Origin of the sequence: Sphingopyxis sp. MG (assembly GCF_002953155.1) — a bacterium.
Lineage (GTDB): Bacteria > Pseudomonadota > Alphaproteobacteria > Sphingomonadales > Sphingomonadaceae > Sphingopyxis > Sphingopyxis granuli.
The window spans coordinates 1,982,816-2,896,135 of the sequence record NZ_CP026381.1 but is presented as its reverse complement, the minus strand read 5'-3'; the positions used below and the strand labels follow the sequence as shown (position 1 = coordinate 2,896,135).

Annotated in this window: 811 protein-coding genes, 7 tRNA genes, 2 other RNA genes, 7 pseudogenes and 2 riboswitches (1 of these 829 running past the window's edge); of the genes and pseudogenes, 472 read left to right on the top strand and 355 right to left on the bottom strand. The window is 67.1% G+C overall.

Annotation, left to right across the window (positions count from 1 at the left end; translation table 11 throughout):
• A protein-coding gene (locus C3E99_RS19825) for a hypothetical protein (protein ID WP_158682304.1) crosses the window boundary here: on the bottom strand, positions 1-27 show its 5' end (the start). 309 nt of this gene lie to the left of the window's left edge; only the first 27 of its 336 coding nucleotides appear in the window; it begins with the start codon at positions 25-27; the stop codon falls past the left edge of the window.
• A 546-nt stretch (positions 28-573) separates the two neighbouring features.
• Between C3E99_RS19825 and C3E99_RS13295 the strand changes: the two genes are divergently transcribed.
• From C3E99_RS13295 to mobF, 14 genes are all read left to right on the top strand, one after another.
• Positions 574-1,005, top strand: a complete 432-nt coding sequence (locus tag C3E99_RS13295) for a hypothetical protein (RefSeq protein WP_104959918.1) — start codon at positions 574-576, stop codon at positions 1,003-1,005.
• A 262-nt stretch (positions 1,006-1,267) separates the two neighbouring features.
• A complete protein-coding gene (locus C3E99_RS13290) occupies positions 1,268-1,588 on the top strand; it encodes a DUF736 domain-containing protein (RefSeq protein ID WP_104959917.1) in 321 nt (106 codons plus the stop codon).
• A gap of 472 nt (positions 1,589-2,060) precedes the next feature.
• A complete protein-coding gene (locus C3E99_RS19985) occupies positions 2,061-2,225 on the top strand; it encodes a hypothetical protein (RefSeq protein ID WP_199775013.1) in 165 nt (54 codons plus the stop codon).
• A gap of 123 nt (positions 2,226-2,348) precedes the next feature.
• On the top strand, positions 2,349-2,780 hold the full coding sequence (locus C3E99_RS13285) for a hypothetical protein (RefSeq protein WP_104959916.1): 432 nt from the start codon (positions 2,349-2,351) through the stop codon (positions 2,778-2,780).
• A gap of 313 nt (positions 2,781-3,093) precedes the next feature.
• Complete coding sequence (locus C3E99_RS13280) at positions 3,094-3,408, top strand: DUF736 domain-containing protein (protein WP_104960379.1); 315 nt, start codon at positions 3,094-3,096, stop codon at positions 3,406-3,408.
• 124 nt (positions 3,409-3,532) lie between these two features.
• The gene (locus C3E99_RS19820) at positions 3,533-3,742 is read left to right on the top strand and encodes a transcriptional regulator domain-containing protein (RefSeq protein ID WP_158682303.1); all 210 of its coding nucleotides are present in this window, start codon (positions 3,533-3,535) and stop codon (positions 3,740-3,742) included.
• 151 nt (positions 3,743-3,893) lie between these two features.
• Entirely contained in the window at positions 3,894-4,310 is a 417-nt protein-coding gene (locus tag C3E99_RS13275; protein WP_234002474.1) for a DUF2285 domain-containing protein, read from the top strand.
• A gap of 102 nt (positions 4,311-4,412) precedes the next feature.
• On the top strand, positions 4,413-4,655 hold the full coding sequence (locus tag C3E99_RS13270; RefSeq protein ID WP_104959915.1) for a helix-turn-helix transcriptional regulator: 243 nt from the start codon (positions 4,413-4,415) through the stop codon (positions 4,653-4,655).
• A gap of 211 nt (positions 4,656-4,866) precedes the next feature.
• Positions 4,867-5,457 (top strand): S26 family signal peptidase, encoded by a 591-nt coding sequence (locus C3E99_RS13265; protein ID WP_104959914.1) that lies wholly within the window; start codon positions 4,867-4,869, stop codon positions 5,455-5,457.
• On the top strand, positions 5,454-5,783 hold the full coding sequence (locus C3E99_RS13260; protein WP_104959913.1) for a DUF736 domain-containing protein: 330 nt from the start codon (positions 5,454-5,456) through the stop codon (positions 5,781-5,783). Before C3E99_RS13265 ends, C3E99_RS13260 begins: the two co-directional genes overlap by 4 nt.
• 3 nt (positions 5,784-5,786) lie before the next feature.
• Positions 5,787-6,521, top strand: a complete 735-nt coding sequence (locus tag C3E99_RS13255) for a lytic transglycosylase domain-containing protein (protein ID WP_104959912.1) — start codon at positions 5,787-5,789, stop codon at positions 6,519-6,521.
• Between the two features lie 316 nt (positions 6,522-6,837).
• Positions 6,838-7,206, top strand: coding sequence for a hypothetical protein (locus tag C3E99_RS13250; protein ID WP_104959911.1), 369 nt, complete (start codon positions 6,838-6,840; stop codon positions 7,204-7,206).
• A complete protein-coding gene (locus C3E99_RS13245; protein ID WP_199775012.1) occupies positions 7,203-9,080 on the top strand; it encodes a type IV secretion system DNA-binding domain-containing protein in 1,878 nt (625 codons plus the stop codon). Before C3E99_RS13250 ends, C3E99_RS13245 begins: the two co-directional genes overlap by 4 nt.
• Positions 9,080-11,881, top strand: a complete 2,802-nt coding sequence (gene mobF, locus C3E99_RS13240; RefSeq protein WP_104960376.1) for a MobF family relaxase — start codon at positions 9,080-9,082, stop codon at positions 11,879-11,881. The genes C3E99_RS13245 and mobF overlap by 1 nt, the downstream gene beginning before the upstream one ends.
• Before the next feature lie 57 nt (positions 11,882-11,938).
• Here mobF and C3E99_RS19815 read toward each other — a convergent pair whose 3' ends face one another.
• The 4 genes from C3E99_RS19815 to C3E99_RS13225 form a co-directional block, all read right to left on the bottom strand.
• Positions 11,939-12,760, bottom strand: coding sequence for a JAB domain-containing protein (locus C3E99_RS19815; protein WP_158682302.1), 822 nt, complete (start codon positions 12,758-12,760; stop codon positions 11,939-11,941).
• 137 nt (positions 12,761-12,897) lie between these two features.
• Complete coding sequence (locus C3E99_RS19810; RefSeq protein ID WP_158682301.1) at positions 12,898-13,335, bottom strand: hypothetical protein; 438 nt, start codon at positions 13,333-13,335, stop codon at positions 12,898-12,900.
• A gap of 39 nt (positions 13,336-13,374) precedes the next feature.
• Positions 13,375-13,707: a hypothetical protein gene (locus C3E99_RS13230; protein ID WP_104959909.1), complete on the bottom strand. Its 333-nt coding sequence runs from the start codon at positions 13,705-13,707 to the stop codon at positions 13,375-13,377.
• A 64-nt stretch (positions 13,708-13,771) separates the two neighbouring features.
• The gene (locus C3E99_RS13225) at positions 13,772-14,284 is read right to left on the bottom strand and encodes a helix-turn-helix domain-containing protein (protein WP_234002473.1); all 513 of its coding nucleotides are present in this window, start codon (positions 14,282-14,284) and stop codon (positions 13,772-13,774) included.
• A 219-nt stretch (positions 14,285-14,503) separates the two neighbouring features.
• On the opposite strand from C3E99_RS13225, the gene trbB reads away from it, so the two are divergent.
• The 14 genes from trbB (at position 14,504) to cofC (ending at position 26,523) form a co-directional block, all read left to right on the top strand.
• Positions 14,504-15,487, top strand: a complete 984-nt coding sequence (gene trbB / locus C3E99_RS13220; protein WP_104959907.1) for a P-type conjugative transfer ATPase TrbB — start codon at positions 14,504-14,506, stop codon at positions 15,485-15,487.
• A complete protein-coding gene (locus C3E99_RS13215) occupies positions 15,484-15,816 on the top strand; it encodes a TrbC/VirB2 family protein (protein WP_104959906.1) in 333 nt (110 codons plus the stop codon). The genes trbB and C3E99_RS13215 overlap by 4 nt, the downstream gene beginning before the upstream one ends.
• The gene (locus C3E99_RS13210; RefSeq protein WP_104959905.1) at positions 15,816-16,085 is read left to right on the top strand and encodes a VirB3 family type IV secretion system protein; all 270 of its coding nucleotides are present in this window, start codon (positions 15,816-15,818) and stop codon (positions 16,083-16,085) included. The genes C3E99_RS13215 and C3E99_RS13210 overlap by 1 nt, the downstream gene beginning before the upstream one ends.
• Positions 16,082-18,526 carry a conjugal transfer protein TrbE gene (gene trbE, locus C3E99_RS13205; protein WP_104959904.1) on the top strand — a complete coding sequence of 815 codons (2,445 nt, stop codon included), beginning with the start codon at positions 16,082-16,084 and terminating at the stop codon, positions 18,524-18,526. Before C3E99_RS13210 ends, trbE begins: the two co-directional genes overlap by 4 nt.
• Before the next feature lie 5 nt (positions 18,527-18,531).
• Positions 18,532-19,248: a P-type conjugative transfer protein TrbJ gene (trbJ, locus tag C3E99_RS13200; protein ID WP_104960375.1), complete on the top strand. Its 717-nt coding sequence runs from the start codon at positions 18,532-18,534 to the stop codon at positions 19,246-19,248.
• A gap of 1 nt (position 19,249) precedes the next feature.
• A complete protein-coding gene (gene trbK-alt / locus C3E99_RS13195; protein ID WP_104959903.1) occupies positions 19,250-19,492 on the top strand; it encodes a putative entry exclusion protein TrbK-alt in 243 nt (80 codons plus the stop codon).
• A gap of 4 nt (positions 19,493-19,496) precedes the next feature.
• On the top strand, positions 19,497-20,777 hold the full coding sequence (trbL, locus tag C3E99_RS13190; RefSeq protein ID WP_104959902.1) for a P-type conjugative transfer protein TrbL: 1,281 nt from the start codon (positions 19,497-19,499) through the stop codon (positions 20,775-20,777).
• 3 nt (positions 20,778-20,780) lie between these two features.
• Positions 20,781-21,464, top strand: a complete 684-nt coding sequence (trbF, locus tag C3E99_RS13185) for a conjugal transfer protein TrbF (RefSeq protein WP_104959901.1) — start codon at positions 20,781-20,783, stop codon at positions 21,462-21,464.
• Positions 21,461-22,315, top strand: coding sequence for a P-type conjugative transfer protein TrbG (trbG, locus tag C3E99_RS13180; RefSeq protein ID WP_104959900.1), 855 nt, complete (start codon positions 21,461-21,463; stop codon positions 22,313-22,315). Before trbF ends, trbG begins: the two co-directional genes overlap by 4 nt.
• Positions 22,312-23,544, top strand: coding sequence for a TrbI/VirB10 family protein (locus C3E99_RS13175; RefSeq protein ID WP_104959899.1), 1,233 nt, complete (start codon positions 22,312-22,314; stop codon positions 23,542-23,544). The genes trbG and C3E99_RS13175 overlap by 4 nt, the downstream gene beginning before the upstream one ends.
• Positions 23,541-23,765: a DUF2274 domain-containing protein gene (locus tag C3E99_RS13170; protein WP_104959898.1), complete on the top strand. Its 225-nt coding sequence runs from the start codon at positions 23,541-23,543 to the stop codon at positions 23,763-23,765. Before C3E99_RS13175 ends, C3E99_RS13170 begins: the two co-directional genes overlap by 4 nt.
• Positions 23,766-24,242: 477 nt before the next feature.
• Complete coding sequence (gene cofE / locus C3E99_RS13165; protein WP_104959897.1) at positions 24,243-25,001, top strand: coenzyme F420-0:L-glutamate ligase; 759 nt, start codon at positions 24,243-24,245, stop codon at positions 24,999-25,001.
• A complete protein-coding gene (cofD, locus tag C3E99_RS13160) occupies positions 24,998-25,933 on the top strand; it encodes a 2-phospho-L-lactate transferase (protein WP_104959896.1) in 936 nt (311 codons plus the stop codon). The genes cofE and cofD overlap by 4 nt, the downstream gene beginning before the upstream one ends.
• The gene (gene cofC / locus C3E99_RS13155) at positions 25,930-26,523 is read left to right on the top strand and encodes a 2-phospho-L-lactate guanylyltransferase (RefSeq protein ID WP_104959895.1); all 594 of its coding nucleotides are present in this window, start codon (positions 25,930-25,932) and stop codon (positions 26,521-26,523) included. Before cofD ends, cofC begins: the two co-directional genes overlap by 4 nt.
• 313 nt (positions 26,524-26,836) lie before the next feature.
• Here the strand turns inward: cofC and C3E99_RS13150 are convergent, their stop codons facing one another.
• The 7 genes from C3E99_RS13150 to C3E99_RS13120 form a co-directional block, all read right to left on the bottom strand.
• Positions 26,837-28,228 (bottom strand): spinster family MFS transporter, encoded by a 1,392-nt coding sequence (locus C3E99_RS13150; RefSeq protein ID WP_104959894.1) that lies wholly within the window; start codon positions 28,226-28,228, stop codon positions 26,837-26,839.
• Between the two features lie 58 nt (positions 28,229-28,286).
• Complete coding sequence (locus C3E99_RS13145; RefSeq protein WP_104959893.1) at positions 28,287-29,288, bottom strand: phosphotransferase family protein; 1,002 nt, start codon at positions 29,286-29,288, stop codon at positions 28,287-28,289.
• On the bottom strand, positions 29,285-30,370 hold the full coding sequence (locus C3E99_RS13140; RefSeq protein WP_104959892.1) for a hypothetical protein: 1,086 nt from the start codon (positions 30,368-30,370) through the stop codon (positions 29,285-29,287). The genes C3E99_RS13145 and C3E99_RS13140 overlap by 4 nt, the downstream gene beginning before the upstream one ends.
• A 349-nt stretch (positions 30,371-30,719) precedes the next feature.
• Positions 30,720-33,077, bottom strand: a complete 2,358-nt coding sequence (locus tag C3E99_RS13135; RefSeq protein WP_104959891.1) for a TonB-dependent receptor — start codon at positions 33,075-33,077, stop codon at positions 30,720-30,722.
• 230 nt (positions 33,078-33,307) lie between these two features.
• A complete protein-coding gene (locus C3E99_RS13130) occupies positions 33,308-34,402 on the bottom strand; it encodes an LLM class flavin-dependent oxidoreductase (protein WP_104959890.1) in 1,095 nt (364 codons plus the stop codon).
• Between the two features lie 55 nt (positions 34,403-34,457).
• Complete coding sequence (locus C3E99_RS13125; RefSeq protein ID WP_104959889.1) at positions 34,458-36,188, bottom strand: acyl-CoA dehydrogenase; 1,731 nt, start codon at positions 36,186-36,188, stop codon at positions 34,458-34,460.
• A 22-nt stretch (positions 36,189-36,210) separates the two neighbouring features.
• Positions 36,211-37,377 (bottom strand): acyl-CoA dehydrogenase family protein, encoded by a 1,167-nt coding sequence (locus tag C3E99_RS13120; RefSeq protein WP_104959888.1) that lies wholly within the window; start codon positions 37,375-37,377, stop codon positions 36,211-36,213.
• Between the two features lie 223 nt (positions 37,378-37,600).
• Here C3E99_RS13120 and C3E99_RS13115 point away from each other — a divergent pair, with 223 nt between their 5' ends.
• Positions 37,601-38,842: an acetyl-CoA C-acetyltransferase gene (locus C3E99_RS13115; RefSeq protein ID WP_104959887.1), complete on the top strand. Its 1,242-nt coding sequence runs from the start codon at positions 37,601-37,603 to the stop codon at positions 38,840-38,842.
• An 18-nt stretch (positions 38,843-38,860) separates the two neighbouring features.
• Here C3E99_RS13115 and C3E99_RS13110 read toward each other — a convergent pair whose 3' ends face one another.
• The 3 genes from C3E99_RS13110 to C3E99_RS19805 form a co-directional block, all read right to left on the bottom strand.
• Complete coding sequence (locus C3E99_RS13110) at positions 38,861-40,138, bottom strand: MFS transporter (protein ID WP_158682299.1); 1,278 nt, start codon at positions 40,136-40,138, stop codon at positions 38,861-38,863.
• Positions 40,139-40,206: 68 nt separating this feature from the next.
• Positions 40,207-42,627 carry a CaiB/BaiF CoA-transferase family protein gene (locus C3E99_RS13105; RefSeq protein WP_199775011.1) on the bottom strand — a complete coding sequence of 807 codons (2,421 nt, stop codon included), beginning with the start codon at positions 42,625-42,627 and terminating at the stop codon, positions 40,207-40,209.
• Positions 42,624-44,171 carry an acetyl-CoA acetyltransferase gene (locus C3E99_RS19805; protein WP_158682297.1) on the bottom strand — a complete coding sequence of 516 codons (1,548 nt, stop codon included), beginning with the start codon at positions 44,169-44,171 and terminating at the stop codon, positions 42,624-42,626. Before C3E99_RS19805 ends, C3E99_RS13105 begins: the two co-directional genes overlap by 4 nt.
• Positions 44,172-44,449: 278 nt before the next feature.
• On the opposite strand from C3E99_RS19805, the gene C3E99_RS13100 reads away from it, so the two are divergent.
• The 5 genes from C3E99_RS13100 (at position 44,450) to C3E99_RS13080 (ending at position 51,903) form a co-directional block, all read left to right on the top strand.
• Entirely contained in the window at positions 44,450-46,555 is a 2,106-nt protein-coding gene (locus C3E99_RS13100; protein WP_104959884.1) for a hydantoinase B/oxoprolinase family protein, read from the top strand.
• Positions 46,556-46,890: 335 nt separating this feature from the next.
• Entirely contained in the window at positions 46,891-48,993 is a 2,103-nt protein-coding gene (locus C3E99_RS13095) for a hydantoinase/oxoprolinase family protein (RefSeq protein ID WP_104959883.1), read from the top strand.
• 37 nt (positions 48,994-49,030) lie between these two features.
• The gene (locus tag C3E99_RS13090) at positions 49,031-50,539 is read left to right on the top strand and encodes an AMP-binding protein (RefSeq protein ID WP_104959882.1); all 1,509 of its coding nucleotides are present in this window, start codon (positions 49,031-49,033) and stop codon (positions 50,537-50,539) included.
• Complete coding sequence (locus C3E99_RS13085; RefSeq protein ID WP_104959881.1) at positions 50,536-51,321, top strand: SDR family NAD(P)-dependent oxidoreductase; 786 nt, start codon at positions 50,536-50,538, stop codon at positions 51,319-51,321. The genes C3E99_RS13090 and C3E99_RS13085 overlap by 4 nt, the downstream gene beginning before the upstream one ends.
• A 21-nt stretch (positions 51,322-51,342) precedes the next feature.
• Positions 51,343-51,903, top strand: coding sequence for a nuclear transport factor 2 family protein (locus C3E99_RS13080; RefSeq protein WP_104959880.1), 561 nt, complete (start codon positions 51,343-51,345; stop codon positions 51,901-51,903).
• 26 nt (positions 51,904-51,929) lie between these two features.
• On the opposite strand, the gene C3E99_RS13075 is transcribed toward C3E99_RS13080, so the two are convergent.
• Both C3E99_RS13075 and C3E99_RS13070 read right to left on the bottom strand, forming a co-directional pair.
• On the bottom strand, positions 51,930-52,382 hold the full coding sequence (locus C3E99_RS13075; protein ID WP_104959879.1) for a GFA family protein: 453 nt from the start codon (positions 52,380-52,382) through the stop codon (positions 51,930-51,932).
• Positions 52,379-54,121 carry an N-acyl-D-amino-acid deacylase family protein gene (locus C3E99_RS13070; protein ID WP_158682295.1) on the bottom strand — a complete coding sequence of 581 codons (1,743 nt, stop codon included), beginning with the start codon at positions 54,119-54,121 and terminating at the stop codon, positions 52,379-52,381. Before C3E99_RS13070 ends, C3E99_RS13075 begins: the two co-directional genes overlap by 4 nt.
• 189 nt (positions 54,122-54,310) lie before the next feature.
• Between C3E99_RS13070 and C3E99_RS13065 the strand changes: the two genes are divergently transcribed.
• From C3E99_RS13065 to npdG, 4 genes are all read left to right on the top strand, one after another.
• Entirely contained in the window at positions 54,311-56,521 is a 2,211-nt protein-coding gene (locus tag C3E99_RS13065; RefSeq protein WP_104959877.1) for a TonB-dependent receptor, read from the top strand.
• Between the two features lie 113 nt (positions 56,522-56,634).
• The gene (locus C3E99_RS13060) at positions 56,635-58,050 is read left to right on the top strand and encodes an aldehyde dehydrogenase family protein (protein WP_104959876.1); all 1,416 of its coding nucleotides are present in this window, start codon (positions 56,635-56,637) and stop codon (positions 58,048-58,050) included.
• Between the two features lie 370 nt (positions 58,051-58,420).
• On the top strand, positions 58,421-60,739 hold the full coding sequence (gene cofH / locus C3E99_RS13055) for a 5-amino-6-(D-ribitylamino)uracil--L-tyrosine 4-hydroxyphenyl transferase CofH (RefSeq protein ID WP_104959875.1): 2,319 nt from the start codon (positions 58,421-58,423) through the stop codon (positions 60,737-60,739).
• Positions 60,740-60,805: 66 nt separating this feature from the next.
• Positions 60,806-61,459, top strand: coding sequence for an NADPH-dependent F420 reductase (gene npdG, locus C3E99_RS13050; protein WP_104959874.1), 654 nt, complete (start codon positions 60,806-60,808; stop codon positions 61,457-61,459).
• 37 nt (positions 61,460-61,496) lie between these two features.
• On the opposite strand, the gene C3E99_RS13045 is transcribed toward npdG, so the two are convergent.
• The 3 genes and pseudogenes from C3E99_RS13045 to C3E99_RS13035 form a co-directional block, all read right to left on the bottom strand.
• Positions 61,497-62,183, bottom strand: coding sequence for an SDR family NAD(P)-dependent oxidoreductase (locus tag C3E99_RS13045; protein WP_104960374.1), 687 nt, complete (start codon positions 62,181-62,183; stop codon positions 61,497-61,499).
• Between the two features lie 131 nt (positions 62,184-62,314).
• Entirely contained in the window at positions 62,315-63,049 is a 735-nt protein-coding gene (locus C3E99_RS19800) for an SMP-30/gluconolactonase/LRE family protein (protein ID WP_158682293.1), read from the bottom strand.
• A gap of 638 nt (positions 63,050-63,687) precedes the next feature.
• Positions 63,688-64,026: pseudogene (locus tag C3E99_RS13035) on the bottom strand (integrase core domain-containing protein); the annotation flags it as partial.
• 153 nt (positions 64,027-64,179) lie between these two features.
• Here C3E99_RS13035 and C3E99_RS13030 point away from each other — a divergent pair.
• A pseudogene (locus C3E99_RS13030) lies at positions 64,180-65,476 on the top strand (IS110 family transposase).
• Between the two features lie 209 nt (positions 65,477-65,685).
• Here C3E99_RS13030 and C3E99_RS13025 read toward each other — a convergent pair.
• From C3E99_RS13025 to C3E99_RS13015, 3 genes and pseudogenes are all read right to left on the bottom strand, one after another.
• A pseudogene (locus C3E99_RS13025) lies at positions 65,686-66,515 on the bottom strand (IS3 family transposase); the annotation flags it as partial.
• Between the two features lie 65 nt (positions 66,516-66,580).
• Positions 66,581-66,940, bottom strand: a pseudogene (locus tag C3E99_RS13020) (transposase); the annotation flags it as partial.
• Positions 66,941-67,538: 598 nt separating this feature from the next.
• Positions 67,539-69,689 (bottom strand): molybdopterin-containing oxidoreductase family protein, encoded by a 2,151-nt coding sequence (locus C3E99_RS13015; RefSeq protein WP_158682291.1) that lies wholly within the window; start codon positions 69,687-69,689, stop codon positions 67,539-67,541.
• 329 nt (positions 69,690-70,018) lie between these two features.
• Between C3E99_RS13015 and C3E99_RS13010 the strand changes: the two genes are divergently transcribed.
• Positions 70,019-70,675 (top strand): TetR/AcrR family transcriptional regulator, encoded by a 657-nt coding sequence (locus C3E99_RS13010; protein WP_104959871.1) that lies wholly within the window; start codon positions 70,019-70,021, stop codon positions 70,673-70,675.
• Positions 70,676-70,696: 21 nt separating this feature from the next.
• Here C3E99_RS13010 and C3E99_RS13005 read toward each other — a convergent pair whose 3' ends face one another.
• A complete protein-coding gene (locus C3E99_RS13005) occupies positions 70,697-71,464 on the bottom strand; it encodes an enoyl-CoA hydratase/isomerase family protein (protein WP_104959870.1) in 768 nt (255 codons plus the stop codon).
• 200 nt (positions 71,465-71,664) lie between these two features.
• On the opposite strand from C3E99_RS13005, the gene C3E99_RS13000 reads away from it, so the two are divergent.
• From C3E99_RS13000 to C3E99_RS20255, 8 genes are all read left to right on the top strand, one after another.
• Positions 71,665-73,434: an N-acyl-D-amino-acid deacylase family protein gene (locus C3E99_RS13000; protein ID WP_104959869.1), complete on the top strand. Its 1,770-nt coding sequence runs from the start codon at positions 71,665-71,667 to the stop codon at positions 73,432-73,434.
• A gap of 83 nt (positions 73,435-73,517) precedes the next feature.
• The gene (locus C3E99_RS12995; protein ID WP_104959868.1) at positions 73,518-74,534 is read left to right on the top strand and encodes a zinc-dependent alcohol dehydrogenase family protein; all 1,017 of its coding nucleotides are present in this window, start codon (positions 73,518-73,520) and stop codon (positions 74,532-74,534) included.
• Positions 74,535-74,569: 35 nt separating this feature from the next.
• Entirely contained in the window at positions 74,570-75,190 is a 621-nt protein-coding gene (locus tag C3E99_RS12990) for a peroxidase-related enzyme (RefSeq protein ID WP_158682289.1), read from the top strand.
• A gap of 1 nt (position 75,191) precedes the next feature.
• Positions 75,192-75,992 carry a crotonase/enoyl-CoA hydratase family protein gene (locus C3E99_RS12985; RefSeq protein ID WP_104959866.1) on the top strand — a complete coding sequence of 267 codons (801 nt, stop codon included), beginning with the start codon at positions 75,192-75,194 and terminating at the stop codon, positions 75,990-75,992.
• A 2-nt stretch (positions 75,993-75,994) separates the two neighbouring features.
• Positions 75,995-76,747 (top strand): SDR family NAD(P)-dependent oxidoreductase, encoded by a 753-nt coding sequence (locus C3E99_RS12980; protein ID WP_104959865.1) that lies wholly within the window; start codon positions 75,995-75,997, stop codon positions 76,745-76,747.
• On the top strand, positions 76,744-77,913 hold the full coding sequence (locus C3E99_RS12975) for an acyl-CoA dehydrogenase family protein (protein WP_104959864.1): 1,170 nt from the start codon (positions 76,744-76,746) through the stop codon (positions 77,911-77,913). Before C3E99_RS12980 ends, C3E99_RS12975 begins: the two co-directional genes overlap by 4 nt.
• A gap of 28 nt (positions 77,914-77,941) precedes the next feature.
• A complete protein-coding gene (locus tag C3E99_RS12970) occupies positions 77,942-78,958 on the top strand; it encodes a phosphotransferase family protein (RefSeq protein WP_234002678.1) in 1,017 nt (338 codons plus the stop codon).
• 185 nt (positions 78,959-79,143) lie between these two features.
• On the top strand, positions 79,144-79,458 hold the full coding sequence (locus C3E99_RS20255; protein WP_267894963.1) for an EthD domain-containing protein: 315 nt from the start codon (positions 79,144-79,146) through the stop codon (positions 79,456-79,458).
• A 128-nt stretch (positions 79,459-79,586) separates the two neighbouring features.
• Here the strand turns inward: C3E99_RS20255 and C3E99_RS12960 are convergent, their stop codons facing one another.
• Positions 79,587-80,822, bottom strand: a complete 1,236-nt coding sequence (locus C3E99_RS12960; protein WP_104959861.1) for a tyrosine-type recombinase/integrase — start codon at positions 80,820-80,822, stop codon at positions 79,587-79,589.
• Between the two features lie 113 nt (positions 80,823-80,935).
• On the opposite strand from C3E99_RS12960, the gene C3E99_RS12955 reads away from it, so the two are divergent.
• From C3E99_RS12955 to cobU, 13 genes are all read left to right on the top strand, one after another.
• Positions 80,936-81,005 (top strand) — tRNA-Ser (locus tag C3E99_RS12955).
• A 253-nt stretch (positions 81,006-81,258) separates the two neighbouring features.
• A riboswitch (cobalamin riboswitch) is annotated at positions 81,259-81,480 on the top strand.
• Between the two features lie 112 nt (positions 81,481-81,592).
• A complete protein-coding gene (gene cobO / locus C3E99_RS12950) occupies positions 81,593-82,201 on the top strand; it encodes a cob(I)yrinic acid a,c-diamide adenosyltransferase (RefSeq protein WP_076076873.1) in 609 nt (202 codons plus the stop codon).
• The gene (locus C3E99_RS12945; protein ID WP_076076870.1) at positions 82,198-83,499 is read left to right on the top strand and encodes a cobyrinate a,c-diamide synthase; all 1,302 of its coding nucleotides are present in this window, start codon (positions 82,198-82,200) and stop codon (positions 83,497-83,499) included. Before cobO ends, C3E99_RS12945 begins: the two co-directional genes overlap by 4 nt.
• A gap of 12 nt (positions 83,500-83,511) precedes the next feature.
• Positions 83,512-83,701, top strand: a riboswitch (cobalamin riboswitch).
• A 146-nt stretch (positions 83,702-83,847) separates the two neighbouring features.
• Positions 83,848-85,800 carry a TonB-dependent receptor plug domain-containing protein gene (locus C3E99_RS12940; RefSeq protein WP_083675155.1) on the top strand — a complete coding sequence of 651 codons (1,953 nt, stop codon included), beginning with the start codon at positions 83,848-83,850 and terminating at the stop codon, positions 85,798-85,800.
• 32 nt (positions 85,801-85,832) lie between these two features.
• Positions 85,833-86,378 (top strand): hypothetical protein, encoded by a 546-nt coding sequence (locus C3E99_RS12935; protein ID WP_104959860.1) that lies wholly within the window; start codon positions 85,833-85,835, stop codon positions 86,376-86,378.
• Between the two features lie 2 nt (positions 86,379-86,380).
• Positions 86,381-86,788: a DUF1636 domain-containing protein gene (locus C3E99_RS12930; RefSeq protein ID WP_076076865.1), complete on the top strand. Its 408-nt coding sequence runs from the start codon at positions 86,381-86,383 to the stop codon at positions 86,786-86,788.
• Positions 86,785-87,801, top strand: coding sequence for a nicotinate-nucleotide--dimethylbenzimidazole phosphoribosyltransferase (gene cobT / locus C3E99_RS12925; RefSeq protein ID WP_076076863.1), 1,017 nt, complete (start codon positions 86,785-86,787; stop codon positions 87,799-87,801). The genes C3E99_RS12930 and cobT overlap by 4 nt, the downstream gene beginning before the upstream one ends.
• Positions 87,798-88,367, top strand: a complete 570-nt coding sequence (locus tag C3E99_RS12920; RefSeq protein ID WP_076076860.1) for a histidine phosphatase family protein — start codon at positions 87,798-87,800, stop codon at positions 88,365-88,367. The genes cobT and C3E99_RS12920 overlap by 4 nt, the downstream gene beginning before the upstream one ends.
• On the top strand, positions 88,364-89,086 hold the full coding sequence (locus C3E99_RS12915) for an adenosylcobinamide-GDP ribazoletransferase (protein ID WP_076076859.1): 723 nt from the start codon (positions 88,364-88,366) through the stop codon (positions 89,084-89,086). Before C3E99_RS12920 ends, C3E99_RS12915 begins: the two co-directional genes overlap by 4 nt.
• Positions 89,083-90,063: an aminotransferase class I/II-fold pyridoxal phosphate-dependent enzyme gene (locus C3E99_RS12910; protein WP_076076856.1), complete on the top strand. Its 981-nt coding sequence runs from the start codon at positions 89,083-89,085 to the stop codon at positions 90,061-90,063. The genes C3E99_RS12915 and C3E99_RS12910 overlap by 4 nt, the downstream gene beginning before the upstream one ends.
• Entirely contained in the window at positions 90,056-90,994 is a 939-nt protein-coding gene (gene cbiB / locus C3E99_RS12905; protein ID WP_067185975.1) for an adenosylcobinamide-phosphate synthase CbiB, read from the top strand. The genes C3E99_RS12910 and cbiB overlap by 8 nt, the downstream gene beginning before the upstream one ends.
• Complete coding sequence (locus C3E99_RS12900) at positions 90,994-91,203, top strand: hypothetical protein (RefSeq protein ID WP_067185973.1); 210 nt, start codon at positions 90,994-90,996, stop codon at positions 91,201-91,203. The genes cbiB and C3E99_RS12900 overlap by 1 nt, the downstream gene beginning before the upstream one ends.
• Positions 91,200-91,712: a bifunctional adenosylcobinamide kinase/adenosylcobinamide-phosphate guanylyltransferase gene (gene cobU / locus C3E99_RS12895; protein WP_104959859.1), complete on the top strand. Its 513-nt coding sequence runs from the start codon at positions 91,200-91,202 to the stop codon at positions 91,710-91,712. The genes C3E99_RS12900 and cobU overlap by 4 nt, the downstream gene beginning before the upstream one ends.
• A gap of 184 nt (positions 91,713-91,896) precedes the next feature.
• Here cobU and C3E99_RS12890 read toward each other — a convergent pair whose 3' ends face one another.
• On the bottom strand, positions 91,897-93,126 hold the full coding sequence (locus C3E99_RS12890) for an MFS transporter (protein WP_158682286.1): 1,230 nt from the start codon (positions 93,124-93,126) through the stop codon (positions 91,897-91,899).
• A 503-nt stretch (positions 93,127-93,629) separates the two neighbouring features.
• Between C3E99_RS12890 and C3E99_RS12885 the strand changes: the two genes are divergently transcribed.
• From C3E99_RS12885 to C3E99_RS12860, 6 genes are all read left to right on the top strand, one after another.
• A complete protein-coding gene (locus C3E99_RS12885) occupies positions 93,630-94,757 on the top strand; it encodes a CaiB/BaiF CoA transferase family protein (RefSeq protein WP_104959857.1) in 1,128 nt (375 codons plus the stop codon).
• A gap of 267 nt (positions 94,758-95,024) precedes the next feature.
• Positions 95,025-97,247 carry a TonB-dependent receptor gene (locus C3E99_RS12880; protein ID WP_158682285.1) on the top strand — a complete coding sequence of 741 codons (2,223 nt, stop codon included), beginning with the start codon at positions 95,025-95,027 and terminating at the stop codon, positions 97,245-97,247.
• 91 nt (positions 97,248-97,338) lie between these two features.
• Positions 97,339-98,892, top strand: coding sequence for an AMP-binding protein (locus C3E99_RS12875; protein WP_104959855.1), 1,554 nt, complete (start codon positions 97,339-97,341; stop codon positions 98,890-98,892).
• An 18-nt stretch (positions 98,893-98,910) separates the two neighbouring features.
• Positions 98,911-99,918, top strand: coding sequence for a polysaccharide deacetylase family protein (locus tag C3E99_RS12870; RefSeq protein WP_104959854.1), 1,008 nt, complete (start codon positions 98,911-98,913; stop codon positions 99,916-99,918).
• Positions 99,919-99,965: 47 nt separating this feature from the next.
• On the top strand, positions 99,966-100,865 hold the full coding sequence (locus C3E99_RS12865) for an enoyl-CoA hydratase (RefSeq protein ID WP_104959853.1): 900 nt from the start codon (positions 99,966-99,968) through the stop codon (positions 100,863-100,865).
• A 128-nt stretch (positions 100,866-100,993) separates the two neighbouring features.
• Positions 100,994-101,908: a LysR family transcriptional regulator gene (locus C3E99_RS12860; RefSeq protein ID WP_076076844.1), complete on the top strand. Its 915-nt coding sequence runs from the start codon at positions 100,994-100,996 to the stop codon at positions 101,906-101,908.
• A 144-nt stretch (positions 101,909-102,052) separates the two neighbouring features.
• Here the strand turns inward: C3E99_RS12860 and C3E99_RS12855 are convergent, their stop codons facing one another.
• Positions 102,053-103,504, bottom strand: coding sequence for an alpha-L-fucosidase (locus C3E99_RS12855; RefSeq protein ID WP_076076842.1), 1,452 nt, complete (start codon positions 103,502-103,504; stop codon positions 102,053-102,055).
• Positions 103,505-104,070: 566 nt separating this feature from the next.
• Between C3E99_RS12855 and C3E99_RS12850 the strand changes: the two genes are divergently transcribed.
• Complete coding sequence (locus C3E99_RS12850; RefSeq protein ID WP_158682284.1) at positions 104,071-106,512, top strand: TonB-dependent receptor; 2,442 nt, start codon at positions 104,071-104,073, stop codon at positions 106,510-106,512.
• A gap of 9 nt (positions 106,513-106,521) precedes the next feature.
• Entirely contained in the window at positions 106,522-107,961 is a 1,440-nt protein-coding gene (locus C3E99_RS12845) for an MFS transporter (protein ID WP_076076839.1), read from the top strand.
• Between the two features lie 29 nt (positions 107,962-107,990).
• Here C3E99_RS12845 and C3E99_RS12840 read toward each other — a convergent pair whose 3' ends face one another.
• Positions 107,991-108,632, bottom strand: coding sequence for a TetR/AcrR family transcriptional regulator (locus C3E99_RS12840; RefSeq protein WP_067106346.1), 642 nt, complete (start codon positions 108,630-108,632; stop codon positions 107,991-107,993).
• A 105-nt stretch (positions 108,633-108,737) separates the two neighbouring features.
• Between C3E99_RS12840 and C3E99_RS12835 the strand changes: the two genes are divergently transcribed.
• Positions 108,738-109,691 carry a Coq4 family protein gene (locus C3E99_RS12835; RefSeq protein ID WP_076076837.1) on the top strand — a complete coding sequence of 318 codons (954 nt, stop codon included), beginning with the start codon at positions 108,738-108,740 and terminating at the stop codon, positions 109,689-109,691.
• Between the two features lie 15 nt (positions 109,692-109,706).
• On the opposite strand, the gene C3E99_RS12830 is transcribed toward C3E99_RS12835, so the two are convergent.
• Entirely contained in the window at positions 109,707-111,089 is a 1,383-nt protein-coding gene (locus C3E99_RS12830; RefSeq protein ID WP_076076836.1) for an oxygenase MpaB family protein, read from the bottom strand.
• A gap of 45 nt (positions 111,090-111,134) precedes the next feature.
• On the opposite strand from C3E99_RS12830, the gene C3E99_RS12825 reads away from it, so the two are divergent.
• Both C3E99_RS12825 and C3E99_RS19790 read left to right on the top strand, forming a co-directional pair.
• Complete coding sequence (locus tag C3E99_RS12825; protein WP_067185952.1) at positions 111,135-111,833, top strand: CerR family C-terminal domain-containing protein; 699 nt, start codon at positions 111,135-111,137, stop codon at positions 111,831-111,833.
• A gap of 334 nt (positions 111,834-112,167) precedes the next feature.
• Positions 112,168-112,344: a hypothetical protein gene (locus C3E99_RS19790; protein ID WP_158682282.1), complete on the top strand. Its 177-nt coding sequence runs from the start codon at positions 112,168-112,170 to the stop codon at positions 112,342-112,344.
• A gap of 48 nt (positions 112,345-112,392) precedes the next feature.
• Here C3E99_RS19790 and C3E99_RS12820 read toward each other — a convergent pair whose 3' ends face one another.
• Positions 112,393-113,064, bottom strand: coding sequence for an FABP family protein (locus C3E99_RS12820; protein ID WP_076076834.1), 672 nt, complete (start codon positions 113,062-113,064; stop codon positions 112,393-112,395).
• A gap of 469 nt (positions 113,065-113,533) precedes the next feature.
• Between C3E99_RS12820 and C3E99_RS12815 the strand changes: the two genes are divergently transcribed.
• The 4 genes from C3E99_RS12815 to C3E99_RS12800 all read left to right on the top strand — a co-directional run bounded on the left by C3E99_RS12815 (position 113,534) and on the right by C3E99_RS12800 (position 120,925).
• Positions 113,534-115,819 carry a TonB-dependent receptor gene (locus tag C3E99_RS12815; RefSeq protein ID WP_234002472.1) on the top strand — a complete coding sequence of 762 codons (2,286 nt, stop codon included), beginning with the start codon at positions 113,534-113,536 and terminating at the stop codon, positions 115,817-115,819.
• 90 nt (positions 115,820-115,909) lie between these two features.
• Complete coding sequence (locus C3E99_RS12810; RefSeq protein ID WP_234002471.1) at positions 115,910-117,610, top strand: amidohydrolase family protein; 1,701 nt, start codon at positions 115,910-115,912, stop codon at positions 117,608-117,610.
• 157 nt (positions 117,611-117,767) lie between these two features.
• Positions 117,768-119,402 carry an amidohydrolase family protein gene (locus C3E99_RS12805; protein ID WP_104959851.1) on the top strand — a complete coding sequence of 545 codons (1,635 nt, stop codon included), beginning with the start codon at positions 117,768-117,770 and terminating at the stop codon, positions 119,400-119,402.
• 116 nt (positions 119,403-119,518) lie between these two features.
• A complete protein-coding gene (locus C3E99_RS12800; RefSeq protein WP_076076833.1) occupies positions 119,519-120,925 on the top strand; it encodes an amino acid permease in 1,407 nt (468 codons plus the stop codon).
• Between the two features lie 57 nt (positions 120,926-120,982).
• Here C3E99_RS12800 and C3E99_RS12795 read toward each other — a convergent pair whose 3' ends face one another.
• Positions 120,983-121,438 (bottom strand): Lrp/AsnC ligand binding domain-containing protein, encoded by a 456-nt coding sequence (locus C3E99_RS12795; RefSeq protein ID WP_067106361.1) that lies wholly within the window; start codon positions 121,436-121,438, stop codon positions 120,983-120,985.
• 211 nt (positions 121,439-121,649) lie between these two features.
• Between C3E99_RS12795 and C3E99_RS12790 the strand changes: the two genes are divergently transcribed.
• Entirely contained in the window at positions 121,650-122,048 is a 399-nt protein-coding gene (locus C3E99_RS12790; protein ID WP_158682280.1) for a hypothetical protein, read from the top strand.
• A 61-nt stretch (positions 122,049-122,109) separates the two neighbouring features.
• Positions 122,110-123,744, top strand: a complete 1,635-nt coding sequence (locus C3E99_RS12785; RefSeq protein WP_199775010.1) for an amidohydrolase family protein — start codon at positions 122,110-122,112, stop codon at positions 123,742-123,744.
• Positions 123,745-123,759: 15 nt separating this feature from the next.
• On the opposite strand, the gene C3E99_RS12780 is transcribed toward C3E99_RS12785, so the two are convergent.
• From C3E99_RS12780 to rplU, 3 genes are all read right to left on the bottom strand, one after another.
• The gene (locus C3E99_RS12780; RefSeq protein ID WP_104959850.1) at positions 123,760-124,356 is read right to left on the bottom strand and encodes a GNAT family N-acetyltransferase; all 597 of its coding nucleotides are present in this window, start codon (positions 124,354-124,356) and stop codon (positions 123,760-123,762) included.
• 242 nt (positions 124,357-124,598) lie between these two features.
• Complete coding sequence (rpmA, locus tag C3E99_RS12775; RefSeq protein ID WP_067106365.1) at positions 124,599-124,868, bottom strand: 50S ribosomal protein L27; 270 nt, start codon at positions 124,866-124,868, stop codon at positions 124,599-124,601.
• Positions 124,869-124,910: 42 nt separating this feature from the next.
• A complete protein-coding gene (gene rplU / locus C3E99_RS12770; protein ID WP_067106367.1) occupies positions 124,911-125,390 on the bottom strand; it encodes a 50S ribosomal protein L21 in 480 nt (159 codons plus the stop codon).
• A 229-nt stretch (positions 125,391-125,619) separates the two neighbouring features.
• On the opposite strand from rplU, the gene C3E99_RS12765 reads away from it, so the two are divergent.
• Positions 125,620-126,138, top strand: a complete 519-nt coding sequence (locus C3E99_RS12765) for a hypothetical protein (protein ID WP_076076828.1) — start codon at positions 125,620-125,622, stop codon at positions 126,136-126,138.
• Between the two features lie 234 nt (positions 126,139-126,372).
• Here the strand turns inward: C3E99_RS12765 and pspF are convergent, their stop codons facing one another.
• Positions 126,373-127,401 carry a phage shock protein operon transcriptional activator gene (gene pspF / locus C3E99_RS12760; RefSeq protein ID WP_076076827.1) on the bottom strand — a complete coding sequence of 343 codons (1,029 nt, stop codon included), beginning with the start codon at positions 127,399-127,401 and terminating at the stop codon, positions 126,373-126,375.
• Between the two features lie 176 nt (positions 127,402-127,577).
• Between pspF and C3E99_RS19785 the strand changes: the two genes are divergently transcribed.
• The 10 genes from C3E99_RS19785 (at position 127,578) to C3E99_RS12715 (ending at position 131,196) form a co-directional block, all read left to right on the top strand.
• The gene (locus C3E99_RS19785) at positions 127,578-127,748 is read left to right on the top strand and encodes a hypothetical protein (RefSeq protein ID WP_156482980.1); all 171 of its coding nucleotides are present in this window, start codon (positions 127,578-127,580) and stop codon (positions 127,746-127,748) included.
• Between the two features lie 106 nt (positions 127,749-127,854).
• Positions 127,855-128,517: a phage shock protein PspA gene (gene pspA / locus C3E99_RS12755; RefSeq protein WP_067106372.1), complete on the top strand. Its 663-nt coding sequence runs from the start codon at positions 127,855-127,857 to the stop codon at positions 128,515-128,517.
• 12 nt (positions 128,518-128,529) lie between these two features.
• Positions 128,530-128,805, top strand: a complete 276-nt coding sequence (gene pspB, locus C3E99_RS12750) for an envelope stress response membrane protein PspB (RefSeq protein WP_067185932.1) — start codon at positions 128,530-128,532, stop codon at positions 128,803-128,805.
• Between the two features lies 1 nt (position 128,806).
• A complete protein-coding gene (pspC, locus tag C3E99_RS12745) occupies positions 128,807-129,187 on the top strand; it encodes an envelope stress response membrane protein PspC (RefSeq protein ID WP_067106375.1) in 381 nt (126 codons plus the stop codon).
• Positions 129,188-129,215: 28 nt separating this feature from the next.
• Entirely contained in the window at positions 129,216-129,515 is a 300-nt protein-coding gene (locus tag C3E99_RS12740; RefSeq protein WP_067185930.1) for a hypothetical protein, read from the top strand.
• An 11-nt stretch (positions 129,516-129,526) separates the two neighbouring features.
• Complete coding sequence (locus C3E99_RS12735) at positions 129,527-129,847, top strand: hypothetical protein (protein WP_067106379.1); 321 nt, start codon at positions 129,527-129,529, stop codon at positions 129,845-129,847.
• A 10-nt stretch (positions 129,848-129,857) separates the two neighbouring features.
• Complete coding sequence (locus C3E99_RS12730) at positions 129,858-130,106, top strand: hypothetical protein (RefSeq protein ID WP_067185928.1); 249 nt, start codon at positions 129,858-129,860, stop codon at positions 130,104-130,106.
• Between the two features lie 45 nt (positions 130,107-130,151).
• On the top strand, positions 130,152-130,415 hold the full coding sequence (locus tag C3E99_RS12725) for a hypothetical protein (RefSeq protein WP_076076824.1): 264 nt from the start codon (positions 130,152-130,154) through the stop codon (positions 130,413-130,415).
• Positions 130,416-130,441: 26 nt separating this feature from the next.
• Complete coding sequence (locus C3E99_RS12720; RefSeq protein ID WP_174521638.1) at positions 130,442-130,696, top strand: hypothetical protein; 255 nt, start codon at positions 130,442-130,444, stop codon at positions 130,694-130,696.
• An 89-nt stretch (positions 130,697-130,785) separates the two neighbouring features.
• Positions 130,786-131,196, top strand: a complete 411-nt coding sequence (locus C3E99_RS12715; RefSeq protein WP_076076822.1) for a SufE family protein — start codon at positions 130,786-130,788, stop codon at positions 131,194-131,196.
• A gap of 91 nt (positions 131,197-131,287) precedes the next feature.
• On the opposite strand, the gene C3E99_RS12710 is transcribed toward C3E99_RS12715, so the two are convergent.
• From C3E99_RS12710 to C3E99_RS12685, 6 genes are all read right to left on the bottom strand, one after another.
• Positions 131,288-134,494, bottom strand: a complete 3,207-nt coding sequence (locus tag C3E99_RS12710) for a TonB-dependent receptor (protein ID WP_076076819.1) — start codon at positions 134,492-134,494, stop codon at positions 131,288-131,290.
• A 270-nt stretch (positions 134,495-134,764) separates the two neighbouring features.
• Positions 134,765-136,033 (bottom strand): ATP-dependent Clp protease ATP-binding subunit ClpX, encoded by a 1,269-nt coding sequence (gene clpX / locus C3E99_RS12705; RefSeq protein ID WP_067106387.1) that lies wholly within the window; start codon positions 136,031-136,033, stop codon positions 134,765-134,767.
• A gap of 215 nt (positions 136,034-136,248) precedes the next feature.
• A complete protein-coding gene (locus C3E99_RS12700; protein ID WP_067106389.1) occupies positions 136,249-136,899 on the bottom strand; it encodes an ATP-dependent Clp protease proteolytic subunit in 651 nt (216 codons plus the stop codon).
• 314 nt (positions 136,900-137,213) lie between these two features.
• On the bottom strand, positions 137,214-137,552 hold the full coding sequence (gene fdxA, locus C3E99_RS12695) for a ferredoxin FdxA (protein WP_067106391.1): 339 nt from the start codon (positions 137,550-137,552) through the stop codon (positions 137,214-137,216).
• A 163-nt stretch (positions 137,553-137,715) separates the two neighbouring features.
• A complete protein-coding gene (locus C3E99_RS12690) occupies positions 137,716-138,015 on the bottom strand; it encodes an RNA-binding S4 domain-containing protein (protein WP_067106393.1) in 300 nt (99 codons plus the stop codon).
• Positions 138,015-140,801: a helicase-related protein gene (locus tag C3E99_RS12685; protein WP_234002470.1), complete on the bottom strand. Its 2,787-nt coding sequence runs from the start codon at positions 140,799-140,801 to the stop codon at positions 138,015-138,017. The genes C3E99_RS12690 and C3E99_RS12685 overlap by 1 nt, the downstream gene beginning before the upstream one ends.
• Before the next feature lie 273 nt (positions 140,802-141,074).
• Here C3E99_RS12685 and C3E99_RS12680 point away from each other — a divergent pair, with 273 nt between their 5' ends.
• The 9 genes from C3E99_RS12680 (at position 141,075) to C3E99_RS12640 (ending at position 154,560) form a co-directional block, all read left to right on the top strand.
• Positions 141,075-142,619: a M23 family metallopeptidase gene (locus C3E99_RS12680; RefSeq protein WP_076076809.1), complete on the top strand. Its 1,545-nt coding sequence runs from the start codon at positions 141,075-141,077 to the stop codon at positions 142,617-142,619.
• Between the two features lie 272 nt (positions 142,620-142,891).
• Positions 142,892-145,273, top strand: coding sequence for a TonB-dependent receptor (locus tag C3E99_RS12675; protein WP_076076806.1), 2,382 nt, complete (start codon positions 142,892-142,894; stop codon positions 145,271-145,273).
• 80 nt (positions 145,274-145,353) lie between these two features.
• Positions 145,354-147,105, top strand: coding sequence for a hypothetical protein (locus C3E99_RS12670; RefSeq protein ID WP_076076803.1), 1,752 nt, complete (start codon positions 145,354-145,356; stop codon positions 147,103-147,105).
• 25 nt (positions 147,106-147,130) lie between these two features.
• Positions 147,131-148,048: a hypothetical protein gene (locus C3E99_RS12665; RefSeq protein WP_076076801.1), complete on the top strand. Its 918-nt coding sequence runs from the start codon at positions 147,131-147,133 to the stop codon at positions 148,046-148,048.
• Positions 148,049-148,058: 10 nt separating this feature from the next.
• Complete coding sequence (locus C3E99_RS12660; RefSeq protein ID WP_076076798.1) at positions 148,059-148,736, top strand: fumarylacetoacetate hydrolase family protein; 678 nt, start codon at positions 148,059-148,061, stop codon at positions 148,734-148,736.
• A gap of 98 nt (positions 148,737-148,834) precedes the next feature.
• Positions 148,835-150,463, top strand: coding sequence for a thiamine pyrophosphate-binding protein (locus C3E99_RS12655; protein WP_076076795.1), 1,629 nt, complete (start codon positions 148,835-148,837; stop codon positions 150,461-150,463).
• Positions 150,460-151,902 carry an aldehyde dehydrogenase family protein gene (locus tag C3E99_RS12650; protein WP_234002469.1) on the top strand — a complete coding sequence of 481 codons (1,443 nt, stop codon included), beginning with the start codon at positions 150,460-150,462 and terminating at the stop codon, positions 151,900-151,902. The genes C3E99_RS12655 and C3E99_RS12650 overlap by 4 nt, the downstream gene beginning before the upstream one ends.
• Positions 151,892-153,145, top strand: coding sequence for a kynureninase (gene kynU / locus C3E99_RS12645; RefSeq protein WP_076076792.1), 1,254 nt, complete (start codon positions 151,892-151,894; stop codon positions 153,143-153,145). Before C3E99_RS12650 ends, kynU begins: the two co-directional genes overlap by 11 nt.
• 26 nt (positions 153,146-153,171) lie before the next feature.
• Entirely contained in the window at positions 153,172-154,560 is a 1,389-nt protein-coding gene (locus C3E99_RS12640; RefSeq protein WP_076076790.1) for an amino acid permease, read from the top strand.
• 116 nt (positions 154,561-154,676) lie between these two features.
• Here C3E99_RS12640 and C3E99_RS12635 read toward each other — a convergent pair whose 3' ends face one another.
• Complete coding sequence (locus tag C3E99_RS12635; RefSeq protein WP_104959849.1) at positions 154,677-155,633, bottom strand: LysR family transcriptional regulator; 957 nt, start codon at positions 155,631-155,633, stop codon at positions 154,677-154,679.
• Between the two features lie 167 nt (positions 155,634-155,800).
• Between C3E99_RS12635 and C3E99_RS12630 the strand changes: the two genes are divergently transcribed.
• Positions 155,801-156,817 (top strand): amidohydrolase family protein, encoded by a 1,017-nt coding sequence (locus tag C3E99_RS12630; RefSeq protein WP_234002468.1) that lies wholly within the window; start codon positions 155,801-155,803, stop codon positions 156,815-156,817.
• A gap of 297 nt (positions 156,818-157,114) precedes the next feature.
• Here C3E99_RS12630 and C3E99_RS12625 read toward each other — a convergent pair whose 3' ends face one another.
• Together C3E99_RS12625 and C3E99_RS12620 are read right to left on the bottom strand one after the other, a co-directional pair.
• Positions 157,115-157,561 (bottom strand): VOC family protein, encoded by a 447-nt coding sequence (locus C3E99_RS12625; protein ID WP_067112222.1) that lies wholly within the window; start codon positions 157,559-157,561, stop codon positions 157,115-157,117.
• 28 nt (positions 157,562-157,589) lie between these two features.
• Complete coding sequence (locus tag C3E99_RS12620; RefSeq protein WP_076076787.1) at positions 157,590-158,393, bottom strand: aspartate dehydrogenase; 804 nt, start codon at positions 158,391-158,393, stop codon at positions 157,590-157,592.
• Between the two features lie 333 nt (positions 158,394-158,726).
• Here C3E99_RS12620 and C3E99_RS12615 point away from each other — a divergent pair, with 333 nt between their 5' ends.
• The 13 genes from C3E99_RS12615 to ahpF all read left to right on the top strand — a co-directional run bounded on the left by C3E99_RS12615 (position 158,727) and on the right by ahpF (position 170,381).
• Positions 158,727-159,554 (top strand): sulfite exporter TauE/SafE family protein, encoded by an 828-nt coding sequence (locus C3E99_RS12615; RefSeq protein ID WP_067112228.1) that lies wholly within the window; start codon positions 158,727-158,729, stop codon positions 159,552-159,554.
• 129 nt (positions 159,555-159,683) lie between these two features.
• Positions 159,684-160,598 (top strand): fumarylacetoacetate hydrolase family protein, encoded by a 915-nt coding sequence (locus C3E99_RS12610; protein ID WP_076076785.1) that lies wholly within the window; start codon positions 159,684-159,686, stop codon positions 160,596-160,598.
• Positions 160,595-161,647 carry an ABC transporter substrate-binding protein gene (locus C3E99_RS12605; protein WP_076076782.1) on the top strand — a complete coding sequence of 351 codons (1,053 nt, stop codon included), beginning with the start codon at positions 160,595-160,597 and terminating at the stop codon, positions 161,645-161,647. The genes C3E99_RS12610 and C3E99_RS12605 overlap by 4 nt, the downstream gene beginning before the upstream one ends.
• Positions 161,644-162,201 (top strand): VOC family protein, encoded by a 558-nt coding sequence (locus C3E99_RS12600; protein WP_076076779.1) that lies wholly within the window; start codon positions 161,644-161,646, stop codon positions 162,199-162,201. Before C3E99_RS12605 ends, C3E99_RS12600 begins: the two co-directional genes overlap by 4 nt.
• Positions 162,198-162,953: an ABC transporter permease gene (locus tag C3E99_RS12595; protein WP_076076777.1), complete on the top strand. Its 756-nt coding sequence runs from the start codon at positions 162,198-162,200 to the stop codon at positions 162,951-162,953. The genes C3E99_RS12600 and C3E99_RS12595 overlap by 4 nt, the downstream gene beginning before the upstream one ends.
• Positions 162,950-163,699 carry an ABC transporter ATP-binding protein gene (locus tag C3E99_RS12590; protein WP_234002467.1) on the top strand — a complete coding sequence of 250 codons (750 nt, stop codon included), beginning with the start codon at positions 162,950-162,952 and terminating at the stop codon, positions 163,697-163,699. The genes C3E99_RS12595 and C3E99_RS12590 overlap by 4 nt, the downstream gene beginning before the upstream one ends.
• A complete protein-coding gene (locus tag C3E99_RS12585) occupies positions 163,699-164,526 on the top strand; it encodes an alpha/beta fold hydrolase (protein WP_076076774.1) in 828 nt (275 codons plus the stop codon). The genes C3E99_RS12590 and C3E99_RS12585 overlap by 1 nt, the downstream gene beginning before the upstream one ends.
• Complete coding sequence (locus C3E99_RS12580; protein WP_076076771.1) at positions 164,523-165,995, top strand: 2-hydroxymuconic semialdehyde dehydrogenase; 1,473 nt, start codon at positions 164,523-164,525, stop codon at positions 165,993-165,995. Before C3E99_RS12585 ends, C3E99_RS12580 begins: the two co-directional genes overlap by 4 nt.
• A 9-nt stretch (positions 165,996-166,004) precedes the next feature.
• Entirely contained in the window at positions 166,005-166,784 is a 780-nt protein-coding gene (locus tag C3E99_RS12575; RefSeq protein ID WP_083675151.1) for a 2-keto-4-pentenoate hydratase, read from the top strand.
• Positions 166,781-167,227 carry a RidA family protein gene (locus tag C3E99_RS12570; RefSeq protein WP_067185885.1) on the top strand — a complete coding sequence of 149 codons (447 nt, stop codon included), beginning with the start codon at positions 166,781-166,783 and terminating at the stop codon, positions 167,225-167,227. Before C3E99_RS12575 ends, C3E99_RS12570 begins: the two co-directional genes overlap by 4 nt.
• Positions 167,228-167,232: 5 nt before the next feature.
• On the top strand, positions 167,233-167,775 hold the full coding sequence (locus tag C3E99_RS12565; protein WP_076076770.1) for a 3-hydroxyanthranilate 3,4-dioxygenase: 543 nt from the start codon (positions 167,233-167,235) through the stop codon (positions 167,773-167,775).
• A 323-nt stretch (positions 167,776-168,098) separates the two neighbouring features.
• Positions 168,099-168,662: an alkyl hydroperoxide reductase subunit C gene (ahpC, locus tag C3E99_RS12560; protein ID WP_076076768.1), complete on the top strand. Its 564-nt coding sequence runs from the start codon at positions 168,099-168,101 to the stop codon at positions 168,660-168,662.
• 135 nt (positions 168,663-168,797) lie between these two features.
• Positions 168,798-170,381 (top strand): alkyl hydroperoxide reductase subunit F, encoded by a 1,584-nt coding sequence (gene ahpF, locus C3E99_RS12555; protein ID WP_076076767.1) that lies wholly within the window; start codon positions 168,798-168,800, stop codon positions 170,379-170,381.
• Positions 170,382-170,462: 81 nt separating this feature from the next.
• On the opposite strand, the gene glpD is transcribed toward ahpF, so the two are convergent.
• The gene (glpD, locus tag C3E99_RS12550; protein ID WP_076076765.1) at positions 170,463-171,989 is read right to left on the bottom strand and encodes a glycerol-3-phosphate dehydrogenase; all 1,527 of its coding nucleotides are present in this window, start codon (positions 171,987-171,989) and stop codon (positions 170,463-170,465) included.
• A gap of 412 nt (positions 171,990-172,401) precedes the next feature.
• On the opposite strand from glpD, the gene zwf reads away from it, so the two are divergent.
• From zwf to C3E99_RS12500, 10 genes are all read left to right on the top strand, one after another.
• On the top strand, positions 172,402-173,817 hold the full coding sequence (gene zwf, locus C3E99_RS12545) for a glucose-6-phosphate dehydrogenase (protein WP_234002677.1): 1,416 nt from the start codon (positions 172,402-172,404) through the stop codon (positions 173,815-173,817).
• Between the two features lie 195 nt (positions 173,818-174,012).
• Positions 174,013-175,854, top strand: a complete 1,842-nt coding sequence (edd, locus tag C3E99_RS12540; protein WP_104960371.1) for a phosphogluconate dehydratase — start codon at positions 174,013-174,015, stop codon at positions 175,852-175,854.
• Between the two features lie 105 nt (positions 175,855-175,959).
• Entirely contained in the window at positions 175,960-176,580 is a 621-nt protein-coding gene (gene eda / locus C3E99_RS12535; protein ID WP_104959848.1) for a bifunctional 4-hydroxy-2-oxoglutarate aldolase/2-dehydro-3-deoxy-phosphogluconate aldolase, read from the top strand.
• A 106-nt stretch (positions 176,581-176,686) separates the two neighbouring features.
• Positions 176,687-178,255, top strand: coding sequence for an HAD-IB family hydrolase (locus C3E99_RS12530; protein WP_104959847.1), 1,569 nt, complete (start codon positions 176,687-176,689; stop codon positions 178,253-178,255).
• A 127-nt stretch (positions 178,256-178,382) separates the two neighbouring features.
• On the top strand, positions 178,383-180,737 hold the full coding sequence (locus C3E99_RS12525) for a glycerol-3-phosphate 1-O-acyltransferase (protein ID WP_076076761.1): 2,355 nt from the start codon (positions 178,383-178,385) through the stop codon (positions 180,735-180,737).
• A 121-nt stretch (positions 180,738-180,858) separates the two neighbouring features.
• The gene (locus C3E99_RS12520) at positions 180,859-182,412 is read left to right on the top strand and encodes a wax ester/triacylglycerol synthase family O-acyltransferase (protein WP_104959846.1); all 1,554 of its coding nucleotides are present in this window, start codon (positions 180,859-180,861) and stop codon (positions 182,410-182,412) included.
• A gap of 17 nt (positions 182,413-182,429) precedes the next feature.
• Entirely contained in the window at positions 182,430-183,878 is a 1,449-nt protein-coding gene (locus C3E99_RS12515) for a DUF3336 domain-containing protein (RefSeq protein ID WP_076076759.1), read from the top strand.
• Between the two features lies 1 nt (position 183,879).
• On the top strand, positions 183,880-184,725 hold the full coding sequence (locus tag C3E99_RS12510) for an alpha/beta hydrolase (protein ID WP_104959845.1): 846 nt from the start codon (positions 183,880-183,882) through the stop codon (positions 184,723-184,725).
• A 36-nt stretch (positions 184,726-184,761) separates the two neighbouring features.
• Positions 184,762-185,694, top strand: coding sequence for an alpha/beta fold hydrolase (locus C3E99_RS12505; protein ID WP_104959844.1), 933 nt, complete (start codon positions 184,762-184,764; stop codon positions 185,692-185,694).
• A 43-nt stretch (positions 185,695-185,737) separates the two neighbouring features.
• On the top strand, positions 185,738-186,739 hold the full coding sequence (locus C3E99_RS12500) for an NAD(P)H-dependent glycerol-3-phosphate dehydrogenase (protein WP_067185864.1): 1,002 nt from the start codon (positions 185,738-185,740) through the stop codon (positions 186,737-186,739).
• Between the two features lie 237 nt (positions 186,740-186,976).
• Here the strand turns inward: C3E99_RS12500 and C3E99_RS12495 are convergent, their stop codons facing one another.
• Positions 186,977-187,543 carry a TlpA family protein disulfide reductase gene (locus C3E99_RS12495; protein ID WP_076078106.1) on the bottom strand — a complete coding sequence of 189 codons (567 nt, stop codon included), beginning with the start codon at positions 187,541-187,543 and terminating at the stop codon, positions 186,977-186,979.
• 58 nt (positions 187,544-187,601) lie between these two features.
• Here C3E99_RS12495 and argH point away from each other — a divergent pair, with 58 nt between their 5' ends.
• The 16 genes from argH (at position 187,602) to C3E99_RS12415 (ending at position 207,180) form a co-directional block, all read left to right on the top strand.
• A complete protein-coding gene (gene argH, locus C3E99_RS12490) occupies positions 187,602-188,972 on the top strand; it encodes an argininosuccinate lyase (RefSeq protein ID WP_067111807.1) in 1,371 nt (456 codons plus the stop codon).
• Between the two features lies 1 nt (position 188,973).
• Positions 188,974-189,237 (top strand): hypothetical protein, encoded by a 264-nt coding sequence (locus C3E99_RS12485; protein ID WP_067111811.1) that lies wholly within the window; start codon positions 188,974-188,976, stop codon positions 189,235-189,237.
• Between the two features lie 134 nt (positions 189,238-189,371).
• On the top strand, positions 189,372-190,631 hold the full coding sequence (gene lysA / locus C3E99_RS12475) for a diaminopimelate decarboxylase (RefSeq protein WP_067111813.1): 1,260 nt from the start codon (positions 189,372-189,374) through the stop codon (positions 190,629-190,631).
• 158 nt (positions 190,632-190,789) lie between these two features.
• Positions 190,790-191,557, top strand: coding sequence for a precorrin-2 dehydrogenase/sirohydrochlorin ferrochelatase family protein (locus C3E99_RS12470; protein ID WP_076076751.1), 768 nt, complete (start codon positions 190,790-190,792; stop codon positions 191,555-191,557).
• Positions 191,558-191,651: 94 nt separating this feature from the next.
• On the top strand, positions 191,652-191,798 hold the full coding sequence (locus C3E99_RS19780) for a hypothetical protein (RefSeq protein WP_156483142.1): 147 nt from the start codon (positions 191,652-191,654) through the stop codon (positions 191,796-191,798).
• 53 nt (positions 191,799-191,851) lie between these two features.
• Positions 191,852-192,868, top strand: coding sequence for a hypothetical protein (locus C3E99_RS12465; RefSeq protein ID WP_104959843.1), 1,017 nt, complete (start codon positions 191,852-191,854; stop codon positions 192,866-192,868).
• An 80-nt stretch (positions 192,869-192,948) separates the two neighbouring features.
• The gene (locus C3E99_RS12460; RefSeq protein ID WP_076076746.1) at positions 192,949-193,833 is read left to right on the top strand and encodes a hypothetical protein; all 885 of its coding nucleotides are present in this window, start codon (positions 192,949-192,951) and stop codon (positions 193,831-193,833) included.
• Positions 193,834-193,947: 114 nt separating this feature from the next.
• Positions 193,948-195,771 carry a translation elongation factor 4 gene (gene lepA / locus C3E99_RS12455; RefSeq protein WP_076076743.1) on the top strand — a complete coding sequence of 608 codons (1,824 nt, stop codon included), beginning with the start codon at positions 193,948-193,950 and terminating at the stop codon, positions 195,769-195,771.
• A 62-nt stretch (positions 195,772-195,833) separates the two neighbouring features.
• Positions 195,834-196,448: a GNAT family N-acetyltransferase gene (locus C3E99_RS12450; protein WP_067110287.1), complete on the top strand. Its 615-nt coding sequence runs from the start codon at positions 195,834-195,836 to the stop codon at positions 196,446-196,448.
• A 50-nt stretch (positions 196,449-196,498) separates the two neighbouring features.
• Positions 196,499-197,878, top strand: a complete 1,380-nt coding sequence (locus C3E99_RS12445; RefSeq protein WP_076076741.1) for an amidohydrolase family protein — start codon at positions 196,499-196,501, stop codon at positions 197,876-197,878.
• Positions 197,868-198,992 carry a dipeptidase gene (locus C3E99_RS12440; protein WP_076076738.1) on the top strand — a complete coding sequence of 375 codons (1,125 nt, stop codon included), beginning with the start codon at positions 197,868-197,870 and terminating at the stop codon, positions 198,990-198,992. Before C3E99_RS12445 ends, C3E99_RS12440 begins: the two co-directional genes overlap by 11 nt.
• A 356-nt stretch (positions 198,993-199,348) precedes the next feature.
• On the top strand, positions 199,349-201,538 hold the full coding sequence (locus C3E99_RS12435) for a TonB-dependent receptor (protein WP_158682278.1): 2,190 nt from the start codon (positions 199,349-199,351) through the stop codon (positions 201,536-201,538).
• Positions 201,539-201,542: 4 nt separating this feature from the next.
• Positions 201,543-202,925 (top strand): MFS transporter, encoded by a 1,383-nt coding sequence (locus tag C3E99_RS12430; protein WP_158682276.1) that lies wholly within the window; start codon positions 201,543-201,545, stop codon positions 202,923-202,925.
• Positions 202,912-204,627: a thiamine pyrophosphate-binding protein gene (locus tag C3E99_RS12425; protein ID WP_076076729.1), complete on the top strand. Its 1,716-nt coding sequence runs from the start codon at positions 202,912-202,914 to the stop codon at positions 204,625-204,627. Before C3E99_RS12430 ends, C3E99_RS12425 begins: the two co-directional genes overlap by 14 nt.
• Before the next feature lie 5 nt (positions 204,628-204,632).
• The gene (locus C3E99_RS12420; RefSeq protein ID WP_104959841.1) at positions 204,633-206,126 is read left to right on the top strand and encodes a class I adenylate-forming enzyme family protein; all 1,494 of its coding nucleotides are present in this window, start codon (positions 204,633-204,635) and stop codon (positions 206,124-206,126) included.
• 19 nt (positions 206,127-206,145) lie between these two features.
• Entirely contained in the window at positions 206,146-207,180 is a 1,035-nt protein-coding gene (locus C3E99_RS12415) for an LLM class flavin-dependent oxidoreductase (RefSeq protein WP_076076726.1), read from the top strand.
• A gap of 27 nt (positions 207,181-207,207) precedes the next feature.
• On the opposite strand, the gene C3E99_RS12410 is transcribed toward C3E99_RS12415, so the two are convergent.
• From C3E99_RS12410 to C3E99_RS12390, 5 genes are read right to left on the bottom strand one after another with little or no spacing between them, the layout of a single operon-like run.
• Positions 207,208-208,296 (bottom strand): zinc-binding dehydrogenase, encoded by a 1,089-nt coding sequence (locus C3E99_RS12410; RefSeq protein ID WP_076076725.1) that lies wholly within the window; start codon positions 208,294-208,296, stop codon positions 207,208-207,210.
• Complete coding sequence (locus C3E99_RS12405) at positions 208,293-209,564, bottom strand: cytochrome P450 (RefSeq protein ID WP_158682274.1); 1,272 nt, start codon at positions 209,562-209,564, stop codon at positions 208,293-208,295. The genes C3E99_RS12410 and C3E99_RS12405 overlap by 4 nt, the downstream gene beginning before the upstream one ends.
• 39 nt (positions 209,565-209,603) lie before the next feature.
• Positions 209,604-210,377: an SDR family NAD(P)-dependent oxidoreductase gene (locus C3E99_RS12400; protein WP_076076723.1), complete on the bottom strand. Its 774-nt coding sequence runs from the start codon at positions 210,375-210,377 to the stop codon at positions 209,604-209,606.
• Positions 210,377-211,165 carry an alpha/beta fold hydrolase gene (locus C3E99_RS12395; RefSeq protein WP_083675148.1) on the bottom strand — a complete coding sequence of 263 codons (789 nt, stop codon included), beginning with the start codon at positions 211,163-211,165 and terminating at the stop codon, positions 210,377-210,379. Before C3E99_RS12395 ends, C3E99_RS12400 begins: the two co-directional genes overlap by 1 nt.
• Entirely contained in the window at positions 211,162-212,814 is a 1,653-nt protein-coding gene (locus tag C3E99_RS12390; protein WP_076076722.1) for an FAD-dependent oxidoreductase, read from the bottom strand. The genes C3E99_RS12395 and C3E99_RS12390 overlap by 4 nt, the downstream gene beginning before the upstream one ends.
• A 145-nt stretch (positions 212,815-212,959) precedes the next feature.
• On the opposite strand from C3E99_RS12390, the gene C3E99_RS12385 reads away from it, so the two are divergent.
• The 3 genes from C3E99_RS12385 (at position 212,960) to C3E99_RS12375 (ending at position 215,292) form a co-directional block, all read left to right on the top strand.
• Positions 212,960-213,457 (top strand): flavin reductase family protein, encoded by a 498-nt coding sequence (locus tag C3E99_RS12385; RefSeq protein WP_234002466.1) that lies wholly within the window; start codon positions 212,960-212,962, stop codon positions 213,455-213,457.
• 192 nt (positions 213,458-213,649) lie between these two features.
• Positions 213,650-214,375, top strand: a complete 726-nt coding sequence (locus tag C3E99_RS12380; protein ID WP_158682272.1) for a FadR/GntR family transcriptional regulator — start codon at positions 213,650-213,652, stop codon at positions 214,373-214,375.
• Positions 214,372-215,292, top strand: a complete 921-nt coding sequence (locus C3E99_RS12375; protein ID WP_076076720.1) for an SMP-30/gluconolactonase/LRE family protein — start codon at positions 214,372-214,374, stop codon at positions 215,290-215,292. The genes C3E99_RS12380 and C3E99_RS12375 overlap by 4 nt, the downstream gene beginning before the upstream one ends.
• Before the next feature lie 26 nt (positions 215,293-215,318).
• On the opposite strand, the gene trmB is transcribed toward C3E99_RS12375, so the two are convergent.
• From trmB to lnt, 3 genes are all read right to left on the bottom strand, one after another.
• Positions 215,319-216,050 carry a tRNA (guanine(46)-N(7))-methyltransferase TrmB gene (gene trmB / locus C3E99_RS12370; protein WP_076076719.1) on the bottom strand — a complete coding sequence of 244 codons (732 nt, stop codon included), beginning with the start codon at positions 216,048-216,050 and terminating at the stop codon, positions 215,319-215,321.
• Positions 216,051-216,487: 437 nt separating this feature from the next.
• Positions 216,488-217,714 carry a methionine adenosyltransferase gene (gene metK / locus C3E99_RS12365; protein ID WP_076076717.1) on the bottom strand — a complete coding sequence of 409 codons (1,227 nt, stop codon included), beginning with the start codon at positions 217,712-217,714 and terminating at the stop codon, positions 216,488-216,490.
• A 52-nt stretch (positions 217,715-217,766) separates the two neighbouring features.
• Complete coding sequence (gene lnt, locus C3E99_RS12360; RefSeq protein WP_234002465.1) at positions 217,767-219,464, bottom strand: apolipoprotein N-acyltransferase; 1,698 nt, start codon at positions 219,462-219,464, stop codon at positions 217,767-217,769.
• Positions 219,465-219,673: 209 nt separating this feature from the next.
• Between lnt and C3E99_RS12355 the strand changes: the two genes are divergently transcribed.
• The 3 genes from C3E99_RS12355 to C3E99_RS12345 are packed head-to-tail and all read left to right on the top strand — an operon-like array spanning position 219,674 to position 221,371.
• Positions 219,674-220,255 (top strand): TIGR00730 family Rossman fold protein, encoded by a 582-nt coding sequence (locus tag C3E99_RS12355; RefSeq protein WP_067111500.1) that lies wholly within the window; start codon positions 219,674-219,676, stop codon positions 220,253-220,255.
• Positions 220,256-220,286: 31 nt separating this feature from the next.
• Positions 220,287-220,856, top strand: a complete 570-nt coding sequence (gene pnuC / locus C3E99_RS12350; protein WP_076076713.1) for a nicotinamide riboside transporter PnuC — start codon at positions 220,287-220,289, stop codon at positions 220,854-220,856.
• The gene (locus C3E99_RS12345) at positions 220,853-221,371 is read left to right on the top strand and encodes an AAA family ATPase (RefSeq protein ID WP_104960370.1); all 519 of its coding nucleotides are present in this window, start codon (positions 220,853-220,855) and stop codon (positions 221,369-221,371) included. Before pnuC ends, C3E99_RS12345 begins: the two co-directional genes overlap by 4 nt.
• A 173-nt stretch (positions 221,372-221,544) precedes the next feature.
• Here the strand turns inward: C3E99_RS12345 and C3E99_RS12340 are convergent, their stop codons facing one another.
• Positions 221,545-223,077 (bottom strand): class I adenylate-forming enzyme family protein, encoded by a 1,533-nt coding sequence (locus C3E99_RS12340; RefSeq protein ID WP_076078099.1) that lies wholly within the window; start codon positions 223,075-223,077, stop codon positions 221,545-221,547.
• Positions 223,078-223,159: 82 nt separating this feature from the next.
• On the opposite strand from C3E99_RS12340, the gene C3E99_RS12335 reads away from it, so the two are divergent.
• The 6 genes from C3E99_RS12335 to C3E99_RS12310 all read left to right on the top strand — a co-directional run bounded on the left by C3E99_RS12335 (position 223,160) and on the right by C3E99_RS12310 (position 228,661).
• Positions 223,160-223,900 carry a response regulator transcription factor gene (locus C3E99_RS12335; RefSeq protein ID WP_067111456.1) on the top strand — a complete coding sequence of 247 codons (741 nt, stop codon included), beginning with the start codon at positions 223,160-223,162 and terminating at the stop codon, positions 223,898-223,900.
• 89 nt (positions 223,901-223,989) lie between these two features.
• On the top strand, positions 223,990-225,519 hold the full coding sequence (locus C3E99_RS12330) for an acyl-CoA synthetase (RefSeq protein ID WP_076076710.1): 1,530 nt from the start codon (positions 223,990-223,992) through the stop codon (positions 225,517-225,519).
• The gene (locus C3E99_RS12325; RefSeq protein ID WP_067111461.1) at positions 225,516-226,166 is read left to right on the top strand and encodes a TetR/AcrR family transcriptional regulator; all 651 of its coding nucleotides are present in this window, start codon (positions 225,516-225,518) and stop codon (positions 226,164-226,166) included. Before C3E99_RS12330 ends, C3E99_RS12325 begins: the two co-directional genes overlap by 4 nt.
• Before the next feature lie 21 nt (positions 226,167-226,187).
• Entirely contained in the window at positions 226,188-226,799 is a 612-nt protein-coding gene (locus C3E99_RS12320; protein WP_076076708.1) for a 2-hydroxychromene-2-carboxylate isomerase, read from the top strand.
• Positions 226,800-226,812: 13 nt separating this feature from the next.
• On the top strand, positions 226,813-227,616 hold the full coding sequence (locus C3E99_RS12315) for a crotonase/enoyl-CoA hydratase family protein (protein WP_076076705.1): 804 nt from the start codon (positions 226,813-226,815) through the stop codon (positions 227,614-227,616).
• Positions 227,617-227,800: 184 nt separating this feature from the next.
• Positions 227,801-228,661, top strand: coding sequence for an OST-HTH/LOTUS domain-containing protein (locus C3E99_RS12310; protein WP_104959839.1), 861 nt, complete (start codon positions 227,801-227,803; stop codon positions 228,659-228,661).
• A gap of 84 nt (positions 228,662-228,745) precedes the next feature.
• Here the strand turns inward: C3E99_RS12310 and C3E99_RS12305 are convergent, their stop codons facing one another.
• The 6 genes from C3E99_RS12305 to C3E99_RS12280 all read right to left on the bottom strand — a co-directional run bounded on the left by C3E99_RS12305 (position 228,746) and on the right by C3E99_RS12280 (position 232,504).
• Complete coding sequence (locus C3E99_RS12305; protein WP_104959838.1) at positions 228,746-229,459, bottom strand: ATP12 family chaperone protein; 714 nt, start codon at positions 229,457-229,459, stop codon at positions 228,746-228,748.
• On the bottom strand, positions 229,456-229,692 hold the full coding sequence (locus C3E99_RS12300; protein WP_067111470.1) for a hypothetical protein: 237 nt from the start codon (positions 229,690-229,692) through the stop codon (positions 229,456-229,458). The genes C3E99_RS12305 and C3E99_RS12300 overlap by 4 nt, the downstream gene beginning before the upstream one ends.
• Positions 229,689-230,312: an FMN-binding negative transcriptional regulator gene (locus C3E99_RS12295; RefSeq protein WP_076076703.1), complete on the bottom strand. Its 624-nt coding sequence runs from the start codon at positions 230,310-230,312 to the stop codon at positions 229,689-229,691. The genes C3E99_RS12300 and C3E99_RS12295 overlap by 4 nt, the downstream gene beginning before the upstream one ends.
• The gene (locus C3E99_RS12290) at positions 230,312-231,463 is read right to left on the bottom strand and encodes an RluA family pseudouridine synthase (RefSeq protein ID WP_104959837.1); all 1,152 of its coding nucleotides are present in this window, start codon (positions 231,461-231,463) and stop codon (positions 230,312-230,314) included. The genes C3E99_RS12295 and C3E99_RS12290 overlap by 1 nt, the downstream gene beginning before the upstream one ends.
• Positions 231,460-231,837 carry a fluoride efflux transporter CrcB gene (gene crcB / locus C3E99_RS12285; RefSeq protein ID WP_104960369.1) on the bottom strand — a complete coding sequence of 126 codons (378 nt, stop codon included), beginning with the start codon at positions 231,835-231,837 and terminating at the stop codon, positions 231,460-231,462. Before crcB ends, C3E99_RS12290 begins: the two co-directional genes overlap by 4 nt.
• 109 nt (positions 231,838-231,946) lie before the next feature.
• Entirely contained in the window at positions 231,947-232,504 is a 558-nt protein-coding gene (locus C3E99_RS12280) for a thermonuclease family protein (protein WP_104959836.1), read from the bottom strand.
• 234 nt (positions 232,505-232,738) lie between these two features.
• On the opposite strand from C3E99_RS12280, the gene C3E99_RS12275 reads away from it, so the two are divergent.
• The 3 genes from C3E99_RS12275 (at position 232,739) to C3E99_RS12265 (ending at position 235,390) form a co-directional block, all read left to right on the top strand.
• The gene (locus C3E99_RS12275) at positions 232,739-233,731 is read left to right on the top strand and encodes a winged helix DNA-binding protein (protein WP_076076692.1); all 993 of its coding nucleotides are present in this window, start codon (positions 232,739-232,741) and stop codon (positions 233,729-233,731) included.
• 55 nt (positions 233,732-233,786) lie between these two features.
• Positions 233,787-233,862, top strand: a tRNA-Val gene (locus tag C3E99_RS12270).
• 67 nt (positions 233,863-233,929) lie between these two features.
• On the top strand, positions 233,930-235,390 hold the full coding sequence (locus tag C3E99_RS12265; protein WP_076076689.1) for an amidohydrolase family protein: 1,461 nt from the start codon (positions 233,930-233,932) through the stop codon (positions 235,388-235,390).
• 321 nt (positions 235,391-235,711) lie between these two features.
• On the opposite strand, the gene C3E99_RS12260 is transcribed toward C3E99_RS12265, so the two are convergent.
• The 8 genes from C3E99_RS12260 to C3E99_RS12225 form a co-directional block, all read right to left on the bottom strand.
• On the bottom strand, positions 235,712-236,023 hold the full coding sequence (locus tag C3E99_RS12260; protein WP_076076686.1) for a hypothetical protein: 312 nt from the start codon (positions 236,021-236,023) through the stop codon (positions 235,712-235,714).
• Positions 236,024-236,053: 30 nt separating this feature from the next.
• Positions 236,054-238,729, bottom strand: coding sequence for an aconitate hydratase AcnA (gene acnA, locus C3E99_RS12255; RefSeq protein WP_104959835.1), 2,676 nt, complete (start codon positions 238,727-238,729; stop codon positions 236,054-236,056).
• 525 nt (positions 238,730-239,254) lie between these two features.
• Positions 239,255-240,439 carry a GGDEF domain-containing protein gene (locus tag C3E99_RS12250; RefSeq protein WP_158682271.1) on the bottom strand — a complete coding sequence of 395 codons (1,185 nt, stop codon included), beginning with the start codon at positions 240,437-240,439 and terminating at the stop codon, positions 239,255-239,257.
• Between the two features lie 92 nt (positions 240,440-240,531).
• Positions 240,532-241,542, bottom strand: coding sequence for a DUF2891 domain-containing protein (locus C3E99_RS12245; RefSeq protein WP_076076680.1), 1,011 nt, complete (start codon positions 241,540-241,542; stop codon positions 240,532-240,534).
• 13 nt (positions 241,543-241,555) lie between these two features.
• The gene (locus C3E99_RS12240; protein ID WP_076076677.1) at positions 241,556-242,494 is read right to left on the bottom strand and encodes a DUF979 domain-containing protein; all 939 of its coding nucleotides are present in this window, start codon (positions 242,492-242,494) and stop codon (positions 241,556-241,558) included.
• The gene (locus C3E99_RS12235; RefSeq protein WP_076076675.1) at positions 242,491-243,165 is read right to left on the bottom strand and encodes a DUF969 domain-containing protein; all 675 of its coding nucleotides are present in this window, start codon (positions 243,163-243,165) and stop codon (positions 242,491-242,493) included. The genes C3E99_RS12240 and C3E99_RS12235 overlap by 4 nt, the downstream gene beginning before the upstream one ends.
• Positions 243,166-243,226: 61 nt before the next feature.
• Entirely contained in the window at positions 243,227-246,847 is a 3,621-nt protein-coding gene (locus C3E99_RS12230) for a hydantoinase B/oxoprolinase family protein (RefSeq protein ID WP_076076672.1), read from the bottom strand.
• A complete protein-coding gene (locus tag C3E99_RS12225) occupies positions 246,840-248,465 on the bottom strand; it encodes a CHASE domain-containing protein (RefSeq protein ID WP_234002464.1) in 1,626 nt (541 codons plus the stop codon). The genes C3E99_RS12230 and C3E99_RS12225 overlap by 8 nt, the downstream gene beginning before the upstream one ends.
• A 226-nt stretch (positions 248,466-248,691) precedes the next feature.
• On the opposite strand from C3E99_RS12225, the gene C3E99_RS12220 reads away from it, so the two are divergent.
• The gene (locus C3E99_RS12220; protein WP_076076667.1) at positions 248,692-249,339 is read left to right on the top strand and encodes a glutathione S-transferase family protein; all 648 of its coding nucleotides are present in this window, start codon (positions 248,692-248,694) and stop codon (positions 249,337-249,339) included.
• A gap of 25 nt (positions 249,340-249,364) precedes the next feature.
• On the opposite strand, the gene C3E99_RS12215 is transcribed toward C3E99_RS12220, so the two are convergent.
• From C3E99_RS12215 to C3E99_RS12205, 3 genes are read right to left on the bottom strand one after another with little or no spacing between them, the layout of a single operon-like run.
• A complete protein-coding gene (locus tag C3E99_RS12215) occupies positions 249,365-250,954 on the bottom strand; it encodes a DHA2 family efflux MFS transporter permease subunit (RefSeq protein WP_067109582.1) in 1,590 nt (529 codons plus the stop codon).
• 9 nt (positions 250,955-250,963) lie between these two features.
• The gene (locus C3E99_RS12210) at positions 250,964-252,100 is read right to left on the bottom strand and encodes an HlyD family secretion protein (protein WP_083675146.1); all 1,137 of its coding nucleotides are present in this window, start codon (positions 252,098-252,100) and stop codon (positions 250,964-250,966) included.
• On the bottom strand, positions 252,100-252,564 hold the full coding sequence (locus C3E99_RS12205) for a MarR family winged helix-turn-helix transcriptional regulator (protein WP_076076666.1): 465 nt from the start codon (positions 252,562-252,564) through the stop codon (positions 252,100-252,102). The genes C3E99_RS12210 and C3E99_RS12205 overlap by 1 nt, the downstream gene beginning before the upstream one ends.
• A 131-nt stretch (positions 252,565-252,695) precedes the next feature.
• On the opposite strand from C3E99_RS12205, the gene C3E99_RS12200 reads away from it, so the two are divergent.
• The 3 genes from C3E99_RS12200 to C3E99_RS12190 all read left to right on the top strand — a co-directional run bounded on the left by C3E99_RS12200 (position 252,696) and on the right by C3E99_RS12190 (position 256,255).
• On the top strand, positions 252,696-253,343 hold the full coding sequence (locus C3E99_RS12200; protein ID WP_067109576.1) for a 2-hydroxychromene-2-carboxylate isomerase: 648 nt from the start codon (positions 252,696-252,698) through the stop codon (positions 253,341-253,343).
• Positions 253,344-253,579: 236 nt separating this feature from the next.
• A complete protein-coding gene (locus C3E99_RS12195; protein ID WP_076076664.1) occupies positions 253,580-254,332 on the top strand; it encodes an alpha/beta fold hydrolase in 753 nt (250 codons plus the stop codon).
• A gap of 75 nt (positions 254,333-254,407) precedes the next feature.
• Positions 254,408-256,255 (top strand): M2 family metallopeptidase, encoded by a 1,848-nt coding sequence (locus C3E99_RS12190; RefSeq protein ID WP_076076663.1) that lies wholly within the window; start codon positions 254,408-254,410, stop codon positions 256,253-256,255.
• A gap of 397 nt (positions 256,256-256,652) precedes the next feature.
• Here the strand turns inward: C3E99_RS12190 and C3E99_RS12185 are convergent, their stop codons facing one another.
• Positions 256,653-256,979: an ArsR/SmtB family transcription factor gene (locus tag C3E99_RS12185; protein ID WP_067185776.1), complete on the bottom strand. Its 327-nt coding sequence runs from the start codon at positions 256,977-256,979 to the stop codon at positions 256,653-256,655.
• A gap of 48 nt (positions 256,980-257,027) precedes the next feature.
• On the opposite strand from C3E99_RS12185, the gene C3E99_RS12180 reads away from it, so the two are divergent.
• Positions 257,028-257,510 (top strand): SRPBCC family protein, encoded by a 483-nt coding sequence (locus C3E99_RS12180; RefSeq protein ID WP_076076661.1) that lies wholly within the window; start codon positions 257,028-257,030, stop codon positions 257,508-257,510.
• A gap of 308 nt (positions 257,511-257,818) precedes the next feature.
• On the opposite strand, the gene C3E99_RS12175 is transcribed toward C3E99_RS12180, so the two are convergent.
• The 3 genes from C3E99_RS12175 to C3E99_RS12165 all read right to left on the bottom strand — a co-directional run bounded on the left by C3E99_RS12175 (position 257,819) and on the right by C3E99_RS12165 (position 260,789).
• Positions 257,819-258,592, bottom strand: a complete 774-nt coding sequence (locus C3E99_RS12175; RefSeq protein ID WP_104959834.1) for an SDR family NAD(P)-dependent oxidoreductase — start codon at positions 258,590-258,592, stop codon at positions 257,819-257,821.
• A 156-nt stretch (positions 258,593-258,748) separates the two neighbouring features.
• Entirely contained in the window at positions 258,749-260,236 is a 1,488-nt protein-coding gene (locus tag C3E99_RS12170; RefSeq protein WP_076076659.1) for an AMP nucleosidase, read from the bottom strand.
• 73 nt (positions 260,237-260,309) lie between these two features.
• Positions 260,310-260,789, bottom strand: a complete 480-nt coding sequence (locus C3E99_RS12165; RefSeq protein WP_067109558.1) for a peroxiredoxin — start codon at positions 260,787-260,789, stop codon at positions 260,310-260,312.
• A gap of 285 nt (positions 260,790-261,074) precedes the next feature.
• Here C3E99_RS12165 and C3E99_RS12160 point away from each other — a divergent pair, with 285 nt between their 5' ends.
• On the top strand, positions 261,075-261,638 hold the full coding sequence (locus C3E99_RS12160; protein ID WP_076076657.1) for a YqgE/AlgH family protein: 564 nt from the start codon (positions 261,075-261,077) through the stop codon (positions 261,636-261,638).
• A gap of 4 nt (positions 261,639-261,642) precedes the next feature.
• On the opposite strand, the gene C3E99_RS12155 is transcribed toward C3E99_RS12160, so the two are convergent.
• Positions 261,643-262,041, bottom strand: coding sequence for a hypothetical protein (locus C3E99_RS12155; RefSeq protein WP_076076656.1), 399 nt, complete (start codon positions 262,039-262,041; stop codon positions 261,643-261,645).
• Between the two features lie 483 nt (positions 262,042-262,524).
• Here C3E99_RS12155 and ahcY point away from each other — a divergent pair, with 483 nt between their 5' ends.
• The 8 genes from ahcY (at position 262,525) to trxA (ending at position 276,375) form a co-directional block, all read left to right on the top strand.
• The gene (ahcY, locus tag C3E99_RS12150; RefSeq protein ID WP_076076654.1) at positions 262,525-263,934 is read left to right on the top strand and encodes an adenosylhomocysteinase; all 1,410 of its coding nucleotides are present in this window, start codon (positions 262,525-262,527) and stop codon (positions 263,932-263,934) included.
• Between the two features lie 637 nt (positions 263,935-264,571).
• On the top strand, positions 264,572-266,935 hold the full coding sequence (locus tag C3E99_RS12145) for a sensor histidine kinase (RefSeq protein ID WP_104959833.1): 2,364 nt from the start codon (positions 264,572-264,574) through the stop codon (positions 266,933-266,935).
• A 345-nt stretch (positions 266,936-267,280) separates the two neighbouring features.
• On the top strand, positions 267,281-267,730 hold the full coding sequence (gene tsaE / locus C3E99_RS12140; RefSeq protein ID WP_076076650.1) for a tRNA (adenosine(37)-N6)-threonylcarbamoyltransferase complex ATPase subunit type 1 TsaE: 450 nt from the start codon (positions 267,281-267,283) through the stop codon (positions 267,728-267,730).
• Positions 267,727-268,716: an aminoglycoside phosphotransferase family protein gene (locus C3E99_RS12135; protein WP_104960368.1), complete on the top strand. Its 990-nt coding sequence runs from the start codon at positions 267,727-267,729 to the stop codon at positions 268,714-268,716. The genes tsaE and C3E99_RS12135 overlap by 4 nt, the downstream gene beginning before the upstream one ends.
• Complete coding sequence (locus C3E99_RS12130; RefSeq protein ID WP_076076647.1) at positions 268,713-269,432, top strand: nucleotidyltransferase family protein; 720 nt, start codon at positions 268,713-268,715, stop codon at positions 269,430-269,432. The genes C3E99_RS12135 and C3E99_RS12130 overlap by 4 nt, the downstream gene beginning before the upstream one ends.
• 128 nt (positions 269,433-269,560) lie before the next feature.
• The gene (gene addB / locus C3E99_RS12125) at positions 269,561-272,533 is read left to right on the top strand and encodes a double-strand break repair protein AddB (RefSeq protein ID WP_234002463.1); all 2,973 of its coding nucleotides are present in this window, start codon (positions 269,561-269,563) and stop codon (positions 272,531-272,533) included.
• A complete protein-coding gene (gene addA, locus C3E99_RS12120) occupies positions 272,533-275,991 on the top strand; it encodes a double-strand break repair helicase AddA (protein WP_104959831.1) in 3,459 nt (1,152 codons plus the stop codon). The genes addB and addA overlap by 1 nt, the downstream gene beginning before the upstream one ends.
• 63 nt (positions 275,992-276,054) lie before the next feature.
• Entirely contained in the window at positions 276,055-276,375 is a 321-nt protein-coding gene (trxA, locus tag C3E99_RS12115) for a thioredoxin TrxA (protein WP_067112728.1), read from the top strand.
• 172 nt (positions 276,376-276,547) lie between these two features.
• Here trxA and argJ read toward each other — a convergent pair whose 3' ends face one another.
• From argJ to C3E99_RS12070, 10 genes are all read right to left on the bottom strand, one after another.
• Positions 276,548-277,774 (bottom strand): bifunctional glutamate N-acetyltransferase/amino-acid acetyltransferase ArgJ, encoded by a 1,227-nt coding sequence (gene argJ, locus C3E99_RS12110; RefSeq protein WP_076076640.1) that lies wholly within the window; start codon positions 277,772-277,774, stop codon positions 276,548-276,550.
• Between the two features lie 294 nt (positions 277,775-278,068).
• Entirely contained in the window at positions 278,069-279,505 is a 1,437-nt protein-coding gene (locus C3E99_RS12105) for an aldehyde dehydrogenase family protein (RefSeq protein ID WP_076076637.1), read from the bottom strand.
• Between the two features lie 95 nt (positions 279,506-279,600).
• Positions 279,601-280,911: a M20/M25/M40 family metallo-hydrolase gene (locus C3E99_RS12100; protein WP_076076634.1), complete on the bottom strand. Its 1,311-nt coding sequence runs from the start codon at positions 280,909-280,911 to the stop codon at positions 279,601-279,603.
• Between the two features lie 753 nt (positions 280,912-281,664).
• Complete coding sequence (gene glnA / locus C3E99_RS12095; RefSeq protein ID WP_076076629.1) at positions 281,665-283,077, bottom strand: type I glutamate--ammonia ligase; 1,413 nt, start codon at positions 283,075-283,077, stop codon at positions 281,665-281,667.
• Between the two features lie 80 nt (positions 283,078-283,157).
• Positions 283,158-283,496 carry a P-II family nitrogen regulator gene (locus C3E99_RS12090; RefSeq protein WP_067112731.1) on the bottom strand — a complete coding sequence of 113 codons (339 nt, stop codon included), beginning with the start codon at positions 283,494-283,496 and terminating at the stop codon, positions 283,158-283,160.
• A 471-nt stretch (positions 283,497-283,967) separates the two neighbouring features.
• Positions 283,968-286,145 (bottom strand): PQQ-dependent dehydrogenase, methanol/ethanol family, encoded by a 2,178-nt coding sequence (locus C3E99_RS12085; protein ID WP_076076626.1) that lies wholly within the window; start codon positions 286,143-286,145, stop codon positions 283,968-283,970.
• 273 nt (positions 286,146-286,418) lie between these two features.
• Positions 286,419-287,258: a type I methionyl aminopeptidase gene (map, locus tag C3E99_RS12080; protein ID WP_067112706.1), complete on the bottom strand. Its 840-nt coding sequence runs from the start codon at positions 287,256-287,258 to the stop codon at positions 286,419-286,421.
• A 662-nt stretch (positions 287,259-287,920) separates the two neighbouring features.
• Positions 287,921-288,091, bottom strand: coding sequence for a hypothetical protein (locus C3E99_RS19775; RefSeq protein WP_158682269.1), 171 nt, complete (start codon positions 288,089-288,091; stop codon positions 287,921-287,923).
• The gene (gene clpA, locus C3E99_RS12075; protein ID WP_104959830.1) at positions 288,088-290,424 is read right to left on the bottom strand and encodes an ATP-dependent Clp protease ATP-binding subunit ClpA; all 2,337 of its coding nucleotides are present in this window, start codon (positions 290,422-290,424) and stop codon (positions 288,088-288,090) included. The genes C3E99_RS19775 and clpA overlap by 4 nt, the downstream gene beginning before the upstream one ends.
• 299 nt (positions 290,425-290,723) lie before the next feature.
• A complete protein-coding gene (locus tag C3E99_RS12070; RefSeq protein ID WP_104959829.1) occupies positions 290,724-291,722 on the bottom strand; it encodes an NAD(P)H-quinone oxidoreductase in 999 nt (332 codons plus the stop codon).
• A 211-nt stretch (positions 291,723-291,933) separates the two neighbouring features.
• Between C3E99_RS12070 and C3E99_RS12065 the strand changes: the two genes are divergently transcribed.
• Positions 291,934-292,131, top strand: coding sequence for a DUF1192 domain-containing protein (locus C3E99_RS12065; protein ID WP_076076616.1), 198 nt, complete (start codon positions 291,934-291,936; stop codon positions 292,129-292,131).
• Between the two features lie 163 nt (positions 292,132-292,294).
• On the opposite strand, the gene C3E99_RS12060 is transcribed toward C3E99_RS12065, so the two are convergent.
• Entirely contained in the window at positions 292,295-293,641 is a 1,347-nt protein-coding gene (locus C3E99_RS12060) for an SPOR domain-containing protein (protein WP_104959828.1), read from the bottom strand.
• A gap of 255 nt (positions 293,642-293,896) precedes the next feature.
• On the opposite strand from C3E99_RS12060, the gene C3E99_RS12055 reads away from it, so the two are divergent.
• The 5 genes from C3E99_RS12055 (at position 293,897) to C3E99_RS12035 (ending at position 298,810) form a co-directional block, all read left to right on the top strand.
• Positions 293,897-294,619: a ParA family protein gene (locus tag C3E99_RS12055; RefSeq protein ID WP_067108446.1), complete on the top strand. Its 723-nt coding sequence runs from the start codon at positions 293,897-293,899 to the stop codon at positions 294,617-294,619.
• 17 nt (positions 294,620-294,636) lie between these two features.
• On the top strand, positions 294,637-295,287 hold the full coding sequence (locus tag C3E99_RS12050; RefSeq protein ID WP_076076613.1) for a hypothetical protein: 651 nt from the start codon (positions 294,637-294,639) through the stop codon (positions 295,285-295,287).
• Positions 295,288-295,314: 27 nt separating this feature from the next.
• The gene (locus C3E99_RS12045) at positions 295,315-296,706 is read left to right on the top strand and encodes an SPOR domain-containing protein (RefSeq protein ID WP_076076610.1); all 1,392 of its coding nucleotides are present in this window, start codon (positions 295,315-295,317) and stop codon (positions 296,704-296,706) included.
• A gap of 169 nt (positions 296,707-296,875) precedes the next feature.
• A complete protein-coding gene (locus C3E99_RS12040) occupies positions 296,876-297,541 on the top strand; it encodes a DUF1013 domain-containing protein (protein WP_199775007.1) in 666 nt (221 codons plus the stop codon).
• Positions 297,542-297,655: 114 nt separating this feature from the next.
• Positions 297,656-298,810, top strand: a complete 1,155-nt coding sequence (locus C3E99_RS12035; RefSeq protein ID WP_234002462.1) for an MBL fold metallo-hydrolase — start codon at positions 297,656-297,658, stop codon at positions 298,808-298,810.
• A 340-nt stretch (positions 298,811-299,150) separates the two neighbouring features.
• Here the strand turns inward: C3E99_RS12035 and C3E99_RS12030 are convergent, their stop codons facing one another.
• The gene (locus C3E99_RS12030; protein WP_067108458.1) at positions 299,151-299,429 is read right to left on the bottom strand and encodes a hypothetical protein; all 279 of its coding nucleotides are present in this window, start codon (positions 299,427-299,429) and stop codon (positions 299,151-299,153) included.
• A 127-nt stretch (positions 299,430-299,556) separates the two neighbouring features.
• Here C3E99_RS12030 and C3E99_RS12025 point away from each other — a divergent pair, with 127 nt between their 5' ends.
• Positions 299,557-300,726, top strand: a complete 1,170-nt coding sequence (locus C3E99_RS12025) for a DUF481 domain-containing protein (RefSeq protein ID WP_234002461.1) — start codon at positions 299,557-299,559, stop codon at positions 300,724-300,726.
• A gap of 9 nt (positions 300,727-300,735) precedes the next feature.
• Here C3E99_RS12025 and C3E99_RS12020 read toward each other — a convergent pair whose 3' ends face one another.
• The 3 genes from C3E99_RS12020 to C3E99_RS12010 form a co-directional block, all read right to left on the bottom strand.
• Positions 300,736-301,191 (bottom strand): VOC family protein, encoded by a 456-nt coding sequence (locus C3E99_RS12020; protein ID WP_076076608.1) that lies wholly within the window; start codon positions 301,189-301,191, stop codon positions 300,736-300,738.
• Between the two features lie 10 nt (positions 301,192-301,201).
• Entirely contained in the window at positions 301,202-302,737 is a 1,536-nt protein-coding gene (locus C3E99_RS12015) for a M20/M25/M40 family metallo-hydrolase (RefSeq protein WP_076076606.1), read from the bottom strand.
• An 88-nt stretch (positions 302,738-302,825) separates the two neighbouring features.
• A complete protein-coding gene (locus C3E99_RS12010; protein WP_076076605.1) occupies positions 302,826-303,764 on the bottom strand; it encodes a LysR family transcriptional regulator in 939 nt (312 codons plus the stop codon).
• Between the two features lie 120 nt (positions 303,765-303,884).
• On the opposite strand from C3E99_RS12010, the gene C3E99_RS12005 reads away from it, so the two are divergent.
• Positions 303,885-304,202 (top strand): cupin domain-containing protein, encoded by a 318-nt coding sequence (locus tag C3E99_RS12005; protein ID WP_076076603.1) that lies wholly within the window; start codon positions 303,885-303,887, stop codon positions 304,200-304,202.
• Complete coding sequence (locus C3E99_RS12000) at positions 304,199-305,062, top strand: MBL fold metallo-hydrolase (protein WP_076076602.1); 864 nt, start codon at positions 304,199-304,201, stop codon at positions 305,060-305,062. The genes C3E99_RS12005 and C3E99_RS12000 overlap by 4 nt, the downstream gene beginning before the upstream one ends.
• Before the next feature lie 32 nt (positions 305,063-305,094).
• Here the strand turns inward: C3E99_RS12000 and C3E99_RS11995 are convergent, their stop codons facing one another.
• From C3E99_RS11995 to C3E99_RS11980, 4 genes are all read right to left on the bottom strand, one after another.
• The gene (locus C3E99_RS11995) at positions 305,095-306,618 is read right to left on the bottom strand and encodes a fumarate hydratase (RefSeq protein ID WP_104959827.1); all 1,524 of its coding nucleotides are present in this window, start codon (positions 306,616-306,618) and stop codon (positions 305,095-305,097) included.
• A gap of 354 nt (positions 306,619-306,972) precedes the next feature.
• Positions 306,973-307,437 carry a Fur family transcriptional regulator gene (locus C3E99_RS11990; RefSeq protein WP_067108473.1) on the bottom strand — a complete coding sequence of 155 codons (465 nt, stop codon included), beginning with the start codon at positions 307,435-307,437 and terminating at the stop codon, positions 306,973-306,975.
• A gap of 84 nt (positions 307,438-307,521) precedes the next feature.
• Positions 307,522-307,953, bottom strand: a complete 432-nt coding sequence (locus tag C3E99_RS11985) for a MerC domain-containing protein (RefSeq protein WP_234002460.1) — start codon at positions 307,951-307,953, stop codon at positions 307,522-307,524.
• A gap of 199 nt (positions 307,954-308,152) precedes the next feature.
• Positions 308,153-309,820, bottom strand: coding sequence for a long-chain-fatty-acid--CoA ligase (locus C3E99_RS11980; protein WP_076076599.1), 1,668 nt, complete (start codon positions 309,818-309,820; stop codon positions 308,153-308,155).
• A gap of 128 nt (positions 309,821-309,948) precedes the next feature.
• Between C3E99_RS11980 and C3E99_RS11975 the strand changes: the two genes are divergently transcribed.
• The 11 genes from C3E99_RS11975 to C3E99_RS11925 all read left to right on the top strand — a co-directional run bounded on the left by C3E99_RS11975 (position 309,949) and on the right by C3E99_RS11925 (position 322,718).
• Positions 309,949-310,485 carry a hypothetical protein gene (locus C3E99_RS11975; protein WP_104959826.1) on the top strand — a complete coding sequence of 179 codons (537 nt, stop codon included), beginning with the start codon at positions 309,949-309,951 and terminating at the stop codon, positions 310,483-310,485.
• Positions 310,486-310,520: 35 nt separating this feature from the next.
• A complete protein-coding gene (gene pabB / locus C3E99_RS11970; RefSeq protein WP_199775006.1) occupies positions 310,521-312,356 on the top strand; it encodes an aminodeoxychorismate synthase component I in 1,836 nt (611 codons plus the stop codon).
• A 147-nt stretch (positions 312,357-312,503) separates the two neighbouring features.
• Positions 312,504-313,715: a pyridoxal phosphate-dependent aminotransferase gene (locus C3E99_RS11965; protein WP_076076597.1), complete on the top strand. Its 1,212-nt coding sequence runs from the start codon at positions 312,504-312,506 to the stop codon at positions 313,713-313,715.
• A gap of 492 nt (positions 313,716-314,207) precedes the next feature.
• Positions 314,208-315,356 (top strand): class A beta-lactamase, encoded by a 1,149-nt coding sequence (gene bla, locus C3E99_RS11960; RefSeq protein ID WP_104959825.1) that lies wholly within the window; start codon positions 314,208-314,210, stop codon positions 315,354-315,356.
• 102 nt (positions 315,357-315,458) lie between these two features.
• Positions 315,459-315,773, top strand: coding sequence for a hypothetical protein (locus C3E99_RS11955; RefSeq protein WP_067108483.1), 315 nt, complete (start codon positions 315,459-315,461; stop codon positions 315,771-315,773).
• A 125-nt stretch (positions 315,774-315,898) separates the two neighbouring features.
• Entirely contained in the window at positions 315,899-317,107 is a 1,209-nt protein-coding gene (gene sucC / locus C3E99_RS11950) for an ADP-forming succinate--CoA ligase subunit beta (RefSeq protein WP_076076594.1), read from the top strand.
• A 226-nt stretch (positions 317,108-317,333) separates the two neighbouring features.
• Positions 317,334-318,083: an electron transfer flavoprotein subunit beta/FixA family protein gene (locus tag C3E99_RS11945; RefSeq protein WP_076076593.1), complete on the top strand. Its 750-nt coding sequence runs from the start codon at positions 317,334-317,336 to the stop codon at positions 318,081-318,083.
• Between the two features lie 28 nt (positions 318,084-318,111).
• The gene (locus tag C3E99_RS11940; RefSeq protein ID WP_076076590.1) at positions 318,112-319,041 is read left to right on the top strand and encodes an electron transfer flavoprotein subunit alpha/FixB family protein; all 930 of its coding nucleotides are present in this window, start codon (positions 318,112-318,114) and stop codon (positions 319,039-319,041) included.
• A 72-nt stretch (positions 319,042-319,113) separates the two neighbouring features.
• Complete coding sequence (locus tag C3E99_RS11935; RefSeq protein ID WP_076078072.1) at positions 319,114-319,896, top strand: enoyl-CoA hydratase; 783 nt, start codon at positions 319,114-319,116, stop codon at positions 319,894-319,896.
• 53 nt (positions 319,897-319,949) lie between these two features.
• On the top strand, positions 319,950-321,281 hold the full coding sequence (locus C3E99_RS11930; RefSeq protein ID WP_076076587.1) for a phosphotransferase family protein: 1,332 nt from the start codon (positions 319,950-319,952) through the stop codon (positions 321,279-321,281).
• A gap of 141 nt (positions 321,282-321,422) precedes the next feature.
• A complete protein-coding gene (locus tag C3E99_RS11925; protein WP_076076586.1) occupies positions 321,423-322,718 on the top strand; it encodes an acyl-CoA dehydrogenase family protein in 1,296 nt (431 codons plus the stop codon).
• Between the two features lie 103 nt (positions 322,719-322,821).
• Here the strand turns inward: C3E99_RS11925 and C3E99_RS11920 are convergent, their stop codons facing one another.
• Together C3E99_RS11920 and C3E99_RS11915 are read right to left on the bottom strand one after the other, a co-directional pair.
• A complete protein-coding gene (locus tag C3E99_RS11920) occupies positions 322,822-323,133 on the bottom strand; it encodes an alkylphosphonate utilization protein (RefSeq protein WP_076076584.1) in 312 nt (103 codons plus the stop codon).
• A gap of 709 nt (positions 323,134-323,842) precedes the next feature.
• Positions 323,843-324,592, bottom strand: coding sequence for a class I SAM-dependent methyltransferase (locus tag C3E99_RS11915; RefSeq protein ID WP_104959824.1), 750 nt, complete (start codon positions 324,590-324,592; stop codon positions 323,843-323,845).
• A 307-nt stretch (positions 324,593-324,899) separates the two neighbouring features.
• Between C3E99_RS11915 and C3E99_RS11910 the strand changes: the two genes are divergently transcribed.
• Positions 324,900-326,648, top strand: a complete 1,749-nt coding sequence (locus C3E99_RS11910; RefSeq protein ID WP_076076583.1) for an N-acyl-D-amino-acid deacylase family protein — start codon at positions 324,900-324,902, stop codon at positions 326,646-326,648.
• 5 nt (positions 326,649-326,653) lie between these two features.
• Here C3E99_RS11910 and C3E99_RS11905 read toward each other — a convergent pair whose 3' ends face one another.
• The 3 genes from C3E99_RS11905 to nhaA form a co-directional block, all read right to left on the bottom strand.
• The gene (locus C3E99_RS11905; protein ID WP_076076581.1) at positions 326,654-327,781 is read right to left on the bottom strand and encodes an aminotransferase class V-fold PLP-dependent enzyme; all 1,128 of its coding nucleotides are present in this window, start codon (positions 327,779-327,781) and stop codon (positions 326,654-326,656) included.
• A complete protein-coding gene (locus C3E99_RS11900; protein WP_067108501.1) occupies positions 327,778-328,545 on the bottom strand; it encodes a tryptophan 2,3-dioxygenase family protein in 768 nt (255 codons plus the stop codon). The genes C3E99_RS11905 and C3E99_RS11900 overlap by 4 nt, the downstream gene beginning before the upstream one ends.
• A 274-nt stretch (positions 328,546-328,819) precedes the next feature.
• Positions 328,820-330,097, bottom strand: coding sequence for a Na+/H+ antiporter NhaA (gene nhaA / locus C3E99_RS11895; protein WP_104959823.1), 1,278 nt, complete (start codon positions 330,095-330,097; stop codon positions 328,820-328,822).
• A gap of 516 nt (positions 330,098-330,613) precedes the next feature.
• Here nhaA and C3E99_RS11890 point away from each other — a divergent pair.
• The 15 genes from C3E99_RS11890 to C3E99_RS11820 all read left to right on the top strand — a co-directional run bounded on the left by C3E99_RS11890 (position 330,614) and on the right by C3E99_RS11820 (position 343,988).
• Positions 330,614-331,267, top strand: coding sequence for a glycosyltransferase (locus C3E99_RS11890; RefSeq protein ID WP_104959822.1), 654 nt, complete (start codon positions 330,614-330,616; stop codon positions 331,265-331,267).
• 172 nt (positions 331,268-331,439) lie between these two features.
• Positions 331,440-332,006: a hypothetical protein gene (locus C3E99_RS11885; protein ID WP_104959821.1), complete on the top strand. Its 567-nt coding sequence runs from the start codon at positions 331,440-331,442 to the stop codon at positions 332,004-332,006.
• On the top strand, positions 331,996-333,435 hold the full coding sequence (locus tag C3E99_RS11880) for an AAA family ATPase (protein ID WP_104959820.1): 1,440 nt from the start codon (positions 331,996-331,998) through the stop codon (positions 333,433-333,435). Before C3E99_RS11885 ends, C3E99_RS11880 begins: the two co-directional genes overlap by 11 nt.
• A gap of 141 nt (positions 333,436-333,576) precedes the next feature.
• Positions 333,577-334,785 (top strand): phage major capsid protein, encoded by a 1,209-nt coding sequence (locus C3E99_RS11875; protein ID WP_104959819.1) that lies wholly within the window; start codon positions 333,577-333,579, stop codon positions 334,783-334,785.
• A gap of 11 nt (positions 334,786-334,796) precedes the next feature.
• Positions 334,797-335,327: an HK97 family phage prohead protease gene (locus C3E99_RS11870; RefSeq protein ID WP_234002459.1), complete on the top strand. Its 531-nt coding sequence runs from the start codon at positions 334,797-334,799 to the stop codon at positions 335,325-335,327.
• Entirely contained in the window at positions 335,324-336,526 is a 1,203-nt protein-coding gene (locus tag C3E99_RS11865) for a phage portal protein (RefSeq protein WP_234002458.1), read from the top strand. Before C3E99_RS11870 ends, C3E99_RS11865 begins: the two co-directional genes overlap by 4 nt.
• Positions 336,519-336,788: a head-tail connector protein gene (locus C3E99_RS11860; protein WP_104959816.1), complete on the top strand. Its 270-nt coding sequence runs from the start codon at positions 336,519-336,521 to the stop codon at positions 336,786-336,788. Before C3E99_RS11865 ends, C3E99_RS11860 begins: the two co-directional genes overlap by 8 nt.
• Position 336,789: 1 nt before the next feature.
• Complete coding sequence (locus C3E99_RS19770; protein ID WP_158682267.1) at positions 336,790-337,104, top strand: phage head closure protein; 315 nt, start codon at positions 336,790-336,792, stop codon at positions 337,102-337,104.
• Entirely contained in the window at positions 337,101-337,286 is a 186-nt protein-coding gene (locus C3E99_RS11850; RefSeq protein ID WP_104959814.1) for a hypothetical protein, read from the top strand. Before C3E99_RS19770 ends, C3E99_RS11850 begins: the two co-directional genes overlap by 4 nt.
• Complete coding sequence (locus C3E99_RS20125; RefSeq protein WP_158682265.1) at positions 337,279-338,310, top strand: tyrosine-type recombinase/integrase; 1,032 nt, start codon at positions 337,279-337,281, stop codon at positions 338,308-338,310. The genes C3E99_RS11850 and C3E99_RS20125 overlap by 8 nt, the downstream gene beginning before the upstream one ends.
• Positions 338,311-338,371: 61 nt before the next feature.
• Entirely contained in the window at positions 338,372-339,217 is an 846-nt protein-coding gene (locus C3E99_RS11840; protein ID WP_324787721.1) for a glycosyltransferase family 2 protein, read from the top strand.
• The gene (locus C3E99_RS11835; protein WP_158682263.1) at positions 339,214-340,398 is read left to right on the top strand and encodes a hypothetical protein; all 1,185 of its coding nucleotides are present in this window, start codon (positions 339,214-339,216) and stop codon (positions 340,396-340,398) included. Before C3E99_RS11840 ends, C3E99_RS11835 begins: the two co-directional genes overlap by 4 nt.
• A 101-nt stretch (positions 340,399-340,499) precedes the next feature.
• Positions 340,500-341,408, top strand: a complete 909-nt coding sequence (locus C3E99_RS11830; RefSeq protein ID WP_067107977.1) for a sulfite exporter TauE/SafE family protein — start codon at positions 340,500-340,502, stop codon at positions 341,406-341,408.
• Positions 341,405-342,178 (top strand): TIGR02186 family protein, encoded by a 774-nt coding sequence (locus C3E99_RS11825; protein ID WP_076076577.1) that lies wholly within the window; start codon positions 341,405-341,407, stop codon positions 342,176-342,178. Before C3E99_RS11830 ends, C3E99_RS11825 begins: the two co-directional genes overlap by 4 nt.
• Before the next feature lie 85 nt (positions 342,179-342,263).
• Positions 342,264-343,988 carry an ATP-binding protein gene (locus C3E99_RS11820; protein WP_104959811.1) on the top strand — a complete coding sequence of 575 codons (1,725 nt, stop codon included), beginning with the start codon at positions 342,264-342,266 and terminating at the stop codon, positions 343,986-343,988.
• 64 nt (positions 343,989-344,052) lie between these two features.
• Here C3E99_RS11820 and C3E99_RS11815 read toward each other — a convergent pair whose 3' ends face one another.
• The 5 genes from C3E99_RS11815 to dmeF form a co-directional block, all read right to left on the bottom strand.
• The gene (locus C3E99_RS11815) at positions 344,053-344,439 is read right to left on the bottom strand and encodes a VOC family protein (protein WP_076076575.1); all 387 of its coding nucleotides are present in this window, start codon (positions 344,437-344,439) and stop codon (positions 344,053-344,055) included.
• Between the two features lie 44 nt (positions 344,440-344,483).
• Positions 344,484-345,623 (bottom strand): cell wall hydrolase, encoded by a 1,140-nt coding sequence (locus tag C3E99_RS11810; RefSeq protein ID WP_234002457.1) that lies wholly within the window; start codon positions 345,621-345,623, stop codon positions 344,484-344,486.
• Between the two features lie 191 nt (positions 345,624-345,814).
• Entirely contained in the window at positions 345,815-346,609 is a 795-nt protein-coding gene (locus C3E99_RS11805; RefSeq protein WP_076078067.1) for an ABC transporter ATP-binding protein, read from the bottom strand.
• Positions 346,610-346,664: 55 nt separating this feature from the next.
• Positions 346,665-348,491 (bottom strand): gamma-glutamyltransferase family protein, encoded by a 1,827-nt coding sequence (locus C3E99_RS11800; protein ID WP_076076574.1) that lies wholly within the window; start codon positions 348,489-348,491, stop codon positions 346,665-346,667.
• Between the two features lie 80 nt (positions 348,492-348,571).
• A complete protein-coding gene (gene dmeF, locus C3E99_RS11795; RefSeq protein WP_104959810.1) occupies positions 348,572-349,498 on the bottom strand; it encodes a CDF family Co(II)/Ni(II) efflux transporter DmeF in 927 nt (308 codons plus the stop codon).
• Positions 349,499-349,819: 321 nt separating this feature from the next.
• Here dmeF and rimP point away from each other — a divergent pair, with 321 nt between their 5' ends.
• The 6 genes from rimP to rbfA are packed head-to-tail and all read left to right on the top strand — an operon-like array spanning position 349,820 to position 356,116.
• The gene (rimP, locus tag C3E99_RS11790) at positions 349,820-350,365 is read left to right on the top strand and encodes a ribosome maturation protein RimP (protein WP_076076569.1); all 546 of its coding nucleotides are present in this window, start codon (positions 349,820-349,822) and stop codon (positions 350,363-350,365) included.
• Entirely contained in the window at positions 350,365-352,005 is a 1,641-nt protein-coding gene (gene nusA, locus C3E99_RS11785) for a transcription termination factor NusA (RefSeq protein ID WP_067107994.1), read from the top strand. Before rimP ends, nusA begins: the two co-directional genes overlap by 1 nt.
• The gene (locus C3E99_RS11780) at positions 351,986-352,744 is read left to right on the top strand and encodes a DUF448 domain-containing protein (RefSeq protein ID WP_083675142.1); all 759 of its coding nucleotides are present in this window, start codon (positions 351,986-351,988) and stop codon (positions 352,742-352,744) included. The genes nusA and C3E99_RS11780 overlap by 20 nt, the downstream gene beginning before the upstream one ends.
• 17 nt (positions 352,745-352,761) lie before the next feature.
• The gene (gene infB / locus C3E99_RS11775; RefSeq protein WP_104959809.1) at positions 352,762-355,293 is read left to right on the top strand and encodes a translation initiation factor IF-2; all 2,532 of its coding nucleotides are present in this window, start codon (positions 352,762-352,764) and stop codon (positions 355,291-355,293) included.
• Between the two features lie 12 nt (positions 355,294-355,305).
• A complete protein-coding gene (locus C3E99_RS11770) occupies positions 355,306-355,725 on the top strand; it encodes a PaaI family thioesterase (protein ID WP_076076564.1) in 420 nt (139 codons plus the stop codon).
• Entirely contained in the window at positions 355,715-356,116 is a 402-nt protein-coding gene (gene rbfA, locus C3E99_RS11765) for a 30S ribosome-binding factor RbfA (protein WP_076076561.1), read from the top strand. The genes C3E99_RS11770 and rbfA overlap by 11 nt, the downstream gene beginning before the upstream one ends.
• A gap of 34 nt (positions 356,117-356,150) precedes the next feature.
• On the opposite strand, the gene C3E99_RS11760 is transcribed toward rbfA, so the two are convergent.
• The 4 genes from C3E99_RS11760 to C3E99_RS11750 form a co-directional block, all read right to left on the bottom strand.
• Entirely contained in the window at positions 356,151-357,575 is a 1,425-nt protein-coding gene (locus C3E99_RS11760) for a WS/DGAT/MGAT family O-acyltransferase (RefSeq protein WP_104959808.1), read from the bottom strand.
• 63 nt (positions 357,576-357,638) lie between these two features.
• Entirely contained in the window at positions 357,639-357,950 is a 312-nt protein-coding gene (locus tag C3E99_RS19765; RefSeq protein WP_076076556.1) for a DUF1971 domain-containing protein, read from the bottom strand.
• 2 nt (positions 357,951-357,952) lie between these two features.
• The gene (locus C3E99_RS19760; RefSeq protein ID WP_067185658.1) at positions 357,953-358,378 is read right to left on the bottom strand and encodes a hypothetical protein; all 426 of its coding nucleotides are present in this window, start codon (positions 358,376-358,378) and stop codon (positions 357,953-357,955) included.
• Positions 358,359-358,850 (bottom strand): group III truncated hemoglobin, encoded by a 492-nt coding sequence (locus C3E99_RS11750; protein ID WP_067108018.1) that lies wholly within the window; start codon positions 358,848-358,850, stop codon positions 358,359-358,361. Before C3E99_RS11750 ends, C3E99_RS19760 begins: the two co-directional genes overlap by 20 nt.
• Positions 358,851-358,946: 96 nt before the next feature.
• On the opposite strand from C3E99_RS11750, the gene C3E99_RS11745 reads away from it, so the two are divergent.
• The 20 genes and pseudogenes from C3E99_RS11745 to phhA all read left to right on the top strand — a co-directional run bounded on the left by C3E99_RS11745 (position 358,947) and on the right by phhA (position 378,261).
• Complete coding sequence (locus C3E99_RS11745; RefSeq protein WP_067108021.1) at positions 358,947-359,378, top strand: RrF2 family transcriptional regulator; 432 nt, start codon at positions 358,947-358,949, stop codon at positions 359,376-359,378.
• Between the two features lie 40 nt (positions 359,379-359,418).
• Complete coding sequence (locus C3E99_RS11740; RefSeq protein ID WP_076076551.1) at positions 359,419-360,027, top strand: thymidine kinase; 609 nt, start codon at positions 359,419-359,421, stop codon at positions 360,025-360,027.
• Positions 360,020-360,556 carry a GNAT family N-acetyltransferase gene (locus C3E99_RS11735; protein WP_076076549.1) on the top strand — a complete coding sequence of 179 codons (537 nt, stop codon included), beginning with the start codon at positions 360,020-360,022 and terminating at the stop codon, positions 360,554-360,556. The genes C3E99_RS11740 and C3E99_RS11735 overlap by 8 nt, the downstream gene beginning before the upstream one ends.
• A gap of 167 nt (positions 360,557-360,723) precedes the next feature.
• Positions 360,724-361,110, top strand: a complete 387-nt coding sequence (locus C3E99_RS11730) for a DUF6491 family protein (RefSeq protein WP_234002456.1) — start codon at positions 360,724-360,726, stop codon at positions 361,108-361,110.
• Between the two features lie 66 nt (positions 361,111-361,176).
• The gene (truB, locus tag C3E99_RS11725; protein ID WP_104959807.1) at positions 361,177-362,133 is read left to right on the top strand and encodes a tRNA pseudouridine(55) synthase TruB; all 957 of its coding nucleotides are present in this window, start codon (positions 361,177-361,179) and stop codon (positions 362,131-362,133) included.
• Positions 362,134-362,158: 25 nt separating this feature from the next.
• On the top strand, positions 362,159-362,428 hold the full coding sequence (gene rpsO, locus C3E99_RS11720; RefSeq protein WP_067185645.1) for a 30S ribosomal protein S15: 270 nt from the start codon (positions 362,159-362,161) through the stop codon (positions 362,426-362,428).
• Positions 362,429-362,619: 191 nt separating this feature from the next.
• A complete protein-coding gene (pnp, locus tag C3E99_RS11715; protein WP_076076541.1) occupies positions 362,620-364,935 on the top strand; it encodes a polyribonucleotide nucleotidyltransferase in 2,316 nt (771 codons plus the stop codon).
• Positions 364,936-365,277: 342 nt separating this feature from the next.
• Positions 365,278-366,159, top strand: a pseudogene (locus tag C3E99_RS11710) (IS481 family transposase); the annotation flags it as partial.
• Positions 366,160-366,342: 183 nt separating this feature from the next.
• Positions 366,343-367,047: a peptidylprolyl isomerase gene (locus C3E99_RS11705; RefSeq protein WP_076076538.1), complete on the top strand. Its 705-nt coding sequence runs from the start codon at positions 366,343-366,345 to the stop codon at positions 367,045-367,047.
• A 55-nt stretch (positions 367,048-367,102) separates the two neighbouring features.
• On the top strand, positions 367,103-367,897 hold the full coding sequence (locus C3E99_RS11700; protein ID WP_076076536.1) for an outer membrane protein assembly factor BamD: 795 nt from the start codon (positions 367,103-367,105) through the stop codon (positions 367,895-367,897).
• 272 nt (positions 367,898-368,169) lie between these two features.
• A complete protein-coding gene (gene recN, locus C3E99_RS11695; protein ID WP_076076533.1) occupies positions 368,170-369,849 on the top strand; it encodes a DNA repair protein RecN in 1,680 nt (559 codons plus the stop codon).
• An 86-nt stretch (positions 369,850-369,935) separates the two neighbouring features.
• Positions 369,936-370,583, top strand: a complete 648-nt coding sequence (locus C3E99_RS11690; protein ID WP_076076531.1) for a GNAT family N-acetyltransferase — start codon at positions 369,936-369,938, stop codon at positions 370,581-370,583.
• Positions 370,580-370,978 carry a putative quinol monooxygenase gene (locus C3E99_RS11685; protein ID WP_076076528.1) on the top strand — a complete coding sequence of 133 codons (399 nt, stop codon included), beginning with the start codon at positions 370,580-370,582 and terminating at the stop codon, positions 370,976-370,978. Before C3E99_RS11690 ends, C3E99_RS11685 begins: the two co-directional genes overlap by 4 nt.
• On the top strand, positions 370,975-373,140 hold the full coding sequence (gene ligA, locus C3E99_RS11680; RefSeq protein WP_076076525.1) for an NAD-dependent DNA ligase LigA: 2,166 nt from the start codon (positions 370,975-370,977) through the stop codon (positions 373,138-373,140). The genes C3E99_RS11685 and ligA overlap by 4 nt, the downstream gene beginning before the upstream one ends.
• A gap of 111 nt (positions 373,141-373,251) precedes the next feature.
• Entirely contained in the window at positions 373,252-374,415 is a 1,164-nt protein-coding gene (locus C3E99_RS11675) for a sterol desaturase family protein (RefSeq protein WP_076076522.1), read from the top strand.
• 78 nt (positions 374,416-374,493) lie between these two features.
• Complete coding sequence (locus tag C3E99_RS11670; RefSeq protein ID WP_076076521.1) at positions 374,494-375,126, top strand: Crp/Fnr family transcriptional regulator; 633 nt, start codon at positions 374,494-374,496, stop codon at positions 375,124-375,126.
• An 18-nt stretch (positions 375,127-375,144) separates the two neighbouring features.
• On the top strand, positions 375,145-375,909 hold the full coding sequence (modA, locus tag C3E99_RS11665) for a molybdate ABC transporter substrate-binding protein (RefSeq protein WP_076076519.1): 765 nt from the start codon (positions 375,145-375,147) through the stop codon (positions 375,907-375,909).
• A complete protein-coding gene (gene modB, locus C3E99_RS11660) occupies positions 375,909-376,604 on the top strand; it encodes a molybdate ABC transporter permease subunit (protein ID WP_067185627.1) in 696 nt (231 codons plus the stop codon). Before modA ends, modB begins: the two co-directional genes overlap by 1 nt.
• Positions 376,594-377,214, top strand: coding sequence for a molybdenum ABC transporter ATP-binding protein (locus tag C3E99_RS11655; protein WP_076076518.1), 621 nt, complete (start codon positions 376,594-376,596; stop codon positions 377,212-377,214). Before modB ends, C3E99_RS11655 begins: the two co-directional genes overlap by 11 nt.
• Positions 377,215-377,388: 174 nt before the next feature.
• On the top strand, positions 377,389-378,261 hold the full coding sequence (phhA, locus tag C3E99_RS11650; RefSeq protein ID WP_076076516.1) for a phenylalanine 4-monooxygenase: 873 nt from the start codon (positions 377,389-377,391) through the stop codon (positions 378,259-378,261).
• 37 nt (positions 378,262-378,298) lie between these two features.
• Here phhA and C3E99_RS11645 read toward each other — a convergent pair whose 3' ends face one another.
• From C3E99_RS11645 to C3E99_RS11630, 4 genes are all read right to left on the bottom strand, one after another.
• The gene (locus tag C3E99_RS11645; protein WP_076076515.1) at positions 378,299-379,270 is read right to left on the bottom strand and encodes a 50S ribosomal protein L11 methyltransferase; all 972 of its coding nucleotides are present in this window, start codon (positions 379,268-379,270) and stop codon (positions 378,299-378,301) included.
• Positions 379,267-380,145: a subclass B3 metallo-beta-lactamase gene (gene bla / locus C3E99_RS11640; RefSeq protein WP_067108083.1), complete on the bottom strand. Its 879-nt coding sequence runs from the start codon at positions 380,143-380,145 to the stop codon at positions 379,267-379,269. Before bla (C3E99_RS11640) ends, C3E99_RS11645 begins: the two co-directional genes overlap by 4 nt.
• Positions 380,146-380,215: 70 nt before the next feature.
• Positions 380,216-380,908 carry an SDR family NAD(P)-dependent oxidoreductase gene (locus C3E99_RS11635; RefSeq protein WP_076076512.1) on the bottom strand — a complete coding sequence of 231 codons (693 nt, stop codon included), beginning with the start codon at positions 380,906-380,908 and terminating at the stop codon, positions 380,216-380,218.
• Positions 380,909-380,958: 50 nt separating this feature from the next.
• A complete protein-coding gene (locus C3E99_RS11630) occupies positions 380,959-382,311 on the bottom strand; it encodes a methyl-accepting chemotaxis protein (RefSeq protein WP_067108105.1) in 1,353 nt (450 codons plus the stop codon).
• Between the two features lie 227 nt (positions 382,312-382,538).
• Between C3E99_RS11630 and ald the strand changes: the two genes are divergently transcribed.
• From ald to sdhA, 5 genes are all read left to right on the top strand, one after another.
• Complete coding sequence (ald, locus tag C3E99_RS11625) at positions 382,539-383,654, top strand: alanine dehydrogenase (protein ID WP_067108087.1); 1,116 nt, start codon at positions 382,539-382,541, stop codon at positions 383,652-383,654.
• A gap of 14 nt (positions 383,655-383,668) precedes the next feature.
• Complete coding sequence (locus tag C3E99_RS11620; protein ID WP_067108090.1) at positions 383,669-383,911, top strand: hypothetical protein; 243 nt, start codon at positions 383,669-383,671, stop codon at positions 383,909-383,911.
• A gap of 1,039 nt (positions 383,912-384,950) precedes the next feature.
• Positions 384,951-385,394: a succinate dehydrogenase, cytochrome b556 subunit gene (sdhC, locus tag C3E99_RS11615; RefSeq protein ID WP_067113349.1), complete on the top strand. Its 444-nt coding sequence runs from the start codon at positions 384,951-384,953 to the stop codon at positions 385,392-385,394.
• Positions 385,387-385,794: a succinate dehydrogenase, hydrophobic membrane anchor protein gene (gene sdhD / locus C3E99_RS11610; RefSeq protein WP_067113346.1), complete on the top strand. Its 408-nt coding sequence runs from the start codon at positions 385,387-385,389 to the stop codon at positions 385,792-385,794. The genes sdhC and sdhD overlap by 8 nt, the downstream gene beginning before the upstream one ends.
• Entirely contained in the window at positions 385,791-387,593 is a 1,803-nt protein-coding gene (gene sdhA, locus C3E99_RS11605) for a succinate dehydrogenase flavoprotein subunit (protein WP_067113343.1), read from the top strand. The genes sdhD and sdhA overlap by 4 nt, the downstream gene beginning before the upstream one ends.
• Positions 387,594-387,648: 55 nt before the next feature.
• On the opposite strand, the gene C3E99_RS11600 is transcribed toward sdhA, so the two are convergent.
• From C3E99_RS11600 to C3E99_RS11545, 12 genes are all read right to left on the bottom strand, one after another.
• Entirely contained in the window at positions 387,649-387,945 is a 297-nt protein-coding gene (locus C3E99_RS11600; RefSeq protein ID WP_067113340.1) for a type II toxin-antitoxin system RelE/ParE family toxin, read from the bottom strand.
• Positions 387,938-388,189 (bottom strand): type II toxin-antitoxin system ParD family antitoxin, encoded by a 252-nt coding sequence (locus C3E99_RS11595; RefSeq protein ID WP_067113337.1) that lies wholly within the window; start codon positions 388,187-388,189, stop codon positions 387,938-387,940. The genes C3E99_RS11600 and C3E99_RS11595 overlap by 8 nt, the downstream gene beginning before the upstream one ends.
• A gap of 51 nt (positions 388,190-388,240) precedes the next feature.
• Positions 388,241-388,534 (bottom strand): hypothetical protein, encoded by a 294-nt coding sequence (locus tag C3E99_RS11590; RefSeq protein WP_067113334.1) that lies wholly within the window; start codon positions 388,532-388,534, stop codon positions 388,241-388,243.
• Between the two features lie 100 nt (positions 388,535-388,634).
• A complete protein-coding gene (locus tag C3E99_RS11585; RefSeq protein ID WP_083675138.1) occupies positions 388,635-388,844 on the bottom strand; it encodes a DUF167 domain-containing protein in 210 nt (69 codons plus the stop codon).
• A gap of 68 nt (positions 388,845-388,912) precedes the next feature.
• The gene (locus tag C3E99_RS11580) at positions 388,913-389,908 is read right to left on the bottom strand and encodes an NADPH:quinone oxidoreductase family protein (protein ID WP_076078061.1); all 996 of its coding nucleotides are present in this window, start codon (positions 389,906-389,908) and stop codon (positions 388,913-388,915) included.
• Between the two features lie 25 nt (positions 389,909-389,933).
• Positions 389,934-390,536, bottom strand: coding sequence for a 3-isopropylmalate dehydratase small subunit (gene leuD / locus C3E99_RS11575; protein WP_076076510.1), 603 nt, complete (start codon positions 390,534-390,536; stop codon positions 389,934-389,936).
• On the bottom strand, positions 390,533-390,976 hold the full coding sequence (locus C3E99_RS11570) for a GxxExxY protein (protein ID WP_104959806.1): 444 nt from the start codon (positions 390,974-390,976) through the stop codon (positions 390,533-390,535). Before C3E99_RS11570 ends, leuD begins: the two co-directional genes overlap by 4 nt.
• Before the next feature lie 63 nt (positions 390,977-391,039).
• The gene (leuC, locus tag C3E99_RS11565) at positions 391,040-392,470 is read right to left on the bottom strand and encodes a 3-isopropylmalate dehydratase large subunit (protein ID WP_076076509.1); all 1,431 of its coding nucleotides are present in this window, start codon (positions 392,468-392,470) and stop codon (positions 391,040-391,042) included.
• Between the two features lie 684 nt (positions 392,471-393,154).
• Entirely contained in the window at positions 393,155-394,459 is a 1,305-nt protein-coding gene (locus C3E99_RS11560; RefSeq protein ID WP_104959805.1) for a serine hydrolase domain-containing protein, read from the bottom strand.
• A complete protein-coding gene (locus C3E99_RS11555; RefSeq protein WP_067113663.1) occupies positions 394,443-395,099 on the bottom strand; it encodes a 3-oxoacid CoA-transferase subunit B in 657 nt (218 codons plus the stop codon). The genes C3E99_RS11560 and C3E99_RS11555 overlap by 17 nt, the downstream gene beginning before the upstream one ends.
• A complete protein-coding gene (locus C3E99_RS11550) occupies positions 395,099-395,998 on the bottom strand; it encodes an HAD family acid phosphatase (protein ID WP_104959804.1) in 900 nt (299 codons plus the stop codon). Before C3E99_RS11550 ends, C3E99_RS11555 begins: the two co-directional genes overlap by 1 nt.
• Positions 395,995-396,717, bottom strand: coding sequence for a CoA transferase subunit A (locus C3E99_RS11545; protein WP_076076503.1), 723 nt, complete (start codon positions 396,715-396,717; stop codon positions 395,995-395,997). The genes C3E99_RS11550 and C3E99_RS11545 overlap by 4 nt, the downstream gene beginning before the upstream one ends.
• An 88-nt stretch (positions 396,718-396,805) precedes the next feature.
• Between C3E99_RS11545 and C3E99_RS11540 the strand changes: the two genes are divergently transcribed.
• Both C3E99_RS11540 and C3E99_RS11535 read left to right on the top strand, forming a co-directional pair.
• Positions 396,806-397,708: a LysR family transcriptional regulator gene (locus C3E99_RS11540; RefSeq protein WP_076076501.1), complete on the top strand. Its 903-nt coding sequence runs from the start codon at positions 396,806-396,808 to the stop codon at positions 397,706-397,708.
• A 57-nt stretch (positions 397,709-397,765) separates the two neighbouring features.
• Positions 397,766-398,578, top strand: a complete 813-nt coding sequence (locus tag C3E99_RS11535) for a universal stress protein (protein WP_076076498.1) — start codon at positions 397,766-397,768, stop codon at positions 398,576-398,578.
• A 232-nt stretch (positions 398,579-398,810) separates the two neighbouring features.
• Here C3E99_RS11535 and C3E99_RS11530 read toward each other — a convergent pair whose 3' ends face one another.
• On the bottom strand, positions 398,811-399,461 hold the full coding sequence (locus tag C3E99_RS11530) for an HAD-IA family hydrolase (RefSeq protein ID WP_076078058.1): 651 nt from the start codon (positions 399,459-399,461) through the stop codon (positions 398,811-398,813).
• Between the two features lie 233 nt (positions 399,462-399,694).
• Entirely contained in the window at positions 399,695-400,798 is a 1,104-nt protein-coding gene (locus tag C3E99_RS11525; protein ID WP_076076495.1) for a DUF2855 family protein, read from the bottom strand.
• Positions 400,799-400,851: 53 nt separating this feature from the next.
• Between C3E99_RS11525 and C3E99_RS11520 the strand changes: the two genes are divergently transcribed.
• Positions 400,852-401,235, top strand: coding sequence for a DUF488 domain-containing protein (locus tag C3E99_RS11520; RefSeq protein WP_076076493.1), 384 nt, complete (start codon positions 400,852-400,854; stop codon positions 401,233-401,235).
• A 170-nt stretch (positions 401,236-401,405) separates the two neighbouring features.
• Here C3E99_RS11520 and C3E99_RS11515 read toward each other — a convergent pair whose 3' ends face one another.
• Both C3E99_RS11515 and C3E99_RS11510 read right to left on the bottom strand, forming a co-directional pair.
• Complete coding sequence (locus tag C3E99_RS11515) at positions 401,406-402,089, bottom strand: VIT1/CCC1 transporter family protein (protein ID WP_419964901.1); 684 nt, start codon at positions 402,087-402,089, stop codon at positions 401,406-401,408.
• A gap of 17 nt (positions 402,090-402,106) precedes the next feature.
• Entirely contained in the window at positions 402,107-403,039 is a 933-nt protein-coding gene (locus C3E99_RS11510) for an SMP-30/gluconolactonase/LRE family protein (RefSeq protein ID WP_104959803.1), read from the bottom strand.
• Positions 403,040-403,085: 46 nt separating this feature from the next.
• On the opposite strand from C3E99_RS11510, the gene C3E99_RS11505 reads away from it, so the two are divergent.
• Positions 403,086-403,685, top strand: a complete 600-nt coding sequence (locus C3E99_RS11505) for a TIGR02466 family protein (RefSeq protein WP_076076485.1) — start codon at positions 403,086-403,088, stop codon at positions 403,683-403,685.
• Between the two features lie 160 nt (positions 403,686-403,845).
• Positions 403,846-405,288, top strand: coding sequence for an NAD-dependent succinate-semialdehyde dehydrogenase (locus tag C3E99_RS11500; RefSeq protein WP_104959802.1), 1,443 nt, complete (start codon positions 403,846-403,848; stop codon positions 405,286-405,288).
• A 33-nt stretch (positions 405,289-405,321) separates the two neighbouring features.
• On the opposite strand, the gene C3E99_RS11495 is transcribed toward C3E99_RS11500, so the two are convergent.
• Together C3E99_RS11495 and C3E99_RS11490 are read right to left on the bottom strand one after the other, a co-directional pair.
• Complete coding sequence (locus C3E99_RS11495; RefSeq protein WP_076076480.1) at positions 405,322-406,089, bottom strand: SDR family oxidoreductase; 768 nt, start codon at positions 406,087-406,089, stop codon at positions 405,322-405,324.
• On the bottom strand, positions 406,086-406,457 hold the full coding sequence (locus C3E99_RS11490) for a dihydroneopterin aldolase (RefSeq protein WP_104960363.1): 372 nt from the start codon (positions 406,455-406,457) through the stop codon (positions 406,086-406,088). The genes C3E99_RS11495 and C3E99_RS11490 overlap by 4 nt, the downstream gene beginning before the upstream one ends.
• 89 nt (positions 406,458-406,546) lie before the next feature.
• Here C3E99_RS11490 and C3E99_RS11485 point away from each other — a divergent pair, with 89 nt between their 5' ends.
• The 4 genes from C3E99_RS11485 to C3E99_RS11470 all read left to right on the top strand — a co-directional run bounded on the left by C3E99_RS11485 (position 406,547) and on the right by C3E99_RS11470 (position 409,624).
• The gene (locus C3E99_RS11485) at positions 406,547-407,050 is read left to right on the top strand and encodes a GNAT family N-acetyltransferase (protein ID WP_104959801.1); all 504 of its coding nucleotides are present in this window, start codon (positions 406,547-406,549) and stop codon (positions 407,048-407,050) included.
• A 164-nt stretch (positions 407,051-407,214) separates the two neighbouring features.
• The gene (locus C3E99_RS11480) at positions 407,215-407,826 is read left to right on the top strand and encodes a DUF1285 domain-containing protein (protein ID WP_076078055.1); all 612 of its coding nucleotides are present in this window, start codon (positions 407,215-407,217) and stop codon (positions 407,824-407,826) included.
• The gene (locus C3E99_RS11475) at positions 407,826-408,416 is read left to right on the top strand and encodes a CoA pyrophosphatase (protein ID WP_067185582.1); all 591 of its coding nucleotides are present in this window, start codon (positions 407,826-407,828) and stop codon (positions 408,414-408,416) included. The genes C3E99_RS11480 and C3E99_RS11475 overlap by 1 nt, the downstream gene beginning before the upstream one ends.
• Positions 408,413-409,624 (top strand): CCA tRNA nucleotidyltransferase, encoded by a 1,212-nt coding sequence (locus C3E99_RS11470; RefSeq protein ID WP_076076473.1) that lies wholly within the window; start codon positions 408,413-408,415, stop codon positions 409,622-409,624. The genes C3E99_RS11475 and C3E99_RS11470 overlap by 4 nt, the downstream gene beginning before the upstream one ends.
• Here the strand turns inward: C3E99_RS11470 and C3E99_RS11465 are convergent.
• From C3E99_RS11465 to C3E99_RS11450, 4 genes are all read right to left on the bottom strand, one after another.
• Positions 409,588-411,264 (bottom strand): putative bifunctional diguanylate cyclase/phosphodiesterase, encoded by a 1,677-nt coding sequence (locus tag C3E99_RS11465; protein WP_076078054.1) that lies wholly within the window; start codon positions 411,262-411,264, stop codon positions 409,588-409,590. The genes C3E99_RS11470 and C3E99_RS11465 overlap by 37 nt on opposite strands.
• Before the next feature lie 89 nt (positions 411,265-411,353).
• The gene (parC, locus tag C3E99_RS11460) at positions 411,354-413,654 is read right to left on the bottom strand and encodes a DNA topoisomerase IV subunit A (RefSeq protein WP_076076470.1); all 2,301 of its coding nucleotides are present in this window, start codon (positions 413,652-413,654) and stop codon (positions 411,354-411,356) included.
• Positions 413,655-413,710: 56 nt separating this feature from the next.
• On the bottom strand, positions 413,711-414,712 hold the full coding sequence (locus tag C3E99_RS11455) for a pyridoxamine 5'-phosphate oxidase family protein (RefSeq protein ID WP_076076468.1): 1,002 nt from the start codon (positions 414,710-414,712) through the stop codon (positions 413,711-413,713).
• 85 nt (positions 414,713-414,797) lie between these two features.
• Positions 414,798-416,210: a M20/M25/M40 family metallo-hydrolase gene (locus C3E99_RS11450; RefSeq protein WP_076076465.1), complete on the bottom strand. Its 1,413-nt coding sequence runs from the start codon at positions 416,208-416,210 to the stop codon at positions 414,798-414,800.
• Between the two features lie 147 nt (positions 416,211-416,357).
• Here C3E99_RS11450 and C3E99_RS11445 point away from each other — a divergent pair, with 147 nt between their 5' ends.
• Entirely contained in the window at positions 416,358-416,771 is a 414-nt protein-coding gene (locus C3E99_RS11445) for a ribose-phosphate pyrophosphokinase (RefSeq protein ID WP_076076462.1), read from the top strand.
• A 500-nt stretch (positions 416,772-417,271) separates the two neighbouring features.
• Here the strand turns inward: C3E99_RS11445 and C3E99_RS11440 are convergent, their stop codons facing one another.
• Complete coding sequence (locus tag C3E99_RS11440) at positions 417,272-418,201, bottom strand: isopenicillin N synthase family dioxygenase (RefSeq protein ID WP_104959800.1); 930 nt, start codon at positions 418,199-418,201, stop codon at positions 417,272-417,274.
• 140 nt (positions 418,202-418,341) lie between these two features.
• Between C3E99_RS11440 and C3E99_RS11435 the strand changes: the two genes are divergently transcribed.
• A complete protein-coding gene (locus C3E99_RS11435) occupies positions 418,342-418,767 on the top strand; it encodes an EVE domain-containing protein (RefSeq protein ID WP_067112435.1) in 426 nt (141 codons plus the stop codon).
• Positions 418,768-418,782: 15 nt separating this feature from the next.
• Here the strand turns inward: C3E99_RS11435 and C3E99_RS11430 are convergent, their stop codons facing one another.
• The 7 genes from C3E99_RS11430 to C3E99_RS11400 form a co-directional block, all read right to left on the bottom strand.
• On the bottom strand, positions 418,783-419,100 hold the full coding sequence (locus C3E99_RS11430; protein WP_158682261.1) for a PilZ domain-containing protein: 318 nt from the start codon (positions 419,098-419,100) through the stop codon (positions 418,783-418,785).
• A 90-nt stretch (positions 419,101-419,190) separates the two neighbouring features.
• Complete coding sequence (locus tag C3E99_RS11425) at positions 419,191-419,775, bottom strand: SOS response-associated peptidase family protein (protein ID WP_158682259.1); 585 nt, start codon at positions 419,773-419,775, stop codon at positions 419,191-419,193.
• A gap of 9 nt (positions 419,776-419,784) precedes the next feature.
• A complete protein-coding gene (arfB, locus tag C3E99_RS11420; RefSeq protein WP_067112444.1) occupies positions 419,785-420,186 on the bottom strand; it encodes an alternative ribosome rescue aminoacyl-tRNA hydrolase ArfB in 402 nt (133 codons plus the stop codon).
• Positions 420,179-420,862, bottom strand: a complete 684-nt coding sequence (locus tag C3E99_RS11415; RefSeq protein ID WP_104959798.1) for an RluA family pseudouridine synthase — start codon at positions 420,860-420,862, stop codon at positions 420,179-420,181. Before C3E99_RS11415 ends, arfB begins: the two co-directional genes overlap by 8 nt.
• A 47-nt stretch (positions 420,863-420,909) precedes the next feature.
• Positions 420,910-421,725 carry a DODA-type extradiol aromatic ring-opening family dioxygenase gene (locus C3E99_RS11410; protein WP_076076449.1) on the bottom strand — a complete coding sequence of 272 codons (816 nt, stop codon included), beginning with the start codon at positions 421,723-421,725 and terminating at the stop codon, positions 420,910-420,912.
• Positions 421,726-421,729: 4 nt separating this feature from the next.
• Positions 421,730-422,332: an NAD(P)H:quinone oxidoreductase gene (gene wrbA, locus C3E99_RS11405; RefSeq protein WP_076076446.1), complete on the bottom strand. Its 603-nt coding sequence runs from the start codon at positions 422,330-422,332 to the stop codon at positions 421,730-421,732.
• A 115-nt stretch (positions 422,333-422,447) separates the two neighbouring features.
• Entirely contained in the window at positions 422,448-423,155 is a 708-nt protein-coding gene (locus C3E99_RS11400; protein WP_076076444.1) for a pirin family protein, read from the bottom strand.
• Positions 423,156-423,297: 142 nt separating this feature from the next.
• Between C3E99_RS11400 and C3E99_RS11395 the strand changes: the two genes are divergently transcribed.
• Both C3E99_RS11395 and ctrA read left to right on the top strand, forming a co-directional pair.
• A complete protein-coding gene (locus tag C3E99_RS11395; RefSeq protein WP_076076441.1) occupies positions 423,298-424,224 on the top strand; it encodes a LysR family transcriptional regulator in 927 nt (308 codons plus the stop codon).
• Between the two features lie 139 nt (positions 424,225-424,363).
• Complete coding sequence (ctrA, locus tag C3E99_RS11390; RefSeq protein ID WP_003040277.1) at positions 424,364-425,071, top strand: response regulator transcription factor CtrA; 708 nt, start codon at positions 424,364-424,366, stop codon at positions 425,069-425,071.
• 72 nt (positions 425,072-425,143) lie between these two features.
• Here the strand turns inward: ctrA and C3E99_RS11385 are convergent, their stop codons facing one another.
• The 13 genes and pseudogenes from C3E99_RS11385 to C3E99_RS11325 all read right to left on the bottom strand — a co-directional run bounded on the left by C3E99_RS11385 (position 425,144) and on the right by C3E99_RS11325 (position 436,560).
• Positions 425,144-425,575, bottom strand: a complete 432-nt coding sequence (locus C3E99_RS11385) for a PilZ domain-containing protein (RefSeq protein ID WP_076076439.1) — start codon at positions 425,573-425,575, stop codon at positions 425,144-425,146.
• A gap of 182 nt (positions 425,576-425,757) precedes the next feature.
• Entirely contained in the window at positions 425,758-426,291 is a 534-nt protein-coding gene (locus C3E99_RS11380) for a hypothetical protein (RefSeq protein ID WP_076076436.1), read from the bottom strand.
• Positions 426,292-426,525: 234 nt separating this feature from the next.
• Entirely contained in the window at positions 426,526-427,071 is a 546-nt protein-coding gene (locus tag C3E99_RS11375; protein WP_076076434.1) for a hypothetical protein, read from the bottom strand.
• Between the two features lie 127 nt (positions 427,072-427,198).
• Positions 427,199-428,041, bottom strand: coding sequence for a glycine zipper 2TM domain-containing protein (locus C3E99_RS11370; RefSeq protein WP_076076431.1), 843 nt, complete (start codon positions 428,039-428,041; stop codon positions 427,199-427,201).
• A 114-nt stretch (positions 428,042-428,155) separates the two neighbouring features.
• Positions 428,156-428,604, bottom strand: a pseudogene (locus C3E99_RS11365) (GAF domain-containing protein).
• A gap of 65 nt (positions 428,605-428,669) precedes the next feature.
• Positions 428,670-430,814: a prolyl oligopeptidase family serine peptidase gene (locus C3E99_RS11360; protein WP_076076426.1), complete on the bottom strand. Its 2,145-nt coding sequence runs from the start codon at positions 430,812-430,814 to the stop codon at positions 428,670-428,672.
• A 298-nt stretch (positions 430,815-431,112) separates the two neighbouring features.
• Positions 431,113-431,532 carry a 50S ribosomal protein L17 gene (rplQ, locus tag C3E99_RS11355; protein ID WP_067105459.1) on the bottom strand — a complete coding sequence of 140 codons (420 nt, stop codon included), beginning with the start codon at positions 431,530-431,532 and terminating at the stop codon, positions 431,113-431,115.
• Positions 431,533-431,731: 199 nt separating this feature from the next.
• Positions 431,732-432,790: a DNA-directed RNA polymerase subunit alpha gene (locus C3E99_RS11350; RefSeq protein WP_067105458.1), complete on the bottom strand. Its 1,059-nt coding sequence runs from the start codon at positions 432,788-432,790 to the stop codon at positions 431,732-431,734.
• Between the two features lie 100 nt (positions 432,791-432,890).
• Complete coding sequence (rpsK, locus tag C3E99_RS11345; protein WP_003040416.1) at positions 432,891-433,280, bottom strand: 30S ribosomal protein S11; 390 nt, start codon at positions 433,278-433,280, stop codon at positions 432,891-432,893.
• A 102-nt stretch (positions 433,281-433,382) separates the two neighbouring features.
• Positions 433,383-433,751, bottom strand: a complete 369-nt coding sequence (gene rpsM / locus C3E99_RS11340) for a 30S ribosomal protein S13 (RefSeq protein ID WP_067105457.1) — start codon at positions 433,749-433,751, stop codon at positions 433,383-433,385.
• A 210-nt stretch (positions 433,752-433,961) separates the two neighbouring features.
• Entirely contained in the window at positions 433,962-434,747 is a 786-nt protein-coding gene (locus tag C3E99_RS11335; RefSeq protein WP_076076422.1) for an inositol monophosphatase family protein, read from the bottom strand.
• A gap of 13 nt (positions 434,748-434,760) precedes the next feature.
• The gene (locus C3E99_RS11330; RefSeq protein ID WP_076076419.1) at positions 434,761-436,104 is read right to left on the bottom strand and encodes a TldD/PmbA family protein; all 1,344 of its coding nucleotides are present in this window, start codon (positions 436,102-436,104) and stop codon (positions 434,761-434,763) included.
• A 57-nt stretch (positions 436,105-436,161) separates the two neighbouring features.
• Positions 436,162-436,560, bottom strand: a complete 399-nt coding sequence (locus tag C3E99_RS11325; protein ID WP_067105454.1) for a hypothetical protein — start codon at positions 436,558-436,560, stop codon at positions 436,162-436,164.
• Between the two features lie 331 nt (positions 436,561-436,891).
• On the opposite strand from C3E99_RS11325, the gene C3E99_RS11320 reads away from it, so the two are divergent.
• Positions 436,892-438,832: a S9 family peptidase gene (locus C3E99_RS11320; protein ID WP_076076417.1), complete on the top strand. Its 1,941-nt coding sequence runs from the start codon at positions 436,892-436,894 to the stop codon at positions 438,830-438,832.
• Here the strand turns inward: C3E99_RS11320 and hutC are convergent, their stop codons facing one another.
• Both hutC and C3E99_RS11310 read right to left on the bottom strand, forming a co-directional pair.
• The gene (gene hutC, locus C3E99_RS11315; protein WP_076076414.1) at positions 438,833-439,528 is read right to left on the bottom strand and encodes a histidine utilization repressor; all 696 of its coding nucleotides are present in this window, start codon (positions 439,526-439,528) and stop codon (positions 438,833-438,835) included.
• Entirely contained in the window at positions 439,525-440,871 is a 1,347-nt protein-coding gene (locus C3E99_RS11310; protein ID WP_076076411.1) for a formimidoylglutamate deiminase, read from the bottom strand. Before C3E99_RS11310 ends, hutC begins: the two co-directional genes overlap by 4 nt.
• Before the next feature lie 52 nt (positions 440,872-440,923).
• Here C3E99_RS11310 and hutI point away from each other — a divergent pair, with 52 nt between their 5' ends.
• The 4 genes from hutI to hutU are packed head-to-tail and all read left to right on the top strand — an operon-like array spanning position 440,924 to position 446,128.
• Positions 440,924-442,132, top strand: coding sequence for an imidazolonepropionase (hutI, locus tag C3E99_RS11305; RefSeq protein ID WP_104959795.1), 1,209 nt, complete (start codon positions 440,924-440,926; stop codon positions 442,130-442,132).
• On the top strand, positions 442,129-443,658 hold the full coding sequence (gene hutH / locus C3E99_RS11300; RefSeq protein ID WP_076076406.1) for a histidine ammonia-lyase: 1,530 nt from the start codon (positions 442,129-442,131) through the stop codon (positions 443,656-443,658). Before hutI ends, hutH begins: the two co-directional genes overlap by 4 nt.
• Entirely contained in the window at positions 443,655-444,467 is an 813-nt protein-coding gene (hutG, locus tag C3E99_RS11295) for an N-formylglutamate deformylase (protein WP_076076403.1), read from the top strand. Before hutH ends, hutG begins: the two co-directional genes overlap by 4 nt.
• Entirely contained in the window at positions 444,464-446,128 is a 1,665-nt protein-coding gene (hutU, locus tag C3E99_RS11290) for a urocanate hydratase (RefSeq protein WP_076076401.1), read from the top strand. The genes hutG and hutU overlap by 4 nt, the downstream gene beginning before the upstream one ends.
• Positions 446,129-446,454: 326 nt before the next feature.
• On the opposite strand, the gene C3E99_RS11285 is transcribed toward hutU, so the two are convergent.
• The 3 genes from C3E99_RS11285 to gntA all read right to left on the bottom strand — a co-directional run bounded on the left by C3E99_RS11285 (position 446,455) and on the right by gntA (position 449,259).
• A complete protein-coding gene (locus C3E99_RS11285) occupies positions 446,455-447,627 on the bottom strand; it encodes a pyridoxal phosphate-dependent aminotransferase (protein ID WP_076076398.1) in 1,173 nt (390 codons plus the stop codon).
• Between the two features lie 346 nt (positions 447,628-447,973).
• Positions 447,974-448,570: a DUF1989 domain-containing protein gene (locus C3E99_RS11280; RefSeq protein ID WP_076076396.1), complete on the bottom strand. Its 597-nt coding sequence runs from the start codon at positions 448,568-448,570 to the stop codon at positions 447,974-447,976.
• A complete protein-coding gene (gntA, locus tag C3E99_RS11275) occupies positions 448,567-449,259 on the bottom strand; it encodes a guanitoxin biosynthesis heme-dependent pre-guanitoxin N-hydroxylase GntA (RefSeq protein WP_076076393.1) in 693 nt (230 codons plus the stop codon). The genes C3E99_RS11280 and gntA overlap by 4 nt, the downstream gene beginning before the upstream one ends.
• A 412-nt stretch (positions 449,260-449,671) precedes the next feature.
• Here gntA and C3E99_RS11270 point away from each other — a divergent pair, with 412 nt between their 5' ends.
• From C3E99_RS11270 to C3E99_RS11235, 8 genes are all read left to right on the top strand, one after another.
• On the top strand, positions 449,672-451,477 hold the full coding sequence (locus tag C3E99_RS11270; protein ID WP_083675135.1) for an aminotransferase-like domain-containing protein: 1,806 nt from the start codon (positions 449,672-449,674) through the stop codon (positions 451,475-451,477).
• 84 nt (positions 451,478-451,561) lie between these two features.
• The gene (locus C3E99_RS11265; RefSeq protein WP_104959794.1) at positions 451,562-452,467 is read left to right on the top strand and encodes a carbon-nitrogen hydrolase family protein; all 906 of its coding nucleotides are present in this window, start codon (positions 451,562-451,564) and stop codon (positions 452,465-452,467) included.
• Positions 452,464-454,824: a TonB-dependent receptor gene (locus C3E99_RS11260; RefSeq protein WP_076076388.1), complete on the top strand. Its 2,361-nt coding sequence runs from the start codon at positions 452,464-452,466 to the stop codon at positions 454,822-454,824. Before C3E99_RS11265 ends, C3E99_RS11260 begins: the two co-directional genes overlap by 4 nt.
• Before the next feature lie 5 nt (positions 454,825-454,829).
• Positions 454,830-456,233, top strand: a complete 1,404-nt coding sequence (locus C3E99_RS11255; protein WP_083675134.1) for a tetratricopeptide repeat-containing sulfotransferase family protein — start codon at positions 454,830-454,832, stop codon at positions 456,231-456,233.
• On the top strand, positions 456,230-458,338 hold the full coding sequence (locus C3E99_RS11250) for a serine hydrolase (RefSeq protein ID WP_076076385.1): 2,109 nt from the start codon (positions 456,230-456,232) through the stop codon (positions 458,336-458,338). Before C3E99_RS11255 ends, C3E99_RS11250 begins: the two co-directional genes overlap by 4 nt.
• A complete protein-coding gene (locus tag C3E99_RS11245) occupies positions 458,329-459,504 on the top strand; it encodes an MFS transporter (protein ID WP_076076382.1) in 1,176 nt (391 codons plus the stop codon). The genes C3E99_RS11250 and C3E99_RS11245 overlap by 10 nt, the downstream gene beginning before the upstream one ends.
• A gap of 23 nt (positions 459,505-459,527) precedes the next feature.
• The gene (gene gabT / locus C3E99_RS11240; RefSeq protein ID WP_104959793.1) at positions 459,528-460,808 is read left to right on the top strand and encodes a 4-aminobutyrate--2-oxoglutarate transaminase; all 1,281 of its coding nucleotides are present in this window, start codon (positions 459,528-459,530) and stop codon (positions 460,806-460,808) included.
• A complete protein-coding gene (locus C3E99_RS11235; protein ID WP_076076377.1) occupies positions 460,805-462,271 on the top strand; it encodes an NAD-dependent succinate-semialdehyde dehydrogenase in 1,467 nt (488 codons plus the stop codon). Before gabT ends, C3E99_RS11235 begins: the two co-directional genes overlap by 4 nt.
• Before the next feature lie 45 nt (positions 462,272-462,316).
• Here the strand turns inward: C3E99_RS11235 and C3E99_RS11230 are convergent, their stop codons facing one another.
• From C3E99_RS11230 to C3E99_RS11220, 4 genes are read right to left on the bottom strand one after another with little or no spacing between them, the layout of a single operon-like run.
• Positions 462,317-462,526: a hypothetical protein gene (locus C3E99_RS11230; RefSeq protein ID WP_076078051.1), complete on the bottom strand. Its 210-nt coding sequence runs from the start codon at positions 462,524-462,526 to the stop codon at positions 462,317-462,319.
• Between the two features lie 22 nt (positions 462,527-462,548).
• Entirely contained in the window at positions 462,549-462,689 is a 141-nt protein-coding gene (locus C3E99_RS19755) for a hypothetical protein (RefSeq protein WP_156482933.1), read from the bottom strand.
• A 25-nt stretch (positions 462,690-462,714) separates the two neighbouring features.
• A complete protein-coding gene (gene infA, locus C3E99_RS11225) occupies positions 462,715-462,972 on the bottom strand; it encodes a translation initiation factor IF-1 (RefSeq protein WP_067105436.1) in 258 nt (85 codons plus the stop codon).
• 3 nt (positions 462,973-462,975) lie between these two features.
• Entirely contained in the window at positions 462,976-463,182 is a 207-nt protein-coding gene (locus C3E99_RS11220) for a cold-shock protein (RefSeq protein ID WP_067105435.1), read from the bottom strand.
• Between the two features lie 2 nt (positions 463,183-463,184).
• Here C3E99_RS11220 and C3E99_RS19750 point away from each other — a divergent pair, with 2 nt between their 5' ends.
• Both C3E99_RS19750 and C3E99_RS11215 read left to right on the top strand, forming a co-directional pair.
• Positions 463,185-463,616, top strand: a complete 432-nt coding sequence (locus C3E99_RS19750) for a hypothetical protein (RefSeq protein ID WP_158682257.1) — start codon at positions 463,185-463,187, stop codon at positions 463,614-463,616.
• Between the two features lie 4 nt (positions 463,617-463,620).
• Entirely contained in the window at positions 463,621-463,905 is a 285-nt protein-coding gene (locus C3E99_RS11215; protein WP_104959792.1) for a hypothetical protein, read from the top strand.
• A 39-nt stretch (positions 463,906-463,944) separates the two neighbouring features.
• Here the strand turns inward: C3E99_RS11215 and C3E99_RS11210 are convergent.
• The 3 genes from C3E99_RS11210 to moaA all read right to left on the bottom strand — a co-directional run bounded on the left by C3E99_RS11210 (position 463,945) and on the right by moaA (position 465,931).
• Positions 463,945-464,019: transfer RNA gene (locus C3E99_RS11210), tRNA-Asn, on the bottom strand.
• A 109-nt stretch (positions 464,020-464,128) separates the two neighbouring features.
• On the bottom strand, positions 464,129-464,899 hold the full coding sequence (locus C3E99_RS11205) for an NAD kinase (RefSeq protein ID WP_076076367.1): 771 nt from the start codon (positions 464,897-464,899) through the stop codon (positions 464,129-464,131).
• Positions 464,900-464,923: 24 nt separating this feature from the next.
• On the bottom strand, positions 464,924-465,931 hold the full coding sequence (moaA, locus tag C3E99_RS11200) for a GTP 3',8-cyclase MoaA (protein WP_076076364.1): 1,008 nt from the start codon (positions 465,929-465,931) through the stop codon (positions 464,924-464,926).
• Between the two features lie 60 nt (positions 465,932-465,991).
• On the opposite strand from moaA, the gene C3E99_RS11195 reads away from it, so the two are divergent.
• The gene (locus C3E99_RS11195) at positions 465,992-467,188 is read left to right on the top strand and encodes a GGDEF domain-containing phosphodiesterase (protein ID WP_076076361.1); all 1,197 of its coding nucleotides are present in this window, start codon (positions 465,992-465,994) and stop codon (positions 467,186-467,188) included.
• Between the two features lie 101 nt (positions 467,189-467,289).
• On the opposite strand, the gene mfd is transcribed toward C3E99_RS11195, so the two are convergent.
• Positions 467,290-470,877, bottom strand: a complete 3,588-nt coding sequence (gene mfd, locus C3E99_RS11190) for a transcription-repair coupling factor (protein WP_104959791.1) — start codon at positions 470,875-470,877, stop codon at positions 467,290-467,292.
• On the bottom strand, positions 470,874-471,134 hold the full coding sequence (locus tag C3E99_RS11185; protein ID WP_076076359.1) for a succinate dehydrogenase assembly factor 2: 261 nt from the start codon (positions 471,132-471,134) through the stop codon (positions 470,874-470,876). Before C3E99_RS11185 ends, mfd begins: the two co-directional genes overlap by 4 nt.
• Positions 471,135-471,341: 207 nt before the next feature.
• Between C3E99_RS11185 and recG the strand changes: the two genes are divergently transcribed.
• On the top strand, positions 471,342-473,408 hold the full coding sequence (gene recG / locus C3E99_RS11180; RefSeq protein ID WP_076076356.1) for an ATP-dependent DNA helicase RecG: 2,067 nt from the start codon (positions 471,342-471,344) through the stop codon (positions 473,406-473,408).
• 77 nt (positions 473,409-473,485) lie between these two features.
• Positions 473,486-474,661, top strand: coding sequence for an iron-containing alcohol dehydrogenase (locus tag C3E99_RS11175; protein WP_234002455.1), 1,176 nt, complete (start codon positions 473,486-473,488; stop codon positions 474,659-474,661).
• Positions 474,662-474,678: 17 nt separating this feature from the next.
• Here C3E99_RS11175 and C3E99_RS11170 read toward each other — a convergent pair whose 3' ends face one another.
• Both C3E99_RS11170 and tyrS read right to left on the bottom strand, forming a co-directional pair.
• On the bottom strand, positions 474,679-475,020 hold the full coding sequence (locus tag C3E99_RS11170; RefSeq protein WP_067185286.1) for a PilZ domain-containing protein: 342 nt from the start codon (positions 475,018-475,020) through the stop codon (positions 474,679-474,681).
• Positions 475,021-475,110: 90 nt separating this feature from the next.
• On the bottom strand, positions 475,111-476,337 hold the full coding sequence (gene tyrS / locus C3E99_RS11165) for a tyrosine--tRNA ligase (protein WP_067105425.1): 1,227 nt from the start codon (positions 476,335-476,337) through the stop codon (positions 475,111-475,113).
• Positions 476,338-476,369: 32 nt separating this feature from the next.
• Here tyrS and C3E99_RS11160 point away from each other — a divergent pair, with 32 nt between their 5' ends.
• From C3E99_RS11160 to C3E99_RS11150, 3 genes are read left to right on the top strand one after another with little or no spacing between them, the layout of a single operon-like run.
• Positions 476,370-476,927: a DOMON-like domain-containing protein gene (locus C3E99_RS11160; protein WP_083675133.1), complete on the top strand. Its 558-nt coding sequence runs from the start codon at positions 476,370-476,372 to the stop codon at positions 476,925-476,927.
• Complete coding sequence (locus C3E99_RS11155) at positions 476,924-478,129, top strand: exo-beta-N-acetylmuramidase NamZ family protein (protein WP_076076352.1); 1,206 nt, start codon at positions 476,924-476,926, stop codon at positions 478,127-478,129. Before C3E99_RS11160 ends, C3E99_RS11155 begins: the two co-directional genes overlap by 4 nt.
• Before the next feature lie 13 nt (positions 478,130-478,142).
• Positions 478,143-479,393: a M24 family metallopeptidase gene (locus C3E99_RS11150; protein ID WP_199775005.1), complete on the top strand. Its 1,251-nt coding sequence runs from the start codon at positions 478,143-478,145 to the stop codon at positions 479,391-479,393.
• Between the two features lie 6 nt (positions 479,394-479,399).
• Here C3E99_RS11150 and C3E99_RS11145 read toward each other — a convergent pair whose 3' ends face one another.
• From C3E99_RS11145 to C3E99_RS11130, 3 genes are all read right to left on the bottom strand, one after another.
• Positions 479,400-480,272: a DUF817 domain-containing protein gene (locus tag C3E99_RS11145; RefSeq protein WP_104959790.1), complete on the bottom strand. Its 873-nt coding sequence runs from the start codon at positions 480,270-480,272 to the stop codon at positions 479,400-479,402.
• Positions 480,265-481,071: a lipid II flippase Amj family protein gene (locus C3E99_RS11140; RefSeq protein WP_076078043.1), complete on the bottom strand. Its 807-nt coding sequence runs from the start codon at positions 481,069-481,071 to the stop codon at positions 480,265-480,267. Before C3E99_RS11140 ends, C3E99_RS11145 begins: the two co-directional genes overlap by 8 nt.
• A 161-nt stretch (positions 481,072-481,232) precedes the next feature.
• Positions 481,233-482,411 carry a vWA domain-containing protein gene (locus C3E99_RS11130; RefSeq protein ID WP_067105420.1) on the bottom strand — a complete coding sequence of 393 codons (1,179 nt, stop codon included), beginning with the start codon at positions 482,409-482,411 and terminating at the stop codon, positions 481,233-481,235.
• A 308-nt stretch (positions 482,412-482,719) separates the two neighbouring features.
• Between C3E99_RS11130 and C3E99_RS11125 the strand changes: the two genes are divergently transcribed.
• On the top strand, positions 482,720-484,117 hold the full coding sequence (locus tag C3E99_RS11125; RefSeq protein WP_076076347.1) for a methyl-accepting chemotaxis protein: 1,398 nt from the start codon (positions 482,720-482,722) through the stop codon (positions 484,115-484,117).
• A gap of 83 nt (positions 484,118-484,200) precedes the next feature.
• Here C3E99_RS11125 and C3E99_RS11120 read toward each other — a convergent pair whose 3' ends face one another.
• From C3E99_RS11120 to C3E99_RS11090, 7 genes are all read right to left on the bottom strand, one after another.
• Positions 484,201-485,046, bottom strand: a complete 846-nt coding sequence (locus C3E99_RS11120) for an AAA family ATPase (protein ID WP_067185272.1) — start codon at positions 485,044-485,046, stop codon at positions 484,201-484,203.
• A gap of 210 nt (positions 485,047-485,256) precedes the next feature.
• Entirely contained in the window at positions 485,257-485,928 is a 672-nt protein-coding gene (locus C3E99_RS11115) for a DUF6975 family protein (RefSeq protein ID WP_082796907.1), read from the bottom strand.
• 256 nt (positions 485,929-486,184) lie between these two features.
• Positions 486,185-486,466 (bottom strand): PspC domain-containing protein, encoded by a 282-nt coding sequence (locus C3E99_RS11110; RefSeq protein WP_076076345.1) that lies wholly within the window; start codon positions 486,464-486,466, stop codon positions 486,185-486,187.
• Between the two features lie 1,031 nt (positions 486,467-487,497).
• Positions 487,498-489,504, bottom strand: coding sequence for an RNA polymerase sigma factor RpoD (gene rpoD / locus C3E99_RS11105; protein ID WP_076076342.1), 2,007 nt, complete (start codon positions 489,502-489,504; stop codon positions 487,498-487,500).
• Between the two features lie 30 nt (positions 489,505-489,534).
• Positions 489,535-491,418, bottom strand: a complete 1,884-nt coding sequence (gene dnaG, locus C3E99_RS11100; protein ID WP_104959789.1) for a DNA primase — start codon at positions 491,416-491,418, stop codon at positions 489,535-489,537.
• Positions 491,418-491,777: a GIY-YIG nuclease family protein gene (locus tag C3E99_RS11095; protein WP_104959788.1), complete on the bottom strand. Its 360-nt coding sequence runs from the start codon at positions 491,775-491,777 to the stop codon at positions 491,418-491,420. Before C3E99_RS11095 ends, dnaG begins: the two co-directional genes overlap by 1 nt.
• Before the next feature lie 119 nt (positions 491,778-491,896).
• Positions 491,897-492,349 carry a GatB/YqeY domain-containing protein gene (locus C3E99_RS11090; RefSeq protein ID WP_067105413.1) on the bottom strand — a complete coding sequence of 151 codons (453 nt, stop codon included), beginning with the start codon at positions 492,347-492,349 and terminating at the stop codon, positions 491,897-491,899.
• A gap of 132 nt (positions 492,350-492,481) precedes the next feature.
• On the opposite strand from C3E99_RS11090, the gene carA reads away from it, so the two are divergent.
• The 4 genes from carA (at position 492,482) to C3E99_RS11070 (ending at position 498,633) form a co-directional block, all read left to right on the top strand.
• Positions 492,482-493,666, top strand: coding sequence for a glutamine-hydrolyzing carbamoyl-phosphate synthase small subunit (gene carA, locus C3E99_RS11085; protein WP_104959787.1), 1,185 nt, complete (start codon positions 492,482-492,484; stop codon positions 493,664-493,666).
• Between the two features lie 387 nt (positions 493,667-494,053).
• Positions 494,054-497,410, top strand: coding sequence for a carbamoyl-phosphate synthase large subunit (carB, locus tag C3E99_RS11080; protein ID WP_104959786.1), 3,357 nt, complete (start codon positions 494,054-494,056; stop codon positions 497,408-497,410).
• 97 nt (positions 497,411-497,507) lie between these two features.
• Positions 497,508-497,984 carry a transcription elongation factor GreA gene (greA, locus tag C3E99_RS11075; RefSeq protein WP_067105409.1) on the top strand — a complete coding sequence of 159 codons (477 nt, stop codon included), beginning with the start codon at positions 497,508-497,510 and terminating at the stop codon, positions 497,982-497,984.
• A 13-nt stretch (positions 497,985-497,997) separates the two neighbouring features.
• Complete coding sequence (locus C3E99_RS11070; protein WP_067105408.1) at positions 497,998-498,633, top strand: rhomboid family intramembrane serine protease; 636 nt, start codon at positions 497,998-498,000, stop codon at positions 498,631-498,633.
• 79 nt (positions 498,634-498,712) lie between these two features.
• On the opposite strand, the gene C3E99_RS11065 is transcribed toward C3E99_RS11070, so the two are convergent.
• The 4 genes from C3E99_RS11065 to C3E99_RS11050 form a co-directional block, all read right to left on the bottom strand.
• On the bottom strand, positions 498,713-499,258 hold the full coding sequence (locus tag C3E99_RS11065) for an NUDIX hydrolase (protein ID WP_067105407.1): 546 nt from the start codon (positions 499,256-499,258) through the stop codon (positions 498,713-498,715).
• 28 nt (positions 499,259-499,286) lie between these two features.
• Complete coding sequence (locus C3E99_RS11060; protein ID WP_104959785.1) at positions 499,287-499,967, bottom strand: TPM domain-containing protein; 681 nt, start codon at positions 499,965-499,967, stop codon at positions 499,287-499,289.
• Between the two features lie 13 nt (positions 499,968-499,980).
• A complete protein-coding gene (locus C3E99_RS11055) occupies positions 499,981-500,751 on the bottom strand; it encodes a TPM domain-containing protein (RefSeq protein WP_234002674.1) in 771 nt (256 codons plus the stop codon).
• Between the two features lie 115 nt (positions 500,752-500,866).
• Positions 500,867-501,463 (bottom strand): LemA family protein, encoded by a 597-nt coding sequence (locus C3E99_RS11050; protein ID WP_067105405.1) that lies wholly within the window; start codon positions 501,461-501,463, stop codon positions 500,867-500,869.
• Positions 501,464-501,586: 123 nt separating this feature from the next.
• On the opposite strand from C3E99_RS11050, the gene mscL reads away from it, so the two are divergent.
• Both mscL and ssrA read left to right on the top strand, forming a co-directional pair.
• Positions 501,587-502,000 carry a large conductance mechanosensitive channel protein MscL gene (mscL, locus tag C3E99_RS11045; protein ID WP_067105404.1) on the top strand — a complete coding sequence of 138 codons (414 nt, stop codon included), beginning with the start codon at positions 501,587-501,589 and terminating at the stop codon, positions 501,998-502,000.
• Positions 502,001-502,023: 23 nt separating this feature from the next.
• Positions 502,024-502,381, top strand: a transfer-messenger RNA (tmRNA) gene (gene ssrA, locus C3E99_RS11040).
• A gap of 201 nt (positions 502,382-502,582) precedes the next feature.
• Here the strand turns inward: ssrA and C3E99_RS11035 are convergent.
• Positions 502,583-502,909 carry a YnfA family protein gene (locus C3E99_RS11035; protein ID WP_067105463.1) on the bottom strand — a complete coding sequence of 109 codons (327 nt, stop codon included), beginning with the start codon at positions 502,907-502,909 and terminating at the stop codon, positions 502,583-502,585.
• Positions 502,910-502,917: 8 nt separating this feature from the next.
• Positions 502,918-503,331, bottom strand: a complete 414-nt coding sequence (locus tag C3E99_RS11030) for a MerR family transcriptional regulator (protein WP_076076321.1) — start codon at positions 503,329-503,331, stop codon at positions 502,918-502,920.
• 68 nt (positions 503,332-503,399) lie between these two features.
• On the opposite strand from C3E99_RS11030, the gene C3E99_RS11025 reads away from it, so the two are divergent.
• Positions 503,400-504,032, top strand: a complete 633-nt coding sequence (locus C3E99_RS11025) for a cation transporter (protein WP_076076318.1) — start codon at positions 503,400-503,402, stop codon at positions 504,030-504,032.
• Between the two features lie 4 nt (positions 504,033-504,036).
• Here the strand turns inward: C3E99_RS11025 and C3E99_RS11020 are convergent, their stop codons facing one another.
• The 4 genes from C3E99_RS11020 to C3E99_RS11005 all read right to left on the bottom strand — a co-directional run bounded on the left by C3E99_RS11020 (position 504,037) and on the right by C3E99_RS11005 (position 510,749).
• A complete protein-coding gene (locus C3E99_RS11020; RefSeq protein WP_104959783.1) occupies positions 504,037-504,882 on the bottom strand; it encodes a hypothetical protein in 846 nt (281 codons plus the stop codon).
• Positions 504,883-504,952: 70 nt separating this feature from the next.
• Positions 504,953-506,365 carry an efflux transporter outer membrane subunit gene (locus C3E99_RS11015; RefSeq protein ID WP_104959782.1) on the bottom strand — a complete coding sequence of 471 codons (1,413 nt, stop codon included), beginning with the start codon at positions 506,363-506,365 and terminating at the stop codon, positions 504,953-504,955.
• Positions 506,365-509,565 carry an efflux RND transporter permease subunit gene (locus C3E99_RS11010; protein ID WP_076076313.1) on the bottom strand — a complete coding sequence of 1,067 codons (3,201 nt, stop codon included), beginning with the start codon at positions 509,563-509,565 and terminating at the stop codon, positions 506,365-506,367. The genes C3E99_RS11015 and C3E99_RS11010 overlap by 1 nt, the downstream gene beginning before the upstream one ends.
• A complete protein-coding gene (locus C3E99_RS11005) occupies positions 509,562-510,749 on the bottom strand; it encodes an efflux RND transporter periplasmic adaptor subunit (protein ID WP_234002454.1) in 1,188 nt (395 codons plus the stop codon). The genes C3E99_RS11010 and C3E99_RS11005 overlap by 4 nt, the downstream gene beginning before the upstream one ends.
• Before the next feature lie 151 nt (positions 510,750-510,900).
• Here C3E99_RS11005 and C3E99_RS11000 point away from each other — a divergent pair, with 151 nt between their 5' ends.
• Entirely contained in the window at positions 510,901-511,482 is a 582-nt protein-coding gene (locus C3E99_RS11000; RefSeq protein WP_076076308.1) for a TetR/AcrR family transcriptional regulator, read from the top strand.
• An 18-nt stretch (positions 511,483-511,500) separates the two neighbouring features.
• On the opposite strand, the gene C3E99_RS10995 is transcribed toward C3E99_RS11000, so the two are convergent.
• The 3 genes from C3E99_RS10995 to C3E99_RS10985 form a co-directional block, all read right to left on the bottom strand.
• On the bottom strand, positions 511,501-514,293 hold the full coding sequence (locus C3E99_RS10995; RefSeq protein WP_234002453.1) for a M14 family metallopeptidase: 2,793 nt from the start codon (positions 514,291-514,293) through the stop codon (positions 511,501-511,503).
• A 59-nt stretch (positions 514,294-514,352) separates the two neighbouring features.
• Positions 514,353-514,428: transfer RNA gene (locus C3E99_RS10990), tRNA-Thr, on the bottom strand.
• A gap of 22 nt (positions 514,429-514,450) precedes the next feature.
• The gene (locus C3E99_RS10985) at positions 514,451-515,323 is read right to left on the bottom strand and encodes a hypothetical protein (RefSeq protein WP_076076305.1); all 873 of its coding nucleotides are present in this window, start codon (positions 515,321-515,323) and stop codon (positions 514,451-514,453) included.
• Between the two features lie 61 nt (positions 515,324-515,384).
• Between C3E99_RS10985 and C3E99_RS10980 the strand changes: the two genes are divergently transcribed.
• From C3E99_RS10980 to C3E99_RS10930, 11 genes are all read left to right on the top strand, one after another.
• Entirely contained in the window at positions 515,385-515,966 is a 582-nt protein-coding gene (locus tag C3E99_RS10980; protein WP_067105461.1) for a NifU family protein, read from the top strand.
• A 22-nt stretch (positions 515,967-515,988) separates the two neighbouring features.
• Complete coding sequence (locus C3E99_RS10975) at positions 515,989-516,582, top strand: malonic semialdehyde reductase (protein WP_076076303.1); 594 nt, start codon at positions 515,989-515,991, stop codon at positions 516,580-516,582.
• A gap of 15 nt (positions 516,583-516,597) precedes the next feature.
• Complete coding sequence (tsaB, locus tag C3E99_RS10970) at positions 516,598-517,215, top strand: tRNA (adenosine(37)-N6)-threonylcarbamoyltransferase complex dimerization subunit type 1 TsaB (RefSeq protein ID WP_076076300.1); 618 nt, start codon at positions 516,598-516,600, stop codon at positions 517,213-517,215.
• Positions 517,212-517,688 (top strand): GNAT family N-acetyltransferase, encoded by a 477-nt coding sequence (locus tag C3E99_RS10965; RefSeq protein WP_076076297.1) that lies wholly within the window; start codon positions 517,212-517,214, stop codon positions 517,686-517,688. The genes tsaB and C3E99_RS10965 overlap by 4 nt, the downstream gene beginning before the upstream one ends.
• Positions 517,689-517,798: 110 nt before the next feature.
• Complete coding sequence (locus C3E99_RS10960) at positions 517,799-518,230, top strand: MucR family transcriptional regulator (RefSeq protein WP_067105392.1); 432 nt, start codon at positions 517,799-517,801, stop codon at positions 518,228-518,230.
• Positions 518,231-518,356: 126 nt separating this feature from the next.
• Positions 518,357-518,782: a Fur family transcriptional regulator gene (locus C3E99_RS10955; RefSeq protein ID WP_067105391.1), complete on the top strand. Its 426-nt coding sequence runs from the start codon at positions 518,357-518,359 to the stop codon at positions 518,780-518,782.
• Complete coding sequence (locus C3E99_RS10950; protein ID WP_076076294.1) at positions 518,751-519,545, top strand: lysophospholipid acyltransferase family protein; 795 nt, start codon at positions 518,751-518,753, stop codon at positions 519,543-519,545. The genes C3E99_RS10955 and C3E99_RS10950 overlap by 32 nt, the downstream gene beginning before the upstream one ends.
• Positions 519,546-519,552: 7 nt before the next feature.
• Positions 519,553-520,917 carry a tRNA (N6-isopentenyl adenosine(37)-C2)-methylthiotransferase MiaB gene (gene miaB, locus C3E99_RS10945; RefSeq protein WP_104959781.1) on the top strand — a complete coding sequence of 455 codons (1,365 nt, stop codon included), beginning with the start codon at positions 519,553-519,555 and terminating at the stop codon, positions 520,915-520,917.
• A 132-nt stretch (positions 520,918-521,049) separates the two neighbouring features.
• A complete protein-coding gene (locus C3E99_RS10940; RefSeq protein ID WP_067105388.1) occupies positions 521,050-522,057 on the top strand; it encodes a PhoH family protein in 1,008 nt (335 codons plus the stop codon).
• A gap of 477 nt (positions 522,058-522,534) precedes the next feature.
• Entirely contained in the window at positions 522,535-524,805 is a 2,271-nt protein-coding gene (locus tag C3E99_RS10935) for a TonB-dependent hemoglobin/transferrin/lactoferrin family receptor (RefSeq protein WP_234002452.1), read from the top strand.
• Between the two features lie 26 nt (positions 524,806-524,831).
• Complete coding sequence (locus C3E99_RS10930; RefSeq protein ID WP_076076285.1) at positions 524,832-525,806, top strand: DUF6607 family protein; 975 nt, start codon at positions 524,832-524,834, stop codon at positions 525,804-525,806.
• A 75-nt stretch (positions 525,807-525,881) separates the two neighbouring features.
• On the opposite strand, the gene C3E99_RS10925 is transcribed toward C3E99_RS10930, so the two are convergent.
• On the bottom strand, positions 525,882-526,259 hold the full coding sequence (locus C3E99_RS10925) for a DoxX family protein (protein WP_067105386.1): 378 nt from the start codon (positions 526,257-526,259) through the stop codon (positions 525,882-525,884).
• A 267-nt stretch (positions 526,260-526,526) separates the two neighbouring features.
• Here C3E99_RS10925 and C3E99_RS10920 point away from each other — a divergent pair, with 267 nt between their 5' ends.
• Positions 526,527-526,985: a carboxymuconolactone decarboxylase family protein gene (locus C3E99_RS10920; RefSeq protein WP_076076282.1), complete on the top strand. Its 459-nt coding sequence runs from the start codon at positions 526,527-526,529 to the stop codon at positions 526,983-526,985.
• Positions 526,985-527,857: a sigma-70 family RNA polymerase sigma factor gene (locus C3E99_RS10915; protein ID WP_067105384.1), complete on the top strand. Its 873-nt coding sequence runs from the start codon at positions 526,985-526,987 to the stop codon at positions 527,855-527,857. The genes C3E99_RS10920 and C3E99_RS10915 overlap by 1 nt, the downstream gene beginning before the upstream one ends.
• Before the next feature lie 289 nt (positions 527,858-528,146).
• Here C3E99_RS10915 and C3E99_RS10910 read toward each other — a convergent pair whose 3' ends face one another.
• Positions 528,147-528,764, bottom strand: a complete 618-nt coding sequence (locus tag C3E99_RS10910) for a glutathione S-transferase family protein (RefSeq protein WP_067109348.1) — start codon at positions 528,762-528,764, stop codon at positions 528,147-528,149.
• Positions 528,761-529,693, bottom strand: a complete 933-nt coding sequence (locus C3E99_RS10905) for a DMT family transporter (protein WP_076076280.1) — start codon at positions 529,691-529,693, stop codon at positions 528,761-528,763. Before C3E99_RS10905 ends, C3E99_RS10910 begins: the two co-directional genes overlap by 4 nt.
• A gap of 286 nt (positions 529,694-529,979) precedes the next feature.
• Between C3E99_RS10905 and C3E99_RS10900 the strand changes: the two genes are divergently transcribed.
• Positions 529,980-530,055, top strand: a tRNA-Trp gene (locus C3E99_RS10900).
• 86 nt (positions 530,056-530,141) lie between these two features.
• Positions 530,142-530,462, top strand: a complete 321-nt coding sequence (locus tag C3E99_RS10895; protein ID WP_067109341.1) for a DMT family transporter — start codon at positions 530,142-530,144, stop codon at positions 530,460-530,462.
• Positions 530,463-530,526: 64 nt separating this feature from the next.
• Here C3E99_RS10895 and C3E99_RS10890 read toward each other — a convergent pair whose 3' ends face one another.
• Complete coding sequence (locus tag C3E99_RS10890) at positions 530,527-531,147, bottom strand: PilZ domain-containing protein (protein ID WP_076076277.1); 621 nt, start codon at positions 531,145-531,147, stop codon at positions 530,527-530,529.
• A gap of 369 nt (positions 531,148-531,516) precedes the next feature.
• On the opposite strand from C3E99_RS10890, the gene secE reads away from it, so the two are divergent.
• The 5 genes from secE (at position 531,517) to rplA (ending at position 534,604) form a co-directional block, all read left to right on the top strand.
• Positions 531,517-531,714, top strand: coding sequence for a preprotein translocase subunit SecE (secE, locus tag C3E99_RS10885; RefSeq protein WP_067109334.1), 198 nt, complete (start codon positions 531,517-531,519; stop codon positions 531,712-531,714).
• A gap of 38 nt (positions 531,715-531,752) precedes the next feature.
• On the top strand, positions 531,753-532,289 hold the full coding sequence (gene nusG / locus C3E99_RS10880) for a transcription termination/antitermination protein NusG (RefSeq protein WP_067109332.1): 537 nt from the start codon (positions 531,753-531,755) through the stop codon (positions 532,287-532,289).
• Between the two features lie 84 nt (positions 532,290-532,373).
• A complete protein-coding gene (locus C3E99_RS10875; RefSeq protein WP_104959780.1) occupies positions 532,374-533,312 on the top strand; it encodes an acyl-CoA thioesterase in 939 nt (312 codons plus the stop codon).
• Positions 533,313-533,472: 160 nt separating this feature from the next.
• Positions 533,473-533,904 (top strand): 50S ribosomal protein L11, encoded by a 432-nt coding sequence (rplK, locus tag C3E99_RS10870; protein ID WP_067109329.1) that lies wholly within the window; start codon positions 533,473-533,475, stop codon positions 533,902-533,904.
• Positions 533,905-533,908: 4 nt separating this feature from the next.
• Positions 533,909-534,604, top strand: coding sequence for a 50S ribosomal protein L1 (gene rplA / locus C3E99_RS10865; protein ID WP_067109326.1), 696 nt, complete (start codon positions 533,909-533,911; stop codon positions 534,602-534,604).
• Positions 534,605-534,752: 148 nt separating this feature from the next.
• Here rplA and C3E99_RS10860 read toward each other — a convergent pair whose 3' ends face one another.
• From C3E99_RS10860 to C3E99_RS10850, 3 genes are all read right to left on the bottom strand, one after another.
• Complete coding sequence (locus C3E99_RS10860; protein ID WP_076076275.1) at positions 534,753-535,400, bottom strand: heme exporter protein CcmB; 648 nt, start codon at positions 535,398-535,400, stop codon at positions 534,753-534,755.
• Between the two features lie 145 nt (positions 535,401-535,545).
• A complete protein-coding gene (gene ccmA / locus C3E99_RS10855) occupies positions 535,546-536,133 on the bottom strand; it encodes a heme ABC exporter ATP-binding protein CcmA (protein WP_076076272.1) in 588 nt (195 codons plus the stop codon).
• A complete protein-coding gene (locus tag C3E99_RS10850; RefSeq protein ID WP_067109316.1) occupies positions 536,130-536,558 on the bottom strand; it encodes a metallopeptidase family protein in 429 nt (142 codons plus the stop codon). The genes ccmA and C3E99_RS10850 overlap by 4 nt, the downstream gene beginning before the upstream one ends.
• 52 nt (positions 536,559-536,610) lie before the next feature.
• Here C3E99_RS10850 and C3E99_RS10845 point away from each other — a divergent pair, with 52 nt between their 5' ends.
• The 4 genes from C3E99_RS10845 (at position 536,611) to C3E99_RS10830 (ending at position 541,883) form a co-directional block, all read left to right on the top strand.
• Entirely contained in the window at positions 536,611-536,898 is a 288-nt protein-coding gene (locus C3E99_RS10845) for a 4a-hydroxytetrahydrobiopterin dehydratase (RefSeq protein ID WP_076076270.1), read from the top strand.
• A gap of 7 nt (positions 536,899-536,905) precedes the next feature.
• Positions 536,906-537,547: a YoaK family protein gene (locus tag C3E99_RS10840; protein WP_076076267.1), complete on the top strand. Its 642-nt coding sequence runs from the start codon at positions 536,906-536,908 to the stop codon at positions 537,545-537,547.
• Positions 537,548-537,611: 64 nt separating this feature from the next.
• A complete protein-coding gene (locus C3E99_RS10835) occupies positions 537,612-539,015 on the top strand; it encodes an amino acid permease (RefSeq protein WP_076076264.1) in 1,404 nt (467 codons plus the stop codon).
• A 69-nt stretch (positions 539,016-539,084) separates the two neighbouring features.
• Positions 539,085-541,883, top strand: a complete 2,799-nt coding sequence (locus C3E99_RS10830; protein WP_234002451.1) for a DUF3857 domain-containing protein — start codon at positions 539,085-539,087, stop codon at positions 541,881-541,883.
• Here the strand turns inward: C3E99_RS10830 and C3E99_RS10825 are convergent.
• Positions 541,856-542,203: a DUF2218 domain-containing protein gene (locus C3E99_RS10825; RefSeq protein ID WP_076078030.1), complete on the bottom strand. Its 348-nt coding sequence runs from the start codon at positions 542,201-542,203 to the stop codon at positions 541,856-541,858. The genes C3E99_RS10830 and C3E99_RS10825 overlap by 28 nt on opposite strands.
• An 11-nt stretch (positions 542,204-542,214) precedes the next feature.
• Positions 542,215-542,808 carry a PadR family transcriptional regulator gene (locus tag C3E99_RS10820; RefSeq protein ID WP_420894022.1) on the bottom strand — a complete coding sequence of 198 codons (594 nt, stop codon included), beginning with the start codon at positions 542,806-542,808 and terminating at the stop codon, positions 542,215-542,217.
• Between the two features lie 492 nt (positions 542,809-543,300).
• Here C3E99_RS10820 and rplJ point away from each other — a divergent pair, with 492 nt between their 5' ends.
• Positions 543,301-543,816, top strand: coding sequence for a 50S ribosomal protein L10 (gene rplJ / locus C3E99_RS10815; RefSeq protein ID WP_076076256.1), 516 nt, complete (start codon positions 543,301-543,303; stop codon positions 543,814-543,816).
• A gap of 67 nt (positions 543,817-543,883) precedes the next feature.
• Positions 543,884-544,258, top strand: a complete 375-nt coding sequence (rplL, locus tag C3E99_RS10810; protein WP_067109294.1) for a 50S ribosomal protein L7/L12 — start codon at positions 543,884-543,886, stop codon at positions 544,256-544,258.
• Between the two features lie 89 nt (positions 544,259-544,347).
• On the opposite strand, the gene C3E99_RS10805 is transcribed toward rplL, so the two are convergent.
• Together C3E99_RS10805 and C3E99_RS10800 are read right to left on the bottom strand one after the other, a co-directional pair.
• The gene (locus tag C3E99_RS10805; protein WP_104959779.1) at positions 544,348-545,427 is read right to left on the bottom strand and encodes a hypothetical protein; all 1,080 of its coding nucleotides are present in this window, start codon (positions 545,425-545,427) and stop codon (positions 544,348-544,350) included.
• Between the two features lie 97 nt (positions 545,428-545,524).
• Complete coding sequence (locus C3E99_RS10800; protein WP_076076251.1) at positions 545,525-546,967, bottom strand: 8'-apo-carotenoid 13,14-cleaving dioxygenase; 1,443 nt, start codon at positions 546,965-546,967, stop codon at positions 545,525-545,527.
• Positions 546,968-547,039: 72 nt separating this feature from the next.
• Between C3E99_RS10800 and C3E99_RS10795 the strand changes: the two genes are divergently transcribed.
• Positions 547,040-547,687: a TetR/AcrR family transcriptional regulator gene (locus tag C3E99_RS10795; protein ID WP_104959778.1), complete on the top strand. Its 648-nt coding sequence runs from the start codon at positions 547,040-547,042 to the stop codon at positions 547,685-547,687.
• A gap of 85 nt (positions 547,688-547,772) precedes the next feature.
• Here C3E99_RS10795 and C3E99_RS10790 read toward each other — a convergent pair whose 3' ends face one another.
• On the bottom strand, positions 547,773-548,357 hold the full coding sequence (locus C3E99_RS10790) for a hypothetical protein (RefSeq protein ID WP_234002450.1): 585 nt from the start codon (positions 548,355-548,357) through the stop codon (positions 547,773-547,775).
• Positions 548,358-548,599: 242 nt separating this feature from the next.
• Here C3E99_RS10790 and C3E99_RS10785 point away from each other — a divergent pair, with 242 nt between their 5' ends.
• The 5 genes from C3E99_RS10785 (at position 548,600) to C3E99_RS10765 (ending at position 559,331) form a co-directional block, all read left to right on the top strand.
• Positions 548,600-548,836, top strand: coding sequence for a hexameric tyrosine-coordinated heme protein (locus C3E99_RS10785; RefSeq protein WP_076076248.1), 237 nt, complete (start codon positions 548,600-548,602; stop codon positions 548,834-548,836).
• Positions 548,833-549,366 (top strand): redoxin domain-containing protein, encoded by a 534-nt coding sequence (locus C3E99_RS10780; RefSeq protein WP_199775003.1) that lies wholly within the window; start codon positions 548,833-548,835, stop codon positions 549,364-549,366. The genes C3E99_RS10785 and C3E99_RS10780 overlap by 4 nt, the downstream gene beginning before the upstream one ends.
• A gap of 310 nt (positions 549,367-549,676) precedes the next feature.
• Positions 549,677-553,855 carry a DNA-directed RNA polymerase subunit beta gene (gene rpoB, locus C3E99_RS10775; RefSeq protein WP_076076244.1) on the top strand — a complete coding sequence of 1,393 codons (4,179 nt, stop codon included), beginning with the start codon at positions 549,677-549,679 and terminating at the stop codon, positions 553,853-553,855.
• A gap of 53 nt (positions 553,856-553,908) precedes the next feature.
• Positions 553,909-558,192, top strand: a complete 4,284-nt coding sequence (gene rpoC, locus C3E99_RS10770; RefSeq protein ID WP_067109266.1) for a DNA-directed RNA polymerase subunit beta' — start codon at positions 553,909-553,911, stop codon at positions 558,190-558,192.
• Positions 558,193-558,644: 452 nt separating this feature from the next.
• The gene (locus tag C3E99_RS10765) at positions 558,645-559,331 is read left to right on the top strand and encodes a protein-S-isoprenylcysteine O-methyltransferase (RefSeq protein WP_199775002.1); all 687 of its coding nucleotides are present in this window, start codon (positions 558,645-558,647) and stop codon (positions 559,329-559,331) included.
• 100 nt (positions 559,332-559,431) lie between these two features.
• Here C3E99_RS10765 and C3E99_RS10760 read toward each other — a convergent pair whose 3' ends face one another.
• Both C3E99_RS10760 and C3E99_RS20250 read right to left on the bottom strand, forming a co-directional pair.
• Positions 559,432-559,611, bottom strand: coding sequence for a PspC domain-containing protein (locus tag C3E99_RS10760; RefSeq protein WP_067109263.1), 180 nt, complete (start codon positions 559,609-559,611; stop codon positions 559,432-559,434).
• Positions 559,612-559,669: 58 nt separating this feature from the next.
• Positions 559,670-559,795 (bottom strand): hypothetical protein, encoded by a 126-nt coding sequence (locus C3E99_RS20250; RefSeq protein ID WP_255211446.1) that lies wholly within the window; start codon positions 559,793-559,795, stop codon positions 559,670-559,672.
• Between the two features lie 337 nt (positions 559,796-560,132).
• Between C3E99_RS20250 and recF the strand changes: the two genes are divergently transcribed.
• Complete coding sequence (gene recF / locus C3E99_RS10755) at positions 560,133-561,242, top strand: DNA replication/repair protein RecF (protein ID WP_076076243.1); 1,110 nt, start codon at positions 560,133-560,135, stop codon at positions 561,240-561,242.
• A 24-nt stretch (positions 561,243-561,266) separates the two neighbouring features.
• Positions 561,267-561,623, top strand: coding sequence for a hypothetical protein (locus tag C3E99_RS10750; RefSeq protein ID WP_158682255.1), 357 nt, complete (start codon positions 561,267-561,269; stop codon positions 561,621-561,623).
• A 12-nt stretch (positions 561,624-561,635) separates the two neighbouring features.
• On the opposite strand, the gene C3E99_RS10745 is transcribed toward C3E99_RS10750, so the two are convergent.
• Complete coding sequence (locus C3E99_RS10745) at positions 561,636-561,980, bottom strand: arsenate reductase family protein (protein WP_076076240.1); 345 nt, start codon at positions 561,978-561,980, stop codon at positions 561,636-561,638.
• Between the two features lie 205 nt (positions 561,981-562,185).
• On the opposite strand from C3E99_RS10745, the gene C3E99_RS10740 reads away from it, so the two are divergent.
• Entirely contained in the window at positions 562,186-562,902 is a 717-nt protein-coding gene (locus C3E99_RS10740; RefSeq protein ID WP_234002449.1) for a murein L,D-transpeptidase catalytic domain family protein, read from the top strand.
• A gap of 318 nt (positions 562,903-563,220) precedes the next feature.
• Here C3E99_RS10740 and C3E99_RS10735 read toward each other — a convergent pair whose 3' ends face one another.
• The 4 genes from C3E99_RS10735 to C3E99_RS10720 form a co-directional block, all read right to left on the bottom strand.
• Positions 563,221-564,570 carry a L,D-transpeptidase family protein gene (locus C3E99_RS10735; RefSeq protein WP_234002448.1) on the bottom strand — a complete coding sequence of 450 codons (1,350 nt, stop codon included), beginning with the start codon at positions 564,568-564,570 and terminating at the stop codon, positions 563,221-563,223.
• 375 nt (positions 564,571-564,945) lie between these two features.
• Positions 564,946-566,307, bottom strand: a complete 1,362-nt coding sequence (gene accC / locus C3E99_RS10730; RefSeq protein WP_076076237.1) for an acetyl-CoA carboxylase biotin carboxylase subunit — start codon at positions 566,305-566,307, stop codon at positions 564,946-564,948.
• Positions 566,308-566,315: 8 nt separating this feature from the next.
• Positions 566,316-566,795 carry an acetyl-CoA carboxylase biotin carboxyl carrier protein gene (gene accB, locus C3E99_RS10725; protein ID WP_104959776.1) on the bottom strand — a complete coding sequence of 160 codons (480 nt, stop codon included), beginning with the start codon at positions 566,793-566,795 and terminating at the stop codon, positions 566,316-566,318.
• Positions 566,796-566,864: 69 nt separating this feature from the next.
• Positions 566,865-567,317, bottom strand: a complete 453-nt coding sequence (locus C3E99_RS10720) for a type II 3-dehydroquinate dehydratase (protein ID WP_076076234.1) — start codon at positions 567,315-567,317, stop codon at positions 566,865-566,867.
• 78 nt (positions 567,318-567,395) lie between these two features.
• On the opposite strand from C3E99_RS10720, the gene thiS reads away from it, so the two are divergent.
• Genes thiS through C3E99_RS10705 form a run of 3 tightly spaced genes read left to right on the top strand, consistent with a single transcriptional unit; the run spans position 567,396 to position 568,725 of the window.
• On the top strand, positions 567,396-567,596 hold the full coding sequence (gene thiS / locus C3E99_RS10715; RefSeq protein WP_174521678.1) for a sulfur carrier protein ThiS: 201 nt from the start codon (positions 567,396-567,398) through the stop codon (positions 567,594-567,596).
• Entirely contained in the window at positions 567,596-567,946 is a 351-nt protein-coding gene (locus tag C3E99_RS10710; protein ID WP_067113501.1) for a VOC family protein, read from the top strand. Before thiS ends, C3E99_RS10710 begins: the two co-directional genes overlap by 1 nt.
• Positions 567,947-567,948: 2 nt before the next feature.
• Positions 567,949-568,725, top strand: coding sequence for a bifunctional sulfur carrier protein/thiazole synthase protein (locus C3E99_RS10705; protein WP_076076231.1), 777 nt, complete (start codon positions 567,949-567,951; stop codon positions 568,723-568,725).
• A 113-nt stretch (positions 568,726-568,838) separates the two neighbouring features.
• Here C3E99_RS10705 and C3E99_RS10700 read toward each other — a convergent pair whose 3' ends face one another.
• Positions 568,839-570,227 carry a DUF1254 domain-containing protein gene (locus C3E99_RS10700; RefSeq protein WP_076076229.1) on the bottom strand — a complete coding sequence of 463 codons (1,389 nt, stop codon included), beginning with the start codon at positions 570,225-570,227 and terminating at the stop codon, positions 568,839-568,841.
• A gap of 655 nt (positions 570,228-570,882) precedes the next feature.
• On the opposite strand from C3E99_RS10700, the gene C3E99_RS10695 reads away from it, so the two are divergent.
• Both C3E99_RS10695 and C3E99_RS10690 read left to right on the top strand, forming a co-directional pair.
• Positions 570,883-571,617, top strand: a complete 735-nt coding sequence (locus C3E99_RS10695; RefSeq protein ID WP_104959775.1) for a Crp/Fnr family transcriptional regulator — start codon at positions 570,883-570,885, stop codon at positions 571,615-571,617.
• A 116-nt stretch (positions 571,618-571,733) separates the two neighbouring features.
• Positions 571,734-571,916: a CsbD family protein gene (locus C3E99_RS10690; protein WP_067112520.1), complete on the top strand. Its 183-nt coding sequence runs from the start codon at positions 571,734-571,736 to the stop codon at positions 571,914-571,916.
• Positions 571,917-572,012: 96 nt separating this feature from the next.
• On the opposite strand, the gene C3E99_RS10685 is transcribed toward C3E99_RS10690, so the two are convergent.
• The 4 genes from C3E99_RS10685 to C3E99_RS10670 all read right to left on the bottom strand — a co-directional run bounded on the left by C3E99_RS10685 (position 572,013) and on the right by C3E99_RS10670 (position 574,719).
• A complete protein-coding gene (locus C3E99_RS10685) occupies positions 572,013-572,759 on the bottom strand; it encodes a hypothetical protein (RefSeq protein ID WP_076076226.1) in 747 nt (248 codons plus the stop codon).
• Positions 572,760-572,903: 144 nt separating this feature from the next.
• Positions 572,904-573,341 (bottom strand): DUF1330 domain-containing protein, encoded by a 438-nt coding sequence (locus tag C3E99_RS10680; RefSeq protein WP_076076223.1) that lies wholly within the window; start codon positions 573,339-573,341, stop codon positions 572,904-572,906.
• On the bottom strand, positions 573,338-573,889 hold the full coding sequence (locus C3E99_RS10675) for a GNAT family N-acetyltransferase (protein WP_067112511.1): 552 nt from the start codon (positions 573,887-573,889) through the stop codon (positions 573,338-573,340). The genes C3E99_RS10680 and C3E99_RS10675 overlap by 4 nt, the downstream gene beginning before the upstream one ends.
• A gap of 425 nt (positions 573,890-574,314) precedes the next feature.
• Positions 574,315-574,719 (bottom strand): glycine zipper 2TM domain-containing protein, encoded by a 405-nt coding sequence (locus tag C3E99_RS10670; RefSeq protein WP_324787668.1) that lies wholly within the window; start codon positions 574,717-574,719, stop codon positions 574,315-574,317.
• A gap of 216 nt (positions 574,720-574,935) precedes the next feature.
• Here C3E99_RS10670 and C3E99_RS10665 point away from each other — a divergent pair, with 216 nt between their 5' ends.
• Both C3E99_RS10665 and rarD read left to right on the top strand, forming a co-directional pair.
• A complete protein-coding gene (locus C3E99_RS10665; protein ID WP_067185099.1) occupies positions 574,936-575,157 on the top strand; it encodes a hypothetical protein in 222 nt (73 codons plus the stop codon).
• A 25-nt stretch (positions 575,158-575,182) separates the two neighbouring features.
• Positions 575,183-576,100 carry an EamA family transporter RarD gene (rarD, locus tag C3E99_RS10660; protein WP_076076221.1) on the top strand — a complete coding sequence of 306 codons (918 nt, stop codon included), beginning with the start codon at positions 575,183-575,185 and terminating at the stop codon, positions 576,098-576,100.
• Between the two features lie 16 nt (positions 576,101-576,116).
• Here the strand turns inward: rarD and pyrC are convergent, their stop codons facing one another.
• A complete protein-coding gene (pyrC, locus tag C3E99_RS10655; RefSeq protein ID WP_076076218.1) occupies positions 576,117-577,139 on the bottom strand; it encodes a dihydroorotase in 1,023 nt (340 codons plus the stop codon).
• Between the two features lie 151 nt (positions 577,140-577,290).
• On the opposite strand from pyrC, the gene ygfZ reads away from it, so the two are divergent.
• From ygfZ to C3E99_RS10635, 4 genes are all read left to right on the top strand, one after another.
• Complete coding sequence (ygfZ, locus tag C3E99_RS10650; protein ID WP_104959774.1) at positions 577,291-578,025, top strand: CAF17-like 4Fe-4S cluster assembly/insertion protein YgfZ; 735 nt, start codon at positions 577,291-577,293, stop codon at positions 578,023-578,025.
• Positions 578,026-578,056: 31 nt separating this feature from the next.
• Positions 578,057-578,680: a hypothetical protein gene (locus C3E99_RS10645; protein ID WP_076076213.1), complete on the top strand. Its 624-nt coding sequence runs from the start codon at positions 578,057-578,059 to the stop codon at positions 578,678-578,680.
• 46 nt (positions 578,681-578,726) lie between these two features.
• Positions 578,727-579,290 carry a retropepsin-like aspartic protease family protein gene (locus C3E99_RS10640; RefSeq protein ID WP_076076211.1) on the top strand — a complete coding sequence of 188 codons (564 nt, stop codon included), beginning with the start codon at positions 578,727-578,729 and terminating at the stop codon, positions 579,288-579,290.
• A gap of 115 nt (positions 579,291-579,405) precedes the next feature.
• Positions 579,406-580,083, top strand: coding sequence for an MBL fold metallo-hydrolase (locus C3E99_RS10635; RefSeq protein WP_076076209.1), 678 nt, complete (start codon positions 579,406-579,408; stop codon positions 580,081-580,083).
• Between the two features lie 292 nt (positions 580,084-580,375).
• Here the strand turns inward: C3E99_RS10635 and C3E99_RS10630 are convergent, their stop codons facing one another.
• Positions 580,376-580,813 (bottom strand): MAPEG family protein, encoded by a 438-nt coding sequence (locus tag C3E99_RS10630; protein ID WP_199775001.1) that lies wholly within the window; start codon positions 580,811-580,813, stop codon positions 580,376-580,378.
• A 318-nt stretch (positions 580,814-581,131) separates the two neighbouring features.
• Between C3E99_RS10630 and rpmF the strand changes: the two genes are divergently transcribed.
• The 5 genes from rpmF (at position 581,132) to C3E99_RS10605 (ending at position 584,183) form a co-directional block, all read left to right on the top strand.
• A complete protein-coding gene (gene rpmF, locus C3E99_RS10625; protein ID WP_056348227.1) occupies positions 581,132-581,311 on the top strand; it encodes a 50S ribosomal protein L32 in 180 nt (59 codons plus the stop codon).
• A gap of 22 nt (positions 581,312-581,333) precedes the next feature.
• The gene (plsX, locus tag C3E99_RS10620) at positions 581,334-582,368 is read left to right on the top strand and encodes a phosphate acyltransferase PlsX (protein WP_067112487.1); all 1,035 of its coding nucleotides are present in this window, start codon (positions 581,334-581,336) and stop codon (positions 582,366-582,368) included.
• Positions 582,365-583,330, top strand: coding sequence for a beta-ketoacyl-ACP synthase III (locus tag C3E99_RS10615; RefSeq protein ID WP_076076206.1), 966 nt, complete (start codon positions 582,365-582,367; stop codon positions 583,328-583,330). The genes plsX and C3E99_RS10615 overlap by 4 nt, the downstream gene beginning before the upstream one ends.
• 161 nt (positions 583,331-583,491) lie before the next feature.
• Positions 583,492-583,785 (top strand): integration host factor subunit alpha, encoded by a 294-nt coding sequence (locus C3E99_RS10610; protein ID WP_067112480.1) that lies wholly within the window; start codon positions 583,492-583,494, stop codon positions 583,783-583,785.
• A gap of 59 nt (positions 583,786-583,844) precedes the next feature.
• Positions 583,845-584,183 (top strand): MerR family transcriptional regulator, encoded by a 339-nt coding sequence (locus C3E99_RS10605; protein ID WP_067112525.1) that lies wholly within the window; start codon positions 583,845-583,847, stop codon positions 584,181-584,183.
• 391 nt (positions 584,184-584,574) lie between these two features.
• On the opposite strand, the gene C3E99_RS10600 is transcribed toward C3E99_RS10605, so the two are convergent.
• From C3E99_RS10600 to C3E99_RS10585, 4 genes are all read right to left on the bottom strand, one after another.
• The gene (locus C3E99_RS10600) at positions 584,575-585,126 is read right to left on the bottom strand and encodes a SixA phosphatase family protein (RefSeq protein WP_076076202.1); all 552 of its coding nucleotides are present in this window, start codon (positions 585,124-585,126) and stop codon (positions 584,575-584,577) included.
• Between the two features lie 62 nt (positions 585,127-585,188).
• Positions 585,189-587,939, bottom strand: a complete 2,751-nt coding sequence (locus C3E99_RS10595; protein WP_104959773.1) for an ATP-dependent DNA helicase — start codon at positions 587,937-587,939, stop codon at positions 585,189-585,191.
• A 55-nt stretch (positions 587,940-587,994) separates the two neighbouring features.
• The gene (locus C3E99_RS10590) at positions 587,995-588,393 is read right to left on the bottom strand and encodes a GIY-YIG nuclease family protein (RefSeq protein WP_234002446.1); all 399 of its coding nucleotides are present in this window, start codon (positions 588,391-588,393) and stop codon (positions 587,995-587,997) included.
• 108 nt (positions 588,394-588,501) lie between these two features.
• On the bottom strand, positions 588,502-588,867 hold the full coding sequence (locus C3E99_RS10585; protein ID WP_076076196.1) for a PilZ domain-containing protein: 366 nt from the start codon (positions 588,865-588,867) through the stop codon (positions 588,502-588,504).
• A gap of 305 nt (positions 588,868-589,172) precedes the next feature.
• On the opposite strand from C3E99_RS10585, the gene C3E99_RS10580 reads away from it, so the two are divergent.
• The gene (locus C3E99_RS10580) at positions 589,173-590,789 is read left to right on the top strand and encodes a lysine--tRNA ligase (protein WP_076076193.1); all 1,617 of its coding nucleotides are present in this window, start codon (positions 589,173-589,175) and stop codon (positions 590,787-590,789) included.
• Positions 590,790-590,818: 29 nt separating this feature from the next.
• Positions 590,819-591,298 carry an asparaginase domain-containing protein gene (locus C3E99_RS10575; RefSeq protein WP_076076192.1) on the top strand — a complete coding sequence of 160 codons (480 nt, stop codon included), beginning with the start codon at positions 590,819-590,821 and terminating at the stop codon, positions 591,296-591,298.
• 11 nt (positions 591,299-591,309) lie between these two features.
• On the opposite strand, the gene C3E99_RS10570 is transcribed toward C3E99_RS10575, so the two are convergent.
• On the bottom strand, positions 591,310-592,341 hold the full coding sequence (locus C3E99_RS10570; RefSeq protein WP_076076190.1) for a fatty acid desaturase family protein: 1,032 nt from the start codon (positions 592,339-592,341) through the stop codon (positions 591,310-591,312).
• 145 nt (positions 592,342-592,486) lie between these two features.
• On the opposite strand from C3E99_RS10570, the gene C3E99_RS10565 reads away from it, so the two are divergent.
• Entirely contained in the window at positions 592,487-595,129 is a 2,643-nt protein-coding gene (locus C3E99_RS10565; RefSeq protein WP_076076189.1) for an EAL domain-containing protein, read from the top strand.
• 7 nt (positions 595,130-595,136) lie between these two features.
• Here the strand turns inward: C3E99_RS10565 and C3E99_RS10560 are convergent, their stop codons facing one another.
• The 4 genes from C3E99_RS10560 to C3E99_RS10545 all read right to left on the bottom strand — a co-directional run bounded on the left by C3E99_RS10560 (position 595,137) and on the right by C3E99_RS10545 (position 598,840).
• Entirely contained in the window at positions 595,137-596,408 is a 1,272-nt protein-coding gene (locus tag C3E99_RS10560; protein ID WP_076076187.1) for a metal-dependent hydrolase family protein, read from the bottom strand.
• A 118-nt stretch (positions 596,409-596,526) separates the two neighbouring features.
• Positions 596,527-597,378, bottom strand: coding sequence for an RcnB family protein (locus C3E99_RS10555; protein WP_076078008.1), 852 nt, complete (start codon positions 597,376-597,378; stop codon positions 596,527-596,529).
• 124 nt (positions 597,379-597,502) lie between these two features.
• Positions 597,503-598,048, bottom strand: coding sequence for a (2Fe-2S)-binding protein (locus tag C3E99_RS10550; protein ID WP_067108905.1), 546 nt, complete (start codon positions 598,046-598,048; stop codon positions 597,503-597,505).
• Between the two features lie 27 nt (positions 598,049-598,075).
• Positions 598,076-598,840, bottom strand: a complete 765-nt coding sequence (locus C3E99_RS10545; protein ID WP_076076186.1) for a class II aldolase/adducin family protein — start codon at positions 598,838-598,840, stop codon at positions 598,076-598,078.
• Positions 598,841-599,103: 263 nt separating this feature from the next.
• Here C3E99_RS10545 and rpsU point away from each other — a divergent pair, with 263 nt between their 5' ends.
• Entirely contained in the window at positions 599,104-599,310 is a 207-nt protein-coding gene (gene rpsU / locus C3E99_RS10540; RefSeq protein ID WP_003047635.1) for a 30S ribosomal protein S21, read from the top strand.
• 372 nt (positions 599,311-599,682) lie between these two features.
• Positions 599,683-600,198 carry an FKBP-type peptidyl-prolyl cis-trans isomerase gene (locus tag C3E99_RS10535; RefSeq protein WP_104959772.1) on the top strand — a complete coding sequence of 172 codons (516 nt, stop codon included), beginning with the start codon at positions 599,683-599,685 and terminating at the stop codon, positions 600,196-600,198.
• 418 nt (positions 600,199-600,616) lie between these two features.
• Here C3E99_RS10535 and C3E99_RS10530 read toward each other — a convergent pair whose 3' ends face one another.
• From C3E99_RS10530 to pyrE, 5 genes are all read right to left on the bottom strand, one after another.
• Positions 600,617-601,699 carry an AI-2E family transporter gene (locus C3E99_RS10530; RefSeq protein WP_067108896.1) on the bottom strand — a complete coding sequence of 361 codons (1,083 nt, stop codon included), beginning with the start codon at positions 601,697-601,699 and terminating at the stop codon, positions 600,617-600,619.
• 5 nt (positions 601,700-601,704) lie between these two features.
• Positions 601,705-602,553: a signal peptidase I gene (gene lepB, locus C3E99_RS10525; RefSeq protein WP_067108893.1), complete on the bottom strand. Its 849-nt coding sequence runs from the start codon at positions 602,551-602,553 to the stop codon at positions 601,705-601,707.
• On the bottom strand, positions 602,550-602,957 hold the full coding sequence (gene acpS / locus C3E99_RS10520; protein ID WP_067108890.1) for a holo-ACP synthase: 408 nt from the start codon (positions 602,955-602,957) through the stop codon (positions 602,550-602,552). Before acpS ends, lepB begins: the two co-directional genes overlap by 4 nt.
• 66 nt (positions 602,958-603,023) lie before the next feature.
• Positions 603,024-603,767: a pyridoxine 5'-phosphate synthase gene (locus C3E99_RS10515; protein ID WP_076076183.1), complete on the bottom strand. Its 744-nt coding sequence runs from the start codon at positions 603,765-603,767 to the stop codon at positions 603,024-603,026.
• Positions 603,764-604,348 carry an orotate phosphoribosyltransferase gene (gene pyrE, locus C3E99_RS10510; RefSeq protein WP_067108887.1) on the bottom strand — a complete coding sequence of 195 codons (585 nt, stop codon included), beginning with the start codon at positions 604,346-604,348 and terminating at the stop codon, positions 603,764-603,766. Before pyrE ends, C3E99_RS10515 begins: the two co-directional genes overlap by 4 nt.
• 230 nt (positions 604,349-604,578) lie before the next feature.
• On the opposite strand from pyrE, the gene coxB reads away from it, so the two are divergent.
• The 10 genes from coxB to C3E99_RS10465 all read left to right on the top strand — a co-directional run bounded on the left by coxB (position 604,579) and on the right by C3E99_RS10465 (position 613,435).
• On the top strand, positions 604,579-605,640 hold the full coding sequence (gene coxB / locus C3E99_RS10505) for a cytochrome c oxidase subunit II (RefSeq protein ID WP_076076181.1): 1,062 nt from the start codon (positions 604,579-604,581) through the stop codon (positions 605,638-605,640).
• A 17-nt stretch (positions 605,641-605,657) separates the two neighbouring features.
• Positions 605,658-607,325: a cytochrome c oxidase subunit I gene (gene ctaD, locus C3E99_RS10500; RefSeq protein WP_067108883.1), complete on the top strand. Its 1,668-nt coding sequence runs from the start codon at positions 605,658-605,660 to the stop codon at positions 607,323-607,325.
• 207 nt (positions 607,326-607,532) lie between these two features.
• Positions 607,533-608,444, top strand: a complete 912-nt coding sequence (locus C3E99_RS10495; protein ID WP_076078006.1) for a heme o synthase — start codon at positions 607,533-607,535, stop codon at positions 608,442-608,444.
• Positions 608,441-608,581: a hypothetical protein gene (locus tag C3E99_RS19980; protein ID WP_169799671.1), complete on the top strand. Its 141-nt coding sequence runs from the start codon at positions 608,441-608,443 to the stop codon at positions 608,579-608,581. Before C3E99_RS10495 ends, C3E99_RS19980 begins: the two co-directional genes overlap by 4 nt.
• Positions 608,578-609,132, top strand: coding sequence for a cytochrome c oxidase assembly protein (locus tag C3E99_RS10490; protein WP_067108881.1), 555 nt, complete (start codon positions 608,578-608,580; stop codon positions 609,130-609,132). The genes C3E99_RS19980 and C3E99_RS10490 overlap by 4 nt, the downstream gene beginning before the upstream one ends.
• Before the next feature lie 81 nt (positions 609,133-609,213).
• Positions 609,214-610,089 carry a cytochrome c oxidase subunit 3 gene (locus tag C3E99_RS10485; RefSeq protein WP_067108880.1) on the top strand — a complete coding sequence of 292 codons (876 nt, stop codon included), beginning with the start codon at positions 609,214-609,216 and terminating at the stop codon, positions 610,087-610,089.
• A 1-nt stretch (position 610,090) separates the two neighbouring features.
• A complete protein-coding gene (locus C3E99_RS10480) occupies positions 610,091-610,486 on the top strand; it encodes a DUF983 domain-containing protein (RefSeq protein ID WP_067108877.1) in 396 nt (131 codons plus the stop codon).
• Positions 610,479-611,120: an SURF1 family protein gene (locus C3E99_RS10475; RefSeq protein ID WP_067108872.1), complete on the top strand. Its 642-nt coding sequence runs from the start codon at positions 610,479-610,481 to the stop codon at positions 611,118-611,120. The genes C3E99_RS10480 and C3E99_RS10475 overlap by 8 nt, the downstream gene beginning before the upstream one ends.
• 28 nt (positions 611,121-611,148) lie before the next feature.
• Positions 611,149-612,546 carry a threonine synthase gene (thrC, locus tag C3E99_RS10470; RefSeq protein WP_076078000.1) on the top strand — a complete coding sequence of 466 codons (1,398 nt, stop codon included), beginning with the start codon at positions 611,149-611,151 and terminating at the stop codon, positions 612,544-612,546.
• Between the two features lie 4 nt (positions 612,547-612,550).
• Positions 612,551-613,435: a class I SAM-dependent methyltransferase gene (locus tag C3E99_RS10465; protein ID WP_076078003.1), complete on the top strand. Its 885-nt coding sequence runs from the start codon at positions 612,551-612,553 to the stop codon at positions 613,433-613,435.
• A gap of 14 nt (positions 613,436-613,449) precedes the next feature.
• Here the strand turns inward: C3E99_RS10465 and C3E99_RS10460 are convergent, their stop codons facing one another.
• Complete coding sequence (locus C3E99_RS10460) at positions 613,450-614,580, bottom strand: GGDEF domain-containing protein (protein ID WP_234002445.1); 1,131 nt, start codon at positions 614,578-614,580, stop codon at positions 613,450-613,452.
• Positions 614,581-614,791: 211 nt separating this feature from the next.
• Between C3E99_RS10460 and C3E99_RS10455 the strand changes: the two genes are divergently transcribed.
• Positions 614,792-615,823: an acyl-CoA dehydrogenase family protein gene (locus tag C3E99_RS10455; RefSeq protein ID WP_067108869.1), complete on the top strand. Its 1,032-nt coding sequence runs from the start codon at positions 614,792-614,794 to the stop codon at positions 615,821-615,823.
• Positions 615,824-615,832: 9 nt separating this feature from the next.
• On the opposite strand, the gene C3E99_RS10450 is transcribed toward C3E99_RS10455, so the two are convergent.
• On the bottom strand, positions 615,833-616,963 hold the full coding sequence (locus C3E99_RS10450) for an acyl-CoA dehydrogenase family protein (protein WP_076076179.1): 1,131 nt from the start codon (positions 616,961-616,963) through the stop codon (positions 615,833-615,835).
• Positions 616,964-617,010: 47 nt separating this feature from the next.
• A complete protein-coding gene (locus tag C3E99_RS10445; protein WP_067108863.1) occupies positions 617,011-617,760 on the bottom strand; it encodes a helix-turn-helix transcriptional regulator in 750 nt (249 codons plus the stop codon).
• Positions 617,761-617,900: 140 nt separating this feature from the next.
• On the opposite strand from C3E99_RS10445, the gene C3E99_RS10440 reads away from it, so the two are divergent.
• Positions 617,901-620,366 (top strand): TonB-dependent receptor, encoded by a 2,466-nt coding sequence (locus C3E99_RS10440; RefSeq protein ID WP_076076178.1) that lies wholly within the window; start codon positions 617,901-617,903, stop codon positions 620,364-620,366.
• A gap of 24 nt (positions 620,367-620,390) precedes the next feature.
• On the opposite strand, the gene C3E99_RS10435 is transcribed toward C3E99_RS10440, so the two are convergent.
• From C3E99_RS10435 to C3E99_RS10405, 7 genes are all read right to left on the bottom strand, one after another.
• The gene (locus C3E99_RS10435; RefSeq protein ID WP_067108857.1) at positions 620,391-621,824 is read right to left on the bottom strand and encodes a UbiA family prenyltransferase; all 1,434 of its coding nucleotides are present in this window, start codon (positions 621,822-621,824) and stop codon (positions 620,391-620,393) included.
• A complete protein-coding gene (locus tag C3E99_RS10430; protein ID WP_076076175.1) occupies positions 621,811-623,061 on the bottom strand; it encodes a hypothetical protein in 1,251 nt (416 codons plus the stop codon). The genes C3E99_RS10435 and C3E99_RS10430 overlap by 14 nt, the downstream gene beginning before the upstream one ends.
• The gene (locus C3E99_RS10425; RefSeq protein WP_076076173.1) at positions 623,058-623,441 is read right to left on the bottom strand and encodes a DMT family transporter; all 384 of its coding nucleotides are present in this window, start codon (positions 623,439-623,441) and stop codon (positions 623,058-623,060) included. Before C3E99_RS10425 ends, C3E99_RS10430 begins: the two co-directional genes overlap by 4 nt.
• A gap of 539 nt (positions 623,442-623,980) precedes the next feature.
• The gene (locus C3E99_RS10420; RefSeq protein WP_104959771.1) at positions 623,981-625,570 is read right to left on the bottom strand and encodes an acyl-CoA dehydrogenase family protein; all 1,590 of its coding nucleotides are present in this window, start codon (positions 625,568-625,570) and stop codon (positions 623,981-623,983) included.
• Between the two features lie 2 nt (positions 625,571-625,572).
• Entirely contained in the window at positions 625,573-626,787 is a 1,215-nt protein-coding gene (locus C3E99_RS10415; protein ID WP_104959770.1) for an acetyl-CoA C-acetyltransferase, read from the bottom strand.
• An 80-nt stretch (positions 626,788-626,867) separates the two neighbouring features.
• The gene (locus C3E99_RS10410; protein WP_104959769.1) at positions 626,868-628,064 is read right to left on the bottom strand and encodes a CoA transferase; all 1,197 of its coding nucleotides are present in this window, start codon (positions 628,062-628,064) and stop codon (positions 626,868-626,870) included.
• A 35-nt stretch (positions 628,065-628,099) separates the two neighbouring features.
• Complete coding sequence (locus C3E99_RS10405; protein WP_076076162.1) at positions 628,100-629,269, bottom strand: acyl-CoA dehydrogenase family protein; 1,170 nt, start codon at positions 629,267-629,269, stop codon at positions 628,100-628,102.
• A 203-nt stretch (positions 629,270-629,472) separates the two neighbouring features.
• On the opposite strand from C3E99_RS10405, the gene C3E99_RS10400 reads away from it, so the two are divergent.
• Complete coding sequence (locus C3E99_RS10400) at positions 629,473-630,210, top strand: helix-turn-helix domain-containing protein (protein WP_076077998.1); 738 nt, start codon at positions 629,473-629,475, stop codon at positions 630,208-630,210.
• Here C3E99_RS10400 and C3E99_RS10395 read toward each other — a convergent pair.
• The 3 genes from C3E99_RS10395 to C3E99_RS10385 are packed head-to-tail and all read right to left on the bottom strand — an operon-like array spanning position 630,204 to position 633,198.
• Positions 630,204-631,397 (bottom strand): acyl-CoA dehydrogenase family protein, encoded by a 1,194-nt coding sequence (locus C3E99_RS10395; protein WP_076076159.1) that lies wholly within the window; start codon positions 631,395-631,397, stop codon positions 630,204-630,206. The genes C3E99_RS10400 and C3E99_RS10395 overlap by 7 nt on opposite strands.
• A 19-nt stretch (positions 631,398-631,416) precedes the next feature.
• Positions 631,417-632,268: an FAS1-like dehydratase domain-containing protein gene (locus C3E99_RS10390; RefSeq protein ID WP_076076156.1), complete on the bottom strand. Its 852-nt coding sequence runs from the start codon at positions 632,266-632,268 to the stop codon at positions 631,417-631,419.
• 12 nt (positions 632,269-632,280) lie between these two features.
• Positions 632,281-633,198 (bottom strand): SDR family NAD(P)-dependent oxidoreductase, encoded by a 918-nt coding sequence (locus tag C3E99_RS10385; protein ID WP_076076154.1) that lies wholly within the window; start codon positions 633,196-633,198, stop codon positions 632,281-632,283.
• Positions 633,199-633,369: 171 nt separating this feature from the next.
• Here C3E99_RS10385 and C3E99_RS10380 point away from each other — a divergent pair, with 171 nt between their 5' ends.
• Positions 633,370-634,614, top strand: coding sequence for a glycosyltransferase family 87 protein (locus C3E99_RS10380; RefSeq protein WP_158682253.1), 1,245 nt, complete (start codon positions 633,370-633,372; stop codon positions 634,612-634,614).
• A gap of 12 nt (positions 634,615-634,626) precedes the next feature.
• On the opposite strand, the gene C3E99_RS10375 is transcribed toward C3E99_RS10380, so the two are convergent.
• A complete protein-coding gene (locus tag C3E99_RS10375) occupies positions 634,627-634,908 on the bottom strand; it encodes a hypothetical protein (RefSeq protein ID WP_067107624.1) in 282 nt (93 codons plus the stop codon).
• Positions 634,909-635,964: a Leu/Phe/Val dehydrogenase gene (locus C3E99_RS10370; RefSeq protein ID WP_076077995.1), complete on the bottom strand. Its 1,056-nt coding sequence runs from the start codon at positions 635,962-635,964 to the stop codon at positions 634,909-634,911.
• Between the two features lie 125 nt (positions 635,965-636,089).
• Between C3E99_RS10370 and C3E99_RS10365 the strand changes: the two genes are divergently transcribed.
• The gene (locus tag C3E99_RS10365; RefSeq protein ID WP_067107621.1) at positions 636,090-636,554 is read left to right on the top strand and encodes an Lrp/AsnC family transcriptional regulator; all 465 of its coding nucleotides are present in this window, start codon (positions 636,090-636,092) and stop codon (positions 636,552-636,554) included.
• A 12-nt stretch (positions 636,555-636,566) separates the two neighbouring features.
• Here the strand turns inward: C3E99_RS10365 and C3E99_RS10360 are convergent, their stop codons facing one another.
• Positions 636,567-637,895, bottom strand: a complete 1,329-nt coding sequence (locus tag C3E99_RS10360) for an MFS transporter (protein ID WP_076076145.1) — start codon at positions 637,893-637,895, stop codon at positions 636,567-636,569.
• Between the two features lie 157 nt (positions 637,896-638,052).
• On the opposite strand from C3E99_RS10360, the gene cyoA reads away from it, so the two are divergent.
• The 8 genes from cyoA (at position 638,053) to C3E99_RS10320 (ending at position 646,104) form a co-directional block, all read left to right on the top strand.
• Entirely contained in the window at positions 638,053-639,231 is a 1,179-nt protein-coding gene (cyoA, locus tag C3E99_RS10355; RefSeq protein WP_076076143.1) for a ubiquinol oxidase subunit II, read from the top strand.
• A gap of 11 nt (positions 639,232-639,242) precedes the next feature.
• Complete coding sequence (gene cyoB, locus C3E99_RS10350; protein ID WP_076076140.1) at positions 639,243-641,252, top strand: cytochrome o ubiquinol oxidase subunit I; 2,010 nt, start codon at positions 639,243-639,245, stop codon at positions 641,250-641,252.
• A gap of 4 nt (positions 641,253-641,256) precedes the next feature.
• The gene (gene cyoC, locus C3E99_RS10345) at positions 641,257-641,886 is read left to right on the top strand and encodes a cytochrome o ubiquinol oxidase subunit III (RefSeq protein ID WP_067184969.1); all 630 of its coding nucleotides are present in this window, start codon (positions 641,257-641,259) and stop codon (positions 641,884-641,886) included.
• The gene (gene cyoD, locus C3E99_RS10340; RefSeq protein ID WP_104959768.1) at positions 641,883-642,263 is read left to right on the top strand and encodes a cytochrome o ubiquinol oxidase subunit IV; all 381 of its coding nucleotides are present in this window, start codon (positions 641,883-641,885) and stop codon (positions 642,261-642,263) included. The genes cyoC and cyoD overlap by 4 nt, the downstream gene beginning before the upstream one ends.
• Positions 642,260-642,964 (top strand): SURF1 family protein, encoded by a 705-nt coding sequence (locus C3E99_RS10335; RefSeq protein WP_104959767.1) that lies wholly within the window; start codon positions 642,260-642,262, stop codon positions 642,962-642,964. The genes cyoD and C3E99_RS10335 overlap by 4 nt, the downstream gene beginning before the upstream one ends.
• Positions 642,964-644,268: an ATP-binding protein gene (locus C3E99_RS10330; RefSeq protein WP_067107602.1), complete on the top strand. Its 1,305-nt coding sequence runs from the start codon at positions 642,964-642,966 to the stop codon at positions 644,266-644,268. The genes C3E99_RS10335 and C3E99_RS10330 overlap by 1 nt, the downstream gene beginning before the upstream one ends.
• Positions 644,268-644,801 (top strand): response regulator transcription factor, encoded by a 534-nt coding sequence (locus C3E99_RS10325; protein WP_104959766.1) that lies wholly within the window; start codon positions 644,268-644,270, stop codon positions 644,799-644,801. The genes C3E99_RS10330 and C3E99_RS10325 overlap by 1 nt, the downstream gene beginning before the upstream one ends.
• 118 nt (positions 644,802-644,919) lie before the next feature.
• A complete protein-coding gene (locus tag C3E99_RS10320) occupies positions 644,920-646,104 on the top strand; it encodes an acyl-CoA dehydrogenase family protein (RefSeq protein WP_076076130.1) in 1,185 nt (394 codons plus the stop codon).
• Positions 646,105-646,269: 165 nt separating this feature from the next.
• Here the strand turns inward: C3E99_RS10320 and C3E99_RS10315 are convergent, their stop codons facing one another.
• Positions 646,270-647,667: an MFS transporter gene (locus C3E99_RS10315; protein WP_234002444.1), complete on the bottom strand. Its 1,398-nt coding sequence runs from the start codon at positions 647,665-647,667 to the stop codon at positions 646,270-646,272.
• 69 nt (positions 647,668-647,736) lie between these two features.
• Between C3E99_RS10315 and guaB the strand changes: the two genes are divergently transcribed.
• The 3 genes from guaB to C3E99_RS10300 all read left to right on the top strand — a co-directional run bounded on the left by guaB (position 647,737) and on the right by C3E99_RS10300 (position 651,072).
• Positions 647,737-649,194, top strand: a complete 1,458-nt coding sequence (gene guaB, locus C3E99_RS10310) for an IMP dehydrogenase (protein WP_076076127.1) — start codon at positions 647,737-647,739, stop codon at positions 649,192-649,194.
• A gap of 124 nt (positions 649,195-649,318) precedes the next feature.
• Positions 649,319-650,509, top strand: coding sequence for an RsmB/NOP family class I SAM-dependent RNA methyltransferase (locus C3E99_RS10305; RefSeq protein WP_104959765.1), 1,191 nt, complete (start codon positions 649,319-649,321; stop codon positions 650,507-650,509).
• A gap of 32 nt (positions 650,510-650,541) precedes the next feature.
• On the top strand, positions 650,542-651,072 hold the full coding sequence (locus C3E99_RS10300; RefSeq protein ID WP_067107588.1) for a tetratricopeptide repeat protein: 531 nt from the start codon (positions 650,542-650,544) through the stop codon (positions 651,070-651,072).
• On the opposite strand, the gene rsmA is transcribed toward C3E99_RS10300, so the two are convergent.
• The 4 genes from rsmA to C3E99_RS10280 form a co-directional block, all read right to left on the bottom strand.
• The gene (gene rsmA / locus C3E99_RS10295) at positions 651,069-651,914 is read right to left on the bottom strand and encodes a 16S rRNA (adenine(1518)-N(6)/adenine(1519)-N(6))-dimethyltransferase RsmA (protein WP_234002443.1); all 846 of its coding nucleotides are present in this window, start codon (positions 651,912-651,914) and stop codon (positions 651,069-651,071) included. The two genes, C3E99_RS10300 and rsmA, sit on opposite strands and share 4 nt — an antisense overlap.
• Positions 651,911-652,930 (bottom strand): 4-hydroxythreonine-4-phosphate dehydrogenase PdxA, encoded by a 1,020-nt coding sequence (pdxA, locus tag C3E99_RS10290; protein ID WP_076076122.1) that lies wholly within the window; start codon positions 652,928-652,930, stop codon positions 651,911-651,913. Before pdxA ends, rsmA begins: the two co-directional genes overlap by 4 nt.
• A complete protein-coding gene (locus C3E99_RS10285; RefSeq protein ID WP_067107585.1) occupies positions 652,930-654,267 on the bottom strand; it encodes a peptidylprolyl isomerase in 1,338 nt (445 codons plus the stop codon). The genes pdxA and C3E99_RS10285 overlap by 1 nt, the downstream gene beginning before the upstream one ends.
• 135 nt (positions 654,268-654,402) lie before the next feature.
• On the bottom strand, positions 654,403-656,703 hold the full coding sequence (locus tag C3E99_RS10280; RefSeq protein WP_076076119.1) for an LPS-assembly protein LptD: 2,301 nt from the start codon (positions 656,701-656,703) through the stop codon (positions 654,403-654,405).
• A gap of 131 nt (positions 656,704-656,834) precedes the next feature.
• Between C3E99_RS10280 and C3E99_RS10275 the strand changes: the two genes are divergently transcribed.
• The 4 genes from C3E99_RS10275 to ndk all read left to right on the top strand — a co-directional run bounded on the left by C3E99_RS10275 (position 656,835) and on the right by ndk (position 659,924).
• Positions 656,835-658,280, top strand: coding sequence for a leucyl aminopeptidase (locus C3E99_RS10275; protein ID WP_067107579.1), 1,446 nt, complete (start codon positions 656,835-656,837; stop codon positions 658,278-658,280).
• A gap of 8 nt (positions 658,281-658,288) precedes the next feature.
• A complete protein-coding gene (locus C3E99_RS10270) occupies positions 658,289-658,738 on the top strand; it encodes a DNA polymerase III subunit chi (protein ID WP_076076116.1) in 450 nt (149 codons plus the stop codon).
• 117 nt (positions 658,739-658,855) lie between these two features.
• Positions 658,856-659,401, top strand: coding sequence for a hypothetical protein (locus C3E99_RS10265; RefSeq protein WP_076076113.1), 546 nt, complete (start codon positions 658,856-658,858; stop codon positions 659,399-659,401).
• A 100-nt stretch (positions 659,402-659,501) separates the two neighbouring features.
• A complete protein-coding gene (ndk, locus tag C3E99_RS10260; protein ID WP_067107570.1) occupies positions 659,502-659,924 on the top strand; it encodes a nucleoside-diphosphate kinase in 423 nt (140 codons plus the stop codon).
• Positions 659,925-659,987: 63 nt separating this feature from the next.
• On the opposite strand, the gene cls is transcribed toward ndk, so the two are convergent.
• The 3 genes from cls to purM form a co-directional block, all read right to left on the bottom strand.
• On the bottom strand, positions 659,988-661,433 hold the full coding sequence (cls, locus tag C3E99_RS10255; protein ID WP_076076110.1) for a cardiolipin synthase: 1,446 nt from the start codon (positions 661,431-661,433) through the stop codon (positions 659,988-659,990).
• Positions 661,434-661,487: 54 nt separating this feature from the next.
• On the bottom strand, positions 661,488-662,438 hold the full coding sequence (gene purN, locus C3E99_RS10250) for a phosphoribosylglycinamide formyltransferase (protein ID WP_104959764.1): 951 nt from the start codon (positions 662,436-662,438) through the stop codon (positions 661,488-661,490).
• 138 nt (positions 662,439-662,576) lie between these two features.
• Positions 662,577-663,683: a phosphoribosylformylglycinamidine cyclo-ligase gene (purM, locus tag C3E99_RS10245; protein ID WP_104959763.1), complete on the bottom strand. Its 1,107-nt coding sequence runs from the start codon at positions 663,681-663,683 to the stop codon at positions 662,577-662,579.
• Positions 663,684-663,832: 149 nt separating this feature from the next.
• On the opposite strand from purM, the gene C3E99_RS10240 reads away from it, so the two are divergent.
• Genes C3E99_RS10240 through C3E99_RS10225 form a run of 4 tightly spaced genes read left to right on the top strand, consistent with a single transcriptional unit; the run spans position 663,833 to position 669,378 of the window.
• Positions 663,833-665,098, top strand: a complete 1,266-nt coding sequence (locus C3E99_RS10240) for a hypothetical protein (protein ID WP_067184926.1) — start codon at positions 663,833-663,835, stop codon at positions 665,096-665,098.
• Positions 665,098-665,754 (top strand): HdaA/DnaA family protein, encoded by a 657-nt coding sequence (locus C3E99_RS10235; RefSeq protein ID WP_067107553.1) that lies wholly within the window; start codon positions 665,098-665,100, stop codon positions 665,752-665,754. Before C3E99_RS10240 ends, C3E99_RS10235 begins: the two co-directional genes overlap by 1 nt.
• Positions 665,745-667,913: an RNA degradosome polyphosphate kinase gene (locus C3E99_RS10230; RefSeq protein WP_104959762.1), complete on the top strand. Its 2,169-nt coding sequence runs from the start codon at positions 665,745-665,747 to the stop codon at positions 667,911-667,913. The genes C3E99_RS10235 and C3E99_RS10230 overlap by 10 nt, the downstream gene beginning before the upstream one ends.
• Positions 667,914-667,917: 4 nt before the next feature.
• On the top strand, positions 667,918-669,378 hold the full coding sequence (locus C3E99_RS10225; protein ID WP_234002441.1) for a Ppx/GppA family phosphatase: 1,461 nt from the start codon (positions 667,918-667,920) through the stop codon (positions 669,376-669,378).
• A gap of 129 nt (positions 669,379-669,507) precedes the next feature.
• Here C3E99_RS10225 and rnd read toward each other — a convergent pair whose 3' ends face one another.
• Positions 669,508-670,692, bottom strand: a complete 1,185-nt coding sequence (rnd, locus tag C3E99_RS10220) for a ribonuclease D (protein WP_076076099.1) — start codon at positions 670,690-670,692, stop codon at positions 669,508-669,510.
• Positions 670,693-671,141: 449 nt separating this feature from the next.
• Between rnd and aspS the strand changes: the two genes are divergently transcribed.
• The 6 genes from aspS (at position 671,142) to C3E99_RS10185 (ending at position 676,660) form a co-directional block, all read left to right on the top strand.
• On the top strand, positions 671,142-672,923 hold the full coding sequence (gene aspS / locus C3E99_RS10215) for an aspartate--tRNA ligase (RefSeq protein ID WP_076076096.1): 1,782 nt from the start codon (positions 671,142-671,144) through the stop codon (positions 672,921-672,923).
• A gap of 62 nt (positions 672,924-672,985) precedes the next feature.
• Positions 672,986-673,339, top strand: a complete 354-nt coding sequence (locus C3E99_RS10210; protein WP_076076094.1) for a hypothetical protein — start codon at positions 672,986-672,988, stop codon at positions 673,337-673,339.
• Positions 673,336-673,722 carry a type II toxin-antitoxin system VapC family toxin gene (locus C3E99_RS10205; protein WP_076076091.1) on the top strand — a complete coding sequence of 129 codons (387 nt, stop codon included), beginning with the start codon at positions 673,336-673,338 and terminating at the stop codon, positions 673,720-673,722. Before C3E99_RS10210 ends, C3E99_RS10205 begins: the two co-directional genes overlap by 4 nt.
• A complete protein-coding gene (locus C3E99_RS10200; protein WP_104959760.1) occupies positions 673,719-674,597 on the top strand; it encodes an alpha/beta fold hydrolase in 879 nt (292 codons plus the stop codon). Before C3E99_RS10205 ends, C3E99_RS10200 begins: the two co-directional genes overlap by 4 nt.
• Positions 674,598-674,689: 92 nt before the next feature.
• Positions 674,690-675,475, top strand: a complete 786-nt coding sequence (locus C3E99_RS10195; RefSeq protein ID WP_104959759.1) for a polyphosphate kinase 2 family protein — start codon at positions 674,690-674,692, stop codon at positions 675,473-675,475.
• Positions 675,476-676,123: 648 nt separating this feature from the next.
• Positions 676,124-676,660 (top strand): J domain-containing protein, encoded by a 537-nt coding sequence (locus C3E99_RS10185; RefSeq protein WP_076077985.1) that lies wholly within the window; start codon positions 676,124-676,126, stop codon positions 676,658-676,660.
• Positions 676,661-676,856: 196 nt separating this feature from the next.
• Here C3E99_RS10185 and C3E99_RS10180 read toward each other — a convergent pair whose 3' ends face one another.
• Together C3E99_RS10180 and mtgA are read right to left on the bottom strand one after the other, a co-directional pair.
• Positions 676,857-677,735, bottom strand: coding sequence for an OmpA family protein (locus C3E99_RS10180; RefSeq protein ID WP_104959758.1), 879 nt, complete (start codon positions 677,733-677,735; stop codon positions 676,857-676,859).
• Positions 677,736-677,917: 182 nt separating this feature from the next.
• Positions 677,918-678,631: a monofunctional biosynthetic peptidoglycan transglycosylase gene (gene mtgA / locus C3E99_RS10175; RefSeq protein ID WP_083675125.1), complete on the bottom strand. Its 714-nt coding sequence runs from the start codon at positions 678,629-678,631 to the stop codon at positions 677,918-677,920.
• Between the two features lie 46 nt (positions 678,632-678,677).
• Between mtgA and C3E99_RS10170 the strand changes: the two genes are divergently transcribed.
• Positions 678,678-679,490, top strand: a complete 813-nt coding sequence (locus tag C3E99_RS10170; protein ID WP_234002440.1) for a transporter — start codon at positions 678,678-678,680, stop codon at positions 679,488-679,490.
• A gap of 282 nt (positions 679,491-679,772) precedes the next feature.
• Here the strand turns inward: C3E99_RS10170 and C3E99_RS10165 are convergent, their stop codons facing one another.
• The 3 genes from C3E99_RS10165 to C3E99_RS10155 form a co-directional block, all read right to left on the bottom strand.
• The gene (locus C3E99_RS10165) at positions 679,773-680,480 is read right to left on the bottom strand and encodes a hypothetical protein (RefSeq protein ID WP_076076078.1); all 708 of its coding nucleotides are present in this window, start codon (positions 680,478-680,480) and stop codon (positions 679,773-679,775) included.
• Positions 680,481-681,111: 631 nt separating this feature from the next.
• Positions 681,112-682,014 carry an RNA polymerase sigma factor RpoH gene (rpoH, locus tag C3E99_RS10160; protein WP_076076076.1) on the bottom strand — a complete coding sequence of 301 codons (903 nt, stop codon included), beginning with the start codon at positions 682,012-682,014 and terminating at the stop codon, positions 681,112-681,114.
• Between the two features lie 80 nt (positions 682,015-682,094).
• Positions 682,095-683,051, bottom strand: a complete 957-nt coding sequence (locus C3E99_RS10155; RefSeq protein WP_076076073.1) for an RluA family pseudouridine synthase — start codon at positions 683,049-683,051, stop codon at positions 682,095-682,097.
• 121 nt (positions 683,052-683,172) lie between these two features.
• On the opposite strand from C3E99_RS10155, the gene C3E99_RS10150 reads away from it, so the two are divergent.
• The 9 genes from C3E99_RS10150 (at position 683,173) to C3E99_RS19745 (ending at position 690,914) form a co-directional block, all read left to right on the top strand.
• Complete coding sequence (locus tag C3E99_RS10150; protein WP_076076071.1) at positions 683,173-683,829, top strand: histidine phosphotransferase family protein; 657 nt, start codon at positions 683,173-683,175, stop codon at positions 683,827-683,829.
• 50 nt (positions 683,830-683,879) lie between these two features.
• On the top strand, positions 683,880-686,279 hold the full coding sequence (locus C3E99_RS10145) for a chemotaxis protein CheA (RefSeq protein WP_104959757.1): 2,400 nt from the start codon (positions 683,880-683,882) through the stop codon (positions 686,277-686,279).
• Positions 686,276-686,713: a chemotaxis protein CheW gene (locus tag C3E99_RS10140; RefSeq protein ID WP_067184886.1), complete on the top strand. Its 438-nt coding sequence runs from the start codon at positions 686,276-686,278 to the stop codon at positions 686,711-686,713. Before C3E99_RS10145 ends, C3E99_RS10140 begins: the two co-directional genes overlap by 4 nt.
• Positions 686,714-686,792: 79 nt before the next feature.
• Positions 686,793-687,167, top strand: coding sequence for a response regulator (locus C3E99_RS10135; protein ID WP_067113125.1), 375 nt, complete (start codon positions 686,793-686,795; stop codon positions 687,165-687,167).
• Between the two features lie 19 nt (positions 687,168-687,186).
• Positions 687,187-688,305: a chemotaxis-specific protein-glutamate methyltransferase CheB gene (cheB, locus tag C3E99_RS10130; protein ID WP_083675124.1), complete on the top strand. Its 1,119-nt coding sequence runs from the start codon at positions 687,187-687,189 to the stop codon at positions 688,303-688,305.
• Positions 688,302-689,162, top strand: coding sequence for a CheR family methyltransferase (locus C3E99_RS10125; protein WP_234002439.1), 861 nt, complete (start codon positions 688,302-688,304; stop codon positions 689,160-689,162). Before cheB ends, C3E99_RS10125 begins: the two co-directional genes overlap by 4 nt.
• Before the next feature lie 79 nt (positions 689,163-689,241).
• Positions 689,242-689,931 (top strand): N-acetylmuramoyl-L-alanine amidase, encoded by a 690-nt coding sequence (locus tag C3E99_RS10120; RefSeq protein ID WP_076076065.1) that lies wholly within the window; start codon positions 689,242-689,244, stop codon positions 689,929-689,931.
• Between the two features lie 364 nt (positions 689,932-690,295).
• Positions 690,296-690,680: RNase P RNA component class A (gene rnpB / locus C3E99_RS10115), an RNA gene on the top strand.
• Positions 690,681-690,758: 78 nt separating this feature from the next.
• Positions 690,759-690,914: a hypothetical protein gene (locus tag C3E99_RS19745; RefSeq protein WP_156483147.1), complete on the top strand. Its 156-nt coding sequence runs from the start codon at positions 690,759-690,761 to the stop codon at positions 690,912-690,914.
• Positions 690,915-691,252: 338 nt separating this feature from the next.
• On the opposite strand, the gene greB is transcribed toward C3E99_RS19745, so the two are convergent.
• On the bottom strand, positions 691,253-691,744 hold the full coding sequence (gene greB, locus C3E99_RS10110) for a transcription elongation factor GreB (protein ID WP_076076063.1): 492 nt from the start codon (positions 691,742-691,744) through the stop codon (positions 691,253-691,255).
• Between the two features lie 5 nt (positions 691,745-691,749).
• Positions 691,750-693,783, bottom strand: a complete 2,034-nt coding sequence (locus C3E99_RS10105; RefSeq protein WP_076076060.1) for a lytic transglycosylase domain-containing protein — start codon at positions 693,781-693,783, stop codon at positions 691,750-691,752.
• Positions 693,784-693,883: 100 nt separating this feature from the next.
• Here C3E99_RS10105 and dapA point away from each other — a divergent pair, with 100 nt between their 5' ends.
• The 7 genes from dapA to recA all read left to right on the top strand — a co-directional run bounded on the left by dapA (position 693,884) and on the right by recA (position 702,165).
• Positions 693,884-694,759: a 4-hydroxy-tetrahydrodipicolinate synthase gene (gene dapA / locus C3E99_RS10100; protein WP_076076057.1), complete on the top strand. Its 876-nt coding sequence runs from the start codon at positions 693,884-693,886 to the stop codon at positions 694,757-694,759.
• An 85-nt stretch (positions 694,760-694,844) separates the two neighbouring features.
• Positions 694,845-695,330, top strand: a complete 486-nt coding sequence (gene smpB / locus C3E99_RS10095; protein WP_067110614.1) for an SsrA-binding protein SmpB — start codon at positions 694,845-694,847, stop codon at positions 695,328-695,330.
• A gap of 35 nt (positions 695,331-695,365) precedes the next feature.
• A complete protein-coding gene (locus C3E99_RS10090) occupies positions 695,366-695,944 on the top strand; it encodes a DUF2062 domain-containing protein (RefSeq protein WP_076077974.1) in 579 nt (192 codons plus the stop codon).
• Between the two features lie 94 nt (positions 695,945-696,038).
• Positions 696,039-698,105: a M13 family metallopeptidase gene (locus C3E99_RS10085; RefSeq protein ID WP_076076055.1), complete on the top strand. Its 2,067-nt coding sequence runs from the start codon at positions 696,039-696,041 to the stop codon at positions 698,103-698,105.
• An 88-nt stretch (positions 698,106-698,193) separates the two neighbouring features.
• Complete coding sequence (locus tag C3E99_RS10080; RefSeq protein WP_104960359.1) at positions 698,194-700,626, top strand: hybrid sensor histidine kinase/response regulator; 2,433 nt, start codon at positions 698,194-698,196, stop codon at positions 700,624-700,626.
• On the top strand, positions 700,616-700,969 hold the full coding sequence (locus C3E99_RS10075; protein WP_076077969.1) for a response regulator: 354 nt from the start codon (positions 700,616-700,618) through the stop codon (positions 700,967-700,969). Before C3E99_RS10080 ends, C3E99_RS10075 begins: the two co-directional genes overlap by 11 nt.
• A 116-nt stretch (positions 700,970-701,085) precedes the next feature.
• Positions 701,086-702,165 carry a recombinase RecA gene (gene recA / locus C3E99_RS10070; RefSeq protein WP_104959756.1) on the top strand — a complete coding sequence of 360 codons (1,080 nt, stop codon included), beginning with the start codon at positions 701,086-701,088 and terminating at the stop codon, positions 702,163-702,165.
• A gap of 240 nt (positions 702,166-702,405) precedes the next feature.
• Here the strand turns inward: recA and C3E99_RS10065 are convergent, their stop codons facing one another.
• The 5 genes from C3E99_RS10065 to C3E99_RS10045 form a co-directional block, all read right to left on the bottom strand.
• Complete coding sequence (locus C3E99_RS10065) at positions 702,406-703,098, bottom strand: TetR/AcrR family transcriptional regulator (RefSeq protein WP_083675123.1); 693 nt, start codon at positions 703,096-703,098, stop codon at positions 702,406-702,408.
• 169 nt (positions 703,099-703,267) lie between these two features.
• Positions 703,268-704,458 (bottom strand): PhoPQ-activated protein PqaA family protein, encoded by a 1,191-nt coding sequence (locus C3E99_RS10060; protein ID WP_076076050.1) that lies wholly within the window; start codon positions 704,456-704,458, stop codon positions 703,268-703,270.
• 56 nt (positions 704,459-704,514) lie between these two features.
• On the bottom strand, positions 704,515-705,258 hold the full coding sequence (locus tag C3E99_RS10055; RefSeq protein WP_076076048.1) for a maleate cis-trans isomerase family protein: 744 nt from the start codon (positions 705,256-705,258) through the stop codon (positions 704,515-704,517).
• Between the two features lie 46 nt (positions 705,259-705,304).
• The gene (locus C3E99_RS10050) at positions 705,305-706,456 is read right to left on the bottom strand and encodes a thiolase family protein (RefSeq protein ID WP_076076046.1); all 1,152 of its coding nucleotides are present in this window, start codon (positions 706,454-706,456) and stop codon (positions 705,305-705,307) included.
• The gene (locus C3E99_RS10045; protein ID WP_076076043.1) at positions 706,456-706,848 is read right to left on the bottom strand and encodes a Zn-ribbon domain-containing OB-fold protein; all 393 of its coding nucleotides are present in this window, start codon (positions 706,846-706,848) and stop codon (positions 706,456-706,458) included. Before C3E99_RS10045 ends, C3E99_RS10050 begins: the two co-directional genes overlap by 1 nt.
• 87 nt (positions 706,849-706,935) lie before the next feature.
• Between C3E99_RS10045 and C3E99_RS10040 the strand changes: the two genes are divergently transcribed.
• The 10 genes and pseudogenes from C3E99_RS10040 to C3E99_RS09995 all read left to right on the top strand — a co-directional run bounded on the left by C3E99_RS10040 (position 706,936) and on the right by C3E99_RS09995 (position 716,591).
• On the top strand, positions 706,936-707,742 hold the full coding sequence (locus tag C3E99_RS10040) for an enoyl-CoA hydratase/isomerase family protein (RefSeq protein ID WP_076076040.1): 807 nt from the start codon (positions 706,936-706,938) through the stop codon (positions 707,740-707,742).
• 13 nt (positions 707,743-707,755) lie between these two features.
• Positions 707,756-708,547 carry an SDR family NAD(P)-dependent oxidoreductase gene (locus tag C3E99_RS10035; protein ID WP_067110639.1) on the top strand — a complete coding sequence of 264 codons (792 nt, stop codon included), beginning with the start codon at positions 707,756-707,758 and terminating at the stop codon, positions 708,545-708,547.
• Between the two features lie 105 nt (positions 708,548-708,652).
• Positions 708,653-709,756 (top strand): CaiB/BaiF CoA transferase family protein, encoded by a 1,104-nt coding sequence (locus C3E99_RS10030; protein WP_158682251.1) that lies wholly within the window; start codon positions 708,653-708,655, stop codon positions 709,754-709,756.
• A 40-nt stretch (positions 709,757-709,796) separates the two neighbouring features.
• Positions 709,797-711,659, top strand: a complete 1,863-nt coding sequence (locus tag C3E99_RS10025; protein WP_104959755.1) for a TonB-dependent receptor — start codon at positions 709,797-709,799, stop codon at positions 711,657-711,659.
• Positions 711,650-712,120 (top strand): annotated as a pseudogene (locus tag C3E99_RS20245) (TonB-dependent receptor domain-containing protein); the annotation flags it as partial. The gene C3E99_RS10025 and the pseudogene C3E99_RS20245, both read left to right, overlap by 10 nt.
• 52 nt (positions 712,121-712,172) lie before the next feature.
• Positions 712,173-713,375 (top strand): hypothetical protein, encoded by a 1,203-nt coding sequence (locus tag C3E99_RS10015; protein WP_083675118.1) that lies wholly within the window; start codon positions 712,173-712,175, stop codon positions 713,373-713,375.
• Between the two features lie 40 nt (positions 713,376-713,415).
• Complete coding sequence (locus tag C3E99_RS10010) at positions 713,416-714,228, top strand: enoyl-CoA hydratase-related protein (RefSeq protein ID WP_104959753.1); 813 nt, start codon at positions 713,416-713,418, stop codon at positions 714,226-714,228.
• A gap of 32 nt (positions 714,229-714,260) precedes the next feature.
• Positions 714,261-714,953, top strand: coding sequence for a VOC family protein (locus C3E99_RS10005; RefSeq protein ID WP_076076028.1), 693 nt, complete (start codon positions 714,261-714,263; stop codon positions 714,951-714,953).
• A complete protein-coding gene (locus tag C3E99_RS10000; RefSeq protein WP_104959752.1) occupies positions 714,950-716,119 on the top strand; it encodes a CaiB/BaiF CoA transferase family protein in 1,170 nt (389 codons plus the stop codon). Before C3E99_RS10005 ends, C3E99_RS10000 begins: the two co-directional genes overlap by 4 nt.
• On the top strand, positions 716,109-716,591 hold the full coding sequence (locus C3E99_RS09995; protein ID WP_104959751.1) for a flavin reductase family protein: 483 nt from the start codon (positions 716,109-716,111) through the stop codon (positions 716,589-716,591). Before C3E99_RS10000 ends, C3E99_RS09995 begins: the two co-directional genes overlap by 11 nt.
• Positions 716,592-716,600: 9 nt before the next feature.
• On the opposite strand, the gene C3E99_RS09990 is transcribed toward C3E99_RS09995, so the two are convergent.
• The 4 genes from C3E99_RS09990 to alr all read right to left on the bottom strand — a co-directional run bounded on the left by C3E99_RS09990 (position 716,601) and on the right by alr (position 720,788).
• Positions 716,601-717,731 carry an NAD-dependent epimerase/dehydratase family protein gene (locus C3E99_RS09990; protein ID WP_076076018.1) on the bottom strand — a complete coding sequence of 377 codons (1,131 nt, stop codon included), beginning with the start codon at positions 717,729-717,731 and terminating at the stop codon, positions 716,601-716,603.
• Positions 717,732-718,030: 299 nt separating this feature from the next.
• Positions 718,031-718,375: a RidA family protein gene (locus C3E99_RS09985; protein ID WP_067107944.1), complete on the bottom strand. Its 345-nt coding sequence runs from the start codon at positions 718,373-718,375 to the stop codon at positions 718,031-718,033.
• A gap of 29 nt (positions 718,376-718,404) precedes the next feature.
• Positions 718,405-719,652, bottom strand: a complete 1,248-nt coding sequence (locus tag C3E99_RS09980) for a D-amino acid dehydrogenase (RefSeq protein WP_076076016.1) — start codon at positions 719,650-719,652, stop codon at positions 718,405-718,407.
• On the bottom strand, positions 719,649-720,788 hold the full coding sequence (gene alr / locus C3E99_RS09975) for an alanine racemase (RefSeq protein ID WP_076076013.1): 1,140 nt from the start codon (positions 720,786-720,788) through the stop codon (positions 719,649-719,651). Before alr ends, C3E99_RS09980 begins: the two co-directional genes overlap by 4 nt.
• Positions 720,789-720,914: 126 nt before the next feature.
• On the opposite strand from alr, the gene C3E99_RS09970 reads away from it, so the two are divergent.
• From C3E99_RS09970 to C3E99_RS09945, 6 genes are all read left to right on the top strand, one after another.
• Positions 720,915-721,379, top strand: a complete 465-nt coding sequence (locus tag C3E99_RS09970; RefSeq protein WP_067184830.1) for an Lrp/AsnC family transcriptional regulator — start codon at positions 720,915-720,917, stop codon at positions 721,377-721,379.
• A 191-nt stretch (positions 721,380-721,570) separates the two neighbouring features.
• Positions 721,571-758,605, top strand: a complete 37,035-nt coding sequence (locus tag C3E99_RS09965) for a CARDB domain-containing protein (protein WP_158682247.1) — start codon at positions 721,571-721,573, stop codon at positions 758,603-758,605.
• Positions 758,602-758,946 carry a DUF3467 domain-containing protein gene (locus C3E99_RS09960; protein ID WP_234002437.1) on the top strand — a complete coding sequence of 115 codons (345 nt, stop codon included), beginning with the start codon at positions 758,602-758,604 and terminating at the stop codon, positions 758,944-758,946. Before C3E99_RS09965 ends, C3E99_RS09960 begins: the two co-directional genes overlap by 4 nt.
• A 15-nt stretch (positions 758,947-758,961) precedes the next feature.
• On the top strand, positions 758,962-760,815 hold the full coding sequence (locus C3E99_RS09955; protein ID WP_234002436.1) for an HlyD family efflux transporter periplasmic adaptor subunit: 1,854 nt from the start codon (positions 758,962-758,964) through the stop codon (positions 760,813-760,815).
• Positions 760,816-760,963: 148 nt separating this feature from the next.
• On the top strand, positions 760,964-763,117 hold the full coding sequence (locus C3E99_RS09950) for a site-2 protease family protein (RefSeq protein ID WP_076076007.1): 2,154 nt from the start codon (positions 760,964-760,966) through the stop codon (positions 763,115-763,117).
• Positions 763,110-765,131 (top strand): preprotein translocase subunit SecA, encoded by a 2,022-nt coding sequence (locus C3E99_RS09945; RefSeq protein WP_104959749.1) that lies wholly within the window; start codon positions 763,110-763,112, stop codon positions 765,129-765,131. Before C3E99_RS09950 ends, C3E99_RS09945 begins: the two co-directional genes overlap by 8 nt.
• 242 nt (positions 765,132-765,373) lie before the next feature.
• Here the strand turns inward: C3E99_RS09945 and C3E99_RS09940 are convergent, their stop codons facing one another.
• Both C3E99_RS09940 and C3E99_RS09935 read right to left on the bottom strand, forming a co-directional pair.
• Positions 765,374-766,828, bottom strand: a complete 1,455-nt coding sequence (locus tag C3E99_RS09940; RefSeq protein ID WP_083675113.1) for a TolC family outer membrane protein — start codon at positions 766,826-766,828, stop codon at positions 765,374-765,376.
• 40 nt (positions 766,829-766,868) lie between these two features.
• Complete coding sequence (locus C3E99_RS09935; RefSeq protein WP_104959748.1) at positions 766,869-767,822, bottom strand: efflux RND transporter periplasmic adaptor subunit; 954 nt, start codon at positions 767,820-767,822, stop codon at positions 766,869-766,871.
• 237 nt (positions 767,823-768,059) lie between these two features.
• Between C3E99_RS09935 and C3E99_RS09930 the strand changes: the two genes are divergently transcribed.
• The gene (locus tag C3E99_RS09930; RefSeq protein WP_076075996.1) at positions 768,060-768,620 is read left to right on the top strand and encodes an ECF-type sigma factor; all 561 of its coding nucleotides are present in this window, start codon (positions 768,060-768,062) and stop codon (positions 768,618-768,620) included.
• Between the two features lie 31 nt (positions 768,621-768,651).
• On the opposite strand, the gene C3E99_RS09925 is transcribed toward C3E99_RS09930, so the two are convergent.
• Positions 768,652-771,057: a serine/threonine-protein kinase gene (locus C3E99_RS09925; RefSeq protein WP_158682242.1), complete on the bottom strand. Its 2,406-nt coding sequence runs from the start codon at positions 771,055-771,057 to the stop codon at positions 768,652-768,654.
• Positions 771,058-771,440: 383 nt separating this feature from the next.
• On the opposite strand from C3E99_RS09925, the gene C3E99_RS09920 reads away from it, so the two are divergent.
• Both C3E99_RS09920 and C3E99_RS09915 read left to right on the top strand, forming a co-directional pair.
• A complete protein-coding gene (locus C3E99_RS09920) occupies positions 771,441-772,040 on the top strand; it encodes a hypothetical protein (RefSeq protein ID WP_158682240.1) in 600 nt (199 codons plus the stop codon).
• Between the two features lie 103 nt (positions 772,041-772,143).
• Positions 772,144-773,754 (top strand): FMN-binding glutamate synthase family protein, encoded by a 1,611-nt coding sequence (locus C3E99_RS09915; protein WP_076075989.1) that lies wholly within the window; start codon positions 772,144-772,146, stop codon positions 773,752-773,754.
• Positions 773,755-773,832: 78 nt separating this feature from the next.
• Here C3E99_RS09915 and C3E99_RS09910 read toward each other — a convergent pair.
• From C3E99_RS09910 to C3E99_RS09865, 13 genes are all read right to left on the bottom strand, one after another.
• A tRNA-Lys gene (locus C3E99_RS09910) sits at positions 773,833-773,908 on the bottom strand.
• 77 nt (positions 773,909-773,985) lie between these two features.
• On the bottom strand, positions 773,986-774,129 hold the full coding sequence (locus tag C3E99_RS19740; RefSeq protein WP_156483012.1) for a hypothetical protein: 144 nt from the start codon (positions 774,127-774,129) through the stop codon (positions 773,986-773,988).
• Positions 774,126-774,623: a hypothetical protein gene (locus C3E99_RS19735; protein ID WP_158682238.1), complete on the bottom strand. Its 498-nt coding sequence runs from the start codon at positions 774,621-774,623 to the stop codon at positions 774,126-774,128. Before C3E99_RS19735 ends, C3E99_RS19740 begins: the two co-directional genes overlap by 4 nt.
• Positions 774,624-774,680: 57 nt before the next feature.
• Positions 774,681-774,833: a hypothetical protein gene (locus C3E99_RS19730; RefSeq protein ID WP_158682236.1), complete on the bottom strand. Its 153-nt coding sequence runs from the start codon at positions 774,831-774,833 to the stop codon at positions 774,681-774,683.
• A 32-nt stretch (positions 774,834-774,865) separates the two neighbouring features.
• Positions 774,866-775,264 carry a PRC-barrel domain containing protein gene (locus tag C3E99_RS09905; protein WP_158682234.1) on the bottom strand — a complete coding sequence of 133 codons (399 nt, stop codon included), beginning with the start codon at positions 775,262-775,264 and terminating at the stop codon, positions 774,866-774,868.
• A 78-nt stretch (positions 775,265-775,342) separates the two neighbouring features.
• Positions 775,343-776,029 (bottom strand): MgtC/SapB family protein, encoded by a 687-nt coding sequence (locus C3E99_RS09900; RefSeq protein WP_076074816.1) that lies wholly within the window; start codon positions 776,027-776,029, stop codon positions 775,343-775,345.
• Between the two features lie 317 nt (positions 776,030-776,346).
• Positions 776,347-776,613, bottom strand: coding sequence for a hypothetical protein (locus tag C3E99_RS19725; RefSeq protein ID WP_158682232.1), 267 nt, complete (start codon positions 776,611-776,613; stop codon positions 776,347-776,349).
• A 483-nt stretch (positions 776,614-777,096) separates the two neighbouring features.
• Positions 777,097-777,378, bottom strand: a complete 282-nt coding sequence (locus C3E99_RS09890; protein WP_067107890.1) for a DUF6894 family protein — start codon at positions 777,376-777,378, stop codon at positions 777,097-777,099.
• 36 nt (positions 777,379-777,414) lie between these two features.
• Positions 777,415-778,170 (bottom strand): Crp/Fnr family transcriptional regulator, encoded by a 756-nt coding sequence (locus tag C3E99_RS09885; protein WP_067107893.1) that lies wholly within the window; start codon positions 778,168-778,170, stop codon positions 777,415-777,417.
• 422 nt (positions 778,171-778,592) lie between these two features.
• A complete protein-coding gene (locus tag C3E99_RS09875) occupies positions 778,593-779,834 on the bottom strand; it encodes an NAD(P)/FAD-dependent oxidoreductase (protein ID WP_076074819.1) in 1,242 nt (413 codons plus the stop codon).
• A gap of 197 nt (positions 779,835-780,031) precedes the next feature.
• The gene (locus C3E99_RS19720) at positions 780,032-780,199 is read right to left on the bottom strand and encodes a hypothetical protein (RefSeq protein ID WP_156483013.1); all 168 of its coding nucleotides are present in this window, start codon (positions 780,197-780,199) and stop codon (positions 780,032-780,034) included.
• A gap of 239 nt (positions 780,200-780,438) precedes the next feature.
• Entirely contained in the window at positions 780,439-780,933 is a 495-nt protein-coding gene (locus C3E99_RS09870) for a hypothetical protein (RefSeq protein WP_104959744.1), read from the bottom strand.
• A 98-nt stretch (positions 780,934-781,031) separates the two neighbouring features.
• Positions 781,032-783,182, bottom strand: a complete 2,151-nt coding sequence (locus C3E99_RS09865; protein WP_083675058.1) for a catalase — start codon at positions 783,180-783,182, stop codon at positions 781,032-781,034.
• Between the two features lie 182 nt (positions 783,183-783,364).
• Between C3E99_RS09865 and C3E99_RS09860 the strand changes: the two genes are divergently transcribed.
• Genes C3E99_RS09860 through C3E99_RS09850 form a run of 3 tightly spaced genes read left to right on the top strand, consistent with a single transcriptional unit; the run spans position 783,365 to position 786,382 of the window.
• The gene (locus C3E99_RS09860) at positions 783,365-784,867 is read left to right on the top strand and encodes a sensor histidine kinase (protein ID WP_067107907.1); all 1,503 of its coding nucleotides are present in this window, start codon (positions 783,365-783,367) and stop codon (positions 784,865-784,867) included.
• Positions 784,860-785,306 carry a response regulator gene (locus C3E99_RS09855; RefSeq protein WP_067107910.1) on the top strand — a complete coding sequence of 149 codons (447 nt, stop codon included), beginning with the start codon at positions 784,860-784,862 and terminating at the stop codon, positions 785,304-785,306. The genes C3E99_RS09860 and C3E99_RS09855 overlap by 8 nt, the downstream gene beginning before the upstream one ends.
• Positions 785,303-786,382 (top strand): sensor histidine kinase, encoded by a 1,080-nt coding sequence (locus C3E99_RS09850; protein ID WP_324787719.1) that lies wholly within the window; start codon positions 785,303-785,305, stop codon positions 786,380-786,382. Before C3E99_RS09855 ends, C3E99_RS09850 begins: the two co-directional genes overlap by 4 nt.
• Positions 786,383-786,482: 100 nt before the next feature.
• Here the strand turns inward: C3E99_RS09850 and C3E99_RS20350 are convergent, their stop codons facing one another.
• Entirely contained in the window at positions 786,483-786,617 is a 135-nt protein-coding gene (locus C3E99_RS20350; protein ID WP_082737170.1) for an entericidin A/B family lipoprotein, read from the bottom strand.
• A gap of 267 nt (positions 786,618-786,884) precedes the next feature.
• A complete protein-coding gene (locus tag C3E99_RS20345) occupies positions 786,885-787,127 on the bottom strand; it encodes a sensor histidine kinase (protein WP_199774998.1) in 243 nt (80 codons plus the stop codon).
• Between C3E99_RS20345 and C3E99_RS09835 the strand changes: the two genes are divergently transcribed.
• Both C3E99_RS09835 and C3E99_RS09830 read left to right on the top strand, forming a co-directional pair.
• Positions 787,083-787,457 carry an alpha-hydroxy-acid oxidizing protein gene (locus C3E99_RS09835; RefSeq protein WP_104960356.1) on the top strand — a complete coding sequence of 125 codons (375 nt, stop codon included), beginning with the start codon at positions 787,083-787,085 and terminating at the stop codon, positions 787,455-787,457. The two genes, C3E99_RS20345 and C3E99_RS09835, sit on opposite strands and share 45 nt — an antisense overlap.
• 105 nt (positions 787,458-787,562) lie before the next feature.
• A complete protein-coding gene (locus C3E99_RS09830; protein WP_083675060.1) occupies positions 787,563-789,380 on the top strand; it encodes a DUF885 domain-containing protein in 1,818 nt (605 codons plus the stop codon).
• A gap of 12 nt (positions 789,381-789,392) precedes the next feature.
• On the opposite strand, the gene C3E99_RS09825 is transcribed toward C3E99_RS09830, so the two are convergent.
• The gene (locus C3E99_RS09825; protein ID WP_076074829.1) at positions 789,393-790,145 is read right to left on the bottom strand and encodes a hypothetical protein; all 753 of its coding nucleotides are present in this window, start codon (positions 790,143-790,145) and stop codon (positions 789,393-789,395) included.
• A gap of 171 nt (positions 790,146-790,316) precedes the next feature.
• Between C3E99_RS09825 and C3E99_RS09820 the strand changes: the two genes are divergently transcribed.
• Complete coding sequence (locus C3E99_RS09820; protein WP_076077724.1) at positions 790,317-790,997, top strand: murein L,D-transpeptidase catalytic domain family protein; 681 nt, start codon at positions 790,317-790,319, stop codon at positions 790,995-790,997.
• Between the two features lie 79 nt (positions 790,998-791,076).
• Positions 791,077-792,507, top strand: coding sequence for a L,D-transpeptidase family protein (locus tag C3E99_RS09815; RefSeq protein ID WP_234002432.1), 1,431 nt, complete (start codon positions 791,077-791,079; stop codon positions 792,505-792,507).
• A 108-nt stretch (positions 792,508-792,615) separates the two neighbouring features.
• On the opposite strand, the gene C3E99_RS09810 is transcribed toward C3E99_RS09815, so the two are convergent.
• Positions 792,616-793,305 carry an alternative oxidase gene (locus C3E99_RS09810; protein WP_067107924.1) on the bottom strand — a complete coding sequence of 230 codons (690 nt, stop codon included), beginning with the start codon at positions 793,303-793,305 and terminating at the stop codon, positions 792,616-792,618.
• 100 nt (positions 793,306-793,405) lie between these two features.
• Here C3E99_RS09810 and C3E99_RS09805 point away from each other — a divergent pair, with 100 nt between their 5' ends.
• Both C3E99_RS09805 and fixJ read left to right on the top strand, forming a co-directional pair.
• Complete coding sequence (locus C3E99_RS09805; RefSeq protein WP_324787665.1) at positions 793,406-794,932, top strand: two-component system sensor histidine kinase NtrB; 1,527 nt, start codon at positions 793,406-793,408, stop codon at positions 794,930-794,932.
• Entirely contained in the window at positions 794,922-795,539 is a 618-nt protein-coding gene (fixJ, locus tag C3E99_RS09800; RefSeq protein WP_067107927.1) for a response regulator FixJ, read from the top strand. Before C3E99_RS09805 ends, fixJ begins: the two co-directional genes overlap by 11 nt.
• Before the next feature lie 540 nt (positions 795,540-796,079).
• Here the strand turns inward: fixJ and C3E99_RS09795 are convergent.
• A complete protein-coding gene (locus C3E99_RS09795) occupies positions 796,080-796,937 on the bottom strand; it encodes a hypothetical protein (RefSeq protein ID WP_076074834.1) in 858 nt (285 codons plus the stop codon).
• A gap of 99 nt (positions 796,938-797,036) precedes the next feature.
• On the opposite strand from C3E99_RS09795, the gene C3E99_RS09790 reads away from it, so the two are divergent.
• From C3E99_RS09790 to C3E99_RS09780, 3 genes are all read left to right on the top strand, one after another.
• The gene (locus tag C3E99_RS09790) at positions 797,037-798,347 is read left to right on the top strand and encodes an SLC13 family permease (protein WP_076074837.1); all 1,311 of its coding nucleotides are present in this window, start codon (positions 797,037-797,039) and stop codon (positions 798,345-798,347) included.
• Positions 798,348-798,428: 81 nt separating this feature from the next.
• Entirely contained in the window at positions 798,429-798,845 is a 417-nt protein-coding gene (locus C3E99_RS09785) for a low affinity iron permease family protein (RefSeq protein ID WP_076074840.1), read from the top strand.
• Positions 798,846-798,887: 42 nt separating this feature from the next.
• Positions 798,888-799,547, top strand: coding sequence for a DUF6766 family protein (locus tag C3E99_RS09780; protein WP_076074842.1), 660 nt, complete (start codon positions 798,888-798,890; stop codon positions 799,545-799,547).
• Between the two features lie 32 nt (positions 799,548-799,579).
• Here C3E99_RS09780 and C3E99_RS09775 read toward each other — a convergent pair whose 3' ends face one another.
• The 4 genes from C3E99_RS09775 to C3E99_RS20240 are packed head-to-tail and all read right to left on the bottom strand — an operon-like array spanning position 799,580 to position 800,862.
• Positions 799,580-799,804 carry a hypothetical protein gene (locus tag C3E99_RS09775; RefSeq protein WP_158682230.1) on the bottom strand — a complete coding sequence of 75 codons (225 nt, stop codon included), beginning with the start codon at positions 799,802-799,804 and terminating at the stop codon, positions 799,580-799,582.
• Positions 799,805-799,839: 35 nt separating this feature from the next.
• Positions 799,840-800,178 carry a hypothetical protein gene (locus C3E99_RS09770; RefSeq protein WP_076074848.1) on the bottom strand — a complete coding sequence of 113 codons (339 nt, stop codon included), beginning with the start codon at positions 800,176-800,178 and terminating at the stop codon, positions 799,840-799,842.
• Between the two features lie 27 nt (positions 800,179-800,205).
• A complete protein-coding gene (locus C3E99_RS09765; RefSeq protein WP_076074850.1) occupies positions 800,206-800,730 on the bottom strand; it encodes a CinA family protein in 525 nt (174 codons plus the stop codon).
• 6 nt (positions 800,731-800,736) lie between these two features.
• Complete coding sequence (locus C3E99_RS20240) at positions 800,737-800,862, bottom strand: hypothetical protein (protein ID WP_267894958.1); 126 nt, start codon at positions 800,860-800,862, stop codon at positions 800,737-800,739.
• Positions 800,863-801,004: 142 nt separating this feature from the next.
• Between C3E99_RS20240 and C3E99_RS09760 the strand changes: the two genes are divergently transcribed.
• From C3E99_RS09760 to metB, 3 genes are read left to right on the top strand one after another with little or no spacing between them, the layout of a single operon-like run.
• The gene (locus C3E99_RS09760) at positions 801,005-801,847 is read left to right on the top strand and encodes a LysR family transcriptional regulator (RefSeq protein WP_067113400.1); all 843 of its coding nucleotides are present in this window, start codon (positions 801,005-801,007) and stop codon (positions 801,845-801,847) included.
• A complete protein-coding gene (locus tag C3E99_RS09755; protein WP_076074853.1) occupies positions 801,844-802,344 on the top strand; it encodes a DUF6306 domain-containing protein in 501 nt (166 codons plus the stop codon). Before C3E99_RS09760 ends, C3E99_RS09755 begins: the two co-directional genes overlap by 4 nt.
• A 40-nt stretch (positions 802,345-802,384) precedes the next feature.
• Positions 802,385-803,548 (top strand): cystathionine gamma-synthase, encoded by a 1,164-nt coding sequence (metB, locus tag C3E99_RS09750; protein ID WP_076074856.1) that lies wholly within the window; start codon positions 802,385-802,387, stop codon positions 803,546-803,548.
• 248 nt (positions 803,549-803,796) lie between these two features.
• Here metB and rodA read toward each other — a convergent pair whose 3' ends face one another.
• Genes rodA through C3E99_RS09725 form a run of 5 tightly spaced genes read right to left on the bottom strand, consistent with a single transcriptional unit; the run spans position 803,797 to position 809,305 of the window.
• The gene (gene rodA / locus C3E99_RS09745; RefSeq protein ID WP_076077729.1) at positions 803,797-804,903 is read right to left on the bottom strand and encodes a rod shape-determining protein RodA; all 1,107 of its coding nucleotides are present in this window, start codon (positions 804,901-804,903) and stop codon (positions 803,797-803,799) included.
• On the bottom strand, positions 804,900-806,765 hold the full coding sequence (gene mrdA / locus C3E99_RS09740) for a penicillin-binding protein 2 (protein ID WP_234002431.1): 1,866 nt from the start codon (positions 806,763-806,765) through the stop codon (positions 804,900-804,902). Before mrdA ends, rodA begins: the two co-directional genes overlap by 4 nt.
• A gap of 60 nt (positions 806,766-806,825) precedes the next feature.
• Positions 806,826-807,347 carry a rod shape-determining protein MreD gene (locus C3E99_RS09735; RefSeq protein ID WP_076074861.1) on the bottom strand — a complete coding sequence of 174 codons (522 nt, stop codon included), beginning with the start codon at positions 807,345-807,347 and terminating at the stop codon, positions 806,826-806,828.
• Positions 807,344-808,237: a rod shape-determining protein MreC gene (mreC, locus tag C3E99_RS09730; RefSeq protein ID WP_076074863.1), complete on the bottom strand. Its 894-nt coding sequence runs from the start codon at positions 808,235-808,237 to the stop codon at positions 807,344-807,346. The genes C3E99_RS09735 and mreC overlap by 4 nt, the downstream gene beginning before the upstream one ends.
• Before the next feature lie 21 nt (positions 808,238-808,258).
• Positions 808,259-809,305, bottom strand: a complete 1,047-nt coding sequence (locus tag C3E99_RS09725; protein ID WP_067182815.1) for a rod shape-determining protein — start codon at positions 809,303-809,305, stop codon at positions 808,259-808,261.
• Positions 809,306-809,500: 195 nt separating this feature from the next.
• Between C3E99_RS09725 and mutL the strand changes: the two genes are divergently transcribed.
• Positions 809,501-811,321 carry a DNA mismatch repair endonuclease MutL gene (gene mutL / locus C3E99_RS09720; protein ID WP_104959742.1) on the top strand — a complete coding sequence of 607 codons (1,821 nt, stop codon included), beginning with the start codon at positions 809,501-809,503 and terminating at the stop codon, positions 811,319-811,321.
• Between the two features lie 242 nt (positions 811,322-811,563).
• Here the strand turns inward: mutL and C3E99_RS09715 are convergent, their stop codons facing one another.
• Positions 811,564-812,028 (bottom strand): MaoC family dehydratase, encoded by a 465-nt coding sequence (locus tag C3E99_RS09715; RefSeq protein ID WP_067111840.1) that lies wholly within the window; start codon positions 812,026-812,028, stop codon positions 811,564-811,566.
• A 136-nt stretch (positions 812,029-812,164) separates the two neighbouring features.
• Here C3E99_RS09715 and C3E99_RS09710 point away from each other — a divergent pair, with 136 nt between their 5' ends.
• Positions 812,165-813,790 (top strand): M20/M25/M40 family metallo-hydrolase, encoded by a 1,626-nt coding sequence (locus C3E99_RS09710; protein ID WP_234002430.1) that lies wholly within the window; start codon positions 812,165-812,167, stop codon positions 813,788-813,790.
• A 228-nt stretch (positions 813,791-814,018) separates the two neighbouring features.
• Here the strand turns inward: C3E99_RS09710 and C3E99_RS09705 are convergent, their stop codons facing one another.
• The 4 genes from C3E99_RS09705 to C3E99_RS09690 all read right to left on the bottom strand — a co-directional run bounded on the left by C3E99_RS09705 (position 814,019) and on the right by C3E99_RS09690 (position 819,275).
• Positions 814,019-815,590: an alkaline phosphatase D family protein gene (locus C3E99_RS09705; RefSeq protein ID WP_076074872.1), complete on the bottom strand. Its 1,572-nt coding sequence runs from the start codon at positions 815,588-815,590 to the stop codon at positions 814,019-814,021.
• Positions 815,591-815,686: 96 nt separating this feature from the next.
• On the bottom strand, positions 815,687-816,808 hold the full coding sequence (locus C3E99_RS09700) for a copper resistance protein B (RefSeq protein WP_083675062.1): 1,122 nt from the start codon (positions 816,806-816,808) through the stop codon (positions 815,687-815,689).
• A complete protein-coding gene (locus C3E99_RS09695) occupies positions 816,805-818,541 on the bottom strand; it encodes a copper resistance system multicopper oxidase (RefSeq protein WP_442800472.1) in 1,737 nt (578 codons plus the stop codon). Before C3E99_RS09695 ends, C3E99_RS09700 begins: the two co-directional genes overlap by 4 nt.
• Positions 818,538-819,275, bottom strand: a complete 738-nt coding sequence (locus tag C3E99_RS09690) for a glutaredoxin family protein (RefSeq protein WP_104959739.1) — start codon at positions 819,273-819,275, stop codon at positions 818,538-818,540. The genes C3E99_RS09695 and C3E99_RS09690 overlap by 4 nt, the downstream gene beginning before the upstream one ends.
• Before the next feature lie 41 nt (positions 819,276-819,316).
• Between C3E99_RS09690 and C3E99_RS09685 the strand changes: the two genes are divergently transcribed.
• Positions 819,317-819,730 (top strand): MerR family transcriptional regulator, encoded by a 414-nt coding sequence (locus tag C3E99_RS09685; RefSeq protein ID WP_076074877.1) that lies wholly within the window; start codon positions 819,317-819,319, stop codon positions 819,728-819,730.
• A gap of 127 nt (positions 819,731-819,857) precedes the next feature.
• Here the strand turns inward: C3E99_RS09685 and ychF are convergent, their stop codons facing one another.
• The 9 genes from ychF to C3E99_RS09640 all read right to left on the bottom strand — a co-directional run bounded on the left by ychF (position 819,858) and on the right by C3E99_RS09640 (position 826,795).
• Positions 819,858-820,955, bottom strand: coding sequence for a redox-regulated ATPase YchF (ychF, locus tag C3E99_RS09680; RefSeq protein WP_076074879.1), 1,098 nt, complete (start codon positions 820,953-820,955; stop codon positions 819,858-819,860).
• Positions 820,956-821,115: 160 nt separating this feature from the next.
• A complete protein-coding gene (locus C3E99_RS09675; RefSeq protein ID WP_104959738.1) occupies positions 821,116-822,111 on the bottom strand; it encodes an SDR family oxidoreductase in 996 nt (331 codons plus the stop codon).
• A gap of 58 nt (positions 822,112-822,169) precedes the next feature.
• Positions 822,170-822,739 (bottom strand): aminoacyl-tRNA hydrolase, encoded by a 570-nt coding sequence (gene pth, locus C3E99_RS09670; protein WP_104959737.1) that lies wholly within the window; start codon positions 822,737-822,739, stop codon positions 822,170-822,172.
• 355 nt (positions 822,740-823,094) lie between these two features.
• The gene (locus C3E99_RS09665) at positions 823,095-823,724 is read right to left on the bottom strand and encodes a 50S ribosomal protein L25/general stress protein Ctc (protein WP_104959736.1); all 630 of its coding nucleotides are present in this window, start codon (positions 823,722-823,724) and stop codon (positions 823,095-823,097) included.
• 121 nt (positions 823,725-823,845) lie between these two features.
• Positions 823,846-824,742, bottom strand: a complete 897-nt coding sequence (locus tag C3E99_RS09660) for a TraB/GumN family protein (RefSeq protein ID WP_076074891.1) — start codon at positions 824,740-824,742, stop codon at positions 823,846-823,848.
• A gap of 2 nt (positions 824,743-824,744) precedes the next feature.
• Entirely contained in the window at positions 824,745-825,695 is a 951-nt protein-coding gene (locus C3E99_RS09655; RefSeq protein WP_076074893.1) for a TraB/GumN family protein, read from the bottom strand.
• A 70-nt stretch (positions 825,696-825,765) separates the two neighbouring features.
• Positions 825,766-826,203, bottom strand: coding sequence for a hypothetical protein (locus C3E99_RS09650; RefSeq protein WP_158682228.1), 438 nt, complete (start codon positions 826,201-826,203; stop codon positions 825,766-825,768).
• On the bottom strand, positions 826,196-826,408 hold the full coding sequence (locus C3E99_RS09645) for a helix-turn-helix transcriptional regulator (protein ID WP_067109053.1): 213 nt from the start codon (positions 826,406-826,408) through the stop codon (positions 826,196-826,198). The genes C3E99_RS09650 and C3E99_RS09645 overlap by 8 nt, the downstream gene beginning before the upstream one ends.
• A gap of 42 nt (positions 826,409-826,450) precedes the next feature.
• On the bottom strand, positions 826,451-826,795 hold the full coding sequence (locus C3E99_RS09640) for a UrcA family protein (protein WP_067109056.1): 345 nt from the start codon (positions 826,793-826,795) through the stop codon (positions 826,451-826,453).
• 191 nt (positions 826,796-826,986) lie between these two features.
• Here C3E99_RS09640 and C3E99_RS09635 point away from each other — a divergent pair, with 191 nt between their 5' ends.
• The 5 genes from C3E99_RS09635 to C3E99_RS09615 all read left to right on the top strand — a co-directional run bounded on the left by C3E99_RS09635 (position 826,987) and on the right by C3E99_RS09615 (position 833,482).
• Positions 826,987-827,949 (top strand): glycine--tRNA ligase subunit alpha, encoded by a 963-nt coding sequence (locus tag C3E99_RS09635; RefSeq protein WP_067109058.1) that lies wholly within the window; start codon positions 826,987-826,989, stop codon positions 827,947-827,949.
• Positions 827,949-828,419 carry an endonuclease domain-containing protein gene (locus tag C3E99_RS09630; protein ID WP_082797088.1) on the top strand — a complete coding sequence of 157 codons (471 nt, stop codon included), beginning with the start codon at positions 827,949-827,951 and terminating at the stop codon, positions 828,417-828,419. Before C3E99_RS09635 ends, C3E99_RS09630 begins: the two co-directional genes overlap by 1 nt.
• Positions 828,416-830,536: a glycine--tRNA ligase subunit beta gene (gene glyS / locus C3E99_RS09625; protein ID WP_104959734.1), complete on the top strand. Its 2,121-nt coding sequence runs from the start codon at positions 828,416-828,418 to the stop codon at positions 830,534-830,536. Before C3E99_RS09630 ends, glyS begins: the two co-directional genes overlap by 4 nt.
• Before the next feature lie 114 nt (positions 830,537-830,650).
• Positions 830,651-833,311 (top strand): pyruvate, phosphate dikinase, encoded by a 2,661-nt coding sequence (gene ppdK, locus C3E99_RS09620; RefSeq protein WP_067109065.1) that lies wholly within the window; start codon positions 830,651-830,653, stop codon positions 833,309-833,311.
• A 94-nt stretch (positions 833,312-833,405) separates the two neighbouring features.
• Positions 833,406-833,482: transfer RNA gene (locus tag C3E99_RS09615), tRNA-Arg, on the top strand.
• A 133-nt stretch (positions 833,483-833,615) separates the two neighbouring features.
• Here the strand turns inward: C3E99_RS09615 and C3E99_RS09610 are convergent.
• Positions 833,616-835,496 (bottom strand): YadA family autotransporter adhesin, encoded by a 1,881-nt coding sequence (locus C3E99_RS09610; RefSeq protein WP_158682226.1) that lies wholly within the window; start codon positions 835,494-835,496, stop codon positions 833,616-833,618.
• A 315-nt stretch (positions 835,497-835,811) separates the two neighbouring features.
• Positions 835,812-836,684: a Rossmann-like and DUF2520 domain-containing protein gene (locus C3E99_RS09605; protein ID WP_076074901.1), complete on the bottom strand. Its 873-nt coding sequence runs from the start codon at positions 836,682-836,684 to the stop codon at positions 835,812-835,814.
• Positions 836,685-836,822: 138 nt separating this feature from the next.
• On the opposite strand from C3E99_RS09605, the gene C3E99_RS09600 reads away from it, so the two are divergent.
• Both C3E99_RS09600 and sciP read left to right on the top strand, forming a co-directional pair.
• Entirely contained in the window at positions 836,823-837,986 is a 1,164-nt protein-coding gene (locus C3E99_RS09600) for an alpha-hydroxy-acid oxidizing protein (protein ID WP_076074904.1), read from the top strand.
• Between the two features lie 173 nt (positions 837,987-838,159).
• Positions 838,160-838,447, top strand: a complete 288-nt coding sequence (gene sciP / locus C3E99_RS09595) for a CtrA inhibitor SciP (protein WP_067109134.1) — start codon at positions 838,160-838,162, stop codon at positions 838,445-838,447.
• A gap of 208 nt (positions 838,448-838,655) precedes the next feature.
• On the opposite strand, the gene C3E99_RS09590 is transcribed toward sciP, so the two are convergent.
• Positions 838,656-840,422 carry a GGDEF domain-containing protein gene (locus C3E99_RS09590; RefSeq protein WP_104959732.1) on the bottom strand — a complete coding sequence of 589 codons (1,767 nt, stop codon included), beginning with the start codon at positions 840,420-840,422 and terminating at the stop codon, positions 838,656-838,658.
• Between the two features lie 128 nt (positions 840,423-840,550).
• On the opposite strand from C3E99_RS09590, the gene C3E99_RS09585 reads away from it, so the two are divergent.
• From C3E99_RS09585 to C3E99_RS09570, 4 genes are all read left to right on the top strand, one after another.
• On the top strand, positions 840,551-841,528 hold the full coding sequence (locus C3E99_RS09585) for a glucokinase (RefSeq protein WP_076074906.1): 978 nt from the start codon (positions 840,551-840,553) through the stop codon (positions 841,526-841,528).
• Positions 841,529-841,608: 80 nt separating this feature from the next.
• Complete coding sequence (locus C3E99_RS09580; RefSeq protein WP_076074909.1) at positions 841,609-842,547, top strand: DUF808 domain-containing protein; 939 nt, start codon at positions 841,609-841,611, stop codon at positions 842,545-842,547.
• Between the two features lie 27 nt (positions 842,548-842,574).
• A complete protein-coding gene (locus C3E99_RS09575; protein WP_076074912.1) occupies positions 842,575-843,888 on the top strand; it encodes an aspartate aminotransferase family protein in 1,314 nt (437 codons plus the stop codon).
• A 152-nt stretch (positions 843,889-844,040) separates the two neighbouring features.
• Positions 844,041-845,120 (top strand): choice-of-anchor A family protein, encoded by a 1,080-nt coding sequence (locus C3E99_RS09570; RefSeq protein ID WP_420894041.1) that lies wholly within the window; start codon positions 844,041-844,043, stop codon positions 845,118-845,120.
• Positions 845,121-845,138: 18 nt separating this feature from the next.
• On the opposite strand, the gene C3E99_RS09565 is transcribed toward C3E99_RS09570, so the two are convergent.
• Positions 845,139-846,371 carry a sensor histidine kinase gene (locus C3E99_RS09565; protein WP_104959731.1) on the bottom strand — a complete coding sequence of 411 codons (1,233 nt, stop codon included), beginning with the start codon at positions 846,369-846,371 and terminating at the stop codon, positions 845,139-845,141.
• A 148-nt stretch (positions 846,372-846,519) separates the two neighbouring features.
• Between C3E99_RS09565 and C3E99_RS09560 the strand changes: the two genes are divergently transcribed.
• Together C3E99_RS09560 and C3E99_RS09555 are read left to right on the top strand one after the other, a co-directional pair.
• Positions 846,520-846,936, top strand: a complete 417-nt coding sequence (locus C3E99_RS09560; protein WP_067183003.1) for a hypothetical protein — start codon at positions 846,520-846,522, stop codon at positions 846,934-846,936.
• A gap of 58 nt (positions 846,937-846,994) precedes the next feature.
• Positions 846,995-847,996 carry a fumarylacetoacetate hydrolase family protein gene (locus C3E99_RS09555; RefSeq protein ID WP_076074916.1) on the top strand — a complete coding sequence of 334 codons (1,002 nt, stop codon included), beginning with the start codon at positions 846,995-846,997 and terminating at the stop codon, positions 847,994-847,996.
• A gap of 38 nt (positions 847,997-848,034) precedes the next feature.
• Here C3E99_RS09555 and C3E99_RS09550 read toward each other — a convergent pair whose 3' ends face one another.
• From C3E99_RS09550 to C3E99_RS09520, 7 genes are read right to left on the bottom strand one after another with little or no spacing between them, the layout of a single operon-like run.
• Positions 848,035-849,075 (bottom strand): type II secretion system F family protein, encoded by a 1,041-nt coding sequence (locus C3E99_RS09550; protein WP_104959730.1) that lies wholly within the window; start codon positions 849,073-849,075, stop codon positions 848,035-848,037.
• Positions 849,076-849,088: 13 nt separating this feature from the next.
• Positions 849,089-850,057: a type II secretion system F family protein gene (locus C3E99_RS09545; protein ID WP_067109097.1), complete on the bottom strand. Its 969-nt coding sequence runs from the start codon at positions 850,055-850,057 to the stop codon at positions 849,089-849,091.
• Between the two features lie 60 nt (positions 850,058-850,117).
• Positions 850,118-851,407, bottom strand: a complete 1,290-nt coding sequence (locus C3E99_RS09540; RefSeq protein WP_067109100.1) for an AAA family ATPase — start codon at positions 851,405-851,407, stop codon at positions 850,118-850,120.
• Positions 851,404-852,048 carry a CpaD family pilus assembly protein gene (locus tag C3E99_RS09535; protein ID WP_067109103.1) on the bottom strand — a complete coding sequence of 215 codons (645 nt, stop codon included), beginning with the start codon at positions 852,046-852,048 and terminating at the stop codon, positions 851,404-851,406. The genes C3E99_RS09540 and C3E99_RS09535 overlap by 4 nt, the downstream gene beginning before the upstream one ends.
• Before the next feature lie 26 nt (positions 852,049-852,074).
• Positions 852,075-853,544: a type II and III secretion system protein family protein gene (locus tag C3E99_RS09530; RefSeq protein ID WP_067109107.1), complete on the bottom strand. Its 1,470-nt coding sequence runs from the start codon at positions 853,542-853,544 to the stop codon at positions 852,075-852,077.
• A 1-nt stretch (position 853,545) separates the two neighbouring features.
• Positions 853,546-854,586: a Flp pilus assembly protein CpaB gene (cpaB, locus tag C3E99_RS09525; RefSeq protein WP_104959729.1), complete on the bottom strand. Its 1,041-nt coding sequence runs from the start codon at positions 854,584-854,586 to the stop codon at positions 853,546-853,548.
• 48 nt (positions 854,587-854,634) lie between these two features.
• Positions 854,635-855,123, bottom strand: coding sequence for an A24 family peptidase (locus C3E99_RS09520; RefSeq protein ID WP_067109112.1), 489 nt, complete (start codon positions 855,121-855,123; stop codon positions 854,635-854,637).
• A 109-nt stretch (positions 855,124-855,232) separates the two neighbouring features.
• On the opposite strand from C3E99_RS09520, the gene C3E99_RS09515 reads away from it, so the two are divergent.
• Positions 855,233-856,363: an NAD(P)/FAD-dependent oxidoreductase gene (locus tag C3E99_RS09515; RefSeq protein ID WP_076077746.1), complete on the top strand. Its 1,131-nt coding sequence runs from the start codon at positions 855,233-855,235 to the stop codon at positions 856,361-856,363.
• An 88-nt stretch (positions 856,364-856,451) separates the two neighbouring features.
• A complete protein-coding gene (locus tag C3E99_RS09510; RefSeq protein ID WP_076074922.1) occupies positions 856,452-856,628 on the top strand; it encodes a YegP family protein in 177 nt (58 codons plus the stop codon).
• 31 nt (positions 856,629-856,659) lie between these two features.
• On the opposite strand, the gene rnhA is transcribed toward C3E99_RS09510, so the two are convergent.
• From rnhA to ispH, 3 genes are read right to left on the bottom strand one after another with little or no spacing between them, the layout of a single operon-like run.
• On the bottom strand, positions 856,660-857,112 hold the full coding sequence (gene rnhA, locus C3E99_RS09505) for a ribonuclease HI (protein ID WP_076074924.1): 453 nt from the start codon (positions 857,110-857,112) through the stop codon (positions 856,660-856,662).
• Positions 857,109-858,068, bottom strand: coding sequence for a homoserine kinase (gene thrB, locus C3E99_RS09500; protein WP_076074927.1), 960 nt, complete (start codon positions 858,066-858,068; stop codon positions 857,109-857,111). Before thrB ends, rnhA begins: the two co-directional genes overlap by 4 nt.
• Positions 858,069-858,081: 13 nt before the next feature.
• Positions 858,082-859,053: a 4-hydroxy-3-methylbut-2-enyl diphosphate reductase gene (ispH, locus tag C3E99_RS09495; RefSeq protein ID WP_076074929.1), complete on the bottom strand. Its 972-nt coding sequence runs from the start codon at positions 859,051-859,053 to the stop codon at positions 858,082-858,084.
• Positions 859,054-859,768: 715 nt separating this feature from the next.
• Between ispH and C3E99_RS09485 the strand changes: the two genes are divergently transcribed.
• The 9 genes from C3E99_RS09485 (at position 859,769) to tatC (ending at position 867,086) form a co-directional block, all read left to right on the top strand.
• Positions 859,769-860,407, top strand: coding sequence for a hypothetical protein (locus C3E99_RS09485; RefSeq protein WP_234002657.1), 639 nt, complete (start codon positions 859,769-859,771; stop codon positions 860,405-860,407).
• A 150-nt stretch (positions 860,408-860,557) separates the two neighbouring features.
• On the top strand, positions 860,558-862,285 hold the full coding sequence (argS, locus tag C3E99_RS09480) for an arginine--tRNA ligase (protein WP_076074932.1): 1,728 nt from the start codon (positions 860,558-860,560) through the stop codon (positions 862,283-862,285).
• Positions 862,285-863,061 (top strand): SPOR domain-containing protein, encoded by a 777-nt coding sequence (locus C3E99_RS09475; RefSeq protein WP_076074935.1) that lies wholly within the window; start codon positions 862,285-862,287, stop codon positions 863,059-863,061. The genes argS and C3E99_RS09475 overlap by 1 nt, the downstream gene beginning before the upstream one ends.
• Positions 863,062-863,169: 108 nt before the next feature.
• Positions 863,170-864,177: a beta-N-acetylhexosaminidase gene (gene nagZ, locus C3E99_RS09470; RefSeq protein WP_076074937.1), complete on the top strand. Its 1,008-nt coding sequence runs from the start codon at positions 863,170-863,172 to the stop codon at positions 864,175-864,177.
• A gap of 7 nt (positions 864,178-864,184) precedes the next feature.
• On the top strand, positions 864,185-864,958 hold the full coding sequence (locus C3E99_RS09465) for a segregation and condensation protein A (RefSeq protein ID WP_076077751.1): 774 nt from the start codon (positions 864,185-864,187) through the stop codon (positions 864,956-864,958).
• Entirely contained in the window at positions 864,955-865,548 is a 594-nt protein-coding gene (gene scpB, locus C3E99_RS09460; RefSeq protein ID WP_067106503.1) for an SMC-Scp complex subunit ScpB, read from the top strand. Before C3E99_RS09465 ends, scpB begins: the two co-directional genes overlap by 4 nt.
• A gap of 25 nt (positions 865,549-865,573) precedes the next feature.
• On the top strand, positions 865,574-865,801 hold the full coding sequence (locus C3E99_RS09455; RefSeq protein WP_067106498.1) for a twin-arginine translocase TatA/TatE family subunit: 228 nt from the start codon (positions 865,574-865,576) through the stop codon (positions 865,799-865,801).
• Between the two features lie 38 nt (positions 865,802-865,839).
• Positions 865,840-866,280: a Sec-independent protein translocase protein TatB gene (tatB, locus tag C3E99_RS09450; protein ID WP_104959728.1), complete on the top strand. Its 441-nt coding sequence runs from the start codon at positions 865,840-865,842 to the stop codon at positions 866,278-866,280.
• Complete coding sequence (gene tatC / locus C3E99_RS09445; protein WP_076074942.1) at positions 866,277-867,086, top strand: twin-arginine translocase subunit TatC; 810 nt, start codon at positions 866,277-866,279, stop codon at positions 867,084-867,086. The genes tatB and tatC overlap by 4 nt, the downstream gene beginning before the upstream one ends.
• Positions 867,087-867,105: 19 nt before the next feature.
• Here tatC and C3E99_RS09440 read toward each other — a convergent pair whose 3' ends face one another.
• A complete protein-coding gene (locus C3E99_RS09440) occupies positions 867,106-867,237 on the bottom strand; it encodes an entericidin A/B family lipoprotein (protein ID WP_076074945.1) in 132 nt (43 codons plus the stop codon).
• 230 nt (positions 867,238-867,467) lie between these two features.
• On the bottom strand, positions 867,468-868,931 hold the full coding sequence (mgtE, locus tag C3E99_RS09435) for a magnesium transporter (RefSeq protein WP_082796976.1): 1,464 nt from the start codon (positions 868,929-868,931) through the stop codon (positions 867,468-867,470).
• A 180-nt stretch (positions 868,932-869,111) separates the two neighbouring features.
• Here mgtE and C3E99_RS09430 point away from each other — a divergent pair, with 180 nt between their 5' ends.
• The 4 genes from C3E99_RS09430 (at position 869,112) to C3E99_RS09415 (ending at position 871,532) form a co-directional block, all read left to right on the top strand.
• Positions 869,112-869,561, top strand: coding sequence for a peptidylprolyl isomerase (locus C3E99_RS09430; protein ID WP_076074947.1), 450 nt, complete (start codon positions 869,112-869,114; stop codon positions 869,559-869,561).
• Positions 869,562-869,657: 96 nt separating this feature from the next.
• Positions 869,658-870,506 carry a carboxylating nicotinate-nucleotide diphosphorylase gene (nadC, locus tag C3E99_RS09425; protein ID WP_076074950.1) on the top strand — a complete coding sequence of 283 codons (849 nt, stop codon included), beginning with the start codon at positions 869,658-869,660 and terminating at the stop codon, positions 870,504-870,506.
• Entirely contained in the window at positions 870,493-871,209 is a 717-nt protein-coding gene (locus C3E99_RS09420) for a ribonuclease T2 family protein (RefSeq protein WP_076074952.1), read from the top strand. The genes nadC and C3E99_RS09420 overlap by 14 nt, the downstream gene beginning before the upstream one ends.
• 86 nt (positions 871,210-871,295) lie before the next feature.
• Positions 871,296-871,532, top strand: coding sequence for a hypothetical protein (locus C3E99_RS09415; protein WP_234002656.1), 237 nt, complete (start codon positions 871,296-871,298; stop codon positions 871,530-871,532).
• Here C3E99_RS09415 and C3E99_RS09410 read toward each other — a convergent pair.
• A complete protein-coding gene (locus tag C3E99_RS09410; RefSeq protein WP_067106488.1) occupies positions 871,529-872,800 on the bottom strand; it encodes an MFS transporter in 1,272 nt (423 codons plus the stop codon). The two genes, C3E99_RS09415 and C3E99_RS09410, sit on opposite strands and share 4 nt — an antisense overlap.
• A gap of 147 nt (positions 872,801-872,947) precedes the next feature.
• Between C3E99_RS09410 and pgsA the strand changes: the two genes are divergently transcribed.
• A complete protein-coding gene (gene pgsA / locus C3E99_RS09405) occupies positions 872,948-873,523 on the top strand; it encodes a CDP-diacylglycerol--glycerol-3-phosphate 3-phosphatidyltransferase (protein ID WP_104959727.1) in 576 nt (191 codons plus the stop codon).
• Positions 873,524-873,540: 17 nt separating this feature from the next.
• Here pgsA and C3E99_RS09400 read toward each other — a convergent pair whose 3' ends face one another.
• Positions 873,541-874,446, bottom strand: coding sequence for a hydrogen peroxide-inducible genes activator (locus tag C3E99_RS09400; RefSeq protein WP_067106484.1), 906 nt, complete (start codon positions 874,444-874,446; stop codon positions 873,541-873,543).
• A 277-nt stretch (positions 874,447-874,723) separates the two neighbouring features.
• Between C3E99_RS09400 and C3E99_RS09395 the strand changes: the two genes are divergently transcribed.
• A complete protein-coding gene (locus tag C3E99_RS09395) occupies positions 874,724-875,185 on the top strand; it encodes an EF-hand domain-containing protein (protein ID WP_076074957.1) in 462 nt (153 codons plus the stop codon).
• A gap of 220 nt (positions 875,186-875,405) precedes the next feature.
• On the opposite strand, the gene trmFO is transcribed toward C3E99_RS09395, so the two are convergent.
• A complete protein-coding gene (gene trmFO, locus C3E99_RS09390) occupies positions 875,406-876,770 on the bottom strand; it encodes a methylenetetrahydrofolate--tRNA-(uracil(54)-C(5))-methyltransferase (FADH(2)-oxidizing) TrmFO (RefSeq protein WP_104959726.1) in 1,365 nt (454 codons plus the stop codon).
• 109 nt (positions 876,771-876,879) lie between these two features.
• Between trmFO and C3E99_RS09385 the strand changes: the two genes are divergently transcribed.
• A complete protein-coding gene (locus tag C3E99_RS09385) occupies positions 876,880-877,554 on the top strand; it encodes a lysoplasmalogenase family protein (RefSeq protein ID WP_076074961.1) in 675 nt (224 codons plus the stop codon).
• 48 nt (positions 877,555-877,602) lie between these two features.
• Here C3E99_RS09385 and C3E99_RS09380 read toward each other — a convergent pair whose 3' ends face one another.
• The 5 genes from C3E99_RS09380 to C3E99_RS20235 all read right to left on the bottom strand — a co-directional run bounded on the left by C3E99_RS09380 (position 877,603) and on the right by C3E99_RS20235 (position 882,294).
• Positions 877,603-878,064 carry a host attachment family protein gene (locus C3E99_RS09380; RefSeq protein WP_076074963.1) on the bottom strand — a complete coding sequence of 154 codons (462 nt, stop codon included), beginning with the start codon at positions 878,062-878,064 and terminating at the stop codon, positions 877,603-877,605.
• Positions 878,065-878,114: 50 nt separating this feature from the next.
• Positions 878,115-878,957 (bottom strand): TauD/TfdA dioxygenase family protein, encoded by an 843-nt coding sequence (locus C3E99_RS09375; RefSeq protein ID WP_076077760.1) that lies wholly within the window; start codon positions 878,955-878,957, stop codon positions 878,115-878,117.
• A 125-nt stretch (positions 878,958-879,082) separates the two neighbouring features.
• Positions 879,083-879,391 carry a DUF952 domain-containing protein gene (locus tag C3E99_RS09370; protein WP_076074966.1) on the bottom strand — a complete coding sequence of 103 codons (309 nt, stop codon included), beginning with the start codon at positions 879,389-879,391 and terminating at the stop codon, positions 879,083-879,085.
• Entirely contained in the window at positions 879,388-882,132 is a 2,745-nt protein-coding gene (gyrA, locus tag C3E99_RS09365) for a DNA gyrase subunit A (protein WP_104959725.1), read from the bottom strand. Before gyrA ends, C3E99_RS09370 begins: the two co-directional genes overlap by 4 nt.
• 39 nt (positions 882,133-882,171) lie before the next feature.
• Complete coding sequence (locus C3E99_RS20235) at positions 882,172-882,294, bottom strand: hypothetical protein (protein WP_267894975.1); 123 nt, start codon at positions 882,292-882,294, stop codon at positions 882,172-882,174.
• Positions 882,295-882,663: 369 nt separating this feature from the next.
• Here C3E99_RS20235 and C3E99_RS09360 point away from each other — a divergent pair, with 369 nt between their 5' ends.
• The 3 genes from C3E99_RS09360 to C3E99_RS09350 are packed head-to-tail and all read left to right on the top strand — an operon-like array spanning position 882,664 to position 886,236.
• On the top strand, positions 882,664-883,899 hold the full coding sequence (locus C3E99_RS09360; RefSeq protein ID WP_234002655.1) for a hypothetical protein: 1,236 nt from the start codon (positions 882,664-882,666) through the stop codon (positions 883,897-883,899).
• A 58-nt stretch (positions 883,900-883,957) separates the two neighbouring features.
• The gene (locus C3E99_RS09355; protein WP_067106473.1) at positions 883,958-884,872 is read left to right on the top strand and encodes a hypothetical protein; all 915 of its coding nucleotides are present in this window, start codon (positions 883,958-883,960) and stop codon (positions 884,870-884,872) included.
• Positions 884,869-886,236: a sensor histidine kinase gene (locus C3E99_RS09350; RefSeq protein ID WP_076074976.1), complete on the top strand. Its 1,368-nt coding sequence runs from the start codon at positions 884,869-884,871 to the stop codon at positions 886,234-886,236. Before C3E99_RS09355 ends, C3E99_RS09350 begins: the two co-directional genes overlap by 4 nt.
• Before the next feature lie 81 nt (positions 886,237-886,317).
• On the opposite strand, the gene C3E99_RS09345 is transcribed toward C3E99_RS09350, so the two are convergent.
• Entirely contained in the window at positions 886,318-887,601 is a 1,284-nt protein-coding gene (locus C3E99_RS09345; protein ID WP_067106471.1) for a citrate synthase, read from the bottom strand.
• Between the two features lie 39 nt (positions 887,602-887,640).
• Positions 887,641-889,110 (bottom strand): glutamate--tRNA ligase, encoded by a 1,470-nt coding sequence (gene gltX, locus C3E99_RS09340; RefSeq protein ID WP_104959723.1) that lies wholly within the window; start codon positions 889,108-889,110, stop codon positions 887,641-887,643.
• A gap of 119 nt (positions 889,111-889,229) precedes the next feature.
• Between gltX and C3E99_RS09335 the strand changes: the two genes are divergently transcribed.
• Positions 889,230-891,338 (top strand): ComEC/Rec2 family competence protein, encoded by a 2,109-nt coding sequence (locus tag C3E99_RS09335; RefSeq protein ID WP_234002654.1) that lies wholly within the window; start codon positions 889,230-889,232, stop codon positions 891,336-891,338.
• Here the strand turns inward: C3E99_RS09335 and lexA are convergent.
• From lexA to C3E99_RS09300, 7 genes are all read right to left on the bottom strand, one after another.
• Positions 891,292-891,966: a transcriptional repressor LexA gene (lexA, locus tag C3E99_RS09330; RefSeq protein ID WP_067106468.1), complete on the bottom strand. Its 675-nt coding sequence runs from the start codon at positions 891,964-891,966 to the stop codon at positions 891,292-891,294. The two genes, C3E99_RS09335 and lexA, sit on opposite strands and share 47 nt — an antisense overlap.
• 99 nt (positions 891,967-892,065) lie before the next feature.
• Positions 892,066-892,851 carry an indole-3-glycerol phosphate synthase TrpC gene (gene trpC, locus C3E99_RS09325; RefSeq protein ID WP_076074984.1) on the bottom strand — a complete coding sequence of 262 codons (786 nt, stop codon included), beginning with the start codon at positions 892,849-892,851 and terminating at the stop codon, positions 892,066-892,068.
• A 31-nt stretch (positions 892,852-892,882) separates the two neighbouring features.
• Entirely contained in the window at positions 892,883-893,881 is a 999-nt protein-coding gene (gene trpD, locus C3E99_RS09320) for an anthranilate phosphoribosyltransferase (RefSeq protein WP_076074986.1), read from the bottom strand.
• Positions 893,878-894,468, bottom strand: a complete 591-nt coding sequence (locus tag C3E99_RS09315; protein WP_076074989.1) for an anthranilate synthase component II — start codon at positions 894,466-894,468, stop codon at positions 893,878-893,880. The genes trpD and C3E99_RS09315 overlap by 4 nt, the downstream gene beginning before the upstream one ends.
• 62 nt (positions 894,469-894,530) lie before the next feature.
• On the bottom strand, positions 894,531-895,595 hold the full coding sequence (locus tag C3E99_RS09310; RefSeq protein WP_076074991.1) for an alpha/beta fold hydrolase: 1,065 nt from the start codon (positions 895,593-895,595) through the stop codon (positions 894,531-894,533).
• 57 nt (positions 895,596-895,652) lie between these two features.
• On the bottom strand, positions 895,653-897,170 hold the full coding sequence (trpE, locus tag C3E99_RS09305; protein ID WP_076074993.1) for an anthranilate synthase component I: 1,518 nt from the start codon (positions 897,168-897,170) through the stop codon (positions 895,653-895,655).
• A gap of 4 nt (positions 897,171-897,174) precedes the next feature.
• Positions 897,175-899,118 carry a peptidylprolyl isomerase gene (locus C3E99_RS09300; protein WP_076074994.1) on the bottom strand — a complete coding sequence of 648 codons (1,944 nt, stop codon included), beginning with the start codon at positions 899,116-899,118 and terminating at the stop codon, positions 897,175-897,177.
• Positions 899,119-899,320: 202 nt separating this feature from the next.
• On the opposite strand from C3E99_RS09300, the gene tpiA reads away from it, so the two are divergent.
• The 10 genes from tpiA (at position 899,321) to C3E99_RS09250 (ending at position 912,050) form a co-directional block, all read left to right on the top strand.
• Complete coding sequence (tpiA, locus tag C3E99_RS09295; protein WP_076074996.1) at positions 899,321-900,073, top strand: triose-phosphate isomerase; 753 nt, start codon at positions 899,321-899,323, stop codon at positions 900,071-900,073.
• Between the two features lie 120 nt (positions 900,074-900,193).
• Positions 900,194-900,631 (top strand): preprotein translocase subunit SecG, encoded by a 438-nt coding sequence (gene secG, locus C3E99_RS09290; protein WP_076077762.1) that lies wholly within the window; start codon positions 900,194-900,196, stop codon positions 900,629-900,631.
• Positions 900,632-900,733: 102 nt separating this feature from the next.
• Complete coding sequence (locus C3E99_RS09285; RefSeq protein WP_076074998.1) at positions 900,734-902,368, top strand: CTP synthase; 1,635 nt, start codon at positions 900,734-900,736, stop codon at positions 902,366-902,368.
• A 37-nt stretch (positions 902,369-902,405) separates the two neighbouring features.
• The gene (locus C3E99_RS09280) at positions 902,406-903,092 is read left to right on the top strand and encodes a Crp/Fnr family transcriptional regulator (RefSeq protein ID WP_067106455.1); all 687 of its coding nucleotides are present in this window, start codon (positions 902,406-902,408) and stop codon (positions 903,090-903,092) included.
• 535 nt (positions 903,093-903,627) lie between these two features.
• Positions 903,628-904,878, top strand: a complete 1,251-nt coding sequence (locus tag C3E99_RS09275) for a lipoprotein-releasing ABC transporter permease subunit (RefSeq protein ID WP_076074999.1) — start codon at positions 903,628-903,630, stop codon at positions 904,876-904,878.
• Positions 904,871-905,548 carry an ABC transporter ATP-binding protein gene (locus C3E99_RS09270; RefSeq protein ID WP_067106451.1) on the top strand — a complete coding sequence of 226 codons (678 nt, stop codon included), beginning with the start codon at positions 904,871-904,873 and terminating at the stop codon, positions 905,546-905,548. Before C3E99_RS09275 ends, C3E99_RS09270 begins: the two co-directional genes overlap by 8 nt.
• Positions 905,549-905,733: 185 nt before the next feature.
• Positions 905,734-906,213 carry a glutathione peroxidase gene (locus tag C3E99_RS09265; RefSeq protein ID WP_076075001.1) on the top strand — a complete coding sequence of 160 codons (480 nt, stop codon included), beginning with the start codon at positions 905,734-905,736 and terminating at the stop codon, positions 906,211-906,213.
• A gap of 11 nt (positions 906,214-906,224) precedes the next feature.
• Positions 906,225-906,668, top strand: coding sequence for a GNAT family N-acetyltransferase (locus C3E99_RS09260; RefSeq protein WP_234002653.1), 444 nt, complete (start codon positions 906,225-906,227; stop codon positions 906,666-906,668).
• Between the two features lie 92 nt (positions 906,669-906,760).
• A complete protein-coding gene (gene dnaE / locus C3E99_RS09255; RefSeq protein ID WP_076075004.1) occupies positions 906,761-910,249 on the top strand; it encodes a DNA polymerase III subunit alpha in 3,489 nt (1,162 codons plus the stop codon).
• A 196-nt stretch (positions 910,250-910,445) separates the two neighbouring features.
• Positions 910,446-912,050: a long-chain fatty acid--CoA ligase gene (locus C3E99_RS09250; RefSeq protein ID WP_076075006.1), complete on the top strand. Its 1,605-nt coding sequence runs from the start codon at positions 910,446-910,448 to the stop codon at positions 912,048-912,050.
• A 137-nt stretch (positions 912,051-912,187) separates the two neighbouring features.
• Here C3E99_RS09250 and C3E99_RS09245 read toward each other — a convergent pair whose 3' ends face one another.
• Positions 912,188-913,273, bottom strand: coding sequence for a PA0069 family radical SAM protein (locus tag C3E99_RS09245; protein WP_076075008.1), 1,086 nt, complete (start codon positions 913,271-913,273; stop codon positions 912,188-912,190).
• Positions 913,274-913,320 lie beyond the last annotated feature (47 nt).

Below are 913,320 nucleotides of genomic sequence, written 5' to 3'. Positions count from 1 at the left end.
AATCGATCCGATCCCGTGCTCGGACAACGGTGACTTTCCAGAATCTCGATCCCCCTCTACAGCGGCCGTATGGCTGGACGCTCAACGATTGCAGAACGGGTCGAGGCCCTGGTCCGGCGAATGGAGGGCGCACCTCTCTGCGACGAATGCATCGCGGACCGGCTCGACCTTTCTTCGATCACGCAAGCCAGTGTCGTGACGAGTGCGGCTAGCGGTGTGGGTGGATTCGAACGCACAAAAGGACCTTGCGGCCTTTGCGGAGAGCGGCGGCACGTCATTCGCCACAGGGGCTGAACTTCGTATTTTGCCGCGGACCAGATCGAGCGCGACTGAATTGGGCGTGCTCTGGCGCCGGCAGGCGGCGCCAGGGACCGCGCGCTGCTTTGGGCCGCGCAGCGCACTTGGCTCGGTATCCTTGCCGGACGGCGGCTGGCCCACAGGCCCGCGCGCACGTCGTCCGGCTGCGGCCTCGCCAAGAGCGCGTTATTCTCTGCGCGCTTCGCGCGGCGTCTTTGATGCATTGCGATGGCTTGGGGTTTGAATCGATCGGTGGTCCGCATTACGGACCCGGCAATGATGTTCAGCCTGTTCCTGTTCGCCTCGGTCATACCGGCCGGTCAATCCTTCACCTGTACGCCCGTTGCGGTCTGGGATGGCGACGGGCCGATCTGGTGCGCCGAAGGCCCGCATGTCCGCCTGTCGGGGGTGGCCGCGCGCGAAATGGACGGCAGCTGCAGGCCAGGGCATCCCTGTCCGGACGCCGATCCGGTCGCGGCGCGCGATCATCTCGTCGGCCTGCTCGGGACGCCGCAAGGGCGGAACCGGACTGGCCATATTCTCGTGCGCGGACCGGTTATGCGCTGCCTGTCGCGCGGCGGGGCCGGCGGCACCCGCACCGCCGCCTTCTGCACATCGCCCCGGTCGGGCGATATCTCCTGTGCGATGATCCTCAGCGGCCTCACCGCGCGCTGGGACAAATATTGGGGTGCGCATCGCTGCGATTGATCGGATCGGACCGGATCGGGCGGGTGGGTCGGGTAGACCGGCCTTTGAGTGCGGCGCGGATCGTTGAATGGACGCGGCGGCAGCTCTGTCTCAGTTGCTCAAGGCCACCCCCTTTTCTGTCGCCTTTCTGCGGGCCCGGCTCGCCTCTGGCCGTCAACCCCATGCGGGGTTCACCCTCGCGTTCCGCTCGGTGACGGCAGCTCGCGGTCCCTTCTTCTGGCGCCATCGGGGATGTCCCCCGAGCAACCGAAGGAGAAAATCCATGGCCACCATCGCCAACCTCAACGTCAAGGCCGACGGCAGCTTCGAAGGCACGCTCGCCACCCTCAACGTCACCGCGCAGATCGCGATTGTCCCGAACGGCCGCAAGGCCAAGGACAGCGAACCCGATTACCGCGTCGTCAGCCGCAAGAACGGCTTCGAACTCGGCGCAGCCTGGGTCAAGACCGCCAAATCGACCGGCGCCGAATATATCGCCGTGACGATGTCGGCCCCCGAATTCGGGACGATCTACGGCAATGTCGCCAACGCCCCCGGCGACGACCCGATGAAGAAGGTCATCATCTGGAACCCGCCGAGCTGACGGGCTCCCCGGCTCCGCCTTCGGGCGGAGCCAATCGATTTAACGGCATGAAGGCGGTCCTCTGGGCCGCCTTTTTGCATTCCTGTTGCTGGCAGGCGTGTGCTTCCGGGGCCCCGCGGCGCGTGAGCCTCTTGATCGGCGAATGAGGCGCCGCAGACGACGAGGGCCGTGTGTGAGCGAACGGCAGGATGTCGACAGCTCTGCGAAATAAAAGGTCAGAGAGGGGGCCGGGACGCGGCGGCGAACCGGGGGCGGGTGGGGCATGGGGCACTGCCGCATGGAAGCGGGCCATCCCCGCTCTCGATTGCCGCTGATCCCTTGGCCGAGGTCAGGCTTCCTTCAATCAACCCGTGAAGGGTCCCCACGCTTCGCTCGGGCCGCGGCTTCGCGCGCGGTGATTGCGGCCTGTCCCCGTCCGGCGGGGCGCCTGTCGAGCGGGAATGGCCCGCTCCCAAGGACAGGAGCCTATCCCATGCCGCTTTCCACCGCCCAATCGCTTGGCTGGAGCCTCGCCCGGACCATGATGACCATCATCATTCTCATCGAGACCAGCGCCGGATATTCGGTCATGCCGCTCGACGAGTTCGACGGCGACCCGGAAACGATCGTCTGCGAATATGACCCGTTCAATCGCTAAGAATCTGGAATTGTCTCCAGAATGGGGCCGGTTCGGGGTCTCCCCCGAGCCGGTTTTGGCTATGCTGTGCCTGCAGGTTGCGCTGCGGAGGTGGTGGTGGGCGCGTCCGATGGGAGGACGTCCATGACCCTGATGCTGATCCTTGGCGCGGTTGCGGCATTTTATTGTCTGCTGCTGCTCTTTCGCTGCGCGACGCTCGCGTTCCCGGTCGTTGCAGGGCTGGGTCCGGCTCTGACGCTGCGGGACCATGGTTTCGGCTGGATCGTCATTCTGGCCGCGGGCTTGCTGGGGTTCTTCACCGTTCATGCCCTTGGCCGGCACCTGGCGCGCAGTTCGGCTCCGCTCGCCGTCCGGCTTGGCGTCATCCTGACCTTCGTGGGCGCCGCCGCGGCTGCAGGCTTCCAGGCCGGAGCCGCGCTCGCGATACTTGCCGACCTCGATCCCTGGACGCAGCTTGGCACTTCCATCCTGACCGCCTTCGTCATCGGCTATGCCAGTTGGCGTGATCTCTTGACGCGGGGTGGCCGGATCGAGCGACCGGCGCTGCACAGCTAGGCGTTAAACCCGCTTCTCGTCGTTCTTCGCTTCCCGGCCGACCGGCAACGCATCCATCCGCGGGTCCGCACCGTCACGGCCTCTCGACATGCGCCATCTGTCAGCAGGCCGCTTCGCTGACCCGGCCCGGTGCAACCGCGCTGGCACGACTTTCTTCCCCCGGCGTGCCGCCGTTCCTCGCGAAACAAGAAAGCCGTGCCAGCGCGGTCCTTCGCTTCGCTGCGGGCCTGCGGCTGCACCGCCGGGACCCCGCCGACGACCGATGCGCATCGAGGCCGCGATGGTGCGGCCCGAGCCAAGGAAGGAATGCATCATGGCCAGGATCGGCACATTCAAGAAAGTCTCCGGCGAATTTCGGGGTCAGATCACCACCCTCGCGGTGCAGGCGAAAGCGGTTCGCATCACGCCCGAAAAAGACCCGAGCGGCAATGCCCCCAGCCACCGCGTTTTCATCGGCGACGTCGAAGTCGGCGCGGCCTGGGAAAAGCAGACGCAGGACAAGCGCCCCTATCTTTCGGTCAAGCTCGACGACCCGAGCTTCACCGCGCCGATCTTTGCGCAGCTGTTCGCGGGCGAAGACGGCGAGCATGATCTGGTCTGGAGCCGCCAGACCCGCCGCGGCGACTGAGCCGCGGGGACCCGCCCGGCGGTGCCGGGCGGGCTACCCATTAATGGGGAAGGGTGCCCCCAAGCCTTGGAATTGGCGCTCGTCCCCATTTCGCCAATTCTTCGGCCTCCCACGGGAGGCTGTTATGGCGGTTGCGAAGACGGCAGAAAGCAAACGACCGCCGTCCCTGGACTTTCCCGGCTACGCCCAGGAGTTCCTTCGCCGCAGCCCGGAGTATAATCGCGACTATGAAGGGGTGATGTCGGATCGCCATGCCGATCCGGCGTCGCGGGAGGTGATGGCCCGGCGCTGGGGCCTCTGCTTTCCCGGTCGATCCGTGCCTTTCGGCGCTTGATGCCCCGGCCTATTGGGACGCGGCAGTTTGTCCCTATGTCGTAATACTCGGCGCTGCGCTGCCGGCCTTTGCAGCCGGGCTGCGCTTCGATCCGGCTCGCTGGCCGCATCGCCTTGGCTGTCGGCCGGGCCTTGACGGAAGCCACTATATATTGAGCGACGGCTCGGCGCTCCACCGGATCTGGCTGCGCGGCGATCCGGTCGAGGGCGCCTATGCTTGCCAGGTCCCGCTCGACAGCCTGATCGAGACGCGCCTTCAGGCGGTCTGCGATTTCGATCGATGGCTGCGGGGGGCATCTTTCGCGCCCGCGGTCGTCCGGCCGACATCCTACCAGGCCCAGCGCCTCGATCTGCTACTATCGATCCTCGACCTTCGCGCCGGGGCGCAAGTCTCGAGCCATGAGGTCGCGCGCCGGCTCATTTATCCGCGCCTCGATGTCGGACGCGGCGCCGCATGGAAATCGTCACCCGAACGGCGCCGGACGCAGCGCCTGATCCGCGAGGCCGAAGCGCTGGCGGCGGGCGGCTACCGCGCATTGCTCGCCGGCCGGGCGGGGCGACAAAAATAGCCGCGAATTTCAGCCGCTCCCCCGCGCCGCAGCTTTCGCGCCACGACGCGCCACGACCCGCCGGTCCTTCTTGTTCGGTCCGGCGCCTCGAAGGAGCTGTCCATGTCCAATCTGCCCGCGCCGCGCTATCTGAAGACGCCCGATGCCGCGCTTCACGTCGGACTTTCGCCCCGGACCCTCGAAAAGCACCGCTGCTACGGCACGGGCCCCGCGTACCGCAAGCTTGGCGGGCGTGTCGTCTACGCCATCGACGACCTCGACGCCTGGGCCGATCTTGGCCGACGTTCCTCGACCTCCGATCCCGGCATCGGGACCGTCCATCCCGCGCGCCCGGTGCGCCGCTGATGTGCAGCGAGAACCTAGCACAAGTGGCCGGGGTGCGGTCCTCGATGCGCGGTGCCGGCGCATTGGCCGTGTTTACCGACGCTGATCTTACCGCCGTCGAGAGCCGCATCGATCCTTGGCATTGCTTCGGCCGCGTTGCCGCCGGCGCGCCGTCCCGCCCGTCGATGGCGGAACGGCAGCCGGCATGGCTCGGCCGCCGGGGGGGCGAAGGATGAACCGCGCTTATATGAAGGCGACGGTCGCTGCGGCGGGACTGTTTGGCGGTCTGTTCCTGTTTCTGGCGTCGCATCCACCGGCGCCGCGCTGGCTCTGGAACGCCAGCGAGAGTGCGCCGGTCGGGCTTTATCGTATCGACTCCGCGGCCCATCTTCGTCGCGGCGATCTGGTCGCGATCAGGCCGCCCGCCGCCATCGGCGCCTTTCTCGACAAGCGGAATTATCTGCCCGCTGGCCTGCCTTTGCTCAAGCGCGTCGCGGCCCTGCCGGGCGCGCGCGTCTGCCGCTCGGGTGTCTTTGTCACGGTCGATGGCGTCGGCGTCGCGCGCGCCTTGCCGCGCGACCGGGCGGGCCGCCCGCTGCCGATCTGGCACGGCTGCCGCATCGTCGGCGCGGGCGAAATCTTCCTGATCAATGCAGCGCCACTGAGCCTCGACAGCCGATATTTCGGGCCGCTTCCCACCACCGGCCTGATCGGGATCGCGCACCCGCTGGTCACCCGCGCCAGCGACGGCGGCGCGCTGCGCTGGCACGTCCCGGCGCGAAAAGCCTTCCAATTCCCAACCAGCAAGGAGCAAACTCCATGATCATCGGGTCATTCCGGAATCGCGGCCTCGGCTATGTCGGCCGCATCCACACGCTGAGTCTCGACGCCGAACTCAGCATCGAACCCGCCGAACGCACCGAAGCCGAGGGCGCGCCCGACTGGCGCATATTCCTCGGCAGGGCCAAGGACGGGATCGAGATCGGCGTCGGTCGAACCGACTTCGGGTCGCTCGGCCTCGTCATCGCGATCGAAATCGACGACCCCGCGCTTGGCGCGCCGCTACGCGCCAATCTGGACTGCGATGGCTTTCGCCGCGGGCCGCTGTGGCTGCGCTGGTCGCGGACCGATGCTGCCGGGCAGCGCTGAACCATGGCGATTGCGCCTCAATTCCTTCGCTCTGCGCTCGCGCTTGCCTTGCGCCGCGCGCTGCACACGGCTGCATTGGCCGCTGCGCTCGTCATGTCGCCGCCGTGCGCTGCGGCCGCTTCGCAAGCGGCGCCCGCCGCGCATCCTTATGCCGCCCCGGTGGCCGAAGCGGCGCAGCGCTTCGGCATTCCCGAGACCTGGATCTGGCGCGTGATGCACGCCGAAAGCCGCGGCAATCGGCGCGCCGTGTCGCCCGCCGGGGCGATGGGTCTCATGCAGATCATGCCGGGAACCTGGAGCATGCTGACGTCAAGGCATCGGCTCGGGACAGACCCGTTCGACGTCCGCGCCAACATCCTCGCGGGCGCAGCCTATCTGCGCGCCATGTGGGACCGCTATCGCGACATCCGCCTGATGCTCGCAGCCTATAATGCCGGGCCCGGGCGCGTTGATGCCTATGCCGCCGGGCGCCGCGGACTGCCGGCCGAAACCCTCGCTTATGTCGCGGGAATCGCGCCCGCGCTCGGTTCGACAACACGCAATCCTGCTGCCGTGGCGTTGCCGGCGGCGGCGCCCGGCTGGCGCGATGCCGGCATCTTCGCGGACCGAAAAATGGCTTCGGTCGGCGAACAAGATGTTGCCGCCTTGCCCTTGTCGCGTTCGGCTGAATTCCATTCTCGTGCGCCTGTCGCTGCCGCCAACCCGCTTTTCGCGCCGGTTTCCGGAAAGGATTACTGATGGCAGATTCTGCATTTTGTCCGCACCTATTTGTGCGGATTCCTTGTGTCTCATCGCGGCGGAGCAAGCACCGGGGGGCAGCTCTGCGGAGGTCTTGGAGGAGACCTGGCAGGTCCTTCCTGCAGCAAGGGTTGCAGGGCCGCGATGCTACGCATCGGACCCATATTTTGGATACACACCTCACGCACGGGTGCATCCAGCTTTTCCGCCACTTTTCGAGGCAGCGATCCGGCACCACCATTTTACCACCATCAGGAAGTGCGGGTTTTGCGGCATTTCTCGAGGCAGCGGAACGGCGACACAGCGGAAACGGGCAATGACAGCCGCTCGCTACAACGTCCGCGTGCCGGCGGCGCTTGACCAGGCGCTTCACAGGCTCGCCGAGCTGGAGGGGCTGACAGCCTACGCCATGCTTCAGCGCATCGTGAAAGCAGGTATCGACGCGCGCACGAATCCTCGGGCCGCCGACGCTGAAGCAAGGGAGCTGATAGCCGAGGTGGCGTCGATGGGGGTTCGTCTTGCCGACATCGAGCATATGGTCGACCGGACGCTGTTCACTGCCTGCGCGGCCTATTGTTATGCACGCTCCGCGGCAATCGGTAGCGAGGAGTCCGACGAGGCGATCGCCGAGGAAGTCAGGCCCGCCTATGAGCGGCAAAGAGCGATGGCGGAGCAGCGGTCGTGAGCGAGCATCACGATCGCCGCCTGCATGCCGACACGCTGCGCCGCCATCATCGCCACAGCCAGACACGGCGTTTCAAAAGGCAGGTCGCGATCATGGCCGCGTCGATCGCGCTTGGCGGCCTTGCCGCGCCCTATCTCATGCTCGACCCGAAGATCATGCAGGCGACGGGCACCTGGCACCATGCGAAGCTCCTGACATGGTTCGCCGGCGCCGCTGGCGGCGATCCCGGAATGAAGATCCGCGATGGCGAAACATACTTTCTGGTGTCCGCGCGTGCGGTCGCGAGCCATGCCTATTATCGCCAGTCGGCGAGCATCACCATTTCCTTTATCATCCGCGGGAGCATGATTGGCTTCGCGGCCTGGCTGTCGGGGCTGTTCCTCTTGCGCGGCGTCGCGGCGCGGCGGCGCGAGCGCGCGCTGCGCGATCGCTTTGTCAGCGGCACACTGGTCACCAGCGAAGCGGCGCTCGCAAAGCGCGCGCGGTCGGAGGCGGACGGGCGGTCGTTGGCGATCGGACCCATCGCGCTCCCGCCGCGTCTCGAGACCCGGCACATGGCAATGGTCGGCACGACGGGCAGCGGCAAGACGACCGTGCTGCGCCAGATGCTCGACGGCATCGAGGCGCGCGGCGAGGCGGCATTGGTCTATGATACCAGCGGCGAGTTCATCGCCCATTATTATGATCCCGAGCGCGGCGACATCATCCTCAACCCCTTCGATGCGCGCTGCGCTTACTGGTCGCCCTTTGCCGAGATCGCGCACCCGGCCGATGCCGACCGGATCGCACAGCAGCTCATCACCGAGACCGGGCAGCACGACCGCGATGTCTGGCTCGAGACCAGCCGTATCCTCGTCGCCAACATGTTGCGCGCGCTGTGGCGAGAGAAGAAAGGAACCTTGCCCGATCTGCTCCACGCGCTCCAGCTTCGCACCAAGGACGATCTGAAAGTCTGGCTCGGCGACAGCTCGTCGGCGCGCACCTTTGCCGAAGACGCCGACCGCGCGACCGGCAGCGTGCTCTTCATGCTCGCGAAGGCCGCGAACCTCATCCAGTTTCTGCGGGTCCAGGAAGACAACGAGGCGCCTTTCTCGTTTCGCGCATTCCTTTCCGGACTCGACGAGCGCGATGGGGCCAGGCCGTGGATCTTCGTACCGCGCAAGGAGGATTATTTCGAGGCGTCGAAGCCGCTGCTCGCCTGCTGGCTCGAATGCGCTGCGAGCGCCCTGCTGGGGCTTGCGCCGTCGGCTGATCGCCGCGTCTGGTTCCTGCTCGACGAACTCGCCGACTTGCCGCGCGTCGACAATCTCGCGCGGCTGCTGCCCGAGGGGCGCAAGTTCGGGGCGGCGGTCGTGCTGACTTTCCAGGCGATCGGCCAGATGCGCCATCGCTATGGCAAGGATCTTTCCGAATCGATGCTAGGCTGCTGCAACACCAAGCTCTTCCTCCAGATGATCGATGGCGAGAGCCGCAAATGGGCAAGCGAGACGATCGGTAGCTGCGAGGTCGAAGTTCTCACCATGACGGGCGCGCTCGGCGATGGCGATGACAAGCCGCGAATGACGCTGGGCCGGCAGCGAAAGGTGAGGCCCGCCGTGTTGGAAAGCGAACTGCGGCTCGCGCGGCATGAGGGCTATCTGCTGCTTCCCGATGGGATGCCCGTTGCCCGGATCTCGCTCACCGCCGATCATATCGCGCGTCGGGGCAGGGCATCCCAACGGGCCTTCGTTGCGTCCAAGCCCGAGACCAGCCTGTGGTCGAGGTCTGTCGTAGCGTCGCCCGCGCCGCCGCCGAAGGCGGAGACGCAGGCGGTCGCGGCGAAGCCGAAACCGAAGCGCAGGGGCCGCCGTCCCGCCGGCGGAGGGCCGGTCTGATGGTCGCGTCGGTGTCCGCGCTGACCAGCTCGGCGCAGGCGAGCAGCTATTATGAGACCGATGATTATTATGCCGACGGCGGGCTGTCGCCTTCCGAATGGCAGGGCAAGGGCGCCGAGGCACTCGGCTTGTCGGGCGAGGTCGATCGCGATGCCTTTCGCGACCTGCTCGACGGAAAGGTCGGGGCCATTCAGCTTGGTACGATGCGCGACGGGAAGCTTGAGCATCGGCCCGGATGGGATGTGACCCTGAGCGCCCCCAAGTCGGTGTCGATCATGGCCGAGGTCGCGGGTGACCGTCGATTGATCGCGGCGCATGGCGACGCGGTAAAAACGGCGCTTGCGCACGTCGAGGCGCATATGGCCGCGACCCGTGTCCGGCATGGCGGCAATGTGACGCGTGAGGCAACCGGCAATCTCATCATCGCCAGCTTCCAGCATGGCACCAGCCGCGCACAGGATCCGCAGCTTCACACGCATAATGTCATCATGAATGCGACGCAGGGCGATGACGGATCGTGGCGCAGCCTCGAGCCGCGCGCGATCTACCAGCTCCAGAAGCAGATCGGCGCGATCTACCGGCAGGAACTGGCGCTGAAGGTGCGCGAGCTCGGCTATGAAATCGAGCCGGCCAGGGACTCAATGTTCGAAATCAGGGGCGTCTCCGCCGACGTCATGGCAGCGTTCAGCACCCGCAGCGCCGCAATCGAGGCTGCGCTCGGTGAACGCGGAACGTCGCGCGAGGAGGCCAGCGCAGCCGAGAAGCAGGTCGCCGCTCTCGACACCCGCGATGCGAAGGTGACAATCGACCAGGCGTCGCTCATCGCCGATTGGCGGGCGACCGCCGATCAGGCGGGGTTCGATACCAGCGCGCGCCTGGCGCTCGTTGGCGAAGCGCAAGCGAAGGCGGTCGCTGCGGAGGGAATCCTGGAGCGAACGAGCGTGGCCAAGCGCGCCGTGGCGCATGCCGCCGACAAGCTTGGCGAGCGCCAATCGGTGTTTTCGGTCGCGGCGTTGCACGAGGAAGCGGGGCGCGTCGGATTGGGGAAGGTCGGCTATGCCGCGATCGGTTCGGCGATTGCGGCAGCGACCGAGCGCGGCGATCTCATCGACCGCAACTTTCTCGATCGGCGCGGCGCGGATTTTGCCGGACTCACCACCCGCCAGAATATCGAGGCCGAAACTCGATTGCTCAGGATCGAGGCCGATGGCCGCGGTGCGCTCGCGCCGATCGCATCGCCGCTGGCGGCAGCGAAGGCGGTCGCGGCCGCTTCGCGGCAGGGCGAGCGCGCGGGCCTTGCCTGGAACGAGGACCAGCGTGCGGCGACCCGGCAGCTCCTCGCGAGCCGCAACCGGATCACCGCGGTGCAGGGCTATGCCGGCACCGCCAAGACCACCACGGTGCTTGCAACCTTCGCGCGCGAGGCGGAGGAGCGAGGGGTGCCGGTTGTCGCGCTCGCGCCGACCGCGTCCGCGGCAATGGTGCTCGGCGCGGCGCTGGCAACGCGCGGCGATACGGTCGCGCGTCATATGCTGACGCCGGGGCGGGCGGCGTCGGGGCCGTCGGCAGCGTGGATCGTCGACGAAGCGTCCTTGCTGTCAGCCCGCGATACGGCGCGCCTGTTTGAACTCGCCCTGAAGCATGACGCCCGTGTCATCCTTGTCGGCGACGTCAAGCAACTCGGCTCGGTCGAGGCGGGCGCAGCCTTTGCGCAGCTCCAGACAGCGGGAATGGAAACCGTGAGGCTCGAAACTATCGTCCGGCAGACCAACCGCGCGGCCCGGGAGGCGGTGCTCGCGTCGATCGAGGGGAACGCGAAAAGAGCGCTCGCCGCGCTCGATCGCGGCGGTGGTGCGATCGTCGAGAATGCCGATCGCGCGGCGCGGTTTGCCGCCATCGCCGAACATTATGCTGGCCTCGACAAGGCCAGCCGCGCGCGCACCCTTATCGTCGAACCATCGCGCGACGGGCGCGACGCCCTGACCGCCGATATCCGACAGGCACTTGCCCGCTCGGGCGCCCTCGCCGGTCCGGCGGTCACGCTGGAAAGCCTGGTCAACAAGGGACTGACCCGCGCCGAGGCGCGCGATCCGGCGAGCTATGACAGCGGCGATGTCGTCCGCTTTTCGCGCGACTATCCCGACAAGGGCGTCAAGCGGGGGGAGGCCTGGCGCGTCGAAACCGTCGATCCGGCGAAAGCGGCCGTGGCGCTGCGGGCCGAGGACGGACGCGAAGTCGATTGGCGGTTGCGGCAATGGGGTGCCGGCCATGTGCAGATCTTCGAAACCCGGCCGCTGGAACTCAAGGCCGGCGACAACATCCGCTTCACGCGCAACGATCGCGGCGCGGGGCGCGTGAACGGCGCGCGCGCGGAGGTGACGGCGGTCGATGCCGCGGCACGGGCCGCTGTCGTCCGCGACGCGCGGGGCCGGGTTCAGACGCTGCGGCTCGATAGTGCCCGCGACCGTCATATCGCGCACGGCTATGTCGATACGGCGTTTGCCGCGCAGGGCCGCACGGCCGATCATGTCATCGTCCACGCCGACAGTCGGGCCACCAATCTGGTCGACCAGAAGAGCTTTTACGTCGGGATTTCGCGCGCCAAACAGTCGGCGACGATCTTCACCAACGATCGCGCTAAGCTCGTTGCCGCGATCCACGAACGCGCCGGGACGGTCCAGACAGCGATCGCGCAGGTCAACAGTTCAGCGGCCGCATCGCACAAAGCGGCCGCATCGCACAAAGCGGCAGGACCGGCTCTGTCCCGGTCGCTGTCGTCCGGCTCCGCCATGGGGCTTTAGCGGCGCGGGGCCGGGAGCATTGCGGTCGGTCCGCCCGGACGTTGGCATCGTGCATGATCAGTCTTCGCCCGCGGCAAAATAGGCAGTGAGCCGATGTGCGAGATCGGGGGACAGCCGGATATGCGTTCGCCGGCCATCGTCGCGGTCCGCCTCGCGGACGAGAAGTCCGGCATCGCAGAGACGCTGCAGCAAGCGCTGCGCCGACGACGTCGGGAGACCCGAGGCGATACAGGCGGAGCTGGTCGAGACGGCTCGACCCTGGGCCTCATGTATGAACAGGTCGATCAATATGTCCCACGCCGGCTCTCCGAAACATTCGTCTGCACCCACGAGCTGGCGGCGGAGCAGTCTGCGGCGAGCGGTTCGGCGCGCATTGGCTAATGCGAGGGTCGCGTCATTCGGATCGGCCGCGCTGTCGCGCAGTCGTTCCGGCGGCCGCCGTTTCGCCCGCGCCCGGCGATGAAGGATCAGACTGTGCTTGGTGCTCGTCACCACAATATGTTCGAGCAGCGCGACATCGAGCGCGTAGCCGATCGAAACCAGCCGTTCGGTCACGTCGATATCGCCGCGGCTCGGCGTCGGATCGCCGCTGGGGTGATTGTGGACGAGGATGACGCCGGCGGCATTCAGTTCGAGGGCGCGGCGAAATATGACCCGCGCATGCACGGTCAGCTGTCCGATCGTCCCATGCTGCATTTGCTCGTCGCCGATCACGCGCCGCGAGCCGTCGAGGAATAGCGCACGGAGAATTTCATGCGGGAGCGCGCCCATCGAAGCCTGCAGATAGCGGATCAACTTCGGATCGGCGGGCGTGACGGCGCGTCCGACCACCTCCGAGCGCATGGACTCGAGCGTCGCTGATCGCGCGGCGGTCAGCATGACCGCTACCGGACTGTCCTTCCCGAGGACCCGGCGGAGCGATGCGGGGGACTGGGCCCAGACGCGCGCAAGCGTGCGATATTCCGAGAGCAGCGCCTCGGCCGTCGATTGGCTGTTCGCCGGATCGATCGCCGCGATCAGATCTGCCAGGACGGCTCGCTCTCGCCGCGCATCAGCCGTCGCTGGTGACGCCAGGTTGCGAGGACGAGAATCAGCGGGACGGGCCAGGACGTCGCGACCTGCATTGTAAGGTAGACCGACGGCTCCATCGTCACGTCGAGGAGCCGGCTCGTGTGCGCCAGGAGCGGAAGCATGTGAAGCACCGCGACGCACAATGGCCAGAAGCGATGCGCATAAAGTGCGAGCGCAGTTGTCGCCGCGGCGCCGAACAGGTCGATCGCGAGGTGACCCATATCCAGCGTGGCAAACTCCGGCGGGATAAAGGCATGGAGCAGCTGATCGGCCGCCACCATGGTCCAGGCGATCGCCGCCATCGTCCGTTCGGGGCCGCCGCCGCGCCAGAGGGCGTAAGCGGAAGCGACCAGCAAGAAGGCGAGAAACAAGGCTATGCGCACGGGTCCAGACTTCCATGCCGATCGCTCCCGGTCAATCGGTCAGGCGGCGGATGCCAGCGGAATGCTGTCGCCCTGTGCGATCTTTGGACATTCGTGGAGATCATAGCCCGCGGTCTCGCGCCCGATCGCGACGAGCTCGCCGTGGACGCGCATGACGGCGCCGCTGACATCGACCAGGGCCATTTGCGCCTGCATGAGGCGGCGGATCGCGGCATGGCCTTTGGTCGCCGGCACGCCGACGGTGTCGCGGCGCGCCGTGACGACGCTCGTCATTAGCGATGACATGGCGATTAGCGCATCGTCGATCCTGATCTCGGCCGCCGGCACATCGCGTGCGAGGCGGGCAGTGGTGAGGGCGATTTCCTTGGGCATGACGTCTCCTTTTTCCAAAACGCATGCGTGCGTTTCGGCGCGACGGTTTGGACTTGGAAGGGGATCAGCCGGAGATCAGCCGCGTCAGCGCCTGGGCGATCGCAAGTCCGGTCAGGATGAGCAGGGCCAGCGCGACCAGCATGGTCGCCATGAGCCAGGCTCTTCTGATCCGAGTGTGATCAGGTCTCCAAAAATCCCCGAACGGCGGGTTGCTGACCCTTGGTCCTTCCGTCGGCGAAGCACTCTCGTGCATCGCCTCGGGGAGGCTTCCGTCCGGGACGCTGGATGGCACCAGTCCGGGGTTGGGCGATACTATGACCGGATCACATGATATCCGATCATAGGTCTGACGGAGCCGCGCATAGATGATCGCGGCTTCGTCGCGGTTCGCTGCGCCGAGAATATTGCGGGCCGTGGTGATCCTCAGGTCGACGGCCTGCTTGGAAATGTCGAGGCGGCGCGCAATCTGTTTCGATGTCTGGCGCTCGAGCAGCAGATCGAGGCAAGCGCGCTGCTTGTCGGTGAGGCGCGACCAGCGCGCAGTTTCATCTGACGGCTGCGACCCCGAATCAGTCATTATTACACTGTTGTCAAAATCGCGGGGCGTGCAAGCCACACGTCGCATTTTGCGGTCGCTCGCAGCATGTTACGCGGCGGGTGCCTACGCCACGGCCTGTCTTTCTTCGCCATGGTTCGACGCGCGCAAATCGCTGTTGAAATCCGGCGTTGCGTGCGTCTCTTACTCGTCCCCGTCGAGCGCGGCACCACTGCCCCGCGCCAGCAAATGGGGATATCGATGGGCGCAGAACCGATCCGGCTGGAGGCACGTCATCGCAGCGCGCGCATGCTTCGCACCGCGATGGGCGGCGCGATCGCCGAATGGCTCGCCGAGCCCGAGATCATCGAAATCATGCTCAATCCCGACGGGCGGCTCTGGATCGACCGACTCGGCCGGGGGATCGAAGCCAGCGGGGAGACGCTGAGCGCCGCCGATGGCGAGCGCATCATCCGACTCGTCGCGCATCATGTCGGCGCCGAGGTGCATGGCGCCGCGCCGCGCGTGTCGGCCGAGCTGCCCGATGGCGGGGAACGCTTTGAGGGATTGCTGCCGCCGGTCGTGGCGGCGCCGACCTTTGCGATCCGCAAGCCCGCCATCGCCGTCTTCACTCTCGACGACTATGTCGCCTCGGGGACCATGTCGGCCGCGGCGGCGGATATGCTCCGGCGCGGCGTTCGCGACCGGCTCAATATCCTCGTCGCGGGCGGCACCGGCACCGGCAAGACGACGCTGACCAACGCCCTGCTCGCCGAGATCGCGGGAAGCAGCGACCGCATCATCCTGATCGAGGACACGCGCGAACTTCAATGCGCGGCGCCGAACTTCGTCGCGATGCGCACCAAGGATGGCGTTGCTTCGCTGTCCGATCTCGTGCGCTCCTCGCTGCGCCTTCGTCCCGACCGAATCCCGATCGGCGAAGTACGCGGCGCCGAGGCGCTCGACCTTCTGAAAGCCTGGGGCACGGGTCATCCCGGCGGCGTCGGCACGATCCATGCCGGCAGCGCGCTCGGCGCGCTCCGCCGCATGGAGCAGCTCATCCAGGAGGCCGTGATTACCGTGCCGCGCGCGCTGCTCGCCGAGACGATCGATCTTGTCGCCGTGCTCGTCCGCGACGGGACAGGCCGGCGCCTTTCCGAACTCGCGCGCGTCGACGGGTTCGACCGGCTGAACCTCGAATATCGCCTGACCCCGCTCATTGACCCCGAAGGAGACAATCAATGAACCACGCCCCCCGGCATGGCGCGCGTTGCGCCATGCTCTGCTCCACCGCACTGCTCGTCGCACTTGCAATGTCGGCTCCGGCCCATGCCGGTGGTTCCTCGATGCCATGGGAAGCGCCGCTGCAGTCGATCCTCGAGAGCATTGAGGGCCCGGTCGCGAAGGCCGTCGCGGTGATTATCATCATCGTGACCGGCCTCAGCCTCGCCTTTGGCGACACGTCGGGCGGCTTCCGTCGGCTGATCCAGATCGTGTTCGGCCTATCGATCGCGTTCGCGGCCTCGAGCTTCTTCCTCTCCTTCTTCTCCTTCGGCGGCGGAGCGCTCGTCTGATGGGCCGGGAAGGGGAGGTGCCGGGCTATTTCGCGCCGGTGCACCGGGCGCTCGCCGAACCGATCCTGCTCGGCGGCGCGCCGCGCAGCCTCGCCATCGTCAACGGCACGCTTGCCGGGGCGATCGGCCTTGGCCTCCGCCTCTGGCTCATCGGCCTCGCCATCTGGGCGGTTGGTCATGCCCTCTCGGTCTGGGCCGCGCGGCGTGACCCGCAGTTTGTCGACGTCGCCCGCCGTCACCTCAAATATCCCGTCTGGATGCGCCCATGATGAACTTCTCCGAATATCGCTCGAAATCCGCCAGCCTTGCCGATTTTCTCCCATGGGTCTGCCTGGTGGCGGAGGGCGTGGTGCTGAACAAGGATGGTTCGTTTCAGCGCACGGCGCGCTTCCGCGGGCCCGACCTCGACAGCGCCACGCCCGCCGAACTCGTCGCGGTGACCGCCCGTCTCAACAATGCGCTCCGCCGTTTGGGGTCAGGCTGGGCGGTATTCGTCGAGGCGCAGCGCGTGCCGGCATTGTCTTATCCGGTGTCGGATTTTCCCGATGTCGTGTCCGAGCTGGTCGATATCGAACGCCGCGAGCAGTTCCGCGAGGAGGGCGCGCATTTCGAAAGCTTTTATTATCTGACGCTCTTGTGGATGCCGCCAGCCGAGGAGGCTGCGCGCGCCGAGGCTTGGCTCTATGAGGGGCGCTCGAAGACCGGGGTCGATCCCAAGGAATTGCTGAAAAGCTTTATCGACCGCACCGGGCGCATGCTCCATCTCGTCGAAGGATTCATGCCCGAGGCCGAATGGCTCGATGACGGCGAAACGCTCACCTATCTCCACAGCTGCATCTCGACCAAGGTCCAGCGCGTTCGCGTGCCCGAGACCCCGATGTATCTCGACGCGCTGCTCGCCGACGAAGCACTGGTCGGCGGGCTCGAGCCGCGGCTCGGCGACCATCATCTGCGTACGCTGACCATCACCGGTTTCCCGAGCGTCACTTTCCCGGGGCTGCTCGACGAGCTCAACCGCCAGGCCTTCGCCTATCGCTGGTCGTCGCGCGCGATCATGCTCGACAAGACCGATGCCACCAAGCTGCTGACGAAGATTCGGCGGCAGTGGTTCGCGAAGCGCAAGTCGGTCGCCGCGATCCTCAAGGAAGTGATGACCAACGAGGCCTCGGTGCTGATGGACAGCGACGCGTCGAACAAGGCCGCCGACGCCGACATGGCGCTGCAGGAGCTTGGCGCCGACGAAGCTGGGATCGCCTATGTCACCGCGACGATCACCGTCTGGGATCGCGACCCCGCGCTCGCAGCCGAGAAGCTGCGGCTGGTCGAGAAGATCGTCCAGAGCCGCGACTTCACCTGCACGGTCGAGGGCGTCAATGCACTCGAGGCCTGGTTCGGGAGTCTTCCCGGCCATGTCTATGCCAATGTCCGCCAGCCGCCCATTTCCACCCTCAATCTCGCCCACCTCATTCCCCTGTCCGCGGTGTGGGCGGGGGCGGAACGCGACGAGCATTTCGGTGATGCCCCCTTGCTCTACGGCAAGACCGAAGGCTCGACCCCGTTCCGCCTCACTCTTCATGTCGGAGATGTCGGCCATATGCTGGTCGTCGGCCCGACGGGTGCCGGCAAATCCGTGCTGCTCGCGCTGATGGCGCTTCAGTTCCGCCGCTACGAAGGCAACCAGATCTTCGCCTTCGATTATGGCGGCTCGATCCGCGCCGCGGCGATCGCGATGGGCGGCGACTGGCAGGATCTTGGCGGCGCGCTGCACGATGCCGGCAGCGTGGGATCGGTCGCCTTGCAGCCGCTTGCGCGCATCGACGAGGCCGCCGAGCGGGCATGGGCGGCCGAATGGCTCGCCGCCTTGCTTGCGGGCGAAGGAGTGAATGTCGATCCCGCCGCGAAGGAGCATGTCTGGTCGGCGCTGAATTCGCTGGCGAGCGCGCCTGTGTCGGAACGGACGCTGACCGGCCTTGCCGTCCTGCTCCAGTCGCAAGAGCTGAAGCTCGCGCTCTCGCCCTATCTCGTCGGCGGTCCCTGGGGACGGCTGCTCGACGCCGAGGCCGAGCATCTTGGGACGGCGCGCGTCCAGGCGCTCGAAACAGAGGGTCTGGTCGGTGCCTCTTCGGCGCCGTCGGTGCTCGCCTATCTGTTTCATCGGATCGAGGGGCGCCTCGACGGATCGCCGACGCTGATCATCATCGACGAGGGCTGGCTCGTCCTCGACAGCCCGGCCTTCGCGGCGCAGCTGCGAGAGTGGTTGAAGACGCTGCGCAAGAAGAATGCGAGCGTGATCTTCGCAACGCAGAGCCTCGCCGATATCGAGGGATCGAGCATCGCACCGGCGATTATCGAAAGCTGTCCGACCCGGATGTTTCTCCCGAACGAGCGCGCTGCCGAGCCGCAGATCGCGCGGGTCTATGAGCGCTTCGGACTCAACGATCGCCAAATCGAGATATTGAGCCGGGCAACGCCGAAGCGCGATTATTATTGCCAGTCGCGGCGCGGCAACCGGCTGTTCGAACTCGGGCTCGGCGACGTCGCGCTCGCCTTCACCGCCGCCTCCTCGAAGACCGATCAGCTCAAGATCGGCGAGATTGTCGCGGCGCGTGGCCGTGCCGATTTCGCCGAATTCTGGCTGCGCCACCGCGGCCTCTATTGGGCCGCCGATCTCCTCGCGAACCTCGAAACCCCCGACCATCTAAAGGAGTGAATATCATGAAGATTATGATGAGCCGTGCGCTGCTGGCGACCCTGCTTGCCGGATCGGCGCTGACAATGAGCGCAGTCTCTGCTCCTGCCGCGGCGCAGGTCGGCGGCATCGTTCACGACCCGCGCAACTATGCACAGAACATCCTCACCGCCGCGCGCACCCTTGAGCAGATCAACAACCAGATCAAACAGCTTCAGAACCAGGCGACCTCGCTGGCGAACGAGGCGCGCAACCTCACCAGTCTGCCGGTGTCGACCTTGCAGGAGATGCAGGGCCAGGTCGATCGCACGCGCCAGCTTCTCGGCGAGGCGCAACGCGTCGCCTTCGATGTCGGCGATATCCAGACGGCGTTCGACGCGCGTTACAAGGGCGCCGGCCTGACGGGGTCGCAGGCCGCGATGGTCGCCAATGCCGAGGCACGCTGGAAGGATAGCGTCGGCGCCTTCCAGGACGCCATGAAAGTGCAGGCCGGCGTCGTCGCCAACCTCGCCGGAACGGGCCAGTCGATCGGAACGCTCGTCTCGGCGAGCCAGTCGGCGGCGGGCGCCCTGCAAGCGGCGCAGGCGGGCAACCAGATCCTTGCCGTCCAGTCGCAGCAACTGACCGACATCGCCGCCGCGCTCGCCGCGCAGGGCCGCGCCCAGATGCTCGACGCGGCACGCAGCGCCGCCGCCGAAGCCGAAGGCCGGGAACGCTTCCGCCGCTTCCGCAAGGGCAATTGACTTGGGCCGGGCGGCGAAGATCGCGGCGGTCGCGGTGCTGGGCGGTCTGATCATGGCATTGGCAATTCTTCATGCCTCCTTGCCGCCCGCGCCCGGTGGGTTCGCCGCGACCATGACCCAGGCGGACGCACCCGTCAGCGACACCGCGGTCGCGGAGCGCTGCCGCACCATCACCGTCGCCGATCCCGAATGCGAAGCCGCTTGGGACGCGAAGCGGCGCCATTTCTTTGGCCAGAAGGATTAGCCTCATGGAAGATACCGGCGTGATCGACCAGTTCCTGGCGGTCTTCTCGACCTATATCGACAGCGGCTTCGGGCTGCTCGGAGGCGAGGTTGGCTTTCTCTCCTCGACCCTCATCGTCATCGACGTGACGATCGCGGCGCTGTTCTGGGCGTGGGGCACCGACGAGGACATCATCCAGCGTCTCGTCAAGAAGACGCTCTACATCGGCGTCTTCGCCTTCATCATCGGCAATTTCCAGACGCTTGCCGTCATCATGCTCGAAAGTTTCGCCGGTCTCGGGCTGAAGGCCAGCGGCGGAGCGATGGCGATCGGCGATTTCATGCGCCCCGGCGTCGTCGCCGCGACCGGCCTCGACGCGGCCCAGCCTCTGCTCGATGCGTCGGCCGACCTTGTCGGCCCCGTCGGCCTCTTCACCAATTTCGTCCAAATCATGATCCTGCTGATCGCCTGGGTCATCGTTGTGCTCGCCTTCTTCATCCTCGCGGTTCAGGTCTTCGTGACCGTAATCGAGTTCAAACTCGTGACCCTTGCCGGGTTCGTGCTGATCCCGTTCGCTTTCTTCGGGCGCACGGCCTTCATGGCCGAGCGCGTGCTTGGCCACATCATATCTTCGGGCATCAAGGTGCTCGTTCTCGCGGTTATCACCGGCATCGGCGTGACGCTGTTCGATCGCTTCATGCAGGCGGGTCTCGGCCCCGAACCTGACATCGAACAGGTCATGGCGATCGCGCTCGGCGCGCTCACCTTGCTCGGTCTTGGCATCTTCGGACCTTCGATTGCCAACGGCATCGTGGCGGGCGGTCCCCAGCTCGGCGCCGGCGCCGCAGCCGGAACCACCGTCGCGGCAGGCGCGACGCTCGCTGCCGGGGCTGCCGGCGCAACTCTTGCGGTGGGCGGCGTGGCGACCGCTGTACGCGGCGCCGCCGCCGCGGGCGCGCGCGGCGCCGGCAGTGCGTCGGCGGCCTATGCCGCGGGTGCTGCCGGAAAGAACGGCGCGAAGGCTGTCGGTGCAGGGCTTGCCAATGTCGCGCGCAGTGCCGTCAGCGGTGCCGGCGCGCCGGTGCGGAGCATGGCGGAGCGGGTCCGCGCGAACTTCGCGGCCGGACGCGATGGTCCCACCGACAGCCCGGCGTCCTCGTCCGGCGCGGACGGCCCGCCCGCCTGGGCCGCCGCAATGCGGCGGCGCCAGACATTGACTCAGGGCGCCTCGATCGGCGCGCACACCTTGAAAGGCGGCGACAGCCATGGCGGCGGCTCCGCTCCCGACATCAGCGAAAAGGACTGATCGATGTTCAAACGACCTGCAAATCATTACGGTGCCTCGCCCGAGCCCGTCACTCCCTATCAGCGCGCCGCGCAGGTCTGGGACGATCGCATCGGCTCCGCGCGCGTCCAGGCGAAGAGCTGGCGGCTCGCTTTCTTCGGCGCGCTGATCATCAGCGGCGGACTTGCGGGCGGCCTGGTGTGGCAATCGGCGCGCGGCACGATCACCCCTTGGGTCGTCGAAGTCGACAAGCTCGGCGAAGCACGCGCGGTCGCTCCCGCCGATGCCGATTATCAGCCGAGCGATCCGCAGATCGCGTTCCATCTCGCGCGCTTCATCGAGCATATCCGCTCGATCCCCGCCGATCCCGTGGTGCTGCGCAAGGATTGGCTCAGCGCTTATGACTTTGTGACCGCTTCGGGCGCGCAGGCGCTGAACGATCACGCCCGTAATAATGACCCCTTTGCCGAAGTCGGCAAGGTCCAGGTCGCGATCGATGTCTCGAGCGTGATCCGGGCGTCGCAGAACAGCTTCCGCATAGCGTGGACCGAGCGCCGCTATCACGACGGCAGCCTCATCGAAACGTCGCGCTGGTCTGCGATCGCAACCATCACGCGGATGCCTCCACGCACCGCCGACGCTCTTCGGCGGAATCCGCTCGGCGTATTTATTTCCGCCATTTCATGGTCGAAGGAGCTCAGCCAATGAAGAAAATTTCTCGTGTCGCCCGGCTTGCCGGAGCGGCAGCACTCTGCCTGTCGATCCCGGCAACCGCCGCCGAAAATCGCGATCCACGGCACAGCATCGGACGTGCCAACGACGCCGCGCGGGTCCAGCCCGAACGCGCGACCTTCCTCAACGCCATCCAGAAATATGCCTGGGCCGAAGGCGCCCTGTTTCAGGTTTATACGGCGCCCGGGCAGGTAACGGACATCGTGCTGGAGGAAGGCGAGGAGCTTGTCGGACCTGGCCCCGTTGCGGCCGGCGATACGGTTCGCTGGATCATCGGCGACACGGTGAGCGGCAGCGGCGCGTCGCGACGCGTGCATATCTTGGTGAAACCAACGCGGTCCGACATCATGACGAATATCGTCATCAACACGACGCGTCGGACCTATCACCTCGAATTGCGCGCGACGGCCGCGACCTATATGGCCTCGGTCTCGTGGTCCTATCCCGCACAAGAACTGATCGCGCTTCGCGCCGCCGAGGCCGAACGCGAGCGCGTGGCTCCGGTTGCCGTAGGGCTCGACCTCGCGGCGCTCAACTTTCGCTATCGGATCGCGGGCGACAAGGCCACCTGGCGGCCAGTGCGCGCCTTCGACGACACGCGCCAGCTCTTCATCGAGTTTGGCGAAGATATCGCCACGGGCGACATGCCGCCGCTCTTTGTCATCGGCAGCACCGGCGAGGCCGAGCTCGTAAATTACCGGGTCCAGGGGCGGTATATGATCGTCGATCGCCTCTTCGAGCGCGGTGAGCTGCGGCTCGGCGCCGGAAAGCAGGCGCGCGTCGTTCGCATAGAGCGCGAGATGCCACGCCGCCGGGGGCGGTCATGAGCGCGCCGGAGAGCGATGCGGTGGGGACTGGCGAAGCGCCGGACGGGGACGTGCGCACGGCGGCGCTTCCGGAAGCCGATCCCTTTCGGCTGCGCGGCGAGCCGCCGCGCGTCATGCGCATCTCGCGCAAGACCTTGGCGATCATCGGCGCAGCGGGCGGCACCGCGATAAGCGGCGCCTTGCTATGGGCCCTGCAGCCGTCGGCGCCCAGGACGGCCGAGAATCTCTACTCGGCCGATGGCGCCAGCCGGGCGAACGTTGTGACCGACGCGCCTGCCGACTACGGCAAGGTGCCCAAACTCGGCCCGCCGCTGCCCGGCGATCTTGGTCGGCCAATCGTCTCGGCGCAGCAGGCTGGCGAAACTGTCCCGGTGCCGCCGATCGGCAATTCGGCAGGCGCCGCCCGCTCTTCCGCCGAGGAGGCGCGCGATCGAGCGCGGCAGGAACGCGAGGCTGCAGAGGCCAGCCGGCTGTTTCTTGGCGCCAACGCCTCGAGCGTCCCGACCGCCGACGCCCTGCGCGGATCGTTCGGTCTGCCGGCGGCGGCAGTCCCAGCTTCCCTGGCCGGCGAGCAGACCCGGGAAAGCGCGCGCCGCGCATTCCTCGCAGGCGAAACAGGAAAACCGGCCGAAAGCGCCGAGCGTATCAGAGCGCCGGCCTCGGCCTATATTCTCCAAGCTGGCAGCGTCATTCCCGCAGCATTGATAACCGGTCTCCGATCCGACCTTCCCGGGCAGGTCACCGCGCAGGTTACGCAGAATGTCTATGACAGCCCGACCGGTCGGATCCTGCTCATCCCGCAAGGTGCCCGCTTGATCGGCGACTATGACAGCGAGGTCGCTGCCGGGCAGGAACGGGTGCTGCTCGCTTGGGACCGGCTGATATTTCCCGGTGGCCGGTCTATCCGCCTTGAACGCCAGCCCGGCGCGGATGCGGCCGGCATGGCCGGCCTCACCGATCGAACTGACCATCATTGGGGGTCGATGCTGCGTGCTGCCCTTTTCTCGACCTTGCTCGGCGTGGGCGCCGAGCTTGGTTCGAATGGCGATGGCGCGATCGTTCGGGCGCTCCGTGACGGGGCGCAGGAGTCGATCAACCAGTCGGGGCAGCGGCTCGTCGAGCGGCAGATGAACATCCCTCCGACGCTGACGATCCGTCCCGGCTTCTTGCTGCGAGTCCTGGTGACACGCGATCTAATACTCGAGCCGCTCGACGGAGCCCCGCTTTGAGCAAGCTCAGGCTCGGTCCGATCGCCGACGACAAGCCGGTGAAGCTGCAACTGGAGCTGCCCGGTGCCCTGCATCGCGATCTCGTCGCCTACGCGCAGGTCCATGCGAAAGCCGTCGGTCTCCCCGAACCCTTGCCGCCCGAAAAGATCGCTGTGCCGATGATCGAGCGCTTCATCGCGACCGATCGGGGCTTCGCGACTGAGCGACGGCGATCGTCCTGAGTGCGCCCTTCCAAAGGGCGACAACATGTGCCCTTCCATCCGCTCCCAATGAGGAATCGCGTGTGACTTGATTGTCGCCAGACATTTCTTTCTTTGACACGGCCATCAAAATTCCGCACCTCTCCTGCGGCGCCGCGCTGTCACGCGATTACGACGAGCGCAGCCGGGTGGCGGGTCTCTCGAAGTCTTTGCCATCATCGGATGCCTTCTCGTTGTGGCGGCGCCCATACTCCTTTTCCTGCGCCTGTCCGGCGCGACGATGGCGACATCAATTGCTTTTTCTCGATGTTCGCACTGCAGAATCAGGAGAAATGGATCGCCAAGGACCTGACAAATTGAGCGGCAGCCGAGCGGCTGAAACCGCGCTTCGAACGCATCAACAAAATATATGATGTGGGCGCCGGGGCTATTCGGATAATCCGACAACTGTGATAGCGGCCGCCTTTTCCACTTGGCCATATCGAGTTCACGGCGCCCATGATCCAGATTATTCCCTTGACCGGCATTGGCGAAATCGAGCCCGGCGTGGCACTCGATGCCCTTCTCGCTGACCGGCTTGCCGCCCTTGCCCTCACGCCGTTCGAGCAGGGCGACATTCTGGTCGTGACCCAAAAGATCGTCTCCAAAGCCGAGGATCGCTTCGTGGATCTCGGCTCGGTCCGCCCCGGTACCGAAGCATTGCGGCTTGCCGACATCACGCGCAAGGATCCTCGCTTGGTTGAGCTGGTGCTCGCCGAATCCAGTGACATTCTGCGTGCGGTGCCCCATGTGCTGATCACGCGGCACCATAGCGGCCATATCATGGCCAATGCTGGAATCGATCGCTCCAATCTGGGTGGTCGCGGCGATGATCTCGCATTGCTGCTCCCTATCGACGCCGACGCTTCGGCGGAAAAACTGCGGTTCGGCTTTGTCAGACGTTTTGGGCAGGCCCCCGCCGTGGTCCTTGCCGACAGCTTCGGCCGCCCTTGGCGGATGGGCGTCGTCGGCGTCGCCCTGGGCGCCGCTGGTCTGCCGGCACTCATCGACAAACGCGGGGAACATGATCGAGATGGTCGCATGCTCGAGGTAACCCAGATTGCGCTGGCTGACATGGCTGCGACGGCCGCCGGCCTTGCAATGGGTGAGGGGGCGGAAGGTGTCCCCGCGGCGCTCGTCCGGGGCGCAAGCTGGCCCGACGGTGCGCGTCCCGCCGCCGACCTTGTCCGCCCTCTCGAAGAGGATCTGTTCCGTTGAGCGGCAAGTTTATCGTTCTCACCGGCGGTGTGGGAGGCGCGAAGCTCGTGCTTGGCCTGTCGCAGCTGGTTCCCCCCAAGCAGCTCACCGCGATTGTAAATACGGGAGATGATTTCGAACATCTCGGGCTTGCCATCTCGCCCGATATCGACACCTTGCTCTACACATTGTCGGGCAAGGCCAACGCCGAGCAGGGATGGGGGCGCGCGGCGGAAAGCTGGGCGTTCATGACCGCGTTGCGCGAACTCGGCGGCGAGGACTGGTTCCAGCTTGGGGATGGGGATCTTGCATTGCACGTCTTGCGCACCATGCGCCTTCGTGCGGGCGACAGCCTTTCGAAGATCTGTGCAGACTTCGCTCGCGCATGGGAAATTGGCGCCGCGATATTGCCGATGAGCGATGAGCGCGTCGCGACCATCGTGACCACCGACGAAGGCGACCTGCCCTTCCAGCATTATTTTGTCGCACGGCGATGCGAGCCGAAGGTCCGCGCTGTCCGGTTCGAAGGCGCCGCGACAGCAAAGGCAGCGCTCGGCGCCGTCGATGCGATATTGCATCCGGAGGTCGAGGCAATCCTCATTGCCCCATCGAACCCCTATCTCAGCGTCGATCCGATCCTGGCTGTCCCCGAGATTCGTTCGGCCTTGGAACGCGCGACCGCTCCGGTTGTAGCCGTGTCTCCGATCGTGGGTGGAAAGGCCGTGAAGGGACCGACGGCGAAGCTAATGGCCGAGCTTGGCATTGAAATTTCGCCTGCCTCGGTCGCGGCTCATTATGAAGGGCTGATCGACGCTATGCTCGTCGATATCCGCGACGGCCAGGTTGCGCTCGGCATCAAGACCCGCTCCGCCGACACGCTGATGGTAACGCTGGAGGACAGGGTTCGCGTAGCGGCCGAGGCGTTGGCGCTGGCTCGCGATCTGCGCGGATGAAATGGACCGCCATAATTCCTTATCGGGAAGGTGGCGGCAAAAGCCGGCTCTCCAAACTCCTCTCGCCCGACGAGCGGTTGCGGCTGAGCCGCAATATGTTCAGCCATGTGAGCAGTACATTGGCCGCGTGCAGCGACGTCGATGACATACTGCTACTAGGTGACGATGTCCCGGAGATCTGGACCGGGCGCTTGGCGGAGGATGGCGGACGCGGGCTGAATGCCGAGCTGGCGGCGCTGGTCAATCGGCGATCCGGTGGTCCGACCTTGATCATTCATGCGGACCTTCCCCTGCTCGATTCCCCCGATGTCGCATATCTCCTCGCTTTGGCCGCCTCGACCGGATCGGCCTTGGCGCCCGACCGAGCGGGGACAGGAACCAACGCCTTAGCCTTGGCCGACCCGGTTGGCTTCCCGTACCACTTCGGACCGGGAAGTTTCGCCCTTCACTTGGAGATGGCTGGCACCGGTGCCGGCATCGCCAAGAGGCAGGGTCTAGCGGTCGATATTGACACGCCCGAAGATTATATCGAGGCCTTCCGCATTGCGCCCGAGATCATGCAACAAATGCATGGGCCGGGGTTGGACTAGCCGCCTTGGCTCGATGATCGCTGACCAGGTTTTCGGGGTTCGCAGCATAAGGTAGCGATCATGGCGGGCGTCTTGGCAATCGCCCGCGCGACAGGCGTCTGGTTCGATTCCCATTCGCCGTGTCCAGCGTCAGCTCCAACGGCAGGGATTTCCCCGTCATTCTACGCCGGAAAAGTATCTCTAAGCTTAGTCTCCCGCCTGAGATTATGCGGTGACGGCACGGGAGCAGGTCGATTGCGTCCGCCCGGTTGGGCTGCACCCGTTGACCTGTCTCAACTCCGCGAGACAGGCTTCGCGATCGGCGAACCAGGGTTCAAGCTGCCGCTGGCTCGGCCGGCGTTTGGCCCGAAGCCGGAACTTCGCGACGCATCAATATCCCCGCGTAAATATAGTGACCCGCCGCCCACAGCATGATCAGCGACGTGGCAACAAGCGCTTGCTGGGTGCCGGACGACAAGGCTTCCCAGCATGCGGCCCGGACTTGCTCGGCGGCTCCGGCAATGGCGCGACCGCCCGGGCAGAGTTGCGCATAATCGCCATCGACCAAGCTCGCGAAACGCGTGCCTGCCCGATAGTCGATGATAAAGCCGGTAATCATCGGACCCATGCCGCCGACGAGCCCGGTCGTCATGAAGAGCAACGCGGTCGCGGTCGCGCGCATTCGCGCCGTGACAAGTTCCTGCACCATTCCGAACGTCGGCCCCATATAGAGCATCTTCAGCAAAGCGGCCGGGGCTATTACGGCGGCTGCCATCCAGGGATCGGGTTGAGAAAAGCCGATGATGAACAGAGGCGCGCTGACGATCAGTCCCGCAGCCGGCACCCAGCCGTAGCGCGCCATTCCCCACTGCGGGATCTTGTCGCAGATGATGCCGCCGATGACCCCCCCAATGGCGCCGGTCACCCCCATGACGAGGCCGTACATCAAGCCGGCATCGCCAAAACCGAGCGAATAGCGCCGTACGAAGAAAGGTGCGGAAAATTGGGCGAATGAATAGCTGCCGACCATGACGAGCGCGGCGGCGATGAACATGTGCCGCCAATAGCGGTGACGAAAGAGGATGATCAGAACCTCTTTCAGCGTCGGGACATATCGATCGACTTTCGAGTCCGGGGAACTCGCGTCTCGGAAGGGATCGCGAAAGACCAGCAGGCAGATTATCGCCAAGACGATCCCGGGCGCCCCCATCACCAAGAAGGAAGAGCGCCAGCCATGATGCTCGACGATCTGTCCGCCAATGACCGCGCCAACGAGCCCGCCGATGCTGATCGAACCCATCAGGACGGCTATTGCTGTCGTGCGGCTGCCAGCGGAAAAATAATCGCCGATGAGTGAATGGGTGTTGGGTGAACATCCTGCCTCGCCGATGCCGACGCCGGCGCGGGCAAGGAAGAGATGCGTAAAATTCTTTGCGGCACCGCAGGCGACAGTCATCGCCGACCAGAACAACACGCACACAGAAAGAAGTTTCCACCGGTCGACGCGATCGGCCAATCGCGCAATCGGAAGTGCCATCGTGCTGTACAGCACCGTGAAAGCCAGTCCACCCAGCAGGCCCAACTGGCCGTCGGTGAGCTTGAGATCGATCTTTACGGCTTCGCCGGCCACCGACATGATGACACGGTCGGCCTGGTTGAGGACGGTGATCAAGCTGAGCACGACCAGCACGCCATATTGTCGGAGCCGGTCTGATTCAGTGGACATTTCTGCTAATTTCCTTCTCCCCGGCGCGCCTGAGCGACGAGGTGCGACCGTGAAATCTCTATCGCGTCAGATCTTCGAGACGTTGCCAGTAGATCGGCGTTCGGTTGTCGCCCATGGCAGCAAGCTGGCTTCCCGAGGCGGCGCGGAGCAAAAACAGAACCTCCCAAAATGGCAGGTCGTCGATCCGTCTGCCGGTTTCAGAGCTGTAGCTGTCGAGAAATCGCTCCCGTTCGCCCTGCTGAACCGCCACCGACTGGTCGGCATAGAATTTCGGGATGGCGCCGCAATAGAATGCGACGTCCCAGGCCGGATCGCTGAGCATCGCCATTTCCCAGTCGAGCACACCAACGACTTCGCCCTTTTCGAAGCGGTAGTTGGAAAGATTGGAATCGCCGTGAACCAGCGCGACCTCGGAGCGCGGTGGGAGGCGCTCGGAAAGCCACGCCGTGGCGCGGCGCGCCAGCGGATGCTGGTCGAGACCGCGGCTGCTCACGCACCGCATCACCCGGTATAGAGCGGCCTGCGCGCAGTGCTCGGGTTTCGGAGCGGTCAAAATCCGTTCGAGTTCGCCGGCTTGCCAATCGACGGCGTGGATATCGCGTAGCGTCCGAACGAAGGAGGAAATCCGCTCGTTCCTGTCAGGAAGGTCGAGGGGAAAATAGCGCGGGCCCGTTTCCCCCCCCAGCGGCTGCATCGTCAGGAATTGCGCACCGAGAATGTCGCTGTCGCTCTCGAACCACAGCGGTACCGGCGCCTTCACAGCAGTGGGTTCAAGTGCCTTGAGGAGGTCGAACTGGGCTAGGAGCGGCAGATCGTCCGGCGTCGAAACGCCGCCTTCGGTAGCCATCCGCAGGATGAACTGGAGATCGTCGCCGAAGGTCCGGCCCGAGACCCTTGCGGACACGCGCCAGGTGAGATTGGTATATCCGCCGTTCAGCGGTTCTGCCGAGAGGATTTCCGCTGCAGGGGCGTCGCATTTCGAGCGCAGCCATTCGCCAAGCCTGTGCTGCAGACGGGCTTCGGCCTCGCCAGGACCGGCTTGCTCTCTTGCTAGGCTCATAGGTTACGGGCCAGCAATGCGGTGATCAGGACGCCATAACCAATCTCGCCATCGAGGCGAAACTCTGTGAGCATCGGCCCATTCATATAGCCCTTCTCGGCACGAAACCCCGGATCGCTCATGTCGAGCTCTTCGCCTTCTACGTGGAGCGCGCTCCGCTGCCGGCCATAGAAACCCTTGAAATATCCATTCCCTTCCGGGGACCGGCACAGCAACGGGCGAGCCTCAAGGACGACCTGCTCTCCGCTTTCGTCGATCAGCGTCATCACCATCGACTGCGGATAGCCTTCACTGGCCATGTGGACGTCGGGATTTTTCCAGGCGCAGAAGCGCGGGCCATCCGCGCTCGTTGCAACGTCGATGATGCAGCCATCGGCAATCAGTGCCCGCCCATGCGTGTCGGTCCAGAACCAGCCATGCAATGTGCGGTCCTTGAATTCTGCCGCAATCCAGGCCCGACGGGTTTGGTCGGGCGCGCTGGCCTTGGGTGCGTCATCGCCCGATGTCATGCCGTGAGAGCGAATGTCCATTTTCTGGTTGGCATGCGGCCCCCGAACGCCCCACGACCGGTCTCTCGAACCAATCAGGCCCGAATCGAACCGTTGATCGCCGATCTGCACCCAGCCGGTATAGGTTCCGCTTTGCATGACGTGCATCTGATGATGCTCGATCATGTTGTTTCGCCGCACATAGGATGGCTTGAATTCATAGGCCGGTGAGCGCGCTTCGAATACGATATCGCACTGCACGCCGTAGGAATTCTCTTCGGTCTGGATACGCCACTTCTGCATCGGCTCGATGATCTCGATCTTCAGCGGGCCAATGTTCAGGTCCGAGCGATCATGTTTGAGCGGACGCGCGGCGCGCATATTAAACTGCCGGTCGCCAACGACACCGCAGACCCAGCCATCGATCATGTTCTGGTTGGGATAAACGCCAAATCCGATTTGAAAGAGAAAGTCCGAATTCGCCGCATGAACATTGAACAGACCGCGATCCTGAAAACGGGGATCGCCCGTCGCGACATGATCGAGCGTGTCGATCGTCTGATGGATCAGATAGTCGTCAAAGCGAGTAAGCATGGTTTAAATCCAAAATGCGCTGCAAGCTCGGCTTGGCGTCTGGGGTCTCCCAATAGGATCGCTACCTCGAGGCGCCAAGCCTTGCTCCGTTCTAAGCCAGAATCGGCGTGTCATACGGGAAACGACTTCTCGCTCTCGGCCGGCATAGCCTTGAGTGTCGGCGAGTGTGCCGCCAAGAGTGCTCCTCAAGCCCGCCACAACAGCGGTACAAGTCAGATGGTCGTGATTGGGCGGGTTCCTTACGATTAGGGCGAAATCCCGTCGACTCATGCTGCTCGCAATCTGCCCGGTAGCATCGAGACGTACATAGTCCTTCTCCAATCCATCACGATTGTCCGATGCCATGGCACTAAAACCGCCGCGTCACGCGGAACTTTACTTCCCGCCCACGACTTACACCGGCCTGCGTGTCGGCACGTGTTCCAGTCAATCCGCCAGCACTTGTGCCGGTGCCAACAACGGCAGTACTGCGTGCGATGTAGTAGCGGTTGGAAAGGTTTTGCCCGATGACAGCGAATTCCCAGAGCTTGGACCTGTCGACGAACAGCGCAGTAGCGTCAAGCAAGGCATAGCCCTTCTGAATGCCACCTGGACTGCCCGCCGAGTCGGTATCAAATTCGGACACATAGGATAGGTTTGGCGACAAGGTGAGCGTTTCCCCGCCATTAAACGTCGCTTTATAAGTCAGCCCGACATTGAACGTCCATTTCGGCGAACGAACCAATCGCTTGCCCGACCGATCCTGCTGACTAAATCGGCCCGCTGCATTTTGTGGGCCAAAATTGCAGCCTTCTGCTTGGGTTTGGCCGCCATAGCAGGAAAACGTGAAACGATCGGTGACGCCGCGGGAGTAGGCAGCCGCTCCATTGAACGTAAGACCCGGAATAGGCGTGCCATATGTCATCGCCAATTCTACGCCGCTGAGTGAGACTTTACCGGCGTTCGTAGTTTCGAGGACCGGACCCGTGGGGGTAATTACAACGCTCGAAACCTGTAGGCCTTTAATATTATAGTCGTACGCAGTGAGGTCGGCGCGAAGGTTGCCATTGAGCGCGATCATCTTCAAGCCGCCTTCGAAGCCAGCGATGTTTTGTTGATCAAAGAGAGCGTCAGAATTCGGAAGCCGGATGCTTGGGGCATTGAAGCCGCCAGAAAGATAACCCTGTTTGTACGAGCCGAAGATGGTGATTCGATTATTCGGGCGAAAGGCCACAGTGACCTCTGGCGAAAAATCATTCCAAGTCTCTGAGCTTTGAATTGGCGGCTGATCGACGAAAAGAGGACCTCCCTTTGCACGGCTCAGACGCTTTTTCTCGTAGGAATATCGACCGCCCGCGCTAATCTCCAGAGTGTCGATGGGCGTAAGTATGATCTGCCCGAGCGCCGACCACGCTGTGCCCTTCTGCACAACATCCCAGGTGCTGCCGGTTACCGGCGTGACCGCTCCGGCGAAGGTTTGAGTAAAGCTGTAAGCCTCGCTGTCGGAGAGGTGAATGCCCATAACGAAGTTCAAAAAACCAGGGTAACTGCTGTGCAGCCTCAATTCCTGCGAGAGCTCCTTAAAGTCGAGATCTATGGCCGCTGGACGGATAAACGAGGGGTTCCCGGTAACTGCGGTGCTATCCACCATCCGGGTTTTTAGATCGTACAACCCCGTGATCGAAGCGATGTGCAGGTCGTCGCTAATTTCATAACCCATATTTAGGCTATATAGACGCTGGCTTTGCTTGAGATATGGGTCGCCATCGCCAATCCGAGGCTGAATAGTCCCAGCAACCGGCCCGCTGCTTCCCAAGTAGTTCTCATCATCGGCTATGCATGCAATTGGATCGCCAAGCTGGGTAACGCCAAGCGGGCAGTCGATCACTTGGGTGGTGTCGAACGGTCCGTTAGTCCGTAGCTTGGAGTAACTAGCACGAAGTGTGGCAGTGAACCGATCGGATGGATCGAACTTTAGGGTTCCACGGATCGCGCCTTCTTTTGAAGCGCCCATGTTGCGGTTAGACGGAGCATAGCCGTTGCCAGGATCTATGAGATTATGCCCCCAACCATGAAGATCCGAAGCATAAAATGCCACGCGAGCGCCTAATGTCGGCGTCAGCGGGCCGGATACAAAACCCTCTGTCGCCACCTCCTCACCGATCACTTCGTAACTGGCACTAATTTTCGCAGCAAAATCACGGGTGGGCTCCGCACTCTTAATTGAAATGACGCCTGCGGGACTGTTCTTGCCAAAAAACAACGCCTGCGGTCCCTTAAGGACTTCAATCTGGGCGAGATCCATCGTCGCCATTCGGCGGACGCTCGCGCGCGCAACCTGCACACCGTCAATGTTAAACGACACAGCTTGATCGGCGATGGGGTTGCTTTCGGAACCCGAGAAGCCGCGAATCGCTACAATACCCTGCTGCGCGCCGCCACCCTCGCCAGCGATGAGTGTGGGGACCAACTTCGTCAAGCCATCAATCGAGTTGATACCGCGCTTGTTGAGTTGGTCCGCGCTGACCGCGGTCAGGATAACCGGGACCGCGAGCGACGTTTCGTCGCGCTTGCGAGCGGTCACGATGATGTCGACAGAATCGTCTGAGTTAGCTTGCTCGTCGACCGCACTCTGCTGTTCGCTGGTCTGTGCGACCGCAGAAGCGCTGGTCGAGGCCAGCAAAATTCCAATTAGACACAAGCCCGTGCTTGAAGCGCCGCTCCGCATATCCCGTCTCCCAATACTTCATCTTTTTCGCGATGATTCGAATGGGAGGATAGATTTAACTTGAAAGTTGTCAAGGAACAAGTTTGACGAACTGCAAGTAGATTTATGAAGCCGAGAACGAAAATTAACGGAATTCAGTGCATTCCCAAAAATGTCTCGCGCTCGCGCTCGCGCATTGCGGAGGAGCGGCGCCGATTCGTTGGGCGGCGGCTCTATGAGCACGATGCAGGTCACGTCATTGGCATCACTTTCGGCAAAACTTCCTCGACGGCACAGGCATAGCTCTCGCCCGGAACGCCTTCGGTGTCCGCGGTCCACAGCATGAACTTGTCGATACCAAGGTCGCGGAGTTCGAGAATCCGCTCGACGCAAACCGCGGGGTCGCCCACCAACCCGAACTTGTCGATGAATTCGGGGTCAAGAACCTCCGACTGCTTGCTGCTGTTAGCCCCATGATTCTTCATATCGTACGTTGACGCGACGCGTTCGAGATTGGCGCGCTCCTGATCCGTCACCGGACCGACGACATGCTTGTTCATCACCGAGAAACGGCTCATCGAAGCCACCATGCCTTGCGACAGATCGCGCGCGAGCTGGTGGTTCGCGTGAGGGTAGCATGGGATGTAGGCGCCAAATTTGAGTTGCGCAGGATCCCGGCCGGTCCGTTCGAGTTCTTCGCGGGCGGTCGCAATCGCCCATTTCAGGCGTTCGACGCTCGCGCCGAGCGCCAGACCGATGCGGTCCGCGTGACGCGCGGCGATGGCGATCACCTTCGGGCCTGTGGCTGCAACCTCCAGCTCGGGGGGCGTATAGTCCTCGGGCAGCCACTTGAGCGGACTCGACTCCGGTGACTCGCCGATCGCGAGGTTGCTGAAGTCGCGCTTCTCGAGAAGAAACTGGACGGCATTTTCAGCCGAGACGTCCTCCCCCGCCAAATAGGTCCGGATCGTCGCAAGCGCCTTTTCAAATATTCCGAGAGAGGCGGGCGGCGCGCCGATATAGGCGAGCGATGAATCGCCGCGACCGATGCTCAGCGTCATGCGTCCCTCGGATATGGCCTGGATGGTGGCGGCAGCGCCGGCGAGTACGGACGGATGGCGAGTGGAGGGATTGCTGGTGCCGGTGCCGAGCTTCAGCGTGCTGGTCCTCGCCGCGCACCATGCCAAGGTCGCGAACGCCTCTCCGGCGATAAGTTGCGAATCCGGGAATGCTCCGCCGCTCCAGCCATCCTTCTCAAGGCGCTGCGCTCGCTTCGCCACCATGCGAGGATCCTGACTGCTGCCAGGAGCAGTCAGGCTGCTCCAGATCTCGACTGTCTTGCTCATCGATTCATCTCCTCAAAATTGCGAATGGCGCAGTGCCAGGTCAGGGGGCTAGCGATCACGCTACAAGCGCTTCGTTCGACGGATCGTAAAGCAGCTCTGCGCCGGCGAGCGCGGCGGCGCGGAGCCCAAGTGCTTCGGGTATGATGCAGCGGAGATAGAAGCGGGCCGCAGCCCGCTTACCTTCCGCAAAATCCTGTCCATCCGTGATATCATCGACCAGCCGGGCCTGTCGGCTCATCAGCCAGCCGGCGGTCAGTACCGACGCCATCGTCATGAACGCATAGCTTCCGGCAAGCCGATCATTGACCGAAGCGGCAAGCATCCAGTGAGAGATGGACTTCACGGCAACGGCCAGAGGCTCGAGTTCCGGGGAGCCGAGTTCGTCGGCCATGATCTCGTCGATGAGGCTCGTTATGCCCGCTCCCCCGTCGCCGACAAGCTTCCGTCCCACGAAATCCGCGGCCTGAATGCCGTTCGTGCCCTCGTAAATCGGCATGATCGGGGCATCGCGATAATGTTGTGCGGCGCCGGTTTCCTCGATGAAACCCATGCCCCCGTGAATCTTAACCCCGAGCAACGCAACTTCGCAGCCGACGTCCGAGCCATAGGATTTGACGAGCGGAACGAGCAGGTCAGCACGGACCGCCGCGCCGCGGTCGCCGGACCGTGCCCGGTCGGTCAGCCCCGAAGCATAGTATAGCAACGCACGCGCTGCCTGGGTCAGGGCGTTCATCCGCAGTGCCATCCGGCGAACGTCGGGGTGTCCGATGATCGCGACAGGCGCGGTGCCGGAGCTGCGGTCGGCCCGCGGTGACTGGATGCGGTCGCAGGCATAGGCCAGCGCCCGCTGCCGCGCCCGTTCCGCCACCTGGACACCCTGATTGCCGACATTGATCCGTGCATTGTTCATCATCGTGAACATCGCACGCAGGCCGCCATTTGGTTCGCCAAGCAGTTCCCCAAGACAGTCGCCCTCATCGCCATAGGCCATGATACAGGTAGGCGAGGCATGGAGGCCCAGCTTGTGCTCGATCGAGGCACAGCGCACATCGTTCGGGACGCCCAAGGCGCCGTCGTCCTCGACACGCTGCCGCGGGACGATGAACAGGGAGATGCCCTTCGATCCGGCAGGCGCATCCGGAAGACGCGCAAGCACAAGATGCACAATATTCTCGGTGAGATCATGTTCGCCAAAAGAGATGAAGATTTTCTGGCCCGTAATGCGATAGCGGCCGTCGCTGGCTGGCACCGCCATAGTTCGAAGGGCGCCGACGTCCGAGCCAGCCTGCGGCTCGGTGAGGTTCATCGTGCCCGACCAGGCGCCGCTGATAAGCTTGGGCAGCCAGCGCGCTTTCTGCTCTTCCGAGCCATGGGCTTCGATGGCCTCGATTGCTCCGGCGGTCAGCGTCGGACAGGCTGCAAAGCCGAGGTTTGCCGCGCTCAGATTCTCCAGCACCAGCGTCGCGAGACTGAAGGGAAGGCCTTGACCGCCATAGTCCGCCGGCGCCGCGATCGTCCCCCATCCGCTCTCGATGAAGTCGGCATAAGCTTCGCGGAAACCTGCGGGCATGATCACCTTGCCCGCCGCCCAGCGCGGGCCCGGGTCGTCCCCGATCCGCTGCAGAGGTGCGAAGGCGCTTTCTGCAAATTCGGCGCTGCCCTGGACAATCGCGCCGATCAGTTCCTCGTCGAGACCGGCAAAGCGATCCAGGCCGATGAGATCGTGTATCCCCGCGACATGCCGCAGGAGAAATCGTTGCTCTGCGACTCGTGCCGTAAACGTCATGATCGGCGCTCCCGCCCCGTCGCTACTTGCGCGTGCCGAGCAGGTTGCGTGCGATGACCCACTTGTGGATCTCGGTCGGACCGTCATAGACCCGCATCGTACGCAGCTTGGCCTGCATCAGCTGAAGCGGGACCTCCTTGGTCATGCCCATCCCGCCAAACGCCTGCATCGCTCGATCGACAACAGTGAAGGCCATTTCGGTGGCATACCATTTGATCATGCTGATCTCGGAACGAACATCCTGTCCATTGTCGAGTTTCCAAGCGCAATCATAGGCCATCAGCCGGGCGGCGTGGATATTGGTCGCAGCCTCCGCAACCCAGAACTGGATGGCTTGACGCTCAGAAAGCGGCGCGCCGAATGTCTGGCGCTGCGGCGCGTAGTCGACAAGCATGTCTAGCGCGCGTTGCGCCATACCGATCGACCAGGCGGCCATCTGGATGCGCCGCGTGCTAAGCCGGGTCTGCATCGGCGCGAACCCCTGGCCTTCAACGCCGAGCAGCTTCCAGCCTTCGACCCGGCAGTCCTCCAGGGCGATTTCATAGGTCGACTGACCGCCGAGCATCGGGATCCGCCGCAGCACATTGAAGCCGGGCGTGTTGCGATCGACCAGGAACGCGCTCATGCCTCCACGCGCGCCCTTTTCCACGTCGGTCACTGCCATGACGATCGTGAAGTCGGCCTCGTCGGCGTAGGTGATCCAGATCTTCCGCCCGTTGATGATCCAATCATCGCCGTCTCGGACAGCCCGCGTCTTCATCATTGCCGGGTCGGAACCCGCGCCAGGCTCCGAGATGCCGATCGCGGACTTGGTCTTGCCCGCGACGAGCGGCTCCAAATAGGCTTCGCGCTGCCGATCGTCGACGGTGGCAATTAGCATGCGCAGATTGGGAGAGTCGGGCGGCAGGACATATGGGGTTACCGTGTAGCCAAGCGCTTCTTCGACGCCGACCATCGCGACCACCGGCAGGTCGGTCCCGCCGACGTCCGCCGGCGCGTCGAGGCCGAACAGACCGAGTTCGCCAGCTTTGGCGTCGAGCGAGGCTTGCTCCTCCTTGGTGAGGTACATTTCCTTGCCGGCCGCCTCGCGCTCCATCACGGCTGTTTCGAGCGGCATCATGAAGTCGCGAACGAACTTCGTGACGAGCTCTTTCACCATCTGATGTTCTTCGGCCAGTTCGAAATGCATGGCCCATCCTTTCCCATTTTCGGCGTCTCGCTGAAAAGCCGCGCGCGCCATGATTCGTCCCCATCGGGCTCAGATGCACAAAGCAATTTATTTGATAATCGTCAAGTTAGTGATTATCAGACGTTACGCGTTCAGGGCGGACTCGGCCGGATCGCATGGAAAAAAGTGACCGAAAGCGTGACAGGAATCGCGCCAAACGGCCTCTTGGCAAGGGAGCAGGACAATGCAGGAAGCGTGGATCATAGATGCCTGCCGGACCCCGAGGGGCATCGGCAAAATCGGAAAAGGGGCACTCGCCGATATCCATCCGCAACAAGTTGGCGCCGCAGTCCTGCGCGCGCTTGCCGACCGCACCGGTATCAATACCGCGGACGTGGACGACATTATCTGGGGCAACGGCCAGCAGTCAGGCAAGCAAGGCAATGATCTGGGCAGGATGTCCGCGCTGGACGCCGGCTACGATCCCCGCGCGAGCGGAATAACTATCCACCGCTTTTGCGGATCGAGCCTGACCGCGGTGGGCCTTTGCGCCGCCAAGATCATGGCCGGGATGGAGGATCTCAACATCGCTGGCGGCGCCGAACTCATGTCCTATCGCAAATTGTTGCCCCGCGATCCTGCCGTTCCATCGCTGCCCGACGCCGGGAATCGGCGCCTGCGTGCGCGCCACCCGCAGACGAACCAAGGACTTTGCGCCGATGCCGTCGCGACACTGGAGGGGATCGACCGCGAAGCGCTCGATGAACTCGCTTATCAGAGCCAGCAGCGGGCCGCGCGGGCGATTGCCGAAGGGCGTTTCGATCGCTCGCTGATTGCCGTCCACCACGAAGACGGAAGTCTGGCGCTGGACCATGATGAATATCCGCGGCCGCAAACCACGCGAGAGGGCTTGGCGGCGCTCGCCCCCTCGTTCGCCGATGCGGCGAACACGGCTTTCGATGACGATGGCACCACGTTCGGCGATCTGATCCTGCAGGTCTATCCCGACCTCGACATCAAGCATGTTCACCACGCGGGCAATTCTTCGGGCGTTGTGGACGGCGCTGGCGGTCTATTATTGGCGTCGCCCGACTATGCCCGCGCGCATGGCCTTGTGCCCCGCGCACGCGTTGTTGCGATGGCGGAAATGGGTGACAGCCCAACTCTCATGCTCAATGCTCCGGTCCCGGCTACCAGGAAAGTCCTCAAAAAAGCCGGGCTGACCCCGGCGGACATCGACCTGTGGGAAGTCAACGAAGCCTTCGCCGTCGTGCCGGAAAAATTCATCCGCGACCTCTCGCTCGATCGCGAGAAGGTGAACGTCAACGGCGGGGGTATCTCGCTGGGTCACCCGATCGGCGCGACCGGCGTCATGCTGGTTGGCACCTTGCTCGACGAGCTCGAGCGACAGGATCTCAAGCGTGGCGTGGTGACGATGTGCGCTGCCGGTGGCATGGCACCCGCCCTGGTGATCGAACGCTTCTGATTTGGCGCTCCCCGCCGATCACTCAGCCGGGGCGGGAGCCGCCTCTGGGTGCTTTGGCTGCGCGTGCTCGGGATATTTGCCGAGCAATAACAGACACGGCCCGCCAATCAGAAACATGATGCAGGCGGTGACAAAGCTGCTGTCATAGCTGCCGGTTCGATCGTAAATGGCTGCAAACGCCATCGGGGCCGTTCCCCCGGCAATGGCAACGGCTGCGTACAGGTAGGAATAGGTGCGCGCAAAGTAATGCGGTTTGAAATATCGGGAGGTCAGGAGCGCCATCAGGTCGACCTCGGCTCCCGTCGCAGCGCCGATCAGGATAGCCGCCATGATCGCAATCGGGAAGGTCGGCTCTGCCATCAGGAGGTAGCAGCCCAGGGCCGCCGGCGTAAGGAATAGCGCTCCCACCGCAGGAGCCCAGAAGCGATCGGAAAGATGACCTACGAGCAACCGCCCGACGATCATAGCGAGGGCCAGCGCGACCTGCGCCATTGCTGCGCGCTCGGCCGCGATGCCAGCATCGGTCAGTGCCGGGATCAGATTGGGCAGGATCCCTACGACGGAAAAATAAACGCAGAACACTGAAACCAGGATCACCCAGTAGCGGTAATTGGAGAATATATCGATCGTCCGCACCGGCTGCGGCAGCGTTTTTGCTAAGTCCTTGCCAGCCACCTTCATGTCGTCGTCGTTCGGGCGGAACAGCAAGAAAATGACCGGCAGCGCAATGAGCAACGGAAAAGCCGCAAGCGCGATATAGCCCATCCGCCAGCCATAAGTCGCGATGGTCCAAACCAGCACTGGCGGAAGAACTGCTCCCGATATGCCGGTGCCGGAAAGGGCGATCGCGAGTGCGAGCCCCCGCCTTTTATGAAAGCGTGCGGCGATCGCGCGCGACCAGATGATGAATCCAGCGCCCGACCCGATCAATGCTGCCAATCCATAACCGGCGTAGAACAACATCAGGTTGTCCGAGAACGACGCAATGATGAAGCCCATACCGGTGCCGGCCATGCCGATCAGAGCCAGCGATCGGCTCGACATGCGATCGAGCAAAATCCCGGTGAAGATGACGCCGATCGCGCTGAGCGCCTGGCCGAAGAAGAGCGAAGCTTGGATGGCCGTGCGGCTCCAGCCCATCTCCGCCTCGATCGGCTTTATGAACGGGCCGATCGAATGGGTCGCGATCGCGGCCATGCCCAGAGCGCAACCGAAAACCGACGCGATCATCAGGGCCCAATTCTGTCGGAATTCGCCTGAAGGTTCAGAGGCGGCTTCGCTTGCGGCGTAGGTCAATGTCTCTCTCCGGATATTATCATATTGTCTGATTGATGTGGCCCGTACACCTGCGAGGGATTCATTGCTTACGGACTCGCCCCGACCACCCCTTGTCCGGCGACTTCAAGCGCCCCGGCGTCAATCAGCCTTTCGATGGTTCGCTCGTCAAGCCCGAGCAACTCCCTGACCAACGCGATACTGTGCTCGCCCTGCAATGGCGCGGGGCATTGCGGCGGCCTCGGCAACCGCTGCGCGTGAGACACGAAATTCTCCGCGTAAAAGGGTTCGTCGATCTGAGGATGCGAGACGAGGCGAAGAAATTCGCGCTCGCGGAAATAGGGGTGCGAGGGCAAGTCTGCCACGCGCAACATGGGCGCCGCCGGAATGCCTTCGGCCTGCAGCGCGCGCGCAGCCACGTCGGGCGTGCGGTCGGAAAGCCAGTCCTGTAGCGCGGCTTCGATGACCCCCCGGGCTTCGAGCCGTCCGCGACGATCGGTGAGGGCCGCGTTTGCGGCCAGATCGGCGCGCCCAAGTACGCGGCAGAGCGCTTGCCAGTCCACATCGTCGCGAACGGTAATGACGCACCACTCGTCTTCGCCAGCGCAAGCGAAGACCCCCCAAGGCACATCGGGTAGCTCGTGCGCGCCGACATCATGCCCCTGGGACTGCGCCGAGACTCGCAGGATCTCGGGTGCCATATGTCCCAGCATGACTTCGGCCTGGGCGATGCTCAATGTGCCGCCTTCACCCGTTCGCAGCCGGCGCAGTAGCAGCGCGATGACGCCGGCGGCGCCAATTCGCCCACAGACATGATCCGGATAGACCGTCAGAGCATCGCTGAAGCTCGCAGGGTCGTCCGGATAACGCCATTGCATACTCAATCCCGCAGCCGCCCGAACCAGCGGACCATAGCCCATTCGACGGCTTTCGGGACCGGTGGGGCCAAAGGCCGAGCTATCGACGATGACCAGCCGCGGGTTGATGGCGAGCAGCGTTTCGGGCGCCAGGCCCAGCGATTCCAATGTCCCCGGCTTGAAGTTTGAAAGGATTACATCCGCTTTTGCCGCCAGGTCGCGAAACAGATTTTTCCCTTCTTCGGACCGCAAATTGAGGCCGAGACTGCGCTGATTTCGATGACCGACGGCGAAGCTAACGCTGATCGGCTCGCCGCGGGTTTGACGGCTTCCGTCAGGAAAGCTCGCATTTTCGATCTTGATGACGTCCGCACCGAGATCGGCGAGCAACCGCCCTGTCTCGGCACCGACGACGATCACTCCCAAGTCGAGGACTCGCAGTCCCGCAAGGGGGAGTCCTGCGCTGCGGGTGGTATCGATTGGCGGGCGGGCAGGGCGCGTCGGCCAGCCTTGAATGATGGCGTCCTGCCCACTTCCGATCGCCGGTGGGCCACCGGCCAGCCCAGCGCGAATTCCGTCGAACTCGACCACGCCATTGGGCACGGTGGCGACGACACCGCTCGCGATTTCGACATCGACCAAGGCGCTTCGACTGGCAAACTGCGGCGCTGACAAAGCCTGATCCAGCGCAACGACCGGCGAAAGCGGAATGCCGCGCTTCTGCGCTTCAACCTGTAATTCAGCGCTGGTCTTGCCGGCGAAGAGTGTCGCGATACGCGGGATCAGCGTCTTCGACTTATAACGCGCCCGCAGCGTGTTGAATATCGGATCGGCAAATTCTTCGGGGCGGCCCAGCCAGTCGAACATCGCCTGCCATTGACGCGGCGCCAGCATGCAGATGCGGACGTAGCCATCGGCACAGCCGATGATGGGATATTGGAACCGTGCCTCGGGCCTGCCGCGGGGCAACTTGCTTGCCGGCACGCCCTGCGCAGCGCTGCCGGAGCTGCCGTAACCCGGATCGAGCGCTGCGGCTGCACCATCCAGAAGTGACTGGTCGAGCCAGTCGCCTTCTCCTCCGAGCAGGCTGCCGAAATGGCTGGCTAGAACGGCGAGCAGTCCCTGGCTTGCGGCGCATTGAATCGCGAGGTCTCCGGGAGGAAGGAGAGGTTCGCGCTCGGGCAGACCCGACCGCGACAGTTCGCCGCTCATCGCATGGAGGACCGGGTCGGTCGCTTGCCACCCCGCGAAACTCGTTGTCCTCCCGAAACCGCTGAGCGACAGAACGACGAGGCCAGGATTGGAGCGACGCAGCTCTTCGATACCTAGCTCTGCACCGTGCCCTCGGCGGAGTCCGGCATCCTCAAGCAATATGTCCGCAGAGCGTGCGAGCTTCGAGAATTGTGCCAGGTCTTCGGGCCGATCGAGGTCGAGCGCGACCGAGGCCTTGCCGAAGTTTGCGACGGCGAAGGAAATCGAAAGCTCACCTATGCGCGGTTCGGCATATCGGTCCGCACCACCTGCGCGCGGCTCGACCCGGACGACCGTTGCGCCCCATTCGGCCAAGAGCCGCCCGATGGATCCCGGCGCGCCCTCGACGAGATCGAGAACGCGCAGCCCCGCCAAGGGCAGGCCGTTCGCCGCATCGGTCACGATGCCACCTCGCGGCGCTCGCGAGCCCCGCCCAGCAGGGGAGCCCAGCAAGCGCGGCCGTCGGGCTCGATCGTCACGGTCCCTGTCAGCCCGACCGCGCTGCGCTCGCATGACTGCAGGAGCGCCAAGGTTTCGCTATCATCGGCGGGCACGCTGGCCATCGTCCGATCGCCGGAGGGTGTTCGCAAAACCAGCGTTCCATCCATCGGCTTGCCGTCGCGAGCATATTTCACCGTATAGGCTTCGATCGTGGCGGGCCCTGTATAATCCGGGCAAAGCAGGGGCACCGGTCCGCGCAGAGCATCGGCTTCTCGCTGAACCGAAGGGTCGGACGGCAAGGCGGCTTTAGGCGCCCCAGTCCCAAGCAGGACGGCCCGATGCTTGGTAACATAACCACCTTGGCCATAAAGGAGTCCGGTTGCCGCGTCGCTCGATCGCAAGGCACGGACCATCGCACAGATCGCGTGGCTCATATAATTGTGCAGCGGCCCGCCGAAGAACGTTAGTCCTCCCGTCACGCTCGGTGCCGACGCCGCGGGGTCAATGCCCATGAAACGCAACGCCATTTTGGGCACGACCGGAAAGCAGCTGTAGAGTTCCATGAACGAGATCGACTCGACCCCGCCGGCGCGCTCGACGATATTGCCGAGCACGGCTTCCTGCGCTGCGCTGCGGTCATAACGGTCCCGATGCAGGAAATCGTCGGGTTCGTTTGCCGATGCGCCGTCCAGAATATAGACCAGCTTCGCCTCGTCGACCCCGGCGGCGCGGGCCTCGGCAAGTGATGTGACGATGAAGGCGGCCGCCTGATTTACCGAAGGGTTGGCCACCATCAGCTTGGGGTAAGGCCAGTTGAGCAGCCGGTTGTCAGGACCAATGGTCCCGATGGTCGCAGCGTCGGGCGCATTCCGAATCCAGGCGAAGGGATTGTCGCTCGCCACGCTCGCATAGCGTTCCCAGAGCCGGGCCGATTCGCGATGCGCGGCAGCGGGCGTTTGAAGCCATGCCGCTTGGCTTGCGGTCTCGTACAAGGGATAGATGCGCGAGGGCTCGAGCATATCGTAGCGTTCGGCAAGCGGGCTGCGGACCGTCGATAGCCCAGGAAAATCAGCGGTATCCGCAGGCGAAGGCATGGGCGTCCAGGGCAGTTCTGCGCGCCCCTTGCGCGCCCGCGCGCGGGCGTTGGCAGCCTCTCCGCCGACCACGGCGCAGGCGCGGCTCGCGCCGCTGATCACCTTGAGGGCAGCTTCGTAGAGCAGCCGAACCGGCGTTTCTCCTCCCCTCCGGCTATTCGTTGCAAATGCCGGCGAAATGGCGAGACGGGTGCATATGTCGCGAACCGGATCGAGGTAACGCCAGCTCGTCAGCGCGACGAGGTCGATCGAATCAAGACGGTCGAGCCATCCTTCGCCCGCGTCTTCACCGGCGGCGCGCAATGCTTGTGCGATGAGCTCGGTCGGCTCGGCCACTTCAGCTGGTTCGCGGTTGCGATCGGTTATCTCGCCGATGCCGACGATTACGGCGATTTGTTGCGGGGGCAGCATGTCCCAATCTTCTCCCATCCCACGAGCACCGGCACCTTGTTTCCGCAATCCTTGCGTTGCGATCCGGCCGGCTCTCCAAAGATGTGTGATTGCCTTATATTTGATACTCGTCAAGTAAATGCTTGACAGCTGGTGCCCTCAGACATCATTTAGCTGTGTGAAAACGAGGCCGCGATGGATCGCAAGTTCAATCGCTGCTCGCTGAATGGGTAGACGTTTTCGGACGGAATTGCGGCCACTGCGCCGGGTCCAGCCGAAATCACCGAGGAACCTAAGGCATGATAGATCCGATTCTTCTTGAGGTGCTGCGCTGCAAATTCGAGGCCATCGCGGGCGATGGTGCACGCACGATCATCCGCAACGCCATCAGTCCGGTGGTCGCCGAATCCAAAGATTGCTCCTGCGCGATATACAGCGCCGAAGGGGATCTGATCGTTGGCGGTGGCAAGGTCCAGATCGCATTCCACATCGGCGGCAAGGGCATCCGGGTCATCAAGGAGCGCCACGGAGACACGGTGGCCGAGGGTGACGTATTTCTTGTCAACGATCCCTATAATGGCGGCGGTCTCCATGCTCAGGACGTGATCGTCCATATTCCTATCTTCCTCGAAGGGCGGCTGGCAGCGTGGGTTGGCGCATCGGCGCACATGATGGACATGGGCGGCATGGTCCCGGGTTCATTTTCAACGTCAGCGACCGAAGTGTATCAGGAAGCCTTCCGCATGCCGCCCATCCGTCTGTTCCGGCGCGGCGAAGAACAGGGGGACATCTGGGCGATCCTGCGCAACAATGTTCGTCTTGCCGACGTCGTCGAAATGGATATGCGCTCGCTGATCGCCGGCGCCACGGTTGTCCAGAATCAAGTGCTCCGCGTCATCGCCGACTACAGCGAAGATGTCTTCCGGGAAGCGGTCAAGACATTGTCGGATCTTACCGAGGCCGAGGTACGCCGCCGCGTGGCGGAGCTCGAACCCGGCGTCTACACAACCCGCAGCTGGACCGAATGGACCGAGGAATTCTTTCACGTGCCGTGCGCGCTGACGGTCGAGGACGGACGCCTGATTTTCGATTTCCGGGGCGCCTCGCCGCAGACAAAACATTATTTCAATTCCAAGCCCGATGTCATCAAGAGTCTGCTCGGCGTGGGCCTGGCGCCCTATCTCGCACTCGGCCTGCCATTCAACGAGGGCCTGTTCCGGGCTTTCGAGGTCGTGACCGATCCGGGCTCCATTCTCGATGCGCAGCCTCCCGCGCCGATCGGCGGGCCGCATCTGGAAGTGGGGCAAAATGCCATGGAAGTGGCCGTTCGCGCTCTCAACCTGGCTATTGCCGCGTCGCCGAATTCGCGCGCCCGCAGCCACCTGTCCGGCCCGACCTCGAGCTCGGGGTCGGCGCTGCACACCCTCTCCGGTCTTGGCCTGAAGGGCGAGCCGCAGGGATGGCTGATGCTGGAAGGCGCGCTTGGCGGAGCATCGGCGGCGCATAATCGCGATGGGATCGAGTTTTCTCGTGAACTGGTCGGAAACGGGCAGCTGATCGACCTCGTCGACGTCGAGGTGATGGAATCCTGGTATCCCATCAAATTCGAACGCCGCGAGCTTCGCACCGGTACGGGAGGGGCCGGAGAATTTTGCTCAGGCCGTCCCACATCCTTCGCGTTTACCGTGGACGGCACCCGCGAATTGAGCCTCACGATTATGGGCAATCGCGAGCGACTGCCGATCGCCGGGTCGGCCGGCGGAATGCCAGGCAGTATTACCCGGTTCCAGGTCCGCCGCTCGGCGGACGGGCGGGTCGAGCCGCTGGCGTGCCATCAGGATGGCATTCATCTCGATGAGGGCGATACGCTGATGCTGAGCGTCAGCAATGGTGGCGGTTGGGGCGACCCGCTCCTGCGCGAGGCTGAACTGGTCGAGCGCGACGTGTCACGCGGGTTGTTTTCCGCCGATGAGGCCGAGCGGGTTTATGGCGTGGTGGTCGGAGATCCCGCCGCAACCGGCCTCAAGCGCGACGAAATCCTCGCACGGAGACTCGCCGCGGCGGAGCCGGCCCCGCACCCGCTGACTTGGACAACAAGATTGCAGGCAGCGGCGGAAGGGATGTGTGGCCCGATTGCGGCTGGCGTCGAGCAGCGCGGATCGGTTGCGGTGAGCAGTCGTTCGGGGGCACCTTTGGCCCTCAGTCCGGGTCACTGGATGGAAGGCTGCCCGAGAATCCATAATTTCGTCACGACGCACCCGGACGTGGATATCATTGCCTATCTCGATCCCGCGACCGGACATCTCCTGCTGGTGGACGTCGCCCCGGTTGGATCAGCTTACAGCTCGACCTCCGTTCCGCAACGGTGGGCCGAAGCGGCATTGGTCATGGAAGCAGCCGAGTAGCCGGAGAGAGGCGCTCCGCCGGGTGCAATGTCGATGCCAGAAGGCGCTGCGCAAGGGGGCCGACGGGCGAAACATGGCTTGATATATATACTTGCAAGTCGTCAAGTTTAAATTGACCGATGATATTTTTTGGCTATGCTCGCTGCAAAACCAGAAGACGGGAAGGGGATGCCTCGGCTCAGCAATGCGGACCGAGCTACACCCGGCAAAAAAGCCGGAAATTGGCGCTTGCGATCAAGGCGTCGCTCTTCCCAAGACGGGTTATTTTGCCGACCTCCATCGAGCGCCGCTGTCGTGCGTGTGGGAGGGAGTTGGTCTGAATTGGGAGTAATCTTTTGCAAAATGCTGCTAATCTTGGCGCTAATCGCGATGCGCCTACCACCTCGGGCTATGTGATAGGCATCGATGTCGGCGGCACTTTTACCGATGCGGTGTGCAGCGATGGACAGACCACCTGGCGCGCCAAATCGCCAACCAACCCCGCCCGCTTCAGCGACGGGGTGATGGGCGCCTGTACGATGCTCGCCGAACAGGCCGGGCTTACGCCGGGCGAGCTGATGTCCCGGGTCGTCAGGTTCGGCCTGGGCACGACTGCCGTCACTAACGTCCTCGCTACAAAGCGTGGCCGAACGGTGGGCTTGCTCACGACCAAGGGCTTTGAGTTTCACCTGCACTCCATGCGCAATCATCGTGATGTGCAGGACGGCTGGATCGAACGCTTCTGGATGCCGATGGAGCCAGAGGCTGTCCGCGGCATCGATGAACGGATTGATCGCAGTGGTAACATATTGCGGCCTCTGGACGCCGACGAGGTTCTCGCAGCCGTGGCGGATCTGATCGACCGCAATGGCGTCAATGCCATCGCGGTTTCCTATCTCTGGTCGTTTCGCAATCCGGCCCATGAGGAGGAGACGGTTGCTCTGATCAGGGCAAAATATCCCTCCATGCCGATTTTCAGCGGGGCAGATCTGCGTCCCATCATGCGCGAATATGAACGCACGACCCTTGCCGTTCTCAATGCGTTCACCGCCGACGCCCTCGATGGCATCGAGGAGCTGGAGCAGCAATTGAAGGCGCTCGGCCTCGGTTGTCCGATGCTTCTGCTTCACTCCGGCGGCGGCGCGATCAGTTCGGAGGAGGCGCGCCTGACGCCCTTGGCCCTGGTTTCCTCCGGCCCGGCGGCAGGATCCGTCGCTGCTGGCGAGATCGCGATCAAGGCGGGGCTCCCGGACGCCATATGCTGCGACATGGGTGGCACCAGCATTGACGTGGCGGTGGTGACGAACGGCATTCCGGAACGCCGCCACACGGCGGAGATTGGCGGGATCGTCACAGGTCAGTCGGCGATCGATGTGGAGTCGGTGGGCGCCGGTGGCGGTTCCATCGCATGGATCGACGATCGCGGTCTCCTGCGCGTCGGCCCTCAGTCCGCGCGCGCGACGCCGGGGCCGGTCTGCTATGGGCGAGGCGGCACCGAGGCCACGGTGACCGACGCCATGGTCCTGCTCGGCTACATCGATCCCGCCTCGTTCAACCGCGGCGGGATGACGCTGGATGTCGAAGGGGCCCGGCAGGCCTGCGCGCGCCTCGGTGAGCGCCTTGGAATGGATGCCATGGGCATAGCGCACGGCATCCGCGAAATAGCGCTCGCCGAAATGAGCAAGGCGATGCGGGCCCGGATTTCTTCGGGTGGACTCGACGTTCGGCGTTATGGCGTGATCGCCTTCGGCGGCTCGGGTTCGCTATTTGCAACGGCGATGGCTAAGGAACTCGAATTGCCTTGGGTGCTTACCCCCGCGCTCGCTTCGGTGCTTTCGGCCTATGGTGCCGCGACCGCCGATATCCGGCGAGAGCGTGCGCGCGCTGTTGATGAATTCTTGCCGCTCGAAACGGACCATGCCAGCAACGTTCTGCAGGACCTGCTTGACCGCGCAGAGGAAGATCTCGTCACGCAGAATGTGGCGCCCGCAAACCGGACCGCGTTATGCGAGGCCGAAGTTCGCTTCCATCGCCAGAATGCCTCGCTGACGCTGACGATAGAGCCCGGAAAGCTCGACTCCGGCGAAATGATCGAGCGCTTCCGCGACAATTATGCAAAAAATTACGGCGTCAGCAGCCTGACGGAAAACACGCCCATCGAACTGTCCACGCTGCGGGTAACCGGCATTGGCAAGACGATCCGCGCCGTGCTGCCGCAGTCGCCGCCCGCCGAGCCCGATCGTCCCCTCAACCCGATCGGCAGCCGCGACATCTATCTTCAGCCCGATCATCCCACGGCCGTTCGCGTTTTTGCCGCCGCCGACTTCCGCACCGGGCACCGAGTCGAGGGGCCTGCGCTGGTCGATGTCGGGGATACCACGCTGTGGGCCCCCGTCGGAACGAGTGTCGAACTGATTGCGGGTGGGACGCTGAAGACGACGATCACCTCGGCGGTTTGAGGAGCATTAAGATGCCGAGTTTGAGGGCAGAGCCGCCATGCTGAGCATCCCACTCGGCAATATTCCGCGCCACCATGCCACTAGACTGGGTGAAGACGCGGTCGCCGTGAGAATTGGCGAGACGGCGTTGAGCTGGGGCGATCTCGACGCCCGCTCCACGCGGCGGGCGCGCGCTTTATTGGCGCACGGCGTATCCCAAGGCGACATGGTGACGCTGGCTCTCGACAACAGTGTGGCCTTCTTCGAATGGACGTTCGCCGTGTGGAAAGTCGGGGCTGTGCCACATCTTGCGTCCTGGCGGATCCCCGAAACAGAGCTTGCGGCGATGCTGGATTTGGCGCGACCCGCGGCGGTGATTGCGACCGACCATGAACGCCTTGCGCATCTCGGTGCCCTGCCTCCGCAGTGGGGGCTTGCCGAAGGCAGTGATGCGACCCTGCCCGAGACCGTCGCGCCCTATTGGAAAGCCATGTCGTCGGGTGGCTCTACCGGTCGGCCGAAGATCATCGTCGACCATAAGCCAGGAAGCCATTTGGTCGGTTCGACCTATCTTCAGGTCGCCGCGGCGGACGTCGTACTGAACCCGGGGCCGCTTTATCACAATGCGCCCTTCTCGATGACGCACAATGCCCTGTTCAATGGCAATCCGCTCATCACCATGCCGCGTTTCGACGCCGAAGAGGCTTTACGGCTGATCGATCGCTGGGGCGTCGCAAGCGTCAATTTCGTGCCGACGATGATGCTTCGAATCTGGCGTCTGCCCGACGACGTCAAGGCGAGATACGATGTGTCGACGTTGCGTAACGTATGGCACATGGCGGCACCAATGCCGGTCTGGCTGAAAAAAGCGTGGATCGATTGGCTCGGTCCGGAGAAGATCAACGAGGCCTATGCTGGCACAGAAGCGGTGGGCGCGACGACGATCAATGGTGTTGATTGGCTCGCGCACGAAGGATCGGTCGGCCGCCCGCGCAACTGCGAAGTGCTCGTCCTGGACGAAGATGGCGCCAAGGTTCCGGCCAATACGGTCGGCGAAATCTGGCTGAAGCCCACCGTGGCGAACAAGGGGTATCATTATCTCGGGGCGCCGCAACGGGCGGAGGAAGGCGGCTTCGAGTCGCTTGGCGATTATGGATGGCTCGACGGCGACGGATATCTCTACCTGGCCGACAGGCGCACCGACCTCATCATTTCCGGCGGATCGAACATATTTCCCGCCGAGGTGGAAAGCGCGATCATGGAACATCCTGCGGTCGACGGGGCCGTGGTGATTGGACTGCCGGACGAAGACCTCGGGGCTTCCGTCCACGCGATTGTCCGGTTGCGCACAGATTGCGGTGAGACAGTTGACCAGTCCGAATTGCTACAGTTTCTGCGCGGGCGGCTGGTGACCTATAAACTTCCGCGCAGCGTCGAATTCACCGATCAACCGCTTCGCGACGACGCCGGCAAGGTGCGCCGATCGCAGTTGCGGGAAGAGCGAATCATCAGCCTTAACCAAAAGCGCGACACGGCCAGCACGGCGGCGCCCCAGGGGATCTCATGAAACTTGGAACCGATATCGCGGCCGTCATCACCGGCGGCGCCAGCGGCCTTGGCGAGGCCACCGCTCGCCGTCTTGCCGGCCATGGGGTCAAGGTTGCCCTGTTCGATCTTAACGCCGAGCGCGGCGAGGCTTTGGCAAAGGAACTAGGCGGCGTCTTTTGTAAAGTGGACGTCTCCTCTTCCCCATCGGTCGACGCGGGCTTCGCCAAATCGCGCGCAGTGATCGGACAGGAGCGGATATTGGTGAACTGCGCAGGCGTCGGCAGCGGGAAGGCGAAGACGGTCTCACGTGACCGGGAAACCGGCGAAATCCGGGAATATCCGCTGGATAATTTCGAGCAGATCGTGCGTATCAATCTCATTGGCACATTCCGCTGCATCACGAAGAGCGCTGCCGGCATGTTGACGCTCGATCCGCTCGAGGACGGCGATCGCGGCGCTATCGTCAACACGGCTTCGGTCGCTGCGGAAGACGGGCAGATCGGTCAGGTCGGTTACGCGGCTTCCAAGGCCGGCGTCGTGGGTATGACGCTGAACATCGCACGAGACCTGTCGCGCGACGCCATCCGGGTCAACACGATTCTGCCCGGCCTCTTCGAAACGCCCTTGTTTGCCCGGGCAAGCAAAGAGGCGATCGACAAGCTTTCGGCGACCGTGCCTTTTCCCGCGCGATTGGGCTTTCCCGATGAGTTTGCCCAGCTCGCCGAATGCATGATCACGTGCGGCTATTTCAATGGCGAGGATGTCCGGCTGGACGGAGCCATCCGCATGGCACCACGCTGAAACATCAGGCTGGAGACGGTTATGGACAAGCGGATCGAAGACCTGCTCGACAAGCAGGCGCTCTATGAAAATATGATGACCTACTGCCGCGCGATCGACCGCATGGACATTGAATTGATGAAATCGACCTACTGGCCCGATGGGACAGACGACCATGGTCGTTTTGCGGGCAACGCCCATGAATGGTGCGAGGTCGCTATCAAGTCGCGGGAAGCGCTTGTGAGTTGCAATCATCACCTCAGCAATGTCCTTATCGAACTCGATGGCGACCGGGCGCAGCGCGAGAGCATGTTTCTGGTCGTCACGACATATAAGGATGATCCCAAGCACCAGTTCCTGGGCGGCCGATACCGCGACCTGTGCGAGCGGCGCCACGGAGAATGGCGCGTACTGGCCCGCACATGCATCTGGGACTGGAATCGAAAGATCGTGGCAGAGCCGGGCTGGGACATCATGCAGGCTCCGGAAATGTCCAATTGGGGACAGTTCCACCCGAAGGATCCGATTTACGCAGCCGATTGGGGCGCGATCGAACCGACGTCAGCAGCCGCGTCCGGCCGGCCCGAGGTCGGGAGGCGATAGACCCTCGCCGGTCGCAAGGGCTGGCGTCAGTCGATCGCTGAGGAGCGAGCTCCCGTTCCTGCCTTTCGGGCTTGGGAGGGGCCCTTGGGGAAGGTCTTTGCAGCTACCGGGATCGGGGTTGAGCGCCACGCGCTTTCGCACCACACATGAACTTCAGGCGCCATGATTTGGGGGTCATCGAGCGTGCCCGCCTTGATGAAGCGACTGTCGGATCTGCTCGGTAACGCCGTGAATATCGGCGAGCCGCAGCGACCGCAGAAGTGGCGGTTGACGGTATTGCCGCTGTCGCCTCGATCTAGATAGATTCGCGTGTCGCCTTGCACCTCGAGCGCCGTTGTCGGAACGATGAGGAGAGCCGAGAACGCCGTGCCACACTGCCGCTGGCAATGGCGGCAGTGGCATATCGCCTGGCGGACCGGTACGTCCGCTATAAAATATCGAACGTCCCCGCAGAGGCAGCCACCGGTGCGGATGCTCACTCCGCGGCTTCGGCCGTCAGGGCCTTCGTATATGTGTCCCGACCTGAGCGAAATACCTGCCCGGGGGTGAGGCCGGTATATTCCCCGCCCGCGACGATGGTCTTGCCGTTCACAATCACATAGTCGAAGCCGCGCGACGGTGTGTAGAGCCTGCGACCCCCAGCAGGCAGATCGCTACGAAACTCGGTGTCCCCGACGCCGACGGTTTCGAGATCGAAGACGACGATATCCGCACAAGCGCCCGGCGTCAGTACGCCGCGATCGCGCAGACCCATGAATTCGGCAGGGCGCTTGGTAAAGGCGTTGATGGCTTCCTCGATCGAGATGAAGCCATATTTGCGCACTGCATTCTCGAGGAATCGGGTGCCGTGCGAATAGGAATCGATCATATCGACATGCGCGCCACCATCGTCGCCGCCCCAGATACCGCGGTCGTCGCGAACATATTCGACCAATTCTTTCCAGGCCTGTTCGCTTTCGTCGATCAGCGCCATCGGCATCAAAAGCGTCGCCAGCCGATCCTCGATCACGATATCCAGAAGCGCATCGAAATCGCTCTTGCCTTGCTCGCACGCGATTTCGCCGGTCATCCGGCCGAAGAAGGCTTTATTGGCGGGGGAATCCACATTCGCGATTTTCATGTTTCCCCAAACGAGCCGCGAACGGAAATATTCGGCGGCACCGAGCGCGTCGCGCTCCATGGCCTGCCTTGTTTCCGGCTCCTTGAAGCGCTCGATGCGCTCTGCAGGCGGAAGGGCGAAGAGCGACGGCCAGATGCCGGGGAGTTGGTCGAGCGTATGGCCCGTGAGGAAATTCATGTGGAGCGACGTCGGCATGGACATCACCTGGAGCCGGACATCGGCTCCCATTTTGCGGGCGACGTCGACGCTGGCGAGCTTTTCCAGCTGCTTCTCGCGCGATTGCGAATTTGGAAAAATGGCCGGCCAGCTATAGGGGCGCTTTGCCGCGAGCGAGACTTCAGCGAGACGCTGCGCGTCTTCCAGAGAGGGATTGCCCGACACACCGCCAACATAACCGGCAAAGGTGCCTTCAAATTCCGAAACGACTGACATGAGCTCGAGCAGCTCGTCATGTGATGCATAATAGGACGGCACATGATCGGCATGGTGGTCGGTATGGGTCTCTGCGTGGCTCGAGGAGAAACCGAGCGATCCCTCACCGAGCGACTGACGAAGCAAGGCCTTCATTTGCTCCACTTCGTCGCGCGTCGGCGTTCCGGCGACAGCCCGTTCTCCCATCACATAAGCGCGCAGAGTCGAATGCCCGGTCATGAATCCCACGTTGACGCCAACCCTTCCATCGAAATAGTTGAGCATTTCCGCTGTTGTGGACCAATTCGCGTCCAGCGCCTCTTCAAGGCTTTCGAGAGGCACGCCTTCGACCTTGCCGAACATCGGTACCAGATAATCCTTCGACGCCGGATGGATCGGAGCGAGCGTGAAACCGCAGTTCCCGCAAATTACGGTGGTTACCCCGTGCAGCGAATGCGGCGCCGCATAGGGGTCCCAAGTCAGTTGAGCGTCGTAATGGGTGTGGGTATCGATGAAACCGGGTGTAACGAATCGACCGGTGGCGTCGATCACTTCTAGGGCGTCAGGCTCGTCGACTCCGATATAGGCAATTCGCCCGTCTCGCACACCCACATTTCCTTTGAATGCAGGCGCGCCAGTGCCATCGACGATTTGGCCGCCACGGATCAAAAGATCAATTTCTGCCACAATATTCTCCCATTTCTTTACACGGCCGACGTCCGCGGTGCTCAGGGAAAGGGTAACTTTTACTTGATGTCTGTCAAGGTAAAGCTTGACGACCCACAAGTGAGGTGGCATGTCGTTCGCAACCGAAATCACGGTGAAGTGATCGGATAATCGCCATCCATACGGGCTTGGCGGGAGAGGGGAAGACTCATGAAAAAGCTGACGAAGAAGGGCCTTTTAGCCGCTGCGAGCATGGTCTCGCTTATTGCTACGGCTCCCCATGCTATGGCTCAGGCCGCGCCGAACGACACTGCTGCCACGGGGGTGGAGGAAATCGTTGTGACGGCGCAGAAGCGCTCCGAGAACCTTCAAGATGTTCCGGCTTCGATCACGGCGTTGAACGAAAAAGCTCTGGAATTGCGGCAGATCGGGAGCCTATCTGACCTGCAGGGCCAGGTTCCATCGCTCGTCGTCGGCAATTTGTTCGGCACGAATTTGATTACGCTCCGCGGGATCAGCACCGGCTTGACGTCGGGCACCGACGACCCGTCGGTGGCGACTCATGTCAACGGCGCCTACCAGCCTCGTTCGCGCAGCATCGACGTCGCGATGGTCGACTTGGAGCGCGTCGAGGTTCTCGCCGGCCCCCAGGGCACTCTCTACGGTCGGAACGCCACGGGTGGCGCCGTCAACTATGTTCTCCGGGGACCGAGCGACGAGCTCGAAGGTGAATTGACCGGCCGGGTTGGCAACTACGAGCGATATGGGGTTTCCGGTAGCGTCTCCGGCCCGCTCGGAGACAAGGTCGGTATTCGCGTGACCGGACTGTATGACAATCAGCGGAAGGGCTTTACGCGGGTTCTCAATGCCAATGCACCGAAAGACCGGCTGGAAGAATATCGCGTGATCGGCGGCCGGGCGATCGTCGAGTTCAAACCGACAGAACGTTTGACCGTCTCGCTCGAAGGGATGGCCTTGAACACCAAATCCTCGACAGCCTTCTTCCCCTTTGCGCCCTCACTGGATCCGGCAATCAGGGCGGCCAGCAATCCGCAGAGCTATGAAGCCCATGAAGTCTACACCGATGTCGATGCCAAGCTGAACAGCGAATATTATCAAGGCATTGGTACGATAAACTGGGAAATTTCCGATAACGTCTCGTTGAAGTCGATTAGCGCCTATCAGGATTACAATCAGCTGATGGTCATCGACTCCGACGGCAGCGCGACTGCGCCTTTTCGAGGGCCCACGGTTCAGGTCACCGATTCGAAAACCTTCACCCAGGAGTTCAATCTCAATGCAAGCCTGCTCGATGACCGGCTGAAATCGCTGGTCGGCTTCTTCTATTTTTACGACGATGTCGACCTGACGACAAACCTCCAGATCTTCTCGACCGGCACGCTCGGCTTCCACACTTTTCAAAAGGCACGGTCCTATTCCTTCTTCACGGACCATACCTTCTCGGTCACCGACAATATCCGCCTGATCGCGGGGCTGCGGTACAATCACGACAAGAAGACGGCGCTCCAGTCCTTCGCGATCACCCTCGCCAATGGAACCGTCGTGACTGTCCTGCCTCCAACCACCAGCGATGTCGCGTTCGATTCCTGGACTCCCCGCGTCGGTGTCCAGATCGACCTGGCACCGGACGTCATGGCATATGCGACCTACTCCAAAGGCTTTAAGTCGGGCGGATTCGCATCCAATGTTACTGCAGTGAATCCCTATGAACCGGAAAAGATCGAAGGCGGCGAAGTCGGCATCAAGAGCGAGTTCGCCGACGGCCGGGTGCGGCTGAATGTCGCCGGCTATTATTACGACTATAGCGACTTGCAGGTGCAGAGCGCGGCATTGGTCAATGGCGTGTCGGTCTTCCGGGTCCGCAACGCGGCCACCTCGCGCATTTACGGCGTGGAAGCGCAGCTGCAGGCGGTCATCGCCGACAATCTGAGGCTCGACGTTGCCGGCATGCTCCAAAGCGCCAAATATACCGACTTTACGACCTGCAATAACACCGCGTTTCTTGGCGCATGCGGTTCGGCCGCAACGTCGACACTGGTCAATGTAAAGGGCAACTGGCTGAATCGCGCGCCCGATTATACGGTCAATGTCGGCCTCGAATATGACCTCGACGTGGGAACGGCCGGCAAGGTCACCTTCCGGGCCGAGTCCTTCTTCAGTGGCCGGGTATTCTACGACGAGTTTGCGACCCCGCTTCTGTCGCAAAAGCCTTACAGCCTGCAGAACGCTTTCATCTCCTATAGCCCGGACGACGAAAGCTTCACATTGCGCGCTTTTATCAAGAACATCGGAAACACCGATTACAAGACATCCGCTTTCTTTCAGACTTCGGCATTTCAGCAGACGGGAACATGGGGTGCGCCGCGGACATTTGGCGCGGAAGCCACCGTGCGTTTCTAAGGTGCAGGCAGCCTCGGCGGGGCGTCTGATTGCGCGAAGCGAGCCCCGACTGCAGTCGGGGCTCGCTCTGTTGAGGACTGTTTTTCGCGTTCAGCGCGCCTCGAGGATTTAGTATGACCTTCGACGACGATTTCACTCTGACGATTGCTGGTCGGGCGATCGCGACCGAAGCCAAGGTCGCGGTGATCAATCCGGCAACCGAAGCCGTCTTCGCCCATGCTCCCGCCGCCGATGCTGCGCTTCTCGACAAGGCAGTTGAAGCCGCCCAAGACGCTTTTCCGGCTTGGCGGGATACGCCCGTTGCTGAGCGGCGGCGCGTGCTGCTGTTGCTGGCCGATGCTATCGAGACCAGTGCAATCGATTTGGGCGTCTTGTTCACGCGCGAACAGGGGCGGCCGACGCCGCTTGCCACGCGCGAAATCAAGGCCGGCGCAGCTTGGCTGCGCGCCGTTGCAGGGCAAGAGGTGCCTGTCGATACGGTCGAAGACAGTGAATCGCGAAGGGTCGAGGTACATCATGTGCCGCTTGGCGTGGTGGCGGCGATCGTCCCGTGGAATTTCCCTTTTCTGCTGACGATCTGGAAGATCGCCCCGGCGCTATTGACGGGCAATACGGTTGTGCTCAAACCCTCGCCCTACACGCCGCTATGTGCGCTCAAGCTCGGCGAAATGGCCCGCAATATCTTGCCGCCGGGCGTATTTAACGTGCTGTCCGGTGACGACGCTCTTGGTCCGTTGATGTCTTCGCATGCGGGGTTCGCAAAGATCTCCTTCACCGGGTCCACGGCCACCGGCAAGCGCGTCATGGCGGCCGCGGCGAACGACCTGAAGCGGATCACGCTGGAACTGGGCGGTAACGACGCCGCAATTGTCCTTGCCGACGCCGATCCCGACGAAGTGGCCGAGGCGATGTTCGCCGGCGCATTCTTCAACACCGCCCAGGTCTGCATCGCGACAAAACGCCTCTATATCCACGAGGACATTTATGAAGCCGTGCGCGACCGCCTGCACGCGCTCGCGAATAAAGCCGTGGTCGGAGACGGCAGCGGGGAAGGGGTGACGCACGGTCCGTTGCAAAATCTGGCCCAGTATCGCCGCGTCAAGGCTCTAATTGAGGAAGCCGAAGCATCCGGCCTGACGTTGCTCCGCGGCAGCGCCGTTCCCGAGGGCCCGGGCTACTTCCTGCCGCTGACGCTGGTGGACAATCCTCCCGAGGATTCGGCCGTCGTCCGCGAAGAAGCCTTTGGACCTGTGCTACCGCTGCTGCGCTTCTCCGACGTCGAGGAGGTGATCACGCGCGCCAACGACAGCGAATATGGTCTTGCAGGCTCAGTGTGGTCGCGAAGCGTCGAGCGTGCTTTGGACGTCGCACAGCGATTGAACGCTGGATCGGTCTGGATAAACCAGAACCGCCAAGTCGCTGCGCACGTTCCTTTTTCCGGATTCAAACAGTCAGGATTCGGGGTCGAGAATGGGCGCGAGGGTCTGCTCGAATTCACGCAGACCAAAGCAATCTACGTCCCAAAATAGCGATATTCTCCGCATGTATGCAGCCAGAGGCCTGCTACGGCGGAGCCGCTTTTTGATGCGCGCAGCCATTTCTGCTCGCGCGCGCGATCTTGATTGACAGCGAAATAAAAAAAGAAGATTGAAGGTCGTCAAGTAAGTTGCCTTGGCGTGATCCGCAGGCGTTTGTGCGATGTGGCATCCCAACCCTCGTCAAGAGGGCCGATAGACACCCACACAGACTAGGTCGGAGCACGCTCCGGTCTACGCCACTGCGGTGATGCGTGGAGTTCGATTTCCACGCGTGGAGCCTCCAGCGGCATCGCAAGGACGAAAGGCGGCCGATCATGTCCATTCACATGGTCGCGACATGCCAGATGGAAGAGGACTGCAGATGCGTTCCAATATTGACGAGCTCGACGAAGCCGCGATCGCATTGTGCGAGACGTCACTCGACCAGCTGATGACGCGAAGCGAACGCTTGACATTGGAGGGATTCGGGCCGGTCGTCACATATTCACGCAAGGTGTTTATCCCGCTCACGAAGCTGTGCAGGGACGTCTGCCATTATTGCACCTTTGCCGAAACACCATCCCGTTCGAGCGCACCCTATCTCTCGATCGCGGAAGCAATCGACATCGCCGCCGCCGGTGCATCCGCAGGATGCCGCGAAGCACTGTTCACCTTGGGCGACCGCCCGGAGATGCGCTATTCCGCTGCGTCGGATTACCTCGCCGAGCAGGGCTATCAATCGACCTTGGAATATCTCGAGGCTGCGGCGAGCGAAGTCCTGAATAACACCGGATTGCTTCCGCATCTCAATGCGGGGGTTATGACAGAGGAAGACTATCTCCGCCTTCGCCCGGTCACCGCCTCGATGGGCCTGATGTTGGAAACGGCTTCGGATCGTCTTTCCGAGCGGGGCGGTCCGCATTTCGGCTCACCCGACAAATATCCGCAGGTTCGTCTCGACTCGATCGAAGCTGCGGGGCGCGCCCGCATTCCGTTCACCACCGGTATTCTGATCGGTATCGGCGAGACGCGCAAAGAGCGTGTCGAGGCCCTGTTCGCGATCCGCGACATCCATCGGCGCCACGGGCACATCCAGGAAGTCATCATCCAGAATTTCCGGGCGAAGCCAGGTACGCGGATGAGCAACCATCCCGAGCCCGCCCTCGAAGATCATCTTTGGACAATTGCGGTCGCCCGCCTGATTCTCGGGCCGAAGATGACCATCCAGGCGCCGCCCAATCTTCATCGCCCCGAAGACCTGGCGCAGCTCCTGCGTGCGGGAGTGAACGACTGGGGCGGCGTCTCTCCATTGACGCCCGATCATGTCAATCCGGAAGCACCCTGGCCCCATCTCGACCTGCTCGAACGCGAGACCTCCGCCGCCTCTCGGATCCTGCGCCAGCGACTCGCGATCGGCCCACTCCACGCGGGTGCGCCGGACAAGTGGCTCGCACCCGACATGGCAAGGATCGTGCGGCGCAGTGTCGATGCGCGCGGGCTCCCCTTGACCGACAACTGGCGCGCGGGCGGCGTCACACCGATGACTGCGGCGGCGTCGTGGATACGGCCGACGGCGGCGTCAGCCATCATGCCGCTGCTTGCGAAGGCCGAGCGTGGTGAACTGGTTGATGCGCAGGAGATTGCCCGGCTGTTCGCTGCCGACGGACCGGAATTCGACGACGTTATCGAGGCGGCCGACGCCGTTCGAGAAGAGGTCGTCGGCAACACTGTGACCTATGTCGTCAACCGGAACATCAACTACACCAATATCTGCCTCTATAAATGCGGGTTCTGCGCCTTCTCGAAGGGCAGCACGCGCGAACTCAGAGGCCCGGCCTACCGCCTCGACTATGAGGAAGTCGGACGCCGCGCGGCCGAAGCCGCAGAGCGCGGCGCGACCGAGGTCTGCCTGCAGGGCGGCATCCATCCCGACTATGATGGCAACACCTATCTTGAGGTGCTGCGCGCTGTTCGGCAGGCGGCGCCGAGCATCCATATCCATGCCTTTTCTCCCCTCGAGATCAGTCATGGGGCGGCCACGCTGGGACTATCGCTCGCCACTTATCTCGGCCGGCTCAAGAACGCGGGCCTTTCAACGCTGCCGGGGACGGCAGCCGAAATTCTGCATGATGACGTTCGGGCGCTGATCTGTCCCGACAAGCTCAGCGCGCGGGAGTGGCTCGACGTGATGCGGACTGCCCATGCGGTTGGTCTCCAGTCAACCGCGACGATCATGTTCGGTCATGTCGATGGATACGACCATTGGGCGCATCATTTGCTCGCGATCCGCCATCTCCAGGAGGAGAGCGGCGGTTTCACGGAGTTTGTGCCGCTGCCCTTCGTTCACATGGAAGCGCCCATATGGCGAAAGGGGCGCGCCCGCTCCGGGCCGAGCGCCCGTGAAGCCCTGCTGATGCACGCCGTTGCCCGGCTCGCCCTCAACCCGTTCGTGAAGAATATTCAGGCGAGCTGGGTCAAGCTCGGCCGCGATGGAGCTGTTCAGGCGCTTCGCAGCGGAGCGAATGATCTTGGAGGAATCCTGATGGATGAATCGATCACGCGTGCGGCCGGCGGCGTGAACGGCCAGCTTTGCGACCCAGTGGCGATGCGCGACATCGCTCGTGCGGCTGGGCGCGACCTCGTCCGTCGTACGACGAAATATGAAAGAGTGGCCGAACGGGCGGAGGCTGTCGCCAGCTGACGCAGCGCCATTGTCGATATGTGTGGCAGTGCGCGAGCAAGGCCGGGAGCAGGAAAGGAATATCTAATGAACGATCGTATCGCGATCCTGGGTGGAACAGGCAATCTGGGAGCCGCAATTGCACGCCGGCTTGCCAAAGCCGGGCGGAATGTGACCATCGGATCGCGCTCCCGCGAAAGCGCCGAGCGCGTCGCCGCCGAAATCGGATTTGGCCTTCAGGGCGCGGACAATCTCGCCGCGGTTCAAGCTGCCGATGTCGTTTTTTTGACCGTTCCTTTTGCGGCGCAGGCTGCGACACTCAGCGAAGTCGCCTCCTTGCTTGAGGGCAAACTGTTGATCGACACGACTGTGCCACTCGTGCCCCCGAAGGTTATGCGGGTTCAGCTCCCCGAGGAAGGGAGCGCTGCGCTGCGGGCGCAGCAGCTGGTCGGGGAGCAGGCGACAGTCGTATCGGCGTTCCACAATGTGGCGGCCCACAAGCTCATGACGGACGACGAAGTCGCATGCGACGTGCTGGTTTTCGGAGACGAGCGAGACGCGCGTGACCGGGTGATCGCGCTTGCGCTCGATATGGGACTTCGCGGGCTTCACGGCGGCGCCCTCGCCAATTCGGCCGCTGCCGAAGCGCTGACATCCGTGCTGATCTTCCTCAATAAGACATATCAGGCTGACGGCGCGGGGATTTGCATTACGGGGATCCCAATTTCGCGCGAAGGCTGAGGCATGATGGCCCCGACCGCCGCCGAGGGGTTGTCGGCTAGCTGGTCCCCCTGGTGACGGGGATTAGCGCGCCAGTGATGGCCCGCGCAGCAGGCGACGCCAGAAACTGGATTACTTCGACGATGCTTCCAGCGGTGACCCATTTCCCGTGATCGGCGTCGGGCATTGCGGCGCGATTGCCGGGCGTGTCGATAATGCCAGGAAGGATCGCGTTGACCGTTATATCATCGTCGGCCAGTTCGGCCGCGAGGCTCTCTGTCAGCCGGTGAACTGCCGCTTTCGACGCAGCATAGGGGGCCATGCCGGAAGCAGCATGGACGGCGCTGGCGGAACCGACGTTGATAATTCTCGCCCCAGGCCTTGAGCGGAGTGCCGGCAGGACGGCGCTACACATTGCGAAGGCTGAAAGCGCGTTCATTTCGAACATCCGTTTCCAGCTATCGATCGTTCCGTCCGCTATAGTCTCCCACAGGAAACCTCCAGCGATATTGATCACGACATCGATGCCGCCGTGGACACGCATGATCTCGCCGACGACGTGTTCCGCCGACCCGTGGCGGGAGAGATCGATGCCTCCAAACAGGACGGCCGATGAATCGGCCGAAGCAGGCGCGGCAGCGAAGTCGACCTGCGCAACGGCGCATCCGTCGCGGGCGAAGGCGGCACTAACCGCCGACCCGAGGAAACCGAAGGCTCCCGTGATGATTATCGAACGTTGTTGCAAGTCAGTCACCTCGCTTGTTGATGGTCAATCTTTGAACCGAAACCGAATCCGATCCGGTTGCTTCGGCACGGCTTGGCCGTTCCGCATCGGCTGGCAAGCAGGCTTTTCTCAAGCTTGCGTTGCGATCCGGCTCATCGCCTTTCCGCCAGTGGCCGAAAGGCGAGACGATCGCCCCGGTACGTACCGATCCAGAGCCACCCGTTCGCCACCGTCGCCGCCGAGAGATTGCTGAATTCCGGGAGCTCCTCGCCTGTGGCGATCACCGAAGTTCCGAAGGTGCGCGGGTTGATCGACGCGACATAATAGGAGCGTCCGCATGGCTTCGCTGCGGCTAAATCAGGATCAACGCCATTAGGGCATCGAGTGTCCTCGGGCCCGGGATTCCATTTGTTCTGGTCCATACCTGCCGTGACGAGCAGACCGTTGGCGCCCCAGTGCAGGTTGTCCGGCCAGATTTTGCCCAGATTTGCAATTCCGATCGGCCTGGAAAAATCGTCAGTGGAATAAGCGACGATGCGTTTCTTGCCCATCTCTGAAATGTAGATGATGCGACCGTCGCGCGAAATCTCGATGCCGTTCGGCCCGGATAGAGACAGGGGGAGCCGCGAAAAATTGGTGGCTCCCGGGACGAGCCTGTACACCGCTCCGACCGGCAATCCCTGTTGCAAACTGCGTGACAACTGACCGTGCGCCAAAAGGACCGTTGCATAGATAGTCCCATCGGGCGCGATCGCCACGCTATTGAAATGTAGCGAGGCAGGCGTTTCCAGGCAGCCTACCCAGTTCAATTGCGGGCGGGATTGCGAGCGATGCACTTCGAACACTTCGATCCGCTCCGTCGTGTCATGGTTGATGACGTAGATCATCGGCGGACCGGACCGAAGATGCCGCAAACCTATACCATGTGCCGCGATCGCGTTGAAGTTTGGGGGAGAAGGGCACCTGCCCAGACCCAAGAAAACTTGGTCTTGCGAGCGGGAGCGCGCGCCTGCAGGCTTGCGCACCGTTGGCTGGGCGGGACGCCAGCTGCGTGTCTTCGTGTCAATCAGCCGAAGCGGACCGCGCTCGCCGGCCACGGGCGACGGCTGGTACTGGCCGTTTACTATCCACCGTCCGCCGGGAAGCAATACCAGATCCTCTGGATTTGGCAGGCCGCAAAAAAAGGTTAGGCCATCTGCGCCCTGACACTCCGCGTTTGCAGACGCGCTGTGGCTGGAAGCGATGGCGGCAGAGTGTTCGCCGATGATATACTGCGTTGCGACTAGAGCCGCCATTACTGTCAACGATGAAGCCACCACTCTCCAAGCCGATCGGCAGACGCGGGAACGGCGCGTGCTTCTCGCTTCCTGACGATTCTGCAAAGACAATAATGTCCCAAATGCCCTTCGCATCTTTGTTCCCCATCACGGCCGCAAAAAAAAAGCAGCTTGGTCCTCTCGGCATGGAAGGCCAGTTCGTATCAAGCCAGCCTGACCGGCCCCCACTGAGTGGTCCGCTATATTTGTTAGTGTAAAACCGGCTCTGGCGCCATGGCTGGCCGCAGGTGGAGCGAAGCGGAACCGGAGGGCAGCCATGGCGGCGTCGCCGCTTCCGGAGCCGGCGGCCGATAGCCCAGGGAGCTGTGTGGCCTGACGGTGTTGTAATGCCGGCGCCAGGCTTCGATCAGGATCTGTGCTTCAGCCAGAGTGTAGAAGATTTCTCCGTTCAAGAGCTCATCGCGCATCGACCCATTGAAGGACTCGCAGTAGCCATTCTCCCATGGGCTGCCGGGCGTGATGTAGAGCGTCTTCACGCCGATCTTCGCCAGCCATTGCTGCACGGCATTGGCAATAAATTCCGGGCCGTAGCACATTGGGAAGCGGCCTATTGAAGGGCCACATTGCCTTGATGGAGACAAGGGCGCGTAGCGCCCGCCGGCTTCATCAAGGCAGTCATGACCGGCCAGCAGGTCTCTAAAGAGAAGTTGTCGACACAACCCTTTGGAGGCTGACCGATCATGACCAAGCTGCATTCTACGCCACCCGACGCCGTGCTGGTAGCCATCGATATGTCGAAGCACCGCCAGGAAGTTCTTCTCGAACGACCGGAGGGAGGCCGCCGGCGCCGCATGACCGTAATGGCGACGAAGGCGGACTATGATCGCCTGGCCGACGATCTGACCGCCACCGGCAGACCCGTGGTCGTCGGATTCGAAGCGACCGGTAATTATCACCGCACGCTGGCGCATCGATTGCTGTCCGCGGGATTCGAGCTGCGCCTGATTTCATCGGTCGCCTTGGCCCGGACGCGCGAAGCGCTGCACAATGGCTGGGACAAGAATGATTCCAAGGACGCGCAGGTGATCCTGCACATGCTAAAGATCGGCGCGACCCAACGCTATGTCGATCCGCTGGCCGCAGGGATCAACGATCTGCAGGAGATGTCGAAGACGCATGAAGCCATATCGAAGGCGAAGACCCAGACCTGGCATCGGATCCTCACGCATTATCTGCCACTGTATTTTCCGGAGATCGAGCGTTTCGCCGGCAACAGCCGGTCCGACTGGTTCCTGGCGTTGATCGAACGCTTCCCAACGCCGGGCAGCATCACCTCGATCGGGCGCGAGGCGTTCACCGAACAGGCTTGGCCGCTGATCGGTCGCAAGGTCTCCAAGGCCCGGGTGGTCAACGATATCTACGAGACCGCCTGTGCATCGATCGCGCTGCCGATCGACGAAGATTCCACGGCGGTCGCCATGTTCCGTATGGTCATCGCCCAGGCGCGCACCCTGATTCAGCAGCGTAACGAGATCGAGCGGATCGCCCATGACGCGCTGGCGACGAACAGCGATTATCAGCTCCTGCGCATGATCCCCGGCATCGGTCCGATCAATGCCCTGACGATCTTGGCCGAAGCCGGCGATCTACGCCGCTTCAGCCACCATCGCCAGTTCCTCAAGTTTTGCGGTCTCGACCTCGCCACCTACCAGTCAGGGATATTTCGGGGGCGGACGAAGCTATCGAAGTACGGCAACGCCCGGCTGCGACGCACCTTCTGGATGGCCACGCAGGTCGCGATCCGACAACCCAACAACAGCTTCCGCGACAAGCTCTCCCGCTATGTCGACGGCCATGCCGGCGATCCCGATCGCCGCCGCAAGGCGATGACCGCTCTCACCGCCAAGATGGCGCGCGTCGTGCACGCCGTCATCAAGACGGGAACCGAGTACCGCCCGTTCGTCGAACGGGCGGACACCAGATGGAAGGACCCCTCTCTGCTGTGCCGTGAGGGCGCTACGGCGACCCTGTAGATAATGTTCGGGCCTTCCATCTGGCATGCGTATCTCATCTTAAGGACGGTGAGGACCACGATCCCGACGATCGATGGATCCTGTGTTTGCTATGGCCGAGAGCGCCTTCCTTGACGATGGAAGCCATCTGGATCATAAAATTGCCAGCGCCGATCACACTCGGCGCAACGAGATCTGCTGGCCTGTTCCCGCCGCTGCTTCCCAACATAGGACGTTGTCTGACCGTATGTGCGCTGGCGGACCACGTGTGACGAACAACTCGGCGAGAGCTGCCAGGACGTCCTCACTTCGCAACCGCCGCGCCACCGGCAGAGCGAGGCACTCCCGGCTGGCCTCGTCGATGATCGACAGGATGCGGAACTTGCGGCCATCGTGCGTGCGGCCCTCGACGAAGTCATAAGACCACACATGACCCGGATATTCCGGCCGTAGGCGGATACATGATCCGTCATTGAGCCAGAGCCTTCCACGCTTCGGTTGCTTCTGCGGCACCTTGAGCCCTTCACGGCGCCAGATGCGTTCCACCCGCTTGCGGTTCACATGCCAACCGGCATCGCGCAGCAAGGCCGTCACCCGGCGATAGCCATAGCGACCGTATTGTCGAGCCAAAGCGATGATGTCCTCGGTCAGTGCGGCTTCGTCATCTGCCCCGCGCGGCGTTTTGCGCTGTGTCGATCGATGTTGTCCGAGCACACGGCACACCCGCCGCTCGGACACCGGCATCATTCCCCGGATATGATCGATACAGCGCCGTCGCCGTGCGGGGCTCAGAAGTTTCCCCGCGAAGCTTCCTGCAGGATCAGCTTGTCCAGCGTCAGGTCCGACACCGCCCGTCGTAACCGGGCGTTCTCCTTCTCCAGCTCTTTCATTCGCCGAGCCTGATCCATCTTCAGGCCGCCGTATTCCTTGCGCCAACGGTAGTAGCTTTGTTCGGTGACACCGATCCGCCGACACGCATCCGCCACCGTCCCACCCTGTGCCAGCACGATCTCCGCTTCACGCAGCTTGCCGATGATCTCTTCCGGCTTGTGCTTCCTCGCCATTCCATTCCTCCTTCGTGACCAATTCTAAAATAGAAATTGGGCCACTCAGAAGGGGGCAGATCATTCTTGCCCAGCGCTGATGCATATTGCGGCGCCACTCCCACCGACGCCGTCCCTTTCTTCGGCAACGCGGTGTCGTCGATGATCAGCCATGCCTTGTCGCCGCCGACCAGCGCATCGGCCTGTTCCCACAGGGTCGCCTCAAGCGGACCGCTGTCCCAAAGGCCCGCACCGATGAAGTGATGCAGGCGATCATAGCCGACTTCGCCCGTCCGCGCCGCCATCGGCTGGATGCTCTTGCGATCCCCCGGACCGATCAGGCCCGCGACATAGGCCGGGCACATCCGTTGCCGAGCCTTGTGGCCAAGGCCCTCCAGATAGGGCGCCAGCCAACGCTCCAGATCAACACGCCAATCACCATCCATCGCCGACATCCTTCCAACGTCGGCTCCCTATGAATCACCCATCAACCAAAATGGGAATCCCCAAAATCAAACTTCTGCCAAAATAGTGCTAGCGCGTCCGTCGCGCTCGTATTTTCGGTTCGTGTGGATGAATCCTCTTGCTGCTCTTGGGCAAGGGCAGGACTGCATAGGATCGAGGTCCCCAGCATGAGCGACAGATATCTGCGTGCGAAAGCCCGGCTGAGCATGATTCCCTCTCCTGTTGCGTCTATCGTTGTCGACAGTTCATTAACTTGAAGGGTGCTGTAATATGTACTTGCTTGATGTCAAGGTAATTTCGTTGCGCGCGCTTGGACTCAGAACCGCGTGATCGCCCCGAAATCCCTATTTTCTTAACATTATCAAACAGACGTTATCGGACGGCTTTGTTAGCGACAGGCTCGGATGTGCGAAAATTGCAACGTGCCAGTCGGTTCGAAGTGCACGAGACCACGCTCCGTAAGGCTCAAGGCATTGTGACATTTGAGCCCCGAGAGGTTCTCAGGGAAGTACGAGCGCTTGATGGCGTGTCGCCCAGCGGCACTACCGGCGAGAGATTTCTCTTTCGAGATCTCGCCAGTCAAACCTCGATGGCGACAGCGATGCCATTCAGGATCGACATTCCTGCCAGCGCCTCGATCTCTTTGGAATTCTTCGCAGCCAGAATGTTGGAGTTCACGCCCGGCGCTGCATTGGCCCGTTGCCATCCGCCGCCATGTCCCCAGCCATGCGGCAGCGCGACATTGCCTTCTTTCATCCGGTCCGAAATTTTCACGGGTACACGGATGATACCTGCCTCGGATTTTACGGTAACCACCTGGCCGTCGGCGATCGACAGCCTGCCGGCATCGAACGGGCTGATATGGAGCTGGTGCCGCCGCTTGGCGGTCATGCAGGACGGGACATTGTGAAGCCAAGTGTTCATCGACAGCATTTCGCGCATTCCCGTCAGCCGGAATGGAAATGCCTCCGAGTGCCGATGAGCGCTTAGACGCTGCACCTCCATTTTGAACTCTGCGCCGGCCAGGATGATTTTCCGGTCGGGGGTGGCGATGACTTCTTTCAGCATGTCGGTAGGCAAGGCGTCGGCCAGACTTACTCCGTTTGGAAAGTGGCGAAGGAGCTTCCTCATCGACAGACCGCGGCGTCGCCCATATTGATCCCCGTTAGGACTTTTCCGGATCAGCCAGTCCATCAGCTGCTTCGGACGAAGCGCCAGCCCGATGGCGGACAGTCTGCGAAGCCAGCGATTGCTATAAGCTCCGCCTAGGCCCGCCCGACGGCAAAGCTCGTTGAGAATTTCCCATTCTTCGCGGACGTCGCCACTCGGCTTGACTACGGCCTCGGTCGCAAACAGCGCTGGCCTGAGCATATTCGCGAGATATTTATAGGGAATGTCGGCCCGTTCGAACATGGTCGCAACGGGCAGGATGTAATGCGCGTGGCGGTTCGTTTCATTCATATAGATGTCTAGCGAGAAATGGAGTTCCAGCTTCTCGAGCGCGTCCGCGAAGCCCTCACCGGCGGCGCCGCTTGAATGGACCGGATTGCCGCCAAGCATCAGGAGTGCCCGGACCTGGCCTTCGCCCGGCGTCAGGATATCGTCGATCAGACAGCGCGACGGGAGCATTCCGCCCAGCGCCGGTAACCCGCCGATGCGGGAACGCACAGTTGCTTCGCGGGTGGCGGGAAAGGCATTCGCTCCGAGGCTGCTCCAGGTAAACAACGCCCCGCCCGGCCGGTCCAGATTGCCCGTCACGATACACAGCAGGCTTTGCAAAATATTATTCAAAGTTCCGAACCGCTGGGTGCAGGTGCCGGTTCGCCCATAAATGGTGGCCGAATTCGCCTTCGCAAAATCGCGCGCCAAATCTCGGATGACGTCTGCCGGCACGCCGCATTCCTCCGACGCGCGGTCGGCTGTGAAAGGCCGAGCCAATTCGGCGAGATCTTCCCATCCGTTACAATTCTCCCGAATGTAGGGGAGGTCGATCGCCCCGTTCGAGATCAGCTCATTGAGAAGTGCCATCATCAACCAAGCATCGGTGCCCGCATTGATTTGCAAATGCTCGAACGACTGGGCGGTTTCGCTGCGTCGCGGATCGATGACAACCACCCGGCCTCCGCGCTTGATGATGCTCTGCAAGGCATCACGCATCAACGGTTCGGTGCAGACGGAGCCGTGCGATACCACCGGATTCGCGCCAATGATGATCGCAAAATCGGACCGCCAGAGATCCGGACGGGGGTAAAGCAACGCGGATCCGAAAAGCAGCTCGCTCGCCATCAGAAGCGATGCCGCGTCTTCGGCGTTTACGCTGTAGTTCCATTTCGTCTGAAAGACTTGCTTGAACGCAGAAAACCAGACGGCGGTCGCGAAGCCATTGGTTGGCGGCTGTCCCAGGAATGTCGCAAACGCGCTGGGTCCGTCACGGCGTCTTATGTCGTGAAGTCGGGTCGCAATGTCCGACATAGCCTCGTCCCAAGACACCGGGGTGAACTCGCCAGGCTTCCCGGTCCTCTTCAAAGGCTGCAGGATGCGGTCGGGGTCATACATCACTTCGACCGCGCCTGTGGCCTTCTTGCAGAAATGTCCTTTCGAATAAGGGCTGTCCTTGTCACCAGCCACGGACGTCAGCCGTCCGTCGCGCACCGTCGCGACCAGCGCGCACATCGGTTCGCACACGCGGCAAAAAGTGTGAACGGTTTGATCGTCGCCGCCGTGTTTCACGGTCTATCTCTCCCGGTCAGCGGACGCTCCCAGCACCATGATTGCTCACTTCGCCCGCGTCGCACCAAATCTCGATACAGCGGAGGTGTCCGCCCAATTTTCGCTAACTATACTTGCAAGATTTCAAACATAATCCTTGCTACTTGTAAAGCGTATGAGGGGTCGCTTATGTATCGTAGGACGCTGTCGAGGTGACCGCATTTGACCTCGCCGGGGTCCTGGTCGGCGTCCGCGCGCCGCGGCTGCGCGAACAAAGTGCTTGAAACCTGTCAGATTTCTGATGCAATGATCCGGGTTGGCACGCCAATTCTAATAGGGGCAAAAGTTCGATGAAATCTCCGAGACGATCGCAGGCCGAACGACGCGGTGAGTCTCAGGCACGCATTATTGGAGCGGCGATAGACCTGCTGATCGAGAAGGGGTTTGACCGTTTCTCCCTCCACGACGTCGGCAAGCGCGCGGGATGCAGTCACGAGTTGGTGAACTTCTATTTCGGCAATAAGGATGGGCTGCTAGAGGCGCTCGCCACTCATATTATCGAAACATTTTCCGACGAACTTCTGTCGCTCGATGACTCGCCAAACGCCTTTGACCGGTTGGCGAGGCAGATATTATATATCGCGACAATAGCGGACCGTGCGCCACGGACTTTTACCGCCTATTTGCGGATGGCAGGCGAAGCCCCCTTTTACGAGCACCTTACCCAATTATATCGTAACCGGCGAAGTCAAACGCTGGGCATCTTTCGTCAGACCATTCTCGCAGGCAAGGCCAGCGGGCACATTCGGCGCAACGTCAATGCCGACGCAATTGCGCAAGTCTGCTACGACTTTGTGCGCGGGCATGTCGACAGGCGGTTGCTGGACCGAGACGAAGCCGCGGATCAGTTCAACGCTATCATCTCTACCTTCATTGATCTCCTGCGCGCCAACATTGCCATCCGCAAGCGGACGAACGCGGGACCTTCAAGCTCCGATGGGGACTGAGATCGGTGGCGACGCCGGAAATTAGCGCGCGTTGAAGTTGCCGGGGCGCCGCTCCGAAACCGCGCGGAGCCCCTCGCGATAATCCTCGGTGAGGAACAGTCGCTCCTGTTCGGACACTTCGAGCGAAGTTTGCGCCAGAACAGCGTCCGCCAAGCCTGTGCGCAATGTCGCCCGAGTGGCCATTACAGCAAGCGGCGCATTTTCGGCAATCTCCTGGGCCAATGCCATCGCAGTGTCGACCAGCACTTCGGAGTCAGCCAACATATCGGCCAAGCCGATACGCGCGGCCTCCACTCCTCCGACGCGTCGCCCCGTGTAGAGTAGGAGCGATGCGGCCTGTTGCCCGATCAGCCGCGGAAGCGTGTGGGTGAGCCCGAAGCCAGGATGAATCCCGAGCTTGACGAAATTGGCGGCGAAGCGCGCTTCTGGAGATGCAACGCGAAAGTCCGTCACCAGGGCTAGGCCAAGCCCTGCCCCGATGGCCGCTCCCTGAATCGCCGCCACGATCGGCTTGCGAGTCGAAAACAGCCGCACCGCAGCGGCATAATAGCTTCTTGCTGTGTGTGCGCTTCCCTCTTCGTCGCCGAAGTTCGCGCCCGCACAGAAGGATTTACCCTGCGCGGTGAGAAGCAGGCATCGGATTTCGGGGTCTCTATCCAGCCGCTCGAAACAATCAGCCAAGTCCTCGAGCACCTGCGCATTCACGAAATTATGCGGTGGATGCCTCAGTTCCACCTGAGCGACGTGGGATTCCACAGCAATATGGATCCCGCTGTCCGTTCCTAGCATAAGTTTCTCCTCTCCCGAATCTATCTGCCGAACCTGTCGTTCGAAAGTCGCCCCGCATTGCGATCGCGACGGTCGTGAATGTCGCTCTTCATCAACAGCATTGCGGCGTCGGCATTAAGCTGATAAAACTTGCAACCTGTCAAGTTAGTTGAGTCGAAAACCAGGCCGCGATAAGGGGCCACGAGGAGAGGAAATATACCATGTATGACCTGCTGATTCGCGGCGCGAACATCGTCGACGGCACGGGCGCGCCCGCGTTCCCGGGCAATGTCGGAGTTAAGGACGGAAGAATCGCATATGTCGGCGCCGACGAGCAGGAGGCGGCAACGACCATCGATGCGAACGGACGGCTGCTGACCCCGGGCTTTATCGATACCCACACTCATTATGACGCCCAGATCACCTGGGATCCGTGGCTGCGTCCCCATAGCGCGCATGGCGTGACGACTTATATCTGCGGAAATTGCGGCTTCGCCCTTTCGCCGCTGTCGCCGGACTCGCTGCAATATCTCATTCCGATGTTCGCGAAAGTCGAGGGCATCCCACATGAGTCACTCGTCCAGGGCGCGAAGATCGACTGGCACACGACCGGCGAGATGCTCGCCAGCTTCGATGGCCATGTCGGCGTCAATGTCGGCTTCATGGTCGGCCATTCGACGCTCAGGGTCAATGTGATGAAGGACCGCGCGCATGACGCGCAGGCGACGCGCGACGATATCGACGCCATGAAGATGCAGCTTCGCCAGTCGCTCGATGACGGCGCCATGGGCTTCTCGTCGAGTCATATCGAAACGCATGTCGACCATGAGGGCGAGGATGTTCCATCGCTGCATTCGTCGCACGAGGAGCTGCTCGAGCTCATGTCGGTGGTGAAGGACTATGAAGGCACGATGACGGGTTATGTTCTGACCGGTTTTAAACCCGATGACAAAGCGATGCGCAAAATGGCCGAAGTCAGTCTCGCGTCGAACCGGCCCTATGCCTGGCCGCTGCTCGTTCCAGGCCTTCACGCCGAGGACATGATGGACGCCAAGATGGCCGCGACCGACATCGCACGCGAAATGGGGGCCGAGTTGCGAGTACAGGCCCCGTCGTGCCCGGTCGCCGTCTTCATCAATTTCAAGAACGGCCTTGGTTTCGATATGTTTCCGGGTGTCTGGAAAGATGTCTATCGCAAAGATCATGCGGGCCGCGTCGCGGCGTTTGCTGATCCCGAGTTGCGCATCCGCCTCGAGGAAGACGCAGGCAAGCTGCCGCCGGGTGCCAATGGGCAGTATCGCGCCAACTTCGACAATTATGAAGTGCAAGGCGTCCGTTCGCCGCAGTATCAGAAATATGTCGGCCGGATGATGGGGGACATTGCCAAGGAAGAGGGTCGCAGCGCCTTCCAGATCATCCTCGACATGGTGGTTGCAGACGATCTGGAAACGGTGTTCGTGCCGCGCGATCCCAATGCCGACGAGCTGGCGATCTGGAAGGATATCGTGCGGTGCATGCGCGATAGCCGCACCCTCTGGGGCGGCGACGATGGTGGTGCTCACCTCGATGTGCTCGAGGCCTATTCGCACAGCACGCGCTTCATTCAATATGCCGTCAACCAGCATGGGCTGATGCCGATTGAAGAGGCGGTCCATAATTTCACGCAGATCCCGGCGCTGTTCATCGGTCTGCGCGACAGGGGCACGATCAAGGTCGGCAATCATGCCGACCTGGTGCTGATGGATCTCGAAAATGTGCGGGTCACCGCGGTCGAATTCCGCTCGGATTTTCCCGCCAATGGCGAACGCCTCTACACTGGTGCCGAGGGGATCGACTATGTGATCGTCAACGGGACGCCGATCATCGCCGAAGGCGAATATACGTGGGCGAAACCGGGGCACGTACTGCGTGCTGGCAAGGACAGCTACACCGTCGACATAAGCCGTGGCGCCAAGGTGACCGAAGCTCCCATGCTCGAAGCGGCCGAATAGGCGCCGCTCCGGCGCTGCTGTAGTCGGCGCGCGCCAGGGCTGGCGCGCGCCGTGCAGGCCCAACACGCCAGACAGGATAGTTCATGAAAGCCATTCGTGTGACCAACCCCGGCCGCTACGAGGATCTGGCGTTGGTCGACGAGCCGACACCCGAACTCGGACGCCGTGATGTCCTCATTAAGGTTCGGGCCTGCTCGCTCAACTTCCGCGACACGATCATCGCCAAGGGTAGCTACCCCGGCCCGCTTGCACACCATGTGATCCCGATCTCCGACGGCGCCGGCGACGTGGTCGCGGTCGGATCGGACGTCACGCGCGTGACGGTGGGGGATCGCGTGACCGTCAATTGTTCGTGCGACTGGGTGGCCGGGCCGAACCTGGCCGAATATCGCTCCAACAGCGTCGGAACGACGATCGACGGGATGCTCGCCGAATTCGTGAGGGTCGAGGAGCGGGCGGTTATCCAGCTGCCCGACGACTTCTCCTATACCGACGCCGCCGCACTTCCCTGTGCCGCGGTGTCCGCCTGGTCGGCGCTTCATGTCGCGGCTCCGCTGTCGCCGGGACAAACCGTACTGATTCAGGGCAGCGGCGGCGTTTCGCTGTTCGGGTTGCAGATCGCCCGGATGTTCGGCGCCCGCGTCCTGGCGCTGACATCCTCGGAAGAGAAAGCGCAGCGCCTGAAAGCGATGGGTGCCGCAGCGGTGGTGAACTACCGGGAGACGCCCAATTGGGAGGATCCGATCCTCGAACTCACCGGCGGCAAAGGTGTCGACAAGGTCATCGAAATTGGCGGCGGGGGAACGATCAATCACAGCATCGCTTGCACCCGCGCCGGCGGCGAGATCGGACTCGTCGGCTATGTGGCCGGAATGGCCGGCAGTCTGCGTCCGATCACACTGCAGATGCGATCGGTCAATCTGAAGCCGATCTCGATCGGTCCAAGAATCTCGTTCGAAGCCCTTCTGACGGGGATGCAGAATACCGGCACGCGGCCGGTCATCGACTCGGTTTACGGCTTCTCGCAATTTAAGGACGCTCTGCGCCATCTCGAAAGCGGCAACCACTTCGGCAAGGTCGTCATTGACATGGAAGCATGAGCGGGGGCGGTGAGCCGAAGCGAAGGAACGCTACGATGGGTGAGGATCAGATAAAGCGAGACGGCACATTGCACCCGGGTTTCATCGCGCCGGACGTCTATGGGTTTCTGGTCCCGCGCAAAGGCTTCGAAGTCGATCCGGATAGCCTCACCGAACTGCCGGTTCCGGAGCGCAATTCGATCGCGATCCTTTCTTCCTACGAGACCGAGGGACGCGCAAGGTTCGGCGCCTTTGTCATGCCCGTATTCTTCGACCCTGCATATGGCCGCCTCTCGCTGGCTGAGCGCGAGTTCATCGGGGTCATCGTTTCAGGCGTGAATCACTGCATCACCTGCTTGGTCGTGCACACCGACCTCCTCGGAAAATATATTGGCGATCACGGCCGTGCGCGGCGTATCGGCATCAATTATCGCCAGGTCACGCTGTCGGACCGCGAACGGGCGATTGCCGATTTCTGCGTCAAGCTGACGAACGATCCAGGCCAGCTCGAAGCTGCCGACATTGCGATGCTTCGCGCTGCCGGGCTGGACGATGAGGAGATCTACTATGTCGTGGAGCTCGCCGGCCTGTTCAACATGACGAACCGGACGACTGCGGCGTACGGAATGCGACCGGACGACGATTTCATGGCCGAAATCACGCCAGCGGGGGGATAATATGCAAGCGACGGAAAGTGCGGTGTTGGTCGAGCGAGAGGATCAGATCCTCATTGTGACGATCAATCGCCCCGCGGCGCGCAACGCCGTAAATGCGGCGGTGCACACCGGCCTCGGGAGAGCGCTCCAGCAGGCGGAAAGCGACCCCGATATTCGCGTGGTTGTTCTCACTGGTGCAGGAGAAAAAGCGTTCTGTGCGGGCGCTGACCTCAAGGCTCTCGCGCGGGGTGAAAGCAGCTGGCCCGACGACCCAGAACAGAAACGCTGGGGTTGGGCCGGATTCGTGCGCCATCCGATCAGCAAACCGATCATCGCTGCCGTTAACGGATTTGCGCTGGGCGGCGGCACGGAATTGGCGCTCGCCTGCGATATCGTGATTGCGGCTGACCATGTCGAGTTCGGCCTCCCTGAAGTAAAGCGAGGCATTTTCGCGGCTGCGGGCGGCGCGTTTCGACTGGCGCATCAATTGCCGCCGAAGATCGCGATGGAGCTGCTCCTGACCGGGGACAGCTTCTCGGCGCAGCGCGCATTCGAGCTGGGCTTCGCAAACCGCGTGGTCCCGTCGGCAGAGCTCATGAAGACAGTCATGACCATGGCGCGCAAGATCGCCGCCAATGCTCCGCTTTCCGTTCAAGCAAGCAAGCGGATTGCTAACGGAATTGCCGAAGGAACGATCGCCTCGGAACGCGATTTCTGGGCCGCCAACAAGCGTGAAGGCGCGATCGTCATGACATCTGCCGACGCGCGCGAAGGCCCGCGCGCCTTTGCGGAAAAGCGCGCGCCTGCCTGGCAGGGCCGTTAGACGTGGCCGATCTTCTTGGGCGCACCGTCCTGATCACGGGCGCCTCGTCGGGGCTCGGCGCCCATTTCGCGCGGATTTGCGCTGCGCAGGGTGCCAACGTCGTCCTCGCGGCGCGGAGGGTCGACCGGCTGCGGACATTGGTCGCAGAGATCGGCGACAAAGCGCTTGCGGTCGAGCTTGATGTCACCGACGAGCGGTCGGTGGTCGCCGCCTATGACCGCGCCGAGGCGCGCTTCGCCGCGGTGGACACGATCATTGCCAATGCCGGCGTGTCGGCGCCCGGGCGCTCGATCGCGCTGCCCGGCGACGCTCTCACCGGCCTGATCGCAACCAATCTGACCGGCGTCTATCTGACCGTCCGAGAGGGCGCGAGGCGCCTCATCGACCGGGGCCCCGCCGGCAGTAAGGACGGACGCGTCGTTATCATCGGCTCGATCACCGCACACCTTACCGGCCACGGTGAGTCCGCCTATGCAGCGACAAAGGCCGCGGTCGCCCATCTCGGCCGCAATTTCGCGCGCGAGTGGGCGCACAAGGCGATCAACGTCAACGTCATCCAGCCGCGCTATATCGCCACCGACATCTCGCGCGAATGGTTCGCGTCCGAGGGAGGCAAAGCGCAGATCGCGCGCTTCCCGCGTCGCCGACTTCAGCCGATCGAGACCCTCGACGCGATGATGCTCTACCTCTGCTCCGACGCCGCCGCCGGAATGACTGGATCGGTGATCGACCTTGATGACGGACAATCCTTATGACCACGACCGATCGTGCACGCGCCATTGGGGACGCCGTCGAGCGCTTCGTAAGGGATACTGTCGTCCCATATGAAAAGGATCCGCGCTGCGCCGCGCATGGCCCGTCGGACGCGCTGGTCAGCGAGCTTAGGGTCCTTGCGCGCGAGGCGGGGGTACTGACGCCGCACATCCTCGAGGGCGGCGTTCATCTGACTCAGCGCGAGACGGCGCATGTGCTGATCCGCTCGGGCCTGTCGCCGCTCGGCCCGGTCGCCTGCAACACGATGGCGCCCGACGAGGGCAATATGTATCTGCTCGGCCATGTCGGATCGCTCGAACAGAAGGCGCGCTTTCTTGCACCGATGATCGACGGCACCGCGCGCTCCGCCTTCTTCATGACCGAGCCGGCCGAAGACAATGGCGCGGGCTCCGACCCCTCGATGATGCGGACCACCTGCAAGGCCGATGGCAATCACTGGGTGATCGAGGGCCGCAAGGCGTTCATTACGGGCGCGCAGGGAGCCAAGGTCGGCATCATCATGGCAAAATCCGAGGAGGAGGGCGCCTGCCTGTTCGTCGTCGACCTTCCCGATCCCGCGATCCGGATCGAGCGGATACTCGATACGATCGACAGTTCTATGCCAGGCGGACACGCGGTGGTGGCGATCGACCGCTTGCGTGTCCCGGCCACCCAGATGCTCGGCGAACCGGGCGAAGGGTTCCGATATGCGCAGATCCGTCTCTCCCCTGCACGCCTGTCACATTGTATGCGCTGGCTCGGCGGCTGCATTCGCGCACACGAAATCGCGGCGGATTATGCCTGCCGCCGCCAGGCCTTTGGCAAGGCGCTGATCGATCATGAAGGCGTCGGTTTCATGCTCGCGGAGAATTTGATCGACCTCCGCCAGGCCGAGCTGATGATCGACTGGTGCGCAGCTGTCCTCGATACCGGCGATCTCGGCACGGCCGAAAGCTCGATGACGAAGGTCGCCGTGTCTGAAGCGCTTATGCGCATCGCCGATCGCTGCGTCCAGGTCATGGGCGGAAGCGGGGTTTCGGGTGACACGATCGTTGAGCAGATATTCCGCGAGGTTCGCGCATTCCGCATCTATGACGGGCCGACCGAGGTCCACAAATGGAGCTTGGCGAAGAAGATCAAGCGCGAGTGGACGGCATCACGTGGCTGATGCGGCGACGACACCGGTGCGCGCCGGAATGGGGTTCGACGAAGCGGCGCTCACCGCCTGGCTCACGGATTATGTCGAGGGTTTCAGCGGACCGTTGCAAGTCGCCCAGTTCAGCGGCGGCCAGTCTAATCCGACGTACCGGCTGACGACGCCGGCCGCCTGCTATGTCTTGCGCCGCAAGCCCCCCGGCCCATTGCTCAAGGGCGCGCATGACATATTGCGCGAGGCCCGGGTGATGGCCGGGCTTGCCGGCACACCTGTGCCCGTTCCGTCGGTCCTTGCGATCTGCGAAGATCCAGGCGTGGTCGGCACGCCCTTTTTTGTGATGGCAATGGTCGAAGGCCGCATCTTCTGGGATGCCGGCTTCCGCGAGGTAGCCCGACCTGACCGCGCCGCCTATTTCGATGCTATGAACGCCGCGATGGCAGCGCTGCACGGCGTCGATCCTGCCGCGGCGGGGCTCGCCGATTTCGGTCGGGCCGGTAATTATTTCGAGCGTCAGATCGCGCGCTGGAGCGCGCAGTATCGCGATGACGATCTCGTCGGCCGCGACGCTAACATGGACGCGCTGGTCGAATGGCTCCCCGGCGCGATACCGGCTGGCGAAGAGACAAGGATCGTTCACGGCGATTTTCGCTGCGACAATATGATCTTCTATCCATCGCGCCCCGAGGTGATCGCGATCCTCGACTGGGAATTGGCGACGCTCGGTCACCCCCTTGCCGACTTCGCCTATCATGCAATGATGTACCGCATGCCGGGCGACATCGTCGCCGGCATCGGCGGATTAGATCCGCATGATCTTGGACTGCCGAGCGAAACCGAATATGTTGCTGCCTATTGCAGCCGTACGGGGCGAAGCGAAATTGCCGACTGGGAGTTCTATATAGCTTTCAATCTGTTTCGCTTGGCCGCCATCTTTCATGGCATCAAAGGTCGTGTCCTCCGCGGCAATGCCGTGTCCGAACAAGCAAGCGAACGAGCGGCAAATTTCCCCAGGCTGGCCATGCTTGCGAAGGACGCGATGGACCGTTGTAACGCATGACTATGATCCAGCGCAGCCGCACTGTTCGCGCGGCAAATCGTCTCCGCGGTCGTCGCGCCTTGCCAGCACGTGGCTGCTTCACCTGACCTGCCGATAATGACTTCCGGACAAGGCTGAGGCTTCTTCGCCGCTCTCCTTGGTACATTCCCTCTGCGAAGTATCATCGATTTAGGCCACCTCAGAAGTTGTTCGTTCGACAGTGTCTTCTATCACCAAGTGATAGGCTAGCCGGTTGCCGCTATCTGCAAAGTCATGCGCTCGCAGACGAGAAGCTGGCGCGCGCGCTCTCTGGCCGTGGGTGCGCCTTGCCCCCCTATGACGGCATTGCCGAACTCTGGTACGATAACGCCGATGCTGTGCTGGCGGTCGGCGCAAACGAAGAGGCGCGCGCTGCCAGACGTCTGCTCCTCGCCGACGAGGAGCGCTTCGTCGATTTGCCAAATTCGTCGATATTCTGGGTCCACGAGCATGGCATTATCGGCCCTTCGGACAACTGGTAGGCTGACGCTCCAGAACGAGGACTGCCTCACCGGTCCCACCGGAAAAGCTGATCGCACGCATCATTGAGTGGTTCATCGCGGGCGACTGCTATTTCAGCAAACAACGCCGACGCTGGCCCTGGGGCGGTCTATCTTGTTCGTGCGGGCGCGCGCTTTTTGCGAGTGACAGAAGCAATATGTGCGCCCCACGTGTCGAGCGCTTCGCGCTTTTCATCGGCGAAGGTGTAGCGCTGATAGACGCCTGCGACACCGCTCTTGCTGCGATTCTGAACGGCCTCGATCCAGTCTCCCGGCATTCTCAGGCCTTGGAGGCCGGTGGCAACCGACCGGCGAAGGTCGTGAAAGCGCCAGGGAGCGACAGGCGCGGCATCCTCGGCGAGCAACTTGGCCACCTGCTCGTCGAGCTTAGACTTGCACTTTGAATAGCCCGATACTCGGGACTGGCCACCGTCGGTCGTAAGCACGAAGCCTTTGGCCGGCCATTTTCTTCCTCCTGCGATCCGGTCGAGTTCCGCGACAATTTGCGCCGATAGTGGAATGAGATGCTCTCGGCCATTTTTGGCGCGTGCAGCGGGCAGTATCCATTCGGCTTTGACACGATCGAGCTCATTCCATTCCAGCGCGGCGACTTCCTCTCGCCGCTGGCCGGTCAGGAGGAGAAGCCGAACGAGCCCGGTGAAAGCGATGCCGATGTCTTCGCTGGCTTCCCAGATAAGCTTGAGTTCAGCGTCATTGAGCACGCGATCACGGCTGCGCGCTGCTGTTGGCACCTCGAAACCCTCCAGCGGGTTTTTCTCGATCATGCCCCTGCCTTTGGCCCAACGCATGAGCCGCCGTGCGACCGCAAACACGTTTCGCCGAAGCGCAGCGCTTTGTCCTGGGATATCGTCTATTATTGCCACGATCTCAGAGCCCTTGATCGAGGGCAGGGAACGCGTCCCCAGTTTTGGGCGCAAATGCTTCCGCAGAATCGATTTCACGAAGTCGCGGTAGCGATCGCGTCCGGTCTCGAAAGCCAGCTTTTCGAATTTGTCGGCCACAGCGTCGAAGATCAGTTCGGTATCGATATGCCGCTTGCGCTTCTTCTCCTCGGCGGGGTCGATCCCTTGGCTCACGAGTATCAGCAAGCGCTCTGCTTCGTGACCGGCCAACTCTGGCGTCCAGCCACTCCCGTGCTGCCCAATCTTGTATCTCCGCGTCGGAGTGCCGCGGCCGCCCATTCGGTATTGAAGGATGTAAATGCGCCGGCCGGCAGGTGTAACCTTGAGGCCGAAGCCCTTCCGAACGCTGTCCCAAAGGAACTGGTCCCGAGCCCCGGGACAAGCTCCGTCGACAGTCCGTTTGCTCAATCTGATGGTCGGCATAGCAATCACATAGCAATCACCGTGAAGAAAACCAAGGAAAACCCGATCTTGCCGTGGCGTAGGTAATACTTTGAAATATTGATAGAAATCGTAGTTTAGAAAATTCCCGGATAGCCCCCGAAAAGGCCCAAAATCAGATTCCTAATCTGGGGGCCACAGGTTCGAATCCTGTCGGGCGCACCATTCCCGAACAAAAGAGAGAACTTTGGCTGGCTGGTATGGGCCGTTAGCGGACCGCCGGCATCGTACCGACATGGCCGGGAAAGCAGGCTCACCTGGCCGCACGATTCCAGCCTCGGTCGCCAGTTTTCCGCGGCGCAATCGTTAGAAGCGGACGTTTGACGACAATGGACGCCAACAGCCGTTAGGGACAGGATCACCGTGGATGTTGATTAAGATGGATCATGCGCTAATTCCGGATGAGTGAAGGCATCTGCCTTTGCGCAACCGCGCCGGTGCCCGCGAGGGCATAATAGGGAATATGGTGAGGCCGTCCGTTCGCGGCAGGCCGAAGCCATGGCTGTCCCTGCAACTGTAAGCGGCGAGCGCGATGCACCGGCCCGGTCCCCGACCGGGTCTGCCACTGGGGCGACCTGGGAAGGCGTGTATCAAGCGACGACCCGCGAGCCAGGAGACCTGCCGGCGCGGGTCGCTCAATGCCTCGGTCCAGGGAAAGGCCAGGGCACGGATCACCCGTTCGGGCGACGAAAATCAGCGGTGCGGTGCCGGTCGGCGCCGCGCCAGAGCGATGTCGTGCCCCGGAGGGAAAGATGACCGAAGACGAAATCAATGAACGCCACAATGAAAAGGCGCGCAAGCGGCAGGCTGCAAGAGCCAAGATCATGGCCGACAAGACGCGGGAAAAGGGCCTGCTGATCGTCCACACCGGCAAGGGCAAGGGAAAGTCGACCGCCGCCTTCGGCATGGTGTGCCGCGCGCTGGGGCACGGGATGAAGGTCGGTATCGTCCAGTTCATCAAGGGCGGTTGGGCGACTGGCGAGAAGGCTGTCTATTCGGCCTTTCCCGGGCAGGTCGAGCACAAGGTGATGGGCGAAGGCTTCACCTGGGACACGCAGGACCGTGCGCGCGACATCGCCTGGGCGCGCGCCGGATGGGACGAGGCGAAGCGGATGATCGCCGATCCCGACATCGCGATGGTTGTCGCCGACGAACTCAACATCGTATTGCGCTACGAATATCTGCCCGTCGACGAGGTGATCGCGGGCCTGCTCGATCGGGGCGCGATGAAACATGTCATCGTCACCGGCCGCAATGCGCCCGAGGCGCTGATCGAAGCCGCCGACCTCGTCACCGAGATGGTGCAGGTGAAGCACCCGTTCCGGTCGGGCGTGAAGGCGCAGCGGGGCATCGAGTTTTGAGCGGCCAATTCGCGCCGGGCCTGCTGGTCGCGGCGCCGCGCTCGGGGGCGGGCAAGACGCTCGTCGCGATCGGGCTGCAGCGCGCCTTCCTGCGCGAAGGACTCGGCGTCGCTGCGGCAAAATGCGGACCCGACTATATCGACCCCGGCTTTCACGCCGTGGCGACCGGGCGATCATCGGTCAATCTCGACGGCTTCGCGATGACGCCGGCGATGCTGAAGGGGCTGGCGGCGCAGGCGGCCTGCGGCGCCGATCTGGTTGTTGCCGAAGCCGCGATGGGGTTGTTCGATGGCGCGGGCCGGAGCAGTACGGCGGCCGAGGTCGCGCGGCTGACGGGTTGGCCGGTCCTGCTCGTCGTCGATGCCGAGGGCGCGGGCCAGAGCGTCGCGGCAGTCGCGCATGGCCTCGCGACCTTTCCCGGCGCGCCGCCGGTGGCGGGGGTCATCGTCAACCGCGTTGCGAGCGACCGTCACGCCGCGATGATCGCCGAAGGATTCGACGCGCTCGACCTGCCGCTGTTCGGCATGATCCGCCGCGATCCAGCGCTGGCGGTCGCCTCGCGCCACCTCGGGCTGGTGCAGGCGCGCGAAGACGGCGCGTTGGACGAGCGGATCGACGCCGTCGCGGCCATCGTCGCGCGCGATTGCGACCTCGCCGCGATCCGCGCGGCGGCGCGTGCGACCTCTCCGGCCTCATCCGTCCGACCGCGCCTGCGTCCGCCGGGGCAGCGCATCGCCCTCGCCGCCGACGATGCCTTCGCCTTCTTCTATCCGCATCTGGCGTCGTGGTGGCGCGATGCGGGCGCGGAGATTTGCAGCTTCTCGCCGCTCGCCGACGAGGCGCCGCCGATGGACTGCGACGCCTGCTGGCTGCCCGGCGGCTATCCCGAACTGCACGCGGGCAGGCTTGCCAGCAATGCGCGCTTCATGGCGGGGTTGCGCGCCTTCGCGGCGCGCGCGCCGGTGCATGGCGAGTGCGGCGGCTATATGCTGCTCGGCCGCAGCACCGAGGATGCGGACGGCATCGTACATCCGATGGCGGGGCTGCTGCCGGTCGATACCAGCTTCGCGAAAAGGAAGATGTCGCTCGGCTATCGGCAGGCGCGGCTGTTCGCGCCGACGCGCTTCGCCGATGCCGAAACGCCGCTGTGGGGGCATGAATATCATCATGCGACCATCACATCGACGAACGAAGGCACCCCCTTCGCCCGGCTCGCCGACGCGGCAGGTCGCGATCTCGGCCCCGCCGGCCATCGCGCCGGTCCTGTGACGGGCAGCTTCTTTCACTTGATCGCCTGACGCGATTTGCCTAACGAGCGGGCCGCGACAGGTTCCCCGAAAGGGGATTGAAAGGGAATGGGGTGCGAAACCCCTGCTGCCCCTGCAACTGTAAGCGGAGAGCCATCGGGCCATATGCCATTGGGACCATCGGTCCTGAGAAGGCGGCCCGGACCGGCGTCGACCCGCGAGCCAGGAGACCTGCCCGTCGCCGTCGTCTTTCGCGCGGACAGGGTGTGCCGGGCGGACGGGGGTGAACCCGACAGACGACAAAGGTGACCGCGCGGCTGCGCGGGCCGATGTCGTTCGCCTATCAGGGTGGGCCGCCATCGACCCAGCGACCGAATGGTCTTGTCGATGGGGTACCCTATGTTCCGTGTTATTGTTCGAAGTTCCATTTCACTGGCGGCATTTGCAGCCGGCTTTCCCGTATCGGCCGCAGAAGCCGCTAACGCCGCCGCGACGTCCGAAGAGGACAGCATCGTCGTCACCGCGACGCGCTCGCCGCTCGCACTCGACGAGGTGCCGTCGACGATAACCGTGCTCGACAAGACGGCGATCGACCGGTCGCAGGATATCGGCGCGACCGAGTTGCTGTTGCGCACGCCCGGCATCACCGTCTCGCGCAACGGCGGCTATGGCACCGCGACATCGCTCCGCATCCGCGGCGCCGAGTCCGATCATACCGTTGTCGTGATCGATGGCGTGAAGCTCAACGATCCGGCGGCCGCCGGCGGCGGCTATAATTTCGCCAACCTGCTGGTCGGCGACATGGAGCGGATCGAAATCCTGCGTGGTCCGCAGTCGATCCTGTGGGGCAGCCAGGCGATCGGCGGCGTTGTCAATATCGTCACGGCCATCCCCGAAAAACCGCTGGAAGGCAGCTTCGACATCGAGGCCGGATCGCGCAACACGGTCAGCGCGCGCGCCGCGATCGGCGGCCGCACGGGACCGCTGAACTGGCGCATCGGCGGCCAGAGCTTCACCACCGACGGCATTTCGGCGATCGCCCCAGCCTTTGGCGGCGGCGAGCGCGACGGCTATCGCAACCGCAGCGTGACGGGCCGCGCCGAACTGGCGCTTGCTTCGAACCTCAGCGTCGAAGTGCGCGGCTATTATTCCACGGCGCGCGTCAATCTCGATTCGACGAGCGGCGATACGCCGGACTACGCGCTCAACGAGGAATTCGTGAGCTATGCCGGCGCCAACTTCGACCTGTTGGACGGGCGTTTCCGCAACCGGATTTCCTATTCCTACACCGACACCGATCGCAGCAATTACGGGCCGCTGCGCGCCCGCCCCGTCAGCCTTCAGGCCAAGGGAGAGAATCGCCGCTGGGAATATCAGGGCAATATCGATGTCACGCGCGGCGTCAGCGCGGTCTTTGGCGTCGAGAATGAACGGTCGAGGTTCCGCAGCCGCTCGCCTTCGGGTTCGCTGGCGACGCCCCTTCCCGACTTCGCGATCGGCAAGGCGGACGTGACGAGCCTTTATGGCCAGCTCAGCGTCGAGCCCCTGAACGGGCTGACGATCAACGGCGGCGTCCGCCATGACGATCACGACCGTTTCGGCGGGCAGACACTGTTTGCGGCGGGCGGTGTCTGGCGGCTGCCGACCGGGACCATCCTGCGCGCGAGCTATGGCGAAGGCTTCAAGGCGCCGACGCTGTATCAGATGTTCAGCGAATATGGGAATGTCGCGCTCGACCCGGAGGAAGCGCATGGCTGGGAAGCAGGGATCGAGCAGCAATTGTTCGGCCGCGCTCTGACGGTTGGCGGGGTCTGGTTCGATCGCATCACGACCGGGCAGATCATCTTCAATTCCTGCTCGCCCACCACGCCCAATCCGCTCTGCTTGGTCCCTGGCGATTCCACGCGCCGTTCGGGCTATTATTCCAATGTCGCGCGCGGCGAGGCGCATGGGATCGAGGCGACGGCGGCGCTGACGCTGGGCGCGCTGACGCTCGACGGCAATTATAGCTGGATCGTGGCCGAGGATCGTTCGCCGGGCGCGACCAATTTCGGCAGGGACCTGCCGCGCCGTCCGCGCCACGCGGCCAATGCGTCGGTCGGCTACGCTCTGCCCTTCGGTCTCGACGTCGGAGCGGCACTGCGCTGGTCCGGCAAGAGCTTCGACAATGCGTCGAACAGCATCGTCCTCGACGATTACACGCTTATCGACCTGCGCGCCGAATTCAGATTGTCGGAGAATGTCCGCTTCTTCGCGCGTGCCGAGAACATCTTCGATGAGAATTATATGACGGCCTACCGTTACGGCACACTAGGCCGCGCCATCTACGCCGGTTTCCGGGGACGCTTCTGATGCGCCCGAATTTTCAGCCAGAGGAGAAGAATATGAAGACGCCTTCTACCGCTCTCGCACGCAATGTCTGGGTCGGCACCATGGCCGGGGTGAGCACCATCGCCTCGATGATTCTCGCCTGTGCAACGCCCTTTCCGTCGCTGGCCGCGCTGGCCGCGACGCACGTGCCGCGTCGCATCGGACTGATGCTGATGTTCGTTGCCTGGTTCGCTGCGCAGGCCGTGACCTATTTCATGCATCAGACGGGCAACCCGGCGTGGCCGTTCGCGCTCGGCATGGCGGCGGTCGTCTCGTTGCTGTCGGCGGAGGCCGTTGCGCGCTCGATGCGCAGCCTCCCAGCGGCCGTGCGGATGAGTGCCAGCTACACCGCCGCCTTCGTCGGCTTCAAACTCGGCATTCTCGCTTGGGTGGCACTGCTCGACCATGGCTGGTCGGCCTTTTCGGGCGAAGTGCTGCTGCGCCAGTTCGTGCGCTATGGCGCGATCTTCGCCGGACTGCTGGCGGCGCAGGCCCTGCTGACGCGCGCGGGCTTCAGCCTCGACGCGCCCGCGAACGTGTCGAGACCGCAGGCCGCGTGACGATGCTTCGCCCCGCCGCCGACGGCCCCTCTGTCATCGTGTGCAACACCTGCCGTCACGGCGAGGATGCGCGCGAGGATGAAGAGGGCGTGCGCGGCGGGGCGCGGCTCGCCGGGCTGCTGCGCGGACTTGCCCGCAGCGAGCCCGCCTATGCGCGGATCGCGGTGGAAGAAATGCCCTGCCTGTTCGCCTGCAAGGAATATTGCGCGGTCCATATCCGTGCGCCGGGAAAGGTCGGCTATGTGCTCGGCCGCTTCACGCCGGACGACGCGGCGGCGCGCGCAATTCTCGACTATGCCGTGCATCATGCCGCCAGCGCCGAAGGCCGCGTCGCCTATGCCGACTGGCCGGAAGGCGTGAAGGGACATTTCCTCGTCCGCGTTCCGCCGCCGGGATTCGTCGCCGAATGACCGCCTTTGCCTCGATCGCGGATTTCGAGGTCGCGCTGGCGCGTCCGCGCAATATCGATGACGAAGCGCAAGAGGCTGCCCGCGCGCGCCAGATGACGCTGACCAAGCCCGCCGGATCGCTGGGGCGGCTGGAAGACATCGCCATCTTCTTCGCCGGCTGGCAGTCGCGCGCGCGCCCGCGCCTCGACCGCGCGCGCGCCGTGATCTTCGCCGGCAATCACGGCGTCGCCGTGCACGGCGTCAGCGCTTTTCCCTCAACCGTCACGGCCCAGATGGTCGCCAATTTTGAGGCGGGCGGCGCGGCGATCAACGCGCTGTCGACTACTGCCGGACTGGAATTGCAGATCGTCGCGCTCGACCTCGACCGACCGACAGCCGACTTCACCGCCGCACCCGCGATGACTCCGGCCGAATGCCTCGACGCGCTCAACGCCGGGGCGGCGGTCGTTGACGAGGGGATCGACATGATCGTGCTGGGTGAAATGGGGATCGCCAATTCGACCGCTGCCGCCGCGCTATGCGCGCGCAGCTTCGGCGGCACGGCCGCCGACTGGGTCGGCCCCGGCACGGGCGTCGATACTCAGGGCGTGGCGCGCAAGGCCAAGGTGGTCGAGCGCGCGGTCGCCGTCCATGCCCATGCCGGGCGTTCGGCGTTCGAGACGCTGCGCCGCGTCGGCGGCCGCGAGACGGCGGCGATCGCCGGCGCGGCGGTGCGGGCGCGGCAATTGGGCGTTCCCGTCCTTCTCGACGGCTTCATCTGCTGCGCGGCGATCGCGCCGCTGGCGGCGGACAATCCGGTGATCGCCGACCATTGCATCGCGGGCCATTGCTCGGCCGAGCCCGGCCATGTGCTGCTGCTCGAAAAGCTTGGGCTCGATCCGCTGCTGTCGCTCGGGATGCGGCTCGGCGAAGGGAGCGGGGCGGCGGTGGCGGCCGGGGTCGTCCGCGCGGCACTCGCCGCGCACGACCGGATGGCGACCTTTGCCGAGGCCGCGGTGTCGGCATCGCTATGACCGGCTTCGCGCTCCATTTGCTGCGCCATGGCGCGCCCGAGCGACCGGGGCTGCTGCTGGGCCGGACCGACAGCGCGCCGACCATGGAAGGAATCGCCGCCTGCGTCGCGCAGGCGCGCACCGTCGGCGCCGAACGGCTGATCGCGTCGGACCTGCGGCGCTGCCGGCTGGCGGGCGAAGCAATCGGAGCGGCCATCGGCCGGCCGCTCGCCGTCGACCCCCGCTGGCGCGAAATCGATTTCGGCGCGTGGGACGGCCGGGCGACCGAAGAGATCGACCGCGAGGCGATGGCCCGTTTCTGGGACGATCCCGACGCCAACCCGCCGCCGGGCGGCGAACGCTGGTCGGCGCTCGTCGCGCGCGTGTCGCGCGCCGTCGCCGAGTTGGAACCGGCCCCCACGCTCATCGTCACGCACGGCGGCGCGATCCGCGCGGCGCTGCACGGTCTCTGCGGCTTCGAACGGCGTTCGATATGGTCGTTCGACCTGCCATATGGCGTCCTCGTCTCGCTGCGCCTGTGGCCCGGCGACGCGCCGGTCGCGCAGATCACGGCTCTGCGCCCATGAAGGGGCTGCTGATCGCCGTCCAGTTCCTGACGAGGCTGCCGACGCCGCGCCTGGCCGCCGTTTCCAGCGCGGAATTCGCGGCCTCGATGCGCTGGTTTCCGGCGGTCGGGCTCCTCGTCGGCGCGATCGTCGCCGCGGCCGCATGGGGCGGCGGCAGGCTGGACGGCTGGTCGGGAGCCTTGCTCGCGCTGCTCCTGTGGGTGGGCGTCACCGGGGCGCTTCATCTCGACGGGCTGGGCGACATCGCCGATGCGCGCGGCGCGGCGCACAAGGATCGCGACCGCATGATCGCCGTCCTGTCCGATCCCCATGTCGGCAGCTTCGCGGTCGTCGCGATCGTCCTGCAACTGGTCGCCAAGCTGGTTCTGCTCCATGCCCTGATCGAGGCGCAGGCCTTCCTCGCCATCGCCCTCGTCCCCTTCGCGGCGCGAACGGGGCCGCTCGTCTGGTCGCGGTGGCTGCCAGATCTTCACGCGGGGCTGGGTTCTCGCTTTCGCGGCGCCGTCCGCATCGGCGATCTCCTGCTGTGGGGCGTGCTGCTTGCGGCGGCTTCCTGCTCGTCGCCCGCGCTTCTCGCTACACCCCTCTTCCTGCTCGGCTGGGGGTGGTGGCTGCGCCGCGCGATCGGCGGCGTGTCGGGCGACGGCCATGGCGCCGGAATCGAAGTGACCGAAAGCCTGTCGCTGTTCGCAGCGCTGCTGTGGCTGCAAGTCGCATGAGCGAGCCGTGGACATGGCACGGCGGTGACCTGTCGGCCGCGAAGCGCCGGTTCGGCTCGGGCGGCGATCCCTGGATCGATCTGTCGACGGGGATCAACCCCAACCCCTGGCCCGATACGGAGCGCGTCGACGTCGACTGGCGGCGCCTTCCCGAACGCGGCGCCATCGCCGGGCTGGAGGCCGTGGCGGCCTCCTGTTTCGGCGTCGCCGCGCGCCACGTCTGCGCCGTCCCGGGAACCGAGATCGGCCTCCGCCTGGTCGGCGCGCTGATCGGCGGCGAGGCCCGATACGCCGCACCCGGCTATCGCACGCACGGCGAGATGATCCCGGCCGCGATGGCCACGGGTCCAGACGCGATCGGGCGGCATGGCGGCAGCATAATCCTCGCCAATCCCAACAATCCCGACGGCCGGACCGTCACGCCCGCGACGCTTCGCGACCTGCTCGCGAGTCGGAGCGGGGCGGGCTGGCTGCTGGTCGACGAAGCCTTCGCCGATGTCGATCCCGCGCTGAGCCTCGCGCCGGCGGTGGGCGACGATGCGCGCCTGATCCTCTTCCGCTCCTTCGGGAAATTCTTCGGGCTGGCCGGGGTGCGGCTCGGCTTCGTGCTGGGGCCGGAGCCGTTCCTGCGCGATCTGCGCGCCCTGCTCGGCGCCTGGCCGGTGTCCGCCGCCGCCGTGGCCATTGGCGCCGCCGCCTACGCCGACGCGGACTGGATCGCCGCCACGCGCCGCCGCCTGCCGAAGCAGGCAGCCGCGCTCGATGCGCTGTTGCGGGGGGCCGGATATACGCCGGTCGGCGCATGCCCGCTGTTCCGGCTGGTCGAAACCGCCGACGCGCGCGCCTTGTTCGAACGGCTGGCGCGCCGCGCCATCTTGACACGGCCCTTTGCGGACCAGCCGCAATGGCTGCGCTTCGGTCTTCCGGGGGACGACGCAGCATTCCTGCGGCTGAAGGCCGCCCTCGCCGATGGCTGATCCGGTCACATTGGCGGCGCTGGGGCTCGACGCCGCGCTGGGTTGGCCGCGCACCCTCTATCGGCTGGCCGGGCATCCGGTCGGATGGTTCGCGCGGCTGATCGACGCCGCCGAGAGGCGTTGGAACGGACCGGAACGACGCTTCGGTACGCGCCGCCTGCTGGGGCTGCTGACCGTCCTGCTACTGGCTGGGCTGGTCGGCGGGACGGCCTGGCTCGTCCAGTCGCTGCTGCTCGAACGGCTGGGTGCGTTCGGGTGGGCGGCCGTGGCGCTGCTCGCCTGGCCGGCGATCGCGCAGCGCAGCCTGTTCGACCATGTCCGCGCCGTCGCCGACGCTCTCGATAGCGAAGGCCTGCCCGCCGCCCGCGTCGCCGTGGGCGCGATCGTCGGCCGCGATACCGCCGCGCTCGACGAAAGCGGCATCTCGCGCGCCGCCATCGAAAGCCTTGCGGAAAGCTTTTGCGACGGCGTGACCGCACCCGCCGTCTGGCTGCTGTTCCTGGGGCTGCCGGGGGTCTGGACCTATAAGGCGGTCAACACCGCCGACAGCCTGATCGGCCACCGCGAGGAACGCTGGCGCGCCTTCGGCTGGGCGGCGGCGCGCGCCGACGACCTGCTCAACCTCGTCCCCGCCCGCCTGTCGGCGCTGCTGATCTGCCTCGCGGGCGGGGGCGGCTGGCGCATCCTGCGGCGCGACGCCGGCAAGCACGCCTCGCCCAACGCCGGATGGCCGGAGGCCGCCATGGCGGGCGCGCTCGGGCTTCGTCTCGCGGGCCCGATCGCCTATGACGGCGTCCTGCACGACAAGCCCTGGATCGGCGACGGAGCGCGCGCGCCGTCGAGCCTCGACATCCGCCGGGCGCTGCGTCTCTACCTCGGCGCCTGCGCGCTGCTCTGGCTTCTCGTGGGGGGTGCCGAATGGGCGCTGTGATGCTGCAAGCGACCGGGTCCGACGTCGATAAATCGGTGCTGGGTTCCTGTCTGCACGGTCCCTTCGCCTCCGTCGACCTGCGCCACGCGCTGCTGGGCCGCATCGGGGTCACGGCGAGCGGTCGCGACTATCATGCCGACGTCGATGCGCGGCATGGCGATGTCGGCGGCTTGCTCGCGCCGGCGGGAAGGGGGAAGGGGAGCGCATGACCGGACGAAGCCTTTTCGTGCTGGGCGGCGCGCGATCGGGAAAGAGCCGATACGCGCAGGCGCGCGCCGAAGCGATCGCGGGCCGGCACATCTTCATCGCCACGGCGGAAGCCCATGACGCGGAGATGCGCGACCGTATCGCGCGCCACCGGGCGGACAGGGACGAACGATGGCGAACGGTCGAGGCGCCGCATGATCTCGCCGCCGCGCTCGACGCCGCCGATGATGCGGACGCCGTCGTCCTGGTCGATTGCCTCACCATCTGGATATCCAACCTTATGCTGGCAGAGGCCGATTGCGAAGCCGCGACGCGCGAGCTTTGCGAAGCCATTGGGCGGTTCGGGGGCCAGCTCATCCTCGTCGCCAACGAGGTCGGCCTCGGGATCGTGCCGGACAACGCACTGGCGCGGCGCTTCCGCGACGAAGCCGGTCGGACGAACCAGGCCGTCGCTGCGGCTGTCCAGGAGGTGCAGATGATATTCGCTGGCCTTCCGCAGCGCCTGAAATAGTGCGCCGCATGAAGGGATGCGCATGGACTTGCGTCCATCAGCCAGAATGAACGAGAGGTCGCTTGCGCGCCTTTCGAATGCGGCGAATAATGCAACGGCAACATGCGTCGGCGGGCCGCCCATCGCAGCACCGCAGCTCTCGTTCAATCGCGTGGGCTTGCTTCGACAATGCCAATTTTCATGCTCATGCATTTCCGCGTCGGTGTATGCCGGCTGCGATTGCGACCAGAAGTCCGGCCATCAGCAAAGGCATCGCGGCGATTGTCGCAATCGCAGGTAGGCCGAAGCCGCGATCGAGCATCATGCCGCCTGCCATGGGGCCGAGCGTCCCGCCCGAAAAGCGGCCCATGCCGGTCGTGACACCAATTGCCGTGGCGCGGATGCGGCTCGGAAATATCCATGCACCGAAACCGATAATTCCGCTGAATGCTCCATCGATGAAGAAACTGATGAACGCGAGGACGGCAACCGTCATTGTGAAATTTCCGTGATCGCGCAGGCCCAGTGCCAGCGCGACGGCACCGATAAGGAATGTGGCCGGCAACAGACGGCCCGGCTGGACCCGAGCCATCAACGCCGCGACGGTCAACGACCCCAAGAGACTGGCGGTCTTGATGACCATCATACCGAAACCGACGCCTTGGATATCGGCGGTCAGCGGAGTGAGCATCGAAGGCAACCAAAAGCTCATGAAGAATGCCACGAGGTAGGTACCGAAAAGCGCGAGCGTCATCACGGCCACCAAAGTCGCGATCGGACGCTGCGTTAGGATGCGCCAGGGTTTTTCTTGCTCCTCCTCGCCTTCCGCTTGCCGGGTCTCGATCAGGCCCCAATACATCGGTGCGACCAATAAAAGCGGTATGATGCCCCCGGCTGCCATCAACCCCCGCCATCCATATGCCGGCATGATCAGCGCGGCTGCCAGACCGGAGAAAATCATACCGCTGGCGATGGCTGCGGACATCAGCACGGGGACGCTGGCGCGATGTCGTTCTGACGCCGCCTCGGTCGCCAGGGCCAGTGCACAAGGGATCGAGGCGCCCAGCCCGATCCCCGCCAACAGACGGCTGACGATCAGCGTACCCACTCCGTCGGCCACCGCTCCCAGCAACGTGGCGATCCCGAACAGGATGGTGGCCCCTATCAGCAGTCGCCGGCGCCCGAAGCGATCCGCCAGACCGCCAAAGACCACCGAGCCGACCAGCGAAGCCGCTACCCCGATCGAATAGACAAGGCCGACCTGCACCTGCGATATGGCCCATTCTTTCGCGATCGCCGGCCCGACATACCCGATCGCATAGGTGTCAAACCCTTCGACGATCATCGTCAAACCGCATAGCGCGATCGTGCGGTGAGAGCCGGATGTTCCCGCACCCGGCGCAGGCCCATCACGGGTGAGATCGACAGCGATCATCCAAATTCCTCTCGCGCTGCACGTGGCTGACCACCGGCCGAAATCCATATGAGCAACAGACGCCACTCTTTGGAACCGCTTCTCGACGGCGGTGGCGTAAGTCACAAGCTCGATTCGAGCGAAGTGTGACTTCGCCAATTTCGAAAGGTCGGTGGTCGTAGCCGGAGCACATCGCGGCACGTGATCGGTTGCCAATGCGCGATCGGGTCCGTGCCGTTCCGCTCAGGCGACGATATGGGATACGGCTGTTTCTCGCCTGCGATGACTCCAATTTCGCCAAATGCGAAGTCCGATTTGCCGATAAGGAGTCTGGTTCGAAAGCGGGCGAGAGGCGAGACCCCATCGGATCAAGATGCTCAATATAGGCGGAGGGGGGATGATCGTGCCTCGAGTCAAAAGGGAATTCGAAGTTCGACAGGCGGCTCTTCGCCCGTTTTTCGCAGTTTGCAATGGAGCAGAATCACCAGTCCCGGCGACGATTTCGTACGGGGAGATCGTCTGACATGCTGCCATTGCAAGGACTGACCGTGGTTAGCCTGGAGCATGCGATTGCCGCGCCTTTCGCAACGCGTCAGTTGGCCGACCTCGGCGCGCGAGTCATAAAGGTGGAACGCTCGGAGGGCGATTTCGCGCGCCAGTACGATACGCGCGTTCGCGGGCTTTCGTCGCATTTCGTCTGGTGCAACAGGTCGAAACAAAGCGTCGTTTTGAACCTGAAGTCTCAGGAAGGTCTTGAGGCATTGATGCGGCTGGTCGATCGAGCTGATGTGTTCGTGCAGAATCTGGCGCCGGGCGCGGTGGCCCGGATGGGATTCGATGCGGAAACCTTGCGAAAAAGCCATCCACGGCTGATCTTATGCGACATCTCGGGCTATGGGAATGACGGTCCGGATCATGGCAGGAAAGCCTATGACCTGCTGATACAAAGCGAGAGTGGTTTTCTTTCGGTAACGGGCTCTGCCGGAGAACTTTGCAAGGCGGGTTGTTCCATTTCCGACATCGCGGCCGGGATGTATGCCTATTCGGGCATACTGGCAGCGCTGATCGAGCGCGGACGTACCGGGCAGGGCCGTCATATCGACGTTTCCATGCTGGAAGCCAGCGCCGAATGGATGGGGTATCCGCTCTATTATTCGTTCGAGGGCGCCCCGCCACCGCCGCGGGTCGGCGCTTCGCATGCGACGATTTTTCCGTATGGGCCTTTCAGGACGGCAACCGGCAGCATCATGTTTGGCGTGCAGAACGAGCGTGAATGGGAGGCTTTCTGCCGCATCGTGCTGGAACGGTCGGACTTGGCCGCCGATCTTCGTTTCTGCACAAACGCCTGTCGAAATGACAACCGCGAAATACTCGGACAAATCATCAACTCGGTATTGCTGAAGCTTCCGCGCGAAACGGTCCTGGAGCGGCTCGAACGTGCCAGGATTGCCAATGCCAACATCAACGACATGGCCGAGCTATGGGCGCACCCGCAGTTTATCGCACGCGACCGTTGGCGAACGGTGGAAAGTCCGGTCGGTCCGATCCCGGCGCTTTTGCCGCCAGGTCAAGCCGAAGCGCGGATGGACGCCATTCCTGCAGTCGGCGAGCATACCGATGAAATCCTGCGCGAAATCGGCATGATCGCATAGGCGAGCGATGCGCTCTCCGGTTGAGCGTTGCAGCTGCTCTGGCAGGAGTGGTGGGAGGCGCCATCGTCGACGATCATGCCGCTCCTGCGATTGTAAGACAGGCGCGGAAACGTGCTGGCAGCGCATCGCATGGGATTTCGAATCTTGCGAAGTCTGATTTCCCTGCAATCTGGCTGCATTCCGGTGTCCGGGGCGACTACGAAGTATTTGGACAGACGTTCGGCTTTCGATTGGACGAGAGCACGAATGCGAGGGGAGGAGTATCCAATGAAGAAATTTATGACTGGTCTGCTGCTTGCGGGCACTGCCTTGCCAGCCATGGCCGCCGAACCGCAACCGGCCGAGGGCGCTGCAGCAACCAAGCCGAATTCCATACAGGCCGACGGTGGGAATTCGCCGATGGGCGATATCGTGGTAACGGCCCAGAAGCGATCCGAGAACATTCAGCGCGTTCCCATCGCGATCACCGCCCTGAGCGGCGATGCCCTCCGCGACCGGCAGGTCACCAGCGTTGCCGATTTGACGACGATTGCGCCGAGCGTGAACTTCGGGACATATGGCGGCGCAGCGCGTATCGCGATCCGCGGCATCGGTTTCGACGCGATCAATCCAGGTTCCGAAGCCCGTATCGCATATCATATCGATGGCGTTTATGTCAGCCGTCCCGGCGCACAGCTGGGGTCCTTCTTTGATGTCGAGCGCGTCGAAGTTCTGAGGGGGCCGCAGGGTACCCTTTATGGCCGCAACGCAACTGGCGGCTCGATTAACGTCATCAGCAGGCAACCGACGGATTCGCTGGCGGGCTATGCCGATCTGACCGTCGGGAATTACGGCGCCGTTTCGCTGCAGGCCGCGGTAAGCGGACCGCTGGCCGAAGGTGTGCAGGCCCGACTGGCGGTCGTATCGAACAATCGCAGCGGCTACGGCACGAATCTCTACACTGGCACCGACATCGACGACGCAAACCAGCGCGGCGCGCGAGCCACGATCAGGATCGAGCCGACCTCGCGGTTGAGCGTGACCCTGACGGGCGATTTCTATCGCGAGAGCGACAACTCGTACGGGATCCACTATTTTGACCTGTACAATCCCGGCACCACACTACCGGGCGTCGCCCTCGGCGGTACGCCTGCCGGGGATCTGCGCGACATCAACAGCGATCGCGATCCCACGAACGACAAGCAGGTTTATGGCTTTTCGGGAACGATCAGTTACGATCTCGATCAGATCACGATCAAAAGCCTGACAGGATACAGGCATTCTCGATACGAATTCATTTCCGACCTGGATCAAACCGAAATACCTCTGAACTACTATATTAATGCAGAGCGCTCCCGCCAAATCAGTCAGGAGCTACAGCTATCGGGGAAAATCGGAGAAACCGACTGGCTCGTCGGTGGTTATTATTTCGACGAGAAAATATACGCCAGTACGCAGGCTACACGAAATCTCATGATCTCGGGTGGCCCCGACTTCATGACGAATGGCTTCGTCGTCGCAGGCGATACGCACGTCAAAGCGGTGGCCGTTTTCGGCCAGCTCGATCTTGCTGTAACCGATAGCCTGAAAATCATCGCGGGGGCACGCTACAATCGGGAGAATATCTCGATCGACGACATATTCCAGCTTGATTTCGCGCGCGCCTACGATCCCAACGCCTCGTTGATACCCCTCCCCGGTTTCCCGCGGTCGGCAAGGACCAGGAACACGGCGTTCACTCCCAAGCTGGGCGTGCAATTTCAGGCCACGCCCGACGCACTATTCTACGCTACCGTGTCGAAAGGGTTCAAGAGCGGCGGCTTCAACCTGGGGGTTGATCGCCCCGCGTTCGCGCCAGAGAAGCTCTGGGCCTATGAAGGGGGCATAAAAGTGACCGCGCTGGATCGCGCCATAAGGGCCAACCTCGCGGGATTCTACTATGATTACAGCAACCTGCAGGTGTCCAAGGTCATCAACAGCACCGTGGTCACCGAAAATGCCGCCTCGGCCGTTCTCTACGGTGGCGAACTGGAACTGACGGTGCTGCCTACCGATGCGCTGCAGTTCGATGGATCGCTCTCGTACCTGCACAGTCGTTACAAGGATTTTCAATCGCTCGATCCGGGTCGTCCCGCGCTCGGAGAGCAGGATCTCGATGGCAAACGCCTGACACAGGCACCTCGCGTGACCATCAATGCCGGCGCGCAATATCGTTTCGACCTTGGCTCGGGTTCGCTCACCGCACGCGGAGAAATGAATTACACCTCTCGGGTCTATTTCACGGCGTTCAACGATCCGCGCGTCGGGCAGGCGGGCAACGTCAAGGCCAACGCATTTCTGACGTACCGCCCGGACGGCCAGAGTTGGATCGCAAGCGTTTTCGTGCGTAATATCACCGACAAGGTCACGCGTGCCAACGGGCTCGTCGGTTCGGCGGTGTATGGCTCTCCGGTCAACGGCTCGGTCAGCCCGCCCCGCACGTTCGGCGCGCAATTCAGGTATGAATTCTAACCCACGCAAACGGGATACGAAATTCGCGCGGCCTCGCCGGTTATGGTTCGACGGACTGTCGGGGCCCACTGCGTAAAGGAGAACGGGGCGGATGGAACTGAACAGCTTGCCGACATTCTACACCCTCGTCATGCGTGCGTTGGCGAAATACCCTGCGAGAATCGCGTTCAGGCAGGGCGACGCGCAGCTAAGCTATCGTCAGGTAAGCGCTTTGATCGCAGGCGAGCAGGCGGTCTTTCGCGCTCATGGCTTCGGGCGTGGCGCAAAGATCGCCTTTCTCAGCGAGAACCGCCCGGAGCCGTGGTGTGCAAATGTCGCCGCGCAAGGGCTGGGCATCGCCACGACCTGGCTCCATCCGCTAAGCGCGCTCGACCTGCACGTCGATCAGCTTGCGGAACTGGGCGCGGTCGCTTTGGTGATCGACACCGACGCGTTTGCCACCCGCGCTCGCGAACTGGCTGACAGGGTTCCCGGGCTGACGATTTTCAGCGTTGGCGCCGCCACGGTCGGTCATGATTTGATGCACCTGGCCGACAAAAGTGCAGATGTGCCGGCGCAAGATATTGCCTCATCCGGCGATATCGTGAACCTCAGCCTGACCGGCGGCACGACCGGGCGCAGCAAGATCGTGATGAAAAGCGGCGCATCGGTTGCGATGCAGTCCATCACGCTGAACGGCGAACTCGGCATGCCTGACTGTCCGCGCTATCTGGCGCTCGCGCCGATAAGTCATGTCAGCGGCCAACTCATCCTGCCGACCCTCATGCGTGGCGGCACGATCCATCTTGCCAGGAAATTTGACGTGGACGAGTTCGTCAGGATCGTCGAACGCGAACGCATCAATGCGACGCTCATGGTTCCGACGATGGTCTATCGCCTGCTCGATGCCGCTCCGGACCGGGCTGCCCTGCAGTCCCTCGAACTCATCGCCTATGCCGGGTCCGTCATCTCTCCCGACCGGCTTGGCCAAGCGATGGATCTGGTCGGGCCAGTCTTTGCGCAAATCTATGCGCAAGCCGAATGCACGCCTATTGCCATTCTGTCGAAGGAGCATCACGACCGCGGTGATCCCGCCTCGCTCCAGGCCTGTGGAACGCCGGTCGGCACGGTACAGCTCGCTATCGCCAGCGATGAGGGCGAATATGAAAGCGATCCGGGCAAGGTCGGTGAAATCTGCGTGCGCGGGCCCGCCGTCACGGCTGGTTACCTCGATAATCCGGACGAAACGGGCGTCGCCCTCGCCGATGACTGGCTCCACACAGGCGATATCGGCTTTATCGACGAGTTCGGGCGCCTTTCGATCGTCGATCGCAAGAAAGACATGATCGTGACCGGGGGTACGAACGTCTATCCGCGCGAGGTTGAGGACCTGCTCAACAGCCATCCCGACGTGTCATCCTGCGCGGTGATCGGCGTGCCGCACGAAAGTTGGGGCGAGGCGGTGCACGCGTTTATCATTCTCCGTCCCGGTCACGAGCTTCCGGCGGAAGCGCTGCAACGTCATGTTCGGGATCGCAAAGGCCCGCTCTATGCACCCAAGACGATCGATATCGTCGGATCCCTACCGCTGACGGCGGTGGGCAAGGTGGACAAGCAAGCCCTGCGGGCGCCATTCTGGAAAGGTCGGGCCAGAAATGTCGCCTGATGGAAAGGAAGATCGCGAATGAATCTCATCGACGGCGGCAAAGACCATCCCGTATCGCCGCTCGGCCCCGTCAAGGTCGCGGTGACCGTCGACGATCTTCTGCTGTTTCGCAATATAGGCATGGCGCCAGGCCATTCCGCCGGCGGCACCGCCCGGTCGTTGATGAATGCACTGGCCGCCCATCGTCTTTCCGGGATCTATCAATTTTCCAACACCCTGAAGCTGGATGACGATCCCGATCTGTCGGAAGTGTTCGATCTGTGGGTCGAGGGTGGCCATCATGTCGGGAACCATACCCACCACCATCCCAGCATAAACTGGCTCGCGGCCGACGCTTACGCTCGAGATATCGAGCGTTCGGAGCGGCTGATCGGGCGATACATCGATGCAGCGCCGCGCCGTTGTTTTCGTTTCTGCATGGACATGTGGGGCGATACGCAGTGCAAATGCGACGAGATCACGAATTTCGTCGCCGACAGCGGCTACTTCCCGATCCCCGTGAGCGCCAATTTTCACGACTTTCGCTGGCATGCCGCCCACACGCGCGTCGTCAAGTACGGACGGTCCGATGACTTGGCGGCGCTGCACGACGATTACGTCGAAAGCGCGCTGCGCCAGCTGCGCATCCACGCCGCCAACGCACGGGCCGTTTTCGGTCGCGACGTGGCGCTTGTCTGGCTGATTCACGGGACCCCGATCGCTGGCGAATGCCTCGAGCGTATCCTCGACGCTTTCGTCGCCCACGGCGTGCAATTCGTGTCTCTCGATGAAGCGATGCGCGATCGCGCCAATGCCGAGATGCCGCCCCGGATCAGCCCGGAATTCATCTTCCAGATAGAGAAGTGGGCGCTGGCCCTGGGCGTACCGGTTAACGATCGCCACCCCGGCATTCTCGAAGAAATTGAAAAGCTGTTCCCCCGCGAGGGCGAAGCGCAGATCGACATCGTGCGCAGGATGCGGGCGAATATCGAGGAATGTTTCGGCGTGGAGGCCGGTGCCTTCCCGCTGTCGCCGGATCAACACTGACGTCTTGCCGATCGCGTCACCGTGGTCGAAATCCCAAAGGATCTCAAATGCCTCTCAAGACCCCCGCACAAGATAGCTTCACCACGATCCTGTACGAGCAGCCGGACCCGGCGATCGTACGCATTCTGCTCAATCGACCCGAGACCCGAAACGCGCAGAATACCCGTCTGCTTTACGAACTGAACGATGCGTTCGACCGTGCCGTCCAGGATGACGAGGTCAAGGTGATCATATTGGGCGGAGTGGGCGACGACTTTTCGTCCGGCCATGACCTCAAGAACCGCGACGCCGTCGAGGTCCTCGAACAGTATCAGGTCGTCGGGACCTGGACCGGCTTTGGCTGCGAGGGGTGCGAAGGGGTGATGGCGCGCGAGAAGGAGGTCTACCAGGGCTTGTCGGAGAGGTGGCGCAACATTCCCAAGCCTGTGATCGCACAGGTCCAGGGACGCGTGATCGCAGCCGGCCTCATGCTGATATGGCCGTGCGACATCATCATCGCGGCCGATAACGCGCTTTTTGCAGACAACACCGTGGCGATGGGCGTGTGCGGCGCGGAGTTTTTCCAGCACCCATGGGAATTGGGCGTACGCCGGGCGAAAGAAATGCTCTTCACTTCGGAGTTCGTGAGCGCCCGGGATGCCCATCGGCTCGGCATGGTCAACCATGTCGTCGACCGCAACGAACTCGACAGCTTCACTCTCGATCTTGCGAGGAAAATAGCTAGGAAGCCCTTGTTCGCTCTCAAGCTGGCCAAAGAAGCAGTCAATGCGGCTCAGGATGCGCAGGGACGGGCGGGAGCGATGCAGACTGCATTTGCCTATCATCAACTCAGCCACGCGCATAACATGCAGACGCTCGGCACCCTCATCGATACGCGCGGAATCATGTCGAAGAACGTTGATTATAACGCCAAGATATACGACCCGGCCAAGGGTTCGACTTCCTGACGGCATGTTGATTCCTGGTTCGCACCATCGGGGTGTCCCGCCTCCAGGGAAACCTGGCGTTGCAGGTGCACCTGGCTTCCCGCCGTGATAGATCGTATCAAAGTTCTTCAACCGGACGGGCTAAGTCGATGCGTGGCCGACACCAGGTAAATCTTGAATCGCTCAATCTCTTCGTTCTGGCGGCGAAGCTCGGAAGTATTTCCAAGGCCGCCAACGAGATGAACATCGCGCTCGCCGCGGCCAGCCGGCGGATCAAGAACCTGGAAGAATATTATGGCGCGCGGTTGTTCGACAGGACCGGGCGCGGGGTGGAGGCGACATCGGCCGGTCGGGTTCTGCTGGACCATGCCCACCACGTGTTCAGGCGCCTCGACATCGCAACGCGCGATCTCGTGGATTATGCCAGCGGTCTCATCGGAACCGTCAAACTCCACGCGTGCACGTCGGCGATCGCCCAATTTCTGCCGGAGGATCTGTCACGGTTCGCGGCTACCTATCCCGACACGCGAGTGGATCTGCGCGAAGCATATACCGGCAACATCGTTTCGCTTATCCGCGAAGGCCTGGCTGATGTCGGGATCGTCATGGCGGGCACGATTACCGACGGTCTGGACACGGTTCCATATAAGGAAGACAGGCTCGCGATCGTGGCGCCGAGCAACTTTCGCGAAGGTATCGACAGGATGCAATTCGCTGACCTCCATGACGAAAGCTTCGTCGTGCTGGAGGATAACGCATCGATGACTCGCCTGTTGCAATCGGTTGCCACCACGACCGGCATGCCTTTACAGATCCGCGCGCAAGTCGACAGCTTCGATGGCGTCTGCCGGATGGTCCAATCCGGTTTCGGGATCGGCATCCTGCCGGTCATCGCCGCTCGCAACCTGGCCTATTCGCTTGGCCTGCGTTTGATCGACCTGGACGAGACCTGGGCGCTGCGAAAATTCGCCATCTGTACCAACCCTCATTTCCCCGCGACATTGGCCATGCGCCGGATCGTCGAATTCCTGGGCCAGAAAAATAAATCCACCGACAATCTGTGACAAGGCACCGTCAGTCCGGTGCGACACCGGCGCCGCATGGCGCCCTGACGAGTGCAACGATTTTCACCCTTTGTGAAACCGTTTGGAGAAGCCGTCCGTCCGGCGCCCACCGCTGACCGTGACGACCTCGGTCGTCTTGCTACCCTAAACCGCGACGGAAACAGCCGTGCCGACAGTGTCGACGCAGGAAGAAGCGAAGGTCAGCTGCAGATCGGGGCCGCGCGCCTCGATCTCGACCGGGCTGCCATCGCCGAGACGGACGCCCTTGCCAGAGAGGGCCAGATTCTTGATCACCAGCCGCGTGTCGGCCACCGGCCCCTTGACGATCAGGTTCACGCGCCCCGGTGCGGCGGTGAAACGCACGGCAAGCCCGCATTCGGTCTCGCCATCCGATTGCGTCCATGGCCGCGTGCCGTAGATGGCGTCGCCATTTGCGCGGAGCCATGCGCCGAAGCGTTTCAGGCGACGAAGCTGTTCGTCGGGTATGCCCGCGTCAGTTGCGCGCGGCCCGATGTTCAGCAGCAGATTTCCGTTGCGCGACACGGCATCGATGAAATCGTGGAGCAGCGTATCGGCGCTGGCGTAGTCGCTTTCGTCGTCGTTGCGATTGAAGCCGAAGCTGTGACTCATCCCTCGTGTCGCTTCCCATTTCTTCTCCTGGATTTCGGCGAAGGCCGCATATTCGGGCGTCCGAAAATCGCTGTGCGGAATTTCCGGCGGAATGATCCCCTGCGATGCGTCGGGACCCTGCCTGGCGATCGCCGCCTTGATCTTCCGGTCGACATAGCGCCGCACCAGCGGAATTTTCAGCAGGTCGCGCTGCAGGCCGGCCGCCACCCAGCGGTCGTTGACCACGCCGTCGGGCACCGCACGATAATAGTCGGCGAACAGCCGGTACAGCGGCCCGGGCCGCGTGGGCCAGCTGATGTCGTTCCACAGCACCGACGGTTCATAGCGGTCGATCAGTTCGCGCACCTGCGCCATCGCATAGGCCGGATAGTCGCCACCGGGCGTCGAAGCGATGAAGTCGCCGAGCGTTCGCAGCGGGCGCCGGTTGAAGGTCCAGTCGATCCCGCCCGAATAATAGACCCCGAAGCGGAGCCCGGCAGCGCGCACCGCTGCGGCGAGCTCGCCGACGATGTCGCGTCCGGTCGTCCATCCCGCCTGATGCGGGTTCGCGATCTGGCTGGGCCACAGGCAAAGCCCGTCGTGATGCTTGGTGACGAGCACGACATAACGCGCGCCGGCGTCGCGAAACGCCTCCGCCCAGGCGGCGGGGTCCCAATGGTCGAGTCCCGCCTCGAACGGCTGCTTGAAATCCTCATAGGCCGCATCGCCATAATGCGCCCGGTGGAATTCGGCAGAAGGCGTTCCCGGAACCTTGATCGCGTTCCAATACCATTCGGTATAGGGCACCATCGCGACCGCCCGGTCATAGTCCTTGGCGAAGGCTTCGCCGATCGAACCAAGGCGCGGGGCAAAGCCGGGGATGGCGAACGCGCCCCAATGGATGAAAATCCCAAACTTCGCGTCCTGATACCAGTCGGGGAGGGCGCGCGCGTTCAGTTCGGCAAGCGTCTGGGCGGTGGAGGCCATCAGCCTTGTTCCTCGCCAATGCCCGTCGAGACCGTCCGCCGATCCATGGCGCGCGAAACTCCGTTCATTTCTCGTCTCCCTTATACCTCGCCCGCTTCGTGGCGATGGTCGTGTCGGCCGTGGTAAGCCAATCATGATGATTCTATCATCATAGAAAAATATATTACACCATTTCAATAGGTGCGAACATCGAAATCGCCGTGGCGATATCGTCTATCTTTTCCAATGAGATAAGAAGCTCCGGCCGTCGCCGGGCAATCCCCCGCAAATACGCCGGGAATGGCTTTCCCGCCGATAAAATCGCGATGTTAAATATACTATTATAGACTAATATATGAAACACCTATAACGATGGCGACGGGGGATGCCGCAATGGCATTTCGCCGTACATAGCGTGGGCCCGGTGAAGCGGGCCCATCGCGCCAATAATCGACCAGCAGGATCGCTGGCGGCGGGAGAGGCGTGGTATGCGAAATATATCTTGGATGTTTGCGGGCGTCGCATTCATGGCGATGCCGGCTGCGGCTCAGACGCAGGGTACGACGACGGCCGGGAGCCGGCCTTCCGTGGCGGAAGACGGCCCGGGCCTGACCGAAATCGTCGTCACGGCCGAAAAGCGGACGGCCAATCTGCAGGAAGTGCCGCTGGCCATATCGGCCTATACGTCCGATGCGCGCCAGCTCGCCGGTATCGACACGCTGCAGGATTTCGCCAACTTCACGCCGGGGTTGAGCTATTCGGCGGGCAATGATCGCGTGTTCATCCGCGGCATCGGGCGCCAGACCAACACCAACGGCAGCGATCCCGGCGTTTCGACCTATACCGACGGCATCTATGATGCCTCGACCACTTCGATCGCGGCGTCCGATTTCTTCATCGATCGCATCGAAGTGCTGCGCGGCCCGCAGGGCACGCTTTATGGCCGCAACTCGATCGGCGGCGCGATCAACGCGATCTCCAAAAGGCCGACCGAGGACTTCAGCGCCGACCTGCGCGGCACCGTCGGCAATTATGGGCTCTATACGATCGAGGCATCGGCATCGGGCGCACTGACCAGGGGGCTGCGCACGCGGCTGGCGGGCGGATATCACAAGCAGGGACGCGGCTATTTCAAGAATGAGGCCGGCGGGATCAGCGAAGGCGGCCGCGGCGAGCGCCGCTATGTCGAATTGCAGCTGGAGGCCGACCTCGGACCCGACGTGACGGCATGGGCCAAGATATTCTCGGGCCGAAGCGACCTGAATCCGCACCCGCTCAACCGCATCGGCGCCTATGACTTCGCCCCCTATCCGACCGGTGCGATCACGCCGGGCGCGGCGTTCGGCTACCTGATTCCGGGCGTCGTCGCTCTCGATCCCGATCCGGTGCCGCCCGGCGCGACCGACATCCGGCGCTTCAGCGCCGATACGACGCAGACCGAGCGCCTGCGCGGCAATTTCGGCGCGACGGGCGATATCAAATGGTCGCTGCCGACCTTCGACGTCCGCCTGCTCGGCGGCTATCAGAAATATCGTATCGACAACACATACGAACTCGATGGGACGAGCGTGATTTCCTACGCTTTTCCGCTTGCCCCGGGCGGCGGCATTTGCGCCTTCATTCCCGGCTGCACACCGCTCACCGCCTTTCCGTCGACGCAGCTCAATCTGCACAACGACAAGAGCTTCGGCAGCGGCGAACTCAACCTGACGTCGAACACCGACGGACCGCTGCAATGGGTCGCCGGCGTCTATTATTATCAGGAGACGCTGACGCAGGAATCGCATTTCAACGCGCCCAACCAGTTGCAACTGCGCGCGCCGGCCAACGGCCCCGCCAATCCGCTCGGCGATTTCGTCTATGCCGCCTCGACGCTGACCACCAAATCGTCGGCGGTCTTTGGTCAGGTCGACTATCGCTTCACCGACGCGCTGCGCATCACGGCCGGGTTGCGCTATACGCATGACAGGAAGAGCGGCGACGAATCCTTCCGCATTCTCTGCTTCGGCTGCGGCGGCTTCTCGCCCGACCTTTATGGTTCGGCGACTCCGGCGCTCGACATCACCGCGTCGCAAATCTCCACGCTCCCCGCACCGGGGGTCGCGTCGGCCGTGACCATCGATCCCGCAACGGGCATTGCGCAGCGCGGGCTGGCGAACAGCTGGGACGCGCTGACCGGGACCGTTGCGATCGAATGGCAACCCGGCGACGACCAGCTTGCCTTCCTCCGCTACAGCCGCGGCTACAAGTCTGGCGGATTCAACGCCGGCGGCATTTCGGTGCTGCCGCAGACCGGAGCGGAGCATGTCGACGCTTTCGAAGCCGGCTACAAGCATGCAATCGGCCGGCGGCTGCGCGTCAATCTGGCCGGCTTCTATTATGATTATCAGGGGCTTCAGGTGCCGTTGACGGTGTCGCAGCCGGGCGGCGCGCAGCTCACCCAGTTCTTCAACCTCAAAAGCTCGCAAAGCTATGGTGCCGAGCTCGAACTTGCCTGGCAGCCCGCCGATCCGCTGCAACTGTCGTTCAACTATGGCTACGGCCATTCGCGGATCGGCGACGGATGCTGCTTCGTCGATGGGCAGGACCCGCTGGCGGTACAGCCCGGCGCGCAGCCGTCGGGACCGTCAGTCAATGGCCAGCAGCCACAAAGCGTCGCGGGCGCGCGGCTGTCCGACACGCCGCGCCACAAGCTGGCGCTCAACGCGATGTACAGCATCGACTTCGACCCTGGCACCCTTTCGCTGTCGGGAAACTATGTGCTGCGCAGTTCGGCCTACAGCAACATCTTCAATCGCCCCTACAACCGGATGCCTTCGTGGGATCAGGTCGATCTGCGCGCGATCTGGACCGCTGCGGGCGATCGCTATCGCGTCGTTGCATTCGTCAAGAATCTGTTCGACAGCAAGGGATATGACAGCGCGCAGGGCAATTTGCTCGCGTCGTCGCCGACGTTGGAGGTTGCGCAATCCTATTCGCTGACCCCGCCGCGAACCTATGGCCTCCAGTTCGAAGTCCGGTTCCGATAGGCCGATCGCGTGAGCAGGACCGACGCACGTCCGGCCGATGCCCTGCCGTTCAGGACCCGGCTTCTCTATGGTTCGGGTACCATCGCCTTCGGCATCAAGGACCATGGCTTCAACGCGCTCCTGATGCTGTTCTACAACCAGGTCGTCGGACTTCCGGCGGCCTGGGTGGGAACGGCGATCATGATCGCGATGATCGCCGACGCGCTGTTCGATCCGTTGCTCGGCCAATATTCGGACAATGTCCGGACACGCTGGGGACGCCGGCACCCCTTCATGTATGCCGCCGCTTTTCCCATCGCGCTCTTCTATCTGCTGCTGTGGACGCCGCCCGGGATGGCGCATGGCGCGCAGTTCGCCTGGCTCGTCACCACGGCCATCCTCGTGCGCTTTTCGATCAGCCTTTATGAGATCCCCTCGACCGCGCTGCTTGCCGAATTTACCAGCGATTATGACGAGCGCACCAAGCTGGTTGCTGCGCGCTATTTCTTCGGCGTGTGCGGCGGCATTGGGATGACGGTCGTGACCTTCGGCTATTTCCTGCGGCCGACGCCGACGCAGCCGGTCGGCCATCTCAACGCGGGCGGCTATGTCACCTATGCTTGGGCGGCGGCGGCGATCATGCTGCTGTCGGTCCTTGTCTCCTCGCTGGGGACGCAGAGGGAGGTGCTGAAACGCCCGCCGCCGCCACCGGTCGTCAAGGTTCCGGTCGGACGGATGCTGCGCGAGATGCTCGGCGTACTGGTTCACCCCGCCTATGTCTCCATCCTGCTCGCCAGCCTGTTCTTCGCCGTGGCGTCAGGACTCAACCTGTCGCTGGGCGTCTATTTCTCGACCTATTTCTGGGAACTCAGCGCCAGTCAGATCGCCACCGTCGCATCGACCGCGGTTGCGGGTATTCTGCTCGCCTTCGTCGTCGTGCTGCCGCTGTCGGCGCGTTTCGGCAAGAAGCCGGCGGCAATGCTCATGTTCGGCCTGTCGCTGATATCGAGTGTCGTCCCGCTGATCCTGCGTCTTGTCGGCCTGTTTCCGGCCAACGGCGATCCGCTGCTGCTGTGGCTGCTGATGGGGCAATTCGCCTTCAGCATGATGACGACGGTCGCGGGCGGCATCCTGGCGGTGTCAATGGTCGCCGACGTGACCGACCAGATCCGGCTCGAGACCGGCCGCCGCTCCGAAGGCCTGCTGTTTTCGGCCGCGACGATGGTCAACAAGGCGGTTTCGGGCATGGGGATCATGCTCGCGGGGCTGCTGCTGTCCTTCGTCGGTTTTCCCGACAATGCCCAGCCGGGACAGGTCGGTTCCGACGCGCTGCACGGGCTGGCGACCATCTATATCGTGGCGCTGTCGGTCGCGACCGCCATCGCAATCCTCTGCCTCGCGCAATACCCGATCAGCCGGTCGCGCCATCTGGAAAATATCCGGCAACTGGGCGAAGCTGCCGCGGAGTGATCGCGGGTCTCGTTGCGGTCGAACCTTTGCTAGATGCCGTCGCGCCGGGTCAGTGGCAGGCCGCGGGCGAGCACCGCCTCGGCCGCGTCGAGCAGGCGTTCGTTCTCGGCCACCAGATCGCCCGCGCGGCCGCTTTCGATCCAGGCATCGAATGCCATCCGCCCGCCCGCGACAAGCATCGCGGCGGCCATTTGCGCGCGGCGGTCGACCGTCGGATCGATGCCGAGCTCGTCGGCGATATAGTCGGTCATCAGATCGATCTGGAGCCGCTGATGCCCATACCACACCGGCAGCAGTTCGGGTTCGCCCGCGAGCGCGCGGCCGAGGTTGATCTGGCCGTCGCCATCGCGCTCATAGGCGTGCGCGAGCCGGACCACCTGGTTGCGCCAGAAGGTGAGCACCGGCACCCCCTGTGCGCGGTGCGTCGCGACCACCGCTTCGAACCGGGTGCCCGCGGTGACCGCAATCGCCGCGGCCAGATCGCGCTTCGAGGCGAAATGGGTGAACAGCGTGGTGATGTGGATATCGGCGGCCTCGGCGATCGCCGCCATCGTCGCATCGGCATAGCCGAGCGTAACGAACAGGCGACGCGCGGCTTCCTCGATACGTTGGCGCGTCCGCGCCTTCGCCGCGGCGCGCCTCGGGAAACTGACTTTGGTAGGTTCGTCCATGGGCCGCTTATAATCAATGCCGCACGAAGTGCCAGCTATATAAGTTGATCATTCTACTCTTATAGTGTAATCGATCGATCGATGAAATTCGGGAGATGAGTGGCGATGATCGAACCGTCGATGCGCAAGGAATTCGAAACCTGGGTCGAGACGGCCCGTCCGCCGCTGGCGGAGCAGCCGGCGCTGGGCCTCGCTGCCCTGATGACGACCGCCGCCTTCGTCGATCCCGTCGCGCAGGTGCCGATCTTCGACGCCATCGCAGCCGCCACGGCGGCGAGTAACAACGGTGCCGCGCGCGCGACGCAGATCGCGGCGGCGCTGCCGTGGGTGACCGAGGGCAAACCGCGCATCGCGCTGCCGCGCGCGCTGTGGGACGATTACTGGGCGATCGTGGCCGAGCCGCCCTCGCCGGCCGCGGGTGAACTCGATCTGACGCTCGCCGTCGTCGCGCTCGGCAGCCGCTACGACCAGCGGATGATCGACGCCTGCGAGGCGGCGCTGCTCGAATTCGACAGCGTGCACGAACTGATCGCCCAGCCCGAGGTGCGGTTGACCACCGCCGACCTGGAAAGCCACGCAGCCGACAGCCTTGCGCATGATCTGCTATCGATGCTGACCGCGAACGGGTACGATATCGAGGTGATCGACGCCGACACCGTCGTCCTGCCGGGCGACTATCCGGCGCAGAACCGGACCAACCGGCGCATCCTCCAGCTCCACGACATCTGGCATCTGGTCGCCGGATACGGCTTCACCCCGGCGGGCGAGGTCGCGATATCCGGCTTTCAGATGGCGCAGTTCGGCCAGAATTATTCGACGCGCTTCCTGGCGACGGTGGCGACCAAGGCCGCGGTCCACGCACCCGCGATGATGGACATGTTGCTGACCGTGATGTTCGACGGCTGGCGCCACGGACGCGCGACGAAGGAGCTGATCGCGGTTCCGTGGCACCAGCGCATCGCCGACCCGATCGAGCGCGTTCGCGCCGAGCTCGGCATTCGTCCGCTCGACAGTGCGGCGGTGCGGATGATGGAGGCCCTCACGCCGGCGGCCGCCTAGCGCGGCCGCGCCGACCTATTCGGCGGGCACCGGCGGCGCTGACGGGCGGTATTGCGCGGCGTCGGTGGTGAATTCGGCATGGCCATAGCTCGCGAGTTGCGCCTTGAGCTTGGCGATCAGCCGCCGGTCGGCGACCGCACGCAATCCTGGAATATGGGCCGCCAGCGCATAAAGCCGAATCCGGGCATAGATGAACAGCCCGGCGATCGCCGCCAGCGCGACGTCGCCGGCGGTGAGATGGACGCCGATCGCCGCGGCCTTCGCCTTGTCGCCGCCCATGAAGCTCTTGACGAAGAAGAGCTTGGCAAAGGCGCGCTCGAAGATTTCGTGCAGGCGGGCGCGCAGCGAATCGTCGGAGCGCAGGTCCGCCGCCATCGTCGCGCGCAGCAGTTCGCCGCAGGTGCTGTCGTCATAGCCGCTGCGGAGCGTGCCGCTCCGCGCGTTCATCAGATCGACGATTCCCTGCGGCGTGTCGGCGAGCAGTTCCTCGGGCAGGCCGAGCAGGAAACAGCGATAGCGGGCCAGTTCGACCGTCGCGCGCTCGGCGGGGGTGAATTCGTGACGCCCCTCCTCGATCATCCTGTACGACAGCAGGAAGACCGAGATCAGCCCGGCCGGCATCTGGTCGACCTGCGGGATCGGAATGCCATAGACGTCCATGTCCCAGTCGTCCGGGCGCCGCAGCACGTTCGCACGCACCATCGAATGCATCAGCCGCACCATCGCCGCGGCCTTGAAGCCGGGACCATGACGTTCGAGCGCGCCGGGCAGCAGCGAGGTGGTAAAGAATGTCGCGGTATCCTTGACGCGGCGCGCCGCGGTCTGGCTCGACAGCGTGCCGGTGATCGCCATCGGCAGCGCGGCATATTTGTTCATGAAGGTCGCGATGAAGGCCCCGCGAATGATGAACGGGCCGAAATTGGCGGCCGAATTGCGGTCGATCCGCGCGCCTTCCTCGACCAGCTTCATGTCGAGCCAGTCGGGAATCCGCTCCATGTCGCGGATGAAGGCGACCAGTTCGGGCGGTGCCCCCGGGACGTTCTCGACGCCTTCATCGCAGGCGCGCGTCAGCATGTCGACCAGCGCGCGGAATCCATATTCGCGCATCAGCGCGGCATAGGCATCGGCGGTCGCATCGCCGGTCATCGTATAGGCACGGATGAATTCGACCCGGTCGGGATCGGCGAGCAAGGCATCGCGGTCGCGGTCATATTTGCCCGACAGCGCGGTCGGATCGCCCGGCGCCGCGGCGAAGCGTTCGGGAATGGCCCGGAAATCGACCTTGCCGTACATCGCGGGCACCCGATCCCGCTGCGATTCCACCTTCGCCCACAGAGTGTCGAGCGTCGCGCGCGTGATCAATATCCATCTCCCTCTCGACGAGATGGCATCGGCCATATATATCAATTGATATAAATTCAAGCAAAAGGGATTGAACCGCCGATGCCGCGCTCCGCAACCCCGGCCACCCCGCTCCGCACCGCCTCCGACGGTTATCGCAAGGGCGAGGAGACGCGCGCCCGCATCCTCGCCGTCGCGCTCGCCGCGTTCGGCAACAGCGGCTTCGCCAGCGTCACGACCCGGCAAATCGCCAGGGAGGCGGGCGTGAACCTGCCCGCGCTCACCTATTATTTCGGCAACAAGCGCGGCCTCTATCTCGCCTGCGCGCACGCGATCGTCGCGCGCTATCGCGAAGGCATGGGCGCCGTGGCGCTGACATCCTATGCCGCACTGCAGGAACCGCTGGCGCCCGACGCAGCGCGCGCGCTGCTCAAGCGGCTGTTTGCGGCGCTGGCGCGCTTCCTGCTCGCAACCCCGGGGGCGCAGAATCCGTCGCTGTTCGTCCAGCGCGAAATCGCAAGCCCCGGTCCGGCCTTCGAGATTCTCTATGCCGAATTGTGGCGCCCGGGCATCGAACTTGCGACCGATCTGATCGTGCAGACGACGGGCGGGCAGCTGACGGAGACCGAGGCACAGGTGCGCGCGGTGCTGATGATTTCGAGCCTGACGGGCTTCCTCTCAGGCCTGCCGGTCATCGCACGCACGGCAGGAAAGGCTGACTATGTTGCGCTCGTCATCGCGGCGCTTGCAAGACAGATCGACTCCCTTGGACGCGATGATCAACATTGTGCGGACATCTGACGGCGTCGACCCACTTGCACCGACGAAGACCAGCCACGGACTTGAACACATATTCCCCAAAGCAACCGTTTCAGATGACCTGTAACGCCAACGCAAACAGCCGGGATGAAGCGCGAAGCGGACATTGTCGTTCGCTTCCGAGTTCAGAATTTTCAATAACTTACGTACGGGTCATGAACGTCCTTGCCCCGGCCGCCGCTACTCGGGGCTTTCCGGAGTCGTTTTCGCTGCCGATCACTTCGTCTACCGCCCACCGATCCGACGGGGCCGCGGTTTCGCGCCGTGATCCGGCCCGCGCTTTCCTTGCGCTTAAGGCAAGGAGAGGAGAGAGGTCATGGGCGGGCGACGCGCTCATCGGGATGTCTACCAGTGGCGGCCCCGGATCGTGATGATTCCGCGGTTCGGCATGATGGTCACGCGCGACGGCGCGCGGTCCGGCCTGATCCTGCCGGGGCGCTATCTGGTGCGCAAGTCGCGAACGATGGGGCAGATGATGTATCGGCGGACCTAGGGTCCTGACCCAAGCGGCGATCCTTCGGAGGACCGCCGCCACCGTGCGTCAGTCCGCCCGTTGCGGCGTGGCGGCCGCCTTTCGGTCCCTGACGGTCCTGGCCCAGGGGTTGAGGTCGGGTTCGGCGATCTTGGTCAGCCTGTTCCGGTCGCGGTGCTGGAACGCGACGTCGCGTCCGCGCACCATCAGGCTCGTGTCGGATATGTAGCTCCACGATCCGTCGCGGTGGAAGCTCACCTCGATGCGATAGCTGTCGGTCCGGAACGCGAGTTCGAGGAAGGTGGTCGAACAGATGCCATAGTCGGTCCGCCCGCGCTCCGCGGTCAGGATCAGCTTCGTCGCCTGCGGCGTGGCGTGTCCCGCCGCGATCGCCACCTGCCCGCGCGGGATCGCCACGGTCTGCAGGATGAGGCCGGTCGCCGGCTCCCACAGCCAATAGCCGACCTGATCGTGGAAGGCGATGTCCTCGTCGGGCGTGTTGATGTGCACATGATAGCGCAAGCCGTAGAAGAGCTGCGGCCCGTTGGTCTGCGGGTCGATCGGATGCATCTCGATACGCTCGTAATAGGATTTCCGCTCGGGTCCCTCGGCCTTGGGGTTGAGGTCGACCCCGCGATGCCCTTCCCAAATGCCCGCCAGCCGGCGCAGCGGCCCCAGATGCGCCAGCGTGTCGGCGTCGATCGGATCGGGCTCGGTGAAAATATCGTCCGGAATGTCCACGCCCCTGTTTCTCCCCTGACTGCGCAACCGCTCGACCCCGCTCGGCGCGATTCGACCGTCCGGCGATAGCCTAGCAAGGCGCGGCGCCCTTGTCGCCGCCGCGGACTCGCAACTCGGGTCCGCTTTCGAGTCGTCCTCACGACGGCCGAGAGGAGCGATTTCGCCCCGGTTTGGCACGGATATCGGCCGTCTGCCCATACTGGCGACGGAGCGGGGCGCTCCGTCAGGGCGGAATCATGATGATCTATCGGGAAATTTTCCAACAGGCCCGAAGAATTGACGAATTTCACGTAAAACGGAGAATTAAATCCGGATTTCGGATGAAAATACCACGCACCTTCGGAAACCCCGATGATAGCATCCGATAACTGAAGAATTCACGGTCGGAATTCGCAAAAAGGGGATTAGCAACATGGGAGACAGTGAGATTTTCGTTGGTCGCGTTGCCCGTTTCACACGGGCCGTACTGATGGTTTCGGCGATGGGCGTCGCCGGAATCGCTCCGGCGATGGCACAGGATACGGCCGCACAGGATACGCAGAACGACAGCGCGCAGAGCGCGGCGACGGGCGGTGAAATCATTGTGACCGCGCTGAAGCGCGGCACGCGCCTTCAGGACACGCCGCTCGCCATCTCGGCGGTGACGGGCGATTCGCTGGAGCGCGCGGGCACCACCAGCTTCACCGAACTGACGTCGGACACGCCCAGCCTGCGCATCGTCGACAACGGCCCGGGCAACCGGCGCGTCATCCTGCGCGGCGTCGTTGGCGCGGGCGAACCGACGGTGGGCATCTATTACGACGAATCGCCGGTATCGGGATCGGTCGGCACGTCGAGCGACGCCGCGGGCAGCACCCCCGACTTCCGCGTCTTCGACGTCGAACGCGCCGAGGTGCTGCGCGGCCCGCAGGGCACGCTCTACGGCTCGGGTTCGATGGGCGGCACCGTCCGCATCATCTATGAAAAGCCGAAGACCGACACGCTCGAAGGCGCGGGGTCGGTGAATCTGTCGGCGGTGAAGGGCGGCAGCCCGGGCGCCTCGGTCGACGGCATGATCAACCTGCCGATCGCGACCGACAAGCTCGCGCTGCGCGTCGTCGGCAGCTATCAGCAGTTCGCCGGCTACATCGACAATAATTTTTACGGCACCAGGAACATCAACGACGGCTATGCCCTCGGCGGCCGCGCGTTGCTGCGTTTCACGCCGACCGACGAGCTGACGATCGACCTCGGCGCCTATTATTCGAAGGTGTCGACCGATGCGTCGCGCTGGTTCTACGAAACCGGCCAGCGGCACGTCACCAGCGCGCGGTCCGAATCGGGCAACTACGACACGAACCGTATCTACAGCGGCACGCTGCGTTACGACTTCGGGCCGGTGGCGCTGACCGCGGTGTCGACCTATTTCGACCGCGACAAGATCACCGTCGGCGACGTCAGCGACAATTTCAACGGCCGCGCCACGGCGGCCGGCTGCGCGCAATATCTGCTCGGCAACACCGCGCTGACCTGCTCGGCGACCGAACTCGCTTCCTATCTCGATCTCACCAACACGATCCTCTATTCGAGCCTGTATCAGCCGCAGAGCGTGCGCAACTGGTCGAACGAGATCCGCGTGAGCTCGACCGACGGCGGCCCGTTCAACTGGACCGTCGGCGGCTATATGGAGGATCGCAAGACGACGGTGCGCTCGACGCTGCTCGCCGCCGATCCGCGCAACGGCCAGCTGCTGCCCTTCGTGGCCGCGAACATCTATTACGACCGCACGATCAGCGACCATCTGAAGCAGAAGGCGCTGTTCGCCGAACTGTCCTATGAATTCTTCGAGAAACTGACCGCGACCGTCGGTTCGCGCTGGTACGAATATGACAAGACGGTCGGCGGCGTCGTCGATCAGGGGCAGATTCACTACGCCTCGAAGCCCAGCCCCTATCGAGAGGCGCGGTCGAAGGAGAACGGCTTCGTCTTCAAGTTCAACCTCGCCTATGAGTTCAGCCGTAACCTGATGATCTATGCCCAAGCGGCCGAAGGCTTCCGTCCGGGCGGCGTCAACCAGGCGAACGGTCTGCCGGTCGCACTCGCCGGCTATACCGCCGACAGCCTGTGGAACTACGAACTCGGCCTGAAGAGCCAGCCGATCAGCGGCGTCTACTTCAACCTGACGGGCTATCAGATCGACTGGACGAACATGCAGGTGTCGGCGCGCACCGCCGGCGCGGGCTCGGTGTTCGGCTTGATCTCGAACGTCGGCGCGGCGCGCATCAAGGGGCTCGAGGCGGAACTCAACGCGTCGCCGGTCGGCGGTCTCTCGCTGATCGCCAACGTCGGCTATACCGACGCCAAGCTGTCGGAGGATCAGGTCAGCACCATCGTCATCGCGGCAGGCCGCAAGGGCGACAGGCTGCCCTTCGTTCCCAAGTGGAACGTCAGCGCCTCGGCCGAATATCTGTGGTCGCTCAGCAGCACCCTCGAAGGGCTGGTCCGGTTCGACGGCACCTATGCCGGCTCGTCCTACTCGACGCTGGCAAAGACCGACGCCTATCGCCGCAAGGTCGACGACTACACCCTGTTCAATGCGCGGTTCGGTATCCAGGCGCCCGACGGCGACTGGAGCGCGCACCTCTATGTGAACAACATCTTCAATGCCGAGGCGATCACGACCAAGTCGAGCAGCGGGAACACCGGCGGGCTGACGGTCACCCATGGCGCGCCGCCGCGCACCATCGGCCTCAATCTGACGAAGCGGTTCCGCTGACGGGACGGCGGGCGCGCCGGGGAGCTCCTGCCGGTGCGCCCGCCCTCCCACGACGGTATCGGTTCAGGGGCTTCCAACGGGAGAGGGTCAATGAAAAAACTGGGGAAAAAACTGGGATCGACGACACGACGCGTTCTGATGGCCGGGGCGGCCGGGCTGCTTTGCGCCATTCCGGCGGTGTCCGGGCTGGCGCAGACCGCCAGCCCCGCCGCGCAGGCGACGAAGCCGCGCGCGGGTGCCGTTCCCGCCCCCGCGCGCCAGCCGGGCGAGGGCGCCGGGCCGTTCCGCAAGATGGTCATTCGCGGCGTCACGCTGATCGACGGCAGCGGTGCGCCGCCGCGCGGTCCGGTCGACGTGGTGGTCGAGAACAACATTATCACCTCGATCGAGGCCGCCGGTACGCCGGGGCTGCCGCTCGTCGACGGCCGCGCGCCGCGCGATGCCGATTATGAGCTCGACGCGACCGGCATGTTCATGCTGCCGGGCTTCATCGACATGCACGTCCACGGGTCGAGCGACGACAAGGCGCCCGACCTCAGCTATTCCTACAAGCTGTGGCTCGCGCACGGTGTGACCTCGGTTCGCGGCGTCGACCTCGCGCCGTTCGAGATTTCGCTCAGCGAGCGGGCGCGTTCGGCGCGCAACGAGATCGTCGCGCCGCGCATCTTTTCCTATCATCGGCCGGGCATGGGACGCGGCTGGACCGGCGGTCTGACGAACACGCCCGAAAAGGCGCGCGAATGGGTGCGCTGGGCGGCGAAGGCGGGGATCGACGGCATCAAGCTGGGCGCCGACGCCAACCAGCCGCCCGAGGTGCTGGAGGCGATCTTCGACGAAGCGAAGAAGCAGCAGATCGGCACCGTCGCGCACCTGTCGCAGATCGGCGTCGGGAGGATGGACGCAAAACACGCCGGCGCCACCGGCCTAGGCACCGTGACTCACTTCTACGGCCATTTCGAATCCTTGCTCAAGAACGGGCCGGTGCAGGACTGGGCGCCCGACTATAATTTCATGGACGAGCAGCACCGCTTCGGCGACGTCGCCAATCTGGCGCGCGAAAGCTTCAATCCGGGAACCCCCGAGTGGAAGGAATATCTGGAAAGCCAGAAGGCGAATGGCGTCACCTTCGATCCGACGATGACGATCTATGCCGCGTCGCGCGATCTGATGCATGCGCGCAACGCCGACTGGCACGCGCGCTATACGATGCCGCAGCTCTGGGGCTTCTTCCAGTCGTCGCGGGAGAATCACGGCTCCTACTTCTTCGACTGGACGACCGAGCGGGAAGTGCGCTGGCGGAATTTCTACAAGAAATTCATGCAGCTGATTAATGACTACAAGAATATCGGCGGCCGCGTCACCGCGGGGTCGGACTCGGGCTTCATCTTCAAGACCTACGGCTTCGGCTTCATCGAGGAACTGGAGCTGTTGCAGGAGGCCGGCTTCAACCCCAGCCAGGTCGTGCAGGCCGCGACGTTGAACGGCGCACTGACGCTCTATGAGCCCAAGGGCATCGTGGCGCCGCCGATCGGCACGGTGCGCGTCGGCAAGCTCGCCGACATGGTGCTGGTGAAGGAAAACCCGCTCCAGAACTTCAAGACGCTCTACGGCACCGGCGCGCTGCGCCTCAACGAGCAGACGCAGCGGCTCGAACGCGTCGGCGGGGTCAGCTACACGATCAAGGACGGCATCGTCTATGACGCGAAGAAGCTGCTCGCCGATGTGGCTGAGATGGTGAAGGCCGAAAAACAGCGGATGGGATTGCCCGAAGAAGGCGTTCCGCTGCCCTGAACCGAAAGGGGGACGGCCCACGGCGGGCCGTCCCATTTTTCCGCCATGGCGGAAGGAAGAATCGGGACCGCGATCGACAGGGGGCTTGCGCCCGCCGGCAAACAATGGTCGATCGTTCGTATTTGAAGCATCTGTACCGACAGGGGGAACAGAATATATGAAACGGAAATTCACGAAGATCGCGCTCGCGGCGCTGCTGCTCGCCGCCCCGGCGGGCGCGCATCAGCGCGGCGATGAAAAGATCCCCGCGCCCGCGGCATCCTTTCCCGTGACCGCGGGGGCCCCCGCCCGCGGCGCCGGCGAAGGCGCCGGTCCCTTCCGCAAGATGGTGATCCGCAATGCCACCATCATCGACGGGACCGGCGGACCGCCGCGCAGCCGGTTCGACATCGTTGTCGAAGGCAATCGCATCACCTCTATCTCCCAGTCGGGCTGGCCGGGGCTTCCGTCCGGCAGCAACCGCATCGCGCAGGACGCCGATTACGAGATCGACGCGGCCGGCATGTACGTCTTGCCCGGCTTCACGGACATGCACGTCCACCTGCCCGGACCCGACAAGGCGCCCGATGCCAGCTATGCCTACAAGCTGTGGCTTGCGCATGGCGTGACGACGGTGCGCGGCGTGCCGCTTTCGGCACCTGCGGTCGCTAGCAATGAAAAGAACCGCTCGGCGCGCAACGAGATCGTGGCGCCGCGCATCTTCAACTATCAGACGCTGGGCGCCGGCTGGTCGGGCGGCGTCGTCGACACGCCCGAAAAGGCGCGCGCGTGGGTGCGCTGGGCCAAGCAGAACAACATCGACGGCATCAAGTTCTTCAACCGGGAGAATGAGACCCCCGACGTCTTCTCGGCCGCGCTCGACGAGGCGAAGAAGATGGGGCTGGGGACGACCGCGCATCTCAGCCAGATCGGCGTCGCCAATTTCAACGCCCGTCAGGCGGGTGAGGCGGGACTGAACACCGTCACCCACTATTACGGGCACATGGAATCGCTGCTCAAGGGGCGGGCGATCCAGGATTTCCCGTCGGGCTACGACTATAACAACGAACAGCATCGCTTCGGCGAGGTCGCCGAAATCTGGAATCAGGTCTATGGCCCGGGTTCCAAGCAGTGGCAGGAATATCTGGACGCGCAGAAGGCGAACCACGTCACCTTCGACCCGACCTTCAACATCTATGCCGCATCGCGCGACCTGATGCGTGCCCGCAACGCCGACTGGCACGCGCGCTATACGACGCCGCAGCTCTGGAACTATTTCCAGTCGACCCGCGACAATCACGGCTCCTATTTCTATGACTGGACGACCGAGAATGAGTTCGCGTGGAAGAAATTCTATGGTCTCTTCATGCGGCTGATGAACGATTACAAGAATATGGGCGGGCGCGTGACGGTCGGCACCGATTCGGGCTTCATCTGGAAGGTCTATGGCTTCGCCTATGTCGAGGAAATGGAATTGCTGCGTGAAGCGGGCTTCTCGCCGCTCGAGGTCGTGCGCGCCGCGACGATGATGGGCGCCCAGACGCTGTACGAACCGCGCGGCGAAACGCCGCCGATCGGTGCGGTGCGTGCGGGGATGCTGGCCGATCTGGTGATCGTCCCCGAAAACCCGCTCCAGAATCTGAAAACGCTCTATGGCACCGGCTTCCAGCGCCTGAATCCCGAAACAAACCGGCAGGAAGTCGTCGGCGGGGTGAAGTTCACGATCAAGGACGGCATCGTCTACGACGCGAAGAAGCTGCTCGCCGACGTCGCCGCCATGGTCGAAACCGAAAAGGCGAAACTCGGCCAGTAAGCATCCGGTCCGCAGGGTCCGCCGGCGTCCCGCCCTCCGCTTGCCGCGAAGGGCCGGGTCCCGGCGGCCCCCGGTCCTGACCCCGGTTGCTGCGGCGGCCGGGCGGGAGAACCCTCATGTCTTTTTTGACCCGCCGAAAGGCGATCGACACGATCGGAGCGGTCGGCGAGACCCAGCGGCTCCATCGCACGCTGAGCTGGCCGCATCTGATCGGCCTCGGCGTCGGCGCCATCGTCGGGACCGGCATCTATACGCTGATCGGCGTCGGCGCGGAGCGGGCAGGGCCCGCTGTCATCATCGCCTTTGTCGTCGCCGGGCTGGTCTGCGTCTGCGCCGCGCTCGCCTATGCCGAACTTGCGACGCTGATGCCCGTGTCGGGCAGCGCCTATACATACAGCTACGCGGTAATCGGTGAAGGCGTCGCCTGGGTCATCGGCTGGAGCCTCGTGCTCGAATATTCGGTGGTCTGCGCGGCGGTCGCGGTCGGCTGGTCGGGCTATGCGGTCGGCTTCCTGCAGGCGGCGGGGATCGACGTTCCGCTCGCGCTTGCCGCCGGTCCGCATGCCGGCGGGATCATCAATCTGCCGGCGATCCTGATCGTCGCGGCGGTGGCGGGAATGCTGCTGGTCGGCACGCGCGAAAGCGCCACGCTCAACATGGCGCTCGTCGTGCTCAAGATCGCGGCGCTCGCGGCCTTCGTGGTGCTGGCGATGAAGGCATTCGACGCCGGCAATTTCCAGCCCTTCATGCCCTATGGCTTCGCCGCGCATGAGGTGGACGGGCAGGTGCGCGGCGTGATGGCGGCGGCCGCGATCATCTTCTTCGCCTTCTATGGCTTCGACGCGGTGTCGACCGCGGCGGAGGAGACGAAGAATCCCGCGCGCGACCTGACCATCGGCATCATCGGCTCGATGGTCGTGTGCACACTAGTCTATATGGCGGTCGCCGCGGCGGCGATCGGTGCGATGCCGTTCATGGAGTTTTCGCGCTCGGGCGAGCCGCTCGCCTATGTGCTGCGCCAACTCGGCCATCCGGGTGTCGCGACGCTGATCGGCGCGGTGGCCGTCGTCGCGCTGCCGACCGTGATCCTGGCCTTCATGTTCGGGCAGAGCCGCATCTTTTTCGTCATGGCGCGCGATCGGATGCTGCCCGAACGGCTCGGCCGGGTGAATGCGAAGGGCACGCCGGTGGCGGTGACGATCGGCACCGCGATCGTCGTGTCGGGCATCGCGGGCTTCTTCCCGCTGGCGGAAATCGCCGAGCTGGCGAATGCGGGAACGCTCGCCGCGTTCGTCGCCGTCGGCCTGTGCCTGATTGTGCTGCGCGTGCGCCGACCCGACCTGCCGCGGCAGTTCCGCGCACCGATGCCCTGGGTCGTCGGGCTGGTTGCGATCTTCGGCTGCCTCTATCTGTTCATCAGCCTGCCGGCGGTCACACAGGGCCGGTTCCTGATCTGGAACCTGATCGGCGCCGGCGTCTATCTGGCCTATGGCGCGCGCAAGAGCCGCCTGGCCGGGCAATAGGGAAGGGGACGGATGCGCGCGCCGGGCGTCCGCCCCCCGTCCGCCAGGGCGCGGTGGTCACAGCGGCAGGCTGGCCGAATTCTTGACCTCTTCCAGCACCGCATAGGTGCGCGTCTCGCGCACGCCGGGCATGTGCACCAGCGTGTCGGCCAGGAAGGCACGATACGCCTCCATGTCGCGCACGCGCACCTTGATCAGATAGTCGAAACCGCCGGCCACCATGTGGCATTCGAGGATTTCCGGCATCACCGAAACCGACGCCGCGAACTCCTGAAACACGTCGCCCGTCGTGCGGTCCATCAGCACCTCGATGAAGATCAGCAGCGCGCGGTCGAGCTTGGTCGGGTTGAGCAGGGCATGGAAACCCAGGATATAACCCTGTTCGCGCAGTCGCTTCAGCCGGTCGAAACAGGCCGACGGCGACAGGCCGCACCGGTTCGCCAGTTCCTGGTTGGTGATTCGGCCTTCGGCCTGGATGACCTTGAGAATGCGGCGGTCGGCGTCATTCAGCATCGATTATTCTCCGGATAATGCGGAATTATCCGGATGATCATCGTATAATGTACCGAAAATTCCAAGTAAATTCGACGTTATGCCGCTATATTGGAGATGTGACCGGTTCGGGACGCAGGAGTCGCCATTCGATCGGGTTCGGGCCGCCCGGCCCACGCCGCGCCGGCTGCGCGGCCGCCCTACCGATGGTCGCAGGAAAAGGAGTATCGAGGTGAAGCAGCACAAGCAACGCATGTGCATCATCAATCCCATGCTGGTCGAGGACATCGTCCCCCTCGCCGGCGGCCAGGCCGACATCATGTGCCGCATCGGCATCAGCTGGAACAGCTGGATCAAGATCCTCGCCGGCCAGCCGGTCCGCCAGTCGCTCGGGGAGCGGTTGCGGACGCGTATCCTCGCCGCGGCCGAAGGAATCGAAGGGTTCGGCGCGAAGTTCCCGGCCGCTGGCGGCGGGCTCGACCGGGCGGCGCTCGCCGACGCCTTCCTGTTGCCGAGCCTGTCGGGCGCGAAGGACGACGACGAGGATTGGCAGCCCGCGGCCTTCGGGCACGGTGCGGCGGATCAGGTGGACGAGCGCGGCGCGCGCTTTGCGGCGGCCGGTCGGGGATGACGGGCGGCCCGGACGGACCGGGCTTTCGAACAATAACGACGGGATGACGAGGGAGGATGGTATGCGCAGGATGATGAAGAAGGCGATGGGCTTGGCGGCGGGCGTGGCGATGCTCGCATCGGGCACCGCGCTTCCCGTGGGTGCGGCGGTCGTTCCGTCGGCAACTGTCGCGCCGGCGCAGGCTCATGGCGATCTGGCGGCGGGTCCCTATCGCCGCCTCGTTATCCTCAATGCGATGGTGATTCCGGGACATGGCGGACCGGCGGCCGGTCCCTACGACATCGTGATCGAGGGCAACCGGATCGCGGAGATGATCGCGCTCGACCCGGTGACGCTCGGCCGTCGCGGCGCGAGCTCCCGGCCTACCGGTGACCGGGTCATCGACGCGACAGGCAAGTTCGTCATGCCCGGCATGATCGATCTGCATATGCACATCCGCGAAGATCCGCTTCCGATGGCCTACAACCATTATCTGAAGCTTGCCCACGGCGTGACCTCGGAAGTGATGGTGCCCGACCGCGGCATGCCGCACGCGCTCGAGCAGCAGCGCCTGTCGGCCGCCAACCGCATCCTCGCGCCGCGCCTCTACCCCTATTGGACGTGGGGCAATCTGCCCGGTTACACGCGCGAGGAGCAGGAGGACCCGTCGCAGGCGCCGCGCATCGCGCGCGAGATCGCCGCGAAGGGCGCGCATGTCGTCAGCGTCGGGCCGATCGCCTGGAACCGCGAGCTTTTCGGCGCGGTGTGCAAGGCCGTCTATGCCGCAGGCGGGATCACCTCGGTCCATCTGCCGCCCGCGACTACCGCCGTCGTCGACGCGCTGACCGCCGCGAAGCTGGGAGTCACGATGATCGAGCATCATTATGGCTATGCCGAATCCGCGCTCGACCGCACGGTGCAGGATTTCCCTCGCGACTATAATTACGATGACGAGAGCCACCGCTTTCGCCACGCCGGCATGGTCTGGACCGAGGCCGACCGCGAGCCCGCGCGCACCCGCCTGCTGACCGAGGTGGCAAAGGAACTCGCCGAAACCGGCGTGACCATGCTGCCGACGCGCGTGGTCTACGAGGCCAACCGCGACATCCTGCGCGCGCAGGGGCTGCCGTGGCACGAGAAATATACGCATCAGCTGCTGTGGGAGAAGTTCCTCCCCAACCGCAACCTGCACGGCGGCTATTTCTGGGACTGGTCGTCGGAAGACGAGGCGGCGTGGAGCAAGGCCTACGACCTGTGGGGCCGGCTGATCTATGCCTTCAACAAGGAAGGCGGCCGCGTCGCCTATGGCACCGACGACAGCTATATCTGGGCGACCCCCGGCTTCTCCAACGTCCGCGAACTCGAACTGCTGCGCGAGGCGGGGCTGCACAATTACGAGGTGCTGAAGGCGGCGACGCTGAACAGCGCCGAGACGCTGCGCGAGGCCAAGCTGGGCCTAGTGCGTCCGGGTTATGCCGCCGACCTGCTGATCGTCGACCGCAACCCGGCCTATAATCTGGCCTTCCTTTATGGTTTCGGCGCCAACACGCTCGATGCGTCGGGTCAGATGGTCCGCACCGCCGGCATCATCCACACGATCAAGGACGGCGTGGTGATGGAAAATGCCCGCCTGCTCGAAGAGGTCGCACGCATGGTCAAGGCATCGCGGCCCGAAGGCCGCGCGCCCGACACGGTGACGGCGCCCTTCCTGCCCTGAGGCGGGGGCGGCGGATCAGGCCGCCATCAGGCGCAGCTCGCCGCGGAAATCCTCGTCGAAACCGACGCGGCCGCGCATGGGGGTGACGGCATCGCTGCCGTCACCGTCGCCCTGCTCGAACAGCGCGCAGGGTGCTTCGCCCCCGCGCGCGAGGCTGTGACGCGGCACGACCCGACCGGTCGGCCGAAATCCCAGCTTGCGCAGCACCGCGCCCGACGCGGGGTTGTCGACGAAATGGCCGGCGGTCAGCTTGGGCAGCTTCATCGCATGGGCGATGCGGACGAGCTGGCGCCCCGCCTCGGTCGCGAAACCAAGCCCCCAATAGGGCCGCGCGATCCAGTACCCGAGTTCGAGCCCATCGTCGGGGCCGGGCGCGATGCCGCAGCCGCCGACAAGGCGCGGCGCGGCGCCGGTGCGCGCGAAGATCAGGAGGCGCGGCTGGTCGGGGGCGGTCGGCTGGTCGAGGAAGGCTGAAGCCTCCGCTTCGCCATAGGGCCAGGGCGCGCGGGCGAGGCCCCGCACCACCGCCTCGTCGCCGATCGCACGGGCGAGCGCCGGGGCATCTTCCAGCCAGCCGGGCCGCAGCAACAGTCTATCGGTACGCGCAAACATTCTCATCACTCCCATTTGGCTGTCGCCTTGGCGCCAGATGGTGACGCTTTGGCGACAGTCGATGTGCGAGGGAGATGATCGGCCCGATTTTCGCGCCCGTCCGTCAAGCGACGGAATAAGGGCGAGAAAAAAGGGAGACCGGGGCGACCCGTCTCCCTCTTTTCGAACCTGGTTTTCCGCGTCGGGCGGAAAAGGGCGGTCCCGGGTCGTCCCTTGGTGGACGACCGCGGCAGGATCGTCCCTTATTCGGCGGCGTCCGCCATACAGTCGACCGACACATATTTGCGGCCGAGCTTGCCGTCGTGGAATCGGACGCGGCCGTCCGCGGTCGCGAACAGCGTGTGGTCCTTGCCGATGCCGACGTTGACGCCCGGATAGACCTTGGTGCCGCGCTGGCGCACGATGATGTTGCCGCCGATCACTTCCTGACCGCCGAACTTCTTCACGCCAAGGCGCTTGGATTGCGAGTCGCGGCCGTTGCGCGACGAACCGCCTGCCTTCTTATGTGCCATGACTGATGCTCCTTACTTCTGCCGAGCCGCGGACGAGCGCGCTCAGGCGTCCTTCTTGGGGGCCGCTTTCTTGGCGGCGGGCTTCTTCTCGGTGGCTTCGGCCTTGGGCGCGGCGGCCTTCTTCGGCGCTGCAGCCTTCTTCTCGACGGGCGCAGCCTTGGCTTCGGCGGCCGGGGCGGCGTCTTCCTTCGGCGCCGCTTCCTTCTTCGGGGCGGCCTTCTTGGCTTCGCCGACCGACAGGATGCGCAGCAGCGTCAGCGACTGGCGGTGGCCGTTGCGGCGGCGGTAATTGTGCCGGCGGCGCTTCTTGAAGACGATGACCTTCTCGCCGCGCGTCTGGGCGATGATCTCGGCAGAGACGGTTAGTCCCTTGGCGTCCTTCACCTCGCCGCCGTCGCCGGCCAGCAGGATGTCGCCCAGCGACACGGTGTCACCGGCCGCGCCCTCGATCTTCTCGACGGCGATCTTGTCTCCAGCGGCGACGCGATATTGTTTGCCGCCCGTGCGCACGATTGCGAACATGGTCTTCCATCCAATCAAAAACTAAATCGCCCGCGCTGCCGACCGCCCGCCGAAGCAGGCGAACTTTCCGGCATGCGGGAAAGACCGCGCCACTAGCGGGACCGGGGCTTTCTGTCAACCGCATGTTTCCGGGCTTTTCGGCGATTTCGTCGCCGTTCGCGGAATCCCGATGGGTGCGCATTCCGATTCGGCTTGCCGTCCCGCGCCGGCCCCCATATCAGGGGCGGCGATGACGCGCATCCCGCTTTCCCGTCCACTGGCGATCGCCGCCGCCCTGTCGCTTTCGGCCTGCGCCGCCGCGGGCGGGGACGGGGCGCCGTCGCTGGCCAAGCGGCCGGTTGAGGGACGATTCGACGTCGCGCCACCCGTAGTCGTCGTCGACCCGCCGGGGCCGTTGCCCGCCGACCTCGCCGGCCGCCTCGCGCGATGGGATGCCGATGCCGTCGCCGCGCAGAGAGCCTTCGCCGCCGAACGCGGCACCGCCGCGACGCTCGTCTCGGCCGCTTCGGGCGCCGCGGTCGCCAGCGAACGCTGGGTCGTCGCGCAGCAGGCGATCTCGCGCCTCCAGGCGACCCGCGCGCCGCTCACCGGCGCGCTCGCCGACATCGACCGGCTCTATCTCGACCGCAGCGTCGCAGAGGACATCGACGGTCTGCCCGACATCTATGCGCTGCGCGACCGCCTCGCCGACATGGCGGCGACGCAGGATGCGGTGGTCGAGGCGCTGGAGCGGCAATTGCCGCAATAGGAGGCCGAGCCTGCCGGAAATCGTCACCCCGGACTTGCTTGGCAATTACTCCCGTTCCGACGCGTAGCTGTTCCCCGGCGAAAGCCGGGGTCCATGCGGGGCAGCACGACGCCATCTGGACCCGGCTTTCGCCGGGGAACAAGCTGAAGGGCTTACAGGCCAAGCCGTTTCAGGGCCCATCGTCGGAACCATGGATGCCGAAACATATTCGACATGACGAAGGAATGGGCGAGGTTATTGATTCAGCCCATGCTTCTTCAGCGCATGGCGAATCTGGTCGTAGCTGAGCCCCAGCGCCTCGGCCGCGACTTTCTGGTTATAGCGGCAGCGCGCCATCGTGTCGGCGAGGATCTGCCTTTCATAGCCGTCGACCGCGGCGCGCAGGTCGCTGACCGGGCCCGAAGGTGGCGCGGCCGGCGCGGCTTCGCTGGCTGCGGCCGAAGGCGCGGAGGCGTCGGGCGCCGCGGCTTTGCGCTGCACCGTGGGTTGCCACGGGCTCGCGAAGGGGTCGAAGCTCAGCGCGTCGACCGGACGGGTCGCGTCGGCCCAGCGATAGATGGCGCGCTCGATGACGTTGCGCAGTTCGCGGACGTTGCCCGGCCAGTCGTGCCCTTCCATCGCCGCGAGCGCGCGCGGGCCGAAGCCCGGCCATTCCTCCCAGCCGAGCACCGCCGCCATGCGCTGCCCGAAATAGGTCGCGAGCACCTCGATATCGCCCTCGCGCGCGCGCAGCGGGGGCAGGGTGATGACCTCGAACGACAGCCGGTCGAGCAGGTCGGCGCGAAAGCGGTTATCCTCTACCAGCGCGGGCAGATGCTCGTTGGTCGCCGCGACGATGCGGACGTCGACGCGCACCGGGCGTGACGCGCCGACGCGCGTGATCTCGCCATATTCGACCGCGCGCAGCAACCGCTCCTGCGCCGCCATCGACATCGTCGCCAGTTCGTCGAGGAACAATGTGCCGCCGTCGGCTTCCTCGAAACGGCCCGCGCGGCTGCGCGTCGCGCCGGTGAACGCGCCCGCCTCGTGACCGAACAGTTCGGCCTCGATCAGCGTCTCAGGCATCGCGGCGCAGTTCAGGATCACATAGGGCTTGTCCCAGCGCGCCGACAGGCGGTGCAGGCGTTCGGCGATCAGTTCCTTGCCGGTGCCGCGCTCGCCGATCACCAGCACCGGGCGGTCGAGCAGCGCCGCCTGGCTCGCGCGGTCGACCGCATCCTGAAAGGCCGCCGATTGCCCGATGAACTGCGTTTCGCGCTCCATTCCCAACTATTGGCAAAATTTCCCGTTGAATGGCAAGTGGAATCGGCTTGCAAGGCGATTTCAGTGTAAAGTTGCGCGCTTTTCCGGTGCTTTCGGGCAATTGGCACGCCCTCTGCATAGAATAAGGCGAACCGGCGCATGTCGTGCCGGAGCAGCAGAATGAGGAAGTTCGATCCATGAAGACGACCCTTGCCCAGGCCGCTACCTTCGCGTTCAGCGCGGTCGGTGCGCTGGCCATTCTCGTCGGCGTGCTCGACCAGCCTCGGATCGCCGCCAGCGCCGCCGGAACCCCGACCGCGATGCTGGCGGCGGCTGCATCGACCCCGACGGTCGGCCGCATGGCCTGACCGGCTCTGGTGCCGGGGCTCTCTCCCCCCTTGCCCCGCCCCGGCACCAGCATTCAAAAGGGGCCCTGCCAAGGGCTCGGACGTGTTTCGACAGGAGTGTAGTAAAATGGGTATTTTCTCACGGACCCGCGACATCATCGCCGCCAACGTCACCGATCTGCTCGACCGGGCGGAGGATCCCGAAAAGATGATCCGCCAGATCATCTTCGAGATGAACGAGACGCTGGTCGAGGTTCGCGCCTCTGCGGCCCGCACCATCGCGGACCAGAAGGAAATGCGCCGCCATATTGCCAAGCTCGAAAGCCTGCAGGACAGCTGGAAGGAAAAGGCCGAACTCGCGCTGTCGAAGGACCGCGAGGACCTCGCCACCGCCGCGCTCGTCGAAAAGCAGAAGGCCGGCGACATGGCCGAACGGCTGAAAGGCGAAATCGCGGTGCTCGACGATGCGCTCAAGGGCTATGAAGCCGATATCGCCAAGCTCCAGAAAAAGCTGGGCGAGGCGCGGGCCCGCCAGTCGAGCGTCGTCAACCGCCTCGAAAGCGCGGAGAACCGCTATCGCCTGCGCGAGATGACCAATGGCGATCGCGTCCAGGACGCCTTCTCGCGCTTCGAGATCCTCGAACGCCGCGTCGACGAGGCCGAAGGCCGCGCCGAGGCGCTGGGTCTCGGCTACAAGAAGTCGCTCGACGAAGAGATCGCCGAACTGCAGGCCGCCGACAAGGTCGCCGACGAACTGGCCGCACTCAAGGCGGCGCAGGGCAAGCAGTAAGGAGCCGGACCGATGGAAGAGATCATCATCGTCCCGATCGTCATCGGCACCCTCTTCCTCGGTCTGCCCTGGCTGATCCTCCACTACATCACGCGGTGGAAACAGGCCAAGACGCTGACCGGAGAGGATGAGCAGCTGCTCGACGAACTCTACGATACCGCGCGCCGGCTCGAGAATCGTCTGCATACCGTCGAACGGATCATCAGCGCCGATCATCCCGACTTCCGCCCCGCGGTTCGCAGCGACGAGGATCTGGCGCAGCTTGAAAACATGAGCAGGAGGAACTGAGATGTCTGCCAGCCGCACCAAATTCTATCTCGATAAACAGCATGCCAAGTGGAGCGGCGTGTGTGCGGGGATCGCGGACTATATCGGAATCGACGTCCTCTGGGTCCGGGTCGGCGCGGTGCTGCTGACGCTGATGGGCGGCTTCCCCTGGACGCTGATCGCCTACTGGCTGGTCGCCTGGATGGGAACGCCCAAACCGCTTGCGCTCTATGGCTCGGCAGAGGAAGCGAAATTCTGGCAGGGCGTGCGCTCGAACCCCAGCGCCTCGACGCGCGACATCCGCTCGCGCTTCCGCGACATCGACCGCCGCCTCGCCGACATCGAACAATATTATACCAGCCACAACCGCCGCCTCGCCGACGAGATCGACGCACTGCGCTGAGCGGGACCGGGCAACAGGGAGACAGACCATGAGCTGGGGAGGACCCGCCTTCGTTATCGCGATCATCGGCCTTTCGATCGCCGGATGGATGTTCACCACTTGGGTGCGTGCGAGGCACGGCTATCCGATCGAGAATGAATGGGGCGGCACGGTTCATCGAACCGACCCCCACGCTGATCGAAAAATCGCGCTGCTGACGGACGACAATGCCAAGCTTTCGGCCCAGATCACGCGGCTGGAGGAGCGGGTGTCGGTGCTCGAACGCATCGCCACCGACGCGAACGGCCGCGCGGCGCAGCTCGCCGAGCAGATCGACCGGCTGCGCTGAGGAGAGGAATTATGGACAAACTCGGTATCATCAACGCCATCGGCCCGATCCTCGCGATCATCGGCGTCGCCGGTATCGCCGGCTGGGTCGTCACCACTTGGATGCGGATCAAGAACGGCTATCCGCTCGACGGCGCCTGGGGACAGGCGGTCTATCCCAAGACCGGCGACGAGGCGATGGAGCGCATCAAGCTGCTGAGCCAGGAAAACGCCCAGCTCCGCGCCGAGCTCGGCTCGCTCAAGGACCGGCTCGCAGTGGTCGAGCGGATCGTCACCGACGAAGGTCACCGGCTGAGCCACGAGATCGAGGCGCTGCGGCGCCCGGCGAACTGAGGAGGCGGACATGGAAGATATGGTTTATGCGCTGATCCCGCTCGCTCCGTTCATCGTCGGTGGTCTGTTCATCTGGACCAAGCACCAGCAGAAGATGATCGAGAAACAGTCGGAAATGACGGCCGAAAAGGCGGCGCAATATGCCGCGCAGACCGAACGGCTCGAAGCGCGTGTGCGCGTCCTCGAACGCATCGTCACCGACCGAGGCATCGACGTCGCCCAGGAAATCGACAAGCTGCGTGATGCGCCCCTGAATTGACGGCCGGACCGACAACCAGACCGACAGGCGAAAGGAACCTCCCCCATGAACCCCTTTGAAATGGTGATCGGCATCGTTCTGATCGTGACCATCGGCAGCATCCTCCGCGCGAAATATGGCGTGCGCCGTGATTCCCATGGAGCCGAATATATCGCTGCCGGCAACGATGCCGAAACCAGGGCGCTCCAGGCCGAGATCCGCCAGCTCAAGGAGCGGATCCAGGTCCTCGAACGCATCGCCACCGACACCAACCGCGCCGCCAGCCTCGACGAGGAGATCGAGAAGCTGCGCGACCGTTCGCATCCCTGAACGGGACGAAGAGAAGGAGCCGAACCATGGCCACCATTGCTTCCGATCTCGCCGCCAACCTCGTGACCGCGGCGGTTGCCCTGACCGCGCTCGGCATCGTCAGCCTCGCGGCGCTGCGCGGCTGGCGCGACTGGATCGACCTCAAGCGCGAGGAACTTGCCGCCGGCCGGTCGGCGGCGCATGATCCCGCCGTGCCGCACGCCGGCTCGCGGATCGAGATCGCCGACCTCAAGGAACGGCTGCGCAAGCTCGAGGCGATCGCCGCGGGGGTCGACCTGTAAAAGGAAAGGTCGTCCCCGCGCGGGCGGGGGCGGCAAAAGAGGGGGCGGAGCCCCTTCCATCCGCACCCCGAATCTGTCACTGGCGCACCATGCGCAGCCTCGACGACATTTTCGAAGAATATGATTTCCTTGACAGCGACGACCGCTATCGCCTGCTGATCGACCTCGGCCGCACCCTCGAACCGATGCCCGATGCACTCAAGACCGATGCGACGCTGGTGCGCGGGTGCAGCGCGAGCGTCTGGGTCTATCCGGTCCCGCGCGACGACGGACGGCTGCATTTCCTCGCGGACAGCAACGCGGCGATCACCAAGGGCATCGTCGCGCTCGTCCTCGCCGCGGTGCAGGACCGGCCGGCCGCCGAGGTCGCGGCGATGGACATCGCGGGCCGTCTCGCCCCCTTCGACCTGACGCGCCAACTCTCATCGAACCGCACCCAGGGCGTTCCCAACATGATCGCGCTGGTCGCCGACACCGCCCGCCGCATCGCGACCGATTGACCGGTCTTCCGACGAGTTTTCCCATTCTGCAACGAAAACGGCGCGGGAGTTTCCTCCCGCGCCGCATTGTTGTTCCGTTCGAGGCGAAGGATCAGAAGTTGACCTTCACGCCGACGCGGACGCCATAAAGCGACTGGCGCGTGACCAGCGTCGTGTTGGGCGCTTCGACTTCGCTATAGAGATATTTGGCGCAGGCGTTGGCGCCATCCGTGATGCAGCTCACCTCGACCAGAGACGCCGCATAGGGGAAGGACACCTGGCGTAGCGCGCCCCAGTCGCTGTCGATCAGGTTCAGCACATTTTCGACATCGGCGAACAGCTTGAACTTGGCGTTACCGACCAGAGCCGGGATTTCCTGGCTAACGTGCAGGTCGACCTTGAAGAAATCGGGCGAACGCTGGCTGTTCTTCGGCACGATTCGGCCACGATATTTTTCGAGGCCCAATGCCGAAACCAGCGCGTTGAAATTCGCCTCGCTCGCCGGCGTGTCGAAGTCGACCTTGCTGGTGTCGTTCAGGTTGGGAACATACAGCGCCATGCTTCCCAGATTGCCGACGGTGCCAAAGACCGCGCCGCGGCCGCCGCTGTTGTCGAGCATTGTCACGCTGTACGGACGGCCCGAGCGATATTCGCCGAACAGGCTGAAGCGCGTTTCATTGTCGCCAAAGAATTCGCGCTTGAAATCAAAGCCGAATTTCCACTGATGACGGAACTCGTAGAGCGATCGGCCATAAGCGGCGAAGTTCGGGTCGACGAAGATGTTGTTACCATAGTTCGACGACGAGGTCGACGAGGTCATCGCCGCGACATCCTTGACGTTCGAATAGGTATAGCTGCCGTCGATCGACAGGCCGAAGTCCCAGCTCTTGGCAAAGCGGGCCGTGGCGAAATAACCGCGCCCCTTCTTGCTGTTGGTGAGTTGCAGGTCGCGATTCGTCGTCGCGCTGCCGCCAAAGGGACCATAGGCCGGGCGCCCGTCGGGAAGAACCGCTCCGGTCGGGACCGAACGCAGGTCGGTCCACTGATAGCCGTAGATGTTCTTGTCGTACAGGAACTGGGCGCCGAACAGCCAGCCATCGCCCAGCGTGCCGAGGTCGGCTTCATAATCGACCTGCAGCGAGGTCTTGAGCTTTCGGGCCAGCTTCAGATTCGGGTCGATATTGTCGGTCTGCGCGGCGGCCAGCGATCCGATGTTGGTGGCGAGATAGTCCTTCACGCTTTGCGTGATCGCGCCGCTGGTGATGCCCGTCAGGGCGTCGCACGTGGCCGATGTCGCGCAATTGGAAGGCCGGATGTCAATCGAGTTGGTCAACTGTCCGGTATTGGAGAAGACGTTGGAGAGATAAACGTCGGGGGTGCCGCCGGCAAAAATGCCGACGCCGCCGCGAACGATCAGGCGGTCCGACGGTTTCCAGTTGAAGCCGACACGCGGCTGCACGACGCTGCGCCCGTTGAACGTCTCGCGATTGTGATATCCGTAGCGGGCGAGGAAGTTCGGATTGAGCGGCGGACGCGCGTCATTGCCGAACAGATCATAGCGCACACCTGCCGACAGCGTCAGATCGGGTGTGATCTGCCAGTCGTCCTGCAGGCCGATCGTGTAGTTCTGCGTGCCGAACTGGGCCGCTGCGTCGTCCGGATCGAGGCTGGGAACCGCGTTGCCGTAGCGCAGCCGCGACACATTGCCGGCCAGGAAATCGGCGATGCTGTCGAAATAGAAATGGCCGAGCGAACGCTGAAGGAACAGATTGAATACCGTGACGTCGGTATAGCCTGCGAGGAAACGGAGCGCATGATCGCCCGCATCGAGCCGAGCGGTGAAGTCGACCGACAGATTTTCGGTGTTCAGCGCATTGGAATGACGGCTGATATCGGGTCCGAACACCAGGCTGGTGCCGGTGCAGCTCGTCGACGACGATCCGCCCGAAACGGCGTCGGTGCAGACGTCGAACTGCGGGAAATCACGACTGCCGAACGGCGTCTGCGACCGGTTGTAGTCCCGGTAGGAAACGCGCACCTGGGTCGAGAACCGGCTCGACCAGTTGGAGTTCAGTTCGAAGATGCCGGTGTTGACTTCTTCGCCCAGTTCGTAGCCGTTCGACTGGAAGCCCAGCGAATAGGGCGGGTTGGTGAAGGTGTTCTGCTGCGACTGCTGAGTTCCGACATTGCGGATATAGGTCAGCGAGGCGCGGTGCTTGTCATTGATGTTCCAGTCGAGCTTGCCGATCAGCTTTTCGTCCGATTCGACCGCGTTGGGCGACAATCCCAGCGTGTCATAGCCGTAACGCGACTGCGCCGTCTGGCTGACCAGGTCGACAACCGCCTGTGTCAGACCGGGAATCTGATTGGCAAAGCCGGGCCCGAAACCATCGTCGAACGGGTCGCTTTCCTTGGTCCGTTCATAGGCAAGCATGAAGAACAGCTTGTCCTTGATGATTGGCCCGCTCAGATAGCCGCCATATTGCTTGCTGTCGAAGTCGAGCGTGACGTTGTTGCCGCGGCTGCGGCTGCCGGTGAGGTTGTCGTCGGTGTAGGAGAAGAAGGCTCCGCCATGGAACCGATTGCCGCCGGACCGCAGCACGACGTTGACGGCGCCGCCCTGGAAATCGCCCTCGGCGATGTCGTAAGGGGCAACCTTGACCGAGAACTGCTCGATCGCGTCGAAGGGGACGGGGCCGCGCGCGGTCGGCAGACCGCCGTTGTTGAGACCGAAGTCGTCGCTGAACTGCACGCCATCGACCGAGAAACGGTTGAGACGACCATTGTTGCCCGCAACCTCGATCGCGCGGCTGTTGGTCAGGTCGAGGCTGACGAGCGGGTCGCGACGCGCGAGGTCGCGGATATCGCGGTTGAGCGATGCCGCACCTTCGATCGCCGTGCGGTCGAGCGCCGTGACCGGGCCGTTCGAGGTCGCGACAGTTCCGCGCAGGGCGGACGCCGTGACGACGATCGCCTCTTCCTGCATTTCGATCGGCAGGCGGAACGGCTGTCCGGCCTCGAGAAACAGGTCGGTAACCTGGACCGGTTCGAAGCCGCCGGCCGAAATCTCGACCGTGAAGGGGCCGCCCACGCGAAGGCCGTTGGCGGAGAAATTGCCGCTGCCATCGGTGGTGGTGCGCTGCGTCGTCCCCGACGGAACGTGCGTCACCGTCACATCGGCGCCGGCAACCGGGCCCGTAGCCGACACCACGGTGCCGCGGACCGCAGATGTCGTTTGCTGGGCCTGGGCGGGTGCCGCGATTACGGTGGCCGCGCTGATGGCCATCAGGCTTGCGGCGATCGAATAGCGAAGTTTCATGTCAGGACGTCCCCTAGTTGGTAGCTGCGGCAGGCGCGCAATATGGGGCGCGCCGAACCTGCGAGCGCCCCTGAAGCCCGCATGTGGCACGATTGTGACAGCAAATATAACAGTGCAAGCCGACAGCGGTGAACCGTCGGGGATGGTCAGGGAAAAGGCCGGTTTTCCGTCACCGCGCCCGATCGGCGATCAGGCGCGGCGGCATTTTTTCCGACAACTGTTGCTGCAATGCAACATGGTTTCGCGGTGCAACCAGTTGGCCGCCGCGACTCAGGCGGCGTCGCCGGCTTCCTTCGCCTTGTCGGCGTAGACTCGGACCGGCTGCTTGCGGCCCTCGACGACATCCTTGTCGACGACGATCTCGACCACGTCGGTCAGATCGGGCAGGTCGAACATCGTGTCGAGCAGGATCGCCTCGACGATCGAGCGCAGCCCGCGCGCGCCCGTCTTGCGCTCGATCGCCTTCTTCGCGATCGCGACGAGCGCGTCGTCGGTGAAGGTCAGGCCGACCTCCTCCAGGTCGAACAGCTTCTTGTACTGCTTGACCAGCGCGTTCTTGGGCTCGCCGAGAATCTTGACCAGCGCATCGACGTCGAGGTCCTCGAGCGTCGCGATGACCGGCAGGCGGCCGACGAATTCGGGGATCAGGCCGAACTTGAGGAGGTCGGCCGGCTCGATCTGCTTGAGCACCTCGCCCGCGCGGCGTTCGTCGGGGCCGGCGACATGCGCGCCGAAGCCGATCGACTTGCCCTGCAGGCGGTCGCCGATGATCTTTTCGAGGCCGGCGAAGGCGCCGCCCGCGATGAACAGGATGTTGGTCGTGTCGACCTGCAGGAATTCCTGCTGCGGATGCTTGCGGCCGCCCTGCGGCGGGACGCTCGCGGTCGTGCCTTCCATCAGCTTGAGCAGCGCCTGCTGCACGCCCTCGCCCGACACGTCGCGGGTGATCGACGGATTTTCGGCCTTGCGGCTGATCTTGTCGATCTCGTCGATATAGACGATGCCGCGCTGCGCCTTTTCGACGTTGTAGTCCGACGCCTGGAGCAGCTTGAGGATGATGTTCTCGACATCCTCGCCGACATAGCCCGCCTCGGTCAGCGTCGTCGCGTCGGCCATGGTGAAGGGCACGTCGAGGAAGCGCGCGAGCGTCTGCGCGAGCAGCGTCTTGCCGCTGCCGGTCGGGCCGACGAGCAGGATGTTCGACTTCGCCAGTTCGACATCGTCGCCGCGGCCGCTGTTCGCGAGGCGCTTGTAATGGTTGTGCACCGCGACCGACAGCACGCGCTTGGCCGTGTTCTGGCCGATGACATAATTGTCGAGATGCTGGCAGATCTCCAGCGGCGTCGGCACCGCGCCGTCCTTGCGCGCGGCGACTCCGCCCTTGATCTCCTCGCGGATGATGTCGTTGCACAGTTCGACGCATTCGTCGCAGATGAACACCGTGGGGCCGGCGATCAGCTTGCGGACTTCATGCTGCGACTTGCCGCAGAAGGAGCAGTAGAGAGTGCTCTTGCTGTCCGAGCCGCTCAATTTGGTCATAAAACTTCCTCTGGCGGGCGCAAAAGGCGCGCTGCCGTCCTTATCCTAGCCCGCGGCCACCCAATTACAATATGGCAATTGGGTGACGCGGGTTCAATGTTCCGCCTAGCATCGCGGTGCCAAGCGGGCGTCAAGAAATGCGGTTACCGGAATGTCACTCTCTTCGTCGTGCCGGACCGAGTCCGGGGTGGCAAAGGGATGGATCAGGCTCCGGATCAGGGCGTCGGCCCTTCACTCACATCCTTCGCCGCTTCGTCGCCGGGCATCGCCGGGCGGCGGTCGTAGACATGGTCGACGAGCCCGAACGCCTTCGCTTCCTCGGCCTCGAGGAAGGTGTCGCGGTCCATCGCCTTCTCGATGTCCTTGAGCGGCTTGCCCGTATATTGCGAGTAGAGGTCGTTCATCCGCTTGCGGATGCGCAGGATTTCCTTGGCCTGGATCTCGATGTCCGACGCCATGCCGCGCGCGCCGCCCGACGGCTGGTGGACCATGATGCGTGCGTTCGACAGCGCGACGCGCATGCCCGGCTCGCCCGCGGCGAGCAGGAAGCTGCCCATCGACGCCGCCTGGCCGATGCACACGGTGCCGACGCGCGGGCGGATATATTGCATCGTGTCGTGGATCGCCATGCCCGCCGTGACGACCCCGCCCGGCGAGTTGATGTACATGAAGATGTCCTTCTTCGGATTTTCCGATTCGAGGAACAGCAGCTGGGCGACGATCAGCGAGGCCATATTGTCCTCGACCTCGCCGGTGACGAAGACGATCCGTTCGCGCAGCAGGCGGGAGAAGATGTCGAAGCTGCGTTCGCCGCGGCTCGTCTGTTCGACGACGACGGGAACAAGGGCGGCGAGCGGGTCGATCATGCGAATCTATCCTATGTTTCCGGGATGCCGCGCCGAGGACCGGCGGGCTGACCCCTCCGCGTCCCTACATCGGCGGCAAGGCGAAGGGTTTCAAGAGGGCAATCGCGCCGGCCGGTTTGGGATCGGGGGAATGTGAGGGGCGACCTCAGGCTGTGGAATGAACGTGCAAAAGGTGGACTGGTTTCCCCTCCCGCAAGCGGGAGGGGAGAAGAATGTCGCCCACCGGCCGACATGAGCCGCCGTCTGCTGCTCCGCCAAAAAAGAAAGGGGCGGGAGTGGCCCGCCCCGCTTCCTTCGTCTTTTCGCTGTGCGAATCAGTCGCCTTCGCCGGGCTCGGGCGAGAAGAATTTGTCGAACTTGCCGTCGACACCCTTCCATTCGTCGGCGTCGGCGGGGCTTTCCTTCTTAGTCGTGATGTTCGGCCAGTCGGCGCTGAACTTGGCGTTGAGCTCCAGCCACTGTTCGAGGCCGTTTTCGGTATCGGGCAGGATCGCTTCGGCCGGACATTCGGGTTCGCAGACGCCGCAGTCGATGCACTCGTTCGGGTTGATGACGAGCATATTCTCGCCCTCGTAGAAACAGTCGACCGGACAGACCTCGACGCAATCCATGTATTTGCAACGGATGCAAGCGTCGGTGACGACGTAGGTCATGGGTAACGGCTCCCTTATCGCGGCGCGGCGCGCGCCGTTCGACTGCAACGATTCCTCGCCTCTATGCCGCGCGGCGGCGGCGCGTCAACGCCTGACGACAGTTGCGAATCACTCTCACTCGATCGGCGGCCGCGCGCGGTGCTTCCTGGGAGGCGCCGACCGTTCAGCTCGCGGCGGACGAACCCCTGTCCTCCAGCCGGACATAGCAGGATTGCGCTTCGGGGGCCGGGCCGCGCCGCGACGGCACGGTCAGCAGCCGGATCACCTCGATCCGCTCGCCCACCGGCAGCACCAGCGTCGCGCCGGCATGGACGGCGGCCGAGGCGCGGGTGACGCGTCGGCCGTCGAGGCGGATATGCCCTGCCGCGACCATCGCCTGCGCGATGCTGCGTGAGCGGGCGAAGCGCAGATACCAGAGCAGCTTGTCGAGCCGGATGCTGCCCGCGGCGCCCGGACTCGCCATCAGTCTTTGCGCCCCTCGGCCAGCAGCGCGGCGAGGCCCGCGAAGGGGCTGTGCGGCGACGGGCCGCGCCGCGGCGCCCGCTCGGGGCGCGGGGTGCGCGGCGCTTCCTGCCCCGGTTTCGGGCGCGGTCCCTTCTTGGCGGGGCGGGGTGGCCGCCCCTTCGCGGCTTCGCCGGCCTGCCGCTGCGGGGCGCCCTTCCTTTCCGGCTTGCGGTGCTCCGGCTTGCGGCGCTGGCGCCTGTCGGCGCGCTTGAGCCCCGCCCAGCGCCAGCGCTGAAGCGCGGGATCGCCGACGGGGCGGAAGCCGAAACTCTGGAGCAGCGCGCGCCGTGCCTCCTCGTCAAGGCCGAGCGAGGTGGCGAGCGCCGGATCGATCGCAAACCCCGGCGGCAGCGCGGCGGCGGCGCCTTCGCCATCGCCTTCGCTCTCTTCGCCCGCCTCCTGCTGCGCGGCGTGATGCGGATCGCCACCCGCGACCGGCGCGCTCGGCGGCGTGGCGGCCTGCATCCGCGCGGCATGCGCCTGCCGCGCCAGCTTCTCGGCCATGTCGATGCGCAGCCAGCCCGAAGCGCAGCGGCGGAAGCCCGCCACCGCCAGCCCCGCTTCGTCGCCGCCCTTTTGCAGCACCGCGCCGTGCGGCGGCAGCGCGGGCATCGCCGTGCCCTGCTGCGCGGCGAGCAGCGCGGCGCGCCAGCGCACCGCCTCGGGCTTGAGGAGCTGCGGGTGGAACAGGTCGAGCGACCCGATGGTGAGGCCGAGCCGGCGGAGCAGCGGCCGCTCGTCCGCGGTCATCGCCGCGAGCTGGTCCTCGACAGCAGCGCGCGGCGCCGTGCCGCCGCCGTCGACCAGCGCCGCGAGCAGCGCGCGCACCCGCGGCGGGGTGAAGAGGTCGCCCGCCGCCGCGCCCATCGCGGCGAGCGGCGCGGCGTGGCGTGCGATCTGTTCGGCGACGAAGCGCTGGAGCCGCTCGGCGATCGCCTGCACCTGCGGCGGATCGAGCCGGCGCAGCGCCGCATCGAGAAGGATCGCCGGCTGCACCAGCGTCGTTCCCCGCGCCAACGTCGCGATGGTCTGGCCGTGCCATGCGAGGCGCGGCGGCGCGCCCGCGTCGCCGACCAGCGCCAGCGCGCCGCCGTCGCTCTCGGCCAGCGCCGCGGCGCGCCGCGCCAACTCGCCGCGCAGATGCTTGTCCGCGGCGGCGAGCAGCAGCCGGTGGTCGCTCGCGCGCGCGACAGGGTCGACCTTGAAACTGAAGCCGTTCAGCGTTCCCAGCGCTTCGCCGTCGACCGCGACGGTGCCGTCGGCGCCAACCGCGACCGGCAGCGCGGCGTGGCGCTGGCCGGCGTCGCGGATCAGCAGCGCCAGCCGCCGGTCGACGAAGCGCTGCGTCAGCGCCGCATGCAGCGCATCGGACAATCGCGATTCGAGCGCCTGCGTCTGCGCGGTCCACCCCGCCGCATCGGCGATCCAATCGCCGCGCTGGGCGATGAAGCACAGCGTGCGCACCGCCGCGATGCGGCTTGCGAGCTGGTCGATGTCGCCCTCGGCATCGTCGAGCCGCGCGAGCCGGCGCGCGAACCAGTCGGGGTCGATCATGCCGTCGCCGCTGGTGCGCCACTGCCACAGGCGGAGCACGGTGCGGCTGTGATGCTCGGCGCCGAGCTGCTCGAAATCGGGCAGGCCGCAGACGTCCCACAATCGCTCGACCGCCTGCGGCTCGCCGCCGCGCGCCGCGACCTCGATATCGCCCGCCAGGTGCCGCAGCACGGCGAGGTCCACCGCTTCGGGCGCCGCGCGCAGCGCGGGGTGGGCAGGGGACTGGGCGAGGTCGGCGAGCAGCCCGTCGAGCGTGTCGAAGCGCGGCTGCGGGTTGCGCCAGAACAGGCTCGACAGCGGCGGGAAATGATGCCCCTCGATCGCGGCGATTTCCTCGGGCGTCATACCGCCCTGCGGCAGGCCGATGGTGCCGAAGCTGCCGTCCTGCTGGTGGCGTCCGGCGCGACCCGCGATCTGCGCCATCTCCGCGATGGTCAGGCGGCGCAGGCGTCGCCCGTCGAATTTCTGCAGGCTGGCGAAGGCGACGTGGCGCACGTCGAGGTTCAGCCCCATGCCGATCGCGTCGGTGGCGACCAGATAGTCGACCTCGCCCGCCTCGAACATCGCGACCTGCGCGTTGCGGGTGCGCGGGCTCAGCGCGCCCATCACCACCGCCGCGCCGCCCGCGAAGCGGCGCAGCATCTCGGCGATCGCATAGACTTCCTCGGCCGAGAAGGCGACGATCGCCGACCGCTTGGGAAGGCGCGACAGCTTCATCGCGCCGGCATAGCTGAGCGTCGAAAAACGCGGCCGCCCGACGATTTCGGCCTCGGGCACCAGTTCGCGGATCAGCGGGGTGAGGCTGGCCGAGCCGAGAATCATCGTCTCGTCGCGGCCGCGCGCGCGTAGCATCCGGTCGGTGAAGACGTGCCCGCGCTCGGGATCGGCGCCAAGCTGCGCCTCGTCGATCCCGACGAAGGCGACGTCGCGCTCGATCGGCAACGCCTCCATCGTGCCGAGCACGTAGCGCGCCTCGGGCGGCCAGATGCGTTCCTCGCCGGTGACCAGCGCGACCGCGGCAGGTCCCTTGATCGCGGCGACGCGGTCATAGACCTCGCGCGCGAGCAGGCGCAACGGGAAGCCGATCATGCCGCTGACATGGGCGGTCAGGCGTTCGACCGCCAAATGGGTCTTGCCGGTGTTGGTGGGGCCAAGGACGGCCTTGACCATGGAGGAGGAGGTGAAAGGCATCGTCTTGGCGCCACGCTGGCATGGCGCGCGCGCGGGTGCAACCGCCGATCGCCGCACGATACGCCTCTCGCCTGCCTTTTCCGCCGGCGGGCACGCCACAGCCCGCCTCGGCCACGGCTCGCCGCAAGCCAAAAGCCGCGGGGAAGCCATTAAATTGACTTTAACGACCTTTGTTTACAGACGTTCGGTCCGACGAGATCATCGACGGCCGGGTCGCGGGAGGCCCGTCGAGCGGGGGTTTATTTGTTCCAGCGCCACGAACCCATTGCCGGGATGTCAGGCAACGCGGCCGCGCTCAGCATGGCGCAGGCCGTTCCGCTGCGGCCCGCGGGGTTCGAACCCGAACCGGCACTCTCGTGGCGCGATCGTCTCGCCGGTCTTGACCTCGTTCCCGATCTGGGCGCCAATATCGGCTCGGCCGAATGGTGGCGCGGGCTGGTGACGCTGACGCTGCTGTGCGGCAGCGCCATCGCGACCTTTCCCGGCATCAAGCCGCTGGAGATCGGCGGCGCGCCCGCGCTCGACGCCGCCGATTTCAACGAGGCGCGCGCGCAGATGATCGTGCCGCTCGCGCTCGGCGCCGACACGGGCCGCCACATGGCCGCGACCGACGCGGTGCGCCCGCTGACCCAGACGCCCGAACGGCCGCAGATCGAGTTGGCCGCGACGCTCGGCCGCGGCGACAGCTTCGCCCGCCTGCTCGAACGCTCGGGCGTCGGCGGCGTGGAGGCGCAGGCCATCGCGCAGCAGGTTTCGGGCGCCGTGCCGCTGTCCGACATCGCGCCGGGCACGCGCATCGACCTGATCCTGGGACGCCGCGCGGCGCGCACCATGCCGCGCCCGGTCGAGGCGCTGGCGATGCGCGCACGCTTCGACCTTCGTATCGAGATGGAGCGGATCGACGGGCGGATGGTGATGCGCCGCATCCCGATCGCCGTCGACGCGACGCCGCTGCGCATCCGCGGACGGGTCGGCGACAGCCTCTATCGTTCGGCGCGCGCGGCGGGCGCGCCGCCGGAGGCGATCCAGGCCTATCTGCGCGTGATCGGCAAGCAGATCTCGGTCGGCAGCGACCTGCGCGCCTCGGACGAATATGACATCATCGTCGACCATCGCCGCGCCGAAACGGGCGAAAGCGAGACGGGCCGGCTGCTCTATGCCGGGCTGATCCGCGGCGGCAAGCCGAAGCTGTCGATGCTCGAATGGACCAAGGACGGGCGCAGCCAGTGGTTCGAGGCGTCGGGCGTCGGCGAACGGCGCGGCGGCATGGTGCGCCCGACGAACGGCCGCGTCACCTCGACCTTCGGGGTGCGGCGCCATCCGATCCTCGGCTATCGCCGCATGCACAGCGGCGTCGATTTCGGCGGCGGCTATGGCGCGCCCATCCATGCGGTCAGCGACGGCGTGGTGACGGTCGCCGGCCGCACCGGCGGCTTCGGCAATTACGTCAAGCTCAACCATGGCGGCGGCACCGGCACCGGCTATGGGCATATGAGCCGCATCGCGGTGCGCACGGGCCAGCGCGTCGCGCGCGGGCAGGTGATCGGCTATATCGGCTCGACCGGCCTGTCGACCGGGCCGCATCTTCATTTCGAAGTCTATCGCAACGGCCATGCGGTGAACCCGATGTCGGTCAGCTTCGTCACCAAGGCACAGCTCGAAGGCCAGGAACTCGCGGCCTTCCGCGCGCGCATCCGCACGCTGACCGCGATCGGCCCGGGCGCGGCGCTGGCGCCCGTCGCGCCGAAGCAGATCGAGGGGCCGAAGCTCGGCTCGCTCGCCGACGTCGCTTCGAAGCGGGCCGGCGACGGACTCTGACGGGACGCGGCGCGGATCCACGCGCCGGCTATCGTCCGCTCCGTTCAGACGCGTGCGCAGCTACCGCGCGACCGCCATCGCTCGCGGCGCGGCCGGCGTCGCCTGCTGGCTGGTCGAATCTTGGATATAATCAAAAAGGAATATTGGGGCATGCATAATTTATTATGTTGATATATGAACGCCGCTAATTTGCAGCCTGCGACACAACAATGCCGGTTGGGCACCTTCCCGAGCGAGGATGAGGGGTCCGGCCGCTGGGGAGGTAAGCTGCAATGACATCCACTCGAAATCTGCGCTGGGCGCTTCTCGCGACCGTAGCGGGCCTCGCGGCGCCGGGCACGGCCTTTGCGCAGGCGGCCCCGAACGAGGCTGCCGCGGCCGCACCGGGCGACGAGATCGTCGTCACCGCGCGCAAGCGCGCCGAAAGCCTGCAGGACGTTCCGATTTCGGTCCAGGCGTTCAGCAGCGCCGCGCTCGAACAAGCCGGCATCAAGGATTTCTCCGAAGTCGCCTACCGCATTCCGGGGCTCAAGCTCAGCGCCGAGCGCGCGGTCGATACCGAACTGTTCATCCGCGGCATCGGTTCGGACATCCAGGGCGCCGGCGCCGACGCGGCGGTCGGCATCTTCGTCGACGGCGTCTATCTGTCGCGCGGCACCGGCTCGCTGCTCGACCTCTATGACCTCGAGCGCGTCGAGGTGCTCAAGGGGCCGCAGGCGCTCCGTTTCGGCAAGAGCGTCGTCGGCGGCCTGATCAACTATGTGACCAAGAAGCCCGGCGACACGTTCGAAGGGCGCTTCGAGGCGAGCTACGGCAACTATGACCGGATCGACGTCGCGGCGTCGATGCGCGGCCCGGTGTCGGACACCGTCAGCCTCGGCCTGACGGCTAGTTCGCGCAAGCACGACGGCTATGCGAAGAATCTGCGCGGCGGCGACGAAGAGGACCAGAATATGCAGTCGGTGCGCGCGCAGCTGCGCTGGCAACCCGACGCGACGCTCGATGTCAATCTGTCGGCCGACTATACGCGCCACCGCGACGGCGCGCGCTGGGTCGACATCCTCGTTCCCGGCGACAGCGAGGAAGTGACCTACCTCGGCTATTATGCGCCGACGATCGACAGCCTGCCCGGTTTCGTGCTGCCGAACCGCAACGCGCCGTTCAAGAGCGCGAAGCGCCGCTCGGGCGAGCATAATTTCACCGGCTTCCAGAACAGCGACATGTACGGGCTCAGCGGCACGATCGACTGGCAGCCGGGCGACGGGATCAGCATCACCTCGCAGACCGCCTATCGCGACAGCTCGCTGGCGGCGCGCGAGGACGGATCGGGGATGTTCTTCAACTTCCCCTTCGACCCCGCCACCAACGCCCCCGACATCACCTCCGCGATGCTCGCCGGGCTCGACACCTATCTCGCGACTGTCCCCGACAGCTATTTCGACAGCGGCAAGGGCGAGGACGTGAAGCAATTCTCGCAGGAACTGCGCCTGCGCTGGGACAATGGCGGGCCGCTCCGGCTCGAAGGCGGCGTCTATTATCTGCACGAGAAGATCCGCCGCGCGGAAGATGTGAACTTCCTCTTCCCCGACTTCGGGGCGATCGAGGAATTCGCCTTCGCGCTCGCCTATGGCGGCATCCCGGCGACGCCGTCGCCCGGCTCGAACCACACGGTCACCAGCTCGCGCAACGACAATATCGGCGTCTTCGGCGAAGTCAGCTTCGACCTGACCGACCAGCTCGCCGTCGAGGCGGGGCTGCGTTATGCCTATGACCGCAAGCGCTATTCGAACAATCGCTCGGGCGTGTCGTTCGAGGGCGAGGCGGTCAATTTCCAGGTCGGCGAGACGCGGAGCTGGGACGCCTGGCTGCCGAGCGCGACGCTACGCTACGAACCGAGCGACGACGTCACCCTCTATGCCCGCTATGCGAAGGGCTACAAGCCCGGCGGCTGGACGGGCGAGGACGCCAACACGCCGGCCGAGGCGCTGGTCTCCTTCGATCCCGAAACCGCCGACAGCTTCGAACTCGGCGCCAAGCTCGCGCTTGCCGACCGGCGGTTGTTCATCAACGCGGCGGCCTATTATACGCTCTACGACAATCTCCAGACCAACCAGTTCCTGTCGCCGGGGCCGGGGATGCCGCCCGACAATTTCGTCTTCAATGCGAAGAACGGCACGCGCGCCTATGGCCTCGAACTCGATTTCCAGGCGCGGATCACCGATACCTTTACCCTGTCGGGCAACTATGCATTTTCGAAGTGCAACTTTACCGGCGAGCTGATCATCGACGACGACGGAACCGACCTCGACGGCAACAGTTGCCGCCGCACTCCCAAGCATGCGTTCAGCGTCGCGGCGAACCTCGACCAGCCGATCAGCGAACGGCTCGCGCTGGTGGCGGGCACCGACTTCCAGTATACGGGGGCGAATTTCTTCGACAATCCGAACACCCCGATCCTGAAGTTCGACGAAGAGGTGCTGCTCAATGCACGCATCGGGGTGCGCGACATCGACGACAAGTGGGAATTGACCGCCTGGATCAAGAATCTCACCAACGAGCTCAACTATACCAGCAAGCTCGAATTGTTCGGCACCATCTATTCGACCTATATCCCGCCGCGCACCTATGGCCTGACGGCCCGGTTCCGCTTCTAGGGCATCATTGTCATTGCAACTCCGGATCGGGTTCGGGGTCGCAATGATGCAGCGGGTCAACAGGCAGGAAAGGGTTCGCAATGAAGCGCGGCATCAGGATCATGGCAGGCGCAGGCACCGTCCTCGCCGCGCTGCTCGGCACGGCGGCGCTCGCTGCGGCGGACTGGGGTCCGAAAGAACCCGGGCCGATCGATGTGCGCGATTCGTGGCTGCAGGCCTGGATCACCATGACCCCCGACAATCCGCCAGCCCCGCCGAAACCGGGCGTCGATTACGGCATGAACCCCGATGGGTCGTTCCGCCATCCGGTCGCGACGCCGCTGACGACCGATGCGCCACGCTTTCCGGGGCAGCTCGATCATTGGGATCAGAACAGCTACGCCAGCAACGTCGATGTGATCGCCTTCTATCCCGCGGTGACATCGCCGTGGCACGCCTGGGCGAATGTCGTCGATTTCGGCGGCAAGCGCTATCTCTACACCCACGACCGCGACTATCTGCGCATCCTCGATGTCACCGACCCGCGCAAGGCGAAGATCGTCTGGTCGCAGGGCGGCACCTGGAGCGCCAAGGGGTCGAGCGAGGATTGGGACGCCTCCGCGGTTACCGACTATTTCGGCGGCGTCACCATCGCATGGAACGAGAAGCTGCGGCGCAACATCCTCGTCGCCTCCTACGAGATCGGCCGCTTCGGCCTGATGGAGGACAAGCGCCGCGAGCCCGCGAAAGTGGCGGAGCAGCGTCACTATAATTCGCTCAAGGGCTTCAAGGTCTATGCGATGAACGGTCCGACCCCCGACCAGTGGGAACTGATCGCGACGCGCACCACCGACACCAAGCACCCCGACGCGCCGATCGGGCAGCAGCAGGGATCGGGCGCGCTCGACGCGGTCACATGGTTCGGGGGCAAATATATGCTGCTCTCGGCGGCGCCCGACGACAGCTATTCGCTCACCGAATATCCCGATTATCTCTATTCGCCCGGCTATCAGGTCTGGAACATGGCGGACCCGGCGAACCCGAAATTCGTGTCGCAAATCACGGTGCCCGGCCAGCAGCTCGGCGACCCCGCCAGCGAGGCCGCCTATCGCGCCAATCCGCGCGCGGGCAACCGGACGAGCTGGATGGGGTCGCGCTATCCAATCGTGACCACCCGGCCGGTCGAGAACGGCGGCAAGGTCGGCTTCGGCGGCATGGGCGGGCTCGGCTTCTACACGTTCGACCTCAGCGACCCGGCGCAGCCGAAGACGCTCGGCCATCTCACCGTCCCGCCGAGCTATGCCGGGACCGAATTCGACAATGTCGACGTCAGCCAGTATGACCGCACCGGCTTCGTCTTCGCGAACGGCTATCCGATGAACGAGAATTGCTACGAGCCGTTCAAGGACATTTATTCGATCGACGTGCGCGATCCCGCGCATCCGAAGGTCGCGGCGACCTTCCCGCGTCCGACGCCGCCGCCCGGCGCGGCCTTCACCGATTTCTGCCAGCGGCGCGGCAGCTTCGGGCCGAAGCGGTCGGGCGGGCTCACCCAGCCCGAGCGCGGGCGCCAGGGTCTCGCCATCTATGCCTTCTACAACGCGGGCATCCAGATCTTCGACGTCAAAGATCCGGCAAAGCCGAAGGTCGCGGGCTATTTCGTCCCGCGCTTCGCGACGACCGACGAACTGCCCGATTATGCGATCGGCAACTCGACCTTCGCGGTCTATACCGAATATGACCGCAACATCATCTGGGCCTTTTCGGTGAACGGCGTCTATGCGCTGTCGTCGCCGCTGCTCGGCAAGCCGCGGCTCGGTGCGCCGAAGACCATCTGGCCCGAACGGCGATAATCCCACTTCGAAAAGGACCTGATTTATGCGCACAGCGATGATGACGCTGGCGGGGGCGCTGCTCCTCGCCGGATGCTCGAACGCGCCCGCCGACAAGCCGGTGGCAAATCCCGCCGAACCTGCCGGCGACAATATCCTGCACATCAGCTGGGGCGGCATCGCGGAGGCCGATGCGGGCGAGGCCGCGCGCCACTGGTCGACCTGGACGATCAACCTCGTCGACGGCGGTCCGGCCTATGGCTGGCAGTCCGACAAGGCCGTCACCCTCCCGCACCAGCTCGCTTTCGAGCTGGCGGGCAGCGGCACGATCCGAGCGGTCGCGCTCGACAATCGCTTCGAGCCGGTGGTGCGCGAGGACGGGTCGATGTCGCAGGCCCCCGACGGCTCGCCAGTGCGGCGCTTCGCGCTGCTCGGCTCGACCGCCGGGCCCGATGGGCCGTTCGAGACGCTGGTCGAGGGCGAGGCCAAGGCCGACGCGCAGACGCTGGTGAAACTGCCGAAGGAGGCCCGCGCACACTGGCTGCGGCTGCGCATCGACAGCAATTGGGCGGGCAGCGGTTCGACGCGTCTGTCGGACCTCGCCGTGATCGGCGATCTCGACCAGCGCGGGGCGGGCGGCGGCGAGGACGTCGGCGGCGTCTATGCCCATGAATATGGCCCGATCCTGCTGCGGCAGAAGGGGAATGAGGTTATCGGCTGCTACAACGACGGGCTCGGCACGCTGCGCGGCACGATCTTCGGCCGCATCATGCGGCTCGCCTGGTATTCGAAGGCAGAGGGCAGCATCGGCGCGGCGACGCTGGTCGCGGCGAACGGCAAGCTCTATGGCTTCTGGTATCGCCCCGAAGACAGGATGGGCAGCCCGTGGAATGCGGTGAGGGAAGGCGGCCTCGACGGCGCCGATCTCGGCAAGTGCCGCGCGGCGCTCTATCCGCCAGCCTGAGGACTTGCCCATGCGTTTCGATGTTTCCGCCCCCACCGCCGAAATCGCCGGAAGCGCCGAGCGCTTCCCCGTTCGCCGCATCTTCTGCGTCGGCAAGAATTACGCCGACCACGCGCGCGAGATGGGCGGCGATCCGACGCGCGAGCCGCCCTTCTTCTTCTCGAAGCCCGCCGATGCGATCGTCGGGGGGGCGGGCGACATCGCGATGCCCCCGCGCACCGACAATCTGCATCACGAGATCGAGCTGGTCGTCGCGCTCGCGAAGGGCGGCGCGAATATCGCATCCGACGACGCGATGTCTCACATCTTCGGCTATGCGGTCGGCAACGACCTGACGCGCCGCGACCTTCAGGCCGACGCGAAGGCCGGCGGCCGGCCGTGGGATATGGCCAAGGGCTTCGACCACAGCGCGGTGCTGTCGCCGATCCGCCCGGCGGCCGAGGTCGGCCATCCAGCTGCAGCGCGAATCTGGCTGTCGGTGGGTGGGACGGTCCGGCAGGACGGCAATATCGCCGATATGATCTGGCCCGTCGCCGATATCATCGCTGAGCTGTCGACCTATGTCGAGCTGAAGGCGGGCGACCTCATCTACACCGGCACCCCGGCGGGCGTCGGCCGGATCGTGGCAGGCGATGTCGTCGAGGGCGGGATCGACGGCATCGGGACGATTGCCAACCGCTTCTTATAACAAGTTCGCCATATCATAGAGGGCATTTGATATTATTTGTGTATGACGGAGGCGCCTAATCCGGCGCTGTACCCCGGCTCCCGCATGAAGGATCGCGCATGACATCGACGACCGTAGCCCGCAACGTCGTGACGGGACTGCGCGACATGGGCGTGCGCCATGTCTTCGGCGTGCCGAGCGGCGGCTGGGTCGATTATATGGAGGCGATCCGCACCACTGACGGCATCGACTTCGTACTGACCAGCCATGAGGGCGGCGCGGGTTTCATGGCCGATGTGTGCGGGCGGCTGACCGGGGTGCCGGGGGTCTGCTTCGGCACCTTCGGACCGGGCGCGACCAACCTTGCGACCGGGGTCGGCGGCGCGACGCTCGACCGCTCGCCGATGATCGCGCTGACCGACGAGATGCCTGCGCCCTTGCGTGGACGCACCGTGCAGATGGCGATCGACCATCAGGCGCTGTTTGCGCCGCTGACCAAGGCGACGATGCGGATCGAGGCCGACGGCGCCGCCGATACGCTGGCGCAGGCGGCGCGGATAGCGTTGTCGGGCCGCCCGGGCGCTGTGCATGTCGGCCTGCCGCAGGGGATGAGCGCGGAGGTGGTCGAGCCTGCCGCAATCGGCCTGATCGTGCCCGACGCACCACCCGCGCCCGATGCCGCCGCGCTCGATGCGCTGACCGCCGCCTTTGCCGCCGCCGCGAAGCCGGTGCTCGCCGTCGGCCTCGGCGCCGTCCACGCGGGGGTGCAGGACCGCATCCTCGCGCTGGCCGAGCGGTTCGGCCTGCCGGTACTGCTGACCCCGATGGCGAAGGGCATGGTGCCGGAGGATCACCCCAATTACGCGGGTGTGCTGTTCCACGCACTGTCCGACATGGTTGGGCGGACGCATGCTGAGGCCGATCTGGTCGTCGCGGTTGGCTACGACCCGATCGAGTTCAATTACGAAAGCTGGATGAAGGACGGACTCGCGCTCGCCAGCATCGACGTCGCCCCCGCTGACATCGACCGCGCCAAGCATCCCGTCGCCGCCGAGGTCGTCGGCGCCATCGCGCCCGCGCTCGACGCGCTCCTCGCGCTGCCCGCCGCCGCGAAGGCCTGGGACCTCGCGGCGCTGGCCGAGCGCAGGGCGGCGATGTTCGCGAAGTTGAAGGGGCGCGAGGGCCGTTTCGGTCCCTGCGCCGCGCTCGACGTGCTCCGTGACGTGCTGCCCGCCGACGGCATCATGACCTGCGACGTCGGCGCGCACACGCATCTGATCGGCCAGCATTGGCGCACGCCCCGGCCGGGGACGCAGATCATGACCAACGGCTGGTCGGCAATGGGCTTCGGCCTGCCCGCCGCAATCGCCGCGAAACTGTGCCGTCCCGATACGCCGGTCTGCTGCGTGCTCGGCGACGGCGGCTTCCTGATGACGGTCGGCGAACTGGCGACTGCCGCGCGCGAAAAGCTGCCGATCGTCATCGTCGTCTTCACCGACAACGACCTCGCGCTGATCCGCATCAAGCAGGAGAAGAAGGCGAACCCCATCTATGGCACGCCGGTGCGTGCTGAGGGAACGATCGGCGGCCCGTCGCTGTTCGGGGTGCCGGTGACGGTCGCGCGCGATCCCGCCGAATTCCGTGCCGCGCTCGAAGCTGGTTTCACTGCGGACGGCCCGGTCATCGTCGAGGCGCTGCTCGACAGCCGTGAATATGACGAGCTGGTGCTGCGCAAGGACAAGCCATGATGCATGTCGCGTTCGACGCGGCGCGCTCGCTGTTGATCGGCGGCCGCTGGGAGGCGGCCGACGCGACGATGGATGTCATAGATCCCTGGTCGGGCGCGGCGCTCGGCGCGGTCGCCTGCGCCGATGCGAGCCATGTCGAACGCGCGGCTGCCGCCGCGGTGCACGGCGCCGCCGCGATGCGCGAGCTGCCGACCGGCGCGCGCTCGCGCATTCTCCACGCCGCCGCGTTGGCGCTCGAAGCCGATGGCGAGCGCTTCGCCGCCGCGATCACCGCCGAAACGGGCAAGCCGATCCGCGCCGCCGCTCGCGAAGTGGCGCGCGCCGTCAACACGCTGCGCCTCTCGGCCGAAGAGGCGGTGCGGCTGGCCGGCGAGACGATCGCCTTCGATGGCTTTCCGGGGGGAGAGTCGCGGTCGGGGCATTACATCTATGAACCTGTCGGCGTCGTCGCCGCGATCACGCCGTTCAACGATCCGCTCAATCTCGTCTGCCACAAGCTCGGCCCCGCCTTCGCGGCAGGCAACGCCGTCGTGCTCAAGCCCGCCGAGCAGGCGCCGCTCGTCGCGATCATGCTGGCGCGGCTGCTGCTCGCGGCGGGACTGCCCGAAAGGGCGCTGAACCTGCTGACCGGGCGCGGGGCCGACTTCGGCGATGCGCTGACGAGCCACCCCGACGTGGCGATGATCAGCTTCACCGGCGGCGCCGGGGTTGGGCAGGCGATCTGTCGTTCGGCCGGGATCAAGCGCGTGGCGATGGAACTCGGCGGCAACGGGCCGGTGATCGTGATGGACGATGCCGATGTCGACAGGGCCGCCGCCGCTTGCGTTTCGGGCGCGTTCGGCGCGGCGGGGCAGAACTGCATCGGCGTCCAGCGCATCTATGTCCACGACGCGGTCCACGACCACTTTCGGGCGGCGCTGATCGCCGCGACGCGCGCCTTGCGCGTCGGCGACCCGACCGACCCGGCGACCGACATCGGCCCGATGATCGGCACGGGAGAGGCGACGCGCATCGCGGCGTGGATCGAGGAAGCCGTGGCGGGCGGCGCGACGCTGCTTGCGGGCGGCGAGCGCGCCGGGGCGCTGGTGCGGCCGACTTTGCTTGCCGACGTGCCCGATGATGCGCGCGTCGCCTGCCGCGAAGCCTTCGGCCCGGTCGTCAGCCTGTTCCGCTTCGCCGATCTGGACGAGGCCATCGACGCGGCCAATCGCGCCGACTACGCGATCCATGCCGCGATCTTCACCGAATCGATCCGCAACGCGCGCCACGCGGCGCGGCGGCTGCGCGCGGCGGGGGTGATAATTAACGATTCGACCGACTACCGGCTCGACGCCATGCCTTTCGGCGGCGCGGGGCGGGGCAATATGGGCCGCGAAGGCGTGCGCTTCGCCGCGCGCGAAATGTCGCAGACGAAGGTGATATGTTTCCATGACGCTTGATGCCGAACCCCTTGATCGCGCCGCCTGTCAGGCGATGGACGCCGCCGATCCGCTCGCGCCGCTGCGCGATCGCTTCGACCTGCCCGAAGGCCTGATCTATCTCGACGGCAATTCGCTTGGCGCGATGCCGAAGGATGCGGCGGCGCGCGCACACGACGTCGTGACGCGCGAGTGGGGGACCGGCCTGATCAAGAGCTGGAACAGCGCCGGCTGGTTCGACCTGCCGGTGCGGCTCGGCGACAAGCTCGCGCCGCTGATCGGCGCCGCACCGGGCGAGGTCGTCGTCTGCGATTCGACGAGCCAGAATCTGTTCAAGGTGCTGTCGGCCGCGGTCGCGCTGCGTCCGGACCGCCGCGTTCTGATCCTCGAAGGCAGTAATTTCCCGACCAACAACTATATCGCCGAGGGCGTCGCCGCAGCGACCGGCGGGCGGGTCGAGGTCCGGCTCTGTGAAAAGGACGAGATTGCGGAGGCGATCGACGAAGACACGATCGCGGTCGCGATCACCCATGTTCATTACAAGTCGGGGCACGTCCACGACATGGCCGCGATCACCGCGCGCGCGCATGCGGCCGGGGCGCTCTCCATCTGGGACCTGTGTCACAGCGCCGGGGCGATGCCGGTCGACCTCAATGGCGCTGGCGTCGATTTCGCGGTCGGCTGCACCTACAAATATCTGAACGGTGGTCCCGGCTCGCCTGCTTTCCTGTTCGCGGCGCGGCGCCACCAGGGGCAGGCGCTCCAGCCCGTCACCGGCTGGTGGGGGCACGCCGCGCCCTTCGCCTTCGAACCCGGATACCGCCCGCAGCAGGGCATCCGCCAATATCTGATCGGCACCCAGCAGATTCTATCGATGGCGCTCGCCGAGGTCGGGCTCGACATCCATCTGTCGGCCGACATGGACGCAATCCGCGCGAAGTCGATAGCGCTCACCGACCTGTTCATCCGCCTCGTCGAGCAGCGCTGCGCCGGCCACGGCTTCACGCTCGCGTCGCCGCGCGCGGCCGAGGCGCGCGGCAGCCAGGTGTCCTTCGCGCACGCCGACGGCTATCCGATCATGCGCGCGCTGATCGCGGCGGGGGTGATCGGCGATTTCCGCGCGCCCGACACGGTGCGCTTCGGCTTCACGCCGCTTTATGTCCGCTTCGTCGACGTGTGGGATGCCGTCGACCGGCTGGTGGCGATCATGGACGGCGGCATCTGGAAATTGCCGGAGCATCAGGTACGCGACGCCGTTACATGAGCGCGCGGCAAGGGGAGGGAGTGACGATGGACGAACAGGCCTATCTCGATCGCGAGGCGGGACTCGAGCGTGGGCTGAGTAAGGCGCAGATCATCATGATCGGCCTCGGCGGCGCGATCGGCACCGGCCTGTTCATGGGATCGGGAATCGCGATCGGCTATGCCGGGCCGGGGGTGCTCATCAGCTATCTGATCGCGGCGCTGATCGCGGTGATCATGGTGTTCAGCCTGTCCGAAATGGCCGTCGTCCACCCCACCGCAGGTTCGTTCGGCACCTATGCCGAAATCTATCTCGGGCCGATGATGGGCTTCATCGTCCGCTATACATACTGGATTCAGCAGGTACTGCTGATCGGCGCCGAGGCGGTCGCGGTCGGCATCTACATGAGCTGGTGGTTTCCCGACGTGCCGGTGTGGTTGTGGGCGATCGGCAGCGCCGCGGCGGTGCTGTGGATCAACACGCGCGCGGTGCATAATTTCGGATCGGTCGAATATTGGCTGACCGTGATCAAGGTGTCGGCAATCGTCGCCTTCATCGTCGTCGGCCTGTCGCGCATCCTGGGCATCGTCGGCGATCCCATCGGGCTGCACAATGTCACTGGCCTTGCGGGCGGTTTCCTGCCCAACGGCTTTTTGGGCGTCTGGCTGGCGGTGCTGATGGCGCTCTTCTCATTCATGGGGCTCGAGTTCGTCGTCGGCACGGCCAGTGAGGCCAAGGACCCGAAGGTCGCGATCCCCGCCGCTCTGCGCACGATGGCGGCGCGGCTGTTCCTCTTCTACATCCTCGCGCTGTTCATCATCGTCGCCTTCCTGCCATGGACCGAATCGGGCGCGAAGGTCGTCACCGAAAGCCCGTTCGTGAAGATGTTCGCGAGCGCGGGCATCCCCTATGCGGCGGGGCTGATGAACTTCGTCGTCGCGACGGCGGCGCTGTCGGCGATGAACACCAGCATCTATCTGGGCTCGCGGATGCTCTTCTCGCTCGCGCGCGGCGGCTATGCGCCCCGCGCGCTCGGGCAGCTCAATGCGCAGAATGTGCCGATGCGCGCGACCGCCGTCACCGGCGCGGGCATCCTTGCCGCCGCCTCGCTGTCGATCCTGACCCCGCTCGCCTACAACTATCTGTTCGGCATCGTGCTGTTCGGCGGCCTGCTGGTGTGGAGCGCGATCCTCGTCAGCCACCTCCGCTTCCGCCGGCGGCACCAGGGGGCCGATCTGCCGGTGCGCATGCCCTTCTTTCCTTATGCGCAGATTCTCGGACTGGTCCTGCTCGGCGCGATCACGGTGACGATGGCGCTCCATGCCGACTGGCAGGTGGCGGTATTCGCCGGCGGACCGTGGCTGGTGCTGATCGCCGCCGCCTATCTGGTCTGGCGCCGTATGGCGCGGTCGCGGGGAACGTTCGAATCCGCATAGCTTCGCGTCGAACCTAGAGTGCGTTCGGTTTTAATTGAATCAAAACCGGCACTCTGGATTCTTGTTTTGCCGTGTTTTCCGAGTCGTCAGGTGATTCCACCTGACTTGAAAACACTCTAGCTGACCGTGTCCTGCCCTAGTTCGGCGCGGATTTCGGCCGCGATCTCGTGGATCACGCCCATGAAATAGCGCGCCGCCGCCGACAGCTCGACATGCGCGTGGGTCGTCGCGCCGATGCGCGAGCTCGCGCCCTCCAGCGTCACCGGCAGCGCGACCAGTCCCGCCTGGCCCAGCCCGACCTGGTGCGGCATCGCGGCGAGCATGTCGGTGCTCATCAGCAGCGCGTGGTTGGTCAGGATCGACACCGATTCGATCACGTCGCGCGGCGGCTCCAGCCCTTCGTGGCGAAAGGCGTGGTCGATCTGGCGACGCAGCGACGTCTGCGGCGGCGGCATCACCCACGGCTGGTCGACGAGTTCGGCGAGGCTCAGCGCGTCGCGCGCCGCCAGCGGATGATCGGCGCGCACCATGATCGACACCGTATCGAGATAAAGGACGTCCTGCTTCAGCCCCTCGCGCTCGCGATATTCGGGCAGGCGGCCGAGCACGACGTCGATGTCGCCGGTGCGCAGGCCGGGCATCAGCCGGTCGATCGTGCCCTCGGCGACCGTCACTGCGATCCCCGGCCGCCGCTCGCGCAGCCGGGCGAGCGCGCGCGGCAGCAGCGACGTCGATGCGGCGAGCAGCGTGCCGACATGGACGCGGCCCGACAGGCCTTCCTCCAGCGACTGCAGCTCCTCGCTCGCGTGGCGAAGCTGGGTCAGGATCAGCTTCGCATGCTTGATCATCACCTCGCCGAAATCGGTCGGCGTCACCCCGCGCGACGAGCGGTCGAACAGCTGGACGCCCAGTGCGTCCTCCAGCTCCTTGATGCTCTTCGTCGCCGCCGGCTGGGCGATGTTCAGCGCCTGCGATCCCTTGAGCACCGTGCCTTCGTCGGCGATCGCGGTGAGCAGCCGCAACTGGCGGAGCTTCAGACGGCTCAGCAGAAAATTCTCGTGAAATTTTGGCATGATGCTCCCCCGGGCGGCCTGATACAGTTATAGCCATTTTATAATAGCGAGGACAAGTCTGGAGATTATTGTTGATAGCAAACCCCGGCTACCCGGGTATTCGACCCGCGCCCGGAACCGGCCGCCGGTCGTAATCGACCGATGGACGGGGAGCGCCGCGAATACGCATGGACAGACAGGCATCACACACAGCGGCGGTGATCGACATGCACAGCCATTTCTTCCCCGCGATGGACGCCGCCTATCGCGCGCAGGCGGAGGCGGAGGGGCTGCCGTGGCTTCGCGACGCCGGCGACGGCACCGGCCTCATCATGTCGGGAACGAAGCCGTTTCGCCCGGTCGAGGACATCCTCTGGGATCCCGCCCGCCGCATCGAGGCGCTCGACGAGCAGGGTATCGACCTCCAGATCATCTGCGCGACGCCGATCATGTTCGGCTACGGCCGCCCCGCCGAACAGGCGCTCGATTCGGCGCAGCGCTTCAATGATGCGGCGCTCGCCTTCTGCGCCCATGCGCCCGACCGGATGCAGGCGCTGGCGCAGGTACCGCTTCAGGACATCGACATGGCATGCGCCGAAGTCGGCCGCGCGGTCGCGTCGGGGCATCTGGGCGTGCAGATCGGCAACCACATGGGGCTGCGCAACCTCGATGACGAGGGGCTGCTGACCTTCCTGGCCCATTGCGCCGATGTCGGCGCGGCGGTGCTCGTCCACCCGTGGGATATGATGGCGCGCGAGCGCATGCCCAAATATATGCTGCCCTGGCTCGTCGCGATGCCGGCGGAAACGCAGCTTTCGATCCTGTCGCTGATCCTGTCGGGCGCGTTCGAGCGTCTGCCGAAAAGCCTGCGCATCTGCTTCGGCCACGGCGGCGGCAGCTTCGCCTTCCTGCTCGGCCGGGTCGAGAATGCGTGGAAGCACCGCGACATCGTGCGCGTCGATTGCCCGAACCCGCCGTCGACCTATGTCGACCGCTTCTTCGTCGATTCCGCCGTGTTCGATCCGCGCGCGCTCAGCCTGCTGGTCGACGTGATGGGCGAGGACCGCATCCTGCTCGGTTCCGACCATCCCTTCCCGCTCGGCGAGCAGGACATCGGCGCGCTTGTGCGCGAGCACGACGGACTGTCGGCGGCGCAGAAAGCGAAGATCCTCAGCGGCAATGCGCGGGCCTTCCTGAACCTGTAACCATTGCCGATGTCGGCTTTGGGGTGGGAAGCGGTCGTTTGAGACATTCCCTGGTTTCCCCTCCCGCAGGCGGGAGGGGCAGCGAGACTTACGAACTTGTTCGTTAGTCGCAGCGGGGTGGGCCTTTGCACCGTCGCTGCCCACCCCCAACCCCTCCCGCCTGCGGGAGGGGAGATGGACGGCAGCTTCCGGTCGAAACCGGCCGCTCGCGCACCGATTTTCCGAGCATGTTCGGCGCACGCAAAAGGGGCCGCCGGAGCATGGCTCCGGCGGCCTTCGCATTTCAGGGCAAGGACGTCACGCCGCGGGCGGAACACCCTTGTAGCTGTCGGTGCCGACCCAGCCGCGTTCGGACACGTCGACCATCACGCTTTCGGGGCCGGTCATCTTGTATTCGGCATTGTCCTTGGCGGGATTCTTGCCGAGGCCCTGCGCCAGGTTGACGTCGTGGCGCGGGGCATAGCCCGAATTCTCGAACCGCGCGACGACGTCGTTGATGTCGTCGCACTGGAAACCGATGTGATGCAGCCCGGTATAGCCTTCGGGGAACTCCATCCCCGCGGCGGGGCGGTTCTTGAAGCAGAGCAGCGCGATGTTGATATGGCCGTCGGTCACATAATAGCCGCGCGCGTTGCGGCTATCGACCTTGCCGGCGACGGTCCAGCCGAGGACGTCGGTGAAGAAGCCGACCGCATGATCGGGGTCGGCGGAAGCGATCGCCACATGGCGCAGGCGGGTGGTCATGTCTCGGGCCTTTCTGTTGGCAAGGAAATCAGGTGCCGATGCGGATCGGTGCGACGAGGTCGTTCAGCGCCGCGACGATGCTCTGCGCGGTGATGCGGCCGGTGCCGGGATTCTCGTCGGTCGGGATATTCTCGATTCCCAACTCCAGCCGCGCGCTGTCCGAATCGACGACGATGCGGTGCGTGTTGCGTTCGAGCGCGGGATCGGCCCAGATTTCGAGCCGGGTGCGTTCGGGGCCGACGCCCGCCATGCCGAGCGCGGCTGCGACGTTGACGTTGGCGGGAAAGGCGATCGCGCCCTCGCGCGCGCTGCCCTCGAAGATCTTGAGCGGTTCGGTGATCGCGGTGAGGTCGATCCTGTTGCGCACGACATGCTCGGCCTTGATCAGCGACTTGACCGGCTTGCGCGTTACCATCGTGACCGAGTGGATCGTGCCGACCGCCGCCGCGCGCACCGCGTCGAGCCCGAGCAGCGCGCCGGTCGCCAGGATCAGCCGCCCGCCGTGCGCGCGCGCGACGTCGGCGGCCTCGGGCCATTGCATCAGCGCCGCGCCGCTGACCGTGACCAGCGTCTTGCCGGCGCGCAGCGTGGTTTCGGCGATCTCGCGGAAGGCCGCGGTCGGGGCGCTGTCGATGACGACGTCGGACAGCGCGACCAGTTCGTGCGTGTCGACGATGGGAACCGGCGTCTTCAGCTGCGCCATCGCCGCTTCGGCGCGGCTGCGGTCGCCCGCCGAAACCGCCGCCAGTTTCAGCGGCAATTCGCTTGCTTCGATATGGCGCGCGACCACGCGGCCGATGGTGCCGAATCCGGCGATGCCGATGCTTTTCATGCCTGCCGCGCTAGGGCGGCGCTGCTATATAGGATAATATCCTTTGGCCGCCTTGATATCCTGAAAAGGATATAGAGCCCTGTGCTCTAACTATGCGCCATCTCAATCCGTTCGTGTCGAGCGAAGTCGAGACACCCATCGACCAAGCGCTATCCCGATGGATGTCTCGACTTCGCTCGACACGAACATGACGGGCGGGCGTGGATAAAGGCTTGATATTCTCGGCTTGCGTTTCACCGGCTATCTATTTTCGGTTATAGAAAAACTCATTTTCCATCTTTGACTGCATATCCCGGACCCCGCACAAGCATCGCCGATCTTTGGGGAGGACCGATGCACGCGCTTTTGAATCCGGAATTGCTGACGCTGGCGGCGATGATGCTGCTGACCGGGGCGGTCGGCGGCGTGATCGCGGGCATGCTGGGCGTCGGCGGCGGCATCGTTATCGTGCCGGTACTCGACCTCGTGCTCGCCGCGCTCGGCGTCGATCCGTCGGTGCGGATGCATGTCACGGTTGCGACCTCGCTGGCGACGATCATCCCGACCGCCATTTCCTCGTCGCGCGCGCACGAGGCGAAGGGCGCGGTCGATCATGTCCAGCTTCGCCGCTGGGGCATCGCTATCTTCCTCGGCGCGATCGCGGGGGTCGTCCTCGCCTCGCGCGTGTCGGGCGACGTGCTGTCGGCGGTGTTTGGCATCGTCGCGCTGCTCGTCGCGATCAAGATGCTGTTGCCTCTCGAAGGCCGGCACATCGCCGACGCGATGCCGGGCGGCGTCGGCGGCCAGCTCATCCCCTTCGGAATCGGCGGCGTGTCGAGCATGATGGGGATCGGCGGCGGCACGCTCAGCGTGCCAGTGATGACGCTGTTTGCCATCCCGATCCACCGCGCGGTCGGCACTGCCGCACTGTTCGGCCTGATGATCAGCGTGCCCGCGACCGTCGCCTTCGTCATTGCCGGCTGGAACGTCCCCGGCCTGCCGCCGGGCAGCCTCGGCTACGTCAACCTGATCGGGCTTGCGATCATCGGCCCGGCGACCTTTGTCACCGCGCCGCTGGGTGCGCGCATCGCGCACGCGCTGTCGAAGCGGCAGCTCAGCATCCTGTTCGGCCTGTTCCTCACCGTCGTCGCGGTGCGGATGCTGCTCCGGGCCTTCGGCTGAGATGCGATGCGCGCTGCCCCTGTTCGCCCGCTCGGTCGCCGCGCGGCTCTTGCGCGGATTGGCGCCGGTCTCGCGCTCGTCCGCGCCGGTCCCGCGCTCGCCGGCGCTTTTGGAAAGAAAGAGAAACGCATGACCTGGTTCGCCCTTGCCACCCGCGCCGCCGCCGAAGGGCCGCGCCCGACGATCCAGGTCGGCGGCGCCTTTCACGACCTGCACGATGCCGCGGCGACGCATGGCTTCGCGGCCGTCGCGGGCGACGTCACCGCGATCGTCCGCGACTGGGAGGCGCGGCGTGAGGGGCTGTTCGCGCTCGCCCGCGCGCTCGAAGGCGCCACCGGCGGAATCGGCGCACCGACGCTCGCCGCCCCGTTCGAGCCGCGCCGCATCTTCGCCGCCGCGTCCAACTTCATCGAGCACGCCGAGGAGATGCAGACCAAGCTCGCCGCCAAGGCCGAGAGCGAACCCTATATCTTCCTCAAGACGATCGAAAGCGTCGTCGGTCCCGGCGATACCGTCACCGTGCCGCCGCAGGTGTCGCGCCCCGACTGGGAGGTCGAACTCGGCGTCGTTCTCGGCCGGTCGGGCAAGAATGTCCCAGTCGATGCCGCGCACGATCTGATCGCCGGCTATACGATCGTCAACGACGTGTCGGCGCGCGACCGGACGCGGCGCAGTGACTTTCCCTTTTCGCACGACTGGTTCCGCGGCAAGAGCTTCGACAGCTTCACGCCGCTTGGCCCGGTGTTCGTGCCGCGCGACTGCCTCGGCGATCCGCACGCCATCCGCCTTGGCCTCAAGGTCAATGGCGAGGCGATGCAGGACGGCAACACGTCCGAGATGATCTTCAACATCTACGAACAGATCGCCTATCTCTCGACGGTCCTCGAACTCAGGGCGGGCGACCTGATCGCCTCCGGCACCCCCGCCGGGGTCGGCATGGGGCGCGGCGTGTTCCTGAAGGACGGCGACGTGATGGACGCGTGGGTCGATGGGATCGGCGAACTGCGCAACCCCGTCTCCGCGCCGCATCTGCCGCGCGCATGACCGAAAGAGTTGCCTTCTCGCGCCGCGCGCTGATCGTGCCGCTGCTCGTCGTCGCGGGCATCGCGGCGCTGACCCTGTGGAGCGCGTTCGGCGGTATGGCGCCGCGCACAGCGCCGCAGGACGAGGGCGCGCGGCCGGTCCGCTTCAACATGGCGTGGCTGCCGCAGGGCAGCATGGCGGGCATCTTCGTCGCGATCGACAGGGGTTATTTCGCTGACGCGGGGCTGGACGTCGAGCCCGTCCGCGGGTTCGGCGGGATGCGGACCGCGAACGAACTCGATCAGGGCATGTTCGAATTCGCCTATCTCGACCCGCTGTCGGTTGCGCTGAGCCGTGCCAAGAGCGGCAGGGTGCGGATGATCGGCGGCATCAACATGCGGCTTCCCGCCGGCGCCTGCTTCGTGCGCGAGCGCCACCGCGTCGAACGGCCCGCCGACCTTGCCGGCCTGCGCTTCGGGGCGGGGCAGAGTTCGGCGATCCAGGCGCTGTTGCCCGCGTGGCTCCGCGACAATGGCGTCGATCCCGCCCGCGTCGAGCAAATCCAGCTCGACCCCGCGATCGTCGTCTCCTCGCTGGTCGAGGGGCGGATCGACGCCGCCGAATGCTGGCTCGGCAATTCGATGGCGCTGTTCGACAAGGCGGCGAAGGCGAAGGGTGTCACCGTCGGCCGCATCGCCTATGCCGATTTCGGGCTCGACGTCTACGGCAGCGGCTTCGCGGCGCACGATACGCTGATCGAAAAGGACCCTGAGCTGGTGCGCGCCTTCCTGAAGGCCGCCTATCGCGGCTATGCCGACGCGGCGCGCGACCCGAAAGCCGCGCTGGCGATCATCCGCAAATCCTATCCGCTGCTCGACGAGGCCGTCACCGAACGCCAGATCCGCGAGACCGCCGAACTGATGGCGGCCGAGGGTGGCTCGCACCGCCTTCGCCCCGAAAAGATCGAGCGCACTGTCGCCACTCTGCAGGCGAGCGGCCAGCTTCGGGATTTCGACCAGAGCGCGCAGCTCTTCACCAATGCTTTCGTGCCCATGGGGAAACAGCCATGACCGATCCCGCTTTCTATCGCCCGCGCCCGACGCGGCTCGGCCATCTCGTGCTCAAGGTGCGCGACATCGACCGCAGCCTTGCCTTTTACACCGAAGTCGTCGGGCTGGAGGTGTCCGACTGGATTGACCACAACATGGTCTTTCTGCGCGCGGGCACCGATCATCACGATCTCGCGCTGCTCCAGCTTCCGCCCGGCCATACCGGCATCCCGGACGGTCATTATCCGGCGGTCGAGCATTTCTCCTATCGCCTCGAAACGATCGCGGAGATGGAGGCGGTCGCGGCGATGCTGGTCGCGCGTGGCATCCCGATCGACCGCGGCATCGGCAAGCACGGGCCGGGGGCGAACAGCTTCCTCGTCTTCCGCGATCCCGACGGCAACAATGTCGAATTCTATACCGACATGACGCAGATCGACGCCGACCATCCCCATACGGCGTCGGTGTGGAACGGGAAGGACCTGGAGACCTTCGACCGCTGGCACCTCGACCGCTTTCTGGTGCCGCCCCCGGCGCGCATTCAGGCGCTGCTCGACAAGGACGACGGCGCATGACGCGCGCGCCGTTCGGCCGCGATGCCGCGATCAGCGCGGGCTTCTTCCTCGCGCTGGGGCTGGCGTGGGAGTTCGGCGTGCGCTGGTCGGGGGTCGCCTCCTACCTGCTGCCGCCGCCGAGCGCGATCCTGGGCGAACTGTGGGATTCGCGCGGGCCGATCCTGGCGCAGAGCCTCGTCACGCTGACCGAGGTGTTCTGGGGCTTCCTCATCGCGGTGGCGCTGGGCGTGCCGATCGCGGCGCTGATTCATTTCTCGCGCACCGCGAAGCGCACCGTCTATCCGCTGTTCGTCGCGCTCCAGTCGATCCCGAAGATCGGCCTCGCGCCGCTGATCGTCGTCTGGTTCGGCTATGGGCTGGCGTCGAAGCTGATGATGGCGTTCCTCTTCGCCTTCTTCCCGATCATCATTGCGACATTGGGCGGGCTCGCCAGCACGCCCGCGCATCTGGAGGAGCATTTCCGGGCGCTGCGTGCGACGCCGATGCAGGGCTTCTGGCGGCTGCGCGTCCCCGCGGCGCTGCCGAGCTTCCTCGACGGGTGCAAGGTCGCGATGCCGCTCGCGGTGATCGGCGCCGTCGTGGGCGAGTTCGTCGGGTCGAACGACGGGCTCGGCAACCTGATCCTCACTGCCTCGGGCTCCGGCCACACGACGCTGACCTTCGCGGCGCTGATCGCCGTCACGGTGCTGTCGCTGCTTCTCTTCTACGGCGTCGCCTATTGGGAACGCTTCATCTGGTGGCGGGCGGCATGAGCGCGGTGATTTCCCTCTCGGGCGCGGGCAAGCTGTTCGGCGGTCGCCGTGTTCTCGAAAACGTCAGCGCGGAGATCGGCGCGTCGGAGTTCGTCTCGATCCTTGGCCCCTCGGGTTGCGGCAAGAGCACGCTACTGCGGCTGATCGCAGGCCTCGTTCCCTTCGAGGAAGGACATATCCGCTTCAACGGCGCGGATGTCACGGCACCGTCGGCGGATATGGGCTTCGTGTTCCAGACGTCGAACCTGCTGCCGTGGCTCAATGTCCGCGACAATCTGCTGCTCGGCGTCGACCTCGACCCGGCGGCGAAGCGTCCCGACGCGGCGGCGCTGGCCGATCTGGTCGAGACGCTGGGCCTGACGGGGTTCGAAGACAGCCATCCGCATCAGTTATCGGGTGGGATGCGCCACCGCGTCGCGATCGGCCAGGCGCTCGCGCGCGGGCCGCAGGTGCTGCTGATGGACGAACCCTTCGGCGCGCTCGACGCCTTGACCCGCGACCGGCTCAACATGGAACTGCTGCGCATCTGGCAGCGCGACCGCAAGACGGTGGTGCTGGTCACGCACAGCATAGCGGAGGCCGTGCTGCTGTCCGATCGCGTGCTGGTGATGTCGGAACGGCCGGGGACTATCGTCGAGGATGTCCGCATCGACCTGCCGCGCCCGCGCGACCCCAGCGTCACGCGCGAGAACCCGGCGTTCGGCGACTATGTCGTGCGGCTCAGCAAATTGATGGGAGTAGCGTGATGGACAGCGGAGTGCTGGCGACTGCGGGCGCCGAACTCTATTGGCAGGCGCAGGGCGAAGGACCGGCCGTCGTGCTGGCGCACGGCATCGGCGGCAATCACGCGATCTGGTATCGGCAACTCGACGCGCTGTCGCGCTCGAACCGCGTCATCGCCTTCGACCATCGCGGCTTCGGCCTGTCGCGCGATATCGACGGGCGCGGGCGCGATGCCTTTGTCGATGACCTGACCGCGCTGCTCGACCATCTGGGCGAAACCCGGGTCGCGCTCGTCGGCCAGTCGATGGGGGCGGGGACCTGCATCGGCTTCGCGCACCGCGCGCCCGAACGCGTCGCGGCGCTGGCGGTCTGCGACAGCCTGCACGGCATCGAAGAGAGTGCCGGGGTCAAGGCGCTCATGGACGCCGCGCGCGCGAAGACCGCCGCTATGGACCAGATCGAGCGCGTGCTGGGCGCGAGCGCGCCGCGCGAACTGGCGGTGCTCTATCGCCAGATCGCGAGCTTCAACGCCGTCGACCGCCACAGCCTGACCGGCAAGTTTGCGGCCCGGCCCGCCGCCGATCTGGGCGGCAAAGGCTTTCCCGTGCTGTTCCTGTGCGGTTTCGACGACATCCTCTTTCCCGTCGAGGCGATGCGGCTGGTGCAGGCCGATGTGCCTGGCTCCTTCCTCGTCGAGATCAACGACGCCGGCCATTCGGCTTTCCTCGAACAGCCGGTGCAGTTCAACGACACGATATTGTCGCTGCTCCAGATGGCGGGCCATGTCGGCCAGTCCGGCCCCGCGCACAGCAACGCCGCCGGTTATGTGCCGGTAGGAGGCGCGGCATGAGCGCCTATCCCTTCGCCGACCGGCCGGTCCTGAACTATGTCGACGGCGCCTTCGTCGAGGGTGACGGCTGGTTCGACAATGTGAATCCCGTGGACGGCAGCGTCGCGGGCCGCGTGTCGCTCGCCAGCCGCGACCTCGTGGGCCGCGCCGTTGCCGCGGGCCGCGCAGCGCTCAAGGGGCCGTGGGGCAGGATGTCGCAGGCCGAGCGCTGCAAGCTGCTCATCCGCATCGCCGAAGGGATCGAGGCGCGCTTCGACGAGTTCGCGGCGGCCGAGATCGCCGACACCGGCAAGTCGCTGCATCAGGCGCGGACGATCGACATTCCGCGCGGTGCCGCCAATTTCCGTGCCTTCGCCGCGCTCGCCGAAGCACGCGCGATGCCGAGTTTCCGCACCGACCTGCCCGACGGGCGCAGCGCGATCAACTATGCGATCGCGCGCCCGCTCGGCGTCGTCGCGATCGTCTCGCCGTGGAACCTGCCGCTGCTGCTGATGACGTGGAAGGTCGCGCCCGCCCTCGCCTGCGGCAATGTCGTCGTCGTCAAGCCGAGCGAGGAGACCCCCTCGACCGCAACCCTGCTCGCTGAGGTGATGGACGCGGCGGGCGTGCCGCCGGGGGTGTTCAACCTCGTCCACGGCTTCGGCGCCGACTCGACGGGCGAGTGGCTGACCGCCAATCCCGCCATCGACGCGATCACCTTCACCGGCGAATCGGCGACGGGCGGTGCGATCATGCGCGTCGCGGCGGCGGGCGTGAAGCCGGTCTCCTTCGAACTGGGCGGCAAGAACGCCGCGCTGGTCTTCGCCGACTGCGATTTCGACGAGGCCGTCGCGGGGGCGGTGCGGTCGGTCTTTTCCAACTGCGGGCAGGTGTGCCTGTGCACCGAGCGCATTTATGTCGAGCGCCCGATCTTTGACCGCTTCGTGAAAGCGCTGGCGGAACGCGCGGAAGCTTTGACCGTCGGCGATCCGTGGTCGGGCGCCGACATGGGGCCGCTGATCTCGCACGGCCACCGCGAAAAGGTGCTCTCCTATTATGCGCTCGCGCGTGAGGAAGGCGCGATGGTGGTGACCGGCGGCGGCGTGCCCGACCTCGACGGCGCGCTTGCGGGCGGCGCCTTCGTTCAGCCGACGATCCTCACCGGTCTCGGGCAGGAGGCGCGCTGCGTGCGCGAGGAGATTTTCGGCCCCGTCTGCCACATCGCGCCGTTCGACAGCGAGGAGGAAGCCGTCGAACTCGCCAACGATACCGACTATGGCCTTGCCGCCGCGATCTGGACGCGCGACGTGGGCCGCGCGCACCGCGTCGCGGCGCAGATGGAAACGGGCATCGTCTGGGTCAACGAATGGTTCCTGCGCGACCTGCGCACGCCGTTCGGCGGCATGAAGCTGTCGGGTATCGGGCGCGAGGGCGGCGAGCACTCGCTGAACTTCTATTCCGAGCCGACCAACATCTGCGTGAAACTGTAAGGGACCGAAATGGTGGACATCAGTGCAATCGCCGCGAGGCTCGACGCCGCCGCGCAAAGGGCGGAAGCGATCCCGCAGATCACGGGCGAGACGGGCGAACTGCCGCTCGCCGACGCCTATGCCATCCAGCGCGCCGCGATCGACCATCGGCTGGCGCGCGGGGCGACGCTCGTCGGCATGAAGATGGGATTCACCAGCGAGGCGAAGATGGCGCAGATGGGCCTCAAGGACCAGATTTGGGGCCGGCTCACCTCCGACATGGTCGTCGTGAACGGCGGCGCGATCGATCGCGCGCGCTTCATCCACCCTCGCGTCGAGCCCGAGGTGGCGGTGCGCCTGAAGGCGCCGCTGGCGGGCGAGGTGACGCGCGAAGAGGCGCTCGCGGCGGTCGATGCGGTCGCGGCGGCGCTCGAGATCATCGACAGCCGTTACGAGAATTTCCGCTTCGCGCTGGGCGATGTGGTCGCGGACAATGCGTCGTCGTCGGCCTTCGTGGTCGGCCCGTGGCTCGCCGCCGACACCGACGTTTCGGACGTTGCAATGGAGATGCGTGTCGACGGCGAAATTGCCGAGACGGGAACCAGCGCCGCGATCCTTGGCGACCCGATCCGCTCGCTGGTCGCGGCGGCGCGGCTTGCGGGCGCGGCGGGCCTCACGCTTCAGCCCGGCTGGACCGTGATGCTCGGCGGCGCGACGGCGGCGGCGGCGATCGGCGAGGCGCGCACCGTGTCGCTCGACGCCGGGCATCTCGGCCGCGTCGGCTTCACCATCGAAGGAGGCGCGGCATGAGCGGCAGCGCCCAAAATGGAGGGGGCAGGGTGATCCCCGGCAAGGCGCGCCCGCGCGGCCGCTTTCCGCATTATCGCCGCGCGGGCGATTTCGTCTTCGTCTCGGGCACCAGTTCGCGCCGCGCCGACAACAGCTTCGCCGGCGCTTCGGCCGATGAATATGGCACCGTCAGCCTCGATATCGCCGAACAGACGCGCGCGGTGATCGAGAATATCGGCGCGATCCTCGCCGACGCGGGCGGCTCGCTCGCCGACGTCGTCGACGTGACGAGCTTCCTCGTCAACATGAACGACTTCGGCGGCTACAATGCTGTCTACGCTGAATATTTCGACGAAGCGGGCCCCGCGCGCACCACCGTCGCGGTCCACCAGCTTCCCCACCCGCATCTGCTGATCGAGATCAAGGCGACCGCCTTCATCCCGCGCGCTTCGACACAAGGATGACGCCCATGCTGACCTATGGCCTGCCCTTCAACTTCCAACAGTGGATCGAGGATCATCGTGACGTGCTGAAACCCCCGGTCGGCAACGCGCAGATCTGGGAGGATGCCGACTTCATCGTCACCGTGGTCGGTGGTCCGAACCAGCGCACCGACTATCATGTCGATCCGCTCGAGGAGTTCTTCTACCAGCTCGAAGGCGACATGAACCTGCGCCTGTGGACCGAGGACGGCCCGAAGGACATGCCGATCCGCGAGGGCGACATCTTCCTGCTCCCCGCCTATGTTCCGCACTCGCCGCAGCGCCCCGTCGCGGGCAGCGTCGGTCTCGTCATCGAACGCAAGCGCCCCGACGGCCTGCTCGACGCCTTCCAATGGTATTGCGACGATTGCGGCCACATCGTCCACCGGGTCGAGGTTCAGCTCCAGAGCATCGTGCGCGACCTGCCGCCGCTGTTCGAGGCTTTCTATGCCAGCGAGGAACTGCGCACCTGCGGCCATTGCGGCACGGTCCATCCGGGCAGGCACGCGCCGGCAGCGGACGCCGGCTGAGCCGATCCTCAAATCCATCCACCGGGGAGGACGACCGGTAAGATTCCATACTCCAGGATTCCGAATGACTTGGATTGGCCCACTTCGTCATTGCGAGCGGAGCGAAGCAATCTAGGGCGGTCTACGCTACTCTGGATTACCGCGCGGCTTCGCCGCTCGCAATGACGATTCCAGCCAGTATCGCCACGCGCTAACCGCCTTTTTGAAAAAGCAAGCGGCTATTGATCGATAAACTCGATCAGCGTCGGGGGGAATTCCAATTTCCGTTCGCGCGCGCCGGGCGCTAGACAGGGGCCTTCCGAACAACCCAGCAGGAGGCTCTCATGTCCGTTCTCAATACCACGCTCAAGCCCTTCAAGGCCACCGCCTACAAGGATGGCAAGTTTGTCGACATCAGCGACGAGGATGTGAAGGGCAAGTGGGCGGTCTTCTTCTTCTATCCGGCCGACTTCACTTTCGTCTGCCCGACCGAACTCGAGGACCTTGCCGACATCTACCCGACCCTCCAGCAGATGGGTGTCGAGGTCTATTCGGTGTCGACCGACACGCATTTCTGCCACAAGGCGTGGCATGACACCTCGCCGGCGATCGGCAAGATCAATTATTATATGGTCGGCGACCAGAACCACAGCATCTCGAACAACTTCGAGGTTCTGCGCCAGGGCGTCGGCCTCGCCGATCGCGGCACCTTCGTCCTCGATCCGCAGGGCGAAATCCAGCTCCTCGAAATCACTCCCGAGGGCGTGGGCCGCAACGCCGCCGAACTGCTGCGCAAGATCAAGGCGCTGCAATATTGGGTCAGCCACCCCGGCGAAGTCTGCCCGGCGAAGTGGGAAGAGGGCGAGGCCACGCTGGCTCCCTCGCTCGACCTCGTCGGCAAGATCTAAGCCCAAAACAACGCCGTGTGTCCCCGCGGAAGCGGCGACCCGGAGCGTCTGGCCGCAATGCTGGCATGGCTTTGCTCCGGGCTCCCGCTTTCGTGGGAGCACATGGATGTTTTTCAGATTACAGGAACTCTCTCCATGCTCGATGCATCGCTCAAGCAGCAGCTTCAGGCCTATATGGCCAACATCCGCGAACCGATCGAACTGCTCTCGTCGCTCGACGACGGCCCGAAGTCGGCCGAGCTGGCGGGCCTGCTCGACGAGATCGCGTCGCTGTCGGACAAGGTCAGCGTGGCGCGCACCGACGATGACGCGCGCCGTCCGAGCTTCCTGATCCGCCGCGTCGGCGCGCCCGATGTGGCGGTGCGTTTCGCCGGCATCCCGCTCGGCCATGAATTCACCTCGCTTGTCCTTGCGCTGCTGCAGGTCGGCGGCCATCCGTCCAAGGCCGCGCCCGAACTGCTCGACCAGGTCCGCGGGCTCGACGGCGACTATCATTTCGAAACCTATTTCTCGCTGTCGTGCCAGAACTGTCCCGACATCGTGCAGGCGCTCAACCTGATGAGCGTCCTCAACCCGCGCATCACGCACACCGCGATCGACGGCGCGCTGTTCCAGGGCGAGGTCGAGGCACGCCAGGTGATGGCGGTGCCGACGATCTTCCTGAACGGCGAGACCTTCGGCCAGGGCCGCATGGAACTGGAACAGATTCTCGCAAAGCTCGACAGCGGCGCCGAGGCGAAGGCCGCTGAGAGGATCGCCGCAAAAGACCCGTTCGACGTCCTAGTCATCGGCGGCGGCCCCGCGGGCGCCGCGGCGGCCATCTACGCCGCGCGCAAGGGCATCCGCACCGGCATCGCCGCCGAACGCTTCGGCGGACAGGTGCTCGACACGATGGCGATCGAGAATTTCATCTCGGTCACGCACACCGAGGGGCCGAAGCTCGCCGCGCAACTGGAACAGCACGTCAAGGAATATGACGTCGACATCATGAACCTCCAGCGCGCCGAGGAACTGATCCCGGCGAAGCGCGAGGGCGGGCTGCATGAGGTGCGGCTGGCGAACGGCGCGTCGCTGAAGGCGCGCACCGTGATCCTGTCGACCGGCGCGCGCTGGCGCCAGATGGGCGTGCCCGGCGAGGACGAGTATCGCAACAAGGGCGTCGCCTATTGCCCGCATTGCGACGGGCCGCTCTACAAGGGCAAGCGCGTCGCGGTGATCGGCGGCGGCAATTCGGGGGTCGAGGCGGCGATCGACCTCGCCGGGATCGTCGCGCATGTGACGCTGATCGAGTTCGACGCCGAACTGCGCGCCGACGCCGTGCTCCAGCGCAAGCTCGCGAGCCTGCCCAACGTGCGGATCATCACCTCGGCCCTGACCACCGAGGTGCTCGGCGATGGCGGCAAGGTGACGGGCCTGTCGTACAAGGACCGCAACAAGGACACGCTGCACCAGGTCGAACTGGAGGGCATCTTCGTCCAGATCGGCCTTGTCCCCAACACCGAATGGCTGTCGGGCGCGATCAGCCTGTCGCGGCGCGGCGAGATCGAGGTCGACCATCGCGGCGAGACGAGCCAGCCTGGCATCTTCGCGGCGGGCGACTGCACCACCGTGCCCTACAAGCAGATCGTCATCGCCATGGGCGAAGGGTCGAAGGCGGCGCTGTCGGCGTTCGACTACATGATCCGCCTGCCCGCCGAAGCGGAGGTCGAGGTCGCCTGATACGACGCGGAGGCGGCTCGTCTCCCTGTAGGCACTCTTCGTCATTGCGAGCTGCAAAGCCGCTCGCAATGACGAAACGAGTCAATCCACAAGCATCGAAGCTGCGCCGCGCCTCGCATCGAGCCACGCCGCGAGGCGGATCACTTCGTCCTCGCTGAACAACAGCCCCAGCTTGCTGCGCCGCCACAGGATGTCGGGGGGGGATTGGGCCCACTCTTTTGCGCACATCCACTCACATTCGGCCGCCGACAGGCCGTGGGCGATTTCGCCGCCCAGCGCGTCCCAGTCGCCCGCGTCGCCCAGCCAGCGGCGCGCGTCGGTGCCGTAGGCGCGGGTGATGCGCTCGACCGTCGCGGCGGGCAGGAAGGGGTGCGCGAGCTTATATTCCGCGGCCAGCGCCGCCGCGCCGTCGGTCGCGAAATCGCCGCCGGGCAGCGGCGCCGTGCCGGTCCAGCGCCGGCCCGACAGCGCCCCGACATGCGCGGCGAGTTCGTCGACCGCATGTTCGGCGACATGGCGATAGCTGGTGATCTTGCCGCCATAGATGGTGAGCAAAGGCGCGCCCTCGTCGCAATCGAGGTCGATACGATAACCGCGCGTCGCCGCCTCGGGGCGGCCCGATCCGTCCTCGACCAGCGGCCGCACCCCCGAATAGGTCCAAACGACGTCGGCGGGGGTGATCGCGGTGCGAAAATAGAGGTTCGCGCCCTCGCACAGATAGGCGACCTCCTCGGCGCTCGCATGGACGTCGGCCAGCGACCCGTCATGGTCCTGGTCGGTGGTGCCGATCAGCGTGAAATCGCGCTCATAGGGAATGGCGAAGAAGATGCGCCCGTCGGGAAGCTGGAAGAAATAGGCATAGGGATGGTCGAACAGCTTCGGCACGACGATATGCGACCCGCGCACCAGCCGCATCCGGTAATCGGGCGGGGCCGAGGCGCGGTGCAGCACGTCGAGCACCGCCGGCCCGGCAGCGTTGACCAGACTGCGCCCGGTGAAGCGATAGGCGCGCCCGCCTTCGCCCGTCGCCTCGACCACCCACAGGCCGTTCTCGACGCGCATCAGGTCGGCGTGCATCCGCGTGCGGACCCGCGCCCCCCGGTCGGTCGCGTCGCGCGCGTTGAGCAGCACCAGCCGCGCATCGTCGACCCAGCCGTCCGAATATTCGAAGCCATGCACATATTGCGGCTGGAGCGGCGCGCCCGCCGCGTGCCGTCGCAGGTCGACCGAGCGCGTCGCGGGAAGTTTCCGGCGCCCGCCGATATGGTCGTAGAGGAACAGGCCGAGCCGCAGCAGCCAGCGCGGGCGCAGCCCGTCGCGATAGGGCAGCACGAAGCGCAGCGGCCGGATGACGTGCGGCGCGATGCCCCACAATATCTCGCGTTCCTTCAGCGCCTCGCGTACCAGGCCGAATTCATAATGCTCCAAATAGCGCAGCCCGCCGTGGATCAGCTTGGTCGAGGCCGACGAGGTGCCCTGCGCAAGGTCCCCCGCCTCCAGCAGCAGCACCCGCGCGCCGCGCCCGGCCGCATCGCGCGCGACCCCGGCGCCGTTGATCCCGCCGCCGATCACGATGACATCATAGGGCGGCGGCACGGGGTCGGTCATGCATCGGGTCTTAGAGGGGATGGCGGCCGTGTTGAACCCTTTTCCACCCTCCTCTTCAGAGGTGGGCTTGGAACATGATCGGCTCGCTTGCAAAGCCGCGTGCTCCCGCGCAGGCGGGAGCCCAGAGCGGGGAGAGCCAAGGTCGGCGCCACATCGCTCCGGGTCCCCGCCTGCGCGGGGACACGGCGTGGTTATCCAAACAGGATCAATGCCTTAGAGTCTATCCCGTTAGCGTGCATCAAACCCCTTGCCCGAACAGGACGGACTCCAAGGGCTGGCCGACCTATGCTGCGTTGCATTCCCCGGACGCATCCGCCATTTGCGTGGGGGCACAGGATCAAGGGGATAGCGCGTGAACGTCAAGGTCGAGACATTGGTGCTGTTCGGCGCGACCGGCGACCTTGCCCACCGGATGCTTTTCCCCTCGCTCTACAACCTCCATGAGGACGGGCTGCTCGCCGATACGCTGACGATCGTCGGGTCGGGGCGCACGCGGCTGGACCGTGCCGCCTTCCACACCCAGGTGCGCGAGGCGCTGGCCGATCACCTGCCCGGGGATCGCCTCGACGCCGCGGCCCTCGACGGCTTTCTCGCGCGCATCGACTATTGCGCGGTCGATGCCGGCGCGGGCAGCGGCTACGACGATCTCGCCGCGCTGCTCGGCGAGCGGATGGCGCGGCCGATCGGCGTCTATCTGTCGACTCCGCCGTCGATGTTCGGCGCCATCGCGCAGGGACTCGCCGCCGCGGGCATCGCCTGCGCCGAATGCCGGATCGCGATGGAAAAGCCGATCGGCCATGACCTCGCCTCGTCGCGCGCGGTCAACGAACAGGTCGCCAGCGCCTTTGCCGAGGATCACGTCTTTCGCATCGACCATTATCTGGGCAAGGAAACGGTGCAGAACCTGCTCGCGCTGCGCTTCGCCAACATGCTGTTCGAGCCGCTGTGGAACGCGCAGGCGATCGACCATGTCCAGATCACCGTCGCGGAGACGGTCGGGCTCGAAGGCCGCGTTTCCTATTACGACGGCGTCGGCGCGCTACGCGACATGGTGCAGAACCATATGCTCCAGCTTCTCGCGATCATCGCGATGGAACCGCCCGCGAGCGTGTCGGCGACCGCGGTGCGCGACGAGAAGGTCAAGCTGCTCCGCTCGCTGCGCCGGATGAGCGCCGCCGACGTCAAGGCGCACAGCGTCAAGGGACAATATGCGAGCGGCGCAGTCGACGGCGTCGCGGTCAAGGGCTATGCCGACGAACTCGGCCATGCGTCGAACACCGAAACCTTCGTGGCGCTGAAAGCGTTCATCGACAATTGGCGGTGGAAGGGGGTGCCCTTCTATCTGCGCACCGGCAAGCGGATGCCGAAGCGCCAGTCGGAGGTGCTGATCCAGTTCAAGCCGGTGCCGCACAATATCTTCGCGCGGGTCGGTGCGGCCGGAAGGGGCGGCGATCTCGACGCGAACATGATGATCATCAACCTGCAGCCCGAGGAGAATATCCGCGTGACGGTGATGGCGAAGCAGCCCGGCCTCGACCGCGACGGCGTGAAGCTGAAGGAGGTGACGCTCGACGTGTCGCTTTCGCACAGCTTCGCCGGCGAACGACGGCGCATCGCCTATGAACGGCTGCTGCTCGACTTCATCGAGGGCGACCAGACGCTGTTCGTCCGCCGCGACGAGGTCGAGGCGCAGTGGGAATGGATCGACGCGATCCGTGACGCATGGGACGCCGTGGACCTCGCGCCGCAGGCCTACACCGCCGGAAGCTGGGGACCGTCGAGCGCGATCGCGTTGATCGAACGCGACGGGGCAAGCTGGCATGATTGAGCCGCATCCTTCCCTTCTCCCCTTGGGGGAGAAGGATACGAAGCCTTGTCGCGCAGCGACTAGGCGGAGTTGGATGAGGGTCTCCGCCGTTGCTTTTGTCGCCGCCGTTCACACCCTCACCCAGCTTCGACTAGGCAGCAAGCTGCCAAGCCTGCGCATCCCTCTCCCCCAAGGGGAGAGGGGATTGGAATGTTCATGACTGACCTCCACCCCGCCGTCGCCGCCGTCACCGACCGCATCGTCCGCCGCAGCGCCGAACGCCGCGCCGCCTATCTCGCGCTGATGCAGCGCCAGCGCGACGCGGGGACGAATCGCGGTGCGCTGTCGTGCAGCAACCTTGCGCACGGCTTCGCCGCGGCGGAGCAGGACAAGTCGGCGATCCGTGGCGGCGCGGCGATGAACATCGGCATCGTCAGCGCCTATAACGACATGCTGTCGGCGCATCAGCCCTATGGCCGCTATCCCGAACAGATCAAGGTGTTCGCGCGCGAGGCCGGCGCGACCGCGCAGGTCGCGGGCGGCGTTCCCGCGATGTGCGACGGGGTGACGCAGGGGCAGGCGGGGATGGAGCTGTCGCTGTTCAGCCGCGACGTCATCGCGCAGGGCACCGCGGTCGCGCTCAGCCACGCGATGTTCGAGGGCGCGCTGCTGCTCGGCATCTGCGACAAGATCGTCCCCGGCCTGCTGATCGGCGCGCTGCGCTTCGGCCATCTGCCGGTGATCCTCGTCCCCGCGGGACCGATGCCCTCGGGGCTCGCAAACCGGGAAAAGCAGCGCGTGCGCCAGCTCTATGCCGAGGGCAAGGCGAGCCGCGACGCGCTGCTGGAGGCGGAGGCCGCATCCTATCACGCCCCGGGCACCTGCACCTTCTACGGCACCGCGAACAGCAACCAGATGATGATGGAGATGATGGGACTGCACGTCCCCGCCGCCGCCTTCGTCCATCCGGGCACGAAGCTGCGACAGGCGCTGACGCGCGCCGCGACCCACCGGCTGACGCGGATCGGCTGGAACGGCGACGATTATCGTCCGCTGGCGCGCTGCGTCGACGAAAAGGCGATCGTCAACGCGATCGTCGGCCTGCTCGCGACCGGCGGTTCGACCAACCATGCGATCCACCTGCCCGCGATCGCGCGCGCCGCCGGCATCGTCATCGACTGGCAGGATTTCGACGAGCTGAGCCATGCGGTGCCGCTGCTCGCGCGCGTCTATCCGAACGGCGCGGGCGACGTGAACCATTTCCACGACGCGGGCGGGACCGGCTTCGTCGTCCGCGAACTGCTGGGCGCGGGCCTGCTGCACGGCGACGTGCTGACCGTCGGCGGCACGCTCGCCGATTATGCGTCGGAGCCCGTGCTGGCGGACGAGGAACTGCACTGGCAGGCCGCCCCGGCCGAGAGTCGCGACGACGCGATGCTGCGCCCGGTCGCGGCGCCCTTCTCGCCCGACGGGGGCATGCGCCTGCTCGCGGGCAACCTCGGCCGCGCGATCATCAAGACCAGCGCGGTGGCGGAGGATCGCTGGACGATCGAGGCGCCGTGCCGCATCTTCGACGATCAGGACCGGGTGCTCGCCGCGTTCAAGGCGGGCGAGCTCGACCGCGACGTCGTCGTCGTCGTGCGGTTCCAGGGGCCGCGCGCCAACGGCATGCCCGAACTGCACAAGCTGACCCCGGCGCTCGGCGTCCTGCAGGATCGGGGCCACCGCGTCGCGCTGCTCACCGACGGCCGCATGTCGGGGGCGAGCGGCAAGGTGCCCGCCGCGATCCATTTGTCGCCGGAGGCGCTGCCCGGCTTCGACGGGGTCAGCGGGCCGCTCGCCCGTCTGAAGGATGGCGACATCGTGCGTGTCTGCGCGGTGAAGGGTGAAGTGACGGCGCTGGTCGACGAAGCCGAATGGGCCTCGCGCCCCCCCGCCGTGCCGCCGCCGCCCGCGCTGGGTGTCGGGCGCGAACTGTTCGCGCTGTTCCGCCTCCACGCCGACGAAGCCGAAAGGGGTGGCTCGGCGATCCTGGCGGCGATGGAGACCGTCGTCTAAATTCCAAAACCCCGTTTGTCCTGAGCTTGTCGAAGGACCGCTCTTTTCTTTAACGGGTCCAGAAAGAACGGCCCTTCGACAAGCTCAGGGCGAACGGAGATTGAAATGACCGATCGCAGCATCGCGCAGATCATGCGGCTCGCCCCCGTCATCCCGGTGATCGTCATCGACCGGGTCGCGGACGCCGTGCCGCTGGCCGAGGCGCTCGTCGCCGGCGGCCTGCCGGCGCTCGAGGTGACGCTGCGCACCCCCGCGGCGCTCGACGCGCTCACCGCGATGAAGGCGGTGAAGGGCGCGGTCGTCGGCGCGGGCACCGTGCTCGACCCTGCGATGCTGGCCGGCGCGATCGGTGTCGGCGCCGAATTTATCGTCTCGCCCGGCCTCACCGAACCGCTCGGCCGGGCGGCGGTCGCGAGCGGCATTCCCTTCCTCCCCGGCGTGGCGAGTGCGGGCGATATCATGCGCGGGCTCGACCTCGGCCTGTCGCATTTCAAATTCTTCCCCGCCGCGACCAGCGGCGGCATCCCGGCGCTGAAGGCGCTCGCCGCGCCCTTCGGTATGGCGCGCTTCTGCCCGACCGGCGGCATCACCGCCGCGAGCGCGCCCGAATGGCTGGCGCTCGACCCGGTGCCGTGCGTCGGCGGCAGCTGGGTCGTGCCGCCGGGCCCGCTCGACCCCGCACGGGTCGAGGCGCTCGCGCGCGAAGCGGCGGCGCTCCGTCCCTGACCCTCGTCCCGGCTTTCGTCAGAGCGGCGAATCGGGCGCATTGATTAACCCCGTCTTTGCTGTCATCGTGCGACGAAAGGCGGCGCGACAGCCGCTGGTGGGGGAGATGCGCGTGCCGAGGCCGCAGCCGCATTTGGAAGAAGTCCTCGCGTCCGAACCCGGACCGCATATCGCCGCGCTCTTCGATTTCGACGGAACGATCATCGCCGGCTATTCGGCGACCGCGATGCTGCGCGAGAAGTTCCAGCGCCGCGAGATGTCGGTCGAGGAGATCGCCGAGACCGCGAACGTCATCGCGCAGCACAGCCTCGGCAACATCGGCTTTTCGGGCGTGATGTCGGCCGCCGCCAGGTTCATGAAGGGGGTCGACGAGGACAGCTTCGTCGAATTCGGCGAAGAGCTCTACAAGAAGCATATCGCGCGCAAGATCTATCCCGAAACCCGCGCGATCATCGAGGCGCATCAGGCGAAGGGGCACCGCGTCGCGATCGTCTCGTCGGCGACCATCTACCAGATCGCGCCGACCGCGCGCGACCTTGGCATCGCGGACATCAAATGCTCGTCCTACGAGATAGAGGACGGGGTCTTCACCGGTGAGATCATCCGCCCGCTGTGCTTCGGCGAGGGCAAGGTGCTGGCGGCCGAGGAACTGGCCGCCGAATATGGCCTCGATCTCGACCGGAGCTATTTCTATTCGGACAGCGACGACGACATCGAACTGCTCGAACGCGTCGGCAAGCCGCGTCCGCTCAACCCGAACCTCAAGCTCAAGGCGATCGCCGAGGAGCGCGGCTGGCCGGTCCAGCGCTTCGCCAGCCGCGGCACGCCGTCGTGGGTCGATTATACCCGCACCCTCTATGCGACCGGCTCGCTCGTCGGCGCCTTCGCCGCGGGATTGCCGATCTGGGCGCTGACCCGTTCGCAGCGCGAGGCGGCGAATTTCTCGATCGGCCTGTTCGGCGATTTCGCGACCGCGATCACCGGCGTCGAGCTGGAGGTGGAGGACGAAAAACACCTCTGGTCGGCGCGACCCTGCGTCTTCATCTTCAATCACCAGAGCAAGGCGGACGTGATGATCCTCGCCAAGCTCATCCGCCGCGACATGGGCGGAGTGGGAAAGAAGGAGATCAAGGATATCCCCATATTGGGGAAGCTGATGGAATGGGGCGGCACCGTCTTCGTCGACCGCGCCGACGGCAAGAGCGCGATCAAGGCGATGGAGCCGCTGGTCGACGCGATCCGGATCGAGGGCAAGTCGATCTGCATCGCGCCGGAGGGCACGCGCACGCTGACCCCGAAGCTCGGCGCGTTCAAGAAGGGCGCCTTTCACCTCGCGATGCAGGCGGGGGTGCCGATCGTCCCGATCGTCATCCACAACGCCACCGACGTCGCGCCCAAGAACGAGTTCGTGATGCGCCCCGCGACGGTGCGCGTCACCGTGCTGCCGCCGGTCGATACGTCGAAGTGGAGCGTCAAGACGCTGAACGCACATGTCCGCGACGTCCGCAACCTGTTCCTGCGCACGCTGGGGCAGGATGAGGAGGAAGAAGGCGGGGCGGCAGAGGCGACGCCGCCGAAGAAGAACGCGCGCAAGGTCGCAGCCGCGAAGAAGGTGGCACCAAGGAAAAAGCCGACAACGAAGAAATCCTCCCCTCGAAAGGGAAGGACAGCCTAGGGCATGAATCACCTCGTCATTGCGAGCGTAGCGAAGCCATCTCCAGCCGTCGGACCTGGATCGTCTTTGCGAACCGGAGATTGTTTCGGCGCCGCGCTTCTCGCAATGATGGGAGAGGGGTGAGGCCGTGGCCGACGGAACGCCCCGCGCGCCCGTCGCTTCGCAGGCCTCGGCGGCCGACCGCCTCTATATCATCGATGCCCGCAACCGGGTGGAGCGGCGCATCCTGCTCGACTGGGTCCACGCGACCGCCGGGGATCTGGGGGGCGAAGGCGCGCCGCGCTGGGTCAGTCTGGCGATCGCCGACGGCGACGAGGCGCTCGACCTCGATCCCCTTCGCGCCGGGCTGGCAGGCGGTCCGGCGCGCGAGGTGGTGCCGCTGCGCGTCGCGTGGCGCATCCCCGGCTTCGACCGCGACCGCGCGCTCAAATTCCGCCATCTGATCTTCGGCGACCCGCGCCAGCCGGGGCCGCTGCGCGCGCGCTTCATCCTGTGGCGCGACCGGCGCCGCGCGCAGATACTGGTCGGCGAGGCGGCGACGCAGGGCGCGCTCCAGGCGCGTTTTCTGTCGCAGACCGGCGGCGGCGACGGGTGCGAATCGGGCGGCGCCGAGTTCGCGGGCTTCGTCGCGCGGCAGGCGGGACTCGCGCTCGACGTCGCCGAACGCGGCATCCGCGGCAGCCGCTACAAGGTGCCGCGCTTCGTCGCCGACAGCCTGCGCACCAGCCCGCAATTCCGCGCCGCGCTCGCCGACCTCGCGCAGCAGCTCGGCCGTCCCGTCGCCGACCTCTATCGCGAGGCACGGCCGCTGATGAAGGAGGTGATCGCCACCCCCGGCGCGCTGTTCCTCGATCTGCGCGCGCGGCTCGATCGCATGATGTTCGGCGGCTACGCGCCCGAAATGGAGGTCGACGCGGCCGAACTGGCGAAGCTGCGCTCGGTGCTGCGCGAACATCCGACCTGCATCCTGTTCACGCACAAGACCTATATCGACGGCGCGACGCCCAGCCGCCTGACCTATGAAAACGACATGCCGATGCTCCACAGTTTCGGCGGCGCCAACCTCGACTTCGCGGTGATGGGCACCTTCTTCCGCCGCTCGGGGATCATCTTCATCCGTCGCAGTTTTCAGGACCAGCCGGTCTACAAGCTGGTCCTGCGCCACTATATCGCGTGGCTTCTCGCCAAGCGCTTCCCGCTGTCCTGGGCTTTCGAGGGGACGCGGTCGCGGCTCGGCAAGCTGATGCCGCCCAAATATGGGCTGATGAAATATGTCCTCGACGCGGCGCATGCGACGGGGACGCGCGGCGTCCATTTCGTTCCCTTCGTCACCAGCTTCGACCTGATCCGCGACGTCGAGGAATATGCCGCCGAACAGGCCGGGCGCGTCAAGAAGCCCGAATCGCTCAGTTGGTTCCTCGGCTATCTGAAAAGCCTGAAGCAGCCGTCCGGCCGTATCCGGATCGACCTTGGCGATCCAATCGTGATCGACGCGGCGCCCGGGCCGGACGACAAGCGCGCGCTCGAGACCATCGCCTTCGCTGTCGCGGTCGAGGCGAACCGGGTGACGCCGCTGACCGTGACATCGGTGATGTGCCTGATGCTGCTGGGCGCCGCACCGCGCGGCGCGACCGCCGGAGAGGTGCTGGCGGGCATCGCCGCCGTCACCGCCTGGGCGCGGGCGCGCGGCATCCGCCTCAGCAAGGAGCTTGAAACCGGCGACGAGGCGGCGCTTTCGGCCACCGTCGACACGCTCGTCGCCAGCGGCCTCCTTGCCCGCTACGAGGCGGGGAGCGAGAATGTCTATTCGATCGACCCCGCCCGGCATCCGATGGCGAGCTATTACCGCAACATCATCGCGCACCACTTCCTCGACCGTGCGATGATCGAACTGGCGCTGTTCCAGCTCCGCGATGCCGACAGCCGCGATTCGACCGAGGCTTTCTGGGCCCGGGTCGACCGGCTGCGCGATCTGTTCAAGTTCGAATTCTTCTATCCGCCGCGCGACGAGCATCGCGCCGCGATCGAGGCCGAACTCGCGCGCATCGACCCCGCCTGGGCGAAGCGGCTGGCGAACGGCGACCGCGGCGTCGCGCAGCTCATCCGGCGCTGCCAGCCACTGGTCGGCCACGCGATCCTGCTGCCTTTCGCCGAAGCCTATTCGGTCGTCTCCGACATTCTCGCCCGCGCCCGTCCGGGCGACACGGTCGATGAAAAGGCGCTGATCGATACCGCCCTCGCCGAAGGCCGGCAGGCCTGGCTGCTGCGCCGGATCAGCAGCCAGGCGGCGATCGGCAAGCTGCTTTTCGCCAACGGCCTCTCGCTGATGCGCCACATGGGACTGGCTGGCCCCGCCACCCCCGACAGCCTCGGCGCGCGCCGCGCGCTGCTCGCGGAACTGCGCGGTCTCGCCAACGTCATGGAATCGATGCGCCTCGCGACGCTGGCGCTCGCCGACCGGCTGCCGGCTGCGGGAGAATGACGGTGGGTTATTCAACTTCGTCATTGCGAGCGGAGCGAAGCCATCCAGAGCGGTTTACGCGGGCTCTGGATTGCCGCGTCGCCTTCGGCTCCTCGCAATGACGATGGTTTAGGAGGAAGTGATGCTTAAGCAACTCAGCGCGCAGGACGCCCAGTTCCTCTACACGCAGACCGCGAACAATCTGACGCATATCATGGGGGTCTATATCTACGACCCCTCGACCGCGCCGGGCGGCTTCGTGCGATTCAAGGACATCATCCGCCACGTCGAATCCCGCGTCGACACCTCGCCGCTGTTCAAGCGCCGGCTGCACCGGCTGCCCTTCGACCTCGACCATCCCTATTGGGTCGAGGATGAGCACTTCGACATAGAAGCGCACATCAGCCACGCACGCCTGCCCGAGCCCGGCGACTGGCGCCAGTTCTGCATCGCGGTCGCGCGCTATCATTCGAAGCCGATGGACATGAACCGGCCGCTCTGGGACATCTACGTGATCGAGGGGCTCGACCGCATCCCCGGCATCCCGAAGGGCAGCTTCGCGATGCTGCACCGCGTCCATCATGCCGCGGTCGACGGCGCATCGGGCGCCCACGCCTTCATCGCGATGAGCGACATCGACGCGAAGGGCACCCCCGCGATCGCCGAGCCGCCGCCGGTCGAGGACCTCGGCCAGGCGCCGTCGGGGGCGGAGGCGGCGGCGCGCGCGTGGGCGGCATCGCTGCAATCGCCGGTCAAGTTCATGAACGCGCTGATGAAGATGTCACCGGCGATCATGGCCTCGGCGCGCAAGTCGATCAGCGAGGGCGGGATGGCCGCGGGCGTCCCCGAAACGCGCTTCAACGTCGCGGTCGGCCCGCACAAGATGTTCGACGGCACCACCGTCGCGCTCGCCGATGTCGGGGCGGTGCGCCGCAAGGTGCCCGGCGCGACGGTCAACGACGTCGTCATCGCGACCGTCGGCGGCGCGCTTCGCAAATATCTGGACCGGCACGGCGAACTGCCGAAGGAAAGCCTCGTCGCGGTCGCGCCGATCAACCTGCGCGGCAAGGAGAAGGCGGCGGGAAAGGCCTCGACCCCGGGCAACCAGGTTTCGGCGATGAGCGTTCCGGTGCGAACCGACATCGCCGATCCGCTCGAACGGCTCGCCGCGATCCGCGACTATACGGTTGAGGCGAAGGAGGCGAAGGCCGGGGTCAGCGCGCGACTGATGACCGACCTGTCGCAGCATATCCCCGGCGCGACGATGGCGGCGGTCGCGCGCATCGTGACCAGCGAGCGCTTCGCGGTGCGCGGCACCAACCTGTTCATCTCGAACGTCCCCGGCGCGCAGGTGCCGCTCTATCTCGCCGGGGCGCAGCTCGTGCAGCAGCACGGCCTCGCGCCGCTCGCCAACAACATGGGGCTGTTCATCGCGACGCCGAGCTACAACGGCCGCATCGCCTTCTCGATCATCTCCGAACGCGCGATTCTGCCCGACATCGCCTTCTTCCGCCAATGCATCGACGACAGCTTCGCCGAACTGATGGCGGCGGAGCCCGCGGCGGAGAAGCCGAAGGCCGCTACGGCAAGGCCGAAGGCGCCGGCGCGGCCCAGGGCAAAGGCCAAGGCCCCCGCGAAAGGCCGGGCGAAATCGGTTGCCAAAGGCAACGCGACCGGCAAGACTCGCAAGAAATAGCCGACGCAGGACCAGATATGCTCTTTACCCCGACGCTCAGTGCCGACCGTGACCTCGCGACCGCCGCCGATTATCGCCAATGGTCGCAGGCCGCGCAGGAGCATGACCGCAAGTCGGGGGCGCTGGCGTGGCGCAACGCCGACGAAAGCGGCAATTTCGACTATCGCGCGATCCGCGCCCGGCTCGAAAGGCTGCAGGCGCTGTCGGCGGCGAACGACGTAAAAGGGCTGCTCTTCGTCCTCAACGAGGGCATCCACGGCAACATCGACGGCATGGGGCACGAACGCCTCTATCAGAAATCGCGCTTCGGCACGAAGCGGCTGATCGAGGATTATATCGCCGCTGTCGTGTCCGCGCTCGACCGGATCGCCGCCTCGCGCGCGATCCCGCGCGACGAAAAGCGCGATTTCTTCCGCCGCGCTCAGCATTGCTACGGCCGCTCGGCGCTGCTGCTGTCGGGGTCGGGCGCCTTCCTCTATTTCCACGTCGGCGTCGTGCGCGCGCTGTGGTCGGAGGGCGTGCTGCCGAACATCCTCGCCGGGTCGAGCGGCGGCTCGATCGTCGCCGCGATCATCTGCACGCGCAAGGATGCGGAGATCGGGCCCTTCCTGGAAGGCGACAGCCTCGCCAACCCCGACCGCGACCCCGAACTGCGCCGGCTGGCCGCCGACGAGGTGCGCGACCGGCTCGCCGCACTGATCCCCGACCTGACCTTCCAGCAGGCGTTCGAGATCAGCGGCCGTCACCTCAACGTCTCGGTCGCGCCGGCCGAGAAACATCAGAACGGCCGCCTGCTCAACGCGATCACCGCGCCCAACGTGCTGATCCGCGAGGCGGTGCTCGCCTCGTGCGCGGTGCCGGGGGTGTTTCCGCCGGTGACGCTGATGGCGCGCGACGACCGGGGCGAGCGCGTGCCCTATCAGCCCGACCGGCGCTGGGTCGACGGGTCGGTGACGCACGATATTCCGACCAAGCGGCTCGAACGCCTCTATGGCGTCAACCACCATATCGTCAGCCAGGCGAACCCGCTCGCGCTGCCCTTTGCGACCGACACGCGCAAGCAGATGGCGCCGATCGAGGCGATCCAGCACGCGTCGATGATGACCTTCAAGGCGTGGCTCAACGCCAATATGGTGATCTTCCAGAAGCCGCTCGAACTGCTGCCGCCGCTCAACAGCCTCGCCAACATGGCGCGTTCGGTGATCAATCAGGAATATACCGGCGACATCAACATCATCCGCCCGCCCAAATTCTGGTCGCCGACCAAGATATTGAGCGACCTCGACCAGGCAGAGATCGACGAACTGATCGACACCGGCCAGCGCGCCGCCTGGCCGAAGATCGAGATGGTGCGCACCCAGACCGCGATCAGCCGCGCGCTCGATGCGATCCTCGCGCGGATCGACAAGAGCGGCGACGACGGTCCCGGCCATCGCGCCTCGGCGCTCAAGCAGCCGGTGCGCTGACATGGCGGCGGTGACGCTGCCGGCGGCGTCCGCGGCGGCGGGCGCCCGGCTGCACGTCACCGACTGGCTGCCCGCCGCACCGCCGAAGGCGGTCGTGCTGCTCGCCCACGGCTATGCCGAGCATGCGGGACGTTACGAGCATGTCGCGCGGCGGCTGAACGCCGCCGGCTATGCGGTCGAGGCCGTCGATCACTGGGGCCACGGCCGGTCGGACGGCGAGGGCGGTTTCGTGCCGCGCTTCTCCGCCTATCTCGACGGCATGACCGAACTGCTGGCGCGCGTCGAGGCAGAGCATCCGGGCGTGCCGCGCCTGCTCCTCGGCCACAGCATGGGCGGGCTGATCGCGACGCTGTTCCTGATCGAGCGGCAGGACGCGTTCGCCGCCGCCGCGCTCTCCGGCCCCGCGATCATGCCCGCCGCGCCGCCGTCGCGCGTCACGGTCGCGCTCAGCCGCTTCCTGTCGCGTTTCTTTCCGCGCCTCGGCGTGCTGGCGCTCGACGCGAACGGCGTCAGCCGCGATCCGGTGGTGGTGGCCGCCTATCTCGCCGATCCGCTCGTCTACACCGGCAAGATCGGCGCGCGGCTCGGCAAGGAACTGATGGACGCGATGGCGGCCGCGCAGGCGGGCGCCGCCCGGATCGCGCTGCCGATCCTGTTCCAGCACGGCGACGCCGACAGCCTCGCCGCACCCGAAGGCTCGCGCTATCTGTTCGATCATGTGTCGTCGGCGGACAAGCTGCTGAAAATCTATCCCGGCCTGTTCCACGAAATCTATAACGAGCCCGAACGCGACGCGGTGCTCGACGAGTTGATCGGCTGGTTCGACGCGCATGTGGGGGCTCGATAAGCCCTTTCCCCGCCCGGCAGGGGCCAAGGAGACGCCATGAAAATCCTTCTCATCCTCGTCTTCGCACCGCTGATCGCGCTGGCGCTGCTCTATTTCCTCTTTCCCGGCCGCCTCGTCGCGCTCGGCCGCTGGCTGCTGCGACGCCGCGGCGGCACGGTGCAGAAAAGCGTCACCGTCGAGGGCCGTGCCTGGCCCTATCTGGAGGGGGGCGACCCGGCGAAGCCGACGCTGCTGCTCGTCCACGGCTTTTCGGGGGACAAGGACAATTGGTCGTTCCTCGCGCCCTATCTGACGCGCGACTATCATGTCGTCGCGCCCGACCTGCCGGGCTTCGGAGAGAATGAGCGCAACCCGGCGCTCGCCTACGACATCGCGGCGCAGACCGCGCGGTTGAAGGCCTTCGCCGATGCGCTGGGCCTGGAGCGACCGCATATCGCGGGCAACAGCATGGGCGGGTGGATCGCGCTGCGCTATGCGCTCGACTATCCCGACGCGCTCGCCAGCCTGATCCTGCTCGACAATGCCGGGGTCAACGGCACGAACGAGAGCGACCTTCAGAAACAGGCCGCGAACGAAGATTACAACCCGCTCGTTCTCGCCAGTCTGGAGGACGCCGACCGGCTGGTGGCGATGGTCGTCCACAAGCCGCCCCATATCCCCCGGCGGCTCAAGCCTGTCCTCTACGCCGACGCGCTCCGCTACCGCGACCAGCTCGACGCCGCCTTCTGGGTGATCGCGACCGAGATGCGCGACCATCCGCTCAACGACCGCCTCGGCGAGGTGAAGGTGCCGACGCTCATCATCTGGGGCCGCCACGACCGGCTGATCGACGTGAGCTGCGTCGCCGAACTCGAACGCGGCATCGCGGGCAGCCGCAGCCATGTCTTCGAGCATGTCGGTCATGTCCCGATGGTCGAGGATCCCAAGGCGACCGCCGCGGTGATGCGGGAGTTTCTTGCCAAGCCCTGAAACGCGCGCCACTCTCTTCCCGAACAGGGGAGGGGAGAGGCACATGCGCCTGAAGGTGGGGCTGCTCGGCGGGGGAAGCTGGGGGACGACGGTCGCGTCGCTGGTGTCGCGCAACGCGCCGATCACCCTGTGGGCGCGCGACGCCGAAACGGTCGACGGCATCAACCGCGATCGCGAGAATCGCAAATATCTTCCCGGCATCAAGCTGCCCCCGGCGCTCCGCGCCACCGCCGATCTGGGCGAGGCGGTGGCGGGCGCCGACGTGCTGGTGATGGGCGTTCCCTCGCACAGCTTCCGCGCGGTGCTGGAGGAGGCGCGCCGGCATTTGCGCCCGTGGGTGCCGGTGATCAGCCTGACCAAGGGGCTCGAACTCGCGTCGGGCAAGCGGATGACCGAGCTGATCGAGGAGGTGCTGCCCGGTCACCCGGTCGGCGTCCTCACCGGTCCCAATCTGGCGCGCGAGATCATGAGCGGGCAGGCGGCGGCGAGCGTCCTGTCGATGGCGGACGAGATCGTCGTCCGCGCGCTCCAGCCCGTTTTCCATTCGGGTCTGTTCCGCGTCTACACCAACACCGACCTGCTGGGCTGCGAACTGGGCGGGGTGCTCAAGAATATCGTCGCGATCGCGGTCGGCATGGGCGACGGGCTGGGGGCGGGCGACAATACCCGCGCCGGGCTGATGACGCGCGGGCTGGCGGAGATCACGCGGCTGGGTGTCGCGATCGGCGGGCGGGCGGAAACCTTCGCCGGCCTCACCGGCATGGGCGACCTGATCGCCACCTGCACCAGCCCGCTGTCGCGCAACCGCCATGTCGGCGTCGAACTGGGCAAGGGGCGGCCGATCGACGCGATCATCGCCGACATGCACATGGTCGCAGAGGGTGTGAAGAGCGCGCCGACCGTCATGGCGCTCGCCGACCGCCACGGCATCGCAATGCCGATCGCGCGCGACGTGTCCGACGTGACGCAGGGTCGGCGGACCGCGATGGAGGTGTTCCGCGGCCTGCTGAAATCGACCGTCGGCGACGAGGCGCATCCGGGCTGACGGGCTTTTCGTCACCTGCGAGCGGCGAAGCCGCGCGGCAATCCAGAGTGCGCGGTGCCCCCCTCCCCCGGATTGCTTCGCTTCGCTCGCAATGACGCAAATCGGTCTAATCCGTGGAAGGTGTGTCCCCGCGCAGGCGGGGACCCAGAGCGGCATGGCGCCGGCCTTGGCTTCATCCGCCCTGGGCTCCCGCCTACGCGGGAGCGCCCGGCTTATTCAAACCCGGATGATCCCGTTTCACACCCCGCCCTCGGCCAGCAGCGCCTTCGCTTCCTGGCCCTGCCAGTCGATCGCGCCGATCACCCGCCACAGCTCGCGCCCCTGCGCGTCATAGAGGATCGAGGTCGGCAGCGCGCTGCCCGCCGCGTCGAGCAGGCCGTTCTGCGGGTCGACATAGGGTTGCAGTGCGTTCAGCTTCGCCTTCTGGAACCAGGGGGCGACGATCTCTGCGCCCTGCAGGTCTTGCGCGACCGCGATTACGGCCAGCCGGTCGCCGCGCTCCGCGGCCAGCGCGTCGAGCGTCGGCATCTCGGCGACGCACGGCGCACACCACGTCGCCCACAGGTTGACGAGCAGCGGACGCCCGCGGAACGCCGCCAGCGTCACCGGCGCGTCGTCGGGACCGCGGAAGGTCGCGGTCGGCGCCGCCTTGCCCGCCTGGCCGCGATCGACCTGATGCACGAAGTGCGCGGCGCCCGCCGCCGCTTCGCCTGCCGAAACATTTGCTTGCGGCGTCGCCGCTTGCTCCGCGCCGGGCTTTTCCCTATCGCAGCCCGCGACCGCCCCCGCGAGCAGCAGGGCGATCAGCACGGTTTTCGGATCTGGGACGCGGCGAATGGCGGATTCTCCCGATAAGAGCAGCATGTGGGGTGGCCGCTTCGGTGGCGGACCCGCCGCGGTCATGCAAGAGATAAACGCTTCGATCCCCGTCGACAAACGCTTGTGGGAAGAAGACATCGCCGCGAGCCGTGCGCACGCCGCGATGCTGGGCGCGCAGGGGATCATCGCCGCCGCCGACGCCGCGACGATCGACGCCGGGCTCGCCCAGATCGCCGGGGAATTCGCGGCGGGCGGCGTGCCGGTCGACCTCGCGCTCGAGGATATCCACATGACCGTCGAATCGCGGCTGAAGGAGCTGGTCGGCGAGCCCGCAGGGCGCCTCCACACCGCGCGCTCGCGCAACGATCAGGTCGCGACCGATTTCCGCCTGTGGGTCCGTACCGCCTGCGACCGTATCGACGCGGGACTGAAGGCGCTTCAGGCCGCGCTGCTCGCCCGCGCCGACGAGCATGCCGACAGCATCATGCCCGGCTTCACCCATTTGCAGGTCGCGCAGCCGGTGACGCTCGGCCACCATCTGCTCGCCTATGTCGCGATGTTCGGCCGCGACCGGGGCCGTTTTGCCGACGCGCGCGCGCGGCTCAACGAATCGCCGCTCGGCGCCGCCGCGCTCGCGGGCACCGGCTTCCCGGTCGATCGCCATGCCACCGCAGCCGCGCTCGGCTTCGATCGGCCGATGGCGAACAGCATCGACGCGGTGTCCGACCGCGACTTCGCGCTCGAATATTGCGCCGCCGCCTCGATCGCCGCGATCCACCTGTCGCGCCTTGCGGAGGAGGTGGTGATCTGGGCGAGCCAGCCCTTCGGCTTCGTGTCCTTGCCCGACGCCTGGTCGACCGGCAGTTCGATCATGCCGCAAAAGCGCAACCCCGACGCCGCCGAACTGGTGCGCGGCCGCGCCGGGATGCTGCTCGGCGCCTTCCAGCGGCTCGCGGTGATCGTCAAGGGGCTGCCGCTCACCTATTCGAAGGACCTTCAGGACGACAAGGAGACGGTGTTCGGCGCCTTCGACGCGCTCGCGCTGTCGCTTGCGGCGATGACCGGCATGGTCGAAACGCTCGCCTTCCGCACCGACCGGATGCGCGCGCTCGCCGCCTCGGGCTTCTCGACCGCGACCGACCTCGCCGACTGGCTGGTGCGCGAGGCGGGGGTGCCGTTCCGCGAAGCGCACCATATCGTTGGCGCCTGCGTGAAACGATCCGAGGAGCTCGGCGTTGAGCTTTCGGCGTTGCCGGCCGACGAAGCGGCGACGATCCATGCCGCGGTGACCCCGGCGGCGCTCGCTGCGCTCACCGTCGAGGCGTCGGTCGCCAGCCGCGCCAGCTATGGCGGCACCGCGCCCGAGCGGGTAAGAGAAGCCGTCGCGGCCGCCCGCGCCGCGCTGGAGGATTAGGATGACGGCACAGCGTTCCATCATCGCGGCCGCACTGGCCGGCGTCGCGCTTGCCGCGGCGCTTGGCGCGTGCGGCAAGAAGGAAGATTTGAAGCCGGTCGCCGGCCAGCCGCCCGCCGCCCTGCCGGTCGGGGCGACGCGGGCGCCCACCACGCAGGAGCTGACGACGCCTGACGCGCAGGCCAAACCCGCGCGCAGCGACGAACTTCTCAAACGCTCCGAACAACGCGAACCCGACGATTTCGACCTTCCGCCCCCGGGCTGAGTTCAGAATCTTCCCTTGCAGTCCGTTCGTGTCGAGCGAAGTCGAGACACCCATCGGCCTCGGGCCGTTCGTCGGGGGCATCTCGACTTCGCTCGATGCGAACGGGGAAGGGAAGCTACCCAAGGATCTTCCAGATGGACCATTTTCAATATCGTGACGGCGTCCTCCACGCCGAGGACATTCCCCTGCCGCGCATCGCCGAGGAGATCGGCACCCCCGTCTATGTCTATTCGCGCGCGACGCTCGAGCGCCATGCGCAGGTGTTCCGCGACGCGTTGAAGGACGTGCCGAAGAAGCACATCGCCTTCGCGATCAAGTGCAACCCCAACCTCGGCGTGCTGCGCGTCCTCGCGCGGCAGGGCTATGGCGCCGACGTCGTGTCGGGCGGCGAGCTCGAACGCGCGATCGCCGCGGGCATGGCGGCGGAGGACATCGTCTTTTCGGGCGTCGGCAAGACGCGCGCCGAGCTGGCGCTCGGGCTCGACCGCGGGATCGGCCAGTTCAACATCGAGCATGAAGCCGAAGGCGTCGCGCTGGCCCAGATCGCGCTGGCGAAGGAAATGACCGCGCGCGCGGTGCTGCGCGTCAACCCCGACGTCGACGCCGGCACCCACGCCAAGATTTCGACCGGCAAGGCCGAGAACAAGTTCGGCGTCGGCATCGACGTCGCGCCGGAGATATTCGGCCGACTCGCGGGCCTTCCGGGGCTTCAGATGCGCGGTATCGCGCTCCACATCGGCAGCCAGCTCACCAGCCTCGACCCGCTCGAAGCGGCGTTCGAGCGCGCCGGCCGCCTTGTTGCCGACCTGCGCGCGGCGGGGCACAGCATCACCCACGTCGACCTCGGCGGCGGTCTCGGCGTGCCCTATCGCCCCGACGACAATCCGCCGAGCCCGGCCGAATATGGCGCGATGGTCGCGCGCGTAACCAAGGACTGGGACGTCACCCTGCTGTTCGAGCCCGGCCGCGTGATTGCGGGCAACACCGGCGTGCTGCTGACCGAGGTGCTGTGGGTCAAGCCCGGCGCGACCAATCCCTTCGTGATCGTCGATGCCGCGATGAACGACCTTGCACGCCCGGCGCTCTACGATGCGTATCATGATTTCGTCGCGGTGAAGCCGACCGGGGACAAGATGACCGCGTCGATCGTCGGCCCGGTGTGCGAGACCGGCGACACCTTCGCGCGCGACCGGTTGGTCGACGCGGTGGAGGCGGGCGACCTCGCCGTCTTCCGCACCGCCGGCGCCTATGGCGCGACGATGGCCTCGACCTACAACAGCCGCAGCCTCGTGCCCGAGGTGCTGGTGGACGGCGACCGCTACATCGTCGTCGCCGACCGCATCGCCGCAGGGACGATCATGGCCGCCGAGCGCGTGCCGGACTGGATCGACTGATCCTCCCCGAAACGGGGAGGGGGATCATGCGCAGCATGGTGGAGGGGCACAGGCGGTCTGCCTTGCTGTCGAGAGGAAATATTTGGTCGCACCTGCCCCTCCACCACCTTCGGTGGTCCCCCTCCCCCTGCGGGGGAGGATTTGCTAGATAGTCCCCCATGCGCCAGCTCCCCATCTTCCTGAACCTTTCCGGCCGCACGGTCGTGCTGGTCGGGGAAGGCGAGGCGGCCGATGCCAAGGCGCGGCTGATCGCGCGCGCCGGGGGTCGGGTCGTCCCGGCTTGGGAAGCGGGCGCGACGATCGCTTTCGTTGCGCTCGAAGAAGGCGCCGAAACTGTTGCCGCCGACCTTCGCGCCCGCGGCCTGCTCGTCAATGTCGTCGACCGTCCCGATCTGTGCGACTTCACCACCCCCGCGATCGTCGACCGCGCGCCGGTCACCATCGCGGTCGGCACCGGCGGCGCTTCGGCGGGTCTCGCCAAGGCGGTGCGCCAGCGTATCGAGGCGCTGCTCCCCGCGCGTCTTGGCGCGCTCGCGGCTGCGCTCCACGCCGCGCGCGGCGCGATGAAGGCGCGCTGGCCCGCCGCCGCCGACCGCCGCCGCGCGATCGACGCCGCGCTGGCGCCGGGCGGCGCGCTCGACCCGCTCGATGCCGATGCGGCGGATCGGGTCGAGGCGTGGCTCGCGGTGCCGCAGGCCGCCGCTGCGCCGCGGCTCGAAACCATTCGCCTGACCGGCGCCGATCCCGACGAGCTGACGCTGCGCGCGGCGCGCCTGCTGGGCGAGGCCGACCATGTCTTTCACGACCCGGCGGTTCCGTCCGCCATCCTCGACCGCGCGCGCGCCGATGCCGTGCGCCACCCCGCCGACGCGCCGCCTGCCGCGCCGCCGCCGGGCCTGTCGCTGTGGATCGCCGCGGCGCCGTAAAACGCTACCTTAAAATAAGTTAACTGGCTCCCGCGGCCCGGTTTCCTAAGCCTTGTCGTGCGGCAGACGCGCCGCCTGCAACAGGGAGGGACATATGGGGGTAGAGGCCATCGACATCGACAGCATCCCGCTGCTCGACACCGCCGTCGGGCTGTTCGGATCGCTGGCGCCGATGCAATCGACGCCCGGATCGTCGGTGTTCGAAGTCACCGTCACCGTCGTCCTGATCATCTACGACTGAGCGCCTGCGCGCGGCGGCGCCGTCTTTCCCGCGCCGCCGCGCGCCCTTTCCGCATGGACCACGGCACGATGCCGCGCTCGCGGCACGATCATTTCCCGCGCCGCGACGAAGCGCGCCGCCGGCGCCGCCACGCCGCCGCGAGCGCACTCGACGCGGCGTGGCGCGCGGGCGACCTCGCCCCGGACGGCCTGCTCGCGGCGATGCGGGCGCAGGAGGCAGCGACGCCCGAAGCCGCGATCGCGGCGCTGGCCCCGTGGCTTGCCGACATCGACTGGCTGCGCGCGCGCCTCGGCGAGGCGCTGGGCCTGCTTGCCGCCGACGCTTTCGCGCGCCCGCCGCTGCGCCCGGTCGGCGGCGGCGCGCTCGGCGGGCTGCTGCTCGCCGAAGCGGGCGCGATCCGGCTGACGCTGCTGCTCCGCTCCTTCGATGCCGCCGCGCACGAAGGGGCGCCGACCGCGCTGTTCGTCCCCGGCCGTTCGGTGACGCGCATCCTCGCGGACGGCGGCGCGATGCTCCGCTTCCACCGCGTCGCGGTCAGCGCCGCAGAGGAAGCGGGCGCCTTCACCGCCGCCGGAGCGAGTCCTTGCCGTAGCACCGACCCGCGGCCGTTGCGCGCGGGGGAGACGATCCGGCTCGATTCGGCGCGCGAGACCTTCGGCCTCAGCGGCGGCAGCGGTGACGTGCTGATGCTCCAGCTTGCGATCCAGCCGCCGTCGCCCCTGCCGATCCGCGCCTATGACGTCGCGAGCGGCCGGCTCGCTCATGTCTCCGCCTCGCGCCGCGACAGCAGCTTTCGCCAGATGGCGCTCGCGCTGCTTCGTGCGATGCACCGCACCGACGCCGCGCCGCTCTTCGCCGCCGAAGCCGCCAGCGAGGATTTCGCCGCGCGCTGGAACGCGATGCGCGAACTGATCGCGCTCGACCCCGACGCCCCGCGCGCGCCGCTCGCGCGCATGGCCGCCGCCGACCCGCACCCGGAGGTCCGTGCCGCTGCCGCCGCGACGCTGGCACTCTATCCATCCCCTCCCGCAAGCGGGAGGGGCAGCGAGGCTCGCGAACTTGTTCGCTAGCCGCAGCGGGGTGGGTCGGTGCGCCGCGGAAAGCCCAGCCCCAACTCCTCCCGGAAGCGGGAGGCGAGCAGGAGAATATCATGCCGCGCCCGATCGTCCCGCCCGCCGCGCCCGAATATGATCTGGAGGAGGTGGCGGCGCGCCTCGACGAGGCCGGCGTCGATCTCGGTGACGAGGACAGCCTCGCCCGCTGCGCGGTGCTTCTCGCGGGTTTGGCGAACAACCGCGATTTCCTTGCCGATCGCGTGGTCGCCGAACTCAAGGCGAGCTACCGCGACCAACTCGAGGCGAACCGCTATTCGGCGCAGGTCTTCCTGCTCCATCGCAGCCGCTGCGGCTATTTCATCCGCGCCAACATGTGGCCGGCCGAGCGCGACGCCGCCTATGCCGCCAGCGGCGCCGCCGCCTTCGCCTACGGCCTGCCGCACGACCATAATTTCTCGTTCCTGACTGTCGGCTATTGGGGGCCGGGCTATATCAGCGACTATTATGATTATGACGCGGAGGCCGTCGACGGCCGCCTTGGTGAGCCGCTGAACCTGCGCTTCGTCGAGCGCAGCAGCCTGAGCGAAGGCACGATGATGCTCTACCGCGCCCACCGCGACATCCACAGCCAGCTCCCGCCCGAACGGCTGTCGGTCAGCCTCAACATCATGGACGAGGGCGAAGCCGTTCCGTGGCGCGACCAGTATATCGTCGATCTCGAAAGCGGCACCATCGCCCGCCGCCCGACGATTACCGCGGCGGAGATGCTGCTGCGCTGCGCGGTCCACCTGACCGACGAGGGCAAGGACATCGCCGACCATTTCGCCGCCGCACACCCCGTCCCCCGCGTCCGCGCCACCGCGCTCGCCGCACTGGCGGCGGTGAAGGAGGGCGGGGGCAGGGCGGCGGTGCTCGAACGCGGACTGCGCGATAAGGACGCGCGGGTGCGTGACGATTGCGCGCGCTGGCTGGCCGGATGATCCCCGCCGGACGACGGCCCGTAAAAGCCGCCTTTCCTATATTACCCTGCTATGCCGGCCTCCCGCCGTCACGCCTGCTGACAGCGCCCTCAACCCCTGCTAACGGGCGGCGCCATGACAACGCCCCTTTCGCATATCCGCAACTTCTCGATCATCGCGCACATCGACCATGGCAAGTCGACGCTCGCCGACCGGCTGATCCAGTTCACCGGCGGCCTCACCGAGCGCGAGATGTCGGCGCAGGTGCTCGACAATATGGACATCGAGAAGGAACGCGGCATCACCATCAAGGCGCAGACCGTGCGCCTGTCGTACAAGGCCCACGACGGCGAAACCTATCAGCTCAACCTGATGGACACGCCGGGCCACGTCGATTTCGCCTATGAGGTGTCGCGGTCGCTCGCCGCCTGCGAGGGCGCGCTGCTCGTCGTCGATGCGGCGCAGGGGGTGGAGGCGCAGACGCTCGCCAACGTCTACCAGTCGATCGAGCATGATCACGAGATCGTCCCGGTCATCAACAAGATCGACCTGCCCGCCGCCGACGTCGACAAGGTGAAGGCGGAGATCGAGGACATCATCGGGCTGCCCGCCGACGACGCGGTGCTCGCCAGCGCCAAATCGGGGATCGGCATCGAGGACGCGCTCGAGGCGATCGTCGCGAAGATTCCCCCGCCGAAGGGCGACCCCGCCGCGCCGCTGGTCGCAATGCTCGTCGACAGCTGGTACGACCCCTATCTGGGCGTCGTCATCCTCGTCCGCGTCGTCGACGGCGTGCTGAGGAAGGGCCAGCAGATCAAGTTCATGCAGGCGGGCACCACCCACCTGATCGACCGCGTCGGCTGCTTCACCCCGAAGCGGCAGGACCTGACCGAGATCGGTCCCGGCGAGATCGGTTTCATCACCGCGCAGATCAAGGACGTCGCGCAGGCGCGCGTCGGCGACACCGTCACCGACGCGAAGAAACCCGCCGCGGCGCCGCTGGCGGGGTTCAAGGAAGTGCAGCCGGTCGTTTTCTGCGGCCTCTTCCCCACCGACGCCAACGATTTCGAGAAGCTGCGCGAAAGCATCCAGAAGCTGCGCCTCAACGACGCGTCGTTCAGCTTCGAGATGGAGACGAGCGCCGCGCTGGGCTTCGGCTTCCGCTGCGGTTTCCTCGGCCTTCTGCACCTCGAGATCATCCAGGAGCGGCTGACCCGCGAATATGACCTCGACCTGATCACCACCGCGCCGTCGGTGGTCTACAAGCTCAAGCTCACCCGGTCGAAGGAAGGCGGCCCGACCGAGATGGAGCTGCACAACCCCGCCGACATGCCCGACCCGAACCGGATCGAGGAGATCGAGGAGCCGTGGATCGAGGCGGTGATCTACGTCCCCGACGAATATCTCGGCGCGATCCTCAAGCTGTGCCAGGACCGCCGCGGCATCCAGAAGAACCTCACTTACGTGGGCGGCCGCGCGCAGATCACCTACGAACTGCCGCTCAACGAGGTGGTGTTCGACTTCTACGACCGGCTGAAGAGCATTTCGCGCGGCTATGCCAGCTTCGACTATCACCAGATCGGCCACCGCCCCGGCGACCTCGTCAAGATGAGCATCCTCGTCAACAACGAGCCGGTCGACGCGCTGTCGATGATCGTCCATCGCGGCAGTGCCGAGGCGCGCGGACGCGGCATGTGCGAGCGGCTGAAGGACCTGATCCCGCGCCACATGTTCAAGATTCCGATCCAGGCGGCGATCGGCGGCAAGGTGATCGCCCGCGAAACCATCGCCGCGCTGCGCAAGGACGTGACCGCCAAATGCTATGGCGGCGACGCGACCCGCAAGAAGAAGCTCCTCGAAAAACAGAAGGAGGGGAAGAAGCGGATGCGCGAATATGGCAACGTCAACATCCCGCAGGAGGCGTTCATCGCCGCGCTGCGGATGGGCGACGACGCCTGAGGCTGGCCATCGCCGCCGCGGCGGGTTAGCTTCGCGCTTCCGCAGCGACGGAAGGACAGGCGATGGAGCAGGCCCGGGCAAGGCCGATCGACAATATCGTCGTGTGCAGCCGGCTCACCGACGGGACGGCGGTGTGTCTGCGCACGATCACGCCCGACGATGCCGACCTGCTGCGGCAGGGGATCGCGAAGCTGTCGGCGGAGGCGCGCTATCTGCGCTTCTTCTCGCCGGCGCCGACGATGCCCGACGCGGTGGTCGAACGGCTCGCCGACGTCGACGGGCACGATCACATCGCCTGGGGCGCCATCTGCACCGAATGCGAGGGCGAGCCGGCGATCGGCGCGGTGCACGCGGTGCGGCATCACAGCGACGGGCGCGTCGGCGAGTATTCGATCGCGGTGCTCGACGCCTTTCACGGGCTGGGGCTGGCGCGGATGATGACCGCGGCGCTGCTCGTCGACTGTCTCGCGGCCGGGCTGACGACGCTCGACATCCATATCCTGTCGCACAACCGCGCGGCGGCCCGGCTGATCACCGCGATGGGCGCGCGCCGCAAGCTCGAATCGGCGGGGGTCGCCGACTATGAACTCGACGTCGCGGCGGGGCTCGAATCGCTGCGGCAGGATCGGGATTTTCCAGGGGTGCAGGACGTGCTGCGCCAGCTCGGCGCGGCGTGATGCGCGCCCGGCAATTGCGGACAGCGGGCAATGGGGCTAGCGCCATCGCCATGTCTGCGTCGCTCCCGCGCCCGTTCGCCATCCCGGCTTTCCTCCGCTCGCTTGTCTTTGCGGCTTCGCTGTTGGCGGCCGTTCCGTCGAGTGCGGCCGAGGCGATACTCTATGCCGATATAACGATCATCGACGGAACCGGGGCGCCGGCGCGTCCCGGTCAGGACCTATTGATCGAGGGCGAGCGGATCGTCGCGATCGGCGCGCACGGTAGCCTGGGGGAGCGCGCGCGGACGGCGCGCACAGTTCCGCTGCCGGGCCGCTTCGTCATCCCGGGGCTGATCGACAGCCACGTCCATTTGGCGACGCCGCCGAACCGCGCGCGGGCGGAGGCGATCCTGCGCCGCCAGCTCTACGGCGGCGTCACCGCGGTGCGCGACATGGCGGACGACCTGCGCGCGGTGGGCGAACTGGCGCGCGCATCGCTGGTCGGCGAGATAGCGGCGCCCGACATCTATTATGCCGCGCTGATGGCGGGGCCGCCCTTCTTCGCCGATCCGCGCGTCCTCGCGGTGACGCGGGGGTTCGCGCCGGGCACCGCGCCGTGGATGCAGGCGATCGACACAAAGACCGACCTGCGTCTGGCCGTGGCGCTGGCACGCGGCACGGCGGCGACCGCGATCAAGATCTACGCCGACCTGTCCGCCGAGCGCGTCGCCGCCATCACCGCCGAGGCGCACCGCCAGAAGCTGATGATCTGGGCGCACAGCGCCATCTTTCCCGCCCGCCCGGCGCAGGTGATCGAGGCGGGCGCCGATGTCGTCAGCCATGTCTGCTACCTGGCCTATGAGGCGCAGCCGGTGATGCTCACCGCCTATGAGGATCGCACGCCGGTCGACGAGGCGCTGCTGGCCCCGACGGGCGACGATCCGGTGGTCGCCCGCCTCTATCGGACGATGCGCAAGCAAGGCACGATCCTCGACGCGACGGGCAGCCTGTTCGTCAAGTTCGAGGCCGAACGCAAGGCGGATCCGGGCAAGAAGCCGCTTCGCTGCAGCGGGGCGCGGACGATCGCGCTGACCCAGCAGGCGTGGCGGGCGGGCATTCCGATCTCGACCGGCACCGATTTCGTCAACCCCGCCGGCGATCCGTGGCCCGCAGTCCATGCCGAATTGCTTTACCTCGCCCACGACGTCGGCATGCCGCCGCTCGCGGTCATCCATTCGGCGACGCTCGTCGGTGCGCGTGCGGCGGGACAGGACAGCGACATGGGGTCGATCGAGGTGGGGAAGTTGGCGAACCTTGTCGTTCTTCGTGCAGATCCTCTCGCCGACATCGGCAATATCGGGAGCATCGAGATGACGGTGAAGCGCGGCCGGGAATTCCGTCGCGCCGATTATGTCGTCCCGACGGCCGCGGAGCTTGGCGATGACGATTGACCGGCGGGCGCTGCTGGCCGGCGCGGCGGGACTGGCGGCGGCCTCGCTGGGGCCGTCCGCGGTGCGCGCCGCGGCGGCGCCCGGCCGCGCGAACCGGCTGATCGTCAATGCGCTCGGCGGCCTTTCCGATCCCAATGTCGAGGGCGCCGACGATCCCTATTCGCCGCGCGTGCTGGCCGAAGCGCGCGAATCGGGCGTCACCGCGATCAACTGCACCTTCGGCTATGTCGCCGGTCCCGACGACCCGTTCGAGGCGAGCGTCCGCGACGTCGCCAAAGCCGACGCGCTGCTCCGCCGCCACCCGGCCGATCTGCTCAAGGTTTTCGGCGCCGCCGACATCCGCCGCGCCGGGGCCGAAAGGAAGATCGGCATCCTCTACGGCTTCCAGAACGGCGCGATGCTCGGCGAGGACGCGAGCCGCGTCGACCTGTTCGCCGACATGGGCGTCCGCATTTTCCAGCTCACCTACAATCCCGCCAACCGGCTCGGCGACGGCGCCATGGCGCCCGAGAATCGCGGCCTGACGCCCTTCGGACGGGAGGTCGTCGAGCGGCTCAACGCGCAGCGCATGATCGTCGACCTGTCGCACAGCGGCGAGCGCACCTGCCTGGAGGCGGCGCGGCTGTCGACGGCCCCCATCTCGATCAACCACACCGGCTGCCGCGCCGTGACCGACCTGCCGCGCAACAAGACCGATGCCGAACTGCGGCTGGTCGCCGAAAGGGGCGGCTTCGTCGGCATCTATTTCATGCCGTTCCTCGCCCGGTCGGGCCGCGCCCGCGCCGCGGACGTCGTCGCGCATATCGACCATGCGGTGAACATCTGCGGAGAGGATCATGTCGGCATCGGCACCGACGGCACCGTGACCGCGATCGACGATCTCCACGCATATCAGGCCGTCCTCGCCAAGGAGATCGCCGAGCGCCGCGCCGCCGGGATCAGCGCCGCCGGCGAGCGGCCGGACACCTATCCCTTCGTCGTCGACCTGCGCGGACCCGGCCAGTTCTTCAGGCTGATCGACCTTCTGTCGGCCCATGGCTATTCGAGCGGCCGGATCGAGAAGATCATGGGACTCAATTTCCTGCGCCACGTGGAAACCGTCTGGGGCAGTTGACGGGCGCGGGCGTTCCCGTCCGATCCGACGGATCGCAAAGAGCGTACTGACGAAATGGCGAGACCGCGCTTCGCGGTGCGCGGCTGAAATCGCGGGCGGCCGTCGCGCGACCGATTCCGCAGATTACACCTCTTCGAGTTGAATTTGATTGGCCCGTCGCCGGGCCCGCCGGCGCTGCCTTTCCCTTGGGCAGGACGGCCGCATCGCCGGGGCCGTGAAGCCTCTCGAGCCGAAATTTCGTCGAGAGGCTTGATTTATCATAATCAGATAGATAATTCATAGGAAAATAACCGTTCGAACAACGAGCGGTCTTGGGGAGAGAAACGATGGCAAATATCTACCGAAAAAGGATTTTCTTGTGCTCGGCGGCTCTTTCCGTGGTCGCCGCGGCGAATCCCGTCGGCGCGCAAACCACCGCAACGAGCAACGCGAGTCATGTCGATTCGGGCGATGCGGAGATCATCATCACCGCTCAGAAGCGCGAGGAGCGGCTGGTCGACGTTCCCATTTCGCTGACCGCGCTCACCAGCGATCAACTGGCCGCGGCGGGCGTCACGCAATTCCACGACCTGTCGCAGGTGGCGCCGGGTTTCACCTCCGAACAATATGGCGATGCGCGGGCCGGGCGCATCATGCTGCGCGGGGTAACGTCGCAGCAGGATAACCCCGGCAAGCAGTCGTCGGTCGGCGTCTTCCTGGATGGCGTCTTTCTGGCCCGCTACGGCGCGGCGACGGGCGAACTCGCCGACATCGAGCGCGTCGAGATCCTGCGCGGTCCGCAGGGGACGCTGTTCGGCGCCAATACGGCGGCCGGGCTCGTCAATATCGTCACGCGGCGTCCGTCGCTGTCGGGCGTCGAAGGCTTCGTCGAGGGCGTTGCGGCCGAGCATGACGCGTTCGAACTGCGCGGAAGCGTGACCGGGCCGCTGGTCGAGGATCGACTCGGCATCAGCGTTTCGGCCTATCATGTGCGCCGGGGCGGCCTGACGCACAATGCGACCACCGGCCGTTCGGTCGACAATCTGCGCCGCAGCGGCGGCCGGGCGAAACTCTATTATCGCGGCGAGGGCTTCGATGTCCTTCTGTCGGGCGATTATCTGCGCGAACGGTCCGAATGCTGTTCGGCGATTCCCGTTGCCTGGACCCCCACGGCCAACGTCTTCGGTGTCCCGATCGTCTCGCTGATCCCCGCCGGATCGCCCTATTCGCGCCAGACGATCCAGAACAGCCGCAACCTCAACCCGAACAGCGGCGGCGGGGTTTCGGCGGAGATCAACGTCGATGTCGGGGATCATGTGCTGACGTCGGTGACGGCGTGGCGCCGCTGGGACGTCACGCCGATCAGCGATATCGATTCGCTGCCACTCCGCCTGCTCGACGATTTCTACATCGATCAGCGGCACGATCAGTTCAGCCAGGAATTGCGGATCGCTTCGCCCTCGGGACAGCGCGTCACCTATGTCGCGGGCCTCTATTATTTCGCGCGGCGATCCGACGATCTGGAAATATTGCAGCCGCGCGCCGACGCCGCGGCCGTCATCCTTCCGGGTCAGCGCGGCGACACCACCATCGCGTCGCGCCTGAACGACAAGAGCTATGCCGCCTTCGCGCACGTCGATTTCAACCTGACAGACCGTCTGACCCTGTCCGCCGGTGGCCGCTATACCCGCGAGGACCAGGACGTCGATTTCACCCAGACGTCGGGCAACGTCGCTTATGCTTCGCTGGGCAATCGCCAGCAGTCGCGGCGGGAGTCGCAGTTCACCTGGGTCGCCAACGCGCGCTACAGCCTGCAGCGCGACCTCAACCTCTATGCCAGCGTGGCGCGGGGGTTCAAGCCGGGCGGGTTCGACCTGACGCGCCTTCCGAATTTCAACAATTTCGAGTTCGACGCGGAAAAGAACACCAATTACGAAATCGGGCTGAAGGGCAATATCCTCGACCGCAAGCTGCGCTTTTCGGCCGCCCTGTTCTGGACCGATTACCAGAATTTTCAGGCGCAGGCCTTCGACGGCCTGAATCTGGTCACGCGCAATGCGGAGCTTTTCCGCATCAAGGGCGGCGAACTGGAGGTCACCGCCCTCCCCACCGAGGGGCTGACGCTGCAATTCCAGACATCCTACACCCATGCGCGTTACGTGGACTTCACCGACGGTTCGTGCGTTCCCGGCATCGCGCCGCCGTGCGACCTGTCGGGCAAGCGCCTGCCGAACGCACCCGAATGGACGCTGGGCGGATCGGCCGAATATCGTGCGCCGCTGACGGCGGCGCTGACCGGCTATGGCCGGATCGACGGCAGCCACAAGAGCAGCGTCTTTTATCAGCAGAACCTCGACCCCTATGCCTTTCAGGGGCCGCGGACGATCATCAACGCGCGGCTGGGCATCGAAACGGCGTCAGGGCTGACGCTCGAAGCCTTCGCGCGGAACCTGTTCAACGACAAATATGTGAATTTCGTCTACCCATCGCCGCTGTCGACCGGCCTGTACGTCGGCTACGTCGGCGATCCGCGCCAGTTTGGCGTCCGCGCCCGCTACAGCTTCTGACCTCGTGACGACTCTCTCCGTCATGGGCAGGGGAAGGGGGCAGAGGCCATGGGCGGCGGCCGGGGCACCGGTCGTCGTCCTGCTGCTCGGCCTGCTGTATATCGTTTCCTATCTCGACCGCCTGATCCTGGCGCTGCTGGTGGCGCCGGTGCGGGCCGAATTCGGCATCAGCGACACCGCCATCGCCCTGCTCGTCGGTCCGGTCTTCGCGCTGTTCGGCGGCGTGTTCGCCTTGCCGATGGGGTGGCTCGCCGACCGGGTCCGGCGCACCCGGCTGATCCTCGCCGGCGTCCTGTGCTGGACGACCGCGACGATCGCGACGGCCTTTGCGCCCAGCTTCGAAACGGTCGCGATCCTGCGCGTCGGGGTCGCGGTGGCGGAGGCCGTGCTGTTTCCGGCGGCGATCTCGATGATCGCCGACCTGTTCCCGCCCGACCGGCGCGCGGCCGCGACGAGCGTTTTCGTCGGCTTCGGCGTGTTCGGCGCCTTCGGTGCCTTCATGCTGGGCGGCGTCGCGGTGCAGCTGCTGGGCAGCGAGCCGGTCGCGATCGGCAGTCTGTTTCTGGCGCCATGGCGGGCGACGTTCGTCGTCGTGGCGCTGCCGGGCCTGCTGCTCGCCGCGCTGTTCGCCGCGGCGGTGCGCGAGCCGCCGCGCACCGCGTCGATCCGCGCGGCCGTGCCGGTCGATGCGGCGCCGACGTCGCCCGAGCGGGTTTTCGCGCGCCGGAACATGCCGCTGTTCGTCCTTCTGTTCGTCGCCTCCGCGCTTGGGCAGGCGATCGTGCTGGGGGTCAGTTCGTGGTTGCCCAGCCTGCTGGTCCGCGACTTCGGCTTCGAGGCGGGGCAGGCAGGAATCTGGTTCGGGCTGTCGGGCGTGACCGCGGCCCTCGCCGGACTGGCGGCCGCGCCGCGCATCGCCGGCCATTTTCGGTCGCGCGGCCGCATGGACGCGCTGCCGCTGATCTGCGCCGGGGCGATCGCGGTGGGGGCGGTGCCATTGCTCGCCGGTTTCGCGGCCCCGTCGGCGCCGATGCTGCTGCTGTTGCTCGCGGCCGGATATTTCTTTCTCGTGCCCTCGGGCACCTACGCCATCTTCGCGATCAACTGGACGGTGCCGTCGCGCGCGACCGGCCTGTTCGCCGCCGTCTACACGCTCGTCAATTCGCTGGTCGCGGTGGGTTGCGGGCCGATGGTCGTGGCCATGGTCTCCGACCGGCTGGGAGGCGGGGCCAATCTGTCGTCGGGAATGGTCGTGCTCGTCGTGGGCGCGGGGACGCTGTCCATCCTGCTGCTGCTCGCGGCGCTGCGCCCCTTTTCCCGCCTTTGCGAAACCATCGAACGGCCGGTTCCCGGTCCGTCTTCAAGGGGTCAATATGAAACAGAATGAAACCCAGCGCCAGTTCGGCGACGCCCTGATCGAATGCCTGGAGGCGGTCGGCGCCAGCGTGTGCTTCGGCGTGCCGGGCGGGCAGACCATTCCCCTTTATGCCGCCGCGCGCCGCCATGGGTTCCGCCACGTGATGATGCGCGACGAGCGCAATGCCGCCTGCGCCGCCGATGCCTATGCCCGTGTGTCGGGCCGGATCGGGGTGTGCGACGCGACGGTCGGTCCGGGGGCGACCAACCTGGTGTCGGGGCTGGCGGAGGCCTATGCCTCCGCGATCCCGGTCCTCGCGATCGTCGCCGACGTGAAGACCGAGCGCGAGCATCTGCGCGTGCGCGGCGTCGCCTCGCAGGCGATGGAGCAGCAGGCGATGCTGCAGGGCGTGACCAAGCGGGTCAGCCGCGTCCACGCGCCGGAGGGCTTGCCCGACGTCTTTGCCGAGGCAGTGCGCACCGCCGTGACCGGCCGCGCCGGCCCAGCGGTGCTCGAGATTCCGGAGGACATCTTCTTTGCGCCCGCCGCCGGCGAGGCCGTGGCCGCGGACCCCGAGGCGGGGCGCTGGCCGCGCTACGGCGCCGCGCCTCGGACCGAGGATGTCGCGCAGGCGGCCGAGCTGCTGACGCAGGCACAGCGTCCGCTGATCCTCGCCGGCGGCGGGGCGCTCAGCAGCCGCGAGGCGGCCGAGGTGGTCGCGCTGGCCGAGCAATGCTCGATCCCCGTCGTTACCTCGATCAACGGCAAGGGGGTCATCGACGAATATCATCCGCTGTCGCGCGGCGTCGTCGGCGTGTTCGGATCGGTCGAAGCCAGCGTGGCGCTGCGCCAGGCGGATGTGGTGCTGGTGCTGGGGTCGAAATTCGCCCAGTTCAATTCCTTCCTCTGGCGCCTGCCGTCGGCGCGGCAGACTCTGATCCATGTCGATAGCGACGGGGCCGAACTGGGGCGCGCGATTCCGGCGCGGCTGTCGATCTGCGCCGACGCGGGGCGCACCGCGCGCCGCCTGCGCGAGGCGCTGGGCGGCGCGGCGCCGCGCGCGGCATGGCAGACGGACCTTTCCGAATGCCCCGCGCAGCCGGGCACGGCCGAGGGCGATCCGCGCGTCGCGCCGGAGCAGGTGATCCTCGCGCTGTCCGACCTTGCGGACGAGGACTGCGTTCTGGTGTCGGACGCCAGCCTGGCGTCGGGGTGGACCGCTTCGCGCTATCGCGTGCGCGGCAGCGGGCGGCATTTCCTGGCGCCGCGCGGGCTGGCCGGGATCGGCTGGGCCGGGGGCGCCGCGATCGGCGCGGCGCTGGCGCTGGGCGACCGGCCGGGCGGGCGCGTGGTGGCGGTGTCGGGCGACGGCGCCACCTCCTATTGGATCGGCGAGGTCGAAACGGCGGTCCGGCACCGGCTGCCGATCGTCTTCGTCATCCTCAACAACGCCGGCTTCGGCTGGATCATGCAGGGCGAGAAGATGCTCGACATCGAGCCGCGCTCGACCTTCGGACCGGTCGATTTCGCGGCGATGGGGCGGGCGATGGGCGCGCGCGGCTATCGCGCCGAAACGCTCGAAGAGGCGCGGGCGGCGCTGCGCGAGGCGTGGCAGGGGGAGGGACCGGCGATCGTCGATATCCTGACCTCGGAGGACGCCTCGCCCAGCGTCGACTGGGGCAGCCTCGATCCGGCGGCGGCCTCGGCCTATGGCGCCTACGGGATGGGGTGACGGCGATGGACGATTTTCATCCCCTGCACATCCATTGGAAGCCGCGCCGGGATGGTGGCGCGCCTCTGATACGGGACGAGCAGCGCGCTTTGTCTTCGGCCGATTTCGCGGCCGAGGTCGCCGGTCTCGCGCTGCTGTTCGTGCAGAAGGGGGTCGGGCGCGGCGACGTGGTCGCGACGATGCTGCCGAACCGGATCGACATCGTCGTCGCGATGTTCGCGGCGTGGCGGATCGGCGCCGCCTTCATGCCGATCAACCCGGCGCTGACCAGCGCCGAAGCGCTGTATCAGGTCGCGGATTCGGGCAGCCGGCTGATCCTGGTCGACGCCGCCGCGCGCGACCGCCTGACGGGGACGACGGCGACGCTGCTGCCGGTCGATGCGCCGCCCGAGCGATCGGCGGCGGTCCTGCCCGACGCGGCGGTGGCGGCCGACGACACCGCGCTGCTCATCTACACCAGCGGCACGACAGGGCGGCCCAAGGGCGTGATGCTGAGCCATGGCAACATCGACGCGATGCTGCGCTCGATCCACGCCGCGCTGCGGCTCGATGGCGACCTGTCGCTGCTCGTGATGCCGCTGTTTCACGTCAACGCCCTGCTGGTCAGCATCCTGGCCCCGCTCGCGGCGGGCGGCGGCGCGTGCATCCTCGAACATTTCGACCGGCACAGCTTCTGGCAGAGCGTGCGCGACAGCGGCGCGAGCTATTTCTCGGGCGTGCCGGCGATGTATCTGCTGCTGACCGCCGAACGCGGCGCCATCGCGCCAGCGCCCCGGCTGCGCTTCGCCATCTGCGGCGCCGCGCCGATGCCCGCGCAGGCGATCGGGGCGTTCGAGGCGCGCTACGCCGTGCCGGTCCTCGAAGGGTACGGGCTGACCGAATCGACTGTCGGCGCGACCCTCAACCCCCTCGACGGCCCGCGCCGCCCCGGCAGCGTCGGCCGCGCGATGCCCGGCATCGAGGTCGCGATCGTCGGCGAGGACGGGGCGTTCTGTCCGCCCGATACGGTCGGCGAGGTCGCCGTCCGCGGCGGCAACGTGATGAAAGGCTATCTGCGCCGGCCGGAGGATAGCGCCGCGGTGCTGGTCGACGGCTGGCTGCGGACGGGCGACCTCGGCCGTCTGGACGGCGCGGGATGGCTGACGCTGGTCGGGCGCAAGAAGGACCTCATCATCCGGGGCGGGGAGAATATCTATCCGTCCGAAGTCGAAGAGGCGATCATGGCGACGCACCTCGTTGCCGAAGCCGCCGTGGTCGGCCGGCCCGACGCGGTGATGGGCGAGGTGCCCGTCGCCTTCGTCGTCGCGCCCGAGGGCGGCGATGCCGACGCCCTCGTCCCCGCGCTGCAGGCGGAGATCGAGAAGGCGCTAGCGCGGTTCAAGCGCCCGGTCGCCTATCATCTTCTGGACAGCCTGCCGCGCAATCCGATCGGCAAGATCGACAAGCCGGCGCTGCGACAGCGGCTCGAACAGGCCGCGCAGCCGGCGACCGCCCCCTAATCAGACAAAGGAGACGATCATGAAATTCGGACTTTTCGGCGGCGCCGCCCGCGGCGCGGACCAGTCGGGCGACAGCCAGTCCTATCGCAGTTTCGTCGATTATGTCGTCGGCGCGGAGGAACTGGGGTTCGATTCGCTGTTCCTGGTCGAGCATCATTTCACCGGGGCGGGCCAGCTCAGCGCCTCGATGACCCTGCTGTCCTATCTGGCGGGGCTGACGACCAGCATGCGCCTTGGCACCGGGGTCACGGTGCTGCCGTGGCACAACCCGGTGCTGATGGCGGAGCAGGCGGCGACGGTCGACGTGGTGTCGGACGGGCGGCTCGATTTCGGCATCGGCCGCGGCTATCGCCCCAACGAGTTCCACGGATTCATGGTCGATCCCGCGACCGCCCCGGCGCGCTTCAACGAGGCCATCGAACTGATCCTGAAAAGCTGGACGACGCGCGAACGCTGGTCGCACGACGGCGAATACTGGCACTATCGCGACATCCTCGTCGAACCGCAGCCGGTGCAGCAGCCGCATCCGCCGATCTGGGTCGCGGCCCAGAGCGAGGCTTCGGTGCGTCAGGCGGCGGCACGCGGGCAGTCGCTGATGCTCGACCAGTTCAGCGACACCCGAACCATCGGCGAGCGCATCGCCTGGTATCGCGACGAGCAGACCCGGCGCGGCGTGGCGTCGCGGCCGCACCAGATCGCGGTGACGCGCGGACTGCTGCTCGTCGACGACGAGGCGAAGCGGACCGGGGAAATCGAACGGCGGCTGAAAGCCATCGCGATGCTCGCCGCGACCGCGCGGGTGCCGGGCGAGGAAAGCGAAGCGCCGGTGGTGGGGTCGCAGATGCTCGATTCCTCGCGCGACGCGACCGAGGCCTCGACCGTGATCGGCACCCCCGAGGCATGCGTCGCCCGCCTGAAGGAACTGGAGGCGGTCGGCGTCGACTACGTGCTGTTCAACGATCCGTGGGGCGGCATCGAGCGGCTGCGCTTCTTTGCGAAAGAGGTGATGGGGGCGTTCGCGGCGCAGCCGGCCGAGGATCGGGCGATCGCCTGACGGGGACGCCCCGGTCGCCGGATCCTCTCACCGGCGGCCGGGGCGGATCACCGCGCGCAATATCTCTCCGCGCGACAAGGCGTCGAGCCCCGCGTTCACGTCGCCCAGCGCCAGCGTGCGGCTGACGAAGCTGGCAAGATCGAGCCGGCCGCTTTCGGCCAGCCGGACGAAGGTGGGAAAGTCGCGGCGGATGTTCGCCGAACCGAACAGCGCGCTCGACAGCCGCTGTTCGGACAGGAAGAAGGGCAGGGCGGCCAGATCGAACGTCGCGTCCGCCGGCGGCATGCCGACGATGACGATTTCCCCCGAACGGCGCGTGATCGCCTGCGCCTGCGCCACGGTGGCGGGGGCTGCGACCGCATCGATGGTCGCGTCGACGCCCAGTCCGCCGGTCGCGGCGCGGACGGCCTCGGCCGGATCGCCCGCCCCCGGATCGAGGACCAGCGTCGCGCCCCGGCGCCGGGCATCGTCGCGGCGCGCGGGATTGGGGTCGATGGCGACGATCGTCGCCGCACCCTTCAGGCCCGCGCCCAGGATGGCGGCGAGCCCGACGGTGCCGCAGCCGATGACCGCCAGCGACCCGCCGTGCGACAGCTGGGTCCGGTTGAGAACGGTCGACAGGCCGGTGGTGACGCCGCACCCGATCAGGGCCAGCGATTCGGGCGGCTGATCGGTATCGACCGCGACCAGCGATGCCCGGTCGACCACCATTTCCTCGGCAAAGGTGCCGAGTCCGAAAAGGCCGGTCGCGACCGATCCGTCGGCACGGCGCGCGCGGGGCACCGATCGCAGGTGAAGCGACTGGACGCAGATATGCGGGCGGCCGGAGGCGCACTGGATGCAGTGGCCACATGCCGGCGCCGACGAGCTGATGACCGTGTCGCCGGCCTTCAGCCCCGCGACATGGCTGCCGACGGCCAGCACGGTGCCGCTCGCTTCGTGTCCCATCAGCAGCGGCGACCCATAGCTGTGATCGCCGCGGCGCACGGCGACATCGGTCTGGCAGAGCGCGGTGGCGTCGACGCGGACATGCACGTCGGTCGGCCCGAGCGGCAGGCTTTCCACCTCTTCCAGCCGCAGCGCCTTGCCGGGCGCGACGAAGATCGCGGCCTTCATCCCCACATCGCCGGCACGCCGGTCGGCATGCGATACATCAGGCCGGTGATCTGCGGGGGCGGCTGGCTGTCATCGAACCGCAGGTGCGGAAGATGGTCGAGCAGGGCGTTCAGCGCCGCCGTCAGCTCCATCCGCGCTACCTGCGACCCGGCGCAATAATGAACCCCGGTCGAGAAGGACAGGGTGACGCGCGGGTTGCGGTCGGCGATGAAGCTGTCGGGATCCTCGAAACGCGCGGGGTCGCGGTTGGCGGCGCCGATGGCCGGCTCGACGATCGATCCCGCGGGAATCTCGACCCCGGCGACGACCATATCGCGCGTGGCGAGCCGGGGCGGCGCGAACAGCACCGGGCCGTTCCAGCGCAACAGTTCCTCGATGACGCGCGGAATCCGCTCGCGGTCGTGATAGAGGCGTTCGAGCAGTTCGGGCCGTTCGAGCAGCGTGACGAGCAGGATGCCGAGCGAGCGATAGGTGGTGCCCGCCCCCGCCGGCAGCAGGTTGTTGATCAGGCCGAGGAGGTGGCGCTCGCTGATCTTCTGCTGCACGCCGTCGAGCTCGATCTCGCGTTGCAGCAGCATGCTGACGATGTCGTCGCGCGGATTGCGGCGCCGATCCTCGATGATTCCGCGCATATACTCCTCCACCGCCAGCCGGGCATTGCGCGCCTCGTCGGGCGTCGCGGCCGCGATCTGGAGCATCGCGGCCCATTCGTGAAAGCGCTCGAGATCTTGCGGCCGGATACCGAGCACCATCGCGATGACATAGACGGGGAACTCGGCGCAATATTCGAAATAGAGGTCGGTGCGTCCCTTCGCCTTGAACCCTTCGATCAGATGGTCGAGGCGCGGCCGGACGAACCCGCGCCACAGGTCGAGACCGTGCCGGGTGAAGGCGGGCTGGACGAGGGCGCGGAACTTGCGATGCTCGGGATCGTCGGAGCCCATCAACGACACTTCACCGAAGACATATTCGGTCATCTTGCGGATGCCGGCATTCGAAAAACCGATATTGTCCTGCAATATCTGTTCGGTCACGTCATAGCCGACCGAGATGAAGCGCGGCGCGTCGGGCCAGACTTCGGCCATCGGGTCGGGCACGCCGAACAGGTCGAAGGTCGATCCGCGGTGGATCGGCCCCTGCCGGCGCAATTCGGCGAGCTTCGGATAGGGGTCGGCCACGCGTCCCGCTCCCGTTCGGCTTGTCGTGCGCCGTTCCCAGTCCTCGCGGCCGACGCCGGCCACCATGTCCATGTTAGTGTCTGTCATCATATCTTTCATTCATGTTGAAGCGGGAGAAAAGGCGGGGCGTCAGAAGGCGAGGCCGCCGCCGCCGTCGACGACGAGCGTCTGGCCGTTGACGAAGGACGCCGCCGGGCTGAGCAGGAACAGGATCGCGCGCGCCATGTCCTCCGCCTCGCCGAGCCGGCCCAGAGGCGTGCGCGCAAGAACGTCGCGGCCATAGGCGCCCGCGGTGATGTCGCCGAGGCGGGGGGTGCGGGTGATGCCGGGGGCAACGGCGTTGGCGCGATAGCGGCCGGCCGCGGACACGGCGTGCCAGCGGGTCATCCCGGCGATGGCGGCCTTGCCGGCGGGATACCAGCCATTCTCCGCCGCGCCGCCGCGCCCGGCAACCAGCGAGGGCGGCGGTCCCCCCGCGATCGCTCCCGCGACCGATGCGACATTGACCAGGCTGGCGTGTGCGGCCGGTTCGGGCAGCGCGGCCGCCCAGGCGGCGGTGACGCGCTGCACGCTGCCGGCCGTCTGCGCCAGGCCTTCCTCGATGGTCAGCGGCAGCGACGAAGGCGGTCCCGCATTGTTCACCAGATGCAGGATCGGACCATGTTCGACCGCGATCCGCGCCATGTGCGTCGCCACGGTTTCGGGTTCGCCGGTGTGGAAGACATGGGGGTGAAAGGCCGGGCCGAGGTCGAGGCCGTGCAGGCGGTCGGCGTCGATATCGACCCCGATCACCGTCAGTCCCGCTTCGCACAGCATTTGCGCCGTGGCGGCGCCGATACCGCTGGCGGTGCCGGTGACGATCACCGAACTGCCTGCCGGGAAACCGAGGAAATCGAAAGCCATCAGCAGTCTCCTTGCGCCTGCGCCGCGCGCTCCACGGCCGCGGCAAATGCGGCGGGCTGGTCGATCGACACGAAATGCCCGGCCCCCGGCACGATCTCGCTCGTCGCATGCGCGACGCAGTCGAGCGCGGCGGGGGCGCATTCGGCGGCGGGGCCCTTTTCGCCGAACAGGAAATGGGTGGGGACGGTCAGCGCCGCGAGCGTCGCCATGACGTCATGCGCGCGGATCGATTCCATCGCGGCGATCATCGCCCCGGCGCCCGCTCGGGTGCGGTCGCCGTTCCAGCGCGCCAGCAGGTCGGCGTCGAGCGGCGAGCAGAGGCGCGCCTGCACCGTGTCGAAATCCTGCCGCGGCGTGCCGAACATCCGGTCGACCAGCTGCCACGCCGCATCCCACCATGCGCGCGGGCGCACCTGCATCTCGACGAGCAGCAGCGCCTTCACGCGCTCCGGCGCCCGTGCCGCCAGCGCCGCCGCGACGAAGGCGCCGATCGAATTGCCGACCAGCACCGCGGGTCCGATGGCCTGACGCTCCAGTATCTCGCCCAGCACGGAGGCGCGTTCGTCGATCGACAGGGCCGCATCGGCTTCGTTCGATGCGCCGTGGCCGGGCATGTCCCAGCCGATCAGCGCGAAGCGGGGGGTGAGGAAGGGCAAGCTGCGTTCAAACTCGTGCACCGAATGGCCGTTGCCGTGCAGCAGCACGACCGGATCGCCGCTTCCGGCGCGATAGACGGTTATCGGGCCAGCCGATGTCGATTCGATGCTTTTCGTCCTGTCGCCGCTCATTCCGCGCCTCCCTGCGCCGCGTGGAGGGCCGCCCGCCGGCCGAAGAGCATGCCGGGCGCGATCGAGGCGCCGGCGCCCGGATAGCAGGGGCCGAAGATGCCGCTGGCATTGTTGCCCGCCGCATAGAGCCCCGCGATCGGGCGCAGCGCCGGGTCGAGCGCGCGGCCGTGCAGGTCGGTGCGCACCCCGCCCGCGGTGCCGACATCGCCCGGATAGAGCCGGACGGCATAGAAAGGCGGCTGTTCGACAGGCCCCAGATTGGGGTTCGGCCGGACCCGGCGGTCGCCGTAATAGCGGCTGATCGCCTTCGATCCGCGTCCATGGTCGTCGTCGCGGCCCGCGCGCGCGCCGGCGTTGAAACGGTCGAGGGTATCGCACAGCCGCTGGAGGGGAAGGCCCGTTCTTTCGGCCAGCTCGTCGACCGAACCAGCGCGGATCAGATAGCCGCTTTCGATCCAGCCCGACGGGGTGACCATCGGCGGCGCCATTCCGAACGCGTACCGGCTGCGATGCCGGCTTTCGAGGATCAGCCAGCTGTGATCGGTGCCCAGCGCGGCGTGGCGTGCGATCATCCGCTGGCCGACCTCCATATAGGGCCCGGCCTCGTCCATATAGCGCTCGCCCGCGACGTCGACGACCAGCGAATGCGGAAAGCAGCGATCCCAGACATGGACCATCGGACCGGCGGGCGTCTTGGTGCCCGGAACCCACCACGCCTGGTCCATCATCGCCATCTCGGCGCCCGCATTTGCCGCGGCACGGATGCCGTCGCCCATGTCGCCGGCCGGCGCCATGGTCGCATCGACGCCGACCGGCGCCTGATGGATCTGGCGCAGGCCCGCATGGCGGGCGAAGCCGCCAGTCGCCAGCAGGACGCCCCGGCGTGCGATCACCCGGACCCGCTTGCCGTCGCGGTCGAGCACCGCACCGGCGACGCGGTCCTCCTCGACGATCAGTTCGACGAGGGGCGTGCCGCGCCAGACGACGACGCCGCTTCGCCTTGCCGCCAGCAGCAGGCGGCCGATCAGCGCCTTGCCGCGGGTCGCGGTCCGGGCGCCGGTCAGCCGCGCCTTCGCCGATCGCGCCGCGACGCGCAGCGCCGCGCGCGCCGCGGCCAGCGAGCGTATGCCGAGCGCCATCGTCGACACCTCGACCGAATGGGCGGCCGAGAAGAGCGCCCCTGGCGCCAGCCATTCCTCTGCCTCGCCCAGCGCGCGCAGGTCGAGCGCGTCGCAATAGAGCGTGCGGCCCGCCTCGCGCCCGCCCGGCAGTTCCGCATAATAGTCCGACCAGCCGCGCGCGTGGCGCAGCGCGAGGCCCTGATCGTCGAGAAAACGGGCGAAGGCGGGGCTTTCACGAACGAATATCTTCATGCGCTCCCGGTCGACCTCGTCGCGGCCGGGCCCGACCAGCGCCTCCAGATAGCGCAGGCCGTCCTCGCACGAATCGGCGACGCCGGCGCGTTCGAGCACATGGCTCGCGGGCAGCCAGACCGTTCCCCCCGACAGCGCCGTGGCGCCGCCGAGCCACGCCTCCTTCTCTGCCAGCAGCACGTCGAGCCCCGCAAGGCGCGCGGCCAGCGCCCCGGTCAACCCGGCCGCGCCGCCGCCGAGCACCAGAAAATCGCAATGATGATCGCCCTCTCGCAAGACCTTCCCTTTTTTCTATTTACATATAAATTATACAACTGATTGTGGAAAGCAACCTTTTTGAGGCGCTTGCCGGGAAGCCGATGCGCGGCGTGCCTTCGGAAGGGATGGCACGTCGCGGACGGGATGGAAGAGGAGAGAGGATTTGACGAACGCCGTTCTGCCCGATGCGGGCGATATTGCCGGTGCGCTGAAACTGGGCATGCGCCGGCTCGCCAAGGCGGTGGTGGTCGTCACCGCGCATCGGGGCGATGTCCGGGCGGCGATGACCGCGACCGCGGTTTCGGAACTGTCGCTGGACCCGCCCTCGCTGCTGGTCTGCGCCAACCGCTCGGCGTCGATGTTCCCCCTGCTGAAGGACGGGGCCGATTTCTGCGTCAACATATTGGACGCCTCGCACCGGGCGATCGCCGACCGGTGCGCGGGCGGTGCGGCGGGCGATGCGCGCTTTGCGGAGGGCGACTGGCGGCAGGCGGCCAACGGCGGATGGGTGCTGGGCGACGCGCAGGCCAGTTTCGCCTGCGCTTTCGAACAGGCGCATTTCTATGGCACGCACGGCATCTTCATCGGCCGGGTGATCGATGTGCGGATCGCGGGAGAGGTCGGCCCGCTGATCTATGTCGACGGCGCTTTCCGGTCCTGATGCGGTGCGAGGAAATAGGGCCAGTTTCCCATTGGCTTTTCATTTCGTATAAATTATCAAACTGATTATGGAGATCAAGTCCATTGGATGACTTCCTCGGGGAGGATGGCTAAGAACGGAATGGAAAGCGGTCGCGAAGGGACGCGGGGCAAGGCGTTGAAGGGGCAGAAGATGACGGATGGGATGTCGCCCGTGCGAATTCCCAAGGCGGCGGAGATCATCGCGCAGGCCATCCGGCGACGGATCGTCCTGGGCGACCTGAAGGAGGGCGACCTGCTCCCCGCCGAAGCGGACCTGATGGCGCAGTTCGACGTCTCGCGCCCGACCTTGCGCGAAGCGATCCGCCTGCTCGAATCCGAAGGGCTGGTGCGCGTGCTTCGGGGCGCCAAGGGAGGCGTGCGAATCTGTCCGCCGCAGGAGGATTCGGCGGCCCGCACCCTGGGTTTCCTGCTTCAGTTCCGCGGCGCGACATTGGCCGAGGTGCTCGACGCCCGCTCGTTCATCGAGCCGCGTCTGGCGGCGGGGCTGGCGGCCTCGGCGACCGCCGACGATATCCAGACGCTGCGCGATCACCTGGCCCACGAGGCGGAGGTGATCGAGGATTTCGCGCGCTTCGGGCGCGCCACGGCCGACTTCCACCGGGTGCTGGTCGAACGTGCCGGCAACGTCGCGCTGGGCGTGATCGTCAGCATGCTCGACGACATCTTCCTCCGCCATGTCGAGCGCTTCCTCAGCAGGTCGCGCCCGGACCAGCTGGCGCTCAACCAGCAGGCACTGTCCAACCATCGGGCGCTGGTCGACGCCATCGCGGCACACAAGCCGAAGCGCGCCGAGTCGGTGTGGGAGGACCATATGGACCAGCTGCGCACGGTCATCATCGGCGAACTCGGCCAGACGACGGTGCTCGATCTCTATTGACCGTCGAGGCCGTCCTTGTCGCCGAGGGTCTGGGCTTTCCCGAAGGGCCGGTGATCCTGCCCGACGGCTCGCTCGCGGTGGTCGAGATTCGCCACGGGCAGGTGACGCGCATCGCGCCCGACGGGACGAAGCGGGTCATCGCCAAGGTCGGCGGCGGCCCCAACGGCGCGGCGCTGGCCCCCGACGGCGCGTTGATCCTCTGCAACAACGGCGGCTACCAATGGGCCGAGAGCGACGGATGGGCGGTGCCCATCGGCGCGGCGGCGGACTATGCGGGCGGGTCCATCCAGCGGCTCCACATCGCGGACGGACGGGTCGAGACGCTGCTGACGGCGGTCGACGACCGCCCCCTGTCGGCCCCGAACGACATTGTCTTCGATTCGGCGGGCGGCTTTTATTTCACCGATACCGGAAAGCATCACCGGCATCACAGCGACCATGGGCGCATATGCTATGTGGACGGTGCCGGCGCGCGGACGGTGGCCGAACCGTTCGACCAGCCGAACGGCATCGCGCTCTCCCCCGCCGACGACCGCCTCTATGCGACCGAGACGGCGACCGCGCGCGCCTGGTGGTGGGAAGTCGAGCGCCCCGGGGTGCTGCGCGGCGGCCGCACCTTCATGGGCGCGGGCGGCGGCAACTTCCTGTGCGCTGAGCCCGGCTATGCCTATTACGACAGCATGGCGGTCGAGGCGAACGGCAATCTGTGCATCGGCACGCTGCTGCAGGCCGGCATCGCGATTGTCGGCCCCGACGGCGAGAGGATCGGGTTCGTCGATCTGTCCGACCTCGATCCCGCGATCACCAATATCGCCTTTGGCGGCAGCGACATGCGGCACGCCTATGTCACGGCGTCCGCGACCGGCCGCGTCTATCGCCTCACGTGGCCGCGGCCCGGGCTGCGGTTGAATTTCTGAGGCCGGATGCGGTTGCTGCAACCGCCCTATTTGCGCCGCCAGCGGAAATACCAGACCTCGTGCCCCTGCGCGCGGGCCTTGGCCTCGTAACGCGTTTCGGGCCAGCCGCCGGGGCGGACGAGGAAATCGTCGGCGGTCCGTGCCAGCCACTCGAACTGGTGGCGGTGGCGGCGCATCACCATCAGCGCGTGCGCGAGATAGACCGGGTGATCGGTGCCGAAGCGGAACTCGCCGCCGGGCTTCAGCTTGGCCGCGATCAGGTCGACCGGCCCGTCGTTCATCATCCGCCGCTTGGCGTGCCGCGCCTTCGGCCAAGGGTCGGGATGGAGCAGGTAGACGAAGGACAGCGCGCCGTCGGGGACGCGGCGCAGCACCTCCAGCGCGTCGCCGTGATGGATGCGGACGTTGGCGAGTGGCGGATGCGTGCCCCCCTTTCCCGCGAGATGCGGATCGCCGCTGACGTGGACGAGCGCCTGCGCGACGCCGTTGAGGAAGGGTTCGGCGCCGATGAAGCCGTGATCGGGCAGCATGTCGGCCCGCGCCGCCATATGCTCGCCACCGCCGAAGCCGATCTCGAAATGCAGCGGGCGGTCAAAACCGAACAGGCGCGCGGCGGTCACCGGCCCCTCCGCCGGCACCGCGATCTGCGGCAGCAGATGGTCGACCAGATCCTGCTGGCCCGCGCGCAGGGGCTTGCCCTTGGCGCGGCCGTAGAGGCGGTTGAGCGTGGTCGGATCGCCAGATTTATAAGCCGTCATGCCGTGCGCGTTAGCGGTGTCGGGTCGGACGGGCAAGGCGGGGGCGATGCGCGGGCCGTTGACGTCCCGCGGCGCGGCGAAGGCGTTAAAGCCGCAAAAGCCCTGCACGCGCGCGCCGCAATTATGGCCTTTGTGGCTTTAGGCGCATGACATTGGACGGACGCGTCATTGCGAGCGGCGAAGCCGCGCGGCAATCCAGAGCGTGCGGTAACCGCTCTGGATTGCTTCCCCCGGATCAGGTCCGGGGTCGCAATGACGAAGGGGGGCAATCCAAAGTCGTCAGAGTCCAAGCGGCGGAGCGCCAAATCTGCATCCCGTTCGTGTCTCGCCTTCGCTCGACACGAACGGAAGAGAGGCGGTTCAGATTGAACGCTTGCCGCCCCGAATGGCGCGGCGCGCGAAGATCGCGCCGCGATCGGGCGAGAAGCGCGCGGGTCTTAGCGGCCCAGCGCGGCCTTCAGCCTGTCGATCAGGTCGGTGCGTTCCCAGGGGAAGGCGTCGCCGTCCGGCTGGCGGCCGAAATGGCCGTAGGCCGCGGTCTGGCGATAGATCGGCTTGTTGAGGCCCAGATGGGTGCGAATGCCCTTCGGGGTCAGCCGGACGAGTTGCGGCAGTGCCTGTTCCAGCGCGGCTTCGGACACGCCCTCGGCCGCGGTGCCGTGCAGGTCGACATAGACCGACAGCGGTTCGGCGACGCCGATCGCGTAGCTGAGCTGGATCGTGCAGCGGCGGGCGAGGCCGGCGGCCACGACGTTCTTGGCCAGATAGCGCGTGATGTAGGCCGCCGAGCGGTCGACCTTGGTGGGGTCCTTGCCGCTGAACGCGCCGCCGCCGTGCGGGCTCGCCCCGCCATAGGTGTCGACGATGATCTTGCGGCCGGTCAGCCCGGCGTCGCCGTCGGGTCCGCCGATTTCGAAGCGCCCGGTCGGGTTGATATGATAGACGGTGTTCGCGGTCAGAAGCTCGGCGGGCAGGACGTCGGCGATCACGCCCAGCACATATTTGCGCAGCTCCTGATATCTGGTCTCGTCGCCTTCGCCGTCGTGCCAGAAATAGCCCGGCGCGTGCTGGGTCGACACGACGATCGCGGTCGCCTCGACCGGGCGCTCGTTGGCGTAGCGCAGCGTGACCTGGCTCTTGGTGTCGGGTTCGAGGAAGGGCGCGATGCCGGCCTTGCGGTCGGCGGCCATGCGCTCGAGGATCTTGTGCGCGTAATCGAGCGTCGCGGGCATCAGGTCGGGCGTCTCGTCGGAAGCATAGCCGAACATGATCCCCTGGTCGCCGGCGCCCTCGTCCTTGTCGGCGCTTTCGTCGACGCCCTGCGCGATATGCGCCGACTGGCCGTGGAGATTGTTCTCGAAGCGCAGGTTCTTCCAGTGGAAACCGTCCTGCTCATACCCGATCTCGCGAACGGTCTCGCGCACCGTCGCCTCGATCTCGTCGAGCGCGCCCGGCGCCCATTCGCCATCCTCGTAGACGCCCTTGCAGCGGATTTCGCCCGCCAGCACGACAAGCTGGGTCGTGGTCAGCGTTTCGCAGGCCACGCGCGCTTCGGGGTCCTTCGACAGGAACAGATCGACGATCGAATCGCTGATCTGGTCGGCAACCTTGTCGGGATGCCCTTCGGACACGCTTTCGGACGTGAAGAGGAAGCTGTTGCGCATGGGAGACTTTCTTTGGATTTGGATATAAAGAAAAGTTTATGTCCCGGCGCTGTTAGCGTCCGCGCCGTCGAAAGGCAATGGCCAGCGCGAGCAGCAGCAGCGCGAAGCCGACCGGAAGACGATTGCCGAAACGGGCGAAAAGCGTCGGGGCGTGGGCCGGCGGAACCAGCGTGTCGATGCGCCCGGCGCGGTGCATCGGAATCGCTGCGCGGATGCGGCCGTCGGCGTCGATCACCGCGCTGATCCCGGTCGGAGTCGCGCGGACGACCGGCAGCCCTTCCTCTATCGCCCGCAGCCGCGCCTGGGCGAGGTGCTGCGGCGGGCCCCAGCTTCCGAACCAGGCGTCGTTCGAGGGGTTGAAGATGAAATCGGGCCGATGCGCGCGGTCGACGACCTGTCCCGAAAAGATGATCTCGTAGCAGATTTGCAGGCCGACCTCGACCGCCGGGCGCAGCGTTTCGGGCAGGCGGGTTGCGATCACCGCCGGCGGGTGACCCGCTGGCGGGACGTCGACCGTGCGGGTCGCGGCGGGCAGGGAGAGGGTGCGCGCGCCCGGCCCCGGCCAGAAGTCGATGTCGCCCGGCGCGAGCCGCGACAGGCCGATCGCCGACAGCAGCGGCCGCATCGGCAGATATTCGCCATAGGGGACGAGATGCGCCTTGTCGTAGCGCGGCCCCAGCGTGCCGTCGGGATACACCGTCATCACCGCGTTGCGCGCGCCGACCACGGTGCCGTCGCGGCCGAGTTCGAGCTTGAGCGCGCCGAGTAGCATCAGATCGCCGGGATTCATCAGATTCGTCAGCCGTGCCCGCGCCTCGGCCGGCGAACGGTCGTAATAGACGAGCGGATAGCCGGTTTCGAGATAATCGGGAATCGCCGCCTCTGGCCACAGGATCAGGCGGGCGCGGTCGTCCTTGGGGACGGTCAGCCGTGCCAGCTTGGCGAAATTGGCGTCGGCCTTGTCACCCTCCCACTTGTCCTGCTGTCCGATGTTGGGCTGGACGAGGGTGATGGGGATCGAGGAGGCCGTGTCGGCTGTTCCGCCGCCGCCGCCGGCCGTCGCAACTGCGGTCGCGGTGGCCAATATCGGAATCGACGCCACGAGCGCCGCGCGCTTCCACTGCCGCGCCGAAAGCAGGAGCAGCGCGCCCGCCACGCAGACGACCAGCGCTCCGAGCCCGTAGGTGCCGAGCCAGATCGCCGCCGAAGCGAAGCGGCCCGCCGCGATCGCGCCCAGCGGATTCCAGGCAAAGCCCGTGAACACCCAGCTTCGCAGCCATTCGGTCAGCGTCCACAGCGCGGCGAGGGTGAGGATGAAGGAAAGCGTTACCCCGGCGAAGGCGGGCACCGTTGGCGTCCCGTCTCCGGCACCTGCCGCTTTCGCAGGGACGGCGATTCGGGAAACCGTCCACGCCCCCCACGCCGCGAGCGCCGGATAGGCGGCGAGGTAGAGCGCCAGCAGCACGACCGCGATCCACCCCAGCCATGCGGGCATCGCCGCCTGATAGGTGAAGGCGGTCGCGATCCAGTTCAGGCCGATCGTGAAATGGCCGACCCCGAAGGCCCAGCCGATCCCGAGCGCGCGGCGCCCACGCGGCGCCCGCGCGACGAGCAGCATCCAGCCCGCGAGTGCGATCAGGGTCAGCGGCCACAGGTCGAGCGGCGCGAAGCCCGTGGCGGAAACGGCGCCGAGCAGCAGGGCGGCGAGCTTCGGACGGCGGTCGGCGAAAGCGTGGAGTGTCGCGGTCACGCGCGCAGCCTTAGCCGGGCGGCGCGGCGCTCGCCAGAGTCTATATGGCCCAAAGCCCATATGGCCGATCGTCCGGCGCGCGTCGCCGGCGACTTGTCGAAGCGCGGTTCTTCCTGCAAAGGCGCGGAAAGACGAAACGGGCTTTCGACGTGGCTCCATCGAGCCCTGCCGAAGGGCCAGGCCGAACGGACATTGCCATGCCTTTCACGATGAAACGCCTTGCCGTCTATTGCGGGTCCGCGACCCCCGACGACCCCGCCTTCATCGAAACCGCGCGGCATGTCGGGCGCACGCTGGCGAGCCGCGGCATCGGCGTCGTTTATGGTGGCGGCCGGACCGGCCTGATGGGCGCGGTCGCCGATGCGGCGCTCGCGGCGGGGGGCGAGGTGATCGGGGTGATCCCCGACGCGCTGGTCGGCACCGAGGTCGCGCATCGCGGCGTGACCGAACTCCACGTCGTCTCCGGCATGCACGAACGCAAGCGCATGTTCACCGACCTGTCCGACGGCTTCCTCACCATTCCCGGCGGCGTCGGCACGATGGACGAGTTGTGGGAGGCGATCAGCTGGGCGCAGCTCGGCTATCATGCCAAGCCCGTCGGACTGCTCAATGCCGGGGGATTCTACAACGATCTGATCGCCTTCAACCGCCGCATGGTCGAGGTCGGCTTCATCCGCCCGGCGCATGCGCGGATCATGATCGTCGATGCCGGGCTCGACGAATTGCTCGACAAGATGGTCGCCTATCGCCCGCACGAGCCGATCTTCGCGATGAAGGCCGACGATTTGTGACCCATGTCGGGCGACGAGGGGGGCGCCGCCCATGAGCGAGGTGGAATGGATCGCCGCCAGCCTCGTCCTGATCAACGTCGCGCTCGTCGCGTTGCGGAGCGTGTGGAACTATCCCTTCGCGCTCGTCGCGGTCAGCCTCTACGCCGTCGTTTTCTATGAGGCGAAGCTTTACAGCGACATGCTTCTCCAGGGCTTTTTCCTTGTCCTGAACCTCTATGGCTGGGCCGCCTGGCTGCGCGCGCGCGAGGGCAGCGGCGTGCCGGTCGGCTGGATGACCGCGCGGGCGCGGCTGGTCTGGGGCGGCGCCACGCTGGCGGCCTGGATCGTCTGGAGCGCGGCGATGCATCGCCACACCGACGCGGCGGCGCCGTGGATCGACGGCGCGATCGCGATGGCCAGCATCACCGCGCAATGGCTGCTCGCGCGGCGCCGGGTCGAAAGCTGGTGGCTGTGGATATTCGTCGATCTGATCGCGGTGCCGCTGTTCGCCTCGCGCGGCCTCTATGCGACGAGCGTGGTCTATGTCGTGCTGCTCGGCCTGTCGATCGACGGGCTGATCCAGTGGCGCCGCGCCGCGGCGGCGGGGGCAGCGCCCGCATGACCCGCCGCATCTGCCTCCACGGCGCCGAAAGCACCGGCAAGTCGACGCTGGCGCCGCGGCTCGCCGCGCGGCTTGGCGGCCTCGTCGTCCCCGAATATGGCCGCACCTATGCCGAGGCGAACGGCACCGGGTTCGACGAGGCCGACCTGCTCGCGATCTTCCGCGGCCATGTCGCCGCGACGCATGCGGCGCTGGCGCAGGGGCCCCGATGGCTGGTGTCCGACACCGACCCGCTGATGACGCAGGCGTGGGCGGTGATGCTGCTCGGGCGGCGGCTGCCCGAAATCGACGCGTGGGACGAGGTCGCCGACCTCTACCTCGTCCCCGCGATGGACCTGTCGTGGGAAGAGGACGGCACGCGGCTGTTCGGCAGCGACCTCGCGCGGCGGCAGTTCATGGACGTCGCGATCGGCGAACTCGAACGCCGGCGGCTGCCATGGGCGTGGGTCGAGGGCGAAGGCGACGCGCGACTGGCGAGCGCGCTGGCGGCAGTGGAGGCGGCGGAGTTCGCCTGATCGCGAAGGTTGCGGGTCGTCCGTTTGGGGTAGCCAGACATACCCCATCTTCGTCATCCCCGCGAAAGCGGGGATCCAGAGCGGGCGTCGGCCGACCTTTCCCTGGGTTCCCGCTTTCGCGGGAATGACGAAGCGAAAAACGAGAATGGCGTCTTCCGATCGCTATCCGCTATTCACCCCGAATAGGCGTCGCGCAATTCGCGTTTCAGTACCTTGCCGATCGGGCTGCGCGGCAGTTCTTCGACGACGCGGATTGCGCTCAGCCGCTGGGTCTTGCCGACCTTGGCGTTGCAGTCGGCGCGCACGCTTTCGACATCGGCGCTGGGCTTGAGCACGACGAAGGCGACGGGCGTCTCGCCCCATTCCTCGCTCGGCATGCCGACCACCGCCGCCTCGACGACGCGGTCGTCGGCGAGCAGGATCGCCTCCAGATCGCTCGGGAAGATGTTGAAGCCGCCCGAGATGATCATGTCCTTCGCGCGGTCCATCAGCGTCAGGAAGCCGTCTTCGTCGAAGCGGCCGATGTCGCCGTGACGATAGAAGAGATTCCCCTCCGCATCATACCAGTGCATCGCCCGGGTCGCGTCGGGACGGTTGTTGTAGCCGGTCATCATCGCGGGGCTGCGGCCGACGATCTCTCCGACCGAACCCTGCGGCAGTTCGTTGCCTTCCTCGTCGATCACCTTGGCGATGTGGCCGGGTGCGGGGCGGCCGACCGTGTGCAGCTTGTCGGGATATTGATGCGCTTCGAGGATGAAGGCCGCGCCCCCCTCGGTCATGCCGTAGATTTCGACGAGCCCGCCCGGCCAGCGCTTGAGCACGTCGGCCTTGAGCGCGGCGGGGAAGGGGGCCGAGGTGCAATATTTCATGATGAAGCTGGAGAGGTCGAAGCGGTCGAAATCCTCGAGCGCCATGATGCGGCGATATTGCACCGGCACCAGCATCGTGTTGGTCGCGCGCTCGCGCTCCGCCAGTTCAAGGAAACCGCGCGCATCGAACTTCTTCATCAGCACGACCTGCCCGCCCGATCCGACGGTGGGAAGGAAGCTCGCCATCGTCGTGTTCGAATAGAGCGGGGTCGACAGGATCGTCACCGCGTGCGGGCCATAGGCGGGAACGCCGCGCTGGATATGCTGCCAGCGCATCGCGTGGCTGTGGACGATGCCCTTCGGCGTGCCGGTGGTGCCCGACGAATAGATGATGTTGAAGCCGTCCTCCGGCCGGATTTCGACCGCATCGGGCTTCGTTCCCGCGGGCGCCATCCAGTCGTCCAGCGCGACCCCGACGCCGCTGCCGTCCATGGCGATGCGGTCGGTCGCAGCGACGGTCTGGCCTTCGAGGCTCGCCGCGGCGGCGCTGTCGAGGAACAGGTGGCGCGCGCCCGTGTCGGCGATCATCGCCGCCATCTGTTCGCCGGTCGCGCTGTTGGTGATCAGTCCCGCGACGCCGCCGGCGCGCAGCGTGCCGAGGATCGCGGCCATCTGTTCGACGCTGTTGAGCCCGGCAACGGCGGTCCGGTCGCCGCTCTGGAAGCCGTCCTGCTGAAGCCGGGCGGCGATTCGATCCATCATCCGGTCCAGTTCGGACCAGCTTAATCGCCGCGACGGGTCGGCAGCCGCTACGGCATCGGGACGTTCGGCGGCATGGGCGCGGATCAGGTCGGGCAGGGTGGCGAAAGCGCTGTCGAGCAGGTCGGTCGAGGTCATGTCCATCGGTTAGCACAGCGGGGGACCGGCGCAATGCCGGGCGCCGCGAAACGCCGTCGGGTGTGACGGCCTGGGGGGCAGGGTGCGGGTATCGGACGGAGGCGATCCGGGCGGCGAATCGCATGATGGGGCGGGGCGCATCGCCCTCTATCATCCGCTGCGCGAGCGCGCCGCGACGCTGGGCGCGGCGCTGGAAGCCGCGGGCCATGCGGTGCGGTCGATGCCGTCGCCGGCGAACGGACTGCGGCCATGGCTCGACGGCTGCTTCGACCTGCTGCTGATCAACCCCTTCCTCGATTGGCAGGACCCCTTTGCCTTCGTGCGGCTGATGGCGGCGGTCGCCGCGCGGCGGCCGGTGCTGGCGGTGTCGGATCGCGACTCGCTGGAGGAACGGATGATCGCGCTGCATGGCGGCGCGGACGACGTGGTCACCTGGACCGACAATCTGCCCGAGGTGCTGGCGCGCGCCGCCGGGCTGTTGCGGCGCAGCCGGCTGGCCGCCGGCCAGCTTGGCGCGGGCGAGTTGCGGATCGACCTGATCGACCGGCGCGTCGAGCGCGCGGGGCGGCCGATCCGCCTGCCGCTGCGCGAATTCGACCTGCTCGCCAATCTGGCGCGCGTTCCCGATCGTCCGCTGTCGCGCGCGGCGCTGCTCAAGGCGGTGTGGCGGCTCGACTTCGATCCGGGGACCAACCGGGTCGAGGTGCATATGTCGCGGCTGCGCGCCAGGCTCGACCGCGGCTTCGCCTGGCCGATGCTGCACACGATCAAGGGCGTCGGCTATGCGCTGCGCTCGCATCCCGGCGCGGGCGCGCCCGAATAGGGGCAAGACCCTAAGCCTGCTTGACCCGGCGCTTCGGATGGCTACTGACTCGGCGGAAAGAACGAACAGAACAGCTGGAGAGATCGCCGATGCACCCGTCCGTCCACGCCGCCTCTACCCCCGACAAGCCGGCGATCATCGTCGCCGAGACGGGCGAATCGATCAGCTATGCCGAACTCGACGCGGCGTCGAACCGTGCGGCGCAGCTTTTTCGCGCGCACGGACTGGGGCACGAGGACGTCGTCGCCTTCATGCTCGACAACACGCCGCATTATTACGGGCTGACCTGGGGCGCGCAGCGCGCGGGGCTGCGCTATGTCTGCATCTCGTCGCGGCTGACGCAGGACGAGACCGACTATATCCTCGAAAATTCGGGCGCGAAGATGCTGATCGTCGCCGCCAGCCTCGCGCCCGCGGCGCAGCAACTCCAGACGCGGATCGAGCGCTTTTCGATGGGCGGCGACATCGCCGGCTGGCCGAAGATCGAGGACGAACTGGCGAAGATGCCGGCGACGCGGATCGCCGACGAGCGCGCCGGGGTCGACATGCTCTATTCTTCGGGAACCACCGGCCGGCCCAAGGGGGTCAGGGTGCCGCTGCCCGAGGAGCGCGAGATCGACGCGCCGAACAGCCTCGTCATGCTCGCCGCCGCGGCCTTCCATATCGGCCCCGAAAGCGTCTATCTGTCGCCCGCGCCGCTCTATCACGCGGCGCCGCTGCGCTGGTCGATGACGATTCATCGGCTTGGCGGCACCGTCGTGCTGATGAAGAAATTCGATCCCGAAGGCGCGCTGGCGGCGATCGAGACATATCGCTGCAACGCCGCGCAGTTCGTGCCGACGCATTTCGTGCGGATGCTGAAACTGCCCGAGGCGGTGCGCGCGAAATACGACGTGTCGTCGATGAAGAGCGCGATCCACGCCGCCGCGCCGTGCCCGGTGCCGGTCAAGCAGGCGATGATCGACTGGTGGGGGCCGGTGCTGCTCGAATATTATGCGGGATCGGAAGGCAATGGCATGACCTTCGCGACCAGCGAGGACTGGCTGGCGCACAAGGGCACGGTCGGGCGCGCGATCAACGGCGTGCTGCACATCGTCGGCGAGGATAACGAGACCGAACTGCCGGTGCGGCAGGAAGGCACGGTCTTTTTCGAAAGCGAGCAGGTCTTCGAATATCACGACGACCCCGAAAAGACCGCGTCGAGCCGCAATTCGAAAGGCTGGTCGACGCTGGGCGACGTCGGCTGGGTCGACGAGGAGGGTTTCCTCTATCTGACTGACCGCAAGAGCTTCATGATCATCTCCGGCGGGGTGAACATCTATCCGCAGGAGATCGAGAATCATCTCGTCACCCATCCGAAGGTCGCCGACGTCGCGGTCGTCGGCGGACCGCACGAAGAGATGGGCGAAGAGGTGATCGCGGTCGTCCAGCCCGCCGACATGGCCGACGCCACCGACGCCTTGCGCGAGGAACTGGGCGCCTATGCGCGCGAGAAGCTGTCGGGAGTGAAGATCCCGCGGCGCATCGATTTCCTGGAGGCGCTGCCGCGCCACGACACCGGCAAGCTCTACAAGCGGCTGCTGCGCGACCAATATTGGGAGAAGGCGAAGGGCAAGTGAGCCCGCCGCGGGTCAAGACGCGCGACCGCATCCTGACGGCGGCGCTGCGGCTGTTCAACGAACAGCGCTTCGGCAGCGTCTCGACCGCCGCGATCGCCGCCGAGGTCGGCATCGCCGAGGGCAATCTGTGGTATCATTTCCGCAGCAAGCGCGCGCTGCTCGACGCGATCAGCGCCGATTTCGCGGAGGCGATCGAGGAACGGCTGCGGATGCGGCCGTCCGACGCGGGCGACCTGATCGAGGAATATGTCGGGCTGCTCGCCTGCATGCAGCGCGAACTGCACACCTTCCGCTTCATCTATCGCGACCGCGCCGATTACGGCGAATCGAGCCCGATCATCCTCGATCATATCGGCGGCTGGTACGACCGGGTGCACGAACAGCTGAGCATCTATCTGGGCGCGATGATCGATCGCGGCCTGCTCGACTGGCCGCGCGTCCGGCTCGGCGACCTGTGCACCAACGCGTTGCTGATTCTGCGCTTCGGCCTCGAATATCAGCGCGAGATGGACCCGGCGGCGGTCGGCGACCTCGACAGCGCGCGCTGGACGGTCGAGCGTCATCTGACGCTGTTCGAGGACCGGCTCGATCCCGCCGCCGCACGCCGCTTTCACCGTGCGATCGAGCAGGCCGACCTGCAAAGCTGACCCGCCAGCGAAGGAGCCGTCATGCCCTCCCGTCTCGAATTCTTCTTCGACCTCTCGTCGCCCTGGACCCGCCTGGCGTTCGCCAATGTCCAGCCGCTGATCGCGCGGACGGGCGCCGATGCGACCTTTCGCCCGATCCTGGTTGGCGGGGTGTTCAACGCGGTGAACCCGGCGGTCTATGCCGCGCGCGAGCAGACCGACAACCGCAAGATGCAGCATGGCTGGAAGGTGCTGGCCGACTGGGCGCGGCTGGCGGGGGTGGAGATGAACTTCCCGTCGCGCTGGCACCCGGCGAAAAGCGTCCACGCGATGCGGTTCGCGACCGCGCTCGAGGACGACCAGCCGGCGCTGCTCGCCTTTGCGCGCGCCGCGTTCGAAAGCTATTTCGGGCGGCAGGAGAATCTCGACGATCCCGCCGTGCTCGAAGCCGTGGCGACGGGCGCGGGGCTCGACGGCGCAGCGATCCGCGCCGCCTCGACCACCGACGCGGTCAAGGCGCGGCTGCGCGCCAATACCGAAGAACTGGTGGCGCGCGGCGGTTATGGTTCGCCGACGCTGTTCGTCGACGGCACCGACATGTATTTCGGCAACGACCAGCTGCCGCTCGTCGAAGCGGCGCTTCAACGCAACTGAGAGGATTCTCCCGATGCAGGACCGCATTTCCATCACGATGCTGGAGGACGGCATCGCCGACGTCCGGCTGATCCGCGCCGACAAGATGAACGCGCTCGACGCCGCGATGTGGTCGGCGCTGGCCGAGGCGATCGACGAGCTGAAGGCGAAGCAGGGACTGCGCGTCGTCGTGCTGTCGGGCGAGGGGCGCGCCTTCTGCGCCGGGCTCGACCTCTCGAGCCTCAGCGCCGAGCGCGATCCGGGGGCGAGCAGCGCGGGCGGCACGCTGTCCGACCGCACGCGCGGCCTGTCGAACAATGCGCAATATGCCGCGTGGGGCTGGCGCGAATTGCCGGTACCGGTGATCGCCGCGGTGCACGGCGTCGCATTCGGCGCGGGCAGCCAGATCATGGCGGCGGCCGATATCCGCATCGTCCATCCCGACACGCGCATCGCGATCATGGAGATGCGCTGGGGCCTCGTCCCCGACGTCGCGGGAATGGCGCTGTGGCGTACGCAGGTTGCCGACGACGTGCTGCGCGAGATGATCTACACCAACCGCGAATTCACCGGGTCGGAGGCGAAGCTGCTGGGTTTTGCGACGCATGTCGCCGACGACCCGCTGGGCAAGGCGATGGACCTCGCGCGGGTGATCGCGGGCAAGAACCCGCACGCGATCCGCGGCGCCAAGCGCCTGTGCAACATGCTCGCCGACGCGACCGATGCCGAGATATTGCAGGCCGAAAGCGACGAACAGATCAAGGTCATCCGCACCCCGAACCAGATCGAGGCGGTGATGGCGCATATGGAGAAAAGAAAGCCGAACTTCGCGGATTGAATGGGTGGTTGATTTCGGTTTGTGTCGGGCCCTTCGACTGCCTTGGCAGGCGCTCAGCATAAACTTCGGTCTTTGGTCGAAGTCGAGACATCCATCGGAATGGAGCCGGGACGATAGCGCGGCGGTTTGGGAGTAAAGCAATTCGTCATCGCAATTCCATCAATTCCGAACAGCAGGTTGCGCTATGATGGCGGTATCGGATGACGCGCTGCAAACGCGTCAGCGCGAAGTGCAGAGATTGCTGGGCCGATGTTTGCTTCGACTCCAGCAGTATGAGCGCCTGATTAAAGCCATCGTCGCACATCACGAAATCTCGGGGCCTGCCTGCCAGCTGGGGTTGGAGAAGGTCCGAGCGGCGCGGGTGGACGACACCGCGAGAAAAACGCTCGGTGTCTTGGTTGACGACCTCCTCGGGTCGTATATTGTCACCGATGCAATCGGCGCGAACAATGCTGCGCAGGACATTGACTCGTTCAGCGTCCGGATGCGTCTCGTTTTTTCGGACGAGGATTTCGCCCGGACAAAAAATGAGCTCGTCGAACTGGTAAGTCTGCGGAACGGCTTGGTTCACAACTTCATCGACCAGCACGACCTTTGGAGCTTGGATGGATGTCATGGCGCTCACGACGCCTTGGTTGCCGCCTATAGCCGCATCGACGAACGTTTCGAACATCTCCGCGGATGGGCTGAAGATATGGAACAATGTCGGCGTCTGGCCGCGGAGTTTGTCCAGTCGGATGAATTTCGCGATTGTGTCATCAATGGCATTGCCCCGGATGGCAAAGTGGATTGGTCTGCCACAGCTATCGTGGATGCGTTGCGGGAAGCGGCCGGTGAGTTGGCCATCGACGGATGGGCATCCGTCGCCGATGCCGGAAGATGGATTGCCGAGCGGTTTCCAGAGCAACTACCCGGGAAATATGGATGCAGCAGCTGGCGGCAGGTCGTGCATGAGTCGCGAGTATTCGAGATTCGATATTTCGAAGAAGATGGGCAGCGTTCTGCTCGCTATCGGGAAAAGGAAAGTCCTTCGATGTCACATTAACAGGTTTGGGATCCTGCTGATTGCTATGCAAGGCAGAAGAAATTTCTATGTTAGCCGCATAAATCCGGTCCATCACTTCTAACTTTACGATGCAACACACGTCTCGGATCCGAGCAAACTCAAAAACCGCGCCGCGTGGTGCCAGTCGGCCTCGCGGCGCGCACGCGTCTTCCGCGCTTCGGTATCGGCGCCCCAGCGGCGTTCCTGATAGAGTTCGTCGAGGCTGACCGCCGTCCACAGCGCGTCCGCCGGAAAGGCATCCTCGACCAGCGCGAGCCCGGCGACGAGCGACCCGCCGATGGTGACGAGCGGCGCGAGCGGCGCGAGGCGGAAGGGATCGAGGCCCTGCACCGCATCGCGCAGCGCCGCGACCGTCGCGGGCGGCTGATCGACCGGCAGCACCCCCTGCGCGAGCGCGAATTCGATCCCGTGGCGCTGCTCGGCCCAGGCGAGCAGCGGGTTCCACGCCGCCGCCTGTTCGGCCTGCAGCGCCGCGTCGCGGTCGTCGCGGTAGCAGAAGAGGTCGCTCGCGGCATAGGCGGCGATCGGCGCCGCGAAGCCGGCGGGGTCGGCGGTGGCGAGGTCGATCGCGGCGTTGGCGATGCCTGTCAGCGGCATCGACGCCGGGTCGATATCCTCGCCCTGCGCGTCCCACTCGGCGGCGATCGCCTCGGCCAGCGCGCGGCCCGCGACGGCGAGCGGCGCACGCGCCGGGGTGCGCACCGGCCGCCCGTCGAGCGCGACGCCCCAGCCGCCGTCCTGCGGGACAGCCTCGGCCTGCTTCCAGAAGCGCTTCACGGCCCGGGCGGCGTCCGCCAGCGGCGCGCGAGAATGCGCGGCATGATCGCGAAATCGAACAAGCCGATCAGCACCACGGCGGCGCCGACCCAGCGGTCGGCGGGCTGGCCGGCGAGCGCCCATACGCCGCGGATGAGCAGGAAGCCCGCGAGGATGAGCAGCGCGCCCACAAGTCGCATGCTGGACAGCGCGAAAAAGCGTTTCTTCGCCAGGGCGTCTTCGGGTCGGGTCATGCGCTTTTCCTATCGCCGCCAAGCTCGCGCATCAAATGCGCCAGCGCGCCATGGCCGGTCGCCTCGATCGCCGTCGCGATCCGCGCGCGTTCGTCGGCCGGCTTGTTCTGCGACAGCTTGATCGTCGGGCGCCATGCGGCGATCCGCATCTCGAAGCCGATGATCGCACCGGTCAGTTTCGCGAAATAATTCGGGTCCATCTTGTCGCGCGTCCACGGCGGATTCGCTCCGATCCGCGCCTCGTGCTGCGCCGACAGCGCGTCGAGCTGCGCCACCAGTTCGGCCTCGTCGAGCCGGCGCGCCGGGCCTTCCATCTCGACCGCGACATAATTCCACGTCGGCACCGCGTGCGCTTCCTCGGCATACCAGCCCGCGCTGACATAGGCGTCGGGGCCCTGCACGACCGCAAGCGCCGTCGCCCCGGCGAGATGCCGGGTCAGCCCGTTGCCGCGCGACAGATGGAATTGCAGCGTCGCCGCATCCGCGCTCAGCACCACCGGCGCGTGCGCGACGCGCGGGCCGTCGGGCGTGCCCGCGAAGATGGCGGCGAAGCCGATCTCGCGCACCAGCAGCGCGGCGAGGTCGTCCTGCCGCGGCCGGAAGGCGGGGTCGGGATGCATCAGCGCGGTTTCCGGGGCGCGGGCTTGCGGCCGCCGGGTTTCGCGGGGCCGCGTTTCGCCGGGGCCTTGGGCTTCGCCTTGGCTTCGGCGCGGCCGCGCCGCTCGCCGCGCCTTGCCTTGCGCACTTGCTTGGCGTGCGCCTTGGCCTTCGTCTTCTGCACGGTCTTCGCCGAAGGCCGGGGCGCCTCCTCGGCCAATGCGTCGCCGAGCAGCGGGTCGAAGCCCAGCGCGTCGAGGCTCGCAGCGAAATGTTCGGGCACCGGCGCCGAGATGTCGAGCGCGCCGCCGTCGGGATGGTCGATGCGCAGGCGGCGGCTGTGCAGGTGCAGCTTGCGGCTGATCGTGCCGGTCAGGAAAGCCGCCTTGCCGCCATATTTGCCGTCGCCGACGATCGGGTGGCCGATCGCCGCCATATGGACGCGAAGCTGATGGGTGCGGCCGGTCAGCGGCTGGAGTTCGACCCACGCCGCGCTGTTCCCCGCGCGCTCGATGATGCGATAGCGCGATTTCGAAGGCAGCCCCTTGTCGTCGACATGCATCTTCTCGCCGCCCGATCCGGGCTGCTTCGCCAGCGGCAGATCGATTTCCCCCTGCGCGATGTCGGGGACGCCGACGACGATCGCCCAATAGGTCTTGCGCGCGCTGCGGTTCGAGAAGGCCTTGGCGAACCATGCGGCGGCGCGCGGGGTGCGCGCGACGAGCAGCGCGCCCGACGTGTCCTTGTCGAGCCGGTGGACGAGCTTCGGCCGCACCGGCGCCTCGCCCTGCAACGCGCCGAGCAGCCCGTCGACATGCGCGTCGGTCTTCGTCCCGCCCTGCGTCGCAAGCCCCGGCGGCTTGTCGAGCACGAACGCGCTCGCATCGCGGTGGATCACCATCGCTTCGGCCAGCGCGACGTCGGCGGGGGACAGCGGCCGGTCCTTGCGCGGACGCGGTCCGGTGGGGGCGGCGGGGGGAACGGGCATCGCGATCCGCTGCCCCGCCTCGATCCGGGCGGAGACGTCCGCTTTCTTTCCGTCGAGCGTCAGTTCGCCCGACCGCGCCCAGCGCGCAATCAGCGCGTGCGGCGTGCCCGGCCGGTGCCGCTTGAACCAGCGGTCGAGCCGGATGCCGTCATCCTCTTCCCCGACGGTGGCGCTGTCGCCGCTCATGCCGGAAACTGCCGCATCGCGAGCATCCCCAGCCCGCATACCGCGATGCCGACGACGACCGACGAGAGGACGTAGGCGGCCGCCTGCGCCATCGCTCCGCGTTCGAACAGCAGCCAGAATTCGAGGCTGAACGAAGAAAAGGTGGTGAAGCCGCCGAGAATGCCGACGCCCAGGAACAGCCGCGTCGTCTCGCTGCCGCCGCTGCGCGCGAGCCAGCCGATCAGCAGGCCCATCAGCAGGCTGCCCGCGATGTTGATCGACAGCGTCCACCACGGGAAGCCGGGGCCGAGCCGCGCGAGCATGATCTGGCCGACCAGATGCCGCGCCCCCGCGCCGATCGCGCCGCCGACCATGACTGGGAAAAGTCCGTTCATGCGCTCGTCCCTAGCGGCAAAAGCGCGCGGCGGAAAGCGGGCGATGGCCATTCGGGACGCGCTGTCGATGCCGGTCGGGCCCGTGGCGCCGCGGTGCCGGTTTCGGCGGCTATTCTTTCGGCCGCTGGTGCGCCCCGCGCCAGTCGGCGGGCCGGACGAAGCGCCCCTGCCAGATGCCGCGTCGCTTTGCGCGCGCTTCGGCTTCCTCGACGAAATAGCGGTCGTCGGTCGCGATCGCCCAGCCCTGACGTACCAGCGCGGCGCCGAGGTCGGACCCCGCGGGACCAGGAGCGGTCCGGCAGGCCGCGAGCGTTCGGCGATAACGGTCCGTGCCTTCGAGCGTGCAATGGAGGGGCCCACGCCCGGCGAGACGTTCGAGCGCCGCGCGCGCCTCGACCCCGCACGGCCAGCGCGTGCCGTCGGCGCGTTCGCAGTCCTGCCGATATTCGACCGCGTCGATGCCGACGAGCCGGATGGTCAGGGCGCGGCCATCCTGCCGCGCCGTCAGGCTGTCGCCGTCGATGACGTGGACGAGCGGGACCACCGCCACCGGCGCCGGGCTTCCCAGCCATGCCGCGACCGCCAGCCCGGCGAGCAGCAGCAGGGCGACCAGCGCACGCAGCCGCCGGCGCCAGCGCAGGCGGGTGAGGGGAGAGGAACGGCGCATCGCGCTCGCGGTGGAGCGGCGAGGCCGGCGTTGCAAGGGTGAATCAGGGATTGACGTTGAGAACAAATCATGTCCAAAATGGACCAAATTCGCCTGCCGACTTGCCCGCGCACCGCGGCGAGTCCGCGGCAGGGTCCGAAATGGCGGCAGATGCGAGCGAACAAAAGGGGAATATCGCCGCTATGACGGCATAAGGGCACCGGGATGGGTAGAAAACAGGGAAAGGGTGGGGCCATGGAACAGGCGATCGCATTTCGACCGGCGGAGACCGTGCCATCGCCGGATCGGGCGAACCTTGGACCGGCGACGCGCTTGCTGTTCGTCGGCCCGGCGGAAGCGGTGCCGGACTATGCGCGGGCGGGGGTCCGGCTGGTCGCGGCGCTCGCCCCGTCCGACGCGGCGGCGCATATCCGCGCGATGATCGCGGTCGACATCGTCTGGCTGGCCGACGCCGACGCGATCGACGAGCCATCGCTTGCCGACATCGCCGCCGCGGTGATCGAACGCGATTGCCGGCTGGTGTGCGAGACCGGGCTGGCGGCGCTCGACCGCGTCGCGGCGGCGATCCCGCCCGCGGTGCGCGCCGAATGGCTGGTCGAGGCCGATGCCGCCGACCGGCTGGTCGCGCTTGCCGCCGCCAGCCCCGGCGCGGCATTTGCCGTGCACGACGTCGCGCGCGACGAAGCGATGGAGCGCATCGATCGCTTGCAGGAAGAGGTGGCGCGCATCTCGCGCCTGCTCGGCGACCTTGCCGGACAGCGCGGGCTGGCGGGGGGACCCGGCGGGCTGGCGATGCCGCCGTCCGACGACCCCGGCCGCGCGGTGTCGCTGCGGTCGCCCGGGCGCGACTATGTCGTCACGCCACGCAGCTTCGTGCCCGAGGATCGGGCGACCGATCGCCAGCGCGCCAAGGCGGTGCGCCGCCTCCTGCGGCAGCGGCGGATACGCGAGCAATATTTCCCGGCCGACCTGTTCGCCGATCCGGCGTGGGACATGCTGCTCGATCTTTATGCCGCGCGGCTCGAGCGGCGGCCCGTTTCGGTATCGAGCCTGTGCATCGCCGCCGCGGTCCCCGCGACGACCGCACTGCGCTGGATCAAGACGATGACCGACGCCGGCCTGTTCGTGCGCGAAGCCGACCCCAACGACGGACGCCGGATCTTCATCGCGCTCGCCGACGGCGCGGCCGATGCGATGACGCGCTATTTCGAGGCGCTGGAGGAATAGGCGGGGCGGCTTGCCAGTGCGGCGAAGCTGTGGCAGGGCGCCCGCTCCCCGCAGGGGGCGCTTAGCTCAGTTGGTAGAGCATCTCGTTTACACCGAGAGGGTCGGCGGTTCGAGCCCGTCAGCGCCCACCATATCCGCCTTGTTGAGACTGCCCTTTCGGGGCTAGGTGAATCACCTGTCCAAAAAGAGGTCCCCCGCATGAAACGTCTCGCCGCCGCTCTGGCATCCTCGCTGCTCGCTTTGGCCGCGCCCGCGCTCGCGGCGCCGCAGCAGGGCGATGTCGTCATCCGCCATGTGAACCTCGTCGATGTCGAGGCGGCGAAGACGCAGGCCGATCAGGCGGTGGTGCTGCGCGGCGCCGACATCGTCGCCGTCGGCGCCGATGCCGCGATCGCGCGCGACTGGCGCGCGGCCAAGGTCGTCGAGGGCAAGGGTCTCTATCTGATCCCCGGCCTTTGGGACATGCACGTCCATTTCGGCGGGGGGCCCGAACTGATCGAGGAGAACAAGGCGCTTCTTCCGCTTTATGTCGCGAACGGCATCACGACGATCCGCGACTGTTCGGGCGACCTGCCCGACGAAGTGCTCGGATGGCGCAGCGAGATTGCGAGCGGCAGCCTGTTCGGGCCGCGCCTGCTGACCTCCGGCGCGAAGATCGAGGGGATCGCGCCGGTGTGGAAGGGAACGATCGAGGTCGGCAGCGAAGCTGACGTCGATGCGGCGCTGACCCGGCTGCAACAGCGCGACAAGGTCGATTTCGTCAAGATCACCGACAGCACGCTGAAACCCGACCTGTTCCTTTATGCGCTGCGGCAGGCGAAGGCGCGCGGAATCCGGACGTCGGGGCATATCCCGATGGCGCTGACCACCCGGCAGGCGGTCGATGCCGGGATCAGTTCGATCGAGCATCTCGACTATGCCTATCACGCCGGGGCGAGCGACGAAGCGGCGGTCGCCGCCGATTTCGCGGCGGGCCGCATCGACCGTGCCGAGGCGAGCCGCCGGCTCGACGCGGCGTTCGATCCCGCGACCGCGATGGCGGCCTATCGCCATTTTGCCGAAAAGGGCGTGTTCGTCACCCCGACGCTGAACGGCAGCCGCATCCTCGCCTTCCTCGACCGCGACGACCACAGCAAGGACGAAGGGCTCGCCTATATCGGGCCGAAGCTGCGCAAGACCTATGACTGGCGCATCGAGCGCGCGGCCAAGGCCAGCCCCGAGGCGATCGCGGCGCGCCACGCGCATATCGACGCGATGGCGCGGATATTGCCGATGCTGCAGCAGGCCGGCGTCACGATCATCGCCGGAACCGACGCGGGATTCCTCAACAGCTTCAACTATCCCGCCTTCGCGCTGCACGACGAGATCGCGCTGTTCGTCGAAAAGGGGCTGACCCCGGCGCAGGCACTCGCCTCCGCGACGCGCGCCGGGCCGGCGTGGTTCGGCCAGCTCGACCGCTATGGCGCGATCCGGCCGGGGATGGCCGCCGACCTGGTGCTGCTGCAACGCAACCCGCTGGAGGATATCGCCGCGACGAAGGCGATCGACACGGTGGTGATGCGCGGCAAGACTTATGACCGCGCCGCACTCGATGCGATGCTGGCCGACACGCGCGCCAAGGTCGCGGCGTGGAACGCGGAGGACAGCGCGAGCGAATAGGGCGGCGCGCCTACGATCTGGAACGGGATATGGGCTGGATTTGGAGCACGATGACTTTGGATTGCCCCACTTCGTCATTGCGAGCGGAGCGAAGCAATCCAGGGCGGTCTGCGTGCGCTCTGGATTGCCGCGCGGCTTCGCCGCTCGCAATGACGAATCCAGTCGATGTCATAACGTTCTGACGCTCGGCGCGTCGGGATGGTCGCCCGGGCCGGCGCCATGACGCTCTGGGTCCCCCTTCGCGGGGAAGACGTTTCGTTCAAAAAAGATTGCACTTTGACGGTGTAGATCCCGGCTCGCGGCTCGCGAAGCGGTCGTGAGTCAGCGGAGCAGCCGTCGGCGTTCGAGAGCTTCGACGGCCGCCTTGCTTTCGGCCAGTCCCAGCCCGGTGACTTCGCGCCACAGCTTTATCGCCTCTTTCTTGCGATTCTGGCGCAGCAGTTCGACGACCGCCTCTTCATCGCTGCCCGTGGGTACGGGCGCGCTGGAAACGGAGACCGGCCGCCCGGTGGGTCGCGGTGCCGGCGGCGGCGCGATCAGGTCGCGCGCGCCGCGTCCGGCCTTGCGGCGCAGCATCCATGTCAGCGCCGCGCCGCACAGGAAGCCCGCGGCGAAGAGGAGCAAGGCGCTCACCGCTTCGCCCCCGGGCCTCCCGCTCGCGGGTCAGGCGGCGAGCTTGCGCAGCACATAGTGCAGGATGCCGCCGTTCATATAATATTCGACCTCGTTCGCCGTATCGATGCGGCAGAGCGTGTCGAAGCTGAAGGTCGACCCGTCGGGGCGCGTTACCTGCACTGTCACCGTCTGGCGCGGCTTCAGGTCGGCGACGCCGGTGATGGTGAAGCTGTCGTCGCCCGTCAGCGCCAGCGTCTCGCGCGTCTGGCCGTCCTGCAACTGGAGCGGCAGCACGCCCATGCCGACGAGGTTCGAGCGGTGGATACGCTCGAAGCTTTCGGCGATCACCGCGCGCACGCCGAGCAGGATGGTGCCCTTCGCAGCCCAGTCACGCGACGAACCCGTGCCATATTCCTTGCCCGCGACGACGACGAGCGGGGTGCCGTCGGCCTTGTGGCGCATCGCGGCGTCATAGATGGGCATCACTTCCTGCCCATAGCGCGACATGCCGCCCTCGATCCCCGGCACCATCTCGTTGCGGATGCGGATGTTGGCGAAGGTGCCGCGCATCATCACCTCGTGATGGCCGCGGCGCGAGCCGTAGCTGTTGAAGTCGGCCCTGGCGACCTGATGCTCCATCAGCCATTTGCCCGCCGGGCTGTCGGCCTTGATCGACCCGGCCGGGCTGATGTGGTCGGTGGTGATCGAATCGCCCAGGATCGCGAGCGGCTTTGCGTCGACGATGTCGGCGACCGGCGCCGGCGTCATCTCCATCCCCTCGAAATAGGGCGGGTTGGCGACATAGGTCGACCCGGCGCGCCACTGATAGGTGTCGCTGCCTTCGACCTGGATCTTCTGCCAATGCTCGTCGCCCTTGTAGACATGGGCGTAGCGCGCCTCGAACATGCCGCGGTCGACCGCGCCGGCGATGGTGTCGGCGACCTCCTGGTTGGTCGGCCAGATGTCCTTGAGGTAGACGTCGTTGCCGTCCTTGTCCTGCCCGATCGGCGTGCCCGTGAAATCCTCGGTGACGGTGCCCTTCAGCGCGTAGGCGACGACGAGCGGCGGCGAGGCGAGGAAGTTGGCGCGCACGTCGGGCGACACGCGGCCCTCGAAATTGCGGTTGCCCGACAGGACCGAGGCGGCGACGATGTCGTTGCCGTTGATCGCGGCCGAGATCGGCTCGGCGAGCGGGCCCGAGTTGCCGATGCAGGTCGTGCAGCCATAGCCGACGAGGTTGTAGCCGATCGCGTCGAGGTGCGGCTGGAGGCCCGCCTTGGCGAGATAGTCGGTGACCACCTGCGATCCCGGCGCGAGGCTGGTCTTGACCCACGGCTTCGGCTTCATGCCGCGCTCGTTCGCCTTCTTGGCGACGAGGCCGGCGGCGATCATCACGCCGGGGTTCGAGGTGTTGGTGCAGCTGGTGATCGCGGCGATGACGACGTCGCCGTCGCCGATGTCGTGATCGCGGCCCTCGACCGGCACGCGCTTCGCGCCGTCATGCTTGTAGACATTGGCGAGGTCGGCGTTGAACACGTCGTCGACCTCGGTCAGCACGACCTTGTCCTGCGGGCGCTTCGGCCCGGCGAGGCTGGGGACGACGGTCGCCATGTCGAGTTCGAGCGTGTCGGTGAACACGGGGTCGGGCATGCCGGCGTGGCGCCACAGGCCCTGCGCCTTCGCATAGGCTTCGACCAGCGCGATATTCTCTTCGCTGCGGCCGGTCAGCCGCATATAGTCGATCGTCTTTTCGTCGATGCCGAAGAAGCCGCAGGTCGCGCCATATTCGGGCGCCATGTTGGCGAGCGTCGCGCGGTCGGCGAGGCTGAGGCTGTCGAGCCCGGGGCCGAAATATTCGACGAAGCGCCCGACGACGCCCTTGGCGCGCAGCATCTGCGTCGCGGTGAGCACGAGGTCGGTCGCAGTGACGCCTTCCTTGAGCCGCCCGGTGAGCTTGAAGCCGACGACTTCGGGGATCAGCATGGAAACGGGCTGGCCCAGCATCGCGGCCTCCGCCTCGATCCCGCCGACGCCCCAGCCGAGCACGCCCAGGCCGTTGATCATCGTCGTGTGGCTGTCGGTGCCGACGCAGGTGTCGGGATAGGCGACGATTTGGCCGTCCGCGCCCTCGCTCGACCACACGGCCTGCGCGATGTGTTCAAGGTTGACCTGGTGGCAGATGCCGGTGCCCGGCGGCACGGCCTTGAAATTGTCGAGGCTCTTCGACCCCCATTTCAGGAAGTCGTAGCGCTCGCCGTTGCGGTAATATTCGATCTCGACATTCTGCTCGAACGCCTTGGGGTGGCCGAACTCGTCGACCATCACAGAGTGGTCGATGACGAGGTAGACGGGAACCAGCGGGTTGATCTTCGACGTGTCGCCGCCGAGCCTGGCGATCGCATCGCGCATCGCGGCAAGGTCGACGACGCAGGGGACGCCGGTGAAGTCCTGAAGCAGCACGCGCGCCGGGCGATACTGGATCTCGCGCGCCGACACGGGGTTCGACTGCCAGTCGACGATCGCCTGGACGTCGTCGGTCGACACGGTGAAGCCGCCGTCCTCGAAACGGAGGAGGTTTTCGAGCAGCACCTTCATCGAGAAGGGCAGGCGCGACACGTCGCCCAGTTTCGCCGCCGCCTTGTCGAGCGAATAATAAGCGTACGTCTTGCCCCCGACATCGAGCGTCGAACGGGTGCCCAGCGTATCGTGGCCGGTGGTGGTCATAGGCTTGCAGTCCCCAAATTGGCGCGGCGGGGAATGACGGCCGAAGCCCGATCCGGGAGAGCGGGGCCAACGGGAGTCGCGCGCGCGGGTTTATGTCCGCGCCGCCTTACGCCGGGGGGCAGGAAATGCAAGGGGGGCGGGCGGCCTGCAACCGCGTCGGGGGCTCGCGGCTGGCGAGGTGCGCGTCGAATCCGGGCCGCAGCTTACGGGAAGGCGAGGCGGGCCTGAGGGCCCTGGACTCTGATGATTTTGGATTGACCCGCTTCGTCATTGCGACCCCGGACCTGATCGGGATATATACCCTTCAGGCAAGTAGGGAGCTGTTCCCCGGCGAAAGCCGGGGTCCACGCGGGGCAGCCCTGTGCCATCTGGACCCCGGCTTTCGCCGGGGAACATTTCATTGTCGAAAAGGGATAATTGCCGACCTGATCCGGGGGAAGCAATCCAGAGCGGTTTGCGCACACTCTGGATTGCCGCGTCGCTTCGTTCCTCGCGGGTAACGATTCCAACGCATGTCATCATGCTCTAGGCGCTGGCGGACAGGGGCGGTGCGGGGGCCGGCGCCGCGAAGGCGCGCACGCGGTCGCGGCCCGCGCGCTTCGCGTCGTAAAGCGCCTGGTCGGCCTGGCGCAGCAGCGCCGACAGGCCGGCGCCGGGCGTGCTCGCGGCAAGGCCGAAGCTGGCGGTGGGGGTCAGCGCGGGCGGGATGCGTCCGGCGCAGGTGGCGGACAGGCCCGCACGGATAGCCTCGGCCAGTTGCCGTGCCGCCGTGATCCCCGCGCCGGGGATCAGCACCGCGAATTCCTCTCCGCCGATCCGCCCCGCGATCATGTCGGCCGGCCCTTCGCGCCGCATGATTTCGCCGAAGGCGGTGATGATCGCGTCGCCGACCGCATGGCCGTAGCGGTCGTTGACCCGCTTGAAATGGTCGAGGTCGGCGATCAGCAGCGCCGCGATGCGTCCGTCGCCGTCGCAGCGGCGCAGCGCGGCGGTCGCCGTCGCCTCGAACCCGCGGCGGTTGAGCAGGCCCGAGAGCGGGTCGGCCTGCGCCTCTGCCCGCAATTCGGCCAGCATGTCGACCGCGACCGCGACCATCAGGCTGATCGCCGCCATGACCGATACCATCGCCTGGCTGAACTGGACCGTCGTCCAATAGACCGACTGCTGGAAGCCGTCGTAATCGGCGAAGCCGCCGCTGAAGGTCAGGATGACGATCGGCCGCACGATCAGGTTGGCGGCGCAGAGCGCGGCCACCCAGAACAGCAGCCGGTCGATCAGGTGCGGCTTGTCGATCGGCCACAAGGCCCGCACGACCATCAGCGCGACGATGCCGGTGCCGAGGCTGATCGAATAGATGCGCCCGCCGATGCTCGGCCGGCCGAGCAGGAACCAGACGAAGACCGCCAGCGAGGCCGCCGCGGTGAGCGCCATCGCGCGCCAGGGCACCGGCAGGCCGTAACGCTGGATGATCGCGGCCGCGAACAGCACGCCGGTCAGCAGGAATCCGGCATTGGCGGGCAGCCGCTGCAATTCCATCGGCAGCACCGGCGCGAGGTCCTGGATCAGGAAGGCGCAGGCGGTCGCGACATAGGCCGCGGCGGCATAAGCGATATAACGCTCGCGCCGGTTCAGCCACATCAGGAAGAAGGCGCCGGCGAACAGCAGGCCGATGCCCGGATTGAGCAAGGATATGAAGAGCTGTCCCGTCAAATCGGCTTCCTGCGTGACCGGAGGAGACCATAGCGAGGCCATGGATAACAAGTCGTTACGGTGCGATGCAGCCCGGCGAGAGTATGTAACGGTTAGGAGCGGTCTTCTCTGTCCGCCAGCCCGTCGAGCGCGAGGAGTGCGAAGCTCGCCAGCCAGTGCTCGCCCATATAATCGCCGGTGACGTGCGGCAGCGCGGCGTCGAGGTGGCGCAGCGCGCTCGCCTCGGCCTCCGCGACGACCGGGTGGCCGGCCGGAAGCGCGGCGGCGATCGCGCGCCAGCACCAGGCGCGGCTGAGGTTGAGGCCGTCGAGATGGGCGATCTTGCCGTCGCTGCGGTCGGACACCGTCGCGGGGGTGAAAAGCGTCGCGGGCGTCCGTTGCGCGGCGCGCGGCAGGAAGGCGTCGAACCAGTCGGCGAATCGGGCGCCGCGCACGACCGCCATCAGATGCGCCTCGGTCAGCGCAGACGAGAGGAACTCGTCGCCGCCCGGCTCCCACGCCTGGCAATCGGCATCGCCGCCGAACCAGTCCTGCGCGCGGGCGTCGATCAGCGCGACCAGCGCCGGATCGCGCGGGCCCGCCCAATGGCGCGCGAGCAGCAGCGCGAAGGCGATGTTGAAATGCGTCCCGACGCGCAAGGGATAAGTCAGCTTGGGCAGGAAGGCATGGAAACGCGCGGCGAAAGCGGCCGCGAGCGGTTCGAGCGCCGCGGCCCAGGGGGCATCGTGCGCCGCCGCCTCGGCGTGGAGCGCGAGCAGCCATGCCCAGCCATAGGGGCGCTCGAACCCGGTCGCGGTCGGGCGGTCGAGGAAGGCGAGTTCGCCCGCCACCTTGCCGGGCACCAGCATCGCGTCGGCGCGCGCGCGGATGGCGGCGGCGACGGGCAGGTCGGGAAAGCGCCGCGCGAGGCGAAGGACCTGCCACCAGCCGTGGACGCAGCTGTGCCAGTCGAAACTGCCGTGGAAGATCGGGTGATGATCGCGCGGCGGCTTTGCATCCTCCGGCCCCGCCATGACGAGATCCATCTTGTAGGGATATTCGCGGCCGAGATGCGACAGCGTCGCGGTCGCGAAGCGGGTGGCGTGTTCGGGGGAAAGGTGCATGGGTTCCGTCGGATTAGAAGGCGAAGAGCCAGATGAAGAAGATGTTCACCGCGAGTAGCGGGATGGCGGTGCCGATCTGCGCCCGGATCACGCCATAGGGGCTTTTCAGTTCGAGCAGCGCCGCGGGCACGAGGTTGAAATTGGCGGCCATCGGGGTCATCAGCGTGCCGCAGAAACCCGCGAGCATGCCGATCGCCGCAACGACGGCGGGATTGCCGCCATATTGCTGGATCAGCAGCGGCATGCCGATCGCGGCGATCATCACCGGAAAGGCCGCGAAGGCATTGCCCATCACGATGGTGAACAGCGCCATGCCGAGACCGAAGGCGAGCACGGCGCCGAACAGGCTGCCTTCGGGAATCGCGCCGCCGATCAGGCCGCCCACCACCTCGCCGACGCCGGCGAGCGCAAACACCGCGCCGAGGCTGGCGAGCATCTGCGGCAGCACCGCCGCCCAGCCGACCGAATCGAGCAGCCGGCGCCCCTGCTGCGCCGGGAGCAGCAGCGGCGGGCGCAGCCGCGCCATGCCGACCGCGAGCGCGATCAGCACGCCGAGCGCGAGCGAGATCAGCGTCGCCTGCTTCGGATCGGCGATGCCGGGCACCCATTTGAACAGAAAGGTCCCCGCCAGCGCGACCGCCGGGATGATCAGCGCGACGAGAAGCAGGAAATTGCCGTGGCGCGCGGCGCTGTCCGCCTGCTCCTCGGCCGGGATGTCGCCGCCGGGGGCCTTGCCGATCTGGCCCGCCCCGGCGATGGCGACGAGCGCGAGGACGAGCAGCCCGTTGCCGAAATCGCCGAGCCGGTCGCCGGCGAGCATCGACACGGCGAGCAGGCCCCAGAAGGCGGCATTGCCGAAGCGCTTGGGATTCGTGGCGTCGAGCAGGCCGAGCAGTGCGAACAGCGCGAAGGCCAGCCCCGAAAGGACGTAGACGAAGCCGAGGGTGATCATGCGCCGCCCTCCGCCTTTTGCGCCATGCGCCGTTCGAGCCGCCGCAGGCGCCAGGCGTGGATGATGAAGGCCGCGATCGCGGTCGGGATCGCCCAGACCGACAGGTGCAGCGGCTCTATGTCGTAGCCATAGCCTTCGAGCACGCCCTTCATCAGCAGGATCGAGCCGATGGCGAGGAAGATGTCCTCGCCGAAGAAGAGGCCGATATTGTCGGTCGCCGCCGAAAAGCCCTTCACCTCCTCGTGCTGCGCGTCGCTGAGCGCCGGGTTCTGCGTATCGGCGGCGGCTTCCGCCATCGGCGCGACGAGCGGCCGCACCGTCTGCGCGTGCCCCGCGACCGACGTCAGGCCGACCGCGGACAGAAGCTGGCGCAGCAGCAGGTAGCCGGTGAGCAGGCGTCCGAGCGTCGCCCCCTTCATCCGTCCGATCAGCGTCCGCGCATGCTGTTGCAGGCCATAGGCTTCGAGCAGGCCGATCACCGGCAGCACGATCCACACGATCGAGACGTAGCGCGTGTCGTTGAACGCCTTGCCGAAGGCGGCGACGATCGCGGTCACGTCGAGCCCCGCCGCAAGCCCGGTCGCAAGCGCCGAGGCCATGATGACCAGCAGCGGATTGAAGCGGAGCAGGAAGCCCGCGATGATGATGAGGATGCCGATCAGGACGAGCATGGCTCAGGCCCGTCGGACGTCGAACCCCGGCTTTCGCCGGGGCGAACATAGGCACGCCCCCTCATCGCTCCTCCCCCGCTTCGCCATAGCCGCCGCCGCCCGGCGTCTCGATCACGAAGGCGTCGCCGGCTTCCAGGTTCGCGCTGCCCGTCGCGGCGAGCCGTTCGACCGATCCGTCGGCGCGCTCGACCCAGTTGCGGCCGGGCGCGCCGTCCGCGCCGCCCGCGAGCCCCTTGGGCGGCACGGTGCGGCGGTTGGCGAGAATGTTCGCCACCATCGGCGCGCGAAAGCGGATGTGGCGCGTCGCGCCGTCGCCGCCGGTCCAGCGCCCCTTGCCGCCCGAACCGCGGCGGATCGAGAATTCCTCGACGATCACCGGAAAGCGCGTCTCCATCACCTCCGGGTCGGTCATGCGGCTGTTGGTCATGTGCGTCTGGATGACCGCGGTGCCGTCGAAGCCCGGGCCCGCGCCCGAACCGCCGGCGATCGTCTCGTAATATTGGCGCTGCGCGTCGCCGAAGGTGAAATTATTCATCGTCCCCTGCGCGCAGGCCATCGCGCCGAAGGCGGCGAAGAGCGCATCGGTGATCACCTGGCTCGTCTCGACATTGCCCGCGACGACGGCGGCGGGATGGCGCGGGCTGAGCATCGAATCGGGCGGCACGACCAGCGTCACCGGCGCAAGGCAGCCCTCGTTCATCGGGATCGGGTCGTCGAGCATCGTGCGCAGCACATAGAGGACGGCGGCGCGGACGACCGGCAGCGGCGCGTTGAAATTGTCGGGCAGCGTCGGCGACGAGCCGGTGAAGTCGATCGTGACATGGCGCGCCGCGCGGTCGACCCGCACCGCGACGGCGACCTCCGCGCCATTGTCCATCGCATAGCGGAAGGCGCCGTCGTCGAGGCGGGCGACGAGCTGGCGCACCGCGGCTTCGGCCTGGCGCTGGCCGTGCGCCATATAGGCGGCGACGGTGGCGGACCGGTGCGCGGCGGACAGGTCGGCGAGCGCGCTGGCGCCGCGCTGACACGCCGCGACCTGCGCCTTGAGGTCGGCGATGTTGAGCGCCGGGTTGCGCGCCGGAAAGGCGCCGGCGGTCAGATGCGCATGGACATCGGCGTCGAGGAAACGGCCGTCGTCGACGATCAGCCGGTTGTCGAACAATATGCCTTCCTCGTCGATGCTGCGGCTGTTCGGCGGCATCGAGCCGGGGGCGATGCCGCCGAGATCGGCATGGTGGCCGCGCGCGGCGACGAAGAAGGCGGGGGCGTCGGTTCGCCCCTCCACGAACACCGGCATGATGACGGTGATGTCGGGCAGGTGGGTGCCGCCATCATAAGGGGCGTTGAGCGCATAGGCGTCGCCGGGGCGCAGCCCGCGTCCGTCGCGCGGCCGGCCGTCGGCATCGGGTCCGCGCCGGCGCAGGATCGTGCGGACGCTCTCCCCCATCGAACCGAGGTGGACCGGCATGTGCGGCGCATTGGCGACGAGCCGCCCTTCGCCATCGAACAGCGCGCAGGAGAAGTCGAGCCGCTCGCGGATGTTGATCGACGAGGCGCTGTGCTGAAGCGCGCCGCCCATTTCCTCCGCGATTGCCATGAACAGGCTGTTGAAGATTTCGAGACGGATGGGGTCGGGTTGCTCTTCCTCCCCTTCGGGGGCGGAACCATCGGCCTGGCGCAGGGCCGCGCCCGTTCTTGAGAGCAGCAGCGTGCCTTCGGGCGCGACCGTGGCCGTCCATCCCGGCTCGACCACCGTGGTCGCGAGCGCGTCGACGATGATCGCGGGCCCGGCGACGGTGCGGCCGGGGGCGAGCGCGGCGCGCTGGTGGAGCGGCACGCGGTGTGCGGCGCCCGCGAGCCAGGCGGTGACGATTTCGGGTTCGGCTTCGGCCGTGGGCGCGGGCGGCGGCAGAGCGGAGGGGGCGTCGTCCGCCTCGGTCAGCTCGACGCGGATGCGGTCGACGACCAGATCGTCGTGCGGGGCATAGCCGAACCGCTGGCGGAAGGCGGCGGCGAAGGCGGCGCGCACCGCGGCGGGATCGGCAAGCGGCAGTTCGATCGCATTGTCGCTGTCGGCGAGGCGGACGAAGAGCAGGGTCTCGCGCGCGACCTGCGCGTCGGGAGCGAGGTCGGCGCGCGCCTGTCCGGCAAGCTCGGCTTCGGCGGCGGCGAGGCTGTCGGCGCAGTCGGCGGCGAGCGGCAGTCCCAGCGTCCGCTCGCGAATCGCCGAGGGGCGGGCAAGGCCCATGCCATAGGCCGAGAGCACGCCCGCGAGCGGGTGGAGCAGGATCCGGTCGACGCCGAGCGCGTCGGCGACGAGGCAGACATGCTGTCCCGCGGCGCCGCCGAAGCCGACGAGGCTGTAACCCTGCGTCAGGTCGTGACCGCGCGCGATGGTGATACGCTTGATCGCGTTCGCCATCTGCTGCACCGCGATGGCGAGCAGTCCCTCGGCCAGCGCTTCGGGGGCGATGTTGCCGACCTGCGCCGCGAGGATCGCGAACTTGTCCGCGACGGCGGCGCGGTCGAGCGGCTGGTCGCCGCCTTCGCCGAACAGCTTCGGGAAATGATCGGGCTGAATCTTGCCGAGCAGCACGTTGCAGTCGGTGACGGTCAGCGGACCGCCGCGGCCATAGGCGGCGGGGCCGGGGTTGGCGCCCGCGCTTTCGGGGCCGACGAGCAGGCGCGCGCCGTCCCAGCGGCAGATCGAACCGCCCCCCGCGGCGACGGTGTGGATGCGCAGCATCGGCGCGCGGATGCGCGTCCCGGCTACGATCGTCTCGTTATCGCGCTCGAGCCGGCCGGCATAATGGCTGACGTCGGTCGAGGTGCCGCCCATGTCGAAGCCGATCAGCCGTTCGAACCCCAGCGGCGCGGCGCTGCCGACCATGCCGACGATCCCGCCGGCGGGGCCGGACAGGATCGCGTCGCGGCCGTGGAAGGCGGCCGCCGCGGCCAGCCCGCCCGAGCTTTTCATGAACTGCGGCCGGGCCTCTTCGCCCAGCGCGGCGCAGAACTGGCGCACATAATGATGGAGGACGGGCGAGAGATAGGCATCGGCGAGCGTCGTGTCGCCGCGCCCGACCAGCTTGATTAGCGCGCTGACGTCGTGGCTGGTCGAAATCTGGGAAAAGCCCAGTTCAGCGGCGATCGCCGCCAGCCGCCGTTCGTGTGCCGGGTGGCGATAGCCGTGCATCAGGACGATCGCGATGCTGGCGATCCCGGCGTCGCGCGCCGCCTGCAGCGCCCGGCGCGCGGCGGCTTCGTCGAGCGGCGCGATGACCTCTCCGTCGGGGCCGATGCGCTCGGCGATCTCGGCGACCGCCGCGTGCGGCGGCGGCGTGCGGTTCAGCGCGCGCGCGAACAGATCGGGCCGGTCCTGATAGCCGATGGTCAGCGCGTCGCCGAAGCCGCGCGTGATCGCGAGCAGGGTCGGTTCGCCCTTGCGTTCGAGCAGCGCATTGGTCGCGACGGTCGATCCCATGCGGATCGATAGCGGCGGCAGCGGGCCGTCGCCCGCGCCGGTGAGGTCGCGGATCGCGTTCACCGCCGCATCGCCGGGGCGCGCCGGGTCCTCGCTCAGATATTTGGTGCTGAGGGCGCGGCCGTCGGGGGCGCGCGCCACGACGTCGGTGAAGGTTCCGCCGCGATCGATCCAGATGTGCCAGCAGGGGTCAGCCATGGACCGCCTGATCGGGCCAGCGGATCAGGATGGCAAGCTGCTTGTCGGTGGCGTGGCGATGCCACCGGCCCTTCAGCTGCCGTTCGATCAGCGAGCGGATGAAATGGGTGCCGAAGCTTTCGGTCTCGAAATGCGGGGTTTCGGGCAGGTCGCTCTCGATCCACGACAGTTCGATATCGGTGCCGTCGCGGCGCCAGTGCACCGCGAGCGTCCCCTTGCCGGCCAGCGCGCCATATTTGATGCTGTTGGTGACGAATTCGTGGATCGCGAGCGCGACCGCCTGTGCGCCCTCGTCGGCGAGGCGGACCTCCGGACCGGAAAGCGACGCGAGCCGTTCCTCGTCCCAGCCGGCGAGCGTCAGTTCGCGGCGGACGATCGCGCCGAGCTCGACGCTGTCGACCGCGCCGGTGACGAGCATCTGCTTGGCGTCGGACAGCGCGCGCAGCCGCCCGTCGAACTTGGCCTCGAAGGTAGCGAGATCGCCCGCCTCGCGTGCCGTGATCCGGGCGAGCGCGCCGATCCGGGCGAAGGCGTTCTTCATCCGGTGCGCCATTTCGCCCATGATCAGTTCGCGGTCCTCCGCGTGGCGCGCCTTTTCCTCGGCAAGCGCCTGGAAGGCGCCGAGGCGGCGCTGTTGCAGCCGGTGGAGCTGGGTCGCGAGGACCGCGATGGCGAGCCCGAAGAGCAGGATGCCGAGCGGCCGGCCGATCCGGTCGATGAACCGGCCATAGGAGATGCGCACCGTCCATAGCCGGTCGGCGACGCGGATATGCTCTTCATGCGCATCCCAGCGCATGACGCCGTGCGTGAAGACACGCGGCGCCGACGGGCCGTCGCCCGCAAAGACCTCGATCCCGTCGATGCTTTCGAGCTGCGAACCGAGCACCGCGCGCATCAGGTCGCCGACGCGGAACGGCGCATAGACGAAAGCCTCGATCGGACGGACGCCGCCGCCGGCGGTCGCGACGGCGCTGCCGCCGCCGGCGTCGACGGGGGGAAGCGCAGCGATCGCGTCGGTCGAGGGCGTCGCGGCATAGACGGGAATATAGATGAGGAAACCCGGCTGTTTGCGCCGGTCGCGGGTTTCCTGAAGCAGCTCGACGATGCCGCTCGCAGCCGGCCGGCCGGTCTGCCAGGCGCGGCGCATCGCCTCGCGCCGGACCGGCTCGCTGTACATGTCGAAACCCAGCGCCGGATGGTTGCGCGTGTCGTCGGGTTCGAGGAGGATGATCGGGAAGCCGATCGGCTGGTCGGTCGTGGGCCAGACGCGAATGTCCCGGCCGTAGTTCTGGCGCAGCCGCGCCTCGGCGGCGGCGGGGGTCGCCTGCTGCATCGCGATGGCGATGCCGATGCCCTGCATGCCGGGCGAGCGCACCTGCGGCTGGAGCGCCGTCAGATAGGCGCGAATGGCGGGGCCGTTGGCGGCCATGTCCGATTCGTACAACGCCCGCACGCCTTCGAGCGCCGAGATATGATCGCGCAGACGGTCGTCGATCTGCATCGCGACGCGCCCGGCCTGATCGGCCTCCTGCGTCTGGTTGTAGAAGAAGCTGGCCGCCGCCGCGCCAAGCGCGCCGAGCAGGATGACGAGGCCCATCGCGCGGACCGAAAGGGCCATCAGCCGATCTGCCCAGGCGGAAGGGCGCATTGCTTGGTTTTCCCGTTATATGGCTGCGCCCGGCAGCGCCCCGAACGAGCGAGTGTTCCACGCCAAGGCGCTGATAGCAAGCGCGTTTGTCGGGGTCGCCGCGCACGTCGCGCCGTCGCTTTCGTCCGCCGTTGCGGGTTGCGGTCCGCGGTCTCTTCCCTATGCTGGGTGGGCAGCGGCGAAGGGGGAAGGTTCGATGATCGTCTATGGTTCGGTGTTATCGCCTTTCGTGCGGAAATTGCTCGGCTATCTGGGCGAGAAGGGGATCGGTTTCGAGCTGAAGGGGGTCGGCATAGGCGACCCCGATCCGGGGTTCCGCGCCGCCTCGCCGCTCGGCAAGATGCCGGCGATCGACGACGACGGCTATCGGCTCGCCGATTCGAGCGCGATCATACACTATCTGGAAGCGAAGCATCCCGAGCCCGAACTGATTCCCGCCGATCCGCAATTGCGCGGTCGGACGATCTGGTGGGAGGAGTTCGGCGATACGCTGCTCGCGGCGTGCAGCGGCAAATTATTCTTCAACCGCGTCGTCGCGCCGCACGTCCTGAAACGCGAGGGCGACCTGGCCGCGGCGGCGCAGGCGGAGGCCGAAGACCTGCCGAAGCTGCTCGCCTATCTGGAGGAGGCGATCCCCGCGAGCGGCTTTCTGGTCGGCGACCGGCTGACGCTCGCCGACCTTGCCGCCGTCTCGCCGCTGGTGAACGTCCGCCATTGCAGCGCCGGGGCCGATCCGGCGCGCTATCCGAAGATCGCGGCGTGGAGCGCGGCGATCCTGTCGCGTCCCAGCCTTGCCCCGTGGATCGCCAGGGACGAGCGGATGATGGCGGCGCTCGCCGGATAGGGCGGCGTGCGGTCCGCCCGGCGCATCAATGCCCCATGTCGCTCGCCGACGCCGCCGGTCCGCCGGGGGCGGGCGGGCGCAGCAGGATGACGAGCGGGACCGACAGCAACGTCACCCACATCATCGCCCAGAAATCGTCGATATAGGCGACCATCGCGGCCTGCCGGTTGATCTCGGCATTGACCATCGCCATCACGCTGCCCCCGAGTGCACCGAGCCGGTCGGACGTCGACGGGTCGATCAGCGCGACCGAACTGTTCGTGATGTGCGCGACCAGGTCTTCGTGGCTCGTCTGCGTGTTGGTGGCCAGCAGCGTCGTCACCACAGAGATGCCGACCGACGCGCCGACGCTGCGGAACAGGTTGAGTAGGCTGGCGCCGTCGGTGCGCCACGCCGGACCCAGCGTCGCGAAGGCCATGGTGTTGAGCGGGATGAAGACCAGCCCCATGCCGAGTCCCTGGACGAGCCCGCTGACCACCACCGGTCCGACGCCCATCATCAGCGACCACTGGCTCATCTGCCACAGCGAATAGGCGGCGATGACCAGGCCGCTGCCGACCAGCCAGCGCGCGTCGATCCGCCCCATCAGCCGGCCCGCGATCCACATGCTGATCAGGATGCCGACGCCGCGCACCGCGAGCACCCAGCCGGTGTCGATCACCGGCCAGTCGAACAGGCGCTGGAGCATCGGCGGCAGCAGCGCCATCGACGAGAACATGACGATGCCGATCACGATCATGAACCCCAGCGCGGTGAGCAGATTGCGATCGGCGAGCATCCGGCGGTCGAACAAAGTGTCGCGCGCGGTCAGCAGGTGGATCAGGAACATCCACAGGCAGGCGAGGGCGACGCCGGTCTCGATCCATATCTCGAGGCTGTCGAACCAGTCCTTCTGCGCCCCGCGGTCGAGCATGAGCTGGAGCGACGCGAGCCCAAGCGCGAGCATCGAAAAGCCGAACAGGTCGAATTTGCGGTCCTTGCGCCCGGTCGCGGGGAGCAGCGCCCAGAGCAGCGCCAGCGTCGCCAGCCCGACCGGCAGGTTGACGTAGAAAACCCAGCGCCAGTTGACCGATTCGGTCAGCCAGCCGCCCAGGATCGGTCCCAGAATCGGCCCGACCATGATCCCCATGCCCCAGATCGACATGGCGCGCGCGTGGCGTTCGGGCGGGTTGATGTCGAGCATCACCGACTGCGACAGCGGCCCGATGAAGGCGGCGCTGATCCCCTGCAGGAAACGGAAGATAACCATCTCCTCCAGATTCTGCGCCGCGCCGCAGGCCATCGAGGCGATGATGAAGCCGAGCACCGCGATCAGGAACAGCGGGCGCCGCCCGATGCGGTCGGCGAGCCAGCCGGTGATCGGCATCGCGACCGCCGAGGCGATGATATAGCTGGTGAGCACCCAGTTCACCGTCTCGCTCGTCGCGCCGAGGCTCGACTGCATGTGCGGAATGGCGACGTTGGCGATCGTCGTGTCGAGGATCTGCATCACCGACGCGCCCATCACCGCGACGGTCAGCAGGCCATGATAGCGCACCTGCTCGTAGAGCGGCCGGTCGTCGCTGACGACCGTCGCCGCGGGCGCCGGGCGCCGGGAAAAGACGCGGCTCGCCACCGGCTGCCCTTAGGTGCAGCCGCCCGAGGTGATCACCGTGACCTCGGTCGAAAGCCCCGCGATCATCGCCCGCTTCGGCGCCTCGTCGAAGGCGATGCGCACCGGCACCCGCTGCGTCACCTTCACCCAGTTGCCGGTCGCGTTCTGCGCGGGCAGCACGGAGAATTCGCTGCCCGTGCCGGCGCCGATCGTCTGGACGTGCCCGCGCACCTTCAGCCCCGGATAGGCGTCGAAGCGCATCTCGGCGGGCTGGCCCACGCACATGTGCGCGAGATCGGTTTCCTTGAAATTGGCCTCGACCCACGGATGCGCGGTATCGACCAGCGTCACCGCGGGAAGCCCCGCGACCATCATCTGGCCGAGCTGCAGCCGGTGCGATTCGGCGACCCGTCCCGCGCTCGGCGCGCGCACCTCGGTGCGGCCGAGATCGACCTGCGCCTGCGCGCGCCGGACGCGCGCCGCCGCGACCTGCGGATTGGTGCCGCCCGTGCCCGTCGCCAGCTTGGCGCGCGCCTCGGCGGCGGACGCTTGCGCCTGCGCGAGCCGGGCGCGCGCCTGCTCGACCGCGTGCTTCGACGCGTCATAGGCGGCGCGGGTGGTGAATCCCTTGTCCATCAGCGCGGCCTGGCGCTGGAAATTCGATTCGGCGAAGGCGATGTCCTCGCGCGCCGCCTGGATGTCGACCGCCGTCGCGGCGAGGCTGGCCGACAGATTGCCGACATCGACCGTCGCCGAATCGATCGCGGCGTTCGCCTGCGCGACCGTCAGCGCATAGGGGTGGCCATCGATGCGGAAGAGCAGCTGTCCCTTCGCGACCTCCTGACCCTCGCGGATCGCGACCTCGGTGATCAGGCCGCCGACCTCCGCGGCGACCGACACCTTGTCCATCTGGATATAGGCATTGTCGGTCGACACCGACCCGCCGCTCGCCAGCCAGTACCAGCCGCCCGCCGCCGCGAGCGCCAGCGGCACGCCGAACATCAGCGCGCGCGTGCGCCAGCCGGGCTTCGCCTCTGCCGCGGTCGTGGGCGGCGGCACGGGATCGGCCTTCGGCGCGGCCTTCGAGGCGGCCTTCGGCGACGCGACCTCTTCAGAGCGCGGCTCGGGGCGGTCGGGCTTGCGGCGAGGGGGAGCGAGCTGGTCCATCAGAGGGCCTCTTTCGTTTCTTCTCTTTCGGTCGTGTCGATCGCGTCGCGGCGCGACAGGTTGCAACGCACGTGGCGGACGAGCCGGATCAGTTCGGCGCGCTCGGCGGGGGAGAGTCCCCCGATCGCCTCTTCGGTCAGCGCGTCGGTCAGCCGCCGCATCGCGCCCATCTGTTCGCGGGCGCGCGGGGTCAGATAGAGAAGCCAGGCGCGGCGGTCGCCGGGGTCGGCGCGGCGCTCGACCAGCCCGGCCTCGGCCAGCCGGTCGACCATCCGCGACAGGGTGATCGGTTCGACCTCGATCAGGTCGGCGAGCGGACCCTGGCGGATGCCCTCGTAGCGCTTGAGATAGCTGAGCAGCCGCCATTGCAGCGCGGTGATCCCGCTGTCGCGGGTGCGCGCGTTGAAGGCGCGGCGGAACAGCCGCGCGGTATCGTTGAGCAGAAAGCCGACCGTCTCTCTCATGGCAGACGATATAATAGCAATTGCCACTATATCCAATGACAATATGCTGCACATGCGAAATTGCCGCGAACGCCACTGCCGCTTTTCGACAATCGCTTGCGCCGCGCGGATATTTTGGCACTATGCGTGCCATGAGTCTGACCGCCGACCTCTTCTGGTCCTTCCGCTCGCCCTACAGCTATCTCGCCATCGGCCGCTATCGCGCGCTCGCGGCGAGCCACGACGTGACGATCGACCTGCGTCCCGTCTATCCGCTCGCGATCCGCCAGCCCGATTTCTTCGAGCGCAACCACCCCAACTGGCTCGGCTACACGATGCGCGACATGATGCGCGTCGCGCAGTTCCACGGCATCCCCTTCGGCCCGCCGCGTCCCGACCCGATCGTCCAGAACGTCCACACGCGCGAGATCGCGGCGGAGCAGCCCTATATCTTCCGCCTGACCCGCCTCGGACAGGCGGCGTCGCGGCGCGGCAAGAGCCTCGCCTTCTGCGACGAGGTCGCACAGCTCATCTGGGGCGGCGCGCAGGACTGGCACCTCGGCGATCATCTGGCGGGCGCGGCACGCCGCGCGGGGCTGGACCTCGCCGAACTCGACGCCGAGGCCGAAACCGATGCGGAGGCGCTCGACGCGGAAATCGCCGCGAACCAGGCGGCGCTCGAACTCGCGGGCCATTGGGGGGTGCCGACGCTCGTCTTCGATGGCGAGCCCTTCTTCGGGCAGGACCGCATCGAGCTGGCGAAATGGCGCATGGAGCAGAAGGGTCTGCGGCCGCGCTGAGCACAGCGAAAATCTGCGCGGGAGGGTTCGGCGCGCTCCCCCCTTTTCGTCATACGCGAACAAGTCGGCATAGAGCGAGAGCTTGTGCCCCGGCGAAAGCCGGGTCCAGATGGCATATGGCATAGTGCGGTCCCGCGTGGACCCCGGCTTTCGCCGGGGAACGGTTCCTTGTGGAAAGCGAACATGCCGAAGCAATGACGGTTCAAACCGATGGCATCCTGTCCTAAGGCCGAAGGATGAGCATCGAACCGCAATATTTCGACGCGCGCGACGGCGTGCGGTTGGCGTGGCGCGAGATGGGGGAGGGGCGGCCGGTCGTCCTGCTCCACGGCCTGTTCTCGAGCGCCGAGGTCAACTGGATCAAGTTCGGCACCGCGGCGCGCATCGCCGCCGAGGGCTATCGCGTCGTCATGCCCGACCTGCGCGTCCACGGATCGAGCGCGGCGCCGCACGATGCGGCGCTCTATCCGCCCGACGTGCTGGTGAGCGACCTTGCCGATCTGATCGCGCACCTCGGCCTGTCGGCGTTCGACCTCGGCGGTTTCTCGCTCGGCGCGCGGACCAGCGTGCGCGCGGTGGTTGCGGGGATGACGCCGGGGCGACTGATCCTCGGCGGCATGGGGCTGGCGGGACTGGCCGGGTGGCAGCGGCGCGGGCAGTTCTTCAAGCGCGTGATTGCCGAATATGACAGCGCGAAGCGCGGCGACGACAGCTGGCTGTCGATCCAGTTCATGAAGACGATGAAGATCGACCGCATCGCCGCCGGCCACCTGCTCGACAGCTTCACCGATACGCCGCCCGATGCGCTGGCGGCGCTGACGATGCCGACGCTCGTCGTGTGCGGCGACCGCGACCGGGACAACGGGTCGGCCGAGGACCTCGTCGCGGCGCTGCCCGACGCGGTGCTCGCGACGATCCCCGGCACCCACATGTCGAGCGTCACCGAGCCCGAACTGGGGCAGGCGATCGCGGCCTTCCTGACGGCTTGACCCTGCCGCGGACGCGGTTCAGTCTGGGGGCATCCGGCGCTGGAGCGCCGTCAGACCATCCAGAGGACGCATCCCATGAAAGTCATGATTTCAACGCTGTCGCTCGCCCTTTCGCTTGCGGTCGCGGGCCCCGCGCTGGCCGCACCGAAGCAGAAGGACGCCCCCGCCGCGCCGACTGCCGCCCCCACTGCGGCAGACGCCGATGCCTTCGTCGCCGCCGCGGAAAAGGATCTGTTCGACTATACGGTCGAGGCGAGTCAGGTGAACTGGGTCAATGCGACCTATATCACCGACGACACCGACGCGATGGCGGCGCGCATCAATGCGGTGGGCACCGAAAAGGCGGTGAAATACGCGCTCGAAGCCGCGAAATATCGCGATGTCGCCGGGCTGAGCGCCGACACGAAGCGCAAGCTCGACATATTGCGCACCGGCCTCGTCCTGCCGGCGCCGACCCGGCCGGGCGCGGCGACCGAACTCAACACCATCGCGACCGACCTCCAGTCGCAATATGGCAAGGGGCGCGGCACGCTGGGCGGCAAGGAAATCTCCGGCTCCGACATCGAGGCGGAGATGGGCAATCTCCAGCACACGCCCGCCGAATATGCCGAGATGTGGACAAGCTGGCACGACAATGTCGGCGCGCCGATGAAGGACGATTATGCGCGCCTCGTCACCATCGCCAACGAGGGCGCGAAGGAACTGGGCTTCGCCGACACCGGCGCGATGTGGCGGTCGGGCTACGACATGTCGCCCGAGGATTTCGCGAAGACGACCGAACGGCTGTGGCAGGAGGTGAAGCCGCTCTATCTGGCGCTGCACACCTATGTCCGCTGGAAGCTCAACGAGAAATACGGCGATGCGGTGCAGCCGAAGACCGGGCCGATCCGCGCCGACCTGCTCGGCAACATGTGGGCGCAGGAATGGGGCAACATCTACCCGCTCGTCGCGCCGCCGGGTTCGGGCGACCTCGGCTACGACATCGGCGACCTGCTGAAGGCGCAGGGCAAGGCGCCGCTCGATATGGTCCGCGCGGGCGAGAATTTCTATTCCTCGCTCGGGTTCGAGAAGCTGCCCGAAAGCTTCTGGAAACGCAGCCTGTTCACCAAGCCCGCCGACCGCGAGGTCGTGTGCCATGCCTCGGCTTGGGACGTCGACAACAAGGACGACATTCGCATCAAGATGTGCATCAAGGTGAATGCCGACGATTTCGTCACCATCCACCACGAACTCGGCCACAATTATTACCAGCGCGCCTACAACCGGCAGCCGTTCCTCTATCTGAACGGCGCCAACGACGGCTTCCACGAGGCGATCGGTGATTTCGTCGCGCTGTCGATCACGCCGCAATATCTGGTCGATATCGGCCTGCTCGACAAGGCGAAGGTGCCGAGCGCCGACAAGGACATCGGCCTGCTGCTGCGTCAGGCGATGGACAAGATCGCCTTTCTGCCGTTCGGCCTGCTCGTCGACCGCTGGCGCTGGGGGGTGTTCGACGGCACGATCAGGCCCGCCGACTACAACAAGGCGTGGACGCAGCTTCGCCTGCAATATCAGGGCATCGTCCCGCCGGGCGACCGGCCCGCGAACGCCTTCGACCCCGGCGCCAAATATCATATCCCCGGCAACACGCCCTACACCCGCTATTTCCTCGCGCGCATCCTGCAGTTCCAATTCTATCAGGCGGCGTGCAAGCAGGCGGGGTGGACCGGCCCCTTGCACCGCTGTTCCTTCTACAACGACAAGGCGGTCGGCGCGAAGCTCAACGAAATGCTCGAAATGGGGGCGTCGAAGCCATGGCCCGACGCGCTCGAAGCCTTCACCGGCAGCCGTGAGATGTCGGGCAAGGCGCTCGTCGATTATTTCGCGCCGCTCAAGGCGTGGCTCGACGAACAGAACAAGGGCAAGCCGCAGGGGTGGTGAGCCAGATTCGCGGCGATCTGACAAGAGCCGGGGAGGCGATTCCCCGGCCCCTTTCATGCGGGGGCGCAAATGTCGGCTTTGGGGTGGGAAGCGGTCGTTTGAGACATGCCCTGGTTTCCCCTCCCGCCTGCGGGAGGGGCAGCGAGACTTACGAACTTGTTCGTTAGTCGCAGCGGGGTGGGCCATTGCGCCGTCGCTGCCCACCCCCGACCCCTCCCGCCTGCGGGAGGGGAGAAGAAACGTCCGCTTATTGGTCGCAACCAGACATCTCCTATCTTCGTCATTCCGGACTTGATCCGGAATCCATTCTCTCAGCGCAGCGCGAATGGACCCCGGATCAAGTCCAGGGTGACGATCCTGCTGGCGTCGCTTATCGGTCGATTCCAGTCATCCCCCATCATTCCGCCTCGACCGCCTGCTTGAAGCGCGCGAGCCGCGCCGTTGCGGCGGCGGCGTGCGGGCCGATCCAGCGGTCGTGGATGTCCTGGATCGGCATCGCGTCGAGGTGGTTCCAGCGTTCGCGGCCGCGCCGCTCGGCGATCACCAGCCCCGCCTCCTCCAGCACTTTCAGATGCTGCATCACCGTGCAGCGGTCGAGGTCGGGGAAATGGCCGCACAGCGTGCCCGTCGTCAGCGGCTGATCCTTCAGGTCGTCGAGCATCTGCCGCCGTACCGCATGCGCGAGCGCCTTGAAGATCCGGTCGAAATCGTCGTGGATTGACATGTTGTAAATTTATAACATAATCGAATGCGACTCAAGCGGAGACTGGTCATGGAACTGAAGTTCAGGGTCGCGGCGCGGATCGCGAAGCCGGTGCACACGGTGTTCGAGGCGGTCGCCGACCCGCGGCAGCTGTCCCATTATTTCACCACCGGCGGCGCCGAGGGGCGGCTGGAGACCGGCGCGACGGTGACATGGGATTTCCACGATTTCCCCGGCGCCTTTCCCGTCCATGTGATCGAGGTCGTGCCCGACGAGCGGATCGTGCTCGAATGGCAGGCGAACGAGGGCGAGGCGCCGAACGTCGACGGCGGGGGAATGACGGGCAGCGACTATCGCACGCGCGTCACCATGGCGTTCAAGGGCCTCGACGACGGACGCGCGCTCGTCGAGATCGCCGAAGAGGGCTGGCGCGAAAACCAGGGCGCGCTCGACGCCTCCTACGGCAATTGCCAGGGCTGGTCGCAGATGCTCTGCGCGCTCAAGGCGTGGGTCGAGCACGGCATCAACCTGCGCGACGGCATGTATGCGTGAGGTCTTAGAGTGCCGGTTTTAGAGTATCGGGCGTTAAATCTGCATCACCCTTTCTGCCGTTCGTGCTGAGCTTGTCGAAGCACCGTCCTTCCTCTTGCGGCGCCAAAAGAAAGAACGGCCCCCTTCGACTGCCTTGCAGGCGCTCAGGACAGGCTTCGACAAGCTCAGAGCCTGCCCCCGCGAAAGCGGGGGGCAAACGGTTCAGATTTAATGCTCGATTCTCTAATTGAATCAAAACCGGCACTCTAGATTCTTGTTTTACCGTGTTTTCCGAGTCGTCAGGTGATTCCACCTGACTTGAAAACACTTTAGGCGTTGCGTGCCGTCAGGCCGCCGTCGACGGGGATCACCGCGCCGGTGATGTAGCTCGCGGCGGGCAGGACGAGGCTCAGCGTCACATGCGCGACCTCCTCGGGCTCGCCGTAGCGGCGCAGCGCGGTGCGGCGCTTCGCGAAGACCGCCTTGTCGGCTTCGGGCACCGCGTCGGTCATGCCGGTGCGGATCGGGCCGGGGCAGATGCAGTTGACGGTGATCCCCTCCTTGCCCAGATCGACCGCGAGGCCGCGCGTCAGGCCGGTGACGCCGGTCTTTGCGGCGACATAGGGCGTGTCGCCGGGCGTCGCGCCGAGCCCCTCGGTCGAGGCGATGTTGACGATGCGCGCCGCGTCGCTCCGGCGCAGCCACGGCAGCGCCGCGCGCACCATGCGCTGGTGCGCGGTCAGCATCACCGTAATCGCGCGGTGCCAGATCGCCTCGTAATCGTCGGCGTCGAGCGGGCAGAAGCTCGACACCCCGGCGTTGTTGATCAGGATGTCGATGCCGCCGAAGGTCGCCGCGACCTGTGCGACGGTGCGCCCGATCGCCTCGCCGTCCGACACGTCGAGGGCAAAGGCGCGGGCGTTGTCGCCGGCTTCGGCCGCGACCGCTTCGCACGCCGCGAGGTCGAGATCGGTCACCGCGACCTTCGCGCCTTCGCTCGCGAGCAGCAGCGCGGTGGCGCGGCCCATGCCGCTGGCCGCCCCGGTGACGATGGCGACGCGGCCGACGACCGAGCGCGACAGGTTGGGGGCTGGGTTCGTCATGGGCCGTCCTTCTCGAGTGCGCGCCTTTAACCTGACCCACCTTTCCGTTCGTGTCGAGCGAAGTCGAGACACCCATCGGTACGGCGCCACATTGATGGGTGTCTCGACTTCGCTCGACACGAACGGAAGAAGGGAGGGGGCGACTGCCCCCGCCGCTCAACGGAACGGCGGTTCGTTGAATGCGCGCAGCTTGCGGCTGTGGAGTCGCGGGCCTTCGTCGCGCAGCATCTCGCAGGTGCGGATGCCGATCTGCAGATGCGCGGCGATCGCCTCCTCGTAGAAACGGTTCGCCTGTCCGGGCAGCTTCAGTTCGCCGTGCAGCGGCTTGTCGCTGACGCAGAGCAGCGTGCCGTAGGGAACGCGGAAACGGTAACCCTGTGCCGCGATGGTGGCGCTTTCCATGTCGATGCCGATCGCGCGCGATTGCGAGAAGCGCAGCGCCGAGTCGGTGAAGCGCAATTCCCAGTTGCGGTCGTCGGTGGTGACGACGGTGCCGGTGCGCATCCGCTTCTTGAGGTCGGCGCCGCTCGTTCCCGACACCGCCTCCGCCGCGCCGGCGAGCGCCTGCTGCACCTCGGCGATGGGCGGGATCGGGATTTCGGGCGGCAGCACCGAATCGAGGATATGGTCGTCGCGCAGATAGGCGTGGGCGAGCACATAGTCGCCGATGCGCTGGCTGGGGCGCAGCCCGCCGCAATGGCCGATCATCATCCACGCCTCCGGCCGCAGCACCGCGAGGTGATCGCAGATCGTCTTGGCGTTCGACGGGCCGACCCCGATGTTGACGAGGGTGATGCCGCTGCCGTCGGGCGCGATCAGGTGATAGGCGGGCATCTGGTGCCGCCGCCATGCGCTGTCGGCGACGAGCGCGCTCGCATCGACGCCCGCCCGGTCGACATAGAGGCCGCCGGCGCCTGCGAGCGCCGTGTAGCGATCCCGCCCCACCTGCGCGCCCGCCCAGGCGACGAACTCGTCGACATAGCGATGATAGTTGGTGAACAGGATATAGCGCTGGAAATGCTCGGGCGCGGTGCCGGTGTAGTGGCGCAGCCGCGCGAGGCTGAAATCGGTGCGCAGCGCATCGAACAGCGCGAGCGGCAGCGACGCCGCGGGGTCGGCGCCGAACAGCCCGTCGGCCAGCTCGTCGCCGATGTCGGCGAGGTCGGTGGTCGGGAAATGGCGCGCGAGTTCGAGCGGGGTGACGCCGCCCATGTCGGACCCGTCGCTCGCGTCGAGCACGTAGGGGAAGGGGATCTGCTGCCCGGTGCGCGTCACCTCCAGCGTCATGTCGTAATGACGCACCAGCAGGCTGAGCTGTTCGCGCAGATAGGCTTCGAACAGGTCGGGGCGGGTGACGGTGGTGACGAATTCGCCCGCGCGCTCGAAATGACCGAAGGCCAGATTATGCCCGCCCTGGCCGTCGCGGAACTCGCCATTGGTGACGAGGCGCAGCGCCGGATAGTCGAACAGGCCGGTCGCGGCGGCGTCCGCCGGGGGCAGGGTGCCGTCGTGCACATAGGCGGCGATCGCCGATTTGAGCGCGACGACCGCGTCGCGGAATTTCGTCTTCAGTTCGGCGATGATCGTTTCGACGAGCGCGTCGGTATCGGCGATGTCGGGAGAAAGCGATGAAGGCGATGTCATCGCGGCGCTCTTGCACGAAATCGGGGCAAAAGGGAAGGGGGCGGGCCTGCCGTCGGCGCCCGCCCCGCCCCGATCAAAGCTGCTCGAGCATATGGTCGGCGCTCGACACCTTGAATTCGCCGGGGGCCTCGACGTTGAGCTGTTCGACGACGCCGTCGTTGACGATCATCGAGAAGCGCTGGCCGCGCTTGCCGAGGCCGAAGGCGGTGCCGTCCATCGTCAGCCCGACCGCTTCGGCGAAATCGCCGTTGCCGTCGGCGAGCATCGTCACCTGATCGGCGCCGGCATTCTTGCTCCACGCGCCGAGCACGAAGGCGTCGTTGACCGCGGTGCAGGCGATCTCGTCGATGCCCTTCGCCTTCAGTTCGTCGGCCTTGTCGACATAGCCCGGCAGGTGCTTCGCCGAACAGGTCGGCGTGAAGGCGCCGGGAACCGAGAAGAGCGCGACCTTGCGGCCCTTGAAATAATCGGCGGCGTTCACCTGTTCGGGGCCGTTCTCGGTCACCTTCACCAGCTTGGCGTCGGGCAGCTTGTCTCCGGTCTGGATCGTCATGTCGGCATCCTTTCATCGAGGGGATTGGAATGGCGGTGACATCGGATTGTGACGGGCGCGAGTCAAGCGGGACGGGGTCGCGGGTCATTTTGAATATGATGCGTCCACCCGATCTCCCTTCCCGCAAGCGGGTGGGGGCGGGGGGTGACGGTGCGTCTGCCCACCCCGCTGCGGCTAGGCAGCAAGCTGCCAAGCCTCGCTGCCCCTCCCGCTTGCGGGAGGGGGGAGAGCGAGATTGCGGCAAAGGCGCTGGACCCGGGCGGCGCGCGCGTCCATGGTGCGGCGATGGAATCCACCCCTGCCTGGTTCACCGGCCAGTTGCTGCTCGCCCTGCCGGGGATCGGCGATCCGCGCTTCGAGCAGGCGGTGATCGCGATGATCAGCCACGATGCGGAGGGCGCGATGGGGATCGGGGTTGCCGATCCGATCGACGGCATGACCGTCGGCGCGGTGCTCGATCAGCTCGACATCGCGCACGACGATCCGCTGGAGCAGCCGGTGTTCCTGGGCGGGCCGGTCGAGCCGTCGCGCGGCTTCGTCCTCCACAGCCGCGACTGGGGCGGCGAGGGCGCGGTGCAGGTCGCCGACCGCTGGATGTTGTCGAGCTCGCACGACATATTGCGCGCGATCGGCGAAGGACGCGGCCCGACGCGATGGCTGGTCGCGCTCGGCTATGCCGGCTGGTCGCCGGGTCAGCTGGAGGACGAGATGGTGCGCCACGGCTGGCATGTCACGCCGGGCAGCGACGCGCTGCTGTTCGAAACCCCTCCTGCCCGGCGCTGGCAGGCCGCGTTCGCGGAAGCCGGCGTCGACGCCCGCCTGCTCACCACCGAGGGCGGCGAAGCCTGACCGATCAGCGCGCGAGCGCGAGCAGCGGCTGGCCGCCGCCGAGGCGCGCCAGCGCGGTGCGGGCCGCCCAGCGCGAATCCATATAGCGGCCGTCGGCGAGTTCGAGGTCGTAGCGGATCGGGCTGGCCGCCGCCGCTTCATAGGCCGCCGCCGCATCGGCGGTCCGGCCGAGCCGGGCATAAGCGGTGCCGAGATTGATCAGCCGCGACGGGTCGCGCGCGTCGAGCGCGGCATTGCCGGTCAGCTTCGTCACCGCGGCCGTATTCTCGCCGGCCCGAAGCTCGGCATAGGCGACCGGCAGCACCGTCGAATCGGCCTGCGGCGCGGTGACGACGACGATCGATTGCGCCGCGGCGGGGCTCGCGAAAGCGACAGCGAGCAGCGGCAGCATGATTTTCTTCATTTCCTATCTCCCCGAAACTTTGGCCGATTTTCCATCGCAATCGGGAAAAAGTCAATATTTCCAAGCAGTTGTAACAATATTGTCACAATAGGCGATTACGCTCATCGCATGGCGCATTATAAGTCAGGATTATCAATATCCTGACGATGCCTGACTGCGACCGCGCGCTGCCATGCGCAGCTGTCACATATCGGACGAGGCGAAAATTTTTTCGTGTGCGTTCCGGATGGAATGCGATTCGCACGGGCGTTCCGCATCAAGCCCGATCGCCGCGCGGCTTCACGGTTCGCGGGTGGCGATCCGGTCGACGTCATGCGACGGCCTCGGTTCGACGCTGTGGTTCAACAATGTGGCTCAACAGTGTTTGGGGCGCGATATAAAGAAAAGTTTATATTTGAACGCCGAGCCGCTTTCGGCTAGGGCGCCGCGCATCATCGCCGGTCGCGTGCGCGCGGCCGTGCCGCCTGACAGGAGACATGAATCGTGGCCACTCTTGCCGCCGAAACCCGTGACTATGTGATCGCCGACATCGGCCTTGCCGACTTCGGCCGCAAGGAGATCGCGATCGCCGAAACCGAAATGCCGGGCCTGATGGCGCTGCGCGAGGAATATGGCGCCGCGCAGCCGCTGAAGGGCGCGCGCATCACCGGGTCGCTGCACATGACGATCCAGACCGCGGTGCTGATCGAAACGCTGATCGCGCTGGGGGCCGAGGTGCGCTGGGCGACCTGCAACATCTTCTCGACCCAGGACCATGCCGCCGCCGCGATCGCCGCGGGCGGCACACCGGTGTTCGCGGTGAAGGGCGAAAGCCTTGCCGACTATTGGGACTATGTCGGGCGCATCTTCGACTGGGGCGACGACCAGACCGCCAACATGATCCTCGACGACGGCGGCGACGCCACCATGTTCGCGCTGTGGGGCGTGCGGGTCGAGGCGGGCGAGGCGCTGTTCGAGCCCACCAATGCCGAGGAAGTCGAATTCGTCCGCGCGCTCAAGGCGTTCCTCGCCGCCAAGCCCGGTTATCTGACCAAGAGCGTCCGCAACATCAAGGGCGTGTCCGAAGAGACGACCACGGGCGTCCACCGCCTCTACCAGATCGCCAAGGAGGGCAAGCTGCCCTTCCCCGCGATCAACGTCAACGACAGCGTCACCAAGTCGAAGTTCGACAATCTCTATGGCTGCAAGGAATCGCTGGTTGACGCGATCCGCCGCGCCACCGACGTGATGCTGGCGGGCAAGGTTGCGTGCGTCGCGGGCTTCGGCGACGTCGGCAAGGGCTCGGCGGCGAGCCTGCGCAACGGCGGCGCGCGCGTGCTCGTCACCGAAGTCGACCCGATCTGCGCGCTGCAGGCGGCGATGGAGGGCTATGAGGTGGTGACGATGGACGAGGCGGTGACCCGCGCCGACATCTTCTGCACCGCGACCGGCAACGCCGACGTCATCACCGCCGAGCATATGGCGGCGATGAAGCCGATGGCGATCGTGTGCAACATCGGCCATTTCGACAGCGAGATCCAGATCGCGGCGCTCGCCAACTACGACTGGACCGAGGTCAAGCCGGGCACCGACCTGGTCAAATTCCCCGACGGCAAGGAGATCATCATCCTTGCCAAGGGCCGGCTGGTCAATCTCGGCTGCGCGACGGGCCACCCGTCGTTCGTCATGTCGTCGAGCTTCACCAACCAGACGCTCGCGCAGATCGAACTGTTCACCAAGGCGGGCGAGTATCAGAACGACGTCTATGTCCTGCCCAAGCATCTCGACGAGAAGGTCGCGGCGCTGCACCTCGAAAAGCTGGGCGTGAAGCTGTCGAAGCTGACGCAGAAGCAGGCCGACTATATCGGCGTGCCGGTCGAGGGGCCGTTCAAGCCCGACCATTACCGCTATTGACGCTTCCGGCTTCGGCGCGGACGATTTCGCGCCGGGACCGCGGCGATCGCGGAGAAAGGAAGAGGGCGGCCTGGTCGCCCTCTTTTTCGTTCGGTTCGCCGAAAACCCGTGTCCGCGGCCGGTCGAAAATTTTCTTCGTCATTGCGAGCGGAGCGAAGCAATCCAGGGCGGTTTACCCGGACTCTGGATTGCTTCGCTCCGCTCGCAATGACGATTCAAGGCCGTGTCATCAGGCTTAGAGCATCGTGCGTTAAACCTGCATCATCCTTTCTGCCGTTCGGGCTGAGCTTGTCGAAGCACCGTCCTTCTTCTTGCGTCTCGAAAGAAAGAACAGCCCCCTTCGACTGCCTTGCAGGCGCTCAGGACAGGCTTCGACAGGCTCAGGGCAAACGGTTCAGATTTAGCGCACGATGCGCTAAGCCATCGAGCCCTATATCCGACCTGTCGTTGCGTTCGTGTCGACCAAGTCGAGACACCCATCGAACTTCCACCACGCTCGGCTTTTCCACAGCCGCGCGCCCATCGGAAGGCGGGGCGCGGCAACCGGCGCCGACATGCGATTGAAACATCCCCGCATCGCCGGTAGGGCATCGGTCATGCGCGCGGAACGGCCGGACATGCGAGGATGCGAAACGGGATGAGCGATCCGCTTTCCCCGGCATCGCTGTTCGCGCTCGGCCTGTTCGCCGCCCTGTGGCTGATCGCCGGACTGTGGGCGGTCGGACGCGGCATCGCGATGCAGCGGCGCTCGGCCTTCGTCGCCGGGCAGACCGAGCGGCTGGCGAGCCTGGTCGAGGCGTCGCCGCAGCTTCCCGTCATCGTCCGCGCCGACTGGCGGATCGAGGCGGGCGAGCGGCTCGGGCGCTGGCTCGGGCTCGACGGCGGTCCGCGCAATTTCGACGAACTGCGCGGGCTCGATGCCGGGCTCGACGCCGCGGGGCACGAAGCGCTGCGGCAGGCGATCCTCGGCGCGCAGCGCGGCGCCAAGCCTTTCACGCTGAACCTGACGCCGCGGGGCGGCAGCCGCACCATCGTCTTTCAGGGCATGGCGGCGCCGCCGGCGGTCGGCGGACCGGGCAGCGTGCTGCTGTGGCTGAGCGATGCGACCGATGGTCAGCAGGCGCTCGTCCGCGCGCGCGCCGAGCGCGACGAGGCGATGGCGGCGTTCGAAGCGCTGTCGGGGCTGATCGAGGCGGCGCCCTTCCCGATGTGGTTCCGCGAGACCGACATGCGGCTCGCGCTGGTCAACGCCGCCTATGTCCGCGCGGTCGAGGCGAAGAGCGCCGCGGCGGTGATCGACGAGGGCACCGAGCTGTGCGAGCCCGTCGCCGGGGTCAGCGCGACCGACGCCGCAGAGGCGGCGCGCGCCGCCGGGTCGGCGCAGCAGCGGACCGTGCCGGTGACGATCGAGGGCGAGCGGCGGATCATGCGCGTCGTCGACGTGCCGCTGGCGCCCGAGGGCGGGCGGGTGATCGGCATCGCCGGCTATGCCATCGACATTCAGGAACTGGAGAGCGAGCGCGGCGCGCACCGGCGCTTCGTCGATACCCAGCGCGAACTGCTCGACCGGCTGTCGGCGGCGGTCGCGCAGTTCGGCCCCGATCAGGAACTGGTCTTCGCCAACCTGCCGTTCCGCCGCCTCTTCGCGATCGGCGCCGACGAGGTGGCCGAGGCGCGCTCGTTCGCGCGGTTGCTCGATGCGTGGCGCGACGCCGGGCGGACGCCCGAGGTGCGCGACTATCCGCAGTGGCGGCAGGCGCATGTCGACTGGTTCGCGCGTGCCGAGGCGGGCGAGGAGGAATGGCTGCTGCGCGACGGCACCCACCTGCACGTCGTCGCCCAGCCGACCCCCGACGGCGGCCTGCTGCTGATCGCCGAGGACCGCACCGAGCAGGTGCAGCTCGCCTCGACGCGCGACACGCTGCTGCGCGTGCGCACCGCGACCTTCGACAATCTGTTCGAGGCGGTCGCGGTCTTCGCCCCCGACGGGCGGCTCCACCTGTGGAACCAGCGCTTCCGCCGGCTGTGGAGCGTCGACGAGCCGACGCTGGCCGCGCATCCGCGCGTCGACCAGCTGATGAACGGGCTGGCCGACCGGCTCGCCAAGCCCAACCAGATCAGCATCGTGCAGGAGGTAATCCGCGCCGCGACGCTCGAACGCCAGCAGCGCGTCGGGCAGATCCGCTTCCGCGACGGGCGTCATTTCGATTTCGCGGCGATCCCGCTGCCCGACGGCAACGCGCTGCTGATCATGCTCGACGTCACCGACAGCCGCAAGATCGAGGGCGCGCTGCGCGAGCGCAACGAGGCGCTGGAGGCGGCGGACAAGGTCAAGACCGCCTTCCTGTCGCGGATGAGTTACGAGCTGCGGACGCCGCTGACCTCGATCGGCGGCTTCGCCGAAATGTTGCAGGCGGGCTATGCGGGCAAGCTCGGCGAGCAGCAGCAGGCCTATGTCGATGCGATCATCGATTCGGTCGGCGTGCTGTCGCGCCAGATCGACAATGTGCTCGACCTCGCGCAGGGGGAGGCGGGGACGCTGGCGATCGAGCGCGCGCCGGTCGATGTCCGCGTGCTGCTCGACGCCGCGCTCGGCGACGCCGGGGCGCTCGCGGGGGACGAGAAGGTCGAGCTGGTCGGCCAGCTTGCCGATGGGCTCGGCCGGATCGACGGCGACGCGCCGCGGCTGTCGCGCCTGTTCGCCGGGCTGCTCGACAATGCGATCCGCTATACCGCGCCCGCGCGGCGCGGCGACGGCCGGGTGCTCCTGCACGCCGACGGCGATGCGCGGGGGGTGGAGATCGTCGTGTCCGACAATGGGCCGGGGCTTCCCGAAGCGGTCGCGGCGGTGACGCGCGGCGAGCAGGCGGGAACCCAGAGCGGTGGCATCGGCATAGCGCTCGCGCGCCAGCTCGTCGCTGCGCACGGCGGGACGATGGAGGTGCTGAGCGAGAAGGGGCAGGGAACGCTGGTGCGCATCCACCTGCCGCGGGGCGCGTGACGTGCGATCGAGCGCGGTGACCGAGCCCTGTCGTTCTTCCGCGGCGAAAAAGGATTCGCGCAGAGGCGCGGAGATCGCAGTGATTTTTGTTCACGCGGAGACGCGGAGACGCGGAGATGTCGTGATTGCCGCGAAGCGGCTTTCTCTATTCGACCTCGCGTCCGGCCGTGCCGTATGGGATGAGAGTGGGCCTGTCGGCCCGAACCTCCATCTCCGCGTCTCCGCGTCTCTGCGTGAATCCTCACAACCTTCTCTGCGATCTCCGCGCCTCTGCGCGAATGATCTCCCGGTTCGCCGGAGCAGGCGATGCTGTCGCCCGCAACCTCCGCAAAGGCGACGGTAATCATGCAAACGCGCCACCCCTACGCGCTCGAAGACGCCGGCCGCATCGGCGCCGCGATCGGCGCGGTGCTGGTGCCCGGCGACGTCGTTCTGCTGTCGGGCGATCTCGGCGCGGGCAAGACGACGCTGGCGCGCGCGATGCTCAAGGCGCGCGGGCTGGCGGGCGAGGCGCCGAGCCCGACCTTCGCGATCGTTCAGCCCTATGCGCCGCCCGAGGTCGATCTGCCCATCGCCCATGTCGATCTTTATCGCATCGAGCGGGCGGACGAACTGATCGAGCTGGGGCTCGACGATTACCGGCATGACGGCGCGCTGCTGATCGAATGGCCCGAGCGGCTGGGGCCGGAGGGCTGGCCCGATGCGCTGGCGCTGACGATTTCGGGCAGCGGCGACGCGCGCGTCTTGACAGCGCAGGTGCCGGCGGCTTGGGAAGCGCGATGGCCGCTTCGATGATTCCGCCCGCCGATGCCCCGGCGTTCCTTGCCGCGCACGGTTGGGGCGACGCGCAGATCCTGCCGCTGGCGGGCGACGCCTCCTTCCGCCGCTATTTCCGGGTCGTCGGCGACGGCCGGCAGGCGGTGCTGATGGACGCCCCACCGCCGCACGAGGACCCGCGCCCCTTCGTCGCGGTGGCCGAATGGCTGTGCGCGCAGGGGCTGACCGCGCCCGCGATCCTCGCGCGCGATCTGGAGCGGGGGCTGCTGCTGATCGAGGATTTCGGCGACGTCCGCCTGCGCGAGACGCTCGACGAAAGGCCGGAGGCCGAGGCCGGCTATTATGCGGGGGTGGTCGACCTGCTCGCGCGGCTCCACGCGCGCCCGGCGATGCCGGAACTGCCGGTGCACGGGCTCGACCAATGGCTCGACGAGGTGATGCTCTTTCCCGACTGGTACGCCCCGGCGCTGGGGCTGGAGGTCGATCGCGATGCGTTCCGCGCCGCGTGGGAGGCGGCGCTGGCGCCGGTCGCCGCCGACGGGATCGCGCGCGTCACGGTGCTGCGCGATTTCCATGCCGAGAATATCATGCTGCTCGGCGGGCGAGAGGGCATCGCCCATTTCGGCCTGCTCGACTTTCAGGACGCGCTCGTCGGCCATCCCGCCTACGACCTCGCCTCGGTGCTGGAGGATGCGCGGCGCGACGTGACCCCGGCGGTGGAGGCCGCGATGCTCGACCGCTATGTCGCCGCGACGGCGCGCGACGACCGCTTCCGTGCCGCCTATTGGGCGCTGGCCGCGCAGCGCAACACGCGCATCCTCGGCGTCTTCGTGCGGCTGTGGAAGCGCGACGGAAAGCCGGGATACCGCCGGTTCCAGCCGCGCATGTGGGGCTTGCTCGAACGCGACCTGACGCATCCCGCGCTCGCGCCGGTGAAGGCGTGGTTCGATGCCCATGTTCCCGCCGGGAAACGGGCGGAGGCCTGGAAGGTGACGGAAGCATGAGCGCGACGATCGAAAGCGCGATGGTGATGGCGGCGGGGATCGGCAAGCGGATGCGGCCGCTGACCGCGACGCGGCCCAAGCCGCTGGTGCGCGTCGCGGGCAAGCCGCTGATCGATCACAGCCTCGACCGGATCGAGGCGGCGGGCATCGGCCATGTCGTGGTCAACGTCCATTATCTGCCCGACGCGCTCGAGGCGCATCTCGCGGCGCAGCGGCGGCCGTTCGACATCGCCATCTCCGACGAGCGCGACCGGCTGCTCGAAACCGGCGGCGGGATGGTCAAGGCGCTGCCGCTGCTGAAGGGCGATCCGATGCTGATCGTCAACAGCGACAATATCTGGACCGACGGGCCGCAGAACAGCATCCGCAGCCTGGCGCATCACTGGGACGGCGCCGCGATGGACGCGCTGCTGCTGGTGGTCGAGCATGCCAGCGCGCGCGGGTATGGCGGGCAGGGCGATTTTCACATGGACGCGGCGGGGCGGCTGTCGCGGCGCAGGCCGGGCCGCGTCGCGCCCTTCGTCTTCACCGGCATCCAACTCGTGTCGCGCCGTTTTCTGGACGACGCGCCGGAGGGGGCGTTCTCGACCAACATATTGTGGGACCGTGCCATCGCGGCGGGCCGCCTCTACGGCCTCGCGCACATGGGACAATGGTTCGATGTCGGCACCCCGGCGGCGATCGCGCCGACCGAGGCGGCGCTGGGCGGGGTTTGACGGATAGAGCGCCATCCCAATTGGCCGTTCGTGCTGAGCTTGTCGAAGCACCGTCCTTCCTTCAACGTAGAAAAGAACGGCCCTTCGACAAGCTCAGGGCGAACGGATAAAGGAAGTTACGAATTTCCGTGACCGTGCTTCGTCCCGCCATCTTCTCCATCCCGATCCATCGGGCTTTCGCCGACGCGCTGGCGGCGGGGCTGATCGCGCGCTTCGCCGACGGGGCGCTCGGCCTTGCCGAAGGATTGATCCTGCTGCCGAGCAATCGCGCGAAGAGCGCGGTGCAGGCGGCGTTCGTGCGTGCGGGCGGGGCGGGGCTGCTGATGCCGCGGCTCGCGGTGATCGGCGACGCCGACCTCGACGAGAGCGTCGCGCTGGCGCTCGATGCGATCGACGAGGCCGAACCGCTGCCGCCCGCCATCGACCCGCTGCGTCGACGCCTGCTGCTCGCCGAACTGATCGAACGGTACACGCCGGAGGGCGAAGCGGCGATTACGGGCGCCGCCGCCTTCCAGCTTGCCGACGGGCTGGCGCGCGTGATCGACCAGCTCCATTATGAGGAGCGGACGGTGTCGGCGCTCGTCGATCTCGACTTGGGGGCCTTCGCCGGCCATTGGCAGGCATCGCTCGCGCGGTTGCGGCTGCTCGTCGACCATTGGCCGGGCGTGCTCGCCGCCACCGGCAGCATCGACCGCGCCGAGCGTCGCAACCAATTGCTCGACCGCGTGCGCGAAGGCTGGCGCAAGGCGCCGCCGGCGCGCTTCGTGGTCGCGGCGGGGATCACCACCGCGGCGCCCGCCGTCGCTCGGCTGCTGCGCACCGTCGCCGGAATGGAGCGCGGCATGGTGGTGCTGCCCGGGCTCGACCCGGTCATGGCGGCAGAGGAATGGGACGCGCTCGGGCCGACGCGATCCGATGCCGACGATCCGGCGCGCCCGCTCGAAACGCATCCGCAATATCATCTCAAGCTGCTGCTCGACCGCATGGGCGCGAGCCGCGACGAGGTTCAGGCGTGGGATGCGGTGTCCGATTTCGACGGGCCGGAGGCGCGCACGCCCTTCGTTTCGTTGCTCTTCGCGCCCGCCGCCTATAGCGCGCAGTGGCAGGCGGCGGGCGACCTGTCGGCGGCGACCGCCGGCCTGTCGGGCGCCGTCTTCGCCGACGCCGGGCAGGAGGCGCAGGGGATCGCGCTGCTGATGCGCGAGGCGATCGAGACCCCCGGGCGCACCGCGGCGCTGGTGACCCCCGATCGCGCGCTGGCCGAACGGGTCGCGGCGGCGCTGACGCGCTGGGGCATCGCGGTCGACGACAGCGCGGGCCAGCCGCTCGCGCAGACGCCGCCTGGCGCCCTGTTGCTGCTGCTCGCCGGGCTGGCGGCCGATTTCGATCCGGTCGCGCTGGTGTCGCTGCTCGGCCATCCGCTCGTGCGCAAGGGAGAAGAGCGCGCTGCGTGGCTCGACCAGGTGCGGCGGCTCGACCTGCTGCTGCGCGAGCCGGGGCTGACGCCGGGCTGGGCGGGTGTGACGGCGCGCATCGTGGCGCGTGCGGCGGACCCGAAGGCGCGCGGGCACGCATTGGCGGCGGCGCTCGGGCCATGGTGGGACGAGCTGTCGGAGGCGCTCGGCGCGACGCTGGCGCCCTTCGCCGCCGGGCCGACGCCGCCCGCGACGCTGCTCGGCGCCTTGCAGGCGGGGCTCGAGCGGCTGACCGGCGACGCGGTGTGGGCCGGACCGGCGGGGCGGATGCTCGCCGAACTGTTCGACGCGTGGGCGCTCGCGCGCGGCGCGGGCCCGGAGCGCGTCGATCCGGCCGATTTTCCCGCGATGCTCGGCCAGCTGTTGGCGCAGGCGAGCGTGCGGCCCCCCTATGGCGGGCACCCGCGGCTGTTCATCTGGGGCCTGCTCGAAGCGCGGCTGCAGCGCGCCGACCTGATGATCCTCGGCGGGCTCGACGAGGGCCGCTGGCCCGCCGCGACGCAGCCCGACCCGTGGCTCGCGCCCGGCATCCGCCGCCTGCTGGGCCTGCCGGCGCCCGAGCGGCAGCAGGGGCTGGCGGCGCATGATTTCGCCGGGGCGCTCGGCGCGCGCGAGATCGTCGTGACGCGCGCGCAGCGCAGCGGCGGCGACCCGGCGGTCGCGTCGCGATTCTGGCTGCGGCTATCGGCGCTGGCGGGCGACCTGACCGAGCCCGCCCCCGGCGGCGTGCCGCTGACCCGCCTCGCCGCCGAACTCGATGCGCCGCCGGGCGAGCCGCGGCCGACGCCGCGGCCGCGCCCCGCGCCCCCCGCCGCCGACCGGCCGCGCCGGATCAGCGTCACCGCGCTCGACCGGCTCGCGCGCGATCCCTTCGCTTATTATGCGAACCAGATGCTCGGCCTGTCGCCGCTCGACCCGCTCAGCGCCGCGCCCGATCCACGCTGGCGCGGCACGCGCATCCACCAGTTGTTCGAGGACTGGGTGCGCGGCGGCGCGACGCGCGAGGGGTTCGAGGCCGAAATCGCCGCGCTGCGCACCGACCCGGCGCTCGACGCCATCGCGCGCGCCTTCTGGCTGCCGCGCATCGAGCCCGCGCTGCGCTGGGCGGCTCAGCAGGTCTGGAGCGCCGAGGGGCGCCGGCCGCTCGCGGTCGAGGCGCGCGGTGAGTTGACCGCCGACGGCATCACGCTTCACGGCAAGGCCGACCGGATCGACCGCAACGAGGACGGCAGCCTCGCCATCGTCGATTACAAGTCGGGGGGCGCGCCGAGCGCCAAGGCGGCGCACGACAGGCTTGACAACCAGCTCGGCCTGCTCGGCCTGATCGCGCGCGCGGGCGAGATGGAGAGAATCGCCGCTGCGCCCGTCGCGAGCCTCGAATATTGGAGCCTGCGCCCCGACCGCCGCGCGGGCGGCGCCGGGAAGATATCCCGCACCTATGGACCGCGCGGCGGGCTCAAGAGCGCCGAAGAGGCGATCGACCACGCCGCCGGGGCGCTCGTCGATCTCGCCGGCCGCTATCTGCTCGGCGACGCGCCGTTCGCGCCGGGCGAGGTCGCGGGCCCCGGCGATTACGACCAGCTCATGCGCCGCGACGAATGGTTCGGGCGCGGGGAGGGCGAGTGATGGCGAAGCCCGCTGGCCTCGCGACGCTCGATCCGCGGCAGGGCGCCGCCGCCGATCCCGCGCACCATGTCTGGCTCGGCGCGTCGGCGGGCACCGGCAAGACGCAGGTGCTTTCGGCGCGCGTGCTGCGGCTGATGCTGGGCGGCGTATCGCCCGAAGCGATCCTGTGCATCACCTTCACCAAGGCGGGCGCGGCCGAGATGGCGCACCGCATCCACGAACGCCTCGCGGCGTGGGTGCGGATGGACGAGGGCGACCTGCGGCTCGACCTGCACGCGCTGGGGCTCGACTGGCAGCGGCCGGGGCTGATGACGCGCGCGCGGTCGCTGTTCGCGACGGTGATCGACAGCCCCGGCGGCGCGATCCGCGTCCAGACGATCCACAGTTTCTGCCAGACGCTGCTCGCCAGCTTTCCGCTGGAGGCGCGGCTGCTCCCCGGTTTCCGCGCCATCGAGGAGGATGAGGCCGGAGCCCTGCAGCGCGAGGTGCTGAGCGACCTGCTGAGCGCGCAAGGCGGGGAAGATGGCGCTGACCTCAGCGACGCGGCGGCGATGCTGTCGCGGCGGCTCGGTCCCGAATCGGCGCTGTCGTTCCTGTCGAGCTGCGCGGCGGCGTTCGGCGGGCCGCGCGCGCTGCTGCCGCCGTCGGCGCGCGACCTGCGCGACGCTTTCGACCTGCCGGTGGGCGACCCCGATGCGTGGCTCACCGATCAACTGGCGGCGGGGGCGATCGCCGATGCCGACATCCGCGCGGTGGCGACGAGCGGCGCGGCGTGGGGTACCCGAACCGGAGAGGCCTGTTCGGACAAGATGGTCGGCTGGCTGATGGCCGATCCCGGCGCGCGCGCGGCGATGCTCGACGACCTCATCGGCTGCTTCCTGACCGGCAAGGGCGATCTGCGCGCGGATTTCGCGGGCGATAAGGGCCGGATGACCGATTGCGTCGATTCGGCGGTGCGGATCGTCGAGGCGGCGGCAGGTCTGCGGGGCACCGCGACCGCGATGCGCGTCGCCGACGAGCTGGCGGCGGCATGGAAGCTCGGGAGCCGGTTTGCCGAGGGCTATGCGCTGGCGAAGCGGACACGCGGGCTCGCCGATTTCGACGACCTCATCACCCTCGCGGGCAGCCTGCTGCGCGTCAGCAGCTTCGGCGAATGGGTGCGCTTCAAGCTCGACCAGCGCACCGACCATATCCTCGTCGACGAGGCGCAGGACACCAACATGCGCCAGTGGGGCATCGTCCTGTCGCTCGCCGAGGAGTTTTTCGCGGTCCATCGCGACGATATGGAACGCGCGCGCACCCTGTTCACCGTCGGCGACCGCAAGCAGGCGATCTTCGGCTTTCAGGGCACCGAACCGAAAGCCTTCGCGACCGCGCGCGACCTGTTCCATGCGCTGGGCGATCGGGCGGGGCAGGCGTTCCGCCAGGTCGATCTCGTCTCCAACTATCGCTCGACCCCGGCGGTGCTCGAAGTCGTCGATACGTGGCTCGCGGCGGGCGGCACCGCGGCGATGGGGCTGGACGGCGACGAACCGCCGCACCGCCCCTTCCGTTCGAACCAGGCGGGGCAGGTCGAGCTTTGGGCACCGCTGCCGGTAGGCAAGGCGCTCGATACGGAAGCCGACGGTGCGGGCGAGGCGGGCGACGAAGGCGCCGGGGGCGATAGTGGCGCGCCCGCCTCCGACCCCGCGAGCATGCGGCTCGCGCGCGCGATCGCCGACGAGGTTCGCGACTGGATCGCGAACGGCAAGGATGGCCGCCCGGTCGCGCCCGGCGACGTGATGATCCTCGTCCGCCGCCGCCGCGACCTCGCGGCGCGGATCGTCGCGCGCCTGCAGGCGCTGCACGTCCCGGTCGCGGGCGTCGACCGCTTCGCGCTGACCCAGCCGCTTGCGGTGCAGGACCTGATGGCGGCGATGCGCTTTGCGGTGCAGCCGCTCGATGACCTCAACCTCGCGGCGCTGCTTGTCTCGCCGCTGATCGGCTGGACGCAGGACGAGCTTTATGCGCGCACCCGCGGACGCGGGCGCGCCGCGATCTGGGAGCATCTGCGCAGGACCGAGGGCGACCTGCCCGCCGCGACGATGGAGGCGCTGCGCCACCTGCTGGCGATGGCCGATTACACCACGCCCTTCCGCTTCCTCGAAACCTTGCTGTCGGGGCCCATCGACGGGCGGCGCAGACTCTATGCGCGGCTGGGGCGCGAGGCGCGCGACCCGATCGACGAACTGCTGAGCCAGGCGCTCGCCTTCGAGGCGCGCGAGACGGTGTCGCTGCTCGGCTTTCTCGCCAGCGTCGAGGGCAGCGCCGCCGAGATCAAGCGCCAGACCGAGGCGCGCAGCGACGTGGTGCGCGTGATGACGGTGCACGGGTCGAAGGGGTTGCAGGCGCCGATCGTCATCCTGGCCGACGCGACCGACGACGCTGGGATCGGGCACCGGCCCTTCACCGTCGACGTCGCGGCGTGGGAGAAACTGCCCGTCTTCGCGCTGCCCGGCGACGAACGCCACGGCGCGCTCGCCGACGCCTATGAGGCAGCGGCGCGCGCGGCGACCGAGGAGCATTGGCGGCTTTTCTATGTCGCGATGACGCGGGCCGAGGAGATACTGGTCGTCGCGGGGGTGACGAAAACGCCCGACCGGTCGGTCCCCGCGGCGAGCTGGCACGCCGCGGCGCAGGGCGCGCTCGAGGCGATGGGCTGCGATTGGGAAGAGGCGGGGCCACAGTGGGGCCGCCGCCGGGTCCACCGCGTCCACGCCGGCCGATGGGCGCGCCGCGAGCGCGAGGCGAAGGCCGCGCCGCCGCCGTTCGTATTGCCCGCCTGGGCGCACCGGCCGGCGCCGGAAGAGGCGCGGCCGCCGCGGCCGCTCGCTCCGTCGGCGCTCGGCGAGGACGAAGTGGCGACGCCGCCGCAAGGCGGTGCGCGCGCCGCGGCGGTCGAGCGCGGGCTGCTGCTCCACGCGCTGTTCGAGCGCCTGCCGTCGGTCGCGTCCGACCGCCGCCGCGCCGCCGCGCTACGCTGGCTCGCGGCGCAGGCGCCGGCGCTGTTCGAGCGCGATCGCGCGGCGATGGCGGACGAGGTGCTCGCGGTGCTGGGCGATCCGGCGCACGCGGCGCTGTTCGGCCCCGGCAGCCTCGCGGAGGTGCCGCTGTCGGCGGTGGTCGACGGCACGGTGGTGGCGGGGATCGTCGACCGGCTGCTCGTCACCGACGCGCGCATCCTCGTCATCGACTACAAGACCGGGCGGCGAGTGCCCGAAAGCGCGGCAGACGTCGCGCCCGCCTATCTGCGCCAGATGGCCGCCTATCGCGAAGCGCTGAGGGTGATCTTCCCGGGGCGGGCGGTGGACGCGGCGCTGCTTTATACCGCGGGGCCGACGCTGATCGGGCTCGACGCTGCGGTGCTGGCGCCGCACAAGCCGGGCTTGGCGGCAACCAAGGCGAATTTGCCGGATTGACCCCTTGAGCCGAACGCGCGCGCGCCCTAGCTTGGCATCAAACATATATTCAGGAGTTTCCCCATGGGTACCAAGGCGATCACCGACGCAAGCTTCCAGGCCGATGTCCTCGACAGCGACACCCCCGTCCTCGTCGATTTCTGGGCCGAATGGTGCGGTCCGTGCAAGATGATCGGCCCGGCGCTCGAAGAAATTTCGGACGAACTCGCGGGCAAGGTGGTGATCGCCAAACTCAACATCGACGACCATCCCGACGCCCCCGCGCGCTATGGCGTGCGCGGCATCCCGACGATGATCCTGTTCAAGAATGGCGCGATCGCCGAAACCAAGGTCGGCGCCGCGCCCAAGAGCGCGCTCAAGGGTTGGCTCGAAGGGGCGCTGTAACTCTGCATTCCCCTAATTCCGTTTGTGCTAAGCTTGTCGAAGCACCGTTCTTCCTTCAGCGACGCCCGAAAGAAAGAACGGCCCCCTTCGACTGCCTTGCAGGCGCTCAGGACAGGCTTCGACAAGCTCAGGGCGAACGGATTTTCGATGATCCCGATTATTGCAAAACTGATCAGCTTCGATAGTCGGCGTTGATGCTGATGTAGCCGTGGGTCAGGTCGCACGTCCACACGGTCGCGCGGCCTTCGCCGAGGCCAAGGTCGGCGCCGATGCGGACGGCCTGCCCTTTCAGATGTGCCGCGACCGGCGCCTCGTCATAGCCCTCGACCGGCAGGCCGTCCTTCGCGACCCAATGGTCGCCGAAGCGGATCGCCAGCCGATCGCGGTCGGCGGGTTCGCCGGCCTTGCCCACTGCCATCACGACGCGGCCCCAATTGGCGTCCTCGCCCGCGACTGCGGTCTTGACCAGCGGCGAATTGGCGATCGACAGCGCGACGCGCTTCGCGCTTTCGTCGCCGGTCGCGCCGGTCACCTGCACCTCGATGAATTTCGACGCGCCCTCGCCGTCGCGCACCACCTGCTGCGCAAGGTCGAGCGCCACCTGCCGGATCGCGGCATGCAGCGCGTCGGCGCCGGCGTCGTCCCATGATTCGAGGCGCGTGTTGCCCGCCTGCCCGGTGGCGAACAGCAGGACCGTGTCGCTGGTCGAGGTGTCGCTGTCGACGGTGATGCAGTTGAACGTTCCGCCCGTCGCCTCGCTCAGCATTTCCTGTAACAGCGCCGGCGCGACCGCGGCGTCGGTGAAGATGTAACCGAGCATCGTCGCCATGTCGGGGGCGATCATCCCCGATCCCTTGACGATCCCCGCGACGTGGACGGTGCGGCCGCCGACGACGGCGCTCGCCGCGGCGCCCTTGGCGAAGGTGTCGGTGGTGCCGATCGTTTCGGCAGCGGCTTCCCACGAACAGGGATCGGCGGTCAGCGCCGCCGCAATGCCCGCACGCGCCTTGTCCTTGGGCAGCGGCACGCCGATCACGCCGGTCGAACTGACGAACACCTCGTCGTCCTTGCAGCCGAGATGCTCCGCGACCTGCGTCCTGATCTGCTCGACCGCCTCGCGCCCGCGATAGCCGGTGAAGGCGTTGCTGTTGCCCGCGTTGACGATCAGCGCGCGCGCGGCGCCGTGCTTCACCTGCTCGCGGCCCAGTTCGACCTCCGACGAACAGCAGATGTTGCGCGTGAACACGCCCGCGACCGCGGTGCCGGGCGCCAGCTCGACATAGGTGAGGTCGCAGCGGTCCCATTCCTTGTAACGCGCACGCGCGACGCGGCGCGTCACCCCGGCGATGTCGGGCAGGGCGGGGAAGGCGGCGGGGGCGAGCGGGGAACGGGTGGTCATGGGGCGCGTGTAGCGGCTCTTCCCCCAACGCAAAACCCCTCCCGTTTACGGGAGGGGCAGCGAGACTTGGGCGCTTGCGCCCTAGACATCGATGACTTTGGATTGACCCCCTTCGTCATTGCGAGCGGAGCGAAGCAATCCAGAGCGGTTTGCGCACGCCCCTGGATTGCCGCGCGGCTTCGCCGCTCGCGGGTGACGAGTCCATTCGATGGCACCACGCCCTGGTCGCAGCGGGGTGGGCCAATGCGACGTCGCGGCCCACCCCCGACCCCTCCCGCAAGCGGGAGGGGAGACTTACGCCGGAATGCCGCTGATCGCCTTCATTTCCATGAAGTCCTTGAGGCCGAACAACCCGCCTTCGCGGCCGTTGCCCGACTGTTTGTAGCCGCCAAACGGAGCGCCCGGCGCGGGGCCCCAGTTGTTGACCGCGACCATGCCCGCGCGCAGCTTCGGCGCGACTTCGGCGGCCTTGGCGGGGTCGCCCGACACGACGGCGGACAGGCCGTATTCGGTGTCGTTGGCGATCTCGACCGCTTCGTCGAGGTTCGAATATTCCATGATCGTCGCGACGGGGCCGAACACTTCCTCCTTCGCGATCCGCATGTCGGGGGTGACGCCCGAGAAGACCGTCGGCTTGATGAAATAGCCGCGGTTGACGTTGCTCGGCAGGCCGGTGCCGCCGGTCTCCAGCGTCGCGCCTTCGTCGATCGCCGACTGGATCAGGCCCTGGATCTTGTCGAACTGCGCCTTGTTGACGACCGGACCGATGTGACCGCCCTCCTGGGTCGGATCGCCGACCTGCGTGCCGTCGAACATCGCCTTGATGACGCCGACCGCTTCCTCCTTGCGATCCTTGTGGACAAGGATGCGCGTCGGCGCGATGCAGCTCTGCCCGGTGTTGACGAGCACGCCCTGCACCGTCGGCGGCAGCACGGCGCCCAGGTCGGCGTCGGGCAGGACGAGGTTCGGCGACTTGCCGCCCAGTTCCTGATGGACGCGCTTGACCGTGTCGGCCGCCGCCTTGGCGACGAGGATGCCGGCGCGGGTCGATCCGGTGAAGCTCACCATCTCGATGCCGGGGTGTGAAGAGATTGCGTTGCCGACGGTCGGGCCGTCGCCCTGCACCAGATTGAACACGCCCGGCGGCACGCCCGCGGCGTCGAGGATTTCGGCGAAGATCACCGCGTTGCCGGGGCATTCCTCCGACGGCTTGAGGATCATCGTGTTGCCGGCGGCCAGCGCGGGCGCGACTTTCAGCGCGATCTGGTTGAGCGGCCAGTTCCACGGCGTGATCATGCCGACGACGCCGATCGGCTCATAGACGACCTTGTTCGCGCCATGCTGCTCGCTGAACTCGAACGTCTTGAGCGCCTCGATCGTGCCGAGGAAACCGCCGATGCCGGCACCGACCTGCGCGGTGCCCGCGAAGCTGACCGGCGCGCCCATTTCGGCGGCCATCGACCTGGCGAGGTCGGGGCCGCGCTTCTTATATTCCTCGACGATGCGGCCCATCAGCGCCAGCCGTTCCTCGCGCGTCGTCTGCGACCAGCTCTTGAAGGCCTCGCGCGCCGCGGCGACCGCGGCGTCGACGTCGGCGGCGGTGCCGAGCACGACGGTCGAAGCGGCTTCCTCGGTCGCGGGGTTGACGACGTCGTGCAGCCTGCCGCCCTTGCTGTCGACCCACTGGCCGCCGATGTACTGCTGTTTCAGGTGGGTTTCGGTATCGCTCATCGTCTGTCTCCCATCGGCGCGGAATTGCGTATCGGATTGCTACCTAATCACTGTGGACCATGAATCAAGCTGGGCCAACTGCGAAAGCTGGCGGGTCAGCGCTTTTCGGCCGCGAGGCGGGACATCAGGATGGCGGCGCGGGTCGCCTGCCGCGCGATGCTGGGCAGGTCGACCGCCTCGCCCGGCGCATGGTCGCCGGTCGACCAGGGGCCGAGGCCCGCGAGCCCGTCGACGTCGGCGGCGACGAAGCTGATGTCGCCTGCGCCGCGCTTCAGCGGATCGAGCGCCGCCATCTCGGGCAGGCCGAGGTCGCGGTTGACGCCGTTCAGCTTCACCAGCAGCGCCCTGTTGCCCTCGGTCGGCGCCATCGGCGGATAGCCGCCGGGATCGAAGCTCAGCGTCGCGCCGGTTTCCGGCGCGTGATCCGCCACGATCTGTGCCATCTTCGCCCGCACCCGCTGCGATTGCTCGATCGACAGCGTGCGCAGGTCGCCGCGGGCGATCGCGATCGGCGGAATGATGTTGGTCTTGCCCGTCGCGGCGCCGCGGATGCCGCCCGCGTCGAGGCTCGCGGTCTCGCCACCGGCGATCAGCCCGACGTTGAAGGTCAGGTTGGGTTCGGGCAGTTCGGTGCGAAAGCGCTGGATGATGCGCGTCAGCTCATAGATGGCGCCGTCGCCGACCCCGGCGCCGAAGATGCCCGAGCTGTGGCCCGTCCGGCCGGTCGCCGTGACCGTCCAGCTTTCCGACGAGCGCCGCGCGATCGACCCCATGTCGGCGCCGCCGTCGCGCACCAGCCCTTCGAAGTCGAGCGCGACGTCGCTGCGCTTGCCCGCTTCGATCAGGTCGGCGCGCGCCTTCTCGATCGGATCGCCCGCATCCTCCTCGTCGCCGGTCATGTGGATTTCGATGTTGGCGTCCTTCAGCGTCCCCGCCGCCTTCATCGCGCGCAGCGCGGCGAGGATGACGACCATTCCGCCCTTGTCGTCGCCCGCGCCCGGGCCTTCGCCCCGGTCGCCCTTGCGGGTGAAGGTCTGGAACGGCGAATCGGGTTCGAACACCGTGTCGAGATGCGCGATCAGCAACAGGCGCCTGGTGTCGGGGCGACCCTTGTGCACCGCGATCAGATGGCCCGCGCGACCGGTCTCGGGGGTCGGTTTCCACGTCACCTCGAACCCCAGCGGCTCGAGTTCGGCGCGCATCATCTGGCCGACCTTCTCGACCCCTGCGAGGTTGAGCGAGCCGCTGTTCTGATTCACCAGCCGTTCGAGCAGCGCGATCGAGCGGTCCTGCTCGGCCGCGACCGTCTTCGCCATCGCGCTTTCGGCCTTGCTGAGTTTCGCCTGCGCGGGCGGGACGAGCGCGAACTGGAGGGCGAGCAGGGCGACGAACGGCAGCGATTTCATGAGCGACTCCTTGCGAGGGGTCGCTCCTTGTGCCGACTCGGCGCTGGGGCGGCAAGTCGCCGCGGGGATTTTGCGCGCCGCGATCAGGCGGCGTCCTTCACCTCGTCGAAATCGTCGAGCTTCTTCAGCGCATCGCGCGATCGAACGGAGCTTCGCCGCATTCACCCGGAGGCCCTCGCTGTCCGAGCCCGACAGTTCGTCGATCGAAAAGGCGACGCGGGTGCGGTCGGGCGCCAGTTCGTCGAAGGTGAATTTGAGGCCGGTCGACAGCGCGCCGTCGTCGATGCTGTAGATCATGTGCGCCTCGCGCGGGATTTCCATCGCGACGGCGAATTTCACCTTATAGGCGTCGGGGCGCAGCTTGGGCGCGACCTGCGCCCACGCCGGGTCGCTCCTGTCGATCACCAGTTCGTAAAGGCGGGTCGAGCCGCCGTTGGTGACGAGCGGCAGGCCGGTGAAGGCGCCCTCGTCGCCGAACATCTTCGCGAACACCTCTTCGCGCGGCGCCGCGACGGTCCGGGTCTGGTTCGTCAGTTCGGCGACCTTGCCGCAGCTGGCGACTAGCAGCATCGTGACGACCAGCAGCAGGCGGCGAAGCATTGCGATATCCCCCCTCGGACATTCCGTCGGGGGATATAGCAGCGCCATCTTGCCGAATGGTAAGCGCCGGCGCGATGACCCATTCTTCCGAAAGACGGGAGGCGCCCGGCCGCTGTCAGCCGGACGACCCTGTCGTCCTGCCGGTCGGACCGGTCAGGCGCTGTAGTACATCTCGAACTCGACCGGGCTCGGCGTCTGTTCGACGGCGTGAACCTCGTCCCACTTGAGTTCGATATAAGCCTCGATCTGGTCCTTCGAGAAGACGTCACCCTTCAGCAGGAAGTCGTGGTCGGCAGCCAGGCTGTCGAGCGCTTCGCGCAGCGAGGCGCACACGGTCGGCACTTCCTTCAGTTCCTCGGGCGGCAGGTCATAGAGATTCTTGTCCATCGCGTCGCCGGGATGGATCTTGTTCTGGATGCCGTCGAGCCCCGCCATCAGCAGCGCCGCATAGCAGAGATAGGGGTTCGCCATCGCGTCGGGAAAGCGGAACTCGACGCGCTTCGCCTTGGCGCCCGCGCCATAGGGGATGCGGCACGAGGCCGACCGGTTGCGCGACGAATAGGCGAGCAGTACCGGCGCTTCGAAACCCGGGACGAGCCGCTTGTAGCTGTTCGTCGTGGGATTGGTGAAGGCGTTCAGCGCCTTGGCATGCTTGATGACGCCGCCGATGAAATAGAGGCACATATCCGACAGCCCGGCATAGCCGTTGCCCGCGAACAGCGGCTTGCCCTTTTCCCAGATCGAGAAATGCGTGTGCATGCCGCTGCCGTTGTCGTCCTTGATCGGCTTGGGCATGAAGGTCGCGGTCTTGCCATAGGCATGCGCGACCTGGTGCACGACATATTTGTAGATCTGCATGCGGTCGGCGGTCTGCGTCAGCGTGCCGAAGGTCAGGCCCAGTTCGTGCTGCGCCGCCGCGACCTCGTGATGATGCTTGTCGCACGGCAGGCCGAGTTCGAGCATCGTCGACACCATCTCGCCGCGGATGTCGACCGCGCTGTCGACCGGGGCGACGGGGAAATAACCGCCCTTGGCGCGCGGCCGGTGGGCCAGGTTGCCGCCCTCGTAGCTGCGGCCCGAATTGGTCGGCAGTTCGATGTCGTCGATCTCGAAGCCCGACTTGTTGTAGCCGGTTTCGAAGCGGACGTCGTCGAACATGAAGAATTCGGCCTCGGGCCCGACATAGACGGTATCGCCGATGCCGGTCGATCCGACATAGGCCTCGGCGCGCTTCGCGGTCGTGCGCGGATCGCGGGCATAGCCTTCGCCGGTCGCGGGCTCGACGATGTCGCAGACGATGATCAGCATCGGCGTCGCCGAAAAGGGATCGTCATAGACGGCGTCGAGGTCGGGCTTCAGGATCATGTCGCTTTCGTTGATCGCCTTCCACCCCCCGATCGACGAACCGTCGAACATCAGTCCATCCTCCAGCGCATCCTCGTCGATCGCGCCGGCGCACATGGTCAGGTGGTGCCATTTGCCCTTGGGGTCGGTGAAGCGCAGGTCGACCCACTCGATGTCGTTTTCCTCGATCCGCGCGATGATGTCCTTCGGCTTGGTGGCCATGGTCTTGCACTTCCTTCTTGCGATAGATCCCGATGCGGGGGGATGTTGAACGGCTGATGGCGGGCCCTGGAGTTCCGGTCCTAGAGCGCGTCCTCGTTGCGCTCTCCGGTGCGGATGCGCAGCGCGGTTTCGATGGTCGAGACGAAGATCTTGCCGTCGCCGATGCGGCCGGTTTGCGCGGCGGCGGCGATCGCCTCGACCACGCGCTCGGCCAGCCCATCCTCGACGACGACCTCCAGCTTCACCTTGGGCAGGAAGTCGACGACATATTCGGCGCCGCGATAAAGCTCGGTATGGCCTTTCTGGCGCCCGAAGCCCTTCGCTTCGGTGACGGTGATGCCGCTGACGCCGACTTCGTGCAGCGCCTCCTTCACCTCGTCGAGCTTGAACGGTTTGATGATCGCTTCAATCTTCTTCACGCTGTCCATTCCCCTTGGGCTGTCCACCGCCGGTCGCAGTCCGGGCCGGATCAGGCATGCCTGGTCCGGTCCTCCCGGTCGAGTCGGTGCGGTGTGCCGCCATCTTGCACCAATCAAGACCCGTGCCAATTGGCGAATGGCGGGGTTCCGACGGGAATTTCGGCGTGGGGTCGCGGCGTTGCCCAAGACGCGGGCAGCACCGCCATCCTGCTGCCTAATATATGGGCATGGCGGCGAGGGCGGTTCCTATTTTGATTCACGCAAAGGCGCAAAGGCGCGAAGAAGGCCGCGCACGAGGCCGGCCGTCCATTTGTCGCCGCAGGCGATCTTGAAGGCGCTTCGCGCGACCGGAAAGCGGCGCAAGTACAATGACACGACCTCTTCGCGCCTTTGCGCCTTCGCGTGAAAATTTCCTATCCCGCCCCCCTCCGCAACCAGCATCGGTTTTGGAAAGGGGGTGATGTCTGCGCCCTACCGCCCCATGGGCGCCGACGCCTCGGGCAGATGCGCCTTGGTCCAGTTCGATCGTTCGATGACATAGGCGCGGATCGCCTCGGCATCGGCTGGCGTGAGGACGCGCGCGAAGCTGACCATGCCGCGATCCTTGAGCGCGCCGTCGAGGATCACGCTTTTCCACGCATCGGCATTGGCGAGCGTGCCCGAGACGCGCAGGTCGGGGGTGAAGCCGTTGCCGATCGCGCTGTCGCCGTGACAGACTTGGCAATAGCGTCCGAAGTGCGCCTTGCCTGCCGCAACCTGCTGCGGCGTGCCGACCGGCGCGGGCGGGTTCCATTCGAGCGCGGTCGTCGCGGGCGGTGCGGGAAGCTGGACGGTGCCGCCGATCTTGAGCACGACGAGGCGCGGGATGTTGGGCACCTTGCGCGTCACGCCGCCCGCGATCCCCGCGACGAGCGGGAAGGCGCCGCCCTTGCTGGTCTGGAAGGCGACATATTGCACGCCGTTCACGCGGAAGGTCGAGGGCGCGCTGACGATCCCCGACTGCATGTCGAGGTCGAGAAGCTGCTTGCCGCTGTCGGCGGCATAGGCGCGGAAGCGGCCGGTGCTGGTGCCCTGGAAGACGAGGTTGCCCGCCGTCGTCATCGTCCCGCCGTTCCATGCGGCGGGATAATCGACCCCCCAGGCGACCTTGCCCGTGCGCGGATCGAAGGCGACGAGGCGGCCGGTGGTCGCGGCGACCGCGGCGCGGAACGCCGCCGCGTCGTCGGGCAGCATCCCGGCCTGGAGCGAGGTGCCGACGTTGAAGCCGAGCACCTTACGCTTGTCGAGTTCGTCCATGTCCTCGAGGTAGCCCTGCGGAATCTGCTGCGCGGGGATATAGACGAGGCCGGTCGCGGGATTGTAGCTCATCGGGTGCCAGTTGTGCGCGCCGAGTGCGCCCGGAATGGCGATGAACGGCTTGCCGGTCCGATAGAAGCGGGCATCGGGATTTTCGATCGGCCGCCCGGTCGCGAGGTCGTAGCCGGTCGCCCAGTTGATCCCGTCGACGAAAGGTTTTGCGTCGATCAGCTTGCCCGTCGCGCGGTCGATGGTGAAGAAAAAGCCGTTCTTTGGCGCGTGATACAGCACCCTGGTCGGGGTGCCGTTCACCGGCTGCTCGGCCAGGATGATCGGCTGCGTCGCCGTATAATCCCAGCTTTCGGCCGGGGTTTCCTGATAATGCCATTTATAGGCGCCGGTGTCCGCGTCGAGCGCGACGACCGAGGAGAGGAACCAGTTGTCGCCCTCGCCGTTCGAGCGCAGCCCGTGGTTCCATGGATTGCCGTTGCCGACGCCCAGATAGATCTGGTCGAGATCCTTGTCATAGACGATCGCGTCCCACACGGTGCCGCCGCCGCCCGATACCTTCCACTCGCCCTTGTCGGACCAGGTGGCGTTGCCCTTCGACGCGAAGATGTCGTCCGATGCCGCGCCGTCCTTCCTTTTCTCGGGGTTGGGCGCGGTGTAGAAGCGCCAGCGTTCCTTGCCGGTGTCGGCGTCATAGGCGGTGACATAGCCGCGCACGCCGAATTCGGCGCCGCCGTTGCCGATCAGCACCATGTCCTTCACCACGCGCGGCGCGCCGGTGATCGTATAGGGCTTCGCGGTGTCGAAGGTCTGCGTCGACCACAGTTCCTGCCCGGTCTTGCGGTCGAGCGCGATCAGCCGGCCGTCGATCGTGCCGACGAACAGCTTGTCGCCCCAGACCGCGACGCCGCGGTTGACAACGTCGCAGCAGGCGTTGACCGCGCGTTCGCCGGGCACCTTGGGGTCGAAGCTCCACAGCTTCTTGCCGGTCGCGGCATCCCATGCGTCGACCTTCGACCAGGCGTGGCTGACATACATCACCCCGTCGACGACGACCGGGGTCGCTTCCTGCCCGCGCGCATCGTCGAGGTCGGCGAACCAGGCGATGCCCAATTGCCCGACATTCCGGTCGTCGATGTCCTTGAGCGGGCTGAAGCGCTGCTCGTCATAGCTGTAGCCGATGCCGGCCCAGTCGTCGCCGTTGCCGCCGGTCTTCAGCAGGGTCTCGCTGGCCTTCTCCGCCTCGTCGAGCGATCCGGTCCCGCCCGATTTCGATGCGTTGCATCCCGCCAGCACCAGCGCCGCGCCGCCCAGCAGCGCGGTCACGAAGACCCGTTTCGCCATATTCGCTCTCCCTCGACGTCCATGGTTGACGTTTGCGTCAACTCTGCGCCGGGCGCGCCCGATTGGCAAGGGGGATTTAGGGTCTTCTACCTAGAGCGGCGTGCCATGAATCTGCAACGCCCCTTATTCGTTCGTGTCGAGCGAAGTCGAGACACTCACCGGCCTTGCGCCACGCTGATGGGTGTCTCGACTGCGCTCGACACGAACGGGACGATGGGTCAGATTTAACGCTCGATGCTCTAGACGCCACGCGTTCGCGGCAGGGCGGCGTGTTCACGCCCAGGGCGGCGCATTCAGGCCTTTAGGGCTGGCGGTAAAGATTTCGCAGCCGGTTTCGGTGATCCCGATACTGTGTTCGAACTGCGCCGACAGGCTGCGGTCGCGGGTCGTCGCGGTCCAGCCGTCGGGCAGCATCTTCACCGCATATTTGCCGGTGTTGATCATCGGCTCGATGGTGAAGAACATGCCGGGCTTCAGTTCGGGACCGGTGCCGGGGCGGCCGGCGTGGACGACCTCGGGCGCGTCGTGGAACATCTGGCCGACGCCGTGGCCGCAGAAGTCGCGCACGACCGAATAGCGGTGGCGCTCGGCATGCTGCTGGATCGCGTGGGCGATGTCGCCGATCCTGTTGCCGGGCTTCGCCTGCTCGATCCCCAGCATCAGGCATTCATAGGTCACGTCGACCAGCCGCCGCGCCTTGATGCCGACCTCGCCGACCAGATACATGCGGCTCGTGTCGCCGTGCCAGCCGTCGACCATCGGCGTGACGTCGACATTGACGATGTCGCCCTCGCGCAGCGGCCTGGCGTCGGGAATGCCGTGGCAGACGACGTGATTGATGCTGGTGCAGCAGCTGTGCGTGTAGCCGCGATAGCCGAGCGTCGCGGGAATGCCGCCGCCCGCCAGCGTCATCTCGCGGACGAGGTCGTCGATCTGCGCCGTCGTCACGCCGGGCCGGACGAAGGGAACGAGCGCGTCGAGGATCTCGGCCGCGAGCCGCCCCGCCCGGCGCATGCCGGCAAAACCCGCCTCGTCGTGCAGCTTGATCGTCCCGTCGCGCACGGGAGCAGGAGTGCCGGCCTCGGCGGCGGTGACGGAAACATAATCGTACATGGGGGGGATATAGGGGATCGGGGCTAAAAAAGCTAGGTTTGCAAGCGTTGACGGTGCTTTCTCTTCTTCGGTATGTGTCGGTCTAGCCAGCGATGAACGCCAGCGATCCTGATTTCCAATGATAGCCAATGGGACAGCTGGTCTGGCAGCATATGTGTTTCGGATACGACACGTTTGATAATCGGTGCTCACCGCTTCCGGGCTTGAGCCCTCAATTTTCTATGGGCACCGAGGCCTCCCGACTTTCCAGCCTTTCCGGCTACGTCAACGCCGATCTTTTTCTGCATGTTACGCGATGTGGCCTTGTACATCCGCGAGCCGCCTCCCATGCTTGCGGCCCTCCCCTTTAGGGGTGAGGTTGGGGTGGGGGCTATCCGCCTTGCGCGAGGCTGCAAGGCCCCACCCCGCTGCGACTAAGGTCCGGCTAACGCCGAACCTAGAGCAGCGTGCCTAAAATCTGCATCACCCTTTCTGCCGTTCGTGCTGAGCCTGTCGAAGCACCGTCCTTCTTCTTGCGGCGCCGAAAGAAAGAACGGCCCCCTTCGACTGCCTTGCAGGCGCTCAGGACAGGCTTCGACAAGCTCAGGGCAAACGGTTCAGATTTAATGCTCGATACTCTAAGCCTCGCCGTCCCTCCCCTGAAGGGGAGGGAATTAATTATGTTATTGTTCAGCCAGCTTTTTAAGCGCAGAATGTCGCTTCTTCATAACGGCCCGTGCAACCGCCAGCTGCTCATCCAATTCGTTGGATGCCAAGGCGCGCAAGATTTCGCGATCCTCGGTCATAATGGCCTCGGCAACGCGCATCTGGCGCTTCGACTCCTTGTCCATCACTCCGCCGCCTTCTCCGGCCTGGCCTTCGCCTTGCCCTTGCCGGCCTTGGGCGGGGCGGGGGTGATTTCGAAAGCGAGCGGGTTGCCGACCTTGGCGTCCTCGCCCTGCTTCATCCTCACCTTGACCTCGCCGCCGTGGACCAGCTTGCCGAACAGCAGTTCCTCGGCGAGCGGCTGCTTGATCTTCTCCTGGATCAGGCGGCCCATCGGACGGGCGCCATAGAGCTTGTCATAGCCCTTGTCGGTCAGCCACTTGCGCGCCGCCTCGTCGAGCTGGATGTGGACGTTGCGGTCGGCAAGCTGCAGTTCGAGCTGCAGGATGAACTTGTCGACGACGCGCGCCACCACCTCTGGCGGCAGATAGCCGAAGGGCACGATCGCATCGAGGCGGTTGCGGAATTCGGGGGTGAACATGCGCTTCACCGCCTCTTCCTGCACATCCTCGCGTGTCGCGTTGCCGAAGCCGATCGATTCGCGCGTCATGTCGCTGGCGCCCGCATTGGTCGTCATGATCAGGATGACGTTGCGGAAATCGACCGTCTTGCCGTGGTGGTCGGTCAGGCGGCCGTTGTCCATCACCTGCAGCAGGATGTTGAACAGGTCGGGATGCGCCTTCTCGATCTCGTCGAGCAGCAGCACGCAGTGCGGATTCTGGTCGATCGCATCGGTCAGCAGGCCGCCCTGGTCGTATCCGACATAGCCCGGCGGCGCGCCGATCAGGCGGCTCACCGAATGGCGCTCCATATATTCCGACATGTCGAAGCGCTGGAGCGGAATGCCGAGCAGCGCCGCGAGCTGCTTCGCCACCTCGGTCTTGCCGACACCGGTCGGGCCGCTGAACAGATAGTTGCCGATCGGCTTTTCGGGATCGCGCAGCCCGGCGCGCGACAGCTTGATCGCCGACGCCAGCACCTCGATCGCGGTGTTCTGTCCGAACACCACGCGCTTGAGGTCGGTCTCGAGGCTTTCGAGCACCTTCTTGTCGTCGCTCGACACCGACTTGGGCGGGATGCGCGCCATCGTCGCGATCACCGCCTCGATCTCCTTGGGGGTGATCGTCTTGCGCCGCTTCGACGGCGGCACCAGCATCTGCATCGCGCCGACCTCGTCGATCACGTCGATCGCCTTGTCGGGCAGCTTGCGGTCGTTGATGTAGCGCGCCGACAGTTCGACCGCCGCGTTGATCGCGTCGGCGGTATATTTGACATTGTGGTGGCTCTCGAACGCCTCGCGCAGCCCGGCGAGGATCTTCTTGGTATCCTCGAGGCTCGGCTCGATCACGTCGATCTTCTGGAACCGGCGCAGCAGTGCGCGGTCCTTCTCGAAGTGGTTGCGGAACTCCTTGTAGGTCGTCGAGCCGATGCAGCGGATGACGCCGCCCGACAGCGCGGGCTTGAGCAGGTTCGATGCGTCCATCGCGCCGCCGCTCGTCGCGCCGGCGCCGATCACCGTGTGAATCTCGTCGATGAACAGGATCGCGTGCGGCAGGCCCTCGAGTTCGGAGACGACCTGCTTCAGCCGCTCCTCGAAGTCGCCGCGATAGCGCGTGCCGGCGAGCAGCGCGCCCATGTCGAGCGAATAGATCACCGCTTCCTTGAGCACGTCGGGCACGTCGCCCTCGACGATCTTGCGCGCGAGCCCTTCGGCGATCGCGGTCTTGCCGACGCCGGGATCGCCGACATAGAGCGGGTTGTTCTTGCTGCGGCGGCACAGGATCTGGATCGTGCGGTCGACCTCGGCCCCGCGGCCGATCAGCGGGTCGACCTTGCCGCCCTTCGCCTTTTCGTTCAGGTTGACGGTGAACTGGTCGAGCGCGGTTTCCTTCTTGTTCTTCGCCTCGCCCTTGTCCTTCGCTTCTTCCTTCTCCTCGGGCTCGGCCTGCGCGGCGGGCTTGCCGCCCTTGCCGACGCCGTGGCTGAGATAGGAAACGGCGTCGAGCCGCGTCAGGTCCTGCTGCTGGAGGAAATAGACGGCATAGGATTCGCGCTCCGAAAACAGCGCGACGAGGACGTTGGCGCCCGTCACCTCGTCCTTGCCCGACGACTGGACGTGCAGGATCGCGCGCTGGACGACGCGCTGGAAGCCGCTGGTGGGGCTGGGGTCGCTGTGTCCCTCGACCTTCAGGCTGTCGAGCTCGGTGTCGAGATAGTGGACCACCGCCGATTGCAAGTCGCCCAATGCGACGCCGCAGGCGCGCATCACCTCGGCGGCGTGCTCGTCGTCGATCAGCGCATAGAGCAGATGCTCCAGCGTTGCATATTCATGGTGCCGCTCCGACGCGGCCTTCAACGCGTTGTGCAGGGTCTTTTCGAGCGATTCCGAAAAGGACGGCATGGGTCGTTCTCCTTGCGAGACCCGCCGGGGAGAGGCGGACCCCTGGGACCACAAGGTGGCGATGCCGCCGCTTCACCGCAAGGGAAAAGCGGAAGCCACGGTCAAATTAGAGCCACAGCCTTGCTTCATGGTTAACGAAGCTTTGGGAAAGGACGGCGGCGAACGCCGAAATCCCGGCTTTGAACGACGTGCCCTGTGCTCCCGCGAAGGCGGGAGTCCAGAGCGGTACAGGCGGGCGTCGGCGTCAGGACGCCCTGGGTTCCCGCCTGCGCGGGGACACGAGAATAGTTCCGGAAATCCTAAACCGTCAGCACGATCTTTCCGACATGCTCCCCCGCCTGCATGCGGGCGTGCGCGGCGGCGGCTTCGGCCAGCGGGAAGCGCCGGTCCATCGCCGGCTTCCAGCCGCCCTCGGCAAGCTGCGGCCACAGCGTCCGGTGAATCTCGTCGGCCAGCGCCGCCTTGAACGAGGCGCTGCGCGCGCGCAGCGTCGACCCGGTCATCGTCTGCCGCCGCCGCATCAGGCTCGATATGTCGACCTGTGCCGTCGCGCCGCGCTGGAAGGCGATGCTGACGTGGCGCCCGTCGTCGGCGAGGCAGGCGAGGTTGCGCGGCACATAGTCGCCCCCGACCATGTCGAGCACGACGTCGACGCCCTTGCCGTCGGTGAACGCCTTGACCGCCTCGACATAACCCTCGGTCGAATAGTCGATCGCGAGGTCGGCGCCGAGCGCGCGCGCCGCGGCGCATTTTTCGGCGCTGCCGCACGTCACTGCGATGCGGATGTCGAACAGCTTGCACAGCCCGATCGCGGTGGTGCCGATGCCGCTGGTGCCGCCATGGACGAGCACCGTCTCGCCGTCCTTGACCCAGCCCCGTTCGAACAGATTGTGCCAGACGGTGAAGACGGTTTCGGGCAGCGCCGCCGCCTCTTCCATCGAAAAGCCCGCGGGCACCGGCAGGCAGCTTCCTGCCGGCGCGATGCAATATTCGGCATAGCCGCCGCCCGCGACGAGCGCGCATACCGCCTGTCCCAGCAACTCCGGGTCGCCGCCCGGTCCGATCGCGGCGACCGTCCCCGCGACCTCCAGCCCCGGCAGGTCGGAGGCGCCCGGCGGCGGCGGATAAAAGCCCATGCGCTGCAGCACGTCGGGGCGGTTCACTCCCGCCGCGGCGACGCGGATCAGCACTTCGTCGGGTCCCGGCTGCGGCAGCGGCCGCGTCTCCGGCACCAGAACTTCGGGTCCGCCCGGTTCGCGGATCGCGATGGCGGTCATGCTCGCTGGCAAGCTGGTCACGCTCTGAAATCCCCCACTAGCTCCACCCGCTCTCCGCGCCGCCGGTCCCGGTCCGCCAGCGCCCGTGGTTCGGGCAGGCGGATGCGGATCGTGTCCGGGGCGACGGCGGAAAGGGCGAGGCGTCATCCTTGTGGCCCGCCTTATTGACAGAGGGACGGCACGGGTCAACAGTCGCGCGCCATCGGCCGCGACCGGCGCGAAAGGAAACGCCATGGACGACGACGATCTTCCCCGCCGCCGCGACGACCTGCTCGCCGCGCTGATTCGCCAGCCGCTCGACCCGCTGTCGGTCGACGAACTCGCCGACCGCATCGCTGTACTCGAAGCCGAAATCGAACGCACCAGAAAGCACGCCGCCGCCGCGGGCAGCTTCAAGGCGAGCGCGGAGGCGTTGTTCCGCAAAGGCTAATATGGTGGAATCAAGGTCCTTGTCATCATCGTCATCCCGGGCGGGACCCGGGGCCCCGCTTCCTTTCGCAAGCGGACCGAGGAAAAGCGGGATCCCGGGTCCAGCCCGGGATGACGAAATCAAGGAAGCGAACTTCGGATTCAGGTGACCAGGGTGGCGCCCTCTAACGATCGACCACCAGACAGGGGCGGCCGTCCTTCTTCACCGCCGAGCAGAAGGATTCGGCGTCGGCCTTGCTCGCGAAATCGCCGACCTGAAGGCGGGTGAGCTTGCCGCTCTTGACCAGATAGGGCTGGCGCGCGGCCGCCGCGGGATAGGCTTTCTCGACCGACCGCCACAGGTTCCGCGCATTCGCCTCGACGCCGAAGGCACCGAGTTGCACGCGCCACGGGCTCTTTCCGGCGGCGGGAGCGGGGGCGGGTTGTGCCGCTTTCGGCGTGGCGACGACCACCTTCTGCTGCACGGGAGCAGGCGCGGGCGCGGGCGCAGGAGTCGGCGGAGGCGCGGACGTTTCGGCGGGCGGCAGCGGCCCCTTTTCGGGCGGCGCGGCATAGCTGGTGCCCGGTGCCGCGGGCTGCGACGGCGGCGGCGCGACGACGCGGATCGCGCCGGGCGCCGTCTGGACGGTGTCGGCTGGAGCTTCCTTCGCGGCCGCGGTTGCCACATCGGCGTTGGCCGCAGCCTCGGCCGCCGCGGCGGCGGCGTGCTGCGCGGCCGGCGACAGCGGCGCCGCAGGCTTGGGGGTTGGGGCGGGCGCCGGTGCCGGCGCAAGAACGGGCGGCGGCGTGTAGAGCGTGCCGGGGACCGAGGCGGGCAGGCTCGCGGTCTGCACCGGCGACGGCGCGGATTTCGGCGCTTCGGGCGCGGCGGCGTTCACCGCGGCGAGCCGTGCGCGCTGCTCGTTCTTCTCCATTTCGGGCAGCAGCGCGAGGCCCCGCTGCCGCTGGTCGAGCGGAATCAGCCGGTCGAGCTGCGCGAGGCGAGCCGAGGCGATGCCCAGTCCGGCATCGCTCGCGCGCTTGGTCAGCGCATAGGCGCGCGGCCAGTCCTTCGCCGCGAGGTCGCCGTTGAACATCGCGGTGCCCAGGACATATTGCGCGCGGGGTTCGCCGCGCTCGGCCGACCGGGTGATGAAGGGCATCGCCTCGTCGCGGCGATTAGCGGTGAAGAGCACGAGGCCCAGATTGTCTTCGGCCTGCAAATGCCCCTGTTTCGCGGCACGACGATACCAGCCTTCGGCCTGGCCGAGGTCGGCGGGCACGCCGCGGCCGAGCTTGTAGGCCTGGCCGAGGTTGAATTGCGCGTCCGGATCGCCGGTGATCGCGAGCGGGCGCCACACGGCCACCGCCTTCGCATAGTCGCCCGCTTCCCAGGCATCGACGCCGGCCTTGACGTCGGGCGCTGCCGCCGCTGCCGGCGGCGCGGCCTTGGTCGCGGCCAGCGCGGGCGCGGCGAGCAGCACGGCCGGGATCAGCGGCGCGGCCAGCAAGAGGGTGCGGTATGAACGCATCGGCAATCTCCAATGAACGGCGTCACTTGACGAGCGAGCAGTTCCGCCCGCCGTCCTAATCCCAAATGGCTAACACCCCGTTAGCGAAAAACGCGGGGTCGCGGCTTTTGATCCGAAATGGCACAAACGTCTCTTAAGCTCTTGTTGACCATGAGCGCGAACCGATCGTTCACCATCTTTTCGGCATCGTTAACCCAATTTTAGGCTCCCGCGTGGCATCCCGTCGCCAATTCGAGGATATCCAGGGGGACAGTCGTGCGCGTTCTGGCATTGGCTTCACAAAAAGGCGGATCGGGCAAGACCACCCTGTCCGGGCATCTCGCGGTGCAGGCGCAGCTTGCCGGCGCCGGTCCCGTCGTTCTCATCGACATCGATCCGCAGGGCTCGCTCGCCGACTGGTGGAACGAGCGCGAAACCGACCTTCCGGCCTTCGCCCAGACCACGGTCGCGCGGCTCGCCTCCGATCTGGAGATCCTGCGCCAGCAGGGCTTCAAGCTCGCGGTCATCGACACGCCGCCGGCGATCACCATGGCGATCCAGAGCGTGATTTCGGTCGCCGAGCTGATCGTCGTCCCGACGCGTCCCAGCCCGCACGACCTGCGCGCCGTCGGCGCCACCGTCGACCTGTGCGAGCGCGCGGGCAAGCCGCTGGTGTTCGTCGTCAACGCCGCGACGCCCAAGGCGAAGATCACCAGCGAGGCCGCGGTCGCGCTGTCGCAGCACGGCACCGTCGCGCCGGTGACGCTGCACCACCGCACCGACTATGCCGCCTCGATGATCGACGGCCGCACGGTGATGGAGGTCGATCCGAACGGCCGCTCGGCCGAGGAGGTCCGCCAGCTGTGGACCTATATCAACGACCGGCTGGAGAAGAATTTCCGCCGCACCGTCTTTTCGGCGCCGATGCCCGCGCAGGCAGGTTACGGCGCGGTGCGTCCGCTGGGCGGGGGCTTCGGCCGCCGCATCGCGGGCCAGTGAGCGGGGGAGCGGAACTCATGGGCGAACCCAAACCACTTGCCTCGCTGAGCGCCGGCCTGCTCGCCCGCAAGGGCGCGGCGCGCCCCGCGATGCGCCGCCAGCCGCTCGGCAGCGGCCCAGCGCCGCTCGTCCAGCCGGGCTATGACGATCTCGGCTGGAACGACATGGGCTATGACGTCGATCCGCAGCAGTCGTCCGAACCGGCGCATATGGTCGACCTGAAGCCGCTGCTCGCCGGATCGGTGCTGCAGCACAACAGCGAGGCCGAACAGGCGGTCGAGGACAGCGCGGTTCCCGACGCGCCGCTCCCGGCACCCGAAGCCGAGGCACCCGCGAATCCGCCCGCGATTCCAGAGGTCGTGCGCCAGCAGGAATCGCTGCTCGACCGCGTGGCCGCCGTGGCCCGCAAGGTCGAACGGCGCCCCGAAGCGAAGGCGCCCGAAGGTCCGGCGCGCGCGCCGCGTGCCCGCGACAAGGCGGCCTTCACGCTGCGCCTCAATGCCGAACGCCATCTGCGCCTGCGCCTTGCGAGCGCGGTGACGAACCGCTCGGCGCAGGGCATTTTGACCGATTTGCTCGACGATTATCTCTCGTCGCTGCCCGAGATCGACGCAATGGCGAGCCGGCTGCCGGCGGCGCGTCCGGCGCGCCGGGCGCGGCAGCGCTAAGACCCGAGTTTTGGGGGGACTGTAAAGATGAACCGCAAGATGCTGATCAAGCTCGCGATTTCGGGATTCGTCCTGGGGGCGGGCACGGCGGGCTGCGCGAGCGCGGGCTCGGCGGCGACCGAACCGGCGCGCACCGCCGACGCCGACGCCGCCGCGAAACAGGCCGACAAGGCGCGCAGCGCGCTCGAAAAGGGCAAGGCCGCCAAGGCCGTTGCGCTCGCCGAGGCGGCGGTCGCGGGAAGCCCGCGCGACGCCGGTTATCGCACGTTGCTCGGCCAGGCCTATCTGAACGACGGGCGCTTCGTTTCGGCGAGCACCGCGCTGACCGAGGCGATGGAACTGGGCGCGACCGACAGCAACACGGTGATCGCCCTGACGCTCGCCTATATCGCGCAGGGCAAGAATGCGGAGGCAGTGGAATTGCTGCGCGCGCACGACGACACGGTGCCGGCATCCGACGCGGGGCTGGCGCTCGCACTCGTCGGCAACAGCGAGGCGTCGCTCTATACGCTCGGCGAAGCCGCACGGGCGCCCGGCGCCGATGCGCGCACGCGCCAGAATCTCGCGCTCGCCCTCGCGCTTTCGGGACGCTGGGCGCAGGCGCGCATCCTCGCCGCGCAGGACCTGTCGCTCGACAAGGTCGAGGGCCGCATGGCCGAATGGACGAAACTGGCCGAACAGCCGAACCCCGGGGTCCGCATCGCGACCCTGATCGGCACCAGCATGCGCGCCGACGGCGGTATGCCGGCCCGCCTCGCGCTGCAGGCCAGCACCGACACCCGGATGGCCGCTGCCGATGTGCCGGCGCCGATGGCCGCCGCCGACCCGGCGCCGGTCGAGCGCTTTGCGCCGCCGCCGCCCGTCGTTGCCGACGCCGGCGAAGCGATCCGCGCCGTCGAACTGCCGATGCCCGCGCGCGATGCCCACGGCGTCGTGCCGGTCAGCGACCTGCCGGCGCCGCCGAAGGCCGAAGCGCCGGTGATCCTCGCCGATGCGGCGCCCTATCGCCACGCGCCGCGCACCGACGGCGAACGGCTGCGTCCGATGCAGCGCGAGGCGCTCGACATCGCGACCCGGATCGTTCCGCGCGCGATGGGCTTCGACTCGAAGAAGCCGTCGGGATGGGCGGTGCAACTCGGCGCCTATGACAGCCTGGCGATCGCGCAGGAAAAATGGGGCGTGCTCAAACGCCGCAACGCGATGCTGGGCCAGTTCCCCGCATCGAGCCACAGCGCGGTGGTCAAGGGACGCACCTTCCATCGCCTGACGGTCAACGGCCTTGCGAGCCGCGGCGACGCGACCGAGCTCTGCCGCCAGTTGAAGGCGCAGGGGCAGCAATGCTTCATCCGCCAGATGGGCGGCAGCGAAAGCATCCAGTGGGCGGCGAAGGCCAGCCCGGTGCGGATGGCGTCGCGCTGAGTTTTTCGGCACTCCGGGGGGAGTGAAACGGCAGGGGGCGCGGTGGAAAACCGCGCCCCTTCGCTTGCGGGGCCTTGCCGCCATGCCCAATCCGGTATAGAGCGACCGCCAATGTCCGGCCGCCCCGCGAGGGGCGGCCCTTATTATTTCCGCTTGGAGAAGAAGCGCCATGGCCCATGCCGATCCGACCCCGCTGATGCCGCACGCGACCGCCGCCTGGCTGGTCGACAACACCGGCCTGACCTTTGCCCAGATCGCCGAATATTGCGGCATCCACGTGCTGGAAGTGCAGGCGATCGCCGACGAGACCGCGGCGACCAAATATACCGGCCGCGACCCCGTCCGCGCCAACGAACTGTCGATGGAAGAGATCGAGAAGGGCCAGAATGACCCTGGCTACCGGTTGAAGATGACGGTGCAGTCGCAGGACACGATCCGCCGCACGCGCGGCCCGCGCTACACCCCGGTCAGCAAGCGCCAGGACAAGCCCGACGGCATTGCCTGGATTCTCAAGAACCACCCCGAGGTGTCGGACGGCGCGATCGGCAAGCTGATCGGCACGACGCGCAACACGATCAACGCGATCCGCGAGCGCAGCCACTGGAACAGCGCCAACATCGTTCCCAAGGACCCGGTGACGCTCGGCCTCTGCTCGCAGCGCGAACTCGACGCGCTCGTCGCGAAGGCGGCGAAGAAGGCGGGGATCAAGGCGCCCGAGGACAACCGTCTCGAAGGCGACCGCGAGGCGCTGCTCGAGGAACTGCGCGCCGAACGCACTGCCGCCGCCGAAGCGCGCGCCGCAGAGGAAATCGACGAAGCCGGCGGCGAAGCCTGACGTCGGCGATGAAGTTTCCATCCTCGTCATTGCGGGGAGCCGAGGGGGACGCGGCAATCCGGAGCTGCGCAAACCGCTCTGGATTGCTTCCCCCGGATCAGGTCCGGGGTCGCAATGACGGGGAATAACAACATGGCGAACGGCGAGGAAGACGATATTCCGGCGACCAGCGGCTCGCCCGATGCGTCGCTGACCCAGGACGATAATTTCACCGTCACCAGCCATGCGGGGCTCGCCTATCCGTGGGGCGACGCCGCGCCGGCCGCGGGCGAGACGATCCGCATCGCGAACGGCATCAGCTGGGCGCGCATCCCGATGCCGGGGTCGCTCGGCCACATCAACAGCTGGCTGCTCGACGACGCTGACGAGGATGGTGAGGGCGTCGCGGTGGTCGATACCGGCATCTGCCTGACGATGTGCTCGGACGCGTGGAAGGCGCTCTATGCCGGCGCGCTCGCGGACGTGCGCATCACGCGCGTCTTCGGCACCCACCTCCATCCCGACCATATCGGGCTCGCGGGCTGGATCGCGAAGAAGCGCGGGGTGAAGCTGTGGATGACGCGCGGCGAGATGCTGACCGCGCGCGCGATCGTCGCCGATTCGAGCGATACCGCGCCCGAAGAACTTCTCGTCCAGTCGCGCGCCGCGGGCTGGGACGACGCGGCGATCGAGGCGCAGCGCACGCGCGGCTGGAACATGTTCCAGCGCATGATCTTTCCGCTGCCGCGCGGCTATATGCGGATCGAGGACGGCGACCGCATCGCCATGGGCGCGCACCAGTGGCGCGTCGTGACCGGATCGGGCCACAGCCCCGAACATGCCTGCCTGTGGAACGAGCGCGAGGGCATATTGGTGTCGGGCGACCAGGTGCTGCCGCGGATCAGCTCGAACGTGTCGGTCAACATCACTGAGCCCGACGCCGATCCGCTCGGCGAATGGCTCGCGTCGATCGACAAGCTGCTGCGCGTGGTGCCGCCCGACGTGATCACGTGCCCGGCGCACGGCGAGCCGTTCAAGGGCCTGCACGTCCGCCTGACGGCGCTGCGCGACGAACATCGCATGCGGCTCTACAAGGTCGCGGAAGCGGTGTCCGAACGGCCGATGCGCGCGGTCGAGACCTTCCCGCTGCTGTTCAGCCGGCCGATCGGCGAGCATAATCTGGGCCTCGCGACCGGCGAGGCGCTCGCGCATCTCAAGCGGCTCGAGGTCGAGGGCCGGGTGCGCAAGGAGGATCGCGACGGCGTCTGGTGGTATCACGGCGTGGCGTGACGCGACGCCCGCGCGGAGACGCGAAAAGATGAGCGTCTCACACAATGATACGAAGGGGATGAGCTTATGTGCCGCTTCAACCTGAACGGGACAGGCGATAGGGCATCGCGCCTTCAATCTGCATCATCCTTTCTGCCGTTCGTGCTGAGCCTGTCGAAGCACCGTCCTTTTTTTCCGGCGTAAAAAGAAAGGACAACCCTTCGACAAGCTCAGGGCAAACGATTCGGATTTTTAACGCACGATGCTCGAGCGGGACCCCGGATCAAGCCCGGGGCGACGAGGCAGGGAGAGCCATGCGCCGCGTTTCAACCGGTCGCCTTCGCCTTTTGCGCGTGTGGCATCATTCCCCCGGCCGGTGCATTACCCAGCTGAAGGCCATCGCGTTGAAGATGGTATAGAGGCCATAGAGCAGCAGCCCGGTGAACCAGTTGCGCGTCGTGATCGCCAGCGCGCCGACGAGCAGCAGGAATTCGAAGACATAGGTGACGTGCGGCCCCACCTTCTCGGCGAGCGGCCGCACCATCTGCCGCACCAGCGGATCGTCGCTTTCCATGAAGGCGCGATGCATGGCGAAATTGCCGACGCCGGCGCAGAAAATGGCGATGATCGCGATCAGCATGGGAATGCAGATGGGGCAGGCGGGGTGGAAATGCCAGCGGCTTTGCGTTTATGACCGCCTTGGATCGGGACGAAGCCCCTCGATCCGGCCGAAAATTCTCACCTCCCCGTGACGAAGGTTCTGTTCAATGATGAAAATTGCGCGCTTGTCGGCCTTTACGGTGCTGATCGCATCGGGCGCCGCGCCTGTCTGCGCCCAGACGTCCGGATCGGCGGCGTCGCCCTTGTTCATCCCTGCCGGCTTGCCGGCCCTGGTTCCCGAAATCATACCCAAGCCGCTGCCCGATCCGATCCGCGCGATGATCGAGGCGGCGCTGGAAGGCGGCAAGAAAAGCGAGGTGGAGACGGTGGTGTCGCTAGCCAAGGCGACCAACCCGCGTTCGATCGGCGACATCGACGCGATCCTCGCGGCCTATGAGGCGCGGCGGAGCGGGGGATTGCAGGCCGACCCCGACCCGGTGCGAGAGATGCTGGCCGCCGCGATGGCGAGCAAGAAGGATGGCGACGTCGAGGCGGTCGGCAAGCTCGCCAAGGCGACCAGCCCCCAGAAGGAGGGCGAGATCGACGCGCTGCTGACCGACTATCGCGCCCGCCGCGCCGCGGAAAAGAAAGCGGCGGCCGATGCGGCGCGCGCCAAGCTCGCGGCCGCGAAATTCTGGGAAAACTGGAAGGGCGAGGGACAGATCGGCGCCACCATCGCCACCGGCAACACGCGCTCGAAGGGGCTCAGCGCCGGGGTGGCGCTGGCGCGCAAGGGGATCGACTGGAACCACAAATTCCGCGCCCAGGCCGATTATCAGCGCACCAACGGCCGAACCTCGGTCGAACGCTTCCTCGTCGAGGTGGAGCCGCAGTACCGCGTCAGCAACCGGGCCTTCGCCTACGGGCTCGGCCGCTGGGAACAGGATCGCATCCTCGGCTATGACACGCGCTGGAACCTGTCGGCCGGGCTCGGTTACAAGCTGGTCGACCGCAAGACGCTGTCGCTGAGCGTGAAGGGCGGCCCGGCGTGGCGCGAGGTCGATTTCGTCAGCGGCCTTCGCGACAGCGAACTCACGGGGCTCGCGGGGCTCGATTTCGGCTGGCAGATGTCGCCGACGCTGCGCCTGACGCAGACCGCTTCGACGGTCGTCGGCAGCAATACGGTGACGACCAGCTCGCTCACCGCGCTCAACGCCAAGCTGACCGGCGCGCTGTCGGCGCGCATCGCCTATTCGGCGGATATCGACACCCACCCGCCGGCCGGCGTTCGCGAAGTCGACACGCTGACCCGCTTCACCCTCGTCTATGGTTTTTGAGGCGAGGGGTCAGTCGAACACCGAAGTCCCGCCGATCCGGCTTCCGTCTTCGAGCAGGCCGGCGCCGGGGACATGGTTGAACTCGATGCGGATGCCGTCGGGGTCCTCGAACAGGATCGAATAATAGCCCGGGGCCCAGGGCTCATCCCGCGGTTCGTGGACGATGACGATGTCGCCGCGATCCTTCAGGAAGCCGTGGAGGCGGTCGATCGCATCGCGGTCGCGCATCCGGAAGCAGGCATGGTGCAGCCCGGGCGCGCCCTGGTCGAAGCGCCGGCCGGCATGTTCGGCGCTGCCGGCGCGGATCCCGATCGCGGTGCGCCCGCCGACGCCATAGAGCATCGCGTCGCTGTCGAGCACCAGCTTGAGTTCCAGATAGCGGATCAGGTCGCGCCAGAACGCCGTCGAGCGCGCGAAGTCGCCCGCGGTCAGGATGACGTGCGCGACACCGTTGAGGTCGGACATGGCGGCGGGCCTATCTGATCGCGGCGAGCGTGTAGAGGAACTCGGCATAGCCGATCGCGGCATCGACGATCCCGGCGACCTTGGGGTTGGTCGAATCGATCAGATAATATTCGTCCGGCGCATGCGCACCCGATCCGTGGCCGATGCCGAAATGCCCGGCGGGGATCGAGACCGGCGGCGCAGTGAAGGTTGCGCCCGGCCAGCTTCCCGCCAGCCGCGCATTGATGTTCGCCTGTACTCCCAGTCGCTTGTAGGTCGCGAGTTCGGCGCGGATCAGCCGGCTGTTCTCGTCGGTCTCGGTCGGGTCATAGCCGCCCGAAACGTTCATCTCGACATCGCCGAAGCCATGCTTGTCGAGGTGCGCGCGCAGCTTCTTCTCGGCCTCGGCGCGCGTCTGGTCGGGGACGAGGCGCAGGTCCAGCTTGGCGACCGCGCGTCCCGGCAGGATCGTCTTGCCGCCCGGCCCGGTATACCCCGCGACCAGCCCCTCGATATTGACCGTCGGCTCCTGCGCAAGGCGGATCAGCGCATCCTCATAGGGCAGGTCGTCGATCCAGTGCTGCACGCTGAGCATCTGCTTCTGCTGCGCTTCGTCGAGATGCTTCGCCGCTTCGCGGATCAGCGATTTCTCGCGGTCGGTGAGCGGGCGGACATTCTCGAACCACCCTTCGATCGCCGGGGTGTTGCCGTCGGGCGTGACGAGGGTGTTGAGCGCCGCGACCAGCCGCCATGCCGGCGAATCGACCATCGCCTTCAGGCTCGAATGGACGTCGCCCTTCGGCCCGCGCCCCCATGTCTCGCCGCTCGCGACCAGTTCGAGTTCGATCACCCCCTTCGATCCCAGATTGACAGCGACATTGCCGTTCCGGTCCTGCCAGCTCGCCGGGATGAAGATGCCGTCGCATTTGCGCAGCGCGGCGAGGATGTTGGGCCGGGTCGCGATCTGGCGGAAATGCGGCGAGCCGATCTCCTCCTCGCCCTCGCAGACGAGGACGATATTCACCGGCAGCTTCGCCCTGGCGGCGCGGATCGCGTGGAGCGCGGCGAGGAAGGTCGCCTCCGGCCCCTTCTGGTTCGTGGCGCCGCGCCCGACCATCGACAGGCCGAAACCCGGCTTGTCGACGAGCTTGCCCTCAAGCGGCGGCGAGGTCCATTCGGCGGGGTCGAACTGCTTGACGTCGTACATGAAATAGATGCCGAGCGTACGCGGCGCGCCGACGTCGATGGTGCCGAACACGCCGGGCTGGCCGTCGGTCGGGACGATCTCGACATTGGTGAAGCCCGCGTCCTTCGCCAACTCGGCCATATAGGCCGCGCCTTCCGGCATGTTGCGGTTCTCAGCGGCGATCGAGGGCAGGGCGATCCACTCGCGCAGCCGCTGGACCGACGCTTCCTTGCCCGCCTCGGCCGCCTTGCGGATCGCCGCCATCGGGCCGTCGGCGGCGAGCGTCGGCAGCGGCCGCATCAGCATCGCCCCCGCGCCGAGCATCGCGGTGCCGCGAATCAGCTCGCGACGATTCCATCCTTCGGTGGCGTGAAAATCCATGATACGTCCCCTGCTTTTCGTTGCAGGGCGGAGTGTTGGGCAAATCGGCTTGCATGGCAAGGCCGCGCGCTCCCGCGCTTCGGCCGCGTCATTCGCTTTCGGCGATCCTGTTGGCGACGACGTCGGGAAGCAGCGTCTCGAACCGCGATAGCGCCTCCGCGCCCAGCGCCCCGATCGCATCGACCAGCGTCAGGATGTCGGGGCGGCTCTCCCCGGCGCGGACCGCCAGATAATGCCCGCGCGCGCTCTGCATCATCGGGACCGGCAGGGCGCGCAGGCTCCCGTCATGGAGGGCGTCCGCCGCCATCGGGACCCGCAGCAGGATGACGCCGAACCCCTGGCGCGCCGCCTCGACCGCCACGTCATGGTCCAGAAACTGCCGCCTGGACCCCAAGGCGGCCTGCGGCGCGCCGACCAGTCGGCCCCATCTCCGCCAGTCGGCGCTGTCGCCGTCGATCAGCAGCGGTTGCTGCATCATGTCGCGGGCAGCGATGCCCGCCAGTTCGGCCGCCAGATCGGGCGCGGCGGCCGGAACCACAAGGTCGGGAAAGAGCGGATGGACATCGACGCCGGGCCAGGACCCCAGCCCGTACCGCACGGCGATATCCATGTCGCGGGCCTCGACCTGCGCCAGGCGATATTCGGGAAGCAACTCGACATGCCGTCCGGGCACGACGGCCTCCAGATGCCGCAGGCGCGGCATCAGCCACAGCCGCACCATCGACGGCAGCGCGGAGATGCGCAGCGCGCCCCGATCGCGGCGGCTGATCAGTTCGGATCGCAGCGCCTCGATCGCGGCCAGCGACCGTTCGGCGCGGCGCAGGAATATCGTTCCCTGCGCAGTGGGTACGACACCCCGGCCCCCTCGCTCGAAAACCGGCGCGCCGAGCCATTGTTCGAGCGACTGGATCCGGCGGCTGACGGCACCGTGGGTCAGCCCGAGCCGTTCGGCGGCGGCGGCCATCGACCCCGTTCGGGCGGCCTCGATCGCGGCGATGAGCGCTTCGGAAGAGGGGATGTTGAGCAAGGATCGGGTCCGGCACGGAAGGAAGGATATGTGATTTTCACGCAAGGGAGCATGGCGATCGGCGATCTGGCTCGTCGATCGCCCCTGCCATAGCAGCTTCGCGATTGCAGGAGAAATGCCATGTTCCAGCCGACGGGGCTCACGCCCGTGTCCTTCGAAAGTTGCGAAGCCATCGCCATCGGTCCGGGCTGCACCCGCCGCGACCTGCCGTCGCGTCCCGGCGTGCGCGTCTGGATCGTCGAAATGGCCCCGGGTAGCGAATGGCCGCGCGTCGACCGTCATGGGGAAGGCGGCGAGGATGTCTTCGTCCTCGACGGCGAAGTCATCGAAGGCGACGAGCGGTTCGGCGTCGGCACCTATCTTCATTTCGATCCCGACAGTCGGCATCGACCCCGAACCGAAACGGGCGTCCGCCTGATCGGGTTCAACCTCCTGTGACGCGGCTTCTTTCCCGCGGCGACGGCACGAGCCGCAGGCAAGTGCTCGGCGGCGGCATCGCGGCGGCGGCAGTCGCGCTGGTGAGCGGCAAGGCTGCGTACGCCGAGACGGTGCCGACGCTGCGAATCCGGCGTCTGGCGTGGGCGGGTATCCGCCTCCAGCTTCCGAAGGCGACGCTGTTCGTCGATCCGCTGATCGACCCCGCGGTCTGGGGTTCCACGCTGCCCGACGAACTGATCGGCGTCGACGATGCGGTCGGCGACAGCGTCGTTCTTGTCACCCATCGCCATTCGGACCATGCCGACCCGGCCGCCATCGCCGCCGCCCTCGCTCATGGCGGCACGCTGGCCTATGCCGCCGGCACGCCGCCTTTCGGCGGCCTGCCCGACCGTGTGCGCCAGCGGCCCTGTCCCCTGTGGGAACCGCAGTTACTGGGCGATTTCACCGCGACGCCGGTTCCGGCCTCCGACGGCTATGGCGATCTGCAGGTGTCGTGGGTCGTTTCGGGCGGCGGCCGCCGGATATTCCACGGCGGCGACACGATGATGCACGGCGGCTGGTGGCGCGTGGGACGGCAGTTCGGCCGGTTCGACGCCGCGTTCCTGCCGGTGAACGGCGCGGCCTTTTCCTTTCGGCAGCCGACGACCGAAGAGCCTGCGGTCCTGACGCCGAAACAGGCGATCGCCGCGGCCACCATTCTGGGCGCGGAGCGGATCGTTCCGATCCATTACGGCATCGCCGGCGCCGAAGGCTATGCCGAGATGCCCGACCTTCTCGACTCGCTGCGCGGCGCCAGCAAGCCCGGCGGACCGCGCGTGGCGATCCTGAAACCGGGCGAATGGCTCGACTGGCAAGGCTGAGCGCCGCTACGGGCGCTGGAGGGGCTGCTGCCCTAGGCCTTTTCCAGCAATCGCTCGTCCTTGATCCGCTTCTGCCACACCAGCGGCGCGTTGACGTGGACGTTCTGACCCTCGCTGTCGACCGCGACGGTGACGGGGAAGTCCTTCACCTCGAATTCGTAGATCGCCTCCATGCCGAGGTCGCCGAAGCCGACGACCTTGCTGCCCTTGATCGCGCGCGAAACGAGATAGGCGGCGCCGCCGACCGCCATCAGATAGGCGCTCTTGTGCTTCGCGATCGCATTTGTCGCGGCGGGACCGCGCTCGGCCTTGCCGACGCAGGCGAGCAGGCCCTGTTCGAGCATCATGTCCATGAACTTGTCCATGCGCGTCGCGGTCGTCGGGCCGGCGGGGCCGACGATCTCTTCGCCGACCGGATCGACCGGGCCGACATAATAGATGACGCGGCCCTTGAACTCGACGGGCAGCTCCTCGCCTTTCGCCAGCATGTCGGCGATGCGCTTGTGCGCGGCATCGCGGCCTGTGAGCATCTTGCCATTGAGCAGGATGCGGTCGCCCTGCTTCCAGCTTGCGACGACTTCGGGCGTCAGCGTGTCGAGGTCGACGCGCTTCGCCGCGCTGTCGGGCGCCCAGTCGATCTGCGGATAATCGGCGAGCACCGGCGGTTCGAGGAAGGCCGGGCCGCTGCCGTCGAGCGTCACATGCGCGTGGCGCGTCGCGGCGCAATTGGGGATCATCGCGATCGGCTTCGACGCGGCGTGGGTCGGCCAGTCCCTGATCTTGACATCGAGCACGGTCGCGAGGCCGCCGAGCCCCTGTGCGCCGATGCCCAGCGCATTGACCTTTTCATACAGCTCGACGCGCAGCTCCTCGATCGGCGACGACGGCCCGCGCGCGAGCAGTTCGGTCATGTCGATCGGGTCCATCAGCGACTGTTTGGCGAGCAGCATCGCCTTTTCGGCGGTGCCGCCGATCCCGATGCCCAGCATGCCGGGCGGGCACCAGCCGGCGCCCATCTGCGGCACCATGTCGAGCACCCAGTCGACGATCGAGTCGCTGGGGTTCAGCATCTTGAACTTCGACTTGTTCTCGCTGCCGCCGCCCTTCGCCGCGACGTCGATGTGGACCTTGTCGCCCGGCACCATCTCGACGTTCAGGACCGACGGCGTGTTGTCCTTGGTGTTGACGCGGCTGAACGCCGGGTCGGCGAGGATCGAGGCGCGCAGCTTGTTGTCGGGATGCAGATAGGCGCGGCGCACCCCCTCATCGACCACCTGCTGCAGGCTGCGTGGGGACTCGAGACGGCAGTCCATGCCCCATTTGATGAACACGGTGACGATGCCGGTGTCCTGGCAGATCGGCCGATGCCCCTCGGCGCACATCCGGCTGTTCGACAGAATCTGCGCCATCGCGTCCTTCGCGGCGGGCGACACCTCGCGCTGATAAGCCGCGCCGAGCGCGCGAATATAGTCCATCGGGTGGAAATAACTGATATATTGCAGCGCGTCGGCGATCGTCTCGATCAGGTCGTCCTCGCGGATGATGACGGTGTTCATTCGGTGCAGCCTTCTTGTCCGTGTTTCGGATTCGGGGTTTCCCTAAGGCGCGATCGGCGGGAATTGCAATATGCGTGTCCGCGCGAAGCCGGGGACACGGAGCGTCGGGAAGCTCTCCGGGCGGGGGCGTATATCGGCTTTGCGGTATTCCCCGTCACCCCGGATCAAGTCGGCATATATTTGCTGCAGGCAAGTAAGGAGTTGTTCCCCGACGAAAGCCGGGGTCCAGATGGCACAGCACTACTCCGCGTGGACCCCGGCTTTCGCCGGGGAGCGGTTACTTGTCGAAAAGGGATAATCGCCGATCAATCCGGGGGTGACGGCGCAAGCGGTCTGCGCCCGATCAGCGTCCCGTCACTGGCACTCGGCGCACTTGCCGCGCACCTCGATTACCGGGCGTTCGGCGGCGAAGCCCGTCGCCTCCGCGGCGGCGCGGACTTCGTCCGACAGCCGGTCGTTGTCGACGTGCACCGCGGCGCCGCACTGGTCGCAGATCAGGAAGATGCAGTCGTGCAGGCAGCCGGGATGGCTGTTCGCGACGAAGGCGTTGGCGCTTTCGACGCGGCGGACGAGGTTGTTGGCGACGAACAGGTCGAGGATGCGATAGACGCTGTTCGGTGCCACCCGGCGCCCACGCTTCTGCGAGACGATGTCGGCGATTTCATAGGCGCTCGCGGGCTTGCCGATTTCGGCGACCGCATCGAAGATCTGCGCGCGCATGTCGGTCCACGCCTCGCCCGCCTTTTCGAGCGCGTCGCGGGCCGCCTGCGCGAGCGGAACGCCGCTCGCCTCGATATGCGCGTGATCATGCTTGCCCATCGCTTGTCCTCGGCGCGCGGCCTCGGTCCGCCGCGCCTTTGCAATGTAGGCCTTTAGGGGAGAGGTCGCAAGCCGCGGGCGGCGTCAGTGGGTCGCGCGGCGGTTGAGGTCGTGGCCGAGCGCGACGATCGCGACGCCCGCCATCGTCGCCAGTATCTCGCTGCCGTCGTGCGGCCGCGACAGCGCGCCCGCCATCATGCCGAGCCCGAAGCTGCCCACCGCGAACGGCATCATATAGCCGTGGCTGAGCACCCCGGCGACGAGCGTGACCAGCGCGAAGCCGATCGCGACGATCAGCCCGATTTCGTGGAACAGATGATTCTCGAGTACCCCGCTGACCGAGGCGATCGAAGCGAAGACGATGGTGCTTGCCAGGCAGTGGACGAGGCAGAGCCCCGACAGGCCCATCGCCAACTGGTCGCCCGAAAGCGAGGTCAACGGCCGCGAATCGCGCGCAGCCCGAACGATGGCGCCGAGGCGCATCAGCAGGGGGGCATGGCTGGCGACGTCCGTCACCCGATTCTCCGTTGGTCAAGCGTGCAGCGGGGATATGGCATAACATGAAGGAGGTTACAACATAACATTGCAGGGCGCCCGTCGCGCAGTCCGTGAACGCCGTCGTCCCTCATCGTTCGTCATGCCGAAACAAGCCCAGCATGACGGAGGTGCAAAACAGGTGCTGATCCTCCCCGCGCCACGGCACCTCGGCCGCGTTTCACCCCATGGCCTCGGCGCGCAGCGCCTTCCTGTCGAGTTTGCCGATCATCGTCTTGGGCAGGCTCTCGCGCACCTCGACCGCGCTTACCCGCTCATGCTTGCCGAGCTGGGGATTGAGCCAGGCGGCGAGCGCGTCGCCCGATGCCGCATATCCGTCCTCCAGCGTCACGAACGCCTTGGGCACTTCGCCGCGATAGGCGTCGGGCACCCCGAGCACGATCGCCTCCTTGACCGCGGGATGCTGATAGAGCTTGTGCTCGATCTCGCTGGGATAGACCTTGAAGCCGCCGACCGCGATCATGTCCTTCAACCGGTCGACGATGCGGATATAGCCGTCGGCGTCGATCGTCGCGACGTCGCCGGTGCGCAGCCAGCCGTCGGAGGTGAAGCTGTCCTTGTCGGCGTCGGGCCGGTTCCAGTAGCCGCGCATGATCTGCGGCCCCTTGACCGCGAGTTCGCCCGGCTCGTCCGCAGGGGCGTCGCGCGTCGGGTCCTCCTTGTCGAGCAGGCGAATGTGCGTCGCGGGGATCGGCTGGCCGATGGTGCCGGCCTTGACCGGGCCTTCATAGGGGTTGGTCGAGACGACGCCGGAGCTTTCGGTGAGGCCATAGCCTTCGACCAGCGACGCGCCGGTCGCGGCGACGAACTTGTCCCGGAGTTCGGCCGGCATCGGCGCGCCGCCGGAGATGCAGATGCGCAACGATGAAAAATCGGTCCTCGCCAGGTCGGGGTGGTCGAGCAGCGCCTGGTACATCGTCGGCACGCCGGGCAGCGCGGTCGCTTTCGTCCGCGTGATCGCCTGCAACGTCTGCTTGGCGTCGAAGCGCGGCAGCATCGCGATCATCCCGCCGTTGAGCACGGTGCGGTTGAGCACCGCGGTGTTGGCGAAGACATGGAAGAAGGGCAGCACGCCCAGGATGCGGTCGTCGGCGTCGCGGTCGGGGTCGATGCTGTTCACCTGCCGCGCGTTGGCGGTCAGATTCTGGTGCGTCAGCATCGCGCCCTTGGGCGTGCCGGTGGTGCCGCCGGTATATTGGATCAGCGCGATATCCTGTTCGGGGTCGATCGTCGCCGGGTCGGCGCGCCCGTCGTTGTCGACGAGGGCGGAAAAGCGGATCACGCGCGGGTCGTCGGGCAGCGGCGCGGTCTCCCGCCGCCGGAACAGCCGATAGAGCACCGACTTGGCGGCGGGCAGCCCGCCCGCCACCGATCCGACGACCAGCCGCTTGAGGCTCGATCCGTCGAGCACCGCGAGCGCGGTCGGCAGCAGCGCCGCGGCGCTGACGGTGAACAGCGTGTCGGTCGCCGAATCCTCGACCTGCGCTTCCAGTTCGGCGACGGTGTAGAGCGGGGAGAAATTGACCACCGTCGCGCCCGCCGCGAGCGCGCCGTAATAGGCGGCGACATAGTGCGGGACATTGGGCAGGAACAGGCCGACGCGGCTGCCCTTGCCGATCCCGCGCTGCTGCAGGCCGCGCGCGACGCGGGCGACGCCGCGCGCCACCTCGGCATAGCTGAACCGGCGCCCCATGAAATCGAGCATCGGCGCATCGCCCCTGCGCGCGACGCTTTCGGCGAGCATCGCGGGCAGCGAAAGCGGTGGAAAGCTCTGGTTCCAGTCGGTCGGGTGACGATAGGCTTGCGACCAGTCAAAGGGGGTATTCATCGGGCCGCGTCATCCTCTCTCTCGCCGGTTACTGACATTGCTTTAAGCAGCAAAGACGCGCCATCGCAATCTTGCGGCGCGGCGGCGCGGCGGCTAGGCAGGAGCATCGCCATCGTCAGAGGATCGTCATGCCGCACCCGTCGTCGCATCTCGCCGCGCTGATCGCCGCTCTCGGCCTCGCCGCGGCCACGCCGGCCGTCGCCAAGGACAAGGCGCCGCCGCCGCGCCCCGCGCAGATCGATGCGCTGTTCGGCTGCCGGGCGATAGCCGATCCGACCGAGCGACTGGCCTGTTTCGACCGCGAGGTCGGCGGGCTCGCCGCCGCCGACGCGAACCGCGATATCACCTTCGCCGACAAGGCGACGATGAAGGAGACGCGGCGCGGCTTGTTCGGTTTTCACCTTCCGGCGCTGGGTGGCATCTTCGGCGGCGACGAGGATCAGATCAAGGAAATCGAAACGACGATCCGATCGGTCAGCGTCGACCGATCGGGCAAATATACGCTGGTGATGGACGACGATGCCGTGTGGACGCAGATCGATACCGCCAGCCTGGGCCGCGATCCCAAGCCGGGACAGAAGGTGAAGATCAAGGCCGCGTCGATGGGCAGCTATTTCGCCACCGTCAACGGCGGCCGCATGATCCGTATGAAACGCGACCGCTGATCGCGCCGACGGGTCGCGACGGCAGGTTGACGGCAATGGCGGCGATTTCCGTGCCGGACATTCCGGTGCCGTCTGCGGGCTGCGCGCCCTTCGTGCTGCTCGACGATGCGCGCGTCGCGGGTGCAGCGGCGGCGCGATTGTTCCGCGATCCGGTCGACCTGCTCGTCGTGCACCGGGCGGAGGCGGTTCCGGCGCTGCTCGACGCGCTCGACGACGCGCGGGCGCGCGGTTTGTTCGCGGCGGGTTATCTCGCTTATGAGGCCGGGCGCGGACTGGCGCCGGCGTGGCGCGGCGCGGTGGGCGAAACCGCCGGCGACCGGCCGCTCGGCTGGTTCGGGCTTTTCGAGCGGGTCGAGCGGATCGACGCCGACGCGGTGCCGGCGCTGCTTCCCGATCCCGGCGCCAGCTGGGTCGGTCCGCCCGTGCCGCGGCTGTCGCGCGAAGCCTATCTGGCCGCGGCCCGGCGCGTGCTCGACTTCATCCGTGCCGGCGACATCTATCAGGCCAATCTGACCTTTCGCGCCGACGTGCCGGTGCACGGAAACCCGCTTGCCGCATACGCCCGGCTGCGCCGCTCTGCGCGCGCCGGCTATGGCGGTTTCGTCTGGACCGGCGAGCAGGCGATCGCGTCGCTGTCGCCCGAACTCTTCTTCGCGCTGCGCGGCGGGCAGGTGATGGCGCGTCCGATGAAGGGCACGGCCGCGCGCCGCCCCGATGCGGACGCCGACGCGCGCGCGCGCCGCGACCTAGCGGAGGATCCGAAGCAGCGCGCCGAAAATCTGATGATCGTCGATCTGATCCGCAACGACCTGTCGCGCGTCGCCGCGCCGGGTTCGGTCGCGGTACCCGACCTGTTCCGGGTCGAAAGCTTTCCGACGATCCACCAGCTCGTCTCCGACGTCGCCGCGCGGCTGCCCGACGGTGTCGGCGCGACCGACGTGCTGCGCGCCGCCTTTCCCTGCGGGTCGATCACCGGCGCGCCGAAGGTTCGGGCGATGGAGATCATCGACGCGCTGGAAAGCGACGCGCGCGGGGTCTATACCGGGTCGCTCGGCTTCATCGAGCCTGGCGGCGATGCCGCCTTCAACGTCGCGATCCGCACGCTGGTCTTTCCGCCGGCGGACGGGTTGCGCGCGGGTGCCATGTGCGTCACGCTGGGGCTGGGATCGGGAATCGTCGCCGACAGTCGCGCGCCGGAGGAGTGGCGCGAATGTCTGGCCAAGGGGGAATTTGTGGCCGCAGCGGGGGACAGTTTCGATCTTCTGGAAACCATGCAGTTCGATCCGGTCGACGGCGTCCAGCGGCTCGAGGGGCACCTCGCGCGGCTGAAGGCGAGCGCCGAGGCGCTGGGGTTCCGCTTCGACCGGCACGGCGCGCGCAACAGCCTGCAATCGGCGACCTTTCGCCTGCGCCACGCGGCGCGGGTGCGGATGCGCCTCGCGGTGTCGGGCGCGCTCGCGATCGAGGTAACGTCGCTGCCTCGACTCGCCGAACTGCCGGTGCCGGTCGCGCTGCGGCCCGCGCCGCTGGCGGCGGACGATTTCCGCCTCGCGCACAAGACCAGCCTTCGCGCGCCCTATGACGAGGCGCGCCGCGACAGCGGCGCGGCCGAGGTGGTGTTCGTCGACGAACCCGGTTTCGTCACCGAGGGGAGCTGGAGCAACGTCTTCGTCGAGCGCGACGGCGTGCTGCTGACGCCGCCGCTGGCGCTCGGGCTGCTCCCCGGGGTGCTGCGCGCCGAACTGATCGAAAAGGGGCGGGCGGTCGAATCGCACCTGCGCGCCGCCGACCTCGAAGGCGGCTTTTTCCTCGGCAATTCGCTGCGTGGGCTGGTCCCGGCGCGGCTGGCCGCGGCAGCGGATCGTCGATAGCCGCGGCTTCGCCCCGCATAGGGAAATTATCCGGCTCCCGGCTTGCGCATTGCGGGCGAAGGCTTTAGGCGCGGCCCCGCGCAATTTCCTGTTCCTTCGCCCTGTTTCCTTCGCCCTGTCTCCCGCGCTGTTCGAGGACGTGTTTTCATGACGCTGAAGCCGCATCTTTCCGCCGCCCTGGGCCGCATCCAGCCTTCGGCTACGCTCGCGATGACCGCGCGCGTGACCCGGCTGAAAGCCGAGGGTGTCGACGTGATCGGCCTGTCGGCGGGCGAGCCCGATTTCGACACGCCCGACTTCGTCAAGGAGGCGGCGATCGCCGCGATCCGCGCGGGCCAGACCAAATATACGCTGGTCGACGGCACCGTCGCGCTCAAGGAGGCGATCCGCGGCAAGTTCCGCCGCGACAACGGCCTCGACTACGGCCTTGACCAGATCACGGTCAACGTCGGCGGCAAGCATACGCTGTTCAACGCGCTCGTCGCGACGGTCGACGCGGGCGACGAGGTGGTGATCCCCGCGCCCTACTGGGTCAGCTATCCCGACATCGTCGCCTTCGCAGGCGGCACGCCGGTGTTCATCGCGGCGTCGGCGGCGCAGCATTACAAGATCACCCCCGCGCAGCTCGACCAGGCGATCACGCCGAAGACGCGCTGGGTCATCTTCAACTCGCCGTCGAACCCGTCGGGCGCCGCCTATTCGCCCGAGGAACTCGACGCGATCGGCGAGGTGATCCGCCGCCACCCGCAGGTGATGGTGATGTGCGACGACATGTACGAGCATGTCTGGTACGCCGATTTCGCCTTCTCGACGCTGGCGCAGCGCTGCCCCGACCTGATCGACCGCATCCTGACCGTCAACGGCTGTTCGAAGGCCTATGCGATGACCGGCTGGCGCATCGGGTTCGCGGGCGGTCCCGCCTGGCTGATCAAGGCGATCGGCAAGCTGCAGTCGCAATCGACGTCGAACCCCTGTTCGATCGCGCAGGCGGCGGCGGCGGCGGCGCTCGGCGGGCCGCAGCAGTTCCTCGACGACCGCAACGCCGCCTTCCGCAAGCGCCGCGACATGGTCGTGGCGATGCTCAACGACGCGCCGGGGCTGAACTGCCCGGTCCCCGACGGCGCCTTCTATGTCTATCCCGACGCGAGCGGCTGCATCGGCAAGAAGACGCCCTCGGGCCATGTGATCGACAGCGACGAAGCGCTGATCGACTATTTCCTCGACAGCGCGCGCGTCGCGGCGGTGCATGGCGGCGCGTTCGGCCTGTCGCCGGCGTTCCGCGTCTCCTATGCGACGTCGGAGGCGGTGCTCAAGGAGGCGTGCGTCCGCATCCAGCAGGCCTGCGCCGCGCTGAGCTGACCCGCGCCGCGCCGGCGCACTCGGCCGTGAACCGCGGGCGAATGTCCGGTTCACGCCTTGCTAACCCTGTCGCGCTACGGTGACGCCCGTCACTGCACGGCCGGCCGGGGGCGCACCATAACGTCGGTGAAACAACGAAGAACAGACCGACGACGGAACAAGACAAAGAGGCTCCCATGATTTCGATTCTCCGCTCCGACTGGTTCCTGAAGCTGATGGCCGGATTCACGGTCGGCGGGCTTTACGTGATGTTCCAGCAACCGGCGCTGGCGTTCGCGCTCTGACGCCGCGCCGCCGCACCCCCGCGGCACCGGAATTGCCTTCGCCGCTCTTGTGCGGATGATCCCCACTCCCCGGATCGGACGGGTTCCGCCGCTTGTCGCGGCAGACGAATCGTTCGTCGCAAATCGCTGGCGAGTCCGGCGCCCGTGCGGGACGAACGGTCCCGGCCAACGGGTCGGGATGATAGAGGGTCGCAGTCGCGGGGTTTGAATGAAGGTTCAGTTTTCGGGCAGGTCGCTGCTCGGCATGACAATCGGCTCGGTCCTGCTCGCCGGATGCGTGAGCAGCACCGCGCTGGTGCCGCCGCCGCGCCAGCAGCAGCAGACCGCGCACGGCGAAGCGGGCGCCGTCACCGTCCCGATCGGTCCGCCGGTCCGCCCGTCGGCCGCGCCGCCGCCGCCGCGCGGCACGCTCGATCCCGGTTTCCGCCGCCCGCCGCCCGGTCTCGACGATCGCATCGCCTCGCTGTGGCGTGCCTTTCCCGGCAAGACGGGGATTGCGATCCAGCGCGTCGACGGCGAATGGGCGCTGGCGCAGCGCGGCGGCGACCTGTTCCCGCAACAGAGCGTGTCGAAGCTGTGGGTGGCGCTGACGGTGCTCGATGCGGTCGACGCCGGCCGGATCAGCCTCGACCAGATGGTCCGCATCGGGCCCGAGGACCTGACCCTGTTCCATCAGCCGCTCGCCGCGCGCGTCCGCGCCGAGGGGGCGGTGACGATGAGCGTGCGCGATCTCATCGAAACCGCGATCACGCACAGCGACAATACCGCGAACGATAGCCTGCTGCGCACCGTCGGCGGGCCGAAGGCGGTGCGCGCCTTCATCGCCGACAAGGGGCTGGGCGCGATCCGCTTCGGCCCCGGCGAACGGCTGTTGCAGAGCGCGACCGCCGGGCTGAGCTGGCAGCAGAGCTATTCGGTCGGCCGCAATTTCCAGGCCGCGCGCTCGGCGCTGCCGGCCGCGAAGCGCCGGACGGCGATGGACAATTATCTGGCCGACCCGATCGACGGCGCCAGCCCCGCCGCGATCGCCAGCGCGCTGACGCGGCTCGCGCGCGGGACCTTGCTGTCGCCGGCCTCGACCGAATATCTGCTCGGCGTGATGAGCCGCACCCGCAGCGGCCCGAAACGGTTGAAGGCGGGGTTGCCGGACGGCTGGCAGTTCCTGCACAAGACGGGGACCGGGCAGGACCTGAACGGCATGACCGCCGGTTACAACGACATCGGCATCGCGACGGCCCCCGACGGCACGCGCTATGCGATCGTCGTGATGTTGGGCAACACCACCGCATCGATCCCCGCGCGCATGGCGCTGATGCAGGCGGTGTCGGGCGCCGTCGCCGAATTCCACGGACGATAGCTCCGCTCGATACGAGCGGGGGACGGACCGGACAGGCGCACGATGCCGGGGGGGCGTGCGAATAGCGTTTGGGCGGCGGGAATTTTCGACTATGGGCCGCGCATGAAAAGCTGCTCCGTCCTTCCCCTTCTCGTCCTGTCGCTGGCGCTCGCGGGCTGCGCGACGCCCGAGACGCGGCTGCGCACCGGGCTGCGCGACGCGGGTCTGTCGCAGGCGATGGCGATGTGCATGGCCGACCGCATGGTCGACCGGCTGTCGCTGGTCCAGCTTCGCCGCCTGTCCGCCCTCGGCAGCCTCCGCGACAAGCGCGTGACCGACCTGTCGCTCGACCAGTTCCTGCACAAGGTGCGCGCGCTGAAGGATGCCGAGATACTGGCGGTGACGACCAGCTCGGCGGCGGTCTGCGCGCTGCGCTGACGACCCGGCCCGCTTTCGGTGCGCCAAGAATTTCTGGACGTGGCAGGGGTAGCCTTGCCGCGCAACTTGTGCTTATGCGGCCGCGATCATCTCCTCTTCCAGAGTCGAAAGGGCCGGCAGATCCCATGAACATCCACGAATATCAGGCAAAAGAGCTGCTCGCGAAATTTGGTGTCGCGGTTCCCGCGGGCATCCCCGCGATGAGCGTCGAAGAAGCCGTCGCGGCGGCGAAGCAGCTTCCGGGGCCGCTCTATGTCGTGAAGGCACAGATTCATGCCGGCGGCCGCGGCAAGGGCAAGTTCAAGGAACTCGGCCCCGACGCGAAGGGCGGCGTCCGCCTCGCCAAGACGATCGAAGAGGTCGAGGCGCATGTCAGGGACATGCTCGGCAACACGCTCGTCACCGTCCAGACGGGCGAGGCGGGCAAGCAGGTCAACCGCCTCTACATCACCGACGGTGTCGATATCGGCAAGGAATTCTACCTCGCGCTGCTCGTCGACCGCGCGACCAGCCGCATCGCGGTCGTTGCCTCGACCGAGGGCGGCATGGATATCGAGGAAGTCGCCCATTCGACCCCCGAAAAGATCCACACCATCACCATCGACCCCGCCACCGGGCTGATGCCGCACCACGGCCGCGCAGTCGCCAAGGCACTGAACCTGACCGGCGACCTCGCCAAGCAGGCGGCGAAGATTCTCGAAGGCCTCTATGCCGCTTTCCTCGGCACCGACGCCTCGCAGATCGAGATCAACCCGCTCGCCATCTGCCCGACGGCGGACGGCGACAAGCTCTATGTCCTCGATGCCAAGGTCGGCTTCGATTCGAACGCGATGTTCCGCCACAAGGACCTCGCCGAACTGCGCGACCTGACCGAAGAGGACCCGGCGGAGGTCGAGGCGAGCGAATATGACCTCGCCTACATCAAGCTCGACGGCAACATCGGCTGCATGGTCAACGGCGCCGGCCTCGCGATGGCGACGATGGACATCATCAAGCTCAACGGGGCCTTCCCGGCCAACTTCCTCGACGTCGGCGGCGGCGCCAGCAAGGAAAAGGTGACCGCGGCGTTCAAGATCATCCTCAAGGACCCGGCGGTGCAGGGCATCCTCGTCAACATCTTCGGCGGCATCATGAAGTGCGACATCATCGCCGATGGCATCGTCGCTGCGGCGAAGGAAGTGAATCTTTCCGTTCCCCTCGTCGTCCGCCTCGAAGGTACGAACGTCGAGAAGGGCAAGGAAATCCTTGCGACCAGCGGCCTGCCGATCGTTCCCGCGAACGACCTGGGCGACGCGGCGAAGAAGATCGTCGCCGAGGTCGCCAAGGCGGCGTGAGACGATTCTGCCCTCTCCCCTTCAGGGGAGAGGATATGAAGGCTTGGCAGCTTGCTGCCTGGCCGGAGTTGGAGAGGGGCAGGCCGCGTCCCCCTCTCCAAGCTCTTCGGAGCAAGCTGCACTATCCTCTCCCCTGAAGGGGAGAGGGCTAGGGACTGCAAGGTTGACGTTTACGTAAACGCCAATTATGGCGCGGTGCACAATTTTTGAGAGGAGCTGGATAGCGATGAAGATCCTCGTCCCCGTGAAGCGGGTGCTCGATTACAACGTGAAGCCGCGGGTGAAGTCCGATGGCACGGGCGTTGACCTCGCCAATGTGAAGATGTCGATGAACCCGTTCGACGAGATCGGGGTCGAGGAAGCGATCCGCCTCAAGGAAAAGGGCGTCGCGACCGAGATCATCGCCGTCAGCGTCGGCCCGGCGAAGGCGCAGGAAACGCTGCGCACCGCGCTCGCGATGGGCGCCGACCGCGCGATCCTGGTGCAGACCGACGATGAGGTCGAACCGCTGGCGCTGGGCAAGATCTTCAAGGCGATCGCCGATGCCGAACAGCCGGGTCTTGTGATCCTCGGCAAGCAGGCGATCGACGGCGACAACAACCAGACCGGCCAGATGCTCGCCGCGCTCACCGGCTGGGCGCAGGGCACCTTTGCCAGCGCGGTCAACGTCGAGGGCGATCATGTCAGCGTGACGCGCGAAGTCGACGGCGGTCTCGAGACGGTGAAGCTCAAGCTCCCCGCGATCGTCACCACCGACCTTCGCCTGAACGAGCCGCGCTATGCGTCGCTGCCGAACATCATGAAGGCGAAGTCGAAGCCGCTCGATACCAAGTCGCCCGCCGATTACGGCGTCGACACGGCCCCGCGCGTCAAGACGGTCAAGGTCTCCGAACCGCCCGTCCGCTCGGCCGGCGTCAAGGTCGCCGACGTCGACGAACTGGTCGCCAAGCTCAAGGCCATGGGCGTCCACAGCTAACACCCACGGATCAGAAGGAACGCAAGAGATGAAAACTCTGGTTTGGGTCGAACATGACGGTTCGTCGGTCAAGGACGCCACGCTCGCCGCGGTGACCGCCGCTTCGAAGCTCGGCGAAGTCCACCTGCTCGTCGCGGGCGAAGGCGTCGATGGCGTTGCCAAGGCGGCGGCCGAAATCGCGGGCGTGCAGAAGGTGCATGTCGCCGACAACGCCGCCTTCGCGCACAACCTGCCCGAAAATGTCGCGCCGCTCGTCGCCGAGTTGATGGCGAACCACGACGCGTTCGTCGTCCCCGCGACGACCACCGGCAAGAATATCGCGCCGCGCGTCGCCGCGCTGCTCGACGTGATGCAGATTTCGGAAGTGCTGTCGGTCGAAGGGCCGAAGACCTTCACCCGTCCGATCTACGCCGGCAACGCCATCGCGACCGTCGAATCGTCGGATGCGAAGCTGGTCGTCACCGTCCGCGGCACCGCCTTCGAAAAGGCCGCCGCGACCGGCGGTTCGGGCACGGTGGAAGCCGTCTCGGCGGGCGGCGACGCCGGTCTGTCGAGCTTCGTCGGCGCCGAGATCGCCAAGCAGGATCGCCCCGAGCTCACCTCGGCGAAGATCATCGTCTCGGGCGGCCGCGCGCTGGGGTCGAGCGAGAAATATCAGGAAGTGATCGTCCCGCTCGCCGACAAGCTCGGCGCCGCGCTCGGCGCCAGCCGCGCCGCGGTCGATGCGGGCTATGTCCCCAACGACTATCAGGTCGGTCAGACCGGCAAGATCGTCGCGCCGGAAGTTTACTTCGCGATCGGCATTTCGGGCGCGATCCAGCACCTTGCCGGCATGAAGGATTCGAAGACCATCGTCGCGATCAACAAGGACGAGGACGCCCCGATCTTCCAGGTCGCCGACCTCGGCCTCGTCGCCGACCTTTTCAACGCCGTGCCCGAACTCACCGGCAAGATCTGAATTCAGATCGCATGGCATGAACGGAAAAAGGGCGGCCCGCAAACGGCCGCCCTTTCTTTTTGGGAGAAGATGATGTCCCTCGTCCTCGTCACCCGCGACGATGCCGTCGCCACCGTCACGCTCAACCGGCCCGAGGCGATGAATGCGCTGTCGCGCGCGCTGCGGGCCGAGTTCGCCGCCGCGATGCGCGGGCTTGCCGCCGATGACGGGATTCGCGCGATCGTGCTGACCGGCGCGGGCGAGCGGGCGTTCACCGCGGGGCTCGACCTCAAGGAACTGGGCGCCGACACCGGTAACCTCGGCGCCGCCAACGCGGAGGGCGCCGACGAAAATCCCGTGAAGGCGATCGAACTGTGCCCGCAGCCGGTGATCGGCGCGATCAACGGGGTCGCGATCACCGGCGGGTTCGAGGTGGCGCTCGCCTGCGACATGTTGATCGCCTCGACCAACGCGCGCTTTGCCGACACCCACGCGCGGGTCGGGGTGATGCCGGGCTGGGGCCTGTCGCAGAAGCTGTCGCGCCTGATCGGCCTCGGCCGCGCCAAGGAATTGTCGCTTACCGGTAATTTCCTGGGGGCGGAGGCGGCGCGCGACTGGGGTCTGGTGAACCGCGTCGTCGCGCCCGAGGACCTGCTGCCCGCCGCGCAGGCGCTCGCACGCGACATCGCGAGCGCCGACCCCGCGATGGTGCGCGCCTACAGGGCGCTGATCGACGACGGCTATGCGCTGCCCTACGGCGAGGCGCTGGCGCTCGAACATGCGCGCTCGTCGGCGGCGAACCGCACGGTCAGCGCCGACGCGGTCGAGGCGCGGCGCCTGGCGGTGATGAAGCGCGGGCGCGAACGCGCCGGCTGATCCGCGGGCGATTCGCGCTTGCCCACCGCAAAAATCCTTAGCAAGGTTAAGTAATGACCGATCTCGTGCAACCGCTTTCCGCCTTCATGACGCGCATCGCCGGCCCCGGCGAGCTTTCGGGCCTGTCGCGCCTGTCGGGCGGCGCCAACATGGAAAGCTGGGCGTTCGACTGGGCGGGGCGCGCCTATGTCCTGCGCCGCGCGCCCTCGGCCGAATATATGGAAGGGCGCCCCTACAGCCACGCGGTCGAGGCGGCACTGGTCCGGGCGGCGCACGCGGGCGGAGTGAAGGCGCCCGAGGTGGTCGGGGTGCTGGCGGACGCCGACGGCATGGGCACCGGCTATGTGATGCGCCGGGTGGTCGCGGAGGTCAGCCCGGCGAAGATATTGGCCGACCCGCCGCCGCCGCTCGTCGCCGATCTCGGGCGCGAACTTGCGCTGATCCACGCGCTGCCGCGCGCGGCGATCCCCGACGGCATAAAGGTGATGGACACCGCCGAGGCGCTTGCCGAGCTCAAGGCGCGCTTCCTCGCCTATGGCGGCGACCGGCCGGTGATCGCGCTCGCCGTCCGCTGGTGCGAGGCGCATCTGCCCGCGCCCGCCGATCCGGTGCTGGTCCATGGCGATTATCGCATGGGCAATGTGATGGTCGACGCGGACGGGCTGGCCGCGGTGCTCGATTGGGAACTCGCCCATCTCGGCGACCCGCACGAGGATCTGGCGTTCGGCTGCATGACGGTGTGGCGCTTCGGCCGACTCGACCGGCCGGCTTTCGGGGCCGGCAGTCTCGAGGATTATTTCGCGGCCTATGAGGCGGCGGGCGGGCGCCAGGTCGATCGTCAGCGCTTCCGCTTCTGGCTGGTCTACCGCACGCTCTGGTGGGCGCTCGGCTGTCTGCAGATGGGGCAGGCGTGGCGCAGCGGCGCCGACACCACGGTCGAGCGCGTCGTCGTCGGGCGCCGCACCGCCGAGCAGGAACTCGACCTGCTGCTGCTGCTCGGCGACGAGGCGCCCGCGGCCGAGCGGTCGCGTCCGTTGCCGCCGTCGTCCGCCCCGCCGGCGCCGCCGGTCGGCGAGCCGACGACGCGCGAGATGGTGCAGGCGGTGCGCGACTGGCTGGGCGAGGCGATCAAGCCCGGCGCCGAGGGGCACGGCAAGTTTCAGGTGGTGGTCGCGATGAACGCGCTCGGCATCGTGATGCGCGACCTCGAAGCCGGGGTTCGCGCCGAGGATCGCGCGCTGGCGGAGGCCTTGCTGTCGGGGGCGACGACGCTCGCCGAACCCGGCCTGCTCGCCCGGCTGCGCCGCGCCGTGCTCGACAAATGCGCCGTCGACAGCCCCAAATATGCCCCGCTCGCACAGGCGCGGGAGCAGTGGGACGGCTAGGGGATCCGCATACTCCTCTCCGTTTGCCCTGAGCTTGTCGAAGCACCGTTCTTTCCTTCAAGATCGATAGAAAGAACAGCCCTTCGACAAGCTCAGCACGAACGGAGCGGGTGACGGGTCAGAATTGAAAGGGAGAGGATGATGGATTTCGCGATTGCACCCGACCTGCAGGCCTATCTGGACGAACTCGACGCGTTCATCGAAGCCGAGATCAAGCCGCTGGAGGAGGCGGACGACAATATCCGCTTCTTCGACCACCGGCGCGAGCACAGCCGCACCGACTGGGACAATCAGGGCCTGCCGCGGCATGAATGGGAGGCGCTGCTGAAGCAGGCGACGCGGCGCGCCGACGCGGCGGGGCACTGGCGCTTCTCGGCGCCCAGCCAATATGGCGGCAAGGACGGGTCGAACCTGTGGATGGCGGTGATCCGCGAGCATTTCGCGGCGAAGGGACTCGGCCTCCACAACGATCTGCAGAACGAGCACAGCATCGTGGGCAACTTCCCCTTCGTCGCGATGTTTGAACAGTTCGCGACCAGCGACGAACAGAAGCAGGAATTCATCCTCGGCGGCTTCGAGGGCAAGCGCCGTGCCGCCTTCGGCCTGACCGAGCCCGACCATGGCAGCGACGCGACGCATATGGAAACGCGCGCGGTGCGCGAGACGCGCGACGGCGTCGACGGCTGGCTGATCAACGGCGAGAAGATGTGGACGACGGGGATGCACGTCGCGACCCACTGCGCGACCTTCTGCCGCACCAGCGGCGAGGACGGCAGCGCGAAGGGCATCACCTGCCTGCTCGTCCCCAACCCGTCGCCGGGCCTCGTCATCGAGGAATATCTGTGGACCTTCAACATGCCGACCGACCATCCGCGCGTCAGCTTCACCGACGTGTGGGTGCCCGACAGCGCGCGGCTCGGCCCGGAGGGCGGCGGGCTCGCCATCGCGCAGAGCTTCGTCCACCAGAACCGCATCCGCCAGGCGGCCTCGTCGCTGGGCGCGGCGGTCTACTGCATCGAGGAAAGCGTGCGCTACGCGCGCGAGCGCAAGCCGTTCGGCGAGGCGCTGGCGAAGAATCAGGCGATCCAGTTCCCGCTGGTCGAACTGGCGACGCAGGCGGAGATGCTGCGCCTGCTGATCCGCAAGACGGCGTGGGAGATGGACAACATGCCGCACAAGGAGATCGAGCGCCGGCTGTCCGACAAGGTCAGCATGTGCAACTATTGGGCGAACCGGCTCGTCTGCCAGGCCGCCGACCGTGCGATGCAGGTGCACGGCGGCATCGGCTATTCGCGGCACAAGCCCTTCGAGCACATCTATCGCCACCACCGCCGCTACCGCATCACCGAGGGTGCGGAGGAAATCCAGATGCGCAAGGTCGCGGCCTATCTGTTCGGCTTCATGGGGCCGCGCAAGGAGACGCTGGGGAAGATCTGAGGATCATATAAAGACCGTGTGTCCCCGCGAAGGCGGGGACCCATCTCCGGTCCATGCTGATGGACCCCCGCCTTCGCGGGGGAACACGAAAAAGTGAAGGGCGTCAGCGCTTCCGCACGAATTCGGCGCGCAGCACCAGTCCCTTGATCCCCTCGTGCCGGCAGTCGATCTCCTGCGCGTCGCCGGTCAGGCGGATCGACTTGATGACCGTGCCGACTTTCAGCGTCTGGCCCGCGCCCTTCACCGTCAGGTCCTTGACCAGCACCACCGAATCGCCGTCGTTCAGCAGGTTGCCGACCGCGTCGCGCACCTCGGGGCCTGCGGCGGCGGCTTCGGCCCGCGCGCGCGCTTCGTTCGCGGGCAGCCATTCGCCGCTCGCCTCGTCATAGACATAGTCATCATCGTCGCTGGTCATGGCGCCACCTTAGCGTTTCCTCCGGGCTTGCGGAAGCGCAGCGCGAACTGATCCGGTCTTGCTGCGGATCATGGGGGGGGTGAAGACGTTCACGGTATGCGGATCGCTGGGGTTGATACCAACCTTCGTTCCCAGACTTCGCAAAGGAGCGCAGCGAAGCACGGCACCGAATCCTTGTTGCCGGTTGCTTTGTTCAACTTCGATTTCAGCGTCGGAAGAGGCGATCCCAAAACGAAACTTCTCGATCGAAAGCTGGAATTTTGAACAGTTTTATCTTCTGCACGGTCGATCGAACTGAAAGGGGGCCGCTAACGGATGGAGCCAGCCGCGGCCTCCCATCATATTTCATAACGACTGGGAACACGCCATCGTTCTCGATGCTTTGGGCACACTGGTCGTGAGCTGCGCGATACCCGGCTTCGAAGCCCTTGCGTCCGACTTCCCAGATTAGCGCGTCGAGCGTGTCTCGAAGACTATAACCTCGGTTGAGGGTTGGCCGCCCTACAAATCGTCGCAAATCGGATATCGACTTGTTCAGGGACGAAGAAGCACCTCTCGCGAAATCATCCATTCGCCTGATTCTCCCGAATATTGCTAACCGCCACCCGGTGCGTTCCTTCACCGGTCGCACGTGACCACAATCAATCCGAGGCCATGATAACCCCTAGGTCTATCTGAAATGCTAATGGCGCGCGTAGTCGCGCTTCGGCTATACTGGCTTTTTGAACCTTAGCATGAACTGGTCGGTCTTGCCGCGAATAGAGGGATCGAAGACGTTCGCGGTGCGTGGATCGTCGGGGCGCTTGTAAAGATCGCTCTCCGCTTCGAGTTGAAACCCCGCCTTAGTAAGCGCGGCGACGACCGCCGCCTTGTCGATGCGATGCAGGCTGTCGGACAGCGTCGTGCCGCTGCCGTCGGCCGCGCTGTGGTCGATGACGACGAGCGTCCCGCCGGGTTTCAGCGCCGCGAACAGCGCCGCGCTCGCCTTGTCGCCGATGCCTTCGGGGAAGGGCTTGAGGTAAAGGTCGTGGAAATTCTGCACGGTGACGATCGTGTCGAGCGGTACTGGAAAGGCGGGCGCCGCGAATGGCCCTGCGATCGCATCGACATTGGCATAAGCGGCATCGATCGCGGCCTGATCGTCGCCATATTGCTTCTTGAAGGCGATGAACTCGGCGGGCTGGAAGGCATAGACCTTGCCCTCCGGCCCGACCGCGCCCGCGAGGATGCGGGTCAGATAGCCGCCGCCCATCACGAAGTCGCCGACCGTCTGCCCCGGTTTCACGCCCGCGAAAGCGAGCAGTTCGGTGGGCTTGCGCGCGGCGTCGCGCTCGCGGTCGGCGGCGGGGCGCGCGGGATCGGCGAGGGCGGCCTTGTAATCGGGGGAGGGCGCCTGTTTCGCGGCGACGGGCGGAACGGCGACGGCGAGCAGGAGGCCGAGGGTTAGCGGGCGGATCATGGCATCGACTCCCTTTGGTTTGACGCGGCATCATAGCGCCTCGCGATGGTGTTCGCGCGCATATTCGCGCGGAAGGGGGGTTTCCTACATTATCCCGCAGTGTCAGAATCTATGCCATGCTCATCGCCTGCTTCATCATCGCTTCGCTCCGCGCGCAATGGCGGCCGCTCCTTTAAAGCGACAAAGGAGACAAAAAGGATGCGTCCATCCGTATCTTTTGTCGCCTTAAGGTTCTCGGCCAAAGCGCTTGGCATATCGGCAATCCATGATAGGTTTTGTCCTGAAACGAAAAATCGGGAGAGCGGACATGCATGATCTGGTGATTCGCGGCGGCACGGTCGTCGATGGTTCGGGCGCGCAGCCCTTTATCGCCGATGTCGCGATCGACGGCGACCGCATCGTCGCGGTCGGCGCCGACGTCGGCGCGGGTCGCGAAGAGATCGACGCGCGCGGCCGGATCGTCACCCCCGGCTTCGTCGACGTCCACACCCATTATGACGGGCAGGCGACGTGGGACCGGGAAATGGCCCCGTCAAGCTGGCACGGCGTCACCACCGTCGTCATGGGCAATTGCGGCGTCGGCTTCGCCCCCGCGCGTCCCGATCGCCACGACTGGCTGATCGGCCTGATGGAGGGGGTCGAGGATATTCCCGGCACCGCGCTGGCCGAGGGGATGTCGTGGGACTGGGAAACCTTCCCCGAATATATGGACGCGCTCGAAAAGCTGCCGCGCACGATCGACGTCGCCTGCCACGTCCCGCACGGCGCGGTGCGCGCCTATGTGCTCGGCGACCGGGAAAAGCCGGGCGCGGTGCCGACCGCCGAGGACATCGCGGAGATGTCGCGTATCGTCGAGGAAGGCGTGCGCGCGGGCGCGCTCGGCTTTTCGACCAGCCGCACGGTGATCCACAAGTCGGTCGATGGAGAGGTCGTCCCCGGCACCACCGCGACGGCGGAGGAACTGATCGAAATCGGCCGCGCGATGGGGCGCGTCGGCTACGGCGTGTTCGAGATGGCGAGCGACCTCAACCGCGAATGGAACGAGTTCGACTGGATGGGCAAGCTCAGCCGCGAAACCGGCCTGCCCGTGACCTTCGCCGCGCTCCAGTCGATCGCCAAGGAACTGCCGCTCGACGAGCAGATCGAAACGATGCGCGCCGAAAATGCGAAGGGCGCGAACATCGTCGCGCAGATCGCGCTGCGCGGCAACGGCATCATCATGGCGTGGCGCGGCACCGTGCATCCCTTCCGCTTCCGCCCGTCGTGGCGCGCGATCGAGGCGCTGTCGTGGGACGAGCAGAAGGCGAAGCTGCTCGACCCGGCCTTCCGGGCGCGGCTGCTGGCGGAGGAGAATGATTTCAGCGAGGTGCCCAAGGACATCATGGGGCTGCTGATGGTCGTCGCCGGCGGCTGGACGATGCAGTTCGAGATGGATGAGGATTTCGACTATGAGCCGGGGCCGGAGGCCAGCATCGCGGCGCGCGCCGCTGCGGCGGGGGTCGATCCCGCGGCCTATGCCTACGACCTGCTATGCCGCGACGACGGGGCCGGCTTCGCCTATCTGCCGATTCTCAACTATGCCGACGGCAATCTCGATTTCCTCGAAGCGTTGCAGGACGCCGACGACACGGTGAACAGCCTGTCCGACGGCGGCGCGCATTGCGGCACGATCTGCGACGCTGCGTCGCCGACCTTCATGCTCCAGCATTGGGTGCGCGACCGCAAGCGCGGCGGGCACATCCCGCTCGAACGCGCGATCAAGCGTCAGTGCCGCGATACCGCGCTGCTCTACGGGCTGGAGGATCGCGGCCTGATCGCCCCCGGCTATCTCGCCGACATCAACGTCGTCGACATGGAGCGGATTCGGCTCGGCAAGCCCTGGCTCGCCTTCGACCTGCCCGCGGGCGGCAAGCGCCTGCTGCAAAAGGCGGACGGCTATGACGCGACGATCAAGTCGGGGGTGGTGACCTTCCGCGGCGGCGAGGGGCAGGGCGCCTATCCCGGCACCGTCATCCGCGGCCCGCAGCGCGTCGAACTGGCGATGGCGGCCGAATAGGCTTCTCAGGCCAGCGCCGCCACCGCTGTCTCCACGTCCGCCGCGCCATTATAGGCGTGGAAGGACAGCCGTAGCACGGTACCGCGAAAATCGGCGTGCAGGCCGTGCCGGTCCAGCAGCGCCGCGACGCGCGGCCGGTCGGCGCCGGTGTCGATGCACAGCGTCCCGCCGATCGCGCCCTCGGGCCAGCGCCATTGCGGCGTCGCGGCCTCCAGCGCGTCGCGCAGCATCGCCTGCAGCGCGCGGTTGTGCGCCGCAATCCGGTCCACGCCGATCGCCGCGATCTCCGCGATCCCGGCGGTGGACAGGACAAAAGGTGCGACGTCGGGGGTGCCGCCCCACCAGCGGCGCGCGTCGGGGGCGTAGCGGAAATCGCCGATCGCCATCTCAAAGGGATCGGCATGGCTCCACCAGCCGCGCTCGCTGGGGCAGAGTGCGGTGCGGTCGTGCGGAGCGACCCATAACCAGCCGCCGCCGGGGCCGCCGCACAGCCATTTGACGCTGGTGCCCAGCACCGCGTCGACGCCCCATGCGGCGGGGGTGACGGGCACGACGCCGACCGATTGCGCGCAATCGGCGATGCAGCGCGCGCCCGCGGCGTGCGCCGCCGCCGCGACCGCCGCAATGTCGGTCAGCGCGCCGCTGTTCGAACTGACGTGCATCGGGACCGCCAGCGCGACATCGTCGTCGAGCGCCGCGATCCAGTTCGCGGCGTCGCGCACGTCGGCCTCGTCGGGCAGGTAGCGCACCGTCCACCCCGCCGCCGCCAGCCCGCCGGCGACATAGCCGATGGTCGGAAAGGCGCTCGGCGCGAGCAGGATCGTCCGCCGCCCGGTCGCGGTGTCCAGCGCCGAAAGATAGCGCGACAGGCCGGCGCTGACGTTGGCCGCGGGGCATAGGTCGCGGGCCTCGACGCCGATCAGGCCCGCCAGCGCGGCGCGCCAGGCGTCGATCGCGGCCAGCCAGTCGGGCCACGCCTCGCCGGTGTCGCGCCACGGCGCCAGCATCCGGTCGCGCAGCAGCCCCTCGGCGGCGCGCGGCTGGCAGCCGACGCTGTGGCTCTTGAGGTAGACGGCGCCGGGGGGCAGGTGGAAGCGGTCCGCGACCGCTTCCGAAAGCGGCGTGCCGGTCACAGCCCGCTGCCGTGGCCCGCCGCCGACGCGCCGCTGATGCTCGCCCGCTTCACGCCATATTCGGCGCCCCAGCGGTCGGTCATCTCGCAGCGAACGTCCCACAGCTCGGGAAAGAAGCGGTGCCGCATGCCCGCGTTGAGCAGCTCGACGGGGCGTCCCTTCAGCGATTTCGACCCCATGCCGATCGACCGGTGGATCAGCTGGATATGGTGCGCGCGGAACAGCTGGAACAGCTCGTCGAACTCGACCATCGCCTCGGCGACCATATAGGCGTCGTCGTGCCGATAGCCGGTGTCATAGACGTCCGCGACGCTGCGCCCGGCCGCGTCGAGATAGACCGCCTTGTAGCGCGCCCACAACGGCTGCGGCAGCGTCAGCAGCAACTGGAAGCCGGGACTTTCCTGTCCCGATCCGTTGCCGAGCAGCAGCCGGATCGCCTGATAGTCGAACGGACTCATCGTCTCGAGCAGCGCAAGCTGGTCGGTCATCAGCCGCATGATGCGGTGGACGCGGCCGAACAGCGTCAGGACGCGCATCGTCTCGCGCGCCGCCATGTGCCCGTCGATCTCGGCGAGCGTGAAGGCCATCAGCTTCATCCACAGCTCCTCGACCTGATGGACGATCTGGAACTGCAATTCGTCGGGCGTGGACAGGTCGGCGAGCCGCTTCTGGCACTGGAGCAGGCGGTCGACCGACAGGTAGACGCCGTAATCCTTCATCTCGGGCGTCTCGATACGGTTGTGGACTTCGATCTTGTCGAGCATGGGGCATCCCCTTGCGAAAATGGCACGAATGGACGGGGCGCGGGTCCGCGCCGGTCGCTCAGCCGCGCGGAGTGACGCCCGCAGGGGGGTGGCGCGGCGATCCGGACTGGCCGAGCCAGAGCGGCATGCCGGCGCGGCGCCTCCGGCCGGCGGAAGCGCGCGCTACGTGCGCGCGGGATTCGCCGCCCCGCCGTGCGGAGCCGCGATCGCCAGCCGGGATGCCTGATAGCGTCACGCCCCGATCGATAGCATGGCGCGCCGCGCCGTCGCCAGCCTAATTCGTCGCCGCGTCCGACGTGTCGCGGACATCGCCGTCGGCGTCGATCTCGGCGCGCGCTTCGCGCTCGATCGCGTCGTGCCGCGGGTGCAGCGGCGCGATACGCAGCACGACGAAGCCCGCGAGTGCCGCGGCCAGCGATCCCATCAGGATTCCGATCTTCGCCTCCTCGACCAGCAGCGGATCGCCGGGAAAGGCGAGGCCGCCGATGAACAGGCTCATCGTGAAGCCGATGCCGCACAGCAGCGCGACGCCATAGACCTGCCACCAGGTCGCGCCGCGCAGCGGCCCCGCGATGCCGAGCTTCACCGACAGCCAGACGCTGCCGAAGATGCCGACCTGCTTGCCCAGGAACAGCCCCGCCGCGATGCCGAGCGGCAGCGGCGAGAATATCTGCGCGGCGGTCAGCCCGCCGATGTCGACCCCCGCATTGGCGAAGCCGAACAGCGGAACGATCGCGAACGCGACCCACGGATGCAGCGCATGCTCGAGCCGGTGGAGCGGCGAGGTCGCGCTGTCGGGCGCATCGGGGGTGCGCTCGAAGGGGATGGCGGTCGCGGCGAGCACCCCGGCGATCGTCGCATGCACCCCCGACAGCAGCATCGCGTACCAGAGCAGGCCGAACAGCGGGACATAGACCGAAAGGCGCCGGACGCCTGCGCGGTTGCACGCGGCCATGACCGCGAGCACCGCCGCCGCCGCGCCCAGCGCCGCAAGGTCGATCTGCGCGGTGTAGAAGAGCGCGATGATCGCCACCGCGCCCATGTCGTCGACGATCGCGACGGTGACGAGGAACAGCTTGAGCGAGGTCGGCGCGCGGCGTCCGAGCAGCGCCAGCACCCCGATCGCGAAGGCGATGTCGGTCGCCGCCGGGATCGCCCAGCCCCGTGCGAGGCCGGGGGTGCCCGCCGCGAGCAGCGTATAGAGCAGCGCCGGCACCGCCATCCCCGCCGCCGCGGCGATCATCGGCAGGCGCCGCCGGTCCCAGCTGGCGAGCCGCCCGTCGACGAACTCGCGCTTGATCTCCAGCCCGACGAGCAGAAAAAAGACCGCCATCAGCCCGTCGTTGATCCACAGATGCACCGTCATCGGGCCGATCGCGTCGGCCAACACCGGCCCGGTCACGGCATGGATCGCATGGTGGTAAGCCGGACCGAAGGACGAGTTGGCGACCAGCATCGCCAGCGCCGCCGCGACGATCAGCAGCATCCCGCCGGCGCTCTCGCTCGCCAGAAAGGCGCGCAGGACGGAACGGGGCGTCGGGCGATGCGGCATGCGGGGAATATCCTGTCGGGTCGGCGGCGGTGAGTGCCGGGAAGCCGTTCCTATGCCCGTTCGGTGCGCGCGGATCAAACCGAAGCCAACGCCGCCGCTCTTCTCCCGCTTGCGGGAAGGGAGGGCAGGCGTCGTGGGTTTACGCCGGCGGACTATGCCGCCCGCATTCGGTAGTGACTCGGTCCGGATTTGGAAGGAGCAATTTCCTATCTCGTCACCCCGGATCAAGTCGGCAATTATCCCTTCTCGACAAGTAACTGTTCCCCGGCGAAAGCCGGGGTCCAGATGGCACAACACTGTCCCGCATGGACCCCGGCTTTCGCCGGGGAACAGTTCCTGACTTGTCTGAAGGGTATATATCCCGATCAAGTCCGGCGTGACGAAGAAAGCAAAACCTCGCTCCTGCTTTCAAACCGAGTCGCCACCCCGCATTCCTCACACTTTACAAATGCGTGACCGGCACTAGGCATGGACCCTTCGGGAGATGGACGTCGGCGCAGGGGGGCGAGTTCGGCGGTGGATCAGGCGGCCGCATGGATCGAATGGCTGGTGCAGGGCATCCGCCACGAACTGATGCTCTTCGCGGCAGTCGGCATCCTCGTCATGGGCCTCGACGATCTGCTGTTCGACGGCCTGTGGTTCGGGGTCCGGCGCAGCATCGCCCGTCGCGCGGCGAGCCGTCCCGCCGGGCCGCGATTGCGCGGCGTCTTCGCGGTTTTCGTGCCCGCGTGGGACGAGGCCGATGTCCTGCCCCACACGTTGATCCACGCGCTTCGCGCCTGGGATGGCGAGGCGGTCCGCCTCTATGTCGGCTGCTATCCCAACGATGCCGCCACGCTGTTCGCCGCCTCGCCGTTCGCGGCGCGCGACCCGCGGGTGCGGCTCGTCATCGGCGACGCCGACGGTCCGACGACCAAGGGGGATAATCTCAACCGGCTGTGGGATGCGCTTTGCGAGGATGAGCGGCGCGAGGGGCTGCGCTTCGCCGCCGTCGTCCTCCACGATGCGGAGGATCGCGTCCACCCGGCCGAGATCGCGCTCTATCGCGACTGGCTGCCCGATCATGCGATGATCCAGATTCCCGTCGTGCCGACGAAAGGCGCGGACGCGACGTGGGTCAGCGGCCAGTATATGAAACAGGGCCGAAAACAGCCTCTTATGACTGCGTAACGGGAAAACCGGCCTCAATCGATTCAAGAGGTTGCATTCGGAGGGAAAACCCTCCCGGCGCTCCACCGGACAAAATAAAAGCCCCCGCAAAGGCTGGCACCGATGCGAGGGCTGACCAGATCGCGGTCACGAATTGGCAGGCGGGACATACTGCAAGCCGGGCGGTGACGCAATGAAGGCGGCGGATATTCGCGCGGAAGCGGAAGCCGCCACGCTCCGCGTTCGCCAGCCCCATCTCGATCGCCTGTTCGCCTTGGGCGTCTCCGGCCGGGCCATTGCCGAGCTTGGTTCGCGCCAGATCCCCTTTGGCGTCGGGCATGTCGAGCGGATCGAGCGCGGCCTGTATCAGCCCGGCGAGGGACCGCTGCATGTCCTGTCGCCAGTCTATGCGGACGGCGAGGTGATCGACATCGTGGCGTGGCGCAGCGATGCCCCGGCGAATTGGGCATGGCGCACTGGCCTTGGCTGGGCGCTGGGCACCGATGAACTGTCTCAATTGAGCGAGTATTGGCCGGGCGATCCCCCGCTCCAGCTTCATGCCACCCCTCTCGACTGGCTGCGCGCCGGGGGCACCGGCATGTGCGTGCTCGATTGGGAAGCCGACGAACTGGAATCGCTGCGCGGCCTGAACGCGATCGAGGCGGACGAATGGATTGCCATGCGGCTGCACAAAGCCCTCAGCAAGCCCCGCCGTCTCCCCACCATCATCAAACGAAAGGCGGTGCGCCATGTCGCGTAATCCCCGTAATCTTGCATCCTTCCCGCCTGCCAACGATCGCGCCCCGACATTGCTTCCGCTGCTCAACCCTGCTGACTGGCAGGATCAGGACGTGCCATCGCGCGAATGGGCATGGGCCGATTATATTCCGCACCGGCAGGCGACATATCTCACCGGGCCGGGAAGCGCGGGTAAATCGCTGCTCTCGCAACAACTCTGTACCTGCATCGCCCTTGGCCTGCCGTTCATGGGCAAAGATACCCGGCAGGCGGTCGCCATCTATGCGACGTGCGAAGATGATGCCGACGAGCTGCACCGGCGACAGAAAGCCATCTGTGACGCGCTGGGCGTCCCGCTGTCGGCCTTGTCGGGCAAGCTGCACCTTGTCAGCCTCACCGGGGCGACCAGCAACGCGCTGGTGACGTTTACGCCGGACGGCAACCCGATCGTGTCGGATGCCTATCGCACGCTGCTCCATACCGCGCGAGCGACGGGCGCGGGCTTCCTCGCCCTCGACAACGTGGCTCACCTGTTCGGCGGCAATGAGAATATCCGCAATCAGGTGGCGGTGTTCGTCGGGATGCTCAACAATCTGGCGAGCGAAATTGACGGCAGCGTCCTGTTTCTCGGTCATCCGAACAAGGCCGGGCAGGACTTTTCCGGCTCGACAGCGTGGGAGAACCAAGTCCGGTCGCGCCTGTTTATGGAGGTGCCGAAGGACGAAGAAGGAAACGTCCCCGATCCCGACGCCCGCGTCCTTGTGCGCGGCAAGGCAAACTATGCCCGCAATGGCGAGCGCATCGGCTTCCGGTGGCTGAAATGGGCGTTCGTGCATGATGACGACCTGCCCGAAGATCAGCGCGAGGAACTGGCCGCCACGATCCAAGCGAACAAGGATAACGACATATTCCTCCGTTGCCTTCGCGAGATGATCCGGCGCGAACAGGCGGTGTCAGAGAACGTCGCCAGCCGCACCTATGCCCCGCTGGTTTTCTCCAAAATGCCGGAAGCGAAGGGCATCGGCAAAGCCCGGTTGGAGGCAGCTAAGCTCGGCTCGAAACATCGCCTTGGCCGCCTCTTGTTCAGCCTCTCCGACATCGCCGCAATCGCGCTCCTGCACACCCTCAACGCCAGTCTCAAGGTCGCACCTTCGGCGGCATGGGAAGTTCATGCGGCGCTTGAGGCTTTCATCGTCCGCAAGCTGGAGAAAGACGATTTTGCAGCTGATATGAAGGTATGCGTCGGCTTCGACACCGATGGCGCCTTGCTCATTTGGCACATCGCATCCGATGGCGTGTTGGAAACCTTCAACGATGCAGCCGACGAGCGGATGTTCAACACTATGGCAGCATCCCGGCGCGCGCATATCACGATTCCCATGACGGCGATCTTCGATCCGATCGCGAATGCGAACCTGATTGCACAGAAATGGGAGGCGGATGACGCATAAATCCCTTTCCTACTTTGAACCCGCATGGTTCATTGTTCCTGAATCGTTCCCCCTATCGGGGTCGATGCGCCAACGCCGTGAGGCAGTCGGCAATCTCAGCGCGGGGGCCAAGCGCCCCCGCCAGAAAGAAGGAATATCAACGTGAAAACTTCTGATCTTTTGGAACAGCGGGCAGCGATCATGCAGCGCATGAACGATGCCCACGACAAGGACGATGGCACGGCTTTCGACGCTGCCAACGAAGAATTGCGAGCGGTCGATGCAAAGCTGGATCGCGCTCGCAAGATTGACGCCGCCGATCGTGCCGATCCCGGCTTGCCTCTCAATGCTGAGGGCGACCGCCAGATGGGCAAGCTCGAACAGCGCGTGTCTCTCCACCGCACCTTGCAGGCGCAGCTCGCGGGTCGGGCGCTCGATGGCGCCGAGGCCGAGTATAATCAGGAAATCACGCGCCGGAACGGTAAGGCAGCCGAGGGCGCGTATCTGCCTTTGTCCGCCCTCGAAAAGCGCGTGAACACAGCCGCGTCGGCCAGCGAATTGGTCGGCACCCAGCACCGCCCCCAGGACTATATCGGTCCGCTCCGCAATTCGCTGCTTGCGCGCCGCTTGGGGGTCCGCGTCCTTACGGGGCTGTCGCAGAACCTCAGCATCCCCAAGCACGGAACCAGCACCACGTCGGCGTGGGTTGCTGATAATAGTGCGCTCACCCCTTCCGACATGACCTTCGACAATGTTGGCCTGTCTCCCAAGCATGTCGGCTCGCTTTCGGAAATGAGCCGCTCGCTGATCCAGCAATCCAGCCCCGAAATCGAACAGCTTTTGCGCGATGACATGGCGTTCAATCTGGCGCAGGCGATCGACTCCGCGCTGATCGAAGGCGGCGGGGCCAATGAGCCGGATGGCGTGATTGCGACGCTCGGCACCGCGAACGCGACGCTGGAAACCCCGACGTGGGCAGAGGTGCTGGCGATCATCGCACAGGTCGAGGAAGCCAATGCGCTCGGTTCACATAGCTGGCTGATCCCGCCCGCCGTGAAGGCGTTGCTCCAAGCGACGCTCAAAGTCTCTGGCGATGCCGGTGCGGGCTTCCTGCTCTCGAATGGCATGTTGGGCGATTATCCCGCCTTCTCGACGAATCAGGTTCCGACGAACAACATCATCTTCGGCGACTGGTCGCAGATGCTGCTCGGCCTCTGGAGCGAGTTGGACGTTCTGGCAAATCCATACGAAAGCACCGCATATGCTCGTGGCGGTGTCATGGTCCGCGCGATGGCGACTGCCGATATCGCAATGCGCCACGCGGAAGCGTTTGCATGGGCCGACGACGTGCCTGCCGGGGCGTTCTCGTAATGGGCGGCGGCGTGACCCTAGAGCGGCGCACCTTCACCGAACTCCGCGCAGCGGGACGTCGGCTGGAGGGTTACGCCGCCATTTTCGGCAGCATGGCCAACGTTGGCAGTTTTCAGGAGCGGATCGCCCCCGGCGCCTTTCATCGGGCGTTGGGCGGCGACATTCTGGCTTTGCTTGACCATGATCCGAGCAAGCTGCTCGCCCGCACCCGGTCGGGGACGCTTCGCCTCTCGGAAGATAGCAAAGGCCTCGCGTTCTCGATCGACCTGCCTAGCACGCAAGCAGGCCGAGACGTTGAGGCGCTTGCTGAGCGTGGCGACTTGGGCGGGTGCAGTTTCGGCTTTACCGTGCCGGAAGGGGGCGAAAGCTGGCAAGGCAGCATCCGCACCCTGACAACGATCGCCCTGAAAGAGATTAGCGTCGTTTCCGCATGGCCCGCCTATGAAGGCACGGAAATTGCGTTGAGGGCATTGCAGGCTAGCGCTGAGGCTCGCCGCCGCCGCCGGGTTCTCGTGATGGCGGAGGCAGCGCAATGGGCATGATCGACCTTATCGCGTCCCGCTTGGGATATGAGCGCCGCGCGGATGATGAACCGAGCTGGACCGCTCTCACGCCCGGCGTCGGATACCTCGCGGGCCTGTCGGCTCGCGCGGCAGAGAATCTGAGCACGGTCTTGGCCTGCACCAACGCCATCTCCACTGCGCTCGCGTCGGTTCCGGCCTTGGTCTATCGGCGCAATGCCGATGGCGACCGGATCGAAGCGACCTCGCATCCCCTCAATCGGATTGTTCGGACCGGCGTCAGTCAGCGCATGAGCTGGGTCGATTTTCTCGAACATTGGATCGCCAGCGCCGTGTTGACCGGAAATGGTCTGGCGGTAATTGAGCGCGGGCGGAACGGTCAGCTTGCGGGTTTCCGATATGTGCCGTGGGGTATGGCGACAGTATCGGAACTGTCGAGCGGGCGGCTGGCCTATGATGTCAGCGACGGTCGCGGCCATACCCACCGCTACCTCGAAGGCGAAGTCGCCCATTTGCGCGACCGCACCGATGACGGGAAAATCGGACGGTCGCGTCTCAGCCGCGCAGCCGACACCGTAACCGGCGTGCAGGCTGCGAACAGTCACGCAAACGCCTTTCTCGCCAATGGCGCTGCGCCAAGCGGCTGGATCGAAGTCCCGGGCACGATGAAACCGGAACAGCGAACCAGTCTCCGCGACACCTTCCAATCTGGCCACGGTGGCGCGGGCAATGCCGGGAAAACGCTGATCCTCGATGGCGGAATGAAGTGGCAAGCTTCGCAAATCTCGCCAGAGGACGCCGAACTGCTGGAAACGCGGCGTTTCGGAGTTGAAGAGATCGCGCGCCTCTTCGCTGTTCCGCCGCCAATCATCGGCGATTATACGCACAACACTTTCACGAATAGCGAGACGGCCGGGCGCTGGTTCGCAACCTTTTGCCTGTCACCGTGGGCAAAGAAGGTCGAGGCCGAGTTTGCCAGATCGGTCTTTCCGGCGAACGGCCCCTATGAACTGGAGCTAGACCTGTCGGGCTTCCTGCGCGGCGATCCCGAAACCCGTTGGAACGCGCATAAGATCGCGATTGAAACCGGCGTGCTCGATCCCGACGAGGTAAGGCAAGCCGAGGGCTGGAACCCGCGCGGCGATAACTCCGCAAATTTGCGGACTTCCGATCAAGAGGCAAATCTGCCCCTTGAAAACGAGGGAGGCGCAAATGGCTGACCTTGTGACCTTGAGCGAGGCCAAGCTCTATCTCCGCGTGGACGGCAATGCCGAGGATAACACCATCGCCCTGCTCATCGCCGCGGCGTCCGATGCGGTGCGCGACGTGGCGAGTGATTGGGATGGAGAGGGCACGGTGCCCGATCGCCTCAAGCTGGCCTGTCTCGCCCGCGTGGCGGTCGCATTCGACGAGCGCACCAATGTCTCCCCCGGAACCGGCGAGCTGCCCATGCTCACCCCTTTGCGAAAGCTGGAGGTGTAAGATGCGGGCGGGTGATATGGACCGGCGCGTGACGCTCCAGCGATTCACGACGACGCAAGACGAGTATGGCGAGGAAATCCAGACATGGACGGACCTCGCCACCGTCTTTGCCGAGGTGCGGCAACAGGGCGGGCAGGAGTATCTTGCGGCCGCCACGACGCTTGCCGAGCGCCGCGTGGTGTTCTTCCTTCGCTGGTTCCCCGGCCTCACTGTCGAGGATCGGGTGAGCTATGACGGGCTGCTCCACAACATTAAAGAGGTGCGCGAGATCGGCCGGCGCGATGGCGTCGAGCTGCACACGGTGGCTGCGGTATGAGCGCGCGGCGGGCATCCCTTGTCCAGGCGGACTTCGACCGCGCGGTTGCGGCGCTGGCGAAGGTCGGCATCACGCCTGAGATCATTTTCGACCTCACCGGCGACAGGGTTATCGTGAAGGCCGCAAACGAATCGGACGCACCCCGCTCCGATTGGCAGGAAAGGGCACCGGATCGTGTCTAAGCTACCTTGGCCCGGCGTGCGCCAGAAGAAAGCGAAAGGGCGTGTCTATCACTATTGGGCACGCACGACGCCTTGGACGCGCCTGCCGGACCCCTACAGTGATCCCGACGGCTTCATGCGCGCAATGGCTCGTTTGCAGCGCATGGGGGCGCTGGAGGACGAAAGGCACCGGACAGGGACATTCGGCGGGCTGGTAGCTGACTATCGTCGGTCCAAGCATTTTCGCGAGACGCTGAGCAACAGCACCCGCGAATCCTATGATCGCTACCTGACGCGCTTGCTGGTCGCCTATGCGGCTGCCCCGCTTCGCGAGATGACCCCGGAGGATATTCAGCGCCGCGTGCTCGACGCCAACGAGGACACGCCGGGCGCTGCCGACATGATGCTCACCATCCTGCGGACCCTCTATGCATATGCTCGCAAGCGGCATCGCGGCTTATCAGACTGGACGGAAGGGCTGGAGTATTTCGGCAACCAGACCGAGCGCGAGCCGTGGCCTGACGACATGCTTCAGGCGGCCCTGACCAGCGACAACGAATTGTTCCGCCGCGCAGTGACCTTGGCGCTCTATACCGGGCAGCGACCGGGCGACGTTTGCGCGATGACGTGGGGCATGGTCGCGGGTGACATGATCCGTGTGCGCCAGCAAAAGACAAAGACCGCGCTGGAAATTCCGATGCACGACAATCTCAAGGCGATGATCGACGAATTGCCGCGATCGGAAGAGCACCTGTTTCTGCTCAGCAATCGGCGCGGTGGCCCCCTGACCAGAGAGGTGTTCCTTGTCTGGTGTCAGAAGTTCACCCGGAAGCTGGGCATGAACCGCACCCCGCACGGCCTTCGCAAGAATGCGGCGATCGAATTGTTTGAGGCCGGATGCACCTCAGCCGAGGTCGCGGCGATCACCGGGCACAAGTCTCTCGCCATGCTGGAGCACTACGGCAAGCGCCGCTCGCAACCGAAAATCGCCCGGCTGGGCATGGGGAAATGGAAGGCAAAGACGAAAGGAGAACGGGAAAACTAATCACGAAAGGGAAAACCGCGCTCACAACGCCCTAATTTATAAAGGAAATTCGTCATGATGGATAAGCGGCCATTATGGCGACGAGTTCGCCGAGGCGCATGGCAAGGAACTGGGCGTCCGCTCGCATCTGGGACTGCCGCTTCCCGCGGCGGGCGTCGGTTGCGCCTTCGCCCGCGACGCGCTTTCGCTGCTCGCGCTCCACCGCGGCGGCGCGCCGTTTCGCGCGGACAGCCTGACCGAGGATTATGAGGTCGGCATGCTCATCGGCCATTGCGGGCTGTCCGCCGCCTTCGTCGAGGCGTGGCGCGCGCCGGGCGATCCGGTGGTCTCGCGCGGGGCGTTCCCGGTGACATTGGAGGCGGCGGCGCGGCAGAAGGCGCGCTGGGTCGCGGGCATTTCGCTCGCCGGTTGGGATCATCTCGGCTGGCCGCCGCTGGCTGGCGGAAACGGCGGCCGGCGGCGCGCGTGGCTGGCGCGCTGGATGCTGTGGCGCGATCGCCGGGCCCCGCTCGCGGCGCTGATCCTGCTTGCCGCCTATGCCGGCATGGTCGTGACGGGGATTGTATGGGCCGGCGAGGCGCTGCTCGGCTGGACACCGCCGCCGATCGGCGACGGCTTTCGCCTGCTGCTGGCGGTCGATGCCGCGCTGCTGCTCTGGCGGCTCGGGATGCGGGGGCATTTTGCCGCGCGCTGGTACGGGATGCACGAGGCAATGCTGTCGATCCCGCGCGCCTTTGTCGCGAATATCGTCGCCATGCTCGCCGCCCGCCGAGCGGTCCTGCTTTACGGCCGGATGCTGCGATCGCGCGAGGTGGTCTGGGACAAGACGCGGCATAGCGAAGCGCCGCCGCCCGCCCAACCCGATCCGCTGGCCGATCCGTTGGCGATCCCGGTGCGGATCGCATGATGATGCTCTCGCCCGGGCCGCGTTCGCGGCGCGATGCTTCGGCGCTGCGCTTCCTGGCGCTGTGCGTCGGGGGCTGGATCGCGCTGCGGACGATGATGCTGTGGAATCCGGCCTGGCTGCTGTCCGATCCGGGCGCGGATCGCTGGCGGCCGCCGGCGCCCTTCGTCGCGCCGCAATGGCGCGATACCGCGCTCGCCACTCCGCATCGAAGCGATGTGACGCCGATGCCTGCGCCGCCGCGGCGCGCCGCCGCCGTGCCCGTCGCCGAGCCGCGTTTCGCATCGGTCGCCGAGCCCGCCCCGATGGTCGGCCAACCGACTGCCGTCAGCGGCCGGGGCGGCGGCGAGCCGGGTTTTGCGGGATGGGGGACCAACCGCCATGCAATTCGCCTCGCGCTGATCGCGCGGACGCTGCCCGCGCCGGTCGGCGGAGAGGCGCGCTCGGCGCTGCGCGGATCGCTGCCATGGCCCTCCGGGGCGGCGGCGCGGCACGCCGATCCGGGGCGCGGTGCGCCCTTCTGGATGCAGCGCGACCTGAGCGGCCTGTCGCTCGGCGGCTGGGTCTATCTGCGCGAAGCGTCGAGCGCGGTGCCGGGCGGAATCGCGGCGGCCGGGCAGCTCGGCGGCAGTCAGGCGGGCGCGCGGCTGGCCTACGGCCTCGGCGCGACGGGACGAACGCGCATCTATGGCCGCGCGATCGTCGCGCTCGAACGGACGCGGCAGCGCGAGCTGGCTTTCGGTGTCGTCCATGCGCCGGTGACGGGCTGGCCGATCGATCTTGCAGTCGAGCAGCGCGTCGCCATCGGCCGCGAAGGCCGGAGCGCGCTCGCCGCTTTCGTCAGCGGCGGGATCGGCGACGTGCCGCTGACGAAGGGCTTCCGCCTCGAAGCCTATGGCCAGGCCGGGGTCGTCGGGGCGCAGCGACGCGACGCCTTTGCCGACGGTGCGGTGGCGGTCGACCGCGGCTTTGGCGCGGACGGCGCCGGCCGGTTGCGGATCGGCGCGCTCGCGGCGGGCGCGGTCCAACCCGGCGCCGGGCGGGTCGATGTCGGGCCGCGGCTGACGCTGCGCCTACCCCGCGTCGGCGAGGGCAGCCGGTTGGCGCTCGACTGGCGTCAGCGCATCGCGGGCGAAGCGCGCCCCGAAAGCGGACTGGCGCTGACGCTGGCGACCGATTTCTGAAATTCTCCGCATTCGCCGCACAGCCGATTCCCCGGCTCCGAAAAATGGTCTAGGGTGGCGGAATCGGCCCCGTTCGGGGCTCGGCCATCGTTCAGGGTTCCATGGATCTTTATCTTCCCGTCGCCAATCTGTCGGTCAACGCGCTGGTGATCGTCCTGCTCGGCGGCGGCGTCGGCCTGCTGTCGGGGATGTTCGGCGTCGGCGGCGGTTTCCTGACCACGCCGCTGCTGATCTTCTACGGCATTCCGCCGACGGTGGCGGTGGCCTCGGCGGCGACGCAGGTGACGGGGGCCAGCGTGTCGGGGGTGATGGCCTATCTCGATCGCGATGCGGTCGATCTGCGCATGGGGTCGGTGCTCGTCGCCGGGGGGCTGCTCGGCTCGCTGATCGGCGCCGGGCTGTTCGAACTGCTCGCGGCGCTCGGGCAGATCGATACGGCGATCTCGATCCTCTATGTCGGCCTGCTCGGCACCGTCGGTGCGCTGATGGGGCGCGAGGCGTGGGGAACGCTGCGCTCGATGCAGGCGGGCCTGCCGCCGCCGGCGCGCAAGCGGCGCCACCATCCGATGGTCGCCAACCTGCCGATGCGCTGGCGCTTCTATCGCTCGGGCCTCTATATCTCGCCGCTCGCGCCGCTGCTGCTCGGCATGGCGGTCGGCATCCTCACCATGCTGCTGGGGGTCGGCGGCGGCTTCATCCTCGTCCCCGCGATGCTCTATCTGCTCGGCATGGGGACGCAGGTCGTCGTCGGCACCTCGCTGTTCCAGATCCTGTTCGTGACGATCGCCACGACGATGGTCCATGCGATGACCACCGGCGCGGTCGACATCGTGCTCGCGGGGCTGCTGCTGCTCGGCAGCGTCACCGGCGCGCAGGTCGGCGCGCGCTTCGCGCAAAAGGCGCGGCCCGAATATCTGCGCCTCGCGCTCGCGGTCATCGTGCTGCTCGTCGCGGTCCAGATGGCGGTCGGCCTGTTCATCCGTCCCGACGAAATCTACACGGTGCAATGAGGCGGCTTGCCGCCTTTCTGCTCTGGCTGGCATTGTCGGGCGGGCTGGGGGGAACGGCGCACGCCGCCGATCCGCGCCTCGTCCCCGACGTGTCGAGCCGCGCGATCGAGATTCAGTACAGCTTCACCGGCGAGGAACTGCTGCTGTTCGGCGCGATCCTCTATCCGGGGCAGCGCCTGCCCGACGACCGCGCCGACATCGTCGTCGTGCTGAAAGGGCCGGTGCGCCCGATCGTGCTGCGCGAGAAGCGGCGCGTCGCCGGCATGTGGGTCAATGCGAACAGCATCCGCCTGCGCACCTCGCCGGGTTTCTATGCGATCGGCTCGTCGCGCCCGATCGAGCAACTGGTCGACGAGCGCACCGCGGCGATCTTCGAACTCGGGCTCAGCAACCTGTCGATGTCGCCGACCGGCTTTTCGGAATCGGGCAAGCTCGAACGCTTCGAGAACGGTCTGATCGACCTCTATTCGCGCCAGGGACTCTTCTATCAGAACCCCCGGGCGGTCGAGATCACCGAGGGCGTGCTCTACCGCGCGCGCATCCCGCTGCCCGCGCGTGTGCCGGTCGGCACCTATCGCGCCGAGACCTATCTGATCAGCAAGGGGCGGGTGCTCGCGGTCGCCTCGCGCGACGTGCAGATCCGCAAGGCGGGCTTCGAGCGATTCGTCGCGCTCGCGGCGCAGCGGCACGGTTTTCTCTATGGATTGAGCGCGGTGCTGTTGTCGCTCGTGCTCGGCTACGGCGCCTCGGCGCTCTTCCGCCGCCGCTGACGGCGGTGCGCGCGGCATAAGCGCTTTCTTTACGAACCGATGCGATAATCGCCCGCGGGACAGACCAGAGCAGGCGGGGCGATTGATGGATATGCAGGGCAGCGGCTTTCCGGCCGCGGATTCGACGGCGGTGCAACACGTCCGGCTGGCCGGCGGCGGCACCGTGGCGGCCTCCGCCGCTGCGCCCGCGCCCGTCGCGGCGCCGCATCGCGACGACCTGCTGATCGGCGAGGTCATCGACATCGCGGGTTCGGCCTCACGCATCCTCCTCGACGCCACGACCCTCGCAAAACTCGCCAATTCCCCCGACCCCGCCCTCGCGATGGCAGGGCAGGTCGGCGCGCAGGTCAAGGTTCGCGTCGGCAATGTGTGGCTGCTCGCCAGCATCCGCGACCAGCAGCTTCATGACAGCGGGCAGGGCCTGATCGTCGCGTCGATCGACTTCCTCGGCGAGGGCGACGAGGAGAAGATCACCGGCCGCATCCATAATTTCCGCCGCGGCGTGACGCGCTATCCGATCCCCGGCAGCCAGGTTTATGCCGCGACCAACGCCGACCTGAAGCAGATCTACGCCGCCGACGAGCGCGCGCATGTCGAGATCGGCACCGTCTATCCGACGCGCGACATCCGCGGTTCGCTCTATGTCGACGCGATGCTCGGCAAGCATTTCGCGCTGCTCGGGTCGACCGGCACCGGCAAGTCGACCAGCGCCGCGCTGATCCTCCACCGCATCTGTGAACTCGCGCCGCAGGGTCACATCGTGATGGTCGATCCGCACGGCGAATATTCGGCGGCTTTCAAGGGCACCGGCGCGCTGTTCGACGTCGACAACCTTGCCATGCCCTATTGGCTGATGAACTTCGAGGAGCATTGCGAGGTCTTCGTCACCAGCGAGGGCCGCGACCGGCAGGGCGATTGCGACGTGCTCGCCAAATGCCTGCTTCAGGCGCGGATGAAGAACCGCCTGGCAGAGGGCATGACGAAGATCACCGTGGATTCGCCGATCCCCTATCTGCTGTCCGACCTGCTCAGCATCCTGACCAACGAGATGGGCAAGCTCGACAAGGCGACATCGTCGGCACCCTTCATGCGGATCAAGGGCAAGATCGAGGAAATGCGGGCCGATCCGCGCTATAATTTCATGTTCTCGGGCATGCTCGTCGCCGACACGATGGCGAATTTCATCGGCAAGATATTCCGGCTGCCTTCGGACGGGCGGCCGATCTCGATCATCGACGTGTCGGGGGTGCCCTCGGATATCACCGGCGTCGTCGTCGCGGTGCTCTCGCGCCTGACGTTCGACTATGCGATCTGGTCACGCGGCGAGCCGCAGCGCCCGATCCTGCTCGTCTGCGAAGAGGCGCACCGCTATATTCCGGCCAAGGACGTCGGCCAGGGGCAGGCGGTGCGCAAGATCCTCGAGCGGATCGCCAAGGAAGGCCGCAAATACGGCGTGTCGCTGGGCCTGATCACCCAGCGCCCGTCGGATCTGGCCGAGGGCGTGCTGTCGCAGTGCGGTACGATCATCTCGATGCGCCTCAACAACGAGCGCGACCAGCATTTCGTCAAGGCGGCGATGCCTGAAGGATCGCGCGGCTTCATCGATTCGATCCCGGCGCTGCGCAACCGCGAATGCATCGTCTGCGGCGAGGGTGTGTCGATCCCGATCCGCATCCATCTCGACACGCTCGAAGAGGACAAGCGACCGGCCTCGGGCGACCCGCTCTTCTCGAAGCTGTGGCGCGAAACCGGCGGCGAGGCCGAGATGGTCGAGCGCATCGTCAAGCGCTGGCGCAGCCAGGGGCGCTAAGGGTTCCGAATATCCTCCGCGCTTGCGGGGAGAGTCTCACATGGCTGCGCGACTGCTGCTGGACTCAGCCCGCCGGCGGCTCCCATAACTCGATCGGGTTGCCCTCCGGGTCGTGCACCCGGGCGAAGCGGCCGACGGCCGAGTCGTCCCATTCGGCTTTGGTGACGATGGCCTCGCCCGCGGCGCGGAACGGCGCGAGCACGGCGTCGAGATCGTCGACGCGCAGGTTGATCATGAACTGGCGGTCGGCGGGGAAATAGCCCGTGTCGGCCTGGAACGGCGAAAACACCAGCGGCCCGCCGGTGACGGTCCAGACCCACTGGTTGACCGGAGCGCTGTCGTCGGCGGTGCAGCCGCCGCCGACGCCCAGCCGGTCGCGATACCAGGCGCTCAGCGCTTCGGGGTCGCGGGCGCGGAAGAACAGCCCGCCGATGCCTTTCACATGTCCCATGTCCAGCCTCCCTGCCGTGTCGGCCGGACGATACCTCCGCCGCTCTACCGAATCCACTCTCCGCTCTTGCGGAACTCCTCGCGGATCTGGCCCGACTGGTTGAGCCGCGGGTCAGTGTAGGCCGGGGGCGGTGCGCTTGGCGTCGGCGTCGCGGCGGCGGTGCCGGTCTGCGCCATCGCCTGCGGCATGGGGGCCGCGGTGCCGCCAGGCAGCGGCGCAGGCAGGATCGCGCCGTCGATCGGCGGCAGCCCCGCCGCCGTCCCGCCGCCGCGCAACGCGGCGAGCTGACCGGCAACGGGCAGATAGGGGCCGGGCACCGGCTCATGGCCCAGATAGGGCGCGCGAAAGGCGTCCGGCATCCCCCAGCGCCCGCGCCAGCGATGGAAGATATGCGCGCCGACGATGTTGGTCATAACCAGGCTCTTGCCCCAGCGCGGCCAGATGGCGGTGGTGTGATAGTGGGTGGCCAGCCCGACGCCCGGATAGACCGAGCCGCCGAGCGCGGCCGAGGCGATGCGGCTCGCGCGCAGCCATATCGCCTTGTCCGGCGCGCGCGCCATCGCGCCGTCGCAGGCGAAGGTGAACTGGCATACGCCGGGGCGCTGCGATCCCTGGAAGACGACGCCGCAGATCGTGTTGGGAAAGCTGGGGTGCCGGGCGCGGTTGAGCACGACCTGCGCGACGCCGCGCATCCCGTCGTCGCTTTCGGACGCCGCCTCATAATAGACGGCGGCGGTCAGGCAGTAATGCGCGCGCTCGCGGTCGAGCGCGGTGAGCCCCTTGAAGGCATAGCTTTTCGCGGGCGGCCCGACGAACGCCTCGTCGCGCAGCGTCGCCGGATCGACCGGCGGCTGCGCGGCGGCGTCGGCATAGCCGATGCTGCCGGGATCGGGCAGCGTCGGGTCGATCTTCAGCGCGTCGGCATAGCTGCCGGCATTCATCACCGCCCAGCGCGTCGGGTCGTAGGGCTTGAAATCAAGCGGCACGGTGATGCGGTGCGGGCCGAAGCCGGGTGCGCGCGCCGCGCCGCTCGACAGCGCGAGCGCGAGGCTGGCAACGATCACCGCTGCGACCAGCGCTGCCCAGAAATTGCGCCCCGGCCCGGCGGGCCTTGCCGCTGCGGGGTCGAGCCAGGCCGACCGAGCCGTCAGGTGCAATTCGGGCTTCATGCGCGCGTCAATCATCCGATTCGGCTTCCGCCCGACCGATTCGTGCGGGACAATTCGATCCGCCTTATGCCGTGAGGTGCGAACAAAGTGTTGCGGCACGATCCGCATGTCCCGCAGCGGGACAGGCGCGGCGGATGGGGCGAAACGGCGCGATTGTCAAATCGGCGCGCCTCGGGGGTTATCGCGCTATCGCGCGGCCCCAACGGTCACGCCTCGATGGCGGCGTCGAACCATTCGCCGCGCGCCCGCACGGTCATGGGCAGCCCGAACAGGCCGGTCAGCGCCTCGCCGGTCAGCAACTCGGCCTTGGCGCCGTCGCGGTGGAGCCGGCCGCCGCGCAGCATCACGATGCGGTCGATCTCGGGCAATATCTCCTCGATATGATGGGTGATCAGCAGCAGCGTGGTGCCGCCGCGCGCGACGTCGCGCAGCATGGCGAGGAAATGGTGGCGCGATGCGGGGTCTAGCCCGGCGCAGGGCTCGTCGAGCAGCAGCGCGCGCGGCCGATGCGCGAGCGCGCGGGCGATCAGCACGCGCCGCGCCTCACCCGTCGACAGGCTCGCCATGCTGCGCCCGATCAGATGGCTCGCCCCGACCTCTTCGAGCGCGGCGCGCGCGGCGTCGATCATCGCCTGCGTATAGTGCTGGTGCGCCCACAGCCCGCGCGAGGCGAAGAAGCCCGAGACGACGCAGTCGAGCGTTTCGAGCGGCGGATCGGCGTCGAAATCGAGCTGCATCGCACCCGACACGATACCGAGCAGCTTCCGCAGGTCGAAGACGTTCCAGCTTTCCTGCCCGAAGATGCGGACCTGCGCGCCGTAACGCGGATAGAGCTGGCGCGCGATCAGCTTGACCAGCGTCGACTTGCCCGACCCGTTGGCGCCGAGGATCGCGGCATTCTCGCCCGCGCCGATGGTCAGCGCGGGCAGGTCGAGGATGCACGTCTCGTCGGCGATGACGCGGACATCGGCAAGGTCGAGCAGGGGCGGGTCGATGGTCATCGCGCGCCCCACAGCATGGCGGGGCGCATCGGGGCAAGCGAAAATGCCGCCGCCGTCAATAGGCCAGCGCACAGCCGTCGGCGCGCATCTCGCTCGCGGCGGCATAGACGCGGGTGTCGCCGTCCATGCGATGCTCGACGCATTGATAGCGGCCGAACCCGCCGTCGGGCTCGCCGATCGTCCAGCCGATCTCCGCCAGCCGCGCGCGCGTCGCCGCGGGCACCCCGCTTTCGAGACGCAGCAGTCCGTTCGGTCCCAGTCCCTCGGCATCCTCGCCCATCGACTGCGACGACCCCTCGTGGTGCCAGCGCGGCGAATCGCCCGCCGCCTGGATTTCGAGCCCATAGTCGACGCGGTTGACGACGATCTGCGTCTGCCCCTGCGGCTGCATGTCGCCGCCCATCACGCCGAAGCTCATCCACGGCGTGTCGCCGTGCGCGGCGAAACCGGGGATGATCGTCTGGAAGGGCCGCTTGCCGGGGGCATAGATGTTGGGATGCCCGTCCTGCAGAGTGAAGAGCTGGCCACGGTCCTGGAACATGAAGCCCAGCCCGTCGGCGACCAGCCCCGACCCCATGCCGCGGAAGTTCGACTGGATCATCGACACCATCATCCCGTCCTTGTCGGCGCAGCTGAAATAGGTGGTGTCGCCGTGGCTCGGCGCCTGGCCGGGATGGACCGGCGACAGGATGCGGTCGGGGCGGATCAGCTTCGCGCGCTCGGCGGCATAATCCTTCGACACCAGCCATTCGACCGGCACCTCGGCGAAATGCGGGTCGGCATAATATCGCGCGCGATCCTCATAGGCGAGGCGCTTCGCCTCGGCCTGGAGGTGGATCGACAGCGGCGACTGGAATCCGGCGCCCTTCAGGTCGAAATGTTCGAGGATGTTGAGCATCTGCAGCGTCGCGATCCCCTGCGTGTTGGCGCCGAGCGCATAGACGTCGGTGCCGCGATAGCTGGTGCGGTGCGGTTCGATCCATTCGGACCGGTGCGCCGCCAGATCCTCGCGGCGCAGCCAGCCGCCGATGCGCCGGAAATAGGCATCGATCGTGCGCGCGATCTCGCCCTCGTAGAAGACGTCGCGTCCGCCCTCGGCGATCAGGCGGAAGGTGCGTGCAAGGTCGGGGTTGCGGAATACCTGACCCGCCGCCGGCCCCTTGCCGTCGGCCATGCCATAGGTGCGCATCGCATTGTCGATCTCCTCGATCCCGCGTCCCGGCTGGCGGAAACCGGCTAGGCTGCGGCGGATGTACCAGGCGATCATGTCGGGCACCGGCGCCCCCGCCTCGGCGTGGGCGATCACCGGCTCGAACAGTTCCTTCCACGGCAGCTTTCCGTAGCGCTGGTGCATCGTCCACCAGGCGTCGACCGCGCCGGGCACCGAAACGCTGATCGCGCCATAGGCGGGCAGGGTGCCCTGCTTCGCCTGCGCGCGCACCGTCGCGAGGTCGAGCCCGCGCGGGCTCTTCCCCGAACCCGCGAGCCCGACGAGTTTGCGCTGCCCGGGGTCCCAGATCATCGCATAGGCATCGCCGCCGATGCCGTTCGCGGTCGGTTCGAGCAGGCCGAGGCAGGCGTTGATCGCGATCGCGGCATCGACCGCCGACCCGCCGCGCTTCAATATGTCGATCCCCGCCTGCGTCGCTAGCGGATGCGCGGTGCCGGCCGCGCCGCTGAGACCATATGCGGCGGTGCGTGAAGCGAAGCTCGCCCCGACGGGCCGGTCGCCGCCGCCGACATCCGGGCGCACGAAGCGGTCCGCGCCCGCGTCCCACGCGGGCGGCAGCGGCGGCGCATCCTTCTTCGCGGGCTGGGCGGTGCCTGCCGTGGGCAGGAAGGCCACCGCGGGGGCGGCGGCGAGAAGCGTGCGACGGCGCATGGACAATCCCCTCGAAAAAAAGACTTTGTTGCGCCGTCGGTGGGTGATGGCAAGGTGCGAATGTCCGCCCGGCGGATCGCTCAGCCCTGCGTTGGCCGTATCTCGATCGTCAGATGCGCGATTTCGTGCACCGGACGGACGCGCGCGTGGACGGTGTCGCGATCGATCCCTTCCGCGCTGATGATCGCGCCGTGCGCCGCGGGACCGAGCCGCCAGACGTGCAGGTCGACGATGCGCGCATCGCCCGGACCTTCGACATGCCGGCGGATTTCCGCTTCCAGCGCCGGGTTGGTGGCGTCGAGCAGCACAGAGGCCGTGTCGCGCATCAGCGACCACGACCAGATGGCGATGACGATCGACCCGGCGATCCCGACCGCCGGGTCGAGCCACGCCCAGCCGAGATAGCGCCCACCGAGCAGCGCCGCGATCGCGAGCACCGAGGTCAGGGCGTCGGCGAGCACGTGCAGATAGGCCGACCGCAGATTATTGTCGTGGTCGTGGGGATGCTCCCCGTCAAGCGCATGATCGTCATGCGCGTGCTCGTCATGGCCGTGGCCGAGCAGCAGCGCGCTGATGATGTTCACCGCCAGGCCGATCGCGGCGACCACGGTTGCCTCGACGAAGGCCACCGGGCGCGGGTCAACGAGCCGCGTCAGCGATTCCCACGCGATGCCGATCGCGACGATCCCGAGCACGAGCGCCGAGGCGAAACCCGCGAGGTCGCCGACCTTGCCGGTGCCGAAGCTGTAGCGGCCGCTCGTCGCATGGCGCTTCGCATAGGCGTAGGCGAGCGCCGCGATGCCAAGTGCGCCGGCATGGGTCGCCATGTGAAAGCCATCGGCGAGCAGCGCCATCGAATCGAAGGCGAGCCCCGCGGCGATCTCCGCCACCATCATCGCCGCGGTCAGCAGTACGACCCACAGGGTGCGGCGGGCATTTTCGTCGTGCCGCGCGCCCAGATAGACATGATTGTGCGTGAGCGTGTCGATTTCGCTGTCGAGCGACATGCGGCGCGCTCCCTATCGAGCGTGGCCGCGGATCGCGGTCGCGCGCGGTGCTGCCTGTCTGGCGGTGCGCCGGACGCGCGCGAGAAGTCGATCTCTGTTCGTGCGGGCATGCGCCATGGGACAGGGACCTGCCCGATATCCGCGGGCGGGACAAGGATGAAGATCGAACGGCGCCCCTGTCATTCCCCCTTGCCGTCGCCCCCGCATCGGCCTATATGCAGCCCACTTCTTGACATGGTTAGCCAGTTGGGACGTCGGGGCCGCGGGCCGCGACGGCTTTTCCCGCATGGGTTTTCCGGTCGTCCGGTTTGGGATCATCAATTGGTCGATTTCGACGCCCTCAACGCGATCATCGCGCCCGAAGCCGAGGCGATGGGCCTCGCGCTCGTGCGCGTCGCCTTCTTCGGCGGCGAGAGCGACCCGACGCTGCAGGTGATGGCCGAGCGGCCCGACACGCGCCAGCTCACCATCGACGACTGCGCCGACCTGTCGCGCCGCATCTCCGACCGGCTCGACGCGCTGGAGGAAGCGGGGAAGGACCCGATCGACGGCGCCTATCGGCTCGAGGTATCGTCGCCCGGCATCGACCGGCCGCTGACGCGACCCGCCGACTTCGCCGACTGGGCGGGGCACGAGGTGAAGATTGCGCTCAAGGAAAAGCGCGACGGGCGCCAGCGCTTCAACGGCACGCTGGTCGGCATTGACGGCGATGTCGTGACGATAGTGGACAAGGAAGAGGTCGAGCATCGCCTGCCGTTCGACGCGATCGACACGGCGAAGCTGGTGCTCACCGACAGATTGATTGCCGCAACCGTTCCGCTCTCTACCGAGGGCGCCGACGAAATGGAAGAAGAAGGACAGGACTGATGGCCACTGCCATTTCCGCCAACAAGGCCGAACTGCTTGCGATCGCCAACAGCGTCGCCAGCGAGAAGATGATCGACAAGGGGATCGTCATCGAGGCGATCGAGGAAGCGATCCAGCGTGCTGCGCGCGCCCGCTACGGCGCCGAGAATGACATTCGTGCCAAGCTCGACCCGCAGACCGGCGATCTTCGTCTGTGGCGCGTCGTCGAGGTGGTCGAGACGGTCGACGACTATTTCAAGCAGGTCGACCTTGCCGCCGCGCAGAAGCTTCAGAAGGATGCGAAGATCGGCGATTTCATCGTCGATCCACTGCCCGCGGTCGATCTCGGCCGCATCGATGCGCAGTCGGCGAAGCAGGTCATCTTCCAGAAGGTGCGCGAAGCCGATCGCGAGCGCCAGTATGAAGAGTTCAAGGACCGTGCGGGCGAGATCATCACCGGCGTCGTCAAGTCGGTCGAGTTCGGCCACATCGTCGTCAACCTCGGCCGCGCCGAGGGCGTGATCCGCCGCGACCAGCAGATCCCGCGCGAATTGATGCGCGTCGGCGACCGCGTCCGCGCGCTGATCCTGTCGGTGCGCCGCGAGAACCGCGGGCCGCAGATCTTCCTGTCCCGCGCGCACCCCGACTTCATGAAGAAGCTGTTCGCGCAGGAAGTCCCCGAAATCTACGACGGCATCATCGAGATCAAGGCGGCGGCGCGCGATCCGGGCAGCCGCGCCAAGATCGGCGTCATCAGCTACGACGGCAGCATCGACCCCGTCGGCGCCTGTGTCGGCATGAAGGGCAGCCGCGTCCAGGCGGTGGTGCAGGAGATGCAGGGCGAGAAGATCGACATCATTCCCTGGTCGGAGGACACCGCGACCTTCGTCGTCAATGCGCTCCAGCCCGCGACGGTGCAGCGCGTCGTGATCGACGAGGATGACGGCCGTATCGAGGTCGTCGTTCCCGACGACCAGCTTTCGCTCGCCATCGGGCGGCGCGGCCAGAACGTCCGTCTCGCGAGCCAGCTCACCGCCAAGCAGATCGACATCATGACCGAGGCCGACGCGAGCGAGAAGCGCCAGCGCGAGTTCATCGAGCGCTCGACGATGTTCCAGGAAGAACTCGACGTCGACGAGACGCTCGCGCAGCTCCTCGTTGCCGAGGGCTTCGGAGAACTCGAAGAGGTCGCCTATGTTCCGCTCGAGGAACTGGCGGGCATCGAGGGTTTCGACGAGGAACTGGCCGAGGAATTGCAGAGCCGCGCGACCGAGGCGCTCGAACGCCGCGAGGAGGCCGCGCGCGCCGAACGCCGCGAACTCGGCGTCGAGGATGCGCTGGCCGAGATTCCGCACCTGACCGAGGCGATGCTCGTCACGCTCGGCAAGGCGGGGATCAAGACGCTCGACGACCTCGCCGACCTCGCGACCGACGAACTGATCGCGAAGAAGCGCAGCGACAACCGGCGCGGCCCGTCGCGCGAGCGCGCCGAGCGCGCAGAGGATCGCGGCGGCGTTCTCGGCGAATACGGCCTGTCGGAAGAGCAGGGCAACGAGATCATCATGGCGGCGCGCGCACACTGGTTCGACGACGAGCCGGCGCCTGAGGCGGAAGTCGCGTCGCAAGCCGGGGAGGCCGCCGATGCGGACCCCGCGCAATGATCAGCTAGGCCGAACCGACCGCGCGGGCAGGCGCGGCGACCATGCGCCCGAGCGGCGCTGTGTGGTGACCGGCGCGGTGGCGCCGGCTGAAGGGCTCGTGCGCCTTGCGCTCGGGCCCGACGGTGTCATCGCGCCCGACGTGCTGGGCAAGGCACCGGGACGCGGCGCGTGGATCGGCGTGCCGCGCGCCGACCTCGAAACCGCGCAGGCGAAGGGCAAGCTCCGGGGCGGGCTCGCGCGGGCGCTGCATGCGAAGGATTTCACGATCCCCGACGATCTCGGTGCGCGGATCGAGGCGCAGCTTCGCCGCGCGGCGCTCGACCGGTTGGGGCTCGAAGCGCGCGCGGGCACGCTGATCCTCGGCAGCGACCGTATCGAGGAAGTGGCGCGACGCGGGCAGGTGCGCCTGCTGCTCCACGCCCGCGATGCCGGCGAGGACGGGCGCCGCAAACTGGCGCAGGCATGGCGCGTCGGCACCGACGACGAAGGCTCGGGCCGGCAGGGTATGGTCTTGCCGGTGGACCGGGACGCCCTATCTATGGCATTGGGGCGCGACAATGCGGTGCATCTGGCGCTGACGGACGCCCGCGCCACGGACCGGGTGTTGGCGCATTTGAGCCGCTGGCAGTTTTTCACCGGATGGTTTAGGGACGCGGCGAACCGTGGCCCGGATGCGGATTCCCGCGATGCGGGGGCTGGGGCGGCGTCGACGGATTCTGCCGTTTCGGACGCCTTTTGAAGGAATATGACGTTTCGATGAGTGACGAACAGGACAAGCCGACTCTGACCCGCAAGCCGCTTGGGCTCAAGCGGACGGTCGAGGCCGGACAGGTGCAGCAGCAGTTCAGCCACGGCCGCCGCAACACGGTGGTGGTCGAGGTGAAGCGCCGCCGCGTGATCGGTCGTCCGGGCGAAGCCGCTCCGGCGCCCGAGGTCGAAGAGGCGAAGGCCGCTCCGGCTCCCGCGCCCAAGCCCGCCGCGCCCGCCCCGGCGCCCAAGCCCACCGCGTCGAAGGTCGACAGCCTGATGACGCGCCAGGAGCGCCAGGCGCAGCTGCTGCGCGAGGCCGAAGAGGCGCGCCTCGCGGCGCTTGAGGACGCGCGTCACCGCGAAGAAGCGGCGCGCGCCCGCGCGATCGAGGAGGAAAAGGCCCGCGTCGAAGCGCGCGAGGAAAAGGCGAAGGCCGCCGAAGTCGTGGAGACCGCCGCTCCGGCGCCCGCGCCGGCCGAGGAAGCGCCCGCCGCGCCCGCGCCTGCCGCAAAGGCGGAGGAAACCACCCGTGCCGCGCCGGCGAGCGCTCCGGCGCCGCGCCGCTTTACTCCGGTCGAGACCAAGCGTCCGGAGCCGAAGCGTCCCGAGCCCAAGACCGAGCGTCGCGGCGACCACCGCCGCCAGTCGGGCAAGCTGACCGTCACCCGCGCGCTCAACGACGACGAGGGCGCGCGCGCGCGCAGCCTCGCGGCGCTCAAGCGCGCCCGCGAGAAGGAAAAGCGCGCGCACATGAGGCCGTCCTCCGGGCCGCGCGAGAAGCAGGTCCGCGAAGTCGTCGTGCCCGATACGATCACGGTGCAGGAACTTGCCAACCGCATGGCCGAAAAGGGTGCCGACCTCGTCAAGGCGCTGTTCAAGATGGGCATGATGGTCACGGTCAACCAGACGATCGACCAGGACACCGCCGAACTGCTCGTCACCGAGTTCGGGCACGAGATCAAGCGCGTCAGCGAGGCCGATGTCGACATCCGCACCGAAGAGGATGTCGATTCGCCCGAGCAGATGAAGGCGCGCGCACCGGTGGTGACGATCATGGGCCACGTCGATCACGGCAAGACGAGCCTGCTCGACGCGCTGCGCGGCGCGAACGTGCAGGCGGGCGAGGCCGGCGGCATCACCCAGCATATCGGCGCCTATCAGGTGAAGACCCCCGACGGGTCGATGGTCACCTTCCTCGACACGCCGGGCCACGAGGCCTTTACCGAGATGCGCGCGCGCGGAGCGAACATCACCGACATCGTCATCCTGGTGGTTGCCGCCGACGACGGGCTCAAGCCGCAGTCGATCGAGGCGATCAACCATGCGAAGGCGGCCGGAGTGCCGATCATCGTCGCGATCAACAAGATCGACAAGGACGGCGCCAATCCCCAGCGCGTGCGCGAGCGCCTGCTCGAGCATGAGCTGGTGGTCGAGGAAATGGGCGGCGACGTCCAGAACGTCGAGGTGTCGGCGCTCAAGAAGATCAATCTCGACAAGCTGCTCGACGCGATCGCGCTGCAGGCCGAGATCATGGAGCTGAAGGCGAACCCCGACCGCGCTGCAGAGGGCACGGTGGTTGAGGCGAAGCTCGACAAGGGGCGCGGCCCGGTCGCGACGGTGCTCGTTCGCCGCGGCACGCTCAAGGTCGGCGACGTGTTCGTCTGCGGCGCCGAAAGCGGCCGCGTCCGCGCGCTGGTCGACGATCATGGCAAGCAGATCAAGCAGGCCGGCCCGTCGATGCCGGTCGAGGTCCTCGGCCTCGGCGGCGTCCCGATGGCGGGCGACACGCTGACCGTGGTCGAGAATGAGGCACGCGCCCGCGAGGTCGCCGCCTATCGCCAGGAACAGGCGCTCCGCAAGCGGACCGCGCAGGCGCCGGTCAGCCTCGAAGGCATGTTCTCGGCGCTCGCCGACAAGGCCAAGGTCATCGAATATCCGGTGGTCATCAAGGCCGACGTGCAGGGCAGCGTCGAGGCGATCGTCAACGCGCTCAACAAGCTGTCGACCGACGAGATCCGCGTCCGGGTGCTCCATTCGGGTGCCGGCGCGATCACCGAAAGCGACGTAACCCTCGCCGCCTCGACCGGCGCGCCGATCATCGGCTTCAACGTCCGTCCGAACGCCAAGGCGCGCGAGATCGCGAACCGCGAGAAGGTGCGCTTCCTCTACTATGACGTCATCTATCACCTGACCGAGGAAGTCGCGAAGGAGATGGCGGGCGAGCTGGGTCCGGAACGCGTCGAGACCGTCGTCGGCCGCGCCGAGGTCAAGGAAGTCTTCCCGGCCGGCAAGCGCGACAAGGCGGCGGGCCTGCTGGTGCTCGAAGGCAGCATCCGCAAGGGGCTCCACGCGCGCCTCACCCGCGAAGACGTCATCGTCTCGGCGACGACGATCGCCTCGCTGCGCCGGTTCAAGGACGACGTCGCCGAAGTGCGCGCCGGCCTGGAGTGCGGCGTCGTGCTGGCCGACACCAACGACATCAAGCCGGGCGATCACCTCGAAGTCTTCGAGGTCGAGGAACGCGAACGGACGCTGTAAGGGGACCGACCCATGGCTGAGAGTTTTTTCAGCCGGTTTCCGGCACCGCCCTGCGCGCAGCTTCTCGGTTGGGAACTGATCGCGGAATATCCGGGCGAAGGACGGATCGAGATCGCCTTTCACCCGACCGCGCAGATGCTCAACCCGCGCGGGACGGTGCAGGGCGGCTTCGTCGCGGCGATGCTCGACGACACGATGGGACCGGCGCTGGTCAGCATGACCGGCGGCACCGAGGTTCCGGCGTCGATCGACCTCAATGTCAGCTTCCTCAAACCGGTGATGCCCGGCCGGGTCATCGGCAAGGGGCGCGTCGTCGGTCGCGGCCGATCGGTCGCTTTTCTGGAAGCCGAACTCTTCGACGAGAAGGGCGAGCTTCTGGCCCGCGCGACGTCGAGCGCGCGCATCATGGAATTTGATCGAAATGCGTCATAGCGAAACCCCGTCCGGCCCTTCGGTTCGCGTGTTGCGTGTTGGCGAGCAGGTGCGGCATGTGCTCAGCGAAATCCTTCAGCGCGGCGACGTGCACGACGATGTGCTCGCGAGCCATCCGGTAAGCATCACCGAGGTGCGCATGTCGCCCGACCTGCGCCATGCCACAGTGTTCGTGAAGCCGTTGCTCGGCCGCGACGAAGAGGCGGTGCTGCGGGCGCTGCGCACCAACACCGCCTATCTCCAGCGCGAGGTCGCGCACCGCATCCGCATGAAATATGCCGCAAAGCTGAAATTCCTGCCCGACGAAAGCTTCGACGAGGCGAGCCACATCGACAAGCTGCTGCGCGACCCGAAGGTGGCGCGCGATCTGGGCGAGTCCGAGGCCGAATAACCACCGCCGTCCCCGCGAAGGTTGGGGGCGAAGGCTATTTCTTCCCCTTCCGGATTCCTGCCACTTCCTCCAGTTCAACCAGCGCCTCTTCCAGATAGTCGATCATCCGCTGCGCGTGCGGGACGCTGCGGCGGCAGGCGGTGATGCCGAAGTCGATATTCCTGAAATTCGACACCTGGGTGATGTTCATCGCCATGCCGTCGACCGGGATGCTTGCGGGATACATGCCGTCGAGCCGCGCGCCGTTCCAGTACATCTGCTCGCGCGGCCCCGGCACGTTGGAGATGGTCGCGGAGTAGGCGGGGAATTTGTCGGCGGTGCGCGTCAGCGCGGTCAGCATCATCGGGAAGCTGGTGATCGCGGTATAGAGCTGGATCTGCGCCGCAGTCATCGCGCGAAGCTGGGCCTTCGCCGAATTCATCGATTCCTGGATCGCCGCCATCCGCGCCGCGGGGTCGTCGATGTGCGTCGCCAGATTGGCGGTGACCGAGGCGACCGAATTGCCCGAATCGATATCGTCCTTGGGACGGATCGACACCGGCGCCATCGCTTTCAGCGGCTTGTCGGGAAGCTCGTTCAGCGACTGGAGATATTTGCGCATCGCCCCCGCGCACATGCCGAGCACCGCGTCGTTGATCGTCCCGTCATAGGCCTTGCCCAGCGCGCGCACCCGGTCGAGCGACCAGCTCTGCGCGACGAAGCGCCGCGCGCCGGTGATGTTGCGGTTGAAGCTGGTGCGCGGGACGCCGGCGAAGGGGGTGGCGAGACCGTCGCCACCGATGCCGAACATCGCGGCGACATATTGGTTGAGCGCCCTGGTCACCCCGACGCTGTTGCCCCATTGTTCCTTTAGGAAATCGCCGATCGCGGTGATGTCGGTCAGGCTGGGCCGCGGTGGCTTCTTCGGCATCGGGAATTTGCGCTTGTAGGCTTCATAGGCCTCGACCGACAGCGGCGACGCGGTGCGCCGCTCGTTCGGGTCGGGGGTCAGCATCGAATTGTAGAAATGGATGCTCGCCGCGCCGTCCATCAGCGCGTGGTGGATTTTCTTGAAGGTCGCGATCTGCCGGTTCGGCAGGCCCGAGATCAGCGTCATCTCCCACAGGGGGCGGGTGCGGTCGAGCAGCCCCGAATGGAGGCGCGAAGCGAGCTCGAACATCTCGCGATAGCGCCCCGGCCTGGGCAGCGCCGCGGCGCGGACGTGATAGTGCATGTCGATGTCGCGGTCGGGTTCGAGCCGGATCGGGCCATATTGGCCGAGCGGCGTCAGCTTCAGCACCTCGCTGAACGGCCGCCGGAGACCCTCCGGCTGTCGCAGCAGCGCGAGCTGCTCGTTCAGCCAATCGGTCTCGTCGACGTCATCGGGCAATGTATAGAGGTTGATGCCGCCGATATGCATCGGCATCTCGCGACTTTCCCCCACGAGGAACATCGCATCGCTGATCGGCATCAGACGCATAGGCAGCTCTCTCCCCAACATGCTGCATCTTTTGTGCGCAGCATGACAGGCGATGGCGGCGAGTCAAGCCGCGGACGCGGCAGCGCAAAAGGCGATTTCGATCGTCACCGACCCGCGCCGTTCCAGATGATGCGGAACGTGTGGGGGGATCAGCATGGTGTCGCCGGATTTCAGCAGGCGATGGCCCCCCGCTTCGTCATCCCAATGGAAACGGATCGATCCGGCGATGACCGACAGCAATCCCCAGGCCCCTTCCTTGAGCGTATGGCGGCTGAGCAAACCGGTGGGAATGGTATCGGCCCCGAACGGCCCGATGGTGCGATACGCGCGGGCGCCGGAAGGAAGCGGCGGCCCGCGCTCCGCGATCGGCGCCACGATCAGAAACCGGCCGAGGCGCGGGCGAGGAAGACGACGATACCGAGGAAAGCGAAGCCCGCCGGAACCGCAAGGATCTGCGCGGCGACGGTGCGCGCGTCCATCGGCCCCGTCCAGGTTTCGAGTAGGCCGCCGGCGCGGTCGAGCGGCGAGTCGTGCTCGCGTCCCTTCTGCTTGTGGAGGAGGCCAGCGGTACCGAAGAACATCAGCATGTAGAGCAGCGAGATGACGAGCATCATCACCGTTGCGGTGTCGCGCCCCGTCGCCGCGGCGACGGCGATGAAGAAGATCGCGTAGAAGGCGAACATCGAATGCCATATCCAGCGCGGAAGCTGGAAGCCGGCCTGGACCCCGCTCGTCTCGTGCGGGTCGTTGGCGATGTAGGGCGGCTGCGATGCCGCAGGCAGGTCAGAGGACGGATGAGACATGGGGCAGTTCCACTTTCTTGGCGAGCGGGTCTTCTCGGTCGCGATGGACCCAGATGCCGGTGAGCAGGCTCTCGGCGATCATCCGCGCCTTGCCGCCGATGTGGCGGGCCGCTTCGGGGGTCGGCGCGATCGCGTGCAGCGTCCGGTAGAAGAGCGCGAGCCACTGCTGGAAATGCTCCTGTGCGATCGTCGGGATCGCGAGATGCTTCATCATCGGGTTGCCGGTGAAATTGCCGGCGCTGAGCAGGACCGACTGCCAGAAGCGGTTCATCTGGCCGAGATGCGCGGGCCAGTCGGAAATCTGCGCGTCAAAGATCGGGCCCAGCACCGCATCCTCGCGCACCGAGGCATAGAAGCGATCGACGAGATCGGCGATGAAGGGTTCATCGATTCCCATCGCAAGCGCCTCGGCGCGCCGTTCCTCGCGCGCCGCGATCGCATGCGGGTGGGCCTGCACCGTTCTCGTTGCCATGGCTCGTTCGAAATCCTGAGGGTCGATCTAATTGGGTATCTGAAATACCTGTTTAGCGACCTTGAGCGGAAAAGCAATATTCAATATACCTAATTCATGCGACTGAGCCTGCACAGCGATTACGCCCTACGCATCCTGATGGCGCTCGCCGCCACCGGGCGCCAGATGTCGGTCGAGGAGATCGCGGGCCAGTACGGCATTTCGCGCAACCATCTCGCCAAGGTCGCGCAGCGGCTGCAGGCGCTCGGCTATGTCAGCGCGCAGCGCGGTCGCGGCGGCGGGCTGACGCTCGCGCGCGGGGCCGACGACGTCGGAGTCGGCACGGTCGTCCGCCAGTTCGAAAATCTGGAGGGGCTGGTCGAATGCATGGATCCCGCGACGTCGACCTGCCCGGTGTGCGGGGGGTGCGGCCTGCAGAATGCGCTCGGCGGGGCGCTGGCGGCGTTCCTGGCGCATCTCGACGGCTATACGCTCACCGACCTGGTGCCGCAGCCATCGCGGTTCCGCGCGCTGCTCGGCGTCGCCTGATTCCCGTTGCGCCGCGCCGCGCACGCGATAACAGGCGCTGATGGCCAAGCTCTATTTCTATTATGCCAGCATGAACGCGGGCAAATCGACGACGCTGCTTCAAGCGGATTTTAACTATCGCGAGCGCGGCATGGAGACGATGCTGTGGACTGCGGCGCTCGACGACCGCTATGGCGCCGGGCAGATCACCAGCCGCATCGGCCTGCTCGCCGATGCCTGCAAGTTCGATCCCGACAGTGATTTGTGGGCGGCGGTGCAGGCGGAGAATCGCCAGCGTCCGCTCGCCTGCGTGCTTGTGGACGAGGCGCAGTTCCTGTCGCGCGCGCAGGTGCTCGACCTCGCGCGGCTGGCTGACGAGGCGAACATCCCGGTGCTCTGCTATGGCCTGCGCACCGATTTCGCCGCCAACCTCTTTCCCGGCTCGGCGGCGCTGCTCGGGCTGGCCGACGCGCTGATCGAACTGAAGGCGGTGTGCGAGTGCGGGCGCAAGGCGACGATGAACCTGCGCGTCGACGCCGACGGCCGCGCGGTGGTCGAGGGCGCGCAGACGGAGATCGGCGGCAACGACCGCTATGTCGCGATGTGCCGGCGGCATTTCATGCAGAAACGGCGCGAGGCCGCGGAGGTAAAGGCGCCCGCCGATGCTTGACCGCCTCCATGCCGAACTTGCTGACGGCGCCCTCGCGCTCGTCAGGCTGACCGAGGGGCACTGCGAGGCGCTCCGCGCGGTCTGCGCCGCCGACGCCGATATCTGGCCGATCTATTCGGTCAGCTATGATCCCGCGCATTTCGATGCGAGCTTCGACGCGCTGATCGGCGGCGAGGGACGGATGCCCTATGCGATCGTCGCGGACGGCCGGCTGGTCGGCATGACCGCGTGGCTGCGCCCGGTCCCGTCGGCGCAGACAGTCGAGATCGGCAACAGCTATATCCATCCCGACGCGCGCGGTACCGGCCTGAATGGCCGGGTCAAGCGGCTGATGATCGACCACGCCTTCGGGGTCGGTATCCGCCGCATCGAATTCCGTATCGACGAGCGCAATGCGCGCAGCCAGGCGGCGGTCGCGAAGCTCGGCGCGCGCAAGGAAGGCGTGCTGCGCGCCGAGCGCGTCACCTGGACCGGCCATGTCCGCGACACGGGGCTGTGGTCGCTGCTCGAAGCGGACTGGCGCCGCTAGCGCTTCGTCCTTGCGAGGAACGGCAGGCGACAAAGCAATCCCCGGCCATCGGTCCTGCGCAAGACTGGAGGCTGGAGATTGCTTCGCTCCGCTCGCAATCCCGGGGTCGGGAATTTGCTGTCCGTGGGTCAGCCCGCGTTCAGGCGCGCCGTGCCATCATTCGCGGCATGAAACGGACAATCGCTCTCTCCCTGGCCGCCCTGCTGCTTCCCCTTTCGGCAGCGGCGGCCGACGAACCGGCACAGGCGCCGCGCGCGCTGGGCGTCGAATCGAGCATCGCCTTTCCCGGCGACGCGACGATCCGCAACTGGCAGGCGGATGGCGAGGACGGCATCTGGATCGAGGGGCACCGCGGCGAATGGTTCTACGGACGCTTCGTCGGCCCGTGCCGCGACCTCGATTTCGCGCAGGCGATCGGGATCGACGCGCGCGGCGTGTCGCGGCTCGACAAGTTCGCGACGCTCATCGTGCGCGGCGAACGCTGCCGCCTCAACTCCTTCGTCACCTCGGCGCCGCCGCCTGCGAAGAAGGCGGCGGCCGATCCACAAAAGTGACGCGAAATTGAAGCGAAATTGAAGCGAAATTGACAAGGCGCGTCGTCGCGCCCTAGCGGCGCGCGAATGAACGGCTGGATCATCCTCGACAAGTCCATCGGCCTCGGCTCGACCCAGGCGGTCGCCGCGGTCAAGCGCGTGTGCCGCGAACGCGGGCTCGGCAAGGTCAAGGTGGGGCATGGCGGGACGCTCGACCCGCTGGCGTCCGGGGTGTTGCCGATCGCGCTCGGGGAGGCGACCAAGCTGTGCGGGCGGATGCTCGACGCGAGCAAGGTCTATGATTTCACCATCGCGTTCGGAACCGAGACCGCGGGCCTCGATGCCGAGGGCGAGGTCGTCGCGACGAGCGACGTCCGGCCAGCGCTGGCGGACATCGAAGCGGTGCTGCCGCGCTTCACCGGGCCGATCGAGCAGGTGCCGCCGGCCTTTTCGGCGATCAAGGTGGAAGGGCAGCGCGCCTATGACCTGGCCCGCAAGGGCGCGGCGGTCGACATGAAGGCGCGCGCGGTGATCATCTACAACCTGCGTAATGCCGGACTTGATCCGGCATCCGTTCGTTCGGTGCGAGAGGAATGGCCCCCGGATCAAGTCCGGGGTGACGAGATGGGGGAGGGGTTGAACTCCATCACTCTCAGCGCGCATGTGTCGAAGGGCACCTATATCCGCAGCCTCGCGCGCGACATCGCCCGCGCGGCCGGCACCGTCGGGCATGTCGCCATGCTGCGCCGTACCCGGGCGGGGCCGTTCACGCTGGCGCAGGCGATTTCGCTGGACAAATTGAACGCTTTCGGTCAAGGCGCCGCGCAATCAGATGTGATTCTGCCGCTCGAGGCAGGGCTGGTCGACATCCCGGCTCTGGACCTCTCCCCGGAAGCGGCAGGGGCGATCCGCCAGGGTCGTGTCTGGACCGGGGAAAGCGCGCACGACGGGCTCTATTGGGGACGGGACAGCGAGAAGCGGCCCGTCGCGTTGATAGAGGCTTTGGCCGGAAGGCTGAAGGTCGTGCGGGGCTTCAATCTGTAATGAGGATGTTCGAAGGACGTAACACATGTCGATTACCGCCGAACGCAAGGCCGAACTGATTCAGGAACATGCCCGCGAAAAGGGCGATACGGGTTCGCCCGAGGTGCAGGTCGCGATCCTGACCCACCGCATCAACACGCTGACCGAGCATTTCAAGGCGCATCACAAGGACAATCACAGCCGCCGCGGGCTGCTGATGATGGTCAACAAGCGCCGCAGCCTGCTCGACTATCTGCGTCGCAAGGACGAGGGCCGCTATCAGGACCTCATCGCGAAGCTGGGTCTGCGCAAATAGGAATGCGAGGGCGGCTCCGGGTTCGGGGCCGCTTTCATTTTGGTTCGCGTGGAATTCGCGAACCGCAAGGGCCGCTCCCGCATCCGGCGGGGCCGCCATAGGGCAGATAGACGCCCTACACCGCCCCGGGCCGGATTGCCCGGAAACAGAGGCCCCGCCCGGCATAGGGCCCGGCGGGCGAAGGAAACCGAATGTTTGACGTGAAAAAAGTATCGATCGAGTGGGGCGGTGAAACGCTGACGCTCGAAACGGGCAAGGTTGCCCGCCAGGCCGATGGCGCCGTCGTGGCGAGCCTTGGCGAGACGGTCGTGCTCTGCGCCGTCACCGCCGCCAAGTCAGTGAAGGACGGGCAGGATTTCTTCCCGCTGACTGTCCACTATCAGGAAAAATTTTCGTCGGCGGGGCGCATCCCCGGCGGCTTCTTCAAGCGCGAGCGCGGCGCGACCGAAAAGGAAACGCTGGTCAGCCGCCTGATCGACCGTCCGATCCGCCCGCTGTTCCCCGAAGGTTTCTATAACGAGATCAACGCCATCGCTCAGGTGCTGAGCTATGACGGCCACAACGAGCCCGACATCCTCGCGATGGTCGCCGCCTCGGCCGCGCTCACCATTTCGGGCGTGCCCTTCATGGGGCCGATCGGCGCCGCGCGCGTCGGCTATCTGAACGGCGAATATATTCTCAACCCGACCGACGAGCAGGTTGCCGAGGGCGACCTCGACCTCGTCGTCGCCGCGACGCACGACGCGGTGATGATGGTCGAATCCGAAGCCAACGAGCTGTCGGAAGAGGTGATGCTGGGCGCCGTGATGTTCGCGCACGATGCGTGCCGCGAGGTCGTCAAGGCGATCATCAAGCTCGCCGAGCAGGCCGCCAAGGATCCGTGGGAAATGGCGTCGTCGGACGACAATGCCGCGCTCAAGGACAAGATCAAGAAGCTGGTCGGCAAGGATATCGCCGCCGCCTACAAGTTGACCGACAAGTCGGCCCGCTCGAACGCGCTCAACGAAGCGCGCGCGAAGGCGAAGGAGATGTTCGTCGCCGAGGGGCTGGACCCGCAGGCGGTGATGGCCGGCATCAAGCTGACCAAGAAGCTGGAAGCGGAGATCGTCCGCACCGCCATCCTCAAGGAAGGCAAGCGCATCGACGGCCGCACGACGACGCAGATTCGCCCGATCGAGGCGGAAACGCATTTCCTGCCGCGCGCGCACGGTTCGGCGCTGTTCACCCGCGGCGAGACGCAGACGATCGCGACCTGCACCCTGGGCACCAAGGAAGCCGAGCAGATGATCGACGGGCTCAACGGCCTGTCGTATCAGAATTTCATGCTCCACTATAACTTCCCGCCCTATTCGGTCGGCGAAGTCGGCCGCTTCGGGGCGCCGGGCCGTCGCGAGATCGGCCACGGCAAGCTCGCATGGCGCGCGCTGCACCCGGTGCTGCCCTCGAAGGAGGATTTCCCCTACACGATCCGCCTGACCAGCGACATCACCGAATCGAACGGCTCGTCGTCGATGGCGACGGTGTGCGGCGGTTCGCTGTCGCTGATGGACGCTGGCGTGCCGATCAAGCGCCCGGTCAGCGGCATCGCGATGGGCCTGATCCTCGAAGGCAAGGATTTCGCGATCCTTTCCGACATCCTCGGCGACGAGGATCATCTCGGCGACATGGATTTCAAGGTGGCGGGCACGTCCGAAGGCATCACCACGATGCAGATGGACATCAAGATCGCCGGCATCACGCAGGAAATCTTTGAAAAGGCGCTGGCGCAGGCCAAGGAAGGCCGTGCGCATATCCTGGGCGAGATGAACAAGGCGCTCGGCGAAACCCGCAGCGAGCTGTCGGCGCATGCGCCGCGCATCGAGACGATCACGATCGACAAGTCGAAGATTCGCGACGTCATCGGCACCGGCGGCAAGGTGATCCGCGAAATCGTCGCGACCACCGGCGCCAAGGTCGACATCGACGACGAGGGCATTATCAAGATCGCCTCGTCCGACACCGCGCAGATCGAGGCCGCCAAGGCCTGGATCCTCGGCATCGTCGAGGAGCCCGAAGTCGGCAAGATCTATAACGGCAAGGTCGTCAACCTCGTCGATTTCGGTGCCTTCGTGAACTTCATGGGCGGCAAGGACGGTCTCGTCCACGTCTCGGAGATCCGGAACGAACGCGTCGAGAAGGTCTCCGACGTCCTGTCTGAAGGGCAGGAGGTCAAGGTCAAGGTGCTGGAGATCGACCCGCGCGGCAAGGTGCGCCTGTCGATGCGCGTCGTCGATCAGGAAAGCGGCGAGGAACTCGAAGATACCCGCCCGGCGCGCGAACCGCGCGGCGACCGCGGCGATCGCGGTCCCAGAGGAGACCGGGGCCGTGACGGCGACCGGGGTCGGGGCGGCCGCGATCGCGGTCCGCGCCGCGACGGTGAAGGCCGGGGCGACCGCGGCCCGCGCCGCGAGCGCTCGGACGACGGTCCGGAAGACCAGGGCCATGTGCCCGACTTCCTGAAGGACTGATCCTTCGGACAGCGAATGATGAAGGGGCCGCGAAAGCGGCCCCTTTTTCGTGGGGCGTCAGGACGCCGGTCTCCCTCCCATTTGGGGGAGGGGCAGCGAGGCTTGCCGGCTTGCTGGCTAGACTCTGATGACTTTGGATTGACCCCTTTCGTCATTGCGAGCGGAGCGAAGCAATCCAGGGCGGTTACCGCACGCTCTGGATTGCCGCGCGGCTTCGTCGCTCGCAATGACGAGTCCATTCGATGTCATCACGCTCTAGCTGTGAGCTTTCAGGAGGTTGTTCATCCGGCGTGACCGGACCAGACTGATGTTGCGACACGTCAGCTCTGGAAGGACGACCGGATGAACATCCACAGGAATGCCCGAACCACGCCCTACAGTCGAGCCGAGATCGTGCGGCGCGTGATGGTGCTGCGCGAGACACCCAAGGCGGTCGCGACCGCCCTGGGTGTCTCGCAGCGAACCGTTGCCAAGTGGCTGGCTCGCTATCGGACCGAAGGCGAGGCCGGCCTCGCCGACCGCAGCTCGCGGCCCCACGCCATGCCCGGTGCCGCGTCTGCGGACGTGGTCGATCAGGTCATCGCCCTGCGCCGCCAGCGCATGACCGGCAAGCAGGTCGCCATCACGCTCGGCCTCTCGCCAGCGACTGTCAGCCGCTTGCTGCGCAAGGCGCGCCTCAGCCGGATGCGTGACCTCGATCCGCCCGAGCCGGTGCGCCGCTACGAGCGCGAACACCCCGGAGACCTCATCCACATCGATATCAAGAAGCTCGGCCGCTTCGAGCGCGTCGGCCACCGCATCACCGGCGATCGCACCAGGCAGGCCAACCAGCGCGGCACCCGGGACGGCCAACGCTATGGCATCGGCTGGGAGTTCGTCCACGTCTGCATCGACGATGCCTCGCGCATCGCCTTCAGCCAGGTCCTGCCCGACGAAAAGAAGGAAAGCGCCGCCGCCTTCCTCCATGCTGCCGTCGAATACTACCGCAGCCTCGGCGTCACCGTGACCCGCGTCATGACCGACAACGGAGCATGCTACAAAAGCTTCGCCTTCCGCGACGCCTGCAAGGCGCTCGGCCTCAAGCATATCCGCACCAGACCCTACACGCCCAAGACCAACGGCAAGGCCGAACGCTTCATCCAGATCAGCTTGCGCGAATGGGCATATGCCAGAGCCTATCCGACCTCGGAGCACCGAAAGCAGGCCCTCGAACCATGGCTCCACATCTAGACCATGCAAATGCGGAGCGGGGCGATCGCAACGCCGCTGGCCCATCCCCGACCCCTCCCGCTTGCGGGAGGGGGCTCGTCCGTGACGGCGCGCAAAAGCACGCAGCGACGGCTTGGCGCGGCGGCGATCAGCGTCTAGCCTCGCCCGCGACCACAGTCCCGCCAGAGGAATGCCCCGATGTTCGAAACGCTGCTCCTGTCGCTCGCCGCGGCTGCCCAGACCGTTCCGCCGCAGGCGACGCAACTGCCGCCGCCCCCGCCGCCGGTTCCCGCCGCCGTCGCTCCGGCGGTCGAGGCGGACACGCGCCCCTATGTCGCGCTGGTCACCGACCTCGGCACGATCGTCGTGCGCATCGAGGACCGGCGCGCGCCGGTCACCGCGGCCAATTTTCTCCGCTATGTCGACACGAAGCGGATGGATGGTTTCCAATTCTATCGCGCGACGCGCAACTGGGGGCCGACGAACCGGCTGATTCAGGGCGGTAATCGCGGCGACGCGCGCAGGAATTTCCCCCCGATCGCGCACGAGCCGACCACCGCGACGGGGCTCACCAACTGCAAGGGCGCGCTTTCGATGGCGCGGCTTAACCCCGGCGATGCGACGAGCGATTTCTTCCTGCTGCTCTCCGATATCAAGGGCTTCGATGCCGACCCGGCGCTCGGCGGCGACAATGCCGGATTCGCGGTGTTCGGCGAACTGGTCGCGGGCGCCGATGTCGCGGAGGCGATCTTCGCCGCGCCCATCTCCCCGACCGCGGGCGATGGGGTGATGCAGGGCCAGATTCTCGATCCGATGGTGACGATCGTCTCGGCGCGCCGCGTCCCGGCGCCGGCCGAGCCGCCGAAGGGTTGCGTGGTCGCGGCGAAGGACAAGGAGAACTGAGCGCCGCACCCATCATTTATTTTGCGTTCATGCGCGCTGTGGCTATACCGCCGCCATGACCCAGCGCCCTCCCGCTCGCGCCGCCGTGCGCCTTCTCGCCGCCGCCCTCATGATCTCGCCGCTGCTCGCGGCCTGTGCCGGCGGATCCGGGGTGAAAAAGGATACGCGCTACGTCGCGCGCGACGTCAGCACCCTCTACCGCGCGGCGCAGGACCGCCTCGACCGCGGCCAGTACAAGATCGCCGCGGCGCTGTTCGACGAAGTCGAGCGCCAGCACCCCTATTCGCCCTGGGCGCGCCGTGCCCAGCTGATGAGCGCCTTTTCCTATTATATGGACCGCGAATATACGCCGGCGATCGATTCGGCGCAGCGTTTCCTGGCGATCCACCCGGGGAACAAGGACGCGGCCTATGCCTATTATCTGATCGCGCTCAGCTATTATGAGCAGATCAGCGACGTCACCCGCGACCAGAGGATCACGCTCCAGGCGTCGAACGCGCTCGGCGAGGTGATCCGTCGCTATCCCGACAGCCGCTACGCTGCCGACGCGCGGCTCAAGATCGACCTGGTGCGCGACCATCTCGCGGGCAAGGAGATGGAGATCGGCCGCTTCTACGAGCGCAGTTCGAACTGGCTCGCCGCGTCGATCCGCTTCCGCGAGGTGACCGAGAAATACCAGACGACCAGTCACGTGCCCGAGGCGCTGTTCCGGTTGACCGAATGCTATCTCGCGCTCGGCGTTCCCGAAGAGGCGAAGAAGGCGGCGGCGGTGCTGGGCGCGAACTATCCGGGCAGCAAATGGTACGACCGTGCCTACGAACTGATGCGGAAGCACGCCCCGGCCGCCTGACGCGGGCTGGTTGGATTCGCGCAGAGACGCAGCGATCGCAGAGATTTCTGGTTCACGCGGAGCCGTGGGGAACACGGAGAGAAGCGTGGAGCGCTTCTCCAAGCACCATGGCGATACATCGAAGCCCGGAAGAACAAGACCTGTCGGTCCGGATTCTCCACGGCTCCGCGTGAATCTTTCGTATCGCATCTCTGCGCCTCTGCGCGAATCGCATATCCCGACCTCCGCACTCCCGAATAGATTCGCATTTTGTTCTGCGTTAAGAGCGAGCCATGCTGACCGCGCTGTCCATCGCCAACATCGTGCTGATCGAGCGGCTCGACCTCGATTTCGAGGCTGGTCTCGGCGTGCTCACGGGAGAGACGGGGGCAGGCAAGTCGATCCTGCTCGACGCGCTGGGTCTCGCGCTCGGGATGCGCGCTGACAGCGCGCTGGTGCGACAAGGCAGCGACCGGGCGCAAGTGACCGCTAGCTTCGCACCGCCCGCGCCGGGGACGCTGCTCGCCAGCCTGCTTGCCGACAATGACATCGCGCTCGAACCCGGCGAGCCGCTGCTGATCCGCCGCACGCTGAGGGCCGATGGCGGCAGCCGCGCTTTCCTCAACGACCAGCCCTGCTCTGCGGCGCTGCTGCGCGAGGTCGGGGGGCATCTGGTCGAGATTCACGGCCAGCACGACGATCGCGGCCTACTCGCGCCCGCCGGGCATCGCGCGCTGCTCGACGCCTATGCGCGCGTCGATACCGCGCCGGTGGCCGAGGCGCATGCGGCGTGGCGCGCCGCCGAGGCGCGGCTCGCGGCCGTGCAGGCGGCGGTAAGCGAGGCGACGCGCGACCGTGAATGGCTCGAACATTGCGTCGCCGAACTGCAACAGCTCGCTCCGCAGCCGGGCGAGGAAGTCGAACTCGCCGAGGCGCGCGCGGCGATGCAGAAGGGCGAGAAGATCGCCGGCGACCTTGCGGCGGTCCTCGAAGCGTTCGAGGGCAGCGCGGGCGGCCCGGCGCTGCTGCGCGGCGCGGCGCGGCGGCTCGACCGGCTCGCGGGCGACCATCCGCTGCTTGCCGAAGCGCTCGCTGGCCTCGACCGCGCGATCATCGACGCCGACGAGGCTGAAGCGAAATTGCACGAAGCCGCGCGCGCGATGGAATATGATCCCGAGCGGCTGGAGGCGGCAGAGACGCGGCTGTTCGAACTGCGCGCAATGGCGCGCAAGCACGGCGTTCAGCCCGACGAACTGCCGGGGCTCGCCGGCGACTTCGCGGCGCGGCTCGACGCGATCGAGGGCGGCAATGCCGGACTCGCGAAGCTGGAGGCCGCGGTCGCCGAAAGCGCGGCCGCCTACACCCATGCCGCGACCGCGCTGTCGGACCGGCGGACGAAAGCGGCGGCGCGGCTCGATGCCGCGGTGGCGGGCGAGCTTGCGCCGCTGAAGCTCGACGCCGCACGCTTTCGCACCCTCGTCGAGCGGCTCCCCGCCGATCGCTGGGGGGCGGACGGGATGGACCGCGTCGAATTCCTCATTTCGACCAACCCCGGCGCGCCCTTCGCGCCGCTGGCGAAGATTGCGAGCGGCGGCGAACTGTCGCGCTTCATCCTCGCGCTCAAGGTCGCGCTGGCCGAGGAAGGCGGCGCCGACACGATCATCTTCGACGAGATCGACCGCGGCGTCGGCGGCGCAGTCGCCAGCGCGATCGGCGAACGGCTCGCACGGCTTGCCGGCGCGGGCAAGCAGTTGCTGGTCGTGACGCACAGCCCGCAGGTCGCGGCGAAGGGCGCGACGCACTTCGTCATCGCCAAGTCGAGTGAGAGCGCTAGCGACGGATTGGTGACGCGCACCGGCGTCCGCCCGCTCGACCCCGCCGGCCGCCGCGAGGAAATCGCCCGCATGCTGTCGGGCGCCGAGGTGACGGCGGAAGCGCGCGCGCAGGCGCAGCGATTGCTGGAGGTGGCGTGAGACCGGAGACATATGCAACCCCCTCCGCTTCGGAGGAAGGGCCGATAGGGGGCAACCACCATCCCCTCGACCGCCCCGTATGGAGCATGCTCACCGGGCGGCAGGCGCATCTGGCCGAGGGCGATGCGCAGGCGGTGCGAATCGACCGCCGCTATGGGCCGTTCGGCGCCGCCGCCGATCGGGAGGCCGGGGCGCAGGCAGCGCTTGCCGCGCTGGTTCCTGACGATGGCGAATTGTGGATCGTGGAGGATGAGCCGTGGCCGGTGCCGCCCGGCACGCGCGAGGTGAAGCGCGCGTTGCTCGCGCAGATGGTCGCGGTAGGCGCTCCGCCGCCGGCGCGTGGCGGCGAGCCGCCGATCATCCCGCTGTCCGACGCCGACGCGGCGGATATGGCGGCGCTCGCCGATCATGCGCGGCCGGGGCCGTGGGGGCCGGCGACGCACCGCTACGGCCCCTTCTTCGGGATCCGCGAGGATGGCCGCCTGCTTGCGATGGCGGGCCAACGCATGTTGATGCCCGGCATGGCGGAGATCAGCGGAGTCGCGACCTGGTTCGATGGCCGCGGCCGCGGATTTGCCCGCACGCTGATCGGCTATGTCATGCGCGCGATGATGGCGCGCGGCGAGCAGCCTTTCCTGCACAGCTATGCCGACAATGCGGGCGCGATCGCGCTCTACGAATCGCTCGGCTTCCATATCCGGCGGCAGGTGCATGTGCTGGCGATCGCGCGATGATCGACCGGCGCACTCATCTCGCCGCGCTTGCGGCTTTTGCGGCGGCGGTGCTGCCGGTGCGATCCTTGCGGGCCCTGGAGGCAATCATGGAAGAACAGTTTCCCGAATATGGCCTGATCGGCCAGATGATCGCGCAACCGGGGCAGCGCGCCGCGCTCGCGGCGGTCCTGACCGAAGGCACCGGCCGGATGCCGGGCAATTTCGCCTATATCGTCGGCGAGGATAGCGAGAACCCCGACGCGCTGTGGATCGTCGAATTGTGGGCCGACAAGGCGGCGCACGCCGCATCGCTGCAATTGCCCGAGGTGCAGGAGGCGATCGCGAAGGGGCGGCCGCTGATCGCCGGATTTGGGTCTCGCGCCGAGTTCAAGCCGGTGGCAAAAGCCGGCGCATGAAAGATGTCGAATCGCTGACCGAAGCCGAGGCCGCCAACGAACTGATGCGGCTCGCGAAACAGATCGCGCATCACAACAAGCTTTACCATGCGGAGGACAGTCCGGAGATTTCGGACGCCGATTACGACGCGCTTGTCCGGCGCAACAATTCGATCGAGGAGGCGTTCCCGCACCTGATCCGCGCCGACAGCCCGAACCGGCTGGTCGGTGCCGCGGTCGAGGCGTCGCCGCTCGCCAAGGTCACGCACGCGGTGCGGATGATGAGCCTCGACAACGCCTTCGCGGCCGAGGATGTCGAGGAGTTCGCGCGGCGCGTGCGGCGTTTCCTGCGGCTCGACGAGGATGAGGTGCTTGCGCTGACCGCCGAGGACAAGATCGACGGCCTCTCCTGCTCGCTGCGCTACGAAAAGGGCGTGCTGGTGCAGGCCGCGACGCGCGGCGACGGCACGGTGGGTGAGGATGTCACCCCGAACGTGCGCTGTATCGCCGATATTCCCCAGACACTCGTCGCCCCAGCGAAAGCCGGGGCGACGGATATTCCCGACGTCTTCGAGATTCGCGGCGAGGTCTATATGGCGAAGGCCGACTTCGCCGCGCTCAACGAACGGTTGCTCGCCGAGGCCAACGACCTCGAGAAGGCGCGCCAGTTCGCCAATCCGCGCAACGCCGCGGCGGGCTCGCTGCGGCAGAAGGATGCGAGCATCACCGCATCGCGCCCGCTACGCTTCCTCGCCCACGGCTGGGGAGAGGTCAGCGGCCTGCCCGAGGCGACGCAGTTCGCGATGATGAAGCGCATCGAAAGCTGGGGCGTGCCCGTCTCGCCGCTGCTCGGGCGCTTCGAGAGCGTCGAGGCGGTGCTCGACCATTACCGCACGATCGAGGCCGAGCGCGCCGACATGCCCTATGACATCGACGGCGTCGTCTACAAGGTCGACCGGCTCGACTGGCAGGAGCGGCTGGGCTTTGTCGCCAAGGCGCCGCGCTGGGCGATCGCGCACAAATTCCCCGCCGAACGCGCGCAGACGACGCTCGAATCGATCGATATCCAGGTCGGCCGCACCGGCAAGCTGACCCCGGTCGGGCGCCTCACCCCCGTCACCGTCGGCGGGGTCGTGGTGTCGAACGTGACCCTCCACAACCGTGACGAGATCGGCCGGCTCGGCGTGCGCCCCGGTGATCGCGTCGTCATCCAGCGCGCGGGCGACGTAATCCCGCAGGTGGTCGAGAATCTGACCCGCGCCGAACCGCGCGATCCCTATATCTTCCCCGACCATTGCCCAGTGTGCGGCAGCGAAGCGGTCGCCGAGGAAGGTGAGGTCGACGTGCGCTGCACCGGCGGCCTGATCTGCAACGCCCAGAAATTCGAACGGCTACGACATTTCGTCAGCCGCGGCGCGCTCGATATCGAGGGGCTGGGCGAGAAGAGCATCGCCGAGTTTCTCGAACTTGGCTGGCTCGACAAGGGCCCTGCCGACATCTTCCGGCTGAAGGGTCATCGCGACGAGTTGCTTGGTCGCGAAGGGTGGAAGGACAAGTCGGTCGACAATCTGTTCGCCGCGATCGAGGCGAAGCGGTCGCCCGATGCGGCGCGGCTGCTGTTCGGGCTCGGTATCCGCCACGTCGGCGCAGTGACGGCGCGTGACCTGATGAAGGGGCTGGGCGACCTTGCGCGCCTGCCCGGCAAAGCCGCCGAAATCCACGCCTATCTCGATGCCAACCCGCAGGCCGAGGGCGAATCCGACGGCAAATATCTCGCGCGCAAGGTCGAGGCGATCAAGACGATCCTCGAGGTGCGCGCCGACGGCATCGGCGTCGCGGTGGGGGAGGCACTCGGCGATTTCTTCCACGAACCGCACAATCGCGCCTTGTGGGACGATCTTTTCTCCGAAGTCGCGCCGCCGCCCTATGTCGTCGAGATGCGCGAGAGCGAGGTGTCGGGCAAGACCGTCGTCTTCACCGGCAAGCTTGAGACGATGAGCCGCGACGAGGCGAAGGCACAGGCCGAAAGGCTGGGCGCCAAGGCCGCGGGCAGCGTGAGCGCCAAGACCGATCTCGTCGTCGCCGGCCCGGGCGCCGGGTCGAAGCTCAAGCAGGCGGCCGCGCTCGGCATCCGCGTGATCGACGAGGTCGAATGGGCGCAGATCGTCGAGGCGGCAGGTTAGCGAGCCGGCAATTTTTCTTCGTCATCCCGGACTCGGTCCGGGGTCCACGAAGCCGGACCGGCAATGAATGCCGGATCGAGTCCGGAGTGACGAGAGTGGAGAGCGGCGGGCATGGCAAAGCGTGATTACCTGCAAAATCTGATGTGCGACCTTGAATCGCATACCGAGGTGCGGCGGTTCGGCAGCGGCTGGCTGTCGGGCTTCTTCGGCCTGCTGTTCGCGATTAGCGGGCTGTTCATGGTGGTCGCGCTGCGTTTCCCGGACTGGTTCGCCACCCCCGAACTGGCGGTGGTCAAGGACTGGACCGGTTTTCGCGGTTTCGTCCATCTGACCCTGCTCGCCAGCTATGCGCTCGCGCTGCTCAGTCTGTTGCTGCGTCCGCGCAAGGTGCTCGGGTTGACCGCGCTGATGATCGGGCTTGCCGCGGTGCTGCTCGGCGGCGCCAACGTCCAGCCCGCCGAGACGCGCGACTGGGGCATATTCTTCGGGCTCGACTTCTTCATCGTCAACCTGTTGGTCACCGGCTTCATGTTCGCACCGCTCGAACGCGCCTTTCCGCATCGCCGGGCGCAGCGCCTGTTCCGCACCGAATGGCGCGAGGATCTCTTCTATTATCTGGTCAGCACGATGTTCGTGCAGGTGCTCAGCTTCCTCGCGCTCGCGCCGCAGCAATTCGTCAACGCGCACACGACCGGTTGGGATGCTTTCCGCGCCGGGGCCGCGTCCTTGCCGTGGCTCGTGCAGTTCGCGATCGTCCTCGTCGCGTCGGACCTCGCGCAATATTGGTATCACCGACTGTTTCACAAGGTCCCGTTCCTGTGGGGTTTTCACGCGATCCACCACAGCGCGAAATCGATGGACTGGCTCGCGGGGTCGCGGATGCATTTCGTCGAGATAATCCTGCTGCGCTCGGTCACCTCGCTGCCGCTGTTCACGCTGGGGTTCAGCCCGTCGGTGATGCAGGCCTATATCGGCTTCGTCTATGTCTGGTCGTCGCTGCTCCATGCAAATGTCGGGGGCAGCTTCAACCGGATCGGCCACTGGATCGCGACGCCGCGCTTCCATCACTGGCACCACGGGCTGGAGCGCGAGGCATTCGACGTCAATTTCGCGATTCATTTCCCATGGCTCGACAAATTGTTCGGCACCTTCCACCTGCCGAAGGACCGCTGGCCCGAGAGTTACGGCATACCGGAGGACGTGCCGCGCAGCTACGCCGGCCAGTTCCTCTATCCCTGGACCCGCAAGGGGAAGGCGGAGACGCCCGCCGAGTGATCGGCGCGCCGCCGCGCCGCTTGCCTTTCCGGGCGCAGCGCCGCAGAAGCAGCACCGGGAATGCAAAGAAGTTATCAATTGACCTTCGCCGAGCGGACCCGGCTGCCGGCCCTGGGGCGCGAGCGACTGCTCGCGACGGCACCGGCGCGCCGCTTCGCCGACGGACAGTTCGTCCAGCATCAGGGCGACCCCGGCGACGCCTTCTGGGTGGTGGTCGAGGGGCATGTGCTCGTCGGCCGCTATGCCGAGGACGGCGGCTTCACCGCCTTTGCCGTGCTTGGCCCCGGCGACATGTTCGGCGAGCTTGCCTTCTTCACCGGCATCCCGCGCCAGGCCGATGCGATCGCGAGCGGGCCGGCACGGCTGATCGCGATTGACCGACCGCTGCTCCGCTCGCTGATGAGCGCCGATATCGGCTGGGCCGAGTTGCTGCTGCGCAGCCTCGGCCGCCAGCTCGCCGTGTCGCTCGACATCATCGACGCCGAACGGCGGTTGCCCGCGGCGGAGCGGCTCGCACGGCTGCTGGCGGCGATGGCGGCCGACGCCGACGACGGCCGCACGGTGCGCGCGACGCAGCAGCAGCTCGCCGACCTGCTGGGCGTGTCGCGCGTGACGCTGGGCGCCGCGCTGCGCGATCTGACGGCGCGCGGGCAGATCGAGCGCGGCTATGGCTGGCTGCGCATCGCGACACCGCTTCCGCCCGCCGGATGAGGGGGCTATAGGCGGGCGATGATCCTGCTGCGCCGCCTGCTCCTCTTCCTGCTGCTGCTCGGACTGGCGCCCGCTGCCACCGCGGCCGAGCGCGGCCCCGTCGTGATGGCCGCGGCCAGCCTTCAGGAGGCGCTGACCGCCGCCGCCGACGCCTGGGCGGCAAAGGGGCATGCGCGGCCGCTGCTGTCCTTCGCGGGGTCGTCGGCGCTGGCGCGGCAGATCATCGCCGGCGCGCCCGCCGACCTCTTCCTGTCAGCCGACGAGCCGTGGATGGACGCGGTGGCGAAGGCGGGGCTGCTGCGACCGGGCACGCGCACGACGCTGCTCGGCAACCGGCTGGTGCTGGTCGGCCCCGCGAGCGGGCGGCTGCGCCTGACGCCCGCGCCGGGCTTTCCGCTCGCGCGCGCTCTGGGCGGCGGGCGGCTCGCGCTCGCCGATCCCGACGCGGTACCGGCGGGCAAATATGCGAAGGCGGCGCTGACCGCGCTCGGCGTCTGGCGCGGCGTCGCGGGCCGGTTGGCGCCGGCGGAGAATGTCCGCGCCGCGATGGCGCTCGTCGAACATGGCGCGGCGCCGCTAGGCATCGTCTATGCGACCGACGCGCGCGCGTCGAAGCGGGTGCGCGTCGTCGGCGTCTTTCCGGCGTCGAGCCATCCGCCGATCCGCTATCCGGTCGCGCTGCTCAAGGCGTCGCGTCATCCCGATGCGATGGGATTCCGGAACTTCCTGGCGTCGCGGGAGGGCCGCGCGATCTTCGCCCGCTACGGCTTTTCGGCGCCCTGATGCTGTCGCCGGAGGAATGGGGCATCGTCGCCCTGTCGCTCAAGGTCGGCGGGGTCGCGGTGCTCGCCTGCCTGCCGCTCGCCTTCGCGCTCGCGTGGCTGCTGGCGCGCCATCGCTTTCCGGGGCGGCTGTTGCTCGATGCGCTCGTCCACTTGCCGCTCGTTCTGCCACCGGTCGTCACCGGCTGGCTGCTGCTGCTCGCCTTCGGTCCGCTGGGACCGGTCGGCCGCTGGCTGAACGACTGGTTCGGCACGACGCTGATGTTCCGCTGGACCGGCGCGGCGCTCGCGGCGGCGATCATGGCGCTGCCGCTGATGGTGCGCGCGATGCGGTTGTCGATCGAGGGGGTCGACCGGCGGCTCGAGGGGGCGGCGCGCACGCTCGGCGCGGGGCGCTGGCATGCCTTCTGGACGATCAGCCTGCCGCTCGCGCTGCCCGGCGTGCTTGCGGCGCTGGTGCTCGGCTTCGCGCGCTCGATCGGTGAATTCGGCGCGACGATCACCTTCGTATCGAACATTCCGGGCGAGACGCGGACGCTGCCGCTCGCCATCTATTCGGCGCTGCAGGTGCCGGGGGGAGAGGCGATGGTGACGCGGCTGGCGCTGCTGTCTGTTGCGCTGTCGCTCGGCGCGCTGCTCGTTTCCGAATGGCTGGTTCGGCGTACCCCGGCCGAAAGGCTGCGCCGTGGCGATTGAGATCGACGTCGAAAAGCGTTTCGGGACCCGCACGATCGCGGCGTGCTTCACGGCCGAATCGGGGCTGACCGCGCTGTTCGGGCCGTCGGGGGCGGGCAAGACCAGCATATTGAACATGGTCGCCGGGCTGCTGCGTCCCGACCGCGGTCATATCCGCGTCGGCGGGCGGACGCTGTTCGGCGCGGACGTCGACCTGCCGCCCGAAGCGCGGCGTATCGGCTATGTCTTTCAGGACGGGCGGCTGTTCCCGCACCGGCGGGTGAAGGCGAACCTGCTCTACGGCTACCATCTCGCCGATCCGGCGCGGCGCTGGATGGGGTTCGACGAGGCGGTGGCCTTCCTCGGCATCGAACCCCTGCTCGGCCGCTGGCCGCAGAGCCTGTCGGGCGGTGAGGCGCAGCGCGTCGCGATCGGCCGCGCGCTGCTGGCGGGACCGGAGATACTGCTGATGGATGAACCGCTGTCGTCGCTCGACGCGGCGCGGCGCGGCGACATCATGGCGGTGATCGAGCGCATTCGCGACGAGCTGCGGCTGCCGATCCTCTACGTCAGCCATGACCGCGCCGAGGTCGACCGACTGGCGACCGAAGTGGTGACACTGAACGGTTGACCCGGCGTTTTGCGACATCGCCGTGTCCCCGCGCAGGCGGAGACTCAGAGCGGCAGAAAAGCAGCCTTGGCTTTATCCGCTCTGGGCTCCCGCCTTCGCGGGAGCGCTCGCTTTTCGATCGAGAGTCTGCCTGAACAGTTTCATATGAAACCAGATCATGCTAGAAACGCCGGTATGGAAAACCCGCCCAGCCACGTCCACGCCACCCCGCCGCCGGGCGCCGCGCCCGACTGGACGTGTCCGCAGGACTGGGACGCCTTCACCGCCGACGAGCATGCAATGTGGGACTGCCTCTTCGCGCGCCAGTCGGCGATGCTGCCCGGCCGCGCGTCCGACGCTTTTCTGCGCGGCATCGACGTGCTTCGGCTCGAAAAGCCGGGCATTCCCGACTATCGCGACCTCAACGCGCGACTGACGGAGGCGACCGGGTGGCGCGTCGTCGCGGTGCCGGGGCTGGTGCCCGACGATGTCTTCTTCGACCATCTCGCCAATCGCCGTTTTCCGGCGGGCAATTTTATCCGCACCCCGCGGCAGCTCGACTATCTGCAGGAGCCCGACGTCTTCCACGACGTTTTCGGTCACGTCCCGATGCTCGCCGATCCGGTGTTCGCCGACTATATGGCCGCCTATGGCCGGGGCGGGTTGCGCAGCCTGAAATATGATGCGTTGAAGCAGCTTGCGCGCCTTTATTGGTACACTGTCGAGTTCGGGCTGATCCGCGAGGGCGGCACGCTGCGCATCTATGGCGCGGGCATCGTCTCCTCCTACGCCGAAAGCCTGTTCGCGCTCGATTCGGAGAGCCCGAACCGCATCGGCTTCGACCTGTCGCGGGTGATGCGCACCGATTACCGGATCGACGATTTCCAGCAGAATTATTTCGTCGTCGACAGTCTGGACCAGTTGCTCGACGTCACGGTGAACACCGATTTCGCGCCGCTCTATGCCGCCAACGCCGCGCTGCCGCCGATCCCGATCGCCGACATCCTGCCCGGCGATACGGTCATCACGCGCGGCACACAGGAATATGCGCTGGCGAAAAGCGGCTGAGCAATATCCCCTCTCCTAAAAGGGAGCGGGTAGAAATTCACCAGCTCCCGAACGTCGCGTCCGACGGGCTGGCGCGGTGCAGCGCGCGTTGTTTGCGCCGCCAGCCGTGGCGTTGGCGTTTGATCAGCAGCAGGCACGGCCATTCGGCGCTGCCGCCGCGCGCGGCGAGGCGGAAGCCGTGCGCGCGATAGGCGGCGAGCACCGGCTCCATCTGGCGCGCGATCAGCCCGGCCAGGATCGCGTGGCCGCCCGGCGCGGTAACGCTGGCGATGTCGGGGGCTAGCGTGATCAGCGGACCGGCGAGGATATTGGCGACGACCAGATCATAGGGTACGCGGCGGCGGATCGCCGGATGGTCGGTCCCCGGCGCGACCGCGAGCGCGAGGCGGCGCGCGCCGCATCCCAGCGGCACATGGTTGATCGCGGCATTCTCGCGCGTCACCGCGATGCTCGCGGGGTCGATGTCCGACGCGATCGCGCGGGCGCGCGGCCACAGCGCCAGCGCGGCGAAGGCCAGTAGCCCGGTGCCGGTGCCGATGTCGGCGATGGCGCGCGGACGGACGCCCCGGCGCGCTAGGCGGTCGAGCATCGCGAGGCAGCCCGCCGTCGTGTCGTGCCCACCGGTGCCGAATGCCTGGCCCGCGTCGATCAGGAAGGGCACGCTCCCCACCGGCGTCCGGTCGGCATAGCTGCTGGTATGGACGAAGAAGCGGCCCGCCTGCACCGGCTCCAGCCCCTGCTGCGACAGCGTAACCCAGTCCGCCTCGGGCAGTTCCTCGATCGACGGTTCGACCCCCTTCGCGCTCGGCGCGAGCGCGCGTATCAGCGCCAGCAGCGCGGGGCCGGGCCTGTCGTCGAGATAGGCGTCGAGCTGCCATCGGCCGCTCGCTTCGTCGATCTCGCGCGTCACCACCACCGGGGCATCGGCCAGCGCCTCCAGTTCGGGTTGCTCGGCCGACAGCGCCTCGGCCTCGGCACGCGTGCAGGGCAGGGAGACGAGCCAGCTCATTTCGCGGCCGCTTCCTTCGCAAGCCGCGCGTCGAGCCGTTTCGCGGCATCCTTGGCATAGCGGCGGCAGCCTTCCGGGTCGGTGAGCGGCGCGTCGCCCGCGAAACGCGCGAACAGGCCGCTCGCGCCCGGATGCGGGGTGATCAATATGTCGCACGGCAATGTCGGCACTTTGGCGAAGGTCGCACGCTGCATCGCGACATAATCGGGATGGTCGGCGAAACGGTAGGCGTCCGCCGACACCGCGCTGAGGCTGTCGATATAGGCGATGATGCGGCAGTCGCTGCCCTCGCACGATCGCCATGTCCAACTCGTGCTTCCCGGCGTGTGCCCCGGGGTCGCGTGCGGCGTCAGGTGCAGGTCCGCGATCGGCAATGCCTCTCCGTCGCGCAGGTCGCCCGTCACCGTCACGCCGCGAAACGGCGGGATCGCTCCGTGCTGCGGATCGCGCGCCTCGGGCTCACCGCTGGTCAGCGTGGCGACCGCTTCGGGGCGCGCATGAACCGTTGCGCCGGTCGCATCCTGCAAGGCCTTGAGCCCGCCGACATGGTCGAGATGCTCGTGGCTGGCGAGCAGCGTATGGATTTGCTTCGGGTCGAATCCCAGCGCGCGGATATTGGCGAGAATCGCGGGCGCGGCCTCCTCGGTCGCTGCGTCGATCAGCACGAGACCGTCGGGCGCCTCGATCAGCACCGCCGAAATGCCGCAGGTGCCGACATAATAGCTGTTGCCGAAGATTTTCGCGGGCGGCGCAGGGTCGCTCCAGCCGTCACGACCTTGGCATGCGGCGGCGAGCGTCTCGCCGGTGGGTGCGGCCGGGGTCGGTGGCGGCGTCCCGGTCTGGGGTGTGCAGCCTGCCAGCAGTAGTGCCGCCATGGAAAGCCGGCCATGGCCCCGCGGAGCCGGCGTCCCGACGTCTCGCCGCGTGCGGCGCGCGATGCGGCGGCTACCGAACATGGCTTGCTCCATTGGCGTCGAGCACCGCGCCGGTCATCGACGGCGGCGCGTCGAGCGCGCACCAGCGCGCCATTTCGGCGATTTCCTCGGGCTCGGCGATGCGGCTGAGCGGGATTTCGGCGCGCAGCGCCGCCGCGTTGCGGCCGGACAGCCAGGCATCCGCCATGCCGGTGCGGGTGAAGCCGGGGCAGATGGCGAAGGCGAGGATGCCTTGCGCCGCGTAGCCGCGGGCGATCGTCTTGGTCAGCGCGACCATCCCCGCCTTCGACGCCGCATAATCCCAATGGTCGGGACTGTCGCCGCGGTGCGCGGCGCGGCTCGCGATGTTGACGATCCGGCCGCTGCGCCCGCCGACCTGCCAGTGGAGCACCGCGAGGCGGCAGAGCGCCGCGGCGGCGGTCAGGTTGATCTGCAGGGTGCGGTTCCAGCCCGCGATCCAGGCGTCGTCCGCCGCGTCGATCGGGTTGGTCGCGAACATGCCGGCATTGTTGACGAGCACGTCGATGCGGCCGCCCATCCGGTCGAGGTTTTCGGCCCACAGGCGTTCGGGGACCGCGGGGTCGGACAGGTCGCCGTCGGCGCTCGACAGCGCGGCGATCCGCGTCGCGTCGCCGGTCAGCGCGCCAGCGATCGCGGCGCCGATGCCGCGGCTCGCGCCGGTGATCAGGATATGCGTCGTCATCGCCCTCCTTTAGGGGAGGGCGGTGGGGCTTGCCAAGCGCCGGACCGGGATCAGGCGACCCGGCGGCTGAACTCGGTCGCGGCCTGCTCGAGTGACTGGAGCCGCTCGCCCATCTTCGAGAATTCCTCGCTCAGCGTGCTGATCTCGCCCGCGACCATACCCGAATCGTTGCGGATGCTGGCGATGGTCGACGACATCGAATCGGCGGCGAGCGCGGTCTCGTCGACCGCCGCGGTGATCGAGGTGACCGTTTGTGCTTGGGCGTCCATTGCGTTGCGGATGTTTTGCGCCGATTGTTGCACCTCGATGATCGTCTGCTGGATCGACTGGTTGGCGGCGACGGCGCCGCGCGTCGCCTGCTGGATCGCGGTGATCTTGCCCGCGATGTCGTCGGTCGCGCGCGCGGTTTCGTTGGCGAGGCTCTTCACCTCCTGCGCCACGACCGCGAAGCCGCGACCCGATTCGCCGGCGCGTGCCGCCTCGATCGTCGCGTTGAGCGCGAGAAGGTTGGTCTGGCCGGCGATCTCGCGGATCAGGCCCAGGATCGATTCGATCGATTCGGCGTGATGCGACAGCGCTTCGGACATGGCGACGGCCTCGCCCGCCTGTTCGGAGGCGCGGACGGCGACGTCGGCGGAGGCCTCGACCTCGCTGCGCGCATCCTCGATCGCGCGGATCAGCCCGGCGGCGGTCGACGCGGCCTCGCGCATCGCGATCGCCGACTGCTCGGACGCGGCGGCGACCTCGCTGGTCTTGGCGATCATGCCCTTCGCGGCCTGGTCGGCGGACGCGGCCTGCTTGGCCAGTTCGCGGCGGACGCCGTCGGTGTCCTGCACCAGCGATGCGATCGATCGGTCGAAGTCGCCCGCCAGCGCGTGCCGCTCGCTCGACCGCGCGGCGTGATCCAGCTTTTCGGCATAGGCGTGCATGATGTCGAATTCGAGGATGGCGAGCCGGTTGATAGCGCTCGTCAGCCGCACCGTGCGCGCGGCATCGTCGGCGCAGGCCGCGACGACATGCGCGATCGCCGCGCGCTGGCTTTCGGCGATGCACGACAGGACCGAAGCGAGGGGAACCCCGACGCGCAGCGCCATATGCGTGTTCTGGCAGGCGATCGTCGCCGACTCCTGGCCGGCGGCGTCGGTATATTTGACCCGCATATGCCTGGCGCTGCCCCGCACATAGGCGTCGAGCAACTCGCCCTCGATCGGGCGGTCGATCGACGGCAGCGCGTTGAACGCCTCCCAATAGGCGCGCCCCATCGCCTCCTCGTGCCCCGCGACGATCGCGTGGACTTCGGCGGCGTCGGCGGCGAGCCGGCCGTCGAGATCGTAGAAGGGAAAGCGCTCGGCCATCGCCACGGGGTCGATCTGCTGCTTATGAATCGGATTTTCCTTCACCATGATCCTGTTCCCTCGAACGATCTTCGCGCGCGCGGATTCGCCGTTCGCGCGCGCCCCGCGATACATGGCTGAGGGATATGCGGGGAAAGTGGTAAATTCGCCGTTAACCAGCCGCGCACATGCATGCGTCATCCCTCGTCGCGCGCCGCGCGTTTGCTGTATAGGCGGTGGCGAAGACCGGATGGCGAAGAGGCGCGCGCCGGCCCGGACGCAGACGGAGAACGACCATGATTATCGGCACCCCGCGGGAAATCAAGAATCACGAATATCGCGTCGGCCTGACGCCCGAGAGCGCGCGCGAACTGGTCGCGCACGGCCACCGCGTGCTGGTCGAGACCGCGGCAGGCGAGGGGATCGGCGCGCACGACCGCTTCTATGAGGAAGCAGGGGCGGAGATCGTCGCGACCCCCGCCGACATCTTCGTGGCCGCCGACATGGTCGTGAAGGTGAAGGAGCCGCAGCCGGCCGAGCGCGCGATGCTGCGCCCCGGGCAGATCCTCTATACCTATCTTCACCTCGCCCCCGATCCCGACCTGACGCGCGACCTGATGGCGTCGGGCGCGGTGTGCATCGCCTATGAGACGGTGACGAGCCCGCACGGCGGCCTGCCGCTGCTCAAGCCGATGAGCCAGGTCGCGGGGCGCATGGCGATCCAGGCCGGCGCCACCGCGCTCGAAAAGGCGCACGGCGGGCGCGGCGTGCTGCTGGGCGGCGTGCCCGGCGTCGCGCCCGGCAAGGTCTGCATCATCGGCGGCGGCGTCGTCGGCTTCAACGCGGCCCAGATGGCGGCGGGGCTCGGCGCCGACGTGACCATCCTCGACCGCGATCCCGAGGTGCTCGAACGCGTCGGCACCTTCTTCGAGGCGCGGGCGAAGACGCGCTTCTCGAACCGCGCCAACCTCGCCGAATGCGTCGCGGAGGCCGACCTCGTCATCGGCGCGGTGCTGATCCCCGGTGCCGAGGCGCCGAAGCTGGTGACGCGCGCAATGCTGGGGACGATGCGCCCCGGTTCGGTGCTCGTCGACGTCGCGATCGATCAGGGCGGCTGTTTCGAGACCAGTCGTGCGACGACGCACGCCGACCCCACCTATGTCGTCGACGGCATCGTCCATTATGCGGTCGCCAACATGCCCGGCGCGGTCGCGCGCACCAGCACCTATGCGCTCAACAACGTCACCCTGCCGCACGCGCTGCACATCGCCGGGCTCGGCTGGAAGGAGGCGTTGCGGCGCGATGCGCATCTTGCGCAGGGCCTGAACGTCTGGAATGGCAAGGTGACGTTCGAAGCCGTAGCGGAAGCGACCGGAACCGACTATGTGCCTGTCGAACAGGCGCTAAGTTAATCAGGAAAGTTGAGATGACGAACCAAGGCCAGCCCACTCCTCCCCCGGCCGAAGACGAGGAAAACGAAGTGCTGCGCGCGACGCGCGAACTCCAGCAGCAGAAGGAAGCCGCGGAAGCGGCCGAAGCCGCCGCGAGGGACGCCACCGTCCGCAGCGAGCGCAAGGGCATCGCGTGGAAAGCCGCGGCGGGCCTCGGCATCGGCTCGGCCGCGGTGCTCGCGGCTTTGCTCTACGCCAATCGCGACAAGATCAAGTAGGACATCGGGAAGCCCCGGCGCGCTCCTCGGCATTGCGAGGAACGTGGCGGCGAAGCCATCGCCGGCTATCGACCTTGCACGGACCGATTAAGGCGTGTGGGGATTCAGAGTCTATCGCCGCGATATTGTATAAAGCCGTGTTCCCCCGCCCTTCGACTGCCCGCAGGGCGGGCGCTCAGGATAAATTTCCGCCATAGGCGGAAGGCGGGGGTCCATCTTCGGCCGGTTCCATCTCGAAACCACCGCAGATGGGTCCCCGCCTTCGCGGGGACACACGATAAAGGACAGTCGCAAGATGAATCCCCACAGACCTTAGAGCGGCGTGCCATAAACCCGCAACGCCCCCATATCCGTTCGACACGAACGGGACGATGGGTCAGATTTAAGGCTCGATGCTCTAGCTGGCGATCGCTTCGTTCCGCTCGCCATGACGCCAGCGGTCAATCTGAGCGCATCGCGCTCTATGGTCTGTCGGGATTTGGCGTTCTGCGCGGTTTCTCCCATTCGTCACCCTGAACTTGTTTGGCGTTTGCACCCTTGAGACAGGGACGCTGGCGTTCCCCGGCGAAAGCCGGGGTCCATGCGAGGCAGCGCTGTGCCATCTGGACCCCGGCTTTCGCCGGGGAACGCTCACCTGTCGGAAGGGGATAATTGCGAACTTGTTTCAGAGCCTGCCCCGGACGCGATCCGGGGGTCCATGGTCTGCGCATGGCGGCATTTCGCGCTTCCGGGGCGCGCGCGCCGTCGGCGCGCCGCGCTCAGAGTCGCGAAAAACCAGCATTTTCGCCTCATCATCTTCGGAATGTCGATGGGACCTGACCCTGGACTCTGATGACTTTGGATTGACCCCCTTCGTCATTGCGAGCGGAGCGAAGCAATCCAGGGCGGTTTGCGCCAACTCTGGATTGCCGCGTCGCTTCGCTCCTCGCAATGACGATCCCAACTCATGTCATCATGCTCTAAGCAATTGCATATCGCGGCAGGAAGGCTTAACCGGCCCCCACCGACCGGATAGAGTCTGACAAGACGGGGCTGCAATATGGCTGGCAAGCAACCAGGCGCGCGACCGCGCGCACCGCACCTTCAGGTGTATAAATGGGGGCCGCACATGGCCACCTCGATCCTCCACCGCGTCAGCGGCGACGGGCTGGCGATCGTCGGCGCCTGCATGTTCCTCTGGTGGCTCGGGGCGCTCGCGGCGGGACCCGATGCCTATGCGGCCTTCATCGCCTGCGTCTGGCACGATCCCGATGGCGGCACCGTGCACCAGATCACCAACATCCTCGGCAAGGTCGTGCTGATCGGCCTGACCTGGGCCTTTTTCCAGCACCTCTTCTCGGGCCTGCGTCACCTGCTGCTCGACACGGGTGCGGGCTACGAGCTTCGGACGAACCGGCTCTGGTCGACGATCGTGATCGTCGCCGCGCCGCTCGCGACCGCCGCGACCTGGCTCTATCTCTGCAAGGAGGCGCTCAATGGGTAACGGAACGCCTCTCGGCCGCGTGCGCGGGCTCGGCGCCGCGCATCACGGCACCGGTCACTGGCTGCAGCAGCGCCTGACCGCGCTCGGCAACGTCCTGCTCGTCGGCTTCCTCTTCGTCTCGCTGCTGCGCCTGCCGCTCGGCGAGCATGGCGCGGTGCTGCGCTGGGCCGCCAATCCCACGGTCGCGCTGGCGCTCGCGCTGATGGTGGTCAGCGTCTTCTGGCACCTGCGGCTCGGCCTTCAGGTGCTGATCGAGGACTATGTGCATGGGGAGGCGACGCGGCTGCTCGCGCTCGTCGTCCTGAATTTCTATGCGATCGGCGGCGCCGCCTACGGCCTGTTCGCCATCGCCCGTATCGTTTTTGCCGGCGGAGCCGCCATGGGGGGGGCTGGGGCATGACCGACGCCTACAAGATCATCGACCACACTTACGACACCGTCGTCGTCGGCGCCGGCGGATCGGGCCTGCGAGCCACCATGGGCAGCGCGGAGGCCGGCCTCAGGACCGCGTGCATCACCAAGGTGTTCCCGACCCGCAGCCACACCGTCGCGGCGCAGGGCGGCATCGCCGCCAGCCTCGGCAACAACACGCCCGACCACTGGCAGTGGCACATGTACGACACCGTCAAGGGGTCGGACTGGCTGGGCGACCAGGACGCGATCGAATATATGGTGCGCGAGGCGCCGGCCGCGGTCTACGAACTCGAACATGCGGGCGTGCCGTTCAGCCGCAACGCCGACGGCACCATCTATCAGCGCCCGTTCGGCGGCCACATGCAGAATATGGGCGCCGGCCCGCCGGTGCAGCGCACCTGCGCCGCGGCCGACCGCACCGGCCACGCGATGCTCCACGCGCTTTATCAGCAGTCGCTGAAATATGACGCGGACTTCTTCGTCGAATATTTCGCGCTCGACCTGATCATGGAGGACGGCGCGTGCCGCGGCGTGATCGCGCTGTGCCTGGAGGACGGCAGCATCCACCGCTTCCGGTCGCAGGCGGTCGTGCTCGCGACCGGCGGCTATGGCCGCTGTTATTTCACCGCCACTTCGGCGCACACCTGCACCGGCGATGGCGGCGGCATGGTGCTGCGTGCCGGTATCGCGCTCCAGGACATGGAGTTCGTGCAGTTCCACCCGACCGGCATCTACGGCGCGGGCGTGCTGATCACCGAGGGCGCGCGCGGCGAGGGCGGCTATCTGACCAATAGCGAGGGCGAGCGCTTCATGGAGCGCTATGCCCCCTCGGCGAAGGACCTCGCGTCGCGCGACGTCGTGTCGCGGTCGATGGCGCTCGAAATCCGCGAGGGCCGCGGCGTCGGTCCGCACAACGACCATATCTATCTGCACCTCGATCACATCGATCCGAAGGTGCTGCACGAACGCCTGCCGGGCATCACCGAAAGCGGCAAGATCTTCGCGGGCGTCGACCTGACCCGCCAGCCGCTCCCCGTGGTGCCGACCGTCCATTACAATATGGGCGGCATTCCGACCAACTATCATGGCGAGGTGGTGACGCTGCGCGACGGCGATCCCGACGCGGTCGTCCCCGGCCTGTTCGCGGTCGGCGAAGCGGCGTGCGTGTCGGTCCACGGCGCCAACCGCCTCGGCTCGAACAGCCTGATCGACCTCGTCGTCTTCGGCCGCGCGACCGGCCATCGCCTCAGGGAACTGCTGAAGCCCGGTGCGGCGCAGGCGCCGCTGCCGCAGGACAGCGCCGATCTGGCGCTTGGCCGGCTCGACCATTTCCGCAATGCCAGCGGCGGCTCGCCGACGGCGCAGGTCCGGGTCGAGATGCAGCGCGCCATGTCGCAGCACGCGGCGGTGTTCCGCACCGACGAACTGATGGCCGAAGGCAAGGAGAAGCTGGCGCAGACCTATGCGCGGATGCAGGACATCCATGTCAGCGACCGCAGCCTGATCTGGAACACCGACCTCGTCGAAACGCTCGAGCTCGACAATCTGATCGCGCAGGCGACGGTGACGATGCATTCGGCGTTCAACCGCAAGGAAAGCCGCGGCGCCCACGCGCACGAGGATTTCCCGAACCGCGACGACGCGAACTGGATGAAGCACACGATCAGCTGGTTCGACGGCTGGGGCGGCAAGGGCGGCCAGGTGACGCTCGATTATCGCCCGGTCCACGAATATACGCTGTCCGACGACGTCGCCTATATCGAGCCGAAGGCGCGGGTGTATTGAGGAGGCGCGGGGAGGGCGGTTGGCGGATTGCAGGCAATCGCGCCACTCCCTGCGCTCAACCCTTCAGTTGCCTCGTTGCATCGCGCCGTTCGTGTAGTACGCGGATCACATCGACCTGCTCGTCGTCGATCAGGTAGAATATGAAATGATGTCCGCTCCGCGCCCGTCTCAGGCCCGGAAGCACGTCCGCCTCTTTCGGGTGGCGTAGTCCGTCCATCGCGAGGCGTTCGATGGCGCGGCGGATATCGCCGATATAGTGGCGGGCCTGCTCGATGCCCCATTGTTCGATGGTGTAGTCGGCGGCATTGTCGATATCGGCCTCCGCCGCGGGGCGGACGGTGATGTTACGCATCGCTTTCGGGGCCGAACTTTCGTTCCATGAAGCTGTCCCAGTCGAACGGGCGGGGCGGGCCACTGTCGATGCCCTTCTGGATTTCGCGCCGCAGGGCCTCGACGCGGTCGTCATACGCGATGTAGCGCCGCATCGCTTCGCGCACGACTTCGCTGGTTGTCGCAAACTGGCCCGATTCGACCTTGCGGCGGGCAAATTCGATAAAGGGTTCGCCAAGCGCGACCGATGTGTTCTTCGCTGCCATGACGGTCACGTTACCAAATTTTGGTAACCCCGTCCAGAATGGCGCTCCGGCCTATCCGCCCAGCAGGCCCCGGATCGGGTCGAGGTCGGAGAAGGGGCGGTCGACCTGCTGGCCCATCAGCCACAGCTTGTGGCAGGCGATGGCGAAGAACATCAGCGCGATGGTCCAGACGATGATCGTCTTGATCACCCGCCACCGCTTCTCCTCATAGGCGAGGCGGGCGCGTTCCTTGTGGTCGATGCCCAGGTCGCCCTCGAACTCGGCGACGAGCTGCGCGCGGCGGGTGCGCGAAATGTTCGCGATGCTCGCGGCATATGAGTCCCTCGTCGGACGGCGAGTTGCCATGCTTTTCTGCCCTGCGCACGATGGTCACGCTCCGGCAGGATAGGCGAGAGGCGCTGACAAAGGGTTAACGGACGGGGGCGACCGGCGACGGCCCGGCGGCTCAGCGCGCCGCAATGGCGACCAGCTTGATCCGCGCGCCCGCGCCGCGCACCAGGGTCAGGTCGCGGCGCGGCCGGTCCAGCGCGGCGGCGAGCAGGCGCAGCACCGCGTCGTTCGCGGCGCCGTCGGCGGGCGGGGCGGTGACGCGAAGCTGCACGACGCCGTCCGCCAGCTTCACCTCGTCGCGGCTGGCGCCGGGGGTGACGCGCACCTCCAGCCGCCCGGCGGGCGCGGCGAGCGTGTGCAGGGCGGCGGTCAGCGCGGGGTCGGGGCGGTATTTCAGATCGTCACGACCAGCTTGCCGACCGCGCTGCGGTCGCCGAGCCTGGCGATCGCCTTGCCGCCATCGGCCAGCGCGAAGGTTTCGGTGACGCGGGGCTTGATCTTGCCCTGCTCCCAAAGCTGGAACAGCCGCGCGATATTGGCGCGGTTGCGTTCGGGCTCGCGGGCGACGAACGCGCCCCAGAAGACGCCGGCGACGTCGCAGCTCTTGAGCAGCGTCAGGTTCAGCGGCAGGCGCGGAATGCCGGCGGGGAAGCCGACGACCAGATAGCGGCCCTCCCATGCGATCGAGCGCAGCGCGGGTTCGGCATAATCGCCCCCGACCGCGTCGTAGATGACGTTGGCGCCGTTCGGGCCGACGGCTTCCTTGAACGTGTTCGCCAGCGCCTTCGAGGCATCCTTGTCGAACGGCTGATAGCCATAGACGACCACCTCGTCGGCGCCCGCCTGCCGCGCGATCTCGGCCTTCGCCTCGCTCGATACGCCGGCGACGACCCGCGCGCCGAAGGCCTTGCCGAGTTCGACCGCCGCGATGCCGACCCCGCCCGAGGCGCCGAGAACGAGCAGCGTGTCGCCCTCCTTGATGTGGCCGCGGTCGACCAGCGCGTGGATGCTGGTGCCATAGGTCATCAGCAGCGCCGCGCCTTCGGTGAAGTCATGGCCTTCGGGCAGGTGATAGACATTGTGAACCCCGACCGCGACCGCTTCGGACATGCCGCCGTTGCCGCAACCGGCCAGAACGTGGTCGCCGACCTTGAATTCGGTCACGCCCTCGCCGACTTCGGCGACGATCCCCGCCACCTCGCCGCCGGGCGCGAAGGGGCGTTCGGGACGGAACTGATATTTATCCTCGATGATCAGCACGTCGGGGAAATTGACCGCACAGGCCTTCACGTCGATGACGATCTGGCCCTTGCCGGCGGTGGGGCGCGGCAGATCGCCGAGCACGAGCGTTTCGGGACCGCCGGTGGCGGTCGACAAGAGAGCCTTCATCCTCATCATCTCCTCTGCTTTATCTTTATCGGGCGTCGATCGTCGCGGGGCGCAGCCACGGACGATCTTCGGCCAGTCTTTGCTCATAGATATCGATCGCGGCGCCGCTCTTTTCGGTCAACGAGATTTCGTCGAGGCCGTGGAGCAGGCACATCTTGCGAAACGGGTCGATGTCGAAAGAAAAGCGGTCCTGAAAGGGCGTCGTCACCGTCTGCGTGTCGAGGTCGACGTGCACCGGGTCGGTCGCGGCGACCTCCATCAGCCGGTCGATCGCCGGCTGGGGCAGCACGACTGGAAGGATGCCGTTCTTGACCGCATTGCCCGAGAAGATGTCCGAATAGGACGGCGCGATGACGACGCGGATGCCCAGGTCGCCGAGCGCCCAGGCGGCATGCTCGCGGCTCGACCCGCATCCGAAATTGTCGCCCGCGATCAGGATCGGCGCGCCCTTGTATTCGAGACGGTCGAACAGATTGTCGGGGTCGGCGCGCAGCGTCTCGAACGCGCCGCGCCCCATGCCCTCGCGACTGGTGGTCTTCAGCCAGTGCGCCGGGATGATGACGTCGGTATCGACATTCTTGAGCCCCAGCGGAATCGCACGGCCCTCGACCTTGTCCAGCGGAGTCATGCATGACCTCCAGCGGCAGCGCCGATTTGGTTCACGCGAAGACGCGAAGACGCGAAGGCCGTATGATTGTTGACGATACGGCGGATTCCTTCCTTGAAGGTTGCGCCGCCGAAATTCATCAGCAGCCCGACGGGCTGCTGCATCAAGCGTAGATAGGTCAACATTTGTTTCCCATGTGCCTTGGACAAGGCTTCGACAGATTTGATCTCGACGATCAACTGGTCTTCCACCAACAGATCGATACGAAAACCGTCGGCAAAATGCATTCCGTCAAACGTGAAACTGACGGGTTTCTGCCGCTCGACCTTCAAACCCGCCCGAGCGAGGCTGGCGGCGAGCACTTGTTCGTATACCGTTTCAAGCAGACCGGGTCCCAGATCGCAATGGATATGAAATCCGCAATCGATCGCCTGTGCCGCGATGGCTTCCACATCAGCCATGGGTGCGGCCTTTCTCCCTTCGCGTCTTCGCGTCTTCGCGTGAACCCGAATGGGACCGCCCTGTCATCGCATCAACTCCCTGACGTCGGTGAGCCTGCCCGTCACCGCCGCCGCCGCCGCCATCGCCGGGCTGACCAGATGCGTGCGCGCGCCCGGGCCCTGACGGCCGACGAAATTGCGGTTGCTGGTCGATGCGCAGCGCTCGCCGGCGGGTACCTTGTCGGGATTCATCGCGAGGCAGGCCGAACAGCCCGGCTCGCGCCATTCGAGCCCCGCGTCGAGGAAGATGCGGTCGAGCCCCTCGGCCTCGGCCTGCGCTTTCACCAGCCCCGATCCGGGGACGACGATCGCCCATTTGACATTGTCGGCCTTGGTGCGGCCCTTGATGACCGCGGCGGCGGCGCGCATGTCCTCGATGCGGCTGTTGGTGCAACTGCCGATGAAGATATTCTCGATGGGCACGTCCTGCATGCGGGTGCCGGGTTCGAGCCCCATATAGGCGAGGCTCTTGGCGGCGGCGGCCTGCTTCGACGGATCGGCGAAGCTCGCCGGGTCGGGAACGATGCCGGTGATCGGCACGACGTCCTCGGGGCTGGTGCCCCAGGTGACGCTCGGCGCGATGTCCGCCGCATCGATCACGACGACCTTGTCGTAGGCCGCGCCCGGATCGGTCGCGAGGCTCTTCCAATATTCGACCGCCGCATCCCAGTCGGCGCCCTTCGGTGCATAGGGGCGGCCCTTCAGATAGGCGAAGGTCGTCTCGTCGGGCGCGATCAGCCCGGCGCGCGCGCCGCCCTCGATCGCCATGTTGCTGATCGTCAGCCGGCCCTCGATCGACAGCGCGCGGATCGCGCTGCCGGTATATTCGATGACGTGGCCGGTGCCGCCCGCGGCGCCGATCGTGCCGGTGATGTGGAGGATGATGTCCTTGGCGCTGACGCCGGGGCCGACCTCGCCCTCGACGCGCACCTCCATCGTCTTCGACGGCTGGAGCAGCAGCGTCTGGGTCGCGAGCACATGCTCGACCTCGCTCGTCCCGATGCCGAAGGCGAGCGCGCCGATGCCGCCGTGGCACGCGGTATGGCTGTCGCCGCAGACGATCGTCGTGCCGGGCAGCGAGAAGCCTTGCTCGGGCCCGACGACATGGACGATGCCCTGCTCGGGCGCGACCGCGTCGATGTAGCGGATGCCGAACTCGGGCGCGTTCTTCTCCAGCGCGGCGAGCTGCGCCGCGCTCTCGGGGTCGGCGATCGGCAGGCGGTGACCGGCCGCGTCCCTGCGGGCGGTCGTCGGCAGATTGTGGTCGGGAACCGCGAGCGTCAGGTCGGGCCGCCGCACCTTGCGCCCCGCGGCCCGAAGCCCGGCGAAGGCCTGCGGACTGGTGACTTCATGGACGAGGTGGCGGTCGATGAAGATCAGGCAGGTACCGTCGGGGCGCCGTTCGACGACATGCGCATCCCAGATTTTCTCATAAAGCGTGCGGGGCCGAGTCATGCGGATCACTTAAGCCGCTCGCGCAAGTTTGCAAGCGAACGGCGGTCGGAAAACGCAATTTCCGGTCGCGCTTATCGTCACCCCTGCTTGGGGGGAGGGGCGAGACCGGGCGATCTTGCAGCGGCGATGCGTGCTGGAGTGTTTTCAGGTCAGGTGGAATCACCTGACGAGTCGGAAAACACGGCAAAACAAGAATTTGGAGCGTCATGACGTTGGATTGACCCGCTTCGTCATTGCGACCCCGGACCTGATCCGGGGGAAGCAATCCAGGGCGGTTTACGAGACTCTGGATTGCCGCGCGGCTTCGCCGCTCGCGGGTGACGAACCCAGCCGATGTCATTATGCTAAGGCGTGTGGGGGTTCAGAGTTTATCGCCGCGATATTGTATAAAGCCGTGTTCCCCCGCGAAGGCGGGGGTCCGTCTTCGGCCGGTTCCATCTCGAAACCACCGCAGATGGGTCCCCGCCTTCGCGGGGACACACGATAAAGGACAGTTGCAAGATGAACCCCCACAGACCTTAGGACAGATCGACATTCAGCTCTGGCGGCCTGCAAATGGCGGCCTTTCGCGCTTCCGGTGCTCACGTGCCATCAGCACGCTGCGCTCCGGGTCCCGAAAAACCACCATTTTGACCTGTGGTCGTCTTCGACTCCGGCTCGCCATCCTCTGAATGTCGATCCGCCCTAGCCTTTCGGCGGCTCGGCGATCGCAGCCCGGACCGCGCCGCCCCGTGCCGGGGGCAGTTCACTGAGGTCGAGCCAGCGCGTCCCCTCCCGCTTGTGGTAGCTGTCGATCGCGGCGAAGGGGATGCGGAACGGGAATCCCCAATCGCTGTTCCACAGGGCGACGACGCCGGTCCGCGTCGCCGGTTCGAAGATCATCGTCGCGCGATAGCCCGCGACCGCTCCCGAATGGCCTTCGAGCCGGTGGCCGTCGTAGGTGAAGCTCCGCCAGCCGAGGCCATAGGCCGCGTCGGCGGTGGCCTGACGCAGCGCGCCGCCATAGAGCCGCCCCGTGCCGACGCGCGGGCGATGGGCCATCTGCAACACCGCCTCCGGCAGCACGTCCGGACGGCTTCCCATCATCGCCTGCATCCATGCGGCGAAGTCGACGATGTCGCTTTCGACGCCCGCCGCGGCGGGAACGCGCCAATAGGCTTCCTTGACCGGCAGGACATGCGCGCCGCGGTGCGGCCGGGCCCAGTCCCTGGCCTCCGTCAGCCGCTTCATTCCGTAGCCCGCGCTGACCATGCCGAGCGGCAGGAAGAGACGATGCTCGACCGTGTCGGGGAAAGCCCGGTTCGCGGCCTTGGCCAATATCTCGTTCGCGCCGTCGAAGGCGACGTTCTGATAGCTGTGGCAGGTGCCCGGTTCGCATTGCAGCGGAGCGCCGGCCAGGCTCGCGCGGAGCAGCGCGGGGTCCTGCCCTTCCTCCAGCTTCTCGTCATAGGCGTTCTTGGTGAGGCCGGTGCGCTGGGACAGCAGGTCGGCGAGCGTTATCCGCGCTTCGGCGGCGTCCGGTAGACGCAGCGACGTGCGCCAGTCGGCGACCGGGCGATCGAGGTCGACTGTGCCGTCGCGCGCCAGCGCCGCCGCCAGGGCACCGGTCGCGGTCTTGGAAACCGAGGCCCAGCGGAACAGCGTATGCGGCGTGACCGGCGCGCCCGTCGACTTGTCGGCGACGCCATAGGCGCGGACGAAGCGCAATTCGCCGTCTTCGACCACCGCCACCGCCAGCCCGGCCATTTCGGGCCGCTGCGAGAGCGCGGAAAGTTGCTCGTCGAACGTGCGATAGTCGATCCGGCCGCGCCATTCCGCCGGCGTGTCGGGCAGCTTTTCCGGACCCCGCATCGGGATCGCAACACTGGCAAGGCCGTGGTCGCCGCCGGACACGCGAAAGCCGAGCCAGCCGGCAAAGCCGAACGCGGCGATCGCGATCAGGGCGAGGAAAAGGCGCGACGCGGCCTTGTGGTTAGATGGCGACCTCATATGCGGCGGTGGTCTTAGCCGCGACTTCCTCCGCCGTCACCCCCGGCGCGAGTTCGACCAGCCGGAACGGGCTGTCATGGTCGTCGCGCCTGAAGACGGCAAGGTCGGTGACGATCATGTCGACGACATTCTTGCCGGTCAGCGGCAGCGTGCACGCCGGGATGAACTTGGCGCTGCCGTCCTTGGCATTATGCTCCATGACGACGATGATCTTCTTGACCCCCGCGACCAGATCCATCGCGCCGCCCATGCCCTTGATCATCTTGCCGGGCACCATCCAGTTGGCGAGGTCGCCGGTCTCCGACACCTCCATGCCGCCCAGCACCGCAAGGTCGATATGGCCGCCGCGGATCATCGCGAAGCTCTGCTCCGACCCGAAATAGACGGTCTGCGGCAGTTCGCTGATCGTCTGCTTGCCCGCGTTGATCAGGTCGGGGTCCTCGTCGCCCTCGAACGGGAAGGGGCCGATGCCGAGCATGCCGTTTTCCGATTGCAGCGTCACCTCGACGCCTTCGGGAACATGGTTGGCGACCAGCGTCGGGATGCCGATGCCGAGGTTGACGTAGAAGCCGTCGCGCAATTCCCGCGCGGCGCGCGCCGCCATGTCGTCGCGGGTCCAGCCCTTGGTTGCTTCGGCCATTATTTCGGCTCCCATTGCTTGTCGGAGGGGAAGATGTCGGCAAAGCCGCCGCGGATCGACGGGCCGTAGACGGGGTTGGACAGCAGGAACCAGCCCTGGCCCCACAAGGCGGCGATCGGGCTGCTGGTCGCCAGCGTCTTGCGGTCGGCGACCGAAAGGCCCGGCGCATTGAACGCCTGTGCGAAATCGCCGAGCTGGTCGCCGCCCATCGCGATCACGCACCAGCGCGCCGCGATCTGCGCCCGGCGCCCGTCCTTGCTCGCGCCGTCGGGGGTGTCGCCCATCAGGAACAGCGTCTCGCCGTGCCGGAATTCTCCGAGGCCCGCGGCGCGCAGCGCCTTTTCGGTGCCCTGCGCGTTGGCCGCGGTGCGGTTGGTGTTGACGATGATCGTCACGCCCGCGGCGCGCATCGCCGCCAGCGCGTCGACGACGCCGGGCATCGCGATCGCCTTGCCGGCGCCGGTCTTTTCCCACTGGTCCCAGATGGCGGGGTCGAAATCCTTGTGCTGCTCGGCCATGTAGCGCATCGCGCCGATGTTCCAGATCAGCGTCTCGTCGGCGTCGAACACCGCGGCGGGCGGCTTGTCGCCGCAGGCGTCGAAGCGCGGGGCGGCGGGCGTCGATCCTTCGGCTAGCACGAGCTGGCGGCGGGGAACCGCCGAAAGCACGGCGTTCCTGACATAGGCGGCGAGCGCGCGATAGACCTGCGCCGACGCGACCGCGCCTTCCGCCGATCCGTACAGCCATTGCTGGCCCGTCGGCGGCGAGGCGGGAGTCGGCTTTTCACCGATCTGCGAGGCGACGACCTCGTCGCTCAGCGCCTTCGGAGCGGTGGTTGCGGTGGTCGACGCACATCCCGCGAGCAGCAGGCCCGCCGCGAGGGACAGGGCGCGCATCACGCCGCCCCGGCGGTTTCGGGACGCGGGCGGACGGTGCGGAACTCGATCTTCTTGTCGTAGGGCGCGCCGCAGATCAGCCGCTTCACATAGATGCCGGGCAGATGGATGGCGTCGGGGTCGAGGCTGCCGACCGGCACGATCTCCTCGACCTCGGCGACGCAGACCTTCGCGGCGGTCGCCATCGGCTGGTTGAAGTTGCGCGCGGTCTTGCGGAAGATCAGGTTGCCGCTCTCGTCGGCCTTCCACCCCTTGATGATCGCGAGGTCGGCGAAGATGCCGCGTTCGAGGATATAATCCTGGCCGTCGAAGCTCTTGACCTCCTTGCCCTTGGCGACCTGCGTGCCGACGCCGGTCCTGGTATAGAAGCCCGGAATGCCCGCGCCGCCGGCGCGGCAGCGTTCGGCGAGCGTGCCCTGCGGACAGAATTCGACCTCCAGTTCGCCCGCCAGATATTGCCGTTCGAACTCCTTGTTCTCGCCGACATAGGAGGAGATCATCTTCCCGATCTGCCGCGTGCGGAGCAGCTTGCCGAGCCCTTCGCCGTCGATGCCGGCGTTGTTGCTCGCGATGGTGAGGTTCCTGACCCCCGAATCGCGGATCGCGTCGATCAGCCGTTCGGGGATGCCGCACAGCCCGAAACCGCCCGCGCAAATCTGCATGCCGTCGAACAGAAGCCCGTCGAGCGCAGCCGCGGCGTCGGGGTATCGCTTGTTCACCATGTGATGGGGCTCCTTTGCAAGTCGGCGCGACTCTGGCGTATCTCAATCATCAATTCTAATCATAGTGTTTTTCGGTTATTCATAAACAATGTCGATCAATCGCATTGCCATCTACCATCTCGAAACGCTGCTGTGGATCGACCGGCTCGGCACCTTTTCGGCGGCGGCGGAGCGCCTCAATACCACCCAGCCGGCGGTGTCGGCGCGCATGCGCGAGCTCGAGCAGCGGCTGGGGTCGTCGCTGTTCCGCCGCGACGGGCGCGGCATGTCGCTGACCCCGGCGGGGCGCAAGCTGGTGCGCGACTGCGAGCCGCTGCTGCGCGACATGGAGCAGGCGCTGCTCGGCAGCGGCGGCTTTGCCGAGGCGAGCGGGGTGGTGCGGATCGGGGCGGGGGAAATCGCGGCGGCGAGCTGCCTGCCGGCCTTTGTCGCGGCGATGAAGGCGGACATGCCGCACGTCGGGCTGGAGATAGAGATCGACCTGACCGCCAACCTGATCCAGCAATTGCTGACCGGGCGCACCGACATGGCCTTCGCCGCCGGGCCGGTCGCGCACCCCGCGCTCCGGACCAGCCCGATCGGCCCGGTCGCGCTGGTCTGGCTGGCCAGCCCGCGGGTGGCGTCGGCCTTTGGCGACGGCGGCGACTCGTCGGTGCCGATCTGGTCGCTCGCCAGCCATTCGCCGATCCACGGTCGGATGCGCGAGGCGATCGCCGCGTCGCGCGTGGCGCAGAAATCGCTCAACCTGTGCAACAATGCGCGGATGATGATCGACATCGCCAAGGCGCACGGCGGCGTCGGCATCTTCCCCGAACCGATGGTCCGCGCGGAAATGGCGCGCGGCGCGCTGGTCGAGCTTTCGGGGATGCCGGCGCTCGCGCCGATCGAATTCCATGTCGCGATGCGCGTCGTCGATACCGAACCGGTGCTGCTGCGCCTCTTCGACGAGGCGAGCCGGCTTCGCGTCGCACAGATTGACGCCGGTCAATGAACCCGGGCGGCCCGCCGTGCATTGATCGATCATCAGGGCAGTCGAAGGAGATCCGCGATGCGTTCGATTCTGGTTCACGCCGATCATGATGCCGCGTTCGAGGGGCGCTTGCAGGTCGCACTCGACCTCGCGCGCCGGTTCGAAGGGCATGTCACGCTGATGATTGCGACGCCGTTGCAGCAGTTCGTCAGCTTCGATCCCTTCGGCGGCACCTATTTCGCGGCCGAGGCATTGGCTCGGGCGCAGGCCGACGATCTGGCGCTCGAAGACCGGCTTGCCGACCGGCTCGGCAAGGAGGACGTGCCGTGGGACATCGAGATGGCCGACGGCGACATCGTCGGCGCGCTCGCCGGGGCCGCCACGCTGGCCGACCTGGCGGTCGTCAGCCTGCCCGGCGAGGCGCGCGACGGACGCGGCGCGCCGTCGATGCTGGCGGGCGACCTGGCGCTGAGCACGCCCGCCCCCGTCCTCGCGCTGCCGCAGGGCGCGAAGGCGATCGACCATGATGCGCCCGTACTGGTGGCGTGGAACGGCAGCCCCCAGGCCGCCGCGGCGTTGCGGGCCGCGCTGCCGCTGTTGCGCGATGGCCGGCCGGTGATGCTCGTCGCCGTCGGCCAGGATGACGGCGCCTTCCCGGGCACCGACGCGCTGCGCTATCTGTCGCGCCACGACATCCACGCCGAACTGACGCTGGTCGACCGCGGCACGGCGACGGTCGAGGAACGGCTGGAGGAACAGGCCGTCGCGCTCGGCGCCGGGCTGATCGTCATGGGCGCCTTCGGCAAGAGCCGGCTGCGCGAAACGCTGTTCGGCGGCACGACCCAATATCTGGTCACCAAGGGGCGCTTCCCGCTGCTGCTCGCGCATTAAGGGGACGTGCATTAAATCTGAACCATCTGTCCGTTCGTGTCGAGCAAAGTCGAGACACCCATCGGTCTTGCGCCATGACGATGGGTGTCTCGACTTCGCTCGACACGAACGGAATGGAGCGTTGGAGATTAACGGCTCGCCGCTCTAAGGGGGACTCGCTTCCGAATGAACGGTCCCGTGCTCCCGCGAAGGCGGGGACACGGCAGCTTTCATTGGGGGTTGGCGGCCGCCGCTACGCCAGTTCCATCCCCAGTGCGGCCGACAGGTCGGCGAGCGCCTGTTCGCCGCTCGTCACCTTGATCGCGTGCATGCCGAGCCCGGCGGCGGGCTTGCAGTTGATCCCGAGGTCGTCGAGGTAGACGCACGCGGTCGGCGTGACGTCCAGCGCCTCGCACATCATCCGATAGATGCGGGGGTCGGGTTTGCGTACCCCGACCTTGCTCGATTCGATCACATGGTCGAATCGCGCCATGATCGCGGCCACCTCGCGCGCCATTTCCTCGCTGCGCGCCATGCCCGCGCCCCGACCCGACGGCACATTGTTGGTGATGCAGCCGATGGCGATGCCGCTTGCCTTGAGTGTATCGAGCGCCGCGACCATCGCGGGGCGCACCGCACCCGCGAGCACGGCCAGCACCGCTTCGCCCTCCAGCGCGTGGCCGAAGCGGCTCGCCTCCTCTGCGAAAAGGCGGTCGAAGGTCGCGGCTTCGATCTCGGCGCGCTCGAACTTCGCCCAGGCGTTGCCGTCGGGATCGGCGGCGTTGACGCGGCGCACGAAATCGCGCGGCAGACCGCGTTCGTCCTCCAGCCGGTTGAAGGCTTCGAAGGGGGAGGCGGTGATGACGCCGCCGAAGTCGAAGATGACATGCGTGTATCGGGACATGGCGTCGCCATGCCGCGCGGTGGCGGCCGAACGCAAGCGAATTTGGCCGCCTTTCCGGCGCGTCCGCAACCTGCCGTTACGGCAGCGGTAGCCGCTTGGCATAATCCCTTTCGGGCAAGCGGAGCGTGTTCCCCGGCGAAAGCCGGGGTCCACGCGGGGCAGCGCCAAGCCATCTGGACCCCGGCTTTCGCCGGGGAACACGCCCGCTGGAAAGCGATAATCGCCGAACCGCGTCAGGGGGTGACGAGAATCCCCGCCTTCGGATCGGCCTTGCCCGACAGCATCTCGCGATAGGCGTCGAGCGCCGCCTCGCCGCCGGCGCGGCGATCGATGCGGGCGAGGCGCGGCGCGATGGCCATGAACCCCAGCCACGCCCCGGCCATCCGCTCGGCAAAGGCCGCGCCGCCCCAGTCGGCGACGCGCTTCTGCACGCGGCCGGGCGCGAAGAAACCCTGCCGTTCGGGGCCGGGCAGCGCGGATTGCCCCGCGTCGGCGTCCCAATGCGACTTGCCGACGATGATCGAAGCCTTCAGCCGGTCGCCGAAATGACTGTGGACCGCGCGCGTCACCGCGCCATTGCCCGCCATGTCGACCAGCGCCGACGGCGTCGCGGGGTTCAGCGTCAATATGTCGTCATAGGCGATCACGCGGTCGTAGATGCCCTGTGCGGACAGATCGGCGACATTCGCCTTGCTGGTGAGCCCGACCGTTTCGGGGCGCGGTCCCTGCCGCTGCGCCAGCGAGAAGCCGAGGCCGAGCGCGGTCTTGCTCGACGCGCTGGCGATCAATATCTGCGCGGCGCCATAATCGCCTTCGTCCTCGAACTGGTCGGCGATCAGCCATCCGGTCAGGAACAGCGGCCGGAACACCGGCCAATAATCATGGTGCTCGGCGCGGTGATCGCCCAAAGCCTCGATCCGCTGATAATGATTGTAGACCGGGGGCAGGGTGGTGCGGCGCGGCGTCACGTCGGTGAACCCCCCGGGGCCGACGGCGCCGGCGGCCAGCACGGCATGGCTCGCCATCGGGTAATAGCCATAGAAGCGGTCGCCGGCCGCGATGCCGTCGGCAGTGCTCTCGACCACGGTCGCGAAACCCCACACCGGCAAGCGGCCGGGGCGGTTGCGTTCGGCGAAGAAATCCCAATAGCCCTGGTCGTTTCCGAACAGGCCCGATGGATGGCCGAACACCGCATAGGTGATGTTGTTCGCGGTCATCGCATAGCTGTCGATGCGGACGCGGACCTGCCCCGGGGACAACGGTGCCGCGGGATCGGGGACCAGCTTCGCCCGTGTGATGTCGCTGCGATCGATGTCGATCGCCCAGCCGTCGCTCATCGCTTCGTCTCCTCTGCTTGCCTGCCGCGCGGATTTGGCCGATACTCTTGCAGATGCCGACAGGACAGACAATCGCGGTCAAGCGAATCTATGCGCCGCCCGACGACGGCGACGGCGCGCGCTTCCTGGTCGATCGGCTCTGGCCGCGCGGCGTGTCGAAGGAAAAGGCGGATCTGACCGCGTGGCTCAAGGCGCTGGCGCCGAGCGACGCGCTGCGCGACCAGTTCCATCACGCCGCCGCGCAATCGGATGCCGCATGGCATGCGTTCCGCAACGCCTATTTCGCCGCGCTCGATGCCGGCGGGGACGAGGTGGCGGCCGCGCTTGCGGAGATCGACGCGGCGGCGAAGAAGGGCCCCGTCACCCTGCTCTTCGCGGCGAAGGACGAAGCGCACAACAACGCGGTCGCGCTGCGCGAATGGCTAGAGCGGCGGTAGGGTCTTAGGTCACAGACCTAGAGCGGCGTGCATGAAATCTGAAACGCCTTCTCGTCCGTTCGTGCTGAGCTTGTCGAAGCACCGTCCTTCTTCTTACGGCCTCAAAAGAAAGGACGGCCCTTCGACAAGCTCAGGGCAAACGGTGCAGATTTATGGCTCGCCGCTCTAGATCAGCCCGCGCCGAACAGCGATCCGATCGCGATGGTCAGAGCCATTGCGCAGGCGCCCCAGAAGGTCACGCGCGTCACCGCCCGCCGCATCGGCGCTCGCCCGATCCGCGCCCCGAGCGCGCCGAGCAGCGCAAGGGAGGCCAGCGACGCGCCCGACACGGTCCACGGCAGCGACGACCCCGAATCGAGCAGCACGACGAGCAGTGGCAGCGCGGCGCCGATCGCGAAGCTGGCGGCCGATGCGGCGGCCGCCTCGATCGGCCGCGCCTGTGCCGCTTCGGTCAGTCCCAGTTCGTCGCGCAAATGGCTGTCGAGCGCGTTGTGCGCGGTCAACTGCTCCGCGACCGCTTCGGCAAGCGCGCGGTCGAGACCGCGGTGCTGATAGATTTGCGTCAGTTCCTCCAGCTCATGGTCGGGATTGGCCGCGAGTTCGCGCGTCTCGATCGCGATATCGGCCCGTTCCGCGTCGCGTTGCGAACTGACCGAGACATATTCGCCCGCCGCCATCGACATCGCGCCCGCCACCAGCCCGGCGACGCCGGTGGTCAGGATCGTCGCCGGGGTGGTGCCCGCCGCCGCGACCCCGGCGATCAGGCTGGCGGTCGATACGATGCCGTCGTTCGCGCCCAGAATCGCGGCACGCAGCCAGCCGATGCGGCCGACGGCATGCGTCTCGTGGTGCATGGATGGCATCCTTCGGTTCAATAGCGCAGCTTCAGCCCCGGCCGCGCCCACCGCGTCTTCACCAGCCGCCCGGTTCCCGACAGGGTCAGATAGGCGTCCTGCATGTCGGCGCCGCCAAAGGCGATGTTGGTGGTGAAGATGTCGTCGGTGGCGACGAATTCGACCAGTTCGCCTTCGGGCGACACGACGCTGATCCCGCACTCGCCGATCGTCGCGACGCAGATGTTGCCGTTCGCCTCCATCGCCAGGCTGTCGAAGAATTTATAGCCGGCGGGGCGATAGAGCGGGATGCCGGGTCCGCCCGGTCCCGCGTCGGGGGCGACCTTGCCGGGGGCGACGATGTTGAACTGGGTCAGGCGGCAGGTATAGGTTTCGGCGGCATAGAGCTTCGTCCCGTCGGGCGAGAGGCCGACGCCGTTGGGATTGTTCGACGGAAAGATCACCTCTTCGATGAAGCTGCCGTCGGCCTTGGCATAGAAGATGCCGACGATGTCGTGGCAGCGCTTTGCATAATCGACCTTGCCATGGTCGGTGAACCAGAAGCCGCCCCCATTTTCCCGGCTCGCGTCGAACATGATGTCGTTGGGACCGCGCAGCGTGACGCCGTGATCGCCGGTCCGGTACAGCAGCTCGACCGCGCCGGTTTCGATGTCGATGCGTTCGATCCGGCCGCCCGAATAGTCGTCGGCGATGCCGTGCGGGGTCAGATAGCCGTCCATTTCGACATAGTTGAAGCCGCCGTTGTTGCAGCAATAGAGCTTGCCGTCGGGGCCGATCGCCAGGCCGTTCGGACCGCCGCCGGGGACCGCGATCACCTCCTTGCGGCCGCCGGGCCAGCAACGGGTGATCCGCCGCGCCTCGATCTCGGTGACGATCACGCTGCCGTCGTCCATCACCACCGGCGCTTCCGGAAAGCGCAATCCGTCGGCGATCAGTTCGAACTCGGCCATCCCTCTCTCCCTTGCTCTCGTGGTCCTGCTGTGCTTTGCGCCCATAATGCCTGTCCGCACGCTCTTCGCCACACATTTCTATGAAGCCGACATCGGGACGCCCGACCTGCTCGAGGAGCTGGAGCAAAGCTGCCGGTTGCTCGCCGAAGAGGACGGCGCGGGGCGCGGCTGGAGCCGCGCGCACGGCTACCGCGGCTATACCAGCTATGCGAGCCTCGACGATCTGCCGCAGCGCGACCCCGCCTTCGCCGACCTCAAGCGCCTGCTCGACCGCGAGGTGAAGGCGTTCGCCCGCGCCTGCCACTTCGACCTCGCGAAGCCGCTGCGCCTCGACAGCCTGTGGGTCAACGTGCTCAAGCCCGGCGGCACGCACAGCGGGCATATCCATCCGCACAGCGTCGTCTCGGGCACCTTCTACGTCACCGTTCCGGCGGGGTCGGGCGCGCTCAAGCTGGAGGACCCGCGGCTGCCGATGCTGATGGCGGCGCCGGGGCGGACCGACGATGCGCCCGAACATCTGCATCCCTTCATCTATGCCGAACCGGCGCCGGGACGCATTTTCCTGTGGGAAAGCTGGCTGCGGCACGAAGTGGTGGCGAATGCCGCGAAAAGCGAACGGATTAGTATCAGCTTCAACTATCGCTGATCCGTTCCTATATGGGCGGCGCCTACTGAACCATCTTCCCCATCCCGTTCGCGTCGAGCGAAGTCGAGAGGCCTCTCGACCCCGTGCCGCGCCATGAGCACCGCGATTTCGGTCAAAGGCGAACGGGAATGGAAGATTTCGCAAGAAAGGACTGCCTTCCATGACCGCGACCAGCGCCGACTACACCGCCGACCTCCAGCTCTTCATCGCGGGCGAATGGCGGGGCGGCGAGGGGCGCGATGCGCGGCCGGTCGTCGACCCGGCGACCGCGGGCACGATCGCCGAGCTGCCGGTGGCGACCGCCGCCGACCTCGACGAAGCGCTCGCCGCCGCGGCGCGCGGCTGGCCGGCGTGGCGGGCGAAGACCCCCGACGAGCGCGGCGCGCTGATGCACAAGGTCGCGGGGCTGATTCGCGAACGCGTCGATCATATCGCGACGCTGCTGACGCTCGAACAGGGCAAGCCGATCGCGCAGGCGCGCGGCGAGGTGCTGTCGGCGGCGGGGCTGTTCGACTATTTCGCCGAACAGGGAAAGCGCATCGAGGGACGCGTCGTCCAGCGCCCGGCGGGCGAACGCGCGATGGTGCTGAAACAGCCGGTCGGCCCCGTCGCCGCTTTCTCCCCATGGAATTTCCCGGTCAACCTGATGGCGAAGAAGATCGCGCCGGCGCTCGCGGCGGGCTGCGTCGTGATCGCCAAGGCGCCCGAGGAAACGCCGGGCTGCACCGGCGCGCTGATGCGCTGCATCGCCGATGCGGGCATCCCCGGCGATGCCGCGCAACTCGTCTACGGCAATCCCGACATGATCAGCCGTCACCTGCTGGGCAGCCCGGTGATCCGCAAGGTCAGCTTCACCGGGTCGACCGCGGTCGGCAAGCATTTGATGAAGCTCGCCGCCGATCATGTGCAGCGGATCACGATGGAACTCGGCGGCCACGCGCCGGTGCTGATCTTCGACGATTGCGATCTGGAGGCGACGCTCGACCGGGTGGTGGCGCAGAAGTTCCGCAACGCGGGGCAGGTCTGCGTCTCGCCGACGCGCTTCTATGTGCAGGCGGGCATCTACGACGCCTTCGTGCGCGGCTTTGCCGAGCGGACGAAGCGGGTGCGGGTCGGCCACGGGCTCGATCCCGACACGCAGATGGGGCCGCTCGCCAATGCGCGCCGCGCCCCGGCGCTTCAGGCGATGATCGCCGACGCGACCGCCAAAGGCGCGCGCGTGATCGCCGGCGGTGAGGCGATGGGAGAGGGCTATTTCTTCCAGCCGACCGCGCTCGCCGATGTCCCGATCGAGGCCGAGGCGATGGTGAACGAGCCCTTCGGCCCAATGGCGCTGATGCGCTCGTTCGATACCGAAGAGGACGCGATCGAGCAGGCGAACCGCCTGCCCTACGGCCTCGCCGCCTTCGCCTTCACCGAGAACGGCCGGCGCATCAATCGCGTCGCCGACGGCATCGAAAGCGGCATGGTCGGGATCAACAGCTTCGTGATCTCCGCGCACGATCTGCCGTTCGGCGGCGTCAAGCAATCGGGATTCGGCAGCGAGAGCGGGCCCGAAGGGCTCGACGGCTATCTCGTCACCAAGGCGGTGCATATCTGTTGACGGAAGCGGGTCAATCCAAGGTCGTCAGGCGTCTCAATCGCGCTCCAGCCTGACGAAATCGCGCCCGAACGGCGCGAGGTGCGCGCCGCCGTCGACGAAGATCGTCTGCCCCGTCACCGACCCGGCGCGCGCCAGCCAGGCCACCGCGTCGGCGATCTCTTCCGGCGTCGGAAGCGCGCCCAGCGGCATCCGCCTTGCGAGGCGCTCCATCTGCGCATCGCTGTAATCCTCGGTCGGCAGGGTCAGGCCGGGGGCGACCGCATTGACCCGCGCCTTGCCGCCGAAGGCGACCGCCAGCGTGGCCGTCGCCTGCCACAGCGCCTGCTTCGACAGGCTGTAGGCGAGCTGGTCGGGCACCGGATGGACGATGCGCTGGTCGAGGATATTGACGATCGCGGGACGCGCGCGGCCCGCGTGAGCCGCCACCACGGCGCGCGCCAGCATCACGGGCGCGTGGTGATTGACCTGCATCGCCTCTGCGAGCGCGGCGCCGGTCAGCGTCTCCCACTCGCCCTCGGCGAACAGCGAGGCGTTGTTGACGAGCAGCGACGGCGCCCGGCCGAAGGCTTCGATCACCGCCGGCACCAGCGATTCGGTCGCGCCCGGATCGGCGAGATCGGCCTGGAAGCGCCGGCATTCGGCGCCGGTCTCGGCGATCGCCGCGGCCAGCGCCGGATCGGCCGGTCCCGGGCTGCGCTTGTGGATCGCGAGCGCATAGCCTTCGCGTGCGAGCCGGGCCGCGATCGCCGCGCCGATCCGGTGCAGCCCACCGGTGACGAGGGCGAGCGGCGCGTCCGTCACGGTCGCGCCCGCCGCATGGTGATGCCGATCCGTTCGCCGTCCTCGGCGATCGCCAGCTTGACGATCTTGACCTCGACCTCCTCGACGCGCTCGTCCTGCAGGAACAGCGTGTCGATGATATGGTCGGCGACGCTTTCGATCAGCACGAAATGCACGTCCTTGGGAATGCCGTCGGTCGCCGCGAATTTCAGGTGCATATAATTCTTGGAAGCACTCAGCGGTGTCGTCGGCTCGTAATGATCGGCGATTCCCAGCCGTGCGCGCACCGATATGCGCAGCGGCTGCGGCAGGTGCGTCTCCTCCGAATAGATGCCGGTCAGAACCTGGACGGTCAGCCCGTCGACTTCGAGCCACAATTGATCGGTCACAAGAAATTCCTGTTCGTCGGACCGATATTCGGCTTTGCAATGCCGACCCCGGACCCTAAAGCGCCGCCGCATTAGCGAAAGGGTGCGCGTTGGTCGAGTTTCTTCCTTTGTCCGAAATCGAACCGCAGGCGGTCGAGCATCTGCTCGACGCCGCTTTCGGAGCGGACCGCTTTGGACGAACCGCCTATCGCATCCGCGAGGGCATGGCCGCGGTCCCAGCGCTCAGTTTCGCGCTGGTCGACGACAAGGGACTGGTCGGCACGATTCAGTGCTGGCCGGTCGCGCACCGCGCGCCGGGCGGTACGGCGACGCCGCTGATCATGGTCGGACCCGTCGCGGTGCGCCCCGACATCCAGCGCGGGGGGCACGGCCGTGCGCTGATGGCGCGCATGCTGGAGGCGGCCGAAAGCCAGGCCGACAGCGCGCTGATGATGATCGGCGATCCCGAATATTACGGCCGCTTCTTCGATTTCACGGCGGAGGCGACGGGGGCGTGGGACCTGCCTGGCCCGTTCGAGCGGCGGCGCTTGCTGGCGCGGGCGGTCAACGGCCATGGCCTGCCCATCGCGGCGGGGATGATCGGGCCGCGCTGAGTCGACCTGATTCATCATTGCGAGGAGCGTAGCGACGACGCAATCCAGAGCGTGCCAAAGCTGCCATGGTTTATGGCGCTCTGGATTGCCGCGCCCGGCTATGCCGGGCTCGCAATGACGACGGCATGGGTTGCACCGACCGCCCATCCTCCTATGTCGGGGATATGGTCAGCCCCGCGCCTTCGCTTCCCAAGGCCTTCTCGCAGCTCTCGCTTGCCGAGGCGGCGGACCTGCTCGCGGCGCGCAAGCTGCCGCCGGTCGAACAGTGGCATCCCGAACGCAGCGGCGACAGCGCGATGGAGATTCGCGCCGACGGAAGCTGGTATCACGAGGGCGGCCGGATCGGGCGGCCAGCGATGGTGAAGCTTTTCTCCACCATCCTGCGGCGCGAACCCGACGGAAGCCACGTCCTCGTCACCCCCGCCGAAAAGCTGGCCATCGCGGTCGAGGATACGCCCTTCCGCGCGGTCGAGATGAAGAGTGAAGGCACGGGGGAGGGGCGCAGGCTCGTCTTTCGGCTCGACACCGACGACCTCGTCATGGCGGGGCCGCAGCATCCGCTGACCTTTGGCCGCGATCCCGGTCATCCCGATCCCCGCCTGCACGTGCGCGGAACGATCGGCAACGGGCTCGAAGCGCGGATCGACCGCGCCCTCTATTACGAGATCGTCGGGATGGCGCTGGCCGAGGCGGAAGGCGACCCCGCGATCTGGTCCGACGGCGTCCGTTTTCCGCTGGTCGACGGCGGGGCCGGGGACGGGGGCGGGACTCCCTGATGCTCTCCGACAAGCTGCGCGATGCGCTCGACAATCTGCTGCCCGATACCGGCGAGGACGAGGGCTATCTGCTCCAGCGCGGCGACCCGCTGCGCGATGCGGCGGTGCTGGTCGCCTTCACCGATCGGCCCGATCCCGGCGTGATCCTGACCCAGCGGCCGCAATGGCTGCGCGCCCATGCCGGGCAGGTCGCCTTTCCGGGCGGCAAGGTCGATCCCGGCGACCGCGACGTCGTCGACGCCGCGCTGCGCGAGGCCGAGGAGGAAATCGGGCTGCATCGCCGCGACGTGATGGTGGCGGGAACCACCGACGCCTATCGGTCGGGCAGCGGCTATCATATCACGCCCGTGCTCGGCGTGATCCCGCCCGACCTGCCGCTCGACCCCAATCCCGACGAGGTCGAGGCGTGGTTCGAGGTGCCGCTCGATGTCCTCTTCGACCCCGCCAATTACGAACGGCAGCAGGCGCATTGGCAGGGGCAGCTTCGCCGCTACTACGACATGCATTGGCAGGGGCGGCGGATCTGGGGCGTGACCGCGGACATCATCGTCAACCTCGCGCGGCGTCTGCCGCCGGGCTGGCACCGATGACGGTGCTTCCCGATGCGGAGTGGCGCGGCCGCGAGGGGTTGGCGCGCATCGTCGCGGCGCTGGGCGCCGACGCGGTGAAAATCGTCGGCGGCGCGGTGCGCGACACGTTGCTCGGCCACCCCGTCACCGACATCGACCTCGCGACCCCCCTGTTGCCGCAGGAGGTGACGCGGCGGCTGGAGGCAGCCGACATCAAGGTGATCCCGACCGGCATCGCGCACGGCACGGTGACGGCGATCGCGAGCGGCGACCGGCACGAAATCACCACGCTGCGCCGCGACGTGGAGACCGACGGGCGGCGCGCGACGATCGCCTTCGCCGACGATTGGCGCGAGGATGCGGCGCGACGCGATTTCACGATCAACGCGCTCTATGCCGATCCGGTGACGGGAGGCGTCGAAGACTGGTTCGGCGGGCTCGCCGACCTTGCGGCCGGGCGGGTGCGCTTCATCGGTGACGCCGCGATGCGGATTGCCGAGGATCATCTGCGCATCCTGCGTTTCTATCGTTTCGCGGCGCGTTTCGGGCATGGCGACCTCGATCCGGCAAGCCATGCCGCGGTCGTCGCGGCGCGCCAGTCGCTGAAGAGCCTGTCGCGCGAGCGGATCGCGGACGAGCTGACCCGGATATTGGCGCTGCCCGACCCCCGGCCGATCGTGCGGCAGATGGGGGCGGACGGCATTTTCGCGGTGCTGCTGCCCGAGGCCGATGCCGGTGCGGAGGCGGCGCTCGACCGCCTGCTGGCGAACGAAGGCGCTGTGGGCGCCACGCCCGATGCGCTGCGCCGGTTTGCGGCCCTGCTGCCCACCGATCCTGCGGTGGCCGAACAGGTGGCGAGCCGGCTGCGGCTGTCGACGCGGCAGCGCAAGCATCTGGCCGCGCTTGCCGCGCATCGCGGCGGGCCGCTTCAGCCGGTGCGGCAACTCGCCTATCGCATCGGGGTCGAGGCGGCGCGCGACGTGCACCTGCTCGCGGGCGACCGCGCGCAGGCGGTGGCGGCGGTGCGCGGCCTGGCCGGCTGGACGAACCCGGTGCTGCCGGTGAAGGGCGGCGACATCGTCGCGCGGGGCATCGCAGCGGGGCCGGAGGTCGCGCGCATCCTGAAGGCGGTCGAGGGCGACTGGATCGCGGAGGATTTTCCCGGCCCGGCGCGCGTCGCCGAGCTGGTCGATCAGAAAATCGGACGGTCGAGCGAGCGGCGCCAATAGGCGAAGGCGGCATCTTCCTCCATCGGCCGCGCGAACAGGAAGCCCTGGCCGAAATCGCAGCCCAGTGCCGACAGCAGCCGCGCCTGGTCCGGGGTTTCGACCCCCTCGGCGGTGGTCTTCATGTGCAGGGCCTCGGCAAGGCTCTGGATCGTGCGGACGATCGCCACCTTGTCGCGGTCGTCGACCATATGCTCGACGAAGCTGCGGTCGATCTTGAGCACGTCGAGCGGCAACCGCTGCAGATAGGCGAGGTTCGAATAGCCGGTGCCGAAGTCGTCCATCGCGACGCGTGCGTGCAGCGCCTTGAGCTCGCGCAGCACCGACAGCGCTAGGTCGGGGTCGCCGATGATCGCGCTTTCGGTGAGTTCGATCATCAGGCGCTCGCCGCCGATGCCGTTCTGGGCGAGGGCGCCCCGCACCACCGCTGCGACATCGTCGCGGACGAGCTGGATGGCCGAGACATTGACCGAAAAATAGCAATCGACCGGCCGGCCGCCGTTGCGCTCGTCCCATTCGGCGAGCACCGCGGAGGCCTTGCCGATCGCCCATTGGCCGAGCGGGACGATCAACCCCGAATCCTCGGCGATCGGAATGAACTCTGCTGGCGGGACGATCGCGCCCTCGCTGTTGCTCCAGCGTGCGAGCGCCTCGAAGCCCGCGACCTTGCCTGTCGCCAGTTCGACCAGCGGCTGGAAGTCGAGGCGCAGCCGATCCTCCTCGATCGCCTTGCGCAACTCGGTCTCGAGCCCGAAGCGATTGTCGGACAGCATCGCCGCTTCGGGTTCGTAGATTTCGATGCGGTCGGTCTGCTTGGCGCGCTTCAGGGCGATCTGGGCCTGGCGGATCTGGTCGGCGACATCGGTGTCGGTCGCCGCCTGGATCGCGCAGCCCAGCGCGCAATCGACGCTGACCTTCAGGTCGCCGATGCGGAACGGATGGTCGAAGCAGCCGCGGATGCGCCGCGCCATTTCGCGCACGTCGGTCCGGCCGCCCGTCAGGCGCGAGGAGATTGCGAACTCGTCGCCGCCGCTGCGCGCCAATATGTCGCCGCTGCGCAGGCTCGATTTCAGCCGCCGCGCGACGGTGATGATCAGCTCGTCGCCGGCCAGCGGCCCGATATGCTCGTTGATCCGGCTGAACCGCGCGAGGTCGAGCAGCAGGATGACATGATGCGCCCTGCCGTCGCTGGTCATGCGCTGCTCGACCAGTTCCTCGAACCCGGCGCGGTTGGGCAGGCCGGTCAGGCTGTCGGAAACGAGTTCGCGGCGCAGGTTGCGCTCGGTCATCATTTCCTGCGTCCGGTCGATCAGCGTCAGCAGGTAGAGCGACGTATCGCCGGTCTCGTCGGTCAGCGGGCCGATCGAGCCGCGCAGGTCGCGCGCCGCCACGCCTTCGCCCAGCCGACAGGAAAATTCCTGGGCGCCATATCCTTCGGCCGCCTGCTCGACGGCACGGCGCAACTCGACCGGCGTGCTCGCGCCGGTGGACGACAGGTCGAGTCGGTCGAATGCCGCGTTGCTGGCGTGCAGGCGGAAATTGCCGCGGTCGAGCGGACGGATTAGCGCTGCCGGAACCGGCAGCGCGTCGATCCAGCCGACAAACAAAGAGGGCCGGTCGTCGCCGGTTCGATCAATAGGCATGATAAAGGGTTTGATGCGACCTTTCCCCATTGTCCGAAGCCTATCGGATGGGGAGTAAAGAAGCTATTTACGGCAACAGGAAATTACAATCAGGCGAAACGATTGTTACGTGGGAAGCCCGTGGGGGGCATCCGGCCGGCCGCGCCGCGCGCGACGCGCCACGGCGCGACGTCGGTTTCGGTGCGGGTGCGGCCGCTGTCGCCGCCCATCGTCCAGCTCAGCCCCTCGGCAAAGACGAAGGTCGTCGCGTCGGACAGCCCGCCGTCGCGATAGCGTTGCAGCATCACGCCCTGGCCGCGGCCCATCACCGGCACCTCGGCGATCGGAAAGACGACGAGCTTGCGGTTCTCGCCGACCACGGCGATGCTGTCGTCGCCGGCGCCGATCGGGCGGACGACCGCAAGCTGCGCCTTGGGCTTCAGGTTGACGACGTTGCGCCCTTTGCGCGTCTCGGCGATCACGTCGCCCATCTGGACGACGAAGCCATGGCCGCTCGTCGAAGCGAGCAGCAGGCGTCCGTCGGCCTGTGCCGGGATCAGCGCGACGATATGCGCGTCGGGGTCTATGTCGACGATCAGCCGCAACGGCTCGCCGAAGCCACGCCCGCCGGGCAGCTTGTCGGCGCCGATGGTATAGAAGCGTCCATCGCTCGCCGCGACGAGCAGCTTGTCGGTTGTCTGCGCGTGCGCCGCGAAGGCGAGCTCGTCGCCTTCCTTGAACTTGAAGTCGCCCCACTGGCCTTCTGCGACATGGCCGCGCTGGGCGCGGATCCATCCCCGCTTCGAGAGGATGACGGTCACCGGTTCCTTTTCGATCATCGCGTCGAGCGGAATGTCGCGTGCCGGCGCCGCTTCGGACAGCGTCGTACGGCGCGCGCCGAGCGCGGTGTCGGGACCATAGACGGCGCGCAGCGCGGCGAGGTCGCGTTTCAGCCGCGTGCGCTGGCGCGCCGGGCTTTCGACCAGCTTCACCAGTTCCTCGCGTTCGGCGGTCAGGTCCGCCTGCTCGCGCTTGAGCTCCATTTCCTCCAGCTTGCGCAAGCTGCGCAGCCGCATGTTGAGGATCGCCTCGGCCTGCCGGTCGGTCAGCTGGAATTCGGCCATCATCACCGGCTTGGGCTCGTCCTCTGTGCGGATGATCTCGATGATCCGGTCGAGGTTGAGGAAGGCGATCAGATAGCCGCCGACCAGTTCGAGCCGGTCGTCGATCTTGCCGATGCGATGCTTGGCGCGGCGGACGAGGACGACGATCTGGTGTTGCAGCCATTCGGTCAGAAGCTGGTGCAGCCCCATGACCTTGGGCGTCCGCGTCGCGTCGAGGACGTTGAGGTTGAGCGCGAAGCGGCTTTCGAGCTCGGTCAGCCGGAACAGGCTTTCCTTCAATATCTCCGGGTCGACGTTGCGGCTCTTGGGCACCAGCACGATGCGGATGTCCTCGGCGCTCTCGTCGCGCACATCCTCGAGGATCGGCAGCTTCTTGTCGGCGATCAGCTGCGCGATCTGCTCGATCAGCTTGCCCTTGGCGACGCCATAGGGAATCTCGCTGATGACGAGCTGCCACGTGCCGCCCGCCTGCTTCTCGATCCCGCTTTCCTCCCAGCGCCCATCGGCATCCTTGCCGGTCGAGAAGCGCGCGCGGACGCGGAAACCGCCGCGGCCGGTCTGGTAGGCGTGGGCGATGGTTTCCGCGCTGTCGACGATGATGCCGCCGGTCGGGAAGTCGGGCCCCTTCACATGGGCGAGCAACTCGGCGAGTTCGGCCCGCGGATTGTCGATCAGCAGCAGCGCGGCGTCGATCACCTCGGCGGCGTTGTGCGGCGGGATGTTCGTCGCCATGCCGACCGCGATCCCGCTCGCGCCGTTGGCGAGCAGGTTGGGAAAGAGACCCGGCATGACCTCCGGCTCTTCGTCCTCGCCGTTATAGGTCGGGCGGAAATCGACGGTGCCTTCGTCGAGCCCCTGCATCAGGTCGATCGCGACGCGCGTCAGCCGCGCCTCGGTATAGCGATAGGCGGCGGCGTTATCGCCGTCGATGTTGCCGAAATTGCCCTGGCCGTCGACGAGCGGATAGCGCAGCGAGAAATCCTGCGCGAGGCGGACCATCGCGTCATAGACCGCGGTGTCGCCGTGCGGGTGGAACTTGCCGATGACGTCGCCGACGACGCGCGCCGATTTCTTGTAACCTTGCGACGGGTCGAGGCGCATCGCGCGCATCGCCCACAGCAAGCGGCGGTGGACGGGCTTCAGCCCGTCGCGCAGATCGGGCAGCGAGCGCGCGGTGATCGTCGACAGCGCATAGACGAGATAGCGTTCGGACAGCGCGCTGTCGAACGGGGTATCAATGCTGTCGCCGGGGGCCGAGGGAGGAAGGTCGTCGTCGGTTGTCGCCATTACCCGCGGCCGATAGCAAGCCGCACGGCACATGGCAAAGGGCTATCGCGGGACGATCAATAGAGGTTGTCGTGATAATCCTTGTCGAGCCCCTTCTGCATCAGGCCGGGGATCGAGGTGACGGCGCTCGCGATCCGCGCGCCCAGCCCCCTGGCGCGGTTGAGCCGGATATGCTCGACGAACATCTTCGCGGGACGGATATCGGCGGGCGGCGGCGCGCCCGGCCACAGCGGGGCGCGGGCGAGGGCGGCGCTTTCGCCCAGCGCGACGCGCAGGTCGTCGATCCGCACCGCGAGCCGCGGCACCTTGTCCTGCACCGCGAAGCGTTCGCGCGCGGCCTCGTCGGTGGTCAGCGTCGCGGTGCCGGCGATCCGCACGATCCGGTGCGAACCGGGGATCAGCAGCGCCGCGGCGATGCGCGGCTGCGCGATGATGTTGCGAAAGCTGTCGGTCCGCCGGTTCCCCGGCCGGTCCGCGAACCACAGCGCGTCCCCGTCGAGGTGCGCGAGCGCCCCCGCCGGATCGCCCTTGGGGCTGAGGTCCGCATGTCCGTCGGGATCGACCGTCGCCAGCGCCATGAAGCGGCTCGCGGCGGCGAAAGCGCCCGCGTCGCCGATCGCCTGTCCGGGCGGATCGGGGTGCCAGAAGGCCGAACGGATCAGCGCCTTGGCGCAATGGACATAGCATTCCTCGACCGCGATCTGCGCCTTGCCGTCCGCCACCGCGACGACGCGGCCGTTGATGCGCAGCGTTTCGCCGATGCCGGGAAGCAGGAACAGCGAGCCGAAACCGGCGCCGGCCCTGATGGCCGCGGGGTCGTCGATCCGGTCGAGCGGCACCGCCAGCATCGCCCCGTCGCTTCGCGCGAATCCGGCCGCCCCGCCGCCCAGCGTGAGCGTCACGCCGCCGCCGTCGCCGAGGCCGGCGAACATCAGCGGCGAAGCCGCGAGCCAGCGCTGCGCGGTGGCATCGACATGGTCGATAACCTTGAGGTCGATGGCGGACGATGCCTTGCCCACCGCCGCCTCGATCGCCGCGATGCTGTCGATCCTGGCCATGCCTGTCCTCTTCCGGCGAGGAGCATGTCATACTTGCGAATGACTCGCAATATATGATTGTCGGGCCGCGATCGCGCCCCTGCCGTCAGGGTTTGTCGGCATAGGCCTTGACGAGGTCGAACATATAGTCGCGTCCGACATAGACCGACCGCACCCCCATACGCTCGTCGAGCCCGTGCGCGCCATTGCCGTCGGGGTCGCCCCACATGCCGGGAATGCCATAGGTCGGGATGCCGACGGCGCCGAGGAAGGTCGCGTCGGTATAGCCGTTCGCCATCGCCGGAATGACCTTCAGCCCCGGCCAGTATTTATCGACCAGCGTCTGCATCGGGCCGATCACCCTGGGGTCGAGCGGCGGCGCGGGCGGCGCGGGGCGCTTGGGCGGCAGCTGCGTCACGGTAACGCCGGGGTCGCCGATCACGCGTTCGAGTTCGGCCTTGATCTCCTCGATCGGGTGGCCGGGGAAGATGCGGCAGTTGACGTTCGCGCCCGCGCGTTGCGGCAGCGCGTTGGGAGCGTGGCCGCCGTCGAGCAATGTCGCGACGCAGGTCGTGCGCAGGTTCGAATGGAGGAAGCGATCCGCGTTGACGATCGCCTCCGCCGCCTTGTCCGTGGGATCCTTCGCCAGCGCGGCCATCGCCCGGCCCGTCTCGTCTCCGCGCGCCGCACCCGCCTCCGCAAAGAAGCGGCGCGTCGTGTCGGTCATCTCGAGAGGAAATGCATATTGCCCGATCTTCGTCAGCGCCGCGGCGAGCTGATAGATCGCATTGTCGGGCACCGGCGCCGAGCTGTGGCCGCCGGGGTTGCGGGTTTCGAGGCGGAAATTGGCGAAGGTCTTTTCGCCGACCTGCACCGACTGACCGATCACCTTTCCCTTGCCGTCGCTGTCGCCGCCGCCGCCTTCGTTGAGCGCGAATTCGGCGTCGATCAGGTCGCGCCGGTTCGCGGCGAGCCATTCGGCGCCGTTGAATGCGCCGTTGGTCTCCTCGCCGCAGGTCAGCGCGACCTTGACCGTGCGCTTCGGCTTGTAATTTTCCTTCCGGAACCGGATCAGCGTGTCGACCCATACCGCCGCCTGCGCCTTGTCGTCGGCGGTGCCGCGGCCATAGAAATAGCCGTCCTCCTCGACCATCCGGAACGGGTCGCGCTCCCAGTCGGCGCGCTTCGCCTCGACCACGTCGATATGTGCGATCAGCAGGATCGGCTTCGCCGTCTTCGAGGTGCCGGGATAGACGGCGACGAGGCCGCCCTCCTTCGGATGCGCGGGGTCCGCGAAGAGGGTGAGCTGGCTGTCGGCGAATCCGGCCGCCGTCAGCCGCGCCGCCATACGCTCGGCCGCGAGGGTGCAGCTTCCCGCCGACAGCGTCGTGTCGGTTTCGACAAGTTCCTTGTAGATGTCGCGGAAGGCAAGCTGATCGGGGCGCGGTTGCGCGTCCGCCGCCATCGCGGGCGCGGCGAACAGCAACGGCAAGGTCAGCAGTGCGGTCGGACATTTCATGGCGTATCTCCCTGTTGCCGGAAAGGGAGCAGAAAGGCCGGACCACCGCAAGCCGCTTTGCTTTGACTTGCGCGTCGTTCCCCTTTCGCCCATTTCGCAGTGGCAGGGGTCGCGGGAAACCGCGATGCGAAAGGGAGAAGGCACGGCATGGCCGCCGGGAGCAAGCGCGACGAGGGATTGGGCGATGCGGTCGTCCCGGCGGATGCGAGCGCGCTCGGCGATGCGCCGCGCATCCGCGCGATCCTGACCGACGCAGCGCGCGAGGGACGCCCCGTCAGCTATTCGGAGCTGCTCGGCGAACTGGGCTTCCGCTTCACCCGGCCCAAGATGCGCGCGGTGTGCCGGACATTGGCCGAGGTCGACCGGCTGTGCGCGCTCGACGGCGAGCCCGACCTCGCGGTGCTGGTGGTGCGCGAAAGCGACGGCCTGCCGGGGCAGGGCTGGTGGGTCGGCGGCACCGCGCTGCTTCTGGGCTATGACGGTCCGTGGGAGGGCGCCGCGGCGGCGCGCTTCATCAAGGAGCAGCAGCAGGACGTGTTCGATTATTGGGCGGAGCGGTGAGGGCGGCCAGTTTCGACCGATAGGAACCATCGCCACCCGCTTGCGCGGGGGCGAAGGCCTTGCATTGGATTTCGCGCAGAGGCGCAAAGATCGCAGAGGCGCGCGCGCTTCATCCTGCGATCTTCGCGCCTCTGCGCGAATTTCGGAGAATGCCGGGTATCAGCCGAAGCGCGATATTTCTTTTCTCGTCACCCTGAACTTGTTTTGGCAATTATCCCTTTTCGACAGGTGACTGTACCCCGGCGAAAGCCGGGGTCCATGCGAAGCAGCGCTTTGCCATCTGGACCCCGGCTTTCGCCGGGGAACGGCTCCTGACTTGCCGGAAGGGTATAGATGCCAACTTGTTTCAGAGCCTGCCCCGGACCCGATCCGGGGGTCCATGGTCTGCCTTTTCCTTCGGCGCGGCGCCGATTTCGAGTCCCGGCCATGGATGCTGAAACAAGTTCAGCATGACGAAGTTCAGAGGACGCACTCCGACATGGACCTCTGCTGACTGCGCCCTATGTCTTCAACCCGATCTCGCGCAGCCGCTCCTGAAGATAGGCGTCGGCGGTGATCGGCGTCGGATAGAGGTTCGGGTGCGCGGCATCGATGCAATTCTCCAGCGTCCGAATCGGATAGTCCGAACGGAAATGGAGGAAGAAGGGCATCGAATAGCGCGCGACGCCGGCGCGGCCGGCGTCGGGGTTGCGGACGCGGTGCGTGGTCGAGGGCAGGCGGTTGTTGGTCAGTCGCTGCAGCATGTCGCCGACATTGACCGCCATCGCGCCGGGCGGCGGCGCGACGGGCAGCCAGCTTCCGTCCTTGTCGAGGATTTCGAGCCCCGCCTCCTCGGCACCGAGCAGCAGCGTGATCGTGTTGATGTCCTCGTGCGCCTCGGCGCGGATGCCTTTCGCGGGCCCTTCGACCGGCGGATAGTGGAGCAGGCGCATCACGCTGTTGCCGTCCTGCACCGTCGCGTCGAAGAAATCGGGCGCGAGGTCCAGATAGCGCGCGATGCCGGAGAGCAGCCGGCCGCCGACGCGATCGAATTCGGCGAACAGCGTTTCGAAGGTGGTGCGAAAGCTCGGGACCTCGTCCGGCCAGACATTGTTCGGCTGCTGCGCGGCGAGCGGATGGCCTTCGGGCAGGTCGCGGCCGACGTGCCAGAATTCCTTGAGGTCGACCTCCTTCGCGCCCTTCGCGATTTCGACCCCGAAGGGCGTATAGCCGCGCGCGCCGCCCAGCCCGCCGAGATGATAGGCGCGCTTCGCCTCTTCGGGCAGCGCGAAGAACGCCCTGGCCTTTGTCCAGGCGGCGTCGATCAGCGCGGGGTCGATGCCGTGGTCGGTGATCATCGCGAAACCGAACCGCTCGAACGAAGCGCCGAAATCCTGCGCGAAGCGGTCCGCAGGCAGCGAAAGGGAGATGACGGGGACGGCGGCGGTCATGCTGTTGTATCCATTGTTCGATGCGTTGACGCGATGCCGATTGCCATGTTCGCGTCCCCTTGCGATCTAGGCTTTCCGCCGGTGCCGGGAAAGGGAAAAAGGCGGTTCCACCGTGCGCGCCGCTCGGCTAAGCCCCGGCCATGGGCAAGCAATATTGGCTGATGAAATCCGAACCCGACGTCTATGGCTGGGACGATCTCGTCAAGGACGGGACGGGAATCTGGGACGGCGTGCGCAATCACAGCGCCAAGCTGAACATGAAGGCGATGAAGGTCGGCGACGAGGCGCTCTTCTATCACAGCAACATCGGCAAGGCGTGCGTCGGGATCATGCGGATCACCGAGGAGAGTTTCCCCGATCCGACCGCAGAGGCGGGCTCGCCCTGGGTCGTGGTGCGCGTCGAGCCGGTGCGCGCGTTGGCGCATCCGGTAACGCTTGCGGCGATCAAGGCCGACCCGAAGCTTGCCGACATGGACCTTGTCCGCCTGTCGCGCCTGTCGGTCGGGCGCGTCACGCCCGATGAATGGGCGCATATCCTCAGGAAGTCGGAGCAGCCTGAGGGCTGATCCCGACGTCGGCGCCTACCGGCCGAGCTTGGTCTGGAGGTGGCTCGCGACCGACGGGTGCAGCGGCTCGACGAACTCGCAGCCGTAATTGTCGCCGGCGGCGCGGCGCACCACCGCCTCGCGCGGTTCGAGCCCCGGCAGGCTGACCCAGATGCGCCTGCCGACCGTCTGCCGCGAAAAGGTGAACATGCGGAACCCGGTCGACGACAGGTCGAACAGTTCGGCGTCGAACGGATTCTGCCCCGCTTCGCGAAAGCGCACGCGCCCGTCGATCGAGGCGCGCTCGGCGCGGCGTGTGTCGGTGGGAACGGCAAAGGCGTTGCGGTTCGGCACGGCGGATCGACCTTTCGAATGATTCGAACGTCTCCGGTCTAGCGATCCGATGGTTATCGCAAGGTCAACGGGCATGGTGAAACGGGCTGGTTAAGGCGGCGTTGGTCCCATTTCCATCCAATGCCCCGGACAGGCGGCGACCAGTCCGGCCGCATCGCGCCAGTCGGCGGTCAGCCAGCGGGCGTGATCCTCCGGATTCAGGATCACCGGCATCGCCTGCCCGCCGAGGCGCTCGACGAAGCTGTTGGGATCGGTGGCGAGCACCGCGAAGCAGGGCCAGTCCGCCGCGTCGCGCACTATGCCGGCGAAGGCGAAGAGCGGCCGGGCGCGGAGCGATATCCAGTGCTGGCGCCGCGCGCCGGCGGGGCCCGACCACAGCGCGAAGCTGGTTGCGGGGACGAGGCAGCGAAGCTCGGGATGCCGTAGCGTGCCGATCCAGAACGGGCTCGACAGGTTGCGGACGCTGGTGACGGGGCGCGTGCCCGACGCGGGCGGCGGAACGCCCCACAATCGCGGGCGCAGCCGCCACCGCGTCCCGCCGCGCCCGTCGCCGACGATCACCGGGGCCGGGCGGCCGGGCGCGACATAGTCGCCGGCCCATGGATCGTCGTCGGCCTCCGCCCCGAAGGCCGCGGCCATGCGGCTCGCCGGGGCGTCGAGGCGGTAGAGGTGCACGGGGGAGTCCTAGTCGGTGCCGCGCACGCGGCCGCGGCCCGCCTTCACCGCGCTGCGCGCCTTCTTGCTGTCGACGCGCCGCGCCCTGGCGGCCTTGCTGGGCTTCGTCTTGATCCGCCGTTCGGGACGAACCAGCGCGGCGTCGATCAGCTCGCCGAGGCGTTCGCGCGCGTCGGCGCGGTTCGCCTCCTGGGTGCGGAAGCGGCGCGCGAGGATGACCAGTTCGCCGTCGGCGGTCAGCCGGCTCCCGGCGAGCGTCCTGAGCCGGCGGTACGCATCGGGGGGCAGGCCGAGCGCGAAAACGTCGACACGCAACTGGCACGCGGTGGCGACCTTGTTGACATTCTGTCCGCCGGGGCCGGAGCCGGCGAGAAAGCGTTCGGAGATCGCGCTTTCGGGGATGTCAGCCACGGGTCGGCGCCGCGCCTTCGGGCGCCGCGAAGCCCAGCGCGGCGAAGCGGTCGGGGAAGGGCGCCTCGGCGACGATGGGCGGCTTGACGTCACGTTCGACGACCAGCCGCTCGGCGTGGAGCAGGGTGCGATCGCTCTTCCGGCCGCGGCCATAGACGGGATCGCCGAGGATCGCGAAGCCGAGCCCTTCGAGCGCATGAACGCGAAGCTGGTGGGTGCGGCCCGTTTCGGGGCGAAAGCGAAGCAGCGCACGGCCGTCCGCGACGGCGAGCTTTTCCCAGTGCGACACCGACGGCTTGCCCTTCGGGTCGCCGATCATCCGCCAGCCCGTCTCCGCGCTCGACGTCTTGGCGAGCGGCAGGTCGATCGTGCCGCTGTCGCCAGCGGGCACGCCGTCGAGGATCGCCAGATAGCGTTTCTCGACCGCGCGCGCCTCGAAAGCCCGGGTGAAGCGGCCGTGCGCCTTGGGATTGCGCGCGAGCAGCAGGCAGCCCGAGGTGTCGCGGTCGAGCCGGTGGACGGGCAGCGGCCAGCGCCGGAAGCCGAAGCGCAGGCTGTCGAGATGATTCTCGAGGCTGAGGCTGCCGTCGCGCGGCGGATCGACCGGCAGGCCTTCGGGCTTGTCGATGACGAGGGCCTCGCCGTCGAGGAACAGGACATGGTCGGACAGCAGCATCGCCGCGCTATAGGCGAAGCGGCCGGGTGCGCCAAGGTCGCTGAAATCTATTGCTCCGCACCGAAAGCATAGGCGTCCATCGCGAGCACCGCATAGGTGACGCTGTCGTGCAACCGCCTGGCGTGGAGGCCATCGTCTTCCGCGCCCGCGCCCATCGCGACGAACAGCGGCAGGATATGATCGGGCGTCGGATGATTGTCGCGGCCGTGCGGTGCGCGTTCGACCGCGTGCAGCAGGTCGTCGACGGCGTTCGCGGCCATGCGGTCGGCGATCCAGTCGGTGAACGCCGTCACCCAGGGCGCCGCCGGGGCGTCGATCGGCGGGCGTGCGGAAAAATAGGCGCGGAGATTGTGGGTGATGCTGCCCGATCCGACGATCAGCACCCCGTCGTCGCGCAGCGGAGCGAGCGCCTGCCCCAGCGCATAATGCCATTCGGGCGGCGCGTGGGAGGCGATCGAAAGCTGGACGACGGGAATGTCGGCATCGGGGTAGAGCAGTGAAAGCGGCATCCAGGCGCCATGATCGAGCCCGCGCTCCGCATCGACCGTGACGGCGAGGCCGTGAGCGGCGAGGCGATCGGCGATGCGCCGTGCCAGCGCGGGATCGCCCGGCGCGGGATAGCGCAACGCGAAAAGCGCATCGGGAAAGCCGCCGAAGTCGTGGATCGTCGGCGGCCGGGGCGATGCGGTGACGGTCGCGCGGCCGCCTTCCTGCGCGGCGTCGTGATGCGCCGACACGGCGAGGATCGCGCGGGGGCGCGGCAGACGGATGCCCAGTCCGGCGAGGAAATCCCGCGCCGGACTGGGCTCAAGCGCCATCATCGGCGAGCCGTGCGAAAGGAACAGGCTCGGCAGACGGCGCATCGGGTCAGGCCGCCAGCTTCGCGGCGGTGCGCGCCACGCGTTCGCCCAGATAGCGCGCGCCGCCGAGGTCGGCTTCGCTCGGCTGGCGCGACCCGTCGCCGTTGGCGATCGTCGTCGCGCCATAGGGCGCGCCGCCCTTGACCTCTTCGACACCCATCTGGCCCGCATAGCCATAATCGAGCCCGACGATCGTCAGGCCGAAGTGCAGCAGGTTGGTGATGATGTTGAACAGCGTCGTTTCCTGTCCGCCATGCTGCGTCGCCGACGAGGTGAAGGCGGCGCCGACCTTGCCGGTCAGCAGGCCCTGCGCCCAGACGCTGCCGGCGGTATCCCAGAAACTCGCCATCTGGCTCGACATGCGGCCGAAGCGCGTCGGCGTGCCGACGACGATCGCGTCATAGTTCGCCAGTTCCTTGGGGTCGCTGAGCAGCGGGTGCGCGGTGTCGGTCTTGAAGCCGGCGGCCTGGACGACCGCTTCGGGCGCGGTTTCCGCGACACGGCGGATATCGACCTCGGCGCCCGCGGCGCGCGCGCCTTCGGCCACCGCGTCGGCCATCGTCTCGATATGCCCATAGCTCGAATAATAAAGCACCAGAACCTTTGCCATCTTCCTTGTCCTTTCAGTCGGCCTTGAAAAAAGAGGGGTGGGCCGCCGCCGGGGGAGGGGGATTGGCGGCGGCCCGAAGCTCCCCTCCCGAAGGCGGGAGGGGAGCGGGGGGGAGCTAGAGGCTGTCGACGAGCACCAGTTCGGCGTCGTCGATCGCCTCGACCTCGATCCGGGCGACGTCGCGGATCGCGATGCCGTCGCGCGGATCGGCATCCGTGCCGTTGACGCGGATGCGGCCCTTGGCGGCGACCAGATAGGCGTGGCGTCCGGCGCCGAGGTCATAGACGACGCGGTCGCCCGCGCTCACCGTCGCCGCCGCGACGCGGGCGTCGGCACGGATTGGCAGGGCCCCGAAACTTTCGCCGTCGCCCTCGATCCCGCTCGCCACGGTCACGAACCGGCCCGAACGGTCGGCCTTGGGAAATTCGCGCTGACCCCAGCCGGGCGCGCCGCCCGGACGATCGGGGATGATCCAGATCTGGAACAGCGTCGTTTCCTCGTCCTCGAGGTTGAACTCGCTGTGCGTGACCCCGGTGCCTGCGCTCATCACCTGGACGTCGCCCGCCGCGGTGCGGCCGCTGTTGCCCATGCTGTCGCGGTGGCTGATCGCGCCGGTGCGGACATAGGTGATGATCTCCATGTCGCGGTGCGGGTGCGGGGGAAAGCCCGACTGCGCCGCGATGGCGTCGTCGTTCCAGACGCGCAGCGCGCCCCAGCCCATCCGGCCCTCGTCATGATAGTTGGCGAAGGAGAAGTGGTGGCGGGCATCGAGCCAGCCGTGGTCGGCGTGGCCCAGCGTATCGAACTTGCGGATATCGATCATGGCCTTGTCCTTTCATCGTCCTTTCATCGCCGCCACGGGCCATATGTCCCGGCGGCCTTTCGTGTTGCAGCCAAGATAGCGATGGCGATCGTTTCTGGAATAGCGTAGATGGAAAACGATCGTTTCCGAATTTGGGGTATTGATGGCGCTTCCCGATTATGAAGGCTGGGCCTGTTTCGCCGCTGTGGCCGACAGCGGCAGCTTCACGGCCGCGGCGGGGGCGCTCGGTCTGTCGAAGGCGAGCGTGTCGAAGGCGGTGAGCCGGCTCGAGGCGTCGCTCGGCATCACCCTGCTGCACCGCAGCTCGCGCTCTGTGACGGTGTCGACGGCGGGGGAGGGGCTGCTCGGCGAAGCGCGCGCGATGGTCGCGGCGGCGACGGCGGCGACCGAGGCGGCGCGCGGCGACCGGCTCGACCTTGCGGGGCCGGTCAGGCTCGCGGCGCCGATGAGCTTCGGCATCAAGGTGCTCGGCCCGCCGCTCGCCGCTTTCCTCGAACGCCATCCCGCGGTCGAGATCGAGGTGGCGCTGAGCGACGCGCGCCAGGACCTCATCGCCGAAGGCATCGATCTTGCGCTGCGGATCGCGCCGCTCGCCGATTCCAGTCTGCTCGTGCGCACGATCGCGCCGGTCGCGGCGTCGGTGCTGGCAAGCCCCGCCTATCTCGCGAGCCACGGCACGCCGCGGCATCCGCTCGACCTCGGCGGGCATCGGCTGATCGGCTACGGCCATCGCGAGCGCGCCGCGCCGCTTCGGTTCCATCGGGCGCGCGAAGAAGCGACGGTCCTGCCGACGGGGCCGCTGTTCGCGAACAACGGCGATGTCATGGTCCCGCTGCTCGTCGCGGGTGGCGGCATCGCGGTGCTGCCCGACTTCATCGTGGAGGAGGCGCTGGCGTCGGGCGCGCTGGTGAAGATCCTGACCGACTGGTCGCTTCCGCAAGCCTATCTCCACCTGCTTTCGCCGCCCTCGCGCCTCCGCCCCGCGCGCGTGCGGGCGTTGTCGGACTATCTCGTCGAGGCGCTGAAGCTGTCGTGCGCGGGGCGCGACTCGCGGGAATCCGGCGATTAAATCAAAATTAACCTTTTCCCTTCATTGCTTTCATGGTTAATGTTCCGGCAGTCCTGCAAACAGGGGTCGGCCGGGGGCGTCACGATAGCCGGCGGACAGGTCGCGGGATGATCGTGGGAAACAGGTTAAGGGGTGCCCAATGCGCGTACTGCTGATCGAGGACGAGCCGACGACCGCCAAGGCGATCGATACGATGCTGACGACCGAGGGCTTCAACGTCTACACGACCGATCTGGGCGAGGAAGGCCTCGATCTGGGCAAGCTCTATGATTACGACATCATCCTGCTCGACCTGAACCTGCCCGACATGCACGGCTATGACGTGCTCAAGAAATTGCGCACCGCGAAGGTGCAGACACCGGTGCTGATCCTGTCGGGCATTTCGGAAATGGATTCGAAGGTGCGCTCGTTCGGCTTCGGCGCCGACGATTATGTCACCAAGCCCTTCCACCGCGACGAGTTGGTCGCCCGCATCCATGCGGTCGTCCGCCGCTCGAAGGGGCACAGCCAGAGCGTTATCAAGACCGGCAAGCTCGCGGTCAATCTCGACACCAAGACGGTCGAGGTCGACGGCGTCCGCGTCCATTTGACCGGCAAGGAATATCAGATGCTGGAGCTGCTTTCGCTCCGCAAGGGCACGACGCTGACCAAGGAGATGTTCCTGAATCATCTCTACGGCGGCATGGACGAGCCCGAACTCAAGATCATCGACGTCTTCATCTGCAAGCTGCGCAAGAAGCTGGCGCTCGCCTGCGGCGGCGAAAACTACATCGAGACGGTCTGGGGCCGCGGCTATGTGCTACGCGACATCGACGAGGAAGGCAACGAAGTGCGCCGCGTCGCCTGACGCCGCATCGCTACAGGGCAAAGGGGGACCCGGCGCGGAGCGATCCGCGCCGGTTTTTTTGTGCTCGTGTACTTAGCGGCTGCGCCCGTAGTGGCCGGGAAGCTTGGTCGTCAGCCCCAGGCCGGGCCGCCATGTCGACAGCCGCGGCGCGGGGACGATCTGGAAATCGGCCTTGGCGTCCGCGGTGACGAGCTGATCGCCGTGCGCCGCGCGCAGCCGGACGGTTTCGATCGGCTGGTCGGTCTGGATGCCGAATTTCCGGTCCGCGACCCAGCGCACGGTGCCGAGCATCGGATCGTGCCCCGGCATGAAGATCGTCATCCGCTCGCCGATTTCGAGCGGATAGGGACCCTGCCCCCCGATACCATGTTCGGACACGTTGCGGATCGTGACGTCGAACCGGCCGAGCCGCTGGCACCCGAGCGCAGCCTTCACCAGCCGCGACTGACGCGGTCGGCGTTTCTCGGCTGGAGCCGTCGAGGCGGGGGCCTCTGGATGCGGCATGGTGCGACCCGATACTGCCGCCCGACCCCCACGTCCGGCGGTAATTATGGTCCCGTTTCAGGCTCTAAAGGAAGAAGGTAAATTTTCATATAGCGACGCGGGCGGCGGCGGCCGGGCCGCCGCACGGCGACAACGGCCCACCGCGCGCCGAAAAGCGCCGGTGGGCCGAGCGCGACGAAGCGTCAGCGGCGCAGGCCCGAGACGTCGAGGTCATGGACGCGGCCATAGCGCACGTCGCAACTGAACTTGCCCTTGTCATAGGATCCGCCGCGGCCCCAACGGCCATAGCCGTCGCGCACCACCAGCCGGCCCTTGATCTTGTAGCCGTCGCGCTTGCGATCGATCCGCGTCACCTCGGTCACGTCGGCGCGGCCATAGCGGCTCGCGCGGCGCTGCACGGCGTTGACGCACTGGTTCACCGCACTGCGGCTGTCGCCATAGCGGCGATAGTCATAGCCGTAACCATGGCGAGGGTCGTCGTAGCGGCCGCGATACCGGCTGTCGTATCGATCGTAGCGGTCGTTGCCGGACGCGAGGATCGCGGCCAGCCCGCCGAGCACCACCGCACCGGCGATGATTTCGCCCGCGCCGATGCCGTCATCGTGGCGGTCGCGCGCGACCACGGGCGTGGCGCTCAGCATGGCGCCCGCGGCGACTGTCCCGATCACGGCCTTGGTCCAGGCCGGGACGGTCCGGGGGAGGGGTGTCCGGGTCATATTCGGTCTCCTTCACACGAGGCAGCGGTCGCTGCCTGTTGGAGCCCTTGTAGAGCCGCTGCGGTGACGCGGCCCTGAACTTCCTGCTTATCTGGGGTTCAGTCTTGGACCCGCGCCCGGCGCCCGCCGCGAACTGCGGTGCCGTTCGAAAAGCGGCGCGCCGGGGAACGGGCCTTTGTTCGTGTGAAGGAGATATGCGCCGAAAGCCCGACGCAAAAGGGCGCCGATATCGGCTCAGCCGAAGCTGACGTCGATGACGCGGCCGTTCCGGTAGCTGCAGCCGAAACTGCGCACCTCGCCGCCCAGGCGTGACGCGGTGCCCGTGACATACCAGCCGTCGCCGCCGTTGGCCGGCCGGGTGTCGGTGATGCTGTCGACGCGGGCGTCGTCGCCCATCTCGCCCTCGACCGCCCAGCTGCAGGCATCGGCGGCGCGCGCTTCGGCTTCGCCGCTGCCATAGGCGCGCGGCGCGTCGTCGCGGCGCGATTCATAGCGCGGCATGTCGCGCGGATCGTCACGATAGGGCGGTTCGTAGCGATCGTCGCGGTTACGCCGATCGCGGCCGTCCCGGCTCGCGGCGCTGGCGATGGCGGCGATCGCGCCGATGACGAACAGCCCGCCGATCACGTCGCCGGCGTCGATCCGGTCGTGGTGGCGATAGCCCCAGCCTCCGCCGCCCCAGCCGCCATGGCGGCTGCGCGCCTCGGCGGGCGTGGCGGACAGGCCGACCGAGGTCAGGACGATGGCGGTGGCGGTCGCAAGGCTGGTCAGCTTACGCATCGGCTACGCTCCTTGGCGGGCAGGGGGATGGCGCCCGCGATCACCGCCCGCCTTAGGCGGCCGATGCTTTCGCGTCGCTGAACTGCCCTCGATACGCGGCGACCCGATTGCGCGCGAACGCTCTTTCTCAGCAGACGCAGCGCGGCTTGGGTTTCGGTTTCCAGCGCTTCTTGGCGACGACGCGCTTCTTCACCGGGACCGTTTCATAATAGGTGCGCGTGCTCGTTTCGACGCGTTCGGTCACCACCGGCGGGCCGTTGATGATCGTCGTCACCACCACGCCCGGCGTGTAATAGCCGTATCCATAGCCATAGCCGTAACCGTGCTGATAGGCGCCGCCCTGGTAATAGCCCCCGCGGCTCGCCCGCCATGCCTCGCACCGCTGGCGATCCGCGGCATCGCCGATCGCGGCGCCCGCGATCGCACCGAGCCCGCCGCCGATCAGCGTTCCCGCGGTGCGATTGCCGCGGCCGGCGATGCGATTGCCCGCGATGCCACCCACGACGCCGCCGACAACCGCACCGCCCACTGTGCCCCCCTGGCCGCAGCGCCGTTGCATCTCTTCCTCATAGGCATGGTCGTATCCGCCATAATAAGGCGCATAGCCGGGCGGCGGGGGCGGATAATCGACGCCCGCGCCCGGCCGGCCTTCGACCGAGCCTTCGTAGCTGCCATGATAGCGCCGCCCGTCGGGCGCTTCATAGGTGCCGTCCCAGGTGCCGGTCCAGCGTCCCTCGGCGTCATAGCTGCCGCGAAAGACCGTGCCGGGCGGCGGCGGCGGATAATCGCCGCCGCGATACTCGACCTCGCTCGGCACGCGATCGGGATAGCCGGTGTAGACGCGCGTGTCGGTCGCGGTGGGCACGCCATATTCGAGCGATGGCGACGGAGCGGGCGCCTCCGTGCTGTTGGCGCGCCCTGCAAGCAGCAGCGACCCCGCGGCGACCCCGAGCAACAAGATGGTGCGCATGCCAAATCCCCTTTCCCGGCGGCAATCCGCCATTGGTTAACAGGATGTTAGCAAAATCGAGGCTTGTTCGCGAATCCGTTTACCCTGATCCGCGCGTCCCATTTTGGGCCAATGTCAGCCCGCGAGCGCCGGCGCGACGCGGGCGATCAGCGCCTCGGCACCCGCCTGATCCTCGGGCGCGAAGCGGCCCGGATGGGGGCTGTCGAGATCGAGGACGCCGACCAGCCGGTCCGCGACGACGATCGGCACGACCAGTTCGCTGCGGCTCGCCGCGTCGCAGGCGATGTGGCCGGCAAAGGCCTGCACGTCGGCGACGCGCTGCGTCGCGCGCAGCCGCGCGGCGGCACCGCACACCCCCCTGTCGAGCGGGATGCGGATGCACGCCGCCTTGCCCTGGAACGGCCCCAGCACCAGCTCGCGACCGTCGAAGCGATAGAAGCCCGCCCAGTTGAGGTCGGGGATCGCCTGCCAGACCAGCGCCGCGACGTTCGCCATGTTGCGATGCCGTCGGTTTCGCCCGCCACCAGCGCCGCGGCGGCGTCGGCCACCTCGGTCCACAGCATCGCGGGATCGGTCGCGGAAAAGGAGAAGGCGTGCGACATGTGCGTTCTTTCGGAGTGAGGCAGCGTTATTCGACGGCCAGCCCGGTCCATTTGGCGGCGAAGGCATATTTGTCGGCGGCCTCTGCGATGATCTTGTCGGTCGGCTTGCCCGATCCGTGGCCGGCGCGCGTTTCGATGCGGATCAGGTGCGGCTTCGGCCCGATATCGGCGTGCTGCAACTGGGCGGTATATTTGAAGCTGTGCCCCGGCACGACGCGGTCGTCGGTGTCGGCGGTGGTGACGAGGATCGCCGGATAGGCGGTGCCGCCCCGGATATTGTGATAGGGCGAATAGCCGAGCAGATTCCGGAAATCGCTCTCCCGCGACGGATAGCCATAGTCGTCGACCCAATAGCGCCCGGCGGTGAAGCGGTCGAAGCGCAGCATGTCCATCACGCCGACCGCGGGCAGCGCGGCGGCGAACAGGTCGGGGCGCTGGTTGGTGACGGCGCCGACGAGCAGACCGCCGTTCGACCCGCCCTCGATCGCCAGCTTGCCCTGGCCGGCGATCCCCTCTGCGATCAGATATTCGCCCGCGGCGATGAAATCGTCGAAGACATTCTGCTTGTTGGCGAGGCGGCCGGCGTCGTGCCACGCCTTCCCATATTCGCCGCCGCCGCGCAGGTTGGCGATCGCGAGCACACCGCCCTTGTCGACCCAGGCGAGCCGCGTCGGCGAAAAGGCAGGGGTCAGCGACACGTTGAAGCCGCCATAGCCGTACAGCAGGGTCGGCGAGCCCTGCGACCGGTCGATGCCCTTCTTCTGGATGACGAACATCGGCACCTCGGTGCCGTCCTTCGACTTGTAGAAGCGCTGCTCGACCGCGAACTGCTTCGGGTCGAAGGTGAGCTTCGGCGCCGCGAAGACGTCGGTCTTTCCGCTCACCGTGTCGAGCCGGTAGATGGTCGTCGGCTGGGCGAAGCTGGAAAAGGCGTAGAAGGTCTCTGGGTCGCCCGGCTTGCCGCCGAAGCCCGCCGCCGATCCGATCGCGGCCAGATTGATGTTCGCGACCGGCTTGCCGTCGAGCGCGACCATCCGCGCCTCGGACTTCGCGTCGCCGAGGTAGGAGAGGATCAGGCGGTCGCCGACGCGCGAGGCGCCGACCAGCGTCGCCTCCTGCTGCGGGACGATCTCGGTCAGGGCGCCGGGCTTGCGGATGTCGAGCGAGACGATGCGCTGGCGCGGCGCGTCCCTGTTGGTGACGAAGGTGAACCGCGGGCCCTGGTTGGTCACATATTCCCAATTGTTCGCGAAGTCGTCGACCAGCGCGATCGCCTTGCCGCCCTTCACCGGGTGGAGCGTCAGCGCATAGCGCTCGTCGGTCCCCTCCGACGAGACGACGAGCACATATTTGCCGTCGTCGGTGACGCGCGTGCTGTGGTTCAGCTTCGGCTGATCGGGGCTCGCGTGGATCAGCACATCGGCGCTTTGCGGCGTGCCGAGCTTGTGGAAATAGACGGCGTGATTTTCGTTGAGCGACTGGAACGCCTCGCCCGCCTGCGGTTCGGGGAAGCGTGAATAATAGAAACCGCTGCCGTCCTTCGCCCAGTCGAGCGACGAGAATTTGACCCAGCGGATCTCGTCGGGGGTGTCGGCGCCGGTCGCGACGTCCATGACGCGCACGATGCGCCAGTCGGTGCCGCCGTCCTGCACCGCATAGAGCAGATACCGGCCGTCCTCCGACGGTTCCCATTCGGCCAGTGCGGTCGCACCGTCCTTCGCCCAGCCGTTGGGGTCGATCAGGACGCGGCCTTCGCCCGCCAGTCCGTCGCGGACATGGAGCACCGCCTGCGGCTGGAGCCCGTCGTTGCGCGTATAGAAATAGCGGGTACCCGCCTTGCGCGGCAGGCCGAAGCGCTCGTAATTGTAGAGCTCGGTCATCCGCTTCGCGAAAATGTCGCGGCCGGGCAGCGTGTCGAGATAGGCGTCGGTGACCTTGTTCTGCGCCGCGACCCAGTCGGCGACCTTCGGCGCGACGCGGACGTCGTCTTCCAGCCAGCGATAGGGATCGGCGACGGTCACGCCGAACTGCGTGTCGGCGGTGCCGTCGCGTTCGGTCGCCGGATAGGCGAGCCCGCTTGCAGGCGCCGCCGCGTCGGTCGCCCCGGCCGCTCCCGGCGTCATGAGCAGGGCAACCAGCGCCAGCGGCGCGGACAGGCTTTTGCGGTGCATGGCAAGGCGATCCTCATCGTGTCGGGAAACAATCTTGCGTCCCTATGAAACCATCGGCCCATGGCGGGCAAGGGGAATCGGGTGGGATGCGAACCTGAAGCCTGATCACCTTGGACTCTGATGACATTAGATTGACCCCCTTCGTCATTGCGAGCGGAGCGAAGCAATCCAGAGCGGTTTGCGCCAACTCTGGATTGCCGCGTCGCTTCGCTCCTCGCAATGACGATTCCAACCCATGAAAAAGGGCGGCCGTCCCATGGACGCCGCCCTTGATCTTGTGTCACCGGAAAGGCGCGGCTTACGCGTCTTCCAGTTCCTCGTCGGTCATCACCGGACCCGAATCCTGGCCCTTGGCATCGACGTCGCGGTCGACGAATTCGATGATCGCGATCGGCGCCGCGTCCGAAGCGCGGATGCCCGCCTTGATGATGCGGGTGTAGCCGCCGTTGCGATCCTTGTAGCGTTCGGCGAGCACGTCGAACAGCTTGACGAGCTGCGTGTCGTCCATCAGCCGGCTCTGCGCGAGGCGGCGATTGGCGAGCCCGCCGCGCTTCGCGAGCGTGACCAGCTTCTCGATATAGGGGCGCAGTTCCTTCGCCTTGGCGACGGTCGTCGTGATCTGCTCGTGCTTGATCAGCGAGGCCGACATGTTGCGGAACATCGCGATGCGATGCGCGCTGGTGCGCTGAAGCTTCCGGCCACCCGATTTATGACGCATGTTCTTGTCCTTCGTTCGTTAAGGGCCCGTATGAGGTAGCCCAGACCAGGTCGATTAACGGGCCGACCCATTCCCGTTCCTCCCCCGCGGGGGGAGGGGGACCACCCGAAGGGTGGTGGAAGGGGCACAGGAGGTTTACGCAGCGCGTGCCCCTCCACCATGCTTCGCATGGTCCCCCTCCCCGTTTCGGGGAGGATGATTACCCCAGCAGCTCCTGTTCGAGCTTCTTGGCCATTTCCTCGATATTCTCCGGCGGCCAGCCGGGGATGTCCATGCCGAGGCGCAGACCCATCGACGAGAGCACTTCCTTGATCTCGTTGAGCGACTTGCGGCCGAAGTTCGGCGTGCGGAGCATCTCGGCCTCGGTCTTCTGGACCAGGTCGCCGATGTAGATGATGTTGTCGTTCTTGAGGCAGTTGGCGCTGCGGACCGACAGTTCGAGTTCGTCGACCTTCTTGAGCAGGAAGCGGTTGAGCTGGTTGACGTCCGACTCCTCGCTCGCCTGCGACGGCGCCGCCATGCCGATCAGGCCGCTGTCGTTCATCGCCTCTTCGAAGTGGACGAAGACCTGGAGCTGATCCTGCAGGATGCGCGCCGCATAGGCGACCGCATCCTCGGGCGTCACCGTGCCGTCGGTCTCGACGGTCAGGTTGAGCTTGTCATAGTCGAGTTCCTGCCCGATGCGGGCGTTCTCGACCTTGTAGGCGACCTGGCGCACCGGCGAGTAGAGCGAGTCGACCGGGATCAGGCCGATCGGCGCGTCGGCCGGACGGTTGGCGGTCGCGGGGACATAGCCCTTGCCGGTGTCGGCGACGAGTTCCATGTTCAGCGTCGCACCGTCGTCGAGATGGCAGACGACATGGTCGGGGTTCATCACCTTGATGTCGCCAGACACCATGATGTCGCCCGCCTTGACGACGGCGGGGCCGGTCGCCGAAAGCTGCAGCCGCTTCGGGCCTTCGCCTTCCATCCTGAGCGCGATCTGCTTCACGTTGAGGACGATGTCGGTGACGTCCTCGCGCACGCCGGCAAGGCTCGAGAATTCGTGCAGGACGTTCTCGATCTTGATCGACGTGATCGCCGCGCCCTGGAGCGACGACAGCAGCACGCGGCGCAGCGCGTTGCCCAGCGTCAGGCCGAAGCCGCGCTCGAGCGGCTCGGCGACGAAGGTCGCCTTGCTCTTGCCGTCGCTGCCGGCCTTGATTTCCAGGTTGCTGGGCTTCTTCAATTCCTGCCAGTTCCGGATATTGACAGTCATGGACTTCCCTTTGCTTTTGCGGGACGGGTCGGGGTCGCGGCCTGCCCTCGCGTGAATGGTGTGACGGCGCGGCGGCGGGGGTGCCGCCGATCCGGAAGCGTCAGACGCGGCGGCGCTTGGCCGGGCGCACGCCGTTGTGCGGGATCGGCGTCACGTCGCGGATCGACGTGATGTGGAAACCGACCGCCTGCAACGCGCGCAGCGCCGATTCGCGACCGGCGCCGGGGCCCTTCACTTCGACTTCCAGCGTGCGCACGCCGTGTTCGGCGGCCTTCTTGCCGGCATCCTCGGCGCAGACCTGCGCGGCGTAGGGGGTCGACTTGCGGCTGCCCTTGAAACCCATCATGCCGGCGCTCGACCAGGCAATGGCGTTGCCCTGCGCGTCGGTGATGGTGATCATCGTGTTGTTGAAGGTCGCGTTGACGTGGGCGACCCCCGAAGAGATATTCTTGCGTTCGCGCCGACGAAGGCGCTGCGGTTCACGAGCCATGATGAAATCCTGTCCTAGATCCTGAAGCTGGCCGGCGAGGGACGGGTGGTCCCGGTCGCGGCCGCGAAGCAGGGAAGCGCGCCCGGTGGACGCGCCGCGACCTTACTTCTTCTTGCCGGCGATCGGCTTCGCCTTGCCCTTGCGGGTGCGCGCATTGGTGTGCGTGCGCTGGCCGCGGACCGGCAGGCCCTTGCGGTGGCGCAGACCACGGTAGCAGGCGAGGTCCATCAGTCGCTTGATGTTCATCGCCGTCTCGCGGCGCAGGTCGCCCTCGACCGTCAGGTCGGCGTCGATCGCTTCGCGGATCTGCAGCACCTCGGCGTCGCTGAGGTCCTGGATGCGGCGGCTGTGGTCGATCCCCAGCTTGTCGGCGATGCCGACGGCGGTCTTGCGGCCGATGCCGTGGATATAGGTGAGCGCGATGATCACGCGCTTGTTGGTGGGCAGGTTGACGCCCGCGATACGTGCCATGTAATCTTTCTCCTGCTCCACAGGGCACGCTGGCAAACGAGCCCTATCTCAAAGCGTCTGATTTCCAACGCAAAAAGCGGACCACGAAGCCGCGTCCCGCGTTTCGCCGTCCGGTCGGTATGTTGGAATAGGCCGCAACTAGGGCGAGTCGCCCCGATTGTCAAGCAAAGCGCCGGTCCGGCGGCTCGCCGATCCGTACCTCTCTGCCGTCTAGGACGTTGCCGCCACCGCCCGGTCGTGCAGCCGGTCGACGACGGCCGCGTGGATGCCCGGGGCACAGGCGATGACGCCGAAGGCCTGCGCGCTCGGCGTGTTGAAGGCGAGCGGCTGGCCGAAGGCGTCGGTCACGGTCGCGCCCGCCTCCGCCGCGATCAGCGCCGCCGCGGCGACGTCCCATTCGAACCCCCAGCGCAGCGTCGCGACCAGGTCGGCGCGGTCGTCGGCGACCAGCGCCATGCGCAGCGCGATGCTGTTCGGCTTGGTCACCATCACCAGATCGCGGTCGACCTTCGGCAGGCTGTCGGCGGGGACGCGCGCGCCGTCGAAGGCGACGCGGCGGCTGGCGCGCAGCGTTTCGCCGTTCAGCGTCGCGCCCTGCCCCTTGCGCGCGACCCACAGTTCGTCGAGTGCCGGGGCATAAAGGACCCCGACCTGTGGGGCGCCGTCGATGACGAGCGCGACCGAGACCGCCCAGCCGGGGCGGCCGCGGATGAAATCGCGCGTGCCGTCGATCGGATCGACGCACCACAGCGCGCGCCGCGACAGCCGGTCGGCATTGTCGGCGGTCTCTTCCGACAGCCAGCCGGCCTCGGGAACCATCGCGCCGAGCACCGCCTTGAGCCGCGCATCGACCGCGAGATCGACGTCGCTGACCGGATTGTCGTGCGACTTGTGCCAGACGTCGATCGCCTTTCCCTCGCCGCGCCAGCGCGCCATCGCCATGTCGCCGACCTCGCGCGTGGCGGCGATCAAGGCTTCGATGTTGCGGGCGGGCATCGGGTAGCGAGGCTTAGCTGCTGGCCACCGTCATGCCGTCGATGCGGAGCGTCGGCACATTGGTTGCGTGGCGGAAGACGAGGTCGCTGGCGGGAACCAGCGCCGCGAACATGTCGATCAGGTTCCCGGCGATGGTGAATTCGGCGATCGGCCCCGCGATCGCGCCGTCGCGGATCGCGAAGCCCGACGCGCCGCGACTGTAGTCGCCGGTCACGGCGTTGACGCCCTGGCCGATCAGCTCGGTCACATAGACGCCTTCGCCGATATCGGCGATCAGCGCTTCGGGGGACAGCGCGCCGGGGGCGAGGTGCAGGTTGCTGGCGGTCACGCCCGCCGCGCCGCCGCCGCGACTGGCATGGCCGGTCGGCGCCAGGCCGAGCTGGCGCGCCGATGCGGTATCGAGCAGCCAGCCGGTGATCCGCCCGTTCGCCACGATGTCGCGCGCGCCGGTCGGCAGGCCTTCGCCGTCGAAGGCGCGGCTGCGCAGGCCGCGCGGCCGGTGCGGTTCGTCGCGGACGACGATGCCGCTGTCGAACAGCGCCCGGTCCTCCTTGCCGAGCAGGAAGCTGGTGCCGCGCGCGACGGCGGGGCCGGCCATCGCGCCGAGCAGATGGCCGAGGATGCTGCCGCCGACGCGCGGATCGAGCACCACCGGGACCTTGCCGACCGGCGCCTTGCCCGGATTCAGCCGCGCGACGGCGCGGGTGCCCGCGCGCGCGCCGATCTCCGCCGCGCTTTCGAGGTCCGACAGATGGTGCGCGCTGTGCCAGCCGTAATCGCGCTGCATCGCGGCGCCTTCGCCGGCGATCACGCTCGCCGACAGGCTGTGCCCGCTCGATCCGTAGCCGCCGGCGAAGCCGTGGCTGGTGGCGAGGGCAAAGCGGGTGCGGCTGTGGCTCGCGGTGCCGCCCTCGCTGTTGGTCACGCCCGCGACGGCGCGCGCGGCTTCCTCGACCGCCAGCGCCGCGGCGCGTAGCGCCTGCGGATCGGCCTCGCTGCCGTCGTCGAGATCGAGGTCGGGCACCGGGCCCTTGTAGAGCAGTTCTTCCGGCGCGAGGCCCGCATAGGGGTCCTCGGGCGCTTCGCGCGCCATCGCGACGCAGCGCTCGACCAGCTTCGCCAGTTCGCCCGCGTCCATGTCGGCGGTCGAAACGCTCGCGCTGCGTCGCCCGACGAAGACGCGCAGCGAGATATCCTGCCCCTCGGACCGCTCGACATCCTCGAGCTGGCCGAGCCGCATCGACACTCCGGTCGCGGCGTTGCAGTAATAAAGGGCGTCGGCGGCGTCGGCGCCCGCCTTGGTCGCGGCGTCGCAGAGCATCTGCGCGCGGTCGAGGGCTTCGGAAACACTCAGCATGGCCGCGCCCTATACGGCGCGGGACCGGTCGTCAAAATCAAAGTCGGCAGCGCCGTCCTAGAGGGTGATGGCGGCGAAACCCTGCGTTGCCGCCATCGCGCCGCTGACCCACAGGAAGGGCAGGGCGAGCGCGGCGGCCCACAGACGGCGGACGTCGCGGCGGAAGCGCGCGTGCAGTCCCCAGCTCGCGAGGGCCTGGCGGCTCAGATGATACCAGCGCCGCTCGGTCAGCCGCGCGGCGGGAAGGGCGAGCGCGACCAGCATGACGAGCGCGACGATGATGAAGGCGGACGGCGCGCCGGCGGCGATCGCGCTCGACACCAGCCAGATCTGCAGCGCGGCGAAAACGAGCAGCGCGGCGGCCGCGTGCAGGGTCATCCGGCGGCCGAGGCTGCGTGCCGCGGGCACGCTCGGCGGCAAGCGCTTCCACAGGCGCGGTCCGAATGCTGATGCCATGTTTTCAGCCTCCCCGGCTGGCGATTCCCAGAAACCCCAGGTTTTCAGCCGTTAATCCCCAAGTCAAGCCACGATGCCAGCGATTCGTTAATTTTTTCGTCATTTCATCGCAGATTCCGAACGATTTCGCGGCGCGCCGTTGCTCCATGGCGACCATCGAGCCGCAGAGGCCGTTGGTCGAAACCCGGCACCGGCGAAAGCGCGCGTCGGGCATCGGGCCCGAAACGCGGCCCTCTCTTCCGCTCGACACGAACGGCGAGATGGGCCAGATTTAGGGCGCGATGCCTTCATCGGGCGACCGCCATCCATCGCGCAACATGGGGAAATCATCATGCGTCATCTGTCTTTTCTGGCCGCGCTGGCCCTGCCGCTGGCGTCCGTTCCGGCTGCCGGGCAGGAGGCGCCCGCCGACGTGCAGCCGAAGCCCGCGGCGCTGGTCGCCGACGGCATGCCCGACGTCCCCGCGGCGCTCGCGGCGGCGACGCGGCCCTATATGGAATATCGCGGCGCGTCCTTCGTCGGCTGGAACCCCGGCGACAAGACGATGCTGATCGCTACGCGCTTCGGCAACACGACCCAGCTTCACCGCGTCGCGGCACCGATGGGCGCGCGCGAGCAGCTGACTTTCGAGGCGGAGCCTGTCGGCCGGGGCGTGTGGGCGCCCGCGACCGGCGACCTGATGCTGGTCCAGAAGGACATCGGCGGCAACGAATTCTATCAGATCTACACGATGAAGGATGGGCGCCTGACGCTGCTGACCGACGGCAAGAGCCGCAACGCGCTCAATGCCTGGAGCAAGGACGGCAGCCTCATCGCCTTCACCTCGACGCGGCGGAACGGCCGCGACAGCGACATCTATGTCATGAACCCGCGCGACCCCGCGTCAGCGCGCCTCGTCGCGCAGGTCGACAGCAACGGCTGGGCGGTCGCCGGCTTCGCGCCCGACAAGAGCTGGGCGCTCGTCGCCAGATATGCCTCGGTCGAAAAGACCGACCTGTTCCGCCTCGATCTGAGCAGCGGCGCGATGACGCCGATCGGCGACCATGGCAAGACGGTGGCCTATGGCGAGGCGGCCTTCGCGCCCGACGGAACCATCTGGGTGACGAGCGACGAGGGCAGCGACTTTCAGCGTCTCGGCACGCTCGACCCCGCGACCGGCGTCTTTACGCCACGCGGGCCGGCGGAATCGTGGGACGTCGAGGCATTCGACCTGTCGGATGACGGGCGCTTCGTCGCCTATGCGATCAACGAGGCGGGGGCGAGCCGCCTGCGCGTGCTCGACGTCGCGAGCGGCCGGGCGCGCACGGTCGACGGCCTGCCCGCGGGCGTGATCGGCCATGTCGAGGTCGCGCCGTGGGGCGCGATCGGCATCGGCTTCACCTCGGCGCGCAGCGCCGCCGACGCCTATAGCGTCGATCCCGAAACGCTCGCGGTAACGCGCTGGACCAAAAGCGAGACCGGCGGGCTCGACGCGGCGCGCAACATCGAACCCGAACTGGTCAGGGTGAAGAGCTTCGACGGGCTGGAGATGTCGGGCTTCCTCTATCGTCCCGACCCCGCGAAATTCCCGGGCAAGCGACCGCTGATCATGCACGTCCACGGCGGGCCCGAAAGCCAGTGGCGCCCCGAATTCCTGGGCAGCACCAATTATCTGATCAACGAACTGGGCGTCGCCTATTTCTATCCCAACGTCCGCGGTTCGACCGGCTATGGCAAGCGCTTCGTCGGGCTCGACAACGGGCCGTTCAAGCGCGAGGACAGCGTTCGCGACATGGGCGTCTTCCTCGACGCGCTGGCGAAGGACAAGGGACTCGACGCGGCGCGCTTCGGCCTGACCGGGCGCAGCTACGGCGGCTATATGTGCTACGCCGCCGCGACCCATTTCGCCGACAAGCTGCGCGCGAACCTGTGTGTCGTCGCGATCTCGAACTTCGTGACCTTTCTCGAGAACACGCAGGAATATCGGCGCGACCTGCGCCGTGTCGAATATGGCGACGAGCGCGATCCGGCGCAGCGCAAGAAGCTGATGGAAATCTCTCCGCTGACGCGCGTTTCCGACATCCGCAAACCGCTGTTCGTCGTCACCGGCGCCAACGATCCGCGCGTGCCGGCGTCGGAGGCGGACCAGATCGTCGCCGCGGTGCGCGGCAACGGCGGTACGGCCTGGAGCCTTGTGGCGACCAACGAGGGGCACCAGTGGGGTAAGAAGGAGAATGTCGATTACACCTTCTGGACCTCGCTGCTGTTCTGGCAGCATTATCTGCTGAACTGATCAGCTCGGGTCGAAATCGGCGATCAGGTCGTGGCGGTCGCCGGGAAAGAGCTGGCGGACATAGGTGACATAGTCGCGCGCCCGCCACGTCCAGCGTTCGAGGCTCAGGCAGGCGGTTCCCGGCCGGATCGCCAGCCGCCGCGCCTCGGTCGCCGACGCGGCGACCGCGCGGATGCGGTGGCGCGCGTGGGTCCAGGGGACATGGCCGAGTAGCCAGGTGCCGGGTGCCGTGTCGGCGAAATCCTCGTCCGCGCATCCGGGCACGGCGGCGAGCGAGATCCAGCGCTCCTCGATCGCGAACGGCAGGTCGTCGGCGAAATGCACCCCCTCGACCGCCAGCGCCGCGCCGGCGATCCCGGCGATGTCCGGCGCTTCGCCCGCGGCGAGCGTCGCGCGTCGGTTCCGCTGCCAGCGATAGGTCTCGCCCTTGGCGGCGGCGACGCTGGCGAGGTCGGGGACTTCGAGCACGGCCGACTGGCTGTGCGGGCGCGCGACGAAGCTTCCTGCCTTGCGCCGCCGTTCGATCAGGCCGGCGCGCGCCAGCGTCTCCATCGCCTTGCTCACCGTCGCGCGCGCGCAGCCGTAATGCGCGGCAAGCTCGGTCTCATAGGGAATGCGGGTCCCCGGCGGCCATTCGCCCGAATGAATCCGCGCGCTGATGTCGCCGCGAATCCGCTGGTCGAGCGTCGCGGTCATGCGAGCAGGCGTTCCAGCGTCGCGGTATAGCGCGCCGCGATCGCCGGGGCGGCGACGTGGCGGCCGCCTTCGACGCACAGCCGGCCCCCGCGCCACACGCGGTCGATCGGGCCGGTGCGGCCCGCGAAGATCCAGCGGTCGAGCAGGGTGGCCGGATCGGCGCCGGCGAGCGTCGGGTGCGTCATGTCGAGGCTGACCATGTCCGCGGGCGCGCCGGCCGACAAGCCCCCCGTGACGCCGAGCGCCTGCGCGCCGCCCGCGAGCGCCGCGTCGAACAGCGTGCGTCCGACCGAATCCTGGCCGTTTCCGGCGAGCAGCACGCGCCGCCGGTCGCGCAGCCGCTGCGAATATTCGAGCGCGCGCAATTCGGAGGCGAGGTCGATCGCGATGTTCGAATCGGTGCCGACCCCGAAACGCCCGCCCGCCCGCAAATAGCGCGTCGCGGGAAAGATGCCGTCACCGAGGTTGGCCTCTGTCACCGGACACAGGCCCGCGACGGCGCCGCGCGCCGCGAGCGCGTCGCATTCGGCGTCGGTCAGATGGGTGGCGTGGATCAGGCACCAGCGCGCGTCGATCCCCGCTTCGTCGAGCAGCCATTCGACGGGGCGCCTGCCGCTCCATGCGAGGCAGTCGTCGACCTCGCGCTGCTGTTCGGCGGCGTGGATATGAATCGGACCGTCGGTGGCGAGCGCGGTCACCTCGGCCAGTTCGGCGGGCGTCACCGCGCGCAGCGAGTGCGGCGCGACCCCCAGCGTCGCGTCGGCGGGAAGCAGGGCGCGGCTCGCCTCGACCAGCCGCGCGAAGCCGTCGCGCGACGACAGGAAACGCTTTTGCCCCGGACTGGGCTCGGCGCCGCCGAAATTGCCGTGCGCGTAGAAGACGGGCAGCAGCGTCAGGCCGATGCCGGTCGCGTCGCACGCCGCGACGATCGCGCCCGCCATCGCGGCGGCATCGGCATAGGGCCGCCCGTCTGGATCGTGGTGAAGGTAATGGAATTCGCCGACGCGGGTGAAGCCCGACTCCAGCATCTCGGCATAGGCCTGCGCAGCGACGGCGGCGACGTCGTCGGGAGTCATCCGCGCGAGGAAGCGGTACATGACCTCGCGCCAGCTCCAGAAATCGTCGTCGCGCCCGGCGCCGCGCTCGGACAGGCCCGCCATGCCGCGCTGGAAGGCGTGGCTGTGGACGTTGCACAGGCCGGGCAGGGCGACGGCGTGGACCTCGGCCGACCCCGCCGCGCGATCGGGCTCGACCCGGGTGATCCGGCCCGCGTCGTGGGTGATCAGGACGGCGTTCCGCCATCCGTCGGGCAGCAGCGCCTGCCGGAACCAAAGCTGTTGCATTCCGATCCTCCCTTGTTATGACTAGACATAATAACGGATCAGGCGGAGGGCAATGGCCGATCGACTGTGGATCAATGCGCGGGTCGCGACGATGGGTGACGATGGTCTCGGCATCATCGAGCGCGGCGCCGTCGCGGCCGAGGGCGGGCGGATAGGCTTCGTCGGGCCGCAGGCGGACGCGCCGACAGGCGCGTGCGAGACGATGGACTGCGAGGGGCGCTGGATCACCCCCGGCCTGATCGATTGCCACACCCACCTTGTCCACGCCGGGACGCGCGCCGCCGAATGGCGGATGCGGCTGGCGGGCGCGCGTTACGAGGAGATTGCGGCGGCGGGCGGCGGCATCGTCTCGACCGTGCAGGCGGTGCGTGCGGCGAGCGAGGCCGATCTGGTCGCGGCGTCGCTGCCGCGGCTCGACGCGATGCTCGCCGACGGGGTGACGACGGTCGAGGTCAAGTCGGGCTATGGCCTGTCGCTCGACGACGAACTGCGGATGCTGCGTGCGGCGAAGGCGCTGGCGGCGGCGCGGCCGGTGCGCGTCGCGGCGACCTTCCTCGGCGCGCACAGCGTTCCGCCGGAGTATAAGGGGCGCGCCGACGACTATGTCGCGCTCGTCTGCGACGCGATGATCCCGGCGGTGGCGGGGCTTGCCGACGCGGTCGACGTCTATTGCGACACGGTCGGTTTCACCCCCGCGCAGACCGAGCGCGTGCTGGTCGCGGCGAAGGCGGCCGGGCTGCCGGTCAAGATTCACGCGGAACAGCTTTCGGACCAGCATGGCGCGGCGCTCGCGGCGCGATACGGGGCGCTGTCGGCCGACCATCTCGAACATCTGGGCGCCGACGGGATCGCCGCGATGGCGGCGGCGGGCAGCGTCGCGGTGCTGCTGCCCGGCGCCTATTATTTCCTGCGCGACGAAACGAAGCCGCCGGTCGCGGCGCTCGTGGCCGCGGGAGTGCCGCTGGCGGTCGCGACCGACTGCAATCCGGGCACGTCGCCACTCACCTCGCTACGCCTGGCGATGAACATGGCGGCGACTTTGTTCGGACTGACGGTCGAGCAATGCTGGCTCGGCGTCACGCGCCACGCGGCGCGCGCGCTGGGGCTGAGCGGGCGGGTGGGGACGCTGGAAGTCGGCAAGGATTGCGACCTCGCGATCTGGTCGGTCGAGACGCTGGCCGAGGTTCCCTATCACATGGGGATGAGCCCGCTGCACGCCCGCGTCTTTCAGGGGCATATGTTTCAGGGGAACGGGCGATGACGACGATGCTGACGCCGGGCGCGGTGACGCTTTCGCAATGGCACGCCATCTATCGCGGCGACGCGCCGCCGCTCGACCCGTCGTGCATGGCGCGCGTCGACGCGGGGGCGGCGGCGGTCGCGCGCATCCTCGCGCGCCAGCGGCCGGTCTATGGCATCAACACCGGCTTCGGAAAGCTGGCGAGCGTGCGCATCGCCGATGACGAACTGAACGCGCTTCAGCGCAACATCATTCTCAGCCATTCGGCCGGGGTGGGCGACCCCGCGCCCGCAGCCGTCGTGCGGCTGATGCTGGCGCTCAAGCTCGCCAGCCTTGCGCAGGGCGCCTCGGGCGTGCGGCGCGAGACGGTGCAGATGCTCGATGCGATGCTCGCGCGCGACTGCCTGCCCGTGGTGCCGTGCCAGGGGTCGGTCGGCGCGAGCGGTGACCTCGCGCCGCTGGCGCACATGGCGGCGGCGATGATGGGGGTGGGCGAGATCGACTGGCAAGGCCGGCGGATGCCCGCCGCCGACGCGCTGCGCGCCGCCGACCTGCCGATCCTGACACCGGGACCGAAGGAAGGGTTGGCGCTGCTCAACGGGACGCAATTCTCGTGCGCCTATGCGCTCGCCGGGCTGTTCGAGGCCGACCGGCTGTTCCGCGCAGCGCTACTCACCGGCGCGCTGTCGACCGAAGCGGCGAAGGGCACCGACGCGCCTTTCGACCCGCGCATCCACGCCCTGCGCCGCCATCGCGGGCAGGTTGAGGTCGCGGCGGCGCTGCGCGCGCTGATGACCGCTTCGGGGATCCGCGCCTCGCACCGCGACGACGATCCGCGCGTGCAGGACCCCTATTGCCTGCGTTGCCAGCCGCAGGTGATGGGCGCCGCGCTCGACGTGCTGCGGCAGGCGGCGGCGACGCTGGAGGACGAGGCGAACGGCGTCTCCGACAATCCGCTGATCTTCCCCGACACCGACGAGGCGCTGTCGGGCGGCAATTTCCACGCCGAGCCCGTCGCCTTCGCCGCCGACATGATCGCGCTCGCGATCTGCGAGATCGGCTCGATCGCCGAACGCCGCGTCGCGATGCTCGTCGATCCGGCGCTGTCGGGGCTTCCCGCCTTCCTGACCGCGCATCCGGGGCTCAACTCGGGCTTCATGATCCCGCAGGTCACGGCGGCGGCGCTCGTTTCGGAGAACAAGCAGTGCGCCTATCCGGCGAGCGTCGATTCGATCCCGACCTCGGCGAACCAGGAGGATCATGTGTCGATGGCGGCGCACGGCGCGCGGCGGCTGCTCGCGATGGCGGCGAACGCGCAGAACGTTATCGGTATCGAACTGCTCGCTGCGGCGCAGGGCTGCGACTTTCATGTCGGGCTGCGCGCGTCGGAGGCGCTCGAACGGGTGCGCGCGCGGCTGCGCCGCGACGTGCCGGGGCTCGGCGAGGATCGCTATTTCGCCAGCGACATGGCGGCCGCGACGGCGCTGGTCAGGGGCGATGCGCTGGCGGAGGCGGCGGGTGTCGCCCTGCCGGGCGTGATGCGATGAGCGGCGACTGGCTTCGCATCGCGCGCGGGGAGGCGCCACTGATCCTGTGCTTTCCGCACGGCGGCACGGCGATCCCCGAAGCGCTGGCGGCGCGGTTCGTGTCGCCGTGGCTCGCGCGCAAGGACGCCGACTGGTGGATCGAGGCGCTCTACGGTTTCGGCGCGGAACTCGGCGCGACGACGATCGCGACCGATATCTCGCGCAGCGTCATCGACATGAACCGCGACCCGAGCGGCGCCTCGCTCTATCCGGGGCAGGCGACGACCGAGCTGTGCCCGACGACGAGTTTCGACGGCGAGCCGCTCTATCGTGGCGATCCGCCCGGCGCGGACGAGATCGAGCGGCGCACGGCGACATGGTTCGCGCCCTATCACGCGGCGATCGAGGCGGAGATCGCGCGGCTGCGCGCCGTCCATCCGGCGGTCGTCGTCTATGACTGCCATTCGATCCGCAGCCATGTGCCGCGGCTGTTCGACGGCGAGCTGCCGCAGTTCAACATCGGCACCAACAGCGGGCGAAGCTGCGCGCGCGCCCTCGCCGACGCGGTCGAGGCGGTGTGCGCGGCGAGCGGCTTCGGCCATGTCCGCGACGGCCGCTTCAAGGGCGGCTGGACGACGCGGCATTACGGCCGCCCCGAAGCGGGCGTGCACGCGATCCAGATGGAGCTCGCCTGCCGCGGCTACATGACCGAGCCCGCTTCGCCCGACGAGAGCAATTGGCCCAGCCCGCTCGACGCCGATCCCGCGATCCTGCCGACGCTGCGGCAGGCGATCGCCGCCGTGCTCGATTTCGCGAAAGGATGCCCATGAACCGCCTCGACAACAGCCGCATCATCCGCCCCGCCACCGGTACCGGCCTGTCCGCGAAAAGCTGGCTGACCGAAGCGCCGCTGCGGATGCTGATGAACAATCTGCACCCCGACGTCGCCGAGCGGCCCGAGGAGCTGGTCGTCTATGGCGGCATCGGCCGCGCGGCGCGCGACTGGGAAAGCTATGACCGCATCGTCGCGGCACTGCGCCGGCTCGAGGACGACCAGACCTTGCTCGTCCAGTCGGGCAAGCCGGTCGGCATCTTCCGCACCCACGCCGACGCGCCGCGCGTGCTGATCGCGAACAGCAACCTCGTCCCGCACTGGGCGACGTGGGAGCATTTCAACGAACTCGACCGGCGCGGGCTCGCCATGTACGGACAGATGACCGCCGGGTCGTGGATCTACATCGGCAGCCAGGGCATCGTGCAGGGCACCTACGAGACGTTCGTCGAGATGGGGCGCCAGCATTATGGCGGCGACCTGTCGGGCCGCTGGCTGCTCACCGCCGGGCTCGGCGGCATGGGCGGCGCGCAGCCGCTCGCCGCGGTGATGGCGGGCGCCTCGTGCCTCGCGATCGAATGCCAGCCGAGCCGGATCGAGATGCGGCTGCGCACCGGCTATCTCGACCACCGCGCCGACACGATCGAAGAGGCGCTGGCGATCATCGAAGCAAGCTGCGCGGACCGGAAGCCGGTTTCGGTCGGCCTGCTCGGCAATGCCGCCGAAATCCTGCCCGACCTGTTCGCGCGCGGCGTGCGCCCCGACCTGCTCACCGACCAGACCTCGGCGCACGATCCGGTGAACGGCTATTGCCCCGCCGGCTGGAGCGTCGCCGAGTGGGCCAGTAAGCGCGATAGCGACCCGCAGGCGGTGGCGCGGGCGGCCAAGGCGTCGATGGCGACGCACGTCCGCGCGATGCTCGATTTCCACGCCGCGGGGGTGCCGACCACCGACTATGGCAACAATATCCGGCAGATGGCGAAGGACGAGGGCGTCGACAATGCCTTCGATTTCCCGGGCTTCGTCCCCGCCTATATCCGCCCGCTCTTCTGCCGCGGCGTCGGCCCGTTCCGCTGGGCGGCGCTGTCGGGCGATCCCGAGGACATCTATCGCACCGACGCCAGGGTGAAGGAACTGCTGCCGGACGACGCGCATCTTCACACCTGGCTCGACATGGCGCGCGAGCGGATCCAGTTTCAGGGTCTGCCGGCGCGCATCTGCTGGGTCGGACTCGGCGACCGCCACCGGCTCGGCCTCGCGTTCAACGAGATGGTCGCGAGGGGCGAGCTCAAGGCGCCGGTGGTGATCGGCCGCGATCACCTCGATTCGGGGTCGGTGGCGAGTCCCAACCGCGAGACCGAGGCGATGAATGACGGCACCGACGCGGTGTCCGACTGGCCGCTGCTCAACGCGCTGCTCAACACCGCGAGCGGGGCGACCTGGGTGTCGCTGCACCATGGCGGCGGCGTCGGCATGGGCTATTCGCAGCACGCGGGCATGGTGATCGTCGCCGACGGCAGCGAGGCGGCGGCGAAGCGGCTCGAACGCGTGCTGTGGAACGATCCCGCGACCGGCGTGATGCGCCATGCCGATGCGGGATACGAAATCGCGATCGACTGCGCGCGCGAAAAGGGCCTCGACCTGCCGTCGCTGGCCTGAGGCGACGCTTGCGCATCTGCCGATCTCTGCTGGCTTTGGTTAGAGCGACGCGCGTGAAATCTGCACCACCCTTTCTGCCGTTCGTGCTGAGCTTGTCGAAGCACCGTCCTTCTTCTTGCGGCGCCTGACAGAAAGAACGGCCCTTCGACAAGCTCAGGGCAAACGGTGCATATTTAAGGCACGATGCACTAATCCATGCCGTCCTTGCGAGCGGCGAAGCCGCGCGGCAACCCAGAGCAGGCGTAAACCGCCCTGGATTACTTCCCCCGGATCATGTCCGGGGTCGCAGTGACGCGGTCCAACTGCATCACCATGGCTAACGCGCTTCAGGCCGGGCCGCGCACGTCCCCTCCGGCGCCGCTGCGGAACCAGTCGGTCAACCGGCGGCACGCCTCTTCGACCAGTTCGGCGCTCAGCGCGTAGCTGAAGCGGATGAAGCGATGGCCGTTCACGGGGTCGAAATCGATCCCCGGCGCGGTGGCGAGCGCGGTGTCGGCGAGCAGCCGCTTGCAGAAGGCCATGCTGTCGTCGGTCAGGTGCGCGATCGACGCATAGACATAGAAGGCGCCGTCCGACGGCGCGATATCGGTGATGCCGAGACCGGCGAGGGTGGCGAGCAGCCGCTCGCGATTGCGGCGATAGACGTCGACGCGCGCGTCGAGTTCGGGCTCGCAGTCGAACGCCGCGAGCGCGGCGTGCTGGCTGAGCGCAGGGGGCGACAGGAAGAGGTTGCCGGCGCGCGCCCGCGCGGCGTCGACCAGTGCCTCGGGACAGATCACCCAGCCGAGCCGCCACCCCGGCATGCCATAATATTTGGAGAAGCTGTTGATGACGAAGGCGTCGTCGTCATGGTTCAGGATCGACTGGGTCTCGATCCCGTAGCTCAGGCGATGATAGATTTCGTCGGAGATGATGCGGACGCCGCGCTCGCGGCACGCCGCCGCGATCTCCGCCAGTTCGTGCGGCGGGATGATCGTGCCCGTCGGATTGGCGGGGCTGGCGACGATCAGCCCGTCCGGCGCGGGCGCCGCCTCGCGGATGTGGCGCGCCGCGATCTGGAAGCGGTCGTTGGCGCCGCAGGCGATCTCGATCGGCGTCATCTCCAGCGCGCGCAGCGAATTGCGATAGGCGACATAGCCGGGCCGCGCGGTCATCACCCGGCTCCCCGCGCGAAAGCCGGTGAGCAGCGCGAGGACGAGCGCGGGCGACGCGCCGCAGGTCAGGACGATGCGCCGCGGCGCGACATCGACGCCATAGGCGGCGCGATAATGGCGCGAAATGCGTTCGCGCAGCGCCGCGCTTTCCCAATAGCCGAGCATGTCGCCGCTGCTCAGCACCTGCTGCGCGGCGGCGACCGCGCCCGCCGGCGCGCCCTCCGACGGCTGGCCGAATTCCATATGGATTACGGGGGCGCCGGCGGCGCGCATCTTCTGCGCGAGTTGGCTCAGCTCGATGGCGTGGAACGGTTCGATGGCGTCGGCGGTGCGCGGCTGGGTCATGGCGAAGGCTTGTGCCGCCTTGCCGGGCGAATGGCCAGCCCCTTGTGGCGTGGACGAGCAGGGGTGGATGGCAGGGAAATGCATGTTCCCCGGCGAATGCCGGGGTCCAGATGGCGTAGCGCTACCCAGTGTGGACCCCGGCGTTCGCCGGGGAGCGGTTCCTTTCCGGAAAAAGGGTACTGCCAAACTATCTCAGGAAGACGGATGCGGATTACGGCCTGTGGGGATTCGGGATTCGGCGTGCTGCACATCCTTCGTCATGCTGAACTCGTTTCAGCATCCATGGCCGGACTTCTCCTTTTTGCGCCGTCTTTCATTCGAGGGCAGACCATGATCCGCGTCCTATTCAGCCATCGCCGCTGCGGGGCTCGATCGCATAGTGGATCGGTTTGAAGCTACCGCCGCAACTGTCGTAGGCCGAGCAGGCGGTGAGCCCGACGATCAGGTCCGCGAGCGCCCGCAGGCGGATGAAGTCGCCCGGCCGGGTCGTCGGGGGCTCGACCCGGATCCTGCCGTCGGGGGCGACCGGCACGTTCATGAAGATATTGAAGGCGGTCGGAATCGCGTCGGCCGCGACGGCAAAGGGCGCGAGCGCCTCGGCGAGATTGCCGAAACAGCCGCGATGTACCGGCTTGTCCGGATAGAAATGGCGGAAGGTCGCCTCGCTGCACGGCGTCAGCAGGAAATCATGCGTGCCGACGCTGTCCTCGACGATCTCCAGCATCGGCCGCGACCGGTTCGACCACAGGCGATGGCCGGTGGTCAGCCGGATCGTCTCCTCATAATCGAACGTCCGGCCGTTCGACAGCGCCTCGCGCGGATCGTCGGCCATGAAGGCGAGCATGTCGCTGACCTGCCCGCCCTCCGGGTCGATGACCCGAAGGCTGTCGCCGCGGGCGAGCCGGAAGGCGGTGCCGCTGCGCGGCGGGATTTCGGTTATCATGCGCCGGCCCTCGGGTCGTGGAACGGGCAGGCCCAGTCTTCCTCGACGGCGCGGCCGCTGTACTGCGCCGCTTCGCTCGCCTCGCCGTGGCGGGCGAGCATCGGGTTGATGCTGCCCGCAAGCTGCTCGTCGCGCGCGAGGATGCGCTCGCGCATCCGTTCGTAGCGCCCTTCGGCGCGCAGCCGTTCGAACTGGTCGTGGAGGTTGAAGACGAGCACCGGCCGGCGGAAGCGGCGCGCGGGGCGCGAAGCGCGCGGATGGAGGCCGATGACGAAAAAGGCCTCGCCGCCGAAGCTCAGCGAAAAATGGGGATGGTCGGGGTCGGCATGGACGCGCGGGTCGTAAGGCAGGCCTTTCCAGGCGTCCTTGTCGGCGAGCGACTGGATGCGCTCCCACAGCGCCGTCTCGAACGCCGGCTCGTCGAGATCGCCGGGGCCGTGGAAGATCACCGCGAGGCTGCGGAAACCCGCCGGGTCGTCCTTGTAGGCGCGCGCCCATTCGAGCAGCTCGCGGTGAATCTGCAGGTCGTTCCAGCCGCTGGTCAGGTCGTGCGCCTCGACGATCCGCAGCATGTCGTTCGCCAGCGCGGATTTCGCGCCGACGCAGGGGAAATCGGGGGCGCCGACGAAAGTCCGGAATCGGCGGGAAAGATCGGTTTCGGGGGGCGCCGCAATGATACTGGTTTCCATGGTGCGGAAAACGCGGCAGAAAAGAATAAGCTGCATCGGCCGATCGGCGAATCTAGGGTCAGGACCCACTAATTTCGCGATCGAGGTTTGAAGCGATTTTGCACAGGGCGAGGAGGAAAGGCGTAGGAATATGAATATATTTCAAGACTTTTCGACGAAGCCATGGGCAAAATCGGTCAAATCGCGAAGCGACGCCGAAATGGCTTCGATCTCGGGCCCGCGCGGCCTTGCGGGTAGCGATGCTACCCGCTGCATCCGCCCGAACCTGATATCTTCGCCATTTCGACGCCTCGAACGCGAAATTAGTGGGTCCTGACCCTATATCTGGATTGTCATCCGGCCGTCTGCCGCATCGCGGCGGCGGCCGTGGTTTGAACTTGATCTGCGCCCCGCGATTGGGACACCATCGGCTATGCGCCCATCCTTCATCCTCGACCGCGACGGCGACGTCACGCTGCAGGATCAGATCCGCAAGGGCGTGATCGAACTGATGCGGTCGCAGGCGTGGCCGGCGGGGCATCGCCTGCCGTCCTCGCGTACCATGGCCCGGCTGCTCGGCGTCGCCCGCAACACGGTGACGATCGCCTATCAGCAGCTGGTCGCCGACGGGCATGTGGTGGCGCGCGAGCGAAGCGGCCTGTTCGTTTCGGGCGACCTGACCGCCGGGCGCAGCGGCTTCGGCGAGATCGCGGGCATCGCCGAGCGCGCGACCCCGAACGGATTGCCCTGGTCCGAGCGTCTGCCGCGCCTGCCGGCGCTGCCCAGGCCGCGCCCCGCCAACTGGCAGCAATATCGCTATCCCTTCCTCGACGGCTGTTTCGACGACAGCCTGTTCCCCGCCGACGAGTGGCGCGAGGCGGCCAGCCTGTCGCTGAAGCGGCGGCAGATCGCTTCCTGGTCGGGAATCGCCGACGACGATGCCGCGCTGGTCGAGGAAATCCGTACCAAGATTCTGCCGCGACGCGGCATCTATGCCCGGCCCGACGAGATATTGCTCACGCTGGGAACGCAGCATGCGCGCCTGCTGGCGCTCGAACTCTTCTGCGCCGAGGGAAGCCGCGTCGCGGTCGAGGACCCCGGTCCGTTCGAACTGCGCGCGCTGATCGAGGCGCGTCGCGGCGAGGTGGTGCTCCAGCCGGTCGACGCCGACGGCATCGTCACCGACGCGCGGCTTGCAAGCTGCGACCTGGCGGTGGTGACGCCCAGCCATCAGTTGCCGACCGGCGCTACGCTGTCGCTCGACCGGCGCCGCGAGTTGCTCGCCGCCGCGGAGGCGCACGACCTGATCGTCGTCGAGGATGATTTCGAATGCGAGACCAATTATCTCGACCAGGATTTTCCCGCGATGCGCAGCATGGACGGCGGCAGCCGCGTCGTCTATATCGCCGGGCTTGCCAAGGTGCTCGATCCCGGCCTGCGGCTCGGCTTCATGGTCGCCGATCGCGAGGTCGTGGCGCATCTGCGCGAATTGCGTCGGCTGTCGGTCAAACAGCCGCCGCCGAACAATCAGCGCGCCGCCGCGCAGTTCCTGTCGCTCGGTCATTATGATTCGATGATGCGGCGCATCGGGCGCGAGTTCCGGGTGCGCCAGATGGCGCTGCGCGATGCGCTCAACCACTATCTGCCGCGCTCGATCGCGATCCAGCCGGTGCGTGGCGGGACGACGATGTGGGTGCGCGGTCCCGACGGCCTCGACGTCGCCGAGCTGGCCGCGGCGGCCGAACGCCGCGGGGTGCTGTTCGAGCGGGTCGATCCCTATTATGCCGGCAGTCCGCCGCCGGCGCTGTTCCGGCTCGGCGTCACCAGCCTGCCGGCCGACCGCATCCGGCCCGGCGTCGCGGCGCTGACCGCGGCGCTCAACGACGTGCTGGAGAAGAAGGCCGATCCGCTGCCGATCCTGACCGGCCGGGCGCTGCGCCGCAAAATGAGCGGCGCGCGGCTCGATTGCCGGACCATCTATGGCGATCCCTGCACCATATTGCTGCTGCCCGACGGCACGATGACCGGGTGCGCCGGCCATGCCGACGAAGACGTCGACACGGGGCGCTGGTGGATCGAGGGCGACCGCTGGCATCGCCAATGGCAGAGCTGGTCCTATGGCGAGGCGGCCGCCTTCCACGTCGCGGTCGAGGGCGACGTCATCCAGTGGCTGGACCCCGGCCACCGCGTTGTCGACTGGGCGGTGATCGGACGCATCGGCAATCTGGCACCATCCTGATTTCCAAACTGGACCTATCGTAAGGCGGGCCCGGGAGGCACCATGATAACCGGACGCGCCCCGATCGGCGCGCCGGGGAGGATCATGACTCATTTCGCGATCGCCGGACTGCAACTGGCCCTGCCGCGCGGCGACAATCTGGACCGCATTGCCGAGGAAATCCGCCTCGTCCGCCGCCGTTTCGGCTGGGTCGACATGGTGGTGCTGGGCGAACTGTCCTGCTTCGGCCCGGCCACCGCGCACGCGCAGCCGCTGCCCGGCCCGGCCGAGGACGCCTTCGCCGCGATGGCGCGCGAGCATGGGCTGTGGCTGGTCAACGGATCGCTGTTCGAACGCGACGGCGATGCGATCTACAACACGACCAGCGTCTTCGCCCCCGACGGCAGCATCGCGGCGCGGCACCGCAAAATCTATCCCTTCTATCCCTATGAAGAAGGGGTGACGGGCGGCGGCGAGCCGACCGTATTCGACGTTCCGGGCGTCGGGCGCTTCGGGCTCGCCATCTGCTACGACATCTGGTTTCCCGAGGTCGTGCGCTCGCTGATCTGGCGCGGGGCGGAGGTGATCCTCAACCCGGTGATGACCAACACGATCGACCGCGACGTCGAACTGTCGATCGTCCGCGCCGCCGCGGCGACCAACCAGGCCTATGTCGTGTCGGTCAACGTCGCGGGCGACCTCGGCTATGGGCGCTCGTGCGTCGCGGGGCCGGGCGGCGAGATGATCCACGAGGCGGGGCAGGGGCGCGAGGTCATCGCCGTCGACCTCGACCTCGATCATGTCCGCCGCTGTCGCGAGCGCGGCTGGCACGGTCTCGGCCAGCCGCTCAAGAGCCTTCGCGACGGCCCGCAGCATTTCGAGGCCTATGACCGCGGCCCCGCCGCTTCGCCGGCTCTCCAGGCACTCGGTCCGCTCGTCCAGCCCATGTCTTCGACCGGCAAGGATGGCGCCGGCGCGTCCATAATGACACACAAGGGGGTAAAGTCATGACCAACCATATGCGACTATTGGCGACGACATCGCTCGCCTGCACGGGATTGCTGGCGGTGCTGCCGGCGCCAGCCTTCGCTCAGGAGGCAGGAGCCGCGAGCGACGACACCGACATCGTCGTCACCGCGACGCGCCGCGAGGCGCGGACGATCGACATTCCGTACAATATCTCGGCGGTCGGCGGCGAGAGGATCGACGCGAACCAGACGCGCGACCAAGCCGAACTCCTCCGCTCGATCCCCGGCGTCGCGGTCGTCGATCGCGGCCGGCGCAACGCGGGCGTCATCAACACGGTGACGATCCGCGGCGTCAACGTCGATAGCGCCGCGCTCGGCGATTATGCCGTCTCGGGCATCTCGCCGGTGTCGACCTATGTCAACGACACGCCGCTGTTCGCCGCCTATCTGCTCAAGGACCTCGACCGGGTCGAGGTGCTGCGCGGACCGCAGGGCACGCTCTATGGGTCGGGTGCGCTCGGCGGCACGGTGCGCTACATCCTGAAGAAGCCGGTGCTCGGCCGCTTCGAAGGGCGCGTCACCGGCGGCGTCAGCAGCGTCAAGGGATCGGACGGCATCGGCTACGAGGCGGACGTCGTGCTCAACGTGCCGCTGGGCGAGACCTTCGCGATCCGTGCGGTCGGCAGCCGCCAGCATTATCCGGGGCTTACCGACTATGTGAACGTCTACAAGCTCGATGGCGACGGCATCCCGACCGCGCCGGCGGGCGTGCTGGCGCCCGACGCCGAATATCGCCGCGTCAAGGATGCCGACTTCGTCCATGTCTGGTACGGCCGCATCGCCGCGCTGTGGCAGCCGAGCGACGCCGTCGACGTGACGCTGACCTATAACCATCAGGAAGACAAGGTCGGCGGTCGCCGCCAGATCACGCGCGGCCTCGACGGCTATGGCGAGGCGTATCGGGGGTATCAGAACGGTTCGGTCCAGCTCGAACCGTCGAACCGCAACGTCGATTCGGTCGCGCTCGAGGCGAATGTCGACCTGGGCTTCGCGACGCTGACCTCCAGTTCCTCATGGTACGAGCATGAGGGCGACAGTGTCAGCGAGAATACCGGCTTCTATGCCAAGGCGGGTTTCCTCGCTTTCTATTACAACTATCCGCGCCCGATGGCGTCGGCGGTGCGCGGCTATCGCGACAAGAGCTTCGTGCAGGAACTGCGGCTGGTGTCGAAGGGCGGCGGGCCGCTCGATTATGTGGTCGGCGCCTATTACCAGGACCAGAAGCTCTTTTCGTCGCAGGACAGCTATCTGCGCGGTTTCAAGCGCTGGTGGGACGCCGCGACGGGCCTGACTGCCGCGGTCGCGGGCGATCAGGATTTCTTCTATCGCCGGCACGAGAATTTCAAGGATCGCGCCCTGTTCGGCGAGCTGACCTGGCATGTCACCGATACGGTCGATCTGACCGGCGGGGTGCGCTATTTCTGGAACAAGGCGCGCAACGACACCTCGATCGACATTCCGATCTTTCCCTCGCTGTCGCAGCCGACCGACGCGACCTTCCGCACCAGCGAGGACAAGGCGCTGTTCAAGGGCAATCTGTCATGGAAATTCGCCGACCGCGGTCTGCTCTATGCCACGGTGTCGCAGGGCTATCGCCGAGGCGGGTCGAACGCCGTGCCGACGATCGGCCGCTATGCCGAGGACCCGTCGTGGCAGCAGTACAAGTCGGACACGCTGATCAACTACGAGGTCGGCGTGAAGGGCGGCGTCGGCGGGCTCACCTACAACCTCGACGCCTTCTATATCGACTGGAAGGACATCCAGCTCAACACAGCGACGCCGGTCTGGGGTTTCTACGTCGTCCAGAACGGCGGCAAGGCGCGCTCGCAGGGCATCGAGGCGCAGGTCGAGGGCCGGTCGGGCGGCTTCCACTATGCGCTCGGCTACACCTATGTCGACGCGAAGCTGACGCGCGACTTCTTCTCCCCCGACCCCAGCCGCACATTGATCGGGCGCGACGGCGACCGGTTGCCCGGTTCGGCGCGCCACATCCTGACCGGCAGTGCCGATTACAGCTTCGACCTGGGCGACGACACCAGCCTGACGCTGCGCGGCGACGGCTTCTATCAGTCGTCGACGCGCAACGCGATCAGCACCTCGCCCAAGTTCAACGTGCGTCTGCCGGGCTTCTCGATCTGGAACGCCTCGGCGACTTTGCGCAAGGGCCCTTATGGGCTGACGCTGTTCGTCAAGAATCTGTTCAATGCGGACGGCGTCACGGGCATCTTCACCGAAGCCTATATGGGGACGTCGCCGGGGCAGGGCTATTACGGCAACGGATCGAAGGATATGATCACGCTACCGCGCACCGTCGGCCTGTCGGCGGACGTGCGTTTCTGACGCTCATGGCGCCGCCCGCCGCTCCTCCTTCCCGCGCTCGTCCCGGCGATTTCGACGCCGGGCTGGCGCGGGCGAGGGAGGCGGCGCTGGGCGGACGCTACCGCGAGGCGCGCACGATCCTCGCCGCCATCGAGGAACGCGCGTGGGACAACCCCCGCGACCTGCGCCGTCTTGCCGAATATCACGGTCATATGAACCGGCCGGTCGAGGCCGAGCGCTGTTGCGCCCGTGCGGTCGAACTGGCGCCGGACGATGCGCGGGCGCACTACGATCTCGCCGCGGCGTCGATCGCGATCGGCCGGATCGATGCGGCGGAGGCACATTTCGACCGGGTGATCGCGGCCGATCCGCGCGACTGGGACGCATGGGCCAACCGCTCGACGCTGCGCCGCGCGACGGCGGAGCGCAACCATGTCGCGGCGCTGGATCGCGCGATGGCGGCGGCGGGGCGCGACGCGGAAGCGCGCATCGCGCTCGGCCATGCGCTGGCGAAGGAACTCGAGGACCTTGGCGACCATGACCGGGCGTTCTCGGTTCTGAAGGCGGCCGCCGATGCGCGGCGCGCGCGCCTGTCCTATCGCGTTGCAGACGATGTCGCGACGATGGCGGGAATCGCCGACGCCTTTTCGGCCGAACGCCTGCGCGGCGCACCGCCACCGGCCGCCGAGCCGGGGCCGATCTTCATTCTCGGCCTGCCGCGCAGCGGGACGACGCTGGTCGACCGCATCCTCTCGTCGCACAGCCGCGTCGCAAGCCTCGGCGAAATTCAGGATTTCGCGCTCGCGCTGGTCGAGGGGGCGGGAACGGCGCAGGGCAAGGCCGACCTCATTCGCCGCAGCGCCGCGATGGACCATGCCGCGCTCGGCCGCGCCTATCGCGCGCGCATCGCCGAGCGCGATCCGGACGCGCCGTTCGCGATCGACAAGACGCCGCTCAATTGCCTCTATATCGGGCTGATCGCGCTCGCGCTGCCCGACGCGCGCATCGTCCATGTCCGGCGCGGAGCGATGGACGGCTGCTATGCGATGTACAAGACCCTGTTCCGCATGGGCTATCCGTTCAGCTACGACCTTGGCGACCTCGCCGCCTATCGCATCGCCCACGAACGGCTGATGAACCATTGGCGGGCCGCGCTGCCCGGCCGGATGATCGAGATCGACTATGAGGCGCTGATCGCCGACCAGGAAGGCGAAAGCCGGCGTCTCGTCGCGGCGTGCGGGCTCGACTGGGAGGATGGCTGCCTCGATTTTCACCGCAATCCCGCGCCCGTCGCGACCGCGAGCGCGGTGCAGGTGCGCGCGCCGATCCACGACCGTTCGGTCGGCCTCTGGCGGCGCTATGAGGCCGGGCTCACGCCCCTCGCCGACGCATTGCGCGGCGCCGGTATTCCGCTGGATTACGGACGATGAGATATTGGCCGCTGATCCTCGTCGCGCTCGCGGCGCCCGGCAGCGCGGCGGCCGAGGAACTGCTGCGCAGCGACTTCCAGCAGGGCAGCGCCGACCCGTGGCGCGCGGCGGGCGCGGGCGACGTGCGGCTGACGAGTTTCGAGGGCAATGTCTCGATGCGCCTCACCGCCGGCGCGAGCGCGCAGGTCGCGGTGCCGGTCGAGGGCAAACGCCGCCTGTATGTGAATGCGAAGATCGCCGCCGACGCGCTCGACGACACCGCCGCCTGCATGGCCGAAGCCTCGCGCGATGATGGCGCGACATGGACGCCGATCCTTTCGGTCGGCAAGGCGCGTGCCGATGCGGTGACGCTGTGGCCGGGCGGACAAGCGCTCGCCGACGGCGGGGAAGGGCTTGGTGGCGGCCTGCTGCTTCGCCTGTCGGCGCAGGGGAAGCGCGCGACCTGCTGGTTCGACGATGTGGTGGTGACGGGCGTTGCCCGGGCCGAAACCTCCGACGCGCGGCAGGCGCTGGGCCGCGACGTGTTGTTCGCAGGCACGGGGTTCGACCGTCCGGTTGATCTGTCGGCCTTTGCGCCCACCGCCGATGCCGCGCCGCCGCAGGCGAATTTTACCGGCCGCCTGCATCTGACGGGCGCGGCGATGGCGGGCTTTCGCCTGATCGCCGAGAAAAAGGGCTATGAACGCGGCGATACGATCCGCTCGCTGCCCGACCTTGCCCTCGATCTCGTCCAGCACGGCGATGCGCTGATCCCCGCGCAGCGCGGACTGATCGCCTCGAACCATCCTGACTGGAACTGGATCGTCGAGCCCGGCCGCGTCTGGTCCGAGCCCGGTGACGGCGGGCTGGCCCGCGCCGCGCTGCCCTTTGCATTGCAGGAGCGCAATGCCAACTGCACGCACAACGGGATGCTGACCTTCCTGTTCGGCGCGGACGGAACGGTGAGCAAGGCCGCCTTTGAGATCGCGAGCGAGACCTGCCGCTACCGCAAGTTCGACGCCTGGGGCTTCGTCGCGGCGCGCGCTGCGCCGGGCGCGGTCGCCGATGCCGAGGCGATCGTCCGGCGGCACGAAGCGGTCGTCGCGGCGCGGCTTCCGGTGCGGCCGGTCGAGGCACTGCCCGACGCGCTGGCGCTCGCCACCGCCGCGGGATCGGAGCCGACCGTCTATGGCGCGGTGGTGGACGGCATCCATTACCGCAGCGCCTGCGTGACGCGTCATGGCGACTATCCGGCGTGCGAGGTCATCGACCTGCCGTCCTATTCGACCGCCAAGTCGCTGTTCGGCGGCGTGGCGCTGATGCGGCTCGAAAAACTCTATCCGGGTAGCGCCGGGGCGAGTATCGCCGCCTATGTCCCCGCCTGCGCGCGCGGCTGGGCGGGCGTGACGCTCGAGCAGGCGCTCGACATGACGACCGGCCGTTATCGCTCGGCCGCCTATATGGTCGACGAAGACGACCCGTCGATCGCCGGTTTCTTCGAGCCCGCCGACCATGCGGCGAAGATCGCCTTCGCCTGTACCCATTATCCGCGCAAGGCGCCGCCGGGCGGCAAATGGGTCTATCATACCTCGGACACCTATCTGCTCGGTACCGCGATGGCCGCGATCCTGCGCGAGAAGCGCGGCGCGCAGGCCGATCTCTACGACGATCTCGTCCGGCCGCTGTGGGATGACCTCGAGCTCAGCCCGACGCTGTCGACGACGCGGCGGACCGAGGATGCGGCGGCGCAGCCCTTCGTCGGCTGGGGGCTGACCTATCAGCCCGACGACATCGCGCGGCTGTCGCGCTGGCTGATGCAGGGGGCGGGCGGGCTGCTCGATCGGCGCCTGCTCGACGCGGCGATGCAGCGCGCGCCGAAGGGCGGCGGGCTTCCGGCGGGTTTTCCCGGCTTCCGCTACCGCGCCGGCTTCTGGGCGCGCGAGATGGGCGCGAAGCAAGGTTGCGCCGCGCCGCTCTGGGTTCCCGCCATGTCGGGGTTCGGCGGCATTTCGGTCGCGATGCTGCCTGGCCGTGACGCGCTCTTCTACAGCTTCGGCGACAGCGATCATTGGGACTGGGGTCCCGCCGCCGTGGCGCTGGCCGGAAAGGATGCGCCATGCGGCTGACCGATACGCTGCCGAAGGTGGCGCCCGACGGCCTGCCCGCCGCTGTGCTGCTGTCCTTCCTCGCCACCGCCGGGCTTTTCTACGTCAACATCATGGCGGCGCTCGTCACCGGCCTGTCGGACGGGCTGGGGATCAAGCCCGCGAGCGCGGGGCTGATCGCATCGGCCAATGTCTATGGGGCTGCGGTCGGGGCGCTGGCGGCGGTGTTCCTGATCCGGCGCATCCCGTGGCGTGTTGCCGCAACGGCGGCGCTGCTCGGCCTGATCGCCATCGACCTCGTCTCGACCCGCGTCGTGTCGGTGCCGTGGCTCACAGCCTTGCGCGCCTGTCATGGGATCGTCGGCGGGCTGCTCGTCGGGGTCGCCTTCGCGGTGATCGCGCGCACCCGTTCGCCCGACCGTGTGTTCGGGATGCTGCTTGTCGTGCAGTTCGGGATTGGCGGCATCGGCCTGTGGGCATTGCCGTCGCTGGTTCCGCATTATGGCACCGCGATCCTGTTCCTCGCACTCGCCGCCTTCAGCCTCGCGACGCTGGCTATGCTGCCCTTCCTGCCCGCCTATCCCGTTGCGACGGAGAGCGGCGTGACCGCCGCGCCCGCGCCGATCGCACGGCGCCCGCTCGCCGCGACGCTCGCCGCCATCTTTCTGTTCCAGGCGGGCAATATGGGTCTCGCCGCCTTCATCATTGGGCTGGGGCGCAACGCGGGCCTGTCGCAGGATTTCATCGGGCCGACGCTTGCCGCCGCCAACTGGCTCGGCGCGCTGGGGTCGATCCTCGTTGTTGCGATGGGCGCGCGCTTCGGGCGGGCGAAGCCGATCCTCGGCTCGATCGCGGTGACCTTGCTGTTCACCGCCGCCTTCTGGCGCTCCGATCTCGCCGTCGTCTATGTCGCCGCCAACATCGGCTCGGCGATCGTGTGGGCCTTCACCATCCCCTATCTGCTCGGCCTTGCCGCCGCTTTCGACAAGGTCGGGCGGACCGCCGCGCTCGGCGGCTTCTGTTCGAAGCTCGGCCTGGCGAGCGGGCCGCTGCTGACCGGCCTGCTGCTCGATCGCGGCGGCTATCCGCTGACGATCGGGGCCGCGGTGCTGCTGTTGCTGCTGAGCGGACTTGCGGCGGCCTGGCCCGCCCGGCTGCTCGACCGCGCCGCCCCTTCCCAAGATTGATCCCAAACCAACGAGGTCCAACGATGAGCCAGAATGCCCTTCTTTTGTCGCGCCGTGTCGCCGCCGTCCCGCAGGGGGTCGCCACCGCGACGCCGCTGTTCGCGGAGCGTGCCGAAAATGCCGAGCTGTGGGATGCCGACGGCGCGCGCTACATCGACTTTGCCGGCGGCATCGCGGTGCTCAACGTCGGCCATTGCCATCCGCGCGTGATCGCGGCGGTGCGCGACCAGCTCGACCTTTATACTCACACCGCCTTTCAGGTCGTCGCCTATGAACCCTATGTCGCGCTGTGCGAGCGGCTGAACGCCCTGGCGCCCATCGCGGGGCCCGCCAAGACGATCCTGTTCACGACCGGGGCCGAAGCGGTCGAGAATGCGGTGAAGATCGCGCGCGCCGCGACCGGGCGGCCGGGCGTGATCGCCTTCGGCGGGGGCTTCCACGGCCGCACGCTGCTCACCATGGCGATGACGGGCAAGGTGCTGCCCTACAAGCGCAGCTTCGGCCCGCTGCCGGGCGAGGTGTTCCACCTGCCGTTTCCGATCGCGCACTACGGTGTCGGCGTCGAGGATAGCCTGCGCGCGCTGTCGCTGCTGTTCGCCGCCGACATCGAGCCGTCGCGCGTCGCCGCGATCATCGTCGAGCCGGTGCAGGGCGAGGGCGGCTTCCACATGGCACCGCCCGAATTGCTTCAGGCGCTGCGCCGTATCTGCGACGAGCATGGCATCCTGCTGATCGCCGACGAGGTGCAGACCGGCTTCGCGCGCACCGGGCGGATGTTCGGGATCGAGCATGGTGGGGTCGAGCCCGACCTGATGACCGTCGCCAAGTCGCTCGCCGGCGGCTTCCCACTGTCGGGCGTGATCGGCCGCGCCGACATCATGGACGCGGCGCAGCCCGGCGGGCTCGGCGGCACCTATGCGGGGTCGCCCGTCGCCTGCGCGGCGGCGCTCGCGGTGCTCGACGTGATCGAGGAGGAAGGGCTGATCGCGCGGGCGAACGCCATCGGCGACCGGTTGCGGACGACTCTGGCGGCCTTCGCGGCGCGCAACGACCTTCTGCCCATCGGCCATGTCCGCGGCCCCGGCGCGATGGTCGCCTTCGACCTGCTCGCGGCGCGCGGCGGCGACGAACCCGACGGCGCGGCGGCGAAGCGCGTGACGGCGCGCGCCCTGGAGCGGGGGCTTGTACTGCTGAGCTGCGGTATCCATGGCGAAACCATCCGCCTGCTGATGCCGCTCACCGCGTCCGACGCGGTGATCGACGAGGGCATGGCGATATTGGAAGAGGCCTTGAGCGCATTATGAGCAACGCATGGACATTGACGCGCGGCGACCTGCTGCGGACCGAGGCTTTCGTCGGCGGCCGCTGGGTGGCGGGCGAACGCCGGCTGGCCGTCACCAACCCCGCGACCGGGGCGCTGATCGCCGAGGTCGCCGATACGACCGCCGCCGACACGCGCACCGCGATCGATGCGGCGGCGGCGGCGATGCCCGCCTGGGCGGCGATGCCGGCCAAGGCGCGCGCCGCGATCCTGCGCCGCTGGTTCGATCTGATCATGGCGAATCAGGAGGATCTCGCGCGGCTGATGACCGCCGAACAGGGCAAGCCGCTCGCCGAAAGCCGGGGCGAGATCGCCTATGCGGCCTCCTTCATCGAATGGTTCGCGGAGGAAGCGAAGCGTGTCTATGGCGATGTTATCCCCGCGACCCAGAACGGCCAGCGCATCCTCGTGCTCAAGCAACCGGTCGGCGTCGTCGCGGCGATCACGCCGTGGAACTTCCCCGCCGCGATGATCACCCGCAAGGTCGGTCCGGCGCTCGCCGCGGGCTGCGGCATCGTCGTCAAGCCGGCGGCGCAGACGCCGCTGTCGGCGCTCGCGCTCGCGGTGCTGGCGGAGGAAGCCGGGCTGCCCACCGGCCTGCTGTCGATCGTCCCGACCAGCGATGCGCGCGGTGTCGGCGAAGAGATGACCGGCAACCCGCTGGTCCGCAAGCTCTCCTTCACCGGCTCGACCGAGATCGGCAAGCTGCTTTATCGCCAGTCAGCCGACACGGTGAAGAAGCTTGGTCTCGAACTCGGCGGCAACGCCCCTTTCATCGTCTTCGACGACGCCGATGTGGACGAAGCGGTGAAGGGCGCGATCGCCTCCAAATACCGCAACGCCGGGCAGACCTGCGTCTGCGCCAACCGTCTCTATGTGCAGGCGGGCATCCATGACGCATTCGTCGCGCGCCTCGCCGACGCGGTGCGGGCGCTGAAGGTCGGCGATGGCGCGGTGCCGGGGATCGAGGTCGGCCCGCTGATCGAGGAAGCGGCGGTCGAAAAGGTCGAACGGCATATCGCCGACGCGACTGCAAAGGGAGCCCGGGTCGTCTGCGGCGGCGCGCGCTCGGCGCTCGGCGGCACCTTTTTCGAACCGACGCTGCTTGTCGAGGTCACGGCGGCGATGGCGGTGGCGCAGGAGGAAACCTTCGGCCCGCTGGCGCCGGTTTTCCGTTTCGAGGACGAGGCTGACGTCGTCGCGCAGGCAAACGACACGCGCTTCGGCCTTGCCGCCTATTTCTATGCGCGCGACCTCGCGCGCGTCTGGCGCGTTGCGGAGGCGCTCGAATATGGGATCGTCGGGGTCAACACCGGTCTGATCTCCACCGAGGTCGCGCCGTTCGGCGGGATCAAGGAATCGGGCGTCGGGCGCGAGGGGTCACGCTATGGGATCGACGATTATCTCGAGATCAAATATGTCTGCATGGGCCTGAATCCGGTCTGACCCTGGGGGACGATCGGTTCCGGTAAACGGAACGGCGGTTCGCGCTCAGTCGACCTTGGCGGCGTTGCGCGCGGCTTCGATCTGCCGTTCCTTTTCCACACGCGCCGTTTCGGCGCGGATCAGCTTGTCCGCCATCGCGCGCCAGGCGGCGGCTGCGCGCAGGCTGCGGTCGCGAACCTGCACCAGCTTGGTGCCGGCCGCATCGACATCGCATTTCTCGGCCTGTGTCAGGTAGAAATCGATCGTTGCGGACATCATCTGCTCCCTTGTTCGTGTGTCAATCAACCATGTCGGCGATCAGTCGCCGCAACTCGCGGCGCGACAGCGTCGGCGAACGGCGCGGGGCCGGACGCGGTGCGATCGCCTTGCCGGCGAGGGACAGACCCGCGAGGCGCGGGAAAATATTGTTATAAATCATTCTTTACTCTTGTTTATTCTGTAAGTCAGCGGCGCTTGCGCGCGCCGCCGCCGGGACCGCCGGGGCCGCGCTCGCGATAGACGATGCGGCCCTTGGTCAGGTCGTAGGGCGTCATTTCGACGCGGACCGAGTCGCCGACCACCGACCGGATGCGAAAGCGTCGCATCCGGCCAGCGGTATAGGCGATAAGGCGGTGATCATTTTCGAGCACGACGCCGAAACGGCCGTCGGGCAGGATTTCGTCGATCACGCCTTCGAAGGTCAGAAGCTCTTCTTTCGCCAAGGATCAGGCCTGCTGAAGGTTGATGGCCGATACCTTGCCGTTGCGGCCGGTTTCCAGTTCGTAGGAAAGGCGCTGGTCCTTGTTCAGGGTCGCCATTCCGGCGCGCTCGACGGCGGTGATATGGACGAAGCTGTCGCCCGAGCCGTCTTCATTCGAAATGAAGCCGTAACCCTTGTCGGTGTTGAAGAATTTGACGGTGCCGATCGGCATGGGTGTTTTCCTTTCACGAAAACAAGATACCCACCGGCAAAAGCACCGGCGGAGCTGGTAGCGTGAGAAGGGAAGTTCAGCGCCTGGGGCGTAAATTTTCCGTCGCAGGCGACGTTAGCGCGAACAATATGGGTAGATGGGGAGAAAAAGTCAAGTTTCGCGGAAAATCCCCGCAGGATCGACGCTCGGAATTCGCTTTCTTTTCTAATGTCCGATCGCCGGATTCGTCCGGATTTTTTCATATGACGATGCGTTTGAGAATCGCGATTTCATCGATTCAGGCCGACATCCGGTTTCCGGCCCGTATCGCTTCGTCGGCGTGCGAAGGATCGGCAAACCCGGACGCGGCAACTGCCGTCTTTGCCGTGCGTTCGTCTGGAACAGGCTCGCCAGCAAAGCTGGTGCGCGACAGGATGATCCGCGACAGGAGATGACATCATGACCGACCGCCGCGACGCGTTGCTCGATGCAGCCGAAACCGCCCCTGTCGAACGGATCGCGCGCGTGCTCGCGGGCCATGCGCTCAGCCGCAATGCCGAAGGGGACATGTCGTCGGCCGGAGCGGCGGTCGACGAAAGCTGGCCCGAATACACCGATGCCGCGCTTGCAGTGCTCCGCACGCTTCGCGAACCGAGCGGGCGCATGGTCGCCGCCGGCGACGCCGCCATATGGGATCGGATGATTACCGCGGCGATTGAGGATGAGACCATTTCGGACGGCTGAAATGCCCCGAAGCCTGTCGCTGCCATCGTGGAAAGAAGATGGCTCCCCGGGCAGGATTCGAACCTGCGACCAATCGATTAACAGTCGATTGCTCTACCGCTGAGCTACCGAGGAGCAGCCCGCCAAGGCGGGCAAGGCGGCCCCTTTGCCGTTGCCCGCGCCATTTTGCAAGGGGGATTCGGTATATTTTGTACCGCTGGCCCTGCGCTGGAGCCAGCGTGCCTCAAACGATGAATTGTTCCATCGCGATCCGCTCGTCGAGCCCCTGATCGGGATCGAACAGCAGCGTCAGCGGCCGGCTGCGGTCGGTGGTGACGAGGACGGTCTTCACGTCGCGGATCTCGCGCTGGTCGGCGACGGCGCTGACCGGGCGTTTGGCTGCTTCGCGGACATTGAAGCGGATGCTTGCCGATTCGGGCAATAATGCGCCGCGCCAACGCCGCGGGCGGAAGGGGCTGATCGGGGTCAGCGCGAGCATTTCCGATTCGAGCGGCAGGATCGGTCCGTTGGCGGACAGATTATAGGCGGTCGAACCCGCGGGGGTCGCGACGAGGACGCCGTCGCACGCCAGTTCCTCCAGCATCGTGCGCTCGTTGATCACTACCTCCAGCTTCGCCGCCTGGCGCGTTTCGCGCAGCAGCGAAATTTCGTTAATCGCGGGCAGGATATGCCGTTCGCCGCTGATCGTCGTGATGTCGCCCGACAGGGGGTGGATCAGGAAGGGGCGCGCGGCGGCGATGCGTTCGAGCAGGCCTTCGACGCGGAACTCGTTCATCAGGAAGCCGATCGTCCCGCGGTTCATTCCGAAGACGGGCAGGCTACGCCGCTGGTCGAGAAGCTGGTGCAGCATGTGGAGCAGGAAGCCGTCGCCGCCGAGCGCGATCAGCAGGTCGGCCTCGGCGAGATCGACGAAGTCGTAGAGCGGACGCAGTTCGGCCTCGGCCTCCTGTCCCGCGGGCGCATTCGACGCGACGAGCGCGATCTTGCGTTGCATAACTACCCCCAGAAGGGCGCCGCGTCAGCCGCCCGTTGCACTCATGTGACGCGCGACCGCCGGCGCCGATTTCCGTTCGATACGAAAATCGTGCGCGCGCGGTTTGCCAGCCAATGCCGTGTCGATCAACCCATCGACGTCCCCGCCGTCGCGCAGCGCCGCGCGCAGGTCGACATGGTCGTCGCGTCCCAGGCACATGTAGATGCGCCCTTCGACGGTCAGGCGGATGCGGTTGCAGGTCGCACAGAAATTGTCGCTCAGCGGCGTGATCAGGCCGAGCGTCACCGGGCTGTCCTCGACCGCGAAATAGCGCGCCGGGCCGCCAGTGCGTTTGTCGACCGGCCAGATCGCGCGCTCGGCGCGCAGCGGCGCGACGAAGCGGTGGAGCGGAATGAAATGGGCGCTGCGGTCCGCCTCGACCTCGCCGAGCGGCATCGTTTCGATCAGCGTCAGGTCGCAGCCGTTCGCGGCGCAGAAATCGAGCATCGGGAGGAGCTGGTCCTCGTTGAGCCCGGCGAGCGCGACCATGTTGATCTTGACCGACAGTCCCGCCGCGCGCGCCGCCGCGATGCCGCGCAGCGCGACGGCGAGGTCGCCGACGCGGGTGATATGGCGAAAGGCCGCCGCATCGAGCGTGTCGAGGCTGACGTTGACGCGGCGCACGCCCGCCGCCGCGAGCATCGCCGCATGTTCGGCGAGCCGCATGCCGTTGGTGGTGAGGGTCAGTTCGTCGAGGCCGTCGCCGACCAGTGCGCCGAGCCGCCCAGCGAGCATGTCGATGCCGCGCCGCACCAGCGGTTCGCCGCCGGTCAGGCGGATGCGGCGGATGCCGCGCGCGACGAATCGTTCCGCGAGATCGCCCATTTCCTCGATCGTCAGCACCGCCGAGCGCGGAAGGAAGGTCATCGTCTCCGCCATGCAATAACGGCAGCGCAGATCGCAGCGGTCGGTCACCGACAGGCGCAGATAGCTGATCCGGCGGCCATGGCCGTCGGCCAGCGACGCGGCAGATGGGGCGGAATTTGCGGTCATCGTGATTATTGTGGTGCAAATGGGAAGAGATTGGCAAGCAAAGCCTGCTAGGGGGCCGGCATGAATCGATTGAACGACACGAACGCGGCAAGCGTTCGGCATCTTGAAGACCTGCATGCGCGGCACGGCGCCGACCTGGGCGTGATCCTGATCCAGCTCGACCAGCTGGCGCGAATCAATCACAGCGCGGGCACCGAAACGGGCGACGCCCTGCTCGAAGAGGTGGCGCGGCGGCTCGACACCTTCGCCAGCGATGAATTCGGCCATGGCTCGCTGGTCGCGCGGCTCGAAGGGCCGCGCTTCCTGATCGTACCGGCGGTGCCGCTGTCGCTCGGCGCGCTGCATGCGCAGGAACGGGCCCTTCACGTCGCGCTCGCCGAGCCGATGGTCGGCGACCCCAACGGGCGGCTGGCGATCCGCATCGCCGCGGCGCTGATCACGCGCGACGAGCCGATCGACGATCAGCTACGCATGGCGGCCGAGCAGCTCGCGCGGCCGGCGTCGGCGCGCGACGGCGCGATGGTCAAGGCCGCGCTGTCGCGCGGCGAGGTGGCGATCTTCTATCAGCCGCAATATGACGTCGCGAGCGGCGCGATGGTCGGGGTCGAAGCGCTGCTGCGCTGGCGGCATCCCGACCTCGGCCTGCTCGGCGCCGGGCCGCTCATCACCGCGGCGCGCGCGGCGCGGCTCGAGTGCGAGTTGACCGAACATGCGCACCGCGTCGCGCTGGCCGAGGTCGCGCGCTGGCCGAAGCCGCTCGGCAAGCTGCGCGTCTCGCTCAACATCACCGCCGCCGACCTCGGCGACCCGGCGTTTGCCGACCGGCTGGCGGCGATGATCAAGGCGGCGCGCGTCGATCCCGACCGGCTGACGCTCGAACTCACCGAACAGGCGATGCTTAGCGATCCGACGAGCGCGGCGGCACAGCTCGCGCAGATCCGCTCGCTCGGCTGCGCGATCGCGATCGACGATTTCGGCACCGGCTATTCCAGCCTGTCGCTGCTCGCGCGGCTGCCGATCGACTATCTGAAGATCGACGCCGGCTTCACGCGCACCATCGACGGCAGTGACCGCGACCGCATCGTCGTGCGCGCGATCGTCGACCTTGCCCGCGCGCTCGGCCTGTTGGTGGTTGCCGAGGGGATCGAGAGCGAGAGCCAGCTCGCGCGGCTGAAGGAGATCGGCGTGGCGACGTGGCAGGGCTTCCTGAAATCGGGGCCGGTCCCGGGCGACGAACTGCTGGCGTTGATGGAATAGGGCATCGAGCCCTAAATCCACATCCACCCGTTTCCACGAACGGGACGGTGGTCAGATCAGATACGCCACTCTATCTTCGCCGCTCGCAATGACGACGGTTTTTACGTCGCCTGCTTCGCCAGCTTTCCCAAACCTTTCGACAATTGCAGCGCGCCGTTGAGCCGGGCGCCGGCGCTGCCCCATTCGCCGCTGACCGACAGGCGGTTGTCGGGGCGGATGCGCGCGCGGCCCTTCAGCCGTTCGACATAGGCGATCAGGCCCGGCACATTCGCGAACTCGTCGCCGTGGAAGGCGACCAGCGCGCCCTTGGTGCCGACGTCGAGCTTGGCGATGCCCGCCGCCCTGGCGTTCGCCTTGATCTCCATCAGCTGGATCAGGTTCGCCGTTTCGGGCGGCAGCGGGCCGAAGCGGTCGATCATCTCGGCCGCGAACGCGTCGAGTGCCGCGCGGTCCCCGGCTTCGTTGAGGCGGCGGTAGAGCGCCATGCGCAGCGGCAGGTCGGGGACATAATCCTCGGGAATCAGAATCGGCGCGTCGATGGTGATGACTGGCGACAGCGCCTCGCGCGGCGGCGCGACGCCGGCGCCCTCCGCCTTGGCGACGAGGATCGCCTCCTCCAGCATCGACTGATAAAGTTCGAAGCCGACCTCGCGGATATGTCCCGACTGCTCATCGCCGACCAGATTGCCCGCGCCGCGGATGTCGAGATCGTGGCTCGCGAGCTGAAAGCCCGCGCCCAGCGTGTCGAGGTCACCGAGCAGCTTGAGCCGCTTTTCGGCGGTGTCGGTGATCGCGCCATGCTCGGGCGTCGTCAGATAGGCATAGGCGCGCGTCTTCGACCGCCCGACCCGCCCGCGAAGCTGATAGAGCTGCGCGAGGCCGAAGCGGTCGGCGCGGTGGACGACTAGCGTGTTGGCGCTCGGAATGTCGAGCCCGCTCTCGACGATGGTGGTCGAGACGAGCACGTCATATTTGCGGTCATAGAAGGCGCTCATCCGCTCCTCGACCTCTCCGGGCGCCATCTGGCCGTGCGCGACGACATATTTGACCTCGGGCACCCGCGTGCGCAGGAATTCCTCGATGTCGGGAAGGTCCTTGATGCGCGGGGTGACGAAGAAGCTCTGCCCGCCGCGGTCGTGCTCGCGCAGCAGCGCCTCGCGGATCACCACCGGGTCCCACGGCGCGACATAGGTCCGCACGGCGAGACGATCGACCGGCGGCGTCTGGATGACGCTCAGTTCGCGCAGCCCCGACATCGCCATCTGCAGCGTGCGCGGGATCGGCGTCGCGGTCAGCGTCAGCACATGGACGTCGGTCTTCAACTGCTTCAGCCGCTCCTTGTGGACGACGCCGAAGCGCTGTTCCTCGTCGACGACGACGAGGCCGAGGCGCTGGAACTCGACCGCTTTCGCAAAGACCGCGTGCGTGCCGACCACGATGTCGATCTGCCCGCTCGCCAGCCCGTCGCGCGTCTTCGCAGCCTCGGCCGCCGGAACCAGCCGCGACAGCCGCCCGATGTTGATCGGGAAGCCTTTGAAGCGCTCGACGAAATTGCTGTAGTGCTGCCGCGCGAGCAGCGTGGTGGGACAGACGACCGCGACCTGCACCCCCGCCATCGCCGCGACGAAGGCGGCGCGCAGCGCCACTTCGGTCTTGCCGAAGCCGACGTCGCCGCACACCAGCCGGTCCATCGGCCGCCCCGATGCCATGTCGGCGAGCACGTCGCCGATCGCGCGGTCCTGGTCGTCGGTTTCCTGATAGGGGAAGCGGTCGGCGAAGGCGGGATAGGCGGCATCCTGCGCCAGCATTTCGCCGGCGCGCAGCGCGCGCTGCGCCGCGGTGGCAAGCAGTTCGCCCGCGATCTCGCGGATGCGCTCCTTCATCCGCGCCTTGCGCCGCTGCCACGCCTCGCCGCCCAGCCTGTCGAGCGCGACCCCCTCGCTCTCGCCGCCGTAGCGCGACAGCACGTCGAGATTCTCGACCGGCACGTAAAGCTTGTCGCCGCCGGCGTAAGTGAGTGCGACGCAGTCGTGCGGGCTGTCGCCGACCGGGATCGAGGTCAGCCCCTCGTAGCGGCCGATACCATGGTCGAGGTGGACGACGAGATCGCCGACACTGAGCGTCGCCAGTTCGGCGAGGAAGGCGTCGGCGCTCTTGCGCCGCTTCTGCCGCCGGACCAGCCGTTCGCCGAGGATGTCCTGTTCGGTCAGCAGGCTGATCGCGTCGGTCGCGAAGCCGTGGTCGAGGGGGAGGACGATCAGGGCGACGGTGTCTGTCCCCGGATTATTCGCTCCCAACCCGTTCGCGTCGGGCGAAGTCGAGACGCCCCTCGGCGTGGCGCTATCCCGCGGGGTGTCTCGACTTCGCTCGACACGAACGGACGTTGAACCCAGCGCTTCCTGCCACGTATCGACCTGCGCCAGCCCGCTGACGCCATGCTCTTTGAGCAGCCCCGCCAGCCGATCCCGCGCGCCTGCCGAATAGCTGGCGATAATCGTCCGCCGCCCTCTGCGCCGTTCGTCGGACAGATGGTCGGCCACCTTGTCGTAGACATTGAGGTCGGCGGTGCGCTCGGGCGTGAAATCGCGCGCCGCGAAGCTTTCGAGGTCGAGAACCGTCGGCGCCTCGGGAACGTCGAACGGGGTGACGACATGGATAGGGCGCGCCGTCTCCGCCTCGCTCCACTCGGCCTCGGTCAGGTAGAGCGCTTCGGGCGCGAGCGGGCGATAGCTGCCCGCCTGCTCCTGCTCGGCGGCGACGCGGTTGGCATGATAGTCGCGGATCGCGTCGAAGCGCGTCTCGGCGGTCGCGTCGGTGCGGTGGCCGCGCAGCACCGGGGTCGCCGGGTCGATATGGTCGAACAAGGTCGCCAGCCGCTCCTCGAACAGCGGCAGCCAATGGTCCATTCCCGCCTGCCGCCGCCCCTCGCTCACCGCCTGATAGAGCGGGTCGCCGGTCGCCTGCGCCCCGAACATCTCGCGATAGCGGGTGCGGAAGCGCTTGATCGTCGCCTCATCGAGCAGGGTTTCAGCGGCCGGGAGCAGTTGCAGCGCCTTGGCGGGGCCCAGGCTGCGCTGGTCGGCGGGGTCGAAGCGACGGATGCTCTCGATCTCATCGCCGAAGAAATCGACGCGCAATCCGGCGTCCTCGCCCGCGGGGAACAGGTCGACGATGCCGCCGCGCACCGCGAACTCGCCCTGGTCGGTGACGGTATCGACGCGGTTGAAGCCGCTGGCGACCAGCAATTCGGCGAGCGCGTCGCGATCGATCCGCTGTCCGGCCGCGAGTGTCGTCGCGAGCTGGCGGATGCGAAACGGGGTCAGCGTGCGCTGGGTGATCGCGGCGACGGTGGTCAGGATCAGCTCGCCGCGCCTAGGGGGCGCCTGCAACGCCGACAGCGTCGCCAGCCGGTCGGCGCTGACCCGCATCGACGGCCCGGCGCGGTCATAAGGCAGGCAGTCCCACGCCGGAAAGCGGTGGACGACCAGGTCGGGCGCGAAGAAGGGTGCGGCGTCGGCGATCGCCTGCATCGCCGCATCGTCGGTCGCGACATACAGCAGCCTCTTGTCGCTCGCCCGCGCCAGATCGGCGAGCAGCAGCGGCAGGAATCCGTCGGCGGCGCGCGCCAGCGTCAGGGGCGCCGACGCCGACCCGATGGCGGCGAAGATGTCGGCGGCGGTCCGGGTCATGGCAGCGGGATATAATCCAGCCGGCGCATCGCGGCGATCCATTCGGGACGGTCGAGGTGCGCGGGCGGATGCCCGGTCCCCAGCGCCCACGCCATGATATCGACGTCGTCCTCTTCGACGACGGCCTCGAACCATTCGACCTCCGCCTCGGCCCAGCCGGGCGAATAGCGGTCGAAGAAGCCGCCGATCATATAGTCGGCCTCGCGCGTGCCGCGGTGCCAGGCGCGGAATCTCAGGCGTTTCAGGCGGTCTTGCATGGCGGGCCTTTTAATCGCGCGAGCGATGAAGCGGAAACGGGCATCGTATCCGCTCACCGTTCGCCCTGAGCTTGTCGAGGGGCTGTTCTTTCTTTGCGCCGCCGAAAAATAAGGACGGTGCTTCGACAAGCTCAGCACAAACGGAAGAGGGGCCGGCTTTCCTTCGCTCGACACGAACGGAAAGACGAGGCTAGACACGCTCTAGCCATGCGACCCGAAATCCTCAACCCGCTCTTTGCCGCGCTGACCGACCTCAAGGGCGTCGGGCCGCAGCTTGCCAAGCCGCTGGCGCGGCTCGGGCTGGAGCGCGTCGTCGATGTGCTGTTCCACCTGCCGACCGGCCTCATCTCGCGTATTCCGGTCGAACGGCTCGATCAGGCACAGGCGGGGCAGACGATCATCGTCGATCTGACCGCGCAGGACTATCGCTCCGGCCGCTCCCCGCGCGCGCCCTTCGGTGTCGAGGCCGTCGATGGCGCGGGCGATCATGTGCGGCTCGTCTATTTCGGGCGCACCTCCGGCCTCGCGCGCAAGCTGTTCCCGCTGGGGGAAAAGCGCCGCGTGTCGGGCCGGCTCGACCTCTATGGCGACATGCGCCAGATCGTGCACCCTGATCATGTCGCCGAGCTGGGGGACGAAACCGCCATCGCGGAGCATGAGCCCGTCTATCCGCTCACCGAGGGGCTGACCAACGCGCGGCTGTCGCAGCTTGCCGAGGTCGCGATCGACCGGCGGCCCGACCTCGCCGAATGGATCGACGCACCGCTGCTGGCCGGCCGGGGCTGGCCGGCATGGCGTGAGGCGCTGGCGCGCGCGCATGCCGGCCCGCGCGACGATGCGGCGCGCGACCGGCTGGCCTATGACGAGATTTTCGCGAGCCAGGTCGCGCTGATGCTGATCCGGCAGGGGCTGCGCAACCGCAAGGGCCGGTCGATTGCCGGCGACGGGCGGCTGACCGGGGCGCTGAAGCTGCCCTTCGGTCTGACCGGCGCGCAGGAGCGAGTCGGGCGCGAGATTGCGGGCGACATGGCGCAGGACGTGCCGATGCTGCGGATGCTGCAGGGCGACGTCGGGTCGGGCAAGACGCTGGTGGCGCTGCGCGCGATGCTGACGGCAGTCGAGGCGGGGACGCAGGCGGCGTTGCTCGCGCCGACCGAGATATTGGCTCGCCAGCATCATGCGACCTTGCAACAGATGCTCGCGGGCCTGCCGGTCAACCTCGCGATCCTGACCGGGCGCGACAAGGGCAAGGTGCGCGAATCGACGCTGATGGGGCTGGCGGACGGCAGCATCGATATCCTTGTCGGCACGCACGCCATTTTTCAGCAGCATGTCGCATACAAGGATCTGGCGCTGGTCGTCGTCGACGAACAGCATCGCTTCGGCGTCGCACAGCGGCTGATGCTGACCGACAAGGGCGCGCGGCCGCCGCACCTGCTGGTGATGACTGCGACGCCGATCCCGCGCACGCTGCTGCTCGCCAATCATGGCGAGATGGACGTGTCGCGGCTCGACGAGATGCCCCCGGGGCGCACGCCCGTCGACACGCGCGTTGTCTCGGTCGACCGGCTGGACGAGGTGATCGACGGGCTCGGGCGCCATCTGGCGAGCGGGGCGCAGGCCTATTGGGTCTGCCCGTTGGTTGCGGAGAGCGAGGCGAGCGAACTCGCGGCGGCAGAGGATCGCGCGGCGCTGCTGCGCGAACGCTTCGGCGCCGCCGCGGTCGGCCTCGTCCACGGACGGATGAAGGGGCCCGACAAGGATGCGGTGATGGCGCGCTTCGAAGCGGGCGAGATCGGCGTCCTCGTTGCGACGACGGTGATCGAGGTCGGCGTCAACGTCCCCGCGGCGAGCCTGATGATCGTCGAGCACGCCGACCGCTTCGGCCTCGCACAGCTCCATCAGCTTCGCGGGCGCGTCGGGCGCGGGACGGCGAAATCGGTCTGCCTGCTGCTGCGTTCGCAGAATCTGTCGGAGACGGCGCGTGAGCGGCTCGCGTTGATGCGCGAGACGAACGACGGCTTCGTGATCGCCGAGCGCGATCTGGAACTGCGCGGCGGGGGCGAACTGCTCGGGCTCAAGCAGTCGGGCGACGCCGACTATCGCCTTGCGACACCCGAGCAACTGGTGCGCCTGCTCCCCGTCGCGCACGACGATGCGCGCCTGTTCGTCGAACGCGACGGCGGCATGGACGGCCCGCGCGGCGAGGCGGTGCGCCTGTGCCTCTATCTGTTCGAGCGCGACGCGGCGGTGCCGCTCCTGCGCAGCGGCTGATCGACTCCCCGCCCATTGGCTGGAGCGGAAATACTTTGTATCCTAACCATCTGATGAGCGAAGATGGAGGAACTGCAGTGCAACTGTCGTCGGGCGAAGTGACCTTCACCGAAACGAAGCGCATCGTTTTCGGGCGACCGGCGGGAGAAGCGCTCCGCGAGCAGGCGGAGGCGATGGGCGCGCGGCGGGTGCTGCTGATCGCCTCGACCTCGCTTCGCAAACAGACCGACGCCGTGGCGCGGATCGAGAGCGCGCTCGGCGACCGGCATGCGGCGACCTTCGACGGCATCGCACCGCACGCACCGCGCTCGGACGTGCTGCGCGCGGTCGAAGCGGCGCGCGCAGCACGGGCCGACCTGATCGTGTCGGTCGGCGGCGGATCGGTGACCGACGCGACCAAGATCGTCGCGCTGGCGCTCAGGCATGGGGTGCGGCGTGTCGAGGATTTCGAGCCGCTGCGCACGCGCGTCGACGACCAGGGCCGCGCGGTGAATCCGCTCACCGAAGGGCCCGACGTTCGCGTCATCTGCGTGCCGACGACGCTGTCGGGCGGCGAATTCAACCCGCGTTCGGGCGCCACCGACGAGGCGACGCGGCACAAGCAGGGCTATGGCCATCCGGCGATGGTCCCGGTCGCGATCGTCCTCGACCCGGCGCTGACCGTCCACACGCCCGAGTGGGTCTGGCTTTCGACTGGGGTGCGCGCGGTCGACCATTGTGTCGAGACGCTCGCCTCCTTCCAGTCGAACGATTATGCCGACGGGCTCGCCGACAGCGCGCTGCGGCTGCTCGTCGAGGGGCTGCGCCGGGCCAAGGCCGACGCGCGCGATCTCGAAGGGCGGCTGAAGTGCCAGATCGGCGCGTGGCAGGCGATGATGCCGGTGCTCGCCGGTGTCCCGATGGGGGCGAGCCATGCGATCGGTCATGTCCTCGGCGGGACCTGCGGGGTGCCGCACGGCTATACCTCGTGCATCCTGTCGCCTGTCGTGTTGGCCTGGAACGCCCAGGATGACGCGAGCAGGCAGCGCCGCATCCTGCAATGCCTGGGCGGCGGCCATGCCACGGCTTCGGCGGCGCTCGACGCCTTCGTCCGCGGGCTCGGCATGCCGCGCACGCTGGCGGAGGTGGGCGTCGGCGAGGACCAGTTCGGCGCCGTCGCCCGCTATGCGATGCATGACCTTTGGCTGCGGTCGAACCCGCGGCCGATCGAATCGCAGGACGATGTGCTGGAGATATTGCGGATGGCGGCGTAACGTCGCGCGTGTCGACCTTAGTTGACGTCGCCGCGGGCACCCATGGCGCGCAGCATCGGCAGATAATCCTCCGCCACGATCGACTTTTCGAACTGGACGCCGGTCTTGCCGCCCAGCGACCAGATGACCTTGGCGGCGGTGCGACCGATGATCGGCATGCGGAACACGACGAGGTCGCCGGGCTCGAGCCCGCGCTCATAGCGCATCAGCAGGCCGTCGGCGCTGATGTTGACGCAGGTGCACATTTCCTGCCGCCCGTCGGGCAGCACGAAGGGCAGGCGGCAATAGACGTCGCTGCGCGGCGCGATCCGCTGGTCGAGCCCGACATAATGGGCCTTGTTCGTGTCGATCTTGCGCATACCAAAAAGCCTTGCTGGTCTGACCGAATAGAATCGGTCCGATTGCTGAAGAAACGGTAAACGCTGTTGCTTCGTTCCCGGCAACCCCGTTCAGCGGGTCACCAGCCCGTGCTTCTTGCTGCCGAGGCTCACCGGAACCTCCGCATCGCCCGGCACGATCAGGTGATGGGGGTCGCGGATCACCGCGCCGTCGACCTTCACAGCGCCTTCCTCCAGCTTGCGGCGCGCTTCCTTGTTCGATGCGGTAAAGCCCAGATCGCGCAGCGCATTGAGGATGCCGATTCCCTCCGCCGGGGCCGCGACGCGCGGCAGATCGCCGCCGATATGCCCTTTTTCAAAGGTCTGCGCGGCGGTCTCGGCCGCGGTCCTTGCCGCGTCGGCGCCGCGGCACAGCGCGGTCGCCTCGTTCGCCAATATCTTCTTCGCCTCGTTGATGTCGGCGCCTTCGAGTGCTTCGAGTCGCGCGATCTCGTCCAGCGGCAGGTCGGTGAACAGGCGCAGGAAGCGGCCGACGTCGCGGTCGTCGCAGTTGCGCCAATATTGCCAATAGTCGAAATGGGACAATTGCGCGGGATTGAGCCACACCGCGCCGGCGGCAGTCTTGCCCATCTTCGCGCCCGCCGCGGTGGTCAGCAGCGGCGTCGTCAGCCCGAACAATTCAGTGCCGTCCATACGGCGGCCCAGTTCCATGCCGTTGACGATGTTGCCCCACTGGTCGGACCCGCCCATCTGGAGCCGCACGCCCATCTCGCGCGACAGATAGCGGAAATCATAGCCCTGCAGGATCATGTAGTTGAATTCGAGGAAGGTCATCGGCTGTTCGCGTTCGAGCCGCAGCTTCACCGAATCGAAGGTCAGCATGCGGTTGATCGTGAAATGGGTGCCGACCTCTTGCAGCAACTCGATATAACCGAGCTTGCCGAGCCAGTCGGCGTTGTTGACCATCACCGCGTCGGTCGGACCGTCGCCAAAGGTCAGATATTGCTGGAAGATGCTGAAGATCGAGGCGATATTCGCCTCGATCGTCGCGTCGGACAGCATCTTGCGGCTCTCGTCGCGCCCGGTCGGGTCGCCGATCCGCGTCGTTCCGCCGCCCATCAGCACGATCGGCTTGTGCCCCGTCTGTTGCAGACGGCGCAGCATCATGATCTGGACGAGGCTGCCGACATGGAGCGAGGGCGCGGTCGCGTCGAAACCGATATAGGCCGGGACGACCTGCTTCGCCGCGAGGGCGTCGAGCCCTTCCGCGTCGGTCATCTGGTGGATATAGCCTCGCTCGTCGAGCAGGCGCAGCAGGTCGGATTTGTAGGTGGTCATAGCGCGGGCGCGCTTAGCATGGGGTTTGCGGTTTGGATAGCATCCGGAAGGACCTGATCTGTCATCCCGACACGCCGGCGCGCGCCGCGCGCGCCGTGTGGGTGGAGGTGTCGCTGTCTTTCGACGAAGGCTTCGCGCTGCGCTTCGGGATCGAAGGCGATGTCGACGCGCTGGCGCTGCCGCAGGGCGACGGACAACTCGTCATCGCCGATACCGCGACCGACGGCCTTTGGCAGAGCAGCTGTTTCGAGGCCTTTCTGAGCGAGGAAGGGCAGCCCGACTATACCGAGTTCAACTATGCCCCCGACGGTCGCTGGGCCTGCTATCAGTTCGACGACTATCGCTCGCTGTTCAAATCCGACGACCTGGCCCCCTGGGACATGACGAGCGAGCGGGGGCATGCGCTCTATGCGCTGCGCGTCGAACCCGGCATCTATCCCGAGCGCGGCAGCCGGCTGGGCCTGTCCGCCGTCGTCGAGGAACTGGACGGCACCCGAAGCTATTGGGCGCTCGCGCATCCGCCGGGGAAACCCGACTTCCATCATCCCGATTGCTTTCGCCTGACGCTTGGGGCACCCGAACGGCCATGACCATCCAGTTCGGCATCGACCGCCTGCTCGCCGACCCCCAACTGCGCAGGCCGCTCGAAGGGCGGCGCGTCGCGCTGCTCGCCCATCCTGCCTCGGCGACGGCCGACCTCGTCCACAGCCTCGACGCGCTGGTCGCGGCGGGGGTGACCATCAGCGCGGTGTTCGGGCCGCAGCACGGCGTGCGCGGCGACCTGCAGGACAATATGATGGAGTCGCCCGACTTCACCGATCCGGTCCATGGCGTGCCCTGCTTCAGCCTCTATGGCGAGGTGCGACGACCGACCGGCCAGTCGATGCAGACCTTCGACGTGCTGCTGGTCGACCTGCAGGACCTCGGCTGCCGGATCTACACCTTCATCACGACGCTGCTCTATGTGCTGGAGGCCGCGGCCGCGCACGGCAAGGCCGTCTGGGTGCTCGACCGACCGAACCCGGCGGGCCGCCCGGTCGAGGGCACGCTGCTGCGCAGCGGTTGGGAAAGCTTCGTCGGCGCCGGCCCGATGGCGATGCGGCACGGGCTGACGATGGGCGAGATGGGGCATTGGTTCATCCGCCACTTCGGGCTCGACGTCGATTATCGCGTGATCGGGATGGAGGGCTGGGAACCCGAGGGCCCAGGCTTCGGCTGGCCCGCGGAGCGCGTCTGGATCAACCCCAGCCCCAATGCGCCCAACGTCAATATGGCGCGCGCCTATGCGGGCACGGTGATGGTCGAGGGCGCGACGCTGAGCGAGGGGCGCGGGACGACGCGGCCGCTCGAACTGTTCGGCGCCCCCGACATCGACGCGCGGGCGCTGATCGCCGAGATGCGGCGGCTGGCGCCGCAATGGCTGGGCGGGTGCAAGCTGCGCGATATCTGGTTCCAGCCGACCTTTCACAAGCATGTCGGCGCCCTGTGCGGCGGCGTGCATATCCATGCCGATGGGCCGTGGTACGATCCTGCGGCCTTCCGCCCGTGGCGCGTGCAGGCGCTGGCGTTCAAGGCGATCCGTTCGCTGTGGCCGGACTATCCGATCTGGCGCGGCAAGGATTTCCGATATGAATATACCGACGACGTGCTGGCGATCGACGTGATCAACGGGTCGCCGTTGCTGCGCGAATGGGTCGATGATGCAGGCGCGGCGCCGGGCGACCTCGACGCGCTGACGCTGCCCGACGAGACGGCGTGGCGCGAGGAGATCGCGGGCCTGCTTCTTTACTGAAAGGCGAGGGGGAATGACGATGCAGCGACGGCAATTTCTGGGCACCGCGGCGCTCGGCGGGCTGGCGGCGACCTTGCCCGCCCCTGTCATCGCCGCCGACACGGCGGGCCTTCCCGATCTGGCGGCGAAGGCGGTGCCGATCGGCGCCGAAGAGCGCAAGGCGCGAATCGCCAAGGCGGCCGGACTGCTGCGGGCGCACGACATGGATGCGCTGCTGATCGAGCCGGGATCGAGCCTCATCTATTTCACCGGCGTCGAATGGTGGCGCAGCGAGCGGCTGACCGCCGCCGTGCTGACGCGCGAAGGCGAGGTGGCGATCGTCACCCCCTTCTTCGAGGAGCCGTCGGTGCGCGAGAGCCTAGGCGTCGCGGCCGAGGTGCTGACGTGGAACGAGGACGAGAATCCGCTCGCCGCGGTGGCGAACTGGCTCGGCAAGCGCGGTCTGGCGAAGGGGCGGGTCGGCGTCGAGGAAACGGTGCGCTTCTTCGCGGTCGACGGGCTTCAGAAAGCGATGCCGGACGTTACGGTGGTCAACGGCGCGCCCGTCGTGCGGGGCTGCCGCATGATCAAGTCGGCGGCCGAGATCGCGCTGATGCGACTCGCGTCCGACATCACCATCGCCGCCTATCGCCACACCGCGCCGCGCATCGAGGCGGGGATGACGCCCGCCGACATCGACGCGATCATGGGCGCGGCGACGAAAGCGCTGGGCGGACGCGGCGAGTTCAACCTGATCCTGCTCGGCGAGGCGAGCGCCTATCCGCACGGCAGCGGCAAGCCGCAGGCGGTGCGGCCGGGCGAGGTGGTGCTGATGGACTGCGGCGCGACCGTTCACGGCTATCAGTCCGACATTTCGCGCAGCTTCGTTTTCGGCAAGGCGAGCCCGCACCAGCGGCAGGTGTGGGACCAGATGCGCAAGGGGCAGGACGTCGCTTTTGCCGCCGCGCGGATCGGCGCGCCGGCGGGCGCGGTCGACGATGCGGTGCGCGCCTATTACGAAAGCCTGGGCTATGGACCCGGCTACAAGCTGCCCGGCACCTCGCACCGCACCGGGCACGGCATCGGGCTCGACGGGCACGAGCCGGTCAATCTGGTGCGCGGCGAGACGACACCGCTCGCCGCCGGCATGTGCTTCTCGAACGAGCCGGGCATCTACATCCCCGGCGAGTTCGGCATCCGGCTGGAAGATTGCTTCCACATGACCGAGGGTGGACCGGAATGGTTCAGCGAACCGCCGCCTTCGATCGATAGGCCGTTCGGCTGAACAAGCTCAGGGTGAACGGGTCAGGATGATGGCATCGGGCTTCTTCGGCCGCTGCACCAGACTCACCAGCACGAAGCTGATGATCATCAGCAGGTACCAGCTCCCCAGCTTTTCGACCCCGACCATGTGCCAGCCGTCCTTCTGGCTGGGATAGGTCCAGGCGCGCGCGAAGGTGCCGATATTCTCGGCGAACCAGATGAAGAGCGCGACGAGGCCCCAGCCGACGAGCAGCGGCATGCGGCGATGGACGTGCAGCGGGCGGAACCACACCTGACAGCGCCAGAAGAGCAGTCCGGTCGCCGCGAACAGCAGCCAACGGATGTCGGGCAGCCAATGGTGCGCGAAGAAATTGGCGTAGATCGCCGCGGCGAGCGCCCATGTCGCCCCTGCGGGCGGATAGCGCGTGTAGCGGAAATCGAAGATGCGCCAGACGCGCGCGATATAGCTGCCGACCGCCGCATACATGAAGCCCGAGAAGAGCGGCACCGCGCCGATATGGAGCAGGCTCGCTTCGGGATATTGCCACGAACCGGCGGCGGTCTTGAACAATTCCATTACCGTGCCGACGATGTGGAAGAGCAGGATGACCACGGCCTCGCGCGGCGTTTCGAGCCGGAAGGCGAACATCGAGAGCTGGATCAGCACCGCACCGACGGTGATCGCGTCATAGCGGTGGACCGGCGCGCCTTCGGGCCAGAACAGATGCGTGCCGAGCAGCAGCGCCAGCATCAGGCCGCCGAACAGGCAGGCCCAGCCCTGCTTGAAACCGAAGACGAGAAATTCGAGGAACCAGCCGCGCGGCCCTGGCACGACCGCCATCGCCTCGAGGCGGAGGCGGACCCGGTGGAAACGGCTGTGCGCGCGGCGCGGTTCAGACATGGACGGCGACGAGCGCGATCAGCAGCGCGGCGGGCAGCAACAGCGCCTGTGCCAGCACCGTTCCTGCCAGCCGGCTGAGCGAGATGAGCGCGATGGCGCGGCGGAAGTCGGCCTCTCCGACGCTGCCCTCGACGGCGTCGTCGGTCATCACCGAAAGCTGCGGGTCGATGAAGGCGAAGAGCAGGATCGTCGCGAAACCGTTGATCAGCGCCGACAGTTGCGAGGCCGTGACGCGAAATTCGGGGGCGAGATAGCCGGCATAGAGCGAGGCGACGACGCCGACGGCGAGCAGCGACTGCGCGAGGCAATTGGCGATCAGTACGCCCCAGCCGATCCCCTGCGGCATGTGCCAGCCCTTGAGATGCACAAGGCCCGGAAGGCGAAACGACCGGCGGAGCGTGCGCAGCCCGGCGGGACTGGCGGCCTTGAGCGCGAGCTTTGTCGTCGAGCGGTTGTCCTGATACCAGCCGATCGCCGCGGCGAACAGGCGCTGGCCGGTGGGGACGAGCAGGATGCCGACCAGCGTCGCGATGCTCGCCGCGGCGAGGACGAACTGCATGTCGAGGAAGAGCGGCGCGCCGGTGCCGTCGTGGATGCGCGTCTCGATCCGCTTGGCGAGGAAGGGGCCGAGAAAGCTGTTCGAGGTTCGCGAGAAGAGCAGGAGGATGTTGAACAGCGCGAAGGACATGGCGATCCGCCCCGTCCGCACCCCCGCGATCCGCGCCGCATAGGCGAGCGCGCCGATCAGGTTGATGAAGCCGGTGAGGAGGAGGATGACGATGAGGGGGAGGTCGAGCATGGAGGCGTCCGGGACAGGGACTCAGGGAATCCGTTCGCATCGAGCGAAGTCGAGATGCCCATCGGCAGCGCGCGCCCGCGGGGTGTCTCGACTTCGCTCAACACGAACGGGATTAGGGGATCGGCCCGGCCGCGTCACGGCGAAACCGCTCGGGCGCTCCGTCAATGCTTGCGTGTCAACTCGCGCATCGCATCGTCGAGGCCGGCCAGCGTCAGCGGATACATGCGGTCGTTCATCAGCTGTTTGATCATCTTGATCGACTGGGTGTAGCCCCAGTGCGCCTCGGGCACCGGGTTCAGCCATACCGCGGCGGGATAGACGTTCGTCATCCGCTGCAGCCACACCGCGCCCGCTTCCTCGTTGAAATGTTCGACGCTGCCGCCCGGATGGCTGATTTCATAGGCGCTCATCGACGCGTCGCCGACGAACACCAGCTTGTAGTCATGGCCGTATTTGTGGAGGATGTCCCACATCTGGGTGCGTTCGGACCAGCGGCGCTTGTTGTCCTTCCACACGCCCTCATAGGGGCAGTTGTGGAAATAGAAGAATTCGAGATTCTTGAATTCGCTCGTCGCCGCGCTGAACAATTCCTCGCACAGCTTGATGAACGGGTCCATCGACCCGCCGATGTCGAGGAACAGCAGCAGCTTGACCGCGTTGCGCCGTTCCGGCCGCATCTTGATGTCGAGCCAGCCCTGCCGCGCGGTGCCGTCGATCGTGCCCGGAATGTCGAGTTCGTCCGCCGCGCCCTCGCGCGCGAATTTGCGCAGGCGGCGAAGCGCGATCTTGATGTTGCGGGTGCCGAGTTCCTTGGTGTTGTCGAGATTCTGGAACTCGCGCTTTTCCCAGACCTTCAGCGCGCGCTTGTGCTTGCTCTCGCCGCCGATCCGCACACCTTCCGGGTTGTAGCCCGAATTGCCATAGGGCGATGTGCCGCCGGTGCCGATCCACTTGTTGCCGCCCTGGTGGCGCTTCTGCTGTTCCTCGAGCCGCTTCTTCAGCGTCTCCATGATCTCGTCCCACGAGCCGAGCGACTTGATCGCCTCCATCTCCTCGGGCGTCAGATATTTCTCGGCGACCGCTTTCAGCCAGTCCTCGGGAACGTCGACGGGGGTCTGGCCGTAGTCGGTGAGCAGGCCCTTGAAGACCTTGTTGAACACCTGGTCGAAGCGGTCGAGCAGCCCCTCGTCCTTCACGTAGATGGCGCGCGAGAGATAATAGAATTGCTCGGGGGTGCGGTCGATCACCTCGCGGTCGAGCGCCTCCAGCAGCAACAGATGCTCTTTCAGGCTGGCGGGAATGCCCGCGGCGCGAAGCTCGTCGAGAAAGCCGAAAAACATGAGGCAGGATTATCCTGTCGGGGCGGCGGGCGCAATCACTTTACGTTTACGGAAAGCAAGGGCGGGAGCGGGAGGAAAGCGGCGGAAAATCGCGCAACTTCACGCGCGATGCGCGGCGGTGCGTCGATGGCCGGTCGCTTGAAGCCACAATAGCCCCGCATGTCGGGTGCGAAATCGACTCTTGTGGCTTCAAGGAGGCAGCGGATGTCCGAACCCGATGTTCGCGGTCGTTCCGCTTCCGATCCATTGACGCCGCGTTAACCAATGTCCGGCATGGTCGTGCGATCATTCAGGGACGTGAGTGCGCAATGAAATTCGATCCGATCAATCCGGCCCGGCCGATCCTCGACCAGTCGGTCGCGAGCGATTGCGGCGAGCTGGCCGTCGGATGCAGCGAAGCGGCCGGGCGCATCAAGCGTACCACCGACCAGATGGATCGCCAGATCGCCGAACTGGGCCGGCTCGAACAATATGTCGTCAGCCTCGAGGCCGATCAGCGCCAGATCGCCGATTCGACCGACGAGGCGAAGCTGCTGTCGGCGCGGGCGTGCGAACAGCTCGATGCCGGGGCCGAACGGGTCAATTCGGCGGTGACCGAGTTTCGCGCCGTGATCGACCTCGTCGCGCGGCTCGGCACGCATGTCACCAATTTCGCGGCGGTGATGGAACAGGTCCAGCAGGTCAGCCAGTCGATCGAATCGATCGCCAAGACCACCAACATGCTCGCGCTCAACGCGGCGATCGAGGCCGAGCGCGCGGGCGATGCCGGGCGCACCTTCGCGGTCGTCGCCGCCGAGGTGAAGAAGCTGGCGCAGAACACGCGCGGCGCGACCGACGAGATCCGCCGCTCGATCGGCAGCCTCGCGGCCGAGGCGGGCGGCCTCGTCGCCGAAATCCAGTCGGGGGTCGAACAGTCGAGCCGCGCCGAGGCGCAGTTCGAGACGATCACCGACGCGCTGCACGACGCGACGCATCTCGTCGCGCTGCTCGACGATCAGAGCGACCGTATCGCGCAGTCGAGCGCGATGGTGCATGCCAACGGCGCCAAGGTGCGCGAGGCGCTCGACGGCGTCGTCGCGTCGGTGCGCGAGAATGGCGCGACGCTGGGCGCGACGCGCGATTCGATCCTGACGATGGAGCAGGTGTCGAACCGCATGTTCAACGCGGTGATATCGGCCGGCGTGTCCCCCCGCGATTCCGCGGTGGTCGAACTGGCGGCGCGGGTGCGCGACGAGTTCGTCGCCATCGCCGAACGCGGGCTGGCGACCGGGACGCTGACGATGGAGCAGCTTTTCGACGCCGACTATGTGCGGGTGCCGCATTCCAATCCCGAACGCTTTCGCACGACGCTGAGCGACTGGGCCGACGCCAACTGGCGGCCGCTGTTCGACCGCATCGTCGCCGAGCATCCCGAGGTGAAGATGTCGTCGGCGGGTGACATGAACGGATTTCTGCCGACACACATCAGCGACTGTTCGCGCGCGCCGACCGGCGACCTCGAACATGACACCGCGCATTGCCGCAACGGGCGCATCCTGCTCGACGCGATCGACGCCGCGGCGAAGCGCAGCGACGCGCCCTTCTTCATGGCGGTCTATCGGCAGGAGGGCGACGGCACCAATTATGTGACCGTGCGCAACGTCTATATGCCGGTGGTGATCGGCGGGCGCCGCTGGGGCGACGTCGAGGTCGCGTATCAGCTGTAGATTTCGTCAACCCGGCGAAAGCCGGGGTCCCCACAGGCGCGGCTCCGGAGAGCGAGCGATCCCGGCTTTCGCCGGGATGAGGTTCAGCTACCCTGGCGGCGTGCCATGAAGGCGAGCTTTTCGAACAGCATCACGTCCTGCTCGTTCTTGAGCAGCGCACCGTGCAGCGGTGGGATCGCCTTGCCGACGTCGCGGTTCTGCAGGACCTCCAGCGGCATGTCCTCGGCCAGCAGCAGCTTGAGCCAGTCGATGAGTTCGCTCGTCGACGGCTTTTTCTTGAGGCCCGGCACGTCGCGCACGTCGTAGAAGATGTCCATCGCGCGGCTGACCAGCGTCTTCTGGATGCCGGGAAAGTGGACCTCGACGATCTCCGCCATCGTGTCGCGGTCGGGGAATTTGATGTAGTGGAAGAAGCAGCGGCGCAGGAAGGCGTCGGGCAGTTCCTTCTCGTTGTTCGAGGTGATGACGACGATCGGGCGTTCCCGGGCGGTGATCGTCTCGTCGGTCTCGTAGACGTGGAAGGCCATGCGATCGAGTTCCTGAAGCAGGTCGTTCGGGAATTCGATGTCGGCCTTGTCGATCTCGTCGATCAGCAGCACGGGCAGTTTCGGGGAGGTGAAAGCCTCCCACAATTTGCCCTTGCGGATATAGTTGCGGATGTCGTGGACGCGCTCTTCGCCGAGCTGGCCGTCGCGCAGGCGCGCGACCGCGTCATATTCGTAGAGGCCCTGCTGCGCCTTCGTCGTCGACTTGACGTTCCAGGTGATCAGCGGGGCGTCGAAGGCCTTGGCGATCTCTTCCGCGAGCACGGTCTTGCCGGTGCCCGGCTCGCCCTTCACGAGCAGCGGACGGCGCAGCATCGTCGCGGCGTTGACCGCGATCTTCAGATCCTGGGTCGCGATATAGGCGCTGGTACCTTCGAAACGCATCGGCTCGCTGCCTTTCCCTTAACGTGAACGTCAACTCGGGTCGGGCATAGCGGGGGCGGGGGAGGGGTGCAAGCAGGCACGTCGCCGCTCGGCCATGGGGCGATACCGTGCGCGGCTGCCGGTGGCCCCGGCCTTTGCAGCGGCGCCGTCATGGGGGGCTTTGGGTTGCCCCGCTTTGCCGCTCGCAATGACGAGTCCGGATATCCCGTTTCAGGAATGTGTGCGCGCGGCAGCGCGGGCGGCGAGCAGGTCCCACAGCCCGCTATGCTGCGCGAGCAGCTGCTGGGCGCCGAAGGTGAGCGCGCGCTCTATTGCCGGGGTCTGGGCGATCGCGCCCGCGAGGCGCGCGGTGCCCGGCAGGTCGGGCAGCGCGCAGCCTGGCGGCGACAGGTCGAGCCGCTGCGCGCTGATGTCGAGCAGGACGCGGATCGTGCGCCAGTCGAGCGCCAGCGCGATCGCGGCGCCGACCGCGCAGCCGTGGCGGTCCGATTCGGCGAGCATATCGAGCGCCTTGCACTGGGCCGCGACCGCGGCCTCGCACTGGTCCTGCCCCGGCGTGCTCGGCACCGGGCCGGCGGCGGCGGCGACCTGCGACAGGAAGGCGCGCTCGTCGGCGAAGGCCTGCGCGGCCTCCTCCATCCAGGCGCGCGATGCCGGATCGACCGCCTTGCGCGCCGCGCTGTCGACCACCCCGGGGTGGCGCCCGTGAAGCAGGCACAGGAAATGGACCGCATCGGCCAGGTTGCGCATCGCGTCGCCGCCCTGGCTGAGGCGGCCGGACCGGACATGCGGATGCGCGCCCGTTCCCTCGCTCGCGACCAGCGAATCGAGCAGTTCGGCGATACCGCGCGTCGGCAGCTTTTGCTGGGGCGACTGGCTCAACGTCTCATCCTCTCTGGGGCGCGATGGTCGGGTCGCGCCGTTGGATATGCGAAGGCCAGTCCTAGAGCATCGTCGTAAACGTCGCGTTTATGAGGCGCCGGCAAAGTGCCGCGCGCCTGTCCCCGCACGGGACAGAATCAAGGGGACCGGCAGGCAAGGGAACTGCCGGTCCCCAGGGACCGCGGCGCCAGTGGAACGCCGCGGGATCGGGGAAGCGGGGCGGGGCCAGAGAGGGGCGGCCCCGCCCCGCAAGCCCTCAAGCCGCGAGGGCCATCTCTTCGGTCTGCGGCGTGCGCGTTTCCGTTTCCGCCTCTGTCTCCGCGGGCGCGGTCCTGGCGGGGAAGATCAGGCGCGAGGCGAGCACGATGCCCCCCAGCGCGAAATAGGCGGCGAAGGTCTGCACCGGGAAGAAGAAGAGCGGCGCGATGAAGGCGAGCCGCAGGTACAGCGGGTTGAAGCCGAAGTCCTGGCCCACGGCCTCGCAGATGCCGAAGAAGGTATCGCGGCGGCGGAAGAGATTGGTGGTTTCCTGTTCCATCTTGTTCGTCTTTCGTCCTGGCGGTGGGCCGTTCCCCATCCATGTCCGTTCCAAAGCAACGGGCGTGCCAATTCGGGCTTTCTCTCCGTTTTCGGACGTTTTCGGGCTGGCATGCGCCATCCGGTGCCTTTTTTGATGCATCGATTCCCAACGAATGGGAAGGATCGCCATTTGATGGGTGCAGAATGAATGGCGAATGAAGCCCGATCCATCCGGCGGGTCGCTATCTGGGGTGCGAAGATGAAAATTTGAAGACCGTGGCGGCAAAATATTTGTGCGGTGCAGCATGGCGGTAGGGCGAAACTTTATGCAGCGTGGGGGATTCGGGTTTGCCGGACGCTTTCCGCCAATGGCCATCTTGAATGGGTTGGGAATCGTCCGTTTCCGGCAAGGAAGCGTTCCTCGGCGAAAGCCGGGGGCCACGCGAGGCAATATTACGCCATCTGGACCCCGGCTTTCGCCGGGGAACAGGCCTGATGGAGTATTTTGCGGGGCGGCGAAAACGTGCAGCCCATGGCTATGGTCTGTGGGGATTTGGCGTTCTGCGCGGTTTCTCCCTTTCGTCACCCTGAACTCGTTTCAGAGCCTGCCCCGGACCCGATCCGGGGGTCCATGGTCTGCGCTCGAATGAAAGGTGGCACAAAAGGGAAGGTCCGGCCATGGATGCTGAAACGAGTTCAGCATGACGAACGGATGAGGCAGCGTGCCGAAATCCGAATCCCCACAGGCCATGGATCGGACGGAATCGTCATTGCGAGCGGCGAGGTCGCGCGGCGATCCGGAGCGGGCGGTAACCGCCCCGGGTTGCTTCGCTCCGCTCGCAACGACGCGAGTGGGGGCATCCGAATTCGGGTCCGGATCGAGCAGCCGAGTGCTCCCGCGCAGGCAGGGGCCCCGGAGCGGATAGCAACAAGGTGGCGTCGGGCCGCTCTGGGTCCCCGCCTGCGCGGGGACACGATATGATGTGTCACCCCCTGAAGAGGAGAGGGCTTGGGCGGTTCAGCCCGGGCCCCGCACCGGAACGCGCGCGCTTACTGGTCGAGGAAGCTGCGCATCTTGCGGCTGCGCGACGGGTGCTTGAGCTTGCGTAGCGCCTTCGCCTCGATCTGGCGGATGCGTTCGCGGGTGACGCTGAACTGCTGGCCGACCTCCTCCAGCGTGTGGTCGGTGTTCATGCCGATGCCGAAGCGCATGCGCAGAACCCGCTCCTCACGCGGGGTCAGCGAAGCCAGGACTCGCGTGACCGTTTCCTTGAGGTTCGACTGCACCGCGGCGTCGACCGGGATCACGGCGTTCTTGTCCTCGATGAAATCGCCGAGGTGCGAATCCTCCTCGTCGCCGATCGGCGTTTCGAGGCTGATCGGCTCCTTGGCGATCTTCATCACCTTGCGGACCTTTTCGAGCGGCATCGACAGCCGTTCGGCCATTTCCTCCGGCGTCGGCTCGCGGCCGCTTTCGTGCAGGAACTGGCGGCTGCACCGCACCAGCTTGTTGATCGTCTCGATCATGTGGACCGGGATGCGGATCGTGCGTGCCTGGTCGGCGATGCTGCGGGTGATCGCCTGGCGGATCCACCAGGTCGCATAAGTGCTGAACTTGTAGCCGCGGCGATATTCAAACTTGTCGACCGCCTTCATCAGCCCGATGTTGCCTTCCTGGATCAGGTCGAGGAACTGCAACCCGCGGTTGGTGTATTTCTTGGCGATCGAGATGACGAGGCGCAGGTTCGCCTCGACCATCTCCTTCTTGGCGATGCGCGCCTCGCGCTCGCCCTTCTGGACCATGTTCACGACGCGGCGGAATTCGACGAGGCTCATCCCCGCCGCCTGCGCGATCTCTGAAATCTCGGTGCGGATACGATCGACCGCGACCGCCTCATTCTCGGCGAAGGCGGCCCATTTCTTGTCGAGCTTGCCGACCTCGTCAAGCCAATTCTCTTCGAGCTCGCGCCCGACATAATGGTCGAGGAACGACTTGCGCGCCACCTTGTGGCGCTCGGCCAGGCGCAGCATCTGGCCGCCGAGCGCGGTCAGGCGCCGGTTGTAGCTATAGAGCTGGTCGACCAGATATTCGATCTTGGTGCCGTGGAATTGCACGCTTTCGACCTGCGCGGTCAGTTCCTCGCGCAGCTTGTGATATTTCTTCTCCGACGCTGCCGGGAAGTCACCGCCCGCCGACAGCGCGTCGAGCCGCGCTTCCTGAAGCTTCTGAAACGCCTTGAAGCTCTTGGTGATCGCCGCGAACTTTTCGAGCGCGTCTGGCTTGAGCAATTCCTCCATCGCGGCGAGGCTCAGCGTATTGTCCTCGTCGTCGTCGTCATAGCCTTCGCGTTTCTTGGCCGCGCCGCCCTCTTCGTCGTCGCCGTCGGCCTCGGGCTCCTCCTCGACCTCGTCCTCGTCCTTGAACGAGACGCCGGCGTTCTTCTCGCTGATCTCGCCGTCGACCTCTTCCTCGTCCTCGAGATTCTCGGGCGCCGGGTCCTTGGTCAGCATCGCTTCGAGGTCGACGATCTCGCGAAGCTGCATGTCGCCGTTGTTGAGCGCGTTCGACCATTCGATGATCGCGTTGAAGGTCAGCGGGCTTTCGCACAGGCCGAGGATCATCGTGTCGCGGCCCGCCTCGATGCGCTTGGCGATCGCAATCTCGCCCTCGCGGCTCAGCAGCTCGACGGCGCCCATCTCGCGCAGATACATGCGCACCGGGTCGTCGGTGCGGTCGACCGTTTCCTTCTTCTTCTCGACCGCGGGCGCGGACACCGAACCCGAATTGGCGGCGACGTCGATGTCGTCGTCGGCCTCCTGCTCGGCTTCCTCCTGCACGTCCTCGTCGCTTTCGACGATGTTGATGCCCATGTCGGAAATCGCCGACATGATGTCCTCGATCTGCTCGGACGACATCTGGTCCTGCGGCAGCGCCTCGTTGAGCTCGTCGTAGGTCAGGTAGCCGCGCTTCTTGCCGCGCGCGATCAGCTTCTTGACGTCGGCCTCGTTGAGGTCGATCAGCGGAGCGTCGGTTTCGGCGGTATTCTTCGTTGCCATGCGTTGTTCCTGCCTTGGGGCATCAAATGGTCAGAGCTGGCTGCTGTCGGACAGCGCGGCCAGCCTGCGGGTCAGTTCCTCGTCCATCGCGCGCAGTTTCTGCTGCCGCGCCAGGCCTTCGTCGTCCATCGTCCGCTGGAAATCCGCGGTCGCCTCGGCCAGCCGGGCACGGATTTCGGGCTGCGTCACCAGCACGCCGATATATTCGTCAAGGTCGCGCAACGCGGTTTCCCGCGCCTTGGCAACCCCTTCATCGCCTTCCAGCCGTCGATTGAACGAGAAGTGCATTCGGTCGGCTCTGAGCAATGCCATCGCCCTATTATACACTTTCATCGGCTCCAATATGGCAAGCAACCCCTCGGTATCAAGCCCTTCTTCGCGCATCGCGATGTCAAGCATCAGGCCGAGCAGTTCGGCGTCGGCGGAATCGGGCACCGGGAGTCGCGCCAGCGCCTCCTCGTGGCGGCGCAACACCTCGGGATAGCGCAGCAATCCGCCGATCAGCGCCGCCGCGAGCGGGGTGGCGATTCCCGCCTGTCCGATCGACCGCGTCTCGTCGGCGGGCGGCTGCAGCCGCGGGTCGGGCTGAAAGCGCCGCCCGCCGCCGCGCTGCCCCTGCGGCGCCCACGGGACGCGCGGGCCGCGTTCGGGCCGCGCGCGCGCGAACAGCGTGTCGAGCCGCTCGCGAAAGGCCTCGCGATAATGGTGGCGCACGTCGGGGTCCTGGATCGCGTCGGCGTGGTTCAGCAGCCGCGTCTTGAGCGCCGCCCGCTCCTCCGGCGTGTTCAGCGGCGCCGCCGCGACCTCGTGCGTCCACAGCCGTTCGACGAGCGGCTGGGCGTCGTCGAGCACGCCGGCGAAGCCCTCGGCGCCCTTCGCACGGACGAGGTCGTCGGGGTCCTGCCCGGCGGGCAGGGTCGCGAAGGCGAGGCTGAAGCCGGGACGGAGCAGCGGCAGCGCGCGCGTTGCGGCGCGCATCGCCGCCTTCTGCCCCGCCGCGTCGCCGTCGAAGCAGAGCAGCGGCACCGGCACCATCCGCCACAGCAGGCCGAGCTGGCTTTCGGTGAGCGCGGTGCCGAGCGGCGCGACCGCGTCGGCGATCCCTGCCTCTGCGAGCGCGATCACGTCCATATAGCCCTCGACGACGATGACGCGGTCGGTGCGGCGAGATGCCGGGCTCGCCTTGTCGAGGTTGAACAGGGTGCGCCCCTTGTCGAACAGCAGCGTGTCGGGCGAGTTCAGATATTTGGGCTCACCGTCGCCCAGGATGCGCCCGCCGAACGCGATCACCCGCCCGCGCGCGTCGCGGATCGGAATCATCAGGCGGCCGCGGAAACGGTCGTATGGCTCCTTGTCGTCGACCGAAATCAGCATCCCGGATTCGACGAGCATCGCGGTGGGGAATTTCTTCAGCGCTTCCTTCAGCGCGCTGCGGCTGTCGGGGGCGAGGCCGAAACCGAAGGCGTCGCGGGTCGCGTCCGAAATGCCGCGCTTCGCCAGATAGTCGCGCGCCGGGGCGCCGTTGCCGCTGCCGAGCTGCTGCGCGAACCAGTCGGCGGCAGCCTGCACGACGTCGCGCAGGTTGGCCTGCGCCTCGGCCTTCTTCGCGGCGCGCGGGTCGGGGGCGGGGACCTCCATGCCGGCTTCGGCGGCGAGTTCCTTGACCGCGTCCATGAACGACAGGCCGCGCTGGTCGGTCATCCAGCGGATAGCGTCGCCGTGCGCGCCGCAGCCGAAGCAGTGATAGAAGCCCTTTTCGTCGTTGATCGTGAAGCTGGGCGTCTTTTCGTTATGGAAGGGGCAGCAGGCCTTGTACTCGCGCCCCGCGCGCGTGATCTTCACCGTCCGCCCGATCAGCGTGGACAGCGTGACGCGCGAGCGCAGTTCGTCGAGCCATTGCGGGGTGAGAGCCATCAGGACAGACTCTCGGATCCATTGCCGTTCATGTCTCGACTTCGCTCGACACGAACGGAAGAGGGGGCGATGGAGCGCTCTTTGGGCGGTTTGGCGAAATGGCTGATGGCTGCCCAATCCCCGCGGATCAGCGCTTCCTTCTTGGCGCGTGACCATTTCTTGACCCGCAACTCAGCTTCCAGGGCCTCTGTCCGCGTCGGGAAGTCCTGCGACCACATCAGCCGAACCGGCAATCGTGACGACGTAAAGCCTTCGATCTCCCCCGACTGGTGCTGCGCGATCCGGCGCTCCAGCTCATCCGTATGCCCGGTATAGTATCGCCCATCGGCATAAAGCAGGATGTAGGACCAGAACGCCATTCCCGCTATCTACCCGTTCGTGTCGAGCGAAGTCGAGACACCCCGAAGGCGTGCGCGATAGATGGGTGTCTCGACTTCGCTCGACACGAACGGAAGAAGGAAGACGGTTTTATCCGTTCTCAGCCCAGCGCCGCCTTCACCCACCCGCTCGCCTTGCTCATGTCGAGCTGGCTGCCGTGGCGGTCCTTCACCGCGGCCATGACCTTGCCCATGTCCTTGACGCTCGTCGCGCCGAGTTCGGCGACGATCGCCGCGATCGCGGCCCTGGCTTCGTCCTCGTCCAGCTGCGTGGGAAGGAAATCCTCGATCACCGCGACCTCGGCCGCTTCGGCGTCGGCGAGTTCCTGGCGGCCGCCCTGTTCGTACATCGCAATCGATTCGCGCCGCTGCTTGACCATCTTCTGCAGCACGTCGACGACCAGCACGTCGTCGTCGGCCGGCGGGGTGCCGGTGCGAAGCTCGATGTCGCGATCCTTGATCTTGGCCAGCATCAGCCGGATGGTGCCCAGACGCGCCTTGTCGCCGGCCTTCATCGCGGCAACCTGCGCAGCCTTGATGTCCTCACGAATCATTGCGTGTCCTCTTGCGCTGCCATTTCGGAAAGGAGCACCCTTAGCGGGAAGATTCATAATCCGATAGCTTGTGAATCACTTTTTTGGCGCATAGGTGATCGGCCGTTTAGCCTTCCCACCGGAGCATGCTCGATGGCACCAGCCACCCCGTCCGCCGCGCCTGAAGTCGCGCCCGCAAAACAGCCCGCCGGCGCCACCGGCGTACTCGTCCTCGCCGACGGCACGCTGCTGTGGGGCATCGGTTATGGCGCCGCCGGGGCGGCGGTGGGCGAGGTCTGCTTCAACACCGCGATGACGGGATATCAGGAGATACTGACCGACCCGAGCTATGCCGGGCAGATCGTCACCTTCACCTTCCCGCACATCGGCAACGTCGGCGCGAACCCGGAGGATATGGAGCGCGGCGTGCATGGCGCGGTGGGCTGCATCACGCGCGAACTGCCGACGGCGCCCAGCAATTTCCGCAGCGTCCAGACGCTGCCCGAATGGATGGCCGATCAGGGCGTGATCGGGCTGGCGGGGATCGACACCCGCGCGCTGACCCGCCGCATCCGCGACGCGGGGGCGCCGAACGGCGTGATCGCGCACAGCCCCGACGGCCGGTTCGACGTGGACGAACTGCTCGCCATGGCGCGGGGGTGGCCGGGGCTGGAAGGCCTCGATCTGGCGAAGGGCGTCAGCCGCGCGGACACGGGCGACTGGACCGGCGGCGCGTGGGCGCTGGGACAGGGCTATGCGAGCGCCGGGGGCGATGCGCGCCCGCATGTCGTCGCGATCGATTATGGCGCGAAGGACAATATCTTCCGCAACCTGGTGAAGGCCGGCGCGCGCGTCACCGTGGTTCCCGCGACCGCGACGCTGGACGAGGTGCTGAGCCACAAGCCCGACGGCGTGTTCCTGTCGAACGGCCCCGGCGACCCCGCGGCGACGGGGGAATATGCGGTGCCGGTGATCCGCGGGCTGCTCGACCGCGACATTCCGCTGTTCGGCATCTGCCTCGGCCACCAGATGCTGGGCATCGCGGTCGGTGCCAGGACGGTGAAGATGCATCAAGGCCACCGCGGCGCGAACCATCCGGTGCAGCGCGCGGAAGACGGCGTGGTCGAGATCACCAGCATGAACCACGGCTTCGCGGTCGACGCCGCGACGCTGCCCGCGGGCGTGGTCGAGACGCACAAGAGCCTGTTCGACGGATCGAACTGCGGCATCGCGATCACGGGCAAGCAGGCGTTCAGCGTCCAATATCACCCCGAGGCGAGCCCGGGGCCGCAGGACAGCTTCTACCTGTTCGAGAAGTTCGTGGGTGGGTTGACGTGACTCTAGCGCCTCTTGATGAGGAGTTGCTCCTTGCTTTGAGGCAAGGGCAACACTTCAAGGATAATCCCGGCAATCCTAAGACTATGTGCTCAAAGGACGGTCGAGAGGTTGATGCTGCATCACGTCGACTGATGGCGACTGGCTTTGCGGCTAGAGTCATAGATAGTGAACGACCAAATTTGATTCTCTTGAGAATCACTGATGCAGGGATTGGTAAGGCGGACATCCTTCTAGAAAGGCGTCGCGTCGCCCTAGAAAGAGCACGTACGCCGACGCTTCGCGATCGAGTAGTCAAACTTCCTATTGGCAAGGGTGTGTGGGACGTTTTGAAGATCGGCCTCGGCGCGGTCTTGGGCGTTGTCGCAGCAAAATACATCGGAAAATAGAATGCCCAAAAGAACCGACATCCAATCCATCCTCGTCATCGGCGCCGGCCCGATCGTCATCGGTCAGGCGTGCGAGTTCGACTATTCGGGGACGCAGGCGATCAAGGCGCTGAAGGAGGAGGGCTATCGCATCGTCCTCGTCAACTCCAACCCGGCGACGATCATGACCGATCCCGAACTGGCCGACGCGACCTATGTCGAGCCGATCACGCCCGAGATCGTCGCCAAGATCATCGAAAAGGAGACCGCCGAGTTTCCTGGGGGGTGGGCGGTGCTGCCGACGATGGGCGGGCAGACCGCGCTCAACACCGCGCTCGCGCTCGCGCAGGACGGGACGCTCGAAAAGTTCGGGGTCGAGATGATCGGCGCCGACGCCGAGGCGATCGACAAGGCCGAGGACCGGCTGAAGTTCCGCGATGCGATGGACAAGATCGGCCTCGAAAGCGCGCGCAGCGGTATCGCGCACACGATGGAAGAGGCGTTCGCGGTGCTCGAACGCACCGGCCTGCCCGCGATCATCCGCCCGTCCTTCACGCTCGGCGGTACCGGCGGCGGCATCGCCTATAACCGCGAGGAGTTCGAGGGTATCGTTCGCGGCGGCCTGATCGCATCCCCCACCACCGAAGTCCTGATCGAGGAATCGCTCCTCGGCTGGAAGGAGTTCGAGATGGAGGTGGTGCGCGACCGCAAGGACAATTGCATCATCATCTGCTCGATCGAGAATGTCGATCCGATGGGCGTGCACACCGGCGACAGCATTACCGTCGCCCCTGCGCTGACGCTGACCGACAAGGAATATCAGATCATGCGCAACGCGAGCATCGCGGTGCTGCGCGAGATCGGGGTCGAAACGGGCGGGTCGAACGTGCAGTTCGCGGTCAACCCGAAGGACGGGCGCCTGATCGTGATCGAGATGAACCCGCGCGTGTCGCGCTCGTCGGCGCTGGCGTCGAAGGCGACGGGCTTCCCGATCGCCAAGGTCGCGGCGAAGCTGGCGGTCGGCTACACGCTCGACGAGATCATGAACGACATCACCGGCGTTACGCCCGCGTCGTTCGAACCGACCATCGACTATGTCGTCACCAAGATTCCGCGCTTCGCCTTCGAGAAGTTCAAGGGCGCCGAGGCGACGCTGTCGACCGCGATGAAGTCGGTGGGCGAGGTGATGGCGATCGGCCGCACGATCCACGAAAGCCTGCAAAAGGCGCTGCGCGGGCTGGAAACCGGGCTGTCGGGCTTCAACTTCGTCGACCGGCTGGTCGGCGCGAGCGCGGAGCAGTTGAAGATCGAACTGGCGAAGCCGACCCCCGACCGGCTGCTCGTCGCCGCGCAGGCGATCCGCGAGGGGCTGCCGCTCGCCGAGATCAACCGCATCGCGGGCTATGACATGTGGTTCCTCGACCGCATCGCTGAGATCGTCGCGGCCGAGAAGGCCGTGGTGGCGGACGGCCTGCCGCGCGATGCCGAAGGACTGCGGCGGCTGAAGGCGATGGGCTTTTCGGACAAGAGGCTCGCCTATCTGGCGCTCCAGTCGGCGAATCTCCAGCCGGGCGCCGGGCATGCTGCGGCGCGCGGTGGCGGGCTGATCCACGAGGCGGTGAAGGCGATGACCGGCGGCGTCACCGAGGCCGAGGTGCGGAGCTTGCGCCACCGGCTGGGCGTGCGCCCGGTGTTCAAGACCATCGACACCTGCGCCGCGGAGTTCGAGGCGCAGACGCCCTATCTCTATTCGACCTACGAAGCGCCGACCTTCGGCGCGCCCGAGAATGAGGCCAATCCAAGCGACCGGAAAAAGATCGTCATCCTGGGCGGCGGCCCGAACCGGATCGGGCAGGGGATCGAGTTCGATTACTGCTGCTGCCACGCCTGCTTCGCGCTGGAGGAGGCGGGCTATGAGACGATCATGGTCAACTGCAACCCGGAAACGGTGTCGACCGATTACGACACGTCGGACCGCCTCTATTTCGAGCCGCTGACCGCCGAGGACGTGCTCGAGATCCTGCACGTCGAGCAGTCGAAGGGCACCCTCGTCGGCGTGATCGTCCAGTTCGGCGGGCAGACCCCGCTCAAGCTCGCGCAGGCGCTGGAGGAGGCGGGTATCCCGATCCTGGGCACCTCGCCCGACGCGATCGATCTGGCAGAGGACCGCGAGCGTTTCGCGGCGCTCGTCAACAAGCTCGGCCTCAAGCAGCCCGCCAACGGCATCGCGCGCAGCCGCGAGGAGGCGATCGCGGTCGCGGCGCGTATCGGGTACCCGGTGCTGACGCGCCCGAGCTATGTCCTCGGCGGGCGGGCGATGGAGATCGTCGACGATCAGGAACAGCTCGAAAATTATATCGAGACCGCGGTGCAGGTATCGGGCGATTCGCCGGTGCTGATCGACCGCTATCTGCGCGACGCGATCGAGGTCGACGTCGACGCGCTGTGCGACGGCACCGATGTCGTGGTCGCGGGCGTGCTCCAGCATATCGAGGAAGCGGGGGTCCATTCGGGCGACAGCGCCTGCTCGATCCCGCCCTACAGCCTGTCCGCCGACATCGTCGCCGAGATCGAGCGGCAGGCCGACGCGCTGGCGCGCGCGCTGAACGTGCGCGGGCTGATGAACATCCAGTTCGCGGTGCAGGCCGATCCCGGATCGCCGGCCGGGGCCAGCGTCTATCTGATCGAGGTCAATCCGCGCGCCAGCCGCACCGTACCGTTCGTCGCCAAGGCGGTGGGATCGCCGATCGCCAAGATCGCGGCGCGCGTGATGGCGGGCGAGAAGCTGGCCGACCTGCCGAAGATCAATCGCGACATCGCGCATGTCGCGGTGAAGGAAGCGGTCTTCCCCTTCGCGCGTTTCCCCGGCACCGATCCGGTTCTGTCGCCGGAGATGAAGTCCACCGGCGAAGTCATGGGAATCGATAGTGATTTCAACCTGGCCTTTGCCAAGGCGCAGCTCGGCGCGGGCGACAGCCTGCCGACCGAGGGGCGTCTGTTCGTGTCGGTCAAGGACAGCGACAAGCCGCGGATCGTCGGCGCGGTGAAGCAACTCGCCGACTGGGGGTGGCAGGTGATCGCGACCGGCGGCACCGCCGACTATCTGGCCGAGCAGGGCATCGCGATCGAGCGCGTCAACAAGGTGGCCGAGGGGCGTCCGCATATCGTCGACCGGATCAAGGACGGCGACGTCCAGCTCATTTTCAACACCACCGAGGGGTGGCAGAGCCTGCAGGATTCGCAGTCGATCCGCGCCTCGGCGCTCGCGGCGGACGTCGCCTATTACACGACGGCGGCGGGAAGCGATGCCGCGACCCACGCCATCGGCGCGCTGCGCGCGCGCAGTCTTGAAGTAAAGCCGCTTCAGGACTATTATTGACGCACCGCTTCACCCCCCGACATTGACGGAAACAGCGGCTCAGCCGCCCGACGCCCGGTTCGCCGGAACAGGATTTTTGACGAAGGACAATGGGATAATGGCAAGCGTTGAAAAGGTGCCGATGCTGGCGGAAGGCTATGAGAAGCTGAGCGCCCAACTCGCCGCGCTGAAGGCCGAGCGCCCGCAGATCGTCGACGCGATCGAGGAAGCGCGCGCGCATGGCGACCTGTCGGAAAATGCCGAATATCACGCCGCGAAGGAACGCCAGGGCCAGGTCGAGGCGTCGATCGGCGATCTCGAGGACAAGCTGGCGCGCGCGCAGATCATCGACCCCACGACGCTTTCGGGCGACCGCATCGTCTTTGGCGCGACGGTCACCCTGGCCGACGAGGACGACAAGCCGGTGCGCTACCAGATCGTGGGGCAGGCCGAGGCGGACGCCAAGGAAGGGCGGATCAGCTATAATTCGCCGCTCGGCCGCGCGCTGATCGGCCGCCGCGTCGACGACGAGATCGAGGTCACCGTGCCGTCGGGCGACAAATATTATCTGGTGACGAAGATCGAATTCATCTGACGGACGGACGCGCATGAAGCCGCAGGACGCGCCGCTGGTCACGGGCTATGCGCTGCTCTGCGCGGCGCTGTTCGTCGTGCTGACGCTCAGCGGTTTCCAGACCGAGGCGATCGTGCGCGCGGGCTTCGTGCCGGCGCGCTGGAGCGGCGAGCTGATCCTGCCGCCGGGGCCGTTCGTGCCTTTCGTGCTGACGCCGCTGACCTCTGCCTTCCTGCACGGGAGCCTGCTGCACCTGATCTTCAACCTGGTCGTGCTGCTCTATATCGGGCGGCCGCTCGAAGCGCCGATGGGGACGAAGGCCATCGCGGTCCTGTTGGTCGTCGGCGCCTGCGCCGGCGCATTCGCGCAATGGCTTTCCAACCCCACGTCGGTGGTGCCGATGATCGGCGCGAGCGGCGCGATCTCGGCGCTGATCGCGGTGTTCGCGCTGATCTTCAGCCGGTCGCAGGCGCCGGCGCTCGGGCCGATCCCCAGCCATTGGGTGCGGGCGCTATGGCTCGCCGCAGCGTGGATCGGCGTCCAGTTGCTGATCGGTTTCGCGGGCGGCGCCGGTTTCGGCGCCATCGCCATCTGGGCGCATGTCGGCGGCTTCCTAGCGGGCCTGTTGCTCGCGCGGCCGCTGCTGCGCTGGCGGTTCGGGGGGCGGTGAGCGGCGTTAAAGCTGCATCAACGGGAAGATGAGTCCGGTTTAAGCCGACCGCACCCGCTAACCGCGTTCCGAACGAGCCTCATTCCTCCAGCAAGCCTCCCGCAAGCAGCATCGCGACGCGCACGTCGATGCCGCATCCCTCGGTGCGCTTTGCCGCGACGAAATCGGCGATGCCGGTCAGCGGCACGCGGTGGACGATGATGTCTTCGCCGCCGACTCCGCCGCCGGGGCCGACCCTGGTCAATCCGGTGGCGACGAGCAGGGTGAAGCTCTCGCTGACCATGCCCGGCGAACTGAAGAATTCGCCGACCGTGCGCCAGTGCGCGGCGCGATAGCCGGTTTCTTCCTCCAGTTCGCGCTCGGCCGCCGTTTCCGACGCCTCGCCCGCGCTGTCGTCGCCCACGAGGCCCGCGGGCAGTTCGAGGCAGGGGCGCCCCAGCGGCACGCGATATTGTTCGACCAGCAGGACGTGATGCCCGCTTTCGTCCGCGTCGATCGCGAGGATCACCGCGGCGTGGATGCCGCGCGAGCGCGAGACATATTCCCACGTCCCCTGCTGCCGGACGGTGATGAAGCGGCCCTCCCATCGCGTTTCGATGGGAGCGTCGGGGGCGGGGCGGGACATGGCTTTCCTTTCGCGGCGATGGAGCGCGTCAAAGCTCGATCAGGCGATCGGGCAATTCGTTCGGATTTTCGCTGCCGCGCGGGAAATGTTCGGCGAGTATGACGCCCATGTACGCGACCGCCTCTGCCATGCCTTCGCCGGGCCGGCCGGCGCGCACGCGTTCGATCAGTGCCGCCATCGCGTCGCCCCATACCTCCGCCGGGACTTTCGAGGCGATCGCTTCGTCGGCGACGATGTCCGCGCGATGTTCGCGCAGGCTGAGATAGAGGAGGACGCCGGTGCGGCCGAGCGTCTTCGCCTCCGCCCCGACCTTGAACAGGTCGATCGCGCGGGCGCGGACGCGGCCGGCGAGGATCGCGCGCGGCGTCAGCCACAGACGCAGCGGACGCCACAACAGAATCAGCCACATGGCGATCCACTTGAGCACGCCGACTGCAATGACGACGCCAAGCCATTGATTGGCGGTCAGGCCGTGCCCCCAGCCGCCGGTCAGCCGGTCGTAGAGGCCCTGATAGAAATCGGGAAACAGCGCGATAACCGACATGGCGAGGAAGGCGATCAGGCTCGCCCAGACGAGCGCGACATCGTCGTAATCGTTCGATTGCGCGGCGATGACGGTGACGATCTCGCCGCTCGTCCGCGCTTCGGCCGCTGCGACCGCGGCGGTGACGAGGTCGTGATCGGCGGCGCTGACATGGCTGACTTTCATGCGTTCCGCCTCCCTACCAGCCGCCCGAGGCGCCGCCGCCGCCGAAACTGCCGCCACCGCCCGAAAAACCGCCGAATCCGCCACCGCCGCTCCAGCCGCCGCCGCCCCAAGATGAGCCACGGCCACCGCCGCCCCAGTCATGATCGCCCCAGACGATGATCGGCGCGGCGCCCCACGGGCGATGCTTGCGATGCCGCCGGCCGCGCCGCCCGAAGGCCGAGAGCATCGGCAGGACGAAGAAGAAAAGGATGATGAAACCGATAAAGATGAAGCCGCCGAAGCTGCCGTCATCGGCGCGGTCGCGCTCTGCCTTCGCAGCGGCGGCGGCGCGCGCCGCGGCCTCCTCGGGCGGGAGCGCGATCTGCTGCGCGATCGCGTTCACCCCGGCCTGGATGCCGCCCGGATAATCGCCATTCTTGAAGCGCGGCGTCACCTGATCGCGGATGATCCGCCCCGACAGGGCGTCCGTCAGGATCGGTTCGAGGCCGTAGCCGACCGATATGTTCATCCGCCGTTCGTTGGGCGCGATCAGGAAGATGACGCCGTCATTCTCTTCCTTGCCCCCGATGCCCCAGGCGCGGCCGAGCCTGTAGCCGTAATCGGCGACGTCCTGTCCTTCGAGGTCGTTGACCGTCGCGACGACGAGCTGGTGCCCGGTCGTCTTTTCGAGCTGTTCGAGCTGGGCGGTGAGGTTCGCTTCCTCGGCCGGCGGGATGATGTCGGCCTGATCGACGACGCGCCCGGTGAGTTGGGGAAAGGTCTGGGCAGCGGCGGGGACCGCCATAAGCAAAGCGAGGAGGAGGGCCGACGTCAGGGCGGCCCACAATCCCGCGAAACCGAAGCGGCCCTCGCGTCCGTTCGTGCTCTGGGCGAACGGGGGAAATGGCATAGCGATGGCCCTATTGCCCGAAATCGACCTTGGGCGCGACGTTGGCGTTGGGCGTCACCGCGCGATAGGGCGTCATCGGCTTTGCGCCGTGGACGATCTTGGCGCCGATGATGTCGGGGAAGGTACGGATCGTCGTGTTATAATCCTGCACCGCGTTGTTATAGTCCTGGATCGTCACGTTGATCCGGTTCTCCGTGCCTTCGAGCTGGGTCATCAGGTCGGCGAAACGACCCTGGCTCTTGAGGTCGGGATATTGCTCGACGGTGGCGAGCAGACGGCTGAGCGAGCCGGTGACATTGCCCTGCGCCTGCTGGAAGGCCTGCACCTTCGCAGGGTCTTCGAGGTCGTCGGCGGTCAGCTTGATCTGGGTAGCCGAGGCGCGTGCCTGGATGACGCTTTCCAGCGTCGCCTGTTCGATTTTCGCCGCGCCCTTCGCGGTCTCGACGAGATTGGGGATCAGGTCGGCGCGCCGCTGATAGGCGGCCTCGACATTCGCCCATTTCGCCTTGGCGGCCTCTTCCTTGGTGGGAACGCTGTTGATGCCGCAGGCGGACAGCGACAGCGCGGCGACGGGGACGATCATCCAGCGGGCGGAACGCATGGTCATGGTCTCTAAACTCCCTCCGGCGGCGTTTTGCCGCAACAATACACATAATAGGATGACGCTTGCCTTTGCGCAATCGTCGCGGCACCACTCGGCGGTTCGCCCAATTTTCCCGGGAGTGAGAAGATGTTGAACGAGTTCAAGGAATTCATCGCACGCGGCAGCGTCATCGATCTGGCGGTCGGCGTCATCATCGGCGGCGCCTTTGCGACGATCACCGGGTCGCTGACCGAGGACCTGATCATGCCCTTCGTCGGCTGGATATTCGGCGGGGTCGATTTCTCCAGCAAGTTCATCCTGCTGGGCAGCGTGCCCGACGGGATCGCGGCGACCGACTATGCGGCGCTCAAGAAAGCCGGGGTGGCGATGGTCGGCTATGGCGCCTTCATCACCGCGGTGATCAATTTCCTGATCCTCGCCTTCATCATCTTCCTGATGGTGCGCGCGGTGAACCGGCTGCTGCGCAAGGGACCCGAAGCCGCCGCGCCGACCGAGGTCGACCTGCTCACCGAAATCCGCGACGAATTGCGGCGGAAATAGCGGCGCTGCGGCGGCCAGCCGCCCACGTTGCAAACCGCCCCGCGGCTCCCTATATCGGCAATGCCGGTTTCGGCCGGCTATGAGGATAAATGGTGTCGTGGAATAGACACAGCGGACCCGGGGGCAGTACCCGGCGGCTCCACCACAAACCCGCGCGCTTTTGAAGGGGTGCGCGGGCTTCTGACGGGGCCGAACCAGGATCGACGTGTGTTCAAAGACGATGTTTTCTTCCGGGCTGAGTAACCCGTTAAAGGCTCAAAACCAATAAGTGCTAACGATAACGAAGCACTCGCTCTTGCTGCCTAACCGATAAGCCTCACGGCCTAAGGTTAGACAAATAGAACGCGGTTCGGACCGAACCGGGCAACAGAATCGGATACCAGCGGCTGGGGACGAGCCGGGCAACAGAATCGTCCCACCTTTCCCCACATGCCCGTGCCGATTGCGTCCTCCGCATCAGGAATAACCTGTTCCCCGGCGCAAGCCGGGGTCCACGCGGGGCAGTGCCATGCCATCTGGACCCCGGCTTGCGCCGGGGAACAGGTCTGTGTCGGCAGGGATGATTGCCGATCCGAGGGTGCCCTATCCGCGGCCCGGCCCCCACAGGATCAGCGCCGCGCCGCCGAGGCAGATCGCGCCGCCGATCAGATCCCAGCGGTCGGGCGCCACCCCCTCCACCATTTTCAGCCAGACCAGCGAGGCGAGGATGTAGATGCCGCCATAGGCCGCGAAGGCGCGGCCCGCGGCATCGGCGTCGACGCGCGTCAGCGCCCAGGCGAAGAGCGCGAGCGATACCGCGCCGGGTGCCAGCCACAGCGGCGAGCGGCCGAGGCGCAGCACCGCCCAGAAGGCGAAACAGCCCCCGATCTCGGCAAAGGCGGCGAGGATGTAGAAGGCGAGGGTGGACAGCGGCGCGGTCACGGATGGTCCGCCGCGCACAGGCGGTGATCGCCGAGCGCCTCGATCACCCGGCAGTCGCCCGCCAGCCCGCCGCGACAGCGCCCGACGATCCGCGCCAGTTCGTCGCGCAGCGCGGCGAGCTGCGCGATCTTGCCCTCCACCTGCTCCAGATGCGTGCTCGCGATGCGGTCGGCCTCGCCGCAGTCGCGCGCCGGATGATCGGAAAGGTCGAGCAGCGACCGGACCTCGTCGATCGTGAACCCGAGTTCGCGCGAATGGCGCACGAAGCTCAGCCGCGCGCGGTGCGCGTCGCCATAGCTGCGGTAATTGGCGGCGGTGCGGTCCGGCGCCGGAAGCAGGCCGATCCGCTCATAATAGCGGATGGTCTCGATATGCGTGCCGGTGGCCCGCGCAAGCTCGCCGATTTTCATCGCTTGACCCCGTAGTTGCTACAGGCTGCATATAGGACGCCGACTCGAAAACCCAAGGAGGTTCGGTGATGGCCGATTCATGTTGCGCCGGCAAAAGCGGCACCAGCGCGCTCAACGATCCCAGATGGCGGCGAATCCTGTGGATCGCGCTGATCATCAATGCCGCGATGTTCGGGGTCGAGATCGTCGCCGGGGTCGCCGCCGATTCGCGCGCGCTTCAGGCCGACGCGCTCGATTTCCTGGGCGACAGCGCCAATTATGCGATCAGCCTGGGCGTCGCGGGCATGGCGCTGACGTGGCGGGCGCGCGCCGCGCTGCTCAAGGCGGCGACGATGCTGGCCTTCGGCCTCTGGGTGCTCGCATCGACGCTGTGGGGATTTCTGAGCAGCAGCAGCCCGCATGCCGAAACGATGGGGATCATCGGCACCGCCGCGCTGGCCGCCAACGTCATCGTCGCGCTGCTCCTCTATCGCTATCGCACCGGCGATGCGAACATGCGGTCGGTATGGATCTGCTCGCGCAACGACGCGCTCGGCAATCTCGCGGTCCTCGCCGCGGCGCTGGGCGTGTTCGGGACGGGGCAGGGGTGGCCCGACCTGATCGTCGCCGCGATCATGGCGGCGCTCGCCATCTGGGGCAGTCTCGACGTGTTCCGCCATGCGCGCGGCGACCTGACGGTCGCGGCGCAGGAGGCGCGCTGAGGCGTTAGAAGGCGATGCCGGGTCGCAGGACGATCTGGAAGAAGGCGAGCAGCAGGGCCAGCGCCGCCAGCGGCGGGCCGGGGGGCGCGAGAGCATGACCTTCCGCTCCGGCGCGCCGCATGGCGAAGCCGAGCGCCAGCCAGCCGAGCCCGATCAGGTGCACGACGATCGGGATCAGCACGACCTCGACCGGTTCGCGCGGGGCGCGGAACGGAATGCACAGCAGCACCGCGACGGCCAGCGCGGCGGCGACTGGCAGCACCGTCGCGCGGCTCGCGGCCCCGCGGCGCAGCGGCCACAGCGGCGCCAATGCACGCCCGGCGGCGAACAGCGCGAACGCCGTCCCGGCGAGCAGTGCGGCGCGAACGCCGGTCCCGGCGCCCAGCCAGGCCAGCGCGCGGCCGACGTCGTTACCCGGGATCAGGCTGCCGACCGCCCATTGGCTCAGCGACTGGAACAGCCCCTCGAACGCCATCCAGAAGGCGAACAGGCGCCAGCCGGGTCGGTCCGGCCCGATCCGCCGCGCCAGCCAGAGGAAGAAAAGCCCGCTCGCCAGCGTCGCGACCGCGCCCGTGGCCTGCAGCAATTCGGCGATGGGCACATCGCCGCGCCAGTCGTGATCATTGTGGTAGAGCACCGGATGCAGCCCCGGCACCAGCGCCTTGGGGAGCACGAGCCCGACCTCCTGCACGAAGAAGGTCAGGTTGAAGGCGAGCGCGCAAAGCAGCGCCGATGCGCCGAAGCCGCGCCACTGCATGGGCTCGCGGCCCGGTGCCTGCGGCAACAGCCAAAGCCCCGCCGCGAGCGGAACGAAGGCGAGCGCGGCGACGAGGGCGATCAGGGTGGTCAAGCCCGGGCTTCCCGCAAGAGCATGATGACATGCCCGGCGTGCGCGGTCATCCGCCCGATCATGTAGCCGATCAACCCGCCGGCGCCTGCCAGCCGCCGCCGAGGGCGAGGAACAGCGCGACGAGGCTGGTCGAGCGCTGCTGCTCCGCCTGCGCGATGCTCGCCCGGATCTGCGCGAGCGAGCGTTCGGCGTCGAGCACGACCTGAAAAGCCTCGCGCCCCGCCTGATAGCGCAGCCGCGCGATACGCGCCGCTTCGCCCGCCTCGTCCGCGGCGCGGCGCAGCGCCGCCAGCCGGTCGAGTTCGCCGGCATAGTTGGCGAGCGCGCTTTCGGTCTCCTGCAACGCCGCCAGCCACGTCCCGTCGAAGGTCGCGAGCGCCGCGTCGGCGCCCGCCTCCGCCTGTTTCAGCCGCGACCGTGCGACCGCGATGTTCGGAAAGCTCCACGAGATCAGCGGGCCGATCGAGAAGCGGAAATTGTCCGAGCGGCCGAGCCCCGACACCGACCCCGCGGTCGATCCGATCGCGCCGCCAATACTGATGCTGGGGTAGAGGTCGGCCGTCGCGACGTTGACGCGGGCCGCCGCCGCCGCGAGCTGACGCTCTGCGCGGCGGATGTCGGGGCGGCGCGCGAGCAGCGAGGCGCCGTCGCCGACCGGGATCGGCCGGTCGAGCTCGGGCGGCGCCTGGCATTGCAGCGCCGCCTGCGGGGCCTCTGCCGGCGGCTTGCCGGTCAGCACCGCAAGGCGATAGAGCGCCGCGGCGCGCTGTGCTTCCAGCGTCGGCAGCGTCGCGCGCGTCTGTTCGAGCAGCGCGCCGGCCTGGCCGGTGTCGAGCCGCGTCGCGCGACCACCCTCGAACAGGCGGCGCGTCAGGTCGAATGTCTGTTCCTGGATGCGCAGCGTGTCATTGGCGACAGCGAGCTGGCGGTTGAACGCGCAGACATCGGCATAGGCGCGCGTGGTTTCCGCCGCGACGGTGATGCGGGTGAGGTCGAAGGCGGCCTGCACTGCGTCGGCGTCGGCGCGGCTCGCGCGGATCGCGCTTTCGACGCGGCCGAACAGGTCGACCTGATAGCCGACGTCGAGACCGACATCATAGCTTTCGCCCTCGACCGGGCCGACGCCGGTGGTCGCGCCCGACTGGCGCGCATAGGTGCCGCCGGCGCCGATGCTGGTCGTCGGCAGGCGGCCCGCCTGCGCTTCCTTGAGCACCGCGCGCGCCTGCGCCAGATTGGCGGCGGCGACGCGCAGGTCGGTGTTCGCGGCCAGCGCCTGCCCGACCAGCGTGTCGAGCGTCGGATCGCCGAACAGGCTCCACCATTCGCCCGGCGGCTGGTCGCCGGTGAAAGCGGGCGACGCGCCAGCTTCGAGGAATGGCACCTGCGAGGGCGCGGTCGGAGTCGGCGACACATAGCCGGGACCGACCATGCAGCCCGACAGCGCGAGCGCGGCGGTTGCGGAGAGAAGGATCGAACGGGTCATCACTGCGCCTCCACCGGCTGTTCGTCGCCTGCGCTGCCGCGCCGCCGCCTGACTCGCGCCTTCACCCGGTCGCCGAGGTGGCGGCAGACGACATAGAAGACGGGGGTGAAGATCAGGCCGAACACGGTGACGCCGAGCATGCCGAAGGTGACGGCGGTGCCGAGCGCCTGGCGCATTTCCTGTCCCGGGCCGCTGGCGACAGCGAGCGGGAGCACGCCGAAGATGAAGGCGAAGCTGGTCATCAGGATCGGCCGCAGGCGCGACCGTGCGGCATGCACCGCCGCCTCCAGCGTGCTCATCCCCTCTTCCTCCTCGCCCTGCTTGGCGAATTCGACGATCAGGATCGCATTCTTCGCCGCCAGCGCGATCAGGACGACGAGGCCGACCTGCGTCAGGATGTTATTGTCCATCCCGCGCAGGTTCACCCCGATCATCGCCGCCAATATGCACATCGGCACGATCAGGATCACCGCGAGCGGCAGCGGCAGCGATTCATATTGCGCCGCGAGCACGAGGAAGACGAACACCACCGCGAGCAGGAAGATCAGCACCGCGCTGCTTCCCGCCGCCTTCTCCTGATAGGCGAGGCCCGTCCATTCATAGGCGAATCCGGCGGGCAGGGTCTGCGCGGCGAGCCCCTCCATCGCGGCGAGCGCCGCGCCTGACGACACGCCCGGTGCCGCCTGTCCCTGCAATTCGACCGCGGGGAAGAGGTTGTAGCGCACGACGCGCGTCGGGCCGCTGTCGTCGCGGAAGCTCGCGACCGACGAAAGCGGGACCATCTCGCCCGACGAGGAGCGAACCTGAAGCCGCCCGACATCCTCGATCCGGCTGCGCGCGGACGGTTCGGCCTGCGCGGTCACGCGGAAGGTGCGGCCGAGGAAGTTGAAGTCGTTGACATAGGTCGAGGCGAGATAGGTGCCGAGCGCGGCATAGACCTGGCTGGGGTCGACGCCGAGTATCTGCGCCTTGTCGCGATCGACGTCGGCGAAGATGCGCGGGCTGCCGGTGTTGAACAACGAAAAGACCTGCGTGACGTCGGGCACCTGCTGCGCACCGCCCATCATCGCCAGCGTCGCTTTTTCGAGGTCCTGATAGCTGCCGCCGCCGGTTGCCTGGATCATCATGGTGAAGCCGTTACCGTTGCCGAGCCCCTGCACCGCCGGCGGGGCGATGACGAAGGCGTTGGCTTCGGGCAGCGCGCCGGCGAGCGCGCCCGACAATTGCTGCGACAGCGCGGTCGCGCTGAGCGCCTTGCCGCGATCGCTCCAGTCGGCGAGGCGGATGAACATCGTGCCCGCGTTCGATGCGGTCGAGAAACTCGCGCCGTCGAGCCCGGCAAAGGTCGAGACGCTTTCGATACCGTCCATCGCCGCCACTGTCTGCTGGGCGCGGGTCAGCACCTCGCTGGTGCGGTCGAGCGACGCGCCGGGAGGAAGCTGGACGACGCCGATCAGCACGCCCTGATCCTGGTCGGGGATGAAGCCCGTCGGCGTGTCGGTCAGGCGCCAGCCGGTGAAGGCGAGGAGCACCGCATAGATGACCAGCATCACGCCGGTCTTGCGCACCAGCTTCGCCGTCGTCTGGCCGTAGCGTTCCGACAGCTTGTCGAACCCTTCGTTGAAGCGGTCCGCCGCGCGGCGGCCGAAGCGCATCACCGGGTTCTTCGGTTCTGCATGCCGACCCTCTTCGTGCGGGCGCAGCAGCAGCGCCGCCATCGCCGGCGACAGCGTCAGCGAGGTGAGCAGCGAGAAGACCGTCGCGGCGGCGATCGTCACCGCGAACTGCTGATAGAAGATGCCGGGGATGCCGGGGACGAAGGCGGTCGGCACGAACACCGCGACGAGCACCAGTGCGATCGCGATCAGCGCGCCCGACACCTCGTCCATCGTCCGGTGCGCGGCCTCGCGCGGGCTGAGGCCCTGCCGGACATGCTTCTCGACCGCCTCGACCACGACGATCGCGTCGTCGACGACGATGCCGACCGCGAGCACGAGTGCGAAGAGCGACAGCGAGTTGATTGAGAAGCCGAGCGCGAGTTGCACCGCGAAGGTGCCGACGAGCGACACGGGGATGGCGACGATCGGAATGATCGCGGCACGCCACGTCTGGAGGAAGACCATCACCACCAGCACGACGAGCAGCAGCGCCTCGACCAGCGTTTCCTGCACCGCGGTCACCGACGCCTGGACATATTCGGTCGGGTTGAACGGAATCTGATATTCGAGCCCCGGCGGGAAATCCTTCGACGCCGCCTCGACTTCCTGCAGCACGAGATTCGCGGCGTCGAGCGCGTTGGCGCCGGGCTGCTGGATCACTGCCATGCCGACGCCGGGCCGGCCGTTGAACACACCGCGCACGCTGTAGTCCTGGCTGCCCAGTTCGACCCGCGCGACGTCCTTCAGCCGGGTGATCGCGCCGTTCTGCGTGTCGGTCTTGATCACGACATCGGCGAATTGTTCGGGGGTGACGAGGCGGCCGGGAACCTCGACCGGCAGCTCGAAGGCGGGATTGCCCTGACCATAGGGCGGGGCGCCGACCGACCCGCCTGCGACCTGGACATTCTGGCTTTGCAGCGCAGCGACGATCTCGGTCGCGGTCAGGTTCCGCGCGGCGGCCTTGTCGGGATCGATCCACACACGCATCGAATAGAAGCCGCCGCCGAAGATCTGGACGCCGCCGACGCCCTTCAGCCGCAACAGCCGGTCGCGCAGCGTCGAATTGGCGTAGTTGCCGACATAATCGGTGTCGATCGCCGGATCGGTTGAGGTCAGCGCGACGATCATCAGGAAGCCGGTTTCCTGCTTGTTCACCTGCACGCCGATCTGGCGCACCTGTTCGGGCAGGCGCGGCTCGGCGAGCGCGACGCGGTTCTGGACAAGCACCTGCGCGGCATCGAGGTCGGTGCCCGGCTGGAAGGTGACGGTGATCTGCGCCATCCCCTGCGTCGAGCTGCTCTGCAGATAGAGCATGTTCTCGACGCCGTTGATCTCCTGCTCCAGCGTCGAGGCGACCGTCTCGGCGATCGTTTCGGACGAGGCGCCGGGATAGGAGGCGGTGATGCCGATCGTCGGCGGCGCGATCTCCGGATATTGGGCGAGCGGAAGCTGCGGATAGGCGAAGGCGCCGATCAGCGTGATGAAGATCGCGATGACCGCCGCGAAGATCGGGCGGTCGACGAAGAAACGGCTGAATTTCACTGGCCGGCGCCCTTCTTCGCCGCCGCGCCCTTTGCCGGGGCCGCGGGCTGGCCCTTGGCGGTGACGACCTTGCCATCGGGGACGATGCGGCCTGCCTCGACCTTGGCGGGCTTGCCGGGCATCGCGCGCTGGATGCCGCCGACGACGACGCGATCCTGCGCGGTCAGGCCCGAGCGGATGACGCGCAGCCCGTCGATCACCGGGCCGAGCGTCACCGGACGTGCCTGCACGACATCCTTGGGGTCGATGACATAGACGAGACGGCGCGCGGCGTCGGTTACGATCGCGGTGTCGGGAACGAGGATCGTGGAGCGGGGCGCCGAAGCGGCGAGCTGGAGCTGGCCGAACAGGCCGGGACGCAGCTTGCCGTCGCTGTTGGCGACCACCGCGCGCACGGTGATCGTGCCCGACCCGGTGCTCAGCGCATTGTCGACGAAGTCTATGCGCCCGGTACGGGTGTAGCTTTCCTCGCCCTGCAGGCGGATGCGCACCGGTGCGTTCTGCAGCGTGTCGCCGCGGCGCTCATATTCGAGCAGGCTCGCCTCCGACCCCTGGAAGCTGAAATGCATCGGGCTGGTCGACACGATCGTCGTCAGGATCGTCTGGTCGGCGGTGACGGCATTGCCGGGGTCGACCAGACGCTGCGACACGCGGCCCGAGATCGGGGCGGTGACACGGGTGAAGCCGACGTTGAGCGCGGCGGCGCGGATCGCGGCCTGCGCGGCGGCGACGTCGGCCTCTCCGGCGCGCACGGCGGCGCGGCGCTGTTCGACCTCCTCGGTGCTGGCGGCCTGCGAGGCGGCGAGCGTCTGCGAGCGCGCCAGTTCGGTCCGTGCGTTGGCGAGCGTCGCCTGTGCCCGCGCAAGCTGCGCGCGCGCCTGGTCGAGCACGGCCTGCGACGGTCGCGCGTCGATGGTGAAGAGAAGCTGGCCGGCGCGGACATACTGGCCGTCGGTGAAATGCGAGCGCTGGAGGTAGCCCGAGGCGCGCGGGCGCACCTCGACGCTGTCGACCGCCTCGAAACGCCCGACATAATCGTCCCATTCGGTAACCTCGCGCACCAGCGGCGTGGCCGCCGTCACCGGCAGCGCGGGCGGACCGCCCTGCGCGTCGTCGCCGCCCGAACAGGCGGACAGCAGCAGCGAAAGCATCAGCGAAAGCGCGAGAGGAAAGCGCAGGGTCATGGCTTGTATCTTTTTTCTGTCAGGACGATGCGGCATCGCGCGGCGAGGGAGGGGGAAGGGGCCGCGCGACGCCGGGGACGCCGACTAATCGCCCTTGCGAGGCAAGTCAACACCTGTTGATTTATTCGCGGAATGCTTTAGGGGCGGCGTCATGGTGAGGACCACACCCATAAGGAAACGCAACCCCGTCGCGACGCGCGCGACGATATTGGCCGCGGCGCACCAGCGCTTCGTGCGCGAAAGCTATGACGGCGTCGGGCTGCGCGACATTGCCAGCGACGCCGGGGTCGATGTCGCGCTGATCGGCCGCTATTTCGGCAGCAAGGAGGGCCTGTTCCGCGAAGTCGTCTTCGCCGACAAGGAAGCCGACCTGTTCCGTGAACCGAAGAGCGCCGCCGACCTGCCAGCCTTCCTCGCCCAGCTCGTTGCCGAGGATGCCGACGAGGATCGGCAGCATCGGATGGAAATGTTCATCATCATGCTGCGCTCCGCTTCCTCGCCCAAGGCGGGGGAGATCATCCGCGACCTCGTCCATCTCGACGTGCTCGGCCCGCTGGCGGAGCTGATCGGCAAGGACGGCGAACTGCGCGCCAACATGCTGCTGTCGATCCTGATCGGGATCGGCGTGCTGCGAAGCATCATGCGCGTCGATGCGCTGTCGCTCGACGACGGCGACCGGGCCGAATGCACCGAACGCTTTCGCTGCCTGTTCGAAGCCGCGCTGACCTGCTGACGCGCGGGACGAAGCGGATTACCGCTTCGCCTCTGCCGCGGCGGGACCGTAGAGCAGGCCGTTGAACAGGAATTTGAAGGTGCCGTGCGATTGCGCGCGCTGGGCGACCTCCGGCCCCATCAGGAACATCTTTCCGCGGCCAAGGCTGATGTCAGCCACCGCGATCGTGCCGGCCAGCCTTTCCTCGCCGATGGCCCAGCCGCTGCGCAGCGGGTTGCGATCCTCGAACCAGGCGACCTTGCCGTAATCCGTGGCGCCGGGCGCCGGGGTGAAGGTTTGCGAGCGGTTGAAGAAGATGTCGACCGCCTCGGGCAGGCCGTATCCCAGCGGTTGCCGGTTATCGACGCGCGCGCGCAGGATCGACCCGGGAATATAGAAGCTCTTGGTGTCGAGCGCCTTGCGCTCACCGCCGACCTGCCGCACCAGCGCCGGGGCGAGCGGCACCGACAGAAGGTCGGTGAACCGTCCCGCGTTGCCGATCGCGACGACGGTTCCGCCGCCGCGGATAAAGCCGTCGATGGCGGGCGCGATCCGCTCGTCCGAGAGTGTTCCCAGCGTGGCGCGATATTCGGGCGGCGTGTCCTGTTCGGACGGCTGTTTGCCCGCCCGGTCGGTTCCCCACGCCCCCTTCGGCGGCAGCGCGCCATCGGTGAACAGGATCACGTCGAAATCGCGCGCGAGGTTTCCGGCCTCGAGTCGCCTGGGATAGACGGGCTGGAAATCGAACTCGAACTGTTCGAGCAGCCAGCGGGTCCAGCCCGCCGACATCAGCCCGCCATACCGGTCGACGAGGCCGATGCGCACCGGCTTCAGCGGCAGGAGTCCCGCCTCGGGCGCCCGGTCGCTGGCGATCGCGACCAGCCCCAACTCGCGGACGGCCCGCTCGATGACCGGCGTTGCCCTGGGCGAGGCCGGGATCCAGATCGCGCCGGGCCGCAGCGCGTGACCGTTCGCGGTGACCGGCGCGTCGATCCACGCCGGCTTTGCCCCCGCCTTGAGCAGACGGTTGGTCAGGATGAAACTGTTGTTCGTTTCGTGGCCGACGATCCAGCCGGCCTTGCCCTGTCCCTCGATGCGGCCGGGGGGCGGGGACAACAGATCGGGCACGCGCGCGAACGTCCCCTCGATGCCGTCGAGGATGCGGTCGAACCCGATCCCCATCTGATAGGCGAGCGTATAGCCGGTGATGTCGTAGGGCGCCTTCGGCGGACCGCCGGGATATTCGGCGTCGTGCGGATGGTCCTGCGGCTCGAACATGTCGAGGATATGCGGGCGATAGGCCTGCGCGGTGCGCACGATATAGGAGCCCGCCGGATAGGTGTTGCCCCCCGCCGTGAACGGCGCGGCGGCCTGCTCGACATCGACGCCGTTCTTGATCAGCGCATTGAGGAAGGCGACCGCGGTTGGCATGTCGGCCTGTCCCGCCGGGATCACATAGGCGCGCGGATCGCGCTCCTCGGGCCGCTGCGTCAGGGCGGTATAGAGCGCCGGGTCGACCTTCTTCGCGCTGCCCGGGCGCGCGTCCTTCTGGTCCAGTGGTGCGGCGTCGGCGAGGCGCTGGACCTTGGTCGGCGTCATCGTCCAGCTGTCCCTGCTGCCCTTCTCGATGCTGTTCGCCCCCATCCGCCAGATGTTGAAGAGCAGCCGCTCGCGATTGCGCGACGCATAGTCGATGACCGCCCGGTTGAGCGTCCATTGATAGTCGAGCGAATCCTGCAGATGCCAGGCGCGCGGCGCGATCGGCATCATCTCGTCGCCGCGCGGCAATTGCGTCGCGGGGACCAGCGGTATCTTCGTCGGCGTCGGGCCGCCGATGATCTCAGTCAGCAGGCCGATGCTGTTGTGGAAATAGGAGACCGAGCGCTCCATGCCGTTGTGCCACGTCGAATAGGGCGCCGCGCTGCGCGTGCCCGATCCCGCCTTGCCCTCTGCGATCAGGCGCGAATGCATGGCGAAGCCGACCTCGTTCAGCATCGCCATCACGATCGGATCATAGTTGAAGTTGAAGGGGTCGCGGAACGGCGGCACGAACACCACCATCCCCTCGGGGCCGGTCTGGTGCTGGTTGTAGACGATCTGCGGATACCATTGGCGGAACAGGACGCGGTTGACGTTCTCGGTCTCCGGCATCGCCGCCATGAAGCTGTCGCGGTTGTTATCGTGACCGACATATTTCTGGTAGAGCCGCGGCAGCGTCGCATACTCGCGCTTTGCCGGGTCGGCGTGGCGCATGTACCAGTTGCTGACCAGTTCCATCCCGTCGGGATTGTCGTGTGCGAACAGGATGATGCAGTCGTCGAGCATGCGCAGCGTTTCGGGATCGGACTGGCTGAGCATGCGGTGGATGATCTGAATCTGCCCCTGCGACGTCACCGTCTCGGTGGCATGGAGACCGGCGTCGATCCACACGACGGCCTTGCCGCGCGCCGCCAGCCGGTGCGCCTCGGCCTCGTCGATGCCCTCCGCCTTTGCCAGCCTTCGCGCAATGTCCCGATATTCGTCGAGCCGCGCGAGGTTGGCGGGGGAGGAGACGACCGCCATCCACTGGGTACGACCTTCGGCGGTCTTGCCGATGTCGACCAGCTTCATCCGGTCCGTCTCGCCGGCGAGGCGCTTCAGATAGGCCTCATATTCGCTGTAGTTCGCGAGATAATAGTCGCTTCCCGGCGACTGCTTGAAGAAATCGGCCGGCGCGGTGACGGTGGCGGTCGCGGTGCCCGCTTCGGCGGCCTGCTGCGCGAGCGTAGATCCCATCGGCAGCGTTGCCGCGAACAGGGCTGCGGCGATGGCGACCGAAGGATGATGGCGCATGAACGACTCCGGTTAAACTGATGGCGGGCGAAGGTGCGACCGGCGGGATGCCGTATCGCTGGTGCCGGCTGTCGGACTCGAACCGACGACCTACCGCTTACAAGGCGGTTGCTCTACCAACTGAGCTAAGCCGGCACGCGGCGTTTCGCCCTTTGCTTCAAATGATGCCGAAGGTCCAGCCTTCGGTGCGTGCGACGGCATCGGTCAGCGGGGTGGGGGACCAGGGGGCGGCGTCCGGCGCGATCGCGCGCAGCCAGGCGGCGGTGAGCAGCGCGTCGCTCGTATGGTCGCTGATCGGGCCGACGAAGCCCGCGGGCGGCGACCCCAGCGCCGCGAGCGCGGCATCGAGTGTGGTGCCGTCGCGAATCTTGCTGCGTCCCGGCGCCATGCCCGCCGCGCGCGCGGCGAGGCTGGTATAGATTTCGACGAGCAGCGGACCGTGCGCGGGCACCGGATCGACCGGCCACAGCGGCAGGCGGCCGGCGAGACGATGGAGCAGGCGCATGCCGCTGAGGCTCGCCTTGCCGACCTGTGCCGCGCCGACGAGGTTGAAGTTGCTGACGCTCGCCGCCTGGCGCGTCGCGCGCTGGTGATGCTCGACGATGCGCAGCCGGCCGGCGCCGGGCTCGAACAGATCGCCGACCTCGCCCCCCGGGTGTCGGAAATGACGCCGCGCCTCTGGGTGAGCCAGGAAGCCGCCCGCTTCGTGATGTGGATCGCCCGCCGCCAGCCGCTCGACGAGCGCCCAAAGGTCGCGAATCCGGTCCGGGCTGTCGCGCCAGCCGGGAAAATAGGCGTCGCGGTCGGCGAAGGCGAAGGCGGCCGAGAAATCGAAACCGATCAGCATGTCCGCGTCCGCGGCCAGCAGCGATTCGAGCCATGCGAGCACTTCGCCCCGCGACCAGACATGACCGGGACGGACCAGCCGCGGCGCCGCCGCGCCGCTCGCTACCGCCAGCGCGATCCCCTTGTGCCGCGCGCCGCGGGCGCCCGACCAGTCGATGGCGGCGAAATGGGAAAAGCGGCGCATGCGCCTTCATAGAATTATCTCATTCCTTGCACAAAGCGCGCGGGCGTCCCACATGCACGCCATGCTGATCGAAACCGAATCGACGCCCAACCCCGCGACGCTCAAATTCCTGCCCGGCCGGCCGGTGATGGACATGGGAACCCGCGACTTCGCCAGTCCCGAGGAAGCCGAAGCGTCGCCGCTCGCCACCGCGTTGTTCGCGCTCGGCGACGTGACCGGTGTCTTCTTCGGCCGCGACTTCATTTCGGTGACGATCGCGCCCGGTGCCGCATGGGGCGATGTGAAGCCCGACGTGCTGGGCATCATGGTCGATCATTTCCTGGCCGACATGCCCCTGTTCCATCCCCCGAGCGCCACGGGCATCGCGGTTCCGGCGGAGGAAGAGGAAGGCGGGTTCGCCGACGACCCAGCCGATGCCGACATCGTCGCGCAGATCAGGGAGTTGATCGAGACCCGCGTCCGCCCCGCGGTCGCCAACGACGGCGGCGACATCATCTATCGCGGGTTCGACAAGGGGAATGTCTATCTGAAGATGCAGGGTGCCTGTTCGGGCTGTCCGTCTTCGACCGCGACGCTCAAGAACGGGATCGAGACGCTGCTAAAGCATTATGTTCCCGAAGTGACGGCGGTTCACGCCATCTGAATCCAGCCACAGGAGTATCCCGATGAGCGAGCCGCTTGCCGACAGCGCCCTCGACCAGCTTTTTCGTGCCGCGCGCACCTATAACTTTTATCTCGACCGGCCGGTGTCGGAGGATCAGCTGCGCGCCATCTGGGACCTGATGAAATATGGCCCGACGAGCGCGAACAGCCTGCCGGCGCGGATCGTCTGGTGCGTGTCGGACGCGGCGAAGCAGAAGCTGGCGGCGCTCGCCATGCCGGCCAATGCCGAGAAGATATTGAAGGCGCCGGTCACCGCGATCATCGCGATGGACCATGAATTCTACGAGCATCTGCCCGAACTGTTCCCGCACACCGACGCGCGGAGCTGGTTCGTCGGCAATGCGGCGCTGGCGCAGACGACGGCGTTCCGCAACGCAAGCCTGCAGGGTGCCTATTTCATCATGGCGGCCCGCGCGCTCGGGCTCGATACCGGCCCGATGTCGGGCTTCGATAATGCGGGGGTCGACGCGGCCTTCTTTGCCGATACGCCGAACGTGAAGAGCAATTTCATTGCGACGCTGGGCTATGGCGATCCGGCGAGCATCTTCGAGCGCAGCCCGCGGCCCGATTTCGGCCGCTTCAATCGCATCGCCTGACCGCGCGCGGCATCGATGCGGCGCCTGGTCATCGATTCGGCGAGCGAAGCCTGCTCGGCGGCGCTGCTGGACGGGGAGCGGGTCGTCGATTTCCGGCATGAAATCATCCGGCGTGGCCATGCCGAACGGCTGGTGCCGCTGATCGCCGAACTGACGGACGGCGGCCGCGCCGACGCGATCGCGGTCGGCTGCGGCCCGGGCAGCTTCGCGGGCGTGCGCATCGGCGTCGCCGCGGCGCGCGCGCTGGCGCTCGGCTGGCGCATCCCGGTGCAGGGCTTTTCGACATTGGCGCTGGTCGCGGCAGGGGCGGCGGAAGCGGTCGCGGTGGCGGACGGCGCGCTGGTGGTGATGGAAGGCGGGCACGGCCAATGGTTCGTGCAGCCCTTCGGCGCCGATCTCACGCCCCGCGCTCCGGTGCGCTCGCTGCTGCCCGACGAGGCGGCCACGTTCGATGCGGCGCTGGCGGTCGGTAACCGCGCCGAAGCCTTTGTCGCGCGGCGCGGGTCGGGCCGGGCGCTGCCGATGCTGCCCGACGCCCGCCATGCCGCCGCGTTACCCCCCGCCGCCTTTTTCGCCGATCCCAGCCCGATCTATGGCCGCGACCCCGATGCGAAACCGATGGTGACGCGATGATGGGGGGTCTGCGCCTCGCGCCGGCTAAAATCGCCGACATCGGCGCGGTGATGCGTGTGATGGAGGCGGCGTTCGATCCGGCCTATGGCGAAGCATGGAGCAGCGCGCAGATGCTCACGCTGTTCGCGCTGCCGTCGGCGCGCGTCGCGCTCGCCTGGGACGGGGAGGTGCCCTGCGGCTTCTATGCCGCGCGCGTCGCGGGCCCCGAAAGCGAATTGCTGCTGCTCGCCGTCGTGCCCGACCGGCGCGGGCGCGGAATCGGCGCACGCCTGATCGACGACTGGCGGCAATGGGCGTCGGATCAGGGCGTGTCCGACTATTTCCTCGAAATGCGTGCCGACAATGACGCTGTTCATCTTTACACCCGCGCCGGCTTTTCTGAATGTGGCAGGCGAAATGCCTATTATAGAGGCGGCGATGGATTGGTCCGCGATGCGATTACCATGCGGCGATCGGACATAGCCGAAGAATAGATACGATTCGTCTTGCGACGGAACGATCCCGATGCCACTATAGGCATCGGGACGCAGAGATATACTATGAGGCATTCCTGCCTCCGGTTCATACGATAAGGAACAAGCTCATGTCGGATCAGGCCGATACCAATGAAATGCTCGTGACGCTGACCGCCGACATCGTCGCGGCACATGTCAGCAACAACAGCGTCGCGATTTCGGACCTTGCGATGCTGATCAATAATGTCCACGCCGCGTTGTCGGGGCTCGGCACCCAACCGGAGCCCGAGGAAAAGCCGGTCCCGGCGGTGTCGATCCGCGCGTCGGTGAAGCCCGACCATATCGTCTGCCTGGAGGACGGCCGGAAGCTGAAGATGCTGCGCCGCCACCTGATGACGCATTACGGCATGACCCCCGACGATTATCGCGCCAAGTGGGGCCTGCCCGCCGACTATCCGATGGTCGCCCCCAGCTATGCCGAGAAGCGGCGCGCGCTCGCGAAGGAGATCGGCCTCGGCACCAAGGGGCGCGGCGGCGGTCGCAAGCGCAAGAAAGCCTGAATTTTAGCGCCGGCGGAAAGGAAGGGGGCGACGACCGCAAGGCCGCCGCCCTTGTCCTATCGGCCGGGCGACCCTATACAGTCGGCATAAGAACAGGCACGGCTGCTTCTTGCAGGAAAGGCTCCCATGTCCGGTACGATCGATCTTGAGGCCCTGTGCCACGAAAAGGGTCTGCGCATCACCGAGCAGCGCCGGATCATCGCCCGCGTGATTTCGGATTCGGAGGATCATCCCGACGTCGAAACGCTGTACGAGCGCGCGTCGAAGATCGACAGCGGCATCTCGATCGCCACCGTCTATCGCACCGTCCGCCTGTTCGAGGAGGCCGGGATTCTCGACCGCCACGATTTCGGCGACGGCCGGTCGCGCTACGAGGCGGCGCCCGAGGCGCATCACGACCATCTGATCGATGTCGAGACCGGCCGGGTCATCGAGTTCGTCGATCCCGAGCTGGAGGCGTTGCAGAAGGTGATCGCCGAGCGGCTCGGCTATCGCCTCGTCGATCACCGGATGGAGCTTTATGGCGTCGCCATCGATCGCAAGCGCGACTGATCGCGCTCCGGTCACCTGGCGCACGGTCTGCCGGCTGGCGCTGATGGTGGTAGTGCTGCTGTTCCTGATCGTTCCGCATCTTTGCTATCGCGCGGTGGGGCGGCCGTCGCCGATGGTCATGGCCTTCCTGAACACCGCGGGCTGGATCGCGGGGCTGCGCATCCGCACCACCGGCACCCGCCTGCGCCGCGACGTGCTGTTCGTGTCGAACCATGTGAGCTGGCTCGACATATTGGCGCTGGGCGGCGCCGCGCGGTCGGCCTTCGTGTCGAAGGCGGAGGTGGAGACGACGCCGCTGGTCGGCTGGCTCGCCGACCAGAATCACACCGTCTATATCCAGCGCGAGGCGAAGCGCGAGATCCACAACCAGACGAACGCGCTGCGCAGCGCATTGGCGCAGGGAAGGCCGGTGACGCTGTTTCCCGAGGGGACGACGGGGCCGGGCGATGGCCTGCTGCCCTTCCGTCCCTCGCTGCTCCAGGCCGTCATCCCGACGCCGCCGCGGCTTCAGGTCCAGCCGGTGTTCCTCGATTATGGCGAGGAAGCGCCCGACATCGCGTGGCTGGACCCCGAATCGGGGCTCGACAATTTCAAGCGGATGCTCGCGCGGCGGCGCCAGGTTGCGCTGACCATCCACTATCTCGATCCGCTGCCCGACGAGATGGAGAGCGACCGCAAGCTGCTGGCCGAGGCGGCGCGCAGCGCGATCGTCGCGTGCATGGAAACGGCGCGCCCTTCCGCGACGGCACGGCATCGCCTATAGCGCGCCGATGACATTCGACTCTCCCGCCCGCAAGCCTGTCCCGGGTCCCGGCAAGACCTTTCGCGTCAAATCCTTCGGTTGCCAGATGAACGTCTATGACGGCGAACGCATGGCCGAGATGCTGGAGGCCGGGGGCTATGCCGCCGCCGCCGAGGGTGCCGACGCCGACCTCGTCGTCCTCAACACCTGCCACATCCGCGAAAAGGCGGCCGAGAAGGTTTATTCGGACATCGGCCGGCTGAAGCGCGAGGACGGCAGCCGTCCGACGATCGCGGTCGCGGGCTGCGTCGCGCAGGCCGAAGGGGCGGAGATCGCGCGCCGCGCGCCGAGCGTCGATGTCGTCGTCGGTCCGCAAGCCTATCACCGCCTGCCCGACCTGATCGCCCGCGCCCAACGGGGCGAGAAGGCGATCGACCTCGACATGCCGCTCGACAGCAAGTTCGGCGCGCTGCCGAAGCGCGCCGGCGGCCAGCGCCCGACCGCTTTCCTGACCGTGCAGGAGGGTTGCGACAAATTCTGCACCTATTGCGTCGTGCCCTACACGCGCGGCGCCGAGACGAGCCGGCCCTTCGCGGACCTGATCGCCGAAGCGCGCGCGCTGGTCGCGGGCGGGGTGCGGGAGATCACGCTGCTTGGCCAGAATGTCAACGCGTGGGACGGCGAGGACGAGCGGGGGCGCGCGATCGGGCTCGACGGGCTGATCCGCGAACTGGCGAAGGAGGACGGGCTCGAACGCATCCGCTATACGACCAGCCATCCGAACGACATGACCGACGGGCTGATCGCCGCGCATGGCGAGGTCGACAAGCTGATGCCCTTTCTCCACCTGCCGGTGCAGGCGGGCAGCGATCGCATCCTCGCGGCGATGAACCGCAGCCATAGCGTCGAATCCTATTTGCGGGTCATCGAGCGCGTCCGCGCCGCGCGGCCCGACATCGCGATCTCCGGCGACTTCATCGTCGGCTTTCCGGGCGAGAGCGAAGCGGATTTCGAGGCGACACTCGCCATCGTCCGCTCCACGCAATATGCGATGGCCTACAGCTTCAAATATTCGCGCCGTCCCGGCACCCCCGCCGCGACGATGGACGGACAGGTCGAAGAGGGGGTGATGAACGACCGGCTCCAGCGGCTTCAGGCGCTGCTCAACGAACAGCAGCAGGCGTTCAACGAGCGGACGGTGGGGCGGGCGACGCGCCTGCTCCTCGAACGTCGCGGCAAGCATGACGGCCAGCTCATCGGCAAGTCGCCCTGGCTCCAGTCGGTGCACGTCACCGCGCCGGGGCTCGCGATCGGCGACATGGTCGAGGTGCGGATCACGTCCGCCGGTCCCAACAGCCTGGGGGCCGAACCTTTGATGGAAGCCGTCGCCTAGTGGCGGCGCTGTGGCCGTTTTCTGTATGGGTCCCCGCGAAGGCGGGGACCCAGAGCGGCCTTGCGCGTTTCTTCGCCGGGTCCCCGCCTTCGCGGGGACACAAGTCGCATTAAACCAAGGAGTCCTGCCCACGTGTCCAAACGCCCGCTGACCGCCGCAACGCCCGCCGAACCCGGCGACCGCGTCCGATTGACGGCGGAGTTCGAGCGGACACAATTGTTGGGCATCCTCTTCGGCGAGTTCGACCGCAATCTCGTCGCGATCGAGAACCGGCTCGGCGTCTATATCTCGGCGCGCGGCAACCGGGTGCAGATCGAGGGGGAGGCCGAGGCCGCGGCGCGGGCGCGCGACGTGCTCACTGAACTCTATGGCCGGATCGAGCGTGGCGAGGAGATCGACGTCGGGCTGGTCGACGCGGTGATCGCGATGACCGCGCAGCCGACGCTCGACGGCATCATCCGCCACGAAGCGGCGGAGGCGCCGGCGGTGATGATCCGCACGCGCAAGAAGACGATCGTCCCGCGCGCGCCGTCGCAGGTCCCCTATATGCAGGCGCTGGCGCGCGACGACGTGATCTTCGCGCTTGGTCCGGCGGGCACCGGCAAGACCTATCTCGCGGTCGCGCAGGCGGTCGCGCAGCTCATCACCGGCAGCGTCCAGCGCCTGATCCTGTCGCGCCCCGCGGTCGAGGCGGGCGAGAAGCTCGGCTTCCTGCCCGGCGACATGAAGGAAAAGGTCGATCCCTATCTGCGCCCGCTCTACGACGCGCTCCACGACTGCCTGCCCGCCGAGCAGGTCGAGCGCCGGATCGCGAGCGGCGAGATCGAGATCGCGCCGCTCGCCTTCATGCGCGGCCGCACGCTCGCCGACGCCTTCATCATCCTCGACGAGGCGCAGAACACCACCATCCCGCAGATGAAGATGTTCCTGACGCGCTTCGGCATGAACAGCCGCATGGTGATTTGCGGCGACCCCAAGCAGGTCGACCTGCCCGCACCCGCGACGTCCGGGCTGGCCGACGCGGTCGCGCGGCTCGAAGGGATCGAGGGGATCAACGTCAGCCGCTTCACCGCCGCCGACGTCGTCCGCCACCCGATCGTCGGGCGGATCGTCGAGGCCTATGAGGGACCGGGGGCTTAGGGCCGATCAGCATTCCGCTCTGACGGTCTTCCGGTGCTCGCGGCTGGGTGTCCCCGCGCAGGCGGGGGGGCATTCTGACACCGGCGCAGCCGTTTCGCCGCTCTGGGCTCCCTCCTTCGCGGGAGCACGTGGATTTTCACGCAAAGGCGATTCGTCTTTTCAATGATTGCGGAATTCGTCCTCGCTGCCTTGGCGAGCTTGCTCCCTTTCTCGGCATGGCGGCGCGGCCTGCCGCATGGCTTTCAACGAAAGCCGCGCATATCCGAAAAGCGAAAGAGCCATGCGAAGGCTGGCACGCCGCGATATTTTAGGAAAGTCCTTTCAGATCGCCCCGAACCGCGGAGACGGCCGCGGGTCTTTCCGCCTGCTCCCCACAATATTACGCAAACGATTCTCAATATCATTCTTGACCCTGTGATCGGCCGCCTCTAGGGCAACACTATTGCGAATCAATCGCAATCATTCAGGGGAAGAGAATTGATCAGCCACCGCCCGTCATCCGCTGCCCGTCTCGCCGCCGGCGCGGCGCTCGGTCTCGCGCTCGCCGTCACGGCGGCGCCCGCGGTCGCGCAGGACAATGACGGCGCCTATTGGCTCGCGCGCAAGAATCATATCGTCGTCACTGCAACGCGCATCGCGACGAAGGCGGAGGATGTTCCGGCCACCGTCACCGTCAAGACCGACGAGCAGATGGCCGACGAACTCGTCACCGACATCCGCGACCTCGTCCGCTTCGAACCCGGCGTCAGCGTCCAGCGCCAGCCCGCGCGGTTCAACGCGGCGCTCAGCGCTACGGGGCGCTCGGGCAACGACAGCTTCAACATCCGCGGCATCGGCGGCAACCGCGTCCTGATCCAGGTCGACGGCGTCCGCGTTCCCGACGGCTTCAGTTTCGGCGCGCAGGCGGCGGGGCGCGGCGACTATGTCGACCTGGGCCTCGTCAAGTCGGTCGAGATATTGCGCGGCCCCTCGTCGGCGCTCTACGGCAGCGACGGCCTCGCCGGCGCGGTCAGCTTCATCACCGCCGATCCGGCCGATTTCCTGGATGGTGGCAAGAGCGTCGGCGGCCTCGCTCGCGCCGCCTACAGCAGCGCCGACGAGGAGTTCAGCGAAACGCTGATCCTCGCCGGGCGTAGCGGCGACTGGTCGGCGATGGCGGCCTATACGCGGCGCGACTACAAGGAACTCGACAACAAGGGGACGGTCGGCGGCACCGGCACGGCGCGCACCGAACCCAATCCGCAGGACGGCCGCTCCGACGCGCTGCTCGGCCGCATCGTCTATGATCCCGCGAACGGCCACAAGCTGCGGCTGACCGGCGAATATCTCGACACGCGCCTGTTCACCGAGGGGCTGACCGGGCTCAGCCCGACGGTCGAGCTGCTCGAGGCGCGCGACACGGGGCAGCGCAAGCGCGTGTCGCTCGACTGGAGCTGGCAGGGCGAGGGTGCGATCGATTTCGCGCGGGTCGCCCTCTATTGGCAGGACGGCGAGGATCGGCAGTTCACCGACGAGGATCGCACCCCGGCGGTCGACCGCGAACGCCTGAACACCTTCGAAAACCGCGTGTTCGGCGCATCGGCCGACGCCCGCGCCGACTTTGCCACCGGTGCGATCACGCACCGGCTGGTGTTCGGCGGCGACATCAGCAAGACGCGTCAGCGCGGCGTGCGCGACGGGACCGTCCCGCCGATGGGCGAGGTCTTTCCGACCCGTGCCTTTCCGACCACCGACTTCACGCGCGCGGGCCTGTTCGTCGGCGACGAGATTTCGATCGCCGACGGACGGCTGATACTCTATCCGGCGTTGCGCTTCGACTGGTACGACCTGTCGCCGCGCAACGACCCGTTGCTTCCGGGCTTCACCGGCGCCGGGCAGGACGGATCGCGCCTGTCGCCCAAGTTCGGGGCGGTGTGGAAGATCACCGACGAGGTGCGGCTGTTCGCCAACTATGCGACCGGCTTCAAGGCACCGGAGCCGGGCGAAGTGAACCAGTTCTTCGAGAATCTGGCTTTCGGCTACACCTCGGCGCCGAACCCCGACCTGGGACCCGAGCGCAGCGAGAGCTTCGAAGGCGGCGTGCGTTTCTCAAGCGACCATGTCAGCCTCGACGTCACCGCCTTTTCGGCGCGCTACAAGGATTTCATCAGTCAGGAAGATGTGGGGGGCAGCGGCACCGCGGCCGACCCGACCATATTCCAGTTCGTCAATCTCGATCGCGTCAGGGTCAAGGGGGCCGAGGCGCGGTTCGAGGGGCGGGCGTCGTCCGGCCTATATACGACGCTCGCCCTATCCTATGCCAAGGGCGACGTGATCGACCCGTCTGGCGCCCGCTCGCCGCTGTCGAGCGTCGATCCGCTCAAGCTCGTCGCCGGCGTCGGCTGGCGCGAGCCGGGGCAGGGGCGCTTCGGCGGCCAGATCATCATGACGCACAGCGCCCGCAAGGAAGCATCGCGCGCCGCGGGTGTCTGTTCCACCGAATGTTTCCGCCCCGACGATTTCACCATCCTTGACGCGACCGCCTTCGTGCGGATCACCGACGGGCTGACGCTGCGCGGCGGCATCTTCAACATCCTCGACAGGAAATACAGCTGGTGGAGCGATGTGCGCAGCCTGGCGATGACCGCGGTTCCGCCGCCGGCGGGATCGCCGCCGGGGACGCCGCCGACCTTCGTCGCGCCCGCCAGCGCCGATGCCTATACCCAGCCCGGCCGCAACGCGAGCGTGTCGCTGAGCTATCGTTTCTGATCGTCAAACCGGAAGAAGACTGCACCATGACCCGATTTCGCCCGTTCGCCGCCGCGCTGATCCTCGCCGCCGTGCTGCCCGTCGCCGCTTCGGCGCATCCGCCGATCGCGGCCGAGGAAGCCGCCGCGAATTTCGAGCGCGACCGGGCCGACATCCTGGCGATGGCGGGCAATTATCACGTCGGCTTCAACATGCAGGAATCGACGCGCTGGGACCCCACCTACGAGGTGCTGGAACCGAAGCGGTCGGGGGGCAACGAGGTCGTCCGGGTGATCGAGGACACGGGGCGCCGGATCGTGCTCCAGCACATGCTCGTCATCACCGACGACAACGACAAGACCTTCGTCATCAAGCATTGGCGGCAGGATTGGGAATATGAACCGGCGCGGGTGCTCGTCTATGCCGACTGCAACCGCTGGCAATGGGAGGATGTTCCCGAGAAGATGCGCACCGGCCGCTGGTCGCAGACGGTGTGGCAGGTCGACGACAGCCCGCGCTATGGCGGCTGGGGCCAGTTGGAGACGCAGGCCGGCATCCGCCGCTGGCGCTCCAACTGGACGTGGCGCCCGCTCGCGCGCCGCGACGCGGTCCGCAATCCCGCCTATGACCGCTATTACTCGATCAACCGCCACCAACTGTCGCCTGATGGCTGGATCCACTGGCAGGATAATACGAAGATGGGGATCAAGGGCGGCAAGCTCGTCCCGATCGTCCAGGAATATGTCCTCAACACCTATATCAAATATGACGATTACGATGTGAAGGCGGCCGACGATTATTGGGCCGCGACCAGGGATTACTGGGCCGCCGTGCGCGCCGAATGGGACCGGGTCGCGCGTGAGAAAGGCGGCATCGCCATCAAGGAACAGGCCGATACCGGCACCGTCGTCAGCGGCCGCCTGCTCGAGATCGCCGACGAGGTTCAGGAAAGGAAGCTGACCACCGCCAAGGCGATCGCCGAGGCGAAGAAGCTGATCGAGACCAACACGAAGACGCTTTGATCTCTCCCTTCACGCATGTGAAGCCCGCAACTGGGGGCGGCCCGCAAGGGCTGCCCCCGATCTTTGCCGGCTCGGTTATCCGCGCGCCGCGTCGACGCTCCAGATGCCCGCGCCGCGGGTCGCGACGAACAGGAAGAGGAAGCAATAGAGCGCGATCGTCTCGCCGCCGTTGACGATCGGGAAGATATCCTTGCTGCCGTGGACCATCCAGTATCCGACCGCCGCCATGCCGCTGGCGACGAAGGCGGCGGGGCGCGTGAACAGGCCGATGACGATCAGCCCGCCCGCGACCAGTTCGATCGCTCCCGCCGCGCTCAGCATCGGGTTGAGTGGCATCGGGAAGGCCGTCGGAAAATTGAAGAATTTCTGCACCCCGTGCGCGAGGAACATCAGCCCCGCGACGATGCGCAGCAGCGCATAGGCCTGTTCGGCGTAACCATCGAGAAATTTCATGACCAAATCCCTCCTTCGCTGTCGATGGCATGTGTTAGGTCAAGCGCGGCCCGTTGCATAGCGCCGCGCGCGCAGCCTCGAAGACGACCTTGAGCTTGCCAGGCCACGTGGCGCAGCGCGACCGAACATGGACCCGGGCTTTCGCCGGGGAGCGGCTTTACCGGGAGGGGGACCATGACGGTGCGAATGCGATTATTTTCCGCCGGCATGTCACAATGCCCGCGCGTCGCTCGTCATGTTCGTATGTTCAAGCCAAGGAGACATGCGATGACCTCTGTGACCGACCCCTTTGCCGCCGCCCCGGCCCTGATGAAGCAATGGATGAGCCTGTCGCTTGCGACGCAGGACAGCCTCGAGCCGAGCCTGATCGAACTGGTGAAGATCCGCTCGTCGATCGTCAATGGCTGCGCGAGCTGCATCAACATGCATACGGCGGAAGCGCGCGAGAAGGGCGAAAGCGAGCAGCGCCTCTATCTGCTCGCGGCATGGCGGGAGGCGCCGGTCTACACCGACCGTGAACGCGCCGCGCTCGCGTGGACCGATGCCCTGACCCGCCTGTCGCAGGACCATGCGCACGAACCCGCGCGGGAGGCGCTGGAGGCGCATTTCACGCCCGAGGAACAGGTGAAGCTGACCCTGATGATCAACGTCATCAACGGCTGGAACCGCCTCGTCGTCGGTTTCGGCCTGTGGTACGAAGGCGGCAAGGCCGTAAAGGCCGCCTGATGCCGGACGCGGGCATCTCCGGTGTGGCGGCGGCGGATGCGGCAGCAAGTTTCGACCCGCTGCGGCCGCTGCTGACCCGCGTCGCCTATCGCATGCTCGGTTCGGTCGCCGATGCCGAGGATGTGGTGCAGGATGCCTTCCTCCGCTGGCTCGGCACCGACCGCGCGGCGGTCGAGGCGCCGGCGGCGTGGCTGCGCCGCACCGTGACGCGGCTGTGCCTCGACCAGCTTAAGTCGGCGCGGCGCCAGCGCGAGACCTATATCGGACCGTGGCTGCCCGATCCGCTCGTCGAGGAAGCGGCCGACGACGATGTCACGCTGCCGCTGATGCTCGCGCTCGAACGGCTCTCCCCCCTCGAACGCGCGGCCTTCCTGCTGCACGACGTCTTTGGCGTCGGCTTCGACGAGGTCGCGGCGACGATCGGCCGCGACGCCGCCGCGACGCGCCAGCTCGCCGCGCGGGCGCGCAGGCACGTCCGCGAGGCGCGCCCGCGCTACAGGCTCGAAAGCGAGCAGGGGCTCGCGATCGCCAACGCCTTCTTCGCCGCGTCGCGCGGCGGCGACATGGAGGCGTTGGGCACGCTGCTTGCGGCGGATGTCGGGCTGTGGTCCGACGGCGGCGGCAAGCGTCCCGCGGCGATGGTGCCGGTGCTCGGCTTCGCGCATGTGATGCGGGTGCATCGCAGCCTCGCCGTGCTGTTCGCCAAACATGCCTCGACGCTGGTCCATGTCGGGACGATCAACGGATTGCCCGGCTTCGTCACCCGCGAAGCCGACGGCGAATATCAGACCACGGCGCTGGAGGTCGAGGCGGGGAAGGTCGTTGCCATCTATGTGATGCGCAACCCCGACAAGCTGAAGCATATGCATTAGGGCAGCGGGCGTTAAATCTGAACCGCTCTTTCATCCGTTCGTGCTGAGCTTGTCGAAGCACCGTCCTTCTCTGCATGGATGGAAAGAAAGAACGGCCCTTCGACAAGCTCAGGGCAAACGGTTCAGATTTAGAGCATGATAACATGAGTTGAAATCGTCACCCGCGAGGAGCGAAGCGACGCGGCAATCCAGAGTGTGCGCAAACCGCTCTGGATTGCTTCGCTCCGCTCGCAATGACGAATTGGATAAGCGCAGGATGACGCCCGATCGCCCCCCGCGACGGACGCGCTTACCCCTTCTGGCGTTCGCGTGCGCGCCGGAACCCGTCGCGCGCCGTGCAGCGTGCGAGCCAGGCGGTCGTCGCTTCGCCCAGCACGTCGTCGGCGCCCAGCGTGGTGGCGAGGAAGGCGGCATAGCCGATCGCGATGTCGGCGATGGTGAAACGTCCGGCGACCAGCCAGTCGCGGCCGTCGGACAGCGCCGCCTCGATGCTCCGCGCGCGCCCTCCGAAGAAGGCCTTGTAGTCGGCGACTGCCTGCGCCAGCCGCCGCTCGGGCGGCTCGACGCGCGTGTAGCGGATCATAATCGCAAGCGGAAAGGTCAGCGTCGCGTCGCTGCGGTGCAGCCAGTTGCGCCACGCCCAGTAATCCCCCTCTTCGCGGCGCACCTCCAGCGGCGTGCCTTCGGCGATGCGCTCGCAGATCGCGGCCGATTCGGTCATCAGCCGCCCGTCCTCGACCCAGCCCGGCACCGTCATCAGCGGGTTCACCGCGCGATAGTCGGGCGCGAAGGCGCGCGGCGGGAAGGGCAGCAGGCGAAGATCGATGGCCATCCCCGCTTCCTCGGCCGCCCACAGGCAGCGCAGTGACCGCGCGTCGGCGCAGTGATAGAGGATCGGTCGCGTCATGCGGTGATATCCTTCTGCCGCTCGATATGGAGGCGATGCTCGCGCCAGGCGATGAACAGGCCGCTCGCGATGATCAGCGGTGCGCCGACCCAGGTCGTGTCGGCGGGCAGCGTACCGAAGAAATACCAGCCGCAGGCGATCGACCAGAGCAGGCTCGAATAATCCATCGGCATCACCACCGCGACGGGGGCGAGCCGCAACGCGCCGGTCAGCGCCATCTGCACCACCGCGCCGAGCACGCCGAGCCCCGCGAGCAGCGCCCATTCGGCGGGGCTGTGCGCGGTCATCACGAAGGGCAGGGCGAGCCCCAGCGGCACCAGCGAGATCAGGCTGAACCAGAAGACGATCGCCATCGGGCTTTCGGTGCGCGCTAGGTCGCGGACCTGGATCGTGATGAGCGCGGTCATGATCGCGCCCGCCAGCGCGATCAGCGTGCCCATGCCATGCTCGCCGGCAAAGCCGCTCGACACGACGGTGGTCGGGTTGAGCACGACGAGGACGCCGAGGAAGCCGATGATCACCGCGCTTCCCCGCTGCCAGCCGGTGCGTTCGCCCAGGAAGATCGCGGCAAAGATCACCGCGAAGATCGGCACCGACAGGTTGATCGTCGTCGCCTCCGCCATCGGCAGGAAGATCATGCCCCCGAAATTGAGCGCCATCCCCGTCAGCCCCATCATCGCGCGGCGGGCGTGGGTGCCCAGCCGGCTGGTGCGATAGAGCGACAGCCCGCCGTGCGTCATCGCCCAGGCGACGAGCATCGGCAGGACGATCGCCTGCCGCCAGAACAGGCTTTCGACGATATGGATGCCCGCCGCGTCGATCAGCTTCACCAGCACGAACATCAGCGACAGGCTGAGCATGGCGAGAAGGCGGAGCGCGATGCCGCCGAGATAATGCTGCGGAACGTCGAAGGGGTGGGCGGCGGTCATGCGGGTCCGCGCATATCAGCCCGGGGGTGCTTTGCAAGCTATGCATCGGCATGGCCGCGCCCTCGGGCAATTGCACGCGATTATCATTTTCCCCATCCCGCAGGCAGGAAGAGCCGGGGGTGGGCCGGCGGCGTTGCGCTTTTGCGCATCTCGCTGCGGCTAATCAGTAAGCCTCATTGCCCGCCCACCTGCGGGAGGGGCAGCCGTTTCAAATGGGATGCGCAACCTGCACTCGCAATCCCCTTGCGCACTCCTGCCCGTTGCGGCTAAGGGCGCTGTCCGGCCTAGGGGTATAGCTCAGCTGGTAGAGCATCGGTCTCCAAAACCGAGGGTCGCGGGTTCGAATCCTGCTGCCCCTGCCAGGCCGCCAAAGAGGCCACGTCCTCGCCCGCCCCGTGCGGGTTTCATGTCCGGGACGGCCCGGCAGCCTGTTGAAGGAGGCTGCCCCATGGCCTGGGTCTATCTTGCGATTGCCGGCATACTCGAAATCGTCTGGGCTTTTTCGATGAAGCAATCCGACGGTTTCACCCGATTGGGTCCGTCGCTCGTCACGCTGGTCGCGATGACGGCCAGTTTCGGCCTGCTGTCGTTGTCGATGAAGGCGCTGCCGCTGGGAACCGCCTATATGATCTGGACGGGAATCGGTGCCGTCGGCGCGTTCGTGGTTGGCGTTGTCGTGCTCGGCGAGGCGATGAGCGCGATGCGGATTGCGGCCGCGGTGCTGATCGTCTGCGGCCTGCTGCTGATGAAGCTGGCGTCCCCCGTCTGAAGGCGTTGGTGACGTGGAAAGCGAAGGCGCCTGGCCCCTATGGTCCGGCCAGGCGGTAGGCGCTTCAGGATTCGAAGCGGCGGATGCTTTCGAGGTCGGCGCCGCCGAGCGGCGAGGCGAACCAGATGCCGGCGCGATTCTTGCGCGACCAGCGGACGATGCCGCGCCGGCGGACGTCCTCGCCCAGCGCCAGCGTCAGTTCGGTGCCGGCTTCGAGCCGGCCGTCGTGGATGATGCCGGCGCCGTTCTGTGACAGATTCTCGATCTCGACCGGAAACTCGCCATCGTCGGTCACCGCGAGCGCGCGGCCCTGGACGGGCAGGCGCGGCGGGCGATATTCGCCCGACTGCCGCTCTGCGGCCAGCTGGCGCAGGATGTCGAGCGCATTGACGGGCGCGTCGAAGGCGACGCCGCAGCGCCCCTCGCGCGCCCAGACGACCTCGCCGGTCAGCACCACCTCTTCGGATAGCGCGATTTCCAGCCGCTCGCCAGTTTCCACGGCGACGCCGGTCGCCAGCATCATGCCGCTGTCGGAGATATTGCGCACGCGCCACAAGCCCGCGTCGCCTTCGCGCGCGATCTTCGCGATGCGGAACACGGTACAATGACGATTTCCGCCGCGGCGGTCCTCGATGGGGGCACTCGCATCCGCAGGCCGCGGCGTGGGAGCGCGAGACATGGTCATAGGCTTTTCCTCTTCATGGCGACCCGAAAGAGCGCTTGGGGACCTATGCGTTTACGGAGAAACCATAGAATATTAAGGCAGTTCAGTCGATATATATTGTTCCTGAAAAATATTTATTAATATATTATTAGGGATTGTGTATTTTGTCCGACGGGCCGGCCGTAATCTTCGGCGGTCACGGGCACACTTGCCAAGGACGGGGCGCGCGGGTAAAGGCCGCCCATTCGGACAGATGCGCCGTTTTCCATCCGCCTTTCGCCGACCTGTCGGGGAGGGTGGGCGGAGTGGTGCCCGAAAGCGCGCTTGACGCGTAGCGGGCGGCAACCCATCTGACCCGGACCACGGAATTTGAAGGACAGGACGATCGACATGGCCAAGAACAGCCCGGCCGAATTCCTCAATCAGGTGCGCGCCGAAGCCCGCAAGATCGTGTGGCCGACCGGCAGCGAGACGGTGCGGACGACGATCATGGTGCTGATCATGACGGTGATCCTGTGCTTCTTCTTTCTGGGCATCGATTCAGTTTTTCAGTTCATCGTTAGCTGGCTGACGTCGCTCGCGCGCTGAGCCGCGCTTTTTCGGATTTCGGGGACAGGACACGCATCATGGCGCGCTGGTACATCATTCACGCCTATTCGGGCTTTGAGAACAAGGTCCGCGATTCGGTGCTCGCGGAAGCCGAGCGCATGGGGCTCGGCGATTTCGTCGAGGCGGTCGAGGTGCCCGTCGAGACCGTCACCGAGGTGAAACGCGGCAAGAAGGTGCAGGCCGAGCGCAAATTCTTTCCCGGCTATGTGCTCGCCAAGCTGACGATGACCGACGACGTCTATCACCTCGTCAAGAACACGCCGAAGGTCACCGGCTTCCTCGGCTCGTCGGGCAAGCCGCAGCCGATCAGCGAGGCCGAGGCGGCGCGCATCCTGAACAGCAAGGAAGAAGCCGCGGCGCGGCCCAAGACCGAGGTGCGCGTCGATTACGAGATCGGCGATCAGGTCAAGGTGCTCGAAGGCCCGTTCGCGAGCTTCAACGGCGTCGTCGAGGAGCTCGATTTCGACAAGGCGCGGGTCAAGGTCAGCGTGTCGATCTTTGGCCGCGCGACCCCGGTCGAGCTCGATTTCGAGCAGGTCGAACGGATGAAGTAAGCGTCGTCCCGGCCGAGGCCGGGGCCGTTGGCGATTGCGGCAACGCAAGCGATCCCGGCTTTCGCCGGGATGACGAAAAGGGGCATGACCGTGACATCCCTCTCTCCTTCCGAGCTTCAGGCGCGCATCGCCCGCGCGCGCGAGATCAACGCCGGCGTTTCGGCCGAGACGGTCGTCGGTGCCGTCATGCGCCTGTTCGACCTCGATCCCGTTCCTGGGGTCGAGGACGAGTTCACCTTTCCGGCACTGCCCACCACCGCGCGCGACCGCATCTTCGGCGGGCAGGTGATCGCGCAGGCGATGGTCGCGGCGGCGCGCACGGTCGAAACGGGCAAGCAGATCCATTCGCTCCACGCCTATTTCCTGCGCGGCGGCGATGAGACGAAGCCGCTGCATTTCCGCATCCACCGCGATTTCGACGGGCGCAGCTTCTCGAACCGCCGCGTCGTCGTGCGGCAGGACGGCAGGGTCATCTTCAACCTGACCGCCTCCTTCCAGTTCCCCGCCGAGGGGCTGGCGCACCAGGTGCCGATGCCCGATCTGCTGCCGCCCGAGCAGTGCTGGGACTTCACCGATTTCGTCGCCGCCGATCCCGACATCTCGGAACGCCACCTCGCCCACATGTCGCGGCGCCGGCCGTTCGAGATCCGCAGCTATCGTCCGCCTGCCTCGGCGCAGGCGACGCAGCATTATCAGTGGTTTCGCGTTGCCGCGCCGATCGGTGACGATCCGCTCGTCCATCGCGGCTTCCTCGCTTTCGCCTCCGACATGGGGCTGTTGTCCACCGCGATGCTGCCGCACGGCGTGAGCTTCTGGACGCCGGGGATGGTGTCGACCAGCCTCGACCACGCGATGTGGTTCCACGGCGACATCCGGGTCGACGAATGGTTCGTCTTCGTGATGGACAGTCCGTGGACGGGCGGTGACCGTGGGCTGTGCCGCGGGGCGATCTATCGTCAGGACGGCACGCTGATCGCGCACGCGGCGCAGGAAGGACTGGTTCGCTACCGCCCGCAGGGGTGACGATCGGGCTTGTTTTCGGCGGCATTTGCGCCTAAGCGCGCCGCTTCGTGTCAGATACGGGCGCGAATCCGCGCGGGAGGAGGGGTGATGCCCTTCCGTTCGACCGCTTATTTTGAGGTTCGCCGTCCGCGGCGCGCCGACAGAAAGAAAGGAGGCCATCATGGCCAAGAAGATCAGCGGCTATATCAAGCTGCAGGTTCCGGCGGGGACCGCGAACCCCTCGCCGCCGCTCGGGCCGGCGCTGGGTCAGCGCGGCGTCAACATCATGGAGTTCTGCAAGGCGTTCAACGCCGCGACCGACGGGCTCGAAAAGGGTCAGCCGACCCCGACGATCATCACCGTCTTCGCCGACAAGAGCTTCACCTTCGTCACCAAGACGCCCCCGGCGACCTACCTCATCAAGAAGGCCGCGAACCTCAAGTCGGGCTCGAAGGAACCCGGCAAGCTCGTCGCCGGCAAGATCGCCCGCTCGAAGCTCGCCGAGATCGCCGAGCTGAAGATGAAGGATCTGAACGCCAACGACATTGAACAGGCGACGAAGATCATCGAAGGCAGCGCCCGCTCGATGGGCCTCGAAGTGACGGAGGGCTGAACCGATGGCAAAGCTGACCAAGAAGCAGAAGGCGCTCGAGGGCAAGGTCGACGCGACGAAGCTGCACAGCGTCGATGACGCGCTGAAGACGGTGCGCGAGCTCGCCTCGGCGAAGTTCGACGAAACGCTCGAGATCGCGATGAACCTGGGCGTCGACCCGCGTCACGCCGACCAGATGGTGCGCGGCGTCGTCACGCTGCCCGCCGGTACCGGCAAGGACGTCAAGGTCGCGGTCTTCGCGCGCGGCGACAATGCCGAAAAGGCGCTCGCCGCCGGCGCCGACAAGGTCGGGGCAGAGGACCTGATGGAAGACATGCTCGCGGGTAACCTCGACTATGGCCGCGTCATCGCGACGCCGGACATGATGGGCATCGTCGGCCGTCTCGGCAAGACGCTGGGTCCGAAGGGCCTGATGCCGAATCCGAAGCTGGGCACCGTCACCCCGAACGTCGCCGAAGCCGTGAAGGCGGCCAAGGGCGGTCAGATCGAGTTCCGCGTCGAAAAGGCGGGGATCATCCACGCCGGCCTCGGCAAGCTGTCGTTCGGCGAGGACAAGCTGCGCCAGAACTTCGACGCCTTCGTCGATGCGATCGTCAAGGCGAAGCCGGCCGGCGCGAAGGGCAAATATGTCCGTAAGATCGCGCTGTCGTCGTCGATGGGTCCGGGCGTGAAGATCGACGTCGCCGAAATCGGCGCCTGATCCGCACCACCAAGATTTGGGGAAGGGCCGGGGGAAACTCCGGCCCTTTTCTTTTGGGAAATGCGTATGTCGATCTTCCTCTCGTCATCCCGGATTTGATCCGGGATGACGATGAAGGATAGGCCCGGTCCCGCTTCTGGACCTCCCCTTATTCCCGGAGCCCCCTCAGCGCCGCCCCTGCCGCAAACGGGCCGATCACCGTCAGCAGCAAGCTCGACGCGGCGAGCAGTTTCACGGCGCCGCGCCCGGCGGGGTCGAGCATCCCGGCGCCGAAGATCAGCAGCGGCACCGCCAGCGGCAGCACCAGCAGGCCGCCGATCGCATTGCCGCCTTTCAGCCCCGCCGTGAGCGCCGCGCTCAGTACCGCGAGCGAGGCGAGGGCGGGGATGGCGATGGCGAGGCCGGTCGCCAGTGTCTCGACGCGCGCGCCGTCCTGCGCCAGCAGCGCCGCCGCGGGGAGCAGCGCGATCAGCAGCGGCAGGCCGAAGCCGATGGCGTGGGCGGCGATCTTGATCGCAGCGATGATCTCGTCGGCGAAGCCGCGCACCGCAAGCTGGTCGAGCACGCCCGCCTCGCGGTCGGGACGGACGAGGCGGTCGATGGGGAGCAGCGCGGCGAGCAGCGCCGCGACCCAGACCATGCCGCCGCCGGTGCGCGCGAGCAGCGGCGCATCGGGACCGACCGCGAAGGGAAAGGCGGTCGCGACGAGCAGGAAGAAGATCACCGGCAGCCACAGCGCGCCGCTGCCCCACGCGCGGCGCAGGTCGCGCCAGAACAGGGTGAGGAGGGCGGTCATCGGTCCTTTCCCGTGGCATTGCCGCCCCAAATCCGCTTGTGCTGAGCTTGTCGAAGCACCGTTCTTCCTTCTTTCGAGGGTAAAGGAAAGAACGGCCCTTCGACAAGCTCAGGGCGAACGGAACGGGGGTGGGGTTGATCGGGGATCATGCCAGCGCTCCCAAGTCGAGTTCCGCCATGCCTTCGATCCCAAGCGCGAAATGCGACGCCAGCAGCACCGCGCCGCCGTTCGCGCGGTGCGCGGCGATGGCCGCGACGAGCCGCGCCCGCGCCGTGTCGTCCATGCCGTTCGCAGGTTCGTCGAGCAGCCAGACCGGCGCCGCGCTCATGATCACGCGCGCCATCGCGGCGCGCTTGCGCTGGCCGGTCGACAGCATCGCCACCGGCACTTCGGCGAGCGGGGCGAGCGCCATCGCCTCCATCGCGCGCGCCACCATCGGTCCGTCGATGCCGTCGATCCGCGCCCAGACGTCGAGCGTGCGGCGCAGCGGCAGTTCGGCGTCGAGCGCCGTCGCCTCATCGATCAGCGCGATGCGTTCATGGCGCTCCACGGTTCCGGCGGCGGGGCGCAGCAGCCCGGCGGCGAGGCGGATCAGGCTGGACTTGCCCGCGCCGTTCGGACCGCGCAGCCACAGCGCCTCGCCGCGTGCCAGCGTCAGCGACAGCCCCTCGAACAGCAGCCGGTCGCCGCGGATGCAGGCGACGCCGTCGAGGCGCAGCAGCGCGTCTGTCACGCCATGTCTTCCAGCGCGTGCATATCGTCGTCTGAAAAGCCGAAATGATGGCCGATCTCGTGGATCAGCACATGGCGCACCAGCCAGTCGAGCCGTTCGCCCCCCTCGATCCATTCGACGAGGATCGGGATACGATAGAGCGTCACGCGGTCGGGCATGCCGCCGCTGTGGTCGATGCTGCGTTCGGTGAGCGGGCGGCCTTCGTACAGGCCGGTCAGATCATAGGGATGCTCGATGTCGAGCGAGGCGAGCGTCGCATCGTCGGCGAATTCCTCGATCGCGATCACCACGTCGCGGATGTGCTGCAGAAAAACGTCGGGCAGCGTCGCCAGCGCCGCCTGCGCCATCGCATGAAAGGCGTCGGCGTCGGGCGCGCCGCCGGTCCAGCCAGCGGGCAGGTCGGAAAGGACGGTCTTGTCGGTCATCGCGCCCTTCCTTATGGCGGGCGCGCGGCCTTGACCAGCGGGAGAAGAACAGGTGGTCCAGAAACTCGACGATGCGGCGCGCGCCGCGCTGCTCGCCCGCTTTCCCGACTGGCGGCATGAACCCGACCGCGATGCGATCGTGCGGCGGTTCCTGTTCGTCGATTTCGCGCAGGCATTCGGCTTCATGACCAGCGTCGCGATCGTCGCGGAGAAGATGGATCATCATCCCGAATGGTCGAACGTCTACAACCGCGTCGACATATTGCTGACGACGCACGACGCGAACGGCCTGTCGGAGCGCGACGCCCGGCTGGCCGAGGCGATCGAGGCCTTGCTTTGACGCGCCGATGATCCGCTTCGACCGCGCTTATCAGACACTGGCAATCGGGGTGGCGGCGCTGGCGGGCTTCGTCGACGCCATCGGCTTCGTCGAGACCGCCGGCTTCTTCGTCTCCTTCATGACGGGCAACTCGACGCGCTTCGCGGTCGGGGTCGCGGAGGGGACGCGCGGCGCGGCGATCGCCGGCGGCCTGATCGCGACCTTCGTGGCCGGCGTCGTCGCCGGTTCGCTCGTCGCCGAACAGTATCGCCGCGTTCGGACGCCCGCGGTGCTGTCGTGCGCGACGCTGCTGCTGTGCGCCGCCGCGGGGCTGCGCGCGGTCGATGCGGTCTGGCCCGCGGTCCTGTGCCTGACGCTCGCCATGGGAGTGGTCAACGCGGCGTTCCGCGGGCGCGACGGCGCGGTGGTCGGCGTCACCTATATGACCGGCACGCTCGTCCAGACCGGCTACAAGCTCGCCAACCGGCTGCGCGGCGAAGGCGACGCGCGCTGGTGGCCGCATCTGGCGCTGTGGGCCGGGCTGACCGGCGGCGCGATCCTGGGCGCGGTCGCGGTCATCCAGTGGGGCGTGCTCGCCTATGGCGCCGCGATCGGACTTGCCGCCGCGCTGACGCTGCGCGCCGCGGCGATCGATCGCCAGGCGCGGTGAAGCGGCGCTTGCCTTCGCCGCGCCGCCGCTCCACAAGACCGCAAACCAGAGAGGGGAACAACGCATGTCCGACAGCCTGCTGCGCCGCAAAGTAATCGAGACGGAGGGGCGGGGCGATCAACTGGTGCGCACGCTGAGCTGGCCGCACCTGGTGGCGCTGGGCGTCGGGGCGATCGTCGGCACGGGCATATTGACGCTGATCGGGGTCGGCGCCGACAAGGCCGGACCGGCGGTGATCCTGTCCTTTGCTGTCGCGGGCATCATCTGCGCCTGCGCCGCGCTCGCCTATGCCGAGATGGCGACGATGATCCCGGCATCGGGAAGCGCCTATACCTACAGCTATGTCGTGATCGGCGAATTGATCGCCTGGATCGTCGGGTGGAGCCTGATCCTCGAATATTCGCTGGTGGTCAGCGCGGTCGCGGTCGGCTGGTCGGGCTATGCCGCGCCGCTGCTGCAATCCTGGGCGGGCATGCCGATGGCGTTGATGCAGGGCCCCGAACTGGGCGGCATCGTCAACCTGCCGGCGATCGCGATCATCGCCCTCGTCGCCGGGATGCTGCTGTACGGCACGCGCGAAAGCGCAACGGTCAACGCGATCCTCGTGCTCGTCAAGATCGCGGCGCTCGCCGTGTTCGTCGCGGTCGCGCTGCCTGCCTTCGATGCCGCGAACCTGGAGCCGTTCAGCCCCTATGGCTTCGCCAAGCACATGGGCCCCGACGGCGTCGAGCGCGGGGTGATGGCGGCCGCGGCGATCATCTTCTTCGCCTTCTACGGCTTCGACGCCATCGCGACGGCGGCCGAGGAGACCAAGAACCCCGACCGCGACCTGAAGATCGGGATCGTCGGGTCGATGATCGCCTGCGTCGCCATCTATATCGCCGTGGCCGTCGCCGCGGTGGGTGCGGTCGCCTATGGCCGCTTCGCGAACAGCCCCGAACCGCTGGCGCTGATCCTGCGCGAGCTCGGGCAGCCGCTCGCCGCGCATTATCTCGCTATTTCGGCGGTGATCGCGCTGCCGACGGTGATCCTGGCCTTTTTCTATGGCCAGAGCCGCATCTTCTTCACCATGGCGCGCGACGGCCTGCTTCCCGAAGGGCTGGCGAAGCTGTCGGGACGCGGGACGCCGGTGCGCATCACCATCTTCACTGCGCTCGTCGTCGCGGTGCTGGCGGGCTTCATCCCGCTCGGCGAACTGGCCGCGCTCGCCAACGCGGGGACGCTCGCCGCTTTCACCGCCGTCTCGCTGTGCATGCTCATCATGCGCCGCCGCGCGCCCGATGCGCCGCGCACCTTCCGCGCGCCGATGCCGTGGGTGGTCGGCATCGTCGCGATGCTCGGCTGCGTCTATCTCTTCTTCAGCCTGCCGGTGAATACGCAGATCTGGTTCTGCGTGTGGAATGCGGCGGGTCTCGCCGTCTATTTCCTCTATGCGCGCAAGCGCGCGCTGGCGGCGACAGCAGGCTGAGGTCGGTCCGGCCGCATCGGGCGGGGCGCCCATGCGGTCGAGGGCATGGTATCCACACGGGGGGAGGTAATGATGCGGTGTTGGGGGCGGATGCTGGTCGTGGCGGCGGCGGCGCTGCCGGCGGGCGCGGCATCGGCGGGCGAGGAACCGCTTTACCGGCCGGCGCCCGAGTGGGTGACGCCCGTCAAGCTGCCCGATATGGCGAGCGCGCCGAACGGGTTGCTTGTCCTCGACATCCAGCAGCGCGTCGACGGGCCCACCGTCTGGGCATTCAGCGACACGGCGGTGAAGATCGGCACGCCCGAGGAACTGTCGCAAAGCAGCAACATCGTGCTGCCCTGGTCGCCCGACAAGGGCGACCTGATCATCCACCAGCTCGTCATCCTCCGCGACGGGACAGAGATCGACGCGCTCGCCAACGGGCAGAAATTCACCGTGCTGCGCCGCGAACAGGCGCTCGAGCAGCGCGAACTGACCGGCATCCTGTCGGCGGCGCTGGCGGTCGAGGGGCTGCGCGTCGGCGACACGCTGCGGCTGCGCATGTCGACGACGAGCAAGGATGCGGCGCTCGGCGGGCGCAGCCAGCTCGCCGTCCCGCTGCTCGCCGAACCGGTTCGCGTCGCGTCGGCGTCCTATCGCCTGTCGTGGCGCAAGGACGAGCCGCTCAAGTGGCAGGCGCTGACCGGCGGCGTCGACGCCGCGCCGCGGCGCAACGGCGATTTCATGGAGTTGCCGATCGCGCTGCCGCTGGCGAAGCAGCCCGAGATGCCCGACGATGCGCCGATCCGCTATCGCCGGCCGCCGATGGTCGAGGCCTCGACCTTTACCGGCTGGGACGATGTGTCGAAGGTGATGGCGCCGCTCTATGCGACCGAGGGGACGATCGCCGACGGCAGCCCGATCGCGGCCGAGGTGGAACGGATCATGGCGGCGACCGACGATCCGCTGCGCCGGACGGCGATGGCGCTGCAACTGGTGCAGGACAAGGTCCGCTATCTGGCGGTCGGCATGGACGGTGGCAATTATGTACCGCAGACCCCCGCGAAAACGTGGGATGCGCGCTATGGCGACTGCAAGGCCAAGACCCTGCTGTTGCTCGCCATGCTGCACGCGATGGAGATCGACGCGGAGCCGGTGATGGCGCATGCCCAGCTCGGCGACGCGATCCCTTCGCGGATTCCGAGCGTGCTCGCGTTCAACCATATCCTCGTGCGGGCGCATGTCGGGGGTAGGGCGCTGTGGCTGGACGGCACGGCGCTCGGCACCAGGCTGCCCGACCTCGGCGACCCGCCGCCTTTCGGTCATGTGCTGCCGGTGCGGGCGGCCGGCGCGGAACTGGAGCGGATCGACGCGCGCCCGCCGGCGCGGCCGATCGTCGATCTCGCCCTCGACGCCGACGAAAGTACCAGCGTTGACCTGCCGTCGGTGATGACGGTCGACATGACGCTGCGCGGCCAGCTTGCGAGCCTGCTCACGCTGGCCTCGTCGCAACTCGGCGCGAAGGAGAGCCGCGACCTGACCCAGCGCCTGCTGCAGGAATATGTCGGCGAAGCCCAGTTCGAAGATGTGACCGTAACGCCGGCGGTCGAGGACGGCAGCGTCTCGATCCGCGCCCGCGGCGTGTTCGGCAGCGCCTGGGATCGCGTCGACAAGCGCACCGAGCGCTGGCTGGCGCGCATTCCCGATATCGTGGCGTTCGCGCCCGACCGCGCGCGCGCCGCCTGGGCCGAGATTCCCGTGGCGACGCCGGGTCCCGATCGCGCCCGTTACCGCCTTCGCATCCGTCTGCCCGACGGTGGGCGCGGGTATCGGATCGAAGGCGAAGGGGCGCTCGACGGCCGCTATGGCGGATATGAGGTGCAGCGATCGGTGACGCTGGCCGACGGCATCGTCACCGTCGACGAGACGCTGGCGACCTCCGGCATCGAGATTCCGGCGGCGCAGGTCGCGGGAGAGCGCGACCGGGTCGCGACGATGCTGGGGCAGGCGCCGCGGATGATCGCGCCCGAGGACGCGCGCCGTCGCTGGAACCTCGCCGGGGCGGCTTCGACGTCGCAGCTCGACGCGATCAAGGCGATCTATGCGGCCAATGCCGCCAAGGCGGACGAGGAGAATATCACCGCGCTGACCAGCGCCACGTCGTTCCAGCGCGGCATCGGCGATTTCAAGGCGGCCGAGGCGATGCTCACGCGGCAGATCGCGCTGCTTCCTTCGGTCGATGCCTATCTGGAGCGGTCGGCGGTCCGCAAGGAGCTGGGCAACAGCACGGGCGCGATCGCCGACGCTGAGGAGGCGCGCAAGCTCGACCCATCGTCGGCGTCCGCGATATCGTCGCTGGCGTGGCTGGTCGCCGCGCAGGGCGATGTCGACCGGGCGGCGCGGCTGCTCGACGAGCGTATCGCGCTGGGCGGCAAGGCGCGCGACGATTTCCGCTTCGCCAAGGCGGCGATGGTCGGCGAGTTCGGTGAAGCGCAGGCCGCCATCGACGCGTTCGACGCGCTGATCGGGGAGAAGCCGGGCTCGCCGGCGCTGCTCAACGCGCGCTGCTGGGTGAAGGCGACGCGCAACGTCGCGATCGACACTGCGCTCAAGGACTGCACCTCGGCGATCGAGCTGAGCGAGAGCACGGCGAACATCCTCGACAGCCGCGCGCTCGTGTGGATGCGGCTCGGCCGCGACGAGGATGCGCTGCGCGACCTCGATGCGGCGCTGTCGCAAATTCCGGCGCTCGCCTCCAGCCGCCTGCTGCGTGCGATCGTCAACAAGCGGCTGGGCCATGGCGAGCGAGCGGCGGCCGACCTGGCGGTTGCCCGCCAGCTGTCCCCCGCGCTCGAACGCGATTACGCGCGGTTCGGCCTGAAACCCTGATCTTCGGGCGCGCGCCAGTCGAAGGCCAGCGGCGCCTCGCGAAAGGCGAAGCGGTCGAGGTGGCAGGCGACCACCTCTTTCAGCGCTTCGAGATGCTCGGCGCTGCTGGCGTCGATGCGGACGGTCAGCGCGGCGGCGGTGGCGTCGAAGGTGACGCGCGCGTCGCCGGGCCAGTCGGCCCCGCGCACATCGCGCGGGAACACGACCGTTCCGCGATCGGGGGTGAACTCGACCGCCAGATTATGCTGCCAATGCTTGCATAACTGCTGGAGGTATCGGCTGGCGTGGCCGGTCGGCACCGTGGCGGTGGCGGCGCTCATCGCTTCCTCCGTCACAGCCGCTCGATCTTCTGCGCCGCCTCGTCGATCAGCGCGACGACCTGGTGCACCGTCGCCTCGTCGAGGTCGCGCGAACGCAGCCGGTTGACGAGCACCGCGCGCAGGTTGCCCATCGCGCGGCGGACCGACGCGCTGTCGGTGCGCTGCTGCTCCTCGCCGATCGCGGCAAGGCGCGCGATCAGCGCTTCGACGAGCTCGCGGTTCGCCGCCAGTTCCTCTTCGCCGGCGGCGGTGATCGCGAACAGCTTCTTCGCGCCTTCGCTCTGCTGCGCCTCGATCTGCCCCATGTCGTCGAGCAGGGTAAGGGTGGGATAGACGACGCCCGGGCTCGGCGCATAGGTGCCGCCGGTCAGTTCCTCGATCCGGCGGATCAAGTCGTAACCGTGGCGCGGTTCGTCGGCGATCAGCTTCAACAGCACGAGCCGCAGTTCGCCGCTGTCGAACATGCGGCGACGCGGACCGCGCGCGCCGTCGTCATGGCCGCGCCGGCCGCCGAAGCCCGGACCGAACCCATGGCCGAAGCCGCGTCCGCCGCGATGCATGCCGTGCCGTTTGCCGCAGCCGTCCTTATGTCGATGAAAATGCATGATATCTTTCCTTTATGTGTTTCAAGATGTTTCTAAGATATATCTTAAATAGATTTTGGCAAGGGCGAATGATGAGTTTCATGTGGCGCCGGGTCATTTTGAATGCGGCCGCTGAGATCTGACTCCCCTCCCGCAGGCGGGGAGGGGAGATCAGGTAGGCGCACGACATCCTAATGCCCCCCCACGCCTTGACTTTGCGCGTCGCGCCGCTATGAGCGCCCCCGTGTTGTCAGGGCCCTGGCCCCGGCAATTCCGTCCGAGACCGTTGGTGCGGGGGATTTGCCCCGCTTAATTTCCAGCCTAGACGGGGAACAGTCTTTATCGGTCGCCCGCCTGGCCCCGCCCGGCGTTCGCGGCTTGACCGACCCCATCGGACATCGTTGCGCGCGGATCGGCGGGATGCGTCCCGTGTCTGTCCGTGCGTGTGTCAGCCGCCCGGCGGCGCGCGCATTCCGGTGCGCGGGCTTTCGGGCATGAGTGGAGAAACAAGGCATGGATCGTGCTCAAAAGGCCGAAGCCGTATCCGCGCTGAACGCCACGCTGTCGAATGCAGCCTCGGTTGTGATTGTTCGCAACCTGGGCCTCACCGTCGCCCAGTCGACGGTGCTTCGCCAGCAGATGCGTGACGCCGGCGCGAGCTTCAAGGTCTCGAAGAACCGCCTCGCCCGTATCGCGCTCGACGGCACGCCCTATACCGGTATCGGCGATCTGCTGACCGGCCCCACGGCCATTGCTTCATCCGCCGACCCGGTGGCTGCTGCGAAGGTCGCGGTGGAATTTGCCAAGACCAACGACAAGCTCGAGATCGTTGGCGGCGGCATGGGGGACGTGATCCTCGACGTGGAAGGCGTGAAGGCGCTGGCGGCGCTGCCATCGCTCGACCAACTGCGCGCCACGCTGGTCGGCCTGGTTCAGGCCCCGGCCACCAAGGTTGCCCAGATCGCGGCAGCCCCGGCGGGTCAGCTTGCGCGGGTGTTTGGCGCCTATGGTGCCAAGGAAGCGGCATAAGTCTTTTATCTGATTATCTATCTGCAACAATTCACCGGGTTTTCCCGGTCCCATATGGAGAATGAACATGGCTGATCTTGCCAAGATCGTTGAAGACCTGTCGGCGCTGACCGTTCTGGAAGCCGCCGAGCTTTCGAAGCTGCTCGAAGAAAAGTGGGGCGTTTCGGCCGCCGCCGCGGTTGCGGTTGCCGCTCCCGCCGCTGGTGGCGCCGCTCCGGCTGCCGAAGAGCAGACCGAATTCGACGTCATCCTGACGGGCGACGGTGGTCAGAAGATCAACGTCATCAAGGAAGTTCGCGCGATCACCGGCCTGGGCCTGGGCGAAGCCAAGGCGCTTGTCGAAGGCGCGCCGAAGGCCGTCAAGGAAGGCGCCAACAAGGCGGAAGCCGAAGAAATCAAGAAGAAGCTGGAAGCTGCCGGCGCGACCGTCGAACTCAAGTAATCGGTCGTGCGGGCCGCGGCGGGCCTGTCCCGCCGCTTCCGCTAAAAGAAAAAGGGCGGTGCCGTATGGCGCCGCCCTTTTTCTGTTGGTCAGCCGCGGGTCAGGCCGGGACGGCGCGTCTCGCCCAGACGACCCGGCGCCGGCCGGCGTACCTCCTGCTCGGCCGCCGGGGCCGGGGCGGGGCGCTGCGAAACTTCCCACGCGCTCACCGGCTTGCGGCGCAGGTCCTTCTGGCCCGCGAGCATGGCGTCGTACCGGGCGCGGTCCTGTCGATCGAGGAAGCGTGCGCGCACGAGGCGCTTGCGGAGCGTGACGAAGGGGTTGTCCGGGGTAGGGCCGGCCATCGCCATCGCTTCGTGACGACCCATGCCTGCAGCAGGGGTTGCGGCAAAGGCGGGCGCGCTCGGCGGCGTCGGCGAGGGTGCGGGAACCGCCGGGACCGGATCGGCTGCACGGGCATCGTCGATGAAGACGGTGTCGAACGCTTCTTCCTCATCCGCCGTGCGGCGGCGGCGTGCGAAGGCGAGGCCGGCGCCGCCGATCACCAGCAAGGCCGCGGCGCCGCCGACGATCTCCCAGGGAAAGGAGTCATTGCCCGTCGCGCGCTGCGCAACTGGTTCGGCCATGGTCTCGGCCGGCGGCGCAACGGTCGCGGGGGCTGCGGCAAGCGGAGCGGCCGCCGTCATCTCGGTGGCTGGCGCCGCTTCGGCTGTTTCGGCGGGGGCTGTTTCGACGGGCGCCGGCGCGGCGGCGGCCCGAGCGGACTCTGCCGCGCGCGGCCGTGCCGGGGCACGCTGCGCCTGTGTCGGGGCCGCTGCGGCTGCCGCCTTCGGTTCGGCCTTGGGCGTGTCCGCCTCGTCGGGCGGCGCGATATCGAGGGGAACGCGGATCACCGGCTGCGGCGCGGGCGGCGTGGCGACGGGGGCCGTGGAAGCGGCCGGGCCGGGTGCCGGAACGGTCGGTGCGGCGACCGGCGGGCTCATCGGCATCGTGGGGGATATTGTGGGAGGCGCCGTCGGCGCTTCCTGCGCGAAAGCGGCAGGGGCGGACAGGACCAAGAGCGCGGCAATCGCGCTCGTGGCGGGGCGGGAGAGGGCAATATGTCTTGTCATCGTGACAATCGAACGGATGGCGCGCGCAAAGCGCTGCCCAAAATAGCCGATTTCCACGATGAGCCGTTGTCCTGAGGCGGCTGGGCGAAGATTGGGCGCTGCGGCAAGCGCTCGCTGCGCGTGACCGAGGCGCTGCTGCGTCCGCCCGAAGGCGTCAGTCGGCGACCCAGTTGCCGTGGAATCCCGGCGGCACCCGGTGCGGCAGATGCACGACGGCTTGCGGCGGTCCGCTGAAGTCGTCGGCGTTCAGGATCGTCAGTTCGGTCGTCTGGTCGTTCATGTCGACGACCAGCCCGATCAGCCAGCCGTCGTCCTCTGCGCCCGCCGCCGCGCGCGGCACGAAGACGAATTCGCCGGGATGGCGTCCGGGGCCGAAGTCGCGCGCTTCGGTCGTGCCTTTCTCCAGATCGTGGCGCAGCAGCCGTGTCTCGGCGATCGCCATCTCTGCGCCGGCGCTTTCGGGCAGCGCGACGCTGTAGATATAGCGATAGGGGCGCGTCGTCAGCCGCTCGTCGTAACGCGGGAATTCCTGCGGCTGGTCGTCGATGACCGTGCGCAGCGTCGTCCGCGCCGCGGGATCGATCGTCCAGCGTTCGAGGCGCGACCGCTCGCTGTCGGGGCCGCGTTTCGAGCGCGCGAACATCGTATCGTGCGCGACGACATCGACGATCACCTTGCCGTCCGCCGTCTCGAACGCATTGGCAGGGTGAAAAACATAGCAGGGATCGACCGGCACCCAGACGATGTCGTCGCCGCGCCCGGTGCGGGGCAGCAGGCCGATCCGCGCTGGATGACGCTCGTTCCACGCATAGGGAAAGCTGTGTCCGGCGAGCAGCGATTTCATCGAGAAGGTGACGGGCAGGTCGAAGACCAGCGCATAATGTTCGGTGATCGCGCAGTCGTGGATCGACGGCCCGTCGCTGACCGCGACCGGTTCTTCGCGGATCACATGCGCGTCGGCGTCGAGGACGACGTGCCACACGCGGTTCGGCTCGCCCCCGGCATAGGTGACCGCATGCGTCTCGTTGGCGAAGGAGTCGTGGTGCGGGTGCGCGCTGTAGGGACCGGCGAGCGTGCCGTCGAACGGATTGTGCGCGATGCTGTCCAGCGTGTCGGACAGTTCGACCGGCTTGCCGCCCGCCTCGACGATCGCAAAGGTCCGCCCCGCCAGCCCGACGACATTGGTGTTCGGCGCATCGTTGCGGTCGCCGCGCGGTCCGGGCGGCAACGGTTCGCCGAGCGCCTCGCACGCCTCGGCCCCGCGCACCCAGCGGTTGCGGTACCAGTGCGCCCGGCCGTCCGCGATGCGGATGCCATGGACCATTCCGGCGCCCGTGAACCAGTGGTAGCTCGCGGGATCGGGGGGGAGAGCCGGATTGGGGCCGTTGCGCAGGTAGCGGCCGGATAGCGCGGCGGGAATATCGCCCTCGACGCGCAGCGCCTCCAGCGTCAGTTCCTCGGTCATCGGCGTGTGGATGCCGGTCAGATAGGGGTGCGCGTCGGTCGGACGGGGCAGGCGCCTGCGATTATAGTCCGCCACCTTGGTGATACTCTTGGTCACCGCGCTGCGGATCAGATTTTCGACGTTGCTGGCCATGGCAGTGCTCCTCCGCTCCTCGGTCCGGACTCTGCGCTTGCGCGATCGAGTCGCTATGTTTACGGTGGCAACATGACAGACGATGATAACAGTGTCAACTTGGAAAGCGGCCTGGCCGCGCCAGCGCCGGCGCCGCACGGGGAGGGAGCCGCGCCGCGGGGCGGCTCCTATCACCATGGCGACCTGCGCGCGGCGGTGATCGCGGCGGGGATGAAGCGGCTGGCGGAGGGCGACGGGGGCGACCTGGGCCTGCGCGCATTGGCGCGCGACGTGGGGGTGAGCGCCACCGCCCTTTATCGCCATTTCCCCGACAAAGAGGCCTTGCTCGACGCGCTTGCCGACGAAGGGCTGCGGCGACTGGGCGCGCTTCAGGCGCAGGCGTGGCTGAAGGCGGGGGGCGGCAAGGCGGGCTTCCTTGCGACCGGCATCGCCTATGTCCGCTTCGCGCATGACGAGCCCGCGATCTTCCGGTTGAGCTTCACGCGGCAGATGCCGGAGCGTTATCGCGACGGCGGCGCCGACGGGGGAGAGACCGCCTATCATCTGCTGCGCGCCGGGGTGGCGCAGGCGCTGCCCCATCTCGACGATCCCGAACCCGCGTCACTCCACGCCTGGGCAGTGGTCCATGGCCTCGCCATGCTGATCCTCGATCACCGGGTCGAATGGGACGAGACGATGGTAGAGAAGGTCGTCGGCCTGACCTTCGGCGTCGCCGAATAGGAACCCTCCTTCCGGATGCACCATACGAAGAAGGGCGCGGAACCGCGATGGTTCCGCGCCCTTCCTGTTTGCGATCTTCGACGCGTCAGTTCGCAGAGCGATCCGGCGTCTCGGTATCGGCATCGGCAACCGCTTCGCTCGCGGCAGCGGGAGCGGTCGCTTCGGCGACCGCCGCGGCGAACTGCTCGGCGGTGAAGCTGGTGGCGAGGCCCTTGGGCGAGAGGAAGAAGGCATGGCGCGGCAGCTTGACGTCGCCGCTCGACGTCGCGACGACGATGCCGTCGGCTTCGACCAGCTTGACCTTGCCAACCACGGCGCTGCCATTCGCGCCAAGGATGCCGGCACCCGGCTGGATCGCGGCGTCGAGTGCGGCGGCGGTCTGGGCGGCCGCCTGATCGACCGCGGCGGTCAACTGCGCGCGGGTGATGGTGATCGCGGGGCCCTTGTCGGACTGGCCGAATGCATTCTTGGGCAGGGTGACCGGCTTGTCGCCCAGCATCACGACGATATTGTCGCCGACCTCGCTGGAAACCGGACCGATTTCGGCGCCTTCGGAATCATAGACGACCGTTCCGGGCGCAAGATTGGGGCCGGCCGCGGCCTGGGCCGCCTCCTGCGCTGCCGCCGGGGCAGCAGCGGCGAGGGCCATGCCGAGGGAAAGAGACGTCATCAAACAGGCGATCTTTCGCATCGCGTTCATTCTCCTTGGTGATCAACAGACATGCACGCTGAACCCGCCAGCGCGCGATATGGCCAACGCGATGCTGCCGAACCGTGCGTTCGGCGGGACGAGTCGTGTAATCGGCCGCGACGGGGCGGCGACGGCGCTCGGCGCCGATGTGCATTTTCGGCCGCAAAGGCCTAGGCTCGCCGCGGCTGTCCGAGTCCGGGGGCCCGCAAAGGAGAAAAAGGATGAGTGACGCAAGCTGGCTGCCGAGCCTGACGACCGAAACGCCCGAAGAGGGCTTCTTGCTCGCGGTCAAGATGGCGCGTGTCGCGGTCAAGCTGACGCAGCCCGACGCCGCGGTCCGTGATGCGGGGCGGGTGGCCTATGGCGGCAACGCCGATTCGCTGATCGCCGCGTCGCAGGTCGTCGCGACCCATTTCGCGACCGTTGCCGCGGCGAACGATTACTGGAAGGGCCGGTGACGGCCGGAGTGGGCGCGGCCCCCGAACTCGACATTGCGCGCTGGTTCAACAGCGCGCCGCTGTCGCTCGCGGCGCTGCGCGGCCGCGTCGTGGCGATCGGCGCCTTCCAGATGCTGTGCCCCGGCTGCGTCGCCAACGGCCTGCCGCAGCTCCAGCGGATATATGAGCTGTTCCCGAAGGAAGCGGTCGCCGTCATCGGCCTGCACAGCGTGTTCGAACATCATGCCGCGATGACCCCGGTGTCGCTCGAGCCCTTTCTCCACGAATATCGCATTGCCTTTCCGGTGGCGGTCGATCGCCACGACGATCCGGCGGGCATGCCGGTCACCATGGCGCGCTATGGCCTGCGCGGCACGCCGAGCCTGCTGCTGATAGACCGGCAGGGCCGCCTTCGCCTGCATCGCTTCGGCCATGTCCCCGACCTTGCCGTCGGCGCCGCGATCCAACAACTGCTCGACGAGGGGGAGGGCGCGATTCCGCCGGTCGGGCAGGAGGGCGACGTCTGCGCCGTCGGAGGCGATTGCGGCTGAGGGTGCGGGTCCGAGCCCGCTTCAACATGCTTCGTCATGCTGAAACAAGTTCAGCATGACATGGGGGTGAGTGCGCGGGGCATCGTGGCAACCTCCCCACGTTGACAGCGCGCGCCTCCGATCCTATATCGCGCCCACACCTCCTTACGTCCGGGACGGGTCCGACCTTGCGCAGCGGGCCACAGGAATAGGGCGTCGGGGATTTCGGGATGCGTTGAGAAGCTGCGGTAAACCGGCAACGGTTGCCTGCGGCCTTTTTGCGTCACTATCGCGCTCGCGACTTGATTTTTTGCAGGCGAGACAATCACATATGGCGACCAAGGCGACGTCGGTGGGCAAGGCCCTCGAAGCAACCGCAAGCAAGCGAATCCGCAAGCTGTTCGGCAACATCCACGAAGCGGTGGAGATGCCCAACCTCATCGAGGTGCAGCGCGAATCCTATGAACAGTTTCTGCGGTCCGACCCCTCGGTCGGTTATGTCTCGGGCCTCGAAAAGACGCTGCGCAGCGTTTTCCCGATCCGCGATTTCGCCGGCACCGCCGAACTCGACTTCGTCCACTACGAACTCGAAGATCCGAAATACGACGTCGAGGAATGCCGTCAGCGCGGCATCACCTATGCGGCGCCGATGAAGGTCACGCTGCGCCTGATCGTGTTCGAGGTCGACAGCGAAACGGACACCCGCTCGGTCCTCGATATCAAGGAGCAGGACGTCTACATGGGCGACATGCCGCTCATGACCGAGAACGGCACCTTCTTCATCAACGGCACCGAGCGCGTCATCGTGTCGCAGATGCACCGCTCGCCGGGCGTGCTCTTCGACCACGACCGCGGCAAGACGCACTCGTCGGGCAAATATCTGTTTGCCGCGCGCGTCATTCCCTATCGCGGCTCGTGGCTCGATTTCGAGTTCGACGCCAAGGACATCGTCAACGTCCGCATCGACCGCAAGCGCAAGCTGCCGGTCACGACTCTGCTTTATGCGCTGGGCATGTCGGGCGAGGACATCCTCAATTTCTTCTACGACCGCCTCGTCTTCGAACGCGCCGAGAATGGCTGGAAGGTGCCCTTCGTCGTCGAGAACTGGCGCGGTGCCAAGCCCGCGTTCGACGTCGTCGACGCCAAGACGGGCGAAGTCGTCTTTGCGGCGGGCCACAAGATCAGCCCGCGTCTCGCCAACAAGGCGGCCAAGGACGGGCTCGACACGCTGCTGATCCCGACCGAGGAAATCTTCGGCCGTTATTCGGCGTATGACCTGATCAACGACGCGACCGGCGAAATCTATATCGAGGCCGGCGACGAAGTGACGGCCGAGAATCTCGAAAAGATGGACGCGGCGGGCATCGACAAGCTGGTGCTGCTCGACATCGACCACAACAACACCGGCCCGTGGATCCGCAATACGCTGAAGGCCGATAAGGCCGAGGACCGCGACCAGGCGCTGAGCGACATCTATCGCGTCATGCGCCCCGGCGAACCGCCGACGCGCGAGACGGCGGAAGCGCTGTTCGGCGGCCTCTTCTTCGACCCCGAGCGTTACGACCTGTCGGCGGTCGGCCGCGTCAAGCTCAACATGCGCCTCGGCCTCGATGCCGAGGACACGGTGACGACGCTGCGCAGCGAGGACATCCTCGCCGTGGTTAAGGAATTGGTGAACCTGAAGGACGGCAAGGGCGAGATCGACGATATCGACAATCTCGGCAACCGCCGCGTCCGTTCGGTCGGAGAACTGCTGGAAAATCAGTATCGCGTCGGCTTGCTGCGCATGGAGCGCGCGGTGAAGGAGCGCATGTCGTCGGTCGACGTGTCGACCGTCATGCCGAACGACCTGATCAACGCGAAGCCCGCGGTCGCCGCGGTGCGCGAATTCTTCGGCTCGTCGCAGCTCTCGCAGTTCATGGACCAGACCAACCCGCTGTCCGAAGTGACGCACAAGCGCCGCGTGTCGGCGCTCGGGCCGGGCGGTCTGACGCGTGAGCGCGCGGGCTTCGAGGTCCGCGACGTTCACCCGACCCACTATGGCCGCATCTGTCCGATCGAAACGCCGGAAGGTCCGAACATCGGTCTGATCAACAGCCTCGCGACCTTTGCGCGCGTCAATAAATACGGCTTCATCGAGACGCCGTATCGCCGCATCGTCGACGGCAAGGTGACCAACGAGGTCGTCTATCTGTCGGCGATGGAGGAATCGAAGCACACCGTCGCGCAGGCGAACGCCGATCTCAACCCCGACGGCAGCTTCGCCGAGGAACTGATTTCGGCGCGCGAGGCGGGCGAATTCCTGATGGCGCCGAAGGGCCAGATCACGCTGATGGACGTGTCGCCGAAGCAGCTCGTTTCGGTCGCGGCGTCGCTGATCCCCTTCCTCGAGAACGACGACGCCAACCGCGCGCTGATGGGATCGAACATGCAGCGTCAGGCGGTGCCGCTGCTGCGGGCCGAGGCGCCCGTGGTCGGCACCGGCATGGAAGGCACCGTCGCGCGCGATTCGGGCGCGGCTATCGCGGCGCGCCGCGGCGGCATCGTTGACCAGGTCGACGCGACCCGCATCGTCATCCGCGCGACCGACATGGTCGAACCGGGCAAGTCGGGCGTCGACATCTATCGCCTGCAGAAGTTCCAGCGCTCGAACCAGAACACCTGCATCAACCAGCGCCCGCTGGTGAAGGTGGGTGAGGTGATCCGCACCGGCGACATCATCGCCGACGGTCCGTCGACCGAACTGGGCGAACTGGCGCTCGGCAAGAATGTGCTCGTCGCCTTCATGCCGTGGAACGGCTATAATTATGAGGACTCGATCCTCATTTCCGAGCGCATCGTGAAGGACGACGTCTTCACCTCGATCCATATCGAGGAGTTCGAGGTCACCGCGCGCGACACGCGCCTTGGGCCGGAAGACATCACCCGCGACATTCCGAACGTCGGCGAGGAAGCGCTGCGCAACCTCGACGAGGCGGGCATCGTCTATATCGGCGCCGAGGTCGGCCCGGGCGACATCCTGGTCGGCAAGATCACGCCGAAGGGCGAAAGCCCGATGACGCCGGAAGAAAAGCTGCTGCGCGCCATCTTCGGCGAAAAGGCGAGCGACGTGCGCGACACCTCGCTGCGCCTGCCGCCGGGCGTGTCGGGCACGGTCGTCGAGGTTCGCGTCTTCAACCGCCACGGCATCGACAAGGACGAGCGCGCGATCGCGATCGAACGCGAGGAGATCGAGCGGCTGAAGCAGGACGCCGACGACGAACGCTCGATCCTCAACCGCGCGACCTTCTCCAGCCTCAAGGAACTGCTGGTCGGCCAGACCACAAGCGCGGTGCCGAAGGGCATGAAGAAGGGCGAGGCGCTGACCGAAGAGCAGCTTGTCGAGCTCGAACGCTCCGACTGGTGGAAGCTCGCCGTCGTCGACGACCGCGCACAGGCCGCGCTCGAAGCGATCAAGGCGCAATATGACGAGGCGATCAAGCGCATCAACGCGAAATATGAGGATCGTGTCGAAAAGCTGCAGCGCGGCGACGAACTGGCGCCCGGCGTGCTCAAGATGGTCAAGGTGTTCGTCGCGATCAAGCGCAAGCTGCAGTCGGGCGACAAGATGGCCGGCCGTCACGGCAACAAGGGCATCATCAGCCGCATCCTGCCGATCGAGGACATGCCGTTCCTCGAGGATGGGACGCACGTCGATGTCGTGCTCAACCCGCTGGGCGTGCCGAGCCGCATGAACGTGGGGCAGATCCTCGAAACGCACCTAGGCTGGGCATCGCGCGGCTTCGGGCGGCAGATCACCGCGGCGCTCGACGAGTGGCGCGCGGCGAACCCGAACCCGGAAGCGGCATCGCCGCCCGAGGCGGTCCGCGAGGCGCTGCTCAACGCCTATGGCGAGGACTATGCCGCCGACATCGAGGCGCGGACGCCCGATCAGGTCGTCGACCTCGCCGGGCGGCTGTCGCTGGGCGTGCCCTTCGCGACGCCGGTGTTCGACGGCGCGCGCGAGGGCGACGTGTCGGCGATGCTCGAACGCGCCGGGCTCGATCGCTCGGGTCAGGTCGATCTGTATGACGGCCGCACCGGCGATCGCTTCGACCGCCGGGTGACGGTGGGATATATGTATATCCTCAAGCTGCACCACCTGGTCGACGACAAGATCCACGCGCGGTCGATCGGCCCCTACAGCCTCGTCACCCAGCAGCCGCTGGGCGGTAAGGCGCAGTTCGGCGGCCAGCGCTTCGGCGAGATGGAGGTCTGGGCGCTCCAGGCCTATGGCGCGGCCTACACGCTGCAGGAAATGCTGACGGTGAAGTCCGACGACGTGATCGGCCGCACCAAGGTCTATGAAGCGATCGTCAAGGGCGACGACACCTTCGAGGCCGGCATTCCCGAAAGCTTCAACGTGCTGGTCAAGGAAATGCGCTCGCTGGGCCTCAACGTCGAACTGTCGTCCTATGCGGACGAAGATCCCGACGAAGGTCCGGACGCTCTTCCCGAAGCCGCCGAATGATTTTTTCCTCACCCCTCTCGCTTGCCGCGAGAGGGGAAGATGGAGCCTGAAATATGAACCAGCTTACCAACTTCATGAACCCGGTGGCGAAGCCCGAAACCTTCGACATGATCAAGATCGGCATCGCCAGCCCCGAGCGTATCCGCTCGTGGTCGTTCGGCGAGATCAAGAAGCCCGAGACGATCAACTACCGCACGTTCAAGCCCGAGCGCGACGGCCTGTTCTGCGCGCGCATCTTCGGTCCGATCAAGGATTACGAATGCCTGTGCGGCAAGTACAAGCGCATGAAATACAAGGGAATCGTGTGCGAGAAGTGCGGCGTCGAGGTCACGGTGACCAAGGTCCGCCGCGAGCGCATGGGCCATATCGAACTCGCCGCGCCGGTCGCGCACATCTGGTTCCTGAAGTCGCTGCCGTCGCGCATCGGCCTGCTGCTCGACATGCAGCTCAAGCAGCTTGAGCGCGTTCTCTATTTCGAGGCCTATATCGTCCTCGAACCCGGCCTGACGCCGCTGGAGAAGTTCCAGCTTTTGACCGAGGACGAACTGCTCGACGCGCAGGACGAATATGGCGAGGACGCCTTCTCGGCCGGGATCGGTGCCGAGGCGATCCGCGTGCTGCTCGAGAATCTCGATCTCGAACAGGAACGCAGCGATCTGATGGAAGAGCTGGCGACGACCAAGTCGGAGCTGAAGCCCAAGAAGATCATCAAGCGCCTGAAGGTCGTCGAAAGCTTCATCGAATCGGGCAACCGTCCCGAATGGATGATCCTGGAAGTCATCCCCGTGATCCCGCCCGAACTGCGCCCGCTGGTGCCGCTCGACGGCGGCCGCTTCGCGACCTCGGACCTCAACGACCTCTACCGCCGCGTCATCAACCGCAACAACCGTCTGAAAAGGCTGATGGAACTGCGCGCGCCGGACATCATCGTCCGCAACGAAAAGCGCATGCTGCAGGAAGCCGTCGACGCATTGTTCGACAACGGCCGCCGCGGCCGCACGATCACCGGCGCCAACAAGCGTCCGCTCAAGTCGCTGTCCGACATGCTTAAGGGCAAGCAGGGCCGCTTCCGCCAGAACCTGCTTGGCAAGCGCGTCGACTATTCGGGCCGTTCGGTCATCGTGACCGGCCCCGAACTCAAGCTTCACCAGTGCGGCCTGCCCAAGAAGATGGCGCTCGAACTGTTCAAGCCCTTCATCTACGCGCGCCTCGACGCCAAGGGTCTGTCGATGACCCTGAAGCAGGCGAAGAAGTGGGTCGAGAAGGAACGCAAGGAAGTCTGGGACATCCTCGACGAGGTGATCCGCGAGCATCCGGTGCTGCTGAACCGCGCGCCGACGCTCCACCGCCTCGGCATCCAGGCGTTCGAGCCGGTGCTGATCGAGGGCAAGGCGATTCAGCTTCACCCACTGGTCTGCGCCGCGTTCAACGCCGACTTCGACGGCGATCAGATGGCCGTGCACGTCCCGCTGTCGCTCGAAGCGCAGCTCGAAGCGCGCGTGCTGATGATGTCGACCAACAACATCCTGTCCCCCGCGAACGGCAAGCCGATCATCGTGCCGTCGCAGGATATGGTCCTCGGTCTCTATTATCTGTCGATGGAGCGCGAGGGTGAGCCCGGCGAGGGCATGCTGCTCGCCGACATGGCCGAGGTGCACCAGGCGCTCTACACGGGCGCGGTGACGCTGCACACGCGCGTCATCAGCCGCGTCCCGCAGACCGATGAGCAGGGTAACAGCTACCTCAAGCGGTTCGAGACCACCCCGGGGCGCATGCTGATCGGCGAATGCCTGCCGAAGTCGCACACCGTGCCCTTCGACGTCGTCAACCGCCTCCTCACCAAGAAGGAGATCGGCGACGTCATCGACCAGGTCTATCGCCATACCGGGCAGAAGGAGACGGTGCTGTTCGCCGACGCGATCATGGCGCTGGGCTTCCGTCACGCCTTCCGTGCCGGCATCTCGTTCGGCAAGGACGACATGATCATCCCGGCGGCCAAGGAGAAGCTGGTCGACGAGACGCGCGCCCTGGTGAAGGATTTCGAGCAGCAGTATCAGGACGGCCTGATCACGCAGCAGGAAAAATACAACAAGGCGATCGACGCCTGGTCGCAGTGCGGCGACAAGGTTGCAAACGCGATGATGGACGAGATTCGCGCGACGCCGAAGCTCGACGACGGTCGCCTCGCGCCGATCAACTCGATCTACATGATGGCGCACTCGGGTGCCCGCGGTTCGCAGGCGCAGATGAAGCAGCTCGCCGGCATGCGCGGGCTGATGGCCAAGCCGTCGGGCGAGATCATCGAAACGCCGATCATCTCGAACTTCAAGGAAGGTCTGACCGTCCTCGAATATTTCAACTCGACCCACGGCGCCCGCAAGGGCCTGGCGGACACGGCGCTCAAGACGGCGAACTCGGGCTATCTGACCCGCCGTCTCGTCGACGTGTCACAGGATTGCGTGGTGATCGAGGAGGATTGCGGCACCGATCGCGGCATGGAAATGCGCGCGATCGTGCAGGGCGGATCGGTGATCGCGTCGCTCGGCGAGCGCATCCTCGGCCGCACGACGCTCGAGGACGTCACCGATTCCGACGGCACGCTGCTTGCGCCGGTCGGAACGCTGCTCGACGAAGCCACGGTCGCGAAGATCGAGGAGGCCGAGGTTCAGGCGGTCAAGATTCGCAGCCCGCTCGTTTGCGAAGCGGCGCTGGGCGTCTGCGCCAAATGCTATGGCCGCGACCTCGCGCGCGGCACGCCGGTGAACATCGGTGAAGCGGTCGGCGTCATCGCGGCGCAGTCGATCGGCGAGCCGGGCACGCAGCTCACGATGCGGACCTTTCACATCGGCGGCGCCGCGCAGGTCAACGAACAGTCGAACCTGGAGGCGATCTCCGACGGCACGATCGAATATCGCGACATGGAAACGATCGTCGATCAGCGCGGCCGCCGTCTGGCGCTGTCGCGTTCGGGCGAGATCGCGGTCATCGACCCCGAGGGCCGCGAGCGCGCGACCCATCGCCTGCCCTATGGTGCGCAGATCATGCACAAGGACGGCGAAAAGGTGAAGAAGGGCGACCGGATCGCCGAATGGGATCCGTTCACCATGCCGCTGATCACCGAAAAGAACGGTGTCGTGAAGTATCAGGACCTGATCGACGGCAAGACGCTGGCCGAACAGGTCGACGAGGCGACCGGCATCGCGCAGCGCGTCGTCATCGAATATCGCGCCACGGGCCGCGGCAAGAAGGAAGAGCTCCAGCCGCGACTGACCCTGCTCGACGAGACGAGCGGCGAAGCGGCGCGCTACCTGCTCGCGGTCGGCACGATGATCTCGGTCGACGACGGGCAGGACGTGAAGGCGGGCGACGTGCTGGCGCGCGTCACGCGTGAAGCGTCGAAGACGCGCGACATCACCGGCGGTCTGCCGCGCGTCGCCGAACTGTTCGAGGCGCGCATCCCCAAGGATAATTCGGTGATCGCCAAGATCAGCGGCCGCATCGAATTCGTCAAGGATTACAAGGCGAAGCGCAAGATCGCGATCGTTCCGGAAGAAGGCGATCCGGTCGAATATCTGATCCCCAAGTCGAAGGTGCTCGAGGTGCAGGAAGGCGACTATGTGAAGCGCGGCGACGCGCTGATCAGCGGCTCGCCCAACCCGCACGACATCCTTGACGTCATGGGGGTCGAGGCACTGGCCGAGTTCCTCGTCGCGGAGATCCAGGAAGTCTATCGACTCCAGGGCGTGAAGATCAACGACAAGCACATCGAGGTGATCGTCCGCCAGATGCTGCAGAAGGTCGAGATCACCGACGGCGGCGACACCACGCTGCTGCCGGGCGAGCAGCTCGATTATCTGGAGATGATGGAATATAACGCCAAGCTGCCCAAGAACGGCAAGCCTGCCGAGGGCCGCCCGGTCCTCCTCGGTATCACCAAGGCGAGCCTGCAGACGCGCAGCTTCGTCTCGGCGGCGTCCTTCCAGGAAACGACCCGCGTCCTCACCGAAGCATCGGTGCAGGGCAAGGTCGACTCGCTGATGGGCCTCAAGGAGAATGTCATCGTCGGCCGCCTGATCCCGGCGGGCACCGGCGCGGCGATGAACCGCGTCCGCGTCACCGCGTCGTCGAAGGACGCCGCGCTGCGCGCCGCCATGCGCGCCGCGAACGAGGCGCACCTCGTCGCGCCGCAGACGGCGGCCGAGGAGCATGCGGCCGAGCTGGCACAGGGCCCCGAAGCCGCGCTGGGCGACGATCCGCTCGGCAAGGTGCAGGGCGAGGACTTCACCACCGACGACGTGATGGTCGAGGACCGTCCCGAAGGCGGCGAGGAAGAATAAGCCTCACGCCGGCCCGACGGCCAAAGGAAAGAAGCCCCGCCGGAGCGATCCGGCGGGGCTTTCTTTTGGGAGTCCGGTGGCTCGCGAATATGTCTGCGTTCGGCACGGCCAATCCTTCCCGTTGCGCTACCCTGAACGGGATTGGTTCGTCTCCTCCCTTGGAACATGGCGGATCTCGCTCCCCGGCGAAAGCCGGGGTCCGGAAGCGGCAGCGCCATCTGGCATGGACCCGGCTTTCGCCGGGGAACAATTCCTGTCGGGCAGGGATAATCCCCAGCTTCAGGGGGCGCGGCCTGTCCTTGAACGAAGGTGAGGTCGGCCACGGATGTCGAAACGAGTTCGGCATGGGCAAGAGGCCGAGAGTTTCCGGTTGGCCCTCTTTTCAATAGATATTGAGAATCAATATCAAATATAGTAAGCGGCAGCCATCGACGCACGCATGGGAGGGAAAGATGGCGGACAAGGCGCAGCGACCGATCCTGAAAGGGCTGGTCATGGCGGCGACCGTGATCGTCGCTCTCGCGTTGTTGCTGGCTGCCGCGCTGCGATGGCGGGAGAATGGCTGGGGGGCGCTGGTCTGGCTCGCGGCCTTCGTCGCGACCTTCGCCATTCGCACGCCGCATGCGAAGCGCAACCGCGCCAATATCGTGGTCGATGCGCGCAAAGGACTGGACGAAATCCTGCTGCTTACGGCGATGTTTCTTGCGATGATGGTGCTGCCCCTTCTTCATCTTGTGGTAGGGGGTTTTGGCTTTGCCGACTATTCGCTGCCCGACTGGGCGACGGCGATCGGGGCGCTGGCGCAGCCCGCCTATCTGTGGCTGTTCTGGCGCAGCCATGCGGACCTTGGCCGTAACTGGAGTCCGGGGCTGGAGGTTCGCGACGGGCACCAGCTGGTTGCAAAGGGCATCTATGCCCGTATTCGCCATCCCATGTATGCTGCGATCTGGATATCGGCGCTCGCGCAGCCGCTGTTGATCCATAATTGGATCGCCGGCTTTCTGGTCGTGCCGGCCTTCGCGGCCATGTGGTTCCTTCGCGTTCCGAACGAGGAGGCTCTGATGCGCGGCCGTTTCGGCGACGCATGGGACGAATATTGCGCGCGCACCGGCCGTTTGTTCCCGAAAAGGGCGCGCTGAATCGATGAATGAAAAAGCCCGCCGGCGCGGCCGACGGGCTTCTGGTTCTGGAAATGGGCGGGCCGGTGCTGGCGCCTCGAAGGCGGCCGGCCCGGTGCTGCTAGGGCGCGAGGATCGCGACGGTCAGGTAGAGCAGCAGCGGCAGGCCGAAGCCGAGCAAGGTCAGCGCCACGAAGGCGACGCGTGTCCACAAGACGTCGAAGCCGAACTGATCGGCCAGGCCGGCACAGACCCCGAAGATCAGGCCGTCCTGACGATTCTTGCGAAAACCCTGTTTCATGTTGTTCCTTTCGATCCCAGCCACGGGGGCCGGCGTTGCTGGCGAAGGCGGCGGCTGGTCAGACGACCAGCGAGCCGACCTGCGCGTTCTGGGCGGCAATCGCCATCAGCAGGGCCGAGGCATAGAGCGATGCGAAGGCGGCAAGGGCGTAGCTCTTGAACGAGTCCATGTCGAAACGGGCCATTGTGAAGTTCCTTTCTTTCCTCCCATCCGGACTATCCGGTGGATGCCCCATGTTTTGCAGGGACCGTGCCAATTGCGTTCATTGGCGGTTCAGCGCGGTTTTTGCGGCTCTATTATTTTATTTCGCCGTGATAATTGCGCGATGATGGGAAAAAATGCCATTGATCGGTCAAATATATACAGCTTGGATCCGGCGGGCGTTTTTCGTCACCCCGCATGGAAGGCCGGTCCGCCCCCGGTTCGTGGCCAATGAACCCGCCCGCTGATCCCGCTGTCGCGCCGCACGGGGCGAAAGAGCGGTTTCCCTTGGCGTGGGAAATATCCTACGCGGAAAGCCGATGACGCTGATCCGCCTCTCGCTGACCGATTTTCGCAATCACGCCGGCGCGGATCTGGCCGCTGGTCCGGGGCTGGTCGCGCTCCACGGCGACAATGGCGCGGGCAAGACCAATATATTGGAGGCGATCTCGCTGCTCGCGCCGGGTCGCGGGCTGCGCCGCGCGCCGCTCGCCGAGATGGTGCGCGACGGGGCGAGCGGCGGCTTCGCGGTGTTCGCGGAGGTGCTTGCGGGCGACGATCTGCCGCCGGTCGCGCTCGGCACCGGGATCGAGCCCGCGCATCCGGGGCGGCGGCTGGTGCGGATCAACGGCGGCGCGGCGGCGGCGACCGCGCTCGGCGACTGGCTGGCGGTGCTGTGGCTCACCCCCGCGATGGACCGGCTGTTCGTCGAGACCGCGGGGAACCGGCGGCGCTTCCTCGACCGGCTGGTGCTGGCGCTCGATCCCCGCCACGCGCAGCACGGCAACCGCTACGAGGCGGCGCTGCGCGCGCGCGGCAAGCTGCTCGCCGACGCGACTTCGGCGGACCCGCAATGGCTTGCCAGTCTCGAAGCGCAACTCGCCGAGCATGGCGCCGCAATCGACGCGGCGCGGCAGCACACGCTCGCGGCGCTGTCCGCCGAACTGGCGCAGCAGCCCGACGCCCCCTTCGCGCGGCCGCTGCTGACGCTCGTCGACAGCGAAGGGGAGGCCCGCGCCGAACCATGGACGGCCGAGGCGCTGCGTGCGCTGTTCGCGGGGCGGCGGCGGATCGACGCGGCGGCGGGACGGGCGACCGCCGGGCCGCACCGCGACGATCTGTCCGCCGTCCACGCCGCGAGCGGCCGCGCGGCGGCGCGCTGTTCGACCGGCGAGCAAAAGGCAATGCTGCTCTCGCTCATCCTCGCGCACGGCGATTGCGTGGCGCGGGCGCGGGGGCGGCGGCCGGTGCTGCTACTCGACGAGGTCGCCGCGCACCTCGACCCCTCGCGCCGTGCCGCGCTCTATGAGCGGCTCGCGGGGCAGGGCGGGCAGGCATGGCTGACCGGAACCGAGCCGGCGCTGTTCGACGCGATGCCGGGCCCGGTGATGCGATTCCATATCGCGGGCGGTCGGATTTCGGCCGCATGAAGAATAACCAATGGGAGGTGCGGGATGCCGTGGAGACACTCAGCCACGCTGGTTGGCGCGCTGATGCTCGGTTCCGGGGCGGCCGCCGAGCCGCCTGCGGCGACGCCCTATGTGGAACTGATTGGACGGCTCGAAAATCTCCACGATTATCAATCGACGAACGATCCCGATGACGTGCTGGATCACGGCTGGATGACGGCCAGGCTGCACGTCTCGCGCGTGCTGAGCGGTCAGCGCCTGGCCCGCGTCATCACCGTCCGCTATTTCGGCCACACGCACATTCGGGACGGCCGGAAAATGCGCTGGAAGCTGCGACGCGGCGATGACGGGACGTATCTCATCTGTGTGCCGCCGGGCAGCGTTGGCGTGCAATGTCCGTGACGGGACGGCAGTCTAGAGAATTTCCCGTACCATGTCCTGCGGCCGGCAGTAACGCACGCCCTTGTCGGTTTCGACGAAGGGCCGGTTCACATAGGCGGGATTGGCCACCATCGCGGCGATGATCGCGTCCTCGTCCGCGTCGGGCAAGCCCCGCTCTTCGGCGTCGGTGCCGCGCAGGCGAAGCGCTTCGCGCGCCGTCAGCCCGGCGTCCGCGAAGAGTTGCCGCAGCTTGTCGGCGGTGTAGGGAGTCTTCAGATATTCGACGACCTCGACCTCGACGCCGGGCGTCTCTTCGAGGATGGCGAGGGTCTTGCGCGAGGTGCCGCAGGCCGGATTGTGCCAGATGGTCGCTTTCATGCGCTCGCTCCTACCGCGCGGGTCCGGCGCGGGCAAGGTCGTGAAAAAGGGCGCCGGCGTAAACCCGCTATTCATGGCGAATATGCCACATTCTCCCGCATGACGAAGCACGACCGTCTTGCCTTTGCCACGCGGACAGGCGCTTATGACGGTCGAGGAGCCGCCGGCTGGCGGCCGTTGCGGGGTTGGGTTGCACGTGAATGATATGATGGATCGCAGGGCGATGCTGGCGGCCTTGGCCGGTGCGGGGGCGATGGCCGCCGCCCCGGCCCGCGCGCAGCTCCCCGACTGGATTCGGCAGCCGGTGGCGCCGCCCGCGCCGCCGGTCGATTATCTGGCGGTCGCGCGCCAGCAGCTCGAACGGCAGGGCAACCGAATCGGCCAGACCGATCGCGTCGGCATCGTCGATTTCGGACTGCCCTCTTCGCGTCCGCGCTTCGCGCTCGTCGACCTCGTCGCGGGCACCATCGACCTCTATCCGGTGACCCACGGTCGCGGTTCCGACCCGCAGCACGACGGTTGGCTCAAGAGTTTCTCGAACCGCGTCGGATCGCTGGCCAGTTCGCGCGGCGCCTATCGCACCAGCGACTATTATTGGGGCGCCAACGGCTCGTCGATGCGCCTCGCGGGGCTGGAGCCCGACAACAGCAACGCCGACATCCGCGCGATCGTCGTCCACGGCGCCTGGTATGCCGACCCCGCGCTGATCGCGACGCAGGGCAAGCTCGGGCGCAGCGAAGGCTGCTTCGTGTTCGGCGAGGCGCTGCTGCCGCAAATCCTCTACAAGCTCGGCCCCGGACGCCTGCTCTTCGCCGACAAGCTGAGCGTATCGCCGCCGCCGGCGCCGTTCGAGCTGCCGCCGGTCGCGGACAATATCATCCGCACCGGCGCCAACGGAACGCTGCCCAAGACGGCGGATTAGGGCATGATCGTCCTCGACTGAAAAGGATAGTGTCCCCGCGAAGGCGGGGACACAGAGCATTCTGGCGCCGACGCTGGCTCTTTGTCGCTCTGGGCTCCCGCCTGCGCGGGAGCACGCGGCTGTCGGCTTAGACTCTGATAACTTTGGATTGACCTACCTCGTCATTGCGAGCGGAGCGAAGCAATCCAGGGCGGTTTACGCAAGCTCTGGATTCCCGCGCGGCTTCGCCGCTCGCAATGACGAGTCCATTCGATGTCATCCCGCTCCGGCTATTCAATGACGATCCCATGCAGCGTCACCCGGCTATGACCGTCAGGCTCAATAGATTCCGGTCGTCGCTTGCGTCGTGACGTTGGGGGCCGGGATCGTCGGCACCACGGTTGGCGGCGCCGGGGAGATGACGACCGCCGCGGTGCGGCCGGGCTTGGCAAAGCTGGCGACGACGGGCGCGTCGCGGCCATAGATGTCGGCGAGTTTCTTCACCCCGCCTTTGGCATCGGGAACGACCGTCCAATAGGCGACATAGACCGGGAAGGGATTTTCGAAGCCGAAGCGCGTCGTCTTGCCGCTCGCCACCGCCTCGCCGAACTCTTCGGGGCTGCGGCCGGCGAACATCACCGCCATCAGGCCCGAGAAGTGCAGCGCGCGCTCGGTGCGGATGCAGCCGTGGCTGAACGCGCGCGCCGCCTGCGCGAAGGCGCCCTTCGACGGCGTGTCGTGCAGGTAGATGGCGTGTTCGTTCAGCATCTCCATCTTCATCACGCCCAGCGCGTTGTTGGCGCCGGGCTGCTGCACGACCGACAGCGTCTTGCCGCTGCCCGTCCAGGTATAGCCCTGCGCGCGCGCGGAGGCGGGATTGCGCGCGATCGTCGCGCCGATGCCCTCGTTGATGATGCTGCGCGGCAGCGTCCAGGTCGGGTTGAGGATCACGCCCGTCGCCATCGGGTTGAGCTGCGGCGTCGGCGTCGACGGCTTGCCGACCACCGCCTTGTGCGTTGCGATGACGACGCCGTCGTGAACGACGCGAGTCAGATATTCGGGGACGTTGCTGACGACATAGCCCGACCCCAGGTCGCGCGGCATCCAGCGCCAGCGTTCCATGTTGACGCGGATCGCATTGGTGTCGGCGGGCGTCTTGGCGACGGCGAGCGCGGCCTTGAGCGCGGCGAAATCGGGATGGACCGGGTCGAGGCCGAGCAGCGCCTCGGGAACCGAATTGGACAGCAGCGCGGAGGTGAGCAATGCGATCAGCGGCGTCTGCTCGGCGTCGTTGTCGGTCATGAACCACTGCTTGCGCGCCGCGTTCGGCGTGCGCCCGTCGCGCATATGCGTCGCGAGCAGCAGGAAGCTGTCGGTCGCGACCTTGTCGAGCCGCGCCTGGTCGCCGCCGGCGATCGCGGCCTGCAGCCCGTCGGGGTTGTAATCCTTTGGAAACAATCCTTCGGCGCCGACATTGCCGATGAAGGCGAGCAGCGCCTTGGCATTGTTCGCCGACCAGTCGGGCAGATTGGCTTCGGCCAGCGTTTCGACGACGGGCGCGTCGTCGGTGACCTTGTCGGGTTGCAGGACGACCGAATCCTCCTTGACGTCGGTCGTCTGCGCGAGGGCTGGTGCGGCCGCGAAAAGAAGCGGCAGGGCGAATGCGAAGCGGGGGGAGAGTTTCGACATGCGCCCCGCCATAACCGAGTTTCCAAGGGTTTGGAAGCGCGGGACGGGTGGGCAGGGTGGCTCCGAATGGAGGTGGTGCCGGAGTTCGATGGCCTTGACCGGCGTCGCGATTGCGACCCCGGATTTGATCAGGGAGAAGCAATCTCGGAGCAATTCAGAGCGCCGTGCTTAATCCGGACCAACTGAAATCCGTTCGTGTCGAGCGAAGTCGAGACACCCATCGACGTAGCGCAAGGCCAATGGGTGTCTCGACTTCGCTCGACACGAACGGGACAGCGATTCAGGATAGAGGCGCGATGCTCCCGCCGCGCTCTGGATTGCCACGCGGTTTCGCTGCTCGCAACGACGCCGAATGGCCGGCTTCGGCCCCGCGCCCTACCCCTTCGCCTCGGCATCCTGCCGCGCGAGCCAGTCCTCGAGCCATTTGATCGTGTAGTTGCCGTCGATCACGTCTGGGTCGGCAAGCAGCGCCTGATGCAGCGGGATGTTGGTCTTGATCCCGCCGACGACCATCTCGTCGAGCGCGCGGCGCATCCGCATCATGCAGCTTTCGCGCGTCCGGCCATAGACGATCAGCTTGCCGATCATGCTGTCGTAATAAGGCGGGATCGCATAGCCCGCATAGAGCCCGCTATCGACGCGGACGTGCATGCCGCCCGCGGCGTGATATTGCGTCACCTTGCCCGGCGAGGGCAGGAAGCTGCGCGGGTCCTCGGCGTTGATCCGGCATTCGATCGCGTGGCCGCGGAATTCCAGATCCTCCTGACGGACCGACAGGCCGCGCCCGTCGGCGATGCGGATCTGTTCGCGGACGAGGTCGAAACCGGTGATCATCTCGGTCACCGGATGCTCGACCTGGATGCGGGTGTTCATCTCGATGAAGAAGAATTCGCCGTTTTCCCACAGAAACTCGATCGTGCCGGCGCCGCGATAGTGCATCTTCGCCATCGCATCGGCGCAGATCTGGCCCATGCGCGCGCGCTCCTCGGCCGAGATGACGGGCGAGGGCGCTTCCTCCAGCACCTTCTGGTGGCGGCGCTGGAGCGAGCAGTCGCGCTCGCCGAGGTGGATCGCATTGCCGTTGCCGTCGCCGAACACCTGAAATTCGATGTGGCGCGGATTGCCGAGATATTTCTCCATATAGACGGTCGGATCGCCGAATGCCGCCGCCGCCTCGCTCGATGCCTGGCCCATCAGGCTTTCGAGGCTGTCGGCGTCGGGAACGACCTTCATGCCGCGGCCGCCGCCGCCCGACGCCGCCTTGATCAGCACCGGATAGCCGATCTCCTCGGCCATCCGCTTCGCCTCGTCGCCATAGGTGACGGCGCCCGGCGAGCCGGGAACGACGGGCAGGCCCAGTTCGACCGCGGTGCGCTTGGCCTCGACCTTGTCGCCCATGGTGCGGATATGCTCGGGCTTGGGGCCGACGAAGGTGATGCCGTGCGCTTCGATGATCTCGGCGAAGCGCGCATTTTCCGACAGAAAACCGTAGCCGGGATGGATCGCGTCGGCGCCCGTCACCTCGGCCGCCGAAATGATCGCGGGAATGTTGAGATAGCTGTCCTTCGCCGCGGGCGGGCCGATGCATACCGCCTCGTCGGCGAGGCGGACGTGCATCGCGTCGGCGTCGGCGGTCGAATGCACCGCGACTGTCTTGATCCCCATTTCGTGGCAGGCGCGGTGGATGCGCAACGCGATCTCGCCGCGGTTGGCGATGACCAGTTTCTCGATCGTCATCGGATGAATCAGCCGATGGTGAACAGCGGCTGGTCGAACTCGACCGGCTGGCTGTTCTCGACATGCACGGCCTTCAGCGTGCCGGAGGTGGGGGCGGTGATCGGGTTCATCACCTTCATCGCCTCGATGATCAGGACGGTGTCGCCCTCCTTCACCGACGATCCGACGCTGGCGAAGGTCGGCGCCCCCGGTTCGGGCGCGAGATAGACGGTGCCGACCATCGGCGACTTGACCGCGTCGGCGAAGCTGTCGGCGGCGGGCGGCGGCGCCGCGGCGGGAGCGGGCGGCGCGAGGGGAACGGCGGCGGGGGCCGCGGGGGCGAAGGCGACAGGCGCGGCTGCGGCGGCGGTCAGCGTTCGCGCGACGCGCACCTTGCGGTCGCCGTCCTCGACCTCGATTTCCGAAAGCTGCGTGTCGTCGAGCAACTCGGCGAGCGCGCGGACGAAAGCCGGATCGATGTTGATGCCCTGATCCTTGTGGTCACCCATTGCGATAGTTCCTGTTGTTGTTGTGGTGCCTTGGTGGCACTCGACCCCTGTTCTGGTCGCGCCCTCTTGTCAGAGACGCGCGGCGGCGTCCAGCGCCAGCGTGTAGCTGTTCGCGCCGTGCCCCGCGAAATGCGCGGCCGCCGCCATGCCGATATAGCTGATATGGCGAAAGGATTCGCGGCTTTTCGGGTCCGATAGATGAACCTCGATCACCGGCACCGCGATCGACTTGATCGCATCGTGCAGCGCGATCGAGGTGTGCGTATAACCGCCGGCGTTGAGCAGCACCGCCTTCGCGCCCGCGAAATGCGCTTCGTGCAGCCAGTCGATCAGCACCCCCTCGTGGTTCGACTGGCGGCAGTCGACGGACAGGCCCAGCCAGGCCGCCTGCGCGGCCAGCCGCGCGTGGATGGCGTCCAGCGTATCGTGGCCGTAGATTTCGGGCTCGCGCGTGCCGAGCAGGTTGAGGTTGGGGCCCGAAAGGACGAAGACGACGGGGGTTTCGGAGGAGGTTTCCGGCAAAGACCTGGCTTTCGGTTGCGGCGGGGCTGGCTCCCCCTATATGGGCTGCACGGCGAAACGCAAAGAAGGGCAGCGGCGGTGATTGCGATCATCCTCAACGGAGAGCAGAGGCAGGTGCGCGGGGGCAGCATCGCCGACCTCGTCGCGTCGCTCGGGCTCGACGTGAAGAAGGTCGCGGTCGAACGCAATCGCGAGATCGTGCCGCGCTCGACCCTTGCCGACGTGGCGCTCGCGGACGGCGACGCGCTGGAAATCGTCCATTTCGTGGGAGGCGGCTGATGGCGGTCGCGCGGATCGTGCCCAATCGCTATGCCGGCGACGTCCGGGAAGGCGCGGGCTTTTTCAACGATGTGCTGGGGCTGGAAACGGCGATGGCGATCGATTTCATCACCATCTATCGTTCGTCCACCCAGCCGACGGCGCAGATCAGCGTCCTGACCGACGACCCGTCGGGGCTGCGGCCCGCCTATTCGGTGGGCGTCGATGACGTCGATGCGGTGCATGCCCGCGCGGTCGCGGCGGGGCACGAGATCGTCTACGCCCTGCGCGACGAGCCCTGGGGCGTTCGCCGGTTTTTCGTTCGCGATCCCCTCGGCGACATTGCGAACGTGGTGCAGAACAAGGATTGAATGTGGACAGAATCGACAGTTGGAGCGTTGCCGGGCGGACCTTCACGTCGCGGCTGATCGTCGGCACCGGCAAATACAGGGATTTTGAACAGAACGCCGCCGCGGTCGAGGCGTCGGGGGCACAGATCGTCACCGTCGCGGTGCGCCGCGTCAACGTGTTGGACCCGAATGCGCCGATGCTCACCGACTATATCGATCCGAAGAAGATCACCTATCTGCCCAACACCGCGGGCTGCTTCAGTGCCGACGACGCGATCCGCACGCTGCGCCTCGCGCGCGAGGCGGGCGGCTGGGACCTCGTCAAGCTGGAGGTACTGGGCGAGGCGAAGACGCTCTATCCGAACATGCGCGAAACTCTCCACGCGACCGAGGTGCTGGCGAAGGAGGGCTTCCTGCCGATGGTCTATTGCGTCGACGACCCGATCGCGGCGAAGCAGCTCGAGGATGCGGGCGCCGTCGCGGTCATGCCGCTTGGTGCGCCGATCGGGTCGGGGCTCGGCATCCAGAACCGGGTGACGATCCGCCTGATCGTCGAGGGTGCATCGGTGCCGGTGCTTGTCGATGCCGGCGTCGGCACCGCGAGCGACGCAGCGGTGGCGATGGAACTCGGCTGCGACGGGGTGCTGATGAACACCGCGATCGCCGAGGCGAAGGACCCGATCCGCATGGCGCGCGCGATGAAACTGGCGGTCGAAGCGGGGCGCGACGCCTATCTGTCCGGCCGCATGGGCCAGCGCCGCTACGCCGACCCGTCAAGCCCGCTCGCGGGGCTGATCTAGGCTACCGGAAAAAGCTGCATACTCCCGCGAAGGCGGGAGCCCATCTCCGGTCGGTGCAAGATGGAACCGGCCGGAGATGGATCCCCGCCTTCGCGGGGATACGGCGGTTTTGCTTAGGGCACCCGTTTCACCGGCGGCGGGGTCCAGCGTCCTTCCAGCGCCTCGCGCCGCGGCAGGTAGAGGCGCAGGTTCATCGTGAACGGTCCCGCGGGCGCGGGCAGCCAGTTGGCTTCCTTGTCGGTCCCCGGGCTGTCCGTCTGGATATAGAGGTCGAGCGAGCCGTCGGCGTTGAAGTTCAGCTTGTCGCGGTCGCCGATCGCGAAACGGCCCAACGGATTGGCGGCGAAGAACTGGTCGGCGCCGTACATGGTCAGCGACCAGAAGGCGTCGGCGGGCGGAATCCGCTCCTTGTCGAAATGGAGGACATAGCGCGCCGCGCCGTTCAGCGGCTTGCCGTCGCCGTCGATCGGCGCCATCGGATAGATGGCCTCCTCGGGCGGCAACGCGCCGAGCCCGGCATAGCCGATGAAGGCGCGCTGGAGGTAATCGTTGCCATAGACGCCGAGCGCATTGCCCAGCGCGACCCAGCCATCGCGGCTCAGCGGCACGCTCCGGCGTCGTTCGACAATGCGGCGATAGCCGTCCGCGGCGGCGCGCGTCAGCCCGCGCTGCACCGCCGGGTCGGCCTTGCCGAGATCGAAGCTCCGCCCCGCTTCCAGCCCGACCTTTTCCATGCGCAGCAGGATAGCGACGTCGGTGGCGTGTGGCGGATTGCGCTTCATCGTCTCGGCGAACAGCGCGAAAAAGGCGTCGGGCGCGAGCGCTGCGACCTGCTCGACCGGCGGCGTCGTCATGTCGACCGACGGATCGGCCTTCGCCGGTGCGGCGGCCGCCTGCGGCTTGCCCCATGCCGACAGCGGCGTCGCGGCATAGCGTGCCTGGAGCATGTGGACATGATCGTAATCGTCGGCGCCGTTGGTCTGGATGCGGCCGATGATCCAGCCCATGTCGGTTGGGCTGCGTACCATCCGCATGCCCTGGGGCAGCGTACCCTGCCAGTGCGGGCCGACGAGCGCGACGGTGCCGCCGTCATTGCCCGTGGTGCGCGTGCCGAGCGTCGCGAACACTTCGGTCCACATGTCCATGATCGGCACGACATGATAGCGCCCCGCCGTGTCGGGCAGCGTCAGGACCAGCGGTTCGTTCCCGACATCGTACCACAGGCTCGAATAGAGCGTGTCGGCGTTGGGCCGCACGACGTCCCTGAAGGTTGCGTCGGGATAGCGCCGCATGTGCGAAAACTGGTTCATCGGCGCGCGCAGCCGGCCTTCCCGGGCGTTGGTCGCGACGCGCCGCGTCACTTCCATCAGCACCATCGGATAGGCGTAGGCATAGGCTTCGAGACCGACGGCATAGGCCTCCTCCTCGCTCACCGGCGCCGCCCGCGTCGCGCCGGGCAGCAGGATCGTCGCCATCGCCATCAGGGCCAGCAGGCTTTTCATCGAACCGATCTCCTCGCAGATTTTCCGTCCCGCTAGCGTTCGCGGCGGCGCCAGTCTGTCATCCGGGCGACAATCTCCTGGGATTCCGGTTCCCGGCATTTGGAGCATTGAGCCTTAAATCTGACCTATCGTTCCGTTCGTGTCGAGCGAAGTCGGGACACTTGTCGGCCTTGCGCCACGCCGATGGGTGTCTCGACTTCGCTCGACACGAACGGATAAGGGGCGTTGCGGGTGTATGGCACGCCGCTCTATGGCCTGTGGGGATTCAGAGTCTATCGCCGCGATATTGTATAAAGCCGTGTTCCCCTGCCCTTCGACTGCCCGCAGGGCGGGCGCTCAGGATAAACTTCCGCCATAGGCGGAAGGCGGGGGTCCATCTTCGGCCGGTTCCATCTCGAAACCACCGCAGATGGGTCCCCGCCTTCGCGGGGACACACGATAAAGGACAGTTGCAAGATGAATCCCCACACGCCTTAGTATGGTGGAATCAAGGTTCTTGTCCTCATCGTCACCCCGGGCTTGACCCGGGGTCCCGCCTTTCCTCCGTCCGTGCGCGAAAGGAAGCGGGATTCCGGGCCAAGCCCGGGGTGACGGAATCGATGTGGCGAACTTCAGATTCAGGTAACTAGAACGACGGGCGGGAGGCCGGTTGGATATGGCGAGGGGGCAGGCGAAGCAGGGCGAGCACCGCTGGAGCCGCGAGGAGCGGCTGGAGATGCTGCGGTCCTGTCATCTTTTCGGCGCCTGGCCCGCGGCGCGGCTCGCCGATCTCGCGGCGATCGCGCGGGCCGGACATTATCCGCGCGGCACCGAAATCTATCCGCGCGATCCCCGGCGGCGCGAGGCTTTCGTCGTCGTCTCGGGCGGAATCGAGATCAGTCGCGTGTCGGCGGCGGGCAAGAAATTCGTGCTCGGCCTCGCCGGTCCGCGCGATGTGGTCGGCCTCGTGCGCCTGCTCGACCGCCAGCCCATCCATTTCGCCTATCGCGCGCATGCCGACAGCATCCTGCTCCACCTGCCCGCCGACGCGTTGATCGCGATCCTCGATGCGGAACCGGCGCTGTGGCGCGACATCGCGCTGTTCATGTGCGCGCGCCAGGGCGACAGCCTGCGGTTGCTCAACGACCAGCAGCTCGGCTCGCTCGAGCAGCGGATGGCGGCGACGCTCGTCGGGCTCGCGCGCATCCATGGCATCGCGGGCGAGGATGGTACCGAACTCGGCCTCCGCCTGCCGCAGGAACAGCTCGGCGCGATGCTGGGCGTGACGCGCCAGAGCGTCAACCGGCTGCTGCGTGGCTTCGAGGAGGCGGGGCTGATCGCGACCGATTACAATCGCATCACGATCCGCGATCCGCTGGCGCTCGACGGGATCGCCGCGGCGGGGGATTGATCCACCCGGGCCGCCTCGCGGACCGCGCGTTTTACCGCGCCCGTGGAACATGGGCCCGGTCGGTGCGTTGATCGGGCATGAGGCGATGCGGCCTCGATCAACAAGGAGATTCCCCCGTGGGTGAAATGAAAGACAAGGCCAAGGGCCTCGCGAACGAAGCGATCGGCAATGCGAAGCAGGCGGTCGGCAAGGCGACCGACAACGAGCGCCTGCGCGCCGAGGGCGAGCTTCAGGAACGCAAGGGCGAAGCGCAGAATCTCAGCGGCAAGGTGAAGGGCGCGCTCGGCGACAAGGTCTGACGATAGCCTTCACCGCACATGGAAAATGCCCCGGAGCTCCCCTCTCTCCGGGGCATTTTCATATCGTCGAAGCCTGCCCGCTATTTTCCGACCCTGCTATTTTCCGCCCGACGCCACCAGGTCGACGTCGGTCATGCCGCCGTCGCGGCGCGCGAAGACGACATAGGCAAGGTCGCCGCGTGTGCCGCCCAGCATATGCTCGTTGCCGTTGATCCGATGGTCGCTGGTATAGCCGGCACGGATCGCCATCGTGTGATAATAGTCGAGAACGCCCTGCAGCGAGGCGGCGGTCTGGAAATTGACGACGCGGATGTTGCACTGGCCGCCGGCGACTCCGGCCGCCTCGCGCAGCGTCGCGCGCGGATAGACGGGGAAGGCGGCGGGCAGGCGGTCGGCCCACTGGTTGCCATAGGTCAGCTTCGCATCGCAGCTTCCCTTCGCCTGCTCGCGGGCGAGCGCGCCGATGGTGACGGGGCGCTTCGCCTCGCACCCGTCGCAATTCGCCTCGAACGGCAGCGCCTTGGGCGCGGCGAGCAATTTGCCCGCCTTCATCGCCGCCGCGGCTTCGGCCGCGGTCGCCGCCTTGCCGGCGCCGATGCCGGGAACGCCGCCGTCGACCGGCCGGTTGCCCGGTCCGACCGCGTTGCGGTTCGCTTGGCCGGTCAGCTTCGGATCGACCATGATCTTGTCTTCGAGCGCGCCCTTCACCGTCGGGTCGGCGTTGGTCAGCCCGTCGTCGAGCGGCTTCAACTCCGCCTTGGCGGCGGGATTGTCCCGGCAGCCGGCGAGCCCCGCCGTCGCCACCAGCAAGCCGGCAACCAGCCATTTTCCCCGCACGATCATTGCTAACACTCCCTTAATCTCTTGGCCTCGGGCTTGCCGGAAGCTGGTTAAGAAGATGTGAGGAAAAAGCGTTAACAGGCAAGGATTTGTTAGCCGAAAACTGTGCCGGAGCGAGACGCTATTCCGCTCTCCGCACCGCGCGCCCTATGCGAAACCCTTCGTTTCCGCCGTTCCCGGCGCGCAGCGGATCAGCCGCGAGGTCTCGACCGCCGCCTGCCGGTGAACCACCGCCTCGCGATAGACGGGGTCGGTCACCATCGCCATGAAGGCGCCGCTGTCCGGATATTGCGCGACGAACACCGCATCCCATCTTTCATCCGCCGGGCCGATCACCATCGCCTCCATCGTGCCGCGCCAGACGACCCGGCCGCCGAGCCGTTCGAACACCGGGCCGCTGTCCCGCCCGTAATGGGCATAGGCCTCCGCGCCGCTCAGCCCCTTGCCCGCGAGCGGGTGTTCGGCCGGGTAGGCGGCCTCGGCCCGGAAGCGCACGAGGTTCAGCATATGGATCGGCGTATCGCGCGGCAGCGCCTTGAAGGCGTCGAACTGCGCGCGTTCGGGGTCGACATGGCGATTGGTCATGGACGGAATTCCTTGCGTTTGGCCCGCCATGCCTCCGCGCTTTGCGTCCAGGCGTCGACGGGGGCGTGCTCAAAGGGCGGGGGCAGGCGGGTCGGGCCCGCATTGGTGGCGCCCAGCCGCCGCGCCAGTGCCTGCGAGCGGCCGTTCGCGGGGTCGATGCTGTGCATCAGTTCGGGCCATTTCAGAAATTCGACCGCGAAATCGCATGCCGCGACCGCGCCCTCGAAGGCATAGCCCTTGCCGGCGAAGCGGGCGCGCACGCCATAGCCGATCTCGGGCGCCGGCCATCCGTCGGGCTCCCAGGGCCCCAGCCGCCCGACCCATTCGCCCGTTGCGCGCTCGATCACCGAGAACATCGAAAAACCCCGGATATGCCACGCGCCCGCGAGCGTGCACCAATGCCGCCATGCGGACGAACGCGGACAGGTGCCGCCGATGAAGCGCATCGTCTCCTCTTCGGCGCACATGGCGGCGAAGGCATCGAAATCCTCGGTGGCCGGCGGGCGCAGGATCAGCCGTTCGGTGACGAGCAGCGGGCCGTTGAGCATGGCGATCCTTTCCGAAGGGCGTTTCGGCAAGCGCCGGGGCGACCGGTTGTGCGACAAGGCGGGGCGAGGGGCAAGCCCGCTGACACCCTTTCTTCCTTCCTTCGTCATGCTGAACGCGTTTCAGCATCCATGGCCCGCCGTCTCCTTCGGCGCCGCGCCAATGGACAGCGCAGACCATGGATTCCCAAACAGGTTGGCAACCCTCTCTTTTTCGACAGCTAACCGTTCCCCCGGCGAAAGCCGGGGTCCAGATGGCATGAGCTGCCGCCCCGCGTGGACCCCGGCTTTCGCCGGGGAACAGGTCCTTACCCGAACGACAATGGCCCCAACGAACGAGGGCGCCGGCCGCTAGGCCGACGCCCTCTTCCATGCGGGGAGCGGATGGAGGGGTCTCGGACCCGCACCCCGCATTGGAATCCGCTGGATCAGCGGCAGCGATACTTGTCGCGGTCGATCTCGCGACCGAGCAGCGCGCCGCCGGCCGCGCCGAGCACCGTGCCCAGCAGCTTGTCGCCGCCGCCGGCAATCTCATGCCCGGCGAGGCCGCCGACCGCACCGCCGATCAGCAGGCCGGTCGTGCCATTGTCCTTCTTGCAGCGATAGCGCCCGTCGCTATCGCGCCAGATGCGGGTGTTCGAATTGATCCGCTCGTCGCGCGAGGCATAATTGCGGCGGTGCTTGCGCTTCTTGTAATAATCGGCCGAAGCCTCCGCCTTGTGATAGCCCGGAGCGGCAACCGCGCTCGACAGACCGGCGTAGGCCGGGGCGCTGCCGACGACGCCTGCCGCGACGAAAGCGCCGATCAGGCCTTTGGTGAAATTCTGCATCATGAATCCTTTCCTGGTCTGGCGCCCTGACCGCCGCACGGACGGCGGACGCTTCGATGGGGAGAACGAGCCTCGTCTGGACTGCGTTGCATGAACCCTGGGCAACAAGACGAAGCGAGTATTTCGATAGATGAACCGAGATAATTCTCGCATCGCGGCTATCGCCGTGCGACCGCCGAAGAGGCTTGAAGGGCGCAGGCGACCGTGCGACATAGAGCCATGCTCAACCTCCTTTCGCTTGTCATCGGCGTTTTCGCGCTGGTTCTGGCCATCCCGGCTTTCATCCCGCTGCTCGGCTGGGCGAACTGGGTGATCGTGCCGATCGCCATCGTCGGGCTGGCGCTGGGCGCGATGTCGGGACGGACGAGCGGCCGCAACCTCAACATCGTCGTGATCGTCGTCGGCGTGATACGCCTGATGCTCGGCGGCGGCATCCTCTGACCAGCCGGCCGGGCGAACCCGTGCGATGAACCGAGCCACTGCCGCGCAGGGGAGCGATCAGGGCGGGCTGCCCTATGCGCTCGCCGCCTATGGCATCTGGGGCTTCGTCCCGATCTTCTTCAAGCTGCTGGTCAGCGTGCCGCCGGTCGAGGTGCTGGCGCAGCGCATCCTCTGGTCGCTGCCGCTCTGCTTCGCGATCATGGTCTTCCGCCGTCAGATCGGCGCCTATCTGGCGGCGCTCAGGGATTGGCGGACGCTGCGCATCCTGCTCGTGAGTTCGATCCTGATAGCGCTCAACTGGCTCGTCTACATCTATGCGATCGTGACGGACCATGTGCTGGCGACCAGCCTCGGCTATTATCTCAACCCGCTGGTCAATGTGATGCTGGGAATGATCTTCCTCGGCGAACGGCTCTCACGGCTCCAGATGATGGCGGTCGCGATCGCCGCGCTCGGGGTCGCGCTGCTGCTCGGCGGTGCGCTCGAAACGCTGTGGATCAGCCTGACGCTCGCCTTCAGCTTCGGCTTCTATGGCCTGCTGCGCAAGGTGGCGCCGGTCGGATCGCTGCCGGGTCTGGCGATCGAGACGACGCTGCTGTTCGTGCCCGCACTCGTCGTCGCGGTCTATTATGTCGCGGCCGGTGACGGGGTGGGATTCGGCTCCGACCGCGACATCACGCTGTTGCTGGTTTCGGCGGGGGCGATCACCGCGATCCCGCTGCTGTTCTTCGCGACCGCGGCGCGGCGGATGAGCTTCGCCGTGCTCGGCTTCTGCCAGTATCTCGCGCCGAGCATCGTCTTCCTGCTCGGCCTCTTCCTGTTCGACGAACCGCTGAAACCGGCGCAGCTTGTCTGCTTCCTGCTGATCTGGATCAGCATCGCGCTGTTCAGCTTCGATATCTGGGCGAAATCGCGCGGGGCGCGGGTCGCGCCGACGCCCTGACTGGCGGGAACTGACCCTACGCCAGCCGCCAGCCCAATGTTTCGCCGGCGTGGAAGGGCACGACCTCGCCGATGCGGTCGGGGACCGTCACCGCGCCGCGTTCGAGCGTCACCGTGCCTTCGTTGAGCGGCAGGCCATAGAAGCGCGGCCCGTGCTCGCTCGCGAAGCCTTCGAGCTTGTCGAGTGCCCCGTCCTCGTCGAACGCGGTCGCATAGCTTTCGAGCGCGAAGGGCGCGTTGAAGATGCCCGCGCAGCCGCAGGCGGCTTCCTTGGTATGCACCGCGTGCGGCGCACTGTCGGTGCCCAGGAAGAATTTGGGGGAACCCGAGGTTGCCGCCGCGCGCACCGCCAGACGGTGATGCTCGCGCTTGGCGACCGGCAGGCAATAGGCGTGCGGGCGGATGCCGCCGACGAGCATCGCGTTGCGGTTGATGTGGAGATGCTGCGGGGTGATCGTCGCGGCGACGGTAGCGGGGGCGTCGGCGACGAACTGCGCGGCCTCGGCCGTCGTGATATGCTCGAAGACGATCCTGAGCGCCGGAAAGCGTGTGACCAGCGGGGCGAGCGTGCGATCGATGAACACCGCCTCGCGGTCGAAGATGTCGACGTCCGCGTCGGTGACCTCGCCGTGGATCAGCAGCGGCATGCCGATCGCCTGCATCGTCTCGAGTACCGGCATGATGTTGGCGATGTCGGTGACGCCGTGCGCGCTGCCGGTGGTCGCGTGCGCTGGATAGAGCTTTGCGGCGGTGAACACGCCTTCGGCATGGCCGCGCGCCATTTCGCCGGGATCGGTGCGGTCGGTGAGATAGGCGACGATCAGCGGCGTGAAATCGAGCCCGGCGGGCACCGCGGCGCGGATGCGCTCGCGATAGGCGACGCCTTCGGCGACCGTCGTCACCGGCGGCGACAGGTTGGGCATGACGATCGCGCGCGCGAACTGGCGCGCGGTCCACGGCGCGACATGCGCCAGCATCGCGCCGTCGCGCAGATGAACGTGCCAGTCGTCGGGGCGGCGAAGGATCAGGCGGTCGGTCATTTTCGTCTCCCCCCTCCCGCTTGCGGGAGGGGTCGGGGGTGGGCAGTCCGTTGCGCGATTAGCCCAAGTCGAGGTTCAGGCCCACCCCAAACCCCTCGTGCAGGCGGGAGGGGGCTTTAAGTCGCCGTCGTGTCGTCCTATTTCGCTATCCATGGCCAACAATACCCTCGACGATCGTGCCCTCGTCCGCCTGTCGGGCGAGGATGTCCGCGGCTTCCTGCAGGGACTCGTCACAAATGACGTGTCGGGCAACCTACCGGTCTGGGCGGCGCTGCTGACGCCGCAGGGCAAGGTGCTGTTCGATTTCCTGATCTGGGGCGACCGCGACGACATCCTCATCGACTGCGAGCGCGCAGCAAGCGAGGCGCTGGTCAAGCGGCTGACCCTCTACCGCCTGCGCCGCGCGATCACCATCGCGCCCGAGCCCGGCCTGTCCGTGCACTGGGCGCCTTACGGCGACCTCGGCGAGCCCGATCCGCGCCTTCCCGACCTCGGCCAGCGCTGGCTCGGCCCGGCCGATGACGGCGAAGGGGAGGGCGCCGCCGCGGCGTGGCACGCGCACCGCCTGTCGCTCGGCGTCACCGAGGGGCGGGCCGAGCTGGGCGACGGCACGACGCTGTGGCTCGAATGCAATGCCGCGGAACTGCACGGCGTCAGCTTCACCAAGGGCTGCTATGTCGGGCAGGAGAACACCGCGCGGATGAACTGGCGGCAGAAGGTCAACCGGCGGCTGGTCGTCGTGCCGATCGCCGACACCGATGCCAGGCGTCAGGTGGTGACCTATCCTGAACTCGGCTGGTCGGTCGAGCATCGCCGCGTCGAGGCGATCGACGCTGCAAAGGCGCCCGCATGGATGCGCGAGGCGCTGGCGTCGGACGGTTCATGACGCGTGCAGCCCGTGGCGCTATGATGGCGGCATGCGCGCGATCCTGACTCTTTGCCTGTTGGCCGCCGCGACGCCCGCCGCCGCGCAGAGCCGCTGCGTACCGCCTGTTCCGTCCGCCGAACCGCTCGCGGAGGCGCCGCTCGTCCCCGGCTATGAGGACGATGCGCCGCGGACCCCGACGCCGCTTTCGGACCTTGCCGGCGATTCGCCGTGGCTGCCGCGTTTCGCGGCGGCCGCCGACGCGTTGCTGGCGGCGTTGCGCTCGGGCGATGTCGCGCGCTGGCAACCCCTGCTCGGCGGGCCATGGCTGGGCGCGGCTGATGCCCGCGCGGTGGAAGCGCTGCTGGCCGACCCGTGCGGCGCCTTCGCGCCGCTGTTCGCGGGCGAGACGCCGCCGACGCGCCGCATTCTGGGATGGAGCGTCCCTGCCTCCTATTCCGCTACCGAGCGCGCCGAGATCGCGGCGCGGCCCGAGGCCGAGGCGCTCGTCTGCTGGAGCGCCCACCCGCCGGCCGAAGCCGTCTGGCCGCGCACCGCAGCCGAAGCCGACAATGCGCCCGACCGCCCCTATGGCTGCGCGCGCATCGCTTATTCGCTGCGCGAGGGATCGCCGCAATGGCGCGCCTTCATCGAAACGCCGCCCACCGGATTCTGACCGCGGCTTAACGATTCCCCAACCCCGACCTGCGACAATCGCTGCCATGTTGGGGCGTATGCTGGGTCTGGCCGCGGTGGTCGCGGCGGTGTCGGTCGGGATGGCGGGAATCGCCAGCCGGACGGCGTCGATCGGCAATGCCGGAGTCGCCGCCGATGCGGGCAAGGACGACACGAACGGCAACTGGACCACCGCGAAGCGCCGTCATGGCTGGTCTTCGGCACCTGCCGCCGCGCGCGGCGGGTCGGGGGAGGTGCGGATCGGCCGCGCGGGCGATTCGCATTTCTATGCCGACGCCGATGTCGACGGCGCGAATATCCGCATGATGGTCGACAGCGGCGCCTCGATCGTCGCGCTGACGCGCCGCGATGCGGAGGCGATCGGGATCGACGTCGATCGCCTGCCGGTCGCGGGCATGGCGAACACCGCGGGCGGTGCGGTGCCGATGCGCCTGGTGATGCTAGACAGCGTCGAGGTGGACGGGATCGAGGTTCGCGGCGTCCAGGCGGCGGTCGTCGATGCCGACATGGGCGTGTCGCTGCTCGGCCAGAGCTTCCTGTCGCGGCTCGACGCGGTGAATATCGAAGGCGACACGATGACGCTGCGCTGATTCCGGTACCATCGGAAAGTGCGCCTGTCCCTCCCGCAAGCGGGAGGGGAGGAGGGCGCGACTACAAGTCCCTCCGCCCTTGCCAACCCCGCCGCATTTCCCCACATCGAAGCGCATGAACGCTCCCAATCCCCCGCTCAAGGCCGCGATCGTCCCGGTCACCGCCTTTCAGCAGAACTGCACCCTGCTCTGGTGCACCGAAACCAACAAGGCGGCGCTGGTCGATCCCGGCGGCGATCTGCCGAAGCTGCGCGAGGCGATCCGCCAGACAGGGGTGGAGGTCGAGAAGATCCTCGTCACCCACGGCCACATGGACCATTGCGGACAGGCGGGCGTGCTGGCGAAGGAACTCGGCGTCCCGGTCGAAGGGCCGCACGAGGACGACCGCTTCTGGATCGAGCGGCTGGGCGAGGACGGCGCGCGCTACGGCATGGCGGGCGAGGTGTTCGAGCCCGACCGCTGGCTGAAGGACGGGGACACGGTGACGGTGGGTAACCTCGTCCTCGACGTCATCCATTGTCCCGGCCACACCCCGGGCCACGTCGTCTTCCATCATCGCCCGTCGAAGCTCGCAATCGTCGGCGACGTGCTGTTCCAGGGATCGATCGGCCGCACCGATTTCCCGCGCGGCGATCACCAGCAACTGCTCGATTCGATCACGCAGAAGCTGTGGCCGCTCGGCGACGATACCATCTTCCTGCCCGGCCACGGACCGCACAGCAACTTCGCGCAGGAACGGCGCACCAATCCCTATGTCGGCGACATGGCGATGGGGGCGACCCAGGGGGCCTAGATCATCGAGCCTTAAATCTGACCCATCGTCCCGTTCGTGTCGAGCGAAGTCGAGACACGCATCGGCCTTGCGCCACGCTGATGGGTGTCTCGACTTCGCTCGACACGAACGGATAAGGGGCGTTGCGGGTTTATGGCACGCCGCTCCAGGTCGCCCGACTCATCGGTCCGCTCCCGTCATTGCGAGCGGAGCGAAGCAATCGAGGGCGGTCTATGCCCACTCTGGATTGCCGCGCGGCTTCGCCGCTCGCAATGACGAGTCCTTGCTGGTCCCGCCGGGCCCGGTTCAACCGCTATTCCGATTCCACCGCCACCGTATCGGTCAGGGTCGAGCTGATGCTGGTCGGGGTCAGATAGACGGTGAGCAGCGCCGCGACCGCGAGACCGAGCTGGATCAGCATGGTGACGGTGATGCCGGCACCGCGCGCCCAGCCCAGCCCGTCCATGCCGATCGCGTGCAGGATGCGCGCGACCAGATACAGGGCGCCGACCGCCCACAGCCAGATCGACGAGCCGGTGCTCAACTCGACGAGCGCGAGCAGGATCAGCACGAAAGGCGTGTTCTCGACATAGTTGCTGTGCGCGCGCATCCGGCGGATCAGCCGTTCGTCGCCGCCGTCGCCGATCGAGACCTTCGCCTCGCCGCGCACGCGGCCGACGCGCATCGCGATCCAGATGTTGAGCAGTGCGGCGCCCGCCGCGATCGTCAGGCTGATCGGCAATATGATCATGTCGCTTCCCCCGTCTGTGGCCCGGCTCTTTCCTGCTGTCCGGCGCCGCAAGGGTGTGGCATCGTCGCGGGCAATCGGCAAGCGTCGTCCCGTTCGCGCTCGGGGCTTGCCTTTGCGGGCAAAAACGCTATAGCCGCGCCCGATCCGGCACCCGACACCATCAGGCGTTGAGGCACCTTCCGGCGGAAGATTTTCCCGCGATTCATGGCGGGGCAGCCTTCGGCACGGCGGGCGGGCCAGTCGTTTTCCATCCTTGGCGGTGGGCGACAAGTCCGGGTTCGCCGATTCGGTTAAACAGTTAAGAATGCAGGATATATCATGGCCGTCCCCAAGCGAAAAACCTCGCCCTCGAAGCGCGGCATGCGTCGCAGCCACGACAGCCTGAAGGTCGAAGCCTATCAGGAATGCCCGAACTGCGGCGAGCTCAAGCGCCCGCATAACCTGTGCAACGCCTGCGGCCACTACAATGGCCGTGAAGTGGTGTCGGTCGGCGCCTGACCATTAATCGGAGGCCGCTTCCATGAGCCTGACACCGCGAATCGCAATCGATGCGATGGGCGGTGATGTCGGCGTGCGCGTGATGTGCGCCGGCGCGGCCATGGCGCGTCATCAGCACGACGGCCTCCGCTTTCTGCTCGTCGGCGACGAAACGCGGATCAAGACCGCGCTCGAAAACCATCCGAACCTGCGCGCGGCGTCGGAGATCGTCCACACCGACAAGGTGGTGTCGGGTGAGGATCGGCCGAGCCAGGCGCTGCGCAACGGCCGCGGCAGCTCGATGGGGCTCGCGATCGACGCGGTGAAGCGCGGCGACGCCGGCGGCGCCGTGTCGGCGGGCAATACCGGCGCGCTGATGGCGATGGCGAAGCTCGCGCTGCGCACTATGCCGGGAATCGACCGGCCGGCGCTCGCCGCGCTGCTGCCGACGCTCGGCGACAACGACGTGGTGATGCTCGACCTCGGCGCCAATACCGAGTGCGACGCGACCAACCTCGTCCAGTTCGCGGTGATGGGCGCCGCCTATGCGCGCACCGCGATGGGGCTCGAACGCCCGCGCGTCGCGCTGCTCAACATCGGCACCGAAGAACTCAAGGGCACCGACGAGATTCGCGACGCCGCCGCGATCCTGCGCGAAACGCAGGGCCTGCCGATGGAATTCGCCGGCTTCATCGAGGGCGACAAGCTGTCGCGCGGCCGGGTCGACGTGATCGTCCACGACGGCTTTTCGGGCAATATCGCGCTCAAGACGATCGAAGGGACGGCGCGCTTCGTCACCGACCTGCTGCGCCGTGCCTTCACCAGTTCGCTGCGCTCGAAGATCGGCTTCCTCATCTCGCGCCCCGCGACCGAGTTACTGCGCCACCATCTCGATCCCAACAACCACAATGGGGCGGTGTTCCTCGGCCTCAACGGCGTCGTGCTGAAAAGCCACGGCAGCGCCGATGCCAAGGGCGTCGCCAATGCGGTGCACCTGTGCGCCGAACTCATCGAAAAGGACATCACGCGTCAGGTGACGGACGATCTCGCCAATTTCCGCCGCGAGGACGCGGCGTGACGCGCCGTTCGATCCTGGTCGGCACCGGTTCGGCGCTGCCGCGCACGCGCGTCTCGAACGACGAACTCGCGAAGCGCGTCGATACCAGCGACGAATGGATCGTCGAGCGCACCGGCATCCGCTTTCGCCACATCGCCGAGGCCGACGAGACGACGGGAACGCTGGCCGCCGACGCGGCGCGGCACGCGCTCGCGGCGGCGGGTCTGGCGCCCGCCGACATCGGCCTGATCATCGTCGCGACCGCGACCCCCGACAATACCTTCCCGGCGACCGCGACCAAGGTGCAGGCGCTGATCGGCGCGCCCGACTGCATCGCCTTCGACGTCGCGGCGGTGTGTTCGGGCTTCCTCTACGCGCTCTCTGTCGCCGATTCGATGCTGCGTACCGGCGCCGCGAAGCATGCGCTCGTCATCGGCAGCGAGACCTTCAGCCGCATCCTCGACTGGGAAGATCGCGGGACCTGCGTCCTGTTCGGCGACGGCGCGGGCGCGGTGGTGCTGTCGGCGGAGGAGGTCGCGGACGATCGCGGCATCCTGGCGACCCGCTTGCATGCCGAGGGGCAATATGGCGACATGCTCTATGTCGACGGCGGCCCGTCGACGACGGGAACGGTCGGCCACGTCCGCATGCAGGGGCGCGAGGTGTTCCGCCATGCCGTCACCAACCTCGCTGCCGTGCTGGGCGAGGTGCTGGCGGACGTCGGCCTCTCGGCCGCCGACATCGACTGGGTTGTGCCGCATCAGGCGAACAAGCGCATCATCGACGCGACCGCGAAGAAGCTGGGGCTGCCTGCGGAGCGCGTCGTGCTCACCGTCGATCAGCACGCCAACACCTCGGCGGCGTCGGTGCCGCTGGCGCTCGACCTCGCGGTGCGCGACGGGCGCATCCGGCGCGGCGACCTCGTCGTGCTCGAGGCGATGGGCGGCGGCTTCACCTGGGGCGCGGCCGTCCTGCGGATATGACCGCCGCGCACTGAGTCGGCCCCGCATGGCTCACCGCATCAACTTCTCGCTCCATCCTTTTCAGTTTGGCGGATTTCTTCGCTTTTGTTACACATGCGTGTGGGACTCGTGACGGTGGGGGCCTTCCCGAGCACCAGCTTTCAGGAGGGGAAGGGAAGAAGATGGTAGCAGGGACGCTCACGCGCGCGGACATCGCGGCGCGGATCAACCAGCAGATCGGCCTGTCGCGCAACGAATCGGCGGCAATCGTCGAATCGATTCTCGCGCATATGTCGGACGCGCTCGCCGCCGGCCAGAATGTGAAGATTTCGGGCTTCGGCACCTTCGTGTTGCGCGACAAGGCGCAGCGCATCGGCCGCAATCCCAAGACCGGCATCGAAGTGCCGATCCTGCCGCGCCGCGTGATGACCTTCCGCGCCAGCCAGGCGATGCGTGCCCGCGTCGCCGATAGCTGAACGGGGCGTCGGCCGTGGCGGAATCTGACGAGGCGGCGGGCGGCAAGGTGGCGGGCGCGATGCTCGCGATCGGCGAACTCGCCGACCGGATCGGAGTGCCGACCCATGTGCTGCGCTATTGGGAAACCCGCTTTCCGCAGTTGAAGCCGCTCCAGCGGTCGGGGCGCCGCCGCTATTATCGCCCGGCCGACATCGCGCTCGCCGAGCGCATCCACCATCTGCTGCACGTGCAGGGCTTCACGGTCGAAGGCGCGCGCAAGGCGTTGTCCGAATCCGATGGCGCCGCGCCGCCGGACGGGGACGCCGCCGAGCCGACGGCTGCGACGCCCGCGACGGGCCGGGTTCCAGTCGAAGCGCTGGTGGCGCTGCGCCAGCGCCTCGCGGCGGCGCTGCGCTAGAAACCATTGTCGCCCCCGCGAAGACTATTCGGTCGCGCAGCCTGTCTTTCCTTGTCACCCCGGACTCGATCGGCCCATATGTCCTACAGCCAAGTAAGCGGCTGTTCCCCGGCGAAAGCCGGGGTCCAGATGGCACAGCACTGCCCCGCGTGGACCCCGGCTTTCGCCGGGGAACTGCTACTTGTCGAAAGGGGATAATTGCCGACTCGATCCGGGGTCCATTCACGCAGCACCGAGAGAATGGATTCCGGATCAAGTCCGGGATGACGAAGGTTGGAAGGGGCAAATAGAAGCCATATCTGTTGCGTGAGTTATCTTCGCACGCCCGTTCACGGCATTTTATGCGCGAAGCCGGACATTCCAGAATCCACCCTGGCGCGGCCAGTGGGCCTCAGTCGTCGTCCATCGCCGGTGCCAGCGCGGGGTCGAGGTCGCGTGGGCGGATGAGCGCGGCCAGGCGCGCCTGATTGACGTCGAGGTCGCTCCAGTCGGTGATGTCGAGGTCCAGCCGCGCAAGGGCGCAGGTCGGGAACTTCTCCTCGACCAGCGCGCGCTGCGCGACGTCGGGGGTTTCGGGGACGAGCATCAGGATCAGGTCCTCCAGCCCCGGATTGTGTCCGCTGATCAGCAGGTGCTGCGCATCGCCGCCGGTATCGCGCAGCACGTCGATCAGCGTCGCCGCCGAGGCGAGGTAGATGCGCCGGTCCCAGTGCGGCTCGATTCGGTCGAGCCCCGCGGCGGGCTGAAAGATGGCGAGCGTTTCGGCGACGCGCACCGCGGGGGAGGCGACGATCCGGTCGATCGGCCATGCCTGCCGCTTCGCATATTGGCCGATCAGTTCGGCCCCGCGCGCGCCGCGGGCGTTGATCGGACGGTCGAAGTCGCGCTCGACGGCGGCGTCCCAGCCCGATTTGGCGTGGCGCAGGATGGTCAAACTCTTCAAAATCTCTCCCCCGGACGCTCGGGCGCCTGTCCCCCGCGAATCCGCCGCCTTGTGCCGCAAACTCAGGACGGTGAAAAGGCGGCATAGGCGCTTTTTCGCCGCTCGACATTCGCGGCGGCGACGCGATTGACCACCTCGTCGAGCGGCAGGCGGCGGATCGGCGTCCCGTCGGGAAAGGCGCTCAGCAGTCGCGAAGGGAAGCTCGGCGACAGCATCACGAACTGGCCGAAATCGTCACTGCGGCGGATGAGCCGGCCAAAGGCCTGCGCGATGCGCGCGCGGATCACCCGGTCGTCATAGGCGCTGCCGCCCTGCGCCGCGCGGCGGGCGGCGTGCAGGATCGTCGGGCGCGGCCAGGGTACGCCTTCCATGACCACCAGCCGCAGCGAATCGCCGGGCACGTCGACCCCATCGCGCAGAGCGTCGGTGCCGAGCAGCGAGGCGTGCGGGTCGGCGCGAAAGATATCGACCAGCGTTCCGGTGTCGAGCGGATCGACATGCTGCGCGAACAGCGGCAGCCCGGCGCGCGCCAGCCGGTCGGCGATGCGCGCATGAACGATACGCAGCCGCCGGATCGCGCTGAACAGCCCCAGCGCACCGCCGCCCGCCGCCTCGATCAGCCGGCTATAGGCGCCGGCGAGCGCGGGCAGGTCGCCGCGCGCGATGTCGGTGGCGATCAGCACCTCCGACTGGCGTGCATAGTCGAACGGGCTGGGAACCGCGAAATGCGTCACGCCTCCGTCCAGATGGCGCGCGCCGGTGCGGATGTCGGCGTCGCTCCAGTCGTCCGCCGCGTGGCCGTCGCCGCGCAGCGTCGCCGACGTGACGAGCACGCCCTGCGCGGGGCGATAGACGATTTCCGCGACCGGCCTCGCGGGGTCGAGCCAGTGGCGATGCAGCCCGCAGTCATATTCGCGCCCGTCGAACCGCTCGACCGCGAGCCAGTCGACGAAATCGGGGTCGGCGGGGCCGCCGACGCGCCCGAGCAGCGCCAGCCACGCGCCGAGCGTGTCGATCCGCGTCCCCAGGCTGTGCCGCGCCCCGTCGACACGCGCCCGCGCCTGTCCGTCGAGCCAGTCGGGCGGGTCCTCGACCAGCGCGTCGAGCCGCTTGCCGAGCGCCATCAGCGGGCGCAGCAATGCCTCGACCGCGTCGCTCGCGGCGGCGGCGGCCGTCACCAGCTCGGGATCGGGGTCGGCAAGCTCGGTTTCGAGCCCATAGCCGCTGTCGGCCTGCTTCGGATCGGCGCCGCGCGCATAGACCTGTCCGCGCACCGCGGCGAGCAGCCGTTCGATCGCCCCCCAAGGGGCGTTCTCCGCCAGCCGCGCGAGCCAGCCGTCGCCGGGCAGTTCGGCGGCGGCCGCGATTGCCGCCTGGATCGCGCGCTCGCCGGCCTCGTCATAGCTCGCGACATCGGCGAGCCGCGCGGCGAGCCCGCGCCGGCGGCCGCGCGCCTTGCCTTCGGGGCCCATGATCCAGCGGCGGATTTCGATAGCCTCCTGCCCGGTCAGCGCGACCGCGAACATCGAATCGGCGGCATCCCACAGATGATGGCCCTCGTCGAAGATCAACCGCGTCGCCGGGGCGCCCCCCCCTTCGCGCGAAACGTCGCGCGGCCGCGCCGCCTGCACCATGGTCAACGCGTGGTTGGCGATCACGATGTCGGCCTGCGCCGCCGCGCGAGTCGAGCGCTCGATGAAGCATTTGCGGAAATGCGGGCACCCGGCATAGATGCATTCGCCGCGCCGGTCGGTAAGCGCGGTCGCGCCGTTGCGGCGGAACAGCGCGGGAAGCCAGCCGGGCAGGTCGCCGCCGATCATGTCGCCGTCGCGCGTATAGGCGGCCCAACGTGCGACGAGTTGCGCCAGCACCGCCGCGCGCCCCGAAAAACCGCCTTGCAGCGCGTCCTCCAGATTGAGCAGGCAGAGGTAATTCTCGCGCCCCTTGCGCACCACCACCTTCTCGCGGTGCGCGCGCGTGTCGGGATAGAGTTTCTCGGTCTCGCGCGCGAGCTGGCGTTGCAGCGCCTTGGTGTAGGTCGAGATGCAGACGCTGCCCGCCGACTCGTCGATCCACTGCTTTGCGGGGGCGAGATAGCCCAGCGTCTTGCCGATCCCGGTACCCGCCTCGGCCACCAGCATCTGCGGCGTGTCGCGGCGTTCGCGCGGGGCGAAGATCGCCGTCGCCGCGCGTGCATAATCCTGCTGCCCTGGCCGTCTCTCGGCGCCGTCGCCGGTCAGCCGGTCGAGCCGCGCCGCGACGTTCGCCGGATCGAGCACCACCTGTCGCGGCTGAGCGCGCGGCGGCTGCTCCTCCCATTCGGGCAGGCGGGCGAACAGCCAGCGGTCGGCGCGGTCGGGTGCGGCGAGGCGCGGCTGGATCAGCGGCGCCCACGGCCAGCGCTGGCGCGTCAGCGCTTGCAGGGCGTGCCATGCGCCCTCACGCTCGGGCCAGTTGGGATCGTCGAGGCAGGCCAGCATCGCCGCCGCCGCCTGCGGCAGAAAGGCCGCGACCTCATCCTCGCGCTGCGCCGCGGACAGGCCGAGCGCGGCGGCGATTCCCGCCGGCGTCGGCACAGCGAAGCGCGCGGGGTGAAGAAAAGCGAACAGTTCGAGCAGGTCGAGCCCCGACAGTTCGGGATAGCCGAGCCGGTCGCCGGTCAGCGTCGCGCCAAGCAGCAGGTGCGGCGTCCCCGCCACCGCCGCCATCGCCTCGCCGCGCCCGACGCGCTGCACCCGCCCCGCAGCATCGGACAGCCAGATTCCGACATGGCTCGCATGGATCGCGGGCAGGGAGAGGGAGGCGGGCGCCATCGCGCCAAGCTAAGGACAAAAGAGGAACGCGGCAAGGGGCGGTGTTACGCTGAACCTACCCTTGCGCCGTTCGTGCTGAGCTTGTCGAAGCACCGCTCTTGCCTTTTGCCAAGGCAGAAATCCGCGGCCAGTCGCCGCGGATCAAGGCCATCTTCTTGGCACGACTCCAGCCCTTTATCCGGCGTTCGGACGCCAGGGCTTCGATACGCGTCGGGAACTCTTCGCTCCACACCAGCACGACGGGACGCTTGTCTGCCGTGAAGCCGGGGATAAGCCCCGATTCATGCTCGCCGACACGTCGCTGCAAATTATCCGTGTGCCCGACGTAGAAGGCTCCGCCCCGGCAATGCAGCATATAGGTCCAGAAGCTCATCGCCTTGATGTAGAGGAAAGAACGGCCCTTCGACAAGCTCAGGGCAAACGGAGGGAAAGGAAGGGCCGGGGTTCGCGCCATAGGCGACATCTTCACCCAACCCCGTTCGTGCTGAACTTGTCGAAGCACCGTTCTTCTTTCTCGCGGTGCCGGAAGAAAGAAAAATGCTCCCGGCGGCCTCTGCAGGCCTCAACTCACCCCGCGTCGCCCGAAACCGATCGCGCGGTTGCTCAGGAAGACCGGCGTCGCCGGGATCGCGGCCGCGCCACGCGCGCGTTCGAGCGCGGCATGGAGCGGGCCCTGCGTCAGTTCGTAGGGAAAGCGCACGCCCATGCGGTCCCATTCCGACCACATCACCACCGCATAGACGACCTGTCCCGCATAATGGATTTCGCAGCGTGATCGTTCGAGCAGGCTGGCGCCGTCGATCCGCGCGCCGCCTTCGGACAGGTCGACGATCCGCCCCTCGACATGGTTGAGAACGCCGTTGACGATCACCTCGATGGAAACCGGGGTGCGCTTGTGCGCGCGGGGGCGGGGCGGGGTGCTGGTCATGCCGAAAGGCTAGGCCGGTCATGGTAAATATTCCGGTAACGCTCATCGGGCGCAAAACGCAAAAAACGCTCTGTCCACATTGCGCCGCCGTGCTTCATGCTGGGAGATGCGCCCCCATTCGCCATTTGCCCTTCGGCAGGAGAGGCGCTGCCTAAAGCCATAAAGGCCACAAAAATGCACTGCGCGAGCGGGGCTTTTGTGGCTTTAAGCGATGATCGGCGCGGTCACCCATGCGTTTCCACTGTGAAGTTGCGCGGAAATCCGCCCTTCTTCCCTTGGGCGCCCGTTGCCGCTATGGGCGCGCCATGACCGACTTTCATCTCCATCCGTCGCTGCGCGAACCCGCGCTAACCTCAAAGGCCTGGCCGTTCGAGGAAGCGCGCAAGCTGGTCAAACGCTATCCAGACGGCAAGCCGGGGGGGCAGCCCGTCGTCTTCGAAACCGGCTATGGCCCGTCGGGGTTGCCGCATATCGGCACCTTCAACGAGGTGCTGCGCACGACGATGGTCCGCCGCGCCTATCAGACGCTGACCGCCAATGAATCCGGAGTGCCTGCGCCGACCCGGCTGGTGGCGTTCAGCGACGACATGGACGGCCTGCGCAAGGTGCCCGACAATGTCCCGCAGCAGGAAATGCTGCGCGAACATCTGGGCAAGCCGCTCACCGCCATTCCCGACCCGTTCGGCAAATATGAAAGTTTCGCGCATCATAACAATGCGATGCTGCGCGATTTTCTCGATCGTTTCGGCTTCGATTACGAATTCGTCAGCTCGACCGAACGCTATCGGTCGGGGGCGTTCGACGACGCGCTGAAGAATGTCCTGCGCCACTATGACGCGATCATGGCGATCATGCTGCCGACGCTGCGCGCCGAGCGTGCGGCGACCTATTCGCCGGTGCTGCCGATCAGCCCGACCTCGGGCATCGTGCTCCAGGTTCCGGTGACGGTGGTCGACGCCGACGCGGGGCTGGTGTCGTTCGAGGACGATGGGACTGTGATCACTCACAGCATCCTGTCGGGGGGTGCCAAGCTGCAATGGAAGGTCGACTGGGCGATGCGCTGGGTCGCGCTCGGCGTCGATTACGAGATGTACGGCAAGGACCTGACCGACAGCGGCGTCCAGTCGGGCAAGATCGCGCGCGCACTCGGCGGCCGCAAGCCTGAGGGGCTGATCTACGAGATGTTCCTCGACGAAAAGGGCGAAAAAATCTCGAAATCGAAGGGCAACGGCCTGTCGATCGAGCAGTGGCTGACCTATGGCAGCGAGGAAAGCCTCGCTTTCTATGCCTATCGCGAACCCAAGGCGGCGAAACAGCTTCATATCGGCGTGATCCCCAAGGCGATCGACGAATATCTCCAGATGCGCGGCAATTACTCGGCGCAGGAACCGGACAAGAAGCTCGGCAATCCGGTGCATCACGTCCACGCCGCGCGCGGCGAGGCGGTGCCCGCGACCGAACTGCCGGTGAGCTTCGGCCTGCTCCTAAACCTCGTCGGGGTGATGGGCGCCGATGCGTCGAAGGAGCAGATCTGGCGCTACCTCGGCCAATATGTCGCGGGGGCGGACGCGGCGACCTGGCCCGAGCTCGACCGGCTGATCGACAATGCGATGGCCTACAACCGCGACTATGTCGCGCCGACGCTCCAGCGCCGCAAGCCGCGCGGCGGCGAGGTGGCGGCGCTCGCGGAACTCGACGCGCGGCTCGCCGCGCTGCCCGCCGATACCGCCGCGGACGACATCCAGAACATTGTCTACGAGATTGGCAAGGACGAGGCCTATGGCTTTGAAAACCTGCGCGAATGGTTCAAGGCGCTCTACGAGACGCTGCTCGGGTCGAGCGCCGGGCCGCGCATGGGTAGCTTCATCGCGCTGTTCGGCATCGCCAACACGCGGCGGCTGATCGCGGAGGCTTTGGCGTAATCGACCCTTGTTTTTGAGGCGGGCCTTATATGATCGACATCTTCACCACCGGCGGAACGATCGACAAGGTCTATTTCGATGCCTTATCCGAATTCCAGATCGGGCCTGCGGCGATCCCCGACATGCTGCGCGAGAATAACGTCCATGTCCCGCATCGCGTCACGCAGCTGATGCGCAAGGACAGTCTCGAACTGGACGATGCCGACCGCGAGGCGATCCGCGCCGCGGTGGCGGCGAGCGACGCGGCGCGCATCCTCGTCACCCACGGCACCGACACCATGGTCCTGACCGGGCGGGTGCTGGCGGGAATCCCCGGCAAGACGATTGTGATGACCGGCGCGATGCAGCCCGCCTCGGTGCGCGCGAGCGATGCCGAATTCAACGTCGGCTTCGCGCTCGCCGCGGTGCAGACGCTGTCGCCGGGCGTCTATATCGCGATGAACGGCATGATCTTCGACCCCGCGACGACCGTGAAGGACCGCGCCGGCCAGCGCTTCGTCCGGCAATAGGGGGCGCCGGGTCAGCCTTTCGCGGTGATCTGACGCAGCACCGCGCGGTAATGAGGCGCGATCGTCATCGCCTCGTGCCGCCCGGCTTCGCCCAGCATCGCATGGACGGCGGGTAGGCGATAGCAGGGCACGCCCATGAACAGGTGGTGCTCGGCGTGATAATTGACCCAATAGGGCGCCACGGTGGCGCGCGCGATCCAGCCGGCATGGGTGGTGCGCGCATGCGTGAAGGGATCGTCGCTGCCCGTCGTCGTGCAGGCATGTTCGGCGATGTTGCGGATGCGCAGGTAAAGCTGGAAGGTCGTCGCGAGGCTCAGCGTCCACAGCAGCCATGGGGTCCAGCCATAGAGGATCAGCGACGCGGCGAGCAGTACCGCCTGCACGAGCAGGAACCGGCCGACCGCGCGCGTCACCGCCATCGCGCCGGCGGCGTCGATCGTCGGCGCCGTCATGCCGTCGTCGGACTGCCGGTTGAAGGGCGTTCCGGCGCGCGTTCCGCCAAGTCCTTTCGCGCCGCCTTCGCCGCGCAGCATCGCCCTGAGCCCGACGAGCGCAAAGCGGAACTGCGCAGTGCGCTGCTTGAGGAAGGTCTGCCCGGTCAGGTCGCGGACCACCTTGCGCCACAGGCTGGCGCGCGTCGTCGGAAACGGCTTCGACAGCGACAGGTCGGGGTCCTCGGGCTGCTGGGTGAACTTGTGATGCTGGAGGTGGTAGGTGCGATAGGCGAACAGGTCCGATCCGGTCGCGGCACCGGTCAGCCACTGACCAAGGAAATTGTTCACCTTGCGCTTCGGGTGGAGCAGTCCGTGCGCCGCCTCGTGCATCAGGATCGCGAGGCCGAGCTGGCGTCCACCGACGAGGATGATCGCCAGCAGCCAGCCGACCGGGTTCTGTGCCCAGGCGGCAAGCCCCACTGCGGCGATGCTGACGATCCACGCATGCGCGACGAGCCACGGCCCCCGCCACGCCGAAACGCGCGTGATGGCGGACCATTGCGCGCGGTCGAAAAAGCGGTCGGGCGGCAGCAGGCGGACGGCAGGCATGGGCCGATCCTAACAAGTTTCGCCATGAAACGGAACATCGTCCATTCTGGCACAAAATCAGGAGTTTCGCCGGGTAGGACTAAGGATTTGGAAACCCCTTTCTGAAAGAGGGGCGGTGATCCCTTCCAGCAGGAATGATACGATCTTGGGGGCGAAACGCATCATCACACGGCCGGCCATCGGCGAAGCGTCCGGGGATGTGTCGCTGTTCGATTCGCCCGACTTCGTGGCGCGGCTGATGCGGGTCGCGCAGCTCTGGCACTATGTGCTGATCGCGCGTTCGCTCGGCTTCTTTGCCTTCGCTTTCTTTCCCGGCCCGTCGCCCTTTCTGGCGTCGCCGCTGCATTGGGCGCCGATGGCAGCGGGATTGCTGTGCGACCTTGCGTTGACGGTGATCGGTCAGGTCGCACGCGGCCGCCGGGTCGCGGCGCTGCCCGACCCGCGGCTGACCGTCCCGCTGTGTCTGGGCCTGCTTGCCGCAGGAAGCCTGCTCACCTCCGCATCGACTTTTGCCGAGATTGCGGCGCCCGATCGCGCCGGCTGGTTCGACGCCGTCCTGGCGATCCAGGCGGGCTCGATCCTCGTCGCCGCCTCGGCCGCGGCGATCGCGCGGCCCGCCTTCTTCGCCTTCGCCGGCGCCAGCGCGCTCGGCGGCGCGCTCGGCGCCGCGTCGTGGCCCTTCGCGGTCGCGGGCCTCGTCTTTCTCGGCCTGCTCATCGTGATGATGCGCGAGGATATCCGGCACCAGCGCCGCGCGACGCGGGCAGCCCGTCTGGCGGTCAGCGAACAGCAGCGCGCGCTGGGCCTCGTGCGCGATTTCGAAAGGGCGGGGCGCGGCTGGTTCTGGGAAACCGACCGCCACGGCCAGCTCGTCTATATCTCGCCGACGGTCGCGGCGAAGCTCGGCCGGCCGCTCGGCGACCTGCTCGGCCGGCCCTTCACCGACATCATCCGCCGCCGGCTCGGCAACGATGAAAGCGAAGAACGCACGCTAGGCTTCAGCCTGTCGTCGCGCACGCCGTTCAAGGAACTGACGGTGCAGGCGGCGGTGCCGGGCGAGGAGCGCTGGTGGTCGATCTCGGGCAATCCGATCAGCAACGAACTCGGCAATTTCCAGGGATTCCGCGGCAGCGGTACCGACCTGACCGAGATGAAGCGGTCGGAGCGCGAGATCAACCAGCTCGCGCGCTACGATACGCTCACCGGGCTAGCCAACCGGCGGCATATCGCCGACCTGCTCGAACGCGCGCTCCGCAATCACGTTGGCCAGCCTCAGCCCTGCGCGCTGCTGCTGATGGACCTCGATCGTTTCAAGGCGGTCAACGACACGCTGGGCCATCCGGTCGGCGATCAGCTTCTGCAGCAGGTGGCGGGGCGGCTGACCCAGATCGTCGGCGACAGGGGGCAGGTCGGCCGTCTGGGCGGCGACGAGTTCCAGATCGTGCTGCCGCAGATGGTCCAGCCCGAAAAGCTCGCCGGCATCGCCAACGCGATCATCCTCAGCCTCGCCAAGCCCTTCGCCATCGAGGGTGAGCAGGTGCGCATCGGATCGTCGATCGGCATCGCGGTGTCGGAAGGGCGGGGCATTTCCGCCTCGTCGCTCGTCCGCAACGCCGACCTTGCGCTCTATGCCGCGAAGGACGCGGGGCGCGGCGTCTATCGTTTCTATGCCGACGCGATGCACGATCAGGCGAGCGAGCGGAAAGCGATCGAGGATTCGCTGCGCGAGGCGCTGGCGCGCGACGAACTGGCGCTGTTCTATCAGCCGATCGTCGACGTGAAGAGCGAGCGCATCTCGGGCTTCGAGGCGCTGATCCGCTGGCGCCGCGACACGGGAAATGTCGTCAGCCCGTCGAAATTCATCCCCATCGCCGAGGATTCGAACCTGATCGTCCCGATCGGCGAATGGATCATCCGCACCGCATGCGACACGATCGCGCGCCTTGGCCCCGATTATCGCGTTGCGGTCAACGTATCGCCGCGGCAATTCGCCAATGAAAAGCTGCCCGCGACGGTGATGAGCGCGCTGTCGGCATCTGGCATTCGCCCCGAACAGCTCGAACTGGAAATCACCGAGGGGATATTCCTCGACGAAAGCCCCGAGAATCTGGAGATGTTCCAGCGGCTCAAGCGCACCGGCGTGCGCCTTGCGCTCGATGATTTCGGCACCGGCTATTCGGCGCTCGGCTATCTGAAGAAAGCGCCGTTCGACAAGATCAAGATCGACCAGAGCTTCGTGCTCGGCGCCGCCGACAAGAGCAGCATGAATGCGGCGATCATCGCGTCGATCGTCAGCCTCGCCGATGCGCTGGGCATGGAAACGACCGCGGAGGGCGTCGAGACGCACGATGACCTCGCGCTGATCCGCGGCCTCGGATGCAGCCATGTCCAAGGCTATATCTATGGCAAGCCGATGGATGTCGACGAGGTGCTCGCACTTCTCGATGCCGGAGGCGGACAGGTCGTCGCGCAGGGGTTCAAGAGCGTGCGGGAGACGCGGCTGCGGACCTTCCGCACCATTCGCGTCCACAGCGGCGGCCATGATTACGACGCCATCGTCCGCAATGTCTCGTCACGCGGCGCGCTGGTCGAGGGACTGTGGAACGTACCCGAAGGAACGCCGCTGACCCTCGAATTCGGCCCCGACCTGACGATCGAGGCCGAAGCGCGCTGGTCGGATGCGAATCGCGTCGGCGTCCGCTTCGCCGAAGCGGTCGAGACCGCGCGGTTGATCGGTCAGCCGCGCCCGGCGAGTGACGGATCGGGACGGATCGAGCGCGCGGCCTGACCGCCGGTCAGCCGGCGATCCGCCCGCGCGTCATCACCCAATCGACCTTTTCGAGCGTCGTCACGTCGCTCAGCGGATCGCCCGACACGGCGATCATGTCGGCCGACATGCCGGGGGCGAGGCGGCCGATCTCATTCTCCATCGACAACAGGCGCGCGGCGACGGTGGTCGCGCTTGCCAGCGCCTCGCGCGGCGTCAGGCCATGCTCGACGAGCAGCGCGAACTCGTGGGTATTGCGTCCATGCTCGAAAACGCCGGCGTCGGTGCCGAAGGCGATCGGAACGCCCAGCGCTTTCGCGCGCGCCATCGCCTTGCCGACGTCGTTCAGCGTCATCCGCACCTTCGCTTCGACCGTCGGCGTATAGATGCCCTTGCCGAGCCGCTCGCGGATACCCTCGAACGCCATCAGCGTCGGGACCATATAGGTGCCCTTCGCCTTCATGACCTTCAGCGCCGCCTCGTCGGCGAAGGTGCCGTGCTCGATGCTGTCGATTCCCGCGGCGGCCGCCGATTCGATGCCGCGCGCGCCGTGCGCATGCGCCATCACCTTCAATCCGAGCGAATGCGCCGTTTCGGCGATGCTCTCCATCTCGGCATTCGAGAAATGCGCGCCGAGCCCGCGGCCCTGCTGCGACAGCACGCCGCCCGTCGCGGTGATCTTGATGACATCGGCGCCCGCTCGCGACGCCTTGCGGACCTTTTCGGCGCACTCGACCGCGCCGGTGCAGGTGTAGCCCTGGTCGAGCACCGCGTGGATATCCTCGCGGAAGCCGGTGACGTCGCCATGTCCGCCGATGATCGCGAGCGCCGGACCGGCGGCGACGATACGCGGCCCCTCGATCAGGCCTTCGGCGGTGCCGCGGCGCAGCGCGAAGGCGGTATATTGCGCCGATCCCGCCTCGCGGACGGTGGTGAAGCCGGCGCGCAGCGTGATCCGCGCATTCTTTTCGCCGACCACGACGCCCCATTCGTCAGGCTCGACGGCTTCCGAGCGATAATCGCCGCCGGGATCGCCGGTCAGGTGGACGTGCAGGTCGATCAGGCCGGGAAGCAAGGTCTTGTCGCCGAGGTCGACGATCTCGGCACCCGCGGGCGCGTCGACGCGGCCGGGCGCGATCGAGGTGATGTGGTCGTCGGTGACGATGACGGTCGACGGTCCCTGCGCCGGCTGGGTGACGTCGGTGATGACATGGCCGGCATAGATGAAGGTGGTCTTGGCGATGGCGGCGCTGCTCATCAGCGCGCATGTCGCTGCGGCGACCAGGCCCAGTTTGCGCATAGTGTTTCCCCTGTCTTTCCGGCCGTGACGACGCGGCGCGATAATGGGGAATGCGCATAAAAGAAGGGCCGGCGCAAGAGCCGGCCCTTCAGGGAGCTTCCGGTAACCGAAAGGAATATTACCAGAAGAAGTCGTAGATGACGTCGACCACTTCGCCCGAATAGGTATCGACGAGCAGCGCGTCGTCATAATAGCGGACCCAGCGGTAGGGGCCGTAGGCGGGCGGCAGGCGATAATAGCCGGGATCGTTGATCCAGTAGCGCTGGCCGTAGAACAGCGATCCGAGCGTGAAGCCGATGCTGAACCGGGTGTAGCTGCGTCCGCGATACGGATTGTAATAGCGCGGCATCCGGTAATAGCTGCGGTTGCGATCGCGATAGCTGCGCCAGTCGTAGCGGCGATCGTCGCGCCAGCTGCGGTTCCAGTTGTTGCCGGACCGGTTGTCGCGGTAGCGGCGGTCGGCGACGCGATTGCGGTCGTTCCGCCGGTCGATGCGATTGTCGTTACGGCGGTCCCAACGGCGGTCGACAGTGCCGCTGCGATTGCGGTCCGAGCGACGGTCGACCTGCCCGTTGCGGTTGCGGTCCCACTGGCGATCGGTGCGGCTGTCACGGCTCCGGTCATAGGTGGTGCCGCGCTGACGCTGCGTGTCGCTCCGCGGTGTTTCGGTGCGCTGCTGCGGGCGCTGCCATTGCTGGCGTTGCTGCTGCTGCGGACGTTGCTGTTGCCCGTTCCAGCGCTGGCTACGCTCGGCGCGCGGCTGAACCGGCTGTTGCTGGCGCATCTGCGGGCGCGGGGCCTGCTGACGCTGGCCGCGCGCTTCGCTGCGGGGACCGGCACTACGCGCGCCGCGATCGCCGCCGCTACCGCGCTGGCTCCACTGATGGCCGTCGCGCGCCTGCGCGGCTGCGGGGGCGATGGGGGTCAGCATCGTCGCGGCGATCAGCAACCCTCCGATCCAATTCTTCATCTCGCCATTCTCCAATTCATGTCCCGCATGCTGGAGGGGCCAGCCGGGAAGATGAATCGAAAGTTACCGCGGACAAGATGAGTCACCGCTGAACCGTGATGTTGCCTGCGGTTCAGCTTGCGGGTCAGCGTCCCGGCGGAGGACGCAGCGCGGGAACGGCGCGCGCCGCATCCTCGGGCCGGATGCCGGGGGGCGGCGCCGCGGCGATCCGTTCCTCCCCGCGCAGCACCCGTCCGGCGAGGCGGATCGCGGCGCGGATGCGCGGATAGGTGCCGCAGCGGCAGATGTTGGTCATCGCCGCGTCGATCTCCGCATCGCCGGGGTTGCTGTTCTTGCGGAGCAGCGCCGCGGCGGTCATGATCATTCCCGACTGGCAAAAGCCGCATTGCGGCACCTGCTCGGCGACCCAGGCCTGCTGGACCGGGTGGCTGCGATCGCGCGACAGGCCTTCGATGGTGGTGACGAAGCGCCCTTCGCATTCGGCGATGGTGACCAGGCAGCTGCGGATCGCCTCGCCGTCGATGTCGACGGTGCAGGCGCCGCAATCACCGGTGCCGCAGCCATATTTGGTCCCGGTCAGGTTCGACGCATCGCGCAGCGCCCACAGCAGGGGCGTTTCGGGGTCCATGCGATATTCGACCGGACGGTCGTTGACCGAGAATTTCGTCATGCGATCCGCAATAGCGAAAGGTGCGGATTAGTCACGCCAGCTCGTGTCGATCCTGTCGACCTTGCGCACCATCGCGTCGAATTCGGCCTTGCCGGCGCCGCCCGGAATCTGCGCCTGGTAAAGGTCGCGCTGGTGGACCTTCACGACATCGTCGCCGATCAGCACCGGCTGGCCCATGCTCATCGTCGCGAGCTGGATTTCGCACGCGCGCTGGAGCGCCCAATATTTGATGAACGCCTCGGGCAGGCTGCGGCCCATCACGACGGGGCCGTGATTCTTCAGCATCAGGATGCGCTTGTCGCCCAGATGCTCGAGCAGGCGCTCGCCCTCCTCCTCGCGCACCGTGATGCCCTCGAAGTCGTGATAGGCGATCTGGCCCATATAGTTGCAGGCATAGAAATTGGTCGGCTGCAGTCCGCCTTCGAGCGAGCAGACCGCCATCGTCGCGGTGGTGTGGGTGTGGATGATCGCATGCGCGTCGGGCAGCGCGCGGTGGAACAGGCTGTGCTGGACGAAACCCGCCTTGTTGACGTGCCACGGATTGTCGGCGTCGACCTTGTTGCCGTCGATGTCGATCTTGATCAGGCTCGACGCGGTGACCTCGCTGAAATGCATGCCATAGGGGTTGATCAGATAGCTGCCGTCCTCGTCGGGCAGCTTCACCGTGATGTGGTTGAAGATCATCTCGTCCCAGCCCATCATCGCGAAGATGCGGTAACAGGCGGCGAGTTCCTGCCGCGCCGTCCACTCGGCTTCGCTGTACTTGCTGTTGCGCTTGAGCTGGGTCGCCATGGCCTGATCCTCTTTCTGCTTTGGGTTTCGTCCTGCTACCTATGCCACAGGCGCGGGGCGGGGCACAATCCCGGCTGCGCGCGAACCGCGGCCGGTCCGCCGCGTCGGGGCTTGCATTTCGGCGCGAATCTCTTTAGGGGCGCTGCATCCGAACGTCGCGGTGTCGCGGCGCTCTTTTTATTGCCCGAATATCGGCGGTCACGGCATACCGGCATTCTATCCGGCGCCAGAACCGTTTGGACGAACAGGAGACGACACGGCGTATGCAGATCATCGTTCGCGACAATAATGTCGACCAGGCCCTTCGCGCGCTCAAGAAGAAGCTGCAGCGGGAGGGTGTGTATCGCGAGATGAAGCTGCGCCGTCACTATGAAAAGCCCAGCGAGAAGCGCGCGCGCGAACGCGCCGCCGCCGTCCGCCGCGCCCGCAAGATGGAGCGCAAGCGGATGGAACGCGACGGCATCAAGTAAGTCCGTTTCCCGTCCGGGATCCTGATTCGAGAAAAGGGCGCTGCGGCAACGCGGCGCCCTTTTTCGTTGGGCGCGACATGCGATGGGCGCACGAGCCTGTGTTGCCTCCTGAACTTGTCCGGTGATCATTCCTTTCCAACACATAGCCGTTCCCCGGCGAAAGCCGGGGTCCACGCGAGGTTGCACGACGCCATCTGGACCCCGGCTTTCGCCGGGGTGCAAGCCCGCGCTTGTCCGAGGGCATATACGCCAACTTGTCAGCATGGCCGGTGCATAAGCGACGCATATTGCCTCTGGACCCTTCCGCGTCGCTCCGCCTATAGGCGACGCGATATTTTCGCCCCGACACCGGGGCAGGGGAAGGACGAAACGATGAGCGTGACTGCGGTTCCATTGCGCCCGGTGAGCAAGGGCGGGCTCTGGCTGTTGTGGATCGGGCTGGCGGTGCTGCTCGCGGTCGGCACGGCCTTCGCCTTCTCCACGACGCCGCGCATCGGCTTCGAGGTGGTGAAGGCGGGCACCGGCCCCAGCCCGACGATCAGCGATGTCGTGCTCGTCAAATATGAGGGCAAGCTCGACGACGGAACCGTCTTCGATTCGAACGAGCAGGCGCCGATGCAGGTGGCGCAGGTCGTCCCCGGCTTTTCCGAGGCGCTGACCCGCATGCAGAAGGGCGGCAAGTACAAGATCAGCATCCCGCCCGCGCTCGGGTACGGCGACCGCGCCGTCGGGCCGATTCCCGCGAACAGCACACTGCATTTCGACGTTGAACTGATCGACTTCCGCACCGAGGCCGAAGTGCGCGCGATGCAGCAGATGATGCAGCAGCAACAGATGATGCAGCAGGGCGGTGCCCCCGGCGCCCCGGCCCCCGCGCCGCAGCAGTAAGGCGCGGCCGGGCCCGTTCGGGACGGCGAATGCGCACCGCCGGGGCGGGCTTAGCGAGCGTGTAATATTATTCCAAAGTATACAAAGGTCACGCTACGTACCCCCCGGACAATCCGGCTCCGGGCGGCGTGGATCGATTCGGTCGTCTGATGCCGACCGGATTTCACCATTCTCGTTTCTTACTTCGTCGTTCCCGCGAAAGCGGGAACCCAGGGAAAGGTAAGCCGACGTCCGCTCTGGATCCCCGCTTTCGCGGGGATGACAAGATGGAAGTGTGTGGAATCCATCCCCAAGGCCATTTCAGCGATTGCGGATTTGGCCACGCTGTCCCCGGTAACGAAAGTGCGTCGGCGTCGTGTGACGTTTCGCGCCCCGCGTCCGCGGGAGCGATGGCTATTCATTCCCATAGACTCGCGCTTCAGGAGCCCGTCGCCGCCTTCTTGTTACCGGCCTGCGAGCCGGCATTGCGCTCCGCCTCGCGTTCGAGCGCGACCTTGATCATCGCGACGATCGGGTCGGCGAGGAACAGGCCGAGGATGCCGAGCAGCGTGCCGAGCAGGATCTGCGCCGCCAGCACCAGCGCGGGCGCGAGGTCGACCGTCTGTTTCGCGACCATCGGGACGATCAGATAGCCGTCGACCGTCTGGACGAAAAAATAGATGGCGATCGCCCACAGCCCGGTATCGACGCCCGCCGAAAAGCCGACGAGGACGAGCAGCACGCCCGAGACAATCGCGCCGATGTTGGGAATGAAGGCGAGCAAGCCGGTCAGCAGACCCATCAGGACCGCCATCGGAATGCCGACCGCCAGGCAGGCGAGCCATGTCCCGATCCCTTCGACCACCATGCCGAGCAGCCGCCCCGCCATCAGCCGGCGCAGGGTGAAACCCATGCGTGCGGTGGTGATGTAGAAATCCTCGCGCGCCTTCATCGGCAGCATCCACGCCACACCGCGTTCGTAGAGCCGCGGCTCGATCGCGAGGAAGATGCCGAGCACCATGATCATCACCAGGCTGGTGAGCGCGCCGAAGACGGTGCCTAGCGCCGCGGTGACGCGCCCGACGGTTCCGGCCAGATTGTCGGTGACCGTCTTGGTGTCGATCTCCAGATTGCCCATGCCGTGCTCGCTCGCCCAGGCAGCGACGCGGTCGATCTGCGCCATCACCACCTGCTGCAACGCGGCGGCCTGGTCGGCGATCTGCGAGCCTGCGAACAGGATCGCCCACGCCATGAAGGCGACGATGCCGAGGCAGACGATCAGCAGTCGCCAGCCGCGCGCGATCGGCAGCACGCGGCCGAGCAGGCGCGCGCCGCCGTCTAGCATCGATGCCATCACGATCCCCGCGAAGATCAGCAGGATCGGCTGGATCAGGATGATGCAGGCGCCGATCAGCAGGGCGAGACCGAGCCAGACGCTGGCCTTGAGCATTTCGGTGCGGACAAGCTGGTTGCGGATATCGGTGGGGCCGGGGGCTTCGCCCCGAGTCTTGCTGTCCGCCATGCCCGTCACTCCCTGTTTGCGCTGCCGTCACGCTCGGGCCGCAGGTTGGTTCCGGCGCGCCCCGATCGAAGCGCGGTGAACCAGCTCAGCGGATTATACCATTTCGCGGTGCCGTCGGTCGAAAAGCTGATGATCTCGGCGCGGCCGGCGATCGTTTCGAACGGCACCGGGCCGCCGAGGCCCTTCATGCTGCTCGGCACGCGGCTGTCGGCGCTGCCGTCGCGATTGTCGCCCATCAGGAACAGATGGTCGGCCGGCACCTTGATCGGCCCGAAATCGTCGGTGACATAGCCGGGGCCCATGTCGATCGTGTCGAAGGTGGCGCCGCCGGGCAGCGTTTCGCGCACGATCGGCAGTTCGAGCACCGGCCGGCCCGCCGCATCGCGCGCCGCGAAACGGCCGAGGCCGCTGTCGGGGCCGGGCAGGTTGGGGTCGACCGCGATCGACAGCATCGGCTGGATTTCGCGCTTCACCGGCTTGCCGTTGATGATCAGCGCACCGCCGCGCAGTTCGATCGTGTCGCCGGGCAGGCCGATGACCCGCTTGATATAGTCGATCCGCGTCTCGGGATGCTCGAGGACGACGATGTCGCCGCGCGCGGGCAGGGCCGCGAACCAGCGGCCCTCTGTCCGGGGGGCGAGGTGGAAGCTGGCCGAGGCGTAGGACCAGCCATAGGGATATTTGCTGACGATCAGGCGGTCGCCATTGCGCAGCACCGGCATCATCGAATCGGACGGGATATAGAAAGGCTTGGCGACGCAGCTGTGGATGCCGAGCACGAGCAGCAGGATCACCGCGATGTCGCGGACCAGCTTGCCCCAGCTTCCTTCGTCCTTGCTATGCGCTTTCGTCATGCTCGGTCCTTGATCGCCTCGATGATGACGAAGGCCTGCGCCCAGGGATGGTCGTCGGTCAGCGTCAGGTGGATATGCACGTCATGCCCCGGCGGCACCATTTCGGCGAGCCGCGCCGCCGCGCCGCCGGTGAGCGCCAGCGTCGGCGCGCCCGACGCCGCGTTGACGACGCCGATGTCCTTCATGAACACGCCGCGCTTGAAGCCGGTGCCGACGGCTTTCGAGAAAGCCTCCTTGGCCGCGAAGCGCTTGGCATAGGTGCCGGCGCGGGTGAAGGGACGGCGCGCCGCCTTGGCGCGCTCGATGTCGGTGAAGACGCGCCTTTCGAAGCGCTCGCCGAAGCGGTCGAGCGACGCCTGGATGCGTTCTATGCTGCACAGGTCGGAGCCGAGGCCGATGATCATGACGACCCCGGCGGGCCGTCATTACGAGGAGCCGAAGGCGACGCGGCAATGACGGTGGTCATCATCCTATCCCCGTGCCTCGTCCATCAGTTCGCGCATCCGGCGCACCGCGCTTTCGAGCCCGGTGAAGATCGCCTCGCCGATCAGATAGTGCCCGATGTTGAGTTCGGCGATCTGCGGGATCGCGGCGACGGGGACGACATTGTCATAGGTCAGGCCGTGGCCCGCGTGCGGTTCGATGCCGTTCTTCCACGCGAGCGCCGCGGCGTCGGCGAGGCGGCGAAGCTCGATGGCGCGCGCCTCGCCCTCGGCATGGGCATAGCGGCCGGTGTGGAATTCGACCACCGGCGCCCTGAGCCGCATCGCCGCCTCGATCTGGCGCGCGTCGGGTTCGATGAACAGGCTGACGCGAATCCCCGCGTCGCCCAGCCGCGCGACGATCGGCGCGAGATGATTATGCTGCCCCGCCGCGTCTAGCCCGCCCTCGGTCGTGCGCTCCTCGCGCTTTTCGGGAACGATGCAGGCGGCGTGCGGCGCGTGGCGCAGCGCGATGGCGAGCATCTCCTCGGTCGCGGCCATTTCGAGATTGAGCGGCAGGTCGGTCGCGGTCTGGATGCGTGCGAGGTCGTCGTCGCGGATGTGGCGCCGGTCCTCGCGCAGATGCGCGGTGATGCCGTCGCCGCCGACCGCCGCGACGATCTGCGCCGCGCGCACCGGATCGGGATGGTCGCCGCCGCGTGCGTTGCGGATCGTCGCGACATGGTCGATGTTGACGCCGAGACGCAGGCGGCCGGACCGGGACGCGCTCAATTCGCGCGGCTCCCCGGCTTGATCGCCGGCGTTTCCGCCAGTTCGGGCGGCAGGTCGTCGGCGGCATAGGTCGGGAAATTGATCGCGACGAGCGGATAGAAGGGAACGCCGAGGTCGATGTTGCTTCCCGCCGAGCGGTCGACCAGCGCCGCTTCGGCCAGCACTTCGCCGCCCGCCGCGCGCACCGCCTCCATCGCCTCGCGCGACGACAGGCCGGTGGTGACCACGTCCTCGACCATCAGCACCTTCGTGCCGGGGGCGATGGCGAAGCCGCGGCGCAGTTCGAAGGTGCCGGTCGGACGCTCGACGAAGATCGCGGGCTTGCCCAGCGCGCGGCCCATCTCGTGGCCGATGATGACGCCGCCCATCGCCGGCGACACGACGAGGTCGGTCGCCTGCCGCAGCTCGCGCGGCAGCTTGGCCGCGAGCGCGGAGGCAAGCCGCCCGGCGCGCTCGCTATTCATCAGGACGCGGGCGCATTGCAGATAATATTCGCTGTGGCGGCCGGAGGAGAGGAGGAAATGCCCCTGCAACAGCGCGTCGGCAGCGCGGAACTCGGCCAGTATTTCGTCGTCTGTCATGGGAGAACGGTCTTTTCTTCCTGTTGTCCCGCTTTTTTCGAAGCGGGTTGGGGTCGCCAAGATTTGCGAGCCGCAAAATAGTGTTAGAGATGCTTGAGGCAAGCGGCAAGCGGGTCTATAGCGCCCGCGAGATTCAGCCCGTTCGTTGGCATCGGCGATCCGCGATCCGCGGTCGGATGGGACGAGGCTGGATATCGGGAACAATATAGGCAACGGGCGGCACCATTCTTATGAAGAGTTTGAAAACCCTTGTAATTGCAGCGGCTTTATCGTTCGGCACCATGGGCGTGGTGCAGGCGCAGGCTCCCGCCGCCGCACCGGTCGAGGCGCCGGCGGCGACGCCGGTCGCGACTCCGGCGCCCGCCGTGACCGACGCGGCGGCGCCCGCGACGGACGCGGCCGCGGTGCCGGCCGGCGACGCGACCTATGTGCCGATGAAGCCCGTCCCGGGCGTCGGGCAGCCGGTCGACGGCGGGCTGAACTTCCAGCCGCAGGCCAGCGTGCTCGGCCAGAAGGCCTATGGCCTCAGCCACCACATCCTGCTCCCGGTCATCACCGCCATTTCGCTGCTGGTGCTCGGCCTGCTGCTCTGGGTGGTCGTCCGCTATCGCGCCAGCGCCAATCCCGAACCTTCGAAGACTTCGCACAACACGATCATCGAAGTGATCTGGACCGCGGTTCCCGTGCTGATCCTCGCGGTGATCGCGGTGCCGTCGATCCGCCTGCTCGCGGCGCAGTACGAACCGCCGAAGAAGGATGCGCTGACGGTCAAGGTCACCGGCTATCAATGGTATTGGGGCTATGCCTATCCCGACCAGGGCATCGGCGAATATGTGTCGAAGATGCTGACGCCCGAGCAGGCGACGGCCGCGGGCGAACCCTATCATCTGGCGGTCGACAACCGCATGGTCGTTCCCGTCGGGCAGCAGGTGAAGCTGATCATCACCGGCGCTGACGTGATCCACAGCTTCGCGGTGCCGTCCTTCTGGATCAAGATGGACGCGGTGCCGGGCCGCGCCAACGAAACGACCTTCACCGTGACCAAGCCGGGCGTCTATTACGGCCAGTGCTCGGAACTGTGCGGTGTCGATCACGGCTATATGCCGATCGCGGTCGAAGCGCTGCCGATGGACAAGTGGAAGGCGTGGGTCCGCTCGCGCGGTGGCAACCCCGACGGCGCTGAAGCCGCGGCGCCCGCCGCGGCCGCGCCGGCGCCGACCGGTCCGGTCCCCGCCACCACCGAAGCCGCGCCGGCGGCGGCGCCCGCCGCCGTTCCGGCAGCCAAGAATTAAGACAAGGGGTCCGACAGATGACCGATATCGCAGCGACTGCACCCGTCCACGGCCACGATCATGCGCATGACGAGCATGATCATGTGCCTGGTTTCTTCACCCGCTGGTTCCTCTCGACGAACCACAAGGACATCGGGACGCTCTACCTGATCTTCGCGATCTTCGCGGGCATCATCGGCGGCGTGATGTCGGGGATGATGCGCCTCGAGCTTGCGGAGCCGGGCATCCAGTATCTCCACGGCTGGGCGCAGTTCTTCGATCCGGCCGCGGGTGATACGCAGGCGAAGCATTTCTGGAACGTGCTGATCACCGCGCACGGGCTGATCATGATCTTCTTCATGGTGATGCCGGCGATTATCGGCGGATTCGGCAACTGGTTCGTGCCGCTGATGATCGGCGCGCCCGACATGGCCTTCCCGCGCATGAACAACGTCAGCTACTGGCTGACCACGGTGGCGTTCGTCCTGCTCGTCGGGTCGATGTTCGTCCCCGGCGGCAGCGGGCTCGGCGCAGGCACGGGCTGGACGCTCTATGCGCCGCTGTCGACCAGCGGATCGGTCGGCCCGGCGGTCGACATGGTGATCTTCTCGGTCCACCTCGCGGGTGCGGCGTCGATCCTCGGCGCGATCAACTTCATCACCACCATCTTCAACATGCGCGCACCGGGCATGACGCTCCACAAGATGCCGCTGTTCGTCTGGTCGGTGCTCGTCACCGCCTTCCTGCTGCTGCTGTCGCTGCCGGTCCTCGCCGCGGCGATCACCATGCTGCTGACCGACCGCAATTTCGGCACCACCTTCTATGACGCGACGGGCGGCGGCGATCCGGTGCTCTACCAGCACCTGTTCTGGTTCTTCGGCCACCCGGAGGTCTACATCATGGTGCTGCCGGGCTTCGGCATCATCAGCCAGGTCATCTCGACCTTCAGCCGCAAGCCGGTGTTCGGCTATCTCGGCATGGCCTATGCCATGGTCGCGATCGGCGTCGTCGGCTTCATCGTGTGGGCGCACCACATGTTCACCGTCGGCATGAGCGTCAACCTGAAGATGTATTTCACCGCGGCGACGATGGTCATCGCGGTCCCGACCGGCATCAAGATCTTCAGCTGGATCGCCACCATGTGGGGCGGCTCGCTGAGCTTCAAGACGCCGATGCTCTGGGCGCTGGGCTTCATCTTCATGTTCACCGTCGGCGGCGTGACCGGCGTCGTCCTCGCCAACGGCGGTGTCGACACCAACCTGCACGACACCTATTATGTCGTCGCGCACTTCCACTATGTGCTGTCGCTGGGCGCGGTCTTCTCGCTCTTCGCGGGCTTCTATTACTGGTTCCCGAAGATGTCGGGCCGGATGTACAGCGAAGTGCTGGGGCAGCTCCATTTCTGGATCTTCTTCATCGGCGTGAACGTCCTGTTCTTCCCGCAGCACTTCCTGGGGCAGCAGGGCATGCCGCGCCGCTATCCCGACTATGCGGAAGCCTTCACCTATTGGCACCACATCTCGTCGATCGGCTATGCGATCATGGCCGTCGGGATGCTCTTCTTCTTCGCGAACATCGTCTATGCCTATGTCGCGGGCAAGAAGGCCGCCGCCAATCCGTGGGGTGAAGGCGCGACGACGCTCGAATGGACGCTGTCGAGCCCGCCGCCCTTCCACCAGTTCAACGAACTGCCGCGTATCGCCTGATCGGGTTCTGCCCCCTGCCGACACTTGGCAGGGGGCGTCTCTTTCAAGGCCGGTTTTTGGAATGTGTGAGCGTATCGAAGTCGTCATCGCAGCCCCGGACCCGATCCGGGTGGAGCAGTCCAGAGCGAGTTTTCGCTACTCTGGATCGCCGACCCTCGGTTTTCGCCGGGGTCGCAATGACGGACCGAAAAGGTTAGCATGTCCGATATGACGCACAGCCTGACCCATGCCGGCACGGCGCTTCCCGCCGACTGGCGCGACCTGTTCGCGCTGACCAAGCCGCGCGTCATGTCGCTCGTCGTCTTCACGGCGGCGTGCGGGCTGCTCGCGGCGCCGGGGCATGTCCATCCGGTGCTCGCCTTCGCGTCGATCCTCGCGATCGCGCTGGGGGCGGGGGCGTCGGGGGCACTCAATCAATGGTATGAGGCGGCACTCGACGCGAAGATGAAGCGCACCGCCGGACGCCCGCTGCCCGCGGGCCGGCTCGATCCGCAGACGGCGCTGCAGTTCGGCGTCGGGCTTGCCGCCTTTTCGGTGTTCCTGATGCTGTTCGCCGCCAACTGGCAGGCGGCGGCGCTGCTCACCGTGTCGATCCTCTTCTACGTCATCGTCTATACGATGTGGCTCAAGCCGCGGACGCCGCAGAATATCGTGATCGGCGGGGCGGCGGGCGCCTTTCCGCCGCTGATCGGCTGGGTCGCCGCGACGGGCCATGTCGCGCCGCTGCCGGTGCTGCTCTTCCTGCTCATCTTCCTGTGGACGCCGCCGCATTTCTGGGCGCTCGCGCTGTTCGTGCGATCGGACTATGCCGCGGCGGGCATTCCGATGATGCCGGTGGTCGCGGGCGAGACGTCGACGCGGCGGCAGATCCTGTTCTATGCGATCATCATGGCCGTCGCGGCGGTCGCGCCGTGGCCGCTCGGCTATGCCGGCGCGCTCTATGGCTGGACGGCGGCGGTCCTGTCGGCGCTGTTCGTGTTGCTGTCGGCGCAGGTCGGATTGCGCCGTTCGGCCGAGAACGACCGGATGCAGCCCGAAAAGCGGCTCTTCGCTTTTTCCGTCGCCTATCTTTTCATCCTGTTCGGCGCGATCGTCGTCGACCATATGTGGCCGCTATGACAGACGAACCGACGCAAGAGCCTTTCGACGAGGCCGAGTATCGCCGCCGCCAGCGCAGCCGGGCCAATCTGACCGGCTGGATCCTGGGCGGACTGGCGCTGCTCTTCTTCTTCATCACGATGGCGCGAATGGGATGACGGACAGCAAGAATCTGCGGACCGCGATGCTCGCGGGACTGGTCGCGGTCATGATGATCGGGCTCGGCTTCGCCGCGGTGCCGCTCTACAATCTCTTCTGCCGCGTCACCGGCTTCAACGGCACGACGCAGCGTTATGACCCCGCCGCCGCTGCCGAGGAGCCGCAGGTGCTCAGCGACACCATCTCGGTGCGCTTCGACGCCAACGTCTCGCCGAAGCTGCCGTGGAAATTCCATCCCGAACGGCCGCGCGACACGGTGAGCATCGGCGCGCGCGACATGGCGATCTTCATCGCAGAGAATAATTCGCCGCATCCGATCACCGGCACCGCGACCTTCAACGTCACGCCCGACCAGGCGGGCAAGTATTTCACGAAGATCCAGTGCTTCTGCTTCACCGAGCAGGTGCTGCAGCCGGGCGAGCGGATTCGCATGCCGGTGCTGTTCTTCGTCGATCCGAAGATCAAGGACGATGTCGACGCGCGCGACATTCAGGAAATCACGCTGAGCTATACCTTCTACCCTGTGGACGAGGGCAAAAAGGCGAGCTAAGGCCGCGATCGAGAGTCTAATAACCAGACCGGCGGTGCGATGGGGAATCGCGATGCTGGGGCAATAAACGGGAACTGCGACATGGCTGGTGCCAAACATCACGATTATCATCTCGTCAATCCCAGCGTCTGGCCGATGATCGGCTCGCTGGCGGCGCTCGTCATGTTCTTCGGCGCCGTGATGTGGATGCACACCGATTATTTCGGCGGGTCCGGCAAGTGGGTGTTCTGGCTCGGCATTCTCGGCATCATCGTCACCTTCTTCAGCTGGTGGAGCAAGGTGATCGAGGAAGCGCACGAGGGGCATCATACCCCCGTCGTCCAGCTTCACCTGCGCTACGGCATGATCCTGTTCATCGCGTCGGAAGTCATGTTTTTCGTCGGCTGGTTCTGGGCATGGTTCGATTTCGCGCTCTTCCCGGTGCCGGTCGAGATCGTGGACGGTGCGGTCAGCTCGCTGTTCGGCCAGGACGGCGCGGCGGCGATCACCCAGTGGCCGCCGAAGGGCATCCACGTCATCGACGCCTTCTCGCTGCCGCTGCTCAACACGCTGATCCTGCTCTGCTCGGGCACGACGATCACCTGGGCGCACCATTCGCTGATCCACGGCGATCGCGAAGGGCTGAAGAAGGGGCTGTGGCTGACGATCATCCTCGGCGCGATCTTCTCGACGATCCAGGCCTATGAATATTCGGCGGCGCCCTTTGCCTTCGGCGAGATCAACTACAGCTCGGCCTTCTACATGGCGACCGGCTTCCACGGTTTCCACGTGCTCGTCGGGACGATTTTCCTGATCGTCTGCCTCGTCCGCACCTACAAGGGCGATTTCACCCCGCAGCAGCATTTCGGTTTCGAGGCCGCGGCCTGGTACTGGCACTTCGTCGACGTCGTGTGGCTGTTCCTGTTCATCATCGTCTATGTCTGGGGCGGCTGGGGCGCTCCGGTCGCTGCGCACTGATTTGCCCGGCGAAGCTCCGAAACAGCAAGGGCAGCCGCCGCTCTGGCGCGCTGCCCTTTTCGGTCTCTGCCCCGAATGCGGGGCGTCGGGACTGTTCGAGGGGCCGGCGCGCTTCCGGCCGCGATGCCGCGCCTGCGGGCTCGATTACGGCCGCTACAACGTCGGCGACGGGCCGGCGGCCTTCCTGACGCTGATCATCGGCGCGCTGCTGATCGCCGCGGCGCTCAGCCTCGATTTCGCCTTCGAGCCGCCGCTGTGGGTGCATATCGTCCTGTGGGTGCCGCTGACCGCCGCCGCGGTCCTCTATGGCCTGCGCGTCGGCAAGGCGGCGCTGCTCGCCAGCGAGCACCAGCGCCAGGCGGCCGAAGGGCGCCGCGCCGAGGACGGTGATGACTGACCCCGCGACTCCGGCGCGGCGCTGGCCGCTGATCCCGACGCTGCTGGTCGCGGCGGCGGTGGCGGTGATGATCGCGCTCGGCGTCTGGCAGCTCCAGCGCAAGGGGGAGAAGGAGGCGCTGATCGCGCTCTACGAGCGCAACGGGGCGATGGCGTCGAGCGTCGCCTATCCCGAGCTTCCGCCCGTTCCCGACGCGCTGCTGTTCCGCAAGAGCAGCGTGGTCTGCCTCGAACCCGTCCGCTGGGACCCGCGCAGCGGCACCGACCGCCGCGGCCGGACCGGCATCCGCATGATCGCCGACTGCCGAACCGGCGCCGAGGGGCCGGGCGTTCTCGTCGACGTCGGCATCGCCGACGATTTCACGCCGCCTGCGTGGAAGGGCGGCGTCGTGGCCGGCACGATCGTCCCTGGTCCCGACCAGCCGGGGCTGATCGAGCATTTGACGGGCAGGGCGGTGCCGGCGCGGGCGATGCTCGTCGCCGACCAGCCCGCGCCGGGCCTGCGCGCGAGCGCGGTGCCATCGGGCGCCGACGTGCCGAACAACCACCTTGCCTATGCCGTGCAATGGTTCCTGTTCGCCGCGATGGCGGTGGCGATTTACGTCCTCGCGCTACGCCGCCGCTTGCAGCGATGACGGCGCGCCGTTAGGGCGCATGGCCGTGATGGATTATATCAGCACCCGCGGCTCCGCGCCGACCCTCGACTTTCGTGCCGCCACACTTGCCGGCCTCGCCGACGACGGCGGCCTCTATGTGCCCGCGCGCTGGCCGCAAATGACGGCCGACGAGATTCGTGCGCTCGCTGGGCTCGATTATGTCGAGACGGCGGTGCGGGTGATGGCGCCCTTCGTCGCCGGCGTGCTGAGCGAGGACGAACTGCGCGGGCTGTGCAAGGCCGCATACGGCCGCTTCGGGCACGATGCGGTGACGCCGCTCGTCCAGCTCGACCATCGCCACTGGCTGCTCGAACTCTTCCACGGCCCGACGCTGGCGTTCAAGGACGTGGCGCTGCAACTGCTCGGCCAGCTTTTCGAAACCTTCCTGCGCGGCGGCGAGACCGAACTGACGATCGTCGGCGCCACCTCGGGCGACACCGGATCGGCGGCGATCGAGGCGGTCGCGGGACGCGACCATATCCGCATCTTCATGCTCCACCCCGAAGGCCGGGTCAGCGACGTGCAGCGGCGGCAGATGACCACCGTGCTCGCGCCCAACGTCCATAATATCGCGATCGACGGCAGTTTCGACGATGCGCAGGCGATGGTGAAGCGGTTGTTCGGCGATGCCGAGGCGCGGAGCCGGCTGACGTTGTCGGCGGTGAACAGCATCAATTGGGCGCGGCTGATGGCGCAGGTCGTCTATTATTTCTATGCCGCCGTGCGGCTCGGGGCGCCCGAGCGGCCGGTGGCGTTCAGCGTGCCGACCGGCAATTTCGGCGACGTCTTCGCGGGCTATGTCGCGGCGCAGATGGGGCTGCCGATCGCGCGGCTTGTCGTCGCGACCAACGTCAACGACATTCTCCACCGGGCGCTGACCAGCGGCGATTACAGCGCGGGCACCGTCACCCCGACCGCGACGCCGAGCATGGACATCCAGGTCAGCAGCAATTTCGAGCGGCTGCTGTTCGACCTGTCGGGGCGCGACGGCGCGGCGATCGCCGGGATGATGGCCGAATTCGACCGCAGCCGCGCGATGACGATCCCCGCCGACATGCGCGCCGGCGCGCAGGCGCTGTTCTCCAGCGCGCGGATCGATGCCGACGGTATGACGCTGGCGCTGCGCTGGGCGCAGGAACGGGGCGGGCAGATCATCGACCCGCACAGCGCCGTCGGCCTGGCGGCTGCGCGCGCGCTGGAGATCGACGGCGACGTACCCGTCGTCACGCTGGCGACCGCGCATCCCGCGAAGTTCCGCGACGCGGTCGAACGCGCGACCGGGGTGCGTCCGGCGCTGCCGCCGCGGCTCGGCAACCTGTTCGAGCGCGAGGAGCGCTACAGCAAGCTGCCCGGCGACTATGACGCGGTGAAGGCGCATATCCTGGCGGAAGCCGCCCGTGGCTGACCTGCTGCCCCTGGCGACGCTCGTCGGGGACGCGTGGGAGGATTATGGGCTGGTCGACAGCGGCGGCGGGCGCAAGCTCGAACGCTATGGCCGCTATCGCTTCATCCGCCCCGAACCGCAGGCGATGTGGCAGCCCGCGCTGCCGCAGGCCGAATGGGACAAGGCCGATGGCGAGTTCATCCCCGCGTCGGACGAGGATGGCGGCGGGCGCTGGTATTATCACCGCCCCGTGCCCGCCGAAGGCTGGCCGCTCGGCTGGCGCGAGGCGCGCTTCACCGCAAGCTGCACGCCCTTTCGCCACCTGGGCTTCTTTCCCGACATGGCGCCGGTCTGGGACTGGCTGCGCGAACAGGTCGCGGACAAGACCGATCCGGCCTTCCTCAACCTGTTCGGCTATACCGGGGTGGGCAGCCAGGCGCTCGCGGCCGCCGGTGCGGCGGTCACGCATGTCGACGCCTCGAAGAAATCGGTCGCGCAGGCGCGCGAGAATGCCGCGCTCGCCGACATGGCCGAGCGGCCGATCCGCTGGATCGTCGACGACGCCGGCAAGTTCGCGGCGCGCGAGGTGCGGCGCGGACGGCGCTACGACGCCATCCTGCTCGACCCGCCCAAGTTCGGGCGCGGCCCGAACGGCGAGCGCTGGCAGATCGAGGAGGGGCTGGCGCCGCTGCTCGCCGATTGCCGCCACCTGCTCGACGCCGACAGCCGCGCGCTGTTCCTCACCGTCTATGCGGTGCGGATGTCGGCGCTGGCGATCGGCGAGCTGCTGGCGCAGCTTTTCGCCGACCTGCCCGGCAAGGTCGAATGCGGCGAACTCGCGGTGCGCGAGGAGGCGCGCGGACTGCTGCTGCCCACTGCGATCTTCGCGCGCTGGAGCCGCCACGGCTGACGGCTCTGGGCTCGTTAGGCGGCGATCTCGATGCGGTTCCGCCCGCTTTCCTTGGCGCGGTAGAGCGCTTCGTCGGCGGCTTTCAGCGCCGCGCGCGGATCGGCATAGCCGAAGACGTCGGCCACCCCGCCGGAAAAGGTGATCTGCCCGAACGGCTCGTCGGTCTTGCGGTTGATCAGGCGGCGCGCAGACAGCCGCTCACGCGCGTCGTCGAGCTGCTTCGCTGCCTCGCTCGGCGTCAGGCCGCGGAACAGCATCACGAATTCCTCGCCGCCATGGCGCGCGACATGGCAATGGTCATTCGAGATGTGCGCGAGCGTGTCGGCGATCATCTTGATCACCCGGTCGCCGGCGTCGTGCCCGTGCACATCGTTGATCTTCTTGAATTCGTCGATGTCGCAAAAGGCGACGCTCAGCGCCTCGCACGCCGCGCGCGCTTCGCCATGGTGGCGATCGAGCAGCGCCTCGAAGGCACGGCGGTTCGGCAGGCCGGTCAGATAGTCGATCTCGGCATCGCGCTTGGCGCGGGCGAGGCTGCGACGAAGCGCCTTCGCCTCCTCCTCGCTCCGGTGCATGTCGTCCTCGGCCTTGCGGGTGCGTTCGAGCATCGTGCGCGCCAGCACGGCGAGGTTGGAGACGATCCGCCCCGTCTTCTCGACCTGTTCGAGGTCGGACACATGCTGCGCCAGTTCGACGCCATAATCGCTGGTGACGCTGCGCGCCTGCCGGGTGCTCGCCTGGAAACTGTCGAGATCGGTTTCGAGCTTGGCCATCAGCCGGTCGAGGTCGGCGCGTCCCTGCTGCTCGGGTTCGTGCGCGACCAGCTCGTCGAGCCAGGGCTGGGTGATCCCCTCTGCCGATTGCGATCGCGCCGCGAACTGGCGCGCAAGCTTGGGGTTGGTTCCGGAAAAGGCGCCATGCGCCAGGACGAGGTTGGCGGGCGAAATATCGAGGTCGTTGTCGAGAAGGAAGGACATGATCGAATGGGCGAGTTGACTTCGCACTTCATGGGGGCGGTCGCGCGCCTCACCCATTTGGGCCGCCACCGCACCGGCGGCATCGTCGTGCCCCCGCGCGGATTTGAGCCCCAGCCAGCCAAGGAGCCGCCCGACCGGCTCGTTCGATGATGTTGCGTAAGTGGTCATATGGCCATTAACGAGCGCTTGTTGCGATGATTAAGCCGCGATTAGCCACGGCGCGACCTGACACGCTCGCCAGCTAGAGCATCGTGGACCAAAGCGGCATGATCTCAATGGGAAAGGGCGGCCGCATGCGCCGCGCCGGCATGGAAGCGATTGGAGAGACGACGATGACGGCATGCCGATATGATTTCGTCGCGGCACGGGCCGGGTGACGATGGCGGGCCTCGACCTTCCGCTCGACGCCGGACGCCAGATGTTGCGCGACAGCGTGCAGCGCTTCCTTGCCGACAAGGAGCGGGTGGGGTGGGCCGACCTGACTGCGCTCGGCCTTGGCGGCGTCACGATCCCCGAGGCGGCGGGCGGCTTCGGTGGCGGCGCGGTCGAGACGGCGCTGCTGATGGCGGAGCTGGGACCGGCGCTGGCGGGCGCCGACTGGCTCTCGCACGCGGCGGCGACCTGGCTCGTCGGGCGTCTGGCGCCGGGTCACGCTGCGCTGGGGGCGCTGGCTGAAGGGCGGCAGCGGGCGGCGCTGGTCTGTCCGGCGACGGCCGCCGCTATGCCGATCGTCGAGGCGGCGGACGGGGGATGGCGGCTGCGCGGACTGGCGACGCTGGTCGCCGGCGCGGCCGAGGCCGACCTGTTCGTCGTCGCCGATCCGCAGGCGGTCCTGCTCGTCGCCGCCGACCCCGACCGCGTCGAACAGCGCCACCGGATCATGCTCGACGGCAGCGTCACCGCCGACCTGGGTTTTGCGTCCGGTCCCGCCGAAGCCGAGGCGCTTGCCGAGGGGGAAGCGGCGCGCGCGGCGACCGAGATCGTCACCGATATGGTGCTGGCGGGGCGGTGTGGCGAGGCCGTCGGGCTGATGCGGCGCATGATCGACGACACCGCCGCCTATATGGGGCAGCGCCGGCAATTCGGGGTGCCCATCGGCTCGTTTCAGGCGCTGCGCCATCGCTGCGCCGACATGCAGCTCGCACTGATGAAGGCGGCCGCGCTCACCGAACTGGCGGTGCTGTCGGTGGACGGTGACGAGGCGGCGCGCGCCGCCGCGGTCGGTGCGGCCTGCGTTGAGGTGCAGGACGCGGTGCGGATCGTCGGCGAGGGCGCGGTGCAGATCCATGGCGCGATGGGGCTGACCGAGGAACTGGCGCTCGGCAGCCGTTTCAAGCGTGCGCTGGGAATCGCGGCGGCGATGGGGCCGCAGGCCACGCATCTCGCGCGCTTTGCCGAGGCGGCGGCCTGAAGGCGGCGGTCAGCCGAGAATCTGGCGCGCGATCAGGTCGCGCTGAATTTCGTTCGATCCCGCATAGATGGTGGCCGCGCGCCCGTTCAGATAGCGCGGCACCGCGACCGCAAGGCTCGCCGGCGTCTGGCCGTCGGCTTCGCTCCACGCCGCCGGACCGGCGATTTCGCACGCCAGCGTGTCGATGCGCTGCGCCGCTTCGGTGCCGAGCAGCTTGAGCGCAGAGGCATAGAGCGCCGCGCCGCCGCCGAGACCGCGCATCGCCTTCATCTCCAGCGCCTGCAACGCGCGCAGCGTCACTGCCTCGCGGTCGAGCCGCGCCCGGATCACCGGATCGGGCACGTCGTGGCCGCGCAGGCGGCGAAGCTGTCCCATCAGGGCCGGCGCATATTTGCCGCCGCGTTCGAAGGTGAGCAGATGCTTGGCGACCGACCAGCCGTCATTCTCCTCGCCCAGCCGGTTGGTGACGGGGACGCGGACGTCGTCGAAGAAGACCTGGTTCAGTTCATGCTCGCCGGCGAGGGTGCGGATCGGCTCGACGCCGATGCCCGGCGACTGCATGTCGAGCAGCAGGAAGCTGATCCCGGCCTGCGGCTTGCCTTCGTTCGACGTGCGCACGAGGCAGAACATGCGGTTCGCGAAATGGGCGTGCGTCGTCCAGATCTTCGACCCGTTGAGGACATAGTCGGCGCCGTCGCGGACCGCGCGAAGCTGAAGCCGGCCGAGGTCGGAGCCGGCGCCGGGTTCCGAAAAGCCCTGGCACCAATAATCCTCGCCCGACAGGATGCGCGGCAGGTAATGCGCCTGCTGATCGGGCGAGCCATAATGCATGATCACCGGGGCGACCATCTTCAGCCCCATCGGCGCGAGATTCGGTGCGCCCGCCGCGACGCATTCGGCGGCGAAGACATAGCGCTCGATCTCGCTCCAGCCCGGTCCCCCGAACCGTTCGGGCCAGTCGGGCGCCGCCCAGCCGCGCGCATGCAGGATGCGCTGCCACGGCAGCGATATGGCGGGATCGATAAAGACGCTGGTCGCGCGCTCGGCGGCGCGGCGCAGTTCCTCGGTCAGATGCTCGGCCAGGAAGGCGCGCACCATGTCGCGGAACGCGTGAAGATCGGGTTCGAGTGCGATGTCCATGCCCTGTTCCTAAACGGCGCGGCGACCCGGCCAAGCTGGCGGATGCGTCAGGCGGCCTGCGCGCCGACGAAGCCCAGCCCGGCGGCGATCTGAATCGACTGCGCGCGCCCGGTGGCGCCCAGCTTGGCGGCTGCGTTGCGCAGGTGAAAGCGCACCGTCGACACCGACAGCGACAGGATGATGCCGATCTCGCCATCGGTCTTGCCCGCGGCGGCCCAGCGCAGGCACTGCACCTCGCGCCGGGTCAGCGTCTGCGGCACGGTGGCGTTGCGCGGCCGGCCCCGCGCCTCGTTGTGCGTCGCGACGAGGCGCAGCGCGAGGTTGTGCATCGTGCCGGCATGCGCGCGGAACAGCGCCTCGACCCCGACAGGCTCGCGCGAGCACCAGAAGACGGCGCCGACCAGCCCGCGCGGCAGATGGACCGGCGCGATGATCGCCTCGCCGAAATTGGGGGTCTCCTTCGCCTGCTGGCAATCGACCGCGTCGAGCAGCGCGGTCGCGCGCCAGCTGCCGAGCCGCCCGTCGCTGTAATAGAAAGGCTCGGCGATCAGCCGCGCCGCGGTCAGGAAGGCGACGTGCAGCGCCAGCTTGCGGTCGCGCCAATAGGCATAGGCCGGATCGATCCAGCGGAAGCTGGTCTCCGCATAGGGGCGGCCGTGCTCGTCGGCCATCGGTTCGGGATCGCCGAGGTCGGCCTGCGCGGCGATATAGGAAAGGCCGGTCGCGTCGCCGATCGCCTGCACGTCGGCGATCAGCGCGGGAAGTTCCGACCAGCAAAGCGCCCGTTTGTCCGTCACATGTCCTCCCCCCGGTTCGATACTGACACAGATGCCAGCTTGTGAGCGGGGCCGCAATTATATCCTCTGACAGGGTCCGGCCGCGCCGGCGCTCGCGCAAAGACGAGCCGCATCGGCCAGCCGTTTGAGGGAGATGACGAATGAAGGCCTATCGACTGTTCCTGCTCGCCGGCACCGCCGCCGGCCTGTCCGTTGCGCCGCCGGCGCTGGCTGACGAAGCGGAAACGGCGGCGCGGACCGACGGCGAGATCATCGTCACCGCACAGCGCCGCGCCGAATCGCTGAACGACATCGGCATGGCCGTGCAGGCGGTCGACGCCGCGACGCTGGAAAGCCTGCGCGTCACCGACGTGCGCGACCTGACCGCGGTGGCGCCGAGCTTTACCGTGTCGCAAAGCTATCAGGGCGTGCCCACCTATACGCTGCGCGGCATCGGCTTCAACACGATCAACCTGTCTGCGACCTCGACCGTCGGCACCTATGTCGACGAGGTCGCCTATGCCTATCCGATCATGAACACCGGCCCGATCATGGACCTCGAGCGCGTCGAGGTGCTGAAGGGGCCGCAGGGCACGCTCTATGGCCGCAACACGACGGCCGGGCTGATCAACTTCATCACCGCCAAGCCGACCGATCATTTCGACGCGGGCGTCACCGCCGAACTCGGGAACTACCGGACCTATAATTTCGCGGGCCACGTCTCGGGGCCGCTCGGCGAAGGGGTTGCGGCGCGGATCGCGGTGCGCAGCGAGAACAGCGACAAGGGCTGGCAGGTCAGCAATTCGCGCCCCGGCGAACGGCTCGGCAAGGTCGACAAGCTGGGCATCCGGGGCTCGCTGGCGATCGACCCCGGCCCCGGCACCAGCATCGACCTGTCGGTGACCTGGTGGCAGAACAAGTCGGACACGGTCGCCGGGCAGGGCATCGGCTTCACCCCGGCGACCGACCCGGTGACGGGAACCAGCGCATCGCACCTCTTCAACGCGCCGGGGCTGGCGGATTATATCGCCGGCAATTTCCCGACCCGGGCGAGCCAGGCGGACTGGGCGCCCGAGGCGGGGCGATCGGCCGACGTCGGCCGCGGCGCCGGATTGCCCGGCGACCTGGCCGAAGACAATCGCTTCTGGGGCCTGAAACTGCGCGTCGATCAGGATGTCGCTGATGCGGTGAAATTCGTCAGCCTGACCAGCTACAATGATTTCCAGCGCAAGGCGCTGTCCGACTGGAGCGGCGCGCCCTATGAAATCCTGCTGCAGAAGGCCGACGGCCGCATCAAGAGCTTTGCGCAGGAAATTCATTTCGAAGGCGAGGCCGGCACGCTGAACTGGCTGGTCGGCGCCTATTACGGCCATGACAAGATCGTCGACAGCAACCGCACGATGCTCGGCGACAATGCGAACTCGCGCTTCATCCGCGCGGTGCCCTATATCCTCGTTCCCGGCGTCAACCTGCTCGACACGCCGTTCAATTCCGGCGGATACACCGCCGCCGACATGGCGACGGCCTTCCGCACCTATGAAGACATCGGCACGATGAACACCAGGACGTGGAGCATCTTCGGAAATGCCGACGCCGAGCTGACCGAGCAGCTCAAACTGACCGTCGGCCTTCGCTATACCGAGGACAAGCAGGACTATGTGGGCTGCTCGCGCGACTACAAGGGCAGCATGCTGCCGAACGTCAACATCGTGAACCGCTTCCTCTTCTCGGCGGGGGGCACGCTGCCCATCCCGGCGCCGATCGTGGAGGGGCAGTGCAACACCTTCGACGATGCGACCAACAGCTTCGGTCCGGTGGTGTCGACGCTGGACGAGAACAACCTCGCCTGGCGCGTCGTGCTCGACTGGTCGCCGAACGACGACACGCTGGTCTATGCGTCGGTATCCCGCGGCTACAAGTCGGGCACCTCGCCGGTCAACGCGGCGAGCAAGGCGCGGCAGAACGCGCCGGTGACGCAGGAAAAGCTGACGGCCTACGAATTGGGGCTGAAGGCGACGCTGGCCGACCGTCTGCTGCAGGCCAATTTCGCCGCCTTCTACTACGATTACAAGGACAAGCAGATCAGCACCTATTTCGCCGATCCGATCTACACCGCGTTGTCGCGCCTCGACAATGTGCCCAAATCGAGGGCCTATGGCTTCGAGGGCGAACTGACGCTGCGTCCCGCGCAGGGCGTGACGATCGCCGCCAACGGCCTGTGGCTGAAGACCCGCGTGATCGACTATGTCGGCACCAACGCCGCCGGCCAGCCGGAGAATTTCGACGGGGCGGAGTTTATCTACAGCCCGCGCTTCCAGGGCAGCATCGTCGCGGCCTACGATACGCCGGTGACCGACACGCTGAGCGCCAATGGCGCGGTCAGCCTGCGCTATCAGGGCAAGGCGAACACGATCTTCGAGGACGATCCGCTCTACAAGGTCGATTCCTATGCCGTCGTCAATGCCAGCCTCGGCCTGAAGTCGCAGGCCGGCTGGTCGCTGTCGCTGTGGTCGAAGAATCTGTTCAACAAATATTACTGGTCGGCGGTCGCCAGCAACGCCAATGTGGTCGTGCGCTTCGCTAACCAGCCGCGAACCTTCGGCCTGACGCTGGGGTATGATTTCTAGGAAAGTGTGAAGCGAGGGTCGTCGTCAGCCGCCATATTTGGCGGCGACGACGATGACCGCGAGCAGCGCGCCGACGACGATGCTGCGCCGGTCGCGCAGCGCGAAGGCGACGGGATCGCCGTCGACCTGGCCGCGCCCCGCCATCATCCAGATGCGGTTGAGCCAATAGAGCAGCGGGATGACGAGCAGCCACAGCAGTGCCGGATGCGCATATTCGCCGCCTTCGCCCTTTTCGGCGGCGAACAGCAGCAGGACGAGCAGCGACACCATGCCCGACGCGACGCCGCCCATCGCGACGAACATCTTGTCCGACGGCACATAGCCGCGTCCCGACAACAGCTGGTGCCGCTCGTTGCGGCTTTCGTCGAGCTCGACATAGCGCTTGAGATAGCCGAGGCTGAGGAAGAAGAAGATCGAGAAGATCAGCAGCCACATCGACGGGGCGACCGCGATCGCGGCGGCGCCGACGATCATGCGGATCGTGTAGAGCGAGGCGAGCGCGAGCACGTCGGCGATCATCGCCGACTTGAGCCGGAAGCTGTAGGCGAGCGTCAGCGCGAAATAGGCCGCGAGCGCGGCGAAGGTCGCGGGGCCGAGCAGAAACCAGCCGATGGCAAGGCCCAGGATCGCGGCCGCGCCGCTGATCGCGAGCGCCAGTGGAATGCCGAGATCGCCCGCCGCGAGGGGGCGCGAGCGCTTGCGTGTGTGACGCCGGTCGGCGTCGATGTCGAGCAGGTCGTTGAGCAGATAGACGCTCGACGCGATCACCGACAGGCTGACGAAGGCGAGCGCCGCCTGCCCCAGCGCGACGAAATCGAGAATATGGCCCGAGGTAGCGAGCGGCACGAAGACCAGCGCATTCTTCGCCCATTGATGCGGGCGGATCGCCTTCACCAGCGCGCGAAACGGGCTCCTGGGGGGCGGGCCGACGCGCTGCTCGTTCGCCGAGCGGGTCGGCACGCCCACCGTGTAGGCGTGCCGCGCCTCGCGCCAGATCGCGCGGTCGGCGGTCGAATCGCCGACATAGTCGAAGGGTGCGTCGCCGATCGCGGCGCGGATCGCGCGCAGCTTTCCGGCGCTCTTCAGGTTGCGGCGGCGGCTCGATCCCAGATAGCGGTCGAACAGTCCCAGATGGCGCGCGACGCGGCCGACATTGCGTCGGTGCGCGGCGCTGGCGAGGATGACCGGGCGGCCGTCGCGGCGCGCTTCGCCGATCAGGTCGACGACCTCGGCGCGCAGCGGCAACAGCGCCGGATCGACCGGATCGAGCCGGGCGAGGCGCGTCTTGAGTGCGGCGCGGCCCCACAGCAGCGCGAGCAGCAATTGCCAGAACAGCATCGGGCTGCGCCGCATCAGGCGCACGAGCGATTCGACTGCGACATCGGCGCGGGTCAGCGTCCGGTCGAGATCGACGATCAGGGCGACCTTGGCCGGCTCGGCGGGATCATGCGGCGGCATCGAGCGCCTCCTTCGGGCGGGCGCGCAGCCGGTCCCAGGCGATGCCCCAGCCGACGACCGCGAACAGCATCAGCGCGGGGATCGCCGGGTCGCGATAGCGGGTGATGACATAGGTGGTGGCGTGCAGCGCCCAGAAACCGGCGATCGCCGCCGCGACGATCCAGCGCTGCCGCGGTGTTCCTCCGCCGGCGAGCAGGCCGAACAGCGCAAAGCCGAGGATAAGCAGATATTGCGCGACCTCGACGAAGCGCGCCGTCGCCACCGCGCGCGACTGTGCGAAATCGGCGGCGTCGGGGACGTTCGGCGCCCAGAACAGCGCGAGCTTGGTGAGGCCGAGACTCGCGGTTCGCGCGGGATGCGCGCCGGCATAGGCGATGGCGCGCGCGCCGAGTTCGGCGCTCGCCCCGCGCTCGCCGAGCCGCTGGCGCATCTCCCCCCACTCGGGGCCTGCCGGGGTGTCCGCGATGCTGACGAAGGCGCCCGTCGCCGCGGGATTGTTGCCGAGATAGAGGTTGAAGCCGCCGTTGGTGTTGAGCGTCGGTGCGCCGACCATGGCCGTGGCGGCGGCGGCCCAGGGGATGAGCAGGGCCAGCGCGCCGGCCCCGACCAGCAGGCCGCGACGTATCCGCTGCTCCCCCGTCCACAGCAGCGCGAGCAGCGGCGCGACAATCAGCGGCAGTGCGGACCCCCCGGTCAGAATCGCCGCGCCATAGGCGACGCCCGCGAGCAGCGCGGTCTTGCTGCCGCCGCCGCGTAGCATCCGCCAAGACGCGAGCAGGACGAGCAGGAAGAGCGGCGTCGACAGATTCTCGCGCGCCAGCATCGCGCTGTTCCAGATGCCGGGGATCCACAGGGCATGAACCAGCAGGAGCAGGAGGATCAAGGGCGGCCGCATCGCGATTTCGCGCGCGAGCAGCACCAGCAGCGCCGCGCTCACCGCCGCTAGCGCCAGATTCGCGGCGATCGCGGTCCCGACGCTCGCGCCGAACAGCGCGAAGAAAGGAGTCAGCACCGCCGGATAGCCGATCGAATAGAAGGCGTGCTGCCCCCATTGATCGACCGGCCAATGCCCGCCCGCCATCGCTTCCGCCATGCGGAAATAGGCGAGACCGTCGTTGCCGAGCGGCTCGCCGATCGCGAACCAGGCGAGCAGGCGCACGCCGACCGTCGCGGCGATCAGCGTTGCGACCAGTCCGCGATAATGGGCTTCGATCCAGGCGGCGGCCGCCCCGATCATGAACCGCCAGCGCTCTGCGCGACGAGGACGCAGCCGAGCGCGATCAACAGCGTACCGGCGATGCGCGTGAGCGACAGATGTTCGTGAAAGGCCATCGCACCGATCAGCATCGTGAAGATGAAACCCAGCCCCACGAAGGGATAGGCGACGCTCAGCGGCAGGCGCGCGAGGACGAACAGCCACAGCACCGCGCCGAGGCCATAGAGCGCGAAGCCCGCGATCAGATAGGGCGAACTGGCATAGGCCAGCATGGTTTCGGACAGGGTCCGCGTGGCTCGTGCGCCCTGCACCCCCAGCTTGAGCAGCATCTGGGCGAGCGCCGACATGCCGACGCTGGTCAGGATGAGCAGCAGCAGCGGAGGGGAGAGGGTGGCATTCATCGCGCCCCTCTAGCCCGCGAGCTGTAAAATTACCCTTAAATCGCGGTAATCCATGACGATGTGCGACGGGGCGATGGCGCGTGTTCCTGTATCGTCACCCCGGATCAAGTCGGCAATTATACCTTTTCGCCAAGTCACCGTTCCCCGGCGAAAGCCGGGGTCCATGCGAAGCAGCGCTGTGCCATCTGGCCCCCGGCTTTCGCCGGGGAGCAGCTCCTGACTTGCCTGAAGGCTATATATGCCGATCAAGTCCGGGTGACGAGGAAGCCGAAATATGCCGTTTGAATGTTCTTGTGTCCCCGCGCAGGCGGGGACCCCGAGCGTTCATATGCCGACGCGGGCTTTTCGCCGCTCTGGACTCCCGCCTTCGCGGGAGTATCGAGGTTCATTTAGAGCGTGACATCGAATGATCGTCATTGCGAGCGGCGAAGCCGCGCGGCAATCCAGAGCGTGCGCAGACCGCCCTGGATGGCTTCGCTCCGCTCGCAATGACGAAGCGGGTCTATCCAAAATCACCATGCTCTGAAAACGAATGCGATCTAGTTCCGCCCGGCGGTCAGCCCGCGCGCGATGACCTGCGCCTGAATCTCGGCCGCACCCTCGAAGATATTGAGGATGCGCGCGTCGCACAGCACGCGGCTGATCTCATATTCGAGCGCGTAGCCGTTGCCGCCGTGGATTTGCAGCGCCGCGTCGGCGTTCGACCAGGCGGCGCGCGCGCCGAGCAGCTTTGCCATTCCCGCCTCGATGTCGCAGCGCTTGCCCGAGTCCTTGGCGCGTGCGGCGGCGTAGCTCAACTCGCGCGCGGCGACGAAATCGACGAGGCTCATCGCCAGCTTGTCGGCGACGCGCGGAAAATGGACGATCGCCCTGCCGAACTGCTTGCGGGCGAGCGCATAGGCGAGCCCGAGTTCGAGCGCGCGTCGCGCCACCCCGACCGCGCGCGCCGCGGTCTGGATGCGCGCGCCCTCGAAGGTGCGCATGAGCTGCTTGAAGCCTTGCCCTTCCTCGCCGCCGAGCAGCGCGTCGGCGGGGGCCTGCATCGCGTCGAACTGCAGCGCATATTCACGCATCCCGCGATAGCCGAGCACCTCGATCTCGCTGCCGCTCATCCCTTCGGCCGGAAAGGGATCGGCCTCGGTCCCGCGCGGCTTGGGAACCAGCAGCATCGACAGGCCCGCATAGCCCTTGGCGTCGGGAACGGTGCGCGCGAGCAGCGTCATCAGGTCCGAGCGCGCGGCGTGGGTGATCCAGTTTTTCGCGCCGTCGATCACCCAGCCGTCGCCGACCCGCCGCGCGCGCGTCTGGAGCGCGCCGAGGTCGGAGCCGGTGTCGGGTTCGGTGAACACCGCCGTCGGCAGTATCTCGCCGCTGGCGATCTTCGGCAGCCATTCGGCCTTTTGCGCGTCGGTGCCGCCCATCGCGATCAGTTCGCCCGCGATCTCCGACCGCGTGCCGAGCGACCCCGCGCCGATCCAGCCGCGCGACAGCTCCTCGGTGACGATGCACATGACGAGCTTGCCGAGGCCGAGGCCGCCGAATTCTTCCGCTATGCAAACGCCAAAGGTGCCGAGGTCTGCCATCGCCTGAACCGTGGCGTCGGGGATCAGGGCGTTGGCGAGGTGCCAGCCATGCGCGTGGGGGATGATCTCCGTTTCGGTAAAGCGGCGATACTGGTCGCGGATCGCGTCGAGGTCGGCGTCGTGCAGCGTCTCGCTCGGCCAGTGACCCTCGGCGAGCGCGGCAGCGACAGCGGCGCGCATTGCGGCATGGTCGGCGTCGAGCAGATCGGCGCAGGCATCGGCGAGCGTCCGGGCGGCCGCGCCGATTCCGAGGTCGGCCGGGCGGAAGATTTCATTCTGCCCCATCGGCAGCCCGCCGGCGAGCTGGCCGATGCTTTCGGCGAAGGCCAGCGTCGCGACCTGCGCGTCGAGCGGGTTGTCGCCCCTTCCGGCCTCGAGCCAGTCGAGCACGGCTTCCAGCGCGGCGACCGTCGTCGCGACCCATGCGAAGCCGTGCGCTGCGCGCTGCTCGGCGTCGATCGGGTTTGCCGCCAGCCGTGCGGCCAGCGCCCCTTGCGCCGTCGCGCGATAGGCTTGCGCCGCCGCCAGAGCCGGGCGGAGCTCCATGGTCAGGCCGCGCGCTCGAAGATCGCAGCGATGCCCTGGCCGCCGCCGATGCACATCGTCTCCAGCCCGTAACGGCCGTCGCGGCGCACCAGTTCGCGCGTCAGATTGGCGAGGATGCGCCCGCCGGTCGCGCCGATCGGGTGGCCGAGCGAGATGCCCGATCCGTTGACGTTGAGTATCTCGTTGCGGCTGTCGTCGTCGGACCAGCCCCAGCCCTTGAGCACCGCGAGCACCTGCGGCGCGAAGGCTTCGTTGAGTTCGACGAGGTCGATGTCGTCCCAGCCGAGCCCATTGCGCGCGAACAGCCGCTCGACCGCGGGCACCGGTCCGATGCCCATGCGGCTCGGGTCGCATCCCGCCGCCGCCCAGCTATGGAACCAGGCAATGGGTTCGAGGCCGAGTTCGTCCAGCTTGTCTTCGGCGACGACGAGGCATGCGGCGGCGGCATCATTCTGCTGGCTGGCGTTGCCCGCGGTGACGACGCCGCCTTCCAGCGCGCGCAGCTTGCCCAGCGTCTCCATGCTCGCGTCGGCGCGATAGCCTTCGTCGTGCGCGAAGACGACCGGGTCGCCCTTCTTCTGCGGCACGCTGACCGGGACGAGTTCGTCGTCGAACAGACCCTTGTCCCACGCCGCCGCGGCGCGCTGGTGGCTGCGCACGGCGTAGGCGTCGGCCTGCTCGCGGGTGATGTTGTAATCCTTTGCCAGATTCTCGGCGGTCTCGATCATTCCGGTGATGACGCCGAAGCGCTCGACCGGCTGCGACATCACGCGCCCGCGCGTCAGCCGGTCGTGCAGCGTCAGATTGCCCGCGCGTACGCCCTTGCGAATGTCGGTCGTGTAATGCTCGACGTTCGACATCGATTCGACGCCGCCCGCGACGACGATGTCGGACATGCCCGTCTGCACCATCATCGCGGCGTTGACGACCGCCTGCAGGCCCGAGCCGCAGCGGCGGTCGAGCTGATAGCCCGGCACTTCGAGCGGCAGGCCCGCGGCAAGCCACGACCAATGCCCGATGCTCGGCGCCTCGCCATTGCCATAGCCCTGCGAAAAGACGACATCGTCGACGCGTGCGGGGTCGATCTTCGTGCGGTCGATCAGCGCCTTCAGGATGACGGCGCCCAGCTCTCCGGCGGTAACCGACGACAGACTGCCGCCGAACTTGCCGACGGCGGTGCGGATCGGGGCGACGATGGCGGCGCGGCGCAGGGTCATGTCATTCTCCGGTATGTTTCTGGTATTGAATTGGATCGTCACCCCGGATCAAGTCCGGGGTGACGGAAGAAAGGGATATCTCAACCAATGCCGACAATCCTGGCGTCGATTAGCCGGGCGATCTCGCCCGACGACAGCGACAGGCGGGCGGCCAGCACCTCTTCCGAATGCTCGCCGTTGCGCGGGGCGGGGCGGGGCGGCTGGCGGTCGGCCTGCGGGATGGTCGCGAAGGCGCCCGCGGCGGGATAGGCGAAGCCGCTCGGATTGGCCGCGTCCGCGAAGATCGGGTTGTCCGCCACCAGCGCCGGGTCGTTCGCGGCGTCGAGCATCGTGCGATAGGGCGAATGGACGATCCCGCCCGCGTCGAAGGCGGCGGCGAGGTCGGCGTGGTCGCGGCGCGCGATCGCCCGCTCGAACAGCGGATAGAGCGCGTCGCGGTGCGTGAAGCGCAGCCCGTCATCCTTCGCGAAGGACACGCCGCGCACCGCCTCGACCGCCGCGACGGCATCGCCGAGGTCGAGCGCCGCGATCAGATTCGCCCATTGGCGCGGCGTGACGACGACGATCATCGTCCGCTGCCCGTCGCGTGTCGTGAAATCGCGGCCAAACAGGCCATAGACGGCGTTGCCCAGCCGCGGCCGGTTCGCTCCGCTATAGAGCACCTCGGCGATGCCGCCCATGTTGGCGACGGTGCCGATCGCGACGTCGGACAGCGGCAGGCGCACCTCGCCGCCGTCGCCGGTTGCGGCGCGCCGCTGGACCGCGGCGAGCAGCGCGAAGGCGGCATAGGCGCCCGTGAGCAGGTCCCACGCGGGCAGGACATGGTTGACCGGCTCCGGCCCCGCACCGGTGAGCATCGGATAGCCGACGCTGTTGTTCACCGTATAGTCGAGCGCGGGCGACCCGTCGGCCCAGCCCATCACACGGATGGTGATGAGGTCGGGACGCCCTTCGGCCAGCAGGTCGTGCGACAGGAAGCCCTTGACCGGGAAATTGGTGACGAACTGCCCCGTCGCGCGCACCAGCGCCTGCAGCAGTTCGCGCCCCTCGGGCCGGCCGAGGTCGAGCGCGACCGACTTCTTCGCGCGATTGAGATTTTCCCAATAGAGCGAATCGTTGTTTTCCGTGACCGGCCAGCGCCGGAAATCGGGACCGCCGCCGATCTGGTCGACGCGGATCACCTCGGCCCCGAACTGGGCGAGATACAGGCCCGCGGTGGGCGAGGCGACGAAGGACGACGCCTCGATGACGGAGAGGCCGGGGAGGAGGTTATACATGGGCCGCTCCCTCCGGGGCCTCGATCGTGGCGGGCTTATCCATTCGCATGGAACTCGCGCAGCATATGCTTGGCGATCTGAAGCTGAAGGATCTGCGTCGTCCCTTCGTAGATGCGATAGATGCGCGCGTCGCGGAAGAAGCGCTCGGCGTCATATTCGGCCAGATAGCCCGCCCCGCCATAGACCTGGACGCAGGCGTCGACGACGCGGCCGCACATCTCGCTGGCAAAGACCTTGAACGCCGCGGCCTTGCGCAGGACATTCTCGCCCGCGTCGGCGCGGCGGGTGACGTCCTCCATCATGCATTCGGCGGCATAGATGTCGATCTCGCTCTGCGCGAGCATCTGCTGGATGAGCTGGAAGTTCGCGATCGGCTCGCCGAACGCCTTGCGCTCGGTCGCATAGCGGACCGCGCTGTCGAGCGCGCGGCGGGCATAGGCGGTGGCGGCGGCGCCGACCGACATGCGGCCGTTGTCGAGGCTCATCATCGCATAGGCAAAGCCCTTGCCGAGTTCGCCGCCAAGCAGCGCCTCGCCGCCGACGCGGACGTCGTCCATCACGATGTCGGCGATATGGCTGCCCGCCTGGCCCATCTTCTTGTCCGACTTGCCGATCGACACGCCCGGCGCGTCCATCGGCACGATGAAGGCGGAGACATGGGCGTTCTTGGGCAGATTCTCCTTGCTCGTCCGCGCCATGATCAGCCCGACCGTCGCAAAGGGCGAATTCGTGATGTACCGCTTGGTGCCATTCAGCACCCAGCCGTTGTCGGTCTGCGCAGCGCTGGTCTGGAGCCCCGCCGAGTCCGATCCCGATCCCGGTTCGGTCAGGCCGAAGCAGGCGATTTCGCCCGATGCGACGCGCGGCAGCCATTCGGCCTTCTGCGCGTCGGTCCCGCCATTCTTGAGCGCCGAGGTGAACATGCCGATGTTGATCGAGATGATCGAACGGAACGCCGGCATCGCATAGGACAGCGTATGGATGGTGCGGATATACTGGCTGACATTCATCCCCGCACCGCCGAACTCCTCGGGGATGGTCAGGCCGAACAACCCCATGTCGCGCATTTCGGATAGGATGTCGTCGGGGATGCAGTCGGTCTCGATGATCTCCCTCTCGGCGGGGAGAAGGCGCTCGCGGACATAGCGGTCGAGCTGTTCGATGAACTGTTCGAAGACGTCGGCGTCCATTCCGAGGTTCTGCATCCCTTCGGTCCCTTCTTGTCGCCCGCGTTTGCGGAAAAGTCCTGATCGATCCTTGTCCGCCCACCGCGCGATGGCAATGATTTTTCGCACCTCGGCGCCGCGCGTTGCGGGCCGAATCGCTTCGAGCGTGGGCTAGGATGTTCCTCGGCATTTTTCAATAAATGGAATTTGCTTTTCATCATCAGGAAAAATATGAAGGAGGGATGAGCCAGCCGGTCCGGTCCGTCGCACAAGCCTTTGCCATCCTGCGGCTGCTCGCCGATGGCGATGGCCTGACGCTGTCGGAGATCGGGCGCGCGCTCGACCTCAGCCCGTCGAGCTGTTTCAACCTGCTGAACACGCTGGTGGCCGAAGGGGCCATCGTGCGCGGCGCCGGCGGCAAGCGCTATCGGCTGGCGGGGCCATGGGACGGTTTCGAGGGATTGCGCGACCGGGCGGGACGCTCGTTGATCGATCGCGCGCGGCCGCTGATGGCAAGATTGGCGCAGCAGGGCGACGCCGCGGTCGGGCTGTGGAAAATGGCCTCGCGCGAGCGGCTGCAACTCGTCGCGCACGCCGAAAGCGACGCCGTCATGCGGCTGCGGTTCGCCGATGCGCAGCGCCAGCCGCTCGGCGGCGGCGCGGCGGGCCGGGCGCTGGCGGCGGCGCAGCGCGTCGACGATACCGAACTCGCGCGCCGCTATGCGCCCGTGCGCTGGCAGGCCGATCTGCCGTTCGATGTCTATGCCGCGCAGGTGCGCGAGGCGGCGGCGCGGGGCTATGCGATCGACCGCGGTTTCGCGCATCGCGGGATATGGACGGTCGCGGTCGGCATCGCCGACGTGGCGCCCGGCTTCTGCCTGTCGGCCTCGATCGTTGCGGGGTCACACGGGGAGGCGGAGGTCGCGCAGCTCGCCGCCGCGCTTGGGCAGCTTCGCGCGCGGCTCGTCGCCGATCAATAGCTCCGCGGCAGGCCGAGGACATGCTCGGCGAGGAAGGAGAGGATCAGGTTGGTCGAGATCGGCGCGACCTGATAGAGGCGCGTCTCGCGGAACTTGCGCTCGACGTCATATTCCTCGGCGAAACCGAAGCCGCCGTGCGTCTGGATGCAGACATTGCCCGCCTCGCTCGACGCATCGGCGGCGAGCATCTTCGCCATGTTCGCCTCGGCGCCGTTCGGCTGTCCGGCTTCGTAGAGCCGGGCCGCTTCGTGCACCATCAGTTCGGCCGCGCGCATGTTGGCATAGGCACGCGCGATCGGGAAGGCGATGCCCTGATTCTGGCCGATGGCGCGGCCGAAGACGTGGCGTTCGTTCGCATAATCGGCCGATTTCTTCGTGAACCATTTGGCGTCGCCGACGCATTCGGCGGCGATCAGCACGCGCTCGGCATTCATGCCCGACAGGATGTAGCGAAAGCCTTTCCCCTCTTCTCCCAGCAGGTTGGCCGCCGGGATGCGCATGTTGTCGAAGAAAATCTCGGTCGTCGCATGGTTCATCATCGTGCGGATCGGCCGGATCGTCAGCGAACCGTCGGCGAGCGCCGCCTTCATGTCGACGATGAAGGTCGAAAGGCCGTCGGTTTTCTTCGCGGCCCGGTCGCGGGGCGTGGTGCGTGCGAGCAGCAGCATCAGGTCGCTGTGCTCGGCGCGGCTGGTCCAAATCTTCTGGCCGTTGACGACATAATCGTCGCCCCCGTCCTTCGACGGGGCAGGCTCACGGACCGCCACGGTGCGCAGGGCGGTGGTGTCGGTGCCGCTCGTCGGCTCGGTGACGCCGAAGGCCTGCAGGCGCAGTTCGCCGGTCGCGATCTTCGGCAGATAGGTACGCTTCTGCTCTTCGGAGCCGTGGCGCAGGATCGTCCCCATCGTATACATCTGCGCGTGGCAGGCGCCGCCGTTGCAGCCTTCGGCCTGAATCGTCTCGAGGATCGCGACCGCCGCCGACAGGCCCAGTCCCGATCCGCCATATTCCTCCGGGATCAGGACCGACAGATAGCCCGCGTCGGTCAGCGCCTTGACGAACGCCGTCGGATATTCGCGCTTCGCATCGAGTTCGCGCCAATATTCGCCCGGAAACTCGGCGCACAGGCGGCGCACGCCCTCGCGGATTTCGGGAAAATGCTCGGCATCATAGGGGCTGAAGTGCATGATCGGTCCTATCGCTGGGTCAGGTCGCGGCGGTGCCGCTCATGATCTGTCGGCCGTCGCCGGCAAAGGCGCCCAGCTCGATCGCGTCGCCGCCGCCGCGCAGCACGAGGTGCAGCGGCTCGCCGCAGATCGCCGGCGACAGGCCGCGAAAGGCGAAGCGGGTCAGGGCATTGTCGCCGAACTGGCGCTGCGCGAGGTCGAGGAGCAAAGTCGCGGTGAGCGGGCCGTGGACGACCAGCCCGCGATAACGCTCCGCATCGCGCGCATAGGGCAGATCGTAATGGATGCGGTGGCTGTTGAAGGTCAGCGCAGAATAGCGGAAAAGCAGCGGCTCGTTCGGGGTCATCGGGCGATGGGCATCCCATGCTGCCGGGTCGAAGCCCGCCGCGCAGGGCGCGGGCGGGGACAGCGGCGCATCGGGGGACGCCGCTTCGCGAAACACGATCGATTGCGTCTCGCGCAGCGCGAGCGTATTGCCGGCGTGCGTCCGATGTTCGATCGTGACGAACAGCAGCTTGCCCGATCCGCCCTGCTTTTCGGCGATCGCGGCGATGCGCGAGCGGCGCGCAATCGTCTCTCCGACGCGCAGCGGGCGCAGGAATTCGACCTCGCTCGACGCCCACATGCGGCGCGGCAGCGGCGCGGGCGGCATGAAGCTGTCTTCGCTCTCGTCGCGTCGCGGATGGCCGTCATTGCCGAGCTGCGCGGTCGGCGCATCGGGCAGGCCGAGGCACCAGTGGAACCCCTGCGGCACCGCGCCGTCGGACGTCGGCCCGCGGTCGAGCGTCGCGAGCCACCGCGCCAGCGCCGACGCGTCGACCCGGTCGCGCCGTTCTTCCTCGCGCCCGATCCAGCCCTGCCATTCGCTCATGCGGCGCCTCCGTCAGACCGGGTCATAGGGAAAGACATGCGCCGACACCTCGTCGGCGCGCGCGAAGGCGGGACGAAAGGCGGGGATCAGTTCGTCGGCGATCGTTTCCGCCGTCCAGCCATCGAGCTTCACCATCGAGCGCACCGGGCGCGGCTTCGAAAACAGGAGGATCTCGTTCTTGCGCACGCTGAAGATCTGATTGGTGACATCGCGCGACAGATCGGAGGCAAGGTAGGCGACGAGCGGGGCAATCTTGTCCGCCGACATTTCCTGCATCCGCCGGACGCGCTCCTGCTGCTCGGGGGTTTCGGCGGGGATCGACGATGTCATCCGGCTCCACGCGAAGGGCGCGATGCAGTTCGACCGTACGCCGACGCGCGCCATGTCGAGCGCGATCGACTGCGACAGCGCGACGACGCCCAGCTTCGCCGCCGAATAATTGGCCTGGCCGATGTTGCCGATCAGGCCGCTGGTCGAGGTGAAATGGATGAAGCTGCCCGACTGCTGCTCGCGAAAATGGGGCGTCGCGGCCTTCGAAACGTTGAAGACGCCGGTCAGGTTGACGTCGATGACGCTTTTCCAGTCCTCATAGCTCATCTTGTGCCAGATGGTGTCGCGCAGGATGCCGGCATTGTTCACGACCGCGTCGATGCGGCCGAAGCGCGCGACGGCATCCTCGACGATGCTCGCGGCCTCCTTCGGGTCGGCAACGTTGCCGAAATTGGCCGCCGCCTTGCCGCCCGACGCTATGATATCGTTGGCGGTGGTTTCGGCCGGGGCGGCGTCGCCGCCGTCGCCCGCCTGCGCGACTCCGGGGTCGTTGACGACGACGGCCGCGCCCTGCGCCGCGCAGTGCAGCGCCAGCTCGCGGCCGATCCCGCGCCCCGCGCCGGTGATCGCGACGACTTTCCCTTCGAGGCATCCGCTCACTTCGTCTCTCCCCGTGAATCCGCGTTGCGCCGCTTGATAGCGATTTTCGGCGCCGGGACCAGAGCGCGTGATCGCGCCGCGCGCGAAGGGCGATCAAGGATATCGCAAGACTTGTCGCCTAGGAACTGGCGCCAATCGGTTACGGGAATGCAGCCCAGGAGCGTCAGGACCATGGTTTCCAGCGATTCCCGTTCTTCGCTTCGATTGCGATGGGCGCTCGCCGCGCTTCTGCCGCTTCTGCTGCTGCTTCACGGCGTCGAAGCGATGAGCCTGCACGGGCATGTCGGCAGCGATTACCGGATTTTCTACGACAGCGTGCGGCGGCTGCTCGCCGATCCCGCGACCCTGTATGCGCCCGACGCGCGGGAGAGCCTGCAGGGCTATCTGTATCCGCCGCCCGCCGCCCTGCTGTTCCTGCCGCTGCTCCTCGGGTCGGTCGAACAGGGCTTTGCGATCGCCAGCGCCGTGATCGTCGGATGCGGCGTGCTGTCCTGCCTGATGTGGCTGAGCCTGACGCGCGAGGCGCTGGGCCTGCGGCGCGATTGGCTCGCGGCGCTCGTGATCGTGGCGCTGGCCACCTCGACCGGCGCGATGCTCGCCGTTCGGCAGGGACAGGTCGGCACGATCATCCTGTTCCTGTGCGTCGCGGCGGTCTGGCTCGACAGCCGCGGCTGGCCGAAGCTGGCCGGCGCGCTGATCGCCGCCGGCTGCTGGATCAAGATTTATCCGGTTCTGATGCTGTTCTGGCTTTTCTGCCGGCCGCAGTGGCGCCCGATGCTGACCGGGTTCGTCATCGCCGCCGTCGGCATTCCGCTCGTGGCGCTCGTCAAGGTGCCGCCCGCCCTCTATCTGGACTATTTCCAGACCCAGCTTCCTGCCATGTCGGGCCGCGCGATCGTCCATATCGACAACCAGTCGATCGCCGCCATCGTCACGCGGCTCGATCTTCCGCTCGAAGTCTATTCTCTGTCCTACCAGACCGCGCCGCTGCCGGGCTGGCTGCGCGGCGGTGTCGTCCTGGCGATGCTGGGGGCGATGACGGCGATCATGCTGCGGGTGCGGAGAACCGGCGCGCCGGCCCTGACCGTCGCGAGCTGGGCGCCCGCCATCGCCTGCCTCGTCGCGCCGCTGGGGTGGGGACACACCTATGTCCTGCTGTTTCCGCTGTTCGTCCAGCTCTGCCGCGTGTCGCTCGCCCGCATCGAGGCCGGCGAGGGGTGGGGCGAAGCCGTCGCGATCGGGCTCTGCTATCTGGCGCTGCTCCCGCCGGGCTATCACCGGCTGGCGATCGCAGAGATGCTGCCCGGCTGGGCGGCGCAGCTCTTCTACGCGCGCTATGCGGTCGCCGCGCTCGTGCTGCTGGCGATCAGCTGGCGCCAGCTGGGCCGGGAGGGCAAGGCCGCGCGTCCGGCCTGACGCACCCGACCGTTAAACGGCGACCGACGCCGGCGCGCCGACCGGAATCGCCGGCATCGCGCCGCCCGAATCCTCCAGTTCCACCGCCGCGATCGCCGCCGTCTCGCCCAGCTTGGCGGCGAGGATCGCCGCCTGCTGCGCGGCAAGGTTCGCCACCGCCACCTCGATCCGCATCCAGCCGCGATCGAGCGAGGCCGACAGGCTGGTCGGCACGATCGCGCGCTGCGCGAAGAAACCGGCGACGCGCGGCAGCGACTGCGGGTCGGCGAGCGCCTCGATCCGAAAGCGGTGCATTCAGGCCGCCGCCCGCCGCTGCGCGTCGGCGATCACCTCTTCGGCCATTTCGTCGGCGACGAGCGCGGGCGAACGCGCCTCGCGCGCCGCGCGTTCGAGCAGCGCCGCGACGCGCGGGGCGATGGCGGCGACGCGTTCGGCGACCTCGGCCGGGCCTTCGCCCAGATATTCGGCCGACACGCTGATGATCCCGCCCGCATTGGCGACATAGTCGGGAACATAGGCGACGCCGCGTTCGTGCAGCAGGTCCGCGACATCGGGCGTCGCCAGCTGATTGTTCGCGGCGCCGCACACCAGCCGCGCCTTGAGCGCCGCGACCGTGTCGCGGGCCAGCGCGCCGCCGAGCGCGCAGGGCGCGAAGACGTCGGCCTCGACCGTCGCGATCTCGTCGACCCCGACCACTTGCGCATCGAGGATCGCGCGCAGCCGGTCGCGCCGCACCGGGTCGGGATCGGCGATGACCAGCTTCGCGCCCGCATCGGCCAGGTGGCGACAGAGCTCGGCGCCGACATGGCCGGTGCCCTGCACCGCGACGGTCAGCCCGGCCAGGTCGCGCCCCAGCGCGAAGCCCGCCGCCGCCTGCATCGATTCGAACACGCCGCGCGCGGTCCATGGCGACGGATCGCCACCGGCGCGTCCCTTCGCGGGCGGCAGCCCCGCGACATGGCGCGTCACGCCCGCGATCTCCTGCATGTCGGCGACCGTGGTCCCGACATCCTCGGCGGTGACATAGAGCCCGCCCAGTCCCTCGACCACGCGGCCGAAGGCGCGGAACAGCGCCGCGCGGTCGTAATCGCCCGCGGGTTTCCGTAGCACCGCCTTGGCGCCGCCGAAGGGCAGATCGGCGAGCGCATTCTTGTAGCTCATCCCCTCGGCGAGGCGCAGCGCGTCGGCGAGTGCGCTGTCGGCGTCGGGATAGCTCCAGAAGCGGCAGCCTCCGGCACCCGGCCCGAGCGCGGTCGAATGGATGGCGATCACGCCGTCGAGCTGCGCTTCGGCATCGTACAGGCGAACGCATTCGACCGGGGGCGTCAGGCGGGCAGGGCGGGCAACCATCATCTTGCTCCTCGAAATGATGCCCGATCATCGCATCCGCGAGGCGAACAATCTTGCTCGCTTTTCAAGGGCGCTGGTACGATTATGGGATATTATTGCCGGATAAATCTGCTTATGAGGAATAAATGACCGACCTTGACCCATTCGAGATAAAAATCCTCCGCGAATTGCAGCGCGATGCCAACCAGACGACGGCCGAGATCGCCGAGCGCGTCGGGCTGTCGGTGTCGCCCTGCTGGCGCCGCATCGACCGGCTCGAACGCGACGGCTTCATCCGCAAGCGCGTCGCGATCGTCGACCGGCGCCGGGTCGGGCTCAACGCGCATGTTTTCGCGCAGGTGAAGCTCAACGCGCACGGCCGCGCCAACCTCGACGAATTCAGCGCGGCGATCCGGTCCTTTCCGGAAGTGCTCGACGCCTATGTGCTGATGGGGTCGATGGACTTCATGCTGCGCGTCGTCGCGAAGGACATCGACGCCTATGAGCGCTTCTTCTTCGACCAGCTCAGCAAGCTGCCGGGGGTGCAGGAAATCAACTCGACCGTCGCGCTATCGGAAATCAAGTCGACGACCGAATTGCCGCTCGGCTGACCCGCCCGCGTCTCAGCCGATGGTTTGCGCCAGTTCGCGGTTCAGCCACAGCGCGACGAGCGTGCCGATCGCACCCGACAACAGATAGGCGCCCGCCGCGATCAGGCCGAATACGCTCGACAGCCACAGCGCGACCAGCGGCGCGAAGCCGGCGCCGAACAGCCAGGCGAGGTCGGAGGTGAAGGCCGATCCGGTATAGCGGTGGCGCTGGTCGAAGTTCGACGACAGCGCGCCCGAAGACTGGCCGAAAGCCAGCCCGAGGAGCAGGAAGCCGAGGATCATGAACACCGCCTCGCCCATCTCTCCGGCGCCCAGCAGTTGCGGTGCGAAGCCGCTGAACGCCGCGATCGCGGCGGCGGTGACGCCCAGCACGGTGCGCCGCCCGACCCGGTCGGCGAGATAGCCCGAGGCGATGATCGCGAACACGCCGACCACCGCCGCGATCGCCTCGATCGCCAGGAAGCGCGCGGGCGTTTCCTCGGTGAACAGGAACACCCACGACAGCGGAAACACCGTCACCATGTGAAAGAGCGCGAAGCTGCACAGCGGCGCGAAAGCGCCCACCGCGATCACCTTCCATTCGGACCGCAGCGTCTCGGTCAGCGGCGCGGGTTCGAGTTCCTTGTCCTCGAACAGCGCGGCATATTCGGGGGTGACGACGATGCGCAGCCGCGCGAACAGCGCCACGACGTTGATCGCGAAGGCGACGAAGAAGGGATAACGCCAGCCCCAGTCGAGGAAATCCTGCGCGGGCAGCGCCGCGATCAGGAACATGAACAGCAGGCTGGCAACGATCAGGCCGAGCGGCGCGCCGAGCTGCGGGATCATCGCGTACCAGCCGCGCTTGCCCTCCGGCGCGTTGATCGCGAGCAGCGAGGCGAGCCCGTCCCACGATCCGCCGAGCGCGACACCCTGACCCATGCGGAACAGCGCGAGCAGCAGCGCCGACCCGATGCCGATCGTTGCGTAACCGGGCAGGAAGGCGATCGCGGCGGTCGATCCGCCGAGCAGGAACAGCGCGTTGGTCAGCTTGGCGCCGCGGCCATAGGTGCGGTCGATCCAGGTGAAGAGGACGGTCCCGACCGGCCGCGCGAAAAAGGCGAGCGAGAAGATCGCGAACGACCACAGCGTGCCGTCGACCGGGTCGAGATGCGGAAAGACCAGCTTCGGGAACACCAGCACCGACGCGATCGCGTAGACGAAAAAGTCGAAAAACTCCGACGTCCGGCCTATGATCACTCCGATGGCGATTTCGCCGGGAGAGATGCGATGGCCAACATCGTAAAGCGCGCGCGCATCGCGTTCGGCCTGGGTGGTGGAAGGCGCGTTTTCGGCAGACATGGCAGACGTCCTGCTTCTGGGCGTCGCTGGCGCGGCGCGAGTCGATCATAGGGCAAAAGCGCCCGTTATGAAATCGCCCCTGCGCGATCGTCGCCGCTCGCGGGATTGGACAAAATGTCCTATGGGCTGTGCAACAAAGGAGGCCTAGGCGCGCGTCATGCCCAGTCATCTCCCTCGTTCGGCCGCGTGGAAGCGGTTGCTGCCGCTCGCCGCGCTGCCCCTGCTCGCCGGATGCGGCCTGGCCGTGCTCGATCCGGCCGGCGACGTCGCGAAACAGCAGGGCGACCTGATCCTGATCTCGACCGGGCTGATGCTGCTGATCATCGTTCCGGTGATGTTGCTGACCATCTTCTTCGCGTGGCGCTATCGCGCTAGCAACAAGGAAGCGACCTACAAGCCCGATTGGGACCATTCGACCCAGCTCGAACTGGTGATCTGGTCGGCGCCGCTGCTGATCATCATCTGCCTCGGCGCGATCACCTGGGTCGCGACGCACCTGCTCGATCCCTATCGTCCGCTCGCGCGCACCGGGCCGGGACAGGCGGTGGCGGCAGAGGTGCAGCCGCTCGACGTCCAGGTCGTCGCGCTCGACTGGAAATGGCTGTTCATCTATCCCGAACAGGGCGTCGCGACGGTCAACGAACTCGCGGTGCCCGCGCATCGCCCGCTGCGGTTTCGCATCTCGGCCTCTTCGGTGATGAACAGCTTCTATGTCCCGGCGCTCGCGGGGCAGATCTATGCGATGCCGGGAATGGAGACCAAGCTGCACGGAGTCTTCAACGAAACCGGCAATTTCACCGGCTTTTCGGCCAATTACTCGGGCGCCGGCTTTTCCAACATGCGCTTCGCGGTGAAAAGCCTGCCGCCCGCGGCCTTCGACCGGTGGGTGGCGCAGACCAAGGCTTCGGAGGGCGGGACGCTCGACCGGCTGACCTATCTGCGGCTCGAACGGCCGAGCGAAAAGGAACCGGTGCGCCGGTTCGCCGCGGTCGAGACGCAGCTTTTCGACGCGGTGGTCAACATGTGCGTCGAACCCGGCAAGATGTGCATGCACGACATGATGTCGATCGACGCGAAGGGCGGGGCGGGGATCGCCGGCATCCACAACGTCCGCGACATTGCCTATGACAAGTTCGCCGCGCGCGGCAGCACCGACATCGCGCGCTGGAGCCTGCGCTATGTCGCGGCGCTGTGCAGTTCGCCGCTGATGCGCGGCGAGCGGCCCGATGCCACGCCGGTGAATCCCGAACGGCTGAAGGGCGAGGGGCTGCCCGTTCCCGGCGACGGTCCGGGGCGCACCGCGCTCAATGCTCCCGCCACCCGCCCGATGTCCTGACCGAGATCGCCATGACCCCCTCTTCCCCTCCCGCCACCGATCCGATCTTCGGCCGCCTGTCGCTCGACGCGATTCCGCTGCACGAACCGATCCTGATCTTCACTTTTCTCGGCGTCGCCGTCGGCGGCCTCGTGCTGCTCGGGCTCATCACCCGCTATCGCCTCTGGGGCTATCTGTGGACCGAGTGGTTCACGACCGTCGATCACAAGCGGATCGGGATCATGTACATGATCCTGGGCCTGATCATGTTCCTGCGCGGCTTCGCCGATGCGGTGATGATGCGGCTTCAGCAGGCGATGGCCTTCGGTGGGTCGGAGGGCTATCTGCCCGCGCACCATTACGACCAGATCTTCACCGCGCACGGCGTGATCATGATCTTCTTCGTCGCGATGCCCTTCATCACCGGGCTGATGAACTATATCGTCCCGCTCCAGATCGGCGCGCGCGACGTCTCCTTTCCCTTCCTCAACAATTTCAGCTTCTGGATGACGACCGCGGGCGCGGTATTGTGCATGGTCTCGCTGTTCATCGGCGAGTTCGCGCAGACCGGCTGGCTCGCCTATCCGCCGCTGTCGGGGCTGGCCTACAGTCCCAACGTCGGGGTCGATTATTATATCTGGTCGCTCCAGATCGCCGGGGTCGGGACGACCCTGTCGGGGATCAACCTGATCGTCACCATCCTGAAGCTGCGCGCGCCGGGGATGCGGATGATGAAGATGCCGATCTTCACCTGGACCAGCCTGTGCACGAACATCCTGATCGTCGCGACCTTTCCGGTGCTGACCGCGACGCTCGCGCTGCTCAGCCTCGACCGCTATGTCGGCACCAATTTCTTCACCAACGATTTCGGCGGCTCGCCGATGATGTACGTGAACCTGATCTGGATCTGGGGTCACCCGGAGGTCTATATCCTGATCCTGCCGCTGTTCGGCGTCTATTCCGAAGTCACCGCGACCTTCTCTGGCAAGAAGCTCTTCGGCTACACGTCGATGGTCTATGCGACGGTGTGCATCACAATCCTGTCGTACCTCGTCTGGCTGCACCATTTCTTCACCATGGGGTCGGGCGCCAGCGTCAACAGCTTCTTCGGCATCACGACGATGGTGATCTCGATCCCGACGGGGGCAAAGCTGTTCAACTGGCTGTTCACCATGTATCGCGGCCGCATCCGCTTCGAACTGCCGATGATGTGGACGGTCGCCTTCATGCTGACCTTCGTGATCGGCGGCATGACCGGGGTGCTGCTCGCGGTGCCGCCCGCCGACTTCGTGCTGCACAACTCGCTGTTCCTGATCGCGCATTTCCATAACGTCATCATCGGCGGCGTCGTGTTCGGCGTGTTCGCGGCGATCAACTACTGGTGGCCCAAGGCGCTCGGCTTCAAGCTCGACGTGTTCTGGGGCAAGGTCAGCTTCTGGTGCTGGGTCGTCGGTTTCTGGGTCGCCTTCATGCCGCTCTATATCCTCGGCCTGATGGGGGTTACGCGGCGGATGCGCGTATTCGACGACCCGAGCCTGCAGATCTGGTTCGTCGTCGCCGGGGTGGGCGCCGCGCTGATCGCGATGGGGATCGTCGCGATGCTGATCCAGTTCGGGGTCAGCATCTGGCGGCGCCACGATCTGCGCGACGAAAGCGGCGACCCATGGGACGGCCGCACGCTCGAATGGGCGACGAGCTCACCGCCGCCCGACTATAATTTCGCCTTCACGCCGCTGATCCACGACCTCGATGCGTGGCACGACATGAAGCGGCGCGGGCATCAGCGGCCGGTCGCGGGCTTCCGGGCGATCCACATGCCGGGCAACACCGGCGCCGGGATCATCCTGGCGGCGATCAGCCTGGTGATGGGCTTCGCGCTGGTCTGGCACATCTGGTGGCTTGTGGGGCTGAGCTTCGCCGGGCTGATCGGCGGTGCGATCGCCCATAGTTTCAACTACAAGCGCGACTTCGACATCCCCGCCGCGACCGTGGCCGAGGTGGAAGAGGCGCGTACCCGTCAGCTCGCGGCGGCCGGAGCCTGATCGCATGAGCCATCCCACGCCGTCCGCCGCCGCCGAGCCGGTGTCCTTCTACCAGCTCGAGGAGCATGCGCATCCCGAGGGGCACAGCACGATGCTGGGCTTCTGGATCTATCTGATGAGCGACTGCCTCATCTTCTCGATCCTCTTCGCCTGCTATGCGGTGCTCGGCGGCAGCTATGCCGCGGGGCCGGCGCCGAAGGATTTGTTCGACCTACCGCTCGTCGCGCTCAACACCGCGATGCTGCTCTTCTCGTCGATCACCTACGGCTTTGCCGTGCTCCAGATGCAGCAGGGGCGTGTCCGGGGGACGCAGCTCTGGCTGGCGGTGACCGCGCTGTTCGGCGCCGCCTTCCTGGGGATCGAGCTGTACGAGTTCCATCACCTGATCGAGATCGGCGCGACGCCGCAGCGCAGCGCCTTCCTGTCGAGCTTCTTCACGCTGGTCGGCACGCACGGGCTGCACGTCACCTTCGGCATCGTCTGGCTGGTCACGCTGATGGTCCAGCTCGGCCGCCACGGGCTGATCGCCGCCAACCGCCGCCGCGTCATGTGCCTGTCGATGTTCTGGCATTTCCTCGACGTCATCTGGATCGGCGTCTTTACGATCGTCTACCTGCTGGGAGTGCTGCGATGACCCCCGACCCCCATGGCGAGCAAGCCGCCGGCGGGCACGCCGAGATCGAGATGCCGCACGCGTCGATGCGCGACTATGCGATCGGCTTCCTGCTGTCGGTGGTGCTCACCGCCATCCCCTTCTGGCTGGTGATGACGCGGCCGCTGGAGGCCGGCGCGACCGCGGCGATCATCATGGTCTTCGCGGTCGCGCAGATCATCGTCCACATGGTCTATTTCCTGCACATGACGCCGAAGGCGGAGGGCGGCTGGTCGCTGACCTCGCTCGTGTTCACGATCATCATCCTCGCCATCGCGCTGGCGGGGTCGCTGTGGGTGATGCATCACCTCAACACCAACATGATGCCGATGCCGCACGACATGAGCCAGCTTCCGTGACAGCGACCCGCCGCGCGGTCCTCGCCGCGGCGGCGCTGCTCGTGACCGCCTGCCTGCTCGCGCTCGGCGTGTGGCAGCTCGAACGGCGCGTCTGGAAGCATGCGCTGATCGCCGCGGTCGAAACGCGCCTCCATGCCGATCCCGTCGCCGCGCCCGGACCGGCGTGGCCGGCGATCCGCGCCGACACCCACGCCTATCGCCGCATCCGCGCGCGCGGCACCTTTCGCCACGACCGCGAGACGCTGGTGCAGGCGGTGACGGCGCGCGGCGGCGGCTATTGGGTGCTCACCCCGCTCGAAACGCCGGGCTTCACCCTGCTCGTCAACCGCGGCTTCGTGCCGCCGGGCAAGCGCGATCCGCGGGCGCGCGCCGCGGGGAATCCCGCCGGCCCCGTCACCGTGACCGGCCTGCTGCGCGTCACCGAGCCGGGCGGCGCCTTCCTGCGATCGAACGATCCCGCCGCGAACCGCTGGTATTCGCGCGATGTCGCCGCGATCGCGCAGGCACGGGGGCTGGGGCGCGTCGCGCCCTATTTCCTCGACGCCGACGCGGCGCCCAACGCCGGCGGCTATCCGGTCGGCGGGTTGACGGTGGTGAAATTCGCCGACAACCATCTGGTCTATGCGCTGACCTGGTTCGGCCTCGCGTTCATCAGCCTCTATTTTGCGTGGCGGTTGTGGCGGCCCTATAAAGAGGCCTGATGACCACCATGCCCGACCCATCGCTGGCGCTGCCCGAGGCCGACGCCGGGCGCCGCAACCTGACGCTGCTGATCCAGCTCCGCTGGCTCGCGGTCGGGGGACAGCTTGCGACGATCGCGATCGCGACCGGCCTGATGGGCATCACCCTGCCGCTCGTCCCGCTGCTCGCCACCATCGTGCTGCTCGCCTCGATCAACGTGGCGAGCCGCGTGCGGCTGCATCGCGGCGGCGCCGTGACCAATGGCGAGCTGACCGCCGCGCTGCTGTTCGACGTCGCGGCGCTGGCGTGGCAGCTTCATCACAGCGGCGGCCTCGCCAACCCCTTCGCCTCGCTGTTCCTGCTCCAGGTCGTGATCGGCGCCATCCTGCTCACGCCGCGCTCATCGTGGGCCATCGTCGCCGCGACGCTCGCCGCGCTCGCGGCGCTGCGCATCGGGCCGACGCCGCTGGTGCTGCCGCCGCGCTATGCCGGCGATCCGCTCGGCCTCTATCTCAAGGGCAGCTTCGTCTGCTTCGTGCTGATCGCGGTGCTGCTCGTCGCCTTCGTCACGCGGATCAGCCGCAACCTGCGCGACCGCGACGCGGCGCTCGCCGCCGCGCGCCAGCGGGCGGCCGAAGAGGATCATATCGTCCGCATGGGACTGCTCGCCTCGGGCGCCGCGCACGAACTCGGGACGCCGTTGTCGACGCTGTCGGTGCTGATCGGCGACTGGAAAGGGGCGCCGCGCTTCGCGGCCGATGCCGAATTGCAGGAGGACCTCGCCGACATGGATGCGGCGGTCCAGCGCTGCAAGACGATCGTCGGCGGCATATTGATGTCGGCGGGCGAGGCGCGCGGCGAGGCGCCGCAGCTCACGACGATGCGCCGTTTCCTGACCGAGATCGTCGAGGATTCGCGCGCCGCGCGCATGCCTGGGACGGTCGCGTTCAACGACCTGTTCGGCGCCGACGTCGCGATCGTGTCCGACCCCGCCTTGCGCCAGGTCATCGGCAATGTCGTCGACAACGCCGCCGAGGTGTCGTCCGACTGGATCGGCATCACCGCGTCGCGCGATGGCGACATGGCGGTGATCGAGATCGTCGACCGCGGCCCCGGCTTCAGCGACGAAATGCTCGAACATTTCGGACAGCCCTATCGCTCGACCAAGGGCAGGCCGGGCGGCGGGCTCGGGCTGTTCCTGCTTGTCAATGTCGTGCGCAAGCTGGGCGGCGGCGCCAGCGTGACGAACCGCGCGGCGGGCGGCGCGCGGGTGCGCATCTTCCTGCCGCTGTCCGCGCTCGCGCCCCCCGAAGGAGAGCCATGATGGCCGATCAGAGAATGCTGGTGATCGTCGAGGACGACGAGCCCTTTGCGCGCACGCTCCGGCGCTCGTTCGAACGGCGCGGTTACCGGGTCGAGGTCGCGCACGATCCGGATGAACTCGCCGATCTGCTCGGACGCTTTCGCCCGGGCTATGCCGTCGTCGACCTCAAGCTCGGCAACGCGTCCGGCCTCGCCTGCGTGCAGACGCTGCGCGCGTCGGACGCGGCGATGCGGATCGTCGTGCTCACCGGCTTCGCGAGCATCGCGACCGCGGTCGAGGCGATCAAGCTCGGCGCCTCCTACTATCTCGCCAAGCCGTCGAACACCGACGACATCGAGGCGGCGTTCGACCGTGCGGAGGGCAATGTCGACGCGCCGCTCGACGCGCGTCCGTCGTCGATCAAGACCGTCGAGTGGGAGCATATCCACCAGACGCTCGTCGAGACCGGCTTCAACATCTCCGAAACCGCGCGGCGGCTCGGCATGCACCGCCGCACGCTCGCCCGGAAGCTGGAGAAGCGGCAGATACGATAGGCGCGGCCGGCCTCGGGCGGTAAAAGTTAGTATTCTAACCATATGGGCCCCGCGACCGATTGCCATGCCGGGCCCGATCGCGCATGGGCAGCGCAGGATTTGATCAGGAGAGCAGGTGATGGGCGTATCGGAACGAGCGCGGGAGATCGGTGAGCGGGTGGAGGCGTTCGTTCGCGACGTCGTCGCCCCCTATGAAAGCGACGCGCGGCGCGATCATCACGGTGCGCCGACCGACGAACTGGTCGCGGAACTCAAGGAAAAGGCGCGCGCCGCGGGCGTGCTCACGCCGCATATCCTGGCCGACGGCGACCATCTGACGCAGGTCGAGACGGCGTGGGTGCTGCAAAAGACCGGCCTGTCGCCGCTCGGCCCGCTGGCGTGCAACACCGGCGCGCCCGACGAAGGCAACATGTATCTGCTCGGCAAGGTCGGCAGTCCCGAACTCAAGGAACGCTTCCTGAAACCGCTGGTCGAAGGCCGCGCGCGCTCGGCCTTCTTCATGACCGAACCGGCCGACGAGGGCGGCGCGGGGTCTGATCCCTCGATGATGAAGACGACCTGCCGGATGGACGGCAATCATTGGGTGATCAACGGCCGCAAGGCGTTCATCACCGGCGCCGACGGCGCGAAGGTCGGCATCGTGATGGCAAAGGCGGAGGATGTCGCGCAGGGCGGCGGCGCGTGCATGTTCCTCGTCGATCTGCCCGACCCGGCGATCCGCATCGACCATGTGCCGAACACGATCGACAGCTCGATGCCCGGCGGCCACGCGACGGTGACGATCGACAATCTGCGCGTTCCCGCCGACCAGATGCTGGGCGAGGCGGGCGAGGGGTTCAAATATGCGCAGGTCCGCCTGTCGCCGGCGCGCCTGTCGCACTGCATGCGCTGGCACGGCGCCTGCCAGCGCGCGCACGAGATCGCGAGCGACTATGCCAATCGCCGCATGGCCTTCGGCAAGCCGCTGATCGAGCATGAGGGGGTCGGCTTCATGCTCGCAGAGAATCTGATCGACCTCAAGCAGGCCGAACTGATGATCCGCTGGTGCGCCGAAGTGCTCGACACCGGCTCGCTCGGCACGACCGAAAGCTCGATGGCGAAGGTCGCGGTGTCGGAGGCGCTGATGCGCATCGCCGACCGCTGCGTCCAGGTGATGGGCGGCACCGGCGTCACCGACAAGACGATCGTCGAGCAGGTGTTCCGCGAGGTCCGCGCCTTCCGCATCTACGACGGTCCGACCGAGGTCCACAAATGGAGCCTCGCCAAGAAGATCAAGCGCGACTGGAAGGCCGCGCAGGGGTAGGGAGGCACCGCTGCGGCGGTTTGCGTAAGTCGACACCATCTCCATTCCGTTCGTGTCGAGCGAAGTCGAGACACCCATCGACCTTGCGCTATGCGGAGGGGTGTCTCGACTTCGCTCGACACGAACGGGAAGATAAGGGTTCGGTGCCCTGAATGGCTCCCTGCCTCAAGGCAGCACCCGTCCCTCGTCGCGCCCCGGCATCGGCGCGAAGATGCGCAACGCCGGCGCCGACAGCGCAAGCCATGCCGCCGCGGCGAACAGCGCCACCGGCAGCGACCACAGGTCGGCGACCAGCCCGAGCAGATAGGCGCCCAGCGCCATCCCGCCGAACGTCACCGCCTGATAGATCGACAGGCAGCGCCCGAGGATCGATTCGGGCGAGCGAAGCTGCATCGCGACGTTGAGCGTCGTCAGCGTCGATACCCACATCGCCCCCGTGACGAACGAGGCGAGGAGGATGAGCGGCAGGCTGCGCGTCACCGCGACCGGGATCAGCGCGGCGGCGAAGATCAGTGCCGAGGCGCCGACCACCGTCTCGCTCCCCCAGCGCCGCCGCATCGCGCCGATCCCCAGCGCGGCGCAGATCGACCCCGCGCCGAAGGCGGCGAGGCACAGGCCATAGACGATCTCCGTCCCGTGCAGCCGGTCGCGCACCAGCGACGGCAGCAGCGCCTGGAAACTCGCCGCGCCCAGCCCGAAGACGAGTCCGCGCGCCAATATGCGGCGCAGCGGGTCCGACTGCGCGCAGAAGCGCATGCCGGTGGCGATCGCGGCGAGGATCGGCGTGCGCTTGGGCGGGGTGATGGTCGGGCGCCAGCGCAGCAGCACCAGGATCAGCGCGACATAGCTGAGCGCGTTGAGCGCGAAGGCGGGGGCGGGGCCGGTCAGCGAGATCAGCAGGCCGCCGAGCGCCGGCCCGACACTGCGCGCGAGGTTGAAGGCGATGGTGTTGAGCGCGATCGCCTGCGGCAGATGCTCGTGCCCGACCTGAAGCCGGACCGAGGCCTGCCACGCCGGCGCGTTGAGCGCGGTGCCGCAGCCGACCGCGAGGGTGAAGCACAGCAGCAGCACCGGGCTCATCGCACCGATCCATGTCGTCACGGTCAGCGCCGCCGAGACGATCAGCATCGCGCTCTGCGCCGCGAGCATCACGCGGCGGCGGTCGAAATTGTCGGCGATCGCGCCCGCGAAGATGCCGAGCAGCATGATCGGGATCGACGCGCTCGCCTGCACCAGCGCGACGAACTGATGCGACGGCGTCAGCTCGGTCATCAGCCAGGCGGCGGCGACCGACTGGATCATCGACCCCATGTTCGACGCGAGGTTGGCGATCCAGATCGCGCGGAAGGCGGGAAACCGGAACGGAGCGAGCGCGGAGGACGAGGGAGAACGGGAAGGAGCGGGGGAGCCAGCGTCGATCACGCCGACCCGCCTAGCCGCGCCGCGAAAGCCCCGCAAGCCCGCGCCGGTGCGGCGCGCCGTCCGCGCATTCGACGCGCCCTTGAAATATTCGTGCGCCCCCCACTGGCGCGGATCGGCCCGACTGGTTACATGGGCCGCCACCGAACGAATCGCGCGCGCCGCTTCCCGGCCCGGGGGGCAGACGCCGCCCGCACCAGAAAGTGGCAACCCATGGAAATCATCACCGGCCTGACCTTCGACGACGTGTTGCTGGTCCCCGGCCCCTCGGACATGTTGCCGTCCGAAGCCAATCTCTCGACCCGGCTCACCCGCGACATCGGGCTCAACATCCCGATCCTCTCCTCGGCGATGGACACGGTGACCGAAGCCGACATGGCGATCCTGATGGCGCAGATCGGCGGCATCGGCGTGCTCCACCGCAACCTGACGGTCGAGGAACAGGCGGCGGCCGTCCGCCAGGTCAAGCGCTATGAAAGCGGGATGATCGTCAACCCGATCACCATCACCCCCGACGCGCCGCTGTCCTATGCGATCGCGCTGATGGAACAGCACCGCATCTCGGGCATTCCGGTGGTCGAACCGGGCGGCAAGCTCGTCGGCATCCTGACCCACCGCGACGTGCGCTTCGCCGACAACCCCGGCCAGCCGGTGCGCGAACTGATGACCGCCGACAACCTCGCCACCGTGCGTCCGGGCGTCAGCCAGGAGGAAGCACGCAAGTTGCTTCACCAGCGCCGCATAGAAAAACTGCTCGTCGTCGATGGCGACTATCGCTGCATCGGGCTGATCACCGTCAAGGACATGGAAAAGGCGGTGACCTTCCCCGACGCGACCAAGGATGCCGCTGGCCGGCTGCGCGTCGCGGCGGCCACCAACACCGGCGATTCGGGGGTCGAGCGCGCCGCGGCGCTGATCGACGCCGAATGCGACCTGATCGTCGTCGACACGGCGCACGGCCACAGCCGCATGGTCGGCGCGACGGTCGAGAAGATCAAGAAACTGTCGAACCGGGTGCAGATTCTTGCGGGCAATGTCGCGACCGGCGACGCGACCCGCGCGCTGATCGATGCCGGCGCCGACGGGGTCAAGGTCGGCATCGGCCCGGGCTCGATCTGCACGACGCGGATCGTCGCCGGCGTCGGCGTGCCGCAATTGACCGCGATCCTCGACAGTGTCGAGGAAGCGGCGAAGCACGATGTTCCGGTCATCGCCGACGGTGGCCTGCGCACCTCGGGCGACATCGCCAAGGCGCTGGCGGCGGGGGCGTCGAGCGTGATGGTCGGATCGCTGCTCGCCGGCACGGCCGAGGCGCCGGGCGAAACGTTCCTGTACCAGGGGCGCACCTACAAGAGCTATCGCGGCATGGGCAGCGTCGGTGCGATGGCGCGCGGTTCGGCCGACCGCTATTTCCAGCAGGATATCAAGGACCAGATGAAGCTGGTCCCCGAAGGCATCGAGGGTCAGGTGCCGTTCAAGGGTCCCGCGAAGGATGTGATCCACCAGCTCGTCGGCGGGGTGAAGGCCGCGATGGGCTATACCGGCAGCCGCACCCTCAAGGATCTGCGTGAGCGCGCGAAATTCGTGCGCATCACCAACGCCGGCCTTCGCGAAAGCCATGTCCACGACGTTTCGATCACCCGCGAGGCGCCCAACTATCCGGCAGGCTGAGAGGTCGTCATTGCGAGGAGCGTGGCGACGAAGCAATCTCCGGCCACCGTCATACCATACCGCCAGCTGGAGATTGCTTTCCCCGACTTTCGCCGGGTTGCAATGACGAGGGAAGGTTGACGCCATGACTCCCGCAGCCCGCCTCCAGACCGCGATCGAGATTCTCGACGCCATCGCGGCATCGGCGCGCGACGGCGGCCCGCCCGCCGATGCCCTGATTGCCGAGGCGATGCGCGCGCGGCGCTATGCGGGATCGAAGGACCGCCGCGCGATCCGTGCCCTCGTTTACGACGCGATCCGCGCGGTGCGTTCGGCGCCGCCATCGGGGCGTGCCGCGATGCTGGCGCTTGCCGACAGCGATCCCGAGCTTGCGGCGCTGTTCGACGGCTCGCCCTATGGCCCCAAACCGATCTCCGATGCCGATCCGCGCGCCGAAACCGGCCTGGCGGCGCCGGCGCTGATCGACCTGTTCGATCCGCTCGTCGGCGCAGGGGAAGGCGGAGCGATGCTCGAACGCGCCGCGCTCGACTTGCGGGTCAATCGCCTCAAGGCGACGCGCGACGGGCTGGCCAAACTCTTTCCTGAGGGCGAGCCGATCGTGGGCGCGCCCGACGGCTGGCGCCTGCCCCCCGAAACCGCCGCCGCGCAGCATCCCGCCTATGGCGAAGGGCTGTTCGAGGTGCAGGACGCCGCCAGCCAATATGCCGCGGCGGCGCTCGATGCCGCGGCGGGGATGCGGATCGTTGACCTGTGCGCGGGGGGCGGCGGCAAGACGCTCGCCATTGCTTCCTGTACCGGCGACGCGGCCGATATCCTTGCCTGCGACACCAATCGCGCGCGGCTGCGCCAGCTTGCCCCGCGCGCCGAGCGCGCGGGGGCGACGCGGATCGAAACGCGGCTGCTCGACCCGGGCAAGGAGATCGACGTGCTCGCCGACTGGCGCGGCCGGGCCGACCGCGTCTTCGTCGATGCACCCTGTTCGGGCAGCGGTACATGGCGCCGCAGCCCTGAATTGCGCTGGCGCCTCACCCCCTCGCGGCTCGACCGTCATCTGACCGACCAGGCGAAACTGATCGCGCTCGGCGCCGAACTTGTGGCGCCGGGGGGCAAACTTCTTTATGCTGTCTGCTCGATCATCGCGCGCGAGGGGCGGGCCCAGGTGGACGAATTTCTCGACCGGCATCCCGGCTGGACAGCCGACGGTGGCTATCTGCCCGCGGGCATCGGGCGCGCTGCGGGTAGGGGGTTCCTGCTTACGCCGGCGCACGACTGCTGCGACGGCTTTTTCCTCGCACGGCTGACGGCGCCATGTTAGGCTCGCCGCGGATGCGAAGATGGGAGAATGCAATGCGCGTCAGTTTTCTGGCTCTCGGCGCCGGGCTTGTACTGGCCAGCCTGCCCACCGCATCCGACGCGCAACGCGCCGACAATGACATTCTCCCGCGCTCGGTCGCCCTTCAGCATGAGGGCGAGAATGCGCAGCGCGCGGGCAATCTCGACGGCGCGATCGACTATTATGAATCGGCGCTCGCCGCCGATCCGCGCAACCGCTCGGCGATCATCGCGCTCGCGCAGGTGGCGCGCGCGCAGGGGCTGCCGGGCAAGGCGATCGCCCTGTATCGCGAGGCGTTGCTGCTCGAACCCAATGATGTCGTCGCGCTGGCCGGGCAGGGCGAGGCGCTTGCCGACAAGGGCGCGCTCGAACTGGCGCGCGAGAAACTTGCCGACGCGCGCCGCGTCTGTTCGGACGCATGCCCGCAGGTCGCAGCGCTCGAAAAGGCGATCGACGCTGGCGCGTCGAAGCGCGTCGTCGCGGCCGAAGCGATCGCACCCAAGCCGGTGGTGACGACGGCGAACCCGCCGAGCGGACAGAATTAGGTCGACCGTCCGCCCAGCACCCGCGCCAGCACAACCCATTCGGCGACACTCACCGTTTCGGCGCGCCGCGTCGGATCGATCCCGATGCGTTCGAGTGCCTCGACCGCGCCCGGCAGGCCTTTGAGGCTCTGCCGCAGCATCTTGCGGCGCTGGCCGAAGCCTTTTTCGGTCAGTTTCGACAGCAGCGCCGGGTCGACGCCCTCGGGTTGGTCGCTGGGGGTGAGGTGGACGATCGCCGACATCACCTTGGGCGGCGGGGTGAAGGCCGATCGGTGGACCTTCATCGCGATCCGCGCGTTCGATCGCCACTGGGAGAGAACGGCTAGGCGGCCATAGGCGCCGGTGCCGACCGGCGCGACGATGCGCTCGGCGACTTCCAGTTGGAACATCAGCGTCAGCGATCGCCACAGCGGCGGCCACGCGGGCGGCTCCAGCCAGCGAGTGAACAGCGCGGTCCCGACGTTATACGGCAGGTTGGCGACGATATGGTATGGGCCGCCCGCCAGCGCGTCGGCGTCGATCGCCATCGCATCGTCCGAAATCACCGTCAGGCGCCCGTTGAAAGCTTCGGACAATTCGCCGAGCAGCGGCAGGCAGCGCGCGTCGCGCTCGACCGCGATCACGCGCGCGCCGGCGCGCAGCAGCGCGCGCGTCAGGCCGCCGGGGCCGGGACCGACCTCGAACACCGTGGCGTCCGCGAGGTCGCCGGGCAGCGCCGCGATCCGGTCGAGCAACTGCTCATCGAACAGGAAATTCTGCCCCAGCGCCTTGCTCGCCGACAGGCCGTGCGCGCGGACCGTCTCGCGCAGCGGCGGCAGCGGACGCGACGGGTCTTGCGTCACTTCGCGGCTGCGCAACCGGCCTCGCGCATCGCGGCCATGCGCGCCGCCATCGCGATTGCGGCGATCGTCGGTCCCGGATCGGCCTGGCCGGTTCCGGCGATGTTGAAGGCGGTGCCATGGTCGGGCGAGGTGCGCACGATCGGCAACCCCAGCGTCAGGTTGACGCCGTCGTGGAAATGCAGCGCCTTGAATGGCGCCAGCGCCTGGTCGTGATAGGCGCACAGCAGCGCGTCATAGCGGTCGCGGATGCCGGGTGCGAACAGCGCGTCGGCGGCGAGCGGTCCGTCGATGGCCAGCCCATCCTCGGCCAGTGCCGCCAATGCGGGCACGATGATCCGGGTCTCCTCGTCGCCGAGCCGGCCGCTTTCGCCCGCATGCGGATTGACGCCGGCGATGGCGAGGCGCGGGTGCGCGATCCCGAAGTCGCGCTTCAGCCCGCGCGCGACGATCCGCGCCTTGGCGACGATCAGATCGCTCGTCAGCCGTTCGGGCACCTCGGCGAGCGGGATATGCACGGTCAGCGGCACGACGCGCAACGCCGGGCCCGCCAGCATCATCACCGCGTTGGTCGCGGTGACGCCGCAACGTTCGGCGATGAACTCGGTCTGGCCGGGGTGGGTGTAGCCGATGCTTTGCAGCGCATGTTTGGACACGGGACCGGTGACGAGCGCCGATGCGGCCGGGGTCCGGGTCAACCCGATGCCGGTTTCGAGCGCATGGAGTGCGCAGGTGGCGCCCGCCGCGGTCGGTTCGCCGGGGGTCAGCGCGCCGCTGTCCTCGAGGTGCCAGACAGGCAACGCCTCGGCGAAGGCGGCGACCACTTCTGCCATGTCGCCGACGCGCGCGACGGGGCCGTCCCACACGGCGGCGATCGCGGCCGCATCGCCGATGGCGACGAAGGGGGGCAGGCTATGCTCGCGGCGCGCCACCCAGGCGCGCGCCACGACTTCAGGACCGACGCCCGCCGGATCACCCATGGTGACGGCGATCGGCGGTCGATGAGGGACGACGGTCATCAGCTATATTCGATCACGGCATCCCGGCGCAGGTCGCGCAGATAGCGCTGGGCGCGCTTGTTCACTTTTTCGTCGAGCAGACGCTGCTCGATCTGCTGCAGATCGGGGGCCGACGCGCTTTGCGGCATATCGCGCCCGCACAGCACGAGGACGCTGATCCCCTCGTCGACCGCGCCGAATGGTTGAGAGGTCTGGCCGACCTGCAGGTCCATCATCGTCGCCTGCAGCGGTGCCGGAAGCTGGCGCATCAGGATGTCGCGCGCCACCACCGAGGCGCCAAGGCTCTGTGCCACGGCATCGGCGGCGCCGCAGCCGGCGATGGTCTTCGTCGCTTCGGTGAACTTGCCGGCCAGTTCGCTTGCCTGCGCCGGCGTCGTGCCCGGCGCGAAGTTGAGCGAAATCTGCTTGAGGCTGAGCACCGCATCGCGCGGATCGGCGGTCAGCACCTGGCGCCGGTCGACCATCAGCAGGATCGACATGCCGCCGGGCACCTCGATCGGGCCGACGAACTGTCCGGGCTCCATCTGCGCCGCGGCCTGCGCCATCGAGGGAGGAAGCTGGCCCGGCCGCACCCAGCCGAGATCGCCCCCGACGACGGCGGTCGATGCTTCGGAGAATTGCCGCGCATAGGCCGCGAACGACCCTCCGCTGCGCAGCGCCTCCATGATCTTGCGCGCATTATCTGCGACCGCCGCGGCATTCTCGGGCGTCGCCGACAGATAGATTTCGCCAAGGTGGAATTCGTCCTGTCCCTTGGCCTCGTTGAGCCGCTTGACCACCGCTTCGACCTCTTCGGTCGACACGTTGGTCGTCGACTGGACGTTGCGCGCGAGCAACCGGTCCCAGGCGAACTCGCCCCGGATCTGCTGCTTCACCGCGCTCGCCGACGATCCCTTGGACTTCAGATATTCGGCGAACTGATCGGGCGTCTGCCGGAAGCGCGCCGCGAGCTGGGCGAACTGCTGATCGATCATCGCCTCGTCGATCGTGATATCGGCGGCGCGCGCTTCCTGAATCTGAAGCTTTTCATCGATCAGGTTGCTGAATATCTGCTGACGCAGCCGCTGCTCTTCCTCGGGCGGCAGCACCATGTCGCTGTTGGCGATGCGGATCAGCGCCAGCCGCTGCTCGATGTCGGTCGATGTGATGATCTCGCCGTTCACTGTCGCCGAGGGACGATAGACGTTGGGCTTGGCATCGCCATAGAGCTGGACGTTGCCGGGGATGTTGAGGCTGGTGGTCGGCGTCTCATCGTCCGAAACGGTCTGCGCCAGCACCGGCGTCATACCCGCGGCCGCGACGGCAAGCAGGCCGATCATGGTCGAAAATCTGGTCATCTTCACCCTATTCGAGAAATATCGCGACGCTCCGTATCAGCCGGAATGCCTGCTGGTCCAGCGCAATCGGCCGTTCGGACCCGTTCGTCCTTCGGATAGGCGCGCGTCGCTGAACGCAAGCTGAGCGGGCCGCGCCTAGAAACCGAGGTTGCGGAACGCGATACGGAAGGAAAAGCTGTTGCCGCGGCGCGCGTCGCCGGTGTCGATATAGTCGCGGCGCCAGGTCAGCGCGATCGACAGGCAATCGTCGTCATAGGCGATGCCGAGCCGGTGTCGAATCGGCTCCCACCCGTCGGAAGTGGCGCTCGGGTCGTCTTTCTTGCCGGTAAGGTCGACGATCGCCGAACCGAAGAGCGACCAGTTGCGGGCGACCGCGACGCGGCCGCCGGCACGCACCTCCTCGCGGTCCTGCAGATCCTCGCCGAGCAGCAGGATGTCGCGGTTCAGCCGCGAATAGCCGAGCACGGCATAGGTCGACTGGCTGCCGATCGTCGCGTCGAACTCGTTGCGCCGCACCGCCAGATTGTCCTTGTCGAGCCGGAAGCGATGCGTGAGGCGCAGGAAATCCCGATAGGCGACGGTCGTCCGCCCGACGATGTCCGAGGTGCGGTTGGTCAGGCCGGTGCCGTTCGGGAACAGGCTGGGCTTGTCCGAAAGGCGATAGCTCTGGCCGATCACCGTGTTGATGTTGAAACCGGGGCGGCTGTAGTTCCATTCGAAGCCATAGGTGATGCGCGCGCCGTCCTCGAACCGGTCGTAGCCGTTGAAGCGGTTGATCGCGAAGAGATTGCTGTCCTCCAGGTCGAAGGCGCGCGAATCCTCGTTCGGGATGTCGAGGTTCTTGAGCGGCGGGGTCGCCACGACCTGTATGCGCGGGGTCAGCGTCTGCGTACCGCCCAGCAGCTCGCCGATGAAGGGCCAGCGCATGTCGGCGGCGATCGCGGCGATGCCGCGCCCCTGCCAGCCCGACTTGCCGCGATAGCCGGGAATGGCGGTGAGCAGATTCTCGTCGCTGTGATAGATATCGCCGCGCACCATGGCGGTCAGCGCGATTTCCTGCCCCAGCCCCGTCAGGCCGCGCAGATCCCAGCGCGCGCCGGCGAAGGCGCGCTGCGTGTCCTGTCCGGCCGTCCGCCCGATCGCCAGCGTGTTCAGTTGCAGCTCGAACTGCCCGCCGAGCCACGGATCGTCGAGCCGCTGGCGATAGTCGATGATCGGCAGCGCGACCGGCTGCTGCCCTTGCACGTCGTTGACGCGCAGCGTCTGCGTCGCCCAGCCCGCGATCGACAGATAGCTTTGCCCGCCGATCCGTTCGACCTCGAAGGTCGAGCGCAGCCGGTCGTCGCGGCTGATGTCATAGCGCCGCATGAAGGTGCGGTCGCTCGCGATGCGGCCCGAATAGGTGAGGCTCCAGCGCGGGTCGAACTGGAACTTGCCCGCGCTTTCCAGATAGCCGCGGAATTCCTTGGTCGAACGCGTCGGCGCGCCGACGAGCGGTACCACCGAACTGTGGGTCGCATAGCCGTTGATGCGGAACGAGCCGATATCGGTCAGCGCGCGGAACTCGCCCTCCAGCATCGGCGCGGCGCCGGTATAGAGGTGCGGCGTGATCGTCAGGTCGCGGTCGGGCGCGAGGCGCAGGTAATAGGGCAGGGCGAATTCGAACCCGTTGGTCCGGTCGACCCGCACCTCGGGGACCAGGATGCCGCTGCCCGCCTCGCTGTTCGCCGGATGGCTCAATCCGGGCAGGGGGATCAGCGGCAGGCCGAAGATCTCGACCCGCGCGCCCTTGTAGCGCACCTTGTTCTTCGTGCGGTCGTACAGCACGCGCACGGCGCGAATCTGCCAGCTCGGCTTTTTCGGGCAACCGGCCGCGTCTTCGACCGGGCAGGGCGTATAGGCGGCGTTTTCCAGCTCGATATTGCCGTTGTCGAAGCGGGTGCCCTTCACCGCTGCAAGCCGCGCGCCGTTGTCGAGCACGACCAGCAGATTCTCGACCACCCCGTCGCGCAGGCTGTCGGTCAGGACGATGCGGTCGCCATAGGCGGTGTCGCCTTCGGGATTCTTGATCGCCACGTCGCCCTCGGCGACGACCTCGCCGGTCTTGCGGTTCCACGTCACCTTGTCGGCGCGCATCGATATGGTGTCGCGGTTCATCGCGACATTGCCCTCGGCGACGACGATTTCGCTGTCGGTGTCGTAGTTCAGATTGTCGGCGGCAAAGCCGATCTGCTGCTCATCCGCCGGAGCGGGCGCGTCGGTCGTGACGGGCGACGCCGCGAGAGTCTGGAGGTCGGGTTCGTCCTGCGCGGCGGCGGACGGTGCTTCGCGCGCCTGCTGCGCGAACGCCTGGCTTGCGAACAGGGCAAGGCCGCTCGCGGTCGCCAGCCCGAAGGCCCGCACACCCGTCGTCGGTCGGAACAAAGCCCAGTTCATCGAATCCCTTTGTCCCACATCTCGCTAGCGTCCGCCCGGACTGGATCGGCTGCTTTGTTTTTGCAACTCGCAGGCGAAACCCCTATCGGTCCGGCACGTTCCAATCAATCGTCGCATAAGAAAGTAGGTCCATGGACATTCAGTTTGTCGCGCAAATCGCTGCGTCCGCCGACGTTGTCGCCTTTCCGGTCCGCAAAGGGGGCGCTTCCGCGCTCGGCGCGCTGCTCGGGGCGCTCGCGGCTCAGACGCGGTTCGACGGCGCGGCGGGCACGGTGGCGGAGACCGCGGCGATCGACGGCGATCAGGCAAGGCGGCTGCTGCTCGTCGGGATCGGCGAGGGAACGACGCACGACCTCGAACGCGGCGGCGCGGCGCTCACCGCACGGTTGCAGACGAGCGGCGTCGGGACGGTGCATGTCGATTTCGCGAGCGCCGGGCAGAGCGACGAGGAGGACATTCTCGCCTTTGCGATGGGCGTGAAGCTGCGCAACTGGCGGATCGACACCTATCGTACCCGGCTGGCCGACACCGCGAAGCCCAGCCTGCAGAAGGTTGTCATCGCGTCGCCCGCCGGCGACCTGTCTGCGCGCTGGGGGCGCCAGTCGGCGGTCGCCGACGGCGTCGCGCTGACCCAGACGCTCGTCGCCGAGCCGCCGAACATCCTCTATCCCGAAAGCTTCGTCGAGCGCTGCCGGCATCTCTCCGACCTCGGCGTCGAGATCGAGGTGCTCGACGAACGGCAGATGAAGGCGCTCGGCATGGGCGCGCTGCTCGGCGTCGCGCAGGGCTCGACGCGTCCGCCGCGGCTCCTGGTGATGCGCTGGAACGGCGGCAATTCCGGCGATGCGCCGGTCGCCTTCGTCGGCAAGGGCGTCACCTTCGACACCGGCGGCATCAGCCTGAAGCCGGGCCCCGGCATGGACATGATGAAATGGGACATGGGCGGCGGCGGCGCGGTCGCGGGCGCGATGAAGGCGATCGCCGGGCGCAAGGCGAAGGCGAATGTCGTCGGCGTCATCGGACTGGTCGAAAATATGCCCGACGGCAACGCGCAGCGGCCCGGCGATATCGTCACCACCCTGTCGGGCCAGACGGTCGAGGTTCTCAACACCGACGCCGAAGGCCGCCTCGTGCTGTGCGACGCGATCGCCTGGGTCCAGCAGGCCTGTTCGCCCAAGGTGATCGTCGACCTCGCGACGCTGACCGGTGCGATGGTGATCGCGCTCGGCCATGAATATGCCGGGATGTTCGCGAACGACGACGATCTGGCGGCGAAACTGATCGAAGCGGGCGAAGCGAGCGGCAACAAGCTGTGGCGCTTCCCGCTGTCGCCGGCCTACGACAAGCTGCTCGACAGCCCGATCGCCGACATGAAGAACATCGGCCCGCGCGAGGCCGGGTCGATCACCGCGGCGCAATTCCTCAAGCGCTTCGTCGGCGAAGGCGTCGCCTGGGCGCATCTCGATATCGCGGGCATGGCGTGGGCCGACAAGGACGGCCCGGTGTGGGCGAAGGGCGCGACCGGCTACGGCGTGCGGTTGCTCGACCGCTATATCGCCGACAATCACGAGGGCTGAAGCCCGAGGTGGCCCGCGTCGATTTCTATCGGCTGACCCGCGATCCGGTCGAGCGGGTGCTTCCCGCGATCGCGGCGCGCATCCTGGACGGCGGCGACCGGCTGCTGGTGGTCGCCGCGTCGGCGATGCAGCGGCAGGCGATCGACGAAGCGCTGTGGACGCTCCAGCCAGCAAGTTTCCTGCCGCACGGCGCCGCCGGATCGCCCGACGAGGCGATCGAGCCGATCCTGCTGGCGGGGACGCTCGATACGGCGCCCGCGAACGGGGCGCGGCTCGTCGCGCTTGCCGATGGCGCGTGGCGCGACGAGGCGCTCGGCTTCGACCGCGTGTTCCTGCTGTTCGACAACAGCCGGATCGACGATACCCGCGCGACGTGGCGCGCGCTGGGCAAGGCCGATGGCGTGGAGCTTCATTTCTGGAAGCAGGACGAGCGCGGGCGCTGGTCCGAGGGACCCTGACCCGTCGTGTGACGGCCATCACCGACACGCTGCGCCGCGCTCGTCAGGGTCTGTCACGATCGACCGGGGGTGACAGGCGGGAATCCGTCCGATAGCCTGCCGGCCAGCAGGAGGATCATGATGACGACGCGCCTTTTCTCTTCGCTTCCCCTCGGTGTCGCGGCTGCCGCTGCGTTGCTCGTGGCGGGTTGCGGATCGAAATCCGAGACCGAGGTCGCTAGCGGTACCGTCACCGATCCCGACACCGGCGAAAAGACTGATTACAAGATCACCAGCAGCGCCGACGGCGAAGAGGGCAATATCAGCATCAGGACCGAGGACGGCGAGATGCGTTTCGGCGGCGGCGCCGCCAATGCGAAGCTGCCGGCGGGCATCGCGCCCTTTCCGGGTGCGAAGATGACCGGGGGCTTCGCCGCCTCGGGCAAGGACGGCGACGGCGGCATGGCGAGCTTCGAGGCGAAGGCGAAGGCGGCCGACGTCATCGCCCATTTCCGCAAGCAGGCCGAGGGTGCCGGCATGAAGGTGACGACCGAGGTCAAGGCGGGCGACACGCTGATGCTGGGCGCCGAAAAGGAAGGCGCGGACAAGACGGGGATCCAGGTCACGGCGACCCAGGCGGGCGATATGGTCAACGGCACCGTCACCTATAGCACCGGCGGCTGATCGCCGCGGCTCGCGCGGCTTTCGCTCTTTTCTTGCGGTGCGGCAAAAGCGCGGCTAGAGGCGCGCGCATTCCAGACACAGCAAGGCAGGAGCTTTCCCCATGGCGGTCACCCGCACCTTTTCGATCATCAAGCCCGACGCGACGCGTCGCAACCTGACCGGCGCCGTCACCAAGGCGCTCGAAGACGCCGGGCTGCGCGTCGTCGCATCGAAGCGCATCCACATGACCCGCGAGCAGGCCGAGGGCTTCTACGCGGTCCACAAGGAACGCCCCTTCTTCGGCGATCTGGTCGCCTTCATGACCTCTGGTCCCGTCGTCGTGCAGGTGCTCGAGGGCGAGGACGCCGTGAAGCGCAACCGCGACATCATGGGCGCGACCAACCCGGCCGACGCCGCCGAAGGTACGATCCGCAAGAGCTTTGCCGAGAGCATCGAGGCGAACTCGGTCCACGGCAGCGACAGCGACGAGAATGCGGCGATCGAGATCGCCTTCTTCTTCAAGCCCGAAGAAATCGTCGGCTGAGCGAGGCCTTCGGCGATATTCGACAAGGCCGCCGGAGCGATCCGGTGGCCTTTTCCTTACGCGTCACAGCAGCGGGCTGAGCGTCGCGACCAGATTCTGCCACAGGCGGCGCACCGTGCCGACATTCGCGATGGTCTCCGCCGTGACCGGGGTCGACTGCGCCAGATAGGCATCCTGCCGGGCGCGGATATCGGCGGCGAAACGCTGGTCGGCGAACAGGATATTATTCTCGAAGTTGAGTTCGAAGCTGCGCCGGTCGAGATTCGCCGACCCGATCAGCGCCACCTCGCCATCGACGACCATCGTCTTGGCGTGGAGCAGGCCCGGACCGAATTCGTAAAGGCGCACGCCCGCCGCGATCAGCGGCTCGTAATAGCTCCGGCTGGTATTGGCGACGATCCGGCTGTCGTTGCGGCGGGGCAGGATCATCGTCGTCGCGACGCCGCGCCGCGCGGTGTCGAGCAGCGCGCAGATCAGCTGTTCGTCGGGCACGAAATAGGGGGTGGTGATCACCAGTTCGCGCCGCGCGGCGTGGATCAGCGAGGTGAAGCAGGCGGTCATCGCGGGATAGGGCAGGTTGGGGCCGGTGCCGATCACCTGCGCCGCGATCCCGGGATCGGCGGCGGGGGGTGGCTCGGCCGCATCGCCCAGCAGGTCGCCGATGTCGTCGCCATGCTCCGATTCCCAGTCGGCGGCGAAGACGAACTGGCAGTCGCGCACGACCGGTCCTTCCCATCGCGTCATGATGTCGACCCAGGGCGCATAGCGCGACTTGATGCGGAACTCGGGATCGGCGAGGTTCTGGCTGCCGCACCAGGCGATGCGGTTATCGACGATAAGCTGCTTGCGGTGGTTGCGCAGGTCGAAGCGGCCGCGGATCAGCGTCCAGACCAGCCCGCCGATCGGCAGCGCGATCCGCGCGTCGACCCCGGCGTTGCGCAGCGCGATCCAGTGCGCCGATCGGATGAAACCGCGCGACCCGAGTGCATCGGCCAGCACGCGCACCTTCACCCCGCGCTGCGCGGCGCGGATCAGCGCATCCTTGATGCGAAAGCCGTTGTTGTCGGCGAGCCAGATATAGAAACACAGGTGAACGGTCGATTTCGCCGCGTCGATGTCGGCGACCATCTCGCGGATCGCGGCATTGCCGTCGGCGGCCAGATGCGCGCGATTGCCCAGCGTCGGGGGCAGGGCGTTCACCGTCTCGGCGAGCGCGAAGGGCGCGGCATAAGGCGTCTTCGCCAGCTTTCTGCGCGCTGCCGCCTTTTCGCTCGGATGCGGCAGATGCGCCTCGATCTGCCGGTATCGCGCGCGCCGTTTCGCGCTGATCCGTGCTTCGCCGAGCAGCAGATAGGCGACGACGCCGACCACCGGGACCGCGATCGCGGCGATCAGCCAGGCGAGGCGCGAGGCGGGCTCGCGTTGCGGGCGCAGCAGGATGCGCGCGATCACGGTCGCATAGACCGCGATCCACAGGATCGTCAGGACGAAGGCGATGTCGGACCGCATCGCCCTTCATTCACCCCGCTTTTGCCGAAAAGGCCAGCGGCAATCCGCCCGGCGTCAGAATTCGTCCGCGACCGCCATCAGCCCGGCGAGCTTCTTCGGCGCGACCGCGCGCCAGCTTCGCGCGATCCGGGCGCCGAGGTCGTCCCAGTCGTTGTCGCCGGTATCGAGCCGGATGCCGATCCAGCCATCGCCGAAATAGGCGGGGCGGAAATGCCGCTCCGCGTCCTGCTCGATCAGTAGCGCCTGCTCCTCGGCGCCGCTGATCTTGACGAGCAATGCGGTGCGTCCGTCGCCGTGGTGATCGTGGCTGAACCAGGCGAATTTCTTGCCCTTGACGATTCCGAAGCAGGGCATGCCGTGCGACAGCGTCTCTTCGGCCTCGGGCATCGCCATCGCCAGTTCGCGCACGCGGGCAAGCCAATAGTCGGGCGTCGCCTCGCGCATCACGAAGGCGGCGAGGGTCGGGGCATAGAGCTGATGCTCGGCGATCAGCACCCGCGCGGCGAGGCTGTCGGCGGTATCGCCGGGCAGGATCGCGACCGGTGTCTGCGCCAGCACCGGCCCGTCGTCGAGCGCCGCGGTCACGACATGGACGCTGCATCCGCCGAATCTGTCGCCGGCGTCGATCGCCTGCTGGTGCGTATGGAGGCCCTTGTATTTGGGAAGCAGGCTGGGATGGATATTGAGCATCCGTCCCTCCCAGCGCGCGACGAAATCGGCGCTCAGGATGCGCATATAGCCCGCGAGCGCGACATAGTCGGTCCCCGCGGCGCGAAGCTGCGCATCGACGAGCGCGTCGAAGGCATCGCGGCCCATGCCCTTGTGCGACTGCGCCCAGGTCGCGATGCCCTCGGCGGCCGCGAGCGTCAGGCCCGGCGCGTCGGGATTGTTGCTCGCGACGAGGACGATCTCGAACGGGCAACTGTCGGCCTTGGCGGCATAGAGCAGCGCCGCCATGTTGGTGCCGGTGCCGGAGATCAGAACGGCGACGCGGGCTTTCGTCATCAAATCCTCCCCGCTTGCGGGGAGGGGGACCGCGAAGCGGTGGAGGGGGCTCGCGTCCCCAAGCCACGCAGGCGGGCCACGATGGCCCCCTCCGTCAGCCGCTGCGCGGCTGCCACCTCCCCACGCGTGGGGAGGATTTCAGCCATGATGCGTCGCCGACCATGCCGCCATCGCGCTCCACGTCTCCGACCCGCCCGACACGGTGCAGCCCTTTTCGCCCTCAGCGATATGCCCGATCCGGTGCACCGTCTCGCCCGCGGCTTCGAGCGCCGCGGTCACGTCGGCGGCGTCGGCTTCCGCCACCACCACCGCCATGCCGATCCCGCAGTTGAAAGTGCGCGCCATTTCCTCGGGCTCAATATTCCCCTGTGCCTGCAGGAAAGCCATCAGCCGCGGCTGGTCCCACGCATCGGCATCGACATGCGCATGCAGCGTCTTCGGCAGCACGCGCGGGATATTCTCGAGCAGCCCGCCGCCGGTAATGTGCGCGAGCGCGTGGACCTTGCCGCTCTTCACCAGCGGCAGCAGGCTCTTCACATAGATGCGCGTCGGCGCCATCAGCGCGTCGATCAGCAGCACGTCATGATCGAACAGCGCCGGGCGTCCCAGCTTCCATCCCTTGTCGGCGGCGAGGCGGCGGACGAGCGAAAATCCGTTCGAATGCACGCCCGAGGACGCAAGGCCGAGGATCACGTCGCCCGCCGCGACCTTGTCGGCGGTCAGCACCTGGTCGCGCTCGACCGCGCCGACGCAGAAACCCGCGAGATCGTAATCGCCTTCGGCATACATGCCGGGCATCTCGGCGGTCTCGCCGCCGATCAGCGCGCATCCTGCCTGCCGGCATCCTTCGGCGATGCTCGCGACGACCGCGGTCGCGACATCGTTGTCGAGCTTGCCGGTCGCATAATAGTCGAGAAAGAACAGCGGCTCGGCACCCTGCACGATCAGGTCGTTCGCGCACATCGCGACAAGGTCGATGCCGACGCCTTCGTGCCGCCCCGATTCGATCGCGAGCTTGAGCTTGGTGCCCACCCCGTCGTTCGCCGCGACGAGCAGCGGATCGCTGAAACCTGCGGCCTTGAGGTCGAAAAAGCCGCCGAAGCCGCCCAGATCGGCATCGGCGCCGGGGCGGCGCGTCGCACGGGCGAGCGGAGCGATGGCACGGACCAGCGCATTGCCGGTCTCGATCGATACCCCGGCCTGGGCATAGGTATAGGAGGCGGGTTGGTTATGCTTGGAATCCATGGCACGCGCGCCTAACTCTTCCCGGCGACAAATGCCATGATTTCCTTGTCGCTGGCCATGGCTTTCGCGTAGGGCATGCTGGAATCACCGTTGCGGCGCCGTGGTGGCGGTAGGACGGAACGGCTTCGAGGGTTGAACCAAGAGTAGAGATGATTTCCGCCGCTTCCCTCCCGTTCCCTCGCTTTTCGCGATCGATTTCCTGGCCGCGCGACTGGCGCTGGGCCGCGTTCGCCGCGCTGTTGCTGGCGATTCTGGTCGCCGGCCTCGTCGAGGGGCAGATCAGTCGCGGCAATCGCGGCATCACCCCGATCAACAGCAGCGGCGATTTCCTCGCCAGCGGAATCACCGTCGACGTCGTCGGCGCCAATGCCGACGAGGCGCGCGAAAAAGGATGGCGCGAGGCACAGCGCAAGGGGTGGCAACAGCTTTATCGCCGGATCAACGGCAGCGACGGTCCCGCGCTCGGCGATTCGGTGCTCGACGGCATCGTCACCGCGATCGTCGTCGAAAAGGAACAGATCGGGCCGCGCCGCTATGTCGCCACGCTGGGCATCCAGTTCGATCGCGTGCGCGCGGGGCAGATATTGGGTGTCAGCGGCCGGACGCTGCGCTCGCCGCCGCTGCTCGTCATCCCCGTCTATTCGGTCGACGGCATCGCGCAGGTGTTCGAACAGCGCAGCGCGTGGCAGCGCGCCTGGGCCGAATATAATACGGGGCAGAGCGCGATCGACTATGTCCGCACCGCGGGCACCGGCGCCGATACGCTGCTGCTCAACGCCGGGCAGACGGGGCGGCGGGGGCGCGTCTGGTGGCGGGTGATCCTCGACCAATATGGCGCCGCCGACGTGCTGATGCCGATCGCACGCGTCGAATACAGCTATCCCGGCGGACCGATCAAAGGCTATTTCACCGCGCGCTTCGGCCCCGACGACAAGCTGATCGACAGCTTCACCATGACGGGGCCGAGCCCCGCCGCGCTGCCCGACATGATGGAAAAGGCGGTCGCGCGCATGGATGCCATCTATACCAATGCGCTGGCCGCCGGCGTCCTGCGGACCGACACCTATCTGGTCCTCGAAAAGCCGGTCGAGAAGGTCGACCTGCCGGAGGATGCGGCCGGCGACGACACGCTGCCCGTCGAAACCGACGCCAGCGTTTCGGCGACGCCGCCCGCGGGCGTCCAGAGCTTCACCGTCCAATATGTGTCGCCCGATGTCGAATCGGTTTCGGCGACCGAGCGCGCGGTCGGCGCCATCGCCGGGGTCCAGTCGGCCTCGACCACCAGCCTCGCGCTCGGCGGCACGTCGGTGATGCGCGTGACCTTCCGCGGCGACCTCGGCACGCTCAAGGCGGCGCTCGCCGCGCGCGGCTTCAAGGTGCAGGAAGGCGGCGGGCAGCTCAGGATCAGCCGCTGATGGCGGTATCCACGGGACAGATCGCGCTGCCGCTCGACTGGAGCGCTGGCGGCGCCAACGACGGCCCGCTGATCGTCGGGACGAGCAATGCCGACGCGGTGCGCTACCTGCGCCACGTCGCGACCTGGCCGGTGCGGACCGCCGTGCTCACCGGGCCGCGCGGTTCGGGCCGCAGCCTGATGGGGCGCCTGTTCGCACGCGAGACCGGCGGCCGCGTCATCGACGGGCACGACAGCGTTTCGGAAGAGGCGCTGTTCCACGCCTGGAACGCGGCGCAGGCGTCGGGGACGCCGCTGCTGATCATCGCCGATGCGTTGCCGGCCGACTGGGGGATCGCGCTTCCCGACCTCGCGTCGCGGCTGCGCGCGGTGCCGGTGCTGACGATCGGCGAGCCCGACGACTGCCTGGCGCGCGACCTGATCGAGGCCCTGTTCGCGCGGCGCGGACTGGCGATCGCGCCCGAGGTTCCCTCCTACATCGTACCGCGGATGGAGCGCAGCTATGCGATGATCCACCGCATCGTCGCCGCGCTGGACGCGGCCTCGCTCGAAAAAAGACGCCGCATCGGCATTCGTCTTACGCGTGAAACATTACTGTCACAGGGGCTGATCGATCCCGATTTGCTCGAAAGGCAGGATGACGCCACATGTCGATAGCTGCAGGCCCTCTTCGCGCCGAAAATGACGCCGATCCGGCGCCGCCCCGCTTCGGCCCCGAACGCTTCTTCAACCGCGAACTGTCGTGGCTCGCCTTCAACCGGCGGGTGATGGAGGAGGCGCGCAACCCCGCGCATCCGCTGCTCGAACGCCTGCGCTTCCTGTCGATCTCCGGCAGCAACCTCGACGAATTCTTCATGGTCCGCGTCGCGGGGCTGAAGGGGCAGCAGCTTCAGGGGATCGACGACCCGTCCGCCGACGGCCGCTCGCCGGGGCAGCAACTCGCCGAAATCGAGGCCGAGGTGAAGCGCCTCGTCGATCAGCAGCAGAGCGAATGGCAGCTTCTCCATCGGCTGCTGGCCGAACAGGGGATCGTCGTCCACGGTTCCGATTCGGACCCGGAGGCGCTGCGCGCTGCGCTGCGCCCCTATTTCATCGACCAGATCTTCCCGATCCTGACCCCGCAGGTGCTCGACCCGGCGCATCCTTTTCCCTTCATTCCCAATCGCGGGCTGGGCGTGATCTTCGATCTCCAGCGCAAGGCGGATGGCGAGACGGTGCGCGAACTGGTGATGATTCCGCCGTCGCTGCCGCGTTTCGTGTCGCTCCCGGGCGAGGCGAGCGCCGTCGTGCCGGTCGAATATCTGGTCAAGATCTTCGCCGACCTGCTGTTCCCCGGCTTCACCGTCCGCTCGCGCGGGGTGTTCCGCATCATTCGCGACAGCGATATCGAGATAGAGGAAGAGGCGGAGGACCTCGTCCGCCTGTTCCGCACCGCGATCCGTCGCCGTCGCCGCGGCCGCGTGATCCTGCTCGAATTCGGCGCCGACATGACCGAGGAACTGGCGGCGGTGCTCGGCGACGGCATTCAGGGGCACGAGGCGACGATCGCCAAGATCGGCGGCTTCGTCGGCCTCGCGGCGCTGTCCGCGCTGGTCGAGATCGACCGGCCCGACCTCAAGTTCCCGGCCTATTCGCCGCGCTTTCCCGAACGCATCCGCGAACATGGCGGCGACTGCTTCGCTGCGATCCGCAGCAAGGACATCGTCGTCCACCATCCCTATGAAAGCTTCGACGTCGTCCTGTCCTTCCTGCGCCAGGCGGCGGCGGACCCCGACGTCGTCGCGATCAAGCAGACGCTCTACCGCGCCGGCAACCAGTCGCCGGTCATCCGCGCCCTGATCGAGGCGGCGGAGGCGGGTAAGTCGGTGACGGCGATCGTCGAGTTGAAGGCCCGCTTCGACGAAGAGCAGAACCTGCTGTGGGCGAACCAGCTCGAACGCGCCGGGGTGCAGGTCGTCTACGGCTTCATCGAGTGGAAGACCCACGCCAAGATTTCGATGGTCGTACGCCGCGAAGGGCAGGGGTATCGCACCTATTGCCACTTCGGCACCGGCAATTATCATCCGGTCACCGCGCGCATCTACACCGACCTCAGCTTCTTCACCGCCGATCCGCGCGCCGGTCGCGATGCCGCGCAGCTGTTCAATTACATCACCGGCTACGTCGAACCCGGGCGGCTGGAAATGGTGACGATGTCGCCGCTCAACATGCGCCGGCACCTCAGCGAGCTGATCGACGCGGAAATCGCGGCGGCGAAAGCGGGGCGCCCGTCGGGCCTGTGGGCGAAGATGAACAGCCTCGTCGACCCCGACATCATCGACAAGCTTTACGAAGCGAGCGCGGCGGGCGCGCCGATCGAGCTCGTCGTGCGCGGCATCTGCTGTCTGCGTCCCGGCGTGCCCGGCCTGTCGGAGAGGATTCGCGTCAAGTCGGTGGTCGGCCGCTTCCTCGAACACAGCCGCATCTGGGCCTTCGCCAATGGCGCGCGCCTGCCGCACAGCGGCGCGAAGCTCTATATTTCCAGCGCCGACTGGATGCCGCGCAACTTCGACCGGCGCGTCGAATATATGATCCCGATCGAGAATCCGACCGTGCACGACCAGATCCTCGACCAGGTGCTGGTCGCGAACCTGATCGACAACGAACAAAGCTGGGTGCTTCAGCCCGACGGCACCTATGTGCGTCTGGTTCCGGGCGACAAGCCGTTCAACCTGCATCATTATTTCATGAACAACCCGTCGCTTTCGGGACGCGGCACCGCGCTCCACAAGCGCCACGACGTCCCGACGCTCGACGTCCATCTGCGCGGGGACTGACCTCTTGCCCGTCCTCCGCTCTGCGGTCATCGACATCGGTTCGAACTCGGTCCGTCTCGTCGTCTACGAAGGGGCGGCGCGCGCGCCCGCGGTGATCTTCAACGAAAAGGTACCGGCCGGGCTCGGGCGCGGCCTGGCGATCGACGGCGCGATCGCGCCCGAGGATGCGGAGCGAGGTCTCGCCGCGCTGCGCCGCTACGCGCTGCTCGCGCGCCAGATGGAGGTGGGCGACCTGCAATGCGTCGCGACCGCCGCGGTGCGCGACGCGACCAACGGCGCGGACTTCATGGCCGGCGCGGCCGAGGCCGGGCTCGAAATCCGCCTGCTGTCGGGTGCCGAGGAAGCGGAGGCGGCGGGCTGCGGCGTGCTGGCGGCCATTCCCGATGCGCACGGCATCGCGGTCGACCTCGGCGGCGGCAGCTTGGAACTGGCCGAGGTCGCCGACGGCGCGGTCGGGCGCCGCGCCTCCTTTCCGCTCGGCGTGCTGCGCCTGCCGGCGCTGCGCGGGCAGGGGCAGCAGGCGTTCGACCGCGCGGTGCGCCAGCTGCTGAAAGCGGCGGGCTGGCCGGGCGACATGGCCGGGCTGCCGCTCTATCTGGTCGGCGGTTCGTGGCGCGCGCTGGCGCGTCTGGATTTCGAACTGACGCGCTATCCGCTGCCCGTGCTCGATCATCACGTGATCCCGCGCACGGCGCTGCGCCGCCTGATCCGCGCGACGAAGCGGATGAGCTTCGAGGAATTGCGCGCGATCCCGGGCATGGCGTCGAACCGCGCCGCGGCGCTGCCCGACGCGACGATGCTGCTGGCGACGCTCGTCGATATCATCGACGCGCCGCAGATGACGGTCTCCTCATCGGGGCTGCGCGAGGGCCTGCTCTATCAGGCGCTCGATCCCGCGACGCGCGCGCAGGACCCGCTGATCGCCGCCGCCGAATTCGAGGGGCGCCGCCTCGCGCGCTTCGGATCGCACGGCCGGACGATCGCCGACTGGATCGCGCCGCTGTTCGCGAGCGAAACCCCCGCCGACGCCCGCATCCGGCTCGCCGCGAGCCTGCTGAGCGACGTCGCCTGGTCGGCGAACCCCGATTTCCGCGCCGAACGGAGCACCGAGATCGGCCTGCATGGCAACTGGCGCAGCATCGATATTCCGGGCCGCATCCTGCTCGCGCGCGCGCTCCATGCCGGATTCGGCGGCGCCGACGAGGATTTCCCCCCGATGGACAGCCTGGTCGCGGCGGAGCGGGTCGAGCGCGCGCGGCAATGGGGTCTTGCGATCCGGCTTGCGCAGCGCCTGACGGGTGGGGTCGAAGCGCCGCTGAAGGCCAGCGCGCTCGCGCTCGTCGATGGCAAGCTGCAACTCAGCCTCGATCCCGGCTGGCATCATCTGGCGGGCGAGGCGGTCGATCGCCGCCTGCGCGCGCTGGGCCAGGCGCTGGGCGCCAAGCCCGAACTGGTGCTGCTTTAGCGCGCATCGCCGCTTAAGGTTGGCAACTATGCCACGTCGACGAACTGTTCCCCGGCGAAAGCCGGGGTCCATGCGAGGTAGCGCTGCACTTTCTGGACCCCGGCTTTCGCCGGGGAACAAACTCGGTCGTCAGGCGTCGGCCGCCGCCGGCTCGATCTCGCTCATCACCAGCTTACCGCCCCGGACGGCGAAACCCATCCGTCCCTCGACCAGATCGAGCGCCGCCTGGCCGAACACCTCGTAGCGCCAGCCCTGCATCATCGCGATGCCGTCGCGGCGCCCGGCGGCGAGCGCTTCCAGATCGTCGCTGCGCGCGATCAGCCGCGCCGCGACATTGAGTTCGCGCGAGCGGATCTTGAGCAGCAGCTTGAGCAGGTCGGCGACGAGCGCGCCCTCCTTGCCCAGCCCCGGCCCGCGCGGGGCGCGGTCGGGCATGTCTTCCTTCGCCAGCGGCTGCGCACCGGCGAGCGCTTCCATCAGCCGCCCGCCGATATCGTTCGATTTCCACGTCGCCGACAGGCCGCGCACTCGGCCCAGCCCATCCTGATCCTTCGGCGGGTGCGCGGCGAGGTCGGCGAGCGTCTCGTCCTTGACGATGCGGCCGCGCGGCAAATTCTTGTTCCGCGCCTCGCGTTCGCGCCACGCCGCCAGCGCCTTGAGCCGGCCGAGCACCTCGGGTTTGCGCGTCGGCGCCTTGATCCGCAGCCACGCCTTGTCCGGATCGACGCTGTAGTGTGCCGGGTCGGCGAGCTTTTCCATCTCTTCGTCGAGCCAGTGCCCGCGGCCGGTCTTCACCAGCTTCTTCAGCATCATCGGGAAGATCTTGGCGAGATGGGTGACGTCGCCGATCGCATAGTCGATCTGGCGCTTGTCGAGCGGCCGGCGGCTCCAGTCGGTGAAACGCGCGCCCTTGTCGAGTTGCACCCCCAGCCACGCCTCGACCAGGTTCGAATAGCCGACCTGCTCGGCCTGACCGAGCGCCATCTGGCCGATCTGCGTGTCGAAGATCGAATGCGGCGTCTTGCCGGTCAGGTTGAAGATGATTTCGACATCCTGCCCCCCGGCATGGAAGACCTTGAGCACGTCCTCATTGTCGACGAGCAGGTCGAGCAGCGGCTGCAGGTCGATGTCCGGCGCCATCGGGTCGATCGCCGCGGCATGGTTGCTGTCCGCGATCTGGATCAGGCACAGTTCGGGCCAGAAGGTATTCTCGCGCATGAACTCGGTATCGACCGCGATGAAATCGCTGTCTTTGATGAGGTCGACAAATTCAAGGAGCGCCGCGCTGGACTCGATCAACGGATGGATTTGCATGGGGCGCCTATACCGCGACTTTTCCGCGACGGGCAGGAAAAATTGGTGGCGGTGCGGTTCGTGCGCTGCGGCGGGGAGAGTGGAGATTCGCGCAGAGGCGCAGAGACCGCAGAGGAGGAAAGAATGAAATTCACGCGGAGACGCGGAGGCGCGGAGAGGCAGCGCTTGCCGCGAAGCGGCTTTTCTCTCGCCAGCTTCGCGATGAAATCGAGGTCAGGAAAAGGAAGGGCCTATCGGTCTGACTTTCTCCGCGCCTCCGCGCCTCCGCGTGAACCCGAAATCTCTGCGGTCTCTGCGCCTCTGCGCGCATTTTTTCTTTCCCCTATCCCCGCTCGCCTCGAACCCATTTCCCAGCCCGCCCTTGACAAATGGCGCGCCGCATTGCCTTAGGCGCGGCCATGTCGGCGCGTTTCCGGAGCGCGTCTCTCCAGCCTTTGAAAGACACGAAAATGCACGCCTATCGCACCCATAACTGCGGCCAGCTTCGCAGTCAGGACGTCGGCCAGACGGTCCGCCTGTCGGGCTGGGTGCACCGCAAGCGCGACCATGGCGGGCTGTTGTTCGTCGACCTGCGCGATCATTACGGCCTGACGCAGATCGTCGCCGACAGCAGCGACCCGGCCTTCGCGACGCTCGACGGACTGCGCGCCGAAAGCGTGGTCACGATCACCGGCGACGTCGTCGCGCGCTCGGCCGAGACGGTGAATGCGAACCTGCCCACCGGCGAGATCGAGGTGCGCGCGCGCGACGTCGCGGTGCAGTCGGCCGCCGCCGAACTGCCGCTGCCGGTCGCGGGCGAGCAGGAATATCCCGAGGATATCCGCCTGAAATACCGCTTCCTCGACCTGCGCCGCGAACGGCTGCACGCCAATATCCTGCTGCGCGCGAACGTTATCGCTTCCTTGCGCCGCCGCATGGTCGAGCAGGGGTTCACCGAATATCAGACCCCGATCCTCACCGCCTCGTCGCCCGAGGGCGCGCGCGACTATCTGGTGCCGAGCCGCGTCCACCCCGGCAAATTCTATGCGCTGCCGCAGGCGCCGCAGATGTTCAAGCAGCTGCTGATGGTCGCGGGTTTCGACCGCTATTTCCAGATCGCGCCCTGCTTCCGCGACGAGGATGCGCGCGCCGACCGCTCGCCCGGCGAATTCTATCAGCTCGATTTCGAGATGAGCTTCGTCACGCAGGACGATGTTTTCAATGCGATCGAACCCGTCCTTGCTGGCGTGTTCGAGGAATATGCGAACGGCCGGTCGGTGACCCCGGCGGGCAGCTTCCCGCGCATTCCCTACCGCGAATCGATGCTGAAATACGGCAATGACAAGCCCGACCTGCGCAACCCGCTGATCATCACCGACGTGTCGGCGCATTTCACCGGATCGGGCTTCGGCCGCTTCGCCGACATCGTCGCGGCGGGCGACGTGGTGCGCGCGGTGCCGGCGCCGGGGACGGCGGAAAAGAGCCGTAAATTCTTCGACGACATGAACGCCTGGGCGCAGGGCGAAGGCTTTGCGGGGCTCGGCTATGCGACGCGCAAGGGCGGCGAATGGGGCGGCCCGATCGCCAAGAACCACGGACCGGACAAGATGGACGCGCTCGCCGCCGAACTCGGCCTCGGTCCCGACGACGGCCTGTTCTTCGCGGCGGGCAAGGAAGCCGTCGCGGCGAAGCTCGCGGGCCTCGCGCGCACGCGCGTCGCCGAACAGCTGGGCCTGATCGACCAGAACCGCTTCGACCTGTGCTGGATCGTCGATTTCCCGATGTTCGAGGCCGACGAGGACACGGGCAAGATCGATTTCAGCCACAACCCGTTCAGCATGCCGCAGGGCGAGCTGGAGGCGCTGGAGACCAAGGACCCGCTCGATATCCTCGCCTGGCAATATGACATCGTCTGCAACGGCGTCGAACTGTCGTCGGGCGCGATCCGGAACCATCGCCCCGACATCATGTACAAGGCGTTCGAGATCGCCGGCTATTCGCAGGCCGACGTCGATGCCAATTTCAGCGGCATGATCAACGCCTTCAAGTTCGGCGCACCGCCGCACGGCGGGTCGGCGCCGGGGGTCGACCGCATCGTGATGTTGCTCGCCGACGAACCGAACATCCGCGAGGTCGTCGTCTTCCCGATGAACCAGAAGGCCGAGGACCTGATGATGGGCGCCCCCGCGCCGGTCACCGAAAAGCAGCTTCGCGAACTTCATATCCGGCTGGTGGACGGGCCGAAGGGCTGACGGACACGCTCCGTTCGGGCTTTTTCTTGCGATGGTTGTGAAACTGTGATACGCAGTTTCACATGAAGAATGTCACTATCGCCCTCGACGACGAAACGCATCGCCGCGCGCGTATTCGCGCGGCGGAACTGGGGACGTCGCTGTCGGCGCTGGTGAAGGATTATCTGCGGCAATTGGCCGATGCGCCGTCGCCCGAAGCCGGAGTGCGGGAAATGCCCATGCCCTTTACCGCCGCGCCCGCTTATGCGGCCGGCCCGCCGACGATCAAGCCCGCGCCGCGGAACGCCAAGCCGCGGCAGCCGGGGGCGCTGCGGGGGAAGACCGGGGTCGCCGACCATTTCGACGAATGGCCCGAAGGCTTCCTCGACGCCCTCTATGGCGAAGATACCGAGGCCGCGCGCAACTGGTATAAATGAGGCTGCTGCTCGACACCCATGCGCTGATCTGGTGGCTGGAGGATTCGCCGCACCTCGGCCCCGTGTCGCGCGCGTTGATCGCCGATGCGGACAATGACGTGCTGGTCAGTATCGTGTCGCTTTGGGAAATCACGATAAAATGGTGGGTCGGCAAATTGGCGCAATCGGGAAGCCATTTCGCCGAGCTGCTTGACGATCAACGCATCGACTTGTTGCCCGTGACGGCGGAGCATATCCGCGCGCTCGATACGCTCGCCTTTCATCACGGCGACCCGTTCGATCATCTGATTCTGGCGCAGGCGGAGCGGGAGCGGTTGATGGTCGTGACGAGCGACCGGCAGATGGCGCTTTATGGTGTTCCTTGCATCGAGGCGGCGAAATGACGGAGCAGGGTCCCGCCACGCACAGCCTCGCCACGCCGGACGGCGACATCTGCTGGTTCGAATGGGGGCAGCCGGGGGAAGGGGCGACGCTGCTCCTGCTCCACGCGACGGGTTTTCATGCGCGGTGCTGGGACCGGGTGGTCGCGGCGCTGCCGTCCGGCACGCATGTCGTCGCGCCCGATCATCGTGGCCATGGGCGCAGCTTTCGGCCGGCGTCGCTGTCCGACTGGACCGGCAATGCCGCGGCGCTGCTGCCGCTGGTCGACCGCTTTGCCGGGCGGCCGCTCGTCGGCTGCGGCCACAGCATGGGCGGCTATGTCCTCACCCGCCTTGCCGCCGAGCGGCGCGAGGCCTTTCGCCATCTCGTCCTGATCGATCCAGTGATCATGGCGCCGGAACTCTATGCCGGCGGCGGCGATGCGCCGGTGCCCGATCCGGCCGAATTTCCGGTGTCGCGCCGCCGCAACCAGTGGGCGGATGCGGACGAGATGCGCGCGCGCTTCGCCGATCGCCTGCCCTACAGCCGGTGGGACCCGCGGGTGCTCGCCGATTATTGCGCCCACGGGCTGCTTCCGGCCGCTTCGGGCGAGGGGTTTGAGCTGGCGTGCCCGCCGGCGCTGGAAGCGTCGATGTATCAGAATGCGCTGCGGAACGATCCCCATGCGTGGCTCGGCGCCCTCGCGGCGTCTGTCACGCTGATCCGCGCCCCGGCGGGAACGCGCGACGGCGCGCTTGATTTCTCGCAAAGCCCGACATGGACCGAACTCGGCCCGCACCTCGGCGCGGTGCGCGACGAGCTGTGGGCTCAGAACAGCCATTTCATCCCGATGGAAGTGCCCGGGCGCGTCGCGGACCTGCTCGCCGGACTGATCTGACCGCTCGGGAAAGGCGTCCGCGGCTGTATCAGATAGCGACATATGCGATCACCCCCTTGGTCGCGCGCGTCGGGCTGGGCTAGGGTGGCGGCATGACCATCTCGCTCTCCGATCATGAAACCGGCGCCCGATACGAGGGCGATTATGGCAAGGACCTCGCCGCGCTGCAGGACCGGCTCGAACGCATCCAGGCCGCGCATATCGCCTATGGCCAGCGCAGCGTCATCATGCTCGAAGGCTGGGACGCGGCGGGCAAGGGCGGGATCATCCAGCGGATGACCGCCTCGCTCGACCCGCGCTTCTACGAGGTCTGGCCGATCGGCGCGCCGAACGATGCGGAAAAGGCGCGGCATTTCCTGTGGCGCTTCTGGACGCGCCTGCCCGGAAACCGCGAAATCTGCGTCTTCGACCGCAGTTGGTACGGGCGCGTCCTTGTCGAACGCGTCGAGGGTTTCGCGACCGAGGCCGAGTGGCGCAAGGGCTATGACGAGATCAACGAGTTCGAGGCGCAGCTGACCGGATCGGCGACCAACCTCGTCAAACTGTTCGTCCACGTCACGCAGGAGGAACAGGACCGGCGTTTCGCCGACCGCCTCGACGATCCGTGGAAGCGGTGGAAGACGGGGGGCGAGGATTATCGCAACCGGGCCAAGCGCCAGGACTATCTCGCCGCGATCGAGGAGATGTTCCAGCAGACCGACACGCGCTGGGCGCCGTGGAAGGTGATCGACGGCAACAACAAGAAGGCGGCGCGCATCGCCGCGCTGACGCATGTCGCCGAGCGGCTGGAGGCCGCGGTGCCGATGACGCCGCCCGAACGCGATCCCGCGGTGGTCAAGCTGGCGCGCAAGGCCTTCGGCTATGAGGTGAAGGACTGAGGCGGCGGCAGCCTTAGGGTCAGGATCCATTAATTCCGCGTTCGAGGCGTCGAAATGGCGAAGATATCGGGCTTGGGCGGATGCAGCGGGTAGCATCGCTACCCGCAAGGCCGCGCGGGCCCGAGATCGAAGCCATTTCGGCGTCCCTGCGGGATTTGACCGATTTTGCCCATGGCTTCGTCGAAAAGTCTTGAAATATATTCATATTCCTACGCCTTTCCTCCTCGCCCTGAGCAAAATCGCTTCAAACCTCGAACGCGGAATTAATGGGTCCTGACCCTAAAGCCACAAAAGCCCCGCATGCATGCATCGAAATTGTGTCCTTTGTGGCTTTACACTCTGATGACATTGAATTGACCCACTTCGTCATTGCGACCCCGGACCTGATCCGGGGGAAGCAATCCAGAGCGGTTTACATGAGCTCTGGATTGCCGCGCGGCTTCGCCGCTCGCAATGACGATTCCAACTCATGTCGTTATGGGCCAAGCGATCGTTTCGCAACAAACCGGAAGGCGCATGGGAACCGACGATGGCAAAGAGCCGAAACGCGGGTCTGGCACGGTGGAATAATGCAGGAAAGCGCTTTCGGGCGCGTCTTTCGGGTGCTGCCGCCTAGCCATCGCGTCTCTCAATCGCTACATGAACGGGATGAACCGCGCCAAGAGATCCGACGACTGGGGTTTCCCCCGCTGGCGCGCCTATGGTGCGTCGCGCGAGGCCCAGAAGGTGCGGATCTGCGACCGCTACGGTTGCGAGGAACCCGGCAACTGTCCTGCGCCCAAGTCGCCGAACAGCCCCGACCGCTGGTATTTCTGCGAGGCGCACGCCGCCGAATATAATCGCGGCTGGGACTATTTCGCCGGGCTGAGCGCCGAGGAGGCGGCCGAGCGCGCCGCCGACGAGGCGCGCGGCGCGCGCAGCTATGCCCGCGCGCAGCATTATGGCTGGGGCGGCCCCGGCGACGGCAGCCGCAGCGCCGACGAGATGCGCGCGCTCGAAGTGCTGGGGCTCGACCCCGACGCCGATTTCGAGGCGACGAAGAAGGCGTGGCGCGGTTTGGCGAAGGAATGTCACCCCGACGTCAGGCCGGGCGACGAGGAAGCGGCGAAGCGCTTCGCGGCTGGGCAGGCGGCGTTCGAGGTTCTGAAGCAGGCCGAGGAACGCAAGAGCTGGAAACCGGCGTAGCGGCGCTGTTGGGCGTCGTTTTGGATTGAAGCACCCCGTCATTGCGAGGAGCGCAGCGACGAAGCAATCTCCAGCTATCGGCATCGCAGAACGATAGCTGGAGATTGCTTCGCTGCGCTCGCAATGACGAAGCTAAACAACGCCAGCCGGCACCGCCCCGGAAATATCGGGGCGGGCAGCGCCCACCCCGCGTGTCTTACAGGCCGTCGAGGCCCTTGCTGACCAGTACGTTCACCGCGACGCGGCGGTTCTGCGCCTTGCCTTCGATGGTGTCGTTGCTGGCCGCCGGGTCCGCTTCCGCCATCCCGGTGGGGGTCAGCATGCGATAGGGTTTCCAGCCGCAGGCCTGCTGAAGATGATTGACGACGCGGCCCGCCCGCTTTTCGCTGAGCTGCTGGTTGAACTCCTGGCTTCCCGTCGAATCGGTGTAGCCGACGACGAGCAGCAGCGCGTTGTCCATCCCCTCGGCCTGGCTGGCCGTGGCGCACAGCTCGGCCTTCGCCTGTTCGGACAGCACGGCCTTGCCGACGTCGAAGTTCACGTTGGTCGTGCCCTTGACATTATACTGGTCGATGTCGCCCATGCGGCCGCGCAGCGCCTCCGTCGCCGCCGTCTGTTCGGCGAAGCGCTGGTCGGTGCCGGTGCGGATCATCGACGCGGTCCTGAGGTCCTTGTTCTTGAGGTCGACCTCGCTCGCCACCAGGCCGCCGTCCCACTGCAGCGTCTCCACCGTCACCGGCAGCCCGTTGAGCAGCGAATCGGCGGCGAGCTTGTTGCGGTTGAGGCCCAAGAAGCCCCCCTTGGACTTGATCCGGGTGTTGTCGGTGATCGCGATGACCGTGTTGGCACCGTCGGCGGTCGTGACCTGCATCCGGTTGCCGCTGCGCGCGGAGATGATGCCCTCGATCTCCGGCCCCTTGGTCATCTCCGCCTCGGTCGGCAGCGTGCCATAGACGGTCGTCATGACGTCGCCCTCGGACGCGTCCTGCGGCTGCGCTGCCAGGCCGACCGTCGCCGGTGCGGCCAGCATGGCGAGCAGCAACGCTATTCGGGAATTTCTGGAAACGGCACCCATGATATCACTCCTTCAATGAGCCGCCCCCGCGTTCAGGTCGCCCTTTCCGGCACCTGCGGAGTCCCTGCAAGAGCGCGCGATTGCTTGCGCCGGTAATTGGAGTGCATTGTGCGGCGAACCGATGGCGAACGGTGTTTGCGGCGTCCTTTCGCGCGTTTCGGGCCTATGCCGACGGCGCGTCGCTAGTCATAGACGCAGGCATCGAGCCCGTCGCGCGCGACGACGCCGATGCGGGCGCGGATCATGTTGCCGTACCGGCGCGTGAAGCCCGACGGGCTGATCGCCTCGCGCTTCTTGGGCAGCGGCAGGATCGCGGCGATGCGCGCCGCTTCGGCGGGCGTCAGCCGGCTCGCGCCATGCTTGAAATAGCGCTGCGCCCCCGCCTCGACGCCATAGGTGCCGATGCCGGTCTCGGCGATGTTGAGATAGACCTCCATGATCCGCCGCTTGCCCCAGATCTTTTCGATCAGGAAGGTGAACCACACCTCCGGCACCTTGCGCAGATAGCGCGTCCAGCCGCTGCCCTGCCACAGGAAGGCGTTTTTCGCCGTCTGCTGGCTGATCGTCGATCCGCCGCGGATTCGCTTGCCCTGCGCGTTGCGCTCGATCGCCTGCTCGATCGCGGCGCGGTCGAAGCCGTTGTGACTGCAATATTTGCCGTCCTCGGCGGCGATCGCGGCGCGGACCATGGTGCGGTCGATCCGCGACAGGCTGGTCCAGTCCTTGGTGATGCCGTTGCGGTCCGCGAGCATGGTGAAGGTCACCGGCGGCGGCACGACGGCATAGAGGAGCACCCAGAGGACGGAGAAGAGCAGGGCGCCGACCAGAATCTTGAGCGCGGTCCCGAAGAACCGCCCCATGGTGGATTTCGCCCGCGTCCCGCTTTTCCTCGCCATCGAAGCGGCCTAGTCGAGTGCGATGCAAAGGAAAAGTCCCGATCGCATGTGTCGATTCGCCATGCTGCCGCCCGCGTTTGTCCTGATCGCCCTGTTAGCGACAGTCGCCCCGGCGGCGGCGCAGGAACCGCGTGCGCTGTGCCCCGACCGGCCGGGGCTCGGCACCCCCGCCTGCACCGTGGAGGCGGGGTCCATGGTATTCGAACTCGGTATCGGCGACTGGACGCGCGAGCGCGACGGCACGCTGCACACCGACACGGTGACCGCGGGGGAGGCGTTGCTGCGCGTCGGCCTGACGCCTTCGACCGAGGTGCAGGTCGGCTGGACCGCGCTCGGCCGTGGGCGCGAGCGCGATACGGTTGCGGGGACCGCGGCCGGCCGGACCGGGACGGGGGACGTGACGCTGGCGCTGCGCCGCAACCTGCGCAACCCCGACGGCTCGGGATTTTCGCTGGCGGTCATGCCCTATGCGAGCCTGCCGGTCGGCGGCCGCGCGCTTGGCGCCGGCGACTGGGGCGCGGGCCTGCTGATCCCGGCGAGCGTCGATGCGGGGGCGGTTTCGCTCAGCCTGACGCCGCATGTCGACGCGGCGGTCGACGCCAACGGCGACGGCCGCCATCTCGCCTATGGCACGGTGGCCGGGGCGGGTTTCGCGGCTTCGGACGCGATATCGATCGCGGCCGAACTCTCCTTCGTGCGCGACCGCGATCCTGCCGGGCACGACAGCGAATGGCTCGCCGGTCTGTCGGCCGGATGGCAGCCGGACGACGACAGCCAATGGGACATCGGCGCCAATATCGGCCTCAACCGCGCCAGCCCCGATTTTCAATTCTATTTCGGCTTTGCGCGCCGTTTCTAGATTCTGTCATGCTTGGCTTGAATGTGCCTCAACCAGAAGCGGAAAAGCGCAAGCTTCCCGACGGCGCGGGAGCATATCACTTTGAAGCATGATCATCTTTGAATGAAACCTGCTGATTTATAGGCGTATCCCCGCGCAGGCGGGGACCCAGAGCGATCTTGCGCCAGCCTGCCCCGAATCCCCGCCTGCGCGGGGACACACAAATGTTTCAGTCAAAGCGGATTACGCTCCTGGGAACGGGGCCGCAGGCCGGAGCGTACGACGGCCGCCATTCTCGCCGGTTCAGGGCTTCGGCGGGTCGCCGTCTTTCCCGTCCGGCGCGGCGCCGGCATCGTCGCCGGCCCTGTCCTTGCTGGCGTCCTTGCTGTCGTCCTTGGCGGCATCGATCGCGTCGTTCGCCTTCGCCGCCGCATCTCTGGCGGCGTCGCCTGCCTTGGCGGCGGCAACCTTGGCCGCGTCCGCGGCATCGGCGGCGAGCGAGCGCATCTTGGCCTCGGCTTCGGCCTCCTTGCCGCTCATCACCAGCCACGCCATCACGCCCGCCGCGATCAGTGCCAGCAGCGCGAGCCAATAGCCGAAGTGCCAGTCGATCTGGATCATCGACAGCGCCGCCTGATCGAGTCCGCCGTTGCCGCCGCCATTCTTGGCCGCTTCGGCGGCGATCGCGTCCTTGCTGTAGCGCCACGTCCCGATCAGGATCAGCAGCAGCGCCGCCGCCGAGGTGCCGAGCACCAGCTTCGCCGTTTCGCGCCCGCGCGTGAACAGCAGCACCAGCCCGCCGACGATCGCGAGCAGCGCAAGGATCAGCCACAGGTTCATCGCGGCCCCGTCACCGCTGCTCGATGCCCGGCCCATCGTCTTGATGCTGCCGAAAGCCAGGCCGAACCCGCTCGCCTCGGCGATCTTCTGGTTGGAGCAACTGACCGTCATCCACGGCAGCAGGAAGGCGAGCAGCGCAATGCCCTTGGGTATCCGGATCCATTTCCACATGATGAGTCCCCCTGTAGCGGTGACGAAGCGTCGGGAGGGGAAGCTAATCCTTTGCTCCCGCCTGTCAATTCACGCCGCGAGCAGGCGGTGACGCAGCCCGGTTGGTCGGGGTCGGAAAAATTCGGCCATCCCCGATCCCGTCATGCTGGACCTGGAGTGCGATGACATCGAATGGACTCGTCATTGCGAGCGGCGAAGCCGCGCGGCAATCCAGAGTAGCGCAAACCGCCGCGGATTGCTTCCCCCGGAATCAGATCCGGGGTCGCAATGACGAAGCGGGTATGGCTGTGGGGATTCGGATTTCGGCACGGTTTCTCTCTTTCGTCACCCTGAACTTGTTTGGCGTTTATACCTTGGAGACAGGGACGCTGGTGATCCCCGGCGAAAGCCGGGGTCCATGCGAGGCAGGCGCACGTAGCTGGACCCCGGCTTTCGCCGGGGAACAGGTTTCTACCTGTCGAAAGGAGCTTGTTTCAGCATCCGTGGCCAGCCCTCCCGCTTTGCGCGGCATCTGCCGCAAGCGCGAGTCATGAATGCCGAAACAAGGCGAGCGTGACGAAGGAAACAAGTGTCGCGCCAGCCCGACCTGCGTCGAACGGCGTCACTCTCCGGAGTATGAGAGCCCCGCCGGTCAGGTCGCGATCAGCCGCCGTTCGCCGGCGAGCTTCAGCATCGCCTTCTGCAGCTTTTCGAACGCGCGCACCTCGATCTGGCGGACGCGCTCGCGGCTGACGTCGTAGACCTGGCTCAGGTCCTCGAGCGTCTTGGGGTCGTCGGTCAGGCGGCGTTCGGTCAGGATGTGGCGTTCGCGGTCGTTCAGCGTTTCGAGCGCTTCGCTGAGCAGCGCGTGGCGCACGTCGCGTTCCTCCGCCTCGGCGACGCGCTCGTCCTGCAGCGGGCCTTCGTCGCCGAGCAGATCCTGCCACTGGCTGTCACCGTCCTCGCCCATCGGGACGTTGAGCGACGTGTCGCCGCCCATCGCCATGCGGCGGTTCATGCTGACCACCTCGTCCTCGGTGACGCCAAGGTCGGTCGCGATCTTCGCGACATGTTCGGGGCTCAGGTCGCCGTCCTCGAACGCCTCGAGGTTGTTCTTCATCCGGCGAAGGTTGAAGAACAGCTTCTTCTGCGCCGCAGTGGTGCCCATCTTCACGAGGCTCCACGACCGCAGGATGAATTCCTGGATCGAGGCGCGAATCCACCACATCGCATAGGTGGCGAGGCGGAAGCCGCGGTCGGGGTCGAATTTCTTCACCCCCTGCATCAGGCCGATATTGCCCTCGCTGATCAGCTCGCTGACCGGCAGGCCATAGCCGCGATAGCCCATCGCGATCTTGGCGACGAGGCGCAGGTGCGAAGTCACGAGCTGCGCCGCGGCCTCGTTATCGTCATGTTCCTGGAACCGCTTCGCGAGCATATATTCCTGCTCGGGCGTCAACAGGGGGAATTTGCGGATTTCGGCCAGATAGCGGTTCAGGCTCGCCTCACCGCCGAGCGCGGGCACCACAGCCGGAAGTTTGCTTTTATTCGCCATTGGTAAAGTGTCTTCCCTAAAACCTGAAAATATCCTGCCGCGGTTGGCTCCGGCGGTCAAAATAGATTTTCATTCGAAACCTAAACGCGCAGTTCGTCGATCAGTTCCCGCATGTCCGCGGGCAGATCGCTGTCGAGTGCGATCCTTTTGCCAGTTACTGGATGAATAAAACCCAAATGGGCCGCGTGCAATGCCTGCCGCTCGAAACCCCGCGCTTTCAGCACGTCCGACAGCGGCTTGCGGGTGCGGCCATAGACCGGGTCGCCGACCAGCGGATGCCCGATATGCGCCATGTGGACGCGCACCTGGTGGGTACGGCCGGTTTCGAGCCGGCATTCGACGACCGTCGCACCGCGCAGGGGCTCGATGGTGCGATAATGGGTGACGGCCTGCTTGCCGCGCCCCGCGGGCACGACCGCCATCTTCTTGCGGTTCGTCGGCGAGCGGCCGAGCGCCGCCTCGACCGTGCCGTTCGCGGGCATCGGGCGGCCGGTCGCGATGGCGAGATAGCGGCGATCGATGCTGTGCGCCGCGAACTGCTTCGCCAGTCCCTCGTGCGCCTTGTCGTGCTTGGCGGCTACGATCAGCCCGCTGGTGTCCTTGTCGATGCGGTGGACGATGCCCGGCCGCGCCACGCCGCCGATTCCCGACAACTGCCCCGCGCAATGGTGGAGCAGCGCGTTGACCATCGTCCCGTCCAGGTTTCCTGCGGCGGGGTGGACGACCATGCCCGCGGGCTTGTCGACGACGATCAGATGCTCGTCCTCATAAGCGATGACAAGGTCCAGGTCCTGCGCGACGTTGTGCGCGGGCGCGGGGGTCGGCACGCGCACTTCCAGCGTCGCGGGCGCCGCGGCCTTCGCCGCCGGGTCCCACAGCACCGTGCCGCGCGTGTCGGCGACCCGGCCGCCCTTGATCAGCGTCTTGACGCGCTCGCGCGACAGGTCGGGCAGCGCCTCGGCCAGCGCGCGATCGAGCCGCAGCCCGGCCGCGCTGTCCGCCAGCGTCACGGTCAAGATGGCGTCGTCCCCCTGCATCGGGGTCGATGTGGCTTCGGCGCGTCGAAATTCAAGGGGATCGCGCTTGCCCTTCGCCCCTTCGCTGCCGTAGGAGCGGCAGCGGACCGGGCCCGGTCCGCCCTGGGGGGAGCCTTCATCCATGACCGACGATCGCGTCGATTTCGCGTCCATGCTGGCCTCGCGCCTGTGCCACGATCTGCTCAGCCCGGTGGGCGCTTTCGCCAACGGGCTCGAACTGCTCGCCGACGAGCAGGACGCCGAAATGCGTGCGCGCGTGTTCGACCTGCTCGAACAGAGCGCGAGGACGTCGGCCAACAAGCTCAAATTCTTCCGCCTCGCTTTCGGTTCGGCAGGCGGGTTCGGCGACGCGGTGCCGCCCGACGAGGCGAAGGCGGCGATCGAGGGGATCATGGCCGACCGGCCGATCGAGCTGAACTGGATGATCGCCGACGAGCCGCTGCCCAAGCCGGCGGTCAAGATCATCCTCAACCTCGCGCTGATCCTCGTCGATGCGCTGGTGCGCGGCGGGCGGCTCGACATCGGCTGCGAAAAGGCGGGCGAGGGGATCGAGATCGCGCTGCATGCCGAGGCCGAGCGCATCCTGGTCGATGCCGATGTCGAACGCCTGCTTTCCGAAGGCGAAGGGGCCGCCGCGATGACGTCGCGCACCGCGCCCGCCGCGCTTGTCCAGGCGGTCGCGGCGCAGAATGGCGGCACGGTGATGCTCGCGCGCGAAACGCCGACCTCGCTGCTCGTCGGGGCGGTGCTCAAGGGGGCTAGGCAAACCCTCCGTTAACCATTGTCGGCCATGGTGCGCACAGGATTTTGGGGCGCACCGATACCGCGATGGACGATCTGCTGAACGATTTTCTGACCGAGACGTCGGAAATCCTTGCCGAAGCGGCGGGGGCGATCGTCGCGTGGGAGGCCGACCCCGCCGATCGCGAGCGGCTCGACGCGATCTTTCGGCTCGTCCACACGATCAAGGGCAGTTCGGGCTTTCTGGCCCTGCCGCGCGTCACGGCGCTGTCGCATGCCGCCGAGGATGCGCTCGACCAAGTCCGCCGCGGTAACCGCCCGGCCGACGCCATGCTCGTCACCGCCGTGCTGGCGATCGTCGACCGGCTGAGCGAGCTGTGCGACGCGCTGGGCCGCGACGGGGCGGAGCCCGCGGGCGACGACGGCGCGATCATCGCCGCGCTCGACGGCCGGCAGTCCGATGCCGATCCGGCGGTCGAAGTCGCGGGCATCCCGCTTCGCCGCGAGGACGACCTGCTTGCCGACGGGCAGGGGTGGCGCTCGATCCGGGTGCCGCTGCCGCTGCTCGACAGCGTGATGACGGGGGTCACCGACATCGTCCTCGCGCGCAACGAATTCACCCGGATGCTGCGCGAATCGGGGGCCGATCCGGCACTGATCGCCTCGTTCGACCGCTTGTCGGATTCGATCGCCGGCATGCGCCATTCGGTCAGCCAGATGCGGATGCAGCGGATCGACAAGCTGTTCGCGCCGCTGCCGCGGATCGTGCGCGACCTGGCGCAGGAAACGGGCAAGAAAATCCGCTTCACGACCAGCGGCGGCGAGGTCGAACTCGACCGCGAGATGATGGAGAATATCCGCGATCCGCTGATCCACATCGTCCGCAACGCGGTCGACCATGGCGTCGAGGCGCCCGCCGACCGCGCGGCGGCGGGAAAGGACATGACCGCGACCATCGTCGTCGCGGCGCGCCAGTCGGGCAACCAGATCGAGATCGAGGTGCGCGACGACGGCCGCGGCCTGTCGCCCGACGCGCTGGTCGCCAAAGCGATCGCGGCGCGGATTCTGACCGCGAGCGACGCGCGCGCGCTGACGCCCGCCGAACGGCTCGGCCTGATCTTCCGCCCCGGCTTTTCGACCGCGGCGCAGGTGACGGCGATTTCGGGACGCGGCGTCGGCATGGATATCGTCAAGGCCAATGTCGAGAAGATCGGCGGCGTCGTCGAACTGCGCAACGAGGAGGGGCGCGGCCTGTCGATCCTGCTGCGCGTGCCGATGACGCTGACGATCATCTCCGGCCTGATGGTGCGCGCCGCCGGGCAGTATTTCGCGATTCCGCGCGGCGCGGTGCGCGAGATCCTGCTCGAAAACAGCGATACGGTGCGCATCGACCGCGTCGGCGGCGGCGAACTGGCGACCGTGCGCGGACAGCGCTACCCCCTGCTGCGGCTGGAGGAGGTGCTCGGCTGCCCGCGCGATGCGGAGGAGGATGACGACGACCGCGCGCTGGTGATCGTCCGGCCGGGGCAGGGGCAGAGCTATGCGCTGAGCGTCGCGGCGATCCACGATCAGGAGGAACTGGTGATCAAGCCCGCGGCGCCGATCATCATGGCGACCGGTCTTTATGCCGGCACGACGCTGCCAGACAATGGGCAGCCGGTGCTGCTGCTCGACGTGCAGGGACTGCTGGCCGCCGCGGCGATCGACGCGGCCGAGGCGGAACGCGGCGAAGCCGCCGCCGCCGAGGAGGCCGCCGCCGCGGCCGCGGCGCGCGACGCGGCGCAGCTTCTGCTGTTCCGCGATACCGATGGCCGGACGCGCGGCGTGCGCCTGTCGGTGATCGAGCGCGTCGAGGAAGTGCCCGCGCTCGCCCTGTTCGAAAGCGCCGGGACGGTGCGGGTCCAGATCGGCGACGATATTTTCCCCGTCCACGCCGACGCGCTGCCCGAAGGCCATGGCACGGTGAAGCTGCTGCGCCTGTTCGATGGCCGCACGGTGCTCTGCTATCCGGTCGCGGCGGTCGTCGACATCGTGCGGCTGCCCGACGCGGTGCAGCCCGCCGCGGCGCCGGGGCTGGTCGCCGGCGTCGTGCTGATCGGCGGCGAGCCGGTCGAGCTGATCGACCCGTTCTGGCTGATGGAACGCCACGCGGCCATCCTCACCCCGTCCGTGGAGGAGGCCCGCCGGCCGCTGTGCCGCATCGCCGACGATGCCGACGGCTGGGGCGGCAATTTCCTCGCGCCGATCCTGCGCGGCGCGGGCTATCGCGTCGTGTCCGACGGCGATGCCGGCGAAGGCGAGGCGCCCGACGTGCTGCTGTGCCTTGCCGCCGACGACGGGCTTTGCGCGCATGGCGGCGGCATCCCGGTGATCCGCCTGCGCGCTTCGGCGGCGACGGCCGGACCGGCCGACGAAACCATCTATCGCTACGATCGCCAGGCGCTTCTCGATGCGCTGCGCCGGCATGTCGGGGGAGGCCGGCCGTGATCGACAGGCTCTATCTGGTCGCGCGGATCGCCGACACGCGCGTCGCGCTGCGCAGCGACGCGATCAATTCGGTCGTCACCGTCGGCCAGCCGGTCGCGGTCCCCGCCGCGCCGCCGCATGTCGTGGGAATCTTCGCGCTGCGCAGCCGCGTGCTGACGCTGATCGACCCGCATGTCGTCGTCGGCCTGCCGGCGGTTCCCGTCGCGCCCGGCCAGCGCGTGATCGTCGTCGACGTCGGTGGACACGGCTATGCGCTGCTCGCCGACGCGATCGAGGATGTCTGTTTCATCGCGGCGCCCGAAACGCGTGTCGCGGGCAAGCTGCTGCCCGGCTGGGCGCGGGTCGCGGATGCGATGATAGAGCATGACGGGGCGTCGCTGCTCGTCGTCGACCCGGCGCATTTCATCGCCGCGCCCGCCGCGCGGGCGGCCTGACGGGATGCCCATCATGTTAACGCGCTGCATACCCCTTTGGCCTAGGGTGGCCGAAATCCCCGGGGGTCGGAGGTAGAAAATGTCGAAATCCTGTCTGGTCGTCGATGACAGCAAGGTCATTCGCAAGGTCGCGCGCCATATCCTTGAAAGCATGGCTTTTGCGGTCGATGAAGCGGCCGATGGCCAGGAAGCGCTGCGCTTCTGCCGCGCCAACCGGCCCGACGTGATCCTGCTCGACTGGAACATGCCGGTGATGAGCGGCATGGAATTCCTGGGCGCCTTCAACGATCTCGATTTCGGGCACGACGAGCGCCCGCGCGTCGTCTTCTGCACTACCGAGAACAGCATCGACCATATCCGCGCGGCGATCGAGGCCGGCGCCGACGAATATGTGATGAAACCGTTCGACCGCGAAACGCTCGAAGGAAAGCTGCAACTCGTCGGCGTTGCCTGAGGCTGTTCGAGACCGCCGCATGACCCGGCCGCAACCCCGCCCGAACGATCCGCCGCCGGAAGAGGCCGGCCCGGTTCCGCGCGACGTGCGCGTGATGCTCGTCGACGACAGCCTCGTCGTGCGCAGCATCCTCGAACGCATCATCGAGCAGCGGCCGGGGCTCAGCATCTGCGCGTCCTTCGCCTCGGCGCAGGATGCGCTCGCCTGGCTGGCGCGCGAACCGGCCGACGTCGTCGTGCTCGACCTCGAAATGCCGGGAATGACGGGCATCGACGCGCTGCCGCTCATCCTCGAGCGCGCGGCGAATGCGCGCGTGCTGATCCTGTCGTCGAATTGCGTCGAGGGCGGATCGGCGGCGATCGACGCGCTGGCGCTCGGCGCCAGCGACACGCTCGCCAAGCCTGGGCGCGGCAGTTTCTCGGGCCGCTTTGCCGAGGTGCTGACCGATCGCATCCTCTCGCTTGGCCAGCGGTCGCCGGCGATCCCCGCCGCGGCGCGCGCCGTCTGCCGTCCGGCGCGGCTCGCGGCAGCGCCGGTGATCGATGCCGGCCAGCCGCTCGAATGCATCGCGGTGGCGGCTTCGACCGGCGGCATTCCGGCGTTCACGACCTTTCTCGCGCACCTCGATCCGCGCATTCGCGCGCCGATCCTGCTGACGCAGCATCTGCCCGACGCCTTCATGGAATTCTATGCACGGCAGATCGCGACGCTGACGACGCGCCGTGTCCATGTCGCGACGGCGGGGATGCCGGTCGAGGCGGGGCATATCTATCTGGCGCCGGGCGACGCGCATCTGGTGGTCGTCGCCAACGGTCGGCGGCGCGAGATCGCGCTCGACCGGCACCCGGTCGACAATGGCTGCTGTCCTTCGGCCGACCCGATGCTGGCGTCGGTCGCAGAGGTCTATGGCGAGGGCGGCGTCGCGGTGATCCTCAGCGGCATGGGGCGCGACGGCGCGCAGGGAGCCGCGCGCCTGAAGGCGGCGGGCGGCACGGTTTTCGCGCAGGCGCCCGAAAGCTGCGTGATATGGGGCATGCCCGGCGCGGTCAGTCGGACCGGGATTGCCGCGGCGACGCTCAACCCCGACGCGATCGCGCTGATGCTGGGCGGCAGCCTGGCGGGACGGTCGCGGCGATGATGGGCGGCGGCACGGCCAGCGAATCGGCCTATCGCGTCCTGATGAGCGTGCTCGAATCGCGCACCGGCCAGACGCTGTCGCCGAACCGCATCTGGCGGATCGAGATGTCGCTGAAACCGGTGTTGCAGCGGCACGGCATCGCCGACCTCGACACGCTGGTCGCCGCGCTCGTCACCGCGAACGGGCGGCAACTGCTCGACGACACGGTCGATGCGATGCTCAACAACGAGACCTTCTTTTACCGCGAACACAGCGTCTTCGACGATATTGCGGAGAAGGCGCTTGAATATCTTCGCGTGGTGAACGCGCGCCGGCGGCAACTGACGATCTGGCATTGCGGCGTATCGACCGGGCAGGAAGCCTATTCGATGGCGATGCTGCTCGCCGAGCAGGGCGAGCGCTGGGCGGGCTGGCGCGTCGACGTCATCGGCACCGACGTCAGCCACCACGCCATTTCGCGCGCGCGGGTCGGGCTCTACAGCCAGTTCGAGATTCAGCGCGGGTTGCCGGTGCAGCGCATGGTCCGCTGGTTCGACCAGACCGAGGCGGGATGGCTCGCCAAGGCCGACCTGCGCCGCCGCGTCGACTTTTCGGTGCAGAACATGCTGATCGACCGGCCGCCGCTGGCCGCGCCGGCCGACCTGATCTTCTGCCGCAACCTGCTGCTCTATTTCGCGATGCCGATGCGGCAGAAGGCGTTCGCGCGGCTGCGCGCGATCGCGGCGCCGCAGAGTTTCCTTGTCCTCGGCGCCGGCGAGACGGTGCTCGGGCAGACCGACCAGTTCGTCGCCAGCCCGCGCCTGCGCGGCCTGTACGAACCGGCCGACCAGCAGGTGCGGCGCCCCGTCGCCGCCTGACCTTGCTTTTTGCGCCCCGCTGGCGCAGGGGAAAGAGCGGTTCCGCGCCGGGCCGGAACAATAATGGATCGCGAGAGGCATGGGCGATTTTATCGAACGCTGGTCCCCCAATTTCGACGAGCGCGCGCTGCCCATCTCGATGATCGTCCTGCATTACACTGGCATGAAGACCGGCGCCGAAGCCATTGATCGGCTTGCCGATCCCGCGGCGAAGGTTTCGGCGCACTATGTCGTCAGCGAGGATGGGCAGATCACCCATATGGTGCCCGAGGACAAGCGGGCCTGGCACGCCGGCAAGTCGCATTGGCGGGGCGTGCGCGATATCAATTCGGCCAGCGTCGGCATAGAGATCGTCAATCCGGGGCACGAATATGGCTATGTGCCCTTTCCCGACCCGCAGATCGCCTCGGTCGTCCGGCTCGTCCATCTGATCAAGGACCGCCACGGCGTCACGCGCGGCAATGTCGTCGGCCATTCGGACATCGCGCCGACGCGCAAGCAGGACCCGGGCGAACTGTTTCCATGGCACGAACTGGCGCGCCGCCGCCTCGCGCTGCCGCGCCCGACCAAGAAGCTGACCGATCCCTTGTGGACCGATGCGGGCTTCCTGCTCGCGCTCGAGCGCTTCGGCTACGACGTGACCGACGGCTTCGCGGCCACCGTGGCGTTCCAGCGCCGTTTTCGTCCCGAACTGATCGACGGCACGATCGACGGCGAATGCCGGGCGATCCTGCTCGCGCTGCTCTTGCCGCAGCCCGAGGGGGATTGAGCGGCGGGGTTCGGCCGGGAGCCGACCTATCATTCATCGTCACCCCGGACTTGATCGGCAATTATCCCTTTTAGACAAGTCACTGTTCCCCGGCGAAAGCCGGGGTCCAGATGGCACAGCGCTACCACGCATGGACCCCGGCTTTCGCCGGGGAACAGCTACCTACTTGCCTGAAGGGTATATATCCCACTTGATCCCGGTCCCGCTTGATGCCGAAGACCGGTCGATGCCCCAAAAAAAGCGGAATCCCGAATCAAGCCCGGGATGACGGAAGTGGAGGGGAGCTATGTCGGTTCCCCACCCCAAAGCCGACACTCCTACAATCGCTCGCAATTGCCCGCCATCCGCGCTATATGGCGCCCTGCCAGAGGGTCGGGCGATCGCCGCCGCGCAAGCGGGGGAGGAAAGTCCGGGCTCCACGGAAACCACGGTGCCGGATAACGTCCGGCGGGTCCGCTTTCGGGCGGGCTCAGGGAAAGTGCCACAGAGAGCAGACCGCCAAAGGCTTCGGCCCGGCGAAAGGTGAAAGGGTGCGGTAAGAGCGCACCGCGCGGACGGCAACGGACGCGGCACGGCAAACCCCACCGGGAGCAAGGTCGAATAGGGATGGCAAGAGGCAACTCAGGGCTGGTTCCGGCCCCGCCGTCCGGGTTGACTGCTTGAGCGTCCGGGCAACCGGCCGCCTAGAGGAATGATCGCCCATCCCCGCAAGGGGTGGACAGAACCCGGCTTACAGACCCTCTGGCGCCATACTCTCCCCACCTGCGCTGGAACCGCGCTTGCGGGCGGCGCGTTGCCTTTGCAGGCCAACGATAGGGAGCCCGGTCATGAAAGTCGTCGACGAACATGTCGAAGTCACCGATGAAGAAGCCACCAGCGCCGTCAAGGGGCACAATGTCCGCTATGTCCTCGCCATATCGCTCGCGGCGGTGATCGTCGTGCTGTCGGCGATCTGGATCGTCCCGGCGCTGCTGCAGCCCTGAACCCTCTCTTCCCTTCGTGTCGAGCGAAGGCGAAATACGAAGGGAATAAAGGAAAAGAGGCGGATTCGGCGGCGCTCGGCGGGCTGTCTCGTCCGTTCGTCATGCTGAACTCGTTTCCGCATCCATGGCCGGACCTCCCCTTTTGTACCGCATTTCATGCGAGGGCAGGCCACGGACCCTGAAACAAGTCGGCAATTATCCCTTTTCGACACGTCACTGTCCCCCGGCGAAAGCCGGGGCCCAGATGGCACAGCGCTACCTCGCATGGACCCCGGCTTTAGCCGGGGAAGAGGGTGGTGACGGGATAGACAGGGTAACGCGCAGACGGTGCTTCAACCTCATCCCGCGCCGGGATAGGCGATCGTCATCACTTCCCATTCCTTCGGGCCGGCGGGAAGCTGGACCGTGCGCAGGTCGCCGACCGCCGCGCCGCGCAGCGCGCGGGCGAGGGGGCTGTTCCAGCCGATCCGCCCGGCGCCGGCGTCGGCTTCATCGTCGCCGGTCAGCGTGACCGTGCGCCGCATGTTGTCCTCGTCGGCAAGCTCCACGGTGGCGCCGAACCAGATGCGGTCCCGGTCGGGCTGCGCCGCCGGATCGACGACGCGCGCCGCCTTCATCCGCCGCGCGAGGAAGGCGAGCCGCCGGTCGATTTCGCGCAGCCGCTTGCGGCCGTAGATATAGTCGCCGTTCTCGCTGCGGTCGCCATTGCCCGCCGCCCAGCTGATCGTTTCGACCAGCTTCGGCCGCTCCCCGCCCAGCAGCGCGTCATATTCGGCGCGCAGCGCGGCGAAGCCCGCCGGGCTGATGATGTTGCTCCTGTCCCCCGCCACGGGATTCAGCCGGGGTTCGACTTGCCGAGGTAGAAGCTCAGCGGCGCCTTGGGCAGCGCCCGGCCGCCTTCGCGCAGCGTGTCGTAGACGACGGCATTCTCAAGCACGCGCTGGACGTAGTTCTTCGTCTCGAAGATCGGGATCGCCTCGATCCAGTCGAGGATGTCGATCGCCCCCGTCCGCGGATCGCCGTTGGCGCGCAGCCATTTGTTCACATTGCCGGGCCCGGCGTTGTAGGCGGCGACGGCGAGCGGATAGCTGCCGCCGAAATAGCTGAGCATCTGCTGGAAATAGGTCGACCCCAGCGTCATGTTGTAGCCGGTGTCGGTGGTCAGCGATCCGGCGTCGTAGCCGAGCCCCAGCTTGCCCGCGACCTCGCGCGCGGTGCCGGGCATCAGCTGCATCATCCCGCGTGCGCCCGCATGGCTGACCGCGGCGCGATCGAACTGGCTTTCCTGCCGCGTGATCGCGTGGATGAAGGTCCAGTTGCCCTCATGGCCGGCGGGGACGCGGACGGTCGGAAAGCCCGACACTTCGACCGCGTCGAGGCTGTTCGCCTGCGCGCTGCGGCCGATCATCACGCCCAGGTCGGGGCGGCCGATCTGCTGCGCGAGCTGGCCCGCGAGCACATGGTCGGCGGGCGAGGTCGCCTTTTGCGCCAGCGCGCGCAGGAACAGCGACTGTTCGCGCCACGCGCCGATCTCTCCCAGCACGCGCGACGCGCGGACGAGGCGGTCGTCGTCGAACGCCGTTCGCTCGGCGCCGCTGACCTGGATGCTCGGCACCGGGGTCGGGCGCGGCTGCGGCCGGCCGAGCCGTTCGAGCGCGAGCTGGCCGTAGAACTGGTCGTAATGCTGCGCGGCGTCGGCGAAATGGGCGTTGGCGGCCGCGGCGTCGCCCGCCGCCAGCGCCGCGCGGCCGGCCCAGTAATAGCCCTTGGTGCGCGTCTGCGCCGAGCGGGCGGCGTCGCCATAGGCGCGGTAGAGCCGCACCGCTTCGGCCGGGCGGCGCAGGTCCTTGAAGGCGAGCTGGCCCGCGAGCCAGGCGAGCGAGGTGTAATCGTCGCGCACCCCCAGCGGCGTCTCGCGCACCACCGTGCCCGGCGGCAGCGCGTCGTCGATCTGCTTCGCGATATTGTAGGCGGTCAGCTTGTCGCCCGCCGCGTCGGCCTGCCGCGCGTTGGTCAGCAGCGTCTCGAGCCATTCCTCGGCATCGGTGGGAGGGCTCGCCAGGCTGCGCGGGCCCGCGAGCAGCGCGCGCGCCTCGCCGACGCGGCCCGACTTGCGCAGCCAGGTCGCCTTGGCGGTGATATAGCCGGGATCGGTGCGCAGGATCGCCGGGTTGGCCGCCTCGACCGCCGCGGCCTGCAGCGCGGCGTCGACCGCGGCGCTGCGCAGCGCGAGCCGCGCCGCGAACTGCGCGCGCCGTTCGGGCGAGGTGAAGCCGAGCTGGCGCGCCGCGGCGGCGGTGTTGTTCGACCACAGCAGCCGGTCCATCCGCGCATCATGGTCGGCGAGGCTCAGCGCGCCGGGGAAGAAGGAGAGCACGCGGTTGACCTCGCTCTCGTCGAGCGGCCCGCTCGTCCACGCGCGGCGGACGGCGGCATAGGCCTCGTCGCGGCGGCCCGAGGCGTTGAGCGCCAGCGCCATGCGCAGCTCGCCGCTCGGCGTCTTTGGCGGATAGGCCTGGAAATAGGCGAGGGTGCGCGCGGGGTCGAAGCTGTCGATCGCGATCGCCTTTTCGGCGCGGGTGCGCATCTTGTCCGCGTCGGGCCAGCCCTTGTTCGCCATCAGGAAGCGCGACAGGCGGTCGAAGGAGGCGCTCTGGTCCTGGGTCAGGCGCCGCCATTCCATCACCGCGTCGCCGACCGTATTGGTCGCCGTCGGCGGGGTGGTCGAGACCGACGCAAGCCCCATCTGGGCGCGATACCAGGCCATCTGTTCGGGCGTCAGTTCGCCGGCGGTCGCCATGGAGGGAAGAAGGAGCGCTGCAGCCAGCGCGAGACGGGAAACGGGGAACAGCGAGATCATGCCGGGCATTTTAGTGCCAAACTCCTTGCGGGGCGCTGAATAGGCGTTCATTAGGCGGCGCGCCGACCTTCCCTATCGGTTCCGGCGCTTTTTTGTAAAGGAGCGGAGCATGTTTTCGGGCTCGATTCCCGCCTTGGTGACGCCATTTCGCGATGGGGCGTTCGACGCCCCGGCCTTCGTGCGCCTCGTGGACTGGCAGGTCAAACAGGGGACGAGTGCGCTGGTCCCGTGCGGCACCACCGGCGAAAGCCCGACGCTGGGCTTCGACGAGCATTACCGGGTCATCGACGTCTGCATCGAGGCGGCGGCGGGGCGCGTGCCGGTGATCGCCGGCTGCGGGTCGAACGACACCGCGACCGCGATCCGGCACATGCGCCATGCGCAGGCGGCGGGCGCGGCGGCGGCGCTGGTCGTCGCCCCCTATTACAACCGGCCGACGCAGGACGGGCTGATCGCGCATTTCCGGGCGCTGGCCGACGCGAGCGACCTGCCGATCGTCGTCTACAACGTCCCCGGCCGCACCGTCACCGACATCGCGGCCGAGACGATGTGCCGGCTGGCCGAGATTCCGTCGGTGGTCGCGATCAAGGATGCCAGCGGCGACCTCGCCCGCGTCACCGTCCACCGGGCCGGGGCGGGCGCCGGTTTCTGCCAGCTCAGCGGCAACGACGACCTGTGGCTGCCGCACGCGGTGCTGGGCGGCGTCGGCTGCATCTCGGTGACCGCCAATGTCGCGCCGCGGCTGTGCGCCGATTTCGCCGCCGCCTGCGCCGCGGGCGACTGGAGCGGCGCGCTGAGCCTGCACGACCGGCTGTTCGCGCTGCACAAGGCGATGTTCTCCGACGCCTCGCCGGGGCCGGTCAAATATGCGCTGTCGCGCGTCCACGACTGGTTTTCGCCCGAAGTGCGCCTACCTATCATCCCGGCGTCGGATGCGTCGCGCCGGGCGGTCGATGCCGCCCTGTCCGCGGCGGGAGTGATTTAGGCTATGATCGCTATGTGGTCTTTCCCCCTCCGTTCGACGCGAATGGGGCAAGAGTTGGCATAAGGTTCAATTTTCAGGTTTCTCAATGGCCCGTCCGCAATCCGCCCCCGAATTCGACAAGAAGAAGGTCGTCGCCGAGAACCGGCGCGCGCGCTTCGACTATGCCGTCGAACAGGTGTTCGAAGCGGGCATCGCGTTGCAGGGGACAGAGGTCAAATCGCTGCGCTTCGGCGAGGGCACGATCGCCGAAAGCTATGCCGAGGTGGCGGGCGGCGAGGTGTGGCTGATCAACGCCAATATCCCCGAATTCAGCCACGGCAACCGCTTCAACCATGAACCGCGCCGGCCGCGCAAGCTGCTGCTGAACACGCGTGAGATCAACAAGCTGCACGCCGCCGTCGCGCGGCAGGGGATGACGCTGGTGCCGCTGTCGGTCTATTTCAACAGCCGCGGGCGCGCCAAGGTCGAACTGGCGCTCGCCAAGGGCAAGAAGGCGCACGACAAGCGCGAATCGATCAAGGAACGCGACTGGAAGCGCGACAAGCAGCGCCTGATGAAGGAACGGGGATGAGCCGCGGCGGCAAACCTCGCGATAAAGCCGCGGTGATGAACTGGATCCGCCGCAATTCTCCTTCGCGGGAAGAATTGCTGGAGAGCCGCTTCATCAAGCCCTTCGCGCATCGCGTCGCGCACAGCCATCTGTGGCGCTTCACGCGGATGTCGGTGCCGCGCGGCACCGCGCTCGGGCTGTTCGTCGGCATCTTCTTCCTGATCCCCGGCGTCCAGATTCTGGGCGTCGCGCTGCTTGCGCTGCCGTTCCGCGCCAATATCCCGATCGGCGCCGCGATGACCTTCCTGTCGAACCCGGCGACGACGCCCTTCCTGATCGCGGCGTCGGTGTGGCTGGGGAACAGCATGTTCGGGCTGCATGCCAACGTCGCCACCATCTCGATCATGGTGGACGAAGGCGCGTCGGCGGGCGCGTGGGTGCGCTGGGTGCTGTCCGACGCGGCGCCCGCGCTGCTCGCGGGGCTGTTCGTCATCTCGGTCGTGTCGGCGGTGGTGGGCTATCTGCTCGCGGCGCTGTTCTGGGACAACTGGATCCGCCTGCGCTGGCGGCGCAAGCTGCGCCGGGCGCGCGACCAACGACATGAGGCATCGACGAGCGACGGGGCGGCCGGTTGAACGCGCGGTTCGCGCGGGTATAGCTGTTTCCATTGTAACCATCTGCCCCGCGCGCCGGGGCCGTGGTCGCGCCCACCATCCTCTGGGGACCGTCATGACTCGTTCGCATATCTCTTCGCGCCTGTTCGCGACCGCCGCCATCGGCGCGCTGCTGCTCGGTTTCGCATCCTCCGCCACGGCGAAGGACGCCGCCAAGGCTCCGGCGCCCGCCACCGATGCCGCCGCCGGGCCCGAGATCGGCGATTTCGGTTTCGACATGGCGGGCATGGACCGAGGCGTGAAGCCCGGCGACGATTTCTATGCCTATGCCAACGGCACCTGGGCAAAGACGACGGCGATCCCCGCCGACAAATCCAACTATGGCATGTTCACCGCGCTCGCCGACCTGTCGCAGCAGCGCACGCGCGAGATACTGGATGCGGCGAAGGGCAATCCGGACAGCATGATCGGTCGCGCCTATGCCTCCTATCTCGACGGCGCGGGGGTCGAGGCGAAGGGGCTGGCGCCGATCGAGCCCTGGCTGACCAAGGTACGCGCCGTCGACAAGGCCGGGCTGGCGGCGCTGCTGGCCGAGGCCGACCGCAACGGCATCTCGCATTTCTTCGGCGGTTATGTGGGGCAGGACGACAAGAATCCCGACGTCTATATCTACACCATGGTTCAGGGCGGCATCGGCATGCCCGACCGCGATTTCTACCTGAAGGGCGGGGATCGCAACACGGCGTTGCAGGCCGCCTACCTCCGCCACCTCGAAAATATACTGACCCTCGCGGGCGAAAAGGACGCCGCGGCGCGCGCGCGGGCGCTCTACGATTTCGAGAAGCGGATTGCCGAGGTTCACTGGGACAAGAACGACAGCGGCGACGCGACCAAGGTCTATAACAAGATGACGATCGCCCAACTCGCGCAGGCAGCGCCGGGCTTCGACTGGACGACCTTCATCCGGGGCATCGGGGTCAAGGAGGACAGCCTTCTCGTGTCGCAGCCGAGCGCCTTCACCGGCGAGGCGAAGCTGATTGCCGAGGCGCCGATCGGCGTGATCCGCGACGCGCTGCTCGTCCGCAGCCTCGACGATTTCGCCGACGTGCTGCCCGACGCGGTGGCGCAGGAGGCTTTCGCCTTCCACGGCACCGCGCTGTCGGGAACGCCGGAGATGCAGGAACGCTGGAAGCGCGCGGTCGATTTCGTCAGCGACCATATGGGCGAGGCGGTCGGCAAGGATTATGTCGCCAAATATTTCCCGCCCGAAACCAAGGCGGCGATGGACGGGCTGGTGAAGAACGTCCTCGCCGCGCTCGACGAGCGCATCGGCCACCTGACGTGGATGCAGCCCGAAACCAAGGTGAAGGCGAAGCGCAAGCTTGCCAACTTCACCACCAAGATCGGCTATCCCGACCGCTGGAAGGACTACAGCACGCTCGAAATCCGTGCCGACGATCTGTTCGGCAACGCGCTGCGCGCCAACCAGTTCGCGCATGACGACAATATCAGCCGCCTCGGCGGGCCGATCCGCCGCTGGGAATGGGGGATGACCCCGATGACGGTCAACGCCTACGCCAATTTCGGGATGAACGAGATCGTCTTTCCCGCGGCGATCCTGCAACCGCCCTTCTTCGATCCCAAGGCCGACGCGGCGATCAACTATGGCGGCATCGGTGCCGTCATCGGTCACGAGATCAGTCATCATTTCGACGACCAGGGCGCGAAATATGACGAGACCGGCAAGCTGTCCGACTGGTGGACCCCGGCCGACGTCGCGGCATTCGATGCGGCGGGCAAGGCGCTCGTCGCGCAATATGACGCCTATGAAGTGCTGCCCGGCGAACATCTCGACGGCACCTTCACACTCGGCGAGAATATCGGCGACCTCGCGGGGCTGACCATCGCCTATGACGCGTACAAGGCGTCGCTGGGCGGCAAGGCGGCGCCGGTGATCGACGGGCTGACCGGCGACCAGCGCTTCTTCCTTGGCTGGGCGCAGGTGTGGCGGCGCAACTACCGCGAGCAGAATCTGTCGCAGCGCATCACCACCGACCCGCATTCGCCCTCGATTCAGCGGGCATGGGTCTCGCGCAACCTTGACCCTTGGTATAAGGCCTATCAGGTAAAGCCGGGCCAGAAGCTGTATCTGGCGCCGAAGGACCGTGTCCGCATCTGGTGATGCGAAACAGGAAAGACTGCCCTTGACCGCGACGACCCTGCCTTCCGCTGACGCCGAACTCGGCAGGGGGACGGGGCCGGCGGCGGCGCTGGTGCCTTCGGGATTGTCGCGATTCGACGTGGCGCTGCTCGGTGGGCTGGTGCTGCTGTCGGTCGGGCTTCTCTTCTGGGCGACGCGCGATGCCGTGCTGGCGGCGGGTTTTCTCGCGGGTCTTGCCGTCGCGGCGGGCGGCGTTCTGTTGCTGCGCCGGGTCTTTCCCGCCGTGGGAGCCAGCGAGGCGGCGGCGCCCGACTGGACGATGCTGCGCCAGGCGGTCGATCACGACGATGTCGCGATCGCGGTGACCGACCGGGCGGGACGCCTCGTCTGCGCCAACGACCTGTTTGCGACCTGGATGGGCGGCTTCGTGACCCCGCCCGGCCTGCCGCTCGACGGGCGCGGCGCCGAGGCGCTGAAGAACGCCGGCCGCGCGGCGTGGCGCGACGGCGAAGGGCGCGTCGACGATCTGAAGGTCGGCGCGCTGCCGCTGCGCGCACAGGTCAACCGCACCGGGCAGGCCGACGATTATCTGGTCTGGCGCTTTGCGGCGATCGACCGCCTCGACCTTGCGTCGGAGATTCTCCGCCACCTCGAAGGACCGGCGGGCCGGACGCTCGGGCAGGCGGGGGTGATGGCGGCGCTGGTCAATGCCGAGGGTCGGCTGCGCGTCGCCAATCAGGCCTTTCTGCTGCGAGCGCTCGGCGAGAGCGATGCGAGCCATTATGCCGGGCGCGACGTGGCGGCGATGCTGCGGCTCGACGATTCGGGCGGGCTGACCTTCGCGCGCGAGGGCGACCGGGCTCCGCCGGTGCGGATGCTCCAGATTCCGCTGGCGCCGGCCGATCCCGCCGGCCCGTTGTTGCTCGCGCTGATCGACGAGGAGGTCGGGCCCGCCGACCGCGGCACCGCGCAAACCTATATCGAGACCTTGCTGTCGCTGCTCCCCTTCGGGCTCGCGCTCGTCGATCGCGACGGGCGGTTCCTCTACATGAACCGCGCCTTCGGGCGCGCGGCGGGGGTGGCCGATGGCCGGATGCCGCGCTACCCCGGCGACCTCGTCGTCGGCGAGGACAAGGGGCCGCTCGCCGACATGATCCGCCGCCACAGCAGCGGCCAGCAGGTCGGCGGCGATCTGTCGATCCGCCTCGTCGGGCAGGGCGACGAGCCGGTGTCGATGCGCGTCGTCGGCGTGCGCGGGCTGGGCGAGGCGGCGGTGCTGCTCAGCCTCAAGGATTCGAGCGAGGAGACGCGGCTCAAGCGCCAGGTCGCGCAGCAGTCGAAGATGCAGGCGGTCGGCCAGCTCGCGGGCGGCGTCGCGCATGATTTCAACAATATCCTGACCGCGGTGCTCGGAAGCTGCGACCTGATGCTGATGCGCCACACGCCGGGCGACAGCGACTATGACGACATTCAGCATATCCGCAGCAACGCGAATCGCGCCGCCAGCCTGACGCGGCAATTGCTCGCCTTCTCGCGCCAGCAGACGCTGCGGCCCCAGATATTGCAGCTTCCCGACGTGATTTCGGAGGTGTCGCACCTGCTCAGGCGGCTGATGGGCGATACCGTCCAGCTTGCGGTCCATCATGGCCGCGGGCTCGGCGCGGTGCGCGCCGACCCGGTCCAGCTCGAACAGGTGATCATCAACCTCGCCGTCAACGCGCGCGATGCGATGATGCCCGGCGGCGGCACGCTGACGATCGAGACCTATCCGGTGTCGGCGGCCGAGGTGCGGCAGATGGGCAACGAGTTCATGCCGCCCGCCGATTACAGCGCGCTCAAGGTCAGCGATACCGGCGCGGGCATTCCCGCCGACGTGCTGCCCAAGATCTTCGAACCCTTCTTCACCACCAAAGACGTCGGCAAGGGGACGGGGCTGGGCCTGTCGACGGTCTATGGCATCATCAAGCAGTCGGCGGGCTTCATCTTCGCCGACAGCCGGCCCGGCGAGGGGACGAGCTTCACCATCTACCTGCCCGTCCACCGCGCCGCCGCCGGCGCCCCCGCCGCCCCCGGCAGCGGCGCGCCCGCCGTCCCCGGCAGCGGCGCCCCCGCCGTTCCCGCTGCTCCGATCCGCGCAAAGAAGTCCCAATGGGGCACAGGCACCCTCCTGCTGGTCGAGGACGAGGACATGGTCCGCGCCGTCGCCGAACGCGCGTTGACCCGCGCGGGCTACAGCGTCGTCACAGCGTCGCAGGGCGAGGAGGGGCTCGAGCGGTTCGCGGGCATGGACAAGGTTGATCTGGTGATCAGCGACGTCGTGATGCCGACGATGGACGGTCCGACGATGGTCCGCGCGATGCGTGCGAAGCGGCCGGCGCTGCCTGTGCTCTTCATGTCGGGCTATGCCGAGGAGCAACTTCGCCAGTCGATCGATATCGATCATGTCGCCTTCCTGCCCAAGCCCTTTTCCGTAGCGCAACTTGCCGAAGCTGTTTCGGCGGCGCTCGACGATGCCGCGCACCGGGTGTCCGATGATGGATGATCGGCTGGTCCTGCTGGTCGAGGACGACGTGCTGATCGGCATGATGCTCGTCGACATGCTCGAAGCGCTCGGCTTTCCCGAGCCCGCGCAGGCGACGTCGATCGAGGAGGCGTTTGCGGTGCTCGACGCGCAACCGGTTGCAGCGGCACTGATCGACATCAACCTAGGCGAAACCAAGGGATGGCCGGTGGCCGATGCGCTGGCGGCGCGGGCGATTCCCTTTGCCTTCACCACCGGCGGTGGCGACATCATCCCGCCCGCGCACGCGCACCGGACGATGGTGACCAAACCCTTCCGCCTCGCGGAGATCGAGGCGGCCCTGAGCGCGTTCTTCACCGGGTAGCCTTTCCGCTCACCAAATTATTTTGTTCCCCTCTTGTTCCTATAGAACAAATGTGGCACAAAGGTAGAGCGTTGCGATGCCTCTGCGCTCGCTCTAGAGCAGGAAAGGGACGGCAAATGGCCGGACAATTGTCACTCGTCGAATCGGGGAAATCAGTGAACGGACCAGACAGACAGAAGGCGCTCGACGCCGCATTGGCGCAGATCGACCGCGCCTTCGGCAAGGGCTCGGTGATGAAGCTCGGCTCGAAGGAGGCGATGCAGGTCGAGGCGATCTCGACCGGTTCGCTCGGGCTCGACATCGCGCTGGGGGTCGGCGGCCTGCCGCGCGGGCGCGTCATCGAAATCTATGGCCCCGAAAGCTCGGGCAAGACTACGCTTGCGCTGCATTGCATCGCTGAGGCGCAGAAGATGGGCGGCACCGCGGCCTTCGTCGACGCCGAACATGCGCTCGATCCCGTTTATGCGAAGAAGCTTGGCGTCGACATCGACGAACTGATCGTGTCGCAGCCCGACACCGGTGAGCAAGCGCTCGAGATCGTCGACACGCTGGTGCGTTCGAACGCGATCGATGTGCTCGTCGTCGATTCGGTCGCGGCGCTCGTTCCGCGCGCAGAGATTGAGGGCGAGATGGGCGACAGTCATGTCGGCCTGCAGGCACGGCTGATGTCGCAGAGCCTGCGCAAGCTCACCGGGTCGATCAGCCGTTCGCGCTGCATGGTGATCTTCATTAACCAGCTGCGCATGAAGATCGGCGTGATGTACGGGAATCCCGAGACGACGACCGGCGGCAACGCACTCAAATTCTATGCCTCGGTCCGCCTCGACATTCGCCGCACCGGGCAGATCAAGGACCGCGACGAGATCGTCGGCAACACGACGCGTGTCAAGGTGGTCAAGAACAAGGTCGCGCCGCCGTTCAAGCAGGTCGAGTTTGACATCATGTACGGTCAGGGCATTTCGAAGATCGGCGAGATCCTCGACCTCGGCGTCAAGGCCGGGCTGGTCGAGAAATCGGGCGCCTGGTTCAGCTATGATTCGATCCGAATCGGGCAGGGCCGCGAGAATGCGAAGAATTTCCTGAGCGAGAATCCCGAGCTGATGCAGCGGCTCGAAAGCGCGATCCGCGGTCGCACCGATGCCGTGGCGGAAGAGATGATGACCGGTCCCGACGACGGGGAAGACGACGATCTCTGATCGTATCCGTCTCCCGTTCGGCCGGTCCCGTTTTCCGGGCCGGCCGGCCGGCGGCGGCGGGTCCACGCCCTCTGGGCCTGCAAGTTCTTCTCTTGAAGTAGGTCGGCCCGCCCGCCGTTGATGCGCCTCTCGGCGCCTTCGCATTGTTCGCGCTGGTAGTCTACCGGCCCCCGACGGGGGGTTCCGCAAGGTTTTTGTGAACCTGTCGGCTACCTGATCTGGAAATCCCCCTAAGGATGATTAGGGCGCGTTGTCTTTCGGCGTCAGGAAAAGCGACAGAACCATTTCGATGTGATTTTCGATGAAATCCTCATCGAAGGGATTCTGCTTTGACATGAATTGATATTCTTCGGACAGCGTGAACACCGACGTGGCCGCTCCGATGAATAGATAGCGCAGGTGCATCGGGTCGCCGCTGCGAAGCATGCCTTCCTCCTGCGCCTTTCGCAAAATCATCAGGTCCATGGCGATGCCGGGCGCGAGATGATTCTTGATCAGCCATTCCAGCCGCTTCTGCCCGCCTTCGTTGGCCTGGACCATGAAGCGGTGGAGTTGGGGAACCTTGGCGCTGAACAGGATGAACTCGCGCAGCATCAGACGCAGCAGGATGGGCTGATCGACCCCGTCCAGGCCCTGATATCGCTTTCGCTGCTGCGCGACATATTCGCCGAAAACATATTTGGCTGTGGCTTCCCACAGCAATTCCTTGTTGCCGAAATGATGCCCGATCAAACGGTGGTTGACGTCGGCCTTGTCGGCGATCTCCCGCGTGCTGGCGCCGTCGAATCCCTTGTCGGCGAACTCGCGCAGCGCCGCTGCGAGGATGGCCTGTTTGGTCTCGATCGCGCGCTGCTGCTCCCGCCGCTTGCGCCGCTGGGGTGCGCGCTGCGGGCTCGTCTCGGCTTTTGCGCCGTCTGCAGATATACTGGTCAATGGACTATTGTCCCACCTCTATCAGTCGCACGGGCCGCGCTGGCGGTATCAGCGCCCCTCGCGCCCCGTTTCGCGAATGCCCGTCGTTTAAGATACAGTTGTGCGCGACGCAACGTCGGGCGCGCCCGCGGCGGAGGGAAGAGGGGGGGCAGCGGCGCGCTACCCCCCCTCACCCCCCTCCAGAGGCGTCAGGCAGGCCTTCGAGCAGGCCGCCCTTCCGAAGCCAGTCGATGATCAGTGTGATGGCGGCATCCAACTGCTCCCGCTGGCCGATGTAATAATGATTGGCACCGGGGATGGTGTGCAGCTCCTTCGGACCGCCGAGGCTGCGATAGATGGTGTCGGTGTGCGAAGGCGGGCAGCAGTCGTCGGCGGCATTGGCGATCACCAGCGCGGGAACCGTGACATGCGGCCCCTGAAGCTCCGTGTTCGCGCGCGATTCGTCGATGCTCCATTGCGAAAGCCAGCTTCGCAGGGTCGCGAACCGCGCCAGCCCGATGGGGCCGTTGTTCACGGCCTCCGGTTCGCCGAGGTAGCAGATTCCGGGAGCTCTCCCGTTGGCGTCGAGCGTGGGGTCGAGCCACCGGGGGTCCGCCATGGTGCCGTGGGTCACGAAGCATCGTTCCTGATCGGCCGAACCGCGCCGCTTCAGCGCGTCTAGCGTCTCGCGCACCCACGCCGTAATCCGCTGGTTGCGGCCGATCTGCGCCGCGCGATAGGCCGCGACGAAATCGGGGGCATAGGGCGGCTTCGGCCCGTTGATGCAGTCATAGAGGTCGAAGGCGGCGTTGCGATCGGTCGGGTCGCCTTCGCTGCGCAGCGCAGCATCCATCGACTCGGTCATGATCCGCGCACGCGCCGAATGGGCGGCAAGCTGCATGATCGCATCGGCCGGCTGAAGCCCCGACAGGTCGATCGCATGGCCGCACGGCGTCGCCGTGATCGTCGGATTCTGGGCTTGCGACTGATAGAAGACCGAAAGCGAGGCCCCGCCGCTCCAGCCAGCGAGAATGACCGTCCTGTAGCCCAGTCGTTCGCGGGCATATCGGACATAGTGACCAAGGTCGACGAGCACCTTCTCCATGATCAGTGCGCTGTCGTTGTGCGGATAGCGGCTGCCGCACGCAAGCACCGGAACGCCGCGCCGCGCCAGCTCGCGCGGCAGCGGCAGTGTGTCGAGCGTCGCTGTGGGGTGCATGAAGAGGAGTACGGTGTCGCGGGTGGCGTCGGGGCGCCGCAGATGCATGCCCTGCAGGACTACGTTCGCCACCCCGCCGCCGTAGGTTTCGCGCGACTGCTGCGCCTCGGTGAATGCGATGAGAATAGGGGTGGTGGTGGGTTTTTGGTAGTCTTTTGCCATGATCGTGGCCTTTCGGTTGCGGGTTCGGTGACCTTGCGGTGGCGATGGAGGCGGCGTCAGTCGGGGGTGGCCAGCATGAAGCCGGCGTCCGGCGCGATGGGTTCGAGGCCGAGCGACCGCAGCATGGATCTGGCGGTGCAGATGGAGGCCGACGTCACCGGCAGGCCGAGCTTGTCCTCGACGACGGGGACCGCGGCGAGCGACGGCATCTGCACGCAGGCGGAGAGGACCACCATGTCGGCGCCATCGATCCGGAGCCGGTCCACATCGTCCACCAGCGCCATCGGATCGCGGCGCCCGACCTCGAGATTGTCCTGGATCGCCAGCGCGATCGCGTCGACCACGCGGATGCCCTGATCCTCGATATAATCGACGACCAGCGCGGTCAGCGCCGGCATATAGGGGGTCACGATCGCGACCGACCGGACGCCCGCGAGCCGGAGTTCGTCGACGAGGGCGCCGGCCGAGGTGATCACCGGCGCGGCGTGGCCTTCCTCGCGCATTCGCGCCTGCAGCGCGTCCTGGCTGGCGCAGTGATAGCCGCGGCCCATGCTCATGATCGCGACGAGGCAGGCATAACCGACCACGTCGACGGCGGCGTCGGCCAGTTCCGCCGCGCAGCGCAGGCTGTCCCGGTCCATCGCCGCGAGTTCTTCCTTCGTGACCTGCTTCATCCGCATCCGGCTCGAATGAAAGGTGAAGCGGTCGCCGGGATGCAGGCGTTCGCGCCCGCGCAGGATGGCGGGAATTTCTGTTTCCATCGTGGTGTTGGAGCTGGGAACGATCTGACCAATGCGCATGGGTGATTCCTGTTGACTGATGCTGACGGACCGGTGCGAGCCGGGGTCAATCGGCGGCCGAAAGGATGTGGACGACGCACACCGAGCCGATGCCGACCATATGGGCGAGCCCGAGACGGGCCCCCGGGTGCTGACGCGAGCCGGCTTCGCCGCGGAGTTGTCGCGCGATCTCGCAAATCTGGCCGACGCCGGTCGGACCGATAGGATGCCCCATCGCCAGAAGGCCGCCCGAGGGATTGATCGCAACGCGCCCGCCGATGTCGAAATCGCCGCGCGCCAGTTGTCCGGCGGCCTGCCCGGGCGGGCAGACGCCCAGCGCCTCGACGTAGAGCAGCTCCTCGATCGAGAAACCGTCGTGAAATTCGACGACGTCGAGGTCGCCGGGTGAAACGCCCGCTTCCGCGCAGCTCATGGCCAGCGTTTCACGGGTCAGCTCGGTGTCGGGATCGGCGCCGGGGTCGTAAACCCGCTCCGAGCGCGACGTCGACGAGAGGACCCGGACGCTGCGCGCGCGCGAGAGGCCGAGCCGCGCGATGGCGTCGTCGGACGCGACGATCACGGCGGCGGCGCCTTCCCCGATCGGGCAGCATTGCAGCCGGGTCAGGGGGCCGGAGATATTGGGGCCGGACAATATCTCCGCGAGCGAATAGCCCTTTTGCCGGTGCGCGTGGGGGTTCTTCGATGCGTTCCGGAAATTCTTTTCCGCGACCCGGGCAACCTGTTCGGCGGTGACCCCGTACCGGCGCATATAATCGTCGGCGAGCAGCGCGAAATGCGTGAAAGGCGAGGCATAGGCGTTGACCAGATCGGGAACGCCCGCCGCTTCGTGGGCGAGGCGGATCGGGGCGGGTTTGTCGAGCCCGATCGCGAGCGACACGTCCGCCATGCCGCTGGCGACTTCGAGAACCGCCTGACGTACGGCCGTCGATCCCGAAGCCGAGGCATTTTCGATCTGGGTGATCGGCAGGCCCGAGGCCCCGAGATGCCTCAGCATCGCACGGCTGGGCGCCATGCCGAGCAGCGCCGTCCCGCAATAGGCGGAGTCGATGGCGGAAAAGGCGATCCCGGCATCGGCCATTGCCTCGCGAATCGCCGTCAGGCCGAGTTCGACATAGGTCGTCTCGCTGAGCGGCTGGAACCGATGGAGGCCGATCCCGACGACATGGACGGGGCGATAATCGCGCAACGGCCGGCGCATCACGCCGCCTCGCACTTCTGGAACCGCAGGACGCGGTCGGTGCTTTCCTCGTCCGCCGCTCGCTCGACGAGCACGGTTTCGACCGCATCGCCCGCGGCGAGCGATTCGCCGGTCGAGTCGGTCATGATCGCCCGAATGACCGGGCCATCGTCGAGCGCGATCGACGCCACCGTATAGGGCACCGACAAATCGCGCCGGTTCGCGTGGGTCGTCGTCACGAATGCCACGATGCGCCCCCGCCCGGCCAGCGGGCGGTCGACCAGCTTCGCGGCCGGCGCCCCGCATTTTTCGCAGCCGTAGGGATTGGGCGGAAAGGCGACGCGGCCGCAGCCTTCGCATTCCTGCCCCCTGAGCGCCGGGTTCGGTTCGCCTTCCAAAAAGAGCCCCGCCAAAGCTTTTCCCCCATTTCAAAAAATGTGTTGACTTGGATAATATGAGATTATTAAATTCCTCAGTCAAGCAATACATGGGAGTGGGTTTTGCAACAGGCCAGGCCGATCCGTATCGAGCGCAGCGGGGCGATCGCGACGATCATCCTCGACCGTCCGGCGCGCGCCAACACGATCACGATGCAGCTCACGGTCGATTTCAACGACGCGCTCGACGAACTCGAGGCCGATCGCGAGATCGCGTGCATCCTGGTGACCGGTGCGGGCGAAAAGCATTTCTGCGGCGGCGCCGACCTGCGCGAGATCGAGGACATGATCACCGAAGAAGGCGTCACCGGCGATCCGCGCCGGGATTTCGTCAGCCATATCGAGGCGGTGGCGAAGCCGGTCATCGCGGTCATCAACGGCGCGGCAATGGGGGGCGGGTGTGAAATCGCGCTTGCCTGCGATTTCCGCATCATGGTGGACGACGCGAAGATCGGCCTTCCCGAAATCCGCTTCGGCGCGCTGCCCGGGGCCGGCGGCACGCAGCGCCTGCCGCGGCTGGTCGGGCTCGCCAAGGCCAAGGAACTGATCCTGCTCGGCGGCTCGCTGAGTGCGCGCGAGGCGCTTGCGGTCGGCCTGGTGACGGCGGTCGCGTCGCGAGAGGCGCTCGACCGGTGCGTCGAGGATCTGGTGGGGCAACTCGTCGGCAAGGCGCCCTATGCCCTCGCGGCCGGCAAGGCGCTCCTCAACCGGTCGCTCGACCTGCCGCTCGCGGAGGGGCTGGCGATAGAGCGCCGGGTCGTCCGCGACATGGGATCGAAGGAGGAGCGCGACGATTTTCGTGAGCGTTCGATGACGAACGATGCCGTCTATGCGGGGATATTCTCTCCGCACAAGACGACGGTGCGCTGAAGGGGGGATAGCGTTGAACCGGCAGATTCTGACATTGGAAGGGCGCACATGCCTCGTCACCGGAGCGGGGCAGGGCGTCGGCCGCCGGATCGCCCTGCATTTTGCCGGAGCGGGAGCCCGGGCAGTCGTCGTCAATGATTTCCGCGCCGACCGCGCGGAGGCGGTTGCGGAAGAGGTTCGCGCGCTGGGGGGCGAAGCGGTCGGCATCGCGGCGGACGTGACCGACCGCGATGCCGTGGAGGCGATGGTGGCGAAGGCCGCGGAGGCGTTCGGTCCGGTCGATATCCTCGTCAACAATGCCGGCAACATGGGGGCGAAGCCGGACGAGGTCGAACCGGCACCATTCTGGTCGGCATCCCGCGCGACGTGGGACGCCTTTCTGGGCGTCAATCTGTACGGCGTGCTGAACTGCTCCAGTGCCGTTCTGCCGGCGATGATGGAGCGGAAATTCGGCCGGCTGGTCACGATCGTATCCGATGCCGGACGGGTCGGCGAACCGGGTCTCGAAATCTATTCCGCGGCGAAGGCCGGCGCGGCGGGCTTCACGCGCGCGGTTGCCAGAACGATGGGACGTCACGGGGTGACGGCGAACAATATCGCCATCGCGACGACGCGCACGCCGGGCGTGGCCGACGTCACCGAGGACCCGGAACGCGCCCGCCGGATGCTCGGCCAATATGTGATCCGGCGGTTCGGCGAGCCGGAGGATATCGCCAACATGGCGCTTTTCCTCGCGTCGGACGCGGCAAGCTGGATCACCGGGCAAACCTACCCCGTCAATGGGGGCTATTCCTTCGCTCTGTAGACGGCAAAAGCTCTGCGGAAACGGATCGGGAGAGAGATTTTGGAAAAGGCCGAGTTCTACAGAGACGCGCGACACGATTGCACCGGCCCGTGCCAGGGCCTGACCGTGATCGAGCTGACGACGTCGTGGGCCGGCCCGATGGCCGGTTGCATCCTCGCCGACTTCGGCGCCCGGGTCATCAAGGTCGAGCATCCGGCGGGCGAAGTGATGCGGCGCCAGCCGCACGGCATCCCCGGTTCGGACCTGATGGTCCAGCACGAGACGGTGAACCGGAACAAGCAGAATGTCGCCCTCGACGTCCGCGACCCGGACGACAAGGCGGCGTTCCTGAAGCTGTGCGAACAGGCGGACGTCCTGATCGAGAATTTCAAGCCCGGAACCCTTGCCAAATGGGGTCTGGGCTATCACGACATCGCGAAGATCAAGCCCGACATCGTCTATGTCTCGATCAGCGGCTTCGGGCAGTTCGGGCCGCTGTCGGACCGGGCCTGTTACGACCCGATCGCCCAGAATTACTGCGGCTGGACGTCGGTGGCGGGTGAGCCGGGAGCGGGGCCGTTGAAGGCGCCGACCTATCTGGCGGACGACCTCGCCGGCCTGCATGCGGCGCTGGGGCTGCTCGCGGCGCTGCGCCATCGCGATCGCACCGGCGAGGGGCAGCATGTCGACGTCGCGCTGACCGACTGCCTGCTCTATACCAGCAACGGGAATCTGACCGTCGGCGCCTATGGGCTCGACCTGCCCAAGACGGGCAACCAGTTCCTGAAGGCGATGCCGGCCAACACCTATCCGTGCGCCGACGGCCACGCCTATATCGCGACGCTGCTCGATACGCACTGGGATGCGATGGCCGAACTGATCGGCCGGCCCGACCTGTCGGGTCTGAAGCTCGCCGAACGGCTCGAACGCCGCGAAGAGTTGAACGGCCTGCTCGCGGGCTGGTGCGCGCCGCGCCCCGTGGACGAGGTCATCGCCGCCTTTTCGGCGCGCGGATTGGCCGTCACGCGCGTCAATACCTACGCCGACGTCGCCGCCGAGCCGCACATCGCCGCGCGCGATATGTTGCAAGCCGTGCGCCTGTCCGACGGGGTGGAGGCGAAGCTCACCGGCCCATCGGTCAAATTCTCGCGCACGCCGACGACGATCCGCCATCCGGCGCCGCCGATCGGCCAGCACGATCCGGACCTGATCGGAAGAGAGAAATCATAACATAAAATCAGATGGATAATTGGGAACAAGGGCCGCGCATATGGTCCTGACATTGGGGAGGGAAGAGATGTCTGTTGCGTATACCATCAAGGCCAGAATGGGACTTCTGACGGCGACGGCGCTGGCGCTGTCGCTCCAATCCCCCGCCGCGTTCGCGCAGGACGCCGGAACCGGGCAGTCGGCGCGCCCCGACGCATCGGGCAGCGGCCTCGACGAGATCATCGTCACGGCGCGGAAGCGCGAGGAGAATCTGCTCGACGTGCCGGTGTCGGTCGCGGTCGTCGGGGGACAGAGCCTCGACAAGCAGGGCGTCCAGATGCTCGGCGAAGCGCTGAAGGCGGTGCCCGGCGTGTCGGTGACGCCCACCCCGGTCGGCGACCTGCTGTTCATTCGCGGGATCGGGTCGGGCGAGAACCAGGGTTTCGAAATGTCGGTCGGCACCTTCGTCGACGGCGTCTATTTCGGGCGCGGCCAGTCGTCGCGGCACGCCTTCCTCGACGTCGACCGCATCGAGGTGCTGAAGGGGCCGCAGCCGATCCTGTTCGGCAAGAACACGATCGGCGGCGCGCTGAACATCACGACGCGCAAGCCGACGGACACGTTCGAGGCGTCGATCCAGGAATATATCGAGCCGCAGTTCGGGACGTTCCGCACCACCGGCATCCTGTCGGGGCCGCTGTCCGACACGCTCGCGGCGCGTGTGGTGTTCCGCTCCTATATCACCGACGGTTTCGTCAAGAACACATTCCTGGGCACCGAAGAGCCGCGGCGGCGCGACTGGGTGGGGCGCGCGACGCTGGCGTGGAACCCGACGGACCGGTTGGAGGTCCTGCTGAAGGGCGAATATGGCAAGGCGCGGATGCGGGGCGGGCGCGCGCAGATCAGCAAGGCGTCGCCGACTTTGCGGCAACTGATCCAGCCGATCGATCCCAACGCCGAATATGAGCTGAACTATCGCAAGTCGGGGCCCGGGGTGGCCAACCGCTTCAACCGGGAGTTCGAGGATGCGTCCACGTACAACGCCAACCTCACCGCGACGCTCGACCTAGGCTCGCACACCCTGACCAGCGTCACCAGCTATGCCGGCTATGACGTCGATTATGCCTTCGACAGCGATTTCACGCCGCTCGACCTGATCCATCAGCTATGGGATCAGAGCTGGCGGTCGTGGGCGCAGGAACTGCGGCTGGCGTCGGCGTCGGGCGGGGTGTTCGAATATCAGGGGGGCGTCTATCTGTCGTCGGAAAAGCTGCGCAGCGACAAGCTGGCGTTCCTGAATTTCTCGCAGACCCCGCTGCCGTTCGGCAGCGGCACGCGCGTGCAGAATTTCCGGCAGACGACGGACAACTGGTCGGTCTTTGCCGAGGGCACGATCAACGCCACCGATGCGCTGTCGCTCGTCGCCGGCTATCGCTACACCTACGACAGGAAGGGGATGGACAAGCGATTCTATTTCTCCGACCTCGGCTCGCTGACGCCCAATCCCAATCTGACGATCTTCTCGGCGATCGGGCTCGGCGTTCCGCATCAGCTGAACGACATCGAGCGCAGCACGAACAACCATTCGCTCGCGCTGACGCTGCGCTACAAGCCGGGCGACGTGATGTACTATGCCTCCTACACGCAGGGCTTCAAGGCCGGCGGCTTCGACGAGGGGGACACCAAGGGCAAGCTGAACGCGATCATCTTCGACGACGAGAAGGTCGACAGTTTTGAGATCGGCATCAAGGGCGAAAGCGCCGACCGGCGGCTGCGCGGGCAGGTCGCGGCCTTCTATAGCCAGTACGACAATCTGCAGGTCAGCATCTTCGACGGCGTCGCGGCGCTGATCGTCGGCAAGCGGCGGCGGCCACCTCCGCGGGCGTCGAGGCGCAGGCCCAGTTCGCCGCGTCGGACCGGCTGACGCTGGGCGTGTCCGCGACCTATCTGAAATCGGAATATGATTCCTATCCGGCCGGTCCCTGTCCGTTCGGCCAGGGCACGACCTGCAACCTGACCGGAAAGCGGCTGCCCTATGCGCCGAAATTCTCCGGGACGCTCAACGCGCGCTGGGAGGACGGGCTCGCCGGCGGCTGGACCTATTCGGTCGACGGGCAATTGTTCCACAGCGGTTCCTTCTTCACCGCGGGCGACCTCGATCCCTTCGTGGCGCAGCGGGCGTTCACCAAGCTCGACGCGTCGATCACGCTGACGTCGCCGAACGAGGCGTTTTCGCTCGCGCTGGTGGGCAAGAATCTGACCGACAAGACGACCGCGCATTTCGGCGACGACATCCCGCTGTCGAACATCCTCGGCAACAATTACGAGCAATATGTCGACCCGCCGCGGACGATCGCGGTGCAATTGCAGTTCAAGTTTCGGTGAAGGATGATCGCGAGCCCCGACGTCCGGGCGCTCGCGGGGACCACGGAGTGACATGATGACGGCAGAGACTTTGGCTCGCGAGGCGCCCGGCGCGAAAGCACCGGCCACCACGAAGGAAGAACTGGTCGGGAGGGCGAAGCGCCTGTCCGCGCTGCTGGCCGCGGAGGCGCGCGAGGCCGAGGCGCTGCGGCGCCCGACCGACACGGTCATCCGGGCGCTGGAGGAGGCGGAGATCTTCAAGCTGATGGCGCCGCGCGTGTACGGCGGGTTCGAGTTCGACCTCGACACCTTCTTCGAGGTCGGACTCGCGCTGAGCGAGGGCGACGCGTCGATGGCCTGGGTCGCGAATTTCTATATCGAGCATGTCTGGATATTCTGCCTCTTTCCCCGCGCGTTCCAGGAAGAGCTGTTCGCGAGCCGGAGCTATGCGCTGGCCCCGGCGATGCTGTCCCCGACCGGCCAGGTGACGCGCGTCGAGGGAGGGTATCGCCTGAACGGGCGCTGGTCGTGGAGCACGGGGATCATGCACGCCGACTGGGTGCTGCCCGCGGCGATCGTGACGCGCGAGGACGGCAAGCGGGTGCCGATGTTCTTTGCCTTGCCCCGATCGGAGGTGCGGGTGGAGGACACGTGGTTCGTCGACGGGATGCAGGCGACCGGCAGCAACGACGTGCTGATCGAGGACGCCTTCATCCCCGACGGCCGGATGCTGTCCTTCCCCGACATGATCGAGGGCAACACGCCCGGAGCAAGCCTCCACCCGAACCCGCTCTACCGCACGCCGATGCTGCCGACGCTGGGACTGGCGGCGGCGATGCCCGCGTTGGGGCAGGCGCGCAACAGCGTGCGCCTGTTCAAGGAACGGCTGCTGGCGCGGAAGGCGGAAGGCGGAACGCGCCGGGTCGGCACCGCAAGCTATATGCGACTGGCCCGCGCCGAGGTTCAGGTCGAGCAGATCTACCTGCTGCTGCGGCATCTGGTCGAGGACGTCATGCGGCTGCGTAACGACGCGACGCGCGTCGACCGGACGCGCTGGGCCACGCAGCTTGCCCATGCCGTCGACCAGTCGAAGAGCGTCATCGCCTATGTCTGCGAAGCGGCGGGCGCCAGCGGCCATTTTCAGGACAGCCCACTGGGTCGGGCGGCGCGTGACGTGAACACCGTCGGGGCGCATATCGTGTTCGACCTCGACGCCCGCCTCGAACTGCATGGAGCCGCGCTGCTTGGCGAGGAAATTCCTGGGATTCTGGTATGATTCCGATGTTCGGCTTCCCTCCGATCCGGGAGATTTGACGATGGCAGTCGTGGATCTGGAAATCCGGGATTCGATAGCAGTCATCACGCTCAATCGCCCCGAACGGCTCAACGCGATGGATGCCGAAATGGCGGTCCGGCTGATCGACGTCTTCGAGCATGTCCGCGCCGCCGACGAACTGCGCGTCGCCATCCTGACCGGCGCCGGGACCAAGGCCTTTTGCGCGGGAGGCGACCTCGACGCGGTCATCCCGCTGATGACGGGGGCGCGGGCACCCGAAACCGAATGGGAAAGGCGGTGGCTGGACATCCGCAAAGAAGGTGGGCGCAAGAGCGGCGGACCGTTCAAGACCGATATCGGAAAGCCCCTGATCGCGGCCGTCAACGGCCATGCGGTGGCCGGCGGGATGGAGCTGGTGATGAACTGCGACATCCGCGTCGCGGTCCCGCACGCCACCTTCGGCATTCCCGAGGTCAAGGTCGGGCTGTTCCCCGGCGGCGGATCGACGGTGCGCCTGCGCGACCAGATTCCCTTTGCCCACGCGATGCACATGCTGCTGACCGGGGAGGCCATCTCGGCCGAGGAGGCGCGGGCCTATGGGTTCGTCAACAGCCTCGTCGATCCCGCGCTGCTCATGGACGAGGCGATGCGCATCGCGAGCCGCATCGCCGCCAACGGCCCGCTCGCGGTACAAGCGGTGCGCAACTCGGTGCGCGCCACGCTGGGCCTGCCAGAGACGGAGGCGCTCGCGGTCGAAACCGAATTTTCGGCGCGGGTCCACGCCACCGACGATGCCGTCGAGGGGCCCCGCGCCTTTCTGGAGAAGCGCCCGCCGGTCTTCAGGGGACGCTGACGTATCGCGGCCGGGCCGCACGGGAGAATGTCATGGATAACCGGGTGCAGGGGCTACATCATCTCGCGATCAGCACGGCGGACATCAAGACGCAGATCGATTTCTTCACCGACAAGCTGGGGATGGAACTGGTGGCGCTGTACTGGATGCACGGCGCCAAGGAGACGTGGCACGGCTTTCTGCGCATGAACGACGAAAGCGCGGTGGCCTTCGTGCAGGGGCCGCTCGTCGCGAGCATTCCGCAAAAGTTCGGCGAGACGCACGCGGGCAATCCGACCGCGGCGAGCGCCGCCGGAACGACGCAGCACATCGCGTTGAAGGTGAAGGGCATGGAGGACCTGCTGCGGATGCAGGCGCGGCTGCGGTCCAGGGGCGTGCCGGTGCTGGGGCCGGTCGACCATGGTTTCTGCAAGTCGATCTATTTCGCCGGGCCCGAGGGGCTGGCGCTCGAACTATCCTGTTCCGACGCGCCGATCGCGCCCGATAGCTGGATCGATCCCGACGTCGTGGCGCGCGCGGGCATCAGTCCGGAGGAGCTTGAGCGATACCGGAACCCGCCGGTCTATGAGCCGTCGGCGCAGGGGGTTTCGCAGCCCGGACCGGACGCGCCCGGACCGCATATGACCAACTATCCGCCGGGCATTTATGAAAAGCTGATCGCGCTGTCCGACCAGCAGGTCTGGGACGCGAGCGAAAGCGCGCCACCGGTGGGCAGCGCGCAATGACGGTCGGCGGGGGGCCGCTCGCCGGCATTCGCATCATCGAACTGGCGGGGCTGGGGCCGGCGCCGTTCGGCGCCATGCTGCTTGCCGACATGGGGGCGGAGGTGGTCCGCGTCGAGCGCGTCGACGGGGGGAGCGGTATCGGCGTCGCGGTGCCCTTCGACGTGCTGGCGCGCAATCGCCGGTCGATCCGCCTCGACCTGAAACAGGACGAGGGCAAGGCGGCGCTGCTGCGCATGATCGACGGCGCCGACGGGTTGATCGAGGGGTTCCGACCCGGAGTGCTCGAACGGCTCGGCTTCGCCCCCGACCTGCTGCTCGAACGGAATCCGAAGCTGGTGGTCGGCCGGATGACGGGGTGGGGGCAGGATGGGCCGCTCGCGCAGCGCGCCGGGCACGACATCAACTATATCGCGCTCGCGGGGGCGCTGTTCAGCATCGGCGGCCGGGGCGGGCCGCCGGTGCCTCCGCTCAATCTGGTGGGCGATTTCGGCGGCGGCGGGCTGGTGCTCGCCTTCGGCGTCGTCTGCGCGCTGCTCGAGGCGCGGGGGTCGGGGAAGGGGCAGGTGGTCGACGCGGCGATGGTCGACGGTGCCGCGCTGCTGACCGCCGGCGTGCACGGAATGCTCGCGCAGGGCATGTTCCGCGAGGATCGTGGCGGCACGATCCTGAACGGCGGCGCGCCCTTCTATGCCGTTTATGAGTGCGCCGACGGCGAGTTCGTCACGATCGGTTCGCTCGAGCCGCAGTTCTTCGCGCTGTTGCAGGAGCGGCTGGGGATCGACCCGGCGGAGTTCGGAAACCGCAACGACCCGCGGCAGTGGGACGGCCAGCGCGAGCGGCTCGCCGCCATCTTCCGCAGCCGGACGCGCGACGAATGGACCCGGCTGCTCGGCGACAGCGACGTCTGCTTCGCCCCGGTGCTGCGCATGACCGAGGCCCCGCAGCACCCGCACAATGCCGCGCGCGGGGTGTTCGTCGAGGTCGGCGGCCTCGTCCAGCCGGCCCCGGCGCCGCGCTTCAGCCGCACCGCGGCGGGCGCCTGCACACCGCCCGCCGTGCCGGGGGCCGACACCGACGCGGTGCTCGCCGCCTATGGCTTCAGCCGCGAGGAGGTCGCGGCGCTCCACGCGGGCGGCGTGGTGGCGGGGGCCGCGGATGCGGACTGAGCCGGCGCTCGATGCGCGCGCGCTGCGGCAGGTCTTCGGGCTGTTCGCCACCGGGGTCACCGTCGTCACCGCGCGCCACGCCGACGCGGAGCCCGTCGCGATCACCGCCAACTCCTTCACCTCGGTCTCGATGGAGCCACCGCTCGTCCTCTGGTGCCTCGACAACCGGAGCCGCCACCTTCCGGCCTTCGCGCCGGGACGGATGTTCGCGGTGCACGTGCTGAACGACGGCCAGGTCGAGCTGGCGCTGCGCCACGCCCGGTCGGGCGGCGCGCCCGAAAGCCCGCGCGCGGCGCGCCCCGCGCTTCCCGTCGTCGAGGGAGCGCTGGCGCGCATCGAGTGCCGCGTCGCCGACCGCCCCGTCGCGGGGGACCATCACATCATCATCGGGCGCGTCCATGACGTCGCGGTCGCCGACGGCGCCCCGCTGGTCTTTCACGCAAGCCGGTTCGGACGCTTCGCCCCGGCCTGATACCAGGGATCACCGGGCGGGCCGGCTGGGGTGCGCGTAATAGTGGCTCATGTCGAAATCGGGGAAATCGATCGCTTCGATCGCGGCGCGGGCGCGGTCGAGTTCGGCGATGATCCGGTCCTCCATGTCGTAGCGGAACGCGTCCTTCAGTTGCGGTTCGGCGGCGCCGCCGCGCGCCGCGGGGTCTTCGAGGAACCAGTCCACCGTGCGCCGGATGCCGTAGGCGACCGGCGCGGGCGTGTAGCCGAGCGCGGCGAGGTCGCCGATGTCGAGGACGTGATGCCCGACGGTCAGCGGCCAGCGGGCATAGGGCCACGCCGGGCGCGCGAGCGCCGCGGGCGCCGAGACCAGTTCCACCGTCCTGCCCATCGCGTCGGCGATCAGCCGTATCCACTTGCGATGCGAGATCGGCTCGCCATCGGCGCAGTTGAAGACCCGCCCCGCCGATGTCCGCCGGTCGCGCACGGCGGCCAGCACGATCCGCGCCGCATTTTCGGCATAGAGCGCGCTTTGCAGCAGGAAGCCGCCTTCGGGGACGATGATGCGCTCGCGCCCGTCGAGCAGGCGGCGGATGATGCTCCATTCGACCGCGCCGGGCTGGCGCGGCCCGTAGATGCGGGGATAGCGCAGGATCGTGGTCGCGAGATCGCCCTGCGCGTGCGCCCATTGCAGCGCCGTGTCGGTCTCTACCACGCGCGCGCCGAATTTCCCGACGGGGTCGAGCGGGACGTGCGGCGGCATCGGCAGGCCTTCGTCCAGATATTGTACCGACCAGTCGCGCGCTTCGCCGGTTTCCGAGGTCGGCCGCACGGTCGCCGGCGGGTCGATCCACCCGGGATAGAAGGTCGAGGTGATGCCGACCAGATGCTCGACATGGCCCGTCAGCGCCTGCGCGACGAGGCGGAGGCGGCCATATTGCACGATCGCGGTGTCGAAATAGCGCCCGGCAACGGCCTGCTGCACGGATTCGAGGAAATTCGGGTCGGCCGCCAGATGCTCGACCGGACCGTCGAAGGCGACGGGATGGCGCCCGGTGTTCATCACCGCGATCCGGTGCCCCTCGGCGATCAGGGCGTTGACCACCAGCGCCCCCGTCGGCCCGCCGCCACCGACCAGCAGGATGTGCTTGTGTTGGTCCATCGTCTCTCTCTCCAGCGAAACGAGCCATCCGGGTCATGGGGCCCGATCTCTATCGTTCCTTATTTGGAGAAAATAGACAGTTATAATTATCCTATCAAGGAATTTATATTTCATGCGCTGGAGCATGGCGATGTCGGGGTCCATGCGAGGCAGGCGCACGTAGCTGGACCCCGGCTTTCGCCGGGGAACTGCTATTTGTCGAAAAGGGATAATGGCCGACTTGTTTCAGGGTCCAAGGTCCGCCCGCACCTGGAAGGGTCCGACCATGGATGCTGAAACGATATCGGCATTGGTGTCGGTCAGGCCGCGGCGACGACGATGATCTCAACCTTGTATTCAGGCGTAGCCAGCTTCGCTTCGCCGGTGGCGCGCGCGGGGGCGTCCTTGCCGTCGACCCATTCGTCCCACACCGCGTTCATTTCCGCGAAGTCGGCCATGTCGGCGAGCCAGATCGTCGCCGAGAGGATCTTCGACTTGTCCGAGCCGGCGGCGGCGAGCAGCGTCTCGATCGCGGCGAGCACGGCGCGCGTCTGGGCGGTGACGCTTTCGCCCGGCGCCCCGACCTGACCCGACAGGTAGATGGTCCCGTTGTGGACGACCGCCTGGCTCATGCGCCGCCCGGACTCGATACGGTTGATGGTCATGCTGTTTCCTTTCGATGTTGTTGCAGGTGTCAGGAGCGGCCGTAGCGCGCGAGCGACAGGTCGGCGGTTTCGATGTCGGGCTGCCGGCCGCCGATCAGGTCGGCGATCACGCGCGCCGATCCGCACGCCATCGTCCAGCCCAGCGTGCCGTGGCCGGTGTTGAGGAACAGGTTGGGATAGCGGGTCGGGCCGACGACCGGCGTGCCGTCGGGCGTCATCGGACGCAGGCCCGACCAGTAGGTGAGGGCGTCGATGGCACCGCCGCCCGGGAACAGGTCGGTCAGCGAATGGAGCAATGTCTCGCGCCGCCGCTCGGGCAGGGCATTGTTGTACCCCGAAATCTCCGCCATGCCGCCGACGCGGATGCGGTCGCCGAGGCGGGTGATCGCGATCTTGTAGCTTTCGTCCATCAGCGTCGAAAGCGGCGCGTGCGCGGCGTCGGCGACGGGCACGGTGATCGAGTAGCCCTTGACCGGATAGACGGGCAGGGTCAGCCCCAGCGGGCGCAGCATCTGCGGCGAAAAGCTGCCGAGCGCGACGACATAGGCGTCCGCCGTCACCAGACCCCGGTCGGTTTCGACCCCGACATCGGGCCGCAGCGCCTGAATCCGGGTCCCGTAGCGGAAGGTGACGCCGCGCGCCTCCGCCATGCGGGCGAGCGCGGCGGTGAATTTGAAGCAGTCGCCGGTTTCGTCGCCGGGCAGCCGCAGCCCGCCCACCACCTTGTCGCGCGCCGCGCCCAGCCCGGGCTCGACCGCCACGCAGCCGTCGCGGTCGAGCACCTCGAACGGGACACCGCTCGCGCGCAGCACCGCGATGTCCTTTGCCATGCCGTCGAGCTGCTTCTGGGTGCGGAACAGCTGCAGGGTGCCGCCGGTGCCTTCGTCATAGGCGATGCCGGTCGTCTCGCGCAGCGCGACGAGGCAGTCCTTGCTGTATTCGGCGAGGCGGACCATTCGCGCCTTGTTCACATGATAGCGCGCGCTGGTGCAGTTGCGCAGCATCGCCAGCAGCCACCGCAGCATCGCGCCGTCGATCTGCGGCCGCAGGATCAGCGGCGCGTGCCGCATCATCAGCCAGCGGATCGCCTTCATCGGGATGCCGGGTGCGGCCCACGGGGCGGAATAGCCGGGCGAGACCTCGCCCGCGTTGGCGAAGCTGGTTTCGAGCGCCGGGCCGGCCTGGCGGTCGAGCACCACCACCTCGTGCCCCGCTTCGGCCAGATACCAGGCGGTGGTGACGCCGATCACCCCGCTGCCAAGAACCGCGATCTTCATGCCGGCCTCCCTGAAATAACCCCCGCGAAGGGAAGATAATGCCGGTCGTAACGATGGCCGAGCGACGTCAGTATCTCGTAGGAAATGGTCCCCGCATCGCGCGCGAGGACGTCGACCGGCTGGTGCGGGCCGATGATCTCGACCCAGTCGCCTTCCTCCGGCTGCCCGGCGGGCAGGTCGCTGACGTCGAGCGTGATGCTGTCCATCGACACGCGCCCGAGGATCGGCAACCGCCGGCCGTCGAACCAGGCGGCGCCGCGATTGCCGAGCGTGCGCGGCAGGCCGTCCGCATAGCCGACGCCGATCGTCGCGATGCGCGTCGGCCGGGTGCAGCGATGGGTGAGGTCGTATCCGACCCCGGTGCCTTCGGGGACGGTGCGGACCTGCACGACCCGCGCGTCGAGCCGGACGACGGGTTCGAGCGCGTCGGCCGGGTCGCCGCTGGGCGATCCGCCGTAGAGCGCGATCCCCGCCCGCACGACGTCCTTGTGATAGGGGGCCGCCAGAAAGGCGCCGCCCGAATTGGCGAGCGACCGGGGAACGCCGGGAAAGGCGGCCGCCAGCCGGTCGAACGCGGCGATCTGCATCGCGTTGGCCTCGCTGTCGGGGGTGCCCGACGAGGCGAGGTGGCTCATCACCAGCCGCAGGTCGACCGCCTGGCGGAAGCGATCGTCATGCGCGAGCCGGACGCCGTCTTCGGGGGCGAGCCCGAGCCGCGACATGCCGCTGTCGAGTTGCAGGACGGCGGGAAGCCGCCGATCGAGCGCGCGCGCGGTCTCGGCCCAGCGCTCCGCCTGACCAGGCGAATTGAGGACGGGAACGATCCCGTGCCGCGCGCATAGCGGCTCGACGCCCGGCGGCAGGCCGTTGAGGACGATGAGTTCGGCCTGCGGCGGAAGTTCGTCGCGGATCGCCAGCGCCTCGTCGAGATGCGCGACGAAGAAGCGGCGACAGCCGGCATCCCACAGCGCCGAGGCCACCGGACCGCTACCGAGGCCATAGGCATCGGCCTTCACCACCGCCGCAGCCGTAGCGGGGGCGACGCGCGCGGCGATGGCCGCATAGTTGCGGGCCAGCGCCGGCAGGTCGATCCAAAGCCGGCCGCAGCGGGCCGTGGGCGCGCGATTATCTGGCAAAGACGATCCCCTTCCGGCAAAAAGAATATCAGAATAATGTTGGATTTTGGATGCGAATTACGCGTGATTATTCTGTTTTCGCGGTTTTGGTTGAATTAAGTTTCATCCTCATGCGATAGGGTTCGAATGGACGCCATCGACCGCAACATCGTCCGGCTGCTGCGCCTGAACGGGCGCATGCCGAATCGCGAGCTGGCGGCCGAGGTCGGGCTTTCCCCTTCGGCCTGCCTGCGCCGGGTCGGCAACCTGGAAGCGAGCGGGGTGATCCGCGGCTATACGGCGATCGTCGCGCCCACGGAACGGGACGGGCTGATCGTCATCATCCGTATCACGCTGGAGCGGCAGACCGAGGCCTATCTCAACCGGTTCGAGGAAGCCGTCCGCCAGCACCCGGAAATCGAGGAATGTTTCCTGATGACGGGCGATCCCGATTACATCCTGCGGATCACCGCCGCCGATGCCGCGGCCTACGAGGAAATCCACAAGACGATCCTGTCGCGCCTTCCCGGCGTCGAGCGCATCCATTCGAGCATCGCGGTGCGCAGCGTTCCGAAGCATGCGGGCGTGCGGCCGAAGGGTGCGTATCGCTGACGCCGCGGCGCGATTCCGCCGCGCGCGCTCCGACCTTGCCCGGCGCGTGAGGTCCGCATCCCCTATCCATAATGAAGCGCTGCGAAATTTCTCGCGCGCCATCGCGCGGGCGTGATCCGAAATCCCCCCATCGTGCGCATAGAAATATGGGATTCGATGGCGGCCGTCGCGTCGGAAGAGGGGGGATCGGAATGCTCAATGGTTTTAGGCGTGGAACGTCGCCTGGCCGCCCACTCGCCAATCTCTTCAGCTTCGGGGAAGGGGCCGCGCGCATCCGCGCCGAACAGCGCAAGGCGGCGCTGCGCCGATCGTCGATCCTGTCCAGCCGCCTGTCGGTCGAGGCGCTCGAGCCGCGCCTGCTGCTGTCCGCCGACGTCGCGCCGATCGACGTCGGACTCGGCCTTGGCCTTCCGTCCGGGCTGGTCGCCAGCATGGAGCCCTCTGCCAAATTCCTGACCGTGATGCCGTTCGACGGGGCCGGCGCCGGCACCGGCATCGGCGGCATCGCGCCGGGCATCGACATGTCGGCGCTTTCGGTGCGGGTCGGCGGCTATGCGCTCGATGTCGACGGCGCCGACACGGCCAGCGGCTTTTATGCCCATGGCGGCTCCGGCGGCTCGGGATCGGCGGGCGCGCCGGGCGCCACCGCCGCGCTGACGACTTTCGGCGGGGCGGATGGGGAGGGCGAGGGGATCTCGCTTCTGTCCTTGTCGGCCCCGACGGCCGTGCCCCCGGTCACCGGTTCGCTCGACGTGCCGGGCGCGACGCAGAGCTTCACCTTCACGCTGACCGAGGCGCGCAAGGTCTATTTCGATTCGCTGACCGACCGGTCGAACATCCGCTGGTCGCTGGTCGGGCCGAACGGCACGCTCGTCAACGGCCGTGCCTTCGGCGCGTCGGATTCGATCGATATCTCCGGGTCGAACATCCTCGACCTGGCCGCCGGCGACTATCGGCTGACCGTCGATGGCGACGGCGACGCGACGGGGGCCTTCGCCTTTCGCCTGCTCGACATCGCCAATGCGGCGCCTATTCAGGCCGGCGCGCTGGTTTCGGCGCAGAACGAGGGGCGCGCCACCGACCTCTATGCCTTCGACGCGGTCGCCGGCGAACGCTATTTCTTCGACCGGCAGACGCTGACCGGCGGCACGGTGAGCTGGCGGCTGATCGGTCCCGACGGCGAATATGTGCGCGGCCCGGACTATTACAACGATTCGGGCGTGTTCGCGCTCGATCGGACCGGCACCTACACGCTCGCGATCGAGGGGGCGGACAGCAACAGCGCCGCGTTCGACTATGGCTTCATCCTGTCGCGCGTGACCGCGACCGAAGCCGCGCTGACGCCGGGCGAACTGGTGCGCGGGCGGATCGAGGGCGCGGGCGACACGATCACCTATATCTTCGACCTGGCGGGCGAGACGCGGCTGCTGTTCGATGCGCTGCGCGACGACCGCGGCTTTCAATGGAGCCTGGCCGGCCCGCGCGGCACGGTGGTCGACGGGCGCTATTTCTGGAATTCGGAAGGCAGTTCGGGCCAGCCCCTGCTGGCGCTGCCCGCGGGGCGCTACCGGCTGACGGTGGGCGGCGGCGGAAGCGACGCGCGGGGCGACTTCGCCTTCCGCCTGCTCGACGCGGGCGCGGCGCAGGACGTGACGGCGCTGCCCGGGTTCGGGGGCGCGGTCGGCGACGGCGGGGTGAGCGACGCGATCGGGCGCGGCGAGGGCGCGCCGCTCGACTATTCGGGGCTGCCCGGGACCGTCAACCACGGCTGGGACGTCAATCGGCAGAAGGACCTGATCGTCGCCGATTCGGACGCGCTGCGCCCGGCGACGCTGACGCTGGAGGCGTGGGTGCGCAGCGCGGAGGCCGTCGACGACGGCGACGGCGGCATCATCATCTTCGGCGGCGACCCCTATCAGACGATCCTGTTCAAGGGGTCGAGCACGTCGTGGGACGACGGCTATGGCCTGCTGCGGATCGGCGACACGGTCCGCTTCTATCTCAACGACTGGTACGACGCCTATATCGAGGCGCCGATCGAGAGCGAGCGGTGGGTGCACGTCGCCGCCACCTATGACGGCGCGGTCATGCGGCTGTATGTCGATGGGTTGCAGGTCGCCGAGCGCGATTTCGCCGAGGCGATCCGCCATAGCGGCGCGCCGCTGGTGATCGGCGGCGGCCCGCAGGCCTATTATCCGTGGAACGGGGCGATCGACGAGGTGCGCGTCTGGGACGTGGCGCGTTCGGCGGCCCAGATCGCCGCCGCGGCGCAGGCGCCGCTGTCGGGCGGCGAGAGCGGGCTCGTCGGCTATTGGCGGTTCGACGAGGCCGACGGATGGACCGCGGCCGATTCCTCGCCCTCCGGCTCGCCCGCGACCGGCGGCGCGCCGGCGACCGAAACGCGGCTCTACAGCTTCGCCGCGGCGAAGGGCGAGCATTGGTATTTCGACGTCGCGAGCCAGAGCGGCGCTTCGCTGACCGTGCGCGTCTACCGTCCGGACGGGACTCAACTCGTCGCGCCGACGGCGCTGGCCGACCTCAACCTCGCCAATCTGCCGATGGACGGCACCTATCTGATCGCGGTCGAAGGCGTTGTGGGCAACGGCGGTGCCGCCGCCTTTTCCGCGCGCATGGTCAAGGTCGCCGATCCGACGCGCGCGATCGCCGTCGATACCCTCGTCACGGGGCGGCGCGAGCCCGGCGAGCGGCACACGCTGACCTTCACCCTGACGCAGCCGGCGCGGCTGCTGTTCGATTCGCTGACCAGCCGCTGGGACCTCCACTGGACGCTGACCGGACCGCGCGGCGCCGAAGTGAACCAGCGCGCCTTCGCCTATTCGGATTCGCTCGACCTGTCGTCGGGTCTGTCGTCGCTGCTCGACCTGCCCGCCGGCACCTATAGCCTGATCGTCGACGGCAGCGTCGGCGAGGCGGTCGATTACGCCTTTCGCCTGATCGACACCGCGAACGCTCAGGCGGTCGCGTTCGACGCCGACGTCACCGGCAGCTTCGCGACCGGGGGGACGAGCAACGTCTATCGCTTCGACGCCGCGGCGGGCGACAAGGTGACGCTCGAACGGCTGATCGATGCGACATCGAGCGACTACAGCATCGGCTGGCGGCTGTTCGACCCGTTCGGGCGGCAGGTGACGAACGCGAACTACCTCCATGGCACCTCGACCGTCGATCTGCGCGTCACCGGCACCTATACGCTTGCGATCGAGCAGCGGGTCGGAGCCGCGCCGATCGGCTATGGCTTCCGCGTCAACCTGACCGAGCATGTCGCGCTGCCCGACATATCGGGCGGCGCGCTGTTCCAGCCCGGCGACACGCTGTCGGGCACGCTGGTCGCCGGCGGCGAGCCGGGGCTGCATCGCTTCACCGTCGCCGGTCCGACGCGGCTCACTTTCGATTCGCTGACCAACGACAGCGGCAAGACTTGGACGCTGCTGGGGCCGAACGGCGTCGAGGTGAGCAGTCGCAGCTTCAGCGCCAGCGACGGCACGAGCATCAGCGGCAGCGCGGTGATCGACCTTCCCGCGGGCGGAACCTATCAGTTGCGGGTGTCGGGCACGGCCGGCGCCTATTCGATGCGGCTGCTCGACCTGGCGGCGGCGACGCCGATCACGCCCGGCGGCGCGCTGGTCGAGAGCCGGCTGCTGCCCTCGCGCGCGACCGACATGTACAGCTTCACCGGCGTCGCCGGCGAGACGCTCTATCTCGATACCCAGACGGCGCTCAGCAGCGGCAGCTTCCGGCTGATCGATCCGTTCGGCCGGCTGGTCGTCGGGCCCGTGGGCTTCGCGGACCGCGAACTGGTGCTGCCGGTCGACGGCACCTATGTCCTGTTGATCGAGGGGCGGGTGGCGAACACCGCCGCCGACGACGATTATTCCTTTGTCCTCAACCGCCCGCGCGATCCCGCGCCGCTCGACCTGACGCTCGGCGCGCGGATCGACGGCGTTCTGGCGGCGGCGGGCGACGTCCAGCGCTATCGCTTCCAGCTTTCGTCGGAGCGGCTGCTGGCCCTCGACAGCTTCACCGGCAGCACGACGCTGACGTGGCGCCTGAAGGGGCCGGGGATCGATTATTCGGCGTCGCTGCGCGATGCCGACGGCGCCTTTCAGGGCACGCGCCCGCCGCTGATGCTGGGCGCCGGGGAATATGAGCTGCTGATCGACGGTACCGGCGCGGCGGTCGGCCCCTATGCCTTCCGCCTGCTCGACCTTGCCGCGACGGCGACGCTGCTTGCCGCCGATGGCGCGACGATCGCGGGTGCGCTGGCGCCGTCGAGCGAAACCGACGTCTATGCGCTCGACCTTTCCGCAGGCGAGACCATTGTCTTCGACGCGCAGACGGTGCCGGCATCGAGCACGATCCGCCTCGTCGATTCCTTCGGCAACGAGGTGACGGGGGCGTTGACCTTCGCCGACCGGACGCTGGTCGCGGCGGTCACCGGGCGCCACTATCTGCTGGTCGAGGGACGCGCCACAAACACGGCGGAAAGCAGCGCCTACAGTTTTGCGCTGATCCGGCCGGTCGATCCCGCGCCGCGGGCGATCGCGCTGGGCGAGACGGTCAGCACCGCGATCGCGCGGCCGACCGAGGTCAACCGCTTCACCTTCACGCTGACCGAGACGACGCGCGTCATTTTCGATTCGCTGACCAATGATTCGACGATCCGCTGGGCGCTGCGCGGCGCGACCGGGACGGTCAGTTCCGCCGATTTCTATTACAGCGATTCCTCCGAAGCGCCGGGCGAGCGGGTGCTGACGCTGGCGCCCGGCAGCTATGAGATCGCCGTGCAGGCGGACGGCTATCGCACCTCGTCCGCCAGCTTCCGCCTGCTCGATCTTGCGGACGCGGCGCCGCTGGCGTTGGGGCAGAGCGTCAGCGGGCGGCTGGAGCCGTCGAGCGAGACCGACATGTACCGCTTCGACGCGGCGGCGGGCGAGCGATATTATTTCCAGAACCTGCTGGGCATCGGCAATGCGACGCTGCGGATCATCCGGCCCGACGGGACGCAGACGCGCAATCCGGCCGGTGTCGCGGATTATGAATTCACCGCCGATCAGGCGGGCACCTATGTCGTGATGATCGAGGGGCGGGTGTGGGACGCGACGGCGCGCGATTATCGCTTTGCGCTGCACCGGGCGACGACCGCCGCGACGGCGATCGCGCTCGACGGCAATGTCGAGCAGCCGTCGCTGCTGCGCCCCGGCAAGATCGGCAATGCGCTGTCGATGACGACGCACGAGCAGATACTGGTCGACGATCCCGCGCTCGACCTGCGCGAGGATCTGACGATCGAGTTCTGGCTGAATCCCGAGCGGATGACCGACAGCTGGACGCCGCTGATCTACAAGGGCGAAGGGACCGACGGGCGCGGCTATACGCTGTGGTACAACAGCAGCGGCTATGTCCACCTGTCGAGCTATCGCGGGACGGCCAACGACACGCTGGAGACGGCCAGCGGATCGGTGCCGCAAGGCCAGTGGACGCATGTCGCCGCGGTGATCGAGCGCAGCACGGGGCAGATGCGCATCTATCTGAACGGCGTGCTGGTCGCGTCGCGCACCAATGTCCCCACCGCGCCGCATAACGGCAGCGCCGCCTCGCCGCTCTATATCGGCACCGGCCCCGAACAGAACGACAGCTATCAGAAGCTGGAAGGCGCGATCGACGAATTGCGCATCTGGGACCATGGACGGTCGGCGGAGGAAATTCTCGCCGGGATGGATGGGGTGCCGTCGGATACCGGCGGGCTCGTGCTGCGGATGGATTTCGATGCGATCACGGGCGGCACGGTCCGCAACCAGGTGTCGGGAGCGGATGTTCCCGTCCTGCGCGACCTGGCGGGACTGGACGGGGTGATCGAGGGGCGGCTGACGACGCCGGGCGATACGCGCACCTACAGCTTCACCGTCGCCGAACCGAAGATGCTGCTGTTCGACGCGCTGCACGACAACAGCCAGATGACCGTCACCATCACCGGACCGGGCGGCGTTTCGGCGGCGCGCAACATGCGCAACGGCGAAAGCCACGAATATGGAAGCGGCAATCCGCTGATCGAGGTCGGGCCGGGGACCTATACCGTGACCGTCGACGGCACCGGCGCGGCCACCGGCGCCTATGCCTTTCGCCTGATCGACGTCGCAGCCGCGCCCGTCCTGCCGCAGGGCGGCGTCGCGACGGGGCGGTCCAGCGGGTCGCGCGACAATGCCGTGTGGCGGATCGACGCGGCGGCCGGGGACCGGCTGTTCATCGACCTGCAGCAGTTCGGCGGATCGCTGGGCCGCGCCAGTTTCCGCCTGTTCGACCCCTTTGGACGGCAGATTTCCGGTCCGGTGCAGGTCGGCGACATCGACACCGGCGTGCTCGCCTATGGCGGCACCTATACGCTGGTGATGGAGATGCGCGCGGCGGTCGTGAACTGGCCGGTCGATTATCGCGTGGCGGTGTATAACATGGCGCAGACCGCGCCGGTGCCGATCACGCTCGAAGGGCCGAACCCGGATGCGCCGACGGTCGTTGCCGGGGTCGACGGCAACGCCCTGAAGCTGCGCGGGGTCGATTATGTCGAACTGCCCGACGGGCCCGATGTCGACCTGACCCGCAATTTGACCATCGAGGGCTGGTTCTTCCTCGACCGCTTCACCAGCAGCTGGATGCCCGTGGTGTCGAAGGGGCTGGGCGACACCGCGCCCTATCGCCTGGCGGTCAACAGCAGCGGCCAGATCTGGGCGACGGTGCGCGATGCCTCCGGACGCGAGGACGTCACCAGCGCGAGCGGCGTGGTGCCGACCGGCGAGTGGGTCCACATGGCGATGGTCGTCGATCGCGACAACCGGACGCTCAAACTCTATGTCAATGGCCAGGAAGTCGCGTCGCGGCAGATCCGCCTGAACGACAATGTCGACGTCGCCGACCCCTTCTACATCGGCCATTATGACGATGAGACCATCTATGCCCCGATCGAAGGGGCGGTCGACAGCTTCCGCCTGTGGGGCGTCGCGCGCAGCGCGGCGGAGATCGCCGCCGACATGGCATCGGCGCCCCCCGCCGGGACGCCGGACCTGAAGATCGCGCTCGATTTCGATTCGACCAGCCTGCCCGCGGGTGCGCTGCTGCGCAGCACCAACCCCAATGGCGTGACGGGGCGCATCGCGACGCCGGGCGCCGAGAACCGCTACAGCTTCACGCTGACCCAGACGACGCTGGCGCTGTTCGACAGCCTGACCAACAACAGCCGGCTGCGCTGGAGCCTGACCGGTCCCGATGGCGACATCATCGTCGACGGCCGCCGCTTCGACCAGTCGGATTCCTTCACCTTCACCGGCAATCCGGTGCTGGCGCTCGCGGCGGGACGCTATGAACTGACGATAGACGGCATCGACGATGCGGTCGCCGACTATAATTTCCGCCTGCTCGACCTCGCCAATGCGGCGCCGCTGGCGATGGGCAGCCGCGTGACGGCGTCGCTGACCCCGTCGAACGCGACCGCCATCCATCGTTTTTCCGCCAATGCGGGCGAATCCTTCTTCTTCGACGTGCTGAGCGTCAAGAGCGACGTGCGCTGGCGGCTGATCGACCCGAACGGCAACATCGTCTTCAACCAGCAGTCGATGGCCGACATCGACGGGCAGCTTCTGGCGCTCAGCGGGACCTATACGCTGCTGATCGAGGGGCGCATCGATCAGGGGCTGGCCGCGGCCTATGATTTCATCATCTATCCGATGGCGGTGCAGACCGCGCCGCTGACCATCGGCGCGCAGATTTCCTCCACCATCTCGCAGCCCGGCGAGCGCGACGTCTACAGTTTCACGCTGACCGAACGGACGCGGCTCGTCTTCGACTCGCTGCTCTATCAGGGCGAGCTCAACTGGTCGCTGACGGGGCCGGACGGACAGATCGTGTCGGCGCGCCGCTTCGACCAGAGCGACGGGCTGAATTTCACCGGCAACCCGGTTCTCGACCTTGCGGCCGGCACCTACACGCTGACCATCGACGGCAATCGCCAGTTCACCGGCGCCTATGCCTTCCGCCTGCTCGACCTCGCGGCGGCGGAGCTGCTGACCGCCAATCAGGGGACGACCGGCAATCTGGGGCCGCAGGGCCGCGAGACGGCGGCCTATCGTTTCGAGGCGACGGAAGGGATGCGGTTCGGCATCGATGTGCTGAACAGCCCCAACTACAATCATCGCCTGCGGCTGATCGATCCGCTGGGGCAGGTCGTGTTCGGCCCGACCTCCATGCAGGACAGCGGGCTGATGACCGCGGCGATGGCGGGCACCTATACCCTGCTGGTCGAAGGCTATGCCGCCGAAGGCAGCAATTTCAGCTACAGCTTCCTGCTCGACGTCGCGGCGCAGCCGCCCGCCAACGGGGCGACCGGACAGGATTTCGACGCCGACGGGCTGCCCTATGTGCTGGTCAATCACCAGGGGGCGGCCGCGCAGGTGCTGCGCGACGGCGAGAATGATTTCCTGCGGCTGACCGACGCGCTGAACAACAATCCGCACAACAGCGTCTTCTTCTCCGCGACCGGCAGCGGACGGCAGGACGTCGTCGATGTCGGCTTCGATTTCCGCATCGAGCGGCGCGCGGGGCAGGCGACCGACCCCGACGGCATCGCCTTCGCCTGGCTGCCCGTCGCGCTCTATGGCGCCGGCGGCCCGGGGCCGACGATCCCGCGCAGCGGGTCGAGCGGTCTCGAGCCCAATGTCGCGGGGGCGCTGGGGATCGGCTTCGACAGCTTCGCCAACAACGGCGAGGTCAACGCCAACCATGTGTCGATCCATTACAACGGGGTGAAGCTGACCGACATCGCCAGCCCCGGCCTGACGCTGGCCAGCGGCGACTGGACGCACGCGCGCATCCTGATGACGCGCACCGCCGGCGGCACGCTGCTGACCGTCCGGCTGACCGCCGAGGGCGGCACCGCGATCGAGGTCGTCACCGACTATTTCATTCCCGGCATGGAGCTGGAGGCGGGGCGCGTCGCGCTCAGCGCCTCGCAGGGCACCTCGACCGGCGATCAGGACGTCGACAATATCGCCGTCGCCATGACTCCCGCGGCGACGGCGATGCCCGCCGTGCCGTTCGGCGAGGCGGTGACCGGTTCGATCGCGCGCACCGGCGCGGTCGAGCGCTACAGCTTCACGATCACGCAGCCGACCGCGGTGGTGTTCGATCCGCTGACCAACAACGGCAATTTCCGCTGGCAGATCAGTGGGCCGAGCCAGACCCCGGCGGCGCGCCAGTTCACCGCATCGGATTCGCTGAACTTCAGCGACAATCCGGTCATGCTGCTCCAGCCGGGGACCTACAGCCTGGCGATCTCGGCCGGGACAGCGACGGGCAGCTATGCCTTCCGCCTGCTCGACCTGGCGCAGGCGGCGGCGCTGACCCCGGGCGAGCAGCAGTCGGTGACGCTGAATCCGGGCAACATGACCCAGTTGTTCCATTTCGACGCAGCCGCGGGCGAGCGCCTGTTCTTCGACTATATGAGCGGCGCGACGCTGCCCTATTGGCGGCTGATCGACCCGCGCGGAAACACGGTGTTCACCCCGCGCTCGATCGGGTCGGATTCGCAGGTCGAGCTGACCGAGACCGGCCGCTACACGCTGATGGTCGAGGGGCGCATCGCCAATGCGGAACCGCAGACGACGGCGTTCCGCCTGGTGTCGATGACCGACCGCGACGCGGCGCTGACCGTCGGTGCGACGACGCAGGGGACGGTGCCGCTGCCCGGCGACCGGATGCGCTACAGCTTCTCGCTGGCGCAGGATGCGCTGCTGCTGTTCGACAGCCTGACGGGCAACGGCAATTTCCGCTGGAGCCTGACCGGGCCGCAGGGCACGACGATCCAGGACCGGACGTTCGCCAACAGCGATTCGCAATCGCGCACCGACGCCACGCCCTTCCTGGCCGCGGCGGGCGACTATGTGCTGACGGTGTGGGCGAACAACGACGTCACCGGCGATTATGCCTTCCGCCTGCTCGACCTCGCGTCGGCGTCCGCGATCGCGCTCGATACCGTCATCGACGGCCTGCTCGAACCTGCCAACAGCACCGGCCTGTATAATTTCGTCGGCGAGGCCGGCGACAAGCTGTTCTTCGACTATCTGTCGTCGGGGCCGACGGGGCGCTGGCGGCTGATCGACCCGCAGGGCCGCCAGATCGTCTACAACAACACCGGCGCGAGCAGCGACATGGGACCGGTCGTGCTGACGCGTTCCGGCACCTATACGCTGGTGGTCGAGGGGCATGTCACCGTCGCGGGCGCGTCGGCGCCGGTCCAGTTCAAGGTGTCGAAGCTGGTCGACAAGGTCGCGCCGCTGACGCTCGGCGCAACCCATTCGGGCACGGTCGCGCAGCCGCAGCAGGAGGATGTCTATCGCTTCACGCTGGCGGAAGGCGCATTGCTGCTCGTCGATCCGCTGACCAGCGACGGCAGCCTCGTCTGGACGCTGACCGGGCCGCGCGGTGAGGTGGCGAGCAAGGGCTTCCAGAGCTCCGACGGCGCGTCGGTCGGCGCCGCCAACCCGGTGCTGGTCGTCCCGGCGGGCGACTATGAACTGCGGGTGCGCAACAACAGCACGACCGCGCGCGACTATGCGCTGCGCGTCCTCGATCTCGCCGCCGCGACCCCGATCACCCCCGGCCTGCCGGTGACGGGGACGCTGAGCCCCGGATCGGAGACCGAGGCGTTCCGCTTCGAGGGCGAAGCCGGCGAACGCTATTATTTCGACCGTCAGGCCCTGTCGGGCGGCAGCGCCTATTGGCGGCTGATCGCGCCCAACGGGCGGCAGTTGTTCAGCGGCTATTTCAACGACGTCGACAGCTACGTCCTGCCCGACACGGGCACCTACACGCTGCTGCTCGAAGGCTATATCGGCGACGTCGGTTCGGTCTATACCTATGGCTTCAACGTCTTCGAGAACCCCGAAACCGCGCCGATCCCGATTCCGGGGCTGGAGGTGCGTCCCGCCCCCGACCTGATCCCGCAGGGCGTCACGGTCAGCGGCGAGGGGGCGATCCAGTCGGGCGGCACGATCACCGTCGCGTGGCAGACGCGCAACGACGGCACGCTGCCTGCGACCGGGACATGGTCGGACCGGCTGATCCTGCGCAACCTCGACACCGGGCAGATCATCGGCAATTTCGTGATAGCCGACAACGGCGGCGACCTGGCGCCGGGCGCGTCGCGCCAGCGCCAGACGACGGTGAGCCTGCCGACCGGCAACGCCGGCGTCGGCCGGATCGTCGCGATCGTGACGACCGATATCGCGAACGCGGTGGCGGAGGAGAATGCCTCGGGATCGGCCGAGACCAACAATGAGGCGTCGGTCGAATTCCAGTCGATCCTCGCGCCCTTCATCGACCTGAGCGTCGGCCAGGTCGCGGTGGAACCGGTGAGCGGCTGGAAACCCGGCGATACCGTCACGATCAACTGGACGACCACCAACAGCGGCAACCGGCCGACCGCGGGCGCCTTTTCGGAGCGCATCGTCGTGCGCAACGCGTCGAGCGGGCAGCAGGTGCTGCTCGCCACCGTCGCGGCGGCCCCGATCGACGCGGGCGCGTCGCGCAGCGGCAGCTACAGCATCGTCTGGCCCGAGGGGCTGATCGGGCACGGCCAGTTCAGCTTCACCGTCACCACCGACATCCTCGATCAGGTCGCGGAGGCGAACGACGCCGGAACCGGCGAGACGAACAACGCGGCGGCGCTGACGATCACCTCGGCCCCCGATCTGGTGATCCGCGACATGGCGATCGACGCCACCGCCCCGCAGGCGGGCGACAGCATCACGCTGAGCTGGACCGAGGCCAATATCGGCAATGCCGCGACGCTGGCGGGCTGGAACAACCGGGTGCTGGTGCAGAACATCACCACCGGCGAGACTTTGCTCGATACCGCGGTCGCGAGCGACATGCTGCTCGCCGCCGGGGCGGAGCGGGCGCGCAGCTTCACCTTCAAGCTGCCCGACGGCGCGCGCTCGGTCGGGTCGATCCGCGTCACCCTGTATGCCGACCAGAATGCCGGGGGCGGCGGCAATGCGGTGCGCGAGGTCGCCGACGGCCGCAACGCCGAAGGCAACAACAGCGCGCAGCTGACGACGCCCGTCGCGGCGCGCGTCTATGCCGACCTGCGCGTCGGCGACGTCGGCGCGCCGCCGACCGCGATCGGCGGCGGGACGATGACGGTGAGCTGGCGGGTCGACAATGCCGGCGCGCCGGCGTCGGCCGAGGGCGGCTGGGTCGACCGGGTGATCCTGAGCGCCGACGCGGTGCTCGGCAACGGCGACGACATCGTCATCGGCGAATATCGCCGCACCGATCCGCTCGCCGAAGGCGGCAGCTATACGGCGTCGCTCGACATCGCGCTGCCCTCCGACATCGGCGGCCTCTATCGCCTGTTCGTCGTCACCGACGCGGGACAGGCCGTGGTGGAGCCCGATACGCGCGCCGACAACGCCAGCGCGCCGGTGGAAATCCAGATCAGCGCGACCGCGCCGAACCTGGTGGCGGACGCGGTGTCGGGGCCCGCCGGCACCGTGTTCGGCGGCGATCCCTTCACCGTGTCGTGGCGCGTCCGCAACACCGGCGACGCCCCCGCCGCGGGCGGGCATATCGACCGGCTGATCCTGTCGGCCGACGGCGTCGTCGACGCGAACGATCTGGTGCTGGCCGAGGTGGTGCGCGGATCGGGGCTCGCGGTCGGCGACAGCTACACCGCCAGCGTCGAGGTGCGGGTGACCGACGGCCGCGTCGGCGACTATCGCCTGATTCTGGTGACCGATGCCGGGCAAACGGTGTTCGAGAATTTCCTGGAAGGCGACAACAGCGCCGTGTCGCCGGTGGTGCGCTTCGCCGCGACGGCGGCGCCCAATCTGGTCGTCGACAGCGTTTCGGTGCCGCCGGGCGCGGTGCCCGGCGAGACCGTCCTCGTCACCTATGTCATCCGCAACACGGGCGAGAGCGCGGCGACCGCGCCGTGGGTCGACCGTATCTATATCGACGACGACACGACGATTTCGGGCGCGCAGCAGCTTGTGTCGGTGCCGCGCAATTTCGATCTTGCGCCCGGCGAAACCTATGAGGTCAAGCAGCTCGTCACCATTCCGACCGGCTATACCGACGGCGAATGGCGCATCTTCGTGCGCGCCGACGCGCAGGGCCAGGTCTATGAAGGCGGGCGCGACGGCGACAACGACGGCATGTCGGGCGCGCTGATGCTGACCCATCCGGACCTGGTGCCGGTGCTGATCCAGGGGCCGGAAGGCGGCAACGCCGAATCCTTCTCCGAAATCGAGGTGCGCTGGCAGATCCGCAACGACGGCACCGGTTCGACGCTGGGCGGCTGGACCGATACCGTCTGGCTGTCGCGCGACGATGTGGTCGGCGCGGGCGACATCAAGCTGGGCGAGCTGATCGCGCAGGCGCAGCTCGCGGCGGGCGCGATCTATGACGGGGTGCTCAAGGTCACGCTGCCGATCGACGCCAGCGGTCCCTGGCGCCTGATCGTCCAGTCGGACAGCGGCGGGGTCGTCGCCGAAACGGCGGCGGGCGAGGCGAACAACATCGGGTCGATCGCGCTCAACGTCGGGCTGTCCGATTATGCCGACCTTGAGGTCAGCGACGTCACGGCGCCCGCGCAGACGATCGACGATCCCGCGCGCGTCCGCGTCGAGTGGACCATCACCAACGTCGGCACCGGCGCCGGTTTCACCCACGGCTGGACCGACCGGGTGATCGTGTCGCGCGACGGCGTGCTCGGCAACAATGACGACATCGTGCTCGGCGAATATGTCCACAGCGGCGCGCTGAACGTCGGAGAGACCTATCGCGCGGGGCTCGACCTGATCCTGCCGGCCGGATTCCACGGCCGCTACACGCTGTTCGTGCAGTCGGACGCGAAGGGCGAGGTGTTCGAGAATGGCGCGGAGGCGAACCGCGGCGTGCTGGCGGGGAATTTCGACGTGTCGCCGATTCCGTGGGCGGACCTGGTCGTCGCGTCGGTCGCGGTTCCCGCCGGCGCGGTGTCGGGACAGACGATCGACGTCACCTGGCGCGTCACCAATCAGGGCATCGGGCTGACCAACAGCGGCGAGTGGTTCGATCAGGTCTATCTGGAACGGACCGACGGCACCGGCCGGGTGCGGCTGGGCAGCGTCAACCACCTCGGCTATCTGGCGCCGGGCGCCAGCTATGACCGCACGGCCAGCTTCCGCCTGCCCGACGGGCTGTCGGGCGCCTATCGCATCGTCGTCGAGACGCCGGGGTCGAGCGACCCGCGCAGCGGCCCCTATGAGTTCGTGTTCACGACCAACAACAGCCGCGCGTCGGACGCGATGGCGATCGCGCTCGCGCCGCCGCCCGACCTGGTCGTCGACAGCATCTCCTTCCCCGCGACGGGTGTCGAGGGGCAGGTCATCGACGTCGAATGGACCGTCCGCAACGCCGGCACCGCCAATGCGACCGGGACGTGGACCGACCGCGTCTATCTGCGCAAGGTCGGCGACACGGGCGCCGGCACGCTGATCGGCACCTACAGCTACACCGGGCCGCTGGAGGCCGGAAAGACCTATAGCCGCAAGGAGGAAATGCGGCTGCCGTCGAAGACGAGCGATCAATATGAGCTGATCGTCGTCACCGACGCGGGGAACAGCGTCTACGAGCATCTGAACGAGGACAACAACCGGCGGGTCAGCAGCACCGCGATCCTGGTGTCGGCGCTGCCGCGACCCGACCTGCGCGTCAGCGAGGTCATCGCCCCCGACCGCATCACCGCCGGCGCGACCGCGTCGATCGAGTTCAAGGTCGTCAACCAGGGGCTGGTCGCCGCCAACGGGCTGTGGACCGATCAGGTGTGGCTGTCGCTCGACGACAAGATTTCCAACGACGACATATTGGTGTCGAGCCTGCAGAACCCGTCGGCGCTCGGCTCGCTCGAGGAATATCTGTCAGCCTCGGGGACCTTCACCATCCCCAAGCGCTTCCGCGGCACCGTCTATATCCTCGTCGCCACCGACAGCGGCAACGCCATCGACGAATGGCCGAACGACACGGCGCAGAGCAATATCGTCGCGCATGAGATCTTCGTCGATCCGATCCCCTTCGCCGATCTGGTGGTCGACAGCGTCGTCGCCCCGGCGCAGGCGTTCGAGGGCAACAGCGTCACGGTGCGCTACAGCGTCACCAACCGCGGCGCCGGCGACACCGACCTCGGCCGCTGGACCGAGCAGATCTGGCTGACCCGCGACAAGAACCGGCCGCATCCGGGGCAGGGCGACATCCTGCTGACGACGCTGACCTATGACGGCGGCATCCTGGTCAAGGATGCGGGATACGACCGCGAACTGACGCTGACGCTGCCCGAGGGGCTGGTGTCGGGCACCTATTACATCATGCCGTGGGTCGACCCCTATGCGACGCTGCTCGAGGATTCGCTCGCGACCAACGTCAATCCCGACGACCCGAACGAGATCAACAGCAGCAACTATCGCGCCCGTGCGATCGACATCGTCGGCGTCCCGCCGCAGACCTTCACCCGCGCGATCGCCGTCGATGCGGTCACGGCCGATCCGGTCGGCGTCGGCGGGGGGCAGTTCAACGTCAGCTGGACGGTCCGTTCCAACGGCAACGCGGCTGCGGCCAAGTGGATCGATCGCGTCTATCTGGCCGATGCGCCGCTGCTCGAAAATGCGACGCGGCGCTTCGACCTCGGCAGCTTCGACAATCTGAAGCCGCTCGACCCCGGCCAGTCCTATACCAACAGCCAGACCTTCACGCTGAACCCCGCGGCGGCGGGGATGTACGTGATCGTCGTATCGCAGCTGGCGGGCGATCCGAACAATCTCGACAACAACGGCTTTGCCGCGACCAGCGTCACCAACGCGCCCGCCGACCTGCGCGTCGTCCAGGTGGTGCCGGCGGCGCCGACGGCCCCGGCCTATTCGGGCGAGAAGACCAGCGTCACCTATACGGTCGAGAACCGTGGCGGCGCGGTGTGGAGCGGCACCCAATATTGGACCGACGAAATCTGGATCTCGAAGGACCCGGTGTTCGACACCCGCCGCGCGCAGAAGGTCGCGACGGTCAACGTCACCAACGGCCCGCTCGGCGCCGGGCAGAGCTATAGCCGCACCGCCGAATATTCCCTGCCGCCGGGGGTCGAGGGCGAATATTACGTTTATGTCGTCGCGAACTCGGCCGGCAACACGCCGGTGCCCACCGACATCGTCCGCGACGGCGGCAACAGCGCCCTGCTCGACCGCTTCGCCAAATATGCCTTCGAACTGCCGCAGGGCAACGTCGGGCAGGCGGCCTTCCCGGTCGTCTATCGCGAGCCCGACCTGCGCGTCACCGAACTGACGGTGCCCGACACTATCGCCGCGGGCAGCACGATCACCATCAGCTTCAAGGTCGAGAATGTCGGCAACCGCGCGACGCGCGAGGACAGCTGGACCGACCGCGTCTATCTGTCGCTCGACGCCTCGCTCGACGAAGGCGACTGGCTGATGTCGCGCGAGAGCGCGCCCGGCGTGATCGTCCGTGCCGAGAACAAGCATGTCGGCGTGCTGGAGGCCGGCGAATCCTATTACGCCACCGTGACGGTGACGCTGCCCTTCGAGCTGAACGGGGCGATGCACGTCATCGCGATGACCGATTCGGAGCTCGCCGATTCGGGCTATGCGAACAGCACCCTGTCGCCGCGCCTCAACGGCGTGCGCGGATCGCTGGCGGGCAAGGTCCGCGAGTTCCAGGGCGAAGGCAATAACAGCACCGCGAAGGCGGTAACGCTGACCCCCTATACGCCGCCCAACCTTCAGGTGACGGCGCTCACCGCGCCCGAACGCGCGGTGCGCGGACAGACCTTCCGCCTCGAATATCGCGTGACCAACAACGGCGGGGCGACCCCGGCGCTTCAGGCGCAGTGGGACGACCTGATCTATCTGTCGCGCGATCCGTTCCTCGACCTGACGTCCGACCGCTATATCGGATCGGTCCGCCACACCGGCGGACTGGCGGCCGGCGACAGCTATGACGTCGCGCTCGACCTTGCGGTGCCGACCGACCTCGGGACCGAGGCCTATTACGTCTTCGTCGTGTCCGACCCCGCGCGCTACAACGCGACCGGACAGGTCTTCGAGAGCGACGAGCGGGACAATGCGCGCGTCAGCGCCGTCCCGATGGTGATCGAATTGCCGCCGCCGACCGATATCCAGGTCATGGACATCACCGTGCCCGATACCCAGCGGCCCGGCGACGAAGTGACGATCAGCTGGACGGTGAAGAATGTCAGCGACGTCGTCGCGGCTGGGCGCTGGACCGACGCCGTCTATCTGTCGCGCGACGCGACCTGGGACGTCGGCGACAAGCTGCTCGGCCGCGCCGATTACGGCGGCGTCCTCAATCCCGACGGCACCTATACGCTCAGCCTGACGACGACGCTGCCCGGCGCGGCGGCGGGCGACTATCGCATCATCGTCCGTGCCGACGTGCGCAACCAGTTGCACGAGGATGTCGGCGAGGCGAACAACACCACCGCGTCGGCCGAGACGCTGTCGATCGCCGTCGATACGCTGACGCTCGGCATTCCGCTGACCGTCGCGCTGGCGCCGGGGCAGGAGCGGCTCTACCGGATCGAGGTTCCCGCCGACAAGACGCTGCGGCTGCGCGTCGGCTCCGACGACGAACGCAGCATCAACGAGGTGTTCGTGCGCCACGACGAGGTGCCGACCTCGGCCGCGTTCGACGCGACCTATACCGGCCCGCTGGCGCAGGAACTGACGGCGATCGTCCCCGGCACCGAACCCGGCGTCTATTATGTGCTGGTGCGCGGCTACAGCGGCCCCGCCGACGGATCGCAGGTGACGCTGGTCGCCGACCTGCTGCCGCTGGTCATCACCGACATCCAGACCGATCGCGGCGGCGATTCGCGCTATGTGACGACGACGATCAAGGGCGCGCAGTTCCACCCCGACGCCATCGTCAAGGTGTCGCGTCCCAATATCGCCGAATATGAACCCGTCGCGTGGAAGGTCGTCGACGCGTCGACGATCATCGCGACCTTCGATTTCACCGACGCGCCGCACGGCCTTTACGACATCAAGGTCATCAACCCCGACGGCGCCCAGTCGAGCGAGCCCTATCGCTTCCTGATCGAGCGCGGGATCGAGCCCGAGGTGACGATCGGCGTCGGCGGCCCGCGGGTGATCCTGGCGGGCGACCAGGCGACCTATTCGGTGGCGCTGGAGAACCGGTCGAACCTCGACGCGCCCTACACCTATTTCCAGGTCGGCGTGCCCGAGCTGGGCAGCAACCAATATGTCTATGGCCTGCGCTTCCTCGACTTCTTCACCAACGTCCGCGGCGCGCCCGAAGGCGTGCTGGCGGGGGTCAACGCGCTGGTGCCGTGGCTGGGCCTCGAATCGATCACCAACACCAACGGTCAGCTCATCACCTCGGGCTTCCTCTACGATCATCCGGCCGACGGCTTCACGGGCTTCACCTTCAACGTGTCGACCTATCCGGGGCTGAAGGCGATGGCGGATCGCTCGTTCGAGGCGTTCCGCGCGCAGATGGCGCAATCCTTCCCGTCGCTCGACAATCTGCTGGCGGCGGGCGAGGGGAATCTCGAAAACTGGTGGGATGCGGTCAAGGACCTGATCGCCGACCAGCTTCCCGCCGCGCGCGGGGTGCTCGACCAGCTCGACTTCGTCGGCCTCTATCAGTCGAACGCCGCGACGCCGAGCCGCGACGAGATTCCGTTCATCCCGTTCCGCTTCCACATCCTCGCCTCCGCGACGACGATGACGCGGGCGGAGTTCGTCGCCTTCCAGATGAACGAGGCCCTGCGGCTGCGCGACGCAATACTGGCGGCGGACGACGCGCCGCCCGCGCTGCTGGCGCTCGCCGCGAGCGAGCGGGACTGGGTGAATCTGTATCTTGCCGCGCTGGAGGATGCGGGATTGCTGCGTCCCGAGGGCGAGGTGCCGCCGATCCGCACGCAGGCGCATATCGTCAGCCTGATGGCGACGCTGGCGTCGGGCATCCTCTATGGTCCGGTGGGCAGCGAAATCCGCTCGAACGGCGATTACCTCGGCTTCTTCGAGCAGGTGCGCGCGCTGTACGGCCACAAGAACGGCCAGATGGCGGCGATCGAATATATGGATCCGCGCCAGAGCCCGCGCTACACGGGCGAGGTGCCGATCCCGGCGCTTCCCGACCCCGCCGACTATGATCTGGGCCTGAGCGGTCCGACCTGGTTCGAGGCGTTCCGCGTCTATGTCCCCTGGGTCGATTTCGCGCAGCGCGGCGCGGGCCTGCCCGCCGATTTCCAGATCAACGGACCGGAGCCGGTCGACGGCGATCCGCTGGCGCAGCTCGATTTCTCGCGCTTCTTCACCAGCGGCGGCGCGGGTGGGCGGCTGGCGTCGATCACCGGGCCGCAGACGATGGACACGCTGGGCTGGCTGCCCGCGTCGGCCGAGCTTCCCTACAGCATCGGCTTCGAGAATTCGGCCGGATCGTCGCGCTACACGAACGAGATTCGTATCGTCACGCAACTCGACCCGCAGCTCGACGCGCGCAGCTTCACCTTCGGCGATATCCGCATCGGCGACATCACCATCGACGTGCCCGACGGGCGGACGAGCTTTCAGGCCGAATACGACTTCGTGCGCACGCGCGGTTTCATCCTGCGCGTCAGCGCGGTGCTCGACCTCTATCAGCAGCCCGCGAGCGCGAGCTGGCTGATCCAGGCGATCGATCCGGTGACGGGCGAGGTGCTGCAGGACACGACGCGCGGCCTGCTGGCGCCCAACAACGCGCAGGGGTCGGGCGCGGGCTTCGTTTCCTATGCGGTACGGCCGGCGGCCGACGTCGCGACGGGCGAGACCATCGCCGCGTCGGCGCGCGTGCTGATGGACGGCTTCGCGCCCGAGGACACGACGATCCTCAACCAGATGGTCGACGGCAAGGCGCCCGAAAGCCGCCTGACCGCGACGCGCATCGGCACCACCGACGATTATCGCATCGACTGGAACGTCCGCGACGACAATGGCGGGTCGGGCGTGCGCCACGTCACCCTTTATGTGGCAGAGGATGGCGGCGATTTCCGCATCTGGCAGCGGCGGCTGACCGACGCGTCGGGATCGCTGGTGTTCGAGGGCGAGGCTGGAAAGACCTATGAGTTCCTGGCGCTGGCGACCGACGTCGCGGGCAATCGCGAGGTGCCGAAGCCCGGCGTCAACGCCGTCGCCGACGGATCGGGCGTCAATCTGGGCGCGCTGCCGACCGTGCCGGGGACGACGCCGCCCAATTTCGGGCAGGCGCCCGAACCCTCGCCCGCGCCGTCGACCAACGCGCTGTTCACCGCGGCCGAAGCCAAGGTTCCCGCCGCGGCGGCGCTGTCGGCGCCCAGCGAGTTCGACGCGATATTGAGTCCGTTCATCGCGCGCGCCTTTGCCGTGGGCATCGGGCAGAGCGACGGCGGCATCGGTCCGATGGCGATCGTCGAGGCGCCCGACGGCAGCATCCTGGTTTCGGGCGGCGCCAATCGCGGCACCATCTGGCGCTTCGACGCGCGCGGCGGGGCGGCGGGCACGCCGCTCGCCGAACTCGACGTGCCGGTGTTCAACATGGCCTTCGACCTCGAAGGGCGTCTGTGGGCGACGACGGGCGGCGGCGCGCTGCTGCGGCTCGACCCCGACACCGGCGCGGTAATCGAACGTCATGGCGACGGCATTACGATCGCGATCGCGGTGCATCCCGAAAGCGGCGCGATCTATGTCTCGACCAACGCCGGCATTTCGGTCTTCGACCCCGACGACGGCAGCTTCACCCAGTGGAGCCGCGACGAGAATCTGCGTGTCGGCAGCCTCGCCTTCGACGGCGACGGCACGCTGTGGGCCGTGACCTGGCCCGACCGCAAGCAGGTCGTGCGCTTCAACGACCGCGCGCGGGCGGAGACGATGCTGACCTTCGACGCGCCCGCCGATTCGATCGCCTTCGGGCGGAGCGGAACGCGGCTCGAAGGGCTGATGTTCGTGTCGCACACCGCGGGCAAGGTCGCCGACACCGGCCTTGCCGCCGAGGGCAGCGAGCTGACGATGGTGGACATGGCGACGCTGCGCCGCATCGCGGTGGCGACGGGAGGATCGCGCGGCGACGTCGTGCATGCGACCAGCGACGGGCGGCTGCTGATCAGCCAGAGCGGGCAGGTCGATGTCGTCGCCCCGGCGACCGTGCCGGCGGTCGTCGCCACGAATCCGCCCGCCGGATCGAATGCGGTGCTGCCGATGCCGTTCCTGACCGTGACCTTCGATCAGGACATGTTCGTCGGCGCGGCCAGCGATGCCGCCTCGGTCACCAACCGCCAATATTACGAACTGACCGACGACAGCGGCAAGACGCACGCGATCCGGTCGGTCTCCTACGACGCGACGACGCGCACCGCGGTGCTGGAGGTCGGGACGTTGCTTGCCGGTTCCTACCGGCTGACGGTCAAGGCGGGGATTGCCGCCGCGACCGGCCAGCGCATGGCGGTCAATTACCAGAGCGCGTTCCAGGCGTATGACGATATTTCGATGCTGGTCGATGTCGTGTTCAGCGACACGCGGATGGACCGCCTGACCGGCACCATCTCCTACAAGGTGACGATCACCAACCGCACCGACGGGCCGATCACGCTGCCGGCGCTGTTGACCATCGATCCGCTCGGCGGCTTTCCGGGCGTTCCGACCGACGCCTCCGGACGCACCGACGACGGCCGCTGGCTGGTCGATCTGGCTTCGGCGCTGCCGCCGGGCGGCGTGCTGGAGGCCGGGCAGAGCACGAGCGGCCGCACCGTGTCGATCACCGCGCCGGGCGACCGGCGGCTGGAGTTCGCCGCGGGCATCGTCGCCGGCACGCTGCCCAACACCGCGCCGAGCTTCACCAGTCAGGCGCCCGACCGCGCCAGGGTCGGCCAGGCCTTCGCCTATCAGGCCGCCGCGAGCGATGCCGAGGGGCAGACGGTCGTCTTCGGCCTGCTGACCCATCCCGACGGCATGACCATCGACGCCGACACCGGGCTGATCCGCTGGACGCCCGGGCCCGACAGCCCGGCGAGCGTCGCCGTGGTGGTCGAAGCCTTCGATTCGCGCGGGGCGGTGTCGCTTCAGCGCTTCGTGCTGGCGGTCGAAGGCGGCAACAGCGCGCCCGAGTTCCGCAACGCGCCGATACGCGTCGAGGGAGCGGAAGGGCAATTGTTCGAATTCCAGCTTGCCGCCACCGACGCCGATTTCGATCCGCTCACCTATTGGGTCGACGGCCTGCCCGCCGGCGCGAGCTTCGACCCGGTGACGCGCATGTTCAGCTGGCTCACCGACTATCGCTCGGCGGGCACCTATGACGTGCGCTTCTATGTCACCGACGGGATCAGCCGGGACGAGGCGCTGATCTCGCTGGTCGTTGCCGACCGCAATCAGCCGCCGCAGGTGGTGCCGGTCGCCGACCGCAGCGCCCGCGAAGGCGATTTCATCCGCTTCCGCATCAACGCGACCGCCGACAGCGACCGGCCGCTGACCTTCTCCAGCCCCTCGCTGCCGTTCGGCGCGACGCTGAACCCGACGACCGGCGCGTTCGAATGGACGCCGACCTATATCCAGGCCGGCGACTACAACGTCACCTTCGACGTCAGCGATGGCGAAACCACGGTGCGCTTCACGACGAAGATCACGGTACTCAACGCCAATGCGGCGCCGGTGTTCGACCAGCTCGACGGGTGGCAGGTGCTCGAAGGCCAGCTTCTGGTCTTCAAGGCGTTCGCCTTCGATCCCGACAATCCCTATTACACGCCCGCGCTGCGCAACATGCAGACCGGCGAGGTCGTGGCGACCACCAGCCTGCCCAAGACGGTGACGGTCGAGCTGTTGTCGGCGCTACCGCCGGGCGCGACCTTCGACCCCGAGACCATGGAGCTGCGCTGGACGCCCGACAATGCGCAGGCCGGCGATTACGAGCTGCGCTTCCGCGCCACCGACACGGGCGACGGCGACGAGCCGCCGCTGTCGACCGAGATCACGGTGCCGATCCGCGTGTTCAACCAGAACCGCCGCCCCGAAGTGCGGACGATCGAGAATGTCACCGTGGCCAAGGACACGGTGGTCGAGATTCCGGTTTCGGCCTTCGACGCCGACGGCAATCCGTTGCGCCTCGCGGCGATCAACGAAAGCCCGTTCCAGCCGCTGCCGCCCTTCATCACCTTCGTCGACAATGGCGACGGCACCGGCGTGATGCGGATCGCGCCGGGCGCGAACCATCGCGGCGACCATGCGGTGACGGTGACCGCGACCGACGACGGCGACGGCACCGGGATCCCGCTGACCGGCGCCTATACCTTCATCATTTCGGTCACGAGCCCCAACGAAGCGCCGGTGATCGGCCATATCGGCAATCTGGTCGCGGTGGCCGGTCAAAAGCTGACGGCGACGATCGACGTTCGCGACATGGACCAGGATGCCTTGTCCTATGCGCTGTCGGGCCTGCCCGGCGCGACCGTGACGCCGACCTCCGTCTATGGCCGCGTGACGCTGGAGTGGACGCCGACGGCGGCTGAGATCGGCAGCTATGACGCCAGCCTGACCGTCACCGACAGCGGCAACGGCGTCACGCTGGCGGCCAGCGACACGCGGGCATTCCGCGTCGTCGTCCGCGCCGCCAACAGCGGCCCGCAACTGACCCCGGTCGGCGACAAGGCGATCGCCGAGGGCGAGGAACTGCTGTTCAGCCTGCGCGGGATCGACGCCGACGGCGACGACATCAGCTTCACGATGGAGGGTGCGCCCGAGGGCGCGACGCTCGATCCGGTGACCGGTCTGTTCCGCTGGAAACCGGCGCTGAACGCCGCCGGCAGCTACCAGATCCTGTTCGCGGCCGGCGACGGCCATTCGCGCAGCACCGAGCGGGTGACGATCACCGTCGCCAACGCGAACCAGACGCCGCTGTTCGTGCCGATGGCGACGCAATTGCTGCGCGAGGGCGCCGCGTCGACCTTCACCGTCGTCGCGGCCGATGGCGACGGCGATCCGCTGTCGCTGTCGGTGGTCAGCGGCCTGCCCGCGGGCGCGCTGTTCGTCGCGGCGCGCGGCGAGCTGCAATGGACGCCCGGCTATGACCAGGCGGGCGATCATCTGATCCGCTTTGCCGCGACCGATCCGTCGGGCGCGGTCGGCACCATCGACGTGCTGGTGCGCGTCGCCAATGTGAACCGCGCGCCCACGATCACCGAGGGTTATCATGCCTTCCTGATCGGCGAGGAAAAGCGCTTCCGCATCGCGGCGCAGGACCCCGACAGCGACGACACGCTGACCTTCAGCGCCGAAAACCTGCCCGAGGGCGCGATGATCGACGCCGCGACGGGCGAGTTCGTCTGGATGCCGGGACCGGGGCAGGCGGGCGACTATGTCGTGACGCTGATCGTCAGCGACGGGCGCGCGACGACGCGGCGGACCGTGCTGATGCGGGCGCAGCTCGAACCCGCGGCGCCGACGCTGCGGATCGAGACGACCCCCAGCTTCGCCGCGACGCCGGGGCAGAAGGTGCTGCTCCATCCGACGGCGGACAGCCTGTCCGACATCGTGTCGCTGCGCCTGTGGGTCGACGGGCAGGAGGTCGCGCTCGACGCCAATGGACGCGCGACGATCACGGCCGGCAATCCCGGCAAATATTGGGTGCGCGCGACGGCGGTCGATGCCGATGGCGGAACCGCGACGGTCGAGCAATGGCTGAAGGTCCGCGATCCCGCCGACAAGGCGGCGCCGGTCGTCGCGTTCGGCGGCGGGATCGACGCGATGATCGTGCGCGGCGCGCTCGACGTGCGCGGCAGCATCGCCGACACCAATCTCGATTTCTGGACGCTGCAACTGATCGGCGCCGACGGCAGCGTGCAGGACGTCGCACGCGGCGACGCGGCCGCCGACGGCGTGCTGGCGACGCTCGACGGACGGCGGCTGGCTGACGGCTTCTATACGCTGCGTCTGACCGGGCGCGACATTTCGGGACGCACGAGCGTCGCGAGCGCAGCGGTCGAGGTGCGCACCGGCGCCGACAAGCTGGGGCGCTATCAATCGACCCATGTCGATGTTTCGGCGCAGCTCGGCAGCGTGCCGTTCGCGCTGACCCGCGCCTATGACAGCCTGACCGGCGAATGGATCTTCCTGGGCCTCGACGTCGCGATGGAAACCAACGCCGGGACGCTGCCCGGCGTCGGCGGGGCGCTGCCCGGTTTCGAGCAGGGCACGCGGCTGATGCTGACGCTGCCGACCGGCGAGCGCGCGGGCTTCACCTTCCGCCCGGTGGCGGAGACGATCGGTTCGGTGACCTTCTATCGCCCCGCCTGGGTGGCGGACAGCGGCAACGGCTGGACGTTGCAGTCGATCGACCGCCAGCTTCGCAAGGTCGGCGGAGCCTATTTCGATGTCGAGACCGGGCTGGCCTACAACCCGGCGTCGCCGGTCTACGGCAACCGCGACTATGTGCTGAAGGGACCGGACGGCACGACCTACGTGATCGACAGCGGCAACGGCACGGTAGAAATCCGGTCGGCCGCGGGAATGCTTCTGGTCGGCGATGGCGGCGTGACCGCGCTGGGCGGCGCGGCGCTCCAGTTCCTGCGCGATGCGGCGGGCCGCGTCGTGCAGGTGACCGGACCCGGTGGGTCGGCCACCGTCTATGAATATGACGACGCCGGGCGGCTGACCGCGGTGCGCGACCTCGCGACCGGGGCGGGGGTCCGCTACGGCTATGTCGACGGGCGGCTCGCCATCGAGATTCCGTCCGATGGCGAGGGGCGGCGCATCGACTATGCCGCCGACGGCAGCGTCACGACCAGCGTCGTGCGCGACGATCTGGGCAGCGCCGCGGCCTTCACCGGCAAACCCTTCGCCGGCACGCTGCCCGCCGGGGGCGGCAGCGACAGCTATGCCTTCACCGTGCGCGCGAGCGAGATCGCGGGGATGGAGAGCGGCGCGTTGATCCTGCGGGTCGCGACCACGGGCGATGCGATCCCCGAAATCGCCGGGCTGACCGCCATCGCCAGCAGCGTGTCGGGCGGCCAGCGGGTCACGCTGTTCGCGCTGCGCGAGGCCGGACTGCACGAACTGATCGTGACCGGCGCCGGTGCCTATGGCGTCGAGATGCGCATCGCCGGCGACATCAATGGCGACGGCAGGGTCGACGGCGTCGACAGCGCGGCGGTGATCGCGGCGCTGGCGGGCGCCGATGTCGACGGCGATGGCGTCGTCGATGCCACCGACACGCAGCTCGTCGCGGCCAACTACGGCTTCCGCGCCAACCAGGCGCCGGTGATCGCCGACGCCATCGATGCGGTGAAGACCCACGTCGACCTGTCGGCCTGGATCGACCTGGGCAAGGTCGCGACCGATCCCGACGGCGACCGCCTCTATTACCGGATCGTCGGCGTCACCGGCGGCTCGGCGGTGCTGACCGCCGACGGCCGCTCGGTCGTCTTCACCCCCGACGCCGGGTACAGCGGCGCGGCCGCAATCCGGATTTCCGCCGACGACGGCTTCGGCACCTCGGCCGAGGGCGTGATCGACATCGCGGTGTCCGACGCGCGGCTGGTCGCGATCGATTTCGACCTGCGCCGCGTCCGCTTCGCCGAAGAAGGCGGGGTGGCGCCGATCATGGTGATCGGTCAGTTCGAGGATCAGGCCGACGTCTATCTGCCGCTATCCTATCTGAACGTGACGGTCGCCAACCCCGAGGTGGTGCGCTGGGGCGACGATGGGCTGCTGACCGCGCTGCGCGACGGCGCGACCTATATCAAGGTCGAGCGGGGCAGCATCGCGGCGGCGACGGTCGTCACCGTCGGGTCGCCGAAGGACGGCGACGAGATATTGACCGCCGTCTACAATATCGACGCCTATCCCGACAATGTGACGATGATGGCGGGCGGCGCGACGCGCCGGATCGTCACCGCGCAGGACCCCGAAAAGCAGTATTTCCTCGACGGCGCGGAAGCCGGGACCACCTATGTTTCGGGCGACACCGCCGTGGTCACGGTCGATGCCGACGGCGTGATGCGCGCGGTCGGTCCGGGGGTGACGACCGTCACCGTCATCAACCGCTTCGGCGAGGACCGCATCGAGGTGCGCGTGTCCGATCCGATCGTCGGCAATGTCGTGCAGATCGGCAAGGACGGCGCGATCGTCGCCAATACCGACGGCATCACCATCGGCTTCGGCCCCGGCGGGCTGGACGGCGACGCGACGGTGACGATCGAGTCGATCGCCCTTGATGACCTGCCGGTCGCGATGCCCAACGAGGATATCTTCGATTTCGTCGGCGCGTTCGAATTCGATGTCGCGGGCGCCGAATTGACCGGCCCCGTGCAGCTGGCGGTACCGGCCGCCGGCGGTGTCGGCGCGGTGGGCGACGAGGTCTGGTTCTTCCAGAAGATGCTGCTGCCGGTCGGCGAAAACGGCGCCGAGGTCGAGGTGTGGACCGTCATCGATTCGGGCCGCATCGACGAAGACGGCATGGCGCGCGCCGAATCGCCGCCGTTCCCCGGCCTGACGCGGCGCGGCCAGATTCTGGTGGCGCGGGTCGCGTCGCCGCTGCCGCGCATCCAGCTCGACCCCGGCTATGCCGCCGCGCTGACCGCGATCATGGTCCCGGCGCTCGGCATCGCGGCGTCGGGCGGCCTCGGCGGCGCGGTCGTCGGTCTGGGTCTTGGCGCGACGGCGATCGCGCTGATGGCCGCGCCGACGCTGTTCGGGCTCGCGGAGCTCGAGGTATGGCGCACCTATGCCGATGGGGAGGTTCTGAAAACGACGCTCGACGTCACCATCTCTCCGACCGACCTTTACACCAAGGTCACGGCCACGGTGCCGACGCCCAAGAAGATCAGCGACGGCACGCCGGAGATATTGGGCGGCACCGTGCAATTCGTGGACGGCAAGCCGGTCGCGGTGCTGACGGGGCGCAATTTCATCTATCCCGCCGCGACGGCGGCGCTGGGGGCGACGACGGCGGGCGACAGCTTCGCCGACATGCGCGTGGTGCTGCGCAACGGCAGCCAGGAGATCGTCCTGACCAGCGACAAGATCCGCGTGCGCGAAGGCGGGACGCAGGATTTCGCGGTCGTCGAGTTCGACGTGCCGCAGCGCGTCCTGCTGGGCGTCACGGAAATCCGCGTCGAACGGCCCGCCGCCGGCACGATGCTGGACGCCAAGGGGCGGATTCCCGCGAACGCCCAATATGTGGCGAGCAAGACGATCACCATTGACAACAAGGGCGGCTTTGCCTTCGCGGGCGATGCCAGCGGCGTCCAGATCATCGACCTTGCGCGCAAGGACGAAGGCGGCGCCGACCTGCTGGTGGGGCGGATCGAGTTGGGCGCGCCCGTGACCGAAATCGTCGTGACGACCGACCTCGGAAGCGCCTTCGTGGCGACCCAGAAGGGCATTGCGATCATCGATACGCTGACGCTTCAGCAATATGACGCCGATTTCGACACGCCCGAAGTGGACATGATCGAAATCCCGGGCGGGGTGACCACGCTCGCGGTCGATCCCAACAACCGCTACCTCTACGTCGGCGGGCTCGGCAAGGTCTACATCATCGACATCGACCCCGGTTCGGCGACCTACCTGCAACTGCTGGAGAATGAAACGCACGCGATCAACGTCGCGATCCGCAGCGGCGGCGAGGAGTTCGGCCACATCACCAGCATGGCGATCAACGCCGACGGCACGCGCCTCTATGTCGGCGTGCCGGTGTCGGAGATGTACGGGCCGCGCGGCTGGACCAACTATGGCAAGGACCATGGGCTGGTCATGGTCATCAACGTCGACGACCGCGACCGTCCGAAGGCCGGCCAGCCCAACGCCCGCAAGTGGCGCGAGGTGATCGGCAAGATCGACGGCGGCGTCGAGGTCTATGACATCCAGGCGACGGCGGAAGCCGACAAGATGGTGTTCGTGTCGCGCGGCGATACGCGCAACGGCGTCCACCTGCTGAGCGTCACCAACAACAATCCGATCAATTTCCAGGTCAAGCATGTCGGCGTGGCGCCGGTGATCAACGAGGGGCCGATCGGCGTCCGCGACGTCATCAACAGCATCGCCGGCATCTATTATTCATCGACCAAGCGCGTGACGCAGGGCCAGATCTTCGACCTCGACATCCGCAACGCCGCGGGCATCGCGGTGACGCCCGACCTCAGCTACATGTTCGTCGCCGACTGGGGGTTGCCCGTCTATATGTGGTACGGCGACCAGACCGTCGCCCGCGATGTCGATGCGCTGCACCAGACCGGGTCGAAGATCATGGTCATCAAGAATCCCTTCTCCGCCGCGCCGGAGATCGTGGGATCGACGACGCCGATTCCGCTGGCGTTCCTGGAGGAACTGCGCGTCGACAGTTCGGGGCAGAAACTCTACGCCAACTATCGCGGCCTCGGGAACATCGTCGTCCTCGACATCGACGTGATCCGGGGCATCACGCCGGGGGCGAAGGACACCGACGGCAGCTACAAGTGGAAGCAGACGCCGATCGACAACGTCAATTTCGGGCATCCCGACATCTATCCGATCGATCCGGAAAATCCGGGCAGCTTCGACGATCCGACCAACCCGCCCAACTATCTGTCGATCAACGTCGCCAGGCATGGGCGCGGGCTGGCGTTGCAGCAGCTCGACGCGCTCGAACTGCTCGCGCCGCTCGGCAAGCAGGACCTGCATGGCGCCAGTGCTCCGCCGCTGACCTTCGAATGGCGGCTCGATTCGACGCTGACCGGTACGAAGAACGCCAAGGCGAAGCTCTACGTCAGTTCGCTGCTCCCCGGATCGGGCCTGTGGCCCGACGATCCGCCGTCGATCCGCAACCTGTTCGACAGCGATCCGTCCGCCGCATCGATGGCCGGGGATCACCATCCCAACCGCATCCTGACGACGCGCGAACTCGACCCGGGGGCCTATCTGGTCAAGGCCGACGGCACGGTGGTCAAGCTGCCCGACGACCCGAACAATCCGCTCGACGGCCAGACCTGGCAGGTCACTTTCTCGCCCGAATATGCGAAGGCGATGACCGCGGGACAGCGTTACTACTGGGGCGTCGAAATCGTCGGCAAGGGCATGCGCGAAGCCGCGTCGTGGCAGGTCAAGGAAGTGGTGGCCGACGCCCCGTTCAACGGCGTCACGCTGCTCACCCACGGCTTCCAGCTCGGCCTCGGCATGATGAACTCGCCCGCGCTGTTCGGGTCGGCGTTCGAGCAGGACGGCGGTGTTTTCACCGACATGGCGGGCTTCATCACCGACGCCAGCGGCGGCGGCGTGGTGCTTTTCTACGACGGCAAGACCGGCGACTGGGTCGACCGCACGACGGGCAAGCGCAACGCCGCCGCGCTTGCCGAAGCGCGCGGCAAGGCGATCGTGCTGGTCAGCGACTGGTCGAGCCAGTCGGACATCACCGACACCGGCTTTGCGGAGGCCGCGGCCGATGCGCTGTTCGCGTCGCTGGTCGAGCTCAACCGCGCGTCGGGCGGCGGGATATTCCAGTCGCCGCTGCACTTCGTCGGGCACAACCGCGGCTCGGTCGTCAATTCGGAGATCATCCAGCGGCTCGGCACCTATTTCGAGGGTGCGGGGGGCGAGGACGGCATCCACATGACGACGCTGGACCCGCACGACTTCAAGCAGGACGCGCTCAACATCCCGCTGACGGACCTCGTCGAACTTCTGTTAAGCGCGGCTTCGGCGGCTACCTTCATGTTCCCGCCGCTTTCCAAGACGATCAATTACGTCAGCAAGGCCTTCACCAAGCTGATGAAGGTGGTGGGCAAGCTGGGGCTGAAACTCAATCCGGTCGAATTCGCCGACTTCTCCGATCCCACGGTGCAGGTCTGGAGCAACGTCAAGTTCGCCGACAATTATTACCAGGCGACGGGACTGACCGAGGTCAAGCTGTCGGAAATCACCGTGGGCGGCAAGACGATCACGCTGCTGCCCGACAGGATCACCGGCCCGATGAAGAAATATATCTTCACCGCGACGATGAACGGCCGGTCGCTGGTCAACAACGCGCCCGGATCGGCCGGAGGCGCCTTCACGCCCAACCGCCCCAATCTCGACGTCAACCTCGAAGGCATTTCGGGGATACAGGGCGACGACACGCTGTTCGCGATGTTCGGCCTCGGCGGACCCGACAGCCGCATCCTCCATTGGTACGCCGGCACCATCAACACCAACGTCGACAATATTCAGGGCTATCCGATCTTCCGCCGCGTCGTCGACGAGGGCCGCAGCACCTATGCGCTGGGCATCGAGACGCAGGAATTCGGCACCGCACCCTGGTATCAGGTCTATCCGGTGCTGGTGTCCGGCGGGAAGGGCGGATCGAGCGGCGCGCTCGACGGCTTCGTCTCTCCCGCGATCTGGGACGGCATCGGCACCGGCTGGTTCTTCAGCGCGGTCGGCGGGGGCGCCGGGGTGCGGCCGGGAGCGATCGGCACCATCTCGCCCGTCTATGACAACGGCAAGGTGGCGAGCGCCGACAATGACGCGGCGGTGCCGACGATCTTCAACGGGGATTTTGAAAGCGGCACCAAGCAGGCGATCACCAGCTTCCTTCAGAATTTCATCTTCGATTCGGGCTATGGACGCTTTCCGCTGTCCTATGAACTGCCCGGCTGGTCCTATCACGGCGGGTCGGGGTTCAAGCTGAACACCCAGGGCACGCTCTTCGGCTATCCGTTCCCCGATATCGACATCACCGGCATCTTCACCGTCCAGACCAGCCTTTCCACCCTGTTCAAGGAGGTGATGAACAACGTCCTGAAGAAATGGGCGGATATTCTCGCGACCAAGCTGGCCAGCGCCTTCATCCAGGAAAAGCACGGCGGACCGCCGATTCCGACGTCGGAATCGTCGGAAGGATACCGGCAATGGTACAATGAATATTGGCTCGAACGCGCGGCGGGCGATTTCAGCCAGGGCAAGGCCGCGCTGCAGGCGATGGCGACGGTCCAGATCATCCAGGCGATCGACAATCTGATCGGCCGGCTGCTCGACGCCGGGGTCAGCTTCAATACCGAGGACGGCATCGTCACCAAGGATTTCTCGCTGTCCAAGCTGTATGAAAAGTCGGCGACCGCCGACAAGGCGGGGCTGGACGGCGTCGCGTCGCTGATCACCCAGGTGTTCAACGCCTATATGGACCATTTCTTCCCGCAGCAGTCCGACTATGCGCTCATCATGGGCGGGCAGAAGCTGCTCAAGGATTTCATGTCGACGATGATCGAAACCAGCGCGATGCTGGCTGGAATCGATCCGACCTCCGGCGACGTCCAGCGCGCCGAGACGGCGGCGCATGAATTCATCGACAAGGTGGTGAATTTCAGCGCGATCACCCACAATCGCCTCTATGTGCCGGCCAATGCGAATTATCTGACGTTCGACACCTTCGTGCCGTGGATGATGACGGCCAATGCCGCGATCAAGGTGACCTTCACGCCGGTGGATTCCAGCCTCGGCTCGCACAGCGAGATCGTTCAGCTCAAGCCCGGCTTCATGTCGAACAACAGCTACAGCGTCGAAGTGCCGCAGGCCTATAAGGGCAAGGTCATCACCTTCACGCTCGAGCCGGTGGACATGGAAAACACCGCCACCATCGAGCACGCCTTCATGGAGCCTTCCGGGATCGAATATCGCATCCTGTGGCCCAAGACGGCGGAAGGATCGCGGCTGCTGAGCGAGCTCGATGCCGACCAGATGCGGCTGCTGGAACAGCAGGGCGACTGGCTGGTCAAGCATCCCGACGTCAAGGTCCGCATCTATGGCTATGCCGACGAGCGCGGGGACGTGGCCTATAACGACCAGCTCGGGCTCGATCGCGCGGCGGCGATCACGCAGTTCCTGCGCAAATATCTGGCCGACCGCAACGCGCATCCCGAACGCGTGCTCGATCCGATCAGCCGCGGCGAGCGCTTCCCCAGCATGCAGGAGAAGGACACGGAAACGCGCTGGACGATGGACCGCCGGACCGAAATGCTGGTGGAAACATGGGATGGCGTCCCGACCAGCGGCGTCGACAGGACCATCGACCTGTCGGAGACGCTGAGCCAGATCTTCCTGCTCGACGCCGTGCGCTTCACGGCCGTGAAGTCGGGCTCGCCGATCCTGCTCGACCCCAGGGACATGGTGACGACGTCGGCGGTGGAACCGCTGACCGCGGACCAGCTCGCGCCGATCGTCACCGCGGCGCAGGCGCGCTGGGTCGCGTCGGGGCTGATCGACGGCGCGGGCGCTGCGCTCGACCGGATCACGGTCGAGATCGGCGAACTGCCCGACGGCGCGCTCGCCCGGTTCGAGAACGGCGTCATCACGATCGACGCGGATGCCGCGGGCCGCGGCTGGTTCGTCGATACGACGCCGATGGACGACGCGGAATATGAAGGCGGAACGCTGGCGCAGCTGCTCGCCGCCGCGCTGGGCAGCGAAGCCGAGGGCAAGGTCGACCTGCTGACCGTCGTGATGCACGAGATGGGGCATGCGTTGCGGCTCGACGACGTGCCGACCAGCCAGCCGACGCGGTTGATGACCGAGATGATCCGGCTCGGCGAACGGCGCCTGCCGAGCGCCGCCGATGTGCCCGACGCGACGAAGCCCGCGACGCCGCAGGGCGACACCGGCACGCCGCCGCCGACGATCACCCTGTCGTCGACGCCGGGCGGCGCGGGCGTGCTCGCGGTCCCGCCGGGCAGCGGATTGCCGCTGGCGTCGGGACCCGTGGTCACCACGCTCACCAACGGCGATTTCGCCGCCGCGGACGGCTGGAGCGCCTTCGGCGGCGCGAGCGTCACGGGCAGCGAGGGCGTGCTTGCCGAGGACGGGCGCTATCTGTCCTATCTGCGCCAGGCCTTCGCCATTCCCGACGGCGCGACGGAGATCAGCTTCGTCATCCGCTCAGCCACGCTCGGCACCAACGGCAGCCTGCCGCCCGACGCGTTCGAGGTCGCGTTGCTCGACCCGGTCACCGGCCGGTCTCTGCTCGGCGCGCTCGACGGGCTGGACCTGACCGATGCGTTCCTCAACCTGCAGGCCGACGGGACGCTGCACCTTGCGCAGGGGGTCAGCGTAACCGGGACGCCCGGCAGCGGGTCGGCGGTCGTGACCGTGTCGCTGCTCGGCGTGGCGCGCGGCAACGGCGCCCTGCTGTCGTTCGACCTGATCGGCATGGGCGATCAGGACAGCCGGGTCGTCATCGACGATGTGACCTTCCGCACCGTGCCCAACCAGGCGCCGGTCGCGGTCGACGACGCCGTGGAAGTCGATGAGGACGGTTCTGTCCTGATCGATATGCTCGCCAACGACAGCGATGCCGACGGCGATGCGCTGACCGTCGCCATCCTGACCGGCCCGACGCGCGGCACGCTGTTGCCGCCGACGGTGCCGGGCGGGCCGTGGACCTATGTGCCCGATGCCGATTTCTTCGGGACCGACAGCTTTACCTACACGATCACCGACGGGCTGAGCACACCGGTCTCCGCGACCGTTTCGATCACCGTCAACCCGGTGAACGATGCGCCGGTCCTGGAGCCGGTGGCGAATCGCAGCGTGGTCGAAGGCACGGCGCTGTCGGTGCAGCTTGCCGCGACCGATGTCGACGATGCGGCGGCAGCGCTGACCTGGACGCTCGTCGAAGGGCCGGCCGGGATGACGCTGTCGTCGAACGGCCTGCTCGCCTGGACGGCGGCGGGGCTGGGCGACCGGACCGTGACGGTTCGCGTCACCGATGCCGCTGGCCTGTCGGCCGAACGCAGCTTCCTGCTTCGGGTGACGCCGGTCGGCAACGAAGCGCCGGTTCTGGCGCCGATCGCGCCGCAGAGCGTCGAACAGGGCAAGGCGCTGACCGTGCCGCTGTCGGCGAGCGACGCCGATGACGCGGCGGAGACGCTGGTCTGGTCGCTGGTCAGCGGTCCTGCGGGTGCGACCGTGGGCGCCGACGGCGTGTTCCATTGGGTCGCGACCGGCGCGGCCGGGCCGCGCGAGGTGGTGGTGCGCGTAACCGATCCGAAGGGCGCGTTCAGCGAGCAACGCTTCACCATCACCGTGGCGGCGGCGGCCAACGAAGCACCGGTGCTGGCGCCGATCCCCGCGCAGAGCATAGAGCGCGGGCGGCTGCTGAACGTCGCGCTGTCCGCGAGCGATGCCGACGACGCGGCGGAGACGCTGGTTTATAGCCTCGTCAGCGGTCCCGCAGGGGCGCGGGTGACGGCGGACGGGCGGTTCGAGTGGATCGCCGCAGGTGCCGCCGACACGCAGATGGTGACGGTGCGCGTGACCGATCCCAAGGGGGCGTTCAGCGAGCAGAGCTTCGCCATTGCCCTGCTTGCCAGTTCCAACCTGCCGCCGGTGATCTCCCCCGTGGCGGGCATCGTGGTGGACGAAGGGCAGGCCGTTTCGGTCCAGCTGGCCGCCAGCGATCCCGATGGCGACGCGAGTGCGCTCGTCTGGACGCTGGTGTCGGGGCCGGAGGGAGCGAGTATCGACGCCAGCGGCCGGTTCACCTGGCAGGCGCTCGACGGCGATGCGACGGTGCCGGTCGTCGTCCGCGTGACCGATGCGGGCGGCGCGTCGGCCGAACTCGCCTTTGCCATCGCAGTCCGCGACGTCGCGCCGACGCTGTCGGTGACCGGCGAAGCGACGGGGCAGGTCGCGCAGAGCTATACCGTGCTGCTCGGCGCCGTCGATCCCGGTCAGGACACGCCGATCGAGTGGATCATCGACTGGGGCGACGGCTCTACGCCGACGCGGATCGTCGGCACCGCCACGGCGGCAAGCCACGACTATGCGGTGGCGGGCAACTATGTCGTCCGGGCGACACTGGTCAACGAGGACGGCAGCTTTGCCGCCGTGCCGCTGGCGCTGTCGATCGCCGATCAGCCGCAGACGCCGCCGCTTCAGGTGACGCAGGCGACGATCGCCGACGGTATCCTGACGATCCGCTTCTCGCAGCCGCTGGGCGCCGAGCAGGCCGGGCGGACGGTGACGCTGGTCGGCGAGCGCTTCGGGGCGATTGCGGCGACGATCCGTTACGACGCCGATGGACAGGGCTTCACCCTGTCGCGCACCGACGGCAAGCCGCTGCAATACGACCGCTACAGCCTGTTCATCGGCGACGACGGCTTCCTGAGCCGTGACGGCCGGTTGCTCGACGGCGATGGCGATGGGGCCGAGGGCGGCGACTATCGCGCCTCGATCCTGTTCGCGCGCGCCGCGGCGGGAACCGCCGAGCTGCCCGACTTCGTGCGCGGGCCCGGCGAGCAGGTCGATGTGCCGCTGGCCGACCGTGCGGGCCTGCAGGTGCGCTTCACCAGCGAGGGCGGGGTCAGGACGCTGTCCTTCCGCGTCACCTACGACCCGGCGCTGCTGACGATCGACGGCATATTGCGCGGGGCCGATCTTCCGGCCGACGCGGTCGTCGACTTCCGCGCCGAAGCCGCGCCGGGCGGCAAGCGCGTGGCGATCGTCTCGATCGTCAGCGACACGCCGATCCCGGCGGGCGCGATCTGGCTGCTCAGCTTCGACGCGCGCGTTCCGGCCGACGCACCCTATGGCGCGAGTGAGCGGCTGACGGTCACCGTCGACAGCATCAACGCGGCGGCGCCGAGTTCGACGCGCATGGACGAGGCGGTGCAACTTGTCGGCTTCCTCGACGACCGCTCGCCCGAATTCGACGCGCTGCGCCAGGTCGAGCGAGTCGTCGACGGCCTGCCGATCCTGTCGTCTTCGTCGGCGGAGCGGCCGCATTTCGATGCCGTTACCTATGGCACGCACGCGGCGGTCGCCAAATGGGCGGGCGACATCCATGCCACCGCTTCGGGCAAGACGAAGAAGGCCAAGGAGATCGCCGCCGCGAAGGATGCCGCGCGCAAGAAGGACGCCAAGGCTGAAACCGCGCCAGCCGCTCCGCGCGGCAGGCAGACCGCCGTGGCGACGATCGACTTCGGCGCCACGCCGGTGCTGATCGCGAAAACCGAAGCGCCGGAGCAGGTCGATGCGCCGCTGGTACAGTGGCTCGCCGGCGCGGTGGATGACGGCGACGCGCTCGACCTGATGCCGGTGGCGCTGCCGGCGCTGCTGCTCGACCGCCGTTCCGATCCGCGCCCGCGCCGCGGCAAGGGCCGCAGGAACAAGGATCGTAAATGATGAGCGACGACAAGCGACCGGCGAAGGCGAAAGCGGGTGGACGCGCGGCGGCCGGCAAGAACACGCCCGCGCCGCCGCCGCGTCAGCAGACGCTGAAGTTCCGCACCGACAATCTGAAGAGCAGCTATTGCAACATGGCCAACGTCACCTCGACCCGCGAAGAGGTGGTGCTGAATTTCGGGGTCAATCAGAATTGGGACCAGCCCGGCGCCGCGCCGGGACCGCTCGAGGTCGATGTCCAGCACCGCGTGATCCTCAGCCCCTTTGCCGCGAAGCGCCTCAGCGATGCGCTGGGCCAGTTGGTGCGCGATTATGAGCAGCGCTATGGCCCGCTCGGCTGATGCGCGGATGACCGGGTGAGCGTGGCGGCCGACATCGGGACCGCGTCGCGGTCGCAGGGGGCGGACGAGGCCCGGCTGTGGGCATCGCTGGCGTCGGCGCGCGACGCGGGGTCCTTCTGCCAGGCCTGGCTCGACTTGCAATGCGCCCGCACGCGCGGGGTCAGCGCCGGACTGATCCTGCTCGAGGGCACCGGCGGCGCCTTCGCCCCCGCGGCGGGATGGCCCGCCGGCCCGCAGGAGCACCCCCATCTGCGCAAGGTCGCCGAGGCGACGCTCGCGAACGGGCAGGTGGTGGTCGAAGGCGATGCGGACGATCCCGACACGATGGGCATCGGCTATCCGATCGCCGCCGACGGGCGGATGATGGGCGCGGTGCTGCTCGCCGTGACCGGGCTGACCTCGCCGCAGATGCAGTTGCTGCTGCGCGAACTCCACTGGGGCGTCGGCTGGATTCACTCGCTGGTCTGGCAGCACTGCTCCGCCGGCGACGAAGGGCGCACGGAGGCGGCGACCGCGGCGATGGACGTACTTGCGGCGATGCAGGAGCATGACACGCTGGCCGAGGCGGAACTGGCGCTGTGCAATGCGGCGACGATCGCCCTCGACGCCGACCGGGTGTCGCTGGGGCTGGTGCAGGGCGACCGCGTCAAGCTGTCCGCCATGTCGCACGGTGCGTGGTTCCGCAAACGGTCGGACGTCGCCGAGGCGCTGGAAGCCGCGATGGACGAGGCGATGGACCAGGACATGCTGCTGTCGGTCCCGCTGGTGCGCGAAGGCGATCCGATCCTGTTGCAGCAGGACCGCCTGCTCGCGCTGGCGGGCAAGGGCGCGGTCGCCAGCGTGCCGATGACCGACCGCGGACTGCCGGTCGGGGTGCTGACGATCGAGCGCGCGGTCGATGCCGATCCGTTCGATGCTCGCGACCTGCTGCTCGCCGAAACGATCGCGGCGCTGGTGGCGCCGGGGATCGCGCTGCGGCGGCGCGAGGAAAGATGGATCGGCGGCCGCGTCCGGCGGCACGGCATGGACGGCGCGCGCGCGCTGTTCGGCCCGCGCCGTCCGCTGGCGAAGGCGCTGGGGATCGGCGCACTGCTGTTGCTGCTGATCCTGTTCATTCCGTTCGCCCAGTTTCAGGTGCGCGCCGACGCCGAACTCGAAGGCCAGGTGCAGCGCGCGGCCTCGGCGCCCTTCTCGGGCTTCATCGCGCGGTCGCAGGCGCGCGCCGGGGACGTCGTGCGTGCGGGACAGGTGCTTGCGACGCTCGACGACCGCGACCTGATCGTCGACCGCGCCCGCGCGCTCGGCGAGGTGCAGCAGCTCGACCGCCGCTATCGCGAGGCGCTGGCCAAGCACGAGCGCGCCGACATGAGCCTGGCCGGCGCGCAGCTTCGCCAGGCGGAGGCGAGCCTGCGCCTGATCGAATACAAGCTCGCGCGCACGCGCATCGTCGCGCCGCTGTCGGGCGTGCTGGTGTCGGGCGACCTCAGCCAGAAGGTGGGGACGCCGGTCGAGGAGGGCGACGTGCTGTTCGAGGTCGCACCGCTCGGCAGCTTCCGTGTCGTACTGAACGTCGCGGAGGAGGATGTGAATTATCTGCGCCCCGGGCAGCAGGGCCGCTTCGCGCCCACGGGACTCGCGGGCGAGACGGTGCCCTTCACCGTCAGGCGGATCACGTCGGTCACGGCCAATGTCGATGGCGAGAATGTATTCCGCGTCGAGGCGGAACTGGCGGGCGACCGCCGCGCGGTGCTGCGCCCGGGCATGGAAGGCGTCGCCAAGGTGAAGATCGACCGGCGCAGCAACGCCTGGATCTGGACGCGCGGCCTGCGCGAATGGTTGCGGCTGTTCTTCTGGAAGTGGCTGCCCTAGAGCATGAAGTATTTCGTTGAATCCGTTCGTGTCGAGCGAAGTCGAGACACCCATCGGCCCGGCGCCACGCTGATGGGTGTCTCGACTTCGCTCGACACGAACGGGTTTCTGGATCTGCCTCGAGATAGGCTGTCGGATTGGGCGCGCGATGGCCAATCCCTTTGAAAGCGCCTCCTGGTTCCAGGTCGCCCGGCTGAGGCCCCGGCTCAAGACGCATGTGCGCGTCCGGCGCCATCGCTATCGCGGCACGGTGCAATATGTGCTCGACGACGGCGCCGCCGGCAAGGCGCACCGGCTGACGAAGGGCGCGTGGCGCTTCGTCGGGCGGCTCGACGGCGAACGGACGGTCGAGCAGTTGTGGGAGCGGCTGGTCGAGGAACTGGGCGAGGACGCGCCGACGCAGGACGACGTCATCACGGCGCTCGGCCAATTGCACGGGTCCGACCTGCTGTCCACCGACATGCTTCCCGATACCGGCGAGCTCATCAAGCGGCAGAGGAAGCAGCGGCGGCAACTGCTGATGCAGAATCTGAAAAGCCCGATGTCGCTGCGGATTCCGCTGGTCGATCCCGATGCCTTCCTGACCCGCGCGATGCCGTGGGTGCGGCCGCTGTTCGGCTGGGCCGGGCTGGCGCTGTGGCTCGCGGTGGTCGGCGCGGCGCTGCTGGTCGTCGGCACCCACTGGCAGGAACTGACGACCAATATCATCGACCGGGTGCTGTCGACCGACAATCTGCTGATCATGGCGGTCTGCTATCCGCTGGTGAAGACGATCCACGAACTCGGCCACGGCTTCGCCGCCAAGGCATGGGGACGCGAGGTGCGCGAGATGGGCGTGATGCTGCTCGTGCTCTTTCCGGTCCCCTATGTCGACGCGTCGGCGGCGAGCGCCTTGCCGAACAAGTGGCAGCGGGCGCTGGTCGGTGCTGCCGGGATGGTGTCCGAACTGTTCGTCGCCGGGATTGCCGCGCTGCTGTGGGTTGTGCTGGAGCCCGGGCTCGCGCGCAGTTTCGCCTATAACGTCATGCTGATCGCCGGCATCTCGACCGTGTTGGTCAACGGCAATCCGCTGCTGCGCTTCGACGGCTATTATATCCTCGCCGACCTGCTCGAAATCCCCAACCTCGGCTCGCGCGCCAATCGCTATTGGGGCGATCTGGTCAACCGGCATGTCTTTCGCACCCACGACATGCCGCCGTTCGACGCGACGCCGGGCGAGAAACGCTGGTTCCTCGTCTACGCCCCGGCGGCCTTCGTCGCGCGCATGGTGATGCTGTTCGGCATCGCGCTGATCGTTGCGTCGCGTTTTTTCCTGATCGGCGTCCTGATCGCGCTGTGGACGCTGTGGACCGGGGTCGGCCTGCCGCTGTGGAAGATGGGGGCGCATGTCGTCAGTAGCCCGCAGCTCCATCGCAACCGGGGCTTCGCGATGCGGCTGACGGGCGGCGCGGTGGCGGCGGCGCTGCTGATCCTGTTCGTCATTCCGGCGCCGCACCACGTCAACGCGCAGGGGGTGGTGTGGCTGCCCGACCAGGCGCATGTGCGCGCCGCGACCGGCGGCTTCATCACCCGCGTCGCCGTGGGGGAGGGGAGCCAAGTCCGCACCGGACAGTTGCTGATCGAGACCAGCCAGCCGACGCTGGAGACCGACGTCGCGCGGCTCGACTGGCGGCGGCGCGAGTTGCAGGCGGCGGCCGATGCCGAACTGGGCGGCGACCGCGTCAAGCGTCAGATCGGTCAGTTCGCGATCGACGAGGCCGAACAGAAGCTGGCGATCCAGCGCGAGCGCTATGGCGAGCTTCGCCTGCTCGCGGGGGCGGAGGGGCGGTTCGTCACCGCGCTGGCGCCCGCGTCGGACCTGCCGGGGCGGCATGTCCGCCAGGGCGAACTGATCGGCTATGTCACCCCCGGACAGGCGGAGGTGGTGCGCGTCGCGGTGACTCAGGACGACATCGACCTCGTCCGCCGCGAACTCGTCCGCGTCCGCTACCGCATCGCCGCGCTGCCCGGCGCGACGCACGAAGGGCGTGTGGTGCGCGAGGTGCCCGGCGGCACGCGCGACCTGCCGAGCGAGGCGCTGGCGCTGGGCAAGGGCGGCACCATTCCCACCGACCCGACCGATCCGAACGGGCGCAAGGCGCTGGGCCGCGTCTTCCTGTTCGACATCGGCCTGCCGCCCGAACTGCGGCAGGTGCCGTTCGGGACGCGCGTCCATGTCCGCTTCCAGCTCGGCTGGGAGCCGATCGGCTGGCAGGTGGCGCGGCGGCTGCGCCAGTTGCTGTTGTCGCGGTTCAATGCCTGAGCTGTCCGTCCTCCGCGAGCGCGCCCGCGACCTGTGGCGCGAGGTGCGCAGCGACGCGCGCCCGGTCATCGCGCCCTATCCCGAGCGCGGCCCCGCGCCGTCGTGGAAATGGGATCGCCCCGTCGACCTGTTCGTCGGCCGCGCGCTGGCGGGCGAGCGGCCCGCCATGCTCGCGCGGGCGGAGGCGATCGCGGAGGCGGCGGAGGCGCTCCGCCCGCTGGATGACGCGGACCTCGACGCGCGCTGCGCCGCGCTGCGCGTCAGGCTGATGCGTCATGGGCTTTCCGACCCGGCGTTGATCGATCAATGCTTTGCGCTGATCCGCGAGGTGACGGGGCGGATGCTGGGGATGCGGCATTTTCCCGTGCAGTTGATGGGCGGTCTGGTGATGGTCGAGGGCGGCCTCGCCGAAATGGCGACGGGGGAGGGCAAGACGATCACCGCGCTGCTTCCGGCCATCACCGGGGCGATGGCGGGCATGCCGGTGCATGTGTTCACGGTGAACGACTATCTCGCGGAGCGCGACGCCGCCAAGCTGCGCCCCGTCTACGAACGCTTCGGGCTCAGCCTGGGGGTGGTGATCCACGGGCAGGAGACGCCCGAGCGCCGCGCCGCCTATCGCGCCGACGTCGTCTATGGCACCAACAAGGAAATCACCTTCGACTATCTGCGCGACCAGACCGCGCTGGGGCCAAAGCGCGGCGCGGCGCGGCGGGTGATGCGCGACCTGTTCGGCGACCGCGCCCGCGAACCGCTGATCATGCGCGGCCTCTATTTCGCCGTGGTCGACGAGGCCGATTCGATCTTCATCGACGAGGCGCGCACGCCGCTGATCCTGTCGGCCGAGATGCCGGCGAACGACGACGGCCTGTATCTGGCCGCGCTCGAACTGGTGCGCCAACTGGAGGAGGGACGCCATTACCGCATCCGCGAGGCCGACCGCGCGGTCGAACTGACCGAGCGCGGACATCGCGTCGTCGCCGAGCTGTCGGAAGGGCTGCCGCAGACGCGCTGGCGGATTCGGCAGGCGCGCGAGCAGATCGCGTCGCAGGCAATCGCGGCACTGCGCCTCTATCAACGCGACCGCGACTATATCGTCGCCGAGGACAAGGTGCAGATCGTCGATGAATCGACCGGCCGCGTGATGGCCGACCGGTCGTGGGAGGGCGGGCTGCACCAGTTGATCGAGGCGAAGGAGGAGGTCGAGCTGTCGGGCACGCGCAACACGATGGCGCGCATCACCTATCAGCGTTTCTTCCGCCGCTATCTGCGCCTGTCGGGGATGAGCGGGACGGTGAAGGAAACCGCGCCCGAACTGTGGGCCGACTATGGACTGAAGGTCACGGTCGTGCCGCGCAACCGCCCCAATCTGCGCCGCGATCGCGGGCACCGGCTCCATGCCGACGCCGCCTCGAAATGGGCGGCGGTGGCAGAGGCGGTGCGCACGGTGCGCGAGGAGGAAGGGCAGCGGCCGATCCTCGTCGGGACGCGCTCGGTCGGGGATTCCGAGGCGGTTGCCGCCGCGCTCGACCGCATCGGCATCGCCTGCCGCATCCTCAACGCGCGGCAGGACGCCGAAGAGGCGGAGATCGTCGCGGCGGCGGGCCGGATCGGCGCGGTGACGGTCGCGACCAACATGGCCGGACGCGGCACCGATATCGAATTGTCGAAGGAAGCGCATGCGGCGGGCGGGCTGCACGTCATCCTGACCGCCTTTCACGAAACCCCGCGCATCGACCGCCAGCTCGAAGGGCGCGCCGGGCGGCAGGGCGATCCCGGCAGCACGCAGGCGATCACCGCCATCGACGACGAGCTTTACGCGCTGTTCGCCCCGCGCGCCGCACGGGCGCTGAAAGCGTCGGCAAAGGTCTGGCCGATAGAGGGGCGTCCCGCGAACCTGCTGCGCCGCTGGGCGCAGGGCGCGGCCGAGCGGCGTCATGCCGCGTCGCGCCGCCAGACCGAATTGTCCGAGGAACGTCTGCAAAAGACCATGGCGTTCAGCGGCACGGCGTAGGGGGCGGGCCCTGAAGATCGCATCAGGCTTTCTTCCGCGTTTGCGCCGACCCTGGATCGGGTCGGCACATATGTCTTCAGGCAGGTAAGGGGTTGTTCCCCGGCGAAAGCCGGGGTCCACGCGGGCAGCACTGTGCCATCTGGACCCCGGCTTTCGCCGGGGAACAGCTCGTTGTCGAAACGGGATGATCGCCGATCGGGCCGGTGGCGGCGCTCTGGCAATCGGAAGCCTTCCCGCCGGCGTCAGGGCGTCTTGATGACGGCGTCCTGCGCCGGCGTCGCAGCCGTTCCGGTCGCGACCGGCTGCGGAATCGGCGAATCGGCCTCGAACAGCGAGACGCGATCGCGCACATCGTCGTAATGGACCATCGGATCGTAGAGCAGCGACGTTTCGAAATCGAGGTGGCGCGCCTCGGCCCGGCCCATCGCGGCGAGCAGGGCAAAGCCGGCGACATAGGCATCGCGCTCGGCCGTCACCAGCGTGACCTCGGCATTCAGCAGTTCCTGATCGGCGTTGAGCTGGTCGAGCAGGGGACGCAGGCCGTTCTTCACTTCGGCGCGGATTCCGACCAAAGCCCGCTCGCTGGCGCGCGCGCCGCTGCGCGCCGCGTCGATGACCCGGCTGGTCGATCGCCAGTTGGCGAAGGCGGAGCGCGTTTCCGCCACCGCATCGCGCTCGGCGGCGGCGATCTGCTCGACCGTCACGCCGTATTTCTGCCGCGCCTGCCGCGCCTGCGCTGCGACGCGGCCGCCCTGATAGAGCGGCATCTTCAACTGTACGCCGACATAGCCGGTCGTTCCCTGATCGCGGTTGCGCGGTCCGGTGTTCGGCGCCAGCGACCCCAGATAATCATAGCGGTTGAGCCCGCCGATCGCGCTGACGCGCGGCAGATTCTCGGCATCGGCGACATCGATATCGTGCCTTGCGGCGCGGTTTTCGGCCTGCGCCGCGAGCAGCGCGGCGTTGTTGTCGAGCGCGACGCGCACCGCTTCCTCCGATGTCGCCGGGAATTGCGGCAGCGGCGGGGGCGGGGCGAGGTCGCCCGGCGGGTTGCCGACGAGGCGGATATAATTCTCCCGGCTCGCGATCAGCCGCGCTTCGGCGGTTTCGAGCTGGCTGATGGCGAGCGCGACGCGCGCTTCCGCCTGCGCGACATCGGTCGGTCCGGCGTCGCCGACGTCGAAGCGGTCGCGCGTCTGGGCCAGCGTATAGTCGATCACCGACCTGTTGCGCTGGTTGAGGCGCACCGTCGCTTCGTCGCGGATGACGTCCATATAGGCCGCGACGACGCGGGTGAAGAGGTCCGATTCGGTGCTGCGCAGGCCGTGGCGGCTGGCGTCGCTGCGGGCTTCGGCCGACCGCACCGAATTGCGGACGGCGCCGAAGCTGATCAGCGGGACGTTCATGTTGAGCTGTCCGACGAGCTGGCGATCGGGGTCGGAGGTGAAGAGGTTGCCGGTCTGATCGCCCTTCAGGACATTTTCCTGATAGACCGCAGAGGCTTCGAGCGTCGGCCGGCCCGCGGCACGCGCGATCGGGACATTCTCGTCGCCCGCGCGCACCTGCGCGCGCTGCGCGGTCAGCGTCGGGTTCGAACGATAGGCGGCCTCCAGCGCCTGGTGCAGCGTTTCGGCCTGCGCGACCCCCGAAGCGAGCAGCATCGCGGCGCCCCCCAGCAGTGCCATTTTTCGCATCATCGCTCGAATCTCCTGTTCTCGCTGGCTTGCCCCCGCGCCGTCATGTGCGCGGTGACGCCTTTCCGCCGATTTCAAGCCGGCAACGAAGCCCGGCGGGTAGCTTGTTGCCCGGATTGGGAAGCTCCAGCCGCATCCCGAAGGTGCCGCTGGCCGCGTCGAACACGCGGTCGATCACCTTGACCTGCGCCTGATAGGACCCGCCCACCGGGTCCTCGGGGAACACCGTCACCATGTCGCCGACGTGCACCGCGCCGAGCTGCGCGATCGGGGCGAACACCTCGACGTTGAGCGGGTTGATCTGGGCGATGGTCAGGATGTGCGACGTGCTCGGTCCGCGATATTCGCCCGGCGCCATCGCGCGCTCGACGACGACGCCATTGACCGGGCTGCGAACGGTCTTTTCGGTCAGGATGCGCTGGGTGCGGACATATTCGAGCTGGGCGACGCGCTGGTCCTGCGCCGCGGCGCGGCGTTCCTCCGCCGCAGCATCGGCGTTGGCCTTCGCCTCCTCCACCTTGTCGCGGGCGAGGTGGGTGCGGATCTCGTCGCTGCGGCGGCTGACCGAAGCGAGGTAGACGGCGCGGGCGTCGGCGGCGCGCACCGCATGCGCATTGGCGGCGCGGGCCTCCGCGGCGGCGGCGCTCGCGCGGTCGACGTCGGCGCGGAGGCGGGCGACGACCTGTCCCTTGCCGACATTGTCGCCACGGTCGACGTAGATCGCCTCGATCACGCCCTCGACACCGCTGTTGACCCGCACGACGCGGCTCGGTTCGATCAGGCAGTCGTTGGGGCGGGAGGCGTCGAGGCCGGGCGGCGCCACCGTGTCGGCCGGCGGCGAGGCTGCGAGCGGCTGGATGGCGGGGGTCGCGGGCTGGATGGCAGGCTGAGCCGCCGGGCGACTGTCGGCGCTGCTGTCCGCCAGCGCCAGATACAGGCCACCCGCCACGGCCAGGACAGCGGCGCTGGCGACGAATATGCGCTTTCGATCGGTCACGCGCCCACGGTCCCCCCAATAGTCCCGGCATTTCCGCGTCGGCATCCGCCATGCGGCCCGTTCGCCCTCGTCTTGGTTAGCGGCGAACCGGTGGAATTCGGATCACGGCGGCGGACGAATTTCCGCCGGACGCCCGAAAACGGGATTCGCGGCAAAAGCAGGGGGTTGCGCGATGATGCATTGCAATATTACCCTGACCGAAAGGTCGGGTCGCAGAGCGTTGAGGGGATTCGGCTCGTGGAAAGTTCACAGACCAGATTGCTGCTGCGGAACTGGCGCGATGGCGTCGCCGATGGACGCGATCAACTGATCGGGAAACTCTATCCCGAACTGGAGCAGATCGCGGCCGCACGGTTGCGGCGCGAACAGAATTCGTCGCTTTCGACCGGCGACCTGATCAACGACGCGGTGCTGCGGCTCGTGCAGATGGAGCGCATCTCGCTGGCCGACAAGTCGCATTTCATCGCGCTCGCGTCGCGGATGATGCGCCATATCCTGATCGATCACGCGCGCCTGCGGTCCTCGTCGAAGCGCAGCCATCGCAAGGTGGAATTGTCGACGCAGATCGAGGACGGCCCACGCCGCATCGACCTCGGTGCGCTCGACGCGGCGCTGATGCGTTTGCGGATGCTGGACGAGGAACTGATGGAGATCGTCGAGATGCGCTATTTCGGCGGCATGACGACGGCCGATATCGCCGAGGTGATGGGCGTGTCGGAACCGACTGTGAAGCGGCGATGGCAGGTGGCGCGGGCCTGGCTGGCCGACGCGCTCGCCAATCCGATCGACCCCGACTGACCGTGCCGTCCCGCGGGGCGACAATGCCGGGTCAGCGGAGCGGGCCGAAATCGGACGCGGGCCGCCCCGCCGCGCACTTCGCCAGATTCGCGCGCAGCCCCGGCAGGAACTCGGCATAGAAGCCGAGCAGCGTGCCGCGTTTCTGAAGGTCCGCGAAGTCGCGCTCGGCCTGCCGCCATGAATCGCACGCCAGCGCCCGGTCGCCGGCATCGCGCCCGATGATCCCGAGGATGATATGCGAAAAGCCGTGCGCGCTCAGTGTGTTCGCCGACCGCTTCACCGCCAGCAGCTTCCGGTGTCCGGCGATCACCTCGCGCTGGGTGGCGATGGCTTCGGCGAAGCGGCCCCTGTCGCGCAACCACTGCGCCTGCGCCTCGCGGATGCCGGTCGACATGGTGATCAGGCCATTGTCGCGGGTCTCGATCGCCATCAGCCGATCGATCGTCGTCTGCGCCAGTTCGTTGAAATGGGCGGCCTCTTCCTTCTTGCCGAGGCGCGAGGCGACCGGAAAGCCGTTATAGCCGGTCCAAGCGATCATGTAGAGGACGATGGGATCGTTCGGCAGCGCGCGCTCGAGATCGCGGAACCTTTGTTCGGCGGCGTGGAACAGCGGCAGGCTCCGTTCCATCGTCTTGTCGTCGAACGACAGCGCATAGGCGCGGTAATAGTCGGCATAGGCGCGGTCGAGTTCGGCCGCGCGCGAGGTCTGCGCGTCGGCGGGCCATTCGCCGACCTCCTTTTCCAGATCCTGTGCGAGCGCGCCGACGCGGTCCATCCTGTCGGCGAGGTCGGCGAGTTCGATCTGTGCCTTGCGGACGGTGCTGCGCGCCTCGAACCAGCCGAGGTCGCGTTTCGCCGCGGGCGTCCGGTCGAGGGCGCGGGCCGCTTCGGCGATCGCCCTGTCGGCGGCCTTGTCGTCGAGAAAGCCGTGCGCCTCGATCACCGCGCGATGGGCGTACAGTCGCGCCAGGACATTGGCGGTTGGCGCGCCCGGATCGCGAACGGCGCGCAGCAGCCTTTCCGCCGCGGCCAGATTGGTCCGCGCCTGTTCCTTCTCGCCGAAATTGGGCTCGCCGGGAACGCCCTGGATGCGCGCGAGCTTGATGAAACCCTCGGCCGCCTCCAGCCGCAGGTCGTCCGCGATGCCCGGTGATGCGGCCAGCGCGGACAGATAGGTCTGTGCCCTCTGCGCCAGGTCGACGCGTGCTTCGGTGTTGCCGACGACGCGTTCGAGCCGGTCGTTGAGATCGAAGAGCATGTAGCGCGCGAGGTCGCGAAGCTGGCCGAAGCGCGTCGCTTCGGCCGCGCGTGCGCGATCCGCGACCGAATAGGCATATCCCGTCGCGGCAAAGGCGCCCGCGATCAGCAGCGCGGCGGCGGTGGCGGCGAACACGCCGAAGCGGTGGCGCTGAACGAACTTGCGCAGGACATAGGCCCGCCCGCCGCCCATCGCCGCGACGGGCAGGTTCGCGTCCCAGGCCTCGACGTCGGCGCGCAGCGCCTCCGCCGTGGGGTAGCGCCGCCCCGGTTCCTCCGCCGTCGCGCGCGCGACGATGGCGCGTAATTCAGGGGCGCGCAATTCGGGGTCGTCGCCTTCGGGCATCATCCGGGCCAGCAGCCGGCCGAGCGAGAAGATGTCGGCGGCGGTGGTGACCTCGGCGCCCGTCATGCGCTCCGGCGCGGCATAGCCCGGCGTCAGGCTCAGGCTGTCGAGCGACGACCGGCCGGTGGTCGCGACCGGGCCGGGTCCCGCCAGCGCGTCGGCGGGCCGCGCGATGCCGAAATCGATCAGCTTGACCGTTCCGTCGTGGGTGACGAGCACATTCGAGGGCGTCAGGTCGCGGTGGACGATCAGATTCTGGTGCGCGACGCCGACCGCGGCGCAGATGTCGCGGAACAGCCGCCGCCGCTCGGCCGGGCTCGCCCGATGTTCGTCGATCCACTGCAACAGCGGCAGGCCGTCGACATATTCCATGACGATATAGGGCGACCCGTTCTCGGTCGCGCCGCCGTCATAGAGCTGGGCGATATTGGGGTGGCGCAGCCGCGCCAGCGTCTGGCGCTCGCGTTCGAAGCGTTCGACCAGATTCTCGGAAAGCAGCCCCGGCTTGATGATCTTGATCGCCGTTTCGTGGACGAAATCGCCCGCCGCGCGCTCGCCGCGATAAACCGAACCCATGCCGCCGCGCCCGATGCGCGCGACGATGCGATAGGCGCCGATGCGCTCGGGAATTTCCTCGTCCTCCAGCGCGTCGGTTGCCGCTCCGGTCTGGAGCATCGCATTGTCCGCGGCGCGGCGGATCGCCCTCAGCCGGCTCGCCAGTTCGGGCCGGTTCTCGGTCTGCACTTCGATCCACGCGTCGCGTTCCGCTTCCTCGATGTCGAGCATCCGCTCGAACAGCTTCAGCGCCTCGCGCTCCAGCTTGACGTCGGTCATGACCGCCCGCCGCGTATCGGGCCGGTCGCCGTTTTCCCCAACCGAGCTTCCCCCATCACATCCCCCTTGCGACCGCTTATGGTTCATCATTCGCGGCCCGCTGCCAAGAGCGGGCGGGCACCCTCTGCCCTGTAAAGCGAAATTCGGCGCGAAATGGGATCGCGGTGCGGTCGATGCGGGTGGCCGGACGTGCCGCGATACGGAGGAAGCATCGCGGCCTGTTGAATTTTCCGCAAAGAAGGCCATGTTGCGCGCCATGCATGTCTCCCTGTCCCTGAGGCGCTCGGCGCATCACGCCGGTCGGCTGCTCGAAGGCTAGCCGCCCCGGACCCGCATCGCGGCGGGCCCGGGGGTTTTCGAGACATGCGGCATGGTTCGCGCCCGTGGGCCGCTCGCCGCTCAGCGCTTTGGAGATCGATGTGGATGAACCTGCGGAACAGCAAGCGCTGTTCTCGCGCCTGCTGTACGAAGCCGCGCAGCGGGCGGAGCAAATATTGGCTTCCGCTGTGGAAGCGTCCCGGATGCGGGCGGTTGCGGACGATGGATACAGCGCGATCGAGCGGCTCGAACATTCGCCGTTAGCCGACGACCAGATGCTCGCGCTGGCCTTGCGCCTGTCCGATCGGCGAACGCCGGGCGAGCCGATGGAGGCCGTGCTCGACCGACATTTCCGTGTCGACGCTTCGCCCGCAGCGCAGGAGGCACAGCGCCGCGCCGTCTGGCGCGCCATCGACGCGAACGGCCTGCCGATCGAACGCGCGTCGCACGCGGTGGCGAACCTCGAACGCCGCCTGGCGGGCCGGGAGGGCGATCTCGATCGCGCCTTGCGTCGCCATGCCGCGCTTTATTCCAGCCTCTGGTGCGATCCGCGCATCGGTGCGAGCGCATCGGCGCGCCGGGTGATGCTCGCGATGGTCAGCCTGCTTCACGAACGCGACGTGACGCCTCGTTTCGTTCCGCGCGGCAGACGGCGGGCCACATGATCCCCATGCCCGCGACGACGCGGATGCGCCGCCGGTCCGGATGACCGCCCCTTCGGTCGCGCGCCATCGCGACCTTCCTCCCCTTGCCATGTCGCCCGATCGAATGGAGACCGACTTGTTTCCCAAACGCTTTGCTCCGCTGTTCCTCAGCGTCCTCGCCGCGCTGGTGTCGGGGCTGTTCCTTCCGACGCCATGGGCGCTGTTCGTCTTTCCGGCGAGCGTCGCCCTGTCGCTCGTCGGCTTGTTCGACATTTTCCAGGCACGGCATGCGGTCAAGCGGAATTACCCGATCGTCGGCAGGCTGCGCTGGTTCTTCGAGGAGATCCGGCCGGCGATCCGGCAATATCTGATCGAGGGCGACCACGAACGCGCGCCCTTCTCGCGTATCCAGCGGTCTCTGGTCTACGCGCGTGCGAAGAACCAGATCAGCGATCGTCCGTTCGGAACGTTGGTCGACGTCTATCAGAACGGCTATGAATTCATCGCGCATTCGACCCGCCCCGTGCCTCCGTCGGACCCGGCGACGTTCCGGGTCGCGATCGGCGGCGACGCGTGCCGGCAACCCTATCAGGCATCGATCTTCAACATCTCCGCGATGAGTTTCGGGGCGCTGAGCGCCAATGCCATCCGCGCGCTCAACAAGGGGGCGAAGCTGGGCGGGTTCGCGCACGATACCGGAGAGGGTTCGATCAGTCCCTATCATCGCGAGCATGGCGGCGACCTGATCTGGGAAATCGGCAGCGGCTATTTCGGATGTCGCACCGAAGACGGCCGCTTCGACCCCGCCCGCTTTGCGGAACGGGCGGCCGATCCGCAGGTCCGGATGATCGAACTGAAGATCAGCCAGGGCGCCAAGCCGGGGAAGGGCGGCATCCTGCCCGCCGAAAAGGTGAGCGCGGAGATCGCGGCGACGCGGGGCATCCCGATGGGCCGCGACTGCATTTCGCCGGCGCGGCACCAGGCCTTCTCGACACCGATCGAGCTTGTGCAGTTCATCGCCGACCTGCGCCGTCTTTCGGGCGGCAAGCCGGTCGGCTTCAAGCTGTGCGTCGGCCAGCCCTGGGAATTCATGGGCATCGTCAAGGCGATGCTCGAAACCGGGATATTGCCCGATTACATCGTCGTCGACGGCGCCGAAGGCGGGACCGGAGCGGCGCCGCAGGAATTCGCCGACCACCTCGGCATGCCGCTGCGCGAAAGCCTGCTCTTCGTGCACAACACGCTGGTGGGGGCAGGTCTGCGCAGCCGGATCCGGGTTGGCGCGGCCGGCAAGATCGTCAGCGCCTTCGACATCGCGGTCGCGATCGCGCTGGGGGCGGACTGGACCAACGCGGGCCGCGGTTTCATGTTCGCGATCGGGTGCATCCAGTCGCTCTCCTGCCATACCAACCGCTGCCCGGCGGGCGTCGCGACGCAGGACCCGGTTCGCCAGCGCGCGCTCGTCGTGCCTGACAAGGCGCAGCGCGTCTATCATTACCACCGCAACACGCTTCTCGCGCTGTCCGAGATGATCGCGACGGCCGGACTAGCTCATCCGGGCGAAATCACCCCGCACCATCTCGTCCGCCGGGTCAGCCTGACCGAGATCCGGCTCTTCTCCCAACTCCATATCTTCCTTGAGGAAGGCGAATTGCTGGACGGCGCCTGCGAACGCGATTTCTACGGCAACGCCTGGAAGCTGGCGCGGGCCGACAGTTTCGAAGTCGCCATTTGAGGCCGCACGCGTTCCACGTCGCGGAATATGCGAGGTCATATTCATGAGCGGTTCTGCGGCGCAGATCGTCGAAGGAAGTGGTGGACGCACTAGGGCTCGAACCTAGGACCCGCTGATTAAGAGTCAGCTGCTCTACCAACTGAGCTATGCGTCCACTGCCGGTTTGCGGCGTTCTTCATCAGTGGCTCTGGAGCCTTGTGCTGCGAAGAGAGCGGCCCGCTATCATGGTGCTCAGCACATGGCAATGGCCTTCGCCGATATTTTTTCGGCCGAAGCCAAGCTGCGGCGAAACACGGCTGCTTTCGACAAGACTTCGGGTTCTTGTTCGACGAGGCGCGAGACGCCGGCAACATGATCTTGGCTGAAGCGCATCACGCTAACCTTCTTCTCCTGGCAACATCACAATTCGTGATGTTTCCTGCGGCGGTCCGGCTTTGATGAGTAGCCGGACTTGTCCAACGGCTGATGCATGCACTACGGCTTGCTGAGCGGCAATAAGGGAGGCGAAGGACACGGTGATCGAGCTTGAGTGTGCCGCTCAGGCTCTTGAAGACCGAACCGCCCTTGACCAGCAGGCTTGCGATCGAGACGCGGATCGTACCGTCGGTTAGCCCCATCTTTTCGAGATTGATCCGCGTGTCGGGGAGGATGCGCGGACCGATCCGGGCTTCCTTTGCACGAGCGGCAGCGAGACCTGCGTCGTCGGCGAGGTCGTCGAAGTCGAGCTGTGGCGCGTCGATGGTCGCATCGATTTTCGTTCGGCCGTCGCGCTTGAGGACGGTCGCCTTGGCGCGGATCGCCGAGCGGCCGACCGAAGAGCCCCGCCTCGGCGATATGATCGAGTTGCTTGAAGCTTGTTCCCCGCGCACGCATGGTCATTGTCATCGCGCTCGTGTCGAGCGGTGCCGCCATCGTGCCTTTTGCTGTCAGGTCGAGAAGATCCGAGGAGAGGACGCCCCGAGCAACAGGACGAGCGCCGCCGACAGTCCGGCCAGCAAGGCGAGCGTCATGCGCGTCCAGCGCGGCAGCGCCGCGAACTTGTCCGCGATGGCGGCGCGCCGCCGCGATCCTGGCGCCATGGCTAATCCCAGGTTTGATCGCGACGTGTCGATCACGCGGGGGGCAGCTTGACCTCGGGCAGGTTTGCAAGGTCGGCCTTGGTCATCGACGTCTGAAGATCGGTGTCGTCTCCGCGAACGACGACCTTGAGGCCGGTGATCGGGACATGGACATAGCGATCCGGCCCCGCGCCATCGAGTTCGACGAGCAGGCGGTCGACCTTGTTATCGGCTCCGCGTTCGACCTTAGCGACGTCGCCAAGTTCCTTGCCGTCGGCACCGATGATATCGGCATCGAGCAGCTGTGCTTCGCTGAGGCCGAGGGCTGCGGGTACGGGACCCGCGACGGTGGCGCTTGTCTCGGCGGAGCGCTCAAGCTTGTCTTCGGCTGCTTCATTCCTGTCGGAGCAGGCGGCGAGGAGGATAGCCGGGGCGGCGAGGGTGAGAATCATGCGCATCATCATTCCTTTGCTTGCGAACAAGTTGAACGTCTCCCCGCGAAGAGGGTTGCAGGCTTCGCCGTTTCCCTGTCAGGCCTGTTGCGGGCGGATTTCGAACCCGATGATATCGGCGTCGGCCGACCAGTCTGTCGCAAGCTCCTCCGCGCGGCTTTCGGTGTATCCGCCCGCGATCGCGGTGAAGCTGTGCTGATCGCCGTCGAGCGCCTGGTCGATCGTGATCGACTTGAGGTGCTTCGCCGCGAGCAGGTCGCCAAAGCCGCCCAGCGTCATGGCGCTGCCGTGACGATATATGGCCCTGATGTGCGCGATCCGTCGCTGAGGCGCGTAACGTTCGGTGACCGAAACCGCCGCCAGCACGGCGAGCGTGGCGGCGCCGCCGAAAATCGCGAGCTGGTAGAACCCTATCCCGAACAACATGCCGAGCGTTGCCGTGGTCCAGAGCGAGGCGGCCGTCGTCAGCCCGCGCACATTGAAGCCTTCGCGGAAGATGACGCCGCCGCACAGGAAGCCGATGCCGGTCAAGATGCCATGCGCCATGCGGACCGGGTCGATGCGGATGACATCGGAAGGAGCATCGTTGAGCCACGCCATCTGATGCACGGCGGACAGCATCAGCAGGCAGCACGAGAGCGAAACGAGGATGTGCGTGCGGAGACCCGCAGGGCTGGCTCGATACTCGCGTTCGGCGCCGATTATCGCGCCGGCCAGCGTGGCGCCGGCAATCGGCCAGATCAGGTCGGGGTCAAAAAGGTCCATGTTCGGTTACCGCTCGGGGCGAACTTAGGTTCCTTGGCACGAGTATAACGCATCGTGGTGCCCGGCCCAAAAGGTAAAGCCCCACTGCACGAAGCGGCGGGGCTTTCCTGAAGTCCGATCCGGAGATCGGGACTTGCAGAAAAGAAACCGGTGAGAATGCGAAAGGTTGCATGACGCGTCAGAAACTTTGCGTTCGGAGGGAAAGATGGCGCGGCCTGTTCGGCTGCACGACGGTCGCATGATGGCGATGGCCAAGAAAACGGCCCGCCGAAGCGGGCCGAGGACGCAGCGTCGAGGTCGGCTGCGAGGGGAAAGGTTCAGTTTTCGGTGCCGGGCTTGCCGGTTTTGGGCGGCTTGCCATCCTCGATCCGGCCTTCGTTGCGAAGGTCGCGGCCTTCCTGCGCCTTGCGCTGGCTTTCGGGGGAATCGCCATTTTCGTAGGCTTCTTCCTTCACATAGCCGGCGGCTTCCTTGGCTTTACCTTTGATGCTCATGATGATCTCCTCTTGCAGGGGGCATGAGGACAACTGGCGTTGCCGTGGCGAGTTGCGTGTCGACAGGGAGTCGCACGAGAGAATTTGCATTCGTCCTAACCTAGATCAGGTCGGCGCCTGCGAAGGGAACAATGATGGCTTTCATGCGTCGTTGCCGGTTCCGTTCTTCCGACTTGATCCAGGTTGTGTCGCGAGACGCGCGATGCGCTTATCACCGCTGCTCTTCATGCGTTCCTGGCGACCCGGGAGCGTTCGAGGGGGGCTTCCAGCGCATAGCGATATGCCTCTGGACCCGGAAAGGCTCCGCCGGAAGGCGGGGCCTTTCTCGCGGGGTCAGACGCCGCGCATCCTTCCTGGCCTTCGGCAAACCATTCGCCGAGCGCGCGCGATTGTTCCTCTCCGAGGCGCGAGAGCGGGACATCGACATCGCGGTGGTCGAGCGCGATGCGGAGGTCTCCCGCGGCGTCGGCGGCATCGCGCGCGACATTGCCCGCGCTTTGCCCATACCGGACGACCCAAAGGATCGAGGGCCAGCGCGGCGTCATAGGGGGAGACTGAATGCCGTCACCGAGCTCAACGCTGCGTATCGGTGAGGCGTTGGTTTTCGGCGCGTGTGCCCGGTTGCCAATCGACGCTGATCGCGTTGAGGACGATTGCGAAGCGGAGGTGGCCGTCTTCGGCAGTGACGTTGATGCGCAAATTCTCGTCAGCGAGGAGCAGGTCGGGGTCGTCGCCGAGCAATCCGCAGCAATAGTGAACCGCCTCTCGCCGGGCGGCCAGGTCATCGGCAAGCTCATGACCCTGCTCGTCGATCTCCTGCGTGCCGTCGCAAACATGAAAATAATATCGGGGCATCGCAGGCTCTCTCCTGATGTCTTGCCGCCCCGGTTGCTAAACGAGCGAATCCAACGTTCGATGCAGGTAAACATCAGAAAAATCGGCTATTCGTCGCAACGTGTCGACATCGCCGATCGTGAGGCGGCGCGACACGCGTTTGACCGCGCCTTCCTTCTCCAGAATCTTGATCGTGCGGTTGATGTGAACGGGCGTCAGGCCGAGCAGGTCGGCGAGTTGCTCCTGGGTCAGCGGAAATTCAAAGGCGCCAACTTCTTCGAGCGCGATCTGCTGCACGCGATAATAAAGCTCGCACAGCAGGTGAGCGAGGCGCCCGAGGGCGTTGCGGCGGCCGATATTGAGCAGCCACTCGCGGCTGATCGAGCCTTCGATCAGAATGTCGACGATGATGGCGCGCGCGATATTGGGCCTTGGCGCGACGAGCGCTTCAAAATCCTTCTGGGCGAAGACCGCAAGCTCGACGGGGGTAAGGGCCTGGAGGTTGTGGTCGGCGATATCGACGTAGAGGGACTGGAAGTCGAGCGCATCGCCCGGAATCTTGAGCGCGACGATCTGGCGTCCGCCATCGGCCGAGGTCTTCTGGCGATACGCAAAGCCGCTGAGAAGCACGGGGCAAACCTTCGCGAGGTCGCCTTCGCGCAAGATATATTCGTTAGGCTCGAGCCGTCGCAAACTGAAGGGCAGGGAAGCTATCGCCTGCTGGTCGTCGGTCGACAGCCGGCTATGGCTGAGCAGTTTGCGAATGAAGATACCGAGCCGGTCCTCCTTGGACTTGAAGGGATCGTCACCCATCCAGCGTACCGATGAGGGCATAAGGCGTTTCGAACCCGTTCCAGAATTTCCGATCGTGCATGCCATAAGAACATCGGCAGGGCCGATGCGGTTCCGGCCCGCAGCATGGCGGACCATGCCGACACGCTATGGCCGCGTATGCGGAAGGGCGAAGCAACATGGGTTAAGTCGAAACCGACCTCCCTCAATATTATCCCAACCGCGCAGCATGAATGGGCGAGGGGCTCTGATGCACGAGGACACGAGACGCGGCTGAATGGCCGTCGTCCTTGGCGGTCTGCTTCTGGCCGCGGCGCGTGAACCAGACGAGCGCGCCGAGCACGCCGACGCCAAGCAGCTTTCCGGACCCCGATGTCCTTGCCTGTGATGTCATGTCCCTGTTCTTATCGCCTGTCGTTGCTGCGTGCCTGCGCGCCGCCCGTTCAGAATATCCGACGGAATCCGAAAAGGTCGCTGTCGGGATCGCGCGCACCGCAAATTTCCGAGCGCAATATCTGAGCGGCCATCATCGAGAAGGTGATGCCATTGCCGCCATATCCCATCGCCGAATAGCAGTTCGGCATCCGCGGCACGCGCCCGACGGTCGGTGTCCCGAGCGGGCTATTGCCGAAGCTGCCTGCCCAGGCGAAGGCGGGCGCGGGATCGATCGCGGGAAGCAAGGCCGCGAGCTTGCGCGTCAGGATTTTCGTCTTGGCCGCAAGCCTGGCGTCGCGTTCGCCGGCGCTCGCGATTTCCTCATCCTCCCCGCCGCAGATCACCGCGCCCTCCGGCGTTGTCCGGATATAGAGATAGGGATCGGACGCCTCCCAGATCATCGCACCGTCCCGCCAGAGGGCTTCGGGTTGTGGTCGCGTCGCGATTACCCAGGTCGACATGATATGGTTGCCGAGCCTCGGTACGCCCTTCATCATCTCATATCCGGTCGCAAAGACGGCATGCCGAGCCTGCACATGTGCGCCCCGATCACTCTCGAGCGTCACGCCCTTTTGCGCCGCGTCGACGCGCACGATCTCGCTATGCGGATGGATCCGTGCACCGCGCTTCGCGGCGACCCCCAGATAGGCTGCTGCCATCGCGCGCGGGTCGGCGCAGTAGTTGCCGAAGCCGACGATCGCATGGCGCCGCTTGATCCCGTAGCGCCGCTCGGTCTCGGCGGGTCCGATGAGTTCGACCTCGAATCCGGCCCTGCGCCTTGCGTCGGCCTCGGCCGCCAGCTGCGCAGGATCGAGGCGGTCGCCGTCGAGATAGAGCGAGGGGCGCGTTGCAGCACCGACCTTGAGTCCGAGCCGCTCGGTGCGCGCGCGAAGGGCCTCGACGGCCAGGTAGGAGCGCCGCCAGATGCGCATCGCCCGCCCCCAGCCGATGCGCTCCGCCATCTGCGAGAGCGGCGTGTCGAGTTCATATTGGAGTAGCGCGGTGGAAGCCGGGGTCGATCCCTCCGCGATGCCGCGCCGGTCGAGGATCATCACGTCGAGCCCCGCCTCGGTCAGGGCCTCGGCAATCAGCGCGCCCGATATACCCGCACCGATCACCGCGACGTCACAGCGCGAGCGGGACGGGAGGGGAAGGGTGGGAACCGGGGGGCGGCGGTGCTCCTGCCAGATGGTGCGCCCCGTCCTGAGGTCGCGCTCCTCGCTTGCCGACCTGCCGTCATCGCTTTTCATGATGGTCTCGTGTCGGTTCTCTATCGGCAATCGTCTCGTCCTCGATTGCCGCCTCGATTGGATCGCCGTCTTGAGCACAGTGAGGGCAGCAGAAGCATGGTCGGGCCGACCCGTCACGGCAAAAGCCGGGTCGCGCGGGAGCGACGACCCGGCCCGGAGAGCGCGACCAGCGCGCCCGCCTGTTGTTGTGCCAGGGATCAGCGGTTCTGACGATTCTCGTCGTCGCGGCCGCCCTGATTGCCGCTCTTATCGGCGTCGCGATCGTCGCCCTGCTGGCGGCGGGCCGGATCCTGCTGTTCCTGCTGACGGTCCTGGCCGGGGTTCGGATTCGGCTGGTTGCCGCCCTGTTGATTATTCTGCGCCATGATGGCCTCTCCTGATGATGATCTGCCCGGGGGTGGGCATGGGAGAGACGCTTGGATATTCCAGATTGTTCCTCTAATTTCATGGACTTAACATAGGTTATGACGTTCGTGAATTTTATCGGGGCTGGAACCCTGCGGCCGGAACCTTTCACTCCAGATGCTCCAACCGCCATAAGACTGCGAATGCTCTTTGTGCGGAATGGCTCGCCGGCTTGATTCCCGACGCTGGTCAATGAGACCTATCTCCGGGCGGTCATCAGCGGCGCAGTCGTGCCGCGATGGATCGTCATGGTCACGGTGCCGAGACCTGCGGCGGGAATTACCCTCATCCTCTCGTTGGCGATCCCGCGATCTTCGAGAAGGCGCGCGAGCGTGGTTGCCTGCGCCTCGTCGCCTGCGAGTTCGATCGTCGCGGTGGGCGCGGCGCGCAGGATCGTCGCGAGATCGGCGGCACGGCCGAGGCCCTTGCTGGTGAGTGTGGGCTGCGTTTCGTGAAATCCGGTGAACTGAAAGTCCGCGCTGCCGCCCTCGCGTTTTGCCAGCCATTCGGAGACGCGCCGGGACAGCGAACCTGTCGCCGCGGCCATGGTCGATCCGTCGGGCAGGACCACTAGACTGTTGGTCGGACGAACGGGAGGCGCCGCATCGACGCTTTCCGCGCCACACGACTGAAGAGCAAGCGTGGCCGCGGCGATCGAAAGTGCGGAGGTCATGAGAAGGAGAAAACGCGTCATCTGACTATCCCGTTGATACGAGATTGAAACGCACGGAATCGCTCGGTGTTGCGCCGAGCGCGGGGCGTTTTTCGGTCTTCATGTCCCGCTATGGGCCGCTAGGCGAGATCGCGCACTTTCGGCTCGCGGTCCCAGTGGCGCTGCGTCCCGACCTTGATGAAATCGGCAAGCGCGACGATACCTTCGTCAGGCTCGACCCCGGCCTTGTCGAGCAGAACCTGGCTCGCTTCGTCGTGCGCGATGGTCTTGCAATGGCCATAGGCGTCCATGAACCATTGGACGGCGGCGCCTTCACGCGTCAGCTTTTCGGCGGCGGCTGCGGTGAGCACCGAGGCGACGGCGTCGAACAGCACCGATGGCGATCCCGCCAGTTGACCATCGGCCTTGAGCAATCCGGTCGAGACCGGAATGCCGCCGACCTTGGGAGCGACGAGGAAGGCGCTTCCGCCCGCTTTCTCGATCTGTTTCTTGAGCTTGTCGATGGCAGAAGCGTCGGAGCCCTCCGCGAACAGGATCGCCACCTTGCGCCCCCTGATGTCGGGGCGCGCGTCCTTCTGGATCGAGAGCGCGTCGGAAGGTGCCATGTCGATGGGCGTCTTTGCCGGCTTGATCCTGGCAGGCAGATCGATCGCGAGTCCGTTGGCGACACGCTTCGCAAGATCCTCGTCGATATTGCGGAGCTGACCGACGACGCGCGCGCGAACATGATCGAGCGTGACCTTCGAGAGTTCGAATACCAGCGCCGAGGCGATATGCGCCTGCTCATTCCCGGTCTGCGAGCGGTAGAAGAGCCGCGCCTGGCTGAAGTGATCGGCGAAAAGGGCTGCGCGGACGCGCAGCTTCTCGGTCGGGTCGTTGCGCTCGCCGTTGGCCGGGAAGGTAATGAAGCCCGTCTCCGGGCAAGCACGCGGCCCGGCATCCTCGCCGGCTTCGGCGAGGCTGTTCGGCTCGTAATTCGCGCGACCCTTCGGAACGAGCGTCTGCATCATCCCGTCGCGCTGGAAATTGTGGAACGGGCATTTCGGCGCGTTGATCGGGATCTGGTGGAAGTTGGTCGTACCGAGCCGCGACTTCTGGGTATCGAGATAGGAGAAGAGGCGGCCCTGCAGCAGCGGGTCGTTACTGAAATCGATGCCGGGGACGATGTTCGAGGGAAGATAGGCGACCTGCTCGGTTTCGGCGAAGAAATTGTCGGGATTGCGGTTGAGCGTCATCCGCCCGACGATTTCGACCGGGACATCTTCTTCGGGGATGAGCTTGGTCGCATCGAGCACATCATAAGGCTGCTTGGCGGAAAAAGCCTCGTCGAAGACCTGGATGCCAAGGTCCCATTGCGGGAAGTCGCCGGCATCGATGGCCTCATAAAGATCGCGGCGCAGATAGTCGGGATCGGCGCCTGCGATCTTGACCGCCTCGTCCCACGCCGTCGACTGCAACCCGAGCACCGGCTTCCAGTGGAACTTCACGAACTTTGATTGGCCCTTCGCATTGACGAAGCGGAAGGTGTGGACGCCGAAGCCCTCGATCGTGCGGAAGCTCCGCGGGATCGCTCGGTCTGACATCGCCCACATGATCATGTGGAAGCTCTCGGGCATCAGGGAGATGAAATCCCAGAAAGTGTCGTGGGCGCTCGCCGCTTGCGGATAACCCCGGTCGGCTTCCATCTTCACGCTATGGACGAGATCGGGGAATTTCATCGCATCCTGGATGAAGAAGACCGGGATATTATTGCCGACGAGGTCCCAGTTCCCCGCCTCGGTGTAGAGCTTCACTGCAAAGCCGCGCACATCGCGCGGCGTGTCGACCGAGCCGGCGCCGCCCGCCACGGTCGAGAAGCGCACGAAGACCGGGCAGGTCTTGCCGACCTCCTGAAAGATGTCGGCCTTGGTGAGCTCGGGGATTGCGTGCGTGCATTCAAAGACGCCGTGCGCGCCCGAGCCGCGCGCATGCACGATACGCTCGGGAATGCGCTCATGGTCGAAGTGGAAGATTTTCTCGCGGAGGACAAAATCCTCGAGCAAGGTCGGGCCGCGTTCGCCCGCCCTGAGGCTGTTCTGGTTGTCGGCAATGCGGTGACCGAAATTGTCCGTGAGGTGCGCGCGGCCATCGCGCTCGTCGTCGGCGGTGATATGCTGGTGAAGTTCACCCGCATTCCCCTTGTCGACCTTGAGCGTCATCTGGCCGCTTCCGGGCTGGTGCGCGGCAAGGCTATTGTCGGTTGCGGGCGAGGGGCGGGGCTTCTTCGGCATCGGGCAGGTCCTTGATGGTTTCTTTGCCAAGCCAACGCCTGTTTTCCGCGCTGGTTTCATCGCCGCGCGAATTGCGTGAGCGGCACATAACCTATGTTAAGGAGCTTGATGCCCTTGCTTGCGTAAAGGCGGATTTTAAGACATCGATCAGGCCGCAAAGGATCGGGCCGAGGGGCAGCCAGATGGAATCGGCCAGATTATCGGCGCTTGGGCGCGACACGCGCGCGAGCCGCCTCATCATCCTTCTCCTGTCGGTCGGCTTCGCGGCGTTGCTCGTCGCGGCTGCGACCGCCTTTTACGTCCAGCGCCAGAATGAAACCGACGCGCGGATGGTCGCACACACGCTGGCCGTCGAAGCCAGCCTCGGCGCCTTCGCTAGCGCCACCGAGCGAATGGAAACCGCGCGCCGCGGTCTCATCCTCACACAAAATGCCCAGTTCGCGACGATCATCGAGGAAGCGGAGGCTAATTCGCGGGCGCAACTGGCTACGCTTGAGAAACTGATCAGCGACAACCCCGAGCAGCAGATGCGCGTCCGGACGCTGCGCGGGCACCTTGATGCCTACGCCGAACATTATAGCAAGACGCTCGGACTGCGCGGTGCCGACCGGCAGTCGCTGATCGACAGCTTCTCGAACGACCGCGGGGTGCTCGCGGTGCGCGCCTCGCGCGCGGTTGTCGAATCGATGCTTGCCGACGAGTTTGCCCTGCTTCGCGAGCGGGAGGAGCGGCAGCACCGCACGCAGCGTCTTTTCACAACGACCCTGATCGCTACAGGCATCCTCCTGCTCGTGGTTGCGGCGGCGACCCTGCTTCTCGTCCGACGCAATCTGGTGGACCTGCGTAGCTCGCGCATGGAGCTTCGACGTCTCAACGAAGGGCTTGAGGAACTGGTCGATGCCCGCACCGGCGAGCTTCAGCGCGCCAATGCCGAAATCCAGCGCTTCGCCTATATCGTGTCGCATGACCTCAGGTCGCCGCTCGTCAACGTCATGGGCTTCACCGCCGAACTCGAGACCGCGCGCAAATCTATCGCGGGCTATCTCGAGAAGGGCGAGTCCGAAGGCTGGCAAGCGCCTGACGCCGCGACGCGTCTCGCGATCGAGGAGGATCTTCCGGAATCGATCGGGTTCATTCGCACCTCGACCCAGAAGATGGACCGGCTGATCAACGCGATCCTCAATCTCTCGCGCCAGGGGCGGCGCACGCTGGCTCCGGAAACGCTCGATCTTGGCGGCGTCGTGCGCGCGATCGTCGGGAGTTTGCAGCACCGGATCGACGAGACCGGCACTGTGGTCACGGTGGAGGAGCTTCCGGTAGTCGTGAACGACCGTGTCGCGGTCGAGCAGATCCTGTCGAACCTCGTCGAGAATGCGCTCAAATATCTTCAGCCGGGGCGCGCCGGGACCATAAGCGTGACGGGGGGCACCGACCTTGGGCGCGCCTGGGTATCGGTGACCGACAACGGTCGCGGCATCGAGCCGCGCGATCACGAGCGCGTGTTCGACCTCTTCCGCCGATCGGGCGTGCAGGATCAGCAGGGCGAGGGGATCGGCCTTGCGCACGCACGCGCGCTTGCCTATCGCCTCGGCGGAAATATCGAAATCCAGTCCGAATTGGGTGTGGGGTCCACCTTCCGGCTGATCCTGCCACTCGTGTGGCAAAGCGGAGAAGAGGATGACTGACCAGCAGCCCGTCAATATCGTGATGATCGAGGACGACGAGGGCCATGCGCGCCTCATCGAGAAGAATATCCGCCGTGCGGGCATCTCGAACACGATCCACCATTTCCTCGACGGTACATCGGCGCTCGAGTTTCTGTACGACGCGGCCGAGGGCCCCGTTCGCAACGGGCCGGCGCTCGTGCTGCTTGACCTCAATCTGCCCGATATGAGCGGAACCGATATTCTTGCGAAGCTCAAGGCAGACGGAAGTCCGCTACGGCGCACACCGGTCGTCGTGCTCACGACGACCGACGACAAGGTCGAGATCCAGCGCTGCTACGACCTCGGTTGCAACGTCTATATCACCAAGCCGGTGAACTACGAGAATTTCGCCGACGCCATCCGCCAGCTCGGCCTTTTCCTGTCGGTGATCCAAGTCCCCGATCCCGATCCGGCCTGAGAATTTTTCTGTCCCACATTCTGTACATCGACGACGACGATGGCATGCGCCGGCTCGCATCTCGCGCGCTCGGCCGCAAGGGCTATGACGTCAGTCTCGCGGCGAACGGCGCCGAGGGCGTCGATATGGCAAAGGCGACGGCCTTCGATCTGATTGCCGTCGATCATTATATGCCCGGACAGGACGGCCTTGCTACGCTCGAAGCGCTTCGTTCGCTCCCGGCTTGTCCGCCGGTCGTCTATGTCACCGGCTCCGAGGAGAGCCGGATCGCGGTCGCGGCGTTGAAATCGGGAGCCGATGATTATGTCGTAAAGTCGGTCGGCGAGGATTTTTTTGACCTGCTCGCGTCAAGTTTCGGACAGGTTCTCGAGCGTGCCCAGCTCCGCCGCGCGCGCGAGGAAGCCGAGGCGGAACTTCGCGCAAGCAACGCGCGGCTCGAAGCACTTCTCAAGGAAGTGAATCACCGCGTCGCGAACAACCTCCAGATGGTCATGTCGTTCGTTGCGCTCCAATCGAAGAATTTGTCCGATCCCGGTGCTCGGGAGGCGCTCCAGAAGACCCAGCAGCGGATCGCTACCGTCGCGCAGGTCAATCGGCGTCTCTACACGACCAACGATGTCGAATTCGTCGCGATGGACGACTATCTGTCGGGCCTCGCCACCGATCTTTCCGATACTTGGTCGAATGGAACGGGCGAACGACGGGTGTCTACATCGGCCGAGGCTCTGAAGGTCGCGACCGACAAGGCGGTAGCGCTTGGTATGATCGCCAATGAATGGGTCAGCAACGCGTGCAAATACGCCTATCCGGCGGGTGAAGCCGGGGAGGTCCGGATTATGCTCAACAGATTGGGGGCGTCGACCGTCGAGCTGGCGGTGGAAGATGACGGCGCCGGGATGCCGTCTGACGGCATTGCCCGGGGCACCGGGCTTGGAACTCGCCTCATCGAAGCGCTCGCACGAACGCACAAGGCGACCGTGCGATACGCGCCCGTGCATACCGCGCGGGACAATCCTGGGACACGCGCGTCAATCTCGATCGAACTCCGATCCCACGAGCTTAAGGCGCCTGGTTGAAGCCGGAAGGCAATTTACGCTCAGTGCCTGGATACGGAAAGCCGACGTAATTGCCGTTCATGGGCGACTTCTGGTTCAAGCTGATGCGAGCAATTGCGGCTCAGCAGTTTCCTTTAACGCCATCAGCGCAATCTCCAGCGGATTCAATATCTTTGCCTGCACCTTCGATCGTGTTGCAGGCAGACAGGATCAGGATTGAGCCGCTAAGGGCGAAAATAGTCAGAAACCTTCTCATTTTCTCTCTCCGGGGTGCGGGCAAACGACCTTTCATTTGCGTTCCCATATTGCGACAACCGCCGTCCGCAATCATTGTTCCCGTGCACGGCGTCACACTAGCCGAAGCGTTCAAAATGATCGCTAGGCTGGAAAAATAACTGGGCGCTGCTTGCAAAGCGATCCGCCGGAGATTGTATCCAAGCCATCGATTCCGAATGCGGCGTCATGTCCGCTTCATTGCGTCGATCCCCCAAAAGCGGCCTGACCGCTAAGGCTAAGCTCGGCGTTAGCGAGCCTCGGCAATAGAATGCCGAAATGGAGTGTCTGCCGCCGGTAAATTGCAGCAAATTCTCAACCCGACTGTCGTTGGCTCGATCGACGCTGTTCCGCCGTGGGCGCGCATGATTGCGTCGACGAGGCTCAGGCCAAGGCCGTGCCCCGGCTTCGAGCGGCTGGCGTCGAGGCGGGTGAGGCGGCGGAAGATATGTTGATGCTCGGACGGCGGAATCCCCGGACCGTCGTCGCTCACCAGCAGGATTGCATCGCGGCCCGCCCGTTCGACATGCTCCCCGCCGTCGTTACCGCAACCGGCGGCACGCTGCCGATCCTGATGGACGGCGGCGTGCGTCAGGGAAGCGATATCGTCAAGGCACTGGCGCTCGGAGCGAAAGCGGTTCTTGTCGGCCGACCCCAATTCCACGCCCTCGCCGCCGCAGGAATAGCCGGCGCCGCCCATATGCTGCACCTGCTGAGAACCGAGCTCGAACTGGCGATGATCCAGACCGGGGTCCAGAACGTCAGATTCTTATGTAACGATCATGTCGGTCGGCGGCTCACGCGAGACATTGTCAACTTTTAGGAGGGTGATGCGAGCCCGAAAGCAGAGTGGGTTGCCGAATTTGGACTTGGCCCCGGACCGTCAATCGCGGTACCGCTGATGACAGGCAATGGAGAAAGGGGTCCGGTGCGGCTATCACGACGGGAATTCTCATGGGCGCTGGCGGCCGGTCTGGTCGCGGCACCGGCGGCGCGGGCGGCGGGCAAGGCCGGGGAGAGCGACGCGGCGCTTACGGCCTTTCTCGATGCGGCCTTCGAGGCCGAGATCGCACTCGACCCCGAACAGCTCACCCAGCTCGGCCGCAAGGAGCAGCAGGACCGGTTCACCGATCCCAGCGATGCGGCGGCGGCGGCGCGGCTCGCGTGGCGGCGAGGCAATGTCGCCGCGATGAAGACGCAGTTCGATCGCTCGGCGCTCGGCGAAGACGCGCGGGTGTCCTACGACATGTGGGTGCTCGAACTGGAGCGCGCCGAGGCTTCGACGAAGTGGCGCGGACATAATTATATCTTCGATCGCAACGGGCCGCACACCGGGCTGCCGAACTTCATGATCAACCAGCATCGCGTCGATACGCCGGCGGACATGGAAGCCTATGTGGCGCGTGTCACGGCGCTTGGTCCGACGCTCGACGCCTATCTGGAGCGGGCCACGGCGGCGGCGGCGAAGGGCGTTCGCATGCCCGGATTCGCCTATGACCAGTCGATCGAACTCGTGGGGCGCGTCATCACCGGGGCGCCGTTCGGCGATGGTCCCGATACGGCGCTGTTCGCCGACGCGAAGGCGAAGGCGGCGGGCCTGGTCGCGTCGGGGCAGATCGATGCCGCCGCGGCCGACCGCTATGTCGCGCAGGTCGCCGCGGCGATGACCGGGTGGATGCAGCCTGCTTACGAGCGGCTGCGCGCCTGGCTCGCCGCCGACCGTGCCAAGGCCGCGGCCGAACCGCTCGGCGCGGGCGCGCTGCCCGATGGCGCCGCCTATTATGATGCGATGCTGCGGCTGCAGACGACGACCGGCATGACCGCCGACGAAATTCACGCGCTTGGCCTGTCCGAGGTCGCGCGCATCCGGGCCGAGATGGAGACGCTGAAGGATCGGATCGGTTTCGCGGGGAAGCTGGAGGATTTCTTCGTCTTCCTGCGCAGCGACGATCGATTCTATGTCGCCAACGACGATGCCGGCCGCGCCGCTTATCTCAAGATGGCGGAAGCCTATCTCGACGGCATGCGCGTGCGGCTTCCCGAACAGTTCGGGCGGCTGCCCAAGGCCGATCTGATCGTCAAGCGCGTCGAGGCGTTTCGCGAGGAACCGGGCGGCGCGGCGCATTATTCGCCGGCGGCGCTCGACGGGTCGCGGCCCGGCATCTTCTATGTCCACCTCGCCGACACGCGCGCGACGCCGATCTATGAAATCGAAGGCACCGTCTATCACGAAGGCCTGCCCGGCCATCACATGCAGATCGCGCTCGCGCAGGAGATGACCGGCACCCCCGAATTCCGGAAGAATTATTTCTATGGCGCCTATGGCGAGGGCTGGGCGCTCTATGTCGAGCGGCTGGCCAAGGAGATGGGATTCTATACCGATCCCTACAGCGATTTCGGTCGGCTGGGCCGCGAGATATGGCGCGCGATCCGGCTGGTGGTCGATACCGGCATCCACGCCAAGGGGTGGAGCGAGGCGCAGGCGCTGGCCTATTACACCGCCAATTCGCCGCAGCCCGCGGCCAAGATCCGTTCCGAAATCCGCCGCTATTTCGTGAGCCCGGGGCAGGCGACCTCGTACAAGGTCGGCATGCAGCGCATCCTGGCCCTTCGCGATCGGGCACGGACGGAACTGGGCGCGCGATACGACCAGCGCATGTTCCACGAAATCGTGCTCGGCCGGGGCTCTGTGCCGCTGCCTGTGCTCGAAGCGCAGGTCGACCGCTGGATCGCCGCACCCGCCTGATCGCATGGACCTCTAGCGGGGCGGCAGCGGCTGGAGATGCGCGGATTCGATATGCCAGCGAAGCTGGTCGGCGGTTGCCCCGTCCACGTTGTTGACGCGGCGCACGATATAGTGTCCGCGAAACCGCTGTAGTTCACCGGAATCGAGCGTGGCCTCGACCGTGACGGGGACGGTCAGATAAAGCGACCCGGCGGCGCCTTCGGCCTCACCCGCCGAACCGATCGTGACGTGCGTCGACCGGGTATGGGCGAAACCCTGCCTGAATTTTTCGAGGGGCTGGTTCGGCGGCCCGTCCTGACCCCATTGCAGCCAGGCGGTGGCATAGTCCCGGGCGTCGAGGGCCGCATAATAGCGCTTGACGACATCGGCGGCGGCCTCGTTGCTTCGGGGGTCGGGCCGGCAATCGGCGGGCGGCGATCCTGCCTGGCTCAGCAGTGCGCAGCTTCGGGCGATCTCGTCGTCGATCATCGCGCAGCTGTTGGCGACGTTGCAGGGCGGATGGGTCGCCGGCGACAGGGTGCGGCAGAGCTGGGCGCGGCGATCGGCCGCCTGCCCGCCGATCTCCGCGGCGCAGGACCGCGGCTCGCCGGTCGCGGCAGGCGTCGAAGGCAAAGGCGCGGCGCGCGCGACAGTATCGGTTGCGGGGCGCGGCGTTTCGGCCGGCTCGGGGGCGCCTGCTTGTCGATCGGCCGGTCCGCCGCACGCCGCGAGCGCCAGCGTCAGCGAAGCGAGCGGGCCCGCACATATCCGATATCGTCCGGTCATGGCGTTCGAACGCGCCGCGGATTTCAACGGTTCCTCATGGAACCACCGATGCGCGCGACGGCCCCGGTTGCGCGCCGAAACGCCGCCTTTGTACGACCGGAAGAGCGGGCCCGTCCTCCGCGGGTCGCGACCGAAGCTTCAAAAACCGCTCCTCGTGCCTACATTATGCGCATGACCGATCGTTCCTTTCCGATCGACAGACGCGCGCTCATGCTGTCGGGAACGGCGACGGCCACTGCCGCCTTGCTCGGCCGGTCCTCGGCCGTCACCGCGCCGCTTGCTCCCCATGCCCGGAGCGTCGGGACGGTGCCGGCGCCGGCATCCGCATCCGTGGCCCCCGCGTCGTTCGATCCGACCCTGCTGCGCAAAGCCCTTGCCGCGCTGGATCGTCACGCCGGGGCGATCGCCCATCGCGACCGCATCGCGATCGTCGACTTCTCCGCGCCGTCATCGGAAGCGCGTCTGCATTTTCTCGACGTCATCAAGGGAGAGCGGTCGAGCCTGCTCGTCGCCCACGGCGCGGGTTCGGATCCCGGGCATACGGGTTTCCTGCAGCGCTTCTCGAATGATTTCGGTTCCAACGCGTCGAGCGAAGGGGCCTTTCTGACCGGCGATTATTATGTCGGAAAGCATGGGCGGTCGCAGCGGCTTGCCGGACTCGACCCGACGAACGACAATGCCCAGGGGCGTGCGATCGTGATCCATTCGGCATGGTATGCGAACGCCGACATCCTTGCCGCGCATGGGAAACTGGGGCGCAGCCAGGGCTGTTTCGCGGTCGGCGAACATGAACTGGATCGCGTCTTCGGCTTCCTGGGCGAAGGGCGGCTTCTTTACGCAGCAAAGGCCTGAAACGACCACCGCTTTTGCATCTCGCGGGAACGCTGCCTAAGCGCCTCGCGTTATCTCCTTCCATTGCAAGGAGATATTCGTGCGGAAATTGATGTTGGCCGGCTCGCTGCTGGCGCTGGCGCTGACCGGATGCGGCAATCCTTCGGCGAACGGCGATGCGCAATCGGGTGCGGCGGCGGCCACCATCCGCTGGAACGAGGCGGCGGTTGGGCAGTTGCGCAAAGCCATCGAACGGCGCGCGGCGCACGGTCTCGACCATATGCGCTTCGCGGTCGAGGGGCAGGTGGGAAGCGCCGAGGGTGAAAAGGCGCTGACCCAAAGCGCGCTCCGCTACGCCGCGGCGGTCGCGCGCGGCGCGACCGATCCCGCCAAATTGCAGGATATCTATACGATCTCCCGTCCCGAAGCCGATCTGCGTCCCGGTCTGGCCGGGGCGCTGTCCGATGGGAAGCTGGACGATTGGATCGACAGTCTTGCTCCCCAAAACGACCAGTATCGCCAGCTTTCGAAAGCCTATCTCGCGCTGCGCGGGTCGGGAGACACGGCGGCGGCCATCCCCGATACCAAGCCGCTGAAACCCGGCGCGACCGATCCCCGCGTCCCGGCCATAGCGGCGCAGCTCGTCGCGTCCGACTATCTCGACCGCGCAGAGGGGCAGGGAACCCGCTACACGCCGGCGATGGTCCGTGCCGTGCAGCATATGCAGATCGATTACGGCATCGAGCTCGACGGGGTGATCGGCGGCGAGGCGCTCGAAATCCTCAACCTGTCCGATGCCGACCGGGCCCGCGCGCTCGCGGTCGCGATGGAACGGATGCGCTGGCTCGAACGGACGCCGCCCGCGACGCGCATCGACGTCAATATCGCCGCGGGGCGGCTGGCCTATTGGCGCGATGGAAAGCTGGCCGATACGCGCAAGGTGGTCGTGGGAAAACCGGGGAAGGAAACGCCCCAGCTCGGATCGCCGATCTACCGGCTCGTCGCCAATCCGACCTGGACGGTGCCGCGCTCGATCCAGAACGGGGAGATCGCGAAGAAGGGATCGGCCTATCTTCGCCGCAACGACATGGCGTGGAAGGACGGCTGGATCGTGCAGCAGCCGGGGCCCCAGAATGCGCTGGGGCTGGTCAAGTTCGACATGAAGAACGAGCATTCGATCTATCTGCACGACACCCCCGCCAAATCGCTGTTCGACGAGGTGCAGCGGCAGCGCAGCCACGGCTGCGTCCGGGTCGAGGACGCGCTCGGCTTCGCGCAGATGCTGGCGCGCGACGAGGGTATCCTCGACGAATGGCAGAAGGCGCGCGCGACGGGGAAGGAGAGTTTCGTCGACCTGCCCCGCGCGATACCGGTGCGGCTCTATTACCAGACCGTGCTGTTCGACGATGCGGGCGAGCCGGTCGTCCGCGCCGATCCCTATGGCTGGAACGGCGCCGTCGCCGCGGCGCTCGGCTTTCCCGAAAGGCAGGGCTACAGATTGCGCGCCTCCGGCAACGATATCGGGCCGTAAAATCGACGGTCCGACGCATCTTCCATCATGTCGGCCACCTGTCCGCTCTGCCGGATTTCGGCAACGGGAGCAGGGTGGGCCCTGCTCCCGGCACGATGGCGACGTGTGTCAGGCCGCCTTCTTCCAGTTCGGTTCGAGCGTCACGTGCGGTGGGCATTCGGCGATCCGGCCGACGGGGAGGCCCGCAAGCTCGCTGGCGAAGCCGTGGTTCACGTCGCGGTGGTGGGCTTCGTCGGCGCGCACGACCAGCACCACGTCGCGAAGCGTCGCGTCGTCGGGCAGGCCCCAATATTGCCTGGCGATCGCGGGCGCCGGGACGTTGGGACTGCGCCCCTCGTCGATCTCGGCCAGGTAGTGCGTATAGCTGATCACCGCCTCTTCCTCGAAATAGCCGACCACGCGATGCGCCGTCTTCGAACTGACGAGATAGAGCGCGAAGAAGCAGAGGTAGAACACCCACTGGACACCGATGATCACCGCCCGCTCGAACAGCGTCGGCTTGGAGATTTCGATGAACGTCATCAGGTGCATGCGTTCATTCTCGGCCTCGTCCATCAGCGTCTTGATCCAGCCCTTGTCGTCGCACATGCGGCGGAGGCAAGCGAGGTGGTTGATCGTCGCGCCGACCATGCCGGGCACCGCGGCGACCGTTTCGAGCACGACCGCGCGGTGGCCGTAGCGCTCGGCGAAGAAGGTGTCGGCGCACCAGCGGAGCGCCTTGGTGAAGCCATAGGCGATCCGGTCAGAGAAGCCCTGCGGCTTGTGATGAACGCCAAGATCGATGAAAGGTACGGACATTGGAATATCTCCACGGGACGGCGCGGGGGTTGCGATGCCGTCGATGGAGGCCGATTTAGGGACTGTGTCGGATCGCGAACATTCGGATGATGCCCCTAGCGTGCATCCCCTAGGGGATTTCCCGGAGGCGCAGCGGGCGCGCTTCACGAGCCGTTTCCTTCCGCGCCTGTCGGCGGCGGCGGGATTCGCGGTCGCGCTGTTCTTCCTCGCCGGCGGCGTCGGGGTGCGCCTGATGTTCGCCGATGTGCTGGGGCCGCGCGCGACCTTCATCTTCTTCGTTCCCGGCGTCGTCGTCGCGGGCGCGCTGTCGGGGCTTCGCGCCGGCGCTCTCGCCGCGCTCGCGGGGGCGGCGGCGGGGCTGTGGTGCGATGCGCAGGCGGGGCCGGTCGAAGGCGGCAGCCTGATCGCGGCGGGCGCCTTCGTCGCGATCTCGCTCGCGATCGCGACCGGCGGCGAATGGTTCCAGCGCGCGCGGATCGAAACCGAGGCCGCGGCGGCGGGGCTCGCCAACCGCGAGGCGCATCTGCGGTCGGTCCTCGAAACGGTTCCCGACGCCATCGTCGTGATCGACGAGGCGGGCCAGATCCGCGATTTCAGTCCGGCGGCCGAGCGGATGTTCGGCTGGCCGGCCGGCGAGGCGATCGGGCGCAACGTCCGCATGCTGATGCCCGAACCCTATCGCAGCGCGCACGACGGCTATCTGGAGCGCTATTACCGGACGGGCGAGAAACGCATCATCGGCAAGGGCCGGGTCGTCGTCGGCCAGCGGCGCGACGGCGCGACCTTTCCGATCGAGCTGTCGGTCGGCGAAATCGGGGCGGTCGGCGAGCGGCATTTCACCGGCTTCATCCGCGACCTGACCGAGCGCCAGAAGGCCGAGGCGCGGCTGCAGGAGCTTCAGGGCGAACTCGTCCACGTCTCGCGGCTCACCAGCCTCGGCGAGATGGCGTCGGCGATCGCGCACGAGATCAACCAGCCGCTTTCGGCGATCGCGAACTACCTCAAGGGCAGCCGCATGCTGCTCGGGCGCGAGGAGGTGCCGCGCGAGCGGGTGGCCGAAGCGGTCGAGCGTGCGGCGACCGAAGCGTTACGCGCCGGCGACATCATCCGGCGCCTGCGCGAATTCGTGGCGCGCGGCGAGACCGAGCGGACCGTCGAAAGCCTGCCCAAGCTGGTCGAGGAAGCGAGCGCGCTCGCGCTGGTGGGCGCACGCGAACATGATATTCGCGTCCGCTTCGTCTTCGATCCCGAAGTCGAACTCGTGCTCGCCGACAAGGTGCAGATCCAGCAGGTGGTGCTCAACCTGGTGCGCAATGCCGTCGACGCGCTCGCGGAATCGGGGCGGGCACCGCGCGAGCTGGAGGTGCGGATCGACCGCGAGGGCGACATGGCGCGCGTCGGCGTGACCGACAATGGGCCGGGTATCGCCCCCGACATCGCGGCGCGGCTGTTCCAGCCCTTCATCACCAGCAAGCGCACCGGGATGGGGGTGGGCCTCTCCATTTCGCGCACGATCGTCGAGGCGCATGGCGGCAAGATCTGGGCCGAGGAAGCCTCCGGCGGCGGCGCGCGTTTCAGCTTCACGTTGCAGATGGTGGACAGGAAGGAACTGGAAGATGGCGAGTGAACCGATCGTCTATGTGATCGACGATGACGACGGCGTTCGCGGCTCGCTCGAATTCCTGCTCGATTGCGCGGGCCTGCGCGTTCGCGGCTTCGCATCGGCCGATGCCTTCCTGAAGGCGTCGCCGCCGCTCGACGGTGCGTGCGTGGTCACCGACGTCCGCATGCCCGGAACCACCGGCATCGAATTGCTGGAGGCGCTGCACGCGCGCGGCGGCGCCCCCGCCGTGATCGTGGTCACCGGCCATGCCGATGTTCCGCTGGCGATCCAGGCGATGAAGGCGGGAGCAGTCGATTTCATCGAAAAGCCGTTCGACGACGAGGTCATCCTGTCGGCGATCCGCCGGGCGATCAGCGACCGGGCGGCCGACGCCGACGCGCGGGCCGAGCGGAATGCGATCGCCGGCCGGATCGCGACGCTGTCGACGCGCGAGCGCCAGATCATGGATCGCCTTGTCGAGGGACAGGCGAACAAGGCCATCGCCTTCGATCTGGGAATCAGCGCGCGGACGGTCGAGGTCTATCGGGCGAATGCGATGATGAAGATGCAGGCGAAGACCCTGTCCGACCTCGTCCGCATGGCGACGATCGCGCGCGTTGGCGGGGTCTAAGAAAGCTCGCTGAAGCGACGTGCGTAGAGTACCGTGCCTTGTGAACCGTTTGCCCTGAGCTTGTCGAAGCCTGTCCTGAGCGCCTGCAAGGCAGTCGAAGAGGGCGGTCCTTTCTTTCGAGGACGCAGAAGAAGGGCGGTGCTTCGACAAGCTCAGCACGAACGGCAGAAAGAATGATGCAGATGCAACGCACGACGCTCAACGGTCTGTGGGGATTCGGCGTTCGGCGCGCTGCCTCATCCGTTCGTCATGCTGAACTTGTTTCAGCATCCATGGCCGGACCTTCCCTTTTGCGCCGCCTTTCATTCGAGGGCAGACCATGGACCCTGAAACAAGTTCAGGGTGACGAAAGGGAGAAACAGTGCCGAAACCCGAATCCCCGAAGGCCATAATCTGAGTCACTTCCCCCCGCTCGACACGAACGGGAATATTCGACACTCGGCGTTCTGAATCGAAACCTCTCGAAGGGGGCAGATCGGATTCAACGCACGATGCTTTGGGCGAATGCGCCCGGTCACGCGGGCATCGCGGGCAGTCGCCCTATTGGCCGACGCGGCCGGTCGACCAGGTCGCCAGCGTTTCGCCGCTAACCGGATTGGCGATGCGGACCGATTCGATGCGGACGTCGATCGCGCAGATCGGGCGCTGTTCGGTCCCGGCAGGCTGTACGCACCGGATCGGCGCGGAAGCGCCGGGGTTCGCGATGCGCCCCGACACCAGCAGCCGGAACCCGCGCGAACCGTCGAAACGCTCCTTCGGCACGCGCTGGACGATCTCGTAGGGCCGGCCGCCGCGGTGAAGGTCGCGGTCCGCTTCGTTGCCCGCGAACTGAGCGATGGCGAGCGTCTGGCCGGGCAGCGTCACGGGCTCGACGCCGCGCGCCATCGCCCGATCGCCGCGTAGCGGGCAGTCCGGGCTGCTCATCCACGGACGGCTGATCCAGAATCCTTCGGCAACCTCGGCATCCGCCGGGCCGGACGATCCCCAGTCGCCGCCCTTCCACGTCTCGGACCGGACCGAGATGCGCAATATCTGTTCGCCCTCGTCGTAGCTCCAGCGCATCGGCAGGCCGCTGTCGGCATCGGCCGGACCGCCGCAGCCGAAGGGCAGGGTGAGGTCGAAGGCGCGGCCGGCGGCGTCGGTGACCGCCTTCGGAGCCGACTGGCCGGAGGCGAAGGCGTCCGCCGCCTGCTGCGCCAGCGCGAGCAGGTCGCCGCGTTCGAGCGTCTTCACGACCGGCTTCGGCGCCGGCGTGGGGGCGGGCGCGACCGGTGCCGGCGCCTTGGGGGCCGGTGCGGTGACCCGGCCGAGGAAGAATCCGCTGCCGCCGATCGCGATGATGGCGGCGAACCCGGCGGCGATGGCGAGCCGGCTCGTTCTGACGCTGGGTTCCTGCATCGGACTTGGATAGCAAATCCTCGCCCATCCTCCAGACCCAAATGGATATTTTTTCACGAAGCGATTGACAGGGGGGCGCTGGCGATTGACGCAGGGGCGATGTCGGTGGACCAAGTTCTGACCCTGCTCGTCCTCGCGGCGGTGGTTGCGGCCCTCATCTGGGACAAGGTGCGCGCCGACGTGGTGGCCCTGACCGGCGCGGCCGTCCTGCTGATGACCGGCGTCGTGCGGCCGGTCGACGTGCAGGGGGCCTTTGCAAGCCCGGCGATCATCGCGCTCGCATCGCTGTTCGTCATCGCCTACGCGCTCGAACTTTCGGGGCTGCTCGACCGGGCGATCGCGGGAGCCGTCGCGCTGTGCCGGCGGATGGGGGCGACGGGGCTGTGGCTGTTGCTGTCGATGATCGGCAGCGTGTCCTGCTTCCTCAATTCGACCCCGATCGTCGTGCTCGGCGCGCCGGTCATCCGCGACGTCGCGACGACGCTGCGCCTGTCGCCCAAGCGCTTCCTGATCCCGCTGTCGTACATCACCATCCTGACGGGCTGCTGCACGTTGATCGGGACGTCGACCAACCTGCTGGTCGACGACATGGCAAGCCTGGCCGGGCAGGCACGCTTCGGCATCTTCGAGATCACGCCCGTCGGCCTGCCGATGGCGCTGATCGGCGGCCTCTACCTCTTCCTGTTCAGCGGCCGGCTGCTCGGCGGCAAGCACGAGGCGGACGAGCGCGCGGGCGACGCGCCCGAAATCGACCAGGCGCATATCGCCAACGCCCAGGTCGGCGACGCCTCGCTGTTCGCGCAGGAGCGCCCGTTCCGCCCGCTCAAGGCGGCGATCTCGCTCGCGATCTTCGTGGCGGCGGTGGCGCTGGCGACCGCCGGTGTCGCGCCGATCGCGGCGACGGCGTTCGCGGGCGCGGTGCTGCTGATCCTGCTGCGCGTGATCAGCGCCGACGAGGCCTATAGCGGCCTGAAGCCCGAGATATTGATCCTGATCGCCGGCATGGTGGTGATCGGGATCGCGATGGAGAAGAGCGGGCTCGCCGCCGCGGCCTCCGAGCGGCTGATCTCGGGCGTCCACGGACTGAGTCCGCTGGCGGCGTTGATCATCCTCTATCTGGTGACGATGGTGCTCACCGAACTGCTGTCCAACGCGACGGTGGCGGTGCTCGTGACGCCGGTGTCCGTTGCGCTCGCCGAAAGCCTTTCGGTCAGCCCGCGGCCGTTCCTCGTCGCCGTGATGATGGCCGCGAGCGCCGCCTTCGCGACGCCCTTCGGCTATCAGACCAACGTCATCGTCTATCAGATGGGCGGCTATCGCTATCTCGATTTCGTGCGCATCGGCCTGCCGCTCAACCTCATCACCTTCGTGGTCGCGATCGCCTCGATCCGGTTCTTCTTTCCCTTCTGACTCCGGGCCTCGGCCGTACCCGCAACCTGCGACGCGCATGGGCGTTGAAGGCGGGGGCGGCTTGGCAACGGAGAGCAGACAATGTCGGTCGATGCGGTATTCACGAAGATCGCCTCGCGATGCGCCCATATCATGGGGCAGCCGCAGACGTTCATGACCGCCATGGCGCTGGTCGTGATCTGGGCCGCAAGCGGCCCCGTGCTCCACTATTCGGACACCTGGCAACTGATCGTCAACACCGCGACGACGGTACTGACTTTCCTTGCCGTCTTCCTGATCCAGAACAGCCAGAACCGCGACGGCGCCGCGATGCAGGCCAAACTCGACGAGATATTGCGATCGCTCGAAAAAGCGCGCGAGCAGTTCGTCGGGATCGAACATCTGACCGACGCGCAGATCGAGGAGATCCGGCGCGCGCTGGAAAAGGACATAGAGGCTGGCGACAGCAGGAACCGCACCGCGGTTCCCTCGGTCGAGCGCCTGTTGCAGCGCTATTGATCGCGCGACGAGCGATGAAGCGAACGGACGTGGAGAGCGAAGATGCGTCTGCTGAAAGACAATAGCCTGACCCTCGTCCTGCTGCTGCTGTTCGCCGGGAGCATCGTCGGCCAGTGGCTTGCCGGCTGGCACGTCGCGATCGAGGATGCCGTCCGCCATGGCGCGGTCGCGCCGTCGCTCCTGCACTATACGGTCAGTCCCGAATTCCTCTCGTCGGTCTTCGAGAATTGGGAGAGCGAGTTCCTCCAGATGTCGGCCTATGTCGTGCTGACCGCCATATTGATCCAGCGCGGCTCCGCGGAATCGAAGGACCCCGACAGCCCGCCGCGCGATGCCGATCTGGCCGTGCAGGCGATGAAGCCGGGCGCCCCCGCGATCCTGCGCAAGGGCCGGCTGGCGCGCGCGCTCTATGCGCGGTCGCTCGGGATCGTCCTCTTCATCCTCTTCCTGCTGTCCTTCCTCATGCACTGGACCCAGAGCGCGAAGGCCGCGGCGCAGGAGGCGGCGGAGCATGGAGAGGCCGCGCTGTCGACGATCGCCTATCTCGGCGACCCGCAGCTCTGGTTCGAATCCTTCCAGAACTGGCAGAGCGAGTTCCTGTCGACCGCCGTCCTCGTCGTGCTCTCGATCTTCCTGCGCCAGCGCGAATCGCCCGAATCGAAAGCGGTCGCCGCGCCGCATGCGCACACCGGCGCCGAGTGATCGCTGCCGGAGCGCGGGCGAAAGGCAGCCGGTCAGTAAGCGGGCGGGTCGCTCGCCGGAAAGGATTCGTCGACCGCCTGATCGACCTTGTTCCAATCGCGGCGCGTCTTATCGCGCATGCCCTCGGGACCGGCGGAGCGGGTCTGGTCGAAATTCTCGGGGTCGGTCTCGTTGTCGCAGAAGGCGGCCGAATGCTCGTCGCTCTTGACGGGTTCGGCCGCCTTGGGCCGCCGGGCGAACCAGAAAAGCGCTCCCACGGCGAGAGCTCCGATCATTTTGACAGATGTCCGTATCATGTGTCGTTCCTCTTCCACGGAGGCAACGGCGGATCGGACACAAGGTTGCGCCGATCCCCACGTCTCGTCGGATTATCGGGGCGACGCGTGTCTTGCACGGTCTCGTCGTGACGCGGCGCGGAGAACGGAACGTTGATTGCGGCAATCGAACCCCAGGGGAGGCATTCGGCGACGGGCCGTCCGTCGATCCGCGTTTCGAACGCGGCGCCCTGCGGGTCGAGCGCCATGAGCCGCCCCTCGCGCCATTCGGGCTCGGCCTCCGCCTTGCTCAGATACCGGACCAGCGGCGGGTGGGCGCGATCGCCGGCCAGCAGGCGTCCCAGAAATTGCAGCATGCCGTCTCCCTTCGAGGCTGCGCCTCATTATCGCGGCAGCGCGGCTTCGGTCCGGCAGGCGCGCGCCGCGCTTGTCACCAGCGCCAGCGCCGCCATCACCGCATGGTCCAGCACGCGTTCGCGCCCGAGGTCGCCGAAATGGCACGTCTGTTGCGCCAGCCCGGTCCGGCTGCTCGCGCAGGCGAGATAGACGAGACCCACTTCCTCATCCTTCTGCTGCGGTCCGCAAAAGCCGGTCACCGCGATCGCGATGTCGGCGCCGCTGCGTTCGAGCGCGCCGGTCGCCAGTCCTTCGGCAACCTCGGCATTGACGGCTTCGCAGCGGGCGACGTCGGCGGGCGAAATCCCCAGCATCTCGGTCTTGGACTGCGCCGAATAGACGACGAAGCCGCGATCGAGATGCGGGCCCAGGCCGGGATCGCTCGCCAGCAGCGCGGCGAGCTGGCCGCCGGTACAGCTTTCCGCGGTCGCGATGCGGAGATCGCTGCCGGCGAGAGCCGCCGCCAGTTCCGTCTTGCGAACCTCCATTTCGGGATGTGGTGATGCGCCCATCGCGCGTCACATCGTCGCGGCGAGAATATGGGTCGCGGCGAGAATATAGGTGGCGTCGGTATCGGTCCTGTCGGTCACATCGGCCTCCATCGTCGGCCCGCCCGCGAGAGCGAAACGACGGGGCAGGGCCATGGTTGCGCGCGCCGTTCCTTTTTGACGGGGCGAGATTGACGAAGAGCGGATTCGCTGCGGCGGCGTCTTGTCACGCCATCGCCCGTCTTATAGAAAGCAGCAGATAAATAGATGCGATTTGCGATTGAAAGAAAAATTGTTGATGGATGTCGGCGTCGCCCGCACCTTTCTGGAAATCGTGAAAACCGGCAGCTTCGTCGGTGCGGCCGCCGATCTCGGCCTGACGCAAACAGCCGTCAGCGCGCGGATCCGGGGGCTGGAAGCGCAGCTTGGCCGGCCCTTGTTCGTCCGCAACAAGGCGGGCGCGCGCCTGACCCCGGCGGGCGAGCAGTTCCTGCGCTTCGCGACGACGATGGTTCAGGTGTGGGACCGCGCGCAACAGGCGGTGGCGCTGCCGCCCGGACGGCATACGGTGGTGACGATCGGCGCGGAGCTCAGCCTGTGGAGCCCGCTCCTGCGCCATTGGCTGATCTGGATGCGCCGCGAATGCCCCGACATCGCCGTCAGCACCTCGATCGATGCATCCGACCGGCTGCTCGACCGCGTGCAGGACGGGTCGCTCGACATTGCCGTGCTCTATGCCGCGCCGCGCCTGCCCGGCGTCGTTGCCGAACTGCTGTTCGAGGAGAAGCTGGTGCTCGTCCGCACCGCGCCGGTCGACCGCCCGCTCGCGGCCGACGATCATGTACGCATCGACTGGGGCCCCGACTTCGCCGCCGGCTATCAGGCCGCCTTTCCCGACCAGCCCAATGCGGTCGTGTCGATCGACTATGGGCCGCTCGCGCTCGATTATATCCTCGCGACGGGCGGCAGCGGTTATTTCCGCGAAGGTTTCATCCAGTCGCATATCGAGCAGGGGCGGCTCGCGCGGGTGCCCGACAGCCCCGAATTTTCCTATTCCGCCTATGCCGTCCATTCGGCGACCGCCGATGCGGGGGTGATCGAGCGCGCGCGGCGCGGCCTGCACGCGGCGGCGGCGGCATGAGCGACGAACGCGCCTCGCCCGTCTGCTACGGCGCCGAAGCCGACGACGTCTATATGGGCTATGCGTCGCGCGACGAGATACTGGCGGCGCTCAACGAATTGCTCGAGGCCGAGCGCGCCGGAGCGCGCGTCGCACTGGCGAGCGTCGGCGACGCCACTGGGCCCGAACATGCCGCGATGATGCGCGTCGTTCGCGCCGACGAAGCCCGCTGGTGCGCGATGCTCTCGCGCCAGATCCGGCGGCTCGGCGGCACGCCGTCGCGCCGGTGCGGCGCCTTTCACGGCAAGGCGATGGCGATCGCGGACCCTGTCGAGCGGCTCGCCTTCCTCAACCGCGGTCAGGCGTGGGTGGTGCGCAAGCTCGCCGACCTGACGCGGCGGGTGCGCGACGATGCGCTCCACGCCGACCTGCGCCGCATGGCCGACAGCCATGTAGTGAATATCGACAGCGCCGCGGCCTTTCTGGACCGGGTGCGCCCGCCGGAGCACGGGGAATAGAGGCGCTTCATCGCGATGCGGCCAGACGGAAGGATATGAAATGACGGAGCGGGCAGAGGGCTTGCGGCCAGAGACGATCGCGGCCGCGCACGGCGTCGCAAGCGACGTGGCGTTCGGAGCGATCGCGCCGCCGCTCTACCTGTCGAGCACCTACGAGTTCGCGGGGTTCGAGCAGCCGCGCGCTTATGATTACGGCCGCGCCGCCAATCCGACCCGCGACCTGCTGGCGACCGCGCTGGCAAAGCTCGAAGGCGGCGCGGGCGCGATCCTGACGGCGAGCGGGATGGCGGCGCTCGACCTGATCGTGTCGCGGCTGCCCGCCGGCGCCGTCGTGATCGCTCCGCACGATTGCTATGGCGGGACGATGCGCCTCCTCAAGGCGCGCGAGCAACTCGGGCAAGTGTCGCTGCGGCTCGTCGACCAGCGCGACGGGGATGCGGTGGCGGCGGCGCTGTCGGGCGCGCCCGCGCTGATGCTCATCGAAACCCCGAGCAACCCGCTGCTTCGCGTCGTCGACATCGCCGCGCTGTCGGCGCGGGCGAAGGCGGCGGGGGCGGCGGTCGCGGTCGACAACACCTTCCTGTCGCCGGCGCTCCAGCGGCCGCTCGCGCTCGGCGCCGACTATGTCATCCACTCGACCACCAAATATCTGAACGGCCATTCGGACGTGATCGGCGGCGCGGTCGTCGCCGCCGACGCCGAACAGGCCGCCAGCCTGTCGCAATGGGCGAATATCGTCGGATGCGGCGGATCGCCCTTCGACGCATGGCTGACGCTGCGCGGCCTGCGCACGCTGTTCCCGCGCATGCGCCAGCAACAGGCGAACGCGATGGCGATCGCCCGGATGCTGAGCGACCATCCGGCGGTTTCCGCGGTCCATTATCCGGGGCTGGAAACGCATCCCGACCATGCACTCGCGGCGCGCCAGCAGCAGGGGTTCGGCGCGATGCTCAGCTTCGATCTGGCGGGCGGCGCCACGGCGGCGAAGCGGCTGGTCGCGGCGCTGCGCGTCTTCACCTTCGCCGAATCGCTCGGCGGCGTCGAAAGCCTGATCGTCCATCCCGCGACGATGACGCACGCCGACATGGGCGACGATGCGCGGCGCGTGGCCGGGATCGGCGAGGGCCTGCTGCGCGTGTCGGTGGGGATCGAGGCCGAGCACGACCTGATCGAGGATATGAAGGCGGGGCTGGCGGCCTGCTGACACCGCCGCCATGCGGTTTGCCATCGCCCAATTCCGTTCGTGTCGAGCGAAGTCGAGACACCCATCGACCTTGCACCCTGCCGATGGATGACCGTGCTTTAGACTCCGATGACTTTGGATTGGCCCACTTCGTCATTGCGAGCGGAACGAAGCAATCCAGGGCGGTTTACGCGACTCTGGATTGCCGCGCGGCTTCGCCGCTCGCAATGACGGGGCCGTCTGATGTCATCATGGTCCAAGCCGGAATCTCAGTGAAAGCGGCGCACGCCGGTGCGGCTGTCATTCTCGATCGCCAGGATGATGCCGACGCAGGTCATGATCGTCAGCATCGACGACCCGCCATAGGAAAAGAGCGGCAGCGGGATGCCGACGACCGGCGCGAGGCCCATCACCATCATCAGGTTGATCGCGATGTAGAAGAAGATCGTCATGGTCAGCCCGGTCGCGACCAGTTGTCCGAAGCGGGTGCGCGCATTCATCGCGACGCGCGTCGACCAGCGCAGCAGCAGGAAGAAACCGAACATCAGCGCCAGTCCGCCGATCAGCCCCCATTCCTCCGCCATCGTCGCGAAGATGAAGTCGGTATGGCCTTCGGGCAGATAGTCGAGATGGCTCTGCGACCCGTTGAGAAACCCCTTGCCGCTGATCCCGCCCGACCCGATCGCGATCTTCGACTGGCTGATGTGATAGCCGGCGCCCAGCGGATCGCTTTCGGGGTCGAGAAAGATCAGCACCCGTTTCTGCTGATAGTCGTGCAGCATGGAAAAGAGGATGGGCAGGGCGGCGGCGCCCGCGATCACGGCGCTGCCGAACCACCAGAGCGGCAGGCCGGCGACGAACATCACGATCGCGCCGCTCGCGCAGATGGCGAGCGCGGTGCCGAGGTCGGGCTGCAGCATCACCAGCGCGGCGGGGATGCCGATCATCACCAGCGCGGGCCACAGCGCGGTCCAGCTTCGCGTCTCGCCGGGCGGCAACTGGGTATAGAAGCGCGCGAGCGCGAGGACGATCGCGACCTTCATCAGCTCGGACGGCTGAAGGTTCATGAAACCCAGGTTGAGCCAGCGCTGGCTGCCGCCGCCGACGAAGCCGAGCAGTTCGACCGCGACCAGCAGCACCGCGACCCCCAGATAGCCGAGGTAAGAGAAATCCTCGAAGAAGCGGAGCGGAATGCGCCCGATGGCCAGCGCCATCGTCAGGAAGATGGCGAAGCGGGTGCCCTGCTGCAACGCCCAGGGCGATGCGTTGCCGCCTGCCGCCGAATAGAGGACGAGCAGCCCGAAACCGGTGATCGCGGACAGCAGGGCGATGAGCTTCCACGGAATGCGCTGGATCGCTGGCGGAACCGGGATCATCGCGGCGCTCCCGGTTCGGGGTCGCTCGACGCGCCCGCTTTCCACGCCGCATAGTCGCGGTTCATGCGCTCGGTAATCGTGCCGCCCCAGCCGGCCTCGAAGCCTTCGAGCGCCGCCATCGCCTTTTCGCGGTCGTAGAGGAAGGTGAAGATGTCCTTCGCCACCGGCGCCGCGGCGCGCGATCCGCCCATACCGTGCTCGATCACCACCGATGCGGCATAGCGCGGATTGTCGACCGGCGCGAAGCAGACGAACAGGCCGTGGTCGCGATATTTCCACGTCCCGCCCTTGCCGTTGCCGCCCGAGGCGAGCCCGCGCACCTGCGCGGTGCCGGTCTTGCCAGCCATCGCGATGCCGTCGAGCGGCAGGCGGCTGCGCACCGCGGTGCCGGGGCCGTTGACGACGCGGTTCATGCCTTCGCGCGCGACCGCCAGATGCTCTTCGGCAAAGGGCAGCGGCTTGTTCTCGAACTGGCGGTTGATCAGGCGCGGATAGAGCGCGCGGCCCGATGCGATGCGCGCCGCCATCACCGCGAGCTGGAGCGGGTTGGCGAGCACATAGCCCTGGCCGATCACCGCGTTGAGCGAATCCGACGCGCTCCATTCGCGGTGATATTTGCGCATCTTCCATTCGCTGTCGGGAACGGTGCCGTATCGCTGCGCGCTGCCCGCGAGCTGATATTCCTCGCCCAATCCCAGCAGGCGCGCGGTCGGCGCGATCGCGTCATAGCCGAGCCGGTGGCCGAGCCAGTAGAAATAGCTGTTGCAGCTCTTTTCGATCGCGGTCGGCATGTCGATCGTGCCGTGCCGGCCGAGGCAGCGGAAGAAGCGGCTGCCGAGCCGATAGCCGCCGATGCACGTGTGCTTCTCGCCCGGGTCGACGCCATGTTCCATCGCCGCGATCGCCGCCATCGGCTTCAGCGTCGATCCCGGCGGATAGAGGCCGCGCGTCGCCTTGTTGATCAGCGGCTGGTGGTCGTCGGCGCGCAGCCAGGCATATTCCGAATTGCTGATCCCGTCCGAAAAGCTGTTCGGGTCGAAGCTGGGCATCGATACGAAGGAGAGGATGTCGCCGTTCAGGCAGTCGATGACGATCGCCGCCCCCGATTCGCGCCCCATCCGCCGCGCGACATATTCCTGCAGGTCGGCGTCGATCGTCAGGTGGACCGTCTTGCCCTGCACGTCGGGCTGGGTGCTGAGGTCGCGGACGACCTTGCCGCGCGCCGTCACCTCGACGCGCCGCGCGCCGGGCTTGCCCTTCAGCACGTCCTCGAAATATTTCTCCAGCCCGTCCTTGCCGATCTTGAACCCCGGCGTGATGTAGAGCGGGTTCTTCGCCTTTTCATATTCCTCGGCATTCGGGGCGCCGACATAGCCGATCAGATGGCCGACCGCCGCGCCGGTCGGATAGTTGCGGGCAAAGCCGCGCGCGGGGGCGATGCCCGACAGGTCGGGCAGGCGGACGAGCACCGCGCTATAATCCTGTTCGGTGACGTCCTCCGCCACTGCGACCGGCTGAAAGCCCGACGCGGCCTTCAGGTCGCGCTCGATCCGGTCCATCGCGTCGCCGTCGAGGCGCAGCAAAGTGCGAAGCTGGCCGAGCACCAGATCCTTGTTGTGCAGCCGGTCGGGGATGATGTCGATGCGCAGGCTGACGCGGTTGTTGGCGAGCGCCTTGCCGTGGCGATCGACGATCCAGCCGCGGCGCGGCGGGACGAGCGTCAGGTTGACGCGATTGCTTTCCGATTCGAGCACATAGCGGTCGTTGTCGACGACCGAGATATAGGCCATGCGCGTCGCGAGCGCGGCGCCGACCGCCATCTGCCCGCCGCCGACCAGCAGCGTGCGCCGCGTGAAGGTCATTCCCCTCCAGGCTTCGGTGATCGGCATCGTCTGACGCGGATTTTTGCGGCGCATGGGGAGTTATCGGCGTTTCAGGCGGAAATTGTCAAACGCGCCGGTCAGGCGCAGGAACAGCGGCACGAGCAGCGCCGAGACGACGATCTGCGGCACGACGAGGCCCAGCAGGTGCCCCGCCGGCGCGTGCGGGTGCGCGATCAGCGCCGCCGCCGCCTGGACCGCGGCGGCGAGCAGCGCGGCGATGCCCCAGTCGTGAAAGAAGCCGCGCCAATAGATGCGCTGCGAGAAATAATGGATCGCGATGCTGGCGAGCGTCCACAGGCCGATCGCGGTGCCGATCGGCGCGCCGCTGAACAGGTCGTCCCACAGCCCGAGCGGCAGGCCGATCCACACCGGCCACATCTCGGTGCGCAGCAATTGCCAGCATAGGAAGAAGAGCAGCCCCATCGGGGGAAGCACGGGCGAGCTGGCGACGAGCGGCAGCATCAGCGGCAGCGCCGAGGCGAGCATCACGCTCGCGATCGGCACGATCCGCATCCGCCAGAGCGACGCCGGCTCGCCAAGGCGCGGTCCGGCGCGGTTCATGGCGTTCCGGCGGGGGGCGCCGCGGGCGCCGCCCGCGCTTCCAGATTGTCGGGGGTATAGGGCCGCAACACCGCGACCGCATCGACCTTCGCCGGGTCGGCGAGCGGCCGCGCGAGCGCGCCGTCATCCTGTCGCCGTACGACGATCGCGACCGGGATGTTGGGCGGATAGAGGCCGCCGGTGCCCGAGGTGACGAGGATGTCGCCCGGCTTGAACGGGTTGTTCGCGATGTTGAGCGTGCGGATGTCGAGATCGCCGTTGCCGCGCCCGTTGGCGAGCGCGGGCAGGCCGTCGCGCGCGCGGCGGACGGGCACGACATTGTCGACGTCGGTCAGCAGCAGCACCTGCGACACCGACGGTCCGGCGGTGAGCACGCGCCCGATCAGCCCGTCGGCGCCGCGCACCGGCTGCCCCGCCGCCACCCCGACGTTGCGGCCGATGCTGAGCAGCGCGAGGCGCCGGCTGCTGGTCGAGGTCGAGGTGAGCAGATAGCCGTGCGCGAGCGCCGCCTTGTCGGTCTGCTGCAACTGGAGCAACGCTTTGAGCTGGCGGTTCTCCTCTTCGAGCGAAGACGTCGCGACCAGCTTGCGCCGCGTCTCCGCCAGTTCCTTGCGCAGCCGCCGGTTCTGCGATCCCGCGCCGACATAGGCGGAGACCGCGTCGTCGATGCCGGAGATCGACCCCGTGACCGAGCGGGTGACGCGCGCGATGGGCGCGGCGACCTCATGGCTCGCCACGCGAAGCGTGGCGAAGCCGACGGGATCGACCACCGATAGGACCGCGAGCAACAGGCCCGCCACCGCCCCCGTCACCGCAATGACATAGGCCGCGAACAGGCCGTACTGGGCCTTTCGGGATTGCCCCGGACGTCGATGTGCCGGGCGGACCATGGGGGAACCTCTACCGTTCGATCAGGCTTGCTGCAGCACGCCGCGGAAGGCGGGGTCCTCCATCGCGCGGCCGGTGCCGATCGCGACGCAGGTCAGCGGATCCTCGGCGACCGTCACCGGCAGGCCGGTCGCGTCGCGCAGCAGTTCGTCGAGTTCGGCGATCAGAGCACCGCCGCCCGTCAGCACGATACCCTGGTCGACGATGTCGGCCGCGAGTTCGGGCGCGGTATTTTCCAGCGCGATGCGCACGCCCTCGACGATCGTGCCGATCGGTTCGGACAGCGCCTCGGCGATCTGCGCCTGGTTGATGGAGATTTCCTTGGGCACCCCGTTGACGAGGTCGCGGCCCTTGATGTGGATCGTCAGCCCGACGCCGTCCGACGGAATGCGCGCGATGCCGAAATCCTTCTTGATCCGCTCGGCGGTCGATTCGCCGATCAGCAGATTGTGGTGGCGGCGGACATAGGAGACGATCGCCTCGTCCATCTTGTCGCCCCCGGCGCGGACCGAGGTGGTGTAGGCGAGGCCACGCAGCGACAGCACCGCGACCTCGGTCGTGCCGCCGCCGATGTCGACCACCATCGACCCGATCGGTTCGGTGACGGGCATGTCGGCGCCGATGGCGGCCGCCATCGGTTCCTCGATCAGCCAAACCTGGCTGGCCCCCGCGTTCGATGCGGCGTCGCGGATCGCGCGGCGCTCGACGCTCGTCGAGCCCGACGGCACGCAGATCACGATTTCGGGGCTGCGAAAGGCGTTGGGCTTGCCGCCGTGGACCTTGGTGATGAAATGCTTGATCATCTGCTCGGCGACGTCGATGTCGGCGATCACGCCGTCGCGCAGCGGGCGAATCGCCTCGATCGTGTCGGGTGTCTTGCCCATCATCAGCTTGGCGTCGTCGCCGACCGCCTTCACCCGCTTGATGCCGTTCAGCGTCTCGACCGCGACGACCGAGGGTTCGTTGAGAACGATGCCCTTTCCGCGCACATAGACGACGGTGTTCGCCGTGCCGAGGTCGATCGCCATGTCTTGGGAATTGAATTTCAGAAACCGGGAAAAGAAGGACATCTATACTGTTCCTGCCATCGAAGCCGCTCCCCCGGACGGGGGCGCCCCTGTCGCCATTCTCGCCGCTTGTCCGCCCGCAGCCAAGACCATATCAAGGGGAGATTCCGGCTCGACCAAAGGAGGGCTGGCTGGATGGAGCGATAGGACTGTGCGGATGGGTCGCGATTTGCGTCCGACTGCGCTAGGAGAGCGGTCATGTCAATACGCCGCCTGCCGGAAAAGCTCGTAAATCGGATCGCGGCCGGTGAAGTGGTCGAAAGACCGGCTGCGGCGCTGAAAGAACTGGTTGAAAACGCCATCGACTCGGGCGCGACCCGCATTTCGGTGCGAATCGCCGAGGGCGGGATCGCGCGGCTGGAGGTCGAGGACGACGGCTGCGGAATGACCCCGGCGGAGATGGCGCTGGCGCTCGAACGCCACGCGACGTCGAAGCTGCCGGGCGACGCGATCGAGGATGTCACGACGCTCGGCTTTCGCGGCGAGGCGCTGCCTTCGATCGCCAGCGTCGCCCGCATGACGCTCGAAAGCCGCATTGCGCGCGGCGACGGCTGGCGGCGGGTGGTCGACAATGGCGCGCTGGCGGGCGAGGGGCCCGCGGCGCTGGCGACGGGCACGCGCGTCGTGGTCGAAGACCTGTTCGCCCGCGTCCCGGCGCGGCGCAAGTTCCTGCGCAGCGCGCGCAGCGAATATGCGAGCTGCCTCGACGGGGTGAAAAGGCTCGCGATGGCGCGGCCCGACATCGGCTTCACGGTCGAGCACGATGGGCGGCGGGTACTCGACGTGCAGGGCGGGCAGGACCGGCTCGCGCGCGTCGCGGCGCTGACCAGCCGCGAGCTGGCGGACAACAGCATCGGCGTCGATCTCGATCGCGGCGAAGTGCATCTGGGCGGCGTCATCAGCCTGCCGACCTACAATCGCGGCATCGCCGATCATCAATATCTGTTCGTCAACGGCCGGCCGGTGAAGGACCGGCTGCTCGTCGGGGCGCTGCGCGGCGCCTATGCCGACCTGCTCGCGCGCGACCGCCATCCGGTCGTTGCCTTGTTCCTCGACCTGCCGACGGGCGAGGTCGACGTCAACGTCCACCCCGCCAAGACCGAGGTGCGTTTCCGCGACCCGCAACTGGTGCGCGGGATGATCGTCGGCGGCCTGCGGCGCGCGCTCGACGAGCATGGCTTCCGCAGCGTCCAGCGCCCGGCCGAGGCGGCGCTCGCCGCGTGGCGGCAGGAACCGGTCGCATCTGGACCCGAATCGGCGACGGGTTTCCTGTTCGGCCATCGCACCGAGCCCGCCGTGCATCTGTTCGGCGCCGATGTCCCGCCGCCGGCCGAGGATGTCGCGCGCGTCTATGACCGGGTGACGCCCTTCGCGGGCCCCGCTGCACCCATCGCGGGCCGCGCCGAGGTCGCCGAGGCGCCGCCGCCCGCGGCCGGGGCGCACCCGCTCGGAATCGCGCGCGGGCAGATCGCGAAAACCTATATCGTCGCAGAGGCCGAGGACGGGCTGGTCATCGTCGATCAGCATGCCGCACACGAGCGGCTGGTGCTCGAGACGCTGCGCCGCGGTATGGCGGGACAGGGCGTCGCGTCGCAGGGCCTGCTGCTGCCCGAAGTGGTCGAACTCGACGAACCCGCCTGCGACCGGCTCGAAGCGGCGTCGCCGCAGCTTGCGGCGCTGGGCGTCGAACTCGAACGCTTCGGTCCCGCGGCGGTGATGGTGCGCGCGACCCCCGCGATGCTGGGAACGATCGACTGCCGCAAGCTCGTCACCGACATTGCCGACGATCTCGCGGGCTATGACGCCGCACTCGGCCTTTCGGAAAAGCTGGAGCTGGTCGCGGCGACGATGGCCTGCCACGGCTCGGTCCGCGCCGGCCGGACGCTGGCGGTCGCGGAGATGAACGCGCTGCTCCGGCAGATGGAGGTGGCGCCGCATTCGGGCCAGTGCAACCACGGTCGTCCGACCTGGGTGAAACTGGCGATGGACGACGTCGAAAAACTGTTCGGCCGGAAATAGGGACGGGACGATAGCGCCGCCGAATGAAAGGGGCGGAAAGCCGCCGGCTTCCCGCCCCTCGACGATCTGTGACCGTCACCCTCGGGTCGCAGAGGGTTGAGGGCTCCATCGCTGCATTTGTCGGGAGTGTCATACCCCAAATGGGTGATCTGACATGTTTTTTCAGGACGTGCCGGCGATGATCGCGTCGCTTCGCCGACGCGTTCCCGCTCGATTTCGACGGTCACGCAAACAGGGCGGGTTTACGCTTGTCCGTTGCCCGCCGCGTCCCGGACGCGGATCAGGCCCGCCGAGCGCATCGTCATCACCGGCTCGTCATGCTGGTTGAGCACCGTGAGCTTCGAGGACAGGATCCCCATGTCGGGCCGCTTCGCGGAGCGGCGCTTTTCGACGACCTCCATCTCGCAGCGCAGCGTGTCGCCGGGATAGACGGGCTTCAGCCAGCGCAGTTCGTCGATGCCGGGAGAGCCGAGCCCGGCCTGTTCATGTGCCTTCATGTGATCGACCATCATCCGCATCGCCATCGCGCCGGTGTGCCAGCCGCTCGCCGACAGACGGCCGAAATAGGTCTGCGCCGCCGCCTCGTCGTCGAGGTGAAAAGGCTGTGGGTCGTATCGGCTCGCAAAATCGACGACTTCCTCGCGCGTCACCAGCTTGCTGCCGAAGCGCTGGATTTTCCCGACCTCTATATCCTCGTAATAAAGCATGGCGCGCCTATGCGCGGAAAGGCGCGGGCGAGGCAAGGGGCTTGTCGTCGCCGACCGGCCGGGCGGATTGCGCCTTGATTTGCACCGCGCGCATGGTGCATCCGGTTGCAACGGCAACGAAGGGGAATTTCCGATCATGAGAAGGACTTGGATCGCCATGGCCCTGGCGGTGACAGGGGCGGGGGCGGCGCTCGTCGCGGTGCCTGCGGCAGGACAGAAGGCGGACGACGCCGACACCAACGCGATCATCGACCAGGGCTTCAACCACAGCCAGGTGATGCGCATCGCGCAGGAGATGACCGACGGGCTGGGTCCGCGCCTCACCAATTCGCCCGCGATGCGCCGCGCCGAGCAATGGGCGATCGACCGCTTCGCCGGCTGGGGTCTCGCCAATGTCCGCCGCGAGGGGTTCGAGTTCGGCCGCGGCTGGGAAATCCTGTCGGTCGACGTGCGCATGACGGCGCCGCGGCCGCTCGCGCTGACGGCGATACCGATCGCCTGGACCCCGTCGACCGGCGGCGCGATCACCGCGCCGATCCTCGTCGCGCCGATGAGCAAGGAAGAGCATTTCGCCGAATGGAAGGGCAAGCTGGCCGGCAGGATCGTGCTCGTCACGCTCCCCGGCACCGGCGACGAGCCCGAAAAGGCTCCCTTCCGGCGTCTCGGCAGTGAGGATTTCGAGAAGCTCGAGGCCTTTCGCCAGCCCAAATATGATCCCGACGCGATCAACAAGCGCCTCGAGCGCGTCAGCTTCGCCGAAAAGCTCGACGCCTTCCTCAAGGCCGAAGGGGCGGTCGCCTGGGTCCGGCAGTCGTACCGCGACGGCAAGCTGGTGCATGGCGAGGGCTATAACTACCGCGTCGGCCACACGCTGTCGCTGCCCGGTGTCGAACTGGCGGCGGAGGATTATCGCCGCCTCGCGCGCCTCGCCAAGTCGGGCCCGGCGCCGCAGCTTTCGATCGACAGCAACGTCCGCTTCGACGACAGCGACACGAAGGCGTACAACATCATCGCCGACATCCCGGGCAGCGACCCGAAGGCCGGCTATGTGATGGCGGGCGCGCATTTCGACAGCTGGGTCGCGGGCGACGGCGCGACCGACAATGCCGCGGGCAGCGCGGTGGTGATGGAGGCGGCGCGCATCCTCAAGACGTTGGGCGTCCGGCCGAAGCGGACGATCCGCTTCGTGCTGTGGACGGGCGAGGAGCAGGGGCTTCTCGGCAGCCTCGCCTATGTCGACAAGCATCTCGCGACGCGTCCCGGCCCGACCGAGGCCGAGGACGGCAATGCGCTCTATTACGGGTGGCCGAACCGCTATCCGGTGACGCCGCGGCCCGGCTACGGCGACCTCAAGGCCTATTTCAACATGGACAATGGCTCGGGCAAGCTGCGCGGCGTTTATGCCGAGGGCAATGTCGCCGCGGTTCCGCTGCTCCAGGCGTGGCTCGCGCCGTTCGCCAGCATGGGCGCCGGAAAGGTCGTCGCGGCGCCCACCGGCGGCACCGACCATGTCTATATGCAATCGGTCGGCGTGCCGGGCTTCCAGTTCATCCAGGACCCGCTCGATTACGGCTCGCGCACGCACCACAGCAGCGCCGATACCTTCGATCATCTGAAGGCTGACGACCTGCGCCAGGCGTCGGTGGTGATGGCGGGGATGCTGCTGGCATCGGCGAACAGCGACAAGGTGCTGCCGCGCTTCCCGGTCCCGTCGCAGCCGGCCCCCTATGACCCGTTCCAGTACAAGGACCCGGATCAATAGGATCGCAGCAGCCTCTTTCCCGTTCGTGTCTCGACTTCGCTCGACACGAACGGAAAAGGGAAGCGGATTTGGCCTTTAGAGCATCCGTGCCTTAAATATGCACCGTTTGCCCTGAGCTTGTCGAAGGGCCGTTCTTTCTGCCAGGCGCCGCAAGAAGAAGTAGAACGGTGCTTCGACAAGCTCAGCCCGAACGGCTGAGAGGGTGTGTCAGATTTCAGGCACGTCGCTCTAAGCCGACATGGTGATCCCGGCCCGACCGTTCTCGACCACGCCGGTCGCGCGTTTCGACAGCGTGTTCACCGGCGTCGTCACCTTGTCGACGACCATGAAATGCGTCTGCCACGCCTCGCGGCCGACCTCGCAGACCAGATAGCCGCGCTGGTCGTTGGCGAATTTCAGTTCGGGGTTGCGCGCCAGCCATTCGTCGGTCCCGGCGCGCTTGTCGCTGCCGTCGCCGCCGCTGGAGATCGAGGTGCCGACGAACTCGGCCGCGACCAGCTTGTCCTTCAGCACCAGGTCGCCGCAGAAATTCTGGTGCTCGTCGCCCGTCAGCACGACGCAGTTCTTCAATCCCGCAAAGCGCGACAGGATGCGCTCGCGCGGCGCTTCATAGCCCGCCCAGCTGTCGATGTTGATGATCTTCTCGGGCTCGTCGGGCCGGCGGCGGCGGTCGAGCGACATCATCGTCACCTGCTGCGCGATCGTGTTCCACGTCGCGCCGCCCCTGGCGAGGTTGCGCGCAAGCCATTCCTCCTGCGCCTTGCCGAGCACCTGCGCATCCTTCGCATAGACATCGGGACAGGCAGGCTTGAAGCCGTCGCCGCACGGCTGGTTGTCGCGATACTGGCGCGTATCGAGCACCTGCATCGCCATCAGGTCGCCGTAGCGCAGCTCACGATGCGCCGCGACCATGCCGCCGCGCGGCAGCAGCGCCCGGCGCACCGGCATATGTTCGTACCACGCCTGCATCGCCGCCTGCTTGCGCAGCATGAACACCTCGGGCGGCGGCGCGTCGGGGTCGTTGCCGTCGAGCCCCAGTTTCCAGTCGTCGAAGGTCGATACCCAGTCGTTGCGGATCTCGTGGTCGTCGAAGCTCGAGATGAAGCCATGCGCCGATCGCGCCGCCTGCATGTCGATATCGAGCAAGGTCTGGGTATAGGCGGTGCGGAAATCGCCCAGATCCTGCAGCCCGCGCAGCGCATATCTGCGCACCGGGCGGATCGGCAGGCCGCTGTCGTACAGATAGTCCTGCTGATATTCGTAGATGAAGTCGCCATAATGATAGACGAAGGCCAGGTCTTCGCGCGCGAGGTGGCGATAGGCCCCGTAGAAGCCCGATTCATAATGCTGGCAGCCGCAGACCCCGAATTTCAGCGCGTCGGCGCGCGCGCCGGGGGCGGGAAGGGTGCGGGCGCGCCCGCGCAGGCTGCGCTCGCCACCCGCGACGAAGCGGTAATAATAGGGGCGGTCCGGCTGCAGGCCAGCGACCTCGACATGGATGCTGTGACCCAGCTCGGGGCGCGCCAGTTCGGTGCCCTTCGCGACGACGTCGCGAAAGCCGCCGTCGCTCGCCACCTCCCATTCGACCGGCACCGGGACGAGCGGCATGCCGCCGTGCGGCGCCATCGGTTCGGGCGCGAGGCGGGTCCAGATGACGAAGCCGTCGCTCGCCGGATCGCCCGCCGCGACGCCGAGGCTGAACGGAAAATCGCGGAAGAAGCCGGCCTCCGCGCGTAGGATCGCGGGGGCCGACAGTCCGGCAAGCGTGGCGGTGGCAAGGAAATGGCGGCGGTTCAGCATGGCAGGCTCCGCGGACGGGAAGGACGAATCGGATAGTGCCAGATAGCCGAGCCCGATGCGACTTCAATGACAGGCGTGCATGATGCCCGGCCGCTCTCAGAACCAGAGGTGCACCCCCGCGACGAACGCGGGGTGCGAGGCCTTTTCACCGGCGGCGCGTGCGATCCGCGCGGTGCGGCCGAGCTTGCGTTCCCACGCGACGCCGACATAGGGCGCGAATTCGCGCGCGACCTCATAGCGCAGGCGCAGGCCCAGTTCGATACCCGACAGGCCGCCGCCGACGGCGCGCTCGGGCACGTCCTGAAAGGCCAGTTCGATTTCGGCCATCGGCTGCGCGATCAGCCGCTGGGTGATGCGCTGGTCGTAGCTCGCCTCCAGCCGCGCTGCCGCGTCGCCCTTGTCCGACAGGAACAGCGCGCCCTCGATCTCGAACCAATAGGGGGCGAGGCCTTCGAAGCCGATCACGGCATGCGTCGGCGAAGGGCCGGGGCCGAAGTCCTGCCGGACGCCCGCCTGCAGGTTGAAATAGGGGCCGATGGCGCGGCTCCACAGCGCCTGGACCTCGGCTCCCTCGACCGCACCGCCGAAATCGCCTTCGCCCTCGCTCTTGACTACCAGCCGATCGATGTCGCCGCCGAACCACCCCTCGGCTTCCCAGGCGTAGCCATCGCGGCCCTTGCGCGCCCGCCATTCGGCGAGGTTGACCATGATGCGCGAAAAGCGGCCGCCGCCATGCTCGGCATAAAGGCGCGCGCGGGGTCCGGCCATCGCCTCGGCGCCGAACAGCCGGTCGGCGGCATCGACGCGCGGCGCGGAAGGTGCGGGCGCATCGCCCACCGGTTGGTCGGGGATCATGGGGTAAGGCGGCGCGGCTTCGGCTGGCCGGCAATGGCCCATCGCGGCGTGCTCGGGCGGGCAGGGGGCGGCGGGGTTCGCCGGTACCGGCGGCGGCGTTTCCAGTGTGCAGTGCCCCATGGCGGCATGCTCAGCCGTGCAGCCGGGTGCGTTCGGTTCGTGGCGCGGAGGTGCCGGGTCCATCGTGCAATGGCCCATCGCCGCATGCTCGGCGGAGCAGGCGGTCGCAGGCTCTTCCGGCGCCGGCTTTTCGGGCGGTGGCGCCATCGTGCAATGGCCCATCGCCGCGTGGTCGGGCGTGCAGGCGGGCGCGGCGGCGGCCGGATGCTGCGCCGCCATCAGCAGGATCGCGAGCAGGCTCATGCCGCGTCCCCCGCCGGGCGCACCGTCACCACCTGCATCATCCCGGCGTGCATGTGATAAAGCAGGTGGCAGTGGAAGGCCCAGTCGCCATAGGCATCGGCGGTGAGGTCGAAGCTCAGCTTGCCGCCGGGCTGCACGTTGACCGTATGCTTGCGCGGCGCATGGTCGCCCTTGCCGGTGACAAGCTCGAAGAAATGGCCGTGCAGATGGATCGGATGCGTCATCATCGTGTCGTTGACCAGCGTCACGCGCACCCGCTCGCCCTGCGTGAAGGGGATCGGGGCCTTGACCTCGTTCATCTTCACCCCGTCGAATGCCCACATATAGCGTTCCATATTGCCGGTCAGATGGATCTGCATCTGCCGTGTCGGCGTGCGCGTGTCGGGATTGCGGTCGAGCGCGATCAGATCGCGATAGGTCAGCGCCCTCTCGACTCCTTCGAGGCCCACCCCCGGCTCGCCGGTGCGATCGGCGGGCATCGGCGAGATGCTCTGCACCGCCGGCGTGTCCCTGACCGTCGGGGCCAGCGTCATGTCGCGCATGCCGTGATCCATGCCGCCGCCATTGCCGCTGGCCGCATCGGGCGTGCAATGCCCCATAGCGGCATGTTCGGGGGCGCAGGCCGGGCCGCCGCCATGGTCCATGCCGCCCATTCCCATATCCTTCATGGTCAGCACCGGACGCGGGCGCAGGGCCGGGACCGGGGCCGCCATGCCCGCGCGTGGGGCCAGCGTCGCGCGCGCCATGCCCGACCGGTCGGATGTCTCGCCGACCAGCGTATAGGCGCGGTCCCCCGGCGTGACGATCACGTCATAGGTCTCGGCGACCCCGATCTGGAATTCGTCGACCGTCACCGGGCGGACGTTGCATCCGTCGGCCTGTACCACGGTCATCGGCAGGCCGGGAATGCGGATGTTGAAGGTCGTCATCGCCGAGGCGTTGATGATGTGCAGCCGCACGCGCTCGCCGGCGCGGAACAGCCCGGTCCAATTGTCGGCGGGGCCGTGGCCGTTGACCAGATAGCGATAGGCGGCGGCGGTGACGTCGCTGATGTCGGTCGGGTCCATCCGCATCGCGCCCCACGCGATCCGGTCCTTCAGCGGCTGGTCGCGCCCCGCCAGCAGGCCCGAAAGCGTCTGCTTGCGGTGGTTGAAATAACCGCCCATCTGCTTGAGCTTCCGGAAGATGGCGTGCGGATGCAGCGGGCTGAAATCGGACAGCAGGATCACATGCTCGCGGTCGTGCGCGACGGGATCGGCGCCGGCGGGATCGATGACGATCGGGCCGTAATGCCCCATCTGCTCCTGCAATCCCGAATGGCTGTGATACCAATAGGTGCCGGCCTGCCGCACCGGGAATTCATAGGTGAAGGTCGCCCCCGGCGCGATACCCGGAAAGCTGATCCCCGGCACCCCGTCCATGTGAAAGGGCAGGATCAGGCCGTGCCAGTGGATCGAACTGTCCTCGTCGAGCCGGTTGGTGACGTGAAGGCGCGCCTGCGTGCCTTCGGTCAGGCGGATCAGCGGTCCCGGGATCGTGCCGTTGATGCCGATCGCATGATGATCGCGTCCGTCGAGCGTCAGCGTCTGATGCGCGATCGTCAGCCGGACGTCGGGGCCGGAGACGGTCGGCAGGCCGGCCGAAACCGGCTTCGCCCACAGCGGCAGCCACGGGGTCAGCGCCGCGGCGGCTCCCCCCGCGATCAGCGCACGACGTCCGATGGCGTCGCTCACGGCAGCGTTCCGATCATCCATAGCGCCATCGCGATCATGCCCAGATTCTCGGTCAGCGAGACGAAGCCCAGCGGTACCTTGCTGCCGCCGCCGACGCAGGCGCATTTGATCGATCGCCTGTCGATATAGACCGCCTTGAACACCGACACCGCGCCGATGCCGCCGATGAACAGCGCGACCGGGATCGACAGCCAGGGCAGGGCATGCGCGGTCATCAGCACCCCGGCCAATCCCTCGGCAAAGGGATAGATGCTGGCATAGGGCACCCAGCGGCGCGCCAGCAGGTCGTAGTTCAGGAACATCGTCGCGAACTTGTCGACATCCTGCAGCTTGAGCAGCGCGAGCACGATCATGCTGAACGAGACGAACCACTCGGCGGCGCGCAGCGTGAAGGCGTCGCCATAGGCCGCGAAGCTCGTCGCGAGCGCCATCAGCGCGGTCATCGCGAACAGCGCGATCACGGGCGTGTAGCTGGTCGCGTCGGGGTCGGCGACCTTCAGCCCGAAATGGCGCCGCAGATCGTCGTGACCGCCGATGCGCACCCCGTCGATGAAGGTCTGCGGGGTCGTCTTGACGCCATGCTCGGCCTTGAAGGCGTCGGTTTCGGCGCGCGTCGTCAGCCAGCGATCGTCGACCGCGAAGCCGCGGCTTTTCAGCAGATGCTTCGCTTTCAGCCCGTAAGGGCAGATATGGTCGGGCATGACCATGCGATAGAGGATTGCCTGTTTCGTCATGCGGCTCCTATACCGTCCGTACCATGGTACGGAGTCAAGCGATGCAGATCACGATCGGGAAACTGGCCTCGGCGGGCGGTGTCGGGGTCGAAACGGTGCGCTATTACCAGCGGCGCGGCCTGATGGCGACGCCGATGCGCAGTGGCGGCGAGCGCTGGGGCGGCGGCATTCGGCGCTATGGCGCCGACGACCTGCGGCGCCTTCGCTTCATCCGCTCGGCGCAGGCGGCGGGTTTCACGCTCGACGAGATTTCGGACCTGCTCGCGCTGGAGGAAAGCAACGACCGCGCCCGCGTGCGCCGGCTGGCGCGCCAGCGGATCGACGCGCTCGATCGGAAGATCGCGCAGATGACCGAAACCCGCGCCGCACTTGCCCGCCTCGCCGACCAGTGCGCGGCGAGCGATGCCGGGGACGGCCGCGGGCCATGCCCGATACTGGCGGCGTTCGAACCATAGATTCCCTTCCCGCTCGCGGGAGGGGCAGCGAGACTTACGGGCTTGTCCGCTAGTCGCAGCGGGGTGGGCAGCCGCGACGTCGCCGGCCCACCCTCGCTCCTCCCGCCTGCGGGAGGGGGAGATTCCGTCAGCTATGCAGAAAGTGCATCACATCCCCGTCCTGCACGACATAGCCTTTGCCCTCGGCGCGCAGCTTGCCCGCTTCGCGCGCCTTCGCTTCGCCACCCAGCGCGACATAGTCGGCAAAGGCGATCGCCTCGGCGCGGATGAAGCCCTTCTGGAAATCGCTGTGGATTTCGCCCGCCGCCTCGGGCGCGGTCGCGCCGGTGTAGACGGTCCAGGCGCGCGCCTCCTTCGGTCCGACGGTGAAGAAGGTCAGCAGGTGGAGCAGTTCGTACCCGGCGCGGATCACGCGCGCGAGACCGGTTTCGTGCAGCCCCATCTCTTCGAGGAACAGCATCCGCTCCCCGGCCTCCATGCCGACCAGTTCGCTCTCGATCGCGGCGGAGACGAGCACCGCCTGCGCACCCTCGGCCTTCGCGCGCGCGAACACCGCGTCGCTGTGCGCGTTGCCCGTCGCGGCGTTCGCTTCCTCGACATTGCAGACATACAGGACGGGCTTGGTGGTCAGAAGCTGCGCCTGGCGGAGGATGCGTTCTTCTTCGGGGTCCTTCGGCTCGGTCAGCCGCGCGGGCTTGCCGGCGCGCAGCAGGTCGAGCGCCTGGCCGAGCACCGAGGCCGCGGCCTTGGCCTCCTTGTCGCCGCTGGTCGCCTTCTTCTGGAAGGCGGGGACGCGCTTCTCGAGGCTTTCGAGGTCGGACAGCAGCAATTCGGTTTCGACCGTCTCGGCGTCGGCGACGGGGTCGACCTTGTTCTCGACATGCTGGATGTCGTCATCCTCGAAACAGCGCAGGACGTGGACGATCGCATCGACTTCGCGGATGTTGCCGAGGAACTGGTTGCCCAGTCCTTCGCCCTTCGATGCCCCGCGCACGAGCCCGGCGATGTCGACGAAGGCGAGTTGCGTCGGAATGATCTTCTGGCTACCCGCGATCGCCGCCAGCTTGTCGAGCCGGTCGTCGGGCACCGCGACATTGCCGATGTTGGGCTCGATGGTGCAGAAGGGGTAGTTCGCCGCCTGCGCCGCCTGCGTCTCGGTCAGCGCGTTGAACAGGGTGGACTTGCCGACATTGGGCAGCCCGACGATTCCGCATTTGAAACCCATGAATCTCGTCTTTCGGTCATATTGGGCGCCGGTCGGGCGCCGATGGCAGGCGCGCTAGCCGTTTCGCATCGCTTTTTCCAGAGCGCGATGATCCCGGCCCGCCGGTTCGTGCCGAACGGGCCCGAAAGAAGGGGGGCAGAGAAGGGCGCTGGGCCGGACCTCAGTCGTGCACCGCGCGGACCAGCGGCCCCAGCGGGCTGCCGCCCAGCCATGCGACCTGCACCTCGGCCGCGACGCGATTGATCGCCTCCTGCGGCTTGGGCCCCGGATGGACCGCGCGGCGCAGCGGGCGCGTGCCCGCGGGCATCGCCATGATCTCTGCGATCGCGTGCGGCACGTCGGCGGGGTCGGCGCTGCGTCCGCTGCCGTCCTCGGTTCCCATGCCGCGCGTGAAGGGCTCATAGGCCGCCAGCCGCTCGGGATCGCTGCGTTCCTTCAGCGCGCCGGTATAGACGTTGCGGTTCTGCCAGACGCGGGTGGGGTAGCCGCCGGGCTGAATGATCGTCACCTCGATGCCGTGCGGCACCAGTTCATAGGCAAGCTGTTCGGACAAGGCCTCCACCGCGAACTTGGTCGCCGAATAATGGCCGCCCCCGGGGACGATCACCCGGCCGAGCTGCGACGAGATGTTGACGATCTGCCCGGCCCTGGCGGCGCGCATCTGCGGCAGCAGCGCGCGAATCATCCGCTGCATGCCGATGACGTTCGTATTGAAGGCAAGGTGCGTCGCCTCCATGTCCTGCACCTCGATCGGGCCGGAGATGCCGACCCCGGCATTGTTGATCAGCGTGTCGATGCGTCCGCCCGCGGCTTCGAGCGCGCTTGCGGTGCCCGCGGCAACCGAATCGTCGCTCGTCACGTCGATTTCGACAATATGCAGGTCGAGCTTTTCCTTCGCCGCTTCCGCTGCCAGCGTGTCCGCCTCGGGACGCGGCAGGTTGCGCATGGTCGCGATCACCTTCGCGCCGAGCCGGGCATAATGCAGCGCGCCGATCCGGCCGAATCCGCTCGACGTGCCGGTAATCAGGACGGTGCGGCCCTTCAGCGCTCCGGGCGCGGGCGGCGCGGCGGCGTGAAGCAGGGCGGGGGCTGCGGCGGCCAGCGCGGCGCCCCCGGCGAGTAGTTGGCGGCGATCGGGGCGCGAAGGACGGGGCATCGGCGAAACTCCTTTCGGCGCCATCATGCCCCAGCCGGGCGCATGTGCCAATCGTCGTTCAGTCGTTCAGCCGCAGCGCAAGGTCGTTCAGGAAGCGCGCGTCGTCGCCGTCCGCCAGGCCGCCCGCCTCGGCGGCGATCGCGCCCAGCAGGTCGGTCAGCGGCTCGATCTCGCTCTTGTGGTAAGGACCCAGCACATATCCGGTCACCCGGTCCTTGTGCCCCGGATGACCGATCCCGATGCGCACGCGGCGGAAATCGTCGCCGATATGCTGGATCAGGCTGCGGATGCCGTTATGCCCCGCCGCGCCGCCGCCGCGCTTCACCTTCACCTTCATCGGCGCAAGGTCGAGCTCGTCATAGAAGACGGTGACGTCCTGCGGCGTCAGCTTGTAGAAATCGAGCGCGGCGCGGACGCTGCGGCCGCTTTCGTTCATGAAGGTCGACGGCTTGAGCAGCAGGATGCGGTGGCGGCCGATCCGGCCGTCCTGCACCCAGCCCTGGAATTTCTTCGCGGGCGTCGCGAATCCGTGCGCGTCGGCGATGACGTCGACGGCCATGAAGCCGACATTGTGGCGGTGCATCGCATATTGGGGACCGGGATTGCCGAGGCCGACCCAGAGCTGCATGTCAAAAACCCCTCACTCCCTGTCGTGTCACCCTGAACCTGTTTGGCAATTATCCCCTTCCGACACGTGAGCGTTCCCCGGCGAAAGCCGGGGTCCAGCTACGTGCGCCTGCCTCGCATGGACCCCGGCTTTCGCCGGGGATCACCAGCGTCCCTGTCTCAAGGGTATAAACGCCAACCTGTTTCAGGGTCGATGGCCTGCCCTCGAAACTGGCGCGGCGCAGAGGGAGAGGTCGGACCATGGATGCTGAAACAAGTTCAGCATGACGAAGCGGGAAGAGGCGGCGTTTCGCCGAAATCGCCGCCTCTTCGCATATGCCCCCTCCCCCGGAAGGGGAGGGGTTGAAGTGTTGGTGTCAGGCTTCGCCTTCGGCGGCTTCGCCTTCATCCTTGGTCGTGTCGCCGTCGCTCGACTTGAGCGCCGACGGGGCGACGATCGTCGCGATGGTGAAGTCGCGATCGGTGATCGCGCTTTCCACGCCCTTCGGCAGGGTGACGTGGCTGATGTGGATCGACTCGCCGACGTCGAAGCCGGTGACGTCGATCGTGATGTCGTCGGGAATCTTGTCCGCTTCGCAGATCAGTTCCAGCTCGTGGCGCACGACGTTCAGCACGCCGCCGCGCTTCAGGCCCGGGGACTTCTCCTCGTTCGCGAACAGCACGGGAACGCCGACCTGCACCTTGGTGTCCTTCGACACGCGCAGGAAGTCGGCATGGATCGGACGATCCTTGACCGGATGGAAAGCGACGTCCTTGGGCAGGGTGCGGATGGTCTTGCCGCCCACCTCGATCATCACCACCGAGTTCAGGAACACGCCGGTCATCAGCTGCTTCATCAGCAGCTTTTCCTCGACGTGGATCATCAGGGGGTCTTCGTTGCCGCCATAGACGACGGCGGGGACGCGGCCATTACGACGCAGCTCGCGTGAGGCTCCCTTGCCTGCACGTTCGCGCGTCTCGGCCGTCAGCGTCAGCTGATCGCTCATATCATTTCTCCGAGAAACGGTTGCACAATCCGCCACGCCTCCAGGGATGACCATGACGGAAGCGCGGGCGCATAGCGGGGAAAGGGCGAAAAGGCAAGCCGCCGGCGCGAAATGGCGCGATCTACTGCACCCGCGTCACCGTCAGGCCGTCGGCCTCCAGCAGCGCGGGCACGCCCTCGGGGCCGATCAGATGCCCCGCGCCGACCGCGACCAGCAGCGTGCCGGGGCGGTCCATCCGCCGTTTCACCCACGCGCTCCACCGCCGGTTGCGGTCGGTCAGGATCGCCTTGCGCGCCGCGGGCACCGCCTCGACGTCGGCATTGATGACCGCTTCGAGCGCCGCGACGTCGCCGCGCGACCAGGCGTCGGCCAGCGCGCCGACCTCGCGCGGCGCGCTGTCCGCGCGGCTGGCGGCGCGCTCCAGCAGCGTGCGCTGCGCCTCGGGCGGCAGCGTCTCGAACAGCAGCAGTTGCGCCTTCGCGGTCTCCAGCCCGCCGATCGGTTTGTCCGCGTCGCGGAAAGCGGCGGTCAGGCCGGCTTCGACGCCGGCGTCGGGCGATAGCTTCGCGAGCGCGGCCGTGCGCTGGCCCATCAGCACCATCACCGCCCAGTCGTCGAGGCGGTCGCCGCCGAAGCCGCCGCCCTTCGCCTCCAGCCTGCGATAGCCGCCGAGCGCTTCGCCCGACAGGCGCCGGTCGATCGCAAGCGGCGCGCTGCGCGGCGCAAGCTGTCCGAAGACTTCCCCGGCCGCCGCCAGTTCGTCGGGCGACAATTCCATCACCAGCGCGTCGGCGGCGCGCATCGCCTCGGCGACCTTGCCGCCGTGCCAGTCGGTCCCCCTGGGCAGTGCGTGCATCGTGCCGAGCAGATAGATGCGCGTATCGGGATCGGCGACCAGCCACATCGCGGGTCGCGCCTCGCGCGGCGGTTCGGCCGAACCGCACCCGGCGAACAGCAGGAAGGCGAGGGCGACCGCCGCGCGGCCGCCCCGGCGCCGATGCCAACGGCGCCGCGTCATCCCTATTCGACCCGCGTCGCGGCCAATCCGCGTTGCTGGAGATAGGTCTGCACGCTTTGCGGTCCGGCGAGGTGTCCGGCGCCGACCGCGACGAACAGGGTGCCGGGTTGCTCCATGCGCGCCTGCAGCGTCTCGGCCCAGCGCGCGTTGCGGTCGGCCAGCAGGATCTTCGCCAGTTCGGGCGTGGTGGTCATGCTTTCGTTCATCAGCACGGCAAGCTGATCGGGGTCGCCGTTGCTCCACAGCGTCACCAGCTTGTCGATCGTCGGGCCGAGCTGGTCGATGTCCTTGACCGTCGCGTTGAGGTAGGCGACCTGCTGATCCTCCGGCAGCGTGTCGAAGAAACCGAGCTGCTCCTCCAGCGTCTCCAGACCCTCGATCGGCTTTCCGGCGGCCTTGGCCGCGCGCGTCAGCGTCTTTTCCGCGCCCTGTTCGGGATCGTAGCCGAGGTTGGTCAGCGGCAGCACCGACAGTGTGACCGCGGCGAACCAGGGCTTGAACGCGTCGAACTGCGCCGGCGGGATGCCCAGCCCGGCGAGCGCCGCCTGATAGGCTTTCAGCGCATCGGGTTCGAGCCGCGACGACAGCGTCCTGCCGCTCTGGTCGAGCGCGAGGGGGATCGTCGCCTTGGCGGCCGCCATCTCGTCCTCGGGCAGCACGACCTCGAGCATCAGCGAATCGGAGGCATCGAAGGCCTGCTTCACCGCGCCGTCGAACCAGCTCAGCCCCGGTTTCAGCACGTGGATCGAGCCGAAGAGGTAAATTGTCGTATCCTCGTCCTTCACCACCCACAGCGCGGGCGCGGCGCGGGTTTCGGCCGGTGCTGCTGGGGCGGCGGCAGCGGGTTCGTCGACCTGCGCGAAGGCAAGGGGGGCGGCCGAGCCAAGCGCGAGGGGAAGCAGCGCGCACGCGGCGGCAAGCGTCTTGAGCCAGGGTTTCGTTCGGTTTTTCATTCGGGGAAAGCCTTTCATCCGTTCGGGGGTATGTGCCGCAAGGGAAATGGGGAAAGCAAGCGCGGCGGGATCAGCGGAATTTGAGCCAGAGATAGACGACCGCATTGACGACGAGCGTCAGCAGGAACAGCAGCATCGCGTCGGGCGACGGTGCCAGTGCGGCGCGGTGCAGCACCCACCATACGGGCGCGGGAAACATCAGGGCATACCATCCCGCCGTGCTCGCCCACAGCCAGGCATGCTCCTCATGATCGTCGATCGCGCGGTGATAGAGGATCATCGCGATCGCGAGCCCGATCGTCCAGCAAAGCGCGGCCGCGATCGCGAAGCCGGGGGTGAGCGAACCGGTCGCGAGCATCTCGGTCAGGCCGCGCCCTTCGGGCTGGTCGACCACGAGCCAGCCGCCGATAAGCCCGCCGACCAGCGCGGCAAATCCCAGCGACTTCCAATAGCGACGACGGCGCGGCGACATCGGGCGGCGCGGGCGCGGGGTTTCTGCATCAGTCATCGGCATGTCCTTTCTGGCCATCGTCGAAGATTTCCTCGATCGGCATGCCGAACAGGCGCGCCAGCTTGAAGGCGAGTGGCAGCGACGGGTCGTATTTGCCCGTTTCGATCGCATTGACCGCCTGCCGCGACACATCGAGCCGCTCGGCCAGTTCGGCCTGGCTCCAGTTGCGCATCGCGCGCAATATCTTCAACTTGTTGTTCATCGGCGCCTCCAGGGCTCGTCGTGCCGCCAGGCAGCCGCCATCTCATGCGCGCGGCGACAACGCCACCATCATCAGCGCCATCTGCGCTTCCCCCCTCGCGGCCTGAGCGATGGCGTTCGCCGCTTGCGGTTGCGCGCCGGCGACCGTCTCGGCGATGCACTGTGCTTCGATCGCGCGGTCGGCGACGCTGCGCAGACCCGTGCGGCACAATTGGCGCGCCGCGCTTTTCAGCCGCGCGTCGAGTTGCGTCCGGCCGCGCGCCGAAGCGAGGTCGAGGTCGGCGGTGCGGACCGCGATGCGGCCGGTATCGGCATCGGCGCTCGCGGCAAAGGCGGGCGAACCGCCGAGGGCGAGCGTCAGGGCGAGGATGGCGGCGCGAGTCGTCATGGCATCGGTTCCTTCATCGAAGTGACAGTCATGTTGGCCTGTCGTTTTGTCAGGTTTCCATGACTATATGTCGCGATTCACTGACCATGTCAATAAAACATGACAAAAAGTTGGGTTAGCCTGACACGGCTGGTGATTTTCCTCCGTGCCGATCGGGAGCGGAGCCTTGACCCTGCGCCGCTGCTGCGCCAATGCGGCGGCGATTTTGCACCTGCGAAGGAAATGCGGCCGTGGCCGACGCCGAAGCGAAGCGACCCCTCAGCTTTCAGGACGTGATCCTGACCCTGCATGCCTATTGGGGTGCGCGCGGCTGTGCGATCCTTCAGCCCTATGACATGCGCGTCGGGGCGGGGACCTTTCACCCGGCGACGACGCTGCGCAGCCTGGGGCCGGAGCCGTGGAATGTCGCCTATGTCCAGCCGAGCCGCCGCCCGACCGATGGCCGCTACGGCGAGAATCCCAACCGCCTTCAGCATTATTACCAGTATCAGGTGATCCTGAAGCCGTCGCCCGCCGACATTCAGGACCAGTATCTCGGCAGCCTCGCCGCGATCGGCATCGACCCGCTGCTCCACGATATCCGCTTCGTCGAGGACGATTGGGAATCGCCGACGCTGGGCGCATGGGGACTCGGCTGGGAAGTGTGGTGCGACGGGATGGAGGTGTCGCAGTTCACCTATTTCCAGCAGATGGGCGGCTATGACTGCAAGCCGGTCGCGGGCGAGCTGACCTACGGGCTCGAACGCCTCGCCATGTATATCCAGGGCGTCGACAATGTGTACGACCTGCGCTTCTCCGACCCCGTTGGCGACGTGCCGGGGGTCAGCTACGGCGACGTGTTCCTCGAAAATGAGCGGCAATTCTCGAAATGGAATTTCGAGGTCGCCGACACCGATACGCTGTTCGCGGGCTTCAAGGCGGCCGAGGCCGAATGCGAGCGCGCGATCGCCGCACAGGTTCCGCTCGCCGCCTACGACCAGGCGATCGAGGCGAGCCACCTCTTCAACCTGCTCCAGGCGCGCGGCGTCATCAGCGTGCAGGAACGCGCCAACTACATGGCCCGCGTCCGCGACCTCGCCAAGGGAAGCTGCAAGGCGTGGATCGACAGCCAGTCCGACCGCTGGACCGCAGCCTGGCCGGGATGGACGCTGTGATGGCCGTCCAAAATCCTCCCCGGAACGGGGAGGGGGACCACGCGCAGCGTGGTGGAGGGGGCTCGCGGAGCCTGCAACGCCCGCAGGTCTATGCCGCCCGCAAACTCCGCCGCGAAATGACCTTGCCCGAGGTTCTCTTGTGGGAGCAACTGCGCGGCCAGAAACTGGGCGCGAAATTCCGTCGTCAACACCCGGTCGGTCCCTATGTCGCGGATTTCTGCTGCATGGCTGCAAGACTGATCGTCGAAATCGACGGCGAGGCGCATGATCGCGGGACGGCACCGGCTCGTGACGCCGCGCGTGAGGCACGCCTGGCAGCGCAAGGATTTGAGGTCGTTCGCGTGACGGCAAAGGATGTGCTGGAAAATATGGACGGCGTCGTCGCGCTGCTTCGGCTCAAGGCCGATAGCCCCTTCCACCATGCCTCCGGCATGGTCCCCCTCCCCGCAAGCGGGGAGGATGTGCAATGACCGACTTCCTTCTCGAACTGCGCAGCGAGGAAATTCCCGCCCGTATGCAGGCTGGCGCGCGCGCCGAGCTGGAAAAGCTGTTCCGCGCCCGGATGGCGGCGGCGGGGCTGGCGGTCGGCGATCTGACCGTCTGGTCGACCCCGCGCCGGCTCGCGCTGATCGCGAAGGACCTTCCCGACGCGACCGCCGCGGTCAGCGAGGAGTTGAAGGGTCCGCGCACCAGCGCGCCGCCGCAGGCGCTCGAGGGCTTCCTGCGCAAGACCGGGCTGACGCAGGACCGGCTCGAAGACCGCGACGGCGTCTGGTTCGCGGTGATCGACAAGCCCGGCCGTGCAACGAACGAGGTGCTGGCGGAGGCGATTCCCGCGATCGTCCGTGCCTTCGCCTGGCCCAAGTCGATGCGCTGGGGCCGCGACAGTGCGAACAGCGACAGCCTGCGCTGGGTGCGGCCGCTGTCGGGCATCGTCGCGCTGTTCGGCGAACGGTTGATTGCGTGTGAAATTGGCGGGATTTCCGCGGGTTTCGCGACGCGCGGCCATCGCTTCCATTGCCCGGGCGAAATCACCATCGGCTCGGCGGCGGATTATGCCGACAAGCTGCGCGCCTGCCATGTCATCGTCGATCAGGAGGAACGCGCCCGCATCATCCGCGAAGGCGCGGCGAAGGTCGCGGCCGACGCCGGGTTGACGCTCGTCGAGGACGAAGGGCTGGTGGTCGAGAATGCCGGGCTCACCGAATGGCCGGTGCCGCTGCTCGGCCGCTTCGACGAGACCTTCCTCGAGGTGCCGCCCGAGGTGATCCAGCTCACGGCGCGGGTGAACCAGAAATATTTCGTCGTGACCGGTGCCGACGGCAAGTTGGCGAACGGTTTCGTCTGCACCGCGAACATCGCCGCGAGCGACGGCGGCGCGGCGATCGTCGCGGGCAACCGCAAGGTTCTCGCCGCGCGCCTGTCCGATGCGCGCTTCTTCTGGGAACAGGACCAGAAGAAGACGCTGGCGCAGCACGCGGAGAAGCTGGCGAACATCACCTTTCACGAAAAGCTCGGCACCGTCGCCGACAAGGTCGAGCGCGTCGCGAAGCTCGCGCGCTGGCTGGTGGAAGAGGGTGTCGTCGCTCCCTCGTGTGTTCCCGCGCAGGCGGGAACCCAGGGCGGTGATGCGCCGGCGTCTGCGGATGCAAGCTCTGGACCCCCGCCTTCGCGGGGGAACACGGAAGTGTCGCGCAAGGAACTGGCTGACCAAGCCGAACGCGCGGCGCGCTTGGCGAAGGCCGACCTCGTCACCGAGATGGTCGGCGAGTTCCCCGAATTGCAGGGCCTGATGGGCGGCTATTACGCCCGCGCCGAAGGCCTGCCCGATGCCGTCGCCGACGCGATCCGCGATCACTACAAGCCGGTCGGGCAGGGCGATGAGGTGCCGACCGCGCCGGTGACGGTGGCCGTGGCGCTGGCGGACAAGCTGGATACGCTGCGCAGCTTCTTCGCGATCGACGAGAAACCGACCGGATCGAAGGACCCGTTCGCACTCCGCCGCGCTGCGCTCGGCATCATTCGGATCGTGACCGAAAATAGCCTGCGTTTCCCGGTCGGGGAGGGGGAACTGCTCGACTTCTTCGCCGATCGCCTCAAGGTCCAGCAGCGCGAGGCCGGCGTCCGCCACGACCTGATCGACGCGGTGTTCGCCGCCAAGCAAGAAAGTGGCGCCGGCGAGGGCGATCTCGTTCGTCTGCTTGCGCGCGTGCAGGCGCTGCAGGCCTTCATGGCGACCGACGACGGCGCCAATCTGCTCGCGGGCTACAAGCGCGCCGCGAATATCCTGAAACAGGCGGGCGAGGTGACCGATGCCGCTGCCGCTACCGCGCCTACCGAGGTCGATGCAACCCTGCTCGCCGCGCTCGATGCCGCCGAACCCGCGGCGTCGGCCGCGGTCGACGCCGAGCGCTTCACCGATGCCATGGCGGCCCTTGCGACGCTCCGCGCGCCGATCGACGCTTTCTTCGAGGGCGTGATGGTCAACGATCCCGATCCTGCAGTCCGGGCGTATCGCCTGGGCCTGCTCGCCCGATTTACCGGCGCCGTCCATGGCGTCGCCGATTTCTCGAAGATCGAGGGCTGATGCCATGGCTATGCGGCATCCCTTATAGTGCGCGAAGCAAATCTGAATCGACCATAGGGCGTGGCGTCCCTATTTCCCCGCCAACCCTCCTCCCCGGGGCAGCAGGAGCATGACATGACGACGATGGTGCATTTGTTCGGCGGCACGGCCACGACGGCCGAGCGTGCGAAGGAATTGCTGGGCGGCAAGGGCGCGAACCTGGCCGAAATGGCCTCGATCGGCCTGCCGGTGCCGCCGGGCTTCACCATCACCACCGAGGTCTGCACCGCCTATTACGACAATGCGGAGCAGTTCCCCGCCGGCCTGGCCGACGAGGTCGCGAGCGGCATCGCGCATATCGAGGGGCTGACCGGCCGCACCTTCGGCGATCCCGCCAATCCGCTTCTCGTCTCGGTCCGCTCGGGTGCGCGCGTGTCGATGCCGGGGATGATGGACACCGTCCTCAACCTCGGCCTCAACGACCGCACCGTCGCCGGGCTCGCCGAGGCGTCGGGCGACCCGCGCTTCGCGTGGGACAGCTATCGCCGCTTCATCCAGATGTACGCCGACGTCGTCATGGGCCTCGACCATGCGGCGTTCGAGGAAGCGCTGGAAACCGCGAAGGAAGACAAGGGCTTCTATCTCGATACCGAGATGGCGGCAGAGGATTGGCAGGCGCTCGTCATCGAATATCAGGCGATCGTGCAGCGCGAGACCGGCGCACCCTTCCCGCAGGAGCCGAAGGATCAGCTGTGGGGCGCGATCGGCGCCGTCTTCGCGAGCTGGGAAAGCGACCGCGCGAAAGTCTATCGCCGCCTGAACGCGATCCCCGGCGAATGGGGCACCGCGGTCAATGTGCAGGCGATGGTGTTCGGCAACATGGGCGATACGTCGGCGACCGGCGTCGCCTTCACCCGCGACCCCGCGACCGGCGAGCGCGCCTGGTACGGCGAATGGCTGATCAATGCGCAGGGCGAGGACGTCGTCGCGGGCATCCGCACGCCGCAATATCTGACCCGCGCGGCGCGCGAGAAGGCCGGCGCCAAGCCGCTCAGCATGGAAGAGGCGATGCCGGAGACCTTCGCCGAGCTGGGCAGTGTCTTCGACACGCTCGAAAACCACTATCGCGACATGCAGGACATCGAGTTCACCGTCGAGCGCGGCAAGCTGTGGATGCTCCAGACGCGGAGCGGCAAGCGCACCGCGAAGGCGGCGCTGAAGATCGCGGTCGACATGGCGGCCGAAGGGCTGATCTCCGAGCAGGAAGCGGTGCAGCGCGTCGATCCCGGCGCGCTCGACCAGCTTCTCCATCCGACCCTCGACCCGAAGGCGCCGCGCGACGTGCTGACCAAGGGGCTGCCGGCGAGCCCCGGCGCCGCGTCGGGCGAGATCATGTTCGACGCCGACAGCGCCGAAAAGGCCGCGGGAATGGGCAAGGCGGTGATCCTCGTCCGCATCGAGACGTCGCCCGAGGATATTCACGGCATGCACGCCGCAAAGGGCATCCTGACCGCGCGCGGCGGGATGACCAGCCACGCGGCGGTCGTCGCGCGCGGCATGGGTCGTCCCTGCGTCTCGGGCGCGGGCGGGCTCAGCATCGACGGCGCGGCGCGCGTGCTGCGCGTCGCCGGGCGCGAACTGCGCGAAGGCGACGTCATCACCCTCGACGGCTCGACCGGCGAGGTGATGGCGGGCGAGGTGCCGACGCTGCTTCCCGAACTGGTCGGCGACTTCGGCACGCTGATGGGCTGGGCCGACAAGGTGCGCCGGATGAAGGTCCGCACCAACGCCGAGACCCCCGCCGACGCGCAGGTCGCGCGCGATTTCGGGGCCGAGGGCATCGGGCTTTGCCGCACCGAGCATATGTTCTTCGACGCCGCGCGCATCGCGGCGGTGCGCGAGATGATCCTCGCCGACAGCGAGGATGGCCGCCGCGCCGCGCTCGCCAAGCTGCTGCCCGAGCAGCGCGGCGATTTCGCCGCGATCTTCCGCGTGATGGCGGGCCTGCCGGTCACCATCCGTCTGCTCGACCCGCCGCTGCACGAATTCCTGCCGACGCGCGAAGAGGATTTCGCCGAGGTCGCCGCCGCGGCGGGCGTCGGAATCGAGGCGCTCAAGGCGCGCGCGAGCGAACTGCACGAATTCAACCCGATGCTCGGCCATCGCGGCTGCCGCCTCGGCGTCACCTATCCCGAAATCTACGAGATGCAGGCACGGGCGATCTTCGAGGCGGCATGCGACGTCGCTGCCGAGACCGGCTCGGCGCCGGTTCCCGAAGTGATGATCCCGCTCGTCGCCACGCGCCGCGAATTCGACCTGATGAAGGCGGTCGTCGATGCGGCGGCGAAGGCGGTGTTCGCGGAGAAGGGCCGCGAGATCGCCTATCTGGTCGGCACGATGATCGAACTGCCGCGCGCCGCGCTGATGGCGGGGGAAATCGCGCAGGCGGCCGAATTCTTCAGCTTCGGCACCAACGATCTCACCCAGACCACGCTCGGCGTCAGCCGCGACGACGCGGGCCGCTTCCTGACCCAATATGTCGACAAGGGCATCTTCGTCACCGACCCCTTCGTCAGCATCGACGTCGAGGGTGTCGGCCAGCTGATCGAGATCGCGGCCGAGCGCGGCCGCGGCGCGCGCGCGGGCATCAAGCTCGGTATCTGCGGCGAGCATGGCGGCGATGCGCCGAGCATCCATTTCTGCGAGCGGACCGGTCTCGACTATGTCAGCGCCTCGCCCTACCGCGTCCCGATCGCCCGGCTCGCGGCGGCGCAGGCGGCGCTGAAACGCGGTTGATCGCCGCGGCGGCGCGATCCCCTGTTCGCCGGTCGAAAAAGGCGAAATAGGGGGTTGCGCCCCCCCGCGACTGCCCGTAAAGGCACCGCTCCACGCACCCGTAGCTCAGCTGGATAGAGCACCAGACTACGAATCTGGGGGTCGGACGTTCGAATCGTTCCGGGTGCGCCATTTCCGAACAGCATCGCGAACATATGGCCCGGCTGCCGGGAAATTATCCCGTTCAGGCTGAACCGGCTCCCACGCCCGCCCTGTTTTGATTGGGGTGGGCCTGGCCTTGCGCAAGGCCAGGGCCCATCACCCCCTACATGCCGAAGGCTATGCCGACGCGCCCGCCGGTCGAGCCCTTGACGGTGGACCCCGCAAAGCCGCCGCTGATATAGACGCGCGGCGCGGCGCGGACGACCACGGCGCCGGAAAAGCCCTGTTCGCCGCGATAGGTCGCGAGGTTGAACGAGACCGAAACATCGCTGTCCGGCACGATCATCGTACCCCCCAGCGCCATCGCCGTCGCGATGCCGCCGTTGGCCCGCCGGAATCCCTCCGTCGAGACGCTTTCGAGCGCGTGGACGCGGCTATCCAGTTGCGACACGCCATCGTGGATCGCGGCGATCGCCGATCCGACGTCATGATAGGCGGCTCCCCCGACCATATAGGTCGGCGCGGACATGACTCCGGTTCCCACATCATAGGCCGCCCCGCCGCCCAGCGCGGTCGTGACCGCGGTGGCGGCCCTGTTCACCTGGCCGACATTGACGGCATCGGTGGCCGCCGTGCCAGCCGCAACGTTGACGACGCGCCGCTCCGCGCCCGCCGCGCCGACCGAGACGACATTGTCCTGATCGGCGACCGACCCGGCGCCCAGCGCCACGGCATTGGTGCCGGTCGCAGACGCCGCATTGCCCAGCGCGACATTGCCGTCGCCTTTCGCGACCGACCGGTTGCCGAGCGCCACCGCGCCGTCGCCGAATGCGGTATTGTCCGCGCCGATGGCGACGGCCCCGGTGCCGCTCGCGACATTGGGATCGCCGATCGCCACCGCGCCGTTGCCCGACGCCAGTTGCTGAAAGCCGATCGCGACCGCGCTGCCGTCCTCGGCTAGGGAGCCGGCACCGATCGCCACCGCCGCGCCGCTGTCGGCCACGGCGTCGGTGCCGATCGCGACGGTGTTGATCGCATTGCCCTTCGCGCCGAAACCCAAGGCGACCGCCTGAATATCGGAGACGGTCTGAAAGCCGATGGCGACGCCGCCATTGCCGTTGGCCGCGCTCTGCCCGCCCAGCGCGACGCTATCGGTGCCGCTGGCCTCAGCGTAAGTGCCAAGGGCGGTGGAGCCATCGCCAATGGCCTTGGCCATATATCCCGCGGCGGTCGCGCCGTCAGCGCCGGAGGCCGTCGCGGTGCCGAGCGCGGTGCCGTTCGCCTGCGTGACCTCCGCCCCAAATCCCAAGGCCGAGCCATGGTCGGCGGCTCTTGCGTAGTAGCCGAACGCCGCGGCGTATTCGCCGGCGGTGCTGCTGGAGCCGACGGCGACGCTATACGTACCGGCTTTGGCCTCGCCTCCCAAGGCGACACCCCCAACGCCGGCGTGCACGGTGGTGCCGACGGCGACGCCATAACTATCGGCTTCGGCCGCGCTGCCGACGGCGACGCCCTTAACGCCGGTCTGCGCGGTGGTGCCGATCGCCGTGCCGTCTTTTTCAGCCCGGCTGTCGGCGCCAAGCGCCATGGCGCTCGCGCCGACGGCCGCGGCGTGGTAGCCGAGCGACGTGCTCGATTCGCCTTGCGCCACGGCCAATCCGCCCACGGCGGTGCCATGGGCGCCGGCGACATTGGCATTGGAACCCAGCGCGGTATCGCCTTCATTGTTGGCATAGGCGCCGGATCCCAGCGCCGTGCTTTCCACGCCGGTTGCGTAGGCTTCGGTGCCCAGCGCCGTTGCGTCCTTCTTGTTGGCATAGGCACCTGCGCCGATCGCGACGCTATTGTCGCCGATGGCGGCCGCCGAATCGCCGATGGCGGTCGATTTCTCCCCGCTCGCGAGGCTGTTCACGCCGCATTCGGTCGAATTGGCGCCGCTTCCGGCATTGCATTCGGGCGTGGGGTCGGCCCAGGCGGGCGCGGGGAGGGCGAGCGCCAGGGGCGTGGCGGCGAGGAGCAGGGTCGAAATACGCGTCTTGTGCACGGTCAGGGTCTCCTTGTTATGGACCGTGAGATGTGCGTTGAACCGTGCCTTTTCGGCCCGGCGACCCTGTTGCATCGTCTCTCGCGGCGGCTATGTGCCCTTGCCGATTGCCATGCCCGCCAGCGCCCGTCTTGGACGGCGCGGAACACGGCACGGACGGTGCGGAACAATGCCGAAAAACAATTGATGACCGGCGCAACAGGTAAGCCGTCGATCGTTAGTTGTTTCTCGCCGTGAAAAACGGGCCGGGATAAGTAGTCGTCCCCATTTTTCCCTATCTGCGATCGACCGCACGGCTTGCCGGCCGGTCTGCCGTCAGTTCAGCAGGGTGCGGATCGCCGGCGAAGCCGCGGCGAGGCCGTCGCGCTCCATTTCGTCGAGCGTGGCGCGCGCCATGGCGCGATAGGGGGCGCCCAGCGCCGGGTAATCGGCGTCGATCGCGGCGAGGTGCCGGGCGATCGTGTCGCCGTCGCCGCGCAGCAGCGGCCCCGACAGCGCGGAAAAGCCGTGCGCCAGACTGTTTTCCAGTGCGGCGCGGACCAGCGGCGCCAGCATCGCCTCGGGCGCGTCGGCGCCTGCGGTGCGCAAGGCCTGCGACGCACCGGCGAGCAATGTCACCAGATGGTTGGCGGCGTGGCAGAGCGCGGCGTGGTAGAGGGTGCGCTGCGCCTCGGCGATCTCGACCGCGGTGCCGCCGAGCCGTTCGATCACCGCACGGGCGCGCGGCAGCGTCGCGGGGTCCGAGACCGTGACCGCGAAATGCGCGGCCGCCATCCGCTCGATTTCGGCGCGCGGATTGCCGGTGAAGGTCATCACCGGATGGATCGCCGCGATCTGTGCTCCCGCTGCCGCCAGCGGATCGAGAATCGCCGCGCCGCTGCGGCCGCTGACGTGAAAGACGAAGGGCGCATGCGGAGGCGCCAGATCGCGCGCCAGCCCGGCCGCCATGGCCGCAACCGCGTCGTCCGCGACCGCGATGACGATCAGGTCGCACGCTTCGGCGATCGCGCGCAGGTCGGTGGCGGCCGCGCCGGCAGCCTCTCGGGCGAGCGCCTCGGCCTGCTCCCGCGAGCGGCCCCAGACGAGCGGCGGCAGGTCGGCATACGGAGCAAGCGCCAGCATCAGCGCGTGCGCCACCCGGCCGGTCCCGATGATTCCCAGGCGGCGGCAGAGGCGTTTGTCGGTCATGCGTTCGTCCCTAGCGCGCCGGCGCGCGGGCGGCCATGCCGGATCGGATCATGACGCCGCAATGCAATCCATGCATGGACGCGCGCGGCGCGATCGGCTTATCATCGGCGTCGATCAACGAAAGGGGACAGGGCGGCCATGGCGCACTACGGCGATTTTCAGCACGAGATCTATTTCGGCGGGCTCAGCGGCGTGCTGCCCAAATATCCTGTCGATTTCGCGGGGCTCGAGGCGCGCGCGCAGGCGGCGATGGCGCCGTCGCTGCTCAAATATGTCCAGGGCGGCTGCGGCGACGAGTTCACGCAGGACAGCAATGCCTCGGCCTTTCGGCACTGGGGCATCGTGCCGCGGATGATGGTCGATTGCTCGGTGCGCGACCTGTCGATCGATCTGTTCGGCATGACGCTGCCGACGCCGCTGTTCATGGCGCCCATCGGGGTCACCGGCCTTTGCACGCAGGACGGGCATGGCGACATCGCCGCCGCGCGCGCCGCGGCGCTGACCGGGGTGCCGCTGACCGCCTCGACGCTGTCGAACGATCCGATGGAGGACGTCGCCACGGCGATGGGCGACACGCCGGGCTTTTTCCAGCTCTATACCCCGAAGGACAAGGAACTGGCCGAGAGCCTCGTCCACCGTGCCGAGGCGGCGGGATACAAGGCGATCATCGTCACGCTCGACACCTGGGTAACGGGCTGGCGACCGCGTGACCTCAACGATTCGAATTTCCCGCAGCTGCGCGGGCACGTCCTGTCCAACTATTGGTCCGACCCCCGCTTCCGCACGATGGTTGGCCGCCCGCCCGAAGAGGATGTGCGCACCGGCGTGATGACCTGGGCGGGCACCTTCGGCAAGGTGCTGACGTGGGACGACATGCCCTGGCTGCGCTCGCTGACCAAACTGCCGATCGTCCTCAAGGGTATCTGCCATCCCGACGATGCCCGCCGCGCGATCGATGGCGGCGCCGACGCCATCTATTGCTCGAACCACGGCGGGCGGCAGGCGAATGGCGGCATCGCCGCGATCGACATGCTGCCCGACGTCGTTGCGGCCGCCGGCAGCACGCCGGTGCTGTTCGATTCGGGGGTCCGGTCGGGCAGCGACGTGGCGAAGGCGCTGGCGCTCGGCGCGACCGCGGTCGGCGTCGGACGGCCGTACAGCTATGGGCTGGCGCTGGGCGGTGCCGAAGGCGCCGCGCATGTGCTGCGCTCGCTGCTGGCCGAGGCCGACCTGCTGATGGCGGTCGACGGCTATCCGACCATCGCCGCGCTGCGCGAAGCCGGGGCGCGGCGTCTGCCCTGACGGCGATGGGGCGTGCCGAACGCGGAACGTCGGTTCCGGCGCGACGGATCGTGCCCGGCCCGCGACCGGCCGCCCCGATCGCCTAACCCTTCCTTTACGACGATCGGATAGACCGGGTTCGGGAAAACGCGGGGGGCGCCATGCGGCCGAAGGCCGCCGAACGGAGTGTCGTGGTGCTCGAAAATCAGAAGATTCGGCCGGCGTCGGTGATCGGACCGATGGGCAGTGAGTTGACGCTGGCGGATTTGCCGAAGCGCAACACGCGGCGTTGGGTCAGCCGCCGCAAGGCGGAGGTGGTCGCCGCCGTCGAGGGCGGGCTGATCACGGTCGACGAAGCGTGCGAGCGCTATAATCTCAGCCTTGAGGAGTTCGCCTCGTGGCAGCGGGCCTACGACCGCCTCGGCGTTCGGGCGCTGCGCGCGACGCGCGTCCAATATTATCGGGAGAAGTTCGGCCTCTGACGGCCGACTCCCCCGGCCGATGCTCCCTTATAGCCTGTGGGGATTCGGGTGTTTGCGGACGCATATGGGCGTGTCCCCGCGAAGGCGGGGACCCAGTGCGGTGGAACGCAGACCCTGATTTCATCCGCTCTGGGCTCCCGCCTTCGCGGGAGCACGTGGTTTTGTTTTGCGAAAAAAACTGAATCCCGACAGGCCATAGCCCAGCGCCTCAGCCCAGCGGCACGGCCTCGCGGTCGGGCAGGTCGGGCTTCGGTCCGCCGCTTTCGGTATGGCGCTGCAGCACCACCTGGTCGCGCCCTGCGTGCTTCGCTTCATAGAGCGCGTCGTCGGCGATCTTGTACAGCCGCTGGAAATCGCAGGCGGGACGGACCTCGGCGACGCCGATGCTGGCGGTGACGGTCCGGTCGCCCAAGGACGCGCTATGGTCGCAGGCGGCGATCTCCCGCCGGACGCTCTCGGCGAAGCGGTCGAGCGCTATGCCCTCCATCCCGATCGTCAGCAGGCCGAATTCCTCGCCGCCGAGGCGCGCGACGGTGCAGATCGAACCTTCCCATCGCGCGATCCGGCGCGCGATCCGGCACAGCACCACATCGCCGATATCGTGGCCATGGACGTCGTTGATCGACTTGAAGCGGTCGATGTCGACCAGCAGCAGCGCCGCCGGCAGGTCGTCCGCGCGCGCGCGGTCGAGCAGCGGCGTCACGCTTTCGATGAACCCGCGGCGGTTGGGAAGGCCGGTCAGCGGGTCGCGGCGCGCCAGTTCGCGCGCCTGCGCCTCGGCCGCGCGTGCGTGATCGCGCTCGATCCGCAGCGAGGCCAGCCGGCGGGTCGCGGCGGCGGACAGCCACAGCGCCTGCCAGGTGGCGGCGAGCAGCACGGCCAGCTTGGAGCCGCCGCCCCAGAAGCCGTTCTCGACATCGACGAGGTGAATGAAGGCGAGCACCGCCATCGGCAGGCACCAGGCAGCGGCGAAATCGCGCGCCTCGATCGAACCGCGCCGCCAGCCCCAGCCAAGGCAGATCGCGACGGCGGCGAGGTTGGCGAGGATGGCGAGGCCCAGCACCTCGCCCCAATAGCCGAGGTCGCCGGACTGCATCAGCGCGAGCGGTATGCCCGCCAGTCCGACGCCGGCCCCGAGCGCCAGCGTTGCCCGGCGCAGCGCGGCGGGAACGCCGCTGCGGTCGAGCGCCGTCACCGCGCTCGCGGTGGCGACCGCGATCGCGAGGCAGGCGAGGAAAGTGCAGAGTTGGGCCGAGACGGTGCCCGCCATGAAGGGGAGCAGCGCCAGATGAATCTGCGACCACAGCGTTCCCCACAAGAGCATCGTTGCCGCCCACGCGGCTTGCCAGGCGAGATATTGGCGCCGTACCGCGACGGCGAGCGACAGGCTGTAGATGCCGCTGACGAGCAGGAGCATCAGCGCGGCGCCGGTCGCCGCCGCCATGCCCGCGGCCTGCATACTGCTCTGGTCGCGCGACAGGATATGGGCGCGCACCAGGTCGTGGGCGGCGAGCCGGTCGAAGCGCATCGTGATCGCCGTCACCGACGCGGGGCGGTCCGGTGCCTCGAACACGATCTGCCCGCCCGCCCGCCAATGCGAACCATAATCGCCCTGCCGGACCTGCTGCCAGCGCACCGCGCCGTCGGCATAGGAAAAGGCGACCGCGAGCCGGTCGAAGCGCGAATGATGCACCATCAGCGCGACCGAACGCTGCCCGCTGGCCCATTGCCGCTGGTCGGACCGCAGCCACAAGCTGTCGTGCTGATACCCCGCCGGCGTCCCGCTGCACGAAAAGCGAAGCGTCGACAGGCTGGCGTCCGCCGATTCGATCGGGCTGACGGCATGGCAGAGCGATTGGTTGAGCCGAAGCACCTCCGCGCTCGCGGGCGCGGCGCCGCACAGCGCGGCGAGCGCCGCCACCGCGAGCAGCAGCCGGGCGCAAGCGCGAATCGAAAGGTCCGTCATCGCCTCCATCGCGAACCCTATGGCATCAATGTCTTGGGAAAGCTTTACCAACGGAACGCATGTTGCGTCGACGGGCGTCGTGCGCCATCGCGGATCGCGATCCGCCGCCGGCCGGGCAAGCGAGGACAGGACAAGGGATGACCGAACGCATCGTCGCGATCGATATCGGGGGCACGCACGCGCGCTTCGCGATCGCGGCGATTGCCGCCGGCCGCGTCGTTTCGCTGGGGGAGGCGGTGACGCTGCGCACCGCGGATCATGCGGGGCTGGAGGCCGCGTGGCAGGCGTACGCGCGCCAACTGGCCGAACCGCCGCCCCGCAGCGCCGCGATCGCCGTCGCGGCGCCGACGCAGGGCGACATCCTGCGCTTCACCAACAATCGCTGGACGATCGGGCGCGATCGAATCGGGGCCGACCTGGGCCTCGATCATTGCCTGTTGCTCAACGACTTCGAAGCGATCGGCCATGCCGTCGGCCAGGCGGGGGAATCCTGGTTCGAACCGCTCGCCGGGCCGGATATTCCGCTTCCTGCGCGCGGCACGATCAGCGTCATCGGCCCCGGCACCGGCCTTGGCGCCGCCTATCTGTGGCGCGACGGCGACGCCTGTCGCGTGCAGGAGGCGCAGGGCGGTCATATCGGCTTCGCGCCCTGCGATGCCGTCGAGGATGCCATCCTCGCGCATTTGCGCCAAAGATACGGCCGCGTCTCGGTCGAGCGCGTCGTGGCGGGGCCAGCCATCGTCGGCATCTATGAAGTGCTCGCCGCGCTCGACGGGCGCGCCGTTCCGCCGCTCGACGACCATGCGCTGTGGGCACGCGCGCTCGGCGCGGAAGACGATCTCGCGGTCGCCGCGGCGGATCGTTTCTGCGCGATGCTCGGCAGCGTCGCGGGCGATCTCGCGCTGGCGCATGGCGCCGGTGGGGTGGTCGTGGCGGGCGGTCTCGGCCTGCGCATCCGCGACCGGCTCGTCCGTTCGGACTTTTCCGGGCGTTTCGCCGACAAGGGGCGGTTTGCCGGGATCATGGCGGCGATCCCGGTCAAGCTGATCACCCATCCGCAGCCGGGGCTGTTCGGCGCCGCCGCTGCTTTCGCGCGCCGCCATGCCGGCGATTAGCGGCGATAAGGCAAAGGCTTGTCGAAGCGTCCCCTTCTTCTTTACACCGCCAGCACACCCATCGAAGGAACCAGACGTCCATGCCATCCGGCCTCTTTGCACTGCTCGACGACGTCGCCACCATCACCAAGGTTGCGGCGGCGAGCATCGACGATGTCGGCGCCGCGGCGTCGAAGGCGGGAGTGAAGGCGGCGGGCGTGGTGGTCGACGATACGGCGGTGACGCCGCGCTACGTCACCGGCTTCACCCCCGATCGCGAATTGCCGATCATCTGGCGGATCACCAAGGGATCGCTGTTCAACAAGCTGGTGCTGATCCTGCCGGTTCTGCTGCTCCTGTCGACCTTCGCGGAGTGGGCGATCACGCCGCTGCTGATGCTGGGCGGCAGCTATCTGTGTTTCGAAGGCGCGGAAAAGCTGCTTCATGCGTTGCGGAAGGATAGGACCAGCCTCGACGAGGACGCGGCGATCGTCGCGGACGCGGATCACGAAGAACGGATGGTGAAGGGGGCGGTGCGCACCGACTTCATCCTGTCGGCGGAGATCATGGTGATCGCGCTCAACGAGGTGCTCGACGAACATCTCGCGATGCGCGCCGCGACGCTGGCGATCGTCGCCATCGCGATCACCATCGCCGTCTATGGCGTCGTCGGGCTGATCGTGAAGATGGACGACATCGGACTGCACATGGCGCGAAACGGCGGCGCGGCGAGGCGGGCGATCGGGCGCGGGCTGGTGACGCTGATGCCCCGGCTGCTCGCCGCCCTTGCGACGATCGGCACCGCGGCGATGCTGTGGGTCGGCGGCCAGATCGTGCTGCACGGGCTCGATGAATATGGTCTTGGCGCGATCGGCCATGCGCTCCATGATGGCGCGCATGCCGTCGCGGGCGGCCTTCCGGCGGCGGGCGTATGGGAATGGCTGATCAACGCGGCGGGAGCGGGCCTGTTCGGGGTGCTGCTCGGCGGCGCGATCGCCGGGGCGCTGCACTTCGTTCCGGGCAAGCGGGCGGAGCACTGACGGCAAAAGGCGAAAGGCGGCTGGGCGATGCAAGGCGACAATGACGGACTGGCATCCTTCTGGATGCCCTTTACCGCGAACCGCGCCTACAAGGCGCACCCGCGCCAGATCGTCTCGGCGAGCGGCATGCATTACCAGAGCGGCGACGGGCGGACGATCCTAGACGGCACCGCGGGGCTGTGGTGCAGCAACGCCGGACACTGCCGGACCGAAATCGCCGCGGCGATGGCCCGGGCCGCCGCGACACTCGATTTCGCACCGACCTTTCAACTCGGCCACCCCGCCGCCTTCGAACTGGCGCAGCGGCTGGCCGCGCTGATGCCGCCGGGGCTCGACCGCATCTTCTTCACCAACAGCGGTTCGGAATCGGTCGACACCGCGCTCAAGATCGCGCTCGCGGTGCAGCGGGCGCGGGGGCAGGGGACACGCACCCGGCTGATCGGGCGCGAGCGCGGCTACCATGGCGTCGGCTTCGGCGGCATCAGCGTGGGCGGCATCGTCGGCAACCGGCGTGCCTTCGCCCTGCTGCCCGGCGCCGATCATCTGCGCCACACGCACGACCCCGCGCGCAACGCCTTTTCGCGCGGTTTCCCGCCGCATGGCGCCGAACTGGCCGACGACCTCCAGCGTCTCGTCGACCTGCATGGAGCGGAAACGATCGCGGCGGTGATCGTCGAGCCGATGGCAGGGTCGACCGGCGTCCTCGTCCCGCCCGTCGGCTATCTCGAACGGCTGCGCACGATCTGCGACCGCAACGGCATCCTGCTGATCTTCGACGAGGTGATCACCGCCTTCGGGCGCGTCGGCGCGGCGACCGCGGCGCAGGCGTGGGGCGTGACCCCCGACATACTGACGATGGCGAAGGGGCTGACCAACGCCGCCGTCCCGATGGGTGCGGTCGCGGTGAAGCGCGAGTTGCATGACGCGGTGATCGAAAGCGCGCCCGGCGGCATCGAACTGGCCCATGGCTATACCTATTCGGGCCATCCGCTCGCCTGCGCGGCCGGGCTGGCGGCGCTCGACCTCTATGCGCGCGAGGGATTGTTCGAACGGGCCGCCGAACTGGCGCCCTATTGGGAGGCGGCGGCGCACGGCCTGCGGGGGCGCCGTCATATCGTCGACATCCGCACCATCGGCCTTGTCGCGGGCATCGAACTCGAACCGCGCCCCGGCGCGCCGACTGCGCGCGCGATGGAACTGTTCCACCGCGCCTTCGACGCCGGCCTGCTGGTCCGCGCGACCGGCGACATCATCGCGCTGTCGCCGCCGCTGATCGTCGAGAAGGCGCAGATCGACCAGATGTTCGGGATGCTCGGCGAACTGCTCGACACCATCGCCTGAAATCGGCGCGATATCGTGAATTTACCACGCCTTGCGGTCCGCGCCTCGACCCTGTTCCGGATTGGGACAGCACTGCGATAGGCAAGGCGCGTGAAATCGGCTAAGGGCCTCGCCGCATTCGGCAAATTCCCTTTTCCAGACAGGTTTTCAGAGTGTCCATTGCCTTTCGGCCGCTCGTCGCGACGGCTATTTTCGCGGCATCGCTGGCGGTTTCGCCCGCGCTTGCGCAATCCTCGTCACCCATCACCGGCCTCGACGCCCTGCGCGAGTGGAATCTTGTCGTTCTCGGCAATCTCGAATCCTCGTCAGAGGTTGAGGGGCGGACCTTCGTCGGCGGCAACCTGTCGGGGAATTCGTCCAACTATGCGATCCGCCCGCTGGCGCAATCGACGTCGGGCCAGCCCGGCCTGACCGTCGTCGGCGACGTCAATGGCGGTCACAAGAATCTGAACAACGGTTCGGGCGCGGTCGTCGGCGGCAATGTGAACAGCGGCTTCAACCTCAACGGCGCGGCGCAGACGGTGAAGGTCGGCGGGACGATCAGCAACACCAACGTCAATCAGAACAAGGTGTTGTCCGGCCTCGGCAACAGCGATCCGGCCTTCGTGGTCGGCCTGCAGCAGCAGAAGGAACAGCTCGTCTCCAGCCTCGACCGGCTGTCGTTCGACATGGGGACGCTGACATCGAACAGCCAGTTCGCCGTCCAGGGCAATCGCGGCGTCTTCACGGCAAAGCCGAATGCCGACGGGCTGGCGGTATTCGAGATCAGCTCGGCCGACCTCGACAAGATCGGCGAAATCCAGTTCGCTCTCAACGGTGCCGAAACGGTCGTCGTCAATGTGAGCGGCCGCAACATCCTGCTCAACGACAATTTCATCGGCGGCACCAACAACCTGGGCGAGCATGTGATCTGGAACTTCCCCGATGCCGAGAATATCCGCGTGACGACCGCGTGGGGCGGTTCGATCCTCGCGCCGTCCGCGGATGCGGAAACCGGGAACTACATCCAGGGCTCGGCGGTCTTCGGCAATCTGAAGCAGAATGGCGAGATGCATATCGGCACCTACAAGGGCGGGAATATCGGCACGCCGGGGGGCGGGTCGTCCTCGGGCGGGTCGAGTTCGGGCGGCGATCCGGTTCCGATCCCCGAACCGGGCCTGTGGGGCCTGTTCGCGCTGGGCGTCGGCGGCCTGATCTATGCCCGCCGGTTTCGGCGCCGCCGCGACGGCTGACGACCGCCCCGAAGCGTTTCAGGCGGCGAGCGGAAAGACGACCGACACGCGCGTACCCTTGCCGGGCTCGCTCGCGATGTCGAGCTGGCCGCGATGGCGCTCGGCGATGTGCTTGACGATCGCGAGCCCGAGCCCGGTGCCGCCCACCGAGCGGCTGCGCGCCTCGTCGACGCGGTAGAAGCGCTCGGTCAGGCGGGGCAGGTGGTCGGGCGCGATGCCGTCGCCCTCATCGCTGACCAACAGGCGCACCCGGTCGGCTTCCTCGGGGATCAGCTCGACCGTTACCGGCGTGCCCGCGCGGCCGTATTTCAGCGCATTGGAAATGATGTTGTGCACGAGCTGCGCCAGCTGCGCCTCGTCGCCGAGCACCGGCACCGCGGTGTCGCCGGGCAAGGCAACGATGTCTTTGGGGCGCGCTTCCTCGCTGTCCTGCAATTGCGCGATCGTCGTCCGCACGATCGCTGCAAGATCGACCGGCGTCGTCGGGCGGCGAAACCGGTCGGCCTCGACCCGCGAGATCGACAGCAGGTCGATGACGAGCTGTTGCATCCGCCGCGCCTCGCGTTCGATGATCGACAGGAAACGGCGGCGCGTCGGCACGTCGGTTTCGCCGGTCAGGTCGTGCAGCGTCTCGACATAGCCGAGGATCGCCGCGAGCGGAGTGCGCAGTTCGTGGCTCGCGTTGGCGACGAAGTCGGACCGCATGCGATCGGCGGCGTCGATCGCCGACCGGTCGGACAGGAAGATGATACGGTCGCCCCCCGACAATTCGGCGATCCGGAGCGTCCAACGCTGGCCCGATCGGGGAAAATCGACAAGGTCGATCGGCGATGGCGGGCTTGCGCCGTCCGCCGCCGCCAGCCCTTCGGTCGCGGCGGGATGGCGGATCGCGGTCCGGATGTCGGCGCCGACGATATGCCGGCCCAGCAGCCGGACCGCCGCGTCGTTGGCGATGGTGACGACATTGTCGGCGGTTCCGATCAGCGGCTCGCGCTCCTGGTCGGCCCAGCGGGCGAAATCGGGGTGCCGCAACAGCGACGGCGGCGGTGCTTCGGGTTCGGGCGCGCCCGTTCCCCCGTCGAAGTCGGGCGGGGCCCCCGGCACTGCGGCATGGACGATGGCGGCGGCGGCGGCGCCCGCGGCGGCCAGAAGCGTGATGGTCAGGGCATCGCCCCCGGCCAGTCCGGCGAAGATCGCCGCGACGGCGACCAGCGTCAACGCGATGACGAGGCTGGACAGGCGGTCGAACATCGGCACAGCGCCTCGCACGAAGCGCAGGCGCCCGCAAGGCCGTTTGCGCCGGTTACGCTTGCGCCGACCCCTGTCCCAAAGCGGGATGCCGGATGCGGGGGCCGGTCTTTTGCTTTTCCTCCCGCTCCCTATGGGGTAGGGGCAGAGTATGGAAAACAGCGAGATTCCGGGCCACGAGCCGGCAGATGGCGCCGATGAGGCCGTTCCGACGCGCCGCCGGATGCTGGCGCTCGGCGCTGCGGGCGTCTCCGCCGCGCTGACGATCCGTCCCGCCTTTGCGCAGACCGCCGTGTCGGTGATGAATTGCGAGATACCGGTTCCCGGCCCGACCGGCGCCGGTCGCTATATCGATCCCAACGGCAAGCTCGTCCCGCCGGGGACGAAGGGCGCTTTTCCGGGATCGCCGCGCCCCTTCACGGGTGAACAGGTCAAGCGCGCCTTCCGCGGCCAGACGCTGCCCGGCGCGACCTACGACCAGTCGCAGGCCTATCTGCAATATATCCGGCGCTTGCAGGCGGGACAGAGCGGCTTTACCTGTTTCGCATCCATCCAGATGCCGCGCTGATCGTCGCTTGCCCTGTGGGCGATGATGCTTCGGCCGCATCGCAGACAAAGGGACCGATGTGAAACTCGCTTCGCTCAAAGCCGGCCGCGACGGCCGACTGGTCGTCGTTTCGGACGATCTTGCCTGGTATGCGGACGCCGGAGCGATCGCGCCGACGCTGCAGGCGGCGCTCGACGACTGGGCGGAAGCGGCGCCGCGCCTGAAGGCGCTGGCCGACGACGTCAATCACGAAGCGATCCCGCGCGAACGGTTCCATGAACGCGACGCCGCCTCGCCGTTGCCGCGCGCCTATCAATGGGCCGACGGCAGCGCCTATGTGAACCATGTCGCGCTCGTCCGCCAGGCGCGCGGGGCAGAGATGCCCGAAAGCTTCTGGCACGACCCGCTGATGTATCAGGGCGGCAGCGACGCCTTCCTCGCCCCGCGCGACCCGATCCCGCTCGGCGACCCCGCATGGGGCTGCGACATGGAGGCGGAGGTGGTCGTCGTGACCGGCGACGTGCCCGCCGGCATCGACGCGCAGGCGGCGCGCGACAGGATCCTGCTCGTCGGTCTGACCAACGACGTTTCGCTGCGCGGACTGATCCCGCCCGAACTCGCCAAGGGGTTCGGCTTCTTCCAGTCGAAGCCATCGAGCGCGATGTCGCCGGTGTTCGTGACGCCCGATGCGCTCGGCGACCGCTGGCGCGACGGCAAGCTGCACGGCACGCTGTGCGTCGACCTCAACGGCCAGCCGCTCGGCCGCGCCGATGCCGGGGTCGACATGACCTTCGATTTCGGCCGGCTGATCGCCCATGCGGCGCGGACGCGCCATCTGGGCGCCGGGACGATCATCGGGTCGGGAACGGTTTCGAACCGCGATGCCGACGGCGGTCCGGGCAAGCCGATCGCCGAGGGCGGGCTGGGCTACAGCTGTCTTGCCGAGGTGCGGACGGTGGAAACCATCCGCGGCGGCGCGCCGGCGACGCCCTTCATGCGGAAGGGCGACACGGTCCGCATCTGGATGGACGACGAGCGCCACCACAGCATCTTCGGCGCGATCGAGCAGACGGTCGCCTGACCGCCGGGGAAGCGGGCGGGCGCGGGCCCGCCCCGCTTTCAGCTTCCGCCGCCCATCGCGCCGGCGAGCGCGTCCTTGAGCGAGCAGGCCGCCGGACCCAGGATCACGATGAACAGGCACGGCAGGATGAACAGGATCAGCGGCACCGTCATGATCGCGGGCAGGCGCGCGGCCTTTTCCTCGGCGCGCATCATGCGCTCGTTGCGGAATTCCGCCGACAGGACGCGCAGCGCGCTGGCCAGCGGGGTGCCGTATTTCTCGGTCTGGATCATGGTCGTGACCACGCCCTTCACCGCTTCCAGATTGACGCGATAGGCCAGATTCTCGAACGCCTGACGACGCTCGGTCAGGAAGCCGAGCTCGATCGAGGTCAGCGCGAATTCCTCGCCCAGTTCGGGATAGGCGCGGCCGAGCTCGCGCGACACGCGCGAGAAGGCGGCGTCGACGGTCAGGCCGGCCTCGGCGCAGATCACGAGCAGGTCGAGCGCGTCGGGAAGCCCCTTGCGGATCGCGTCGGTGCGCTTCTGGCGCTTGTTCTGCACGAACAGGTCGGGCGCCTTGTAGCCGAGGATCAATGCCGCCATGGTAAAGCCCGAACGCTTCATCGGCGTCATATCGGGCCACATGTCGATGCCATAGATCAGGAAGGCCGCCAGGCCGCCGAGCAGGATCGGCAGCACCAGCCGCCCGAAGATGACAGCGACGGCGAGGTCCTTGGAGCGGATGCCGGCCTGCGCCAGCTTCTGCTGCACATCCTTGATCTGCTCTTCCTGAAGCACCTGCAGCTTGCCGAGGAAGGTCCGCATCCGGTCGGCGGTCTGGTTCTTGCGGACCAGCCGCGCGCGGCGCTTCGCGGTCGATGCGGTGATCCCGGCCTTGAGCTGTTCGCGGCGTTCGTTGAGCGCCTTGACGCGCTTCGCCATCGGATCGCGCACGGTCAGCGCGCCATAAATGGCGACGAGCACCGCGAGCACGCCGACGACGGCGAGCATGGTCGCCGCCCAGACGACATCGACGCCCAGAAGCGTCGGGCCCGGCTGGGCTCCGGTGAAGGCGGTGAGGAGGAGGCTGCTGGTCATCGGGTCGGCGTCCTCAAATCTCGAAACTGATCATGCGCGACATGATGAAGGCGCCCAGGCTCATCCAGATCAGCCCGCCCATCCCGGCGATCATCAGCCGCTCCTCGTGGAAGAATCCGCTCAGATATTCGGGGTTCATCATCCAGACGATACCGAACACGAAGAAGGGCAGCGAGCCGACGATATAGGCGGAGGCCTTGGCTTCCGACGACATGGCGCGGATCTTGAGCTTCATCTGCGCGCGCTTGCGCAGCACGTCGGACAGGTTGCCCAGCGTTTCGGCCAGATTGCCGCCGGTCTCGCGCTGGATCGCGATCGTGATGCAGAAGAACTGGAATTCGGGCGTGCCGAGCATGTCGGCCGATTCCTGCAGCGCGGCCTCCATCGTGTTGCCGATGCGGATGCGCTCGATGATTCCGCGGAATTCCTCGCCCACCGGACCGGGCAGTTCCTGGCTGACGACCTGAAAGGTCTCGGTGACCGGCAGGCCCGACCGCAACCCGCGCACCAGCAGGTCGATCGCATCGGGAAAGCGGGTGGTGAACTGGGTCACGCGTTTCTTGATCAGGCGGCCGACGATCATATAGGGCAGGCCGATCCCCGCCAGCAGGCCGAACAGGATCGCCAGCATGAACGGCGCGCGCATGATCAGCATCAGCGCCGCCACGACGACGAACAGGATCATCGTCGCGAACATATATTGGGTGATGTTCCACGTCTTGCCGGTCCGGCGCAGGCGCAGTTCCATCTGCTCGCGGCGCGGCATCAGGCTCGACAGCCGGTTGCTCCCGGCACTCGACGCCTGGATCGTCTTGCGCATCTGCGCCGCGACCACCGCCTCGGTCGAGGCCGCGTGCCGATCCTTCACCGATGCCAGCCGCCGCGACTTGGCTTTCCCGGCCGAGGGGCCGCCCAGCAGGACGACAAGCGCCGCGAAAGCCAGAAAGGCGGTGGCGATGATGAGGATCACTGGCAGGTTCATGGTCGGATTCATCCGGTTGAGGGGTGTCGCGACGGCCGCCGAAGCGGCCGCTTCACCCCCTTATTTTGCGCCCTTTTTCGCCATCAGATTGCCGATGCCGCCCAGCTTGCCGAGCAGCGATCCGCTGGCCGCGTCCTTCGCGCCGCCCTTCGCGGCCGGCGCCGCGACCTCCTCGCCGTCGCCGTCGGCGCCGTCGAGGATCAGGCGCATCAGATTGGTCCACGCCTGCGCGCCCTTGGTGCCCTTGCAGATTTCCGCATAGGACTTGCCGAGCTTTGCGGCCTGGCTGACCAGCTTCGGATCGAAGGGGATGACGATGTCGATCGACCGCTCGATCGACGATTCGAATTCCTTGCGCGACAGTTCGCCGATCGCGCTCTGGAACTTGTTCGCGACCAGGATCACCCGCGCCGCGGGGATGTTCTGCTTGAACCAGGACAGCAGGCGGATCGTGTCGCGCGCCGAGGCGAGCGTCACGTCGCTGACCAGCAGGATCGTCCCGGCTTCCGACACCAGGTGCGGGAAGGGGATCAGCACGTGCCGCGGGATGTCGACGATCGTCATCTCGAAGGCGCCGCGCAATTCCTCCTCGAGCTGGAAGAACGCCGACCCGTCGGTCATCACCGGCTGGTGGATCGGCGCCTCGGCCGACAGCAGGCTCAGCTTGTCCGACGCGCGCACCATCGCGCGCTCGATGAACAGGCCGTCGATGCGGCTCGGATTGTCGATCGCGTCGATCAGGCCGCGCCCCGGCTCGAGGTCGAGCGTCAGCGCGCCGGTGCCGAAATGGACGTCGAGGTCGAGCAGCGCGGTCTGGCGGCCGGCCTGCTCGCTCATCACCCAGGCGAGCGAGGTGGATACCAGCGACGCGCCGACGCCGCCGCGCACCCCGACCACCGCCGTCATGTGGTGCGGCTTGTCGTCGTGCACGTCGCCATGCTTGGGCGCGGTCAGCATCGCCTGCGCCATCGCCAGCGATTCGCGGACCTGATCGAGCGACAGCGGCTTCAGCAGATAGTCCTGGATGCCGCTCGACAGCAGGTCGCGATACAGGCGGACGTCGTTGACCTGCCCGGCGGCGATCACCACCGTTCCGGGCTCGCACACTTCGGCCAGCGCGTTGATGTCGTTGATCGGATCGCCCGATTCGGACATGTCGACGAACAGGATGTTCGGGCTTGCCGACACCGACAGCGACTGCACCGCGTTGCGCAGGCCGCCCTTGTTGCACTTCTCGATCGGCCAGCCCATGTCGCCCGCGGCGACGCGGATCAGCTCCAGCGTATCGTCGTCGCAGACGAAGGCGTTGAACGGGTCGCGCAGCCCCGCGGCTTTGAAGGGAGCGTTCACTTGGCACCTCCGTTGCTGGTCGACTGACCGCGCAGTTCGCCCGCGCCGGTCTGCGGCTTCTCGCGATAGGTCTTGATCGCCTTGGTCGCGGCGGCCGGGTCGCTGCGGTCGTTCGACGCGCCCTTGATCAGGTCGTTCGGGTCGGCGACCATCGCGGCGAGATTGCTGTTGGTCGCGCAGCCATAGTTGGACGAGGTCGCGTTGGTCGGGTTGATCGAATAGTTGCTCGCCCAGTCGGGACAGCCCGGAACATGCGCGCTCGCCCGCGTGATCACGACGCGCAGATGGCCGGGGGCGACCGATCCTTCGGTCACCGGGGCCTCTCGGCTCAGCAGCAGCCCGCGCTTCTCGACGATCGAGCGCACCGTGGCCTGCGCCGCCGCGGCGCCATAGGTCGAGGAATCCTCGACCGCGATGCGGTCGCCATAACGCGCGCCCATCGCGTCGAGCCAGCCTTCGAGGCGGCCCTGCTCGCTGGGCGGCAGATCGCCGTTCGTCGCCGCGACGTCGAAATGATAGGTGGCGTTGCGCACCAGCGGCTGGTGGACCGATTCGAGGCTGCGGTTGCTGTAGGCCGAGCCGGTGCATCCGGCCAGCGCGGTCGCCAGTCCCAGGGCGGTCAGAGTTGCGATCTTCTTCATCACTTTAGCTCCTGAAAACCAGCGCCTTACTTGCTGAGGCTGAAACCGGGCGAAACGTCGCCGCTGCCGCGCGGGCGGGTGGCGTCGCCGGGCGCGCCGTCGAGCTGCGGCTTGGGACGGTCGCCGCCGGTGACGCCGTCGCTCGATTTGCCGAGCAGCAGCCGCGACGCGTCGTCGGAAACGCGGAAGGCGTCGGTCGGCAGCTTGATCTCGTTCGCCGAAACCGGGTTCACCAGATAGGGGGTGACGACGATCACCAGCTCGGTTTCGCCGCGGCGGAAGCTGTCCGACTTGAACAGGCTGCCCAGGATCGGCACGTCGCCGAGGCCGGGAACCTTGTCGATCGCGCCGACCGAACGATTGTTCATCAGTCCCGCGATCATGAAGCTTTCGCCCGAACCCAGTTCGACGGTCGTTTCGGCACGACGCACGGTGAGCGCCGGAACCTGGAACCCGTCGAGTTCGATCGCGCCGTCGGTCGTCAGTTCGGATACTTCCGGCCGCACGCGCAGGCTGATCCGGCCGTTCGACAGCACGGTCGGCGTGTAGGCGAGGCTGACGCCATATTTGCGATATTCGATCGTCGTTCCGGCGAAGTTGCCGGGGATCGGAACCGGATATTCGCCGCCCGCCAGGAAGTCGGCGGTCTCGCCGGAAATCGCGGTCAGATTGGGCTGGGCGAGCGTGGCGACCATCCCCGAGCGTTCGCCGAGGTCGAGCGAAGCGATCAGGTCGACGCCGAACAGCCGTCCGGCGGCCGCCAGGCTGTTGATGCCGGTGGGCGTCTCGACCGTGTAGCTGGTCGATCCGTCGGGATTGGTGGTGATCGTGCCGGCCTTGCGCCCCCTGAACACGCCGCCCAGGAAGCCGCCCGTCATGTCGCGCGTCAGCAGGTTGCCGCTCATCTCCTTGACCAGCGAGCGGTTCACTTCGGCGATCCGCACCTGCAGATTGACCTGCAGCGGCGTCGCCGTGCGCAGGCGCGACAGCACCTTGGTCTGTTCGCCGACGAACGCCTGCACCAGCCGTTCGGCCTCCGCCGCGTCGTCGGGCGACTGGACGGTGCCGGTCAGCAGGACGAAGCCGTTCATCGTGTTCGCCGCGATCTTCGCGTCGGGCATCGCCAGCGTCAGCATCTGGTCGATCGTCTCGATATTGTTGCCGACCCGCGCAACCGTCGAATAGACGACGCGGCCGCCGGCGTCGGTCGCATAGATGCTCGTCTCGCCCGGCGCCTTGCCGAAGATGTAGAGCTGGCGGTTCGACCGCACCTGCACGTCGGCGACCTTGTCGTCGGCGACGAAGACGTCGGCCATCGGGGCGGGCAGGTTGATCAGGCGCCCGCGGCCGACCGACAGGTCGATGCTGCTGCTGGCATTCTGCGTCGCCTGCGCGGTTGCGGGCTGCGACGGGGCGGCGGCCAGGGTTGCCGCGACTAGGCCGACGGCCAGGGTACGGGCGAGCGCCGCTGCCTTGAAATTGGCTTTGCTGTTCATCTTACTTACCCCCAACCGGAACTTCGGTGGTCTTGTCGCCGCGCGTCACGCGGACGACAGGGCCCCGCGGTGCGGCCTGAGCCGTGCCCCCGTATGCCGCTGCCGGCGTGTCCGCCATCGACTGCTGCTGCGGCTGGCGCGGCGCCGTGACACGACCCCGGACCGGCACCCAGAAGCGCGAGACGTCGCCGCCGGTGGTGGCCGACGAGCGGCTGGCGGTCGGACGCGCGGCGGCTTCGGCCAGCATCTTGCGTTCGGCGACGGTGCCGCCCTTGGCCGGCACGTCGATCTCGCCCGACGCGATCGCCGATTCGAGGTCGCCGGTGCTTTCGGCCAGCGGACGCAGCGCCAGCGACAGCCGGCCCATGTTCTGGGCGACGGCGATCTTCTCCGCGATCTCGGGCGTCGCCTCGAGCGTCACCGAACCGAAGGTGCGGACCGGCGTCTTGCCCGTCTCGTCCTCGGCATCGTAGCGCTGGTCGGTCGCGAGGACGCGCACGTTGCGCACGATCGTTTCCGCGGTGAAGAGCTGGTCGTCGGGATAGGCGCTGCCTTCCTTGACCGAAATCTCCTGCGACAGCAGCACGTCGACGCGGTCGCCCGGAAAGACGAAGCCGGCGACGCCCTGTTCCTGCGACACCTTCACCGTGACGGCGCGCATGCCCGGGCCGAGCGCCGCGGCCAGGAAGCCGCGGTCGTCGGGGTGGACGAGCGCGCCCTGCGTCAGCGGCTGGCCCGCGGTGATCGGATAGCGCACCACGGTGCCGACCAGCGTGTTGACGTCGGTCTTGTCCTTCAGGAAATAGGCCTTCTCGACCAGTTCGGTCGGCCACGGCTGAAAACGGAAGCTGTCGGGGCCGATGATCGTGCCCACCGGCAGTTGCCGCGTTGCGACCAGGATCATCGGGCCGGAAATTTCCGGGGCCGCCGCCGCACGGGCGGGCGGGGTCGAAGACCCGCGCATCATCAGATTGACTCCGAACGCCGCACTGACCGCAATGACCAGCGCGCCGACGATCAGCATAATCTTTCGCATATCCATGACGATTTTTCGCCCTCCTGCACCCACCAGAAACGGCTGTGCCTACCCTCAGGCCGATCCGATAAACTGAAACTGGTTAAGATAGTGTTGGTGAAGCGCCCAAAGTCCGGCCGCCGCGATCGCGACCCCATAGGGGACCTCGACCGGCTTGCCCGACGGGCGCAGCTTGATGTGAACGAGCATGATCGCGGACAGCAGGCCGCCGCCCAGTGCCATGACGGTCAGCATGGGAACGAACAGCGGCAACGGAATCCACAGCATCACCGCGCCGATCATCTTGACGTCGCCGCCGCCCATCGCGCCGATGGCGAACAGCCCGGCGAACAGCAGGAATACCGCGAAGGCGGCGCCGAACTGGATCGGAATGTCGGGCCACAGCGACAGGCCGCTCGCGATCCAGAAGGGAATGGCGAGCAGCGCGATCGTGCCGTTCAGCCCGTTCGAGATCGACCGCGACCGCAGGTCGCTGACCGCGGCGGCGATCATCAGCGCGGCGAGCAATGCCATCAGGCCAAAAGCGATCGAGCTACGGTCCATGGCCCCGTCCCTTAAGCATGATGGCTTACCAAAGCGTAACCATGTGCAGAGCTGCGGTTCATTGGGCCCGCCGCTTGCATTCCGCCGTCCAGCCGATATGCGCGGCTGCATGACCGCTGCTTTCCCTTCCGCAACCGATGTTCTCATCGTCGGGGCAGGCATGGCGGGAAGCGGGCTGGCGGCGGCGCTCGCGCCCCATCGCCGGGTGCTGATGATCGAGGCGGAGGACGCGCCCGGCTATCATGCGACGGGGCGGTCGGCGGCCTTCTGGCAGCAAAGCTACGGCGGGCCGGACGTCCAGCCGCTCACCGCCGCCTCGTTCGACGCGCTCGCGCATCCCGACCCGGCTTTTTCGGACCGGCCGTTCCTGCTGCCGCGCTCGTCGCTGATCGTCGGCCGCGCGGAAGAGGCGGCGATGGTCGATGCGTTCATCGCTACCTTCGCCGCGCGCGGCGTCGATGTCGCGCCGCTGGAGGCCACCGAACTCGCGGCGCGGGTGCCGGGCCTGCGCGCCGGGTGGACCGCGGCCGCGTCCGAGCCGTCGTGCCGCGACATCGATGTCGCGGCGCTGCATGCGGCGTGCCTGCGCGCGGCGCGGCGGGGCGGGGCGATGCTGGCGACGCGCGCGCCGCTGATCGCCGCGCGCCGCGAAGCGGGCGGCTGGACGGTCGAGACCGGGCGGGGGACCGTGCGCGCCGCGGTGATCGTCAATGCCGCCGGGGCGTGGGCGGACCGCGTCGCGGCCGCCTGCGGCGCGGCGCCGATGGGCATCCGGCCCTATCGCCGCACCATGGCGCAGGTCCGGCTGGGCGCACCGGTTCCGGCCGCGCTGCCGCTGATCGTCCATGTCGGCGGCGATTTCTATTTCAAGGGCGCGGGCGAGGGACGCATCTGGCTGAGCCCGCACGACGAAACGCCGTCGCCCCCCGGCGACGCCGCGCCCGAGGATATCGACGTCGCGCTCGCGATCGCGCGATTGCAGGCGGTGGTCGACTGGCCGGTCGCGGCGGTCGAGCGCAAATGGGCCGGCCTGCGCAGCTTCGCGCCCGATCGCCTGCCGGTCTTCGGGGCCGACCTGCATGTTTCCGGTTTCGTCTGGTGCGCGGGGCAGGGCGGTTTCGGCATCCAGACCGCGCCCGCGATCAGCGCCCTGCTCGCCGCCGAACTCGGCGCGCCGATGCCGGGTGGAGCGATCGGCGCGATCGATCCCGCCGCCTTTTCGCCCGCGCGCTTCGGCTGACCGCAACGCGCCCTTGCAACGCGAAACGGGCGGCTTACCATGGCCTGGCCGCCGCGAGCCGGCGGCACCCCGAAACGCGGAGGACCCGATGGCGCATTATTTCGAGATCAAGAAGAACAAGAAGGGCGAGTTCGTCGCCTATTTCAAATATAACAGCGAGCCGATCTTCTGGACCGAAGGCTATACCAGCAAGGCCTCGGCCAAAAATGCGATCGAGTCGATCCTGAAGAACGGCCCGGGCGCCGAGGTCCGCGAGGCCGAATAGGGACGCCGGACAAGGGCGGGCGCGCGGGCGTTCAGCGCGCCCGCGCGACCTCCAGCGCCGCGTCGCTCGCCAGCCGGTCGGCCAGTTCATTGTCACCGTGCCCGGCGTGGCCCTTGACCCACAGCCATTCGATGCGATGGCGTTTCGCCTCGCTCAGCAGCCTTTGCCACAGGTCGGCATTGGCGACGGGTTTCTTCGCGGCGGTCTTCCAGCCGTTCTTCTGCCAGCCGTGCACCCATTTGGTGATGCCGTCGCGCACATAGACGCTGTCGGTCGACAGCTCGATGTCGCAGCTTCGCTTGAGCGCGGCGAGCGCCTCGATCGCGGCCATCAGCTCCATGCGGTTGTTCGTCGTATCGGGTTCGCTGCCCGACAGCGTCTTCACCGCGTCGCCCCAGCGCAGCACCGCGCCCCAGCCGCCGGGCCCGGGATTGCCCTTGCATGCGCCGTCGGTGGCGATGACGACCGTCCGCGTGTCGTTCATGCCGCGAACAGCGCCGCGGCGTCATGCGCCTGATAGCGGCGCAGGCGGGCGAGGAGCGGGGCCGGGTCCTTGCGGGTGACCAGCGCGTCGGCGGGGGTATGGACCCAGTCGTGCGCGCGGGTCAGCAGGAAGCGCAGCGCCGCGCCGCGCGCGAGCAGCGGCAGCGCCGCGACCTCGGCGTCGGTCAGCGCGATCTCGCGGGCATAGCCGCGCATCAGCGCCTGCGCGCGCGCCGGGTCGCAATGGCGGCCGTCGTCGGAGAATGTCCATGAGGCATGCGTGACCGCAAGGTCATAGGCGCGGACATCGCTCGCCGCGAAATAGAAGTCGATCAACCCCGTCACCCGGTCGCCCAGCATCAGCACATTGTCGGGAAACAGGTCGGCATGGATCACATGCGCGGGCAGATCGCCCGGCCAGTGGGCATCGAGGAAAGCGAGTTCGGCGTCGACCAGATCCTGCAAGCCCGAAATCACCGCGTCGAGGTCGCCGGTCGCCTCGGCGATGGCGCGCCAGTGGCGATGGCCCATGCTGTTCTCGCGCCCGCCGGGGAAGCTGGCGGCCGCGCGGTGCATCGCGCCGAGCGCCGCGCCGACCGCCTCGCACTGGCTCGGCATCGGATGGCTCGGCGAGATGCCGGGCAGGAACTGGATGATGCATGCCGCGCGGTCCGAAATCCGCTGGATCGCCTCGCCGTCGCGGTCGCGGATCATCGCCGGAACCGGGCAGCCGTGATCGGCAAGATGGCCGAGCAGGTCGACGAAGAAGGGCAGGTCGCCCGCCTGCACCCGCTTTTCATAGAGGGTCAGGATGAAACGGCCGTCGGTCGTCTCGATCAGGAAATTGCTGTTCTCGACCCCTTCGGCGATGCCCTTGCACGACACGACGGTGCCAATGGCGTAGCGGGCGACGAGCGCGGCGAGGTCGTCGGGGTCGACGTGCGTGTAAACGGCCATCGGGCTTTGATCCTTATGCCGCCGGTTCGAGCCCGCGGGGCAGCTTGAACACCATATTCTCCTCCGCCGACACGATCGTCTGCTCGGCGATCGGACGGTGGGCGGCCACGGCGTCGATGACTTCGCGGACCAGCGTTTCGGGCGCGCTGGCGCCGGCGGTGATTCCCAGCGTGGCGATGTCGGCCAGCCACGCGGGGTCGATGTCCACCCCGCGCTGGATCAGGTGCGCCGGGGTGCCGAGCCGTTCGGCGACCTCGACGAGCCGCAGGCTGTTCGAACTGTTCGGGGCGCCGATCACGATCACCCGGTCGCAACGCGGCGCGATCGCCTTCACCGCGTCCTGCCGGTTCGACGTCGCATAGCAGATATCCTCGCCGCGCGGACCCTGGATCGACGGAAAACGGTGGCGCAGCGCGGCGACGACGCTGGCGGTATCGTCGACCGACAGCGTCGTCTGGGTCAGGAAGGCCAGCTTGTCGGGATCGGGCGGCGTCAGCGTCGCGACGTCGTCGACCGATTCCACCAGCGTCATTGCGCCTTCGGGAAGCTGTCCCAGCGTGCCGATCACCTCGGGATGGCCGGCGTGGCCGATGAAGATGATGTGGCGCCCCGCCTCGTTCGCGCGCTCGGCCTGACGGTGGACCTTGGACACCAGCGGACAGGTGGCGTCGATATAGTCGAGCCCGCGCGCCTCGGCCTTCGCGGGCACCGCCTTGGGAACGCCGTGGGCGCTGAACACCACCGGCACGCCGTCGGGAACCTGGCTCAGCGATTCGACGAAGATCGCGCCCTTCGCCTTCAGCGCGTCGACGACATAGCGGTTGTGGACGATCTCGTGCCGGACATAGACGGGCGCGCCATAGCGTTCGATCGCCAGTTCGACGATGCGGATCGCGCGGTCGACGCCGGCGCAGAAACCGTGCGGAGCGGCGACCAGAACGGTCAGTTCGGTACGGCCCGGCGTCAGGGGGGAAAGGGCGTTCATGGTGCGCGCGCTCTAGCGCAGCAGGCGCCATGCGGTAAAGCTCCCCGTTGCGCCGCGTTCATCGCACCGATAAGAAGCGGCGCGCATAGAGCATTCTCTAGGGTCAGGACCCATGAATTGCGCGTTCGAGGTTTGAAGCGATTTTGCTCAGGGCGAGGAGGAAAGGCGTAGGAATATGAATATATTTCAAGACTTTTCGACGAAGCCATGGGCAAAATCGGTCAAATCCCGCAGGGACGCCGAAATGGCTTCGATCTCAGGCTCGTGCGGCCTTGCGGGTAGCGATGCTACCCGCTGCGTCCGCCCAAGCCCGATATCTTCGCCATTTCGACGCCTCGAACGCGCAATTCATGGGTCCTGACCCTAGTCAGGTGGAATCACCTGACGACTCGGAGAATGCGGAAAACAATGAAGAAACTAAGGCTTGTGGGGATTCAGAGTCTATCGCCGCGATATTGTATGAAGCCGTGTTCCCCCGCGAAGGCGGGGGTCCATCTTCGGCCGGTTCCATCTCGAAACCACCGCAGATGGGTCCCCGCCTTCGCGGGGACACACGATAAAGGACAGTCGCAAGACGAATCCCCACACGCCTTAGAGCACTGAACGATTCAATCTAATCGTTCAGTGCTCTAGGGCGCGAGATTGTCCGTCCCGCCGCACCCGTTTGGAAAGCTCGATCATCATGACCCCCATTTCGCCTTCGCTCCGTAAGACAATGACGATGCTCTGCGGGGCGGCGGCCTTGACGATGGTGGCTGGCTGCGCCGGCGACAACGAGATCGACGTGTCGGCCGGCGTCGGCATCACCGCGACGCGCTCGACATGTCCGGCGGTGGCAGTGCCGCTCCATACCGGCGACATCACCCTGTTCGACCCGGCGACCAGCCGCGACGCCAGCGCGATCGACGTCGTCGCCTCGATCACCAATCTCGCGCCGCAGTGCAACGAGGGCGGCGAGAAGGTGTTCCAGCTCGCGTCGTTCGACGTCGTCGCGACGCGCCGCGACGCGGGGGCGGAACGCACGGTGACGCTCCCCTATTTCGCGACCGTCGTGCAGGGCGGCACCGCGATCGTCGCCAAGCGGCTGGGCCAGGTCAGCGTGACCTTCCCCGCCGGTCAGACGCGCGCGGTCGGCCACGGTCAGGCGTCGGCCTATGTCGACCGGGCCGCCGCGACGCTGCCCGCCGACATTCAGGAACGCATCACCCGCAAGCGCAAGGCGGGCGATCAGGACGCCGCGATCGATCCGCTCAGCCAGCCCGAGGTGCGCGCCGCCGTCCAGCGCTCCAGCTTCGAACTGCTCGTCGGCTTCCAGCTCACGCAGGACCAGCTCGAATACAACGTCCGACGATAGGGCGCGTGCCGCCGCCGCGGCGCCGTTCGCCGGCCTTCCGCGCCCCCGCCCGCGCCAGCGCCCCGGTCCGGGCGACGCGGGGCTTTTCGCGCCCGCCAAGCTGCGGTAGGGCGCGCTCCATTCCGTCCGACCCAAGATAGGCCCGATGCCGTGACCCTGTTCAGCCGTTTTTCCGACCATATCAACGCCGCGCTCGATGCGCTCGTCGCGCAGGGCGCGCTGCCCGCCGGGCTCGACCGCGGTGCGATCAGCGTCGAACCGCCGCGCGATCCGTCGCACGGCGACGTCGCGACCAACGCGGCGATGGTGCTCGCCAAGCCGGCCGGGACCAACCCGCGCGCGCTCGCCGAACAACTCGTGCAGCAACTGGGCGCGCTCGATGAGGTGGTCGAGGCGAGCGTCGCCGGTCCCGGCTTCATCAACCTGCGCCTCGCCGACGAAAGCTGGCGCGCCGAACTGGCGCTGGTCCACGCGCAGCGCGAAGATTACGGGCGGTCGGCGGTCGGCGCGGGGCGCCGCGTCAACGTCGAATATGTCTCGGCGAATCCCACCGGCCCGATGCACGTCGGCCATTGCCGCGGCGCGGTCGTCGGCGACGCGCTCGCCGCGCTGCTCGAATATGTCGGGCATCGGGTCACGCGCGAATATTATGTCAACGACGCCGGCGCGCAGGTCGACGTGCTCGCGCGCTCGGCGCACCTGCGCTACCGCGAAGCGCTTGGCGAGGCGATCGGGGCGATTCCCGAAGGGCTCTATCCGGGCGACTATCTGAAGCCGGTCGGCGAAAGCCTCGCCGCCGAATATGGCGACCGCTTCGTGACGGCGCCCGAAAGCGAATGGCTGGTGCCGTTCCGCAAGGTCGCCGTGGCGGCGATGATGGACATGATCCGCGCCGACCTCGCCAAGCTGGGCATCCATCACGACCTTTTCGCGTCGGAGGCCGAATTGCAGGCCGCGGGCAAGCCCGCCGCGGCCGAGGCGTGGCTGCGCGAGCACGACCTCGTCTACGATGGCCTGCTCGAAGCCCCGAAGGGCGAGACGCCCGAGGATTGGGAAGCGGTCGAACTGCCGCTGTTCCGCTCGACGCGTTTCGGCGACGATCAGGACCGGCCGATCCGGAAATCGGACGGAAGCTGGACCTATTTCGGCGCCGACCTCGCCTATCATTACCAGAAGGCGCAGAATGCCGACGAACTGATCGACATCTGGGGCGCCGACCATGCCGGAACGGTCAAGCGCATCAAGGCCGCGGTCGCGGCGCTGACCGGCGGCAAGACGCGCTTCGACGTCAAGCTCGTCCAGATGGTCCGCCTGCTCAAGAATGGCGAGCCGTTCAAGATGTCGAAGCGCGCGGGCAATTTCGTGACGCTCGCCGACATCGTCGACGAGGTCGGCAAGGACGCGGTGCGCTTCACCATGCTGACGCGCAAGGCCGACGCGCAGATGGATTTCGATTTCGCGAAGGTGGTCGAGGCGTCGCGCGACAATCCGGTCTTCTATGTCCAATATGCGCATGCGCGGATCGCGTCGCTCAAGCGCAAGCTCGCGGAGGCGGGGATCGCCCCCGCGGCGCCGAACCCGGCGCGGCTCGACGATCATGAACTCGGCCTCGTCAAGCTGCTCGCGCAGTTCCCGCGCATCGTCGAATCGGCGGCGGCGGCGCGCGAGCCCCACCGCATCGCCTTTTATCTGGGGGAGGTCGCCGCCGCCTTCCACGCGTGGTGGAACATGGGCAACGACCGGCCCGAGGCGCGTATCATATTGACGCAGGACGCCGAACTGACCGCGACGCGGCTTTATTTGGCCGACGGAATCGGGCAGGTTATCCGCAACGGGCTGCACCTGATGGGGGTCGAGGCGCTCGAGGAGATGCTGTGATGGCCGAAGAGACGGACGCTGGGCTGGGTCTGGAGGGCGAAGATCGCCTGCCCTGGCTGGAGGCTGCGGAGGATTTCGAGGATGACGGCGAGGTGTCGCCGGTGCGCCTGCTCGTCATGGTGCTCGGCGGGCTGCTGCTAATCGGCGCCGTGCTCGGCGGCCTGTGGTGGATCCAGAACGGCGGCGCGCGCGGCAAGGGCGAACTGATCGCTGCGCAGGACGGCGATTACAAGGTCGTGCCGAGCAACGATGCCGCCCGGACCTTCGAGGGCGAAGGCGACGCCAGCTTCGCCGCGAGCGAGGGCGCCGAACCCGCGGGCCGCGTCGATCCCAGCCGCATGCCCGAAGAACCCGCGGTGACCCCAGCCGAGCGCGAAGCGGCGGCCAGGGCGGTCGCCGCAAAGGCCAGCGCCGACAAGGCGACGGCCGCGAAGGCGGAGGCGGCGCGCATCGCGGCCGCCGACAAGGGCAAGCCGAAGCCCGCCGCCATGTCGGTCAAGACCGCCGAAGACACGGCGAAAGAGGCGCCCGCGCCCGGCGGCACGACGATGATCCAGCTCGGCGCCTTCAGCAGCGAGGCGGCGGCGACCAAGGCGTGGACGAACCTGTCGAAGCGTTTCGCCTATCTTGCGGAGCTCAATCGCTCGGTCTCCCCGGCGAAGGTCGGCGACAGCACCGTCTATCGCCTGCGCGTTTCGGCGGGAACGGCGGCCAATGCGGCGGGCCTGTGCGGAAAATTGCGCGTTGCCGGCGAAAATTGCGTCATCGTCCGCTGAATCGACCCGCCCCGCCGCACGCGGCATTGGTTCGGCGGCGCGGCTATGGCATGATGCTCGACTTGGTTGCCGCATGAGGGGGCGCCGACCGATGGAGGTTGACGCACGATGATACCCGCTATTTTCGGCCTGTCGGGCCTGACCCTGACCGAAGACGAGCGCGCCTTCTTCCGCGACAGCCAGCCCGCGGGCTACATCCTGTTCGGACGCAATATCGCGAATCGCGACCAGCTGCGGCGCCTCACCGACGATCTGCGCAGCCTCGACGGCCGCGACCCGCTGCCGATCCTGATCGATCAGGAGGGCGGGCGCGTCGCGCGCATGAAGGCGCCCGAATGGCCCGATTTCCCCAGCGGCGCGGCCTTCGACGCGCTGTACGAGCGCGCGCCGGCGAGCGCGATCGAGGCGGCGCGGCTCAATGCGATGGCGCTCGCGGTGATGCTGGCGGAGGTCGGCATCACGGTCGACTGCCTGCCGCTGCTCGACGTGCGCCAGCCGGGCGCGAGCGACGTCATCGGCGACCGCGCGCTGGGCAGCGAGCCGATGCGCGTCGCCGCGCTCGGCCGCGCGATCCTCGGCGGATTGCAGGCGGGCGGCGTGCTCGGCGTCGTCAAGCATATCCCCGGCCACGGCCGCGCCCGGTTCGATTCGCACGAGGCGCTTTCGGTCGTCACCGCGTCCGATCACGATCTCCAGACCGATCTCGCGCCCTTCGCGGCGCTGCGCGATGCCGCGATGGCGATGACCTGCCACGTCGTCTTCGACGCCTGGGACGCCGATCGGCCCGCGACGCTGTCGCCTTTCGTCATCGACCATGTGATCCGCCAGCGTATCGGTTTCCACGGCCTGCTGATGACCGACGACCTCGACATGAAGGCCTTGTCGGGCGGCGTGCCGCAGCGCGCGGCGGCGGCGATCGCGGCGGGGTGCGACATCGCGCTCAACTGCTGGGCGAAGATGGACGACATGGTCGGCATCGCGCACGCGCTCGATCCGATGGGCCCGGCGTCGCTCGCGCGGCTCGAAGGTGCGATGGACCGGATCGCCGGCGCGCACGACCCGCGCGCGTTCGACCTGCTCGTCGACCAGCGCGACGCGCTGCTCGCGGTGGCCTGAGGCGCCGGTGGACGAACTGCCGCTCGCCTATGACGTCGTGCCGGCGGCAACGGAGCGCGAGGATGCGCTCCAGCTTTCGCTCGACAGCTGGGAAGGGCCGCTCGACCTGTTGCTGACGCTGGCGCGCAGCCAGAAGGTCGATCTGCGGCAGATCTCGATCCTCGCGCTGGTCGAGCAATATCTCGCCTTCATCGCCGAGATGCGCGCGCTGAAGCTGGAGGTCGCGGCCGATTATCTGGTGATGGCGGCGTGGCTCGCCTATCTCAAGTCGGCGCTGCTGCTGCCGAAGGACCCGGCGGAGGACCCGTCGCCCGACGAACTGGCGCTGCGCCTGCAATTGCGGCTCCAGCGGCTCGCGGCGATGCGCGAGGCGGCGGCGCGGCTGCTCGCGCGCGACCGCGTCGGCCGCGACGTCTTTCTGCGCCCGCATCCGGAGGGGCTGCACGACGTCCGCAAGCGGCGCTGGGACGCCAGCCTCTACGACCTGCTCGCGGCCTACGGCCAGGTGAAGCTGCGGACCGAGCCGGTCGTGCACATGGTCGCGCGCCGGCCGGTGGTGACGCTCGACGCGGCGCTCCAGCATCTCGAACGCATGATCGGCGTCCGGCTCGACTGGGCCGAACTGTCCGATTTCCTGCCGGCCGATTATGACGGACCCCTGCGCCGCTCGGCGATCGCGTCGAGCTTCCTCGCCGCGCTCGAACTGGCGCGGCAGGGGCGCATCGACCTGCGGCAGGACGGCGCGTTCGAACCGCTCTATCTGAAGGCAGCAGACGCATGATCGACGACCTCGAACGCGCGATAGAAGCGATGCTGTTCGCCAGCGACGAGGCGCTCGACGCGCGGCAGGTCGCGGCGCGCCTCGGCGGCGAGACGACGCCCGGCGCGGTGCGCGCGATCGTCGCGGCGATCGCGGAGCGCCACGCCGGCAGCGGCATCGAACTGGTCGAGCGCGGCGGCCACTGGCATTTCCAGACCCCGGCCGACCTCGCCCACCTGCTCCGCCGCGAACGCGACGACCCGCGCAAGCTGTCGCGCGCCGCGGCCGAGGTCCTCGCGATCGTCGCCTATCACGAGCCGGTCAGCCGCGCGGAGATCGAGGCGATCCGCGGCGTCCAGACGTCGAAAGGCACGCTCGACGTGCTGATGGAGGCCGAATGGATCGCCCCCGCGGGGCGGCGCGAAGTGCCCGGCCGGCCGCTGATCTACAGGACCACCGACGCCTTCCTCCAGCATTTCGGGCTGGCGAGCCGGAAGGACCTGCCGGGGATCGAGGATTTGCGCGCCGCGGGCCTGCTCGACCCCGTCGACCTCGCTTTCGAAGCGGCGATGGACGAGCTGGACCTAGTCAAAGACGGCGAAGATGCCTAGATGAGGCACCTCAAGGAGACGATAGATGGGTAGCTTCAGCATCTGGCACTGGCTGGTGGTCGGGATTCTCGTCCTGCTGCTGTTCGGCAAGGGCCGTTTTTCCGACATGATGGGCGATGTTGCCAAGGGCATAAAGAGCTTCAAGAAGGGCATGGCCGACGACGACGAGGCGCGCCCCGCGCCGCGGCAGATCGACGGACAGCGGTCGCCCGACGCGACGCCGACCCCGACAGCCGAAACCGAAAACCGCTGACCCCGGCCGTTACCACCGGCGCGGGATTGGGTTGAGCCATGTTTGACGTTGCACCGACCGAGTTGCTGCTCGTCGTGGTGGTGGCCTTGGTCGTCATCGGCCCGAAGGACCTGCCCAAGGCGATGCGCTTCGTCGGCAAGTGGGTCGGCAAGGCGCGCGGCATGGCGCGCCATTTTCGCGCCGGGCTCGACACGATGATGCGCGAGGCCGAGCTCGAGGAACTCGAAAAGCAGTGGCGCGCGCAGAATGAAGCGATCATGCGCGAATTTCCGAATATCGACGGCGTCGACGCGCCGACGATGCTGCCGGCGACGACGCTGCCTCCGGAGGCGAAGGGCGACGACGCGGGCGCCCGACCCGATAGCCCCGGACCCGATAGCCCCGCTCCCGAAAATCCCGATCACGCCGCGGCAACCACAAAGCCCGAAACGCCGCGCGAAACGCACGAAGTGCCGCCGCCGGGCGGACCGCTGCCATGACCGTCGAGACCCCCGTGACCGCCGATGATGAGGATGGTGCCGGCGGCAAGATGCCGCTGCTCGACCATCTGATCGAATTGCGTTCGCGCCTGCTCAAATCCCTGGTGGCGATTGCGCTCGCTTTCGGGGTGTGCCTCTATTTCGCGCGCCCGATCTTCGGCGTCCTCGTCCATCCGCTCGTCGCGGCGGGGCAGGGCAAGCTGATCTATACCCAGCTTTTCGAGGCCTTCTTCGTCGAGATCAAGGTCGCGCTGTTCGCGGCGATGATGATCGCCTTCCCGGTGATCGCCAACCAGCTCTGGAAATTCGTCGCACCCGGCCTCTACCGCAAGGAAAAGCGCGCGCTGCTGCCCTTTCTGTTCGCGACCCCGGTGCTGTTCGCGGTCGGCGCCTGCTTCGCCTATTTCATCACCGTGCCGATCGCGCTCAAATTCCTGCTCGGCTATCAGGGAGAGATCGGCGGCGTGATGCAGGAGGCGCTGCCATCGGTCGGCAATTACCTCAGCTTCATCATGCAGTTCATCATGGCGTTCGGCATCGCTTTCCTGCTGCCGATCCTGCTGATGCTGCTCGAACGGTCGGGGCTGGTGACGCGCGAGCAACTCGTCTCGGCGCGCCGCTACATGATCGTCGCGGCGTTCGCGGTCGCGGCGGTCTTCACGCCGCCCGACATATTGAGCCAGCTGCTGCTCGCGGTGCCGCTGGTCTTTCTCTACGAACTGTCGCTGTTCGCGATCTGGTTCACCCAGCGCCGACGCAAGACAGGCGCCGAAACGGCGCCTGTCGAACCTCTCGAAGAGGCATAGGGGGTAAGCTTCCCGCCGATCAGTGGATGGCGTCGCTGCCGGCCTGGCCGACCGACTCGATGTCGCGGCCGACCCCTTTCACCGTATTGCAGGCAGCGACCAGAAAGCTGGCAAGCAGGGTAAGAAGGATAGCACGGTTACGCGTCGTCATTTTCCACCTCTACGGGTCTTGATGCAAAATGGCCCGGCACGCTTCGAGGGGGGGGAGGGAATGCGGGCCGGGCCAATGTTGCTGAGCAGCGCTGCGGGGGGGCGTTGACCGCTGCTCGAAAGGGAAACCCGTGAATGGGGCGGGAGTTCCCGAAAAAAGTTCCGGGATGAAAATTTTTCCGGAAATCCCGGAATCGCGCCGTTTCGCCGCGTGGATTCGGGATGCCGATGTCAGAGGGTGGTGAGCCCGCTTGCCACCGCGAGCCCCAGGAATGCCAGAAACCCCATCGAATCCGTGGTCATGGTGACGAAGATCGAACTGGCGACCGCCGGGTCCTGATCGAGCCGGTCGAGCAGCAGCGGGATTGCGACCCCGGCGACCCCGGCGACGAAGATGTTGACGATCATCGCCGCGGCGATCACCCCGCCGAGCCCCGGATTGGCGAACCATAATGCCGTGGCGGTCCCGGCGATCAGCGCGATCGTCCCGCCGTTGAGCAGCGCGATCTTGATTTCGCGGAACACCGCGCGCCAGCTGTTCGAATCGGTGAGCTGGTTCATCGCCAGCGCGCGGACGGTGACGGCCAGCGTCTGCGTGCCCGCATTGCCGCCGACCCCGGCGACGATCGGCATCAGCGCTGCGAGCGCGACCATATGTTCGATCGCGCCGCCGAACATCCCGACGATGCTCGATGCGACGAGCGCGGTGCCCAGATTGGCGATCAGCCAGCGCACGCGCGCGCTGTAGGTTTCGCGGATCGGCTCGTTGATGTCGCCGTCGCCGGCGCCCGACAGCCGCAATATGTCCTCGCCCGCTTCTTCCTGGATGATGTGGACGACGTCGTCGACGGTGATCACGCCGACCAGGCGGCCCGCGCGGTCGACGACTGCGGCCGAAATCAGCGCATATTTCTGGAAGCGCAGCGCGACTTCTTCCTGATCCATGTCGACCGGAATCAGCGTCTGCTCGCGCTTCATCACGTCGCCGATCGCGATGTCGCGCGGGGTGCGCATGATCCAGCTGAGCTGACAGGTGCCGACCGGGCGATGCATCGGGTCGACGACGAAGATTTCCCAGAAATCGGTCGGCAGTTCGCGATCCTCGCGCAGCCGGTCGATGACGTCGCCGACGGTGACATGCTCGGCCACCGCGACGAACTCGCGCTGCATCAGGCGCCCGGCGCTCTCCTCGGGATAGGATAGCGCCTCTTCGATCGCGGCCCGGTCCTCGGGCTCCATCGCGTCGAGGACCGCCTGCTGTTCCTCTTCCTCCAGATCCTCGATGATCGCGACCGCGTCGTCGGTGTCGAGTTCGGACGCGATCTCGGCGACCTGTTCGGGCGCGAGCAGGTCGATCAGCCCCTCGCGCACATGCTCGTTCATCTCGGCGAGCACGTCGGGGGACAGCATGTCGCCGAGGACGCGGGCGAGCGACGGCCGATCCTCGTCCGATACTAGCTCGAACAGGTCGGCGATGTCGGCGGGGTGCAGGCGGCCGATGCGCTCGCGCGCCGCCTCGTCCTCGCCCGCCTCGACCAGGTCGATGACGTCGCGAACGAATTCGGGCCTCAGCCGGTCGTCCTCGTCGAGCTCGGTCTCGGCTTCGCGCGGCGCGGGATCGCGATCATGCTCGCGGTCGTCGATGGTCGCGGTCGGGGCGTCATGGGGGGGCAGGGATTCTTCGCGTTTGTCCATCGCGGTCCTCCCTGTTGCTTGCGGGCGCTCGTCGCCGGCGGGCCGAGCCTCCCCCTAGTCCGCGAACCGGGTAATGGCAACGCCGCGCACGCGCTGCGGCGGGTCCGGACCGCAATTAATGCGTGGCATCGCGACCGCTGCCCGCTATGGCGCTGGCAAACCACTCACAGGAGCCTCCCTATGTCCGAACAGACCCTTACCCTGTCGCTGTCGACCGGCGATGTCGTCATCCGCCTGCGCCCCGACCTCGCCCCCCAGCATGTCGAGCGCATCACGACGCTCGCGAAGGACGGCTTCTACGACGGCGTCGTCTTTCACCGCGTGATCCCCGGTTTCATGGCGCAGGGCGGCGATCCGACCGGCACCGGCATGGGTGGCAGCCCGCTTCCCGACCTGCCGGCCGAATTCAACGCCGAACCGCACGTGCGCGGCGTCTGCTCGATGGCGCGCGCGCAGAATCCGAACAGCGCGAACAGCCAGTTCTTCATCTGTTTCGAGGACGCCCGTTTCCTCGACAACCAGTACACCGTCTGGGGCGAGGTGATCGAGGGCATGGAGAATGTCGACGCCCTGCCCAAGGGTGAACCGCCGCGCGAGCCGGGCAAGATCGTCAAGGCGACGGTGGCCTGAATCGGCGTCCGCTCCCTCCCGCCTGCGGGAGGGAGCCGTGTCCGAAAGATGCAACATCGAGTTGATTTGCCCCGCCCAGCCACTATCGCGGGGGCCATGACCGATTTCACGCTTCCCGGCTTCGACCTCGACGCCTTCGTCCGCGCCACGCTTGCCGAGGATCTCGGCAGCGGTGGCGACATAACCTCGCAGGCGGTGATCCCCGCCGACGCGCGTTTCGATGGCGTGATGAACAGCCGCGACGCGATCGCCGTCGCCGGCCTGCCGATCGCCGAACGCTTCTTCCGCGCTCTCGATCCGGCGATGACGATCGAGATACTGGTGGAGGAGGGCGCACAGGTGGCGCCGGGGACGCCGCTCATGCGCCTGTCGGGCAATGCGCGCGCGATGCTCACCGCAGAGCGTTCGGCGCTGAACAGCGTCCAGCATCTGTCGGGAATCGCGACGATGACGCGCCATTATGTCGATGCGCTCGCCGGGACGGGCGCGGTGCTGCTCGATACGCGCAAGACGATTCCCGGCCTGCGCATCCTCGAAAAATATGCGACGCGCATGGGCGGCGCGACCAATCACCGCATGGGATTGTGGGACGCCGCGATGATCAAGGACAATCATGTCGCGGTCGCCGGGTCGGTCGAGGAAGCGGTGCGCCGTGCCGTCGCGGCCGGGATTGCGACCATCATCGTCGAGGTCGACCGCGTCGATCAGGTCGCCCCCGCGCTCGAAGCGGGCGCGACGCATCTGCTGCTCGACAACATGGCCCCCGACCAGCTTCGCGAGGCCGTCGCCATCGTCGCGGGGCGCGTCCCGACCGAAGCGTCGGGCGGCGTGACGCTCGACACCATCGGCGCGATCGGCGCGACCGGCGTCACCTATGTCTCGGTCGGCCGGCTGACCCAGTCGGCGCCCGCCGCCGATATCGGGCTCGACTTTGCGCTGGCCTAGCGTCGTCGCGCTGGCCCTGGCGCTGTTCCCTGCCGTCGCCCAGGCCCGGGCGCCCGCCTGCACGCTTCCCGATCGCATCCCCGTTCCACGCGTGGAAAAGCCGCCGCGCGGCGAGCCGGTGCGCACGCCGAAGATCGGCGGCTATCTGCTCGCCATGAGCTGGTCGCCGCAGCATTGCGCGCGCGTCCGCGATCCGAAGGGCGCGCGCGACCGCTTCCAATGTTCGGGCGAGGGCGGCCGCTTCGGCTGGGTGCTGCACGGCCTGTGGCCCGAAGCCGACGGGCCCGCCTATCCGCAATGGTGCCGTCCGGCGAAGGTCGTGCCCGCGCCGGTGCTGCGCCGCCATCTGTGCATGACGCCGTCGGCGCAGCTCCTCCAGCACGAATGGGCCAAGCACGGCACCTGCATGAGCCCGCACCCCGCCGCCTATTTCCGCGCCGCCGAGATATTGTTCGGCGCGGTGCGCTTTCCCGACATGGCGGCGCTCGCCGCAACGCCACAAACCGCGCAAACCATCCGCCAATCCTTCGCCACCGCCAACAAGGGCATTGCCGCGCCGATGGTCGCGGTGGCGGTCGATCGCGACGGCTGGCTCGACGAGGTGCGCCTGTGCCTTGGGCCGCGCATGCGCCCGCAGCGATGCAAGCCGTTTCAGGCGGGGGCCGACGACCGCCGCCCGGTACGAATCCGCCCGCCGCGTTGAGGCGGCAGCGTCCCGTCGCGGGACAGCGCGCGCGTTAACGCTCTTTTAACCTTACCGGGCCGTTAGGGATTTCCTAGCGTCGCGGCATGGATCGAATCGACTCCGGCCAACGCATCGATATCCGCGGCCGCGTGCGTGCGCACTGCGTGCGTCAGGTGGCGATCGTTCGGCTGGCCGCGCCGAGTGACTGGCAGGGCGAATTGCGCGCCGCGCTGGCCGCGCAGCGCCGGCCGCGCTCGATGTTCGATAGCGGAAGCGATCTGCGGCTGTTTCTTGAGAGCTTTGCGATCTTCTTCACCGCGACGATGATGTTCCTGCTTTAGTCGCAGGCCTTGTGGAGCCGCCAGGCAAGGAAGGCGGAGACGAGGCACATCGCCGCGACCATCAGCAACGTGTCGTCGATGGTGAGGCCGATCCCGATCAGTACGCTTAGCAGCAGCGTCGCGGCGACCATGAAGCCGGAGTTTACGATGTTGTTTGCGGCGATCGTCCTCGCGGTCTGCGACTTGGCGACCGTCGTGGTCAGGAAGGCGTAGAGCGGCACGACGAACATCCCGCCCGCGATCGCGATGCCCAGCAGGTCGAAAATGATGCGGTCGCCTGCCGACAGCGACAGGAACTCGCGCCAGTCCATCAGGCTGCCGTCGCGGTGCGGCCAGCCCTTCACCGACCACCAGAGGTCGAGCACGAACAGCCCCATCACGATCACCGACCCCGGCGAATAGCGGGCCGACACGCGCCCCTTGAGCAGGCGGTTGACGACGATCGAGCCGATCGCGACCCCGACCGAGAAGATGGCGGTGAACATCGTCGCGACGGTCTTGTCGGCCGCGAGCGCATTCTTGACCAGCGGCGGGAACTGCGCGGCGAGAATCGCGCCAATGGCCCAGAAGAAGCTGATCGACACGATGGCGAGAAACAGCCGCGGGATATGCATCGTCGTACTGACGATCTGCCACGACGACCGCAGGACATTGTGATCAATCACCAAATCCCGCGCTTCGGCTTCGGGCGGGGCCGACGGCACGAAGCTGGCGGTGATGCGGCCGATCACCGCAACCGCGACGATACCGGGAATGGCGATGTGCGGCGGCGTCAGCCCGCCGACGATGGTGCCGCCGAGGATCGCGATATAGGTGCCCGCCTCGACCCAGCCGGTCCCCGCCAGCACCTCGTCCGCTTCCAGATGCTGGGGCAGGATCGCATATTTGATCGGGCCGAAGAAGGTCGAGTGCATCCCCATCGAGAAGAGCGCGAGCAGCATCAGCGGGACATTGTGCAGCCAGATGCCGCACGCGCCGATGACCATGATCAGGATTTCGGCGCTCTTGATGATGCGGATCATCCGGGTCTTGTCGGTGCTGTCGGCAAGCTGGCCGGCGAGCGCCGAAAAGAGGAAGAAGGGCAGGATGAACAGCCCGCCCGCCAGCGCGTTGAACCACGCCTCGGTCTCCGGGTCCTTGTAGATGGTGAAGGTGACGAGGATCACCATCGCCATCTTGTAGAAATTGTCGTTGAAGGCGTTCAGGAACTGGGTGGCGAACAGGGGCAGGAACCGGCGTTGCTTCATCAGCGCAAGGGAACCGGTCATGCGAAGCCCACTCTTGTTATTCGAACGCGCGACGAACGCTGCCGCCGCGGGCAATTCGGTTGTCGCTCGGGGGACTTATCGGCTAGGGCAGATGGGGTCAAAGCCCATTTTGGAACAGTCGCGCTTTGCGGGCGGGAATCAGGAACCATGCTCAGCCTTCCGAACCTTCTGACATTGTCGCGGATCCTGGCGGTGCCGATCCTCTTGTTCCTGCTGTGGCCCGGCGCGCACGAGGCCGCGCGCCACCAGCCGCTGCCGATCGACTATGCCTTCGCCTTCGGCCTCTATTGCCTGATGGGCATCACCGATTATTTTGACGGTTATGTGGCGCGGGCGCGCGGCACCGTGTCGCGGCTCGGCATCTTCCTCGATCCGATCGCCGACAAGATCATGATCGCGGCGGTGATCCTGCTGCTCGTCTTCACCCGCGACATACAAGGGTGGCACGTCATCGCGGCGCTGGTCATCCTGCTGCGCGAGATCATCGTGTCGGGGCTGCGCGAATTCCTCGCGACCCTGCAGGTGTCGATGCCGGTGACGCGGCTCGCCAAATGGAAGACGGCCTTTCAGCTAATCGCTTTCGGTGCGCTGATCCTCGCGGGCGCGCTGCCCGCGATGGCGTGGATCAAGACGGTCGGTCTCGCCTCGCTATGGGGCGCCGCGGTGCTGACGCTGGTCACCGGCTGGGATTATCTGCGCGTCGGCCTCAAGCACATGGATTGACCAAAGCTGCGCGGCGATCAGTTCGCGCGGTGCTTGCGAAAAATGTCGGCGAGCATGCGGAATTCGTCCGCGCGCGGGCTGCCCTTGCGCCAGACCAGCGCGATCGTGCGCCAATCGTGATCCGACGCGAGCGGTCGGGTGTCGATCCCGGTATGGTCTAGGATACCCGCCTCGATCGCCATCTGCGGCAGCATGGTGATGCCGAGGCCGTTGTCGACCATCTGCACCAGCGTGTGGAGCGAGGTGCCCATCATCCGCGCGCCGGCGCGCAGTTCGGGCCGGTTGCACGCGGCAAGCGCGTGATCCTTCAGGCAATGCCCGTCCTCGAGCATCAGCATCTGCGCGGGGTCGAGTTGATCGGCGGTGACGACCGCAGGCAGGTCCTCGGCCTGGTCGCCAGGGAAGGCGACGAACAGCGCGTCGTCGAACAGTGCCTCGCTCTCGACGTCGCCGCAGGCGTATGGCAGCGCCAGCAGCACGCAATCGACCTGTCCGTGATGCAGCGACTCGCAGGCCTGCGCGCTCGGCTCCTCGCGCAGAAAGAGTTTGAGGGCCGGGCGTTCCTTGCGCAACCGGGGCAGCAGCCCCGGCAGCAGGAAGGGCGCGATCGTCGGGATGACGCTCATGCGAAGCTCGCCGACCAGCGGCGCGGCCGCCGCCGCCGCCATGTCGGCCAGTTCCTCGGCCTCGCGCAGCACGCGGTGCGCCTTGTCGACGATGCGGTCGCCGAGCGAGGTGAAGCGGACAACGCGGCGCGTCCGTTCGACGAGCGTCTGGCCGAGCAGTGTCTCCAACTCGCGAACGCCCGCCGACAGCGTCGACTGGGTGACGTTGCAGGCGTCGGCGGCGCGGCCGAAATGCCCATGCTGGTGGAGTGCGACCAGATATTGCATCTGCTTCAGGGACGGGAGGTAGTTCTGCATTGATCGGATATAGCAATGATGTCGTCGATTTTGAACAATCCGCCCGATTGATATTTGCCGCCGACAGGATTGATCATGGTCCCCTTTCGGACAGGTCATCGTTCCCCGGCGAAAGCCGGGGTCCAACCGGCATGGCGCTGCCCCGCGTGGACCCCGGCTTTCGCCGGGGAACGGGTCCTGCCATGTTTCAAGGATATATAGGCCGATAGGACCGCGTTTGTTGCCGCTGCTTGCCGCGCCATGTTAGCACGCGACGGTGAGGAGGGAGGCCATGGCGATGTCCAGATTTCTGATCGGCGGCGTGGCGAGCGCGCTGCTGCTGACCGGCGGATTGTTCGTGTGGAAGGGGTATAGCCAGATCGCCGAGGAAGAGGTGCTGCCGGCGCCCCCGCCGGCCTTGCCGGCCATTCCCGTTGCGGGCGCGGGAGCACCCAAGCGCGGCCCGGCGCCGCCGGCATTGCCCGCCGCGAAGGCGAAGTCGCGCGAGGAGCGGCGCTTCAATCGCTACGATCGCGACCGCAACGAACGGATCAGCCGGATCGAGATGATGGCGACGCGCACCGCCGCTTTCCGCAAGCTCGACAAGAATGGCGATAATCTGCTGACCTTCGAGGAATGGGCGGCGGCGACGAGCGACCGTTTCGCCAAGGCCGACGCCGACAAATCGGGCGACCTGACCCGCGCCGAGTTCGCCACGACGGCGCCGAAACCGGCGGCCAAGCCCAAGTGCAGTTGCTGAGCGGCGGGATGAGGTTGAGTGTCTGGTTGCGACCGGAAGCTGCCGTCCATCTCCCCTCCCGCAAGCGGGAGGGGTCGGGGGTGGGCAGCAACGGCGCAAAGGCCCACCCCGCTGTGACTAACGAACAAGTTCGTAAGTCTCGCTGCCCCTCCGCAAGCGGGAGGGGAAACCAGGGCATGTCTAACGACCGCTTCCCACCCCGAAACTGCCGCAACGATCCCTAGGCGACCACGCCGTCTGCCAGCTTCATCCATCCGGCCAGCGCCTGCCCCGCGCGCTGCGTATAGCCGAGTTTGCGGTCCTTCTTGCGCACCTCGTTGGCGAGCGGCGGGAAAAGGCCGAAATTGACGTTCATCGGCTGATAGCTCGCGGCGTCGGCGCCGCCGGTGATATGGCCGAGCAGCGCGCCGAGCGCGGTTTCGGGCGGTGGTGGGGGCAAGTGGCGGCCCGCCAGTTCGGCGGCGGCGAAACGTGCGGCGATCAGGCCGATCGCCGCGCTTTCGACATAGCCTTCGCAGCCGGTGATCTGTCCCGCGAACCGGATATGCGGCGCCGACTTGAGGCGGAGCTGCGGGTCGAGCAGTTCGGGCGAGCGGATGAAGCTGTTGCGGTGCAGCCCGCCGAGCCGCGCGAACTCGGCCTTTTCGAGCCCGGGAATAGTGCGGAACAGTTCGACCTGCGCGCCATGCTTGAGCTTGGTCTGAAAGCCGACCATGTTCCACAGCGTTCCGAGCGCATTGTCCTGGCGAAGCTGGACGACCGCATAGGGCCAGCGCCCGGTGCGCGGATTATCGAGTCCGACCCCCTTCATCGGGCCGAAGCGCAGCGTGTCGGGGCCGCGTTCCGCCATCACCTCGATCGGCATGCAGCCTTCGAAATAGGGGGTGTCGGTCTCCCAATCCTTGAACTCGGTCTTTTCGCCGTCGATCAGGCCCTGGACGAAGGCATAATATTGGTCCCGGTCCATCGGGCAGTTGATATAGTCCTTGCCGTCGCCGATCGGCCCGACCTTGTCCCAGCGGCTCGCCATCCACGCGACATCCATGTCGACGCTGTCGCGATAGACGATCGGCGCGATCGCGTCGAAGAAGGCGAGCGAATCCCTGCCCGTCGCGGCCCCGATGCTTTCTGCGAGACCCGCGGCGGTGAGCGGGCCGGTGGCGACGATCGTCAGACCCTCGGCGGGCAGCGCGTCGATGCGTTCGCGCACGACGGTTATGTTGGGATGTTCGGCGAGCGCGCGGGTGACGCCGCCCGAAAACAGGTCGCGGTCGACCGCGAGCGCCGAACCCGCGGGAACTTTCGTCGCGTCGGCCTCGCGCATGATGAGCGAGCCGAGCGCGCGCATCTCGCGGTGCAGCAGGCCGACGGCGTTGCTGTCGCCATCGTCGCTGCGGAAACTGTTCGAACAGACCATCTCGGCGAGTGCGTCGCCTTGATGCGCGGGCGTCGTGTCGCCCCCGTCGGGCAGACCGGCGCCGCGCATTTCGGACAGGCGGACGCGGAACCCCGCTTCGGCGAGCTGCCAGGCGGCTTCGGAGCCTGCAAGACCGCCGCCGATGATGTGAATGTCGTGGGTCGCCATATTCTATCCGTTGACTTGAGCGGGGTCTGCCGCGCAGGAGATCGGGGATGGAGCCGATCAATGACGCGATGCTCTAGGCGGTAGACAACGAGATGCAAAGGGGCGGACGATGGGCGGAGAACAGAGCTGGGATCGCGCGCGCTGGCTGTGGATCCTCGCGCTGATCGGCGGGATCAGCTTTTTCATCGCGGTGTATCAGCGCTGGGACGGTCCGGCGATCTGGGCGTGGAAGGCGACGGGGGTCGGTTTCCTCGCGCTGTGGGCGGCCGCCAATGCGCGCGGTACGAACGGCTGGCTGATCGCGGCCGCGCTCGGTTTCGGGGCGCTTGGCGACTGGATGCTCGATGCGATCGGCATGCTCGTCGGTGCGGCGGCCTTTGCGGCGGGGCACGGAATAGCGATCGTGCTTTATCTTCGCAATCGGCGGCAGGGCCCGTCGCGGTCGCAGACGCTGCTGGCCGCGCTGGTAGCGCCGCTGGCGCTGCTCATCGCCTGGGGCCTGACGCGCGCCGCGCCCGCGGACCTGATGGGGGCGGCGCTTGCCTATACCGCGATCGTCGCGGCGATGGCGGCCTGCGCATGGATCAGCCGCTTCCCGCGCTATCGCACCGGGATCGGCGCGATGCTGTTCCTGGTGAGCGATCTCTTCATCTTCGCGGGCGAGGGCGGCGCGCTGCCGAAGGGGGTCACGCTGTGGCTCGTCTGGCCGTTCTATTTCGCCGGACAGGCGTTGATCGCGTGGGGCATCGTGAAGACGCTGTCGAGCGAAGCACGGGCGGGATGACGGCCAACGGATAAGGCTCGCAATCCGTCCTTGCGGCCCCTTTGACCGTCAGGCGGGCGGGGCGGCCTCGTTCATTAGCAGCGCCTCGATATCGGGAGTCGGGCGGTCGGTCATCTCCTTGACATGCTCGCCAACGATGCGCGCGGCGACCTCCTTGTGCCAGAGCGGCCGCAGTACCCCCATGGTGCGCGCCGGGGCCACGACGACGAGCGCGTCCAATTCGCCCGCCAGCGCCATCGCGTTGATCCTTTCGGTAAGATCGCGCGCGAAGCGGTCCTCTTCCTGCTGGTGGAAATCGGGTTCGCCCATCGTGCCGCCGGGCAGGCCGGTTCCGGCCGGGGCGGGCGACTGGCCGGCAGGCGCGGTCTTGATGTCGCTGTCCTTGCGATCCTCGCGCTCGCGGTGCGTTTCGGTGCGCAGGTCGATCCGCTGCTCGTCGCCATGGTTGCGCAGGATCAGCGCCTTGCGGCCGTCGGCGACGAGAACGAGGGTGTTATGGGCAATCGTCATGATGGCTTCCTTCCTGCCGGACCAACGCCTCGCCTGTCGATCTGGTTTCCCTATCCGTCCCACGCCGCGATCGTCGTGCGGTGAAGCAGCCGGTCGTGACCGTCGTAACCGCCGGTCGCGCGGTGCAGGACCGAGCGGTTGTCCCACATCAGCAGCATGTCGGGTTCCCAGGCGTGGCTGTAGCGGAACTCCTCGCGCCCCTGCCATTGCAGCAATTCGTAGAGCAGGGGCTGCGCCTCGGCATCGTCCATCCCCTCGACGCCGATGATATAGCCTGCGCAGCCGAACAGGCCCTCGCGGCCGGTTTCGGGGTGCGCGCGGATGAAGGGGTGACGCTGCGTTGCCATCGCTTCCTCGCCCGAGCGGATGTCCATGCTGCGCCCGGCGTCGCGCGCGCCATACATGCCCGAGGGGGCATAGCCGCCGCGCGCGCTGTGGATCGCATTGCGGCCCTTGATGCGCCGGCGCAGGCCGTCGGGCATGGCGTCGAGCGCGGCATGCTGGTTGGAAAATTCGGTGTTGCCGCCGACCGGTGGGATGGCGATGCCGAACAGGCAGGTGCCCGCGGGCGGCCGCGCCTGGAAACTCCAGTCGCTGTGCCAGTTTTCGGCGAACAGCGGCGCGGTCTCGTCGGCGCGCCGTTTCACCGCGATGATGTGCGCACGGCCGGGGATCGGCTTGATGAAGGGATCGTCGCCGAAGCCGCCGAAGGAAGCGGTGAATCGTTCGAGATCGTCATCGCTCATCTTCTGGTCGGGGAAGGCGAGGACATGATGATCGAGCCATGCGGCGCGGATTTCGGCGACGGTAGCGGGCGCGAGCGGCTGCGTCAGGTCCACGCCCGTCACGCGCGCGCCGCACGCCTGACCGCTGGGGGTGATGATGAGCGTCATGGCGGGATGCTGCGCCAATCGGGGCGTGGGGTCAATTGAGTGCATCCGGCCCAAGACGGATATTCCAGCCGTCGTCACCCTGAAGCTGTTTCAGGGTCCATTCTCCATCCCGAAGGGATCGCCCGTCAATCGCGCGTCCGTACTCCCACCACCGCGTGCATCGGCAGTTCGGCGTAGAGGTGCGGAAAGAGCGCGCCGCCGCGTGATTCCTCCCATCGCACCGCATTGCCGAACCGGGTCAGGTCGATTTCGGCGATGCGCAGGTCGGTCTGGCCGGCGAAATGCTTCGCCAGCGTTTCGTCGAGCTGTTCGGCGGTAGACAGGTGGATATAGCCGTCGGCGATATCGACCGGCGCGCCCCGGAACACATGCTCGCGCTCGAAATCGGCCCATTGCTGTGCGGTCAGCACCTTGAAGGCCGTCGCGGCGCTCATTCCGAGGGCGCCTCCGTCGCGGTTTCGGCCTCGGCGGTTTCGATCGCCTCTTCCTCGTCGCTGTCCTCGATCAGCGCGGCCGAGACGACCTGCTCGCCCTCGGCGACGTCGAACAGGCGCACACCGGCCGAGCCGCGGCCGATGACGCGCAGGCTGTCGAGGCCCATGCGGATCAGCTTCGCCTGATCGGTGACGAGCATCAGTTGATGCGCCTGCGTCGCGGGGAAGCTCGCGACGACCAGCCCGTTGCGGCGGATGTTGTCGATGTTGGTGATGCCCTGGCCACCGCGGCCGGTGCGGCGATATTCATAGGCCGACGACAGCTTGCCATAGCCGCCCGCGCACACGGTCAGGATGAACTGCTCGCGTCCCGCCAGTTCGGCGAAGCGCTCCTCGCTCATCTGGGGCGACCCTTCCTTTTCGGCCTTCCACGGGGCGAAGCGCAGATAATCCTCGCGCTCGTCCTGATCGCGCATTCCGCCGCGATGGAGGATCGACAGCGAGATGACTTCGTCGTCCTGACCCAGCTTCATGCCGCGCACGCCGGTCGAATTGCGGCTCTGGAAGGCGCGCACCTCGTCGCCGGCGAAGCGGATCGCCTTGCCCTGCCGCGTCGCGAGCAGCACGTCGTCGTTATCGCCCAGCAGCGCGACGCCGATCAGCCGGTCGTCCTCGTCCTCGCCCTCGAACTTCATCGCGATCTTGCCGTTCGACGGCACGTTGGTGAAGGCGTCCATGCTGTTGCGGCGCACGCTGCCCTTCGCGGTCGCGAACATGACGTGTAGCGCGCCCCATTCGGCCTCGTCCTCGGGCAGCGGCAGGACGGTCGAGATCGTCTCGCCCTGCGCCAGCGGCAGCAGGTTGATCATCGGCCGGCCGCGCGTCGCGGGCCCGCCCTCGGGCAGGCGCCACACCTTGAGCCGGTAGACCTTGCCGAGTGTCGAGAAGAAGAGCACCGGCGTGTGCGTCGAGGTGACGAACAATTCGGTGACGACATCCTCGTCCTTCGTCGCCATGCCGGCGCGGCCCTTGCCGCCGCGGCGCTGGGCGCGGAAGGTGTCGAGCGGGGTGCGCTTGATATAGCCGTCGAGGGTGACGGTGACGACCATCTCCTCGCGTTCGATCAGATCCTCGTCGTCGATACCGTCGGCGGCGGGCGCCATCAGCGTCCGGCGCGGCGTTGCGAACTCCGCGCGCACCTGCACCAGCTCCTCGCGCATCACGCTATAGAGCTTGACGCGGTCGGCGAGGATCGAAAGCAGTTCCTCAATCTCGCTCGCCAGCTCCTTGAGTTCGTTGCCGATCTCGTCGCGGCCGAGCGCGGTCAGCCGGTGCAGGCGCAGGTCGAGGATCGCCTTCACCTGGATTTCCGACAGGCGATAGGTGGCGGTGGCCTCCATCTCGCCCTCGATCGCTTCGACAAGGCGGATATAGGGCGCGATCTCGCCGATCGGCCATTCGCGCAGCAGCAGCGCCTCGCGCGCCGCGGCGGGCGACGGCGAGCCGCGGATGATGCGGACGACCTCGTCGAGATTCGACACCGCGACGACGAGCCCGAGCAAGATGTGCGCCCGGTCGCGCGCCTTGGCGAGTTCGAACTTGCAGCGGCGGGTGATGACCTCTTCGCGGAAGGCGATGAAGGAGGTCAATATGTCCTTCAGCCCCAGCATCTCCGGGCGACCGCCGCGGATCGCGAGCATGTTGGCGGGGAAGCTCGATTGTGCCGGGGTATGCCGCCAGAGCTGATTGAGCACCACGTCGGGCGTCGCGTCGCGTTTCAGGTCGATGACGACACGCACGCCGTCGCGGTTCGATTCGTCGCGGATGTCGGCGACGCCCTCGATCCGCTTGTCGCGCGCCGCCTCGGCGATCTTCTCGACCAGCCCTGACTTGCCGACCTGAAAGGGGATCGAGGTCAGGACGATCGACCGGCGCCCTTCGCCGCGCCCGCGGCTTTCCTCGATCTCGTGCGTCGCGCGCATCATGATCGAGCCGCGCCCGGTCGCATAGGCGTTGCGCGCGCCGCCCTGGCCCAGGATCATCGCGCCGGTCGGGAAATCGGGACCGGGGACGATCTGCATCAGTTCCTCGGTCGACAGCGGCGTCCCGCCCTCGAGCTGGCGGTCGATTATCGCCAGGCAGGCATCGACCACCTCGCCCAGATTGTGCGGCGGGATGTTGGTCGCCATGCCGACCGCGATGCCGCCCGCGCCGTTGACGAGCAGGTTGGGGAAACGCGCCGGCAGAACCTGCGGCTCCTCGCGGCTCGCGTCATAGTTTGGCTGGAAGTCGACCGTGTCCTTGTCGAGGTCGCCCAGCAGCGACATCGCCGCCTTGGCAAGGCGCGCCTCGGTATACCGCATCGACGCCGGCGGATCGGGGTCCATCGACCCGAAATTGCCCTGACCGTCGATGAGCGGCACGCGCATCGACCAGTCCTGCGTCATCCGCGCGAGTGCGTCATAGATCGCGCTGTCGCCGTGCGGGTGGTAATTGCCCATCACGTCGCCGACGATCTTCGCCGATTTCTTGTACGGGCGGCCGGGAATGAAGCCGCCTTCCTGTGCCGCATAAAGGATGCGGCGATGCACCGGCTTCAACCCGTCGCGCACGTCGGGCAGCGCGCGGCTGACGATCACGCTCATCGCGTAATCGAGATAGCTGGTCTTCATTTCGTCGACGATATTGATCGGCGAAATGCCGTCCTCGGACGGCGGAACAGGCGTATTTTCTTCGGTCAAGACCCGGCCTTTTTTCTTCTTTCGGGAGGTGGTTCCAGCCTAGCCCATGGCGGCGGAAAAGGCCAGTGATTCGGGGCGATTCTGGCTGATTTTTTGGCGAGTATCCGGTTTGCGATCATGCGGGCGATTTCGGGCAAAACGCCACTTCTCCAGCTTCGTCATGCTGAACTCATTCCAGCATCCATGGCGGAGCCGCTCCTTTCCGCATTGCGCCTGTTTCGAGAGCAGGCCGTGGCCCCTGAACGAAGTTGGCAATTATCCCTTTCGGACAAGTAACCGTTCTCCCCGGCGAAAGCCGGGGGCCACGCGGGGCAGCGCCATCTGGACCCCGGCTTTCGCCGGGGAACACGCCTTACGTGCCTGAAGGGCGCATATGCCAATCAAGTTCAGGGTGACGAGGCGGAGAGGATCGAACTCGCCCGAAGCCGGCGCCCTTCCGCGCCCTTCCGCGCCTTTTCGTGGCGTCATGGCGGCGGACAAGCTGCTTGCCAATCGCCTGTCGGCCCCTAAAGGTTCGCGAACGATGGTCTTTTGCCAGCCTGGGGGGTGCCGGTGGCCCTGATCGCGCTCGTCGGCGCCAGCGAAACGCTGCCCGACGGGGGGCTGCGCGCGCTCGTCGCGATCGCGGGTGAGACGCTGATCGAGCGGCAGGCGGCGCGGCTCGCCGATGCCGGGGTCACCCATATCGCGGTGGCGGTGGGCGCGGTGCCCGCCGAACTGCTCGCGACCTGCGACCGCATCCGCCGCCGCGGACTCAAGGTCACACCGGTCCGCGCGGCCGGCGACCTGATGGCGCTCGTCCAGCCCGACGACCGCATCATCCTGGTCGCCGACGGATTGCGCGCGGGCGGGACCCATTATGCCGCGATCGCGCGTCCGGGCGCGCCCGCGATTCTCGTCACCGGCGACACGATGCTGACGCAGGGATTCGAGCGGATCGATGCGACCCGGCGCTGGGGCGGGCTCGCTTGCATCTCGGACGCGATGGTCGCCGATCTCGCCTCAATGCCGGGCGAGTGGGACATGATGCTGACGCTGCTGCGCCTCGCGGTGCAGTCGGGTGCGCGCCGCCTCTATTGCGAACCCGCGCTGTTCGAACAGGGGGAGATCGCGATCGTCGCCGACCGGCCCACCGCGGCGCTGATCGAGCAATCGAGCCTGCAACAGGTCGAATATGGCGGCATGGGGCTCGGGCGCTCGGCGATCATGATGCCGCTGGTGCGGCTGGCCGGGCCGCTGCTGGTGCGTTCGCCTCGCACCGCGCGCTATCTGCCCTATGCAACCGCGCTGCTGTGGGTCGCCGTCGCGCTGCTTGCCGCCGGCGGGCTGGCGGCGGCGGGGGCGCTGGTGGCGATTCTCGGCGGGCTCGGCCTGGCGGCGATGCGTTTCCTTGCCGCCTTTCGCGCCGAAAGCGCGGCGCAGAACCGGGTGCGCGGCGTGATTCGCACCTTCGGCTGGCTGCTGCTGGGCGCCTATCCGTGGCTGGTGTCGCTCGGCGGACCCGATCGTCTGATGCCGCGCTTCGCGGAGGCGGCGCTTGCGCCCTGTCTCGCCGCGACGATCCTGCTCGCGCGCTGGCTCTATGAAGATTCGGGAAAGACGCGCCGCTTCCACTGGCTGCTTCCCGACACCGACGAGGCGTGGATATTGCTGGCGCCCGCGCTGATCCTTGGCATCGCGCCGCTGATGTTCGCGATCCTGCCGTTGCTGGCGCTGTTCCAGATCCTGTTGTGGCTGCGCCTCGCGCGCCGGCCGGAACCCCGCTAAACCAAAGCGCTGGAAGGTTTAGGGCGCATTAACGCCATGCTGCTATGGCGACAGGCGCATGAGTGACTCTTCCGCCTTTTCCGGCATCGCCCTGCCGTCGCCGACGCTGTCGGCGCGTCTCGGCGATGTTGCCGCGCATCTGGCGGCGCCGCTGACCGACCGGCTGACCGAGGAACAGCGCGCGCTGACCCTCGGAATCGCGCGCCGGCTCGTCGGTGAGGCGGCCGCAGCGCTCGGTGTGCGAATCGATCCGGCAGCGCTGTGGCATGACTGGCTGGTACAAGGGCTGCCCGGCGCCGAACGGCTCGCCGCGCCCTGTTTCGCGCGCGCGGAAGAGCATCGCTGGCGTGCGCTGCCGGCGCTGCATCGCGACACATCCTCACCGGCCGACGGCGTGAGCGACACGGACGCGGCGGATGCGCCCCCGGCCGCTCCGCAGGCACCGCTTGCGCCGGTTGACAAGGCCTATCTCGACCTGACGATCGCCGACCGGCGCCGCTTCGATGCCTTGGGCAATCCCTGCATCGCGGTTGCGGACCTCGACCCCGAAATCTATCGCGCGCTGTTGGACGACGTCGTGGAGTGGCAGGCACACGCCGGAGTGGATACGAACGCAGTCGCCGAACTCGATGACGCGGCCTGCGCCGCCGCGGCGCGTCAGGCATCCGAAAGCGGGATCGACGCCGCCGCCGCCGCCTATCACACGGCGCTTGTCGCGGAGGGGGCGCTGTCCGATGCCGCCGCCGCCGCGGCGATGCGCCATGACTGGCCCGCGCTGATCGGCCTTGCCGCCGCTGCGCATCGCCGTCCCTATGGAGAGATGGCGCTGGCGCTGGTGAGCGCGGAAGCCGCCGCCCTGCCACCACTGCTCGCGCCGCTGCGTATCGACCGCGGGGCGATCGCCCCGATCGAGGCATCGCTGGCGCGCGTGCCCGCCCGGGCGCTTGCCGGGGCGCCGGAGGGGGAAGGATGAGCGAGCGGATCGTCCGGGGCCGGGTCGACCGGTCGGGCGCGCTGGTCGGCGGCGACGCGCCGCTGCTGCGCCTTCAGCAGCGCGCGGGCGGCGGACTGAACCGGCCGCTGGCGCTGCCGCATCTGGCGCGGCTGGTCGCGCTCGCGCAACGGCTGCAGCGCGACGTCAGCCGCCCGCTCCACGCCGCCGACGATCACAGCGACATTTTTGCGCTCGTCCGCATCCTGCCCGATGCCGACGGTGCGAGCCTCGAAATCAGCGACTGGCGAGCGCGTCCGACCGCCGAACCGCAGGGGCCGGCGATCGCCGATGCGGTCGAGCCGCAAGGGTGGGCGTGGGAGTGCGATCAGCATCTGCGCATGGTCGCCCTGCGTGCAGGTGTCGAAGCCCCGGCGATCCCCGGCGGCTGGGCCGGTCATTCGCTGTCCGAACTGTTCGAGTTGCAGCCCGACGGCGATGGTCGCTTTCCGGTGCTGCGCGCGCTGGCACGGCAGGCGCCGTTCGCCGACCAGCGGGTGCGCGTCGAGGGGGAGGACGGTCCGCTGGCGATGCACTTGTCGGGCGAAGCGCTGTTCGATGCGACCGGGCGTTTCACCGGCTTTCGCGGTATCGCGACGCCTGATAAAGGGGCGGCGGCGGATGCAGCCGCGCCGGCGCGCGTCGATCCTGCCTTCGGATCGCTGCCGCTGTCCGACCCGCAGTTCGGCCGCCGCATCGACGGCGCGCTGCGCGGGCCGCTGAGCCGGATCATCGCGACGGCCGAGACCATTTCGGGGCAGTTCGACGGTCCGATCCGCGCCGATTATGCCCGCTATGCCGGCGATATCGCGCATGCGGGGCGCCACCTGCTCGGACTCGTCGACGACCTTGCCGACCTCCAGAATATCGAGCGGCCGGGCTTTCGCGCGGCGCGCGACGAGATCGACCTCGGCGATCTCGCGCGCCGTGCGGTCGGGCTGCTCGGCATGAAGGCGGAAGAGAAGAGGATTCGCATCGACGCGCCGCGCCTCGACGACAAGGCGCCCGCGTGGGGCGAGTTCCGCCGCGTGCTGCAGGTGCTCCTCAACCTGCTCGGCAACGCCATCCGCTATTCGCCTGAAAATTCGCAGATATGGATTCGCGTCGATCGCGAGGGCGACCGCGCGACCGTGACCGTTGCCGATCAGGGGCAGGGGATTGCGACGGATCAACAGGATATGGTGTTTGAGAAGTTCGAGCGGCTCGGCCGCACCGACAGCGGCGGATCGGGGCTCGGCCTCTACATCGCGCGCCGTCTCGCGCGCGCGATGGGCGGCGACCTGACCATCGACAGCGCGCCGGGGCAGGGTGCGCGCTTCACGCTGAGCCTGCCGGCGCGGGATTAGGACCAGAGCGGGGGCCGATGGCTTGCGCCCCCGCCTTCGCGGGGACGCGGAACCCAGCGGTAGCTTGAGCGCCGAATGGGCTCAGCGCTGCTCCACCGACACATAGGGACGCTGCGTCGCGCCGGTGTAGAGCTGGCGCGGGCGGCCGATCTTCTGCGCGGGGTCGGAGATCATCTCGTTCCACTGCGCGACCCAGCCGACGGTGCGGGCGAGCGCGAACAGCACGGTGAACATCGTCGTCGGGAAACCGATCGCCGACAGGATCACGCCCGAATAGAAATCGACGTTGGGGAACAGCTTCTTCTCGACGAAATAATCGTCGCTAAGCGCCATTTCCTCGAGCTGCAACGCGACGTCGAACACCGGATCGCTGACGTTCAGTGCCGCGAACACCTCGCGCACCGTCTTTTGCATCACGGTCGCGCGCGGGTCGTAGTTCTTGTAGACGCGGTGGCCGAAGCCCATCAGGCGGAACGGATCGTCCTTGTCCTTCGCACGCGCAATATATTCGGGGATACGCTCGGGGCGGCCGATCTCGCGCAGCATGTTGAGCGCGGCCTCGTTGGCGCCGCCATGCGCCGGGCCCCATAGGCAGGCGATGCCCGCCGCGATGCAGGCAAAGGGATTTGCGCCCGACGAGCCGGCGAGGCGCACGGTCGAGGTCGAGGCATTCTGTTCGTGGTCGGCGTGGAGGATGAAGATGCGGTCGAGCGCGCGCACCACCGCCGGATCGACCTCATAATCCTCGGCCGGGACGCCGAAGGTCATGCGCAGGAAATTGTGGGTGTAGCCGAGGTCGTTGCGCGGATAGACGAAGGGCTGGCCGACCGCATATTTATAGGCCATCGCCGCGATCGTCGGCATCTTCGCGATCAGCCGGTGGCTGGCGACCATGCGCTGGTGCGGATCGTGGATCTCGGTCGAATCGTGATAGAAGGCCGACAGCGCGCCGACGACGCCGCACATGATCGCCATCGGGTGGGCGTCGCGCCGGAAACCGCGATAGAAGGTCGCGAGCTGTTCGTGCAGCATCGTGTGGCGGGTGATGGTGTTGTCGAACTTTTCCAGTTCGCCGGCGGTCGGCAGCTCGCCGTTGAGCAGCAGGTAGGCGACCTCCATGAAGCTCGAATGCTCGGCGAGCTCGCCGATCGCATAGCCGCGGTGGAGCAGCACGCCCTCGTCGCCGTCGATATAGGTGATCTTCGATTCGCAGCTCGCGGTCGAAGTGAAGCCCGGATCGTAGGTGAAGGCGCCGGTCTGGGCATAGAATTTGCGGATGTCGACGACATCGGGACCCACCGTGCCCTTCAGCACCGGATCTTCGACGGTCTTGTCGCCCAGGGTGATTTTTGCGATGTCGGTCATTGTTCTTCCCCTGATCTGTAAGGGCGGGAGCCGTTGCGGCTACGCCCCTGCCGGAAAATTGTGCGCTGCGTCAAGTCGTGCCAGGCTCGCATCGCGTCCCAGCAGCAGCAGGACGTCGAAAATTCCCGGCGATACCGACCGTCCGGTCAGCGCGGCACGCAGCGGCTGGGCCAGCTTGCCGAGCCCGACTCCGGCCGACTCGCTCGTCTCGCGGACCGCCGCCTCGATATCTTCGGCGTTCCAGCCGGTCAGGGCGCGCAGCCTTTCGGTGGCATCGGCGAGCAGGCCTTCGGGCGCATCTCTTAGCAGCCCCGCGGCCTTCTCGTCCACTTGCAGCGGCAGCGTCTCGAACAGGAAGAGCGCGCCTTCGGCGATCTCGTCCAGCGTTTTGGCGCGCGGCTTGAGCGCATCCATCGCCCGCACCAGCACCGCGTGCTCGGCATCGTCCAGCGGTCGCCCGATGCGCCGCTCGACGCGCGGCGCGACAAGGCCGGCGAGCCGCGCGTCGTCGGCCTCGCGGATATAATGGCCGTTCAGATTCTCGAGCTTCTTGAAATCGAAGCGCGACGGCGAGCGGCCGACATGCGCGAGATCGAACCACTCGATCGCCTGTTCGCGGCTGATGATCTCCGCATCGCCGTGTCCCCAGCCGAGACGGAGCAGATAATTGTTCACCGCTTCGGGCAGGTAGCCGAGTTCGTCGCGATAGGCATCGACGCCCAGCGCGCCGTGCCGTTTCGACAGCTTGGCGCCGTCGGCGCCGTGGATCAGCGGCACATGCGCATAGACCGGCTCGCGCCAATTCTCGTGAGATTCGGCCATCGCGTGGATCAGCGCCCGCTGGCGGAAGGCGTTGTTGAGATGGTCGTCGCCGCGGATGACGTGGGTGACGCCCATGTCGTTATCGTCGACGACGACGCTCAGCATATAGGTCGGCGTGCCGTCGCTGCGCAGCAGGATGAAATCGTCGAGTTCGGCATTCTGGACGGTGACCTCGCCCTGGACGCGGTCGCGGATCGTCGCCGCGCCGTCCTGCGGCGCGCGCAGGCGGATGACGTGCGGCGCGGCGGGATCGCCGTCGTCGCGGTCGCGCCATGGGCTGCGGACGCGGAAGGGGACGCGCTTCTCCTGCGCCTCGGCGCGCATCGCGGCCAGCTCGTCCTGCGTCAGATAGCAGCGATAGGCCGCGCCCTTCGCGAGCAGTTCCTGCGCGACCTCTGCATGGCGGCCGGCGCGCGCGAACTGGAAGACGGCGTCGCCGTCCCAGTCGAGGTCGAGCCAGCGCATCCCGTCGAGGATCGCGTCGATCGCGGCCTCGGTCGACCGCGCGCGGTCGGTGTCTTCGATGCGGAGCAGGAACTTGCCGCCATGGTGCCGCGCGAACAGCCAGTTGAACAGCGCGGTGCGCGCGCCGCCGATATGGAGGAAGCCGGTCGGGGAGGGCGCGAAGCGCGTCACCACGTCGGTGCCGGTCGCTTCGGCGGGATCGGTCTTGTTTTCGGTTGCCACTCTGGCCTCTTTCACTCACCTTGCGGCCCCGGGCGGGGACCGGGGACGATGTCGGGGCAGCCCCTAGCATGGCGACAAGGAGGCTTCAAACGCCCATTGGGGAAAGCGCGGCCGCCGCGTTGCGGCGCGCCTTCGCGTGGCTGGAGGACCGGCTCGACCGCGAGCGCGAGCGGTTGGGACTGTGGCTGCCGGTCGCGCTGTCGGCGGGGATCGGCTTGTGGTTCGCGGCGCCGGCGCGCGCGCAGTGGATCGGAACGCTGTTCCTTCTCGGCGGGGGCGTCTGCGGCGGCTTGCTGATCGGCTGGCAGCGGCGGACCGGGCGCAGCCTTGCGATCGCCTGCGCCACGATGGCTGCGGGGCTGCTGCTGATCTGGGCGCGCGCCGCGTGGGTCGCGGCGCCGGTGCTCGCCTATCCGGCTACGACCGAATTTTCGGCGGTGGTCGAAAGCGTCGAACCGCTGCCGGCGCGCGGCACGGTGCGGATGATCGTGCGGCCGCACGGGCGCGCCGACCTGCCGCCGCGGGTCCGGCTGACGCTGAGCGGCGAGCGCGCGGCGGGGATCGCGCCCGGCGAGTCGATCGGCCTGCGCGCGCGGCTGATGCCGCCGCCGGCGGCCAACCTGCCCGGCGGCTACGACTTCGCCCAGCGCGCCTGGTTCGACGGCATCGGTGCGGTCGGGACGGTGCTGGGAGAGGTCGCGCGCGCGCCCGGAGCGGGCGAGCGACGCCAGCCGCTGCGCGCGCGGCTCAGCGCACATATCCACACCGCGGTGCCGGGATCGCCCGGCGGTGTCGCCGCGGCGCTCGTCACCGGCGACCGTGGCGCGATCGCCGAGACGGATGACGAGGCGATGCGCCGCAGCGGGCTTGCGCACCTGCTGTCGATCAGCGGCCTGCACGTGACCGCGGTGATCGGTTTCGTGATGCTGCTCGCGATGCGGCTGCTCGGGCTGAGCCGGCGCCTCGCGCTGGCGGGGCATGTGTTGCCGCTGGCCGCCGCCGCGGCGGCGCTGGCCGGGGCGGGCTATACCTGGCTTGCCGGAGCGGAAGTGCCGACGCTGCGTTCGTTGATCGCGGCGCTGCTCGTGCTCGCCGCCTTCCTGATGGGGCGCGAGGCGATCACGCTGCGCCTCGTCGCGGCGGGTGCGCTGCTCGTGCTGCTGTGGCGCCCCGAAGCACTCGCCGGACCCAGCTTCCAGCTCAGCTTCGCCGCGGTGACGGCGATCATCGCATTGCACGAAAGCCGCTGGATGCGCACGTTCCTGGCGCGGCGCGACGAAGGCACGGCGCTTCGTCTGCTGCGCGCCGCGGCGGGATTGCTACTGACGGGGCTGGTCGTCGAGGTCGCGCTGGCGCCGATCGCGCTGTTCCATTTCCACAAGGCGGGGCTTTACGGCGCGCTCGCCAATATCGTCGCGATCCCGCTGACGACCTTCGTCATCATGCCGATGGAGGCGCTGGCGCTGCTGTTCGACGGCGTCGGGCTCGGCGCGCCCTTCTGGTGGGTCGCCGAACAGGCGCTGCGGTTGCTGATCGCGCTCGCCCACCGGGTCGCTTCGGCGCCGGGAGCCGTCGCGACGCTGCCCAGCTTTCCGCCGGGCGGTTTCGCGCTTGCGCTGTTCGGCGGCCTGTGGCTGCTGCTGTGGCAGACGCGCTGGCGGCTCGCCGGGGTGGCGCCGCTGCTGGCGGGGGCCGCCATCCTGCTCGCGCAGCCGCGTCCCGACCTGCTGATCTCCGGCGACGGACGCCACATCGCCGCGGCCGTTCCCGGCGGCGGCTATGCGCTGCTACGCGCGCGGGCGGGGGACTATATCCGCGATTCGATGGCCGAAGCGGCAGGGATCGACGTCCCCTTCACCGCGCTCGCCGATCTCGACCATGTCGAATGCAACGCCGATTTCTGCCGCTGGCGGCAGGGGCAGGGCGCGACACGGCGCATCATCCTCGCCGCGCGTGGCCGCGACCGCATCGATGGCCGCGCCATGGCCGCCGCCTGCGCCGCGGCCGACGTGGTGATCAGCGACCGCTGGCTGCCACGCGAATGCATCGGGCGCTGGCTGACGATCGACCGCGACAGTCTGGAAGCGAGCGGCGGTCTTGCGCTCTATCTGGGCGAGCGACCGCATGTCGCCACCGCGCTGCGCGCCGGCGACGCGCATCCGTGGCGGCGACCGCAACAGGTCAGTGGTAACGACGAAGCAATCCCGACAGGCGGCCCTGCACGATGACGCGCTCGGCCTCGTAGCGCTGCGGTTCATAGGCGCTGTTCGCGGGATCGAGCCGGATCATCGGCCCTTCGCGGCGGAAATATTTGAGCGTCGCATCCTGTCCGTCGACGAGCGCGACGACGATATCGCCTTCGCGCGCGGTGTTCGCCTTCTGGATCAGCGCATAGTCGCCGTCGAGAATCCCCGCTTCGACCATCGAATCGCCCGACACTTCGAGCGCATAATGCTCGCCCGCGCCAAGCAGCGCGGCGGGAACCGAAAGCTGGTTGTGATCCTCGAACGCCTCAATCGGCACGCCGGCGGCGATGCGGCCGTGCAGCGGGACCTCGATGATGTCGTTGGCGGCGATCGGCTTCAACGCCGGCGCCGGCTTGCGCAGCGGCACGACGGTGTCGCGCGCCGGCGCCTTCGCCGCCTCGGGCAGCTTGAGCACTTCCAGCGCGCGGGCGCGATTGGGCAGGCGGCGCAGGAAGCCCCGCTCCTCGAGTGCGCTGATCAGCCGGTGGATGCCCGATTTCGACTTGAGCCCGAGCGCATCCTTCATCTCCTCGAACGAAGGCGAAATTCCGCTCGCGTCGAGGCGCTGCTGGATGAAGTGGAGCAGTTCGTGCTGCTTCGCGGTCAACATCTCTCGGTCTCCATGCTGTCAATGGACATATAGAGAACGATAGTGGAACAGAGCGGAACTTGTCAAGCGATGACGGAGCGGCTTGAGCCGTGGACGCCGTCAGCCCTCCAGCAACGTCCGCGTCGCTACGGTTACGTCCGCCTGCCGCATCAGGCTTTCGCCGACCAGAAAGGCATGGACGCCGCTCCGGGCGAGGCGCTGGCAGTCGGCATGGGCGGCGATGCCGCTTTCGCCGACGAGCAACGTGCCCGGTGGAACGCGCTTCGCAAGCCGTTCGGTGACGGCAAGGTCGGTCTCGAAGGTACGAAGATCGCGGTTGTTGACGCCGATCAGGCGCGATCGGAGGTGGGTGAGTGCGCGGTCGAGCTCGGCCTCGTCGTGCACTTCGACCAGCACGTCCATGCCGCGTTCGAGGGCGGCCGCCTCGATCTCGCGCATCGGCCCGTCGTCGAGGGCGGCGACGATGATCAGGATCGCGTCGGCGCCGATCGAGCGCGCTTCGGCGACCTGCCACGGGTCGATCATGAAATCCTTGCGCAGCACCGGCAGGTTGCAGGCGGTGCGCGCGGCGATCAGAAATTCCTCATGCCCCTGGAACCACGGCGCGTCGGTGAGCACCGACAGGCACGCCGCGCCGCCGGCTTCATAAGCGCGCGCATGGTCCGCCGGATTGAAATCCTTGCGGATCAGGCCCTTGGAAGGCGAAGCTTTTTTGATTTCGGCGATCAGGCCGAAGCCGCCCGCCGCGATCTTCGCCTCGAGAGCCGCCGCGAAGCCACGCACCGCGCCCGCGTCGATCGCATCAAGCTGCGTCACCGATCGGCTCTTGCGGCGCTCGGCGACCTCTTCGGCCTTGGTGGCGAGGATTTCGGTCAATTTGTTCATATGGAATGCTTTTCCGGGCGCTGGGCGTCATTCATCGGTAGGCGATCCAGCAATCGAGCAGCGCGTTGGCAAGCCCCTTGTCGATCGCCTCGGCGGCTTCCTCGACCCCGTCGACGAGGCTGTCGACCGCGCCCGCGACGACAAGCGCCTCGGCGGCGTTGTAGAGCACCGCGTCGCGATAGGCGCCGTGCTCGCCCCGCAGCAGGTCGCGCAAGGCCCTGGCATTATAGCTGGCGTCGCCGCCGCGGATCGCAGCGATCGGATGCGAGGGCAGACCGGCGTCGGCCGCGGTGCTGCGCTGCATCTGCACGCCGTCGGGCGTCACCACCGCCACCTCGTTACCGCCCGCGAGCGACAGCTCGTCGAGCCCTTCGTCGCCCGAAATGACGCGCGAATGGTCGGTGCCGAGCCGGTGCAGCGCTTCGGCATAGACCGGAACATAGGCGGGGCGCGCGATGCCGATGAGCTGGCGCGTCACGCGCGCCGGATTGGCGAGCGGCCCCATCAGGTTGAAGATGGTGCGGCGCGCCAGCGCCTGACGGATCGGCTGGATGCGCTTCATCGCCGGATGATGGTTGGCGGCAAAGAGGAAACAGATGCCGAGGTCGGCGAGCTGCGCCTCCGCCATCCGCCCGGCGCGCTCCATGTCGAGCCCGAGCGCCTCGAGCGTGTCGGCCGCGCCGGATTTCGAGGAAGCGGCGCGATTCCCGTGCTTTGCGACGGGAACCTCGCACGCCGCGACGACGATCGACACCGCGGTCGAGACGTTGAGCGTGTGGTGGCCGTCACCGCCGGTGCCGCAGACGTCGATCGCGCCCGCGGGCGCCTGGATCGGGATCAGCCGCTCGCGCATCGCCTGCGCCGCGGCGGCGATCTCGATCATCGTCTCGCCGCGATCCGAAAGCGCGGAGAGGAAGCCGGCCACCTCCTCGTCGCGGCCGCCGCCGTCGAGCATCGTTGCGAAGGCATGCGCCGCCTCGTCGGGTTCGAGGAAGCGGGCGGGGTCGGGAAAGGGGCCGAAGCGGCTCATGCCGCCTGCCGCTCGGCGACCGGCAGCCCCGCCAGCCGCATGAAATTGGCGAGCATCGCGTGGCCGTGCTCGGTGGCGATGCTCTCGGGGTGGAACTGCACGCCGTGGATCGGCAGTTCGACATGGCGAAAGCCCATCACCGCGCCATCGTCGCTCGTCGCATTGATCGCGAGCGCGGCGGGAATGTCGACCACTTCGAGGCTGTGATAGCGCGTCGCGGTGAGCGGCGAGGGCAGGCCGGCGAACAGCCCGGTGCCGTCGTGGCACACCGGCGAGGTCTTGCCGTGCATCAGGTGACCGCGCTGCACCGTGCCGCCGAAATGCTGGCCGATCGCCTGATGACCGAGGCATACGCCGAGCAGCGGCCGTGCCGCATCGGCGCAGGCGGCGACGAGATCGAGGCTGATCCCGGCTTCGTTCGGGGTACAGGGGCCGGGGGAAATGAGGATCGCCTCGGCGCCGCTCGCCAGCGCCTCGGCTGCGGTGAGCGCATCGTTGCGTTCGACGCGCACCTCTGCCCCCAGTTCGATCAGATAATGAACGAGGTTGAAGGTGAAGCTGTCGTAATTGTCGATGACCAGGATCATGGCGGCGGGCCGTATCGCTTTTGAGAGGCGAGGGGAAGGGATAGAAGCTTTCCGGCGGCCGATCACTCCGCCATCAGCTTCACGAGGTCGTCTTTCCAGAATTTCGCCCAGCTGTGCGTGCTGTGACCCTTCGTTTCGGGGCTGGCCGGGATCAGGACGAATGTCGCGCCGGGCATGCGTGCCGCCGCCTTTCCGGTGATCCCGTAGCCGGGCTGGTTGATGAAATCGTCGGCGGAGTTGATCCACAGCATAGGCACCGTGATCTTTTCGAGGTTCGACCACGGATTGTAATTGCGCGACGAATCAAGCTGGTAGATCGTGTCATTTGCATCGCCGCGAGCGAATGTGCGCGCGAACGCCTCATCCTTGTAAGCCTCCGCCGCGGCGCGCGTCGGATATTGAGCCTGCAAGGCATAGGGATTGGAGCCCGCGATCAGCATGAGCGAGGCCACGGTGCGCAGGCCCGCGAGCGGCGGATCGGTGTAGTTGCCGTCCTTCCACAGCGGATCGGCCTTGATCGCGTCGATCGACAGCGCGCGCCACATCCGGTTCACGCCGGCAATTTCGACAGGCAGGCACGCGAAGGGCGCCAGCCTTTCGGCGAAACCCGGATGCATCTCGCCCCAGACGAAGGCGTGCATGCAGCCCATCGAGGTGCCGAGGATCAGCTTCAGCTTCGTCACGCCGAGCTTTTCGGTGAGCATGCGGTGCTGCGCGGCGACCATGTCGTCATAGTCGTAGCGGGGAAATTTCATCCGCAGGCCGTCGCTGGGCTTCGACGAGCCGCCATGGCCGATATTGTCGGGCAGGATGATATAATATCTGCTCGTATCGAGCGGCTGGCCGGGGCCGAAAAGCTCGTCGGCGAACTGGGGCTGAAAGAACTGCTTCCCGGTCCCGCCGGTGCCGTGGAGGATCATCACGGCGTTGGTGACATGGCCCTGTTCGTCGCGCTGCGGCTTGCCGAGCGTCGTATAGTGAAGCCTTAGCTCGGGCAGCTTTTCGCCCGTGCCGAAGGTGAAATCCTTGAGGATCGCATCGCCTTCGACGGCACCTTCGACCGTCTGGGCGTGGGTCGGGGCGATGCCGCCGAGCAGCAGGGCGAGCGGAGCGAGATATTTCAGCATGGCGGCGACGCTAGCGCGTTTGCGCGCCGGATTTAAGCCCTCTTCGAGAAGCGGCGATCATTGCCCGTAACCCGGCGTTCCCGCGATCCGCACCGCCTCGCGCGCCGCGGCGAACAGCGCGCCCGCCTTGGCCTCGCACTCGCGCTGTTCGTAGGCGGGGTCGCTGTCGGCGACGATGCCCGCGCCGGCCTGCGCATGCATGACGCCGTCCTTGACGATCGCGGTGCGCAGCACGATGCAGCTGTCCATATTGCCGTCGGGCGCGAAATAGCCGACGCCGCCCGCATAGGGCCCGCGCGCCTGGGTTTCGAGTTCGGCGATGATCTGGCAGGCGCGGACCTTCGGCGCGCCGCTGACCGTGCCCGCCGGAAAGCCTGCGAACAGCGCGTCGATCGCGTCCTTGCCGGGCGCCAGGCGGCCGATGACGTTCGACACGATGTGCATGACGTGGCTGTAATATTCGACCGTATAGCTGTCGGTGACGGTCACGCTGCCCCCGGTCGCGGCGCGGCCGACGTCGTTGCGGCCGAGGTCGAGCAGCATCAGATGCTCGGCGCGCTCCTTGGGATCGGCGAGCAGCGATTCGCGATTCTCGGCATCCTCGGCGCTGGTGCGGCCGCGCGGGCGGGTGCCGGCGATCGGCCGGATCGTGATCTCGCCATCGCGCACACGGACGAGAATCTCGGGCGACGAACCGATCAGCGCGAAACCCGGCAGGTCGAGGAAATAGAGGAAGGGGGAGGGGTTCACCCGCCGCAGCGCGCGATAGAGGTCGAAGGGCGGCAGGTCGAACGGCGCCGAAAAGCTTTGCGACAGCACGACCTGAAAGATGTCGCCGGCGCCGATATACGTCTTTGCGGCGCGCACCATGCGCGCATAATCGTCGGGCGCGGTTGCGGGGGTGGCGACGATCGCGGCCGGGTCGATGCGGGTTTCGGCGCGCGCGCCGTGCGCGCTGGCACTGGCGAGGCGCGCGGCGATCGTCTCGATCCGCTCCTGCGCGTCGTCGATCATCCGGTCGATCGCGCCGTCCGCATCGGGCCAGATCGGCGCGATCAGAAACAGTTCGTCGGCGAGCCGGTCGAAGACGAGAATCGTCGTCGGGCGCACGAAGATCATGTCGGGCAGGCCGAGCCCCGGTCCGGCCGCGCGCGGAATCCGCTCGACGAGGCCGATCGTCTCATAGGCGAAGAAGCCGACGAGCGTCGCCAGCGCCTTGGGCAGTCCCTCCGGCACCGCGAAGCGGCATTCGGCGACGAGGTCGCGCAGTGCCTGGAGCGCCCCGCCCGCGACCGGGCGAAAGGCGGCGCGGTCGCGGCGCCATTCGCGGTTGATCCGCGCGGCGTCGCCCGTCACCTCGAACATCAGGTCGGGATCGAGGCCGATTAGGCTGTAGCGGCCGCGCGTCTCGCCGCTTTCGACCGATTCGAGAACCCAGTCGCCGCGGCCCGGCTCGATCAGCTTGAGGGCCGCCGAAACCGGCGTTTCGACGTCGGCGATCTGGCGCTGCCAGACCACCGCGCCGCGTCCCTGCGCCAGCGCTTCGAGCGCTGCGGATCGGCCTTCGAGCGTCATGGCGCTATTCGACGGCGGCTGCCGTGCCGCTCAACTCCTGGCGAAGCTGTTCGAGCAGGTCCTTGTCGATCTTCACCCGGACGCGACGCTTGGCCTCGGCGGCAAGCTGCTCGACCAGTTCGCTGCCGAAGGCCGGGCCGAGCGGCTGGGCGATGGCGGCGACGCGCGCGGGGTCGATCTGCTTGGGATCGGGGCGGTCGACATGGCCGAGCGAAATCACCATCCAGCCGCGGTTGCCTGGAATTTCGAGCGTCTTCACGCTGCCCTGCGCCATCGAAAAGAGCAGCGCGAGTTCGGGCGGGACGCCCTGACCGTCGCGGCCCAGTTCGGCGCGGCGGCCGCCGATCGTCTGGACGTTGCCGATATTGGGGCCGGCGGCGCGTACCGCTTCGGCCAGGCTCTTGCCGCCTTCGACCGCCTTGGCGATCGCGCGTGCCTTGTCGCGCGCGACCTTCTGCCCCTCGGCAAAGCGCCAGTCGGTCAGCAGGTCGCCGCGAATCTGCGCAAAGGGCGGCGGTGCGGCGGCGACGACCGACTTGACGGCGAACACCGCGAACTTCTCGTTCTCGACGAGCGTCGCGATCTGGCCCTCGCCCTCGTTCCCCTGAAAGGCCTGCGCGACCATCGGCGCCAGTTCGGGCGGCAGAGTGAAATCGGACGGTCCGGCCGGACGCCCGCTCGGCAGCAGCGGCGGGGTCTCGACGAGCTTGAGCTTGCGGTCGCTGGCGACCTCCTCGATCGCGGCGCCGCCGTTCACGGCGTCCTGGATGGCGTTGTAATAATCGACGATCGACTCGTTCGCCTTGTTCTTTTCGAGCTCGGTGCGAATTTCCGGCGTCGCTTCGGCCAGCGTGCGTGCCGGCTGGGCGATGATGTCCTCGACGCGCGTGACGGCCCAGCCGAGGCCGGTCTGCGTCGGGCCGAGCAGGTCGCCGCGCTTGGCGGCGAAGGCGGCCTTGGCCATCGTATCGCTCGTCATGGCGGTATAGGCCGAACGGGTGAGCGCGCCGGTGGTCGAGGCCGAAAGCCCGGCGGCCTGCGCCGCGGCCTGGATGGTCGCGCCGCCGCGCACCTTCGTGGCGATGCCGTTCGCCGTCGCCTGGTCGGGCGCGATCACCTGCGCGAAGCGACGGGTCTCGCTCGCGGAGAAGCGCGCCGCATTCGCCTTGTAATAGGCGGCGACTTCGTCGGCCGCGACCTCCGGAACCGGCGCGGACGCGCGATCGAACAGCGCATATTGCAGCACGCGGCGTTCGGGCACCGTGAATTTGGTCTTGTTCTGCGCCAGATATTTGCGCAGCGCGTCGTCGCCCGGATCGGTCTTTGGCGCAAAGGCGCTCGACGGGATGAAGGTCGCGTCGCCGCGGCGCGCCTCTAGCAACAGCGCCGCATAGGGCTGCGCCATGCCCGGCGCGAGACGGGCGACGGTGCCGATCGGCGCGGCGAGCTGTTCGACGAAGAGCTGCTGGCGCAGGTCGCGGCGAAGCTGTGCCTCGCTGATGCCGTTTTCGCGCAGGAAGGCCTGGAAACGCGTCTGGTCGAACTTGCCCGACACGCCCGCGAAGACGGGCAGGTCGGCGATGCGTCCGTCGACCAGCCGCTTGCTGGTGCCGAACCCCAGCTTGGCCGCGAACTGTTCGAAGGCGGCGCCCTCGATCAGCTGGTTCAGCACCTGATCGAGTCCGCCCGATTCGACGAAGGACGCCATCGTCATCCCCGGCTGATCCTGCCGCGCCTGATTATAGGCGAGGCGGACGCGGTCGCGTAGCTCGCCGACGCCGATCTCGGTGTCGCCGACCTGCGCGACGTTGGCGCCGCCGATGCCGCCGAAGGTGCCGCTGCCGGTCACGTCGCTGAGCGCGAAGGCGAGACCGACGACGACGACGAAGGCGAGCGCGAGGAACTTGCCGATGGCGGAGCTGAAGAGATTGCGGATGGCGGTGATCATGAAGCGGGCATTCTTTCGGCGAAGCGCGGCATCGCGCGGCTTGGCGCTGCTTTAGGCGGGAGGCGGGGCGGCATCAAGGCGGGAAAGGGCCTTTTCGTCTGCCGGTTCATCCGCCGACGTCCTTCGCATGCGCACGGCTTCCTTTCCCCGGCGCGCACCGCTAGGGCAGGCCCATTCACAGGTTCAACAAGGGAAAGAGGCAATGGCGCGGCGCAAATATGTGGTCGGCAACTGGAAGATGAACGGGCTGAAGGCGGCGCTGGACGAGGCGCGGGCGATCTTTGCCGGCGCGGCGGATCATGCCGCGGTCGACGTCGCGCTGTGTCCGCCCTTCACCCTGATCGGCGCGATGGCGGACGCGGCGCCGGGGGCGGCGGTCGGCGGGCAGGACTGCCATGCCGCCGCAGCGGGCGCCTATACGGGGTCGGTCGCGGCGCCGATGCTGGCCGATGCCGGTGCCCGGCTCGTCATCGTCGGGCACAGCGAGCGGCGCGAAGGGTTCGGCGAAAGCGACGCCGATGTGAAGGCGAAGGCCGAAGCGGCGCTCGCCGCCGGCCTGTCGGTTATCCTGTGCGTCGGCGAACCGCGCGACGTGCGCGAATCGGGGGGCGCCATCGCCTATGTGCTGGCGCAGGTCGCGGGCTCGCTGCCCGCCGCCTTCGATCCCGCGCGCCTCGCCATCGCCTATGAGCCGATCTGGGCGATCGGCACCGGGCTGGTGCCGACCGTCGCCGATGTTGCGGCGATGCACGGCGCGATTCGCGCCAGGCTGGGCGAACTGTCCGGTCCGGCGGCGGCGGAGGCGATGCGTCTTCTCTATGGCGGGTCGGTGAACGGCGACAACGCCGCCGAACTGCTGGATGCGGGCGACGTCGACGGCGCGCTGGTCGGCGGGGCGAGCCTGACCGCCACCAAGTTCCTGCCGATCGTCGCGGCGGCGGCGCAGTTGGGGTGATCGCGATCGCCGCTGCGGCCCCGCGGCGGCGACGTATGGCTTGAAGCGACGCGGCTTCGTCTCTATGTGCGCCGCGGGCGCGGTCCGTTTGGGGGCCGCGCGAGCTTTCGGGAATCGTCGATGTCGAGCCTCTTTACCTTCCTGCTGGTCGTCCAGGCCGTGATCGCGGCCACGATGATCGGCGTCATCCTGATGCAGAAGTCGGAAGGTGGCGGATTGGGCGTCGGCGGCAGTCCGGCGGGTCTGCTCTCGGCGCGCGGCGCGGCGGATTTCCTGACCCGACTGACGACGATCCTCGCGACGCTGTTCGTCGGTCTGTCGATCCTGCTTGCGGCGATGGCCTCGGTCGGTCGCGACGGCTCGACGATCGATACCTCGCTGTCGAAGACCGCGCAGCCATCGAGCGGCACGGCGGCGCCGTCGATGACCGGCCCGGCACCCGAAGCCCCCGCCCAGGCGGCTCCGGCCGCCCCGGCGAGCGACGATCCGCTGGCGGCGGCCGCTGCCGCGGCAAGCCAGGACGCCGCCCCGGCGCAGACGCCGCCCGCCAAGAAATAAGCGGCTTCGGCCCTGTCCACCCCGCGTCGCGGAAAATATTTCCGCGGCGACCGATTCGGCGGCTTGCGCCGTCCCCCTCCTGTTGAGTAAGTCTTTCCTCCCATGGCGCGGTTCATTTTCATCACCGGCGGCGTGGTCTCCTCCCTTGGCAAAGGTTTGATGGCGGCTAGTCTCGCGGCTTTGTTGCAGGCGCGGGGCTATCGCGTCCGCATTCGCAAGTTCGACCCCTATCTGAACGTCGATCCGGGCACGATGTCGCCCTATCAGCACGGCGAGGTCTATGTGACCGACGACGGGGCGGAGACCGACCTCGACCTCGGCCATTACGAGCGCTTCACCGGCGTCGCGGCGCGGCAGAGCGACAATGTCACCTCCGGCCGCATCTATCAGGACATCATCGCCAAGGAACGGCGCGGCGACTATCTGGGCGCCACGGTGCAAGTGATCCCGCACGTCACCGACGCGATCAAGGCCTTTGCCCGCGCCGAGACCGACGACCTCGATTTCGTGCTGTGCGAGATCGGCGGCACCGTCGGCGACATCGAATCGCTGCCCTTCATCGAGGCGATCCGCCAGCTTCGCAACGACGTCGGGCGCGAGAATACGGTTTCGGTCCACGTCACGCTGGTCCCCTATATCGCCGCGGCGGGGGAGCTGAAGACCAAGCCGACGCAGCACAGCGTGCGCGAACTCGCCTCGCTGGGGGTGCAGCCCGACATCCTGCTGTGCCGCTGCGAAAAGCCGCTGCCCGACAGCGAGCGCGCCAAGATCGCGCAATTCTGCAACGTGCGGAAGGAAGCGGTGATCCCGGCGCTCGACGCCGACTCCATCTATTCGGTGCCGGTGCAATATCATGGCGAGGGGCTCGACAGCGAGGTGCTGCGCGCCTTCGGCATCGCCGATGCGCCCGACCCCGACCTGACCCGCTGGTACGACATCATGGACCGCAAGCGGAGCCCCGAGGGCGAGGTGACGATCGGCGTCGTCGGCAAATATGTCTCGCTGCCCGACGCCTACAAGTCGCTCAACGAGGCGCTGACCCACGGCGGCCTCGCCAACCGGGTCAAGGTCAATATCCGCTGGCTCGACGCCGAGATGTTCGAGGACGGCGAGGCCGACCTCGCCGCCAAGCTGGAGCCGATGCACGGCATCCTCGTTCCCGGCGGTTTCGGCGAGCGCGGGTCGGAAGGCAAGATCGCGAGCGTGCGTTTCGCGCGCGAACGCGGCGTGCCCTTCTTCGGCATCTGCCTCGGCATGCAGATGGCGTGCATCGAGGGGGCGCGGAACACCAGCGGCATCGCCAGGGCTTCGAGCACCGAGTTCGGCCCGACCGACGAACCCGTCGTCGGGCTGATCACCGAATGGATGGGCGCCGAGGGGCTTCAGAAGCGCGGTGCCGATACCGACATGGGCGGGACGATGCGCCTCGGCGCCTATGAGGCGAAGCTGTCGCCGAACAGCCATGTCGCCAGCATCTATGGCGCCGACACGATCAGCGAACGGCACCGCCACCGCTACGAGGTGAACGGCGCCTATCGCGAGCCGCTCGAAAAGGGCGGGCTGGTCTTTTCAGGGCTGTCGCCCGATGGCATGCTGCCCGAAATCGTCGAGCGGCCGGACCATCCGTGGTTCATCGGGGTGCAGTTCCATCCGGAGCTCAAGTCGAAGCCCTTCGATCCGCATCCGCTGTTCAAAGGCTTCATCGAAGCGGCGGTGAAGCAGAGCCGACTGGTCTGACGCGCCGGAGTGGGGCAACAGGAAGGACGTACAGGCCATGGATCACGCGAAACTTGCCGAACTCCAAGGCCCCGACTCCATTTTTTCCGGCCTGACGCTTCAGGATTGGGCCGACATCGCCGGCCGCGCGGTCCACATGCACTTCGCCAAGGGCAAGGAATTGCTGGCGCAGGGCGAGGCGGGCGACAGCCTGTTGATCCTGACCGAGGGCAGCGCGCGCGTATCGATGCTGACCCCGAACGGGCGCGAGATCGTGCTGGCCTATGCCGAACCGGGCGCGGTGCTGGGCGAGATCGCGCTGCTCGACGGCGGCGAACGGACCGCGTCGGTGACGGCGACGAGCGCCGGCAGCGCGCTCCAGCTCGGGCGCAACGCGATGCGCGATTTCGTGACCAGCCACCCCGATTTCGCATGGTCGCTGATGCACCAGCTGGCGCGGCGGCTACGCACTGCCGACCAGACGATCGAAAGCGACCGTGCCTATGCCTCGGGACCGCGGCTCGCGCGCTACCTGAAGCGCCTGATCCGCAAGGACGCGGGCGACGCCGCGCAGCGCCTCGAGCTGTCGCAGACCGAACTCGGCAATTTCGCGGGGATGAGCCGCGAACATATCAACCGCCAGCTGAGAAGCTGGGAGGAATCGGGGATCATTTCGCTTGAGCAGGGCCGCGTGCGCGTGCTCGACCCCGACATGCTGGAGGATATCAGCGAGAGCGAGGGGTAGGAGCGGCGCGCGGCAGCGGAACCTATCTCCCCTCCCGCAGGCGGGAGGGGCAGCGAGACTTGCGAACTTGTTCGTCAGTCGCAGCGGGGTGGGCCGTTGCGGCGTGGCTGCCCACCCCCAGCCCCTCCCGCAAGCGGCAGGGGAGGTGCCGGCTTGCCCCGGCTTCCATTCGTGTCCGGACTTCGCTTGTCCGCGACCCGAATCACAACGCCCGGGCCTCTATCGAGACCCGGGCGCCAGTGACGAACGTCGCCATCCCCCTTGTGCGCAGACCGGCGAAGGATCTGCACTCCCTGGAGCCGGGCCTTTGGCCGCGTTGAACCAGAAGTCATCGGGCTAGGGCGACGATGGCGCTTTGTCACCCTCTGGCACGCGCGGATCGCCGCTTTTGCCCGCGGCTGTGGCGGATGGGCAACAGATTATGCGAATGATTCGCAAATGAACGGCGGTCACCGCCCATTGCCAGCGGGCGGAGGCGCCCGTAAAGCAGCGGCATGCATGACCTTCCCTTGCGCTCCAGAAGGCCGGTTTTCCGATGATCCTGCGTCCTTACGAGCGTGCCATCTTCAAGCGCTACATGCTCCCGCAACGCGGCGAAGGCTTCATTTTCGTCGCCGCGGCGTTCAGTTTCGTCGCGGTGACGCTGGGCGTCGCGGCGCTCGTCATCGTGATGAGCGTGATGAACGGCGTGCGCGCCGACCTGTTCGACAAGATCGTCGGGCTCAACGGCCATGCGGTAGTGCAGGGATTCGGTGGGCGGCTCGACGACTGGCAGGGCGTGCTCAAGCAGGCGAAAGCCACGCCCGGCGTCGTTTCCGCGACGCCGCTGATCGAGCAGCCCTTGCTCACCACCTTCGGCGGCCGCGTCGAAGGCGTGCTGGTGCGCGGGATGACCGTCCCCGACATCCGTCGCAACGAGACGCTGGGCGGCAAGGTGTTGCAAGGCAGCCTGGATACACTGACGCCGGGATCAGGCAATGTCGCGATCGGCAGCGAACTGGCAAAGAATCTCGGCGCCACCGTGGGGTCGAACATCACGATCATCAACCCGGCGGGCCGTTCGACGCCCTTCGGCACCGTCCCGCGCGAAATCGGCTATCGCGTCTCCGCCATCTTCGAGATCGGCGTCTATGATTTCGACAAGGCCTATGTCGTGATGCCGATGGAGGATGCGCAGTTGCTGCTCCTCACCGGCGACCAGGTCGGGATGATCGAGGTCAAGGTGACCGATCCCGACAAGGTCGGCCCGATCCTTCAGCCGCTTGCCGAGAAGGTGGCGGCGAAGGCGGTCATTTCCGACTGGCGGTCGATGAACAGCGCGCTGTTCGAGGCGCTGTCGGTCGAGCGCGTCGCGATGTTCGTCATCCTGTCGCTGATCGTGCTGGTCGCCGCGTTCAACATCGTCTCCTCGCTGATCATGCTGGTGCGCGCCAAGACGCGCGACATGGCGATATTGCGCACGATGGGAGCGCCGCGCGACGCGGTGCTGCGCATCTTCATGGCGATCGGCCTGTCGATCGGCATCGCCGGGACCCTGTTCGGCATGGCGCTGGGGTTCAGCCTGCTCTATTTCCGCCAGGGCGTCCTGCGCGGCGCCGAGTTCGTCACCGGCCAGCCGCTGTGGGACCCGTCGATCCGCTTCCTCGCCGAACTGCCGTCGAAGCCCGATCCGTTCGAAATTGCCGGCATCGCGGTGATGGCGATCCTGTTCAGCTTCCTCGCGACGCTCTATCCGGCGTTCAAGGCGGCGAACACCGACCCCGTGCAGGTGCTGCGCTATGAATGATCTGGCGCTGGAACTGATCGGCCTGCGGCGCAGCTTCACGCAAGGCGAGGTGACGATCGACGTGCTGCGCGGGGTCGACGCCAGCCTGCGCCGCGGCGAGATCGTCGCGCTGCTCGGCCCTTCGGGATCGGGCAAGTCGACGATGCTGCAGGCCGTGGGCCTGCTCGAAGGCGGCTTCGAGGGAACGATCCGCATCGACGGCGAGGACGTCACGCGCTTCGATCAGGGGCAGCGGACAAAGACGCGGCGCGAGAAGATCGGCTTCGTCTATCAATTCCACCATCTGCTGCCCGATTTCACCGCACTCGAGAATGTCGTGCTGCCGCAGTTGATCCGCGGCGCCGACCAGGCCGAAGCGGAGGGCCGGGCCGCCGACCTCCTCGCCCGGCTCGGGCTCGCCGAGCGGCTGCATCATAAGCCGAGCAAGCTGTCGGGCGGCGAGCAGCAGCGCGTCGCCGTGGCGCGCGCGCTGGCGAACCGGCCGCTGCTGGTGCTTGCTGACGAGCCGACGGGCAACCTCGACGAGGCGACCGCCGACCGGGTGTTCGAGCAGTTCGTGGGGCTGGTGCGCGACCATGGCTCTGCGGCGCTGGTCGCGACGCACAACGAGCGGCTGGCGGCGAAGATGGACCGCGTGCTGCGCTTGCACGAAGGGCATATCGAGGCGTAGGCAGACACCTCCGCTCCCGCTTGCGGGAGGGGCAGCGAGACTTGGTCCGGCGCAGTCGGGCCTAGTCGCAGCGGGGTGGGCTAACGACGGCATGGTTCTGCCCACCCCGTTGCGAGTAGCGAGCAAGCTCGCAACTCTCACTGCCCCTCCCGCAGGCGGAAGGGGGTGAAAAAGGGAGAAGGCGAATGACGCTCTACGATCTTTCGGCGCCGCTGCCGGACGGCGGGACGAAACCGATGGCCGATTATCGCGGCAAGGTGCTGCTGATCGTCAACACCGCGTCGAAATGCGGCTTTACCCCGCAATATAAGGAGTTGGAGGCGCTTTACCGCGATTACAAGGATCGCGGGTTCGAGGTGCTGGCCTTTCCCTGCAACCAGTTCGGCGCGCAGGAGCCGGGCGACGCCGACGAAATCGCCAATTTCTGTTCGCTCACCTATGACGTGAGCTTTCCGGTGATGGCGAAGATCGACGTCAACGGGTCGGGCGCCGACCCGATCTTCAAGCATCTGAAGGACGAGAAGACCGGCCTGCTCGGTAGCGGGATCAAGTGGAATTTCACCAAGTTCCTGGTGGATCGCGAGGGCAATGTGGTGTCGCGCCACGCCCCGACCACGCGGCCGGAATTGCTGCGCGAGGAAATCGAGGCGTTGCTGGGAGCGTGACCGGCGGCACGGTGATTCGTCGGGCCCGGCCCGACCAGGTCGAGGAAATTCGCGGCCTGACGTTGCGGGCCTATGCGAAATGGATTGGCGTCACGCCCGTCAAGCCGCGTCCCATGACCGCCGATTATGACGCCGCGATCCGCGACCATCGTTTCGACTGCCTCTATCGCGACGGCACGCTTGCGGGGCTTGTCGAAACGGTGCCGCAGGCGGACGAATTGCTGATCGTCAATGTGGCGATCGAACCGGGCCATCAGGGTCACGGCCTCGGCACCCGCCTGATGCGCCATGCCGAAACCCTGGCGGCCGAGGCAGGGCTGCGCGCGACGCGGCTCTACACCAACAAGCTGATGGCGGAGAATATCGCCCTTTACGAGCGGCTGGGCTACCGATTCGAGAAGGAAACCCGGCACGGTGAGATCATCGCGGTTCACATGGTGCGCCCGCTGCGGTGACGGGCCTCACTTCTTCGGGCGTGGCGCTCCACTCGACGATTTTGTGAAACCGGCCATGGTCGAATCGCCTCGGGCGCATTAGCGTCGCTCGCATGGCCTACAGCCCCCTCGTCCCTCTGCGCGTCTTTTCCAGTTTCACCATGCTGGAGGGGGCGATCGACCCGAAAGCCATTGCGAAGGCCGCGCGCGAGCGCGGGTTCCCGGCGATCGCGATCGCCGACCGCAACGGGCTTTACGGGGTTATGGCGTTCGGCGACGCATGCAAGGCGGCGGGGGTACAACCGATCGTCGGCACCTTCCTGTCGGTCGCGCGGCCGGGGCAGCGCCTGCCTAATGGCGCGCCGCTGATCGACTGGCTCGCGCTCTATGCGCAGGACGATATGGGCTACGACAATCTCTGCGCGCTCGTTTCGGCGGCGCATCTCGACCGGCCGATCGAGCAGGATCCGCACGTTGCGCTGTCGGCACTCGCGGGAAAGACCGACGGGCTGATCTGCCTGACCGGCGGCGGTGAGGGGGCGCTCGCACGCCTGCTCGCCGATGAACAGGCGAGCGCGGCGGAGGCCTATGTCGAACAGCTCGAAGCGTTGTTCGGCGGGCGCCTCTATATCGAACTGTCGCGCCGGGGGGAGGCAGTCGAGATCGCGGCCGAAAATGCGCTGATCGACATGGCCTATGCGCGCGCGCTGCCTCTCGTCGCGACCAACCCCGCCAATTTCGTCGAGCCGCAATTCCACGCGGCGCACGACGCGATGCTGTGCATCGCGCAATCGGCCTATGTCGAAAGCGAAGACCGCCGGGTGTCGAGCCCCGAGGCGTGGCTGAAGCCCGCCGAAGCGATGGAGGATGCCTTCTCCGATCTGCCCGAGGCGATCCGCAACACACTCGTCGTCGCGCAGCGCTGCGCCTTCATGGCGCCGAAACGCAAGCCGATCCTGCCCAGCCTCGCCGGTGACCGCGAGGGCGAGGCGGCGCAACTGGCGCGCGATGCGCATGCCGGGCTTGAGGCGCGGCTGGCGCTCTATCCTGACCTCAGCGAGGAAGAACGCAATGCCTATGTCGCGCGGCTCGATTTCGAGGTCGGCGTCATCACCCAGATGGGATTCCCCGGTTACTTCCTGATCGTCGCCGACTTCATCAAATGGGCGAAGGCGCACGATATCCCGGTCGGGCCGGGTCGCGGTTCGGGGGCGGGCAGCCTCGTCGCCTGGTCGCTGACCATCACCGACCTCGACCCGCTCAAGCTCGGGCTGCTGTTCGAACGCTTTCTCAATCCCGAGCGCGTGTCGATGCCCGACTTCGACATCGACTTCTGCGAAACGCGGCGCGGCGAGGTGATCCGCTACGTGCAGGAGAAATACGGCCGTGACACGGTCGCGCAGATTATCACCTTCGGAAAGCTGAAGGCGCGCGCGGTGCTCAAGGATACCGGCCGCGTCCTCCAGATGAGCTATGGCCAGGTCGACCGGCTGGCGAAGCTGGTTCCCAACCATCCGACCGATCCCTGGACGCTCGAACGCGCGCTGAACGGCGTGTCCGAGTTGATGACCGAATATAAGCAGGACGATGGTGTCCGCCGCCTGTTCGACATGGCGCGCCAATTGGAAGGCCTGCCGCGTCACAGCTCGACTCATGCCGCGGGCGTGGTGATCGGCGACCGGCCGCTCGACCAGCTCGTCCCGCTCTATCGCGACCCGCGCTCGGACATGCCGGTGACGCAGTTCGACATGAAATATGTCGAGACCGCGGGGCTGGTGAAGTTCGACTTCCTCGGCCTCAAGACGCTGTCGGTGCTGAAGGAGGCGCGGCGGCTGCTCGCGCTGCGCGGGGTCGACGTCGATCTCGATCAGCTCGCGTGGGACGATCCGAGGGTCTACGAACTGCTCCAGCGCGGCGACACGGTCGGGGTGTTCCAGCTCGAATCCGAAGGGATGCGGCGGACGCTGTCGGCGGTGAAGCCGACCAATTTCGGTGACATCATCGCGCTCGTCGCGCTCTATCGGCCGGGACCGATGGACAATATTCCGCTGTTCGGCGCGCGCAAGAACGGGCGCGAGGCGATCGCCTATCCGCACCCGCTGCTCGAGGGCATCCTCGCCGAAACCTATGGCATCTTCGTCTATCAGGAACAGGTGATGCAGGCGGCGCAGATATTGGCCGGCTACAGCCTCGGCGGCGCTGACTTGCTGCGCCGCGCGATGGGCAAGAAGATCAAGGCCGAGATGGACGCGCAGCGCGAGACCTTCGTCAAGGGCTGCGGCGAGCATAACGGCATCGACGCCAAGACCGCGAACGAGTTGTTCGACTTGATCGACAAGTTCGCCGGCTATGGCTTCAACAAGAGCCATGCCGCGGCCTATGCGCTGCTCTCCTATCAGACGGCCTGGCTGAAGGCGCATCACCCGCACGAATTCTTTGCCGCCTCGATGTCGTTCGACAGTCACCAGACCGACAAATTGTCGGTGTTCATCGACGACATGCGCCGGCTCGACATCGCGATCGCGCCGCCGTCGATCAACGAGAGCGAGGCGGATTTTTCGGTCGGCCGCACGGAGGACGGGCTCGCGGTGCGCTATGCGCTCGGCGCGCTCAAGGGCGTCGGCGAAAAGGCGATGGAGGCGCTGGTCGCCGAACGCCGCGCCAAGGGCGATTTCGCCAGCCTCGACGATTTCGCGGGGCGTATCGATCCCAAGCAACTCAACCGGCGCCAGATCGAGGCGCTGGCGGGGGCGGGCGCGTTCGACTGCGTCGAGCCCGACCGCCCGCGCGCCTATGCCGGGGCCGAAGCGCTGCTCGGCTGCGCGAACAGCTCGGCGCACGAGCGATCGACCGGGCAGGGCGGGCTGTTCGGCGGCGATGTCGATCTTGCGCCCGTGCTGCAGCTTCCCGCGGCCGAGCCATGGACGCTCGGGGAGCGGATGACGCGCGAGAAGGAGGCGTTCGGCTTCTATTTCTCGGCCCATCCGGTCGAGCAATATGAAGCGATCCTCGCCGCGCGCGGCGTGCGTACCTATGGCGACATCTGCGACAATGTCGAAATGACGCCGGGCACGCGCATCCCGATGACGATGGCGGCGATGGTTGAAAACGCGCGCGCGCGCGTGTCGCAGCGCGGCAACCGCTTCCTCAACCTGACACTCTCCGACCGAAGCGGCCAGTTCCAGTCGAGTTGCTTCGACGAGGGCGCGGGCAAGGTGCTGGAAGCGCTCGCAGCGGAAGGAGGCTGCGCGCTGCTGTCGGTCGAGCTCGACCTGCTGGAGGGCGAGGAGACGCCGCGCGTGACGGTGCGCGGCGCGCAGTCGCTCACCGACATCGCGGCGACAGCCGCCTTGCAACTGACCTGCCGCGTCGAACTGGCCGAGGCGATGGCCGAGATGGCGGCACTGCTCGAACGCCGCGACGATGCGCGCGGCCGGGTCGTCATCGATACCCGCGATCCGTTGACCGAACGCGATGTTCGCGTCGAACTCGGCCGCGGGTTCGCGCTGGGACCCGACGTCGTCTCGCGGCTCGAAATGATCGCGGGCGTAAGCGACGCGGCGCTGTCGCTCGTCGCGCCGCGCGAGTTCCGGGTGCGGTAGCGTAGGGGCCGCGCCGCTAAGCTGGAAGCGAACAGCAGGCAGGCGGTTTTGTAATAAAATTGCGACTAACGCCCCAATTGCGCCTTTTACAGTAGCTGATTCCCGTCGAACGCGCGCCCCGTCGGTGCGTGAGGCCTTGCATCGAGTGCGCGTCACGCCCTATCGCTGGGACAAATAATCTGGAGGGGTGCCGAAGATGGGAATGCAGGGCCAGCCGTTACTCGTCACGAGCCTGATCGACCACGCCGCGCGCGAACATGCGACGCGGGAGATCGTCACGCGCTGGGCGGATGGCAGCATGACGCGATCGACATGGGGAGAAGTGGGACGCGACGCGCGCCGCTTTGCCGCCGCGCTGACCCGGCTCGGCATGAAAAAAGGCGACCGCATCGCGACGCTGGCGATGAACCATGGGCATCATCTGGTGAGCTGGTACGGCTCTGCGGGAATGGGCGGGGTGCTCCACACGGTCAATCCGCGGCTTTTCGACGAGCAACTCGTCTATATCGTCAACCACGCCGAGGATCGCGTGCTGTTCTTCGACGCGGCGTTCCTGCCGATCGTCGAGCGTCTGCGGCCGCAGTTCCGCACGGTCGAACATTTCGTGCTGTTCGACGCGCCGGCGCGGGACGGCTATCTGTCCTATCGCGATCTGGTGGAGGCCGAGGATGCCGATTTCGAATGGGTCGCCCTCGACGAGCGCGATCCGGTCGGGCTTTGTTACACCAGCGGGACGACGGGCAATCCCAAGGGCGTGCTTTACGAACACCGCTCGAACGTCATCCACGCGATCACTGAAATTCAGCCCGACGCTTTCAACCTGTCGAACCGCAGCGTCATCCTGCCGATCGTGCCGATGTTCCACGCAAACAGCTGGGGCGTGCCCTTCGCCGCCGCGACGGTGGGGGCGAAAATGGTCTTTTCGGCGACCAACGATGCGCAGGTGCTGTGCGACCTAATGCACGCCGAGGGAGTCACGCACAGCGCGGGTGTTCCGACCGTGTGGCTCGCGATGTTCGCGCACATGGACGCGACCGGCATCGGTTACGGGGCGCTTCAGCATGTCACGATCGGCGGCTCGGCGGCGCCGCGCGCGATGATCGAGCGGTTCATGAAAGCGGGCGTCTATGTCGGGCACGCCTGGGGCATGACCGAAACCAGCCCGATCGGGACGATGGGCCGGCGCCCGTGGAACTGGGACAGCATGAGCTTCGACGAACAGGTCGACGTCATCTGCCGCCAGGGCTGCCCGCCGTTCGGCGTCGAACTGCGCATCGTCGACGACGAAGGCCATGTCCTGCCGCGCGACGGCAAGACGAGTGGCCGGCTGCAGTGCCGTGGACCGTGGATCATCCAGCGCTATTTCAAGGCGGAGGAGGATGCCGCCGATGCGGACGGCTGGTTCGACACCGGCGACGTGTCGGTGCTGCACCCCGATGGGGTCATGCAGATCACCGACCGTGCGAAGGACGTCATCAAGTCGGGTGGCGAATGGATCAGTTCGATCGAGCTCGAAAACGCGGCGGTGGGCGCGCCGGGCGTGCAGGAAGCTGCGGCGGTCGGCGTCTTCCATCCCAAGTGGGACGAGCGGCCGATCCTGCTGATCGTGAAGAAGCCCGGCGCCGAGGTGAGCGAGGCGAGCATCATCGATCATCTGCAGGACAAGGTCGCCAAATGGTGGCTGCCCGACGAGATCGTCTTCGTCGACGAACTGCCGCACACCGCGACGGGCAAGCTGTTGAAGCGCCAGCTCCGCGACGATTACAAGGATTACAAGCTGAAGTCGCTAGCGGAGGCGTAGGTCGGGCCAGACTGGAACAGGATGATCGTCATTGCGAGCGGCGAAGCCGTGCGGCAATCCAGAGCAGGCACAAACCGCCCTGGATTGCTTCGCTCCGCTCGCAATGACGAAGCGCATCGATCCAAGGTTACTAGAATCTAGAAAAGCTCCATCTGACCGTCCCTTTCCGGCGGTCTGAACAGATCGCAGCGGATCGGCGGGAAGCCCCCGTCCAGTCCGTGCGCGCGGGCGGCGCGCCGAACTCGCGTGCGGATAAGTTGCGCCCAGACGCCGCGTCCCTTCATCCGGCTGAAGAAATCAGGATCATTGTCGCGCCCGCCCCGGATGTCCTGCACGATATGCATGACCTTGTCGGCGCGGTCGGGGTAATGGGCGGCCAGCCAGGCGCGAAACAGCGGCGCGACCTCGAACGGCAGGCGGAGCAGGATGTAGGAGGCGCGGATCGCACCCGCGTCGGCCGCCGCGGCCATGATCGCCTCGATCTCCGGGTCGGTGATCGCCGGGATGATCGGCGAGATGTTGACCTGCGTCGGCACGCCGGCATCGATCAGCGCCCGGATCGCGGCCAGCCTGCGCCGCGGGTGTGGCGCGCGCGGTTCCAGCGTGCGCGCGAGCGCGGGATCGAGCGTCGTCACCGACACCGCAACCCCGACCAGATCGTTGCGCGCCATCCGCGCGAGCAGGTCGATATCACGCAGCAGCCGGTCGGACTTGGTGGTGATCAGCAGCGGGTGCTTGGTCTCGGCGAGCACCTCGATAACCTGTCGCGTGATGCGCCATTCGCGTTCGATCGGTTGATAGCCGTCGGTGTTGGTCCCGATCGCCAGCGGCGCCGGCTTGTAGCCGCGCTTCGCCAGTTCGCGCCGTAGCAGCGCCGCGGCGCCGGGCTTGGCGAACAGGCGGCTTTCGAAGTCGAGGCCCGGCGACAGGTCGTGAAAGGCGTGCGTCGGCCGCGCGAAGCAATAGATGCAGCCATGTTCGCAGCCGCGATACGGATTGATCGAGCGGTCGAAACCGATGTCGGGCGAGCTATTGCGCGCGATGATCGTCTTTGGGTGCTCGACCGTCACCGTCGTGCGCAGCGGCGGCGCGCCGCCGTCGATCTCCGCCGCCGCGTCGAGCCAGTCGCCGTCGGCCTCGCGATCCGGCGACCCGGTGCGTGTCGGGCGTGGATTCGCCGGTGCGCCGCGACCGGCGATCGGGGGCAGGGGCTTGGCGACCATCGGCGCAGGATAGAGCGCGGATAAGAACAAAGAAAGAACATTCTTGC

Excerpts from the sequence above, each read along its gene's own strand:
- C3E99_RS13295 (WP_104959918.1), top strand. The coding sequence starts at position 574 with ATGATGTTCAGCCTGTTCCTGTTCGCCTCGGTCATACCGGCCGGTCAA.
- C3E99_RS13290 (WP_104959917.1), top strand. The coding sequence starts at position 1,268 with ATGGCCACCATCGCCAACCTCAACGTCAAGGCCGACGGCAGCTTCGAA.
- C3E99_RS19985 (WP_199775013.1), top strand. The coding sequence starts at position 2,061 with ATGCCGCTTTCCACCGCCCAATCGCTTGGCTGGAGCCTCGCCCGGACC.
- C3E99_RS13285 (WP_104959916.1), top strand. The coding sequence starts at position 2,349 with ATGACCCTGATGCTGATCCTTGGCGCGGTTGCGGCATTTTATTGTCTG.
- C3E99_RS13280 (WP_104960379.1), top strand. The coding sequence starts at position 3,094 with ATGGCCAGGATCGGCACATTCAAGAAAGTCTCCGGCGAATTTCGGGGT.
- C3E99_RS19820 (WP_158682303.1), top strand. The coding sequence starts at position 3,533 with ATGGCGGTTGCGAAGACGGCAGAAAGCAAACGACCGCCGTCCCTGGAC.
- C3E99_RS13270 (WP_104959915.1), top strand. The coding sequence starts at position 4,413 with ATGTCCAATCTGCCCGCGCCGCGCTATCTGAAGACGCCCGATGCCGCG.
- C3E99_RS13265 (WP_104959914.1), top strand. The coding sequence starts at position 4,867 with ATGAACCGCGCTTATATGAAGGCGACGGTCGCTGCGGCGGGACTGTTT.
- C3E99_RS13260 (WP_104959913.1), top strand. The coding sequence starts at position 5,454 with ATGATCATCGGGTCATTCCGGAATCGCGGCCTCGGCTATGTCGGCCGC.
- C3E99_RS13255 (WP_104959912.1), top strand. The coding sequence starts at position 5,787 with ATGGCGATTGCGCCTCAATTCCTTCGCTCTGCGCTCGCGCTTGCCTTG.
- C3E99_RS13250 (WP_104959911.1), top strand. The coding sequence starts at position 6,838 with ATGACAGCCGCTCGCTACAACGTCCGCGTGCCGGCGGCGCTTGACCAG.
- mobF (WP_104960376.1), top strand. The coding sequence starts at position 9,080 with ATGGTCGCGTCGGTGTCCGCGCTGACCAGCTCGGCGCAGGCGAGCAGC.
- C3E99_RS19815 (WP_158682302.1), bottom strand. The coding sequence starts at position 12,760 with ATGCTGACCGCCGCGCGATCAGCGACGCTCGAGTCCATGCGCTCGGAG.
- C3E99_RS13230 (WP_104959909.1), bottom strand. The coding sequence starts at position 13,707 with ATGCCCAAGGAAATCGCCCTCACCACTGCCCGCCTCGCACGCGATGTG.
- C3E99_RS13225 (WP_234002473.1), bottom strand. The coding sequence starts at position 14,284 with ATGACTGATTCGGGGTCGCAGCCGTCAGATGAAACTGCGCGCTGGTCG.
- trbB (WP_104959907.1), top strand. The coding sequence starts at position 14,504 with ATGGGCGCAGAACCGATCCGGCTGGAGGCACGTCATCGCAGCGCGCGC.
- C3E99_RS13215 (WP_104959906.1), top strand. The coding sequence starts at position 15,484 with ATGAACCACGCCCCCCGGCATGGCGCGCGTTGCGCCATGCTCTGCTCC.
- C3E99_RS13210 (WP_104959905.1), top strand. The coding sequence starts at position 15,816 with ATGGGCCGGGAAGGGGAGGTGCCGGGCTATTTCGCGCCGGTGCACCGG.
- trbE (WP_104959904.1), top strand. The coding sequence starts at position 16,082 with ATGATGAACTTCTCCGAATATCGCTCGAAATCCGCCAGCCTTGCCGAT.
- trbJ (WP_104960375.1), top strand. The coding sequence starts at position 18,532 with ATGAAGATTATGATGAGCCGTGCGCTGCTGGCGACCCTGCTTGCCGGA.
- trbL (WP_104959902.1), top strand. The coding sequence starts at position 19,497 with ATGGAAGATACCGGCGTGATCGACCAGTTCCTGGCGGTCTTCTCGACC.
- trbF (WP_104959901.1), top strand. The coding sequence starts at position 20,781 with ATGTTCAAACGACCTGCAAATCATTACGGTGCCTCGCCCGAGCCCGTC.
- trbG (WP_104959900.1), top strand. The coding sequence starts at position 21,461 with ATGAAGAAAATTTCTCGTGTCGCCCGGCTTGCCGGAGCGGCAGCACTC.
- C3E99_RS13175 (WP_104959899.1), top strand. The coding sequence starts at position 22,312 with ATGAGCGCGCCGGAGAGCGATGCGGTGGGGACTGGCGAAGCGCCGGAC.
- cofE (WP_104959897.1), top strand. The coding sequence starts at position 24,243 with ATGATCCAGATTATTCCCTTGACCGGCATTGGCGAAATCGAGCCCGGC.
- cofC (WP_104959895.1), top strand. The coding sequence starts at position 25,930 with ATGAAATGGACCGCCATAATTCCTTATCGGGAAGGTGGCGGCAAAAGC.
- C3E99_RS13150 (WP_104959894.1), bottom strand. The coding sequence starts at position 28,228 with ATGTCCACTGAATCAGACCGGCTCCGACAATATGGCGTGCTGGTCGTG.
- C3E99_RS13145 (WP_104959893.1), bottom strand. The coding sequence starts at position 29,288 with ATGAGCCTAGCAAGAGAGCAAGCCGGTCCTGGCGAGGCCGAAGCCCGT.
- C3E99_RS13140 (WP_104959892.1), bottom strand. The coding sequence starts at position 30,370 with ATGCTTACTCGCTTTGACGACTATCTGATCCATCAGACGATCGACACG.
- C3E99_RS13135 (WP_104959891.1), bottom strand. The coding sequence starts at position 33,077 with ATGCGGAGCGGCGCTTCAAGCACGGGCTTGTGTCTAATTGGAATTTTG.
- C3E99_RS13130 (WP_104959890.1), bottom strand. The coding sequence starts at position 34,402 with ATGAGCAAGACAGTCGAGATCTGGAGCAGCCTGACTGCTCCTGGCAGC.
- C3E99_RS13125 (WP_104959889.1), bottom strand. The coding sequence starts at position 36,188 with ATGACGTTTACGGCACGAGTCGCAGAGCAACGATTTCTCCTGCGGCAT.
- C3E99_RS13120 (WP_104959888.1), bottom strand. The coding sequence starts at position 37,377 with ATGCATTTCGAACTGGCCGAAGAACATCAGATGGTGAAAGAGCTCGTC.
- C3E99_RS13115 (WP_104959887.1), top strand. The coding sequence starts at position 37,601 with ATGCAGGAAGCGTGGATCATAGATGCCTGCCGGACCCCGAGGGGCATC.
- C3E99_RS19805 (WP_158682297.1), bottom strand. The coding sequence starts at position 44,171 with ATGCTGCCCCCGCAACAAATCGCCGTAATCGTCGGCATCGGCGAGATA.
- C3E99_RS13100 (WP_104959884.1), top strand. The coding sequence starts at position 44,450 with ATGATAGATCCGATTCTTCTTGAGGTGCTGCGCTGCAAATTCGAGGCC.
- C3E99_RS13090 (WP_104959882.1), top strand. The coding sequence starts at position 49,031 with ATGCTGAGCATCCCACTCGGCAATATTCCGCGCCACCATGCCACTAGA.
- C3E99_RS13085 (WP_104959881.1), top strand. The coding sequence starts at position 50,536 with ATGAAACTTGGAACCGATATCGCGGCCGTCATCACCGGCGGCGCCAGC.
- C3E99_RS13080 (WP_104959880.1), top strand. The coding sequence starts at position 51,343 with ATGGACAAGCGGATCGAAGACCTGCTCGACAAGCAGGCGCTCTATGAA.
- C3E99_RS13065 (WP_104959877.1), top strand. The coding sequence starts at position 54,311 with ATGAAAAAGCTGACGAAGAAGGGCCTTTTAGCCGCTGCGAGCATGGTC.
- C3E99_RS13060 (WP_104959876.1), top strand. The coding sequence starts at position 56,635 with ATGACCTTCGACGACGATTTCACTCTGACGATTGCTGGTCGGGCGATC.
- cofH (WP_104959875.1), top strand. The coding sequence starts at position 58,421 with ATGCGTTCCAATATTGACGAGCTCGACGAAGCCGCGATCGCATTGTGC.
- npdG (WP_104959874.1), top strand. The coding sequence starts at position 60,806 with ATGAACGATCGTATCGCGATCCTGGGTGGAACAGGCAATCTGGGAGCC.
- C3E99_RS19800 (WP_158682293.1), bottom strand. The coding sequence starts at position 63,049 with ATGATCTACGTCATCAACCATGACACGACGGAGCGGATCGAAGTGTTC.
- C3E99_RS13010 (WP_104959871.1), top strand. The coding sequence starts at position 70,019 with ATGAAATCTCCGAGACGATCGCAGGCCGAACGACGCGGTGAGTCTCAG.
- C3E99_RS13005 (WP_104959870.1), bottom strand. The coding sequence starts at position 71,464 with ATGCTAGGAACGGACAGCGGGATCCATATTGCTGTGGAATCCCACGTC.
- C3E99_RS13000 (WP_104959869.1), top strand. The coding sequence starts at position 71,665 with ATGTATGACCTGCTGATTCGCGGCGCGAACATCGTCGACGGCACGGGC.
- C3E99_RS12995 (WP_104959868.1), top strand. The coding sequence starts at position 73,518 with ATGAAAGCCATTCGTGTGACCAACCCCGGCCGCTACGAGGATCTGGCG.
- C3E99_RS12990 (WP_158682289.1), top strand. The coding sequence starts at position 74,570 with ATGGGTGAGGATCAGATAAAGCGAGACGGCACATTGCACCCGGGTTTC.
- C3E99_RS12985 (WP_104959866.1), top strand. The coding sequence starts at position 75,192 with ATGCAAGCGACGGAAAGTGCGGTGTTGGTCGAGCGAGAGGATCAGATC.
- C3E99_RS12975 (WP_104959864.1), top strand. The coding sequence starts at position 76,744 with ATGACCACGACCGATCGTGCACGCGCCATTGGGGACGCCGTCGAGCGC.
- C3E99_RS12970 (WP_234002678.1), top strand. The coding sequence starts at position 77,942 with ATGGGGTTCGACGAAGCGGCGCTCACCGCCTGGCTCACGGATTATGTC.
- C3E99_RS12960 (WP_104959861.1), bottom strand. The coding sequence starts at position 80,822 with ATGCCGACCATCAGATTGAGCAAACGGACTGTCGACGGAGCTTGTCCC.
- cobO (WP_076076873.1), top strand. The coding sequence starts at position 81,593 with ATGACCGAAGACGAAATCAATGAACGCCACAATGAAAAGGCGCGCAAG.
- C3E99_RS12940 (WP_083675155.1), top strand. The coding sequence starts at position 83,848 with ATGTTCCGTGTTATTGTTCGAAGTTCCATTTCACTGGCGGCATTTGCA.
- C3E99_RS12935 (WP_104959860.1), top strand. The coding sequence starts at position 85,833 with ATGAAGACGCCTTCTACCGCTCTCGCACGCAATGTCTGGGTCGGCACC.
- C3E99_RS12930 (WP_076076865.1), top strand. The coding sequence starts at position 86,381 with ATGCTTCGCCCCGCCGCCGACGGCCCCTCTGTCATCGTGTGCAACACC.
- cobT (WP_076076863.1), top strand. The coding sequence starts at position 86,785 with ATGACCGCCTTTGCCTCGATCGCGGATTTCGAGGTCGCGCTGGCGCGT.
- C3E99_RS12920 (WP_076076860.1), top strand. The coding sequence starts at position 87,798 with ATGACCGGCTTCGCGCTCCATTTGCTGCGCCATGGCGCGCCCGAGCGA.
- C3E99_RS12915 (WP_076076859.1), top strand. The coding sequence starts at position 88,364 with ATGAAGGGGCTGCTGATCGCCGTCCAGTTCCTGACGAGGCTGCCGACG.
- C3E99_RS12910 (WP_076076856.1), top strand. The coding sequence starts at position 89,083 with ATGAGCGAGCCGTGGACATGGCACGGCGGTGACCTGTCGGCCGCGAAG.
- cbiB (WP_067185975.1), top strand. The coding sequence starts at position 90,056 with ATGGCTGATCCGGTCACATTGGCGGCGCTGGGGCTCGACGCCGCGCTG.
- C3E99_RS12900 (WP_067185973.1), top strand. The coding sequence starts at position 90,994 with ATGCTGCAAGCGACCGGGTCCGACGTCGATAAATCGGTGCTGGGTTCC.
- cobU (WP_104959859.1), top strand. The coding sequence starts at position 91,200 with ATGACCGGACGAAGCCTTTTCGTGCTGGGCGGCGCGCGATCGGGAAAG.
- C3E99_RS12890 (WP_158682286.1), bottom strand. The coding sequence starts at position 93,126 with ATGATCGCTGTCGATCTCACCCGTGATGGGCCTGCGCCGGGTGCGGGA.
- C3E99_RS12885 (WP_104959857.1), top strand. The coding sequence starts at position 93,630 with ATGCTGCCATTGCAAGGACTGACCGTGGTTAGCCTGGAGCATGCGATT.
- C3E99_RS12880 (WP_158682285.1), top strand. The coding sequence starts at position 95,025 with ATGAAGAAATTTATGACTGGTCTGCTGCTTGCGGGCACTGCCTTGCCA.
- C3E99_RS12875 (WP_104959855.1), top strand. The coding sequence starts at position 97,339 with ATGGAACTGAACAGCTTGCCGACATTCTACACCCTCGTCATGCGTGCG.
- C3E99_RS12870 (WP_104959854.1), top strand. The coding sequence starts at position 98,911 with ATGAATCTCATCGACGGCGGCAAAGACCATCCCGTATCGCCGCTCGGC.
- C3E99_RS12865 (WP_104959853.1), top strand. The coding sequence starts at position 99,966 with ATGCCTCTCAAGACCCCCGCACAAGATAGCTTCACCACGATCCTGTAC.
- C3E99_RS12860 (WP_076076844.1), top strand. The coding sequence starts at position 100,994 with ATGCGTGGCCGACACCAGGTAAATCTTGAATCGCTCAATCTCTTCGTT.
- C3E99_RS12855 (WP_076076842.1), bottom strand. The coding sequence starts at position 103,504 with ATGGCCTCCACCGCCCAGACGCTTGCCGAACTGAACGCGCGCGCCCTC.
- C3E99_RS12840 (WP_067106346.1), bottom strand. The coding sequence starts at position 108,632 with ATGGACGAACCTACCAAAGTCAGTTTCCCGAGGCGCGCCGCGGCGAAG.
- C3E99_RS12835 (WP_076076837.1), top strand. The coding sequence starts at position 108,738 with ATGATCGAACCGTCGATGCGCAAGGAATTCGAAACCTGGGTCGAGACG.
- C3E99_RS12830 (WP_076076836.1), bottom strand. The coding sequence starts at position 111,089 with ATGGCCGATGCCATCTCGTCGAGAGGGAGATGGATATTGATCACGCGC.
- C3E99_RS12825 (WP_067185952.1), top strand. The coding sequence starts at position 111,135 with ATGCCGCGCTCCGCAACCCCGGCCACCCCGCTCCGCACCGCCTCCGAC.
- C3E99_RS19790 (WP_158682282.1), top strand. The coding sequence starts at position 112,168 with ATGGGCGGGCGACGCGCTCATCGGGATGTCTACCAGTGGCGGCCCCGG.
- C3E99_RS12815 (WP_234002472.1), top strand. The coding sequence starts at position 113,534 with ATGGTTTCGGCGATGGGCGTCGCCGGAATCGCTCCGGCGATGGCACAG.
- C3E99_RS12810 (WP_234002471.1), top strand. The coding sequence starts at position 115,910 with ATGAAAAAACTGGGGAAAAAACTGGGATCGACGACACGACGCGTTCTG.
- C3E99_RS12805 (WP_104959851.1), top strand. The coding sequence starts at position 117,768 with ATGAAACGGAAATTCACGAAGATCGCGCTCGCGGCGCTGCTGCTCGCC.
- C3E99_RS12800 (WP_076076833.1), top strand. The coding sequence starts at position 119,519 with ATGTCTTTTTTGACCCGCCGAAAGGCGATCGACACGATCGGAGCGGTC.
- C3E99_RS12795 (WP_067106361.1), bottom strand. The coding sequence starts at position 121,438 with ATGCTGAATGACGCCGACCGCCGCATTCTCAAGGTCATCCAGGCCGAA.
- C3E99_RS12785 (WP_199775010.1), top strand. The coding sequence starts at position 122,110 with ATGCGCAGGATGATGAAGAAGGCGATGGGCTTGGCGGCGGGCGTGGCG.
- C3E99_RS12780 (WP_104959850.1), bottom strand. The coding sequence starts at position 124,356 with ATGTTTGCGCGTACCGATAGACTGTTGCTGCGGCCCGGCTGGCTGGAA.
- rpmA (WP_067106365.1), bottom strand. The coding sequence starts at position 124,868 with ATGGCACATAAGAAGGCAGGCGGTTCGTCGCGCAACGGCCGCGACTCG.
- rplU (WP_067106367.1), bottom strand. The coding sequence starts at position 125,390 with ATGTTCGCAATCGTGCGCACGGGCGGCAAACAATATCGCGTCGCCGCT.
- C3E99_RS12765 (WP_076076828.1), top strand. The coding sequence starts at position 125,620 with ATGACGCGCATCCCGCTTTCCCGTCCACTGGCGATCGCCGCCGCCCTG.
- pspF (WP_076076827.1), bottom strand. The coding sequence starts at position 127,401 with ATGGAGCGCGAAACGCAGTTCATCGGGCAATCGGCGGCCTTTCAGGAT.
- C3E99_RS19785 (WP_156482980.1), top strand. The coding sequence starts at position 127,578 with ATGAAGACGACCCTTGCCCAGGCCGCTACCTTCGCGTTCAGCGCGGTC.
- pspA (WP_067106372.1), top strand. The coding sequence starts at position 127,855 with ATGGGTATTTTCTCACGGACCCGCGACATCATCGCCGCCAACGTCACC.
- pspB (WP_067185932.1), top strand. The coding sequence starts at position 128,530 with ATGGAAGAGATCATCATCGTCCCGATCGTCATCGGCACCCTCTTCCTC.
- pspC (WP_067106375.1), top strand. The coding sequence starts at position 128,807 with ATGTCTGCCAGCCGCACCAAATTCTATCTCGATAAACAGCATGCCAAG.
- C3E99_RS12740 (WP_067185930.1), top strand. The coding sequence starts at position 129,216 with ATGAGCTGGGGAGGACCCGCCTTCGTTATCGCGATCATCGGCCTTTCG.
- C3E99_RS12735 (WP_067106379.1), top strand. The coding sequence starts at position 129,527 with ATGGACAAACTCGGTATCATCAACGCCATCGGCCCGATCCTCGCGATC.
- C3E99_RS12730 (WP_067185928.1), top strand. The coding sequence starts at position 129,858 with ATGGAAGATATGGTTTATGCGCTGATCCCGCTCGCTCCGTTCATCGTC.
- C3E99_RS12725 (WP_076076824.1), top strand. The coding sequence starts at position 130,152 with ATGAACCCCTTTGAAATGGTGATCGGCATCGTTCTGATCGTGACCATC.
- C3E99_RS12720 (WP_174521638.1), top strand. The coding sequence starts at position 130,442 with ATGGCCACCATTGCTTCCGATCTCGCCGCCAACCTCGTGACCGCGGCG.
- C3E99_RS12715 (WP_076076822.1), top strand. The coding sequence starts at position 130,786 with ATGCGCAGCCTCGACGACATTTTCGAAGAATATGATTTCCTTGACAGC.
- C3E99_RS12710 (WP_076076819.1), bottom strand. The coding sequence starts at position 134,494 with ATGAAACTTCGCTATTCGATCGCCGCAAGCCTGATGGCCATCAGCGCG.
- clpX (WP_067106387.1), bottom strand. The coding sequence starts at position 136,033 with ATGACCAAATTGAGCGGCTCGGACAGCAAGAGCACTCTCTACTGCTCC.
- C3E99_RS12700 (WP_067106389.1), bottom strand. The coding sequence starts at position 136,899 with ATGATCGACCCGCTCGCCGCCCTTGTTCCCGTCGTCGTCGAACAGACG.
- fdxA (WP_067106391.1), bottom strand. The coding sequence starts at position 137,552 with ATGACCTACGTCGTCACCGACGCTTGCATCCGTTGCAAATACATGGAT.
- C3E99_RS12690 (WP_067106393.1), bottom strand. The coding sequence starts at position 138,015 with ATGGCGAGTCCGGGCGCCGCGGGCAGCATCCGGCTCGACAAGCTGCTC.
- C3E99_RS12685 (WP_234002470.1), bottom strand. The coding sequence starts at position 140,801 with ATGCCTTTCACCTCCTCCTCCATGGTCAAGGCCGTCCTTGGCCCCACC.
- C3E99_RS12680 (WP_076076809.1), top strand. The coding sequence starts at position 141,075 with ATGTCAGGCAACGCGGCCGCGCTCAGCATGGCGCAGGCCGTTCCGCTG.
- C3E99_RS12675 (WP_076076806.1), top strand. The coding sequence starts at position 142,892 with ATGACATCCACTCGAAATCTGCGCTGGGCGCTTCTCGCGACCGTAGCG.
- C3E99_RS12670 (WP_076076803.1), top strand. The coding sequence starts at position 145,354 with ATGAAGCGCGGCATCAGGATCATGGCAGGCGCAGGCACCGTCCTCGCC.
- C3E99_RS12665 (WP_076076801.1), top strand. The coding sequence starts at position 147,131 with ATGCGCACAGCGATGATGACGCTGGCGGGGGCGCTGCTCCTCGCCGGA.
- C3E99_RS12660 (WP_076076798.1), top strand. The coding sequence starts at position 148,059 with ATGCGTTTCGATGTTTCCGCCCCCACCGCCGAAATCGCCGGAAGCGCC.
- C3E99_RS12655 (WP_076076795.1), top strand. The coding sequence starts at position 148,835 with ATGACATCGACGACCGTAGCCCGCAACGTCGTGACGGGACTGCGCGAC.
- C3E99_RS12650 (WP_234002469.1), top strand. The coding sequence starts at position 150,460 with ATGATGCATGTCGCGTTCGACGCGGCGCGCTCGCTGTTGATCGGCGGC.
- kynU (WP_076076792.1), top strand. The coding sequence starts at position 151,892 with ATGACGCTTGATGCCGAACCCCTTGATCGCGCCGCCTGTCAGGCGATG.
- C3E99_RS12640 (WP_076076790.1), top strand. The coding sequence starts at position 153,172 with ATGGACGAACAGGCCTATCTCGATCGCGAGGCGGGACTCGAGCGTGGG.
- C3E99_RS12635 (WP_104959849.1), bottom strand. The coding sequence starts at position 155,633 with ATGCCAAAATTTCACGAGAATTTTCTGCTGAGCCGTCTGAAGCTCCGC.
- C3E99_RS12630 (WP_234002468.1), top strand. The coding sequence starts at position 155,801 with ATGGACAGACAGGCATCACACACAGCGGCGGTGATCGACATGCACAGC.
- C3E99_RS12625 (WP_067112222.1), bottom strand. The coding sequence starts at position 157,561 with ATGACCACCCGCCTGCGCCATGTGGCGATCGCTTCCGCCGACCCCGAT.
- C3E99_RS12620 (WP_076076787.1), bottom strand. The coding sequence starts at position 158,393 with ATGAAAAGCATCGGCATCGCCGGATTCGGCACCATCGGCCGCGTGGTC.
- C3E99_RS12615 (WP_067112228.1), top strand. The coding sequence starts at position 158,727 with ATGCACGCGCTTTTGAATCCGGAATTGCTGACGCTGGCGGCGATGATG.
- C3E99_RS12610 (WP_076076785.1), top strand. The coding sequence starts at position 159,684 with ATGACCTGGTTCGCCCTTGCCACCCGCGCCGCCGCCGAAGGGCCGCGC.
- C3E99_RS12605 (WP_076076782.1), top strand. The coding sequence starts at position 160,595 with ATGACCGAAAGAGTTGCCTTCTCGCGCCGCGCGCTGATCGTGCCGCTG.
- C3E99_RS12600 (WP_076076779.1), top strand. The coding sequence starts at position 161,644 with ATGACCGATCCCGCTTTCTATCGCCCGCGCCCGACGCGGCTCGGCCAT.
- C3E99_RS12595 (WP_076076777.1), top strand. The coding sequence starts at position 162,198 with ATGACGCGCGCGCCGTTCGGCCGCGATGCCGCGATCAGCGCGGGCTTC.
- C3E99_RS12590 (WP_234002467.1), top strand. The coding sequence starts at position 162,950 with ATGAGCGCGGTGATTTCCCTCTCGGGCGCGGGCAAGCTGTTCGGCGGT.
- C3E99_RS12585 (WP_076076774.1), top strand. The coding sequence starts at position 163,699 with ATGGACAGCGGAGTGCTGGCGACTGCGGGCGCCGAACTCTATTGGCAG.
- C3E99_RS12580 (WP_076076771.1), top strand. The coding sequence starts at position 164,523 with ATGAGCGCCTATCCCTTCGCCGACCGGCCGGTCCTGAACTATGTCGAC.
- C3E99_RS12575 (WP_083675151.1), top strand. The coding sequence starts at position 166,005 with ATGGTGGACATCAGTGCAATCGCCGCGAGGCTCGACGCCGCCGCGCAA.
- C3E99_RS12570 (WP_067185885.1), top strand. The coding sequence starts at position 166,781 with ATGAGCGGCAGCGCCCAAAATGGAGGGGGCAGGGTGATCCCCGGCAAG.
- C3E99_RS12565 (WP_076076770.1), top strand. The coding sequence starts at position 167,233 with ATGCTGACCTATGGCCTGCCCTTCAACTTCCAACAGTGGATCGAGGAT.
- ahpC (WP_076076768.1), top strand. The coding sequence starts at position 168,099 with ATGTCCGTTCTCAATACCACGCTCAAGCCCTTCAAGGCCACCGCCTAC.
- ahpF (WP_076076767.1), top strand. The coding sequence starts at position 168,798 with ATGCTCGATGCATCGCTCAAGCAGCAGCTTCAGGCCTATATGGCCAAC.
- glpD (WP_076076765.1), bottom strand. The coding sequence starts at position 171,989 with ATGACCGACCCCGTGCCGCCGCCCTATGATGTCATCGTGATCGGCGGC.
- zwf (WP_234002677.1), top strand. The coding sequence starts at position 172,402 with ATGCTTTTCCCCTCGCTCTACAACCTCCATGAGGACGGGCTGCTCGCC.
- edd (WP_104960371.1), top strand. The coding sequence starts at position 174,013 with ATGACTGACCTCCACCCCGCCGTCGCCGCCGTCACCGACCGCATCGTC.
- eda (WP_104959848.1), top strand. The coding sequence starts at position 175,960 with ATGACCGATCGCAGCATCGCGCAGATCATGCGGCTCGCCCCCGTCATC.
- C3E99_RS12530 (WP_104959847.1), top strand. The coding sequence starts at position 176,687 with ATGCGCGTGCCGAGGCCGCAGCCGCATTTGGAAGAAGTCCTCGCGTCC.
- C3E99_RS12520 (WP_104959846.1), top strand. The coding sequence starts at position 180,859 with ATGCTTAAGCAACTCAGCGCGCAGGACGCCCAGTTCCTCTACACGCAG.
- C3E99_RS12515 (WP_076076759.1), top strand. The coding sequence starts at position 182,430 with ATGCTCTTTACCCCGACGCTCAGTGCCGACCGTGACCTCGCGACCGCC.
- C3E99_RS12510 (WP_104959845.1), top strand. The coding sequence starts at position 183,880 with ATGGCGGCGGTGACGCTGCCGGCGGCGTCCGCGGCGGCGGGCGCCCGG.
- C3E99_RS12505 (WP_104959844.1), top strand. The coding sequence starts at position 184,762 with ATGAAAATCCTTCTCATCCTCGTCTTCGCACCGCTGATCGCGCTGGCG.
- C3E99_RS12500 (WP_067185864.1), top strand. The coding sequence starts at position 185,738 with ATGCGCCTGAAGGTGGGGCTGCTCGGCGGGGGAAGCTGGGGGACGACG.
- argH (WP_067111807.1), top strand. The coding sequence starts at position 187,602 with ATGTGGGGTGGCCGCTTCGGTGGCGGACCCGCCGCGGTCATGCAAGAG.
- C3E99_RS12485 (WP_067111811.1), top strand. The coding sequence starts at position 188,974 with ATGACGGCACAGCGTTCCATCATCGCGGCCGCACTGGCCGGCGTCGCG.
- lysA (WP_067111813.1), top strand. The coding sequence starts at position 189,372 with ATGGACCATTTTCAATATCGTGACGGCGTCCTCCACGCCGAGGACATT.
- C3E99_RS12470 (WP_076076751.1), top strand. The coding sequence starts at position 190,790 with ATGCGCCAGCTCCCCATCTTCCTGAACCTTTCCGGCCGCACGGTCGTG.
- C3E99_RS19780 (WP_156483142.1), top strand. The coding sequence starts at position 191,652 with ATGGGGGTAGAGGCCATCGACATCGACAGCATCCCGCTGCTCGACACC.
- C3E99_RS12465 (WP_104959843.1), top strand. The coding sequence starts at position 191,852 with ATGGACCACGGCACGATGCCGCGCTCGCGGCACGATCATTTCCCGCGC.
- C3E99_RS12460 (WP_076076746.1), top strand. The coding sequence starts at position 192,949 with ATGCCGCGCCCGATCGTCCCGCCCGCCGCGCCCGAATATGATCTGGAG.
- lepA (WP_076076743.1), top strand. The coding sequence starts at position 193,948 with ATGACAACGCCCCTTTCGCATATCCGCAACTTCTCGATCATCGCGCAC.
- C3E99_RS12450 (WP_067110287.1), top strand. The coding sequence starts at position 195,834 with ATGGAGCAGGCCCGGGCAAGGCCGATCGACAATATCGTCGTGTGCAGC.
- C3E99_RS12445 (WP_076076741.1), top strand. The coding sequence starts at position 196,499 with ATGTCTGCGTCGCTCCCGCGCCCGTTCGCCATCCCGGCTTTCCTCCGC.
- C3E99_RS12440 (WP_076076738.1), top strand. The coding sequence starts at position 197,868 with ATGACGATTGACCGGCGGGCGCTGCTGGCCGGCGCGGCGGGACTGGCG.
- C3E99_RS12425 (WP_076076729.1), top strand. The coding sequence starts at position 202,912 with ATGAAACAGAATGAAACCCAGCGCCAGTTCGGCGACGCCCTGATCGAA.
- C3E99_RS12420 (WP_104959841.1), top strand. The coding sequence starts at position 204,633 with ATGGACGATTTTCATCCCCTGCACATCCATTGGAAGCCGCGCCGGGAT.
- C3E99_RS12415 (WP_076076726.1), top strand. The coding sequence starts at position 206,146 with ATGAAATTCGGACTTTTCGGCGGCGCCGCCCGCGGCGCGGACCAGTCG.
- C3E99_RS12410 (WP_076076725.1), bottom strand. The coding sequence starts at position 208,296 with ATGAAGGCCGCGATCTTCGTCGCGCCCGGCAAGGCGCTGCGGCTGGAA.
- C3E99_RS12405 (WP_158682274.1), bottom strand. The coding sequence starts at position 209,564 with ATGATGACAGACACTAACATGGACATGGTGGCCGGCGTCGGCCGCGAG.
- C3E99_RS12400 (WP_076076723.1), bottom strand. The coding sequence starts at position 210,377 with ATGGCTTTCGATTTCCTCGGTTTCCCGGCAGGCAGTTCGGTGATCGTC.
- C3E99_RS12395 (WP_083675148.1), bottom strand. The coding sequence starts at position 211,165 with ATGAGCGGCGACAGGACGAAAAGCATCGAATCGACATCGGCTGGCCCG.
- trmB (WP_076076719.1), bottom strand. The coding sequence starts at position 216,050 with ATGACGGCTTATAAATCTGGCGATCCGACCACGCTCAACCGCCTCTAC.
- metK (WP_076076717.1), bottom strand. The coding sequence starts at position 217,714 with ATGCGCAACAGCTTCCTCTTCACGTCCGAAAGCGTGTCCGAAGGGCAT.
- C3E99_RS12355 (WP_067111500.1), top strand. The coding sequence starts at position 219,674 with ATGAAACGCCTTGCCGTCTATTGCGGGTCCGCGACCCCCGACGACCCC.
- pnuC (WP_076076713.1), top strand. The coding sequence starts at position 220,287 with ATGAGCGAGGTGGAATGGATCGCCGCCAGCCTCGTCCTGATCAACGTC.
- C3E99_RS12345 (WP_104960370.1), top strand. The coding sequence starts at position 220,853 with ATGACCCGCCGCATCTGCCTCCACGGCGCCGAAAGCACCGGCAAGTCG.
- C3E99_RS12340 (WP_076078099.1), bottom strand. The coding sequence starts at position 223,077 with ATGACCTCGACCGACCTGCTCGACAGCGCTTTCGCCACCCTGCCCGAC.
- C3E99_RS12330 (WP_076076710.1), top strand. The coding sequence starts at position 223,990 with ATGCACCCGTCCGTCCACGCCGCCTCTACCCCCGACAAGCCGGCGATC.
- C3E99_RS12320 (WP_076076708.1), top strand. The coding sequence starts at position 226,188 with ATGCCCTCCCGTCTCGAATTCTTCTTCGACCTCTCGTCGCCCTGGACC.
- C3E99_RS12315 (WP_076076705.1), top strand. The coding sequence starts at position 226,813 with ATGCAGGACCGCATTTCCATCACGATGCTGGAGGACGGCATCGCCGAC.
- C3E99_RS12310 (WP_104959839.1), top strand. The coding sequence starts at position 227,801 with ATGATGGCGGTATCGGATGACGCGCTGCAAACGCGTCAGCGCGAAGTG.
- C3E99_RS12300 (WP_067111470.1), bottom strand. The coding sequence starts at position 229,692 with ATGACCCGACCCGAAGACGCCCTGGCGAAGAAACGCTTTTTCGCGCTG.
- C3E99_RS12295 (WP_076076703.1), bottom strand. The coding sequence starts at position 230,312 with ATGCATCCCGACCCCGCCTTCCGGCCGCGGCAGGACGACCTCGCCGCG.
- C3E99_RS12290 (WP_104959837.1), bottom strand. The coding sequence starts at position 231,463 with ATGAGCGGCGACAGCGCCACCGTCGGGGAAGAGGATGACGGCATCCGG.
- crcB (WP_104960369.1), bottom strand. The coding sequence starts at position 231,837 with ATGAACGGACTTTTCCCAGTCATGGTCGGCGGCGCGATCGGCGCGGGG.
- C3E99_RS12280 (WP_104959836.1), bottom strand. The coding sequence starts at position 232,504 with ATGCGCCGTTCCTCTCCCCTCACCCGCCTGCGCTGGCGCCGGCGGCTG.
- C3E99_RS12275 (WP_076076692.1), top strand. The coding sequence starts at position 232,739 with ATGGAACAGGCGATCGCATTTCGACCGGCGGAGACCGTGCCATCGCCG.
- C3E99_RS12265 (WP_076076689.1), top strand. The coding sequence starts at position 233,930 with ATGAAACGTCTCGCCGCCGCTCTGGCATCCTCGCTGCTCGCTTTGGCC.
- acnA (WP_104959835.1), bottom strand. The coding sequence starts at position 238,729 with ATGACCACCACCGGCCACGATACGCTGGGCACCCGTTCGACGCTCGAT.
- C3E99_RS12245 (WP_076076680.1), bottom strand. The coding sequence starts at position 241,542 with ATGCACCTTTCCCCCGAACACGCCACCCGCTTCGCGACCGCGACGCTG.
- C3E99_RS12240 (WP_076076677.1), bottom strand. The coding sequence starts at position 242,494 with ATGATCACCCTCGGCTTCGTCTACGTCCTTTCGGGGCTGGCCTTCGCG.
- C3E99_RS12235 (WP_076076675.1), bottom strand. The coding sequence starts at position 243,165 with ATGCTCGTCCTGATCGGCATCCTCATCATCATCGCGGGCTTCCTGCTC.
- C3E99_RS12230 (WP_076076672.1), bottom strand. The coding sequence starts at position 246,847 with ATGGCTGACCCCTGCTGGCACATCTGGATCGATCGCGGCGGAACCTTC.
- C3E99_RS12225 (WP_234002464.1), bottom strand. The coding sequence starts at position 248,465 with ATGGCCCTTTCGGTCCGCGCGATGGGCCTCGTCATCCTGCTCGGCGCG.
- C3E99_RS12220 (WP_076076667.1), top strand. The coding sequence starts at position 248,692 with ATGATCGTCTATGGTTCGGTGTTATCGCCTTTCGTGCGGAAATTGCTC.
- C3E99_RS12210 (WP_083675146.1), bottom strand. The coding sequence starts at position 252,100 with ATGGACCAGCTCGCTCCCCCTCGCCGCAAGCCCGACCGCCCCGAGCCG.
- C3E99_RS12205 (WP_076076666.1), bottom strand. The coding sequence starts at position 252,564 with ATGAGAGAGACGGTCGGCTTTCTGCTCAACGATACCGCGCGGCTGTTC.
- C3E99_RS12200 (WP_067109576.1), top strand. The coding sequence starts at position 252,696 with ATGAGTCTGACCGCCGACCTCTTCTGGTCCTTCCGCTCGCCCTACAGC.
- C3E99_RS12195 (WP_076076664.1), top strand. The coding sequence starts at position 253,580 with ATGAGCATCGAACCGCAATATTTCGACGCGCGCGACGGCGTGCGGTTG.
- C3E99_RS12190 (WP_076076663.1), top strand. The coding sequence starts at position 254,408 with ATGAAAGTCATGATTTCAACGCTGTCGCTCGCCCTTTCGCTTGCGGTC.
- C3E99_RS12185 (WP_067185776.1), bottom strand. The coding sequence starts at position 256,979 with ATGTCAATCCACGACGATTTCGACCGGATCTTCAAGGCGCTCGCGCAT.
- C3E99_RS12180 (WP_076076661.1), top strand. The coding sequence starts at position 257,028 with ATGGAACTGAAGTTCAGGGTCGCGGCGCGGATCGCGAAGCCGGTGCAC.
- C3E99_RS12175 (WP_104959834.1), bottom strand. The coding sequence starts at position 258,592 with ATGACGAACCCAGCCCCCAACCTGTCGCGCTCGGTCGTCGGCCGCGTC.
- C3E99_RS12170 (WP_076076659.1), bottom strand. The coding sequence starts at position 260,236 with ATGACATCGCCTTCATCGCTTTCTCCCGACATCGCCGATACCGACGCG.
- C3E99_RS12165 (WP_067109558.1), bottom strand. The coding sequence starts at position 260,789 with ATGACGATCCAGACCGGAGACAAGCTGCCCGACGCCAAGCTGGTGAAG.
- C3E99_RS12160 (WP_076076657.1), top strand. The coding sequence starts at position 261,075 with ATGGAATCCACCCCTGCCTGGTTCACCGGCCAGTTGCTGCTCGCCCTG.
- C3E99_RS12155 (WP_076076656.1), bottom strand. The coding sequence starts at position 262,041 with ATGAAGAAAATCATGCTGCCGCTGCTCGCTGTCGCTTTCGCGAGCCCC.
- C3E99_RS12145 (WP_104959833.1), top strand. The coding sequence starts at position 264,572 with ATGAGCGATCCGCTTTCCCCGGCATCGCTGTTCGCGCTCGGCCTGTTC.
- tsaE (WP_076076650.1), top strand. The coding sequence starts at position 267,281 with ATGCAAACGCGCCACCCCTACGCGCTCGAAGACGCCGGCCGCATCGGC.
- C3E99_RS12135 (WP_104960368.1), top strand. The coding sequence starts at position 267,727 with ATGATTCCGCCCGCCGATGCCCCGGCGTTCCTTGCCGCGCACGGTTGG.
- C3E99_RS12130 (WP_076076647.1), top strand. The coding sequence starts at position 268,713 with ATGAGCGCGACGATCGAAAGCGCGATGGTGATGGCGGCGGGGATCGGC.
- addA (WP_104959831.1), top strand. The coding sequence starts at position 272,533 with ATGGCGAAGCCCGCTGGCCTCGCGACGCTCGATCCGCGGCAGGGCGCC.
- trxA (WP_067112728.1), top strand. The coding sequence starts at position 276,055 with ATGGGTACCAAGGCGATCACCGACGCAAGCTTCCAGGCCGATGTCCTC.
- argJ (WP_076076640.1), bottom strand. The coding sequence starts at position 277,774 with ATGACCACCCGTTCCCCGCTCGCCCCCGCCGCCTTCCCCGCCCTGCCC.
- C3E99_RS12105 (WP_076076637.1), bottom strand. The coding sequence starts at position 279,505 with ATGAGCGATACCGAAACCCACCTGAAACAGCAGTACATCGGCGGCCAG.
- C3E99_RS12100 (WP_076076634.1), bottom strand. The coding sequence starts at position 280,911 with ATGAAATCGCTGCCGTTCGTCGCCCTGCTCGCCCTCCAGTTCGCGCTC.
- glnA (WP_076076629.1), bottom strand. The coding sequence starts at position 283,077 with ATGGCCACCAAGCCGAAGGACATCATCGCGCGGATCGAGGAAAACGAC.
- C3E99_RS12085 (WP_076076626.1), bottom strand. The coding sequence starts at position 286,145 with ATGGCGAAACGGGTCTTCGTGACCGCGCTGCTGGGCGGCGCGGCGCTG.
- map (WP_067112706.1), bottom strand. The coding sequence starts at position 287,258 with ATGTACGATTATGTTTCCGTCACCGCCGCCGAGGCCGGCACTCCTGCT.
- clpA (WP_104959830.1), bottom strand. The coding sequence starts at position 290,424 with ATGCCGTCCTTTTCGGAATCGCTCGAAAAGACCCTGCACAACGCGTTG.
- C3E99_RS12065 (WP_076076616.1), top strand. The coding sequence starts at position 291,934 with ATGGACGACGACGATCTTCCCCGCCGCCGCGACGACCTGCTCGCCGCG.
- C3E99_RS12060 (WP_104959828.1), bottom strand. The coding sequence starts at position 293,641 with ATGCGTTCATACCGCACCCTCTTGCTGGCCGCGCCGCTGATCCCGGCC.
- C3E99_RS12050 (WP_076076613.1), top strand. The coding sequence starts at position 294,637 with ATGGGCGAACCCAAACCACTTGCCTCGCTGAGCGCCGGCCTGCTCGCC.
- C3E99_RS12045 (WP_076076610.1), top strand. The coding sequence starts at position 295,315 with ATGAACCGCAAGATGCTGATCAAGCTCGCGATTTCGGGATTCGTCCTG.
- C3E99_RS12040 (WP_199775007.1), top strand. The coding sequence starts at position 296,876 with ATGGCCCATGCCGATCCGACCCCGCTGATGCCGCACGCGACCGCCGCC.
- C3E99_RS12035 (WP_234002462.1), top strand. The coding sequence starts at position 297,656 with ATGACGGGGAATAACAACATGGCGAACGGCGAGGAAGACGATATTCCG.
- C3E99_RS12030 (WP_067108458.1), bottom strand. The coding sequence starts at position 299,429 with ATGCTGATCGCGATCATCGCCATTTTCTGCGCCGGCGTCGGCAATTTC.
- C3E99_RS12025 (WP_234002461.1), top strand. The coding sequence starts at position 299,557 with ATGATGAAAATTGCGCGCTTGTCGGCCTTTACGGTGCTGATCGCATCG.
- C3E99_RS12020 (WP_076076608.1), bottom strand. The coding sequence starts at position 301,191 with ATGTCCGACCTCAACGGTGTCGCGCACGTCATCCTGACCGCGGGCGAC.
- C3E99_RS12015 (WP_076076606.1), bottom strand. The coding sequence starts at position 302,737 with ATGGATTTTCACGCCACCGAAGGATGGAATCGTCGCGAGCTGATTCGC.
- C3E99_RS12005 (WP_076076603.1), top strand. The coding sequence starts at position 303,885 with ATGTTCCAGCCGACGGGGCTCACGCCCGTGTCCTTCGAAAGTTGCGAA.
- C3E99_RS11995 (WP_104959827.1), bottom strand. The coding sequence starts at position 306,618 with ATGAACACCGTCATCATCCGCGAGGACGACCTGATCGAGACGATCGCC.
- C3E99_RS11990 (WP_067108473.1), bottom strand. The coding sequence starts at position 307,437 with ATGGGCAAGCATGATCACGCGCATATCGAGGCGAGCGGCGTTCCGCTC.
- C3E99_RS11980 (WP_076076599.1), bottom strand. The coding sequence starts at position 309,820 with ATGAATACCCCCTTTGACTGGTCGCAAGCCTATCGTCACCCGACCGAC.
- C3E99_RS11975 (WP_104959826.1), top strand. The coding sequence starts at position 309,949 with ATGCCGCACCCGTCGTCGCATCTCGCCGCGCTGATCGCCGCTCTCGGC.
- pabB (WP_199775006.1), top strand. The coding sequence starts at position 310,521 with ATGGCGGCGATTTCCGTGCCGGACATTCCGGTGCCGTCTGCGGGCTGC.
- C3E99_RS11965 (WP_076076597.1), top strand. The coding sequence starts at position 312,504 with ATGACGCTGAAGCCGCATCTTTCCGCCGCCCTGGGCCGCATCCAGCCT.
- bla (WP_104959825.1), top strand. The coding sequence starts at position 314,208 with ATGAAGGTTCAGTTTTCGGGCAGGTCGCTGCTCGGCATGACAATCGGC.
- C3E99_RS11955 (WP_067108483.1), top strand. The coding sequence starts at position 315,459 with ATGAAAAGCTGCTCCGTCCTTCCCCTTCTCGTCCTGTCGCTGGCGCTC.
- sucC (WP_076076594.1), top strand. The coding sequence starts at position 315,899 with ATGAACATCCACGAATATCAGGCAAAAGAGCTGCTCGCGAAATTTGGT.
- C3E99_RS11945 (WP_076076593.1), top strand. The coding sequence starts at position 317,334 with ATGAAGATCCTCGTCCCCGTGAAGCGGGTGCTCGATTACAACGTGAAG.
- C3E99_RS11940 (WP_076076590.1), top strand. The coding sequence starts at position 318,112 with ATGAAAACTCTGGTTTGGGTCGAACATGACGGTTCGTCGGTCAAGGAC.
- C3E99_RS11935 (WP_076078072.1), top strand. The coding sequence starts at position 319,114 with ATGTCCCTCGTCCTCGTCACCCGCGACGATGCCGTCGCCACCGTCACG.
- C3E99_RS11930 (WP_076076587.1), top strand. The coding sequence starts at position 319,950 with ATGACCGATCTCGTGCAACCGCTTTCCGCCTTCATGACGCGCATCGCC.
- C3E99_RS11925 (WP_076076586.1), top strand. The coding sequence starts at position 321,423 with ATGGATTTCGCGATTGCACCCGACCTGCAGGCCTATCTGGACGAACTC.
- C3E99_RS11920 (WP_076076584.1), bottom strand. The coding sequence starts at position 323,133 with ATGACCAGCGACGATGATGACTATGTCTATGACGAGGCGAGCGGCGAA.
- C3E99_RS11915 (WP_104959824.1), bottom strand. The coding sequence starts at position 324,592 with ATGATCCGCCCGCTAACCCTCGGCCTCCTGCTCGCCGTCGCCGTTCCG.
- C3E99_RS11910 (WP_076076583.1), top strand. The coding sequence starts at position 324,900 with ATGCATGATCTGGTGATTCGCGGCGGCACGGTCGTCGATGGTTCGGGC.
- C3E99_RS11900 (WP_067108501.1), bottom strand. The coding sequence starts at position 328,545 with ATGCTCGACAAGATCGAAGTCCACAACCGTATCGAGACGCCCGAGATG.
- nhaA (WP_104959823.1), bottom strand. The coding sequence starts at position 330,097 with ATGCCGCATCGCCCGACGCCCCGTTCCGTCCTGCGCGCCTTTCTGGCG.
- C3E99_RS11885 (WP_104959821.1), top strand. The coding sequence starts at position 331,440 with ATGAAGGCGGCGGATATTCGCGCGGAAGCGGAAGCCGCCACGCTCCGC.
- C3E99_RS11880 (WP_104959820.1), top strand. The coding sequence starts at position 331,996 with ATGTCGCGTAATCCCCGTAATCTTGCATCCTTCCCGCCTGCCAACGAT.
- C3E99_RS11865 (WP_234002458.1), top strand. The coding sequence starts at position 335,324 with ATGATCGACCTTATCGCGTCCCGCTTGGGATATGAGCGCCGCGCGGAT.
- C3E99_RS11860 (WP_104959816.1), top strand. The coding sequence starts at position 336,519 with ATGGCTGACCTTGTGACCTTGAGCGAGGCCAAGCTCTATCTCCGCGTG.
- C3E99_RS19770 (WP_158682267.1), top strand. The coding sequence starts at position 336,790 with ATGCGGGCGGGTGATATGGACCGGCGCGTGACGCTCCAGCGATTCACG.
- C3E99_RS11850 (WP_104959814.1), top strand. The coding sequence starts at position 337,101 with ATGAGCGCGCGGCGGGCATCCCTTGTCCAGGCGGACTTCGACCGCGCG.
- C3E99_RS11835 (WP_158682263.1), top strand. The coding sequence starts at position 339,214 with ATGATGATGCTCTCGCCCGGGCCGCGTTCGCGGCGCGATGCTTCGGCG.
- C3E99_RS11830 (WP_067107977.1), top strand. The coding sequence starts at position 340,500 with ATGGATCTTTATCTTCCCGTCGCCAATCTGTCGGTCAACGCGCTGGTG.
- C3E99_RS11825 (WP_076076577.1), top strand. The coding sequence starts at position 341,405 with ATGAGGCGGCTTGCCGCCTTTCTGCTCTGGCTGGCATTGTCGGGCGGG.
- C3E99_RS11820 (WP_104959811.1), top strand. The coding sequence starts at position 342,264 with ATGGATATGCAGGGCAGCGGCTTTCCGGCCGCGGATTCGACGGCGGTG.
- C3E99_RS11815 (WP_076076575.1), bottom strand. The coding sequence starts at position 344,439 with ATGGGACATGTGAAAGGCATCGGCGGGCTGTTCTTCCGCGCCCGCGAC.
- C3E99_RS11810 (WP_234002457.1), bottom strand. The coding sequence starts at position 345,623 with ATGATTGACGCGCGCATGAAGCCCGAATTGCACCTGACGGCTCGGTCG.
- C3E99_RS11805 (WP_076078067.1), bottom strand. The coding sequence starts at position 346,609 with ATGACCATCGACCCGCCCCTGCTCGACCTTGCCGATGTCCGCGTCATC.
- C3E99_RS11800 (WP_076076574.1), bottom strand. The coding sequence starts at position 348,491 with ATGCGCCGTCGCACGCTTCTCGCCGCCGCCCCCGCGGTGGCCTTCCTG.
- dmeF (WP_104959810.1), bottom strand. The coding sequence starts at position 349,498 with ATGTCGCTCGACAGCGAAATCGACACGCTCACGCACAATCATGTCTAT.
- nusA (WP_067107994.1), top strand. The coding sequence starts at position 350,365 with ATGGCCACTGCCATTTCCGCCAACAAGGCCGAACTGCTTGCGATCGCC.
- C3E99_RS11780 (WP_083675142.1), top strand. The coding sequence starts at position 351,986 with ATGCGGACCCCGCGCAATGATCAGCTAGGCCGAACCGACCGCGCGGGC.
- infB (WP_104959809.1), top strand. The coding sequence starts at position 352,762 with ATGAGTGACGAACAGGACAAGCCGACTCTGACCCGCAAGCCGCTTGGG.
- C3E99_RS11770 (WP_076076564.1), top strand. The coding sequence starts at position 355,306 with ATGGCTGAGAGTTTTTTCAGCCGGTTTCCGGCACCGCCCTGCGCGCAG.
- rbfA (WP_076076561.1), top strand. The coding sequence starts at position 355,715 with ATGCGTCATAGCGAAACCCCGTCCGGCCCTTCGGTTCGCGTGTTGCGT.
- C3E99_RS11760 (WP_104959808.1), bottom strand. The coding sequence starts at position 357,575 with ATGCGTCTGATGCCGATCAGCGATGCGATGTTCCTCGTGGGGGAAAGT.
- C3E99_RS19760 (WP_067185658.1), bottom strand. The coding sequence starts at position 358,378 with ATGTCTCATCCGTCCTCTGACCTGCCTGCGGCATCGCAGCCGCCCTAC.
- C3E99_RS11750 (WP_067108018.1), bottom strand. The coding sequence starts at position 358,850 with ATGGCAACGAGAACGGTGCAGGCCCACCCGCATGCGATCGCGGCGCGC.
- C3E99_RS11745 (WP_067108021.1), top strand. The coding sequence starts at position 358,947 with ATGCGACTGAGCCTGCACAGCGATTACGCCCTACGCATCCTGATGGCG.
- C3E99_RS11740 (WP_076076551.1), top strand. The coding sequence starts at position 359,419 with ATGGCCAAGCTCTATTTCTATTATGCCAGCATGAACGCGGGCAAATCG.
- C3E99_RS11735 (WP_076076549.1), top strand. The coding sequence starts at position 360,020 with ATGCTTGACCGCCTCCATGCCGAACTTGCTGACGGCGCCCTCGCGCTC.
- C3E99_RS11730 (WP_234002456.1), top strand. The coding sequence starts at position 360,724 with ATGAAACGGACAATCGCTCTCTCCCTGGCCGCCCTGCTGCTTCCCCTT.
- truB (WP_104959807.1), top strand. The coding sequence starts at position 361,177 with ATGAACGGCTGGATCATCCTCGACAAGTCCATCGGCCTCGGCTCGACC.
- rpsO (WP_067185645.1), top strand. The coding sequence starts at position 362,159 with ATGTCGATTACCGCCGAACGCAAGGCCGAACTGATTCAGGAACATGCC.
- pnp (WP_076076541.1), top strand. The coding sequence starts at position 362,620 with ATGTTTGACGTGAAAAAAGTATCGATCGAGTGGGGCGGTGAAACGCTG.
- C3E99_RS11705 (WP_076076538.1), top strand. The coding sequence starts at position 366,343 with ATGTTCGAAACGCTGCTCCTGTCGCTCGCCGCGGCTGCCCAGACCGTT.
- C3E99_RS11700 (WP_076076536.1), top strand. The coding sequence starts at position 367,103 with ATGACCCAGCGCCCTCCCGCTCGCGCCGCCGTGCGCCTTCTCGCCGCC.
- recN (WP_076076533.1), top strand. The coding sequence starts at position 368,170 with ATGCTGACCGCGCTGTCCATCGCCAACATCGTGCTGATCGAGCGGCTC.
- C3E99_RS11690 (WP_076076531.1), top strand. The coding sequence starts at position 369,936 with ATGCTCACCGGGCGGCAGGCGCATCTGGCCGAGGGCGATGCGCAGGCG.
- C3E99_RS11685 (WP_076076528.1), top strand. The coding sequence starts at position 370,580 with ATGATCGACCGGCGCACTCATCTCGCCGCGCTTGCGGCTTTTGCGGCG.
- ligA (WP_076076525.1), top strand. The coding sequence starts at position 370,975 with ATGAAAGATGTCGAATCGCTGACCGAAGCCGAGGCCGCCAACGAACTG.
- C3E99_RS11675 (WP_076076522.1), top strand. The coding sequence starts at position 373,252 with ATGGCAAAGCGTGATTACCTGCAAAATCTGATGTGCGACCTTGAATCG.
- modA (WP_076076519.1), top strand. The coding sequence starts at position 375,145 with ATGATCCTGCTGCGCCGCCTGCTCCTCTTCCTGCTGCTGCTCGGACTG.
- modB (WP_067185627.1), top strand. The coding sequence starts at position 375,909 with ATGCTGTCGCCGGAGGAATGGGGCATCGTCGCCCTGTCGCTCAAGGTC.
- phhA (WP_076076516.1), top strand. The coding sequence starts at position 377,389 with ATGGAAAACCCGCCCAGCCACGTCCACGCCACCCCGCCGCCGGGCGCC.
- C3E99_RS11645 (WP_076076515.1), bottom strand. The coding sequence starts at position 379,270 with ATGAGCTGGCTCGTCTCCCTGCCCTGCACGCGTGCCGAGGCCGAGGCG.
- bla (WP_067108083.1), bottom strand. The coding sequence starts at position 380,145 with ATGGCGGCACTACTGCTGGCAGGCTGCACACCCCAGACCGGGACGCCG.
- C3E99_RS11635 (WP_076076512.1), bottom strand. The coding sequence starts at position 380,908 with ATGACGACGCATATCCTGATCACCGGCGCGAGCCGCGGCATCGGCGCC.
- C3E99_RS11630 (WP_067108105.1), bottom strand. The coding sequence starts at position 382,311 with ATGGTGAAGGAAAATCCGATTCATAAGCAGCAGATCGACCCCGTGGCG.
- ald (WP_067108087.1), top strand. The coding sequence starts at position 382,539 with ATGATTATCGGCACCCCGCGGGAAATCAAGAATCACGAATATCGCGTC.
- C3E99_RS11620 (WP_067108090.1), top strand. The coding sequence starts at position 383,669 with ATGACGAACCAAGGCCAGCCCACTCCTCCCCCGGCCGAAGACGAGGAA.
- sdhC (WP_067113349.1), top strand. The coding sequence starts at position 384,951 with ATGGCTGGCAAGCAACCAGGCGCGCGACCGCGCGCACCGCACCTTCAG.
- sdhD (WP_067113346.1), top strand. The coding sequence starts at position 385,387 with ATGGGTAACGGAACGCCTCTCGGCCGCGTGCGCGGGCTCGGCGCCGCG.
- sdhA (WP_067113343.1), top strand. The coding sequence starts at position 385,791 with ATGACCGACGCCTACAAGATCATCGACCACACTTACGACACCGTCGTC.
- C3E99_RS11600 (WP_067113340.1), bottom strand. The coding sequence starts at position 387,945 with ATGCGTAACATCACCGTCCGCCCCGCGGCGGAGGCCGATATCGACAAT.
- C3E99_RS11595 (WP_067113337.1), bottom strand. The coding sequence starts at position 388,189 with ATGGCAGCGAAGAACACATCGGTCGCGCTTGGCGAACCCTTTATCGAA.
- C3E99_RS11590 (WP_067113334.1), bottom strand. The coding sequence starts at position 388,534 with ATGGCAACTCGCCGTCCGACGAGGGACTCATATGCCGCGAGCATCGCG.
- C3E99_RS11580 (WP_076078061.1), bottom strand. The coding sequence starts at position 389,908 with ATGAAGGCTCTCTTGTCGACCGCCACCGGCGGTCCCGAAACGCTCGTG.
- leuD (WP_076076510.1), bottom strand. The coding sequence starts at position 390,536 with ATGACTCCGCTGGACAAGGTCGAGGGCCGTGCGATTCCGCTGGGGCTC.
- C3E99_RS11570 (WP_104959806.1), bottom strand. The coding sequence starts at position 390,976 with ATGGCTGATGTGGAAGCCATCGCGGCACAGGCGATCGATTGCGGATTT.
- leuC (WP_076076509.1), bottom strand. The coding sequence starts at position 392,470 with ATGACTCGGCCCCGCACGCTTTATGAGAAAATCTGGGATGCGCATGTC.
- C3E99_RS11560 (WP_104959805.1), bottom strand. The coding sequence starts at position 394,459 with ATGAGGTCGCCATCTAACCACAAGGCCGCGTCGCGCCTTTTCCTCGCC.
- C3E99_RS11555 (WP_067113663.1), bottom strand. The coding sequence starts at position 395,099 with ATGGCCGAAGCAACCAAGGGCTGGACCCGCGACGACATGGCGGCGCGC.
- C3E99_RS11545 (WP_076076503.1), bottom strand. The coding sequence starts at position 396,717 with ATGGTGAACAAGCGATACCCCGACGCCGCGGCTGCGCTCGACGGGCTT.
- C3E99_RS11540 (WP_076076501.1), top strand. The coding sequence starts at position 396,806 with ATGTCGATCAATCGCATTGCCATCTACCATCTCGAAACGCTGCTGTGG.
- C3E99_RS11535 (WP_076076498.1), top strand. The coding sequence starts at position 397,766 with ATGCGTTCGATTCTGGTTCACGCCGATCATGATGCCGCGTTCGAGGGG.
- C3E99_RS11530 (WP_076078058.1), bottom strand. The coding sequence starts at position 399,461 with ATGTCCCGATACACGCATGTCATCTTCGACTTCGGCGGCGTCATCACC.
- C3E99_RS11525 (WP_076076495.1), bottom strand. The coding sequence starts at position 400,798 with ATGAGCGACGGCTGGGCGATCGACATCGATCGCAGCGACATCACACGG.
- C3E99_RS11520 (WP_076076493.1), top strand. The coding sequence starts at position 400,852 with ATGCCGACAGGACAGACAATCGCGGTCAAGCGAATCTATGCGCCGCCC.
- C3E99_RS11515 (WP_419964901.1), bottom strand. The coding sequence starts at position 402,089 with ATGCACCACGAGACGCATGCCGTCGGCCGCATCGGCTGGCTGCGTGCC.
- C3E99_RS11510 (WP_104959803.1), bottom strand. The coding sequence starts at position 403,039 with ATGGCCGAGTTCGAACTGATCGCCGACGGATTGCGCTTTCCGGAAGCG.
- C3E99_RS11505 (WP_076076485.1), top strand. The coding sequence starts at position 403,086 with ATGCCTGTCCGCACGCTCTTCGCCACACATTTCTATGAAGCCGACATC.
- C3E99_RS11500 (WP_104959802.1), top strand. The coding sequence starts at position 403,846 with ATGACCGCGACCAGCGCCGACTACACCGCCGACCTCCAGCTCTTCATC.
- C3E99_RS11480 (WP_076078055.1), top strand. The coding sequence starts at position 407,215 with ATGGTCAGCCCCGCGCCTTCGCTTCCCAAGGCCTTCTCGCAGCTCTCG.
- C3E99_RS11475 (WP_067185582.1), top strand. The coding sequence starts at position 407,826 with ATGCTCTCCGACAAGCTGCGCGATGCGCTCGACAATCTGCTGCCCGAT.
- C3E99_RS11470 (WP_076076473.1), top strand. The coding sequence starts at position 408,413 with ATGACGGTGCTTCCCGATGCGGAGTGGCGCGGCCGCGAGGGGTTGGCG.
- C3E99_RS11465 (WP_076078054.1), bottom strand. The coding sequence starts at position 411,264 with ATGCCTATTGATCGAACCGGCGACGACCGGCCCTCTTTGTTTGTCGGC.
- parC (WP_076076470.1), bottom strand. The coding sequence starts at position 413,654 with ATGGCGACAACCGACGACGACCTTCCTCCCTCGGCCCCCGGCGACAGC.
- C3E99_RS11455 (WP_076076468.1), bottom strand. The coding sequence starts at position 414,712 with ATGGCCAGGATCGACAGCATCGCGGCGATCGAGGCGGCGGTGGGCAAG.
- C3E99_RS11450 (WP_076076465.1), bottom strand. The coding sequence starts at position 416,210 with ATGAAATGTCCGACCGCACTGCTGACCTTGCCGTTGCTGTTCGCCGCG.
- C3E99_RS11445 (WP_076076462.1), top strand. The coding sequence starts at position 416,358 with ATGGCCGCCGGGAGCAAGCGCGACGAGGGATTGGGCGATGCGGTCGTC.
- C3E99_RS11440 (WP_104959800.1), bottom strand. The coding sequence starts at position 418,201 with ATGACCGCCGCCGTCCCCGTCATCTCCCTTTCGCTGCCTGCGGACCGC.
- C3E99_RS11435 (WP_067112435.1), top strand. The coding sequence starts at position 418,342 with ATGGGCAAGCAATATTGGCTGATGAAATCCGAACCCGACGTCTATGGC.
- C3E99_RS11415 (WP_104959798.1), bottom strand. The coding sequence starts at position 420,862 with ATGCTGCTGTCCGACCATGTCCTGTTCCTCGACGGCGAGGCCCTCGTC.
- C3E99_RS11410 (WP_076076449.1), bottom strand. The coding sequence starts at position 421,725 with ATGCGCCGTCTGCCGAGCCTGTTCCTTTCGCACGGCTCGCCGATGATG.
- wrbA (WP_076076446.1), bottom strand. The coding sequence starts at position 422,332 with ATGGCAAAGGTTCTGGTGCTTTATTATTCGAGCTATGGGCATATCGAG.
- C3E99_RS11400 (WP_076076444.1), bottom strand. The coding sequence starts at position 423,155 with ATGATCGATATCCGCAAGTTCGATACGCTGGGCCACGCCGACCACGGC.
- C3E99_RS11395 (WP_076076441.1), top strand. The coding sequence starts at position 423,298 with ATGGCGCTTCCCGATTATGAAGGCTGGGCCTGTTTCGCCGCTGTGGCC.
- ctrA (WP_003040277.1), top strand. The coding sequence starts at position 424,364 with ATGCGCGTACTGCTGATCGAGGACGAGCCGACGACCGCCAAGGCGATC.
- C3E99_RS11385 (WP_076076439.1), bottom strand. The coding sequence starts at position 425,575 with ATGCCGCATCCAGAGGCCCCCGCCTCGACGGCTCCAGCCGAGAAACGC.
- C3E99_RS11380 (WP_076076436.1), bottom strand. The coding sequence starts at position 426,291 with ATGACCCGGACACCCCTCCCCCGGACCGTCCCGGCCTGGACCAAGGCC.
- C3E99_RS11375 (WP_076076434.1), bottom strand. The coding sequence starts at position 427,071 with ATGCGTAAGCTGACCAGCCTTGCGACCGCCACCGCCATCGTCCTGACC.
- C3E99_RS11370 (WP_076076431.1), bottom strand. The coding sequence starts at position 428,041 with ATGCGCACCATCTTGTTGCTCGGGGTCGCCGCGGGGTCGCTGCTGCTT.
- C3E99_RS11360 (WP_076076426.1), bottom strand. The coding sequence starts at position 430,814 with ATGCACCGCAAAAGCCTGTCCGCGCCGCTGGCGCTGGTTGCCCTGCTC.
- rplQ (WP_067105459.1), bottom strand. The coding sequence starts at position 431,532 with ATGCGTCATAAATCGGGTGGCCGGAAGCTTCAGCGCACCAGCGCGCAT.
- C3E99_RS11350 (WP_067105458.1), bottom strand. The coding sequence starts at position 432,790 with ATGACTGTCAATATCCGGAACTGGCAGGAATTGAAGAAGCCCAGCAAC.
- rpsK (WP_003040416.1), bottom strand. The coding sequence starts at position 433,280 with ATGGCTCGTGAACCGCAGCGCCTTCGTCGGCGCGAACGCAAGAATATC.
- rpsM (WP_067105457.1), bottom strand. The coding sequence starts at position 433,751 with ATGGCACGTATCGCGGGCGTCAACCTGCCCACCAACAAGCGCGTGATC.
- C3E99_RS11335 (WP_076076422.1), bottom strand. The coding sequence starts at position 434,747 with ATGCCCGCCCGCAACATCGAAGCCTTGATCGCCGCCACGCGCGAGGTC.
- C3E99_RS11330 (WP_076076419.1), bottom strand. The coding sequence starts at position 436,104 with ATGCTGAGTGTTTCCGAAGCCCTCGACCGCGCGCAGATGCTCTGCGAC.
- C3E99_RS11325 (WP_067105454.1), bottom strand. The coding sequence starts at position 436,560 with ATGGCATCAGCATTCGGACCGCGCCTGTGGAAGCGCTTGCCGCCGAGC.
- C3E99_RS11320 (WP_076076417.1), top strand. The coding sequence starts at position 436,892 with ATGCGTCATCTGTCTTTTCTGGCCGCGCTGGCCCTGCCGCTGGCGTCC.
- hutC (WP_076076414.1), bottom strand. The coding sequence starts at position 439,528 with ATGACCGCGACGCTCGACCAGCGGATTCGCGGCGACATCAGCGCGCGG.
- C3E99_RS11310 (WP_076076411.1), bottom strand. The coding sequence starts at position 440,871 with ATGCAACAGCTTTGGTTCCGGCAGGCGCTGCTGCCCGACGGATGGCGG.
- hutI (WP_104959795.1), top strand. The coding sequence starts at position 440,924 with ATGGCCGATCGACTGTGGATCAATGCGCGGGTCGCGACGATGGGTGAC.
- hutH (WP_076076406.1), top strand. The coding sequence starts at position 442,129 with ATGACGACGATGCTGACGCCGGGCGCGGTGACGCTTTCGCAATGGCAC.
- hutG (WP_076076403.1), top strand. The coding sequence starts at position 443,655 with ATGAGCGGCGACTGGCTTCGCATCGCGCGCGGGGAGGCGCCACTGATC.
- hutU (WP_076076401.1), top strand. The coding sequence starts at position 444,464 with ATGAACCGCCTCGACAACAGCCGCATCATCCGCCCCGCCACCGGTACC.
- C3E99_RS11285 (WP_076076398.1), bottom strand. The coding sequence starts at position 447,627 with ATGACCCAGCCGCGCACCGCCGACGCCATCGAACCGTTCCACGCCATC.
- C3E99_RS11280 (WP_076076396.1), bottom strand. The coding sequence starts at position 448,570 with ATGATAACCGAAATCCCGCCGCGCAGCGGCACCGCCTTCCGGCTCGCC.
- gntA (WP_076076393.1), bottom strand. The coding sequence starts at position 449,259 with ATGGAAACCAGTATCATTGCGGCGCCCCCCGAAACCGATCTTTCCCGC.
- C3E99_RS11270 (WP_083675135.1), top strand. The coding sequence starts at position 449,672 with ATGCGCCCATCCTTCATCCTCGACCGCGACGGCGACGTCACGCTGCAG.
- C3E99_RS11265 (WP_104959794.1), top strand. The coding sequence starts at position 451,562 with ATGACTCATTTCGCGATCGCCGGACTGCAACTGGCCCTGCCGCGCGGC.
- C3E99_RS11260 (WP_076076388.1), top strand. The coding sequence starts at position 452,464 with ATGACCAACCATATGCGACTATTGGCGACGACATCGCTCGCCTGCACG.
- C3E99_RS11255 (WP_083675134.1), top strand. The coding sequence starts at position 454,830 with ATGGCGCCGCCCGCCGCTCCTCCTTCCCGCGCTCGTCCCGGCGATTTC.
- C3E99_RS11250 (WP_076076385.1), top strand. The coding sequence starts at position 456,230 with ATGAGATATTGGCCGCTGATCCTCGTCGCGCTCGCGGCGCCCGGCAGC.
- C3E99_RS11245 (WP_076076382.1), top strand. The coding sequence starts at position 458,329 with ATGCGGCTGACCGATACGCTGCCGAAGGTGGCGCCCGACGGCCTGCCC.
- gabT (WP_104959793.1), top strand. The coding sequence starts at position 459,528 with ATGAGCCAGAATGCCCTTCTTTTGTCGCGCCGTGTCGCCGCCGTCCCG.
- C3E99_RS11235 (WP_076076377.1), top strand. The coding sequence starts at position 460,805 with ATGAGCAACGCATGGACATTGACGCGCGGCGACCTGCTGCGGACCGAG.
- C3E99_RS11230 (WP_076078051.1), bottom strand. The coding sequence starts at position 462,526 with ATGTCCGCAACGATCGATTTCTACCTGACACAGGCCGAGAAATGCGAT.
- C3E99_RS19755 (WP_156482933.1), bottom strand. The coding sequence starts at position 462,689 with ATGATTTATAACAATATTTTCCCGCGCCTCGCGGGTCTGTCCCTCGCC.
- C3E99_RS11220 (WP_067105435.1), bottom strand. The coding sequence starts at position 463,182 with ATGCCGATCGGCACCGTCAAATTCTTCAACACCGACAAGGGTTACGGC.
- C3E99_RS11215 (WP_104959792.1), top strand. The coding sequence starts at position 463,621 with ATGACCGACCGCCGCGACGCGTTGCTCGATGCAGCCGAAACCGCCCCT.
- C3E99_RS11205 (WP_076076367.1), bottom strand. The coding sequence starts at position 464,899 with ATGCAACGCAAGATCGCGCTCGTCGCGTCGAATGCGCCCGCGGGACAG.
- moaA (WP_076076364.1), bottom strand. The coding sequence starts at position 465,931 with ATGACCGCAAATTCCGCCCCATCTGCCGCGTCGCTGGCCGACGGCCAT.
- C3E99_RS11195 (WP_076076361.1), top strand. The coding sequence starts at position 465,992 with ATGAATCGATTGAACGACACGAACGCGGCAAGCGTTCGGCATCTTGAA.
- mfd (WP_104959791.1), bottom strand. The coding sequence starts at position 470,877 with ATGACCCGGACCGCCGCCGACATCTTCGCCGCCATCGGGTCGGCGTCG.
- C3E99_RS11185 (WP_076076359.1), bottom strand. The coding sequence starts at position 471,134 with ATGCAAGACCGCCTGAAACGCCTGAGATTCCGCGCCTGGCACCGCGGC.
- recG (WP_076076356.1), top strand. The coding sequence starts at position 471,342 with ATGCGACCCGAAATCCTCAACCCGCTCTTTGCCGCGCTGACCGACCTC.
- C3E99_RS11170 (WP_067185286.1), bottom strand. The coding sequence starts at position 475,020 with ATGCGCAAGATCGACACGAACAAGGCCCATTATGTCGGGCTCGACCAG.
- tyrS (WP_067105425.1), bottom strand. The coding sequence starts at position 476,337 with ATGACCACCTACAAATCCGACCTGCTGCGCCTGCTCGACGAGCGAGGC.
- C3E99_RS11155 (WP_076076352.1), top strand. The coding sequence starts at position 476,924 with ATGACCATCCAGTTCGGCATCGACCGCCTGCTCGCCGACCCCCAACTG.
- C3E99_RS11150 (WP_199775005.1), top strand. The coding sequence starts at position 478,143 with ATGACGATGCAGCGACGGCAATTTCTGGGCACCGCGGCGCTCGGCGGG.
- C3E99_RS11145 (WP_104959790.1), bottom strand. The coding sequence starts at position 480,272 with ATGTCTGAACCGCGCCGCGCGCACAGCCGTTTCCACCGGGTCCGCCTC.
- C3E99_RS11140 (WP_076078043.1), bottom strand. The coding sequence starts at position 481,071 with ATGCTCGACCTCCCCCTCATCGTCATCCTCCTCCTCACCGGCTTCATC.
- C3E99_RS11130 (WP_067105420.1), bottom strand. The coding sequence starts at position 482,411 with ATGTTTTTCGGCTTTCTCGACGAGCTTCGCGCCGCGGGCATTCCCGCC.
- C3E99_RS11125 (WP_076076347.1), top strand. The coding sequence starts at position 482,720 with ATGAAATTCGATCCGATCAATCCGGCCCGGCCGATCCTCGACCAGTCG.
- C3E99_RS11120 (WP_067185272.1), bottom strand. The coding sequence starts at position 485,046 with ATGCGTTTCGAAGGTACCAGCGCCTATATCGCGACCCAGGATCTGAAG.
- C3E99_RS11110 (WP_076076345.1), bottom strand. The coding sequence starts at position 486,466 with ATGGAACAGGAAACCACCAATCTCTTCCGCCGCCGCGATACCTTCTTC.
- rpoD (WP_076076342.1), bottom strand. The coding sequence starts at position 489,504 with ATGGCAACGAAGAATACCGCCGAAACCGACGCTCCGCTGATCGACCTC.
- dnaG (WP_104959789.1), bottom strand. The coding sequence starts at position 491,418 with ATGGCTCTCACCCCGCAATGGCTCGACGAACTGCGCTCGCGCGTCACG.
- C3E99_RS11095 (WP_104959788.1), bottom strand. The coding sequence starts at position 491,777 with ATGGCGTTCTGGTCCTACATCCTGCTTTATGCCGATGGGCGATACTAT.
- C3E99_RS11090 (WP_067105413.1), bottom strand. The coding sequence starts at position 492,349 with ATGATTCGTGAGGACATCAAGGCTGCGCAGGTTGCCGCGATGAAGGCC.
- carA (WP_104959787.1), top strand. The coding sequence starts at position 492,482 with ATGGCACCAGCCACCCCGTCCGCCGCGCCTGAAGTCGCGCCCGCAAAA.
- carB (WP_104959786.1), top strand. The coding sequence starts at position 494,054 with ATGCCCAAAAGAACCGACATCCAATCCATCCTCGTCATCGGCGCCGGC.
- greA (WP_067105409.1), top strand. The coding sequence starts at position 497,508 with ATGGCAAGCGTTGAAAAGGTGCCGATGCTGGCGGAAGGCTATGAGAAG.
- C3E99_RS11070 (WP_067105408.1), top strand. The coding sequence starts at position 497,998 with ATGAAGCCGCAGGACGCGCCGCTGGTCACGGGCTATGCGCTGCTCTGC.
- C3E99_RS11065 (WP_067105407.1), bottom strand. The coding sequence starts at position 499,258 with ATGTCCCGCCCCGCCCCCGACGCTCCCATCGAAACGCGATGGGAGGGC.
- C3E99_RS11060 (WP_104959785.1), bottom strand. The coding sequence starts at position 499,967 with ATGAAAGTCAGCCATGTCAGCGCCGCCGATCACGACCTCGTCACCGCC.
- C3E99_RS11055 (WP_234002674.1), bottom strand. The coding sequence starts at position 500,751 with ATGGCGGTCCCCGCCGCTGCCCAGACCTTTCCCCAACTCACCGGGCGC.
- C3E99_RS11050 (WP_067105405.1), bottom strand. The coding sequence starts at position 501,463 with ATGACCATGCGTTCCGCCCGCTGGATGATCGTCCCCGTCGCCGCGCTG.
- mscL (WP_067105404.1), top strand. The coding sequence starts at position 501,587 with ATGTTGAACGAGTTCAAGGAATTCATCGCACGCGGCAGCGTCATCGAT.
- C3E99_RS11030 (WP_076076321.1), bottom strand. The coding sequence starts at position 503,331 with ATGAAAATCGGCGAGCTTGCGCGGGCCACCGGCACGCATATCGAGACC.
- C3E99_RS11025 (WP_076076318.1), top strand. The coding sequence starts at position 503,400 with ATGGCCGATTCATGTTGCGCCGGCAAAAGCGGCACCAGCGCGCTCAAC.
- C3E99_RS11015 (WP_104959782.1), bottom strand. The coding sequence starts at position 506,365 with ATGACCCGTTCGATCCTTCTCTCCGCAACCGCCGCGCTCGCGCTGTCG.
- C3E99_RS11005 (WP_234002454.1), bottom strand. The coding sequence starts at position 510,749 with ATGACCCTGCGCTTTCCTCTCGCGCTTTCGCTGATGCTTTCGCTGCTG.
- C3E99_RS11000 (WP_076076308.1), top strand. The coding sequence starts at position 510,901 with ATGGTGAGGACCACACCCATAAGGAAACGCAACCCCGTCGCGACGCGC.
- C3E99_RS10995 (WP_234002453.1), bottom strand. The coding sequence starts at position 514,293 with ATGCGCCATCATCCTTCGGTCGCCATCGCCGCAGCCCTGTTCGCGGCA.
- C3E99_RS10985 (WP_076076305.1), bottom strand. The coding sequence starts at position 515,323 with ATGCGCCGCTTTTCCCATTTCGCCGCCATCGACTGGTCGGGCGCCCGC.
- C3E99_RS10980 (WP_067105461.1), top strand. The coding sequence starts at position 515,385 with ATGCTGATCGAAACCGAATCGACGCCCAACCCCGCGACGCTCAAATTC.
- C3E99_RS10975 (WP_076076303.1), top strand. The coding sequence starts at position 515,989 with ATGAGCGAGCCGCTTGCCGACAGCGCCCTCGACCAGCTTTTTCGTGCC.
- tsaB (WP_076076300.1), top strand. The coding sequence starts at position 516,598 with ATGCGGCGCCTGGTCATCGATTCGGCGAGCGAAGCCTGCTCGGCGGCG.
- C3E99_RS10965 (WP_076076297.1), top strand. The coding sequence starts at position 517,212 with ATGATGGGGGGTCTGCGCCTCGCGCCGGCTAAAATCGCCGACATCGGC.
- C3E99_RS10960 (WP_067105392.1), top strand. The coding sequence starts at position 517,799 with ATGTCGGATCAGGCCGATACCAATGAAATGCTCGTGACGCTGACCGCC.
- C3E99_RS10955 (WP_067105391.1), top strand. The coding sequence starts at position 518,357 with ATGTCCGGTACGATCGATCTTGAGGCCCTGTGCCACGAAAAGGGTCTG.
- C3E99_RS10950 (WP_076076294.1), top strand. The coding sequence starts at position 518,751 with ATGGCGTCGCCATCGATCGCAAGCGCGACTGATCGCGCTCCGGTCACC.
- miaB (WP_104959781.1), top strand. The coding sequence starts at position 519,553 with ATGACATTCGACTCTCCCGCCCGCAAGCCTGTCCCGGGTCCCGGCAAG.
- C3E99_RS10930 (WP_076076285.1), top strand. The coding sequence starts at position 524,832 with ATGACCCGATTTCGCCCGTTCGCCGCCGCGCTGATCCTCGCCGCCGTG.
- C3E99_RS10925 (WP_067105386.1), bottom strand. The coding sequence starts at position 526,259 with ATGAAATTTCTCGATGGTTACGCCGAACAGGCCTATGCGCTGCTGCGC.
- C3E99_RS10920 (WP_076076282.1), top strand. The coding sequence starts at position 526,527 with ATGACCTCTGTGACCGACCCCTTTGCCGCCGCCCCGGCCCTGATGAAG.
- C3E99_RS10915 (WP_067105384.1), top strand. The coding sequence starts at position 526,985 with ATGCCGGACGCGGGCATCTCCGGTGTGGCGGCGGCGGATGCGGCAGCA.
- C3E99_RS10910 (WP_067109348.1), bottom strand. The coding sequence starts at position 528,764 with ATGACGCGACCGATCCTCTATCACTGCGCCGACGCGCGGTCACTGCGC.
- C3E99_RS10905 (WP_076076280.1), bottom strand. The coding sequence starts at position 529,693 with ATGACCGCCGCCCACCCCTTCGACGTTCCGCAGCATTATCTCGGCGGC.
- C3E99_RS10895 (WP_067109341.1), top strand. The coding sequence starts at position 530,142 with ATGGCCTGGGTCTATCTTGCGATTGCCGGCATACTCGAAATCGTCTGG.
- C3E99_RS10890 (WP_076076277.1), bottom strand. The coding sequence starts at position 531,147 with ATGACCATGTCTCGCGCTCCCACGCCGCGGCCTGCGGATGCGAGTGCC.
- secE (WP_067109334.1), top strand. The coding sequence starts at position 531,517 with ATGGCCAAGAACAGCCCGGCCGAATTCCTCAATCAGGTGCGCGCCGAA.
- nusG (WP_067109332.1), top strand. The coding sequence starts at position 531,753 with ATGGCGCGCTGGTACATCATTCACGCCTATTCGGGCTTTGAGAACAAG.
- C3E99_RS10875 (WP_104959780.1), top strand. The coding sequence starts at position 532,374 with ATGACCGTGACATCCCTCTCTCCTTCCGAGCTTCAGGCGCGCATCGCC.
- rplK (WP_067109329.1), top strand. The coding sequence starts at position 533,473 with ATGGCCAAGAAGATCAGCGGCTATATCAAGCTGCAGGTTCCGGCGGGG.
- rplA (WP_067109326.1), top strand. The coding sequence starts at position 533,909 with ATGGCAAAGCTGACCAAGAAGCAGAAGGCGCTCGAGGGCAAGGTCGAC.
- C3E99_RS10860 (WP_076076275.1), bottom strand. The coding sequence starts at position 535,400 with ATGACCGCCCTCCTCACCCTGTTCTGGCGCGACCTGCGCCGCGCGTGG.
- C3E99_RS10850 (WP_067109316.1), bottom strand. The coding sequence starts at position 536,558 with ATGACCGACAAGACCGTCCTTTCCGACCTGCCCGCTGGCTGGACCGGC.
- C3E99_RS10840 (WP_076076267.1), top strand. The coding sequence starts at position 536,906 with ATGATCCGCTTCGACCGCGCTTATCAGACACTGGCAATCGGGGTGGCG.
- C3E99_RS10835 (WP_076076264.1), top strand. The coding sequence starts at position 537,612 with ATGTCCGACAGCCTGCTGCGCCGCAAAGTAATCGAGACGGAGGGGCGG.
- C3E99_RS10830 (WP_234002451.1), top strand. The coding sequence starts at position 539,085 with ATGATGCGGTGTTGGGGGCGGATGCTGGTCGTGGCGGCGGCGGCGCTG.
- C3E99_RS10825 (WP_076078030.1), bottom strand. The coding sequence starts at position 542,203 with ATGAGCGCCGCCACCGCCACGGTGCCGACCGGCCACGCCAGCCGATAC.
- C3E99_RS10820 (WP_420894022.1), bottom strand. The coding sequence starts at position 542,808 with ATGCATTTTCATCGACATAAGGACGGCTGCGGCAAACGGCACGGCATG.
- rplJ (WP_076076256.1), top strand. The coding sequence starts at position 543,301 with ATGGATCGTGCTCAAAAGGCCGAAGCCGTATCCGCGCTGAACGCCACG.
- rplL (WP_067109294.1), top strand. The coding sequence starts at position 543,884 with ATGGCTGATCTTGCCAAGATCGTTGAAGACCTGTCGGCGCTGACCGTT.
- C3E99_RS10800 (WP_076076251.1), bottom strand. The coding sequence starts at position 546,967 with ATGGCCAGCAACGTCGAAAATCTGATCCGCAGCGCGGTGACCAAGAGT.
- C3E99_RS10795 (WP_104959778.1), top strand. The coding sequence starts at position 547,040 with ATGACAGACGATGATAACAGTGTCAACTTGGAAAGCGGCCTGGCCGCG.
- C3E99_RS10790 (WP_234002450.1), bottom strand. The coding sequence starts at position 548,357 with ATGACGTCTCTTTCCCTCGGCATGGCCCTCGCCGCTGCTGCCCCGGCG.
- C3E99_RS10785 (WP_076076248.1), top strand. The coding sequence starts at position 548,600 with ATGAGTGACGCAAGCTGGCTGCCGAGCCTGACGACCGAAACGCCCGAA.
- rpoB (WP_076076244.1), top strand. The coding sequence starts at position 549,677 with ATGGCGACCAAGGCGACGTCGGTGGGCAAGGCCCTCGAAGCAACCGCA.
- rpoC (WP_067109266.1), top strand. The coding sequence starts at position 553,909 with ATGAACCAGCTTACCAACTTCATGAACCCGGTGGCGAAGCCCGAAACC.
- C3E99_RS10765 (WP_199775002.1), top strand. The coding sequence starts at position 558,645 with ATGGCGGACAAGGCGCAGCGACCGATCCTGAAAGGGCTGGTCATGGCG.
- C3E99_RS10760 (WP_067109263.1), bottom strand. The coding sequence starts at position 559,611 with ATGAAACAGGGTTTTCGCAAGAATCGTCAGGACGGCCTGATCTTCGGG.
- C3E99_RS20250 (WP_255211446.1), bottom strand. The coding sequence starts at position 559,795 with ATGGCCCGTTTCGACATGGACTCGTTCAAGAGCTACGCCCTTGCCGCC.
- recF (WP_076076243.1), top strand. The coding sequence starts at position 560,133 with ATGACGCTGATCCGCCTCTCGCTGACCGATTTTCGCAATCACGCCGGC.
- C3E99_RS10750 (WP_158682255.1), top strand. The coding sequence starts at position 561,267 with ATGCCGTGGAGACACTCAGCCACGCTGGTTGGCGCGCTGATGCTCGGT.
- C3E99_RS10745 (WP_076076240.1), bottom strand. The coding sequence starts at position 561,980 with ATGAAAGCGACCATCTGGCACAATCCGGCCTGCGGCACCTCGCGCAAG.
- C3E99_RS10740 (WP_234002449.1), top strand. The coding sequence starts at position 562,186 with ATGATGGATCGCAGGGCGATGCTGGCGGCCTTGGCCGGTGCGGGGGCG.
- C3E99_RS10735 (WP_234002448.1), bottom strand. The coding sequence starts at position 564,570 with ATGTCGAAACTCTCCCCCCGCTTCGCATTCGCCCTGCCGCTTCTTTTC.
- accC (WP_076076237.1), bottom strand. The coding sequence starts at position 566,307 with ATGACGATCGAGAAACTGGTCATCGCCAACCGCGGCGAGATCGCGTTG.
- accB (WP_104959776.1), bottom strand. The coding sequence starts at position 566,795 with ATGGGTGACCACAAGGATCAGGGCATCAACATCGATCCGGCTTTCGTC.
- C3E99_RS10710 (WP_067113501.1), top strand. The coding sequence starts at position 567,596 with ATGGCGGTCGCGCGGATCGTGCCCAATCGCTATGCCGGCGACGTCCGG.
- C3E99_RS10700 (WP_076076229.1), bottom strand. The coding sequence starts at position 570,227 with ATGAAAAGCCTGCTGGCCCTGATGGCGATGGCGACGATCCTGCTGCCC.
- C3E99_RS10695 (WP_104959775.1), top strand. The coding sequence starts at position 570,883 with ATGGCGAGGGGGCAGGCGAAGCAGGGCGAGCACCGCTGGAGCCGCGAG.
- C3E99_RS10685 (WP_076076226.1), bottom strand. The coding sequence starts at position 572,759 with ATGATCGTGCGGGGAAAATGGCTGGTTGCCGGCTTGCTGGTGGCGACG.
- C3E99_RS10680 (WP_076076223.1), bottom strand. The coding sequence starts at position 573,341 with ATGACCAATCGCCATGTCGACCCCGAACGCGCGCAGTTCGACGCCTTC.
- C3E99_RS10675 (WP_067112511.1), bottom strand. The coding sequence starts at position 573,889 with ATGCTCAACGGCCCGCTGCTCGTCACCGAACGGCTGATCCTGCGCCCG.
- C3E99_RS10670 (WP_324787668.1), bottom strand. The coding sequence starts at position 574,719 with ATGATGCAGAATTTCACCAAAGGCCTGATCGGCGCTTTCGTCGCGGCA.
- C3E99_RS10665 (WP_067185099.1), top strand. The coding sequence starts at position 574,936 with ATGCTCAACCTCCTTTCGCTTGTCATCGGCGTTTTCGCGCTGGTTCTG.
- rarD (WP_076076221.1), top strand. The coding sequence starts at position 575,183 with ATGAACCGAGCCACTGCCGCGCAGGGGAGCGATCAGGGCGGGCTGCCC.
- pyrC (WP_076076218.1), bottom strand. The coding sequence starts at position 577,139 with ATGACCGACCGCCTGATCCTTCGCCGCCCCGACGACTGGCACGTTCAT.
- ygfZ (WP_104959774.1), top strand. The coding sequence starts at position 577,291 with ATGGCCAACAATACCCTCGACGATCGTGCCCTCGTCCGCCTGTCGGGC.
- C3E99_RS10645 (WP_076076213.1), top strand. The coding sequence starts at position 578,057 with ATGCGCGCGATCCTGACTCTTTGCCTGTTGGCCGCCGCGACGCCCGCC.
- C3E99_RS10640 (WP_076076211.1), top strand. The coding sequence starts at position 578,727 with ATGTTGGGGCGTATGCTGGGTCTGGCCGCGGTGGTCGCGGCGGTGTCG.
- C3E99_RS10635 (WP_076076209.1), top strand. The coding sequence starts at position 579,406 with ATGAACGCTCCCAATCCCCCGCTCAAGGCCGCGATCGTCCCGGTCACC.
- C3E99_RS10630 (WP_199775001.1), bottom strand. The coding sequence starts at position 580,813 with ATGATCATATTGCCGATCAGCCTGACGATCGCGGCGGGCGCCGCACTG.
- rpmF (WP_056348227.1), top strand. The coding sequence starts at position 581,132 with ATGGCCGTCCCCAAGCGAAAAACCTCGCCCTCGAAGCGCGGCATGCGT.
- plsX (WP_067112487.1), top strand. The coding sequence starts at position 581,334 with ATGAGCCTGACACCGCGAATCGCAATCGATGCGATGGGCGGTGATGTC.
- C3E99_RS10610 (WP_067112480.1), top strand. The coding sequence starts at position 583,492 with ATGGTAGCAGGGACGCTCACGCGCGCGGACATCGCGGCGCGGATCAAC.
- C3E99_RS10605 (WP_067112525.1), top strand. The coding sequence starts at position 583,845 with ATGCTCGCGATCGGCGAACTCGCCGACCGGATCGGAGTGCCGACCCAT.
- C3E99_RS10595 (WP_104959773.1), bottom strand. The coding sequence starts at position 587,939 with ATGGCGCCCGCCTCCCTCTCCCTGCCCGCGATCCATGCGAGCCATGTC.
- C3E99_RS10590 (WP_234002446.1), bottom strand. The coding sequence starts at position 588,393 with ATGGCGCGAACCCCGGCCCTTCCTTTCCCTCCGTTTGCCCTGAGCTTG.
- C3E99_RS10585 (WP_076076196.1), bottom strand. The coding sequence starts at position 588,867 with ATGACCAGCACCCCGCCCCGCCCCCGCGCGCACAAGCGCACCCCGGTT.
- C3E99_RS10580 (WP_076076193.1), top strand. The coding sequence starts at position 589,173 with ATGACCGACTTTCATCTCCATCCGTCGCTGCGCGAACCCGCGCTAACC.
- C3E99_RS10575 (WP_076076192.1), top strand. The coding sequence starts at position 590,819 with ATGATCGACATCTTCACCACCGGCGGAACGATCGACAAGGTCTATTTC.
- C3E99_RS10570 (WP_076076190.1), bottom strand. The coding sequence starts at position 592,341 with ATGCCTGCCGTCCGCCTGCTGCCGCCCGACCGCTTTTTCGACCGCGCG.
- C3E99_RS10560 (WP_076076187.1), bottom strand. The coding sequence starts at position 596,408 with ATGCGCAAACTGGGCCTGGTCGCCGCAGCGACATGCGCGCTGATGAGC.
- C3E99_RS10555 (WP_076078008.1), bottom strand. The coding sequence starts at position 597,378 with ATGAAGAATTGGATCGGAGGGTTGCTGATCGCCGCGACGATGCTGACC.
- C3E99_RS10550 (WP_067108905.1), bottom strand. The coding sequence starts at position 598,048 with ATGACGAAATTCTCGGTCAACGACCGTCCGGTCGAATATCGCATGGAC.
- C3E99_RS10545 (WP_076076186.1), bottom strand. The coding sequence starts at position 598,840 with ATGGCGACCCAGCTCAAGCGCAACAGCAAGTACAGCGAAGCCGAGTGG.
- rpsU (WP_003047635.1), top strand. The coding sequence starts at position 599,104 with ATGCAGATCATCGTTCGCGACAATAATGTCGACCAGGCCCTTCGCGCG.
- C3E99_RS10535 (WP_104959772.1), top strand. The coding sequence starts at position 599,683 with ATGAGCGTGACTGCGGTTCCATTGCGCCCGGTGAGCAAGGGCGGGCTC.
- C3E99_RS10530 (WP_067108896.1), bottom strand. The coding sequence starts at position 601,699 with ATGGCGGACAGCAAGACTCGGGGCGAAGCCCCCGGCCCCACCGATATC.
- lepB (WP_067108893.1), bottom strand. The coding sequence starts at position 602,553 with ATGACGAAAGCGCATAGCAAGGACGAAGGAAGCTGGGGCAAGCTGGTC.
- acpS (WP_067108890.1), bottom strand. The coding sequence starts at position 602,957 with ATGATCATCGGCCTCGGCTCCGACCTGTGCAGCATAGAACGCATCCAG.
- pyrE (WP_067108887.1), bottom strand. The coding sequence starts at position 604,348 with ATGACAGACGACGAAATACTGGCCGAGTTCCGCGCTGCCGACGCGCTG.
- coxB (WP_076076181.1), top strand. The coding sequence starts at position 604,579 with ATGAAGAGTTTGAAAACCCTTGTAATTGCAGCGGCTTTATCGTTCGGC.
- ctaD (WP_067108883.1), top strand. The coding sequence starts at position 605,658 with ATGACCGATATCGCAGCGACTGCACCCGTCCACGGCCACGATCATGCG.
- C3E99_RS10495 (WP_076078006.1), top strand. The coding sequence starts at position 607,533 with ATGACGCACAGCCTGACCCATGCCGGCACGGCGCTTCCCGCCGACTGG.
- C3E99_RS19980 (WP_169799671.1), top strand. The coding sequence starts at position 608,441 with ATGACAGACGAACCGACGCAAGAGCCTTTCGACGAGGCCGAGTATCGC.
- C3E99_RS10490 (WP_067108881.1), top strand. The coding sequence starts at position 608,578 with ATGACGGACAGCAAGAATCTGCGGACCGCGATGCTCGCGGGACTGGTC.
- C3E99_RS10485 (WP_067108880.1), top strand. The coding sequence starts at position 609,214 with ATGGCTGGTGCCAAACATCACGATTATCATCTCGTCAATCCCAGCGTC.
- C3E99_RS10475 (WP_067108872.1), top strand. The coding sequence starts at position 610,479 with ATGACTGACCCCGCGACTCCGGCGCGGCGCTGGCCGCTGATCCCGACG.
- thrC (WP_076078000.1), top strand. The coding sequence starts at position 611,149 with ATGGATTATATCAGCACCCGCGGCTCCGCGCCGACCCTCGACTTTCGT.
- C3E99_RS10460 (WP_234002445.1), bottom strand. The coding sequence starts at position 614,580 with ATGACCACTTACGCAACATCATCGAACGAGCCGGTCGGGCGGCTCCTT.
- C3E99_RS10455 (WP_067108869.1), top strand. The coding sequence starts at position 614,792 with ATGGCGGGCCTCGACCTTCCGCTCGACGCCGGACGCCAGATGTTGCGC.
- C3E99_RS10450 (WP_076076179.1), bottom strand. The coding sequence starts at position 616,963 with ATGGACATCGCACTCGAACCCGATCTTCACGCGTTCCGCGACATGGTG.
- C3E99_RS10440 (WP_076076178.1), top strand. The coding sequence starts at position 617,901 with ATGAAGGCCTATCGACTGTTCCTGCTCGCCGGCACCGCCGCCGGCCTG.
- C3E99_RS10435 (WP_067108857.1), bottom strand. The coding sequence starts at position 621,824 with ATGCCGCCGCATGATCCCGCCGAGCCGGCCAAGGTCGCCCTGATCGTC.
- C3E99_RS10430 (WP_076076175.1), bottom strand. The coding sequence starts at position 623,061 with ATGATCGGGGCGGCCGCCGCCTGGATCGAAGCCCATTATCGCGGACTG.
- C3E99_RS10425 (WP_076076173.1), bottom strand. The coding sequence starts at position 623,441 with ATGAATGCCACCCTCTCCCCTCCGCTGCTGCTGCTCATCCTGACCAGC.
- C3E99_RS10420 (WP_104959771.1), bottom strand. The coding sequence starts at position 625,570 with ATGGAGCTCCGCCCGGCTCTGGCGGCGGCGCAAGCCTATCGCGCGACG.
- C3E99_RS10415 (WP_104959770.1), bottom strand. The coding sequence starts at position 626,787 with ATGACCCTGCGCCGCGCCGCCATCGTCGCCCCGATCCGCACCGCCGTC.
- C3E99_RS10410 (WP_104959769.1), bottom strand. The coding sequence starts at position 628,064 with ATGTATAACCTCCTCCCCGGCCTCTCCGTCATCGAGGCGTCGTCCTTC.
- C3E99_RS10405 (WP_076076162.1), bottom strand. The coding sequence starts at position 629,269 with ATGCAGAACCTCGGAATGGACGCCGACGTCTTCGAACAGTTCATCGAA.
- C3E99_RS10400 (WP_076077998.1), top strand. The coding sequence starts at position 629,473 with ATGAGCCAGCCGGTCCGGTCCGTCGCACAAGCCTTTGCCATCCTGCGG.
- C3E99_RS10395 (WP_076076159.1), bottom strand. The coding sequence starts at position 631,397 with ATGCACTTCAGCCCCTATGATGCCGAGCATTTTCCCGAAATCCGCGAG.
- C3E99_RS10390 (WP_076076156.1), bottom strand. The coding sequence starts at position 632,268 with ATGAGCGAATGGCAGGGCTGGATCGGGCGCGAGGAAGAACGGCGCGAC.
- C3E99_RS10380 (WP_158682253.1), top strand. The coding sequence starts at position 633,370 with ATGGTTTCCAGCGATTCCCGTTCTTCGCTTCGATTGCGATGGGCGCTC.
- C3E99_RS10375 (WP_067107624.1), bottom strand. The coding sequence starts at position 634,908 with ATGCACCGCTTTCGGATCGAGGCGCTCGCCGACCCGCAGTCGCTGCCG.
- C3E99_RS10370 (WP_076077995.1), bottom strand. The coding sequence starts at position 635,964 with ATGGTTGCCCGCCCTGCCCGCCTGACGCCCCCGGTCGAATGCGTTCGC.
- C3E99_RS10365 (WP_067107621.1), top strand. The coding sequence starts at position 636,090 with ATGACCGACCTTGACCCATTCGAGATAAAAATCCTCCGCGAATTGCAG.
- C3E99_RS10360 (WP_076076145.1), bottom strand. The coding sequence starts at position 637,895 with ATGTCTGCCGAAAACGCGCCTTCCACCACCCAGGCCGAACGCGATGCG.
- cyoA (WP_076076143.1), top strand. The coding sequence starts at position 638,053 with ATGCCCAGTCATCTCCCTCGTTCGGCCGCGTGGAAGCGGTTGCTGCCG.
- cyoB (WP_076076140.1), top strand. The coding sequence starts at position 639,243 with ATGACCCCCTCTTCCCCTCCCGCCACCGATCCGATCTTCGGCCGCCTG.
- cyoC (WP_067184969.1), top strand. The coding sequence starts at position 641,257 with ATGAGCCATCCCACGCCGTCCGCCGCCGCCGAGCCGGTGTCCTTCTAC.
- cyoD (WP_104959768.1), top strand. The coding sequence starts at position 641,883 with ATGACCCCCGACCCCCATGGCGAGCAAGCCGCCGGCGGGCACGCCGAG.
- C3E99_RS10330 (WP_067107602.1), top strand. The coding sequence starts at position 642,964 with ATGACCACCATGCCCGACCCATCGCTGGCGCTGCCCGAGGCCGACGCC.
- C3E99_RS10325 (WP_104959766.1), top strand. The coding sequence starts at position 644,268 with ATGGCCGATCAGAGAATGCTGGTGATCGTCGAGGACGACGAGCCCTTT.
- C3E99_RS10320 (WP_076076130.1), top strand. The coding sequence starts at position 644,920 with ATGGGCGTATCGGAACGAGCGCGGGAGATCGGTGAGCGGGTGGAGGCG.
- guaB (WP_076076127.1), top strand. The coding sequence starts at position 647,737 with ATGGAAATCATCACCGGCCTGACCTTCGACGACGTGTTGCTGGTCCCC.
- C3E99_RS10305 (WP_104959765.1), top strand. The coding sequence starts at position 649,319 with ATGACTCCCGCAGCCCGCCTCCAGACCGCGATCGAGATTCTCGACGCC.
- C3E99_RS10300 (WP_067107588.1), top strand. The coding sequence starts at position 650,542 with ATGCGCGTCAGTTTTCTGGCTCTCGGCGCCGGGCTTGTACTGGCCAGC.
- pdxA (WP_076076122.1), bottom strand. The coding sequence starts at position 652,930 with ATGACCGTCGTCCCTCATCGACCGCCGATCGCCGTCACCATGGGTGAT.
- C3E99_RS10285 (WP_067107585.1), bottom strand. The coding sequence starts at position 654,267 with ATGACCAGATTTTCGACCATGATCGGCCTGCTTGCCGTCGCGGCCGCG.
- C3E99_RS10280 (WP_076076119.1), bottom strand. The coding sequence starts at position 656,703 with ATGAACTGGGCTTTGTTCCGACCGACGACGGGTGTGCGGGCCTTCGGG.
- C3E99_RS10275 (WP_067107579.1), top strand. The coding sequence starts at position 656,835 with ATGGACATTCAGTTTGTCGCGCAAATCGCTGCGTCCGCCGACGTTGTC.
- C3E99_RS10265 (WP_076076113.1), top strand. The coding sequence starts at position 658,856 with ATGATGACGACGCGCCTTTTCTCTTCGCTTCCCCTCGGTGTCGCGGCT.
- ndk (WP_067107570.1), top strand. The coding sequence starts at position 659,502 with ATGGCGGTCACCCGCACCTTTTCGATCATCAAGCCCGACGCGACGCGT.
- cls (WP_076076110.1), bottom strand. The coding sequence starts at position 661,433 with ATGCGGTCCGACATCGCCTTCGTCCTGACGATCCTGTGGATCGCGGTC.
- purN (WP_104959764.1), bottom strand. The coding sequence starts at position 662,438 with ATGACGAAAGCCCGCGTCGCCGTTCTGATCTCCGGCACCGGCACCAAC.
- purM (WP_104959763.1), bottom strand. The coding sequence starts at position 663,683 with ATGGATTCCAAGCATAACCAACCCGCCTCCTATACCTATGCCCAGGCC.
- C3E99_RS10240 (WP_067184926.1), top strand. The coding sequence starts at position 663,833 with ATGATTTCCGCCGCTTCCCTCCCGTTCCCTCGCTTTTCGCGATCGATT.
- C3E99_RS10235 (WP_067107553.1), top strand. The coding sequence starts at position 665,098 with ATGGCGGTATCCACGGGACAGATCGCGCTGCCGCTCGACTGGAGCGCT.
- C3E99_RS10230 (WP_104959762.1), top strand. The coding sequence starts at position 665,745 with ATGTCGATAGCTGCAGGCCCTCTTCGCGCCGAAAATGACGCCGATCCG.
- rnd (WP_076076099.1), bottom strand. The coding sequence starts at position 670,692 with ATGCAAATCCATCCGTTGATCGAGTCCAGCGCGGCGCTCCTTGAATTT.
- aspS (WP_076076096.1), top strand. The coding sequence starts at position 671,142 with ATGCACGCCTATCGCACCCATAACTGCGGCCAGCTTCGCAGTCAGGAC.
- C3E99_RS10210 (WP_076076094.1), top strand. The coding sequence starts at position 672,986 with ATGAAGAATGTCACTATCGCCCTCGACGACGAAACGCATCGCCGCGCG.
- C3E99_RS10205 (WP_076076091.1), top strand. The coding sequence starts at position 673,336 with ATGAGGCTGCTGCTCGACACCCATGCGCTGATCTGGTGGCTGGAGGAT.
- C3E99_RS10200 (WP_104959760.1), top strand. The coding sequence starts at position 673,719 with ATGACGGAGCAGGGTCCCGCCACGCACAGCCTCGCCACGCCGGACGGC.
- C3E99_RS10195 (WP_104959759.1), top strand. The coding sequence starts at position 674,690 with ATGACCATCTCGCTCTCCGATCATGAAACCGGCGCCCGATACGAGGGC.
- C3E99_RS10185 (WP_076077985.1), top strand. The coding sequence starts at position 676,124 with ATGAACCGCGCCAAGAGATCCGACGACTGGGGTTTCCCCCGCTGGCGC.
- C3E99_RS10180 (WP_104959758.1), bottom strand. The coding sequence starts at position 677,735 with ATGGGTGCCGTTTCCAGAAATTCCCGAATAGCGTTGCTGCTCGCCATG.
- mtgA (WP_083675125.1), bottom strand. The coding sequence starts at position 678,631 with ATGGCGAGGAAAAGCGGGACGCGGGCGAAATCCACCATGGGGCGGTTC.
- C3E99_RS10170 (WP_234002440.1), top strand. The coding sequence starts at position 678,678 with ATGTGTCGATTCGCCATGCTGCCGCCCGCGTTTGTCCTGATCGCCCTG.
- C3E99_RS10165 (WP_076076078.1), bottom strand. The coding sequence starts at position 680,480 with ATGTGGAAATGGATCCGGATACCCAAGGGCATTGCGCTGCTCGCCTTC.
- rpoH (WP_076076076.1), bottom strand. The coding sequence starts at position 682,014 with ATGGCGAATAAAAGCAAACTTCCGGCTGTGGTGCCCGCGCTCGGCGGT.
- C3E99_RS10155 (WP_076076073.1), bottom strand. The coding sequence starts at position 683,051 with ATGCAGGGGGACGACGCCATCTTGACCGTGACGCTGGCGGACAGCGCG.
- C3E99_RS10150 (WP_076076071.1), top strand. The coding sequence starts at position 683,173 with ATGACCGACGATCGCGTCGATTTCGCGTCCATGCTGGCCTCGCGCCTG.
- C3E99_RS10145 (WP_104959757.1), top strand. The coding sequence starts at position 683,880 with ATGGACGATCTGCTGAACGATTTTCTGACCGAGACGTCGGAAATCCTT.
- C3E99_RS10135 (WP_067113125.1), top strand. The coding sequence starts at position 686,793 with ATGTCGAAATCCTGTCTGGTCGTCGATGACAGCAAGGTCATTCGCAAG.
- cheB (WP_083675124.1), top strand. The coding sequence starts at position 687,187 with ATGACCCGGCCGCAACCCCGCCCGAACGATCCGCCGCCGGAAGAGGCC.
- C3E99_RS10125 (WP_234002439.1), top strand. The coding sequence starts at position 688,302 with ATGATGGGCGGCGGCACGGCCAGCGAATCGGCCTATCGCGTCCTGATG.
- C3E99_RS10120 (WP_076076065.1), top strand. The coding sequence starts at position 689,242 with ATGGGCGATTTTATCGAACGCTGGTCCCCCAATTTCGACGAGCGCGCG.
- C3E99_RS19745 (WP_156483147.1), top strand. The coding sequence starts at position 690,759 with ATGAAAGTCGTCGACGAACATGTCGAAGTCACCGATGAAGAAGCCACC.
- C3E99_RS10105 (WP_076076060.1), bottom strand. The coding sequence starts at position 693,783 with ATGCCCGGCATGATCTCGCTGTTCCCCGTTTCCCGTCTCGCGCTGGCT.
- dapA (WP_076076057.1), top strand. The coding sequence starts at position 693,884 with ATGTTTTCGGGCTCGATTCCCGCCTTGGTGACGCCATTTCGCGATGGG.
- smpB (WP_067110614.1), top strand. The coding sequence starts at position 694,845 with ATGGCCCGTCCGCAATCCGCCCCCGAATTCGACAAGAAGAAGGTCGTC.
- C3E99_RS10090 (WP_076077974.1), top strand. The coding sequence starts at position 695,366 with ATGAACTGGATCCGCCGCAATTCTCCTTCGCGGGAAGAATTGCTGGAG.
- C3E99_RS10085 (WP_076076055.1), top strand. The coding sequence starts at position 696,039 with ATGACTCGTTCGCATATCTCTTCGCGCCTGTTCGCGACCGCCGCCATC.
- C3E99_RS10075 (WP_076077969.1), top strand. The coding sequence starts at position 700,616 with ATGATGGATGATCGGCTGGTCCTGCTGGTCGAGGACGACGTGCTGATC.
- recA (WP_104959756.1), top strand. The coding sequence starts at position 701,086 with ATGGCCGGACAATTGTCACTCGTCGAATCGGGGAAATCAGTGAACGGA.
- C3E99_RS10060 (WP_076076050.1), bottom strand. The coding sequence starts at position 704,458 with ATGGCAAAAGACTACCAAAAACCCACCACCACCCCTATTCTCATCGCA.
- C3E99_RS10055 (WP_076076048.1), bottom strand. The coding sequence starts at position 705,258 with ATGCGCATTGGTCAGATCGTTCCCAGCTCCAACACCACGATGGAAACA.
- C3E99_RS10050 (WP_076076046.1), bottom strand. The coding sequence starts at position 706,456 with ATGCGCCGGCCGTTGCGCGATTATCGCCCCGTCCATGTCGTCGGGATC.
- C3E99_RS10025 (WP_104959755.1), top strand. The coding sequence starts at position 709,797 with ATGGTCCTGACATTGGGGAGGGAAGAGATGTCTGTTGCGTATACCATC.
- C3E99_RS10015 (WP_083675118.1), top strand. The coding sequence starts at position 712,173 with ATGATGACGGCAGAGACTTTGGCTCGCGAGGCGCCCGGCGCGAAAGCA.
- C3E99_RS10010 (WP_104959753.1), top strand. The coding sequence starts at position 713,416 with ATGGCAGTCGTGGATCTGGAAATCCGGGATTCGATAGCAGTCATCACG.
- C3E99_RS10005 (WP_076076028.1), top strand. The coding sequence starts at position 714,261 with ATGGATAACCGGGTGCAGGGGCTACATCATCTCGCGATCAGCACGGCG.
- C3E99_RS10000 (WP_104959752.1), top strand. The coding sequence starts at position 714,950 with ATGACGGTCGGCGGGGGGCCGCTCGCCGGCATTCGCATCATCGAACTG.
- C3E99_RS09995 (WP_104959751.1), top strand. The coding sequence starts at position 716,109 with ATGCGGACTGAGCCGGCGCTCGATGCGCGCGCGCTGCGGCAGGTCTTC.
- C3E99_RS09990 (WP_076076018.1), bottom strand. The coding sequence starts at position 717,731 with ATGGACCAACACAAGCACATCCTGCTGGTCGGTGGCGGCGGGCCGACG.
- C3E99_RS09985 (WP_067107944.1), bottom strand. The coding sequence starts at position 718,375 with ATGACCATCAACCGTATCGAGTCCGGGCGGCGCATGAGCCAGGCGGTC.
- C3E99_RS09980 (WP_076076016.1), bottom strand. The coding sequence starts at position 719,652 with ATGAAGATCGCGGTTCTTGGCAGCGGGGTGATCGGCGTCACCACCGCC.
- C3E99_RS09970 (WP_067184830.1), top strand. The coding sequence starts at position 720,915 with ATGGACGCCATCGACCGCAACATCGTCCGGCTGCTGCGCCTGAACGGG.
- C3E99_RS09965 (WP_158682247.1), top strand. The coding sequence starts at position 721,571 with ATGCTCAATGGTTTTAGGCGTGGAACGTCGCCTGGCCGCCCACTCGCC.
- C3E99_RS09960 (WP_234002437.1), top strand. The coding sequence starts at position 758,602 with ATGATGAGCGACGACAAGCGACCGGCGAAGGCGAAAGCGGGTGGACGC.
- C3E99_RS09950 (WP_076076007.1), top strand. The coding sequence starts at position 760,964 with ATGGCCAATCCCTTTGAAAGCGCCTCCTGGTTCCAGGTCGCCCGGCTG.
- C3E99_RS09945 (WP_104959749.1), top strand. The coding sequence starts at position 763,110 with ATGCCTGAGCTGTCCGTCCTCCGCGAGCGCGCCCGCGACCTGTGGCGC.
- C3E99_RS09940 (WP_083675113.1), bottom strand. The coding sequence starts at position 766,828 with ATGATGCGAAAAATGGCACTGCTGGGGGGCGCCGCGATGCTGCTCGCT.
- C3E99_RS09925 (WP_158682242.1), bottom strand. The coding sequence starts at position 771,057 with ATGACCGACGTCAAGCTGGAGCGCGAGGCGCTGAAGCTGTTCGAGCGG.
- C3E99_RS09915 (WP_076075989.1), top strand. The coding sequence starts at position 772,144 with ATGGAGACCGACTTGTTTCCCAAACGCTTTGCTCCGCTGTTCCTCAGC.
- C3E99_RS19730 (WP_158682236.1), bottom strand. The coding sequence starts at position 774,833 with ATGGCGCCAGGATCGCGGCGGCGCGCCGCCATCGCGGACAAGTTCGCG.
- C3E99_RS09905 (WP_158682234.1), bottom strand. The coding sequence starts at position 775,264 with ATGATTCTCACCCTCGCCGCCCCGGCTATCCTCCTCGCCGCCTGCTCC.
- C3E99_RS09900 (WP_076074816.1), bottom strand. The coding sequence starts at position 776,029 with ATGGACCTTTTTGACCCCGACCTGATCTGGCCGATTGCCGGCGCCACG.
- C3E99_RS19725 (WP_158682232.1), bottom strand. The coding sequence starts at position 776,613 with ATGCAAATTCTCTCGTGCGACTCCCTGTCGACACGCAACTCGCCACGG.
- C3E99_RS09890 (WP_067107890.1), bottom strand. The coding sequence starts at position 777,378 with ATGCCCCGATATTATTTTCATGTTTGCGACGGCACGCAGGAGATCGAC.
- C3E99_RS09885 (WP_067107893.1), bottom strand. The coding sequence starts at position 778,170 with ATGGGTGACGATCCCTTCAAGTCCAAGGAGGACCGGCTCGGTATCTTC.
- C3E99_RS09875 (WP_076074819.1), bottom strand. The coding sequence starts at position 779,834 with ATGAAAAGCGATGACGGCAGGTCGGCAAGCGAGGAGCGCGACCTCAGG.
- C3E99_RS19720 (WP_156483013.1), bottom strand. The coding sequence starts at position 780,199 with ATGGCGCAGAATAATCAACAGGGCGGCAACCAGCCGAATCCGAACCCC.
- C3E99_RS09870 (WP_104959744.1), bottom strand. The coding sequence starts at position 780,933 with ATGACGCGTTTTCTCCTTCTCATGACCTCCGCACTTTCGATCGCCGCG.
- C3E99_RS09865 (WP_083675058.1), bottom strand. The coding sequence starts at position 783,182 with ATGCCGAAGAAGCCCCGCCCCTCGCCCGCAACCGACAATAGCCTTGCC.
- C3E99_RS09860 (WP_067107907.1), top strand. The coding sequence starts at position 783,365 with ATGGAATCGGCCAGATTATCGGCGCTTGGGCGCGACACGCGCGCGAGC.
- C3E99_RS09855 (WP_067107910.1), top strand. The coding sequence starts at position 784,860 with ATGACTGACCAGCAGCCCGTCAATATCGTGATGATCGAGGACGACGAG.
- C3E99_RS20350 (WP_082737170.1), bottom strand. The coding sequence starts at position 786,617 with ATGAGAAGGTTTCTGACTATTTTCGCCCTTAGCGGCTCAATCCTGATC.
- C3E99_RS09835 (WP_104960356.1), top strand. The coding sequence starts at position 787,083 with ATGTTGATGCTCGGACGGCGGAATCCCCGGACCGTCGTCGCTCACCAG.
- C3E99_RS09825 (WP_076074829.1), bottom strand. The coding sequence starts at position 790,145 with ATGACCGGACGATATCGGATATGTGCGGGCCCGCTCGCTTCGCTGACG.
- C3E99_RS09820 (WP_076077724.1), top strand. The coding sequence starts at position 790,317 with ATGACCGATCGTTCCTTTCCGATCGACAGACGCGCGCTCATGCTGTCG.
- C3E99_RS09810 (WP_067107924.1), bottom strand. The coding sequence starts at position 793,305 with ATGTCCGTACCTTTCATCGATCTTGGCGTTCATCACAAGCCGCAGGGC.
- fixJ (WP_067107927.1), top strand. The coding sequence starts at position 794,922 with ATGGCGAGTGAACCGATCGTCTATGTGATCGACGATGACGACGGCGTT.
- C3E99_RS09795 (WP_076074834.1), bottom strand. The coding sequence starts at position 796,937 with ATGCAGGAACCCAGCGTCAGAACGAGCCGGCTCGCCATCGCCGCCGGG.
- C3E99_RS09790 (WP_076074837.1), top strand. The coding sequence starts at position 797,037 with ATGTCGGTGGACCAAGTTCTGACCCTGCTCGTCCTCGCGGCGGTGGTT.
- C3E99_RS09785 (WP_076074840.1), top strand. The coding sequence starts at position 798,429 with ATGTCGGTCGATGCGGTATTCACGAAGATCGCCTCGCGATGCGCCCAT.
- C3E99_RS09780 (WP_076074842.1), top strand. The coding sequence starts at position 798,888 with ATGCGTCTGCTGAAAGACAATAGCCTGACCCTCGTCCTGCTGCTGCTG.
- C3E99_RS09770 (WP_076074848.1), bottom strand. The coding sequence starts at position 800,178 with ATGCTGCAATTTCTGGGACGCCTGCTGGCCGGCGATCGCGCCCACCCG.
- C3E99_RS09765 (WP_076074850.1), bottom strand. The coding sequence starts at position 800,730 with ATGGGCGCATCACCACATCCCGAAATGGAGGTTCGCAAGACGGAACTG.
- C3E99_RS20240 (WP_267894958.1), bottom strand. The coding sequence starts at position 800,862 with ATGGCCCTGCCCCGTCGTTTCGCTCTCGCGGGCGGGCCGACGATGGAG.
- C3E99_RS09760 (WP_067113400.1), top strand. The coding sequence starts at position 801,005 with ATGGATGTCGGCGTCGCCCGCACCTTTCTGGAAATCGTGAAAACCGGC.
- C3E99_RS09755 (WP_076074853.1), top strand. The coding sequence starts at position 801,844 with ATGAGCGACGAACGCGCCTCGCCCGTCTGCTACGGCGCCGAAGCCGAC.
- metB (WP_076074856.1), top strand. The coding sequence starts at position 802,385 with ATGACGGAGCGGGCAGAGGGCTTGCGGCCAGAGACGATCGCGGCCGCG.
- rodA (WP_076077729.1), bottom strand. The coding sequence starts at position 804,903 with ATGATCCCGGTTCCGCCAGCGATCCAGCGCATTCCGTGGAAGCTCATC.
- mrdA (WP_234002431.1), bottom strand. The coding sequence starts at position 806,765 with ATGACCTTCACGCGGCGCACGCTGCTGGTCGGCGGCGGGCAGATGGCG.
- C3E99_RS09735 (WP_076074861.1), bottom strand. The coding sequence starts at position 807,347 with ATGAACCGCGCCGGACCGCGCCTTGGCGAGCCGGCGTCGCTCTGGCGG.
- mreC (WP_076074863.1), bottom strand. The coding sequence starts at position 808,237 with ATGGTCCGCCCGGCACATCGACGTCCGGGGCAATCCCGAAAGGCCCAG.
- C3E99_RS09725 (WP_067182815.1), bottom strand. The coding sequence starts at position 809,305 with ATGTCCTTCTTTTCCCGGTTTCTGAAATTCAATTCCCAAGACATGGCG.
- mutL (WP_104959742.1), top strand. The coding sequence starts at position 809,501 with ATGTCAATACGCCGCCTGCCGGAAAAGCTCGTAAATCGGATCGCGGCC.
- C3E99_RS09715 (WP_067111840.1), bottom strand. The coding sequence starts at position 812,028 with ATGCTTTATTACGAGGATATAGAGGTCGGGAAAATCCAGCGCTTCGGC.
- C3E99_RS09710 (WP_234002430.1), top strand. The coding sequence starts at position 812,165 with ATGAGAAGGACTTGGATCGCCATGGCCCTGGCGGTGACAGGGGCGGGG.
- C3E99_RS09705 (WP_076074872.1), bottom strand. The coding sequence starts at position 815,590 with ATGCTGAACCGCCGCCATTTCCTTGCCACCGCCACGCTTGCCGGACTG.
- C3E99_RS09700 (WP_083675062.1), bottom strand. The coding sequence starts at position 816,808 with ATGAGCCTGCTCGCGATCCTGCTGATGGCGGCGCAGCATCCGGCCGCC.
- C3E99_RS09690 (WP_104959739.1), bottom strand. The coding sequence starts at position 819,275 with ATGACGAAACAGGCAATCCTCTATCGCATGGTCATGCCCGACCATATC.
- C3E99_RS09685 (WP_076074877.1), top strand. The coding sequence starts at position 819,317 with ATGCAGATCACGATCGGGAAACTGGCCTCGGCGGGCGGTGTCGGGGTC.
- ychF (WP_076074879.1), bottom strand. The coding sequence starts at position 820,955 with ATGGGTTTCAAATGCGGAATCGTCGGGCTGCCCAATGTCGGCAAGTCC.
- C3E99_RS09675 (WP_104959738.1), bottom strand. The coding sequence starts at position 822,111 with ATGCCCCGTCCTTCGCGCCCCGATCGCCGCCAACTACTCGCCGGGGGC.
- pth (WP_104959737.1), bottom strand. The coding sequence starts at position 822,739 with ATGCAGCTCTGGGTCGGCCTCGGCAATCCCGGTCCCCAATATGCGATG.
- C3E99_RS09665 (WP_104959736.1), bottom strand. The coding sequence starts at position 823,724 with ATGAGCGATCAGCTGACGCTGACGGCCGAGACGCGCGAACGTGCAGGC.
- C3E99_RS09660 (WP_076074891.1), bottom strand. The coding sequence starts at position 824,742 with ATGACGCGGCGCCGTTGGCATCGGCGCCGGGGCGGCCGCGCGGCGGTC.
- C3E99_RS09655 (WP_076074893.1), bottom strand. The coding sequence starts at position 825,695 with ATGAAAAACCGAACGAAACCCTGGCTCAAGACGCTTGCCGCCGCGTGC.
- C3E99_RS09650 (WP_158682228.1), bottom strand. The coding sequence starts at position 826,203 with ATGACTGATGCAGAAACCCCGCGCCCGCGCCGCCCGATGTCGCCGCGC.
- C3E99_RS09645 (WP_067109053.1), bottom strand. The coding sequence starts at position 826,408 with ATGAACAACAAGTTGAAGATATTGCGCGCGATGCGCAACTGGAGCCAG.
- C3E99_RS09640 (WP_067109056.1), bottom strand. The coding sequence starts at position 826,795 with ATGACGACTCGCGCCGCCATCCTCGCCCTGACGCTCGCCCTCGGCGGT.
- C3E99_RS09635 (WP_067109058.1), top strand. The coding sequence starts at position 826,987 with ATGCGGCGGCGATTTTGCACCTGCGAAGGAAATGCGGCCGTGGCCGAC.
- C3E99_RS09630 (WP_082797088.1), top strand. The coding sequence starts at position 827,949 with ATGGCCGTCCAAAATCCTCCCCGGAACGGGGAGGGGGACCACGCGCAG.
- glyS (WP_104959734.1), top strand. The coding sequence starts at position 828,416 with ATGACCGACTTCCTTCTCGAACTGCGCAGCGAGGAAATTCCCGCCCGT.
- ppdK (WP_067109065.1), top strand. The coding sequence starts at position 830,651 with ATGACGACGATGGTGCATTTGTTCGGCGGCACGGCCACGACGGCCGAG.
- C3E99_RS09605 (WP_076074901.1), bottom strand. The coding sequence starts at position 836,684 with ATGACCGACAAACGCCTCTGCCGCCGCCTGGGAATCATCGGGACCGGC.
- C3E99_RS09600 (WP_076074904.1), top strand. The coding sequence starts at position 836,823 with ATGGCGCACTACGGCGATTTTCAGCACGAGATCTATTTCGGCGGGCTC.
- C3E99_RS09590 (WP_104959732.1), bottom strand. The coding sequence starts at position 840,422 with ATGGAGGCGATGACGGACCTTTCGATTCGCGCTTGCGCCCGGCTGCTG.
- C3E99_RS09585 (WP_076074906.1), top strand. The coding sequence starts at position 840,551 with ATGACCGAACGCATCGTCGCGATCGATATCGGGGGCACGCACGCGCGC.
- C3E99_RS09580 (WP_076074909.1), top strand. The coding sequence starts at position 841,609 with ATGCCATCCGGCCTCTTTGCACTGCTCGACGACGTCGCCACCATCACC.
- C3E99_RS09575 (WP_076074912.1), top strand. The coding sequence starts at position 842,575 with ATGCAAGGCGACAATGACGGACTGGCATCCTTCTGGATGCCCTTTACC.
- C3E99_RS09565 (WP_104959731.1), bottom strand. The coding sequence starts at position 846,371 with ATGTTCGACCGCCTGTCCAGCCTCGTCATCGCGTTGACGCTGGTCGCC.
- C3E99_RS09560 (WP_067183003.1), top strand. The coding sequence starts at position 846,520 with ATGGAAAACAGCGAGATTCCGGGCCACGAGCCGGCAGATGGCGCCGAT.
- C3E99_RS09550 (WP_104959730.1), bottom strand. The coding sequence starts at position 849,075 with ATGACCAGCAGCCTCCTCCTCACCGCCTTCACCGGAGCCCAGCCGGGC.
- C3E99_RS09545 (WP_067109097.1), bottom strand. The coding sequence starts at position 850,057 with ATGAACCTGCCAGTGATCCTCATCATCGCCACCGCCTTTCTGGCTTTC.
- C3E99_RS09535 (WP_067109103.1), bottom strand. The coding sequence starts at position 852,048 with ATGAAGAAGATCGCAACTCTGACCGCCCTGGGACTGGCGACCGCGCTG.
- C3E99_RS09530 (WP_067109107.1), bottom strand. The coding sequence starts at position 853,544 with ATGAACAGCAAAGCCAATTTCAAGGCAGCGGCGCTCGCCCGTACCCTG.
- cpaB (WP_104959729.1), bottom strand. The coding sequence starts at position 854,586 with ATGGATATGCGAAAGATTATGCTGATCGTCGGCGCGCTGGTCATTGCG.
- C3E99_RS09520 (WP_067109112.1), bottom strand. The coding sequence starts at position 855,123 with ATGGACCGTAGCTCGATCGCTTTTGGCCTGATGGCATTGCTCGCCGCG.
- C3E99_RS09515 (WP_076077746.1), top strand. The coding sequence starts at position 855,233 with ATGACCGCTGCTTTCCCTTCCGCAACCGATGTTCTCATCGTCGGGGCA.
- C3E99_RS09510 (WP_076074922.1), top strand. The coding sequence starts at position 856,452 with ATGGCGCATTATTTCGAGATCAAGAAGAACAAGAAGGGCGAGTTCGTC.
- rnhA (WP_076074924.1), bottom strand. The coding sequence starts at position 857,112 with ATGAACGACACGCGGACGGTCGTCATCGCCACCGACGGCGCATGCAAG.
- thrB (WP_076074927.1), bottom strand. The coding sequence starts at position 858,068 with ATGGCCGTTTACACGCACGTCGACCCCGACGACCTCGCCGCGCTCGTC.
- ispH (WP_076074929.1), bottom strand. The coding sequence starts at position 859,053 with ATGAACGCCCTTTCCCCCCTGACGCCGGGCCGTACCGAACTGACCGTT.
- C3E99_RS09485 (WP_234002657.1), top strand. The coding sequence starts at position 859,769 with ATGACGATGCTCTGCGGGGCGGCGGCCTTGACGATGGTGGCTGGCTGC.
- C3E99_RS09475 (WP_076074935.1), top strand. The coding sequence starts at position 862,285 with ATGGCCGAAGAGACGGACGCTGGGCTGGGTCTGGAGGGCGAAGATCGC.
- nagZ (WP_076074937.1), top strand. The coding sequence starts at position 863,170 with ATGATACCCGCTATTTTCGGCCTGTCGGGCCTGACCCTGACCGAAGAC.
- scpB (WP_067106503.1), top strand. The coding sequence starts at position 864,955 with ATGATCGACGACCTCGAACGCGCGATAGAAGCGATGCTGTTCGCCAGC.
- C3E99_RS09455 (WP_067106498.1), top strand. The coding sequence starts at position 865,574 with ATGGGTAGCTTCAGCATCTGGCACTGGCTGGTGGTCGGGATTCTCGTC.
- tatB (WP_104959728.1), top strand. The coding sequence starts at position 865,840 with ATGTTTGACGTTGCACCGACCGAGTTGCTGCTCGTCGTGGTGGTGGCC.
- tatC (WP_076074942.1), top strand. The coding sequence starts at position 866,277 with ATGACCGTCGAGACCCCCGTGACCGCCGATGATGAGGATGGTGCCGGC.
- C3E99_RS09440 (WP_076074945.1), bottom strand. The coding sequence starts at position 867,237 with ATGACGACGCGTAACCGTGCTATCCTTCTTACCCTGCTTGCCAGCTTT.
- mgtE (WP_082796976.1), bottom strand. The coding sequence starts at position 868,931 with ATGGACAAACGCGAAGAATCCCTGCCCCCCCATGACGCCCCGACCGCG.
- C3E99_RS09430 (WP_076074947.1), top strand. The coding sequence starts at position 869,112 with ATGTCCGAACAGACCCTTACCCTGTCGCTGTCGACCGGCGATGTCGTC.
- nadC (WP_076074950.1), top strand. The coding sequence starts at position 869,658 with ATGACCGATTTCACGCTTCCCGGCTTCGACCTCGACGCCTTCGTCCGC.
- C3E99_RS09415 (WP_234002656.1), top strand. The coding sequence starts at position 871,296 with ATGGATCGAATCGACTCCGGCCAACGCATCGATATCCGCGGCCGCGTG.
- C3E99_RS09410 (WP_067106488.1), bottom strand. The coding sequence starts at position 872,800 with ATGACCGGTTCCCTTGCGCTGATGAAGCAACGCCGGTTCCTGCCCCTG.
- pgsA (WP_104959727.1), top strand. The coding sequence starts at position 872,948 with ATGCTCAGCCTTCCGAACCTTCTGACATTGTCGCGGATCCTGGCGGTG.
- C3E99_RS09400 (WP_067106484.1), bottom strand. The coding sequence starts at position 874,446 with ATGCAGAACTACCTCCCGTCCCTGAAGCAGATGCAATATCTGGTCGCA.
- C3E99_RS09395 (WP_076074957.1), top strand. The coding sequence starts at position 874,724 with ATGTCCAGATTTCTGATCGGCGGCGTGGCGAGCGCGCTGCTGCTGACC.
- trmFO (WP_104959726.1), bottom strand. The coding sequence starts at position 876,770 with ATGGCGACCCACGACATTCACATCATCGGCGGCGGTCTTGCAGGCTCC.
- C3E99_RS09385 (WP_076074961.1), top strand. The coding sequence starts at position 876,880 with ATGGGCGGAGAACAGAGCTGGGATCGCGCGCGCTGGCTGTGGATCCTC.
- C3E99_RS09380 (WP_076074963.1), bottom strand. The coding sequence starts at position 878,064 with ATGACGATTGCCCATAACACCCTCGTTCTCGTCGCCGACGGCCGCAAG.
- C3E99_RS09375 (WP_076077760.1), bottom strand. The coding sequence starts at position 878,957 with ATGACGCTCATCATCACCCCCAGCGGTCAGGCGTGCGGCGCGCGCGTG.
- C3E99_RS09370 (WP_076074966.1), bottom strand. The coding sequence starts at position 879,391 with ATGAGCGCCGCGACGGCCTTCAAGGTGCTGACCGCACAGCAATGGGCC.
- C3E99_RS20235 (WP_267894975.1), bottom strand. The coding sequence starts at position 882,294 with ATGACGAAGCTGGAGAAGTGGCGTTTTGCCCGAAATCGCCCGCATGAT.
- C3E99_RS09355 (WP_067106473.1), top strand. The coding sequence starts at position 883,958 with ATGAGTGACTCTTCCGCCTTTTCCGGCATCGCCCTGCCGTCGCCGACG.
- C3E99_RS09350 (WP_076074976.1), top strand. The coding sequence starts at position 884,869 with ATGAGCGAGCGGATCGTCCGGGGCCGGGTCGACCGGTCGGGCGCGCTG.
- C3E99_RS09345 (WP_067106471.1), bottom strand. The coding sequence starts at position 887,601 with ATGACCGACATCGCAAAAATCACCCTGGGCGACAAGACCGTCGAAGAT.
- lexA (WP_067106468.1), bottom strand. The coding sequence starts at position 891,966 with ATGTTGACCGCGAAGCAGCACGAACTGCTCCACTTCATCCAGCAGCGC.
- trpC (WP_076074984.1), bottom strand. The coding sequence starts at position 892,851 with ATGAACAAATTGACCGAAATCCTCGCCACCAAGGCCGAAGAGGTCGCC.
- trpD (WP_076074986.1), bottom strand. The coding sequence starts at position 893,881 with ATGAGCCGCTTCGGCCCCTTTCCCGACCCCGCCCGCTTCCTCGAACCC.
- C3E99_RS09315 (WP_076074989.1), bottom strand. The coding sequence starts at position 894,468 with ATGATCCTGGTCATCGACAATTACGACAGCTTCACCTTCAACCTCGTT.
- C3E99_RS09310 (WP_076074991.1), bottom strand. The coding sequence starts at position 895,595 with ATGCTGAAATATCTCGCTCCGCTCGCCCTGCTGCTCGGCGGCATCGCC.
- trpE (WP_076074993.1), bottom strand. The coding sequence starts at position 897,170 with ATGACGCTCGAAGGCCGATCCGCAGCGCTCGAAGCGCTGGCGCAGGGA.
- C3E99_RS09300 (WP_076074994.1), bottom strand. The coding sequence starts at position 899,118 with ATGATCACCGCCATCCGCAATCTCTTCAGCTCCGCCATCGGCAAGTTC.
- tpiA (WP_076074996.1), top strand. The coding sequence starts at position 899,321 with ATGGCGCGGCGCAAATATGTGGTCGGCAACTGGAAGATGAACGGGCTG.
- secG (WP_076077762.1), top strand. The coding sequence starts at position 900,194 with ATGTCGAGCCTCTTTACCTTCCTGCTGGTCGTCCAGGCCGTGATCGCG.
- C3E99_RS09285 (WP_076074998.1), top strand. The coding sequence starts at position 900,734 with ATGGCGCGGTTCATTTTCATCACCGGCGGCGTGGTCTCCTCCCTTGGC.
- C3E99_RS09280 (WP_067106455.1), top strand. The coding sequence starts at position 902,406 with ATGGATCACGCGAAACTTGCCGAACTCCAAGGCCCCGACTCCATTTTT.
- C3E99_RS09275 (WP_076074999.1), top strand. The coding sequence starts at position 903,628 with ATGATCCTGCGTCCTTACGAGCGTGCCATCTTCAAGCGCTACATGCTC.
- C3E99_RS09270 (WP_067106451.1), top strand. The coding sequence starts at position 904,871 with ATGAATGATCTGGCGCTGGAACTGATCGGCCTGCGGCGCAGCTTCACG.
- C3E99_RS09265 (WP_076075001.1), top strand. The coding sequence starts at position 905,734 with ATGACGCTCTACGATCTTTCGGCGCCGCTGCCGGACGGCGGGACGAAA.
- dnaE (WP_076075004.1), top strand. The coding sequence starts at position 906,761 with ATGGCCTACAGCCCCCTCGTCCCTCTGCGCGTCTTTTCCAGTTTCACC.
- C3E99_RS09250 (WP_076075006.1), top strand. The coding sequence starts at position 910,446 with ATGGGAATGCAGGGCCAGCCGTTACTCGTCACGAGCCTGATCGACCAC.
- C3E99_RS09245 (WP_076075008.1), bottom strand. The coding sequence starts at position 913,273 with ATGGTCGCCAAGCCCCTGCCCCCGATCGCCGGTCGCGGCGCACCGGCG.